Source organism: Pseudochrobactrum sp. Wa41.01b-1 (assembly GCF_019464455.1).
Taxonomy (GTDB): Bacteria; Pseudomonadota; Alphaproteobacteria; order Rhizobiales; family Rhizobiaceae; genus Pseudochrobactrum; species Pseudochrobactrum saccharolyticum.
Genome location: NZ_CP080493.1, coordinates 2408007 through 3330752, shown reverse-complemented (window position 1 = coordinate 3330752; position 922746 = coordinate 2408007). Strand labels below are relative to the sequence as shown.

Here is a 922746-nt window from a genome sequence, read left to right as displayed (position 1 = left end):
GCACACTGAAGACCTTCACCGAAAACCGTTTTGAATTCGGCGACGGCGACTTCAAACAGGACAAGCTGAAATACGCTTACATCGAACTGGGCGGTCTGCGCATCGGTAAAGATGAATCCGCATTCCACACCTTCACAGGTTACCTCGGCGACGTAATCAACGATGACGTTGTATCGCCAGGTGCATATGACACAAACCTGATCAGCTACACCTTCACCGGTGGTAACGGCTTCTCGGCAATCATCTCCGCCGAACAGGGCGAACGCGTTGACGCATTCACCGACATCAACGGCAACGTTTATGACGGCGTAATCGATGACTACATGCCACACGTTGTTGGTGGTCTGAAGTTCGAACAGGCTTGGGGCTCGATCGCAGGTGTTGCAGCTTACGACTCTGAAATCGAAGAGTGGGCTGGTAAAGTTCGCCTCGACGTAAACGTAACTGACGTATTCTCCGTATGGGTACAGGGCGGTTACGCTTCTTACGAAGAAGCTGTTGGCATGTACGGCAACTGGGGCGGCGATTGGGCTGTCTGGGGTGGTCTGAAGTACAAGGCAACCGACAAAGCTACTTTCAACCTGCAGGCTGCTTACGAAGATTTCGGCAAACAGGCTTACACTGCAAACGTAGCTTACCAGCTGGTTCCGGGCTTCACAATTACTCCTGAAGTTTCCTACACCAAGTGGAAAGACACCGACAAGTATGCTACAGCTGTTCGCGGCGAAGATGCTTGGGGTGGTATGATCCGCTTCCAGCGTTCTTTCTAAGTTTTACGACTTAGAACAGACCGTAAGGTTACAGAGACCCGGCAGCTCACGCTGCCGGGTTTTCTGTTTTGTGCATTCCAGAGCGTGTCACTATCGGAAAACCGGCATCCGCTTTTGTGCAACATGCTCTAAAACTGACTTTAAATAACAAGCGGTATTTATATGTCTGGTCTTTATCCCCACGCATTTATAATGCGTGGCATTTTGCAGTCGGCGGTGATCTGCTATATTTTACAGCACACTTATCCTCTGCTCTGCTTTAAAACAGCCAATGATAATCGGCAGGCTGATCAGGATGAGTCAGAATGCATCGCATTCACCTGCCCTGCCCGACACGTTTCACAAGGAGAATTATATGGATTTTTTACTCTGGATCGCCCTGATCGGTGTAATCGTATTTCTCCTCGGCTTAATTTACAGCAAGCTTACGACGGCAAAGGCAAAGCAACCGGCAGCAAGTATTATCCCGCCTGCAACAGCAGTGACACCCAAGAGCAAAGGGCCTGAGAAAAAACCGGCACCCGCAGCACCGGTGAAGGCAAGCCCATCCAAACATGAGAGTGCGGCACAGACAGTCATTAAAACACCGGCTGCAACAGAAACCACAGAAGCCATAAAAAAGATTGTACCGGATGCGGAACCGGTCGGCCCTGCTCATAGCCCTGTTATTCATATTGCGTCTAAAGCCGCAGAAACAAATCCTGCCGAAGCAGTTGCTGCGCCCTCACAGGCAGCAGAAACACCGGCTCCGCCAGCCCCTTCCGAACCGGAGCGCCTGAAGAAACCGCGACAGGACAAAGCTGATGATCTGACCCAGATTACCGGTATAGGTAACGCAATTCAGGCCAAATTATATAATGCCGGTATTTTCCATTATGATCAGCTTACCGATCTGAATACGGATCAGATCACATGGCTGAACCGCACCACCGGTTTTGCCGGACGTGCTGAACGGGAAAGCTGGGTTGCACAGGCAAAGAAACTGATGAGCAAAGCTGCAGCGGCGACAGAAGCGCCAAAGCGCGCGGTTAAAAAAACAACAAAACCCGCCGCGGTAAAAGCCAAATCCAAACCCGCAAAGAAAACTGAAAAAACCTGAAGCAGTTTTTGGCAGGTGCATAAGATCAGAGCAAAATGCAATCTTTACAAAAAGACCCGCCTCAAAACTGAGGCGGGTCTTTTTATTTTCATAGTCTAGGCCTGATAAATAAATCAGGAATTGCCCTTCAGACGTGCATTGCAAAGGCTGTAATAACCGCCGCCCTTCTGGATCCAGCGCAGACCATTCAGAGAATTCGCGCTCTTATTGGCATAATACTGATCCAGACAGGTTTTCATACGCTGCTTGCCTTCAGTTTCAGTCGCATATTTAGCAGAAACCGCAGACGGGAATTTAACACCGCTTGGCGCAGCAACAGTCGGAGCTGCCGGCTCTTTTGTTGATACGGATGTTACTTTTTCAGGGTCTGCACCCGGACCGCATTCAGCCTTACGGAAAGCATTCCATTTCAGACCGGTCGCCAGACCTGTTTCCTGCGCTGCTTTATATTTTGCAGAGCACTGCTGCATTGTCAGGCCTTTGGCGGCATCTGCGCTGTCAGCAGCAGGCGACTGCTTGGCAGGCTTTGCAGCAGTTGCTGCTGGTTTAGCCGGAGCCGCAGGTGCCGGAGTTGCAGCCGCGTCAGTACCGCACTGTGCTTTACGGAAATCATTCCATTTCATAGTACCGAGCGTGCCGGCATCTTTTGCAGCCTGATATTTCGTGCTGCATTCTGCCATTGTCAGCGCACTTGCCGGTGAAGACAGCACAAAGACGGCCATTCCTGTCAGCAATGCTGCGCCGCCAAGGCGGCTGAGAGTTTGAATTTTCATCTCTGTTCTCCTGATTAGGTTTTAAAACACTGTGCCTAAAGCGTTTTTCTGTCAATATCGTATAATATTCCGCACGCAAAACCTTTTCACAAATTCTGAAAAGAGTTGACGCGCTGTGAGACAACATCGTGATTGTTTATATTATAGCTCTCAAACATAGCATTTTTATAATATGCTGAGGTGCAATATTTTATAACTCAGATGCATTTCAGGGCAGTAAAACGCTGTAAATCAGCCTTTTTAACTTGGCCTATACATATTCCTCTTCGCCACCACACCAGCGCCCCAGCAAAATATTCGCGCAATTATTGGCATATAAAAAGCCGGATTTTGCTCATAAATCGCTATTGCCACGTTAAAAATAACAATTTTCTCACCGCTGATTTTACGCCGGTTATCGGCTAAATAATGCCAGTGGCAGAGATCAATGAAGGTTCTGCTGCTTTTCAGTTTTCTTTTAAACAATATCCTGTCCGACGTTTAAAATACGCCGCAGCAGCATGTTGCAGGGTCTTTTTTCATGGCTGAAGTCACAACTCCGGATGCGATTCCGGCTCTATCACCAATATCTGTGACCGAGAGACACCGCTTCTATGAAGATGTTGTGGCGATGCTGATCGGCACCAGCTTTGTAAGCCTCGGACTTACCCTTTATGCGCAAGCCAAGCTGATGACCGGCAGCACAGCCGGTGTGGCTCTTCTCGTGCATTATGCAACCAACTGGCAGTTTGCTCTGGTATTTTTCCTGATCAATCTGCCTTTTTATTATCTGGCTATCAAGCGCATGGGCTGGCGCTTCACAATCCGCACCTTTGTGGCGGTAGCACTGATGTCGCTCTTTACCCGCCTGTTCCCGATGTGGGTGGATTTCTCCAACCTGCAGCCGGTTTTTGCAGCTTTTATGGGCGGCACTTTGATGGGAATGGGCGTGCTTGCCCTGTTCCGCCACCGTGCCGGTGTCGGCGGCATCAATATTCTGGCTCTCTATCTGCAGGATAATTACAATATCCGCGCCGGCTGGTCGCAGCTTACTCTGGATCTGGTTCTGATGGCTGTATCGCTGTTTTACCTGTCCCCGCAACAGGTTGCAATTTCGCTGATCGGCGCTGTGGTTATGAATGTTATTATTGCAATCAACCACAAGCCCGGCCGGTATCTGGCCACAAGTTAAAGAGAAGTCGGTATCTGGCTACAAGTTGACAAAGCCGGATGGCGGGATCAGTGACGCGCCATCCATTCGCGTGCCTCACGCAAAGCGCGCACCAGCTCCGGCTTGCTCATCATTTCTGACAATTTACTGCGCATCGGCAGAGCACGGTCATCACCACGGATGGCTGCAATATTGAACCATTTATAGGCTTCAATACGGTCTGCCACGCAATCACGCCCTGCATAATACATCATGCCGGTTTCAAACAGCATTTCGGCCTGCATGGCATTGATATTATTCTCTGACTTCGCGCTGAAACGTGCAAACATTGTTCTCATCCTGTCCTGTTAAACTGCGGTCCGCTTAGAGCCGGAAAGCCCGTGCAGATCTCTGCTGTTGTTATTAACAAGATGCCGGAAAGAGTTGAAACCGCCGTTAAATACCATCCTTAACGGGCAATCAACAAAATCCAAACAATGGGTAAACATCAGAATTCATTAAGAATAACTCTGCCGGTTTTGCGGGTTTTCTGCAAAAGTCAAGGCTTTTAAGCACAGGATAATTTAAACCTGCTGCTAACCAATAATCACTTCAGCTCGTTACGATGCCGAACAGAAGTGAGATTTGCGCAACGCAAAATCGGCTCTTTTCAAGCGTCATTCTTTGGATTACGTTTACGTGAGCGTAAGCCATATGCCCATCACATATTACGCATCTTCGGGAGGAACTGATGAAGAAAATCTTGTTTGCAATGACAGCCCTGACATTGTCGTTCGGCCCTGCTCTAGCAGCAGAACCGATTATCGGCACGTGGAAACGTACATCCGGCACTATCATTGAATATAAAAGCTGCGGCGGTGAGGATTATTGCGGCACCGTGCTCAACGGTGAATATAAGGGCAAATCCATCGGCAAAATGAGCGGTAAAGACGGCAGCTATAAAGGCACCGTCAATAAGCTTGACGAAGGCAAGACATATTCCGGTAAAGCCAGTGTCAGCGGTGGCACATTATCGCTGGCCGGTTGTGTGGCAGGCGGGCTGATCTGCAAGACCGAAAAACTGGCACGCCAGTAAAACAAATGAAAAAGCGTTGCGGATGATGATCGCGCAACGCTTTGTTTTATAGTCAGCGCGCTTTCTGATTGAACAAAACGCTCTGCGCTGATTTATCGGTCGCAAGATTGCTTTTCTCGCGTTCAACTTTGCCCAGCTCCATACCGCGCTGCACCGCAGCACGGGCTGTGACAGCCTCATACCAGCGTTTCAGATTCGGGAAATCTTCCAGTTTCTGATCGTAGTTTTTATAGGCGCTGATCCAGCCCACACAGGCCATATCGGCTATGGAATAATCGCCGGCAATATAATCACGGCCTTCAAGCTGACGATTCAAAACGCCGTAGAGCCGGTTCACTTCATTCGTATAGCGATTGATACCATATTCGACTTTTTCCGGTGCATAGACGCGGAAATGTCCTGCCTGACCGGACATTGGTCCAAGCCCGCCCATCTGCCACATCAGCCATTCGTCAACGGCTACGCGCTTGCGTTCATCCGCCGGATAAAATTTACCGAATTTACGCCCCAGATATTGCAGAATAGCGCCGGATTCAAAAACCGAAATCGGCTGGCCATCCGGCCCTTCCGGATCAATAATCGCTGGCATACGGTTATTCGGTGCGATTTTCAGAAATGACGGCTCGAACTGATCGCCTTTACCGATATTCACATATTTCACTTCATAAGGAACACCCAGTTCCTCCAGCATGATGCTGATCTTCCAGCCGTTCGGTGTCGGCCAGTAATAAAGTTCAATCGGCTTCGTCTGGGTTTTAGGCTCGGCACTCATAGAGATCAGCTCCTGACTAGAGCGCCGTACACCCATCGGCGTACAAAACGCGCTCTAACACTTTAAAATGAGAGCATAATTTCAAGTTAAACTGTTTCAGGTTTAAGAAATTATACTCCGGTGAAACCGGTAAGGACAAACATCATGATTATATGCGTGATTGTCCGGTTGCAAACAATATATAGTCATGACTACAGATTAGGCAATCCATAAAACCAAATTTCGTTTCACGCTGAAAAATATATGCTTAATGCAATTTCAGGAATTTGAACGTCCGATGAACGCCCCTCTCAGAAAGAGTTCAGCCCGACGCCGTTAGATTACGGATAACAGGATCATTCCTGACCAGATCGTGTCGCACATTATGATATCCGCAGCGACATGTTCGACCAAAGGGGGCTAAGCGATGTTGTATCACCGGTTTACCATTATCAGCCTGTTCGCTCTCGGCACGGTATTTCTCAGCCTGTTGCTGATGAATGAAAATCATACAAACCGCACCGGTCATCTGGCTCAGACATTATCGCATTCTTTCCTGAAAACCGAAATCTCCCGCCCTGCACAAGCCGTTACAATCACAAAATCACAGGAAAAGGAGATGCTGCCATGATGTCCGCGAATTTTCTCAGTACTCTGACCGACACATGTTATCTCGCCATGCGCATTGCGGTGTTCAGCCTGTTCTTTGTAGCGCCGGTTGCTGCTTTTACCGGCATTGCCGCCAATACCGGCGGAAAAGTTACCGCAACCGGTCTGGTTCTTGTGGTCAGCCTGCAGAAATAATGCCCTGTTTAACCATTCTGCAAAACCGGAGGCGCAGCGCAAAGCTTGCCATATAAACTGTAAGAATTCCGGCTTATAGTAGCGCATGAGCAAAAGAATCGACACTTTTTCGGGCAATCCTGTTTCAGATCTGATTTCTGCGGGCATAGCCACACCGGAGCCAGTCGCTCCTCAATCATTTACGGATGCCCGCGCTGCGGTTGACGCATTGCGTGCTCTCTATGACCGGAATACTGCCTTTCTGCGTGATGCCTTTCATAAGGTTGCCAAAGGCGAAATTGCGCCGCAGCGTTTCCGCGCGTTCTACCCTGAGCTTTGCTTTTCAACGGCCAGCTTCGCCCATGTGGATACACGTCTGGCCTATGGCCATGTCAGTCTGCCGGGTGAATATGCCACCACGCTGACCCGTCCCGATCTTTTCGACAGTTATCTGATGGAGCAAATCCGTCTGCTGATTAAAAATCACGGTGTTCCGGTGACTGTTCAGGAATCCACCACGCCGATCCCGCTGCATTTTGCCTTTCTGGAAGGCACCTATGTGGAATCTTCCGTCTCCGATGCGTTCAAGTATCCGCTGCGTGATATGTTTGATGTGCCGGATCTCGGCAATACCGATGACAGTATTGCTAATGGTGATACCGAGTTCCAGACTTTGGAAATCATGCCGCTGGCACCATTTACCGGTCAGCGCGTGGATTATTCTTTGCAGCGCCTGTCGCATTACACCGCGACCAGCCCGTCGCATTTCCAGAACTATGTGCTTTTCACAAACTATCAGTTCTATATGGACGAGTTCTGCACCTATGCCCGTAAATTGATGGCAGAGGGCGGCGGCGGTTTCACCAAATTTGTTGAACCGGGCAACTTGATTACCTTTGCCGGTAACAGCTCGCCTTCACAGGGGGCAGAGCCTGCGCGCCTGCCGCAAATGCCGGCTTATCATCTGGTCAAACCGGATGGTTCAGGCATTACCATGGTCAATATCGGTGTCGGCCCGTCCAATGCCAAAACCATTACCGACCATATTGCTGTACTACGCCCTCATGCATGGCTGATGCTTGGCCACTGCGCCGGTTTGCGCAACAGCCAGCAGCTCGGCGACTATGTGCTTGCCCATGCCTATGTGCGTGAGGATCACGTTCTGGATGATGATCTGCCGATCTGGGTGCCGATCCCAGCTCTGGCCGAAATTCAGGTGGCCCTTGAAGATGCGGTTGAGGAAATCACCGGCCTTGAGGGCTATGAGCTGAAACGCATCATGCGTACCGGCACCGTTGCCACGATTGACAACCGCAACTGGGAATTGCGTGACCAGCGCGGCCCAGTGCAACGGCTTTCCCAATCCCGTGCTGTGGCTCTGGATATGGAATCGGCCACGATTGCGGCCAATGGTTTCCGCTTCCGCGTGCCATACGGTACTTTGCTCTGCGTGTCTGACAAGCCGCTGCATGGCGAGCTGAAATTGCCGGGCATGGCGACCGACTTCTACAAGAAACAGGTTGCACAGCATTTGCAGATCGGCATCCGCGCCATGGAAAAAATTGCCGCCATGCCGCAAGACCGTCTGCATTCACGAAAACTACGCAGCTTCTTCGAGACTGCATTCCAGTAAACGCTTCAATCAACACTGCTCTGCAAGATTGTTTGCAGAGCAGTGCGCCTTGATAAAGCTGCTTTTCACAGCCAACAGTGCTGTCATTCTTGTTTCTCTTGCTCTGTGGTCTCTATGTCCGGCGAAAAACCAACTCCTGCTTCAAAACGCACATCTCCCCTGTTCTTTGCATTACTGATCTTCTTAGTTCTGCTCTCGGTTCCGCTGGTGCTGGGTTTCTTTGGCCGTGTGCATCCGGCTCTGGATAGTTTTGCGCATTTTCGCGCTCATATTGCAGCGATCATGGCTCTTGGCGGGATTTTTCTGCTTTTCACCAGCCTGCGCCGTGAAGCGGCAATGGTGGCACTGCTCGGCCTCAGCGCCTTTTCAACAACGGTGAACTGGGCCGGTTCTTCACAGCCGGCAACCGCACAAGACGGAAATGTTACCTACCGGTTGATGCAGATTAATCTGCTGCAAAACAATGATGATCCGAAAGCCCTGTTGCAGGCTGTGGCACGCTACAAGCCGGATATTATCACCTATCAGGAAGGTTCTGAGCAGTGGCAGCCATGGCTTAAAATATTGGAAGGCAACTATCCTTACCGTCACCAATGCGGCACCCTGCCGAAAAGATGGGGCGTCGGTATTCTCTCGCGCCGACCTTTTGCCGATTTCGGCTCTCCGGTCTGCACCGGTGACGGCGTATTGGCCACAGCTCTTGTTAATCTTGGCGGCACCAATGTGCTTGTCTCGTCACTGCATCAGTCATGGCCGTGGCCGTTTAAACAGGTACAGCAGTTTGAAATGCTGCGCCCTGCATTGGAGCCGATGGCCAATCCTCACGGTATTCCGGTGATTATAGCCGGTGATTTCAATGCTGCCCCGTGGAGTTACAATCTGCGCCAGTATGAAATACTCACCGAAACCAAACGCATTGCCGGCGCAGGTGCGACATGGCTGACAACCCGCCTGCCGGATAGTCTGCGCCACTGGATCGGCTTGCCGATCGATCATATTCTCATCAATGAGACTGTGACACTGCATAATATCCGCACCGGTGAATCACTCGGCTCGGATCATTTTCCGTTGTTGCTGGAGTTTTCAGTTCCGACTTCGATTTCCGAACCGGCGGACGACAATCCGCAAATGGCACCGGAAGCCGTCCGCATCTGACACTGATTTTTCAATAAAAAAAGGCGCCCCGAAAGGCGCCGTTTTTGTATTATTACATACAAGCGTATCCCAAAAAGTGGGAAACGGTTTTTGGACAAGATACGCGTCCAAGATGCAAATATTACATATTTGCGTAAACCGGTCCCTCACCGACATCTTTACGGACGGCGGTCGAAACGGACACGGCCTCAAATGCCAACATTACATGTTGGCATAGACCGGTCCTTCGCCGACATTCTTGATTACGGCGGTCGAGACGGACACGGTTTATTACTGCAAATATTACATATTTGCGTAAACCGGTCCTTCGCCGCCTTGTGGCGTAACCCAGTTGATATTCTGGTTCGGGTCTTTGATGTCACAGGTTTTGCAATGCACGCAGTTTTGCGCATTGATGACGTAAGTTTCCTTGCCGTCCTTCTCAACCCATTCATAAACACCCGCAGGGCAGTAGCGTGTTGAAGGCCCCGCAAAAACATCATGTTCGGATTTCAGCTGCAGTTCCAGATTTTTGACCTGCAAGTGAACCGGCTGATCTTCTTCATGATTGGTGCTCGACAGGAACACTGACGACAGACGATCAAAGCTCACCACACCATCAGGCTTCGGATAGCTGATAGGCTTGTGTTTGGCTGCCGGTTCCAGCGCCGCCGCATCGGTCTTGCCGTGCTTGAGCGTTCCGAAGAAGGAGAAGCCGAACAGCTGGTTCGTCCACATATCCAGACCGCCCAGCGCCACACCAATAATGGTACCGAATTTTGACCACAGCGGTTTGACATTGCGAACGCGCTTCAGGTCTTTGCCGATAGCACTGTCGCGCCATTCATTTTCGATGCCGATAACTTCATCATTCGCACGACCGGCAGCAATGGCTTCCGCAACTTTATCCGCCGCAAGAATTCCCGACAGCACCGCATTATGCGAGCCTTTGATACGCGGCACGTTCACAAAACCGGCCGCACAACCGATCAGCGCACCGCCGGGGAAAGTCAGTTTCGGCACAGACTGCCAGCCGCCTTCAGTAATCGCGCGCGCGCCATAGGAGATGCGCTTGGCACCTTCAAAGGTCGGACGGATCGTCGGATGTGTCTTGTAACGCTGAAACTCTTCAAACGGTGACAGATACGGGTTCTTGTAGTTGAGATGCACCACAAAACCGACAGCCACCAGATTGTCTTCCAGATGATACAGGAAGGAACCGCCACCGGTTTTCAGATCCAGCGGCCAGCCGAAAGAGTGCTGCACCAAACCCGGCTTGCTCTTCGACGGATCAATCTGCCAGAGTTCTTTCAGGCCGATACCAAATTTGGCCGGTTCACGGCCTTCATCCAGCTTGTATTTTGCAATCACCTGCTTGGAGAGCGAACCGCGTGCACCTTCGGCAAACAGCACATATTTACCGTGCAGTTCCATGCCGCGTGTATAATTCGGCCCCGGCTCGCCATTGCGTTCCACGCCCATATCACCGGTCGCAACACCAATTACAGCACCGGCATCATTATAAAGCACTTCCGCAGCAGCAAAGCCCGGATAGATTTCCACGCCGAGATTTTCCGCATGGGTACCCAGCCAGCGCGCCACATTGCCCAGCGACACAATATAATTGCCATGATTATTCATCAGCGGCGGCATTGCGAAATTCGGCAATCTTACAGAACCCGCAGGCCCGAGCACCAGAAACTGGTCATCCGTTACCGGAGTTTTGAAAGGATGATCGCTTTCCTCGCGCCAGTCAGGCAGCAGCTTGTCGATACCAACCGGATCAACAACCGCGCCGGACAGAATATGCGCACCGACTTCCCCGCCCTTTTCCAGAACCACGACGGAGAGTTCCGGATTATTCTGTTTCAAACGGATCGCCGCAGCAAGACCGGCAGGGCCTGCGCCGACGATCACAACGTCGAACTCCATACTTTCCCGTTCAGGAAGTTCGTGTTCGTTGTTCATTTATACCTCCATAGCATCGGGCGCAGCTTGGGTTCCCGTTTTTTTATAAACCAGAGCGTATCGTGTTCATCACATCCGCTGCGCTCGTTCTATTCTTTTAATTGCCGCATTATCGTGCTGATCAAAGGACGATGAAATGCTTCATCTCCACCTGATACAGAGTTGTAACACAGTTCAAATGCGTCCTATTGTCCAAAATCGCCTCAGATCATGACGTTTGTTCACTAACAGATCACTATAATATTGACGTTTACGTCAATGTAAATGATTTTTAAACAGGCATGCCCGAAAGCCCTTGCCAAAGCTTCTGCAATTTGCGACCTCAGAACTGTAAACAAGCCTAAAACCGGAACAATCGTGTGTCAGACACTGCAATCACAGCCAATTGGGAAGATCTGATTCGCTTCTATGCGGAAGCCGGAGTGGATTCCGCGCTGAGTGATGCACCAATTGATCGTTTTGCAGAGGCTGCAACACTGGCAGCTGCACAGCCGAAACGCACAGCCCAGCCTGATAATTCTATGCGCAATGCCACACCTGCACAGGCAGGTGGCATGCAGTCTCAGGCGCGCAGTGATGCACCGCAAACAAACCGAACGCAGCAAAAGCCGCAGGCGGCAGCATCTGTGCCTGCACAGGCTGCTATTGCACCGGAAGTTTTGCTGGAAGAAGCCCGCAAGCTTGCCCGCAACGCCGCCAGCCTTGATGACCTGCAACAGGCAATGGCCGGTTTTGACGGCTGCCGCCTGAAATTCACCGCCAAGAATATCTGCTTTGCTGACGGGACTGCTGATGCAGAACTGATGGTGATCGGTGACACGCCGGGGCGTGATGATGATCTGGAAGGTATTCCCTTCTCCGGCCCTGCAGGGCAGATGCTCAACCGCATCCTTGCCGCTATTAATCTGACGCGCGAACAAGCCTATCTGGCCAATACATTGCCATGGCGTCCGCCGGGTAATCGCCCTGCGACACCGCTGGAACTGGACTTATGCCGTCCGTTTCTTGACCGGCAGATTGAGCTGGTTGCACCAAAAGTGATTGTTGCACTGGGTGATCCTGCTGCCAAAGCCCTGACAGGCTCCCGTGAGCCGATTTATAAATTGCGCGGCAACTGGCATAGTCTCACAACTGCCGGAGAGCAAAGCGTAGCGATTATGCCGAGCCTGCATCCGGATTATTTGCTGCGCACACCGGCTCAAAAACGCTTTGCATGGGAAGACTGGCTGATGGTCAAAATGCGTCTGGCCGAGAGTGCCGCCTGACTAGAGTATTTCACAGTCAAGTTGGATCAACTTGACGCCCGTGATAATGCGACCAAATAAAGAATCTAGAGCGAGCGCTATAATCCAGTCTGGACGCAAACTGCTCTAGCTGCATCACCAGTTTAAATGCGACATAAACATCCGTGAAAAAGAATTTCATTCCCGACTAAAAATGCCAGTATCCCTGCATTGTTTTTTACAATAAAGCGTCGCTGAATATTTTCGCATTTACGATAGCCTGCTCTTTCAGGTTCAGTGTCCGGATAAATCCATGCCAGCTCAGTTGTTGCCGATTACAGCGCTTCTTTTCAGTACGCTTCTGATGCTTATGGCCGGTGGTCTGGCAGGTCTGTTGCTGCCGATCCGCGCCGGTATGGAAGGCTGGTCAACCATTACAATCGGCTGGATGGGAACATTCTATTCCCTCGCCTTTACAGCGGGCTGTCTGGTGGTGCCGATCTTCGTGCGCAATGTCGGCCATGTTCGTGTTTTTACCGTTTTGCTGACCATTCTCGGCATGTCGCTTCTGCTGCATTCGCTGATTATCGACCCGATCGCATGGATGGCCTTTCGCGGGCTGGCCGGTTTCTCTCTGGCAGGCGGCTATATGGTGGTGGAAAGCTGGCTGAATGAGCGTGTCAATAATGACAGCCGCGGCATGATCTTCTCGGTCTATATGATCACCACCATGATCGGCACTATGTCCGGCCAATATATTCTGCCTTTTGGTGATCCTTCCACGCAGACCCTGTTTATCATCTGCACCCTGATTTACAGTTTCGCTCTGATCCCGACCGCCCTGTCGCGCGCGGAGTCGCCAAAGCCGCTGACACAGGTTTCGCTGGATATTAAAGGCCTGTATAAGCGCTCTCCCGCAGCTGTTGTCGGCTCACTCGTTTCCGGCATTATTGCCGGTGCATGGAATATTCTGGCGCCGATTTACGGCCAGATGAATGGTCTCGATAATTTAAGCATTGCGACAATGCTGGTCACAGCGATGATCGGCGGTGCGATTTTTCAATATCCGCTGGGTCGCTTTTCGGATTTTGTCGACCGCCGTTATGTCATGGTGCTGAGCGGTATTATCGGCGTTATTCTGTCTCTGGGTCTGATGCTGTTTTCACCGGCAGACGGCCTGAGCGGCTATATGGTCATTTTCCTGATGGGGGCGGTGTTGTTTCCGATTTACAGCCTCAATGTCGCTCATGCCAATGACTATGCGGAAGCCAATGAGTTCGTTAAAATTTCTGGCGGCCTGCTGATTGTTTATGGCATCGGCAATGTGATTGGCCCGCAGATTGCCGCGCGGATGATGGAGAGCTTCGGCAAGACCGGTATGCCGGTAACGCTGATTATCTGTTTTGCAGCCTATGGGCTGCATGCTTTATGGCGCATCAGCCTGCGCGAACGCCCTGCCATCAGCGATCAGAAAACCGAATTCAAATATCAGGCGACCAAAAATATCAATACGCCTGAAAGCTATCAGATGGATCCGCGCAGCGATGTGCCGGAGGAAGAAACAGAAGAAACCCCGGCAGAAAACAGTTCAACTGAAAACATCAAGGACTAGAGCGTCGGGCGCCCCGTTGGGCGCACAAAGGTCGCTCTAACACTTTAAAAGTAGAGCATAATTTTACCTTAAACTGATCCAAATTTAAGGAATTATGCTCTAAGTTTTTCAGTTCCTTCTCAGTTTTCTGCCGGATAATTTATGCTCGCGGAAAATGATGAAAATACCCGCGCCAATCACAATTGTGCTGCCGATCAGCATCGGCAGTGTCGGCACATCGCCAAAAACCACATAACCGATACCAAGTCCCAGTAGCATGGATGTATATTCAAACGGAGCGATGGTGGACATATCCGCGTGGCGATAACATTCGGTCAGAAAAATCTGCGCGATGCCGCCTGCAAAACCAGCAGCAATCAACAGCGCCAGCTGCCACCATTGCGGCACGACCCAGCCGAAAGGCATTGTGAACAACGCAATCACCGTTGATGTGAGCGAAAAATAGATCACAATCGTTGCGGTACGCTCACGCTTCACCAGCTTGCGCACCAGCATCATGGCAACGGCCGATGACAAAGCCCCGATCAGCGCAAAGACCGCACCGACTGCCTCACCATGGCTCACACCACCGCCGGAAAACAGGCTGAGACGCGGCCAGACAATAATCAGCACGCCGACAAAGCCGATCAACACCGCGCTCCAGCGATAAATACGCACCTGTTCCTTCAGGAAGATTGCGCTCAGCACCACGATCATCAGCGGGGATGCATAATTAATGGCAATGCTTTCCGGCAGAGGCAGCAAGGTCAGTGCATAGAACCCGCTGAGCATGGACATAACCCCGACAAGCCCGCGCCAGATATGGCCGAAAATATCCGAGGTCTGCATCGCGCCCTGCAGCTGATGCGTATAGGCCAGATAAATCACAACCGGAAAAATCGCAAAGAACGAGCGGAAGAATACCAGTTCTCCCGCAGGTATGCCTTCTGCGGATTTCAGCAGTGTCGACATCAGCACAAAAATGAAGACAGATGTAACTTTGCAGGCAATACCAAGCAATGGCCTTGGTTCATCTGCAGCGGCGGGTGTATCTGCCAAAGGCAGATGGCGCTCAGGGGCATTCACAATGAAAATTCCTTAACTGCCGCCAATATAGTGCGGCAGACTCCCTCTTTTATATGCAAACACCATAACTGGTTGAGGCCGGTTTTCCAGCACTATTTGCAGAATTTCCGGGAAATACCAAAAACTTTATCAGCCCTGAAAACCATACTGATCGTGCTGGCGAAACAGGCGCTTCATATTATCATTTGAAACAATCACAGGAATTTCTCGTTACAGGCGGTTTCACCCGTCCACGAAATGTTTTAGCTTCATATCCATATGTTTTAAGTCAGTTCAGGAGCAGTTATGCGTACCGATACAGGTCATGTCTTTCGCCTCGAAGATTACCGCCCGTCAGATTACCTGATACGCAAAACCGAGCTGGATTTTCAGCTTGATCCGGAAAAAACCATTATCACAGCCCGCCTGACCATTGAGCGCCGCGACGGTGTTTCCCTCACCGCGCCGCTGATACTGGACGGCGATGAGCTGGAACTGGTGAGCCTGCACATTAATGGCCAGTCGGTCAGCGATTATTCCGCAACGCCGGACCTGCTGACCATCCGCTCCCTGCCGCAGCAGAGCACATTCACGCTGGAGATTGTCACAAGGATCAACCCGACGACCAACCGGCAGTTGATGGGGCTTTATCGTTCCAGCAATGTCTATACGACCCAATGTGAAGCGGAAGGGTTTCGCCGCATAACCTATTTCCCCGACCGGCCGGATGTTCTCTCGGTCTATACGGTTCGTCTTGAGGCAGACAAACAGGCTGCGCCAATTCTGCTCTCCAACGGCAATCTTGAAGCAAATGGTGATCTCGCCAATGGCCGTCATTTTGCGCTGTGGCATGACCCGCATCCCAAGCCGTCTTATCTTTTTGCGCTGGTTGCCGGTGATCTTGGGTCGATCAGCGATCAATTCACTACAATGTCCGGTAAACAAGTCGCGCTGAATATCTATGTCGAGCACGGCAATGAAGACCGCGCGACCTATGCAATGGATGCGCTGAAACGCTCCATGCGCTGGGATGAAGAGGCCTATGGCCGCGAATATGATCTCGATATTTTCAACATCGTTGCCGTGTCTGATTTCAATATGGGCGCGATGGAGAATAAAGGGCTGAACATCTTTAACGATAAATATGTTCTCGCTGATCCGCAGACGGCCACTGATACGGATTATGCCGGTATCGAAGCGGTGATTGCCCATGAATATTTCCACAACTGGACGGGCAACCGCATTACCTGCCGTGACTGGTTTCAGCTTTGCCTGAAAGAAGGGTTGACCGTCTATCGCGACCACGAATTTTCCAGTGACATGCGCTCCCGCGCTGTGCATCGCATTGACGAGGTGAAAATCCTCAAAGCACAGCAATTTCCGGAAGACGGCGGCCCGCTGGCGCATCCGGTACGTCCGAAAGAATATCGCGAGATCAATAATTTCTACACGGCAACCGTTTATGAAAAAGGCAGTGAGCTGATCCGTATGTTGCGCACCATTATTGGTGATGCGCCGTTCTATAAAGGTCTTGATCTCTATTTCAGCCGTCATGATGGTGATGCTGCGACGATTGAAGATTTCATCAAATGTTTTGAGGATGTGACCGGCCGCTCCCTCGCCCATTTTGCGCTGTGGTACGATCAGGCAGGTACACCGCTTGTGACTGTCAACAGTGACTATGATGCCGCAAGCCGGAGCCTGCGCCTCACTTTGGGGCAAAAGACGGATCCGACACCAGGTCAGAGCCATAAGCAGCCTATGCATATTCCGGTCAAATTCGGGCTGATCGGTGCAGATGGCAAAGATATCGCTATTTCTTCCCATGAGGGTACAGGACTTGAAGGCGATGTTCTGCATTTGCGGGAAGCATCACAAAGCTGGACATTTCACAATATTGCTGAAAAGCCGGTTCTCTCGCTGTTGCGCGGTTTCTCTGCGCCGGTGCATCTCAGCCAGCAACTGAGCCGTGAGGAGCAATTGTTTCTTGCCCGTCATGACAGTGATGCTTTTGGCCGCTGGCAGGTCATTCATCAGCTGATGAGCAATGCCATTATGAGCAATGTTGAAAAACTGCGCCTGCAGGAGCCGGTCGCATTCGATCCGGCACTGGCAGAATTATTGGCTGAACTGGTGCAGGATGAGACACTGGATCACGCTTTCCGTGCACTATGCCTCTCCCTGCCGGAAGAGGCGGATATTGCCCGCGAGCTTGGCAGCAATATTGATCCTGACCTGATCCGCAGCAGCAGAGAAGCATTACTCTCTGCGATTGCCACGCAGAATGCTGCGCTGTTCGCCAAAACCTATGTGAGCTTGCAAGACAACGCAGCTTTCACACCGGATGCGGAAGGTGCAGGAAAACGCGCGCTCAAAGCAGTCTTGCTGAGCTATCTTGCAGCCTCGGATAACGACCCTGCACGGGTCTATGCCCAGTTCAATGACGCTGACAATATGACAGACAAGATTGCAGCTCTGACCTTGCTGGTGCATCGCTTCTATGGCCATGAAAATGCGGCGCAAGCCTTGGCACAGTTTGAAAAAGACTATGGCAATGTACCGCTGGCAATGGACAAGTGGTTTGGTGTGCAGGCACGCCGCCCTGCTCCTGATGCGTTGGAAACTGTGCAGCAACTGATGCAGCATCCGCTGTTTTCGCTCGACAATCCGAACAGAACACGCGCTTTGCTTGGTGCCTTTGCAGCAGGCAACCCGACCGGCTTCAACCGGCCGGACGGCAAAACCTATGCGTTTTTCACCGATCTGATCCTGACAATTGACCGTGAAAATCCGCAACTGGCGTCGCGCCTGCTGACCAGCCTGCGCTCATGGAAAACGCTGGAACCGGCGCGCCGCGATCATCTGAAAACAGCACTGGAAACCATCGCTCAGGCTGAAAACCTCTCAGCTGATGTTCGCGATATTACAGAACGCATGCTGGCCTGACAAAATACGGGTGCGGAAGCTCAATCAGAGCTTCCGCACTCGTCTTTTGCATTTCAGGAAACGCTTTAAAAAGAACACAATGTTTTACGATAAAGACTGAACGGCAGTGTATTTCTGAATCAAATCAGAATCATGCAGCACTGACCTCATGTGTCACCTTCCGAAAACTGATCGAATCACCTTCGAATCGGCACAGGTTTTTTATTAATTATTAATTAAAAGCACTGGACACAGCGAATCACATTTGATTCATTAGGGTTATTCGGATTTTTTACCCCGAATCACTTCAAAAGCAACCACTCAGATGAGGGGCCACAGGATGGCAAATACCGACGCGCGCCGCGCGCCGAATGGTGTCCGTTACACCTCAGAAAGACAAAGCCAGCGTAAGCGTTTCAAGCTTTCCGGCTATGTTTATCTGTTGTCGGGCCCTGCCTACCGCAAGCTCCTTTCCCTTGAGCCATTGCTGCGCCGCGTCGTGCCGGTGCTAATTATTGCTTTTCTGATTATTCTCGCCGGTGCGCGCATGTTGTCGCTGCTCAATCAGCGTGACGAGATCGAAAGCGATGCCCGACATGAAATGGCGCTGACTGCCGCGCATGTTGCTTCAAAACTGCAAAAGCAGATTGAATCTGTACCGCCTGCGGACAGCGACGGTGACTATAGCTCCATCCAGAATTTACTGGTTGAACTGCGTTCGCAGGGCTTGATTAATGCAGGTCTTGAACTTGCCATTCTCGATGAAAATTCAAAGATCGTTGCCGCCCTGAGCAGCCGTCAATTGCTCGGCATTCAGGCCGAGACGCTGTTCACCGAAGCACAGCCGCTCTTGATGTTTGGCAGTCGTGCCGGTGTATTGCCTGTAAAATACCGCAGTGAAGCGGCTTTTGCAGCCGCTGAAAAAGTTGAACCTCAGAATGTGCAGGCTGCTGCAGCCGGTGCCTTTTCTGTTCTGACTTTCAATACTGAAAAAACAATTTTTAAAGACTGGCGACAGGTTGTCTCGCTGAATATTACCCTGTTTGCTGCAACCGCCGGTGTGCTGCTGGCTATTCTTTACGCTTATTTCTCTCAGGCAGCGCGTGCCCGCGATGCCGATGATTTTTCCCATCAGATTCAAAGACGGATTGATCTGGCACTGGCCCGCGGTCGTTGCGGCCTCTGGGACTGGGATATGGCGCGCGGACGCATGTACTGGTCGCGCTCGATGTATGAAATGCTCGGCTATGAAGCGGTAGACAATGTGCTGTCCTTTGGCGATGTAGCCGCGATTGTTAATCCGGTGGATGGTGATCTCTACGAAATCGCCACGCAGGTTATGTCCGGCGAATTACGTCAGGTCGACAAAGTGCTGCGTATGCGCCATGCCGACGGCTATTGGGTGTGGATGCGCGTACGTGCAGAAATCGCCAATGAAGGCGATGTGCATCTGGTCGGTATTGCTTTTGACGTCAGCGAGCAGCACCGTTTTGCACAGGCAACTGTGGAAGCCGATCTGCGTATCCGTGAAGCGATTGAAAGCATTTCCGAGGCTTTCGTTCTCTGGGATGCCGAGAGCCGTCTGGTGATGTCCAACGGCAAATATAATGAATATGCAGGCCTGCCTGCCACAGCACTCAAGGCCGGTGTAACCCGCGAAGATATTCAGCCGCTGCTGCGTCCTGCTGCCTTTGAACGCCGCATGGCCAATGAAAATGATCGCAGTGGTGCGCAGACTTTCGAGCGCCAGCTTGGCGATGGCCGCTGGCTGCAGGTCAACGAACGCCGTACGCAGGATGGTGGTTTGGTGTCGGTTGGTACAGACATTACCCAGCTGAAACTGCATCAGGAGCGTCTGGTGGACAGCGAACGCCGTCTGATGGCGACCATTCAGGATCTGAGCCTTGCCCGTAAAGCGGAGAAAGACCGCGTGCGCGAGCTGTCAGAACTGGCCTCCAAATATGCGACGGAAAAAGAGCGCGCGGAAAGCGCGAACCGTGCCAAATCCGAATTCCTTGCCAATATGTCCCATGAATTGCGTACGCCGCTCAATGCGATTATCGGTTTCTCCGAAATGATCTCGGCAGGCACATTCGGCCCGCTCGGCTCCGAGCGTTATGCGGAATATATTCACGACATTCATACCAGCGGCAATTATCTGCTCAATGTTATCAATGACATTCTCGATATGTCGAAGATTGAAGCCGGTCATTTCTCTCTGGATCGCGAAGAGATCGATCTTTATCCGCTAATTGAAGAAACCGTGCGCGTGATTTCTCTGCAGGCAGAACAGAAGCATATTGCCGTTGAGACCAGCATTGCCGACACGATCACCGCCAGCGCTGACCGCCGTGCGATCAAGCAGGTGCTGATTAATCTTTTGTCCAATGCGGTGAAGTTTACCGGTGATGGCGGCCGCATTCTGGTGCGTGCCCGCAAGACCAATGGTGCGCTGATCCTCACCATCAAAGATACCGGCTGTGGTATTCCGCGTGATGCGCTGAAGAAGCTCGGCCATCCGTTTGAACAGGTGGAAAACCAGTTCACCAAGACCCATACGGGTTCAGGTCTTGGCCTTGCTATCTCGCGCTCATTGGCTGAGTTGCATAATGGTGCCCTGCGCATCTGCTCGACCGAAGGCGTTGGCACCATTGTTTCTGTACGCATTCCTGACCGCGTTGTGCCTGCCGGTACAAACCAGATCAGCAATGATGTTGCCGCGTGAGATCAGCCTTTCAGCAATTGTTTAAAGGCTTTTGACACGGCCTCTGTTGTCTGATCCATCTGATGCTCGACATGGGCAATATCCGGTAATTCAGCAGCGCGGCACAGCAATTCCAGCAAGCCCGGCAGGTAATCCTCCCGCCCTGTATTATCATCCACGCACAGTCGAATGATCTGTGTGAGATTGCTATAGAAATGATGGGCTGTGGCCAGTTCCTCGGCCAGTGCAGGACTGGAAAAATCCGGCTTCAGATGACGCAGATTTAACTCTGTGGAAGTGTGACGGATATCAGTTGCCACCTGCCCTGTGAGTACTGCAAACTGCGCGATAAATTCCAGATCAATCAAACCGCCGGAACGCAGTTTCAAATCCCAATTGTCACGAGGTGGTTTTTCACTGGCAATCAGCGCGCGCATATCGGTCATTTCCTTCGCGGTCTTTTTCACCTCTGAAGGAATAGCGAGAATAGCATCGACCTCCGCATCGATCTCATCGCGGAACGACTGGTCACCGGCAATGGCGCGGGCGCGGGTCAGCGCCATATGTTCCCATACCCATGCATCATTGCGCTGATATTTACCGAAAGCCTCGATATGGGTTGCCACCGGCCCTTTATTGCCGCTTGGGCGCAGACGCATATCCACTTCATAAAGCACGCCCTCGGCCATAGGTGCGGACAATGCCGCGATCAGGCGCTGTGTCAGACGGATATAATATTGCGATGCGGCAAGCTGCTTCTCACCGTCCGAATAGTCAGCATCCGCATCATGGTCATAGAGCAGGATGATATCAATATCAGAACCGGCGGTGAGTTCGCGGCTTCCCAGTTTTCCCATCGCCAGCACTGCAATACGCCCACCGGCAATCTGGCCATGGCGGATGGTGAATTCTTTCATCACCGCACTCAACGCACGGTCGATCATCAGCTCGGCCAGATCAGAGAAAGCCCTGCCCGCACGTACACCATCAATCGCGCCGGTCAGCAAGCGAATGCCGATCAGAAACCGCTGCTCCGCTGCAAAGATGCGCAAACGATCGAGCGTTTCTTCATAAGGTTCATCATGGGTGAGGAACGTATCCAACCGCTCTTCGAGATAGCTGCGCGTTGGCAGTTCCGAGAAAATACGCGGATCGAGCATACCGTCAAAGACATGCGGCTTACGGGTAATGATCTCAGCCAGACGCGGTGCCGCGCTCATCACCAGTACCAACAGGTTGAGCAGCGCCGGATTGGACTGCAACAGGCTGAAAAGCTGGATACCGGATGGCAGACCTTGCAGAAATCCGTCAAAACGCAGCAGTGCATCATCGGCACGCTCGGTTGCTGCAAAGGCATTCAGCAAGGCGGGTGTGAGTTCGGTTAAGCGTTCACGTGCTTCTGCTGTTTGCGTTGCGCGATAGCGGCCAAAATGCCATGTGCGGATGATACGACAAATATCACTCGGACGTTCAAAACCAAGCTGTGACAGGGTTTGCAGCGTATCAGGATCGTCCGTCTCGCCGGTAAAGACCAGATTGCCGCCACTGCTGCCAAGTTCCGGCGCTTGTTCAAACAATGCCGCATAGTGCTTTTCGACAGTGCGCAGAACGGCCAGAAACTCCGCTGTGAAACTTTCATTATCCGGATAGCCCATCATCGAAGCTATACGGCTGAAACCCTCATCATCCTCCGGCAGAATATGCGTCTGTTCATCAGCCACCATCTGAATACGGTGCTCAACATTGCGCAGAAACTGATAATTGCGGCTCAGCTGATCGCGGGCATTTTCACCCACCCAGCCACGCTCATAGAGTTTGGTGAGCATCGCCAGCGTTTGCGAGCCGCGCAATTCAGGAAAGCGCCCGCCTGCAATCAGCTGCTGGGTCTGCACGAAAAACTCGATCTCGCGGATACCACCACGCCCGAGTTTCACATTATGACCGCGTACAGCAATATCGCCATGGCCGCGATGCGCATGGATTTGACGCTTGATCGAATGGATATCGGCAATCGCCGCATAGTCGAGATATTTGCGCCAGACATAGGGTGCAAGTTCTTTGATAAATTGCTCACCTGAGGCAATATCACCGGCAACAGGGCGCGCTTTAATCATCGCCGCGCGTTCCCAATTCTGGCCGCGCCCCTCATAATAATGCAGTGCCGCGCTCACCGGAATAGCCAGCGGCGTTGCACCAGGATCAGGGCGCAGACGCAAATCCACACGGAAGACATAGCCGTCTGCCGTTCTGTCCTGCAAAATCTTGACCAGCCGCCGCGCCATGCGTGAGAACAGATCAACACATTCGTAAGGGTCGGTAATTGCCGGACGGGCGCTGTCGATAAAAATAATCAGATCAATGTCGGAGGAATAATTCAGCTCTCTTGCGCCGAACTTACCCATGCCAAGCACAATCAGCCCGCTGTCTTTTTCAGGGTCGTTACGATCCGGCAAAGCCAGTTTGCCTTTTGCATCGCTTTCAAGCAGCAAGAACTGTACGGCAGCGCGCAGGCTGGCCTCTGCGAGATCACTCAGGCGATTGGTGGTCTGCATCACATCGGCAAAGCCTGCCAGATCATCCAGTGCAATCAGCACATGAGCAGTTTTCTTGAGACGGCGCAGTTCCGTCATCAAGCGATTTTCCGTCATTTCCGGATCAATACCCAGAGCAGAAATCTGCTCCAATGCCTGTGTCAGCAGCACGTCGAGCGGTGCGGTAAACAGGCTTTCCAGAATTTCAGGACAGGTTTCTGTCACTTCCCTCAGGAAGGATGAGCAATCGAGAATTGCTGCTAAAAATCCGGTTTCATCTGCGGTTTTGAGATAGCGGCTCAGAGCAATGCATCCGCGTTCCGCCGCCGCTCCTGTTAAATTTTGCAGGTAAATCTTTGCCTGTTGCGGATCGGGAACTGTCAGAGATTTCAGCGAACTATCAAAAAACAAAACACCGGTCATGCTGCAATTCCACCCCCGAGCATTTCCCGTTTCAATTAAAACAGAAGAAATGCTCTGTCCCTTTGTTGCCGCGCATCTTATTCCGAAAACCACTACGCACTTTTCGGGATGCGCTACAGATTCATACCTGACTACTGTTTTGTCTCAGGCAGGGCAGGAAAAGCAAGAACAACCCGCAGTCCCGGTGAATTATCTTCCAGCATCAAACTACCGCCATGCAGTTTCATCACCGCTTTTGCCAGACTGAGTCCAAGACCGGAGCCCGGTTGCGTGCGGCTTTCCTCAAGGCGCACAAAACGCTCTGTCGCCTGTTCGCGCATTGCCTCCGGAATACCCGCGCCTTGATCGGCAACACTGATCAATATCTGATCGCCCTCTTGCTTCATCGCCACGGTGATCTTTGTCCGGTTTTCACCGCCTTCATCCGCAACCGGTGAATATTTAATCGCATTATCAATCAGATTGGAAATGGTCTGGCCAACCAGCTCACGATTAATCCGCAGGCTGATATCCGCACCGGCTTCAACAACAAGCTCCAGCCCCGCATCTTCCGCAACAGGCTCATAAAGCTCTGCCACATCATGCAGGATCGGATTAACCGGCAGTACTTCCATATTCTCGGATGAGTAACCGGCTTCAAGGCGCGATATCATCAGGATCGCATTAAACGTGCGGATCAGCTGATCGGATTCGGCAATAATATCTTCCAGAGCGGCACGATATTCCGTGTTGTCCTTCTGGCCGGAAAGTGTGGCTTCCGCCTTATTGCGCAATCTGGTCAGCGGCGTTTTCAGATCATGGGCGATATTATCCGAGACATGTTTCAGCCCGTCATTCAGCTCTTCAATCCGCCCCAGCATGGCGTTCAGATTAATCGACAGCCGGTCAAATTCATCACCGGAACCACTGACCGGAAGACGTTCACCCAGATCACCGGCCATAATGCGTTGTGAGGAACTCGACACCTGTTTGAGACGTAACAACGCCCTGCGACCGACAAAATACCAGATCAGGAAAGCGCCAATTCCCATGATGCCCAGTGCCAGCACCAAAGCACGACGCATAATATCGCGGAACAGCTCCGGCTCACTCAGATCGCGGCCGATCAGCACCCGCATACCATTCGGGATCGCAAAGACAATGGCAATTGCCTTGTGTTTCTCGGCATTGCCCTGCTCGCCATAGCGCATATAGGTGAATGGCCGGTCTGACATACCACTAATATCCAGCACACCCGGCTCAAGGCTCTCCACATTGCCGGAGAGAATACGCCCTGCGGGATCAGAAATCAGATAAAGAAAAGCACCAGGCTGGCGGGAGCGCCGGTCAATCGTGCGCACCAGCAGCGGAATACCACCGCGCTCATAAGACTGCGTGACGCTTGTCACTTCATCGAGTAAGGCTTTTTGTGTTTGTGCAGTCAGAAAATTGACCGACAGATTGGTCATATAGAAAAACAACGCCATCGCACTGAGCAAAAACAGCAACAAATATAAAGCCGACAGCCGGACGGCTGTCGTGCTCAGCAAGGCGCTCAGCCGGCTCATCATTGGCTGTCCGCCACTTTGGATTTGGCAGCGGATGTTCCCGCCTTCAGCATATAACCGGCTCCGCGCACGGTATGCAGCAAAGGCTCATCAAAATCCTTTTCGATTTTGGAGCGCAGGCGCGAGATATGAACATCGATCACATTGGTTTGCGGGTCGAAGTGATAATCCCAGACATTTTCCAGCAGCATGGTGCGGGTTACCACCTGCCCCGCATGACGCATCAGATATTCCAGCAGGCGAAATTCGCGCGGCTGCAAGTTGATCTCGGTACCGGCACGACGCGCCGTATGAGAAAGACGGTCGAGTTCCAGATCACCGACGCGATAAACTGTATCTGCCTCTTTCGGGCTGACACGGCGCTGCAAAACCTCAACACGCGCCAGCAGCTCCGAGAATGCGTAAGGCTTGGTGAGATAATCATCCCCGCCTGCACGCAGACCTGTCACACGGTCATCCACCTGCCCCAGAGCTGAAAGAATAAGCGCCGGTGTGGTTTGCCCCTGTGCACGCAATCCGGCGATGACAGAAAGCCCGTCACGCTTCGGCAGCATCCGGTCAATAATCAGCACGTCATAGTGATTATTCTCAGCCAGCGTATAGCCGGTTTCGCCATCACCGGCGACATCAGCAATATGTCCGGCTTCAGCAAATGCTTTTTCCAGATACCGTGCCGCTTCGCGGTCATCTTCAATAATCAAAATACGCATCAGCAACCCTCAAAGCAGAGTGTAAATGTTTGAAAAGGCGGCACTGTTCAAGCACCGCCTTTTCTTATTTCAACCTATCAGAACAGATCAGCCCTGATCAACCGGCAGAGCAACAAAGCTGTTCTGGCCATTACGCTGAACCTGCAGCAGAACTGCCTTGCGTCCGTTTTTCACAGCATCTTTAATCGCTGCGTTAATGTCAGATGCGGATTTCACATCCTTATTATTCACGGTCACAATTGTATCGCCTGCGCGCATGCCCTTGTCAGCAGCATCGCTGTCCGGATCAACATCGGTTATAACAACGCCTTTGCCGCTGTCATCCGGTGTGACTGTGAGGCCGTAATCATCAAGGGTTTCACTCTCGCCCGAAGATGTAGCAGCGCTCTTGTCGCCCTGTTTCTGGTCATCCGGATAGGCTTTGATTTCAATGCTGACAGTCTCAGCCTTACCTTTGCGCCAGATCGTCAAGCTGGCTTTTTCACCCGGATTAATCGCAGCAACTTTCTTTGCCAGATCACGCGGATCTTTCACGGTTTCATCATTCACAGCCGTAATCACATCACCGGCAACGATACCCGCTTTAGCGGCAGGACCATCAGCCTGTGGTTCGGCAACGATTGCGCCTTTATCTTCTGCAAGACCGAGCGAATCTGCGATTTCCTTGGTCACCGGCTGAATTTGCACACCGATCCAGCCGCGCTCAACCGAGCCCTTCTTAATCAGCTGATCCACAACCTTACTTGCAGTGGATGCCGGAATTGCAAAGGCAATACCAACACTACCGCCCGATGGCGAGAAGATCGCGGTGTTAATACCGACAACCTTACCGGTCAGATCAAAAGCAGGGCCGCCGGAGTTACCTTTGTTTACCGCTGCATCAATCTGGATGAAATCATCGTAAGGGCCTGCACCGATATCACGGCCACGGGCAGAAACAATACCGGCAGTCACAGTGCCGCCAAGGCCGAACGGATTACCTACGGCGACAACCCAGTCCCCGACTTTGACAGTGCTGTCATCATCAAAAGCAACATAAGTGAATTTGCGCTTATCATCGACTTTCAGCACGGCAAGGTCTGTACGGGCATCAGTGCCGATCAGCTTGGCATCGAGTTCGGTGCCGTCATCCATCACAACGGAGAATGAATCACCATCTGTTACAACGTGGTTGTTGGTGACGACATAGCCGTCTTCAGAAATGAAGAAGCCTGAGCCCTGAGCAAACGGACGGGCATGACCGCGATCACCGCGCTTCTGGCGTTTATTCGGGCGCGCCTGTTCACCATCAGGACCATAAGGATTACCGAACTCTTTGAAGAAGCGCTTCAGAGGATGGCCGTCCGGCAACTGGTCAAGACCATTACCGCCAAAATACTGGGTGCGATCATTGCGTGTGTTCTGCACATCGCTTTTCACGCGCACACTCACAACGGCAGGGCGAACTTTTTCAACCAGTTCAGAAAAACCAGGCTGAGCCTGAGCAGTCACGCTGACCGGAGCTGCCTGCGCAGACGAGATTGATGCCAGAGGGCCAGTCGCCAGAATTGTACCGGCCAGAGCGGCGGACAAGAAAATGCGGGTCAGCGGACGACGGGAAGATGACTTAATATCAGACATAAAATATCTCCTGAGAGGGCAGATAACCAGCTAAAGATTATCAACTATTCCTCACAAGAGATAGCTTACCGAACATTACCGGATAATTTCTGAAACATGAATTTTTCGTAAGGTTACGAAATTCCGGTTATTTGCCGTCCAGAAGATTTTGAAGACGTTGTTTTTCCTCGTCATTCAGCGGAACGATCTGTGGCTGTGTGCTACCGGCCTTACGTCGTGAAAACCAGATAGTGCTGATACCAATAATCAGAATAATGACAGGAAAGCTCCACAAGATGATTGTCTGCTTGTCGAGACGCGGTTTGAGAAGCACGAACTCGCCATAACGCGACACCAGAAAATCAATAACCTGTTCGTCACTGTCGCCCTGTACCAGACGCTCACGCACCAGCAAACGCAGGTCACGCGCCAGATCGGCATCGGAATCATCAATCGACTGGTTCTGACACACCATGCAACGCAAACCGGCAGACAGATCACGCGCACGTTTTTCAAGCACAGGATCAGCCAGAATTTCATCCGGATTAACCGCCCATGCATTCTGAACATTTGCAGTCAGAATACTACCGGCGGCGATGCTCACAGCAATAAGCAAGATGCAGAAGGAACGGCTGTACAGATTTTTCAACAGGCTCATCATGCCACCCCGCTTACTGCTTTCACCGTCTTTTTAGCTCTGGCCGGAGCACCGACGCGCAGACGTCTGTCCATCAGAGACAAGAGCCCGCCAAGAACCATAGCAACCGTACCAAGCCAGATCAGTGTGACTGATGGTTTCCACCAGAGACGCACGACCATGCCGCCATTTTCCAGAGCATCGCCCAGCGCGACATAATACTGATTAACACCACGGGTCAGAATACCGGCTTCGGTCGTTGGCATATTACGTGCCGGATAGAAGCGCTTCGCAGCCATAACATTGCCGATTGTATTGCCGCTGCTGTCGAGCAAGGAGAACAGCCCCTGATCTTCCGTATAGTTTGAACCGGCAAAGGGCTGCTGCGCATCATAGCGCAACTGATAACCGGAGAAAGTAACCGTTTCTCCCTGTTTCATGGTGACAACCTGTTCCGTACCGAAACTGGACACAATCACGATACCCAGCAAGGTAATGCCAAGTCCCATATGCGCCAGTGCAGTGCCGAATACTGAACGCGGCAGTCCCAGCAAGCGCGGGAATGCCCGCGAAAGCTCAACCTTGCCAAAACCGGCTTTGGTCACGATATCCATCAGGCTGCCGAGAATAACCCACAGCCCCAGACCAATACCGAAAGCAGCCCAGACAGCGCGCGGATCAATCAGAATAAGAACCAGCCCCACACTCAAAAGACACAGGCCGAAAACCCACATCAGGCGCTGTGCCACCGCATAGAGATCGCCGCGTTTCCATGCCAGCAGCGGGCCGAATGGTACGGCTGCCAGCAGCGGAATCATCAGCGGGCCGAAAGTCATATTGAAAAATGGTGCGCCGACAGAGATCTTGGTTCCGGTCATTGCTTCCAGCAAAAGCGGATAAAGCGTGCCGATCAGCACAGTTGCCGTGGCCGTGCTCAGGAACAGATTGTTGAGCACCAGTGCACCTTCACGCGAAACCGGCTGGAACATGGTTCCGGTCGTCAATGTCTGTGCGCGCAAAGCAAATAGTGCCAGTGAACCGCCGATGAAGAACACCAGAATAGCGAGAATAAACAGCCCACGCCCCGGATCGGTAGCAAAGCTGTGTACCGAAGTCAGTACGCCTGATCGGACAAGGAATGCACCGAGCAATGACAGCGAGAATGTCAGCAGAGCCAGCAAAATCGTCCAGATTTTCAAAGCGCCGCGCTTTTCCATCACAATTGCGGAATGCAGAAGCGCAGTACCGATCAGCCATGGCATGAAAGATGCGTTTTCAACCGGATCCCAGAACCACCAGCCACCCCAGCCCAGCTCATAATAAGCCCAGTAAGAGCCCATTGAGATACCGCCGGTCAGGAAAATCCACGCAGTCAGCGTCCAAGGCCGTACCCAACGCGCCCATGCGGCATCAATACGACCGTCAATCAGCGCAGCGACAGCGAAGGAAAAACAAACTGAAAAGCCGACATAGCCGAGATAGAGCATCGGCGGATGAATGGCGAGGCCGATATCCTGCAGGATAGGATTGAGATCCTGTCCTTCAATCGGTGCCGGAATAATCCGGATAAACGGATTGGATGTGAAAAGAATGAAGCTTAAGAATGCGGTGGCAATCCACCCCTGCACAGCCAGAACATTTGCCCGCAATGTGTTCGGAAGATTACTGCCAAAGACTGCAACCAGCGCACTGAAAAATGTCAGGATCAGCACCCAGAGCATCATCGAGCCTTCGTGATTGCCCCAGACACCGGTAATTTTAAACAGCAAAGGCTTCAGCGAGTGGGAATTTTCAACCACATTCAGCACAGAGAAATCAGAAGTAACATAGGCATGGACCAGCATTGCTGATGATAACAGAACCAATGCAAACACGGCCGCAGAACAAGGTTCTGCAACGCTCATCAATCGGGAATCATTCCGTTTTGCTCCGATGACCGGCAAAAAGGACTGCACCAAGGCCAAAGCCAGTGCCAGTACCAGTGCGAAATGTCCGATTTCAACGCTCATTCTATTTATCCTGCCTGTTGAATATTGCGCATCCGAAACACGCAATATTCAGCTTTTGGAATGGGAGTTTCAAACACAGCCTGCTTAAGAGCAGCTTAGTTCCCTTCCCAGACACCTTTTTCTTTCAGACTGTCTGCAACATCTTTTGGCATGTAATTTTCGTCATGCTTAGCCAGAACATTATCTGCGATAAAAACACCATCGGGCGTAAAACGGCCTTCAGCAACAACGCCCTGCCCCTCACGGAACAGATCCGGCAAAATACCTTCATAGGTGACTGTCACCTGTTTCAGCGTGTCTGTGACGGCAAATTGCACATGCTTATCCGCGCCACGGACCACAGAACCAGCCTCGACCAGACCACCAAGACGGAAACGCGCACCCGATGTAATATCTTCTGCTGTCACATCATCAGGCGTACGGAAATAGCGAATATCCTGACTGAAGGCGATCAGCACCAGACCAATAGCCAGCGCCAGAACGGCCATGGCGCCGGAGATCAAAATCAGGCGCTTGCGTTTGCGGTTGCGCATAACCTGTGAAACCCGCGGCGTGTGGTTTTCTGCAGAGGGTGATGCCGATAACTGACTATGGGTCACTTCTGAACTCCCGTCGTATCCAGTCCTAACCGGGAGGCGACCTGTGTAAGACGCTTCCCGTCATTTTCCGGCAGAACTTTAACAGCTTTTCGCAAAGCTTCGGCAGCATTATCACGCTCACCAAGCACGACATATGCGCGCAGCAAACGCTCCCAGCCATCAATATCCGTCGGATTATCTTGTAATTTTGCAGCCAGACCATCCACCATGGAACGGATCATATCTTTCCGCCCCTGCTCACTCAGAGCGGCTGCAGCCTCAACATCTTCAGCCGTCGGACCTGGTGCCTGAACTGCCGGTGCCTGTACTGCTGGTGTCTGCGTAACCTGCGACGGTGCAGTTGAAGGAGCCGCGCCGCCTGATTTCAGATTGGCAATCGTCTGCTCAATATCAGCACGCCATTGTGCATCTTCAGGTGATGTATTGAGAATGATCTGCAAGACATTGATTGCATCATCCCGCTTACCGGCCTGCAATAATGCACGTGCTTTCATCAAAGGCGGACGCATGTCGGACGGTTCGATTGTTCCGGCTTTTTCGAAGAGAGCAAGAGCCTCTTCAGTGACCTGCCCGTTGGCTTTAATCGTCAGGGCTTCCCCGAGACCGATCAGACGATCAACATCATCACCAAGCAGTTCCAGAGCCTTGCGGTAGGCATTAATGGCATCATCAACGCGGCCAATGCGCAGATAAATCGGCGCAAGTATCGCCCAGCCACGACCATCATCCGGCGTCTTTGCCAAATGCGCTTCGGCCTGTGCGATCAGTTCGGCTGCGCTCTTATCCTGAATCATTGTGTTTTTGCGTTCAGCCAGTGGCTGCGCAGGCAGATCAGGCGTACCGATTGCAGCATAAACACCCCAGCTGACTGCCGGAATGAACAATAAGACAAGAATAATCGCCCAACGGTCGCTTGCACTGAACAGATATTTCTTTTCAGCAACGCCCATGGCTTTGCCTTCAGCGCCGGCAGCCGCATCCGTCATACGACGATCATTCTTAAGAATACGACGGGATATTTCGAGTCGGGCTTGTTCAGCCGACTGCTCATCCAGCAGGCCACGCGCCAGATCGGAATCAATCTCTTTCAGCTGCTGAATATAAACCGAGCGGTCTTCCTCGCCCTCAGCCACGGACACGGTGTCTTTTCGTGTCAGAGGCAACATGACGATAAGAATTGCAGCGAAAGTTAAAAGTGCAGAAACAAGCCAGAAATCCATGACCGGAGACTTAATCTACCTGCCCGACAAAACCAACTGCCTGTTGGCAAATTATCAGGGTATAGGTCATTTGGCCGCAAAGCTGTCCGGCAGTTCAGTTCTGTGCAAAACCTGCCTTATTTAAGTTTTGCACAGAGGCTAAATCAGGTCAGCGGTGTCCAGCTGCCATCATCATTACGGCAGGCAGTGCCACGCACCAGCTGAGGTGCTCCGTCAACGGTAAAACTATGGCTATATTGCCTGCAATTCTGGGAACCGACCTGATATGGCTGTGCAGCAGTTACCTCGCCGGACGCTTTGCCAGAACGCCCTTTCCATGAAACCGCTTCACCTTTCGGTGCATATTCCAGCGCTTTATATTCCGCCTCGATTGCCGACCTGCGGTCAGAAGCCGCGAGCTGCGAACCGGCAGTGCCCAGAATACCATTTCCCATCGGCGCCAGTACCGCATTGCTGACCGATCCTCCGGCCAGCGGATTTCGGGATGGCGAACCTGACGTTGAAGCGTTCAATGTGGAGCAGGCTGTCAGAGCAAACAGCGGAAGAATAAAAGTAAGTTTACGCAATGTACCTACGGAAGACGACTTCATGAGCAATTTAACATCCTGTCAGCAACGCTTTGCAGAGCATTATGACTGCTGAAAGCACACTCTGCAATCATTCCCTTGACATCTCAACACAAAACAAAATCAGGAATAACACGCCTGACTGCGGTCATTTATACCTGAAACCGGCTAAAAGCAAAGCTCAGCTTAAAACTGCAGGCAAAGTAATCTGCACGGCAAGACCACCCAAAGATGCCTTACTCAATCCTAAAGTCCCGCCATATTCCCTGACCGTATCCTGAACAATTGCCAGTCCCAAACCTGTACCGGGCTTGCTTTCATCAATGCGCTTCCCACGTTTCAGGGCTTCAGCCATTTTATCCGCAGGTAGACCTTCTCCGTCATCCTCGATCAGGATTTCAAACTGATTGCTTGCGCCTTCACCTGCATCAGATTTCTGAGCGGCGCGCAGGGACAGATGAATTTTTGAACGCCCCCATTTGGCCGCGTTCTCCATGATATTTCCGACGATTTCCTCGAGATCTTCTTTTTCACCGGCAAAGATTGCAGCGGGAAACTGATTGGAAAAAGTAACCTTCAAATGCGGATTAAGCTTAGCCGTCACACGAATCATACGTTCAAGCACAGGCGTGACCGGCGCCCTGAACACAACACTGTCCCGCTGGGCTGCAACGCGTGCACGCTGCAAATAATGCTGGATCTGCACCTGCATTGCGTCACTCTGCTCGATCACCAACTGCCCCTGACGGCCGCCAATATTACGGCCTTCGTTCATCAGGACAGACAGCGGCGTTTTCAGAGAATGCGCGAGATTTCCCACCTGTGTCCGCGACCGCTCCACAATACGGTGGTTATTTTCTATCAGAGCATTCATTTCCTGCGCGAGCGGTGCGATTTCCAAAGGTAAGTCCGCATCAACACGATTGCTTCTTCCCTCACGGATATCCGCCAGCGTGCGACGCACATGATCCAGCGGTCGCAAACCAAACAGAATAATCGCTGCATTAATCAGAATACTGCCAAGGCCGAACAGCCCCAGATAAATATAAAGCCGGTTGCGGAAATCGCTGACTTCTTCTTTAACCTCATTCAGATTACCCATCACGCGGAAACGGGCAATTTTATCCGTACTGTCGAGAACAACCTCTGTTTCAACGACAGAAAGATCCTCGCCAGTGCTGGTTTGCACAACATAACTGCGCATGAATGACTGGTCGAAAGGTGCTTCAGAAACCGACTTTACAGGAATTATTTTTGAGCCCAATGAAACCGAACCCAGATGCCCGCGCACACTTGCAGACACAGGATCAACCGACCAATACCAACCTGAATCAGCGCTGGCATAGCGTATTTCACCGAGCTCCGGCTTACCGTAAAGCTCGCCCTCCGGCGTCAGACTGACCGCACCGACGAGACTATAGAGATGTGCGGATAATAGGCTTTGAAAACTGCGCTCTGCCGCATCCCGATAGAGCGACTGAATGAGCGTGGCAACGACAACAAGGGCAATAATAACCCATAATGTTGACAGCGTTACCACACGCAATGCCAGCGAGCGCAAACCGAGAGCAAAGACCTTCCCGGAGAACAGCGGCATCTCAGTCTTTACTGCCATCATTATTGTCAGAGCGGATGCGATATCCCATGCCGCGAACGGTCTCGATCATATCCACGCCCATCTTCTTGCGCAGGCGTCCGACAAAAACCTCGATCGTATTGGAATCGCGGTCGAAATCCTGATCGTATAAATGCTCCACCAGTTCGGTACGGGAAATCACCTCATCCATATGGTGCATGAGATAGGACAAAAGCCGGAACTCATGAGAGGTCAGCTTCAAAGCTGCACCGTCAACCGTTGCTTTTGAAGCTTTTGTATCCAGTACAAGTTTGCCGCTGACAATTTCCGATGAAGCATGGCCAGCTGCACGGCGGATCAGAGCGCGCAACCGCGCCAGAACCTCTTCAATATGGAACGGTTTCGCCACATAATCATCAGCACCAGCATCAATACCGGCAACCTTGTCACTCCAGCGGTCACGCGCTGTCAACATCAGTACCGGCATGGAGCGGCCTTCACGGCGCCAGCGCTCTACAACACTGATCCCATCCATTTGCGGCAGGCCGATATCCAGTATCACCGCATCATAAGGTTCAGTATCGCCTAGAAAATGGCCTTCTTCGCCGTCAAAAGCACAATCGACCACATAGTCCGCATCACGGAGAGCTTCAGCCAGCTGACGGTTAAGATCCTTATCATCCTCAACAATCAGAATTCTCATCAGCAAACCTTTTCAGTCTTTCGGAGCGACAATACAGCGTGCTGCCTGCCATGCAGACAGCATCTGTTTTTACAGCACATTACAAGAATGAGCAAACGGGAGAATTACACGCCGGTGTCAGGTAAATTACAGACGAAATTTTAAAGCTTCGCTTTATTTGGCCGGTACTGCAACTTCCACGCGGCGCGGACGTTCACCATCACGTCCGGGAACCAGCACAACCACGATACAAACCGGCGCGCCGTTCTGAACAGCAGCTGTTGCTTTGGTCAGCGTACCGCCCTGCTGTGCAGCAACCTGCTGCCCGATGGCAGCACAATCACCGGCAACGCGAATGATATGCGGCTGCGCCTGTTGCAAACCGGCAGGTACGTGCCGTTGCAAGCCTGCGGCGCCCGCAGATGGAACAATGCTTGTAAAAACTGCTGCGGTCATACCGGTGAGCAGAGTAAAAGCAGCGAAAAATGTGCGAACTGGTTTCTGTGTCATCATAACGCTCACTTTAACGCCTCTTACCTGAATGTTGAATGAACAATCTTGTGTATCAAACAAACGGTACTCATCCGGAGCGTTTCCATTAACGACAGGTTCACGGGAACCGCTCACATCGTTTCACCCTATTTCCGGACGGTCATTCTGTTGTACTGCCGAAAATGCTTAGATTTTTTCTTTCGTTAACATTAGTTCCCTAAAAACGAAAGTCTTCATAACTGCGGCAAAGCTGCCAAATTCATTAAAAACTGTCAATTACGAAGGATCAGCCCGTTTTCAATTCAACGTGTGTGCTGGAAAATATTTGTCGCAACTGGTTTTAATAACGAAACGATAGTGAAGCCGCCTCTCCGGCGCCGAAACTCTGACTGATCTGAGCGACTTCCAAACGCAAATGCACACCGTGTTGCACCTGACCGGAATAAACATAATGCGGTCGGGTTACTTCCGCTTTTTCCAACAGCACCCCATCCTGCCACAGTTGTACCTGATATTTTTCCGTAGCTTCTCCGAGAGTAATATCCTCCCCCATCCAGCTATCCGCATCAATGCGTCCGCGCCGGATCCACTGAAAATGCATATCCCCGTTTAGCTGTGGTCTGTATCTGACATGAACCGGACTCAGAGGCTTTAAGGCCTTCATGCCACCGGCAGCGGATTGGGTAATAAAATAGTCATCCGAGAAATCCCGACCAGATGGCCCCGCACGCCAGTTCAGCATCAACCCGTTTTCAGTCTTCTGTAGTCCTGCAGGAACAACCCGATCATCCAGCAAGATAAATGGCGCACCTGCGGGTTTGACAATACCGGCCTCTGGTTCTGTTCCCGATTGTCCGCGCAGCAAAGACTTTAACCGCCAGTGACCGGCAGCAATTTCTTCTGCCTCCTGATACTGCAGAATCTCCCATCCGCCCGCGCTATTTTGCACCAGAGCGGTATTAGCCGCATTCAGCACTTGCAACACAGACTGAGAATGTAATTCCCCGTGATATAAACGAATATCAAAACTCTGCTGATGCATGAAACGACCGCTGGATGCACCTGCAAGTTCTGTAGTCAGCTCCCCCATGATTGCAGCATAGGGGATCACTGTGCGCAATTGATAGCCACCCGATTCCGGCGAGACAAAAAGCGCCACATCCCGCCACGGCTTGGCATAACAAGCGATGCGAAACTGACTGCTCTCATTTTCAATACCGGGCCACATCGGCAAATCCAGCATATGAAACAGCGGCGGACCGGCAGTCACACCGCCGGAAACAGGCACCGCCGGCATACGGGTGCGGTCAGGGCGACGCAAAGCCGGTGCAAGCGCCACGGCTTTAGCCCTCCTTGCCGCACCGTCCTCAAAGCTCACAATGACATAATCCCGATTTCCGGCCAGTTCAGGCACACGCACCCTGTCACCGACTGTCAAACCTGCCTGCGACCATGGCACAGAAAAAGCAACGGTGCGGCGTTCAGCCCGTTTTCTTTCCAGCCAGCTTTCGGCCAGCGCCTGCGCCTGCCCGCTTTCCATCGCAGCAGATAGAGACAGACTTTCGTGACCGGCACGCTGCCAGCCGGATTTTTGCGCCAAGGCACTACCGGACTGATAATCCCGCAAAGCATCGCTGAAATAAATCTCCGCGCTTGCAGGCAATTCTTCCACATCATCCAGAATACGCACCGGCGATGACTGATCGCCTTCCAGTGCAAAATCCTGAATGGCAACGGGATTCTGGCGCTGTGTGAGACTGCGGAATACCAGTCTCTGATTTCCCTTCACCTGCTCAAAAGCCACCACGCCGAATATATCCATCAGCGGCTCCAGCAATGCTCTGCCACTGGCCGGATTATCGGCAATATAACCGGATAAATAGCCTTCAACGCCACGGCAATCAGCCAGCCCCTCAAACCCAAAATCCTTTAGCAAAGCCAGTAGCAATTCATCCAGCGCCACACCACTGAGGCGGCCATTGAGCCAATGCCCCGTTGCCCAATTAGCAGCATCGCCCCAGATATCAGCTTTCAGCGGATATTCCGGAAACGGGCGCGTATCCCACGCCCAGACATAAATCTGTTCCGGATCAAGCATTACGCCGCCATAGAGCGGCGAAACAGGATTATGCTCTCCCGCAGCATTCCAATAGGAAAAATGCGCGCGCAAAAAACGATCCGGCGCAATATCGCTGCGCGAACCGTCGGAGAAATATGGCACAGCATTTTCCGAGGATTTCGGATCAGGAAATACATTCGGCTGGTTCGGCCCTTTATCAACCGCCGCACAGCCAAGTTCTGTAAACCAGAATGGCTTGGACATGGGTTGCCATGCGGTAGGCTGCGTCTGCTCAGTCCCATTTATGCGGTTGAAATGCTGGTTCTGCCACCACGAGCGCAAATCCTTATAGCGAAACACCCATGGTTTACCCGCCAGACCATCCGTTATTGCCGTGCGCTTGCGGGCGCGCCTGTCTGCATCCGAGGCATAATACCAGTCATAGCCCTCACCACCGGCAATGGCATTTTGCAAAGCGCTCTCATCATAGGCAGAAGCGGGAAAAGCCGGATCAATGCTGCGCTCATCACCATCACGCCAATCACTCAGCGGCATATAATTATCAATGCCAATGGCATTGATTGCCGGATGCGACCAGAGCGGATCAAGATGAAAGAACACATCGCCGCTGCCATCCTGCGGGTGATAGCCAAAATATTCCGACCAATCCGCGCTATAAGTGATTTTACAACCAGTCCCTAAAGATGTGCGTGCATTTTCTGCCAATTCGCACAAAGTGCTGACAAACGGAAAATCATTCTGTTCATTGCGGATTTGTGTCAGACCACGCAACTCCGAGCCGATCAAAAAGGCATCAACACCACCTGCAGCATGCGCCAGTTCCAGATAATGGCGGATGAAATTCTTATAGCCGTTTATGCCATCGGAAAAACGGACAAGCTGAAGCCCTGCTTCCGCTGTTTTATCCACTCCCATCGGCACGCCAATTCTGCCGCGCCACGGATAGACAGGTTGAAAGCCCTCACCATCCAACGCGGACAACTGATTATCCGCGGGAATATCCATCATGATAAACGGATAAAGCGTGATCTTCAGCCCACGCTGTCGGGCATCTTTGATTGCAGCGATGACCGAGAAATCACTCGGTGTCCCGCCATAGGCTTTTTCTGTGCCATTATCGGAAATCAGATGGGCATATGCACGATCAACAGTACCGACCCGCCAATGATGGCTCGGTTTTCTCGCTTCCCGCGCTGTGACGGCGGGCAAAATCCGGCATTCACCCGCGCGCAGATCGGTGCCGAACCACGGCACAATCAGAGCAACTGTTTTCAGGTTGGGACACAGCGCCTGTAACTCATCCAGTGATGCTGTCCAGTCACTTTGCGCCCGCAGAGTATTACGGTTCAACGCACGTGTTTCACCGGGGTGCGGTTCATCGCGCACCATTTGCGGCGACAAGCCAAATTCCGTTGCACCGGGGATCAGCGCAACGGCCTGAATATCCCGTGCCAGCCTGCCGACACTGCGCATGACCTCGAATTGCAAAAGCGGCAGGCGGTTGCCATAGGCATCAATCGGCAGATGTTCAAACACCACATAGGCCGTCCCGCGATAGGCAGGTGCTTTCCCCGCACCCTGTCGCGCTTCAATCAGCGGATCGGGTTGCTGCGTCTCAGTGCCTTTATAGACACGGATAGTGACCTGTGTCTGATCCAGCTCTTTGCCATCAGCCCAGATGCGCCGGATGCCGGAAATCTCGCCCTGCGCCACAGCAAAAGCGGCATTGACATAATAGCTGAAAGTGGTGGTTTTCGGACCACCTTTCGCCCCTTGACGGGTGGTGGTTTTCTCTTCCTCGAAACGGGTCGCCCAGATCAGCGTACTGCCAACACGCATCGTGCCATAAACGGCAGGCAAAACAGCCCCTTCCTCCGCCTGCATCGGACGTGTGCCGGACAGACGCGGCCCTTCGATACGCCGCGTTGAATTAATCAGCGCATTGTCGATCATATAGCCGCCCATAGCGCCGATCGCACTGCCGATAGCCGCGCCAACGGGGCCGAACAGCCCGCCAATCATACCGCCTGCCGCCTGAAGAACCACTGTACTCATGCGAGAAATGACCTGTCTTCAAACCGAAGGATTAGGAAAGGAGAACACGGCTGCAATACGCTGCCGCCATTGCGGAACCAATGCTGAGAGTGTCACGCTGTGCCCCTCATAGGCATGGATGAAGCGGTTATTCTCCGCCATGATGCCTAAATGTTTGGCAGCCACACCATCCCGCCAGCGAAAGATCAAGAGATCACCGGCCTGCATCTCTGATTGCGGTTTTAAATGCATATGCCGTCGTGCAGCATCAATCAGCGGTTCATCGCGGCTAAGCTCTGCCCAGTCGCGGGAATAGATGCCAGCATCCTCCGGCTCTGCGCTATAAAGCTCCCGCCAGATACCGCGTATCAGCCCCAGACAATCGCACCCCACCTGTAACCGGCTGGCACCGTGACGATAAGGTGTACCAAGCCATTTTTCAGCACTGGATAATACTCTGTCACTCAGCGGGATAGCGGTCATGGCACCAGAACCCCGCCGTCAAAATTTCCCTCACCACCGGCAAAACCATAGGCAGCATCATTGCCGGGAATATGCGGAAAGCCACGAAAATTCTCATGATTGGCAAAACGGTCACGGCATTGCTGAAAGCTCTTGTCGCATCCCGCCAATACACGAAAATGATCGCCAATCTGAACCTCATAGACCGGCAGTTCCTGAAGGATCAAACTTGCCGCATCCCCCTGTTTAAGGTGCGAAACAATATTATTCACGCTGCCCTGATTTTGCCCGCTCAGCCAGTGCAGGCTCCCGCGCTCGAACCAGTGTGATACAAAGCGACTCAGATTTGAGACAACCAGATCCTGCCCGTTTACAACCTCGACCACACCCTCACCGGCATAGCGCGGATCGGCCGGATTGATACCGCAGCGCTTATCTGCAAATTCCGCATCGCAACCCCGCTTGGCACGCCGTCCGAAAACACGATCCAGCAGAGCCGCACTGCTTTTCAACTCAGCGGTAAAATTCATGCCGCTGCGTGTAATTTTGCCGATTGCGCTGTTGCGCAATAATACCGCTTGCTCCGGCTGCGCCCAGTTGACCAGATAAGTCTCAACAGTCGCACCGTCATAAAGCCCGCGCTCAATATCCGCATCAGTCAAAGCATCACTGATCAGCGCCCCTTCAATCTCGGAACTGTCTACCGCGAGGCCAAGCTGGCTTCCCGCCTCTGAACCATTCATCCCGCTTTGCGGAAAGCAATTTATTCCATGTATAGATAATGTTCTGTCATGGTCACAAAAGCCAAAAACCTCGCCGTCTTTGCGGCGTAAAATCCATGCAAAACAATGTGTTGTCACATCGCCTTGCAAATGTGATTCAAGTGCCGGATCGAGTGTCAGCATCACTTCACCTCAACAATCGGAATGGATGGAATTTCACCGGCTTTGAAACTGGCAATACTGGCGCTCAGCCTGTCCGTATCAAAGCGCACCGGTACATCGAACAGGAAACCGGCAGTCACTTTCGCCTGCGGCGGCGGCACATAATCCTCGTGAATTTCCACTATGCCGGTCAGATAATTCACGCTGAATGCATCACCCGCAAGCACCTCCCCCTCCACAGCAATTTGCACAGCCCCCAACACAGGTTTGGTAATGATGCGCTGATAATCACCATAATGTTTCGCCAGCTGAAACTGTCTTGTAACGCCGTCTCCCCGCCCCAAAAACTGATCTGTTGGTTGCGGCGGTGCATCCTGTTCCGATGAGAGATGGTCAAACGGATCACGAAACCGGAACGCATAGAGCGAACCGCGCCGCGCTTCAAAAAAGCGCAACACATCACGCAGATCATTGAGTGAGCGCAACCCCGTTCCGGCATCATAAAAGCGGCGCGACATCGACCAGCGTGCATTGCGTTTTTCATGGCCGGAGGTCAGGCTGACAATCTCATTACGCCATTCCGGCCCGCCGGTTGCCCCGAAAGAAACACCGAGCGGAAAAGGTACATCATGAAATGAAGTTAAATCCTGCATAATGCGCCCTTTCACATGCGTCTGGTGCCATGGCGTACGGCACGTGCCAGCATGGCGCTGACTTGCGCTTCCGAGCGGCTGAAGGAAGCAGCATCAGGTGATGCCATATTAAAATTAATCTGCATGGCCCGCCCGCCGCCACCACCGCCCATAGCTACGCCAAGACTGCCGTCACTACCGCGTGCCAATGGCAAAATCGCCTCGGCTCCCGCCTCACCGGCCACGCCGAAACCACTGCCGAGCCCGAAATATGTCGGACTGGAAACCACACCGCCTTTGGCAAAAGGCTTAACCCCGCCCAAGCCGCCAAGCCCGCCCATCAGGCCGGAGAACATCGAGGAGAATAATCCCTGCAACGGCTTCATCCCAGCATCCAGCGCCATGGAAGCCATATTGGAAGCCAGCCCGCGCAGCACATCATCCAGCCCTTTGCCGGATGTGACCGCGCTTTTGAAAGCCGAAGTCAGGCTCTGCCCGAACGAGCCGGAGCGTTTTTGCAAATTATCCAGCGCACGGTCAAAACCGCTGGTATCCGCCTCAACCGAAACCGTGACTGATTGTTGTGTGCCTGTATCATTCATGATCCACCATCCGGAAAAGCCCGCATCAGCGTGTTTAAAACATCACGCGGCGGCGCTTTCCTGCCACCGCGCATGGACTGGCTCAGCGCCCTGATCTCGGGCAGGCTCAACTGCCAGAAATCCCGTGACGACAGCCGCAATTGTCTCATCCCGAAATACATCAGCGCATCCCAGGGGAAAGACATTGATTCAATTACGGCTTCTAATTTTTTGATTGCGCTGCGTTTTCCGGATTTTCAGCAGTCATGCCAAAAGTCACTTCCAGCAATTGTGTCACCAGTCGCGCAAAGCCGGTAGCACCGCCATCAATGCGCATATCGGCCACATCATCCTCAGCCACATCATGACCGCCACCGCGCAAACCTGCGGTGACGATGCGGATCATATCTTCCGACTTTAACCGTCCCGTTGAGAAACGGGCGATCAGAGCAGAAAGGTCTTCAGTCTCATAGGCAGCCTCAAGACCGGCCAAGGCACCAAGTGTCAGGCACAGGACCCAATCCCTGTCATTCAAAACGGCTGCAATTTCACCACGTCTGGCATTGATCATCATGGCTGTGCTCCAAAACTGATAAGACCGGCAGATTCCAGCGCGATTTCAAACGTCACCTCGCCATCATGCGCGCCGCCATATTCCAGCGCGGTGATCTGAAACAAACCACTGACAGTGCCAAAATCCGGCACAATAATCTGCCAGTTGAGAATATCGCCATTGAAGAATGCCGCGCGGATCAGAGCATCCGATGCCGCATCTTTGAAAATACCCGCACCGCTGACTGATGCGCGCTGCACACCGCTGCCAGCGAGCAATTGCCGCCAGCGTCCTGAAGCATCGGCATCCGTCACATCAACCGTCTCCGCATTGAAAGCAATGCGCTTGCTGCGCAAACCCGCACAGGTCTGAAATGTGTCACCTGCCGCTGCAATTTTCAGCAACAGGTCTTTGCCTCTCTGAGCTGCCATTGATTACGCTCCTTCAATTTTCTCTGTCACCGCACGGTAACGCAACTGGCCATTGTAACCGTCACGCAAGTCGTCATTACGGGTCTGTGAGGATTGCAAAGTCAGATTGACCAGATGATAACCGCCAATATCCGGCTTTTGCTGGCTGCTTGCCAAAGCCTCCATCAGCCCTTCCACCAGCATCATCAGCTCCAGCACCTGCCTGCGGCCATTGAAACGCGCCCAGATATGCAGCACCAGATTGTGCTCTTCGCCGGTGCCACTATCGGTATCCCAGGCATAGATCTGACTTTGGCCAAAGCTGATATAAGGAAATGCCGCATGGGGCGGTACATGATCGTAAATGCCCTGCCCGTGCAGTTTCTCCATCAGCAAAGGCGCGGCTTGCAGCCACGCCAATATTGCCTTTTGCAAAACAAGCGCCGCGCCGTTCATCCCTTGTTGTCCTATTCGGTTTGAGCAGGCGGTGCTTTAGGCTCAGGGCTTTTCAAAAACAGCCCATCACGTTTATTGGAGAGCGCCTGTTCGCAGGCCTGCAAACCAACAAGACGCAAAGTGCGCAACAAGGCTTCAAAGATAAAACGCATAGAAAAATTCATCGGATTTCCTCTCGAACAGAACAAATGAGATAGCGCTGGCTTTCATCGGGATCTTGCAGCCCTAAAACCGTGAAATGCCGCCCCGTACGCGTGAGACGCATGGAGACCGCGATATCGCTTCGATAACGGGTTGTGATGAGATGGGTGACATGGGGAATGGTCTGTCCGGCAAAGTTCTGACTGCCGGTTTTCTTCGGCTCAATCCTGCCCCAGAGCGCGGCAATTTCCGTCCACTGCTCCTGATAGCCGCCGGTCTCATCAAAACGCGGGCGGTTTTCTTCCAAAACCAGCAGGGTTTTAAACTGCCCCGCATCAATGAATTGCAGGTTCATAACCGCCCCCGCCGCAACCACGGTGACACGAGCTGCGCAACCATATCCGGCAGGCTGTGCATCACTGTTTCATAAGAATTGCGGTTATCATAGAGATGCGCCGCCAGCACCAGACAGGCATGACGCAGCACGTCCGGCAGGCTCGAAGGCTCATTCGCCAGACCAGCAGTCAGCTCAATCTCCAGACCTCGTGCAATGGTGATATATTGCGGACGACGGAGGTACAGCCGCTGCGGACGACTGTCCGTATCCAGCCGCCAGTCATCCGCACTGAACTGCACCGCAGTACCAGCGGCATCAAAACCCTGCACTTTATCAATGGAAATGACCGGCGCTTTATAGAGTGCAATTCTGCCGGATTGCGGCCAGTTGGCGAGCTGCAACAACCAGCGCTGCGGCAGCATCACCAGATTACAATGCTGCTCGATTACTTCCCGCCCAGTGCGGATCAGGCGCTCCAGTAAGTCTTCTTCCTGATCCGGTGACAAACGCAAAAAATCGCGCAACATTGCTGTCGTCACCGGCTCTTTTACCGGCGGCGTTATAAGTTGGAGAACCATGCTATCTCCTGTAAATTTCAATAGAAACAATGAGATAAAATCACTCTCTGACAGAATGATTCATGCCGCTTTGCAAAGGCCAAGCAAAACCGCCCCGCCAGCAAAATCAGGCTGCAAATTTCAGCAGTTTGATCGCGTCAAAATCCTGCACACCACCGCCGACACGCTTGGTGGTATAGAACAGCACATATGGCTTGGCAGAATACGGATCGCGCAGCACGCGGATACCGATGCGATCGACAATCAGATAACCACGGGCAAAATCCCCGAATGCAATCGGCGTGCTGTCCGTGGCGATATTCGGCATATCTTCCGCTTCCACCAGACCAAAGCCCATGAAGGAAGCTTTCTGACCAAGGGATGCCGGAGGCTGCCAGAGATAATTGCCGTTGCTGTCTTTGAGTTTGCGCAGAGCCGACTGGGTTTTACGGTTCATCATCCAATGGGCATTCTGGCGATAACCGGATTTCAGCGCATAGACGAGATCAATCAGCAGATCAGACGGATTGGCTGTTGGCAGCGCACCGGCAACGCCCGTCTTCAGGCAACCAAGTTTACCCCATGCCCATGACGCTTCATCAACCGTATCATAGGCCAGAAAACCATGTGGCTTGTTCACACCATCACCATTGATAAAGGCAGCGCTTTCCTGCTCGGCAAAAGCTGTTTCAACCTCTGCGGCAATCCACTGTTCCACATCCACCGCAGCATCATCCAGCAGGCTGGCTGTTGCCGCAGGCATGGCGTAAATTTCCATGGTCGGGAATTGCAGCTCGGCCAGTTTGGCATTGGTAGTCTGCGGGCGTGCCCCCTCTTCACCAACCCAACCGGTTCCCGGCCCGCTGATGGAAAACGGCTTTTTCAAAACCGCGCCGGAAACCTGCCGCACGGTTGCAAGACCACGCACCGGCGAAAGCGCGGCCAGACGTGTGCCGATGGCAGTTTCCAGTTCAGACGGCACAAGATAACCGCCGTCCGGCCCCGAACCATAGGAATGCGCTTTCTGCTCAAGCCCGCGCAATGCCTGCTCATCACCTCGGCGGGCATAATTGTCAAAAGCCTGTTTATGCTCCTGCACAACACCACCAAGCGCAGGGCGCGCCTGTTTCAGCACATATTGATCCAGAGCCGCCTTCTGCTCATTCATTGCACGGTTGAGACGTTCTACCTTTTCAACAGTGAGAACATCCGCACCAACATGTTTTTCAATCTGGGTCAGGCGCTCATCATTGGCCTGTTTAAATCCTTCAAAGGCCTGCATAAACTCACCAAAAGCCTGCCCGACTTCCTGCTGGCTGTTCAGCGCCTTAATCTCCAGCACCTGCGGTTGAGCGGCTGTTGCTTTATGTTTGATTGTCATTTCCTGTCCCTTCGGGCTTGGTGTAAAAAGACGGTACAAACCGACCGGACGGAGGTTTCAAAAAGAAGTTTGCGCTTTCAGACTAGCCGCCGCATGGCGGATAATCTGCGCGGAACTCATGTCATCATGATTTTTACTCTGCACCGGATGAACACGCGCCTGCGGCAACATCGGAAAAGTCACCAGCGAGATTTCCCAAAGCTCGGCTTCCAGAATATGCCGCTTTCCGGTTGAGGCTGACTTCTTGCTGCGAATGGCGCGAAAGCCAATCGACAAACCATCCAGCGCCCCTTCGGATATCAACCGCCAAGCTTCATCGGCACGCGCCACACCTTGCGTTAACTGCCCCTCAACATAAAGACCGCGCTGATCCTCAGCGATTTTTGTCCAGCTGCCGATGGGATTGTCGGCCTGATGCTGCCAGAGCATAGGCACTGTAGTGCCACGCCGCAGAGACTTAGCGAAAGCGCCGCGCTCAATAATATCACCGCTCAGATCAGTGAGTAAAAACAGGCTGGCATAACCGCTGAAACATAAGGACTGCTCTGCCTTAGCCTTCATCACGTTCCCCCTCCTGCCGGACGGAACCACCAACCTGATTTTTCAGCCGGTCGGTAAAGCGCTTGAAAAAACCAAGCGCTGTCCATGCAGCAAAGCTGGCAGCGGCAGAGCCCATCAACATCAACTCCGCCTGTCCGAGATTATTGCTCAGCGTCAGTTGTTCGGCGATTTTAACACCAGCCGCACCGCCAAAAATCATGCCGCAAATCAAACCAACTGCGAAACGCACTGCCGCCTCGCGTTTTCCTTTGGGCAACATATAGGCCAGTGAAACGGCCGAACCGCTCACCGCGCCGGTGATTTTGGCGAGCCATATCCATTGTTCCTGCGTGAGTGCATCCGGCTGGTTGAACAGGTTCATAGCACTCCTCCTTCCGGCTCCGGAGAATAGCCAACGGCCTGACGCTTTTCCGCATCGCTCAGGAAATCGGCTGCACCAACACGCCGCCACAAGGCTTCCCGTTCCTCAGCAAGCCCGTCAATGCGGTCATGGTCATGCTCCAACCGCAGATCCGCGCTAAAAGAAGGGCACAGCCAGTTACTGAGTGCCTGTGCCGTGCGGGTCAGCAGCGGCAGAATAGTCAAGCGATAGAAAGCACGATTGGCCTCGGCATAATTGGCATAGGTGTTATCACCGGGAATGCCGAGCAGCATCGACGGCACGCCGAAAGCCAGCGCGATTTCGCGGCTGGCCACATGCTTGGCCTCAATGAAATCCATATCTTTGGGCGACAGTCCCATGGCTTTCCAATCCAGCCCGCCTTCCAACAGCAATGGCTTGCCCGCACCACCAGCACCGGTATAGCCTTCCTCCAGCTCGGTCTTCAGCCGGTCGAATTGCTCTTCGCTTAAATTACCACCATCTTTCGGCGCATAGACCAGCGCACCGGAAGGTCGCGCAGAATTATCAAGCAAAGCCTTGTTCCACGCTGCTGTGGCATTGTGAATATCCAGAGCCATAGAAGCGGCTTCCAAAGGCGGAAAACCGTAATGATCGTCCAGCGGATGAAACAGCCGCAAATGCAATGCCCGTGCAGACAGTCCTGTCTCAGAGCCAATATTCAGGCTGATACGGCGGCTGGTGGTATTGTTACGATAGAGCAAAGCCTGCGGCCAACCATTGCTGTCGCTCTCAATAGTCACCCGCTCAGGACGCAACAAGTGTAACTCTTTCGGCTGTCCGTCATAATCCAGCCGCTCGATATAAGCATTGCCGGATAGTAGCAGATGCCCGTAAAGCTGCTCGAAAAAACCGGAACCGCTCGCCCCTTCATGGGGTGCACGCAGCAATTTCAGCAGCGGATGATCTTCAAGTTCCGTCTCGCCCTGATAGAGCAGCAACGGTACATTGGCTGCGGCATCGCTAATCATTTTCACACAGCGATGCACAATCGGATTGCGCATAAATCCCTGTTGCGACAGCGCCATATAATTGCGGCTTGTCCAGCGTGCCTGCGCATCCATATGCAGCGCGACAAAACCCTGCTGCATTTTTACAGAAGGCACCTGTGCGCTTTTCTGATCCTGCGTTTGGGCAGCACTATGCCGCCACGGCCATTTCCAAGCCATGTTCACCTCACTCGACCTTAATTATGAAATTTATCGAAGCTGCCGGATTCTCGGCTTATGTGTGTCCTGAAGCAAAAGCGTATGCAGCGCCCAGACCAGCGCATCCATCCTGTCCGGTGAGCGGCCAGAGGACAGCCCGTTCACAGCGAAATCACACATCTCATCTTCCAGCTCCGAAAAGCGCCGTGCATGGCGGATACGCCCTTGCTCATAGAGTGCTGCCACCGGCTCGGCGCGCAGATATTTTCCCCGCTGCGCCCGCACTGCCTTCACAGCAACAGACGCATCCTGCGCATGGATCACCGCCATCACCATATCACCGCCCTGATTAACCTCCGCCACCACCAGATCAGCCTGATAGCGGTGATAGAACTGCACAATCTGCGCAGCCCATTGATGGGGTTTCACGCCTTGCAACGTGGCATCATCCAACACCCAAGCCAAACCATCGGCATCCAGCCCCGCAATAATAATCCCGCAGGCATCGGAATTTTTGGTTGAAGTCGCAGGCGGGTCAACCGCAATGACAATGCGTTGCAATTCCGGAACTTGCGGATCATGTAACGCCTCCAATTGCTCCCGCGACCACAGCGCATCCTCACGATCAGCAATCAGAACACCATCCAATTCCTGCCGCCCCAAGGCCGTACCAGCATAACGCTGCTGCATGGCTAACAAAAAGGCCGGTGCCAGATGCGCAGCATTTTCATCCGTGCGCATATGAGTCATGATCGTTGCCGGATCACTTAAAAGGTCACGCAACAGCGCCTGCATTTTCGGTGTAGTCGTCACCACCTGACGCGGATTGTCTCCCAACCGCAGACCAAATTGCAGCATATCCCATGTCTGTTGCGGATTTTTCCATTTCGCCAACTCATCACACCACGCGGCAGAAAATTGCGGCCCGCGCAAACTGTCCGGATCTTCCGACGAATAGAAGGAAGCCACCGCCCCGCTTTCCCAAACCAGTCTACGACGGGTACTTTCCAGACGCGGCCGCTGCAAGCGCGATACGGAGAGAATACCGGAAGGCCCTTCAACCATCACCTCGCGCACATCGGCTAGTGTTTCCCCCACCAAAGCAATATTACCGCAAGCTTTGTCACAGAAAGGTGCCAGCCCCTGCGCCATGCCGCTGATCCATTCCGCACCGGCACGGGTTTTGCCCGAACCGCGCCCACCCATTATCACCCAGCTGCGCCAATCCTGCTTCTGAAACACAGGCAATTGCGCCAGTCGCCCCTGAAACAACCATTCTTTACTGGTTGCAACAATGGTCTGCGCACCAACACCGGCAGCAATTAGAAAATCAAGCAGTTCGGAGTTCGGTAATTCTGGCGCTGATGATGCTGAGAGCTTCACGCACATCCTCCGGCGTCACACCGCGATCATCATTTCCGTTGTCATGCTTATCATTCAGCGGTTCAACACGCGTTTCTTTGGAAAGCTCGCTGATGCTTTTCACCGCTTTTGCCAATGCTGCCAGCGCCTCTACAGCACTCTTTTCCGGCAACCCCTCCGCTTTGGAGAAATTCTGCAATTCCGCATTAATTTTAATCAGCAGATCTTCAATATCCAGCACCGGCAAGCTGACAGCAGAGCAATCCAGCCCTGCCCGTTTCAAACGCCTGCTATAAATCTCCGGCTTCACTCCCAAGAGAAAAGCCATGTCCGGAAAAGTTATCTGATAACGCCGCTGCAAACGATACACCGCCTGCAAACGCTCCAGCGAAGCATTTGGCAGCGCTTGTATTTCTTCCGAATTTTCCGGCATGATTTTACCGGCTCCGTTCTCTGTGAAACGCATAACCGGTTGCAAATGGCACAAATAAAAAAAGCGCAGCACCACATGCCACGCCTTGTCATCTCTGTCAGCCACACTTCTCTGACTGTATATAAAACCTACTTCAACACCGTCACGCCGTCAAGGATAAAATTCCTATTTTTCTGATTTCTCAGGCGATTTCTTCACATTCAATTTTACCGAAATATTTATCGCATTGAGATAATAGGTTTATTCGTTAAGCATAATTTTAAACCCTTCATTGGCACTTCTGCTTTATTGGCCATTCATAAGGATGTGCTAGAATGGGACATTATCGCCCCTCTTTAAGCGAGCAAAACGGGTTATTTTTCGGTTATGAGCAAACAGGCTGACAAAAATGACCAGACCAGAAAAACGCGCCGCCTGACCCGCAGCCCGTTTCTGATGGCTATTGATGCCTGGCTGGACAGCAGCCTGTATAAATTACGCTCACATTTTTCCGCGTTCTGGGAAAGCGCCACTATATTTTCCCGCAAATTCCGCGTGCGTGGCTGGAAACGTCTGTTTGTAGAAATCGCCGATGAGGGTTTCACGCTTGGCGTTCTCGGCAGTGTTGTTCTGCTTGCTCTGGCTATGCCTGCTTTCGAGGAAACCAAGAAAGACTGGCGTGCACAGGATGATTACGCGGTTACTTTCCTTGACCGCTACGGCAATGAAATCGGCCAGCGCGGCATCATGCATCGCGATGCAGTGCCGATTGCTGAATTACCGGATCATGTGATTAAAGCGGTTCTGGCAACCGAAGACCGTCGTTTTTATGAACATATCGGCATTGATTTCTGGGGCTTAAGCCGCGCGCTTACTCAGAACATGCGTGCCAATGGTGTGGTTCAGGGTGGCTCCACCCTGTCTCAGCAGTTGGCGAAAAATCTGTTTCTCTCCAATGAAAGAACGCTGAAACGCAAGATCAATGAGGCCTTTCTCGCGCTCTGGCTGGAAGCCAATCTAAGCAAAACGGAAATTCTGCAGCTCTATCTCGACCGTGCTTATATGGGCGGTGGAACCTTCGGCATTGCAGCGGCTTCCGAGTTTTACTTTGGCAAAAACGTCAAAGATGTTTCTCTGGCAGAAGCGGCAATGCTGGCCGGTCTGTTCAAAGCACCGGCGAAATATGCACCGCATGTCAATCTGCCCGCTGCCCGTGCGCGCGCCAATGTCGTGCTGTCCAATCTCGCCGATGCAGGCTTTATGAGCGAGGGCCAGCTGGCCTATGCACGGCGCAATCCTGCCAGTGTTGTTGACCGCGCTAAAGGTGAAAATCCTGACTATTTTCTGGACTGGGCTTTTGACGAGGTGAAGAAAATCACCCGCACAATCCCGCAGCATAATCTGGTGGTGCGCACCACATTGGATCGCAATATTCAGAAGGCTGCGGAAGATGCGATTGAATTTCACCTGCGCCAATATGGTGCCGAATATAAAGTGACAGAAGCAGCCACTGTAGTGATTGCCGATGACGGCTCGGTGCGGGCAATTGTCGGCGGGCGCGACTATGGTGAAAGCCAGTTCAACCGCGCAACCAAAGCGCTCCGTCAGGCCGGTTCATCCTTCAAACCCTATGTCTATGCCGTTGCAATGGAAAAGGGTCTGACACCGAATACGATCGTCTCCGATGCACCGATTGCATGGGGTAACTGGATGCCGCGCAATTACGGCCGCTCTTTTGCAGGCCGTGTCGATCTCGCAACCGCTTTGGTCAAATCCTATAATACGGTGCCGGTGCGCCTTGCCAAAGACTATCTGACAACCAAGCCGATTGTAGCCCTCACCAAAGCGATGGGTATTGAATCGGAAATCTCCGACCATAAAACCATGGTGCTCGGCACCTCCGGCATGACGGTGATGGATCAGGCCACCGGTTTCAGTGTTTTTGCCAATGGCGGCTTTGCAGGCATGCGCCATGGTATTGTGCAGATTTCCGATCCGGCGGGTAAAATTCTCTGGGACTTTAAACGCGATACACCGGAACCAAAACGTGTGCTGTCTGAAAAAGCCGCCTCGGAAATGAACTCCATGCTGGTTCAGGTGCCTGAACGTGGCACGGCGCGGCGTGCAGCTTTGCCTATGACCCGTGTTGCGGGCAAAACCGGCACCACCCAAAGCTATCGTGATGCATGGTTTGTCGGTTATACCGGCAATTACACGGCGGCGGTCTGGTTCGGCAATGACAGTTATGCACCGATGAATAATCTGACCGGCGGTATCATCCCTGCCATGACATGGCAGATGATGATGATGCAGGCGCATCAGAACATCGACCTGAAACCAATTCCGGGTATCAGCAATCCATTCCCGAAACCGGCACAGCCAGCGGATCCGAAACTGGTAGCACAAAGCAGCGGCACCGGTGAAAAACTGCCAAATACCGTTCCGGATTATCCGCGTGTTCTGTCCTCGGAAACGACGCGCTTTATGCGCAGTCTGAACGAGAAATTCCGCACCTATGAAACACCGCAACGGATTCGCACGACTTTATCGTCACTCTGATCTTATTGAAATGAACCGGCCATTTGATCCGGTCACCTGATAATGACAGGCAATTTTAACCGGACGTGTTTTATAGATTCTCCATGAGCAATTTAAGAACCATATTGCTGACAGTATTAACCTGCCTGATTGCTCTGGCGGGCGGCGCAGCCAGTGCGCTTTATGCTCTCAATAATTTTGAAGGTTTCAATCAGCTCACAATCGGACAATGGCATGCCTCGCCGCTCTATGGCAGTGCGGATGCTGATCCCTATGCGCGTGCGCAACGCAGCCGCGCCGCATTACTGCCGCTGGGTGCTGCCGAAGGCCAACGCTTTGTCCTGAGGCATGATGTGAGCGGCGCAAAACTTGATCCGCGTTGCACCTATCATTTACAGGGCAAAGCCCCCGCCTCCCGTTTCTGGACGCTTTATGCCAGCGATTTGCATGATCTGCCGCTCACGCAAAAGCAAGGGCTTCCGCAGGAACTGCATAGCCAGATGATCTGGTATCAGCATGATTCAAGTTTTCTCATCGCTGTTTCTCCCTCGGCACAATCAGGAAACTGGCTGGCGATCAATGCATCGCGCCCCTATCAGCTGGTGATGACCCTGTATGATACCGATCTGGGCACATCTATCGGCTTTGAAAATCCGCAAATGCCGGCACTCACTTTGGCAGAAGGCAGCTGCAAAGGAGCCGGACGATGAGACATTCGCTGTTGCAGTTTCTCTATGCCATTACCCTCGGCCTCATCGGCGCTGCCATCGTTCATATTGCGATTATATTGCTCGTGCCTGATGATGCTTCCGAAACCCTGTGGAAACGCGTGGAAGCACTCGGCCCCGCAGAAAGCTTTCACAGGCTGGAAGGCGCTAACTGGGCAAAGCGCCGTGATCCGCTGATGCGCAGTGCCGCATGCCGTTTTGATCTGACCAACGGACCGGTTCATATCAGCGCTGTCGGCAAAGTGCCGTTCTGGTCGCTGGCGATTTACAACCATACAGGCGATATCACTTTCAGCCTCAATGATCAGGTGTCACCAACAACCGATCTGCTGCTTGTCTCGCCTTTGCAGAAAATCCTGCTCGAACAAAGCATTCCACAGCAACTGGAACAATCAGTACTTATCACCCAGTCGGTTAATGAAGCGATTGCGGTTTTGCGGGTCTTCGAGCCCGATGCGACATGGCGGGATGAGGTTGGTGAATTTCTTAAATCTGCTGAATGTATGAGCGTTTCGATCGAGAATTAAATTCTCCTGCGATGCACCATCTTCCGAAAAATATTTGATTTACAGGTCAGTAAATTACCATCAACGCGCCGATGGTTAATTCATTGCTAAGTGTTCTCCCTTAAAGTGCAGAAAGCTCTCCTTATGTTTTCAGCGAGGAGAGGTGTATTTTTGTCTGTGTTGTGTAGGCGTAAGGGGTAAATACGCGTGACCACCGATCAATTCCGCGCTTTGGAAATATTATCCGGAAGTGGTCATTCCGCACACCACAAGACCGATGATCTGCTGGCTGCTGCCGTGGCAGGTTTTACGTCCCTCACCCGTCCCGGACGCTATGAAAGCCAGCAATTTGAAGATCTGGCTTTGCCGTTGCTGGAAACAGCCACGCCGCGTGCCCGCCGTCAGGTCTCAGCTATTCTTGCCCAGCATGATGTTGCCCCGCGCAAGCTGGTTCTGACTCTTGCCAATGACAGTATTGAAGTCGCTGCACCGCTCTTGCTGCGCTCTCCTGTCCTGACAACTGCCGATCTCATTGACATTACCGGCCAGCACGGCCTGTCCCATGCCCGTATCATTGCGCGCCGTCAGCCGGTTGATCCGCTGCTATTGCCAATCCTTGAGGGCTTTGATGATCCGCTCATCAGCCAAACACTGACTGCTGAACCGGTTATCAGCACTGCACCTGCCGCTGCAGAGACCAGCATAGCGGAGGTGCAGGAAGCGCATTATGTTTCAACAGCCCCTGTAAACAAACGCGTTGAGAGCAAACCGGCTGCACCAATCCGCACAGCCCCTCCTGCCTCAGCACAATCATTGCCTGCGCATAATCTCAGTGCACTGTCACTGTCCTCCTGTTTGCAACCGGCACGGGCCGAATATCTCATTGATATGGCACTGTTGATTGACGGCAATATGTTCCGCACCGCACTGGCGGATGCGCTGGATGTCAGCTATGCGCGTGCTGAAACAATTATCGGCTCATGGCCGAACTCCCAGCTGCCGCTGGCGTTGAAAGCCATAGGGCTTACCGCACAGGATACCTATCTGATCCTGACTGCTGTTCTCGGTACAATTCATGGCGAACGTGAACAATTACGGGAATTTGTCCATATTTACCGCTCTATCAGCCCTGAACAGGCCGCAGCAGCTGTCAGACGCTGGAAAGCGGATGATATGAATGAGCGTCTGCGCAACCAGTTGCGCGACCTGGCGGACAATGCATCGGAAAACTTTACCAGTGCCGCGAATAATGACGGCACAGTTCCGCATAGAAAAGCACAATAATCCGGATAAATTACATGCCTGTGGTCAGCAGTTCCGCAGCCTGATCGCAATCTTCAACCTCAACAAGCCAGAGATCCGGATCAAAGCGCAGCTCTTTTTCAAGCTGCGTATTAATCAACAGCTCGTCTTCACTCTGCTGATATAAAACAAAACGACGTTCATCCGCCCGCTGCGGATCATATTCGCTTTGTGGCGCAGGCATATATAAATCAAAATTGCCGTCATGATTACGGATCTTGATAAAGATTGCACCGGCCTCGGCCGCACCGCGCCTGACCAGATAGGCGAAACCATCAGCCATACGCACGCGGCGCATGAATGCGGAAACCCAGAATTCACTTGTCAGACGCATAGGCTGAAATACCTGCTCATTGCATATCAAATCAGCTGATCAGGCCGATTTCACGCATTTTCCCGATCAGCTCAGAATCAGGCTTACCGCTGACATTGAGACGGAACAGTTTCTGAAACTCGCGGATGGCATCTTCTGTGGTTTTGCCCGGAACACCGTCCACGACAACCATATCATTCCCGAATGCTTTGAGCCCCGCCTGAATACGCACCAGTTCCTCGGCACTGACTGCCTGACCGGATGGTGTTCGTGCGGATACCGGTTGAACAGAAGCCGTCGTTTCCGTTGCATTCTGCGATGCAGAATTACTCCGCACAGCCTGTACCGGCGTTTTTTCTTCTGCCCTGACAGCAATCGGCGCAGGCCGTCTTTCCGCAACCGGCACTGCACGCGCACTGTTTTCAGGCTGAGGGTCAGGTCTGGCAGCTGGCACAGCCACCGCAATGGCTTCCTCAATGCTCAGCTGTTTCTCTGCGGGTTTAGCTGCATTATTCTGATCCGGTGCCAGCTTGGCCTGCACATTCTGCCATTGCTCAAGCGCAGCACGGGTTTGCGGCCCTGTCAGACCATCCACATTACCACTATAGAAGCCAAGCTGCTTCAGATTATATTGCATGATCGCCACCTGCTTGTCGCCATTCGGCGCCAGAGCCGGCAGATCACCGCCATCAACAGTTGTTTCGGGCAAAGTCGCAACGGCTTGCGGTTTCTCAGCTACCGGCACAGCCTCATTACCGGTAATCTGGCGCACGGGTTCCTGCGCAGCCACATTGCCTGTCAGCTTGCGGGCTGCTTCGCTATTGTCTTTTGCCACAGCACGGAAAACCTGCTCCGGCCGCGTTTTAAAGAAAACACCATCATGCGCCTGCGGCTGATACCAGATCGCATTGCTGGCGACAAAACCAAGCGTCACAAGAAATGCGGTTGCACCACCGGCTACCACAGGATTGCGCGCGACTATATCACCGGCAGCCAATGCCATGCGTGACACGCCGGTCAGGCATGCATCAAAAAAACGTCTGCCAAAACTACGCCGTTTTGCGTTTTTGCGCATGGAAGTCCCCTTGCGTTTCGTACCGCTGCGGCTCTGTCTTTCCGTCATAACTACTTTCTGCCTGACTATATTCAGTCTGTTCGGCCTGAAGATTAATAATTGCTGTTTTCACCTGCTCAAGAGCGCTGCGAATATCGGTTGAAACTGTATTTGTCTGCATCCGGTCAGCCTGCTGCATAGGTTGCGATAATGCCTGATTTGCGGCCGTGCCTGCAACCAATCCGGTCTTATCCACAACCTGCTGTGCTGTTTGTGGCAACCTGATTGAAACTGTCGTGCCATGGCCCTTGCGGCTGTGAATATTCATCTCACCCTGATGAAGACTGACAAGACCTTTAACCAGATAAAGACCGAGGCCTGAACCTTCCTGCATACGGGTTTGTGCATTATTGATCTGGGTAAATGGCTGGCACAGACGTTCAATCTCATGCGCTTCCAGCCCGACACCCGTATCAGAAACGGAAATGACCAGACTGCGCTCTGCACCCGCATAGCCGCGCTTTGTTTCATCAGGCATCACATCAATGGTTACGCAACCGCCGCGATCCGTGAATTTAATAGCGTTGGACACCAGATTAATCAGAATCTGACGGATTGCACGGCGATCAGCAATCATATCCGTCACATCCGGATGAATGCGGTCACAGAGAATAACGCCCTTTTTCTCGGCCATCGGCATCAGCATGGAGCTGCACATTGTAACGCTGTCCTGCACAGAAAAGCGTTCATGCTGAACCGGATACTGACCGGCCTCAAGGCGGGAGGTTTCCAGAATACCGTTGACAACTTCCAGCAGATGATTGCCGGATTTGCGGATCAGATCAATATATTCGCGCTGCTTGTCGCTCTGCAAAGGCCCTGCCACATCATGCAACAGCAGATCAGAGAAACCGATGATTGAATTCAGCGGTGTGCGCAACTCATGGCTCACGGCACCGAGCAAACGTCCGCGAGAGGTTTCCAGATTCTCAATCGTCGTATTCTGCTGAACAATATGCTGCTGCGTATCCTGTACCTGTGCAAGATTGCGTGCAACAATCAGGAAACCGGCTTCCTGCTCATTCTGAGCCGTGCCTTTTGCTTGTCCTTCCATTTCAAATATATTGAAATAGATTTTCGGCTGTTCGTTTTTATTGCCTTGAGCAGCTTCCACGCAACGCAGACGAATCTCTGTCTTGCTACCGAGTTTCACCGGTGAATTACCGTGCTTCAGGCCATTCAGAAATGCGAGATATTGAACGCGGTCAGCCACATGCACACGGTCAAGAAGCAATGTGCCGGTCAGGACTGCACGATCAACACCAAATTGTTCAATACAACGATCCGACAAAGTACGGATATGACCATCCTGATCAAGACGGATAACCAGAGCATCCAGCGCTGTTTCCAGATCGCTGTCCGCATTATGAGCAGATGTTGTATTCTGCAGGACTGTTGCAACTGGCAGTGCCAAACGCATTACCCGCAGCAAAATGGCGCCGACATAGATAAACAGGAAAGTTGTTGAGACACCGGCCGGAAGCATCAACTGTGTGTTGATACCTTTGGTCAGCGATGTTGCCATCAGGGCAACAGTGATCAGACCACCGGCAACAGCCGCGGCACGATGGCGGGTTACCAGCCAAATCTCAAGCGGCAATGCCAGAACCATCGCCCAGACCAGACCATTTTCCGCACCTGCAAACAGGGCTGTAAAAGCCAGTACCGCGCTATAGAATGACAAAGCAACAAGACCTGTCAGGCTGTTGCGGATACCAAATGCCTGCGCTGCCAGCAAAAGAACGGATATGCCGGTAAAGGACAGGCCGGTAAACAGCAATGCATTGACCGAAGCGGTTGGGAAAATACTGTAAAAAGCCATTGCCAGAAACAGCGGAAACAGCAGCAATGCGCAGCGCAAATCAAACGCTGAAAAATGGTCGGACTTACGGGATTGAGCAGCGGTAACAGAAGCATGGAATTCTGCATTTTCCTGCGCCAACAGGTGATGATCCGCAACGGTATTATGCATACCGCCTTTAATCATTTTCATTGTTTTCGCATAAATGCCGTACACGCAGCATACTCACTCTGACACAATCTCACTTCAACTGTCTCCTTTCACCGGAGTGAAAAGACAGTCACCGAACAATGACAGAATGGACGCCCAGACTTTAAGGAATAGATAAAACCGCGATCTATGATGCCCGTGAAAGTCTTTTTTCCGCGAAAAAGGGGCAGCTTTTGGCTCTATGGTAAACGGAATATTTCCGGCTCCCCCCCGTAGCAAGACAATCTTAAAAACATTTTATCAGAATCTTCAGAAATATGTCTCATGCTTTAACCATTGTGTCTCAACAACCGGAAAGCCTTGAGAAGAAACCGGTGAAACAACTGATAACTATATGAATAATTTAAACTTATATATTTATCACGCTCAGCAACCCGACAGGACAGTGCAAACAGGCAGGAATAAAGATCATGAGATTTCTGCTTAAATGCATTTTCTGGCTGGGAGGGGTTTTTCTGCTGATGCCCGGACTGATCGGCAAATCTACAGACACACAGCCACCACGAGCGCCACAGGCACAAACACAGCAAAATCATCTGTCTTCAGAAAAACAGCAACAGGCTCCGTCCACGGCCAGTCCCGATCTGGTTGAGCAATGGTTGCAAGCCGGTAAAACCCTGCAGGAAATCAGCACATTTTGTGAGCGCAATCCCGCTCTCTGTATTGCCGGAAAGGTAGCGATTCAGCAAAGTGGTGAACAGGCTTTGATCCGTGCGAAAGAGGTTCTATCCGGTAGCGCTTCGCAAAACAAAGAGCCATCCGCCCCACCTGCAACAGAGCAGGCACCTGCGTTCAAAATTCCTGTTCCTGCGCAGCGTCCCGGATAGTTACTGTAATCATCAGAACCGGAACTTTCCAATTGCTATAAAAATGGTCTATAAGCCGCGCCATATGTATATTTATCAGCATGCCTTGAGCGGAGCGAATTTTCGTTCTTGCGCGGCATGCTTCAGTTAATGCGGAGAGACCTATGACAAATTCAAAGATCAGCACGATTGCGTCGGACTTTGAGTTTCTTGACGACTGGGAAGACCGCTATCGCTATGTGATCGAACTGGCGCGTGACTTGCAGCCCTATCCGGAAGAAGCCCGCGATGCGGATCATAAGGTTCCGGGCTGTGTCAGTCAGGTCTGGCTGCTGACCAAAAAAGGTCAGGGTGCCGATCCGGTTATGGAATTTCTGGGCGATTCCGATGCGCATATTGTCCGCGGTCTGGTTGCGATCCTGCTTGCCCTTTATTCCGGCGAAACCGCATCTTCCATTCTGAAAATTGATGCAGAAGGCGTTCTGAAAAGCCTTGGCCTCGATGAGCATCTGACACCACAGCGTTCTAACGGCTTGCGCTCCATGGTGCAGCGTGTGCGCAATGACGCACAAAGCGCCCTGCAAAACGCTGCCTGATATTTCTCATCTATAACATATCAAAACATGCGCACTGATCTCATCACTGCGCATGTTTTTTTGAGTTTATGACAAGTTATCAGAGTGAAGGCCGGTAATCCGGTGCACCCCAATGATAGGCAGCCGGTGAAGCGATCCCTTCCGGCAACCGCCCTACATTATAATGGCGGTGCAAAATACTGAGCGCTGTTTTCAGCATCATCTTTGCCGAACGCGCAGGCCATGAACGCTCACGCTCCACCAATTCCAAACCTTTGAGAAAACAGCATATATCCAGCAATATACCGGATAATTCCGGCCCTACAGCGATGAGTGCCTTATTCACCCGATCCCGGCAATCCAATGCGTAATCACTCAACTCGGCCGCACCGCCCCGCTCCCCTCTGACACGTCCGGCAACACTGGCATCCCAATTGGCAGAAATCCGTGGCATCATATTCCCGCGTGTGAAATCAGCCCTCAACCGCTCTCCGGCATGAAACTCGTCATCACTCAAAAAACGCCGCCCCGTCTGCTTGTTTTTCCGGTAGAGCAAAGTCAGCGGGGATTCAGCATTATTGACGGCACGGTTCCGGATGTTTTCATCAGCTAACTGCACAACAGGTTCTTGAGACTGCTCTGCCTCAGCAGGTTTCTTTAGCTTCTTCAGCAGATCGCGTCCTGCAAGTTCCAAGGTGATTTTGTCCTGCTCAGCTTTCACCAATCCGGCCTCCAGCAAATGCTGCAATACCAGCTCGTGACAGGTAATCGTGCCGCCCTCATCACTGGTCAAGAACCAACGCCCTTCTTCACCTTCGAACCTTGCCGCTGACCGCAGCAGAAATCTGAGCACCCGCAAAGCTGATTGCTGATCTTTCGGGGAAAATGCAGTGATGGTTTTGCTCATTCCCCTGCACTCCCGCATGGATAAAGCGCCCGAATGAGATATTCAAACGAGCTGACACTGCGGTCAAATTTTTCATTCTCCCGCATGTCCTCAATCAAATGACAGGCATGTTTAACCGTGGTTCTTTCACGGCAAAATGCATAGGCCACTTCAGACATCGACAGGCCGAACATGGTATGAGCGATATACATGCCGAATTGCCGGATTCTGGCGATATGGCAATTGCCGCGTTGGGGACTGCGCAAATCGTGTAAGGATACCTGAAAGAAAACAGACAACAGCGCCATTAAAGCCCCGCACAGTTTCCAGGCACGCAATTGCCGCTCCCTGCTTGTCAGCTGGCTCTTTACACTGCTGTTTCTTTGCATCAGATCAGCCAGATACAGCGCATTCTCTGTCATGCGTTTGTTACCGACATCATTCTGCATGGAATGCATATCCTGCCCGCCGGATAAACAATGCAGACGTGATGACTCCGGCAAATTATGCAAGACAACAAGTGAATCCGTGCGACCGGATAAAAAATCTGGAAAATTATTCAACATATGCCCTCCGCAGACGACATATCCTTAATATAAAAATCTTATGCGGGGATAAACATGAGTTCCTAGATGTAAATATACAATTAAATTCAAATAACAAACATTAAAAAAGAATCTATACATAGATACAAGTCATTCAATAAAAACATTTTATCAAACAATCAAATTTAATCATAATAAAAATACTCAAACAACCAATACTACATTTAAAAATTAAAAATATCTGCTTATCCCCCGCCAGCAGCAAAACATCATAATCCCCTGCATGATGAAGGGGATTAACAATGTCAGCCACTCTGCAACAGGAAAAACAGCTGTTTCTGGAAAACCGTAAAGAAGATGCACTTCAGGCAGCGCAATCCGTCGCCTTACAGATGAGCTGCGGCATCGACTTGCAACAGGCCTTAAATGCACCGGCCGAAAAGAGAGCAAGTATTGCAGCGAAACTAACGCGGCTTATCAAAAGAGAACGTCTGAAAGGTCTGAATAAACACTGGAGTTACGATATCAACCGGCACATTGCGCTGAAACAAGCGCAGACACGCCTGCTGCAACTGCTTTGATAATACATAAAAAAACAACGGCACTTTCGCGCCGTTGTTTATCTCTTGATATCTCGTTGAAGAGATACAGGCCGGATCAGGCAGCTTTACGCTTACGACCAAGACCCATTTTCTTAGCAAGCTGCGAGCGGGCTGCAGCATAGTTCGGAGCAACCATCGGATAGTTAGGATCCAGATCCCACTTCTCACGATACTGTTCCGGCGTCAGATTATAATGGGTCATCAGGTGGCGCTTCAGCGATTTAAATTTCTTACCATCTTCCAGGCAGATAATATAATCGTCGTGAACTGATTTTTTCGGGCTGATTGCCGGTTTAGGCTTTTCAACCACAGCAACCACTTCTTCACGAACACCTGAACGGGCAAATGCTGCATGAACATCAGCGATCAATGCAGGCACTTCACCGGCACGTATTGAGTTATTGCTGACATAAGCGGCAACAACATCAGCTGTAAGACTGAGCAGCAGTTCGTCAGCAGAAACCACAGTCTCTGGATGTTCCATTATACTTCCTTTACCTATAAATATTGCTGACTGGAAACCCTCTGAAAATACATGAGAAGTCTATCCATTCACCAATCAACCAGTTTAACCTTAGCTTGCCACCCGCAATCATCTTCTCATATCTGTAAAATTTGTAAAATGTCAATTTATTTCACGATTTTGTTAAGTGATGCTGTATTTTTTGACTAAACAATTAAATTTCAACACTCAAGATCACGAGAATTAATATCTGCGAACCTGTCGAAAACAGAAAACTATTTCTCTTCTCATCTGAAGATTATCAATCGGAGCCTGTTATACACATAGTACAATGTAAAAACATGCTTCTGAAACTATCTTCAGCAAACAAATTCACCAAAAACGTGAAATTTCGCCTCTTGAAACAAACTACAGTAAAACTCAGCAAACACTGCGATATGAAGCAATTTTGCGGATATTTGCTATTCTATCAAAAAATCCTGTATTTCTATATTAAGTCATTTTTCTGGCAATTCATGGCCCCGGATATTTTATACAAGGATTTTTGCAAAAAAACCTGCTTTCATAAGATTATCCGCCGCACGGGCAGATCAAACGCCTGCGTATGTTCATATTATGCCTTTGAAAATACACGGTTGTATATTCACCTTTTAAAAAGCGGTTAATATCCCCATATATTGGAAAAATGACTATTCTGAACACAGGCAGGCCTGACTAAACCAGATCAGTCCTGCTCTTTTTGACCTGTCTTTATGAATAACGCACATTCGGCTTGAAAACGCCTTATACTTTCCGAATGTATGCTGAACCGCCGGAGAACCATCATGTCCGAGAAAAACATGCCCCAACGCCCGCTTAAAGTTCAGAAAACCGATGCCGAATGGCGCGAGCAGCTCACACCGGAACAATATAAGATCACGCGCCAGCATGGCACAGAGCGCGCATTTTCCAGCCCTGATTTTGATCTCAAACTCCACGGCACATATCACTGTATCTGCTGTGACCGTCTGCTCTACAATTCCGAAGATAAATTCAATTCCGGAACAGGCTGGCCGAGTTTCACCCGTCCGGCTGAACCGGAAGCTGTCAGCGCTTTTGAGGATCATTCCTATGGTATGAACCGTACAGAAATACGCTGCGCCGATTGTGATGCGCATCTCGGCCATGTATTTCCTGACGGCCCTGCACCAACCGGACTGCGCTTCTGCATGAACGGCACAGCATTATATTTTACTGAAGCCTGACAGCCTCAAATTTTACATCTCATCTTGGCAACAATACCGGAAACAGTATGAACCAGCATTCATTCCCTAAGCACAACGCCCCAGCAACTGAGAAGAAGGCGTTCAGCGACACGCGCCACGGTATTGTCCGCCATGATGAATATCACTGGTTGCGCGCTGCCAACTGGCAGGATGTTCTGCGCGATCCTTCCCTGCTGGATGCACAAATCCGTTCGCATCTTGAGGCTGAAAACGCCTATCAGTCAGCCTTGATGGCAGATACGCAGGAGCTGCAAAAACAACTGTTTTCGGAAATGAAAGGCCGTATCAAGGAAGATGACTCCAGTGTGCCGGTCAAAGACGGAGCCTATGCCTATGGTATTTCCTATGTCACCGGCGGGCAGCATCCGCAATATTTCAGAACACCGCGGGATGGCGGCGAGAAAACCATTCTGATCGACGGCGACAAGGAAGCAGCATCCCTTGCCTATTTCAGCCTTGGCGGACTGGACTATTCGCCTGACCATAAAGCACTGGCATGGTCTGCCGACACCAAAGGCTCCGAATTTTACGACATTAAAATCCGCGATCTCTCCACACTGGAAGACAGTGCGGATTTGCTGACATCCACCGCAGGCGGAACTGTATGGGATGCAGCAAGTCAGGGTGTTTTCTATGTGCAGATGGATGATAATCATCGCCCGGCCAAATTATTCTATCACCGTACCGGCACGCAACAGGATCAGGATGCGCTGATCTATGAAGAAAAAGACGCCGGTTTCTTCATGAATGTTTCCGGCAGTTCACTGAATGACTTTGTTTTCATCAATATTCAGGATCATGAGACCTCTGAAGTCTGGCTGATACCGGCCAATAATCCGCAGGCAAAGCCACAGCTCGTGGCAGCGCGCGAAACCGGTATTGAATACAGCCTCACAGAAGGCGGGGATGTTTTCTATATTCTCACCAATATTGACGGTGCAAAGGACTTCAAGATTATGTCCGCACCGGTCAGTGCCCCGCAAAAACAAAACTGGACGGAAGTCGTTGCCGAGAAATCCGGCACAATTATTCTGGATGTTGCTGCTTATAAAAATCATCTGGTCTGGCTTGAGCGTAATAATGGCCTGCCGCGTATTGTTATCCGTGAGCGCAGCAGCGGGACAGAACATGCCATTGCTTTTGATGAAGAAGCCTATTCGCTTGGCCTGCATGGCAGCGCTGAATATGACACGGATGTGATCCGTTTTTCCTATTCCTCCATGACCACGCCGAGCCAGCTCTTTGATTATAATATGGTCACACGCGAACGCGTGCTGCTGAAAACGCAGGAAGTGCCAAGCGGCCATGTGATTGAAAAATATGTCACCCGCAGGCTCCTTGCACCGGCGGCGGATGGTGAACTGGTACCGGTTTCCATTCTCGCCCATAAGGACACACCGCTGGACGGCTCGGCTCCATGTCTTCTCTATGGCTATGGCGCTTATGGCAGCTCCATTCCGGCAAGTTTCTCGACCACACGCCTCTCTCTGGTTGACCGTGGTTTTATCTATGCCATTGCCCATATTCGCGGTGGCAAAGACAAAGGCTTTGCCTGGTATGAAAACGGCAAACGGGAACATAAGGTCAATACATTCACTGACTTCATCGCTGCAGCAAAACATCTTGTGGCAGAGAATTTCACCCGTCATGACCGGATTATCGCCCATGGCGGTTCGGCAGGCGGCATGCTGATGGGCGCTATCACCAATATGGCTCCGGAAGCATTTGGCGGGATAATTGCCGATGTGCCGTTTGTGGATGTGCTGAATACTATGCTGGATGACAGCCTGCCGCTGACCCCGCCGGAATGGCCGGAATGGGGCAATCCGATTGCATCGGAAACGGACTACCGCACCATTGCGTCCTACTCCCCTTATGACAATGTATCGGCGCAAAATTATCCGCCGATACTGGCAACAGCAGGCCTGACCGACCCGCGTGTTACCTATTGGGAAGCGGCAAAATGGGTTGCTAAACTGCGCGATCAGTCCACCAGCGGCAATCCTGTGCTTTTCAAAATCAATATGGAAGCAGGCCATGGCGGTGTTTCAGGGCGTTTCTCGCAGCTGGAAGAAGTCGCCTATAATTATGCTTTCGCACTTAAGGTTGCAGACAGACTGTAACAGGCGCATAAAGATATGAACCGGCAGAGCAGAAAATTCTGCTCTGCCGTGCCTTCCGATAACGGGAAAGGATTAAGCCATGCCATTCATGTCTCTGAATTTCCTCAGCAAAAGCGGGTTAGGGCTTTGCGTGTCCGCTTTAAGCATTCTGGCTCTGACCACCATCTCAACACCACAGGCGGAAGCCGCGGTTCGTAAAAATGTCAGCGAATATGCAGGGCAGCGCTGCAATCCGCCTCCGCGTGGCAGCGGTGTTATTGTCGGCATTTTTCAGGGGCTTGGCGAAAGCGCCTTTGTCAGCAGCGACTATCCGGAGGTGATCAGCCGTTATCGCTGTTTCCCCTCGCTGGAAGAATGCAAAGGCTGGCTTTACACAATGCAAAGTCTCTATAGCGCAGGCCTGCCCCGCGCAGCCAAATGCCTGAAACGCTAAAAGCAACACTATTTACACTGTGTTCACCGTGATGAAACAAAGCGGAATTACCTGAAAACCCTTGAAATTCCGCTTTTTAACCGCAGCCGGTTACTTTGCTGTAACCTGCGGATTTTTACATGCCTTCTTGTCAGCGGCGCTTTGCTCCTTAATTTCCGCAACACCGATATCATCCCTCCGGTGAAGGAAAAGACCATGACATTTTTAAAAACAGCAACACAGTTTCTGACCTCAGCGGCTGTTGCCGCGACACTTGCAACTTCCGTCCTCTCCGTATCCTCTGCCCATGCGCAGGAAAATAAAGCACTGAACTGGCAATTCTTTCAGGCAGATGAAAACGGCTTTCTCCGCACACCCGTTCTGCTGACCGGCGAAAAAGAAGCGATTCTGCTGGATGGCGGTTTCACGCTTTCAGACGGCAAAACCCTCGCAGAAAAAATCAAGGAAAGCGGCAAAACACTGACAACAATCTATGTGAGCCAGAGCGATCCTGATTATTATTTCAGCCTCGGCCCTGTCAAAGCCGCGTTTCCCGATGCGAAAGTGATTGCCGCACCGGCGACGGTTGAAGCCATTAAAGGCAATGTAGAAGGCAAGCTGAAAGTCTGGGGTCCGCAGCTGAAAGAAAACGGCCCGCAGACGCTGGCTGATGTGGTGATACCTGAAGCTTCAGATATCAAAGAGCTGGATCTGGAAGGCAAGAAAATCGAGATCATTGATGCAGAGAATATGCCGAACCGCCGTTACCTCTGGGTACCGTCTCTGAAGGCTGTTTTCGGTGGTGTTCTGGTCACTGCCGGTGAACATGTATGGCTTGCCGACACACCAAAAGCAGAGCAGCGTCAGGCATGGATCAAAACCCTGGATGCCATTGCGGCACGCAATCCTGAAATTGTTGTACCTGCCCATATGAGCGCCGGTTCAAAAACCGATATTTCTGCAGTTACTTTCACCAAAGACTATCTGGTCGCTTTCGAGGAAGAACAGGCCAAAGCCAAAAACAGCGAAGAGCTGATTGCCGCTATGAAAAAGCGCTATCCTGATCTGGGTGGCATATCCAGCCTTGAGCTAGGCGCCAAAGTCATCAAAGGTGAAATGGAGTGGGAATAACCGTCTCCCACCTCTGAAATAAAAAAGCACCGGAAATTCCGGTGCTTTTCTTTTTAAACCATTATGCAAAAGCAGATCAGTCAAGATCATAGAGTGAGCGGGCAAAACCGGCCAGCCCCTTCTCTTCCAGCTTTTTCAGCGGCATACGGAAGGTGACGCGGACGATCCCCGGATGACGGCCGATTTCGATCGCACCAAGCATTGTTGCACGGTTCATAATTTCAGGAACCGTAACATCAAAAAGATCCGCCGCACGTTTCAGACCGTTCTCTGTCGCTTCATTCAGCGTTGCCCCGCTGCCGATTACGGTAACCGGTGCATCGCGCTCAATTGCTGTCACACCATTGGCCTTGCCAAGTGCCTCAGCACGCTGGCGCTCAATGGCATTTAAAGGACGCGCCAGATAAGGCACATCTTCAGCCACAGGAAACAGCAGCGGCCCGTCAATCGCCAGCCCTTTGATAACATGCACCTCAAGCGTAACCACGCCTGCAACATCGCAGGTATGACCGGCAATTTCACCGTCACCCTGCAATGCGTGCATATCGCCCAGATAAACACCGCCGCCAGGCACTTTCACCGGACAGATCAGTATCGCGCCCTGCCGGACAGAATTTACATCAAGATGGCCGTCAGTTTTGTTGCGCGCCAATTCATCCGGTGTCAGTGCGTATTTATGCGGCGCATTGAGCAAAAACGAACCGAAATCACCGGCATTATGGGAATCCGGCATCGCTTTTGAAGGTGTTGTGCCCAACTGACCGAGGAAAGGCCGCAGACGTGTGGCCACACCGACCAGATCAGCGGGAGCAAAAGTCATAACCGGATTTTGAACGGATGTATCCGGCAGTGCCATAATCTTTGCGGCATCCGGTGCCATGGCTTCGGCTCTGGCTTTTCCGACAGTTACACCAATGCTGCGCTCGTCATCAAAGACAATTGTATAGCCGTTTTCAATCTTAAACGGCGTGGCATCGGCTCCGCATTTATCACAACGGATAGCGCTCTGGCCGATACCTTCAATATGGGTGGCAGGCCATTCCGTACCGCATTCCGCGCAGACAGCAGCACAGAACGGATCACCATTATTACGGCCTGTCACCACACTGTCCGAACCGGAAGCCGTAGCAGCAGATGTTACAACAATGGAGCGGATGCGAATGGCAATCGCATCACCGATTTCAGCACCTTCAACAGCTACGGGCCGCGTTACCTCATGACCGCCGCGAATGGCGGGCGTAATCATAGGCCCCCAGCAACCGGGTGCGGTATTGGCGATAATTGTACCGCCATCAGCCACAGGTCCCAGCATGGCACGCTCAGGGTCAAGAATACCATCGGTTAGTTCGGTTACATAGACTGTGCGACAGGCAGTGCTTTTCTGCCGGCTTTTATCATTTTGCATTCCTGCATCCTCCAGAAACGATGCGCTGTTCAGGCGAACAGACAGGCTTCACACTCTTCCGGATGCGGCAATCCCTTCTGTCCGACAGAAATATGCCGACCGGCACGATCATGCTAATGGACAATAACCAATTTAAGTAATGACAAAGCCGTGAGGCAGAAACACGGTTAACCTATTGAGAAACATAACCATCTTTATGGGCAGGAATGGCTTTGAGATAAGCGGCAATTGCCTCGCGGTCAGAAGCCTGAAGCTTTGAAGTATTGGCGATCACATCGGTCATTGAACCTCCCATCGAGTCAAAATCCGGTGTAAATCCGCTTTCCAGACCATAAGCAATGTCACCAGCGCTCCAGCCGGAAATGCCGCCCTCACCGCCTGTGATATTCGGCACGACACCGCGCTTTCCCTGACTGTCAGTTTCTGCCGAAACCGCACCGGCCAGCCATTGCGCTGTATCAGAACCACCAAATGCATTACGCGGCGTATGGCATTCGCCACAATGCCCCATGGCTTCTACAAGATATTGTCCGCGCTGCAGCTGCGCATCCGGATTATTCAGCTGAACGGCAGGCGCATCATTCAGATAAAGCATTTTCCAGAGGCCAAGCCCGCGGCGCACATTGAACGGAAAGCCAAGCTCATGCGGTTTCGATGCTTCATCCGAAGCCGGCAGGGTTTTCATGAAGGCATAAAGATCCGCCACATCCTGCAATTTCATGCGGGTATAGGATGTATAAGGAAAAGACGGATAAAGGTGCTCTCCGTTGCGCCCAGTACCTTCCAGCATGGCATCGGCAAATTCGGCCAATGTCCAGTCTTTGATACCGGCGGCAGACGGTGAAATATTGGGAGCTATGAAAGTCCCGAAATCGGTTTTCAGCTCATGCCCGCCGGACAGAACCAGCTTGGCATCGCCTGATGCTCCCGGAGCCGCATGGCATGAGGCACAACCGCCTGCATAGAAAATCTGTTCGCCGTTTTTGATATCCCCTGCCGCCAGCTTGTCCAGCGCAGCGCGGTCAACATGCACAGGCTGTGTCAGAAACCAGAAAACACCGGCACCGGTTACAGCACAAAGCAAAGCTGCGGATATCAATTTACGTTTCATATCAAATTCTTACCCTGTTAAAGCGCAAGGAATAATCTGCGCAGCGCCTGTAATATTTCCAATATGATTTCAGACTGAAAATATTGATCGCTTTAAATGAACGCACATCCCGAAACAATTTTCGGGATGTGCTTCAGGCTAAGCCTGTTATTTCTTGATGCGGTAAGCCTGATGGCATGTGCCGCAGCTTGCGCCAACATCTTTCATGCTCACACGCAGTGCATCAACATCCTGCGGCTTGGCATCCGCAGCGGCTGCAGTCGCTGTACGGAATTTTTCAATTTCAACTTTAAAACCGGCTTCATCTTCCCAGATTTTAGGCGCAGCAGCAGTATCACCGCTTTCCGAGCCCTTAGGGAACAGCTTTTCTGCATCCATCTTGATGGCATCTGCTTTCAGCTGCTCAAGCGCGGCCTGAACGGCTTCTGCTTCAAACGGCTTTTCGCCTTTCATAATTGGTCCCAGCACGCCCATTGAGCGGCCGACATCTTTCATCAGCGCCTGACGGTCAGTCACCGGTGACGCTGAAGCCGCACTTGTCAGCATGAATAAAGCAGAGAAGATTGCCAAAGATTTTTGCATGAACAGCGTCCTTTAATCGCGAATATGAGTTTATTTGAATATTGTAAGCACAATACTCAATTTAGAATGATTATAGTAATGCGATTTAGAATATCTATAAAAACGTCAGTTCATCAGATTAATTTTTTGTAACAATAAAAAAGCCTCCCGAAGGAGGCTTTTCATCAGGCCGAATTATTAAGCTTTTTCGTAAAGCTCAAGCACATAATCCCAGTTGATCATGCTGTCGACGAAAGCTTCCAGATATTTCGGACGCGCATTGCGGTAGTCGATATAGTAGGAATGTTCCCATACGTCGACGCCGAGAATTGGTGTCGCGCCGTGTACCAGCGGGTTTTCGCCGTTTGGTGTTTTGGAAATTTCCAGCTTGCCGTCTTTAACCGACAGCCATGCCCAGCCCGAACCGAACTGACCGGCACCAGCCGCGATGAAATCTTCACGGAACTTGTCGTAACCGCCGAGATCGGATTTGATTGCAGCTTCCAGCTTAGCAGGCAGCTTGTTACCGCCGCCGTTTTTCTTCATCCATTTCCAGAAGTGGATATGGTTGTAATGCTGGCCGGCATTGTTGAAGAGTGCCTGATTTTTGCCGTAGCTTTCTTTAACTACGTCTTCAAGGCTCTTGCCTTCCAGACCCGAACCTTCAAGCAGCTTGTTGCCGTTGGTTACATAGGCCTGATGATGCTTGTCATGGTGAAACTCAAGGGTTTCACGGGACATATAAGGGGTAAGCGCATCATAGTCATAAGGCAGAGCAGGCAATTCAAAAGCCATGGTGTTTCTCCTCTTGGTGTGGGCGGCTTCAAGTTTCCGCCACCCAAATTCTTCATGCCTGTATTACATAGGCCGACACAGGCACGCGGGCAATGCAGAGAACGACAGTTCTGCGAAAAATCACGGAAATTTTAAATTATTATCACATGAGACTGTGGGTAAGCGCCCTGTCAAAGCTGTAATAAAACCAAACAATTACATCACAACCGGTTTTCATAAGAGCGACAGCGGCTTAAGCGACCATCATTGAATGTCAGCGCATTGTATAAACCCTAAACCGCGCAGTAATAACATAACATTTCCTGTTGCAAGACAGCAACAGATATATAAGCATCCGTGTAATCTTAAAAATTCATAAGTTCTTAGCCATATTGTGGCAATTTTTGACCAGCTTTATGCAGGGATGTTCTGCCGGAATCCTAATCATATTTTCATCAGCGTAATTCTCGGCAGATCCATCTTTCCGGCCGTCAGGCCATTATACCGTTCCGTCCCTCGCCCTTACGGCACTGATTGAACGGCTCTGTCGGGTCGTGTCTGAATATATTGTTTACGCGGGCTTACGCGCTGCATGTATCGGGCACACACTCATAATTTAAAAACGTTCTGAAAAGACTGGTTTAAATATGGAAAATTCTTTCTCCCGCCGCTCTTTCATGTCGGCGCTGTCGGTCACAGCCGCTGCCGGATTGGCAGGCTGTACGCAGATCAGCCGTAATATTCCGGTAATCGACATGACCGGCGGTCCGGCTCCGGTCGCCCCGCCGATCAATAATGGCGGCGCAACCGGCCCTTATGCCAGCATGTATGCGGCGGTTGAAGATGAAGGCTATTCGATTCCTGCTGTCCCGTTTCAGAAAATTGATCCGAAATATTACCGCCAGCTCGTTCAGGACCCGACCGGTGAGATGCCGGGCACCGTGGTTGTCGATACCGCGAACCGCTTTCTCTATCTGGTGATGCAGGATGGTCAGGCACTGCGCTACGGCGTGGGTATCGGCCGTGCAGGCTTTTCATGGTCAGGCCGCGCTCTTATTCAGTGGAAGCGCAAATGGCCGCGCTGGACACCGCCGGATGATATGATCGGCCGTCAGCCGGAACTGGAAAAATACAGCGCCCGCAATGGCGGTATGGCACCGGGACTGACCAATCCGCTCGGCGCACGCGCTCTGTATATCTTTAAGGATGGTGTTGATACGCTTTATCGTATCCACGGCAATCCGGAATGGTGGTCAATCGGTAAAGCCGTTTCGTCCGGCTGTGTCCGTATGGTCAATCAGGACGTGATCGACCTCTACGACCGCGTACCGAATAAAACACCAATTCTGGTTATGTAATTGATATCAATTAAAAAGGCGGGTTGCACAGCAGCCCGCCTTTTTCTTATAGATCAATCAGCGTTTGAAGCCGCCCAGAATGCCGCGCACGATGGCACGGCCGAGCGAATTACTCACAGTCCGCACCACGCTTTTCACTGCGGTTTCCGCAACAGTCTGACGGCTGCCGCGTTTGCCGCCGCCAAGGGTGGATGACAGATAATCTGTCCAGCTGCCGCTATCCTGCTCCGCCTGTTGCTGCTCGACTGTAGCGACTTTTTCCTGCGCCCGTTTCTGCAGAATTTCAAAGGCAGATTCACGGTCAATTGCACGATCATACTGACCGGATACCGGACTGGTTGCGATCAGCTTCGCCCGCTCATCTGCTGTCAAAGGCCCGATCCGCGATGCAGGCGGACGCATCAAAGTGCGCTGCACCATCGAAGGGATACCTTTGGCCTGCAAGGTTGAGACCAGCGTCTCACCGGTAGACAACAGCGTAATCGCTTTAAATGTATCGAAATCCGGATTTGGACGGAATGTATCCGCAGCTGTTTTAACCGCCGCTGTCTCGCGCGGCGTATAGGCACGCAGCGCATGTTGCACACGATTACCGAGCTGCGCCAGCACCACTTCCGGCACGTCCAGCGGATTCTGCGTCACAAAATAAACACCCACGCCTTTGGAGCGGATCAGGCGCACAACCTGCTGAATACGATCAAGCAATGCCTTTGGCGCCTCATCAAACAGCAAATGCGCTTCATCAAAGAAGAACACCAGACGCGGCTTTTCCGGATCACCAACCTCCGGCAATTGTTCAAACAGCTCCGACATCAGCCAGAGCAGAAATGTGGAGTACAGCCGCGGGTTCATCATCAGTTTGTCAGCGGCCAATACACTGACAAGGCCGCGCCCGTCGGTGGTTGTACGCATCAGATCAGAAATGCTCAGAGCAGGTTCACCAAAAAAGAACGTGCCGCCCTGTTGCTCCAGCACCAGCAGCGAGCGCTGAATTGCACCGACCGATGCCTTGTTGATATTGCCATATTGGATGGAGAGTTCAGGCGCGCGCTCGGCCACATGGGTCAGCAGCGACTGCAAATCCTTCATATCAAGGAGCAGAAGCCCCTCTTCATCCGCCACACGGAAAGCAATATTCAGCACGCCTTCCTGCGCATCTGTTAGGTTCATCAGGCGAGCCAGCAGCAATGGCCCCATTTCGGAAATGGTAGCGCGGATCGGATGTCCTTGCTCGCCGAAAATATCCCAGAAGATAACCGGTGTCGCATGCATGTCATAAGGATCAAGGTGAATCTCCTCGGCACGTTTTATCGAGAAATCATTTTTCTCGCCGATAGCGGCAATACCGGACAAATCACCTTTAATATCCGCGCAGAAAACCGGCACACCGGCTGCGGAAAAAGCCTCAGCCATAACCTGAAGACTCACAGTTTTACCCGTACCGGTAGCGCCGGTCACAAGCCCGTGCCGGTTGGCATATTTCAGCGCCAGTTCTTCCGGTTGCTGGTAACTATTATCCGGTTTACGGCTGGCACCCAGAAAAATGCTTCCTTCAGCAGGCATAGACATACTCCTCATCCGTTCATTCTCACGCCGAATAATCTGAGCCACGGCACAAATCATTATAATCTATAATCGTCCTGTAACATCAGAACAATATTCTACGACCTGTTCACCGGTTATTTCCCGCCTGTTCATTGCATTTTATGATACACCGGCATCAGAGCAGGCTTGATTTCATCACGGCAGAGTGCTTATTACGTAAACGTCAATTTTTGGGAGACTATCATGGAAGAGCTGATTTCACGTATTACCAATAATGTTGGTGTTGATAGCGCCACAGCAGAAAAAGCTGTCGGCCTGATCCTTGCCTTTCTCGAAAAAGAAGGCCCGCAGGATAAAGTCGGCGCGCTGATCGCCGGAATTCCGGGCGCACAGGAACTGATTGCCTCGGCAGATAAAGGCGGCTTCCTCTCCAATATGATGGGCGGCGTAATGGGCCTTGGTTCCAAGCTGATGGGCGCAGGCCTCGGCATGGGTGAAATCACCGGCGTGGCGAAAGAAACCATTGCTTTCGCAAAAGAAAAAGCCGGTGCGCAGACCGTTGATGATGTTGTGAATTCTATTCCGGGTCTCGGCCAGTTTATCTGAGGTCAGTACCTCAGCAAAAAGCCCCTCTTTCGAGGGGCTTTTTATTTACTCACTGTCGGCCTGCACATGCAGAGCACGCCCTGCTCCCCAGCCATTCCATGCTGCCACAAGACCGATAGCCACAAACAGCATGGCACTGGCCGTGTAAGTTCCGGTCAGATCATGGATAATGCCGATCAGCAGCGGCACAACTGATGCAATCATATAACCGACAAATTGCACCATGCCGGACAGATGCGATGCCACGCGCGGATTTGGTGAGCGCAGCACGATTTCGGTCATAGCCGCAGCAATCAATCCGCCGAGACCGATGCCTTGCAAAACCGCCCAATACCAGACCGACCAGAGCGGCATAAACAGCATGGCCAGCATGGCGATGGTCGCAAAAGCAATCAGGATCACATTCAAAAGGCTTTGATTGCGTGAACGCACCGCAATTGTCGGCACAACCAGACAGGCAATCAGCTGCATACCGATAGAGACGGAAACCACAGCACCAGCCGTAATACCATCCAGTCCGCGCTCACGCAGGATCGGCGACAACCAGCCGAACACGGTGAAAGCCAGCGATGACTGCAAGCCCATGAAGAAGGTCAGCTGCCACGCGATTTTATCACGCCACAATCCGGTGACTTTGCTTTTATTGGCCGCCCGCTGATGTTTCACACGCCATGTCAGCACACCCCAGAGTATACCGACGATCAGCGCCGGAACCGCCCACAGGCTCAGCGCCTGCTGCCATGAATTATCAAACGCCCTGTAAACGGGCAAAGTCACAGCAGCGGCAATTGCCGCGCCGCCGCTCAGCGCCATAGTATAAAAACCGGTCAGCAAAGCTGCTTTGTCTGGAAAATCACGTTTTACAATGCCGGGAAGCAACACATTACAGGTTGCAATACAGGCTCCTGCCAGCACAGTACCGGCAAACATCAGCGTAACCGGTCCGGTGCCACGCAGAAATGTGCCGAAGGCCAGCAGCAATACCGCCAGCAGCAATGTGCGCTCCATACCGATGCGCTCGCCGAATTTAGGAGCCAGAGGTGCGAAAAAGCCCAAACAAAAAACCGGTAAAGTCGTCAGCAGCCCTGCAGTCAAAGAGCTGATACCTGTAGAGGCAATAATTTCAGGCAGAAGCGCTGAAAAACTGGAGAATAACGGACGCAGATTCAGGGCAATCAGTACCAGACACAGCCCCGCAAGCAGACGATAGACCGGTGTCATGCCGTGATGCACAGATGATGCCGGTTTAGACTGAACGGGCTGTGAAATTGCTGTTTCAGTTATCGTATGCAGATTACCTTCAGCCAGCAGCGGCTCGCCCGTGACAGACATAAAATTACTATTCCTGTTTTTCTTCAAAGCATCGTGCGCCCGTTCGGACACAGAAAGGACACTCTGAATTATTGAAACTATGCATCGCGCCTTGCGAAAACCGGTTCCGGTTTATGCGCCGGTGCTATAGTCCGTTATTTGAACTCTGATTGATATATCTTTAACCGCGGGATGTGTCCACAGCAGGCGGAGATATGTCACCAGCATCGACATGCCTTATTTACATATATACGGCTATAGTGCTGTTTCATTTTATTGACAGGGATTTTTGAGCAAAGATGCTGACTGTATATTATCGCAACGGCGACCTTCTCATTCCGGTTGAACCTGCAACGCAGATTACAGACGATCTTCTGCAAAAATCACTCTGGATCGATCTGGTCAATCCGACTGCCGAAGAGGAAAGTCAGGTTGAAAAATGGGCGAATATCCCCATCCCGACGCGGGAAGATATGGGAGAGATTGAAGAATCCAGCCGGTTTTATAGTGAAAACGGCGCGCAATATCTGACAGCACCATTCCTGCATCTTGCAGAAGATGACCACCGGATCGTCAGCCCTGTCACTTTCATTCTGACGGATAAACTGCTCATCAGCGTGCGCTATGCGCAGCCTAAATCCTTTGTGCTTTATGTCGCGCGCACAGCTAAAAGCGGCAACGGCCTGATTAACAGCCGCACCAACAGCCTTTGCGTTTTGCTTGGCATTATCGAGACCAATACCAACCGGCTGGCGGATTTCATTGAAGGCGTGAGCGAAAAAATCGACAATGCGTCACACCGCATTTACCGCCGTCCGGATAACAAACGCCCGATGTCGACCCAGAATTTCCGCGAAATCCTCAATGAAATCGGTGCCCATGGTACGTTTCTCTCAAGGATGCGTGAAAGCCTGTCCGGTATTCGCCGGTTGCTGGTCTATATTACCGCCAACAGTTCTCCCAAGACACAGGCCAAAGATACCCGTGCATGGCTGAAAACACTGGAGCGGGATACGCAGTCGCTTGAGAATTACGTTGATTTTCTCAACAATAAAATCAACTTCCTGCTCGATACCATTGTCGGGCTGATCTCGGTTGAACAAAACGCGATTATTAAAATCTTCTCAGTGGCCGCAGTCGGCTTCATGCCGCCGACACTGATCGCTTCGATCTATGGCATGAATTTCAGCTTCATGCCGGAGCTCTCAGAAAAATGGGGCTATCCAGCAGCACTGGGGCTGATGGTTATCTCTGCGCTGATCCCGCTTTACTTCTTCCGCAGAAAAGGCTGGCTCTGAACAGAGCCGGCAACTTATCTATTTGATGACTTTAAAGCTGATAATCTCCAGCTCGCGGCCATTCACGGTCACCAGATCACCCTTGCTCTTGCCAAACAATGCTACAGCAAGCGGTGAGATGTGAGAAATCGTACCCTTGGACGGGTCAGCCTCATCCTCGCCGACAATCATCCAGCTCTGTTGACGGCCGTCTTCATTCTCAACAGTCACCTGCATACCAAAGCGGATCACTTCACCGTCTTTATCAGCCAGTGTCAGTTCTGCATTCTCCCGCCGCGCTGTCCAATAGCGCAAATCGCGGGAGACATGAGCAATTGCGGCCTTGTCCCCGCTGGCTGTCGCCTGCCCCAGTTCGGTTTGCAGACGTGACAGTTCAGCCTCAATCAGCTTGAGGCCGTTTTGAGTAACCAGATTGCGGTGGTGACTGACCGGACGTTCCACCAAACCGGAAGGAACATCGTCCTGTTCTTTTGTAAAAGCTCTGCTCATAATTTAAAGGTAGGAAGTAACCACAACAAAAGCAAGCTGCGCGGAAAAACAATTAAGCCGCACATCTTTATGATGCGCGGCTTAATTATTAAATACTTATAGTATTTTTCAATATCAGACAGAAACAGCTTTCAGTTCATCAACCAGAGCGGACGATGGTGCAATATGACCGAAATCAATGCCGTTCCAGTTACTCATACGGCGCGTTGCACGTGCTTCCAGCTTGCCCGACAATTCTGCATCTTTTGCAAAGAGCTGTGCCAGCAGACGGGTCACCATAACTTCTGCCGCACGAGTGGCGCCATCATCGCATTTCATGGCAAAGCCTACACCCAGTTCAGGCACGGCACCGCAGAACACACCTTCCGCACCGGTTTTCACAAAAATACGACCAGGTGCGAGTTCCATCAGCTCAGTACAGGCACGACGGCTGCCAGCCACATAAAACGGCGCAGCCATACAGGCATCCAGCAAACGTTTGGCGGCTTGCGCACGAACAGGAGCCAGACCTGTGCCGGTTGCCATACGGGCAAAACCACGTGCCATAGCATCAAGACCAATAGCATAGGTCGGGATGGAGCAACCATCCGTGCCATATTCATCAGCATTATGCACCGCGCCGGTCACTTCCTGCATGGTTTCACGCACAATTGTCTGGATCTGCGAATTGGCCTGCACATAGCCTTTGACTTTCAAACCCATATGGGCGCAGGTGCAGAGAAAACCGGCATGTTTACCGGAGCAGTTATTATTGAGTGCTGTCGGCTCCTTGCCGCTGCGGGCAACTTCAATCAGCACTTTCTGGTCAGACGGCCAATGCGCACCGCATTCCAGATCTTCACAGGACAAACCGGCCTTCGCCAGCATCGAAGCTGCACGCGCCACATGTTCCGGCTCACCGGAATGGGAAGCGCAGGCCATTGCCAGCTCTTCATTGCCAAACCCATAGGCATCAGCCGCACCGCTCTCCACGAATGGCAGCGCCTGAATAGCCTTGATTGCCGAACGCGGATAGGTCGGGCGCGTTACATCGCCGATGTTTAGAACGGTCTTACCGTCACCATCGAACAGCGCCAGCGCACCACTGTGGCGACTTTCCACCACGCACCCGCGCACAACTTCAACCAAAACCGGATTTGCCATTTTAAAACTCCGCATCATTCACTGCTGCTGATTTATCAAAATAGTCTTATGCCGTCAAAACGCATCCACCTCGTCAGTCAACGGATTTTCTCACTTTAAATTTCCATCATATTATTGAAATAAAACAATAATAAACTCTTGATTGACTGATCAATCAATAAAAACGATAATCAGCCAAATCCAAACAATTTTGTGAGACAGACATGCCTAAAGTGGGAATGGAAGAATTGCGCCGGAAAGACCTGATCTCGGCCGCCATTCAGACAATCGGTGAGCGCGGCTCACTTGATGTGACTGTTGCGCAAATCGCCCGCAAGGCCGGTGTATCGGCAGCGCTCGCGCATCACTATTTCGGCGGTAAGGATCAATTGCTATTAGCCACGATGCGCCACTTGCTGAGCGAACTCGGCACTGATCTGCGCCATGCCTTACAGGCAGCAGACAGCCCGCGTGCAAGGCTTTCCGCAATTATCAGCGTCAACTTCTCCGCCTCACAGTTTGCCCATGAAACGATTGCTGCATGGCTCACCTTCTATGCCCATGCCCAACAATCATTAGAGATGCGCCGTCTGTTGCGGATTTATGCACGCCGCCTGCATTCCAATCTGTGCTTTGCTCTGGAGCAGCTCACAGACAAACAGACCGCACAACATATTGCGGAAGGCACCGGCGCCCTAATCGACGGCCTCTATATCCGCCACGCGCTCGGTGCCGATGCGCCGGAAGCGCCGAAAGCCATTGCACTGGTCGAAGATTACATCACCGTGCAACTGGCACGCGCGCCATCCAAGCCATCCCGTAACCGGCATTAAGGAGTCCAGCATGGAAGCAGATTTCGTTATCATCGGCTCCGGTTCAGCCGGCTCAGCCATGGCCTACCGCCTGTCGGAAGACGGCAAGCATTCTGTAATCGTCATCGAATATGGCGGCACCGATATGGGGCCGCTAATCCAGATGCCGGCTGCTCTGTCTTTCCCGATGAATATGTCCACCTATGATTGGGGTTTTAACACCGAGCCGGAACCGCATCTCAATGGTCGTCGTCTGGTTACACCACGCGGCAAGGTCATCGGCGGCTCTTCTTCCGTCAATGGCATGGTCTATGTGCGCGGTCACGCCAAAGATTTCGACCATTGGGCTGAGAGCGGTGCCAGTGGCTGGTCCTATGCGGATGTGCTGCCTTACTTCAAGCGCATGGAACACTCCCATGGTGGAGAAGAAGGCTGGCGCGGCAGCAGCGGCCCGATGCATGTGCAGCGCGGCAAGCGCAGCAATCCGCTGTTCAAAGCTTTTAACGATGCAGGAAAACAAGCCGGTTTTGAAACGACAGATGACTATAACGGCTCGAAACAGGAAGGTTTCGGCCCGATGGAACAAACCATCCATCACGGTCGTCGCTGGTCAACCGCCAATGCCTATCTGCGTCCTGCCCTCAAACGCCGCAATGTGACACTGGTCAATGCTTTCGCCCGCAAAGTTGTAATCGAGAATGGCCGTGCGACCGGCGTTGAGATCGAAAAATCCGGCACAGTCAGTGTTATCAAAGCCAAGCGCGAAGTGATTATCGCCGCTTCCAGCATCAATTCGCCAAAGCTGCTGATGCTTTCCGGCATCGGCCCTGCAGAGCATTTGCGCGAGCATGGTATTGAGGTCGTAGCAGACCGTGCCGGTGTCGGCGCGAATTTGCAGGATCATATGGAAGTCTATGTGCAGCAGGAATGCCTGCAACCGATTACACTCTATTCCAGCCTCAACCTGTTTTCCAAAGCGCGTATTGGTGCGGAGTGGTTGTTCTTCAAATCCGGTCTTGGCGCAACCAACCATTTTGAAGGTGCTGCTTTTGTGCGCTCAGCTGCCGGTGTGGAATATCCGGATATTCAGTTCCACTTCCTGCCGGTTGCGATCCGCTATGACGGTAAAGCAGCAGCAGGTGGCCACGGTTTTCAGGCGCATGTGGGACCAATGCGCTCCAAGTCGCGCGGTTCGGTCACGCTTCGCTCCAATGACCCGAAAGAGAAACCGAAAATCCTGTTCAATTATATGTCGCATCCGGATGACTGGCGCGACTTCCGCCATTGCATCCGTTTGACCCGCGAGATCTTCGGCCAGCAGGCTTTTGATGCCTATCGCGGACGGGAGATTCAACCGGGTGATGATCAGGTCACAGACGAGCAGCTGGATAACTTCATCCGCACCCATGCAGAGAGTGCATTCCATCCGTGCGGTACTTGTAAAATGGGTTCAGTCAACGACCCTATGGCCGTGGTTGATCCGGAGTGTCGTGTGATCGGTGTTGAAGGTCTGCGTGTGGCTGACAGTTCGATTTTCCCGCGTGTGCCTTATGGTAATCTCAACGGCCCGTCGATCATGACCGGTGAGAAGGCTTCAGACCATATCTTAGGCAAAACGCCGCTGCCGCGCTCCAATCAGGAGCCGTGGATCAGTCCGCGCTGGCAAGTATCCGATCGCTAATTTATAAAGCTCATAGAATTTTGAAGGAATTTCCCATGCGCGCACAGCCGCAAGCCTCACATTTTATCAATGGTCAGTTCGTTGAAGACACGGCCGGAAAAGTATTCGATGTGATCTATCCTGCCACCGGCGAAGTCATTGCCCGCCTGCATGGTGCGACACAAGCCATTGTCGATCAGGCTGTTGAAGCCGCTGCCAAAGCGCAGGTTGAATGGGCGAAACTCAAGCCTGTTGAGCGTGGCCGCATTCTGCGCCGTGCCGCCGATCTGATGCGCGAGCGCAATCAGGAATTGTCGGAACTGGAAACACTGGATACCGGTAAAGCTATTCAGGAAACACTGGTGGCCGATGCGGCCTCCGGTGCCGATGCGATGGAATATTTCGGCAGTGTAATCTCCGGTTTCAATGGCGAGTTTGTCGAACTTGGCGGGCCTTTTGCCTATACACGCCGCGAGGCATTAGGTGTTTGCGTCGGTATCGGCGCATGGAATTACCCGATCCAGATCGCCTCGTGGAAATCTGCCCCTGCTCTGGCAATGGGTAATGCGGTGGTGTTCAAGCCATCGGAAAATACACCGCTATCAGCTCTGGCACTCGCACAGCTTTACAAGGATGCCGGTCTGCCGGACGGACTTTTCAACGTGGTTCAGGGCTTTGGTGATGCAGGTAGCGCACTCATCAGCCATCCTAAAGTTGCCAAGGTTTCGCTCACCGGCTCCGTGCCGACGGGCAAAAAGATCATGGCGCAGGCTGGCAGCGAGATGAAACAGGTCACCATGGAACTCGGCGGCAAATCCCCGCTGATCGTGTTCGATGATGCAGATCTGGAAAACGCTATTGGCGGCGCGATGCTCGGCAATTTCTATTCCACCGGTCAGGTCTGCTCCAACGGCACCCGCGTTTTCGTGCATGAGGCTGTTGCCGAGCACTTTGTGAGCCGTCTGGTTGAGCGCACCCGTGCTATTCAGATCGGCGATCCGCTTGATCCGAACACGCAGATGGGACCAATGGTGAGCCTTGCTCAGCGCGACAAGGTTTTGTCCTATATTGAGAAGGGCAAGGCTGAAGGCGCAAATCTGGTTTGCGGCGGCGGTGTACCAGCCCTGCAGGGACTGGAAAACGGTTATTATATCGAGCCGACGATTTTCACCAATGTCAGCGATGATATGACCATTGCACAGGAAGAAATCTTTGGCCCTGTAATGAGCATTCTGACCTTTAAGGATGAAGATGAAGTCATTGCCCGCGCCAATGATACAGAATTCGGCCTTGCTGCCGGTGTGTTCACCGCAGACAGCGCCCGCGGTCATCGTGTGATTGCAGCACTCAAAGCCGGCACCTGCTGGATCAATGCCTATAATCTGACTCCGGTAGAAGTGCCGTTCGGCGGTTATAAAAACTCCGGTATCGGCCGTGAGAATGGCCTCGCCGCCCTCTCCCATTACAGTCAGATCAAGACGGTCTATGTGGAAACCGGTAAGGTCGACAGCCCTTACTAATTTCCGTTTCGAGCCAAATAAAAAGCGGGCATTTTGCCCGCTTTCTTTTTATTTAGAGCTTCAATGCTCGCAACCGCAACGAGTTGGCAATCACTGAAACCGAAGACAGGCTCATCGCCGCCGCTGCAATCATCGGCGACAATAAAGTACCGGTAAACGGATAGAGCAGCCCCGCGGCCACAGGAATGCCCAGTGCATTATAGACAAAGGCAAAGAACAGGTTTTCCTTAATATTACGGATTGTCGCCTCTGCCAGATGATGCGCGCGGGCAATACCGGTGAGATCGCCTTTGAGCAGCGTAATCCCCGCACTTTCCACGGCCACATCAGCCCCTGTGCCCATAGCAATACCCACATCAGCGGCTGCCAGTGCCGGTGCATCATTCACACCATCTCCCGCCATTGCAACTTTTTTGCCTTGTTTGTGCAACTCATCAACCAGCGCTTTTTTATCTTCCGGCAGCACATCGGCACGCACATCATCAAGACCGAGTTTTGCCGCCACAGCTCGCGCTGTGCGTTCATTATCACCGGTTGCCATAATGATTTTCAAACCACGCGCATGGAGTGTGCGGATGGCTTCTGCCGCTGTTTCCTTAATCGGATCGGCCACAGCAACCAGACCTGCCAGCTTGTTATCAACGGCGACAAACATCGCGGTCTTACCTTCTGCCCGCAATGTATCAGCCTGCGCCTGAATGGCGGCAATATCCAGCCTCATATCCTGCATCATCGCAGGATTGCCGAGCGCAACTGCCCGTCCTTTTACCGTACCGGCAACACCTTTGCCGGTAATTGCCTCAAATTCATCAACATTATCGGTCTTCAAGCCTTTTGCTTCGGCACCGGCAACAATGGCTTCTGCCAGCGGGTGTTCCGAGCCTTTCTCAAGGCTTGCAGCCAGTTGCAACAGCTTGTTGTCATCAATACCGGAAACCGCCACCACATCCGTCAGCTTCGGACGGCCTTCTGTGAGTGTGCCTGTTTTATCAACGATCAGCGTATCCACTTTAGCCATACGCTCCAGTGCCTCGGCATCCTTGATAAGCACACCAGCCTGCGCACCGCGTCCTGTTGCGGTCATAATCGACATCGGCGTTGCCAGTCCCAGCGCACAGGGACAAGCGATAATCAGCACCGAAACCGCCGCCACAATGGCATAGATCATGCTCGGCTCCGGCCCCCACAGCGCCCAGCCAATAAAGGACAGGAGTGCAACGACAATAACCATTGGCACAAAATAGAACGAAATCCGGTCAGCCAGCCCCTGTATAGGCGCACGGGAACGCTGGGCTTTGGCCACCATATCCACAATCTGCGACAGCATGGTCTCTGCGCCGATTTTTTCTGCCTGCATGACCAGCGAGCCGTTTTTATTCACGGTGCCACCGATGACTTTATCGCCTTCAGTCTTTTCAACCGGCACCGGTTCACCGGTAATCATCGCCTCATCAACGGAGGAACGGCCCTCCACCACGATACCATCTACCGGCACACTGTCACCGGGGCGGATACGTAACTTATCGCCTGCCTGCACTTCATCCAGCGGCACATCGGCTTCACTGCCATCAGCCGCAATACGGCGTGTAGTTTTCGGCGCCAGATCAAGCAGAGCGCGGATAGCCGAGCCGGTACGCTCGCGGGCACGCAGTTCCAGCACCTGCCCAAGAAAGACCAGCGTGACAATAACGGCTGCGGCCTCGAAATAAACCGGAACCGAACCGCCATGTCCACGGAAGGAATGCGGGAACATATCCGGAAACAGAATTGCAACCACGCTGTAAAGATAGGCGGCGCCGACACCGATCATAATCAGCGTCCACATATTCGGGCTGCGGTTTTTAAAAGAGTCGATCCCGCGCTTGAAAAACGGCAGCGCCGCCCAGAGCACCACCGGTGTCGCCAGTATAAACTCCAGCCAGACCGTTCTTTGCTCCCCGATCCATTCACGGATCGGCAGACCAAGCATCGGCCCCATTGTGACAATCAGCAAAGGTATGGAACAGATCGCGCTTACCCAGAAGCGGCGTGTAAAATCTATAAGTTCAGGGTTAGGCCCGTCATCAAGCGACGGCATAACCGGTTCCAGCGCCATACCGCAAATCGGGCATGAACCCGGTTCATCGCGGATAATCTCCGGATGCATCGGGCAGGTATATTGCGCCCCTTTGATTGCAGGCGCGGCAGCAGATTGTGCAATGAGGTATTTCTCAGGATCAGCTTTGAATTTGCCGTGGCAACTATCTGAGCAAAAATGATATTCATGCCCTTTATAGGTCATATGCGGCTTGCCGGCGGCAGGATCGACCATCATCCCGCAAACAGGGTCTTTAACCCGAGTGCCACTCTCATGGTCGCCGTGATGATGCCCGTGATGCGCATCATCGGCATGGGTCGTATGCGATGCAGTATGCTTCATAAGAATCTCTCCTGCCTGTCAATTAACAGGCAGGATAAAGGTTCCCACTATAGCAAGGTCAAGCTATAGATTCAGCTTCTTCCTCATCGTCAGCGACCGGATTTTCATCCATCAGTTCTGCGTAATCGGCATAATCCATCTGCATACGGCGATAGACCAGATATTTTGCATCGTGATAGCCAGCGATTTCACCACTACGTGGCTCCAGCACTTCACCCTTGCCACTCATCGCTGCCATTGCTTCCGGCAAGTTCGCGAAATCACCGCTGGCAACAGCACCAAGCATGGCGGAACCCAGCAGCACTGGCTCGGCCTGTTCCGGCACCAGCACACGGCAACCGGTAGCATCCGCATGTTCACGCAAATAAAGCTGATTACGTGCCAGACCGCCGGAGACCACCAGCGTGTCAATCTCCATGCCTTCATGGCGCATTTCTTCAAGAATATGCCTTGTGCCATAGGCCAAAGCCTGAATGGTGGCGAGATAATCCAGCGCCAGATCATCAAGCTCATGATCCAGTGTCAGGCCGACAATCGCGCCCTTGCGCCAGCTTTCCGCCAGTGGTGAACGGTTGCCGTGGAAATCCGGCTGCACATGACGATGACGGGTCAGGGTTGCAGTTTCTTCAGCCATTTTGGCCAGATGCACATCCAGCAGATCAGCAATGCGCTTGCCCGGATTTTCGGCTGCAAGTTTCACAGACACCGCATGACGCGCAATCACCGCATCAATCAAAGCGCCTGCTGCCGACTGCCCGCCTTCATTCGCCCAAAGATCAGGCAGCAGCGCAGAATAATAAGGCCCCCAGACACCGGAGACAAAAACCGGTTCTTTGCTCAGAGCGATATGGCAGGTTGAGGTACCGGCGATCAGCGCCAGACGTTGCTCCGTTGCACTCACACCGGCATTGTCCTCAACGGCCAGCGTGCCAAGCGCACCGGAATAGGCATCGATCAGACCGGTGGAAACCGCGATACCGGCTTTAAGACCAAGCTCCGTTGCGGCCTGTTCAGACAATTGTCCGGCCAGTTCACCGGCTGCACCGAAACGGTTGCCGATGGCTGCAAAATTATCATCGCCTAGTTCTTCAAGGCCGATATTCTCAAGGAACGCGCTGTCCCAGCCCTCTCCGGCTTTGCCCCGATCACCGAGATAAGTCCATTTGCAAACCGGTGAGCAAAGCGAGCGCATATCGGTGCCGGTCGCACGGTGCACGAGCCAGTCCGGCAAATCCCAGAAAGCGGCTGTCTGTGTCCAGCTCTGCGGCAGTTCACGCTTGAACCAGCGGATTTTCGGCAGTTCCATTTCCGGCGACATACGACCGCCGACATGGTTCAGCACCTTGCCGCCAATTTCGGTAATCTCTTCGGCATCATTGATCGCGCGGTGATCCATCCACAGGATCACATCCTGATCCGGCTCGCCTTTCGGGCTGACAGTCACCGGCTTGCCTTCCGCATCCGCAACAACCAGCGAACAGGTGGCATCAAAGCCGATACCGGCAACGCTGTCAGCAGCGATTGCGGCTTCAGTCATTGTGTTTTTCACAGCCTTACAGATTGACGCCCAGATATGCGCCGAGCTTTGCTGCGCAAAATCCGCCTGCGGGCGAAAGGTTTCAATGGCACAGGCTGTCGTGCCCAGTAACCGGCCTTTGCTGTCAAAAATCCCTGCTCTGGCGCTGCCGGTTCCGACATCAATTCCAATATAGTGGCGCATCATCAATCCTCATGCACAGAAGAAAACTTTGATTCCGTGCTTACAACAATTTCATGACGTATCAATAGCACTGAAAAGAGTGCTATAAACAGATCAATGGCTCTCTCTTCCAAGCCCGTTTTGCGGCAGACCCAATCACTGACCATGACACCGCAAATGCAGCAATCGCTCAAAGTGCTGCAAATGAGCCGTGCTGAGCTGGAAGACTTTGTACAAAATGAAATAGAAGCCAATCCGCTTTTGCAAAGAGCGCCAAGCGGTGCGCTGCCCTCTTCCAGCACTTCGGATTATTCTGTTGAAGATTTCGGCAGTGTGCAACATTCACTGCAAGATCATGTGGCCGAGCAGATCAATCTGAGTATCAGAGATAGAACCGAACGGCATATTGCCGAGCTGCTTGCCGAGACTTTGGACGAATCCGGGTATCTTCATGCAGACTTGGCGCAGATCGCCAAGCGCCTGAATGTGACACCGGAACAGGTTATGCGTGTTCTGCGCCAATGTCAGGCTTTTGAACCGGCTGGGCTTTTCGCCCGTAATCTGGCGGAATGTCTGCGTCTGCAGCTCATTGCCGATGATCGCCTGACTGCGGAAATGGCCATACTGCTTAAGCATCTTGATCTGGTAGCGAAACGTGATTTCACTGCGCTTAAAAAGCTCTGCGATGTGGATGATGAAGAACTGGCGGAACTACTGGGCGAACTCCGTGGCTTGAACCCCAAACCCGGCCTGATTTTTGACAGCGCACCTGCGCTAACCATCATTCCCGACTTACTGGTCACCAAAACACCAAGCGGCGAATGGAGCATCACGCTTAATCCGCAGGCTCTGCCCCGTGTGCTGATGAATGAAGATTATAGCCGTAAGCTCAGTGACAATAGTCTTTCCAAAGAGGAAAAACAGTTTCTGCGAGCCTGCAAACAAAAGGCCAGCTGGCTCACACGCATTCTCGATCAACGCGCGCAGACGGTGCTCAATGTCGGTGAGCAAATTATCACCCACCAGCAAGGTTTTCTGGAAAGCGGTGCGGTTGCGCTCAAACCATTGACAATGCAGATGGTGGCCGATGCTATTGAGATGCATGAAAGCACCATCAGCCGTGTTGCCAATCAGAAATATATGCTGACCCCGCAAGGTCTGCATGAATATCGCTATTTTTTCAATTCGGCGATCAGGGGAAAAACCGGCGATGATATTGCCTCGGAAGCTGTGCGCAGCAAAATCCGCACGCTGATTGCGCAGGAAACCATCGACAGCATTTTGTCTGATGAAGCCATTGTGCAAAAGCTTGATGCAGATGGCATTGTTATCGCCCGCCGGACAGTTGCCAAATATCGAGAGGAACTCGGCATTCCCTCCTCCGCAAAACGACGGCGGGAAATGAAACTGCATGCCCAAAAAAGATAAGGCCGTATGGAGCGCATTCCGAAAAGTGTGGAGCGGTTTTCGGGATAAAATGCGCGTAAAAACAAAAGCTAGAGCGGTTTCAACGATTCAATATTTACTGAAACCGCTCTAGCCAACAACACGGCCTTATCCTTAAGCTATAGGCTCAGAAGATTATTTTGATGCTTTAACAGTGTTGTAGCTGTTAATCAGGTTGCGGTAATCCGGAATGTGGTTTGCGAACAGAGTGCCCAGACCTTCCACATCGTTACGCCAGTCGCGGTGCAACTCACAGGCAAGACCGAACCATGTCATCAGCTGTGCACCATTAGCACTCATACGATCCCATGCGGAATGACGGGTGATTTCGTTGAATGTACCGGACGCATCGGTCACCACGAAGACTTCGAAATCTTCAGCCAGAGCCGACAGCGCAGGGAAAGCCACACAAACTTCGGTCACAACACCAGCGATAATCAGCTGCTTCTTGCCGGTTGCCTTAACGGCTTTCACGAAATCTTCGTTATCCCACGCATTGATCTGACCAGGACGGGCAATATAAGGCGCATTCGGGAAAAGCTCTTTCAGCTCAGGCACCAGCGGGCCGTTCGGGCCATCTTCGAAAGATGTGGTGAGAATGGTTGGCAGGTTGAAATATTTTGCGAGATCAGCAAGTGCCAGCACATTGTTCTTGAATTTATCAGGATCAATGTCACGAACCAGAGACAGCAGACCTGTCTGATGGTCTACGAGAAGAACAGCTGCATTGTCTTTATCGAGGCGGTTATAAGGCTTGGACATTTTCAAAACTCCATGGTTTCAAGTTGATGAAATGAACCTACCCGCAAGACGAAAACTCCAAAAGATAGTTATTTGGAACCACAACGTCCCAAAAAAGAGACAATCAGGCTCTTTACAAAACCGGAAGGAAGACAGGCCTCCCTCCGGCATATCAACACGATTTATGCAGCGCTGAAACCATCAACACGGCAAACAATCAGATCATGATCGGAAAGCGGACGCTGATTATCATCCAGTGAAGAGATGATGCGGCTCTCAGTAATATTCAGACCCCGGCTCAGGAACCAGTCCAGTTTCATAGCCCGGTCAGGCCAGCGGGTAATCAGGCTCGGGCGTGTGGTCATCTGATCCAGCGCACCGCTGTGACGGATGAAACCGCGCTCGGCGGCGACGCGGAACAGACCTTCCGCCTCGAAGTCACCTTCCGCATGATTACCGGTATTGAGATCGCCGCCGATCAGCATTGGCATGCCGCCAAATTCTGCTTCCAGCGCATCAATCAGCTGTGCGACCTGTTTTTCGCGATAGGCTGCCGGAGATGCGCTTTCCAGATGCACAGATACCGCCAGAAACGGCCCGTCAATGGTTTCAATCACCGCGCCGATTGCATTGCGCTCCCCCAGTCGTGGCTGATCGCCGCCATTGAAGAACCACAGGCGCTCACCGGCCAGACGCTGTACAAAGATACACTGCATCGGCACAGAAGACATCAGTGCATTGCCGTGGAAGCCTTTTTCGTTGAAATCGTCTTTACAGAAGGAATGCTCGATTTCAGAGCCAAGGCCAAGCTCGATAAACTCCACGCCATAAGCATATTCCATAGCCATATGGCGAGCGACTTCCGCTGTCATGTTCTTCTGCGCGGTGCGCGCCATGCCATTGTCCATCTCGGTCAGCAGTGCCACGGCCGGTTTTTCTGCCAGCATTTTCGCAGCGCTTTCCTCAGGGAACAGACAACGCTCCAGATTCCACGCAGTGACATTAAACGGAAACGCCAGCGGTGCGGTTGAAGCAGCCTGACCGCCGGTTTCCACATGGGTCATACACTCCATGGAAACCAGCTTGGCATCATGCGCAGCCATGGTTTTATCCAGCTGCGTGATGCTCTGGCGTTCCTCATGGGATGGCACATCCAGAACTGCAACTTGTGTGCGGATCATGGTTTCAACAGTCATTACTTCAGTCATGTCATTTCTCAGTTTAATGCAATATTTCAGGCAGAAACAGCTTGGGCTGCTTTTACGTGGGTTGCGGCTGTTTGCGATAATTCAATGCGCTTGCCGCTCTGTTTATCAAAAAAGTGCAGTTTGTCGGGGGATACCGCCAGTCGCATCTGGTCGCGGATTTCAGCTTTTGGGGGCAGTGCGGCGACCAGTTTCTGATTGCCCGCATAACCATGCACAATGCGCTGTGCGCCCAGCTCTTCCACATAATCCGTACGGAATTGTATGGCCTGTTCATGGGCTTCAGCGATATGCAAATCTTCCGCACGGATACCGATTGTCACCTCGCCCTGCACAGATGGCTCTGTGTCGAGTTTCAGAATATCCACGCCCAGCATCAATTGTGCCTGATGCACAGTACCGTCAGCAAGGTTCATCGCCGGAGAACCGATAAAGCTGGCGACAAATGTCGATGCAGGCTTGTGATAAATCTCCAGCGGCGCACCGATCTGCTCAATCTCACCACCATTCAACACCACCAGACGATCAGCCAATGTCATTGCTTCCAGCTGATCATGGGTCACATAGATCGAGGTCGTACCAAGACGACGCTGCAACTGGCGGATTTCTCCGCGCATTGAAACACGCAATTTGGCGTCGAGATTGGACAGCGGCTCGTCAAACAGAAACACTGCAGGTTTGCGCACAATTGCACGCCCCATTGCCACACGTTGGCGCTGACCACCGGAAAGCGCACGCGGCTTGCGTTGCAGATAAGGTTCCAGTTCCAGCATCCGCGCAGCCTCGGCCACACGCGCCTCGATCTCGGCTTTCGGCGTTTTGCGGTTCCGCAGACCATAAGCCATATTATCATAGACGCTCATATGCGGATAAAGCGCGTAATTCTGAAACACCATGGCAATGTCACGATCTGCCGGTTCCACTTCGTTAACGGTGCGGTTGCCGATTGCCACCTCACCTTCCGAGATGGTTTCCAGCCCTGCCACCATACGCAGCAGCGTGGACTTTCCGCAGCCGGAAGGCCCGACCAGAACAATGAATTCACCGTCTTTAATATCGATATTTACTGCGCTGACGGCTTTGGTACCGCCCGCATAGATTTTCGATACATTTTCAATCTTAACCTGTGCCATTGAAGGCTCCTAAAATCTCTTACTTGTCGCTCTCGGTCAGGCCTTTGATGAACCAGCGCTGGAACACCACAACCACCAGCACCGGCGGCACCATGGCCAGCACGGCAAGAGCAAAAGCCTCGTTATAATCCGGAATTTGCGCCCCGACCCACACCTGCAAAATCTGCTTGATACCGCGCATCAGCGTGAAGAAGCTCTCATCGGTCGTCACCAGCATCGGCCAGAGATACTGGTTCCAGCCATAGACAAACATGATGATAAACATTGCGGCGATCATGGTGCGCGACAGCGGCAGCAGTATATCGATGAAGAATTTTACTGGTCCTGCCCCGTCAATACGGGAGGCTTCCAGCAATTCATCCGGCACCGATTTGAAGAACTGCCGGAAATAGAATGTCCCCGTGGCCGAAGCCAGCAGCGGCACGATCAATCCTGAATAGCTGTTGAGCATCCCGAAGGACGACACCACCTGATAGGAAGGCACGATACGTACTTCCAGCGGCAGCAGCAGCGTGGTGAAAATCAGCCAGAATGCCAGCGTGGCAAAGCGGAAGCGGAAATAGACAATCGCATAGGCAGCCAGCATCGACAGCACAATCTTGCCGATGGCAAAACCGAGGCCGAGGATCAGCGAGTTCAGCAGCATCCGCGATCCGGTGATCTGGCCGGTGAAACCACCCTCACGGGTCAGCACATTGCTATAGGTTTCCGTGAAGTTACCACCCCAGCTCAGAGACAAACCGTTGGAGTGAATATCCGCTGCCGTATGGCTGGAAGTGGTGAAAGCCACCACCACCGGCAAGATCAGAAACAGCGCTCCGGCAAGCAGGATCAGATGATCGGTAATCTTAACTTTATGCATCTCGTCACCTGCTCAATTATAGTGGATGCGCCGCTCGACGAAGCGGAACTGCACGATGGTCAGTGTGAATACCACCACCATCAAGATGACGGATTGTGCGGAAGAACTGCCGATGTCATTGCCGCGGAAGCCATCCATGAAGACTTTATAGACCAGCGTAATCGGATTATTGGCGGCCTTGTCCTTCACCATCACGTCGATCACGCCGAAAGTATCGAACAGCGCATAGGTGATATTGATAATCAGCAGGAAGAACACGGTCGGTGCCAGTAAAGGCAGAATGACCGTGCGGAAACGGCGTGCACCGGAACGGCAATCCATCACCGCAGCCTCACGCACCGAGGCGGGAACCGCCTGCAAACCGGACAGGATGAAAATGAAATTATATGGAATCTGCTTCCAGACCGAGACGACGATCATCGCAAAAGCAGTGTCGAAATAGTTCAGCCCGACTTTCATATCCCAGCCAAACCATGCAGCCATTTTCACAAACGGACCGATATGCTGGTCGAAGATCATCATTCCGATGAGACCGGCAACCGGCGGCGCAATGGCATAGACCGAGATCAACACAGTTTTATAGGCAGCATTGCCACGGATCACCGCATCGGCTTTCACCGCCAGCAACATGCCAATGCCCAGCGACAGGGCTGTAACAATAATCGTAAAAATCGCCGTAAAACCGGCAATGCCGCGATATTCAGGGCTAACCAGTACATCCGTATAGTTTTCCAGTCCGACAAAGGTCGCACCGAAACCGAACGGGTCTTCAATATAAAAGGACGACTGGATGGCCTGAACAGACGGCCAGTAGAAGAAAATCAAAACAACAGCCAGCTGCGGCGCCAGCAAAAGATAAGGTAGCAGGCGTGAATTAAACTGCACGCGCTTGGCTGCTTCTGGCTGTTTTGCATTGCCGAACAGTGGCAAGCGCGAGAAGAACGCAGCGAGCTTTGAAGGTTGAGAAGTCTGGATATATGCCACGCGGCAAATCCCCGTCTTTTTGAGAAGCATCTATTAAAAACGGGGTCAGGCATGACTTGCTCCGACCCCGTTCATCACATTGAGAGAAATCTCAGTTGTTAGTTCGCGGTCTTTGCGAAACGGGTCAGCAGATCATTGCCTTCTTTTTCGATGGTCTCGAAAGCTTGGCTTACAGTGGTTTCACCAGCGAAAATACGGTTATACTCGCGTTCCATGATGGTACGAATCTGCGGGTAGAAACCGAGGCGGTAGCCTTTCGACCAGTCACCGGACTGCAGCATCAGCTGCTTGATGCCAACTTCGGCAACCGGTGTCTTTTCGTAATAGCCTTCAGATTTTGCCAGTTCATAAGCGGCCTTGGTGATCGCCACATAACCGGTTGCCTGATGGTAATATTTCTGCACTTCCGGTGAAGTCAGGAACTGGAAGAAGTCAGCCACGCATTTGTTTTCTGCATCCGGCTTACCGGCCATGGCGAACAGAGCCGCACCACCGATAAAGCTGTTGGTGCCTGCACCGTCAATGGCTTTCCAATAAGGCAGGAAGTCGGCGGAAAATTCCATTTTCGCGGTTTTCTGCAGACCACCGAAAGAACCGGAAGAACCGATCCAGAAGGCAACTTTACCTTCATCAAACGGCTTCTGATTATCTGCCCAGCCTGCACCGTAGAAGCCGAAATAGCCCTTATCAGCCCAGTCTTTCAGCTTTTCGAACATCATGATGAGGTTCGGATCAGTCACATTCAGCTTGGTGTCCTGAACACTGTCATAACCGTTATTATTGGTGGCGAACTGAATGTTCTGACGGGAGAAGAAGTTCTCGGTGAACTGCCATGTCAGCTGAGAAGCGGTGAGCGGAATGTAACCGGCTTCTTTAAGCTTCGGTGCAACGGCTTCAAACTCTTCCCAGGTCTTCGGGGCTTCAACACCAGCCTTTTTTAGCGCTTCAGTATTGATATACATGATCGGCGCGGAGGAGTTGAATGGCATACCAACAAACTTGCCATCCGGTGCCGCATAGAAATAACGCACACCTTCGATGAAGGCTTCACGATCAAACTTGTAACCGGCATTGTTGATCAGGTCTTCAGCAGGAACTGTTGCACCTTTTGCATTGATGATGGTGGCTGCACCGGCATCAAAAACCTGAAGAATATTCGGCTGTTCGCCGGAGCGGAATGCAGCAATACCGGAGGCCAGCGCTTCTTCATAAGAGCCTTTGGAAACCGGTGTCAGCGCGCAGGACTGCTGGGATTCATTGAAGCGCTTGGAGATCTCATTGATCACGTCAGCATTCGCACCACCCATGCCGTGCCACCAGCTGATATTGGTTGCAGCCATTGACGATGTTGCAGAGACGGTGAGTGTCAAAGCGGCGATAGAAAGTTTTCTGAACATTACAGATCCCGTTTGTTGAAAAACTGGTTCCGCAATAGAGGGTGGATATGACACCAAATTAACAGGAATGAATCAGATTTATGAAACACACCGAAACCGGCGAGTTGCATAAATCTGCCACTGCCTGCCCTGTGCAAACTTAAGCAGGCCTACCTTACGGCAGGAAAATGAAATCCAGAATGATCGTGGAAAATAACAGGCCAATCATCACATATTGAAATCGCCTGCGCTTAATATTCATCGCAATCAGAATAACGATGGTTTCCAGCACCATGACAACCGGCAGAACGACCATATTATCGGTGTCGTTTTTAATGAAGGATGTTCTGATCTGCTCAAAAGACTGCATACTGTTGATGAAAATAAAGAGAGCAAAAAGCCATTTCTTTCTCGAAAAGAAATAGGTCTCGTAATCCCCGTATTCTTTAATGTCATCCGGCGTCAGGGTAACGCAGATGAAAAACAGACCAAAGACATAAAACAGCTCTAAGATATAAGTAACAATATCATAGGTTTTGCTGTTGCTCTCGATGAGATAATCCCACCAGAATTGAATAATCCATAAAAATACAACCAGTATCCAGCCGATGTGGATATAGGATATCTTGTTCTTCGAAGGGTGCTGAATAAATTTGGACGCGAAGACCAGCAAGCGCGACAGGCACAGGCTTATGCCCATGCCATTGATAATGCGCATATGCGAAAAAACATCAGCCTGACTGACAAGAATATCCGTTGCCATTGGCAAGCTCCCCTCCGGATAAGCGCATTATAAACTGCCGGATCACATCCCCTCCGGCTGTCATTTTATTTACTAGTAAATTATCAGCTCAAATGATGCCGACATAGTCAGAAGCAGAGCACCCAGAATTGCCAGAATCAAGCCGGTTCTGAAATGTTTGGATGCTTTAACAACCAAGCCTTTGTCATCGTTTTGTCCCGCATCACCATGCAGGGATGTGGAGAACAATACGACCAGCAAACCGATCAGCAGTGTGAATGAACCCGCAGCACTCAGCAGATCACAGATAAAAAGCGTTAAATTGGTATTGGTCATAGAAGCTTCACCGGACAGATTACAAAACTACCCGTGATGGTTATAAACTCTGCCCGCGCATGACAAGCCTGAAGATTTCAATAGATCATAATGTTGAACAATAATTCCCACCATAATTTATGCGCTTTTCTGATGTCATGCAGAAACAACACTGGTCTTATCTTCAGTTCATGCGATACAACGCATGAACTATTAAAAGATGCAGCAAGCATGAATAAAAATACGGAGGAGCGCTCAAGATGCATTATGCGCGTATTACCGAGCGTTTGAGCAGCAAAGGCTCACACAAATGGGCTGTCCATATGCGCGCCCGCGAGATGAAAGCCGCAGGCGAAGATATTATCGAGCTGACCATCGGCGAGCCGGATATTCCGACACCTGCCGATATGATTGATGAGGCTGCCCGCTCCATGCGCGCAGGCCGCACCCGCTATACCAGCGGCCGTGGGGAGCCGTCGATTCTTGCAGCTCTGTCTGACAAATATTCGAAGCGTACCGGCCGCAAGATCAGCCAGCAGCAGATTCTCTGCTTTCCGGGTACACAAAGCGCACTGGCAATCGCCATGCTTGGTCTGGCCGAAGAAGGTGACGAAGTCATCACCACCAATCCGTGCTATGCGACTTATGAAGGCGTGATTAAAGCAACCGGTGCCACACCGGTCTATGTGCCGGTCAGTGAAACCAACGGTTTCCGCCTGCAGGCTGCCGATCTGGAAAAGGCGATTACACCACGCTCGCGCGTGCTGTTGCTCAACTCACCGCATAACCCTACCGGTGCCATGCTGAGCCGTGAGGAAATCGCAGCCATTGGCGAAGTCTGCCGCAAACATAATCTCTGGATTATTTCCGATGAGGTTTATGAATTGTTGGTCTTTGACGGTGAATTTGCCTCTCCGCTTGATCTGCCAGAACTGGCCGAGCGCACCGTTGTGGTTGCCTCGATTTCCAAATCCCATTCTGCTCCGGGCTTCCGCAGCGGCTGGTGCATCGGACCGGAAGAATTTACGGATCGCCTGCTGCCTTTGTCAGAATATTTACTGTTCGGCGTACAGCCTTTCATCGCAGACATGACTGCCTATGCACTGAGCCGTCCGGCAACTGCGGCTCAGCAAATGCTTGAAAATTTCTACCGCCGTGCGCAAATGATTTCCGAGCGGCTTGATGATCATGCCGGAATTTCCTGCAAGATCCCGCAGGCAGGCATGTTCATTCTGGCAGATATCCGCGCCACCGGCATGACCGGTGCGGAATTTGCGATGCGCCTGCTGGAAGAAGAAAAGATTGCGACTATGCCCGGCGATTCCTTCGGCAGCAATCTGGTAGGCTTCTTGCGTCTCAGCCTCAGCGTGGCGGATGATCAGATTGATGCAGCCTGTGCCGGTATGGTACGGCTTGCACAACGTATCACACTGGAAAAAGCAGCCTGATTTCACCTCCTTCCAATACAAAGCCCGCCTCATCACTGAGGCGGGCTTTTTGTTTTTCATATCGGTTTTAGCGGATCAGTGTCACATGCTTGGCACCAAATGCCCAAAGAATACCGCGCACGATCAGCAAAGCTGCAATCACAATCAGCATAATACAGACCGAGAAAGCCGCCGCCTGATTGACCGCCCCGCGATCAGACAATTGCAGCACTGAGATCGAGGCGACCTGCGTTGCCGGTGTGGTGAGAAAGATCACCGCAGACAGCGACACCATGGTGCGCATGAAGAACAGAACACCCACGCCCAGTAATGTCGGCCACAACAGCGGCAATGTCACTTTACGCAAAGTGGTCAGCACGCTGCCGCCGAGCATTGTTGATGCTTCATCAAACGAACCGCTGATCTGTTTCAGACTGGTTGAGGAGATCAGGAATGCGTGGGCGTGGTTATAATAGACGCTGAGAATAATGATCAAAGCAAAGCTGCCATAGAGGAAATGCAGCGGGTTGGACGGATTGTTAAAGGCCAGTACATAACCAAGCCCCAGCACCATACCCGGAACGGCTGACGGCAAGATTGCCAGAAATGCCAGCGGGCCGGTGAGCGGATTTTTGAACTTCTGCACCGCAATTGCTGTCATACCGGCAATTGCAACGCCCAGCACAGCAGTTGCCAGACTGATCTTCACACTGTTCCACAAAGGCGCTGTGCCATTCTGCACATCAAACTGATAATGCTGAAGCGTAAAGCTCATATTATATGGCCAGAGCTTGACGAAGCTTGCCAGCACCACAATCAGAATGACACTCAGGATCAGCGCCATTGTGAAATAGGCATAAAGCCCGAGCAGCAGATCACGTTTGCCTGACGGACGCACAACCATCGGCCGCGCCTGTGAAGTGAGCAGTGCCTGTTGCTGTTTGGTCAGGCGTTTTTCAACAATCTTGGCGGCAATGGCAGGCATCAGCAGCACAATACCGATCACCGCGCCAAGACCAAACTGCGCCTGCCCGATCACCTGATTATAGACTTCCGTAGCCAGCACGTTGAAATCGCCGCCGATCACCATCGGATTACCAAAGTCAGTCATCACCAGATTGAACACAACGAAACAGGCTGCCGCCAGACCATAACGGGTGGCAGGCAAAGTTTGGGTGCGGAAGATACGCCATGGCCCTGCCCCCAGCACTTCCGCACTTTCATGCAGCCGTGCATCGCTGACAGCCAGCGCTGCCGAAAGGATCAGGAAAGCATAGGGAAAAGCATAAAGCGCATTAGCAATCACCACACCCCAGAAACCATAGATATCAATATCCATGCCCATCCAGCGGTTGAGAATACCGTTACGGCCGAGCAGCAGCACCAGCCCCTGCGCCTGCACCAATGACGGAGCAAAGAGAGGAATAAGCGCTGCCATCCGCAACAGGGATTTAAACGGCACATGGGCACGTTGCAGCGTATAGGCATAGGCATAGGCCATACCGGTCACAATAATGGTACAGGTCAGCGCCATACCAAGACTATTCAGCACCAGCGTCCAGAAACGCGCGGTGGTAAAAGTGCGGGTAAAATTGCCGAGACCAAAACCTTCCGGCGTGCTGAAACCCAGCACCAGAATGGCCCAAAGCGGCATGACAAGGAAAATCAGGATCAGAGCTGTAATCCCGATCGTCATCGCCCAGGAAATGAAATTGTCGCTAAACAGACCGCGCTTTAAACCGGCACCGGTCGTTGTGCTTACAGAAGCCTCCGCGCTGCTCATGACAGCACCCGTAAAGCATCTGCCGGCAGATGCAGCGTTACTGCATCACCTGTTTGCGGCAAGTACCCTGCTCTGTTGGCGGTGCCGTGCATTTCCACACTGATTTTAACGTCCGGCCGTTTATCCGGCACCACTTCCAGCCGCGATATATGCCCCAGATAAATCTGACTGCGGATGGTTGCCGGAAAGTGATTATCATCCGGCATGGTTTGCGTTGCGGGCAGCAGGCTGACGGCCTCAGGCCGGATACCGACTTTACTGACCGTTGCGGAACCGGAAACTTCAGCAACATCCAGTTTCAGTACTTTATCGGCAAAATGCAGGCTATTACCGGCAGTCTTGTCCAGCGGCAGAATATTCATGCGGCCGATAAAATCCGCAACAAAGCTGGTTAAAGGCTGCTGATAGAGCGTCTGCGGCGTACCGGTTTGTTCAATATGTCCGTCTTTCATCACCACGATCACATCGGCCATCGCCAATGCTTCTTCCTGATCGTGCGTAACCATAATGGTGGTAATGCCAACCCGCTTTTGCAGCGCACGAATTTCATTGCGCAATTCCTCGCGCACTTTAGCATCCAGCGCGGAAAGCGGCTCATCAAGCAGCAAGAGTGAAGGATTGGGAGCCAATGCACGGGCAATAGCTATACGCTGTTGCTGACCGCCGGACATTTGCGCCGGTAGTTTCTCGGCCTGATTAGCCAGATGCACCAGATCCAGCATTTCACGCACCCGCGCTGCAATCTGTGCTTTTGTCCAGCTCCGGCATTCCAGCCCGTAGGCAATATTGCGCGCCGCCGTCATATGCGGAAACAGCGAATAAGACTGAAACACAACACCGAAATTACGTGACCGTGCAGGTGTGTGCGACAGGTCATTATCACCCAGCATAATCCTGCCGGAATCAATATCTTCCAGCCCCGCAACGGCACGCAACAAGGTTGTCTTGCCGCAACCGGAGGGCCCGAGAAAACATACCAAAGAACCATGCGGAATATTCAGAGAAACATTATCAAGGGCTTTCACTGCGCCATAGCTTTTAATGACATTCTGAATGTTCAAATCCATTGGTATATTTCCTTTGGTATTTTGTTTTTATGGACGCAGCTGAAAATCCCTGCGTATTCCCCGTTGCATGAAATTTCATGCAAATGCTTATCAGATCGATTCAAGCTGCAGCTTTAAATCTCTGTTTTTCGTATGTTTTTTACAGCGCAGAAAACAGCTTGCTCAACGCTTTGAAAGCCGAAAGAGCAAGACCGGACAGTTGCAAGGCTGTCCGGTCTGTTTAACAATTAGCGCTCGTATTTCTTCTGCCATGTTTCAATGATCTTTGTGCGATCATCGGCTGCGGCTTTGAAATCAACCGCATACATAACCTTAGACACATCTTCAGGAAGACCGGCTTCTTTGAACTTGTCCGGCATTGCGCCGCCCGGAATCGTTACAATGGCTTTCCACTTGTAATATTCGTCGGCAGCCTGCTTGCTCACAGTCCAGTCGAGAAAACGTTTGGCTGCGTCTTTGTTCTTGGATGTTGAAACCAGCGCATTGGCTTCCAGTTCATTACCCGCGCCTTCTGACGGGATCACCATGGTGATCGGATAGCCCTCGGCAATATTCTTGATGGCACGCAGTTCAAAAGAGGCACCAACAGTATATTCGCCCATTGAAGCGACGTTGCACGGCTTGGAACCAGATTTGATATATTGCGCTACGTTCTTGTCGAGACTGTCGAGGAAAGCCCAGCCCTTTTCTTCGCCCATCTGCTGGATCAGCGAGTCAATCTGGATATAGCCGGTGCCGGATGATGCAGGGTTCGGCATCACCACTTCACCTTTAAAGGCAGGGTCAGTCAGATCGGCCCATGACTTCGGCATTGTCAGGCCTTTGGATTTCAGGCGCTCATTGTTGACGCAAAAAGCAGCCATATAACCGGTAACCGCAAACCAGCGATCTTCCTTATCACGGAACTGCGCAGGCACAGTGTCGATATTCGCAGGCTTATAAGGCTCCAGCGTTTTAATAATTTCAGGATTAAACAGCGAGGTAACTGCAACGCCCCACAGCACATCATGTTGCGGATTTGCCTGTTCGGCAATGATACGGGCAACAAGATCGCCATTGGACAGGCGCAGCATATTAATATCCAGATCAGGCAAAGCTTTTTTCGCCTCGGCGAGGAAAGCTGCGGCCTCATCTTCTTCATAAACAGTATAAACCGTCAGCGTCTCTGCCAGTGCAGAACCGGCCATCAGAGTCGCAGCCAGCGCACCCAGAGTTTTCAGGTAAGTCTTGCGCATATCAAAGCCCCCATCCCATGGATTTTGTTTGAGTTTTTATAAAAAGTTCCCGCACATAATGATGAAATAGCCACAGATATCAATGCGAAACTTTGAAAACACACCGGAACACGCTGCGCTTGCCCCCTCCCGCTGCAGTCATTCCCGTGGCCTCATTGGTCGCATAAACATGATCTCAGAATGAGACCATTCTTCAGACAATGCTCCGCACAACCTCACAGAAAGGCACATCTGTCAGGTCAGCTTCCGAATTCTCGATTGGTCATATTATCGCGGTCGTTGAATGAGACCATTTAACGACGGGTACACTAAAGTCTGTGGCTGCAGATGTGTTTTCCACACCCGCATTGCATTCACGATCTTGCATAAAAATCAGGGGGGAGTGACGGATCAAAAGCCGCCCCCATCAGGATAACCTCAAAACTGTGCCTGTGCTTTGGCTCATGCGCATGTCCGTAAGCGGCAAAAAACAGCGCATTTTGTCATAATAAACATTTCCGCAAACAGGCAATAAAACTGCAATATTTGCTGTCGTTTTCACGGTAACAAATATCGCATTCGGTCAGTTACGCCATGCGATCAGATCACTCTGTGCTGTGTAAAACTTCTATGCCTGTTTCCGGCTGCTCACGCCGGCTGCCCAGATTAACCAGCATATCATTACCGTCCTGCAAGAAGGCAGGTCCGACAATCCGTACAGCACGCTCAGACTTATCTTTTTCAACGACCGGAACAGAAACCGGCGCCATCACCGGCTTAACAGGCGCAATGTTTTTTTTCTTCGGTTTTGCGGAACCTGCCCGCACCTGCTCAATATAGGAAAAATACTTTGCCCAGTTACATTTCTGAAAATTCTCTGATGCCTGATAGGCATAAGCAGAACCCAGATTGACGTAAGATTCACGTTTATCAACGGATACCATATCTGCAGTCTCGGCAGCAGGATCGCTCAAAACATACAGATTGACGTCAGGTGTCTCGCAGATGAAACGGCACTGCGCCAATGTCTCTTTTATCTTGTCGCTTCGGGCATATTGCGAATGCGGTGCCGGAAAATAATATCCATCGGACAGGCGCACACAAAACAGTAAAGGTGTTCCCGAATACTGACCGCCAAACAAATTGGTATTTTTGGTAAGCTGGCTTTTGTTGCTCAGCCCGCTTGGTTTTGATGATGCAGCAGTGAGAGATGTTCCGCTGCATTTTGCCAAGGCTGCTGCACTTTTCTGCAACTGTTTTTGTATGTCACCACGTCGCTGAGCCAAATCACGGCAGGCGTTAAAAAAGCCGCCCTGAGCATTTTCAGCCGTACATTTCCGGCCGCGCTCCATATTTTTCAGGGCAGTCAGTTGACGTTTTAAAATGATATCGGCAGCGATCAGGGAATTATCAGAACATGTCGCAGCAAGAGCAGGAGAGATTGTGCCCGTTACAAGCAAGACAACCATGAGGAGCAATGTCTGGCGAAGCGTAACACAACGCGCCATAAGCGCAGGCATCACCGGAAAACCCAACCTCTTTGACACCCTCCACTTAACCACAGTCCCCTCCGCGTGTTTATGTAACGGCCGAATTGAGCAAAGAATTACAAAGCTTTACCGATGAATCATGTAGCAAATATTTCAACCCGGTTACGACCATTATTTTTAGCTATGTACAGGCTGATATCTGCTTTTTTGGTCATATCGGAAAAAGAGGTTACGTCTGCGGCTGCCTGACAGACCCCCGCACTGATTGTCAGGCGCACAATGCCATCGCTATGCTCGAATGCATCATTTTCGGCAGTCTTGCGAACACGCTCGGCAAACTCATAGGCTTCATTCATTGTCGTATCGGGGAGAATAACCGCAAATTCCTCGCCGCCTATACGGGCAATAAAATCCTTCTTCCGGAAAATCGTCATCAGGATATTGGCAAAACGCTGCAAGGCAATATCACCGGCGGCATGACCGAACTGATCGTTAATGCGCTTAAAATGATCAATATCCAGCAAAATCAAAGCAAGCGAACCATCCGCAGGATCGCGCTCTGCTAAGGTCAGTTCAAAGGCTCTGCGATTATACAGACCCGTCAGCGGATCAAGCAGAGCCATTTGTTTTAACTCAGAAATCCCCCGCTCATAGGCCATTGATATAGCAAAAGCGCCGCTTGCAACAATATGAATGGACATAACGAGCAAAATGACCGCCAGAAGCCCGTCATTCGGCAGTAGTTTCATATTTGCCGGGCTAGTCACCCAGCCCTGTATCACACGGGCAACAAATGCCGCGGCAACAAGACTATAGGCAATAGCCAACCCCCAACGGGACGGCAGAGTCTCACCATTTGGGCGCAGCAATTCGCGGAGAACCAAGATAATTTCAACCAAAAATATGAGATTAACAAAGCCAAAAATAAACCCGTTCGTCAGATAGGAAGAGAACAGATACGGGAGCAGCACAATCAGTATGATTAAGAAATTAATCTCAATATAGTTTTTGCGATAGAAAAAGCTGCGTATAGCCTGCCAGCGCAGCGCTATCCCCGTCGCTAAAACCACATTAACGAGAATCAACTGCAGCATCTGCGAGCGATCAATCACAACAAAGATAATGAAGCCGACGGATAAAACTGCATTCGCGGCAACCCAATATAGCCAATAGGTTCTGTCCCGCTGCTTCAGCCAAATACAAAAAAATGCAATCGCAAACGCTGCCAGAGAAATAGCGTTTACTGTAAATAGTGAATTTGGCTCAATATCTGCCATGTATTGAATGAGCATCGACAATCAAATCCCTCACGTCGATAAACAAAATACTCCCGGAATGCACTGTATCTCTGACTTCTGCCCGTTAGGGAGACGAAGTCAGTATGCGGTTCGGCAAGCCGAACATATTCATAAAGTGTGCAGCCGTTTTAGCAGGCATCACATATTCCATAGCATTATGTAAAAATATCCCGCTATCACTTTTTTATGCAAAAAGCGACATTTTGAATGAAAGATAAAAGAATAAGATTGTTTCAGTGCTGCTTAATATTCTTAAATTCAAACAAAACAAGCAAGCTGAGTTAAATATATCGTGAGAACAATTTGAGTTTACTCCACCTGTTTACTACACATAGCGAGATCAAAAATCACCGGCATAACAAATTAAACAGTCGGAACATAATGCGAGAAATTGGCTGGGGCGCCTGGACATTAATCCAATTTATTTTAAGCCTTTGAAATCCTACAAGCTATTGCTATCACAGTGTTTTTCTGAATACAACTGTTAAGGAGCACTGTTAAGGTTTTGTGTTAAGGAATAATAAAATGGCGCGAATTTCATACCTGCAAAGACGCGGTGCGGTCTATTACGCATTGATGGATATTCCGTCTGATTTGGTTGACCACTACAAAACAAAACAGCGCTGGAAGTCTCTCAAAACAAAAGATTTAGAAGAAGCTAAAAAAGAGCTTAATCCGGTTATTGATTTATGGCGTGCTGAATTTGAAGACGTGCGCTCTCGTCGCGAAATGACAACAGATGATAAAGCTGAAGCCGTCTGGCAACATTACTCCGACACCTTGGAGCGCGATGAACAGAAACGTATATCTGCACCAACTGAGGCTGATATTAACGCACTTATTCAGAGCACCGCCAAAGAGATTTATCGTAACAAAGTGGATATACAGAACCCTTTAGCATTATTTAATGCCAGCATTGAAATAGAGGCAATGAAAGGCCAAGCAGGGTTTGACACACTCCGTCGGCGCACAAAATTAAATGAATTGAAGAAACATTTAACTAAAAATGAAACGGCTTTGGTTGACCATGAGGTCAACGATTTTATCAGTCGTAACAAGCTGATTGTAAATAAAGGCTCACCAGAGTGGATGGATTTAGCCCGCAAACTTATGCGCGCAGAAATTGAAGCGCTAGAGCGCACTCTTGAGCGCGACAGCGGCGACTACTCCGGTTCACCTAAAGACCCTATCGTTAAACCTGTGACGGGAACAGCACGGCAACAAACCGTCAAAGGTGAAACCATATTAGAGCTGTTTGAAATTTACGCAGCAGAGAACCCTAGAAATATCTCGTCTGACACTCTTAATCAGGCTCGGCGGGATATAGGAACTTTTGTTGATTATGTTGGCAGCAACTGCCCTGTCAGCAGAATGGATAAAAAAGCTGTACGCGAATGGAAAGCCCTGCTTATGCGCTATCCAGTTAAGGCCAGCGAGACCAAGGCGTTTTCAGGTATGAAAATCGCTCAAATTGTGAAGTACAATGAAAAGGTTGGGAAGCCCGTTTTAACGCCTCGCACCGTGAACCGCTATCTTTCTAATTTGGGTGCATTTTGTAATTGGCTTGTTAATCACGGCTATATTGACCAGAACCCAACTGACGGTATGTCCCTATCTAAAGAGAAGAAAATTAGCACACTTCCCTTTACTGTCGAACAATTGAATACGCTGTTCAAGTCACCGCTTTTTGTAGGGTGTCGGTACACTTGAGCGCGTCGTGAATGGCCGGAATATTCGCCATACCGGACACCCGATTTTGCGACACCATTTTGACAGCGTTGTCGCCAGTCGCTCCGACATGGGATTAGTACGGATGCATAAGGGGCAGAAGACAGACCGAATTGACGGTGCAGTTGCCGCGGCAATGGCTGTTTCCAGAGCCGCAGCCGGTGAAAGTTTCGATAGTTTTTTAGACAGTGATAAATTTCAGGATATGAATTTTTATGAGTGATGCAGATGGACAGCGCCTTGTTGTAACGCTTGAGGCGCGAATTAATAAATATGAACGTGACCTCGCCAAAGCGCAGGGTGCGACAAACAATAATTTCCGCAAGATGGAACGCCGTACAAAGCAATCCGCTGAGCAAATGGAAAAACACCTCGGTAAAACCACAGACGGCATTGCTGCAAAGCTCTCCGGTATGTTTGCACCCTTCCTTGCCGGTGGTGCGGTTGTGGCGGCAGCATCCTTTGCAGGCCAGTTTGCAAAATCCATCGCAGAAATAAGTTATGAAGCTGAGAAAGCCCGTGTTTCAACACAGGTATGGCAGCAGTGGACTTATGCAGCGAAAGCAACCGGTGCCAGTATAGACGGCGTTACAGACGCACTCAAAGAACTGAATATTCGCGGCGATGAATTTGTAATTACCGGCAAGGGCGGCGCGGCAGAAGCCTTTGAGCGTCTCGGATATAGCGCGGCAGATGTTGCAGAGCGTCTAAAAGACCCGTCTCGTTTCATGGATGAAATTATTGGCAAACTCCAAAAAATGGATAAGGCCGCGCAGGCTCGAAACATGGATGAACTGTTTGGCGGCACCGGCGCAGAGGAAATGTCGAAAATGCTTGGCCTTTCCGTCGATCAAATCCAAAAGCTCCGCAGCGAAGCCGCTTTATTTACACAAGAGCAAATTGATGCCGCCAAGCAAGTTGACGCTGAGTTTGAGACAATGTGGCGTAATGCTGAGGTCAATGCGAAAAAGGCCGCGCTCGAAACCATTAAATATGCGCAGAAAATTGGCAAGGTCGTAAATAAGTATGCTTACACAGAGTCCCCTAATGGCGTGAACTGGTTTGGCTTGCCGAATGAATCTAATGAGGAAAAATTAAACGGCCTATTGGCGAAACGTGCTGATCTTATGAAAAGCATTTCAGAACTTCGCAGCAAGGTTGATTTTGATAAGGACTTTGATGGCTTAGCGCTATCAAGATTTGAGGATGATCTTGAAGCCGTAGACAATAAGATTGCCGAATTGACTCCACACAGTCGGGAATTTTCTGCCGCGCTCAAAGAGCTTTCAACCGCCACCTTATCGCTATCCAATGGTTTCAATAGCAGCGTCTCAGCGTCCGCAAATTTCAAAGCCTCGCTCAATGAATTGAAAAACCTCGTGCCTGAGCTAAAGAAAGAGCTTGATGAACTTGCATCAATTGAAAATATCGACAAGGTATTTCAACAGACTGTAAGAAATGCCAAAACACCGGTAGAGATTGAAGAAGCGAACCGCCTTAGAAATAGAGCACTCACAAACGCGAAATTCGGCCAGCATAAAAATTTGTTAGACCTTATTGGTGCGGCGGAAGGCACCGACAAAGGGCGCGGTTACAATGAAACGCTGGCATATGGGAAGTTTACCGGTGGCAATCGCAACCTCACCGGCATGTCTCTCAATGAAATTATGGCGCTACAAGGTCAGATGCTTGCGCACCCTGACAATAAATTCAACTCTTCTGCATTAGGTCGCTTTCAAATCACGCGCCAAACTTTGCAGGACTTCATGCCGCGCCTTGGTTTACAGGGCGACCATATGTTTGATGAAGCGACACAGACGGCAATCGCGCAGGCTATTATTAAATCAACCGCTGGCGATGTTGAAAAGCTTCGTGGCAGGTGGGAAGGTTTGAAAGGTGTTGATGCTGATACAATCCGCGCAACCTATAACGGCACGCAACATATACCTGACAAAATCGCCCCTTCGGAAAGCCAGCAGAAAGCAATCGATCTAGCCAAACAGCAAGATGATGCACGCAAAGGCTTGAATCAGTCTATTAGTGAAGGTTTGGCACTGGCACAGAAAGAGGCTCAAATTTCCGGCCTATCGGCCAGCCAGCAGCGAATTGAACTTGAGCTTTTCCGTGCACAGCAAGAACTTGAGCGACAGGGAATAACACTATCCAGCCAAGAACTTTCAGCGTTACGGCAGAAAATCACACTAACCGAACAGCTAAAGCAAGGCCAGATTACAGCCGCAGAGCAAGCGGAAGGTCTGGCAGATGCACAGTTGTTTTTCGCACAGAGTTTTACCAGCAGCTTGTCCGGCCTTCTCACTGGCACGCAATCGCTCACCGGCGCACTGCAAAACATGGTCAATGCGCTACTAGATGCAACATTGCAGGCGATACTACTTGGACAAGGCCCACTAGGTAGTATTCTTGGCGGCGCAGGCGGTACTGGCATTCTCGGCGCTATGTTTGGTTTTGCTGAGGGCGGCTATACCGGTCACGGTGGAAAATATCAGCCGGCAGGCGTTGTGCATCGTGGCGAATATGTCATGTCAGCAGCAGCAACCCGCCGTCTTGGCGTTGGCAACCTTGAGAGCCTGCATAGATCAGCCAAGCGCGGGTATGCTGAGGGCGGTCTGGTTGGCGGCTTGGCCTTCCCTAACACTGATAAACCGCTCGCCGGTAATCAGGCCGTAACAACGAACGTAATCAGCCCTAACATTACCGTAAACGCTTCCGGCGGCACTCCTGACCAGAATAGCGATCTAGCAAAACAGATCAGCAAAGAAGTTGAAAAATCTATGGCTGGTATGGTGGCAAAAGAGCTTTCCAGACAGCAACGCCCGGGCAATATGATTGGCCGAAGGTGATAAACAAAGCCCCCGCTCAATAACCTTGAACGGGGGCTTTTGAACCACTCACCTAACATATTAAATTTACTATACTGCATCCGATACAGAACAGCAACAGAAAAGCGCCATAAATGCCCGCACAGAAGAATTGCAATCAATATGATTCAAATCATACATAAACCCTCAAAACACTCCCTGTGAGCAGTTATGTTGATTTATATGTACATATGAGATTGAAAACTCATTTTAATTGCAGTACGCTAAAAATGGCACCCTTTCCGGCACCATAGCCAAATAGCCACTAGCAAATAGCCACTAGCAAAACAGACATTTTTGAGAGCGTGACAGCCTCAACCCCAAACAACAAAAAACCGCGCTCATGGAATAAACGCGGCTTTCTATATTTTACTACTCTCAAGAGAAATATTATGTTATACCATAACAACAGTCAAGCCACATCAGGCGATTTTAGCCAATTTATTGATGATTTTTGCGCAGATATTAGCGCTCAAAACTTCCGCGATGCTGAGAGTAAGGTTTTGGTTCTAAAATTGGATTTATCCATTGCGAACCGGCAGACCGATGAACAGTGGAGATTACTGGAAGTTGCTTGCGGAAAAATTCTAGATACTGGCAAGGCGAAGCCAAACGCAACAGGATGGGCGACAGCAGATTTTCGCTCTATCCTGTATAAATTTACCAATGACGGCCAGCCGAAAACCGGCGTTCACTTGAGTGAAAGCACAGGTGTTCGACTACAGGTTAGTACGCCAGAAAACACCGGATGCAGCCAGAATATCCCAGACAAAAAAAGTAACAACACTAATAACGAAAATGGTCAAAAAAGCCTTATTTCTTCGGTGCCACAACCGGATTACGATAATGTCTCATATCTGCATAAATATACCCCCTCACATACCCCTACAGATCATACTAACAATCATACAACAAACACCAAGAAGAGTAAGACAAGTAAGGGGAAAATCGGGGCGCGAAAATTGGTGCCGCATGGCACAGGATCGATAATTGACTTGGCGAGCGTGCGCACAAAGTGCGCAATTGATCGCACAGGATATTTTGATCGATCAGCGCCAGCAGGCATAAGCAGACCTGAACAATATCAGAAACACGTAGACAATCTTGCAGACCCGTTTCTTACACCCCGTTACCGCGACCTTACAGAAGAACAAAAATTTGCGCAGGGCTGCATTCTTGCTGCGAACAATAACGGTCTGTTTTTCCGCATTTCTTTTTCTGACAAGCTCGCGGTTATGTTTAGAAACCCTGCATGTAACGCTGCAAGTTTTGTGACTGACAAACTCAATAGAGCGTTGAAATTACGCTTCGGCCAGAACGTGGCTTTTGCTTTCAAGTTTGAACACTCACGCGACAAGAAATCAGTCAAGCCTATGCACCTGCATGGCGTAATGCTGATTGCTCACGACAGCATGACTGACGAACAGACCACAGAATTGAAGCGCCTTATGTGCAACGTTGGCGGCGTTTCACTCAAAAATGACGGCGCACATATTCGCGATATTTATGATGGACTTGGAGTTTACGGCTACCTAAAAAAAGCTGAGAACCGTACCAAGCTGTATATAGCTTCCGGTGATCTAACTGGAGCCAACCAGCTTATGGTGAAATTTCAAACCAAGATGCATGCGGAAAATCGCTATTACGGGCGGTCAAACGACAATTCCAAACTCATGATTGCGGCCTAATCTGTTACATATCACTGGAAAGACTCATACTTACACACCTGAGTCCTTCCAGCCATCCGGCGCACTCTCGACATATCCGCGCACAACGGCGCCACACGGCCTTGCATGGCGATTTTAACCGCCATTTAAAAGCCAGCCCCTCTCCGCAGCTTCATACTAGAGGCTGGCAGATTTTTTGCGCCCTCACCTCAAGCTTCCGGCAATCAATATCAAGCTTATTAACAGCCACGTAAAAATATTTTAAAGCAACTACAGCCACGTAAAGCCACATATTACGCGGTTTTTAAGTACAAAAATATATAAACGTTTATTTACAAACATCACTACTACATTGATTCTGTTAAATATTATGTTGATACGTGATTCTTGATGGTTTATATTTCCTTAAGAAATCACATACCGAATAAAACAAGGCATACAGCAATGAGCAACACGCATAATCAGATTTCAATCCTTCCAATGGACGGCGTTAATGTTGTTCCGGTTGAGAGTCTGATTGATTTTCTTGAGAGCGCTAAACAAGCTTTCTTTGCGAACCCGACGCAAACACCAATGAATGACATTCTGATTGGCCTCGCCAATCACCTCGGCATAGTGCCTGACATGGCTCTCGATGATGCGCCGGACATGGAGCCGGAAATCAAAAGTCGCTGGCATGAGGCAATGAACACCCCGAATTATTTAACGATTGAATTAATGAATTGAGATTTTGAAATGAACAGCATTGAAGTCCGCGACCGCATTATTGAGGCATACAGAAACCGCTCTGGCATTGATCGGCTTAAGAAGAACATTGTCAGCTTGGTAGCACTGACCGTTCGCGGCAGTCCTGACCTTAAGCGCACCCTTGAGCAGATGCAGCGTGACAACTTCAATCAGGCGGCTACAGGTTTTTGCAACAAATAAGACCACGCATTCTACCCGTAGCAACCTATTACACTAGTAACTATTCGCCAGAATTTGCTAGCGAATAGTTACAATGAGGTTAGTTTATAGCTTTTATTTAAAACACTCCCATCGATCTTTTGAATCGATTGTTGTTGCAATACTGATTCCTTGATTAAACCAAGATTGAAGTACTTCATCAAAATATGAACGGTTAGCTTTAGATCCTGCAATACGAGCCAACTCTCGCCCAGCCCTCGTTAAACCCACATTGCCTCGTTCAAGTTTATTCCCGTTTTCAGATTGAAAACTCATTAATACTGGTCGACCATAATATAAAAGATTAATGTACTTTCCGGTAAGATGGTATGCATATCCACCAATAGGCTCAAAAGATATGAGGCCTAAACTTTGAAGATGTACTAAATCCGAAAACATAACATCTAAATTACCGTTTGGCTTCACCGCATCTACTTTAACAATTGCTTCCAATTCACCTACCTGCCAAACATAAGAGCATAATTGGGTAAATAATTGAGCATCCTTTCTGTCCAACCCTGCCATAACCTCTACAGTTTTTCTTGCGCAGGAGTTTGGTTCGTTTGCTTCTTGAGCTAGCAACTTAGACCACAAGCTTTGCATTTCTTCGTCAGAAACTATTTTTGCTTTTTCAAAAAAATGAAAGAGCCAATCATTAGATAGTTCTTCAGGTTTTGCATCATCGTTTAAAGCACTCGCCGCGCCCTCAGTAATTTTCTCAATATTTTCTTGCTTAATCGCTTCTTCACGTACCATTCGCTGTAAGGCGCGTTGCTGCAATTCAGAAATCTCTATCTTAGCAAGAGCGGCAATCTTTTCCGCCTCAGCTTCAGCTCTTGCAACTCTTTTAGTTTGCCAAGGCTTGGCAATACCACCGACAGCATCGGAGACTTTTTCGATTAAAACAACAGCAGGTTTAGCAAGGCCACCGAAATTAACTAGATTATTCCCGCCCGTCATTCGCCCGTTCCTTAAGTCAAGTGAGTATTGATTCCTATAAGAGAGTAAGTGCATTCAAAAAAAATGCAGCAACAAGAATTGGTATTATGCAAAAGCCTACCATTATCCACAGGCTGTTAAGGTCTGATGCTATGGAGAACTGTTAAGGAGTACTGCTAAGGCGGCTTCTTAAGTTATTGATTGTATTGATAAAATAGGAATGGCTGGGGCGCCTGGATTCGAACCAGGGGATGGCGGTACCAAAAACCGCTGCCTTACCGCTTGGCTACGCCCCAATACAAATCACGGAGAGATTCCGTGGCGGTTGATCCGGCTTATAGCCGCAAGAAATCCATTGTGCAATGCATTGAAATCAGATTTTTACATTTTAAAACAAAGCAAACCCGTCCAACTTCAAAAAAGTGTTTTACGTTTTCAGCTTCGCAAGTTCTCCGCTCTCCAACATGCTGGAAAAGCAGCTCATAAACGCGTAAAGACAACAGTAATTAAGTAAGTTTGACTGCGCTCCGATACAGTTTAAAGGGTTCAGACAATCTGTTTCAGATTAAATTATATCATATTCAACCGCTTGCCGGATTACCTTACACTTCAGGAGACAGCAGCTTGTCAGTTTATTGGTGGATTTTTCCTCTCTGCTTTATTTTCTCCACACTCCTGCTCCTGATTTTAAAAGACAAACTTCCTGCGAATTTTCTTGCTGCCGGCTTTAATCCGCGCTCCAACCATTCCGTCCCTGCCAGACAAATCGGCGGACTGGCCTGCATTCCGGTTTTCATATGTGCACTGATTATTTTTGGCCTATGGGAAATGATACCGGCACGGATGAGTATCAGCCTTGTCATTGCAGCTTCGTTAGTCTGGGTTACCGGCTATCTGGATGACCGAAAAGAACTGTCTGTACGCGCAAGACTTCCTTTGCAACTTCTGGCCGCAATTCTCGCTGTTTACAGTTTAGGTGCTGATTTCAGACTCTTGCCCGATCTCCTCCCCTATTGGCTTGAAATGCTGTTTTTGAGCATCGCCATCCTTGGAAGTATTAATGTCGCCAATTTTATGGACGGCCTGGATTGGCTGACTGTCACCGGCATTGGAATTCCACTATTACTGCTCGGAATTCTCTCAGCTATATTTCTTCAGGAGCCGGCAATTCCGGCGATTAGTCTGGCGATAAGTGGTGCTCTCGCAGGATTTGCAGTTTTTAACCGCCCGCCTGCCTCAATCTTTCTCGGTGATTCCGGTAGTCTGCCGCTTGGCCTGATTACCGGTGCAGTATTTCTGCTCTTTGCCGGACAAGCAGGTATTATTCCCGCTCTCATCCTGCCGCTTTATTATATTCTCGACGCTGGCAGCACGATTATCCTGCGTCTCCGCAAAGGTGAGAATATATTACAGGCACACTCTTCCCATGCCTATCAGATCGCCAAACGCTCGGGAAAATCCGTTTATTTTGTTACCGGCAGCCTTGCACTGCTCAATCTTATATTGGGCGCTATTACTGCAGCCACGCTGTGGTCAGGCACGTTTATCGGGCAATTATCCGGCCTGATAATCGCCCTGGCGCTAACAGCGCTGCTGATCCTTTATTTTCGCAAAAGGATTTAATTACTGGCGGATATAGTCAAACAACAGCGCTTTAGCACCTTCAGCATCGTTATCATCAAGAAGTTGCTGCATCTGCGGTAGGCGCTGCGGTATTTCTTCAGCTTTTGTGCCACGTTTTTCCGCACAAAGAATTTTTGGGTGACGGGTACGTAATGCTTTATCCGGATCATAAAACAGCTCCTCGTAAAGCTTCTCGCCCTCACGGATACCAGTCACCCGTATTGTGATATCCCCGTCAGGATTTTTAATATCGCGCACAGACAGTCCGGCCATCAGGATCATATTCTCAGCCAGATCTCTGATTTTCACCGGACTCCCCATTTCCAGCAAAGCCGTCTCACCACTTTTTATAACCGCACCGGACTGGATAATCAGTTCTGCAGCCTCGCGGATCGACATGAAGTAACGGGTCATATTTTCATCAGTCAGCGTTACAGGGCCTCCTGCAGCAATCTGCTCACGAAACAGCGGTACAACCGACCCGTTAGACCCCAGAACATTACCGAACCGAACGCTCGAAAATGACTGTGCCGAACCTTTCTGCTGCGCAAGATCTCCATAATGGCGGATAACAAATTCTGCCCATCTTTTGGTTGCCCCCATAACATTAGTCGGGCGAACAGCTTTATCGGATGAAATCAAAATAAAACGCTCTACACCGGTCTTCAGCGCAGCATCGGCAACAGCCTTTGTGCCCATAACATTATTACGAATGCCTTCAAGCGGGTTCACCTCAACCAAAGGCACATGCTTATAGGCAGCACAATGATAAATCGTATCAACCCCGTGAGAGTGAATAACATTCTCCAGCAATTCCTGCTGGGTTACAGACCCCAATACCGGAACAATTTCACAATTCGCGACAGATTTCAGTTTGCGCTCCAGCTGATAGAGCGCAAATTCCCCGACCTCAAACAAAACCAGTTTGCGCGGTTTCCAGTTGACAATTGTACGGCACAATTCGCTGCCGATAGAACCACCGGCACCTGTTACCATGATTGAGTGCCCCTCAATCATCGACTGCAGCATTGCCTCATCCGGCGGCACCGGCGAACGCCCCAGCAGGTCATCAATTTCAATATTACGCAGCGCACCAACCAGATATTTTCCCCGCGACAGATCTGCAATCGGCGGCAGAATACTGGTACGGATTTTCAGGCGCCCTAAAATACTGGCATAGGCTTTCCGCTCTGTCTCTCCCATCGACGGATCAGAGATTACGACCTGACAAACACCGTAATTTTTAACCAGATCATCGATAGATGTCGGTGCATAAACACGGGTTCCGGCAATATCCATACCGAGCAACGACGGATCACGATCAATAAAACCGGCCACATAAGTATCGCGATGCACACGCAATGCCGCTGCCAGTTGCTGCGCAGCCTCACCGGTACCGATAATCAATGCCACTTCCCGGGATACAGGGCCGGTACTATCCCGCAAAATCCATTTGGCGCCGAAACGGGAAATGGAAACCAAAATTGTAATTACCAGCCAATAGATCAGCGGAACAGAACGCGGAACACCGGTTCCGCCGGTCATTTCAGTCAAAAATGCGATAGCAACCCATAGCAAAGCCGCAACAGCGGTTGCCTGAAAGATAGACCAGATTGCCTTTTCCGGCAGATAGCGAATAACAGAACGATAAAGACCGTAGCGAATAAAAACCGGCACAGCGACCAGCGGCGCCGCCAGCATCAGCAATATTTGCTTGGTATTTGGCACGAACAGAAAGCCATAACGCAGAACATAAGCAACATAGACGCCAAGCAACAACAAGGTAATATCCACGCCAAGCGTGATAAGTTGCTTTATAGATCGCGGGAGTCCCGCAATCCGCCTTGAAACATCTGCCGTTTTCATGCGGTTAATCTCTCACCTTATTCTTCAGCAAAATTTGCATCCTACTTCCACAATCATAATCAGGCAAAAGAATAACTTGACAAATTTGTTCAAGTATTAAATTTAAATAAAATAGCTTACTCATACTGACTAACAAAATACTTATATCAAAACCAGCAAATCTATCTCTATTCACAGGAATTGCGAACAAAAGTGCCTATGCGATGGATGCATTAAAAAATTACTGCTTCTCATAGTTTTTTTCAACGTGAACCATAGACCACTGCCTTACCAATCAAGCTTTCTCAGGTTCCGTAAGAGAAATTTATCCGGCATTTATAATTCATCAGATTCGCTGCTGTTGCACGACATATCAATCTAAATCCCCCGATTGTTTTGAAAGGCCGTGCAACAAATTATCGCAACCTTAACAAGGTCATGGAGTGACAGGCTGATTATCGTCTACCCAAAGCCACTGCTGACCATCACTGAAGGCAAGCTTCCCGCTCTGACCTATCCTGATAAAAATAACAGCACCTGCACCGCTCTGCGCAGCATTCGGCAAAGCACCACTCTCATAATTTCCGGTGCGAATTGGCCCCTCAACATGCAACGGTGCTGTTGGCCAGACCGAGCCGATAGCTATATTACCGCTAGCACGATCAATCCGCAGTGCCTGTCGCCACTGCCCGCTATCATCTGCAACTTTAATGCTGAAGTTATTTTCACCGGCGATTCCCATTTCAGCATAGCCGGTCCAGCTACTCTGAAATAACAGGGATGCAGTATTCTCACTCAGGTTTTTATTGATTTTCAACTGATGCCCTGCCCCGCTATGGGTCAGCAGAACGGCGTCAGAGGCTACAGCCAAGCGGTTATAGGTATCAGCCTCCGTATTTACTCCAACCATCGGCTGCGGGTTCAGCAGTGCCTGCCATTGACTGCCATTAAATATGAACAGCGCATTTTCATCAGCAATGTGCATGATCCAGCCGCGCAAAGGCGTGAAGAAGAACCATTCCCCATCCATAAAAGCTGCAAGATTGCCATCCTGCCCGCTCCATAAATCCGCGGCTCCCACAGGCACCAGATAACGATCACCCTCCTGCGCCGTAACGGGTGGCGAAGAATATTGACGGCTTAAAACATACAGATGCAGAAGTGCATCGAGATAACGCAGTGCTTCATTATGCGTGACGTGTTTCTGCGCCTGCCTGGGCAGAATATAAGGCATTTTCAGATTAGGGGTCGTTTCCATATCTTGCTTTTCCCGTTGTTCATGAACGGGAAAAGTCTACGGAAAGAATAAAGAGCGGGGATAGATTTGCCCGTCGTGCCTTTAGCTGCCACGATAAGTGGAATAAGCCCACGGGCTGACCAGAAGCGGCACATGATAATTTGCGCTCTCATCGGCAATAGAAAACCGGATCGGAATCAGATCAAGAAATGGCGGCTTCGCCTGATCCGCACCTTGCGATTCAAAATATTCGGCCACGTGAAACTGAATTTCATAAGTGCCGATACGCATTTCCGCTTCATTGAGCAGAAGCTCATCAGTGCGGCCATCAAGATTGGTTGCAGTCCGCTTAACCAGCTCCAGCTCACCACTGCCCTTCACCCGATAAAGCTCAAGACGCATTGCGGCAGCCGGTTTGCCATGAGCAGTATCAAGAACATGGGTTGAGAGTTTTGCCATAACCATACCTTTTCTGCTGCATGTAATCTATGATGTGAGCATATCCCCCAGCCGCAGTTCTGCGATACGCGCAATCTGCCGCAGTGCCTCAGAAATTTCCTGCTCCGGTGTATTTTTCAGACGCACTTCAAAACTGGCAAGGATGGAATGTTTGTCATGTCCTTTACCGTCGAAACCACGCACTGCGAGAATAAAGGGAAAGTCAAAACGCTGTTTATAAGCATCATTCAGCTGGTGAAAGCGCTCATATTCCGCGTCATCCAGCCGGTCGAGCCCTGCCCCCTTCTGCTCACTTGTAGAAACATCGGTGAGATGACCTGCACGCGCAGCTTTGCCTGCCAGATCAGGATGCGCACGGATCAGCGCCAGTTGTTTGGTCACACCTGCCTTTTCAACTGCCTGCACCATTGCCTGATGCAAAGCAGAAACAGAAGCGAACGGCCTGTCTCCGGCCACGGCTTCTGCCACCCAAGGAGAATGCTCGAAAATACCGCCCAGAACAGAGACAAACTCCGTTTCAGACAGCGAATTTGAATCCTGCAAATTCATCTCAACCCTGCTTGTTATTTCCACTCTGGCGCTGACGCAATTTGATGATCGATTTCAGCACGGTCTCCGGTGTGGCCGGTGCATCCAGTTCCGGCGAGAACTGATGGTCCGTAATCGAAGCAATGGCATCGCGGATTGCCAGCCAGACGGAGATCCCCAGCATTAACGGTGGCTCGCCAATCGCCTTAGAGCGGAACACTGTTTCCTCACGGTTCGGTGCGTTTTCCAAAATCCGCACATTGAAGATTTCCGGCACATCGCGCGAGCCCGGAATTTTATAGGTCGAAGGGCCTGCTGTGCGTAACCGTCCGGCCTTGTCCCACCATAACTCCTCGCAAGTGACCCAGCCCATGCCCTGCACAAAAGCGCCTTCAATCTGGCCGAGATCAATCGCCGGATTAAGTGGAAAGCCGACATCCTGCAAAATATCCGCCCGCAGGCAGCGTGTTTCACCGGTCAGCGTATCCACCGCCACTTCGGCAACTGCTGCACCATAGGTGAAATAGAAGAACGGGCGGCCGCGCATTGTCTTGCCGTCCCAATGGATTTTCGGTGTCGCATAATGGGCAGCTTCCGAAAGCTGCACACGTTTTGACCATGTCAGCTTGGCAAGTTCGCCAAAGGACATGGATTCATTACCTGCATAGACACGATTACCACGGAAGATGATCTCGCTCTCTTCTGTGTTGTAATGCTCTGCAGCAACCTTGGTCATGCGGCTTTTGATTGCCGTTGCTGCTTTAAAGGCTGCCATACCGTTGAGATCAGAACCGGTCGAAGCAGCGGTCGCAGAGGTGTTCGGTACTTTGCCGGTCGCTGTCGCCGAGATACGCACCATGTCCAGATCAATCTGGAACACTTCAGCCACCACCTGTGCGACTTTGACAAACAGCCCCTGCCCCATCTCCGTACCACCATGGTTCAGAAACACCGAACCATCCTGATAAACATGCACCAGAGCACCAGCCTGATTGAGCGCTGTAAGATTGAACGAGATACCAAACTTCACCGGCATCATCGCCAATCCGCGACGGATCAGCGGATTACCCGCATTATAGGCATCAATTTCCGCACGCCGTTTTTGCCATTCACTGCTGCTCAGCAGCGCTTCTGTGACCTGTACCAGCCGGTTGTCTTCAACCTTCTGGCCATAGGGCGTTTCATCCCCCGTCTCGTCGCCGTAATAGTTGATGGCACGCAGTTGATTGGGATCAAGTTTCAGCTCACGGGCAATCGTATCGACGATTGTTTCAATCGCGATAATCCCCTGCGGCCCGCCAAATCCGCGAAATGCCGTATTAGACACGGTATTGGTTTTGCAGGCATGACCAATGAAATGCGCATTTTCGATAAAATAGGAATTATCGGCATGGGTCAGCGCACGGGCAATCACCGGCCCTGTGAGATCCGGCAGGTTTCCGGCGCGAGCTAGAAACTCGATATCCAACCCTTTAATACGTCCACGGCTGTCTGTACCCGCCTGCCAATGCACTACAAAATCATGACGCTTGCCGGTCGCAATCATATCATCGCGGCGCTTGAGGCGCATTTTGCACGGGCGTCCGGTTTTAGCTGCAACCAGCGCGGCGGCACAGGCTATAATCGTTGCCTGACTTTCCTTACCACCGAAGCCACCACCCATGCGCCGCACCTGACATTCCACCGCATGGGCATGAAGCCCCAGCACATGTGCCACATGATGCTGCACTTCGCTCGGATGCTGCGTTGATGAATGCACCAGCATATCGCCGTTCTCATGCGGCCAGTTTTCACCGGGAATAGCGTAGGCAATATGAGTTTCGAGGTAGAAATGATCCTGCCCGCCCATTGAAAGACGGCCGGAAAACTTATGTTTCGCATTAGCAATGCCGGTTTTGGCATCGCCCTGTTGCACCACCTGTTGTGGGATCACATAGCTCCTTTGCCGGTGCGCTTCTTCCACATCCAGCACCGGCTGCAGTTCCTCAATATCTAGCTTCACCAGCTTGGCAGCCTTATAAGCGGCTTCAAAACTAGTGGCAGCAATCACCGCAATTGCCCGCCCCTGATGATCAAGCAGCTCCTCAGCAAAGAGCGGTTCACCGGGGAGACCCGGCGAAACATCATTGATGCCCGGAATATCATGCACATCCCAGATACCGACCACACCGGCCTGCGCCAGAGCTTCACGGGCATCCATGCTTTTCAACCGACCATGGGCAACCGGCGATAATATAAAGGCGGCATGAAGCGTATCCGGCAATTCCGGCATATCATCAATATAAGTTGCGGCACCCGCCACATGGCGGCTCGCAGAATCATGCACGACACCATGACCGATAATGCTGCGCTCGACTTTTTCGATATTATCAGGCGTTGGAAAAGGCTGATTAAGTGCGATCATAGTGCCATTACCTCCACCACTTCACCGGCCAGATCATGGCGCAGACGCTCCACCAGATTTTGCGCCACCATCAACCGGTATTCGGCACTGCCGCGCCAGTCACTTAATGGACTAAGCTCTGTAGCAATAGCTTGCATACAGGCTGCGACTGCGGCCTCATCTAACGTCTTACCGATCAGCGCCTGTTCCGCACTTTTCACTCGTTTAGGGATCGCTGCCATACCGCCAAAGGCGATACGAGCATCTGTTATAATGCCGTTCTTCTGTGTTACGCGGAATGCACCGCAAACGGTGGAAATATCCTGGTCGTAACGTTTGGAGATTTTATAAACGCGGTAATCCTGTCCAGCAGTCAGCTTCGGAAGTGTGACAGAGACAATCACCTCATCATTGCGCAGTTCCGTCTTGCGGTAATCGAGAAAGAAATCTTCCAGCGGCAGTGTACGACTGCCATTTGAGCCAGCCAGTTCAATCCGTGCATCAAGACCGATCAGCGCTGGCGGTCCGTCCCCTATCGGGCTGGCCGTGCCGATATTGCCGCCAATCGTGCCCTGATTACGGATTTGTACAGAACCGAAACGGCGCAATAAAACAGTGAGTGACGGGTAATGATTGCCGATTGTTTTCAGCACCTCTGCCCATGTCACCGCAGCGCCAAACCGGAAAGATGCTTCATCCTCACGGATATCGCGCAATTCACCCACATGCGCCGTTGAAATAACCTCATTCCAGTCACTGTGATAATCGGCCAGCGCCACACCGAGATCAGTGCCACCCGCCAGCAGCAGGCTCTGCGGATATTGCGCACGTAATTCGAGCAGTTCTTTGAGTGTCTGCGGCTGATGATAGGTTGAGCCGCCATGGCTGAAACCTGTTTGCGGACGGATATCCTGCAAGGAACCGGAAAGCGGCTGTGCTACCGGTGCGCCGCCTTCCGCAATCACCTTGCGAGTAGCTTCAACAATCGGGCGATAGCCGGTGCAGCGGCAGAGATTGCCTGCCAGCGTGTCGTGGATCAGCTGATCATCGGCTTTGGTACCGTGACTTGCACAATCCGCAGCCAGTCCACTCAGCGACATCACAATACCGGGTGTACAAAAACCGCATTGCGATGAGCCGTTTTCGGCCATCGCCGCCTGCACGGGATGAAGTTGTGAAGTTTTCAGCCCCTCAACCGTAACCAATGCCTGACCGTCCAGCTGTCCCATTGTCAGGATACAGCTGTTAACAGCGCGGTAGCGAAATGCTCCGTCGGTATTGTTCGATTGTGGTTCACCCGCCGCAGTGTCAGCCTGCGCAATTGCGTCTTTATCTGTGCCGATTAAAACGGAGCACGCCCCGCAATCCCCCTCAGCACAGCCCTCCTTCGTTCCCTTGAGCCGCGCCTCCCCGCGCAACCATTCCAGAACCGTTGTATCTGGCCGGATCTGAACATCCTGCCGGTGACCATTCAGAAAGAAACGGATCATCTGTGTCATAAGACCAGATTGTTACGCCTCTGAAGGGTCGTCAAGATGTGGCGTGACAAATGCGGCAAATTAGCTTTGAGTTGCGTTTTAAAGCGACATTTCTGATCTGTATCATGCCGCTTTTAAACTATGTGAATTCGGAGCATCTGACCGGATGGTCAAATCTCCCTGTCAGAAATCGTAAAATTTTGCTGCGGGAAGTAATATTCTTCCAGATTATTGCCCGCACCGCCACGATCCACCACCAGAAAATCTGATGTCTCATCCAGCGCCAGCAGCGGATGATGCCAGACATTGCGGTGATAATTCACGCCCTGATTGCCTTTCGTCAAAAACGCCACCGGCGCATGCGGAACACCGTTATTATCTTCGGCAACAACCACCAGATAGTCACGCCCGTTCAGCGGCATAAAGGCTTGCGAGCCCAGCGGGTGGCGTTCAACCATCTTAATGGTCAGCGGCAACTGCCAAGGCTTACTGCGGAAGATATTCATCAAAACATGAGCGTCCTCACCGATAACATCGGCTTTCGCCAGCGCATGGTGACGCTCGGTAATGTCCCAGTTAATGAGTTTAACCTCGCCCAACCCTGTCTCGATAATATCCCCGAAAGGTGCAAAATTTTCCGGCGTCAAAGCCCGTACCGGCAAATTGATCAGTTCCATATTATTGCCCTGCCGGTTTGTGATTTTCATGCCAGTGACGGGCAATATCAATACGCTTGGCGACCCAGACTTTGTCATGCGACTGCACATAATCCAGAAAACGCTCCAGCGCCGCCGCACGACCCGGACGGCCGACAAGGCGGCAATGCAGACCGACAGACATCATCTTCGGCGCACCCTCCTCACCTTCGCGGTAAAGCACATCAAAAGTGTCTTTCAGATAATTGAAAAACTGGTCACCGGCATTAAAGCCCTGCGGCGTGGCAAAGCGCATATCATTGGTATCGAGCGTATAAGGCACGATCAGATGCGGCCCTTTTGGCCCTTCGATCCAGTAAGGCAGTTCATCGGCATAGGAATCGGCGGAATAGACAAAACCGCCTTCTTCCATCACCAGCCGCAGCGTATTGTCGGAAGGCTTGCCCTGATAGATACCGTAAGGGCGCTCACCTGTCAGTTCTGTATGCAGGCGCACCGCTTCCTGAATATGACAGCGTTCTTCCTCTTCCGTGAAATCTTTATATTCCAGCCAGCGCAAACCATGACTGGCGATTTCCCATCCTGCTTCTTTCATTGCAGCAACGGCTTCCGGATTACGCTCCATGGCTTTGGTCACACCATAGACAGTCACATCCATATTGCGCTTAGTGAACATGCGCCACAACCGCCAGAAACCGGCGCGCGCGCCATATTCGTAGATCGATTCCATATTCTGGTTACGCTGCTTCGGCCAGCTTTGTGCGCCGACAATCTCGGACAGCAGGCATTCAGAACCGGCATCACCATCGAGAACACAGCTCTCGCCGCCCTCTTCATAATTGACCACGAATTGTACGGCGATCTGCGCGCCGTTCGGCCAGCGCGGATCCGGCGTATGACGGCCATATCCGATAAATTCACGTTCACCACATTTTTGCATAATCTGTTCCCCAATTCTGTCCGCTCAAAATGATAAAACATCCGGCACTTTGTCAATGTCAAATTGTCGACAATTTTAACAATAATTGTCTATTATTATATATAGGGCGGATAAACGGGACAAGTCACTGAAAAGCCTTTATAGACACTCTGTTATTATTGTGATGCCTGCCGGAAAGTCTCTTTGATGTCTCTGAAATTTGATACGCAATTTGATCCGGCCTATGGTGAAGCAGTACAGATTGCACCGGATATTCTGCGCGTAACCGTCAATAATGCCAGCGCTTTTACCGGTTACGGCACCAACAGCTATATTATCGGCAAAACCCAACTCGGCATTATCGATCCGGGGCCGGAAGATGAAGCGCATTTTGCAACGCTGATGCACATTATTGCAGACAGGCCGGTCAGTCATATTTTCGTCAGCCACACCCATCGCGATCATTCACCGCTGACCGCAAGACTGAAAAGTGAAACCGGTGCAATCGTTGTTGCACAAGGCCCGCATCAATCCGCCCGCCCGTTATTTGACGGCGAGAGCAATGCGCTGGATGCCAGTGTGGACACCGATTTTGCGCCGGATATTTGCGCCAAAGACGGAGAGATTTTCACCAATCCTGACTGGGCATTAGAGGTGATCCATACTCCCGGCCATATGGCTAACCATGCCTGTTTCGCACTCAATGATCGCGGCATCTTATTTTCCGCCGATCATGTTATGGCATGGGCGACCACGATTGTCGCGCCGCCGGACGGCTCCATGCGCGCCTATATGCAATCTCTGGAAAAACTGCTCAAACGCAAAGACAGCCTCTATCTGCCGGGGCATGGCGCACCGATTGCCAAACCACATCGTTTTTTACGCGGGCTTCGCACCCATCGGAAAATGCGTGAACGGGCAGTGTTTGAGCGGGTGATGCAGGGCGATGAAACCATCGCGCAGATGGTCGCCGCGATTTATCGTGATACCGATCCGCGCCTGCATGGTGCAGCAGGACTTTCGGTTTTCGCCCATCTGGAAGATCTGGTCTCACGCGGATTAGTCAAAACAGACGGCGATCCGATGCCGGACAGTCTCTATCGGCCTGCCTGAGTTTACTCTTCAGGCGCATCCGGCACGGCATTGCGCATTTCCAGATCAAGCGCATTAAAAAACGTACCGATCAAACCGGCATTGAACCCCATATCATAGCGTCCGTAACGCGAGACAGAACGCATATCGACCGTGGTTTGCTCGGCCTCGTCCCTGAGCCGCACGACCACATCGCTGTGCAAACCCAGAATTAACGTCTTGGCAGTTGCCTCGACACTCACATCCATGTCTTCACCGGCAGCACCGGACGTAGCAGTTACAGCAAAGCCCTGCTCTTTCAGCACTTTAAGCACAGCTTTTAAGACGTGATCTTGCGCACTGTCATATTGCCTGCCGCTCACTTCCGGATAGGCAGAGATTTGCTGCAACATATCCGGCACCGCATCGGTGCCCAGACTGTTCTGCACAGTCAGATCACCCAGCCCGAGTTTTTGAAGCAGTTGCACGCGGAAATCAGGCTTATAATCCTGCAATAAATCCTGCTCATTGCTCATCACAGTATTGAACTGCACGGAGTTTTCGAGATCGGTGGAAACATCATGAATACGCGGTGTGCCGCTGATCTGCCCCAGCACAAGTGCAGGCGGGATCAATGTGACCAGAGCGATAAAGCAGGCACGCATGGCACGCCGCCCTCCGGCATCGCCGCTGCGCCATAAATTATAAAAAGATTTTGCTGAGAGCAACAAAGCCAGCAGAGCGAAAAACACGGCAAGTGTCACAATAAACACCAGATCCGGCTGTTGAATCAAACCGAAACGATGTGCTGTAACCGCAGCAATGAGCAATCCCAGGCCGGCTAAAGCGCAAGCCGGTGCATATTTCGCCGATCGCGAGGAACGACGTCTTACCTTGCGCCGGATGTAATAATTTTCAAGCATCACTTGCCGCACTGCCGGTTAGAGAGCGGTTCCGGTAAACACGGAATTGTAAAACCACTCTGTCTCTTTGTTTTACGCATCGAGGCGGGTAAAGAAATCAGTCCCGCGAAGGTGCTTCGCACAATATTCAGGCTCTGCCGAGCATAAACAATACGCGATCCGCATCGCTGCCCGCAAGAACTGTTCATTTCGTCAGGTAGCAAAAGAGGTAAAGATCTGTGATTAACGATAGATAAAAGAGAAATATTTTTATTTATCATGATATTATAACAAATCACTAAAATGAGATTGCATCAAATTCACAAACTGCCACAATCAGTTTGCGGATAAGAAGAATTATACAGCCGGAGACGCTCCCCCTATGAGGCAAACGCCCTCCTCCACCAACGAAAACCTGATAGCCGCGTCTGAGGAGAACGCGTCTTTAGAAGCAGTTGAAGTTGAATTTGCCCTCGGTGCTCAGGATGTTCTGACCGATGGCTTTGATCTGTCCTTGGCTAAAGCTGCTGAAATTGTCGGCGGTGAAGTCCTGTTTAATATGCCTGCGCTGGACACTACCAATGCACAACGTATCGGCGCCATTCTTGTGCCGTCCGCCGTGCAGGATCAGGTGGTTTTCGTCACTTTGCTGAATGACGGGATTACTCTGTCCCACGCACCGCTCTCAGGCAATAATGTGCTGTTTGAAAGCCTCGGACGCAATTACGCTGCCGTTATGGGCAAGCTAAAGAACAACCTCTGAAATCATTCAAAGACTTGATATGTCATTGCGCGGAGACCGGAACAGGCTCTGCCGATGCCGGTTTTGTCTTTATTTTAGAATGGGTTTTATTCCCTTTCTGCGAAACAGATTCATTCGGCGGCGCAGTTTCACTCACCACATTCGGCGCTGCGCGTGCAGGCATATCCCTCAGCAGTCTAAACTGCACGCCTTTCTTCTTCAGCGCCAGAATACCCTCAGCCACACCGGCACCGGAGACACGCTTCGGCTGATTGATATGTGAAATAATCACATCGCCGTCTTTGGCATAGGATATACGTTTGGCAACCGTTGCCGCAGGCAGGGATGCGCCGCGATCACCATTGAGCGAGTAACCGGCAACCTTATAACCCATCCCCTCGATCTGGCGCACGGCATCCGTTGAATAACGCGCTGTCGCATCACGGTACCATTGCGGCTGCTTGCCGAAGATTTCCGTAATCTTATCCGCACCGCCTTTGACCTCTGCTTCGATTGCAGCAGGTGTACCTGCTGTCGGAATTCCATACATGGTTTTCAGCACGGTGATTGCGGGGACATGCTCTGCCCCGTGATTTTCAATCGCGAACAGCTCAGGATGCGCTTTCAGAACCTCAATTGCCGCCTGATTACGGCGCAGCCAGCGCGCAGTCACAAACAAAGTTGCCGGAATTTTCTCCTTCACCAGAACATCAAGAATACGATGGTCGGTATCGCCCGAACAAGCATCCAGCGTGAGTGCCACCTGTATCGGATTTGATTTTCCTGCAAGATTAAGCTGCGGCTCAATAATCAGATGGCGCTGCGAAATTTTGGGCGAGAGCAAGGCTTCATCTGCAGCAAACGCAGCAGTTGCACCAATGCTCAGGCTCAAGCTCAGCAATAAGGATTTAATGACAGACATCTCGCACCGGCTCATGTTTCAATGATGAACTTATAGCACCATAAACTACAAATGCGCCGGATGAAGCATCCGGCGCATCGTCTTGATTATTTACAACGTTACTTCGCTGCAGCAATTGCCGCCTGTGCAGCTGCCAGACGGGCAATTGGTACACGGAACGGAGAGCAGGACACATAATCCAGACCGGTCTTTTCATAAAAACCGATCGATGCCGGATCACCGCCATGTTCACCACAAACGCCAAGCTTGATATTACTGCGCTGTTTGCGGCCACGTTCCGATGCAATCTGCACCAGCTCGCCAACGCCATCGAAATCAACTGTCACAAACGGATCCTGTTCGATAATGCCCAGCGCCTGATATTGCGTGAGGAAGGATGAAGCATCATCACGCGATACGCCAAAGGTCGTCTGTGTCAGGTCATTGGTACCGAAGGAGAAGAACTCAGCCGTCTCAGCCAGTTCCCCTGCACGCAAGGCAGCACGCGGCAGTTCGATCATGGTGCCAACCATGTAGTCAACCTGCACGCCGCTTTCAGCGATGATCTGTGCAGCAACCTTATCAATGCGCGCTTTCACAAAATCCAGCTCGGCTTTAATACCAACCAGCGGCACCATAATCTCCGGTATAACCGCTTCACCGGTATCTTTGGCAGCGGCAATCGCCGCTTCGATAATCGCACGGGTCTGCATTTCAGCAATTTCCGGATAGGAGATCGCAAGGCGGCAACCGCGATGTCCAAGCATCGGGTTAAACTCATGCAGGCTTTCCGCACGCTCGGTCAGCTTGTCGATATCCACGCCCATGACATTGGCGACTTCGGCGATTTCTTCCGCAGTCTTCGGCAGGAATTCATGCAATGGCGGGTCGAGCAGACGGATGGTGACCGGCAGCCCCTGCATGATTTCAAACAGCTCGGTGAAATCGTCGCGCTGCATCGGCAGAAGTTTATCCAGCGCAACACGACGGCCTTTTTCATCCGATGCCAAAATCATCTCACGCATAGCGAGAATACGCGGCCCCTCGAAGAACATATGCTCGGTACGGCACAAGCCAATCCCTTCCGCACCGAAAGAACGGGCTGCACGGGCATCCGCCGGTGTTTCCGCATTGGTGCGCACTTTCATGCGGCGGGCTTCATCTGCCCAAACCATCAGCTTGCCGAAATCGCCGGAGAGTTCCGGCTGTTGCATTGCCACAGTGCCTTTCAGCACCTGTCCGCTGCCGCCGTCAATGGTAATGATATCACCCTTTTTGAAGGTGCCACCGGCTGTCAGCATCGTTCCGTTGCGGTAATCAATACGCAGTGTACCGGCACCGGAAACACAAGGCTTGCCCATACCACGGGCAACCACAGCCGCATGGCTGGTCATACCGCCGCGCGAGGTCAGAATACCTTCCGCTGCATGCATGCCGTGAATATCTTCAGGGCTGGTTTCAATACGCACGAGAATGGCTTTACGGCCTTCCGCTTTCAGCTGTTCCGCATCTTCCGAAGAGAACACGATCTCACCGGTTGCTGCGCCCGGAGAGGCAGGCAGGCCGATACCAATGACATGACGTTCGGCTCTCGGATCAATGGTCGGATGCAGCAACTGATCCAGCGATGCCGGATCAATACGGTTGACGGCTTCTTCTTTGCCGATCAGCCCTTCCTCAACCATTTCCACAGCCATTTTCAGCGCGGCTTTAGCTGTGCGCTTGCCCGAACGGGTTTGCAGCATCCAGAGCTTGCCACGCTCAATGGTGAATTCCAGATCCTGCATATCGCGGTAATGTTGTTCCAGACGATCAGCAATTTTCAGGAATTCAGCAAAAGCTTCCGGCATGATTTTCTCAAGCGACGGACGCTCGGAACCGGCCTCAATACGGGCTTCCTCGGTAATATTCTGCGGGGTGCGGATACCAGCTACCACATCTTCGCCCTGCGCATTGACGAGGAATTCGCCATAAAGCTTGCGCTCGCCAGTGGAAGGGTTACGGGTAAAGGCCACGCCGGTTGCTGATGTATCGCCCATATTGCCGAACACCATGGCCTGCACGTTAACGGCAGTACCCCAGTTTTCCGGAATATTGTGCAGGCGGCGATAGGTGATCGCGCGCGCATTCATCCATGAGGAGAACACGGCAGAAATCGCGCCCCAAAGCTGCGCTTCCGGATCCTGCGGGAACGGCTCGCCCAGTTCTTCCTCAACCTTGGCCTTGTACTGATCGATCACACCGCGCCAGTCATCAGCAGTCAGATCGGTATCGACATCCAGATCGAGACTGGCTTTGGCATCATCGAGAATTTCTTCAAAGAAGGAATGGTCGACACCCAGCACCACATCCGAATACATCTGGATGAAGCGGCGGTAGCTGTCATAGGCGAAGCGCTCATCATTGGCCTCGGCCGCGATTGCCGCAACCGTATCATCATTAAGGCCGAGATTGAGCACCGTATCCATCATGCCCGGCATGGATGCACGGGAACCGGAACGCACCGAAACCAGCAGCGGTCGGGTCACGTCGCCCAGACGGCGGCCAGTCAGCGCAGCAATATTTTCCAGCGCCTGTGCAACCTGTGCTTTCAGGATTTCAGGATAAGTCCGGTCATGGTCGTAATAATAGGTGCAGACATCGGTGGTAATGGTAAAGCCCGGAGGCACCGGCAACCCAAGGCTGCTCATTTCAGCAAGGTTTGCACCTTTACCGCCCAGAAGATTACGATCACTTGCAGCGCCATCAGCTTTGCCGTCACCGAAGTGATATACCCACTTAACCATTCCCGTCCTCCTGTTATGTCCGGCTCAGGCTGAATGTAAGTCATGATAACCGATACCGGATACACGCTTCCTGCTTAAGCGATAGCACTGCTGCGGGCTACTGAAAAATATAGAAAAACGGTAACAAAGCGCAACGCAGCGCCTGTATATTTGTTTAAATCGATTTTGCGGAATTCGTTTCCGGTTTATTGTCGGCACAGATGAATAATTTGCGGCAATACGAAAAGTGTTTTTATCTGCATTTCCGCAACTTAACGGAATCAGCTGAGAGTTTGATTCCGGCACATGAAAACGACACGGAATCTGCTATTAACAAACGTCATTCTCAACCTTGTTTCGGGGATCATCATGCGTAAAACCGGAAAACTCGACTATATCGAAATGCCTGCCGGCCAGAGCGGCCTGAAGGATGTCAAAGCCTTTTACGCCGATGCCTTCGGCTGGAGCTTCACCGATTACGGCCCCGATTATGCCGCCCATTCTGAAGGATTGGATGGTGGCTTTTATCAGGGCGATGAAGCGAAAAATGCCAAGCCGCTACCGGTGCTCTATTCTGAGGATCTGGAACAGACACTGATTGATGTTGAAAAAGCAGGCGGCAAAATCGTCAAACCGGTTTTCAGTTTTCCCGGTGGCCGCCGCTTCCATTTCACCGATCCGTCCGGTAATGAACTGGCCGTGTGGAGTGAAAATTAACCGGCACTCACAGATATGAATAACAGCTGCGGCGCTTAAATGAGCGCCGTAGATGATTAGTGAATATCTTCCTCACGGGCACAGTTTTCCGCCTCCATCTGCAGTGTCGTATGATGCAGATCATATTGCTGCTGCAATACCTGTTCGATTGCACGGCGCACGGCTTCGCCATTTGCCTCAGGTTGCAGCACAATATGCGCAGTCAGGGAATGCTGGCTTTTGGTCAGCGACCAGACATGCAGATCATGGATTGCATCAACGCCGTAAACGGCCAGAACAGATTGTTCCAGTTTGCGCAAATCCAGCCCGACCGGCACGCCTTCCAGCAGAATATTGATACATTCCTTGAGCAGCACCCATGTGCGCGGAAAAACCATGAAGCCGATGCCCATAGCAATAACCGAGTCCACCCACTGCCAGCCTGTCAGATAGATAATCACCGCACCGACAATGACACCGACAGAGCCGAGCATATCCGCCCAGACCTCGAGATAAGCGCCTTTAACATTCAGGCTCTCGTCTTTTTTGCCGCTTAAAAGCTGCATGGAAATGAAGTTCACGATCAGACCGAGAACAGCGACAATCATCATGCCAACAGACTGCACTTCTGCAGGCTGGAACAGACGTTCATAGGCTTCATAGAGAATATAGAATGCGACAAGCAGCAACAGAACGGCATTGATTGCAGCGGCCAGAATTTCAAAGCGGGAATAGCCATAGGTGCGGAAAATATCCGTTGCACGGCGCCCCAGATAAATGGCAATCAGAGCAAGTGCTAACGCGAAAGTATCCGTCGCCATATGCATGGCATCAGACAGCAGCGCCAGACTGCCGGTCACATAACTGCCGATGATTTCGGCAATCATGAAACTACCTGTCAGGCCTAAAGCCAGCCAAAGCCTCGAAACCGGTGTTGTGCTTATATCCGCATGATTGTGATCGCCGCTCATCATCTGCCTTTCAGCTTTGCATGCCAGTCTGCAACTCAGATAAAACACGCATGAAAATCATTCTTAACTTTGCATCGGACAAAAGAAAACGGAATGATTTAACAGGCTCAGCAAGACTATAATTTTACACTGCTTCACGCATGGCAGCAGCGGTTTGCAGATCAACGGAAACCAGCTGGCTCACACCCTGCTCGGCCATGGTCACACCGAACAGACGATCCATGCGTGCCATAGTAATCGGATTATGGGTAATGATGACAAAACGCGTCTTTGTGGACGCGGCCATCTCATCCATCAGATTGCAATAGCGTTCCACATTGTGGTCGTCGAGCGGTGCATCCACTTCGTCCAGCACGCAGATCGGTGCCGGATTGGTGAGGAACACTGCAAAGATCAGCGCCATTGCCGTCAGCGCCTGCTCGCCGCCGGACAGCAGGGTCATGGTCTGCGGCTTCTTGCCCGGAGGGCGTGCCAGAATTTCCAGCCCTGCATCAAGCGGATCTTCCGATTCAATCAATTGCAGCTCTGCCGTACCGCCACCGAAAAGATGCGTGAACAGGCGCTGGAACTGCTCATTGACCACATCAAATGCCGCCAGAAGACGCTCACGGCCTTCTTTGTTCAGACTTTGAATGGCCTGACGCAGTTTCTTGATCGCCTCAATAACGTCTTCACGCTCATTGATGATCGCATCTTGTCGTTCCGACAATTCGCGTTGTTCTTCTTCAGCGCGCAAATTCACTGCACCGAGACGTTCGCGCTCAATCTTCAACCGATCAAGCTGACGGTCTGTATGATCCATATCCGGCAGCGGATCACCAGCATTCAGCCCCGTATGGCGGAATGCTTCATGCGGTGCACAATTCAGCACCTCCGCGATACGCGCTTCTGTATCCTTGCGGCGATCTTCCGCCGCAGCCAGACGCTCTTCGGCACGGGCTCGCACTTCCCGCGAGGAAGCCAGTTCCTGAATAGCCAGCGTTGCGCGCTTATCCAGTTTGGCTTGCTCGGTTTCGGCAATGCTCAAGCGGTCAGAGGTTTCTTTGCGTTGCGCATCGGCATCTTCTACCGCGCTTTGCAGCTCGCGGCGGCGCTCTTCAATATCCGCCGGTGCTTCCGCCAGATCTTCCGCTTCATCACTGGTTTCCGCTTTGCGCTCAGTCAGCGCAGCAATTTGTCGGCGGGCATTTTCTGCCCGCGATTGCCAGCTTTTGCGCTCATGCCCGATCATTTCCAAACGGCGCAGACGGTTTTCCGCATCACGGCGCAGATTATCATGCGCGGCGCGGGCTTCTGTCATCGCAGCACGATCGGCCATGACCTGTGTGGTCAGCGAGGTCAGTTGCAGGTTCAATGCAGCCAGATCCGGCAGATCATCAAGCCTGATCTGTGCTTCCTCCAGCTGAATGGTGTTTTCTTCAAGACTGTCGCTGAGACGGGTTTTCGCCTCATCCAGCGCTGCACGTTTGCTGGATAATTGTCCGGCAACACGCTCAGCCTCAGCCAAGACATCACGCGCCTGCGCCAGTTCACGCTGCGCAGAGCGCCAATGATCGCGCAGGCTGCGTTCACGTTCCACCGCCTCGCGCAAAGCCGTTTCGGCCTGACGTAAGGCCGTTTCAGCCTGTGTTACACGGTTGCGCGCAGTAACAGCAGAAGCTTCAAGTTCCGCCAGACGGTTCTTTTGTGCCAGCCGTTGTGCGGCGGCAGTCGGCGCATCGGAACGCGCTGTAAAACCATCCCAACGCCAGAGACTGCCTTCTCGGCTCACCAGCCGCTGACCGCTCTGCAGCTGTGCTTGCAAGTTTGCACCTTCACTGTCATCCACCAGACCGATCTGGGAGAGACGTGCCTGCAATGCCGCAGGCGCATCTACCACCGTGCTCAGCGGCACTGCACCCTGCGGCAGGGAGCCAAAATCCCGCGCATTCTGACTATCAATATCTGTCCAGAAAACCGGCGCCTGCGGATTAACCGGCGCTTCGAGATCGTCGCCCAAGGCTGCACCAAGTGCGGTCTCATAGCCCTTTTTCACCTGCATCTGTTCAACAACAGCGATATAGGTGGAGGATTGGCCGCTATTGAGAATACTGGCCAGAGTACGGGCTTCGGTTTCAATCCGGTTCAGCTCTTCGCGTGCATGCGCCAATGGCTGGCGGCGGCCGGTTTCGGCTTCCCGCGCCTGCTCTACCATTTCTTCGCAAGCCAGAGCCTGCTCTTCCGCAGCCTGAACCGCCTCTTCGGCCAGCGCTACTCTGGCGGCTTTTTCTTCCGTACCGGCGAGTAATTTCAGCTGATTTTCCAGCGCGGCAATATCCTGCTCTACCGTTCGCAACTGCACTGAGAGTTTCTCACTGCGCTCGGCAATATCACGCACCAAACGTTCGCTTTGCGTGCGCTCTGCTGCAGCCTCTGCTCTTGCAGAAGTGATCTGCGCTAGTTCAGACTCATGAGCCTGTAGTTGTTCCTGTGCAGTGGCCAGCAGTTCTTCTGCTTCAATCGCACGATCGCCGGAAGCCTCATTCTGCTCACGCAAATCCTGCTCTTCATCATCCAGACGCTCAAGCACAGCCGCATGTTCCTGCAACATCTGCTCTTCGCGGGCGATGTCAGAACTCAGTTGCTCAAGACGTTTTAACAGCTCAGACCGGCGCTGTATCAGGCGCGTCGCTTCTTCATCCAATTGCGAAACCGCAATCGTCAGACGCTGTAAGGCCGCAGATGCGGATGCCTGCTGATTACGTAGTTCCGGAAGATGCTGTGCTGCAATAGCCTGCTCTTTGGCCGCAATCATCTGCGCCTGTGCCATGGCACCAACTTGCGATGTGGCGGTTGCCAAAGCACTCTGCGCCTCGCCTTCCTGTTGCTTGGCCTGCGACCAGCGCAAATGCAACAGGATCGCTTCCGCCGCACGGATATCTGCGGACAATGCGCGGAAACGATTAGCCTGACGGGATTGACGTTTCAGGCTTTCAATCTGGGTGCCAAGCTCACCGACCACATCTTCAAGACGTTCAAGATTGGTTTCAGCCGCACGCAAACGCAATTCAGCTTCATGGCGACGGGAATGCAGACCGGAAATACCGGCAGCCTCTTCCAGCAATGCACGGCGTGCTTGCGGTTTGGCCTGAATAAGCTCACCGATACGTCCCTGCCCGACCATAGACGGGGAACGCGCGCCGGTAGATTGATCAGCAAACAATAGCTGTACATCTTTGGCACGAACTTCCTTGCCATTGATGCGATAAACGGAACCGGATTCACGCTCAATACGGCGCGAAACCTGCAACTCATCCACGTCATTATAGGATGGCGGTGCAGAGCGGTCGCTATTATCGAGAAAGAGGGTGACTTCAGCACTGTTGCGTGCAGGACGTGTGCCGGAGCCGGAGAAAATGACATCATCCATGCCGGAGGCGCGCATATTCTTATAGGAGTTTTCCCCCATAACCCAGCGCAGCGCTTCAACGAGATTGGACTTACCGCAACCATTCGGCCCGACGACACCGGTCAATCCGCCTTCAATGACGAATTCCATCGGCTCGACGAAAGATTTAAATCCGAGAAGGCGTAACTTGGTAAAACGCATCAGCCAGTGCTCCGTGCAACCGGGCGCGGCAAAAACAAATCAATAAAGAGCGGAATAAAATCAGACACTATTTTTTTAAAATATGAAAATGCAGCGGGCGCAAAAAAGCCCCCGCTGCATGAATATGCATCAGGTTCAGAGCATAGAGTCGATAACTGCCGACATCTGTTCAACCGAAAGAGCTCCGGAATATTTCTGACCATTGATAAAGAATGTAGGCGTTGCATTCACACCGAACTCAGCGCCACGTTCACGAACAGCATTCACATCATCGAGAAGCTGCTGGTTCGTCAAGCAGGCATTGAATGTCTCCTGTGTAAAACCGGCCAGTTTGGAGATTTGCAGCAATGCAGCCTGTGCATCATCGGCCGCAGCCCACTGCATCTGCTGTTTAAACAGCACATCCACCATCGGGAAATAACGGTCATCCGGTGCACAGCGTGCCAGCATGAAGGCGGCAGTTGCGCGCGGATCGAACGGGAATTCGCGGAAAATCAGACGGGCTTTGCCGGTCTTGATGTATTTTTCTTCAATTGCAGGAAGTGTATTCACAGCAAAAGTCGCACAATGCGAACATGTCATCGAAGCATATTCAACGATTGTTACCGGTGCATCAGCCTGCCCCAGCACTTTATCTTCAAGTGAGCCTTTTTCGAGCAGTTTTTTCATATCGACAGAGCCGTCAGACTTCGGAACATCTGTTTGTGCCAGAGCGCTGCCGGCAGCAGATACGGACAATGCCGCAGTTGCAAGAGCTGCAGTTCCAAGAAGCTGTCTGCGGTTCAGTTGAGACATCATACGAATCACCCGTTCATTCACGTTGCTATAGTTTCCGGATATTAGAGCAAATTGCCGGAATTTTGTCAGGCAGCTTAAGAGTTTTTAATAAACAGTGTGTCTCCAGAGACTTAACGGGCAATTTTCAGCCGTTTTCGCATTGTTTATTCTCTGTAATCTGCCCTTTGAAATTAAGATCAGCGTGGCTTTTTATTGGCTTTTTCCGCCAGAATATTACGGCCGAGCTGCATCAGTGAGGCACGTAATGCCTCATCCTCAATACCGACTGTTGCCTGTGCCAGTTTTTTCTCGGCAGGTGCGCCAACCGGCATCAGCGGTTTGACTTTACGTTGCGCAACAGGGGCAACAGATTTTTGCTCAATGCGAATACGGGCAATGGCAGCGAATCCTAAAAAGGAATTCACACGATTGATGATCTCGCCGGTGGAATGCTGAATGCGCATGGCCGCCATACCTTCGCAGCCGATGATCAGCGTTGCCGGCTGAAACGGATCATCCTCATGGGCGCGTCGTGGCCAGAGAATACGCAACGGACGCGATTGTGCACCAATCTGCGGCCCGACCACATCTTCCCATGCCTGTATCAGCGACAAATTAATACCGGCGCGTTTGCGCAAGACAGGATCGAGCACACTACCGGCCGTATCTGCCAGCGGTTTAAAACCCGATTTTTCCTCTCTGCTCATCTCTGTCCTTTATGCCGGTTTTATTGCCGCGACGGGCGATGATTTTTCTCTGTTATAAAATGCCAGAGCATTGCGGGCTTCACTGTTACGCCGCAATATATTACGGCTTGTTCCTGCATAAACCACACTGAAAAAGAACATTGTCACAGCAATACTGGTCTCATGCAGCAGCGGATTATGCAGCATAGCATAGCTGCCCCAGCTGATCGTAAAATAAATCAGCACCCGCCGGACCGTGCAGTCTGAATTATTGCGCCAGAAGAAAATGAAGCCGGATATAGCCGCTGCCAGCAGCAACAGAAAACCGATTGCACCATTGACCAGCAGTTCATCAAACACTGAATTATGAACATGGATATAACCGTCGAGCAAAGTTGCCTGATCGCCCAGAGCCTCCCGCACTGCAGCCATTTTTTGTTCCGAGCCGACACCGATCAAAGGATGTTCCGCAACCACCTTCACCGCACCGCGCCACATCTGCTCGCGTGTATCTGCGGAGGATTTATCCGCCCACTGGCTGCTGTCGCCGGTTTCATAATAATGCACCATACCGGCGAAGCGCTGCGACAGAACTCCGGCGACAGGGCCAACAGTAAAGACAGCGGTCAGACAGGCAGCCAGAATGAGTGAACTGCCGATTTTCACCTTATGGCTGGCAATACGGCCGATCAGAACAATGATCTCAAATATTGCCAGCAGAGCCAGCGTAATCATAACCGCACGGGTTTCGGAGGCAAACACGATCCCCGTACCAATGACCAGATACCACGGTCCGTTCGGTAAAACACGCGGAGCGTTTTTAATCGGCAATGTTGCTGCAACTGCTGCAATTGCTGCCGCATAGGCAAATACTGCAGGATTACCGCCGATACCGATACGGCCGCCCCAAAACAGCGCCTCTCCTGCAACCATTATTGCACACAGAATGATGCCGGTACGGGAGCCGAATGCGAGGATTCTCAGCGGGTCACGGATGAGAACCATCCCCAATCCGGCAAAAGAATAGAGCCATAACAGCAGCACATACCCCACCTGACGGTTAGCAAAGCTGAGCTCACCGCGCCATGCCATCAGGCTGAGGCTCCAGATCATATAGGCAGATATCAAGACATAAAAATGCGCACCATACATCCGGTGCCAGCGGTGTTTGTACAGCGCCAGATAAAAACCGATACAACTATATACGAACAGGATAATCGGGCCGAGCGCATAACGGACCGGCATTGCGATTGCCGCCAGACATAAAAGCCAGAGATCAATACGACGACGTATCAGAAAGTTTTTTTGCAGAATTCGCATATCACCGTTGCCGGATATTTGTTTTTTGGAAACTGTAAAACAGTCTTTGCAAATAGTCTTTCATACGAAAGAATAATGTACCGATCCGTTTATGGGCCGGTAATTTTGCCCGCGAATAGGTTTTAATATCCTCGGATATTGTTGAAGCGCTTTCATTGGCATTGCTCACCACAGCCCTGCTGGCGGTGAAGAAATTATACGAACCCGCCCAGCCGCGCTCCAGTGCCACATCATAGGGAAGATGCATCACTTGCAGTGCCTTAAGCACTTTTGCAGCCCCCTCTTTTGAAACAATATAGGCTCCGGCATTACCAAGTGGCCCGTGGGTAACACGCCCGATCGCCACATCTTCTGTGAGATTTTCAACCGGACGGAACCCTACAAGACGGTTATGGATCAGCTTGATGACATCCCAGCCCTGCAAATCTGCTGCAGCTTCAACCACCGGAACAAATTCTTCAGAAAACCGGATATCATCTTCAATAATCACACCGGCTGGCGCATCGCCTGCCGCAATCATTTCCAGAGCCTTCATGTGACTGAAATAGCAGCCGATTTCTGCAGAAGAGGCAATCTTCCCGTGATCGCGTCGGAAAGCCGCATCATCAAAATGGCGTTTATCCGTTTCTGCGAGCAATTTACCGTCAATTGCCGGCACGCGCTGAAGCGCAATGCCGGTTTCCTGCGCATGTGCAAGCAGCGAATCCCAACGGTCTTTTGAGCGGTCAAGATTAAGAACATAGACCGGAAAGCTTTGTTTGTTCTGCAATATCAAGCCTTTCGGATATTATTCCATCAACAAAATGAGGTTTATAAAATTGTGGTACTCAGCAATATGACGACAGTCAAACTATCCGCTGCATAATGAAAACGATTTCACATTGTAAGCACAAGCTAAAAATAATTTCCGGTGCATTCCGAAAGCAGATCATTTATTGACAAAATATGACGAAAAAGCGCCTCCAAGTCTCCGCCGACAACAGTCCGACGATGTTTCCTGCCGTGTCGGGAGATGATGCTCCTGCGCAAAAGCTGCTGGCATGGTATGATCGTCATCACCGTATTTTGCCATGGCGCGTAACGCCCGTTGAGCACAAACAAGGTGTGCGTCCAGATCCTTACCGCATCTGGTTGTCGGAAGTCATGCTGCAACAAACGACGGTTGAAGCGGTTAAAGCTTATTTCCTCAAATTTACCGGTCTGTGGCCGGATGTGCAGGCACTTGCCGATGCCACCGAAGATGATGTGCTGCGTGGCTGGGCGGGACTTGGTTATTATTCCCGAGCCCGCAACCTGAAGAAATGCGCGGATATGGTAGCCTCTCAGCATAAAGGGCAGTTTCCGGCGAGTGTGGAGGGTCTCAAACAATTGCCGGGTATCGGCGATTATACTTCAGCGGCCATTGCGGCCATTGCCTTCGATATTCCGGCTGCAGTTGTTGACGGCAATGTCGAGCGCGTGGTCAGCCGCCTGTTTGCGATCAAAACCATGATGCCTCAGGCCAAGAGTGAGATCCGCAAATTTACAGAACAACTGACCCCGCAGTCACGCCCCGGTGATTTTGCGCAGGCGATGATGGATCTCGGCGCTACAATCTGCACACCTAAGAAGCCGACCTGTATTCTCTGTCCACTTAATGATAATTGTGCAGCCTTGATCGAAGGTGAGCCAGAGCTTTACCCTGTCAAAGCACCGAAAAAGGCACGCCCTGTCCGCTATGGTGCCGCTTTTATCATTCTCTCACCGCAAGGTGATGTTTACTTGCGAAAACGCCCTGACAAAGGCCTGCTTGCCGGTATGAGTGAAGTACCGAACAGCGAATGGATCGCGGCAGATGAAGCGACCTCTCCTGAGCATATTGCACGATTGACCAATACTGATCCGGCACCAATTGCTGCAAACTGGCAGCCAAGCGGCACCATCACTCATATTTTTACGCATTTTGAATTACGCCTCAGCGTTTATAAAGTAGATGTTTCAACCATGCCGCCAAGCAATAATGGCTGGTGGGTTGCTCAGGATAATCTCGAAAAAGAAGCGCTGCCGACAGTGATGAAGAAAGCCATCAGCGCCGCCCTGCCTGACACTTTCAAATAAACAACCGGAAAAATGCTATGTCCAAAGACGCAGAAAACATTATTCCGCTATATGAAACGCATGCGCAGAAATGGGATGATATCCGGCGTGGCAATGCTGCCAAAGGCCTGATGGAAGCAGAATGGCTGGCACGTTTTACCGGTCTGTTACCTCATCAAGGCTCTGTTCTGGATATTGGTTGCGGAGCGGGCGAGCCTATGGCCGGTCACCTGATCCACTCAGGCTTTCATCTGACCGGCATCGACAGTTCTGCCAGCCTGATAAACATCTGCCGCACCCGCTTCCCTCAGCAGCAATGGCTGGTCGCAGATATGCGTGAGCTATCTCTCCCGCAGAAATTTGACGGCATACTCGCATGGAACAGTTTTTTTCATCTGGAGCGTGATGATCAGCGCCGGATGTTCCCCCGCTTTGCAACACTCGCTGCAGAGAATGCAGTGCTGATGTTTACCAGCGGCACTTCAAATGGCGAAGCAACGGGCACTTTTGAAGGGCAACCGCTTTATCACTCCAGCCTCGCGCCGGAGGAATACCAAACTATTTTGTCCGAGAGCGGTTTTGACGTTGTGAAATATGTGGAAAATGACCCGCATTGCGGTCATCTCACTGTCTGGCTCTGCCGTAAAACTTCCTGAAGCAGCCCATAAAAAAAGCGCCGGCTCAACACCGGCGCTTTAAGGCTCAGACATCTCTGGAGGTCAGTCCGATAATTATGCGTGGCCTGTGCTTAACACATCAAACCAGCGCAAAATGCTGTAGAAAATACCAGTATCAAGTGCCGGTATTCTGCCGTTCGTTTTATGAACCGGCTTGAGCCATATTCACACGGATTTCAGCGCGCAGCGCATCAATCGGCTTCAACACGCCGTTTTCTTCATAGTGCCAGAACGTCCAGCCATTGCAGGCATCAAAGCCCTGTACCTTGGCACCCATACGGTGAATAGAACCGGCATCGCCGTTGGCAGATAGAGTACCGTCTGCACGAACAATCGCTGCATGACGACGTTTGGCATCACACAGAACTGTACCCGGACGCAGCAGGCCGGCTTCAATCACGCTGACAAAGGCTACACGTGGTTCGGCACGCTTGCCGGTCATGACCTTCAGCTCGGTTTTACCCAGCGGCTCAACAGCTTCGATACGCTTGGTTGCCGCATCAATGTAAGACTGGTCACGCTCAATACCGACAAAATGACGGCCGAGACGCTTGGCAACCGCACCGGTGGTGCCAGAACCAAAGAACGGATCGAGGATCACATCACCAGGCTTCGATGAAGACATCAGAATACGGGCAAGCAATGCTTCCGGCTTCTGGGTCGGATGAACCTTATCGCCATTATCATCCTTCAGACGCTCACCGCCGGTGCAAATCGGAAACAGCCAGTCAGAGCGCATCTGCACATCATCATTGGCGGCTTTCATGGCTTCGTAGTTAAACGTATAGCCTTTGCTCTTCTGATCGCGGGATGCCCAGATCAGCGTTTCATGCGCATTCTGGAAACGACGGCCGCGGAAATTCGGCATCGGATTGGTTTTGCGCCAGATAATATCGTTGAGCATCCAGAAACCCAGATCCTGCAGCGATGCGCCGACGCGGAAAATATTGTGGTATGAGCCGATAACCCAGATGGTGCCGTTTGGCTTCAGCACGCGGCGGCAGGCCAGCAGCCATGCACGGGTAAAGGCATCATAAGCCTGAAAACTGTCGAACTGATCCCAATGGTCGTCAACTGCATTGACCTTGGTCTGATCCGGACGGTGCAGAGCACCTTCAAGCTGAAGATTGTAAGGGGGATCAGCAAAGATCACATCCACCGAATGATCCGGCAAACGATCGAGCGCAGCTACGCAGTCACCCTTAAGAATTGTATCGAGCCAGACCGAGCGCGGTGCAGCTTCTGGCAGATCTTTCACAAGACGAACAACGGACATGTGATACTCGCTAAACATAGGAACGCTTTACTGTCCTTATGGTTACCGAACAGGGTAAACATGGGGTTAATCAAATTGTTAAAAAGCGTTATCAGGTGCGAAAATCGCCAAATTTCTTTAAAATCAACGCAAAACAGCACTCACAAACCACTGTAAATGCTTAATAATTTTTAACACTTGGCGAAATTGCGATTCCAAAGCTTAAAATCAGACACCGCAAATCACCCGATTTTGCCCGCTGATTTGCCTTGCCGATAAAACACAGAAGAGCCGGCAATTTCTTTTATCATTTTGACCCTCAATCGTTTTAAGTGTAAACAGTGCCCGTCCTCCCTCTCCTTTTGTTGCGAGCCCTGTTGCGGCTTTTGCAGCTTCTGAACATTTACGGATTTTTCATGTCAAAACCCCAGCTGATCCTCTTCGACTGTGACGGTGTTCTGGTCGATTCCGAGTATATTGCCGCACAGGTCGAATCCGAGCTTCTCACCGATGCCGGCTACCCTATTTCGCCGGAAGAAATTGCCGAGCGTTTTGCCGGTCTGACATGGCCAAGCATTCTGATGGAAATTGAACGGGAATCTTCCATTCCGATCTCCGCCTCGCTGATTGAAAAATCACGCAAAATCATGAAAGAGCGGATTACCAAAGAACTGCTCACTGTAGACGGTATTGAAGATGTGGTCAGCCAGCTTCAATATCCGAAAGCTATCTGCTCCAACTCCAATTCGGACTCTCTGGAACTGATGCTCAAGCGTTCAACGCTGTATGATGCATTTGCCCCGCATATTTATGCGTCGCGTGAGGTTGGCAATAAAGAGCCGAAGCCTGCGCCGAATGTTTATACCTACGCGGCTCAGCAATTTAATGCTGATCCGAAACAGTGTTTTGTCATTGAAGATTCAAGCCATGGCATCCATGCGGCACGCGCTGCAGGCATGCGGGTCATCGGCTTTACCGGCGGTGCCCACACCTATCCGGGTCATGCAGACAAGCTGACTGAAGCCGGTGCGGAAACAGTTATCAACCGTCACCGCGATCTGCCTGCCGTGATTGAAGCCATGGCAGAATGGGATGAAGGCTTCTGATAACCTTCTGAGAAATGTAATAAAAAGGGCGTGCCGCAAGCACGCCCTTTTTTATATCGTGATGATCAGGCCGCTGATTTCTTCGCGTCTTTCACGGGAGCAGTCAGTGCAGCATAAATCTGCTGTGCTTCTGTCTCGCTGAGACCAATCATCGGACGGCCTTCAATCATAACCGGTTCGCCGGAATCCATTTCAAAAATGGCCCAGGTGTCGGTTGGTTCCTGAATGAGTTCATATACTGTCATCATGCCAGCAGTCTAAACGTTAGAGATTACAAATAGTTTCATTCTTTCATCGCTTTAACGATGAACAGGCGGTATTTTCCCGTAAGCACATCCGAAAACCGGACAAATCACTGACAAAAAATTCGCAAATAATTGATATTAAATAATATTTTTCAGATAAAAGTTTTATTTACCGTAAGAAGCTTTCAGATTTTCCAACCTGCAAAACCCACGGCAATATGAACCTATAGTAAATAATTTATGCACTAATTTTAGACACTTGGCAAATACCAGACAGAATACAGCATCTGTCTGCTGGTTTTAACGGTATCACCTGACAGCATTGTGCTTCAGTACAATAAAAAATGCCGCATTCCTTGTCGGGAATACGGCATTTTTAACTGTCGTGACTTCAGATTACCCCTTATTCGGGCCTTCATCAAAACCAATAAAGATCTGCACCTGACGTGACGATGCTTCAGGCACGCTCACCGGCGTTCCCGCGAACAGGAACTGCGTTGCCGACTGGGAATTATTCATCGCAACTGCCTGTTTATGCAGTTTTGTGGAGATCACTTTATCGCCTTCCATCACCACAACGCGGATCGGCATACTGATTGTGCCGTTGCGGAATTTCGGCCCAGGTACAACGCGGCCTGCGGCTGCAACAGTAATTGTCAGCGTACCATTATCCCGACGGCAATCGCGGGTCACATCGCTGATCGAAGCCTGATAAACCACGCGGCTGCTGTCACCGTTTCCGCCCTTTTCATAGGTGCTGAAGAATGACGTTCCCTCACGCAGGCTGATGCGCGGGCAATAAGCCTGCAAATCCGCCTGTGTCACGCGCTGCTCACCGGATGTGGAAACAGCGCCCTGCTGACTGCCGCTGGTTGAGCAACCGGCAACCAACAAACCAAGCAATGCAGCTCCACCCAAACGGGTAAACCGCAATGAAAGAGGATTTAAACGTCCGAAGGTAGATTTCTGCATAAACCGGTCTTCCTGAATATTGAACCTGTTTGCGAACCGCTCCGGCAACGCGCCGTAACTGTTCGGTTGTCTTGTTTCCCGCATCTACCGAAGAGTTTCACTCTTTGTCTGATGCGTAAATTCTTCATCATCGCGCATTTTACCCAAAAACCGTTTCACACTTTTTGGAATGCGCCATCATTGTTTATCGCGCATTTTATCCAAAAACCGTTTCACACTTTTTGGAATGCGCCATCATTGTTTATCGCGCATTTTATCCAAAAACCGTTTCACACTTTTTGGAATGCGCCATCATTGTTTATCGCGCATTTTATCCAAAAACCGTTTCACACTTTTTGGAATGCGCCATCATTGTTTATCGCGCATTTTATCCAAAAACCGTTTCACACTTTTTGGAATGCGCTTTATACCCAAATCCTGCGGCGTCTTTGACATATCCATATGGACGCAAGGCGCTTAACATGCATTATGAGATAATATTTTCACGTTTTTTGTGAACAGGGCAAGCTCTATCCACCGATGCTTGCGTCAGCCACAAGAGATATGACAGGAAAACACCGCAAACTTGACCGAAACCGGCTCAAAACCGGCACAGAATTGCATTGACTGAATGAGGCCTGAAATCTTATGAAATATATCAGCACCCGTGGCGAAGCGCCGGTTTTGGGCTTTTCTGATGCACTTTTGGCGGGTTTGGCGCGGGACGGCGGTCTCTATCTGCCGGAAACCTATCCGCAATTTTCCTCAGACGACATCCGCAAGCTGCGCGGCAAATCCTATGTGGAAATCGCCCTCGCAGTCCTCACTCCTTTTGTGAATGGTGAGATTCCGGACGCCGAATTTGAAAAAATGGTGCGCGAATCTTATGGCTCATTCCGCCATGATGCCGTCTGCCCGCTGGTGCAAACCGGTGCGAATGAATTTGTTCTGGAGCTTTTCCACGGCCCGACTCTCGCCTTTAAAGATGTGGCAATGCAGCTGCTGTCACGCATGATGGATTATACGCTGGCACAGCGCGGACAGCGCGCAACCATTGTCGGCGCAACTTCCGGCGACACCGGCGGCGCGGCGATTGAAGCTTTTGCCGGTCGCGACAATACCGATATTTTCATCCTGTTCCCGCATGGCCGTGTGTCACCTGTGCAGCAGCGCCAGATGACCTCATCTGCAGCCAGCAATGTTCATGCTCTGTCGATCGACGGTAATTTTGACGACTGTCAGAACCTCGTCAAAGGCATGTTCAATGATCTGAACTTCCGCGACACGCTTTCGCTTTCCGGTGTGAATTCGATCAACTGGGCACGTATCATGCCGCAGATCGTTTATTATTTCACATCGGCAATCAGCCTCGGCGCACCGGATCGCAAAGTGTCCTTCACTGTGCCGACCGGTAATTTCGGCGATATTTTTGCAGGTTTTGTTGCCAAGAAAATGGGCCTGCCGATTGACCGTCTGATCATTGCAACCAATGACAATGATATCCTGTCACGCACTGTTGCCACCGGCTCCTATGCGATGCGCGGTGTGGAACAGACCTCTTCTCCGTCCATGGATATCCAGATTTCTTCGAATTTCGAGCGTCTGCTGTTTGAATCCTATGACCGCGATGCAGCAGCTATTCGCGGCCTGATGCGCAGCCTCGGCCAGTCCGGTGAATTCACTATTGCCGATGCACCGCTCAAAACCATCCGTGAGCAATTTGCTGCCGGTCGTTCGACGGTAGCCGAAACCGCTGCAACCATTGACTCCGTGCTGAAACAGGACGGCTATCTGCTTGACCCGCATTCGGCTATCGGCGTTAAAGTTGCCCGCGAACACGCAGATACAGCCTCGCCAATGGTGGTGCTGGCAACCGCCCATCCGGCCAAATTTCCGGATGCAGTGAAAGATGCCTGCGGCGTTTCTCCGGCTCTGCCTGCTTGGCTCAGCGATCTGATGGAGCGTAAAGAACATTTCACGCGTCTTCAAAATGACCTGAAAGTGGTGGAAGATCATATCCGCAGCCACTCGCGAGCAGCAAAATAATCAAAGTTCTGCTGCAGCCATATGTTGTATTATGGCAGCAAATTTGCATAGATTTCGGTCTGCCCCTATATGTCACCTGATAAAACAACAGGGGCAGACGAGCTCTTCCGGAACGGTCACGTTCTTTCTTTGTCGCATTGCCATGCCCGTCAGACTCAAAGAAGCTGACGGTTAAAATACTCAGGGGAGTATGCCTAGAATGGGTGTAGAAGTTAGCGTTCTGTCCAACGGACTGACAATTGCCACCGAAACCATGCCACTGATTGAAAGCGTGGCATTGGGTATCTGGGTCAAGGCAGGCTCCCGCAATGAAGCGCATAACCGCCACGGCATTGCGCATTTTCTCGAGCATATGGCCTTCAAAGGCACAGAAAACCGTAGTGCATGGCAGATTGCAGCCGATATTGAAAATGTCGGTGGTGAAATCAATGCTGCAACCAGCGTTGAAACCACCTCTTATTATGCCCGCGTTCTGCGCAATGATTTGCCGCTGGCGATTGATATTCTGGCCGACATTCTCACCAGCTCAAAATTCGATGAAGATGAGCTGGAACGCGAGAAAAACGTCATCATGCAGGAAATCGGCGCGGCCTATGATACGCCCGATGACATTGTTTTCGATCGTTTTTCTGAAACATCCTATCTAAACCAGCAGATCGGCCGCTCCATTCTCGGTACACCGGAAACGGTGCAGTCCTTCACACCGGGTGATCTGCGTAATTATATCAATGAACAATATAGCGCCGACCGTATGGTTGTTGTCGCTGCCGGTGCTGTTGACCACGCCTCGTTTGTGCGTGAAGTGGAAAGCCGTCTCGGCGGTTTCCGCGCAACGACACAGGCTGCAGCGCCGGTGAAAGCATCCTATGTCGGCGGTGATTACCGCGAAGAACGTGACCTGATGGATGCGCAGGTTCTGATCGGTTTTGAAGGCCGCGCTTACCATGTGCGCGATTTCTATGCCTCACAGCTTCTGGCAACGGTTCTTGGCGGCGGCATGTCTTCCCGCCTGTTCCAGCAGGTGCGTGAAAAGCGTGGTCTGTGCTACTCTGTCTATGCCTTCCATTGGGGCTTTTCCGATACCGGCCTGTTCGGCATTCATGCGGCAACCGGACGTGAAAACCTTGAGGAACTGGTGCCCGTTGTTCTCAACGAGCTTTATGAAGCATCGAGTAATATCAATATTCAGGAAGTTGACCGCGCCCGTGCGCAATATCGCGCCGGTCTGCTGATGTCGCAGGAAAGTGCAGCAAGCCGAGCAGGTCAGATTGCCCGTCAGATGCTGCTCTATGGTCGTCCGGTACCGAATGAAGAACTGCTGGAACGTCTGAGCCTGATTACGCCTGAACGTCTGACAGATCTTTCCGGTCGCATGTTCCTCGACAGCAAACCGACCATTGCCGCTGTCGGCCCTGTCAGCCAGATGATGGGTTATGACGATATTCACGGCACGTTGCGCGGCTTCGCCGCGAATAAGCGTCCGGCACTGGCAGTTTAACTTAACAGGCTGGGTATCATGATCAGCTTTCCCTTCAGCAAAACACCGTCTGTGTATCTGAAGGGGGAGCGTCTGTTTTTGCGTGAGCCGCAATGGTCTGATTACCGCCAATGGGCAAATTTGCGCGAAAAAAGCCGTGCTTTTCTGACCCCATGGGAGCCGGTATGGCGGGATGACGAGTTGGAAAAATCGAGTTTCCGGCTGCGGCTGCGCCATTACTCTGAAGAAGCACGCAGCGGAAATGCATGGTCGCTGTTTTTATTCCGCAGGTCCGACAATGTTTTGCTGGGGGGAATCACCCTCGGTAATATCCGGCGCGGTGTCGCCCAATCCGGACAGATCGGATACTGGTGCGGCGCACCTCATGCAGGCCAAGGCTATATGTTCGACGCTTTGAAACTGGTTATCCCCTTCGCATTCAGTGAACTGCGGTTGCACAGACTTGAAGCTGCCTGTATTCCGTCTAATCTGCGTTCGGTCAGGCTTCTTGAAAAAGCCGGATTTTTACTGGAAGGCACATTGCGCTCCTATCTCAAGATTAACGGCCTGTGGCAGGATCATCTCCTCTACAGCCTGATTGAGGGAGAAGAGCAGCGCAGAGGTCTTTCTGTTAAAACAACAGCCGTCTGACCGTTAAGCGCAAAGCACCTGATACCAAGACAAAAAGGTAAAGATAGTGACAGAAAACTTTCAGAACCGATTGAAAACGTTTTTCTGTGTGTTTGCCTTTATCGCAGCATTATTGCAGATCACGGTTCCTGCATCCGCAGTTGAGCCGATCAAAATTTCCAAAGAAGACACTGCTCTCGACCTCACCCGCGCTGTGCAAATCATGCATAATCAGGGTGATACTGTGCAGGTATCCACGGCTCCCGGTGCCGACGGCATTGTGCGACGCATTGAAGTGCAGGCCGACAAGGACAAACGCTCCAGCGGTAACTGGGCAGCTTTTGCTATTGCCAATCCGACTGATGAGCAGATTGACCGTCTGATTGTTGCCCCGCATTACCGTCTTGTGAAATCGGGTTTTGTCTGGCCGGATCTGGGTTCGCAGCGCATTTCCTCCATCACACCGAGCGAGGGCTTTGCGCTTGACCGTCAGGTCAGCCCTGATGCGGATGTGTTTCTGATTACCATCAATCCGGGCTCGGTGATTACACTGGTTGCGGAGATGGCCTCCCCTAACCTGCCGCAGCTTTATCTGTGGGAGCCGGATGCCTATAAAGACACAATCAACTCCTATACGCTTTATCGCGGTATTCTGCTCGGTATTTCCGGCCTGCTGGCGCTGTTTCTGACCATTCTTTTTGTCGTGCGCGGAACATCGCTGTTTCCTGCGGCTGCGGCGCTGGCATGGGCGGTTCTGGCCTATATCTGTGTGGATTTCGGCTTCTGGAACAAGCTGATCGCCATCACCCCCGGCAATGAGCAGATGTGGCGGGCTGGCACGGAAGTGGCACTGGCTGCAAGTTTCCTGATTTTCCTGTTCACCTATCTCAATCTCAACCGCTGGCACGACCATTTTTCCTATGGCGCTGTGGCATGGGTTCTCGGCCTGATGATGCTGAGCGGTGTGGCCATTTTTGATCCGCCGATTGCGGCCGGTATTGCCCGTATCTCTTTTGCGCTGACTGTTATCTGCGGCATCGTCATTATCGGCATTCTGGCTTTGCGCAGCTATGACCGCGCGATTATGCTGATCCCCACATGGCTGCTGATTGCCATATGGATGACCGGCGCATGGCTGGCCGTTTCCGGCCGTCTGGACAATGATATTGTGCAACCCGCACTTGGCGGTGGTCTTGTCCTGATCGTTCTGCTGATCGGTTTCACCGTGATGCAACATGCTTTTGCAGGCGGTGTGCTGCGTGTCGGCCTGTTCTCCGATATGGAGCGGCAGGCGCTGGCGGTTATCGGTTCCGGCGATATTGTCTGGGACTGGGATGTGCCGCGCGACCGCGTGGTGACAACGCCTGATATTTCCACCTATCTCGGCACGGCTGCGGCCAGCCTTCTCGGCCCTGTGCGCAACTGGTTGCCGGTAATGCATGGTGATGACCGTGATCGTTTCCGCACCACGCTGGATGCAATTCTGGAAAACCGTCGCGGTCGTATTCACCAGACTTTCCGTCTGCGTGCCAATGACGGTCACTACCACTGGTATCATCTTCGCGCGCGTCCGGTTATCGGTTCGGATGGTGAAATTGTGCGCTGTGTCGGCACACTGCATAATGTGACCGAGCAGAAAAAGGCCGAAGAACGCCTGCTGCATGATGCCGTGCATGACAATCTTACCGGCCTGCCGAACCGCGAGCTGTTCCTCGACCGCCTCGCCAATGTCATGAGCATGTCCTATAATGAGAGCAGGCTCAAACCGACTGTTTTCGTCATTGATATTGACCGGTTCAAACAGGTCAATGACAGCCTCGGCATGTCTGCCGGTGATACAATCCTGCTGACGATCTCGCGCCGCCTGTTCCGCTTGATGAAGCCGCAGGATACGCTTTCAAGACTGTCTTCCGACCAGTTCGGCCTGATCCTCGCGTCTGAATCTGATCCGGCAAAGGTTGCAGCCTTTGCGGAAGCGCTGCGTCAGGCCATCCGTGCGCCGATCTCTTATGCCAAGCGCGAGATCGTACTGACCGCTTCCGTTGGTCTTCTGACATGGACAGCCAATGCCGCCAATGCGGAAGATATGATCAAAGATGCGGAACTCGCCATGTATCAAGCCAAGCGTTTTGGCGGTGACCGTATTGAACCGTTCCGTCCGTCTTTCCGTGCTATTGGCAGCGACAAGCTGCAGCTGGAATCCGATCTGCGCCGCGCCATTGAGCGCAAAGAAATCACAATTGCCTATCAGCCGATTGTGAACCTGCAGGACGGCACTATTGCCGGTTTTGAAGCTTTGATGCGCTGGGAACATCCACGCCGCGGGCCGATCTCGCCATCTGAATTTATTCCGATTGCCGAGAATTCCGGTCTCATCGTGCCGCTTGGCCTGTTCGCCATGCAGCAATCGGCCAATGACCTGTTCAACTGGCAGGAAAACCTGTCGCGTCCGAACCTGTTTGTCTCCGTCAATCTGTCCAGCACCCAGTTGATCCGTCAGGATTTGCTGAGCGATGTCCGTGCGATCCTGTCGCGCACCCATGTGACCAAAGGCACACTCAAACTGGAACTGACAGAATCTGTGCTGATGGAAAATCCGGAACAATCAGCACATATGCTGAACGAGCTGAAATCCATGGGTGTCGGCCTGTCACTGGATGATTTCGGCACCGGCTATTCATCACTGGCCTATCTGACACGCTTCCCGATTGATATGATCAAAATCGATCGCTCATTCGTCAAAGGTGACAAGCCGCAGAAAGCGACGCTGCTGCGCTCCATCATTCGCATGGCGCAGGATCTGGAACTCAAGGTTGTCGCTGAAGGTGTTGAAAGCGAACAGGATGCCATGCAATTGCGCGAAATGGGCTGTGAATATGTTCAGAGTTTCCTGTTCGGCCAGCCGATGACTGCTGAAAATGCAGCCCGCCTGCTCAATGGCCAGACAGTAGAATAAGCATCACTCGTCAAAAGTAAAAAACACCGCCTCTCCTGTAGGAGCGGTGTTTTTTTATGTATCAGACTTTGCTTCAAGCATGTCCGGCCTGCACAACGAGGCGTGCAGGATCGACGCCCATCTGCGCCATGACGCGATCATATTTGCCGAGAATATCCGTATCAAACAGCAAATCTGTGGTCGGCGGGCAGATCAGCCAGTCATTACTCGCAATTTCACGTTCAATCTGCCCTGCATCCCAACCGGCATAGCCAAGCGCCATCAGTGTTTTATCCGGCCCGATACCATCCGATATGGCATGGAGAATATCCATAGTCGCGGTCATGCATATATCATCGGTGACGGGAATACTGGTTCCGACCATAAAATCATCACTATGCAGCACAAAGCCCCGTCCTGTTTCAACAGGGCCGCCACGGCGCACCATCAGCGAGCGAGCTTTTTCAGGCAGCAAAATACTCTGCGCCTGCGTAATAATACCAAGGCGGATCAAGAGGTCGGGAAACTCAAGCGGCTGCAGCTGGTTTATGATGAAACCCATCGTCCCCTGCTCTGAATGCGCACAAATATAAATGACCGAACGGGCAAAACGCTCATCCGTCATACCGGGCATTGCAAGCAGAAATTGTCCGTTGAGAAAACCGTTGTTCACCACACGCCTCTTTCAATTTCAATGCAACAGGATTGATAAAGATAAATGTGTAATTTTTGCCGTTCGCTGGGGATGATTATGCGTCTGTTTTATTCATTCACGGCATAGTGAATAATCAGCATAACACAACGCTTACATGAGCCAAGTCACATTTATCGAAGTTTTTTGAAGTGCAAAAATCCTGCCTGTATTTTTTCAGCCATTTCAGCGCATTACTTAAAATTCGTACTTTAGAAAATTCATATTAAAAGCGAAATATTCTGCCTGAATGAGAAAAATTACATGCCTGCCTGTCAGAATTTTCAAGAAATAGCGCTTCCGTAAAATCCGGTCAGAGGCTATGTATAATGCCAATATCCGCTACTCATAATCTGTATGAAGGAGAACAGACAATGGCCATTCAGATCGGCGATAAACTGCCAGCAGCAAGCTTCAAAACCAAAACTGCTGACGGTGTTAAAGACGTCACCACAGATGACGTTTTTCAGGGTAAGAAAGTCGTTCTCTTTGCAGTACCGGGCGCTTTCACCCCGACCTGCACACTGAACCATCTGCCGGGCTATCTGGCGAATTACGACGCGCTGATCGCTAAAGGCGTGGACACTGTTGCCGTTGTTTCCGTCAATGACGTGCATGTCATGGGCGCATGGGCAAAGGCCACCGAAGGCGAAGGCAAGATCGTCTATCTTTCCGACGGTATCGGCGCATTCACCAAAGCTGCCGGTCTTGATATCGACCTGTCCGGCGGCGGTCTTGGCGTGCGCTCCAAGCGCTATTCAGCGCTGATCGAAGATGGCGTTGTAAAGAGCCTCGACATTGAAGAAAATCCGGGCGTTGCCACAGTTTCTTCCGCAGAAGCGATGCTCGAAAAGCTCTGATTTTTATAATCGCAAACAGAAAAGCCCGCTACAAAGCGGGCTTTTTTTTATAAAGAGAATGATCAAAATCAGAGCGAAATATATAAAATGCCGGCAGCCAGCAGCAAGCAAAGCGGCGAATAGTACCGGCTGTCATATTTTGCAAAATCAGACATAGACGGGCGTTTGAAAAAGCCGACCAGCCTGAAATCTCCGACAGCACGCAGAAACAGAATAAATGCCAGCCCCCAACATAACGGCTGAAGCATAGTGACATTCTGAACACCGACAGAGAACACCAGAGCAGCAAACAAAAACAGAGCAACGGCTACAGCCAGAGTAGCGGCTTTAGACGGCGTGAATGATTGCTGCCCGTCTGCTCTTACCGGAACTGCGGCGGTTTTCCCTATCTCGCCGTCAAACGCCCAATAGACATGAATGGCGGATAAAATAAGAAAAACACCTGTGAGCAACAATCCGATATAAAACATTGTCTCTGCTTTCTGCAGCATTGCAGCTGCACAGATAGTTTCGTTACACGAATATCAGCGTTTTTTATAAGGCGCCATACCTTCACGGGCAAGCTCATCGGCACGTTCATTCTCAGGATGACCCGCATGGCCTTTAACCCAGTGCCATGTCACCTTATGGTTTTTGCGCGCTGCATCCAGCTCCTGCCAAAGCTCGGCATTTTTAACCGGAGCCTTGGCCGCTGTTTTCCAGCCATTGCGCTTCCAGCCTTCGATCCATTTGGAAATGCCATCGCGAACATAAACCGAGTCCGTATAGAGATCGACCTGACACGGCTCTTTGAGGGCCTGCAATGCAGATATTGCAGCCATCAGCTCCATCCGGTTATTGGTCGTATCCGGCTCACCACCATTCAGCTCTCTGCGGTGTCCGTTATATTCCAGTATAGCCCCCCATCCCCCGGGACCCGGATTTCCTGAACAGGCACCATCCGTATAGGCTGTAATCGTCTTCAAGCGGTTTTCTCACATTTATTTATAAGGCAGTTCACGGCTATTCAGCACAGTAACCTGCTATTGCTTACTGGCCATATTCGCTTGCCGAACGTACTTCACGATGAAAACGCATACGACGCAAATATTCCATCGGATCTTTTTTCGTCACAAAACTGTCCGCAGGCACATTGATCCAGTCATAAAGCCGCGTCAGCATAAAGCGCAAGGCAGCGCCTCGGCATAGCGCCGGTAAGGCCTCACGCTCTGCAGAGTTCAGCGGGCGCACAGAATTATAACCGCGCAGCAAAGCTGTGCCTTTAGTCAGATTATAGGAAAAATCACGCTCGAAGCACCATGCATTGAGGCAGATTGCCAAATCATAGGCCAGCATATCCGTGCAGGCGAAATAAAAATCGATAATGCCTGACAGGTTCTGACCGATGAAAAACACATTATCCGGAAACAGATCGGCATGGATCACACCGCGCGGCAGATCCGACGGCCAGTTCTGCTCCAGATAGGCCAGATCCGCTTCTGTCTGTGCACGCAAACCGGCTTCAACGGCATCAGCATCTGCCATGCATTTTTCCCAGAGCGGGCGCCAGTCTTTCAATGTCAGGCTGTTTTCGCGTTCCATCGCAAAATTCTGACCGGCGAGATGCATCTGCGCCATTGCCACACCCAGAGCATAGCAATGTTCCGCAGCAGGTTTACGCAACCACATGCCTTCGAGAAAGGTGACAATTGCCGACGGACGGCCAGCCAATTCACCAATCGCCTCACCGTTTTTTTGCACAACCGGTTGCGGGCACTCAATCCCGTTGACCGCCAGATGCTGCATCAGCTTTATGAAGAACGGCAGATCATCACGATCCACGCGCTTCTCATAAAGGGTCAGAATAAATGTGCCTTCAGTCGTTCGCAGCAGGAAATTGGAGTTCTCAACACCTTCGGCAATGCCTTTGAAAGACAGCAAAGTACCTATGTTGTAATTTTCCAGATAGGCTGCCAGTTCAATTTCATTAATATCCGTATAGACAGCCATGCTGGTCTCCCCTCTGCCGTCACCTGCGAAAATCGCGGCAGATTATTCTTTATTTCAGTGATTGCCGTTCACAAACGCCATGTCCTGAGCCGTCAGTTCCACATCGCGGATCTGACGATTGACAAGGAAGTTCTCGGTTTCAACGGTGGTGATCGCCAGATCAATTGTGACATCAAAACGCTGCGAAAACGCATCGATGATCTCATCAACGATAATTTCCGGTGCGGATGCACCTGCCGAAATTCCCAGCACAGAAAGCTCGCCCAGATTATCCCAGTCAATCTCTTCTGCACGCTGCACAAGCAGAGAATGACGGGCACCGGAACGCTCGGCCACTTCCACCAGACGTTTGGAATTTGAAGAGTTCGGCGCGCCGACAATCAAAAACAGATCACAGCCGGGAGCCGCTTCTTTCACCGCTTCCTGACGATTGGTTGTAGCATAACAGATGGATTCAGCGGCAGGCGCTGTCAGCTGCGGAAACCGCTCCTGAAGCTTGGCAATAATACCCGCAGTATCGTCTACCGACAGCGTTGTTTGCGTTACAAAGCCGAGATTTTCAGGATCTTCCGGCTGGTAGGCCTCTGCGTCAGCTACCGTTTCGATCAAGGAAACCGTGCCTTCCGGCAGTTGCCCCATTGTGCCGATCACTTCCGGATGACCGGAATGGCCGATCAGAATAACATGACGGCCAAGACGCTGATGGCGCATCGCCTGTTTATGAACTTTGGAAACCAGCGGACAGGTTGCATCCAGATAGAAAAGGTTTTTCGCATCCGCATCTTCCGGCACGGATTTTGGCACACCATGAGCGGAGAACACTACCGGCTGATCGCGGTGTTCCATCGGAATTTCGTCCAGCTCTTCCACAAAAATCGCACCGCGCGCCTGCAGGCCTTCAACCACATAGCGGTTGTGAACAATCTCATGACGCACATAGACCGGAGCGCCGTATTTCTTCAGCGCCAGCACAACGATCTGAATAGCGCGATCAACACCGGCGCAAAATCCACGTGGACCGCACAGGCGGATGGTCAGCTTAGGCTTATCGGTCATTGAACTCTGATTATCCTGTCTTCAAAGCAACATTGCGACCATAGATCATCAATGCGCTGTAAAACAAATGCTGCTGTAGCAATTGGGCTTCGCATCGTACAATGTCAACAGCTATTGCGCATCCCCGCTGCGACGCTGACGGAAAATATAGATAAAGGTGACAACCAGCAAAACGGCAGCCAACCCGAACCATGTGCCCGCATATTGCAGATGATTATTCGGTTGCTCGAGAATGGTTATCCCGCCCTGCGGCAGACCACCGGCATTGGCTGTGGCATCCGCATCCACATCCACAAAGAACCCGACAAAATCATGATCCTGAGCAAGGCCGCTATTTTCCATCATCGCGCCCCAGTCTTTCCAGTAATAAAGTTTTTTAGCCGGTTCATTGTCCGGCAAATAGGAAGACGGTTTGGCAATCAGCGGATCACGGGCAAGCCCCGTAACAGTCACTTCACCCGCGATCTGTCCTTGCGGACGTGTCGCCGGATTTTGCTTTTCATAAGGCACAAAACCACGATTAACAAGAACAGCCCGCCCGTCATTCAGGATCAGCGGCGTATAAACCGCATAACCGGATGCGCCTTTAAAGGTGGTGAAAAAATACTGTTCGCGCTCATGCTGAAATGTGCCCCGCAAAGTCACCGGCATGTAATCAACAACACCGGTTTTGGCAAATTCAGCTTCAATGTCACTCAACGGTTTAGGCGCGGAATGCACTCTTTCTTCAATTTGCGCAATCAGCTGTTCTTTCCAGAACAAACGCTGTGTCTGCCAGATACCAAGCCCCATCAGAATGGCAAAAGCAATGCTGCTGCAGAGCAGTAAAATCCAAGGGAAGGACTTCTGTGTCTTACCGGTGGCAGTCATTCGCGTCCCCGCCTGTCGAGCTGCCCTGACGCTGCTTTATGCTTATATTGCAGAGTTATCAGAATACCTTTCATCCAGCGCGTCAGCACCAGCCCGATGAGAATTGCCAGCGGTATCCAGATGATAAAATGCAGCCAGAGCGGCAGCTGATAAGACACCTCAGCCCAGAGCGCCAAAGCTGTAACAAGAAAACCGTCAAGCAGAAGCACAAAAACAACAGGCCCGTCACCGGAATCTGCAAAACTATAATCCAGTTCGCAGACCTCGCAGCGCCTTGCCAGTTTCAGATAACCATTAAACAAAGCGCCCTGTCCGCAGCGTGGGCAACGTCCTTTGATACCGGCTTTGATTGGCTCTACCGGCGGATAAAGACTATCTTCATTATGCATTATTCCACCTCCGCTGCGATCTAGAGCCGTTTACGTCCAGATTGGATCATAGCGCTCGCTCTAGATTCTTTATTTTGTCGCATTATCACTGCCGTCAAATTGATCCAACGTGACTGTGAAATGCTCTAGTTGCGCCGTTAAAACCAGAGCAAAATTTTAAAGTGTTGGAGCGAGTTTTATTTGCCAAGTCTGGCACACGGCACTTTAAGAAACAAAAAGCGCCGCAGCCCTCAAAAACCGCGACGCTTTCCTTATCCCATCAGGCTCAGAACTCCGGCAAAATGCCGTTATTCCTGATGCCGGTTAATGCACGGCAATCGGTGCGCCCCATGAACCCCAGACATAAATGCTGAAGAACAGGAACAGCCAGACCACGTCCACGAAATGCCAGTACCATGCAGCGGCTTCCAGACCGAAATGGTTCTTCGGCGTAAAATCACCGCGAATAGAGCGGATCAGACAAACAGCCAGAAAGATCGTGCCAACAATAACGTGGAAACCATGGAAACCGGTCGCCATGAAGAATGTTGCACCATAAACGGAATCTTTGAAGGCAAATGGCGCATGAATATATTCATAAGCCTGCACGAAAGAAAACAGCACGCCGAGAACAACAGTCAGCGCCAGCCCCCAGACAAGCCCTTTACGGTCATTATGCAGCAGCGCATGATGCGCCCATGTCAGCGTTGTGCCGGAGAGCAGCAGAATAACGGTATTATAGAGCGGCAGGTGCAGAGGATCGAGAACTTCCATGCCTTTCGGAGGCCACTGACCGCCGGTGAATTCTGCACGCATCACCTGATGCACTTCATTCGGGAACAGGCTGGCATCAAAGAATGCCCAGAACCATGCCACGAAGAACATGACTTCGGAGGCAATGAACATAATCATGCCATAGCGCAGATGGATGGAAACCACGCGGGTATGGTGGCCTTCCTTGCCTTCACGGATCGTATCCGACCACCAGCCATACATGCAGTACAGGATGATGGCGATGCCGATAAAGAACAGCCATGGCGTTACAAAATTGATACCAAACAGATGCAGCTCGCCTGCATTGAGGTAGCGCATATAAGCGATACCGCCAATGGCCAGAACAAACGCACCAACCGAGCTCAGAAACGGCCACGGACTAGGATCTATAATATGATAGTCGTGGTTCTTCTGATGAGTGTCTGCCATGTCATTCCCCCTTAAGGTTTATGCCCCAAGGCTCCTCTGTTTATCTTTCCGGTGCTGCATCCGGATATCCCCCGACAAGCACCCTGTTCTTTATTTTATGTCGCAGGCGCGGTCTGTTTTTGCGCCCCGAACATAGCCCCTCTTGACCATATTCTTGATGCAGTTCGCTTTTTTGCGCACCGCAACATGATGTCGCGGCATCTCTATCCTTGCGGCTTCACCACCGGCTTAATTTCAGCATTTTTCTGTAAAACAGCAGGCGCTGCGGCTGAGTTCACCGGCTCCTTGTCCAGCGGGAAAAATGTATAAGACAGGGTGATCGTCTTCAGCCCTTTAAGGTCTTTTTCTTTCACAATATCCGGATCGACAAAGAACATGACCGGCATTTCCATTGTCTCACCGGCGGCAAGGGTAGTGTCTGTAAAACAGAAACACTGAACCTTGTTGAAATAGGAACCTGTGAGATCCGGCGACACATTGAATGTCGCGCGTCCGGAAGCCGGACGGTCGGAGATATTCTTCGCTTCGTAATTAACGATGATGGTTTCACCGATACGCACAGTCACTTCGCGCTGAACCGGTTTGAACTCCCATGGCAGTCCGCCGGACACATTGGCATCAAAGCGTACATTGACCGTCTGATCGAGGATTGTATCGGACATCTGCTCAACGCGCTGCGTTGTGCCGCCATAGCCGGTAACCTGACAAAACATCTGATAAAGCGGCACAGCTGCATAGGCCATGCCGATCATAGCAACGAAGAAACTGGCACAGGACAGAGCAACAATACGATTGGAACGCTGATGACGTGCAACCTGTGCAGCAGTGTCTTCTGCTGCAGGCGCCTGCATTGTTTCTGTATTTTCCGGTTTCTGTATCATTGCCTATGCCGCCTCCCTGCGACTTAAAACGCTGACAGTTCCGATTACATCGGGCGAACCAGCACACCTGGTCCGAGTTTAACCCATGTGCCGATATAAACGATCAGAACAAAAGCCGTTAAGGCCAGTGCCAGAGCCACAGAACGGCTGCGCTGGGCTTTCTTCTGTTTCTCTGTCTGCGTTATCAGTTCGAGTTCAGTTTTTGCTTCTTTATCCGCCATCATTATCCCCCTATTACCGGCAGTATTTTCGCCACCAGTGCCTCAACAAGCAAGATGCTGAACAAAGCGGACAGATAAACCAGCGAAAATTTAAACAGCGCACGGGCAGCGCGCATTTGTGTTTCATGTTCCGGCGCCATCCAGAGCTGCACTGCGCGCCATACGAAGATTGCGCCAAGCAAAGCAGAAAGCACACCATAGACATGGCCGCCGAAGCCGAGGAACCATGGCAGAACACCAACCGGCGCCACGATCAGCGAATAGACCACGATCTGCAAACGTGTGGATTTTTCACCCCGCACATTCGGCATCATCGGAATTTTTGCCGCTTCATAATCACCGGATGTGAACAGGGACAGTGCCCAGAAATGCGGCGGCGTCCACAAAAAGATAATCAGAAACAGAACAACACTTTCAACCGAAACTGTACCCGTTACCGAAGCCCAGCCGATCATCGGCGGAAATGCACCGGCGGCACCGCCAATCACAATATTCTGCGGTGTCGAGCGTTTCAGCCACATCGTGTAAACGACACTGTAGAAGAAAATTGTAAAGGCCAGCAAAGCAGCAGCAAGCCAGTTGACGAGCAGGCCAAGTGTCATCACGGAAAAGACAGACAGTGTAATACCATAGGCAAGCACTGTTTCTTCACGGATCAGACCGGCAGGGATCGGCCGGTTTTTGGTACGCTTCATAATGCGGTCAATATCCGCATCATACCACATATTCAGTGCGCCTGAGGCACCGCCGCCGATCGCAATACATAGAATAGCAATCGCAGCCATAACCGGATTCATATGACCGGGAGCCACGATCAGACCAACAAAACCGGTAAATACAACCAGCGACATGACACGTGGTTTCAGCAGCGCGATATAATCAGCCGCGCTCGCTTCCGACAGCTGCATCGGCTGTCCGGTTTCACCTGTCATGTTATTTTTCTCAACCAGAGACATTATCTGTATCTGTCCTTATTCAAAAATTCCGGCAAACCGGATACCGGATCTCAAATCCGGCAATTCCTTAAAACGAATGTCGCACTCTGAGCAGCTATTTGCGGGGAGACTGCTTCTCCCGCAACGCCGCATTTTCTTGCGCGACTGTTGCAGCACCTGTGGTGCATTAAGCGCTAATAGCGCCTCTATACACCCAAACACCGCACGGTACACCCGTCATAATTTAGGAAATTCATAAATAGCCTAAAAGTGAACCGCTCTATAAATTACATAAATCATGCTATCCGGCATTTTCTTTTGTATCGGGCGGCAGCATGACTGACGCCGCCCGAACAAAATTACTTCACATGCGGGAGCTGTTCCCACTGGTGGTAAGGCGGCGGCGAAGACAGCTGCCATTCCAGTGTTGTTGCACCCTCACCCCATGGATTTGCACTTGTGGCACGCTTTTTCGCAAAAGCCTCAAATACACCATAGAGGAAAACCAGCACCGCGAAGCCGGAAATATACGAGCCGTAGGATGACACCATGTTCCAGCCTGTATAGGCATCAGGGTAGTCGATATAACGGCGTGGCATACCGGCAAGACCGAGGAAATGCTGCGGGAAGAACACCAGATTCACACCTATAAATGTGAGCCAGAAGTGAATTTTGCCGATGGTTTCATTATACATATAGCCGAACATTTTCGGAAACCAGTAATACCAGCCCGCAAAAATCGCGAATACGGCACCCAGCGACAATACGTAATGGAAATGCGCGACAACATAATAAGTGTCATGCAGCGCACGGTCGAGACCGGCATTGGCCAGCTGCACACCAGTCATACCACCAACGGTGAACATGAAGATGAAGCCGATTGACCACAGCATCGGTGTGCGGAAATCAATCGAACCGCCCCACATTGTGGCAATCCACGAGAAGATCTTGATGCCGGTCGGCACCGCAATCACCATGGTTGCGAACACAAAATAACGCTGTGTATCGAGTGACAGACCCACCGTATACATATGGTGCGCCCAGACCACAAAGCCGACAACGCCGATTGCAACCATCGCATATGCCATGCCGAGATAACCGAAAATCGGCTTCTTCGAGAAGGTTGAAATCACGTGGCTGACAATACCGAAGCCCGGCAGGATCAGAATATACACTTCAGGATGACCGAAGAACCAGAACAGATGCTGATACAGGATCGGGTCACCACCACCTTCAGGCGCGAAGAATGCTGTCGCAAAGTTACGGTCTGTCAGCAGCATTGTGATCGCACCGGCCAGAACCGGCAGAGACAACAGAAGCAGGAAGGCTGTAACCAGAACAGACCATGCGAAAAGCGGCATTTTATGCAGGGTCATGCCCGGCGCACGCATATTCAAAATGGTTGTAATGAAGTTGATCGCACCGAGAATGGACGACGCACCGGAAATGTGGATCGACAGAATTGCGAAATCCACTGCAGGTCCCGGCTGTCCCGAAGTCGACAGCGGCGGATACAGCGTCCAGCCGCCACCTGCGCCCCAGCCACCGGCAGGACCCGGCACGAAGAAGGAAATCAGCAGCAGCAGCAATGCCGGAGGCAGCAGCCAGAATGAAATATTGTTCATGCGCGGGAACGCCATATCAGGCGCACCGATCATCAGCGGAACCATCCAGTTGGCGAAACCACCGATCAGCGCAGGCATGACCATGAAGAAGATCATAATCAGCGCATGCATGGAGGTAAACACGTTGAACATATGCTTACCGGCATCCAGCGCCGCATCGCCTTCAACGCCATAGACCATGGAAGCCAGACCATGGAAAATCTGGATACCAGGCTCCTGCAATTCCGCACGCATAGCGATGGACAATGCCCCGCCGATGATACCGGAAATAATCGCAAAGATCAGATAGAGTGTACCGATATCCTTGTGATTGGTCGAATACACCCAGCGAACCCAGCCGCGCGGCTTGTGGTCGTCATGGTGTGCATCCGCCCCTGCGTGAGGGGCTCCCTTTCGGGTATCGTGAGCTGTTGTACCAGCCATAAGATTGCTCCCGTTCTGAACGAATACCAAATGCCCTTTAGGGAACCAAAACAGGTATTCTAAAATATTGAACTACCACATGAATTCCGTCTTAAATCATATTTGATTTTTAAGCAGCCATGCGGTTCGTGACCTGTAAAAACCAAGGAGCCTGACGAAAACTCCGTTCACGTCAGGCTTATAATCAGTTTCCGGCAACAGTCACGGTCTTGTTGTCATTTTCAATTTCGGCCATCAGCGTCTTATTCGCACCGGAAATATCCGTACGAGCGGCAGCAAGCCATGCATCATAACGCTCCTGTGAGACAACGCGCACAGCAATCGGCATATAAGCATGATCTTTACCGCATAGTTCAGAACACTGGCCGTAATAGAGCCCTTCACGGGCGGCCTTGAACCATGTTTCGTTATTACGCCCCGGAACACCATCCATTTTGACGCCAAAAGCAGGCATTGCCCATGAGTGGATCACATCGGCAGCTGTCACCAGCAAGCGGACAGTCGTATCCACAGGAACCACAACTTCATTATCAACGGCCAGAAGACGCGGATAAGCGGCCAAATCCTGTTTACCGGCAGCAGCACGGTCTTCGTCTTTCAGCAGAAGCGCATCAAAAGAAAGCGGCTCTTCTGTCTGATATTCATAGCCCCAGTACCACTGATAACCTGTTGCTTTAACAGTCAGTTTTGGCTCATCCGGAGAATATTGCGCAGTCAGAAGCTGGAAGGACGGAATGGCCAGAAACAGCAGAATAATGACCGGACCCAGTGTCCAGATCACTTCAATCGTTGTGTTATGGCTGGTTTTGGAAGCAACCGGATTTGCGCCTTTACGGAAGCGCAGGATGCACCACAAGAGCAGTAGCATCACCAGACCGGTTACCGGAATAATGAACATCAGCGAATAACGCTCAAACCAATGTATCTGATCCGCAATTTTTGTTGCGGAATCCTGCCAGCTCAGCTGCCAGTCAACCGGCTTATCAGCCAGTGCGCCCGCTGCAGACGCCAAAAGACCGGACACTGCGCCGAATGCAACCGCGCTGCCGGTCAAAATATGTTTTTTCATCGCAGAATCCTTACCTGCAACGGCTTTATTTGTGGCAATAACCCTATCCACCAGCATCTTCTCCCGATTATAGCCTTGCCGGTTAATCGCGGACATAGCTCTTCCCCAGCCAATGTCCCGTTCCCCCACCGTACTGACAACACATTATAGCACCAAGCAAGGAAGGCGAAGATTTTCCCGTGCGGCATTTTTGCGCGTAATACAACTCAAAAACACGGGTCTTTTCCGGTTCATCCCGCAGGCTACCGGATATAAAACCTTCCAAATCAATCTATAAAAACACATGAAATCAAAGAGTTGAAAATAGGGAGCGGTATAACGCGACCTTTTACAGATTTTGTCTGTCCGGAAAAACCTCAAGGTTTTCCTGATTGTCTCAACCGCGCCAAAACAGCCCAAATCCGCAGATCACGCCTTATTCCGGCCTCAGAACGGAGAATCAATTCACAGTCCGAGCTTATTTGCATTGATCTGGATCAAGTAAAATACAGATAAAACAATGCGCCGCGCATCCTGCACAAAGCTACTGCAATATTCTGAAAAGCACCGCAGATTTCAAACGCTGCACACTCTTTCAGGCCAACATGCAATTCACAGCTCTAAAACGGAGAGAAGATGCTGAAAACTGTGCATGGCATAGCGATAATTTCGGCAATGCGGATTTAGAATGGTGTTCACAATCTGATTTATACTAAAACTTTACCTTATCCGGTTCAAATTCCGCCATTATCCATGTACACAGAATGAAAAGCATGGCTTTCTGATTTGCCGGTTTCCGGAAATGACGCAAAGCCCTCTCTTAAATACGCTTTCAAAGGGTAGTTACGGCTCGCGCCGCATTTACCGATGTAATGTTTACCGAGCCGCCAAAGGTATCATAAATATGCACCATTTCTCTTCTGTCAGCCGTAAAGTTGCCGCTGCTCTGCTCGGTGCAGGCCTTATGGCTGTATCCGCCTCTGCTGCTTTTGCTCAGACTGCACCGCAGCCAACCGCTTCCGGCGCATCGCAGAAAAACGGCACTTTGCGCTCGCAGCATGGCGCATGGTCCATTCTTTGCGACAAGCCTGCCGGTGCCAAGACCGAACAATGCGCGCTGATCCAGAATGTGATCGCCGCTGACCGTCCTGAGCTCGGCCTGTCTGTCGTTGTTCTGAAAACCGCCGACAATAAAGCGCGTATCCTGCGTGTGCTTGCACCACTCGGCGTTTTGCTGCCAAACGGTCTCGGCCTGAATGTGGACGGCAAGGATATCGGCCGCGCTTATTTTGTGCGCTGTTTTGAAGACGGCTGCTATGCGGAAGTTATCCTTGATGACGCACTGATCGACACGCTGCGCAAGGGTAAAGCTGCAACCTTCATCGTGTTCCAGACACCGGAAGAAGGCGTGGGTATTCCTGTTGAACTGCAGGGCTTCAGCGACGGCTTTAACAAGCTGCCATAAGCCTTTCAATCTGATTAAAACGCCGCCGCTCATATTTTGACGGCGGCGTTTTTATTTTATCCCGCTGTCCGGCTTGTCCCACGACAGCAAACTCGCCATATACAAAGAACAATCACCCGTCTGATACAGGACACAGCCGCTGTTCCGGAGTAAATCTATGAGTTCCACCACGTCCCGAAGCCTGATTGATGAATTCGATGTCAGCCGTGACAAGGTTGAAAAACTGGTTGCGCAATCGCTCCACGGTAGTGAAGACGGTGAACTTTATCTGGAATATGCGGAATCTGAATCTCTGGTCTTTGATGATGGCCGCCTGAAAAACGGCGCCTTCAATCAGGGACAGGGTTTTGGTCTGCGTTGTGTCTCCGGTGAGACGGTCGGCTATGCCCATTCCGGCGAACTGACCCATAGCGCCCTGCTCCGCGCATCCGATGCAGCATCAGCGATTTCCCGTGGATCTTCCGGCACCTACAGCGCAGCACCGGCTGGCACCAACCGCCATCTCTATACGGATGTGAACCCGCTAGGCTCTCCGACTTTCAATGAAAAAGTCGTTCTGCTTCAGCAGATTGACGGCTATTTGCGCTCCAAAGACAGCAAAGTGCGTCAGGTCAGCGTCAGCATTGGCGGCTCATGGCAGCAGGTCGAAATTTTACGTGCTGACGGACATTTCGTCCGTGACATCCGCCCGATGGTACGCCTGTCGATTTCCGTCATGGCTGGTCAAGGTGACCGTCAGGAATCCGGCTCCTACTCCATGGGTGGCCGTCGCCTGTTTGAAGATTTTATCGCTACAGGCTCATGGCAGCATGCAGCCGATGAAGCACTGCGTCAGGCTCTGGTTAATCTCGAAGCGATCCCCGCTCCTGCCGGTACATTTGATATTGTGCTGTCCAATGGCTGGCCGGGCGTAATGCTGCATGAAGCTGTCGGCCATGGACTTGAAGGTGACTTCAACCGCAAACAACTCTCGGCCTTTGCAGGCCTCATGGGACAACAGGTTGCCGCCAAAGGCGTGACCGTAGTCGATGACGGCACAATTACTGACCGTCGCGGCTCGCTGACCATTGATGATGAGGGCACGCCGACCAACAGCACTGTGCTGATCGATGACGGCAAGCTCGTCAATTACATGCAGGATCGCCAGAATGCCCGTCTGATGGGGATGAAGCCGACAGGCAATGGCCGCCGTGAATCCTATGCCCATGCACCAATGCCACGCATGACCAATACGATGATGCTCTCCGGCGACAAAACACCGGAAGAGATTATCGCTTCCGTTAAGAAAGGCATCTATGCCGTGTCTTTCGGCGGTGGTCAGGTGGATATTACCTCCGGTAAATTCGTGTTTGGTTGCACCGAAGCCTATATGATTGAAGACGGTAAAGTCGGCGCGCCGGTCAAAGGTGCCATGTTGATCGGTAACGGCCCAGATGCGATGCATCGTGTGTCGATGATTGGCAATGACAGCAAGCTCGACAATGGTTCCGGCAATTGCGGTAAAGGCGGCCAGTGGGTGCCTGTTGGCGTTGGCCAGCCGCATCTGCGTATGGATCAAATGACAGTCGGCGGAACCGCGGTATAAACATGAAAAATCTGAATGGTTTGACGGCTGTTATCACCGGTTCCGGCCGTGGCCTTGGCGCTGCAATGGCGATGATGCTGGCGGATGCCGGTTGCAAGATTGTGCTCTGCGCCCGCAATCAATCTGCGCTCTCGACGATTGCTGACCAGATTGAACAACGGGCAGGTCTGCGCCCTGATCAGGTTGTGGTTGATCTGGCAGATAATGCCAGTATCGGCCGTGCCATCGCTCAGATCACAGAAAAATACGACACGATTGATCTGCTGATTAATAATGGTGCGATGTGGCTGGAAGCCAGCGATGAACCGCATAGTGAGCAGGAAGTATTCGGCACGATCAATGCTGCGGTGACCGGCAGTTTTCTGTTCACACAGGGCCTGCTGCCGCTGCTGAAACGCTCTGTAAGACCGGATATTGTGACCATCGGCTCGATCAGCGCATTGCCGAATGCACCGCTGCATAGTGTGGCTGTACCATTTTATGCTGCAAAACATGCACAGGCAGCGATAGCAACAGGTTTGCAGCAAATGCTGCGCGGCACGCCGGTGCGTTCACTCTGTGTGCATCCGCCCTATCTGGATGATATTTCACCGGCAGATGCGGAATGGGATACCATTCCGGAACGCACCAAAGGTGAGCGCGCAACCAATCGCGATGTTTGTGAGGCTGTGATGTTTGCGATCACCCGACCGCGCCATATCACTCTGTCTTCTATCACCATTGATACGGATGAAGGCGGGTTGTTCGGCTGAACACCCGCCCTCTCCTGATTATTTCTTCGAGAGCAGCGCTACGGTTTCCACATGGGATGACCACAGGAACTGATCGACAGGAATGATCTTGTCGATCTTGTAGCCGCCCTTGACCAGAATGGTGAGATCACGTGCCAGCGTCACCGGATTACAGGAAACCGCAGCGACTTTCGGTACCGATGATTTAGCGATCTGCATTGCCTGCTCTTCAGCACCCGCACGCGGCGGATCGAAGACAATACCCTGATAGGCATTGAGATCCTTATGCAGGATCGGGCGGCGGAACAGATCGCGGCGCTCATGAGTGACCGGTTTCAACCCCTGCACATGACGAATACCGCGATCCAGTGCGGCCAGTGCCGGTGCATCATTTTCCACCGCATGAACCGCCATGGTTTCTGCCATACGCAGAGCAAAAGTACCGACACCGCAGAACAAGTCCGCCGCCTTTTTGACCTTTTTGAAATGGCCGATCACCAGTGCAACCATGGCTTCTTCAGCTTCGATTGTTGCCTGAAGGAAACTGCCGGACGGAATATTCACCGGTACTTTGCCAAAGGTAATCAACGGCTTCTTTGGCTCCAGAATGATCTCACCGTCAACACTGAGACGGGCAAAACCCAGCTCCATCATCAAAGGCGTAAGAATACGGCGCGCCGCATCATCCGGTGTCGGGCAGCCGCTTGCAGCCAGATCAAGGCCGGATTCCGTATCAGTAACCGTCAGTTTAAAAGGCTTGGCACCATCGGCCAGATGAATAGCGACTTTGCGCAGATCATCCAGACGGGAAATAATCGCCGGAACTGTCACCGCACATTCAGAAATATTGATCAGCTCATGGCTCTGATGGCGGTTAAAACCAAGCAGCAAACCGGCTTCGGTTTTGCGAATGGCGAATGTCGCACGGCGGCGGCTCTGCTGCGAACATGGCACCAGCGGTGCCAGCTCATATTTCAAACTACGGCCATCAAGGCTCGCTGCCACCAGTGAGCGTTTCCATGCCTGATAGGCTGACATTTCCCAGTGTTGCAAGGCGCAACCGCCGCAATCCTCGAAATGGCGGCAAGATGGTTCTACACGCTGTTCAGATGTTTCCAGTAGTGCCATCAGGCTGGCGCGGTTTTTATCCCGCGCAACATTGGCAACTTCGCCCGGCAGGGTAAAAGGCACAAAAACCTGACCATCCGGCAACTGGGCAACACCATCACCACCGGCACCCATTGCATTGATTGTAACACGCAAACTCATCAAACATCGTCCTTCGCGGCGGCAGCTTTTTTCTTCCTGCCTGCCAAAATATATTCCTGATTGCCGTCACCACCGGTAATCGGTGAGGCACAAAATCCTAAAGCCTGCCAGCCGGACTGCGTATTGAGCCAATCCTGCAAATCCAGCGCGATCTTTTCACCCTGTGAAGGGTCTTTGAGAATGCCGCCTTTGCCGATTGCCTCGCGCCCCGCTTCAAATTGCGGCTTGACCAGTAGCAGACACCAGCCGCCATCGGCACAAAGATCAAGCGCATTAGGCAATGCCAGTTTCAACGAAATGAAGCTGACATCCGAGACAACAATCTCAACATTGCGTGTCTGCAAATGACTTGCATCCAGAACACGGGCATTCAGCCCTTCGAGATTGGTAACTCGCTTGTCACCACGCAAAGTCTCATGCAACTGGTCATGGCCGACATCGACGCAGATCACATGCTCTGCACCGCGCTCCAGCAGCACTTGTGTGAAACCGCCGGTGGATGCGCCGATATCCAGCGCTGTCTTACCCTCAACCTCAAAGCCAAAATGATCGAGCGCGGCAGTCAGTTTCAGCGCCGCACGGGAGACAAAACGGCTGGCCGGATCATCTACTGCCAGTTCGGCCTGAGCCGTCACAGTCTGACCGGCCTTGGTGACCACCTGACCATTCACGCGCACAGTGCCACGTGCCACCGCATCGCGGGCACGCGAACGCGAGGCAAACAACCCGCGCTCTACCAGCGCCTGATCAAGGCGTATCTTATCTGTATTTTCACTCATGCTGCCTCAATGAATGAGACAGCAGCTTAGCGCAAGATGTAATTAGAGCGCATCTATTCAGATGTGCTCTAATATTTTTTATCTTATCGCAGTTTCGAACGGAAAACCGGTTTCCACTTTTCCTGAAACTGCTTTATGCCCGCAGTCCGCCGCCTGCCTCACCGGTCAGCACATCACGGCCGAGCGCTGCAAAGGCCGCTCGCACGATGCCTGCACTATCCAAACCTGCGCGGGCATACATAGCCTCAGGTTTGGCATGATCCATAAATGCGTCCGGCAAGGTCAATGTGCGGACACGCAAGCCATGATCCAATGCACCTTCATTGCTGAGATAATGCAACACATGCGCACCAAAGCCGCCTGCCGCACCTTCTTCAATCGTCAGCAGCACCTGATGTTCCTTGGCAAGACGACGGATCAGATCATGATCCAGCGGCTTGGCAAAACGCGCATCGGCAACAGTGGTAGAAAGACCGGCCGCATCCAGCTCATCCGCTGCTGCCAGACATTCCTGCAAGCGTGCGCCAAAGCTCAGGATCGCAATTTTGCTACCTTCGCGGACAATACGGCCTTTGCCGATTTCCAGTACAGTACCGCGCTCCGGCAAATCAACACCAACACCATCCCCGCGCGGATAACGGAACGAAATCGGCCCGTCTTCATATTCCGCAGCAGTGCGCACCATATGTACCAGTTCCGCTTCATCCGATGCAGCCATAACCACAAAGCTCGGCAGATTGCTCAGGAAAGCAGTGTCAAAACTGCCCGCATGGGTGGCACCATCCGCGCCAACCACACCGGCACGATCAATCGCAAAGCGCACCGGCAAATGCTGGATCGCCACATCATGAACCACCTGATCATAGGCGCGTTGCAGAAAGGTGGAGTAAATCGCTGCAAAAGGTTTCAGCCCTTCGGCAGCCAGACCGGCTGCGAAAGTCACTGCATGTTGCTCGGCCATGCCAACGTCGAAAGTGCGCTTCGGAAAAGCCTGTCCGAAAAGATTAAGCCCCGTGCCATCCGGCATAGCCGCAGTCACCGCCACAACCTTCTCATCGTGGCGCGCCTCTTCAATCAGCGCATTCGCGAAAACTTTTGTATAGCTTGGCGCATTTGCAGGCGGCTTCGACTGCTTGCCGGTAATGACATCGAATTTATTGACGCCGTGATATTTGTCGGCTGCAGCTTCGGCTGGCGGATAGCCTTTGCCCTTCTGAGTCACCACATGCACCAGCACAGGCCCCTCAACATTATCGCGGATATTTGTCAGAACCGGCAGAAGATGATCGAGATTATGACCATCCACAGGGCCGACATAATACATGCCCAGCTCTTCAAACATTGTGCCGCCAGCCCAGAAACCGCGGGCAAATTCTTCCGTTTTACGGGCTTTATCCTGAAAGAATTTTGGCAATTTCTTGCTGATCTGCTTGGCCATCTCGCGCAGGTTACGATAAGTCGGCCCCGAAACCAGACGCGCAAGATAGGCGCTCATTGCACCGGTCGGCGGCGCAATCGACATATCATTGTCGTTGAGAATAACGATCAGACGGGCATCCAGCGCGCCGGCATTATTCATCGCCTCATAGGCCATACCGGCTGACATCGAACCGTCACCGATCACCGCAATGACATTGCGCTTTTCACCTTTGAGCTCACTTGCCACAGACATGCCAAGACCGGCGGAAATCGAAGTGGACGCATGGCCGGTGCCGAAATCATCATATTCGCTTTCAGCACGCTTGGTAAAACCGGACAGGCCACCCTCCTGACGAATAGTCGGCATACGCTCGCGTCGTCCGGTCAGAATTTTATGGGGGTAGGTTTGGTGCCCCACATCCCAGATCAGACGATCATTCGGTGTATCAAACAGATAATGCAGCGCCACGGTAAGCTCGACCACGCCAAGACTTGAGCCGAGATGACCACCGGTGCGGGATACCACATCAATCAGATCTGCACGCAATTCATCCGCCAGTTGCGGCAATTGCGCAGGATCCAGTTTTCGCAAATCTTCCGGCAAATGCACCTGATCCAGCAATGGCGTGTGCAGTTTGTTATCAAAACCGGTCATTGGGAAAACCTTATTATTCTATGGACAGTCAGAACAGGCGGAGATTAACGGCTTTGTTTCCCATCCGCCTGTATTTTGCAATCAGCTATATCAAATATTTATTCAGGCAGCGGGATAAATTCTTCCGCATCGCCCGGTACAATATCAAAGCGGCGGCTGCGCCACTCTTCCTTTGCCTGTTCAATACGTTCTTTTGATGATGAAACGAAGTTCCACCAGATATAACGACGGCTATCCATCGCCTCGCCACCGAAGACCATGATCTGTGCACCCTCACCGGCGAAATTTTGCGGCACGGCTTCAATCACAATATCATCGCCCTGCCGGAAGGCCAGCAGCTGATTATCAGTGAAAACCTCTCCGGCAATGCGCACGGCACCGCTCAGAATATAAATCGCCCGCTCTTCCTGCACCGCAGGCAAATGGAATTTGCCACCTGCTTCAATAAACACATCGGCATAGAGTGTCTCGCTATAGGTCGGCACATCGGATTTCAGCCCGTGCATATCGCCTATCATCAGACGCATGCGGAATTCTTTTTCCGCCAGCCACGGCAATTGCTGCACTGTGTGATTGCTGAATTCCGGCGCCATATTTTCAGCGCGTTCCGGCAAGGCAACCCATGTCTGCACGCCGGAGATTGCCAGCGGAGACCCGCGCATTTCCTCCGGTGTGCGCTCGGAATGCACAATGCCGCGTCCCGCAGTCATCAAGTTGACTTCACCGGGATTAATTACCTGCTCGGTACCGAGACTGTCACGATGACGGATATTGCCGTCCAGAAGATAAGTAACAGTTGAAAGGCCGATATGCGGATGCGGTGCCACATCCAGCGCTTGCCCTGCCCGTAATATAGCAGGCCCCATCCGGTCGAAAAAGATAAATGGCCCGACGAGACGACGCTTTGCAGTCGGCAATGCACGGCGAACCTGCAAACCACCCACTTCACTGGTGCGCGGAATAATCAGCGTTTCAATTGCATCAATCGACTGATGATCACCGGGAACCGGATCCTGACCGGGAAAGAAGCTCACAAATCTGTCCTTTCAGAAACAATGAAACGCGTAGTCGAAGCACTGCCAGCTCAAACTGAGCCATTGAAATGCCTGATCTATTGGCTTTCAAACGCATCCGCACCAAAAATCTGCAACAGATTTTCGGGATGTACTTTAAACAGCATATCATAAAATAAGAAATGTCCGGAGTTTTACATCCGGACATTTCATCACAAATCAGTCAGACAGGATCGGATATAAATGCCTGTTATTTCTGACCAAGCATTTTCAGCAATTGCTGCATATCCGGCACCTGACCATTCGCTGTCAGCTTGTCAACAATACCCGGCAATGCTGCGGAAAGCTCTGCCAGCAAATCCTGTTCATTGACACCCGTCTGACGGGCAATATCCGAAATTGTGTTTTTGCCAATGGCATTGCCAAGCTGATCCGGTTCAATCGGCGCATTGCTGCCGGAACCAACCCAGCTATCAACCTTATCTGCATGGCCGGCCTGTGTAAGCTGTTCAAGCAATCCGCCTAAACCGCCGCCAAGTCCACCGCCGCTGCCGGTCTGTCCGGTTTGTCCTGCGGCTGTGCCACCCAGAACACCGCCAAGCAATCCGCCAAGAACACTGCCGAGACCACCAAGGCCACCAGCCTGTGAATCTGCCTGCGTACCTGCCGGAGCATTCGCCTGCTGTCCGCCGCCGAACACGCTACCCAGAAGATCGCCGAGACCGCCGCCGGATGCGGCCTGATCCGGCGCATTCACCTGAGGCTGTTCATTATCATCGGATTTACCGCTGAACATACGACCAACGAGCAATGCACCGAGTGCAATCAGAACCGGTTTGGTCAGACTGCCGCCCGGTACCGGTTCATTATTTGAAGAGTCACCACCAAAAAGGCCCATTCTATACTTCCTCCAAACCTGCTGAAATGCCGGATACTTAGCAGCATCGCGCAAAAATATTTACTTGGCAAGATTGTCACTTGCCAAGCATGTAATGATATGGGAGCGTTTTACCGAGTTTCCAGAGCCAGCCTCATGAATTTGCCAGCACGTGAATTTAATTGATGGTCTGCGTTCCGGTTTCTTTGATTTTCGCATTCTTGCAGCGCCGGATGTGATCTGTCTCTGTAAAATGCTTTTTGCGAAACGGAGAACATACAATGTCAGTTATCAGCTGGATTATTCTCGGTCTCATTGCCGGTTTTATCGGCAGCAAAATCGTCAACAAAAGCGGTCAAGGCATGCTGATGGATATTGTCCTCGGCATTGTCGGCGCGGTTATCGGCGGTGTTATTTTCAATTTCTTCGGTGCGGCGGGTGTTACCGGACTCAATATTTACAGCCTGATTGTTTCCGTAATCGGTGCTGTGGTCGTGCTGTTCCTTTATCACGCAATCAGCGGCCAGAGGCAGCTAAGATAAACATAAACAGGCACGATCATGCATTGGGTTGAGCCATATATCGCCGCTTATGGCTCAATCGCTCTGTTTATCATCATTTATTTTGAAAGCTTCGGTGCGCCCGTACCGGGAGAGACATTGCTTATTGCTGCATCCCTGCTGGCGCAACAAGGCGAACTGTCTTTACCGGTTATGTTATTCGCGGTGTTTCTCGGCGCGATACTGGGCGACAGCACAGGTTATCTGATCGGCCATTTTGGCGGGCGGAAAATTCTGATCCGCTTCGGCCCCTATATCAAGCTGACACCGGAGCGGCTGGAGCAATTCGAAAAACTGTTTGAAAAATACGGCAGCGGCATTGTCATCACTGCACGCTTCTTTGCTATTTTACGCCAGTTAAACGGTATCATGGCTGGTGCCTTAAAAATGCACTGGCTGAAATTCGTCTCCGCCAATATTATCGGCGCGGCACTCTGGACTTTAGTCTGGGGTGCTGCCCCCTATTATTTCAGCGCCTTGTTTAAAAGACTACTTTAGAGGCTGATCTATAACCGGCTGTATCATCGGCGTACAAAAAAGCCCCGACATTGCGGGGCTTCGGTTTAACTGGCTGCAGAGCAATCACTCAGGATCGAGCGGTTCGGTGCCGGTTGGCTGGCCGTCGCGGCTGAGTTTGATTTTCTCGACTTTATCTTCTGCTGACTGCAACAGTTTTTCGCAATGATTTTTCAGCGCTTCACCGCGTTCATAAATCAGGATCGACTTTTCCAAAGGCACATCACCGCGTTCCAGATCATCGACAATTGTTTCCAGCTGCTTGAGCGCCTGTTCGAAGCTCATCACTGCAATATCATCATTGGAAGCTTGTCCGGTGGTGTTCGGCTCGGTCATAATTTATCCTTTCATTAAACGCGTAATATGCGCTGCGGCGGAAAAGGACAAGCCCTGTAAATCATATCCGCCTTCAAGAAAACTGATCAGCCGGTTATTACAAAACCGGTCGGCGCGCTCCATCACCTGCCCTGTCACCCAATCATAATCTGTTTCGGTCAAATTAAGTTGAGCCAATGGGTCAAGATAATGACCATCAAAGCCCGCTGAAATCAAGATCAGGTCAGGGCGAAAATTGTCCAATGCCGGTAAAATACGGGAAGTAAAAGCTTCACGAAACTCCCGACTGCCACTGTCAGCAAGTAAAGGCGCATTCACGATATTACCGACACCGGTCTCCTTGACCAGACCAGTACCCGGATAAATCTGCGCCTGATGTGTTGAACAGAACAGCACATTCTTATCCGCCGCGAAAATGTCCTGCGTGCCGTTACCGTGATGCACATCCCAATCGATGATCGCTACGCGCTCAGCTCCAAAATGGCTCTGCGCATAACGGGCAGCTATCGCGGCCGTATTGGTGATGCAGAAACCCATCGCCGTATCGGCCGTAGCATGATGACCTGGCGGACGGGCAGCAATAAAGATATTATCCGCTTGCCCGTTAAATACATCTTCGACCGCAGCAAGGGCAGAGCCGGTTGCCGCCAGCACGGCATGCCAGCTTTGCGGACTGACATAGGTGTCCTGTCCGACATTCACAATCGGTTGTGCCATGCCGGAAGCCAGTTGTTCTTCATCAAGCGGATCGGGAATCTGTGCTTTGATTTGCTTCAGATAAGAGGCCGGATGCACAAGCTCCAACGCCTGCTCATCGGCAACAGGTGCTTCCACCTGATCGAGCGCATAATAATCATAGCCTTCCAGAACGCTGAATAAAGCCCGCAACCGATCCGGACGCTCAGGATGCCCCGCCGGCGTCAGATGCTCAAGAAAGACCGGATGCGAATAAAGTCTGGTTGCCATAATATCCTGTATCTGCCTGCTCAGAGCATAATTTCTTAAATTTGAATCAGTTTAAGGTAAAATTATGCTCGCATTTTAAAGCGTTAGGGCGAGTTTTGTGCGCCCAACGGGGCGCACGGCGCTCTAATCAGGCAGAATAAAGTTACAAGATTTCAGTTTTAAGAATAGTAATACCGAAACCTTCCAACCCGACATAATGGCGCTCTTTGGAAGCCAGCAGGCGGATGGAACTGATGCCGAGATCTTTCAGAATCTGCGCACCAAGACCGATCTGGCGCCATTCTTCCTCACGCGCCTGTGCTTCTTTGTGCTCTTCCCTGTCATGATTTTCCGCACGGCGGCGCGACTTGTCATTTTTACCGACGCCGACAGACCCTTCACGCAAGTAAACCAGAACGCCGCGCTTTTCCGTAGCCATTCGCTTCAGCACAGCATCAAGGCCGGAACCGGCACCGAATGTATCCGCCAGTACATCTTCCCGATGCAGACGCACCGGCACATCCTCACCGTCACGGATATCGCCGAAAACCAGAGCCACATGCTGCATCGGCTCCCACGGCAGCTGATAGGTGAATGCGCAGGCGTGACCCGCCGGTGTGTCCACCTCAGTCTCGCCCATGCGCACAATAAGCGTTTCCTTGCGCTGTCGATAGGCGATCAGATCGGCAACGGTAATGCGGTGCAATCCATGTGTTTCCGCGAATTCCGTCACCTGAGGACCGCGCATCACAGAACCATCATCATTGACCAGTTCGCAGATCACCCCAACAGGCGGCAGATTGGCCAGCTTGCACAGATCAACAGCCGCTTCCGTATGACCGGAGCGCATCAGCACCCCGCCTTCACGCGCCACCAGCGGGAAAATATGCCCCGGACGCACGAAATCCGCAGGGCCAGCATTCGGGTTCGCCAAATTGCGTACAGTCAGCGTGCGGTCATCGGCAGAAATACCGGTGGTCGTGCCGTGTTTGTAATCAACGGTAATGGTGAAAGCAGTGGAATGCGGGGCATCATTTTCCGCCACCATTGCCGTCAGATTGAGGCGTTTGGCCTCCTCTTTCGGCATAGGTGTGCAGACGATGCCGGAAGTATGACGCACGATGAATGCCATTTTCTCCGCTGTACAATGGACAGCGGCGACAATCAGATCGCCTTCATTTTCGCGCCCGTCATCGTCCATAACAACAACGATTTCACCGCGTTCAAAAGCACGGAGTGCATCAACAACCTGTTTCTGATTATAGCTCATGCTTCACTCCGTAATCTTTCAAAGAACATCACATATAACTGCTCTGGCCGCACCGAATTGAGACGCGGCCAGCTTGGAGCATAGTTTTCATACGCGACCAGTCTGGCCTCATGGTTATCAGACGCGGCCAGTCTGGCCGCGGTGACGCAAATAATGATCCGCAATCGCGCAAGCGAGCATTGCTTCACCAATCGGCACAGCACGGATGCCAACGCACGGGTCATGACGGCCTTTGGTCATGACATCCACTTCCTTCTTATCCACATCAATAGAACGACGTGTCGTGAGAATGGATGAGGTCGGCTTCACGGCAAAACGTGCAATAATCGGTGCACCGGTTGCGATACCACCAAGAATACCACCGGCATTATTCGACAGGAAGACCGGATTACCATCGGCATCAATGCGCATTTCGTCGGCATTTTCTTCACCGGTCAGTGTTGCAGCCTCAAAGCCATTACCGATCTCAACGCCCTTTACCGCAGGAATCGACATCAGATTGGACGCAATATCCTGATCCAGTTTGGCATAAAGCGGTGCGCCGATACCGGCAGGCACACCTTCAGCCACAACCTCAATCACTGCACCAATGGAAGAACCGTTTTTGCGGATACCATCGAGATAGCTGGCAAACAGCTCTACTGAGCCTGCATCCGGTGTGAAAAACGGGTTATTGTCGACCTCAGCCCAATCCCAGCGGGAGCGGTCAATCTTGTGAATCCCCATACCGACCAATGCTGCACGGATTTTCAAACCCGGAATGACTTTACGGGCAATCGCACCGGCAGCAACACGCGCTGCGGTTTCACGCGCAGAAGAACGTCCGCCGCCACGATAATCACGCAGGCCGTATTTCACATCATAAGCATAATCCGCATGACCAGGACGATACTGGCGCGCAATCTCACCATAATCTTTTGAACGCTGATCCACGTTCTCAATCATCATGGAAATCGGCGTGCCGGTGGTGGTCATCACCCCGTCCTCACCGGTGAGAACACCAGACAAGACCCGCACCTGATCCGGCTCGCGGCGCTGCGTGGTATATTTTGACTGACCCGGTTTGCGCTTATCAAGATAGGCCTGAATTTCAGCTTCGGTAAATTGAATACCCGGAGGGCAGCCATCAATGATACAGCCCAGCGCCGGACCGTGGCTTTCGCCCCAGGTCGTCACGCGGAAAAGATGGCCAAAGCTGTTATGCGACATAGAAAACCCCAAGATTGAACCGGTTCTTTGCGGCTCATTTTAATTTCAGTTTGGTAATCTGTTTCTATTCGCCTTTTAAGCAGTGGTCAAACGAGAGAAAGACCGGCGCACAAAAAAGCTGCGCTAATCGATACCGTTTCCGGCACGCGCACCAAATAACCGGAAAATGTTGCGAAAATCTGCGGATATGATCTAGTCTCTCCAGCAGAGCGTTTCAGAGAAGCAGGTCGTGCAAATGCCATAATTGACCTGCAGCTTCGGAGCCGGATTTTATAACGCACAAGGATTTCTCATGCGTATTTTGGCCATTCTCACGGTGTTACTCGCCCCGCTCTTTGCATGCACAGCGCTTGCAGACGATGCTGAGGGTAAGATCACCAAGATCAATGAAGATACGGAAACCATTACGCTGGACAATGGCAAAGATTACCGCCTGCCCGGAGAATTCGATTATAGTGCGATTGAAAAGGGCATGAAAGTTATTGTGACCTATGATCTCGTCGATAATGTTCGCTATATCAGCAATATTGACGAAGCCGACGGCGGTTAAAACCGTAATTACCGGCCGTCATAAAATGACAAAAGCGCCGTTTCCGGCGCTTTTTTTATTTATAGAAGCTGCTTTATTCAAACCCATTCAAGACGGTTGTCTTCAAGCTTCAGCAGCTTGTCCTGCGGCACGGAAAGATGCGCCGCATCCTGCCCGCTCATGCCTTCAACCAGATAAAACAAAGTGCGAATGCAACCGCCATGGGTCACACACACTGTTTTTCCCTTCACGCTTTCAAGCCATTTGGCAACGCGTCCTGAAAGAATCATGTAGCTTTCGGCATGTTCGCCCGGCGGAACAAAATTCCATTTGTCACGCTCACGCTGCTGCAAGAGACTTGCGCTGCCGACACCGGCAGCCTCGAACTCTTCCATCATATGCCCCTGCCAGTCACCGAAATGCACCTCCATCAGCAAAGGATCAGTGCGGTAAGCCAGCGGGTCGAGCCCCATACGTGTGCGGATACGCTCCATCGTCTCACGGGTACGGCGCAGAGGACTTGCAACAAAGTCAAATCCTTCTGCAGTACCAATCAGCGACTTCAGCATATCGCCGTTGCGGTCAGCCTGTGTGCGGCCATGGGCATTGATATCAATGTCCATCTGCCCCTGCACACGCTGGGAGATATTCCAGTCCGTCTCGCCATGACGCGAGAAGTAAATGATTTCCCGTGCCATTCCTGCTGTCCTCAGTCTTTTACAACCGAAATATCCGGTGCATCCACGGCTTTCATACCGATTGTATGATAACCGCTGTCCACGTGGTGAACTTCACCGGTCACGGAACGGGAAAGATCGGAGAGGAAATACAGGCCTGAATCGCCGACTTCTTCAATGCTGACGGTACGACGCAGCGGTGCGTTATACTCGTTCCATTTCAGAATATAGCGGAAATCGCCGATACCCGAAGCCGCAAGCGTCTTGATCGGACCGGCAGAGATCGCATTAACGCGGATATTCTGCGGACCGAGATCAACAGCGAGATATTTCACGCTGGCTTCCAGAGCGGCCTTGGCAACACCCATCACATTGTAGTTCGGCATAACTTTTTCTGCACCGTAATAGGTGAGTGTCAGCATTGAACCACCATCTGTCATCAGTTTTTCCGCGCGCTTGGCCAGCGCAGTGAAGGAATAAACCGAGATCAGCATCGTGTTGGAGAAGTTTTCTGCCGAAGTATCGAGATAACGGCCAGTCAGCTCATCTTTATCGGAGAAGCCGATAGCATGAACGAGGAAGTCGAGCTTGCCCCATTTCTCTTCGATCAGAGCGAAAACCGCATCCATGGATGCGTCGTCAGTCACGTCGCAATGGCCGCAGACCAGCGCGTCCAGTTCAGCCGCAAGCGGCTCGACGCGCTTCTTCATCGCATCGCCCTGATAAGTTAAAGCGATCTCCGCACCGGCATCCCGTGCAGCCTTGGCAATACCCCAGGCGATTGAGCGATTATTGGCCAGACCCAAGATCAGCCCGCGTTTTCCTTGCAACAAACCGGATTTGGTGGTCATTCACCATACCTCATAAAAAAATATAATCTGAATAGCTGCCTATCGCACAGCACAGCATTGGCTTCAAGCAAGGACAGTAAATTTTGTCCCCCTTCCCCTTGAAAGCAGGTATTTAAGTGCAAATATCAGCTTGTTGTTTCTAATATGTAACGGTTCCCGTCAGCAATATAAAGCAGTATTCACGGGCGCGAATCCGCCCGTGAATCACTTTATCCTGCCCGTGAACGCAATAGCGATTCGAGCTCTTCATCACCATTCTCAGGCAACATAATCCGGATATGCACGAATAAATCCGCAGCATCTCCCGTTTTATTAGGCAATCCTTTGCCCTTCAGACGCAAAATCTTATCCGAGCTTGACCAGGCAGGAATACGCACAGCCACACGTCCGCTCAAAGTTTCCACTTCAGCACGGGCACCAAGCACCGCATCACTGAGTTGCACCGGCAAATCAAGATGCAAATCACGCCCGTCCTGACGGAAACGCGGGTGTTTTTTGAAATTGATTGTGACCAATGCATCGCCGTCAACAGCACCGGGAATGGTTTCTCCCTGACCTTTCAGGCGGATCGTCTGGCCGTCCTCAACATATTTCGGCAGTTTGATCGACAATTTCTTGCCGTTCGGGAAAACCGCCTCAACCTTCTCGGCTCCTGCCGCCTGTTCCAGAGAAACAGAGATCGAGGCTTTCAAATCCGGTGCCTTTGACGGTGCACGGCTGCGTGTCCGGCTTCCGCCACCACCAAAGCCACCACCGAAAATGCTGCTCAGAATGTCCTCTGCGCCGTCAAAACCGCCCTGCTGGAAGCCACCTTGTCCGCCGCCCGCGCCACCACGACGGAAACCGGCGAACGGATCGCCCTGAAAACCACCACCTTGGCCACCAAAACCCTGACCGCCAAAACCATGTCCGGCAAAACCTGCCGGTTTTCCTTCGGCATCAATCTCGCCACGGTCAAACTGACCGCGCTTGTCTTTGTCGCCGATAATTTCATAGGCCTGATTAATTTCGGCAAATTTCTCCTGCGCCTTCGGATCATCCTGATTCTGGTCCGGATGATATTTCTTGGCCAGTTTACGAAAAGCAGATTTTACTTCTTCAGGCTTCGCCGTTTTAGCGACGCCCAATACGCTATAGGGATCGCGCATAATATTCCTTCATGGCTGCGGTGATTACTAAACAGAATCACCTGTCATCTGATAAGAGCTTAGCGCATACGGCACCATTTTACCGCGCGGATTAAACACCCGATCAGCTTGTAAAGACAGCGACAGTGCTTCGCGGCATGGTTCCGGCATGCTTTTATACAGCAATATGCGTATCAATACGGCTGTTTTCCAGATGTTAAACGGCAAATATAGCCGTTCATCTGCAAAATCTGGCCTTCAATTTCCGTATAATTTTAAATCGGAGCAAAAGAGGTCAGAGCCCAGGCACCACCCTGCGCCATGCAAGCCTGTCCGCGATAAAGTGCAGCACCGTCAAAGGCTTCCCGCGAGGTTTCAAATTCGCGGCACAGTCCGGCATCCGTCTTTTTCTCGGCGACAGTCGTGATTGTTCCCTGACTGCCGGTATCCGGATTAGCCCACGGGATCGGTGTTTTGCCCCATTGCGTGAAGTTCAGAGCGGAGACCACATTCCGGATGGTATTCTGATCCGATACTTTACTGCTGTCATTGACCTCTGCTGTCACAGCGGGCTGTTTTGCGACTGAACCGGTAATACTGTTTTTATCCGGCATCGCTTTTTCGAGATCAAAACCGGACATTGCGCAGCCGGACAGGACAGAAACAGTACAGACGACCATGAGAAAACGGCAGGATGCCCCCCGCATCAACTGCAAAAAACCGCTTTTCCGTAATTCTGAAGTCATTGTAGTGACTGGCAAATGATCGTCCTGACAGGCTGAAGAACAGAATATCCGTAAAGACATTCCGGTGTTAATTGAAAACAGGCCTTTATTATGTGCCGGTCTGCGTTAACAAGCGGTTTGTGCAGAAGGTAAACAAATCGATAGCAGCCGTCAAAGGCTTCTGAAACATGTTTTCACAGCATTCCGCATATGCGCCCGTTTATTCGCGTTTTGTGATGATTTCTTGTTGTTTTCGCGGCTATTTCCGATCCGCAGACTAAAGACGCAACACGGCCTTCATCCGATATCCCAGCCGGTTTTTGTACAATAATAAACTTGCGGGTCTTCACAAGCACAGCCGGTCATGCAACTTATGCTGGTCATGATGATGGAAGCGCGGATTAAGCACCGCTGAAGCCTTCCGATTACCAAGCAAGTGAACATACCGATATGACGACATCAGCGAATGATTTTACAACTGCAACCGAGCCTTTTCGTCTGTTTGCAGAGTGGTTAGAGGATGCAACAAAATCCGAGCCGAATGATCCGAATGCTGTTGCAGTGGCAACTGTAGACGAAAGCGGCATGCCGAATGTGCGCATGGTGCTGCTGAAAGATTTCGATGAGCATGGCTTTGTATTCTATACAAATTACGAGAGCCAGAAGGGTTGCGAAATCCTGTCAGCCGGTAAAGCGGCCATGTGCTTCCACTGGAAATCCTTGCGCCGTCAGATCCGCGTGCGCGGCCCTGTCGAACAGGTAACGGCAGAGGAAGCTGATGCCTATTACAAGTCGCGCCCGCGCGGCAGCCGCATCGGGGCATGGGCTTCCAAACAATCCCGCCCGCTGGAAAGCCGTTTTGCACTGGAAAAAGCGGTTGCCGAATATACTGCTCGCTATGCCATCGGTGAAATTCCGCGCCCTGAATATTGGTCGGGCTTCCGCATCAAACCAACCTATATCGAATTCTGGCATGACCGTCCGTTCCGCCTGCATGATCGTTTGATTTTCAAACGCGATGCACCGGAAGGCGATTGGACAACCCAGAAATTCTATCCGTAAACAAAAAAGCCGCTCTTTTTCAGAGCGGCTTTTTTTATTATCTGATCCGGATCAGATCACCGGCTTAACCACAACCCACAAAGAGCCTAGCACCAGACCGGCAAAGATCAACCAGCCGACAATATTATTGGAACGGAACAGGCGCAGGCATTGCTCCGGATTATCAATATCCAGCACAACGATCTGGCGGTAGAGATGCACACCGGCGGCAAGCAGACCGGCCAGCGCGGGCATCGGCACTTCTGCCACGGCGAACGCACCGGCAAAGCACATCAGCGCACCGCCATAAAGCAGCATCAGCGCCAGCTTGGTTTTCTCGCCGAACAAACGGGCAGTCGAGCGCACGCCCACCAATGCATCATCTTCCTTATCCTGATGGGCATAGATCGTGTCATAGCCGATCGTCCACAGGATTGCGCCGATATAAAGCAGCACAGGCGAAAGTGACAAAGAACCGGTTTGCGCCGACCACGCCACCAATGCCCCCCACGAAAAAGCCATACCCAGCACCAACTGGGGCCAGTCAGTAATGCGCTTCATAAACGGATAAGCTGCAACAATCACCAGCGATGCAAAACTCAAAGCAACGGTGAACCAGTTAAATTGCAGCACCACAGCAAGACCGGCCAGACATTGCAGCCCTAAAAATATCCAAGCCTGTTTGCGGCTGACCTGACCGGATGGCAGCGGGCGGGAACGGGTACGTGCTACCTTATCGTCAATATCCTGATCCGCCAGATCATTGAGCGTGCAACCGGCTCCGCGCATGGCAATAGCGCCGATCAGAAACAGCACCATATGCCAAAGCGAAGGCAGCACAGTCCAGATATCGTCTCCGGGTTTGGCACCGGCACTCGTCACCAGAGCTGCAGACCACAGGCATGGCCAGAGCAACAGCTGCCAGCCAATCGGGCGATCCCAGCGGGCAAGCTGCGCATAAGGCCACAGGCTTGGCGGCAATAACCGGTAGACCCAATGGCCGGACGGCGCGTCCATAACCTTGCCCGTTTGTCCGCGTGCCTGAATCTGAACCATTTTATGCAAACCTTTCGCAGTTGCATTCTCATAAATGCTTTTAAATTCTCTACCGATTTCGTAAAGGAGGAGCAAGCCTCAAGCACATATGGAGAAATGCCTGTGACCACCTCCCCCTCAGACGCTCTTAAAGTTCTGCTGATCGGCTCCGGTGGCCGTGAACACGCGCTCAGCTGGAAACTGGCGGCATCTCCGCTGCTCGGCACTCTCTATTGCACACCGGGCAATCCGGGCATTGCCGAATATGCCACGCTGATTGATCTGGATATTGACGATCATGACGCTGTGATTGCCTTCTGCCACAGCTTTGAGATTGATCTGGTCGTAGTTGGGCCTGAAGCACCACTGGTAGCCGGTATTACCGATCCGCTGATCGCCGCAGGTATTAAAGTATTCGGCCCTTCGCAGGCCGCAGCTCAGCTGGAAGGCTCAAAAGGTTTCACCAAAGATCTCTGCGCCCGTTTTGATATTCCGACCGGCAGCTACGGCCGCTTCAACAATGCGCCAAAAGCCAAGGCCTATATCCGTGAGCAAGGTGCGCCGATCGTTGTAAAGGCCGATGGCCTTGCCGCCGGTAAGGGCGTGGTCGTTGCCATGACTTTGGAAGAAGCACTGGATGCCGTGGATGCCTGTTTTGAAGGCCATTTTGGTGATGCTGGTGCAGAAGTTGTGATTGAAGAATTTCTCGACGGTGAAGAAGCCAGCTTCTTCTGCATTTGTGACGGCACCACAGCTTTGCCTTTCGGCAGCGCGCAGGATCACAAGCGCGTTGGTGACGGCGATACCGGTGCCAATACCGGCGGCATGGGCGCTTATTCCCCTGCACCAATCATGGATGAAGCCATGACAGAACGGGTGATGAAAGAGCTGATTGAGCCGACAATGCGCGGCATGGCTGAAATCGGCGCACCTTTCAGTGGCGTGTTGTTTGCCGGTCTGATGATCGGCAAAGACGGCCCGAAACTGATCGAATATAATACCCGCTTTGGCGACCCCGAATGTCAGGTACTGATGACCCGCCTTAAAGACGACCTGCTGGTGATAATGCTGGCAGCGGTCAATAAAATGCTGGATCAGGTTTCAATCCGCTGGAGCGATGATGCCGCCCTCACCGTGGTGATGGCAGCGGAAGGCTATCCGGCCTCCCCGCGCAAAGGCACAGTCATCAAAGGCGTTGAAGAGGCTGATGCTCTGCCGGATGTGAAAGTGTTCCATGCGGGCACTGTGCATAAAGATGGCGAGCTGCTGGCTAATGGCGGTCGCGTTCTCAATGTAACGGCCACCGGAAAGACAGTCTCCGAGGCTCAGGCAAAAGCCTATCAGGCTGTGTCTAAAATCGACTGGGCTGGAGGCTTCTGCCGTTCGGATATTGGTTGGCGCGCCGTTGAACGGGAAAAATCAGCCCGATAATCGCTTTTAAACCCGTCTTTTAAAACCCGCCTCTCCGGCGGGTTTTTTCTTGTTTTGCTTTTCTGAGATTTTATTGACGTTTACGTAATAAGCCGATACCAATATTTGCAAGGAGAATTACGGCTGCATTTTTTCACTGGAATGCGCCAAACGGAGGAAGCAGATGTATCGCGCGCCACTTGCTGAAATCAGCCAAACACTCAATCAGGTTGCAGACCTGCCGGAGCTTTTGAAAACCGAACTGTTTTCAGAATTATCACCGGATATTGTCGAAGCCATTTTGCAGGAAGCAGCAAAGTTCAGCGAGACGCGCATCACTCCGCTACGCACCAAAGGTGATCATCAGGGCGCAACGCTTAAAGATGCTAAGGTCACCACGGCAGAAGGCTGGAAAGAGCTTTACAAAGACTGGACGGATGGCGGCTGGAACGCCCTGACCGGCGATCCTGCCTATGGCGGCCAAGGCCTGCCAACTTTGCTTTCGGTTGCCGTTGCGGAAATGTGGAACTCCGGCTCCCTTGGTTTTGCTATTGCCTCAACCCTGACGATGGGTGCAGTTGAAGCGCTGGAACATCATGCCAGCGATGAACTGAAAAACACCTATCTCGAAAAACTGATTTCCGGTGAATGGTCAGGCACCATGAACCTCACCGAACCGCAGGCTGGCTCCGATCTCGGTGCCTTGCGTTGCCGTGCTGAACGGGCGGATAACGGGACATACCGGATTTTCGGGCAAAAAATCTTCATCACCTATGGCGAGCATGATCTGACCGATAATATTGTGCATCTGGTGCTGGCACGCCTGCCCGATGCACCGGCAGGCACTAAGGGAATTTCGCTGTTTCTGGTGCCGAAATATCTGGTCAATGAAGACGGCTCGCTCGGCGCACGCAATGATGTGTTCTGCGCCGGACTGGAAGAAAAACTCGGCCTTCACGCCTCACCGACCTGCACCATGATTTATGGCGACGGTTTTGGTGATACCGGTGAAAAAGGTGCTGTCGGCTATCTGATCGGCGAGGAGCATAAAGGCCTCGTCTATATGTTCACCATGATGAACAATGCCCGTTTACTGGTCGGCATTCAGGGTGTTGCGATTGCCGAAGCTGCCTATCAGAAAGCCCGTGCCTATGCGTCGGAGCGTCGTCAAGGACGCTCCCTGGATGCACCGAAGGGCGCAGAAATGAGTCCAATCATCGAGCATCCCGATGTGCAGCGTATGTTGCTGACCATGAAGGGGCTGACACAGGCTTCCCGCGCGATTTGCTACTCCTGTGCGCAGGCGCTGGACATGGGCAAAGCCGACAGTGCCAAAGCAGATTTCTGGGCAAACCGTGCCAGCCTGCTGACTCCGCTTGCCAAGGCTTTCTCCACCGATAGCGGTGTGGATGTGGCATCCCTCGGCATTCAGGTGCATGGCGGCATGGGCTATATTGAAGAAACCGGCGCCGCGCAGTTGCTGCGTGATGCCCGCATCCTGCCGATTTATGAAGGCACCAATGGTATTCAGGCCATGGATCTGGTGATGCGTAAACTACCACTGGAAAATGGCGGTCATATTCACGGTTTCCTGCAGGAATTACGCGACATTGCCGGACAGGCCAAAACCTCCGGCAAGCTCTCCTCAATCGTTCCGCAGCTTGAATCCGCGCTGGATGCTACAGAAGAAGCCACGCGCTTCCTGCAGGATTGCATAGTTAAAGGTGATAGTCAGACAGCGCTTTGCGGTGCTACCCCCTATCAGCGCCTGCTCTCGCTGACTGTCGGCGCGCTTTATCTCACCAAAGCCGGATTGCATGACGACCGGACTGCTGCCCTTGCCGCATTCTTTGCCGAAAACACGCTTCAGGAAACTGCCGCGCTTAAACAGGTCGTGCTCAATGGCGCAGCCAGCCTGAGCAATGCCGCAACAATTTTGCAGGATATTTGATGATGAGCGAATTTCTTCAGATTGAACGTCAGGATGCTGTGCAGATTATCCGCCTCAACCGGCCGGAAAAGAAAAACGCCATCACCCGTGATATGTATCACGGCATTGCCGAGGCGCTGAAGCAGGCCGACAGTGACGACACTATCCGTGTCAGCGTTATTCTAGGTCAGCCCGGTGCATTCTCCGCCGGTAATGACATGCAGGACTTTATGCATGCAGCCCTGTCACAAGGCAGCCTCGGTGAGGAAATTATCGACTTTCTGCACAGGCTGGCACTGACACGCAAACCGCTGATCTCCGGTGTTGACGGACTGGCAATCGGTGTCGGCACCACGCTGAACCTGCATTGCGATCTGACTTTTGCCACGCCGCGCTCCGTGTTTCACACGCCATTTGTAGATCTCGGGCTGGTGCCGGAAGCCGGTTCAAGCCTGCTAGCCCCTAAAATCATGGGCTATCAGCGTGCCTTTGCTCTGCTGGCAATGGGGGAAGCCATGACCGCACAACAGGCGCTGGAAGCCGGCATTGTCTGGCGCGTTGTGGCGGAAGATGAACTGGAGGCGGAAGTGCTGAAAACCGCACATAAACTGGCCTCCCGTCCACCCGTTGCCCTGCAGCTGACCCGTGATTTGCTGCGCAGTGCCGCAGAACCGCTCACAGACCGGATTGACCGCGAAGCACAGATTTTTGCTGATCGCCTGAAATCTGCAGAGACTGCACAGGCTGTCGGCGCGTTCCTCTCCCGCAAGAAATAACTCCACCGCAAAGCAAAACACCACATGCCCCTTCAAGCATACGGTGTTTTGCATGTTCTGTGACTGGAGATCACATATTTAATTCTTTAAACGCGCGAGACAGTCTTCGGTTTCTTAAACGCGCGAAATAATTTCAGCTTTTTTACACTCGCGAGATAATCTCGCGGCCAGAAATCTTCAAACTTACGCCCAGCGAACCGGTTTTGCGGCGTGCCAGAAAACGTGGACGGCGACGGCGCGGTTCCTGTCCCTGACGACGCTCTGTGCTGGCCGAAGCTGTAACACCGCCAATGCTGTCATAAAGCGGACGGGCAACACCATCGGCCTCAACCAGAAGCATCGGCAGCTTGTAAGCATTTGCCCATGCATGCCAGTCGGCGGCAACATCATCCAGATCATGCGCCACCAGCAGCGGCACAGACATTTGCGGGTCTTCGTGCATCAGTTCCAATGTCACAGTAATCAGGCCGTGTTCATCTTCAACTGCACGGGCGGTCACGCCAAGAAACACATGGGCAGGCAATGCCACAGACATTGGCAAACCGCTGGAAGGCAATACGCGTCGCAGCACTGCGCCACGCTCATTGATCGTAAAAGTCACATCTTCCTGCTCGCCCGTTGAAGCGTAAGATACGCTCTGCGGGAACTGGAAAGGATCGAGACGGATCTCCCTGCTCGCCCAAACTGGTTTGTCCTGTTTTTCCAGCATCTGGTTCATTGTTTTCGCGCCCTGTTGCTTCTGAGAACCGCTGTTATTTTTATTTTCGGTCCTGTTATATTTGCGAGCCTTTTTGGCTTCGTTGGACACAAGAATAGCGCGGCAAAGTCACCAATCTGCTTAAATGACAGGGTTAATGCTTCTGTCTTTGCGGGAATGGTTTACAGATTCCAACTATCGGCTAAGCAGCAGTAAGACTTCGGAAAGACCGGTAAACAGCAGTTAAACCATGAAAATCAGCGAATATTCATGATTTTTAACAAGAGCTAAACAATAAGCGCCCGTTCTGCTTCGCCAACAGCATTTTACCGCTTCCGGAGCTTCCAAATCTGAAGATTGTCTGAAAACCACAATCCGTCAGCAACCAGTTATTAAGGCTGAGGCTGTGGACATTAAATCCGCATTAAACACGCCGGACAGCACATCAATCTTTTGCTAACCGCGTTTTTGCTGCTCAGAATGTGGATATTTACCGCTCGTTTATGATGAGCGGTGGGCAAAGCGGCCTGTTTTTAATAATTGAGCCGCCGCTTCTTAACGAAACGGCGGCTCAAGTTTAAATTTTAACAAGGCAGATCAGAGCAGCTTGTCCGGATTCATAATATTCTTCGGATCAAAAGCCTGTTTGATCCGGTGCATCAGCTCCAATGCCAGCGGCTGTTTAAAGGCACGCAATTCTTCACGTTTCAGCGCGCCGATACCGTGCTCCGCCGAGATAGAACCATTATAGCGCATCACAATCGTATGGATGCGATGGTTGAGCTCATGCCAGCGCGCCAGAAAAGCCTGTTTATCCGCTCCAACCGGCTGCGAAATATTATAATGCAGATTGCCGTCGCCAATATGACCGAAACAAACCACACGTGCAGACGGGATCATTTCCTCAACCGCAATCGCCGCTTCTGCAAGGAATGCAGGGATTGAAGCAACAGGCACAGAAATATCATGTTTGATCGAGCCGCCTTCCGGCTTCTGCGCCGGAGACATTTCCTCACGCATTTTCCAGAACAGATCAGCCTGCGCACCATTTTGCGCAATGGCTGCATCCTGCACCAGTCCGGCCTCAAAACCTTGCGTCAGAACAGCTTCCATCATTTCCTGCGCATCCGCCTCAGAACGTGAGGAGGAAATCTCGATCAGCACATACCACGGATAGGCACTTTCCAGAGGATCACGCGCTTCTGCAATATGACGCAAGATAAATTCCATGCCAATGCGCGGCATCAGCTCAAAGCCGGTCAGCGCCTGCCCTGCCTGATTGGTCGCCAAACGGAACAGCTGCACCACATCTTCCGGCGATTGCAATCCGGCATAGGCGACCGCTTTGCCTTTCGGCTGCGGGTGTATTTTCAGCACTGCCGCAGTAATAATGCCAAGCGTGCCTTCCGCACCAATAAACAGATCACGCAGATCATAGCCGGTATTGTCTTTTTTCACGCGGCGCAGATCATTCAGCACCTGCCCGTCCGGCAAGACGACTTCAAGACCAAGACATAATTCGCGCATATTGCCATAGGCCAGCACAGCTGTGCCTCCGGCATTGGATGAGAGATTGCCGCCGATCTGGCAGGAACCTTCCGCGCCGAGGGACAGAGGAAAAAACCGTCCGGCATTCTGTACGGCTTCCTGCAAATTTTGCAAAACCACACCGGCTTCAACCGTGACGAGATTGCCGGTCGTATCAATGTTGCGGATTTTATTGAGACGCGACAGCGAGAGAATGATCGCCCGTCCGCTTGTATCCGGCTGCTGCGCGCCCACAAGGCCGGTATTACCGCCCTGTGGCACCACAGGCGTAGTCGTCTCAGTGGCCAGCTTCATAATGGCAGAGACTTCTTCCACCGATGCAGGGCGCAGCACCAAAGCAGCGCGGCCATGAAACAGATCGCGCGGCTCGCTTAAGTAAGAAATCTGATCGGCGGGATCGCGGAGCGCATTTTTCTCACCGACAATTGCAGTGAAGCGTGCGATCAACTCTTCTGAAATCGTCATCATCTGTTTCCGCCCAGTACCAGTTATTCGCGCGGCGCAGCCGCGCGCGATAAGCGATCATTAATTGCTTCGCCCAGACCATGATGCGGCACCGGCTCAACGGCAATCGTCTTCGCCCCTGCTGCATCCAGCTTTTTCATATAATCAAACAAATGCACGGCAGCTTCATGCAAATCACCGGAAGGACTCAAATTAAGCACCGCAGCCGCTTTATCCGCGCCCGTTGCACGTTGCGCTCCAAAAGCCAGCAGCGCCTCGCCTTCACGCACTTCAGAGATATTCAACCGCATCGCTGCATCCGGCGCATAGTGAGACGCCATCATGCCCGGAGCCTGAATGGCGGCACGTTGATCCAGACGATGCAAAGGCTGGCCGAGAAAGGCTTCAATCTCTTCGGCTGCCAGCCCACCCGGACGCAGTAGGAAAGTCTGACCATTTTCAATTTTAACAATGGTGGATTCCAGCCCGACAACACAGGCACCGCCATCAACAATCAGATCGAGTTTAGCACCCAGATCATCCTGCACAGCCTGTGCCGAGGTGGCGCTGATGCGACCAGAACTATTGGCACTCGGTGCGGCCAGAGGGCGGTCAAGCATGGCGATAATCTCACGCACCGGCCCGCGCGGCATACGAATGGCCAGTGTTGTGAGACCGGCGGTTACCAGCGGATGAATCTCCGCACCGTCACGCACCGGCAGCACCAGTGTCAGCGGCCCCGGCCAGAATTTTTCCGCAAGTTTACGGGACAGATCATCAAACACCACATAGCGCTCGGCCATTGCAAGCGTCGCCATATGCGCAATCAGCGGATTGAAATGCGGGCGGCCTTTGGCTGAGAAAATACCGGCAACCGCATTGCCATTGGTGGCATCGGCGGCCAGTCCGTAGACAGTCTCGGTCGGCAGAGCCACAAGTTTGCCTGTGCCCAGAGCATTTGCAGCCAGTTCAAGAGATGAAATGTCAATAGAAATAATTTGTGCCATGCCGCGCTCCTGCAATTTTTTGCAAGCTGGCAGCACTGTCAGGACCTGCATATTCTCTGACTACAGAACCATGAAACGTGATGCAAGACTGTAATCCCTGTCAGGTATGATCATTAATGCTTCGCCAATGATGCAGCATCTGTTTTGCCCCGTCATCATAGTGCCAATAATGCCCCTGCGAAGGCTGATCATAGCGGCGGGAAACCGGCAATCCGGCCAGCACACAATAAAGTAATGTGCCGGTTGCTCCATGACCGCAGATGATAATGTTCTTATGCTGAGCCTTGGCAGCAGCATCCATAATATCACGAACTGCCGTGCAAATTCTCGCCTGTGCATCCACCGCTCTTTCCCAACCACGCACGGAATGAATCGGCTGGGCAAAGAACTGGTCAGCAACCTGTTCAAACTCTGCCGGAGGAAGAAAGCCAGTTGCGGAGCGATCATTTTCTCCCAAAGCAATATGGCTCTGCACAGTCTTGTTAAAATACGCGCCCAATAAAACAGCAGCCTCCTGCGCCTTGGTTTCCGTACTGCTCCAGATCATATCCGGCACCGGCCAGATTTTGCGTTCGAGAAACTGTTGTAATGCAGCTCTGCCCGCTTGCGACAAATGCCAGCACTCAACCGGCACTGCCGGATCGACTACAACCTGCGGATGGCTCAGAAAAATCAGCTGCATTGCATTCCTGCCAATCTTTTACCGGCAATAAAAAATCCTGCCGGAACACTTCCGGCAGGATTTTAAAATACATCATCAAGATGACATCAGCGTTTCTTCTTTGCCCGTCCGGCAAAAGGATTTTCCGATGTACGCAAGGACAGGCGGATTGGCACGCCCGGCATTTCGAATGTATCACGCAGACCATTGATGAGATAACGCACATAGGATTGCGGCATCACATCCGGACGCGAGCAGGACACCATGAAGCCCGGCGGGCGTGTCTTAACCTGCGTCATATATTTAACTTTAAGGCGCCGACCAGCCACTGCCGGTGGCGGATGATGGGTAATGACACCTTCGAGCCAACGGTTCAGACGACCTGTGGAGATACGCGTATTCCAGATACGGTGCGTCATCTCGACATTTTCCATCAGCTTATCAATGCCGTGGCCGGTTTCACCGGAAATCGGCACAGCGCGGATGCCGCGTACCTGCGGCAGCAGACGTTCGGTCTTTTCGCGCAGATCAGCCAGCAATGCCTGACGGTCTTCGATCAGATCCCATTTATTGAAAGCGATAATCGGCGCACGGCCTTCACGGATAATCAGATCAATGATCTGCAAATCCTGCTTTTCAAAAGGAATGGTTGCATCGAGAACAATAATCACCACTTCCGCAAAACGGATAGCACGCAGGCCATCGGCAACGGAGAGCTTTTCCAGCTTTTCCTGCACGCGCGCTTTGCGGCGCAGACCGGCGGTGTCAAACAGCTTAACCTCGCGGCCACGCCATTCCCACTCAACGGAAATCGAGTCGCGGGTAATACCGGCTTCAGGGCCTGTCAGCAGGCGATCCTGACCGAGCATTGTATTAATCATTGTGGACTTACCGGCATTCGGGCGTCCTACAATGGCAATGCGCAGCGGCTTGGTTGCGTCATATTCAGGGATGATTTCCTCATCCTCATCGCTGACATCTTCACCAACCAGTGCGCCGATTTTTTCCTGCGTAAATTCTTCTTCGGCTTTTTCTTCCGCGAAGGCTTTTTCTTTGCCGATCGCTTCCACAATCGCATCGCGCAGATCAGGCAAACCCTGACCATGTTCAGCGGAGATCGGGCAAGGCTCGCCCAGACCCAAACGATAGGCATCATAAAGACCGGCATCAGCGCCGCGGGCTTCAGACTTATTGGCAACCAGAATAATCGGCTTGCTGAATTTGCGTACCAGCTGCGCGAATTCGATATCCGTCGGCGTCAAACCGGCTTTGGCATCAATCACGAACAAAACCGCATCAGCCTCGTCAATCGCGGCTTCGGTCTGCGCACGCATACGGCCTTCCAGCGTACCGGCTTCAGCAATTTCCAGACCGGCAGTGTCAATAACTTTGAAATGCAGATCATAGAGTTTGCCGTCGTGAATACGACGGTCACGGGTAACACCCGGCGTATCATCGACCAGCGCCAGTTTGCGCCCGACAATGCGGTTAAACAGTGTGGACTTGCCGACATTCGGACGTCCGATAATTGCGAGTGTAAAGCTCATTCAGCTTATTTTTCCGTATTATAGAGCGGCACTTAAACCGTCCCGCTCTAATGAGTGTTTCAGCCTTTTGCTGCAGTCTCTGAGCTGCGCATCAGGTCAAGCATTGTATTGGCACGCTGGCGGAGATTGGCAGGGATTGCCGCATCATCCGCATTTTGCTGGAACAGTTTGCGGGCATCGTCTGCACGACCTGCCTTGTAAGCCGCCAGACCCAGCACTTCACGGGCAGAACCGCGCATCGGATTACCATCCGCGCTCAGTGTTTCCGCACGTTTGGCTACATCTTCATAAGAGCCAGTATCGACCAGAATATAGGCAGCCCGAAGCTTGGCAACATCGCGCAGGGCAACCGGTGCCTTGCTGTCTGCCGCAACTGCATCAAAAGCAGTGACCGCACCGGCCATGTCTTTTTTCTGCTCAAGCAATGTTGCTGTGCGCAACTGTGCCAGAACCGGATAAGACCCTGCACCTTCGGTTTCCAGCTTCTTCAGAGCGCTCAGGGCTTCATCTGTTTTCTTTTCACCGGCCAGATCAAGCGCGGTCAGGAACTGATCGCCCGACACTGCCGCTTTGCTCTCGCGCCAATATTCATAACCGACATAACCGGCTGTACCGATAACAACGGCTACCGCGCCACCGATCAAAACCGGACCAAAACGCCGCCATACAGCGCGTACCTGTTCTGAGCGGAGCTCTTCGTTGACTTCGCGGATAAAGCTGTCGTCTGTCATGAATACCCTGTGAAACTTGTCAAGATTATCGAATATGCATCAAGAGCACGGACCATATACACAGCCCGCGACTTAACACACCTATCCGGCTTTTAGTCGGAATCGCCGACAGATGGTAGTCCTGATTGCGAATTCCTGCATAATTCCTTAATTTGCGCTGCTTAGAGCATTTCACAGTCAAGTTGGATCAACTTGACGCCCGTGATAATGCGACCAAATAAAGAATCTAGAGCGAGCGCTATGATCCAATCTGGACGTTAACCGCTCTAGCGCTCAAATCAATGGCACAACATCAAGAGATCAGAGCATCTTTGTGCATCCATTTGGACGCAGAGCGCTCTCTGCCTGTGCTTTGCCACATTTCATACCTAATCAATCCGCTTCCGATTTAGCAATGAGCTTTCGTTTTCATGTATCAGTCTCTTCTTTCCGGTTTTGCGGTTTCTCTGTGTCTGGCCACGGCTGCGCAGGCTATGCCCGATATGCCTGCAGTGCCTCAGCAACAGGAAAAACCGGCTGATACCCGCCCGAAACAAGTGGTGATTATCTCCTTTGACGGCGCGCATGATAACAAGCTCTGGCAGCGCAGCCGCGCATTGGGACAGGAAACCGGTGCACATTTCACCTATTTTCTCTCCTGCGTCTTTTATCTGGAACGGGCAGACCGTGCACAATATCAGCCACCGCGTATGAAAGCAGGCCGCTCCAATGTCGGCTTTGCGCAGGATAAAGCTGAAATTGCCACCCGTCTCGATCAGGTATGGAAAGCTAATCTGGAAGGCCATGAAATTGCCAGCCACGGCTGCGGCCATTTTGACGGCAAGAGCTGGACTACAAAAGAATGGGCGCAGGAAATTCAGGCGTTCCGCAATATTGTCGGCAATGCATGGAGCGCCAATAAAATTGATGGTGAACCGGAAGGCTGGAAAAATCTGGTCTATAACAAGATTACCGGCTTTCGTGCACCTTATTTGTCCGATGACAAGCCGGTGCAGACAGCTTTGCGTGAAAGCGGTTTTGCCTATCAGGCCAGCGGCGTGACCTCAGGACCTGAATTGCCAAAAAATTTTGCAGGTCTCAAAAGTTTCGGTCTGCCGCTGATACCGGAAGGCCCTGCCCGCAAACCGGTTATTGCCATGGACTATAATCTCTATGTGCGTCATTCGGGCGGCAAAGAGAAACCGGAACAGGCAGCGCAATTTGAGCAGCGCAGCTATGATGCCTTTATGAATGCGTTCAACAAACAATATGACGGCCAGCGTATTCCGCTGCAAATGGGCTTCCACTTTGTGCTGATGAATAACGGCGCTTACTGGAATGCGCTGGAGCGTTTTGCCCGTGATGTGTGCAAGCGTGAGGATGTGCGCTGTGTCAGCTATCAGGATTATCTGGCGGAGCCGGAGCTGCATAAAAGACAAACCGTTCTCTGACAGAACAGAGAACGGCAGTTTGAAGATTTAAGCGAAAAATTCCGCGTAGATTTCCGGTTTGAAACCGGCCAGCAATTTGCCGTCCTTTTCCAGAACCGGACGTTTAATCATCGACAGATTGCCGAGCATCAGTTCAATAGCCTTGGCTTCAGTCAAATCCTGCTTCTGTGCATCATCGAGTTTACGGAATGTCTGGCCTGCGCGGTTGATTACCGTTTCCCAGCCCAGTGTCTGGCACCAGTTTTCCAGCTTGGCACGATCCAGACCGGCCTTTTTATAATCATGAAAGTCAAAGGCAATATTCTGCGCTGCCAGCCAGTCCTGTGCCTTGCGCATCGTGTCACAGTTTTTAATTCCGTAAATAGTTACAGTCACGTCCATTCCTCTCTTATAGATAATGCTATTTCAGCGTCTGTGCCGGATGATCATGATCGTGACCGCATTGGCTGTGATCTTCGAGTATCTGGATCACCCTGCATTCACAAACCCGTCCGTGATCACATTCACTCACCATGCGGCGTAATTCATCGCGCAAGGCTGACAGGCGCTCAATCCGGTCTTCAATCTCATCAAGATGACGTCGCGCAATCGAATCTGCCTCGTGACAGGACGCATTGGGTGTCTCAGTCATTGCCAGCAATTCACGAATATCATTGATTTCAAAACCGAGATCACGGGCATGACGGATAAAAGTCAGACGCTTAATATCTTCCGCGCCATATTCCCGTCGCTGGCTTTCGGTGCGCTCCGGCTCGCGGATCAGCCCGATTTGCTCGTAAAAACGGATAGTTGGCACCTTAACACCGCTGCGTGCTGCAACTTTGCCAATCGTATAACCTTTTTTGTCCATTTTTCCGCTTGCTCCTATAGCCACTAGAGCATTTAGGGTCTTTCTCAAAAGATGCAAGAGAAAAGGAAATTGGAGATGTCCGGTCCCGTCCGTCAGGATAAATTCCGCGTCGAAGGCATGGATTGCGCCTCCTGCGCCATGAAAATTGACACCGCTGTGCGCCGCCTTGGCAAACAGATCAGCGATGTCAATGTTTCGATCACCAAAGGCACCATGACTGTAACTCATAATGGTGTTGAAGCTGATGCCATTACCGGCCAGTTGAAAAAACTCGGCTATAAATCCAGCTATATGGGTGCCAATCAAGGCGCTGCTGTTGCAGAGCCGGAAACCGAAACTCATTCCTGCTGCTCCGGCCATGACCACAAGCATAGTCATGATGATCATGATCACGCAGGGCACGACCACAGCGATCACGATCATGCCTCGCATGATCATAAAACCCATAGTCACAGTCATGCACACGAGCAGAAGCAGGAAAAGGTCAAAGAGACCTCGCCCCTGCATATGCATGATCATGGCACGGATGAAGACAGCAAGCCATGGTGGCAGCAGGGCAAAGCCAAGCTGACAATTGCTGCCGGTACGGCACTGGTTGCAGCCTATCTTCTCGGCCATTTCATACCGCAATATGAAATCTATATTTTCTCTGCTGCAATGCTGGTGGGACTGGTGCCGATTGCCCGCCGCGCTTTGGCTGGCGCCCGTTTCGGCACGCCATTTTCCATTGAGACACTGATGACCGTGGCTGCCGTCGGCGCATTGTTTATCGGTGCGGTGGAAGAAGCAGCAATGGTGGTCTTCCTGTTCCTGATCGGTGAGCTTCTGGAAGGTGTGGCTGCACGACGTGCCCGCAACTCCATTCGCGGTCTTGCCGATCTGGTACCGAAAACTGCGCGTGTGGAAAAAGACGGCCAGATTATTGAGCAGGATGCTGCAAGCCTCGCACTTGGCACAATCATTCTGGTGCGTCCGGGTGACCGTATTGCCGCCGATGGTGAAATTATCAGCGGAAACAGCGCCGTCAATGAAGCCCCTGTGACCGGTGAAAGTACGCCTAAGAATAAAGAAGTCGGCGACAAGGTTTTCGCAGGCACTATCAATTCCGATGCTGTCTTGCGGGTTAAAGTCACGGCCACTGCGCAGAACAACACCATTGCCCGTATTATCGCGCAGGTTGAGGAAGCACAGGAATCCAAAGCTCCGACCGAGCGTTTTATCGACCGTTTCTCGGTCTGGTACACGCCTGCGGTAATGATCCTTGCTGCTCTGGTCGCGATTATACCGCCGCTTGTTGCCGGTGGTGACTGGAATGAATGGATCTATAAAGGTCTGGCCATCCTGCTGATCGGCTGTCCTTGTGCGCTGGTTATTTCCACGCCTGCCGCGATTGCTGCCGGTCTTTCTTCCGGTGCCCGCCGTGGTCTGCTGATGAAGGGTGGTGCAGTTCTGGAAAGCGCCGGTCATGTAACCGCAGCCGCCTTTGACAAGACCGGCACGCTGACAGAAGGCAAGCCTGTTGTTACCGACATTATCGCCTTTGGCAGCTCGGAAGAAGAAGTACTGCGCTATGCAGCAGCTGTTGAACAGGGTTCAAGCCATCCACTTGCTGTTGCCATTCTCAAGGCTGCGGAAGACAAGAAGCTGGCCCTGCCACAGGTACATGACGGGGCGGCACTCGGCGGCAAAGGTGTCTCCGGTACGGTTGACGGCAAAGCTGTGCTGCTGGCCTCTCCTAAAGCTATTGCCGCCAAGACCAGCATTTCCGATGCGGATCAGAAGCGCATTGCCGATATGAACGATCAGGGCAAGACCGTCTCACTGTTGATGATCGGCGATCAGCTTGCCGGTGGTATCGCCATGCGTGATGAGCCGCGTGAAGATGCACGTCAGGGTATCAAAGCGCTGCAGGTTCAGGGCATCCGTACCATCATGCTCACCGGTGACAACCGCCGGACGGCAGAAGCGATCGGCCGCGATCTCGGCATGGAAGTCCATGCGGAAATGATGCCGGCAGACAAACGCCGCGTGGTCGGTGAACTGAAAGCCGATAAGCAGGTGGTTGCGAAAATCGGTGACGGTATCAATGACGCTCCGGCACTGGCCGCAGCCGATCTCGGCATTGCCATGGGTGGCGGCACTGATGTGGCACTGGAAACTGCCGATGCCGCGATCATGCATGGCCGCGTGACTGACGTTGCCAATATGATCAACCTGTCAAAAACAACCATGGCGAATATCAAGCAGAATATTACGCTCGCCATTGGATTGAAGGTGGTATTCCTCATCACCACGATCCTCGGCATTACCGGTCTGTGGCCAGCCATTCTGGCCGATACCGGCGCCACGGTTCTGGTAACCGCCAATGCCATGCGCTTGCTGCGCTGGAAGCCATAATCTCCACGACATAAAAACAGGGCACCATCCGGTGCCCTGTTTTATTTATGTCAGGCTGTAATCCGTTTCTTCACGGGCGATTTTTGCATATTCATTGCCGAGAAAATCCAGCAGCGAGCGAACAGAAGGCAGCAAGCCACGCCGCGACGGAAAAGCCGCATGGAGAATACCGGTACGCGGTGCCCATTCCGGCAACACATCGACCAAACGCCCTTCGCGCAGATCATCGCGGATAACCATTGTCGGCAACTGACAGACCCCGACGCCATGTATTGCGGCCATACGCAGAGCCACCATATCTTCCGTTATCAGACGCGGCTTGTGATGCACTCTGGCGGTTGCGCCATCCGCTTTTTCCAGACACCATTCATGATCCACCCGCAGCGGATCCCATGCCATGCTTGGTAAAGAAGCCAGATCAGCCGGCACCAATGGCCGATTGATTTCAGCAATCACCGACGGGCTGGCGACAAGGCGTTGCGGGCTTTCCGCCAGTTTACGAATAACCAGATCGCTGTCATCAAGCGGCGGAAAGCGCACGCGGATTGCCAGATCAAAACCTTCCCGCAGCACATCAACGCGGCGGTTAGTGCTCTCTAGAAGCACATCAACTTTCGGATTTTCTTGCATGAAACGGGCAATCATGTCGCCGATCTGGAAATAAATCATCGAGGACGGACAACTGACCCGCACAATACCCTGCGGTTCCGAACGCATCCGGTCAATCACCTCCTGTGCAGCCTCTGCCTCAACCAGCATAGCCACACAATGGCGGTAATATTCATGCCCGACTTCCGTCACCGCAAAATGACGGGTTGTGCGCTGGATCAACCGCACACCGAGACTGTCTTCCAGCAAACCGATGCGGCGACTGAGACGGGAGCGCGGCATATTCAGCTTGCGCGCCGCAGCTGCAAAACCGCCCTGCTCCACCACAACCACGAAAAATCTCAGATCATTCAGATCCTGCATGGAAACTCCCTGTCATGTCGTCTGTTTCCTTGAATATAACCGTATTATTTTAAACCGCTACGGTATTGTCTCATATTTCAGACATTGTAGTGCGTTTTTACGGACTACCGCTAGTTTTGTCCTGCTCATATCTTCCTGTCATTCAGCGCAATACAGGAGACTGATAATGAGAAAGGTATTAGGTGTTTACAGTAGCCCCCGCCCGCATTGGGTAGGCGACGGCTTTCCGGTCCGCTCAGTCTTCTCCTATGCCAGCCATGGCGATCATGTCAGCCCGTTTCTTCTGCTTGACTATGCAGGTCCGGCAGAATTCAGCCCTGCCGGTCATGCCTCCGGTGACCGGCGGGGCATAGGCATTCATCCGCATCGCGGCTTTGAGACAGTCACGCTTGTTTATCAGGGCGAGCTCGAGCATCGGGATTCAACCGGCAAGGGCGGTACGATCGGTGCGGGCGATGTGCAATGGATGACGGCAGCCAAAGGCATCCTGCACGAAGAACTGCATTCGCGCGCCTTTACTGAACAGGGTGGCACGCTGCAAATGGTTCAGCTCTGGGTCAATCTGCCTGCGAAAGATAAAAATGCAGAACCCGGCTATCAGAACTTACGGAGTGCAGAGATACCAGTTGTTGACCTGCCGGATAAGGCAGGCAGCCTGCGCGTTATTGCCGGTGCTTATAACAAGGTCAAAGGCCCTGCCCGCACCTTCACTCCCGTCAATTTATGGGATGTCAGCCTGCGGCAGAACACAACTGCAACCCTGACTATTCCCGATGGCCATACGGCAATGCTGGTCGTGCTCAGCGGCTCTGTCACAATTAATAATGACAAGCAGGCCGGTGAGGCTCAGCTGGTTTTGCTGGATCGCCACGGCACGGATGTCTGGATAGAAGCGCACAATAATGCCTCTTTTCTGGTTCTCAGCGGGGAACCAATTGACGAGCCTGTCGTTATTCATGGGCCATTTGTAATGAACAGCACGGAAGAAATCAGCTCCGCCCTCCGCGATTTTCAGAATGGCCAATTCGGACACATACCCCTTTCATGACCGGTTTATCCGGCCATGCTCTGCCGGTCTCACCTTGCCCCCCAGTTTCGTGAGACCGGCAGATGATGAAATGATTCAGTCTGACATTTAATCCAAGGGAGACGTCGAAATGAATATTCCATCAACCATTGCCAATTTTAACGGTCAGCGGCCGGTTATCGACCCGGAAGATTCTGTCATGCTGCTGATTGACCACCAGAGCGGGCTTTTTCAAACTGTCGGCGATATGCCCATGACGGAATTGCGCGCCCATGCAACCGCATTGGCCAAGATCGCCACACTGGCTAAAATTCCGGTTATCACCACTGCATCAGTGCCGCAGGGGCCGAACGGCCCGCTGATACCGGAAATTCATGAGAATGCCCCTCACGCCAAATATGTTGCCCGCAAAGGCGAAATTAATGCATGGGATAATCCGGATTTCGTTGCCGCCGTCAAAGCAACAGGCCGCAAGACCCTGATTATTGCCGGTACAATTACCAGTGTCTGCATGGCCTTTCCGTCGATTTCAGCGGTCTATGACGGATATAAAGTTTTTGCCGTTGTTGATGCTTCCGGCACCTATTCCAAAATGGCTCAGGAAATTACGCTGGCGCGGGTGACGCAGGCCGGTGTTATTCCTATGGATACTGCAGCGGTAGCCTCGGAAATTCAGCGCAGCTGGAACCGTGATGATGCGGCGGAATGGGCCAAAGTCTATACCCTTATTTTCCCGCCTTACCAGCTTCTGATTGAAAGCTATATGAAAGCGCAGGAAGTCGAGAAAAATCACGAAACTCTGGATTCAATGCGGAAATAATTTCCGGCTACAAAAATGAAAATGGCTGCGGAACTTATCTGTTCCGCAGCCATTTTTTATCAGACATAGACCACATTGCTGAGACTGTCGCGGCGCATCCAGCGCTGTGTCATCAGCACAGCGACAATTGCAAGTCCCGTCGCCAGACCAATCCACACGCCGATCCCTTCAAAGTTGAAGGTAAAGGCCAGCAGCGCGCCAAGTGGTAAGCCAACGCCCCAATAGCCCAGCAGCGCCAGAAACATCGGAATGCGTGTATCACGCAAGCCGCGCAACATACCCGCGGCCACCGCCTGCGCCCCGTCAACAATCTGGAACAATGCCGCAAAAGCCAGGAATGATATGCAAAGCCGGATCACTTCCGCATTGGCCGGATCACGAATATCCAGAAACGCACTGATAAACACCTTCGGCATCAGGATCATCAACAGGCCCATCACGCCCATGAAGCCGACCCCCAAAGCATAGGCACTCCAGCCCGCATAGGCCACGGCCTCACGGTTACCCGCGCCATAGGCACGACCAACACGCACCGTCGCCACCTGTCCGAAGCCGAGCGGCACCATGAAACTCAGCGAAGCAATCTGCATCGCTACCGCATGTGCAGCCAGTGATGTCGGGCTGATTTTACCCATCATCAGCACAGCCGCATAGAAAATCGTGGTTTCAAAGGCAAAGGTCAGTGCCATTGGCAAACCAATGCGCCACAATTCAAGAAAACGCGGCCAGTCAGGACGCCAGAAGCGGCCAAACAAACGGTAGCGGCGGAATTTCTTATGAGTGCAGACAACGACAACCAGACCGAAGAACATCATCCAGCTGGAGGCTGTGGTCGCAATACCGGCACCGCGCAGACCCATTTCCGGCATACCGAATTTACCGAAAATCAGGCTATAGGCAGCAATCGCATTGAACACGATAGCAAAAGCCGCTATCAGCAATGTCCAGAGCGGACGCTCCATCGCCGCCAGAAATGAACGCAGGCCGATATAGCCGAGATAAGGCAGCATCGCCCATTGCAGCGTATGCATCATCTGCACGGAATGAGCGGCAATATCCGGCCGCTGCCCCATAAACAGGAACACGGATTCCGCATTCCACAGCAGCACCCAGAACGGAATGCAGATAATAATCGCGGTCCAGAAACCCTGACGTACAGTGCGGCGCACATCGCGCACGGAATGGCGGTTGCGGCCAAGCGCCATCGCCATCATCGGCAGCGTGGCGGAAACCAACCCCATACAGAAGATCATCATCGAATGATAAAAGCTGGTGGTCAGCACGGCAGCAGCCAGCGTATCGGCGCCGAGACGCCCGATCAGAATGACATCCGTTGCTGTCAGCGCTGCCTGCGAAAGATTCGTAAAAATCAGCGGCCAGCCAAGTTTAAAGGACGAAATGACCTCCCGCCCCCAGCGATTACCTGTATTTGTCTGCGTAATTGCAGTCATGTTCAGCCGCCTCCCGACAGCTTTTTCCGGCACAGGCCGGGTTTTCAAAGCATTTTCCGGCCTGACTGCCTCAGGAAAATACGCTCATTTTGTTATGGTATATTCGCAAGCAGTTTCCGGACAAAGGAGCCGGCGCTTAACATTGAGAACCATGCTGTATCATGCCGGTTCATGAAGATCGAGAGCGATCTGAAAGAACAATCAAATGTATTGAGCCGCAGAGCTTTCCAGCGCTGCGGCTCAACATAGTAACAATCAGGATTACTATGCTTTAATGCACATAGGCAAAGCGGATCACAAACAGTGCCGCAACAATCCATGTTGCCGGATGAATAACCCGCCATTTACCCGAACCGGCCTTGAGCACAACATAGCTGATGAAGCCGAAGGCCAGACCATTGGCAATCGAATAGGTGAACGGAATGCCCAGAGCTGTCAGAGCGGCTGGTGCAGCTTCCGTTACATCGTCCCATTCGATTTCAGACATTTCACGCATCATCAGACAGGCGACATAGATCAGCGCCGGTGCTGTTGCATAGGCAGGAACGGATCCGGCCAGAGGTGAAATGAACAAGGCTGCAAGAAACAGAAGAGCAATAACCAGTGCTGTCAAACCTGTGCGGCCACCGGCCTGAACGCCGGAAGCGCTTTCAACATAAGCCGTTGTCGAGCTGGTACCGATGATGGAGCCGCCGATAATTGCAGTACTGTCAGCAAACAGAGCGCGGTTCAGGCGGTTCGGTTTACCTTCAGGAATGAGGCCTGCACGCTTGCTCACGCCGATCAGCGTACCGGTAGCGTCGAAAACTTCAACCAGCACGAAGACAAGAATAACCTGCAGGAAGCCCACATGCAGAGCGCCCATAATATCGAGCTGCATGAATGTCGGCATCAGGCTTGGCGGTGCGGAAAATACACCCTGAAACTGGCTGACGCCCAGCATGATCGACAGAACGGTCACAACCAGAATACCGATCAGAATTGCACCACGTACTTTCAGCGCATCCAGAACGGCCATCACGAAGAAGCCGAAGATCGCCAGCAGCGGGCCGGTTTTGGTCAGGTCGCCAAGAGTGATGAAGGTTGCTTCGCTGCCGACAATAATGCCGGAGCTTTTCATACCGACCAGCGCAAGGAACATGCCGATACCGACAGCAATCGCACTGCGCAGGGATTTCGGAATACCGTCAACCAGCCAGCTACGAATGCCGGAAATGGTGAGGATGAAGAAAATCACACCGGAGATAAAGACAGCGCCCAGAGCCTGCTGCCATGTGAAGCCCATAACACCGACAACGGTGAAAGCGAAAAACGCGTTCAGCCCCATGCCTGGCGCCATACCGATCGGCCAGTTGGCAACAAATGCCATCACGATAGAGCCAAGCGCTGCGGCAAGACAGGTCGCGACAAAGATCGCATTACGATCCATGCCAGTCGAGGACAGAATGTCCGGATTAACAAAAATGATATAGGACATTGTCAGGAACGTTGTCAGACCGGCGAGCACTTCTGTGCGCACATTGGTCTTATGTTCCTGTAATTTGAAAAGCTTTTCCAGCATGGTAGCTCCCTGTCAGTCTTTGGTAAGAAAGCATTCTGACGTCTTGCAGATGAATGGCCTCCTCGCAAAATCCTGATAGCAAAAACCTGCTGCAGTCCACGGGAGACGACCTGTTTTATAGCGCCTGATCCGGCGGGATAAAACAATGCCACATTTTCGCCATTATCATGAATAGCCGGTCACGTAAATGCACAGCACCCTCCGGCACTCCGCAGTGCAGGCTTTATGCACCGGAATCTCGCAGATAAAAAAGGCTGACAATCGTGATGATATGCCGGTTCAAAGCCGGAATGTGTCGTGCGTGAACTCTGCGACACACTCCGTTTTAATAGGCCGCATCATAGCGGCGATCAGGTAAGATCAATATAGCAGCAGTTTTAGCCAAGCGCTTTTGCAGCCTCATCAATCAGATTTGCAACCTCTGCCGCGCGGGAAGCCAGTGAAGCATGGCTTGCATCCAGCTCAATCATTTTGCGCGGCTTCATCCGTTCAGCCATATGTTTCTGATTGGCCGGATGGATCATGTGATCCTGCGTTGAAAGCTGATACCAGACCGGCTTATGTTTCCATGCAGGGTCGGTCACATTATCACCGAATGTCGTGGCAATTGGCGCCTTCTGCGCTACAGCCATTACCAGCGCTTCGTCCGCGCTCATATCCTGACAAAAGCTTTCATGGTATTTGTCATAATTAATCCAGAGATAGCCGTCACTGTCCGGAGCCAGATTGGCAATGGCTGCAGGCGGATTTGCCTGACTGATACCGCCGGGACTTTCCCCTGCATCCGGTGCGAAGGCCGCAATATAGACCAGTCCGGCAACATTTGGCAGATTGCCCATCTCGGTAATAACCGCTCCGCCATAGGAATGGCCGACCAGCAAAACCTTGCCTTCCTGCTGCTTAACCATTTTGCGGGTGCGTTCCGCATCATCCGCCAGAGATGTCAGCGGCATTTCCACGGCACGGATTTTGTCATATCCTTTACGGGATAATTCGAGAATAACTTTGCTCCAATGAGCGGCACCGCCCCAAAATCCGTGCACCAATACAATTGTCAGCTGACTACCCATAGCTATCTCCTTTTGCAGTGATAATCCTGAAAGATGTGTTGTCTTTTGATGCGTTACAGAACAGGGAATATTATTATTTTAGAATGATGCGATATTGCTGTAACGACAGTGCTTCGTAATTAGAGCGCCTGTTTTATCCGGCAACGGGACATTCAATATTTTTCGTAGCAGCACGCCGCATATTTCTACACGGCGTGCTGTCTTTAATAATCAGAACAGGTTGTAACGCTGCGCGAGCGGCACGACAGAAACCGGCTCTGCCCCGACCTCTGCATCATCAACGCTGACTTTATAGGTCTTCGGATCAACGGTGATTTTCGGCAATGCATCATTGAGCTTCATGTCAGCCTTGGTCAGACCACGGCATTTAACAACCGGCTCGATACGCTTGTTCAGTCCGAGATTCAGCACATTACCATCATTGACCGAGGCCTGACTGACGAACAGAATTGATGTTTTGCCGATACCGGAAGACAAAGCACCAAACATCGGACGCATGATCACCGGCTGCGGTGTCGGGATTGATGCATTGGCATCGCCGATCTGCGCATAGGCAATGAAACCGCTTTTCATCACCAGTTCAGGACGCTGGCCGAAGAATGCCGGTTTCCACAATACCAGATCCGCGACTTTGCCTGCCTCAACCGAACCGATGAGGTGGCTGATACCATGGGCAATTGCCGGATTGATGGTATATTTGGCGATATAGCGTTTGATACGGAAATTATCATTGCCTGCACCATCCTGCGGCAGGCTTCCGCGCTGCGCCTTCATCTGATCGGCGACCTGCCATGTGCGCATGATCACCTCACCGCCGCGTCCCATCGCCTGACTGTCTGAGGTCATCATGGAAATCGCGCCGATATCATGCAGCACGCCTTCGGCAGCAATCGTATTGGCACGGATACGGCTGGCTGCAAAAGCCACATCTTCCGGAATATTCTTATCCAGATGATGGCAGACCATCAGCATATCGAGATGCTCTTCCACCGTATTGACAGTGTAAGGCAGTGTCGGCGTGGTGGAACTGGTCAGCACATTGGCTTCCGCACATATGCGCATCAGATCAGGCGCATGACCGCCGCCTGCACCTTCCGCATGATAGGCATGGATAGAGCGCCCGCCAAAAGCCTTGATGGAATCTTCCACCGTGCAGCTTTCATTGACGGAATCCATATGAATGGTGACCTGAATGTCATATTCGTCGGCCATATCCATACAGGTTGCGATAGCTGCCGGTGTTGTGCCCCAGTCCTCATGCAGTTTCAGACCGGCAGCACCGGCCAGAACCTGCTCGCGCATACCTTCAGGACGAGAGGAGCTGCCACGACCGGTAAAAATTACATTGAGCGGCAGATCATCGGTCGCCTGCATCATATGATGCAGATAATTAGGGTTCGGTGTGCAGGTCGTGGCCATCGATCCTGTTGCAGGACCGGTACCGCCGCCGAGCACCGTGGTTAAACCGCTGGCAATCGAAGTAATTGGCTGTGACGGCGTGATATAATGGAAGTGCGTATCAATACCACCGGCGGTGACGATACAGCCCTCACCCGAGATCACTTCTGTATTCACCCCGATCACCAGATCAGGATGCACACCGGCCATAATATCCGGATTACCGGCTTTGCCGATACCGGCAATTTTGCCATTCTTGATGCCGATATCAGCTTTGACGATGCCGGTATAATCAATGATCAGCGCATTAGTGATGATACAATCCAGCGCCTTGTCACTGCTGATGCCGGTTGCCTGCCCCATACCATCGCGGATGACCTTGCCGGAGCCGAAGATGCATTCGTCACCATAGACAGTGTAATCATGCTCGACCTCCGCATAGAGATTAGTATCGCCCAAACGAACTTTATCACCCTTGGTCGGGCCGAAAAACTTGGCGTAATCTGCGCGGGTTATTTTATAGACCATGTTTTATCCTTATCGGCAGAGCGCGGCGTGATGCATATATCCGGCACTCTGCAAGCTTAAATTGTTGTGTAAAATCTGTGATAAAAGCGCTCATTCAGCACTGCGACTGTCGGCAAAAGCACGCTCATTCACGCGGGAAAGCGTGCGCACTTTATTGTCCGCATCCACCGCGCCATCGACCAGATTATTGCCGCCGCGAATGATCTGATTGCCGGAAATCGCTACCAGTGTGACCTCTTTGGTCTCACCCGGTTCAAAGCGCACAGCCAGACCCGCCGGAATATCCAGACGCTTGCCATAGGCTGCTTCACGGTTGAATTTCAGACGCGGATTGGTTTCAACAAAATTGAAATGGCTGCCGATTTGCACCGGACGAGTATCGGTATTGGTGACGCTGATCGTGACAGTTTCACGCCCTTCATTGAGCTGGATTTCGCCTTCAGCGCAGACAACCTGACCGGCAACACCGATCTCTTCATCATCCTGCATTTTCTCCGGAACCGGCAGGAAACTTCCATAGAGTGCCAGTTTCATGTCGCCTTTGTCGGCACTGACCGGCGTGCGCACAGCCACCAATTTGGTGCCGTCTTTGAATGTGCCTTCGATCTGCACATCTTCAATCATCTCGGTCACGCCGGACATGACTTCACGCTTGCCAAGAATGGTGCTGCCGAGGCGCATCAGCTCAGCAACTGAGTGCTGACCATCGCGGATCAGCTCCAGCATGACGAGTGAAATAAGGGCAATGGCTTCCGGATAATTGAGACGCAACCCGCGTGCGAGACGGCGCTGTGCCAATTGGCCGGTGGTTACAAGCATCAGCTTGTCGGTTTCATGAGGTGTAAGATGCAAGGGTGTCTCCTTTATTTTCGGGGAAACACAGGCGCAGCAAATCGCAAGGCGTGCCAAATCCTCGGCAAGCCGCTATGAATTTCAAGGAGCCTGTGTGAAGAATGGACGTGCTGCGAGAAAACACAGCTGATGCGCTTTGCACTGACCAATATCAATGACATCACAACGCGTCCTGCAGAACAGGAAGAGTTGCAGATTACACGGCATCACCACCGCCTATAGTCATGACGGTGATTATAATCATAGCGATGATTAATGGGCGCAATACGCCCGTAAGCAGCATCGGCTAGGCCGGTGAATTTCGGATGATACGGATTAGCAATACAGAAAGGGCATCAGCACTTCGCAGCGGCTGAAACTAGCCGACATTAAGTCCTGAGAAATGTTCCATCATGTGATTAACGACAAAAAAAGTCAGCAATCTCGGCCCTGTCATTTCAATTCTGTATGAAGAAAAAACTGCGATGCGGATTGGTCAATCTGAGTCATCGCAAGCCCGATAAAGACAGCAGTATAAACCGAAGTCAAGGGGACATTGCTGCGCTCTGCACGGTTAAAAAACATAGCTGAAGACAATGACAAATGTTGTTTTATTAAACCTAAAAATGAAATTTTACACTGAATCCTAAGTCTTTCCCTGTATGGGAGGAAAGGCAGATAAATACGAAAGCCTTTGCAGTGATTTGGCATCGTCAGTTTAAGCTCGGAAAAAGCAATTATACAGCACGGCATATTATTGTCGTTTTGCTGGCTTTTTTCACGCCTATACTTCTTGGACTGCCGATTTTATATTGGCAATCCGGCAATGCTCTACACGAAAGAGCCCAGTCAGCCAGCCGCGCCGTTATTGAACATGTTGATGATATTCTCGATAATGCGAGAAAAGTGACCGAAGACGCTGCCCCCCTGATTGACAAGCCCTGCTCCGAGATTGTCGAGACACTGCGCATCAAAGCCACTACGACATCCTTTGTCAGATCACTGGCAGTCATCAAGAATGATACTATTACCTGCAGCACGATTTACGGTGACACGCGGCTGCCTGTAACAAGCGCCCATTTTTATGATGACCGTCTGGCCTTAATCGCCGGAAACAGAGTTTCTCCTGACCGTGCAATTCTGCTCTACCGATGGAAAAACGACACGTCTTCTATTCTGGCCGGTATTGACGGCCTGCATATTATTCAGCTGCTCAACAGCCATGAGATGACACCGGCAACAACGCTGATTATCGGCTCTTACCGGCTTGAGCAGGACGGCAAAGTCCGCAACATATCTGCAGGAACCAGCAACAGCATTCTGATCCGCGACCGCTCCGATAAATATCCGTTTTCGGTTGAGACCGGTTTTCACAGCGGCGCATTACGGGACTATATTTTATCCCGCCATCTGCCGCTTATCATCCTGCTCGTCATTCTTGGCGGGCTGAGTGCATTTGCAACAAACCGGATGACGGTCAATGCCCGCAACATGACTGCTGAGGCCAAGCGCGCCATCCGCAACAATGAATTTATCCCTTATTATCAGGCAATTGTGCGGAGCGATACCCATGAATGGGTTGGTGCGGAAGTGCTGACCCGCTGGGATCATCCGCTTGAAGGCATGATCCTGCCAAACAGTTTTATTCCTTTTATGGAACGTTCAGGACTGATTATTCCGATGACGGCAGCCCTGATCCGGCGCGTTGCGGAAGAATTTAGACTGCTGGAGAAACAGCTTCCTGACGGTTTCCATATCAGTATCAATGTTTCTGCCGTTTATCTGGCCGATCCTGAATTGATCAAAAGCTGTCACTATTTCCTGAGCCAGTTTTCGCAAAACAAGATACGGCTGATGCTGGAACTGACCGAACGCGAAGCAATAGAGCCAACGCCGGAACTGTTACAGCAAATCCATACGCTGCGTCAGGCCGGAATTCTGATCGCACTGGACGATTTTGGCGTCGGCCATTCCAATCTCAATTATCTGAAAGAATTTCAGGCGGATCTGCTCAAGATCGACCGCAGCTTTATTACCGGCATTGGCAGCAATGACTTCTCCCGCCATGTCTTGCAGAGCATTATTGATCTGTCGCAGCAACTGGGGCTCCGGATCATTGCAGAAGGTATCGAGACACGCCGGCAGGCCGATTATCTTCAGGAAAGAGGCGTCCAGTATCTTCAGGGCTTTTATTTCTCCAAACCGCAGCCGATTACTGTTTTCCAGTCCCATATGTGCCAGCATTTATCGGGACAGAAACCGAAACGTGGGAAGTAACCGCTCTGCATTCCCCTGCCCTGCGCAGAATTGAGCGTTGCCAAAAAGATACCATCCCTCTGACATTCGCCCAATCTTTGTAAAAATAATTGATCACTTGGTAAACTCTTTGTAGACGCTTAAGAAAACCTTAAGTATCGCGAGGGAGCAAGCTGTCTTCCTTGCTAAAAACTGGAGCCGGTTTGTCCGTGTCATTATCCCCGCTGAAATTATCCCTGTTATTTGCCTGCGCTGCTGCTCTTTCTGCCTGTACCACTGTCCAGAATCCGCCACCTGTGCTCAATGCCAGCGTAACCCAGCCGCAGCCGGTGAAACCGGAACCGGTATCCGAGCCGGAAGCACCGGCAGCGACACCGGAAACTGACAGCGCCGCGCATATGTATCGCGCAATGACGGATCAGAATTACCAGATCCCTGCGATTGATCTGGCCAAGCTGAAACCGGAACATCGCCGGACTGTTGTCGATTACAAGACCACAGAAAAACCGGGCACCATTATTGTCGACCAGCCTGCACGCTATCTCTATTTTGTGCTGCCGGAAGGCAAGGCTGTCCGCTATGCCGTGGGTGTCGGCCCCGCAGCACGCGGCTTTAACGGCGGCGATGCAATTATCGCGCATAAGGCCGCATGGCCGCGCTGGACGCCGACCCAGAATATGATCAAGCGCAATCCGAACCAGTATCTGCGCTACAAAGACGGCGTTGACGGCGGCCCGGGAAATCCGATGGGTGCGCGCGCACTCTATATGCATAAAGACGGCATCGACACCTATTACCGTGTCCACGGCACGAATAAACCTTCATCGATCGGCAAAGGCGTTTCTGCTGGCTGTATCCGCCTCATCAATCAGGACATTATCGACCTGCATTCCCGCGTAAAGCCTGGTGCACGCATTGTCGTGAAATAATTATAACCTGCCCCGTAATCAGCTGTATTTCGGGGCAGCTTTCAAACCCGAGACATAAAAACACCGCCGCAGTTTTTGCAACTGCGGCGGTGTTTTTATTATCCGTTTCACTTATGAAAAGAGGATAAAAATATTTTCTCAATCAGCCGATCAGCTTTTCATACACTTTGCCGTGTTCAAGCACTTTGCCTGTTTCATCCATAACACGCATGGCATCAGCGGAAATCTCATCGATAACCACGACTTCACCGTCGATCAGGCCGATTTCAATCTTCATATCGATCAGCGTCAGACCCAAACCTCGCAGATCAGCTTCTACAATACGGCACACATTACGGGTAATGTCCTTAGCCTTTGCAAGATGGTCAGGGCTTAAGAGGCCGAGCGCAACGATGGTGGCATCATTGATAAGCGGATCGCCGCGCTCATCGTCTTTCACAGTAATTTCAACGAGATAGTCAAATTTCTGTTCGGTGTTACGAATATATTGCTGATAACGGCGAATGAAACTGCCCCAAGGACGGGTGCGGCAAACAAATTCAAAGCCGCCGGTGCCGTTAATATCCTTGCCCAAAGGCTCGGCACGGCGAACTTCCATCGTGCCCTTTTCAAGATCAAGATTGACCAAATGGGTAGGCACGCCAGCAGCATGCAGTCGCTTGAAGAAATAATCCGTCATGCCAAGAGACTTGCGCCCCTTGCCTTCAACCTGACCAATAACGGTATTTGCACCCGGATCAATCACACCATCCGAGCCGGTTACATCATCCTTGAACACCAGAAGAATGTTGCCGTTCTCCAAGGCGTAGAGGTCTTTGGTCTTGCCGGAGTAAATCTTTTCGCTGCTGTTCATTCGTTTGCCCGCTCAGGTTTATGCGCTGATCATACCCAAAGCGGTTTACGTTCATGTTGGATCGCAATGCTCGCTCTGGATTCTTTAGTTTGTCGCATTATCCCTACATCAAATTGGATCAACTTGACTGTGAAATGCTCCAGAAAAAAACAATGCGCCGATTGGCGCATTGTTCTTCAACTTATTCCCACTCAATGGTGCCCGGAGGCTTCGAGGTAATATCATAGACCACGCGGTTAATACCGCGTACTTCATTGATAATACGGGTCGCTGCCTTGGCAAGGAAGTCCATATCATAGTGGTAGAAATCAGCTGTCATACCGTCAACCGATGTTACCGCACGCAGAGCACAAACGAATTCGTATGTGCGGCCGTCGCCCATAACACCAACGGTCTGCACCGGCAGCAACACTGCGAAAGCCTGCCAGATCTTGTCATAAAGACCGGCTTTGCGGATCTCGTCCAGATAGACTGCATCAGCTTCACGAAGGATTTCAAGCTTCTCACGGGTGATACCGCCCGGGCAACGAATTGCCAGACCAGGCCCCGGGAACGGATGGCGGCCGATGAAACTGTCCGGCAGACCGAGTTCCTTACCGAGAACGCGCACTTCATCCTTGAAGAGTTCACGCAGTGGCTCCACGAGCTGCATATTCATGCGCTCAGGCAGACCGCCGACATTGTGATGCGACTTGATGGTCACCGAAGGACCACCGGTGAAAGATACGCTTTCGATCACGTCAGGATAGAGGGTACCCTGTGCGAGGAAGTCTGCGCCGCCGAGTTTAGCCGCTTCTTCTTCGAACACTTCGATGAACAGACGGCCAATGGTCTTACGCTTCACTTCCGGATCGGTTTCACCTTCCAGAGCGGAGATGAAACGATCCTGTGCATTCACCAGAACCAGCGGCATGTTGTAATGTTCTTTGAACATTGCAACAACCTGTGCCGCTTCATCCTTACGCATCAGGCCGTGATCAACCAGAATACAGGTCAGCTGATCGCCAACCGCTTCATGGATGAGCAGCGCTGCAACGGAAGAGTCCACGCCGCCTGAAAGCGCGCAGATAACCTTGCCTTTGCCAACCTGTTTGCGGATAGCTTCAACAGCCTGTTCGCGATAGGCGGACATTGTCCAGTCCGGCTTGATGCCAGCAATATTATGGACGAAATTCTGCAGGAGTTTCGCGCCGTCCGGTGTGTGCACCACTTCCGGATGGAACTGCACCGCAAAATATTTGCGTTTTTCATCGGCAATGGCTGCGAATGGTGCATTCGGCGATGTGCCGACAACCTTAAAGCCTTCCGGCAGGGCTGTTACGCGATCACCGTGGCTCATCCAAACCTGATGGCGGGTGCCTTTGGCCCAGATGCCGGAAAACAGTGCGCTGTCCTCGTTGACTTCGAGGAATGCACGACCGAATTCACGGTCATGGCCGCTTTCGACCTTGCCGCCCAGCTGTTCGCACATGGTCTGCTGACCATAGCAAATGCCCATAACCGGAATACCGGCTTCAAACACTGCCTGTGGTGCGCGCGGACTACCGATATCGGTGGTCGAATGCGGGCTGCCGGACAAGATCACAGCTTTCGGATTGATGCGCTTGAACGCTTCATCTGCCAGCTGGAACGGCACGATTTCGGAATAGACTCCGGCCTCGCGCACACGCCGCGCTATCAGCTGCGTGACCTGACTGCCAAAGTCAATGATAAGGATAGTATCGGGATGGGTGCTCATGGGCAGCATCTAGAGAATTATGTTGATTGTTGCAAGCCGGAATCGAAACCCGCGACAATATATTAGGGTACAAACAGTGGAGATAAGATCAGTCGCCGGATTTTACCGTCAGCGGCACTGTACGCTCAAGATCAGCCTTGTAAAGACCCGGATCAGGATGGCCGGTTGTTTTAACCAATGTGCTCTGCAACATTGCCGCTTCCAGCAAGCGCACGGCCTGTGCCAGTTTCTCATCAATGATGTGCAGATAACGTGTCCAGTCAGACACCTGCTTCACCGCCTCATCACCATCGGAAATACCGCGCAGACCAATCAGCGGCACAGCAAAACGCTGGCAGGTGCGCAGGATCGCAAAGCTCTCCATATCCACCATATCCGCATCAATATCATTATAGGCAGAACCGGTGACGATATTTGCACCTGTGGACAAGGACGCGCTGGCAATACCCGGAATATGATATGGCAGCGGAATGATGATCGGGAAATCAGCAGAAGGTGTCTGACCTTTGGCATAGCCGAGAGCCGAGGCATCCATATCGCGGTAGCCGACATTCACAGCCTGATAAATCTCGGTCTGCACCAGCTTTGCCGAACCGGCAGAACCAAGCGACACCACCAGATCAGGCAGAGCACCGCGCATGGAAAGATCGGCCAGAACCGCAGAAACCACGACAGCCGCTTCAACAGGGCCGATACCGGTGATCAGCGGCTTGAACATAGCCTGCAAATGCGGGCCGTATTCTGAAGGGGACGCCATAACAAACAGAACTTTTTTGCCGCCGAAATCATGCACATATTGCAGCATCGACATCGCATCTTCTGAAGCACCCTGTACCGGCGCGGACATAATCTTGGTCATTCTAACACCTGAGGCCGTCAATACAGATGATTGCGGCACACCCTTTTATTCGGACTTGCGCGGAGCTTTGGGATAAATCCGCGCGAGGTTCAAATCAAAAAGCTGTTTACAGAAGCGCTTCCGTAAACAGCACACTCAGGACAGGTGTTCAGAGGATAACCTAGTCCTGCAAATCTTCACGATCTTTCACCACCATCAGCGTCGCTGTCATCGTGGCTACTAATTTCACTTCAGTCTCACCGACGGCAAATGCCTGACCGTCGCTGACCATAATCGTACGTCCCTGCTTGGTTACATTCCCGCGGAACAGAAAATGGTCGCCTTTACCGGGCGCCAGCAGATTGACCTTGAACTCGATGGTCAGCACTGCGGCATCCGCCGGCATCATTGTCAGCGCCGAATAGGCACAGACCGCATCGAGAGCCGTAGACACAATTCCAGCATGCAAAAACCCATGCTGCTGGGTCAGATCGGCACGAAACGGCAGCTCCACTTCAACCACACCCGGCTCGCAGCGTGTGAGTTGTGCGCCAATCAGCTTCATCGCCGCCTGACGTGCAAAACTCTTCTCAACCCGTTCTTTGAAATCCGGTTCTGCTATTCTCGGTACTGCCATAATATCCCTCAGTCTTATACACTGAATGTCAGTTTTATGGCATCTCCATAACAGTCTTCAGAACCTATTCCAACCACCGGTTCGTACAAAGCATGTCCATATACGACCGAAAACAGGATATATCCTTATAGACATATATTTATATCGGAGACTGCTATTCAAGCCCAGCTAATAGCGCAAACAGAAAAAAATACCAGCTTTAATGGAGAAAAAGCCCGTATTTTTTCAATATTACAATCCGGATCAGAATATTGCCCGATACTCAGGCAGGCTGATTTTGCAAAACAGCAATATAGAAGCCGTCTGTATCCGTGGAAAGCGGCGAGAACACGGCACCGAAATCTGGATAATGCGGCTGCGCCTGATCGGTGATGCCGCTCCACAACTCAGCCATCGGCAGCGCTCTGTAATCGGAGTTTTCCGAGAGAAAACGGGCGACCTGCCGGCTATTCTCGGAAGCAAACAGCGAACAGGTCACATAGACCAGACGACCACCCGGCTTCACATAATGTTTGGCCGCTTCAAGCACCTCGTGCTGGTCAGCAACGCGGCGCTCAAGCTGCACATCGGTCAAACGCCATTTTGCATCCGGACGGCGGCGCCATGTGCCGGAACCGGTGCATGGCGCATCGGTCAGCACAATATCCATCTGCCCTTTATAAGGCTCCAGATTTTCCGGCCGGTTATGTACCTGTGTATTACGCACACCGGCGCGGCTCAGGCGATCATGAATCGGATTAAGGCGCGAGCGCTCGGCATCATAGGCATGAATCTGCCCCTTATTCTGCATAGCTGCGGCCAGAGCCAGCGTTTTACCACCGGCACCGGCGCAATAATCCATAACCTGCTGACCGGGCTGCGCACCAACCAGTTTCGCGGCAAGCTGCGAGCCTAAATCCTGCACCTCATACCAGCCATCGAGAAAAGCCTGCTCGGTCTGTACATTCGGATGACGGCCAAGCGCACGCAAAGGCGGAATACGCACAGCTTCCGGCAGAAAAGGCGCAGCTTCTGCACCGGCATTTTTCAGACCTTCCAGCGCGGTCAGCACCTTGTCGCGATTGGTTTTCAGCGTATTGACCCGCAGATCAACCGGCGGACGTGTAGCAAGCTCAGCAGCCTGTGCAACCCAGTTCTCACCAAACAAGGCTGAAAATTCCGGCACCCAGCTCTCGGCAATATCGGCGCGGATATAATCCGGCGCATCACTCAGATCACGACTTTCCCAAGCCTGCAAGCGCTCCGCTTCAAGCGGCTCTGGCGCAAATTTATCACCGGCCAGATTAGCCTCCAGCCACTCCGCGCCCATATCAGGATCGCTCAGGACAGAGGCATAAACCAGCGCACGGGCATCCTGCGCATCCATCCGCCAGCCGAATGAAAGTTTACGGCGCAGAACGTCATAGACAATATTGCCGATCACAGCGCGGTCGCCGGCTCCGGCAAAGCGGTGCGCTGCACCCCAATCTTTCAGCGCATCGGAAGCAGCACGGCTCTGGCGTTCAATATCTTCCAGCACTTCTATCGCTGCCTGCAACCGTCCGCCCAAACGCATCTTTACCGCTTTCCTGTCTTTATCTTGTTCATATGTTCTCACCGCATAGCTTAAAATGCGCCAAAGTGAAACGACCTGAACAAAAGAAAAAGCCGGAGCATCACTGCTCCGGCTTCTTTATATTGCGTTCTTGCCACTTATTCAGCGGCAGTCTGCTTTTCCTCATTGGAAATCGTATTGGCTTCATAGCCATGCGCTTCCTTGAGGGCTGCACGGACACCGGCTTCATAATCCGGATGGATCAGTTTGAAATGGCCAAGCTGACGCTCAATGATAAAGCCCGGCACACCGCCCATTGCCGCAGCAATATTCGAGAACAGACGGCTCTTCTGGCCAGCATCAAACAGGTTGAACAGCGCACGCGGCTGCGAATAATCATCATTGCCGATACGGTGATTGTAACGATCAACGTCACCGGAGATTTTCAGCGGCGGTTCTTTCGCCGATGGCTGTTCAACCGGACCATTGAAGGAATTTGGCTCATAATAAGCATCCGGATTACCGGTCGCGATACCGCCATAAGTATTCATCTGACCATCGCGATGGTAGTGATGCACAGGGCAAGCAGGCTTATTGACCGGAATTTGCTCATAATGGGTGCCGAGACGATGGCGATGCGCATCTGCATAGGAGAATACACGCGCCTGCAACATCTTATCCGGCGAATAGCCGATACCCGGCACGATATTCGACGGCGAGAAGGCAGCCTGTTCGATTTCCGCAAAGTAATTGTCGGCGTTACGGTTCAGCTCCATAATACCGATATCCATCACCGGATAATCCGCATGTGGCCAGACTTTGGTCAGATCAAACGGGTTATAAGGTGTGTTATCGGCATCAAGTTCAGGCATGATCTGAACCTGCACTTTCCAGCGCGGGAATTCACCCTTTTCAATCGCACCAAACAGGTCAGCCTGTGTGGATTCACGGGTCTGGCCGACAACTTTTTCAGCCTCCGCATTCGTCCAGTGCTGGTGCCCCTGCATGGTCTTGAAGTGGAATTTCACCCAATAGCGCTCACCGGCATCATTCCAGAACGAATAAGTATGCGAGCCGTAACCATTGATGTGACGCACATCTGTTGGCAGACCACGGTCAGACATCAGGATTGTTACCTGATGCAGGCTTTCCGGTGACAGCGACCAGAAATCCCACATCGCTGTGGCGGAGCGCATATTGGTCTTTGGATGACGCTTCTGGGTGTGAATGAAGTCCGGGAATTTCACCGGATCACGTACGAAGAAGACCGGCGTATTATTGCCAACCAGATCCCAGTTGCCTTCTTCTGTGTAGAATTTCAATGCAAAACCGCGCACGTCGCGCTCGGCATCTGCCGCACCGGCTTCACCGGCAACTGTGGAGAAGCGCGCAATCATCGGGGTCTTCGCACCCGGCTGCAAGGCTTTCGCTTTGGTATATTTGGAAATATCACCGGTAATGGTCAGTGTACCATGGGCACCCCAGCCCTTGGCATGAACCGCACGCTCAGGAATACGCTCACGATTCTGGTGTGCCAGCTTTTCAATAAGCTGGTAGTCAGTCATCAGGACAGGACCGCGCTCGCCTGCAGTCAGGGAATTCTGGTTATCCGGAATCGGTGAACCGGCACTTGTGGTCATAATCGGACGATCGGCCATTTTTAGCTCTCCCTTGTATGATTGGCTCTGTTTTGAGCCATTATAAAAAAATCTGCATGACAAGATTATGACGGGCGCAGAACCACCTTCAGGTATTCTGCACCAGCCAAAACATGTATTAAATACTCAATTTCAATAACTTAACGATATACACCGATCAGGATTGAAATTGCATTCTCATGCTCTTTCTACAGAATAGAACTATTCTAACCATAATTTCCAATTGAATTTCCTGTGATTATTGATAGGATTTTCTTATCATGTTTACAGTCAAGCAAATGCGCTATTTCGATGCGCTCGCTACCCATCTGCATTTTCGCAAAGCCGCCGAAACAGTCTTTGTTTCGCAACCCGCTTTATCCGCACAGATTGCAGAAATGGAAAATCTCGCCGGCAGCCCGCTCTTTGAGCGCGCCAATAAAACGGTTCTGCTCACAGAACTCGGTCACACACTCTGGCCGCGTATTAAAGTGATTTTGCAGGAAATCCGTGCGCTGGAAGAACTGACCGAGCAGAAGAGCGGTATTTTACAATCACGGCTGCGGCTTGGCATCATCCCAACCATTGCCCCCTATTTGCTGCCGGATCTTATTCAGGCGCTGAAACAGCAATATCCGGCACTGACGCTGGAACTGCGCGAGGCACTAACCGACAAGCTGCTGGAAGAATTGCGCAATGGTGAACTGGATGCGGTGATTGCCGCTATGCCGGTTCATGATCCCTACTTGACGGGCAAACACCTGTTTGATGACCGGTTTCTGATCGCCACTTCCAGCAATAACAATGATGTCCTGCCCTCACCGCTCACACAGGGCAATGCGGCATTGGAAAAGCTGCTACTACTTGAAGAAGGGCATTGTTTGCGCGATCAGGCGCTTGAGGTCTGCGCTCTGCCGCGTGAGCGTACTTTAGTGAATTTCGGTGCGACCAGCATGGCCACGCTGCTGCAAATGGTCAGCAATGATATGGGGCTGACGCTGATACCGGAAATCGCCATCCGCTCTGAGGTTCCGCATAAGCGCATCCGCATCGTACCATTCTCGGACGGCACACCAAAACGCCAGATCGGCCTGTTCTGGCGCAAACAGAGCCTGCGTCTTGCCGACTTTAACGCGCTGGCCGAACTGGCCAGACAAGCAGCACAACCCTTGTTGCTTTCAGATAATGAAATCACCCAGCTTCACAAGCAATAAAAAAGGCCGGTTAAACCGGCCTTTTTCTATTCGTCTTATACGCTGCCCGGATAATTCGGGCTTTCACGAGTGATGGTCACACCGTGCGAGTGGCTTTCACGTAGACCCGCATTGGTAATGCGGACAAATGTTGCCTTCTCACGGAATTCCGGCATTGTTTTTGCACCGACATAACCCATAGAAGCACGCAGACCACCGGCCAGCTGATGCAGGATATTGGCAACAGGACCCTTATAGGCAACCTGACCTTCAATACCTTCCGGCACCAGTTTCAGTTCATCGCGTACTTCCGCCTGGAAGTAACGGTCAGCGGAACCGCGAGCCATGGCACCAACGGAACCCATACCACGATAGGACTTATAAGAACGACCCTGATGCAGATAAACTTCACCCGGGCTTTCTTCTGTGCCGGCCAGCAGCGAACCGGCCATAGCAGCCGATGCACCGGCAGCCAGTGCCTTGGCGAAGTCACCGGAGAATTTGATACCGCCGTCAGCGATAACCGGAATACCGGCTTTCTGGGCGACTTCAACCGCACCCATAATCGCGGAAAGCTGCGGTACGCCAACACCGGCTACAATGCGTGTGGTGCAGATCGAGCCTGGTCCGATACCGACTTTAACCGCATCGGCACCGGCATCAATCAGAGCCTGTGTTGCCGCACCGGTTGCCACGTTACCGGCAAGAATACGTACATCGGAAGACAGTTTCTTCATGCGGGTGACCGCATCGAGAACACGCTGTGAATGACCATGGGCAGTATCAACCACCAGCAGATCAACACCGGCTTCGATCAGACGTTCCGCACGTTCAAAACCATCATCGCCAACTGAAGTTGCAGCAGCAGCACGCAGACGACCCTGCGCATCTTTAGCGGCATTCGGGTTGAGCTGCGACTTTTCCATATCCTTAACGGTGATCAGACCGGTGCAACGACCCTGCGCATCAACAACCAGCAGTTTTTCAATGCGATGTTGGTGGAGAAGACGCTTGGCTTCTTCCTGATTAACGTTTTCACGCACGGTGACCAGATTTTCACGAGTCATCAATTCGTAGATTTTCTGTGCCGGATCAGAGGCAAAACGCACATCGCGGTTGGTCAAGATACCAACCAGACGACCCGGGCCTTTGCCCGCATTTTCGACAACCGGAATACCGGAAATACCGTGCATACGCATCAGCGCCTGTGCATCAGCCAATGTTGCGTCAGGGCCGATAGTGACAGGGTTTACAACCATGCCGGATTCGAATTTCTTAACGCGCAGAACTGCTTCTGCCTGCAATTCCGGTGTCAGGTTGCGGTGAATAACGCCGATACCGCCAGCCTGCGCCATAGCAATCGCCAAGCGGGACTCAGTCACTGTATCCATCGCTGCGGAGAGCAACGGCAGGTTCAGTTCAATGCCTTCAGCAATGGTGGTGCGCAGATCGACCTGACCAGGCATAACCTCGGAATGACCGGGTTGCAGCAGGACATCATCAAAAGTCAGCGCGTATGCGCCGGTGGATGATTCAACAATTTTCGCCATGGCCAATTCCTTTAAACAGGTAAAACACCCTGTGGGAGCAGAGGGTGCAACGACTCTTATCGTTTCAATTGAATTGGCAGCGGCTGGTAACACGGATATGACTTTTTGAAAAGACTATTCGTGAAAATCGCGTAAATTTTACCAGATCTTGTATCAGATCTTGTATCAGGCAGCTTAATTGCAGCTAAAATGACGGCTGAATTCCTGCCGTCCTGCCGGTGTAAAATACAAGGCACGCCCCTGTTCGCGGCGCAACCATTTGTGTTCAAGCATCATATCCAGCACTGCCGCGCCAAGCGACCCGCCGAGATGATGACGGCGCTCACTCCAATCCAGACAATGCAGGCAAAGCGGACGGCGTTTACCTTCCAGCGGCTTCAGCTCAAGACCGAGCGTGTGGAAAAATTCACGCCCCTGATCTGTCAGTTGCAGCTCATCCTGCTCTGTCGCTTGCAGATAATTACGCACCGTCAAACCATTAAATAATGCAACACCCGCCTCACCCGCCAGATGATCGTAGCAAATCCGCGCTTCACGTAATGCTGCATCTTTCGGCCCTGTGCGCACCCGCACAGCACCCGTGCGTTGCGCCAGCCCCATCAGTGCCTCCAGCACTTGCGCCACATCTGCACCCGACAGGCGAAAATAGCGATGCCGCCCTTGTTTTTCTGCGGTGAGTAAACCGGCTTCGCTTAATTTGGTGAGATGTCCGCTGGCCGTCTGCACGGTGACACCGGCCACGCCGGCCAGCTCACTGACTGTCAAAGCACGGCCATCCATCAGCGCAGTGAGGATGTTTGCGCGGGCGGGGTCGCCGATCAATGCGGCAACAGAAGCTATGACAGGACCATCTTTCATAGTTCGATGATAACCGAAGCATTGATGCAACTCAATGGGGTATTTGCCTGTTCATAAACGCACAAGGAACCTCCCCATGATCGCTGTCATATTCGAAGTTCGCCCTGCCAAAGGACAGAAAAACACCTATCTGGACATTGCCGCCGACCTGAAAGAAGAACTGCAAAGGATTGACGGTTTTATCTCCGTCGAGCGTTTTCAGAGCCTGACTGATCCGGAGAAAATTCTCTCCCTCTCCTTTTTCCGTGATGAAGAAGCCGTGAAAAGCTGGCGCTCAAGCTTCATGCATCGCTCGGCGCAAGCTGCAGGGCGCAGCGGTGTTTTTGCCGATTACCGACTGCGGGTGGCAGATGTCACCCGCGATTACGGATTGAACAGCCGCGAACAGGCACCGCAGGACAGCCGCAAATTCCACCATGAGCAGGAATTTGTCTGAAACCCAAATATCAGCCTGCCCATTCACTACACCAGATGTCGCGTCCAGAACGATATCTCGCCAAACTTGGCCTATGCTCTGGTCAGCATTGCAGTGATCTTCAATCCAACTTTTACGCATCTCATTCATCTGGTGATTTATCTGGGAGGAAAATCCATGAGCAGCAACCGTGGTGTCGTCTATACGGGTCCGGGGCAGGTTGAAGTGCAGAATATTGCAGATCCGGTTTTTGCCGATCCGACGGGGCGCAAAATCGAACATGCCGTTATCCTGAAAGTTATTACCACCAATATTTGCGGCTCTGACCAGCATATGGTGCGCGGCCGTACCACAGCAGAAGCAGGACTTGTGCTCGGCCATGAAATCACCGGTGAAGTGATTGAAAAAGGTGCGGATGTTGAAATGTTGGAGATCGGCGATATCGTCTCCGTGCCGTTCAACGTCGCCTGCGGCCGCTGCCGCACCTGCCGCGCGCAGGATACCGGCGTGTGCCTCACTGTTAATCCGTCCCGCGCCGGTGGTGCCTATGGCTATGTGGATATGGGCGGCTGGATCGGCGGTCAAGCCAAATATGTCACCATTCCTTATGCCGATTTTAACCTGCTGAAAATTCCGGATCGCGACCGTGCGCTCGCCAAAATCCGCGATCTGACCATGCTTTCCGATATTCTTCCAACCGGCTTCCACGGCGCTGTTAAAGCCGGTGTCGGCGTTGGCTCTATCGTTTATGTGGCTGGTGCAGGCCCTGTTGGTCTGGCGGCTGCCGCCTCTGCCCGCATTCTCGGCGCGGCTGTTGTGATGATCGGCGACTTTAATAAAGAACGCCTTGCCCATGCCAAGAAAGTTGGCTTTGAGCCGGTTGATCTCTCGGCTTCCGACCGTCTTGGCGATCTGATTGCCGATATTACCGGCAGCAATGAAGTCGACAGTGCGATTGACGCAGTGGGCTTTGAAGCACGCGGCCATGCAGGCGGTGAGCAACCGGCAATCGTTCTCAATCAGATGATGGAGATCACCCGTGCGGCTGGTAATATCGGTATTCCGGGGCTCTATGTGACCGAAGATCCGGGCGCGGTGGATAAAGCCGCCAAAGTCGGCAGCCTGTCTCTGCGCTTCGGCCTCGGCTGGGCGAAAGCACAGAGCTTCCACACCGGTCAGACACCAGTGCTGAAATATAACCGCCAGCTGATGCAGGCCATTCTCTACGACCGGCTGAATATTGCGGAAATTGTTAATGCCCAGCTGATCTCGCTGGATGATGCGCCAAAAGGCTATGAAAGCTTCGATCAGGGCGCTGCGAAGAAATTCGTCATCGACCCGCATGGCGATCTGCTGAAATCAGCCTGAGAATGATTTGATACGAAACAGCCCCGCATGATAGCTCATGCGGGGCTGTTTTAATTCACGCCTCTTCGAGGTATCTTTAAATTTACGCCTCTTCGAGGCCTTTTCTTAGTTCACGCCTCTGCAAGGCTGGCACCGAGAAACAACTGCCCGACACGCGGATCAGCCAGCAGCGCATCTGCCTTGTCATGCATCCGCGTTTGCCCCTGTTCCAGCACCAGACCATAGTCAGACATCGCCAGTGCCGCCTTGGCATTCTGCTCAACCATCAGCACGGTCACCCCCTCATCGCGCAGACGGATCAGCGTGCGGAATGTCTCGCTCACCATTTGCGGTGACAGACCGATAGACGGTTCATCAATCAGGATCAGTTTCGGATCAAGCAGCAACGCACGTGCAATTTCCAGCTGTTTCTGCTGACCACCGGAGAGTGTAATCGCCTGCTGATTGGCTTTCTCTTTGAGGATCGGGAATTGCTCCATCACCTCATCAATGCGGCGTGCGACCCTGCCCTGATCCGGTGCGGAAATACCGCCGATCTCCAGATTATGCTTCACCGACAGCATAGGAAACAGGTTGCGCCCCTGCGGGACATAGCTCACGCCATGAGCCAGCATTTTCGCAGGCGCCTGCCCTGTCACATCCTTGCCATTGAGCAGAACCTGACCTGAGCGGATATTCAGAAGGCCGAAAATCGCTTTAAAAACCGTAGACTTGCCCGCTCCGTTAGGGCCGATCACAGTGGTGATCGTGCCTTTTTCAATGCGAAAAGACGTACCATTGAGAATGGTCATTTTGCCGTAGCCGCCAAAGACCTGTTTCAGTTCCAGCATGGCTCAGCCTCCCAGATAGGCTTCAATGACGTCCGGATTATTACGCACAGTTTCCGGATCGCCTTCAGCAATGATACGCCCGTTTGCCAGCACAATAATGCGCGTGCAGAGCGACATGACAAATTCCATATTATGCTCGATCACCACAAAGGTTGCGCCGCGCTCACGGTTGAACGCCTTGAGGCGCTCTTTGAGGTCGGCCAGCATGGTCAGATTGACCCCGCCTGCGGGTTCATCCAGCATCACCAGTTTCGGCCCCGCCATAAAGGCCATCGCCGCGTCGAGCAATTTCTGCTGCCCGTAAGACAGTGAACCTGCTTTTTCATGGGTCTGATGTGTGAGACGGAAGAACTCGATCATGGTCTTCGCTTCTTCAGTCAAACCGGCATCCGGACGACCAAACAAACGCGACAGCATCGAACCTTTATGTTCCTGACCGGCCAGAATAATATTATCCAGCACGCTCATATCCGGAAACACCTGCAGCATCTGAAAGGTGCGGCCGACGCCGAGCTTATTGAGGTCGCTTGGGCGTTTGCCTGCAACATTCTGCCCATCCACCAGCACCGTGCCATTTGTGGCAGGCAATTGCCCGAGAATGCAGTTGAACAAAGTGGATTTGCCGCTGCCATTCGGCCCGATCAGGCCGAGGATTTCCCCTTCATGCACCTCAAAGGACACATCATCCACAGCGGTTACACCGCCAAAATTCTTGCTCAGATTACGCACGGAAAGAACGGGGTTCATTGGTTTTTCTCCCCGTTGCTGTCGAGCGCAGCTTTTGTCGTCCATGCGGTTGCCTGCGGATTACGGCGCTGTTTCAATGCATTTTTAGCGCGTTCTGCCAGTCCCAAAAGTCCTGTCGGGCAGAACACCATCAGCACAATCACCAGCACTGCATAGAGCATCAGGTAATAGCCCTCGGTAAAGCGCAGGAATTCCGGCGCCAGCACGATCAGGAAAGCCCCCAGCACCGGCCCGAAGAAGAAGCCAGCACCTCCGACAATCACCATCAGCAGGATTTTAAGCGAGATCGGCAGGCCGAAAGAATGCGGCTCGATATATTGGGTGAGCTGCGCAATCAGGCCACCGGCAAGACCGCCATAGGCTGCACCAATCGCAAAGGCCAACAGGGTCATTTTACGCACATCAACGCCCAGACTATTGGCGCGGATCGGGTTCTCACGCAGGCCTTTAAATGCCCGCCCCCAAGGAGAGCGGATAATGCCGTAAAGCGCCAGCGCCGTCAGCACAAACAAGCCAAGCACGAAATAATAAAACGGCGTGGCCATCATGGTTTTCATGCCGAAAATTTCCGGACGCGGAATGCCAGTCAGGCCGTATGTCCCGCCTGTCAGCCATTCTTCATTGCGCAACACCAGAATAACCAGCGCATTGAAAGCCAGCGTGACGAAAGCCAGAAAATGATGCTGTACCCGCAAAGCCGGATAACCGAGCAGCAGACCAAGCACAAAGCACAGCAACATTGCCGCAATCAGTGCGAATGGCCATGCGATACCCGCCATCGTCATCAGCGCCACAGTATAGGCACCCAGCGCCATAAAACCGGCCTGCGCCAGCGAAATCTGCCCCGCATAGCCGAGTGTCAGGTTAAGCCCCATAGCAGCAATGGAATAGATCAGCCACGACGACAGCACCAGCAGGCCGTAATTGGTTTGCGAGAATGGCAAAGCAATCAGAATGGCCAGACCGGCCAGCAGAAGGAGTATTTTGCGAAGGCTCATATTGTCCGTCCTTCCGCCTTGCCGAGCAGCCCCTGCGGGCGCACGAGAATAATCACAATCAGCAGGATCAGCGGCACGGCCGAGCGGTAGGATGCGGAAATATAAGCAGCCGAGAGATTATCAATCACGCCGATCAGCAAGCCACCGGCCAGCGCCCCGCGGATCTGGTTAAAGCCGCCGACAATCGCCGCGATAAAGGCGATCAGCCCCAGCGTCTCACCATTGGAGAATTTCGCCAGATAGACCGGTGAGATCAGAATAGAAACCAGCAAAGCCAGTGCGCCATTGATCAAAAATGTATAGAGAATCATGCGCTTAACCGGCACGCCGAGAATTTCCGCCACCTGCGGGTTTTGCGCTGTTGCCTGCATACAGCGCCCCGTCTTGGTGCCATTGAGAAAGAATTGCAGCAGCGCCACAGTGCCGAGCGAGATCACCAGAACCGCAATATCCTGCACCGAGATCGCCGCACCGAAAACATTCAGCGTGCGGTCGGTAAACAGCGCCGGAAACGGCATAGCTTCCGCCGTATAGAATTGTTTGACGCCTTCTTTCAGCAGAATGCCCAGCGCGATTGTCGCAATAACAATCGGTAACACGCCATGCGGCAGCAGCGGATCAATAATGATACGTTTGAAACCATAGCCCAGAAACAGCAGTGTCAGCACCAGCGCCAGCAAAATGGCAACCGGAAAGCTGAGACCTAAAATCTGCGTGCCTGCCAGCACGAAAAATGCGGGCAGCATGACAAATTCGCCCTGCGCGAAATTGATCGTCTGCGAAGCCTGCCAGAGCAACGTAAAGCCGATTGCCACAAGGGCATAGATCGAGCCTGTTGCCAGACCCGATACCAGCAACTGAAAGAAAGTAGCCATCAGGAAAAATCCGTTTTGCGGGCATAATCCGGCGGGCACCCCGCCGGAATACGCTATCAGCTTAAAGCTTAGGCAATGTGGAAACGACAGACTGCTTGCCGTCTTTGACTTCCACAAGGAAGCTCTCACGGTTCACTTCGCCTTTGTCGTCCCATGTGGTTTCCATCAGAATGCCCGGCTCATCGGCAGGGGTGATGGTCAGTCCGTGAAGCGTATCAGCAAAGGCCTGACGGTCAACTTTGCCGTTTTTCGTGGTCACATATTTCACGATATAAGCGCCCATATAGGCTTTGATCGCATTGTGATCCGGCTTGTAGCCATATTTGCCTTCAAATTTCTTGGCAAAATCCTGCACAGCCTGCACCGGTGCATCGGCGGTCAAACCAACATGGCCACGCACGCCGTTCACTGCATCACCGGCCAGATCAATCACCTTCTGGTTCATCAGTGTGGTTTCACCAAAGATCGGCTGTTTCACGCCCTGTTTCTGCATTTCTTTCAGCAGACGCGCGCTTTCTTCTTCATGCAAATAGGCGAAGATCACATCGGCATTGCTGTCTTTAAGCTTCACCACGTCAGCGGCAAAGTCCGCCTGACCGACTTCACTGGACACATCACCGACAAGTTTGATGCCGCGTTTGTCGAGCTCCGCAACAAACGCATCGCGTCCGCCCTTGCCGAAGTCATTATTGACCCATGCAACGGCAACGGTTTTAGCGCTCAGTTCATCGGTGAGATATTTCACCAGTTTCGGCATCGACTGTTGCGCGCCGAAGGATGTGCGGAAAATATAAGGATTACCGAGATCGGTGATGAATGGTGCTTCCGCACCGGTCAGCTGCGGCACGCCATTCTGCATGGCAACCATCATATTGACTTTGACCGAGCCGGAATAAATCGGCCCCATAATCACATCGGCGCCGTCGTCAATCGCCTTCTGCACCATAGCGCGTGAAGTCGTTGCATCGGTCTGCGTATCATAGTCTGTGACTTCGATCTGCTGTCCGAGCACACCGCCTACGGCATTGATCTCTTCAACAGCCAGCTTCAAACCGTCGCGCCAATTGGTGCCAACGGTCGCGCCTGCGCCGGACAGCTCAATCACGTCTGCGATTTTGATGGTTTCCGCCGCAAAACTCATTTGCGGTAACGCTGCTGACAATGCAGCTGCTGCAGTTAAAGCCAGTAAATGTCTTCTGTTCATAAACCCCTCCCAAGGCTCCCCGACCGGATGGGATTTCATTCTGTCTGCACAATCATTCACATCATTATTGTCAGCACAAAAACAACATATGTTTTTCACCATACAGAAATGTATATTCAATGACCGGAGTTTCAGCCCATCATAATCTGATTTAACGGCTTGTTTGCACAGTTGCAAGCACAGGCTGAACCAATAAAGCCCGATATTTCCGCATTGCCGGAATGCTCAGATTTTATCCCCGTAAAACATATATAATTGTCAGTATTTCACCGGCCAAAACTGTCTATGGTGCGGATTATTTTCAATTCTTCAGAACCGGTGAAAACCATCTCTGCCGGTCTCTGAAATATCCGTCAGTCACTCAATAAAACAGGGGAGAGCAAGTGATGAATAACAAAAACATCCTCAGAATAATATCCGGTACGGTCATTGTATTGATACTGAATATTATATCTGTATCAGCTGCCACCGGATTACCTGGCGGGGCATCATCGCTCTCTGAAACTTACGGCAACTGGACAGTTTCCTGCCTTGTGCAAAAGCAGGACGAAGCGCAGAAAGTCCTCTGTTCCATGTCCCAGCAACAGGTTGATGATAAAAGACAGCGGGCTCTTGCCGTTGAGATTAGCCCTGACAAAAGCGGTGCATCCGGTGTCTTTGTTCTGCCGTTCGGCCTCAATCTCAGTGCCGGAGCGGTTTTGCAGATTGATGAAACGACTGCCGACAAAGCTGTTGCATTCTCAACCTGCCTGCCGGCCGGTTGTATTGTACCCGCCAGTTTTGATACAGCGAAGACAGATGCCTTAAGTAAGGGGCAGAACCTGTCTGTCCTCATACAATCTGCGGACGGGAAAGACCTTAAACTCGCAGTCCCGCTGGATGGCTTTGCCTCCGCTATAAAACGCACCAGAGAATTGCTGAAATAAGTGTCCGCTCATAGTACAAAACAAAAAAGCTCCGGCGAACCGGAGCTTTTCTTTTTCAGATACAACCTGATCAATATGGTGAATCAGGGAAGTAAAATTCCTGTGCATTGTCCTTGGTGACAAGGGTTGCATCCAGAATATAGCGTCCGCGTACCGGCACCTGATCGTAGAAATTGGCAACGGTCAGTTCCATTGCAGTTGCGATCATTGCAGGTGGATAGAGTACATCTACCGGCACCATTGCATCGCCGTCGGCAACCTTTTTAATCATTTCTTTCATGCCGGCACCGCCGACAACCATTTTAATATCTGTGCGTTTGGCCTGCTGAATGGCTTCAAGAGCGCCAACGCTCATATCATCATCCTGCGTCCAGACCGCATCGATCTTCGGATATTTAACCAGATAGTCCTGCATCACTTTAAAGGCATCATCGCGCGACCAGTTACCGAACTGCTTATCCAGCACCTTGATGTCGCTGCCGGCCACTGCGCCGTCAAAACCCTTTTGGCGTTCTTCATCAATCACAATCGGCAGGCCGCGGATAACCACGACATCGCCTTTGCCAAGCGTATCTTTCAGATACTGACCGGCAACGCGGCCGAGTTCTTCATTATTACCGGCAACATAAAGATCCTGAATGGACTGATCGGACAATGCGCGGTCAACAACGGTAACGAAAATGCCCTTATCCTTCACCTGGCGGATCGGATCGGTCAGCTCATCAGAATTATGCGGCAGAGTTACCAGCGCATCCATACCCTGCGTAGTCAGATCTTCCAGAGCATTGGCCTGCGAAGCGCCGTCCGGCGAGGTTTTGATAACAATTTTCAGACCCGGATGGCTCTTTTCCAGAACCGCTTTAGCCCGTTCTGCGTGATAGACAACGCCGCCTGTCCAGCCATGGTCAGCCGCCGGTATCGACACGGCAATCGTGACTTTCTTTTCTTCCTGTGCCTGAGCCGCTGTCCCGAACAGGGCAGCAGCACAAACAGCACCTAGCAATATTTTTTTCATGATCTCACTCCCTGATAGTTGGCCTGACGACACGGCGGTCCGGCCTCCCCTCCGCCGCTTTGCGACAGCGGAGCCACAGCTCCGCCGCCAAGTACATCAGCAATTACTGACGCCGCGACAATGACCGCTGCACCAGCATCGCAATAATGATAATCGCGCCCTGCACCGCTCCGATCAGATATTCACTGACCAGATCAGACAGAACCATAATATTACCGACAACCTCCAGAATGAGCGCACCGCAAACAGTGCCCCAGATGCGGCCAACACCGCCACGCAAGGCTGTGCCGCCAATCACCACTGCGGTAATTGCCTGCAATTCCCACATCAGACCTGTGGTCGGTGTGGCTGCGCCCAGACGCGGAATATAAATCAGAATAGCGATGGCAACACAGATGCCCTGAATGACAAAAGCCATTGTGCGCACACGGTTAACCGGAATGCCGGAATAACGCGCCACATCCTGATTGGAACCAACCGCGATAATATGGCGGCCAAAAGCTGTGCGATAGAGTATGAAAGATGCAATCAGCGCCACAACAATGATCGCAACAATCGGCAGCGGAACACCCAGAATATTGCCGAAATAAACCGGACGATAAGCTGCCCGCAGCTCCTGCGATTTCATAGCAATGGAACCGCCTTCAGCCAGATAAATGGTGAGTGCGCGGAAAATACCCATTGTACCAAGCGTTACGATAAATGGTTCGATACGTCCGAGTGTTGTCGTGACACCATTGGCCAGCCCGCAAAGCGCACCGACAACAATGGCAATACAGGCAGCCACCAGCAACATCGGCAGAATGCCGGTGATAATGCCGGAATTCATAAACATGATCGTGACAGCTGCAACAAAGGCAGACATCGAGCCGACAGACAGATCAAGACCGCCGGACGAGATCACAAAGGTCGCGCCGATAGCGATAATCGCGATGAAGGCGCTGCGGGTTGCAATATTCAGCAGATTGTCCACGCCGATGAAATTGGAGTTCACCAGCGTTCCGAAGACCAGCAGAGCAGCCAGCGCCACGAAAGGGGCAACAGCACGCAAATCCATATCCTGCCAGAAGCGGCGTTCTGTTGTATTTTGCGGAGTGGTTTTAGCCTGTTCTGTCATAGCGCCTCTGCAAAAATTGCAGCCTCTGAAGATGTGACACCGGTGGCGTGCACAACAATTTCATTCTCTGTCATTTTATCTCCGCTGATTTCCGCAACGATACGGCCATTGCGCATCACCAGCGTGCGATGACACAGGCCGATCAGCTCCGGCATTTCCGAAGAAATCACGATAACGGCTTTGCCCTGCGCGGCCAGCTCGGCAATAAAACGGTAAATCTGCTCTTTGGTGCCAATGTCGATACCGCGTGTCGGTTCATCAATAATCACAATATCCGGCTCGAGCAGCATCATCTTCGCCAGCAGCAATTTCTGCTGATTACCGCCTGAAAGCTGTCCGGCGAGAAGGTCAGGATTACGGGTGCGGATATCAAAGTCCCCGATTGCCTTTTCCAATGCTGCGACCTCGGCAGCGCGGTTGATCTGCAAGCCTGAAAACTGACTTAAAGCGGCCAATGTCAGATTGGTGCGCAAGTTTTGTGCCAGCAACAGTCCTTTGCCTTTACGGTCTTCACTCAGGTAAACAAGTCCGGCATCCATACTCTCACGGGCATTGTGAAAGCGCCGCGCGGTTCCGTTGACACGCACAGTACCATGCGCATGACGCAAGCCCACCACCCCCTCGCAAAGCTCGGTGCGCCCTGCGCCGATCAGCCCTGCGAAACCGAGTATCTCGCCTTTATGCAGTGTGAAGCCGCAATTGCTCGCATAGCCCGGCACAGTAAAATCCGAGACTTCCAGTACAGGCGTTTTGACCTGCGGGATGACACGTTCCGGATAAAGCTGGGACATATCACGCCCGACCATCAGCTGTGCCATATCCAGCGGTTCCAGCCCTTCCGCCTCGCGCGTTGTAATCATCTGCCCGTCGCGCAGCACTGTCACACGATCGGCAATGGCTTTCACCTCCGGCAGGCGGTGCGAAATATACAAAATCGCAGCACCGCGATTACGGATAGCCATGATGACTTTGAGCAAAGCCTCAGTTTCAACCGGCGTCAGCGACGCAGTCGGCTCATCAAAAATCACCAAACGATGCGGCACCAGCAAAGCACGGGCAATCTGCACCAGCTGACGTTGCGCAATCGACAATTGCTCGACACGGGTCGTCGGGTCGATATCAGCTCCGAGATCTGCAACTGCCGCTCTGGCCTGCGCATTCATGGCACGGTCATTCAGCATCAGACCTTTGCGCTGCTCGCGGCCGAGGAAAATATTCTGCGCAACCGTCATATCCGGTGCCAGCAAAATCTCCTGATGCACCAGCACAATACCGCGATGTTCCGCATCTACCGGCCCTGACAGCACAACCGGCTGCCCATCAATAAAGATTGTGCCTTTGCTCGGACTTAAATGTCCGGCCAGCAGTTTCATCAGTGTTGACTTACCGGCACCGTTCTCGCCGATCACCGTATGGATTTCACCCTCACGGATATCCAGCGTAATATCGCGCAGCACTTCCACCGGTCCAAAACTTTTGGCCAGTCCCTCGACACGCATAAATGGTGATCTGCTGCTCGTGTCAGTTTCTGTCATCGCAAATTTGTCCAGACATTGCCCGCTTTGGATGAAGCCACAGAAGCTTCAATAAAGCGCATTCCTTCAAGCCCGTCTTCAACAGTCGGATATAGTACCGCCGCATCCGGTTTTTCACCGTTGCGCGCTGCGCGGATAGCGCGTGCTGCTTCCGTGTAAATCGTGGCAAAACCTTCGAGATAACCTTCCGGATGCCCGCCCGGAATACGGGTAACACGAGCGGCTGAGGCACCGGCTCCGGCACCGCCACGGGTGATGAGTTGCTTCGGCTCGCCAAAACGCGTGAACCACAGATAATTCGGATCAGACTGCGACCATTCCAGACCGCCTTTGCTGCCATAGACCCGCAGTTTCAGCCCGTTTTCATTGCCGACGGCAACCTGACTTGCCCATAACATGCCGCGTGCGCCGCCTTTGTAGCGCAGCATAATCTGCACATCATCGTCCAATGCACGACCTTCAACAAAACTGGTCAGCTGCGCCAGCACAGCCTCGGCTTCAAGACCGCTGACAAATCCGGCCAGATGATAGGCATGGGTGCCGATATCACCGATTGCACCACCAGCACCGGAGCGTTTCGGGTCTGTGCGCCATTCAGCCTGTTTATTACCGCTCAGCTCACTGCGCTCGGTCAGCCAGTCCTGCGCATATTCGGCCTGCACAACACGGATATCGCCCAGATCACCATTGGCCACCATTTCCCGCGCCTGCCGGATCATCGGATAGCCACTGTAATTATGGGTCAGCACAAAGATTTTGCCGGACTGCTGAACAGTTTCAACCAGTTGCTCGGCTTCAGCAACTGTAGTTGTCAGTGGTTTGTCGCAAATCACATGAATGCCTGCGGCCAGAAAAGCGCGGGCAGCTGCGCCATGCAGATGGTTCGGTGTAACAATAGCCACGGCCTCAATCCCATCCGGCCTTTTACTTTCAGCCAGTGCCATTTCTTCAAAAGACGCATAGGAACGCTCAGGTGCAATGCCCAGTTCCTGCGCAGAAGCACCGGCGCGTGCCGGATCGGATGAAAGCGCACCCGCGACCAGTTCATACTGATCGTCAATCCGCGCTGCAATGCGATGCACGGCGCCGATAAAAGCGCCCTGCCCGCCGCCGACCATGCCAAGTCTGATACGATGTGCTGCGTTTCCCATAACCGCCTCCTTAGCCCAGACCAAGCATTTTGCGATTTGCAGCATCATCAGTGCCCGCATCGGCAAAATCATCAAAAGCACGCTCTGTAACGCGAATGATGTGATGGCGAATAAATTCCGCACCTTCGCGCGCGCCGTCTTCAGGATGCTTCAATGCGCATTCCCATTCAAGCACTGCCCAGCTGTCGAAGTCATGCGTTGTCAGCTTCGAGAAAATACCGCCGAAATCAACCTGTCCGTCACCCAAAGAGCGGAAACGGCCTGCACGGTTCACCCAGCTCTGGAAACCGCCATAAACACCCTGCCGTCCGGTCGGATTAAATTCCGCATCCTTGACGTGAAACGCTTTGATGCGTTCGTGATAAATATCAATGAAATCAAGGTAATCGAGCTGCTGCAGCACGAAATGCGACGGATCATACAGGATGTTGGCGCGAACATGATTTTTCACCCGATCCAGAAACATCTCATAGGAAATGCCGTCATGCAGGTCTTCCCCCGGATGTAATTCGTAGCAAACATCCACACCGTTTTCGTCAGCATAATTGAGCAGCGGTGTCCAGCGTTGCGCCAGTTCGTCAAAAGCTGTCTCGACAAGACCGGCAGGACGCTGCGGCCACGGATAGACATAGGGCCATGCCAGTGCACCGGAGAAGGATGCCATCGCAGTCAGACCAAGATGTTTGGAAGCCCGCAGCGCGCGGCGCACCTGATCTTCCGCCCATACCCGACGCGCCTGCGGATTACCGCGCACTTCCTCATCGGCGAAGCCGTCAAAGGCTGCATCATAGGCCGGATGCACCGCAACAAGCTGCCCCTGCAAATGCGTTGAAAGCTCGGTAATTTCCAAGCCATTATCAGCGGCGATGCCTTTGATTTCATCGCAATAGGTTTGCGAATCTGAAGCTTTTTTAAGATCGAACAGACGCTTATCCCATGTCGGAATCTGCACGCCCTTATAGCCCAGCGAGGCTGCCCATTTGCAGATATTCTCAAAGGAGTTAAACGGTGCCGCATCTCCCGCAAACTGCGCCAGAAATATCGCCGGTCCTTTAATCGTTTTCATCATCCCACTCCCGAATTTTCTGTATCGTTTCTGATGTTCGCCGTTGCCAGAAGTGCAACTAGACGTAACAATTCACGATATTTTCCAGATATTCCTGACGACCGGAAACCGGCTGCGGCTCAATCCCGCTGTCACGCACATAGGCAGCAATGTCTTCCAGTGATTGCTTGCCCTGCAACATGGCCTGCGCCTGTGGCTGCTGCCATCCGGCATAACGTGCATCAAGCGGAGCGGACAAAGCTTTATCCTCAATCATTTTCGCTGCGGCTTTAAGCCCGCGTGCACAGCAATCCATTGCGCCGATATGCGCAATCAGCAGATCCTGCGGATCGAGCGACTGACGACGCAGCTTGGCATCAAAATTTGTGCCGCCGGTGGTAAAGCCGCCGCCTTGCAAAACCTGATAATAAGCCAGCGCCATTTCCGGCACATTGTTCGGAAACTGGTCAGTATCCCAGCCGGACTGGTAATCATTGCGGTTCATATCAATGGAGCCGAAAATGCCCAGCGCATTGGCCATTGCCAGTTCATGTTCAAATGAATGACCGGCAAGAATGGCATGTCCTTGCTCGATATTGACCTTCACCTCGCCTTCCAGACCATAGCGCTTGAGAAAGCCGTAAACGGTGGCGACATCAAAGTCATATTGATGCTTGGTCGGTTCCTGCGGCTTGGGCTCGACAAGGATTGTGCCTTTGAAACCAATTTTGTGCTTGTAATCGACCACCAGCGAGAGAAAGCGTCCCATCTGGTCAAGCTCACGCCCTGCATCGGTATTCAGCAGGGTTTCGTAGCCTTCACGTCCGCCCCAGAGCACATAATTCTCACCATTCAGACGATGCGTCACATCCATGCAATGCTTAACCGTGGCGGCAGCATAGGCAAAAATTTCAGGATCAGGATTGGTGGCAGCACCGGCCATATAGCGGCGATGCGAGAAAAGATTGGCTGTTCCCCAGAGCAGTTTGATGCCCGTCTGGTTCATCTTCTCCTGAAGATAATCAGCCATGTGGTCGAGATTGGCCGATGTTTCCGCAAAATTTTTGCCTTCAGGGCGGATATCCGCATCGTGGAAACAATAATAAGGCGTACCGAGCAGTGTAAACAGTTCAAAAGCCACATCAGCTTTGCGCTTCGCATGATCCAGCGTGTCGCCGAACCACGGGCGCTCAAAAGTCTGCCCGCCGAACGGATCGCCGCCAACCCATGCAAAACTGTGCCAATAGGCAATGGCAAAGCGCAGATGATCTTCCAGCCTTTTGCCCAGCACAATCTCGTCCGGATTGTAGAAACGATAGGCAAGCGGATTGGTGCTTTTCTCACCCTCATAGCGGATGGGTTTGTCCAATCCGAAGAAACCTGTACTCATGCCGTTACCCTCTGTGCGTTATTATTATTTGTCACCAGCAATTTTGATTTCTGAACTTCCGTCTCCGCATCAACGCGAAGCAAAGATGTGATTGCACAGCCTTGCAGGATCAGCGGCTGTTCCGACGGATAGCAACGGATGGTCAGGTCTTTGGGCGATTGCAGGCCGTTACGCGGCCCGACCTGCCGCCCATCGGCAAGATCACCGCTGATGGTCTGGCGCAATTCATCCTCAATGAGATCAAAAGCGTGCACACCGGGGCCGACAAAGGCCAGCGGCACCGGATCAATCAGCGAGAAAATGCTGCGCAAGGCAAAACCAAGCGCCTTGCCTGCCTGCTGGAAAGCCTGCCGTGCAACGCCGTCTGCCGTTCTGGCCTCATGCGCCAGCGCATAAAAATCACTCTCGGGAATCATCGCCACGGGCGCACTGTTTTCATCAACACCATGCGCCTTGCGCCAGATGCCATAATCACTGGCATAGGCCTCAAGACAGCCATGACGGCCGCAGCGGCACAAAGCGCCGTCCGGCATATAGACCACATGACCGAATTCCGCAGCGGACGAGCGCGCACCGGAAAACGGTTCGCCTTTCAGATACAGCCCCATGCCGATACCGGAAGAAAACAGGATAGCAGCAAAATCACCATGGAAGATGTCCGGCTGCGACCAGCGCAAAGCTTCAGCGATCATCAGACAGTCGTTGAAAACCATCACCGGAACATCAAAAGCCTGTTTCAGGAAATCTGCGATGGTCACATTTTCCGCACCGATGGTCGGCGACCAGACCAGCATCTGATGGGCTGCATCAGTCATGCCCTGCACACTCACGGAGATATGGCGCAGATTTTCAGCCTGTTCAGAATAACGGCTGAGCAATGCGCTGATCTGCAGTTGCAAGGCAGCGAGAAGAGTATCCGGCGCTATAGTCAGCGTATCAAGCTGCAATTGCTCAAAGGCAATTCTCTGCCCCGCATAATCGAACAGGTCTACGTCAATCACATTCAGCGCGATATTGACCGCAACGACAGATGCGCATTGCGGATTGAGCCCGAGCAAAACCTGCGGACGGCCGCGCTTGCCCTCGGCATTATTCGCGGCTTCTGTTTCAGGCACTTCAACGAGCACCTGCTCTGCCAGCAACATGGCACTGATAGCGGAAATTGTGGAGTGGCTCATGCCGGTCATACCGGCGATATCCGTGCGTGACAGACTGCCGGACTGCCGCAGCAATCGCAGAATCCGTCGCCGGTTTTGCCAGCGCAACTCTTCAGATCGTGAAACGCCTCCCGTCACACGACACCTCCCTTATAACGGAACGGTTCTTAGCGACCTGTTTCCGTCTGTCTCCTCTGCGGATAAGACTGGCACGGATTTTTCTGCTTGTCATCTATTTTTCGAGTATCGAAAAAAATAAGATTTCTATGCCTCAGCAATAAAATCAGACCGGATAATTAAAAAATGAAGGCAGATGACAGGGAAATAAAAGAATCACATGCCGCATCGCTGGTGCGATTCGGATAAATTACAATTTTCGGAAAATTCGATTCTTCTTCAGAAAATACCGCTGACACGGAAATATACTGTATCAAAACAATGAATTACCGCTTTAAGCGGATAAATCTCTGTATTTCATGGAGTGAGAAGAAGATTGGCTGGGGAACCTGGATTCGAACCAAGACTAACGGAGTCAGAGTCCGTCGTTCTACCATTAAACTATTCCCCAGCATCGCTGCTCTGTGAGAGCGAAGCGGTGACGCTCGCGGCGCCGTGGGTGGTCATATAATTGATATTTTCACAAATGCAAACCCTCTTTGCACTGATTTCAATATATTTTTCCACAGATCACAAAATTCTCCTTTCTCTTAGCAATTTGCGCCCCTTGGTAAATCGGCAAAGGACTGTTACATTAAGGGCAACGTGAAATAGTCTGCACCATGCCTGCGTCCCTGAAGGGTTCGCGCGGTGCCAAAAGGACAAAAACTTTGAAGAACCCCGATCTGCACACCCCAAAGGTGTCTATCAACGGGGCGTCTGGCGGCAAAGAAGGAAGAACATCTTCCTCTGAACCGCCGAATACAGGGCAACGGTCAGGCCGTTCTCCTGTCGGCTCATCGTCACCAAAGCCCGTGGCAGATGAATCGGGGCGCTTCGATAAAAAACAGCGCAAACGCGCGCGCCGGCGAAAAGCCGGAAAGCATAATGGCTCGGAAACGATGTCAGCCGGTGCACAAGGGTCTTCCCTTGCCGCCGAACGGGTTTCTGCAAACAGTGATAAGTCATCCTCAGCCAAATCAGCGCGTGCAGAAAACGGTTCCGGCAATCATGCACCGAAAAGCGAGCAGAAAAACGGCCAAAGAAACGGGAAGAAACTCTCGAACCGCCGCAGACGCTCGCGCCGTAAAAAGCAGGACAATCCGGCCGCAGCCAATAATATAGCTGCGGCACCGTCGGCACAGTCTGCATCACAAGCGCATACCGCCAAGCACGGCCATGCACCGAACCGCCAAAGCCCGAAACCAATTGCGGCCAGAGCAGAGCATAATTCCGGTCATGCAGGCGAAAGCCGCGCACCGCAGGCTGCGCAGCCGCGCGCCTATGAGCCGCCACTTTATGCAGCGCTTGATCTTGGTACCAATAATTGCCGTCTGCTGATTGCAACGCCGAGCAGACCCGGACAATTCCGCGTTGTCGATTCCTTCTCGCGCATCGTGCGTCTTGGTGAAGGCTTCGGCACCAGCGGCCGCCTGAGCGATCAGGCAATGAACCGTGCGATTGAAGCACTTAAAATCTGCCGTGATAAGCTTGAGAGCAAGAATATCCGCCGCAGGCGCCTGATCGCGACAGAAGCCTGCCGCTCGGCCAGCAATGGTGCAGATTTTCTGGAGCGGGTACGCGAGGAAGCCGGTCTTGAGCTGGAAATTGTGGACCGCCAGACTGAAGCAAGCCTTGCGGTTTCCGGCTGCGGCACATTGGTCAATCGCGAGACCGATGCGCTTGTGCTGTTTGATATCGGCGGCGGCTCCTCGGAAATCGCCCTGATTGATGTGACCTGCCGCCGCTCTTCGCGCCTTGCAGAACATATCACCGCATGGACCTCCCTGCCCGTAGGTGTTGTCACTCTGGCAGAGAAATTCGGCGGACGCGATGTTACACCTGAAAATTATGCGGAAATGGTTGCCTATGTTGCCGGCATGCTGAATGATTTCAGCGAGCGGCATAAGCTGGGTGAGCTTGCTCAAAGTACGCATTTCCATTTGCTTGGCACATCCGGTACGGTAACCACGCTTGCGGGCATTCATCTGGGGCTCGAGCGCTATGACCGCCGCCGCGTGGATGGCATGTGGATGGGGTCACAGGATGTGACAGACATGACCGCCAAGCTTCTGTCATGGGATTTCAAAACCCGTGTGGCCAATCCGTGCATCGGTGCAGACCGTGCCGATCTGGTGCTGGCCGGTTGTGCTATTCTGGATGCCATCCGTCAGATCTGGCCGAGCGAAAGATTGCTGGTTGCCGATCGCGGTTTGCGTGAAGGTATCCTCACCGAATTGATGTCCCGCGATGGTGCTTGGCGTCATCGCCGCCCTCATCAGGCAAAAGAAACTTATATGAAAAACGGTTCCGGCAGGGACACGCAGCTAAAGGGCAGACAGTCGATATGAGCGGTTCTGGAAGCAAGTCCGGCAAATCAAAATTCGGCAACACCACCGGCGGTCGTGGCGGTGCAGGCACGCGCGGTATGCATGTGCGTGTCAAGAAAAAGGCCGGCACGATTAAAGAAACATCGCGCCGCTGGCTGGAACGCCATCTCAACGACCCTTATGTGCAGCAGTCCAAGGCAGACGGCTATCGCTCCCGCGCGGCCTATAAGCTGATCGAGATCAACGAGCGCTATAATATTCTGAAAAAAGGCCAGAAGATTATCGATCTGGGTGCAGCCCCTGGCGGCTGGAGCCAGATTGCAGCGAAGATCGTCGGCTCCAATGATGAGCAGCCGCATGTTGTTGGCATTGACTATCTCGATGTTGATCCGTTGCCGGGTGTGGCACTCCTGAAAATGGACTTTCTGGATGATGAAGCACCGAATGCCATTATGAATGCATTGGGTGACTCACCTGATCTGGTGATTTCCGATATGGCGGCACCAACGACCGGTCATCGCCGTACCGACCATCTGCGCACCGCGCATTTGTGCGAAGTCGCAGCGCATTTTGCCGTTTCGGTGCTGAAACCGGGCGGTCACTTCCTGACCAAAACCTTTCAGGGCGGCACCGAGAACGACCTGCTGACCATGCTGAAGCAGAATTTCCGCTCTGTACATCACGTTAAGCCGCCTGCATCGCGCGCTGAATCCGTTGAGCTTTATTTGCTCGCTCGTGATTTCAAAGGCCGTAAGGAAGATGACAGCGAAGAGTAATCTCGCTTTGCAAACTAATAAAAAAGCGCGGTTCAACCGCGCTTTTTTGTTTCAGTGAATTTTCTTCACCTTAGGTGCGAACTTCTTCTCATAAAGCTCCTGCCCAGCTTCCGGCTTCAGCTTGACAAAAGAGAAGAAAGCCAGCGCGGAAATAGCACCGACAATATAAAATGCGATATGGAAATCCTGCAATTGTAGCACAGAACCACGAATGATTGTGCTCAGTTCCAGTATCACACCGGCCAGCGCCACACCCATTGCAATTGAAACCTGCTGGGCAACCGCAGAAATCGGTGTCGCCTGACTGGTTTTGTCGTCGGGAATTTCTGCAAAGCCCAGCGCATTCACTCCGGTGAAGAACATAGAACGCAGGAAGCCACCAAACAGCAAGGCGATCAGGATCAGCGTCATTGGTGTTTGCGGGGTGAAAAAACCGTTCAGAATAATAAAACATGCCGATGCGAGAGAGCCGAACATCAGCAACCGGCGGAAGCCAAAACGGGAGAAAACCCGTGTCGCCCCGAATTTCATCAGCAATGCCCCGATTGCCGAAACAAAAGTGATCATACCGGATTGAAACGGATCAAGCCCGAAGCCGAGCTGCAACATCAGCGGTAGCAGAAACGGAATAGCACCGATACCTAAACGGAACAGGCTGCCGCCGACAACGGAAATACGGAACACATCATTCTGAAACAATGACAAATCCAGCAGCGGATTTTCCACCCGCTTTGCATGGCGGATATATAGAGCTGTCGACAGCAGACCGACACCAAGCGTGACAATGCCCACCGCAGGCGGCAGCGCCGGAAGACTGACCACAGAAAGCCCGAAGACCACACCGGACATTGCCAGCCCCGACAGGATAAAACCGGTCACATCCAGCTTGCGCGGCAGCGGCACATCCAGCACCGGCAGATATTTGGTTGCAAACCAGATACCGGCCAAGCCAATCGGCACATTGATCAGGAATATCCAGTGCCAGCTGAAATAGGTTGTGATGAAACCGCCGACCGGTGGCCCGACCAAAGGCCCGACCATGCTCGGGATTGCCAGCCATGCCATCGCATTCACCAGCTGATTACGCGGTGTAGAGCGCAACAAGACCAGACGACCGACCGGCGTCATCATCGCCCCGCCCATGCCCTGCAGAAAACGCGCGACCACAAAGCTCATCAGAGAATTGGATGCTGCACAGGCCACAGAGCCGATCACAAAAACCGCAATCGCTGCACGAAATACATTGCGGGCGCCATAGCGATCGGCCATCCAGCCGCTGACCGGAATAAACACCGCCAAAGATACGAGATAAGAGGTGAGCGCCAGTTTCAGCGCAATAGGACTGGTGCCGATATCGGCTGCAATTGCCGCCAGAGAGGTCGAAATCACATTCGAATCCATCTGCTCCATAAAGAGCGCGACGGCCAGAACCAGCGGAATAATGCGATTCACAATACGAATCCTGAATGTCAGATATGTTTCATCATGGTCATTATATAAACCAGCCAGACCGGATTACACGCAGAATTGACCGGACCGGCAAAGTTTTTTGACGGGCAAAAACATAGTGTCACAAAATTTAACGCGGGCAACAAATCGTGTGCGAACGTGATTAATTTCGACTTAAAAAACAATGGATTGTGATGAGCGTGTTACAATTGAAAACCCCGCCCTCCCTTGTCTGCCAAGGCCGGAAAACAAGGCTCAAACCATGACCGGCATCGCCGGAGCGGCAGAAAAAAGCGCTTTCGGGTTGCGTGACCGGTTACACGCTGTTACATTTGGTGAGTAAACAGAAATGAGCAAAGCATCGATAAGGGGCCGATGCGTAGAGGTGTGAGATGACTGAGATCACCAAAAGCGCAATACTTTATACCATGATGATCATCACGCTGAATACGGCCATTGCCATTAGTGTGATCGGGCTGGATTTTCTGCCATAACCATCATGACGGATGAGCATAGCGGCGCTGTATTGATAAGCGAATGAATGCTCTTAACTCGTTTATGCGGGAGAACTCCCGCGCTGCAGATTTCACAAGAGGTCTGCCGGAAGTGTTCCGGCAGACCTTTTTTATTATCTGTAGAATTACAGATCACGACTCATATGGATGACTTCAAAAGGCAGGCCTTCCGCATCCTGCGGATCACGCGCCGTTTCAGTAAAACCGTTACGCAGATAGAAACTATGTGCCTGCGTGTTCAGTGCATAAACTTCCAGCGACAGCGTTTTCTTCAATTGCAATGCATGGTCGAGCAATTGACGGCCAAGACCCTTGCCATGAATTTTGGTGTCGATGAAAAGACCGCCGATAAACTGATCCATCAGACCGATAAATCCGGCCGGTTGTCCGTTTTCGAGGATCACCCAGTTTTCAGCTTGTTTCAGATAGATATCCCGCACCTGTTCAGACTGCAATTGCAGGCGCTCCTGCCCCAGAAAACTATGGGCAAATTGTGAGGCCTCCAGCCAGATAGCGACCAGAGTTTCCGTATCCTCATTGCGGATCGGGCGGATTTCATTTCGTATTTGTATCATGATAATTTTAGTCCATTGAAAGATATTATACGCGCCCTGCTATGGGCTGCAAAAGGCGCAACTCAACCCTCAGCCATTTATGAAAAGGCTGTCGGGGAAACACTTGCTATGAGTTGCTGCGCATAAATCTCCTGATTGGACTGCGCCTCCATATCACCGGCACAAAAGCGAAGCAAGATTGTAAAGTAAAACAGTAACACATTGTCCACTCGACTTCCCCGTCAGCTGTCTGTATGAGACATGCGTCGCGTAATAATGCGCGATGTTGTTCTCGGGGCGGGGTGCGATTCCCCACCGGCGGTATGAAGAGGAAACTCTTTGAGCCCGCGAGCGTCTGAATAAAGCGATTTGTTCAGAGTCAGCAGATCCGGTGCGATGCCGGAGCCGACGGTATAGTCCGGATGAAAGAGAGCAAAGACACGGTTAAACAACACCCGCTTTCTGCGTGTGATCTGTCGATTTGTGAATTTGCGCCCTGATTCTAGTATCAAGAGATGAAACTATGAACCAGAGCTTGACCAACCCATCTTCCCTCAAAGTTGCATTCATTCAGGCACGCTGGCACGCCGATATCGTGGATGAAGCACGCAAATCCTATATTAAAGAACTGGCCAAACTGACTGACAACGGCATTGAAACCGAAGTCTTTGACGTTCCTGGCGTATTTGAAGCCCCGCTTCTCGCCCGCACATTGGCTGGTACCGGCAAATATGCTGCAGTTGTTGCAGCGGGCTTTGTTGTTGACGGCGGCATTTATCGCCACGATTTCGTATCCGATGCAGTCATCAAAGGCCTGATGCAGGCACAGATGGACACCAATGTACCTGTCTTGAGCGTTGTACTGACCCCCCATCATTATCATGACAGCAAAGAGCATCATGATTTTTTCCATGCACATTTTATGGTCAAAGGTCGTGAAGCCGCCCATGCAACGGTGCAGATTTTGGACACTTACAGCAAAATCGAAGCCTAAAATCAAAGAAAGCGGCCTGTATCAGCAGGCCGCTTTTTACTCCACAATCCTATGCGGATGGGTATAGACATCAAATTCATCCCCACGCACCAGCGCCACCAGCGTGATATTCAATGCATCAGCAGTACGGATTGCCAAAGCCGTCGGCGCGGAAATCGCCATGATCACCGGCGAACGGATAGCCGCTGTTTTCTGCACCATTTCCAGCGAAACACGGCTGGTTACAACTACAGCCCCCCGCGCCGGATCAGCATTTTCAGCCTTGCCCTCATCACGCAACAAGAAGCCTGCCAGCTTGTCCAGCGCATTATGCCGCCCGACATCCTCGCGCACGGCCAGTATCTCGCCACCACTTTGATGCGTCTGATAGAAACCTGCCGCATGAACGGCTCCGGTCGCCCGATGCAAAATTTGCAAATCCCACATTTGCTCTGCGGCCTGCACAATCTGCTCAGAACGCAGTGTGAAATCACTGTCAGCAACCGGCGGAAATTCCCGCACAGCCTCGGTAATCGATTCAATACCGCATAGGCCACAGCCAACCGGCCCGGCCATATGACGGCGACGGGCAGTCAGTGCATCGCGTTTCAGGTCAGATAATTGCATCTGCACATCAATACCGGCGGGAAAGCTCTGAATATCCATCGCCTCAATTTCAGAAGCCTGCGCAATAATGCCTTCGCAGAGACTGAAGCCAATGGCAAAATCCTCAATATCCTGCGGACTGGCCATCATCACCGCATGGGTGGTACCGCCATAGGAAAAAGCGACCGGAAGCTCCTCTGCCACTTGCCGCTGCGAAGCCTTCAGCACACCCTGACGACGGATAATATTACTGACCTCAGATGTAGCTGGCGGAATATCCGCGCCCTCTCTCTCAAGTCCGCAGGTTTTATCCATAGTTTTCCCTTTCAACCCTCTGACGCCATAACTATATGCTTTTATTGGAAGCATATACCAGCGCTTAAACGGATGATAATTTCCGTCATGACGCGGCAGTTTCAACAGGCAATAAGCGCTTTCGGGGTGGTAAGCACATCACGATGGTATATTCTGAAACAAATCCACCAGAGCGTGTTGTATTTGATCACAGCCACGACACTCGCTCCGGATTCTTTTAATTGTCGCATGTTCGCGGGAGCTCAAATGAATCCATTTGAGCCGACATGCATTAATGAGGTTCCGACTTATGGACATTCGTCTGATTGATGAAAATTTTGCTGTCACCGGCCAGCTGGCACCGGAAGATATTACCGGTGTTGTGGCACAGGGCTTCAAAACCCTGATTTGCAACCGTCCGGATCATGAATCCGACGACCAGCCGCTCTATGATGCGGTTGCGCAGGCAGCAACTGCCGCCGGTCTGCAAACCTATTTCATCCCTGTGGCCGGTGGCCAGATCACGCAGGAAAATCTGGACGAGATGACAGCAGCACTGGAAAATGCACCGCAGCCTGTGCTCGCTTATTGCCGTTCCGGCACCCGCTGTACCAATCTTTACGGAATTGTTCAGCAGCAGAAACAGCGCTGATTAAGTTCAATGATGATGTGCGGATACGCTCTGCACATCATCTGAATTCTACAAAACGCAGCGGGTCATTCTATGTCTATCAAGCTCCTGAGCGAAACCATTATCAACCAGATTGCTGCCGGCGAGGTGATTGAACGCCCTGCCAGCGTAGTGAAAGAGCTGGTCGAAAATGCGATTGACGCCGGTGCCACACGCATTGAAATTGTCACCGCAGGCGGTGGCAAGAACCTGATCCGTGTGACTGATAATGGCGGCGGTATTCCGGCTGATGAACTGGCACTCGCAGTCTCCCGCCACTGTACCTCCAAGCTGACCGATGACGTGCATGATATCCGTGCCCTTGGTTTTCGCGGTGAAGCGCTGCCATCCATTGGTTCCGTTGCGCGACTGAGCATTAAATCACGCACAACTGATGCCGATTCCGGCTATGAGGTCGTGGTGCGTGGCGGACATCTGGAAGGCCCGCGCCCGACTGCGATCAATCGCGGGACGATTGTTGAAGTCAGCGATCTGTTTTATGCGACCCCTGCCCGCCTGAAATTTATGAAAACCGACCGTGCCGAATCCACCGCTATAACGGAAGTGGTGAAGCGCATTGCGATTTCCTTCCCGCAAATCCGTTTTTCCATCGCCGGTACGGATCGCAGCCCGCTGGAGTTGCCTGCGACATGCAGCGCTGGTGAAACGGTCACTGAAGCCGCCATGCTTGAACGCATTTCACAGGTGCTTGGCGCTGATTTCTCTGAAAATGCACTGGCACTCGACAGTGAGCGTGAAGGCGTGCGCCTTACCGGTTTTACGGCTATTCCTTCTTTCAACCGCGCCAATTCCTTGCATCAGTTTGCCTATATTAACGGCCGTCCGGTACGCGATAAGCAAGTGTTCGGCGCATTACGCGGCGCCTATTCCGATGTGATCGCCCGCGACCGCCATCCGGTCGGTGTGTTGTTTCTCCAGCTTGATCCGTCCCATGTCGATGTGAATGTGCATCCGGCCAAGGCTGATGTGCGCTTCCGCGATCCGGGACTGGTGCGCGGTCTGATTGTCGGCACCATCCGTCACGCCTTGGCGCAATCGGGCATCCGCCCTGCAACCAGCGGCGCGGAAGCCATGCTGAAAGCCTTTCAGGCGCAAGGATTTGAAACCAAGGGATTTGAAGCGCCAGAGCGTTCATCAAGCTCATTTACCTCATCGCCTGCCCGCAACTGGCAGTCTGCATCCAATTATCGACCTGAACCGCCGCGTCAGGAATGGTCACCACAGACTGCACATCCGGCACAGCGTCCGCTGCATCTCGACAGCCAACCGGCACCGCGCTATGAGCAGGCCGGTTTCGGTGAGGCTTTACAGGCTACGATTTCGCAATTCGCAGCTCCCAGCGCTGACAGCCGCGCAGCCGAGATTGAAGCACCGGCAGAGTTATTGCGTGCTCCGCTTGGTGCCGCACGGGCACAAATCCACGCCAATTATATTGTTGCCCAGACCGAAGACAGTCTGGTGATTGTTGACCAGCATGCCGCCCATGAAAGACTTGTTTATGAAGCGCTGAAAACCGCGCTGGAATCCAAACCGATGGCCGCACAGATGCTGCTGATCCCTGAGATTGTTGACCTGCCGGAAGAAGATGCGGAGCGTGTTGTCGCCCACGCGCCGACGCTGGAGCGCTTTGGCCTGAGTGTGGAACAGTTCGGCCCCGGTGCTGTGGCTGTGCGCGAGACACCGGCCATGCTCGGCGAAATGGATGTGCAGCAGCTGATCCGCGATCTGGCTGATGAAATTGCCGAACATGACACCGCCAACGGTTTGAAAGATATGCTCAATCATGTAGCGGCGACTATGGCTTGTCATGGCTCTGTGCGTTCCGGCCGCCGCATGAAAGGCGAGGAAATGAACGCCCTGCTGCGCCAGATGGAAGCCACACCGGACTCCGGCACCTGTAATCACGGGCGGCCGACCTATATAGAATTAAAACTCAGCGATATTGAACGTCTGTTCGGACGCAGGTAAAGATTACCCAAACACACTGAAGACAAGAAAGAATAATGAATATGTTTTCCAGCAATCGCAACGGTGAAGCCAAATTGCGCTACCTCGATGGTGATTATCAGGTTCTCGAACCGGGCTCCTATGTGATCTGTGCGGTTACCGGCGAAAAGATTGAGCTGGATGATCTGCGCTACTGGAGCGTTGCGCGTCAGGAAGCCTATGTGAACGGCCTCGTCTCCTATCAGCGCGAACTGGAAGCCAATCCTGAACTGCGCCAGCGCAGCAAGAGCTAAAATGGCATACGAAATATCAGACCTGAAGACCCGACCGCATTTTCTCGATGATGCAGCCGACCGTGTGTGGAATGCATGGTGGCGGCAGGACGGTCATGAACTGGACTTCATCAAAGGCCTGTTTCAGGAAAATCTGACGGCAGAGACCACACCGGTTGCGCTTATTGCTCATGACGGTGGTGAGTTTCTCGGCACTGTTTCGCTGATTGACAGCGATATGGAAGCCCGCCCGCAATATACGCCGTGGGTCGCAGCCCTCTGGGTTGATGAACAACAGCGCTCGCATGGCATCGGCGGCGCCTTACTGAAAGCCGCAGCGCAACAAGCCCGCGATCTGAATTTCTCGGAAGTCTATCTCTGCGCTGAAGCTGACAAGCATGATTATTATGCTGCGCGCGGTTGGCTGTTGTTTGAAGAAAATATTGATGGCCTCAATATTTACCGTCAAAGCCTCTGATTAGAGCTCAAGGCTGCGTTCGAGAAAGTTTTGCCGTGTTGTTTTGATAATGCGCTGCAAAATTTTCTCACGGCCAAAATCAAGCCGTACATCAAAAACAGCTATGTCGTGCAGCCAGTCCCCCTCGACAGCGGATTGCAATCCATGCAGGCGTACATAATCTTTCGCTGTGGTTGCCAATATCAGATTGGCTTCCCGCGCCTCCGCAATAAGCTGGCGGATATCTTCCGGCTTATAATTATAGTGGTCGCCAAATGAGCGGCTGATGACCACTTCCCCGCCCAGTTCTGTCACACTGTCATAGAATTTCTGCGGATTGCCGATACCGGCAAAAGCGAGAAACTTTTTGTCCTCAACCGGTTGTTCCGCCACCGAGACCAAACGCGCATCAAAAAACGGCTTATTACTGCGCGCCGCCATGCGGATCACATTCTCCGAGGCATCCTCGCCTTTCAGATGGTTCGGCGTTATGCGCAGCAGTGCCGATGCCTGCTGCATCTGCGTCATCAAAGGCGCACGCAAAGGCCCAGCCGGAATGATTTTTCCGTTGCCTATCCCGCGTGCGGCATCCACCACCACCAGCGCATAATCATAAAACAAACGTGCGCTCTGAAAACCATCATCCATAATGATGAAGTTGCAACCATGCTTTTCCAGCAATTGCGCAGCATGCAAACGATTGGCAGAAACCGCGACCATAGCATGTCTTGCCAGCAGCAGCGGTTCATCGCCGGTCAGCTTGGCTGTATCCTGCGCCACATCCACCAGATGTACGCCTTTGAAAGAACCGCCATAACCGCGCGAGACTATACCGGGCTTAAAGCCTTCAGCCTTTGCAGCCTCGGCAAAAGCGATACAGGTCGGCGTTTTACCCGCTCCGCCAACGGTGAAATTACCGATACACAAAACCGGCATGGCAATTTCCGGCGGCTCTGCATTCACCATCCGCTTTTTAGCAACCGAGCCATAAATTGCAGCCACCGGCGACAGCAATGCAGACTGCCAGCCAGCCTTACGCCACCAGAAACCTGAAATATCTGCCGGTGTCTTATTTGCAGCCATCACGGCTGCTCCGCTACATCTGTCTCAGCCAGAGGTTCAACAACTGTCGTATCCAGACGGGATTTGACAGCCAGCGGCTGTATAAAAGGTTCAAGCGCCGTGAGTGTGCGCTCCAGCGCGCCGCGCATATCACCGACCGTGCGCTTTCCGGCCTCGGTCATGGTTTTCAGCTTTTCCGGATTATTGAACAGGAAATTCACCGCACCGGCCAGCATATTATGATCGCTGACAAGTTTGGCACCGCCGTTTTTAATCAGGCGCTGATAGGATTCACGGAAATTCTGCACATTGCGGCCGGACAAAACTGCTGTGCCGAGCATTGCCGGTTCCAGTGGATTTTGCCCACCCTCACCGGTCAGGGATTTGCCGACAAAAGCAATCTGTGACAGGCGCAGATACAAGCCCATTTCGCCGATTGTATCACCAAGATAAACAGCCGTTTGCGGAGTGATCTCCTCATTACGGCTGCGCTGTGCAACAGTCAGTCCCTTGGCTTCGATCATAGCGCGGATTGCCTCGGCGCGATCCGGATGACGCGGCACAATCATGGTCAGCAAATCCGGATGGCGGGTGCTGAGCATTGTATGCACTGTCGCAGCAATATCTTCCTCACCCTCATGGGTAGAAATCGCAGCCCAGACTTTGCGCTTGCCAATTTGCTGTTGCAGACGTTCCAGTTCCTGCGGATCAACCGGCGGGGCATCGGTGTCTACTTTAAGATTGCCGGAAATCGTGACCGGACGTGCGCCGAGCTGACGGAAGCGTTCGCCATCCGCATCAGACTGCGCCACCACATGGGCAAAATTTTCAAACAAAGCCTCAGCAACGGAGCTGCGCTTTTTCCATTTCGTATAGGAACGATCAGACATCCGCCCGTTGATCAGGATTTGCGGAATATGGCGTTTACCCAGTTCCAGAATGGTCATCGGCCAGATTTCGGATTCACATTTAATCGCCACATCCGGTTGCCAGTGATCCAGAAAACGGCGCACGGCAGGCAGCAAATCCAGCGGTACATATTGGTGAATAACCCTGTCACCAAGACGTTCGCCCACCAGCGCAGCAGAAGTGCGCGTGCCGGTGGTCAGCAAAATGCGGATATCCTGTGCCAGAAAATGCTCGATCAGCGGCAGAATGGCGGTAAATTCGCCCACACTCGCAGCATGCATCCAGACCAGCGGCCCGTCAGGGCGGGCAATCTGACTGCGACCGTAACGTTCGGCGCGGCGGGTACGGTCTTCTTTGCCTTTGGAAACACGATAGCTGATATAGGGCCCGATCAGCGGATAGGCCGCACAACCGGCAGCCTTATAGATCTTAAGAACAGTGCGGGCCCATTTTTCACTCATTCTTATCTCCATACCGGCCTTGTTTTATGCCGTACAGCAGTTCTGTTCTGTAAAACGAACATAAAATACCGGAAACACAAAGGGCACAAAGACTATTTGCGCCCCTGCGCAAGCTATTGAAATCTTGCATAAAGATGCCCGGCGAACCAAGCCTATCTTAAGTTTATACACGAATAAACCGGTCACAAGGTGATTATATAAAAGAATGCCGGCCGCTATCACAATTTATTGTCAGCCAGAGCGGGTTGCGTTCAAATTTAATAACGACGCTCGCTCTGGATTCTTTAGTTGGCCGCATTGTCACGGCCGTCAATTTGATCCAACCTGACAAAATTAAAACGATCAAGTTGGATCAACTTGACTGTGACATGCTCTGGCAGGAGGTGGCAGCATTCCCAGCTGTTTATAAGCGGCAAGCGTGGCAGCATCGAGTTTGCGGGTCAGTTCGAGCCGTTTTTCCTCAAGTAAATTTTCATCCGCATCCGCAGGCACCCAGACCGGCTCGGTCGTGGTGGCAGCGGAACGCCCGAAAGGTAGCGGTATTGAGGTTTTATCCCAGCTTTTTTCCAGAATTTTGCTGCGTGAAAAAGCATAGGCAACAGGCAGGATCGGGCGGCCGGATAATTTGGCCAACAGGATAATGCCCTGTCCTGCCTCACGCACCGGACTATGCGCCACATCGGCAATCATGCCGGTGCTGGTGCCCTGATCCAATGCCCGCTTCAGGGTGATCAAAGCACGTGCACCACCTTTTCCGCTATTATCACTGTCAGCGCGCCCGCCGGAACCGCGAACCGTTTGCAGGCCGAGCTTTTCCGCCACACGGGCATTAAGCTCCGCATCGGCACTGCGCGAAAACATGGCCACAACCGGCACGGATTTATCGCGCACAAACGGCCCCATCAAATGCTGGCCATGCCAGAAAGTGACAATATAGGGCGTTTGCTTTTTTTGGGATGCAATCGTTTCGTAAAATCCCGGCAGGCGCTTATTGGTTGCATAAACCAGCCGGAGGTAGCCCGAAATCAAATTGACCAGCACCGTCTTCAGAACTTCTGAACGCGCCAAAGGCCCGCGAATACGCTGCCAGGCGCGTTTCAAAAACCTGGTCAGAAATCCGGTTCGGTGTGGTTTATCACCTGCCACAGTCAGAACGCGCGTCAGGCTTTGTCAGCAGAGCGTACAGCTTCAGCAACTGCACTTGCAGGATCGAGCAGACGGTGCATATGCACGATGAAATAACGCATATGGGCGTTATCAACGGTCTGCTGAGCCTTGGATTTCCAAGCCATTTTAGCGGCTTCATAATTCGGATAGATGCCGACAATATCCAGCTTGTCCAGATCACGGAATTCCATGGAATTCAGCGTCTTCAATTCACCGCCGAATACCAGATGCAGCAGTTGTTTGTTTTCACCAGATGCGGTCATGTTTCTAATCCTGTCACTGAGATTATGTTTTGCCGGAAGGCAGAGCACTTTATAGCCTGCCTTTGTTGCCGCCCTCTTTAGAGCGGTTTACGTCCAAGTTCAACCGGAGTGCTCATTGCACACTCTTTAATTTATCGTATTTTCTAATGCACCTGCGACAAGCCGGCTCAGGAATAATTCTGATCCGACAATAACTGCCGCACAACGCTCAGCATTTCTTCTTCAAAACCCGCAACAGCCGCCACCAGCACATCATGACTGAACGGTTTTTGCCCCGCAACTGCACCACCTGCCGCGCCATAGCTAAGCGCCTGCCCTTCAAGGGTCAAAAGCCTGCCGCCGGCCTCGGAAAGCAGCAGATCCGCCGCGGCCAGATCCCAGTCATGGGCACCGCCGCGCACGAAAGTTCCGGCCAGTTCACCCCGTCCGACCATAGCTATGCGATAGGCCAGCGACGGCACATAGGGCGAGAAAGCTGTCTTGCTGCGAAAGCCTTCCGGCAGATCATTAAAATGTGATCGCGACATCGCCACAGGATAGTTGCGACCATCCGCAGGCAACTGCGCTGCAACCGGCATGCCATTCTGGAAAGCCCCCTGTCCGCTGACGGCGCTCAGCACCTCTTTACGCACCGGAACATCCAGCACACCGCAGCGCGGCTTACCCTGATCGATCACTGCAATGCTCACGCACCAGCGGTCGTCACCGGCAAGAAATGCGCGGGTACCGTCAATCGGATCAACCACAAATGCCCGTTCTCTGCCGGTACGCTGCTGGTCAGTTGCCGTTTCCTCTGAAATCCAGCCATAATCCGGCCGCGCCTGCAGCAGAAATGCCTGCAGGAAACGATCAACTGCCAGATCCGCTTCACTCACCGGAGACTGCCCGCCTTTCAGCCAGACCTCCGGATTATTGCCATAATAGCGCAAGGCAATTTTACCCGCTTCCGCTGCCGCTTCACGGATGAGTTGCAGGTCATCGCTGTCTGCTGTTTGATTGGTTGCTCGATTAGTTTCCGGCAAGCGTCATTCCTTCAATTACCAGCGTTGGTGCGGCTGTCCCGTAAGACCGGTCGAGATCACTGGCAGCGGTCATATTCATAAACATATCTTTGAGATTGGACGCGATGGTCACTTCACTCACCGGATAGGTCAGCTCGCCGTTTTCAATCCAGAAGCCGGAAGCACCACGGCTATATTGGCCGGTAATCATATCCACGCCCTGTCCGAAAACCTCGGTGACATAGAAACCGGTGCCGAGTTCTTTCATCAGTTCTTCCGGTGTGCGTGCACCGGCTTCAATCGCCAGATTGGTAGAGGACGGCACAACAGTTGAACCGGAACGCACGCCACGGCCATTGGTTTCCAGCCCCAGTTCACGGGCGGTCGAGCCGGAAAGGAACCAGTGTTTCAGCACACCGTCCTCAATCATGGTCAGTTTTTCACCGGCAATGCCCTCACCGTCAAACGGGCGGGAAGATGAACCGCGCAGGCGCATCGGATCATCAGTGATGCCGATCCCTTTGCTCAGAACCTGCTGTCCCATTTTATCTTTCAGAAAGCTGCTTTTGCGGGCGACAGATGCACCATTGATGGCACTGGCAATATGACCGGCCATGCCGCGCGCCACACGCGGATCGAACATCACATTAACCGCGCCGGTTTTAACCTTACGCGCATTGAGACGGCGCACAGCCCGTTCACCGGCGGTGCGGCCAAGATCTTCCAGTTCAGGCAAATCGGCAAAATGCAAACGCACGCGCATATCATAATCACGCTCCATCGCGGTGCCTTCACCGGCAATCGCGCTGACAGAGCGGCCAAAACGGCTCAGCGTGTAAAAGCCTTCAAAGCCGCCGGATGTGACCAGCACCATACCGCCCAGCCCCGCAGAGGCCGTAGCACCGCCGGAATTAGTAACACCGGCAACTGCCCGTGCAGCCTCTTCCATTGCCAGCGCATCTTCAGTCATCCGTTTGCTGTCGATCTGTGTCGGGTCGAACAGATCAAGATCGGCAATTTGTTTAGCCAGTTTCGACGGATCAGCCAGCCCCTCATAGGCATCTTCCGGCGAGACTTTTGCCATCGCGACGGCACGTTCTGCCAGCGCGACAGGATCAGCGCCCTTATTGGCACTGGCCGAAATACTGGCAATGCGCTTGCCGACAAAAACCCGCAGCGAAAAATCATCACTTTCCGAGGCTTCAGTGGCTTCCACCTTGCCTAAACGCACGCTGACATTGCTGGAACGGCTGCGCACAACCACCGCATCGGCATGATCCGCACCGGCTTTTTTAGCCGCGGCGACGAGAAAACGAGCCTGATCGGCGAGTTTTTGAGCAGAGCTTTGTGCGTCCATCATTCTTCCTGTCATTCGTCTGGCGCGGTGGTAGCGTGATAATTCAGCGCCCGCATTTTGCAATCTGCGAACAGTCAATTATCAGGTTTTGCCGCCTGTATAGGTTCTATATACGGATAAGCCGTGTATTTTTTAAGTCTCATTTTATGTTTATGCATGACAACTCAGGCCTCAAGAAACATATGCGGGTAAGCAGACGTCTTCTTCAGAATAATATCCTCGGTGTTTCGCTCATGTTCATGACTTCATATTTGAAAACGTTGAAACCATAAACGTGATATTTTTCTTTAAAAAACCGTTATCTGCACGCGTTGTTTCATATTATGTTCGGCATGATTTGCCTGCAGCATTGTATTTGATGATTTTCTGCCGGTAGCTTATTCCGCACCCGCCCCGACAAACGTAATATGTGATGTTTTAATTATGGAAAACAATATTTCCATCGGCAGTCTTTATCTGCAGACCCTGATGATCCTCGGCGGGGCAATCATTGCCGCACCATTGTTCAAGCGTATGGGGCTGGGAACAGTTCTGGGCTATCTGGCCGCCGGTGTGATTATCGGCCCGATTGCCCGTTTTATTACCGATGGTGAAGAACTGCTGCATTTCTCCGAACTGGGCGTAGTGTTTCTGCTGTTCATCATTGGTCTTGATCTCAAGCCCTCCCGCCTCTGGTCTCTGCGCCATGCGATCTTCGGCCTCGGTCTGGCACAGGTCGCATTATGTGCTGTCACTCTTGCTTTTCTGGGCGTTTATGTTGCCGGTCTTCCCGTACCGGCAGCGATTATCGTCGGCTGCGGCTTTGCACTCTCCTCAACCGCCTTTGCCATGCAAATTCTGGAAGACAAAGGTGAAACCAGCCAGAAATACGGGCAAAAAGCCTTTGCTATTCTGCTGTTTCAGGATCTGGCGATCGTGCCTATTCTTGCGCTTATTCCTGCATTGTCGCCGGGTGAAAACTCGCAGAGCGCTGCGAATTTCCATGTGGCAGCGGCACTCGGTGCCATTATCATTCTGATTATTGCCGGTCGCTATTTACTGAACCCGATGTTCCGTATCATCGGCAATACCGGTGCGCGTGAAGTGATGATCGCCGCCGCATTGTTCGTCGTTCTCGGTTCGGCTGCGCTGATGGAAGCTGCAGGCCTGTCCATGGCAATGGGTGCATTTATCGCCGGTGTGCTGCTGGCAGATTCCTCCTACCGTCATGAACTGGCAGCCGACGTGGAACCATTCCGCGGTATTTTCCTCGGCCTGTTCTTTGTCGCGGTTGGGTTGTCGCTTAATCTGGTGGTCATTCTCGATAACTGGCTGATGATCCTGCTATCGGTTCCGGTGATTATCGTTACAAAAATCGCAATCATTTATCTGCTGTGCCGTATTTTCCGCACCAGCCATAATGATGCGGTCAAAGTCGCCTTTCTGCTGCCACAGGGCGGTGAATTTGCCTTCGTTCTGTTCTCCACGGCCAGTGCTGCTGCGGTGATCACCGATGCGCTGGCCTCCGAGCTGATTGCTGCCATCACAATTTCCATGGCGCTGACACCGCTCTGCGTAACCATCGGTAATCGTCTGCTGACGAATACGAAGCAGGAAGACGGCATGGAGGAAAATTTCGAGGGGGCAGGTTCCGATGTGCTGATGATCGGCTTCTCCCGTTACGGGCAGATTGCCTCGCAAATTTTACTGGCCGGTGGTTCTGATGTGACGGTGATCGACAATTCCGCCAATAAAATCCGTGCGGCCGGACGCTTCGGTTTCCGTATTTATTTCGGTGACGGACAGCGTAAAGACGTGCTGGAAATGGCAGGTATCCGCAAAGCCAAACTGGTTGCCATCTGCACCGAAAAAAAAGAAATCACTGACCGGATTGTCGATCTCATTCAGACAGAATTTCCGGATGTGAAACTCTATGTCCGTTCCTTTGACCGTGAGCATACGCTGCAATTGCGGGCAAAAGGCGTGGATTACGAACTGCGTGAAACTTTTGAATCCGGCCTGTTATTTGGCCGCAAAACACTGGAAGCGCTCGGCATGCCGGAAGAAGAGGCTCAGACCATTGCCGATGATGTGCGCCAGCGCGATGAAGACCGCCTGCATGTACAGGCTTCGGAAGGTATTCTCGCCGGTCGTCACCTGTTGTTCAACAAGCCGGTAACGCCGGAACCTCTGGTCAAACCGACACGCTCGGCAGTGCCACTCGACAAGGCAACAGAAGAGACAATCGCACCTGCCAAACCCTATCCGGAAGCAGGCATTGTCCTCACTCCGGTAAGCGAATAAATCATCGCCGGTCAAATACAAAAACGGCGCGGTGGGACATCCACCGCGCCGTTTTCTTATGTGATTTTAAAACCAATCAATTCAGGCTCGGCCCAACCACGAGAATGGCAGGATCTGCTTTGAGCAGCTTTGCTGCAACAGTCTTCACATCATCTGTGGTCACAGCATTGATGAGATCAGCACGGCGGTCGATATAATCACGCCCCAGATCCTGCTCCTGCAAGCCAACCAATGTGCGGGCAACGGCCACGGATGAATCCAGATTATTGATTGCATAGGCACCGATTGCAAAGCTCTTGGCTGCGGCCAGTTCTTCCTCTGTCACGCCGGATTTCGCCATACGGGCAACTTCCGCGCGGATCACATCCAGACTCTGCTGTGCACGGTCAGGACGTGTACCGGTGGCAATATTGAGACTGTTGGAATAGTCCCGGCCACTGAGACCGGAGCTCACCGTATAAGCAAGGCCGCGCTTCTCACGCACTTCATTATAAAGACGTGAAGTAAAGCCGACACCCAGCACCTGATTCATCAGATAGGCTGCGAAGAAATCTTTATCGCTGCGCTTTACACCCGGATACACCAGACTGACCGTTGTCTGCGGCAGATCATAGGTCACAGATGTTGTGGCACCCAAAGCGAGCTTGGCCATTTCCATCGGCTTGAGCTCTGCTTTATCCTGCAGATTTCCGAAAAGCTTATCCAAAAGAGGCGCCAGTTCCTCGGCGCTGATCGCACCGACCACACCGATTTTCAGCTGATCTTTGCCGAACAGTTTTTTATGCGCATCCAACAGATCATCGCGGGTGATTGTTTCCAGCGACTGCACTGTGCCCTCTTCACGGCGGGCATAAGGATGCTTGCCATAGAGCACTTCGGCAAATTTCTGCGAAGCAATTGTGTTCGGATCATTTTTGGAAGCGTTAATCCCTGCAATGACCTGATCGCGGATACGATCAACTGCCGCCTGATCGAAACGCGGTTTCTGAATAGCCAGAGCCAGCATGTCAAAAGCTGCCGGACTGTTCTCTTTCAGCATCCGCATACCGCCGGAAATCGTATCATCGCTGGCGGTGAAGCTCATTTCCGCACCGATATTATCCAGTCTTTCCTGATAGGCATCGGATGGCATATCCCCCGCGCCTTCATCGAACAGACCGGTCATCAGATTGGCCAGACCTTCTTTGCCTTCAGGGTCTTGCGCACTGCCGCCCTTAAACGAAAAACGCACAGAGATCAGCGGCACACTACCGTCTTCCACCAGCCAGGCTTTGATACCCTTCGGCGAGGTTACTTCCTGAATATCCAGCGCATAGGCAGGCAGTGTTGTCAGCAATGCGAAAAGACCAACAGCAGCAGCTTTGAAACCACGCAAAGCATTGCTACGGACAGGGCGTGCATTTTCGAACCCTGCCTCAGAGTGAAGAGAATATGTCATTATTTTTTCACCTCTGGCTTCGCATCTGTCTTCTTGTTCAGATCATTGCCTGCCGGTTTTTCACCGGCAGCACCGGTTTGCGCCTTTTCGGCTGCGGCTGGTTTTGCACTCTGTTCAGGCTTTGCGGCTTCTTCTGCCGTTTCCGGCGGCAGCAGATAACCGGTCACAGCAATTGACGGCTTCAGATAGCGCTCTGCCACATCGCGGATCTGCTCCGGCTTGACGGTGCGGATTTTATCCGACCAGCCCTGCACATCCTCAACAGTCTGGCCGACAGCCAGTGAGGAACCATAAATTCGCGCCATACCGGTCTGGCTGTCACGGGCAAAAATTTCCGACTTCAGAAAACGATTGCGTGCCTGATTAAGTTCTGTTTCCGTCACACCGTCTTTAATCAGACGCTCGACTTCAACATTGATTGCAGCCTGCACCTGCTCAAGCGTGGCATCGCCACGCGGTGCGCCATAGAGCATGAATGTACCGTCATCCAGCGCGTCACCGGCATAATAAGCACCGGCACTGGCAGCAATGCCCTGCTCAACAATCAGCTTCTGATAGAGACGGCTACGCATACCACCGCCGAGAATTTCTCCCAGCAGATCAAGTGCTTCCGCATCACCTTCCCGTCCCTTAACCTTAGCGTTTACGTAAGACGGCACCACCCATGTGGAGTTGAAAGACGGCTGATTCACACGGGCATCGCGCAATGTCACGGTGCGGGCTGTGTGCTTCACAGGTTCCTGCGGGCGGATACGCGGTGCAACTTCAAAGCGCTTCGGCAATTTACCATAGGTGCTGAGCGCCAGATCACGGACGCGCTCCGGCGTCACATCACCTGCCACCACGAGAATGGCATTATTCGGCGTATAATAACGCTCGTAAAAACCGATGGCATCCTCAAGGCTGAGCTTTTCCATTTCTTGCTGCCAGCCGATAATCGGGCGGCGGTAAGGATGATTAAAGAAAGAAGCGGCACTCACCTCTTCGCTCAGCATTGCGCCCGGATTACTGTCCACACGCATGCGGCGTTCTTCGAGAATAACATCGCGTTCCGGTACAATCACATCTTCAGTCAGAACCAGATTGGCCATACGGTCTGACTCGTATTTCATCACCATTTCCAGCGCATCCGGTGCAACCTGCTGATAATAGCCGGTATAATCGGACGAGGTGAAAGCGTTTTCCTGCCCGCCAATCGCTGCAACTTTTGCAGAGAATTCACCGGCAGGAACATTCTTCGTACCCTTGAACATCAGATGTTCAAGAAAATGGGCAATACCGGATACACCTTCCTGCTCATCAGCGGCACCCACGCGATACCAGACCATCTGTGTGACAACCGGTGCGCGGTGATCGGGAATCACCACAACATCCATGCCATTGGTCAGCTTAAAACTGCTGACGCCTTTCTGGGTCTTGATTTCAGGCAGCGCGGCCGGCTTATTATCATTGGCCGGATTGGTCTGGGTGGTCGCAGCGGGGGCAACCTGCGCCTCGGCGGGCTTGGCAGCCTGCGCGAAAGATGCGCCCACAGTCGCAGAACTGACAATCAGCGCCAGCATGGATGTGCTGACCAGTTGCCGGCAAAAGGATAGATATGGCACGAAAAGTGTCCCTTCCTGTTTTGCAAAACAACCTTAATTAAACGAGATTGCGGCAAATTCGCAACCAGCCATCAAGAATTATGTCATGATGACAATAATTTAATAAATATACCCCCAAAAAGGCAGCACTATGCTGAAATGCAAATTGCCCGCACAGAGCGGGCAATTTGTTATCTAATAATAAATTGTCAGGCCAGTTCATAAAGCCTTATCGTGGTGATCCCGTAATTGCGTTCATCGCGCAATATGAAGCGGTCATCCAGCGTGATAGCGGCTTCTGACACTTCTTCCAGTATCAAAAGCGCATCCGGCTTGAGCCAACCGCCCTCAAGAGCAGAGATAAAAGCCTGTTCACCCAAACCCTTACCATAGGGCGGATCGGCAAAAACCAGATCAAATTCACCCATTGTGCCGGTTGGCCCCAAGGCTGTTGCATTGCGACGGAACACTTTTGTATTCCCCTGAAGGCCGAAAGCCTCCACATTCTGGCGCAACAGGCCACGCCCTTCTACGGATTCCTCAACGAAAACCGTATAGCGGCAGCCGCGTGACAAGGCTTCAAGGCCAAGCGCACCGGTGCCGGCAAACAGATCCAGCACGCGTGTATTGTCCAGCTTCTCACGAAAACCATGCGTGATAATATTGAACAGACTTTCGCGCGTCCGGTCGCTGGTCGGCCGGATTGCAGAGCTTTCCGGCGTCACCAGTGCACGTCCGCGGAATTTACCGCCGACAATGCGCATTAACGTTTATCTCCGCGCGGGCCGGAACGTGGAGCAGCACCACGAGGGCCTGCGCCGCGAGGACCGGACGGACGGTTGCCGGATGGTTTGCCACCCTGCGGGCCTTTACCGAAAGGCTTGCCACCGCGACCGCCTTCAGGCTTGCCACGGAATGGTTTGTCGCCCGACGGACGGTCACCAAACGGCTTTTTGTCGCCAAATGGCTTCTTGTCATAAGAACGCTCACCGGAGAAACGACGCTCTTCGCGTGCCGGACGATCGCCTTCATCAAAAGAACGACGGTTTTCCGAACGGAAGCCTTCGCGCTTGAAACCGTCGCGATTGTCTTCATCACGGCGGAAACCCTGACGCTTATAACCGTCTCTGTCCTCTGAACGGCCCTGATAACCGCGACCGCCTTCTTCACGCTGCGGACGGTCATCACCGTCACGGCGTGAACGGCGGCGATCATCACCCGGGGTCGGCTTGGACGAAGAATTATAGGCCTTGGCACCCGGTGCCATCCATACATTCACGCCGCGCGGACGCTGCGGCTGTGAACCAAACTTGTCATCATCCTTGTCACCACGACCGCCTTTCGCAAAGCGCGGCTTGTCAAAGCCACCGGAACGCGGTGCAGATGTGCTGAGGCGTGACAGACCATCTTCACGCCAGTTCTTGCCATCACGATCACGCTGGAAAGGCTTGCGCTCACCATCACGCGGCGCACGGCCTTCTTCACGACGGTCACCGTCTTCACGGTCACGGCGGAACGGTTTACGCTCACCGTCCATACGCCCTTCGCCACGCTTGGCACCAAAGCCGCCTTTGCCGCCACGGCCGCCGCCTGCATTGCGACTGCTGGAAATCCAGTCGGATTTGTAACGGGAACGGCCCTCGCCTTCCTCGTCGCTGCCGCGCTCTTCATAGGCATCAAAACGCGGGCTACGAGACGGCAATTCGCCTTTAACAGCTTCATTGGAGAATTCATTGAGGATCGGCGCATCAAAATCCGCACCGGAATCTTCAACCAGTTTCTCACCAAGCTGTTCACGCAGGGTACGGCCACGGATTTCACGCACCGCACCCTCTTCCAGATCGCCCAGCTGGAACGGACCGAAAGAAACGCGGATCAGGCGGGAAACGGCCAGACCAAGCGCACCAAGAATATTCTTAACTTCGCGGTTCTTGCCTTCGCGCAGACCAATGGACAGCCAGACATTGGCGCCCTGCTCGCGCTCCAGAGTTGCCTCAACCGCGCCGTAGAACACGCCGTCAACAGCGATACCGTTCTTCAGCTCATCAAGCTGTGCCTGTGTTACTGTACCGTGAGCGCGCACGCGGTAGCGGCGCAGCCAGCCGGTTGCAGGCAGTTCCAGAACACGGGACAGACCGCCATCATTGGTCAGCAGCAACAGGCCTTCGGTGTTGATATCAAGACGACCGACCGACAAAACGCGCGGCAATTCAGCAGGCAGTGCATCAAACACTGTCGGGCGACCTTCCGGATCGCGGTTGGTTGTCACCAGACCGGCAGGTTTGTGATAGAGCCACAGACGGGTACGTTCAGCCTGCTGCAGAACTTTATTATCAACGGTAATACGATCTGTGCGCAGAACATTGACGGCAGGGCTGGTCAGCACTTTACCGTTTACAGCAACACGGCCGGCAGCAATCATGCTTTCCGCTTCACGGCGCGAGGCAATACCCACACGCGCCAGACGCTTGGCGATACGTTCGCCTTCTTCAGCGGCGCTCATATCAAAGCCGCGGGGCTTATCGCCGCGAGGTTCAAAACCACGAGGTTTGTCGCCGCGCTCACCGAAGCCGCGCGGCTTGTCACCACGGGATTCACCTTCAAAACGACGCGGACGGTCAGAACCTCTGTCATCGCGCGTACGCTCACGCTTTACAAAAGGACGCTTGCCGCGTTCATTATCATGATCGTCACGGGTCATTAGAATATCAGCCTTTCACCGGTATTTCTGCCCGGCGTCAAAAATCGAAAATCAGGATGCGGAAAGCCCTGCTGCAAAACCGCTGCGCGTTTTCGCCGGACATGCTTTATGCTAAATCATTCCGATCCGGCAAAATTTAGGATAAAGCTGGCACGATTGCAGCGCAGTTCTTATGCTACACACCTTATTAAAGCTACGCTCTAACAAATCATCACCGCGCTTGCGAGTAAAATATCTGAAAGGCTGCCGCACATTATGCAAAAAAACGCAACCGGCGGCAATTCCGGCAAGATGAACGATGAAAATTCACAATCCCCTGCGGCAAGTTTGGCTCCTGCAGAGAATTTGGTTTCCGTGACACATCCGGCAAGCGGTCATGCAAAGATATCTCCTATGCAGGCCGCGATGGAAGAAGCCCGCGCCGCAGAAGCACGGGGCGAAGTGCCGATCGGCGCGGTTATCACGCATAAAAACCGGATTATCGCCCGTGCGGGCAACCGCACCCGTGAAATTAATGATCCGACTGCTCATGCCGAAATTCTGGCAATCCGCATCGCTTGTGAGGCTCTGGAAAATGAGCGGCTCGGTGATTGCGATCTCTATGTGACGCTGGAACCTTGCGCCATGTGCGCGGCGGCGATTTCTCTCGCCCGTATCCGCCGCCTTTATTATGCTTCAAGCGATCCGAAGGGCGGCGGCGTGGAATATGGCCCCCGCTTCTACAGCCAGCCGACCTGCCATCACGCACCGGAAGTCTATTCCGGCATAGGTGAAGCGGAGGCAACCGACATGCTGAAACGTTTCTTTCAGGAAAAACGCAAATAAAAAAGCCGCGTCCTTTGTCAGGACGCGGCTTTTTCAAACTTTATTCAAATCCGAATTAAAGACCCAGCTTATCGCGCCAGCTTTTTGAGCCTGTGGCTTCAGCCTTACGACGACGTTCTTTCTTCGCCTCGTCCTCACCCAGATCACCGACTGCAGCAGTGGCGGCTGGCTGACGATAGCTGACCGGCGGCTCACTCAGATATTTACGCTGTGTGGCAGAACCGCCTGCGCGGTCAAGCTGCGCCTGTTTGGCGGCAGCAGCAACTGCCGGATCAGCAACAGAATCACGTGATGCATAATCTTCACGACGGCTGGCACCGCTTGGCAGAATCTGACGGCGCGGTGTGAAATCGCTCGGGCTGTCCGGTGCAATCGGCGAAACGAAATTCGGGTTGTCGCGGTTTGCTTCAATCTCTGCACGCAGACGCTTGCGGCGCTCTTCCGGCGATTCCGGCCATGAAGGATCACCGGCGCGGGCAACACTTTCCTGCGGCTGCGGCAGGCTTTCTTTCTGCCCTGCAACAGGCTTCACCAGCTCCGGACGCGGCTTATATTCAATACCGGTTCTCTTTTTCGGACCGATTGTAGCAATGGATGACATATCATCCAGCAATTGCGTGCTGGCTGACTTGCCTGTTCCATAGGTCGGATCGGACACGCAACCGGCAAGACCCAAACTGGCCAGCACTGTTGCGAAAGCGAAAATGCGTCCTTCAATCTTCATGAGCACCACTTTTATCCGTATTCGGCCAGATTACCCAACCACCGCTACATTAAATTTCATGCATTATGGCGTTATCCGTACTTTCCGGCAACTCCAAGGCATGAAAGCAGATTTTCACTGCCGACAAAATATTTCAATGCAGTGCCTTAGCACGGCAGAAAATATGCGGCAATCACTGATAACTGCTTGTCAGAGCGGTTCCTGTTAAAATTGAATTACCGGAACCGCTCTTTTTCTTTGTTTTACGCATTATCCAACGCAAACCGCTTCGCACTTTTGCTGGAAATGCTTACCTGTGATCGCCGCAGATTCATACTTATCCCAAACGACCAAGAGCTTTCAGCTCATGCAATGCCGCAGCATCGCGTGCCGATACATCAGGGAACTCAGAATCACTGCCGACATCATTGGTATAACGCCATGAACGGGCGCATTTTGTACCGTCTGCCTTAGCAGGCACAACAGCAACACCCTTCACATCGCTCAACGCGAATGCCTCACCGGCAACCGGCTGGTCGCTGATGGTCAATCCGCTGGTGATGCAGATCTCAGCCATATCCAGACCCTGTACCGCTGAGAGCAGCGACGCATCGGTGATATGCACCAGAGGCGCAGCTTCCAGCGACGAGCCGATACGCTTGTCCGCACGTTCCAGTTCCAGAGCGCCGGTAACAACGCGGCGTACATCGCGCACCTTGTCCCATTTCGCAGCCAGAACCGGATTATTCCATTCAGCAGGAATGTTGCGGAACTGCTCCAGATGCACGGAAACCGCATCTTTATAACGGTCAAGCCATGCTTCTTCCGTTGTGAAAGGCAGCATCGGTGCGAGCCATGTCACGATATTATCGAACAGGTGACGCACGGTCTGCAAAGCAGCTTTGCGGCGCAGGCTCGATGGTGCATCGCAATAAAGCGCATCTTTGCGGATATCGAAATAGAAAGCCGACAACTCGATATTGGTGAAGTCGATCAGCGCACGGGTGATGCGTTTGAATTCAAATGCATCATAACCATTGCGAACAACTTCATCCAGCTCGCTCAGGCGATGCAGCATCAGCTTTTCAAGCTCCGGCAGATCGGCATAGGCAACTTCTTCGCCTTCATCATGCGCCAATGTACCCAGCATCCAGCGGATAGTGTTACGCAGCTTGCGGTAAGCATCGATATTGGTCTGGATGATGCTCTTGCCGAGGCGCTGATCGTCCCAGTAATCCGAGGTCATCACCCAGAGACGCAGAATATCTGCACCGGAATCCTTGATGATTTCCTGCGGGGTCACTGTATTGCCGAGCGACTTCGACATTTTCTTACCATGCTCATCCATGGTGAAACCATGGGTCAGCACTGCATTATAAGGTGCACGGCCACGGGTTCCGCAGCTTTCCAGCAGCGAGGAATGGAACCAGCCGCGATGCTGATCCGAACCTTCCATATAAAGATCGGCAGGCCATTTCAGATCAGGGCGGTCTTCCAGCGTGAAAGTATGGGTTGAACCGGAGTCGAACCAGACATCGAGAATGTCGGTAACCTGCTCCCAAGCCTCACCGGCGCGGTTGCCGAGGAAACGCTCACGCGCACCTTCTGCAAACCATGCATCAGCACCCTCCACTTCAAAAGCCGCGAGAATACGTTCATTCACAGCTTCATCAATCAGCACTGCGCCATCTTCGGCTGCGAAAACGCAGATCGGCACGCCCCATGCGCGCTGGCGTGACAGCACCCAGTCAGGACGATTTTCAATCATCGCACGCAGGCGGTTCTGTCCGGCAGCCGGTACAAAACGTGTATCATCAATGGCTTTCAGAGCGCGGGAACGCAGCGTTGTGCCGTCGCCCAGTTCTTTGTCCATATAGACGAACCATTGCGGTGTATTGCGGAAGATGATCGGTTTTTTCGAGCGCCATGAATGCGGATAGGAATGCTTCATGCGGCCACGGGCGAACAGCAGACCACGCGCGATCAGTTCTTTGATAACCGCTTCATTGGCATCACCCTTCTTGCCGTTATCATCAATAACGCGGGCAGCACCGCCTTCACGGTCAGGGCCGAAACCCGGTGCATCGGCAGTATAGAAACCGCCATCATCCACAGGGAAAGGAATCGCAGGATTGATACCGCGTGCTTCGAGTTCACGTGCAGCATCCATCCATGCTTCAAAGTCTTCACGACCATGGCTTGGCGCAGTGTGAACGAAGCCTGTACCGGCATCATCAGTCACATGCTCACCGGCAACCAGCGGCACGATAAATTCATAACCGCCACCAAAGCCTTTGAGCGGATGGGCTGCGGTCATGCCATGCAGCTGTGCAGTGGAAACATCGCGCAAACGATTAAAAGTCAGCTTGGCTTTCTTGAAGCATTCCTCAGCCAGATTATCAGCGAAGATCAGCTTCTCACCAGCCTGCGGGCCAAAATCATTTTCCGCGCCGGTCACTTCATAAAGACCGTAGGAAACCTTTGGCGAATAGGCGATGGCGCGGTTGCCCGGAATTGTCCAAGGTGTCGTCGTCCAGATCACCACATGCGCGTCAGCCAGTTCCGGCACGGATGTGACAGGGAATTTCACCCAGATCATATCCGACTCAACATCGTGATATTCAACTTCGGCCTCGGCCAGAGCAGTGCGCTCAACAACTGACCACATAACCGGCTTGGAACCGCGATAAAGCTGGCCGGAACGGGCGAATTTCAGCAATTCACCGGCAATGCGGGCTTCCGCATGGAAATTCATTGTGGTGTATGGCTGTTCAAAATCACCGGTGATTGCCAGACGTTTGAACTCATCGGTCTGAACCTTGATCCAGCCTTCAGCAAATTCACGGCATTCCTTGCGGAATTCATTAACCGGCACTTCGTCTTTATTCTTGCCCTGCGCACGGTATTTTTCTTCGATCTTCCATTCGATCGGCAGACCGTGGCAATCCCAGCCTGGGACATAGTTCGAATTATAGCCGCGCATCTGGAACGAGCGGGTGATCACATCTTTCAGCGTCTTGTTCAGCGCATGACCGATATGGATATTACCATTGGCATATGGAGGGCCGTCATGCAGCACCCAAAGCGGACGATCCTTGGCATCTTCACGCAGCTTCTTGTAAAGATTCATCTCTTCCCAGCGAGCGACCAGCAACGGCTCACGCTGCGGAAGGCTGGCACGCATCGGAAAGTCGGTCTGCGGCAGGTTAAGCGTTTTGGAATAATCGATTTTTTCAGCAGTCATTATCTTGAGCATTCAGTTGGACTGCCGGAGCACAATGCAGGCACTATGCTGCTCTCAGGCAGGCAGTCTTAAGAAAATATATATCCTGAAATTGCGGCAGAGTTCATCATGCCTCAGGATGTCAGCTATTCTTCCCGGACCTTTCCCCCTGAACCATCCGGTCAGGCTTAAGAAAAGGCCGGGCCAATAATTCGGCCGGCATAGCGCAGCATTATAAATATCGAGTATTGTCTCATCATGGTGATGCTTTTACCAATGCAGGCGCGCAGAATAAAGAGGCAAGACAGATAAACTTTGCCCTTCCGGCAGATTTTCAAAGCAAATAAGCCGTTACTTTTCTAAAAGCTGACGGTTTTCGCTCAAAACATCAGTCCAGCGTAAAATCAAAACGATAGGTTGCCGAAACACCAACCGTCAGCTGATGGCGCGATCCGCGCTCGGATACAAGGCTGGAGCGTGCTGCTTTACCCTGCAATTTAGTATATTCGGCATAAAGGCTGGTTGTGATTTTATCGGTTGTCATCCATGTCACTGCGCCGCCCAGTCCGGCAGACGCAATTCCCCCGCCATCCGGATCATAAACGGAAAGACCGCTGGCAACGGACTCCTCAGCATTAATACCATAATAGGTATCAAGATATTTCTCGGAGGCAAAAGACATGCGCGGCCCGCCGGAAACACGGATAGCAGGCGTTACATCATAAAATGCATCCCCTGCCAGTTCGCCGACAATACCATTATGCGCCCGAACTCCGTGACGCAGCTCTGAACGCAGACGAAACCAGTCTGTCGGGTAGAATTCCATGAAGCCGCCGACCTCACCGCCCCATGGCACATCTTTCAAGCCATCGGCCTGACTGCCGCCACGCGCCATCAAAAACTCACCGGTCAATCCCACGCGAAAATCTTCCATATCCATCAGAGCGAAGGAAATATTGTCATTGCGGGATGAAAAGCGCTCTGCAACGCCTGTGCGGCCAAAAGAAATCAGAGGCTGCGCACTCATTATATATTTGCTGGAGCCTGTAAAACGGGGCTGGCGGTAAAAGTCACCGCCGACGGTCAGTGACCAGTCTCCGGACCAGAAATGTTTTCCTGATGATTGTCCGCTCTCTTCAGCCAAAGCCGGATGAATGAATGATGCAGCAGATAAAACAGCCAATCCGGCAATCCGGAACCGGTTAAACATATTACGCAAAACGCATACTCCAGACGCCATTTGCAGGCGGACAAACAGGTATGCGCTTATTTTTCAAGTAAAGCGGTAAATATATTCTGAAATATTGAGATCAATTCAGCTGCGGGAGAATGTCAGATAGGAATCCAGCAAAGAAAGCGGCTGTACAGCGGATAATATTGCCCGTGCTTCAGCTTCATCCTGCCGCATCTGCAACATCAATGCATCAAGCGAATCGAATTTCTCTTCTCCGCGTAAATAAGCAAAGAAAGATACAGAGCAGAATTCGCCGTAAAGATCGCCTGAGAAGTCAAACAAGAATGTCTCAAGCAGTGCGCAACCATCACTATCCACGGTCGGGCGGCGGCCAAAACTGGCAACACCATCATAAAGCGTGCCGTCAGCACGGCGGAAACGCACAGCATAGATACCGTGCTTCAGATTGGTCTGCTCCGGCAGCGCCATATTAGCTGTCGGAAAACCAAGCGTGCGCCCCAGTTGCTTGCCTTTAATAACTGTACTGGCCAGCGTGTAGCGGTAGCCCAACAGTCCCGCGGCTCCCGCCACGTCACCTTCCGCCAGATGGGAGCGAATGCGCGAGGAGGAAACCACCTCGCCGCCCTCATCGGTGAAAGGCTCAATCAGCGTGACGCCGAAACCGTGTTTCTCACCCGCCTGTTTCAAAAATTCCGGATTGCCCTGCCGCTTTTTGCCGAAGTGAAAATCAACGCCGGTAATGACTTCCGATGCACCCAGCCGCCCGATCAATGCCTGATCGATGAATTCCTGCGCGCTCAGGCATGAAAAACCGGCATCAAAACCCTGCTCCACCACAACGTCAAAGCCAAGCAAACCGAGAATCGCTGCTTTTTCCTGCGCATCAGTCAGACGGTCAACCGGCTGATCCGGATTGAAAAAACTGCGCGGATGCGGCTCAAATGTCAGCACAACAGCCGGACAATTGCGCTCTTTGGCCAGTTGCAGGGTTTTTTCAAGCACAGCCTGATGACCGCGATGCACACCGTCAAAATTGCCGATTGCCACCACACCGCCGCGCATATGCGCAGGCAGCGGCTCACTGCCGTTCACACCGCAGGTGAGACGAAGAATTGCGGATTTTGCAGCAAATTCTGAAGGCATCGCAGTCATTGAGTTGTTTCAGATCAGTTGTTCAGGGATTAAAAACTTCCGGCAATCACACCAGATAACGCATCACTGCTGCCGGTGCCTCGCCGTGACGGCCAAGAAATGCCAGCAGCTTGTCGTGATCGACTTCGCCCTTGGCCACATAATCAGCCGCGTGAATACCGCCGGAAATATACAGCACATCCACGCCGTAATTCTGCGCGCCTTTCACATCGGTCAGCATACCATCGCCGATAGCAAGGATGCGGGATTTATCAACAGGCTTGCCGGTCAGTTTTTCTGCGGCCTGCATTGCGGCCGCATAAATCGGGTGATGCGGCTTACCGGCGATAAGTGTGCGACCGCCGAGCTGCGTATAATCACGCGCCAGTGCACCGGCACACCAGATCAGGCGGGTGCCGCGCTCTACGACGATATCAGGATTAGCGCAGATGAACGGCAGATTGCGAGAACGGAAACGCTGCAGCAATTCGGCATAATCTTCAGGCTTTTCCACTTCGTCATCGACCAGACCGGTACAGACAACACCGGATGCCTCATATTCTTCAACCAGCTCCACATCCAGCCCGTCATAGATCGCCAGTTCGCGCTCAGGTCCCAGATGATAGATTTTACGCGGGCCTGCAGCGATCAGATCACGCGTAACATCACCGGATGTCACGATCTGGTCATAGCTTTCATTGGTGATACCCATCATTTCCATCTGTGCGGCAACACCGGGAAACGGGCGCGGCGAATTAGTAATCAGCACCACTTTGACACCGGCCTCGCGGGCACGTTTCAGAGCATCTGCAGCCGGACGATAGGCTTCCACCCCATTATGCAACACGCCCCAGACATCACTGAAGATCACATCATAGCGGTCAAAAAGATCATCGAGTTTCGCCGGATGCAGCATAAAACTATCCTTAAATCAATTATCTCCGCAGCTAAACGGAGCACAGGCGCACCATTCGCGCGCACGGATCTGCATGAAAGACGCGGTCGAAGCCAAAGCTTCAGGCGCCGGATTTTATAAATGCTCTAAACCAACAGGCAGCATATGTCACCCGTTTTACGTGAGCGAAAATATCACAACACTGTTTATAATTTGACGCAGCACGGAACCACGCCGCTCATGTTTCATTAACTCTACCCTGTACCCAGTTTTTTTACTGTGTTTCGTGACGGCTTGTTAGAACCAATCCATTACCATCAGAGAGAATGAAAAGATTGAATCGCGTTTCCTGTCTTGCCTGCCGTTATCTGAAACGTCACACGACCGGAAACAGACGGACAATAAGAAGACTATATTCCGGCCTGTGCCGGCAGGAGAGATTATGCGTTGCGTAAAAAGCCCAAAACAGCGATCCGGCAGTTTTTCTGCACTGATAATGCGGTTTCGCAGAAACCAGACCGGCGCTATTGCCCCGCTTTTCGCATTGATGCTCCCGCCTATTCTTTTTGCAATGATGCTGGCGATTGACACTGCCAATCTGATGCGTGTGCGCGGAAATGTTCAGCAGTCACTTGATGCCGCTGCGCTGGCTGTAGGTAAGCGCTTCACTGTCGTTTCGGAAGAAAGCCAGATCCGGGCATTCGGCAAAAAAATATTTGATGCTAATCTGCGTGCCATCGAACCGGACAAAACTCAATTTACTCTGGAGTTTCCTAAAGGTCGCGATTCAGACCAGCAAATCGTTGCCGGCGCATCCTTCCGTTATATTTCATTTTACGGAAGAGCCGTAATGGCAATGACGAAAGATGAAGTTGACTGGGATAAATATACTTTTTCAATGTCTGCAACTGTACGCCTTAAGAATACTCTGGAAGTCGCTCTTGTCCTTGATAATTCCGGCTCGATGGCTGACCCCGGTTCGGGCTCAGGTCTCAAACGCATAGATTTACTTAAGCAGGCATCCACTCAACTTGTAGACAAGCTGGCAGAACAGGCCAAGCTTATAACGCATCTTGAAAATCCGGTACAGTTTTCCCTGGTTCCTTTTGCTGCCTCAGTCAATATCGGCCCTGAAAACCAGACCCAGCTATGGATGGATCAGACCGGCATTTCGCCGGTTCATTATGAAAACTTCACCATGCCCACGGCAAACAACCCTATCAATGTCGGGTACAATAAAAATATCATTCTTCGTGATGGTGCTTATTTTAAACAAGGGTCTGGTTGGGGAAGCGAAAACGGCCATTATTTCACGCGGTTCAGCCTGTATAATGACATGCAAACCACACGTGGCAGAACATATACAAGCTGGAAAGGTTGTGTAGAAGCACGCCCGGGTGAGTATGGCATTAATGCTGATCGCCCGACGATTGATAAGCCTGACACGATGTATGTGCCGATGTTCGCCCCCGATGAATATGACACCAGCCGCTCTCTGAACCATTGGTGGTCGGATAACGGGGGACGCTACGACAGCTATCAAACGATGCAACGGGATTTGAAAAAATACTACATCGCGCAAAACACGTCTGGTGAAGGAACATCCGGTCCGAATTACAGCTGCACAACAACGCCGATCACTACACTTACAGATGTAACAACTGACAATGGCCTGAGAACGGTAAAAAATGCCATTGCCAAAATGCAACCGGATGGCGGTACAAATGTGCCGGAAGGTATGGTCTGGGGCTGGAGAACGCTTATCCAGAATTCGCCATTTGCAGGCGGAAGAGCTATTTCGGAGCGGGGCAATGATAAAGTCGTCATTGTTCTGACCGATGGTGCCAACACTTATTACCGTTACAACTCACTCGGCGGTACAGACTATGCAAACAACATATCCAACTATTCTTCACTGGGATATACCGCAGTTACAACTAAATCCTACGACAGAACACGTATCTTTCAGGAAGCGCGCGGCGCCAGCAATGTTCATGACAATGCCTATTATACTGAAGCACTGAATGCGCGCTTCAAAAAATTGTGCGAGCTTGCAAAACAGGACAAAATCATGGTGATGACTGTTGCGCTTGATCTGCGGCAGAACAATGCGACAGATCGCAAGCAGATGGAAACTATGAAACAATGCGCCTCAGAATCTCGGGTGCGATTTGATAAGGACTTTCCTACCCAGCGGGCAAAACTTTTCTGGAATACAACCGGCGGCAATCTTGAACAGACATTCCGCGAAATTGCCGATGAATTATCCAATCTGCGTGTTGTCCGCTGATTGATGAGAAAAACCACGGCGCGGCTGCACAGAGCCCGCCGTGGTTTTATGTTTTTCACCCTCACAACAGAATTCATACCGCCTTCACATTCGAACAATAATATCCGAAACCCAGCGACACGCTTTTGAGACATGTAAATTTGTTGCCGTCAGGCACTTATAAATCCGCAGGACGGGCATCATATTTGTGCCTAAGCATCTGATTTACGATGCCCCCTGTCAGTTTTTACAGGGTTTATTACCGGCAATATTGTCTTTTATGTCTGCCGGAAACCTTGACTCCGAAACGGCTCTTTCCTATATCAAAAGCACGTTAGCACTCACACAAAGAGAGTGCTAATAATCCACGGGCCGAAAGGCCTTCAACTCATTTTGCTGCCTTATTTCAAGGCGTATTTTCAAGGGTTATATCCATGGCAGAGATCAATTTCCGCCCTCTTCATGACCGCGTTGTCGTTCGTCGTGTAGAATCGGAAGCAAAGACAGCCGGTGGCATCATTATTCCTGATTCAGCCAAAGAAAAGCCGTCTGAAGGCGAAGTTGTCGCCGTTGGTTCCGGCAACCGCGATGAAAGCGGCAAGCTGGTTGCTCTGGACGTTAAAGCTGGCGACCGCGTTCTGTTCGGCAAATGGTCCGGCACAGAAGTGAAGATCGGCGGCGAAGACCTGCTGATCATGAAAGAATCCGACATTCTCGGAATCATTGCCTGATTTTCGATTTAGCCTGAGCGGTTCATAGCCCGGGCTTATTCATCATTCCTTTTCAACAGTTCAAATCGGGAAGCCTTGAAGGCAAGACCTCAGGCTCCAGGAGAGAAAAATGGCTGCTAAAGACGTAAAATTCGGTCGTTCAGCGCGCGAAAAAATGCTGCGCGGCGTCGATATCCTTGCAGATGCTGTTAAAGTAACGCTCGGCCCTAAAGGTCGTAACGTTGTTATCGACAAATCTTTCGGTGCGCCACGCATCACCAAAGACGGTGTATCGGTTGCCAAAGAAGTAGAACTTGAAGACAAGTTCGAAAACATGGGCGCACAGATGCTGCGCGAAGTAGCAAGCAAGACCAATGACACTGCCGGTGACGGTACAACAACCGCTACCGTTCTCGGTCAGGCGATCGTTCAGGAAGGCGCAAAAGCTGTTGCTGCCGGCATGAACCCGATGGATCTGAAGCGCGGTATTGATCTGGCTGTGACTGAAGTTGTTGCAAACCTCCTCGGCAAAGCTCAGAAAATCAACACTTCTGAAGAAGTTGCTCAGGTTGGCACAATCTCCGCTAACGGTGAAGCTGAAATCGGCCGCATGATTGCGGAAGCGATGCAGAAAGTCGGCAACGAAGGCGTCATCACTGTTGAAGAAGCCAAGACAGCTGAAACCGAGCTGGAAGTTGTTGAAGGTATGCAGTTTGACCGCGGCTACCTGTCTCCTTATTTCGTAACCAACCCAGAAAAGATGGTTGCAGAACTGGAAGACGCTTACATCCTTCTGCACGAAAAGAAGCTTTCCAATCTGCAGGCTCTTCTGCCGGTTCTCGAAGCTGTTGTTCAGACCTCCAAGCCACTCGTCATCATTGCTGAAGACGTAGAAGGCGAAGCACTGGCAACTCTGGTTGTTAACAAGCTGCGCGGCGGCCTGAAAATTGCTGCTGTTAAGGCTCCTGGCTTCGGCGATCGTCGTAAGGCAATGCTCGAAGATATCGCTATCCTCACCGGTGGTCAGGTTATCTCCGAAGATCTCGGCATCAAGCTGGAATCCGTGACCCTCGACATGCTCGGCCGTGCGAAGAAAGTTGCGATCACCAAAGAAAACACAACTGTTGTTGATGGTGCCGGTTCGAAAGCTGAAATCGAAGCCCGCGTTGGCCAGATCAAACAGCAGATCGAAGAAACTTCTTCCGACTACGACCGCGAAAAGCTGCAGGAACGTCTTGCCAAGCTCGCTGGCGGTGTAGCAGTTATCCGCGTTGGCGGTGCAACTGAAGTTGAAGTTAAAGAACGCAAAGACCGCGTTGACGATGCTCTGAACGCAACCCGCGCTGCGGTTGAAGAAGGTATCGTACCTGGTGGCGGTACTGCCCTGCTCCGCGCATCGGCTAAGATTACCGTTACAGGTATCAATGCTGATCAGGACGCCGGTATCAACATCATCCGTCGTGCGATCCAGGCTCCTGCCCGTCAGATCACCACAAACGCCGGTGAAGAAGCATCCGTAATCGTTGGTAAAATCCTCGAAAACGCTTCCGAAACCTTTGGTTACAACACTGCAACCAACGAATATGGCGATCTGATCAAAGCTGGTGTTGTTGATCCGGTTAAGGTTGTACGTACTGCTCTGCAGAACGCAGCTTCTATCGCTGGCCTGATGATCACCACCGAAGCCATGATTGCTGAACTGCCGAAGAAAGACGGCGGCATGCCAGCAATGCCAGGCGGCGGCATGGGCGGCATGGGCGGCATGGATTTCTAAGAAATCCATCCGAGCATTTCGTAGCACAGGCGTGAGCGCCTGTACGGCCACGATAATGCGGCTAAGAAATGAAAAAGCCTCTGAGAAATCAGGGGCTTTTTTTACGCCCATGAGAGAATAAGCCTGCACCGCAAAGCGGTGCGGGTAGCGGCATGGACTTCTAAGAAGTCCATAAAGCTCGTTTTCCAAAATAATCAGAGCTGCAAAGCAGTTCTGAAACGAGAAAGCCTCCGATTTGTCGGAGGCTTTTTTTATATCAAAACACTAAAATCTGCACGGCATAGCGATGCGGCACAGGATATAGCTTGCCTTATGCATTCAAGCTGATTATGTAGCCTCTCCATTTTTCAGGAGAGATATTTCTAAATAAATTGTAACCAATGCGATTAGCGACCATCACAATTGCAATGCATTATTTTTTTAAAGTTACTGTACTTAATGATAACTCAAAATTATTTTAGTATCTCCTTAAGGATCAGGCTTTAAAGATTGAAAATCTGCAGCTTGCGCTGGTCGGCACTCCTATTTGCCCCCGCTTGAAGGAACTGCTGACCGCGCATAGGGAAGACGGGGAAACCCGTCTTCCCACGCCTTTCTCAGCACAATTTCCGCTTTTCACAAGTCATAAATAAGAGCTCCGATATGCCATTTGCGCTTGTGAAGCCATGGTTCAGCCTGTTAGCTGACCTCTTCATCTGAGCACTCTGTTTTACATATAAATGCTTCACACTTTCCGGAATGCGCTATAGGTTTGCATTTACAAGCTTCGCTGTTCTGATCTGAACAGTGCTTTCATTGCACCGCAACGGAGGGAAGACGAATGCGTAAAGAACACCCGATTACAACGGCACCGCAGGACGGACGCACAATCACGGTACTCTGGACAGACTTTGATGGTCAGCTCAATGAATCTCCTGCCCGTTATCGCCGGCTTGAACAGCTTCAAAAAACCGGTGGCGACTGGAATGAAAGCGATGCAGGCTGGTGGACTTTCATTGACAGCACAACCCAGAAAAAAATCGATCCTACTGCCTGGATAGAAAATCCGGATGATGAGACCGAGGACGACTGAACCGCCTTTAATATTGCACGGGCGATAACGGCACCGCACTGAAAATATTAAACTTATTTTCACTCGCGATCGTGCAGAAGCCTACACAAAACTGTGTTTTGCACGGCCTCGTAATACCTGTAACTGCTACCATATGACACTCTGACATCTTCCCAGAATACAGAACTTCAGGAGCTGTAAATGTCTGACCAACGTACCGAAACCGATAGTTTCGGCCCTATCGCTGTTGATAATGATCGTTACTGGGGTGCGCAGACCCAGCGCTCTCTGCAAAATTTTAAAATCGGAACAGATCGCCAGCCACTATCGCTCATTCATGCACTCGGCATTGTCAAACAGGCCGCAGCCGAGACAAATATTGCTCTGGGCAAACTTGATCCGGTATTAGGCCGCGCCATTACTGTGGCTGCTGCAGAGGTTGTTGAAGGCAAGCTGGACGACCATTTCCCGCTGGTGATTTATCAGACCGGTTCCGGCACGCAATCGAATATGAATGTGAATGAGGTGATCTCCAACCGCGCGATTGAAATGCTCGGCGGCACAATCGGCAGCAAAAAGCCGGTTCACCCGAATGACCATGTGAATATGGGGCAATCCTCCAATGACAGTTTCCCGACTGCCATGCATATTGCCACGGCGGTTGAAGTCACATCCCGCCTGCTCCCTGCCCTCGATCATCTGATTGATGCGCTGAAAGCCAAGGAAGAGAAATTCGCACATCTGATCAAGATCGGTCGTACCCATACGCAGGATGCCACGCCTGTCACACTGGGGCAGGAATTCTCCGGTTACCGTGCGGCGGCAGAATATGGCAGGCACCGTATTGTGCAGAGCCTGACAGATGTTTATCTGCTGGCACAGGGCGGCACAGCGGTCGGCACCGGCCTGAACTCCGCTAAAGGTTTTGATACCGGTTTTGCCGATGCGGTTGCCAATATTACCGGCCTGCCGTTTAAAACCGCCCCGAATAAATTCGAGGCACTTGCCTCCCACGGCGCTCTGCTCAATCTTCATGGCAGTTTGAATGCGCTTGCCGCTGATCTGTTTAAGATTGCCAATGATATCCGTTTTCTCGGCTCCGGCCCCCGCTCCGGCCTCGGCGAATTACAGTTGCCGGAAAATGAGCCGGGTTCATCGATCATGCCGGGTAAGGTCAATCCGACACAGGCAGAAGCTTTGACCATGGTTGCCACTCAGGTTTTCGGCAACCACACCACCGTCACCGTTGCTTCCAGTCAGGGGCATTTTGAGCTGAATGTTTTCAAACCGGTGATCGCGGCCAATGTGCTGCAATCTATCCGGCTGCTGGCTGACGGTATGAACTCCTTTGTCGATCATTGTATTGACGGTATTGAAGCCAATGAAGCCCGCATCCATGAACTGATGGAAAATTCATTGATGCTGGTAACGGCTCTCGCACCGCAGATCGGCTATGACGCAGCAGCAAAAATCGCCAAGACTGCCCATCATAATGGCACGACTTTGCGCGAGGAAGCTCTAAAAAGTGGTCTTGTCAGTGAAGCAGAATATGAAGCTTTAGTGCGTCCGGAACTGATGTTACACCCTGCATAAACTGCTCTGCAGATGAATTAATTGCAGCCCGTAACAGCGCACTGTTACGGGCCGCTTTCTTTTATAAGCTCTTGTAACCTTAACCTGCTATCAACGCAGGGCTATCGGTGTTAAATTTCAACATGCTATTTTAGGGTTCACTATTGATGAACAATATGTCAATATCTGTCTATATTTACAATACAGTCACTTATTAGTTATCCATTGCGCAACAGCAATTCATGCTGCGCACAATGAGCCTGCAGCATAAATCACTTTTCTATTGTTAACTTTTATTGCCTGGAAGCCTCTTACCCTCCTCCAGCAATATATCATCCGGAGCCTCATAATGAGCACTGTTTCCGCCTCCCAGAATTCCATTATTATTCTGATCTCCCGCATCTTTCTTGCTATTCTTTTCATTCTTGCAGGTTGGGGCAAGCTGACCGGCCTTGAAGGTACTGCGCAATATTTCGGTGCGATCGGCCTGCCAATGCCAAGCGTGACCGCAGTTCTCGTTGGTCTGGTTGAATTTGTTGGCGGCCTCGCCATTTTGATTGGTTTCCAGACCCGTATCGCAGCGGTCGTTGTTGCCCTGTTCACCATCGGCGCCACACTGGTAGCCCATATGGACTTTGCCGAAGGCATGAACGCACTGATGGCACAGAAGAACCTCGCAATTGCAGGTGGTCTGCTGCTGCTCGCCGTAACCGGTGCCGGCGCATATTCGGTTGACCGTCGCGGTCGCTAATTGCCAAACGCTTTTGACCTATCAAAAAAGGCCGCAATTCATGAGAATTGCGGCCTTTCTTTTTTTAAATATGTAAGCTTATTTCAAACTGTCACAAATACGGCTGATAATTTCCGTCACTCGCGGATTATCCAGACTGCGGCGCGCAGAAACAAGACAAGCCTGCGACTTCAGCATAATACCGTCATCCAGAATTTTCAGCCTATTGGCTCGTAATGTCGAACCGGTCGATGTGATATCAACGATAATATCCGCAGAACCGGCAGCCGGGGCGCCTTCTGTTGCACCCAAGCTCTCAACAATACGGTAAACCTGAATCCCGTGCTTCTGAGAGAAAAACTGCTGTGTCAGCCGCCAATATTTGGTGGCAATCCGCAAACGGCGACCATGACGCTGACGGAAATCCGCAGCCACATCATCCAGATCGGCCATTGTCGCCACATCATGCCAGACTTCCGGCACGGCAACGATCACATCCGCATGGCCAAAGCCAAGCTGCGTTTCAATCTGCACTTTTTCATCGGCACGTGCCAGCGTCTCACGGATCAGGTCTTCACCGGTGACACCGAGATCAACCGTGCCATAACCCAGTTCACGGGCAATTTCTGACGCGGAGAGAAACAGAATATCCACATCATCCACACCTTCAATACGGGCGCGGTAATTTCGGTCATCTTCCGGCAGAACGACATGCAATCCGGCTTTCGCCATCACTGCAATTGTTTGCTCTTTCAGGCGGCCTTTGGAAGGCAAAGCCAGTGTTACAGTCATGAGCGTGCTCCTGCCTGTGTTGCCTCGGCACATTTTTGTAAACGGTCGAGCCAGATGGAGAAACCAACACCGGAAATACGCTCTTTCGCACCCAGCATTGTCAGCAAACGATCATAACGTCCGCCACCGACAATCACACCGCAATCAGCATCACGACTGGTAATTTCGTAAACCAGACCGGTATAATAATCGAGCGGACGGCCAAAACCTGCATCATAAGTGATGATGCCGAGATCAATACCAGCCTTACGCATTTCCTCAACACGTTTGCCGAAGCTCTGCAATGCAGCGCCGAGATCAAGACCGTTTTGTTCGGCGAATTCTGTCAGCTGTACAGTCGCCTGTTCCAGCGGCACGCGAATGGACAGGAATGTCTTAAGTGCTGTCAGCACCCGATCTGCCAGCTGAACCGCAGCCAATTGCTGCTTCTCCATCAGACGCCGTGCAATCTCAGAAGGGCTGCGGCCTGCGGCCGGTGAAATACCTGCAACCTGCATTTCCTGCGCAAGTGCAGTGACCAAAGCATCTTCGCCCTGTTCATCCACAATCTGACGCAAACGCTCAGGAATGACATTACCAAGACGCGGTGATGCCAAATCCTGCAAGGCCTGTTCCAGTAGTTCAGCACTACCAAAAGCACGCGCCAGCTTTTTCTGCCAGCCACGTGGCAGGCCGAGAGATGCCAGAACAGCTTCAAAAACAGACTGATCGCCGAGCAGCACCTGCAATGACGCATTAGGAGCTGCCTGATGCACAGCATTCAACGCATCGCTCAGAGAGCGCGCATCGGAGGCCGGTTCATTATCGCCGCCAAGATCTTCGATACCGGCCTGATGAAAGCTGGTGCCGCCTTCACGGCGCTGGCGGAAAACCTCGCCAATATAGGAATAGCGCTTCGGCGTGGCTGCATTCAGCGCAATATGATTGCGGCAGACCGGAATGGTGAATTCCGGACGCAAGCACAGACTGTCGCCATTTTCATTCTCGGTCAGAAAAATCCGGCTGCGCAAATCCTCACCGGCCATATCCAGGAACGGATCGGCCGGTTGCAGGATCGGAATATCAACGGCTTCACTCGACGTGGTTGCAAAATAAGACGCCAGATCAGCGGCAATATCTGCTGTTTGACGATTGCTCATTTTACTTCGCCTGCCTGCTTAGTTCCTGCAAACGATCCTCAGCCTGTTCAGCCAGAATACGCTTCACTTCCGCAACCAGATCAGCTTCCTTGACAGTGATCTGTGCCGGACGGCTGGCGCGCCATTCCTCATTACTTTCGATCTCACCGGAAAGACGCTTGCCCTCGATCAGATCCTTAATCTGGATTTCGCCATTGGCACGTTCGTCACCACCCTGAATAATCGCAAGCGGTGCATTGCGGCGGTCCGCATATTTCAGCTGATTACCGAACTTCTTCCAGTTACCCTGATACATCTCGGCACGGATACCGGCATCGCGCAGATCCTGCGTGAATTTCTGGTAGCGGCCGAGGCTTTCGGCATCACCATCCATCACCGTAATGACAACCGGCGCCATTGCATCTTCTGTGCCAAGCTTGCCAAGGTTTTTCAGCGCTGTCATCAGACGGGAAACACCGATCGAAAAACCTGTTGCCGGAACCGGCTGGCCGCGGAAACGTGATACCAGACCATCATAACGGCCACCGCCGCCAACAGAACCGAATACGACTTTTTCACCCTTTTCGTTGGTGACGTCGAATTGCAGTTCGGCCTCATAAACAGGACCGGTGTAATATTCGAGACCACGCACAACAGACGGATCGATTTTGACGCGACCGGCATAGCCGCCTGCATCAAATAAAATCTGCATCTGCGCGAGTTCTTCAACGCCTTCTGTGCCACGGGCATTGCCTTCAACAACAGCACGTAAATTCGCGATGGTCTGCTGACCATCCTCCGCACCGGCAGCAGTAAAATCGAGCACTTTGGCAATTGCCGCAGCATCAAGGCCAGCACCTTTGGTAAAGTCGCCGGATTCATCGCGGCGGCCTTCGCCGAGCAGCAGTTTCACGCCCTCTTCGCCAAATTTGTCGAGCTTGTCGATGGCACGCAGCACATTGAGGCGGCGTCCGGCATTGTCATCGCCGGCCAGACCAATCGCTTCCAGAACACCGTCGAGAACCTTACGGTTATTGACGCGGATCATATAATCGCCGCGCTGAATGCCGAGACGCTCCAGCGTATCCGCTGCCATCATGCACATTTCCGCATCGGCAGACACGCCCGGTGCACCAACAGTATCCGCATCAAACTGCATGAACTGGCGGAAACGGCCAGGACCCGGCTTTTCATTGCGGAATACCCAGCCATTGCGATAGGTGCGGAACGGCAGCTGAATTTCATTGAAATTCTCAGCCACATGACGCGCCAGCGGCGCAGTCAGATCATAGCGCAGCGACAGCCATTGTTCATCATCATCCTGAAGCGAGAACACACCTTCATTCGGACGATCCTGATCCGGCAGGAATTTGCCCAGCGCATCAGTATATTCAACAAGCGGCGTTTCAATCGGATCAAAACCGTAGCGCTCATAAACCTCACGGATAGTCGCCAGCATTTTCTCAGCAGCACGCAGATCATGAGGCTCACGGTCCACAAAGCCGCGCGGCAACCGCGCTTTCATCTTCTCCGCTTTATTTGCCATGATACTGATCCGCTAAACTTGAGTTATCTTGAAGATTAAATGCCTTAATATGCTTGAAAGGCGCGTATGTTTCCTAACCGATCAGTTTGCATGCGGCAAGAGCAAGATCCGCGCAGAAACATATTATGCTGGCCGTACAAAATCCTGCCGCAAGCGCTCAATCACCGGGCGGCAATAACAACCTTCCAGATGATCATTGACCAACCCCATCGCCTGCATAAAAGCATAGACTGTTGTCGGGCCGACAAATGACCAGCCGCGCCTCTTCAAATCCTTGCTGATACGGGTAGAAATCTCGGTTAAAGGGTTCGCTTTATAGGCAGCCAGATCAAATCGTGCCGGCCGGTCTTTCGGCTGCGGCTCAAAGCTCCAGAAATAAGCAGCCAGCGAGCCTTTTTCGGCAATCAGATCAATCGCACGACCTGCATTATTAATCGCTGATTTGATCTTGCCGCGGTGGCGTACAATGCCCTTATCCTGCATCAGACGCTCAACATCTTCATCAGTAAACTGCGTCATTTTATGAAAATCAAACTCTGCAAAAGCACGGCGGAAATTTTCACGCTTACGCAGAATTGTCAGCCATGACAGGCCTGACTGAAAGCCCTCCAGACAGATTTTCTCGAAAAGACGGCGATCATTATCAACCGGAAATCCCCATTCCGTGTCATGGTAAAGCAGATAATCCGGCAAACCGCCATGCCAACCACAGCGCACACGCCCGTCTCCCCCCAAATGCAATCCTGCTTCCAGAACCGGTATATCCTGCGTCATTTTTCACCCGCGCCATCTCTGCCCAAACCAACGAGTCTCTCTATAGCATATTTCATTTGACATGGAACAAAAAAAGAACATATCTTCCGTTTCAAGACAGAAATCAGCCACGAAACCCAACCCGAAATATTTACCTGCTGATAACCAAAAGAGAAAGTTTTCATCGCATTTGCGCATCCGCAAGGCAGTGATTCACCTTTTCAAAAGGGTCAGGCATCACAGTCGAGGCAAAGGAATCTGCATGTCTCGCCTGCTGCACAGTGCATCACAGTTTCAGGCATGACTTCAACACAGGACGATCTGATGAAACCACGTCATCTGCTGCTGATCGCATCCATTGCTGCTTTTGCCCTGTCCGCCATTTCAGCTGGCGGAGCATTTGCCAATGACCGTTATGCCACACCGCCGCCTCTGGTTCTCAGCCCTGATCTGAGTGCGCCTTGGGTCACTCAATTGCAGCCACAGCGCTATGCCACTCAGCTTGCGCCATCAAAGCCGCGTATCTACCGCAACAGCGGATCACAAGGCATTCAGGCACCGGCGCAACGCTCCGCCACACGCCAGCAAGCACGCACAAAACAGGATAAAGCCCTGCAACGGAATGCAACCTATCAGCAGGGTTCATTCATCCGCACCAGCGCGGCAGCACCGCAAAATCCTGCAAAGGCTGCGGGCGGTATGAACCCGATCTATTTGCCGCAGGAAGTTGATTACTCAGCCTCCCATAAGTCCGGAACAATCGTGATCGATACGAGAAACAAGTTTCTGTATCTTGTCGGAGATAATGGCAAAGCCCGCCGCTACGGCGTAGGTGTCGGTAAAGAAGGTTTCAGCTGGAAAGGTACAGAAACCGTGAGCCGCAAGGCCGAATGGCCGACATGGCATCCGCCGAAAGAAATGATTGCCCGCGAGCGCAAGAAAGGCCGCATTCTTCCTGTCCGTATGGAAGGCGGTATTGCCAATCCGCTCGGCGCACGTGCGCTGTATTTAGGCAATACGCTCTATCGTATTCACGGCACCAATGCGCCGTCCACCATCGGACGGGCAGTATCCTCCGGCTGTATCCGCATGCGCAATCAGGATGTGGAAGACCTCTATGAACGGGTGCCGGTGGGCACAAAAGTCGTCGTTCTCTGAGTCTATCCTGAAGAGCAGAATAGGATTTTTGCTTAAACGCCTCAAAATCAAAAGCCCTGTATCAGACGATGATACGGGGCTTTTCTATTCATTGCATGGCAAGCTGCGCTTTTACTCGCATCTCGCCTCCGGCAGCCTGTCAGGCATTGCACACGCAAGAAGAAATCTGTCCGGCAACAGACAGGCTTGTGAAAAACCACCCCCAATAATTTATCGCTTTTGACATAAGCCGGTCTTGCAAAAACTGTAAGAACTGATTCAAGATTGCGTTCTGCAAAGTGCTTCGCCGGTTTATCCCAAACAATGCGATGAAATTACCGGCGCAAAAAACAGAAAAGGAATAAGGACATGACCGTAGCTGCGATCAAACTGAACGACGGCAACTCCATTCCGCAACTGGGTTTCGGTGTATGGCAGGTCAGCGATGAAGAAGCCGTCGCCAGTGTGACAACCGCGCTTGAAACCGGCTACCGTCACATTGATACTGCCGCAATTTACAAGAATGAAAAGGGTGTCGGTCAGGCAATTCGTAATTCCGGCATCGCACGTCAGGATATTTTTCTGACAACGAAAGTCTGGAATGACGATCAGGGTTATGATTCCACCCTGAAAGCTTTTGATGCTTCGGCTGAGCGCCTCGGCACAGATTATTTTGATCTTTATCTCATTCACTGGCCAATGCCGAATAAAGATAAATTTCTTGATACATGGCGTGCACTCATCAAATTGCGTGAAGAAGGCCGTGTGAAATCAATCGGCGTTTCCAATTTCCGCACAGCTGATCTGCAACGCATCCTGCGTGAAACAGATGTTGTACCGGCCATCAACCAGATCGAGCTGCACCCTTATTTCCAGCAGGATAACCTGCGCCAGTTCCACCAGCAGCATAATATCGCTACAGAAGCATGGAGCCCGCTCGGACAGGGTAAAATTCTGGACAATCCGGTTTTGAAAGCCATTGCCGCCAATCACGGCAAATCTGTCGCTCAGGTCATTCTGCGCTGGCATCTGGATATCGGCAATGTTGTCATTCCGAAATCAGTCACCCCTGCCCGTATTAAAGAAAATTTTGAAGTCACAGATTTCAAGCTTCCGGGTATCGAGCATGACGAGATCAACAAGCTGGATGCTTCTGACGGACGTATCGGGCCTGATCCGACAACCTTCGGTTAATCTGTCATTTCGAAATATATTTTTCAAAAAATCTGCTTAATTATCAAAGCACTCGTATAAATTATACGAGTGCTTTATTTTAACATGAATAAATCAGCAAAAATCTGATGGTGTCAAACTATTGATTTTATTTTTACTGAAAAATTAAATTAAAATATAAATATTTATCAAATTAATTAAATTTCTAAATACAAAACGACATAAAATTAATTAACCAATACATCAAGATTGCAACTAATAATCACCACCACCCTTTTTATTACCTGCATTTTATTGCAGTATCCATTTATGGTTTTTTTCATATGATGAGTTATAAATTTCCAATAGAGAAAGGACGATTTTTTTCCGCCTGTTAATTTATTATATTTCCGGTTTTTTCTGAAATCAGATTATGAAAATTCCATGCAATTTTAAGAATTAAAACAGAGCCAAGTATAAATATATTTTATTCAATTTTTTAAGGTGAAAAATGTCAATTGTTGTCAATCTTGATGTTGTTTTAGCACGTAAAAAAATCCGCTCACGCCAGCTTGCGGCCGATATAGGCATTACGGAACCCAATGTATCCCTGCTCAAATCCGGCAAAGTGCGCGGCATACGCTTTGAAACACTGGCAAAAATCTGCCGTGTCCTTGAATGCCAGCCAGGCGATATTCTTGAATATCGCGATGAGGTCGGCACCCCGCATTAATGCAACCGGCGACTGAGCACATATAGACAGTTTAAAAATCAGACACACAAAAGCCGCGCGATCAGTGACCAGCGCGGCTTTTTTATAAGAAACCAATATTTCCCGTCAGAGAAACATCAGCTGATCCTGATTATTAATGATGGAAAGACGAAATGCCGTATCCGTCATTTGCAACTGCGCTGCCGCCGGTTTCAACGGAGAGCAAGCCCAATCCGGTAAACAGGATTGCAGACAACATAAGGACGGTCAGGAGCGTGGCGCTCTTTGCGGACATGGAAACAAGTCTCCCGGAAGCGGACTAAATTCAGCATGAACCGGCACATTGCATAAAGATGCACACGGACTCAGCATTGTTGAAAGGTGCTTCCAGATATAAGCAGCCGATCTTAACAGCAATAAAACATGCGCAAGATACACGCTAAAAACACATACAAAAATCAGTTTGATTTTCATTGTGGCAGATCAGCAACTGAAACGGCTCTGTGCAGTGTAAAAACCCGATCTCACTCAATCAAATAGTAACCATAGATCTTTACGCATAAGCAAAATACGCCACCCAAGCCCCAAATTTCCGGCTGAGCCACCGCAGTGAGTCTCCGTGACAAGCGCAATGACAGCGCCACAAATGGCCACTGCATTTCCTTTGCCGAGGATTTCTCCGTTTATTTTGCTGCTCTGTTTTTTAACATCGAGGTTACAGCACTCTTTATCACTTGACCTGCCAGCCTTCTCTCTGCCATCCGTAGCCGATGCGCGCAAATTACAGAATGCAACGACTGCTTATTGACCTTCCCCTGCAACCGGATCACCCCATTGAGGCTCCGGCGGATATGGCACATTACCTGCTCAATGTTCTGCGTATGCGGGACAATGACAAGATTTTGCTGTTCAACGGGCGGGATGGTGAATGGCTCGCGCATATAGAGCAAACAGGCAAAAAACGCGTCACTCTGCACCCTGCCGAGCAAACACGTCCGCAGCCGCCGGCATCTGATTTTCATTATTGTTTTGCCCCGCTGAAAACCGGCCGCATGGATTATATTATACAGAAAGCCGTGGAAATGGGCGCTTCCGTCTTACAGCCGGTTATCACCCAGCATTGCCAGATGCCCAAGCTCAACAGCGAGCGGATGCAGGCCAATATGCGTGAAGCCGCAGAACAATGCGGAATTCTCATCCTGCCGGAATACAGGGAGCCGTTGCGCTTTGATAAATTCATGGAGCAATGGGATGAAGCACGCGCGCTGATATTCTGTGACGAGGCCGCCGAGGGCAACAATCCCCTGCCATTATTGACCAGCCTGAAAGGCAAGCCTGCCGGTGTTTTCATTGGTCCTGAAGGCGGCTTTTCAGAAGATGAACGTCAATATTTGCATAAGCAGGATTTTGTGACAGCGATTCCGCTTGGCCCCAGAATTTTACGCGCTGATACCGCTGCGGTAGCAGCCATGGCTGTGATTCAGGCAAGTATCGGCGACTGGCAGTAATCCTGTTATTTTATCCACCACTCACGGCATAATTCCGGCAATAGCGCATTTTTTTTCAGGGTTCTTCGCAACAGGACAAGGCTCAATTACGCGTCCTGTTATTATTCCAAATAATTATGCCCAATAATTCCACTTGCGTGTTGGATAAAAAAACGCCAATCACATATATGAATAGTGACAACTACAAAATAGGGTAATGCAAAGCATGGCTCGGGATACCACAGACGAAACAGCCATTTCCGGCATTGAGGAACTGGCTGAATATCTCGCAGAAGGCTGTAAGCCACAGGACAAATGGCGCATCGGCACTGAGCATGAGAAATTTCCCTATTATACCAAAGATAACAGCCCTGTTCCCTATGAAGGCACGCAAGGCATCCGTGCCATTCTGGAAGCGATGCAGCTGCGTCTTGGCTGGGATCCGATTATCGACGAAGGCAAACTGATCGGTCTGGTCAGCCCGCAGGGTCAGGGTGCAATTTCTCTGGAACCCGGCGGCCAGTTTGAGCTCTCCGGTGCACCGCTGCAGACCATTCATCAGACCTATGCGGAAGCCAGTCAGCATCTGAAAGATGTGCAGACAATTGCGGCACCGCTCGGCATCCGTTTCCTTGGTATGGGCGGCAGTCCGAAATGGACGCGTGCTGAAACGCCGGTTATGCCGAAATCCCGCTATGCCATTATGACAGCCTATATGCCTAAAGTCGGCAGTCAGGGGCTGGATATGATGTATCGCACCTCGACCATTCAGGTGAATCTCGACTTCGGTTCTGAAACGGATATGCGCCACAAAATGCAGGTCAGCATGAAGCTGCAATCTGTCGCGACTGCGCTTTTTGCCTCCTCGCCATTCACGGAAGGCAAATCCAACGGCCTGCAATCATGGCGCTCAGACATCTGGCGCGACACGGATAACAGACGTGCAGGTGTCCTGCCATTCGTGTTCTCAGAGCGCTTCGGCTTTGCTGATTATGTAGACTGGGCGCTGGATGTGCCGATGTATTTCATCATGCGCGGCGGCCACTATATTGACTGCACGCATATTACATTCCGCCAGTTTCTGAACGGCGCAATGAAGGATCATCCGACTGCCGGACAGCCTAATATGGGCGACTGGGCGAACCATATTTCCACACTGTTTCCGGAAGTCCGCCTTAAGCGCTTCCTCGAAATGCGTGGTGCTGACGGTGGCCCGCTGCCCCATATTGCAGCACTTTCCGCTTTCTGGGTTGGCCTGCTCTATGATCAGGATGCACTGAATGCGGCGCTGGATCTGACAAAGGACTGGGATTTCGAGCAAGTGGTTGCAATGCGTAACGCTGTGCCAGCAAGCGGTCTTGCCACGCCATTCGGCAAGGGCAAAGTCGCAGATATTGCAGCACAGGCAGTCGCAATCGCGTCTCAGGGGCTTAAGAGCCGTAAAAATACGGATGAAAACGGGCGCGACGAGAGTATCTATGTTGAACCGCTGGAAGCTATTGCCAAGTCAGGAAAACCATTGGCAGAGGTAATGCTGTCTCACTTTGACAGCGACTGGAACCAGTCTGTCGAGCCGGTTTTTAAGGCCTATTCCTACTAATCGCTTTCATGAATAAAGAGCGGCTGCCTGATTCAAAAAATGCAGCCGCTCTTTTTTATTTTTGCAATTTGCACCTGACATTGTGTCAACATACACAATGATTTCCTTAACAAAGCTGAACAGGTCTTAATAAAAGCAAACCACAATATATTAAATTTGACTTATCTTATATTTATCCAAGTAAAGATGTTGAAAAACTGCAATAAAACCATTTGCCTTCATTAAGATATTCCATATGATTACCGGAACTTAACCGGAGCATGGCATGCAGACACTACTTGACCTGGATCAGTTGCGTACTTTTCTGCTGATTGCCGAAACCGGTAGCTTCACCAAAACGGCTGACAGTGTTTTCCGAACCCAGTCTGCGATTTCCATGCAGATACGCCGCCTTGAAGAACGTATCGGCAAGCCGCTTTTTGCCCGCGAAGGGCGTCATCTCCTGCTGACACCGCATGGCGAAAAACTGCTGAATTATGCAAGGCGTCTTATTGAGCTGAACAATGAAACGGTTGCCTCATTCCGCACCGATAAAATGAAGGCCAATATACGTATCGGCCTGCCCGATATTTATCTGGAACATATGGTGCAGGATGCTTTGCAGCCTATATTCCGTGATTATCCGGCATTTGAAACCATTCTGCATTGTGAACCGACAGATGCGCTGATTGACCATATCCGCCGCGGGGCACTGGATCTTGCCCTCATCACCCATAATACGGGGCAAAAACGCTCGGAAGTTCTCAATACCAGCCGTTTTGTCTGGGCAACCTCAGCGGAAAATTCTCCGCATGAAGAGCCTGTTATACCGCTGGCAATGAACAAGACAAATTGCAGCTGGCGCAAAGTGCTGACAGATACACTCAACACGATACAGCGCGAGTATCGTATCGTTTTATCCACATCCTCCGCCCGATCCATCCTCATGGCGGTGCGCTCCGGCAGCGCAATCTCGATTCTGCCTGACAATATGGTGGGAAGCGGTATGCGCATACTCAATGAGGAAGACGGATTCCCCAAACTGCCCTCCTGCGCTTTGTCACTCATTCGTGCGCAGGGAATTCATGCACCCGCCATTGATCTGATCGCCGGTGCCATTAAAACCAGCTTCCGAAAACCGATCCGCTTTTCAGAATAATCAAATCCATTTCTGGCAAAACTGTTTTTAAAACGCATTTGGGACTGATTGAATCAGATCGATGCTTTAACTCTTTATTGTAACGCGTATCTTATCCGAAAACCGTTTCACGCTGGACAACAGCAAAGTCTCTTGACCGCTAAGCCCATAAAATGGCCAATAGAGTCATGAGTTTTTTTCCAGATTCGCCCGACCGTCAGACAGAAAATAACGCGACCAATGTTGCGGAATATTCTGTATCGGAAATATCCGGTGCGCTGAAACGTACTGTTGAGGATACGTTCAGCCATGTGCGGGTGCGCGGCGAAATCTCCGGTTATCGCGGTCCGCACTCCTCAGGTCACGCTTATTTCGCCCTCAAGGATGAGCGCGCACGGATTGAGGCTGTGATCTGGCGCGGTTCCATGAGCCGCATTAAATTCCGGCCGGAAGAAGGTATGGAAGTGATTGCCACCGGCAAGCTCACCACCTATCCGGGCTCATCCAAATATCAGATCGTGATTGAGCAGATGGAGCCTGCCGGTGCCGGTGCACTAATGGCTTTGCTCGAAGAGCGTAAACAGCGGCTGGCACGTGAAGGACTGTTTGATGCAGACCGCAAGCAATTGCTTCCGTTTATGCCGCGCACAATCGGCGTTATCACCTCTCCGACCGGCGCGGTAATCCGCGATATTATTCACCGGATTACCGATCGTTTTCCTCTGCATGTACTGGTCTGGCCGGTTCGTGTGCAGGGCGAGACAACCGGAGAGGAAGTTTCCCGTGCCGTGGCCGGTTTCAACTCGGCCTATTTCGGCGAAGCGCTGCCCCGACCGGATATACTGATTGTTGCCCGTGGCGGCGGCAGTCTGGAAGACCTCTGGGGTTTCAATGATGAGAATGTAGTACGCGCAGTTGCGGCCTCCGATATTCCGGTTATCTCAGCCGTAGGACACGAAACCGACTGGACACTGATAGACCTCGCGGCAGATATGCGCGCCCCGACACCAACCGGCGCAGCAGAAATGGCCGTGCCGGTTCGCACAGATTTACAAGCGCAGCTTGCATCTTACAGTGCACGACTGGCATCAGCCATGACACGCCTGATCGACAGGCGGCGTGAATCCTATCGTGCTTTGCAAAGGGCATTGCCGTCGACCGATCAGCTGCTCGCTTTGCCGAGACGCCGCTTTGATGAAGCAGGCTCCAGACTGGGCCGTGCGCTGCTGGTCAGCACAGAGCAAAAACGTGCGCGTTTTGATGGTTTGAAGCGCCACCTCTCCCCGCGCCTGCTCAATCAACAGATCAGAGAGCGCCGCTTGCAGTTGCAACAGCTCAATCAGCGCCTGCCCAGAGGCCTGTCTCTCAAAACGCAGAACAGCCGCAACTTTCTGCGGCAGACATTATCAAGACTGACCGGCGAGCTGATCCTGCGCCGCTCCCGCCAATGGGCACTCAATATTGCCAATCTGCAACGGCGCGGCGATCAGGCCATGCGTCATAGCCTGCAGAAATACCGTACCCGCAGTCTGGAACTGACCCGCCTGATGGAAACCCTGTCCCATACAAGCGTTCTCAAGCGTGGCTTTGCTATTGTACTGAATGATCAGGGGCTGCCGGTTAAAGCGGCTGCCGCAGTGCAGACAGGCGAAAATCTGACACTGCGCTTTCATGACGGTGATCGCTCCGTCATTGCGGATGGTTCAGCGCCAGCTCCGGCAGTTCAGACACCAAAACCGCAATCTGCCGAACCGTCTGTCAAAGACAAGAAAACTAAAGCTCCGCGTGCCAAAGACAGCGGTCAGGGAACGCTTTTCTAAAATATATCCGGCATTCTATTCAGATTTATTTTTACTATTTCGCCCGTCACTAGCGGAAGAGACGCATTTCTATAGTTTTAATAGCGTAAAAAATAACATATATCTGCGACTTCAATCAGCGGGGGAGAGAAAGATTGAAGTATACAGGCATTATTACAGTCTTTACATCGCTTTCCGTGCTTACAGCATGCACAACAAGTGCAACACAGACGGACAAGCCCGTAGCCAGCCAAAATCAGCCAGTATCTGCAAGCAATGATACATCAAAACCGGCCAAACTGGTTGAGACCTATACGGCACATATCAGTGATCGTGATAAGATTGATGAAAAGGGCAAGCCCCTGAAAAATGCCCGCGATATTCTTCTTCAGGATCGTAAAAATTATTACGATTTCAATTTGCGCGATCAGGCTGACACGCCGAGCAATGTCTTTGCCAAAAAAGAAAATCGCTGGTCTGAAGGCAAAGAATTCTCAGAAATGAAATGGGAGCCCTCGAATGCGTCTGATCCTCAGCGCGGCTATCAATGGAAAATGCGTCGCGGGGTTGAATATCAGATATTTGAGGGAAATCCGGACGTGAAAATTCAGGTCTATGACGATGGCAATATCCACGTCGATCCGAGCCGGAACTATTAAGCAAAATCATACCGGACAAAAGCGGAGCATCTCCGCTTTTGTCAAAATAAAGACAAAACTGCTCTGCCTACAGATGAGGCATCAGATCGTAATCTATTGATGTGAAAGCGGGAAGTTTGGAATGGTACGGTCGAGTGGAGTTGAACCACTGACCTCAGGAGCCACAATCCTGCGCTCTAACCAACTGAGCTACGACCGCGTACCAATCCGGCAGTGAATCAATCAGGCTGCCGATAGGGGTCAGATACGTAAAATTATCGCATATTGCAAGCATATATCAAAAAAACTTTGTGAAAATATGATGCCTTACCGGATTATTACTCAGGATTTCATTCTGCCTGCCCGAAAAACCGGAAAACCAATGCGATGCTTTTATGTTTTCATCATGATTATGCCATGTAAACCCTGTATTTACCACTGATTAACCATAATGCGCCCTGACAGATGGAACCGCAGCAGGAGATTTTTATCCGCAAGTTTCATCAGACAGCGCTTTGCCCCTTGGGGACATTAACTAATAGTTAAGAAAGTGTTTGTCAGAACCGCCTGCTTTGTGGTGATAATGCCTGTAAATTCTCTGTCGGAACCCAAATTTTCCGATAACAGACAACAGCTTAAGACAGATCAAATCAGTTATTGGTCGGGTACGGAACTAAATATATGCAACAGCATCTGGATTTCATGGAGCTGATCCCTCTTTCCGGCATCCGTGCGGCTCTCGCAAGGGGAGACGCCATGCTGGTGCTGTCGCACGACCTGCAAACTGTTCTCTGGGCAAATGACAGCGGCGCCCTTCTTCTTGGCGAAGATGCGGCAGCCACACTTATCGGACAGGATGCAGATTTCAGCCCGCAGACACGGCGTCAGATTCTGGTTCTCGATCTTGACACAGAGGGTGCGAAAACAATTATGCTGCGTCTGGGCGGCGGTTTGCACTCAGCCTTGCAGCAATGCACTGTAACACCGCTGGCTGCTGTACATACTAATGAGCCGGTCATTCTCATGACTACAGCTGCAACAGATACAGCAAACAACATTATTCCGCCTCTGCCGCATCATCACCTGATGCAAGTGCAGGCAGACGGAGCCATTCTGAACAGCGATGTGCAGTTTGATGCCCTGAACATCAACAGCAACACTTTGGCTGATCTGATCGTTGAAGCGCAGGATGAAGCTGATGGTATTGTGCGCCGTCGTGTACGCGCAGGGCAAAGCACCCTGCCCGCAATGATGATCCGCCTTGACGATCAGAATGAACAGGCACCTTATCTCTTTATGGTTGAGAAAGTGCAGGATAGTGCAGTTTCACCTGCACCTGCACAGGATGCTGCTGAGGCTGTCGCAGTCGCTGACACAACAGAAACCACGCAAGACGATCCGGAGATTACTGCTCCTGCGGCTGAAGAAAGTGCTCCTGCACGGTTTATCTGGAAAGTAGATGCTGACAGCCGCTTTACGGAAATCTCACCGGAATTTGCAGCAATTGTCGGTGACAATGCCGCTGATATTATCGGCCGTAAATTCTCCGATGTGGCCAAAGTTTTCGGCTTTGATAATGACGGTGTTATTGCTGCCCTGTTGAAGCAGCAGGAAACATGGTCCGGCAAAAGAATTTTCTGGCCTGTGCAGGGTACAGATCAGCGCGTTCCTGTTGATCTCGCTGCACTGCCTGCTTTTGCACGCGACAAGGCTTTTTCCGGTTTCAGCGGTTTTGGTGTTCTCTATCCGTCTTTAACGGAGCAGGATCCTGAAGCTATTGGTATGGCGCTTATATCAGGGCCTGTCGTACCGGATGCACCTGCGCCCCAGACCGATGATGCGAAAAACGCGCCTCTTTCCAGCGAGAAAATCATTCTGATGGAAGCGCTGCGCGCCTCACAGAAGCGTCAGCAAGATACTGAGCCAGCCAGCGAGAATCTTCCCGCAGATAAGGCCAATATTATTGCGGAAATCCGCCCTGCCCGTCCGGAAAATGGCTTGTCGCCAACCGAGCGCAGTGCATTCCGCGAGATAGCCGACCGTCTGCGCCGTGAGGTTCTCCAGAAAACACCGAAATCTCAAACAACAGAGCAGCCTACTGCGGCAGATACCCCCGTACTTCCGCAGGCGGAGCCGGTTATTGCGGCTCCGCAGCTGCCTGTTGAAACCGCAGATATCCCTTATCCGCATGACACACAGCCTGCGAATCACAATCAGCATCACGAACAAGCCGGATCAAAACCGGCACAGGCTGATGCGGTATCGCAGGAAGATGAAGACCTGCATGTGCTGAGCGGTCTGCCGGTTCCGGTGCTGATCCACAGTGCTGACCGATTGCATTTTGCCAATCAGGCATTTTTTGACATGACCGGTTATAATTCGCTCGATGATCTGCGCCATGCCGGTGGCATTGACGCACTGTTTGCCCAGTCAGACGACAGCAATCTCAGCGGCATGATCCTGTGTCTCGCCGATGGCGGACATAAGATTGTTGAAGCCCATCTTCAGTCCGTTCCGTGGCAGGGTGCACGCGCTCTGATGCTGAGCCTGCTGCCGGAACTGGTGCTGAAAGCTGATAATGATGACGATATCAGCAAGCAGCCAAGCCGGTTAAAACTGGTCGATAGCATTGCAGCAGAGACTGCGCCGCAGGATAATGCCGTTCATCAGTTACAATCAGAACTGGCATTTCAGTCTGCCGAGCCAACAGAGCCAAAAACCGAAGATGCCGGAACGGTTAGCTCAACCGCGGACAATCGTGCGCAACCTGATTTTCATGCATTGCAAACTCAGATTGATGAACTGACATCCATTCTGGATACCGCCACAGACGGTGTGGTTATCATCGGACAGGACGGCAAAATCCGTTCGCTCAACCAGTCTGCGGCAGCGCTGTTCGGTTATGACATCAATGAATTGTCAGGCAAATCCTTCGCCGTTCTGTTTGCGATTGAAAGCCAGCGTGCAGCGATTGACTATATTCACGGACTTTCCGGCGACGGCGTTGCCAGCCTGCTCAATGACGGGCGGGAAGTGATCGGCCGTGAGGCGCAGGGACGTTTCATTCCACTGTTTATGACCATCGGCAAACTGCCTGCTTCCAAAGGCTATTGCGCGGTGATGCGCGATATTACGCAGTGGAAACGTGCGGAAGAGGAACTGACCTCAGCGCGTCAGGAAGCCGAGCGTGCATCGACCCATAAAACCGAGTTTCTGGCGCGGATCAGCCATGAAATCCGCACACCGCTGAATGCGATTATCGGCTTCTCCGAACTGATGGCGGAAGAGAAATTCGGCCCGATCGGCAATGACCGCTATCGTGAATATCTGCGTGACATTCACCGTTCAGGCAATCATGTGCTGGCGCTCGTCAATGATCTTCTGGATATTTCCAAAATTGAAGCCGGTGCGCTCGATCTGGAATTTGAAGCCGTAGCGCTTAATGATGCGCTGGCAGAAGCCGTCGCGCTGATGCAGCCTCAGGCCAATCGGGAGCGCGTGATTATCCGCTCCAGCTTCTCGGCCTTTTTGCCGGATATTGTGGCTGATGCCCGTTCGATCCGTCAGGTGGCACTCAATCTTCTGTCCAATGCAATCCGCTTTACCGGTCAGGGTGGTCAGGTGATTGTTTCAACCAGCTATGAGCCGGAAGGCCATGTGGTGATGCGTGTGCGCGATACCGGCATCGGCATGAACCAGAGCGAGCTGGAACAGGCGCTGAAACCTTTCCGGCAGGTCAGTAATCATAATAGCCAGACGCAAACCCTCAAAAATCCCGACACCAAAGACTGGCGTCAGCAAGGCACTGGCCTTGGCCTGCCTCTGACGAAAGCTATGGTGGAGGCAAACCGCGCGCAGTTCTCCATTGAATCTGCACCGGAACAGGGCACGACCGTGGAAATTACTTTTCCGCCGACCCGCGTTCTTGCGGAATGAGATCCAGAGCGGTTCCGGTTAAGTTTGGATCGTGGAACCGCTCTATCTCTTTGTGTTACGCATTATCCAACGCAAAACCGCTTCACACTTTTGCTGGAAATGCTGTAAATCATTTCAGCCTGATGTAATTTGTTACGTGATCGGAACACAATGAAGCTGATACGCCCCGTTCTGGCTGTTATCGTTATTTTAGCAGTGCTGTTTGTAGGGGCACTGGCAGCACTGCCTTATATTGTATCAACCGATTCCATACGGCTGCATCTGGCTCAGAATATCAGTGCATGGACGGGCTACAGCGTCGAAATACGTCAGCCGCCACGTATGAGTTTCTTCCCGGTCTTTCGTGCTTCGCTCAGCGATGTCACTGTCAGCAAAATGGGCGACACCAATACGCCGTTTATGGCTGCGGAACGCATTGAAGTGGAAATGTCGCCGCTTGATGCCTTGTTCGGGCGTGTTGCCTTTACTGAAACCCGTCTCATCAATGCGCATTTCGCTCTGAGTGAGCCGGTGGAAGACCTGCCGCAATTTGTGAATACACTGGCCTCATCTTCCGGTCGTCTTGGCCTTGCCATCCGGCAGGCGCGCAATGTGACAGCACGTAAAACGGACAGCGATCAGCAAAGCGACAAGCAGTTGCAAACCATGCCTTTCGGCAGGCTGGTTCTGGAAAACAGCAGTATCGGCTTCACAACCCGTAATACCGAACGTCAGGAACAAATCAGCAAGATCAATGCCAGTATCGACTGGCCGCAGACAACCAGCGCGGCAACAGTCAAAGGCAAAGCTGTCTGGCATGATGAAACTGTGGACTATAATCTGAATGTTGCGCAGCCGCTTTTGTTGCTGGCGCGCGGCATGAGCCAGATGAGCGCACAGATAACCAGCAAACCGCTGACCATCAGCTTTGACGGGCGCAGCAATATTTCTGAAAACATCTTCACGGAAGGTGCGTTCAGCCTGTCCAGCCCGTCGCTCAGCGAAAGCCTGCATTGGGTGGGCCTGTCATCCGATGCCAGCTACTCCCTGCGCGCTACAGCGGATGATGCTTTCAGCATTGAAACCAATGTCAGCGCTACACCGCTGCGCATTAAATTGTCCGACATTGTGCTCAACCTCAACAATATGCCGGCCAAAGGTGCTGCGGAAATCGGCTTCGGCAAACAGCGGCCCGTGGTGACCGGCACTCTGGCTTTCCAGACCTTGAATGCTGTTTCTTTCTTTCACACTGTCACCACACTGGTTACAAAAGTCAGTGAGGATGAAGAGGCAAAAAATTACGGCGGTTATCGCTATGCCCCGCCACGCATGATTGACACGCGGCTGCTGAACAGCGCCGATCTGGATATTCGCCTCTCTGCACAGAATGCCAGTATCGGTGCCGCGCAGATGACCGGTCTTGCTGCTGCTTTGCAAATTCGTGATGGACAGGCAATCTTCGATATTGGCGATGCCAAGGCCTTTAAAGGTTCTATCCAGACCAGTATCAAACTGTCTCAAACCGAAGACGGACAGGACAATATCGGTGTTCGCCTCAACGCGGCCAATATTGACAGTGCTGCATTTCTGACAGCTCTCGGTTTGAATGATCCGATTTTGAGTGGTCAGGGCAATCTCTCAGCGACAGCTGAAACCTCGCCGCAAAGCCTGCAAAGCATGTTGCGCAATGCACGCGGGCAAATCAGCTTCACGCTGAATAATGGCCGGATGCTGGGTTTCGACCTCAATGACTTCATTGCCAAAATGAAAAGTGAGGGCTTCTTTGCCTTGCAACGCCGCGACAAAGTCAGCCTTGATTTCAAGCGTCTCGATGTCAAAGCCTCGCTTGGCGATGGGGTGGCCACACTGGAAACCACCAAAGCCGAGACCATGCAGGGCACTTTATCACTGACCGGCATTATCCCTCTGACCGACCGCAGTTTGGCGCTGTCCGGTACATTGACCCTGCCGCAACCGGCAAAAGAAGCCGCGGATACACCGGCAGATAGTGGTGAAGCAACGCCGCCTGCTCCTGTTGCTACACCGGAAACCACAGAACTGACGGTAACAGAGCCACTCGTCCCACCAGCAGAAAATCTGCACTTCTTTGTCGGCGGCTCATGGGACAGACCGTTTATCTCACCATCGAAATAAACAAAAAGCCGGTGCATCATAGGATGCACCGGCTTTTTAATTCGTATTCTGGAAAAGATCAGCCGAGGCGGAAAGCTGCCTGCTCATCACGCTGGCGCTGTACCACGCGGCGTTTATTGACGACCGAAGCGATAATCACGCCGGTAGCCACCAAACCGATCAGCAAGGTACAGACCGCATTGATCTCCGGTGTTACGCCCAGACGCACCTGACTGTAGATTTTCATCGGCAGCGTTGTAGCACCCGGCCCCGACGTGAAGCTCGCAATCACCAGATCATCCAATGACAAAGTGAAAGCCAGCATCCAGCCGGAAACCACCGCAGGCAGAATAATCGGCAGGGTGATTTTCATAAAAGTTGTCACCGGCGGCGCACCGAGATCCATCGCCGCTTCTTCCAGTGAACGGTCAAAACTCACCAGACGCGACTGCACAACCACCGCCACAAAACACATGGCAAAGGTGATATGCGCCAGTGTCACTGTCCAGAAGCCGCGGTCAAAACCGACAGCCACAAACAGCAACAGCAAGGACAGGCCGGTAATCACTTCCGGCATTACCAGCGGCGCATAGATCATACCGGAGAACAGGGTACGACCGCGAAAACGCGTATAGCGGGTCAAAGCCAGAGCACCCAAAGTGCCAAGAATGGTGGCAATCGTGGCCGACAATACGCCGACACGCAGGGTTACCCATGCAGCATCTTTAAGCCCCTGATTGTTGAAAAGCTCGACATACCATTTGACCGAGAAACCCGACCAGACCGTCACCAGACGCGATTCATTGAAGGAATAAATCACCAGCAGCACAATCGGCAGATAGAGAAAGGCAAAGCCCAGCACCACCGAGACAATATTAAAACGTGACCAGGATGTTGTGTTCATTATTTGCCACTCCCCTCGGCACGGGTCTGCATCTTCTGGAACAGCACAATCGGAATAACCAGAATAACCAGCAGCACCACTGCCACGGCAGCCGAAACCGGCCAGTCACGGTTGGAGAAAAACTCGCTCCACAGGGTCTTACCAATCATCAATGTGCTGGAACCACCAAGCAGATCAGGGATCACGAACTCACCGATTGCCGGAATGAAAACCAGCATCGATCCGGCGATCACACCTGGTAAAGCCAGCGGAAATGTGATTTTCCAGAAGGCTTTCAGCGGTGTGCAACCGAGATCCTGTGCCGCTTCAATCAGTGAATAATCCATCTTTTCCAGTGCGGAATAGATCGGCAATACCATGAACGGCAAGTAGGAATAGACGATACCGATATAGATCGCTGTATCCGTATTCAGGATCGTCAGCGGCGTGTCGATAATATTCAGCGACATCAGAAACTGGTTGAGCAGGCCTTCCGGTTTCAGGATCGCAATCCACGCATAAACGCGGATGAGGAATGATGTCCAGAATGGCAGGATCACCAGCATCAGCAAGGTCGGGCGCAATGTCAGCGGTGCGCGCGCCATGCCATAAGCCAGCGGAAAACCGATCAGCAGCGCTAAAAAGGTCGAAACGGCAGCAATCTTTACGCTCGACAAATAGGCTTTGTAATAGAGCGAATCCTGTGTCAGCCAGATATAGTTTTCGAAAGAAAACTGCTGGATTTTCTGCCAGATGACACTTAAGCCATCGCTCCAGAAAAAGCGCGGATCATAGGCAGGGATCGCCATCGCCACCTGCGACAGCGAAATTTTAAAAACAATGAAGAACGGGATCAGGAAAAACAAACCGAGCCAGATATAAGGCACGGCGATCACCGCTCTGGAAGCAATAGCTGCAATTATTTTTTGCATGGACTACCCCTCAATTCTTTAGAGCATAATTCCTTAAACTTGAAACAGTTTTAGATGAAATTATGCTCTAGTTTTAAAGTGTTAGAGCGACCTTTGTGCGCCTATCGGGCGCACGGCGCTCTAATGACGCGCATTTATCCGAAAACCGCTCACACTTTTCGGAATGCGCTTTTGGTGATCAGGCAACCAGAACCATACCGGCATCATCTTCAAACGACACCCAGACCTGTTCATCATAACCCAGCGGATCTTCAGTGCGTCGCACTGAGTTCATGCTGGAGGCCTTGATGGTGCGGCCATTCGGTAAACGCACATGGAACACGTTCATATCGCCGAAATAAGCGATATCCCAGAGTTCACCCTGCAAGGCATTGATCGACGCATCTTCCGGCTTCTCGCGGCTGATAGTGATTTTCTCAGGGCGGATCGCATACCAGACCTTCTGACCGGCATGCAGATCTTTACCGGTTTTGGTGCGGATGGCGACATTGTTTGCCGGACTGTCAATATCCGCTTCACCATTGGCAAAACGGCTGACCTCGCCCTCAATAATATTAATATTGCCGATGAAGTCGGCCACAAATTTGCTGCTCGGCGCCTCATAGACTTCGGCCGGTGTCGCCACCTGCATGATCTGGCCTTTATCCAGCACGGCGATACGGTCAGCCATGGTCATCGCTTCTTCCTGATCGTGGGTGACGATCAAAAAGGTCAGACCGAGATTCATCTGCAAATCCATCAGCTCAAACTGGGTTTCTTCGCGCAGCTTCTTATCCAGCGCGCCCAGCGGCTCATCCAGCAGCAAAACTTTCGGCCGCTTGGCCACAGCGCGCGCCAAAGCTACACGCTGACGCTGACCACCGGAAAGCTGATGCGGCTTGCGCTTGGCATATTTCTCCAGCTTCACCAGTTTCAGCATATCGTTCACACGATCTGCCATTTCGGACTTGGCCATGCCGTCCTGCTTCAGACCGAAAGCAATATTCTGCTCAACAGTCATATGCGGGAACAAAGCATAGGACTGGAACATCATATTCACAGGACGTTTATAGGGAGGAATGCCGCGCATATCCTGCCCGTCCAGCATGATACGGCCGGAAGTCGGCTCTTCAAAACCCGCCAGCATACGCATCAAAGTGGATTTACCGCTGCCCGATGCGCCCAGCAGCGCAAAAAACTCGCGGTTAAAAATATTCAGCGACAGATCATCAATCACCGTCACATCGTCGAATTTTTTGACGATGTTTTCGAATGAAATATAGGGCTTGGCTGCCGGATCGTTCCAGGGTGAGAACTTGCGGCGGAAACTACCAAAAGATTTCATGCTGTTCCCCTCATATTGCGGGTCTTGTAAGCCTTAAACATATTTGAAATGTCGCGGATAAAATTCCGGAAACCTGTGCATCCGGTTTGTGGTGCTTGTTACAGGCCGTAAAACAAACGGGGCATTTGCCCCGTTTGTTCCCTGATCTGCTTAGTGACCTGTCACAATCTTGGTCCAGGTGCGGGTTGCCATCTGGTTGATTTTCGGCGGGTAAGGCATCGGAACGAAGAGCTGTTTCATCACTTCTTCACTCGGATAAACCGCCGGATCATTGAGCAGTTCCTTGTCGATGAATTCCTGCGAAGCCTTGTTGCCATTGGCGTAGAACACATAGTCTGAGGCCTTGGCGATCACTTCAGGACGCATGATATAATTAATAAATTCATGCGCTTCTTCAACATGTTTGGCATCTGCCGGAATGGCCATCTGGTCAAACCACATCAGAGCGCCCTCTTTCGGAATGGAATAGCCGATTTCCACGCCGTTTTTGGCTTCTTCTGCACGGTCGCGTGCCTGAAAAATATCACCGGAATAGCCGACAGCCATGCAGATATCGCCATTGGCCAGCGCATTAATATATTCAGACGAATGGAATTTACGGATATTCGGACGGATGCTCAGATAAAGTTCTTCCGCCTTGGCGAAGCTTTCAGCGGTCGGGTTATTGGTGTCAAAGCCCAGATAATGCAGCGCCGGACGCAGCATTTCACTGCCTGAATCCAGCAGATAAATACCGCAATCTTTCAGCTTTGCCGAATTTTCAGGCTTGAACAGCACATCCCAGCTATCGATTTCGTCAACACCAAGCGCTTCCTTGATCTTAGCTTTGTTGTAACCGATCCCTGTGGTGCCCCACATATAGTTGACCGAATATTCATTGCCCGGATCATAAGCGACGGTGCGTTTGGTGATCTCATCCCACATATTTTTCAGGTTCGGCAGTTTGTCTTTATCCAGTTTCTGGAAAACACCTGCCGGAATCTGACGGCCCATAAATTCAGCGGAAGGCACAACAATGTCATAACCGCTGCCACCGGCCAGCAATTTTGTCTCAAGGATTTCGTTGGAATCATACACGTCGTAAACGACTTTGATGCCGGTTTCCTTGGTGAAATCTTTCAGGATGGAATCATCAATATAATCAGACCAGTTATAGATGTTCAGCACGCGCTCCTGCGCAGCAGCCGGCAGAACAGGCAGCAGCGCGGCAAGTGCCACACAGCTGGCAGAAACATATGAAAGCAAATGGGCTTTGATCTTCATCAGTCACTCCGTCCAGAAAGCTTTATGGGGCAAAAGCCTTGCAAGCCAAATCATCCCTCACACATTGCCCTTCAATGTGCATTCTCCGTTACCTTTTGAGATTAATTTGCTTTCGTCAACGGAAAGATGACGCTTAAACCGCATAGCGCCGATTATTTGAATTTAATGAACACAATTTTAAACTTTGTGTGTCCTTCAGGGCGCACCAAGAGGTATTTTATCCGGCCAGAACGGGTGCCAGCGAACCGGGATATAAGCCTTATCTTTCAAAGATATGCCACACAGAAACCATGAAAGGCAAAATGCCCGAATCTCCCCCCGCTCTAAATTTTAATTTTACGCATTTTCCTACGCATCGTAGCGGGAAAAGAAATCAGTCCGGCGAACTGATTTTCCTGCGAAGGCGCTACACACTTTTGCTGGAAATGCTCCGCCCCTTTACTGGAAGTCATAGGCAGAGAAACCTGACACCATTTCATCCAGCGCCAGCGGGCGGGTGAGCGGTGGTTCGGCACGGGCAAGGCAAGCCTGCCTCTCACATAAACGACAGGCCGTACCAACCGGACTGACAGCCGAGCCGGAAGACATGCCCGCCAGATATGCAGCATAGACCGTATCCTGCGCCGCAGATGCATCACAGCCCAGCATCAGCGCTGTCCGGCGCGGCTGTTCGCCAAAGCCTGTTTGCGGTCCTTCAACCGTGCGGCTGATGGTCAGATATTGCGTTTTATCCGGCAGTTCCACCTGCTCCGCCAGATATTGCTGCGGATGGGAAAAAGCATTGTAAACCTGCAATTTCGGACAGGCACCGCCAAAACGCGCCTGCGGAAAACCCTGCGCCCCGAAATGGCGCAAACGATTTCCGGCCTGATCGATCTCCTGCAAGAAGAAAGCAATGCCGGAAGCGCCTTGTTTTTGCAGCGTGGTCAGACGACACGCCACCTGTTCGAAAGACACATTGAAACGCGAGCGAAGCACATCAATGTCATATTTTGCACGCTGCGCCGCCTCGCGAAACGGCGTATAGGGCATCATCAATGCATGAGCTGCATAGCGCAAAAGCTCAAAACGCGCGATGCGCTTGGCCTCCGCAGAGCTCAGCTTCAAATCTTCCAGCTCGGCTCCGATCACCACCTGCATGCGGATAGAAGCAGCTTCCATGGCAATCTCGCGTGTCTGGTCAAAGATCGACAGACGTTCGGAAATAAACAGCCGCAATGAGTGGCGGTCATAACGCCGCCGCCAGTTCGGCATAGTCGCGGCGGGCAATGTACGCACGATAATCGACTGCTCACGTTTCAGCCATTGTTTAAGTGCAACAGCCAGCCCGTCCTCCGATTTCAGCAGGCGATTAAAACTATCTGCCTCCGCTTCAATCCGCTCGAAATAATGCGGCTTGCGCGCCAGCACTTCACGCACTTCGTCCAATGGCAGACGTGTCGGCGAAAGGCTCAGTGCTTTGCCCTCGCGCACCATCATATCAGACAGGTCGGTGAGACGCTTTTGCTGCTCACGATAGGCGCGGAATAATTTCAGTACGCCCGCAGCCGCATTGGGCGCGGCCTCGCAAATATCAATCAGCTCCTGATCACCCGGCAATTCACCTGCCAAAAGCGGCTCGGAAAACACTTCTTTTAATCCGGCCAGCACGGAGCCGGTTTCTTCCTGTAACTGATCCAGATCAACTTTATAGACCGAGGCCAGCTTCAGCAGCAGCTGTACCGTTAACGGCCGCTGATTACGCTCAATCAGATTGAGATAGGATGGCGAGATCCCCAAATCTTCAGCCATCGCAACCTGTGTCAGCGCCCGCTCATTGCGGATACGCCGGATACGCGCACCGGCAAATATTTTACGTTCTGCCACAGGCCTACCCCCTCCAAGAAACAACCGGATTTACCGGATCTGTAAAGAATGTGACTAATTCCTATGATTTGTCAAATTTACAAAATTTACAAATTTACAAACCCACATTGTCAAAATACACACAGCATAACCCGAATAAAATGCTGATATAACGCATTTTTCTAGCCACCGAACTCAGCATCTGTAAATCTGGTCACAGACAAAACAAACATTCAATTCAAAATCTGATGACACGGTTTTACAGGATATCTAATCATGACTGATTTTTACAATCTGGTTCCATCCGCACCAAAAGGCCGCTTTGACGGCTTGCAGCGCTCGCATACTGCTGAAGATGTAAAGCGCCTGCGCGGTTCGGTTGAAATCCGCTACAGTCTGGCTGAAATGGGCGCTAACCGTCTGTGGAAACTCGTTCATGAGGAAAATTTCGTCAATGCACTGGGCGCTCTCTCCGGCAATCAGGCGATGCAGATGGTTCGTGCAGGCTTGCAGGCCATTTACCTCTCCGGCTGGCAGGTTGCGGCGGATGCCAATACCGCTTCCGCAATGTATCCGGATCAGTCACTCTATCCGGCCAATGCGGCACCGGAACTGGCCAAGCGCATCAACCGCACTTTGCAGCGCGCCGACCAGATTGAAACCGCAGAAGGCAAAGGCCTGTCCGTAGACACATGGTTTGCGCCGATTGTTGCTGATGCAGAAGCAGGTTTCGGCGGCCCGCTGAATGCTTTTGAAATCATGAAGGCTTTCATTGAGGCTGGTGCTGCCGGTGTTCACTTTGAAGACCAGCTGGCTTCGGAAAAGAAATGCGGCCATCTCGGCGGCAAGGTTCTGATCCCGACGGCTGCCCATATCCGCAACCTGAATGCCGCACGTCTTGCCGCTGACATTATGGGTACGCCGACACTGGTTATCGCCCGTACCGATGCGGAAGCCGCCAAGCTGCTGACCTCGGATATTGATGAGCGCGATCAGCCATTTGTTGATTATGACAAGGGTCGCACTGTTGAAGGCTTCTACCATGTGAAGAACGGTCTTGAACCATGTATTGCCCGCGCTGTCGCCTATGCTCCGCATTGCGATCTGATCTGGTGCGAAACTTCGAAACCCGATCTGGAACAGGCGCGTAAATTTGCCGAAGGCGTGCATAAGGCACATCCCGGCAAGCTGCTGGCCTATAACTGTTCGCCGTCGTTCAACTGGAAGAAGAATCTCGACGACGCCACGATCGCCAAATTCCAGCGTGAGCTGGGTGCGATGGGCTACAAGTTCCAGTTCATCACACTGGCTGGTTTCCATCAGCTCAATTTCGGCATGTTCGAACTGGCACGCGGCTACAAAGACCGTCAAATGGCAGCCTATTCGGAATTGCAGGAAGCAGAATTTGCGGCAGAAGCTAATGGCTACACTGCAACCAAACACCAGCGCGAAGTTGGCACAGGCTATTTCGATGCTGTCTCCATGGCGATCACCGGCGGCCAGTCTTCAACAACGGCCATGAGTGAATCGACCGAACATGACCAGTTCCGCCCTGCTGCCGAATAAGCAGAAGACGGATCAGCAGAGCAGGACTCCAGTCAACTCTGCATGACAGCCATCCGTAGCCGGTTTCTCTCCTTCACCCAGCCTTATGGCACCCTTCCGGCTACGGATATTCACCTCAAACGCAACTTCAGCTCACGACCTGACTATAACCCAAGGATAAAGACCATGATGACCAAACCACAGGTTAAAGAACGGGCCGAAGAACAAGCTTCGGCTATGACAGAAGACCAGAAGGCTGCAATCCGCATGCTGGCCAACGATCTTCACCGCCTCAACCATGCTGTTATGAAAGCCGTTGATGCAGGCGTATCCGTTGAGTTGGTGCGCTCCGCCCGCCATCATGGCGGCGAAGGCCAGTGGGGTGATCTGCTGACACCGGTTGTTGTAACCCGCAGTTAAGCTCAACAGCCTTCGCCACCATGCACTTTTTAATTGCATGCCTGCGGCAATGCGGGACGGCGAAGGCCAGTGGGGTGACCTGCTGACACCAGTTGTTGTAACCCGCAGTTAAACTTTACAGTTTTCCTAAGCATCCTCCTATTGCCCTGCCGTTTTAAGGCGGCAGGGCAGCATCCAGATTTCTCAGGTCCGGCTCCATCCCCCCCCAACCACCCTTCCCGCATTTCCTCAGGGTCGTTATTTCTGATGGGGCCGCACAATCGCAGGCTGCTCTGATATCATGACTGATTACCTTGCATTATCCTCAAATTTTCCAAGGTATTTCCGGGCAGCCTGCGTATTTCAAAAGCGATTATTTTCCGTAGTTCCCGCCAAAAAATATTTTTGACAACAGGACTTACGCTTACACACACAAATGCTACTCTGTTTGTTAAAGGTCACATGAGAAGCTATAGTGACCTTAACGTAAACAGCTATCCGGTGATTAATGCCTGTCACACCTACTGAGAAGAAAAAACCGCGCAAAACTGTACGCCGCGGCACACCAGCCTATGTCAAGTCGCTGCGCGGCGTCAAAAACTGGAAAGAAGCTTCTGAATGGCTGGCATGGCGCGATATTGAAGATATTGAATGCATCACCCCCGATCAGGCCGGTGTTGCCCGCGGCAAGATGATGCCGTCCAAAAAATTCATCTCCAATTCCACACTGGCTTTGCCATCCGCTGTCTTTATGGTCACGATTTCCGGTGACTATCCGGATGATGGTCACGGTTTCGTCTATCCGGAGGATGACGGCGATTTGCGCCTTGTCGCCGATCTCTCAACCCTCACCGTTGTACCGTGGGAATCTGACCCGACGGCGCAGGTTCTGTGCGACCTCGTTTATCAGGACGGTCGCGTAGCAGAGTTTACCCCGCGCAATGTGCTGAAGCGTGTGGTCGATGAATATGCCAAACTCGGCCTCAAGCCGGTTGTAGCGCCGGAAATCGAATTCTATCTGGTACGCAAAAATCCCGATCCCGATTATCCACTCACTCCGCCGGTTGGCCGCTCAGGTCGCGCTATTGGCGGCGGCCAGGGCTACTCTATTGCCGGCGTCAACGAATTCGACGAACTGATTGACGATATTTATCATTTCTCCGAAGCGCAGGGGCTGGAGATTGATACGCTGATCCACGAAGAAGGTGCCGGTCAGCTGGAAATCAACCTGCGCCACGGTGATCCGATTGAACTGGCCGATCAGGCTTTCATGTTCAAGCGCACCATCCGTGAAGCAGCACTCAAACATGATATGTATGCGACTTTCATGGCCAAGCCTATTCAGGGTCAGCCGGGTTCTGCCATGCATATTCACCAGTCTATTGTCGATAAAAAGACCGGCAAGAATATCTTCAGCAATGAGGATGGCACCGAGAGCGAAGCATTTTATCACTTCATCGGCGGCATGCAGAAACATGTGCCGAATGCCTTGGTGATGTTTGCGCCTTATGTGAATTCCTATCGTCGCCTGACACCGGATGCCTCTGCGCCGGTCAATGTCAAATGGGGCTATGATAACCGCACCACCGCCCTCCGCGTACCACGTTCTGATCCGCAGGCACGACGTGTGGAAAACCGCATTCCGTCTTCCGATGCCAATCCTTATCTGGCGCTGGCAGCTTCGCTTGCCTGTGGCCTGATCGGACTGAAAAACAAGATCATGCCGGATGCACCTGTTGCTACATCCGTCAACCGCAATGAGGTGGAACTGCCGCGCGGTCTGATCGAGGCAGTCAACTTGTTTGAAGAAGATGCGGAACTGAAATCTCTGCTCGGCGAAAGTTTTGCCACCACCTATGCCGCGATCAAACGCGCAGAGTTTGAGACTTTCATGGAAGTGATCAGCCCGTGGGAGCGGGAATATCTGCTGCTCAACGTATAATATTCCTTCCGGCATATTGCTTTTAATCAATGTGCCGGAACAATTTCTGCCGAAATATACGTCTTACATTCTTTTGCTCTCCGACATACAGGCACCCAATGCAGCAGCCACAGCATTATCAGAGCCCGATTTCTCCAGGACTGTCATGGTATGAGGCAAGTATCAGTGAACGACCGCAATATCCGCAGTTTGACGGCTCGCAGCAAACTGATGTCGTTATTATCGGCGGTGGCTATACCGGCCTGTCCGCGGCCTATCATCTGGCGGTTCAGGGCATTAAAGTCGTGTTATTGGATGAAGCGCGTTTCGGTGACGGCGCATCGGGGCGCAATGGCGGACAGCTGAATACCGGCCAGCGCTGCGGTGCGGAAGATCTGGAAAAGCAATATGGTTTCGACCATGCAAAGGCGCTTTTTGATCTGGCGGAAGAAGCCAAACATCATCTTTTAAGCTTTGCTGTGCAGCATAATATCGACATGGAATATGTGCAGGGGCACATGTCCGTGACGCATAAACAGCGCTATGACAAACAATATAAAGCCCATAGCGAAATTATGGCCACGCGCTTCAACTATCCGCATCTGCGCTATATGGAGCGCGATGAGGTTGCCGAAAAGCTCGGTTCAAAACGCTATTTCGGCGGCACCTATGACAGCGGTACCGGCCATATCCATCCGCTCAAATTATTGATCGGTCTGGCGAGAACCGCGTCTCAGGCCGGCGCAAAGCTCTTTGAGAACAGCAAAGCCACCGGCATTACCTCATCCAATGGCCGTGTAATCGTCAAAACTGCACGCGGCATCATCAATGCGGAAAAAGCCCTGATCGCAGTCAATGCCTATGGCGGCAATCTGGAGCCGGTCAGCGCAGCCCATGTGATGCCGATCCGCTCGTTTATCGGCGCGACTGTGCCGCTGGATGATACATGCCGCGTTTTACCGGGTGGTGAATCCGTCGACGACTCCCGTTTTGTGGTGCGTTATTTCCGTCGCTCCAAAGACGGGCGGCTGCTATTTGGCGGACGCGAAGCCTACACGGCCGATAATCCGCGTGACATTACCACCCATATCCGCCGCCAGATTACGGAAATCTATCCGCAACTCCAAGATATTGAGATCACGCATAGCTGGGGTGGCTCGGTTGGCATTACGATGCCGCGTCAGCCTTTTGTGCGCGAGGTTATGCCCAATGTCATCAGCGCAGGCGGCTATTCCGGCCATGGCGTGATGCTCGCCAATTTTATGGGTAAACTCTATGCCGAGACGGTGACCGGCAATCGCGAACGCCTGCGTCAGTTTGAAATGCTGAAAGTACCGGCATTTCCGGGCGGTCGCACATTCCGTGCACCGCTGCTTTTCCTAGCGCTCTCATGGTTTGCCATGATGGATCGCATATAAACCACTAATCAATGACAACAGCCCGCCGGTTATGTGTAACCGGCGGGCTGTTTTTATTTTACAGGCTGTAGCCGCCATCCACATCAACAGATGTACCGGTGACAAATGCGGCTTCATCACTGGCCAGCCACAGAGCGGCATTGGCAATATCATCCGGCTTAGAGAAGCGCCCGAGAGGAATGGAAGCTTTGAGCGCTTCACGAGCATCCGGCGTATCCTGACCGAGGATCAGTTTCAGTGTTTCGGTTTCACTCTCCACAGGACAAATTGCATTGACGCGGATTTTATCATCGGCCAGTTCCAGCGCCATGGATTTCGTCGCGCTCATCACCCAGCCTTTGGATGCATTATACCAGGTCAGACCTTTACGCGGATGCTGTGCACCGATGGACGCTGTGTTGATAATCGCACCGCCGCCCAGCTTACGCATAACCGGCACAACTGCCAGCGTGGACAGATACAGCGCCTTCATATTCACAGCTGTAATCAAATCAAAACTATCTTCCGGCACATCAGTCAGCAGCATGTTTTTATAAGCAAAACCGGCATTATTGACCATAATATCAAGACGGCCGAATTGCTGCAGCGTCACCCCGACCAGCCGTTCAACATCATCTTTCCGCGATACATCCACAGCAAGCGGCACAGCACTTTTACCGATAGAACTTGCAACATCATTGGCACGTTTCGGATTAATATCGGCAACGGTTACTTTCGCGCCCTCCAGCGCAAAACGACGGGCAATTGCCTCACCAAAGCCAGAACCGGCGCCGGTCACAATAGCCACTTTATCTTTCAATCGTGCCATACTCTTCTCCAGAAACTTTCATTACAATGCAAATCAGTCACTCCAATGCATAAAGCATTTCAGACCTTAAGGGAATCTTGCAGGAGAAAGCGCCGGTTTTCTGTTTGCTCAGGTATAAGTACCCGTAAAATTAACATTTTTAAATCGATTTAAAAAGTCACTATTGTCAACGCTGTTATTTCGCTAGATTATAATGCAAATCACTGCTTCGACCATCGTTCCGTTCCCGGACCAAATCCCACCACTTTCTCTCCATATCCTGATATATTCTTTGAACTCATCAGGAAAACGCGAATAAAGAGACAGGTTCATGACCAGCCAGACAATTCCGGTAGAGCCCTTTGACTGCATCGTTTTCGGCGGTTCAGGCGATCTTGCCGAACGTAAACTGATCCCCGCTTTATACCAGCGCCAGCGTGCCGGACAGTTCAGCGAACCGACCCGTATTATCGGTGCATCCCGCAGTGAAATGGGCGATGCCGAATATCGTGAATTTGCCCGTAATGCCATTCATGAACACGTCAAAAAAGACGAGATTGATGAAGCGCAGATCGAACAGTTTCTGCAGCGCATTTCCTATGTGGCAGTTGATGCCAAGTCCGATCAGGGCTGGCCTGCACTGAAAAAACTCATCAAGACCAAACCGGCGGATATCCGCGCTTTTTATCTTGCTGTCAGCCCGAGCCTGTTCGGCGATATTGCCCAGCGTTTGCAGAGCAATGATCTCATCAGCGATCATACGCGCATCGTCGTTGAAAAGCCGATTGGTCGTGATCTAGCATCCGCGCAAATCCTCAATGACACGATCGGCAGTGTTTTCCGCGAAGACCAGATTTTCCGTATCGACCATTATCTCGGCAAAGAAACCGTGCAAAACCTGATGGCGCTGCGTTTTGCCAATGCGCTTTATGAGCCGCTTTGGAACTCCGCCCATATTGATCATGTGCAGATTACCGTTGCGGAAGCTGTCGGTCTTGAAGGGCGTGCAGGCTATTACGACACAGCCGGCGCGCTGCGCGATATGGTACAGAACCATATTCTGCAATTGCTGTGCCTTGTCGCCATGGAGCCGCCGGCTTCACTGGAAGCCGATGCTGTGCATGATGAAAAAGTTAAAGTGCTGCGCTCGCTCACACCTATTACTGCCGACAATGCGCAGGAAAATACTGTACGCGGCCAGTATCGCGCCGGCGCTTCTGCAGGCGGGCCGGTTAAATCTTATCTCGACGATCTGGAAAGCACTACCAGCAATACCGAAACCTTTGTGGCGCTGAAAGCCGAGATCGGCAACTGGCGTTGGGCAAATGTGCCGTTTTATCTGCGCACCGGCAAAAGACTGGCCGAACGCGTTTCAGAAATCGTGGTGACATTCAAACCTATTCCCCACTCGATCTTTGAAAGCAGTGCAGGGCAGATTATTGCCAATCAGCTGGTTATCCGCCTGCAGCCGGACGAAGGTGTGAAACAGTGGATCATGATTAAAGATCCGGGTCCGGGCGGTATGCGTCTGCGTCATATTCCGCTGGATATGAGCTTTGCGGATTCTTTTGACGAGCGTAATCCGGATGCCTATGAGCGGCTGATTATGGATGTCGTGCGCGGCAACCAAACGCTGTTCATGCGCCGCGATGAGGTTGAAGCCGCGTGGCGCTGGATTGACCCTATTCTGGAAGCCTGGGAGAGCAATGAACAGAAAGTTCAGGGCTATACATCCGGCACATGGGGGCCTTCCGGCTCTATCGCCCTGATCGAGCGTGACGGCCGCACATGGCATGATAGTCTCTGACCAACAGATACTATAACCGTAATAAAATTTGAGGCCGGAGCACCGCTAAAAAGGCAGGAAATGAATACCGTCTGGGGCGGTATTCTGTATAAAGATACAAAATGACTGCACCACACCCCACATAGGGGTGTAAAGGCGCAGAAACACTGATGGAGACTGACATAACCAATATTGAAAGGCATGATTTTGCAGAGCCATCCGCTTTGGCGCTGCAATTAGCCGGAACAATCGCGGATCAACTGAATAAAGCAATCGCGGCCAAAGGACAGGCCGTACTCGCTGTATCCGGCGGCACAACGCCGGTACAATTGTTTGAGGCGCTCTCCATGCAGGATGTGGCATGGAAACAGGTTACGATTACTCTTGTCGATGAACGTTTTGTAGCGCCGGACAATGACCGTTCGAATGAGAAACTGGCGCGCGAACATCTTTTGCAGAACAAGGCGGCGCAGGCCGTTTTTGTCAGTCTTTATATTCCTGCCCAGACAGCCAGTGTTGCTGCTGTCACTGCGGCAAACCGCATTGATGCCCTGCCGAAACCTTTTGACGTCGTGGTTCTCGGCATGGGCAATGACGGCCATACAGCCTCTTTCTTCCGTGGCGGCAGCAGGCTGGATCAGGCCATTGATCCGACAACCCGTGCTGTTGTGCTGCCAATGCAGGCCGAAGGCGCAGGCGAACCGCGTCTGACCCTTACCCTGCCGGTGATTGCAAATGCCGACCTGCTGATCCTGCATATTGAAGGGCAGAAGAAACTGGCTGTTCTGGAAGAAGCATTGGCCAGTGATTTCAGCGAAGCAGATATTAATCTGATGCCCGTGCGTGCTGTTTTTGCCCATGCAAAACAAGCCGTACAGCTTTACTGGGCGCCATAACCCAAATTGATTACTGCATTATCCGCTCATTCTCCGTTGATATACGGCCGGAGAATGAGCCGCATTGTGCTTCCTTTCTCCCCTGTCCATTCCCGTGCGCTTTATAGACGCATCAGCCTTTTTCCACTCTTTCGCTATACTTACTTTCCGTATATTAAAACATTTATTAAATCGGTTTAAATATTAATGCGCATGACCGGTTTCTGACCGGTACGGGAGACTGAAATGACCGTGAATCAAACCCTGCAGGCGATTACAAGCCGGATTATCGAGCGCTCCCGCCCGACCCGTGAAGCCTATCTGGGGCGGATCAGTGAAGCTGCATCACGAAAGCCTGTGCGTACTGCGCTTGGTTGCGCCAATCTGGCTCATGGTTTTGCGGCCTGCGGCCCTTCCGACAAAGCGGGACTGGCAGGCGATCAACTGCTCAATATCGGCATTATCACCGCCTATAATGATATGCTTTCTGCGCATCAGCCATTTGAGACATTTCCGCAGCTTATCAAACAGGCAGCGCGTGAAGCAGGCGGTATTGCACAGGTTGCCGGTGGCGTGCCTGCAATGTGTGACGGTGTTACGCAAGGTTTTGCGGGCATGGAACTGTCACTATTCTCCCGTGATGTTATTGCCATGGCCACTGCCGTTGGCCTGTCCCATGATATGTTTGACGCTGCCGTCTATCTCGGCGTGTGCGACAAGATTGTGCCGGGGCTGGTGATCGGCGCCCTTACCTTTGGTCATTTGCCTGCGATTTTCATTCCGGCAGGGCCTATGACATCCGGCCTGCCAAATGATGAAAAAGCCCGCATCCGCCAGCTTTATGCGGAAGGCAAAGTCGGTCGTGCAGAATTGTTGGAATCCGAGTCCAAATCCTATCACGGCCCCGGCACCTGCACTTTCTATGGCACAGCCAACTCCAATCAGATGTTGATGGAAATCATGGGACTACATATTCCGGGTTCATCCTTCATCAATCCGAATACGCCATTGCGCGATGCGATGACCAAGGAAGCCGCCAAGCGCGCTTTGCAGATCACCGCCTGCGGCAATGATTATACGCCGGTCGGCGCAATGCTGGATGAGCGTTCTTTTGTCAATGGTGTTGTTGGCCTCAATGCCACCGGCGGCTCCACCAACCATACCATCCATCTGATTGCCATGGCCGCCGCTGCAGGCATCAAACTGACATGGCAGGATATATCCGATATTTCGGCTGCTGTGCCGCTGCTTGCCCGCGTCTATCCGAATGGGCTTGCCGATGTGAACCACTTCCATGCGGCAGGCGGCATGGGCTATCTGATCCGTGAATTGCTGGATGCCGGTCTGCTGCACGAAGATGTCCGTACCGTCTGGGGCGAAACTTTGCGCGACTATACGATTGAACCGGCGCTCAATGCAGATGGTACGATTGCACGCAACCCTGCCCCTGAAGTGAGTGCTGATGCAAAAGTTCTGGCCAAAGCCAACGCGCCTTTCCAGCCGGATGGCGGTATCAAAGTACTGAGCGGTAATATTGGCAGCGCGATCATTAAAGTTTCGGCCGTCAAGCCGGATCGCCATGTGATTGAAGCGCCTGCGAAAATCTTCCACGATCAGTCGGAAATGCAGGATGCTTTCAAGGCAGGTAAGCTCGAAGGTGATTTCATCGCCGTTGTCCGTTATCAGGGACCGAAGGCTAATGGTATGCCGGAACTGCACAAGCTGATGACTGTGCTTGGCATTTTGCAAGATCGCGGACAGCGCGTGGCACTTGTGACCGACGGCCGTCTTTCCGGCGCATCCGGCAAAGTGCCTTCCGCCATTCATGTCACACCGGAAGCCCTTGATAATGGTATGATTGCGAAAATTCAGGAAGGCGACATTATCCGCCTTGATGCCGTGCAAGGCACCCTGTCTGTCCTGCTGAGCGGGGATGAATTGCAATCGCGCAACATTGAAACACCCGATCTCACCCGTAATCATTTCGGTATGGGACGGGAATTGTTCTCCGCATTCCGGCACATTGCAGGCCATGCAGATCAGGGCGCATCAGTATTTTAAAAGGTAACAAAAAACGGCGCGATCAAAATGACCGCGCCGTTCTTTTAACTACTTAAAATCAAAATGTTGGTGCTTTCGCACAATTTCAAAATTTCGGTGCTTTCGCACCGGCAGCGCGGCAAGCGGCGACCAGCGTATTGGCCATCAGCATTGCAATGGTCATAGGACCAACACCGCCCGGAACCGGCGTAATCGCTCCGGCCACTTTTGCAGCCTCTGCATAATCCACATCACCGACAAGACGGGTTTTACCTTCGCCCTTTTCCGGCGCATCAATGCGGTTGATACCCACATCAATCACAGTCGCACCCGGCTTAATCCAGTCACCTTTGACCATTTGCGGACGGCCGACAGCTGCCACTAAAATATCAGCGGTGCGTGCCAAGGCTGGCAGATCTTTGGTACGGCTATGGGCAACAGTGACAGTCGCATTGGCTGCAAGCAGCAAATTCGCCATCGGCTTGCCAACAATATTGGAGCGGCCGATCACAACAGCATTCAGACCGGACAGATCACGGCCAAGCTGGCGCTCAATCATAATCATGCTGCCAGCCGGTGTGCATGGCACAAAGGCACTATCCACAGCGCCGGTACCGAGCTTGCCGACATTGATATAGTGAAAACCATCGACATCTTTGTCCGGCGCGATAGTCTGAATAACGCGACCCTCATCAATATGTTTCGGCAGCGGCAACTGCACCAGAATACCGTGAATGGCAGGGTCATTATTGAGACTGTCGATCAGATCCAGCAGATCCGCCTCAGATGTATCTTCAGTCAATGTGTGCTGTACAGAGTGGAAACCGCATTCGCGTGCTTTGCGGCCTTTGGAGGCGACATAAACCTGACTGGCTGGATCTTCCCCGACGATCACCACAGCAATCCCAGGCTTTGTGCCGGTTGTATTTAACAAGTCGGATGTTGCGGATTTAACCGCCGCCACCACATCTTCCGCCAGCAATTTACCGTCGATTACTTTTGCGCCGCTCGTCTCAGTCGCCATCTCACAACTCCGTCAGACAAAAAAACAATGCAAGGCCGAAATTGCGGGATCACAAAGCCACGCGCTCACATCCTGCCCCGCATAATCTGCCAGCGCGATGATGACAATCAAAAAACAGTCATGCTATCGGAATAACGGCATCAACGTGACGAATTTTCATTCTGTCTGGCATTGGCCAGCTTCTCATGCTCACGCAATGCCTGCCGGATTTCGGCCAGTGCATGGGAAAGGTCTGCAGCTTCCGGAATAGTCTGATCTGCCGCGGCAGTGCCGAGCGCATTCTTGCGCATGGCAGCATAGGTTTTGGAAACCGGCTGACGCACTTCCGCAAGAACATCTTCCGCCGGTTGCTGTTTCAGCTCCTGCGGTTCCGCATCGGCCTGTTTCACAGGCATTTGCTTTACCACAGGCGCGACAGACATTTGCCTTGTAATCACAGGCTGCGCAGGCTGATCCGCAACGGTATCAGCTTGTTTGCCGCGTTTTAAAAGGCCGGACAGGTTCAGCCATAATTTTCTGAACAAAGAAGATGAGGATGCTTGCGCAGGTTCGGCAAGTACAGCTCTCTCAGCTTTTGCCGATGTCTGTGCGGGAGCCTGCGCCGGAGCCTGTGCATGATTGCGCAGCGGCTGCACACCGGTGCGCCCCATTGCGGCACGCGCACGGTAAGCGCGGGAACGCTGGATGTTCAGGCCGAAGTCCTGCGGTGCATAGGCCAAAAGCGGTAATGTGCCGGAAAATTTATTATCACGTTCCATAATGCCGCCCCGTCTTAAAATTTATTTACACAGTCATTTCATAATATGCGCCGGACACGCAAACGGCATCCGGTATCAGAGTGTTTTACCCCTCCTCTGCGCATTCCAAAAATCCGGCCAAAACCGAGTTTTTTTGGAAATTCCATGTCGGAAACGCCTGTTCTGCCCGAAAAAACGGACTCATAAGAACCTGACCGACCGGAATAAAATTCACAGCAGATCATGAAAGCTTTTCAAAACTGTTCGCAGATAAGCGACACGCCAGAAGCAACGCATTTCACAATGTAAATCACGTTTACCCGTTACGCCTTTGCAGCGCGGCGAAGCCGGTGCAAATCACTCTGCCTTATGGTTAACAAAACCTTAATGACTCTGGCAACCACTATAAGAAATAAATTTCACATTTATCTGATTAATGTGACACCGCCCCTGTCACGAAGCCGGAATTTCACTCTGTGCAGCGAACGATATTTCCATCTGCCGGTCGAATGTTCTATGGTCGGGCAAATCACAGGAGAGGCATTTGATGGCAAATAACACTGTTGTTCTGGTTGGTTGCGGCAATATGGGGTTTGCCATGCTGCAGGGATGGCTCTCCTCGGGTAAATTACAGCCTTCTGACGTGACAGTTGTTGAACCGGCTGACACTTTACGCGAGCGCGCGGCAAAACTCGGCGTCAAAGCGCTGCCGGACAACACAGGCATTACCGGCTCTCCACAACTGATTATCATTGCGGTCAAACCACAGGTCATTCAGGACATTCTGCCTGCCTATAAAAACCATGCATCTGCCTCGGCTTTTCTCAGCGTGGCTGCAGGTACACCGGTTGCACTATTCGAGAAAATTCTGGGCACACAGACGGCGATTATCCGCTGTATGCCGAACACACCGGCAGCGATTGGCAAGGGTATGATGGTGACATTTGCCAATAAAAATGTGCTGGCAGATGTCATGCACTTTACCGAAAAATTGCTGGAAACCAGTGGTCAGGTCGCACAGGTCAAAGATGAAAGCCTGATGGACGCTGTAACCGCAGTATCCGGCTCCGGCCCCGCCTATGTGTTTCATTTCATTGAATGTCTTACACAAGCTGGTGTAACCGCCGGTCTGCCTCAGGATATTGCAGCCATGCTTGCCATGCAGACAGTTTACGGTGCAGGTGCGCTCGCTGCAGCAAGTACGGATACGCCATCGCAATTGCGCATTAATGTCACCAGCCCTAACGGGACAACAGCCGCCGCCCTCGAAGTACTGATGGGCGATAATCGTCTGCAAAACCTTGTCAGCGATGCGGTTGAAGCTGCCCGTAACCGCTCTGTGGAACTCGGAAAAAGCTGAAACACAATACCGCATTACCATAGAGGGAGAGGACGAGGCGTCTTCTCCCTTTTTGTATTCTAAAAAGATTTTTCTTTTTTACAGCATTATCCGAAAGTACGATAATATCGGGATTTACCGGAGCGATATTTTCGTTACTCTGACAGGCACGATCTTTGTTTCATGATCGTTTTTCGGTTTAAAAACCCGAACAGAAAACAGGGCTGAAACAGCCGTCCATTATAGAACTGTCATATAAACAGGCAATAATCAGCCGACACTTTCCGGTTCATACTTTGATGCCGGAAACAGATTTATATTTTCAACGGCCTGTCTGTGCGCCGCAAAACACAGAAACAGGCATTTTTTCAAATTACTGCGAACTCCATGCAAGGAAAGTTTGCAGTAAGCAGCCCGACAGAGGAGACAGGAATGTCAAGTTTACTGCCGCCGCTCCATAACGGACATGCATCAATTTATCTGCTGAACGGCTTCCACGAAGCTGTTCACGCCTATGAAGACTGGGATATGGCCGGTCAGGAGCCGCAGGTTGCCGTGTACGGAAAATCCGTGCGCATCAGCGTGATTTTCCGCCGCCTGACCCAATGTTCAGACCGACTTCCGCAACATGTATTGCAATCGCTAAAAGCGGCGATACCGCATATTATGAAATATCAGCCTGCAGATTTCCCTGCCACTTATGCAGATGCAAGCGGATTGCTGCGTCAGGCACTGCGGAATTATACCCGCAATCCGGTGATCGCTACAAGTTTCAATTAAACGGGGCTAAGCTTTACAAAAACACAACATACGGGCAGATTTTTTATCTGCCCGTTTTCCATTTTACATAGGTAATATTTCTCACTTTCCGACAAGACCTTTAAGCTGCTATAGGCAATTCTTATATGCGGTCGCAGAGCTGCGATCAGCAAAAAAATCAGCCGATCCGGCAAAGGTTAGTCATGCAGAAACCGCAGATTAAAGCATTCATCATTCATCTGGAGCGCGCAACAGAACGCCGTGCGCAGGTGAATGAACTGATCTCCCAATTACCGGTACCGGCAGAAATCATTACAGCTGTTGATGCAAAACAGCTGAGCGATGCAGATGCTGCACAGGCCTATCAGACGCGCCTGCACAAGCCTTATTATCCGTTCCGCCTGAGCCGCAACGAAATTGCCTGTTTCCTGTCGCACCGTAAAACATGGCAGACAATCATCGATCAAAATCTCGATGCAGCACTTGTGCTGGAAGATGACGTGGCACTGACAGCGGACTTTCCTGCTGCTTTTAAAGCGGCAACAGAGATTGCCGAACAAGGCGGGCTGGTGCGTCTGCCGTTCCGCTCAGACCGTGAGACCGGAGCTGTTGTGCTCGAACAGGGAACAACGAAAGTCATTCGTCCCGTACCTGTCGGGCTGGGCATGGTCGCACAGCTGATTACCCGTGATGCCGCGCGCGCTCTGCTGAAAGCAACAGAGAAATTTGACCGCCCTGTTGATACTTTTGCCCAGATGAACTGGGTAACCGGATTGCAGCCGCTTTCCGTTGTTCCGGGTGGCGTGCAGGAAATATCTGCCAATCTGGGCGGCAGCACCTTGAAACAGAACCGCTCTCTGGCGCATAAACTGCACCGAGAACTGATGCGGCCTTTCTACCGGCACAGCGTCAAAACCTATTCCCGCAAATCCGGAAAAGCCTGATGAAATCTTCTGCTATTCCCATTCTTCTCTATCATTCGATTGATGTACCGCCTGCGCGCGACAAGCCGTTTCGCAGCCTGCATGTGCATCCGGACCGGTTCCGCTCGCAGATGCGCTGGCTGAAAAGACTGGGCTATCAGGGATTGTCCATGCGCGATGCCCGCCCTTATCTTGAGGGCAAAAAACAGGGCAAGGTTGCGGTTATCACGTTTGATGACGGTTTTCTCAATGTCTATCAGCATGCCATGCCGGTGCTGAATGAGCTGGGTTTTACTGCCACCAATTATTTCGTCGCCAATCAGATCGGCGGACGTAATGAATGGGACATTCCGAAAGGCGCAGTTGAAATTCCCTGCATGAGTGCCGAACAATTGCGCGACTGGGCGGCACATGGCCATGAGGTTGGTGCGCATACGCTTGATCATATTTATCTGCCGGATGCGGATTTGCAGGAAGCAGAACGGCAGATCGCCGGTTCCAAGAAAATTCTTGAAGAGATACTCGGCGCTGAAGTCACCAATTTCTGCTACCCTTATGGCGGCGAAACACAGGCTGTGCGCAATGTGACCCGACAAGCGGGTTATGTTCACGCCACCACCACAAAACGCGGTCATGCCCGCGCAACAGATGATCCGTTTGGCTTGCCACGGCGCTATATCCGCCGCACCGATGGCGGATTATTGTTCCTGAAAAAGCTCTTCGGCCTCTGACAGCCGGAGAGAAAACTTTTATTACGGTACCATTTCAAAGAAAATTACTTTACCGCAGAATTGCAAAACCGGATTTCATTACTATAAACTGGCAGCGACCTGTAATAATTTTTTCTTACAGATTACAGCATCGTCACCTGAAGCCGGATATATGTTTTGACTGTATTGCCTTCTGCCTGCACTGACCGCCCGCATCATGAAAACCGGCACAAATCCATCATCATTATCGGGGGCGGCTTTTCCGGCGCTTCTCTGGCCTATCATCTGGCAGCGATAACCGATCCGGAAAAACTTCAAATTACAATCATAGAACCGCGCTCCTCTCTTGGTGCCGGTCTGGCTTATTCCACCAATGAGGATGCCTTCCGCCTCAATGTTCTCTCCGACCGGATGAGCATATTTTATGAAGACAAGCCGCATTTTGCCCGCTGGATGGAAGAGCAGCACAGTCTGAACAATGATACGGAAGCCATGACGGTGAACGGCCAGATTTACGCAAGGCGCAGCACTTTCGGCACCTATATGGCGGAACAGCTTGCACCGCTGCTTGCAAGCGGACAAGTACAGCATATTCGTGCCAGCGCTACCGGCGCAAAACGCTGCGCCTCCGGCCACTATCAGGTTACCACAGATAAAGGCGAAACGCGGGAAGCGGATTTTCTGGTGATCGCTGCGTCACATCCGCTACCTGCCCTCCCCGCACCATTGCGAGAACTCCAGCAATCCGGCCAGAACCATGTAAAAGGACTGATCGCCAATCCTTATCAGGCAGGTGCTCTCCGGCAATTGCTTCAGGAGACAGGTCCGGACAGTTCGGTTCTGATCGTCGGCGCAGGTCTAACCTCTGCCGATATGGTGGCAGGGCTGTCACAACACGGACATCGCGGCAATATCAACGTTTTGTCCCGTCACGGTCTGCGCTCCCGTTCCAATCTGCGGCTCAAAGCCGATGAGCCAAGACCGCCGCGCTTCTTCGGTGATTTTATCAATCCGCCGGAAACATCGGCCGTGCGCCTGCTGCACAAAATCCGCCGGACAATCCGCGAAGCGGCACAACAATCTGTGCCATGGCAATCGGTGATTGATACTTTGCGCGATCAGGGCGGCGAGATATGGCTTGCTCTGCCGCTCAGTGAGCGCAAGCGCATTGTCAGACATCTGCGCACGTTCTGGGATGCGCATAGGTTTCGCCTAGCAACACAGACAGATGATGTCCTTAATGAACGCGGCCGTGCCGGAACACTGAAATTTCTCGGCGCGCACCTCACGGATGCTGCACGCTCTGATGACGGTCACGGCTTTATCGTGACCTATCGCCTGCGCGGACAATCAGGAACAATCACACAGCATTTTGACGCTATTATTGTTACCACCGGCCCTGCGCATGGCGATATTATCGGTCAGTGCCCGCCATTGGCAATGCTCTGCGAAGACGGTCTGATTGAAATGGACCCTACAGGTCTTGGTCTGCATACAAGCCGCACCGAGCGAACGGATACAACCATGCGTGCCATAGGCAAAGACGGCAGTATTGCTGATAATCTGTTTATCGCAGGGCCTTTAGCCCGCGGCACTTTCGGGGAATTAATGGGCGCACCGGAAGTGGCGCGCTATACAGAAGCTTTGGCAGACGTAATCAGTCAAGCCGCCGCGCTTATTCAGCAGCCTCATAAATCTGCTGACGTCTGTTGAAAACGGCCTGCGCACCATCAAGGATCAGAAGCAGTTTTTTGTCCCACCAATCCTTCGGGTGATCGGTCATCATACGGCTCATAATCAGGATCGGTCGCGCCGTATCCGGATTGCGTGCGGCCTCTGCCTGCCACGACTGCACAACCTTCTCAATTCCGCGTTCGCCAATGCGACCCGGTTTTTTATAGGCTCTGCGCCAGCCGGTGAAGTAATCGACCGTCATATCCATCATACTGTCGATCAGCACAACGGCTTCCTCAGCCGAGAAACCATATTCCACAAACTGGTTCGCCATTTCGCCAAAAGCGCGGATACCGGACGGCGGAGATACTTCCAGTTCCCGCATAGCATCAGCCAGCCCCGGATGCCTGTTGAATAATTCCCAGGCCGAATTGGCGACATTTTGCGCGAACTCATACCAGTCGGCAGGATTGCCACGCCAGTCCAGTTCGGTAATGGCCAGATCGGCAGCAGCCAGCAGCAATTCATTGCGGCCTTTGACATAGCGATAGAGGGATGAGTGATCGACCCCCAGCGCCTGTCCCACCGCAATCATCGTCACATCATCGAGACCGATTTTCAGCGTCACACGCGCGATTTCCTCAAGAGAAATCCGCGCCGGACGACCGATACGCGGGCTTGGCGCCACACATGACTTTGCCGAAATTTGCTTTTTCATAGCCGCCCCGTCCGAAAACCAGAGCATTTCCAGTTTATCTTGAATCATAGGAAATGCTCTATCTATTTGTTTTTTCGCGTATCTTATCCGAAAACCGGTTCCCACTTTTCGGGATACGCTCCAGATTGCAACGCAAGAATTAAACACTCTGTTGCAAACTCAATTAGCGTTGAATGCGCCCTTTTACAACAGAGTGTGACTAAAATTGCGGACAGCTCCGGCCTTTTCAACCGGAATATATCGAAAACCCGTGACTGAGGCGGCCTGATTGACTGAAATCAATGCCGCAAAACCGGCCTAGGTCTATTTACCGCACATGTCCTTATAGACGGCACGCCTCTAAAGGATTAGGTAACGGTGAAGAAAAGGAAGATGCCTCATGGACTATAGCCGGTTTTTTGAAGCGGCCATTGACCGCCTTCACACTGAAAATCGTTACCGTGTATTTGCTGATCTGGAGCGTATTGTCGGCCGCTTTCCGCAAGCAATCTGGCGCCATAACGGTCAGGCGCGTGAAATCACCGTATGGTGCTCCAATGACTATCTCGGTATGGGGCAAAATCCTGATGTTCTGAAAGCCATGACCGATGCAGCCGTCTCGCAAGGGTCCGGCGCCGGTGGCACACGCAATATCTCCGGCAATAATCATCCGCTTGTTGAGCTTGAACATGAGCTTGCGGATTTGCACGGCAAAGAAGCCGGTCTGGTTTTCACCTCCGGTTTTGTCTCCAATGATGCCTCTATCTCGACCATCGCCAAGCTCCTGCCGGATTGCCTGATCCTGTCGGATGAACTCAATCATGCATCGATGATCGCCGGCATCCGTCATTCCGGTGCCGACAAGCAGATTTTCCGTCACAATGATGTGCAGCATCTTGAAGAACTTTTGAAGGCTGCGGGCAAAGACCGCGCCAAGCTGATCGTTTTTGAATCCGTTTATTCCATGGACGGCGATGTGGCACCGCTGAAAGCAATTGTGGAACTGGCTGAAAAATACAATGCCATGACCTATCTTGATGAAGTCCATGCCGTTGGCATGTATGGCGCACGCGGCGGCGGCATTTCAGAACGCGAAGGCCTGAGCCATCGTATTGATATTATTGAAGGCACATTAGCCAAATCCTTTGGCACATTGGGCGGATATATTACCGGTTCCAAAGCTGTGGTCGATGCTGTGCGCTCCTATGCGCCGGGCTTCATCTTTACCTCAGCCCTGCCACCGGCAATTGCCAATGCGACTGTTGCAGCCATTCGTCATCTCAAAGCCTCGGGCACCGAGCGCGAATTGCAGCAGAAAAACGCACAACTGACCAAGGACACGCTGAAACGTGCCGGCCTGCCGGTTATGCCAACAGAAACACATATTGTGCCGCTCTTTGTCGGCAATGCGGATTTGTGCAAAAAAGCCTCGGATCGCCTGCTGGAAGTTCATGGCATTTATATTCAGCCGATCAACTTCCCGACCGTACCACGCGGCACTGAACGCCTGCGCATCACACCAACCCCTGTTCACGGGGAAGAACTGATTGCCGGTCTGAAAGAGGCTCTGCTGGAAGTATGGCAGGCTCTGAACATTCCTTATGCAACGGATTTTACCGGCAGCCCGCTGAAACAATCTGCTTAATAAAGAGCAATATCAGCTTCAATCCTGACAGCCGCTCAGAGTTCCGCCTGTGCGGCTGTTTGCTTTTCATCCATACGTCGCAGCGATCTGGCGAGAAACGGCACAAAGATCGCAATCATCATGAAGCGCACAACATGATGCGAAGCCACATAGGCCGGATCGACGCCCAGCGAGAAAGCAATCACAGTCAGCGCTTCCAATGCACCCGGCGCAAAAGCCAGTGCAATCTGCGCCGGATGCAGCCCTGTTGCCAGCCATGCCAGCGCACAGATTGCGGCGGCGGTTCCCGTACCCACGATGAAAGCCATCAGCGCCACCGGCAAATAATTCAGGATAGCGCCGCGATGCCGTGCATCAACGCGCGAGCCGATCAGAGCACCGAGAACAACCATACCAAAGTCCGCCATTTCAGGCGGCACGCGCACTGTTACAAAGCCGGTCACATAGACCAGCGCACTGGCAAGCAATGCGCCCAGCATCATCCCGCCCGGCAAACGACTGTAATGGCCGATCAGCGCGCCAAGGCCACCCGCAGCGAACAACCATAGCCACTCTTTTTGCTGGCTGCCTGAACCTGCTACAAAATCGATATGCGGTGCGGATTGCCCAAGCACATTGAGCACCGGTGCCAGCAACCCGATGAGCAGCAACAGGCGCACAGTCTGAATAATGGTAATTTTAACCAGATCGGCGCGGGTTTCGCTGGCTGCAGCCATCACAAAAGACAAGGCACCGGGCAAAGAGGAGAAAAAAGCCGTTTGCGCATCCCAGCGAAACACATAGCGCAGCAACATAAAGGTAAAACCGGTCACAGTTACCAGCATTACAAACAGCAGCATGAAGCTCAAAGGCCATTCGCCAATCTGGCTCAGCGTTTCAGGACGCACACCGGAACCGGCTTGCAGGCCGAGCATGATAAAAACCGCATTACGCAACCAGACAGGCAGATAAATGCGGATACCGCTCAGAGATGCAATGGTCACACTGCACATTGAGCCGAGCAGAAAAGGAATGGGCAGTCCGGTCAGATAAGCAATTGCGGCACCGCTGCCGGCAATCAGAAATGTCAGGAAAAGCGCATAGATATTTTTCAGAGAGAACTGACGGGACATGGCATATTCTTAACCAGAGCATTTCCGGATGGCAGGCATAATCGTCGCGCCGGAGTCTTGTTGAATTGGCCGCATTATATGCAACCAAAATATCAGACAAATTAAAAATAAACCCGGCTTCATTTCTGAGGCCGGGTTTAGGATTTTATAATCAGGCTTTTTTCGCCAGAAGATCACGGATTTCTGTCAGCAGAACCTGATCTGCCGGAATTGCGGCTTCAGCTTCAGGCTTGGCCTCTTCCTTTTTCTTCATGCGGTTCATGCCTTTAACAACAAGGAACAGAACCCATGCGATAATCAGGAAGTTAATCAGCAGCGTAATGAAATTACCGTAAGCAATGGTTGCACCGGCTTCACGCGCTGCCGCCAATGTACCCTTAGGCTCACCGGCCAGCTGGATAAACATGTTGGAGAAATCAATACCGCCGGTGATGAGACCGATAATCGGCATGATAATGTCATTCACGATGGAATTGACCAGACCACCAAATGCACCGCCAATGATGACACCGATGGCCAGATCGACCATATTGCCCTTGAGGGCAAATTCACGAAATTCCTTTAGCATGAGCTATCCTTTACAAGTACGGGGGCTTACTCTTTTTATATCCGGCAATAAAAACAAAGTAGCGGAGATTATTATAGTCTCAAGATCAGAAAGCAGCTTACTGCTTGATTATCCTGAAGTGTTGCATACAAACATAGGTACAGAATAATCAGCGGACAGAGACTGCCATTATTGCAGCCATATACAGGATCTTTCTGTCCCGCAATCATTAACCGGTCAGCAAGGGGGCTGAATGCACGGCTGGATCATTATCGGCATCGCATTTCTCTATCTGATCCTGCTCTTTGCGGTTGCCAGTATTGGCGACAGTAAAGCATCGCGCTGGGGCTCCAAGCCAAGACCCTATATTTATGCATTCAGCCTTGCTGTTTACTGTACATCATGGACCTTCTTCGGCTCGGTCGGGCTTGCAGCTGACCGCGGGCTTGAATTCTTAGGTATTTATATCGGCCCTATTCTGGTTTTCACCTTCGGCAATAAATTTCTGCGTCATGTAGTGCGGCTGGCAAAAGCCGAGCGCATTACCTCTATCGCCGACTTTCTCGCCGCCCGTTACGGCAAAAGCACCAGCGTCGCCACGATCGGCACCTGCATCGCCGTGGTCGGCTCCATGCCCTATATCGCCCTGCAGCTGAAAGCCGTATCCGGCAGTGTCGATATGGTTCTGGCTGAATATCAGGCTTCCTATGACCCGATTGTCTATGTCTTCGGCGATATATCGCTGTTTGTTACTGCGCTGCTGGCTATATTCGCCATCCTTTTCGGCACCAGACATACGGATGCGACTGAGCATCAGGACGGGCTGATTCTTGCGGTTGCGCTGGAATCCGTCATCAAGATCACCGCCTTTCTGATTGTCGGCATTGCCACAACCTTCTTCCTCTTCGGCTCGCCTTTTGATCTGCCGCAGCAATTGCAGGAGCGGGATATTGATTTCTGGGGCATGTTAACCCGTACCAGCCCCAGCACCTGGATTGTTCACACGGTTCTGAGTGCCGCGGCTATTCTGATGCTGCCGCGCCAGTTTCACGTCACCGTAGTTGAAAACCGCAGCGAAAAAGAATTGCGCACCGCCCGCTGGCTGTTTCCGGTCTATCTGATCCTGATTAACCTGTTCGTCCTGCCAATCGCCCTGCAAGGCATTATCAATCTCGGCCCCACAACCAATGCAGATCTCTATGTTCTGGCGCTGCCGCTGGCAGCAGGCTCACATCTTTTAACTCTGCTGGCTTTTGTCGGCGGGCTTTCTGCTGCAACGGCGATGGTGATCGTGGCCTGCGTGGCGCTGTCGATCATGATCTCCAACCATCTGCTGTTGCCGCTATTGATCCGCTACGTCTATCGTCGCCAAAAACATCAGCAACGGGATCTGACCCGCCTTATCCTCTATACCCGCCGTGCAACCATTGTGATTATTCTGGCGGTGACTTTCAGCTATTACCGCGCCAGTTCCAGCACTTTCGGGCTAGCCTCCATCGGTCTGGTTTCCTTTGCAGCGATTGCACAATTTGCTCCCCCGCTGATCGGCGGGCTGATCTGGCGCAATGCCAATGCACGCGGAGCCGTTCTGGGCATGGTCAGCGGCTTTGCTGTCTGGGCCTATACATTGCTGCTGCCGACACTGGCAAATCCTGATGCGCCGATCCTGCGGGAAGGTTTATGGGGGCTTTCTTATCTGCGTCCGCAGGCGCTATTCGGCGTTGATGCCCTGCCCCTCACCCATGGTGCTCTGTGGAGCCTCGCCATTAATGCACTGTTCTTCGTGATCGGCTCACTCTCCCGCCAGTCCACCCCGCTGGAGCGCATTCAGGCCAGCACATTCATGCCGCGCAATCTGAAAACCGTGCCGGTTCTGCGCCGTTTCCGCACCAGCGTCACGGTCGGGGAAATCAAAAATACGATTGCCCGTTATCTGGGTGAAGACCGCGTTGCCCTTGCTTTCAGCCGCTATGAACATAATGGCGACCAGCCGCTCGATGATAAAGCTGTCGCCGATGTGCCGCTGATCCGTTTTGCCGAGCAAATATTGGGTAGTGCCATCGGCTCATCTTCCGCGCGGCTGGTGCTGTCACTGCTGCTTCAGCGCAAGGATAATACCGCACCGGACACGCTGCGCCTGCTGGATGACGCCTCCGAAGCCCTGCAGCACAATCGCGATCTGCTGCAAACCGCGCTGGATCAGATGGAACAGGGCATTACCGTTCTCGACAAGGATTTTCGCTTGACCTGCTGGAACCGGCGTTTTCGCCATCTTCTGCAATTGCCGGACGGGCTGACACAGGTTGGCACACCGATTTCCGATGTTCTCGACCGGTTGCTGCATAATGGCGAAATTCATGCAGGCGATGCCGCGATGATGATGCGCACATTGGAGCGCACCCATGAGCCAAGTCGTATCCTCTTACACTCCACCGGCAAAATCATTGAAATTGCAGCTAATCCGATGCCGGATGGCGGCATTGTCGCCAGCTACACTGATATTACCGCTTCTGTTGAAGCCGATAACTCCATGAAGCGTCTCAATGAAACGCTGGAACAGCGCGTTGCCGACCGCACCACCGAACTGCTTGAAGTGAACCAGCAGCTTGTTCGTGCGCAGAAACTGGCGGAAGAGGCCAATTTCGGTAAAACACGTTTTCTCGCTGCTGCCGGTCATGATATTTTGCAGCCGCTGAATGCTGCCCGCCTCTACAGCACAGCCTTGAGCGAAAGGCTCGGCGCATCGGAAGCGCAACTGGCGCGAAATATTGACTCCTCCCTTGAAGCGGTTGAAGGCATTCTCAGTGCGCTGCTGGATATTTCACGGCTTGATACCGGCGCGCTCAAACCGGAGCTTTCACTGTTCCGTCTGGATCGCCTGCTTCAACAGGTTGTCACAGATTTCACACCCCTTGCTGCTACAAAAGGTCTGAAACTTCGTGTCGTGCCCTGCTCTCTCACAGTCTATAGCGACCGCAATCTTCTGCGTCGTCTGCTGCAAAACCTGATCTCGAATTCGATCAAATACAGCCGCAGCGGTAAAATCCTGCTCGGGGTGCGCCGACGTGGCGGTGATCTGGAAATCAAGGTTGCCGATACCGGTATCGGCATCGCACCGGAAAAACAGCAGCTGGTTTTCCGTGAATTTTACCGGCTGGATGAAGGGATCAGTCAGGCAGACGGGCTGGGGCTTGGCCTTTCCATTGTCGACCGTATTGCCCGTGTGCTGGATCTGACAATCCGCCTGCAATCCGAACATGGCAAAGGCACCTGTTTCAGCATCATTATGCCGGTGTCGCAGGAGCCTGCGGTTGAAGTTTCACCTGAACCGTCACAGGCCAGACGCCGCAGCAATGCGCTCGAAAACATGCGCGTCTTATGTATTGATAATGATCCGCTGATCCTCGACGGCATGCGCATTCTGCTGGAAGGCTGGGGTTGTGACATCACTCTGATCCGTGACGGCGCACAACTCAAAGACTGGTGCAATCATATCGCCCGCTCACAGATGAGCGTCAGAATACTGCCGGATATTATTCTGGCTGACTACCATCTCAACCGCGAAAACGGGCTGGATATGATCGGCTATATCCGCGAAACGCTGGGTCATACCATACCGGCCGTACTGCTGACGGCCGATCGTTCAAAAGAGGTCAAATTACAGGCCACGGAAGAAAATGTTCATGTGCTGAACAAGCCGCTGAAACCCGCAGCATTGCGGGCTTTGCTGGCGCATTATCATATGCGGTGAGAGACTGTGAAATGCTCCGGCTCAATCCAGCAGCGCAAAACCCGGGCCAAGCCGCGAGAGCAGAATCACCGCCTGTGTGCGGCTGTCCACACCCAGCTTCTGCAGAACCGCAGATACATGGGCTTTCACCGTGGCTTCTGAAATATTCAGTTCATAAGCCAGCTGCTTGTTCAGAAGCCCCTGTCCAAGCATTGAGAGCACGCGGGTTTGCTGCGGGGTGAGCGCGCGGATACGGCCAATCAGATCGGCAATCTCCGCATCATTTTCCGCGCCGAGTTCCATATCACCGGATACCCACTCCCCGCCGTCCAGCACGGTACGCACGGCCTCGCCGATTTCCTCAAGACTCGCGGATTTAGAAACAAAACCGGAGGCTCCGAGCTCCATGGCGCGGCGGATTGTGGTGACATCATCGGTGGCGGAAACAATCATAACCGGCAGCTGCGGATGCTGCGCCTTGAGATTGATCAGGCCGGATAAACCGCTGACACCGGGCATGGTCAGATCGAGAAACAACAGGTCAACATCCTGTGCCTCTTCTGCAACCTGTTGCAATTGCTGATAATTGTCAGCCTCAGTCACACTCTCAGGTTGAAAACCGTCCTGTAATATCTGTCGCAATGCGCCACGGAATAAAGGATGATCGTCGGCAATAATAAAATTCAATTCCATAAATTTCCTACCCCTTGCCTGCCCCCTCAGCAGTCTCCCCGCAAATCATCTCCTGAAAGCACCTTATCTCTTTATATAACCAAAGATAAAGTTAGAAATGACCTGTTTTCATCTTGCATTTTCTTCAGCCACAGAGCCCTTCCCGCTCCGCCTGCATTCCTGAAAATGCTCTGTTCTTTGTTTTTACATGCAACAGAACTGATCCGTAATCAGGATCAGAAACCGGTCAGACAAACTGGCTTCCATACCTCAGCGCTTCACAATTTCGCAATGCGCTCCGGCCACCGGCATTTCATTTCAATGATAAATCCGGCTTGAGAAAACCGGTGAATGCAATTTCCAGCACAATAAAAGCCGCCTGTAGCAGACGGCATGCATATTCATTATGCAATATTACAGGCAAAGCGTACAATATACAGTCTGATTTCTGCTTTTGCCGCGATGGTGCCGTATTGTCAGTTAGGGTGATGCCTGCTCTATATGCAAGAGAAAATCTTATTGCTTCGCAGATAAAATAACGCAAAAGGACGACCTATGACACGCCACAGCCTCTATCCGGAAATTCAACCCTATCGGGAAGAGATGTTGCAGGTCTCATCGCTGCACCGGATTTATTTTGAGGAATGCGGAAATCCGAACGGTAAGCCGGTCATTATGATCCATGGCGGTCCGGGCGGCGGCATCTCGCCGACTATGCGCCGTCTGCATGATCCTTCAGCATATCGTATCATCCTGTTTGACCAGCGCGGTTGCGGCCGCTCCACACCCCATGCAGAATTGCGCGAAAATACCACATGGGATCTGGTTGCGGATATGGAGCGTCTGCGCACGCATCTCGGCGTTGAAAAATGGCAGGTTTTCGGCGGTTCATGGGGCTCGACCCTTGGCCTCGCTTATGCACAAACCCATCCGGAGCGCGTCAGCGAACTGGTGCTGCGTGGTATCTTTCTGGCACGCCGTTTTGAAGTGGACTGGCTCTATAGCAACGGCGCCAGCATTATCTATCCGGATCGCTTTGAAGCCTATCAGCTGCATATTCCGGAAGCCGAGCGCGGCGATATGGTGGCAGCCTATTACCGTCGCCTGACTGATCCGAACCCGCAGGTGCAGATTGAAGCGGCACGCCGCTGGTCACGCTGGGAAGGCTCGGCAATTTCCCTGCTGCCGGATCCGGAACGCGAAAATGCGTTTGCACAGGATCACTTCGCCATCGCTTTTGCGCGTATCGAATGTCACTATTTCCAGAACCGCGCTTTCTTTGACACCGACGATCAACTGCTGCGTCTGGCTGACCGTATCCGCCATATTCCGGGTGTAATCATCCATGGCCGCTACGATATGTGCACGCCGTTCATCAATGCGTGGCATCTGAAGAAAGTCTGGCCGGAAGCTGATCTGCGTATTGTCGAAGATGGCGGTCATGCAGTGACCGAGCCGGGTATCACGCACGAACTGATCGAAGCGACACGCCGCTTTGCCAATATCGGCTAAAGCTGGTTTACTAATAAAAAAAGCGCCGGAAACGGCGCTTTTTCTTTGGGTGGAATTATGTGCGGTTCGGCACCGGTGCCGGCTCATCAAGGCTCTTGGCTACGCCCATGAAAGACCGCATGAAACGCTCCATATAGCCGAGCCCTTTTTCGAACTCTTCTTCACTTGGCAGGGTGCTGCTGGCGACACCGCTTTTCTCAAGCCTGGCGATACGCGCAGTCAGATCAGCAACCTGTTTTTCCAGCAGAAGTGTGCGTTCGTCATTGCTCAGCTGTGCCGGTTTGGTTTCAGCACATTCAATTTTACCGGCCTGTTCCTTACACAGTGCAAACTCACCGGTCTGGCGGTCAAGACGGATAATACCGGCTTCGGTTTTTTCCATGGAGTAACGCTGCATATCCTGTGCCGGAGACGGGCTCATCCCCCAAACCAGAGCCAAACCTGTGAGAGCCGAAAGAACGGCACTGCGTATAATAAGCTTGGATTTGTTTTCTTTTGCCACCGCAATCGCGATACCGGACCGGTTCTTCATCTGCCCACTCCTTTAATCTGTCTGCCTGGTATATGGGTTTTATCCAAGCATTTTCCAGTGCATCCTGTCAAAAACACAGAGCTGTCAAAGCGCACTTTTGCTCATTTGCAAAAATGGCGTTAACCCTTTATTAAAATTTAGAGGTGGCTTGTGACTTAATTTTGTCTTAAAAGCTGCCGGATGCGCCAAACCGGCCAGATATATAAAATGTCTGAACAGCTTTTCCGTTCACAACAATAGCGTTTTTCATGTCAAACAGTGATCCGTCACACCATACCATCTACAAGATTGCCACGCGCGCCCAATGGGCAGACGCTGAAAAGGCAGGGCATTTTTCCGGTGCCCCTGTTGATTTGCAGGATGGATATATCCACTTTTCCACCCATGACACGGTTGCAGAAACCGCTGCCAAGCATTTTGCCGGTCAGGATGATCTGCTGCTGGTGGCTGTTGATGCAAACCAGCTGGGCGATGAACTTCGCTATGAAATTTCCCGCGGCGGCAAAGCCTTCCCGCATCTCTACGCACATCTCCAGCTCACTGCGGTGCGCTGGGTGAAAGACCTGCCGCTCGACAGCGACGGCAAGCATCAGTTTCCGGAGCTTGGACAATGAGCGGTTTTTTTGAAAATATTGCCCGTCGCGCACTTTTTGCGATGGATGGTGAGCAGGCGCATGGCCTGTCGATTGCCGCACTGAAAACCGGCGTTCTCTCCAGCCCTGCCCCGCTTGACCCTGCTTTGCAGCAGACCATTGCCGGTCTCAAATTTACCAATCCGCTGGGTATGGCCGCAGGTTTTGACAAAAACGCCGAAGTGCCGGATGCACTGCTGAAACTCGGTTTTGGCTTTGCCGAAGTCGGCACTATCACACCGCGCCCGCAGGCTGGCAATCCGAAGCCGCGCATCTTCCGCCTTGTGGAAGACCGTGCGGTGATCAACCGTCTGGGCTTTAATAATGAAGGCCATGACGCCGCCTATAAACGCCTGAGCCAGCGCAACAGCTGCAGCAGCTGCGGTATTGTCGGTGTGAATATCGGCGCGAATAAAGACAGTGAAGATCGTGTAGCCGATTATGTGGCCGGTATTCATCGTTTCTACAGTGTGGCGAAATATTTCACCGCCAATATTTCTTCGCCGAACACACCGGGTCTGCGTGATCTTCAGGCCAAAGACAGTCTGCATATTCTCTTGGAGAAAGTTCTGGAAGCCCGCGATCAGGAAGCTGAAAAATGCACCCTGAAACGTCCGGTTTTCCTGAAAATCGCCCCTGATCTGACCGAAGAAGGCTTGGATGATATTGCCGAAGTCGCACTGGCACATCCGCTTGATGGTCTGATTATTGCCAACACCACTTTGTCACGCACCAATCTGGTTAATCAGATTGAAGCAAAAGAGACCGGCGGCCTTTCCGGTGCGCCGATTTTTGAGCGCTCAACCATTGTGCTTGCCAAAATGCGCCAGCGTATCGGCAAAGCGATGCCGATCATCGGTGTCGGCGGTGTGGACAGCGGCGCAACCGCGCTTACCAAGATTAAAGCCGGTGCCGATCTGGTACAGCTTTATACCGGTATGATTTATCGCGGCCCGACTGTACCAAAAGAGATCGTCAAAGAACTCTCCGCATTGGTGAAGCAGGCGGGTGTCGCCAATATCTCCGAACTGCGTGATTTGGAAACAGCTCAGTGGGCAGCCAAAGATATTCCGGCCTGATCTTTTAAAAAATTGAATATAAAAAAGCCGGAGCGGTCATCACCACTCCGGCTTTTTTGTATCTTTATTTGTTTAACCGCTGATCTTTGAGAAATCAGCGACCTGACCGGTCACGGAGCGGATTTTAGCCAGTAGCGCCAAGCGATTGGCGCGGATAGCTTCATTCTCGTCATTGACCATGACCTTGTCAAAGAAGGCATCAACCGGCGCTCGTAACTCGGCCATAGCCGACATAGCCGCTGAGAAATCTTCCTTGGCAATTGCCTCGGCGGCCTTGGTTTCTGCTGACTGCACCGCAGCAAACAGAGCCTTCTCTTCTTCATTATTGAAGAGCGCTGCATCAACATTGGCGGCAATAACAGTGCCCTTTTTCTCTTCAGCACCGAGAATATTGGCTGCGCGTTTAGTGCCTGCCAGCAGGTTTTTACCGTCTTCTTCATTGATGAAAACGATCAGCGCTTCAAGACGACGGGCAACCAGCAGCAGATTATCAGCATCAGCTGACAGGACTGCATCAATCGCATCGTGACGCGCGCCTTCATCCTTCAGATAGACCTTGAAACGGTCATGGAAGAAGGACAGCAGATCAGCGCCGACATCTTTTGATGCCAGACCTTCGATTGAAGCTATCGGCTTTTCTGCCTGAGCGATCAGTGCTTTCAGCTCCGCGCGGATATCATTTTCCAAAATCAGGCGGATCACACCCAGGGCAGCACGACGCAGCGCATAAGGATCTTTCGAACCTGTTGGTTTTTCATCAATCGCCCAGAAACCGACAAGCGTGTCGATCTTGTCAGCCAATGCAACAGCAACCGAAACCGGATCGCGCGGCACACGGTCGGACGGGCCCTGCGGCTTGTAATGATCTTCAAGTGCTGTTGCGACACCAGCATCTTCGCCCTGAAGCAAAGCGTATTTATGCCCCATTGCGCCCTGCAATTCAGGGAACTCGCCGACAACTTCGGTCTGCAAATCAGCTTTCGCCAGCACAGCCGCGCGGGCAGTCAGTGCAACATCTGCGCCGACCAGTGGTGCAATCGCCTCTGCAAGCGTCTTGATACGCGCCACGCGTTCGCCCTGTGTACCGAGCTTGGCATGGAAAGTCACATTCAGCGCATCCAGACGCGCCATACGCTGATCGAGCGGTTTGGCCAGATCAAGCGCGAATTTCGAGGCAGACGCTTTCAGCTTGTCCATATCCGGCATATCTGCCTGATCGGTATGCCAGAAATACAAAGCATCGGACAGACGGGCACGAACAACCTTGCCGTTACCGAAAGCGATTTCCTTGCCGCCGTCACGGGCAGCAATATTTGAGATCAGAATGAACTTGTTGGACAGTGCATCTGCCTCGCCCTGCTTGCGGGTGACAAAGCATTTCTGATTGGCACGGATGGTCAGACGGATCACTTCCGGCGGAATGGAGAGGAATTCTTCCTCAAACTCGCCCATCAGCACCACCGGCCACTCAACCAGACCGGAAACTTCTTCCAGCAAACCTTCGTCCTCAACCAGCTCCAGACCGGAAGCGAAGCTCAGGTTGCGGGCATCGGTGAGAATGATTTCTTTGCGGCGTTCGGCATCGAGTACCACATGCGCTTTTTCCAGCTTTTCGACATAATCGTCGAAGCGGCGCACGGTGATCGGCTGACCATCGCTCATGAAACGGTGACCGCGCGTGGTGTTACCGGAGCGTACGCCGCCGACTTCAAAATCCACCACGACGGTTTCTTCGGTTTCAGGACCAAACAGGCAGATGATCGACTGCAGCGGGCGTACCCAGCGCATCGCACCTGACTGTGCCGAAGCCTTGCCCCAGCGCATGGATTTCGGCCACGGGAAATTCTGCACCACATTCGGCACCAGTTCCGCGATAATTTCTTCCGCAGCACGACCGGATTTGGTGATGTGGGCGACGTAGAAATCGCCCTTCTTCGGATCGGAATGCACATGCGCCTGCGCAATATCGCTCAAGCCAGCTTTACGCAGGAAACCCTGAATTGCGGCTTCCGGTGCAGAAACGGACGGGCCTTTGATATCTTCATGCACGTCTTTTGAACGCACAGTCAGACCACGAATATCCAAAGTCAGACGACGTGGTGTCCAGTAAGGCGTTGCCGCCTCATAGGTCAGACCGGCTTCAACCAGACCATCGGTGATCATCTTCTTCAAATCACCGGCAGCTTTACGCTGCATGCGAGCTGGAATCTCTTCAGAGAACAATTCTAACAATAAATCAGGCATTATACACCTTCACGATTATAGTTGACGCCACCGGCATCGGTCTGAAGGAAAGCTTCGCCGCACTGGCGCGCAAGATTGCGCACACGCAGAATATAGCTCTGGCGCTCGGTTACCGAGATAACACCACGGGCATCCATCAGATTGAAAATATGCGAGGCTTTGATCGCTTGATCGTAAGCAGGGAAAACGCATTTGTGCAGAGAACCTGTCTCTTTTTTATTCCCACTCGTGCCTTCGACACTCGTCGCCTCTTGTGGTGCCCCTGCCGCAAGCACAGCTTTACATTCCGCTTCCGCATCGATGAAATGCTGGTGCAGCATATCAGTATTGGCGATTTCGAAATTGTAGCGTGAATATTCCTGCTCGGTCTGGAGGAACACGTCACCGTAAGTAACCTTGTCTTCACCTTCGAGGCCATTGAAGTTCAGGTCATAAACATTGTCCACGCCCTGCACATACATAGCGAGACGTTCAAGACCATAGGTCAGCTCACCGGCAACCGGTGAACATTCGATGCCGCAAACCTGCTGGAAATAAGTGAACTGCGAGATTTCCATACCATCGCACCAGCATTCCCAACCCAAGCCCCAAGAACCGGTGGTCGGGTTTTCCCAGTCATCCTCAACAAAGCGGATATCATGCAGCTCCGTATCAATGCCGATCGCTTTCAGCGAGCCGAGATACAGCTCCTGCAGGTTCGGCGGGCTTGGTTTCAACAACACCTGATACTGGTAATAATGCTGCATACGGTTCGGGTTTTCACCATAGCGACCGTCTTTCGGACGACGTGACGGCTGCACATAGGCAACATTCCACGGCTTCGCCCCCAGAGCGCGCAGAGTGGTGGACGGATGCAGCGTACCCGCCCCGACTTCCATATCGTAAGGCTGCAAAATTGTGCAGCCATGCTGCGCCCAATAATGCTGGAGCGCCATGATAAAGCCCTGAAAAGAGCGGGTCGGATGCAGGTGTTCAGGCAATGTGCTGGTCACGGAAGGCCTCGTTGGAGCATTCTTGGCGAGATCGGCTATCAAAACTGATCTTCTTGCAAATCATGCGTGGTGAAAACGGTGAAAGCTGAGCCATAACAGCTCAGCTCCGCCGAAAAACAGATAGTTTGTCCTAATTATTCCGCGTTAAACGGTCAAGACTTAAAGCCGGATAGCAAGCATTATGGCTTGGCAGCAGGATCGGCAGGCTTAGCATCCGGTGCTTTCTCCGGCGCCGTGTCAGGTTTTGCTGGCGCAATATCTTTCACATCAGCTTCCGCCGTCTGTGTCAGCCCCTGCTTCAGCTTCTTCTCGATCTTGGCCAGCTCTGCCGCTTCAGGCTTACCGGCGATAGCATGGTTCCACTGGAAAGTCGCTTCCAGCCCGCGCCCCGCCTGCCAATAGGCATCGCCCAGATGATCATTGATTGTCGGATCTTCAGGGCGCAGCTTGACTGCCTTTTCCAGTTCGACAACGGCCTCATTATAGCGGCCAAGCTTGTAATAGGCCCAACCAAGGGAATCGACGATATAGCCATCCTGCGGGCGCATCTCGACGGCCTTGCGGATCATCTGCAAAGCTTCTTCCAGATTTTCACCGCGATCGACCCATGAATAGCCGAGATAATTCATCACCTGCGGCTGGTTCGGAAACAGCTCCAGTGCTTTGCGGAAATTAGGCTCGGCCTTATCCCACTGTTTCAGACGCTCATAAGCAATGCCGCGCTGATAGAAAACCGGCCAGTCCTGACGCACGGGCGATTTAATTTCCGCAACGGCCTGATCATAAGTCTTTGCCGCATTTGCCCAGTCTTCTTTCTGGGCATAAACACCGCCAAGCGCCAGATAGGAACGGTTGTCCTTATCATTGCTGCGCAGATTGTTTTTCAGATGCTCGATCGCCTCATCGGGCTTGTCTGTTTCAGCCAGATTAAGCGCCAGCTGCATTTCCGCATCGCGCTTATAGGGCGATTTATCCGCAACGCGGCCGTAATATTTAATCGCTTTTTCCGGCTGGCGCAGTTTGGCAGCAATATCGCCCAGCTGGAACAATGTAGCGTCATTATTCTCACGCAGCTCACCGGACATTTGCAGATAAATGGTTGCAAAAGCCTCGGCACCGCCGCGGTTAATCGCGGTTCCCAAAGAATAAAGAACCTCAGCCGCGCCCTGCTGGGGGCTGCGCATCTGCGGATCAAGCTTTTCACCGTCTTCAAGCTTCTGGCGTACTTCGCGCAGGATCACGCGGCCGCTGAGAATTTGCTCGGCATCTTCCACCAGTTTAATCGCACCGGCTTTATCGCCCTGACGCTGTTTGAAATCAGCATAGGCGTAAATGATGCGCTCATAAGTATCGGGGGCAGCGCTGCCGCCTTCTTTATCAGCCACGGCCTGCGCGTAGAATTTATCCGCAGCCTTGGTCTGACCGGCGCTGTCTGCAATCAATGCCGATGTGTAAGTTTTGAAAAGATCGTACCAGACCGGTCCGTCAAGCTTATCAACTGCTGCCAGCGCGTCTTTCGGACGACCTTCACCGTAGAATATCCATGCCGTCATCAGGCCGGTTGCTAAGCGATCCATCTCTGACTGCTGGGTGAGCTTCAGATTGGTACGGGCAGTGCGGTAATGCTTGTCGTTGAAAGCCTTGATCGCCAGAATGATACGGGAGAAACGCTCGACTTCCGGCTCATTTTTGAGCGCACGGGCAAAGGGCAACGCTTCATCCAGCTGACCGTCGGTCAGATAGGACAGCAACAGGTCACGCTTCATCGGCTGGTTTGACGGATCAAATGCCAGTGCCTGACGATAATAAGCGATGGCTACAGGAAGATTATTGTCGATCTCGGCAATGCGACCGGCCAAATACGCACCAGGGAAAGAACCTGCACGCGAAACAATCACAGGCTCATCTGTCGCCACCGCTGTCTTTGCCGCAGATGCAGCATAGGCCGCGCCGGAGACACCACTTGTGAAAGCCGCCCCTGCCATCAAAGCGAAAACCAGAGCACGCGCTTTAACTGTATTCCGCCGCATCGGCATTTCCCCTTGCATTTATAGAGCATTTCCAATTTTGAAACAGAAAGAATGCTCTATCTCTTTATTTTACACATTTCCTGACGCAAAACCGGTTGCCACTTTTGCTGGAAATGCTCTGGTCTGGCTTATTTCCGAAACAAACACACCATCCGGCCATGTCGTGGTTTTTATATGGCCGGAGAAAAGGGTATTTCAAAGTCCGGTACCGGAAATATGCGCCGGTACCGGTCAATAATCAGTTTACACGGCTGATGCAGAAATCAATCACATCAATCAGAGCATCTTTTTGCGGGCTCTGCGGCAGCGGTGCCAGTGCATCACGGGCGATTTCGCCGAAATGACGCGCACGCTGTACGGTATCGGCAATTGAACCATGCTTGGTCATCAGGCCGATAGCCTTCTGCAAGGCTTCATCATCATTATTGCCCTGCTCAATGGATGACTTCCAGAAAGCACGTTCGTCTTCGGAACCACGGCGATAGCTGAGCAACAGCGGCATGGTGATTTTCCCTTCACGGAAATCATCACCCACATTCTTGCCGAGATCCGCCGCCGAACCGCCATAATCCAGCGCATCATCAATCAGCTGGAAAGCAAGGCCGAGATTGAGACCATAGGAGCGCAGCGCCAGACGCTGTGCACGCGGTGCATCGGCAATGATCGGACCAACTTCGGCAGCAGCAGAGAACAGCGCCGCAGTCTTGGCTTTGATAACGGCCAGATATTCGTCTTCCGTGGTTTCCATGTTTTTGGCGGCGGCGAGCTGCATCACTTCACCTTCGGCAATCACCGAAGCCGAAGTTGCCAGCACATCCAGCGCGTCGAGCGAACCGACATCCACCATCATTTTGAAAGCCTGACCAAGCAGGAAATCGCCGACCAGAACGCTGGCCTGATTGCCCCAGATCATCCGCGCGGTGCTTTTGCCGCGGCGCAGATCGCTCTCATCCACCACATCATCATGGAGAAGCGTTGCCGTATGCATAAATTCAACGCTGGTTGCGAGCTGCACGTGACCTTCGCCCTCATAGCCGAACATGGCTGCAGCAGCGAGCGTCATCATCGGACGCAAACGCTTACCACCCGATGAAATCAGATGATTGGCCACTTCCGGTATCATCTCAACATCAGAACCGGCTTTGGACAGGATAAGCGCATTGACACGTCCCATATCCGCTTTCGTCAGATCAACCAGCTTCTGAATGGACGCCTGCTGATTTTTTTTCTCATCGAGATTGAGAACCACACCCAATGCCATATCTCCAGTTCACGCGGCCTGATAATGAGACCCGTTTTATAGCCACACATTATTCAAGGCGGCCTTTATGCTCAAGCGTCAAATGCACCAAAAGCCGTGCTAAAGGCAAGTGTTGCGAGCCGCAACACAACACAATAAAGCATATTCTGCTGATATAAGATGTCAAATTGCTGTCAGCAAACAGAATTGCGGCTTTCACCGCCTCTATACAGAATCGGTTAAAGCCGGTTTGATCGCTTTCAGTCTGCAACAAGTCAGGAAACTGCCGTCTTTATGTCTGCTCCGTTCAGCTCTCTGCCCTATGGCGAAACTCTCGATGCCTTTCACCGTGGTGCATTCTATCTGGTGCAGCCATCCGCAAAAGGTCACCGTTCGGGGATTGATGCCATGATTTTGGCAAGTGCGGTGCCAACGGATTTCAAAGGTACAGTTGCGGATCTCGGTGCCGGTGCCGGTGCGGCAGGACTGGCCGTTGCCTCGCGCTGTGCAAACGCAGATGTCACCCTGATTGAGCGTTCACAGGAAATGCTGCTCTATGCGGAAAAATCCTGCACATTGACCGAAAATACCCATATGCATGGCCGTCTGTCATGCCTGCAGGCTGATGTGACAATGACAGGCCCTGCCCGTCAGGAAGCAGGGCTGGCTGATAATCAGTTTGACTATGTGATTATGAACCCGCCTTTCAACCAGAGCCATGACCGTGCCACGCCGGACGATTTAAAGGCGCAGGCACATGTGATGCATGAGGGCATGTTTGAAAGCTGGATACGCACAGCATCGGGCATTTTACGCCCGCGCGGACATATTGCGATCATCGCACGTCCCGCCAATCTGAATGAAATCCTGTCCGCGATGGAGCGCCGTTTTGGCGGTATCGCAATTCTTCCGCTCTATGCCAGACCGGATGAACCGGCCATCCGTGTCGTAATTACGGGCATAAAAGGCAGCCGCGCTCCGGTTTTCCTTGCGCCGCCGTTAATTTTGCATAAAAGTTCCGGCCATGAATTTACGCCACGTGCAGAAAGCCTCATTAATGGTTGCGACAACCTGTAACGGTTGTTGTTCAGGAGGACGGAGCACATTTTCCCGAAAACACGGACTGTCCGAACAGGTCTTTCGCTCTATTTAAAGCGCGGAACTCTGAGGACAGATCAAGGGTTGAGCGTTGTCAAAACGCTGCCCGCAAAGAAAAAGGCCGATACCGGATGACACAAAGCCAGACCAAGCGCCCCTTCTCAACGCTCCGCCATTGGCTCGACAGTGAATCCGCCAGCGGTATCGCTCTGATGATTGCCGCTGCTCTGGCTCTGATCGTTGCTAATTCGCCGCTTGCAGCCACCTATTTTCAGGTTCTGGAGAGCAAGCTCGGCCCGATGAGCATTCTGCACTGGATTAATGACGCGCTGATGGCCGTCTTCTTCCTTCTCGTTGGTCTCGAAATCAAACGTGAGTTTCTCGACGGCCAGCTTGCCAGCTGGTCGAACCGCGCTTTGCCCGGCATTGCCGCCGCTGGTGGCGTGATTGTTCCGGCACTGGTTTTTGCCGGTTTCAACTGGTCAAATCCTGAAACCATTCGCGGCTGGGCTATTCCGTCGGCAACCGATATTGCCTTTGCACTCGGTGTGCTGTCGCTGCTCGGACCACGCGTTCCGACCAGCCTGAAAGTCTTTCTGGCAACGCTCGCTATTCTTGACGACCTCGCAGCCGTTGCGATTATCGCCGTGTTTTACACTGCCGATATTTCCACGCTCTATCTGGCCGGTGCAGCCGGTATTTTCATCGCCATGTTCGCCATGAACAAGATGGGCGTGATGCGCCTCACACCTTATCTGATCCTCGGTGCCGTGCTTTGGTATTTTGTACTGCGCTCCGGTGTTCATGCAACGGTTGCCGGTGTGCTGACCGCGCTGACTATTCCGATCAAGCCGGCTCTTGGCCGTCCCGATGATATGAGCTCCCCGCTGCACACGCTGGAACATGCGCTGGCAAAATGGGTCGGCTTTGTCATTGTACCGATCTTCGGCTTCGCCAATGCAGGCGTTTCCTTCGCCGGTATGAGTCCGTCGATCCTTGGTGACTCACTCACACTCGGTATTGCGCTCGGCCTGTTTATCGGCAAGCAGTTTGGTGTCTTCGGTGCCGCATGGATTGCTATCCGTGCAGGGATTGCCACCAAGCCGATGGGCGCAAGCTGGACACAGCTCTATGGCGTGGCACTGCTCTGCGGTATCGGCTTTACCATGAGCCTGTTCATCGGCCTGCTGTCCTTTGACAATGACCTGCTGCACAGCGAAACCAAGATTGGTGTTCTGCTCGGCTCCCTGCTCTCCGCCGTTTGTGGCTGGGCATTGCTGCGCATTTCCACACGCAACCGCGCTGTAAAATAACAGGTTCAGTTTTCACCCGCTGTGGCTATAACAGCGGGTGAAAACTATTTTATCGTCTGCTTTTTCACACCGGAGATTTTCAGTGCCGTCACTTATCAGCCGTGTTATCCCGCGTCGCTTCCGGGCTTCCAGTGTTGAAATTCCGGTTGTCCGGCTGAGCGGTGCGATCATGACCGGCAACAGCCCTTTACGGCAAAATCTGTCGCTCGAAGGCATCGCGGTTCAGCTGGAAAAGGCCTTTGCCAATAAGCACAGTCCTGCTGTGGCACTGAGCATTAATTCCCCCGGCGGTTCACCGGTACAATCACGACTGATCTATAAGCGTATCCGTGATCTGGCCGAAGAAAAGAACAAGAAAGTCCATGTCTTTGTTGAGGATGTGGCGGCTTCCGGTGGCTATATGATCGCTATTGCCGGAGACGAGATTATTGCTGATCCGTCTTCCATTCTGGGTTCGATCGGCGTGGTTTCCGCTTCCTTTGGCTTTACCGAACTCATCAAGAAAATCGGCGTTGAGCGCCGCGTGCACACGGCAGGTAAAAACAAAGCCACGATGGATCCGTTTCAGCCTGAAAAAGCATCGGATGTCGAACATATCAAAGCGCTGCAACTGGAAATTCACCAGACCTTTATTGATATGGTGAAAGCACGGCGTGGCGCTAAGTTGCAAGATAATGACGATCTTTTCACCGGCCAGTTCTGGACAGGCATTACGGCTTTGCAGCTCGGGCTGATTGATGGTCTGGATGATATGCGCTCGCATCTGCGCAAGCTCTACGGAGAAAAAACCAAGTTTAATCTGATCCAGCCTTCGCGCGGGCTGCTGGGGCGCAAAAATACAGGCGGTATTTCTCATGCGCAAATGCTTGGCGCAGCAGGCGAAAGCCTGATGAATGTACTCGAAGAAAAAGCTCTTTGGTCGCGCTATGGCCTGTAACAGGCTTATGTTATCATAATATCATCAGAATAAGATGCTATAAGAGCTTCTTGAAACGAGGTTACAGCCTGATTAAATCAACAGGCATGTTATTTTTCCGGAAAGGAGCCGGTATGCCACAGCTGATTTTTCTGATCCTTTTGGTTGCAGCTGCGATCTATGGCTATCGCTCCTTCAAACGCGAAGCGGCACGTGTTTCCCAGAAAGTCCGTCAGGCCGAACAGGAAGCCCGCACAGGTGCCAGCGGCACACTGGTACGCGACCCGAAAACCGGTGTTTACCGTCCGGCAGATAAAGACTGATCCTAAAGCATGCCAGATATTTTAGCTTCACAGGCGGTAAGCCAACAGACTGCCTCACATCTTCGCGCCACAGCCTATGCCAAGCTTAATCTGGCATTGCACGTGACCGGACGGCGCGAGGACGGCTATCATCTGCTGGACACGCTTGTTGCCTTTGCCGATTACGGTGACGAACTCACAGTGTCCCCTGCACAGGAAGACAGTTTTACGCTTTCCGGCCGCTTTGGTGCGGGGCTGCCAGCCAATGGCGACAATCTTATTTTAAAAGCGCGTGATCTTCTGCGCGTACATTTTCCACAGCACAGCTCTGGCGTTGCCATTCATTTGGAAAAAAATCTCCCCGTTGCTTCCGGTATCGGCGGCGGGTCTAGCGATGCCGCTACGGTGCTGGCACTGCTTATGCGCCTGTGGAATATCGAAGCGGAACAGGCTTTGCTTGAGCGAATTTGCCTGCAGCTTGGCGCTGATGTGCCGATGTGCCTGCATGGTCAGCTCAACGGCGGTGCATTGATTGCCAAGGGCATCGGTGAAGATGTGCAGCGGCTGTCCGGCCTGCCGGTATTGTCGCTGGTGCTTGTGAATGACGGAACAGCAATTTCCACGCCCCAGATTTTCAAACATATGCAGAAGCGTGATAATCCTGCACTGCCGGAACTGACACGCTTGAATAGTCAGGCGGAGCTTTGCAACTTCCTGCAATCAACCCGCAATGATCTGCTGCCATCCGCTGCAGAGCTTGCACAGCAATTGCCGGAAATTCTGCAGGTTTTGCGGGACAGCGGCGCACAATATGCGCAAATGTCCGGCTCAGGCGCGACCTGCTTCGGCATTTATGATACAGCGGATCAGGCGCAACAGGCGGCAATGCATTTGCAACAGCAAAATCCGCATTGGTTTGTCTGCGCAACCACGACCCTGCCCGACAAGATTTAACCGGAGACAACCATGCCCGATACAGTCAAAGCCGAACGTCCGTTCATTCCGGTGGGTATTGCGGTGCTGACGGTTTCAGACAGCCGGACATTGGAAACCGATACATCCGGTGCATTTCTTGTCTCCCGTATTGAAGAGGCAGGCCATCTGCTGCGTGACCGGCAGATCGTGACTGATGATGCTGCAAAAATCCGTGAACTGGTTGTGCAATGGTCCAAAGATCCGGCAATTGATGTGGTGATTACCACCGGCGGCACCGGCTTCACCGGACGCGATGTGACACCTGACGCTTTGGAGCCGGCCTTCGACAAACGTATGGATGGGTTTTCGGTTATCTTCCATCAGCAGTCCTATGCCAAGATCGGCACTTCTACGATCCAGTCACGCGCAACTGCCGGTCTCATCAACCAGACATTTGTTTTTGTCCTGCCGGGTTCCGGCGGTGCCTGTCGCGATGCATGGGACGGTATTCTCGCCCAGCAGCTCGACTATCGTCACCGCCCGTGCAATTTCGTTGAAATCATGCCGCGCCTTGATGAACATTTGAAACGCAAAAGCTGATTACTAAAAAGACATAAATTAAGTTCTTGCTTTGTTCTTATTTTCAGATTAAATTTGAACCATAAACGGCGCATCAGAGTCGCATAATTCGCGCCGTATTCATTGCTTCATTTTGATTGTTTTGCTCCGGTCATGCTGTCACGGCATTTCCGGCAAGGAGAAAGCTATGGCAATTTTACAGGAGGTTTTCGGACCAGCCGATCAGGCCGTCTTCTCCCGTCCGGCTGTCTTCGGATCGGAGCGCACAGATCAGGCCAATGCTATTGTTGACGGCACCGGCTTGCGAATTGACCACAGCCGCCGTCGCGGACGCGGTGCAGGCATCAATCCTTCCGGCCGCTTTGAAAGCCAGACACGTATCGACAGTGATGATGGCTGGAACTCTCTGGAAGAGCTGGAGCCGTTCAAGACAGAAGTCCAGATCGAGAAGCCACGCACCATCATCACCCGCAATGACTCACCGGATATCAATTTCGACCGCTCAATCAATCCTTATCGCGGTTGCGAGCATGGCTGTATTTATTGCTTTGCCCGCCCTACCCACAGCTATATGGGACTGTCTGCCGGTCTTGATTTTGAAACCAAACTCTTTGCAAAACCGGATGCAGCACGGTTGCTGGAAAAAGAACTTTCCAAAGCCGGTTATATTCCCAAGACAATCGCCATTGGTACCAATACAGACCCTTATCAGCCGGTAGAAAAGAAATGGCGGATTATGCGGGATATATTGAGTGTGCTGGACGCTGCCAATCATCCGGTCGGCATCGTCACCAAATCCGCGCTGGTTACCCGCGACATTGATATTCTGGGTTCGATGGCCGAGCGTGGTCTGGCAAAGGTTGCCCTCTCTGTCACCACCATGGATGCCAAATTAGCACGGAATATGGAGCCGCGTGCCTCAACACCGGGATTGCGTTTACAGGCCATCCGGCAACTGAATGAAGCAGGCATTCCGGCATCGGTGATGCTTGGCCCTGTGATCCCCGGCATCAACGACCACGAGATTGAACGTATATTGGATGCCGCCTATGCGATGGGCGCACGCGAGGCCGGATATGTCTTGCTACGCCTGCCTTATGAGGTCGCGCCACTCTTCAAGGATTGGCTGCTGCAACATTTTCCTGACAGATACCGCCATGTCATGTCACTGTTGCGCTCCATGCGCGGCGGCAAGGACTATGATGCGGAATGGGGCAAGCGGATGCGTGGTGATGGTCCTTATGCCTGGCAGATTGGCCGCCGCTTTGAGATTACCTGTAAAAAGCTCGGGCTGAATATTCATAAACGGCGCCTGCGTTGTGATCTGTTCACCCCGCCGCAAACAAGTGGTGTTCAGCTCTCGCTTTTCTGATCGCCCTCAGAGCGGCTCCAATCAATATCGATACGTTGGAACCGCTCTTTTTCTTTGTTTTCACGCATTTCCGTATGCACCGGAAATACTCCGGCAGATATAGGCTGCCCCGTCCTTTGCCGGCAGCCTTCCACATCGTGCCCCCCCTTTTTGCGATGTGGCTTGCGGAGAATTAGATAGGATGCAATCTCAGCACATGAGTAAAGCACCATCTGATTCTCCGCTTTTTTCTGAAAAGCGATTAAAATCGCCAGTCAAAACAGTGGCTGACAAATCTGAAATCTTCACGCCCGATTACAGCCATGAGCAGCAATTGCAAGCTCAGGGGTACAAACTGATTGCAGGGCTCGATGAAGTCGGCCGCGGCCCTCTTGCGGGGCCTGTTGTTGCGGCCTGCGTGATCCTCGACCCTGATAATCTGCCTGAAGGTCTGGATGACTCAAAAAGGCTTACCTCTGCCAAGCGCAACCGGCTGTTTAACAGCATTATGGAAAAGGCACTTGCAGTCAGCCTGTGCAGCCTCAGTGCCCGTACCATTGATGAGAGTAATATTCTCGCAGCCTCACTGCTGGCGATGAAGCGCTGCGTGGATAGTCTGACAATCAGCCCTGATTATGCTTTGATCGACGGCAATAAAACCCCAAGCGGATTGCCCTGCCCTGCCATGACACTGGTCAAAGGGGATCAGCGATCCCTGACCATTGCTGCCGCTTCGATCATTGCCAAAGTCACCCGCGACAAGATGCTGGAACGCGCCGGTCTTATTCATCCTGCTTACGGTCTTGAGAAACATGCAGGATACGGCACTGCGGCGCACCGGCAGGCGATTGAAGAACAAGGGCCCATTGCCGGTCTGCACCGCTACAGTTTCGCGCCGATCAAGGGACGCTGGACAGCGGATAAATAAGCGAGATACCGAATACGTGTCCCTGATGCAGTTTCGATATGCGCTAACTTGCGAAGACACAAAGCATCGCCGCAGAACAACAAGCCCGATTTCAGACATAAAAAAACGCCGCATAAAGCGGCGTTTTTTTGAACTTTATGAACTGCAATCAATTCAGGTTGGTTTTAACCTGATCCAGTGATGCTTTGAACATTTCACCGGCAGTTTTTGCGTCCATTTTATTTGCAATCAGCGAACCGGCAGCAGCAACAGCGATTTCCACTGCAGATGCACGAACCTGATTAACAGCATCGCTTTCAGCCTGAGCGATTTTCTGTTCAGCCAGCTTGTTGCGGCGAACAATATAATCTTCCGACTTCGCTTTTGCTTCGCTCAGCAGAGCTGCAGCTTCACGCTGTGCAGCAGCAACGATTTCGCTGGCTTCTTTTTCAGCTTCTTTACGCTTGCGGTGATATTCAGCAAGCAGAGCCTGAGCTTCTTCACGCAATGTGCGTGCTTCGTCCAGTTCCTTGGCGATATTGGCAGCACGTTCATCAAGCGAACGGCCGATCATGCCAGGTACTTTAAGATAGGCCAGCAGCGCCAGGAAAATAATCAGACCGACGAGGGCAATAAATGTTGCATCCATAATGGTCTCCCTTACGCGCTGACAGCTTTAACAGCAGCCGAGATTTCAGCTTTGTCGGACTTGCCGCCAAGCAGTTTCTCAACGATTTCTGCAGTTGTTTCTTCAGCAATCGAGCCGAGATCGCTCATCGCTTTTGCCTTAATGGCAGCGATGCGTTCTTCAGCTTCAGCCAATTTCTTTTCAAGCGATGCTTCAACGGTTTTGCGTTCAGCATCAATGTCATGCTTTGCCTTGTCGCGGGCTTCCTGACCGATAACAGCCGCGCTCTTGCGGGCTTCAGCCAGTTCCTGCTCGTAAGCAGCAATTGCATTGTCAGCATCAGTTTTCAGGCGTGCAGCCTGTTCCAGATCCTGTGCAATACGGTCACGACGCGTTTCGATGACACCGCCGATACGTGGCAGCACAACACGCGACATGAACAGATAGAACAGCCCGAAGGTAATCGCGAGCCACAGAAGCTGCGATGCATAATGGGTGGAATCAAATGGTGGAAACACGCCTTTACCGGCATCGTGCGCCACACCTGTTTCAGTGTGCACAACAGAGTTGCCACTGTCAGCTCCCGACACTGGTGCCGGCTGAGAGTCAGTTGCGGTTTGGGCAAACGCCGTGGACACGAACATCCATTTTCCCCTTATCACTCAGGCTTAATAAACGATAACCAGCCGCATATGCCTTCAGGTCTCACAAGGAGATTTTTGCATATGCGGCCGATTTAATCCGGCAGCTTAAGATTAAACTGCGAACAGGAGCAGAAGCGCGATGAGCAGCGAGAAGATGCCCAGAGCTTCAGTTACGGCGAAGCCGAATACCAGACGGCCGAACTGGCTGTCAGCGGCAGACGGATTGCGCAGTGCACCCGAAAGAAAGCTACCGAAAATGTTGCCGAGGCCGAGAGCCGTACCGGCCATACCGAAACAGGCCAGACCTGCGCCGATGTACTTTGCTGCTTCCGCTTCCATGTTAAGCTCCTTCTGGATTGATATAAATGCGGATTTCAGTTCTGGCGGAAACCCGCCGGTGATATTTCAGAGCGACCTGTTATTTCAAAATCATGTGTCAGACACAGGTATTTTCAAAATGCAGAGCCTGATTGGTAGATAGGCAAGACTGCTGCCCGATAACGGACAGCAGTAATTTCAGTTAGTGACCGTCCGGATGAACTGCATCATTGATATACATGCAGGTCAGAACAGTGAACACATAGGCCTGCAGGAATGCGACCAGGAATTCCAGACCGGTAATAGCAACGGTCATGAACAGAGGCAGGATCGCACCACCAACACCGAGCGGACCGAGTGCAGCCATGGAAACCACGAAGCCTGCGAAAATCTTTACGGTGATGTGGCCGGCCAGCATACTGGCGAAAAGACGCACAGAGAGGCTGATCGGACGGGACAGGAAGGAAATGATTTCAATCGCGGATACCAGCGGCACGATAGCCATAGGAACACCGCTTGGCACGAACAGCTTGAGGAAGCGGAAACCGTGCTTGAAGAAACCGTAAATAATCACTGTTCCGATCACCAGCAGCGCCAGCGCGAAAGTAACAATAATCTGACTGGTTACGGTATAGAAATACGGGAACAGACCGATAAAGTTTGCTACAAGGATGAATGTGAACAGAGAGAACACAAACGGAAAAAATTTCATCCCATGAGAACCGGCAGAATCCCGCAAGGAGGATGCCACAAACTCATAGGCCATCTCAGAAACTGACTGCAGGCGTGTCGGAACAATGCCGCGACCTGCTGATGTCAGAAACAGAAAAGCGGAAGCGGTTACGACAGTCAGCACCATAAAGGCGGACACATTCGTAAACGACAGATCGACACCGCCGACATCGATAGGAATCCATCTGGAAACCTGAAACTGATGGATCGGATCGTTTGCCACCTTAACCTCACCTGTCACCCGTGCCCGAAGGCGTTACATTCATGCCCGAGGGCGCTTCTCAACCGCAAACTTGCGTTCCGGTCTTTTCAGAACACTCAAAAGCAAATCTGCCTGAGCCACCCTGATTGCCTTTACAGGCTTATTCACTGCCGTGCATATGAAGGATAACCTTTATGCACATTATTTTTCTTTCTGTTGCTTCTCGCCCACATTATTGCCGCTTTCTGCAACATATCCTGCGGTGCGTAAAACATTCAGAGTACCGGCACCGAATCCTAAAAAGAGAAAGATAATCAATCCCCAAGGGTTCGTCCCCAGAACACGGTCAAAAAACCAACCTAAAACCGCACCTACCACGATACCAGCGATAAATTCACTGGATAATTTCATGGCCTGCGCCATAGAGCTTGCGTTTTTCTCAGCCTGTTCATCTTTTTTGGATTCCACCCCCACGCCCTTAGCAGCCAAATGGCTTTCAAGCTTACGAAGACGGTCGTCCAGACTCCCCTGAGCGTCGGCCTGAGATCCGGTCTGCACCGGACCACCAGCTTCGCTTGCCGCATCATCGGATTGCTGAGGCTTTTCGGGTGTTTTCCCGACTGCCATTCATGCCTCCTTTGGCAAGAAAACCGAGGTTTCCACCCCACTCTGAAGTCGGCCGCAACATATTAACAGCCAACTCATTCGTCAAGGCACTGTCTGCACAGAAGTTGAAGGTTTTTTGCATTATTAAATCATATACTTAACAGGCAGCAGCGTGAAGCAGGCCTTGAATCCCGCTTCACGCCGTGATTTCAGACAGCGAATCCTTGACAGATCAGCTCCAGCCGCCGCCGTAAGTCCGGTAGAAAACATGCAGGCCGATCTTTTTGACTTTTTCCATCGTTGAGGCCCAGCGAGGTCGTACATAAGTCGCATGATAATGGGTCGCCGAACCCACTTCCGGCAGCCAGATCTGACCCGCCGTGACAGCTTTCGCTACCTGCTGTGCCATACGCCAGTGACCCGGTTCTGTGACACGATGTTTTAAACCGTCACAGGCGAAGGAGAACTGACAGGCGTTACGCCAGTCTTTGTTCTGATAGACCACGCCGCAGATCGTGGAAGGATAAGCAGGGTTACGTACGCGGTTGAGAATGACCTGACCAACGGCCGCCTGCCCTTTGACCGGCTCGCCGCGTGCTTCAAAATAGATACCTTCAGCCAGACATTTCTGTTCTGCCGCACTGAATGCTGCCGGTGGCAACGGGGTCGCCGCCCAATTGTGATCCCGCGCACTGATTGGTGGAATGAAGCGACCATTGTCCTTTTCAGGCACCAGAATGCTCTCGAAAGGCGATGTTTTGGCATAATCCGGCTTGGACGGCGCGTAACCAAGCGCCAGCACATCCGGCGTATCATTGGTAATCAGTGATGCGAGTGCGGTCGGCACCGGCACGACCGGCTTCACTTCCGGACGATGGAAAGCGAGTGTGATTTCCACTTCCTTGCCGCGGATCGGACCTTTGACGAAAGCTGTTTTGACATCTTTTTTACCGGCTACCGGCTGCATCAGCCTGGGACTCACCGATGAAACCTGCTCTGCCAGCGAACCGGCATTGAACATGCGTGCCGGAGCTTTAGTCTGCACGGAAACCAGACGCCCCTGCTTGTCAGTGCGGCTGATACGTTTTTCATCGGGATTAGGATCGTCGACACCGCGTTTTCCGCCGGCAACGCGTCCGCTCATCACCACGCGACCCACGCCGCTGATATCTGCCGCAGCGCTCAGGCCGCCTGTGACCACGGACGAATCAACAAACGGCATTTCCGCCTGATGAATGGAACCGGCTGGCGCATCCACCATATAGGTTGCCCAGCGGCTGCCCGATTGCTCGGCAACACTCATCATACTGGCCATATCCTGATAGGCGATGACATTGCTTGAATAGAAAAACAGCCCTACTCCGGCGAGAAGCTTTGGCAGGGTCGCGGATTTGCGCTTCTGCTTAACTGTTACGGCCACCGGATAATAGCGGCCATCCTGCGGGCAGTAACCCTCGGAAGGATAATACCAGACCTGTGCTGGCTCATTGCCGGATCGGCCAAACAGGGCCCGCAAAGCTACACTACGCACCGGAATACTCCACTCACTCAACAAGATGACTATAGTCAGATAATGATCTATTAACCTTGATGCTTCGTTAACGCCGGTAGCGTTTAGTCATTGATTTTATTTATTAATTTTTAATTAACACGAAGATTGCCAGTCACCTTAAGCGGTTAGTTTTTATTGACCTTTCCCGTGGCAGAGCGGCATAAATCCGAACTTCATCCGCAGTGATAGTTCATAAAAAATATTTCTAATTTAGAAAAATCATTAGTCCAAAAATAAACCTGCCGGATCATCAACCCTGATGATCCGGCAGGTTTAATATTACCCATTACAGGCTTTAATGCAGAACCGGCTTCGTCAGGCGACCGGAAACTCCCCGCGATAGCGCCTTGGCAACATCGCAGACAGAGTAACGCCGCGAATAAACAGAAACATATTCAGCGCCAGCCACAGGCTGTGATTACCCAGCCAGTCACGGGTACCGTAGAGCACACCGAAAAACACAAACAGCGACAGGAACATCATATTGCGCATGTCTCTAGACCAGGATGCACCGATAAAAATACTGTCCATCTGGAAAGCATAAAGACCGGTGAGTGCAGTGAGTGACACCCAAGGCAGATAATAAACCGCCATCATGCGAACATCCGGCTCCGTTGTCAGAATATTGACCAGACGATCGCCGAAAGCGAGGAAGATCAGCCCCATGACAAAAGCCATGACCATACCCCAGAAGAAGGTCAGCTGAATGGAACGCCGGAAAGCCGGGCTGTAACGCGCACCGACTGCCCGCCCTGCCAGCTGTTCGGCAGCAATCGTTACCCCTTCCAGAAAGAAGCCGACAACAAGATAGAAATTCATCAGCACCGCATTGGCCGCCAGAGTGATTGTGCCCATTTCATTGCCGACGCGGGCAAAGAATACATAGGTCGACATCAGCAACAGCGAGCGGATCATGATATCGCGGCTGATAACGATCATCCGCCACATACCGGCTTTGTCGAACAAACGGTTGACATCCAGCTTGCGCAAAGCGCCGCCGCGCCAGATCAGCACTGTCATACCTGTAATGGCTGCCACGGTTTCGCCGGTGACAGTCGCCCATGCAACGCCGGAAACTTCCCAGCCCAGCCCCAAGCCCAGAACCAGCGCCAGAATAATATTGATACCATTGAGCAGAAATTGCAGCGCAAGGCCGAACAGTCCCTTCCCGCGCCCAAGCAGCAGACCCAGCACCGAGAAATTGACTAACGCCATTGGTGCCGAGAGCATACGGATCGACACATATTCGTTCAGCGCTTTGGCTGTATCCGATGTGGGCTTGAGAATATCATTGGCTGCATAAAGCGTGAGCGGCAACAGCGCGATCATCAGCAAACCGGCAACCAGCGCCACAATAATTGCGCGCCAGAACACCATAATTTCTTCCGAACGGTCGCCGCGCCCCATGGCCTGTGCAACAAGCCCTGTCGTACCCGAACGCAAAAAACCGAAAATGGAAAACAGACAATCAAAGACCAGAGCACCCATGGCCAGACCGCCGAGCATACCGGCATTGCCAAGCTGCCCGATCACACCTGTATCCACCAGCCCGAGCAAAGGCGTGGTCATACCGGCCAAAGTCATAGGAATAGCGATCGTCAGCACCATGCGGTGCGTCACGGTGAACGGGCGAACGAGAGACGTTTCGAGCGCGTCATTATCTGGCTTGAACATAGAGCGGTTCCACTTAAAGCGGCCTCAAGGAGCCGCTCTATTTGGGTATTAACGCATTGTCCGGCGCACAACCGGCTTCCACTGTTACTGGAAATGCTTAGATACCACACGAATACTGTCAGCGAATAAAAAGATCCTGCTGTCAGCCGTGCGTGCTCCTCACCTGAAATAGTAAGTGCAGATAGTTTTTCCGGTCAGCGCAGAAGATCCTGCACAGTCATATCCTGTTTTCCTGTCATGGTCAGCAGGTTTCTGCAGCGGGACAGCAATTTGTCGCGGCCGCTTGTCATTGCAATTTACGGCAGATCAACACCGTAGAGCATCGCCCAATAAAGATAATGCGGCTTGTCTGCCCGCGCCGCATAGGCAAGGCCATAGCGGGTAAAGATCGGATCAAGCAGATTTTTACGATGACCGGCAGAATTCAGCCAGGCATTCAGTGCGTCCGGCACGTCTTTTTGGCCGGATGCAACATTCTCCGCAGCAGGGCCGCGGATACCGGCCTGTTTCAGCCTGCCGCCAAAACTGTTTCCCCAACCGATGCTGTGACCGATTTTGCCGTGCTTTGCCATTAACCGCGCCTGATGAAGCGCAGCCTTTTCAAGCTTCGCTTCCGGCATCATCGGCGGCGCACCATATTGGCGGCGCACTTTATTCACCATAGCCGCCACATCCTCTTCTGCAAAAGCATCAGAGAGCGGCAGGATGGCAGGGCTCAGCAACAAAGCTCCACCGGTAACCAGTAACCGGCGGCGTGAAATCAGCACAGAAGGCAGCAATGTATCAGTCATCGAAAACCATAAATAAAAAGAAGGATTTTTCAGATGTATTCCCGAAGCCGCTACACGCCTTCAGAATGCATTTTATTTCCTGTAATTGATAATTCTGAGCAAAATAAAGGCAGGGATCACAACTGCCGCGCCCAGCAGCAAGTAATCAGCAAAACGGGACAAGGCCGAGAAACCCATATTCCAGATTCTCACGAAGAAATCGCGGATATTCCAGAGGATATCATAAGGCGTCCAGTTAAAGGCATGCATCACAACGCCGACAATCAGTGACACCAGTATCAGTTTAACGATGACACGACCCGGTGTATCGCCCAGAAAGCGGGTAGCACGGTCAGACATAGAAGCACTCCTTTGTTGAGACCAACAAATAAGCGCGAATATCTGAAGAGACAAGCCTTCCCTGTGCCGGATATTGACCGGTTGCGTTCCACATTCAGGTTTCAGCGGCTGTTTTTATAGGTACGCGGCAGGCTCTGGCTCTGGCGCAGGAAAGAACGATTCATACTGCGCGTGTCTGTGAAGCCGCTGGCGACAGCCACTTCCAGCAGAGATGCATTTCCGCTCATCAGCAATTCCTTGGCGCGCTGCACACGCAATTCCTCGCGCACCTGAAAAGCGGTTTTGCCCAATCCTAACCGGAACCCGCGCTCCATCTGGCGGGTAGAAATCCCAAGACGGCGTGCGACTTCGGCCATTGCCAGCGGATCTTCCAGCGTTTCTTCAAAAATACGGATTGCCTTGCGGATCATCGGTGAACGCACGCCGTTGAAACTCAGCGCAGGCTGCTCCGATGTCAGCAACTCATAAGGGAACATCAGGATAGAAGCACTTTTACGTGCCAGTTCCTCAGAGATTTCGGCCTGAATGATGGAGAGCGCCAGTGAAGCAGCGCCCAAACCGCCCGCGCAGGTAAAATGCCTGCCACTGCGATGAAACAGGCTGGTCGTATCCGCCGTGAACCCGTCAAATAATTGCAGGAAATCGTCTTTATGAAACCAGTTCACGCAGCAATTGCGATCTTCCAGCAATCCGGCTTCAGCCACAATGAAAGCGGCAGTACACAGGCCGATGACATTTTTCTTCTGCCGGTCGGCGCGTTTCAGCACTTCAATCAGCGTATTTTGTCCCGGCCGGTAATGAGGAAGAACGCCGCCGACAACAACAATATAATCACAATCATCCAGCGCACCGATCGGAGCGGTTGGTTCCACCGCCATGCCGGAGCTGGATTCCACCGGCAAACCGGTGAGCGTGCAGATTTTCCAGCCGCAACGGATTTGGCGGCTTTTGTCTTTATCATCTGCGGCAAGGCGAAACGGATCGAGAAACAGGCTGAGAGCGGACAGGGTAAAACCGGGCAAAACAACAATACCCAGCGTCAGACGCTGTGTTTCTGTTTCTGCGTTTAAAACTGTTCGGTTCTTTTCCATTGCCATGATCGTGCGCATCACTCCCCTTGAAACGCATAATCCTGTCTGTCATCCGGCATACAGGCCAATCTGAGCGATAAAGTCCGTCACAGCTTTTGTAAAGAGCACATAGAATTGTGAGTACAACACGCGCTCTTATCGACCGCTCATTCGGCAGGGCTGATTTTTGGCGGCAAAACAATCTGATCAGCCAACGGCAGAGCATAATTACCGCTCAGGCGTCGCTTCAGACGCGCTGTCCATAAATGCCGGTAGGAGCGCAATTTGTTGAGCACAAACCATCTTTGCCGGATCAGATTGTAGAAGAAATGTTTCTCAACGGACGCAGCCGTTCTTGATCCGGTTCCTAGCGCATCTATGTCACTTTGCGCGCCGCGTGCTTTAACTAAAGGCGGCCAAACGGCAAGACCGGTATTGGTTCTTGTCAGCCAGAAACGCAGATAATTATCAACCGGCGCAAAAATCTCATGCTGACTGTTGACGAAATTCTGCGCACCGGCACGCGACCATATCAAACCGCCCGTCGTCATCGGAAAATAATGCGCACTGGTCAGATTGCGCCGCTGATCCTGCCCCTGCAGCGTGCAAAGCGGGGTATGACGCTTTATCCCGTCTGTGCCGATATTAATGAGATCCCAGTAACGCCCGTCTTTTTCCAGCCATGACAGCAGTTCTTCCGCCATTTTAGCAAGGTCTGCCGGAACGGACATATCGTCCTCCAGCACCATTGCGTATTTCTCGCCGGAATCCAGAAACATCTGCGCCGCTTTAAGATGGCTCAGATAACATCCGAGCTCTCCGCCGCTGACCTGACAGCCCATAAACGCCAAAGCGCGTTTTTCATGATAGGCCGGATGCGCTCTCGGATCACCTTTCCGGCCATCTACCGCCGGAACGCGGGTAAATTCTATACCCGCGCGCTCCAATTGCCCGCGCGAAATGTCCAGCCGTTCCTGACTGCCGTCAAGATTTATAAGATAGGTTCTCACCATAATCTCCGCCATAAAATGGCTTAAAGCCTCCTGCCAAAAACCGGCAGGCGCGCATCAGCGACGTATCACTAGATGTTCATTTGCGGAGATACAATCAAGAAATTATGAGTTTTTAACGGAAATGTTTTGACAGTTTCAAACCCTGCGCCTGATAGTGCGAGCCGAGATCACTGCCATAGAGCGCTTTCGGTCGTTTGAGCATGTGTTCATAAATCAGACGACCGACAATCTGCCCATGTTCAAGGATAAACGGCACTTCATGGCTGCGCACTTCCAGCACTGCGCGGCTGCCCTTGCCACCGGCGGAGACATTACCAAAACCCGGATCGAAGAAACCGGCATAATGCACACGGAATTCACCGACCAGCGGATCAAAAGGGGTCATTTCCGCAGCATAAAGCGGCGGCACATGCACGGCTTCCTGTGAAACCAGAATGTAAAATTCATCCGGATCGAGAACCAATTCGCGATGTCCGCGATCATAAATCGGTTCCCAGAAATCCAGCACATCATGCTGCGCACGTTTATCGACATCAACAACAGACGTATGATGCTTGCCACGATAGCCGATCAGGCCGTTTTCACCACCGCTCAGATCAATCGACAGGGCAATTCCGCCATTGGAAATATTCGGCACAGCAGAAGCCACCAGCGTTTCCGCCGCGTGCAATGCAGCAAGTTCGGCTTCATTAATATGCGCGGTACCTTTGCGGAAGCGGATCTGCGACAGGCGCGAACCGGTACGCGCCACAATCGGAAATGTGCGCGGGCTGACTTCCAGATACAGCGGGCCGTTATAACCGGCTGGCACCTTGTCAAATTCCTGCGCATTATCGGTGATCACACGGGTGAAAATATCGAGACGACCGGTCGAGCTTTTCGGATTTGCAGAAGCGGACAGTGCCAGTGGCAGCGCCAGGCCTTCCAGCAGCGGCACAATATAGACGCAGCCGGTTTCCAGCACCGCACCTTCACGCAGATCAATCTCATGCAGCTTCAGGCGTTCCAGTTTTTTGGCAACCGGTGTGTCCGGCCCCGGCATGAAAGATGCACGGACGCGATAGGCTTTCTCACCAAGACGAAGATCAAGACTGGCAGGCTGTATCTGATCGTGATCCAAGTCCCGCGCTGAAGTCAGCGCACCGGTTTCAAACAGAGCTGCAATATCGCTGTCTGCCAAAATTCCGCTATCTCGGGTCATCATTTGTCCAGTCATAAAATTATATTTTGCCGCAATCTAGCCTTGAACGGTTAAAAGAGGGCTACTGTGATATGCGCATTTACAGATAGATTTCACTCCCCGCTGTCAAGTCCTGTGAAATCGAGTGCTTGACATTATAATCATAACAGTCCTACAAAATCAGTCGTGGTGATTTGGCCGGCCGGCTTGCAGCCACGTTAAAGAAGTCGCTAAATATGGCCGCGGTTCCGAGCCGGTCTTTTTGCGTCTTCATGCAAAGGCCGGTTTTTTATTGGCCGGTGTGGCCCGAACCCTGCCGACCATCCTTTTATATAGGCTGGACCGATGACAAAGACACATATTCGTACCCTTCGCCCTGCAACTCAGCTTGTGCATAGCGGCACAACCCGCACGCCTTATGGCGAAACATCAGAAGCGCTGTTTCTGACGCAGGGTTTTGTTTATGACAGCGCCGAGGCTTGCGAAGCCCGTTTTACCGGTGAAGATCCGGGTTTCATCTATTCCCGTTATGCAAACCCGACAACGGATATGTTTGAAAAGCGCATGTGCGCGATTGAAGGCGCGGAAGAAGCACGCGCCACTGCCTCCGGCATGGCTGCTGTTGCTGCTGCCATTCTCTGTCAGGTTCGCGCCGGTGACCATGTGCTGGCAGCTAAAGCGATGTTTGGTTCGTGTCGGTACATCATTGAAACCCTTCTGCCGAAATACGGCGTTGAATTCACTTTGATTGATGGCGTGAATATTGAGAACTGGGAAAACGCCATCCGCCCGAATACCAAAGTGCTGTTTCTGGAAAGCCCGACCAATCCGACACTGGAAGTGATGGATATCACCAGAATTGCAGGCATTGCCAATAGTGTCGGTGCCAAACTGATCGTTGACAATGTATTTGCCACCCCACTCTATCAGCGGCCACTGGCGCTCGGCGCTCATATTGTTGTCTATTCTGCCACCAAACATATTGACGGTCAGGGACGCTGCCTCGGCGGTGTTGTTCTGTCTGATCGTGAATGGATTACGGAAGTTCTGCAGGATTATTTCCGCCATACCGGTCCGGGTCTCAGCCCGTTCAATGCATGGACAATGCTCAAAGGTCTGGAAACACTCGCCGTGCGTGTTGAAGCACAGACCCGCTCAGCAGCCAAAGTCGCTGACTTTCTGGCCGAACAGAATGCCATTGCCCGTGTGATTTATCCGGGTCGCAAAGATCACCCGCAGGCAGACATTATCGCCAAACAGATGAGCGGCGGCTCAACCATGATTGCGCTGGAGCTGAAAGGCGGCAAGAAAGCAGCTTTTGCTTTTGAAAATGCGCTGGAAGTCATCAGTATCTCCAACAATCTCGGTGATGCAAAAAGCCTGATTACCCATCCGGCGACCTCAACACATAAAAATCTCAGCGATGAAGCCAAAGCAGAACTCGGTATTACTGACGGTCTGCTGCGTCTTTCCATTGGTCTGGAAGATGCAGATGATCTGATTGACGATATTGGCTTTGCACTGAAAGCGGCTCAAGGCTAAACTGGTATCAGACGGCTGCTGATTTGACGGCAGCCGTCATATCCTGCCAGCTCCCATGGCCTTCCAGAGTAACCTCTATGTATCGCGCAATTACCGAAAATATCGAAGTCACCGTTGAGCCGTTTTATTTGGAAGAGCAATCTTCACCGGATGAATCCCGATATGTCTGGGCTTATCGGGTAACGATTATCAATCATTCGGATATTCCGGTGCAGTTGCGCTCACGGACGTGGAAAATCACCGATGCCCACGGCCGGACTGAAGAAGTGCGTGGCCCCGGTGTTGTGGGTGAAGAACCGTTTCTGAAACCGGGAGACAGCTATCAATATTCGTCCGGTTGTCCGCTGACGACCTCATCCGGCATGATGTCCGGCAGCTATATGATGCAAAATCATGAGGCCGGCAGCCCTGATGAAGGCAAACTATTCCCTATTACCATTCCGGCATTTTCGCTCGATATGCCGGGGCACAGACCGGTTCTGAACTGACTAAATAGTTCTAATCATCGCCACACGGCGCTCAATCGGCAGGCCGATGGATTCTTCCAACTCGGCAATCGAGCGGAACCGCGCATTATATTCCGATACCGGCAGCACCTGATAGCCGCAGCTTTCATAGAAAGGCCGGTTCCACGGTATGTCGCCGAATGTTGTCAGGCTGAGGCTTGTGCAGCCCTGCGCTTTGGCAATGTCAGCCGCAGCATCCAGCAATTTACGGCCAAACCCGCGGCGCTGGAAATCCTGATGCACAGATAGCTCCCAGACATGCTGGCAACCTTCATCCGGCATGGTTTCTGCCACCAGAAAGCCGCCAAGCACCCCGTCACATTCTGCAACCAGCACATGGCCTTTTTGCATAAAGTCACGATGCTGATCGGCAGACATGACCGGCATATCGAGAATAAAGTGCAAAGACGGATCAGCCGCAAAAGTTTGCACTGCCGAGCGTTCAATCTCCGGCAGCAACGCAGCATCAGACGGCAGTGCCCGCCTTATCAGGCAGGCACTTTTGTCATGCTCAGCACTCATTGTGGCGCGTTAATTTCCGACGGGTCAAAATCATAACGGCTGGAGCAGAACTCACAGGTCACCGAGATTTTGCCATTCTCAGTGCTATGTTCGATTTCCTCAGCCGAAAAGCCTTTGAGCACACCAAAAATCTTGTCCCGCGAACAGGCGCAATGATCGACGACTTTCGTGCCTTCATAAACGCGCACGCCGCGTTCATGGAACAGACGATAAAGCAGACGTTCAGACGGCACCTGCGGATCAGTCAGCTCAGAATCCTCAATGGTCGCAACCAGTGAGCGGGCTTCCTGCCATTCATCCTCAACCGGAGCCTGTTCAGCCTCAGCACCATTCGGATTATCGCCGCCATGCAGATCCTTCTGGCGCGCACGCAATTCGGACTGCGGCAGAAACTGCACCATCAGACCACCGGCACGCCATTGTTCGCTCGCTTTGCCATCGGCACCGCGCTCGAAAAGCTTGGCAACAGCCAGCTGAACTTCAGTCGCAATCTGTTCAGACTGCATGAAGTAATTGCGTGCAATATCTTCCAGCGACGAGCCGTCCAGTGCAACAATACCCTGATAGCGCTGGGTGAACTCACCCTGATCGACGGTCAGCGCCAGCGTACCCTTACCCAGCAGTTCTTCCGGCTTGGTTTTACCGGCAGCCACAAACTCTGCCACACGATCTTCGTCAAAACGGGCATAAGCGCGGATTGCATCCGGTGTGCGGAAATCCACCACCAGCATATCCACCGGACCATCCGAGCGGGTCTGGAAAATGAATTTGCCTTCAAATTTCAGCGATGTGCCAAGAAGCACAGTCAGAACTGCGGCTTCACCCAACAGGCGGGACACAACTTCCGGATAATTATGGCGTTTCAGAATAGCATCCAGCGCCGCACCAAGCTGCACTGTGCGGCCGCGCACATCCAGACCTTCAACCTGAAAAGGCACAACAACATCATCACCGGACAGGGTAATATGGTCTGGCATCGGGCTATCAATCATCATCTGGTCTGTACTGGTCTGGTTATTCATCACTTGTCTCTTTTTTATTGGCTGCCACGGGTGTCGCCACTGGGGCTGCATCACTACGCCAAAAATAACACACGGCTCGCAGGCGTTATACGACCTGCAAGCCGTGGTTCAATCTTCAAATCAGGATCAGGGCAGCCGATCCATACGTTATCCTATAGATAAGAAGCGATCAGCGTCCTTCAAGACACCAGGTCAAAATCGCTTTCTGCGCATGCATACGGTTTTCTGCCTCATCAAAGACCACCGATTGCGGGCCGTCGATCACTTCATCTGTCACTTCCTCACCGCGATGGGCTGGCAGACAGTGCATAAACAAAGCGTCCTTATTGGCTTTCGCCATCAGATCCGCATTCACCTGATATGGCATGAAAACATTATTGCCGCGCGCATTATCTTCCTGCCCCATAGAAACCCAGGTATCGGTCACGATGCAGTCAGAACCGGCCACAGCCTTTTCGGCACTGGTGGTCGAGAAGATTTTTGCGCCTTTTGCATTTGCCCAGTCAACAAAACGCGACAGCGGTTCACTGCCCGAAGGTGTTGCAATATTCAGACGGAAATCAAATTGCGCCGCAGCTTCAATGAAAGAATGCAGCACATTATTGCCGTCACCGCTCCATGTCACCGTGCGGCCCTTGATTGGTCCGCGATGTTCTTCAAAAGTCAGAATATCAGCCATGATCTGACACGGATGAGTATCATCGGTCAGCGCATTGATAACCGGCACGGTCGCATGCTCGGCGAGTTCGAGCATGCGATCATGAGAGGTTGTACGGATCATAATAGCATCGACAAAGCGTGACAAAACTTTGGCTGTGTCCGCAATGGTTTCACTGCGGCCAAGCTGCATTTCCGAACCGGTCAGCATGATTGTTTCGCCGCCGAGCTGGCGCATACCCACATCAAAAGAGACGCGGGTTCGCGTAGACGGCTTTTCAAAAATCATAGCCAGAACTTTACCATCAAGCGGCTTATCACGCTCACCGGCTTTTAATCGTTCTTTGCGGGCGCGCGCTTCATCCATAATGAAACGCAGATCCTGCGGGCTGACTGCAGAGAGGTCGGTAAAATGCCTTAAAGTCTTATCATTTGCCATTATTAGTCACCGTTATGCAGGAGCTTTGGAAAGCTTGGCTGCAACCTTTTCAATCCGGTTCAGAGCTTCACGCATATCATCTGCCGTTACTGTCAGCGGAGGCAACAAACGCACAACATTGTCACCGGCGCCAACGCTCAGCATATGCTCCGCGCGCAATCCGGTAATCACATCTGTATTTGGCACGGCGCATTTCAGACCGATCATCAGGCCTTTACCGCGCACTTCCGTGAACACATCCGGATAGCGGTCGATGATCGACGCCATACCCTGACGGAACTGCGATGCCATTTCATTAACATGGTCAAAGAAACCATCAGCCAGCATTACATCCAGCACAGCTTCACCCACGGCCATCGCCAGCGGATTACCGCCATAAGTGGTGCCATGCACACCTGCGACCATGCCCTTGGCTGCTTCAGCGGTTGCCAGACAGGCGCCCATCGGGAAACCGCCGCCGATACCTTTGGCAGTCGCCAGCAGATCAGGCTCAATACCTGCCCATTCATAGGCATAGAATTTGCCGGTACGGCCAACGCCGGTCTGCACTTCATCCAAAATCAGCAGCAGACCGTTTTCGTCGCAGATCTGACGGATCAGACGCAGGAATTCATTGGAGAAGGAGCGAAGACCGCCCTCACCCTGTACCGGCTCCAGAAGGATAGCCGCAGTTTCCGGTGTAATAGCAGCGCGAAGGGCTGCTTCATCACCGAACGGCACCTGATCAAAACCATCGACCTTCGGGCCGAAACCTTCCAGATATTTGGCCTGTCCGCCGGCTGCGATGGTTGCCAGTGTACGGCCGTGGAAAGCACCTTCAAAGGTAACGATGCGATAACGCTCAGGCTGACCATTGGCGAAATGATAGCGGCGCGCGGTTTTAATCGCGCATTCCAGAGCTTCGGCACCGGAATTGGTGAAGAAGACTTTATCGGCAAATGTATTATCGACGAGGCGCTGACCAAGGCGTTCCTGACCCGGCACTTCATAGACATTGGACAGGTGCCACAATTTGGCGGCCTGATCCTGAAGTGTCTTTACCAGATGCGGGTGGCTGTGTCCGAGTGAATTCACAGCAATACCGGCTGCGAAATCGAGATAGCGTTCGCCGCCCTCGGTAATCAGCCAAACGCCCTCCCCTCGCTCAAAGCGCAACGCTGCACGATTATAGGTGTCGTAAAGCGGGTGCACAGTCGCAGTCGTCATGCCAATAAGGCCTCCAAAGCCTTTAAATTGAAGCGGGCATCAACATCAGTCTTCACCGGTCTCCGTGAGTTCTCTCAAACTCCCCCCGGAGAAGCGGTTGTTGCGCGCGGATGAAATCAAAAAGCCGCCCTCAGGGCGGCTCGACAATGCACTATTGTTCGCCAATATATAAATGTCAATCAAAGACCGCAGCCCTGCGGGGTGAAAACCGCCCCCTTAAAATGTGCAAAAATGTCGCTGTTGCGCAATTTTGTTACGCAGGCTTCAATAAGGGATCTGGCCTGAGCAGCAGGCCGGTACAACCATAATTGTCAATTTTCAGCCCTGCCTCCGTGAAATAAACTCCGAAGTGTTGCACGAAAACCTTGTATTTAAAAAAAACCGGTCTATTAAATGCCCGCTGATCTCCAAGGTTGGGGAAAACCATTCCAGCACCGGGCGCCGCGCTTGTCACGGAGTCCTTGCTTAAGGTAGTTTCATATTAAAGTAAGACTAGATTTAGTGCGACAGCGCCAGCTGTCCGGTACATATGGTGCCTGCTTGGACGGGCCCGCAAAAACGATAGCCGGACGCTATAAAGATTATAAAGAACGGAGCCTGAGCCACAATGAACTGGACAGATGAACGCGTCGAGCTTCTCAAGAAATTGTGGAGTGAAGGTCTGAGTGCAAGCCAGATCGCAGCCCAGCTGGGCGGCGTCAGCCGCAATGCGGTGATCGGGAAAGTGCACCGGCTTAAACTATCCGGACGCGGCAAAACAACCACTGCCGCGCCACGCAGCAAGAAACCGGCTCCCGCTCCGGTCGCTGCACCACGCCCGACAACAACATCAAGCAGCAGCATGTCATCCGGCAGTGCAAGTGCACCGCAGCCGACAATGCGTGCCACAGTGATGAAAACTTCCGGTGCCGCAGCACTGCAGGCAGAAGTTCTGGCTGATGCCGTTGCGGAACCGATTATCCGTCACAATGAAAATGTTGTTGTGCCGATTTCCCGTCACCTGACCCTGCTGCAGCTGACAGAACGCACATGCAAATGGCCGGTCGGTGATCCGCTGCATGAAGATTTCCACTTCTGCGGCCATGAATCCGGTGAATCCAGCCCTTATTGCAGCTATCATTCCAAGCTGGCTTTCCAGCCGACTGCAGAGCGCCGCCGCGCCCGCTAATTGAAAATACATTCAGACAAAAAGGCGCTTTTCAGCGCCTTTTTTATTGTCCTGATATCCGGCGCATCATGCGCAAGCGGCATTAATTCATCCGCATATAGTGCAAAGGCAAAGCAAGAAATGCGCTGCTTTTTGCACTACTCAGCGCGCAAAACTTAAAGCAGGCGCTGATAAACCGCCAAAGTCTGATCTGCGATTCCAGACCAGCTGTAATTTTTTGCAATTTCCGCACTCTGTTCAGCCGCCTGCTCTGCACTGAAAGGCTGATCCAGTTTTTCAGCCATCTGCTTTGCTAAGACCTGCGTATCTCCGAGAGGGAAATAATCAGCCTCCGGCAAGCCGACCTCAAGATTGGCGGTAATATCACTGGCCAGAACCGGCAATCCGTAGCCCATTGCCTCCATCATCGCGATCGGCATGCCTTCATGACTGGACGGCAAAACAAACAAAGCTGCATTGCTGTAAAGCGCCGTCAGATCATCGCCGCGTTGCATGCCGGTGAGCACGATATTCGGCGTTTTGGCAGCCAGAGCTTTCACCTGATCGACATAAGGTGACTGGTGATCGGCGGCACCGACAATCGCCAGTTTCTTATCCGTGTGATAACCCGCAGCCTGCATGGCAGCAAAAGCGGCAATCAAATCATGCTGGTTCTTTTCTGGCACGATACGGGCAACCATCACCACATATTTCTTTTGCTCCAGCGCGAATGTCTGCAATACAGCGCTTGCCCCACCGGTTTCCCGCAAGGTCACACCATTGGGAATGAATTGTGCGGAAACCTGATAGCGCTCTGCCATAGCCTCAGCAATATGACGGGAAACAGCAATCCGCTGACTGGCAAAACGCATCCCTGCCCATTCGCCGGTTTTCAACATTTTGCGAGCAAGCCCGCCCCATTTATCGCGATTATAATCAAAACCATGATGGGTAACGACGGTTTTAAGCCCAAGCAATCGTGCCAAAGGAGTCAGCAAAGCCGGTCCGATCGCATGAATATGCAGGATGTCAGGTCGACGAACTGCCGCCACCAGAACACCAAGAAACGTATGAGCAATCGCTTCAAATTTCGTGGAAAGCGGCGCCCAAAGCGGCGTGACCTGTACACCCTCCCACTGATAAGGTTTTTTCTGGGTCAGATAGGGTTTGCGCCCCAGCACTTCGACATCCCAGCCTTTTTCAACGAAAACGCGGGCAAGCTCCTCAACATGCTTTTCTACACCGCCCTGCACTTGCGGCACACCGCGCAGACCGAGCATCATCACTTTGGGACGCTTACTCATGCGCGTACTCCCAGATCAGCATAAAGAGCGAGCATACGATTACGATAGGCTTCAGCCGAGAATTCATTCAAAATCCATTCGCGCCCGGCCAGTCCCATACGATTACGCTCCGCAGGCGGCATAGCAGCCATACGGTTTAGTTGTGCAGCCAGATCGTCAGCATTACCGGCCTCGGCGGTCAGACCGGTTTCGCCTTCACGGATCATCTCCGGAATACCGCCGATACGCGCGCCGATCACCGGTGTGCCAAGCGCATAGGCTTCCAGAATACTGACCGGCGCATTTTCATACCATTCAGACGGCAGAACCAGCGCCCTTGCCTCTCCGATCAGACGATGCAGCTTTTCACCTGTCACATAACCGGCGAAAACTACCGGCGCATTGAGTTCCGCTGCCAGTGCTTTCAATTCGGCCTCATCAGGCCCCGTACCGGCAATGACCAATTTCACACCGGATTTTGCCGCCGCAGTGATAAGCGTCTTGAGGCCTTTTTCCGGTGCCAAACGACCGGCAAACAGCAGATAGTCCTGCGCCTCATAAACCGGCTTCAGATGATCCGTTTCCACGAAATTCGGAATATAGACCAGCTGCTCCGGCGGCCAGCCCCATTCAATCAGCTTCTCACGGTAGAAACGGCTCGGCACCACAAAGCGGTCAACTTTATTGCGGTAAAGGCCGAGCATCCGGTGAACAGCAGTTTCGACAAAAACCAGCCCGCTGAGCGAAACCGACCCTTTAATGCAGCGATTGGCGACCACATTATAAATCCGGCCACCTTTGCACTGCTCACAAACATGACCGTCAACCAGCATTTTATAAGCAGGACAGGCCAGTTTCAGATCATGCACGGTCATTACAACCGGAATATTATGCTGCTTCAGCGTCGCAAAAATTGACGGTGACAAATGGTGATAGACATTATGCGCATGTGCAATGTCCGGCTTCGCGGCTTCCAGCAATTGGCTCAGATTTTGCTGCGCCTCGCGGGAATAAATGATCTTGGCAGCCTGCTTAACTTTGGTCAGCGCAGAGCTTTCACGGCCATATTCAATTTCAGAAACAAAATAGCGCGACCAGTCTGAAGGCAGATTATCCGGATGCTGCATGGCAAAAGGCACGGCATCCCAGCCGATATCCTCAAACAGGCTCATATGATCGAGAAAGATCGCTTCCGCCCCGCCACGCCGGTAAAAATAATTATTAATTGCCAGCAGACGCATCTGCTTCTCATCTAAGGTCATGCGTTCCCTCAAGCAGGCCCGAGCATAATTTCTTAAACTTGAAACAGAAATCATACTCTCATTTTAAAGTGTCAGAGCGAGTTTTATGCGCCCAATGGGGTGTCTGGCGCTCTAAAGCTTTATAAATCCGGACAGGATTTACACATCACACAGCATGTGCAGATGCATAATCATCCAGTGCTTCATCAACCGTTAAAATTTCACATCCGCTTTGCACCGCATATTGAACCAGTTTTTCAAAGGTCGCCGGTGTGCAGCCATAGGATGTCGGTGTTTCAGAAATGTCATGCGTAAAAAAGATCAGCCAGCCCGGCTGCGCTTTCACCGCATCAATCTCCCGCGTCAATTGCAGTGAATGCGCCTCTGGCTGGCGGATTTCCATACCATACAACATTTGCGGGCTTATTGCCCCGCGATTGATCCGGTTCTCTCCGGCGCGGCAAGTACGGTAATTGCGCGCCAACCGCCGATAGGCAAAATAGGACACCGCATTATAGGGATAGGCAAAATTAAACTTCGGACCATGTCCGCCTTTGTTATCTCCCAGAATCCGGCTCAGAAAAGACCGGTTTCGGTCAATCTCACTTTGCAACTGCGCATCCTTAAGTGCCGCAACATTCGCATGTGAAAATGTGTGGCACCCGATTTCATGCCCGCGCTCCGCCAGTTCACGAATTCCGCTTTCGGTAATCAGTTTACGGCTGGTTTCTGATGTACCAGCGAGCCCTCCGGCGACATAAAATGTTCCGCGCAATCCGTATTTTTCCAATATGGCCGCGCCATAATACAAAGTGCTGTCGGGTACATCGTCGAAAGTGAATGTGATCACCGCATGATCCGTTGGCACATGAAGTGTTTTAGGAGCGAGGCGGGACATCAGCCGTGCCTGTAAACGAGCGACCCAGTATTTAATTTTGTGCTTCACCGTGTCACTCCGATACTGCCTGATGCGAACGCAAGCGGGGGCACATCGTCATAAGGAACCGGCACTGCCAATGCCTGCAAACGCAAGCCGAACAGAGCCATCATAACGCTGAACCATAATAAACTGCCGGTTTCAAAGAATACACTTTCAAGCGCGCCCCCAAACAAACCGTAAAGCCAGATACGTACATAAAGCCGCACAACAGGCGTATAGAGGTTTTGCTGTGAAATCCGCCTGATGTAAAGTAATGGCAGCACTAAAATCCAAATAAAGACAAGAAAAAAACCTACGACACCGAGATTAATTAACGCATCGACCCATGCATTGTGACCGTTAAAAGCACGCGGAGACCAGTTTTCCACTGTATCATTATTAACCAGAGCGTCCGTCAGCCAATAGCCATGAAGCCCGTGCCCGATCAATGGCCTATCAGCCATTGCCCCTACAGCCAGCCGCCAGATATCCGAACGGTTGGTGAAACTGGCATCAATGCCGAGCGAGGTAATAAACTCATAGACAGACGGTATCAGTGCAGCGCCGACCGTTAAAAAATTGATCGTTAACACACCCCCGACAGCAATCGGCACGCGCAGCCATTTAATTTTCTCGAAAACATAGGCAATCAGCAGGATCATCGGGAACATGGCCGTCGATGTCTTACCGCCGGTATGCATCAAAAAGAACACCGACAAAACAAGGATCAGCCAGCCCGCAAGGTTATAGCCTTTATCTTTCAGGTAAAGCCCGAAGAAACCACTGACCAGCATGGCTGCAGAGGCAACATTTTTATGGGCAAAATGACCGCGCCAATTCCCTAACTGCTCATCGCCTAATTCGGAACTGAACTGATGTATAGCCACTAACGGCTTGAACATCACACCGAAATAGGCAAGCCCCAGCATAACAAACAGCCCTGCCATAATCATTTTGGCGAATTGCTCTTCAGAACGCGGCAATAGCAGGAATACCGAGGCATTGAGCATAATGATGCAGGAAAGAATAAGCTGTTTTAAGGATTCAACCCGCTCTGCAGAGAAAAGCGCCGCGAGCAAAATCCATATGACCAGCAACACGATTAAAGGTCTGGGTTGCAATACCAGCTTCTTTAACGGGCTGAGGGCAACATAACAAATAGCACTGGCAAAGAGCAGCAAGGAAACGACCTGGTTAAACAGGCTTGAGCCGCCTTCAGCCGCCGCCGAAGCCGTTTCCGCAGGAAAAGGCTCGATCGTCACCCAGAGGTAAAAGAACTGCGCCATGAATAAGGTCGCAGCAAGAAAACCCCTTATATCGCTCATGCCGGAGGTGCGGATCATCTGCAACCTGCTTCACTATTTTTTATAAGAAGCGCGGGACTGTGCACGTAAGAGACCGATAAATCCGAAAAGCAAAGCCAAACCAGTACCGAGACCGCCGCCGACAACGGCACCGGCTACAGTAAGAAGGGCTGTACCCGGAGGCCATGAGCGGCTTTTCGGTGGCAAGGCCGGTGAAGCAATACGGATATTGGTCGCATCGATCTGCTGGCGCTGGGCAATTTCCTGCGCACGGGTCAGATAGGTCTGATACAGAGTTGTCTTTGTCAGGCGGTCTCGTTCAAGATCATTCAGCGTAACCTGTGCATCCGTATCGAGGGAAACCGCTGACCGTGCAGTCTCGATCTGGCGGCGCAAAGTTTCGACCACAGAATTTGCCTGATCCAGATCCAGCTTTGCGGCACGTAAAATCCGTGACGTTTCCTGCGAAATTTGTGCCTGCAGGCCTGCAATTTGCGACTGCGTGCTGGCCAGTTCAGGATAACGCGGACCATAAGTCATGGTCATAGCATCAAGACGCTGTTTCAGGGTCGCATATTGTGTGCGCAGTGCAGTCAGCGTCGGGGATTGCAATGTACCGGACGGATCCAGAGCCTGATTGCCGGCACTGGTCAGTTCTGCATAACGGGATTTTGCCTCGGCCTGACGGCTCAGAGCGCCGACAAGCTGTGAATTGATTTCTGTCAAAGCCTGCGCACTGACCAGCTCACCGGTATTGCCGGTCTGAAGCCCCTGCGCATTACGGAACTGCGCTACTTTCATTTCAGCTTCAGTTGCAGCTTTTTTCAGCTCACTCAGCGGTTCTGTCAAAGCACGGGCAGCGCGTGCGGCACCATCCCGCTCATTCTGTGCAACTTCATCCTGAAAGGCCTTGGCGACAGTATCTGCCAATATAACGGCCTTTTCAGGCTCCCGTGCCCAGACAGTGAGATTAATCAGATAAGAGCGTTCCGGACGGCGCGCCTCAACGCGTGATGACAATTCACGCAAGGCTGCGATATTCTTTGCCTGTTGCGGATCAACTGCATCATCCTTCTTCGGCTCACCCAGAAGACCGGAGAATAATGTTTTCTCTGTTCCGTTAAATTCCGGATCATCCTGCAACTTCAGTTCGTCGACCACACGTTGCATCACATTACCGGATGTCAGCAAGCGCAGCTTGCTTTCAATATCCATCAGCTGGCTTTCTGCCTGCATACTGGTGGCATAAACATCATTCGGCACAACCTGCAAATTTGATGGTGCAACAATAATATCCGAACCCGCAGTGAAACGAGGCTTGGCGGTTTTACCAAAACCTATACCGACAGCTGCCCCCACCAGAGCGAGCAGCAGGATCAGCCACCAAAAGCGCAGCAACCAATTGATAATATCTGAAAAACCAACAACCGGAAAAACCCAGCTGCGCTGTGCAGAACGCGCCTCGTCACTGTCTGCATAATCTTGTTGCGAAGGTGCAGAAGCGGTTTGAGAGGCTCGTATATCTGTATCCGGCTGCAAAACAGCTTCTGCACCACGGCTGCCGGCAGACGCGGGTTTGGCTTTTTTAGCTAATTCTTGCAGCGTATACATCAGACATCTCTAATCGCTTGAGGCAAAACCCGTATAGAGGGCTCAATTGCTGTATCTACTTATGCAGTAACAGAGATATTAAAAAAAAAGGTTAACAAAGCCTCATCGGCATAGTTTAAGTATTAGATTTCATGAAAAGCATTATTTTAAATTTTACTTATAATAATTAATAACAGGCTTCCCCTGCCTTTTTGTTTTCCGGCCTAAATCGGTCTAAAATTGTTCCCTTTCACAGGAAAATGCTATAGAGAGGCTGCGACAAGGGAAATAAAACTATGAGTGAAACGGAGTTGCCGGACAACCGCATGTCTGCACGTATCCGACGATATTTACCGTCGCTCCTCTCCTATATGGCTTCCAGCGGCAGCCTCATCATGGCAAGTGTAGCACAGCTTGCGACATTTGCTATTCTCGCGCGTTTTCTCGGCGCGGCTGAATTTGGTATGTTCATCACTATCATGGCAATCACCAGCATTGTCGTGCATATTTGCGGCATTGGCAGCGCTGAAAGCCTGCTGCGGCGCGTGGCGCAGAATAAAAAAATATATCCGGTCATGCTCGGTCACAATCTGATATTGATCGGTATTAGCGGTGCTCTGCTCGTAGCCGCCGGAATGCTTATCCTGCCCTACTGGATCGAATTCTCACCTGATCCTGTTACCAACACGATCAGTCTCTTTCTCTATCTTGTCACCAATATTGTCTTGCTGCGCATGATTTTGCTGGCTGAGGCCGTCTATATCGGACACAGCAATTTCAAAGCAGCCAATCTCTCTGTGGTCGGCTTCGCCCTTGCCCGTACGCTTGCGGCGGTTCTGGCTTGTGTTGTGTTTGGCGTCAGCACCATTAACGGCTGGGCCTGGTGGCAATTTGCCTGCCACGTATTAGTTGCCGGAATATACTGGCTGTTTTTAATGCGGCTGGGCAAACCTATCTTCCATATTATGCGTGAGGAAATCAAACTCGGTATCTTCTTTGCCACCCCGTTCATCTTCCGCGCAATTCGCCAGAATATCGACTTGCTGCTGCTTGGTCTTCTCCTCTCCCCCGCAGTCATCGGCAGCTACGGCGTTGCACGACGGATTGTCGACAGCAGCTATCTGAATATTGATGCCATGAGCCGTTTGCTCTATCCCCGCTTTGCCAAAATGAGTGCGAACGGCATCGACAAAGCCTGGCCTCTGGCACAAAAAGCCACGCTGATGGCATTGGGTATTTCCGTTTTCACAGCGACATTTGTTTATTTTCTGGCACCATATCTGCCACTGATTTTCGGTCAGGAATATCAGTCCATGGTATATTTTACGCAGGTGCTGTGCTGGGTCATTATTTTCTATGCATTATGGTCTGTCAGCGTCGAGGTGATGGGATCTGCCGGTGAGCACGGTTATCGCGCGGCTATTCTTAACACCGGCAATATAATCGGCGCGCCGATACTGGCATTTGCCACATGGCTGATGCCGCCGACAGGTACATTTATTTCGATCTATCTGATTGAAATCTCTATCGCCATCTGCGCATGGCTGGTGCTGTTACGCTTGATGCGCAGGGCAAAACAGAACTCAGTTTAGAGCGACCTTATTGCACCCGAAGAGGTGTCCGTCGCTCTAGAGCGGTTTACGTCCAGATTGGATCATAGCGCTCGCGTCTCAATTCTTTATTTGGTCGCATTATCACGGGCGTCAAGTTGACCCAACTTGACTGTGAAATGCTCTAATGCTTGTTTTCCTGAATGATTTTGCTCTCGATCATAGCAGCAGGATTTTTGCGCGGCGTGAAAAAGCCAAGCGGCAGTGCCGCTGCATGGAAAAACCACGCTGTAACTGAATAGAGCCCTATTGAAAAACTGCGATGTTTCACACTCATCAAAGCTACTGCAGCAGCAATCATCGCCAGATCAATCAATAGCGCAATACCGGTTGGCAAGACAGCCAGCACCAGCAGCATAGCGATAATCCATCCATAAACTGCCATCCACAGTCGCAATTCCGGCAATTCGGCAAACAACATCCTGAAATGTGGCTTGCCCGTTGCCGAGCGCAGCAATTCTCCGATGCCGCGAATATATTTTGACTGCCAGCGCTTAATTAGAAGCTTGTATGCATTGGCACTATGCCCCGTGTGATACACGAAGCGCCGGTCGAGACGAAACAATGTCCAGCCTTTGGCACGCAACCGCACACCCAGATCATATTCTTCATAGCTGTGCAGATTACGGTCAGACAAATAGCCGATTTCTTCTATCGCCTCGCGCCGGTAAAGTCCTCCGCAATTAATACGGTCGATCGTTCCGACTGCTTTATACGCGGTTTTCCGCAAGCCGCGCCGGACATATTCAAGGCTCTCATTATTGCGCTCCATCACATGACCGGTAACACCGGCAACGCGCGGATTTGCTTCCAGATATTTCAGCGCCTCGATAATAAAGTCCGGTGCCAGTTCTGTATCACCGTCCATCAGGCAGATAAAAGAGCTGCTGCTATACTGATAGCCCAATTGAGGCCCCAATCCGCAACTGGCTTTGGCAGGCGCTTCAATCTGAACAATTTTTACAGGATATTGCTTTGCAATCTCAATTGTACGGTCGCGGGAACCGCTGTCAGCCAGAATAACTTCACCCTCCCCGTCAGGCAAAGCTGCAAGAGCACTTTCAAGCGCGGCGGCAATCCGTCGTTCTTCATTCAATGCTTTGATAATGATTGAGACCGCCATCTTACATCCTGCTTGTCTGAGCATCGGCTATCACGCGCATATAGGCATAAGACATATAAAATGCAATTAACACCGCCATGGAACATGGCTGGCAGACTATATTATCAAAATGCCTTAATATTATTATTTCACTTAAATAAAACTCACTCAAATACTACAAAGCAATGACCTGTTTTTGCTTATCCGCAAAGCGATATAATAATTCTGTGTTTCAAAATTTTCCCTAGGACATTGTTTACACAATTCTGCCAGAGTCGCCTCAGCTTTCAATCAAACGCAAAACGGCTTTCAGCATCACGCCTGACTATCATTGAACAAAACAGGGCAAAGCGGCATGGCATTAATCAGTTCGATACAGCTTTCCCGGGGAGAGCCGGATTTAAGCCTGATCGAACCTGCTCAGGTGCCTAAAAGCGAATATCTTGCCCTCAGTTCTGATCCGCACATCTCCCTATGCCCGACTTATCAGATCCGCTGCTTTAAGTCCGTTGACGATGTTTCCGGCGACTGGCCTGCCGCTGAAAAAAACGGGCCCGGCAAACTGCATAGCCATGCAAGTCCGAATTATCATATTTTTCAGACCACAACATTTCTGAAAATCTGGGAAGAAACCTATGCTCCGGCATTGAAGGCCGAGCTGTGCCTTATCGAAGTTCGTACAGAAAACGGCAGACCGGTTATGTTTCTGCCTCTGGCTATCTTTGTGCGTAACGGAACGCGCATCCTGTCTTTTACAGATCAGGGCGTGGCCGATTATAATGCGCCCGTATTGTTTGCCTGCGGAATGATCTGGACCCGTGCGCAGGCAGAAAATGTGTGGCAGCAGATACAGAAAGCTCTGCCGGCTTTTGATTTTGCCGATTTTAATAATATGCCTGAAAAACTGGGCAATCTGACCAATCCGATATTTTTGCTGGCCAATCAGAGCAACTCAGCGGACAGCCATGCCAATATATTGTCTCATGACTGGGACAGAATACAGCAAAGCCTCGTGCGCCCGAAAATTATCCGGCGCAAACTCCGCCGCCTCCATGAATTAGGCGATTGCGAGTTCTTTACAGCGAAAAATGACGCTGAAAATCAGGCATTGCTGGACTTCATGTTACGGGAAAAACAACAGCGTTTTATTGAAACGCATGTACCGGGATTTGAGCAATATCCTGAGAAAATTCACTATTTCAATGAAGCAACACGGGTATTTCAATCAGCCGGTGTGCTGCATTTTTCTGCACTGAAACTGAATGGTGAAATTCTCGCCTGTATGTGGGGGCTGATCAGCGGGCCACATTATTACGGCATCATGATTGCCTCTAATCTGAAAAACTGGGCGAAATATTCCCCCGGCCATGTATTGCATTATCTGCTTATCAAAGACCTGAAAGAGCAAGGCTATAATTGTCTTGATTTAGGCGTTGGCGACGAAGACTGGAAATTGCAGAATTGTGATCTGATCATTCCGCTCAAACGCCTCACCGTCTGCGCCACTTTACGTGGCCGCCTCTATGAAGCGCATAAAGAAATAATGGCGCGTTTACGCGCCACGTCATTCTGGCAAGCTCTGCGGCCATTGAAATGGCAGCTGATCCGCGGCGTTAAACGCTGATTAGCCCGCCCGCGGATCGCACCCTATGATTATGAGCCAGCAAATACGACCGTGAATATAGCGCCTTTTCCAAGCTGCGAGCGCACGATCAACCTTCCGCGATGGCGGGTCAGAATATGTTTAACAATGGCGAGCCCCAAACCCGTGCCTTTATGGGCGCGGCTGCTATCCACATCGACACGGTAAAAACGCTCGGTTAGACGGGGTAAATGCTCCGCCGGTATACCGGGGCCGAAATCCTCTACGCTGACGGAAAAACCACGCAATGCATCTGCAGTGGTTGGTGCTGCTTCGCCCCCCTGCTCATCAAGGCTGACAATAACACGCTTGCCCGCTTGTCCGTATTTACAGGCATTTTCAACCAGGTTCTGGAACACCTGAATAAGCTCGTCCCTGTCGCCGGGCAGCCAGACCGGATGATCCGGCTTTGTCCATTCAATGGTTACGCCAACACCGGAGGCCATTGGTGCCAATGTCTCCACCACATGGCTCAGCACCTGCCCGATATCAATGCGTTCTTTAACCGGAATAGCAGCCTTCATTTCCAGACGGGAAAGAGACAGCAAATCATCGATCAGACGCGACATGCGGTCTGCCTGTGTCTGCATAATGCCAAGAAAACGCTCGCGCGCAGCAGCATCGTCGCGCGCAGGGCCTTGCAGCGTTTCAATAAAACCGCGCAATGAAGCCAGAGGCGTGCGCAGTTCATGACTGGCATTAGCAATAAAATCTGACCGCATGCGGTCAATACGGCGCAACTCCGTCTGGTCGCGGAAGATCAGGATAAAACAATCCGCTTCACCTTTTGCCGTTTCAAAAGTCATGACCGAAGCACGATACCAGCGCTCAAACGGCAGCCGCTCCAGATAATCCGATGACCGCGCCTGCCCGTCAGCAATAATACCCTGTATCAGTGAATGCATTTCCGGCGAGCGAAAGCACAAATACAGAGACGCATCCCGAGCCAGTGGCGGGAATGCTTCGCGAGCTGCATGATTGACATAAAGGATCGTACCGTCTGTATCAAAAAGCACCAGCGGATCAGGCAGAAAATCGGCAAGCCGCTCACCGGACAGACGCGACAACGGCCCTTCCCGCTTGCCGGTTTTGGTCGTAACCGCAACTGGTTTCGGTGTACTGAAAAACGCCAGAGCAATCACCAGAATAAAAAGCAGCAGACAGCCTGCCGCAGCAAGAGTTACGGAAACACCCCAATAGCGCAGCAGTAAAAACAACGGCAAAATTATCAGTAAAGAGGACGCCGATTTACGCAAAGATTTTAGCAATCTCTGCTGACTATTCTCCTGTCTCCGCTCTCCGCCCGTATCTGATGCCATTATGTTTGAAACGCCGCCTTGCTGTTTCTGACCGGTAACCATAGATCTGAATGCCGCCTTTATGCCTGCCCTGTTGCAGCCTGCTATGTTCTATTCCAACAGATGCGCATATTATCTTTCCGATAGCAGCACAGTTTCACAGAATACATTTATTTTGCTGATTACAAATGTTTTTCCGGAAAAGCGCATACTCCGCCCCGAAAAGAACAGCCGGACTATTTATGATTTATATTGCGGTTTTGTGACAATCCGGCCGGATGATTATGCCTTCCTGTGCATAATGCACCGGTAAAGTCTGCACAGTCCTTCTGTCGTCCTCAACGTATTTTAACCCGCTCTCAATACGGCTAGGAAAATGCGGTGTTTTTTCCCAGTGATGGGGTGCAGTGAACATCTGATAAAATGCCCGCCATGATGCAACGGACAGTAGAAGCCAATATAAAGGCACACCCCAAAGATAAAAATACCGGCATTTTTCTTCATAACGCAGCGTTTTCTGACACAGCAAATGAAAGCTCAGATAAGCTGTCAGCAAATTCAGACCATTAAACAAAACCGCAGCCACAACCGACTGGTCGTGATAACCGGAGATTGTTAGAGCAATACCCCAAGTCAGACTGACCAGCATAAAAGGATGCAGCAAAGCGGATAACAGCAGACCTGTTGTATATAACAAGTATAGACTAAAACGTGCTGCACCTAACTGACGGCAGGTTTGCACAGGCGATCGCATATGCACCAGCCATGTCTGCATCCAGCCCTTGAACCAGCGGGTGCGCTGCGTTTTCCAGTCCTTATAATTTTCCGGTGCATCTTCGGTCGTCGGACGGTTAATCACGTCCACTCTGTAACCGAAGCGTGCCAGACGCATCCCCAGATCAGCATCTTCCGTCACATTATAGCTGTCCCAGCCACCGACTTTCTGCAACACTTTGCGCCGGAGATGATTGGATGTTCCGCCCAAAGGCATCACGGCACCACGACGGCTGAGCCATGGCAAAAGCCCGCGAAATAATCCTGCATATTCAAAAGAAAAATAGCGCGTCAGATAGTTACAGCTGAAATTTCCGATCACCAGCGGCGCCTGAAGGCAAGCCAGATCACTGCCACTACGCCGGAACGTCTGCCAAGCCTCCAGCAACTGATCGCGATGCGGCCTGTCTTCCGCATCATAGACGACAAGATATTCGCCACGGGCAAATTGCAATGCATAATTCAGAGCTTTGGGTTTGGTACGCGGGCCAATAGAGGGTACTTTCAGAACTTCAAATTGCGCAGGTAATTTATGCCGTGACAGCGCTGCCAGAGTTTCACTATCATCAGCCTCGCAAATCAGTTTGATATCCAGTTTTGTAACCGGCCAGTTCAAGGCACTGAGCGCCTGTATAAGCTGCCGTACAATCCCTGCCTCCTTATAAAGCGGCACCAGCACAGTATAAACCGGCAGATCATGAAACCGGTATGGTGCCAGTGGTCTGATATGCAGCGGCCGTGCATTCCACGCCGCCAGAAGGCGAATGGTTACGCATGCAAAGAAAAACAATGTTATGCCCCAATAGAGAAAGGCCAGATGGGAACCGCCCTCTGTCAGAAACATCCATAACAGCCCGATAAGCAAGCCCGCGAAACAGAAACCTTGCCAGCCGTTCAGCACCAGACTGGCGGAAAGATGTGCGGGTGTCATTTTTTGTGCCCGTCCGGCAGCGGCTTTGCCATACCGGTTATGCAATAGCGCCACCAATACAGAAGGCGGACAGAGTCTTAAACGCTCACGCATTTCAGGATATTGCCGCAAGTAGAATTTCAGCATCGCCAATTCCCGAAGATCTGGTGCCATATAAAGCAGGCTTTGACCTTTAGGCCCCGCGATCAATATATGGCGGATGCTGCTGAGACGAGCCGGCCCGTCAAAAGGGCGCAACAAAACCTCCCCCGCATCCGGCGCATCATCATAAGTCAGCCCCGTTTCTTCAGCCCAAAGCCTGTAAAGTGCCGCTTCAGAAATTGCACCTTTATGCACGAGTTCATCATTAAAAGACGTATTATGCCGTGCAGCGCTGGCAAAGGCCGCAATAATATCCGCTTTACCCAATCCCGCCGCGACAAGCCGAACCGAAAATGCCACGCAGAGTTTTATAAAGCTTTGTGTAAACAACAAATGTAGTGTCATTTCACCCCCGCGAATATTTAACCAAAATCAACTCAATTAAATTAGAAGCAACAAAACAAAACTATTTTGAAATTTACGATAAATTAACAATAATAATCATTTTAAAAAAATATCAACTGTAAAAAGTACAATATACAAATCATTCAATTTCAATAATACCAACATTAATTATTGTTCAAAAAATAAATTTATTATTCACACGGGTTCTGCTTTCTATAAAGGGGAGAAAATTTTATACTGAGCAAAATCCGGACAAACCAACAGGAGCTGCAGTCAGCCAATGCGCAATGATGTTCTTTCCGCCCCGCTCAAACGGGCGTTAAAATATTGCGCAGCCGTCGGCTCTGCGATCCTGCTGATACTCGCCTCCGGCATCTCGGCATCCTACGCCGCCCCGCCCTATCTTGCGGGAGATGACCAGAAACCGGCAAAACCGGATATTTCACAAAGAACGCAGATACGTTTCCTGACCGGCACAGACTTTGCGCCTTTCAACAACCTCTCCCCGCAAGGACGGCTGAGCGGCTATCATATTGATCTGATCCGTGCGCTTTGTCAGGAACTGGCGATCACCAGTCGTTGCCTGATCGAAGCCCGCCCGTGGAATGAACTGCTTCCCGCCTTGCAGAAAAACGAAACTGATGCGCTGATTGCCGGACTGACACCGGATCGGGAAAAACGCACCACACTCAGCTTCACCCGCGCTTATTTCAGCTTGCCAGCCCGTTTTGTGACAGTGAGAACATCGGAACTGGCCGATAAGAACTTTTCACCTGACGGGAAAACAGTCGGTGTTCTCGCCGGTTCCGCCCATGAAGCCTTGTTGAAAACCTATTTCCCGAAAGCAAAAACCAGTCCTTATAGCAACAGCGAGCTTCTCTATAAGGATCTCAGAGATGGCAAAATCCAGCTGCTTTTCGGTGACGCAATGAGCCTGTCGCTCTGGATGAACCCAAGCACGATATCAGGCAATACCGCGCCGGACGGCTCCTGCTGCCGCTTTATCGGCGGCGCCTATCCGGCACCGGAGTTTCTCGGACAGGGAATGACGATTGCTTTGCGCAAGCAGGATTCTGATCTGCGTCTCGCCTTCAATAATGCACTCAATGCACTGGAGCGCAAAGGTGTGCTGGACGACCTGTATCTGCGCTATTTTCCGGTCGATTTCTATTAAGGAAAAATGAGCGCATCTCAAAAAGGATGCGCTCATCATCAGATTACAGCTTGCGGAAACGCACGCGCGCACTGCGCTCAATGGCAGCAACGCTGAGTTCGTCAAGATTCCACAGATCACGCATCAGCTGCAAAAATGCCAGCTCTTCTTGTTCAACATGCAGGTCGGCTGCGGCCACTTCAACAGCCAGCGCATAGGCTGTTTCATAAAGTTTTTCCGGCAGAGCCTGATGGGCAATATCCAGAATACGGTCCAGACCATCATCTTTGGTCAGCAATTCATAGCAGCGCTCGGCAATTTCCGGCACTCTTTCATCATCAAAGCCGGTAAAAACCGGCAGGCGATGCACAAGATTTCCGATGGAGGACAATTCCGCATCTGTCATCCGCGTATCCGCAGCTGAAACTGTTACCATAATATAGATCAGCGCATCCTGCGGCGTGATTTTCATTTCCAAGAACTCCTGCATCGGCTTTTTTATGACTTTGAAACTATTCCACAGGGCTTAACAAGTGTTCAACTGCATTTCAGCCTGAGGATAATGCACACAACCCCCATCATTTTTGCATTACACACCCGCGCTTGCAAAGAAAGCGCATCATATCCCCCAGCGCTTGTAAAGAAAGCGCAGCACATCATTGACGAAACCCGCATCTCACCATAGACCTGTCTGTCCGTACCCGTAAAAAGTGCGGATATTTCAAACCAACACCTCCTATCAGGAAAGATATTATGACAACCGACCGCTCAAACCACATCGACCTTGCGCCCGACCTGATTGCGGCAGCAGCACAGGCGAAAGCGTGGCCCTTTGAAGAGGCTCGGAAAATCATAAAACGGTACGAGAAAACCGGCTTTCCCGAAGTCGTTATTTTCGAAACCGGCTATGGCCCGTCCGGTCTGCCGCATATTGGTACTTTCGGCGAAGTTGCACGCACATCCATGGTGCGCCATGCATTCCGCGTTCTGACCGAAGATAAAGTCAAAACCAAGCTCATCTGCTTCTCGGATGATCTGGACGGCATGCGCAAGATTCCGGAAAATGTGCCGGATCGTGCAGCGCTTGAACCAGCTTTGCAGCTGCCGCTGTCGGCTGTGCCAAATCCGTTTGGCGGCAACTATAAGAGCTTTGCCGATCACAACAACACCATGCTGTGCCGCTTCCTCGACACTTTCGGCTTCGATTATGAATTCGCCAGTGCCACGGAATATTACAAGTCCGGCCGTTTTGATGAAGTGCTGCTGCGAGCTGCCGAGCGCTACGACGACATCATGGCCGTGATGCTGCCAACACTGGGTGAAGAACGCCGCGCCACTTACAGCCCGTTCCTGCCAATCTCGCCAACTACAGGCCGCGTGCTTTACGTGCCGATGAAAAAGGTTGACGCCAAAGCAGGCACCATCACCTTTGACGATGAAAACGGCGTTGAAACAACACTGCCTGTCACCGGCGGCAATGTGAAACTGCAGTGGAAGCCGGATTTCGGCATGCGCTGGGCCGCGATCGGCGTTGACTTTGAAATGTTCGGCAAAGATCACCAGACCAATCAGGCGATCTACGACAAGATTTGTGAAATTCTTGGCGGTCGTGCGCCTGAGCATTTCGTCTATGAATTGTTCCTCGACGATCTCGGCCAGAAAATTTCCAAATCCAAAGGTAATGGCATCAGCATTGATGAATGGCTGACCTATGCACCGACCGAAAGCCTCGGCTTGTATATGTTCCAGAAGCCGAGAACAGCGAAGAAGCTGTATTTCGACGTGATTCCGAAAGCCGTGGATGAATATTTCACCTATCTGGCAGCCTATGAAAAGCAGGACTGGGCGGCACGCCTGAACAATCCGGTCTGGCATCAGCATTACGGCAACCCGCCGAAGGTTGATCTGCCGGTGCCATTTGCCATGTTGCTGAACCTTGTCAGTGCATCCAATGCGGAAAATGCCAGTACTTTGTGGGGCTTTATTTCGCGTTATGCACCGGGGGCGACACCGGCCACCCATCCGGAACTCAATGCTCTGGTGGAATATGCCATCCGCTACTTCAATGATTTCGTAAAGCCGAGCAAGAAATTCCGTGCGCCGGATGAAGTTGAAAGCCAAGCATTGCGTGATCTGGATGCAGCACTGGCAGCTCTGGACAACGGTGCAGACGGTACAACAATCCAGAATGCTATTCTGGATGTGGCGCGTGTTATCGAGCGTTATCAGGACCACAATAAGAAGAGCCCAGACGGCGGCCCAGGCGTGTCCGTCTCGTTCTTCCAGATGCTCTATGAAGTGCTGATCGGACAGGAACGCGGCCCGCGTTTTGGTTCATTCGTGGCGCTGTACGGCATCGATGAAACACGCGGTCTGATTGCGGAAGCACTCAAGCGCGCCTGAGACTTCAAATAAAAAGAAAAAAGCCGCGTTTCTGAAACGCGGCTTTTTTGTATTTTACTGCTGGGGTGCAGGTGGAAACGGTAAATCCGGCGCAACCGGTTGTGCCGGCGTGGTGAGTTCAGGCGCAGTTATATCAGGCACCGGATTCTCCGCAGGCAATGATGGTGCAGGCGCAATACCAGCCGGATGACCCCCTGAGTTTTGCGGCATATCCGTTACCGGCTTGCGGCCAAAAACACCAAGCAGCATTTTCTCAGCCTGTATCTGGCTGTCTGCATATTGGCCGCCGAAAGTAGCGCGCGCCCAGCCATTTTCCACCAGCCAGAGTGCAACATCCGTACCCGCCAATGTACAGCTTGTGCGGATCAGCTCCTGATTTTGCTCAACACCATCCATATTACAACTGACAGCACGACCGCGCAGCCATGAGCGAAATGCTGTGCGTGCCTGCATACCACATTGCCAAACGTCACCGTTCACATCGGAACAGGATGCATCCGGCTCGACAATATCAATGCCGTTCAGCTCGATCGTGCGATTGCCCACAGCCAGTCTGCCTGCAGCCAATGCCACAGGACGATAGAACAAACCGCCTGCGGCCGCCTGCTCTTCAGTCAGTTTCTCAGATTGTGTTGCCTCAGGTGTTTTTTCCTGCACCGGCGTAGCCAGCCCCAGATCGCTCAAAGGCGGGCGCGGCTCTACGCGTTCCAGAGGCTTAGTCTGCATTTCACCGGAAACATCAGGCAAAGGATTATCCGGCTGTGTATTGTTTTCTTCGCCTTCTGAAGATCCGGCAAGAGTACCGGACGGCAAACGCTCCGGCGGCATATCTTCCGGCAGATCGAAATTTTCTACGACAATACCGGTTTCACCGCTGCCTGTTTCACGATCAAGCGCGCCGTAAAACGGGGCAACATAGGCGGCAAATAAAGTAGCACCAACACTGAAAGCAAGGATCGGCGGCAGGATTGTCCGAAGGGTCGCCGGTTTACGCATACTCACTCCTGTTCATTGTCATGCTTCTTCTGCTGCGGATTAATAGATTTTTCGCCTGCCAGCAATTGTGCAAATGTCATCACATCCATTGCAGTGACTTCCAGAATTTTAGCCAGAGATTCCGTTGACGGCCAGCGCGGCCTGCCATCCGCCGCAAAGCGTTTGGACTTATTAAACGTCGTCGGGTCAAGCCCGGCACGCCGTGCCAGACCGGATGGCGTCAATTGCGCCCGCTTTGCCACACTATCAATGGCTGACCAGAGTTCTGCATGGGTAAACATAAGCCATCCGAAGGAATAAAATCCTCATAAGTATAACTCAGCTCATACATCAGAACATCAACAAAAACGAAAATGGCGCAGAGATATCCGCGCCATTTTATCATTCCCGATCAAAACTGCGTGTTAGAGCATTTCCGGACGCAAAACCGGTTCCCACTTTTGCTGGAAATGCTTTAAGCAGCTTTATCCGCGGCCTTATAGGGATTGAAACGCTGATAGAAAGTCTCACCGCTCTCGGCCATATCGGTCAGGAGTTTTGGTGCCTTGAACTGCGCTCCGTAATCCTTCTGCAACTTCTTCGCCAGTTTGACGAAAGCTTTTGCGCCCATACCATCGATGTAAGACAGTGTGCCACCGGTATAAGGTGCAAAACCGAAAGCGAGAATGGAGCCGACATCGGCTTCACGCGGATCGGTCACAATACCTTCTTCCATCACACGGGCTGCTTCCAGAGCGATAGTGACGAGAAAACGCTCTTTCAGCACTTCCACATCCACCTTGTCCGCATCCTGCTGCGGATAGAGTGTGCTCAGCTCAGGCCACAGATGTTTCTTGGCAGGCCGTGCCGGATAATCATAGAAGCCCTTGCCGTTCTTGCGGCCAAGGCGGTCATATTTATCCACCAGCGTGTTGACCAGTTCAACATGGCGCGGATCAACAGCCTTGTCACCCAGATCAGCCAGCGTTGCCTTGAGAATTTTCTGCGACAGATCGATCGCCGTCTCATCATTAAGTGCCAGCGGCCCGACCGGCATACCGGCCATTTTGGCGGCATTCTCGATCATCGCAGGCGGCACGCCTTCCACCAGCATATTATAGGCTTCAGACATATAACGCAGCACGCAACGATTGACGTAGAAACCGCGTGTATCATTGACGACAATCGGCGTCTTCTTGATAGCGCGCACATAATCCAGTGCTGTTGCCAGAGCCTTTTCGCCGGTCTTCTTGCCCATAATCACTTCAACCAGCATCATCTTGTCGACAGGCGAGAAGAAGTGCAGACCGATGAAGTTTTTCGGACGCTGCGAGACCTTGGCAAGACCGGTAATCGGCAGGGTCGAGGTATTGGAAGCAAAAATTGCATTCTGCCCCAGCACCGCTTCTGCCTGTTCGGTTACCGCTTGCTTGACGCCGCGATCTTCGAACACAGCTTCAATCACCAGATCGGCACCATCAAGCGCCGCATAATCGGCAGAAGGCGTAATCAATGCCAGCAGCTTGTCTTTATCTTCTGCTGTCATCCGGCCTTTCTGCATCTCTTTGGCAATCAGGTCAGCGGAGTGGGCTTTACCCTTTTCTGCTGCTTCAAGACTACGGTCAATCAGCACCACCGGAATCCCGGCTTTGGCAGTGACATAAGCAATACCTGCCCCCATGAAACCGGCACCGATAACACCGATTTTCTTGAATTTGGTCGGCTTGATACCTTCCGGACGGCGCGCGCCCTTGTTCAGCTCCTGCAGGGATACAAAAAGCGAGCGGATCATCGACTGCGCTTCAGTGGTCTGCAGAATATGCGTGAAATAGCGCTGTTCAATCTTCAGGCCGGTATCAAACGGTACCAGCAGACCTTCATAAACGCATTTGAGAATGGTCAGTGCCGCCGGATAATTACCGGAAGTTTCGCGGCGCAGAATGGCTGTCGCCGCTGGCCAGAGATTGGCACCGGCAGCGGAGTAAATCGCGCCACCTGGCAGTTTAAAGCCCTTCTCATCCCAAGGCTGAACAGGCTTCAACCCGTTGCGGATCATCTTTTTAGCGGCTTCCACCAGCTTTCTCGCCGGAGCCACTTCATGCACAAGCCCCATACCTTTGGCGCGGGCGGCAGTGAGGCTCGAACCGGTGGTCATCATCTGCAGGGCATCCTGCTGGTTGACCAAACGCGGTACTCGTTGCGTACCACCAGCACCCGGAAACAGGCCGACTTTAACTTCCGGCAGCGCCAGTTTCACACCTTCCGCATCGGAAACCACACGGCCATGACAAGCCAGCGACAGTTCCAGCGCACCGCCCATGCAAGTGCCGTTGATCGCAGATACCCAAGGTTTTCCGCAGGTTTCCAGCTTACGATACAGGCCGGTCATACGTCCGACATTGTCAAACAGGTTCCGGACAGCTTTGTCAGCATCCTGCTTCTGCTCTTTTTTGAAACGCGCCAGCATTTCCTGCATCATGGTGAGATCGGCACCGCCGGAGAATGTATCCTTGCCGGACGTAATCACCGCGCCTTTAATCGCCGCATCTGCCACAACCTGATCGATAATCTTGTCGAGTTCGGTCAGTACTTCTTCGGTCAGCACATTCATGCTTTTGTCAGGCATGTTCCATGTGACAACAGCAATACCGTCTGCGCCGGTTTCAACTTTGAAATTCTTGTAATTTGTCATTGGACTACCCTCCCTCACACACGCTCAATGATGGTTGCCGTGCCCATACCTGCACCGATACACAAGGTAACCAGTGCTGTATTGAGATCACGTCGTTCCAGCTCATCGAGCACAGTGCCGAGAATGATTGCACCGGTTGCACCCAGAGGGTGCCCCATGGCAATCGCGCCGCCATTCACGTTGATTTTGTTGTGAGGAATATTGAAAGCCTGCATATAGCGCAGCACCACGGCGGCGAAAGCTTCATTCAGCTCGAACAGATCAATATCAGAGAGCTTCATCTTGGCGCGATCCAGCAGTTTCTCTGTCACATCCACAGGGCCTGTCAGCATCAATGCCGGATCGGAACCGATATTGGTGAAAGCACGGATGCGGGCGCGCGGTTTGATATCCAGCATCTTACCCGCACGTTTGGAACCGACCAGCACACCCGCCGCACCATCAACAATACCTGATGAATTGCCTGCATGGTGAACGTGATTAATCACTTCCACTTCCGGATGCGCCTGAATACCGACAGCATTAAAGCCGCCCATTTCCCCCGGCATCACAAAAGACGGATTAAGACCGGACAAAGCCGCCAAATCGGTGGTCGGGCGCATATGTTCGTCATGATCAAGAATAGTCAGACCATTGACGTCTTTCACCGGAATGACGGAGTTTTTGAAATAACCCTTCTTCCAGCTCTCGCCTGCACGGCGCTGGCTTTCCACCGCATAAGCATCCACATCTTCGCGGGAGAAGCCATATTTCGTGGCAATCAGATCAGCCGATACACCCTGCGGCATGAACCAGCTCGGAAAACCAACCGACGGGTCCATATACCATGCACCACCGGACATCCCCATGCCAACACGGGACATGCTTTCAACACCACCGGCAATCACCAGTTCGTCCGTGCCACCTGCAATTTTAGCGGCAGCGAGGTTAACCGCATCAAGACCGGAAGCGCAGAAGCGCGAAATCTGCATACCCGGTGCTTTAAAATCATATCCTGCTTCAAAAGCGCTTGATCGCGGAATAACCGCACCGGCTTCCCCCACCGGATCGACACAGCCGAAAATAATATCGTCTACTTTTGCAGTATCAATGCCGTTGCGATCACGCAGAGCTTCCAGCACTTTGGCACCAAGGCGCACCGCAGGCACTTCGTGAAGACTCCCGTCTTTCTTGCCGCGGCCGCGCGGTGTGCGCACATGATCATAAATAAAAGCATCAGCCATAGTTCAATTAACTCCCAACTTTTCCGACTTTTTAAGACGCGTTTAGTTGATCTTAAAAAGCATCTTCCGGTAGTGTCATCATCGTATCGGCACCGGTCTGAATACGTGCTAAGCGCAACTGCGTTTCCGGCATGATACGCTCCATATAGAAACGGGCTGTGACAAGTTTAGCCTCATAATAGGCTTTGTCACCAGCACCGGCATTCAGCTTTGCCTGTGCGGCTTTCACCATTTTCGACCACATATAACCGAATGCGACCAGACCAAAGAGATGCATATAATCAGTTGAGGCGGCACCGGCATTATCAGGATTGGCCATTGCATTCTGCATCAGCCACATAGATGCACCCTGCAGATCGTTCAGGCCTTTTTTCAGATGCTTGGTGTAGAAAGACAGGGCTTCATCGCTGCGGTTTTCTTCGCAGAAATCACTGATTTCCTTGAAATAGGCCATCAGCGCACGACCACCATTAGCAGGCAGTTTGCGCCCCACCAGATCAAGAGCCTGAATACCATTGGCACCTTCATAAATCATGGTGATGCGGGCATCGCGCACATATTGGCTCATGCCGTTTTCTTCAATATAGCCGTGGCCGCCAAAGACCTGCTGAGCCATAACCGCATGGTCGAAACCCTTATCGGTCAGCACACCTTTCAAAACCGGTGTCAGCAGCCCGACATGATCATCGGCCAGCTGACGTGCAGTTTCATCAGCAGAATGATGGGCGATATCGGATTGCAGCGAGGTTGAAAGCAACAAAGCACGACCAGCTTCGTTAAAAGCGCGGATGGTCATCAGCGTGCGGCGGATATCCGGATGCACGATGATCGGATCGGCTTTTTTATCCGGATATTTCGCACCGGTCAGCGCACGCCCCTGCAAACGTTCGCGGGCATAGTCAGCGGCATTCTGATAGGCGGTTTCGGAAATCGCCAACCCCTGCAGCGCCACACCAAGACGTGCTTCATTCATCATGGTGAACATGGCACGCAGACCTTTGTTTTCACCACCGATCAGGAAGCCGGTCGCCTCATCGTAATTCATTACGCAAGTGGAATTACCGTGAATGCCCATCTTTTCTTCGATAGAGCCGCAAGCCACGCCATTGCGTGTGCCCGCCTCACCATTGGTATCAAGATTGAACTTCGGCACGATGAACAGCGAAATACCTTTATTACCTTCCGGCGCGCCCTCAATTCGCGCCAGCACCAGATGGATAATATTGTCGGTCATGCTGTGCTCACCGGCAGAGATGAAAATCTTCGAACCGGTAATCTTGTAGGAGCCATCCGCCTGCGGCACAGCTTTGGTGCGCAGCAAGCCCAAATCCGTACCGCAATGCGGTTCGGTGAGGTTCATGGTGCCGGACCAGCGGCCTTCAATCATCTTTGGCAGATAGGCCTGCTTCTGCTCATCGGTACCATGGGTGATGATGGCAGCAATCGCACCCTGTGTCAGCCCCGGATACATCATCAACGCCATATTGGCGGATGACATATATTCCCCCACCGCTGCATGCAGCAGATATGGCAATCCCTGCCCGCCGAATTCTTCCGGCGCGGCAAGACCAACCCAGCCACCGGCACAATATTGATCATAGGCCTCTTTGAAACCCTGCGGCACTTTCACAGAAGCATTGGGCAGACGTTCGCAGCCCTCACGATCCCCGCTATAATTGACAGGGAACAATGTCTGCTCGGCGAGCTTTGCGCCTTCCTGCAAAATAGCTTCGATCGTGTCTGCGCTCATTTCCGCATAAGACGACAGATCATTACGGGACTGGACGCCCAAAACATCATTCAGAATAAACTGTGTATCCCGAACCGGCGCGCGATAGACTGGCATGCACTTCCTCCAAGTTTGACGTCAGCAGATGATTGCTCTGCCGGAATGCAGGCGGAGGTGTTCATGAAGACGCCACCTCTCCCGCGCGTTATCATTCAAACATTCAGAACACAGACTGATCTGCGCCCTGTGGTGCCGTTCTCTTACTGCCCTGATACGACCGGACTCCTCTCCGGCAGCATCTGCACGCTTTCCCATATCGCCTTTAACAGCCTATCACGGGACCTGTCTGACAGTATGCACTCTTGCGTGAAAACCGTCATTTTTATGAGACAGCAAAAAACTTTACGGCACCTTCGAACATCAGCCTAATAAATTTTGACGTTTGCGTAAACGTCAAAAATTCGTTTTTTGAAAATTTAAATTCAGGATTTTGCCACTGAGTGCACCAAACAGAGACCTCTGAAGAGGAAATACTTTAAACACCTCAAAACTGCTGTTCGATTCTTCAAAACCGGGCTTTTTGAATGAAAATCACAACTTTGCAGAAAATAAATTTAGAATTCACACAGAAAAACAGATACATTTTTGCAACATAAACAATTGTAAAAACCAATAAACAATATATAAAGAAAATCTAAAATATATTAAATCAATATAAAATTACTTCATTCTAAAATAATTTAACATTTTGATTTTCAATCAGTTAATATATTTTAAGTGTATTTTCGCGTCCAGTATTATGGAAAAACAAGATATTTCAGCAACTTGGCAAATATTGATTAGCAATTCTTAAACTATAATTTTAGGGTGTTCATTAATTTTTTTACCGATATGGTCAGTTCAAATTCTTTAACGAACGGACTTTTGATATGAAAAAAATCGTAGCCCTTCTCGCCATGACTGTACTGTCCGGTCAGGCTTTCGCCGCAGACGCTATTGTTTCTGCTCCAGAACCAGCACCGGTTGAATATTCCGCATTCAGCTGGACCGGTGGTTATATCGGTGCGCATGCCGGTTACGGCTGGGGTCGCTCACACGACGTCAACAATCCAGATGCCAAAGAACAGAAAATCAAAGGTGGCTTTGGTGGCCTGCAGGCTGGTTACAACTGGCAGTTCGACAACAATGTCGTTCTCGGTGCAGAAGCTGACGTCTCTTTCGGAAGCGTAAAGAAAAGCTGGATGGGCCGCGACGATAATCAGTACAGCCCGTATTATGGCACAGACAAGCTTGGCACCAATGGTACAGTACGTGCCCGTCTGGGTTACGCAGCCGACCGCTTCCTGCCATTCGTCACCGGCGGTCTTGCCTGGGGTAATACAAAGTACAATCTCGGCTGTGACAGCACTCTGGTCTCAGTAACTGTTGGCAAATGTTGGGCCGGAAAAGGCGGACAAGCATTTGATTCAAACAACTCCAAAACAGTTGTTGGATGGACTGTTGGCGCAGGTCTTGAATATGCGGTTACAGACAACTGGACAATTAAAACCGAGTATCTGCACAAGAACTTCGGTAAAAACAATGTTAACTTGACTGATCCAAACCTCAAAGCGGCTGATCTTTACAAGAATGATCGTAACTTCAAAACCTACGTTAACGAAGTACGCATCGGTGTAAACTACAAGTTCTAATCTGCTGATCGTTAACGATCACAAGCGGAACTTAAAGCCCTGCCTTTACGAGGCGGGGCTTTTTTATTAAATGAAAATTGCATTGCATAAATCAGCACATCCTTAAAAACATAATCGTTTCAAAGCCTGCCTACCGCCCTTGCGGATCTCCTAAACACCAGCGTTCCTATAGATTAATCAGGACGCACTCATTCTCAGACAAAGATAAAGTTAAGAATTATCACCAAAATTAACCGCTTATTTACCACGTTTCGACAAAACTGTGTCTGAGGCAAAGTTTGTGTTTCGTGTGGTGCCTGGCAACCACCTCAACAAAGACCTTGCTTTGATCCGCCAGCAAGATCTGCAGGCGAAAACAAACGGACAATCTGACCAGCTCCTTTAAGGCGCACAGTTTGAAAAGTGTAAACGGCGATGACAAATCAGCGGTCTCCTCTCGATAATCTGAATATGCGCCGTGAGCGCCGTCCGCTTGCATCGCTTGAGGAATTGAACCGCACTTTGTCCGCCCTTGAAAATCATCTTGTCGAGCGGCGGGAGGCGGAAGACTTTTCCCGTCACACACAGGCTATTGATGAAACGGCATCACCTGATGCTCTTGAATTTCTGCGTAATGATCCGGCAGTTGCACCGCGCGCACCATCTGCACCGGCTTCTGCGGACAATCCGCACAAAGAGGCTCTGGCTGCCATTGCCGACGAATTACAGCGTTTGCGCGCCCGTACAGAACTGAGACAGGCAGCAGCAATCAGCGAAAAACTGCATCTGTCTGATACAGGTGTGCAGCACAATCCGGCACGCCTTTCCGCTGCCGACCGCTTTATCGCAGGCACCAGCAATCTGTCCGCCAATAACAGCCCGAATACCGATGCAATTATGCGTCGTGACTTTGAGGAGCTGAAGCGGACTGTTGAGACTCTGGCACGGGAAGAATCCCTGCGCCGTATGAGTCATCGCTGGGATGCGCTGGATGAGCGCTTTGACAATTTTGAACAGCAGCAGACTGAAAAATTCCATGCCAGCCAGTCGGCACATATTGATCCGGCTCTGGATGCGATCACGACACGCCTCGATGATCTGCGCCATGCCATTGAACAGCTGCCGGACAATCAGAGCCACTCCCTGCGTCAGCTGGACGAACGTCTGGATGAAATCAGCCGCGCAATTCTTGCGACCAGCTATCATCGCCAGCAGCCGGAGCAGGAAAATGCTGTTTTTGAAGAACTCGATCGCCGTTTTGCCGATCTGACCAGTCATCTGGACGAGCAATATCGCAACAGCGCCCATAAAACCGCGCTGAATGATGACCGCTTTATTCAGGCACTGGAAAACCGCCTCGATCTGATTACCCGTCAGGTCTCGGAACAAACCGCTGTATTGCAGGCTGCACCAGCAGCACCGGCTGCCGATCAACAGCTGATGCGCAATCTCGAAAAGCAGCTTGGTTTTATCACAGAACAGCTCAGCAAGCCGGAAAGCCTGCTGCCTGAACTGGCAGAGATCAAGCCGCGTCTCGATGTGATTGAACGCGCCATCGACATTAACCGCGACACAGTTCTGAGCGCTGCCCGTGAAGCCGCAGAGGAAGCCATTCGTCAGGTTGTGGACAAAGGCCCTTCCCGCGACACAGATTTTGCCCGCCAGCTTGCCGATGACCTCAAGGCGCTGGAACAGCTGACCCGTGACACGGATGAGCGTAACAGCCGCACCTTTAACAAGGTTCATGATACATTATTGAAAATCGCCGAGCGTCTTGGACAGATTGAAAAAGACAATCTGCAGAAGCCGCCTTTTGCGCAGCCTTCGCGTCCTGCCGGTCAGTCGCACGACCAGAATAATGCAACACGCTTCACCAGCCAGTTCTCTATTCCTGAATGGGGCAATGATCCGGAACCAACAGCAGGCAATTCTTCTCGCAATGCAGCATTTTCCGCCGTACCTTCACCGGCTGCGGCGGCTATTGAAGCTGCACGTGCCGCTGTCAAATCCGCTGCCAATCCTGCACCGGAGAAAATAGCTGCAGATACAGAGGGCGAAACAACCGGTACAGCACGCAAATCATTGCTGAGCGGTCTGGCTCAGGCTGTGCGCCGTTCCAAGCCAAACAGCCCGACTTCGGCAACAACCGATGCTTTTGAGATTGAAGACGCGGATCTGCTGACACTGGATACGCCACCTGCGGCAAACCGTATTCCGGTCAAATCTGAAGAAGAAAGCACCGACCAGACCCTTGCGGCAATGCCGGATCTCAACGCCATTATCCGTCGCGTGCGCGATGAACAGCGTGGCCGCGGGCCGGATCATACTCCTGCCTCCGGTAAATCCGATCTTATCAGCGCGGCACGCCGTGCGGCGCAAGCTGCAGCGGATGAAACCGGACGTCTGCGCGATCAAAATCTGAGCGACGGTACTCTGGGCGGCGATATCACATCCGATGAAGACCGTGCGACTGCTCCAGACAAGCCAAAGCGCTCCCTGCGCAAGCCGCTTCTGCTGGCTATCGGCGCCATCATCATTGCTGTAACCGGCTTGCAGCTTGGCAACAGCTATCTGACTGAAAAGCAGGACAGCGTTGTTCCGCAGTCACCGGATTTGGCCAGTGTGCAGCCTGCACCGGTTAATACCGCTCCGGCTGTGATTGAAGACAAGAAACCTGCTTTGCCGACAATCACCACGCTTGATAATCCGGCGCAGCCGGAAGAACAGACTGCATCCACACTTCAGATTACCAGCCTGAACCATGGGCCGGTTTATGACGGCACAGAAGTGCAGCCGCTTGGTTCACGCGAATTTCCGACAGAGCCGCTCTCCGCCAGACCAATGACCGGCAGCACACAGGCCGTTATCAAGCCTGTTGTTATTAATCCACCGGTAGCAGCCGCACCGGACATGCAGCCAATGCCGGAACTGCCTGCAAACAACACGCCGGTTCACACGGCTCAGGCTGAGACAACAACACCCGATCAGACGACAACGCAAAGCCTGCCGCAAAAGAGCGAAGCTGCTGCAACGGCGAAGCTGACAGCAGTACCTGTAGTGCCGAAAGAGGCCGGCCCGATTGCCCTGCGCAATGCCGCCGAAAGCGGGGATGCCCGTGCTCTTTATGAAATCGGCATGCGCTATACAGACGGCCGCGGTGTTGCCAGCGATTTTGCCGAAGCTGCCAAATGGTATGCTCTGTCTGCTGAACGCGGCTTTGCACCTGCCCAGTACCGCCTTGCCAATTTCAACGAAAAAGGCCTTGGTATGCCGCGCGATGCGATCAAGGCAACACAACTCTATGAACAATCCGCTGCACAGGGCAATGCCAGCGCCATGCACAATCTTGCCGTGCTCTATGCTATGGGGCCGGACGGCAAGGCAGACCATGACAATGCTGCCAAATGGTTCTTCCGCGCAGCAGAACTCGGCGTAAAAGACAGCCAGTATAATCTGGGTATTCTGACCGCTAAGGGTTTGGGTCGCTCGCAAAATCTGGAAGAAAGCTATAAATGGTTCGCATTGGCTGCCAATGCCGGTGATACGGATGCGGCTGACAAGCGCGATCAGATTGCAAAATCCCTCAAGCCTGAACAGCTGGAGCGGGCAATCAACCTGACCAAGCTCTGGAAGCCGAAGGACATGATTGAGGATGCCAACGCAGTCAGCATTCCGGATGCCTGGGCTGATGACAAAGCTGTCACCACAGCTTCCGTCGATATGAAGAAAGCCGTCCGTAATATTCAGCTGATCCTGCAGAAAAACGGTTATGATGCAGGCACGGCAGACGGTGTTATGGGTAACAAGACCAGAGAAGCGATTTCCGCTTTTCAGAAAGCCAATGGCATGAAGCCGACCGGCGAAGTGGATCAGAAACTGGTTGAAGCACTGCTCGCCAAAAACAGCTGATTTGCACCGGCAACAATCAGTAATAACAAGAAATCATACCCCTTTGCCGTGCTGGCAGAGGGGTATTTTTATGGCGGTTACGCATAAAATTGCGGCCTAACTGCAACACCTGCCGCACACAATCTCCGGTGACTATTCAGGCTGACGGTTTCGCATCATCTTATGCACAGTGATGGTTTGACTTGGCGCTGCCAAAGGCGCAGAAAATTAACAGTTTTTTGCGACGATGAGTGTGTTGCATTCAAAAAGCACGCAAAAAACGACATCAGCATATGTATTTTCAGGTTTAACGCCGCAAATGGCGGTTAAACTCAGAATTCTGTCAGGTCACGAAGAATAACCGCCCGCCGCCATCGAAAAGCTGCAAAGTCTGACGATAGGCCGGGTATTATTTTCGGGAGAACTCTGCGGGGAGCTTAGCTGTACACCGGATAAAGGGATACAGATTTCAATCTCCGGCAGTGTCATAATAATGGTAGTGGGTCGTGGGTATTTATCTGCCAATAGCAGAAATTTCAGTCAACATGCTGGTTCTTCTCGGCATGGGGGCGGCTGTCGGCTTTTTGTCAGGTCTGTTCGGCGTTGGCGGCGGATTCCTGATTACTCCTCTGCTGATCTTCTACAATATTCCGCCCGCTATTGCTGTTGCCACCGGTGCCAATCAGGTTATCGCCTCCTCCGTTTCCGGCGCGCTTACGCATTTCAAACGCCGGACACTGGATTTCAAGCTTGGCATATTGCTGGTGATCGGCGGTCTTGTCGGTTCTCTGGTCGGTATTTACATATTTTCGCTGTTGCGTGATCTCGGTCAGCTCGATCTGATTATCTCCCTGCTTTATGTGGTCTTTCTCGGCTCTGTCGGTGGTCTGATGGCCGTTGAAAGCTGGCGCACCCTTCGCCGCAACAAAGACGGCAAAGCACCGGATGTCCGCCGCTCGGGGCAACATAACTGGATTCACCGTATGCCGTTCAAGGCGCGTTTCCGCGCCTCGATGATCTATGTCAGTATTATTCCGGTACTGGCCATCGGTTTCTGCATCGGCCTGCTCTCATCCGTAATGGGTGTCGGCGGCGGTTTTATCATGGTTCCGGCGCTGATTTATCTGCTGCGCGTTCCGACCAATGTGGTTGTTGGCACGTCGCTGTTTCAGATCACTTTTGTGACTGCATTTACAACGGTGATGCAGGCAACCAATAACCATACGGTTGATATTGTGCTGGCCTTTTTGCTGATGGTCGGCGGTGTGATCGGCGCACAATATGGCGCAAGAGCCGGACGTAAATTGCGCGGCGAGCAATTGCGTATGCTGCTGGCATTGCTGGTTCTTGCCGTTGCTCTGCGACTGGCTTTCGGCCTGTTCATTCAGCCGGACAATCTTTTCTCCATCGGCTTTGCGGATGAGTAAGATGAAACAGATCATCCGCAAAAGTTTATTGGCAACCGTTTTGCTCACCGCACTGATACCGCTCCAGAGCGGCAATGCCGCGACACGGATAAAAGAGCGCGGACAGGAAATGGCTGCGGTCACCAATCTGCAAGATCCGCAGCAATTGCCGGAAACAATTGAGATCGGCCTTTCGACAGAAACAATTGCCATTGCATCCAATTTCAGCGGCACCAATCTGACAATTTTCGGTGCGCTGGATAATGCAGATCCGCTGATCCGCAGGCAAGGACGCTACGATATTATCGTGGTGCTGGAAGGCCCGCAGCGTAATCTCGTTGTTCGTGAAAAGTCACGCTATCTCGGCGTCTGGGTCAATGCGGATTCAGAAACATTCACATCTGTGCCGCTTTCCTATTCTCTGGCATCCACGCGACCGCTGCAGGATATTACCGATGAGAAAACCTATCGCCAGCTTTCGCTCGGCGTGAATTATTTCGCGCTGAACCCTGAATATGGCACGCTGACAGATCCGAATGCCATGCGCTTCGGGCAGGAGTTGCGCGACCTGAAATCCCGTCAGGGACTTTACAGCCAGAAAGTCGGCTCGGTCGAATTTGTTTCGCAGACCTTGTTCCGCGCAACACTGGCACTTTCAACCAATGTGCCGGTCGGGCGGCACAAAGCCCGTGCGCTGTTGTTCCGCCATGGCGTGTTTATCGGGGAAGCTAATACCCATCTCAATATTGTCAAAGCCGGTCTGGAACAGCAGATTTTTGAGGCGGCGCATCAATATAGTCTTGCCTATGGTCTGTTTGCCGTCTTTCTCGCCGGTCTCACAGGCTGGCTCGGACAATTGCTGTTCCGTAAAGACTAGAGCATAATTCCTTAAACTTGGATCAGTTGAAGGTAAAATTATGCTCTAATTTTAAAGTGTTAGAGCGACCTTTGTGTGCCAAGTCTGGCACACGGCGCTCTAGAGCATTTCACAGTCAAGTTGGATCGACTTGACTGTAGTGATAATGCGACCAAATAAAGAATTTAGAGCGAGTGCTATGATCCAATCCGGATGCAAACCGCTCTAATTAGTCAGGTCGTAAAAAACGCGGATGTACAGTGAATATCCGCGTTTCACTGCGCAAATGCACGTCGAAACCACTCACATCGAACAGTCCGCGGAATGCCTTATCCAGTACGTTAAGACTACCTGTATAGGCACCAAATGCCGGCATGATCAGGCGGCGCCCATTATTGATAAAACAAGAGCGCCGTACACTGCGCCCCTGCCGTATAATCTTTGCTGCGGGGTGCAAATGACCGGCCACCTCACCGGGACTATTACCCGCAAGCGGCTCATGCCTGAAGATCAGACCGCCAAGCCTGAATTGCGCCATGCTCTCCCCTTCAAGCCCCGCCGGATGCACCGGATCATGATTACCCTCAATCCATAGCCATTGGCGGCTTTTCATCATCTGGCGAAGCAAACCGGATGCCTCATCTGCCAGCCGCGATGCGCCATGACAATCGTGAAAACTGTCTCCGAGACTGATGACACAAGATGGCTGATAATCATCAATGATTGTCTTGAGCAGCGCTAATGTGGCCAGCGTATCATAGGGCGGCAGCATCATGCCGCGCTTAGCAAAGAATGACCCTTTTTCCAGATGCAGATCAGACACCACCAGCGTCCGGTATGACGGCAGATATAATGCCCCGCGCGGATCGAGATGGCACAGCGTATCATTAATAAGAATATCCGCGCCGCCCTGATGCGCCTGCTTAATCACACTTGTCAATTTTCCAGTGCCTCACGGGTCATGTCTTCCAGCAAATCATCATCTGTTCCGGCAACCCGTTCTTTGCCGATTTCCAGCATCACAGGCAATGCCAAAGGCGAAATATGCGGCAGGTTACGATGAACAATGTGATTGCGTACACGCTGTAACATTGTTCCGAGACGGGCAATGTCCAGCAGCCCCGCCGCTGCCTCTGCCCGTGTAGCCTGCAGTAAAATGTGATCCGGCTCATGGCTGCGCAACACATCATAGATCAGATCCGTGGAAATCGTCAGCTGTCTGCCAGTCTTTTCCTTGCCCGGATGGCGCCGTTCAATCATGCCGGAAATCAACGCACAATTGCGGAAAGTGCGTTTCAGCAGATAACTTTCATCCAGCCATGCCTCCAGATCATCACCGAGCATATCCTGATCGAACAACGCATCCAGCGATAATTCACCACCTTCCATCATCGCGTTCAGATCACGCGCCGCCCACAGCCCCAGCGAATAATCCGTTGCCACAAATCCCAGCGGCCGCGCACCCGCCCGATCCAGCCGTCGCGTCAGCAACATCCCCAATGTCTGATGCGCCAGCCTGCCTTCAAACGGATAGCACACCATATAAAACCGGTTCTGGCGCGGAAAAGTCTCGACCAGCAGTTCATTCTGGGCCGGTAACAGAGAGCGGTCACGCTGCAATTGCAGCCAGTCACGCACCTGATCCGGCAATTGCTGCCAGCTCTTATCATCCGCCAGCATCGCACGGACTTCCGAGGCCAGATAGGTTGAGAGCGGAAATTTCCCGCCCGCATAGACCGGCACTTTCGCATCCTCGCCGGAGGCCTGCGACACCAGACATTCATTGTCGCGGATACCTTCAAAACGCACAGTCTGACCTGCAAAAAAGAACGTATCGCCTTGTGTCAGCGTTTCGAGAAAATACTCTTCGATACGCCCTAATATCCGCCCTCCGCGCATGGAGCTGGCGGCGCTTCCTGCAAGTTTGCGCCCCTTACGGATCATGCGGATATTCAGTTCCGGTGCTTCAACAATCGTACCGATATTCAGACGATATTGTTGTGCGACTTTGCCATTGCTGACACGCCAGCGTCCGTCCGGCATCGGGCGGATTTTTGCAAACCGCTCATAGACACGCAGCGCATAACCACCGGTTGCCACAAAATCCAGCACACGGTCAAACTGATGACGGGATAAATGCTGATAGGGTGCTGCCGAGCATATTTCTGCGTAAAGCACATCCGCATGAAACGGTTCGGCACAGGCCATGCCGAGTATATGCTGCGCCAGCACATCCAGAGCACCGTCGGCCAGAGGCGGCGTATCCTGCACCCCTTCCACATTGGCCACCAGCGCCGCATTGCATTCCAGCACTTCAAAACGGTTTGCAGGCACCAGAACCGCACGGCTTGGCTCATCCATACGATGATTGGAGCGCCCGATACGCTGCGCTAGTCTGCTGGCACCTTTCGGCGCGCCAATATGGATAACCAGATCGACATCACCCCAGTCGATCCCCAGATCAAGGGTCGAGGTCGCCACAACTGCACGCAGAGCATTGCGGGACATCGCCTCCTCCACACGACGGCGTTGTGTGGCATCCAGCGAACCGTGATGCAGGCCGATCGGTAAGGTAAGCTCATTGATACGCCAGAGCTCTTGAAAAATCCGCTCTGCCTGTGATCTGGTATTCACGAAAATCAATGTCGTGCGAAATTGCCGGATCAGTTCATAAACATCGCCGAGTGCATAGCCGGCACTGTGACCGGCCCATGGTATCCGCTCACCGGATTGTAATATGCGGATCTCCGGCTTTGCGCCGCCCTGCACAGTAACCAGTCCGGCCAGTGCAGGAGTATCGCCCTGCGCAACCAGCCAGCGGCGCAGATCATCCGGCTCTGCCACTGTTGCCGACAGGCCGATTGTCTGTATCTGCGGTGCAAGATTGCGCAGCCGTGCCAGCCCCAGTGCCAGCAACTGCCCGCGTTTTGAAGTAACCAGCGCATGCAGCTCATCAAAAATTACAAAACGCAAATCCGCAAAGAAATCTGCCGCATCTTTGCCCGCCAGTAACAGAGCCAGTTGCTCCGGTGTGGTGAGCAATATATCCGGCGGTGCCAGTTTCTGCCGCTGCCTTTTATGGGCAGGCGTATCCCCTGTGCGGGTTTCAATAGTTACCGGCAGTGCCATTTCTGTAACCGGCTTCGCCAGATTGCGTTCAATATCAACAGCCAGCGCTTTGAGCGGCGAAATATAAAGTGTGTGAATACCGGAACGACGCGGCTGATTACGCGCACCACTCTGCGCGCGCAATGTCAGATCAGTCAGTGCAGGCAAAAAACCGGCCAGCGTTTTACCGGCTCCTGTGGGTGCAATCAGCAATATGGACTGTCCCGCCAGACTGCGCTCCAGTAATTCATGCTGGTGCTGGCGCAGCTGCCAGCCTTTATCCGCAAACCACTGTACAAAGACAGCGGGCAGAACATCTTGACCGGAAGATTTATCGGCAGCGGATATCGGTTTCACAGGGTGAATGTAGGGTGCATCCCGACAGGTGTGAAGTCCCGTTTGTGTTTAAAACGTCACGGATTGATCTCTGTTCAGACAACAGAAAGCCGAAACCGTACCGGCTCAGCATTTTTGGGCAAGAAAGACATAGCCATCGAGATATTCTCCACGATCAAGACGCAGAGCAATGCGCTGATAATCCAGCAATTCAAAACGACTGACTTGTAATAAATTTTCGATATAGCGGGCAGAATGGGTAAAACGTAAAGACGGTTGCAAAATCATATCATCACATGAACCGTCTGAACTCTGCGCTTCAGACCGGTCATGTGTTTCCACCGAGAAGGCAAACACCCCTCCTCTCCGCAAACACTCCGCTGCCAGAGCGAAAGCGCGCTCCAGCTGGCCGATATAGATAAACACATCGGCAGCAAGGATCATATCCGGTTGCGGCAGGGCCTCATCGACCAGATCCGCCTTGCGGCACTGGTTTACATCTGCCTTAATCAGCCTTGTATAGATCTGCTTCTCATCCGCCTTTTTCAGCATGGCTTCCGAGAGATCCGCACCGCTCAGCAAACCGCTGCGCTGATGGATTTCTTCCCCCATCAGACCGGTGCCGCAGCCCAGATCCAGCACATGCTGATAGCTGCGCTCCGGAAAATGTCTGGTAATCAGTTCCGCCAGTTTTTGCGGCCCGCAATATTGCAGCTTATCGACCAGAGATTCTTCAAAATCCGGTGCATAGGCATCAAACAGTGCCTCAATATAGGCAGGCGGTGCCGCATCAGGTGTTTCACCAAGACCGCATTGTGCCAGTTTCAGCGCTGCACCAAAACGATCATCAGGATCAAGCTTCAGCAGCTGTCGCCAGAGAGCCACAGCTTCATCTGTTTCGCCCGCATTTTCATGCATTTCGCTGAGCATAAACAGACCCGCAGGCCATTGCCGGAACTGGGATGTCAGATAATCAAGCGATTGGCGCATCAGGTCGGCTGCTGCGGAATGGTCTCCCGCCTCAGACATCATGACCGCATAATGAGCACGGCGATCCGCTATCAGATCACCGGAAGAGAAAAATGCCCGCGCCATTCTTACCGCATTTGTTGCAGAGCACGCGATATGCAGTGATGCGGGGCATTTGACAAGATATTTTTTGACAGCCGAACGGATTTCACACAGCCAATGCGCGTTCAATTTTAGTGCTCACGGCAAACAGGCGGCCGCATCGATCCGCTCCGGCTATGGGCTTGTTTAATGCTGCGTCAGGCCTATGTTATTTCCATGCGTCCCGAAGAGCTGCTGCACCCTGCCCCTGAGGGGCTCTATTGTCCGGCCGGTGATTTCTATATCGATCCGGTGCGACCGGTTGACCGCGCGCTGGTTACCCATGGCCATGCCGATCATGCCCGTGCAGGCAACAACCATGTGCTGGCTACAAGCCAGACGCTGGATATTATGCGCATCCGGTTTGGCGAGCATTATGCGCGCACCAGTCAGATCGCTGATTACGGAAAACCACTCAATATCAACGGCGTTACAGTCACCTTTTATCCGGCGGGTCATGTATTGGGCTCCGCACAAATTGCAGTGGAATATCAAGGAACCAGAATTGTCGCCTCCGGCGATTATAAACGTGTTGCGGACAAAACCTGCGCACCGTTTGAACCCGTGGCCTGCGATGTCTTCATTACCGAAGCCACTTTCGGCCTGCCGGTTTTCCGGCATCCGCGACCAGCCGATGAAATTACCAAACTCTTGCAATCCTTACAGCTTTTGCCCGAGCGCAGTCATATTGTCGGTGCCTATGCGCTTGGCAAGGCGCAGCGGGTTATCAGCCTGCTGCGTCAAGCGGGCTATGATGCCCCCATCTATCTGCATGGAGCTTTGGAGAAGCTTTGCCAATATTACCAATCTCAGGGTGTTGCCCTCGGAGAACTCCGTCCTGCCACTTCAGAAACAACACATCAAAAAGCAGATTTCGCGGGCAGCCTGATTATTGCCCCGCCCGCTGCAATGGCTGACCGCTGGTCAAGACGGTTTCCTGATCCTGTCAGCTGTTATGCTTCCGGCTGGATGCGCATCCGCCAGAGAGCCAAACAATCCGGCATTGAATTGCCACTGATCCTTTCCGACCATTGCGACTGGGATGAGCTGACCGATACAATCACGGAACTCTCCCCTTCGCAGGCCTGGGTGACACACGGGCGCGAGGAAGCTCTGGTACGCTGGTGCACTCTCAACTCCATTACAGCGAAACCATTGCATCTCGTCGGTTATGAAGATGAGGCTGACATATGAAAGCCTTTGCCGCATTGCTCGACAGGCTGGTGCTCACGCCGCGCCGCAATGAAAAGCTGCTATTGCTGACCGAGTATTTCCGCGCGCAACCTGATCCTGACCGCGGCTATGCACTGGCCGCGCTGGCAGGTACACTTGAGCTGAACAGTGTAAAACCCGCACTGTTGCGTGCACTGACCATGACACGCGTCGACAGCGAATTATTTGCCTATTCCTATGATTATGTCGGCGATCTCGCGGAGACGATTTCTCTGATCTGGCCTGCAGCCGATAATGTGCAGCCGGTCAATGACTTGTCCCTCGGCACTGTTATCACAACACTCCAGCAAACATCGCGCAATGCAGCGCCGCAACTGGTTGAGACTTTGCTGGATGCGCTTGATGTCTCTGAGCGATATGCTCTTTTGAAGCTCGTCACCGGCGGCTTAAGGATCGGTGTTTCCGCAAGGCTGGCAAAGCAGGCACTTGCGGATTTTGGTCAGGTTGAACTGAGCGAAATTGAGGAATTGTGGCACGGGCTGACCCCGCCCTATCTCAGCCTGTTCAGCTGGCTCGACGGCAGCAGCAGCAAGCCGGAAAATAATAATCCGGCACCGTTTCGCCCCGTCATGCTGGCAACACCGCTGGATGAGGTTGAAACAGAGAAACTCACGCCGGAGGATTTTGCGGCAGAATGGAAGTGGGATGGTATCCGCGTACAGGCCGTCAGTGAAAACGGGGTCAAAAAGCTCTATTCCCGCAGCGGTGATGATATTACCCACGCCTTTCCGGATATTGTCTCAGCCATCCATTTTGAAGGCGCTCTCGACGGAGAGTTGCTGATCCGTCATGCAGACGGTAAAACAGAGCCAGCCTCTTTCAATGCCTTGCAGCAAAGGCTGAACCGTAAAACTGTCACTGCCCGTCAATTACAGGATTATCCTGCCTTCATCCGTGTCTATGATCTGCTGCATCGCGGCAACCGCCTCACCGGATCAGATTTGCGCAATCTGCCTTTTGCGCAAAGAAGGCAGCATCTTGAAGACTTTATCCAAGAGCTTGATCCGTCTTATTTTGATCTTTCACCGCTGCTCACCTTTCGGACATTTGCCGAGTTGCGGCACCTGCGCAATCACCCGCCTCATGCCGTGATTGAAGGGCTGATGCTCAAACGTACGGACAGCGTTTACAGTGCAGGGCGACCAAAAGGTCCGTGGTTCAAATGGAAACGCGATCCTTATATTATCGACGCGGTTCTCATTTACGCCCAGCGCGGTCACGGCAAGCGTTCAAGCTATTATTCCGATTTTACCTTTGCAGTCTGGTCTGATGCCAGTGAACAGGCACAGTTACTCCCCGTCGGCAAAGCCTATTCCGGCTTTTCCGATGAGGAAATGAAACAGCTCGACCGTTTTGTACGGGAGAATACAATTCAGCGTTTCGGGCCTGTACGGGCTGTCAGGGCAGACCGGCAGCACGGGCTTGTTGTAGAGGTTGCCTTTGAAGGGCTTAACCGCTCCACACGCCATAAATCAGGACTGGCTATGCGCTTTCCGCGCATCTCCAGACTGCGCTGGGACAAACCACCGGCAGAGGCCGACATTATACAAAATCTGATGCAGCTGCTGCCGGATGATGCTCCGGCAAATTAATTATTCTACGGTTTTAACCCGGATTGTATAAATATCGACGCTTTTGCCGGTGCCGTTAATATCACTGGTCAGAACAAGACGGCCGGAACTGTTTGCCGACGATACTTCAGGAACCGGAAGATCAAACAGCAGACTGCTTTGCTGGTCTGTCACATCATAGCGCTTGCGTCCGCAATCGCCCAGAGAGCCCAGATCGCAGCTGACAGACATTTGCACGGTTCCGCCGTCGTCGCTGCGCACCATGACTTCAAATGTCGCCTGCTTGCCTTCAAGCTGATCCAGCACACCCTGACCAATGTCAAAACTGGCCGTATCTGTTGCAGTCGGCGATTTAATACGGACATAACGGGCATTGCCGGAACCGCCGATTTCAGCGGTCGCTTTTCCCTGAACAGAAATACGATCCGGCTGTGCAGGAGTGAAAATTGTCACCCAGTCTTTGCTGTCAGCCTCATTACCCTGCATCGCAGGACCGGCATTGCCGGATTGCGAAAGCGGTGCGTTTCCTACCGGACCGATGGTAACAAAACTATTATAGAGCGACCAGCCGATCAAACCGGCAGTCACCAAAAATGCCAATGGCAGTGCCAGAGAGAAAATACGGGATTTTTTGCGTTTTTTAGGTTTTACAGGCTGACTAAGCCCCTGTTCATAACCCAGATCAGGCTCGGTTTCCGCTTTACTTTTACGCTTACGGGAGCCCTTACCCTCAGAACGTACATCACTATGATCAAGATCAGGAACACCCAGTCCGCCATCATATTGCGGCGCAGGAGCAAGCATTTCCTCATCAGAAACACGGTTCGCATTCGCGCGCATTTCCTGTTCGATATGAGAAATTGCGGCCTTCAGCCTCTCGCGTCGCTCAGCACGTTGCGGGTCTGAAAGCTGGGCATTCGCTGCCATAGCGCGTTCATGCGCGCTCCAGACGGATTCATAAATCCGCTGGCGCATAGCCGGATCAGACGAATCCGCTTTGGTCAAAGCGTTGCGTATTGCACTTTCGATGCCCTGCAAAATTGTCCCTTCCTACTACCGGCTTGATGCGCTGTTACTCTTATTGATGCACGAATAAGCAGACCAACGCATTAACTTATTTTTAAGTCTTATGAAATCCTAACTATCACGGGGATATAAAAAGATTATATACGATCTTAACATATTGTTCCACAAAGACTATTTGTGCAAAAAACCTCTATTTCCGAAATATGCCGCACCGGCGCATCTTTAGTAAAATTGCCGGCATGGCATAAACATGTTCATTCTGCATATTTCACAGTAAATATTACATATAAGTCAACCGCCAAGCTTCACTGAACCAAAATGATGCGGTTTTTTATATTTTGCCTTTGACATCCTGCAATCCTTACCAGCAATATACCGTTTACGTTTACGTCAATTACGGGACTGGCACATGGCTCTACCGGATATTCTCAAAAACAATCTGCGCTTACCGGCAATCGGTGCGCCGCTTTTCATCATCGCCAATCCTGCACTGGTTATGGCGCAGTGCAAAAGCGGCATTGTCGGTGCATTTCCCGCGCTGAATGCACGCACCGCCACACAGCTGGATGAGTGGCTGGCAGAGATTACCGAAGGGCTTCAGCAATATAATCAGGAAAATCCTGACCAACCCGCAGCCCCTTTTGCCGTCAACCAGATTGTGCACCGCTCCAATCTGCGTTTGCAGCAGGATCTGGAATTATGTGTCAAATATAAGGTTCCGGTTGTTATTTCCTCCCTCGGCGCAGTGCCTGAGGTTAATGCTGCAATTCACTCCTATGGCGGAATTGTTCTGCATGATGTTATCAATAACCGCCATGCCAATTCAGCCATCCGTAAAGGCGCGGACGGCCTGATTGCTGTCGCCGCCGGTGCCGGTGGCCATGCGGGAACACTGTCCCCTTTCGCGCTGATTGCTGAAATCCGCGAATGGTTTGATGGCCCTGTCGCCTTGTCCGGCGCTATTTCCAGCGGACGCGCCATTCTTGCAGCACAGGCGATGGGCGCAGATCTTTCTTATATCGGCTCGCCTTTTATTGCGACCAAGGAGGCCAATGCTGTTGATGCCTATAAGGACATGATCGTGCAATCCAGCGCGAAAGATATTGTCTATTCCAACTATTTTACCGGCATTCACGGAAACTATTTGCGTCCGTCCATTGAAGCCGCAGGAATGGATCCCGATCATTTGCCGGAGGCTGACCCGAGCAAAATGGACTTCCATAAAGCCACCACCGGCGCCAAAGCCTGGAAAGATATCTGGGGTTGCGGTCAGGGGATCAGCGCAGTCAAAGAAGTGCTGCCCGCCGGAGAGTTGGTGGAACGCTGGATTGAGCAATATAAAGAGGCGAAATCCGCGCTTTGCCAGGCTCAATAAGATCGTCAATTCGCTTCAGAAAACAGTACTATAGCTGAGATTTACTCCCTGACAAAATAAACAATCCTGTTCATTTTATCAGGGAGTTTTAAACTTCGAGAATGGCATAACGGAAACCGCTTCTTTTTGCTTTTGCGCCTTGCAATCAGAATGAGATTTCGCTATCACGCGCCCGAACAGACTGCATAAAACTATTGCATTCTGTGCGGGAGCATCTCCCTGCCGCTTTAGCTCAGTTGGTAGAGCACATCATTCGTAATGATGGGGTCACGTGTTCGAGTCACGTAAGCGGCACCAATAATATCAATTATTTAATTCACTATTACACCTCAGAAATCTTCTTAGTGTCACCATAGTGTCACTAGAATTTTCAGGATGCAAAGAACAATGTCATGACAGATTCGCAATTTGCGTATCTGTCATGACACAACACACATAGGAAACAGGATGAAAAAAGAACCGCGTAATATCAAACCATCGGAATGGAAAATAATCGATAAATATTTCAAAACATTTCTTGCTGCATATAACTCAGGTGAAATTGATGAGGAAATATTCAGAGGATATGTCACGCATTATATTGGTGTCGCCCAACACGAAGGCATTGATAGTGTTATAACTGGAATGAATAACACTCTTGCTAATATTGAAGAAAACGGATTTAAACTGCCCTAAAACTCAACTGGGGATGAAATGACTACTCTACCTTCATGGATAGTAATTCTCCAAGCCTTGCTCACCCCAACAATAGCAGCCGTGGCTGGTTTGGTGGCATTTCTTCAATGGCGAACTGCACATCAAAAGGTAATGCTTGATCTATTTGATAGACGCATACAGGTTTATGAAGAGGTTAACGCTGCAGTCATTTACGCTATAACTGAACATGGCAAATTCGTATCATTTAATGCGACTAGGCGTCTTTCGAAGTCATGGGGCGATTCCCGCTTTCTTTTTGGTAAAGAAGTCTCGGATGCGATCCTTGTAGTTATAGATGATGTCGCTAAATATGGTCATAATTTACGACACCTTGAGCGAAATAACATCAACCCTGATCAAAAATACAAAACGGCAGAAATAATTGAAGAATTGGAGAAAAAGCTTGAGGAGTTCAGAGAGCCATTCACGGCTCTATGTTTACCTTATATCCATATGAACCAAAAGAGAGTACGTACACCCGGCGAATGGTTTCATGACAAAAACAGTGAGCGCCTTAGCTATGCTGACGAGAAGCAGCGCTAATTTTGCATTGGTAGTTATCGTAATTCTATAAGCTGAAATACAGTCCGACTTAATCCATCTGGCTGGATGCTTATTATCTCAAATTTTCTTAGATCGTCTGTTTCAATGCGATCTCTCTGTCTTGCTTTCGCCGCCTCCGGATAGCGATGACAGTCAACAGAAAGCTCTATTTTCTCACCAACGACGGGTGTTTGAAAGTCGTGACCGGTGCGGTTACGCTTTCCTATTTCAATTACGTCATAAGCTGGCAATCGTTTGAGAACACCCTTGCCAATCCATGAATTGCGGTATGCATCTCCCTCCGATCTGCCATTAGGGGTAGATGTTTGAGGGTAAAGCACAAAACGCATTCCATGCAAGCGGTCGATAACACGGCTGGTTGCACGATCCATGCGATCAAAAATAGACATTGATGACTCCTGATGAACAAATATCCCACGACTTCATTAAGAAAGCCGTGGGAGCTAGAGGAAGTAACTCCTCTAATGTCTGCACCTTTTCTCAGTGGATATGAGAGCAGACGTGGAGCCGATTGTTTCATGAACACCAAGATCGGCTACTCGGTAGCGGAGCTAATGCAGCCATCAGCCCTAGCGCGCCCGGTTATTTCCCGGGATTGCGATATGCACCTCTGAAGTCGACTACACCTGCGCCAAAATCAAGCACTACGCGGTAATCCACTCCCAAGGTTTCAAAACCTTCACGATATGCGATCTGTGGCCCCGGCGCACTTGAAAGATGCGCATATTCGATAACGGGTGCATTTGTTGGCGCAGCGAACACGAACCAACTACGATCTTCAATGCGCGGCTCTACCAAAAGCTCGAGGCGATTACTGAAAGGATTCACGTCGCTTGCAGTTGTGGCTGACAGCGTTGCTAGTATCTTTTCTGCGTCCGTTTCCAACTCGGGGCCGACAACCAAGAATGATGGCGTTACGCCGGCCGGTAGCTTGCCGCCGAATGCTTTTTGCTTGCGCATCGCCTTTCTTGCGTCTGAAAGGCTATCCACGCTTAGTGGAGACCCTGTAAGTGCGAGGTTGTTGTGGCTCGCATGAAACAAGCTCAGACCATCCTCACCGATAGTTGGATTGCTCAAAAGCAAATTGACGATGATCTGATTTTCTGTTTCTGCGGCGGCTCGCCCTGCAGCTCGCGACCAGTCAGCGAGGCCGGACAAGTCATCATTGATCAGAGCGTTACGGGTCAATGAAAAGATACGTGCAAATGTAGACAGGCCATAGCTTTCTGCTGCCTCACCACGTGTTGTTGCCTTGATCTCACCGGCTTCATTCAACCGTGCCAGTGTGTCGATATCGCCGATCTTGATTTTCTGCGCCTTGCGGAAGTCCGACATGGTGGTCGAGCGGCAAAGGCGCTGTTTGATAGGAGACTGTGCCGCTTCATACTGAGCCATGAGAACACGTTCGCCTGCTGACTGGAGCAGAAGTGGGAAATCACTGGTCGTATGCGGTGCATAAGAGCGCTGACCACCGCTACCGCCAAATACATCATTCCGAGACAGGCCGCGAGTGTTTACACCATTAGCCTCCAGTGAAGCACGTGCGTGCTGCTCAAGTGTCCAGCTCATGAACTGACGCGCATGATCAGAAGGTTTTCCACCATTCATGCGGCATGCCAAAGCTTCAATGCGAGCTTCGCGTGCACCCTCATCATAGCCCATGCCGTGCGTCTCCGTAGGTGTGCGGGTTGGTGCTTGGCTCTGACGGTTGACCTCTCGTTCAAAGTATAGCTCACGTAGTGCTTCAATATCGGTACCACCATCAAGGGCGCGTTCAATCTCGTCTGAAGTCACTACACCACGTGCAAGAGTTGCAAATTCTCGAATATCTTTTTGGCGTTTACGCTCGCGAATAAGGTTGGTCTCGCGGTAACGGTGCTGTTCGTTTTCCATTGGCTCTGGCATTATTGGTTTCCCTTCGCTGCGGGTATGGGCATTTGCGTCTGCTGGAACTGGAACAAGGCTCACTTCCATCGGCATCCAGCGTGTTGCGGTTAGTGTCGGGAGGGCATCGCCTGCACCATCGGTTTTGGTGGTTTTCAAGACCCGATAGCCAACAGAAACCGGTACTGTATGACCATCCAAAATATCGGTAAAAATGGCTTCTGCCTTAGTGTTACGGCTAAATTTGACACGGCATAACGCTTTGCCAGCTTCAATACGGAAGCTGCCGGGAACAACACTGCCAAGGCGGGATTCAAGACTGTACTGGTCATGCGTATCCAGTAGGCTCATGGTATCCATACGGCTCGTATCAATTGCATTTTTATTGATACTGAGCACTTCCAGATAAAAGCCGTCTTCCCATGAATAGCGTTTTACCGGAGCTTCACTAGCAAAAGCGATTTCGACTGTACGTTCTTCTGCATTGGCAGTGCCGTTAATAGGGGCCGCACGAGTTCGCATCTCAGGTTTACGGGTCATGCTGCCACCTGATCAAACTTTTGCAGCTTCAGCTGATTTAGGCGTACTTGAGCGTCGGCCACTATTTCGTGCAGAGACAACACCACAGGGAGATTCAGCGCATCTATAAGCCCGGCCAGATGTCTAGGGGTTAAAGCCGAAACCCAAAAACTTTTGTTTTCTCGCTCCGTAAAAATTAGCCAGCACTGATTATCCGGCTTTCCATGCACATAGAGGATTTCAGCTGAAAACTCACCGAGAAGCCTGCATGCTGCTGCATGAGAAATCCCGAGGCTCACTATTTTACCAACAGCTAAGCACTGGATTGCATCTCGATCGGTTAAATGATGGTTTTCACGGCCAAACACCTTCAAAACCCTAGAAACTGTCAACTTCGATACACCTAAAGCATTTGCGAGGTCGACTTGACTCAATGGTTTCATCATAATCTCCACTTATGAAAAGCATCAAAATCAATTATAAATTGTTATCAATGATTGATAACTCATCGTTTTGAGTCAGTGCAAATTTAGCCGAGGAAATTATGGTTACGCGCACAGCAGCACTTCGCCTTCAACTGATCGACTCTGCTTCGGGTCCCGCAAAAACCACTACAACTGCATTGAAGGGCTTGGAGAAATCTTTTTCCAGTCTTGGCAAATCCGGAACACCTGAGGTCAGGAAGCTTGGTAAAGAACTCGATTACCTAAGCAGGAAATCTCGTGCAGTTGGTGAGTTTCGTGAACTACGTCGCGGACTGAAAGAGACAAGCCGCGAAATGCAAGCGGCTCAAGCGAATGTCCAGCGCCTCGAACGTGCCATGCAGTCAGCAGGCAAGCCTACGAGGAAAATGGAGGCGGATCTTAGGACAGCTCGTTCTACACTGAAAAGTATATCTGCGGCATTCCGTGAACAAGGCGCGGCTGTTCGTACAGCAGAAAATGCCCTGCGTTCTTTTGGCCTTGCAGGACGGACGGGCATTGCTCGCTCTCAACAAGAAATCCGAAGTCAGTTGGCGCAGACCATTAAGAAAATGCGCGAACTGGATCGCGAGGCACGTAAATCACGACCACCACGCGGTGGAGGCGCTCGCTCAGTTGCAGCAGAAGCTGCCGTGGCTGCTGGTGGTGCTACTGCTGTGCACACTGGCCGTCGGGCAGCGGCCCAAGGATTTCATGATGCGGTAGACTATAATAAAAATAAAGCATTTCGCGACGCTTTGGGTGGCTCTGCATTCAATCCCAGCGACATCAATAATATGAACAAGCAGGCCGCGCAGATCGGTAAAGACACACGTTTCACAAATAGTGACGTCGTTTCGGCGCAATTGAGCGTCCTGCAGGGCGGTGCCCGTGATGCAGAATTAATCATGAATATGCTCGGGCCGATTACCGATTATGCGCTCGCAATGGGGGTAACCCTTGAGGAGGCTGCTGCAACCATTCGCTCCGCATCCCAAATCCGAAATATCCCTATGCGGGATATCGAAGGGATTAAGACCTTTGTTGATCAGCTCGTATGGATGGCAAAAAATGGCGGTATGAATGATGCCGATATTTTCCAGTACATTCGTTATGGTGGCGGCGCAATGCGCTCGGTCGGTCTATCTGATCCTGTGGCCAACGCAATGGGCGTCATCCTTCGCCGGTCTGGTTACGCCGGCGATGAAGCTGGTGTTTTCACACGTACCGCGGCCGCAAAACTTGGTGCCCCCACAAATCCTGGGCGCCTGGCTCTGCAAGCCATGGGGCTTAACTTCGATGATTATGTAACCCAACCCGATGCATTCAAAGTGCGCGGCATCAATAAAATGATGCAAGAAAACTTTGGCCTCCGGATTGACAAGGCATTGCAGGATAAGATTACCCAATATCTTGATGAAGCAACGGTCATGAATGAGGATCTTGGCGAGGAAGTACCGGTAGGGAGTGATCGTGGTCAGTTTACCGCTGGCGTAATGGATTTAATGGCTCCGCTTCTAAACGGCATGACTCCTAAAGACCGGGCTGCAGTTGCGAAGAAGCTTGGCGATTTTCATAAATTCAGTGCTGAGAGTGTGGATTCCGAACAGCTCCTGCTAGATATTTTGAAATCGGATCCATCACTTGCCCAGCTTAACGCCTTCTTTACATCGCGACAGGGTGCACGAGCTAACATCTTGTCTCAGCGGTTTCCTGAGTTTTTGCAAGCCATTGAACTCATGAAGAATACACCGAAAGGAATTACCAACCAGATTGGCACGAAGGCCAATGAGGGGCTTTATGGTGATTATACCCGTGCAACCGGTGCCGTTGAAAACGCACTCATCCAAATTGTGGAGGATTGGGAAACACCTATCCGCAGTGTACTGGTCGCGGTTGATGATATTGCCACGGAGTTTACAAATCTTAGCGACACAACCAGACGCTTAATTGAAGTGGTTGGCGTTGCTGTTATTGCGCTCGCCGGTTTTGCTGCTTGGCGCTCAGGCATGGGACTCTTGGGGCGTATCATTGGCGGCGGTGCGGCAAGTAACGCATCATCAGTCGCTGCTGGTTCGGCCGCTGGAGGTATCCTTGGTAATCTGACCAAGGGATCATTCTGGAAAAAAGGCGCTGGCGTTCTTGGAATTCTTGGTGCCGCATACTCTGCCGATCAAATGAAGAAAGAGGCTATGGGCTCTTCCTCATTGTATGCTCCAAGTCTATTTGACGTGGGAAGTTTGGCCAGTGGTGCAATGCAGCACTGGTTCAAACAAGCGCAAGAACAAAGCTCACCGTCTGCCGGTGCCGGGCTTTCAAGCAAAATCCAATCTGAAATGCAGAACTGGCCAATTGCTGCTCAGCAAGGGATTCAGGGATACTTGCAAGCATTGACCAATGGCGGGGCTGAAGCAGAAGTCAAAGCACAGCAGATTGCCGATGAAACTAAGCGTATTCTGAGCTTTGAAGCAAACCCGACAGTGGCAACCGCCAGCCTTGAACGCGCACTCGATCTGGCGAGGCAGTTGGCTGCTGTTCTACGAACGGAAAAAACGGGTGGCGGAAGCACAAACGTTTCCGGATCGACCCAAGTGGGTGGAACGCGTGCCGCTGGTGGCCCTGTACAGAAAGGCAAAACTTATGCGGTCGGTGGTAGCGGCGTTGAGCTGTTTACAGCTGGCGCTAACGGTTACGTCACGCCTTCACAGGCTGGTGGAGTTGGAAGTCGCTCAGCAGGAATAATGCTTCAAATAGAAAACCATTTCACCCTCGGTGGTTCTTCTGGTGACATCATCAAACAGGCAGAGGCTGCGGCCGAGGCTGTCGTGCGCACCATACTGGCGCGTCTTGATCATGATCTGAGCCTCTCATCCGACACTACCTTTGCCAACCTAACTTATGGAGACCGATGATGCTTATGGGATGAGGCGTTTTCTGGAAAAATCTGATTCAAAATTTCGGAATCGGAAGTGCAAAAATAAACCAGTAAAATTCGCTCAAATACTGCGCTGCGTCGGCACCGCGGGTCATACCCCTCCCTGTAGAAGAACCTAATGGCGGGGAGGGGTAAGCGGTTGTAATCATTAAAATATTGATGAATGTCTTGCGTTCCAAACTGAGACTATGCTCAAGACGCTGTAGTTGTAGGACAAGACACCCAATCGTCCTCTCCGGCAAGCCGCATTTCGTGCGCGCTTAGATCAACAATCGTGGTGTATTCTTGGTCTGCCCTCAGTTCCGAAAACATCAATGCGTCCGTATGATCGTGACAGAGAAACAGTAGCTGTCCTTCTTGCCATACCCCATAGAAACTATCCGGATGGCCTTGTCACCTCGGCGATGGGTGCCCCGATCCTGATTATTCTGGCGCGGCGCGGCGGCAGGCTGAACTCATGAGAAATAGTTTTCAGCCCGTTAAACAAATATACCGTGCCTATCTGACCGGCATCTTATTATTCGCGGCAACTCTTGTCATTTTTATCAGCGTCTTATGCCTTGGTGATTTTCCGGTAACACCCCGTGAAGTGCTGTCGGCCTTACTGGGCAAAGGTGATGAAACCATAGCAATGGTTATTCGGGAATGGCGGTTGCCCCGCGCGGGCCTCGCTGTCCTGATCGGGGCTGCACTGGGACTCTCAGGCGCCATTTTCCAATCCTTATTGCGCAATCCGTTAGGTAGCCCTGATATTATCGGCTTTGATGCCGGTGCCTATGCCGGAGCGATGCTGCTTCTTCTGACCGGCGGTGGTTTTATTGCAACCGCTACAGGGGCTCTTGCGGGTGGCATGATTGCTGCAATCCTTGTCTATAGCCTTGCATGGAAAAACGGTGTGCAGGGCTTTCGCCTGATATTGATCGGCATTGGCATCGGCCAGTTGCTTTTTGCTTTCAGTCAATGGCTGTTATTACAAACAGAACCTGAAACAGCCGTGGCGGTTTCTGTTTGGGGCACAGGCTCGCTCAGCGGTGTAGAAATGCGGCAATTAATTGCTGCGACGCTTATTTTTTCTATGTTAATTCCGGCATCACTATTACTCACCCGCGCGCTCAGACAGCTGGAACTCGGTGATGAACTGGCACAAGCAAGCGGGTTATCGGTTGAACGAACACGGCGTCTGCTGATCTTTGCCGGTGTTTCATTATCGGCTATGGCAACGGCGATTGTCGGGCCAATCGCCTTTATCGCACTGGTTGCGCCACAACTGGCGAGTAAACTGGCTTCCAGTGCCGGTACAGCGCCTTTGCTGGCAGCATTAACCGGTGCAGCTTTATTATCAGCTTCGGACATGATTGCTCAACATGGCCTGGGACAGACACAAGTACCAGTCGGTGTTGTCACGCTTTGTTTTGGCGGCATTTGGTTTGTCTGGTTATTGGCAAGGAAAACCACGCAATGGTAATGAAAGCACGCTTACGCACAGACAAATTATGGGTCTCATATAATGACCATACTGCGCTCAAGGGGATTGATGCTGCCATACCGGACGGGCACTTTACCGCGATCATCGGGGCAAATGGTTGCGGCAAGTCTTCACTCTTAAAGAGTATTATTAATCTCATACGCCCCGCAGCGGGTAGCGTTACATTAGACGGGTGCAGTATTACAAATATGCGTCCGTCAGAACTGGCTCGAAACGTAGCCATGTTACCGCAAGCTCCCATCGCACCGGAAGGTATTACTGTTGCGGAACTGGTAGCTCGCGGACGCTTTGCCTGGCAGTCATTCTTCCCCCGCTATAGCCGGAAAGATCATGAGGCCGTTGCCACTGCTCTGTCAGCGACACGTCTGGAAGGCCTTGCCGACAAGCTACTATCCGAACTCTCCGGCGGGCAGCGGCAAAGAGCATGGATTGCAATGGTTTTGGCTCAGGATACGCAGATCATCCTGTTGGATGAGCCAACCAGCTTTCTGGATTTGTCGCATCAGGTTGAGTTGATGCAATTACTTGTCAGATTGCGGAAACAGGGCAAAACCATTGTGGCTGTTTTGCATGATATTAATCAAGCGTGCCGTTATGCTGATAATTTGATTGCGCTTGCTGATGGCAGGGTAATAGCGGCAGGCTCGCCCGGCGAGATACTGTCCCCTGCCCTTGTGGAAGAGGCTTTCGGCCTTAAAGTTATGGTTGCGTCTGACCCGGTATCCGGCACACCAATGGCCGTGGCACTATAGAATATACCTTAAAAAAGGCAGCTTGACTTGCCCCCGCCAGTCAAGCTGCAATGATAGCCATTGTTGTTTTAGAGCGTGCCGCGTTTAATTGTATCCACTGCGCTCGCTCTAATATCTTTTGATTGTCGCATTATCACCGCAGTCAAATTGATTCAACTTGACTGCGGATTGCTCTAGAAAGTTGATGAAACGGTTAACTGCATTGTGCGGCCATAGCCATAACCACATGTCCAGTTACTGCCACAACCACTGACATATTTTTTATCGAACAGGTTGCTCACCGAGAAATTCAGCTTTGCACCATCATGCAATTTGCTTAACGGTGCTGACAAACGAAAGTCCATCAATGTGTAACCCGGTATTTTGATGCCGGCATAACCCGATGGTGTTTCAACGTCACCACCACGGCTTGAACCGGTATAGCGCACGCCTGAACCAATCTTCCATCCTTCTAGAATACTGTTCTGGACAGTATAATCCACCCACAAGCTGGCTTGATGGCGCGGGGAATAGATGAGCTGCTGATTCAACTCCTCAAGGATTTCACTGCTTGTAATCTTGGTATCCACATAAGAATAGCCCGCTGTCACGCCCCATCCATTGGACAGATCAGCTTTCAGCTCCGTTTCAAAACCACGCGAGCGAACTTCACCCGTCTGAACCTGATATGGCCAGCCGTTAATTGTATCATCGGTCAAACGATTGGTCTGGCGCGTATCAAAAAGTGCAGCACTCCAAAGCAGATCATCGGATGGTGCATAACGGACACCAACCTCAAATTGCTTACCCCGCATTGGTTTAAAGACATCACCTTCAAAGTCGGCACCAACGACCGGTTGAAACGATGTTCCGTAATTCAGATAAGGTGCAACGCCGTTATCAAACAGATAAAGCAAGCCCAGCCTTCCGCTGAGGGCACTGTTTTTCTGGTCAATGATTTCACTTCCGCGCCGCTTTTCATTATCTGCATGGGCTTTTGTCCAGTCGTGGCGCAAGCCAGCGAGGAACCGCCAATTACCAAATTCAGCCTGATCCTGAACATAAAGACCAAGCTGATCCAATTTGGAATCCGTGTGACTTAATAATTCAAAATTACCGATCCCGCCCTGACCATAGACAGGATTGAATAAATCTAAAGATGGTGCATCGCCAGATAGTCGCGTGGCATTAAACTTGCTGGAAGCATAGTCAACGCCCGCGATAAACCGGTGCCGCGTATCTCCGATATCAGTATCCCAATTGAAGGATGTATCGCTCACCAGATTATTAGCAGTACCGGTTGCTTTGACGGCATAGCGCTCCATCGTACGCCAGTCCCAATCAACCGGATTATCAAACCATAAGTCGGTTTGTACCATTTCCAGATCTGTTTTGACTTGCGACCAACGAAGAGCATGACGCAGAGTCAGGTCATTACCTAACGGTGTTTCATATTCATAACCGACAATAGTCTGATCCCGGTCATAGCTATTAAAATCAGGGTCACCGGTAAAAAGCTTACGCGAAATATCGCCATTAGGATTGCTCCATAATGTTCCGTATGCTGGCAGCCATGTATATTCAATACCACCGCGGTCACGCTGCCATTGAGCGTGTAATGTCAGCTTACCTTCACCGACGTCAAAAGCGATGGAAGGCGCAATCAATGTGCGTTTACGATCACCTTCAGAAATACGTGCACCGGTCTCACCAAGCTTGGCAATGATACGGAAATCAATGCCCTCAGTCAGCGGGCCGGTCCAGTCATAGCCTATACTACCCTTACCAAAGCCATCCACACCGGCCTGAGCAGTTGAAGACTGCTCAGAGTTTGGCCTCTTGGAAAGCTGGTTAATCATACCGCCGGGAGGAAGCTGGCCGTAAAGCGAAGAGGACGGCCCTTTAAGAATTTCAACCCTTTCCAGAGTGAACGGGTCGATCTGCGGAATTGTCCAGTTATTACCGCTGCCAAGGCTGGCTCCGGCCTGATAGGCCATTCCGTCGAGCCAGGTTGCATTCTCAGTATTAAAGCCGCGAATTGAAATAGAGTCGAAACGTGAATCCACGCCATCAGCTTCAACGGCCACACCCGGTGTATAGCGCAAAGTTTCAGAAAGGCGAGACGCGGTATGGCTTTCAATCTCTTCCCGTCCAATCACATTAACTGATTGCGGGATTTCCAGCAAAGACGTGCCGGATTTGGTTGCAGTTGCTGTTAAGCCTGCCAGGTAGCCATCGAATGCACCACGCGCCTCCTGATAACCGCCGCTGACCGTAATTGTATCCAGTAACACTGCCCCCTCAGCCGGTGCATTTGTATCCTGTGCAGATGCGCCCTCGATAACAACGGACCGGCTACCGGAAAACCTATATTGAAGTCCTGTACCGACAAGCAGCCCCTTCAATGCATCTTCAGGTGCAAGATTGCCTTTTACAGGAGACGATTGTTTGTTTGCAGACAATGAGGTCGGGGCAAAAATTTCAATCTGTGTCTGGCGTGAAAATGCGATTAATGCAGCAGACAAAGGCTGTGCGGGAATATTGATACTGGCATTAATTGGTGCCTGTATTTGAGCATGAACAGAGCCTGTAGCAGTGACACTAAAGAAGGCTGTGCTTGCGAGCAAAACTGACAGCACCGGATTCAGGCAGCTCATTGTTGCGCTTTTTGTTTTCTTCATTCCCACAATTCCGTTTCATCTTACACAGAAGCGGACATGGATCACGCCTCCTAATAAATAAGACGTGCGAAGTGGCAAAAGTAATTAGTCGTTCGGAATGTTTTTAGGATAATTATTTTGACGTAATGCCCACGAACAGATCTGTGGCTCTATAGATCTGCAGCCCGAGACTGGCTGCTATAATATCCAGTGCTTCGTCAGTCCGTCTGGCATCAAAGACTGCAGTGACGCGTTGTTTACCTGCTGACGCACTGAAGAGCTGGATGCGGCCATTCCGGTAACGCTGAATTTCAGTCAGCACCTCGTCCAGCGGGGTATCTTTGAAGATGAGCTGATCTTGCCGCCAAGCCTGCACAGTCTCCAGATCAACAGGCTGGACGGGTGATAAACTGTGCTTGTCATAATGAACCATTTCACCTTTCGTCACCTTTGAAGCCTGATTGGACGGCGTACTGACTTCAACCGTATTTTCTGTAACAGCAACCGTTACGCCATTTTCAATCTTGACGTTAAAAGCGGTGCCAAGCACACGTATCTGCCCCTCTTCCGCTTTGACTATAAAGGGACGCTGCTGGTCTTTCGTGACTGAAAAGAAGGCTTCACCCGCAATCAATCTCACTATGCGCTGATCTTTACTGAAATCGACATCAATCGCACTTGCAGTGCCAAGCTCCACTTCTGAGCCATCTTGCAGCTTCACGATCTGCCTTTTACCAACACCTGAATTATAATCGGCCATCAAACCGGCCGGTGTGAGCTGCCAACCTGTAACGGCTATCAATGCAAAGCAGGCAGCAAGCACGACCACCTTCCATGATGATAGGCGGCTTCGGTGTGATAGCTCCGCTTTCGGGTAACCGGTATCACCATGAACGGGTGTGTATTTTTCGCCAAGATGATCCAGCCCACTCCATAGACGGGCAACTTCATTCCAGGCCGTTTGATGCTCCGGAGCAGCTTCAAGCCATGTTTTAAAACTATCAAGCTGTGCCTGTGAAACATCATCATCCTGCAACAGCACAAACCACTGAACAGCTTCATCATTGATGCTATCGGGATCAGTTTTTTTCATCAGCAAGCTTGTTCAGGTAATTTCTTTATAAGGTCACAGGGATGTAAATTAAAAAATCTGTCTGAGAGTTGAATATGAATTGCATCGTTATTCGGCACGCCGCTCTGCACATATTGAGAACTCAAAACTATTCACCAACAGAATTAATCTCGTTCATATGATGCCTCAATATACCAAGCGCTTTCACCATGTGAACCATGACCGTATTCTTGGCAATCCCAAGGCGCTCGGATATTTCACTATATCTCAGCCCTTCGAATTTATGGAGTATGAGTACCTCCCGACAACGCGGCGGCAAATCGAGTAATGCAGCATCCAGCAATGCGAGTTCTTCATGTGAAATCATCAGGGCATCTGCGAGAGGTGCGGTATCCTGCATATTATCATGAAGAGCCAGACAGGGATCTATAAATACAGCCCTTCGTTTCTCTCGTCTTTGATGGTCGATTGCCACTGTTACAGCGGTGCGACGTAAATAGCTGCGCAAGTCCCGCACGTCTTCCCGCGGCGTACGCAGCAGTCGCAGAAATGCTTCCTGCACAGCATCTGCTGCATAGTGGGCGGACAAACCTCGCTGAATAAGGAGACGCTTTAAACGCCCCCGCTCGTCAGCATACAGGCTTGCGATATTTTCCCAACTATACGTCATATGGAAGGATAAAATGTCCTGAAGAATGGTGAAACTTTCAATCGAGCACTGATTCAGCCCGATGATAGATCGCTATAGAGAAAGGAAATTTTACCAGCAAGAACATAAGTTTAGACCTATTCTAAGCCTAAACGACGCCTTATTATACTACCCATACAAAATATGAGGAAATTTATCATGTTATATATTGATTTTATTGAACCTTTGCAAATTCAGCCCGCTACTCAGCACCAGAACACACCATCACAAGTGACATATTTGCGGTCGCACATTTCACTGCATCTGTGCCTTTTTAGGCACAGTTTATAAACTCAGGTAAGCCGTATAGCTGCCGTAGAGCGCAACCCATCACCATGACCATTTCGCCTCAATTTTAGCAGTTCGCAACTTATTTGCCGATGACCAGAACTGGACATAGCTGCAACTTCGATCAGACGCGCAAGCAGCACCATAAAATGAATAGCTCGTCTTATATTTTCAATATTCTAAAATTAAACCAGCAATCAGAAATTATCCGTGATTGTTAGGGGCACTAATAAACTGCCTTACAGAAACGCCCGAAACTGTTCAGGCAAACCAAGCCAGCTCTTATAGCCACCAAAACCCGAATTCTGTTCAGGTGAAAGTTACAGGAACGCTACGTCCTCGAACACAAAGCATTTCACCGCCAAGTAGTTAAACTTGACGGTGAAATGCCCGCATACATCAACATCTCTGAAAAGAGTGCGCTCAGAAACGATAGTTCAAGCCCACTTTGATGCTGTGGTTTTGCAATTTATTTTCGGCTTTACGACCGTCGATTTTTGCGCCCGCACCACTTGAGCTGACATTATGAAATCCGTTGAAACCTGGCGGACATGCTGCAGGCCTGTTAACCCGACCGCATCGAATACGCTCATCATAGGGGGCAACAACACCTGAAGCTGCACCGTCGAAATTGAATGTTTTGGAACTAAATCTTGTGTAGTTATAATCAGCCTTTATCGACCATTTATCACTCAAAGCATATTCCATACCAGCGCCGAGTGTGAACCCGAGACGGGTTACCTCTTCCTGTTCAGAATAATTGAATTTCGTTCCTGTTCCACCCAACATAGAAGATGTTGCGCCGGTTGAAATATATTGATCCCGCGTCTGCACTTCATTCATCAGTGCTATTCCGCCCGTACCGTAAATAAACATCCTGTTGAAGGCGTAGCCAAATTTCGCCTTGGCAGAAGCCGCGACATCATACTGATAATCCTGCACTGACTGGATGGTGCCGTCCTTATAATCTGCGGATTCAGTTGAATAGGTTGTTTGATTGCCTGAAAATGTCGGCTTTGAAATATCTGCTTCAAAGCCTGCAACAAAACCATTTGAAAACTGGTGATTATAACCTGCCTGCAAGCCAAAGGAAGCACCGGAGAGATCGAGTGCGGCCGATTCATTGGCGGCAAGGGCATTGGATGTGCCATTCAGGGCTGTTGTTGTGCCGCTGAGTTTCGACCAGTCCATGCCAATATTCGCCCCGACAAAGAAGCCTGTCCAGTCCGTCGTAACGGCTTCTGTTTCGCTTGTTGAGGTCAAGCCTGAGAACAGCGATCCGTCGCCACTATATGCTCCCTCAAGGGATGGCTTGATTGTGAGATCAAATCGGAAAGTGCGTCCGGGTGCAGGCATCAGCGAGGCACTCAACGCATCCATATAGTAGCGGTCTGTAACATTATCGACCGAGAAACGCATATGTACGTTTTCATTCGGCTCATAGGTTGCATAGAGATCAAGCAGCACATAGGGGTTCCAGCTGCCGGGGCGGATATTCGTTAAACCGGTGTCAACTGTACCATCACCAAGACCTTTCACCATACGCTTTCCGACATAGGTCATACGTCCGCCAAGGGTCAGTTTGTCGTCCAGAAAACGCCCCCCTAAATGAATGGCCACAGTATCCTTTGGCGGAACTTGCTGAACAGCAAAACTATTATAGATTCCTCCCGGCGCACAGGTTGAATGGCGTGCAGACATTACCCCTTCTGGTGCACAGAACATGACATGGGTATAATGGTTCCAGGCAAGCCCTCCGAAATACTGGCCGGTGTCATATTCTCCGGACACTTCGAAACCGCGCATATCAGCGTAGTCGAGATTGATGCGTCTCAGACCACCGGTGCCTTCTGCACGGGTGATGTAATCCTTGACATGGTTATCGAAATAAGCGGCATGTAGCCTAAGCTTATCGCCAGCCAAGAAAGCATCATCCGCCATGTAATTCATACCCAGTTCCACAGTGCGATTGCGCTCCGGACGGATAGGATTTTCATCAGGCTGAACTGTAAAGGACAGGCTGGTGAGAGATTCAAAAATACTCGGCGATCGCAGCACGCTGCCAGCCTTGGCATAGAGTTGCAGATTATCGACCGGCTCAATTTTGATCGTGCCAAGCGGCGACCAACCCGATGATTCACTCTCCAAGGGTGAACCGAATATCAGATCACCGGTATTGGAGAGCTTTGGCGCGCGATCAAAGGAATGAAAGCGGGAGTAACGCAGACTTGGCGAGAGTGTCAGCCAATCAAGAGGCTGCCAGTCCATTGTGGCAAAACCGCTCCATTCCTCGCGGTTGCCCATTCGTGGTGCGGGCGTAGTACCAGCTGTACCGGCTGATGCAAATTCGTAGCCGCTCGGCAGACCTACATTCTCTCTGGTGAAAGATGTGCCATAGTTCAATGAAAAATCACCAAGGCTCGTCGCAAACAAAGACGTATTGGAAAGCGTCGCACCCCAGCGTGTCTGGCCTGTATAATAATCGACGAGCCCGATCGGGTAGCCTGATGAATACAAAGATGAATTGATACGCAAATCCATTTTTGTGAGAAATGTATCAAGCCGCACATCAAAGAGATCATTATCATCAGGCTTCCAGCCATAGCGACCTGTATAGGTGTCCAGATCAATTTTATTAAGAAAGCCCTGATATGGCACACCGCCAAACAGAGATAATTGGGTTGGCATGATCTCGCCGTATTCGCTGAGATATTTAGTATAGCCAAGCTCCAGCGAATGTCCGTCATCCCAGCGAAAATTCCCTTTTAACATCCAGGATGTATTGTCTGTCGATGTATTCAGCACTTCTTCGCCAGGGCGGAATTTGCTGAGGTCGGCATCATATCCATCTGTGCCGGCGTGGTAATTTCCGGTTTTACGTCGGGCGTAGGCTGCGACTATATCGAAATTCTCGGATGTTTTTGCAATGGCAACACTGCCATTGCCTGATGTCGGGACAAATGCGCCAGGACGATCCAAACCAGTGTCATTATTGCTGCCTTGTCCCACAGGCGTACCGAGAGCGGGAACTCCCGAACTATTGGAAAAAAAACCTCCTTTGAGGCGTGCACCAAAAGTCTCACCGGGCAGAAGAATATCCTCCGCTTTGATTGTGCTGATGCGCACCACACCACCCGTTGCGCCGGTAGCATCTGCACCATTGCTTGGCCCTTTTTCAATAGCCATGCCACCTATGAAATCAGGATCAATATAAGAACGTGATTGTGCCCCGTTATAACCGCGATACACAGACACTTCCTGCGAAGCGCCATCCACGATGACCGGTACGCGGCCTTGCCCCTGCATACCGCGAATATTGACATCAACACCGCCGGAGTTGCGCGATTCTCCGTTCAGAACGCCCGGTATCCCTGAGAAAATATCCCCTGGTGATGTGCCGCGCCGTGCTTCAATCTCATCAGCGGATATATAGGCGCTTGATCCTGGCGTTTGATATGGTGCGTCCGCAGCGCTTATACCGGTTCCGCCCGAAATTGTAATTGTATCAAGGAGAACAGTACCTTCATCGACAGCACCAAGACGATTGCCGGACGTTTGAGCCGGATTGATTATCAGTGCGGTTGAAGCGCCGCTGAACCGATAGGTCAGATTTGTTCCTTCAAGAAGTTGCCCCAGTCCGCTGGCCGCTGAATATGTGCCCTGTAAGGTGTTTGAACGGATGTTTGATGGTAACGCTCCATCAAAGGCAACATCTACGCCGGTGACCGCAGAAAAACGGACTAACGCTTGTGCCAATGGCTGTGGCGGAATGGAGAAACTGTAAGGCGTTGTCGCCTGAGCAAAAGCATCTGTCGCCCCATATGGCACCAATGCAAGATATAATGCCGATGCAAGCAGTGTGGTTTTGAAGACCTGCTGGATTTTCGAACCGGATCCAGTTCGTGTTACTAATGCCAGCATAAACGTCTCCTTCAAAAGATTTCGGCCATATTAAAAGGCTCCTCTATCTATAAGGACGAAGAGCTGGTCGAAAAATCCCGGTCAAAAAATGGAAAAAATGAAATAATTTAAAGCGGACGAATAAGGGTGAGTAATGGCGTCCAGTTTTCGACGCGGACCGGCAGTACCTCGGCGAGTTTTTGCGTGAGTTGATCCGTTCTTTCAATATTGATGATCAGAGTTACCGGTCTTTGTGCCAATGCAGCATCGGTGATGATGATTTTTCCGCGTTGCCATTGTTCCAGTTCTTTGACAACCTCACCAAGCGGACGGGAAATAAAGACAAGACGGCCATCAAGCCACGACAGCCTCGTATCAAGCTCGGCTGGTTCCGGAATGCTGAGATTGTTCCCGCGACTTCGCACCGCATAACGCTCTTCAACCTGTACCGACTGTGAAGGGGTCTCCACTCTGACCGAGTGTTCAGAGACGACAACACTTACGCCTTCATCTTCGTGGCGAACGGAAAAAGCAGTGCCAAGCGCTGTGGTGTTCACATGCATCGCGCTGACCATAAAAGGACGTGCACTATCCGGAGCAACATCGAAAAACGCCTCGCCGGCGATAAGTTTCACCAGACGCTTCTGCTCTGTAAAATGAACTGAAACCGAACTCGCTGACGACAATCGCAGCTTCGATCCGTCAGGCAAAACCGCGGCTTCTACCTTACCGGTTGCGCTAAAATAATCTGGCCGGTTTACACTGAATTGATAATACCCACCGCCTGCTAAAAGCAATGCGAGGCCTGTAGCGCCACCCTTCAACAGTTTTCGCCGGGAAAGCTGTGTTTGGGATATATCCGGCACCATACCTGCACTACTCCACAACTGTTCAAGCCGAGAGTAAGCTTGTGCATGACGGCTATCAGCCTTCAGCCAGACTCTGAAACCTGCCAATTCAGCTTCTTCAACATGTTCTTCCAGAAGCAATGCAAACCAATGTGCCGCTTGATTGGAAATATTCTCTTCTTCTGACTTAGACACAATTCACTTCCGGCAGATAAAATATCAGAGCGTTGAACAGAGCCCGCTTAACGTGGACGCATCCTGAAAATATGAAGCGGTTTTCCGCAAGAGACACGAAGCAAAAAACGTCGGTCAGAAACGATCAAAAGATGATTTTTCAGCCTGCAAATTTTTAAGCGCTGTAACCATGTGATTGAATGCTGTTTTGGGCGAGATACCAAGCTGTGCACCGATCTGAGCATATGTCATGCCCTCGATACGATACAAAATAAAGACCTGCTGTGCACGTGGCGGCATGTTCGCGATAATCTTCTGCAATCGCAGGAGCTCTTCACGAGAAATGAGATGCTGTTCGGCAGATGGCGCATTATCCTGAACCCACTCAAGCTCGTGCACATCGACAATGACGGGAGCGAGTTGAAGTCGTCTGCGATAATCAAATGCAATATTCCGGCCGGTGCGTATAAAGTAGCCTTTGAGATCTTTGACATCACCAAGAATACCTTTTCGCTCCCACAATCTGACGAAAGTGTCCTGCACAAGATCCTGTGTTTCCACACGGTCTTTAAGGCAGCCGTCAATGACCTTTGTCAGCCTTGTTCGTACGGAGAAAAATACCTCAACGAAATACGACCCATCCTTCTTATTATGATCGACGGTTTGCAAGCGAGACTCTCTGAGGCAGATGGGTTTCAATTAATTGTTGAGTTATATAATCATGTTTTTTCGGAAATTGAAGCCGTTTTCTGCTATTCGAAATGTTTAATCACGAGCAGGAGTTATAAAGCACGGATATCTCGGCTTTACCGCTGCCTTAGGCATACCGGACATTCATACATCTTCGACGCGGCGGGCGCCAAGTGACGGATACAGTGCCGAGACGGTTCTTTAGCCCCCGAAATAACGTCGTCTGCAGTAAAATAAAGTTGCCTTTTCGTCGTTCTCACGAATATTGATGACCCGCCCGAAGAAGACGCGGTGCGTCGCCTGCTCAATGGCATTGGTGAGCTCGCACTCGAAACTTACCGATGCGTCGGCCAGTACCGGCACACCCGTGAGACCTTTTTCCCATTCGCCAAACACAAACCGATCCGCAACCGGCGCCTTGCCGCCAAAGACATCCGAGATCTCCTCCTGACCCGACGTCAACGTGTTCACGCAGAAATGGCGCGCGTTGTCAAAAGCCGGAAAACACGAGCTTGTCCGATTGATGCAGACAAGAAGCGTTGCCGGTGTATCGCTGACGCTGCAGACCGCCGAGGCGGTAAAGCCGTAGCGCTTGCCCCCAAAAACAGTGGTGACGACATTTACGGCCGATCCGAGCCGCGACATGCCATTGCGGAATGCCGCCCTGTCCACGATTTCCAGAGGTTGATCAAATATATCCATTTGGTCCCCGTATCGGGTTGAAGTGTGGGAGATGGCCGCTAGAGCGTTTTACGTCCGGATTGGATCATAGTGCTCGCTCTAGATTCTTTATTTGGTCGCATTATCACGGGCGTCAAGTTGATCCAACTTGACATAATCAAGAAGTCAAGTTGATCCAACTTGACTGTGAAATGCTCTAACGGCCAACTCCGGAGTGCAGATTTCGTGAAACCGCGTATTTGTTATTGAACGCGTGACATTGCTTGCAGCACGAGAGCGCCGTGTGCCAGACCTGGCACACAAAACTCGCTCTAACACTTTAAATTATAGCATAATTTTACCTTAAACTGCTCCAAATTTAAGGAATTATGCTCTAGGCAGTGAGTTCTCTGCGGACGATTTCTGCGCCCGCGCTCAAGGCCTGAAGCTTACCCATAGCGATGGGCCGGGAGAGCGGAGCCATGCCGCAATTGGTGCAAGGATAAAGCTTGTCAGCATCAACAAATTGAAGCGCTTTTCGAAGAGTTTGAGCAACTTCCTCAGGCGTCTCAATGGTATTGGATGCCACGTCGATGGCGCCGACCATCACCTTCTTGCCGCGGATAAGCTCGATCAGATCCATCGGGACGTGGGAGTTCTTACATTCCAGCGAGATCATGCCGATGCTGGATTGCTGCAGCTTTGGGAATGATTCCTCGTATTGCCGCCACTCTGAACCAAGCGTACTCTTCCAATCCGTATTGGCTTTAATGCCGTAGCCGTAGCAAATATGCACGGCAGTTTCACATTTGAGGCCTTCGATTGCGCGCTCCAGCGTGGCGACGCCCCAGTCATTCACCTCATCAAAGAAGACGTTGAAGGCAGGCTCGTCGAACTGGATGATGTCGACACCAGCAGCCTCCAGCTCTCTGGCTTCCTCGTTAAGGATTTTGGCGAATTCCCAAGCTAGCTTTTCGCGGCTCTTGTAGTGGGCATCATAGAGAGTATCGATCATGGTCATGGGACCCGGCAGGGCCCATTTGATCGGCTGCGTGGTATGCTGACGCAAAAATCTGGCGTCCTCGACGAAAACCGGTTTCTGGCGTGACACAGCCCCGACGACAGTCGGTACGCTCGCATCGTAGCGGTTGCGGATTCGCACGGTCTCGCGCTTCTCGAAATCCACGCCGTCGAGATGTTCGATGAAAGTCGTCACGAAATGCTGACGTGTCTGTTCGCCATCGCTGACGATATCAATGCCTGCATGTTGCTGGTCGGCCAGCGACAGCCGCAAGGCATCCCGCTTTCCTTCCAGTAATTCCTCGTTCTGCAGTTTCCATGGCGACCAGAGTTTTTCAGGCTGGGCGAGCCAGGAGGGTTTAGGCAGGCTGCCTGCGGTCGATGTAGGGAGAAGTGTTTTCAAGATAGGTGACCTCTGTTTCGTTTCAGTCAGGCGACGTCGTAAGCGGACCATTGATCGAGAACGGTCCGGTATGGCTTGATGAAATTTTCCTCGGTGAATTTGCCCTGCTCCACAGCCAACCGGCTGCGCTCTTCACGATCGTAGACAATGCGTGTCAGCGAATAATCCCCGTGCTTCAAATTCGGCCGGTAAACCGCGCCTGCAGCAGCGTTGGCATTATAGATTTCAGGCCGATAAATTCTCTGAAACGTCTCCATCGTGCTGATGGTGCTGATCAGCTCGAGGTTGGAATAATCGCCAAGCAGGTCACCGATAAAATAAAAAGCCAAAGGCGCAACGCTGCCTGCCGGCATGAAATAGCGAACCTGCATCCCCATTTTTGCGAAATACTGATCTGTCGACGAGGATTCATTCTGCCGGTATTCGGTGCCCATTATGGGATGATGATTGTCAGTGCGATGATAGGTCTTGCTGGTCGAGGCACTGATGCAGATGACGGGCGCTTTGCTGAAGTGGGATGCATATGTCTTTGAGCGCAGGAAAGATTTGAAAAGCTTTCCATGCAGATCGCCGAAATTGGCCGGAATACTGAATATAGGCTGGTTCTGATTGTGCTCGGGAAGAACGATGCTGAAGTCGTAATCACGCACATAGGACGAGAAGTTGTTTCCGACGATACCGTCGATGCGCTCATTGGTTTTCTGGTCGACGATGGTTGTCTTGAGGATTTCAATCAGCGGGAATTCATCGCCGGCAATCCCCAACGTGACGGAAATGATGTCCAGCTCGACCGAATAGCGATCGCCTTGGGGGTTATCCCAATGCGCCAAGGCATTGAACCGGTTGTCGATCATCCGCAAGGTGTTGCAGAGATTCTCACGGCGACGAGCGCCTCTGGCCAGATTGGCAAAATTGGTGGTGATGCGCGTATTCTCCGAGGGAAGATAATCCTCGTTAAACGGAACGCTCTTGATAGCGAAATTGAAGTTCTGCGACATATTCTGCCCCAATGGAGTTGGGGGGCATGGGTCTGCGGACACATAGCAGTACAGGCCGCGATGCGGCCTCCGCTACGGCACACTGGGACACCCCGCCCGTGGACGTTCTTTCGCCAAGGCAGGTCTCCTGGCTCACGGGTCATCGCTTCCGTCCGTCTTCCCGGGTAAAATCCCAGTGACATGCTGGACGTCAGCTCGCCGCTTACAGTTGCGGGGGCAGCGCCGGCTTTTCCGCATAATACGGAGCACCGGCTTCCCTCTTAGCTCCGGCACGCTGCAGGCAACGACCGGAGAACCTAGACATCTCTACCTAGCTGCAATCGCAACGAAGTGTCAAGCGCATATAAAGATATTTTTATATCTCCAAGTCTCAAAGTGTGAACACACCTGCGCGAGTGAAGACCATTCAGGACTGAACCATTGCAGCTAAAACGACGTCAGGAGAAAAGCAGACAGCTCGCACGTAAGCAGCACCAGATTGGCAATGCCTTATGATCTGCCGCAGCCGCCATCCACCCGATGCAATTACTCAGGCTGTCTTGTTGTAATATCTATTTCCGCTGTGATTGATTTGGTCGTACAGAATGAGGTGGATAGATTATCCTTAGCCCCGATTATGACGGCATCACAAAACTTGCATAGCCATCGCCGATGGTCTTGTTAAGAAACCGCGCATATTGATCATAGACCTGATCTGCGGTTGTAATTCGTCCAAAAACCGGCGCTTCAAAAACCCTTATCGGGATGAGTGCCAGAGGCACAGATACCGGCGTCAGTTGTGCGCCCTGCCCTGCACGCAATGTCGTGAGAATACCATACATTTCACCCGCGATACTCGGGCGCGAAAGCACCGCCATGCGGTACTGTCCGGATGTATTGGTCACAAGATAGACATGACCTGAGAGATGCGGAACGGAGACACATCCGTGCTGCGAAAATGACGCGTCGGTACGCTCGCGTTCTTCAAATTTCAGATGTGTGTTTCCGGCATCCCAGACGATGTCCGTGCAATAAGCAAAAATATCGCTGCTATTACCAAAAGAAGGACGAAGCGTGAGGAATGTTCCCTCAAGCCAGGAAACGGCAGCGCGTGAATAGGCACCAAGTTCTTCCGCCGCATGTCCGTTGGCAGCAGCAGGCTTTGGCTTTTCTGTTTCCGTCTGATCGCGCAGTTCAAATCCCATCGCCTGCTCAAGCCGGATGATCGTCGCAAGCGTGAAAGGCCTGTGCCCTGAGAGCGCTTTTTCAAGTGTAGAGAGGCTGATACGTGCCTCATCCGCCAGATGCTGGCGCGAAATCCTGCGACGCGCGATCTCCTCACGCACACGTTCAGCAACGCGGAGATTCAATTGATCGGACAAAACCGCATCGTGCTGAGACATGAGAACTTCCTGAATCCGTACTTTCCTTCACAATTCCACACATAAGCGGAGCCTGCAAGGTGGCTTGCGGCAAAGTACGGACAAAACTTGGCAAAGCTTACGCTGGTGAGGAAACAGCACTCCGGCGCAAATTGTCTCCAGTTATCCGACAGATACAGGAGCTTACAATGTCGCCTGCCATCAGACACTCTCACAACAACGCAAGGGCAATCAGCCTGTCTCGGTTCTGCAAATTCATCTGGTTTGTGAATATGCTATTACTGCCAATCTTGGCCGTTGTTCTTTCGCTTCTCAACGTGGCTTCCGCCCGTGCTGAACAGCCAGTCTATGTAACACCGAATGCGGTGCAAAGCGGCAGTCTTCTGCTTCAGAGCGGTGAAGCTGGCCAATATATCGAAGCACCACGACTTGCCAGTGATTTCAACATCGATGTCAGCGGCCCCACCGCCCGCGCCCGCCTCAGTCAGGTTTTTGAAAATCCGACCAATGGCTGGGTTGAAGGGCTTTACGTCTTCCCTCTGCCTGAAGACAGTGCGGTCTACTCCCTGAAGATGATTGTCGGCGACAGGGTTATTGTTGCCGACATCAAGGAAAAACAGGCAGCACGCGAAATCTATGAGAAGGCGAAAAGCGAAGGCAAGAAGGCTGCTCTCATCGAGCAACAGCGCCCCAACATCTTCACCAATGCGGTTGCCAACCTTGGTCCGAATGAAAAACTTGTCATTCAGATCGAATATCAGCAGGCCGTTCGCCTGAGCGATAATCGCTTTTCTATGCGTGTGCCGCTTGTTGTTGCACCGCGCTATAATCCTGAAAACAGCGACCCGATTGTTGAAACCGCAGATATGCAGGGCGGTTGGGGGCAGCAGAAAACAAAACCAGCGCATGGCTCAGACAACGGAGCTATTGAAACACCCCTGATTATGCCAAATGAAGACCGCATTAATCCGGTGACTATCAGTGTCAATCTCAAAGCCGGTTTCCCCGCCGCCAATATTAAGAGCCTGTATCACCCTGTCAAAATCAACCAGCAGGGCGAACTGGCCTCAACAATTACTCTGGATGGCAAGGCCACGGCCGATCGTGATTTCGTTCTCGAATGGCAGGCTGATGAATCCGAAATGCCTACCGTCGGCCTGTTTCGTGAACATGTTGGCAATGACAATTATCTGCTGGCCTACATAACCCCGCCGCGCATCAAAAGCCCTGTGAATGAAACACGGGAAATCATCTTTGTTATCGACAATTCCGGTTCGATGGGTGGTACTTCGATAAAGCAAGCCAAAGCCAGTCTCGATTATGCCCTCTCCCGCTTAAAACCAACCGACCGTTTCAACGTCATCCGTTTTGATGACACGCTGAGCAAGTTTTTCGATGACTCTGTTCCAGCCACAGCGCTCAATATTACCAATGCACGCGACTATGTCTCTGCGCTTGAAGCGGTTGGCGGCACAGAAATGCTGCCTGCTTTGCACGCAGCACTTGATGACAGCCACCAAAAGGATGGCTTGCGCCAGATCGTGTTTCTGACCGATGGCGAAATCAGCAATGAACGACAAATGCTTGATGTCATCGCATCCCGCCGCGACCGCTCCCGTCTCTTCATGGTTGGCATCGGCTCGGCGCCCAACACCTATCTGATGAACAAGGCATCTGAACTTGGGCGTGGTACCTTCACACATATCGGCGCGGTGGAAGAAGTTGACCAGCGCATGCGTGAACTGTTCGATAAACTCGAAAGTCCGGTTGTCACCAATGTAAAAACCAGTTTCTCACAGGAGGGCATCAGCCTGACGCCGGGTCTGCTTCCTGATCTTTATCAGGGGGAACCATTGGTGCTCGCTGCACGTACCAAACAGGTAAGCGGTACGATGACGGTTGAAGGTACAGTCGGAAGCCGTCCATGGACAGTGACCCTGCCGCTTGATGCAGCCAGTCCGGCGGAAGGTATTTCCAAGATCTGGGCACGTCGCAAGATCGACGATGCTGAAGTGGACATGAAGCTCGGCAAGATCACCGAGCTGGCAGCCGATACGCGTATCCTCAGCCTCGCATTAGAGCATCATCTGGTAACACGTCTCACAAGTCTTGTTGCCGTTGATCAGACACCGAGCCGCCCAGCAAATACCCCGCTCACCCGCGCCGACATTCCTCTGCAACTTCCTGCCGGTTGGGACTTTGAGACACTGTTCGGTGCTCGTGCAGACCGTAGCGTGCTTGATCATGCCGATGCAGGCAAAGAGCAGATATTGGCTCGAGGCAAAAACCGTGCTGCCGCACCGAATATTCCGGCACCCGTCATGTCACTGCCGCAAACTGCAACTCCGGCAATGCTGAATATGCTTCAGGGATTAGGCATTATGTTTATCGGGTTTCTCATCTTCTGGTTGGCACGTCGCAAGGAGAATGCATGATGGGTATTCTTGTTGCAGAAGATACAAAGGCAAAGGAGCGCAGTTTGGTGCGCTCCCCTCTCATCCTGTTGTCAATTGCGGTGATGGCCTGCGGCCTTCTTCTTCTCAGTCAGGGGCTGTGGATCCATGCAAAAGCCTATGCAGCTCAATTCCTGCTTGAGCGTGCTTTCACCCAGAGTATTGCAACAGGTGAAAAAGTTAAACCGTGGGCATGGGCGGATACATGGCCGGTAGCGCGTATCGAAGCGCCGCGTCTGGCTGCATCAGCAATCGCTCTCAATGGTGTAAGCGGACAAGCTCTGGCTTTTGGGCCCGGTCATCTCCAGAACACACCCAAAGCCGGTGAGACAGGAACGGCAGTTTATGCAGCACATCGCGATACGCACTTTGCTTTTCTTAAAGATATTGAAAAAGGCGATCTTATTCGCATTACCCGCACTGACGGCAAAACTTATACCTATCGTGCCACGCAAATGAGTGTTGCGCGTTGGAATGAGGCGCAGATCGATATTCACGCAGCGGGTTCTCAGCTGGTTCTTGCAACCTGCTATCCCTTTGATGCGGTTACACAAGGCCCGTTTCGTTATCTCGTTTATGCCACTTTAATCCAGTGATTTGAGGTTGCTGCAAACAAGAAACTTTCATGGGGATACCGCACAAGCCTGACATTTATGTTTCCCGAATAAACGGCCGATATTAGGCATGGTCTTTCACTTCTAATATTCAGATACCCCCTGCTTGAATTGCGAGAGCTTCGCTTGATATAGCGGGTACAGAAATGGGGAACCTCTCCCCCCTTCTCAAGCAACTTAGCTCTTGAGCATAATAAACCTAATCTGCGCTTCCTTCTCACACCCCATATTTCTGTCGATCATAACCAACTTGTTTCAAGTTCAAGAGCTGGCTTTAAAGAGGTAATGTTGCCGTAACAGTCAGCTTCTAAACATCACTCCAATTCGATACTTCACCTAAAAGCAGGTGACATAGAGATGGAGATGTTCTTTGAAAAGAAAACTATCAAGAAAATTATCTGAAAAACCAGTCGAAATTTTCGTAATATTCATCGGAATTTGCTTTGCAAATATTGTAAATAATCACAAGATTTCCACGCCATCATACGAAATCACAGACAAATCCATTTCAACAAATGGATTAAATCTATGATTTATAAAAAAATCAGATCCGCAATAAATTTTATGCTTTTAACGATCATACCCGTATCTTTACTATGGGGGCCAATCGCCATAGCTATAATATCAAGAATAAATTCACTTTGATATTGATCGCTTAACCTGCGGGGAAGGTCAAACTCACGACCAATCCCCCGCCAGTCGCATCGGATAATGCAACCGATCCATTATGGGCGCTCATAATCTGGGATACAATTGCAAGTCCCATCCCCGCCCCTTCAACCGCAGTACCCGCCCCTCTCACGAAAGGCTTCAGCATACTGCTCCGCTCTGCATCGGGAATACCCGGCCCCCTGTCAGTAACACGCAATATGCAAGGATGAAGCACTTCGATCACCAGCGTTTCTGTTCCTTGCGCATGACACAGCGCATTCATGATTAAATTATCCAGCGCAACCCGAAGCGCCGCCTCTGAACCGGAAATTGTTATCCGTTCTTCAGGTGCTTTGAACTCAATCTCCACGCCCTGCCTGAGAGCAGCCGGAACATGTTCAGCAACGATTTGACGGGCTGCATGTGCGAGATCAACCGGAGCAAATGCCAATGACTGTCCGGACAACCGCGCCAGTTGCAAAGAAGTTGTAACGATTGAAGCCAGACGCGCCGTATCCCGTATCAGCACATCGCGTATTGCCGGCTCTTCTATCTTTTCAAGTTTTATTCTCAGCTTGGTCAACGGCGTTCGCAACTCATGCGATGCACTGGCAAGAAAAAAGCGCTGAGCTTCAAACGCATCATCAATACGCGACAAAGCCGTATTAAACGCAGCAACCATCGGCTTTAATTCTGAAGGGGTATCACGATCTGAAATCCTGCGTCCATTGGGCAAGCCGTCAATCTGCTCGGCAGAATTTACAACCCGTCTTACAGGTGAGGCAATCACACGCTTAACCGCTATCGCTGCAATCGTCGCCGTAGCGACAAGTACAGCCCCAAGCAAATGATACAAGCCCTGAGGGCCTATCCCCCATAATGCAACGAAAGTTGTTTGCACTCCGGTAAATGAAATACCACCCAGCACAACAAATGCCTGAGGATTGGCACCATCAACCAGGCGCAGGCCTTGATAGGTTACTTCACCCGTTGTGAAGTGAAACTGAAATGAAGATATTTGGGCCGGAACTGTATTAAGCGCATTCTGAACAGACGGAGGCACAACCCCATGGGTTATCGTCTGGGTTCCGTCACTCAGCAGATACCAAAAATCCGGTTGTTGCTCTGCAAAACCAATAATATCGGCAGATATGCCGCCAATATTAAGTTCAAGCTGGCCTGACGACGTATAGGATTGACTGGACTGCAGGAGTTTTCCCAGAATATCCAGCGGTACAGTTTGCCGGCCTTCCGTGTCCGAAGATATCAATAAAAACACTAATGTTAATATTGTGCTGATTGTCATCATCAGCGCCATGCCCATAACAAGCAGGACTGCAACGGGAAAAGCGATGGAGCGCATGAACTTCATTCCTGCACCATCATGTAACCTATACCGCGTATAGTGCGTATTGTTACATTGCACTTGGCTTCCCGCAGACGCCGCCGCAGTCTCGACACATGGGAATCTATGACATTAGAACCCAGTTCATCATCAATGCCGTAAACTGATGCCTCCAGATTATCACGCTGGACAACACGCCCTGCCCGTCTGATGAGCGCCTCCAAAATAGCAAGCTCACGTCTTGGAGTATTCATAATACTCCCCTCAACCATGGCGGAACGATTTATAAGGTCGAATGATAAATTCCCGAACTGCGTGCATCCGGTCTCATCCAGATTATATCTGCGAAGCACAGCCCGCGCTCTGGCAATAAGCTCCATTGGTTCAAATGGTTTACTGATATATTCATCCGCACCTTTATCCAGTGCCGCAACAATATCAGCCGGATCATCTAATGCTGTTAATATCAGGGTAGCAGGCCGCGGCCGAAGCTGCCGTAAAGTGGGCAGCAGAGACAGACCGTCACCATCCAGAAGATGACGGTCGATAATTGCCAGATCAAATTTGAAAGCAAGCAAGGCAGATTCTGCATCTGCAACGGTGTCAAATGTGTCCGCAACACCAATGGATGCCTCCATCATAGCCTTCAGCGAAGCCGCCAATTCACGATCGTCTTCCACTATCAGAATATGCATGAGCCGCCATTGATATGATCAGAGTCAAATTGATTGCACATTGCGAACACCAACACTTTTAGCATGTTTTCAGGGCCGCTTAGCTGACCACATTAAAAACGTGTCAGTAAAAACGGACAACCGAACTAGAGAAGATCCCCGCGAGGAACACCATATGCCGGAGGCGGATATGCCCTTCTCAAATGGTCTTTATCCGACATATCCAGGCGCTGCACACATTGCGCATAGGCATCTGTTCCGGGAAGAAATCCGTATTCGTTACAACGGCCTCTATAGTCTGTTGTCTCGCAGCCCATCAGCGCCATCAGGAGACCTATCGCAAAATAATTACGCATAATATCCTCAATAAGTTTATATATGTCAGCATATGACCAATCCCGCCTGAACATTACGGCAACGTTACGTGGCAGGTGCCAAGCTATAAATAGTCATGCCTGTCAGGGTGTTGATTGCGCAGAGAGGCTGCTTTGTTTTGGCACAGAGAGGGATTTAGAGCCTTTATCTGTCCATGACGGAGGCGCTCCCAATGAAGCGCCGATCGCCCCCAAAACACCCGGTTGGCGACCGAAATTTTCGCAAAGAGCCGATCCCGGTCTTCCGCCCAGTTTTGTGCGAATTTCATATCCGGACGGCAAACGAAGGTCAAAATTACCCGGCTCTTTACCCTCGATAATCAGTCTGGAAAACTCAGAACCAAAAGCCGCAGCCAAATCATAGGCATCCCCCACCTGCGACACACGCGCCTCACTGGTGAATGAGTTCGCCCCCTTCGACCAGACGATTGCCGCAACCTGAGCCCCTTGCGGATCCGTAGCCTCTGCCTCAACAGCCAATCCGCCCAGCCCGAACGGTAATCGCGGAACCCCTACAGGTAAGGCAATAGCTGTACCGATAGAAATCGCCTTTGCAGCGCCCGCAATACCAGACTTTGTAGGCACAACATCGGTAATAACGGTACGGATTGTGAGATCAGCCGGCTCACCGGCAGGAACAATTTTATATTTCTCACTCAGAGTGTAACAAACAGCGCGATCAATCGCATTTGCCAGCAGGGTTCTGTCCTGTACTTTATCAACGCGCCGTTCAGCAGAATTTATAAAGGACGTCGGAAATATACTTACGGTTCTTACTTTTTTTAACACGCCAAAATTCAAGTAAAGTTTTTTCTTGGCAAACTTTCCTTTCGGCTCACTTAAATTACTATAGGAAGTAAGAGTACCCCCCTCTTTTAAGGGAACACTCGCACAACCACTTAACAAGACGATAATCGGAAAATATTTTATCAGATTTGATGTATTTTTTTGTATCGACCAGGTTATTGTTTTTCCAAAATTTATTTTGTTGCTCCGCACTACCGGTAACCCCGCTTTTAAACAGCAATTCGGGGAGCAACCTGACCTTTGTACCTTGCGGCAACATTACGCAAATTATAACAATGAATTTTCTTTGAGTGATTTCATTACAAATATCGTAATATTACGGTAATGTTCCGATGTTCTTTTTCAAAAAAATTGAACAGGTGAACAATGTACATAGCTCTTATGCTAATCATTCTTACAGTATATTTAATAATTCTGACCGGAATATTGTTAATAGCAATTTGAAAATTCCAGAACAATAAACAGTTTATCCTCAATTTGCTTACAGATTTACGCAATGCGCTCAATCATATTGCTCTATCGCTCCAGTTGCCGCCGCTTCTCAACCAAAAAATCAACGAAAACGCGTAGTTTTGCAGGCATCTGATCCCGTGAGGGAACATAGAGGTTGAAACCATCAAAGGGCGGACACCAATCTTCCATCACGCGCACCAGAGCGCCGGATGCAAAATGCTGACTGACAGCAAAGTCCAGATGCATCACCAGACCTACACCCTGAAGCGCAGCATTCAGCATGACATCATCATTATTCGTGGCGAATGTTCCGGCAGGCTGAAACAGCCTTTCCTCCCCTGTACGCGGATCGGTCAATTCCCAGCGGAATACAGCTCCGCTACCCGACAGACGAAAACCGAGGCAATTGTGCTGTGTCAGATCTCTGAACACTCTCGGCGGAGGATTAGCTGCAAAATAAGCCGGTGAACCAACCACGGCAAGAGAAACCGGCGGAGTGACCGGTACTGCAACCATCGTGTCTGTCACACTTTCACGCAGGCGAATACCCGCGTCACAGCCTTCCCGAATAATGTCACCCAACCCGTCATCGACAAATAACTCAACGCGAACCTCAGGATACCGGCGGGCGAACTCTCCGAGATACGGCTCAATAAAATGATGCGTGACAACCCGCGGTGCGTTCAGCCGGATTTCACCGCTTGGCTTTTCGCGTGCCTCACCGACAGCGACGACCGCATGTGATATCATTGCAAGACCCGGTTCGATCTGGGAAAGTAATTTCCGGCCGTCATCTGTCAGCGATACCGAACGTGTCGACCGGTTAAGCAGACGAACGCCGAGCTGCTGCTCTAACATTCTGATCGTTTGCGACAAAGCCGATGGCGAAATACCGATACGACCAGCCGCACGGGTATAGTTCCCTTCGCGGGCAACCTCCGCAAAGGCAGCAAGAGCAGGCAGAAGATTACGGTCCATTATACGCTCATTATGAATTACAGCTTCAAACTGATTGAAGGATGCCCCCATTTTTCCGTTAGGTCGAGTGGATTATGTTAAATTCATGAAATGAATATACGGAGCAAGATAATGAAGAAAATTGCAATCCTTGGCGCAAGCGGTCAGATTGCACAGCATGTGGTCGATATGCTGGCAGAACGTGGCGACACAGAGATGACGCTATTTCTTCGCGATGCGAGGAAACTTGGTCGGGATATTCCTGACAATACCCGTGTGATTGAGGGTGATGTTCACGACACTGCCAAGCTGAGAGATGCCGTGAGCGGTCAGGATGTCGTTTATGCGAACCTTGCCGGAGATGTCGATGCACAAGCCGCAGCCATTATCACCGCTATGAAAGATGCCGGTTCGCGGAAGCTGATTTTCTGCACAACGCTTGGCATTTATGACGAAGTCCCCGGCAAATTCGGTGCGTGGAACAACCGGGAAATCGGTGAATATATACCACCATATCGCAAGGCTGCCGATCTCGTGGAGGCATCAGGTCTGGATTATGCAGTCCTGCGCCCTGCCTGGCTGACCGATGCAGACGAAGTCACCTACGAAACAACTGAGCGCCACGAGCCTTTTAAAGGCACGGAGATCTCACGCAAAAGCGTGGCAGCCTTGGTCGTAAAATTAGCCGAAACGACCGGTGCGCTTGGCAATCGCAATATCGGCATTAACAAACCAAACACCGGTGGCGACAAACCTGCCTTCATGTAAACCGGCCAGTGAGAATGTCACTCGCCTCCGGAATTAAGGAGATCACATCATGGAAACCGTGAAAATCCACAATCACGATATGTATTGGGATATCGCTGCCGATATCCACTTCCCGCCGCATTTCGACAAAACGAAGAAATATCCGGCCATCATCAGCGCACATCCGATCGGAAGCTGCAAAGAACAGACCTCGGGCAATGTCTATGGCGCAGCGCTGGCCAAAGAAGGCTTTGTTGTCATCGCCTTTGATGCAAGCTTTCAGGGTGCCAGCGGCGGCGAACCGCGCTTTATCGAAGACCCGACACTGCGTGTCGAAGATTTCCGCCATGTTACCGATTATCTGGTGACGCTTCCTTATGTCGATGAAGAACGCATTGGTGTACTCGGCATTTGTGGTGGCGGCGGCTATTCAATCAATGCCGCGATGACTGAACGCCGCATCAAGGCGGTTGGCACCGTTACCGGCGCGAATTATGGCCGTCTGATGCGCGGTAATTTCACTGCCCTCAATCCGATCGCCGCGCTGGAAGCAATGGCCAGACAGCGTACAGCTGAAGCGCGCGGCGCAGAGCTTCACGTTGACAATCTGCTTGCCAATTCTGTTGAGGAAGCCCGCGCTGCAGGCATCACTGATCGCGATCCGCTGGAGGCAACTGATTACTACCGCACACCGCGTGGTCAAAAGCCCAACGGTCTGAACCGCTCGCTCCTGTCGCATCAGGCAGCAGCCGTTGGCTGGGACGCCTTTCATCTGGCGGAAGTACTCCTGACACAGCCGCTTTGCATCGTGGTCGGTGATAAGGTCGGCGCATTCGGCGCCTATCGCGACGGCTGCGAGATTATTGAACGCGCAGCCTCCAAACAGAAGGAGCTTGTGCTTCTCGAAGGCTGGTCACATTACGACCTGTATGACAAGGAAGAACCGGTCAGGCTAGCACTCGCCAAGCTCGTTCCGTTCTACAAGAAAAATCTCTAAGCACGCTCAGGCGGCTTCTAACGTCACAAGCCTGATGAATGTTACAATCCGTGCTCAGCAATATAAATCCTTGGAATTTAGCAAAATACCGCAGAAACAATACGGGCAGCTTTCGCTGCCCGTATTGTTATTATCCGTATAGTGATCCGGCTCAGAACTTGCCGATAAAATTCACAAACATGCCACGGTCATCAAGGCTCAGGTCACGCAGATCATCCGAAAAGCGGCCGAAATTATAACCGGCACCAACTTTGAAATTCTCGCCCACATGACGATAAACCGCTGCCAGCGCACCAAAATCGGTGGTTTTGGCTTCCGGCATATGCATCACACGACCTTCAAGCAGCAGATCCCACTTTTTAACTACATGCAGATCGGCACGGATAACACCCAGATGGGCGGATGAACGCTGCCAGTTCTTGTCAAACTTGTGATCATTTTCTGCCGGACGGTATTTCACATCACCAATACGGAAACCGTATTTGGCACCGACTGAAAGCCAAGGCACCAGATCATAGGTGAAGTCTGCCGACAGAATATGGCTGCGCTGTGCAGGCGCATAACGATAATTGGAAACACCGCTGCCCAGCTGACCATTGCCCGGCATGTCATAGAGCCAGCTATATTTGAACAGCGCGTTCAGACGATCATTTTCCACCGGACGATAGGCATAGCCGAACGAGGCTTCAACATAATCCGTGTTCTGGAACGAAGTGACATCCGATTTCGTATCAGAGAGAACCGCATCCACACTGACCAATGTACGCCAGTCCGGATTGGTTTTCCATGAATAGGCACCGGCCAACAGATAGGTGTTCTGGTCACGGGTATGATCATCAGAGCGCTCGACACGCACTTCACCGCGCAAACGACCGGTAATGCCGCGTTCTTCGTCCTTATAGCCGATGGCCAGCGACGGCGCATAACGGTCAAAGTCAGAATATTCAACGCCAGAGGAATTTGTGGTGTTGTCGCGAACACGTCCGCCTTCAAAACCACCGTCAAATGTCCAGACATTATCCGGCGTATAGACCACACCATAAGTGTGTGTCAGCGCGCTGCGCACACCAAACAAGTCATAATTGCCTTCCGAATAGGCCGAAAGCACATCATTCATACGGCGCTTCACACCGCCGACAATCGCTCCCTTATCACGGCCAATCAGATCATAGCTACGATTGAGATCAAAGGCTCTGTCCGGATCAAGACGGTAACCGACATAGTAATGATCATCGGCATTCGGATCATAGGTCAGTGCGGCCAGACCACCGAGACCATTGGTGCCGAAGGAGATCTCTGCCTGCGTGCCGATTGTATCGGTCAGTTTCAGTTCTGTACCAACACCGATACGGTCATTGCGCTTGATATCACCGGAGCGACCGGCTGTTACCTGCCCGAAGACATAGTAAAGGTGATCATCATCCTGACGGTAATCAATACGCATACCTGTATCTACGCGGGAACCGTCATAGCCGGTTTTGCCTGAGCGGATCGCTGTCGGTGACATCAGTTCGGTGTAAGTCACACCAAATGACACTTTCCAATATTCGTCAATCTCATGGCTGACGGAAGTCTTGCCTTCACGCTTGATCTGACCGTCCGCATCCCAGAAATCATCATAGATGAGTTTCAGACGGGTTTTGTCCGTCACATCCAGATCGGCATGAGCACCCCAGAGTCGTTTATCGACGCTGGTATTGTCAAAAAGGCTGGAGAAACCGGCTTCTTTTTCTTCATAATAGCCACCGATTTTACCCTGCACGCCGTCTTCCTGAAGATCAGCCAGATCGACCTGACCTTTCAGGCGCCATGCCAGAGCAGTGCGACCTTTATTGCCGGTAGCAAGGGTGTTGCTATTGGTCAGACCACCATCGGTGGAGCGGGTAAAGCCAAAGCCCTGCCCGTCAGAACCGGCCACTTCCCCCTCGATGAACGTGGTGTCGGAATGGCGCACACGAATATCAACGCCGCCGGCCTTCTGATCGGCAGTGCCGGTAGTTTCCTGATAGCCAGTCACACCCACGCGCACATTGTCATTCAGCCATTGCTGGCCACGGCCACCAAGGCTGTAGCCGTCGAGATCACCGGCAACCGGCTCAAACTCATATTGTGCCAGCACATAGGTTTTGTTGCCGCCCAATGCAGCGTCACGCACCGGATCGGATGTGCCGGCAGAGGATGAAAGCGGACGGTTGAGGATCAGCACGCCCTGCATATAATCAAAGCGGTAATCTTCTCCGGCTCTGAGTGTACGGCGTTCAATAACACGACCGGTTACTGAATCGCGGAACTCAACCGTAATGGTTTCAGAGCCTTCGACAATATTCTGACGGCGCATGAAATAAGCCGATCCGCCGGTTGCCAGATATTCCTCATATTGCGGCAATGTATCCGGCTGGGCAGCATATAAATCAACTTCGGTTTTACGCTCGCCAAAGCTTGTTGTTTCTTCCGAACGGTAAACGCCCTGCGCACCATAAAGTGCACGGTCAGAGCGCATGAACTCTGTGCCGGTGATGCGGGTTTTGAAATTACCCCATACTGCACGGCTGTCACCATGCTCTAAACGGACATAGAATTTACCATTGGTCGGTGCATCTTCCACAAAAGTGGAATCGTCACCATAGACCGGATAATAATCATCCGGATCGAGCTTGCGCAGCAGATGACGCGGGTTCTGCTTGCCGAAATTACGGAACATCTTATCGAGTTCGTCATCGGTTGTGTCAGCAGCAGCCGTCAGCAGATATTCGCCTTTGATTTTACCTTTAAGATAAAATGCCAGACGGCCATTGGTGGTGGTGCTGTCATATTCACCCGGACGCACAGCTTCAATACCGCTGTCGCCGTTGCGCTTGCGAAGGGTAATGTCAGCCAAACCGACATAGAACCAGTCATTATCCGGAATAGTGATATCGCGGTTAAAGGCCAGACCGTCGCCTTTCAGGCCGTCATTAATGCCGACATCAATATCGTGATCGCCGGGACGCAAAATGCGCTGCACTACGAATTTCTGCTGCGGGTCGACAGGAATGGTTTCACCAAAAGCTTTGACCTTATAGCCATCCGGTACATTGGTACCGTGAACTGTTACCGCACCGCCCTGCACGCGAATATTGCGAAGTGCAGTTCTGTCTTCGCCCATACCCGGTGCAACAGCTTCCGCACGATCGCCCAAAATATCTTTCTTTTCGCTACGGCGCAAAGTCAGAGCTTCGGTTTCGTCGAACCGGCCTTTTTCATCATAAACACGCAACACATAGGCATATTCACGCTCATCGGCTTGTGCCGGCATCACCCATTGCGCTTTGGCATTGGTTTTCACCGGCACAACAGCCACAGGCTTATCAACCGATTTGCCGTCACCGATTGCGAAAATGCGGATTTCCGAACGCTCAATAAAAGCCGGATAGTTGGTGCTTGCCAGAAACTCGACTGTTTCATTGGCGCTGTAGCTGCGACGCACCGGCATGGTGGAAACATTGAGGATCGGCGACGCATCCAGACCATCAAATTTGATCTGAATGTCAACGCTGCTCAAATCCACATCGGTTTTGCGCTCACGATCAATCTGACGTGGTGTTTGAGCCGTTGGTTTCGAGGCACTGGTTTCAACCGTATCACCATCCACACTGATCATGAACGGAATATTGCCCGCATCGGCAGCAATACCTTTTTCGGTATTTTCGCCGATTGTCAGATGACGCAGCGAGCTGTCATCCGACATTTTACCGCGCAGGTCTGAACCTTCGGTGGTTTCAGTCTTGGTTTGCGCCAAGACTGAAACGGTTGAGAAATGGCCTGCCATCAGTGCGGAACTGGCCAGAAGAGCGAGACGGGAGAAAGAACCGAGTTTGAACTGAGACATTTTCATAACCTTAAATTGCGTGGCGGTTTTCACTGAGCGGCTCATTTGCTCACCTCCACACGTGTCTCGATTTCAAGCGGGTAGTTATCTCCTTTGCGCTTCCACAGATCAGCGATCTGCTTGCGGACATGTTTCATGCGCTGTTTGGCCAATGACTGCTCATTGCCTGCCATTTTGTAGCTCAGACGCAGAACCGAGATTTCCTGTTTCAGGACTTCCACGAGCTGCGGCAGGTTGTCAGCCCACTGCTTTTTCAGCTCGACGCGGTTTGCTTCAAAAGCTGCATCCTGAAGGTCAAGACGAACAACACGGCTGATCGATGCACCAAAGTTCAGCTTGGTCATTTTACCGGCAGTCAGACGGACAACACGCGGGTTTTCAGTCGTCAGACGGTAGCCTGTCGGTAGCGTGCGGGTATCAAGCTTCATGATGAAGTTGGAACCGATGCGCTGATCCGGCATCGCTGCACAAGGCACATGGAAACGGCCATATTCGTCCGTTGTGATCAGCCAGCCCTTAGCGGTTGCAACACGCACACCGGCCAGACCTTTTTCGCCTTCATCCTGATAACCATTGCGGTTCTTGTCATCAAAGACAGTGCCGATGATTTCACCGCAATCGAAAACAGGTTCAGACATGATCTCGACAATCGCCTGTGCATCAGGTGCAACCGGCTTGCCGTCCTTGTCCGTTACGGTGGCAATATTGATGTGCTTGCCAGGACCCGCCGAACTCAGAACCAGCAGTTCAAGACGGATCTCGATTGTGCTGTTTGGCCCAAGCTTCAGATTCCTGAACTGGAGACGGCGACCGCTGATCTCCGGCTCAGATTTGTCACCATTCACAATGGCGGTTTCTGCAACATAGCGGAAACCGGAAGGCATCGTATCGATCACATGCACAGGGCCTGCATTGCTCGACGACGTGTTCTCGACCTTAATGATGTAAGGCACGCGGTCACCACGACGAACCTGATGCAGCAGTGCCTGCTTCGTAATTTTTACCAATGACGGCTCGGTAGCAGGCAGATTGATTTTCGCCTTATCTTCCTCAGATTCATAAGGCTTGCCGTTACGCTGATCGCCCTTGGCCAAGGCAATATTGGTCAGCGTTTCCGGAAGACCGGCAGTTGCATCAATATCAGCCTGTGACAGCACATAAGTTGCTTTGAAAGTCTGGCTTTCACCTGGTTTCAGGGTCACCGGTGCCGGAGTGATCGCGGACAGCTGATTGGTACCGCGTTTGCCTGCAAAAAGCGGACCTTCATCCTGCACAGTCACATTATTGAGCAGCGCATTCCCCTTGTTGGTAACATCGAATGTAAATTCGAGTGTCTCACCAACTTCCGGATAGCCATTGCCATTCGCGTCGTTCCATTCACCCTTTTTAATGATTTCCAGCTCAGGCAGCGGAGGCATAACCGGCACAATAGTCGGCTCATCTGTATCCACTGTCGGACCTGAAGGATCTTCAATGTCTTTCGGCGTAGTCGGATCGCCATAGGTGCCCTTCACTGTTGCCTGATTGATAACCTTTTCAGCGTCAATATCAGCTTCAGTAATGGGGTAAGTGGCTGTGAATACCTGCTGCTCACCCGGCTGCATTGTGCCAATGGTGAAGCTGTTTGGCGTGATACCTGCCAATGGATCATTCAGAACCACATTATTCAGCACCATATTACCGGTATTATGGACAGTGAATGTATATTCAATTTCCTGTCCGGCTTCCGCCGGCTCGGTCAGCTTGGAGTTCGCTTCCTTGACGACAGCAATACCCGGCTTCTGCTCCAGCGGAACTTTAATTTCCTCTGAAACATCCGGTGTTACCGGTTTCTTGGTCTTATCGGCAGGGTCAACATAGTCACCGGTAACAGTGGCCTGATTGACGACTTCACCTTTTTCAATATCGGCTTGTGTGACTTTATAGGTCGCTGTCAGCGTGACCGCATTCGCATCCCCCGGCAACAATGTCGCAATGGTGAAAGGCATATCCGGCACGAGACCAACAAGCGGATCTTCCACAATGACATTGGTCAGTGTCAGATTGCCGGTGTTGGTGACGAGGAAGGAATAGGTGATAACTTCACCCACCTGTGACGGCGAGGAGAAAGAATGTGTTTCCGATTTGACAATCGTCACCGATGCCGAAGTTTCCAGTTCAACAACCGTTTTATCGTCATTGGTCAGATCGGTACCGGAAATATCGGTTACGTCATCCGGTGTACCATTCACGCTGGAACCAAAGACTTTTGCCGTATTGGCAAAGGTACCTGCATCAATATCAGACTGTTTCAATGCATAGGTTGCAGTGAAAGCATCCGTGTTGGCTTCACCAGGCTCCAACGGACCAGTCCAGCTAGACTGATTGATGACTTGCACATCGGCAACCAAATCAACAATGCGGATCTTTTCCAGAGTCACATTGCCGGTATTGTGGACGGCAAAGTTGAACTTGATAACGTCACCAGCCTTAGCAGGCTTCGGCAATGAAGAAGCTTCCAGTGTTTTGATAAGCTTGATGGAAGGGTCGCGATCCAGTGGTGTATCGGTGCTGCTGTCATCGGTAACAGGGGTCTTGTCACCGTGCATAGGAATACCCTTAACGTCGGCAGTATTTTCAACCTTACCGGCATTAATATCGGCAACCTTCAGCTTATAAGTACCGTAAACAACAGTTTGAACTTCCGCGTCATTGTCTTTGGCAGCATTCACCGGCTGTAAGGCCAGTGTTTTCAGACGAGTGATGTCAGCCGCATCGATAACAACACCCTCAAGATGATCGGTCAGAACCAAACCATTGAGCGCGACGTTACCGGTATTGCGGATAGTGAAGCTGTAGCGAAGTTCATCACCGATCTTTGCCGGATTGCTCAGACCATCAAGAATAGCCACCTTTTCAAGGCTGATCGAAGGCTTATGTGCAAGCGGCGTTACAACTTCATTAGAATCCACCGGCGGTTGCGGGCCAGTCGGGTCTTCAAAATCAGCCTTGGCAGTGTTGACCACCTGACCATCATTCAGATGGTTCTGCTGGATCGGTGTTTTAACCGTAAATGTACCACTTTCACCCGGTGCCAATGAAGCAAGAGATGCCGGTGCGATAACTGCACCCACCAGCGGATCGCTGACTTTGATATTATAGAGAGTGACATTGCCCTCGTTGGTCGCTGTCACAGTCCATTCCAGCATATCACCGGCATAGGCTGGTTCCGGCACAACCGAGCTTAATGCCTTTAAAAGCGTCAGCTTCGGATCACGATAGGTCGGAACTTCCACCTCTGAAGGCGGTGTGGTGATCTTCTTGTCATCCGGCCCATAAGTGCCGGTGGTCAGTGCTTTATTGACGACTTTTCCGGCATTAATATCCTGCAATTTCAGCAGATAATAAGCCTCAACAGTCTTCGTTTCTTTCGGTGCAAGTGTACCGATATTGAATGCACCAGCATCTACCACACCAGCCAATTCATCTGTAATCACAACATTGTTCAATGTCGTGTTACCGGTATTGGTGACTGTGAATTCATAGGTGATCTTGTCACCGACAACTGACGGGGTCTTAACGTCTGACTGCTTCAGCTTTTTCTCAAAAGTCAGAGCAGGTTCGCTCAGCGGCAGGTCAAATTTATCTGTTGAAGTAACCGTTTGCGGGGTGCCGCCAATGTTACCCCAAGTCCCTTCAGTCCTCGCTGTATTTTCCAGCGTACCATTATCAATATCTGTCTGTTTGACGACATAGGTCGCTTTAAAGGCCGTATCATTACTGGCGCCAACGGCGAGTTCTGCAATCTTTGTATTCGCAGTCCAGACCAGACCAGTTTTCGGATCGGTTACAACCACATCAAAGAGCGGTGTTTTACCGGTATTGGTAACTTTAAATGTATATTCAATCACGTCACCGGCTGTAATCTCGCCAGTTCCGCCAATGCGTGCACCGGTTTTTTCCAGCTTAATTGCTGCTTCCGGTACAATATTAACGGTCGTCGGCACATTCCGGTTCGGATAGTTTTCACCACCGGCTCTGTTGTCTGACTTGTCCGCAATGCCGGTTTTGCCGGAATATTCACCGACTGCTGTAACATCTGCCTGATTGGTCAGAACAAGCGGATTGGCTTTCCATGGTTTGTCAGGATTAACCCGCACGACTACAGTGGCAATCAGCGTTGCATTCGGCTGCAGCACGGCATTACCAACGATCAGCGTATTGGTTGCACCATCAAAAGCAGACGACAAAGTGCCGCTGTTCGTGCTGACGGATGTAACCTTGTAGAACCCTGGCTGCGGAACATTATCCGCTGATGGAGAACCAAAATTCTGTGCGCCACCATTCAGAACATCCGTCAGCGTGATGTCTTTCAACGGTTCCTGACTGAGGTTTTTGGCTGTGAATGTATATGTGACAGTATAAGTACCATCACCCGCTGAAACAGGTGCATTGGCTACCTTGCTCAGACCAACCGAAGGCGTGACGTGGAGTGTGAAGTTATTCTCAACACTCTTGGAATCTTTTTCAATGACAACCGAACCAAGGGTTGTGTTGTTCACTGATGAGGTCTTGCTACTATTATAATCATTGGTACCAGGCACAGAAACACCGGTCTGGTATTTGCTGCTGTTCGGCACATTGCTGTAGCTGACCTGATATTCACCGGCAGGAACGCCTGTGAAATTATAATTACCATTGCTATCCGTGATTACTGTAAAAGTAAGCTTCTCATTATCATGCTGAGCTTTACCAGTCAGAGTAACGGTCACACCGTCGACGCCGGTATCCATACCAGTATTGAAATCAGCTTTTTCGTTGAAATCGACGAAGATTTTACCGCTGACCGAACCACCAAGGACAGTCTGAACACTGTCGTCATCCGTATTATTCGTTGAGTTTTTGTCGAAAGATTTTGTCGTGACAGAAGCGGCATTGGTCATTGCCTCTGCCTTCATATCTGTAATCTTGGTGGTAAGTTTAATGACGGTTTTTTCCGCCGGCTCCATATCGCCAAGTTCACATCTGATCTGACGTGTACCGACAACACCGAGACACGAACCACCTTTACCGCTGGTAATCTCAGGTACCTCAGTCAGCACCATGCCTTCCGGCAAAGTGTCGGTGAGAATAACATCTTCAGCAACCTCAAGGCCGTCACCTGACAGGCTTTCAACCGTAAGCGTCCAAGTAAAACTTTCACGCAAGTCAACAATTTTTTTATCAGCTGTTTTAATAACGCTGACATCGGACTTCACACGAACAGTGGTTGTTTCATCATCCGCATTATTAGCCGGATTACGGTCATAGTTTTTAGCTGTTTCATCCGAAGTTATTACAACTTTGTTCTGATAAGTGCCGCGTGCCAAAGACTTCATTTGGACTTTGAATTGCACTTCAGCACCGGCTTTAAGCACCGGAATAGAGCATGTAAGCGTTCCGCCTGCCTGACCAGCATTCACATTTGGTGGTAAGCAGGTAAGGCCTGCCGACTGACCCTCTACTTTATCATAGGAAAAACCGGCTGCCGGAAATGTATCAACAATATTGACATTATACGCATCCGACGGGCCATCATTTTTGGCTACAATCAGATAAGTTGTATTGGTGCCTTTCTCGACCGGATCATGTTGCTCACCATCAACCGTATCGGTTTTGGTCACCAAAAGATCAAGCGCAGGCGCAAGAATTTCCACCAAAACGCTGGCTGCATTGTTGGTCTTATCTGTTTCTTCAGTCGTGGTACTGACCGTTGCATTATTGACAAGCTCATCTCCAACCTGACCGGTCGAAGGCTTAACCTCAATAGCCACTTCTTTCTGGGTGCCGTTTTCTAAACGCGCCCATGTACAAGTGATGGTGTTATTGGCAGAAGTGACGACCTCACCTTCCTTGAGGCTTGTCGAACAGATTGCGCCATTTTCGGCAATACCAACGAAACGAACACCGACTGGCAACTTATCTTCAATAACAACATTGTCCGCACCACTCAGACCGTTACCCTTGACACGTGCTGCAATGGTATAAACCAGACTCTGCCCCGCAGGCGCACCAGTCTTTTCAGACGAGCTGGATTTAATAACCGTTACATCTGTCAGTGGTTCAACAGTGTAATCAACCGATGATTGATTATTAGATTGATTACCATCCGGCGTTTCGGTGGAGTAAACAACAGCCGTATTCTTTTGCGCACCTTCGTCACCGGCAAATGTACTGATCTCAATGAACGGATAAGGTTTACCCGCTTCATGAACCGGCAGACTTGCAATTGTACATTTCAGCTGAACTTCCGTAGCACCACTTGAAGGCTGCGTACAAACGATACCACTTGAGCTTGTCACTGCGATGGTTGCCTGACCACCCAATGGGCCGCCGACAATATTTTTCAGCGTATCATCAATAACAACACCGGTTGCCAGTGCTTTGCCGTGATTGATAACTTCAAGCTTAAATTTAAGCGGATCACCAGCTTTGACAATTGCAGGTGTCTGCAGCGTCTTCCTGATCTCAAGATCAGCCAGAGTTTCTTCTTTTTCAGAACCAGCATTACCGCCGATTGAGTCAGTATTATTACCCAAGAGGTTTGGCTTTTCTGCACCATCCGGCCCTGAAACGGTCATCGAATTGGTAAACTTACCACTCTGCTCCATTTTAACGGTCAGAGTAACAGGTCCGGCAGTAGCCCCCGGCTTCAACGGTTCTTCAGATGTATATTGATCCGTCTCGCAAACAAAATTACGGGGCCCGGTCATCGGCAATGCAGAACAAGTCCAACCGGCTGGTACAGCAACATCTGTTACCGTCATATTTGCAGGCAAATGATCGGTTATAGTCAATTTGCCGTCAAAGCCGGAATTGCCAATATTCTTGCTTTTTAGCGTATATTGATATTCTTCGCCGACAATGACCAGACCGTAGTCCGGCCCACCTGTTTTATCAGCTTCCAAATCAAAATATGGGTCAACAATACTCGCACCACCGTCAGTAGCGATGTTATTGTCACCATAATCCAGGTCTTCATTCTCAGATGTTATTGTCGCTTGATTATAAACAGGCGCACCGGCTCCCTGACCGTCATGCGTCGCCTTAATTGCCGTAGTGTTAATTTTGATCGGCGTCTTATATTGGCTGTCAGCGGATTTGGTATATTCACACACCGCTTCTCTGCCGGTTAAAGTACAAGCCCAACCGGTGCCGGCCAGATCTCCAAAACCAACAAATTCATAATTTTCCGGCAAGACATCTTTAATCGTTGCCTGTGAAGGCTCGTCACCGGCAAATTGTGGCGTCAAAGTAAATTCAACCGGATAACCGGTTAGAATAAGACCTTGCGGTGAGCGCATCTTGCTCAGGCTTACATCAATACCGGCAATAACATTGATATTGGCAGTTTTACCGTTATTTAAAACATTCGGATCAAGCGGCGAATTTCCAATCACTTTCGCATCGATCATAATGTTGGAGCTGTTTCCGACTGTTACCTGTCCGGAAAAATCAAAATCCAGAGACTGGCCTGGCTCAATTTCCTGTTTGATTTCACAAGTGACAGTATTGCCCGACAATGTGCAGCCATTTTTCATCGGCTGGTCCATCACAATACCTGCAGGGACAGGGAAGGTAAGTGTTGAACCCTTTGACGGATACGGGCCTTCATTTTTAACAGTCGCGGTAAAGTTAACTTTGCCACCGCCCTTAACTTCAGCAGGAGCATTCAATGTCAGGGCTAAGTCAGCGCCTTTGTTAACAGTAATGCTGCGGTTCTGCTCAGCGCCGTTCTTGGCAATTTTACCATTAAAAACGACAACACCCTCTTTCTGAGGGCTCAAACGGATTTTAGCGGTTACGCTTTCCTGCGGCTGAAGTATACGCACTTCACAGGTAATTATCGCATCTTCAGTCAGCTCTACGCCAATGGCTGGCATTGGGGCGCAACCGCTGAAAACGTCCTTATCAACATCAAGGCCGTAAAACTTAACCGATGCTGGGATCGTAAATGCAACGCTCGTCGGCGTGGTCGGGAAGTTATCACTGTTATTTACAGTCGCAGCAAACTCAATCTCAGTACCGGCCGCCAGCGGACTTTGTTTGTCAGCATTAATGTTGAGTGTCCAGCCTGTTACGCTTTGCGCATAAACGCCAGACAGAGAGTTGAACATGGCAAAAATCGCCATGATAAACACTGTAAATAACCGTTTCATTTCGTCCCTAAAACCTATGCTTACACATCGGTCGGGACATAAAAGAAAGCACTGCTCACCCGTGTTTAACAAAAACACAAGCGCGCAGAATCAATTACCCGCGAACTGAAAGTTCGCGGGTAATTAAAACATATTCAATTAGGCCCCCACCTTGATCGGAGGCACTACATGATTCGAAATAGTTAACCAATAATTAATTGATATTTTTGAATAATTTTTCCTCGATATGACTCTTAAGCACAAAAACGAACCTAAATGGAGGTTCTGTTGCATGGGAGACCGATCTCGCAAAGAACGCGATCATCTGCGACAAACGAATGGTTGGCGCAAAAGATAACGGACAGTACACTGCTGATTGAAACCACCCTGCTCAACCCCGTCAATGCTTATCAGGGCGTAAACCTCCCTCCCCTCATATAGTTTTAAGGGCTACTGTTTTGCGGGCAGGTATTCTCAGGCTTGCAGACGAGTCCTGTCTGCGCCAACAGATCAGCCACCCCGTCACGGGCTCCCAGCCCCTCGGGATCGCAAAGATATTCCATGTGATCACTCAAATATCCGGCCATTGGTGCGCGCCAGTCCGGTGAAGTTTCGACCATCTGCTCAGCCGTATAAAGCAGATATTCGACATATGCCCCGTAAGCGGTGAGCTCAGTTTTCTTGTTGATCGAGCAATAATCAGCACGCGCCAGTTCGGGTTTTTGCACAGTCAGGTTCAGAAATTCTCGATATATTTCGCGCGCAGTCTGATCACGCTGTATCAGATCGGCCTGACCGACCTGATACGGAATGATTATCAGTGCTGAAAGCGCGGCAAAGGCCGTAGCAATTCCGCCCAAAGCGGCCAAGGGTTCAGTATTGCGCCGTAACCAGTTCCACATATTCAAACCTTGGGTTGTTCATGAGTTGCACAGTGAATACCACCACCAACTTCCCCTACCGGATCGATATTCAGTGTAACAATCTCGCGGCCGGGATATAATTTGCCAAGTATAGCAGCAGCCCGCTCGTCGGCCTCACGATCTCCGAATTTCGCAGCAATCACCCCGCCGTTACAAACATAATAATTCACATAAGAAGACACAAAATCGCGGCTCTTCGAACGAATATCGTAAGGCTCCGGCAAAATGACCATATCCAGTTTGCGCCCCTCGGCATCAGTCGCTGCCGCCAGAATGTCATGCGTCTCGAAGGAGGCAACCGACCATGGGTCTTCAGCGTCAATCTCGTCGCCCATCTGGATCAGCAACTGTCCCGGCTTAACGAAACGGGCAAGCGCATCAATATGATAATCGGTAATATCTGCACCAATAATTCCGGGTGCCCAGATCATCTTGCGCGCACCCATCGTATCCAGCAGCATCTTCTCAATTTCAGCTTTGCTGCCCCGATTGCGATTGGCATTGACGAAGCTGCTTTCATGAGCGATCAGCGTGCCGTGGCCATCGGTTTCAACGCCGCCCGCTTCCCCTACCAGACCTGCATCAAAAACCTGCAAGCCTAACCGTTCGGCTATCCGTGCAGCGATCTTACCGTCTGCGCTGTGAGTCTGCTTGTTCCCCCAACCATTAAAATTAAACTGTGTGACGGCCAGTCCGCCTTTTCCATCGACGACAAATGAAGGGCCGGAATCGCGACACCATAAATCGTCAGTCGGAATGTCCCATAACTCCACCTTCTGCGATATCAGTTTGCGTGCAGCACCGTGATGCTTTGCTGCAGCCAGCATCACAACCGGCTCAAACTCTGCGATCGTATTGGCGATTTTCGCTATCGTTTTCTGAATATCATCAAGAAAATCAGGATCATCATAGACAACAGGATTAACCGGCCACTGCATGAAAGTACGCTCATGCGGCTCTGTTTCTTCCGGATACCAAAATCCCGCAGCACGCGCTGATGAACCTTCCGCCTGCCCCCGACGCGTTTGCATCGACAGACCAACGGCAGCGGCGGCAGCCCCCAATAAAGTTTGACGGCGTGTCATCATCCTATCACCATGAAAATAAAAAAGAAAAATCGATATTTTAGAATGTATTTACATAAAGTAGAGCACCCTTAAGCGCTGTCAACGGATGCTGAACAAATTCACACATATTGCAGGGATATTTTTTGACACTCTGCCCCGTTGAATGACGCATTATTGGCGAGAGATGACGCGGTGACAGGTAAACAGCGCATCATATTTTTACGTCAGATTGTCGTGATAAAACAGCAACGAGACAACGAATGTCAAAGCACCGATCATAGCCAAAATAAAAAACCGGCGGGCTGTAACCGGCTTTTTTACGCATTGGCTGGTAATCAGCAGAATGACAGACCACAGACAAGTAAAAAGCAGCAGGCACAGGGTATAGACAAATCCGGACAGGTCATATCCGCCGCCACCTATTGACGGATATTGCGAAGGCGCAGGATTAAGCAACAAATTGAAAAAACCGGCGACAAGTATAAAAAATATCAGAAGACTGAAAAACACCGTATTTCTCAATAGCATCCCCTTATTCCAGATATTCAACGCGGCTGTATGACCGCATTGAATATACTGGCAGGTATCACGCGTCTAGGCCAGCTTCGGAATGGCATCGAGCAGCATCTTTGTATAAGGCTGCTGCGGGGCTTCGAAAATTGTTTCAGCCATGCCTTCTTCAACAATCTTGCCGTGATGCATAACGATGATGCGGTCACAGATGTGGCGCACAACTGACAAGTCATGACTGATGAACAGCAATGTCAGGTTCAGTTCTTTGCGCAGCCGCAGGAGCAGATTAAGAATTTGCGCCTGAATAGACACATCGAGTGATGCTACCGGTTCATCGCAAACAATTACTTCCGGTTTCATCGCCAAAGCACGGGCAATGGCAATGCGCTGCCGTTGACCGCCGGAAAACTGGTGCGGATAACGGTCTGCAAAGGCCGGATCAAGGCTTACCGCTTTCAGCCATTGTGCCACATAGGCACGGGCTTCGCTTTTGGTGGTCAGGCCATGGGCAATCGGTCCTTCTGCAATTGACTGACCGATTGTGCGGCGCGGATCAAGCGACGCAAACGGATCCTGAAAGATCATCTGAATTTTGGTCGTCAGTTTGCGTCCGTGTACATGGTCAGACATGACAGGCTGGCCGGATAGACGGATCTCCCCCTCAGTTGGCTGATAAATCCCGCAGACCATGCGGCCGAGCGTTGATTTACCGGATCCGGATTCTCCGACCAGCCCTAGCGCCTCCCCTCGGGCGATGGTCAGATTGACATGATTGACTGCAATGACAGGTTTGCGTGGTTTGAGCAGGCCGATTTTCTGGCCGAGCCTGCCCCAGAAATCACTTTTCCATTCGAAGCGTTTAACCGTATTGCGGACGGTTACAAAATCCGGTTTGACTTCCGTTACCGGTGCCGCGATTTGAAACGATGCTTCTTCTTCATCCGTTGGTTTGCCCAGCATTTGCCCCGGTTTGGAGCGGGATGGCAGAGCATCCAGCAGGCCTTGTGTGTAAGGATGGCTCGGTGATTTCAGCACTTCGGAAGCGGGGCCGGTCTCAACAATCTTGCCCGATTTCATCACGGCAATGCGTTTTGAAATTGAGGCAACAGTTGCCAGATCATGGCTGATCCAGATCATCGAAATGCCAAGTTCGGCGACCAGTGCTTTCACCTCGGTCAGAATTTCCGCCTGTACGGATACGTCAAGCGCAGTAGTCGGTTCATCCGCAATCACGACCTTCGGATTGTGCAACAGAGCAATGGCAATTGCCACACGCTGGCGCATACCGCCGGAAAACTGATGCGGGTAGAAATCAACCTTATGTTCCGGATCGACAATACGTACACGGCGCAAGGCTTCCACACATCGTGTGCGCGCATCGCTGTCCGAAATACTTTCATGCGCGCGCAGTGCCAGTGTCATCTGGTCGAGAACAGTCAGCACCGGATTGAGTGTCATCATCGGGTCCTGAAAGACCATCGAGATTTCACGGCCGCGTAATTTGCGCAACTCGCTTTCACTCAGGCCGACAAGCTCACGCCCTTCCAGTTTAACGGAGCCTTGCACGATGCGTCCCGGCTTGTCGATCAGCCCGATCAGAGAAAAACCGGTGATGGATTTACCGGAACCGGATTCACCCACCAATCCTAGAATTTCCCCGCGGTCGAGATAGAAAGAAACACCATCGACAGATTTGACCGTAGCGGCACGGGTTTCGAAATGCGTATGCAGATCAGTAACTTCAAGAAGATGAGCTGTCATTTGTTCAACCTCGGATTAAGCTGGTCGCGGATCTGATCGCCAACGAGATTGATCGCCATGATTAGAATGATCAGTGCAATGCCCGGATAAATCGAAATCCAGTAGCGGCCGGACAGCAAATACTGAAAACCGTTGGAAATAAGCATGCCGAGTGACGGTTCTGTCGGCGGCAGACCGACACCAAGGAAGGACAGCGTTGCTTCCAGAGAAATCGCCGAGGCGACCTGCACGGTTGCAACCACGATCAGCGGCGGCATAGCATTGGGCAGAATATGACGGGTGACAATGAACCAGCCGCTCATCGGCACAGAAAGTGCGGCTTCCACATAGTCTTTATGCCGTTCTGCCGAGGCGGCGCCATGAGCGGTACGCACAAAATAGGCATATTGCGAAAAGACCAGAGCGATAATCAGCTGGCTTTTGCCCTGCCCGAGAAGTGCTGCCACTACGAAGGCCAACAGAATAGCCGGAAAGGAAAGCTGCAGGTCGATGACGCGCATGATGAAAGCTTCAAAACGACCGCCGACATAGGCTGCTGTTGAGCCGACCAATGCGCCAATGGCAAAGGCAATCGCACCGGCGAGCAAGCCCATTTCCAGCGAAATGCGCAAGCCGTAAAGAATGGCGGAGAAGAGATCGCGCCCCTGTCCGTCGGTTCCCAGAATATGGGTATAGCCGCCCTGACCGATATAACCGGGTGCACGACGTCCGTCCCGCAGCACAAGGCTGGAAAGATCATAAGGATCCTGCGGTGCAATCAGCGGTGCAAAGACTGCCAGCAAAATGATGGTCAATACCACGAGAGCGGCAATAACCGGCACCGGATGGCGTTTGAATTCCGACCAGAATTGCAATGATCTGCTGTTGAGCAATGACATTATTTGCCACCTCCCTGACGCATGCGCGGATCAAGGACTGCATAGGACAGATCCACAATCAGATTAATCGTGATGAAAAGTAGGGAAACCAGCATCAGATAGGCCACCATCACCGGACGGTCGAGTGAGGTGATGCTGTCAATGATCAGCTTGCCAAGACCCGGCCATGAATAGATCGTCTCCGTTACAATGGCAAAAGCAACGGTTGAGCCAAGCTCCAGACCAAAGACGGTAACAAGCGGAATGGAGATCAGGCGCAGCACATGACGGCGCAGAATTGTGCGCTCGTTAATACCGGCGGCGCGGGCAAATTTAATCGTGTCGGTCAGCATGATTTCACGCGTACCGGACGCAGCCAGTCGTATCATCAACGATAATTTAAACAGCGAGAGATTAATGGCGGGCAATGCCAGATGATGAAGACCATCAAGTGTCAGGAAGCTGACAGGAACACCGAGCACGGAAATTGTGGCACCGCGTCCGCCCGCAGGCATGATGCCAAGCTGCACGGCAAAGACCATAATCAGCATCAGCCCGATCCAGAAAGTCGGAACGGAAAAGCCGAGAATGGACAGCGCCATAATGATTTTCGACGCCCAGCTGTCCGGTTTGTAACCGGCATAAATACCAAGCGGAATACCGATGAGACTGGCCATGAACACAGCGGTCAAAGCCAGCTCGGCAGTCGCAGGCAGGCGCGATGCAATCAGCTCGGAAACAGGCATATTATAGACGAAGGAGCGCCCCAAATCGCCATGAAGCAGATTGCTCATGAATTGCAAATATTGCTGCCATACCGGCAGGTCCAACCCGTATTGGGCGATCACCCTGTCACGGATTTCCTGCGTCGCATCCGGTGAGATCAGCACATCGACAGGATTGCCGATGACAAAGACCCCCATAAACACCAATAGCGACATGACAAGCATCACCAATGCTGCCTGCCATAAGCGTCTGACAATAAATGCAATCATCAGCTATGCTCCCCCAAAAGCGGATAGTGGACAGTTTCCTCCCGCCGTATCCGCTTAACTATTTCGAATGCCGAACGGGATTTCTCCTGTCCGGAAATTTATGATTATCAGTGCCAGCCGTTTTCGAGTTCAAAGCGGGTTTCACGCACAGCAACATCCCAGATCGCGAGCATATCGGCATCCGGACGTTCAAAAAGGCCGTGATAATTGCCTTCACAGCTCTCCAACAGCGCACGTTTACGACCGGCGTCAACGCGTGCCATGGCGCCGAAATCAATGCGCTCTACCGCATGTTCCGGTTGCTGAACGCCTGCAAGACGTGTCCACGGAAAGTTCTCCATCCATGAGGCGTGAGAAGCGCGGCTGTCAATTTCCAGCACTTTGCCCATGGTTTGTGGTGCACGCCACCAATCGTGCATTTTGACACTGGCATCGCGGTTGCGGTTCAGCCACTCAGACACAACAGTACCGGCAGGCGCATTGCCGCCATGTCCGTTGACGATCAGGATTCGGCGGAAACCGGCGTGGTAGATGCTGTCGAGAATATCTTCAATCACGCCGATATAGGTGCGCAGGCTCAGCGATACAGTACCCGGGAAGTCGGCGAAACTGGATGCCAGACCATAAGGCAGAACAGGAAATACCGGCACGCCCAGCGGTTCTGCGGCATCCAGCGATACTTTCTCGGCAAGGATCATATCTGTGCCAAGGCTGATGCGGGCATGTTGCTCAACGCTGCCGATCGGCAGGATGCAGCGGTCGTCCTGTTTGACACGCTCTTCAACCTGCGCCCAGTGCATGGCGTTAATATGCATGTGAAATTCCTCTCATTTCAAATGTGCTCCCGAGTCTGCGCTCATGGGTTTCTGAAAACTATTATCCATGAAAATATTTCGCAGACAAGTTCCAATTGGAACAAAAATTACGTTTGACATCCTTAAAACAAGCTATATCTTGTTCTGAATGGAACTTAATTGCTAAACTGTCACGGGGAGAAGTGATGGAGGAACGCGTAGCAATCGCTCTTTTGGAGGGGCGCGCGGGGCGAAGCGAGGCGGCGGACAGCCGCATCAGCGAAAGCGATATTCTGCATACAAAATTGTGGGAAAATCCGTGCTGGTTGTCCTTCCGGATTAACTATCTGGCTCTGCATTACAACAATCCGATCTACGGGCTGATCGGTGCGGATCATGATCTGCTGCGACCGGAATTTGTGGTGCTGTATTCACTGTTTCTGCGCGACCGCACGACTTTGTCCGAAGTTGTTGCCGGTTCCGGCTTTCCGAAAAACACGCTGAGCCGCGCCACTAAAAAACTAACTCGTCTGAAGCTGGTGCAACGCGAGGGTGACAGTGATGACCTGCGCCGTGTTGTGTTGTGTCTCACCGATGAAGGGCGCGCCATTGTTGAAGCGAAAATGACGCCGATGCTGGAGCGCGAACGTCTGATGCTGGAAACGCTCAGCCCTGCTGAGCGCATGATGCTCTCAGAACTGCTGACCAAACTGGTGATCGCTTCCCGCGAATGGCCGGAAACAATTGCCTCCGATCTGCCGGAGCGTGATGAAGAGTTTGAACAAGACTAATAATGGGGACTGGACTATTCACATGAAAAAAACACTGCATGCTTTAATGCTCGGCACAACATTGCTTTTTAGCGCCGGACAGGTTTTTGCCGCCGATCTGATTATGGCAATTAAAGCCGGCCCTGCCTCGATGGACCCGCATTTCACGGCAACTGCCGCCAATGCCGAAGCGACGAAACATATTTTCGATACGCTGATCCGTTCCGGCAATAATCTGGAGCTTGAACCGTCGCTGGCCGTGAGCTGGCAGGCACTTGATGATACGACATGGGAATTCAAACTGCGCGAAGGCGTGAAATTCCATGACGGTTCAGACTTTACAGCGGAAGATGTGAAATTCTCTATTGAGCGCATTCCGCATGTGACAGGGCCAAATCCGGCAACGATTTTTGTGCGCCGCGTTAAATCGGTAGAAGTTGTTGATCCGCTGACTGTGCGTGTGACAACAAATTCTGCGGCACCGACATTGCCGAATGATTTTATCCGTTTGTTTATCACTTCGCACAAAGCAGCAGCTGCCTATTCAACACAGGAAACCGCAGCAGAAGGCTTCAATACCGGTAAAGCGACAATCGGCACCGGCCCTTATAAATTCGTTTCATGGGCACCGACACAGGATCTGGTTGTTGAGCGCTTTGACGGTTATTGGGGCGGTGCGCAGCCGTGGGATCGCGTTATCCGTAAGGAAATTCCAAACGATGCTGCCCGTGTTGCCCAGCTCAAAGCCGGTCAGGTTGATGTGATTTCCAAAGTGCCGGCCTCGGATGTCCCTGTGCTTGAACAGGATTCATCGCTGACAGTTGTGAAAAATGAGAGCATCTATATCAGCTATCTCGAATTTGATTTCCGCGAAAAAAGCCCGATGGTATTTACCAAAGATGGCAGCAAGCTGGACAAAAACCCGCTGCTTGACCCGCGCGTGCGAGAGGCTTTTGATCTGGCAATTGACCGCGAAACCATTGTTGAATTCGCTCTGGAAGGCATGGCAGCCGTACCGACACAATTGGTGACCTCCAATATTTTCGGCTATGATAAGTCGCTGCAGGCACCTGAATTCAATATTAATCGTGCAAAAGAGCTCCTCACAGAAGCCGGTTATCCGGATGGTTTCAAAATTACACTGAGCTATTCGAATGACCGTATGCCGAATGAGCTGGGACCTACAGTCGCCCAGATGCTGGCAGCTATCGGCATTACTGCGGATGTCAACGGCGTTCCGGCGGCGGTGTTCAACCCTGCAAAAACACGCGGTGAATATTCGATCTATATGGCGAGCTGGGGTACATTGACCGGCGAGGCTAACTATATGCTGTCATCGCTGATGCATTCCAATGAACCGGCAAAATCGCTGGGTGCGTTTAACGTACACGGCTATGCCAATCCGGAAATGGACAAGCTGATTGAAGATGCAGCCGCAGCGATGGATGCAGATGAGCGCCGTACATTGCTTGAAAAGGCGAATAATCTGGTGGCAACAGACCGTCCTGATCTGCCGCTTGCGATCCAGCTCAGTGCATGGGCTGTGAAGAAGGACAAGGTGGAGCTGACACCGCGCGCTGATGAAGACACGCTGGCGATGAATATCAAACCAGTAAAATAAATGAATAAAAAAGGCCGGTTTAAACCGGCCTTTTTATTAGGGTTCTGCAAATAAATGACTTTTATATACTACAAAATTTGCCCCATCGGCATTAATGCTCCGCGCTGCATCACCACCTGAGAGGCAACAGCATGTCCGGCTTTGACAGCCGTCTCAATATCTTTGCCACTCAGCAGTGCCGCCAGAAAACTGCCGTTGAATGAATCTCCGGCGCCGGTTGTGTCCACTGGTTTGAGCGGTTCAATATCCGTGATCTGACGCATGCCATTGTCATCGGCAACCAGCATTGTGCCACCGCCATTTTTAACCACAACGACCTGTGCACCGGCAGTACGATAGCGGGCAGCGCAATCCTCTAAACTACGATCGCCAAACATTGCCGCTTCATCATCAAAACTCGGTAAAACAATCTGCGCAACCGCTGCTGCCTGCATGATCGTTTCTCGCAAAATATCGTGGCTCTCCCACAAACGCGGCCTGATATTGGTGTCAAACACCACCGTTTTTCCGGCACAAGCAGCATCCCGCAAATGAGAGATAAATACTGTCCGCTGCTCAGGACAAAGAATAGCCAGCGTAATCGCAGAAAAATATATGATATCGGCATCGGAAAAAGCCTTGGCGAGCAATGGCTGATTGATCGCCAGCAGACGTGCTGCCGACTGGTTGCGCCAATAGGTAAAATGCCGCTCGCCGTTCTCAACTTCGATCAGGTAAAGACCAGCCTGACGCTGCGCATCTTCCTCAATATAGTCAGTACCGATCCCGTTCCTGTTCAGAAAATCTTTCATCTTGGCAGAAAAACTATCCGTACCGATACGGGTATAATACGCCACATCCCAGTCCTGCACAGGCAGACAAGCGCGCACATACCATGCGGTATTTAAAGTATCGCCTGCAAAGCCAAGATGAAACTCACTGCCTCCCAGTGAGGACATTTCAATCATACATTCACCTGCAGACAAAAAGAGCTTTTTCCTCACCATTCCCCCGTCATACTATTGGTTTTTCAGGTTGTTGCCCCGAGCTGCCATGGCACAAATTCATTATCGCCATAGCCGTAAATCTCACTCACTGTCTTGCGGCCGGAAGCAACAGCAATAATCTCCTCAAAGATACGTTCGCCTGCCTGCTGGATACTCTCTTCACCGGTAACAATACCACCGCAATTCAGATCCATATCTTCCTTCATATGCTCATACATATCTGAATTGGTTGCGATTTTAATACTCGGCGCCGGTTTGAAACCCGAGACGGATCCACGCCCTGTGGTGAAACAGATGAGATTACATCCCCCTGCAACCTGCCCTGTTACAGAAACCGGATCATAGCCCGGCGTATCCATAAACACGAAACCCGTTTCATCAATCGTCTGCGCATATTCATAAACCTGACGCAGTGGCATAGAGCCGCCTTTCGCCACGGCACCGAGCGATTTTTCGAGGATTGTGGTCAGCCCGCCCAGCTTATTGCCATGAGACGGATTATTATTAAGTTCATCGCCGTTGCGTTGCGTGTAGTCACGCCACCAGTCAATCCGCGACAACAGCTTTTCAGCAATGTCCGGCCGCGCTGCCCTGCGGGTCAGCAAATGTTCAGCACCGTAAATCTCCGGCGTTTCCGACAAAACACTGGTGCCGCCATGCCGTACAAGCAAATCCGATGCATAGCCCAGTGCCGGATTTGCGGAAATGCCCGAATAACCATCCGAGCCGCCGCATTGCAAACCCAGCTTAAGCTGCGACAGAGGCTGCTGCGTGCGCTGCGCCGCATTCACAACCGGCAACATAGTTTCAATCGCTGCAATCGCCGCTTCAATTGTCTTCCGTGTGCCGCCATAGTGCTGGATGGTCAGCGTCTGCAAGCGCTCACCTTCTTCCAACTTGTAATGTTCAAGGATCGGAGCAATCTGATTGGTCTCGCAACCCAGCCCGATCAGCAACACGCCGCCGAAATTGGGATGACGGGCATAGCCCTGTATCGTGCGGGTCAGAACCCGATAGGCTTCCGACTGGGTATTGATCCCGCAGCCGCCCGCATGTCCGAGCACCACAACACCGTCAATATTGTCATAGTCTTTCAGCCCGCCCATGCGGTTGAAATGATCCGCCACATATTGCGAAACAGTGGCTGAACAATTCACCGTTGCAATCACACCAATATAATTGCGCGTACCAACCCCGCCTGCACCGCGGTCGAAACCCAGAAAGCTGCGTCTTTCCTCTTCCGGAAACAGTTCCGGCTCCGCATAATCAACACAGAATTCATGCTCGTGCTGTGATGGCAGCATTGCCAGATTATGCAGATGCACATGCGCACCCGCAGCAATATCCTCTGTCGCCACACCGATCACATTGCCGTATTTGCGGATTTCCTGTCCTTTTGTGATGGGTACAAGTGCAACTTTATGCCCTTTGCCGATCAGATTAGCGGCTACAAGTTCACCACTGCCGACAGGCTCTCCGGCGCGGATTGTCACCCGCGCAACCGCCACATGGTCAGACGGATGAAGGACAATAACCGGACTGTTCTGACGGGTCATAGCTCACCCGCCCGCCTTTGCCGGACACAAAGCACCGGCATCCAATGCGGTGATCACGCCACGCAATTCTGCAAGGCCACGTAACCGGCCGATAACCGGATAACCCGGTGTCACCTGTTTTGCCAGATCATCCAGCATACGGTGACCATGATCGGAGCGGAAAATAATCTTTGATCCGCTATCCCGCTTGCGGTCTTCCTCGACCAGCGCACGCAGCAATGCAACCATATCCACATCGCCTTCAAGATGGGCGGCTTCATAGAAGCTGCGCCCGTCACCCTGTCGCGTGGTTGCCCGTAAATGCGAGAAATAGATACGTGATGCAAAACGGCGCGCCATTGCAGGCAGATCATTATCCGCCCGCACGCCAAGACTGCCGGAACAGAAACACATACCATTGGCCGGTGACGGCACCGCATCAAAAATCGCGGCATAATCGGCTTCATTTGAAGCAATGCGCGGCAGTCCGAACAGGGAGCGAGGCGGATCATCCGGATGCAGGGTCAGGCGCACACCCAGTTCGTCCGCAACAGGGGTCACTTCTTCCAAGAACGCAATCAGATTTTGTCTTAACTTATTGGCATCCACATGGGCATAGGTTTCCAGCTTGTCGCGGAAAGCCGGTATCGTCAGCGGCTCGGTTGTCGAACCCGGTAAAGCACTGGCAATATTGAAAATCAGCTGATTAATCTCAGCCTCGCTCATCGCCTCATAGGTTGCACGGGCAGCAAGACGGTCAGCTTCGGAATAATCCCGTTCCGCATTTTTACGCTGCAAAATATGCAGATCAAAAGCAGCAAAACGATCCTGATCAAAACGCATGGCAGTCGCGCCGGTTGGCGTTACATAATCCAGATCAGTGCGGCACCAGTCCACAACCGGCATGAAATTATAGCAAATAACTTTAATATCATGTGCCGCCAAAGCCTCCATTGAGGCAATCCATGCGGCGATATCCTGTTTTGCAGCACCGCCTTCACGCTTGATCGCATCCGAAATCGGGATGCTCTCCACCACAGACCAGACAAGCGGCGTGCGGTCAGCAGGGGTATTTTCAATCAGCGTCTTGCGTTCTGCAATCTGACTAGGCGTCCATGCCTGTCCGATCGGCACATCATGCAAAGCAGATACAATATCTGTTGCTCCGGCCTGACGTACAGCATCCAAAGGCACACCGGCATCCGGCCCGAACCATCTCCACGCTTGACGCATTAACCCCTCCTCCGAATAAGTTTTTATATTTTATGATTTTGAAAATCTGCGGCAGCGTACGAACGCCTGATCAGACGAAGAAGTCCGGATGGCTTTTCCGCAATTCGTCAATATCCGGCAAAACCGCGCTGAGATGATGCTTCATCGCCTTTATCGCTTCCGGTGCATCTTTGGCGGCAATGGCATCCCTGATAAGTTTATGTTCGCGCAAAACCTGATCCATACGCCCCAGCACCGGAACGGTCATGCGCCGTGCACGGTCGATCTGGATTTTCACAAGCTTCAAATGCTGCCAGATGCCGGGATAACCGGCGATTTCCGCAACAGTCTCATGGAAAGCATCGTCTGCTTCATGAAACAATCCGAGCTTTTCACGGCTGGCATGGAATTGCTGCATATCAATCAGCTCATCCAGCTTAGCAACTGCTTCCGGTGTCGATGATAATGCCGCGTGTTCCGCCGTCGCTCCTTCCAGCGCCTGACGGATCACCACAGATTCCGGTATCAGATCAACCGGAATGCGCGCCACGAAAGTGCCGGACTGAGGGAAAATATCGACCAGCCCTTCTTCAGCCAGACGAATAAGCGCCTCACGCACCGGCGTGCGACTCACACCGAATTGCTCAATAAAAGTTTTCTCGTTCAGCGCCGTGCCAGGCAGCAGCTTCATTGCAACAATATCCGCCTGTAATGCGCGGTAAATCAGCTTTGCTGCGGTTTCACGTCCTGCGGCAGGCCGCCTTCCTGAGGATATCTGCCCGAATGTCGGCTGCGTGTTCAATCTTGTTCTCCTGCCTGAATCTCAAGTCTTCAGGTCTTGTTTATCCGCTCGCAACTGCGATCCGAAACAAAAAATCCATGCGCTGTTGACATACTAATATATTATTATTTACTGTTCGCCAAGCACCGGATGCAAATTCTGTACAAGACGGATCAAAACCGCGGACAGAAAAAGCCGGACAGCAATGACGGGAAACAGACCTCAAAGTCTGCCAGGGAGGAAAAGACCAGCAATGGCACTCAATCCGGATCGCCTTCTGCCTGCGGAGGCAGACAGCCGCGCCATAGCGCGACGCTTGTTCGCATCGGTCGAAAAATTGCCGATCATCTCCCCGCACGGACATACCGAACCGTCATGGTATGCGACAGATGCCGCTTTTCCTGATCCGGCAACCCTGTTTGTCAAACCCGATCATTATATCTGCCGTATGCTCTACTCGCAGGGCATTCCGCTGGAGCAATTAGGCATTGCCCGTCTGGATGGCGCAGCGGTGAAAACCGACAGCCGCACCATCTGGCGATTATTTGCAAAACACTGGCCTCTGTTTCGCGGCACACCGTCACGCCTCTGGTTCGAACATTCTCTGGAGAGCGTTTTCGGCATTACGGAACGTCTCAGCGAGAATAATGCCGACCGGCTTTATGATCTGATTTCCGAGAAGCTGGCGACACCGGAAATGCGTCCGCGCGCGCTATATGACCGCTTCAATATTGAGGTGATCTCCACTACGGATTCCGCCAACGATCCGCTGACACATCATGATGCGATCCTTAGCTCAGGCTGGCACGGGCGCGTTGTTCCCGCCTACCGTCCGGATGCAGTGGTTGATGCATCCCGTCCGGATTTTCAGAGTGAACTGGAAAAGTTTATCGCACTGACAAATAATCCGATGACCTATCAGGGTTATTTGCAGGCGCACCGCAACCGCCGCGCCTATTTCAAGGCACGCGGCGCGACATCCACCGATCACGGTCACCCGACTGCACAGACAGCCAATCTCTCGGCAGGGGAAGCGGAAGCACTGTTTGAACGCATCATCAAACAGCCGGTCAAACCGGAAGATGCAGAACTGTTTCGTGCGCAGATGCTGACCGAAATGGCACGTATGAGCATTGATGACGGGCTGGTGATGCAGATCCATCCGGGCTCATACCGCAATCATAATCCGCAAATTTTCTCCGCTTTCGGCTTTGACAAAGGTGCGGATATTCCGAACCAGACCGGCTATGTGAAAGAACTCAAACCATTGCTTGATGCGTATGGCAATGATCCGCGCCTGACGCTTATTCTGTTCACGCTGGATGAGACGGCTTACAGCCGCGAACTCGCACCGCTGGCAGGGCATTACCCTGCCCTCAAGCTCGGCCCCGCATGGTGGTTCCATGACAGTCCGGAGGGGATCAGACGCTATCGTGAACTGACAACGGAAAGCGCCGGCTTCTACAATACAGTCGGTTTCAATGACGACACCCGCGCTTATCTCTCCATTCCCGCCCGCCATGATATGGCACGCCGTGTGGATTGCGCCTTCCTTGCCCGTCTTGTTGCTGAGCACCGCCTTGATGAGGAAGAAGCCTATGAAGTCGCTCATGACCTCAGCTACCGGCTGGCTAAACAGGCTTATAAATTATGACCGGAACACTCAATTCTCTATCCGATAAAACCTTGGCCGATCTGCCTGCAACTGTGGGTAAGCCTGCCTATGATCGCTTTCAATTGAAAACAGGGATTATCCATTTAGGCATAGGCGCATTTCATCGTGCGCATCAGGCAGTGTATACAGAAAATATTCTGCAGGATGACCCGAGCTGGGGCATTACCGGCGTTTCTCTGCGTAGTCCCGACACCAGAGATGCGCTCGCCCCGCAGGATTATCTCTATAGTGTTGCCGTGCGTGATGGTGCCGGTGAAAAGCTACATGTTATTGGCTGCCTGACCGATATACTGGTTGCACCGGAAAATCCGGAAGCCGTGCTGCAAGCCATGTGCCAGCCGGATATCCGTATTGTCACGCTGACTGTGACCGAAAAGGGCTATTGCTACGCCCCTGCCAGCCGCACGCTGGATGAGAGCAACAGCGATATTATCCATGACCTGAAACACCCGCATGCACCTCGCTCTGCACCCGGCTTTCTGGTAGAGGCCATCAGGAGAAGACACGCATCAGGACTACAGCCTTTCACAGTTCTCTCCTGTGACAATCTGCCAGCCAACGGAGAAACACTGAAGCGTGTGACTGTCCGGCTTGCCGAGCTGACAAATCCGGAACTTGGCCGTTTTATCGCGGAACATGTTGCATTCCCGTCCAGTATGATTGACCGCATTGTACCGGCAACTACCGATCAGGATCGTGAAAGCGTCAGCCGTGCTTTGAACGTGAAAGATCAATGGCCGGTCTGCACAGAACCGTTCAGCCAATGGGTGATTGAAGATCATTTCCCTTCCGGTCGCCCGTTATGGGAAAAAGCAGGGGCAAGTTTTGTCCGCGATGTCGCCGCTTTTGAACTAATGAAGCTGCGTTTACTCAACGGCAGTCACTCCACACTTGCCTATCTCGGCTTTCTCGCCGGTCATGAAACCGTATCCGCGACCATGGCCGCAGACGGTTTTAAAACATTCATCCGCGCCATGATGGATGAAGAAATAACGCCGACACTGCCCGCTCTGCCGGATTTTGATCTTTCAACCTATAAAGACCAGCTGATTGAACGGTTTTGCAATCCGGCTCTGCATCACCGGACTGCGCAGATTGCTATGGACGGTTCGCAGAAACTGCCGCAACGCCTGCTCAATACAATCCAGAACCGTCTTCTGGCCGGTCAGTCTTTTGACCGTCTGGCACTGGGTGTTGCCGCATGGATGCGCTTTGTGACCGGTAAAGATGAAAACGGACAGGCTATCGACATTCGTGATCCGCTGCGTGATGAACTCTTGCAGGCAACAGCAGGGCTCACCACTACACAGGATATACTGAATGCATTGCTGGCTTTTGACAGTATTTTCGCACCTGAACTCGCTCAAAATGTGCGTTTCAAATCCGTCATTTTACAGCAACTTGAAACATTACTGACAAACGGCGCGGCTAAAACAGTTCAGAATTTCAAGTCTGTAAGTACCAAGACGTAAAAACGGGACATTTTTTGCTTGCCCTGCAAAATTGATAGACTAATATATTAAAATAAAAGAACGGTCTTTCTGAGGAGACAGACCGTACTACCAATAAAAATCAACGGGGAGGAACAGTCATGCATTTCACACGCAGACAGACATTGGGTGGTCTGGCAGCTCTTGCTACACTTCCGGCAACAAAGCTCTGGGCACAGAGCAAACTGGCACTGCCGACATCACCGGTTGCAATCAACATTGTTGATGTCGCCGGCAATCTGGCGCTGACCCAGAAAGCAATTGAGAATTATGCTGCGGCCAAGCCGGAACTGGTTTCAAAAATCACCTTTACCAAAGCACCGGCACCGGAACTTCCGGGCAAGTTGAAAGCGCAGCAGGCCGCCAAACGTCTTGATATTGATCTGGTTCTCACCGGCGCAGATGCACTGGCTGCCGGACTGGAAATGGACCTGTGGGTCAAGCTGTTTCCTGACCACACCACGGCCTTACCTGACCTGCAATCCATTTATCTGGAACCGGCATGGCGTATGCAGGCCTTTGCCAAAGATCACGGCGTTGCAGTCGTCTATTATCCGTCAGGCCCGCTGCTCGAATATATGCCTGAGCATGTGAAAAAAGTACCAAGCAATGCGGAAGAACTGCTCGCATGGGCGAAAGAAAATCCGAATAAATTTGCTTATGCCCGTCCGGCCAATTCCGGCCCCGGTCGTACCTTCCTGATGGGGCTGCCATATTTGCTCGGCGATGCAGACCCGCGCGATCCGGTCAAAGGCTGGGATAAGACATGGGCTTATCTGAAAGAGCTGCATAAATATATTGAATATTACCCGACCGGCACCGGTGCTCTGATGAAAGAACTTGGCGAAGGCACCCGTCATATGACGGTGACCACAACCGGCTGGGACATCAATCCGCGTGTGCTTGGTGTGGTGCCAAAAGAGGCAGCTGTTGCCAAACTGGATGGCTTCCATTGGGTTGCCGATGCGCAATTCATGAGCGTACCGAAGGGTGTCAGCGATGAAAAACTCGCTGTCCTGCTCGATCTGATGAGCTTCCTGCTCACCCCTGAGCAGCAGGCTTATACCTATGATGAAGGCTATTTCTATCCGGGTCCTGCGGTCAAAGATGTGCCGCTCTCCATGGCGCCGCAATCCAGTCAGGATGCCATCGCGGAATATGGCCGCGCAGAATATGCCGACTGGATCGCCAATAATCCGGTGGAGCTGCCGCTTGATCCGGATGCCATGGTCGTCGCGTTCCGTCGCTGGGACGAAGAAGTCGCCAGCCAGCCAAAATAAAACCGGTAAACGACGGATGTCATCTGCCTTTCAGGTGACATCCGGCAATGAGGTATTTCATGCAACTTGCGTCACTACCCTTTGAGGAAATCCGGCTTGAAAAGCTCAGCCGGTCTTTCGGAGCTCATCAGGCATTAAAAGGCATCTCCCTTTCGATCAGGAAAGGCGAATTTATTGCCCTGCTCGGCCCGTCCGGCTGCGGAAAATCCACAGCATTGAACTGTATCGCCGGACTGCTCGCGACAACGGGTGGTGGTATTTTTATTGATAAAACCCGTATCGACACCCTGAAGCCGGAAGATCGCGGTTTTGGTATGGTGTTTCAGAATTATGCACTGTTTCCGCATATGACTGTACGCCAGAATGTCGGTTTCGGCCTGAAAATGCGCGGCACACCCAAAGCGGAAATGAACAGCCGTGTGGAAGCCGCCATTGCCATGGTGCGCCTGCATGGTCAGGAAGACAAATTGCCGGGGCAGCTATCAGGCGGCCAGCAGCAGCGTGTTGCCATTGCCCGCGCCATCGTGATTGAACCGCCTCTGGTTCTGATGGACGAGCCATTGTCCAATCTTGATGCCAAGCTGCGCTTGGAAATGCGCGCTGAAATCCGCCGCATTCATAATCAGCTTGGTGCCACAACAATTTATGTGACCCACGATCAGGATGAAGCGCTGTCGCTGGCCGACAGAATTGTGGTGCTCCGCGATGGTGAAATCCGGCAGGTCGGTTCACCGGTCGAACTTTATGAACACCCGGATCATCTGGATGTGGCCGAATTCATGGGTTACCGCAACCGCCTCTCCGGTAAAGTCATCGCCGAACAGAACGGCAAAGTGACACTTGACATCGGAAATGCCCATATTTCCGGCACCGCACGGGTGCCGCTGACCGTCGGGCAAAATGCTGTTCTTGCAGTGCGACCGGATGATGTGAGCACCACAGCTGCAAATGCATCAACCATCCAATCAAATATTCTGGCTAAAGTTGAAACAATTGAGTATCGCGGCCGCGATTTTGTCGGCACTGCCAGTACCGATAATGCGCATGAGCTGGTGTTTCACGCTTCAGCAAATGCAGCACCAGGCAGTGCTATCGCGCTGGCTATCGACCCTGCCCGTGCCCTTGTGTTTCCGGCGTGAGGTGACACATGAACACCTCTTCCGATCTTGAAAAACTGTCACTGCGACAAAGGCTCGCCGTCAAAGGGATCGACGGCACAACCATGCTGGTTCTGCCTGCGGTCATCTTCCTGCTGGGGGTCTTTATCTATCCGTTCATCTATGGCTTGCTGCTCTCCTTCACCCCGCAAGAGGGCGAAGGTATGTTTGCCAATTATATCAAATTCTTCTCCGATCCGTTTTTGTATAAAACTATCGGAACGACATTGTGGCTGGCCATTCCTGTCACGCTGATCAGCCTGCTGATTGCTGTGCCGGTGGCATTCCGTGTCCGGCTGATGCGCCGTCAGCGCCTGCTGACCACCATTCTTGTTCTGCCGGTCACATTAGGCACGGTTCTGGTTGCCGAAGGGCTGCTGAATTATCTTGGGCCACAGGGCTGGTTCAGCCGCACGCTGATGTTTATCGGTCTTGTCGACAGCCCTTTAAAGCTGACCAATAATTACTGGGGCGTCTTTGCTTCCTTGATTATTACCGGCTTTCCTTTCACCTTTTTGCTCACGTTGTCCTATGTCACCGGTATCGATCCGGCGCTGGAACAGGCGGCAGCAACTCACGGCGCCAAAAGTTGGCAGCGTTTCCGCCACGTCCTTCTGCCGCTGCTGATGCCGGGACTGGCAATTACCTTCTGCCTGTCCTTTGTGCTGGCTTTCGCAGTCTTCCCGTCCGCCGTGTTGCTTGGCGCTCCGGCAGGGCCGACACGCGTTATTTCCATTGCCGCCTATCAGGCAGCTTTTGAGCAATATGATTATTCAATGGCATCCGCTGTTGCCATGATTATGGCCACTGTGCAGCTCGCTATTGTCGCGGCAGTCCTTGGCATACGCAGTCTGTTTTATCGCGGCGCGACCAGCGGAGGTAAAGGCTAATATGATCAGAGATACCTCTATCGGATCCAAATTATGGATCACCGCCGTCTGGGTCATTGTTGCCTTTTTTGTTATCAACCTGCTGGCAATGATCGCAACAGTCGTACTTTCGTCCTTTTCAACGCGCTGGCTCGGTACATGGTTGCCGCAGGCACTGACAACACGCTGGTACTTCACCGCATGGCGGGAATTCCAGCTCGGTGATGTGCTGATTGTCACCTTCCAGATCGTCTTCACGGTTGTGGCTCTGTCCGGTCTGCTCGGTGTTACGGCAGCCTATGCCATGGCGCGCCGCAATTTCCCCGGCCGCAATCTGGTGATGCTGCTGTTTCTGCTGCCATTGCTGGTGCCGCCGATCACCTTCGGTATTCCGCTGGCCACTGTGCTCTATCAGGCGGGTGTAGGCGGGACATTCTGGGGTGTTGTGCTGGCCAATCTGGTACCGACCGTTCCCTTTGTTATTCTGGTAATGATCCCGTTCATCGAACAGATTGACCCGAAAGTGGAAGCGGCTGCCCATGTCTTCGGTGCGAATAAATTTCAGTTGTTTCGCTATGTGCTGATGCCGATGCTGCTGCCCGGCATTCTGGCGGCATTGCTGCTGGTGCTCGTCCGCACAGTTGCCATGTTTGAGCTGACATTCCTCACCGCAGGACCAACCAGCCAGACGCTTGTTGTGGCGCTCTATTATTCCGTTTTTGCCTCGGGCGTACGCTCAGTCCAGTCTATTGATGCCATGGCAGTGATCTATATGATTACGACTCTGGTATGGCTGTTGCTGGCACTGCGCTTTGTCAATCCGACACAGATTGTTGCCCGCGCCAAACAGTCTAACAATTAGAAAATACACCCGCCGTCAGATAACATGATCTGACGGCGGGTTTAGAGCGGTTCCCGTTAAAATTAAATCAGTAAAATCGCTCTAACTCTTTGTTTCAACGCGTATCTTATCCGAAAACCGCTTCACACTTTTCGGGATACGCTATAATTCCCCCGCTGCAATAGCGGGTAAGTTTCCGAGAGCACTCTCAATCAGCGGACGAATAGCGCTTTGCAAAATGTCCTGATTTTCAGTTTGCACCATAATCACATCGGGCAGTTTTAAAGCACCAACCAGCCCTTCTGCCTGAAACTGACTGCATAGCTGAGTAAAAACAGCCTGATTAGAAGTAAACGGCCCTGTCAGATACACTCTGTCAGGAAACAGAATACGGCACATATTGCCCAGTGCCCGCGCCACAAGACGGATTGCCAGCTGCATATCAGCATGGTCTGCAAGTGATGCATCCTGCAAATATCCGCCGATATCCTGCTCTTGGCCCAAACTTGTCAGCTCATCCAGCCCCAATTGCTGCAACAAGACCGGCAAGGCAACCGCCGTTTCCAGACAACCTCTGTTACCACAACCGCAAGGGCGATCCTGCAATGTATCAAAGCGCCAATGGCCGATCTCACCAAAAGGCCCCTGATGGGCAATGCTGGTGACATCGCGGGAACAATAGGCAAGTCCGATCCCCCAGCCCCAATGCAATAATGCGGCGGTATTGACCGGTGTAGTCTCTGCTTTGAAATGCACATCCAGCTCGATATCCAGCTGGCGGAACAAACAGACAAGCGGTGTAACAGGGTTCAAGGCTTCAGCGAGATTAAAATCCCGTACCTGCGGCCAGCGGGATGTAATCAGCCAGACCCGTTTTTTAACATCAACAATACCGGCCACGAGAATTGTCGTGCCGACATGCACCATCATATCCGGTTGTGAAGCCCGCAATGTCTGTATCATTTGTTGCAGAAAAACCGTCATCTGCTGATTATCAGCATCATCATTCAAACGCTTTGTCTGCGAGGTAATCATATTACCCTGCAAGTCCAGCAAAGCGCCTTCCACCAGATAGCTGGTCATTTTAATAACAGTGAAGCCGATCCGCTGTGCGTTCAGCCGTACAAGTGTTCCGGGGCGCCCGCGTCCGCGCCTTTCCGCCACGTCTTCCGTTACAAAACCATTATCCAGCAAATCCGCGATAATGCGGGAGGTTGTCATGGACGTGAGTTCAAGGGTAGCCGCAAGGCTGGCGCGCGACTGCCCATCCGCCTCCAGCAGACTGCTGACAACACGGGCACAATCACGCTGATGCGCATCGGAAAAGCGGAGATTCTGAAAATTCTGCATAGCAACTCATCCCATATTATTATTTTGAATAATATTATTCAAAAATGACTTGCAAGCCTAAAATGAAGGTGTATTCTTTTAGTTGGGAGGAGGCAGAGGTCATTGTCAGCTTAAAAAAGCGACATTACCGATCAGCCTTACAATCAGAGCTTTGCAGCCTGCGTCATGCGCGGGAATGCTGATGCTTTGCCTTTTAAAACGGGGAGAGTGGCGTGGAAATACGTGTTTTCGACACGAAACAGCAATTGGGAGAGGCCGCAGCAAAACGTGGTGCGGAAGCCATCAGATCGGCACTGCGCAACAAGGGGAAAGCCTCAATTATTGTTGCTACCGGTGCCAGCCAGTTTGAGATGCTGGAAGTGCTGATCCGCGAACCGGATATTGACTGGTCCAAAGTCACCGCTTTTCATCTGGATGAATATGTCGGCATGAAAAAGAGCCATCCGGCAAGCTTCCGCCGCTATCTGATTGAGCGTTTTGTTGAGCCCCTCGGCGGTAAAGTCACACTCCACGAAATCAATGCCGAAGATAATCCGGAAGCAGAAGCCAACAGGCTCAGCAAGCTGATCATGAATGAAAGCATTGATGTTTGCTTTGCCGGTATCGGCGAAAATTGCCATCTGGCTTTTAATGACCCGCCGGCCGATTTCGAGACCGACAAACCTTATATTATTGTTGATCTGGACGAAGCCTGCCGCCGTCAGCAAATGGGTGAAGGCTGGTTTGCCACGCTGGAAGATGTGCCTGCTCAGGCTATCTCCATGAGCATTAAACAGATTATGAAATCATCCCTGATCATTCTATCCGTGCCGGATCAACGCAAGGCGCAGGCTGTTAAAAATGCCCTTGAAGGATCAGTAACGCCGCTTCATCCGGCATCCATCTTGCAGAACCACAACAACACTGTGGCTTTACTCGACACCCAATCAGCGTCGCTTTTGTCATGCGCACCAAAGGCTTAACCGATATTCAGGTTAACGGCTTTGCCGGTGTTGATTTCAACTCCGGCAAGCTTACCGCATCTGAACTCGACCATGCATTAGAAGCTATGCTCGCGACAGGTGTCACAGCCTGTTTGCCGACGCTTATCACTGCGGCACCGGATGTGTTGCTGCAGCGTATTCAAGTGCTGGATAATGCCATTCAGCATAGCAGACTTGGCCGTCTGATGTGCTTAGGCCTGCATATTGAAGGGCCGTTTCTCAACCCGCAACAGGGTTTTGCCGGATGCCACCCGGCTGGCGTTATGACACCACCATATGCCAGCCTGATTGAGGAGCTACAGGCGCGGATCACCACGCCGATCCTGCTGGTGACGCTGGCGCCGGAACTGTCCGGCTCTGAAGAATTCATTGCAACCATGAAGGCCCGCAATATTCTCACAGCCATCGGTCATTCTGATTGTAACTTTGAGACTGCAGCTCATGCAGCCTCGGCCGGAGCCAGCCTTTCCACCCATCTCGGCAATGGCCTGCCGCAGCATATGCCAAAGCTGGATAATCCGCTGTTTGCCCAGCTGGCCGAAGACCGCCTCACCGCCTGCTTCATTGCCGACGGATTTCATATTCCGCCGCAAGCGCTCAAAGTCATGATACGGGCGAAGGGGATTTCACGCTCCGTTTTGGTAACCGATGCGGTTTCTGCAGCAGCGGCTGAGACAGGCTTTTATCATTTCGCGGATATGCGGATTGAGCGCCATGACAATGGCATGGTCAAAAATCCGAATGGTGCCGGTCTCGCCGGTTCAACGCTGTGTCTCGATCAGGCCGTGCGTAATCTTGTGACATGGAATATTGCCTCTTTTGAAGAAGCAGTACGCATGGCATCCGGTAATGTTGAGACACTTCTGGCACCAGCTCTCACTGCCCGAGGCATTAAGCAGCCTGTGAGTTTCATCGAATGGACATCTGATCTGTTTATACGGAAAGCAACTTTTCCGGAGCATGACGCATAAGCATCAAAACCGCTCAACCTATAAAAATAAAAAGGGGAACAGGATGAAAGTCAATGATCTGAGAATGAACCGGCGTGTGCTGATTACAGGTGCATCCGCCACCGCATTTCTGGCTGGGAGTGGTTTAAGTTTTGCCCGCAAAATGCCGCTGCCTGCCAAACCGGTCGAAGTGAAGCTGATGGATGTCGGCGGGGCTTTGTCGCTCGTACAGCCTGCTCTTGAACTTTATGCCGAGCGCAATCCGGATAAGGTTTCACGTATCGTGTTTCTGAAGGCACCGGTAACCGAACTGGCCGGTAAGCTCAAAGTGCAGCAAAAGAGCAACCGCGTTGATATTGATCTTGTACTGACAGGCAGCGACGGTCTGGCTGCCGGTCTTGTCGAAGATACATGGATGCAAATCCTGCCGGAATTTAACGAAACTTTCCCTGATATTGAAGCCAATTACGAGCCTGCAGCCCTGAACCTGCATAAAATTCAGGGTGCCGGTTACGGTGTGGTTGTCACCTATTACCCTTCGGGCCCGCTGCTTGAATATGCACCGGAGCGCGTGGCAAAAGCACCAGAAAGTGCTGAAGAATTGCTGGCCTGGGCAAAAGAAAATCCGGGACGTTTCCTCTATGCCCGTCCGACAAATTCAGGCCCTGCCCGCACCTTCATGATGGGATTGCCTTATATTCTCGGTGATAAAGACCCGACCGATCCGATCAACGGCTGGGAGAAAACATGGAGCTATCTCGCGGAACTCGGCGATTATATTGATTATTATCCGGCGGGTACCGGCGTGACTATGAAAGAATTCGGCGAAGGTTCACGCGATATTATCGTGACCACCACCGGCTGGGACATTAATCCGCGCGCGGTCGGCATTGTACCGGAAACAGCGAAAATCTCCACACTGAAAGGCTTCCACTGGGTTTCTGATGCCTTCTTCATGTGTATTCCGAAAGGCGTGAAAGATGATGTTCTGGCGGTGACGCTAGACATTATGGCCTTCTTGCTCACACCGGAAGCACAGGCCTTTGCCTATAATGAAGGCTCGCTCTATCCGGGGCCTGCGGTGAAAAATGTACCGCTATCCATGGCACCGCAGCATAGTCAGGATATTATCAAGCAATTCGGACGTCCTGAATATGATGACCTGATTGCCAATAATCCGATTGAGCTGCCGCTGAAACCGGAAAAAATGGTGCAGGCTTTCCGAAAGTGGGATGAGCTGGTCGGCGCACGCAAATCATAACCATTACACCTTCACCCCCAGACTGCGGAGCCTGCAGCCTTGTATGTCTATTCGATATACAGCGCTCTAAAGCTCCGCACTTTTTCCGGTTAAAGCGGATAGCATTATGACACAGATCCCGCAGGTTGCTCTCATCGGTGCCGGTTATCGCGGCAATGCCTATGGCGATATTGCCCTGAAAAACCCGCATCTTATGAAATTTGCCGCCGTCTGCGATATCAGACCGGATGCGGTTGCTGCATTTGCCAGCAAGCATGGCATTGCACCGGAAAACTGCTTTTCAGACAGTATCACCATGCTCAACGCGCTCAAGAATGTTGATGCCGTTGTCGTTGCTAATCTCGACAAGGATCATGAAGCTGTTGCCGTTGCCGCTCTGGATCGCAAATTCAATGTGCTGCTGGAAAAGCCGATGGCCTCCACGGTTGAAGCCTGTCAGCGCATGGCAGAAGCCGCCGACCGCAACCAGCGCTTTTTGATGATCTGCCATGTGCTGCGCTACACACCGTTCTTTGCTAAAATCAAAGAGCTGATTGAGAACCGGACTTTCGGGACTGTGCAAAGTATTCGTGCTTCCGAAAATATCGGCTATTATCATCATTCGCACAGTTATGTGCGCGGCAATTTCCGGCGCTTAGAAGACGGCAGCCCGCTGATACTGGCGAAATGCAGCCATGATATGGATATTCTGCACTGGCTGACCGATGAAACGCCTTTACGTATTTCCAGTTTCGGCAGCCTGAAACAATTTACTCCGGAAAATGCCCCACAAGGCGCTGCGGAACGTTGTCTCGATGGCTGTCTGGTGGAAATGACATGCCCCTATTCTGCCCGCCGGATTTATCTGGGAGACCATACCGGCTGGCCGGTATCGATGATTTCCGTTGACACCAGTCTTGAGGCACGCACGCAGGCGATCCGTAACGGGCCTTATGGCCGTTGTGTCTATCATAGTGACAATACAGTGGTTGACCGGCAGATTGTCGGCATTGAATTTACCAATAATATTACCGCCAGTTTTGAAGTGCACGCCTTCAACAAGCGCACCGAACGCCATATCCACATCGGTGGTAGCGAGGGAGAACTGACCGGTTGTTTTGAAGACGGCTGTCTGGTGATTAAATTCTTTGATGACCGGCCGGATATCACAATTCAGATTGAAACACTTGCCGGTGATCATATGGGCGGCGATCTGCGATTGATGGAAGATTTCGCCACTGCGCTACGCGCTCCTTATGGACATGAAATCAGAACCGCTGCTCAAAAATCAGTCACAAGTCATCTGATGGCGCTGACTGCAGAACAGGCCAGAGTGAGCAGACAGGTCATTGAGCTGTGAACTCCGCATGTGTTTGATCGCGCGAGGATAATATATTCAGATCATAATTATCTATGTTACATGAAGCATGTATTCCGGCATTGTATTGTCGGAATTATTGCGGAGAAAGCATGATGACTTGCAGAGTAATCAGTATAAGCCGGATCAAAAAAGAAGCTGCGCGCTTATCGGTGCTGCTATTGTCGGTTTTCACAGTCACTCATGCTGCTCATTCCAAAAATTTACCTCCCTATCAGGAACTGAGTACCAGACTCATATGTGAAGCCACATCAGTGATGACTGCTCCGGGAAAATCCCCTGCCCGTGTGCTAAAATCAGGCGAAGAGGTTCGGATAAAGGACGTCACCTTCGGGGCAGATAATCTGCCCTATTTTACAGTCGACTATGCAACCGGAACAGGCCTGCAACGTGCGACAGGTTTTGTGTCTGTCGAAAAAATCAGTCATTTTTGCGGTTTCACTAAACGCTCTGACAGCAGCCGCAATTTTCAGGCTCCTCCCAATACCTGCCATCTGATCGCGGTTAAAACAGACACGCTAACAGCTTTAAACAAGCAAGCCGTTGCTCTGAAAGAATATCGACCGTCCATGGCCGCTTACCGATTGGCTGACGGTCAATATGCGCTTTCACTTGGCCTGCTGAATATTCGGGCGAGCGGGAATATTATAGCCCGCGCCAGTAATCTTCCCGAAAACAGCGAATGCTCAACTGGAACCGAATTCATTGAAGCATTAGTGAAAAATGAAAAGGAATTTTCAGAGGGAGAGAATGATCGCTTTGCCTCTGTCTCCGACCGTCTTGCTGCTGCCCGCAACTTGATGGGGCAGACAGGAGATGCAGCTAATCTTAAGAAAGCCTGCGATCTGGGATTGAACGAAGCCTGCAGCAGCTATGCTGAAGCGATCTACAATATAGAAGATCCGGACGGCACTTTACCTGCAAAGGTTACACATTACGCTCTGATGGGCTGTATGGGCGGAGACATTCGCGGCTGTCAGCTGGCGATCAACCGCACAGACAATACCTTGGAGAATGCGCAGTTTCGCGCGGTCGAGGGCGGCACCGGCAATGCTGCAGATCTTGTGCTGCCTGAGCTTGCCAAACCGGGCTGCGACGCACGTCAGGCTGTAAGCTGCATTCTGCTTGCCCGCGGCACCGCAACTTATACAAAGCCTACGCTTGCAGAGGCCGCATCAAACTTTACCGCGAAACTCACAGCATGCAGATCCGGTATTGCATGGGCTTGTGAAGAAGTTCCTGATGCCTTCGGATATGTCGTGCAAGCCCGTGGTGAATATACATCTGCAACAGCCGACGAGAATTATTCACTCGGATCATTGACCGAAGAAATTTGTACGCCCGGCCCGAAACAACCCAATATTGTGCACTGTAAACCCGCTTATTATAAATATCGTGATTTTCTGCAGGCAAACAAAACGCCGCCACTCACGGATACAAGAATTGCAAAAGCAAAAGGTTTGCTTGAACGCGGCTGTATCGCGGGGGATCCGGCAGCCTGTGCAGTACAGACCAAACTAACTGATCACTGGTCTGCTGAAGACCGGAATATGGCAGCTGCCAGAGCCACTAAGTTGTGTGCCGGACAGTCTGACAAGGACAGCATTTGTGACAATCTTGGTGTTGCGCTCGATCCGAATCTCGAAACGGCAAAACCGGCCCAGCGCAAAGTCTACGACACGCTTGTTATGACATGTATGACAGACAAGACGTCCAACGGCCCGCAGGCGTGCAGCTCTGCGGTATCTGCCTATGCTTCTCTGGAAAGCACGGATCAGGTACATAGTATTGAAACGATGCTGGCGAATGCGTGTAATAATGAAAATATCAATGGCTGTCAGACATTAGCATCGCTTATAGCTACAAAAGCGCAAAATAATCCTGAGATAAATCAGTCACCTGAAGAGAACAAAAACGTCACTCTGTTGTCCGTGCTGCGTACCGGTTGTCGCTTTGATGACAACCCTGCCAGTACTTGCCTCTCACTGGCGAATGCTCTGGATTCCGCCGGTGAAGTTAACGCCGCGATGGATGTCTACACCAAAGCGTGCGGATATCAGGTTACTCACGCCAGCGAAAAACTTGCGGATGTGCGTATTTGCTATGATGCGGCCAAATTCGCATTAAGTCAGAAGACCCGCTATGCCGATGCACTGCAATGGTCGGAATTTGCCTGCAATTCTGCAGATTTGGGGCTGTCACCTTATGCATGCAAACTGGCCGGAAATATCTATGCCTCAGGACTTGGTACAGAAGCGGATTTACAAAAAGCCGCGATAGCCTATCGGAACGGATGTTTTCATCCTTACGTGAAGACGACAGATGGCGAGGCCTGCATCAAATACGGAAATATGTTGCTGGAGGCACATGATAACCCTGACAGCGTAAACCCTGTAACACCTGACGATCTGCAAAATTCAGGTGACATGATATCAGAAGCTTCCAGAGCCTATGACATGGGCTGCATGGACAATATTGAGCAAGCTTGTCAGGCGAACCGAAAATTGCTGGCCGACTGGAGCAAGGGACTATATTCCCATAACCGCGTGCAGTGCCGCGTTGAGGATGATCGCGGGTCTGTCTATTCCGACAAGATATGCCGTGAATTTTCATTCTACCAAGCTGCCGGACAACTCAAAGAAGAGCGCCGTCAGATCAGGCTCGAAGTCTATGTATGGCCCGACGGTGACCGCAGCGTCGTCTATCAAAAAGATGGTACGTGGTTACTCAACGAGGTAACAACAGCCGGACTTCGTTATATCGATGCAACAAAATGCTGGCGCAATCCGGTTTCAAAACGAAGCTTCTGTGTAAGCCCCCTTCAGGAGTGAGGTTTTTCGTTTTTGCCCGATGCAAATCTCGCAGAGAGTGTCGCTTCAGCGCCCGAACACCGACCAGCCCATACGGCGGCACAGGATTTCCAAAGCACGTGTGCCAAGCAGCGAGTTGCCGTGCTGGTTCAAGCCCGGCGACCACACAGCAATGGATGAAATACCGGGAACGATAGCGAGAATACCGCCGCCAACACCGCTTTTGGCTGGCACGCCGACACGGAATGCAAAATCGCCTGAACCGTCATAGTGACCACAGGTCATCATCAGCGCATTGATACGCAAGGCGCGTTCAACACTAACAATCCGGTGATTGCTGACAGGATTGCGGCCGGATGCAGAAAGAAACAGCCCTGCCCGCGCCAGTTGCTCACAGGACATCGCCAAAGCACATTGGTGGTGATACACGCCCAGAACATGGGGAGGCAGATTGTCGAGATTTTTATTCGCTTTCAACAAATTGGCCAGCGCCGCATTATTGAAGCCGGTGCGGTCTTCTGCTTTCGCCACCACTTCATCAATATAAATATCGTCATCCTCAGCAATGGACTGCACAAAGCGCACAATCTCGCCGATCGTTTCACGCGGCTGATGCGAGCTCAGCAAAATATCCGAGATAACAATGGCACCGGCATTGATGAACGGGTTGCGCGGCAGTCCTTTTTCCAGCTCAAGCAAGACACTGGAGTTAAAAGGATCGCCCGAAGGCTCACGGCCGACACGCTGCCAAATGCCGTCCCCTCTTTTGCCCAGAGCCAGCGCCAGAGCAAACACTTTGGAAATACTTTGAATAGAGAATTTTTCCTGAGCATCACCGGCAGAAATCAGCGTGCCGTCATGAAGCATAATGGATATGCCGAATTTCGCAGGATCAACCTGTGCAAGAGGCGGAATATAATCCGCGACTTTGCCACGGATACCGGTATCTTTGATTTCAGCCTCGATTTCATCGAGTACGGCGCGCAAACGCTGTTTCAACTATCTTACACCTTTGAGATACCGCTATTGCGTAACCAACAGTCATGAAAGCAGCGGTGACCGGTTTACGCCGCATCACCGCCTGCTTGTGAGCCAGAATGGCTAAACACTGCCAGCCATTCTGTCCATTCTCAAATGCGCGATCTTTTAACGTTTAACGTCAAAATTACGGGTTTCCGGCATCATAAACATTGCCACAAGCGAAATCACACTGGTTGCAACCACATAATAAGCCGGTGCCACAGCACCAAAAATGCCGATCAGCCATGTGATGATAAACTGTGTGGTGCCGCCAAACAATGTCGCACCGATCGCATAGATCAGGGAAACACCGGTGGCACGCAGAGCAATCGGCATCATCTCAGGGATTGCCACAAGACTTGCAGCGCCTGTCATCGAGGTGAGCAGTGTAATCGCAGCGGTAACAATCAGCAGCACAGTCGCATCTTTGGATTCCGACAGCCAGAAGAACAGCGGGATAATAACAATCATCAGCACGATACGCGGCCAGATCATCACGCCTTTGCGACCATATTTATCAGCAAGATAACCGGCAACGAGGGCGAAAATGAAAGTCATCGTACCGCCAAGCACTGTACCGGCCTGCGCGAGAATTGCAGGCAGTTTCAGGGTCTGAATGGCATAGGTGGTCATATAGTTACCTACCTGTGTCGACACAGTGGTGGAGATCATCACCAGAATACCCAGCACCAGAAAACGTGTGTGATCGGAGAATACCGAAGTCACAATCTGCGTACCGGTTTTATCGCTTGGCTTTTCCAGTGTTTCCGGCAATGCGCGGCGGATATAAAGCGCAATCGGAATAAGCGCCAACGAGACGAGGAACGGAATACGCCAGCCCCATGACACCAGATCTTCATGCGGCAGATACCAGGACACCAGCACGCCCATCAGGCCACCGGCAACAACGGCAATACCCTGACTGGCAATCTGCCAGCTGGCATAAAGGCCGCGCTTGTCACGCGGTGCAGCTTCAATCAGCATGGCCGATGCCGGTCCGACTTCACCGCCAAGTGCCAGCCCCTGCAACAGACGGCACAGCAGAACGATGATCGGCGCGGCAATGCCGATGGTTTCATAGCTCGGCGTTGCGGCCAGACCCAATGTACCGACGGTAATCAGCGTCACAGTCAGGATCATTGCAGCGCGACGCCCTGCTTTATCCGCGAAAGCACCAATCAGAACGCCGCCAAGCGGACGGGTGAAAAAGCCCACACCGAAAACTGCAACCGAGGCCAGAAGGCTTGCTGTTTCACTGCCGAGCGGGAAGAATGTCTGCCCGATATAAACCGCGAAAAACGAATAGACGATAAAATCGTAAAATTCGAGAGCGTTACCGGCAACGGCCGCGGCGATTGCCTTGACCGGTGGTTTTTCAGACTGGCCGGACAGATCGTCCGAAGCCGTATGCGGCGCGTGCATAACAGAAGCGCTCATGGTTATCCTCCAACAGATATAATAGTTTTAGTCTTTACGGCCTGTGTTGCCGTTCAGAAATTCCTCCGTCAAGGCCACCCAATAGGCGGCTCCCTCAACGATATTCGCGTCATTAAAATCGAAACCGTCATTATGCAGCGCACGGCTCACAGGGCCCGGCTGATCGCCGTTTCCGAGAAAAATATAAGAACCCGGACGGTTTTCGAGCATGAAGGCAAAATCTTCACTGCCGGTCATCGGGGTGGTCTGCGCAACAAAATTACCTTCAGCGGCAAAGCGCTTGCCGACCTCACGTGCGAACTCAGTTTCTTCAGTGGAATTCTGCAAAGCAGGGTAGCCGCGAACATAATCAATATCAGCTTTGACGCCGAAACTCTGTGCCTGTGTGGCGACCAGATCACGAATACGGTCCTCAAGCAGATCGCGGACTTCCGGCTTGAAACAGCGCACCGTCAGTTCAATCTGTGCAGTCTCAGGGATGACATTATTCGCCATACCTGCCTGCATAACACCGACGGTAACAACAGCAGCATCCAGCGGATTAACATTACGTGCGACAACAGTCTGCAAGGCCACCACGATAGCAGCAGTAGCAACAATCGGATCGGCCGTTGTGTGCGGCTGCGCACCATGACCACCGCGACCGGCGATCTTGATGGAAACACTGTCGGACGATGCCATCATTGCACCATCGTAAAATTGCAACTGTCCTTGCGGGGAACCCGGCATATTGTGGATACCAAAAACGGCATCGCACGGGAATTTTTCAAACAAGCCGTCAGCAACCATACGGGCTGCACCGCTATCAGGGCGGCCATATTCTTCAGCAGGCTGGAAGATCAGATTAACAGTGCCGTTGAAATTGCGGCGCTCGGCCAGCGCTTTTGCAGCGGCGAGCAGCATTGTTGTGTGTCCGTCATGCCCGCAGGCATGCATCACACCACTATTGACGCTGGCATAAGGCAGACCGGTTGCTTCCAAAATCGGCAGCGCATCCATATCCGCACGCAGACCAATGGCCGCTGATCCATCACCGTTGCGCAACTGGCCGACAATACCGGTTGTGCCGATATTGCGCTCAACCTTGTAACCCCATTTTTCCAGCAGATCAGCGACAATGCCACCGGTTCTGATTTCGTTAAATGCCAGTTCAGGGTGCTGGTGCAGATCACGCCTCAGCGCAACAAACTCCTCAACATCGCGCTCAATCAGCGTTCTGATGTTTTTCATGACTCCACCCTCCTAGACTTAAAAACCATTACCGATGTTAGCTACGAGGTGCATTTTCATTTGTCCAATGCATAGTAAATTTGATAATCATGCATAATAGGCATGCCAGTTTAGGAAAGTTTCATGAACATTCAGCAATTACGACATTTTATTGCGCTTGCTGAGAAAGGCTCTTTCACACGGGCGGCGGAACATGCGCATCTCACCCAACCGGCACTGTCGCGCAGCATTGCGCAACTGGAAGCCGAGCTGGGGATGAAGCTGGTTGATCGCATCGGCAAGCGCTGTGAAGTCACGGCTTTTGGCAATGTGGTGCTCGACCATGCACGCCGCGTATTGTTCGAGACAGAAGAGCTTTATCGTGTGGTCAAACAACAGCATGAAGGCAGTGCGGGAAGGATCAGGATCGGGCTTGGATCAACACCAAGCGCCCTGCTCACAGCGCCGCTTCTGAGCCGGTTTTCAACCACCAATCCGTCTTTACATATTCTGCTGATGCGCGGTTCCATTCCGCTGCAGGTGCAGGCGTTGCGGGAGAGAACGCTGGACATGCTGGTTGTCGAAATCAGAGGTGTGACGATAACCGCAGATCTGCATATTGAAATGCTGCCCGCATTGCGCACAGGTTTTCTGGTCAGTCAGGGGCATCCCTTGCTGCAAAATCAACAGGTCAAATTTTCTGATCTGCGGCCATGGCCATTGGCAACCACAATCCTCGCGCCGGAGCAGATACGCAATATGGTTGCGATCTACGGACCGGAAGCCCATCCGGATGAGAGCGTAACTTTCCACTCCGACGCGATTGACGGGTTGCTTCAGACTACATTGAGCAGTCAAACCATTTATTACGGCGTTATCGCACCGGCACATGAGCTGATAACATCAGGACAACTGGTGGAAGTTCCTGTGCGTCCGGTTTCAGACACGTCGCAATTCGCCATCATCCGCCTGTCCGGCCGTTCCCAGCCGCCAATGTTCCCCATTCTGCGCAATCTCATTCGCGAGAGAATGGAGGAATGGAGCGCGATCTGACGGCTTTACCGCCATCAGCAGCTCCGGTTCTTGACCATGCGCTTATTATTCTCCAGTAACAACACATACAGACAGTGCCGAAGCATCCCTTGAAAACCATTGCAATTGATTTTGAAACTGCCAATGAACAACGCGGCAGCGCCTGTTCTGTCGGTCTGGCATGGATTGAAGATGGTCAGGTCGTGCGTGTTGAAGAGCGCTTTATCCGGCCGAAAACTATGCGCTTTTCCTCTTTCAACATTGCCATCCACGGCATTCGTCCGGAGCATGTGGAAGATGCCGGAGAATTTCCGGAAGTGATGGATGAATTCGCTGATGACTTTATGGGAGCCACAATGATTGCCCATAATGCAGCTTTTGATTTCAGTGTCTGGCGCGCTTCGCTGGATCAATATCAGCAGAGCTATCCTGAACTGCATTATCTGTGTTCCGTCAAAATGGCACAAAAAGTCTGGCCGCAATTGCCGTCACACAAGCTGAATATTCTGGCTGATTATCTTGGCCTGAGCTTTCATCATCATAATGCCGCGGAAGATGCTGCGATCTGTGCTCAGGCAACAATCGCTATGGCACATTCTATAGGTGCCGCCACATTGGCGGATATGCCACGCATGATCGGTATGCGTGCCGGACGTCTCTTTGCCAACGGATATGAGGCCTGCACCAGCCGCAGAAAATAATGATAGGAGTGCATATAAAAAGGTGGCGAACCACCTTTTTATCTCTCAGATACGTTTCACAAGAGCGTGCTGCATGTAATCGGATCCGCTGCACCCGCTCTATTTCTTTGTTTTAACGCATGTCTTTATCCCAAAACCGGCGCCCACTTTTGGGAGACATGCTTTAGCTATTACCACCGGCAGCCAGATAACGTTCAGCCAGTCGTGCCCAGAGGGCAGAACCAACCGGCAGATTTGCATCATTGAAGTTATATTTCGGATTATGCAGCACGGCTGAATCCACACCATTACCAAGACGCAGGAAACTGCCCGGCTTGTGCTGGAGGAAATAAGAGAAATCCTCGCTGCCCGGGATTAGCGGACAGGTTGAAACCTTGGCATCGCCGATCAGCTCACGCGCGACTTCCGTCGCAAAAGCGGTTTCCGCATCGGAATTGACCACCACCGGATAACCCAACTCATATTTGATCTCAGCTGTTGCGCCATAGGCTGCCACATGCTGCTCAGTCAGTTCACAAACGCGCTTTTGCAGCAGTTCACGCACGACCGGTGAGAAAGAGCGGATGCTCACAGCCAGATCAACATCATCAGGAATAACATTGGATGCTTCGCCGCCGTGAATTGTGCCGACAGTGATCACTGCTGTTTCAGTCGGATCGACATTGCGGGCAACCACAGTTTGCAAAGCCATCACCAGACTGCAGGCGACCATCACCGGATCAACGGTCAGATGCGGGCGGGAGGCGTGGCCGCCTTTGCCGATGACTTTGATATAGGCCGTATCAGCCGCAGCCATCATCGGGCCGGAACGGGTGAGAATAGTGCCTTCCGGCGCACCCGGATGATTGTGCAGGCCGAAAATCGCATCGCACGGAAAGCGCTCAAACAGACCGTCCGCGATCATTGCCTGCGCACCGCTGATTTCACCGGCTTCTTCTGCCGGCTGGAATACCAGTGTGACAGTGCCGTTGAAATTCTTTGTCCGTGCCAGATGTTCAGCCGCACCAAGCAGCATGGTTGTATGGCCGTCATGACCGCAGGCATGCATTTTACCGGCCACTGTACTTGCATAAGGCAGGCCGGTTTTCTCCAGAATTGGCAGCGCATCCATATCGGCACGGATCGCAACGCTGCGACCTCCGGTACCGACAGTCAGCCGGCCGACAACACCGTGACCGCCGACATTGCGGGTAACGTCATAGCCCCAGCCTTCCAGCTTTTCCGCGACATAGGCTGCGGTCTTTTCTTCTTCGAAAGACAATTCAGGATTGGCATGGAGATGATGGCGGATTTCTTCCAATGCGCTGCGGCGTGGTTCAAGATCGGCGATACGGGCGAAATTATCGGACTGTGTCATGGTCTGCTCCCGTCCTCATAACGGGATCTCCTGTAATATTTATCGGCAGGCATGCTGCATTGCGGTCAGAGACTCAAACTACTGTATCATATATACAAAACACGCCGGTTTTGTCTCCGGCGTGTTGTTTTTTATCAGATAAAACGGCTGAGGAAGCTGCGGGTACGCGGATGCTGAGGATTTTCGATCACCTCTTCCGGTGTGCCCTCTTCAACCACCTTGCCGCCATCCATGAAGATCACACGGTCTGCGGCTTCACGGGCAAAGCCGATTTCGTGGGTGACCACGATCATCGTCTGCCCCTGATCGGCGAGACTGCGCATGGTTGTCAGCACCTCACCCACCAGCTCCGGATCAAGCGCGGAAGTCGGCTCATCAAACAGGATGAGTTTCGGCTTCACGGCCAGTGCACGGGCAATCGCTACACGCTGTTGCTGCCCACCGGAAAGCTGGCGCGGATAGGCATTGAGCTTGTGGGACATACCGACTTTCGCCAGCAATTCCTTGGCCGTTTCAATAGCCTCGCTTTTGCTGCGGCCATGAACACCGACAGGAGCCTCAATCACATTCTGCAAAACAGTCATATGCGGATAGAGATTGAACTGCTGGAACACCATACCGATCTGGCTGCGCTGTTTGGCGATAGCACGGTCTGACAATGGCAGCAGGCGGTCGTTTTTATATTTATAACCGATCTGCTGCTCATCGACAAAAATCGAACCTTTGTCGATGGTTTCAAGCCGGTTGATGCAACGCAGGAAGGTGGATTTGCCCGAACCGGAAGGCCCGAGAATGACCACAACCTCGCCCGAGCGCACTTCCAGATCAATGCCGCGCAGCACTTCAATACCGTGAAAGGCTTTGTGCACATTATGGGCATGAACAAGAGGCTTTTGCATATTGGTGCTCTTATCCATCATGCATTCTCCTGTATCTGAACCGGTGCTTCGTCTTTGACCGCATCGCCGCGTTCACCACGGTTATAATGACGTTCAATTGCACTCTGTCCGACATTCAGCACGGATGTAATCAGCAGATACCACACAACCGCCACCAGCAGCATCGGGATAACCTCGAATGTGCGGTTATAGATCGACTGAACAGAATAAAGCAGATCGGCCATGGCGATAACACTGACGAGTGATGTCGCTTTAATCATGCTGATCAGCTGGTTCCCTGTCGGCGGCACGATAGAACGCATGGCCTGCGGGATGATGATACGACGCAATGCGCGTGCCCGTGTCATACCAAAAGCGGCTGCGGTTTCGCCCTGTCCTTTATCAACAGACAACAGGCCGCCACGGATAATCTCCGCCATATAGGCTGCTTCATTCAGCGCCAGACCAACAATCGCAGCGGTCAGCGGTGTGATAAGGTCGTTGGTATTCCAGCTGACAAGTGTCGGGCCAAACGGGATAGCCAGCGAGATTTTCGGAAACAAGGTTGAAAGATTGTACCAAAAGATCAACTGCACCAGTAGCGGCGTACCGCGGAAAAACCAGATGAACAGATTGGACAGCGAACTTGCCAGCCTGTCCTGCGACATGCGGGCAATTGCCAGAATAAGGCCAAGCGCAACACCGATAATCATCGCCACAACGGTCAGGCTGAGGGTGATATACAGCCCTTCCATCACTGTTGAATCAAAGAAATAAGCGGCGACGACCGGCCAGCCGAAATTCGGATTATTGGCAACAATAATACCGAAATCCAATGCCACCCCCAGAACAACAGCCCACAGGATCACACGTTTCAGCGGAAAGGGTGCGCGCGCACGGGCGACGTCGAAACGTTCGACATCACCCACGGCTGCGCCTGAACCACGCAACTCACTCATTGCGCGGTCTTTCCGGCGAGATTGATACCGGCTTTATCAATCATGTTCTTTTCCAGACCCCATTTTTTCATGATCGTGGCATAGGTGCCGTTGTCGATCAGCATCTGGATACCGTCGCGGAACACTTCGCTCAGCGGGGAGTCTTTCGGCAGAACTGCGCCCTGATACAGGTCGTCAAAACCGTTTTTCTGGCCGGTTGCAGCCAGTTCAAGCTGACCATTGGACTGCTGAACAAAATAGGTCAGAGGTGCCTGTGATGAGAAGAACGCATCGGCGCGGTTTGAGCGCACAGCCAGAATGGAGCTTGGCTGGTCATTATAAGACTGCACTTCAATCGGCTTGCCGTCTGCGGTGCATTTCTCATTCTGCTCCTTGATCACTTTTTCAGCCGAACCGCCAGCCATTACAGCGATACGCTTGCCGCAGGCTGTATCCAGCGATGTGATACCTTCCGGATTGCCATGCTTCACCGCGAAAACCACATATTCACGCACCCAGTCGACAAAATCATTGGCGCCCTGACGGGACGGAAAATCACCGTTCGGCCCAAAGCCAAGCTGGTAACGTCCGGCAGAAATACCGCTCAGAACCGATGGCAGGCCGCTGACTGTCGAATGGGTGATTTTGATACCGAGCAGCTGACCGAGTGCATCGGTCATGTCAGTCGCAGCGCCGTTCACGTCCTTACCATTGATGATCTGGTAAGGAGGGAAGGAACCGGAATTCACATCATTAATAACACCGGCCTTGATGATTTCTTCCGGCAGACGGGCGCGCAGCGCCTCATTCAATGCCTGTTCCGGAATTTTCACATCCTCAGCCAAAGCCTGTTGTGCAAAAACACTGCCAAATACAGCAGCTGCCAGTATAGTTTTTTTCATCTCACTCTCCCAATAGTTCAGTTGGCGCAATGTACACAGTTAACGCCGTCACGCCTTGTTCGCATAAAACGGAAACAGTTCTTCAACGCTCAGTTTGCGCTGCAAAATACCCTGCAAATGCAATTCCTCAGCGAAATCATTGATCATCGCTTCATTGGCAGCGATACCGCTGACATTCCAGTTTTCCGGCAGATCCTGCGCGCATTTCAGCAATTCATCGAGCATCCAAGGCGTGGTTTCCGCATATTTGCGGCGCTTTGCCGTCCACACGCGCTGGCTTTCATCCAAGAGATCGCTCAGTTCCTGCGCCACCCACGGATGTTCTGCCAGAATTTCCGGCTTGATACCCATCAGATGCATGCCCGGCACGTAACCGACATCATTATAATAGGCCAGCTCCGCACTGCGGAAATCGGTCAGCACCTGACGGAAACCGGAATTTTTGCCAAAATAACCATCCGGCATAAAGGGTGTGAATACCGCATCCAGCACACCCTCGCGCAGGGCATCCATCATCGGTTGCTCACCCGGCATAGCTTCAATCCGGCCTGCACGGCCAAAACCGTCCAGACGATCTGTAACCGGATGCGCTTCTGTCAAACGGCCTGCATACCAATAAGCATCCTCAACCCCGATACCATGACGGCGCAGTGCCGCACGTGTCCATGTATTGCCGGAATCGCGCCAGCCGGTGACGCCGATCTTCTTGTCTTTCAGCTGTTCAAAACGGGTAATACCGCTGTCTGTACTGGTGATGATGCAACGATGACGGAAACCGCGCATGATGAAATTCGGAATGCCGGCAATGCTGGTATCACCCTCATCACGCAAAGAAACGTAACGGCTGAATGACATTTCGGACGCTTCATGAGCCTCATCTTCTCCCGGATGCGAAACCAGCGTGCCCACACGATCAACAATCACATCAAGTTTGTCAGAACGCACATCACCCAAAGCCAGCGGTGTCAGATAATCCCAGTCACGCACAGCGATACGCAATTTAACCGGCATAAATATTCCCTCAAAATTTCCTCTGTACAAATGAAGTTAAATGTTCAAATTGAACCGATCAAACGTTATTATGTTACTGAACATTAAATCGGATAAATAGTTATGGTGCCTGATTTCTCCAGCGAGTGGTTTGCCCGCCACCTTGAAGACCGCACGATGCGCGGCATTGCCCGCGACATGGCAGGATTAATCAGACGCGGTGCCTTGCCGGTCGGCACCAAATTACCGCCGATCCGCGATCTGGCTTATGTTCTGGGGATCAGCCCCGCTACCATCTCCGAGGCCTTGAGCGAATTGCGTAAGCTCAAAATTATCAATGGCAAAGGCCGCAACGGCACATGGGTCAGCGGTGATCATTTTGCAGCAAAACCAGCACGATTGATGAGCTTCGGCAATTACGGTGATGATGTGCTGGATCTTTCAATGGCCATACCGGACACAGCTTTATTGCCATCACTGGAACAGGCTTTGCGCCACGGTGCGCAGGCGGATGGTCTCAACAGCTATCAGCGTGTTCGCATATTACCTGAGCTTGAAGAGGCCGTGCGCCGCGACTGGCCTTATGAGCCGGAAGCCTTTCTGGCCACCAATGGCGGCTATAATGCCACTTATACGCTTATTCATGCCCTTGTAACGCCCGGATCATCTATCGCCATTGAAGATCCGACTGCGATGCGCCTTCTTGATATTCTTGAAGATTTCGGCGCTAAAATCATTCCCGTCACCTGTGATGATCAGGGCCCGCTGCCCTCTTCTCTCGCATCTGCTCTGGAGCAGAAACCTGCCGCGTTTCTGTTTCAGCCACGGGTTCATTCCGTGACCAGCCATTGCATGAGCAAAGAACGGTTGATGGCATTGGGTGATGTTCTGGAAGGGCATGATACACTTATCATTGAAGATGACGGTGTTGCCGATATTGCTATGGCACCGCGTCAGACGCTCGGCGCACGTTTTCCTGATCGGGTGGTCCATATTCTGTCTTATTCCAAGACGTTAGGCCCCGATTTGCGTCTGGCAGTGCTCTCTGGCTCCGCCAGTCTTGTAGAGCAAATCCAGTCTTATCGTAGCTTCAGCTCCGGCTGGACAAGCCGTATTTTGCAATCCGCCGTTGCATGGCTGCTCAAGGATGAGGCAACGCAACATAGTCTGGAGCAGGCAAAGCAGATTTACCGGCAGCGTGCCAGCCGTTTTCAGCAGGCATTGGCCGCTCACGGCAAAAACATTCCGGACAATCATGGTCTGTGCTGTCTGATGCCGGTAGAATCCGAACAATTTGCACTGATTACGCTGGCCGCCCGTAATATTGCCGTGGCACCGGGTTCCAAATTCTCCGTCCGCCCACTGGCCGCCGTGCGTATTGCAACCAGCACATTACAGGATCATCAGGTAGAGGATGTCGCGCGTGCTGCATTTCTCGCCAGCAAACCAGCTTAGAAGCAGCCGGATTTTACTATACTCATAAGACCTCTGCTCTCTGACATTCAGCAAAGGTTCATAAAACGTGAACTAACCATTTCCTCATATCGCCGAAATTTGCCATAAATCAGCAAATAATAAGCACCGGCAATTAAGTGTTATTTCGATCGGGAATTGACGAAATGCAACCTATGCAATTTCTGCCTTCCTAAGGAGAGGGATTATGAGTTTTCGTTCTAAACTGCTCGCAACAGTTGTTTTTCCGGCTTTCTCGGCTTCCATCATGATGCAGCCTGTTCAGGCCGGCACATCAGAAGCCCCGATCATCCTCGCACAGGAAAACAGCGAACAGCCGGCTGACGACCAGATGCTGCGTCAGCAACAGGCTGAGGAACAACAACGCGCAGCCGAAGAGGAAGCGCGACGGGCAGCTGAAGAGCAGCAAAGAGCTGCTCAGGAAGAAGCTGAGAGACAGGCCGCAGAACAGCAACGTGCCGCCGAGCAACAGCGTGCCGCCGAAGAAGAGGCAAAACGCGCAGCTGAAGAGCAGCAAAAAGCCGCTCAGGAAGAAGCTGAACGACAGGCTGCAGAACAGCAACGTGCCGCCGAGCAACAGCGCGCCGCTGAAGAAGAGGCAAAACGCGTAGCTGAAGAGCAGCAAAAAGCCGCTCAGGAAGAAGCTGAACGACAGGCTGCAGAACAGCAACGTGCCGCCGAGCAACAGCGTGCTGCCGAAGAAGAGGCAAAACGTGTAGCTGAAGAGCAGCAAAAAGCAGCGCAGGACGAGGCTGCCCGACAGGCAGAAGAACAAAAACAGGCTGCAGAACGGGCACAGCAAGACGCTGCGGAACAGCAGAAAAATGCTGACCAGCAAAAAGCTATAGACGAAGAAGCAGAAAAGCAGGCCAAAGAAGCAGCAGAGCAATCCAAACCTAAGGAAAGCCAGGAGCCGAAGCCAGCGCCAGAACCAAAGCCTGACCTTAAACCGGAGCCTGCACCTCAGCCTGCTCCATCCGAAGAAACACCTCCTGCACCAACCGAACAGGAGCCTGTAAAACAACCGGAAGAACAGCCTGTCCCTCAGACAACACCTGAGCAACCTGCCCCTCAGCCGCCTGTGACGGATGAAAAGCCTCAGGAACAAGAGGCTGAACCGGCCAAACAGCCGGATCAGCAGGTGCCGCAGTCACAGCCTGAGCAGGAAGTTCAGCAGCCTGAAAACACACAGCCTGCCGAACCTAAAGCTGAAATTATTGACGAGCGTACACCTGAGCAAAAACAGGAGATTGCCAAAGATCCTGCCAGCACAGATGAAACCATTGTGCTGCCCGTTGAAAACGGAGCCGCCATTCTTGACAGTGATAAGGATGCGGATAATTTCGGCGGCAACCAATCCAGAGAAGAGCGCCGTAAACAGCGAGAGCAACAGCGTGCAGCCGAAGAGCAGAATACGCCTCCGCCTGTGAATGATGCCGCTGCTCAGGTTGAAATTCCGGCCACGATCTCTGAAAATCTGCCGCAGCAGATTGAAGCCAATCTCAAAGAAGAAGGCACGCGCATCAAAGATGCACCAGCCTTTGTGGTTCCGGACACTACAAATATCATCAATAATACGGTTGTGAATAATACCGTTATTAACAACACGACAATCAACAATATCACCAATGTGAAGGTTGTTGAGGAAATCGATAACCGTATCATTCTGGAAACAGGCGACCGCATCTTCGTCCGTGGCGATGATCGTCCCCGCCTGCGTCGTGATGCCGAGCGTTCCTATTATGATGAATTGCCGCGCGGTCGCCTGCGTGAAACCATTGTGCGTCCCGGCGGCTACGAGATCGTAACCATCTATGACCGTTACGGTGATATTCTGCAGCGCTCACGTATCGACCGTGACGGCAATGAATATCTGATGATCTATGCACCTGAATATGATGACACTCCGCGTGCGGCGATCTTCGATGTCGGATATGATCTGCCGCCGATGCGGCTGACCATTCCTGTCAGTGACTATATTATTGATGTCGCTGCAGATCCGGAACGTGACTTCTATGACTTCCTTGCTCAGCCGCCTGTAGAGCGGATTGAACGTGTCTACACGATTGATGAAGTCCGTCACTCCGCACGTCTGCGTGACAAGGTGCGCCGTATCGATCTGGATACAATTCACTTTGCCACCGGCAGTGCCGAGGTTTCACTGTCGCAGGCCAAAACCCTGCGCAAAGTTGCAAGCGCAATGCAAAAAGTGCTCGCCAAAGACCCTGGTGAAACCTTCTTCATTGAAGGGCACACAGACGCTATCGGCTCTGACCGCTCAAATCTCGTGCTGTCCGACCAGCGCGCGGAATCTGTGGCAAGCCTGCTGACAGAAGTCTATGACATTCCGGCAGAAAACCTTGTAACGCAGGGATATGGCGAGCGCTTCCTGAAAATCCGCACGCAAGCTGCCGAGCAGGAAAACCGCCGCGTCACCATCAGACGCGTGACACCATTGGTCCGCCCCGTTGCACGCAAATAAAATGCAAAAACAAGCCGGTCGGGCGTCAGTGCCCGACCGGCTTTCTGAAATTTACACCGCATCCTGCAAGATTCTACAGTAGTAAGAGCGACCACAACCCGTAAACTTTAGCCAGTAGATTTCACACTGACAAAGCTAAGTGGGATAAACGCCATGACTATTAAGAGTCTTCTTCTTGGCTCTGCTGCTGCATTTATTGCGGCAACCGGAGCGCAGGCCGCCGACGCTGTTATTGCGCCGGAACCGGAAGCCGTGGAATATGTGCGCGTTTGCGATGCTTACGGCGCGGGCTATTTTTACATTCCCGGCACAGAAACCTGCTTACGCATCGGCGGATATGTTCGTTACGATGCATCTTTTGGCGATGATCCCTACACCGGCAGCAAGCTCGGTTATGTTGATGCGAATGGCGACCATCAAGACACTTGGGATAAACTCGCACGCTTCACTCTGCGCACCTATACCACTTCGGAAACCGAACTGGGCACGCTCAAAACTTTTACTGAAAACCGCTTCAACTTCTCAAATGGTTCACAGGGCGCCCATACGCTGAATTATGCTTATATACAGCTTGGCGGCCTGCGGATGGGGCTGGATGAATCCGCATTTCATACTTTCACCGGATATCTCGGCGACATCATCAATGATGACGTGGTTGCAGCGGGTTATTACCGCACCAATCTGATCAGCTATACTTTTGCTGGTGGCAATGGTTTCTCAGCTATCATATCGCTCGAACAAGGCGGCGATAAAGGGCAAAATAATTATTATGATGATGCCTCCGGCGTTTGGCTGCAGCGCGACTTCAATAACCGTATCGACAGCTATATGCCGCATGTTGTTGGCGGCCTGAAGTTTGAACAGGGTTGGGGCGCGATTGCAGGTACTGTCGCCTATGATGCCAATCTTGAAGAATGGGCCGGTAAAGTTCGCTTTGATGTGAATGTAACAGACACACTCTCCCTGTGGGTGCAGGGCGGTTACGCTTCTTATGAAGAGAATACCGGCATGTATGGAAACTGGGGTGGGGACTGGGCTGTCTGGGGTGGTGCGCAGTACAAAGCAACCGACAATGCGACTTTCAACATTCAGGCTGCTTATGAAGATTGGGGCAAAACTGCTTTTGCTGCGAATGTCGCCTATCAACTGGTTCCGGGTTTCACCATCACTCCGGAATTCAACTACACCACATGGAAAAAAGACCATCCTGTTCGTATTCTCAGTGGTGAAAAAGATGCTGTCGGTGGCGTGGTTCGCTTCCAGCGCTCTTTCTGATGAACAGTATTAAGGAGATTTTTCAACGACAAGTCTCCTTAACAGACGTGGATATTTAATAGTTGTTCTGACCTCCAGTCTTTGAAAAACTAATAATGAAAGCCACGTTGGGAAGACACGGTGAAAAGGAGACTTTTCACCGTGTTTTTTGTATCTGCCCCCTGCCGATCATTTATCTCCGGCGAGGCATTTATTAGCCGGATACAAATACATAGATTAACTTGATTGTTTAAGTCATATTTACTACACAGCATAAAATTTCTGACAGAATCCTTTATGCGCCAGCGGTAGTTTTTGACCTGATAATGTGGAACTTCACTAACCTTTTTAGAAATTACAGCGCAGAGCTGCAACGTTTTCTGCGCCGCCGCGGGGCTGCGCAGGATGTGGCGGCAGACCTGACTCAGGAGACTTTTCTGCGCCTGATGACCGCAGCGCGTAAAAATAAATTTGCAACCCTGCCCGATAATCACAAAGCCTATCTTTTCCGCGTGGCAGCAAATTTGCAGACCGACCATGCCCGCAGCCAGAAACTGAACCCGCTGGCAGGCCACACCGCCGCATTAAGCGAAACATTTGCCGATCCCGCGCCGCTGGCCGATGAAATTTTGATCAGTGCTGAATTCATGCGCATACTCGAACAGGCTTTGTCGGAAGTGCCGGATATTCCGCGACGGGTTTATCTCATGCGGCTTGACGGCAAAACATTTGCTGACATTGCCCGTGAATTGCATCTGCCGCTGCAAACTGCCTATAGCCAGATGAACCGCGTGATGATCCATCTGCAATATCGCGTCAGTCAGGCGGAAAACGGCCTGACAGGTAAGCGCGCATGACCACCAAACCAGATATCAGCGACAATGAACACTGGAGCGCAGAGGCCGAACAGGCGCTCGATCCGGTGATGCGCCGGGCAATCGACTGGTTTACAGTGCTGAGTGACGGACAAGCCGGTACAGAGACAATAGCCGCGCATCAGCGCTGGATTGCAGCCGATACGCACCATGCCGAAGCCTATAGAAAAGCGGAAATACTCTGGGCAGGTACAACGCAGATGCATCGGATGCAAAAGCGCAAGACAACGCGCCGCATGAACCGGCGCAATTTCGGCAAGCTATTGTTGCTCGCCGCTTTTGGTGCAGGCAGCTATGGCGTGATGAAAACAATCGCACCGGATTTTCAAACTGCCAGCGGTGAGCGCCGTCTTGTGGCTTTAGCGGACGGCTCGCAAATTCATATGTCCGGCGGCACTGCTCTGTCCGTCAAAATAACAGAGACGCAGCGCAATATTATCCTGCATCACGGCGAAGCCTATTTCAGTGTTGCACGCGGTCAGGCGCCTTTCAGTGTTCAGGCAGCTTCCGGCCGTGTGACAGCGCTTGGCACAAAATTCAATATCGCTTTGCTCAATGATCTGGCTGAAGTTCTGGTGACAGAACATGCAGTGCGCATTGATTATGCTGCACAATCCGTCACGTTGCAGCAGGGACAAAAACTCACTTATGAAAAGCAACAGATCAGCGCCCCGCTGCCTGCGGACGACCAGATTGATCTGTCATGGCTGGAAGGACGGCTGGTTTTCATCGACAAGCCTTTGAGTGATATTGTTCAGGTGCTCAATCGCTGGTCGGCAGAGCAGCTGATATTAATGGATAGCAGCCTTGCGCAACGTCCGGTGACACTGGTCATCAATATTCAGGATATTGATACGGTGCTGACACAACTCACCCAAACTTTGCCGATTAAAACCCGCCATATACCGCTATGGGGTACGCTGATTTATAGCGCCTAGAGCGCCGTGTGCCAGACTTGGCACACATAGGTCGCTCTAACACTTTCAAATTAGCGGAAAACTGCGCTTTCAAATTATTTTTTAAAATATGATAATTTTTATCAGAAAATCACAAAAGTTTTCCGTCTTACAGTCAGAACCTGTTTGCTGATCTGGAGAAACGGAATGCCATTGCCGGTAAAAAGCGGAAACCTCAAAAAGCGTATGATTTTGCGTCCGCAAATCTGGGCCTGTTCTGTGGCGATTGCTGCACTCATTATGCCTGCGGCTCATGCACAGCAGCCTGAAGCAACTGCAGCGGCTGCCGCAGAAGCAAAACGTGATTTTTCGCTTGCTGCACAACGACTGTCTTCCGCGATTGTGCGCTTTGCAGCGCAAACCGGCACGAATATTCTTGTTGACGGCACCCTGCCCGCCAATATCCGCACCGCACCCGTGCGAGGCAAGCTGAGTGTCGATGCTGCGCTTGCACAAATGCTCAGCGGTACAGGCTATTCCTATCGCCGCAATGATGCGCGCTCTTTCACCCTGATCCGCCCCGGCGCACAGAATGCAGCACAGGCAGGCGATGCGGATGTGCAGCTGAATGTGATTACCGTCAACACCGGCACGCCGAGTGTCAGCGGTCTGGTTGCCGGTAAAGATGCTCCTTATGAAACAACTGCGGCGGTAACCTCTATTGATGCGGCTACACTGCAGGAGAAGAATGCCGGTAATATTGATAATGCCCTGCGCGCATCTGCAGGCACATTTACCCGCAAGGCAATGTCCGGTGCCGGTGTTGCGGTCAATATACGCGGCATGGAAGGCTATGGCCGTGTGAATATGATGATTGACGGTGCCCGCCAGAATATCCGCGTGATGGGACATGGCGTGTCCGGCGGCTCTGCTTTTGTCGACAGTGATCTGCTGGCCGGAATGGATATGGGGCTCGGTTCTCTGGGCGGTGCTGCCGGTGTCGGCACACTGGGCGGGGCGGCCAATTTCCGCACTTTGGGTATTGATGATGTGATCTTGCCCGGCAATTCCTATGGCGCCATGTCGACCATTAAATTCGGTAATAATGCCTATGACTGGTCAAGAATGGCTGCAGCCGGCGCACGCACGCAAAATGGTATCGGTTTTATGGGCGCTTTCAACCGTCGCGACTCCGGCGCACCGAAAAGCGGGGTGGATGAAAAAGGCCGCCGCCTGATCAATCCCAACCAGCAGGAAGATCTGAAATCCGGTCTCGCCAAACTGGAATTTGGCAATGGTGAGGATCACAAGCTGCTGCTGGGCGGTGTCTGGTATAATAATAAATCCACAATCCGCAGTGAACCGCAGACCTATCGCAATCAGACTTATACGGCGCGCTATGATTTCACGCCCGATAATGACCTGATCGATCTGACCGTTAACGCCTATTATAATGATGCGCAGGTCAGATTTACGGAAGGAAATTATGCAGGGCAGTTCACCCGCGATAAGGGTATGGGGATTGATGTCACCAACCGCAGTCATCTGGATCTGACCAATGATATTGCGCTGAAACTGACCTATGGCGGCGCATACTATCATGATGATGTGACCAATGGTCAGTCCTGGGGCACAGGCGGCCCCGGAGATGGCAAGATCGGCATTGGCAGCCTGTTTACCGATGCGACTTTCTCCTATGGCATGTTCGATCTGACAACCGGCTTCCACTACGACACATTCCGGCTGCAGGGTGATGTTGCCAGAAAACGCGGCAGCGAAACCGTGCTTGAAGCGATCGACCGGTCTGACAGCAGCCTCAACCCGCGGGTGACACTGGCTGTAACACCTGTGGACGGTATTCAGCTCTACAGCACCTATGCGAAAACCTTCCGTCCGCCGACTGTGACTGAAACTTTCTTCCCTGGCGCACATGGCAAGACACCAAACCCGACCAGTCCTAATCCTGATCTCGAAGGCGAGACCAGCAAGGGTTGGGAATTCGGTGTGAATGTGCTGGAGAAGGATGTGCTGGCCTCCGGCGATGCCCTGCGCATGAAAGCCAATTATTTCAGCAATGATGTTGAAAACTACATCACATCGGGTCCTTACTCGATGAAGAATATGCCGATGCTGAAATTCATCAATATACCGGGTAAAACCCGTATCAAAGGTTTTGAACTGGAAGCCAATTATGACAGCGGTTTTGCTTTTGCCGGTATTTCCTATTCAAAAACCAAAACAGACCTGCCTTATGGCATGTGGTCGGACGGCTTTGGTATTGGCGAGCTGAATGGTCTGCCGGACTATACTGTGACCATTAATGCCGGTTTCCGCGCATTGGATGAAAAACTGACAATCGGCGGACAAGTCCGCCGTGTCGGCAAGACCAAAGCGGTGAAACCGCCGATGGGACCTCAGCTGATTGATGTTGAAGGCTATATGCTTGCAGATGCCTATGCTTCCTACAAATACAATGAAAATGCGACCTTCTTCCTCAATATTGAGAATATCACCAATCAGGCTTACAAGCCTGCGCAATATATGGATGCACAAAAACTCGGCCGTGGCCGCACGGTTATCGGCGGCATGACACTGCGTTTCTGATCCGCATAAAAACAAACGGAGCGCTGATGATACATTCAGCGCTCCGCTTAGAGCAGAATTTTAAAGTGCCAGAGCGAGTTTTGTGCGCCCCTTGTGCGTCCAACGGGGGCACGGAGCTTTAGTGTGCAGCACCGACATAGAAATATGTACCGGCCATTGCACCGTTCAAACCACAATAAGGCACAGTGCCGGAAGGCCCGTTTTCCGTGAGCTTCAAGACTGAACCTGCACGGATCAACTCTATCGTCCAGCCATTATCGACCGCAACTTTCCCTTTTGCTTCGCCGTCAGGCTCTACAACACCTTCAGCATTGCATGTCCAATAGCCTGTGACCTGTTCCGTGCCATTACCGTCTAATGTAAGCTTGCCCGCTTTATCGGCAGAGATTGTGAGCAGCGCATTATTGTTACGCCACGTCCCCTGCAATCCCGCCGGAGGCAATGGTTCAACCGCACTGAGGATTTTCTCCCTGTTGGTCAGCGTAAACTCAAGCCGCTCCGTCAGCCTCTCCTGCGTTTGTGTGGTCAGAGTGAAAAGTTCATCTCTGTCTGCAATGAACTGCCGCTGATCATCCCGCAGGGCTGCGGCCGCTTCATTGTCCAGCTTCTTCAGCAATTCCGCATAGGTTTCAGCGAGTTTCTTATCAGCTGCAGAAATCTCCGCAGATGCACAAATAGCCTTCTCGGCATCACCGGATGCTTTTGCGCAATCAAAGGAAGGTGCAGCCTGAGCCGTCATCAAACCTGCGGTTAAAGCCGCCAGCGCCCAGCCGGATTTATGCATCAAAGAAATCAGCATTATGAAAGCCTTTCATTGCAAATATGAACCGGTCGTCAGACCGAATATCAACAACCTATACAAAAATGAATTTCCATAAAACCGCATCAGCGCATCACAATAGATTACACAATTTCATCAGCAACAATTTTGACATCGAAACAATAATTGCGAAATTATATCTTCCGGAAGTTTCCTTTGTTTCCTGTTGCGCCAGATATAAAAACAATGCTCTTTATGAGCTCCGTAAAGTTTACGCCAACACAACAACATTATTGGAGTCGCGGTTATATGAGATATCGCAATATTATCCTCATTTGCGGTCTGGCCACTTTCCTGACCGTTCCGGCAGTTGCAGTCTCTGCTCAACCCCTGTTTGAAATAACAGCCGTAAACCGCGATGTCGTTCCCGCCGGTGTACCCGCAGCCTTTGAAGTTGCATTCCCTAAAGCTGCGCGCAGTGAGGCCAAAGTCACAGTCGGCGATGATAATTTCCTTTTTGTGCCTTTAGCATTCATCCCGTTATCTGATACCCGTGTTGCCCTTGTGAGCACCGGTGCCAATGAATGCACCAGTCAGGCCTGTTCAGGTCTCAATGCTGTCCATTATCTGGACCATGATGCAGGCGAACCGCGATATCCCTATACATCTCAGGGTGAATGGCTGAATGTCGGTATGACAGGCGTTGTCGGCAATCCCGCAGACAGTTGGGGATGGAGCGCAGATATTGCTGACGCGCCGGTTCTCTACACGGAAGGCGGTGGCGGCGGACAGGGACTTTTCTGCTCATTTGGCGTTCTGACCGAACTTGGCGCATCCGGTCCTGTTGAAATCGCACGCATCCCAGTCGCTTTCTCCGATGCCCGTGATGAAGCAACAGCCAAAGAAGTTACCGGCATGATTACTGCCGCTGAAAAAGGCAAAAGCATTACGGTTTCCTACAAGAGCGGATCAGAGAATTTTCAGGAAGTCTATAAGCGCGGTGCAGACGGACGCTTCACCCTTGAAGGTCAGAGCCGCGTTCCTTCCTGCTGAACGCCGGATGAGAACACCCGCAAACCGGCCGGAGGGGATTTCTCCTTCGGCAATTATATTGACCGCAATACAAAAATAATATCTTTTTATATAAGCAATACTTAAAATCCAACATTCGGAACGGAGCGTCTATGGCAGCAGAAGGGCTTGGACAAACACTCGGACCGGCAGTGGTACTTCTCGCAGCAGGTGTGGCGGCTGTACCGCTTTTTCGCAGACTTGGTCTGGGCTCTGTACTTGGCTATTTCGCTGCCGGAGCTCTTGTCGGACCATCCGTTCTGGGGCTGTTTACCGACCCTGCCACAATTCTGCATTTCTCCGAACTCGGCGTTGTCATGTTTCTCTTTGTCATCGGACTGGAGATGCGCCCAAGCAAACTCTGGACGATGCGGCATCAGATTTTTGGCCTTGGTCTGGCACAGGTTCTTGGCTGTATTGCCCTGCTCAGCGGTGTCGGGATGCTTCTCGGGCTTGCGCCCGTCACAGCCCTGATTGCCGGAGCGGGTTTTGTCCTGTCTTCAACAGCCGTCATCATGTCCATGCTGCAGGAGCGCGGCGAGATCGCGACGCCTGAAGGGCAAAAAGCCGTTTCCATTCTGCTGCTTGAAGATCTGATGATCGTGCCTCTGCTGGCACTGGTGGCTTTTCTTGCACCCCAGCAGAATGAGGCCAGCGGCCTGACCGGCATCGCAATTGCCGTCGGTGCCATTCTGCTGCTGATCGCCGTCGGACGATGGTTGCTTGATCCGTTTTTTGCCTTGCTGGCGCGCGCCCGCGCCCGCGAAGTTCTGACTGCCGGTGCCTTGATTGTTGTGCTCGGCGCTGCATTGCTGATGGAAGCCAGCGGCCTTTCCATGGCAATGGGTGCTTTTCTGGCAGGCGTAATGCTTTCCGGATCGAGTTATCGCCACCAGATTGAAAGCGACATTGAGCCTTTTAAAGGGCTTTTAATGGGGCTGTTTTTTCTTGCCGTCGGCATGTCGCTCGATCTCGGCATTGTCGCAACCGACTGGCCGACGATCCTCTTATTTCTGATTGCCTATATTCTTACCAAAGCCGTCGGAATTTACAGTGTTGCACGGCTTTTCGGCTCAAGTCACCATCATTCACTGGAACGTACCCTGCTCTTTGCACAGGGCGGTGAATTCGCTTTCGTGCTCTACACTTCAGCTTTCGGCAACGGCCTTATCGATGCCCGCGACAATGCATTGTTTTCAACGGTGATTATTCTGTCCATGGCCGTCACGCCGCTGATCCTGCTGGCAGGCGCAAGATTTATGAAACAGGAAACCGCTTCCCTTGATGGCGTTGAGCCGGTTTGCAACCTGAAAGGCAGGGTTTTGCTGATCGGCTTCGGGCGTTTTGGGCAGATCGCATCGCAATTGCTGCTGGCACATCAGACAGAAGTCGCCATCATTGAATCCGACCCGAACCGTATCCGTGAAGCGCAGAAATTCGGTTTCAGGATTTTCTATGGCGACGGCTCACGGCTCGACATTTTGCATCATTCCGGCGCAGATGAAGCTGAAATCATTATGATCTGTATTGATGATCCCAAAGTGACCAATCACATTGTTAATCTGATTAAACAGCATTTTCCTGTTGCAAAACTTCTGGTGCGGTCGTTTGACCGAACCCATTCCATTGAATTGCGTAAGGCCGGTGTTGATTTCGAATTGCGTGAGACTTTTGAATCCGCATTGCTTTTCGGCATGGAAGGGCTGCGCCAGCTCGGTCTTGATGACGAAAGCGCGGTTGATACACTTTATGATATTCGCAGCCGCGATGCCAAACGTCTGACAGAACAGGTTCAGGGTGACATTTTTTCCGGACGCGAACAATTGCTCACCAGCACTCCTGTGCCGGAACCGCTGACCCAACCAGCAAGAACAAGCACCGCAGAAAATACACCTCAATAACCGTCAGCGTGGCTTCAGACTTCACCGGAAGCCCGCTGCGGTTATTTTCACTTCCCGCAGGTTCATATTCATCTGGTTTTGAAAACGGGCAACCGCCGCATCACTAAGGCGGCGGATCATCACTTTGTCACCGCGTTTGAGCGCATCAATATAGGCCGCATGCTGGACAAGGAAATTCAGCATTGAGGTTTCTGCGAGCGTCTGACGCTCATCATTACCCAAGCGGGAAAATCCCGGATTATTGCTCAAGGCCTGCCGGATTTGCTGCCGCACAGCACTCGCTTGCTGCTGGTTATTATCGCTGCCATTGGCCATCATCCAGTTCAGGATCAGATAGGCCGCAACGGCATCAACCACATCGCCGGAGCGAAATCCGTCTGCCTTGACAATACTGACCCAGCTGGCGACCGGATTACGTTTGCGGAAGATTTCCCGCACCTGTTGTCCGGCCTGACGTCCCGATGTTTTTTCCACGAAATCCGTAAATTGTCTTTGCACCCGTAATGATACAGCCGGAGATGCCCGATAGGTTGTGGAGACTGCTCTTTGCTTGCTTTTCCTCTGCGGTGCAGGGCGCTCCCGCGCAGAGGGCATCATATTATCACGCATGGACTGATGCATCTGTCCGAGCGCATCACTTGCCGCAAAATTCTGGAACAGATAATCCTGCGCCATGCCGGCATTCGGCATTCCGAGGAACAGGATAACCGCCCAGCAGAGGCGTTTGCTACTCATGCAATCTCTCCGTATCACGTTGAGGAAAGCTCAGAATATTCAGATCATGGTAGCAGATGATTTTTCTGTGTCCATAAAGTGGCCGAAGCTTCATAAAAGTCTGAGGCCGCGTCTTTGATTGACCACGGTTGAAATAATAAGTGTAATGTCACCACCGGCAAGCGCTGATATTGAATATTTCAGTCAATGGAACAATTTCACCTATTTCATAAGTTGAAACAGCTATGACAATCATTCGCAAAATACCGGTACTGAAAATCATTATTACAATTGCAACATTGTATAGTGCGCCGGTTTTTGCGGCCAATATCACATTGGACAGTTTCATCGGCGCAACAACCGATATCGATGCTGCAAAGCTTGAAAAACTGGCCGTTGCGGTTGAAGCAAATCTGCCGGAAACAGCCAATCACTTGCAGAGCAATCTTGGCGGGCGCAAAGCCCTGCAACAATACGCATCTGCTATGCTGACACATGGGCAGGCAGAGCGTTTGGGCAAGCAATGGGCGGAGCTTATTGCGAATAGCGCTATGCTGGACAAGGCTGAGAAGAAAGACGGCAGCGTATGGTTTCCCCATGCAAAAGATGCCGGTTTCTTTGCCGGTGGTATTGCCGCAGCGCTCAGCCAACACCCTCAGGTGACCGGAAATTTCAGCACCGGAGCCGGTCTGACTGCACCGGTAGCAGGGCAGGATATTGCGGAGTGGTTCTCTCAATCTGTATCTGCGCTGTCGCGTCCGGCGCGTGCTGCATTTGACCAATCCCTGCGTGCCGCTGCCGTACGTTGAATATGTTGTTCGTGAAAAAGTTTAAAGATGACAAATATTTATCCCGCTTATAGAAATGCGTAACAGCAAATTCCGTTACCATGAAAAGCGAGACCGGATATGGCCTTCGACATCATTCTTTCTCAGGGCCGTATTGCCGACCGTACATCGGGCGCAATTCCCGGTGCCGCCCTCACCGCCGCAATGATTGGGGAACTCATCTCCGCAACTGTCACCACGGTTGGAACACCTTCACACGCCAGAGAGGATGACTGGTCAGAGAGCCTGCCTCAGGCGCATGACACATTAACTGCTATCAGCAATGCTGTGGCAAACAGCCTTCGCCAAAACCGGATACCGGTTTTGCTTGCCAATACCTGCTCAGCAAGCCTCGCCAGTCTGCCTGTGGCTGCACGCGAACGGCCGGACAGTGTGATTTTGTGGATTGACGCTCATGGCGATTTCAACACTCCTGCCACAACCGGCTCCGGCTATCTTGGCGGCATGGTTGTCGCTGCGACCTGCGGCCTCTGGGACAGCGGCTCAGGCAGCGGCTTGCGGCCGGAACAGGTGATTATTGTCGGCGGACGGGATATTGATGATGAAGAGGCTGCATTGCTGCAAAAAGCCGGTGTCCGCGTTATTCCGCCATCAGAAGTAACGCCGGAAGCCATTATGAAAGCCACCGGCGATGCACCGGTCTGGATTCATGTTGACTGGGATGCGCTTGAACCGGGCTTTGTTCCTGCCGCATATAAAGTGCAGCACGGCCTGCTGCCGGAACAACTCCGTGCATTATTTGCAGCGCTGCCGCGTGAGAAAATTGCAGGGATTGAACTTGCTGAATTTGAAGCATCGGATAACGATCAGGCCAATGCCGCAGCGCTCGATATCCTGAAGGAGATTGTCACTCCTTTATTCACAAAAGGATAAATATCCAACCTGCTGACTGCTCACAGGCAATCTCAGGGCTTAGAGATGACGCGCCGCCGCTTCTGATCGTGCTGCATATGAATACCTGTATGAAAGCGCAGTTCCGGCAATTGCGCTTTCACTGACATAGCCTGTGCCGCCAAATTACGTGTTACTTCTGCACAGGCCTGTTCATAATCAGTCGCTTCCAGCCATATTTCCAAGAGTTTCTGGCCGTGCTGTACAGTCCGGTAATCGCTGATACCGGTCTTGGCTGTTGCCATCGCCTGCCGGATAAGATCAGACGGGATCATACGCAATGTGCCGTCTGCTGTGCGCCAATAGAGAATATCATCGCAGCGCCCCTCAATCCGCTTCAGACGAAGACTGGCACAACCGCACGGACAAGGTTCATTATCGGGGATTAATATATCGTCGAGACGATATTTCAGCACCGGCTGCGTCTCGCGTGTCAGATCCGTGATGATTGGTGCAAAAGCCCCGCTGGCTTCATCAATTATATCACGCTCAATATGCATATAGGCTTCGTTAAGATGCAGATTACCGGCGCGGCAAGTCATGCCCAGAACCCCCTCCGTGCATTGATAGACCTGATCGACCCCCACGCCAAACACCGCTTCAATCGCGCTTTTGTCCTCCGGCGACAGCACTTCCGCCACAGAGATAATGCAGCGCGGGGCGATATTGATTATCCGCTCCTTCTGCGCCTGTGCCAGCAGACCAAGAATTTGTGCCGGTGCAATCAGCACTGTGGGCTGCTGATCCGCAAGCCTTTGCAAATGGCTATTAAATGATTGTAAAAGATCATAAAATTCAAAACTGATCAGCGCATTGCCCAGCCGCTCATAGAGCATATTATTGGCGCGCAGAAACAGAGACACACGCTGTCGCTGCAGGAATGACGGTGAAAAACGCCCCAGCATCAGCGCAGCCCATAATGCACGTTCGCGCTTATTCGAGGCAAAAAGCCCGCGTTGTCCTGATGTGCCGGTGGAAAGCCCCACAGCAATATTGCGGATCATCGGTGCAAAATCACGCTCCCGCTCAGAGGTCAGTGCAATATGCAGCGCTTCTTCCTTCGTGATACCGACGGTGTTGATATCGGTGAAATGCTCCATCATCAGAGCTTTATTCATCAACGGCCAGTCAGACAGCGGCTTACCGGCATAATGCGCATAAAAAGGAGAGCGCGGCATGATATTGCGGCGCAAATGCTGAAACGCCTTTTGCTGGTGCTGCGCAATCGCCTTACGGGATGCAAAATCCTTGCCATATCGGGCGCGGAGAAAGACGGAAAGCGGGTTCATCCTCTCTCCCCGCAACTGTTCAGAGGATAGGCTTCAGTGCAATGCGAGGCCATAATCCGCACCTGCGGATTGGTCAGATGAAATGCACGCAGCTTTGCAAAAGTCTCAAGAAAAGCATTGCGGTCGCCAAGACGGCGTAAAGTCATATCGGGCGGCAACCGGTTTTGTCTCAGTGCTTCAAGGCTCCAGATCGCATCCGCCACCAGAAAAATTGCGCCTTGTGTTGTGGCAGGCAGAAACAAACCTGTCTGACCGAAGCCATGCCCCGGAAGTTCCACGACCAGCGCGGACTGATCGCCCAGAAGATCATAACCATTGCCGAAAGCCTCAAGCCCGTAAGTTGCAAGGTTGACGCAAGGCAATGACTCGACGGTCTGCAAATTCAGAGATTTCAGTCTGTCGCGGATGAGCGCCGGACATCCCGCCTGTAAAGTCGCAAGACGGGTTGCTGTCAGTTTCTCAATCGCCTGACGCGATGTTATCACCGGCGGCATTGCAGGCAGATCGAACAGGCCCGACACATGATCGGCATGAAGATGCGAAAGAAAAACAAGATCCGGTTGAGCAATACCACGCTTTTGTAACTGTTTTGGCAGGCTGTCATCAGCATCAAAGGTAACGGGTGTCAGCCAGCGATAAATCCGCTCGGGGAAAGGTGTCGTTGCCTCTTCGAGCAGCTTTCCATAACCCGTATCAAACAGAATTGTGCCGCGCACCGGATGGCGCAGCACTGCAATACCGGCAGGAAAACGCCCGATACGCCACGGTGCACCGCGCTGCGTCATCGCCAGCGGCCCGCTGCAATAGCCGACATGAAAAGATGTAAAATCCAGAATGGTTTCAGAGATTGCCGGCATAATCTTTAATCCCGCCCTCAATCGCTACGGCCGGTCTGTATCCCAGTTTTTCCTGTGCTTTACTGATATCCAGTGTGAGACTGCGACCGAGCGAGGCCACTGCCTGACAGGTCAGCACCGGCTCGCGATCAGGTGCGAAAATGCGATGCAAAAATTCCAGCCCTTTGGCCAGCCGCATGGCATTACCATAGGAAATATGAACTTCACGCGGATGAGCATTATTTAATGCACAGACCGCTGCCAGCAATTCCGAGAAACGGTAAGCCTTGCCGGACGTGATATTGAAAACCTCACCACACGCATTTTCACTGAAACCGGCCAGCGCCATAGCCTGCGCTGCGTCCGACACATGAGTAATATCGATCCGGCTTTGCCCGCCGCCGATCATAGGCACCCGCCCGCGGCGGATTGCCTGCAGTAAACGCGGCATCAGCGAGCGGTCACCGGTGCCGTAGATCGCTCTGGGACGTAAGGCACTGGTGCGCATAGCTCCCTGCCGGTCTGCGGCAAGCACCAGACATTCCGCTTCATATTTGGTACGGGCATAATGACTGGGGAAATTTGCAGGCAATTCCGCATCTTCCGCCAGATTAAACCGGTCTTCTCCGTTGGCATAAATGCTCGGCGAGGATGCGAAGACAAACCGCGCCACATCCGCTTTGCGTGCAGCATCCAGCAGGCGCTGTGTCGCGGTTACATTGATCGCCTGAAAATCCTCCGCCTTGCCCCAGGCTGTTGAAAGAGCGGCGCAATGAAAGACAATATCAACCTGCTGAAAGGCTTGCACCGGATAATCGGCTCGTAAATCAAAAGGAATAAACTCAATCCCCTGCGCTTGCAGCAATTGACCGGCATGCGCATCACGCCCCTGTGCCAGAACCTGATGTCCCTGCGCAGACAGATATTTTGCCAGAGTGTTGCCGAGGCATCCTGTTGCCCCTGTCACAAGTATCTTTGCCATTAATACCGCAATATTGTTCCGCCGATGGAAATCCCTGCCGAAGTACCGGCAAGCAAGACCAGATCATTGCGCTTAAGCCGTTGTTCCGTCACCGCCATATGGAGTGCCATCGGAATGGATGTGGCGATCTGATTGCCGAAACGCGAAAATGTCTGAATAACCTTATCCGGATGAAGTCCGATCCGTGCCAGCCCGTGTGTCAGTGACGGGCCGCTCGCCTGATGGGGAATGATACAGTCAATATCCGCAATATTCAGCGCACTTTGCGCGAATAAACGCTTCAAAAACCGTGGCAGATAACGCGCTGTTACGCGGAAAGCCGCCTGCCCGTTCATGCGGAAATAAGAGGCATCCGCTGCCGCCGCCGGATCAACCGCGGCTGATATCCGCGTGCCGCCACCAGCAAGCACACAGGCATCGCGCCCTTCCGAATAGGTTTCAAAACAGCTGGCAAGCAGACCTTCCCCGTCGGCTGTCAGCACAACCGCTGCTGCACCATCGCCAAAAATGGCGGCAACATCCGGCTCATTCCAGTCCAGACCGACTGAGGCAATATCTGCGGAAAAGATCAGCACATTGCGGGCAAGCCCCAGTTGAATTTTCATAGCGGCAAGATCAAGCGCCTGAATAAAACTGAGACAGGTTGCATTCACATCATAGGCTGCAATACCGGACTTTCCCAAACCCAGCCTGTGCTGAACCAGTGTGGCGGTTGAAGGAATAACCTGTTCCATAACCCCGCAGGCGCCAAGGATAAGATCAAGCTCCTGCGGCGCAATACCGGCAGCATCCAGTGCCTGCAAGGCAGCCTGCTCAGCCATGAAAGAACTGGTTTCCGCACCTTGCGCCACATAGCGGGCATTGAGGCCAAAGCGGTTTTCCACAGTACCGGACGGCCAGTCCAGCATCGCATCAATTTCCGTGGAGAGAACACATTTTTCAGGCAGATAAGCGCCGGTTCCTGCGATTTTCAACCCTGGTTTCAATCCGGGATTTCCCGCACCATTTTCAACGATGGCCATTGATACTCGCAATTAAATTATGGTGTTCCTTAACGGGGTCGCATGATAGCCGGTCTCCGTCAAGAGACGTTTTATAACGGAGTTTAGTGACAATGACGGCAAAGTCAGGCTATTTAACGGGTCTGTGTTTCAGCGAAAGACCATGTTTCGCAGACGGGAAATGAGCGGGAGACCGGATGAATTCGCTGTATTTGCGCCTTTGGACTATGCTGACCGGCTGGGGTGCTGTCGGGCTGATTTACAGCCTGACCAGCAGTCAGGATCAGGCATCGGCCATCATGCTGCAGCCGTCAGCGATTGATCTGTGGTTTGATTTCGACCCAAATGCCATCTGGCTATACTTGTCTTTTTTCCCGCTGGTGGCGCTGGCATATCTGTTTTGCCCGCAAACACGGCTGGTCTGGCTGGCGAGATCCATGCAGCTTTCTGCCTTAGGCGCAGGGATCATTTTCACTTTCTGGCCGACAACAATGCAGTTTCCGCCGGTTACACAGGATACATTCAGCGCCTCGGTTCTGAAATTGCTGATCCAATATGATTCATTGCAGAACTGCCTGCCATCCCTGCATGTGACGCTCACAATACTGGCAGTCTGCGCGCTCTGGCAAAGAACGCATATTCTGCGCAGTACCGTTATAGCGCTGTGGGGCGCAGCGATTACAGTGTCTATTCTGCAATTACATCGCCACCAATTCGTAGACCTGCTCGGCGGTGCGGCTCTGGCTATCTGCGCAGGCCTGCTCACACAACGGGTGCTGAATATCAGAGCGGAAATGGCTGTGAGGCGCGCCACATGATTGCTATTACCTTTCCGATTTTTCTGCTGATTATCCTTGTGCTCAGTGAAATGATTATCCTGAGCAAAACAGGCAAGGAAAAAGTCGACTGGCATGATGTGGTATTCAACCTGAATTCCGGCCATCTGATGCTCTGGCTGTTTCGTGGTCTGGAACTTGCCTGTTACGGTTTTATCGTTGCAAATTTCAGTCTGAATATTGTGTCGGACTGGCCGCCGGTCTGGCTGTGGCTGTTTGCTATTCTGATGTGGGATTTCTGCTTTTACTGGCTGCATCGTCTGCATCATAAATTCGCGCTGCTCTGGGCCGTGCATGTGGTGCATCATCAGGGAGAGCATTTCAATCTGTCGCTGGCCGTGCGGAATTCATGGTATTCCTCCCTCGCCTCCATTCCCTTTTTTATCCCTATGGCACTGCTGGGCGTTCCGCTGTCCGTCTTCATCACGGTTTCGGTGCTGCATTATGCAATCCAGCTGATGAACCACAGCGCTCTCACGCCCAGACTTGGTTTTCTGGAATATATTCTGGTCACACCGGCGCATCACCGCATCCATCATGTGGATGTCAGAGCCTATTCAGACTCGAATTATGCAGGAAGTTTTGTGTTCTGGGACAAATTGTTCGGCACTTATCGACCGGATCTGCCCGAAACAGATTTTGCCTATGGTGTAAAAGGTAACAAGTCTTCTCAAAACCCGTTCGTTGCCAGCAATGAGCCTTTCCGCCAATATTTGCAGGCACGCAGAGAGAAGAAACAACTGAAAGCGCCGGATTTTGTCAGTTCCGGCTTTATCATCCTAAGCGGTGCTGTCATCCTGTTTGCACTCGTTACCGGCTATATCTGGCTCTATGGCTATCAGCTTAGTCAATCTGTCACAGAACAGGCTTTGCTGTTCATTTTCCTCGCAACCGGCTCCATTGCTTTAGGCGGTATCAGTGAGGGCAGACAATGGGCAGTTCTAGGCTGGTTTGCGATTACATGGCTGATGCTGCTCAGTTTTGCGCTGTATTTTCAATGGCACGGCCTGTTCTGGATGGTCTTTATGGCTGTCTTAGCCGCACACAGTACCGCAGTGTTATTCGGCTGGGGGCGCACGGCCGTAATCCACAGCGCTGATGCCCTGAAATAATCTCTGCAACTTATCCGGTAAAACATCCGTCTTAGTCGCATTGACTCTCCGGCGAAGAAGCCGTATCGAAAGATGATTAATCGTTTAATCAAGATCGTCTTATGTCCGATTCCCTGCAACCAAAACAAACGGTCAATCTTAGCGATGTCGCTAAGGCTCTTGGCGTGTCAGTTGCAACGGTGTCCAATGCCCTGTCCGGCAAAGGACGCGTATCGGCCAGTCTTATCTCCCGCATTAAAACTAAAGCTGTCCAGATGGGTTATGTCCCGAGCCATACAGGGCGGGCTTTACGTACAGGGCGCAACAGCGTTCTGGGTCTGGTTTTGCCGGATATTGCCAATCCGCTGTTTCCGCAGATTGCGCAGGCGATTGAAGCGGCTGCCGCGGCTGCCGGTTATGGTATTCTGATTGCAGACTCGCGCGGCGATGTCAGTCTGCAGACTGAGGCAATTAATCGTCTGATTGAATATGGTGTTGATGGTCTGGTGATCGTACCGCGCCTTGGCACCCGCATTGCTGATCTGGATATTCCTGTGGCGGTAATCGACAGCCCTTCAACGCCCGGCAATACTGTTGCCGCGGATCACTGGCAGGGCGGCGAACTGGTAGGACAACATCTGCTGTCCGGCGGACACCGGAAAGTGCTGCTGATCGGTAAAAATCCGGCCTCTATCGTGCAGAATGACCGCTTGGGCGGTATTCGTGCAGGATTAGGCAGACAAACAGACATTGATGTTCTGTGGATCGAACATCACGAGGCTGAATTCGGCAAAGGCGCCCATCTCGGCCTGAATGAGAAAATTGCATCCGGCACAACGGCCATTGCCGCCGTGTCTGATGTGCATGCCCTGCGTGCGATGACCGAGCTGTATCACAGCGGTTACCGTGTGCCGGATGATGTCAGTGTTATTGGTTTTGATGACCTGTTCTGGGCTTCAGGCATTACGCCTGCGCTTTCCACCGTGCGCATGGATTTGCCGCGCATCGGTGAGATTGCCATTACCTCACTGGTGCAAGTTATTGAGAGTAAAAGTGAAAATCGCAAAGGGCCGGTGCCGACCTTCGGCACATCCCGTGTGCCCATGACACTGATTGCCCGCCAAACATGCCGTTCTATTCTGTCTGATCACTCATCAGAGCATTTCCAGTATCAATGAAAACATCAGAAATGCTCTGTCTCTTTGTTCTTATCGCATTATCCGGACGAAAAACCGGTTCCCACTTTTTCTGGAAATGCTCCAACTCCGCAAAAGGACTTTAAAAGTGCTGAAGAAACTCATCGCCGCATCCACCATGGCGCTTCTGACCACAGCGTCTTACGCCGCTGACAAGACCCTGACCATCTCGGTTTACGCTTTTGCGCAGGATGATTTTAAAGAAATCCTCTACAAGCCGTTTGAAGAAAAATGCGGCTGTAAACTGGTTGTTGAAACCGGCAACAGCGTTGAGCGTCTGGCTAAAATGGAAGCCAACAAAGCCAGCCCTGTTGTGGATATGGCTGTTGTTTCCATGGCGGATGCGCTGCAGGCTTCCCGCGCCGGGCTGATCGAGAAGATCGACACATCCAAGCTGACCAACTATGACAAGCTCTACGACATTGCCAAAGACCCGAACAAAGACGGCATGAGCGTTGGCTACACATTCTACGCAACTTCGATCGTCTACCGCACCGACAAGATGAAAATCGAGTCATGGGCAGACCTTCTGAAGCCTGAATATGCACCGCATATTGCTTTCCCGAATGTGACCACCAATCAGGGCCCGACAGCGCTTTACATGCTGGAAAAATCCCTTGGCCATAACGAAGCTGATCTGAAAAACGCCATTGCTGCGGTTGGTGAAAAATCCGACGATATCGTGACTTTCTACGTAAAATCCTCGCAGCTCGTGCAGCTGATGCAGCAGGAAGAAATCTGGGCAGCGCCAATCGGCCGCTTCTCCTGGGCACCTTTCACCAAGCTTGACCTGCCGCTCGGCTGGGCAACACCGAAAGAAGGCCAGACCGGCGGCATGAATGTGATGGTCGTTGCCAAAGATTCCAAAAACCGCGATCTGGCGCTGGAATTCATGGACTTCTGGCTCTCTACAGAAATTCAGACCAAAATTGCTGAAAAGCTGGTCGACAGCCCTGCCAATAAAGAAGTCAAGGTTTCCGACGAGATTGCCGGTAACCTCACCATTGGCGAAGAAACCGCTAAAAGCCTTCAGCTCATTCCGTCCGATGTCGTTCTCGACAACCGCGACACATGGCTGAAAGAATGGAACGCCAAAATCGGCCAGTAATCCGGCCACAATAACAGCAGCTGCCCGTAACATTTCCGGTTCACGGGCAGCTTTCTTTTTTGATCTATGCCCCCATCTCCGGCTAGAGCGCCGGGCGCCCTCTCGGGCGCACAAAGGTCGCTCTAATACACTATATTTACAGCATAATTCCTTAAACTTGAATCAGTTTAAGGAATTATGCTGTAGGCCACCTGTCTTATAGGAAAGCTTATGTTCAACAACCGCACCGAAGCCATGTGGCTGGCCTTGCCGGCAGCGCTTTTCGCGGCACTTGTCTTCCTCGTCCCTGTCATTCTGCTGCTGTCTGAAGGTTTCAGATCAACAGAAGGATGGACAATTGCCCCATGGATTGATTTCTTCTCCGAGCCGATGAACCGCACAGTGTTCTGGCGTACCCTGCGGCTGGGACTGGAAGTAACCGTTGTCGCCGCGATTATCGGCTATGCCACCGCATGGGCGATTGTCGGCCTGCCTGCCAATTCCAAAGGCCGGATGATCGGTCTGATCATGCTGCCGATGATGATCTCACCGGTTGCACGTACCTATGCGTGGATCGTTATTCTCGGCCGCACCGGTATTATCAATCAGGCCTTGCAGGCTGTGGGCTTAAGCGATGCACCGCTGCGTATTCTGTTCACCGAAACCGCAATTTTCATCGGTCTGTTGCAGTTGTTTCTGCCGCTGATGGTAATCTCACTGATCAGTGCGCTGGAAAACCTGCCGAAAGATGTGGTTCCTGCAGCCCGCGTGCTCGGTGCCAGCTGGTTTACCGTTTTCTGGAAAATCATTCTGCCACTGACCAAAGAAGGTCTGGTTGTCGGCGGTACTCTGGTTTTCACCGGTTCGCTCACCGCCTATATCACACCGGCCATTCTCGGTGGTTCCAAGGTTCTGATGCTGGAAACACTGCTCTATCAGCATGTAACCGTATCCAATAATTTTGCTGCGGCCAGCGTTATCGCGCTCATTCTCGTCGTGATGAGTTTCGCCGCTAATATTCTTCTGAAGCGTATTGCGACAGTGAAGGGCAAAAAATGAACTCGAATTTGCTTTCACGGCTGATTAATCCGGCCAATCTGGTTCTCTGGCTCGTCATCGTCTTTCTGATCGGCCCGTTCCTCATCATCGTTGCCGCTTCTTTCTCGGCCGGTGACACACTGGCATTCCCGCCGCAGGGCTTCTCGCTGAAATGGGTCTATAAGGTCTTTACCATCGAGAGCTTCCAGCAGAGTTTCATCACCTCCATGGTTCTGGCGGTCGGCGGCACTCTGGTGGCTTTGGCACTCGGCGTACCGGCAGCCTATGCGATGGCGCGCTATGACATGCCGTTTTCCGAAACTGTGCGCACGATCGTCTCTTCACCGATCATCGTGCCGGGCATCATCGTCGGTCTGGCCCTGCTGCGTTATTTCGTGGTGCCGGTTGGTATGTCCATCACGCTGGCGCTGTTTCTGGCGCATACGGCACTGGTACTGCCTTATGCCGTGCGTGTGGTGTCCGCCAGCCTCAACAACCTGCGCTCTGACATGGAAGAAGCGGCTGTGCTGCTCGGTTGCTCGCGCGCCGGAGCTTTCTTCCGCGTGGTGATGCCGAATATCAAAGGCGGTATTCTTTCCGCTTTCATTCTCGGCTTTGTCACCAGCTTCAATCAGGTGCCTGTGTCGCTGTTCCTCTCAGGTCCCGGTGTGCGCACCCTGCCAATCGATATGCTGGGCTATATGGAAATTGTTTTTGACCCTTCCATCGCCGCCCTCTCCTCTCTGCTTGCTTTTCTGTCCATGGGCATTGTCCTTCTCGCAGAACGTTTCCTAGGATTCTCCCGCTATGTCTGATCAAGCCTTTCTTACTCTCGACCAGCTGACACTGCGTTACGGCAACACCACAGCCGTGGATAAACTCAATCTCACGATCAACAAAGGTGAGTTGCTGGCGCTGCTCGGCCCTTCGGGCTGCGGTAAAACCACAACCATGCGTGCGATTGCAGGCCTGATGGATGTGGCAGGCGGTACTATCCGTCTTGACGACAAAGACATTACCCGCGTTGCCGCCAATAAGCGCGAAATCGGATTGGTTTTTCAGTCCTATGCGCTGTTCCCGCATCTGACCGTGTTCGACAATGTTGCCTTTGGCCTCAAACTCAAAGGCATCAAGGGTGATGAACTGCGCCAGAAGGTTGAAAGCGGCCTGAAGTCTGTTGGTCTGGCCAAATTCGCTGATCGTAAGCCCCCTGAATTGTCCGGTGGTCAGCAGCAGCGTGTTGCCCTTGCCCGCTCGATGGTGATGGAGCCGAAAGTACTGCTGCTTGATGAACCGCTGTCTAATCTGGATGCGCGTCTGCGTCTCGACATGCGCACTGAATTGCAGCGCGTGCAGCAGGAAACCGGCGTCACCATGGTCTTCGTGACCCACGATCAGGCAGAAGCTCTGGCGCTGGCCGACCGTATTGTGGTGATGCGTGCCGGTGCGATTGAACAGATCGGCACACCGGAAGAAATCTATAATCATCCGGCATCGCGCTTTGTGGCTGATTTTGTCGGTTTCGAGAATGTCTATGCGATCCGCGACGGCAAGCTCTATTCCGATAGTGCTGAAGTGCCGCTCAATGCACCACTGCCAAAAGCTGCCGGTCTGGCATTCCGCCCGAAGATCGTCACGCTTGGTTCCGGCCCGCTCAAAGGTATTGTGCGCGGCGCCGCATTTGCCGGTAACACCCGTGAATATGTGCTGGAAACACCATTCGGCTCTGTCAAAGCGGATGTTGATGCCGCATTGCCTGCCTATGCACTGGGCGATGAGGTTGCCTTTGATCTGCCAATTGATCAGGCGGCAATTCTGGAACGGGAGTAAATTTCAGCATGGGTGTCTGGATTGATACGGATATGGGCTTTGATGATATCGCCGCCATTCTGGTGGTGAAACATCTCGGTCTTGAAATCGACGGTGTGTCTCTGGTTTTCGGAAATACGGAGCTTGGTCAGGTCTGCCGCAATGCGGCTGGTGCTACACAGGTTTTCGGCTGGGATTTTCCGATCTATCGCGGGCGGCACAAACCGGTTCTGGCGGAGATTGAAACTGCCGCCGGAATTCTCGGCGAAACCGGCATTCCGACACTCGGCCTGAACCTACCTGTCTGTGAAGACAATACACAGGGCTGTGCCTTCACCGCCCTGTGCCACTGGCTGGAAAACACCTGCGGCACCAAGCGTGTTCTTGCACTTGGCCCCCTCACCAATATTGCCGCGCTGGCACTGGCACGCCCTGATCTGGCGGCTCGAATTGACGAGCTGGTCTGGATGGGCGGCGGCGTTGGCAAAGGCAATCACACGGCCTCGGCCGAATTTAATGCGCTTGCCGATCCGGAAGCACTGGCGATTGTGCTTGCCCATGAACTTCCACTGAAAATGGTGGAACTTGATTTCTGCCGTAAAATTCTCGCCACGCCGGATGATGTGCACCCGATCCGTGCAGCCGGTGGTGCCAATGCCGCTTTGATTGCCGATATGACCGGCGGCTTTATCAATATTGCGATCTCGCGTGGCCGCACGGCCATGGCGCTCTATGATCCGGCGGCAGCTGTGGCTTTTGCCCGTCCTGATCTGGTGCGTTTTGACAGGGCATTCATTGGTGCGGAACTTTGCGGCTCGCTGACACGCGGCCGCACCGTGGTGGAAACACGCTCCAGCCATGCCACATTCAACGCCGCCTATGCAGCTGACGGCGATGCGGAAGCCATTCTCCGCATTATTTTCGATGCCCTCAGAACAGAGGCAGCCAAATCATGACACGTGCAGAACCCTTTAATCTAAATTCTCCTGAACTGCGCCTTAGGGCAGCAGCCGCGGCACGCGGTGCAGAAGCTTTTGACTGCCTGATCATCAACGGTACCGTCATTGATATGGTGACCGGAGAACATCGCCGTGCCGATATCGGCATCACCGGCGCTCTGATTGCCTCTGTTCATGCACCGGACAGCCGCAAGGATACAGCAAAAATCATTGATGCCAAAGGCGGTTATATCACACCGGGCCTGATCGATACGCATATGCATATTGAAAGCTCGATGATCACCCCTGCCACCTATGCCAATGCTGTAGTCCCGCGTGGCGTAACAACCATTGTCTGGGACCCGCATGAATTCGGCAATGTGCATGGCGTAGCCGGTGTTGACTGGGCAATTGCGGCAACCCGTGATCTGCCGCTGCGTACCATTATGCTGGCACCTTCTTGTGTGCCGTCCGCACCGGGGCTGGAACTAGCCGGAGCGGACTTTGACGCTGATGTGCTGAATAACCTGCTGGCGCGGCCTGAAATCGGCGGTATTGCCGAAGTCATGACCATGCGCAATGTCATTGACGGCGAGCCGCGTATGAGCGCCATTGTCCATGCGGGACTTGCAGCGGGCAAGCCGGTTTGCGGTCATGCACGCAGCCTCACCGGCTCTGATCTCGCGGCCTTTATGGCAGCGGGTGTAACCTCCGATCATGAGCTGGTTTCCGGCCAAGATCTGATGGAAAAACTGCGTGCCGGTCTCACTATTGAGATGCGCGGTTCCCATGACCATCTGTTGCCGGAATTTGTGCAGGAACTGAACCGCCTCGGTCATCTGCCGCAAACTGTTACACTCTGCACGGACGATGTGTTCCCCGACGATCTGCTCAATGCCGGTGGTCTGGATGATGTGGTGCGCCGCTTGGTGCGCTATGGCATGAAACCGGAATGGGCATTGCAGGCGGCAACGCTGAATGCAGCGCGCCGCTTTGGCCGTGATGACCTAGGATTGATTGCAGCAGGTCGCCGTGCGGATATTGTGATCTTCGACAACCTGTCCGATTTCACTGCACAGACCGTGCTGACCAATGGTACCGTAGCTGCTGAAAACGGCATTCTCGCGCATTCCCTCACCAGCACCAGCGCCGGTGATTTCCTGCAATCCATGAAGATTGATGCGCTAGAGCCGAATGATTTCCGCATTCGCAGCGATGCCAAGAGCGTTGTGGTGGCAACCATTGATCGCCCGCGCTTTACTCAATGGGGTCAAGCGGAAACGGACGTCGTCAATGGTTTTGTAGTACCGCCGCAAGGTGCAACCATGATTGCCGTTGCTCATCGCCATGGTCGCACAGAGGCGAAGCCGCGCGTTGGTTTTCTGCGTGAATGGGGCAGCTGGCGCGGTGCTTTCGCCACCACAGTTTCCCATGACAGCCATAATCTCACAGTCTTCGGCGGCAATGAAGAAGATATGGCACTCGCAGCCAATGCCGTGATTGCTGCCGGTGGCGGCATGGCCGTTGCCCTTGGCGGCAAAGTCACCGCTCTGCTGCCACTGCCGGTTTCCGGTCTGGTATCTGAAGCATCGCTGGCCGATGTCGCCGCGCAATTTGCAGCTTTGCGCACAGCTATGGATGATGTGGTGGACTGGCAGCCGCCTTATCTCATTTTCAAAGCCTGTTTTGGTGCAACACTGGCCTGCAATGCCGGCCCGCACCAGACTGATCAGGGCATTGCCGATGTTAAAACCGGACAAGTGCTGGCCTCCCCTATTTTGCAAGTGACAGAGTAATATTCATGACTGATCCTATCCTCGATGATATTGCTTTTCTGACCGAGGTGCGCCGCGATCTGCATGCGCATCCTGAACTCGGTTTTGAAGAAGAGCGCACCTCGGATATTGTTGCCAAACTTCTGGAAGAGGCAGGCATCACTATTCATCGCGGTCTTGGCGGCACAGGTGTGGTCGGCACTTTGCAGATCGGTAACGGCACCCGCACCATTGGCCTGCGCGCAGATATGGATGCGCTGGCAATGCCGGAAATGGCGGATCGCCCTTATAAATCAAAATTCGCCGGTAAAATGCATGCCTGCGGTCATGACGGTCACACCACGCTTCTGCTCGGTGCAGCCCGTGCGCTGGCCAAAAGCCGTAATTTCTCGGGTACCGTGCATTTCATCTTCCAGCCTGCAGAAGAAGGGCGTGGCGGTGCCAAGCGCATGGTTGAAGAAGGACTGTTCAATCTGTTTCCGTGCGATGCGGTCTATGGCCTGCATAATATGCCGGGTCTTGATCCTGATGAAATCGCCGTGGTTGAAGGCCCCCAGCTTGCTTCTTCCGACAGCTGGCGTGTGACTTTCCGCGGCACCGGCACCCATGGCGCCAAGCCACATCTCGGCAAAGATCCGGTCACCGCAGCCGCTACTTTCATCGCCTCATTGCAGACAATTATCGGCCGCGTGGTCGATCCGTTGCAACCGGCTGTCGTCAGCGCCTGCTCCTTGCAGGCCGGTGACCCGAAAGCGCTTAATGTTATTCCGGATATTGTGGAAATCGGCGGCACAGCCCGTGCTTATACCCCTCATGTCCGTGACCAGCTTGAGCAGGAAATCGGCCGTCTCGCGCAGGGTACTGCGATGATGTATGGCATTGCCGCGGAATATGATTTTATCCGCCGCATCCCGCCGGTCGTCAACAATGCCGACGCCACAGCCCGTGCATTGCGTGCCGCACAGGATGTCTTTGGCAGCAAAGTGCGCACCAGCTTCCCGCCTTCCACTGCGGGTGATGATTTCGCCTTCTTCGCCGGTGAGGCACCGGGTTGTTATGTCTGGCTCGGCAACGGTCCTGCTGTCGACGGTGCCCTGCACCACAATACTGCTTACGACTTCAATGATGATGCCATTGAACACGGCGTGCGCTTCTGGACGCGCCTTGTGGAGCAGGAATTGTCGGGAGACCATGATGCAACCGCATGAATTCTGGCAAAAACTCTATGCGCCTGAAACATTTGATGTGCAGGGCGTGCATGAAACCTTCTTTCCGGCGACGCTGGATGACGGCCGTCAGCTGCAACTGCCGATCCGTCCTCTCTCCGACAAACAACATGCTTTGGCATCTCTGATCGTCAATCAGGCGGCCTTTGATGTGGTTGATGCTTTGTCCGATGATCTGGCAGCAAAACTCAAAATCTTTGAGCCGGATGTGATTGTCGGCCTGCCGACACTGGGTCTGACTCTTGCCAGTGAAGTGGCACGCAAGCTTGGCCACAGTCGCTATGTGCCTTTGGGCACCTCGCGCAAATTCTGGTATGAAGAAGAACTGTCGGTTCCGCTGTCCTCCATCACCACACCGGATCAGATCAAACGGCTCTATATCGACCCGCGTATGCTGCCACTGCTTGATGGACGCCGCATTGCTCTGGTGGATGATGTGATTTCCAGCGGCACTTCCATTGTTGCCGCGCTCAATCTGTTAAACGCTCGCGTGCTCAAGCCGGTCGTTATCGGTGCGGCAATGTTGCAAACCCAGCGCTGGCGTTCCCCGCTTGAGCAACTCGGCATTGAATTTGCAGAGATGACACGCGGCTGCTTCACCACACCGATGCTGAAGCACGGTGAAAACGGCGGCTGGACAATCGCCGCCTGACAAGGTCGTTTACAGGTCGGATGCACTCACAGGCTCAGTCAGCAACAACATAGCTGGGCTGTAAGTTTCAGGGTCAAGGCGTCTGGTCAGGATTGCCGCAATAGCAATGCTGACCATGTGCCATTTCCAGCCCGCAGCAAAACTTCCGGTCTGCTCATGAAGCACGGAAACAATCAAAGGCGGCAGGGCTGCCAGCAAAAAGCCTCCGCCCTGCATGACTGCGGAGAGCGCTCCGGCCTGTAACGGGTCAGGAATATGCTCCAGAGCCACCACCAGCAGCAGTGAAAAACAGCCCCCCAGTCCGGCACCGACAAGCGCAACATAAAGAAACGGAGCGCTTGTTGGTGCAAAAGCAAAACCGGCAAATCCTGTAAACTGCATCGCAAGCGCCAACCACAGCCATGGTCTGCGATCCCTGCTGTTGCCCTGCGCCAAAGCAGGCATACTCAGAGCGGAAACAGCCTGACACAGTGCCATGACGGCAAGCAGACTACCGCTCGCCGTAACACTCCATCCCGCTTCCTGATAATAAGGCGCAAGCCAGGCTATGACGGATGAATAGCCGCCATTCACCAGCCCGAATGCAATCATCAGCAACCATGTCCGTGGACGGGAGAACAATTTTGTCAGGCTTTTACCGGCCTGAACTGAGGTTGAAGCAGGAAGTACCGCCCAGACCAGAACAGTTGCCAGAAGACCCAAAATTGCAAAATAACCAAAGCCTGCCTGCCATGTTCCGGTCAGTTGCACAATAACAGGTGACAATTGCGCACCAAGCGCGCCGCCTGCCAGAAGCATAGCGGAATAAAGCCCCATAATATTGGCGAAGCGGTCGGGAAAACGCTGCTTGATAATTGCAGGAAAGAGAGCCTGCACCGCCGCAACACCAAGGCCGATAATAGCTGCGGTCATCAACAATGCAGGCCCTGTGGTTACAGTCAGCCGCATCAAAGTACCGACAGTGATACAGGTCAGCGCCGCGAGAAGAATGCCGCGCATCTCACCCGTGCGTAACAATGCAGGGCCGGCAAATGCCACACAGCCCATCAGCGCCATAGGTATCAGTGTCAACAGCGCCATACCGTGATGGCTCAGTCCGGTTGCGTGACTGATATCTTCTGCGAGAGGGCCGATAGCCGCAATAAAGGGCCGGAGATTAAGCGCCACAACAATAACAGCCATCAGGAAAATATAATTTCTGCCTCCCTTCATATTCGTCTTTCTCCTGATCGTTTTGCCTGCGGGCATAGTGAAACAGGCAGCCGCGCACCACGCTCATAGCGCCCTGAAAAACTGCCTGCTTTACCGGAATCTTGTCTTATATGTCAGCTGATACGTGCGTAATGTTCAAAGCCGACGCTCTTCAGCGGAATTGCCTCATGCTGATAGCCAACCGGACGGATCGGGCTTTTGAGCTCACGGGACAAAAGCTTGCGCTCACGACGCTTCTCCGGATGCACAATCGGCACCGCATCCAGCAAGCGCCGCGTATAAGGATGTGCAGGTGAACTCAAGACCGCATCACGCGGGCCGATCTCGATAATCTCACCCAGATACATGACCGCGATGCGGTCACTGACTTTTTCAACCACCGCCATATCATGGGAAATGAAGAGGATGGAAATGGCATATTCCTCCTGAATTTCCTCCAGCAAATCCAGAATTTGCGCCTGAATGGACACATCCAGAGCGGAAACCGGCTCATCGGCAATAATGACTTTCGGGTTCAGAGCCAATGCGCGGGCAATGCAGATACGCTGCCGCTGACCACCGGAAAACTGATGCGGATAGCGGTCTGCCTGTGCTTTTGTCAGCCCCACCCTGTCCAGCAATTGCAAAACCCGTGCCTGTATTTCAGCGGCAGTTCCCATACCATGAATATGCAATGGTTCCGCAACGATCTGCGCGACTGTCATACGCGGGTTCAAAGATGCATATGGATCCTGAAAAACCATCTGGATACGTTTGCGTGTTTCGCGCATATCCGAGGCATTCATATCTCCCAGTTTGCGCCCCTGCAGCCAGATTTCACCGCTATTGGCCTGTATCAGTTGCATAATTGCTTTGCCGGTCGTGGATTTACCGCAACCGCTTTCACCAACCAGTGACAAGGTTTCTTTTTCCCGCAATTCGAAGGAGACATTCTCCACTGCGTGAACATTGGCAACAACGCGCTGAAACATGCCCTGACGCACAGAAAACCGTGTCACGAGGTTGCGCACACTCAGTACAGCATCCGATGTATTCTCAACGGCAATGGCATCATTACCGCGCATTTCGCCAAGCTTGGGTGCTGCATCCAGCAAGCGGCGGGTATATTCATGCTGCGGATTGTTGAAAACAGCGTGAACCTCCCCCCTTTCAACAATTGCTCCGTTCAGCATCACCACAACCTTGTCGGCGATCTCGGCCACGATACCCATATCATGGGTAATCAGCAGAATGGCCATGCCGGTTTCCTGCTGAATAGTTTTCAGCAGAGCCAGAATTTCCGCCTGCACAGTCACATCCAGTGCAGTCGTCGGCTCATCGGCAATCAGCAAATCCGGCTTGCACAAAATGGCCATGGCAATCATCACACGCTGGCGCATACCACCTGAGAGCTCATGGGGATATTGCTTCAACCGTCGCTCAGCTTCCGGAATACGCACCTGATTAAGCGCCTCCAATGCAAGACGCCCCGCTTCAGTCTTGCTCACCTGCCGGTGCCTGATAACAACTTCAGCCAGTTGCGCCTCAATCGTCAGAACCGGATTAAGCGATGTCATCGGCTCCTGAAAGATCATAGCAATGCGATCACCACGCAGCGCCTGCACCTGCTTTTCTTCCATCGCGTAGAGATCAACACTCTGTCCCGCTTTGTCATAGAGCTGCGCCTGCCCGCCGGTGATTGTGCCGCCCATAAATCCGACCAGCCGCATCACCGATTTGGCCGTTACCGATTTGCCGGAGCCGGATTCACCGACCAGCGCCACGATTTCACCCCGCCCGATGGCAAGGTCTATGCCTTTCACTGCAAAAGTTGTGGCATCCATGCCCTTAAACTTTACAGCGAGGTCAGAAATTTCGAGCAATTTTTCGGTCATCATAATCTCCGGCAAACAGGCTTTTATGGTCTCAGCAAGCGGCGTAAGCGCGAATTTCCACGGCGCAGTCACGCCGTGCCGCATGTCCCGTTACAACCGACAATGCCGGAACACCTTCAGGATCAATCCAGTCATTCCACACTTCGCAAAAAGCGTCATATTCGCTGATATCGAACAGCCAGACCTGCACCATCAAAATGTCTTTGCGCGATGATCCGACACTCTGAAAATAATCATCAATAATATTCAGGATCTGCAAAGACTGATCTTTGACATCTCCCCCTTTATCCGGTGCTGTCAGACAGACCGAAGCCAGTTTATCGGATGCTTTTCCGAGACATATTCTCGGCTGATGTCCTGCTCCGTCGATCCGGCCAAGCTCTCTCAGTTCCATAGGGTTCTCCAGTTCTTAAGGCTTGAGTTCGGTCTGCGTTTCAGCTGCGATAAGCAATCACAACAGCTTCCACGAGCACATCGGAACGGTAGAGTTCTCCGCTGACGCAGGTACGTGCCGGCGGGTTGGCAGGGTCAGCCCATTCATTCCACACAGAATTCATGGCGCCGAAATAGCGCATGTCTTTCAGCCAGATATGAACAACGAAAATGGATTTGTGATCGGAGCCTGCGGCGTCCAAAAGCTTGTCCACTTTCTGCAGAACTTCTCTCGTCTGCTCTTTAATATCGCCGCTTGTGTCGGTTGCATGCACACCGGACAAAAACACCATATCATTATGAACAACGGCCATGCTTTTCAGAGCGCCATCAGTCTTTGAGATTTCAATACGTTCGACCAAAGTAGTTGTTCCTTCTTTTTAAGTTGCAGAATTTTTGGATAACGGAGTTCAGATCATCTCGTGCTCAGACGAGGATCAAAATGCGTTCTGAGAACATCACCAAGCAGATTGATGGCCAGCACCGTGGTGAAGATGCAAAGGCCGGGGAAGAATGCCATCCACCAGGATGTGCTGATGTAAGAGCGGGCATCCGCCAGCATTCCGCCCCATGTCGGTGTTGATGCCGGCACACCCAGCCCCAGAAAACTGAGACTTGATTCAGCAATAATCGCTGTCGCCATGGCGAAAGTACCGACAATCAGGGATGACTGGATGAGATTAGGCAGAATATGTTTCCACAAGATGTGACCGTCCCGCGCACCGAGAGACCTAGCGGCCACAACAAAATCCCGTTCGCGCAAGCTCAGCGCCTCGGCGCGTGCCAGACGGCAATAGGGAATCCAGCGTTGTGAGGCGAGCGCGATAATCAGAATGCCGAGGCTCTGACCAAGGAAAGCGACAATGGAAATCGCCAGCAGCAAGGGCGGGAAAGCCCAGACGACCTCCAGAAATTTCTGAATGACAGAGTCAATACGACCGCCGTAATAGCCGGAAACCACACCGAGTGTGACACCAACCAGACCGGAGAAAATAACCACGGCAACGGCAATAATCAGCGAAACGCGCGAGCCGTAAATGATGCGGCTTAACAGATCCCGTCCGACATGATCCGTGCCGAGAAAATGCGGGCCGGTCGGCTGCGGTGGCATCAAAGCCAGCATCAGATCCTGCTTGTTCGGGTCAAATGGTGCCAAGAATGGTGCAAAGAGGCTTGCGATCAACAACAGGCTGACAACACCCAGCCCGAAAGCAGCTTTCGGTGTTCTGACAATCTCTGTGAGTTTTTCTGTACTGAAGCGGAAAGTCATCGGCATTACCTCAGACGGATACGCGGATCGACAATGGTGTAAATCATGTCAATTACGAGATTAATGAAAACGAAAAGCGAGGTGTAGACGAGGACAAGGCCGGTAATCAGCGGAAAATCGCGAAAGGTTATGCCCTGTAGCAGCAGATAGCCGATGCCGGGCCACGAGAAGACCGTCTCAACAATGATCGCACCGCTGATGAGTGTGCCGAATTCAAGCCCGATGATGGTGACAACGGAAATCAGAGCATTGCGGAAAGCATGGCGCCACAAAACGACACGTGCTGACATACCCTTGGCGCGGGCGGTCATGACGTAATCTTCCTGCAGATTTTCCAGCACGGATGCACGGGTAATCTGCATAATGATGCCCGCCATATTAGTGCCCAATACGATAACCGGCAATGTCAGATGCCGCACTGCATCCCAAAGCGCATCCCAGCGCCCTGCAAGCAGTGCATCGATTGTCAGGAAGCCTGTAATAGCCGGAACATCCATGCCCCATGTTGCACGCCCGCCCGATGGCAGGAGATTGAACATGCCAGCGAAGAGCAGGATCAGGAGAATCCCCAGCCAGAAATTTGGCAGGCTGATACCGAAAAATCCACCGATTGAGCCGATCGTATCGACAAAGGAGTTCGGCTTGCTGGCAGCCCAGACACCAAGCGGCAGCCCCAGAATGACGGCAAGCAGTGTGGAATAGATGGCAAGCTCAATACTGGCCGGCAAACGCTGTAAAATGAGATCCATGACAGGTTCGCGATAGCGGAAGGATTCTCCCAGATCCCCCATCAGTGCATTCTTGATAAAGGTCAGATACTGAATATAGACAGGCTGATCGAGCCCCCAGGCAATACGGATATTCTGCCGGATCTCTTCAGTTACCTCATCGCTGACCAGCATATCCACGGGATCGCCGGGTGCGAGTTTTATCAGTACAAAAATCAAAAGTGTCACCATGAAGAGCACAGGAATTGTGCCCAACACGCGCTTCAGCGTATAGCCCAACATGGAAAATCCTCGGGAATTGACCGGAGCATGCCACGACGAAGCGGAAGCAAACTTCCGGCTGCGGCATACGCAATATTAAAAAGACGGGTACATAGTCTGATCAGCACAACCGGATCGGCAGGCTCCCAAAACCGGACAGGAATATCCCTTATCCGGTTTCAGAAAATCCGCATCGGAAATCAGCGCAGGTGGATTTCCCAGCCGTTCACGCGGTCAGCTTTGCTCGGTTTGAAATCGATGCTTTTGGAAACACCCCATGCCAGACGGTGCAGCCAGAGGAAACAAGCCGGAGCGTCTTCCGTGATTGTCACCATGGCTTTATTCAGCATGGAGACCCGTTTGGTGAAGTCAAACTCCTCACGCTCGGCCTGCAGCAATTTATCGACTTCCGCATTGGAATATTTCAGACGCGGTGATGCACCGGTTTCAAAATATTGCGCCAGCGCAGGAGACGGATCCAGCATATTGCCGCGCCCCATATAATAGAATGGCGTGTCACCGCGCTGTACATTCGTCCACAGAGTTGCCCATTCCGGTGTCTTCAGCGTTGCTTTAAAGCCCGCCTCTTCCAGCATCGGAATAATCGCTTCTGTGATCTGGCGGTCTGCAATATAGCGTCCTACCGGCGTGTAAAGATCAACTGCAACACCGGTTGCACCAGCCTCTGCCAGCAAGCTCTTTGCTTTTTCCGGATTATAATCAAACGGTATTTTGTAATCAGCGTCATAGCCAAGCTGGCCTGCGCCGACCGGTCCGTTCAGCAAGGTTGCCTGATTACCGAGAATAGCGCGGGCAATACCCTCACGGTTGATTGCATGACATACCGCTTTACGTACCCGTGCATCATCCCATGGTTTGGTCTCAGGGCTCATGGCAATGAACATAGCCTCTGCGGAATCGACCATTTCAACTGTCGCGTTCGACATCTGCTGCACGCGGTTAATCAGCTGCGGCGGAATTCCCTGCGCGATCTGCACCTCGCCATTGGCAAGCGCGGTCACACGCTGTTCCGGCTCGGTCATCATCCGGTAGAGAATCCGCTTCGGATTTGTCTCACTGACCATCGGATGGCCATCCACGCGCTCAATCACAATATGGCTGCCGATACCGACTTCCACCAATTTATACGGGCCTGCACCAATCGGATGCTGACGATCAGCTTCCTGCGCGCCGTATTTGTCATAGATGGATTTGGATGTGATCTGCATGAATGCCAGATAATTCGGCAGTGTGGAGATTTTTTGCGTTGTTGTAATCCGCATACGCAGATCATCAAGCGCTTCAACATTTTTAATATACTGGACAGAGGCCTGCGACATGCTCTGCGGGTCGTTCCGCGCGCGCTCCATCGAATGGATCACATCTGCAATGACAACCGGATCGCCGTTATGACGCTTCTGATCCGGTCGCAATGTCAGGATCCAGTTCAGGTCATCTTCAGGCTCAAGACTCTCTGCCAGAAACGGAACGAATTTTGCCTGTTCAAAATCCCAGCGCGTCAGACAGCCATAAATCTGACACCAGATCGAGCCGATCAGCACAACGGAATCCGCATAAGGATTATAACCCGTCACACCTTCGGTAATCGCAACAGTAATCTGATCAGATTTCTGAGCCTGAGCCTGTGCCGGTGATCCCGCGACACTGACAGCCAGTGCAGCACCCAGCAGCAGAGCCTTTTTAATTCCCTTAATCATCTTTCCCCTCCTCTTTTTATGTCATGCGTGACAAGAAGTAGTTTTTTTTAAATAAGTAAGCTATTACTTACTTTCTTGTCAATTGCCCTCATTGCAAAATGCGTAAATATACGCTCTGAAATGTCAGAGCGTCGGAGGATTACAGAATGAGTAAAGTGGATATGAACACTTCCAAAGCTGTGCGCTCGCGCAATGCACAAGCCACAAGCCAGGCTATTCTCGAATCAGCCATTGTTGAATTTTGCGAATATGGCCTGAGCGGCGCCAACACATCGCGTATCGTCGAGCGTGCGGGCTGTAATATCCGCATGCTTTACCATTATTTCCAGAACAAAGAGACGCTGTATAAAGCGGCTCTGGAACAGGTTTATAACCAGCTACGCGGCAGGGAAGCAGAGCTGAGCATACTCGACCGCGACCCGATTGATGCGATTAAAACTCTGACCGCATTCACCTTTGATTATATGCGGGACACCCCCGCCTTTATCAAACTCGTACTTGGCGAAAACCTGTTGCAGGGAGAGTTCATCCGTACCATCCCGAGCATACCGCGCTCGTCACGCCCGTTTATCCAGTCGATCCAGACACAACTCGACCGCGGTGTTGCAGCCGGAATATTCCGCTCGGGGATCGATGCTACCCAGCTTTATATTTCTATCGTCTCTCTCAGCTTCATGTATCTTTCCAGCCAATATACGCTGTCCGTTACTTTTGGCGTCGATATATCCTCGGAGGAGAATATCCGCACACGCCGCCTTCACGTTGTGGATATGATTGAGAAATATCTGAAGCTAAGCGCGGAATAAGCCATATGAAACAAAAACTGCCGTCAGACCGCTAAAATCTGACGGCAGCATAAAAAGCGCAAGCCGTATTTACCAGTCCATGACCACTTTGCCGGAATTGCCGGAGCGCATGGCCTCGAAACCGTCGCGGAATTCATCAATCCTGATACGGTGCGTAATAACCGGAGACAGATCAAGCCCGCCCTGCACAAAGGCGATCATCTTGTACCAGGTCTCAAACATCTCCCGCCCGTAAATGCCTTTCAGATTGAGCATTTTGAAAATGACCTTGTTCCAGTCGATTTCAAAACCGGCAGGGGCGATACCGAGAATAGCGATCTTGCCGCCATTATTCATCTTGTCGATCATATCGCGGAATGCGGGTGCAGCACCGGACATTTCCAGTCCGACATCAAAGCCTTCCGTCATACCGATGGACTTCATCACGTCGTCAAGATTTTCTCTTGAGGCATCCACCACATAATCAATACCGACTTTTTTGGCCAGATCCAGCCGCACCGGATTGATATCGGTGATGACAACCTTGCGTGCGCCCGCACGTTTGGCGACCATCGCTCCCATGATGCCGATCGGGCCTGCACCGGTAACCAGCACATCTTCGCCAATCAGATCAAAGGACAGAGCCGTATGCACCGCATTGCCGAAAGGATCGAAAATAGCGGCAATTTCATCCGGCACTTCATCGGGAATAGCCACCACATTATATTCCGGCAGGCAGATGAACTCTCCGAAAGAACCCGCGCGGTGCACACCCACACCCAGCGTATTACGGCACAGATGGCCACGACCCGCACGGCAGTTACGGCACTTGCCGCACACAATATGCCCCTCACCCGAGACGCGTTCCCCGACTTTATATTTGGTTACAGCCGAGCCGATCTCTGCGATCTCGCCCATAAATTCATGACCGACAACCATTGGCACAGGCACGGTGTTTTGTGCCCACTGATCCCAGTTCCAGATATGCACATCCGTACCGCAGATTGCGGATTTTTTGACCTTAATCAGCACATCATTCGGGCCGATCTCAGGAACAGGGACGCGCTCCATCCACAGACCCGGTTCTGCCTTTGCTTTCACCAGGGCTTTCATCATATTCGTCATTGGAGTTCCCTCAGATAATGCCTAATTCACGGCCGGTTTGTTCAAAGACCGCAATGGCTTTGCGTACATCCTGCTCCGAATGGGCTGCCGACATTTGTGTACGGATACGCGCCTGACCTTTCGGCACCACAGGGAACGAAAAGCCGGTCACATAGACGCCTTTTTCAAGCATTCGCGCGGCCATTTCCTGTGCCAGCGCCGCATCACCCAGCATCACCGGAATGATCGGGTGACCGTCTCCGGCAAGTGTAAAGCCGAGCTTAGTCATTTCACGGCGGAACAGTTCTGCATTCGCAGCGAGACGGGCGCGCAGTTCCGCACCGTTTTCGATGAGATCAAAAACTTTCAGTGATGCCGCGGCAATAACCGGCGCAAGCGTGTTGGAAAACAGATAAGGCCGTGAGCGCTGACGCAGCCATTCCACAGTTTCAGCCTTGGCAGATGTATAGCCGCCGGATGCACCGCCAAGCGCCTTACCGAGCGTGCCGGTGATAATATCAACCCGTCCTTCAACGCCGCAATATTCAGCAGAGCCGCGACCATTTTTGCCGACAAAACCAACCGCATGGCTGTCATCGACCATGACCATCGCATTATATTTGTCTGCGAGATCACAAACGCCCTGCAGATTGGCAATAATCCCGTCCATCGAGAACACGCCGTCTGTGGCGATCAGTTTAAAGCGGGAACCCTCCGCCTTCTTCAGCTCTTCTTCAAGCGCGGCCATATCATTATTGGCGTAACGGAACCGTTTTGCCTTCGACAGACGGATACCGTCAATAATCGAGGCATGGTTCAGCGCATCAGAAATAATTGCGTCTTCTTCACCGAACAGCGTTTCAAAAAGCCCGCCATTTGCATCAAAACAGGAAGAATAAAGGATGGTATCTTCCATACCGAGAAATGAGGAAATGCGGTCTTCCAGCTGTTTGTGCTCTTCCTGCGTCCCGCAAATAAAACGCACCGAAGCCATGCCGTAGCCATAACGGTCGAGCGCCTGTTTGGCAGATTCTGTCAGTTCTTCATTATCCGCCAGTCCGAGATAATTATTGGCACAAAAATTCAGAACGCGATCTCCCGAGGCCACTTCGATTTCACCGGCCTGTTTGGAGGTAATAATACGCTCGGTCTTATACAGGCCGGATGTTTTCAGGCCATCCAGCTCGGAACGGAGATGTCGAAGAAAATCATGTGTCATGCTTGAAGCTCTCTCACAATTATACCGGCATCTGCCCCGCATTTTATCAGTATTTTCCGATGCAGGGCAGACAGAATGCAGATCAGTTATTGACCGGTTGCATAGCCATTTTTGCAAAGTCCGGTCAGGTCAGACAAGGAAAGCGCATCCATATCCAATGCGTTTAAAAGGTCGTTTTCAGCAGTAAAATCGCGTCCGTACATTGCCGAGAAGATTTTAACGCCTGCCTCATGCAGTTCAGCCGGCTTCTCTGCAAGGCGAGCCAGTCTGGCAGTCATCACCAGACCAAACGGCACATCTTCCGTGACATAGCGGCTGTCCGCTGTGGTCGGGCCGGAACCGCCATTGCCTGCGGCATGCATTTCCTGATTCATCTGCGAAATCGAGCTGACAGGAACATGGAATGAAAGATGGAAATGCTCGAAAATCGTCCGCACTTGCAGCCCCAGAGCGGTGGCAACATTAATGCGCTCCTGATCCAGATCCTCCAGAAGACGCCCGACATTCGGCGTTACATTCTGCCCCTGGCTCCAGCTTTCACCGCGTTCCATACGGGTCATATTCCCCAGTGCAATACCCATGTGGTTTTGCGGATTGAGATTGGACAAGGCAATGGCCAGCAGGCTGCCGCGATCCACGAAACGATCCCCGAACAAAGTCTGGCAAAGTGCCAGCCCTTCTGCGCTGCGAGATTCCGGCACTGTCGCAAGATCAATACGTTTGCGTACAGTATTCACATTCACTTCCGTCTGGCTCAGCTGACGGCCTGAGACAACCGTTGTTCCCCACGCAATAACCGGAACGCTGATATCACGCGCAGCCAGCAGACGGGACAGATAAAGCGCACCGAAGGAGGCATGGGAGCTGATGATAACGCTCTGCTCCGCACGGATATAAGGTGCCACAGCATCCAGCACCGCCTTGTGCCCATAGGCAGGCAGAGCCACTACCAGCACATCAGAACCTTTGGCCAGTGCACGCGCATCCGCTGCCACCTGCGGCCGGAATGTGCCGGTCACAGCACCGGAGGCAGTCAGCGCCTCGCCTGCGGCCAGCGCTTTTGTGCGCTCACCCGATGGTGACCAGAGAATAGCTGTATGGCCTGCCTGTTCCAGAAATGCTGCCATACCAAACGCGATTGATCCGGCGCCAATAATCCCTACCCGCATAGTTTTCTGTTCCTCACTCATAATCATTCAAATTATTCTGCGGTTGTTCCGCATTTTGTTATTTGGGTCGTAAATTACTGCCAAAGCCGCCATTCACACCGGCAAAGGCAACGACCAGAAAGGCTTTGGCAGGCTGGCTGCCGATACTGGTCAGGCAATGCGGCACCTCTGCCGAATAACGGGCTGTCTCGCCTGCCCTGACCACAGTTTGTGACGCTGTGTTGGAAACGTGGATTTCACCCTCAAGACAATGCAGATGCTCCATTGTTCCCGGACTATGCGCCTCACTCTCCAGCTTACCGTTGAGATCAAAGTTCAGGAGATACCATTCAATCAGTGCAATCATGCCGGCCGGTGCCAGAATCTGCAAAGTACAGGTACCGTCCGGACTGCGGATCGTCGGCGTCAGATTGCCGGGCAGCAGATGGATCTGATCTGTCCGCTCATTGGTCACGCCGCCCATCAGGCAATCCAGATTAACCCCAAGTGCCTGTGTCAGATGCCACAGCGTGCCATAAGTCGGATTGGCATTACCGCGCTCGATCTCGGAAAGAATGGAACGCGATACGCCTGCCATAACGGAGAGATCTGCCAGTGTAAGTTTTCGCTCTTTACGCAAAGCCTGCAAACGAGGCCCGATTTCCGGTGGTGTCAGCTGCTTCATTTGCTCACTCCTCAAACTATGCCGCAGACCTATTCCTCTACAGGCTCTCCCAATGTATGCATCAGTCTGTTTGCCCAGCCGAAAAGCGATGCAGACAGAATGAGATCGAGGATTTCATTCTGATCCAGCCCCGCCTCAGCCAAAGCCTGCATGTCGGTTGCGTCAGCCTGCGGCGGACAGGCCGACAGACGAACTGCAAAATTTAAAATTGCTTTCAGCCGCGGTTCAATATCCGCATTCACACCATCCTTAAAAATGGCGGCAATGGTATCCTCTTCCTTTGCCAGCTGATTATAGCGGCTTGCATGTACCGCCGCGCAATAGATACATTGGTTTACAACCGAGGCTCCCACTGCCCCGATTTCCCGCTCTGCGCGGGACATACCGCCGCGATTATACATCACGCCGTTAAACAGCGGAGACCGGTGCTTCAGCGTTTCAGCATCATGTGCAAGCACCAGAAGATAGTCAGAAACCTTGGTATTGGACGGCGTGACTTTCAGCGCATCCAGCTGCTCCGGCGTTGCATCCGCCAGCACAACCGGCGTCACATAGGGTTTCCAGACCGGCACTGTTGTCGTGAATTCATGAATGGTCTTACCCATGTAAACCTCTCATCAAACGCAAACCGGCTGCAACGCGGATCTGATAGCTGACAAAAGCCAGAAGTTCCGAAAGCCGTACAATATCAGCGTCATTCACACCGGCCTGACGCAGCTTTTCAATATCGGCACCCGTGGCATCTTTAGGAGAGCGCGTCACAATATCCGTATGCCGGATTAAAGCCTGCAAACGCTGATCGTCACCGCCGCTGAAACTCAGATCAGCGATCAGAGCCGCTTCTGCAGCATTATCCGCCTGTTCCAGCAAAGTTGTGAAATGCTGTGTCAGCGCCTCATCCTGATTATGTCTGGCAACACGTACTGCAATAGCAGCCCGCTCTGCACGGGACAGCCCGCCCGCATCAGCAGGCATTAAGGCACTGTCATGGGTTTGCTGTGTCAGCGCCAGAATATCCGCACGGCCTGCCAGCACCTCACGCAGAGGATCTGTGGCTCCGATACCGGCGGCGCTGATAAGAATATCCGTGGTTTCCGTCATTATACCTCCTCCGCCTGTTGCGACTGTATCTGCTCAGCATCCGGTAAAGGTGAAGCTTTCCACTCATCGCCCTGCAGTTCCGGCGTGCTGTAATCCAGCAAGGCCTGCCAGTGCTGCTCAAAATTTTCCTGATAAAGCCGGGCTGCAATTTCACGGGCGAGAATGGCCGCGCCTTCGCTGATGCCCGGAATATCGCCGCTCAGTTTGCCAAGACTGGCCGCCGCACCGGCATTGAAACTGTAGATATTAGCCAACCACGGAGCCGTGCCTGCCTCTTTCTCGCGGAAAGAAAAGTCAGCGGACAGATAAGGATGATTGCCGAGTTCTTTATTTTCCTCACCGGCCGGAGGTGTATAGCAATCGCGCCAGAGCAGGATTTTATCCGCATAGGCTTCCAGTTCTTTGCGTGCCAGCGGGTCAACGGTGAAGCCGGTGCCAAGGATCAGGAAATCCGTAACCAGCCGGCTACCGTCCTGCGTTGTGATAATGAGTTCATCACCCCTCTGCTCGACCGATTTCACACCGGCATTAAAATGAAAATACGCATTGTCATGACGGCTGACCCGCAGCGTTGAGCCGCGCGGCGCAGGGGTCTGGGTGCGTAAAGAATAATTCATGATCTGCCAGCGGCGGGCATCATCCAGCTTGGAAAAAGCGGCCGTAAAACCAAAGGAGCCAATACCCATCAGCTTGTTGATCTGCGGCATTTCCTTGCGGCGGATAAGATGGCGCACTTCTTTGGCACCGGCTTCCAGCGCCTCAGCGGCATTATCCACCGCAGAGGCTCCCACACCGACCACAACCACCCGTTTGGAACGCAGCGCCTGAAAATCAATCGCATCAGCAGAATGCGCCCAGAACTTCCTGTCCAGCCCCGCTACAAAATCCGGAATATTGGGATGCCCCATACCGTCACGGCCAGTCGCCATGACAATTTTGCGCGCCAGAATAGTCGCCTCTTTGGCACCGCTGCCCGCCAGAGTCAGGCGCATCAGCGCCCCTTCCGGCAGGATGGATTTTACCTCGACATTATTCTCAACCGGCAGAGACAGAACTTTCCGGTACCAGCGCAGATAGTCCATCCACATCGGGCGCGGGATTTTATCCATCTCAGCCCATGCATCATTGCCGAATTGTGCCACATACCACGAGCGGAATGTCAGCGAAGCAATACCATAGGCAGGACCTGTCAGCTGTTTTGGTGAGCGCAGTGTTTCCATCCGCGCATAGGTCAGCCACGGGCCTTCAAAACCTTCAGGACTGCGGTCGAAAATGCGGATATTACGGATGCCGCCCGCCAGCAGCGAAAATCCGGCAACGAGCCCGCACATACCGCCGCCGATAATCACGACATCATGCACTTTCTCTGCACTATCAGTCGTTTCCACCCAGTTTGCAGGCGGATAACACAGACAGGCCAGATCATCGCGGACACGATGTTCCAACTCTTCAAGAGTGGAAGCAGCAACCTTAAGCGGTGCCTGCACGTTATATTGCATAACTCATTTCCATCCGGTTTTCTCAGATAATGATGAAGTTCCGGTCACATCAGAGCGACCGGAATGATCTGCATGACCTCAGCTCGAAACAGGCAGGACTGTTGCGCTTTCCGGCTTCCAGCTGACCCAGATATCATCCCCGACGGAAGAAGTGATATCTGCCGGATGACTGAGCGCATTGAGAACGGTACCGCCGTCCACCTCAACAAAGACAGACGTATGATTGCCTTTGAACACCAGCTGACGGATGCGGCCCTTCAGACGGTTCTGGCTTTCCGGAGCTGTTTCTGTGCAGCGGATCGCTTCAGGGCGCAGAGCAATGAAATAGCCGTCCTGTGTTGAAACGCTCGCAGTGCCCCGCGGAGCCGTCAGAATATTGTCATTCCAGTTCAGCTTCAGCATATCATTTTCAACGCCGGAAACCTGACTGCGCAGCAGATTGGTTTCACCGATAAAGTTGGCGACAAAAACACTCTTCGGCGCACGATAGAGTGTATGCGGATCACCCATCTGTTCAATGCGACCTTTGTTCATCACAATAATCTGGTCAGACATTGTAAGTGCCTCTTCCTGATCATGTGTAACAAAGACAAAGGTCTTGCCGGTTTTTTCCTGAATGGATTTCAGCTCGATCTGCATCTGCTGGCGCAGTTTTGCATCAAGCGCCGAGAGCGGCTCATCCAGCAGCAAAACCTGCGGATCCGGTGCCAGCGCACGCATCAGAGCCACACGCTGACGCTGACCGCCGGAAAGTTCTGACGGCAGGCGATGTGCATAATCCTGCAACTGCACCAGTTCCAGCAATTCGGTCACCCGCTTGTGAATAAAGTGCTTGTCGCGCCCTTTTAGCTCCAGACCGAAAGCAATATTCTTAGCAACGGACATATGCGGAAACAGCGCATAATCCTGAAACACAATATTCACATCGCGCTTATTAGGCGGCAGCTTTGTCACGTCTTTGCCTGCGATGATGATGCGGCCGGATGTCGGTGTTTCAAAGCCGCCGAGCATGCGCAAAGTGGTGGATTTACCGCAACCGGAAGGCCCGAGCAATGTGATGAACTTGCCTGCTTCAATGGTCAGGTTAAGCTCTTCCACCGCAACAAAAGAACCATAGCTTTTTGTTACATTCTCAAATTTAACGATCGGTTCCATTAGCGTGTCCTCGAACGGCGGGTTTTATATTCTGCATAGAGGCCAACGGCTGCGGTCACCAAAAGGACAAGCGTTGCCATGGCGTTGATTTCAGGAGACATACCGCCTTGTACTTTGGCGAAAATCAGCATCGGAAGCGTCGGCTTGTAGCCACCCAGAAAGAAGGTGCGCACAAAGTCATCAATCGACAACAGCACGCAAAAGATCATACCGCCCATGATTGCAGGCCAGAGATAAGGCAGCGTCACCCGGAAGAAGGCCACAACACTGTCTGCACCGAGATCACGCGCCGCATCTACCAGATTGCCCGGCATTGTGCGCAGTCTTGTCAGCACCATCACCACCACAAAAGGTACGGCGTGCACTGTGTGTCCCAGAATAATGGCGGCTGTGCCGGTCGGCATATCAATCGACGAGATGAAAATGCGCATCGAAATCGCCGAGATCATCCCCGGCACCACGGCAGGCAGACAGGCAAGCGCAAAAATAATTGCCTGACCTTTAATCCCTTCCGCCACAATCAGCATGGCAATCCACGTGCCGATCGTGGTAGCCGCCAGCGTGGTCGCTGCAGCAATCAGAACAGAATAGATAACAGCTTCGAGAAACTGCTTGTCCTGCATGACCTTGACATACCAGTCAAAAGTCCACTCGCTGATCGGAAAAGCAATAAAACTGGCATCTTTAAAGCTCATCGCCATCATCAGCATCAGCGGCAGCATCAGATAGATGACAAAGGCCCAATAGGTTGCTGTCAGAGCCGTGCGCGGTGCATCATGAAACAGGTTACGCATCAGATCACCCTCCGTTTACGGCCGCCGACAAGGCGCATGAAAATTCCGGCTGCAGTTAAAGCGGTTACCAGCATGATGATGGCAAAAGCCGCACCTACCGGCCATTTATTGCTGGCGCCGTGGAAGAAGCCGCTGATGGTTTCAGGGAACATCACTGTGCCGGGCCCGCCAAGCAGCATTGGTGTGGCGAAAACACCGACTGTCGTGAGAAAGACCAGTGAGCAGCCCGAAATAATGCCTTCCTTGGACAAAGGCAGAATAATTCTGCGGAACCGTGTCCACGGGCCTGCACCAAGATCGGCAGCGGCATCGAGATAGGATGACGGGATTTTCTCAATCGCCGAATAAAGCGGCAGCAACATATACAGGCACACGAGATAGATCAGGCCGAATGTCAGAGAGAACGGGCCGTAAAGCATCTGGATCGGCCGGTCGATCAGACCGATTTCCCGCAGAAAAACATTGAGCGCACCACGGTTTGCCAGCAGCATAATCACCGAGAATGTGCGGATCAGCTCCCCTGCCCAGAATGGCACGAGCAGCAGCAGCAGTGCTTTGGAGCGGCCTTCCGGACGCACAATTTTCGCAACATAATAGGCAACCGGATAAACCACGATCAGGGTGGCTGTAGTTGCAAAAAGCGAGAAAAAGAAGCTGCGGATCAGGGGCGTGAAGTAAATCGACTCTTGAAAGAAGATCGCATAATTATCCAGCGTATATTGCGGCTCACTGCCCGCAGGCAGCGGATATTGCGACATCAGGCTGATTTTCAGCATCTGATAAATCGGCCCGACATGCAGAAAAATGAGCCAGAGCAGAGGAAAACCTGCCAGCAGGATCACGCGTCCGTAACGCGAATTGACCGCGGCTCCCAATGTTTTCTGATACAAGCCGGAATTCATGACTTTTGCTATCCGTGTCGAATAGCGCGGCATTTCCGCTTTTTGGCTTATACCAATATCGTCCCTGATAGAGGTGTCAGACATATAGCTTTCCTGTTCAGCCCTGCGACGCATGTCGTGCTGTTTCATCAGACAGTCATTTTACGGGAAGGATGTTTGCGCCGGATCGGGCGCAAACATTCATTCAGAACGCACAGCCGTCAGGCGGCTTTGACCTCGGCAGTCGCACGGTCAACCAGCTCGTTTTTCATATCGCGGTTGACGGAGCTGAAGAAAATAACCCGTTCAAGCTGGTTCTGCGGCAAGGTTGCTGCCATCTTCTCACGGTCATTCAGCAAATCAGCAACACCATTGATGGTGGAGCTGTAGCCGGACTGACGGGTCATCGATGCACCGACTGCCGGATCTGCCAGAACTGCATTGAGCAGCTTATAGGCATTTTCCTGATTAGGTGCATTATTGACGATGTTCAGCGTGTAAACGAAGCCGAATGTGCCTTCTTTCGGTGCAGAAAGCTGGATCGGATGGCCTTCCATAATCAGCTTGGCAACCGGACCTGACCAGGAATGCGCCAGATAAATATCTTCATTGATAAACATCTGCTGCACTTCGGAACCGGCATCGTAATATTTACGCACCATATCCTTGTGTTTAATCAGGAGGTCGCGGGCATCATTAGTGGCCTTTTGTGCAAGCTCACGATTATCCGTATAGCTGACAAAGTCACCGTCATAGCCAAGATATTGCATGGCCAGTGTCAGGAAGTCGCTGACGATATAAGAGGTCTGCCCCTTATATTCCGGATCAAACATGATCTCCAGACTGTCCGCTTCCTTAACGTAATCGGTATTGCGTGCAAGCCCCTCATAGCCGGCCAGAATTGGCAGCCCCCAGAGCTTGTCCTCAACGCGTGCCCATTTGGCATCCTGATAGACAGAATTAAGGTTTTTCCAGTTGCTGATTTTGTCTGTATCAATTGCAGAAATCAGCTTGGACTGGATGAACTGGCTATAGCGGTGCCCAGCAACCGTCACGATGTCGGTTGACGGATTGGCGCCTTCCGCAGTCAGCAGGTTATATTGCTTGCCCTGATCGTCTGTCAGACGAACGCGCACTTCAATACCGGTATCCTTCTGGAACTTGTCCAGAAAGTCCTGCGGCAAAAATTTGTCATAGGTTGTAACATTCAGAACGCCGTTTTCAGCCCATGCCGGACGCGGTCTGATGATATATGGTGACGACAGCACAGCTGTCCCTGCCGCAACCAGCTTCAATGCTGACCGGCGGTTAACCAGAAGAGTCTTCCTCATTATGTTCCCCTGAAGATATTTGTTTTTTATTATCAGGCGCAGATCAGGCTCACCCACAGGATCGATTGAAAATACTTCGCCGCTTCCCTTCGGCAGAAATATCGGATCTGGTGGAAAAATGTCCGCTAAAATGGATAATTCCGATAAAGCAGAAATATGTCAAGGGCTTTATTATAAAGAAATAATTTTTAGCATTATAATCAACGACTATAAACAACAGTCCTTAAAATGCAAAGCAAGTCGAAATTGCATTTTATTTAACATCATAATTTTATTGATAAATTTTGCCAGAGAATATTTTTTTAGTCACGCCTGATTTACGCAGGAGAATTGACAATTTTGCTCTGTGCAACCCAAACTGAAAAATCTTTTATAGCGGAATTCCTCCGCAGCTTCCGCTTCTGCACAGCTCAATAATGAGACCGGATAAATCTCGCAGAGAGAATCTCCTGCCCTGCATGCGCCATTTCGACGCAAATTAAACCATCCGTACAAAAATCTGTCGCAAACGCCCTGAGGTCGCCGATTGCAGGGAAAACGGTTGCAGGCAGGCAAGTTATTGAATTGCAGTAAATTTTATGCAGCACGCCGGGCAAGTACAAAAAACGGTATCATGAGTTACAAGCCTGTCTCGTTGTCCGGCAGCATTCCCGCGAAAAGGGGTTGGGTTCCCGCGACTGATACTATATGAAGCCCTTACAACTTTAGATCTAACTCAATTAGGCAATGCTTCAATTACTAATTGTCCCCGATCTTAATCACTTCGTATTAATTTATTCAGTTTATAAGTTCCTGTGTCACGGCATCGGAACAAAGGTTCACACGAATGCAACTCTTCTCCGCAAAGATCCTCGCGGGTCACCGTAATCGCATGCCTTTCAAATCCACAACACTCGCTCTTACAGCCGTTCTGGCTGGCAGTCTGGCCCTTGCCGGATGCAGCACTGGTTATAATGTCGCTGAGACACAGGCAATGTCTGTCACCAAAGTCGGTTATGGCCTGCCTGCAAAAACCACTGCCATCGCCAAAGCAGATGATATGAAAGCCCCGCGTACGCAACGAGCACCGCGTGTTGCTGCTACCAAAACAGTGACATCTTCAAAATCAGTCAGAGTGGCTTCCGCAAATTATCTGGGACGTGCGCCTTATATCTGCACACCAAGTGGTTTCGGCAGCAAAACACGCTGCTTTAACAGAAGCTGACGGCAAACAAGATATCTGCCGCCAGCCTCATAGTCAGTTGGATGCCATTGCCGGCATCATGCGGTCCAGTTGTCTGCTCACATAATCGCCCCGGCGGAATTTAGTGATTTCATCACCTTTTCTTGCCGGTGCGTGTTTGAAAATATACCAGTCACCATTCGGCTCTTTTCGCTGATAAATCACGCCGTTCTTTTCGCGGTGGCTGAAGCAGGTTGTTGCCGGAAAACTGGTACCTTTTTCATACCATGTCGCACGGAAACATAACTTTCCGGGATCGGTGATAAACCAGATCCCCTGACCGGCAGAAGCATTGCTGCCCCTGCCGGACCATGCCTTGAATTGCCGTTTTGATACGGCAAAATAACCGGCACCGTCTTTCCACATCCATGAATTATGGCTGTAAATCCGGTAGATTTCAGAACTGCTGAGCGGCTTAGCCGTGTCTGCTCCTGACGCCGCCGCTGCCTGAGCTGTAAGACCAGCGGAAACGCTCAAACCCAATCCGCCGGCTACCGCTATTATAAGTGTCATTGTACGAAACACTGACATAATCGCCTCCCTCACGCTCAGACAGCGTGGTTCAGTTGGTTGGTGCATTCACAACGCGCCATTCAGGCTTTCCGAAACCGTCCGGCCATGGATAAACTTCACGGTCATTGAAATAAACCACGGTTTTCAGTTCAGGAAATTCCGGATGAGTTTTGGCAACATTTTCCGCCCAGTTGCGGACATATGAGGCATCACCGTCATAGCCCAGTTCGGCAACCCAGATCGGCTTGCCAAAGCCTTTTACACGGTCATAACCCGGTGCCAGACGTTCAGAGAAAGTCTGATCCCCGCCCTTGGTTGCACGGTCGTATTTTTGGTAACCGAAGACGGAAAGACCAATAATATCAACATAGTCATCGCCGGGATAAAAGGCCTGAAGCCCCTCATTGCCCTTTGGTGACCACATATATTTGGCATTTGGCAGGCTCTCCCTGCACACACGCACCATACGCTGATACGCCTTTACATATTCGTCAGGCTGCCAATGCGCCCAGGTAAACTGGTTGTCTGTTTCATCCATTTCCTGCGCCCAACGGATGATAACCGGACTTTTCAGTTTTGCGGCTTCCGTGCAGACCTTGGCCATATACACATCCCGCTCCCCGTTCAGAATACTCTGCAAAAGTTGCGGTGAGGAAATACGCCAGTCCGGCGACCACGACCATGGCTCGACCGAAATCAGCAGTGTACGGCCGCGTTTGAGCGCGTAATCATCAGCAAGTGTCAATGATCCCAGCTCGACATCTTCCCATGGCAGAAACAGATGTTCGATTTTTGAATTCTTGTCATCCCCGAAGTCTCCGTGCGGATCATACGCACCGAAACCGACCGATGCCTGCGTAATCACCGGACGTTTCGTGGATGGCTGGTCTTTGGTTGCTGACATCTCGTTAGGGATACCGAGCGGAGTGCTGCTTGCGGCGTAAGCAGTACCGGATAACATGACCCCGACGAATGACAATGCAACGATTTTGGATATCTTACCCATTGCCTTTCTCCTGCCTTAATTTGCACCGTTCGGAGCCTGTGCAGAGAACGGTTGCTGTTTGGCATCTGCCTGTTGTGTGAGCGGCTGCAGCTTTGCCAGCTGTGCGCTCACAGTGTCCTCAGCAACAAGTTTTTTGAACTCATCACTGTCTGTGGCTTTGGCATGTTTAAAAACATACCAGCTGCCGGAAGGTTCTTTCTTCTGATAAATCGTGTCTTCATAAATGCGGTGACGGAAGCAGGTTTTACCGGCTTCTTTGCCCTGCTTTGCCTGAATGCCATACCAGTCGGCTTTCAGGCACATCAGCCCAGTATCACTGAGTACCCAGCGCCCTTCAGCCCAGCGGGTATCATCCCCTGAACCCGACCAGCCGATAAAGGTACGGTCCTTATCCTGCATACGGCCTGCGCCGTCCGGCCATTGCCAGGTTTTATCCCGGTAAAGCACATAGAGCTCTGCAGCGGACATTGCTCTTGCCTTTGCGGGTACTTTGACCGGCTCTGCGGCACCGGCCTGTATTACGGGCACACCCAACATTGTCAGTACGGCGAGCACAACACCAAACCGGTGTAAGCCTGCACCATGCTTCTGATTTTTTGTCTTGTTGTTATCTCTGCTCATAGCCTGCTTCTCCCTGCTGTTCCGGCTTTTTCATCATTGCCGGTGTGAAGCCTGCCTCTTGCGCCCCGCCCCTGAAGGACAGGCTGTGTTTCCTTTGCTGCCTTGCCGGCAGAATGTGCTTCCTTGTGATTTCGGGCAGGTTTACCAATCATCGTAATACGGAAGCCCGCTGCCTCTGCACTCTCCTGAGAAACAGCATTACGCAGATCAACAAGAACGGGTGCATTCATGAGTTTTCTCAAGCGGGTCAGATCCAGCCTGCGGATACAATCCCATTCTGTCACGATGACAACGGCATCCGCATTGCGTGCACATTCATAAGGATCATCAATCAAAGCCACATCATCCAGCATCTGCGCGGCATTCGGCATTCCCACCGGATCAAAAGCGCGTATCGTTGCCCCGAAACGCTGCAAAGTCTCGATCAGGGGAACAGATGGTGCCTCACGCATATCATCCGTATCCGGCTTGAATGTCAGGCCAAGAACCGCAATGGTCAGCCCGTCCACATCACCGCCGACAGCATCAAGTACCTTCAGCGCCATTTTACGCTTGCGTGCTTCATTCGCTGTCACGGTTTCCTCGACCACCCGCAGGGCAACGCCGTAATCCTGCGCGGTGCGCAACAGAGCCAGCGTATCTTTCGGGAAGCAGGAACCGCCATAACCGGGGCCTGCATTCAGGAAGCTGGAGCCGATGCGCCGGTCAAGACCAATGCCCAGCGCCAGATCGCTGATGTCACTGCCTGCCAGTTCGCACAGGTCGGCCAGTTCATTCATGAAAGTAATCTTGGTCGCCAGAAATGCATTGGCGGCATATTTAATCAGCTCGGATGTGCGTCGTCTGGTAACAACAACCGGTACATCATGCGGTGCAAAGACATCGCGATAAAGCTGCATCAGCACGGCCTGTGCATGCATATCCTCAACACCGATCACCACGCGATCCGGCTTCAAAAAGTCTGGAATGGCTGCGCCTTCGCGCAGAAATTCAGGATTGGAGGCAACAGAATAGCTGCCGCGGCGGCGCACCGAGCCGATAATCTTATCAACTGCATCACCGGTGCCGACCGGCACAGTGGACTTAACCGCAATCACCGCACCTTCCGCCAGATGCGGGGCGATTTCCTTGGCAGCCATATAGACGAATGACAGGTCCGCATCACCGTGTCCGGCGCGCGCCGGTGTGCCGACAGCGATAAACACAATATCCGCATCTTTGACTGCTGCGGCCAGATCGCAGGTGAAAGACAAACGTCCCGCCTGATGATATTTGCTGACCAGCCCGTCCAGCTCCGGTTCATAGATCGGCAGGATGCCCTGATTAAGTCCGGCTATTTTTGCAGCATTCTTGTCGACACAGATAACGTCATTGCCCCAATGTGCAAAACAGGTGCCGCTGACGAGGCCGACATATCCGGTTCCTATCATCGTGATTTTCATGATCTGCAACGCCCTGGGGCGCCTCCCTGTTATAATTTCCTAGAGCATTTCAGTTTTGACTAAATCCGATAAAATGCTCTATCTCTTTGTTTTTGCGCGTATCTTATCCGAAAACCGGTTCCCGCTTTTCGGGATACGCTCTAATCTTCCGATATGTTTGTTGATGCGCCGGAGCGCCAATGCGGTCTGAATGTTGTTATGCGCAGCGATTGTCCGCCGACACCGGCACCGGCTGCCGAATAGCGTTCATCAAAAAGCCGGACATGTTTTGCGCCCCAGGCAAGCACTTCGAGGCTTTCACGTCCCCGTTCAAAGGTCGCAATTCCGGGCAGAAGGATGAGAGACAGAATGGTCGCCAACACTGCCGGACGGTAATAGCGCGTGGTCATGCGTACTTTGTTTTCCACGCTGTGCCGCACCAGCACCACGATCAGCAGCACGGCATAAGTCACGCTGTTGAGAATGGCGAACAGGTAGAAGCCACGGCTTTCACCGGCATCCGGCACAAGAAACACCGCCAATACGGAACCGAGCGCAACAAAGGCATAGGGAACCAGAACCCTGAAAGGCAGCGGATCAACCTCGGATGTTCCCTTCGGTGTCACGCGGAAATCCACAAAAGATCCGGTCATCCAGTCGCGTAATGCCGCAACCGAGCCTGCCAGTGCCCAAGGCCAGCGGGCGAGCAGAAAGAGAGCGCTCTCCCAGCTCAGAATTTTACCGTTTTCAGGCCGGAAGGTTCCGGTTGCCCGCCAGCGATAGGCGAAGACCAGCAGGATCAGCGACAACGGCACAAAATGCGTGAGAAAGTCAGGATAAGTGACAGCCACGAAATTCTCGCCGCGAATAAGTGCAATTACCGGCATGGCAAAAAGTGTTGCTGTGAGCAGAGAAAACAGCGGATACCAGAGTTGCGAAAACAAAAACTGGAAACGCAGGCGCGGCGACAGACGCGGGATCAGATCCGGCGAATATTGCAGCAGGATCATTACAATACTGCGTGCCCACTGAAATTCCTGCGTAATCAGATCGCCAAAAGTACGGGGACCATCGCCATGCGCAATCGCATCAATCGCATGGACACCGCGCCAACCATAGGCGTTCATCATCAGCGTTGTGGAATGATCCTCAGCCAGCTCCGGCCCGAGACCACCGATTTCCTTGAGCGCTACTGTGCGCACTGCATAATGGGAGCCGATGCACATCGGCGCAAAACCACCGCTATAGCCTGCCTGCAAGGAGCCGTGAACATTGGCCTCTGCATAGAGCCTGCCGCGTGCCGACCAGCTTTCCGCAGCATTGCGGTCGCAGATACTGGGTGCGGAAACATAACCGACAGCCGGATCAGCGAAAGGCCGCAACATCTGCCAGAGATAATCCGGCTCAGGCACATGATCGGCATCAAGCTGCGCAACAAAATCATAGCGCTCATAGCCGTAATGATCGTAGAAAAACGCAAGATTGCCTTCTTTGCAGCGCGTACGACGCGGCCATGTCTGCCGGTGATAGTCGGCGCGGCCTTTACGTGTCGATACAAAAACCCCGTGCGCGCGGCACCATGCCAGTGTTTCCGGTGACGGGTCTTCATCGGCAAGCCAGGTATCATGCGGCTGTGTCTGCGCAAGCATCGCTTGCAAAGTTTCAGCGACAATGGAGAATGGTTCTGACGGTGCTTTAGTCACAACCATGGCAATCCGGCTGTTCTGCGGTATGCGCAAAGCACCGACGGGCTTAACCGCAAAGTAAAACATGCCCAGAAAATAGGCTGGCAGCAATGTGAGCCAAGCCAGCACCAGCGTTGCAACAATACTGCCGAATACACTCACATGATGTTCAGGCTGCAACCACCAGACCCAGAAATAGATAAAAGCCGCCAGCCATATGGCAACACCGGCAATATATTCTGCCCGCCTGTAGCCCTGAAATACGGATACCAGCAGCGGTTCGCCATTCAGCGTGAAAGACTTCTGTCTGTTGATGGCAGGAAGTGTCATGATCTCGCCTCCAGTCCGAAGAAAGGAGCCGCAGTCCGGACGATTGTTTCCAGATCCGAATATTGCGGTTCAAAACCAAGCATATGGCGCGCAAGAGCGGGATCGGCATAAAGAGCCGGCGGGTCACCTGCGCGGCGCGGACGGATGATTACAGGAACCGGACGGCCCGTTACCTTGTCGATCGTATTGATAATTTCGCGAATAGAAGAGCCGCGTCCTGTCCCGAGATTGACAGCGAGATCGTCACCGCCACCGGCAAGATAATCGTAAGCCAGAACATGGGCGCGGGCGAGATCGGTGACATGAATATAGTCCCGCACACAGGTGCCGTCTTCAGTGTCATAATCATCTCCGAAAATCTCCAGCTGTGCGATTTTTCCGGCTGCTGCCAGCAGCGCGCGGGGGATGAGATGAGTTTCCGGATCGTGCCACTCTCCCAGTTCACCTTCCGGATCAGCGCCGCAGGCATTGAAATAGCGCAAAGCCACATAGCGCAGCCCGAAAGCCGAGGCATAATCGGCCAGCATATGTTCAGCAATCAGCTTGGTCTGACCATAAGGGCTGACGGGGATCTGGGCGGCAGTTTCCGCAACCGGCAGATTTGCCGGCACGCCATAAGTGGCGCAGCTCGAAGAAAAGATCACCTTTTCCAGCCCTGTCTCGCGACAGGCATCCAGTAAAGACAACGTTCCGCAGACATTATTACGGTAATATTTTGCAGGGTCTGTGACGGATTCCCCGACATAGGCGGACGCGGCAAAATGAATAACGGCAACCGGCATATAGCGCAGGATCGTTTCCGTCAGCAGCATCGTGTCCAGAATATCGGCCTGCACAAGAGGACCATAGCGCACGGAAGACCGGTGCCCCGTGGACAAATTGTCATAAACAACCGGCTCAATACCCCGGAATTTCAGAAGCTTGGCTGTATGGCTCCCGATATAACCGGCACCGCCCGTAATCAGAATGCGCTTTGCTGTCATCTGGCCATCTCCCGTAATCTGTTGCCGGAGAGGCTCAGACGGCTGTCAAAATAGGTGATCGTCTTTTCCAGACCTTCGGTCAGCTGCACCTGCGGCTGCCAGCCCAGTTCGCGCATTGCAAGCGAGATATCAGGACGGCGCTGACGCGGGTCATCGACAGGCAGCGGATGATGAACAATACGCGAGCGTGAACCTGTCAGATCAATCACGATCTTCGCCAGTTCACCGATCATAAACTCACCGGGATTGCCCAGATTAACCGGTCCTGTCACCGATGCATCGGCCCCCATCAGACGGACAAAACCTTCGATCAGGTCATCCACATAGCAGAAGGAACGGGTCTGCGTGCCGTCACCGTAAATCGTAATGTCCTCGCCCTTCAGCGCCTGAACAATAAAATTGGAGACCACACGTCCGTCATCCGGCCGCATATGCGGGCCGAAAGTATTGAAAATCCTGACGATTTTTATTTCGGTATCATAGGCTTTGTGGAAGTCGAAAAACAGGGTTTCCGCACAGCGCTTTCCCTCATCATAGCAGGAACGCGGGCCGAACGGATTGACATTGCCCCAATAGGTTTCGACCTGCGGATGAATATGCGGATCACCGTAAACCTCGGATGTTGACGCCTGAAAAATGCGGGCATTATAGCGGGTAGCAAGTGTCAGCAGATTATACGCGCCCAGCACACTGGTCAGCGTTGTGTGAACAGGGTCGGCCTGATAATGCGGCGGCGATGCGGGACAAGCGAGATTGTAAATCTCATCCGCTTCCAGATCGAACGGCTCAACAATATCATGGTCAATAACACTGAAAGTGTCATAGCCAAGCAGATGCATAATATTCTGCTTGCTGCCGGTCGAGAAGTTATCAACGCAGATAACCCGATGGCCTGAACGGAGGAGACGCTCACAGAGATGCGAACCGAGAAAACCGGCTCCGCCTGTGACAATAATCTGCTTATGTAATATATCCGACTGAACAGCATAAAGCTCACGTACAGGTGTTCTGCCAGACTGATTACCAATATGTTGATTAAGTTCACTCATCTTCAACTCCATCAAATTTATCTTTAAATCTGCATTGATGTAAAAAGAAATTTAATGAAATTACTTAAGTAAACTTACTAAAAATACTCAAAATATAAACGAAATTTTAACGAAATTACTTTTATATACTATATACCGCTCCGTCAGAGGATTGTCGTTATCACTGCATCCTGAAAATTATCATTTCGTACATTTCTTATTTGATATGATAAGATATTGCTTGAGGATGATGTGCTGAGAGATTTCACAGGCTTTCACTGCCAAGAAATGCAGTGGACGGGAGGAACCGGATGCATAAGCAGTCTGACACTCCGGAAGGAAACCCTGACCGGCTGAGAGCTGAGGCAACATGGCCACAGGTTGAGCGCCGCCGCTTTCCCCGCACCGGTCAGGATGTTCTTGAGCCGGTGATCATTCCTTCAACCGCACCACCTTTACCGTCACTGCATTTTTCCACGCAGGACCTGCCTCCCGAAGAGCAATTCGAGGCATGGCGCGCTTATATGCGGCCGATTATTGATGTCCGTTTGCCGGACAATGTTCTGCCTGAGGACGGATTTTTCGCGAGTCATACTGTCTGGCATTTCGGGAAAATGCTGTTTGTCCGGCAACAGAGCGATGCCTATAGTTACGCCCGCACTGCTGCACAATTGCGCTACAGCCCGATTGATCACTGGTATCTGGGATTAAGACGCAGCGGGCAGGCATGGACGGAGGTTGACGGCAAAGTCATTAAAACCGGCTCGGGTCGCGTGGCTTTCCGTACACTCGGACACCCCTATCGGGGACGCTGCACCAGTTCTGAAATTGTGCTGCTCTATATGCCTTACAGCCTGTTTTCCGGCGAGGCCGGTCTGTTCAAGTCTGTCAATAATTCCATCCTGTCAGGAACGCTTGCCACACTGCTTGCGAATTTTCTGGCTCAGGTTGAAACACATCTGCCCTCGCTGACACTGGATGATCTACCCGGCATTGTACAAACAATCAGGAATATGATTGTGAACGGCGTTGAGCCCTGTGTCCGTCCAGACCATGACCATCCAGGTCAAATCGGCTTCGGAACCATGGAACGGGTGCATCACTACATTCATCACAATCTTCACGATCCGCAACTCACAGCAGAGAAAATCTGCCGGTCGGTCGGCATATCCCGCACGCGGCTTTATCAGCTATTCGAGTCCCATGGCGGCGTTCTGAATTATATCCGCAAACAGCGCCTGCAAGCGGCCTATGAAACATTGCAGGATCCGGCCAATCAGGACAGAATTCTCGACATTGCCCAAACGGCCGGTTTTGATGTTGCCGCAAATTTCACCCGCGCATTCACCAATGAATTCGGTGTCAGCCCGAGCAAAGTGCGCAAAAACCTATCCGCACCGCATCCGGAACCGACAGATTTTCCTGTCCCGAACAGCAAACAGGTCAGTTTTGAGAACTGGCTGCGCAATCTTGACCTGTAATAAAAGCAACAGCAGAAACAATACGACAATAACAGGCCGGTTGACTGACAGATATACTGATTAATCTGATTTTCTATTCTGTATTTCTACGCATTACACATCGCTACCGGCCTGTTCAGAATATAAAAACCGGACCATCCGCTTTACCCTGAACAGCATTATTCAGGAGACGGTTTTACAAAACATCCTCCCAAGATATTTTGAAAACTGCACGATCCTAAGCCCCAAGATCAGGCCGAATGGCGGAGAGGTTACGCAACGGATTGCAAATCCGTTCAGCTTGGTTCAAATCCAAGGTCGGCCTCCATTTCTGACCAATATCAGTCATAATATTGGTCAGAAATGGCTCTCTCCTTATGCCCAGAGAACGCAGATATGATTTCGATAAATACAGTTCTGACCGGTTCCGTCGTCCCGCTAGGCCCCCGCGAAGCCCCCAGTGCAATTGCCAAAATCCCGTCACAGGGCAAAAACTGGCTCGGCACGGAAGGCTTTACCAAGGATGCACAAGGTGATCGCAAGCATCACGGCGGGCCGGAAAAAGCCGTTCATCATTACGCCTATGAACATTATGCGGTCTGGAAGCAAGAAATCGGCGAGCGCGATGTCCTGCGACAGGCAGGTGCGTTCGGCGAAAATATTTCGACCACCGGCCTGACAGAAGAGAATATTGCAATCGGGGATATATTTCAGGCTGGCGACGCCGTTATTCAGGTCAGTCAGGGGCGTCAGCCCTGCTGGAAGCTTAATTTCCGCTTTGATACCGGCGACATGTCCCTGCGTGTGCAGCGCAGCGGCCGCACCGGCTGGTATTATCGTGTTTTACAAGAGGGCTTTGTTGAAGCCGGCGATATATTACGGCTGATTGAGCGCCCCTCGCCTGACTGGACCATCCGCAAAGCATGGCATATTTTATATGTCGATACGCTGAATTTTGCAGAACTGGCTGTGATGGCCGATCTTGAACATCTTGCGCAGAACTGGCGTGATTATGCCGTTAAGCGACTAGCCACACGAAAAACGGAGGACTGGTCACGCCGCCTGCAAGGCTGACCGGCGTCTGAAGCCTCTCTTCCGCTCTAATATGGAACAGGCAGCATCCTGCCTTTATCAATTCAGGTCTGTGATGAGAAAAAGTACCGCACTTGCAATCGAAGTCTCTGCCCGCGAACGGGAACCGATTTTTCTGGCCTTAGCCCGCTCCATTATCGGCGAGATTGAACGCGGCCGCCTCAAACCCGGCGCGGCTTTACCCGGCACACGTTCGCTGGCGCAAACACTCAAACTCAACCGCAATACTGTTGATGCAGCCTATCACGAACTGACAATGCAGGGTTGGCTTTCAGCTGAACCATCGCGCGGCACCTTTGTTTCCCATGACCTGCCGGACGTTTCCGGCTCGGGAAAAACAACACCGGCCGGAAAACAGCCCTCTCCGGTGAACAGCAATCTGCCGCTTTTTACACTCAAATTTTCTGACGGCGCGCCGGATGCGCGCCTGCTGCCGACAACCGCCTTTGCGCAGGCTTTCCGCCGTGCACTGACAAGCACCAATTTCACCCATGGCGGTTCCTATAGTGATCCGGCAGGCAATAAATCACTGAGGGAAAATCTTTCAGCCTATCTGAATGTCGAGCGCGGTCTGGTGGCAACTGAGAAAGATATCCTCATTACCAGAGGCAGCCAGATGGCGCTGTTTCTGGCCGCGAAAGCAATCATTGAACCCGGCACAAAAATTGCCGTTGAGCAGCCGGGTTATCCTTTGGCATGGTCAGCATTTCGTGCAGCGGGCGCAGAAATCTGCGGTATAGCGGTAGATGAAGGCGGCATTGATGTTGATGCTCTTGAGGCGCTTGCCCGACAAGACCCGCAACTCAAAGCCGTTTATCTGACACCGCATCATCAATATCCGACAACAGTCACGCTCGGCGCCGCAAGACGGCTGCGCCTGTTTGATATTGCACAGCGTTACGGTCTGGTCATTATCGAGGATGATTATGACAATGAATATCGCTATGACGGCCGCCCTGTCCTGCCACTAACCGCGCGTTCCGGCAAGGAACTGCCGGTTATCTATCTCGGCTCCCTGTCCAAGGTTCTGGCTCCGGGCATTCGTATCGGCTACGCCGTTGCACCGGCGGATATTCTCAAGCGGATGATCCGGCACCGTGAGGCGATTGACCGGCAAGGCGATCTGCCGCTGGAACTTGCCCTGAGTGACCTTCTCGCTGACGGCACTATCAAGCGCCATGCCCGCAAAGCCCGCCGGATTTATCACGCAAGACGCGACTTTCTCGCCGGACAGTTGCAAAACCTGCTCGGCGATGACGGCCAGTTCTCGCTTCCGGCCGGTGGTCTGGCCATCTGGTTCAGACTCAATCAGGGGTTTTGTGCACAAACATGGTCTGAAAATGCTGCCCGCTCCGGCCTCTCCGTCTTGCCCGGTGCGCATTTTGAGCTGGATAAAAGCCGTGCCACACAGGCTTTCCGCATTGGCTTTGCCAATTCAAGTGAAGCCGAACTCGCACGGATGGTGCAGATATTGGCGCGGTCAAAAGCCTGATATAACAAAGCCTTCGGCTCCCTCTCTGTTGAACCTGATTCAGGCCGCTGTTCCCATCCGAACAGCGGCCAAATTTCATTCTGCATCGTAGAAATTTATTTCTGTGACACTTCAATGAAAAAGATTTTCATTTTGAATCTTTTTTGATAGGATTTTTTTCGGGAGAATAATGAGGGGGAAAAGATCGGTGAATCTACCGGCGCTTATTGAAGCACAGTGGTCACGCCTGACAGCCAATCAGCAGAAAATTGCTGATTTTGTGCTGACGAACCCCTTTCCGGTTGCCACAATGGGCATTGAAGAGCTGGCAACAGCCACCGAAACCTCCACCGCTACCATCACACGTTTTGTCAAAGCGCTCGGCCTGAACGGTTTTACCGAATTTCGCGCCCATGCTGTGCAGGGTTATCAGTCTCTGCTGAAGCCGGTTGAAAATATCGACCGCGCCCGTCACATTCCGCCACGCCGTGTGATTAAAGACGCCTTCAATAATGCTCTTTCACAGGTACAGACTGTTGCAAAGCAAGCCGACAATCCGGTCTGGGAAAGCGCTGCCATGCGTATCCAGAACGCCCAGCGCATCGCTTTCTTAGGTTTTGGTGTCAGCGGCAATCTGCTCCAGCTTTTTGCCGACAGGCTGCTGCCTTTCAGCCGTGCGCAGATCATGCTGACCGGTGAGAACGGCATGGAACGGGTCGCGCTTAAAATCGCAGGCCTCGGCCCTGAAGACCTGCTGATCGCCATGGCATTGCCACGTTATTCACAACACACAGTCGATTTTATGAAGCTCGCCCGTGGTCGCGGCACCTATTGCATCGCGGTTACGGACGGAGCGCATTCTCCGCTTTGCGCCCTCAGCCATGAGCAGATTTTCATTCCGGCGGATCATCCGGTTCTGCACAGTTCCGGTATTGCTGCACTTGCCGCTTTTGAAACTATTCTCGCCGTTCTGGCGGCCCATCATCAGAGCGTGTCCGATGCCGTATCGATGACACGCTTTCTCATGCCCTATTTTTATGCGGATGATGAACAGCATCCGCAGTCCAAAACGAGGACCACGGATGTCAGTGAAGCCGAGTAACCCGCAAACAGCACCGGTTATCCGCGTTGAGAATATCAGCGTTGATTTCAAAGGTGATGAAAGCACATTCCGTGCGGTTAAGAACCTGTCTTTCGAGATCAAGGCCGGAGAAACGCTGGCTGTGGTTGGTGAATCCGGCTCCGGTAAATCCGTAACATCGCTGGCAATCATGCGTCTGGTGGAAAGCGGCGGCGGCAAGATCACCGAAGGCGGCATCCACTTTACCGGCAATGACGGCGTTACCACCGACCTCACCAAACATTCCCTGAAAGCGATGGAAAAGATCCGCGGCAATGATATTGCCATGATCTTTCAGGAGCCGATGACCTCGCTCAATCCGGTCTTTACCGTTGGCGAACAAATTGCCGAAGCTGTGCGCCTGCACCAGAATTGTTCTGCTTCAGAAGCGCGTGCAGAAGCGCTGCGCATGCTGGAAAAAGTCCGTATTCCCGATGCAGCACGCCTGCTCGACCGTCACCCGCATCAGCTTTCCGGTGGTATGCGCCAGCGCGTGATGATTGCGATGGCACTGTCCTGTAAGCCGAAACTGCTAATCGCGGATGAGCCGACCACAGCGCTTGACGTGACCATTCAGGCTCAGATTTTGCGCCTCATCCGCCTGCTGCAGGAAGAGATGGGCATGGCTGTGCTGTTCATCACCCATGATATGGGTGTGGTGGCAGAAGTAGCCGACCGCGTTCTCGTAATGCGTCACGGTGAAAAGGTTGAAGAAGGCACTGTCGAAGACGTCTTCAAATCACCGCAGCATCCTTATACCCGCGCTTTGCAGGCTGCTGTGCCGCGTCTTGGTGCACTGAATGGCGAAGACCTGCCGCGCCGTTTCCCTATGCTCAAAACCGATCATGCAGACGGCAAGCCTGCTGAATTTGAAGTCTCCCCGCCGCAGGATACAATCAAATCCGACGAACCTGTGCTGAAAGTGCGCGATCTCGTCACCCGTTTTGATATCCGCCGTGGTTTCTTCTCCAAGCTGGCCGGTCGTGTGCACGCGGTTGAACAGGTCAATTTTGATCTGCGTCAGGGCGAAACTCTGGCACTTGTCGGTGAATCCGGCTGCGGAAAATCCACCACCGGCCGCACCCTGATGATGCTGCAGGAAGCCACTTCCGGCTCTGTACAGTATCGCGGCAAGGATATTTTCAAGCTGAGCGGCGCTGAGAAACTCGCTGTACGCCGTAAAATTCAGTATGTGTTTCAGGATCCGTTTGCCTCGCTCGATCCGCGCCTGACCGTCGGCTTCTCTATTGCCGAGCCGCTGATTACCCATGGTCTTGCCAAGGGCAATGAGATTGAGGAGCGCGTTGTGCAATTGCTGCGCGATGTCGGCATGCAACCGGAACATGCGCGCCGCTATCCGCATCAGTTCTCCGGCGGCCAGCGCCAGCGTATCTGTATTGCCCGTGCTCTGGCCGGTGATCCGGATATTCTGATTACCGACGAAGCTGTAGCCGCACTGGACGTTTCCATTCAGGCGCAGGTCATCAATCTGATGATGGAATTGCAGGAAAAGCGTGGCCTGTCCTATATTTTCATCAGCCATGACATGGCCGTGGTTGAACGCGTCTCGCACCGTGTTGCCGTTATGTATCTCGGACAGATTGTTGAAATCGGCCCGCGCCGTCAGATTTTTGAAAATCCGCAACATGCCTATACCCGCCGTCTGCTCTCTGCGGTGCCGATTGCCGATCCGGCACGGCGCGACCGCAACAGACCGCTGATTGAGGGCGAAATCCCAAGTCCGGTGCGCAAGCCCGACGATATGCCTGTTGTCAAACCATTGGTTGAGGTGGAACCCGGCCATTTTGTAGCCCGCCACCCGATCGGTGATTTTAAATAATAAGTGGAAGGAGAGACTAATGAAACTGAAATCAATTCTGCTGTCATCGGCATTAGCTGCCGCTGTCATGCTTCCGGGCACCGTATGGGCGAAATCGCTCACCGTTGCTGTTCAGGACAACCTGACCGGTCTTGACCCTGCTGTGGTCAATGACACCCTGTCCCAGACCTCGCTGCGTCTGATCTATCAGGGTCTGTTCGGTTTCGACAAGGATATGAAACTGATCCCGCTTCTCGCTGAAAGCTATGAAGCCAATGAAAATGCCACCGAGTTTACAATCAAACTGCGCAAGGGCATCAAGTTCCACGACGGCACAGATTTCAATGCCGCTGCTGCCAAGTTTAACATCGACCGTCTTGCCAATCCGGATAACAAACTGTCCCGCCGCAGCCTTGTTTCCATGGTTAAGGACGTACAGGCCGTTGATGATTCAACCATCAAACTGACCCTCAAAGAACCTTTCGGTGCCATGGTTGCCTCTCTCGCCCATCCGGGCGCGATGATGATTTCTCCGGCAGCGCTGGAAAAATTCGGCAAAGATATCGACCGTAATCCGGTCGGCACCGGCCCGTTCACTTTCAAACATTGGGCTGCTGATACACTGGAAGTCGTGAAAAACGACAATTACTGGAAAGAAGGCATGCCGAAAGTTGACGGCGTGACCATCCGCTCCGTTCCGGAATCCGGCGCCCGTTTTGCGATGTTGCAGACCGGCGAAGCTCAGTACATTCCGACATTCCCGACTGAACTGATGAAAGCAGTCGAAAACAATCCGAATGTTCAGGTCGAAGCGACACCGTCGATCGTTGAAACCTACGTCGCCATGAACAATCTGAAGAAGCCGTTTGATGATCTGCGCGTGCGTCAGGCTCTGAACTATGCCGTTGATAAAGACGCTTTCTGTAAAGTTGTCTCCAATGGTTACTGCTCACCGGCAGATTCCATCATTCCTTCGGCTCTGGCATTCCATGTGAAAGCCGGTGACTACACTTTCAATCTCGACAAAGCCAAAGAGCTAATGAAAGAAGCAGGCCTCGAAGCCGGTTTTGAAACAGAAGTCTGGGCTGCCTCCAATACCGGTTCCCTGCGCGCCGCGCAGTTCATCCAGCAGCAGCTGGCGCAGATCAATGTAAAGGTCAATGTCGTGCCGCTTGAAGCGGGTGTTGCCGCGCAGAAAGTCTGGGGCGTTGATAAGCCTGAAGATGCAACCGTGCAGCTGTATTACGGCGGCTGGTCTGCTTCGACCGGTGATGCTGACTGGGGTATTCGCCCGCTGCTTTACGGTCAGAGCTTCCCGCCTGCAATGTTCAACGTCGCATATTATAAAAACCCGAAGGTTGATGCTGCGATTGAAGCAGGTATTGCAACTGCAGATCCGGCAAAACGTGCTGAAGCCTATGCGGAAGTGCAGAAGCTTGCATGGCAGGATGCACCGTGGATTTTCCTTGGTGTAGGCCAGAATATTGCTGCCAAGAGCAAAAGCCTGTCGGGCGTTTATATGCTGCCTGACCGCGGCTTCCTGCTCGAAGATGCCGCTTTTGCTGAATAATCGCATCTGAAAGCGAGTGCTGACCGCTATTTGACGCGTATCTTTTCCGAAAACCGCTTCGCACTTTTCGGGATATGCTTAATACGGTCAGCACAGTTTTTCAGAAAGGAAATCCATGTTTGCCTATCTGATCAAACGGCTGTTGGCCACTGTCCCTGTCATTGCGATGGTGATGGTCTGCGTTTTTGCCTTCGTGCATATGTTGCCCGGTGATCCTGCCCGTCTTGTTGCCGGCCCTGAAGCCAGCGCTGAAGATGTCGCCGTTGTGCGCTCCTCGCTCGGGCTTGATAAACCGCTGCCTGAACAGTTCGTCCGCTATTTTACCCGCGCTGTGCAGGGCGACTTCGGCATTTCGCTGAAAACCCGCCGTACTGTTGCGGAAGAAATCGGCGCCCGCCTGATGCCGACCGTCTGGCTGACTTTGTTCGCCATGCTCTGGTCAACGGCTCTCGGCCTGCTGATCGGCGTTGTCTCCGCTGTCAAACGCGGCAAATGGCCTGATTATGCGGGTATGATTATTGCGGTTTCCGGTATTTCCTTTCCGCCTTTCTGGCTCGGCCTGCTGCTCATCAACCTGTTTTCCGTCCATCTCGGCTGGTTCCCGACCGGCGGTTACGGCACATGGCAGCATTTTGTCATGCCGTCCTTTACGCTCGGTGTCGGTGTTGCGGCGGTGATGGCGCGTTTCACCCGCTCCTCCTTCATCGAAATTGCCCGTGAAGATTATGTCCGCACTGCACGCGCCAAAGGTGTGCCGGAACGCCGTGTGATCTGGAAACACTCGCTGCGCAATGCGTTGATCCCGATCATCACCATGGTCGGTCTGCAATTCGGCTTCCTGCTCGGCGGTTCGATTGTGGTTGAGAGCGTGTTCTCATGGCCGGGTCTCGGTCGTCTGCTGGTCGATTCAGTTTCCTATCGTGACTATCCGGTCATTCAGGCGCTGATCCTGCTGTTCTCGCTGCAGTTCATTTTCATCAATATGCTGGTTGATGTGCTGTATGCCTTCGCAAATCCGGAGATCCGCTACAAATGAGTGCGACAACTGTTGTGGTGGAACCCACCGAAAAAATGCGCAAGCCTTTGGCTGAATTCTGGCGCCGCTTTAAAAAGCAAAAAGTGGCTATGGTTGCGCTTATCTTCATCATCACGCTGGTGCTGATGGCTATCTTCGCGCCGTTTGTTGCCCCTTATGATCCGACCATTCCGGATTATAATGCCGTGCTGCAGGGGCCGAGTGCCGCCCATTGGGCAGGCACGGATACCTATGGCCGCGATATTTTCAGCCGTATCATCTGGGGCGCACGAATTTCGCTGTCCGTCGGCTTCCTGTCCGTGACACTCGGTGCTCTGGTCGGCGTCTCGCTCGGCATCATTTCCGGCTATTACGGCCGCTGGATTGACTCCGCTGTGATGCGTCTGTGCGATCTGCTGCTGGCCTTTCCGGGCATCCTGCTGGCGATTGCGGTTATCGCTATTCTCGGACCTGGTATCACCAATGTGATCTATGCGGTTGCGATCTTCTCTATTCCGGTTTTTGCCCGTCTTGCCCGCGGCACAACATTGCAGCTCAAGCGCACTGTGTATGTGGATGCATCCCGCGCTATCGGGGTTAAAGACCGCGTGATCATGCTGCGCCACATTCTGCCGGGCACCTTGCCGAATGTGATCGTCTATTTTTCCATGCGTATCGGGACATCCATTCTGACTGCGGCATCCCTTTCCTTCATCGGTCTGGGCGCACAGCCGCCAAGCCCTGAATGGGGTGCCATGCTGGCAGACGGTCGCTCCTATATGGGCGTTGCCGATCACCTGACCCTGTTTCCGGGCATTGCGATTTTCGTAACCGTTCTGGGTTTCAACCTGTTTGGTGACGGTCTGCGCGACGCATTGGATCCGAAACTGCGCTCTGATTGATGAACTTGCCGCTATTAATGAAATAGCGGCAAGTTTCTCCGGCTTTTCAATATCTGAGGAATACCATGTCTGAAACTACTCCTGTAATTGCACTCCACGGCGGTGCAGGCACAATCCTGAAATCCAACATGACACCGGAACGGGAAGCCGCCTATCACGCAGGTCTCAAAGCCTGCCTGGAAGCCGGTCTGAAAATTTTGCATGAAGGCGGCAGCGCATTGGATGCAGCAACTGCAGCCGTTATGGCACTGGAAGATAATCCGCTGTTCAATGCCGGTCGCGGTGCGGTTTATACCACTGATGCCACGCATGAAATGGATGCTGCCGTGATGGACGGCGAGACACGCCGCTGCGGTGCGATCACCGGCATCTGCGGCCCGCGTCATCCGGTGCTGGCAGCCCGCGCGGTCATGGAACAGACCGAGCATGTGTTCCTCGCCGGTAACGGTGCCAAGCGCTTCTGTGAAAATGCCGGTCTGGAAATGATGGAACCGGAATGGTTCGGCACTCAGCAGCGTCTGGACGCGCTGAAAGCGGAAATGGAACGCCGCCGTCTTGGCCTCGCCGATGATGGTGATCCGGCACGTAAACACGGTACAGTCGGTGCGGTTGCGCTCGATAAACACGGCCATATTGCTGCTGCAACTTCCACCGGTGGCATGACCGCTAAAACACCGGGTCGCGTAGGCGACAGCCCTGTGATCGGTGCCGGTACATGGGCGGATGACAAAACCGCTGCGATTTCCGCAACCGGTCATGGCGAATATTTCATTCGCTGGGCGGTTGGTCATGAAATTGATGCACGCATGCGCTGGGCAGGCCAGAGCCTTGCACAGGCTGCAGGCGATGTGGTGCAGGAACTCGGTGAACTCGGCGGCTCCGGCGGCCTGATCGCCGTTGATGCCAAAGGCAATATCGAACTGCCGTTCAACAGCCCCGGCATGTATCGCGCATGGTGCGGTGCGGATGGTGTCATCCATACCGGTATTTACGGCAAAGAAGACTAATCTTCCTGCTCAGTTCTGAAGATACAATCCCCCGACCGGCAATGGTTCGGGGGATTTTTTTGCTCGTCGTTTCTATCATTGATGAAATTGCAGCGTATTTTTTTCAATGGCCGCTCTGGATCGGCTCCCCGAATTCTATTACTTTGCAATCAGCCTAAAATTACAGGGTCATTAGAGTGCCGTGCGCCCAATGGGGTGCACAAAGGTCGCTCTAAGATTTTAAATTATGCAGCAGCTGAAAGAAGTCATTTCGGTGCCACATCAACAAGACCCTCAGAGCGACAGTCACCTACCCGACATTCCATTTTTCACGCAACTCGGCATTCTGCGCAGGCTTCTGAATTCCTCGGAAGAGTTTCTGAAACTGGCAGCCATGTCTGTGACGTTGTTGCTGATCTTGCTGGCAACCGCCTATGGGCAGGTGACACTCAATCAATGGAATGTACCGTTTTATAATTCCATTGAGCAGCGCGATGTTCCGGAATTTATCCGGCAGTTGCAGATCTTTGTCTTTATTGCTGCCGGATTGCTGGTTCTCAATGTTGCACAAAACTGGTTTCAGCAAACGCTTTCCGTGGTGATGCGCAAAGCTATCGTCAAAAATCTTCTTGATTGCTGGTTGCATGGCAACAAGGCATCCAAACTCGATAAGACCGGATTTTACGCGCAAAATCCCGACCAGCGCATCCATCAGGATACAAGACAGCTGGCAGATTCAACCACGGGACTGACAATCGGCTTCATTCAGTCTTCTATTCTGTTGTTCAGTTTTATCGGCATTCTGTGGAATGTGTCGGAAGGTTTTGTATTCCGCTATAATGGCTACGAATTCTCACTACCGGGCTACATGGTCTGGGCGGCCATTCTCTATGTTGGACTTGCCTCTGCCCTAAGCCGTTTGGTGGGGCGCGGGCTGGTCAAACTCAACGCCGCCCGTGAAGCGCAGGAAGCAGAATTCAGAACCGCTCTTGTTAAGATTATCAGTGAAAACGATAATTACCCGATGGCCAATGAGAGCGAACGGAAAATCGGCTTTTTGCGCGGCAAATTTCAAGGCCTGTATTCCAGCATAAAAAAGCTGATCCTCATGGAGACCAATCTCACATGGATTTCATCAGGTTTTGGCTGGATGGCTATTGTGGTGCCGATTTTGGCTGCTGCACCGATCTATTTTTCCGGCGGCTTGAATTTCGGCGGGCTGATGATGACAGTCGGCGCGTTCAATCAGGTCTATTCGGCTCTGCGGTGGTATGTGAATAATTATCAGGCCATTGCCGAATGGCGCGCACATCTGCTGCGTATTACCGGCTTCCACACATTGTTACTGACCGAATAAAAACAGGCGCGGTGTTCTTCCGCGCCTGTAACATTCATAACTGTGTTCGTATGTTTAATCAGCGTTTAGCCGCTGCTGCGCGTTTCAAAATCTCAATCACCATCTCCGATGCCTTGTTCAGAGAACCAACAGGCAGGAACTCGTAGATTGAATGGAAATTATGCGCACCGCAGAACAGGTTCGGACAAGGCAGACCTTTTTCTGACAGAACTGCACCATCATAGCCACCGCGCATCGGGATTGCATAAGGCTCAACACCGATAGCTTTCATCGCCTCCAGAGCCAGTTCAACCGGATAGAAATTATCACCCTTCAGCCCTTCGGCAGCATTGCGATACATCGGACGATATTCAACCGACACTGTGCCCTCACCATGCAACTGGTTAAAGCTTGCGGCAAGCGTGTCGATAAAGTTACGGCGCTTATCATAGCCCTCTACCGTAAAATCACGGATATCAACCACGATTTTGGCCGATGCCACGCTGCCCTGAATAGCTTTGACCCAGTAATAGCCTTCACGATTTTCCGTATGTTCCGGCCGCTCACCCGCCGGCAGCATACCAATATATTGCTGGGCATAGAGAATGGCATTGCGCAGCTTGCCCTTAGCCGACATCGGGTGGGCAGGCTGGCCGCGGAAAGTGATGTGGAACTCACCGGCATTCCAGTTTTCATAGACAATTTCACCCACTGCACAACAGTCCAGCGTATAGGCGAAATCCGCATTGAGGCTCGGTACATCCAGTGCTTTCGCGCCCAGCAGACCGATCTCTTCATCCGGCACAAACACGACTTTAACCTCGCCATGCTCAATCTGCGGATTATCTTGCAACACCTGCATCGCATGCATAACTTCAGCGATCGCTGACTTGTTATCCGCACCCAGCAGGCTGGTGCCGTCTGTCACGATAATGCGGTCGCCTTCGTAACGCTTCAGCTCCGGAAATTCCTCAACGCGCATCACAATATCAAGCGCTTTATTGAGGACGATATCCCCGCCCTGATAATCCACCACATGCGCCTTGGTATCAGTAGTATATTCACCACTGGTATCCATATGGGCAACCCATGCGATCACCGGTGCCTGATGGTCGGCATCTTTGATATTGGACGGCAATGTACCAACCACGATGGAATGATCTCTCATTTCCACGGTAAGTCCCAAATCGCGCAGCTCGCCTGCCAACAGATTGGCGAGTTCAGTCTGGCCGCTGCTGGACGGGAGTTTCCCCGCATCGGATACGGCTGTTGTATTAATACGGGTATAGTTCAGAAAGCGTTCAACAATATCCATCGGATTCTTTCAACTCATACCAAGGCGCTAAGATGCTAACGCATCACGCCTTGAAAATGTTCAATCACCACTCGGGCTTAACCAAAGTCCAATGAGTCTTACTCAATGAACTTTGGTATCAGCTTACAGTTTCATTTCATCTTGCAGAAATGGCGCCGGTGACGGCGCCATTGATTTTGAAACAAGTGCTCACCAAAAACGGGTAAGATCGTGTTGCTTATTCTTCGATATCAACATCTTCAAAGAGATAACCGCCGAAAGGATCGATACGGAAATCTTTGACTTTCTTGCTGACCGGCTGCTCCATCACCTGATGGGCAATCGTCAGCCACGGAGCCTGTTCTTTAAAGATCACCTGCGCCTGTTCATAAAGCTTGGTGCGCTCTGCCTGATCCGTGGTCAGCTTGGCCGCCTGAATAAGCTTTTCGAAATCAGCGTTACACCAGTTGGCACGATTACTGCTGCCGACAGCTTCACAGCCCAGCAGCGCTGCAAGGAAGTTATCCGGATCAGCCATACCACCGGTCCAGCCGAGCATGACTGCACCGTCACGGTCTTTTTCCAGCGAGCGTTTCAGATACTCGCTCCAGTCATAGGAGACGATCTCAGCTTTAACACCAATTTTTGCCAGATCAGCCTGCATTGATTCCGCTGCACGGCGGGCATTCGGCATATAAGGACGCTGCACCGGCATTGCCCAGATCTTCATCGAAAGATCTTTAACACCGGCCTCTTCAAGAAGCTTGCGCGATGCTTCAATATCATAGGCATCGTCTTTAACGTCTTTATTATAGCCCCATACGCCCGGAGGCATTGCATTGACCGCAACCATACCGGTTGAACCGAAGACGGCATCAATGATCGCCTGTTTGTTGATCGCCATATTCAGCGCTTTACGCACGCGCACATCGTCAAATGGTGCAACAACAGTATTATAGGCCATGAAAGCAATGTTCAGGCCTTCTTTACGCTGCACTTCAAGCGAAGTATCCGCTTTCATCTCATCAATATCCGCTGGGTTCGGATAAGCGATGATATGGCATTCGCCAGCCTTCAGCTTCTGATAACGCACGGAAGCATCTGGTGTGATCGCGAAAATCAGATTGTCGATTTTCTGCTTACCGTCCCAATAGTCAGGATTGGCCTGAAAACGCACAGCGCTGTTTGCCTGATAATCCACATATTGATACGGGCCGGTACCAACCGGCAACTGGCTCAGCTGATCGGTCTTGCCTTCTGCCACCAGCTGATCCGCATATTCTTTGGACTGGATTACAGCAAAAGTCAGCGACAGCGAAGCAATCATGGTTGCTTCCGGACGGTTCAGCACGAACTTAACCGTATGATCGTCGATCTTCTGGATTTCTTTAATCAGTGTCGGGAAAGAATAAGCGCCATATTGCGGCCATGTCCCCTTACCGTAAAACGGATTTTCCTTGTTGCCCTGACGGTCAAAGCTGAAAATCACGTCATCCGCGTTGAATTCGCGGGTTGGTGTGAAATAGCTGGTTGTCTGGAATTTTACGCCTTTGCGAAGAAAGAATGTATATTCCTTACCGTCTTCCGAAATTTCCCAGCGCTCGGCCAGACCCGGTTCCAGTTCTGTTGAGCCGCGCTTGATTTTAATCAGACCGTTGGACACGTTACGCGCCGAAGCGTCATAAGTTGCACCTGATGTGGTGGTTGCCGCATCAAAATTGTCCGGTGCTGCTTCAGAGCAATAAATCAGTGTTTTTGCTGAAGCCTGAGCAGAGGCCATTCCGCCGAGCAGCAAAGCAAGTGCTGTCGCCGAAAGCGCCTTTTTATAAATGTTCATACTGGTATTCCCCATTCCATCCGGCAGACAAAACCCCTCTGTTCAAGTAACCAACAGAACTGCCTTGCCTGTTCATTTTACGCGTATCCTGAAAACTGTTTCACAGTCTTCAGACTACGCTCTTAGTCCGGTCACAAAGTGATTGATGACCGGAGTTAAGTGATTCCGTATCGTGATAGTGGAACGATCTCCGCCCGAGTGCCATTGATAATTTTGAAGAAAATCACAATCATCCCAACTAAATCAGGGGAGGCTCAGAACCGGCGAAACGGAAGACCGGCTTTCGGCCATTCGCATGATGCTTTCACTGATGCGATCCATTCCGGCAAAAATACTCGATCTTTTTATTTTGCGCATATGTTATCCGATCGAAGCGGGATAAAAAAACAGTCCGGTGGACTGTTTTTCCCGCGAAGGCGCTTCACACTTTTCGGGATACGCTCTAGGTATAGACACGCCGGTTCCGGCATTCTTTCAACAATGTCGGTCAAACCGGAAGATAGCATGTCTGTTAAAAGTATTTTCTTCACCCTGCTTGCAACCGGCACAATCTGGGCGGGCAGTGCACAAGCTGAATGGCAGGCGATTGAGAAAGTGGAAACCTATTCTGTCTCCGGCACAACTGGCCCCGAGCTCTATGCTTCCATCGGCCAAAAAGGTCCGCAGATCGGCAAAAACAGACGCACCATTGCACATACAAATTTCACATTGCTCTGGTCGCGCAAATATAAAACCGATGACGGCAACTGCACTTTGGTTTCCGCAAAACCAAAACTGACAATTACATATACATTGCCGAAACCGGCGCAAAAGCTACCGCCGGAGACTGCCGCGCTCTGGGCAACATTCTATGCCGGTATTGAAAAACATGAACATATTCACGGTGATTACATCAAAGAAATGGTGCAGAAAATTGAAACGGCCACCGTCGGGATGTCCGTTGCCAATGACCCGAAATGCACCAAATTCAAAACAGAGCTGAATAAAGTACTCTCGGACTTATTTCAGGAGCAGCGCCAGCGCGGCCGCGATTTTGACCGTTCAGATATGGCACAGGGCGGAAATATTCATCAGCTGATCCTCGGGCTGGTCAACGGCCACTGAATCACGACCACTTTATACATCCGTCAAAACTGACCATTATGCTTATTCTCAGCCGAAAACAGTGTTCAAAGTCGCTGTTTCGCGCCCGTTTCGGCACATCAATCATCCATGTTGGCAAATAATGCCGTCTTTTTGAGCATTATTGTGCCTGTACTCTGCCATTTCGTCACTGTAGTTATCAGCGCGCAGAAAGAGGAGGTTGTCTGCAACGGAGGATATTTCAGACCCGCATGCTGTCTTTATACAGCCCGTATCAGCATCAAACTATGTTGAACTGCAGCTTTTGATGTAATCAGCACTTGTAAGCGGGGCCAAGGAATTTTATCAGCACTCAATAATAAGTTGTAATACCCCTTCATCTTCCCAGTCTGAACGGGTAAACGAGCATAGCACGACATTATCCGTAAAGGATGCAGCGCGTGTCAGGATCAAACGGAGCAGGCAATTGAAAAATCATTCTGATATCTGGGATATCGTTGAAGAGAAAAGCCCTGCCTATTTTGATCTGAGTGATACAGTCTGGGACAATCCTGAAACCAATTACGAAGAATATAAAGCCAGCGATGCCCATGCGCAGATGCTGATGGATGAAGGCTTTCGCGTAGAGCGCGGTATTGCCGGACTGCCGACCGCCGTTATGGGCGAAGCCGGTGAAGACGGCCCTGTCATTGCTATTCTCGGTGAATTTGATGCCCTGCCCGGCCTGAGCCAGATTGCCGGTCTGGCAGAGCCGCAGGAAATTGAGCGCGGCGGCCACGGTCACGGCTGCGGACATAATCTGCTCGGCTCCGGCTCGCTCCTCGCAGCCTCTGCGCTGAAAGACTATCTGGCAGAAAACGGTATCAAAGGCCGCGTGCGTTATTACGGTTGCCCTGCGGAAGAAGGCGGCTCGGCCAAAGGCTTCATGGTTCGTGAAGGCCTGTTTGATGATGTGGATATCGCTTTCTGCTGGCATCCAGCTCCTTTTGCCGGTGTCAATGATCCGGTTTCTCTGGCCTGCAATGAAGTCAGCTTCCATTTTACCGGCCGTGCAGCCCATGCCGCATCCGCTCCGCATCTCGGCCGCAGTGCGCTGGATGCTGTGGAGCTGATGAATGTCGGTGTCAATTATATGCGCGAGCATATGCCTTCCAGCGCCCGTATCCATTATGCTGTCACCGATACCGGTGGCATTGCACCGAATGTGGTGCAGGCCAAAGCCACTGTGCGCTACCTGATCCGCGCGCTTAGCCTGCCGGAAATGCAGACATTGCTGGAACGCGTTCGTAAAATTGCACAGGGTGCAGCCCTGATGACGGAAACGTCGGTGCGCGATGAGATCATCAGCGGTGATGCCAATCTGATCGGCAATTCAACCCTTGAACAGCTGATGCAGATCCAGCTGGAACGGCTCGGCGCACCTGTTTTTGACGAACACGACAGAAAGACTGCCCGCGAATTTCAGGATACTCTGAGCAAAGAAGATATCTCGGATGCTTTCCGCCGTTTTGGTGTTGAGCCGAAAGACGGACTTGCCCTATGCGAAGAGGTCTATAAGCCGTATAACGGGGATAATTCCCTTGTCGGCTCTACCGATGTGGGCAGTGTAAGCTGGGTGGTTCCAACTGTGCAAATGCGCGGTGCGACCTGCGCAATCGGCACGCCGCTGCATTCATGGCAAATGGTGGCGCAGGGTAAATTGCCTGCAGCCCATAAAGGCATGGCACATGCAGCGAAAATCATGAGCAGCACCGCTGCAGAACTGTTCCGCAATCCGGAACATATTACAGCGGCCAAAGCAGATCATAAAAAACGCCTCGGCGGTACAGTTTTCATCAATCCGATACCGGATGATGTTCAGCCTGCCCTCCCCATGCAAAAAGCATAGTCAGCGGGCTACAGGAATCCATTATGACAACCATTTTTCTCATCTCTCCTTCTATTCACACGCAGTTTCGGACGGAAAACCAGTTCCCACTTTTCCTGAAACTGCTCTAACCGGCCAAGGACATTATGAAGCAACTCAGCTTTTTTGAAATCCTCAGCTTCGGGCCTGACGGCTGGGGGCAAGTTCTGCTCACCGGCGCATTAATGAGTGTTGCCCTTGCTGTGACCGGCTTTTTGCTCGGCGCAGTCATCGGCGTGTTCGGTGCCTGGGCAAAAATCTCAGGCGGACGGATTACCCGTACCATCGCGGATGGTTATACAACCATTATCCGCGGCATTCCGGACCTGCTGATTATCTATCTGTTTTATTTCGGCGGCAGTGCAGCGATTACCGCAATCGGCAAGCTGTTCGGCGCTGAAGGTTTCCTCGGCTTTCCGGGTTTCCTCGCCGGTATGTTGGCTATCGCCATTTCCTGCGGCGCGCATCTTACGGAAGTTTTCCGTGGTGCGTTCAAAGCCGTTGCCAAAGGCGAGCTGGAAGCAGCAACCGCCTGCGGCATGGGTCGCTGGCTGAAATTCCGCCGTATCATTGCGCCTCTGTCGCTGCGTCATGCGCTGCCGGGCCTTGGCAATGTGTGGCAGGTATCGTTGAAAGAATCCGCTCTGGTTTCCGTGACCGGCGTTGTGGAGCTGCTGCGTCAGGCACAGATCGGTGCCGGTTCAACCGGTCTGCCATTCAACTTCTTCCTGATCGCCGGTGCCCTCTATCTGCTGATTTCGTCTGTTTCAGGCGGCATTCTGCAGTCCGCTGAGCGCTATTTCTCCCGCGGCGTGAGGAGAGCCCAATGAGTTTTGAATTCTTCGCTGAATCTTTTGTCGCCATGCTGGCGGGTCTGCCTCTGACCCTGAAACTGGCCGCGACTGCGATTGCACTGGGCGCCTGTCTTGCTCTGGTCATCGCGATGATGCGCCTGTCCGGCAATGTTGTGCTGGACTGGATTGCACGTATCTATGTGTTTGTGTTCCGCGGCACGCCGCTGCTGGTGCAGATTTTCATCATCTATTACGGCCTCAGCCAGTTTCCGGCGATCCGTCACTCTTTCCTGTGGCCGATCCTGCGTGAGCCTTACTGGTGTGCGGTTATCGCTCTGACGATGAACACTGCCGCCTATGCCGGTGAAATCATCCGTGGTGGTCTGCTGTCCGTGCCTCATGGCCAGATTGAAGCAGCCAAGGCCTGTGGCATGTCCCGCTTCACCGCTTTCCGCCGTGTGGTCATGCCGCTTGCTATCCGTCAGGCACTGCCTGCCTATGGCAATGAAATGATCTCAATGGTCAAAGCCACCTCGCTGGCCTCGATCATCACGCTGATGGAAGTGACCGGTATTGCTGCCAAGCTGATTGCCGAGAGCTATCGCGCGATTGAAGTTTTTGTCGTTGCCGGTGCAATTTACCTGTCCATCAACTTCATTCTGACCCGTCTTCTGCTGCTGGCTGAATACCGCCTGACGCCATATCTGCGTCAGCCTGTTCCTGTCAGCGTACCGGCCAATATTCCTACTGAAGGAAAAGCATCGTGAGCAATACAGTATCCGCATCCACACCGGTCGCGCTGAAAGTCGAAAACCTGCGCAAGAATTTCGGTCAGGTCGAAGTGCTGAAAGGTATTTCGCTCGAAGCCCGCGAAGGTGAAGTGATCTCCATTCTCGGCTCTTCCGGCTCGGGTAAATCCACATTGCTGCGCTGCATCAACCTTCTGGAAACACCGACATCCGGTACGGTCACCATTTCCGGTGAAACCATCAAGATGGCGCAGAACTCCAAAGGCGAAAGCTACCCGACCGACAAAAAACAGGTCTCGCGCATTCGCTCGGAACTCGGCATGGTCTTCCAGAGCTTCAATCTCTGGTCACACAAAACCATTCTGGAAAATGTGATTGAAGCGCCGATCTATGTGCAGGGGCGCAACCGCGCTGAAGTCATTGAAGAAGCGGAAGCATTGCTGGCAAAAGTCGGTATTGCCGATAAGCGCAATTACTACCCTTCACATATGTCCGGCGGTCAGCAGCAGCGTGCAGCAATTGCCCGCGCGCTGGCAATGAAGCCAAAAGTGATGCTGTTTGACGAGCCGACTTCCGCACTTGATCCGGAACTGGTAGGTGAAGTTCTGCGCGTGATGCGCGGACTTGCTGAAGAAGGCCGTACAATGCTGGTCGTGACTCACGAAATGGGCTTTGCCCGTGACGTGTCCAACCGCGTTATCTTTGTGCATCAGGGTCAGGTTGAAGAAGACGGCGCACCGTCGGAAGTCTTCACCAATTCCAAGTCAGAGCGTTTCCGCAAATTCATCAGCCACGAAAATGCGGCTTAAAGCATTTCCAGCAAAAGTGCGAAGCGGTTTTGCGTAGGATAATGCATAACGACAAAAAGACAGAGCGGTTCAAAAGTTCAATCTTGGAGCCGCTCTCCGTGAACAAGAATAATTGTAAACAGGGTGCTTCTATGAAAATCAGCCTCATCACCAAATCGCTTCTTGCTTCTGCAATGCTGCTCGGCGCCGTATCGGCCAGCGTCACTGCACAAGCTGAAGAAAAGAAATGGACCAAAGTAACCATCGCAACTGAAGGTGCTTACCGTCCGTACAACTTCACCAAGCCGGACGGCACACTCGACGGCTATGAAATCGAGCTGAGCAAATATCTTTGCGATCACATGAAAGTGGAATGCACGATCGTTGCAACACCATTTGACAGCATGATCCCTGCTCTCAACGCCGGTAAATTCGACGCGATCATGGCTGGTCTGACCGCCACTGCAAAGCGTGAAGAAACCATTGATTTCTCGGTTTCCTACGGCCTGACACCACAGACTTTCGCAACGCTGAAAGACAGCCCATATGCGAAACTGCCGCATACCGGCGAAACTCTGTTCCTTGCCAACGAAGATGAAGCCACGAAGAAAGCCATCGGCGAATTTTCGACTTCAATCGAAGGCCGCACTGTTGGCGTACAGACCGCTTCGCTCGGCCTGACACTGCTCAACACCTATTTCAAAGATTCCGCTGATATCCGCGAATATAAGACAACTGAGCAGCACGATCTGGATCTGAAGTCCGGTCGCGTTGATCTGGTTGTAGCGTCGCTGGCCTATCTGGCCGATGCTGCGAAAAAGCCAGGCAATGAAGATATGGTTCTGACCGGCCCTTACTTCAAAGGCGGCGTTCTGGGTCGCGGCGTTGCCGTTGGTCTGCGTAAGAACGAGCCTGAACTGCAGAAGAAGTTCAGCGAAGCGATTGAAGCTGCAAAAGCAGACGGCACAATCAAAAAACTGTCCGAAAAATGGTTCGGTTTTGACGTAACTCCATAAGTTACAGATACAATTTGAAATCATGAATGTGGCTGCGATTTTCGCGGCCACATTTTTTTATGTTGTGAGCAAGAGCAACAAGACCATGTTCAAATCCGGTCATTGTATAAAGACATGATCTGATCTGAAACTTTGATGATCCGCTCTGCGCAATATGATTGGACGGCAAGGCTTTGTATCTGTAGAAGCCTTTGTTATTCAAACATTTCTCATCCTGCATCCGGATCACGACTATGCCTGTATATGAACTCGCCGCACTCGGAGCCGCGACTTGCTGGGCGTTTACAGGTATTATTTCTGCTATTCCCGCCGGCCATGTCGGCGCATTGGCATTCAATCGCGGCAGGCAGGTTTTCGTCACCGGATTATTGCTGGTCTATGTGCTGATTTCCGGTACATGGCGTGATCTCAGCTGGGACAGTGCAGCTCCGCTGCTGCTCTCCGGCCTGATCGGGATTTTCGTCGGCGACTCTCTGCTGTTCACCGCACTGAACCGCCTCGGCCCCCGCCGTTCCGGTATTCTGTTTGCGCTCAATGCACCGATTGCTGCCGTGCTGGGCTGGCTATTGCTGGATGAAAAACTATCAGTGATGGGTGTGCTCGGTATTGCCATCACCATCTCCGGCGTATTGCTGGCCATTCTGTTCGGCAAGCGCCGTGCACAAATCCATGAATGGGAAAAAATCAAAGGGCCGCTCTGGATCGGTGTCGGGCTGGGGCTGGCGGCAGCAACCGGTCAGGCCATCGGCTCCATTATTGCCCGCCCTGTAATGGCCAGCGGGATTGATCCGGCACTGGCCTCACTGTTGCGTGTTGGCATTGCCGCTTGCTGCCTGACCGTGCTGACACAATTGCCGTTTCCAGCGCTCAAACCCAAAAAGCCTTTTACGCTGAAGATTGCCTTCCTCACCGCTTTGACCGGTTTTCTCTCGCTGGCACTCGGCATGACATTGCTGCTCTTTGCGCTCTCCGGCGGCAAAGTCGGTATTGTCTCCACCATCTCGGCGACAACACCGGTGATTATTCTGCCGCTGCTATGGCTGCGTACCGGTGAACGCCCCGCCAATGGTGCATGGCTTGGCGCTCTGCTGGTGGTGGCCGGAATGGCACTGATTATGCTGCGCTGAGTGCAATACTCACTCAGCCGCCTGCTGCTGATAATGATGACCGGGAACCACACGCACGGCTTCAGAAACCGCCTGCGCAATACGGTTATCAATCAGCACATTGCTGAGTTGCCCGTCGGTGAAATCACGATCTGAAACATAAATCGCTGTCGGCAGGGCAAAAGCCTCAAAGAAACCGAACAGCGGGCGCAGCTGATGCTCGACGATCAGCGAATGGCGGTCACCGCCACCGGTTGCCGCCAGAATGACCGGTTTGCCACGCAGTAATTTCGGATCAAGCAGATCGAAGAAATGTTTGAACAGTCCGGTATAGCTGCCTTTATAGGTCGGAGTACCGACAACCAGCAGATCAGCAGCGGCAATTTCATCCACAATGTCAGAAGCCTGCTTGTCGAGCTGCGATGGCCAGTGCGCCGCAGGGAACGACGCTCCCAGATCGGCAATATCATAGACAGATGAAACACCGCCGAGGGACAAAGCTGCCTGTCCGGCAATATGTTCAACAAAGCCACGGGTTTTTGACGGGCTGGTCAGGTTGCCGGAAAATCCGGTTATGCGGGGCGCACTCATAGTCTTTCCTCAGAACTTTCAGATTTGTCATGTGTCAGCGGGGGCGGCAAAGGAATCTCCCCCGTAAAAACCGGCACGCGATAGCCACGCTGCACGGCTTCACGCTGCGCGATTTGCAAATACCAGCGCCGGACGGAGGGATAATTATTGAGATTGATTTTATGGCGTTCAAAACGCGACACCCACGGCCAGACTGACATATCGGCAATGGAATAGTCCCCTGCCAGATAATCTTTGCCATTGAGATGCAGCTCCAGCTTCTCGTAAAGCCGTTTGGTTTCCTGCGCGAAAAGCGCGGAGGCTGCCGGTGCCACATCCGGATGATAGGTCAGAAAATAATGCGCATGGCCAAGTGTGGGCCCTAATCCTCCAACCTGCCAGAACACCCATTCCAGCACCGCATAGCGCCCAACGCCTGATATTGGCAAAAACCGGCCGGTCTTCTCTGCTAGATAAGTCAGGATTGCACCGGATTCCAGCAATGTCAGCCCGTTTGAATGATCGACAATCGCCGGAATTTTAGAGCCCGCACTGATCTTACGGAAGTTTTCAGAGAACTGCTCGCCTTTGGTCAGGTCAATTGCGTGCACCTGATAGGGCAAGCCAAACTCTTCCAGTGCCATGGAGGTTTTCAGTCCGTTGGGCGTTATCCATGTGTAGAGATCAATCATATCAGTCAAACATCAGGTCGGGCATCAGGTCGGGCATCGCATCGGATGTTTGGCGGCTTGTCATATTACGTCCGGTCACATCTTCCAGCCCGTCAAAAATCTCCCGCAGGCGCAGCACAATCTGCTCAACGCGCGGGTCGGCCACACTATAGATCATCGTCTTGCCGTCACGTCTGCAGGCAATGGCCCCCGCCTCGCGCAGAATACTCAATTGTTGCGACAGGCTCGGCTGCGGAATACGCAGTTCCGCTTCCAGCTCACCAACCTGCGCTTCCTGTTCCATCAGATAGCAGACCAGCGCCAGCCGGTTTGCATTGGCAATCAGCTTGAGCAGGTCACTCGCTGTGGTGACCGAACGGCATAAACGGGCTGCAACCGGCTTGGTCATTAAACCTCTCATCATAACCACGCGCAAACATTCTATAAAAAAATATATTGATAACTGATATTAATCAATATGTTATAAATTCAAGCGTTAAAAATTATGACCTGCGCACATGCCAAAAACTAGAATAATCCGTTACAAAGCCGCACAAAATTAGAACAGCCCGCTTTGGCTTTCATTTTACAAAAACGTAAATTGTATCTCAGTACCACAGGCGGATAATTCCGGTTTCTGCCTGTCTTCTGAAAGGGCAGTTTATGAAAATCGGTGTTCATCCCAGCAATCTGCATCTGCGTATCGCACAGGTCTGGCCTGATGCTTTCGCCTCTCTGGATGGTGAGTTTGTTGCCTATCGCGAAGGGCGCGACACCGGCAGACTGATTACAGAAGGTAAGATTGATTTTGGCGGCACCGGTTCCACTCCGCCGATCACTGCAGCTCTGGACGGGTTGCCTGTCAATTATATCGCCGCCTCCGCACCGCGCCCTGCCAATGGCGCCATATTGGTGCGCGCTGACAGCCCGATCAAATCCACATCTGATCTGAAACACCGCCGCATCGGGCTGGTAGACGGTTCTTTCCAAACTTATTATCTGGCACGTAATCTGGAAGAAGCCGGTCTCAGCCTCGCCGATATTAAACGCATCGAACCGGAAGTGAATGATGCCTTGCCAGCATTGCTCGACGGTCGTGTTGATGCATGGATTGCCATGGCGCCGCGTCTGGAAAATGCCCTTGAACGCGATGATATCCGCCTGCTCTCGCGCTGCGGCTCCACTATTCCCAACCGCTCTTTGTTCTGGACGCTGGAAAGCAGCAGGCTTGATGCTCAAACCCGCCTGAAAATTGCGCAGGAGCTGGCACGTATCGGCCGTGAAATCACTGCCGATCCGCATCAGGCCGCCCGCAGGTTGGTGGAAAGCGGCGCAACGGAAGCCAGCCTGCAAGGCTGGGAAAAGGTGATTGCCTCACGCGATTTCACTGTCATTCCGGCGGATGAAACCATTCTCACAGAACAGCAGACAGAAGCAGAAGTTCTGCATCGTCACGGGCATTTTGACCGCCTTGCGCAGATTTATCCGCAGGCTGCCTGATCGCCACATCACCGCAATTTAAGAATACGGACAATGATATGAATATTTTCTGGTATATGTGCGCACCTGACGGTGCCTATCCGTGGAAACCTGAAGGTTCCCGCAAGGTTGATCTCGGCTATTACAAACAGCTTGCCATGGCCTATGACCAGCTGGGCTATACCGGCGCACTCTTTGCCACCGGCGCACATGATGTATGGGGACTGGCCAATTCGCTGCTGCCTTATACGGAGCGGTTGAAATTTCTCGTTGCCATCCATCCGGGTCTGATTGCCCCTACCCTGCTTGCCAAAATGGCCGCCAGTTTTCAGGAATTTTCAAACGGTCGTCTGCTGGTCAATGTTGTATCAGGTGATGCCAAAATGCTCGGCGCCTATGGCATGAACATTCCCCATGATGAACGCTATGACATGGCTGATGAATATCTGACCATCTGGCACAGACTGTTTGCCGGTGAGAGTGTGGATTATCAGGGCAAATATTTCACTACAACCGGTGCCAAACTGGCACTGCCGGTGGGCGATACGATTACCCCGCCGCCGCTCTGGTTCGGCGGTTCCTCCGATAAAGCGCTCGATGTTTCCGCCAAACATACCGACACTTACCTGTCATGGGGCGAAACGCCGGAGCAGATCGGAGCCAAAATCGCCAAGGTCAAAGAACGCGCCAAGCAATTCGGCCGTACTATGCAATATGGCATCCGGCTTTATGTGATTGTGCGCGACACTGATGCCAAAGCATGGGAGGCCGCCAATGATCTCTATGCTCAGATGGATGCCGCATCCATTGCCGCCAATCAGCGCTTTGTATCCAACACGGATTCCGTTGGTCAAAAACGCATGAGTGCTTTGCATGGCGGTGTTAAGCCTGAGAACTTACGTGATCTGGAAGTTGTGCCAAACCTCTGGGCGGGTATCGGCCTTGTGCGTCCGGGTCCGGGTACTGCAATCGTCGGCTCACCGGATACGGTTATCCGCACACTGGAAGCCTATCGCGAAGCGGGTGTGGAAACATTCATCCTCTCCGGTATGCCATTGCTGGAAGAAGCCTATCGTTTCGGGGAAACTGTGCTGCCGCGTCTTGATGTTTCGACAGAAGTAAAGCAAGCAAAGAATTACACATGGTCAACGCTGTTTGACCGCGACCTCTCTAAGGCAGTTCCGGCTTGATGATGAGTACAGTGAAGACCTATCCCGCGATCGCAATAACACCAGTGCAATCCTTTGCCAGAACAATGCTGACCGGCATTAAAAATCTGCTGGGTGCAATCTGTGCAGCGTTCCTTGCCGCATTGCTGCTGATTGTGCTGACAACAGTGGTGCTGCGCTACGGGTTTAATACCGGTCTTCTCGGCTCTGAAGAACTCGCCACATGGCTCTATGTTGCATTGATTGCCTTTGGTGCGCCGCTGGCAATCAATTCGGCACTGGCGATGCGGCTTGATCTGGTGACATCCCGCCTCTCGCCTTCGGGTCAGCGTGGTGCGGCTATTATTGCGGACACTTTCACGCTGATGAGCGGGCTGATCTTCAGCTTCGGCAGCGCGCGGATTGCTGTGCTGCTTGGCGGCATTTCTCCGACACTCGGCCTGCCGGAATGGATCAGGTTCGGCTTTCTCGGTCTCGGCGGGTTCTTTATTCTGATTGTGCTGGGGCTACAGCGCATCAGCGAGAATAAAATACCGGATCTGCTGATTGCCGGTCTGCTGGCAACGGCGCTCTATATCGCTGTCAGTCATATCCATATTGATACGGATTTAAGCCCGAGCATTGTGCTGGGTCTGATTGCTCTGGCCGGACTGCTGGTTGCGGCTCCTCTGCCCCATGCCTTTCTGGCCGCCGCCTATATTGCCATTGCCTTTGGCAGCACCTTGCCGGAACCGGCTGTGGTGTCTTCCACCGTGACCGGTGTTTCCAAATTCCTGCTGCTGGCAATTCCGTTCTTTCTGCTGGCGGGCAGCCTGCTCACAGCTGCAGGCATTGCGCAGAAAATCGTGCAATTTGCCTCCTCACTTGTCGGCCATCGCCGCGCCGGATTGGCGCAGACCACATTGCTAACAAGTGTGCTGTTTTCCGGAGCTTCCGGCTCTTCTGTCGCCAATGCGGCCTTTGGCGCTGCAACCTTCCAGCCAGAACTGGTAAAGCGCGGCTATCCGCCTGCACAGGCCGGTGCAATTATTGCGGCGACTTCTGTGCTGGATAATGTGATCCCGCCGTCTATTGCTTTTCTCATTCTCGCAGCGGCAACCAATCTCTCTGTCGGCGCATTGCTTGTCGGCGGTTTTTTTGCCGGTGCGATCATGGCTCTCTGCCTTGCCGTCGCCATTCATCTGACCGTTCGTGAACAAGTGACACAGCCGCGTGCCAGCGGACAGGAACGCCTGCATTCAGCCATCGGTGCCATACCGGCTTTCGGCCTTGGAATTATAGTGGTTGTCGGCATCCGCATGGGCGTTGTCACCACCACAGAGGCCGCAGCCATTGCTGCGCTCTATACATTGGTCATGGCTCTGATCGGCAAAGTCGGAACTGCATCGCTCTATGATATTTTCAAGCAATCCGGCAAAGAAGCTTCCGCTATCGGCCTCTTGATCGGCACAGCCAGCCCTTTCGCTTTCCTGCTGGCGGTGGATGATATTTCCGGCACGGTTTCCGATCTGGTCAACGGTCTTGGCGCGAACCCGATCATCATTCTGATTGCCATCAATCTCGTGCTGCTGATAGTCGGCCTTGTGCTGGATATTGGTGCCGCCATTTTGCTGTTTGGCCCGATCTTTCTGCCAATTGCCGTTGCTGCCGGTATTGATCCGGTGATGTTCGGCGTCATTCTCGTTGTCAATCTGATGATCGGCGGACTGACACCACCGGTCGGCATGCTGGTCTTTGTGGTCAGCGGTGTCACCCGCCTTCCCGCTACGGCACTCTTCAAAGCCATGACACCCTATTTCATCGCTCTGCTGTTTTCTCTCGTCATTCTCGGCGCATGGGCTCTGCTCATCTGACCTGCACTCATAAGGATCCTCCCGCTATGATTACGCTTAACCGCCGCCATTTTCTGCGCACAGCCACGCTCGGCACTGCCACCGCTCTCGCCATGCCTGCCCTCATCCGCACAGCACAGGCCAAAACCGCCATTACTATCGCCTCGCTGTTTGACGACGATAAGCCGGAAACCAAAATTTGGTTGAAAATCCGCGATCTCGTGGAAGCAAAACTGCCGGGACAATTCCGTTTCAATATCGTCAAAGACAGTGCTTTGGGTGGTGAAAAGGAAGTGGCTGAGGGTATCCGCCTTGGCTCAATACAGGGCAGTCTCTCCACTGTTTCCGCACTTTCCGGCTGGGTGCCGGAGCTGCAAATTCTTGACCTGCCATTCCTGTTCAAAGATGCAGACCATGTGCTGAAAACCGTGCAAGGCGAGACTGGCAATGATCTGAAAGAAAAGCTCAAAGCACAGAACTTCATTGCCACCGGCTTCATCAATTACGGCGCACGGCATTTGCTGACTAAAGAAGCCGTGACCAAACCGGAACAACTCAAAGGCAAACGCATCCGCGTTATTCAAAGCCCGCTGCATACCAAGCTCTGGAGCAATTTCGGCACAACACCGGTGGGCATTCCGATCACCGAAACCTATAATGCACTGGAAACCGGCGTTGCCGATGCGATGGATCTGACAAAATCCGCCTATGCGAGCTTCAAGCTCTATGAGGTTGTGCCGTTTGTCACTGAAACCAGCCATATCTGGGCGTCGGGTGTGGTCTATTTCTCTGCCAATTTCTGGAACGGTCTCAATGCAGAGCAACAGCAGGTGCTGCAGAAAGCATCACAAGAAGCCACCGGCTATTTTAATCAGCTGATTGTTGATGATGAAAGCGCGGCAATTGCCAAAGCCAAGGAACATGGTGCGCAGGTACTGCAACCGGAAAATTATGACCAGTGGCAGGCCGGTGCAAAAACCGTATGGGATGATTTCGCACCGGTTGTCGGCGGTATCGACCGCATCAATGCGATCAAAAATATTTAACTCACAGACCGGTCAGGACGTCCCCCTCCTCAGCCGGAGGGGGGCGTCACAGCTTTAATTGCCGGCCTGATATTTCTTCAGCATTTCTGCGGCGCTGATTTCATCAGTGATGAAAACTGTCGGCTTCAGCAGTTTCATTGCACCGAGCAAAGCCACGACTTTTTCCGGCCCGCCGGAAGTGAGGATACGCACCGGTGCTTTCTGCAACTTATCCATGCTGACCGACATCACGCGCTCATGCACCGGATCGGAAACGATCTCGCCATTACGGTCATAGAAATGGAACAGCATATCGCCGACTGCGCCATTCTCGATCAAAGAGCGCTTCTGCGCTTCATCAATCAGACCAACGCGATAGGATGTGCTGCTGGCCGTCTCAATACCGCCGATGCTGAGCAGCACCATGTCCAGATCATCAGCCATTTCGAAAACGTCTTTCAAACCGCAGCGTTCAACCAATGCCTCGCGCGTTTCCTGACTGTCAACCAGTGCCGGTGCGGGGATCAGATAGCCCTCGCCCTGAAAAATCTGCGCGAATTGCCAGGCAAATTCCGGCGGATTGAACCGGCGCGGCTGCGCAATTCCGCCGAGAAGCGAAATCACTTTAAGATCATTAAGACTGCGCGCACCGATATGCTGCAAAGTGCCGGATAATGTGCGCCCCCAGCCCACACCAATGCGCATGCCGTGCTGTACTTTCTCGGAAAGATAAGCACCGGTTGCAGCGGCAATCGGCACAATCGGGTCAGTCTCCGGCGTTGACAGCGGCGCAACGATTGCCCGTTCCAGTCCGAAGGTCTGCTCCAGCATTCTTTCCAGTGCAGTCAGACCGGCCAGCTTGCCTTCAATCGTGATCTTCACCTCATTGCGGGCACGGGCTTCAGCCAGCAGCCGCACAATCGTTACACGACCGACACCAAGCACATCCGCAATGTCATTCTGGGTCATCTGCTCGACATAATACATCCATGCCGCGCGGGTGCGCAGCCTGTTGGTTTTATTCTCGCTGGCGACACCTTCTGATCCGACGATAAATTCCGGTGTTTCCTGAACATTACCCGATTTGCGCTTTGTGCTTTTCAACCCAATTCCCCGAATATTTTGCACATACTTATATGACCTGCTGAAAGACTGGCCGATAAGGAGGTTTTTCTGCGCGCAGCTTATTGCTTTTTCAGCCATGAAGAAACAATAATCCCGTCATCATTTCGGGTTATACCCGCATCATGCGCGCAGGATGAACGACCATGCATCAGGACATTCCGAACGACATCGCCGTCAGTATCAAAGACAAGCTGCGAGGCCTGCGTTATGCCCTGCGCCGTACCCGTCACGGCCAGAATGAGGCTGCTGAACCGGCAATCCTTCCGGATATTGTCCTCAACCGTGCTGCACATGTTGCCGCAACTGTGATGGATAAAGCATTCAGTACGGCCGAAAATATCTCTATTTCTCTGGTTTCCGACAATCCGTCCATTCATGACACTGCGCCGGATGTGCAGGGTTTGAGCTTCTATTTCACAAGCGGACAAGAAGGGCAGCGCGCTTTTCACCGCGATATGTACTATCTGACCAAGGCCGTGTTGCGCCGCAACAAAGCAGAAAATGTGCTGATTCAGGAAGCCGTTTTCATGTCGGTCTATAATCATATGAAACAGCGCTATAGTGCGGATATTGCCCGCCTGCATGACCCGAAAACAGATGTGATCCAGCAGACTGCCCGATTGTGCACGGCGCTGTTTCAGGAAATATTGCGCCAGCAGCCGGTGCGCCAGTCCAGCAGTCTGTCCGAACAAGCCCTGATTTCAGGCTTTGCGGCCATTAGTCTGGCCTGCGGTCTGGCAACGGCCAAACCGGTCGATATGGAAAATATTGATAATCTGGAAAGCGCCCTGCTGGCAGTAGAAGCACGCGGCGAGCGCATTCTTGAAAGCTTGCAGAACAAGGATGAATCGGCTCTGCAAAAACTGTTTGCCACACTGATTTTTCATCTGCCGTAAAGGCAAAAACACCGCTGCAACATTGCGTTTTGCAGCGGTGTTTATTTTTACTTTAGCTCAGAAATCAGCTTCTTTGCCCGCGGGATGGAAGCGGGGCTCATGCTCAGTTCTGTCAGCCCCATGCGGATAAATTCTGCAATCAGATCCGGCCTTGCTGCCGCCTCACCGCACATTCCCACCATAATACCGGCTTGCACGCCTGCTTTTGCAGTCATCTCAATGGCAGCCATGACCGCCGGATGTGAAACATCATTCAGCTTGGCAACGGTCGGGTTAAGCCGGTCTGCAGCCATAACATATTGGGTCAGATCATTGGTGCCGATTGAGAAGAAAGCGGCCTCCTGTGCCAGCTGTTGTGCGGCGAAAACAGCGGCAGGCGTTTCAATCATCACGCCAAGATCAAACTGACCGCAAGCCTTGCCCTCACTGAGCAGTTCCTGCCGGCAGGTTTCAATTAAAGCTTTGGTTGCGCGGATTTCCGCCACATCCGAGATCATCGGCAGCATGACTTTAAGCTGACCATGCACGGCAGAACGCAGCAGGGCACGCAATTGCGGCTTGAAAATATCCGGCCGGTCAAGACACATACGGATACCGCGCCAGCCGAGAAACGGGTTTTCCTCCTGCGGAAATTCAATACCGGCAATCGGCTTGTCACCACCAATATCAAGCGTGCGCACAATCACAGGATAAGGTGCAAAAGCCTTCAGCAAAGCTGAATAGGTTTCTGTCTGCATATCCTCCGATGGCAGATGCATATGTTTCATGAAGAGCAGCTCGGTACGGAACAGGCCGACACCCATCGCACCTGCTGCCTGCGCCACCTCAATCTCTTCCAGTGCACCGAGATTGGCCGCAACCTCAATTACTGTACCATCGGCACGCTGCGGGATCATGGTGCGATAGGCTTCCAAAGCCTGTTTCTCAAGCTTCGCGTCTTCAATACGCTGCTTGAAATCCGCGCAGATTGCTTCATCAGGATCCGGCGCAACACGACCTTTACTGCCGTCAACAGCAATCTGCTTCACATCTTTCAGCTGATGCACCGCTTTACCCAGACCGAGCACCGCCGGAATACCATGAGTGCGGGCAATGATCGCCACATGAGAGGTTGCGCCGCCATGGCCACAGACAATCGCACCGATCTTTTTCAGTGGTGCGCGGGCGAAATCCCATGCACCGATATCTTCAGCGATCAGAATGGCGCCATCCGGCAAGGCTTCCAGACTGATATCCTGCTGCCCCAGAAGCGCCAGACAAATCTGACGGCCAACAGCCTGCACATCATCAGCACGGGCGTTGAGATAAGGGTCATCAATCTCTGAGAACTGACGGGCAACGGCTGCACTGGCACCGAGCATAGCTGAGAGTGCATCCAGCCCGCCACGGATCAGTCCTGTTGCTTCATCAAGCAAAGTCTCGTCCGCAGCAATATCCTTCAATGCCGCAATAATACCGCGATCGCTCTCGGCAAGATTATCCGCTTTCAGCTCCGCATCCATACGCTGCTGGACATGCGCGACAGCATCATGAAAACGGGCAAGTTCTGCGGATATTTCAGAGGTTTTCAACGTGCGGTTATCAGCAGAGATTTCCGGCGGGAAAAACGGATAGGCCTCACCGATTGCCACGCCTTCACTGGCGGCAATACCGGTGATGAAACCGGTCTCTTCCGGCTCTGCCAGCGTAACAGCCGGAACTATTGGTTCAACAGATGCAGGCGCGCTCGCAACAACAGGAGCATCCGCATTTTCATCCAGACCCGACAGCGGATTTTCCAGATAGCCGATCAATGCTTCCAGTGCCTCAATCGCATCCGCACCTTCGGCACGCACGGTCACCGTGTCATTTTCCTTGACGCCGAGCAGCATCAGCTTCACGGAGCTTTTTGCGCTGACGCTTTTGTCCGCTTTAGCAATCTCAATGTCCGATTCAAAGCTCTTGGCAAGCTTTACAAAGCGGGTAGCCGGCCGTGCATGTAAACCTTCATGCACCCGTACGATTGTCGAGCGTTCCATGCTATACCTGTTTCAGTAGTCTGAATTTATGCGTGAATGATAATCGTGGTGCCGGTCTGCAATTGCGCCACCAGCGCCTGCGTATCCACTTCGGAAGCGCAAATTTCTCCCGGACGTTCAGTACTCCCGGCACCATTGAACGAAATCACCACATGACCGATATCCAGCACTTTCTGCCATGCGCTGGAGCCGACAGAGGTAATAGTCGCCTCAAGCGAGCCGATGCTGATCCTTGCGCCGGTTGCAGGGGCTTCAGCAGACGGTTGGTCTTCCACCGCATGAAGCACAGAAACCTCTGCCAGTTCTGACGGAGAGCCGTCAGCAAACAGGATAACAACGCCGCCTTCAGCCAGATCCGCCACTTCAGGACCCACAGCGGTAATCCGCGTTTTAAGAGAAATTGTCATAATGGCGGAACCTTTCAATCTATTCTGCTTTTGCAAGAGCGGTCAGTCATTAGCGACCAGACCGCTCTTTGTATTGTATGTGTTATTTTAAAGAACCATCAGGCTCACAGCCCATGCAATCAGCACCGAAACCGGCCCCATGATCTGACGGCTGATGAGAACCGCAGGCACACCGATTTCGATGGTTTTCGGCTTGGCTTCACCCAATGCCAGACCAACCGGCACAAAGTCACAGCCGACCTGCGTGTTATAGGCAAACAGTGCAGGCAGAGCCATTGCCGGAGCAATTGTGCCATTGGCAATTTGCGGCCCGATAATTGCCACACCAACCACCTGCGCAATCACCGCACCGGGTCCGAGAACCGGTGACAGAAACGGCAGGCCGCAGATTGCGGACAAGATCAGCAGGCCGATAATATTATTGGCAAGCGGCCCCAGCGGCTGTGCGAGAATATCGCCGATACCGGTATAGAGGATGAAGCCGATCAACATGGTAACGAAGGCCATGAATGGCAATACGTTACGGATAACCTGATCGATGGTACGGCGACCGGCATTAAAGAATACGCCGACAATACCGCCCATTACACGGCCAACACTGCTGATAAAGCCGATCAGACCGCCCTCAGAAGGCTGTTCAACCGGTGCAGCAGCAGGTGCCTCAGCCTTGGTCTGTGCCGCAGCGGCAGCAGCCGGTGCGGAACCATCTGCAAGGGCAATATTTTCAGACTTCACACCCGACACATAAATGTCTTCGGTAATATACTGTGCCAATGGCCCTGACTGGCCGACCGGCATCACATTAACGGTCGGAATACGCTTGCGCGGATAAACACCACAACGTGCCGTGCCGCCGCAATCCACGATTACAACAGCCATTTCGCTTTCAATCGGCGGGCTTTTAAAGCCATCAACCGCTTCTGCGCCGGTCAGGTCTGCAATCTGACGGGCAATCGGGTGGATACCGCCGCCGGTGACAGAAACAACCTTGTTGCGTTGTTCGGTCGGCTGAATGGTCAGCGGGCCGCCCCAGCCGCCGGAACCCGGATTAATCGTTACGGATTTATAGGTTTTTGCCATGTTCCCCTCCCGCCCCTCAGAGCTCAATGCCCTGACGGCGCGCCATAATGGCGGTAATACGTTCTGTCAGCATACCTTTGAGCAGGATCACCACGAGACCGACCAGCGCATACCAGATGGCCACAGTGATATGATAACCGCCCGGCACTGCGCCCTTCTTTTCCAGCTCCAGCAGAGCCACAAGAATGCCGCCCCAGACGAAATACTCGCCCGGATTGATATGCGGGAACAGGCCAAGCGGCGGATGCACATAGGAAACCGCAGCATCGTAAAATGCAGGCTTGTGCTTTTCTTCGAGGAATGAACCGAAGGTGTAAGCCATCGGATTGGTCAGGAAGAAGACTGAAAGCAAAGGCAAAACCGTATAACGGGTCAGCGCGATACGTCCGGCACCGCGTGCCAGACCATGCACGCGCTTTTCGCCCACCAGTTCGGTGATCGCGTAGAAAGCGGTCATCAGCACGATCAGTGTCGGGATGATACCGGTAACAAAGCCGGTCAGAACCTCGCCGCCCTTCTGGAACACACCGATAAAGTGTTTACCCAAAGCGGTAAGCCAGCCGAGTTGCTCCTCCTGCTGCACATTTTGCAGGCGTTCACGGAACTGATCGACAGTGATATTGCCGCCGGTTGCAGCCGCTGTTCCCGTATCGGTGCTGGCCTGCGCCAATACCACGAGATCATTGCCGCTTTGCTGCACCGCCATTTTGCTGTGCAGCCCTGCGTTTAACACTGCATCGGATACCAGCCCCCCCGCATGATGCAGGGATTGCATGGTGACGTCGGCATGTTGTGCCAACATTGCTGTAATTGACATATTACCTCCCTGATTGCCGCACCGGACATGCGGCCTCCCCTACTCTTTTTTAGTTCAGGCTTCCGCTGTCTTCAGACCGGTTAGTCCGGTCTCTCCGTCAGACGTATCAGCCAGCCTTTCGGCCTGTTCGATTGCAGAACGCACCGCATGTGCCACAGCCGGCTGAAATGCGTCCTGTTCCAGCTGCTCCCGCAATTGGGTCAGTGTCAGCCCTTCAAAAGCATCACGACGGGTGAATTTGGCAAAGACTGTACGACCGCTCATCTCCAGCAATCTGTGCACAACCAGATCACGATCCACTACGATCAGAACAATAACGCCCTTACCGAAACGCCCGCGCACATGACCGGCACCAACATATCCGTCTTTGTATTTATTGCTGATGCCCTTCATGACATCGGTATAGTGACGCATCTGGAACCAGACACCCAGCGACTGGAAACCCCAGAGCAATGCCAAAGCTAATAATGCCCATTGCCATATCGCCATACGATATCCTCCCGACTGCCTCTGAACCCGTCATCAGCTCATTCTCCCGAGTGAATTAGAGAACATTTGTTTTTTTCAATGTCAATATGTATAATTCATTACACGCAGGTCAAAGCGAATGGACCATGACATTTCTCCTGTCATCGCTTATGATTACTGTCAATAAAGTGCCCGCATAAAAGACCGATATAAGAAAGAGCTCATGATGGATCTGCTATTCAAAAACCAGATGGCAAATGTGCCTGATTTACGGCACAGGCTGCGTCAGCTGCGCTGGTTTCGGGCGACTTTGCGTAAACATGCCGGTCTGATTACCGAAATGACCGGTATGCGCTATGATATTGATGAAAAACGCCTGACGGAAGCCTTTCTCAACTGGATCGAGCTGGTCAATCAGAACAAGCATTATGCTGCTGTTGACCGCAAGGATTTCATTATTTTTGCCGCCGGTCTGGTTCTTAAAGAACTGATCCGCCTCAGCCCCGCCAGAGCCGTGAATGCGCCGGATAAAATTCTGACCGGCGAGATGGAAAATTTGAACGAAATCATCCGCTTCTGGCCGGAAGGTTTTCTCTATACCAATTACTGTATCTGTGCGATTGCCGCGATACAGGAACAAGAATTCGGCATAAGCCCAGATATTGACCAGAGCGCCAATGATCTGCGCACCTGGTGGACATATAAAGAAAATGCGTCTGAAATGCCGGGCTTTGCTATCGCCTTTCTCGACAAGTTTTTGGGACAGGAACCTAATTGGGTGATGCCGGATTTTGCCTCGGCACGCGCGGCAGTGCAGCGCGCACTCGGCGCAGACAATCCTGCCGTTGCACTTACGCAGCCGTCTCATAATTAAAATGAAAAAATCCCCCGCAGGATGGAAAGGAAAGCCTTGCATCCGGCGGGGGTGGGATCAGAAAAACAGGCTATACAGAGGGAACGGTATGCAACCTGTTTTCTGCAATTTTATTGTGCTGCCCTGCTGCACTCGCCGATGATACGCAGCACAACATCACGCTGCTCCAGCTGAGGCATATGTCCGCAATTGCGGAACACATGCACACCAACTTCTCCCGGCAGGCCATGGGCATGAGCCACGGGAATAATGCGATCCTGCGCACCGAAAATCAGCCGCACAGGAATTGCCAGCCCCTCAAGGCTTGAGCGGATTTCAAATGTCTGCGTATTGTCCGCACATAAATGCGCCGCCATACCGGCTTGTGCTGCACGTAGTTCCGTATCCTGTGCCTGCGCAACCGTTGCGTTGATGAAAGCTCTGGAGAGCATGTTCTCATCGGCAAACAGTTCTTTCAGCCAAGGTACAATGCTTGCTTCACTTTTGGCCTGCACCAGACCGTTGAGGAATGCACCATTGATCTGCGGGCCGAGACCGGCAGAAGAAATCAGAACCAGCGAGCGCACATCCGCAATGCCGCGCGCGGCTGTGACAGCTGCAACAGCGCCACCCATCGAATGACCGACCAGAATACAGGCTTCAACTCCATGCGCTGCCAGCGTTGCTTCCACACTGGCTGCAATCGCATCAATACTCTCTGGCACATAACGCGGTGAGCCGCCATGGGCTGGCAGATCAAGCGCCAGAACCGGATTGCGCAAAGTACCGCCGGCCAGCAACATACGCCAGCTATTGAGATCTGACGCGAAGCCATGGATCAGCACAATTGGCAACTGCCCGCTTTCACCTTGGCGCAACCAAACTGCATTGAGCGCAGCTTGCACCGGTGATGTGAGTACCGGACGAGGCGCAGTGGCCTGCACCGGCGAAGCAGCAGGTGCCGCACTTGCCAAGCTGGACTCTATGTCTTTCTTCTGAATACGGCCTTTAGGACCGGAGCCCTGTACCGCATTCAGATCAAGACCTGCATCTTTCGCCAGCCTGCGCGCAAGCGGGGTCGCACGAATGCCTGCAATTTCAGTCTGTGCAACCGGCGCGGGGGTAACAACCGGCTGCACAGCGGGGGCTTCAGAGACTGAATGCGATATTTGCGGTTCAACAGCCGGTTCTGAAACCGGTGTGCTGGCAGCTTTCCGCTCCTCGCCTTCAGCATAAATCCATGCAACAGCCTGACCGACCGGCACGACTGCGCCTTCCGCAGCAGACACATCGCCGAGAATGCCGGATGCCGGTGCATCCACTTCCATAGCGGCTTTGTCTGTTTCAATCTCAAACAGCAACTGACCTTTGGTGACCGTATCGCCATCCTTGGCGTACCAGCGCGAAATCTGGCCGGTCTCCATATCCATATCAACTTTAGGCAGGATGACTTCAACCGCCATGACTAGCGCGCCCCCTTCACAAGTTCACGGGCGCTTTTGAGAATATCCGGCACCTGCGGCACCGTTGCCCGTTCAAGATCAGGATTATAAGGGATTGGTGTTTCCGCACCGCCAAGACGAATGATCGGAGCATCAAGATAATCAAATGCATCGCTTTCAGCAACAAGCGCACTGATTTCAGCGCCGATACCCAATGTTTTGACCGCCTCGTAAACACACATCAGTTTCGAGGTTTTCTTCACACTGGCAATAATGGTTTCGCGGTCGATCGGGCGCACAGAACGCAGATCAATCACTTCAACATTGATGCCTTCTTTGGCCAGTTCAGCAGCCGCATCCAGCGCCTTATGCACCATAATTGCCGAGGCAACGATGGTCAGGTCTGTACCTTCACGCACCACTTTCGCCTTGTTGAGCGGCACGGTGTAATAGCCTTCAGGGACTTCGCCCTTCATTTTGTAAAGCAGCTTATGCTCGAAGATCATCACCGGATCAGGATCTTCAACCGCTGCCAGCAACATGCCCTTCATATCATAAGGGGTAGACGGCTGGACAACTTTCAGACCCGGCACATGGCCCAGCCATGCCTCAATGCTCTGGCTGTGCTGCGCTGCAGCACCGGTGCCGGAACCGGCTGGAAAGCGCATCACCAGCGGCACGGAAACTGCACCGCCCAGCATGTAACGGATTTTTGCCGCCTGATTGACGATCTGCTCCATTGCGAGCGCCGCGAAATCAGAGAACTGGAATTCAAAAATCGGGCGCATACCGGTCAGGGCAGCACCGACGGCAACACCGGCACCGCCAAGCTCGGAGATCGGCGTATCCATCACGCGGTCTTCACCGAAACGATGCACCAGATCGCCGGTGACCTGAAAAGCACCGCCGTAAACACCAATATCTTCACCCATCAGGAAAACGCGCTCATCGCGCTCCATGGCGATTGCCATCGCTTCCTGAATAGCCTGCGAATAACTCAACTCACGGATTGTCGTGTCCATTTTTCTATCAGTCCGTGTATACGTCGCGTGTCAGATTGGAGAGATCCGGTGACGGGCTGTTCTTGGCGAACTCGATAGCGTCAGCGATCTCTTTTTCGACATTGGTGCGGATTGTTTCAATTTCGGCATCATCGATGAGGCCGTAGGTTTTCAGATCAGCCTCAAAGCGGGCAATCGGATCACGATTGGTTGCCCAATCCTCGATCTCTTCCTTGGTGCGGTAGCGGTTACGGTCGCTCTTGGAATGGCCGCGCAGGCGATAGGTCTTATTCTCGATCAGGGTCGGGCCTTCACCGCGACGCGCCCGCTCAATCGCCTCATGAGCGGCTTCGGCCACATCAGAGAGATTATTGCCGTCAACAATCACCCCCGGCATATTATAGGCCGCCGCGCGGTCAGCGATATTTTCAACTGCTGTCGAGCGTTTGGTCGAAGTGGACATGCCATAACCGTTGTTTTCACAAACAAAAACCACCGGCAGTTTCCAGACCGAGGCCATATTCAGCGCCTCGTGAAACGCGCCTTCATTATTGGCACCGTCACCGAAGAAGGAAATAACGACCTTGCCGTTTTTCTGTTTCTTGGCCGACAGAGCAGCACCCACAGCAATCGGAATACCGCCGCCGACGATACCATTGGCGCCGAGATTGCCCTTGGAGACGTCCGCAATATGCATGGAGCCGCCGCGGCCTTTGCAATAACCGGTTTCCTTGCCGAAGAACTCGGCAAACATGCGACCGATATCAGCGCCTTTGGCAATGCAATGCCCGTGACCGCGGTGGGTCGAGCCGATCATGTCATTTTCTTCCAGTGGCAGGCAGATGCCCATAGCGCTGGCTTCCTGCCCGATGGACAGATGCATAGTGCCGTGAATAAGTCCGCGGGTGTAGCTTTCTTCCGCGCCTTCTTCAAAACGGCGGATCAGATACATTTTATGCAGCGCTTCTTTCAGCTTTTCCGGTGAATATTCACGGAAAGCAAAGGGCAGATTGCGCAAATCACCCTTCGCGCCATCGTCCGTCTGAGCCTTTTTGACCTGAGCCATCAAAGTTTACTCCTCAAGGCACTCATCAGAACGGGAGCTGATGAGGCCATATATCAAATTCAAAAATGTCAGGCGCCGTAGACCAGTTTGTCCTGACGGGCGCGCAATTCTGCGATCTTGGAACCTGCTGCTACAGCGGCATTGGCATAGGTGATCAACTCACCCTTTTTGATCGGCGCTGTAACGATACCGCCCTGCAGCAAACCACATGGAATGGCTTTGGCTGCGCGGGCTTCACCGGCCGTCATGATCCATGCGCGGTAGCAATATTCACCGATAGCATCGAGGGTTTCACCGACCGCCATATCCTTCTTGGCAACGGCAGCGACTTCCGCCACCGGCTTATCCAGCGGCACCATATCCGGCTTGCCATAGAGCACGACGCGGGCGCAGGTCAGCGGCACTTCCAGCGAGGTCAGGTGGTACGGACGATGGAAGGTGAAATATGGGCCTTTACCCATTTTCAGATCTTCCATACGCTCGCTAATACGCGGATGGGACATGTCAGCAACAACAAACACGCCCGGTGCTACGCCTTTGCCAATGGTGTAATCAACCACGCCCACACGAGAGAGCACGCCGCCGTCTTTTTCAGGGATCAGGGTCGAGGAAAGCTGATCGAGCGTTGCGGCGGGACCATGCATACCGGCCTTATCAGGCACCAGACCGGTGGCATTGGCGATTGCCGCCATTTCCACCATGGTTTTGGAACCGTCAACGAATTCCACCAGCATGCGCACATTCATATTGCGGCGGATTGCTTCTTCCATATAGGCGTCCGGCACCGCATCAATATTGAGCGGATTGTTCTTACCTTTACCGGCAGCGACAATCGGGTGCCCCATAGCGGATACGAACTCAATCAGCTCCATACAGGAAGACGGCTCGTCACCGGCACCAAGCGAATAGGTAACACCGAGGCGATCCGCTTCGCTTTTCAGATAAGCGCCGATTGTCACATCAGCTTCAACATTCATCATGACGAGATGCTTGCCATGCTCCATGGCACGCAGACCGATTTCCGCACCGACGGCAGGCACGCCGGTCGCATCAATCACCACATCAATCAGATCATTCTCAAGGATCAGATTGGCATTGTCAGTAACAGCAACTTTGTGCGCTTCCATAGCAGCAGTCAGATCGGAAGCAGTATTAACCTCGCGGCCATGACCGCTTTCCTGAAAAGCAATATCGACAGCTTTCAGCGCATTCGGCACACGCAATTCGGAAATAGCACCAATCTCAATACCAGGCATATGCGCAACACGGGTCACAATATCCGTGCCCATTTCACCTGATCCGATCAGGCCGATACGAATTGGCCTGCCGCTATCAGCACGGGCTTTCATATCGCGGGCAAGCCCTGTCAGCGCAACATTGGTGGTCATGAGTTCCTCCTGAGAGCGTTTTGGGTGCTTGACGCTCTGTCTGATTTTATCAGTTCTATAATCGGGTATTGAACATTTGTATTCAAGTCAATACCTCTGTTCAATTCATCAGCAGTAAAACAGTCGCAGGTCACGGCACAAAAGCGTAAAACCACGCCGCAGTAGCATCACGAAAACCAATGCATGGCATCAGGGAAAAATGCTGAGCTGCGTAAATTTCTGTATATTTTCCGCTAAAAACACGGCTTATTAAGAGCGAAATTCTTCAGGTCATATTTGCCCCCGATTGACTTGGATATAAATTTCGCAGATACACTTTGGTATTAACTAAAAAACAAATGTTGCATCACAACATAATAACGCTCTTACATATCCCGGGAGGCTTGGAGATATGAATGAATTCCTGAATGGCTTGAAATCCGCGATTGATACACTGGGGCCAACAGTCCTGCTGCCAATTGTGATCTTTATTATCGCCGTCATCCTTGGGGCAAAGGTCGGCAAGGCGTTTCGCGCGGCCGTCACCATCGGCGTTGCCTTTATCGGTATCAATCTGGTGCTTGGCCTGATGTTCACCTCAATCGGTGAAGTTGCACAGGCAATCGTTACCAATACCGGCATTAAGCGTGACATTGTTGATGTGGGCTGGCCTTCTGCCGCCGCCATTGCCTTCGGCTCTTCCGTCGGTCTGTGGGTTATTCCGGTCGGCATCGCGGTCAATATTGCATTGCTGCTGATGCGCTGGACACGCACACTCAATGTTGACGTGTGGAACTTCTGGCACTTCGCCTTTATCGGCTCGCTCGTTGTCGCTGCGACCGACAATCTGGCCTATGGTATTGCCATTGCCGCTCTGGTTGCCGCGCTCTCGCTGCTGTTTGCCGACTGGTCAGCGCGTGCCGTTCAGCAATTCTATGATGTGCCGGGTATTTCCGTTCCGCATATTGCATCAGCGCAAATTCTGCCGATTGCCATTGTTGTGAACTGGGTTCTCGACCGCATTCCGGGCATCAATAAAGTCAATATCAGCACAGAAACCATTGAGCGCCGCTTCGGTGTTTTCGGGGAACCGGTGGTGCTCGGCCTGATTATAGGTTTAGTTCTGGGAACCATCGCCTTTTACAATGCCGGTGATTTCGGCACGGTACTGGCCAAGGTTCTCGGTACAGGTATGACACTGGCCGCTGTGATGCTGCTGCTGCCGCGCATGGTGAAAATTCTGATGGAAGGCTTGTTGCCGGTATCCGATGCCGCGCAGGAATTTGTGCGCAAGCGCACCGGCGACCGCGAATTGCTGGTCGGCCTTGATTCAGCAATCCTGATCGGTCATCCGGCTGCGATTTCTTCATCGCTGATCCTTGTGCCGATTGCGATCCTGCTCTCGGTTATCCTGCCGGGCAACCGCGTTATCCTGTTTGCTGATCTTGCGGTTATTCCTTTCATCGTGGCGCTCACCGCCCCGCTTTTGAAAGGCAATGTGTTCCGCATGGTTATTGTCGGTACAATCACGCTGACAATCGGCTTCTATGTGGCTAATGCTCTGGCACCGCTATTCACCAGCGCCGCCGTCTCTTCGGGCTTCAAGCTGCCGGATAATGCTTTGCAGATTACTTCGGTGGTCGATGGCTTCCTGTGGATTCCATATGTTATCATTGAAGCAATTCAGTGGCTTGGCGTTGCCGGTATCGGTGTACTGGCTGTAGTTGTGGCTGCTCTGTTTGTACTCTACCGCCGCAATACGCTGGCTTGGGAGCGTGCAGCCGGTGCCGCTGATGAGTCTGCAGATCAGGCCGCAACCTGATAATCATCTCAAGCATTTACCCCGTTATCGCGGGGTAAATGCACAATATTCATAGTGAACGGAGAAACAGGATGGCTACCAGCCTCTTCAATTCCCTTACAGCTGACGCAATTCTGCTCGGCGTTGAGGCAAAAACCAATGAGGAGGTTATCCGTCTCCTGGCCAGCCGGTTGCATCAGCTCGGCTATGTCAAAGACAGCTATGCCGATGCGGTTGTGAAACGCGAACAATCCATGCCGACCGGCCTGCCGCTGGAGCGCACTGACAATGTGGCTGTGCCGCATACTGATCCTGAGCATGTGCTGAAAGCAGCAATTGCCATGGCCACGCTGAAAACGCCGGTTGATTTCGCGAATATGGAAGATCCGGATGAAACAGTCGGCGTCGGCACCGTGTTCCTGCTTGCCATCAATGATAAAGACAAGCAGATCGAAACACTGCAATCCATTATGGGCGCAATTCAGTCACCGGAGATTCTCGACGGACTGAAACTGGCACAGACAACAGACGACCTTAAAAAACTACTCGGTTAAATAAGATTATAAGGAGCGACCTCATGGCTAAACAGAAAACCATTCTCTTTGCCTGCGGCACCGGCATCGCCACCTCAACAGCGGTGAATGCCACTGTAACCGAGGAAATGAAAAAGCGCGGTCTCACTTTCAACGCTCAGCAGGCCAAAGCTACGGAAGTGCCGTCTCTTGCAGACAATGTGGATTTCATCGTCTCGACCACACCGATCTCAGCATCTGTGACCAAACCGGTCATCAAAGGTCTGGCCTTTCTGACCGGTATCGGCAAAGACAAGGTTCTGGATGAAATTGAAGCCGAGTTGCGCAAATAATTCACGCTCCGGAAACAAAAAAGCCGCTCAGTTTTGAGCGGCTTTTAGTTTTTTAACCGAACGGTTGCGTCATGCTAAATGACGGCTCGGTGAACCATTCAGCACCCTGCTCAGTCATATAGAAATGATCTTCCAGACGGATACCGAATTGTTCCGGCACAACAATCATCGGCTCGTTGGAAGCGCACATCCCTGCCTGTAAAACAGTCTTATTCCCGCGCACCAGATAAGGTGCTTCGTGAATGGTCATGCCAATGCCGTGACCAGTGCGGTGTGGCAGACCCGGCAATTGATAATCCGGCCCCAGACCGTGGCGCTCCAGCACCACACGCGCTGCATCGTCTACTGCGCCACAAGTGACGCCGATTTTGGCAGCCGCAAAAGCTGCAAGCTGCGCCTCTTTTTCAATATCCCAGATACGCTGCTGCTCAGAGGTCGGTGTGCCGAAAATATAGGTACGGGTCAGATCGGAATTATAACCCTGCACCAAACAACCGGTATCGACCAACACCATGTCATTTTCTGCCAGCACATCATCCTGCGGCAAACCATGCGGGAAAGCAGTAGAGCGGCCAAACTGTACAGCGCAGAAAGTGCTGCCATTGCTGCCGATAGCCTTATGCGCTTCATTGATGAATGTGCGCACAGTACTGGCTTTGATACCCACATGCAGAATACGGGCAGCGCGACGATGCACTTCCAGTGTCATCTGCATGGCCTGTTTCATGATCGCGATTTCAGCCGGTGACTTCACGCTGCGACAGCCATCAATAATTACCGTTGCATCCTGCAAGGTGACGGAAGATGCAGCTTTACCGATACCGCTGGCCATGCCAAATGGCAGCGCCGGATCAATAGCCAGAACCTTGCAATTCTCGTCCTGCAGAATTTGTGCCACCAGCTCAGACGGGCTTTCATGCTCTTCCCAGAGGCGAATGCGTGCATCCATAATCCGCACAGCTTCCAGCGATCCCGCTTCAAAAGCCGGACAGACCAGATAGGGTTCGCCTTTCAGCGGCAGTACCATCGCCACCAGACGCTCGATCATGCCCCAGCCGATACCGGTGAAATAATTGAGGCTGGTGCCTGCGCCAACGATCAGCGCATCTGCACCGCTTTCCGCCATCAGTCTGCGGGCTTTTTCAATGCGCCCCAGCCGCTCAGCGACTGATATTGCCGGTGCAATATCTGTCCAAGGGCGAATTGCGCTCAGCTCTGTAGCGTAATCAGAACCACCAATCATCAGTCAGACCTTCCGTCTCTTTCAGAATTTGCAATCTCATATATCAGCTTCATATCGCTGAATATAGCAGATTTCTTTTTCTTTAATTGCAAACAAAGACGGAAATTATTGACAACATATTTGTAGACAATATTAGCGAATTTTTCTAAGCTGAACCGACTCCACAACAATAAACGGGGGAACATGAATGGATTTTGATTTCACGCGTATGGATCCGCAGGATCGCTACCGGTTGCTGACAAATTTTGTCGGCCCGCGCCCGATTGCTCTGGTCACAACCCGCGCGGAAAACGGGCAGGACAATGCCGCCCCGATGAGCTTTTTCAACGTCTTTTCTCATGATCCTGCGATTGTCATTCTCGGTATTCAGACAAGGCAGGACGGGCGGGAAAAGGATACGGTTCTCAATATCCGCAGAACACAGGAATTTACCGTGAATATGGTGGATATGGCACTTTCCGATGCCATGCTGGTTTGCGGTCTCGGCTTTGAGCCGGATGTTGACGAAGTGGCAATGGCCGGCCTGTCATCGCAGGAAGGTGCGCAGGTTTGCTCCCGCTGGCTGCCTCAATCGCCGTGCTCCATGGAATGTCGGGTAGAACGGCTGATTGATTATGAGCGCCGCGTCATCGTGCTTGGCGAGGTTGTGCATATGCATGTGCGCCGCGACTGTCTGGATGATGCTGGCCGTTACGTCAATCCGGACACCTATCAGCCAATCGCCCGTCTGCATGCCGATAATTACATCGCTTCCGATAACCAGTTCGTTCTGAAATCGCCGGGATTAGCTGCGTTTCAGGATCGTCTGACCAATAAAGGCTAAGCCCTTGCGCATACTCCTTATCAATCCGAACTCCACCCAGTCCATGACCGATCAGGCAGAACGCAGCGCCCGCCGCGCAGCTTTGCCGACCACTGTCATTGAAGCGATCAATCCGGCAGACACCCCGCGCAGTATCGAAGGTCATGCCGACGAGGCGATGGCCGTTCCTTCCATGCTGCAGCTCATCCGCGGAGGTGAAGCGAAAGGCTTTAATGCCTATGTTGTTGCCTGTTTTGATGACCCCGGACTGGACGCCGCGCGTGAAGTTGCAGGAGGGCCGGTTTTCGGCATTTGTCAGGCCGCCGTGCAGGTTGCCATGACCATTTCCAAACGCTTCTCCGTTGTCACTACCCTGCCCCGCTCTGTGCCGATTATTGAGGATCTGGTGCAGGAATATGGCGCAAGCCATCACTGCCGCCGCGTGCGCTCGATTGATATGCCGGTGCTGGCTCTGGAAGACGATGCCTGCCACACGGAAGAAATGCTGGTGCAGGAAATTGAACGCGCCAAACGCGAAGACCATGCAGAAGCGATTGTGCTCGGCTGTGCCGGTATGTCTGAACTGTGTGAACGGCTGGAACAGCGCTGCGGTCTGCCGGTGATTGACGGTGTAACCGCTGCGGTCAAACTCGCAGAGGCCTATGTCAGCGCCGGATACCGCACTTCCAAAGCCGGTGCCTATGATTATCCGCGTGTGAAATAACCACGCGCACCACCGCTATTCAAAAGCCTCCGGCCAGCAATGTCCGGAGGCTTTTTAATGTGTAAAAAACAAAAGACGACAGAGTGACCTCTGCCGCCTTTTGCCGGATGGTGCCGGATATCCGAAGACATCCGGCACGGAGGGTTCTTCTAAATTTAAGCCTTAAATCTCGCCGATGCGGTGGCAGGCAACACGGCTGCCGTCATCATAGGCTTTCATTTCCGGTTTTGTAGCCGAGCAGCGACTGTCGGCAAAGGCACAACGCGGATGAAAAGTACAACCCGAAGGTGGTTTCAGCGGACTTGGCACTTCACCGCCGCCGATCACACGGTCACGATGCGGTTCGGCAATATTCGGGATCGTTTCCAGAAGCAGGCGTGTGTAAGGATGTTTCGGATCGGAAAACAGGGTTTCCGTGTCCGCTTCCTCAACAATCCGCCCCAGATACATCACCGCAATACGATCCGACATATGGCGGACAACGCTCATATCGTGGCTGATGAACAGGAAGGTCAGGCCAAGTTCATCCTGAAGTTTGCGCATCAGATTGAGGATTTGCGCCTGCACGGAAACGTCCAAAGCCGAGGTCGGCTCATCGCAAACCAGAAATTCCGGTTCACCGGCAAGTGCACGGGCAATCGAAATACGCTGACGCTGACCACCGGAAAATTCATGCGGGAATTTCTTGCCGTCCGATGGTGCAAGACCAACGATTTTCAGCAATTCTTCCACACGGTCGTTGATCTCGGCTTCAGTCTTACGCAGTTTCAGTTCACGCAGCGGTTCAGCAATAATGCTGTGCACCCGCCAGCGCGGATTGAGGCTGGCATAGGGATCCTGAAAGATCATATGAGCCGACAGCGGCGCACCGTTTTTGGACGGAGCAAAACGGATTTCACCATTGCTCGGGCGGTAAAGACCCGTCACCAGACGCGCCACGGTGGACTTGCCGCAACCGGATTCACCAACAAGGCTTAAACACCCGCCCTGCGGCACGCTGAAACTGATATCATTGACCGCATGCAGCATCTGGCGCGGTTTGCGCTCGATCACACGATTGAGCCATGGCGCGGAAACATCGAAGCAAATGCTTAAGTCTTTGACTTCAAGCGCGGCAGGTGACTGTTTCATAGCAATATCATTCATCAGGCAGCTCCCGCATTGAGCCAGCAGGCACTGACACCTGATCCGCCGGTAACCGGCATCAGATCAGGCCGTTCCTTATGGCAACGGTCAAAGGCTTTCACGCAGCGCGGATTGAAGGCACAACCGCTCGGAATAGCATCGAGACGCGGCATGGAACCGTCAATCTGGTTGAGCCGTTCCACGCGCTTTCCGAGCGCCGGAATGGAGCTCATCAGACCGCGTGTATACATATGGCTCGGATTTTTCAGCACGGTTTCAACGGGGCCGTTTTCCACCAGACGTCCGGCATACATCACCGCCACACGATCAGCAGTTTCCGCAATCACACCCATATCATGGGTCACCAGCATGACCGCTGTGCCATGTTCTTTGCAGAGACGACGCAACAGCGAAGTGATCTGCGCCTGAATAGACACGTCCAGCGCAGTTGTCGGCTCATCCGCGATAATCAGTTTTGGCTCTGCGGCCAGTGCGAGTGCAATCACCACGCGCTGACGCATACCGCCGGAGAACTGATGCGGATAATGATTGATGCGGTCTTCCGGTGCCGGAATACCCACTTCTTTCAACAGCGAAATCGCCCGTTCCTGTGCCTGTGTGCGGTTTAAGGCTAAATGCTGGGTAATGGTTTCCACCAGCTGTGATCCGATGGTGAAAAGCGGGTTAAGCGAGGTCAGCGGATCCTGAAAAATCGCGCCGATTTCACGGCCGCGGATTTTCTGCATTTCCTTGTCGCTGAGATTATCAATCCGGCGACCATTGAGCAAAACTTCACCACCGGCAATATGCCCCGGCGATTCAAGCAAGCCCTGCACGGCCAGACCGGTCATGGATTTACCGGCACCGGATTCTCCAACCACGCCGAGAATTTCTCCCGGCATGATCGACAGGCTGACATCGGACAAGGCGGTTAATGTGCCGCGTCTGCCCGGAAAATCCACCCGCAGATTTTTGACCTCAAGGGTCGGTTTATTGGACGAGGTATCTGCCATATTATGCTTCCTCTCCATGTTTGCCAGCCAGCGGATAGCTTGGCGGGAAAATCTCTGATACCGGCGGATTATTGTAGGAACGCTCGGGATATTTGGCGATCAGGCCGTCATATTGTGCCTGTGCCTGCGCACGTGCTGCCTGCATATCAATGCCTGCAACTTCACCGTGACGCATCGACAGACGACCATCGACAAACACGGCTTTGGTGACTTTGCCGGAACCGCCGGTGACCAGTGTGGTGATCGGGTCGATGCTTGGTGCCATGAATGTGTCATCAAGACCGAACACAGCGATATCTGCCTTGGCTCCTGCCTGCAGGCGACCAAGATCGTCGCGTCCCAGTGCTTTAGCGCCGCCCAGTGTCGCTGCATCAAACAGATCAGCACAGCGGATGCTTTCCGGTGTACCGTCATTGATACGGCAGGTAATCAGCCCGATCAGCAGGTTCATCAGCATATCGGGCGGTGTGGTGTCGGTGCCCATAGCAATATTGATGCCACGCTTTTTCACACTGGAGAACGACTTCAGCGTGCTGCCGCCACGGGCTGAAACCAGCGGACAATGAATGATCGACACATTATTCTGCGCGTAAAGTGTCAGATCTTCATCTGTAGCATTGGTGGCATGAGGAGCAATAATCCGGTCATTGAGCACACCAAGGCTGTTGAGCCAGACCGGTGCAGTGGTGCCGTGAAGACTGCGCACGGTTTCCACTTCCATCTGACCCTGCGCCATATGCAGACGGATTTTACAATCCAGCTCACGCGCCACATCCTGCGTGCGCTTCAGTAAATCAGCGGTGCAGGTTTCCACACGATCCGGCGCCAGCATACCACGTACCAGATCACCATGACGGCCATTCTGACGGGCAATATAATCAGCCGCATCTTTGAGGCCGGAAAAACCGCGCTCTTCGTTAAAGACCGGTACAATTTTGCCTGGTTTTTCCAGCATCATGCCGCCGGAACGGTAAGCAGGGCTTAAGTAGACACGCAGACCGAGATCACCGGCTGCATCCGCCGCCGCATCAAATTCCGCAACGGTTTCACCCCATTCGCGATAAAACAGCGAGGCAATCGGTGCTGCCGTGGTGATACCGTTTTGCAAAAGCTGACCGAAAGCAAAACGCTTCTGAAATGCCAGTTCATCCTGACTGTACATTTCATAAGGGCCGCTATCGATATAGGATTTTGGCCAGACACGGCCTTTCGCCCAACCCGGATGATGGTCAATACCGAGAATGGTCGTGTCGAGATCGGACAGCGCATCGAGGTCAATCAAACCCGGACTGATGAGCGCATTGCCGAGATTAATACGGCGGGCAACATCACCGGCAAAATCGTGACCGACAAACAGCACCGTGCCGTCTTCGATCACCACTTCACCATTTTTATACAGGCGATGCTGGCCATCAATATGCCCAAGCACCCATTGTGCTGTGAGCAGTGTGCGCCCCTCAGGACGCTCACCCAGTTTCAGGCTTTCAAGTGCAGTGAATTGTGTCTTGTCAGTCATGGCATTTCCACCACTGCTTTACCGTTACGCGCAGTAACGCGGCCGCCTTTAATCACCAGCGGGCGTGGTGCCACATCAACAACCGCATGAGCCAGTGTCTGACCAGTGAGCAATGTCATGTCAGCTTTGCAGCCAACATCCAGACCGTAACCTTCCAGTTGCATCACATCAGCGCCGCCCTGCGAGCAGATATGCAGCACATGTTCCAGATCCACGTCACGACGCAGGCCGTTTTTCATGCCAATCACTTTGGCACGGTCGATCATATCCGGCTGACCCCACGGGCCCCATGTATCGCGGATACCGTCACAACCGGCACCCATGCGAATGCCTGCTTCTTTGAGGCGCAGTACAGACGGAACCGGAACAGAAGGCGCGCCGGTCGTGAGAATGGCAACATCAAGCTCTGCCAGTTGCTCAAGAAGGCTCGACACGCGCAGATAATCATTCGCACCCAGCGTGAAAGCATGGCTGATCGCGACTTTACCCTGCATGCCAGTGGCGCGGATGCGTTCGAAAATCAGTTCCATCGTGAAAGCACCGAGCTCGCCCAATTCGTGCAGATGGATATCTATCGGCTTGCCATGTTTTACAGCCAGCGCAAACAGTGCATCCAGCTGTCCTTTCGGATCACGGTCGATACCGCAAGGATCAATACCGCCCAGCACTTCACAGCCCTGTTTCAGCGCTTCATCCAGCAATTCCAGTGTACCCGGCATCACCATCAGACCGGATTGCGGGAAAGCCACGATTTCGATGTCGATCAGGTCTTTGAGTTTCTCGCGGGTTTCAAACACGCCTTCGAGAATTTTCAGACCATGGGTCGTATCAATATCCACATGGCTGCGGATGTGGCTAGAACCGTGGGCAATCAGGCCAATGGCATGGCGCATCGACTGAATATGCGGATCGAGACCGATTTCAAGACGCTTTTCACGTTCAAAATCAATACGCTCACGCAGTGAGGCCTGCTTGCCGTTCACATGCCAGTCGAGACCCCAATTGGTTTTATCCAGATGGGTATGGGCATCAATCAGACCAGGGATAACAATATGTCCCTGACCGTCTTCAACAGCCACACCTTCCGCACTGAGATTGGTTCCGTACTCAGCGATACGACCATTACGGATCAGAATATCGGTGACAGCACCTGCCTGCGGGCGCACATTGCGCAACAAAAGATCAGACATAAATTTTACCTCAGTTTCGGATTAAGGGCATCGCGCAGCCAGTCGCCGAGCACGTTGACAGAAACAACGAGCAGGCAGAGCTGCAGAACAGGGAAAACGGTGATCCACCACAGGCCGGAGAACAGGAACTGGTTGCCCAGACGGATCAGTGTGCCAAGGCTCGGCTGGCTCGGCGGCATACCGATACCAAGGAAGGAGAGCGTGGCTTCGGTGAGAATTGCCATACCGAAATTCAGCGTCGCTGCCACAAGGATCGGCGTCAGTGTATTCGGCAGAATATGGTACATCATGATACGGCGGGATGGCACTTTGAGCAAACGTGCAGCCTGTACATATTCCTTGGAGCGCTCAACAATCGTCTGCGCACGCACGGTACGGGCATATTGCACCCAGCCGGACAATGTAATCGCCAGCACCAGAACACCGGCAGCCGCATAGTCACGCAGATCGGCAGGCAGCATCTGGCGCACCACGGCGCTGACCAGAATAGCGATCAGAATGGTCGGGATCGACAAAAGCACATCACCGATACGCATCAGCAGATTATCGATAATGCCCTGCATATAACCGGCGATCAGACCAAAGCTCAAACCCACGATCAGCGACAGCACAACGGAAGCCACGCCGATCAGGATGGAGATACGTGAGCCATAAAGAATGGCGGAGAGAATATCGCGTCCCTGTGTGTCTGTACCCAGTAGATAAGGCCACTGACCGTCAGCACTCCAGATCGGCGGCAGTTCGGAATTCCACAGATCAAGCTGTGCCGGATCAAACGGATTTTGTGGTGCGATCAGCGGCGCAGCAAAAGCGGTCACGATCATGAAAAACAGCAGAAAGGCTGCAATCATTGCCGGTTTATTACGGGTGAATGACCACCAGAGATCACTGTCACGCATACGCTGCCAGCGGCTTTGCGGTTTCACAATCGGGGCGTTTATTTTGTCTGTCATGTCTGCCCCTTAACGTGTAGCGGCGCGCAGGCGCGGATCAATCACAGCATAGGTGATATCAACAAGCGTATTCAGCGCAACAAAGATGAAAGAAACAATGCAAAGATAGGCGGCCATCACCGGAATATCGATAAATGTCACGGCCTGAATGAACAGCATGCCCATGCCCGGCCACTGGAACACGGTCTCGGTAATCAGCGCAAAAGCGATCAGGGAGCCGACATTCATCGCGGTCATGGTCACAACCGGCATTAAGCAATTGCGCAGCGCATGGCGGAAATAGATGCGATAGCGCGGAATACCACGGGCGCGGGCGAATTTAACAAAATCGGAGCGCAGGGTTTCCAGCATTTCGGCACGTACCAGACGCATAATCAGCGTGATCTGATAGAGCGACAATGCAATGGATGGCAGGATCAGCGCCAGCCGTCCTGAATGGGTGAGAAAACCGGTTGACCACCAGCCAAGCTGCACAACATCGCCGCGACCAAAGGCAGGCAGCAAACCAAGACTTACCGAGAAGACGAGAATAAGCAAAATACCGACCACAAAACTCGGCAGAGACACACCGATGATCGAGGCGAACTGGAACAGTTCCGTATACCATTTGCCACGATGGATGGCCGTAATCACCCCCATCGGAATACCGATAATCAGCGACAGCAGGGTGGCGACAATCACCAGCTCCATCGTTGCGGGAAAGCTCTCGGCGATCAGCCCCAGCACTTCCTGACCATTACGATAGGAAATACCGAAATTGCCCTGAACAGCATCGCTGACAAATCGCGCATATTGCGTGATAAAACCGTCATTCAGCCCCAGACGTTCGCGCAGATTGTCACGGTCGATCTGGCTCATCTGTTCATTGGCCATCAGTTCAACAGGATCGCCCGCAAAACGGAAAATCATGAAAGCCAGCAATGCCACGGCGAGCATAACCATCGCCGCATTTGCCAGTCGCTTGATTATAAATACAAGCATTCAGTTCCCTCTCCCAAGGATAATCATGCTATGCCGCAATCTGTATGACCGCGGCATAGCTAAATTCGTTATTTCTTCAGAACAGTCAGCCAGTGGCGCGGCTTGTTATCAGCCTGCTGGACAACGCTTTCCACTTTGTCGGTGAGAACCCATGCAATCGGCTGCTGGTGCAGCGGCAACTGGATGATTTCTTTTTTGACGATTTCCAGTGCCTGTGTCTGCAAGGCCAGACGCTTCTCACGATCCATTTCCGTGGAAGCTGTTGTCACCAGCTTGTCCAGTTCCGGATAGGACCAGCCGCCCCAGTTGAACACACCGGCAACGCCGGATTTGGTCTGGATGACCTGCATCAGAATGGAATAGCTGTCGAGCATCGGCTCATTCGCCCAGCCGAGAATATAGGCATCAGCCTGACCGGCTGTACGTTTTGGTGCCTGTACGGCTGTCGGCCCGATATCCAGCGACGGTTTGAAACCGGCACGGGTCAGCATGGAAACCATGCCGTTGCACAGCTCTTCTTCATTCAGGTAATTTTCATAGGTGCAGACCAGCGTGAACGGGAAGCCTTCCGCGCCGTTTTCCTTCAACAGCGATTTCGCTTTGTCCACATCATAGCCGTAGAGCGTGTCCAGCTCCGGCACATAGCCCGGAATTTCCGGTGCAATAATCGTACCGGCATTACGGGATTTATCACGCATAATGCGCTTTTTAATCAGATCCATATCCAGCGCATGAGCAAAAGCCTGACGCACACCCAGCTTATTAAACTGGTTTTCATCACCGTTGTGCAGCTTCTCACGACGCTGGAAGCCAACAAACACAGTGCGCAGATCGGTGCGCTCCATCAGGCGCAGACCCGGAGCTGAAGCCAAACGCGCCAAATCCTGTGTCGGTGCAGATTCAGAGAAATCCACATCGCCGCCAAGCAGAGCTGCTACACGGGTTGCTGCAGAGGTAATCGGGGTAAATTCGATCTTGTCGATATTATGCTGCGGCTTATCCCACCAGCCTTCATTTTTCAGCAGGATGGTTTTGCTGTCCGGCACGCGGCTTTCCAGCTTGAACGGGCCGGTACCATTGGTGTTATAGGTCGCATAACCTTCCTTCTGCCCGCCCACATCGGTCGGCAGCAGGGAATCGTTCTTCACCAGCCAGTCTTCATCAAACATATGAATATTGGTCAGGTCATTGAGCAGCAGCGGATAAGGGCCTGTCAGCTCGATATCGATTGTATAATCGTCAACAATTTTAGCGGATTTATAGGCCGGCAGATTGCCACGCAGCGGCGATGTCGGGTGGCTCACGCGGGTGAGCGAGGCCAGAACGTCTTTGGCGGTGAAATCCGCACCGTCATGGAATTTCACATCCTTGCGCAGATTAAAGCGCCATGTGTTTTCACCGACAACTTCCCAGCTAGTTGCAAGGGACGGCTCGATCTTCAGATCGGCATTATAGCGCACGAGCCCTTCATAAATGTGGCTGAGAAAGGCAATCGTATAGCTGTCGCCGTAGGAATAAGGGTCCATCGAATAGACATCATGCGCTGCGCCCCAGCGCAAAGTCTCAGCAGAAGCAATATGCGCGGTATGACCTAATGCGAAAGCCATCAGACCCGCGAGGATCGATTTTCTGAATTTCATGAATTTGTTCCCCAAAAAAGACAACCGGCTCTTCACTCTTGATGGTGTTTTGTCCGGACGGGGAGAGTGTGTGGAATTCAGATTTCATTGTCAACTAAATTGTCGACATATTTTTTTACAAAATATTAGAGCAAACAGATAATATCGGGGAAAACCTGATCCAAAAACAGAAACAGCGCCTGCAAATGAACCTTGCAGGCGCTGTAAATATCGAAATTCAGCAAATATTATGCTTATTTAGCAATACGCGTCAGCCAGTGGCGCGGCTTATTGTCGGCACGAATGGTGACATCTTCCACTTTTTTGGTCATGCCCCATGCCATCGGCTGCTGATGCAGCGGAATCATGATCACTTCGGATTTAACAATGCCGAGTGCCTCGGATTCCAAAGCCAGACGCTTGTCACGATCCATTTCCAGCGCTGCTTTTTCCGTCAGCGCATCGAGTTCAGGATAAGACCAGCCGCCATAATTGGCCACACCGGCAGCGCCTTTGCGCGATGACAGAACCTGCACCAGAATGGAATAGGCATCCAGTGTCGGCTCATTCGCCCAGCCGATCATGAACATATCGGATTTACCGCTGGAGCGTTTCGGCGCCTGAACAGCACGCGGTCCGATATCCAGCTTCGGTTTCAGGCCAACACGACTCAGCATGGTGACGATCACCGAGCAGACATCCTCTTCATTCACGCTCTCATCATTCATGCAGAGATAGGTGAATTCTGTGCCGACAGCACCGGCTTCTTCCAGCAATTTCTTGGACAATTCCGGATCATATTTTGTCGGAATATCCAGCTCTTTCGTATAGCCCGGAATTTCCGGCGCAACGACAGTACCGGCCGTATGGGTCATGCCGCGCATGACGCGTTTTGCCAGCAAATCACGGTCAATCGCATGGTCAATTGCCTGACGCACACGAATATCATTAAAGAAATTATCGCGGCCGTCGTTCAGCTTTTCCTTGCGGTTGAACACCAGATTGATGGTGCGCAGATCAGGACGCTGCTCCACACGGATATCCGGTGTGCTTTCCAGACGCTTCACATCCTGCAGCGGCACACCATCTACCAGATCAATCTCACCGGAAAGCAGGGCTGCAACACGGGTTGCAGGCGAGGCAATCGGGGTAAATTCAATACGGTCAAGATTGTGCTTCGGTGTATCCCACCAACCATTATGTTTGACCAGAATGGTCTTGCTGTCCGGCACACGGCTTTCGAGCTGGAACGGGCCTGTACCATTGGTGTGGAAGGTTGTGTAACCTTCAACCTGACCACCAACATCGGTCGGCATTTCAGAATTATTTTTCACCAGCCAGTCGCCGTCGAACATGAAAATATTGGTCATGTCGTTCAGGAAAAGCGGGCTTGGCGACGAAACCTCAATATCAACGGTGTAATCATCAACAGCCGTTGCGCCGACAAACAGCGGAATATTGCCGCGCAACGGTGAAGACGGATGGCTGACGCGCTTCATGGAAGCAAGAACATCCGCTGAGGTGAAATCGGAACCGTCCTGAAATTTCACACCTTCACGCAGCTTGAAGCGCCAGACCTTATTGTCGATCAGCTCCCAGCTGGTTGCCAGCGCAGGCTCGACAACAAACTCCGGCGTATAGCGTACCAGACCTTCGTAAATATGGTTCAGAAACGCCAGATTGGACGTGCTGCCATAGGAATACGGATCCAGCGAGAAAATATCACGAGCACCGCCCCAGCGCAGTGTCTCAGCAAATGAAGCCGTGCTGATACAGGTCGCAACCGTGCAGAATAATAGTTTTTTCAGTAGTGAAGTCATAGTCGTCCCTCTCACCGACAGATAACAGCACCCTCCTTTTCCTCAGACGGGAGAGTGCCGAACAGGATTGAGACGATGTTTTATGCAGACATAATTGTCAACATATTTGTCATCAAATATTTTAAACAATATAAAAAACTCCGGCAGGCCTGCGGCTTACCGGAGCTAAAAATCGCGTAATTATAAATGAAAATCAGAGCAATGCGGCGCGCAGACTGGAGGACTGATCTTTGTCATCTTCCAGCTCCAGCTCACATTCGACACGGTCGAGATGTTCAATCACGGCTTTGATTGCCGTTTCCGTATCACCACGCGCAATATGTTCGACAATTGCCTGATGCTCATCCGGCCCGCAATTATGCAAATGGCGTGAGCGATAAACGGCCGTAATCAGCGATGTGCGCGAGATCAGATCTTTGACAATACCATAAAGGAAAGATGATCCTGCAAGCTCTGCCAGCAACAGATGAAACCCGCCGGAAAGCCGGATAATATCCGTGCGATTGCCCTGCCGGTCAGCATTGCGCTCTTCTTCCACATGGGCATTCAACCGCTGAACATGCTCTTTATTGATATTCTCGCACAGGCGCTCAACCACCCGATGTTCAATAGCGCGGCGGGCATAGAACACATCCCGCGCTTCTTCTACCGATGGCTCGGAAACAAATGCACCGCGATTGGCCTGAATTGTCACCAGTCCTTCACGCTCAAGCGTAGCCAGTGCCTGACGGATACGCGCACGGCTGACATCAAAAATTTCCGCCAGTTCTTCTTCTTTCAGCCGCGTGCCGGGCTTCAGCCGCCGCTCGGCAATCGAGAGCCATATCCTGTCAAATATCTGACTTGCCGGCGTAGCCTGGGCACTTTCTGCCTTGGACATGGAAACTCCCGTTATTTCACTTATCTCTCAATTCGTATCAGGCATGCATAATCCTGCCTGTTTAATTATTTTCAAGAGAATGTCGACATGATTGTTCTGAATATTGCTGCTGAATGTCTGACAAATAGGTGTAAATATCAAGAAGGTAAAATAAAAGCCCGCGATCAGAGATCGCGGGCCATATAGTTTCAAGCAAAAAGCGGCTGATTAACGCTCGATTGTGCGGTTCCAGCGGCTGTTCCATGCCTGACGGTTTTTGTTGACCGCATCCCAGTCCAGAACATTTGCAGTTTCCATATAACCACGGAAGGCTGTGAGCTTGGCAGCTGCATCATCATTGCCGGCCTTGGCATTGATGTTCGAAGGAATGATATTGCCATTGTCCAAAGCAAGGCTCTGCGCATCGGCGGACAGCAGATAATGTGCCAGTTTCTGGCTCAGTTCCGGCTCGCTATTATTGGCAATCACACACTGGGTAACGGCCAGAACCACCGAACCTTCTTTAGGCTGCGCATATTCCACCGGAATACCCTTGTCCTTCAGATTGTTCACGCCGGTTGGGGTCAGCGGGAAGATTGCAGCTTCACCGGTCTGCACCATTTCAGAGATTTTGGCCGAGCTTGGAATGAACTCGATCACATTCTTGCCGATGGTGTCGGAGAATTTCTCAAAACCCGGCTCGACATTGTTTTCATCGCCGCCCTGAATGCGGTTGAACATCAGGAATGCATGAAGGCCAAAGCTGGAAGCTGAAGCGGACTGGAACACAACCGCATTGGCAAATTTAGGGTCAGCCATATCCATCCATGAGGTTGGAGCTGCCCAGCCTTTTTCATCAAACAGCTTTTTATTATAGGCAAGACCGGTCATGCCCATATCAACGCCGATGGCCATATCATCTTTCAGACGCGCTGCCGGCTGGATTTCTTTCAGCACCGGATCATCAGAGATTGGCTGGCAAAGATTGCTGCCGATAGCGCGTACCATCACACCGTCGTCCAGCAGCATGACATGCATCTGCGGATTGTCTTTGGCAGCGGTTGCTTTGGCCAGAATATCGGCTGAAGTGCCCGGAACCACGACAACTTTAACATTGTTGGCTTTTTCAAACGGCGGCAGAACATGCTCGGTATAAGCGCGTTCAAAATTGCCGCCATTCATGCCGATATAGAGTGTCTTGGTTTCTGCCTGTGCAGCTGTTGCAACAGCAGCGGCACCCAATGCCAGAACGGAAACCATTGTCAGTTTAGAATTCATTTCGTGCTACTCCCATTATGAAGATTAAAGTTTGCCTTGTCCGCCCGTTCTCAGGCAGGAAGGTTATGAAAACGATCAATGCTGAAAGCCCCGATCGGTATGTTGCTTTGGCCTTGTGTTACCAGATCACACAGCACCGCCCCCACAGCTGGTGCGGTCTGAAAGCCCGCTCCGCAAAAACCAAAAGCATGAAAAAGCCCGTTCACCTTGGAACTCGCGCTGATAACCGGATTGCCATCCGGCATTTCAGCCTCAGTACCGGACCAGAAGCGGATAACATGGGCATGTTCCAGATGCGGAAACAGCGCAATTGCCCGCTGCATAACCGATGAGGCGGCAGTCACCGAAGGTCGCGAATAGTCCGGATTATCCAGCACAATTCCGCGCCCGCCGCCCATCACATAATTACCGCGCGTCACCTGACGGCCATAGAAACTGCCGCCCTCTTCGCCCATGCTCATTGGCAGGCGATAAGGCAGCGGTTCTGTCACCACCATCGACGGATAGATTTTCTTGAGCGGAACGCTCTCACCAAACTGGCTGGCAAACTGATCCGACCATGCACCGGCCGTATTGACCAATTGGCGACACCGGATTTCCGTGTCCTCACCGGCCTGCAACACAAAACCACTGCCGGTACTGACAGCCTGATGCACCGGCATATGTTCCAGCACCGTGGCACCGGCAGCGCGGGCTGCACGGGCAAAGGCCGGAGAAACCAGACGCGGATTAGCATGGCCATCATCATGGCAGAGTGATGCTCCGGCAACATCGCCGGTCAGCCACGGGAAACGTGTTTTCACGGCCTTGCCGCTGATGAGTTCCAGCTCCAGACCATGCGGACGCACACGCGCCGCATAGGCTTCGAGCTTGGCGAAATCTTCTTCCGTGCGTGCCAGTTTCAAATGACCGCAACGCTGATATTCGCCATTAATGCCGATCAGTTCCGGCAAACGAGCCCATATTGCATGAGACAATTCCGCCAGCGGCAGCTGTTCAACGCCGCGCCCCTGACGGCGCACACCGCCATAATTGACACCGCTGGCCTGCGCGCCGCAGAAGCCCTTATCCAGCAGGATCACCGACAAACCGGCCTTGCGCATCGCCAGTGCCGCAGAACTGCCGACCAGACCGCCGCCGATAATGGCTACATCCGCTTCCAGACGTCTGGTCATGATACCACCTCGTCTTCAGCAGCCTGTTGCATCGCACCGAAACCAAGTGGCACCGGCTTCACCGGCGCCTGCGCGCGCAGCCGACCGATTTCAGATGCATCAATATGCAATTGCGATGACAGCAGTTCCGTGGCCGCAGCAGTGCACATCCGCCCCTGACAACGCCCCATGCCAACACGGCTCAGGGCTTTCAGACGGTTGATCTCGCGGATACTGCCGCCGCTGATTGCATTCAATGCTTCGCCCACGGTGATTTCCTCGCAGCGGCACAGCGTGACTTCAGGACTGACAGTTTCAAACCAATCGCGCGGAAACGGAAAAGCCTTTTCCAGCAGATCGCGCTCGATGATGATCTTCTGATGCGCTTTTTGCAGAGCATTGATATGCGCTGCATCAACGGGAAGCCCGCGCTTCTGCAGCAAAGCCAGAGCCGCCATTTCACCGGAGATTTCCGCTGCATCGGCACCGGCAATACCACTGCCGTCACCGGCAAGGTAAATCCCCTTCTCACTACTCTGGCCCTGTGCGTCACGCACCGGCAACCATGCTCTGTCGCGGCTGTTGAACTCAAAGGCACAACCGGCGAGATCAGCCAGTTGCGTTTCCGGACGCAATGCAAATCCATAGGCCAGTGCATCGCACGCCAGTGTTTTGACCCCAGACTTGCCCTGAATATAATAGCGGATACCCTCAACATGGGTTTTGCCGACAATGCTGTCAGGACGCGCATTATAGATAGTTTTCACACCGGCAAGACGCAATTGCATGGCATAGAATATACCAAGCGCCACAATGCGCGGTGCATGGAGTGCCAGCTGCGCCAGATGCAATTTGGCTTTGAAAGGTGCCGTATCCAGCACGGCAACAACCTTGGCACCGGCCTTCATATATTGCCATGCCACCAGATAAAGCAGCGGCCCCGAGCCCATGAAAACCAGCTTGTTTCCGATGGTCACGCCTTGTGCTTTCAGTGCTGTTTGCGAGGCACCAAGCGTATAGACACCGGGCGTTGTCCATCCTGCGAACGGCAACACACGATCCGTCGCGCCGGTCGCCACGATCAGTTCAGAACATTCAATCCGGCGATAATGACCATTGGAGATCACATCGAGAAAACGTGTATCGCCGTTTGGCGAAATATTCCACACCAGCGTTTCCGGATGATAATCAATCGCCGGTCTCAGCGCTTCAAAAGTCTCATGCAGCGCTTTGGCTTTCGATGCTTCCGAACCGTAGCGCTTGGCATAGGAACGACCGTCATCAATCAGCGGCTGGCGATAAATCTGCCCGCCTGCCCGCAAACCTTCATCCAGTACGAGCGGACGCAAACCAGCCTTGACCAGCACTTCCGCTGCACGGATACCCGCAGGCCCTGCTCCGATAATCACCGGCTGTAAATCGGCTTTGGCCATCATCACACTCCGGCGTCCATAGGCATGGCTGTTACAAAGCGCATACCTTCCTGCAACGGTGTGGTGCAGGCACGAAGGCGCTGCCCCTCTTCCGTCATGACATAGCAATCCTGACAGGCACCGATCAGGCAGAAACCGGCACGGTTCTCACCGGTGAACTCGGTTTGGCGCACATGAGACGCCACCGCCATAATGGCAGTCAGCACCGTATCGCCGAGGCGTCCGACCTGCGCAACACCGTTCAGTGAAAAGCCGATTGGCTTTTCATCCTGACGGTAGCGACGGTGAAACTGCCCGCCGCTATAGGGAGTTTGCGTTTGAGCACTCACTGCAGATCAGCCTTTTCCGACCAGAATACGATCCAGACCAAACAGGCGATCCAGAATGACCATCGCAACCGTTGCCACAAGGATCATCAGCGCAGAGACCGCGGCCATCATCGGATCAATCGACTCGCTGGCATACATATACATGCGCACCGGCAGAGTGACAGTTGAAGGCGAGGTCACGAAGATCGACATCGTCAACTCGTCAAAACTATTGATGAATGCCAGCAACCAGCCGCCGCTCACACCCGGCAACAACAATGGCAGGGTGATGCGTTTGAACACTGTCCATTCACCGGCACCCAATGTGCGGGCGGCATTTTCCGCATTGCGATCCATGCTGCTTAATGAGGCCAGCACCAGACGCAGCGCATATGGCGTGATGATAATCGCATGCGTTGCCACCAGCCAGAAGAATGAACCGCTCATACCCATCAGCGAGAACAGACGCAGAAACGCAACGCCGAGCACCAGATGCGGAATAATCAGCGGCGACAGGAACAGCGCATTCAGCGCATCCCGCCCCGCAAAATCATAACGGGTGATTGCCAATGCTGACGGCACCGCCAGCAGCGTGGAAATCGTGGCCGCAAGGAAGGCCAGTTTCAGACTGTTCCCGAAGGAGGTCATGAAATCATTATGCTTGAACACCGCCTCGAACCAGCGCAGCGACAACCCGTTCCACGGCATTGTCAGCGTGTTTTCCGGCGTGAAGGCAACAAGGCAGACCACCACCATCGGCGCCAGCATGAAGATGACGACAAAGCTGTGAAAAATCAGAGCAACAGGACCATTTTTCTGCATGATATTACCCCAGCTTCCGTTTGGCCTGACCTTCAATCATACGATTATAGGCAATCATGATGATGAGGTTTGCGACGAGAACAATAATGGCAATGGCGGCGCCAAGCGGCCAGTTCAGCTCAATCATGAACTCGTCATAGACAACGGTTGCAGCCATTTTTAAACGGCGACCACCGAGCAAGCCGGGAATAGCAAAAGAGCTTGCCGACAAGGCAAAGACAATCAGGCTTCCGGAGAGAATGCCAAGCATGGCCTGCGGAAATACGATACGGCGCAGCGCTGTGAAGCGTGAGGCACCAAGGGTCAGTGCCGCAGCTTCCACTGTCGGGTCGAGTTTCTGCAACACTGTCCAGACCGGAATAACCATGAATGGCAGCATGATATGCACCAGACCGATAACAATCGCGGCCTCTGTATAGAGCAGCTGCAGCGGCTCCAGCCCGACCGTTGTCAGCGCACCATTAATGAAACCATTACGGCCAAGGATCATGCTCCAGCCGAAGGTACGTACCACAACGGAAACCAGCAACGGGCCGATAATCACCAGCAGGAAAATCGAGCGCCAAGGAGAGCGCATATTCGAGAGAATATAGGCTTCCGGCACGCCGATCACCACGGCAATCACGGTTGTGATCAGCGCAAGACGCAAGGTGCGCCAAAAAATCGACAGGTAATAATCATCCTGCAACACTTGCGTATAATTGTGCAGGGTGAAGGTGTTTTCGATACCGGTGTCGTAATTATAGCTGTTGAACGACAGAATGACTGTCAGCGCCAGCGGCAGCAGCACAAGACCGATGAAAAGCAAAGTCGCGGGCCCTGCCAGAAACAGCGGAGCAAAGCGGCGTTTTGCCTGAGATGGGGCGGCAGAGGTTGCGCTCATGGTCAGGCCGCTCCGCCTGCGAGCATCCGGCAATCTTCATGCTGCCAGACCAAACCAACTGTTTCGCCTTCTGCCGGTGGCGGTGTGCCGACATTTGGCAGCGACACAGACAATTGTCCGGCAGGAGTTGCAACCGTGACAAACCACTGGCTGCCCATAAAATAGCGGGTGGCAACAGTACCATCCACATGACCGGCACCGGCATTGGTCAGGTTCAGTTTTTCCGGACGGATAAACAGCGAAACCCTGTCGCCGCTCACAGGCTGTTCCGGTTTGAAGCGTATAGCGGTATTTTCAATCGCCAGCATATCCGCTTCAACCTGCGCACTCAGGAAGTTGGACTTGCCAACAAAGTTGGAAATGAAATCATTCCGCGGATGCTCATAGAGCTTATAAGGCATATCAACCTGTGTGATATTACCCTTTTCCATCACCACAATACGATCACTGATCGACAAAGCTTCCGCCTGATCGTGGGTCACCATAATGGTGGTAATGCCCACAGCACGCTGAATGCGGCGCAGCTCAAACTGCATTTCTTCACGCAGCTGCGCATCAAGATTGGACAAAGGCTCATCCAGCAGCAGCACCGGCGGATTGATCACCAGCGCACGGGCAATCGCCACACGCTGACGCTGACCGCCGGACATTTCACGCGGATAGCGGTCGGCCAATGGGGAGAGATGCACGAGAGCCAGCGTTTCTTTCACGCGTTCATCACGTTCCGCTTTCGGCACTTTGCGCATTTCCAGACCAAAGCTGACATTCTGCGCAACAGTCATGTGCGGAAACAGTGCATAGCTCTGAAACACCACGCCGAGCTGGCGCTGTGCCGGAGCCGTATAGGTAATATCGCGGCCATCCAGCGTGACAGAGCCCGATGATGGTGTCACCAGACCGGCGATCATCTGCAATGTCGTTGTCTTGCCGCAGCCGGAAGGACCGAGCAGAGAGATAAACTCACCTTTTTCCACAGCCAGATCGAAATCCTTCACCGCTGTGAATTTTCCATAAATTTTGGAAACCTGTTTCAGGTTCAAAAAGCTCATGCATACCTCCCTGAGCAGTACCGGCATTTCTGCGCTGCGGGTTATCCGGCCGTTTACCGCTCTCTCAATCGGCCTGTTTCATGGCTGCCTTGTAACAAGGGCAAGCGGGCAGATTTCACTTAAAGCGGAATTTATCCAATAATTGACAGAAATTTTGCGAATTAGACAAATTCTATTTTCTATTCTGAAATATTTTATATAGTTTAATCCATAATACGGAATTATTCCAATTCAAGAGTCGCGCAATGAGTGAAAATACGAAATCCCCTGTGAATACGAGCCTCACAAAAGCCATCCAGATATTAAAAGGACTGGCCGCTCATTCACGGGACGGAATGCGGCTGATTGATCTGGCACGCGAGCTGGAGCTTAGCCAGCCATCCACGCATCGCCTGCTCAAAAGCCTGATCAGCGAAGGATTGGTTGAGCAGATCAACGACACAAAATCCTATCGCCTCTCGCTGGATTTTTTCTGCATGGCAGCGCAAACCCGCCAGCGTGATGGTATATTGGATTTTGCCCGTCCGGCACTGCTACGTCTGTCAGCTACCTTTAACGACACCGTATTTCTGCTTGTGCGCAGCGGTTTTGATGTCGTGTGTCTCGACCGCGTGGAAGGCCCGTTTCCGATCCGCTCTTTCACAGGTGATATCGGCGGCAAGGTTCCGCTCGGTATTGGTCAGGGCAGCATCGCCATTCTGGCTTTTCTGCCGGAGGAAGAGCGCGAAGCGATTATCCGTTTTAACATGCCGCGCATTCTCGACCGCGCAGCGATTGATGAAGTTGATCTGCGCATTATGATTGACAGTGTAAGACAGACCGGCGCTGCCCATATGAATTTTGAAATGATTGAAGGCATGGCAGGACTGGGCGTGCCGGTGCTGGATCAGAACGGCACAGCCGTTGCGGCGCTGAGTATCGGCACACTGGCCTCGCGCCTGACAGAACAGCGCCAGCGCACCATCGCTGATCTTTTGAAAAAAGAAGCAGCACTGATTTCCAGCAAGCTCAATCCGTTTGATGCGACATTGCGCTATCCAAGTCAGGCGCTGTCACGATAAATCATTCACCGCTGTATCCTTGCCAGATGCAGCGGTACTACCGGCCTCAGCCGGACAGTTCCGGTGCATCCTGCTGCTTTCGCCGCAATGCAACCTCTCTGAGCAACCAATCGAGGAAATCTTTTGTCACCGGCTTTGACCGGAACAAGTCCTCCTGACATACAAACTGGTAAGTCTCCTGCGGTTCAAAGCAATGTTCCGAGACCAGAAACATCTGGCCGGTTTTAAGCTCCTGCTCAACCAGCGCCTGATCGATCAGCGCCACACCCTGTCCCTCTTTAACCGCCTCCAGAATAATATGCTGATCGTCAAAAATCAGATCCTGCTGACTATGACCAAGCATCAGGCCGGATGTGGCAATCCAGCTCTGCCATTCTGATACGGAGCGGTAATGCAGACGGTTGCTGCATAAAAGTTCCGTTGCACTCTTATATTGATTACGGATGGACGTCCCGCAAACCGGTACCAGCCTTTCACGCAGCAATTGTTTTGAGAATTTTCCGGCCACACCACCCAGACGATAATCGATCACAATATCCGGCTGGCCGGATGCGGGCACATTGGTATCAAGATGGGACAGATGCAGCTGCAGACCCGGATGCTGCGCCAAAAATTCAGAAATGCGCGGCGCAATGATTTTCATCGAAAAGAACGGCCCCACTTTCACACGCAACACCTTCTGCGCCGTGCGCGGGCTGATATGGCGGATTGTTCCGGCCAGATCATCAAAGGCACGCTGACAGGATGTGAACAGCAGACTACCCTCCTGTGTCAGTTCCACGCCGTGCTGTCTGCGGATAAACACCCGCAAACCCAGATAGTCCTCCAGCAGGCGGATCTGATGGCTGACCGCCCCCTGCCCGACACATAATTCATCCGCTGCTGCCGTGAGACTGCCGCAGCGCGCAGCGGCCTCAAAAGCCCGCAATGATTTCAGCCCGGGTAAATCACGCATCTTTCATCCTGTCCAGAATTTTTCAGATATGAATTATTTCGATATTTTAAATCAATTTTTTCACATTGCATACAGGTTTTAAATCCATCATGCTGGCAATTGAAAAAACAATAAAAATTCAATTAAATTATTAATATCAATGTTTTAATTGATATTAAATTAGTTTCACACGGCGAATGGAAGCGCCAAGAACAAGCCTTTATTCTAAAATCAGACATTAGAAGAATGAAGGGCAACATCGGGGAATCTTTAATGAAATCAGCATTCATATCAGCGGTAAGCCTGATCGCTCTGGGCATTATGACCGCTCAGGCTCCGGCGGCAGAAAAACTGCGCATCGGCACAGAAGGTGACTACAAGCCGTTCAATTATGTAACCGGCAGCGGCGAAATCAAAGGTTTTGACTATGATATCGGGCAGGCCGTCTGCGCTGAAATGAAAGTTGAGTGCGAATGGAGCACGCATGAATGGTCGGGGATTATTCCTGCCCTGCAATCCGGCAAATTTGACGTGATGATCGCCTCAATGGCAGTCAATGAAGAGCGCAAAAAACAGGTTACTTTCAGCAATCCGTATTATTTCAATGCCATGCATTTCATTGCCCGCAAGGATCTCGGCATTCAGGAAATCTCCAAAGAAGCTCTGAAAGGTAAGGTCATCGGCACTCAGTCCGGCTCGGTTGCGGTCGATACGCTCAAAGACTATTTCCCTGACAATGAAGTGAAACTCTATCCTTCGCTCAGCGAGGTATTCCTCGATATGGACAGCGGTCGTCTCGATATGGTGCTGGAAAGCCAGATGGCACTGAGTGACTGGCTGGCGCAGGACAGCGGTAATTGCTGTGAATTCGCCGGCAAGCCTTTCATTCTGGATGCGGCACAGGGCAATGCTATGGCCGTGCGTAAAGACAGCGGCGATCTGGCAGAGCGCCTCAACACCGCGCTTGCAGCCATCATCAAAAACGGCACTTACGACAAGATCCGCCAGCAATATTTTGACTTCGACATTATGGTTCGTCCGGTCAATGCCAGCGCCTATCTGAAGTAAATCTGCACGCCTCAGATCATTTCTTCCCCCGTAGCCTGCAAACAGCGTTCCGTTCACAGGCTCATGCTTTCTGCCCTGCTCACAGCAAAAGCAGGCGGGGCAGAAAGCCTTTCGCTTGCAATATCAATACCGCATAAATGAAAGATGCCCCTATGAGCTTCAAAGTCGCCGTTCTTGAACTCAATCAGGAAACCAATACTTTTTCCAAGCTGAAGACCACTTTGAAGGACTTCCATCTCTGCCACTATTTTAAAGGACAGGAAATCGAAATCCACTGCCGCGGCACCAATTCCGAGATCGGCGGCTTTATCGAATGTTGCGAAGCCTATGGCTGGGAGCCGGTCTATACCGTTGCCGCCCGTGCCGAACCGGGTGGCTTGGTAGAAAAATCCATGATCGAGCATTTTCAACGCGATGTGGCTGAAACGCTAGAAGGACACAAACCGGACGGCGTGTTCATTGTTTTTCACGGCGCTATGTGCACGGAAAGCGCGGATGATGCCCAGATCGAATTGCTGCAATTTATCCGCAATATCGTAGGCCATGATATACCTGTTGCCGGTACATTCGACCTGCATGCCAATAGCGCGCCGGAAATGAGTGCACTCTTGGATATTGCCGTTTCTTTCCGCACCTATCCGCATGTGGATATGGCTGAATGTGGCCGTAAGGCAGGTAAATTGCTTGAAGACGCGATGCGCGGTCAGATCAGCCCTGCGATTGCCGTGCGCCAGCCACCAATGCTCAATGGCTGCAATGACGGCCGCACCACCCATGCCTGCGCCATGACAGAAATTCTGGAAATTGCCGATCAAATTGCAGCGCAGAACGGCATTCTTGCCACCTCCATTAATGCGGGGTTCTATGATGCCGATGTGTTCAACACAGGATCATCTGCTGTCATCTGCTATGACCGCAACAAAGTAACGGAAGCACAGGCTGTCAGCCATGCCGAGCAACTGTGTCAGGAAATCTGGAACCGCCGCGAAGATGAGGACAATCGTCTGCAGGCACCGGAAATGCCCGAGGCAATCCGTGCGCATTTTGCCAATAACACCAAACAAGGCCCGCTGGTAATCGCCGATTTCTCCGATAATCCGGGCTGCGGTGCCTATAGCGATGCCACAACCGTGCTGAGCGGATTGCTCAAAACCAATGTCGGGCGTGCGGCCTTTGGTGCTTTCTGTGACCCGCAGGCGGTTGAGGAACTGGCAGCGGCCGGTATAGGTGCGCAATGCACTGTCAGCCTTGGCGGTAAAGTTGACCCGAAAATCGGTGGCGGTGCAATTACGCTGACCGGTGAGGTCATTGCCATTTCAGACGGCAATATCACTTTTGAGGGGCCGATGTTTCAGGGGCTGCCTGCCTCACTGGGTAAAAGCGTCTGTTTCCGTGTCGGCAATACTGATATGCTGATCTCATCAGAACGTCAGCAAATGCTGGATAAAAACCTGTTCCGCAGTGTCGGCATTGAACCTGCTGATTATGATATTGTTGTAGTGAAATCCCAGCAGCATTTCCGCGCTGCTTTCGGGCCGATTGCCTCAGCGATTATCGAAGTGGATGCCGATGGGTTGAGCACAGCCAATCTCGGTGCCCGCGATTATAAAAAACTGCGCCGCCCGATCTATCCACTAAATGCGGAAACAACATTCAGCGCCTGACCAGTAAATCACATAACAACAAAACCGGCTTTGCCTTGCATGGCCGGTTTTGTTTTGTCTGCTTCAATCCTGTTTTTAAGCTGGTCATTTGCATTGGGGAACAGTTATAGAAAACTGTCCTTTAAAAACATAAAGCTGCACAGACCATGGAACTTCGCTCTCTCGCCTATTTTGTTCTGGCCTGCCAGTATTATAATCATGCAGAAGCGGCCAAAGCCGAGCAGATTTCTCCCTCCACCCTCAGCACCGCAATTTCTGCGCTTGAGACGGAATTGGGGCTGGAGCTTTTTGTGCGCGGCCCCAAAGGTCTGGTGCCAAGCGAAGCCGGCCGCTGGCTGTTTCAGCAGGCGACTGCGACCTTGCAGGCAGTGGAGACCGCGTTCTCCGGCAAAGCCATTTCAACCGCCCTCAAAGTCAGCTCGCCGCTGCATTTCATGTTTGGAAAATTATCCCGCGCAGCAACGGCTGCGGTGCGTCCTTTCCGGCTTTCCCATCCTGAATATTATGCGCAGGTGCATTTCCGCTCCCCCCTCATCAGCGCCTTCGACACCAGTAAACCTGAGAATACAGATATTCTGATGGGTTATGCCTCGCAAAATGGCAGCGATCAGGAACAATTTCTGTTTGATGATGAATGGATTGCCGTTGCAGGCGGGTTGATACCCGATGAGAATCAGGCGCCGCTCAGCCCAGAGGATTTGCGCAATTACAGCCTGTGGCTGCCGCCGCTCTTACCAGCCGAAGAAGCGCGTATCCGCGCCTATTGCCGCCAGCATGATCTGCCTGCGCCGGAGATGACATCGGAAGATGTGGGGATTTTCACTCGTCTCAAGCAAGCCAAACAGCCGGTACTTCTGTTGGCACCGCATAGCCTGCTTGCCAGCGGTATCAGCCGCAATGATCTCGCAGTGCTGCAATTGCAAAACCCGCTGCATAGTCCGGTTACAGCGAAAATCACCACCAAAGATGAAAAGCTGACTGTCGTCGCACAGGATTTCATCACATTGGTGCGTGAAGAACTGAGCAGACAGACCGTGACGCTCTATAATCCGCCGGTCTCCCTGCGCGATATTCAGAGTATTCTGACGCTCTATCATTGCCGTAATATGAGCGAAGCCGCCCGCAGGCTCAATCAGACCCAGCCTGCCCTGTCCGCACAATTGCGCAAGACAGAGCAACTGATGGGCACAGCCCTGTTTGCCCGCCATTATAAAGGCCTGCATCCGCTGCCGACCGCAGTCCATAAAGCGCCTTTGCTGCAAAGCGTCCTCAATCTGGCCGATGCGATACGTCAGGGTGCGCAGCAAATTGCGGTGATGGACGAGCCGGTGATTTCTTTCGGCCTCAGCCCGATGGCCTTGCTCAGCCCGATAAGCGCCACAGCGATCAGCAATGCAATCCGTGAATGGCAGCGCCTGTGCCCGCATGTGCTTTTGAAAGTGAGTGAAGCACCGGCGCATGTTCTGCAAGAACGGTTGAAGCAGGGAGAGTGCTCCATTGCACTTATGGAGAGCACAATACACCCTGAAAATGCTGCATTCTTAACCGATCTGGGACCGCTGCAATATATTTCCGATATTGATGCAGAAGATGCACCGCTGGCTTTGCCTGCTACCGGTGACAGTATCCGCAATGCTTTGATGCAAATGCCGGACACTACTGAGTATCAACCCTCGCTGGAAACCCAGTCTTTACAATTATGTCTGGCTCTCGCGGGCAACGGCTATAGCACGATTATCCCTGCGGCTCTGGCAGACAATATCAGCTCCGCTAAGCCTTTATTACAGCACATCCTGCCGGATGCGCCGCATTTTTATCTGACTGCGGGCACCAGCGGCACCCGCAATCTCAATGAGCCGGAGCATATTCTGCTCGCGTGTTTGCGTAAGGCGTTTCAGGCAGCCAACTGACGATAGGCTGCCATATAGGCTTCCGCCTGACCGAAACTATGCTCATTCACCAGCAGGCGTTTGACCAGCGGGGAAATCGCGCATTCTTCAGTCATGCCAATACCGCCGTGAAGCTGAACTGCCTCCTGTGCGATATGGCGGGCTGACCACAATGTCTGCACCCATGCGGCAAGGGTCAGAGCGCGGGCATCTTCCGCACCATTATCCTGCGCTTCCGCTGCAGCTTCAACCAAGGCTTTTGCCTCATCCAGCGCCACCGACATATCCACGAGACGGAACTGAATGGTCTGGAAAGAGCCAAGCGCTTTGCCGAACTGCTTGCGCATCCGCATATAATCCAGCGTCTGCCGGTAGAGATTATCCATCGCGCCAAGACTGTCTGCGGCAACAGCAATCAGAACATCTGCGGCGCAGGCTTCAGTGCGCTGTCGTGCATCAGCGCCGGAGAGCAGCACCTGAATATCCGACGGTGCAATATCTGCCGTGATTTCACTCATCATCCGGCCGTCAATCATCGACAACTGACGGAACTGCGCCTTTTCCGCAGAGACCAGACACAGGGCAACGCCACTGCCTTGTTGCACCAGACACAATAGTTTTTCCGGCTCCCGCGCACCAAAGACCTGCTGCTTGTTGAGTGTCAGACCAGTGCCGGTCAGTTCCGGCAGGTTAACAGACTTGATGCCCTGCGCAGCTGTCGCCAGATGACCGGCAATACCCAAACGCATCTCACCTGTGAGGAAGGTTTCCAGCAATGGCGCAACATCCAGATTGCTCTTCTGCGCTTCACATAACAGGTTAGCTGCCAGTGCCGCCCCGCAGGCAAAATCCAGCGGTAATGCAACATTACCTAAAGCCTGTGATACAGCTGTCAGACCTTCTGCGCCCAGCTCCGCACCACCCAATGCCTCCGGCAGCGCAAGACCAATCAGCCCCATTTCCGCAATCTGCGGCCACAGATCGAGATCAGTCTGCGGCAAACCGTTTTCCGGTGTGTGATCGGCAGCAAAGCGGCTCACAAAATCCGTCAGCATCCGCAATTCGTCTGCTTTTTCTTCGTGTGTTTTCTGCATATCCGCTCTCCTCACCTTAAACCCAGAACCTGCTTGGCAAGGATCATGCGCTGAATTTCGTTTGATCCGCCCCAGATCGTCAGCTTGCGCAAGTTGAGCCACGCAGCAGCGGCACCGGCAGCGGCCGGATTTTCCGCATCCGCCTCACCCTCAAGGAATGCCTCGCTGTAAGGCAGCACCTGCGAACCCCAAATATCCAGTCGTAATTGCGCCAATGCCTGTGCAATTTCTGTACCGCGGATTTTGAGTTTCGAGGCTTCGGGGCCCGGATTTTCACCCGCTTCACTCTGCGACAGGAGTTTCAGTTCCATATGCTCCAGCGCCAGACGCTGGATTTCAATCCGCGTCATCCGATCCTGCAACAGCGGATCATTCGCTACACCAAGGCGTGCGGCATCTTCTTTCAATTCACCGAGAATACGCTTGGAACGCGCAGCACCGGACATGGAAAAGCGCTCATATTCAAGCAGATATTTACCATAGCCCCAGCCTTCGCCCTCAGTACCGATCAGGTTTTCAACCGGCACACGCACATCATTGAAGAACACCTCGTTAAACTCGGCCTCACCATCCAATGTGCGGATCGGGCGGACTGTAATACCGGGGGTACGCATATCAATCAGCAGGAAGGAAATGCCCTGCTGCGGACGTTCGCCTTTATGCGTGCGTACCAGACAGAAAATCCAGTCTGCCCATTGCGCCCATGTTGTCCAGATTTTCTGACCATTGACCACATAATGATCACCATCCCGCATGGCTGAAGTTGTCAGCGAAGCCAGATCGGAACCTGCCCCCGGTTCGGAATAGCCCTGACACCAGAATGTCCGGTTCTCGCGAATATCCGGCAGAAAGCGTGCCCGCTGTTCGTCATTACCAAAGGAATGGATAACAGGCCCCGCCATGGCAATGCCAAACTGACACGGATGCGGTGCACAAATCGCACCATATTCCTGCTCAAACAAATAGCGTTGCACCGGTGTCAGACCGGCTCCGCCCATCTCTTTGCTCCAGCCTATTGCATACCAGTTGCGCGCTGCCAGCACTTCCTGCCAGCCGGTCAGGTCTTCTTTGGTCAGGCGAATATTGTGCCGCACCTTATAGGCCAGCGCTTCCGGCAAATTGGCACGCAAATAAGCGCGTGCATCCGCTGCGAATGCGCGGTCGGCATCCGTAATCTGTAGTCCCATTCTTGTACTCCGTCCCTTAAATCACAAGGATAATCAGACAATACCGGCGCTTGTCAGCGCGCTGATCTGTGTCTCATCCATATCCAGAAACTCCCGCAGAATATCCGCACCGTCAGCGCCCAGCTCCGGTGCCTGCCGGATGTCACCGCGCGGCAAGCCGTCGAAATGCACCGGCTGTTCCGGCACCAGAAGTTTGCCCAATTGCGGATGTTCAACTTCATGCAGTAATTGGCGATGCTGTGCATGGGCGCTTTGTGCGGCCTCATCCACTGACCAGATTTCTGACACCGGCAAACCGGCTTTGCCAAGCTTCTCCACCACTTCGGCAGCAGTGCAGTGTCGTGACCAGTCCTCAATTTCCGCCTGCAAAGCATCACGGTTCTGACTGCGCAACTGATCGGAGGCAAAGCGCGGATCTTCCGCCAGATGCGGTTTTCCCAGCGCCTCTGCGAGACGGGCAAAAAGCGCCTTGTTGGCCACAGCAAGAATGAAAGGCGAATCCGATGCGGCAAAAGCACCAAAAGGCGCAGACAGCGGATGCTGATTACCAAAGCGTGCAGGCCGGTTACCGCTGCCCTGCCATCCGGCGAGCACGGTCGGCAGCAGACTGAACAGCGCATCAAACATCGCCACATCAATCCGTGCGCCCTGTCCGGTAACCGAGCGGCGGTAAAGAGCGGCAGAAATCGCCTGCGCCGCATAAATACCGGAAACAATATCGCCGATGGAGTCGCCAACCAATGTCGGGGCACCATTGGCCTCGCCAGTTACGCTCATCATGCCGGACAGCGCCTGCGCTACCACATCATAACTCGGCATAGCGGCCATCGGCCCTTGCTGGCCAAAGCCGGAGACGGAGCAATAGACCAGATCAGGCTTCAGCGCCTGCAACTGTTCTGCACCGATCCCCAAACGGTCTGCCACCCCCGGTCGGAAATTTTCCAGTACCACGTCGGCTTTCAGTGCCAGTTCCTGCGCGATCTTCACAGCTTCCGGCTGGCGCAGGTCGAGTTTCAGGCTGCGTTTATTGCGGTTAAACAGTTGAAAATTGATGCTTTGATTATTACGCACCGCGCCCATATAGCGCTGATCGTCGCCCTGCGGCGGCTCAACCTTAATGATCTGTGCGCCCTGATCCGCCAGAATTGCAGAGCAAAACGGCCCTGCCAAAACGCGGGAAAAATCCAGCACCGTAATACCCGCAAAAGGCTTCTGCTGCTTCACCATTCCAATTCCTCCATACCGGAGACAAGAATAAGAAACAGCGCCATGCCTTGTGAAATAGTGATACGGCAATCAGGCTATAAAATTTACCGAATTATCCCGTGTAACTGAGCAGCGCAGCACCGCCTGTCAGCCCAGCCCCTGCCGCTGTCAGCAAGATCAAATCGCCTTTGCTATATTGATTTCCCCCCAGAGACAGGCTGAGCGGAATGGTCGCCGCCGATGAGTTGCCATAGTCACTGATCGTGCGGGCGGTCACCGCATTGCTCAGTTGTAACTGTTCTGCCACCGCATCAAAAATCCGCACATTGGCCTGATGCGGCACAAAATGATTGATCGCGTTAGATGCAACATTGGCTTGTTGTAAAACTGTTTTGCCGCATTCCGTCATGGTCTTCACCGCCTGTGCAAACATGGTGCGGCCATCACGCATAGTCATCAATGTTTCACCTGCCGGAATGCCGATCAGATCATAGTGACTGCCGTCACTGGTAAGTGTGGAACTGACCAGACTGCAAAGCCCGCTTTGGGATGGTGCCAGCACAACGGCTCCGGCCGCATCACCAAACATCACAGCCGATGCCCGCTCTTGCCGGTTGATACGGCGTGAGAGAATATTGGCCGCAACAATCAGCACTGCCCGCCCCTGCGTTCGCACCATTGCATCCCCCATCACCAGCGCATAGAGAAAACCGGAACAGGCACCGGCAAGATCAACCGCACCGGCACCTGTGAGACCTAATTTATGAGCAAGCAAAGGTGCAGAAGGCGGCAAAAGATGATCGGGCGTTGATGTTGCCAGCAGTATCATGCCGATCTCAGATTGAGTTATACCAGCATTTCTCAAAGCCATGCGTCCGGCCTCTGCCGCCAGATCCGTCAGCGTTTCACCATCCTCAACCCAATAACGGCTGCGGATGCCCGTGCGGCGTTCAATCCAGCCGAGCTCAAGTCCAAGCTCGGCTTCGATTTCTGCGTTGAACACCTGACGCTTCGGCACGGCATGACCAAAGCTGATGATGGATGACGGATAAACCCCGCTCATAATTTGCCGCTTTGCAGCAAGGCTGCCGCCTCATCAATCAGCAGATAAGAGCGCTGCAATTCCTGCTCGGTGACACAATAAGGCGGCATCAGATACAGTACATTGCCAAGTGGCCGCAACAGCACATCATGAGAGCGGAAAAACGCCTTCAGCCGTAAAGCGACATCCGAGAGATAACCGCTATTTTGCGCTTTAACATCCAGCGCTGTGATGGTTCCGCACTGCCGGACATTCTCAAAACGCGGATCATTTTTGAAACGTACCAGTTCACGGCTCTGCATCGCCTGCAAAGTCTGCACCCTTTGCAAAACCGGTTCATCACGCCAGATTTGCACATTGGCAAGCCCTGCTGCACAGGCAATCGGGTTCGCCGTATAAGAACTTGAATGATAAAACGTGCGGCTGCGATCGGTTGAGAGATGCGCTTCGAATATTTCCGGTACGCACAGCGTCACCGCCAGAGGCAGTGCCCCGCCGGTAATCCCCTTAGAGAGACACAGAATATCCGGTGTGATACCGGCCTGCTCACTCGCAAATAAAGTGCCGGTGCGTCCCCAACCGGTCATCACTTCATCGCAGATCAGCAAGACACCATGTGCTTCAGCAATGGCTTTCAACTGCCGCAACACAAAAGCCGGATAGATTTTCATACCGCCTGCGCCAAGTACCAACGGCTCGACAATTAATGCTGCCAAGTCCCCGTCACGGCAGAGCTGTTCAAACGCATCTAGCGTTTGCTGTTCACGTCCCTCGGCGGGAAACGGAATTGTCACCACATCATAAAGCAGTGCACCGTAGGCTGCATTGAACACGCCGCGCTCACCGGCAGACATGGTGCCTATCGTGTCACCGTGATAGCTGCCCGCCATCACCGCAATTCTGGAGCGTGGTTCACCGCGATTATGGAAATAGCCCAGCGCCATTTTCAGCGCCACTTCCACACTGGTCGAACCGCTGTCGGAATAGAACACATGCGACAGGCCATGCGGCGCAATGCGGATCAGCTCCTGTGCCAGTTGTTCAGCCGGTTCATGGCTGTATTCCGCAAAAATGATCTGGTCGTATTGTTCTGTAGCCTCACGAATGGCCTGCATGATCTTCGGGGTGCGATGACCATGGGTAATCACCCACCAGGACGAAATCAGATCAAGGATTTTGCGCCCGTCCTCGTCAATCAGATAAGCACCTTCGGTGCGGGCAATCTTTTTCGTAACAGGCTCCAGCAGATGCTGGGTAAACGGATGCCAGACCGGTGATGAATGCTGGTTCATCGGGCACCTCCGGTAAAATCATGCAGATTAAAGTTCTCTGCAAATGCTTGCGCCAATGTCCGCGGGTTCAGATCAACCAGCACCGGCAGGCGACCAAGGCGGCGCACCTTGCCCAGTTCACAAATGATCCCTTCACTGTCCTCATGCGCATGACCGATAAAGGCCACGCCGAGCACCGGAATGTTACGGTTGCGCAGTGCTTCCAATGACAGCAGACTATGATTGATTGTGCCGAGTTGGGTGCGAGCGCAGAGAATGACCGGCCGCTGCCAACGGGCGAAAACCTCGAGATAAGTTTGCATGCGTGTCAGTGGCACCATCAAGCCACCTGCACCTTCCACCACCAGCGGGTGGTCGCAGTACGGAATGGTCAGAGCAGCGGGATCGATTTTCACCCCTTCGGCCTGGGCTGAGAGATGCGGTGAGGCAGGTAATTGCAAGCGCCATTGCTCCGGCAGGACAGGACAATCCGGCGCCAGACGACGCACGGTCTCGCTATCCGTTTCTTCCTCAAGACCGGATTGCACCGGTTTCCAGTAGCTGCCTTGCAGGGCTTGAGTCAGTGCTGCGCTGAAAATGGTTTTGCCGATACTGGTATCAGTACCGCTGACAATAAATACAGGATTATTCATAGGAATTTGCAATCTGTTTCAGCACTTCAGCCATACGGCTGATCTCTGCCTCATCAACATTTAATGTGATAGAAATACGCAGCCGCGCTGTGCCAAGCGGCACGGTCGGTGGTCGAATAGCGCGGATATCAAAGCCATGATTTTGCATAGCTTTGGCCATTGCGACTGCACGTTGATTATCGCCCACGATATAGGGAATGATCTGCGAACCACTTGGCTGCAAATAGCATTCTGCATGGCGAATAAGTGCCTGTAATTTCTCACGCCGCTGCGGTTCTGCAGCCAACGCCTTCAAGCTACCGCGCACAATCGCTGCCTGCAGAGGTGCTGGCGCAGTTGAGAAAATAAAGCCCTTGGCCCGATTAATCAGCACATCAATCAAAACTTTTGCCGCACAAAGCAACGCACCGGAAGCACCAAGTGCCTTGCCACAAGTATACAGGATCAGCACATTATCCTGCCCTGCAAAATCTGCCGCTAATCCCCGCCCGTCGGCACCAAACACACCGGTCGCATGTGCCTCGTCAATATAAAGAAAACACCCGTAACGATCGGCCAAAGCACTCAGCTCTGCGAGCGGAGCAAAATCACCATCCATCGAATAGAGGCTCTCAACCACCAGCCAGATATTGCCGCTTTTCTCTGTCGCACGAAAATGCCGGATCGCCGCTTCAAAGGCCGCAATATCATTGTGCGGTACGCTTTTGGTCTTCGCCTTGCCTGCCTGTAACCCTGCATGAATACTGGCATGAATCAGCGCATCATAAAGCACCAGATCGCCAGCTTGGGGCAGCGTTGCAAATACTGCCTGATTGGCATCAAAACCGCTGGCGAAATATAAGGCCTGCGGTGCTTTGAAAAAAGCAGCGGCTTCCGCCTCCAGCGCTTCATGCTCATGATGATTGCCACGCAAGAGACGCGATCCACCGGAGCCAACCGGCACGCCACGCTCCAGTGCCTCACAGGCAATATTGCGCAAATTGTCCGAGCCAGCCAGCGCCAGATAATCATTGGATGAGAAATCTGCACCTTGCGGCACGTTGAGGTTACGCAGCCGCCCTTTGCTTTCAAGCCGTTGCAATATCGCATTGTAAGGCTGTATCAGCATGTGCAGCTTTCCTCAGCCACAGTCTCAGCCTGCATGCCCAAACGCTTCAACAAATCCGCATCGCGGTCATCGCCGGCATTGGCGGCTGTCAGCAAAACATCGCCGATGAAAATCGAATTGGCACCGGCGAAGAAACACATTGCCTGCATTTCATCGCTCATATTGCTGCGCCCTGCGGTAAGCCGCACATGAGATGTCGGCATCATAATCCGTGCCAAGGCGATAATGCGGATGAAAGCGATGGAATCCACCGGCTTGGCATTGGCGAGTTTGGAGCCTTCAATCGGGATCAGCATATTGATCGGCACGCTTTGCGGTACTTCCTCAAGATTAGCCAGCGTCACCAGCATGTTGACGCGATCCTGCTCACTCTCCCCCATGCCGAGAATACCACCGGAACAGACATTGATACCGGCCATACGCACATTATCCAGCGTATCCAGCCGGTTTGCGAAAGTGCGGGTGGTGATAATTTGCGGGTAAAATTCCTCAGACGTATCAATATTATGATTGTAATAGTCTAACCCCGCAGCACCGAGACGCTGTGCCTGCGGCAGTGACAACATGCCGAGCGTCATGCAGGTTTCCATGCCCATGGCCTTCACGCCCTGAACCATGGCAACGACCATATCCATGTCGCGCTCTTTCGGACTACGCCATGCCGCTCCCATGCAATAGCGCGTTGCACCGGCAGCTTTTGCCTGCCGAGCTTCAGCCAGCACACGCTCGACTTCCATCAATTTGGACGCCTTCAGGCCGGTCGGATTATGTGCAGACTGGTTGCAGTAAAAACAATCCTCCGGGCAGCCGCCGGTTTTGATGCTCAGCAATTTACTCATCTGCAAACGGTTCGGGTCGAAGTTCTGCCGGTGGATGACATGCGCCTGAAACATCAGATCATTAAACGGCAAATCATAGATGCGGCGCGCTTCTTCTGCCGTCCAGCGTGCTTGAGGTGCATTCTGATGAGAAACAGGATGAGACATGAAATATCCTTATAAAATGATGCTCGCTATAATTATAGATAATTTTACGAGATTCGGAATTTTCATTTCAATTAAAACGTCAAAATTGATATGTCCATATAAAAAAATCTATAATTCTGCATAGATTCAAAATCAATATTGAATTTTTATCTATAATTTTAACAAAAATCTCCTCTGCCGCTCCCCCTATCAAAACTTCGTCAACCTCATGAATTCAGTGTCTTTTGCTGCAATTTTTGTATTATGCAGGCAGTTCAGATCAGAACCGTAAGAGAGATTTCATGGCGCCGGTACATTTCAAACGCCTTTCACTCGCCATTTTGGCGCTGGGCATATCTGTTGCTTTCAGCAGCCCGCTACAGGCAACTGTACCCGCCACTGGAACCGATCACCTGAATAAAGCCTTGCAGGAATTTATTGTGCGGCTGGAAGAAACCAAGCGCACCAAACTCCCGCCACGCCTGTCCAACAGTCAGGATGCACCCGTGCTTGAAGATTTGTGGAATGTGCCGGCAATTATCGGTCAGGCACCCTATCAGGCGAGCGATTTGCCAATATTGATGGATATTATTCAACAGCAGGCACAGGTGACCAAGGCCTATGTATCTTTCTCAGCCGATCCGCAAAAACCGGCAGATACTGAGAAAAACAGCATCGCTTTTCAGGATGAAATCACCCGCTCTTCTGCCGCTATGGTCAGTTTCATTGCCGCCGCTCTCGAAGCCGCAGGCGATTATGCTGAAACACTGAAAACGACAAGCAACGGCAAAGCACAGACAGATACAATTCTTAAATTGCGTCTCGGCTTGCAGCAGGTCATTAATGGTTCTGCGCTGATGTTAAGCAATCCTGAACTCAATGCCCATAATCAGGAAAGACTGGCGCAAGCACTGGCAGATAATGCCCCCGCAATTGCAAAAGCTATCTCCTTGCAAGATCGCAAAATGCTGAGCAATATTATCGAGCGCGCCAAACCGGTCTTGCGCGATACTGCACGTCAATCCGCTGACCGGTTTATTTCTGCTATGGCAAATAAAGACTGCACCGTTCTTTGCGCATTGCATTGAAACAAAAGGGAAAATAACTGATGAAACCAGTCTGGCTGGAAAAATTCTGGAGTTCCCTGTCGCTGATCGGGATGTTGCTCGGCACACTTTTCTTTGCAGCCTCGCTTACACCGTCACTGGTGCCGCGCCCGTTTCTGATACAGGGCGTGCTGTCCGGCGCCTGTTTCGCCATCGGTTACGGGATCGGTGTTTTTCTGTTCTGGCTGTGGAATTATCTGCAACTGCCGAAGCCTAAAGGCCGGATTTCCACGATCATCAAAATTACTGCCATGGCCGTGACCATCATCACCGCGATGGTGTTTCTGTGGCATGCGGCAGACGGACAAAATTCCATTCGCAGCCTGATGGGGTTGGAAAAAGTTGAAAGCGCACACCCGCTGAAAACTGGCCTGATTGCGCTGATTACCTTTGTTATTCTGATCGCGCTCGCCCGTTTATTTCAGCTGATTTATCGCAGTTCCAGCCGCTGGCTCGACCGCTATATCCCGCCGCGGCTGTCCCGCTTTACCGGTTTTCTGGTTGCCGCCGTGATTTTCAGCATGGCAATCAATGGCGTGCTGTTCCGCTTCGGCCTGCATGTGATGGACTCTTCCTACCGTCAATTTGATGCACTGATGGAAGCGGAAGTCCCGCAACCGCAAGACCCGCTGAAAAGCGGCAGTGCTGCCTCTCTGGTCAAATGGGATGAGTTGGGGCGTATGGGGCGCAGCTATGTGAGCTCCGGTCCTGATGCACAGCAGATCAGCAATTTCACCGGCCGTCCGGCGCAAAATCCGCTGCGCGTCTATGTGGGTTTGCGTTCTGCTGAAACTGCCAAGGAACGTGCCAAACTTGCACTTCAGGAGATGATCCGTGTTGGCGCATTTGACCGCTCTCTGCTGCTGGTGACCATTCCTACCGGCACCGGCTGGGTCGATGAAATGGGCATTGATCCGGTGGAATATCTCCATGACGGTGATATTGCGAGTGTTGCCGTGCAATATTCCTATCTCGCCAGCTGGCTCTCGCTGCTGGTTGAACCGGGCTATGGCAGTGAAACCGCGACCGCTTTGTTTGATGAAGTTTATGACTACTGGACAAAACTGCCAAAGGAAACGCGTCCGAAACTCTATCTCTACGGTTTGAGCCTTGGCGCAATGAACTCGCAGCTTTCATCCGAACTGTTTCAGGTTCTGGGGGATCCGTATCAGGGCGCTTTGTGGAGCGGCCCGCCATTCACCAGCCGTTTGTGGCGTTCCATTACCAATAACCGCAATGAAGGCACACCGGAATGGCTGCCGGAATTCCGCGATGGTTCCTATGCACGCTTCACAAATCAGAACAATGCTCTGAAACTGCCAAACAGCCATTGGGGGCCGATGCGTATTGTCTATCTGCAATATGCCAGCGACCCGATTGTGTTTTTTGATCCGAAAGACTTCTACCGTGAACCGGACTGGATGAAGGCACCGCGCGGCCCTGATGTGTCTCCGCAGCTGAAATGGTATCCGGTTGTCAGCATGTTGCAGCTGGCCATTGATCTGATGCTGGCCACTACCACGCCGATCGGACACGGCCATGTCTATGCACCGCAGCATTATATTGATGCATGGGTAGAGGTGACCAATGTCAGCTGGTCACAGGCAGATATTGATCGGTTGAAAGAACATTTCATCGCCAAGCTGCCCAAATAATAATCATGATATGGCGGGCTCTGCTACTGCAGAGCCCGCCATAATTTTAACTATGCAGATTGCGGCCAAGCGCCGTAAAAGCAGCCTCCTGAAAAGCCTCTCCGCGTGTCGGATGCGCGTGAATGGTCTGCGCCACATCTTCCAGCACAGTACCCATTTCCAAAGCGAGTGCGAAACCATTGACCAGCTCGGATACGTCATGGCCGACGGCCTGTATGCCCAACACCAGATGATTATCCGCTCGCGCGACAACACGGACAAAACCCGTTTCATCCTGCTGTGTCATGGCACGGCCATTGGCCATAAACGGAAAACTGCCGGTGACAATCTCATAACCCTGTAATTTCGCCTGATCCGGTAACAGGCCGACGCTCACCACTTCAGGGTCAGTGAAACAGACGGACGGTATCACAGGCGCATCCAGCGCCGCTTTATGTCCGGCCAGATGTTCCGCCAGCATTGCTCCCTGCGCCATTGCCCGATGCGCCAGCATCGGCTCACCGGTCACATCGCCGATTGCCCAGACATTGAGCATCGAAGTCGCACAATATTTATCAATGCGGATGAAAGCGCCATTCATCGCCAGATCAAGACTTTCCAGCCCGAAGCCGCTGATATTTGGCCGCCGACCGACGGCCACCAGAAATTTGTCAGCTTCCACCACCACCGGCGCACTGTTGCCATGCTGGTGCACCAGCAATGAACCACCATCTGCGCTTAATCCCCGTGCTTCACTGCGCGTCATCACAGTAACGCCCAGAGTTGTCAGCCGCTTGCGCACCGGCATGGTCAGTTCTGCATCCCAGAGCGGCAAAATACGATCCGCTGCTTCAATAATCGTCACCTGCGAGCCGAGTTTGGCAAAAGCCGTACTCAGTTCCATGCCGATATAACCGGCACCGATCACCGCTAAGCGTTTCGGCACCTGCTCCAATGCCAGCGCATCGGTTGAGGAAATAACATTGCCACCAAAGGGCAAAGCGCCGATCTGCATCGGCAATGAGCCGGTTGCCAGAACCAGATGTTTGGTGCGGATACGGGTTGTACCGGCCTTGCCATGAACCACGACAGTTTTGCCGTCAATGATCTCGGCAGTGCCTTTCAGCACTGTGACCTTATGCTTTTTCAATAGGCCTTCAACACCACCGGTCAGCCGCCGCACAATGGCACCTTTCCAGCTTAGCGTTTTGCCCCAATCCAGCGACACGTCTCCAACACGCAAGCCCAGCGCAGAACCGGATTGCTGAGCAAGTGCATGATGATAGATATCGGCTGCATGGATCAATGCTTTGGAAGGAATACAACCGATATTCAGGCAGGTGCCGCCCAGTTGTTCCTTCTCAACCAGTATCACCGGCAGCCCTAATTGTCCGGCACGGATTGCAGCGACATAACCCGCAGGTCCGCCACCGATAATCAGCACATGTGTTGCAATATCTTCCATCTCACACCTCAATGAAAAGTGTTGCGGGAACTTCAAGCAATTGCCTGATGCGGCGGATAAAAGCGGCGGCCTCATAACCATCGACCATCCGGTGATCGAAGGAGGATGACAGGTTCATCATTTTGCGCGGCACAAACTGGTTATCCTGCCATTGCGGGCGTATCGCGATGCGGTTCACACCGATAATCGCCACTTCCGGCTGGTTGATCACCGGCGTTGTCACCAGTCCGCCGAGATCACCGAGGCTGGTGACTGTGATTGTGGAGCCGGAGAGTTCTTCGCGTTTCGCCACACCTTCCCGTGCGGCAGCAGCAAGCCGTGTGATTTCTGCGGCCATTGCCCAGAGATCCATCGCTTCTGCATGATGCAGCACCGGCACCATTAAGCCGGATGGTGTTTGTGTTGCCATGCCGATATGGGCGGCCTGATGACGGGTCAGTACCTGCGCTTCCTCATCATAGAGCGCATTCATCTGCGGAAAATCCTGCAATGCCACAACCAGCGCACGGAGAATGAACGGCAATACCGTCAGTTTTCCGCGCCGCTCCGCATGGCTTGCATTCAATGTGCTGCGCAGGATTTCCAGATCGGTCACATCCACCTCTTCCACATAGGAAAAATGTGCGACCTCGCGGGAGGACTTCGCCATACGCTCCGCAATCTTGCGGCGCAGACCAGTGATTTTAATCTGCTCTGTGCCGTCGCGGCGTTGATAGGCCGAACTCTGAGCACTGCCGCCGCTAGCCGTAAAATGATCGAGATCATCACGGGTGATGCGCCCCGCAGGCCCGCTGCCTTGCACCTGTGTGAGATCAACGCCCAGCTCCCGCGCCAGCGCCCGAACAGCGGGTGATGCAAGTGGCTTGTCATGCGCTATCGTGCTTGATGGTTGTACAGCCGAGAAAACAGGTTTTTCGGGCATTGCCGGTTTTACAGGGACTGGCGGCACAGCCTGAACAGGCGGAGGTGGCGGGGCATCATCCGTCCCAGTTCCCTCCACCTCAATCTCAACCAGCATGGCACCAACAGCCATCACGGTTCCGGCTTCCGCACCAATCTGCAGAACTGTTCCTGCCACAGGTGACGGCACCTCCACCGTTGCCTTATCAGTCATCACCGCAGCCAGAAGCTGGTCTTCTGCGATGACATCACCGGCTTTGACATGCCATTCGACAATCTCAGCCTCGGCAACACCTTCGCCGATATCCGGCATTTTAATGATCTTTTTCACCATTTATGCCTCCATCACTTGCATGAGTGCCCGACCAACCCGTTCCGGCCCCGGAAAATAATCCCATTCATGGGCATGAGGATAAGGCGTGTCCCAGCCGGTCACGCGCAGGATCGGCGCTTCCAACTGATAGAAGCAACGCTCCTGTACTTCCGCCGCCAGTTGCGTACCGAAACCGGACAGCCGCGTCGCTTCATGAACGATCACACAGCGTCCGGTCTTGGCGACAGAAGCCGTAATCGTCTCAATATCCAGCGGCACCAGTGAGCGCAGATCAATCACCTCAGCATCAATGCCGGTCTCGGTGACAGCCGCTTCCGCCACATGCACCATAGTGCCATAGGCCAGCACTGTGACTGCGGAGCCTTTGCGCCGGATGGCCGCCTTGCCGATCGGTACAGAGTAATAGCCCTCCGGCGTTTCACTCAAAACATGTTTTGACCACGGTACGACCGGCTGATCGTAATGTCCGTTGAACGGCCCGTTATAAAGCCGTTTCGGCTCCAGAAAAATCACCGGATCATCATTTTCGATGGCCGAGATCAACAGGCCTTTAGCGTCATAAGGATTGGACGGGATAATGGTCTGCAACCCCGCCACATGGGTAAACAGTGCCTCAGGGCTCTGACTATGGGTCTGCGCACCAAAAATACCACCGCCGCATGGCATACGGATCACCATCGGCGCGGTATAATCACCGGCAGAACGGAACCGCAGACGCGCGGCCTCCGACACGATCTGGTCATAGGCCGGATAGACATAATCGGCGAACTGGATTTCCGCCACAGGGCGCAGGCCATAGGCACCCATGCCGACCGCCACACCGACAATACCGGTTTCGGAAATCGGTGTATCAAAGCAGCGCGCCTCACCATATTTGCGTTGCAGCCCTTCTGTGCAGCGGAATACGCCGCCGAAAAACCCGACATCCTGACCGAACACGACAACCTTATCATCGCGCTCCATCATCACATCCATCGCTTCGCGGATGGCTTCAATCATTGTGCGTCTTGGCAATACAGGTTTTGACATGATCAATACCCCATCTGCTGGCGCTGCTCGCGCAAATGTTGCGGCATATCTTTGTAGACATCCTCAAACATTGTTGCCGGACTGGCTTTCGGCCCTTCGTGCAAAGTGCCGTATTTCAGAGCCTCGCGGGCGGCATCATTAATCTCTGCATCAATACCGGCCAGCAGCTGCACATTGCGCTCCTCGCTCCATTCGCCTTTGCGGATCAGATGTTGTTTGAGCCGCTCTACCGGATCGCCCAGCGGCCAGTTCAGCTCCTCCTCTTTTGGCCGGTATTTGCTCGGATCATCGGAGGTAGAATGGGGCGCCACGCGATAGGTCACCCATTCGATCAGTGTCGGCCCCAGATTGCGCCGTGCACGTTCCGCTGCCCAGCTTGCTGCCGCATAGACTGCCAGATAATCATTACCATCCACCCGCAAAGACGGAATAGCAAAACCATGAGCGCGGGAAGCAAAACTGATATTCTCGCCACCTGCCACCGATTGCGGTGATGAAATCGCCCATTGATTATTAACGATATTGAGAACCACCGGCGGACGGTAGACCGAGGCAAAAACCAGCGCCGCGTGAAAGTCACTCTCGGCAGTGGAACCATCGCCGATCCATCCGGCTGCGATTTTTGTATCACTGCGCATGGCAGAAGCCATTGCCCAGCCAACGGCCTGCACAAATTGCGTGCCGAGATTACCGGAGATCGAGAAAAAACCGGCCTCCGGTGCCGAATACATGACCGGCAATTGCCGCCCTTTGAGATGGTCTTTTTCGTTGGAGAGCACCTGACAGATCATATCGGTCAGCGGGAAGCCTTGTGCTATCAACAGTCCCTGCTGGCGATAGGTGGGGAAATTCATATCCCCTTTTTGCATCACCATCTGAAAGGCACAGGCAATCGCCTCTTCGCCGGTACATTGCATATAGAAAGAGGTCTGTCCCTGACGCTGCATACGCATCATGCGCCGGTCATAGGCACGGGTTTTGAGCATGGAACGCAGACCATGGCGCAATTGCTCTGCCGTCAGATCCGGCACCCACTCGCCTTTAGCCTCGCCGTCATCATCCAGCACCCGCACCAGATTATAAGCCAGATCATGCATATCATAAGGATCGGAATCAACCGGCGGGCGGCGCATTTCGCCCGCTCCGGCAAAACGTAAATGCGGATTAGGCGGCGGGACACTTTCTCCCCGCATCGTGCGGGGCATATGTAATGAGAGTGGCGGATATGACATGACTGCACTTCTCCATTGGCTGGAACTGATACTGCATGCTGTTTCTGCCGCCCTCCCCCGAACGGCAGAATGTATTCCGTTTGTCCCCTTAACCTCTGCTGTCTATATTTTCGGCCACGGCCTTTGCTGTGGGCGAAGTTGTTCATAGGCATGGGCAAGTTGCAACACGCCCAGATCATCAAAACGCTGACCAATAATCTGCAAACCGATCGGCAAACCTTTTTCAGTGTAACCGCAATTGACAGACACAGCAGGTTGTTCCGACATATTCATGGCAACGGTGAAAGCAATATGCTCGAACGGGCGCTGCGGATCATTCAGCGGCGATGCCCATTCTGCCGGATAGGTCGGCATCGGTGATGTCGGCGAAATGATAAAATCATAAGAACTGATTGCCGCCAGCGCCGCATTGCGCATGGCCTCAATCTGCGCAAAGCCCTGATAGACCTGCGCACCGTTCAAATCCTTACCACCTTCTGCCCACTGATAAATATAAGGCAGGATTTTTGCCTGATTATCCGGTGTCATTTTGGAAATATCGCCCCATGAGCGCACGCGCCAGAAATGATCCAGCCCGTCAATCATCTCACGGGTGAGATAGCTCGGCACTTCCTCAACAATAGCACCGGCATTGGCAAAGGCTTGTGCTGCGGCTTCCACAGCTAGCTTGACCTCAGGCTCCACAGCAGAGCCGAAACCGGCATCCAGCCACAGGCCGATACGCAGGTCTTTGACATCGCGGTCGAGATTCATCCAGTCAATACGGCTGTAAGGCAGGCTCATCGGATCGCGACGATCGGGCTTGGACAGAACCGACATATAGAGCGCGGCATCAGCAACCGTTCGCGTCATCGGCCCTGCAACACGACCGATAAAAGGCGGATCAATCGGGATACGTCCGAAAGAGGGTTTAAGCCCCACAACCCCGCACCAACCGGCAGGCAGGCGGATGGAACCGCCAATATCCGTACCGATATGCAAAGGGCCGTAACCGGCAGCAGCGGCCGTTCCCGCCCCCGCACTGGAGCCGCCGGGATTGGTGGACAAATCCCACGGATTGCGCGCCAGTTCATGAAAACTCGAAAGGCCGGACGACAACATGCCGAGATCAGGCATCGTCGTTTTGCCCAGAATAATACCACCGCTCTCGCGGGATCGGGCAGCAGGCGGCGCATCTTTTGCCGCCGGGTTCAATGCAATTGCCGCGCAGCCGAGCGGCACCGGCAGACCTTTTGTGGCGATGTTTTCTTTGATCGTCAGCGGCACGCCGTCAATCGGCCCGCGCTCTTCTTTCCGCCTCCAGCGACCTTCCGACAGGGTTGCGGCGGCCAATGCTGCCTCCGGCTCAAAAGCCCACATCGCATGAAGCTGCGGCTCGCAGCGCTCAATCCGGTCGATCACGGATTCTGCCACTTCCACCGGCGACAAAGTACCCGCCTTATAACCGGCGACCATTTCCACAGCGCTTAAATCAGCAAGCTCGGACATATCTGCTCCCATTTCCCTGTCTGACGCAAACCTCTTGGCGGGTTTTGATCGTCAGATAGATATTCAGTTTTTCATTACAAAGTTTTCACCCGCATTTTACGCCCGTATTTTTTTGCGTCGGCCGGAAAACGGTTTTGGCACGGCATTAACCAGTGCTTGTGTGTATGGATGCTGCGGATTGTCAAAGACCTCATTGGTCGGCCCTTCTTCAACAATTCTGCCCAGATGGATCACCGCCACACGGTCTGTAATCACCCGCATCACACCAAGGTCGTGACTGATAAACAGATAGGACAGGCCGAATTGCTCCTGCAAATCCATCATCAGATTGAGCACCTGCGCCTGAATAGAAACATCCAGCGCCGAAACCGGCTCATCGGCAACAATCAGCTTCGGGCGTGTGATCAATGCGCGGGCAATCGCAATACGTTGGCGCTGACCACCAGAAAATTCATGCGGATATTTATCCGCTGCTGATGCCGGCAGACCAACCGCTTCCAGCACCTGACGGATACGCTCTTCACGGCTTTCCGCTGTTGTTGCATTTTCCAGTGACACAACCGGTTCTGCCAGAATACGGCGCACAGAATGACGCGGATCGAGCGAACCGTAAGGATCCTGAAAAATCGCCTGAAACTCCTTGCGTGCGGCTTTCAACTCTGCCCGCCCCAGACTGTAAATATCCTTGCCATTGATGGTCACACTGCCGGATTGCGGCTTTTCCAGTCCCATCACTGAACGTGCCAGTGTAGACTTACCGGAACCGGACTCGCCGACAATGCCGAGACTTTCACCCTGCTTCAGGCTGAGGCTGACACCATGCAGCACCCGCAAATTTTGTGGCTTGGAAAGCAAGGATTGTTTTGGCAGCGTATAATCACGCACCAGATCACGCACTTCCAGAAGAGCGGTCATACCATCACCTCATCTGTCAGCGGATGAAAACAGGCGACCTGATGCGCCACGTCGAGAAAATCCGTATTGCCTAACGGCGGCACTGTTGCACGGCAATCCGCCTGCACAAAACGGCAGCGGTCAGCAAAACCGCATTGCGGCAAACGACTGAACGGATCGGGCACCACACCGGCAATCGTCGTCAGACGCTGGCGCTTATCCGTGTTTTCCGGCTTCGGACGCATTGTCAGACTATGGGGAGAGGCTGCAAAAAGCCCGCGTGCATAGGGATGCGCCATATGGCGGAATACGTCCTGCGTATCACCGGTTTCGACCACGCGCCCTGCATACATCACCGCAATGCGATCCGTCATTTCCGAGACTACGCCGAGATCATGGGTAATCAACAGCAGTGCCGTGCCGCTTTCGTCAATCAGCTCATCCAGCAGATCAAGAATTTGCGCCTGCACGGTAACGTCCAGTGCCGTGGTCGGTTCATCCGCAATCAGCAATTCCGGCTCACAGGCCAGTGCCATGGCAATCATCACACGCTGGCGCTGACCGCCGGATAATTGGTGCGGATAAAGCTCCAGATCAAAACGCGGGGCAGCAAGGCCGACACGATCCAGCAAACGCCGTGCGACCTTATCGGCATCAGCACGGTTTTCTCTCAGATGCAGGCGACGGCCTTCACTGATCTGGGCACCGATGGTTTTGATCGGGTTCAGTGCCGTCATCGGCTCCTGAAAAATCATCGCCATCTGCCGCCCGCGCATCGTGCAATGGGCTGTCTCTGAAATTGCAGTCAGATCCTGCCCGTCAAAGCGCAAGGTTCCGCTCAAACCCATACGATGCGGCAACAGTCCCATGACAGCCAATGCAGTGATGGATTTGCCGGAGCCGGATTCCCCGACAATGCCCAGACGCTCGCCACGGTTTAATGTCAGCGTGATGCCGGACAGAATTTCGGCTTGTTTGCTCCCAGCCTGCAAATGCACGCCCAGATCACGGATTTCGAGAAGCGGTGTAGTCATCTCTCTCTCCTGACACGCGGGTCGAGTATATCACGCAAACCATCCCCCAGCATATTCAACCCGAGAACAGCAAAGGTAATGGCCAACCCCGGAAAAATCGCCAGATGCGGCGCATCATAAATATAGGTCTGCGCATCATTGAGCATCTTGCCCCAACTTGGCATAGGCGGCTGCGTACCAAGACCGACATAGGACAAACCGGCTTCCGCAACGATCGCCAAGGCAAACTGAATGGTCGCCTGCACGATCAGCACATGTCCGATATTCGGCAGAATGTGATCCAGCGTAATCGCCACATCACCACGCCCTGCACAGCGGGCTGCCAGCACATAATCGCGCTTCCACAGCCCCATCGACGCACCACGGGTAATACGGGCGAAAACCGGAATATTGAAAATACCAATAGCGATCATCGCATTAACCGCACCGGGACCGAATACGGCAGTGATAATCACGGCTGTCAGCAGTGCCGGAAAAGCGAAAGCCAGATCAGTCATGCGCATGACAAAACCGTCGATCATGCCACCGCGTGCCGCCGCATAGGCGCCGAGCGGCACACCAAGCCCCATACCAACCGCAACAGCAATCAAAGCCACCGACAAAGAGTTACGCGCACCGACCATAATCATCGACAATACATCACGACCAAGCGCATCGGTGCCCAGCCAATGCTGCATCGACGGCCCCTGCAATTTGCGCAAGATATTCATGCCTGTGGGGTTGTAAGGCGTCCAGACCAGTGACAGCACAGCCAGCCCGATCAGAAGGCCGGTAATGATTGTCCCGACCAGCAGGCTGCGGCTCAGTCCGAAAGACAGCAAGACCATACGGCTGCGACGGGAGAAATTCTCTGCCATGCTCATGCCCGCACTCCTGTAGAGAGACGCGGATCAAGAAAGCCATAGGCCATATCCACCAAGAAGTTCACCGCAATCACACTGGCTGCCAGTAAGGTCACCAGCGACTGCACTGTGACCAGATCGCGCTGCGCAATCGACTGGAAAATCAGACGGCCAAGCCCCGGCAGATTGAACACGTTTTCAATAATAATTGTACCCGCCAGCAGGAACGAAAATTGCAGGCCTAAGATCGTCACCACGGGGATCAATGCATTGGGTGTCGCGTGTTTCCACAAGGCTGCATTGCGGCCCAAACCCTTGGCGCGGGCTGTGCGCACAAAATCTTCACTCAGCGTTTCCAGCACCGCGGAACGGGTAACGCGCGCCAGAATTGCAGCCAGCGGCAAGGCCAGAGCCACAGCCGGCAAGATCAGTGAACGGGTGCCTGCCCACAGGCCATTTTCCCAACCGGCAAAACCGGAGGCCGGAAACCAGCCAAGCGTAAGGGCAAAAAACAGGATCAGCAGCAAACCGAGCCAGAAATTCGGGATCGCCACACCAATCTGTGCAACGCCCATCCCCACCACATCGGTCGCACTGCCGCGCTTTGAAGCGGCGATCACACCAAGAGGAATAGCAATCACCACGGAGAGGATCATCGCCAGCACCGTCAGCGGCAATGTCACCTGCAAACGTGGCCCGATCAGCTCACTGATCGGCACGGAATAAGTATAGCTGGTGCCGAAATCACCAACCGGAAAACCGGTAATCCAGTTGAAATAACGGACAATCAGCGGAGCATCGAGACCGAGTTGTTTTTGCAAAGCCGCCAAAGTATCCGGTTGCGCATTAATGCCAAGCATAATCGCTGCCGGATCACCCGGAAGCACCTGCATTAGCAGGAAAACAATGACTGAGGCCGCCAGCGTCGTCAGGATCAGAGAGATCAGACGCCCTGTAAAATAACGCAGCAAATGCGGCCTCCTTCAATGTTCACTTCAGCATCAATATGGTCAGTATGCCCAGTACACACTGGTCAGGTCATTGGCCGGAATGGTCTGATTTTTCCACATGCCTTTGAGTTTCTTATCCCAGACACCGATTTTCGGCAGCGCATAGAGAAACACATTCGGCTCGTCTTCAGCGAGTTTGCGCTGCAACTGACCAAGCAATTCAAGTTGCTGCTTGTCGTCTGTTGCTTCAGAAAACTGCTTGTAGATCGCCTTATATTCAGGGCTGTTATAGTTGAAATAATATTTATCCCGCGCATAGATATCGAGGTCGCGGGTTTCCACATGCGCGATAATCGTCGCGTCAAAATCGCTGCGGGCAAAGACCTGATCCAGCCATTGTGCGAACTCAACCGGCACAAGTTTCACCTCGATGCCAACTTCTGCCAGCATTGCCGCAATCACCTCGCCACCACGGCGTGCATAGGCAGGCGGCGGCAACATGATAGTGATGGAAGTACCCGCAGGAACACCGGCTTCAGCCAGCAATGCTTTGGCCTTCGCCACATCATAAGGATAGGTATCGCTCAGATCGACATAGCCCGGTTCAGCCGGTGTATAATGAGCACCAATGGTCTTGGCGAGGCCGGTCGTGATCGCTTCCTGCACCACATTCCGGTCGATGGCATGGGCAAGCGCACGGCGCACCCGCACATCGTCAAAAGGCTTGCGCGCATTGTTAAGTGACATAATCACCTTGCCAGCTGTCGAGCCGATTTCCACAGCAAGACGTTCATCGCTTTGCAGGCGGCTGATGAGCTCCGGTGCCGGAAATTCAGGGAAAGCATCGACATCACCGGCCATAACCGCAGCGGCAGCCGCTGACGGATCGCTGATGAAGCGGAAAGTGATCGCAGAGAGCTTAGCAGGCTCGCCCCAGTAATCAGGATTGCGCTCGAACTCGATCCGGTCGCCCTGCAGCCAACGCTTGAATTTGAACGGCCCTGTGCCAACCGGATTGGTTTTGTTGGTGGCAATCGTATCCGGTGCCATCATCACTGCATCGCCCCAGCCCATCCCGAACAGGAAGGTGGAGGACGGACGTTTCAGCGTCACAACAGCACTTGCCGGATCAGGACATTCTGTCTTTTCAATCGGCGCAAACAGTGCCTTTTGTGCATTGGTGGAATCCGGCGCTATGGCGCGGTCATAGGTGAATTTCACAACGGAACAATCGAAGGGCGTACCATTATGAAATTTCACACCCTGACGCAGCTTGAATGTGTAGGTCAGATTATCCGGTGAAATCGTCCAGCTTTCTGCGAGGTTCGGCTTAACAGCGCCCTCTTCATCAATACGCACCAGACCTTCATAGAGATTATTATAGGTCAGTCGGCGGATGGAAGCCGCAGCATTTGCTGTCGGGTCCATTCCCGGAGGTTCCAGCACTTCGCCGATTGCCAATGTATCTTTTGCCAGCCCTGAACCGCTCGTCGCCACGACAGCAATCCCCGTCATTGCTGCCAGCATGAGCTGTCCGGTCAAATATTTATATCGCATTGCCTGTCCCCTTATTTATATCATCCTGATATTGCTCAGGAATTACCGGAATAGAGCTGGCCGACTTTATCGTGAACTGCTGCTCATTCAAATAGTTATCACTATTTGATCAGTCATTTTAGATTGAACGGCCACCATCCACATCCAATGCAACGCCGGTGATCATACTGGCTGCCGGTGAGCACAAGAATACAGCGCTTTCCGCCAGATCCTCCGGTTTCAGCAACCGGCCGAGCGGAATGGATGCGCGGAATTTCTGACGGATTTCTTCCGTATCCTCGCCCATAAATGTCGTGAGCAGCGGTGTTTCACCGGCCACAGGATTGAGTGCATTGACGCGGATATTCTCCGGTGCCAGTTCAATCGCCAGCGCCTTGGTAGCGGATACAACCCAGCCCTTGGTGGCATTATACCATGTCAAATTAGGGCGCGGACGGGCAGCTCCCGTCGAAGCAATATTGAGAATAACGCCGCCGCCATTGTCTTTAAAATGCGGAATTAAAGCGCGGCTCATCAGATAAATGCCGCGGATATTCACGCCAACAATGCGGTCAAATTCATCCGGCTGCACATTTTCCGCCGGTTGTGGTTTATGACCGATACCGGCATTGTTGATGAGAATGTCAATCCGACCGAACTGCATCTGCGCCTGACGCACCGCTTCCGCCACACCATTTTCCGATGCAATATCCGCTTCAACCGCCAGCCCCTTGCCGCCAAGTTCTCCTGCCACACGCTTTGCACCCGCAGCGTCACGGTCAACGACGACCACATTTGCGCCTTCTCGGGCAAATTTACGCGCCATAGCCTCACCAAAGCCCGAACCTGCGCCGGTGATGATTGCGGTTTTATTCTCAAGCGAACCAGTCATTATGCGGTATTCTCCCATGCGATTTTCTGCAGATCAGCCGTGATAGACCGAAATGGTTTTCAGTGAGGCAAAGCCATAAAGCGCCTCAAAACCTTTTTCACGACCGTGGCCGGAGCGTTTCACCCCGCCAAAAGGCAGCTCAATGCCGCCGCCTGCTCCGTAATTATTGATAAACACCTGTCCGGCATGCACCGCATGCGCCATGCGCAATTGCCGTGCACCGTCTTTTGTCCACACACCGCAAACCAGCCCGTAAGGCGTGCTATTGGCCAGAGCCACGGCTTCCTCTTCCGTATCAAACGGCATAATCACCTGCACGGGGCCGAAAATTTCCTCCTGTGCCAAACGGTGTTGCGGTGGCACATCACGCAGCAAAGTCGGGCGCACATAGGCACCATTTTTCGGTGCATCAGACACAATTTCACCCTGCGCCGCAACCTGCAAACCATCCTGTTTTGCCAGTTGCAAATAGTCTTCAATGATCGCTTTCTGACGTGCTGAGACAACAGGCCCGAGCGACAGATCAGCTTCCGCCGCGCCGACTTTGAGCGCATGGTAGCGCTCGCTCATAGCGGCAATCACCTGCTCATAGACTTCACGCTGCACGAGAATGCGCGAAGAAGCAGAACAGGTCTGCCCTGCATTCTGAATGCCTGCATTGACCAGAAACGGCAATGCACGCTCAATATCCGCATCAGCAAACACGATTTGCGGGGATTTACCGCCGAGCTCCAAAGTCACCGGCACAGCATTTTTAGCCGCTGCCGCCTGCACTGCCTCACCCGTGCGCAAGGAACCGGTGAAAGAAATATGATTGACCTGCGGATGGGAAGACAAAGCTGCTCCGGCCTCGCCCCCCAGTCCTGTCACCACATTCAGCGCACCGGTCGGCAATCCGGCCTCGTGGGCAATCCGCGCAAATTCGAGGATGGTCAGACAGGCTTCTTCCGCGGGTTTGACCACCGCAGCATTGCCCATAGCCAAAGCTGCGCCCAAGCTGCGGCCAAGGATCTGCATCGGATAGTTCCACGGAATAATATGCCCTGTCACACCATGCGGCTCATAGACAGACAGAACGGTGAAACCATTCTGATAAGGCAGCGTATCGCCATGCACCTTGTCAGCAGAGGCACCGTAAAACTCCAGATAACGCGCCAGCGCCACCACATCAGCGCGCGCCTGCGTTAAAGGTTTGCCGACATCACGCGCTTCCAGCACAGTCAGAAGATCAATCTCGCGCAATACTGCTTCCGAGATTTTATACAGAATACGGCCGCGTTCGGTTGCGGTCATTTTTCCCCAGAGACCGGATAAGGCTGCACGCGCAGCATCAACGGCGAGATCAATATCAGCCGCAGTGCCACGGGCGATCAGCGCCAGATCACTGCCGTCTGACGGATTTTTCAGTGTCAGCATCTCACCCTGCACGGCATCCTGCCACACACCATTGATGAAATTGCCGTAGCGCCGCTGTCCGTTCTCTATCCCGTGTGCCATGTCATTCTCTCCCGCAGGATGTTTCCTGCTGATTATTTTGCATCATCTGAAGGCTATTGATGGTCTTGCGGATATGTTGCCGCGCCAGTTCCTCAGCCCCTGCACCGTCTTTGCGCGCAATCGCTTCAACGATCAGAGCATGTTCCTCAATTGCATTTTTCGCCCGCTCTGCTGTGAGTGCAAAAACCGGCGCAAAAACCTGCGATGTCATGCGCAGCAATGGCACAAAATTCTCCAGAGAGGCATTGCCGCCCGCTGCCATTACCGCCAGATGAAAATCCACATTAGACTGCGTATAGGCCTTGGAATCCCAAGGCTCGATAATAGAGCGCTGATGCAAGATCAGTTTTTCAAGACCGGCAATCGCTGCAGCATCGGTGCGTTCCGCAGCAAAACGCGCGGCTACACCATCGATCACCTCGCGCACGGCATAGGCATCAAGCAGATGCGGCAGATCAACACTTGCCACACGCACACCGCGACCAGGGAGATGAACGATCAGACCATCGCGCTCGAGCACCCGCAATGCTTCACGCAGCGGCGTGCGGCTGATACCGAATTCGGCAGCAATATGCTCCTGTCGCAAAATGGTGCCCGGCGCATATTGACCCGCATAGATGCTCTCACGAAGTGCTTGCGCAACTTCGTCCAGCAGCCTCGTCTGGCTGCTCCATTTATAGCTGGACAAGCCTGTGTTCCCTTATATTTTTCAGTATGATTATCCAGGATACAAAATTGTTCAAGACAAAAATGCCCTTCACCAGATATTTGTTTTCAAAGGCTTCTCACGCCTGAACTGAATGCGTGCTCCGGTCTCAGCGATGTAGAAAAAACGGATCGCGCTTTTCGATAAAGGCGCTCATGCCTTCTTTCTGATCGTGGCTGGCAAAACCAGAATGGAACAGGCGGCGCTCGAATTGCACGCCCTGTGACAGTGTTGTTTCATAGGCCGCATTCACAGCCTCTTTCGCCATCATTGCTACCGGCAGAGATTTTTCAGCAATGGAGGATGCCACACTCAAAGCTTCTTCAAGCAGCTGATCTGCGGGGATGATACGGGAAACCAGACCGCAGCGCTCGGCCTCATCGGCCTCCATCATCCGCCCTGTCAGGCACATTTCCATCGCCTTGGATTTACCGACAAAGCGGGTAAGCCGCTGCGAGCCGCCCATGCCCGGAATAACGCCAAGGCGGATTTCAGGCTGGCCAAATCGGGCATTATCTGCCGCCAGAATAAAATCGCACATCATCGCCAGTTCACAGCCACCGCCCAGCGCATAACCAGCCACAGCGGCAATAATCGGTTTGCGCACCGAGGTAAAACGCTCCCACTCGCCGAACCAGTCTGCCGCGAACATGGTGCTGAAATCCTGCGCCTGCATTTCCTTGATATCCGCACCGGCGGCAAAGGCTTTGGCCGAGCCGGTCAGAACAATACAGCCCACATGCTCGTCTTTGTCCGCTGCCTCTGCTGCTGCAATCAGCTCTGCCGCCAGTTGCCGGTTCAATGCATTCAGCGCCTGCGGACGGTTCAGCGTGATGAGCAGCACACGACCATGCATTTCCGTGAGAATGGTTTCATAAGTCATGATGTACCCTCCTTGCCGCGTAACAGGCGGATAATACCGGAGAAGTCCTCCCCGCCCGAACCAAGCGCGTTGAACAGATTATAGAGCTGTGCCGCCTCCGCTCCCAATGGCGTGGTTGCCCCCACCGAGGCCGCCGCTTCCTGCGCCAGTTTCAAATCTTTCAGCATTAAACTTGCGGCAAAGCCCGGCTGATAATCCCTGTTTGCAGGGGATGTCGGCACCGGCCCCGCCACCGGACAATTGGTGGTGAGCGCCCAGCACTGGCCGGACGAAGTGGAGGCCACATCAAACAATGCCTGCTGGGACAGACCCAGTTTTTCACCCAAAGCGAAAGCCTCGCACACGCCAATCATAGAGATGCCGAGGATCATATTATTACAGATTTTCGCCGCCTGCCCTGCACCGGCCTCACCGCAATGCACAATGCGCTTGCCCATAGCGGCCAGAACCGGTTCAGCCTTGTCAAAAGCAGCTTTTTCGCCACCAGCCATAAAGGTGAGCGTTGCCGCCGTTGCACCAACCACACCACCGGAAACCGGTGCATCAATGCTCAATAATTTATGCTCTGCCGCCATTTCATGCGCCTTGCGGGCGCTGTCGACATCAATGGTCGAGCAATCAATCAGCAATGTATCCGGCACAACCAGCGCTGTCAGTTCATGCCAGACGCTCAACACATGAGAACCGGCGGGCAGCATGGTGATAACCACACCAGCGCCCTGCACCAACTGCTCCACATTATCCGCAATCTGAACGCCGTTTGCTTTAGCTGCTTGTTTTGATGCCTCAACCAGATCAAAACCGCACACATTAAATCCCGCTTTGACGAGATTGGCCGCCATAGGCCCGCCCATATGACCGAGGCCGATAAAACCAATAGTTTGAGTGTTCATTTATCGCTTTCCTCTTTAAAACATCGCATTTCCGGGCGGAAAACCGTTTCACACTTTTCCTGAAAGTGCTCTCCCGCTCAAAATTTCACGGGCGATAATCACCCGCATGATCTCATTGGTACCTTCCAGAATTTGATGCACGCGAAGGTCGCGCACCAATTTTTCCACGCCATATTCGCTCAGATAACCGTAGCCGCCATGCAGCTGCAGCGCCTGATCGGCCACGTTAAATCCGGCATCAGTGACAAAACGTTTGGCCATAGCGCAAAGCTTCACCGCATCGGCATCATGACGATCGAGCGCACGGGCAGCGCGGTGCAGAAATGTGCGCGCTACCTCCAGCTCCGTAGCCATATCGGCAAGGCGGAATTGCAATGCCTGAAACTGATGCAGCTTTGAGCCGAAAGCCTTGCGCTCATCCATATAGGTCAGCGCCTTGTCAAAAGCGGCCTGCGCACCACCGAGCGAACAGGCGGCAATATTCAGCCGACCGCCATCCAGCGCCGACATCGCAATTTTAAAACCGATGCCTTCCTGACCAATCAGGTTTTCCGCCGGTATGCGCACATTATCGAACATCACCGTGCGGGTCGGCTGGGCATTCCAGCCCATTTTCTTTTCATTGGCACCGAAAGACAGGCCGACTGCATCCTTGGGCACGATAAAGGCCGAAATACCTTTTGCGCCTGCCTCACCGGTTCGTGCCATCACGATATAAATATCACTCGCACCTGCACCGGAGATAAACTGTTTCTGCCCTGTAATCAGATAGTCATCGCCATCGCGCACAGCTTTAGTGCTGAGATTGGCGGCATCGGAACCGCAGGACGGTTCGGTAAGACAATAGCTGGCGATCAGTTCCATCGGTGTCAGTTGCGGCAACCATTTCTGGCGCTGTGTTTCTGAGCCATAGGCATCAATCACCCATGCGCACATATTATGGATCGACAGGTACGAGGCGATGACCGGACAGCCTTGCGACAGCGCCTCAAAGATCAATGCCGCATCCATGCGGGTCAGTCCGGAACCGCCAACATCATCACGAATATAGATGCCACCCATGCCCAGTGCCGCCGCTTTGCGCAGCACATCCACGGGAAAGTGCTTCTGCTCATCCCATTCCAGAGCATGAGGTGCCAGTTCCTGCGCGGCAAAATCCGCAGCCATGGCGAAAATACTGCTCTGCTCCTCGTTGAGTTCACCGGACATGGTTCTCTCCTTCGCTCTGCACAGGTCTGTTGCGCCCGATGTTCAGTTCCGGAAATTCACCCTCATCAAACGCAATGCCACGAAACACATCATCTTCAATGCCCTCCCGCTCAAAACGGCGCAGTTGCACACGGCGGATTTTTCCGGAGATTGTTTTGGGCAGCTCCCGCACGAATTCCAGCGAGCGGATGCGCTTGAACGGTGCCAGACGCTCATTGGTATATTGCAGAACCGAAAGCGCGAGCGCACGGGAAGGCTCTTCACCGGCGCGCAGCAGAATATAGGCTTTGGGAACCGACAGACGGATCGGATCATCCACCGGAATGACGGCGGCCTCCGTTACCGCATCATGTTCCAGCAACACGCTTTCCAGCTCAAACGGGCTGATACGATAATCAGAGGATTTAAACACATCATCGGCGCGGCCAACGAAATGCAAATAACCATCCGCATCCTGATAGGCAACATCACCGGTACGGTAGACACGACCATCGGTGCCGCTGAGCCTGCCGTCCGTTTCCTGATAGCCCTGCATCAGCCCTGCCGGATGTTTGTCATCCAGCAGCAGACAGACTTCGCCTTCCTGTGCCGCGTGGCCGTCTGCATCAAGGATGACCACCTCATAGCCCGGCAACGGCCTGCCCATAGCGCCGCTTTTCACATTCTGCGCCGGACTATTCGCCACCTGTGCCGTGGTTTCGGTCTGGCCATAACCATCGCGGATTGTCAGTCCCCATGCGTCGCGCACCTGATCAATAATTTCAGGATTAAGCGGCTCACCGGCACCTACCACTTCGCGCAGGCTCATTTTACAGGCTTTGAGGTCTTCCTGTATCAGCATACGCCATACGGTCGGCGGGGCGCACATTGTGGTCACTGCACAACGCTGCATTTCTGCCAGCAACACCTTGGCGCTGAAGGCTGACTGATTGACCACCAGCACGGTGGCACCGGCATTCCACGGTGCGAATAGTGAACTCCACGCATGTTTCGCCCAGCCGGGAGATGAGACATTCAGATGGATATCGGCCGGTTGTAGACCTATCCAATACATGGTCGAGAGTGAGCCGACCGGATAGCTGCGATGGCTGTGCCGTACCAGTTTCGGCTTAGCGGTGGTGCCGGAGGTGAAATAAAGCAGCATCGGATCATGCGGCTGTGTTTCACCATCCGGCTGAAATTCAGCGGACTGATTGAAGGCTTCGTTATAATCGTGCCAGTTACTGTTTTTTGCGGCATGACCATTCGGCACCTGAATGCGCAGCACCTCATCTCCGGCCAGTCCCTCGCATTTTAAGAGCTGATCGCCGGTTGCGAGAATGGCGCAGGCATGGCCACGCTCCAGCCGGTCAGACAGTTCATCCGGTGTTAGCAAAGTCGTAGCAGGAATAACGATAATGCCGAGTTTCATCGCTGCAAGCATGGCTTCCCACAGAGCTGGCACATTGCCGAGTAGTACCAGCAGATGATCGCCGCGCTTCAATCCAAGCCCGCGCAGATAATTGGCAAGCTGGGAAGAGCGGATGCTCAGATCGGCAAAACTCAGTTTTATGTCTGTTTGCGTGGCGCTATCGACAATCCACAAAGCGGTCTGATCGCGGCTTTGCGGGTTAGCGGCAAGCTCGGCATCAAACCAGTCCAGCGCCCAGTTAAAGAGCAGTGCCTCCGGCCAGACAAAACCGGCTTTTGCGGCCTGATAATTCTCGCGATACTGCAAAAGAAAATCACGCGCCTGCTTAAAATTCTCCGTACTCAGTTGCCTCATGCAATCCTCCCAAAATGCATAAATCACTGTGTTTGTGGCTATAAACGCTCCACCGCTATGGCTGTTGCCTCACCGCCGCCGATACAAATACTGGCAATGCCGCGCGGCAAATCATGGGTCTGCAAAGCTGCCAGCAATGTCACCAGAATGCGCGCGCCTGATGCACCGATCGGATGGCCGAGCGCACAGGCACCGCCATGAATATTCACTTTCTCCGCTGGCAGATTGAGTTCCTGCATTGCCGCCATTGTCACCACGGCAAAGGCTTCATTGATCTCGAAAAGATCAACATCATCTTTTGTCCAGCCGGTTTTCTCATAGAGTTTGCGCATGGCACCGATTGGCGCTGTGGCAAACAAACGCGGTTCATGGGCATAGGATGTTTGCGCAACAATACGGGCAAGCGGTGTCAGCCCGCGCTTTTCTGCCTGCGACAGGCGCATCAGCACCAGTGCCGCCGCACCGTCAGAAATCGAACTGGAATTGGCTGCCGTGACCGTTCCGTCCTCACGAAAAGCAGGCCGCAGAAACGGAATTTTCTCCGGTCGTGCTTTGGCAGGCTGTTCATCCATATCAATCAGATGTGCGGAGTTGCCGTTTCCGGTAACAACCGGCGCAATTTCCTTTGAGAAATAACCGCGCTCCAGCGCCGTCTGCGCACGCTTTAAAGAGCGCAGCGCAAATTCATCCTGCGCGGTGCGGCTGAACTGAAAGGCCTCGGCACAATCCTCGGCAAAACTGCCCATCAACCGGCCTTTTTCATAGGCATCTTCCAGCCCGTCGAGAAACATATGATCACTGATTTTGCCGTGCCCCATGCGATAGCCGCCACGGGCTTTATCCAACAGATAGGGCGCATTGGTCATGCTCTCCATGCCACCCGCCACGATAATATCCGCGCTGCCACCGGCCAGCATATCATGTGCCAGCATCACGGCCTTCATGCCGGAACCGCACATTTTATTAATCGTCGTAGCCCCTGATGCCACGGGAATGCCGGCAGCAATCGCGGCTTGTCGTGCCGGTGCCTGCCCCTGCCCCGCAGACAACACACAGCCCAGCAAAGTCTCATCAATCTCGTGTGCTGCAATCCCTGCCCGCTCAATCGCGGCCTTGATTGCTGTTGCACCAAGTTCTGCCGCCGGCACCGCGCTGAAAGCGCCCTGAAAAGCGCCCAGAGGCGTGCGCGCCATGCCGACAATAACCACAGAATCTGCCATCTGTGCGCCCTCCCAGAGTTGCATATTCAGATGAAGAACTTTGAGCCTAGCCCTAAGATCTATGGCAAAGAATGACAGTTTGGACTTTATTTTTTGATCGGTTTTGCCATATCCTGTTACTCAGGAGCAGGAGGAAACCATGATCGGTCGTGGCTTTGTTGATGATGCACTGACAGTCTTGCAACACTATGCACCTGCAAAAATACCGCTTGTGCTGGCAGGTGCCGGTATTGATGCCAATGCCTTACAGCAACCGGATTTCAAGCTGGATGCCGTACGTTACAGCCGCCTCTGGCTGGCGATTGCGGAGGAAATTCAATGCGAGTTTTTCCGCTTCGGCCAGCGCCCGATGCCACCCGGAAGTTTCGCCATGCTGTGTCACGCTGCTCTGTCCAGCGATAATCTCGAACATGCCATCCGCCGGTCATTACGCTTTTTCACATTGCTGATCGGTGAGCCTAAAGGTGAATTGATCCTGCGCGATGAGCTGGCTGTTATTGTGTTGCGTGAGGTGAGCCCAGCACGCCCTGCCTTTGCCTACCGCACCTTTTTTCTCATTCTTTACGGTTTGCTGTGCTGGCTGGTAAAACGGCGCCTGCCTATCCACGATATTGGTTTTCGCGGTGCGCCTCCGCCGGACAGGCCGGATTATCTGGATTTTTTCAGCACCAAAGTCCGTTTTTTTCAACAGGAGACCAGCCTCAGCTTCGATCCTGTACTGCTGTCGCTGAAAATCCACCGCAGCAAAGCAGCCCTAAGGCAGTTTCTGGCACAGGCACCGGCCAATATTCTGCTGCGTTATCGCTATGATCGCGGCAGTGCTTCAGCAATCCACAAATTGCTGCGGGAAACCCCGCCTGCCAACTGGCCGGATTTTGCACAGGCAGCGCAAAGCCTGCATATATCCGAGCCGACATTACGCCGCCATATGCGGGCAGACGGCATGAGCTATAGCAGCCTAAAAGAAGAACTGCGCCGCCAATATGCGCTGAACTGGCTGCAAGAAACCGATAAGCCTGTCGGAATGATTGCGGCAGAACTCGGCTATACGGAGCCGAGTGCTTTTCACCGCGCTTTTAAAAAATGGACTGGTGCAAGCCCTGCCCGCTACAGATCATCGCAACCGGAGCCAGCCACACGAAACCGCGATTACGGATACGCTGACCGATCTTGAAAATGAAGTTGTCAATGCGATCGCCATGGCGCTGAAAAACCGGCCAGAACCATGCCATAGTAATCGCAACAAACAGCCATGACAGCGTGATATCCGATAGGAAATGGGCACCCATCACCAGCCTGTTCAGTGAGAAAACCAAAGCTGCAAAACCGGTAATAATCAGCAGCAGCACACGATTGGTACCGCCCAGAACCAACGGAATAGCAAGCATTGCCATAGCACTCGCGGATTCACCTGACGGAAAAGAGCAACTGCTCTGACAGCTCTTGGCAATCTGCCATGCCGGACTGAAAAACGAACTGCCGCCGAATTCCATAATTTCATTCGGACGGGCACGGCCGACCATATATTTCAAACCATGAACAATAGCTGCCGCGCCGATAGCATAGACAGACAGAATATAAAGCAGCTTATGCGGTGCAGGCAGCCAGCGCCGGTTAAGCAGGCCTTGCATGATCAGACAAGTAAGCAATGCGGGCACGATGATCGCCGGCAAAGTGCGGTGCAGATCACGCAATGTCAGTAAGAAACGGTTCTCATGTAGCGGAAACTGGCCTGCACGATCTGCAAACCAGCCGGAAACCGTAATATCAATGACCGGTATCACCATGAAGATAAAGCTGACAATCACTGCCAGTCTTATCAGGATGTTAAGTCTGTAATTGCCATGGCGAATGGCAGAAACATTGCTGTGCAATGGACCGGCAGAACTGCGTATCAGTGCAGGCGGATTATTATTTATACCCATAAAAATTCACACACGAATAAATACAATAGAAACAAAACATAAATATAAATCATGAGGTAGCTTTCTCATGGAACGACACTCCGTCCGGCAAACATCATATGTTGGCCGGTCAGTAAAAACTCACTTTTGCAAAGATTCCGTCTGGTGACTTGCGGTCGCTTCGTACTACGCAGAAGGAATGAAGAAGACACAAGCGCGTGTAATCGCTGCTGCAACTTGACAGACAGGTTCTTCTTATCCTGAAATTCTGGCTGAAACCCCGTATAATATGGCACTCAACAATTCTCGCTCACGTTTATTACACGCGTTGATGTGCAGCAAAATTGTCAAGATTTAACCGGAAGAAGATGTGATCCGGTTTAAGACTTATCGTCAAACAATATATTCAATAATTTTTTTATAATTTACCTATGAAAACTGTATTTTATGACAGTTGTGTAAAAACATTACTCCATAATACGGAACTAAAAACCGGATATTATGAGTTTATGCCGCTGTCCCGTCCGGCTTATTCTCCGCCAATTTGCGCGGAAAAATCATGGTCACGGAAGCTCCGCCCTCAGCAAGACTGGCCTGTTCCACCCTGCCGCCATGGGCAGTCACGATTGCACGGACAATTGACAAGCCCAGACCTGACCCGCCGGTTGCCCTTGCACGGGACGGCTCACCACGCCAGAACACATCAATCGTATGACCGGAAAATTCCTGATCGAAGCCCGGTCCGCGATCAATAATACGCAAAAAGGCTTCTTCTTTATTCAGATATCCGCTTTCACAGCGCAAATATCCGCCGGATGATGCATAACGGCAGGCATTTTCCAGAACGGCCAGCATGGCCTGCCGCAGACGCTGACTGTCCGCCGGAATGATGGCGCGTTTCAGATTGGTTTCCAGCACCATTCCCGCTTCGGCAAGCAGTGAGCGTGAAGCCTGCAAGACCTGCTCGGCCGCCTGTGCAATATCTGTATTACAACGCTCGGTCACCAGTTTCTGGCTGGCTGCAAGCGATAATGTACGCAGGTCATTGACCAGACGGGTCAAACCTTCCACCTGCATCAGCAGGTCTTGAATCCGGTCATCATCCCGCGGAAAAATCTTATCGGCCATTCCCTGCAATATGCCCTGAACAATGGTCAGAGGCGTACGCAACTCGTGAGCAACCGCCATGGTGTTGAAGCGCAGACGGCGCTCCATATTCTCCAGCTCTTCTGCCAGCGCATTGAAGCGCTCGATAAGCATCGCAACTTCGCTGGTGCCTTTAACCGTGCCAGGAACACGGACGGAAAAATCGCCTTCACGCAGGTTATTCACTACGCGTGTAAGCTTTTCCAAAGGGCTGCTGAATTTACGGGCAAGCCAATAACCGATGAGGCTGCAAATCAACGCAGCCCCAAGTCCGAATTTCAGCACCAGAAGATAAAGCTCAGCCTCTGCATCTTCGTATAAAGGCGTCAGTTGCTGGACAAGAGCCAGAAAATCGGCCTCTTTCGGAAGCTCCCCCCTGTCCAGCATCTCATAAGCGAGACGGGCATTATCACTGATCTGGCTCAGATATTGCTGCTCATACAGGCCTTGTACCCACATGACACCAAAGAAAATAATTGAAAAACTGAGCATCAGCATCGCTGCTGTGACCAGAGCTGAAACCGTACTCAGTGACAGGCGGGATAATTTCATCGTGGTTCTGCCAGACGGTAACCAATACCACGCACCGCCGGAAACAGACCGGAGGGCCCGCCTGATGCTTCAATTTTGCGGCGCAGATTGGCAATATGCGTATCAATGGTACGAACCAGCGCATCACTTTGCGGCAGGCAGGCATCCAGCAGATCATTGCGCGGAAATGCATGGGTCGGACGCCGGATCATATGGGCGAGAATACGAAACTCGCTCAGCGTTAACGGCAGCAACTGCCGCTCCTCATCCGTATCGGTGAAAGCCGCATGGGCATCAAAATCAACCAGAATATTCTCAAAGCGGATCGCTGCATTGGCCGCATTATTACGGGTGCGGCGCAACACAGCATTCACCCGCGCCACAACTTCCTGCGGGTTGAACGGCTTAATCACATAATCATCCGCACCGAGACGCAGACCTGAGAGACGATCCAGATCTTCTGCCAGCGCGCTGATCATAATCACCGGAATATTGCTTTCCCGCCTGATGCGCGCCAGAACTTCAAAACCGTCATATTTGGGCATTTTGACATCCAGCAGGATCAGATCCGGCGAAAGCATGGCATGATGGCGCAATGCTATTTCACCGTCAGAAGCACAGACTGTGCGGAACCCGTCACGGATGAGGTAAGCTTCGAGAATACCGGCAATTGCCGGTTCATCTTCAACAATCAGTATCAAGCCTTTGTCAAGCATTCCGCACCTTTTATACCGGGTTCGCACAAGGCAATATAGTTTGACAAATCAATATCAACCATCACCTGCACAGGGAAACAATTGCCAGTATAAGCTGAATGTCAAGATTTTGTGTGCGTCACGCCAAGCATCAAAAGGCGCATTCCTAATAAAGTGCCTGCATATTGCCGGTAAACATTATTTCCCGACAAATCGTCCGATTTCCGCCAGTTAAAGAGAACCTGTTCAAAAGAACAAGTTCTCTGCACATTATTACAGTCAGACTGCCAGTGCGTTCTCAATAGCCTGTTTTTCATCCGCCGTCAGGTCAAGCCGGTTCAGATCTGCATCCAGCAGCACCGGCACGTCACATCCCTGTGGCAGCACAGCGAGCGCGGGTGTTTCATTCTTCTTATTTCCGGCTGCAACGCTCAGATAAAACGGTTCTTCTTTCTTTTTAAAGCGGCTGGCGCGCTTCTTCTTTTTACCCGCTTCATTCAGATAGCTGTAAAACACATTGCGTATACCGTAATTCGACTGAATACCGGTCACTGTGACAGCAACCGGCTTAAGAGGCAGCGGTTTGCGGATTTTCTTATTCAGACCACGCGTTCTGAACATGGCCACAATCACTGCAATCGCACCACCGATCAGCAGCACAGTGAAAACACCAAGGGTGAAAATACGATCCCAGAGCTTTTCGATGCCCAAATCCAGTGTCACGAGTGACGGATCATCACCGGAGCGAACGATTTCCACATCATAACCGCCACTTTTCATATCAAAAAACATGAAGCTGACGCTCTCCTGAACAGATTGACCGGCACTGTCCTTGAAAACAATATCGGCTTTACAATCGGTCATAATCAGCTGGCGGGTTTTGCACTCGCCTTTGCGCAAGCTGGCATTCTCATCCACGACCGGATTCTGGCTGATTTTATAGTCGCGCAGAATACCCGGCCCTTGGTACCAGAGCAGAAACGCACCAAGCGCCATACAGACAATCATCGCAAAAGAGAGAATAATACCACCGGAAAAGCCGGAGTTTTTGATCTGAATTGCGCGGCGCGGAAACGCCTGTTCAAGAGCCTGCATATGAATAATGTCCCGATGCCTGATACGAAATGTTTTTTCCGCTATAACGAAAACCAAACACCGAGACCACCGGAAACCGTTTCACAAAACGCAAGCCCGCGTAATCAAAATTGTGCAGGTCCGGTCAAACCCGCTCAGAAAAATGCTGCCAAAGCCTTATTTACCGGCATAAACGGCACTGATTTTCAGATTTTTCTGAAACGCAGCCAGCACAGCCAGAGGTGAGCTATCGGATTGGGACACAGAAAAAGCCGGATCAAAAACCAGCTTTATCGCGGCCTTAGATTGTGGATGCGGCAGATCAGCAATCAAACGGCTGAGTGCCTGTTTGCCGTCGGCATCAATCATATTGGCTGACAATCCCGCGACAAAAGCCAGCGCCATAGAGCGATATTTTTCAATTTCCGGTTCCGGATCATCATTATAACCAATCATCCCGACGATAGTTGTCATAACATAATTTGCAAAGAAACCCTGATCGTCGAGCTCGGTCGAAATCTCACGAATTTTCATGGTTTCCAGAGACGAGCTTTGCGCCCCCAGAATATCAAAACGCGGCAATTCAGACAGCTCAACCGTCGCGGATGACAGCACTTCACCAATATACCGGCCGGAGAAACGCGCTTCATTCACGCGGAATATTTTACTGTCCTTATCCCATTGATAGGCCAGTTTCAGATCAAAACCATTCTTCTGAATTTTGCTTAAATAACGCATCGCAGGGAGACTGGACGGCCAGTATCCGACAGACTTGACAGAGATTTCAGCCCATTCCGGCCAGTATTCAGCGTCCTTTTCCAGCGGAGCACTGCGGATTTCAACGGTTTCGGCTGACCAGCTCTGATAGGTTCCGGCATCGATGGTGACATTGCTGAGTGTGCAGCCATCTGCACGATAGGTAATTTCAGCGCCGTCCAGAAGTGAAGACAAATCCGCCTCAGCAAAAATAGCCGCGCAAGGGCCTTCCGCCTTAACCTGTTCCTGCTTCTGCGGTTCTGCCGGATTTTGTTGTGCAAGCACTGTACCTGTCCATAAAACAGACAAAAGACAGGCAGACAAAACCGGACGCAAAACAGACATAACAGGCTCCTCAAAATGCAACATCCCGCCGGTGTAACACCGGCAGGACGCAACAACAATTCTTTTCGGCTGCTAAAGGTTTACTGTCCGAGACCAACAGCTTCCAGATATTTCATCGATTTTTTAATATCATTATGGTCGCGCATTTCCAAAATCAGGCGCGGATTGCTGTCATATTGCTTGAGTGCTGCAAAAACGGCTTTCCAGTTGACTGTGCCGTCACCGGTTGCCCAATGGCGGTCTGCATAGCCATCCGCATCCTGCAAATGCACATGCTGCAAACGGTTGGCAGCGGCATGAACGAAATGATCAACCGGTGCAGCACCGGTATTGCCATGGGCATAATGCGCATGGCCGGTATCAATAGAGACCGCCACTGCAGATGAATTGAAGCTGTCAGCCAGTTTCAGGCGCTCAAACGGATTGATGTCTTCAATATTCTCGATAACAAAAGTCACGCCCATATTTTCTGCACGGCGAATAGCCGGTGCCAGAGTAAGATGGGTGTTTTCGGTGATTTCTTCACGACCGTTAAAACCGTCATCCAGATGGTTATACGACCATGTGGTGAACGGGCTGTGGATCACGACCTGATCCGCGCCGAGAAATTCACAAACATCCAGCGCCTGATCGAGACGTTTCTGCACAACGGTACGCACATCCGGATCCGGCGTATCAATGGTAAAGCCCCAGAACGGGCCGTGAATGCCCAGACGCCCCTGATGACCATCCAGCTGTTTTTTGATTTCTTCAGCCATCGGTTTCCAGTCGCCGATCAAAACATCAGCGTTGATAAAGCTCTGGATTTCCAGATCACGCGGCTTTTCCAGATACCAGTCGCGATGAACAGGCATTTCCTCAACCAGCAGGGCAGCACCAATAATCGGCAGTTCAGACATTGTCTCGTCCTCGATAATAATCAGATAGCCACACTCGTTGAAGGATGGCGCCAAAACGCGATGCACAATTCCATAATATGCATCGACAGAGCGGCGCAGCAACTCTGCCGCCAACCGCATGGGCGCGCTCTTGCCTGCATTATATGTCAGGCATTTTACAGCCTTGTGCAAAATTGCTCAAAATTCAAAATTTCATAAATAATTCATACCGTTGCAACACAGAACCCCACCGTCAACAGAACGTCATGAAAAGATAAAATCAGATTTATACCCCTGTCATACAGAGAGCCTATTCCGCTGCCAGCCCATGCCGGCATGGTCTTTACCCCTGCTTTTAACGGCCGGACGGCATGACATTTCTGTCAACAACGGGAGACCTTTGATGGTTTCGATTAACCGGCGTAATGCACTCGGCCTGATCGGCTTCGGCGCAGCCTCTCTGACCCTGCCACGCTTTGCTATTGCGCAGAGCAATGACCGTCCTTCCATCACCATTGCGGTGCAGAAAGTATCCAATTCCAATACGCTTGATGTATTGCGCGAACAGTCCAATGTGGGCGAACGCGTCTTCTTCTCGCAATTGTGGGAAGCGCTGATCGGTCTTGATTATATGAATAATCTCGTGCGTGCACCGGCACTGGCGACCGAGTGGAAACGTATTGACGATCAGACTGTTGAACTGAAACTGCGCCAAGGCGTCAAATTCCACAACGGCGATGAAATGACCGCCGAAGATGTGGCCTTCACTTTCAGCACTGATCGCATGTTCGGTGATACCAAACCGAATACCGGCGAGACCCTGCGCGTTCTGGAAATGAACCCGACCAACCGCGAGAGCAAAGAACTGCCGCCGGAAGTGCCTGCCACAGCGCGCCGCAATTTCCCGTCACTGCTCGGCGTTGAGATCATCGATAAATATACCGTGCGCTTCAAAAACGGTACGCCGGATATCACACTGGAAGGCCGCATTTCCCGTTACGGCAGCCAGATTATGAACCGCCGCGCTTTTGAAGAAGCCAACAGCTATCTGGACTGGGCACGCAAGCCTGTGACCACCGGCCCTTATAAGATCGTTGAATTCAAGCCGGATAATTATCTGCAGCTTGAAGCACATGATGAGTATTGGGGCGGTCGCCCGCCGCTGAAAAGCATCCGCTTTATTGAGGTGCCGGAAGTGGCCTCCCGCGTCAATGGCCTGCTCTCCGGTGAATATGATTTCGCCTGCGATATCCCGCCGGATCAGATCGAAACTATCGAGAAAAATCCGGAATTCGAAGTTCTCGGCGGCGCGGTTCTCAATCACCGTCTGACCGTATTTGACAAGAACCATCCGCAACTTGCCAATCCGCTGATCCGCCGCGCTTTCACCCATGCGATTGACCGTCAGGCTATCGTGGATAGCCTCTGGGCAGGCCGCACAGAAATTCCGGCTGGTCTGCAATGGTCTTATTATGATGACATGTTCATCAAGGACTGGACTGTTCCGGAATATAATCCGGATCTCGCCCGTCAACTGCTTAAAGAAGCCGGTTATAAAGGCGATCCGATCCCTTATCGTCTGCTCAACAACTACTACACCAACCAGACCGCAACCGGTCAGATTTTGGTGGAGATGTGGCAGCAGGCCGGTCTCAATGTTGAGATCGAAATGAAGGAAAACTGGCAGCAAATTCTGGAACAGACCCCGACACGCGCTGTGCGTGACTGGTCAAACTCGGCTCCGTTCAATGATCCTGTTTCTTCCATTGTCAGCCAGCACGGCCCGAACGGCCAGCAGCAGCAGGTTGGCGAATGGACCAATAAGGAAATGAACGAATTGTCCGGTTTCCTTGAAACCAGCATGGATCAGGGCAAACGCCGTGAAGCCTTCAAGCGGATGCTGGAAATCTGCGAGCGTGAAGATCCGGCCTATACGCTTCTGCATCAGAACGCGACCTTCACCGCCAAACGTAAATCCGTGAAGTGGAAAGCCGCACCGGCCTTCGCCATGGAATTCCGTAGCAACAACTGGGGTTAAGCCCTTTAGGCCATGCGGATGTCACCATCCGCATGGCTTTTTTGTTTCATTCTCTGCTTCGGCATTTGATGCCGTTCTTTATGACAGGAGTGCGTCGATGGCTTTGGTCGAGATCGCCGATCTGAAAGTGGCTTTTGACGGCGTGCAGGTTTTGCACGGTATCAATCTGAAAATCGAAAAAGGTGAAGCCGTCGGGCTGGTCGGGGAATCCGGTTGCGGCAAATCCGTGACATGGCTGGCAGCGCTTGGGCTGTTGCCGAAGAAAGCCACCGTCTCCGGTTCTGTCATCATTGACGGTGCTAATCTGGTCGGCGCACCACGGCGCAAACTGGAATCCGTGCGCGGTGCCCGCATTGCCATGATTTTTCAGGACCCGTCCTCTTCGCTCAATCCGGTAATCCGTGTCGGCAAGCAGATTGAAGAAGCGGTGAAACTGCATCGCGGCATTTCCGGTGCGGCTGCGCGCATAGAAGCGCTGCGCCTGCTGGAACTGGTTGGCATTCCCGATGCTGCCCGCCGTCTTGATAATTTTCCGCATGAGTTTTCCGGCGGCCAGAACCAACGTCTGATGATCGCCATGGCCTTAGCCGGTGAACCGGATCTTCTGATTGCCGATGAGCCGACCACGGCGCTGGACGCGACTATTCAGGCACAGGTGCTCGACCTGCTCGCCCGTATCCGTCAGGAAACCGGCATGGCGATTGTGTTTATCAGCCATGATCTCGGTGCCGTATCGCAAATCTGCGAACGGGTCTGCGTGATGTATGCCGGTCGTATGATCGAGAAAAGCTCAACTGAAGCATTGTTTGCCCAGCCGCGCCATCCCTATACACGCGGGCTTTTTGATGCGATCCCGCGTATTGACGGCGGCCGTGAACGTCTCATCCCGATTGAAGGCACAGTGCCTGAACCGGGCAAATTGCCGAAAGGCTGTGCTTTTTCTCCGCGTTGTAACCGTGCGGAAAATCGTTGCAAAAGCGATCTGCCGCCTTTGACCGGCAATCAGGATGATCGCTATGTCGCCTGTTTCCGCCCTGTCGAAATACGCGACACAACTATTCCTCCGGCACCGGTCATACCGGCTGCATTCATTGCCCCTGCGTCCGCAACACAGCAGCAGGTGCTGTCATGAACAAGCCACTGCTCGAAGCAAAAAATCTAAGCAAAATCTATACCTCCAAACGCGGTTTGTTTGCCAAACCGACAGAAGTCAAAGCCGTTGATGCGGTGAGCCTGTCCTTACAAAAAGGCAAGACGCTGGGCATTGTCGGTGAAAGCGGTTCCGGCAAATCCACCACCGGTCGCCTGCTGCTGGGGCTGGAGCGTCCGAGTACCGGTGAAGTGCGCTTTGACGGCGAGGTTCTGCCGCCTGCCCGCACCAATGAATGGCGGGCTTTGCGCAAACGCATGCAGCTTGTCTATCAAGACCCGCTGGCTGCCCTCGACCGCCGTCTGACCATCGCCACACAAATTGAAGAACCGCTGCTGATCCACGGTATTGGCGACAAAGAAAGCCGTGCGGCACGGGTGAAAGAACTGATGCAGTCCGTTGGCCTGATGCCGCATCATGCAGCGCGCTTTCCCCATGAGCTTTCCGGCGGGCAGCGCCAGCGTGTGGTGATTGCCCGCGCCATTGCCTGCAATCCCGAATTACTGGTTTGCGATGAAGCCGTCTCTGCATTGGATGTTTCCATTCAGGCGCAGGTGGTCAATCTGCTGCGCGACCTGCAGGAGAAAAACGGTATTGCCATGGTGTTTATCAGCCATGATCTGAAAGTGGTGCGCAATATCAGCGACCGCGTGGCTGTGATGTATCTGGGACGGATTGTTGAGGAAGCACCGTCCGATGTAATTTTTCAGGCACCCCAACATCCTTATACGCAGGCACTGGTTTCCAGTATTCCGGTGCCCGGAACTTTATTGAGCAATCGTATTATCCTGCAGGGCGAGCCGCCAAATCCGGCAGCCAGACCAAGCGGCTGTGCCTTTCATCCGCGTTGCCGTTTTGCCTCGGAGCGCTGCCGCACCGATGTGCCGGAAACCTTGCATACCGGCAAAGAGCATAGTGTTGCCTGTCATCTCTATGACAAGAAGCAAACAAGCCACTTATACGATGGCCAAACGCAACCCGTAGCATTAGCCGGATAACAGGACAGACTGATGATTTCCTTTTTCCTAACCCGTCTGTTACGGGCTTTTATTACAGTCATGCTGGTTGTGACCTTTGCCTTTATCGTGCTGCGCATGTCCGGCGATCCGGCACAGATCATTCTTGGCCCCGATGCACCGCCGCAGGCGATTGAAGCCTTCCGCAAGGCATGGGGGCTGGATCAGCCGATCCTCGTGCAATATTTCAGCTATTTCGGGGCGATTTTTCAGGGCGATCTCGGTGTTTCCATGCGCGACGGCCAGAAAGCGATTGATCTGGTTGCCGAGCGTATTCCGGCCACGCTGATGCTGACCATTCCGACCTTGCTGCTCAATCTGGCAATCGGTATTCCTGCCGGTGTGTATGCGGCACTCCATCGTGACAGTATCATCGATCGGCTGGTGATGATGACCGCCATTATCGGCTTTACCCTGCCGAATTTCGTGCTGGGTCTGGTGCTGGTGCTAATCTTCTCCGTGACGCTGAAATGGCTGCCATCGGGCGGTAGTGATACATGGATGCATGCCATTCTTCCGGTACTGACAATGAGCATTGCCGGTGCGGCCATTCTCGCCCGTTTTGCCCGCAGTGCAATGATCGAAATTCTCGGCCAACCTTATATCCGCACAGCCAGTGCCAAAGGTGTGCGCTGGGGCGATGTGATCCGCAATCACGCATTGCCCAATGCAGCTATCCCGATTGTGACACTGGTCGGCTTTATGGTCGGCTCGCTGGTTGCCGGTGCAGTGGTGATTGAATCCCTGTTCTCATGGCCGGGTGTCGGACGCCTGCTGGTGGTTGCTGTCTCCAACCGTGATCTCGCAGTAGTGCAGTGCATCCTGCTGCTGATTGCCTCCACAATGGTGCTGTCAAACTTCGTTGTTGACCTGCTCTATGGTTTTCTCGATCCGCGCCTGCGCGATAATCAGGCCAAAGCGTAAAGGAACCGGCTGATGTCTGAACTCTCAATCAGTGACAGTGCCGCCGTTCCCGTGGTCAATGTCCATCAACGCAAAAAGAAACGCATACCTTTACTGGTGATGCTGTCGCTTGTCTGGTTTGCAGTAATGATTATCATCGCTATCGCAGCTGACTGGATAAGACCCTACAGCATTACGGCGATGGACCTCAAAAGCCGCCTTGTGATGCCCGGTCACCCGCAACACTGGCTCGGCACAGATGAGGTGGGGCGTGATGTATTATCCCGCCTGATTGAATCCATCCGCGTTTCGCTGCTTATCGCCTTTGGTGCCACGATTATTTCTACCTTGCTCGGTACCACCGTCGGCTTTCTCGCCGCCAATTTCCGCAAAACTGTGGAGCAGGTAGTGCTGACACTGGCCGACTTTCAGGCGGCACTGCCATTCCTGATCCTCGCTCTGTCCGTGCTGGCCTTCTTCGGCAATTCCATGGTGTTGCTGGTTTGCCTGATGGGGCTTTACGGCTGGGAGCGCTATGCGCGTATTGCCCGCGGTCTGGCGATTTCTGCCAGCTCGCAAGGCTATGCCGCCGCAGTCACGCAGCTTGGTGCTAAGCAATCATGGGTTTATCTGCGCCATATCCTGCCGAATATTGCCTCGACTCTGATCGTCTCCATGACCCTGACTTTCCCCGAAATCATTCTGCTGGAAAGCAGCCTGTCTTTCTTAGGTCTTGGCGTGCAGCCGCCGAAATCCAGCCTCGGCAATATGGTCGGCTACGGCCGTGAATATCTGACAACCGCGCCGTGGATCATGCTGGCACCGGCCTTTGTGATCATGTTCACCACGCTGTCGATTTCCATTCTTGGTGACTGGCTGCGTGACAAGCTCGACCCGACTATTCGATAACAGAAAGCAAGACAATGACACGTATTATCGGCCATCGCGGCGCGCGTAATCTCTGGCCTGAAAATTCACTCTCCGGTTTTTGCAAAACCGCTGAACTCAATATTGCCGGTGTGGAATTTGATTTGCACCTGACCAATGCCGGTGAAGTGGTTGTGCTGCATGATCCGACTTTGGAGCGCACCACCCATGGCATCGGCGATGTGGCAGAACTCTCCAAACAGGCACGTAAGAACACGATTTTGCGTGAAAGCATGGATGAGCATATTCCGTTGTTTGAAGAGGTTCTGGAAATCTTCAAACCGACCGGTATGGAATTACATGTGGAACTGAAGAACCGCGTCAATGGCGATCTCTATGACGGTCTGACCGATGCGGCTGTGCAGATTATCCGTGCGCAGGGCATGGAAGATCAGTGCATACTCACCGGCTTTACCCGTCAGGTGCTACAGCAAGTGAAAGATATTGCACCGGAAATGCGCCGCCTCGCCTCACTCAATACTTTCAGCGCCACTATTCTCGGCGGGTTACAGGAAGCACTCGACTATTTCGACAGCCATGCCGATATTCTGGCCGTTGAGAAAGCCCTGCTCGCCCATAGCTGGGATGCAATTACCGATCGGATTGCGCCGGAACGTCTGGGCGTGTGGGTACCGAATACCGAGCCGGAGCTGGAGTTCTGGAAGAACACACCGATCCGTCAGATCACCACAGACCGACCTGATCTTGCATAATTGATGTTCTGTATCCCGTTTATCGAAAAGATAAACGGGATTATTATATACAATATTGTCGACAATTTATCTTTTTTAATGATAATCCCGTTATCCCTCTTGCAGAAACACCGAAAACCGGCCTGACTGCGCACTGAGGGTAAAAGTAACGGGAGAGATTATGACTGAGCGCACTTATTACGCCCCCAAGGGCGGCGCACCGATGCAGACGCAATTGCTGAGCGACCGTGCCGTATTCACCGAAGCCTATGCGGTTATCCCAAAAGGCGTGATGATGGATATTGTTACATCATGCCTGCCATTCTGGGATAAAACCCGCGTCTGGATACTCTCCCGTCCGCTCTCCGGTTTTGCCGAGAGCTTTGCGCAATATATTGTGGAACTGGAACCGCAGGGCGGCAGTGACAGACCTGAACCTGATCCGGATGCCGAAGCCGGTATTTTCGTGGTTGAGGGCAATATTGTTATTACTCTTGACGGCAAAGATCATGCCATGCGCGCGGGCAGCTACGCTTTTCTGCCGCCGAAAAGCCTCTGGACTGTGCGCAACAAAAGCGATGCGCCTGCCCGCTTCCACTGGATCAGAAAGAGCTTTGAATATGTAAACGGGCTGGACGTTCCGGAAGCCTTTTTCAAGCATGAATCCGAAGTCGAGCCGGTTGCCATGCCGGACACCGACGGCAAATGGGCGACCACCCGTTTTGTTGACCCGTCTGATTTGCGACATGACATGCATGTCAATATCGTCACGTTTGAACCGGGTGCCATTATTCCGTTTGCCGAGACCCATGTGATGGAACACGGCCTCTATGTGCTGGAAGGCAAGGCAGTCTACCGTCTCAATCAGGACTGGGTGGAGGTGGAAGCCGGTGACTATATGTGGCTGCGCGCTTTCTGCCCGCAGGCTTGCTATGCCGGCGGCCCCGGAAAGTTCCGTTATCTGCTCTATAAGGACGTGAATCGTCACGTAAAGCTGAAGCTCTGACGCCGGATCAGCGATAATATTTTTTATAACAGCCGCCGGTTTTACACAGACCGAGCGGCTGTATCTTTTTGAAAAACCAAAATTAAATCCGGAAAATTGCGCATTTCCACACTGATTTAAAAAATCATGCATTCGCTGTGAATATAAGCTAAAACCAATTTATCAGATTATAATTATCATAAAAACGACATATTCACCTCACCCGAAGGTGCAGCGGAGCGCGTCATACCGATGAATACAATTATTAGCTTTATAAACATGATCCTCTGGGATTATGTGCTGATTTACGGATTGCTCGCTGTCGGGATTTATTTCTCGGTCCGGTTGGGCTTCCTTCAGATCTTCCATTTTCCCGAGTTTTTCCGCTCGGTCATGCGTGCGCCAAAGCGCGATGACAGCGGGATTACTCCGTTTCAGGCGCTGTGCACCAGCCTTGCCTCACGCGTCGGCACCGGCAATATTGCCGGTGTGGCAGTCGCGCTTTATCTGGGTGGTGCCGGTGCTATTTTCTGGATGTGGATCGTCGCTTTTGTCGGCATGGCCACAGCCTATTCCGAAAGCACGCTGGCACAGCTTTATAAAACCCGCGATAATGACGGCCAGTTTCGCGGCGGCCCTGCCTTCTATATTTCCAAAGGTCTGAAAGCCCCGTGGGCAGCGGCGATTTTTTCTGTCTGCCTGATTATCGCATTCGGTCTTGTTTTTAACGCCGTACAGGCCAATGCCATTGCCGATGCGATGAACGGCTCTTTCGGTTTCTCAAAAGTTCTGGTCGGTCTCGTCATTGCAGCTTTGGCCGGTATCGTCATTTTCGGCGGTATCCGTCAGATCGCCCGCGTGGCCGAACTGGTTGTGCCATTTATGGCGGCAATTTATCTGGGCGTTGCCGTCTATGTGCTGCTTGCCAATATTGCTGAAGTCCCTGCGCTGTTTGCCCTGATTGTTAAAAGCGCTTTCGGCATTGAAGCAGCGGCAGGCGGCATCACCGGCGCTCTGATGAATGGTGTGAAACGCGGGCTGTTCTCCAATGAAGCCGGTATGGGTTCTGCGCCGAATATTGCCGCTTCCGCCACACCAAACCCGCACCACCCTTCCTCGCAAGGTTTTGTGCAGGCACTGGGCGTTTTCATTGATACAATTCTGATCTGCTCGGCAACCGCGATCATGATCCTGTTGTCGCATAAGCTGGTTCCGGGTTCCGGCCTGACCGGCACGCTGCTGACACAGGAAGCCATGACCGCACATATCGGCTGGTTTGGCAGCTATTTCATCAGTATCGCGATCTTCTTCTTCGCCTTCACCTCGATCATCGGTAATTACGCTTATGCGGAAAATGCCATGATTTATCTGGGTGCGGGCAGACATCTCTGGCTCACATTGTTGCGTTGTTCCACATTGCTGATGGTGGTCTGGGGTGCCTATGAAAGCATCCTCACCGTGTTCAATGCTGCCGATGCAGCCATGGGTCTGATGGCAACCATCAACCTGATCGCCATTGCGCTGCTCTCCGGCACTGTTGTCAAAGTGACCAAGGATTATTTCGACCAGCAGAAGCTTGGCACACCGCATTTCACGCTCAAGGATTATCCGGAGCTGAAAGGCAAAGTGGACGGCGAAATCTGGAAATAACCACCGAACAAAAAACAGGCCGCTTCAGAAATGAAGCGGCCTGTTTTGTATCAACATCATTATATTAAGCAGCCTGTTCTTTTTCAGCACGTTTCTTGGCGAACAATCCCAGACGTTGCTGTAATTTCTCCGCACCGGAAGCGAAATGCGCGGCATGTTTGAAGACAGGTACCTGTGCTTCGAAATGGCAGGCGACCTGCTGGCCGGTTCCTAAATCCTTCAATTCAGGCACTTGCTGCTTGCACAAATCCTGAGCCAGCGGACAACGGGTGTGAAAACGGCAACCGGAAGGCGGATTGAGCGGGCTCGGCACATCACCGCCCAGTACGTTCCACGAGCCACGCGAAGCCGGATCAGGCTGTGGCGCGGCAGACAACAAAGCCTGCGTATAAGGATGGCGCGGATTATTATATAGCTGATGCTTGTCGGCAATCTCCACCACCTGTCCGAGATACATCACTGCCACACGGTCAGCCATATGTTTGACCACCGGCAATCCGTGCGAAATAAACAGGTAAGACAGTCCCATTTCTTTCTGCAAATCTTTGAGCAGATTGACCACCTGCGCCTGAATAGACACATCCAGCGCCGAGACAGGCTCATCACAGACAATCAGTTTCGGCGACAGTGAAAGCGCTCGGGCAATACCGATACGCTGGCGCTGCCCGCCGGAAAACTCATGCGGATAGCGCGCGGCATGGTAAGGTGCCAGATCAACACGGCGCAGAAGTTCAATCACCCTTTCGCGGCGTGAAGCATCGGTGCCGACACCATGCACCAGCATCGGCTCGGCAATCAGTTCACCCACAGTCATACGCGGATTGAGGCTGGCATAAGGATCCTGAAACACCACCTGCATTTTACGGCGAAGATCACGCAGCTTGGTGCCGCTGGCATTGGTGACATCCTCACCCTCGAACAGCACGCGACCGGCGGTCGGCTCCAGCAGACGCAGCGCCAGACGCGCAGTGGTGGATTTTCCGCAACCGCTTTCCCCCACAATCGCCAGAGTCTCCCCCGGCATCAGCTTGAAGGAGACTTCGTCCACGGCGCGGACTGTGCCCACCACTTTTTGACGGATCAGACCTTTTTTGACAGGGAAATGTTTGGAAATACCCTGCAGCTCCAGAAGTGGTTGTGTCATACGAAATCCTCCACCGGAGCTTTATGGCAGGCAACAAGGTGATTGGCTTGGAGCTCATGCAGAGCAGGCAAAGTTGCTGTGCATTCCTCATCAGAAAACGGGCAACGCGGATTAAACCGGCAGCCAGACGGCAGACGAAACGGCGGCGGAACGACACCGCTGATTGCCACCAGACGGTCAACATCCTCATCCATCCGCGGCATCGAGCCCATCAGACCGATGGTATAGGGGTGCTGCGGGTCTTTAAAAATCGCATTGACGGACGCGCGTTCTGCCACCTTACCGGCATACATGACCGCCACATCATCGGCGACCTGCGCTACCACACCCAGATCATGGGTAATGAGGATGATGGCCATATTGGTTTCCTGCTGCAGCTCGCGCAGCAGGTTGAGAATCTGCGCCTGAATAGTTACATCAAGCGCTGTTGTCGGCTCATCGGCAATCAGCAAAACCGGTTTGCAAACCAGCGCCATAGCAATCATTACACGCTGACGCATACCACCGGAGAGCTGATGCGGATATTCATCAAAACGGCGTTCCGGTGCAGGAATACGCACTTTGCGCAGCGCTTCAATCGCTTCCTCGCGCATTTCCTTGTAAGGCTTTTTATGATGCGCCTGTAAGGCTTCAACCAGCTGATAGCCGATTGTATGCACCGGATTGAGCGAAGTCATCGGCTCCTGAAAGATCATCGCTATGCGGTTACCACGCAGCCTGCGCATCTCATCAGCCGACAGTTTCAGAAGATCCTGTCCTTCAAAAATCACTTCACCGCCGGCATTCTTGCCCGGTGGCGGCACCAGCCCCATGACAGACAGCGACAGCATGGATTTACCGCAGCCGCTCTCCCCCACAATACCCAGTGTCTTGCCGCGCTCGACTTTCAGCGAAATACCGTCCACCGCACGGATAACACCGTTCGGGGTTTTAAACTCCGTGACGAGATTGCGGATTTCGAGTACCGGTTCTGTCATATAGTCATCTCCAAGCCGGTCATATTTCCATATGACCGGAATATTGCTTTGGCCAGTTTAACTCAGGCCGGAAAATGAATGCGGGGCGTAAGCAGTAACAGGGCGTTTCGCCCAGTCTTCCTGCGGTGCCCGTTGAACTGTGCGTTGCTGTGCGGCGTGAAGGTCTTCGGCTGCCTGCTCAAAATCAATCGTCAGGCATTGGCCTTTCTCGACCACCTTCTCCCCGCCGACATAAACCGTATCCACGGCACGCTCGGCTGCGGCATAGATCATGCTGCGGATCGGATCATAGCCCGGCCGCATCATCGGATGCGCGAGATTGACCAGCACCAGATCGGCATTGCAGCCTGCCTCTAAACGTCCGATATCATCACGCCCGAGCAGATCGGCACCGCCCACCGTTGCTGCGGTGAAAATCTCACCTGACGTAACAGTGCGCGGATTTTCAGCCATCATCCGCGCCACGTAACCGACATGGCGCATCTCTTCGAGCATATTATGCGGATAGGTGTCAGTGCCGATACCAAGACGCACACCGGCACGCAGATAACGGCCAAAATCACGCATGGCTATGCCACGGCGCATAAACACAGTCGGGCAATGGGCTACTGCTGTGCGCGTTTCCACCAGCAGATCAAGATCGCGGCGCGTATGCCAGCTATTGCGCGGATAATCGTCGAGGAAAATCCCGTGACTAACAATGCTGGTCTCGCCCAGCACATTAAGCTGCTCCAGCCATTGCACCGGCGATACGCCGTGACGGCGGGTAATTTCATGAAACTCAACGGTCGATTGTGCGGCATGAATCTGCCACGGAATTTTGCGGCGTTGCGCTTCCGCATAGCTCTCTTTGATCAGGCCTTCGCTGCAGGTGTCGATCTGTGCCGGACAGAGCATCGAGAACAGACGACCGGACGGATGCGCTTCAGCGGCATCCACCATTTCCAATGCCTGTGCCATGGCTTTTTCGCCAACGGCCTCGTCCCATTCATATTCAACCACATGACCGTTTTTGGTGTACCAGCGCGCAGTACGGAACATCGGCGTGATGCAGACACGCAAACCGCTTTGCCCTGCCAGATCAATCCATGACGGATGCGCTACGGAGAGATCAGCCAGTGTTGTGACGCCGGATTTCAGCAATTCCGCATAGGCGACTTTCCATGCCGCTTCAGCACCTTCAGCATCAGGACGGATGATCGGCATGAATTCATAAAGCGCGGAATTATACAGCCCCGGTGAACCGAGTTCATCGAGAATGCTCTTATTCAGCGGCTCGCTTGCAGGATGGGAATGAATATTGACCAGACCCGGCATGACCATAAAGCCACGGCCGTCCTGTTCTGCATCAGCAGCACCGGTATAACCTTTACCAACAAAAGTCAGCTTACCGTTTTCAAAAGCGACATCGGCATTTTTCACATAGATATGGCTTTGGCTGTCCTTATCCCATGCAACGACAATATCCGCGTTTCTGATAACTGTTACACTCACCGCATCACTCCCCTGCGCCTGAATTACAGATTGTGCAGGCGCGGCTCATGAGCCGCGCCTGTTTTTGTTTTTAGCGTTTCAGAGAAATATCCAGACCTTTATAGATACCGGCACCATAGATACCGTGTGCCTTGGCACCTTCCACGCGATCACCGGAAATCAGCCACATCGGCTCGGACGACAGCGTGACCCAGACATTGGCCTCGGTCAGGTTACGCTGCAGAGTTGCCAGCGCTTCGTGACGCTCTTCCTTGCTGGTGGTGGTTGCTGCCTTGCGGATCAGCTCATCCGTTGCCGGATCTTTCCAGTTCATGCGGTTTGGTGTCGGTGCCTGACGGCTCGGGAAGTAGAGACCAATCGCTTCAAGAGCGGTCAGCGCCGGATAGTTCATATAGAACGCATCAAATTCCTGCGTTGCCATCTTGCCCCAGCCGACAGTTGCATCCCATAGCTGGATTTTCATGTCGATGCCGATCTTGCGCAGATCAGCCTGCATGGCCTCACTCACAGTCGGGTTGGTTGCATTGCGCAGACCATAGACAAGGAACGTGGCTTTCTGGCCGTCTTTCTCACGGATACCGTCGCCGCCCATTTTCCAGCCGGCTTCTTCCAGCATTTTATTGGCTGCATCCTGATCAAAAGCAGGCATCAGTTTTGCGGATTCAGGATCGAAATCAATAATCGCCGGATTAACGAGCGACTTCATTTCCTTACCATGGCCGAAATAAACCGCCTGAGTAATTGCCGCTTTATTGGTCGCCATATTCACGGCTTTACGGATCACAGGATCGGACACCACAGGCTTATCGATCTTGAAGCCCATGAACATGTCATAGATATAGTTTTCCTGTTTGGAAACATTAATGCCCGGCATGCTTTCCATCGTGGTCAGCGCAATCGGCGGCATGTAATAGGTCATATCCGCCTGACGCGCCTGAATTGCGGCCATCAGCGTATTGGCTTCAGGGATCACGCGCCAGACGATCTCATCGACCTGCGGGCTTGGATTTTTATAGAAAGACGGTCCCCATGTGTAATTCGGGTTTTTCTTGAGCTTCAGTTCCTGACGCGGCTGCCAGCTGACCCAGCAATAAGGGCCGGTACCGTTGAAGCCCTGCACACCGAAATTCTCACCCAGTTTTTCAACGGTTGCTTTGTCCACAATGGTCGAGAACGGCATGGTCAGCTGCGGCAGAAGATCGGAATACGGCTCTTCCAGCTCATAGATCACTGTGTAATCGTCTTTAGCGGTTACACTCTTGACCTTACCGCCACGGAAGGCAGTCGGCGAGCGTTTTTCTGGGTTTTGCCAGCGCTCAATCGTATAGACCACATCGGCAGCGGTCATCGGGCGACCGTCGCAGAATTTCACATCCTTACGCAGGTTGAAGGTGTAAGTCTTACCATCTTCAGATACAGACCATGCTTCCGCCAGACCCGGCTTGACGGTTTTCATGTCAAAATCGAGCGAGACCAGCGTGTCGCCCAGCATGGCCATCACTTCAACCATAGCGGTTGCGGTGGAGCGGATCGGATCATAATTATCCGCATCGATCACGCGCAGGATCGACAATGGCGCCTTGGTCTGGGCATAGGCTGCACCGGACAAAACGGCACTGGCAGCAACACCGGCGACGAGAGTGGCAGTCAGATATTTTCTCATTTTAGTCCTCCTGATGAGGCGCCCACTGTTCTGTGCAGTGATCCGCCGCCAAAAATGATTTTATTTACGTAATTTCGGATCGAGCGCGTCACGGAGGGAATCCCCCAGCACGTTAAACGCCAGAACGATAATGAAGATCACCAGACTTGGCAAAACCGAGACATGCGGTGCGAAGAACAGGAAGTTGCGTCCTTCCGATGCCATGGCACCGAGTTCTGCTGTCGGCGGTTGCGCGCCAAGGCCGATAAAGGATAGCGCCGCACCGAGCAGGATCACCTGCCCGAAACGCAAGGTTACGAACACGAAGATCGATGACAGGCAGTTCGGCAGCACATATTTGAAAATGATGCGGCTGTCAGACATACCGAGCGAATGCGCACTTTCAATGTAATCCTGCTGGAGCACCACAATCGCACCGCCGCGCACCACACGTGCCATCAAAGGCACCGTCGCAATTGACAGCGCAATGATAACGGCTGTGAGACCCGGACCAAAGATTGCGGCAATTGCCAAGCCGAACAAAATGGCCGGAAAGGACAGCAACACATCCATGAAGCGCATCAGCACGCCGCTCCAACGGGTGTAATAAGCAGCCACAAAGCCGATAATCCCGCCGACGACACAACCGAAGAATACCGAGACAAAGCCCATGAACAGCGTGGTGCGAATGCCGTAGAGCAAACGTGTGACCATGCCGCGCCCCTGCCCGTCGGTGCCGAGCAGATAACCTGCCTCACCGATCGGCTTCAGCATCATGCCGAGATTGCCGCCATAAGGGTCTTCCGGTGCCAGCCACGGGGCGAACAGACCGCAAAACAAGGTCAGTGCCACGAGGGTCAAAGCAATCACCGAGCCGGTGTCGGACAGCAGCATGCGCAATACGCTGACACGCTTGAAAGCAATTTCCTGCTCTGCCGGTTGCGCTGCATCCGCAACATTTGTTTTTGCAAGACTGGTCATCATGCACCTCTCACACGCGGATCGAGCACAGCGTAGAGAATATCAACGCCCAGATTGACGAGAATAAAGCCGAGAGACATCACGATAATCGTGCCCTGCGCCATTGGCAGATCGCTGGACAAAATCGCGCCAACCGCCAGACGGCCAATGCCCGGCCATGAGAACACAGTCTCAACCACCACAGCGCCACCGAGCAAAAAGCCGATCTGCAAGCCGATCAGTGTCACCACCGGCACCAGCGCATTGCGCAGCGCATGACGGGTGACAACCTTACGCTCTTTCAGACCTTTAGCGCGTGCAGTACGGATATGATCCGCACCCAGCACATCCAGTACCGATGTACGGGTCATACGGGCAACGGGGCCGACAAACACACCGCCTAGCGTGATCGCAGGCAGAATGATGCTGGTGAAGCCTTCCCATGTCCATAACGGTCCGAGACGACCGGTAAATGGCAGGATCGGATATTTAAAGCCGAACAGCCAGACCAAAACCAGACCGAGAAAGAACACAGGGATAGACACACCGGCAACAGACACCGCCATGATCGAGCGATCCAGCAATGAGCCGCGATAATAAGCACCAACTGTGCCGAGCAGAATGCCCAGAGGAATTGCCCAGATCAGGGAGGCAACCATCAGCTCCAGTGTCGGGCCGATAGTGGCGCTGAGTTCCTGCGAGACCGGCACATTATTGATGATGGAAACGCCGAGATCGCCCTGCATCAGGCGGCCGATATAATAGAAGAACTGTTTCCACAAAGGCTGATCGAGACCGAGATCACGGCGGATAGCCTCAACCAGTTCCTGTGTCGCGGTGGGTCCTGCACGCACCTGTGCCGGATCAGTCGGCACCACCTGCATCAGCAAAAAGCCGAGTAGCAGCACACCGAACATGACCGGTAAAGCGAGAAGCAGACGTTGTAACGTGTGCCGAAGCATGAAATTGCCTTTCTCTGGCTGTCGGTTCAAGGCGCGCTAACGCGCCCCGAACCTGAACAGTTACACCTGCCGCTCGAAAACGACTTTGCCGTCAAGCACGGTCATATCGCAGACCACATCGCTGCGGATTTCTTCCACGTCACAGGTGAAAATATCCTTCGACAGCACCGCAACATCTGCCGCCATGCCCGCTACCAGACGTCCGATGTCCTGCTCCGCAAACTGCGTATAGGCACCGAAATGCGTGTAAGCGTGGATCGCCTCTTCCCGTGTCAGGCACTGGTCACCGCCGATCACCGAACCGACCTTGGTCTTGCGGGTGACGAGCGTATAGATATTCTGGAACGGATTGGTGGAAGTGACCGGCGCATCGGAAGACGCTGCCGGATGCAAACCGGCATCCATCCATTTACGCATCGGATAGGATTCATGGGCACGCTTTTCGCCCAGATTGGCAACATACAAATCACCAAATTCATAGATGAACATCGGCTGCGGCACCGGATCAATACCGGCTTTGGCCATACGCTCAATCTGCCCGTCGCTCAGGAAGCCGCAATGTTCAATACGGTGACGACGGGTTTTAATCGGATGTTCCGCACTGTCGGCATTTTCAATACCGGACAGCACCTGTTCAATTGCCGCATCGCCAATCGCATGAATGGCCAGCTGATAGCCAAGCTCATGATAATGCTTGAGGGACTTGTGCATTTCCGCATCGGAATAGCAGAAAATACCAAAATTATTCGGATCGCCTGCCACATAAGGCTCACTCATAGCGGCCGTCAGGCCACCGGCGCTGCCATCCGAGAACACTTTCATCGCGCCATAGCGCAGATTTCCTGTCCGGCGCTTGGCACGGAAACCCTGTGCATGCGCCTGATCGCCGATACCGTCATGATTGCCATAGATGCAGACCCATGTGCGGATTGGCAACTCACCGGCGGAAGCCAGTTCTTCATAGGCATGAAGCTCTTCCATACCATAGCCCATGCCGACAGCGGCATCCATCACAGAGGTGAAACCCTGAGAGAGCATGAAACCGGCTGCACGGGTAATCGCGGCTTTCAACTCATCACGGCTCAGCGGCGGGATTTTATCCGTAACCACACGCATACCGGATTCCGCGAGCAGGCCGGACAATTTACCATTGCGCTTTTCAATCAGACCACCGGACGGACTTGGCGTGTCATGGGTAATATTTGCCAGACGCATGGCTGCGCTGTTGGCGATACCAACGTGACCGCATGTACGGGTGATATAAACCGGATGATCGGGCGCAATCGCATCCAGTTCCTCAATGGTCGGATGGCGCTGTTCATTCAGTTCAAAATGATCATAGCCGCCGCCACGGATCCATTCACCCGCCGGTTTCACAGCCACTTCCTGCGCAATACGTTTGAAGATCTCTTCGAGACTGCGCACGCCTGATTCAGGGCGCAGATTGATCTCGTTCATACCTATGCCAAGCATAAGAAGATGCATATGGGCATCATTGAGCCCCGGCACCGCAACACGTCCGCCCAGATCAACACGTCGTGTCTTTTCACCGGTCAGTGCTTCAATCTCAGCTGTAGTACCGGTTGCCAGAACCTTACCGTCAGCAATTGCAAGCGCCTCAACAAAACCTTCATTCAGGCCGCAAAAAATCCGCCCGCCCGCAAGGACGAGATCTGCATATTCCATACTCTGTCTATCTCCCAGCACCCTGCCTTCAAGGAAGACAAGACATAATTCAGCGAGCCCTACCGATATGAAGATCGGGAAGGTTAATGATTGAGCTGAGGAAAAGCCTCACTCATACGAGATCCGGTGGCTTTTTTATTCCCCTGTACTGTTCGGCTACTCCCGGGCTTTTGACCGGTCAGTCCGTCAGCAGTTATTTTTGTTTGTTAAGAACATGCTTGCAAAAAACTGGTACCAAAGCAAGAGCCCGCGCCGCAAATGTTGACAATTTACCAGACGAAAATTGCATAAATTGATAGCAATTTTGCATAATGAAAAACATCGGCAACGTAACCATCAATGCCAAATTGGTACTGTTTTCTGCGATTTTACCTGCACAAACAGCTCTGTAGAGATGAGAATCATTCCAGACTGGAGTGATCCGAGCCCCTGCTGTACTTTACAGTACCGTTAAAACCGGCACCTGAACGGCCACCGGCACCGCCTCAGCGACAATCAGCCCCACCCTGCGCAGCAAGACGCAACGCACCTGTTCCGGCTGAATTTTCAAAGCTTAAACGACTATTCCCCGATCCGGTTCAGAACTGAAAAATCTAAATAATTTCCTACATTTATTTCAGAAATTTCTGTAAATACAGCAATAAAGATATAAGAATTTATCAGGCAACTCTATGATATTTATAGAAAATTCTACATATCACATTGTCATAATTAAATTATTTCGCAAACAACAAAACCCGAAGCCATTATCTCCGTCAATATGCTGCGAATTGGCCGAAAATCACGCAAAAAACGCTTCATTTATACATACCCTGTCACCAGCCGTACTTGATTTAAATCAATGACTAAATTTTTCCGTCGCATATAATACCCGCTATATTGCTCGAATTGCAGGCATTTCTGTAATTTGCGGGCAGGATAAGTTGCGCGCGCGAGGGGATTTTTCATGAATTACGCTGCGGGAATTGTAATCTCCGGGCTCGGTGCTTTTTTAGCACTGCTGGCCGCGGGGTTTACGCATGATCCATTATTCAGAAGCCATATGTGGGTTCTGTTTTTCACACTTGTGATTTTTACAGTCTTACTGCTGCGTAATGCAGATTACAGTCTGAAGCCTGTGAAGGAAGATCAGTCCGTTTATATGGACGGTCCGATCCGTTACGGTGTCATTGCCACAGTATTCTGGGGTGTTATCGGCTTCCTCGTTGGTGTTTTCATTGCTGCGCAGCTTGCATTCCCTGATTTGAATCTGGGACCATGGCTAAATTTTGGCCGTGTCCGCCCTCTTCACACATCAGCTGTTATTTTTGCCTTCTGCGGTAACGCCCTGATCGCCACTTCTTTCTATGTGGTGCAGCGTACCTGCCGTGCGCGCCTTTTCGGCGGCGATCTGGCATGGTTCGTTTTCTGGGGCTACAACCTGTTCATCGTCATGGCAGGCACCGGCTATCTGCTCGGCATCACCCAGTCGCGTGAATATGCTGAACCGGAATGGTATGTCGATCTCTGGCTGACCATTGTCTGGGTTGTTTATCTCGTGATCTTCATGGGCACGCTGATGAAGCGTAAAGAACCGCACATTTATGTGGCCAACTGGTTCTACCTCTCCTTCATCATCACCATTGCCATGCTGCATGTGATCAACAATCTGGCAATTCCTGTCTCTTTCCTCGGTGTGAAGAGCTATTCGGCTTTCTCCGGCGTACAGGATGCGGTGACCCAGTGGTGGTACGGCCATAATGCCGTGGCCTTCTTCCTGACCGTGCCGTTCCTCGCGATGATGTACTATTTCGTGCCTAAACAGGTCAATCGTCCGGTCTATTCCTACCGTCTGTCGATTGTGCACTTCTGGTCGATCATCTTCCTCTATATCTGGGCCGGTCCTCACCACCTGCATTATACAGCGCTGCCTGACTGGGCGCAGACACTCGGCATGGTCTTCTCCATCGTTCTGTGGATGCCGTCCTGGGGTGGTATGATCAACGGTCTGATGACGCTTTCCGGCGCATGGGATAAAATCCGTACTGATCCGGTTGTCCGCCTGATGGTTGCTGCTATTGCCTTCTACGGTATGGCGACCTTCGAAGGCCCGCTGATGTCGGTTAAAGCTGTTAACTCGCTGTCGCACTATACAGACTGGACCATCGGTCACGTTCATGCGGGTGCGCTCGGCTGGAATGGTATGATCACTTTTGCGGCTGTGTACTTCCTTGTACCGCGTCTGTGGAACCGTGAGCGTCTCTATTCCGTACGCATGGTCAACTGGCACTTCTGGCTGGCTACACTTGGTATCGTGCTCTATGCCGCTTCCATGTGGGTTGCCGGTATCCAGCAGGGTCTGATGTGGCGCGAATATGACGATCAGGGCTTCCTGGTTTACTCCTTCGCCGAAACAGTACTCGCAATGTTCCCTTACTATGTCATCCGTACACTTGGCGGCACGATGTATCTGGCGGGCGGACTTGTGATGGCATGGAACGTCTACAAGACCATCAAGGGTGATTTGAGAGAGGAGGCCGCAATTCCGGGCTCGACACCAATCTCAGACACCAATACCGGCCCGTATTTGAAACCGGCAGAATAAGGAGCAGGTGAGTTATGTCTATTCTCAAAAAACACTCGCTGATTGAAAAAAACGCTACTTTACTGCTGATCGGTTCGCTGGTTGTGGTCACTGTCGGCGGTATCGTGGAAATTGCCCCGCTGTTTTACCTGCAAAATACCATTGAGAAAGTAGAGGGCATGCGCCCCTACTCTCCTCTGGAGCTAGCAGGCCGTGACATTTATATCCGCGAAGGCTGCTATACCTGCCATTCGCAGATGATCCGTCCGTTCCGCGATGAAGTGGAGCGCTACGGCCATTACAGCCTTGCAGCTGAAAGCATGTATGACCATTCGTTCCAGTGGGGCTCGAAACGTACAGGACCTGATCTTGCCCGTGTCGGCGGCCGCTACTCGAATGAATGGCATGTTCAGCATCTGATTGAGCCGCGCGATGTGGTGCCTGAATCGGTTATGCCGAGCTATGCATTCCTGATGAACACGCCGCTGAATATGTCCGGCATTACCGGCAATCTGAAAGCCAATATTGCTGTCGGCGTGCCTTATAATCAGGAAATGGTCGACAATGCATTGGCGGATATGAAGGCGCAGGCTGATCCGGAAGCCGATACGGAGGCTCTGCTTGCCCGCTACCCTAAAGCCAAGACCGGCGATTTCGATGGTAATCCGAAGGTTGTCAGCGAAATGGATGCGCTTGTTGCCTATCTGCAGATGCTGGGTACTCTGGTTGATTTCTCAACTTACGACCAGTCACCGAAGTCGCGTTAAGGAGGTTCATCATGGATTATACGACCATGCGCCACTTTGCCGACAGCTGGGGGCTGTTAGGCATGTTCCTCTTCTTCCTCTTTGTTGTCTTCTTCGCCTTCCGTCCAGGCAGCAAACAGGCTGCCGATGCTGCGAAAGCCATTCCGTTCAAGGACGAAAACAATGACTGATAAGCAAATTGACGATGTAACAGGCGTTGAAACAACCGGCCACGAATGGGACGGCATCAAGGAACTTGATAATCCGATGCCACGCTGGTGGCTCTATGCCTATTATGCCACCATTGTCTGGGCGATTGCCTATACCGTTGCCTATCCGGCATGGCCGCTCATCAACGGCGCCACATCCGGTCTTCTGGAATGGTCGAGCCGTGGTGATTTCTGGAAAGAAAACACCAAAATTCAGGGTGAACGTCAGGATATTCTGGCAGCTATTAAAGAAAAATCCGTTCAGGAAATTATAGCTGATCCGCAGCTTAACCAGTTTGCAATTGCAGGTGGTGCAGCGGCATTCCGTGTGAACTGTGTTCAGTGTCACGGTTCCGGTGCGCAGGGCGCGCCAGGCTATCCGAACCTGAACGATGATGACTGGTTGTGGGGCGGTTCTATTGATGAAATCCTGCAGACTGTACGCCACGGCGTGCGCTCCAAGGATGACGAAGAAACACGCATCTCCGAAATGCCTGCCTATGGCGACATTCTTGAGCCACAACAGATCCGTGATGTGGCGGCCTATGTCACCAGCCTGACATCGACACCGCATGATGCAAGCCTTATACCCGCAGGCAAACAGGTTTTTGCTGAAAACTGCGCGGCCTGTCATGGCGAAAATGCCAAGGGCAACAAGGAATTCGGTGCGCCAAATCTGACCGATGCGATCTGGTTCTACGGTTCCGGTGAAGCGGAAATTGCCAAACAGGTGAGAAATCCCAAGCATGGTGTAATGCCTGCATGGGAAGGCCGTCTGGGCGACACAACTGTGAAACAGCTGGCTATCTATGTCCACTCTCTGGGTGGCGGTGAGTAAAAACGCCCTGTTTCAAGTCATGGCCGGCCGGTGTAAAATATTGGTGTAAAATATTCCGGCCGGTGCTCAAAAAATCAGCAAGCCCCGCAGATATAATCTGAAAAACGGGGCTCTGATGAAACCTTAGAAACTCAGCGCGGATTTCTGTACCGATAACCGGAACCCGCTCTGAGTGATTTGAGTGCAGTTTTATAAAACCATTTCAGTTTTCAGACTGCCCTTAAGCATTCCGCGCTCAAATGCCCTCAATGAGCGCAGTGTTAATGCGATGAAATAAAGAATCTAGAGCAAGCGCCATACTCCAATCTGAACGCAAACAGCTCTAGCCCCCGGAGTGTACCATGTCAGATGTTGGTGAATTTGAACGTATCGATGCGCAGGCGGTGAATTCGTCTGAGAAACGCGGCTCTCTGTATGCCGCGCGTGTCAAGGTTTTCCCGAAACGAGCGAGTGGTGATTTCCGCCGTTTCAAGTGGATTATCATGTTCATCACACTCGGCATTTACTATCTCACGCCTTGGCTGCGCTGGGATCGCGGGCCTTACGCCCCTGATCAGGCGGTGCTGATTGATATTGCACATCGCCGTTTCTACTTCTTCTTCATCGAAATCTGGCCGCAGGAATTCTACTATGTAGCCGGTATGCTGATTATGGCCGGTATCGGCCTGTTTCTTGTCACCAGTGTCGCGGGACGCGCATGGTGCGGCTATACCTGCCCGCAAACCGTATGGGTTGATCTGTTTCTGGTTGTTGAGCGCGCCGTTGAAGGCGACCGCAATGCCCGTATCAAACTCGACAAATCCCCGATGACGGCCAATAAGCTTGTAAAACGCGTCACCAAACATACAATCTGGCTGGCTATTGCCGTTATGACCGGCGGTGCATGGATTTTCTATTTCGCAGACGCACCAACACTGCTGATGGAATTTGTGACCGGTCAGGCCGCTATGGTCGCCTATATCACCGTCGCTATTCTGACCGCCACCACCTATGTTTTCGGCGGGCTGATGCGTGAGCAGGTCTGTACCTATATGTGTCCTTGGCCGCGTATTCAGGCAGCCATGCTTGATGAAAACTCACTCACAGTGACCTATAATGACTGGCGCGGTGAGCCACGCACCCGTAATTCCAAAAAAGCCATTGCTGCCGGTGAGAGTGTCGGCGATTGCGTGGATTGTAATGCCTGTGTGGCCGTCTGCCCGATGGGTATTGATATCCGCGACGGTCAGCAGCTGGAATGTATCACCTGTGCGCTGTGTATTGATGCCTGTAACTCGGTTATGGACAAAATCGGCAAGCCGCGCGGCCTGATCTCCTATTCCACGCTGTCTGACTATGATGCCAATATGGCGCTGGCGACCAATAACGGCACAACACCGATTGAGCCGACACGGATTTATGAAGCTAAAAACACCTTTAATGACAAGGTGCAGCAGCTGAAAATGTCCAAGATTTTCCGCCCGCGCAGCCTGTTCTATTTCTCGATCTGGGCACTGATCGGTGTGGCACTGATTACAACTTTGCTGATGCGCGAACGGATCGGCATCAATGTTCTGCAGGATCGTAACCCGCAATATGTGTTGCTGTCCGATGGCTCTATTCGTAACGGCTATACGGTCAAATTGCTGAACATGGTCAATGAACCACGCCAGTTTGAGCTGATTATTGACGGCCTGTCACAAGCAGAAGTGCATGTGGCCGATCAGGCAACAGACGGTTCCGGCCGCCATATTTTCAACGCCGAACCGGATCGTCTGAAAACCCTGAAAGTGTTCGTTGTCCTGCCTAAGACCGCAGTTCCTCCGGGCAGCACACCATTCACCATGACAGTCCGTGATGTTAACGGAACCGAGTCAGCAACCTATAAAGCCACTTTCATTGCCCCTGAAAAGCGCTGATAACGGAGAAACGTGATGATCAAGCAAAATACGTCTTCCCCTGCCCCTCAGGGACGCGAATTTACCGGCTGGCATATGCTTGCGATTATGATCGCTTTCTTCGGGGTGATTATTATCGTGAATGTTATCATGGCCACATCAGCAATCCGCAGCTGGTCCGGCCTTGTTGTTCAGAACTCCTATGTTGCCAGTCAGGAATTTAATGAAAAATCCCAGCTCGGCAAAGAACATGCCGCGCTCAACTGGAAACAAAATCTGGATTATAAAGACGGTATTGTCAGCTATAGCCTGACCGATGCCAATGGCGCGCCGGTTAAAGCGCTTGGTGCAACGGCTGTTTTCCGCAGGCCGGTGAATGAAAAAGAAGACCAGATCCTGAACCTGATGCCTGCAGGCAATAATATTCTGACCGCAGAAGCTGATCTGAAAGACGGAAACTGGGTGGTTGAAATCAATACCTATGCCGGACTTGATCTGCCTTACCGTCAGGTCAACCGTGTGAATATTGCCGGTGGTAAATTCACCATCACCGCAGACAACCAGCCGGCACAAGGATCAGCACAATGAGTTGCTGTGGTTCCGGCATTCAGTTTTCTGCTGCGGATTATCGTCCGGAAGAATTACTGCTGGCGAGCCGCACACTCGGCGATGGTCAGCGTCAGCTTGACCTGTCTGTTCCCTCAGTTCATTGCGGCTTGTGCATTCAGACTGTTGAAACTGCGCTGAATGCTTTGCCTGAAATCAGTTATGCGCGTGTTAATCTTTCATCCAAACGGGTATCTGTCCGCTGGAAAGACGGGATTGAACCGCCGCATGTGATTGATGCTTTGCAGAGAGCCGGTTACCCCGCCCATATTTTTGAGCTGGGTGATGATAAAGATCCGCAGCTTTCCCGCCTGCTGATCGCGCTCGCTGTGGCCGGTTTTGCCTCGATGAATATTATGTTGTTTTCCGTATCGGTCTGGTCCGGTGCGGATGCTGCAACGCGTGATATGTTCCATTGGCTTTCCGGCCTGATTGCGCTGCCGACTTTGGTTTATTCTGGACGTATTTTCTATATGTCTGCATGGAATGCGCTGAAACACGGCCGCAGCAATATGGATGTGCCGATTTCGCTGGCGATCACCCTTGCTTTTGTAATGAGTGTTTATGAAACGCTCAATTCCGGCCAGCATGCTTATTTTGATGCCTCGGCCACATTGCTGTTTTTCCTGCTGATCGGCCGCACGCTGGATCATGTTATGCGCGAACGTGCACGCTCTGCTGTGAAAGGCTTAAGCCAGCTGGCCGCACGCGGTGCCGTGGTGATCGGCGATGATAATCAGCACAGTTTCATGCCAATTGCAGATATCCGCCCGTCTATGCGCATTATTCTGGCCGTTGGTGAGCGCGTGCCTGTCGATGCGATCGTTGAGAGCGGCCGTTCTGATCTCGACTGTTCCATTGCGACCGGTGAAAGTGTGCCGGTTCCGGTGACGCAAGGGTCAAAAATCCGTGCCGGTACCATGAACCTGACCGCGCCGCTGACGATTAAAGCCACCGCTTCCGCTGATAGTTCTTTCCTCGCGGAAATGGTGCGTCTGATGGATGCCGCAGAAGGTGGCCGCGCCCGTTACCGCCAACTCGCAGACCGTGCTTCCGCGCTTTATGTGCCGCTTGTTCACACCACCGCATTTCTGGCTTTTGTCGTCTGGCTTTATCTGAGCGGCGACTGGTACAAATCCACCTATGTCGCGATCACTACGCTGATTATCACCTGTCCGTGCGCTTTGGCTCTGGCTGTGCCGATTGTGCAGGTTGTGGCCGCACGTCGCCTGTTTGAAAACGGCATCATGGTCAAAGACGGCTCCGCGATGGAACGCATGGCTGAGATTGACAGTGTGATGTTTGACAAGACCGGCACGCTGACACTCGGTCAGCCGCAGCTCATGGAGCGCGGCAGTCTCGATCAGAATGCGCTGGAACTGGCCGCCGAACTGGCACTCTATTCGCGTCACCCGCTGTCGCGTGCATTGACCGCCTTCACCAATCCGGCAAAAAACATCCGTTTTGATCTGATTGAAGAGGTCAGCGGTGCGGGTATCGAAGCCCGTATGGGGCAGGATATTTATCGTCTTGGTCGCCGTGACTGGGCTGTTGAAGATGCTTCACAGGAAGCTGCCAGCACCGGCACTGAAACCGTACTAAGCCGCAATGGTATTTTGCTGGAAGCGTTCCGCTTTGAAGACAGCCCGCGTGATGATGCGGCCCGTTCTGTGCAAGCGCTGAAAGATGAAAAACTCAGCGTTGAAATTCTCTCCGGTGACAAAGAAAAAACAGTCAGCGCCCTCGCCCGTCAGCTTGGTATTGAGAAATACCGCGCAGAAATTCTGCCTGCCCATAAATCAGAATTGGTGACCGAGCGCACCAATGAAGGCCATAAAGTGCTGATGGTTGGTGACGGGCTGAATGATGCGCCTGCGCTGATGTCTGCCTATGTGTCGATGGCACCGGCAACGGCAGCGGATATTGGCCGTAATGCTGCGGATTTCGTCTTCCTGCATGACAGCCTAACCGCCGTGCCGCTGGCGGTGGCGATCTCCCGCGAAGCCGGCAAGCTGATCCGCCAAAACTTTGCATTGTCGCTGATCTATAATATTATTGCCGTACCCATTGCGCTGTTCGGCTATGTCACGCCGCTGATTGCAGCGCTTTCCATGTCGCTGTCTTCGATCCTCGTGGTCAGCAACGCCCTTCGCTTGAAGGCAGGTAAAAAACAAGGCCAGAAAACAGCCTCTCCTTTAAGCCTGCTGAAGCGACAAAAGGCCTGAGATTATGAATATATTGATTTTCCTCATACCCATTGCCCTGTTTTTGGGCGGCATGTGGCTCGCAGCATTTTTATGGTCACTGAAAAGCGGGCAATATGAGGATATGGACGGAGCCGCCAACCGGATTTTCCTGCCGGATGACGATGATAAACCAGCACCGGAAAAACCATAAAAATCAGGGCAGTTTCGTTTTCCCGAAACTGCCCTGAATTGTTTTCAGAATGTGATTAGCACAGGTTCAGCCGCGGCAGGTATTCAACTGGCTGGTAAAAGCCTCACCCGCCAAGGCCACATCACCGGAATTATCAATCACCCAGACCGGCACATCACCGGCTTCAACCGGCTCCTGACGCTGCAAACGCAGCGCAATGGATTCCGGTGTTTCGCGCCCGCGTGAAGCTAGGCGTTGCGCCAGCACTTCCGGAGTTGCGGTAATATGGGCAATCGCCACACGCGGGAAACGCGCTGCCAGTTGCGGCAGAACTTTGCGCGAGAGATTGGCAATCACCACACCGCCATTTTCAATCACCTTCTCCACCGAGGCAGGCAGACCATAATAGAGGCCATGTGCCTGCCAGTGCATGCAGAATTCTGACCGCTCAACCGCTTCCAGAAATGCCGTTTCCGTCAGTGTATCATGATCTTCCGTATTGCCATGGGCATCACGGGTCACGACGCGGCGCACAAAATGATAGCTGCCATCCTGCGGCAAATGCGTGCGTGCATAGTCGATGATTGTGTCTTTGCCCGCACCGCTCGGCCCCACAACGGCAACAAAAATACCGGTCATTTCACTCATTCCGTCATTTACAAGCACAGCTTACAGCACGCGCTGCCCTTCCCGCCACACTGAGCGTACCACCGGTATCGCATTCTGCATATGAACGCGAACCATATCAGCCCGTTTGCCCGATGCAAGTGTTCCGCGGTCTGTAAAACCGACAGCTTTGGCGGGATTGCGGGTAACGAGATTGATCGCCTGCGGCAACGTATAGCCATCAACCAGCTGCGGCAGTGTATAAACCGCCTGCACAAGGCTGAAAGGAATATAATCGGACGACAGAATATCGAGATGACCGGCTGAAGCCAGATCACGCGCCGAGACATTGCCCGAATGGGATGAACCGCGCACGATATTCGGTGCGCCCATCAGTACAGCCATACCGGCTTCTTTCGAGGCTTTGGCTGCTTCCAGTGTTGTCGGGAATTCTGCCACATGAATACCCTGCTCAATCGCTTCATCCACATGGGCAAGTGTCGCATCATCATGGCTGGCAAGCGAAATGCCCTTCGCCTGACAACGGGCAGCAATTTCTTTACGGAAACGATCGGAATTGGCGGCAGATTCTGCCAGACGACGGTCACAATAAGCCTCGAACTCCGTCTGTGTCATTTTCTGTTTGCCCATATAATAGGTCTTATAGGCTTCGAGGCTGGCGAACTGACGTTGCCCCGGTGCATGATCCATCAGCGAGGCAATTTTCACCTGAGGGTTATGCTCAAATAATTCAAACGCATCGAGGCAATTCGGGGAAGATACTTCGCAGCGCAGATGCAAATAATGGTCGGCGCGCAAACGCCCGTTGTTCTGACCATCAGCAATCGCATCAGCAAGAAGCACCATGTCGTCAGAATTAATGTCGATATCACCATCCATACCAACGCGCAGGGCATCAAATACTGTGGTGATACCGGAAGCCGCAATCTGCGCATCATGCGCCATCAGTGCCGCATCGGCATTCCAGCGCACTTTCGGGCGTGGCGCATAATGCTGTTCAAGATGGTCGGTATGCAGTTCCACAACACCCGGCATCAGATAATCGCCACCGAAATCTTCACCGCTAATGCCATTGCCAGAGCTGATATCAGCGATTTTTCCGTCACGAATCTGGATCGTGCCGGTGATAACTTCATCCTCGAGGATGATGCGGGCATTTTTAAAAACGATATCGGAAGGGCGCGTGTCGCGTGTCATCGGAATTTTCCTGCTAACCAAAACTGTCCTGCATGATCGCTGTGATCATGCAGGACAGCTGTGGCCTACAGGAGTTTTGTGACAATCAGACAACGCTGATTTGAAGTTTTTGTCTCATTTCTGTGAGACGCGGCGATCACCGGTCAAACGTGAACGCAGCGCATTGGAAATGGCATCAAATACAAACACCACAATCAGAATGAGGATCACCATATAGGCAACGTTTGCCCAATTGGAGTTGGTGCGCATGGCTTCCCAAAGTTTCAGACCGATACCACCGGCACCAACCGCACCGATAATTGTTGCCGAACGGGTATTGGACTCCCAGAAATACAGCATCTGACTGAGGAATACCGGCATTACCTGCGGAATAACACCGTAGCGCTGCACATTCGCCGGTGATGCACCAACCGATTTCACACCTTCACGCTGTTTATCGTCGATATTTTCCAGCGTTTCCGAATAGAGTTTACCCAGCGTACCGGTATCGGTGAAGAAGATCGCCGAGATACCAGCCAGTGGTCCCGGTCCGAAAGCACGGGTGAAGAACAGCGCCCAGATAAACATATCAACTGAGCGCAGGAAGTCGAACAGGCGCTTGGTAATCTGATTGGCAAAGAAGTTCGGCGTAATATTACGCGCGGCGATGAAAGCCAGCGGCAGCGCGAGCATACCGGCAAACAGCGTACCGACAAAAGCCATGACAATCGTCTGCAACATCTTGATCCAGACATCGCCATGCTGCCATTCCGCATTATTCCAGATATTGTCAAAAGCCAGCGACAGATTGGACATTTCCGGTTTGATACGCTCACCGGAGACGATCAGCGAGGCGACCTCACCAGCTGATTTGCCCCAGAATGGCGAATTGGTATCGAATACAAAGTTCGGCCAGCCGAAGAAACGGCGATTAACGGTGATGCGCTCCGGCATGATACGAACCGAACCGGAGAAGCCGAAATCGACCTGCACTTCATCATTTTTCAGCACTGCCCATGACGGCAGCGGCTTATCATCAACAGGTCGGGCAGCATCAGCATCAATGCGCACATTCAGCACTTCGCCGCTATGCTCCACGACAACCGTATTGCCGCTGAGATGCAGCGCTTCAGAGCTGCCGAAAGTCACACTGATACGGCCATTGGCCTGCTGCACCCAATCCGGATCAGGATTTTTACCCAGCACCGAAAAGCGCGGATAGGTTACTTTTGCTTCATCACCATTCAAACCAGTGTTTAGGCGAATAGTCGGGCGCACTTCATAGGAATACCACTGACGGGCAGTAATTCCGGCACGATCCCACTGACCTTCCGACAGCACTGTACCAATGGCAAAGAACCACCAGCTATAAGCCATATAGAGCACAATGCCCAAACCGATCAGCGGCAATGTATAGCGCTTGGAAAACGGGCGGCGAAAGACCTGCGGATAGCGGTTTTCGTAATCAGTAATCTGAGCGGCGTTTAAAGTCAAAGCTGTCATTTTTTACGCTCCGAACTGAAAGGCCTGAGCGCCGACAAGACGGCCGCGCAGCCATGCAGAGGTCTGATCCACCGCAATGATTGTAACGAGCAGCAGAAACACAATCGCCAGTGTTTTTGCCTGATGGCCATGACCGATCGACAGGCGCAATGCCTCACCGATACCGCCGCCGCCAACCGCACCAATAATGGTGGATGCACGGACATTAATCTCGAAACGCAGGAAGGCGTAGGACATGAAGTTCGGCATGACTTGCGGCACAATGCCGAAGCCGACACGCTCAAACCAGTTGGCACCGACGGCACGCAGACCTTCCTCGGCCTTCATATCGGCATTCTCAACCACTTCGAAAAACAGCTTACCCAGCGCACCGATCGTATGAATACCAACCGCAAAAATCGCAGGAATTGGCCCCAGCGATAGAATGGCAGCAAAGAAACCGGCAATCACGATTTCAGGGAAAGCACGCAGGATTTCCATATAACGGCGCACGAAGAAACGCAGCGCACGGCTGGTTGTCAGGTTTTTAGCGGCAAGGAAGCACAGGATGAAACCAAAGAAAAAGCCGATCAAAGTTGCCATCATGGCAATATTGAGCGTCTCCAGCATCTTGTAGAAATATTCAGGAATATAGAAACCGCTGCCGAACAGATAGACGCGGCCTGCCTCATAATCATATTTCTGGCTACCGTCAAAATAAGGTGACGGCAGATCAAACAGAGCCCGCCATACTTCCCAGCCGTCACGCGGCACCATATCACCGACGAAATCGAAGAAATGCGGCAGACGCTCCCAGAATTTACCGGCATTGCTTTCATTGGCGAACCACAAAGATGCGGAAAGTGCCAGCAACAAACCACCGATAATCAGCAGTGTATAGGTACGGCGTCGGGAGGACAGCTCCCGCCAGTGCTGCTCAACCAAAGCGGCTTCACCGGACAGGGATGGCTTAGAAACAGTATGGGTCATCGGGCCCGCCTAAAAAGGATACAAAAATGCGGCCAGCATCATTCTTTGACACTGGCCGCAACTTAATCTTACTGACCGATCTGCGACTTACGTGCGTCGATAACCGGCTGGTAGAAATCTTTGTTCACTTCGATATAGGATTTGAAATCACCGCCCATGATAGCAGCGAAGCATTCAGGGTCATTCTTTGGCATATCCATCATAAAGGCTTTGAACTTGGCCTTCATGTCAGCATCAATCGCTGTGCGGATAACAACAGGGCCATTCGGGATCAGCGGAGATTTCCAGACTTCATTGAAGTCTTTCATATCGACCAGACCCTTATCAACCATCTTGCGCAGGTTGCCGGAAGAGTAACCTTCGTCGAAGCTGCCAACACCTGAACCCCAGGTCGTACCAGCATCAAACTTGCCGTCTTTAACGGCGAGAACCAGATTTTCATGGCCGCCGCCAAAACCGGTTTCACCAAAATAATCTTTAACTGTCGCGCCATCGAGGTCTTTTGGCAGCGAAGTTACCGGAATGAGATAACCGGAAGTGGAATCCGGATCAGCAAAACCAAGCTTCTTGCCTTTCATATCGGCAATTGTCTTGATGCCACTGTCTTTGCGGGCAACCATGATCGAATAATAACCGGTCGAACCGTCAGTCTGTTCGGTTGTGAGGATCGGCTCAACGGCATCTTCTTTGGTCAGATAGATTTTGGCAAAGCCGGACGCACCAAGCTCTGCATAATCCAATGTGCCGCCGAGCAGACCCTGAATAACGCCATCATAATCAGCAGCAGGGAACAGCTTGACTTCCTTAACGCCGATTGCCTTTGGCAGATTGTCAGCAATACACTGGTAATTGCGCAGACGGTCAGCTTCGTTTTCGCCGCCGATAATACCAACGCGGAACACTTCAGGCTTATCTGCCTGCGCTGCGGTTGCGGTTGCCACTGCGGACAGCGCAACGGCGCCGAGCAAAAGCTTCTTGAAGGTCATGAACCATTCTCCTGTTAAACGATTATCGTTTGGTTTTGGATGAGTGTTACTGTGCGTCTGCAACGAGCTTTGCGACCTGTCGTGCCACTTGCGGGCTGACCGGAGCTTCCGGTGCAGGCTGCTCCAGAGCGGTTGAAGTCACCGCTTCCGAGAAGCTTTCATCATCGGCCTCAGCACCATAAATGCGGCGCGCTGCCAGTTGTGTGAGCTCGGCCGGTGTTCCGTCGAATACAACGCGTCCGCCCTGCATACCGATGATCCGGTCGCAATAGGTGCGTGCGGTATCCAGCGTGTGAAGATTGGTGATAACCGTCAGGCCTTCGCGCTTATTGATGTCGCGCAGCGCACTCATCACCACCTGCGCATTGCGCGGATCCAGCGAGGCAATCGGTTCATCTGCGAGAATAACCTTCGGGTTCTGCATCAGCGCACGGGCAATCGCCACACGCTGCTGCTGACCACCGGAAAGTGTACCCGCCGGTTGCAAAGCAGTTTTGACAATATCCAGACGCTCAATATTGGCGATAGCCTGCGCACGCTCCTCGCGGGAAAAAATACCCATCAGGCTCTTCACAGTGGAACGCTGATTAAGACGCCCAAGCAGCACATTGGTCAGCACATCGAGGCGCGGTACCAGATTGAACTGCTGGAAAATCATTGCACAATCGCTGCGCCAGCGGCGCAGCTCGGAACCGCGCAGACGCGACACGTCCTGATCTTTGAAAACGATAGAACCGTCCGATGTATCAATCAGACGATTAATCATACGCAACAAAGTGGATTTACCGGCACCGGATGCGCCAATGATACCCACCATCTGGCCCTGCGGAATTTCCAGATTAACATCTGCAACCGCAGTATTGCCGCCAAAACGACGGGTTACATTTTCAAGCTTCAGCATCAGCGCCCTCTATCAATTTCCCTGCGAAATTAGGCGCGTGATATGAAATGAAAATGTAAGTTAGATTACACTTCCATGAAAGTTCTGAATCAGATTTTTGACAAAAAAGCCGCCGGAAATTCCGGCGGCTCTGTTCTGCAATTGGATTCAGCAGTTTGGCTATCAGCCGCCGTGCTTTTCAAGAAAAGCTTCAATTTCAAGCTTGCGGAAATCATCCAATGCATCACGCAGGCGCTGATGATCCCAGTCCCACCATGCCAGAGCTTCCAGACGCTCAACAATCGCATCTGAAAAACGCTGACGAATGAGTTTGGCAGGTACGCCGCCGACAATCGTATAAGGCGCGACATCTTTGGAAACGACCGCACCGGAACCGATGACCGCACCATTACCGATTTTAACACCAGGCAGAACGGTTACACCATGCCCCAGCCATGTATCATGACCAATGGTCACTTCATGGGCGCGACGCCATTCAAAGAAATCTGCTTCCTGTTCGGCATCCGGCCAGTAATCATTGGCACGATAGGTGAAGTGATGCAGGGTTGCGCGCCACATTGGGTGGTTGGTGGCATTGATACGCACCGAAGCGGCAATATTGGCAAATTTACCGATCTTGGCACACCAGACCATACCGTCGCGCTCAATATAGGAATAGTCACCCATTTCCGTTTCAGAAATACGACAACGGGTACCAATTTCCGTATAGCGGCCGAATGTGCTGTCGGAAATTTCCGTATCCGGATGGATAAACGGCTGTTCTGACAATCTGGTCATGCATCTGCTCCCTGACGCACATAACCCGGAGCAAACTCGGTCACGTCGATGATGCGGTCGGCCACGGCTTCACGCACATCTTCATCGTGGAAAATACCGAGCATCGCCACGCCTTCTATTTTTTTGCGACGGATCAATTCCATAACAACTTCACGGTTTTTGGCATCGAGCGAAGCAGTTGGTTCATCGAGCAACAACACTGGATGATCAGTGATGAAACCACGAGCAATATTCACACGCTGCTGCTCACCACCGGAGAACGTGGCTGGCGGCAGATCCCACAGACGCTGCGGCAGGTTGAGCATGGCCAGCAATTCACGCGCTTTATCCTGTGCCTGCTCACGGTCAACACCACGGGCAAATAACGGATCAGCCACCACATTCAATGCGCTGACACGCGGCACAGTGCGCAAAAACTGGCTGACATAACCAATCGTATCGCGGCGCACAGCCATAACCGTGCGCGGATCAGCCGAAGCAATATCAATCTGTTTGCCGTGATGGCGCAGAATGATCTGGCCTTCGTCCACGGCGTAATTACCATAGACCATTTTCAGGATAGAGCTTTTACCGGCACCGGACGGGCCGCCAAGCACAGCACATTCACCGGCTTTCAGAGCAAAGAAAACATTATTCACCACCGGCAATTTAACGCCGCCCTGCAAATGCATGGTGAAGCTCTTTGCCACTTCCGAAACAATAAGGGGCATAGTCATGATTAAACCTGCAAAATCGAGGAAACGAGCAGCTGCGTATAAGGTGCCTGCGGATCATCCAGCACGCGGTCAGTCAGACCGGCTTCGATAATATGGCCGTCTTTCATCACCATCATGCGATGCGACAACAGACGTGCCACCGCCAGATCGTGGGTCACAACAATCGCAGCCAGACCAAGATCGGCCACCAGACCGCGCAACAGATCAAGCAAACGTGCTTGCACGGATACGTCCAGACCACCGGTCGGCTCATCCATGAAAATCAGACGCGGTGCGGTCACCAGATTGCGGGCGATCTGCAAGCGTTGACGCATACCGCCGGAGAATGCACGCGGCTGGTCGTCAATACGGTCGGCAGAGATTTCCACACGACCAAGCCAGTCGGTCGCCGTTTCACGGATTTTACCATAATGGCGGTCACCGACAGCCATCAGACGCTCGCCGACATTGGCGCCGGCAGAAACAGTCATACGCAAACCATCAGAAGGGTTCTGATGCACAAAGCCCCAGTCGGTACGCATCAGAAACCGGCGCTCGGCCTCACTCATCCGGTACAGATCGCGGAACTGGCCGTCACGCATCCGGTATTCCACAGCGCCGACAGAAGGCTGCAAGCGTGTGGCAAGACAATTGAGCAGTGTCGTCTTACCGGAGCCGCTCTCGCCGACAATCGCCAGCACTTCACCCGGATACAGTTCAAAGGACACATTGCTGCAACCAAGGCGGTTGCCATAAAATTTCGACAGTCCGTTTACACGCAACAAAGGCGTATCATGATTTATATCGCTCATTGGGCTGCCTCCAGACTTGCAGCGGAGAGATGGCCAACGTGACCATCGGCCTGTCGTGTTTCGCAATAATCGGTATCGGAGCAGACAAACATGCTGCCGCCCTTGTCATCCAGCACCACCTCGTCGAGATAGACGCCCTTGGCACCGCACATGGCGCAAGGCTGGGCAAATTTCTGCACCTCAAACGGATGATCTTCGAAATCGAGGCTAACCACTTTGGTGTAAGGTGGCAGAGCGTAAATACGCTTCTCGCGTCCTGCACCAAACAGCTGCAAAGCCGGTGACATATGCATTTTCGGATTGTCGAATTTCGGCGTCGGTGAAGGATCCATCACATAACGGTCCTCGACTTTCACCGGATAGGCATAGGTCGTGGCGATATGGCCGTGGCGGGCAATATCCTCATAGAGTTTGACATGCATCAGGCCGTATTCTTCCAGCGCATGCATTTTGCGCGTTTCGGTCTCGCGCGGTTCCAGAAAGCGCAGCGGCTCAGGGATCGGCACCTGATAGACGAGGATCTGGCCTTCTTTGAGCGGCGCTTCCGGAATACGGTGACGGGTCTGGATGATCGTTGCATCTTCCGTGCGGGTCGTCACTTTGACCTGTGCGGTCTTTTCAAAGAAGGCACGGATCGACACGGCATTGGTGGTATCATCCGCACCCTGATCGATCACTTTCAGCGTGTCGTCAGCGCCCAAAACCGCAGCAGTCACCTGCACACCACCGGTACCCCAGCCATAAGGCATCGGCATTTCGCGGCTTGCAAAAGGCACCTGATAACCCGGCACCGCAATGGCTTTAAGCAATGCACGGCGGATCATCCGCTTGGTCTGCTCATCAAGATAAGCAAAATTATACTGCATCAGAACGCTCATTCTGCGGCTTCCTTCTGTGCTTCTTTCTGGGCATCATTAGCAGCATTGTGGCTGGCATATTCGGCACGCATACGGCGGATAAGGTCAAGTTCAGCCTGAAAATCCACATAATGCGGCAGTTTGAGATGCTCGACAAAACCGGTCGACTGCACATTGTCGGAGTGGGAAATCACAAATTCCTCATCCTGTGCCGGTGCGGTAATGTCTTCTTCAAATTCTACGGTGCGCAGTGCACGGTCACAGAGTGACATCGACATCGCCTTGCGCTCGCTCTGACCAAAAACCAGACCATAACCACGGGTAAACTGCGGCGGACGGGTTGCAGAACCGGCAAACTGGTTGACCATCTGACATTCGGTGACCTGTATACTGCCCAGTGATACCAGACCGCCGAGTTCCGGCACATCCAGTTCAACTTCAACTTCACCGATGCGGATTTCCCCCACGAAAGGATGCGTACGGCCATAACCGCGCTGTGTGGAATAGCCCAGCGCCAGCAGGAAGCCTTCATCGCCACGTGCCAAAGCCTGCAAACGCAGATCGCGCTCCATCGGGAATGTCCACGGCTCGCGGGTCAGATCGCCCGGCACATGACCTTCCGGCATTTCGCCATCCGGCTCAATCATGCCATTGGCACCGAGAATATCAGTCACACGCGGCATGTCTTCGCGGACTGTCTCATCATCACGCTGCACACCTTGTGCCACCGGATGATCGCCAGCCATTTCAGGATCAAGCAGGCGATGGGTGTAATCAAAAGTCGGGCCCAGAAGCTGGCCGCCCGGCAGGTCTTTAAAGGTTGCGGAAATGCGGCGCTCGGTCAGCATCTGCGCTGTATCAAGCGGCTCGGAATAGCCGAAACGTGGCAGAGTTGTGCGATAGGCACGCACCAGAAAAATCGCTTCAATCAGATCGCCGCGCGACTGACGGATTGCCAGCGCTGCCAGCTCACGATCATAAAGCGCACCCTCGGCCATGGCACGGTCAACGGCCAGACCCAGCTGCTCCACAATCTGTTCCAGCTGCAATGCCGGCACTGAGCGGTCACCACGGCGGCGGTCACCCAGCAACTGATGTGCATTCTGAATAGCGGCTTCACCGCCTTTAACTGCAACATACATGGTTCAATTTCCGTTTTTTATGAGTTTGGTACTGCGCGGCAGTGCGGCAACAGTTTTTGGCGCTGCAAAAACCAGATCCACACCACGCGGGAACAAGGCCGTATTGGCCGCCCATTGTTCATTGAAACGTACCGGTAAAGCACTTGGTGCAAAGTCACGGACATGCTCAATGCCAGGCCCCTGAAGCTGCAAAGTCTGCGCACCTGCAAAGCCCTCGATCGCCATAACGATAGTGGCTGAGCGATCAGGATATTCTGATGTGCCTTTGGCAAAAACATCCAGCGGCGGCATCTGAGTAACATCGCTGACCAGTGCAAAATTCGCCTCACCAATTTCGGAAACCAGCTCAAAGCCAGTCTGGAATGCGAGCCATTCACGCACAGCGCTACTTGCAGCCAAACGACTGTCGAGCCAAACCTTGGTATCATGGTCAAACAATGCCTGCGCAATAGCACCGAGTTCCGGTGTCAGCGGCAATGGCGGTTGCGTCTCCGCCGTCAGCGGCTGGATGGTGCCCGGATTGGCCAGCGCATCCATCAACGCGCGGAAACAGGTCTGCGCATCATAAACGGCGTCAGTGAAACCACCTTCAAAAGCCTGATTATCAAAAGCCATTAGTCGTCTCCCCGAACCATGGTGAAGAAGTCCACTTTCGTTGCCGCAGCTTCACGGCGACGCTGTGTGGCACGCGCGTCAAGACGCTGTGCAATTTTCTGCAACAGATCACGCTCAACGATCCCGCGGCTCTGCGGCGCCTGCCACAAAGCATCGGCAATCGCTGCCAGACGCGCTTTTTCATGATCGCGACCCAGCGCATAGGAGTGACCAACCAGCCCTTCCGAGGAAGCGCCAGAAGACACGCGCACTGTTGCACGGGTCACAGTCGTTTCGCCCAGATTGAACGGTGCTCCGCCGCCACCGATACGGCCGCGCACCATCACCAGTCCGGTTTCAGGGCCGCGCAGTACATCAACCTGTGGCTGCTCTGATTGATTGCTCCAGAAGGAAGCCAGCTCCTTCAATTCTGCCTTTGCCAGCAAAGCGGCAACCTTGCGCCGTTCGCCTTGCAGCTTTTCGGGTAAATTCTCGGTTTCATTCTTCATTTGACACACCGCTCTAAATTGTCTATTTATCTATACAACTAGACATTAATTATTGTCTTAAACACTCTTAGTGACAAGCACATGACAATCAGCGGGGCTGCGGCAAATTAAATGGCAGAGACAACAAAAATCGCCCGAAACAGCGGCGTGGCCGTCTGGCGGCAGATCGCTGATGAAATTCGCAGGGAAATCAAACACGGACATTTCAAGCGCGGCGAAAAGCTGCCGCCGGAAATGACACTGGCTGCCCGCTTTGGTGTCAACCGTCATACGGTGCGTAGCGCTATTGCTGCTTTGACACAGGAAGGCGTGTTACGGGCGGAGCAAGGGCGCGGGACTTTTATCGCCAATGCCAAACGCCTGACCTACCCCATCAGCAAGCGCACGCGCATGTCCACCAGTCTGGCCGAACAGATCACACAGCAGGAGCGGATCATCCTGTCACACAGGATTGAAAAGCCCTCAGCCGAAGTCGCTCATGCTTTGCAGCTTAGCGATGAGAATGCGCAAGTGCATTATTTTGAAACCCTGTCTATTGCCGATGGTCAGCCGGTTTCCATGTCCGATAGCTGGTTCGACCAACAGCGTTTTCCGCAATTTGATGAATTTTACAAGGCCAGCGGCTCAGTCACAAAAGCACTGAAGCAATCGGGCATTGAGGATTATTTCCGCAAATCCACACTGATTTCCGCCCAACACGCCAACGGGCAGGATCTGCTGCATCTGAAACTCACACCGGGGGCGATTGTGCTCACGGCGCAATCGGTCAATGTCGATACCAATGGCGTGCCGGTGGAATATTCAGCGACACGCTTTGCGGCTGATCGCATGGAATTCTCCATTGAAAGCATGTCGCTCAATGAAGAATAAAAACTATTGCCTGCATTAAGTTTCTGTCGTTAGCTGCGGCCTGTTCACAATTCCAGTCACAGGATCAGCAGCATGGCATTTTATCTCGGTCTTGACCTCGGCACGTCCGGCCTCAAAGCACTGCTGATTGATGAAGAGCAGAAAATTATCGCTTCTGCCCATGCAGAACTCCATGTCTCCCGTCCGCATCAAAGCTGGTCTGAGCAACAGCCGCAAGATTGGATAAAAGCTGCAGAAGCAGCAATCACCCGGCTAAAAGCAGAACATGGCACTGCGCTCAAGAATGTGCGTGGCATCGGCCTTTCCGGCCAGATGCATGGCGCGGTTCTGCTGGATGAGCAGGATCAAGTGCTGCGCCCCGCCATTCTCTGGAATGATACACGCAGCCACGCCCAAGCTGCGCAACTGGATGCTGATCCGCTATTTCGCGCCCTGACCGGCAATATTGTCTTTCCGGGTTTTACCGCGCCTAAATTGCTTTGGGTGAAGGAAAACGAACCGGAGATTTTTGCCCACATTAAAAAGATCCTGCTGCCGAAAGATTATCTGCGTCTGTGGCTGACCGGCGAACATGTCAGCGAAATGTCCGATGCCTCCGGCACGTCCTGGCTGGATGTGGCACAACGCAAATGGTCGGCTGACCTGCTGACAGCAACAGAGCTAGATGAAAATCAGATGCCGCGCCTTGTCGAAGGCACGGACATTTCCGGCACATTGCGCGCAGAGCTGTGCCGGCAATGGGGCATGGCACCGAATGTAGCAGTTGCTGGTGGTGCCGGTGACAATGCAGCATCCGCCTGTGGTATCGGCACGGTAAAAGCAGGACAGGCTTTTGCCTCACTCGGCACATCCGGTGTGTTATTTGCCGCCAATGACAGTTTTCTGCCGCGTCCTGACAGTGCCGTCCATGCCTTCTGCCATGCTCTGCCGCAAACATGGCACCAGATGGGGGTGATCCTTTCCGCAACGGATGCCCTGAACTGGTACAGTACCATCACCGGTCATGAAGCTGCGGCATTGACGCAAGAACTCGGCGATGATTTGCAGGCACCTTCAGGCGTGAGTTTCCTGCCTTATCTTTCCGGCGAGCGCACCCCGCATAATAACAGCCTGACCCGCGGCAGTTTCACAGGGCTCAGCCATAGCGACAATCGTGCGGCACTCACTCAAGCCGTGCTTGAAGGCGTGGCTTTCGCCTTCCGCGACAATCTGGTAGCTCTGGCAAAAGCCGGTACGAAACTTGAAAGTGTCATGGCTATCGGCGGCGGCTCGCGCTCGGCCTATTGGCTAAAAGCGCTGGCCACCGCTCTGAACATGCCGGTTCACCTGCCTGCCGACGGTGATTTCGGCGCGGCTTTCGGTGCGGCGCGTCTTGGAATGATTGCGGCTGAAAAGGCCGATGCGCTGGCTATCTGTACTGCACCGCAGATTATCAAAACCATTGAACCTGACAAAAAACACCATGCGGCCTATGAGGCAGCCTATCAGCGCTACACGGCATTGTATCAGGCTTTAAAGCCGTAAAGCCTCAAACGCCAGTTTCGGCACGGCATCGACCAGTTGCCGTGTCGGTTCTGTCTGCGGATTTTGCAGCACGTCATCCGGTACACCCTGTTCAACAATCTCGCCCTCATGCAGCACCAGCATCCGGTCACAAAAAGCCCGTACCAGTGCCAGATCATGCGAGATAAACAGATAGGCAATGCCATTTTCGCGCTGTAAATCGGCCAGCAGATTAAGGATTTTCGCACGCACTGATACATCCAAAGCCGATACGGGTTCATCCAGCACAATCAAGTCAGGCTTGCACAACAGCGCGCGGGCAATCGCCACACGCTGACGCTGACCGCCTGAGAGTTCACGCGGGTAGCGGTCAGCCATATCCGCAGTCAGACCAACCCGTTGCAGGACGTCAGCAATTTGCTGCTTGGTGTTTTGCTGACTACCATGCAAAGCCAGCGGTACCTGCAAAATCTGATTGATAGTATGGCGCGGGTTGAAAGCCGCCAGAGGGTCCTGAAACACCATCTGGAATCGAGGCCGTTTTTCCCGCAGCGCGCTGCCCTGAAGAGCTGTCATATCCGTGCCGTTGAGAATAATCCTGCCACTATCCGGCTCGTTCAGGCGCATAATCAATCGTGCCAAAGTGCTTTTACCAGAGCCGGAACGCCCTACCAGCGCCAATGTCTCTCCGGCATGGAGCGTGAGATTGATATTCTTCAAGCCTTTTGAAGGGTCTTTACCAAAGGTCTTATTGAGACCGGCAATCTGCAAAACCTCTTTCATAACACACCGTCAATCTCAGGCAGGCGTGGCTGCTTCACCCAGTCCAGTCCGATATGGGTTGCCAGCAAGGCTTTGGTATAATCATGCTGCGGCGCGGTGATCACCTGTTCAGCCGTGCCGAGTTCCACCAGCTCCCCGCGATAAAGCACAGCAATTCTATCGGCCAGTTGTGAAGCTAACGCGATATCATGAGTCACAAACAGCATTGTCAGTCCTTGCGCACGCACCAGACCATCCAGCAATTGTGCCACATGATTTTGTACCACCGTATCCAGCGCACTGGTCGGCTCGTCTGCAATCAGCAATTGCGGCTGTGCAGCCAAAGCTGCGGCAATGGCAATGCGCTGTTTCTGCCCGCCGGAAAATTCATGCGGATAGCTGCGTAGTCGCTGCTGACTGTCCGGTATTTGCACTTGCTGCATCAGTTCTGCCGCTCTTTGACGTGCTTCGGTCCAAGAAATTTTAAGATGCGTGACGATCACTTCTGCAATCTGATCTCCCACCCGCATCATCGGATCAAGTGACCCATCGGGATCCTGAAACACCACGCCGATATCGCGCCCCGCACGCGGCTCATGCGCTAAAGCCGGGAAGCGGATTGAACCGGCAATTTTAGCACTGGCAGGCAAGAGACCTGCAATTGCCATAGCCAATGTGGTTTTACCAGAACCGCTCTCCCCGATCAGTGCCAGTCTTTCACCTTGCATGAGTTCAAAGCTGACCGGTTGCAACACCTGCTGCGCACCATAGCGAACCGTCAAATCCTGTACGACAAGAAAGACCTCAGACATTGCTGCGCTCCCTTGACGATTGCGGTCGGCGTGTCAGTGCCTGTCCGGTGAGATGCACAGCCAAAACAGTCACCACCAATGCCAGCCCCGGAATGATGGATAGATAAGGAGCGGAGCGCAGTGCACTGCGCCCCTCAGCAATCATTGTGCCCCATGTCACACTGTTCGGATCGCCAAAGCCTAAGAAGGCCAGTGAGGCCTCAATCAGAATAGCCGCCGCAACTGATACGGCTGCCAGCGATGCCGCAGGACCAAAGGCATTGGGCAGGATTTCCCGAAAAGCAATGGAGAACGGCCCCTGCCCCAGCGTACGGGCGGCGGCGACGAAATCGCGCTCGCGCAGAGACAAAACCTCCGCCCGTGTCACCCGCGCAGCCTGTGTCCAGCTACCAATGCTGATTGCAATAATCAGCGTCGGAATGCTTGGCCCCAGCACGTTGATCATCGCCAGCGCCAGCAAAAAGCCCGGCACAGTCTGAAATGCCTCGGTGATCCGCATCAGCACATTATCAGCGAAGCCGCCGAGAAAACCAGCTAATGTGCCGATCAGACTACCAGCGATCAGTGCTGCCGCCGCAGAACTCAGTGCCACCAGCAAAGTCGTCCGCGCGCCATGAAACAGCCCTGCCAGCACATCGCGCCCCAGCCGGTCTGTACCCAGCCAATGGGCAGAATCGGTGAATGGCCGGATCAACGGTTCTCCGGCAATCGCCAGCGGATCACCGGCAAACAGTAAGGATGCAGACAGCGCCATCAGTCCTAAAAGTACAAGAAGGCCAATACCGGCTTTGCCCTGTCTGTCTAAAGTCTGAAAAAATCTCATTGCTGCTGGCTCCGCACTCGCGGATCAAGCCGCTCATAGGCCAGATCAACCAGCAGATTGGCAATGATCACTGCAAAAGCACCAAACAGAATGACACCAAGCAACAAGGCCGTATCGCGTTTGGCAACGGCTTCTGCTGCGAGACGTCCGAAGCCCGGAATGGCAAAGACACTCTCAATCACCACACTGCCGCCAAGCATCACGCCAGCTTGCAGACCTAACATTGTCACCACCGGCAACACAGCATTACGGGCAATGTGTCGCCAAATGATCCGACGCGAAGAAATACCGCGTGCTTTAAGCGCCTGCACAAACATTTCCCGATGCAGATCGGCCATACGATCCCGCATCAGCCGCAGATAAAGCGTGAGATAGACACTGGAAAGTGCCGCAACCGGCAGGATCAGATGACGGCTGATATCCGCCGCTCTCGCCAACCCTGTTTTGCCCGATGCAATGGTTTCCAGTCCACCGATTGGCAGCCAGCGCAATGTTACGCCGAAAATCACGACCAGCACCAAACCCAGCCAGAAACCTGGCACCGCATAAAGCGCCAGCGAGGTCAGCGATAACAACCGGTCACGTTTGGAATGCGGTTTAGCACCGGCCACAATGCCAAGCAGAGAACCGGCAAAGAATGCCAGAAATGTCGATACGCCCATCAGCAGTAATGTTGCCGGAAGCCGCTCCAGAATGACATCCAGCACCGGACGCTGAAAAGCCGAAGACCAGCCGAAATCACCGGAGAACAGCGCCGTGACATAGGCAAAGAACCGCTGCAACGGCCCCTGATCCAGCCCCCATGACTGGCGCAAAGCTTCAAGCTGCTGCGCATCCGCCCCGCCCATCTGCGCCACATAAGCATCCACGGCATCGCCGGGGGCAGCTTCCAGAATGAGGAAGCTACCCACCAGAACAATACCCAGAACCGGAAGGATGCTGGCAAGACGGCGGAGGAGAAACGGCACTGTGGGTTACTCTTGCAAACCGGTATTCGCCCAGCCGGACACCGCCCAACGCGGATTATCCGAAACATTCTGCACGCGTTCGCTTGCAACCGTAATGAACGCGAAATCCGCGACATTGATCAGCGGCAGGTCTTCGGCCACCAGACGCTGCAAATCCTGATAGATGCCTGCACGTAGCCCATCATCAAGCGTCACTGCGCCCTTGGCAATCAGTGCATCGACCGCCTCATTCTTATAGCCATATTGGTTGGTGAATGGCGCACCGGCCGGTAATCCGCTCTGGAACAGCACTGTCGTCGAGATCGCCGGATCAGAACGGTAAACCGGCGTTGCCACGGCAATATCAAAGTCATGATCGGTATAAACCGCTTTGAGATGCGCCGGTGAATCATTGGCAACAATCACAGCATCAATACCGATTTTCACCAAAGCCTGCCGCAGATAATCGCCGAATTGCTTGGTTTCATTGAAAAATGGTGCAGGCAGCAGCTTCAGCTTAAAGCGGATGCCGTCAGCGCCTTTTTTATAACCAGCTTCATCCAGCAGGCTTTCAGCCTTGGCAATATCAAAAGCATATTGCTGCGTATCCGGTGCATAAAACACCGTATCAAAAGCCGGCACCGGCCCTGTCGCCGGTTTGGCATAACCAAGGAAAATCGTCTTAACCACGAAATCCTTGTCAATTGCATGGGCGATAGCTTGGCGTACTTTCAGATCAGCCAGTTCTTTGCGGCGATGATTAAGTTCGACACTGAGCTGATAGGTCAGCGCCTCATAGCCATTGGCATAGACTTTCAGCCCCGGCACTTTGGCAATCCGCTCCAGATCAGCTAGCGGCACAGCAGAGAAAGCGGCCAGCTGGATCTGGTCTGCTTCCAGCGCATTGCCCGCAGAAGCGCGATCCGGCAGTACCTGATAGATAATCTCATCCAGCGCAGGTGCTTGTTTGTCCCAATAATTTTCATTGCGCTTCAGCAGGTAATATTCGCCCGGTTTGTGATCGCCATAGACAAACGGCCCCGTGCCCACCAGTTTCTCATTAGCAGGGTTTTTCGCAATATCCGTGTCTTCATAGAGATGTTTCGGCAGTACCGAAGTCACTACCGGCAGCGCATTACGGATCAGCTGAAATGGTGTCGGCTCGGAAAAGCGGAAGACAGCCGTATGCTCATCCGGTGTCTCAACATTTTGCAGATTTTTGAAAACTGAGCGGCCAAGATTTTGCAGTTTCTTCCAGACTTCCAGCGCCGAGAAAGCCACATCGGCAGAGGTGAACGGCTTGCCGTCATGCCATGTCACGCCTTCACGCAGTTTGAATGTGGCAGACAAACCATCTGCCGAGCCTTCCCAACTGGTCGCCAGCAATGGCTTCAAACCATCCGGATGCTGGGCATCGACATAAGCCTGCTCGGCCAAAGTCTCGACAACCTTGCTCGCCACATAGAAAACGCCGTTTGAGGCCACAATTGCCGGATTGAGATTGGCCGGTTCGCTATCCGCGGCCACAACCAGACGACCACCGCGCACCGGCTCAACGGAGGCCTGTTTTTCAGCCGTTTGTGCGAAAGCAAAACGCGGCAGAACAGACAATGCCACAACACCGGCAGTTCCCGCCAGCAGAGCACGTCGATTCAGTGTCAATCTTGTCATAATACCCTGTCCCTCTGTAACCGCTTAAATCTTACGTTTTTTCAATGCACCGGCCAAAGCCTCAACAGCCTTTGCCGCAAATTCCGGTTGCGCTGATGCCCCCATATGCCCGATACGCAAAACCTTGCCAGCTGTATCCTTGCGGCCAAGCGATACCAGCACATCATGGTCGCGCAGCATCAGATCACGCAAAGTCACATCGCTGATACCATCCGGCACTTTAAACACTGTCGCAGTCGGTGATACATAAGCTTCCTGACGCGGCCATAATTCCAGCCCCAGCGCTTTGACACCCTCACGGGCGATTACCGCCGTCTTGGCATGGCGTGCCCAGACATTTGCAGCGCCTTCCGCCAGATAAAGATCAAGTGCTGCGTTAAGAGCATAAATCTCCGCAACCGACGGCGTTACCGGAAAAGCATTGCCTGCACGCCATGCCTCTTTCCAGTCCAAAAGACTCAGGAATGATGCCCGTGGTGCATCAGGGTTCGCCGCCATTTTTTGCCATGCACGATCACTCACTGCCGCCAGTGTCAGGCCCGGTGTACTGCCCAGACATTTGGACGGAGAGGTAATGAAAATATCCGCATACACAGCTTCAGGATGCACATCCATGCCACCAAAAGATGAGACCGCATCGACAATCAGATAAGCACCATGACGCGCGGCAATGGCACCGATCTCCGCCAGAGGATTGAGCGTGCCCGATGGCGTATCGTGATGGCAAACGGCAATAATGCTGATGTCAGGGCGCTGTTTAAGTGCAGCCTCTACAGCCTGCGGATCGATCACATCATCATAATCCACTGCCAGTTCAATGACTTCACGACCGTAGCGCGCAGCCCAGGGGCGAAAGCCTTTGCCATAGACACCCGATACCAGATTAAGCACCACATCCTGACGGGCGATCAGACCCGCAGCTGCCGCCTCAATACCAAGAATAGCCTCGCCCTGCATAATCACCGGCTGGTTGCCGGTGCGCATGACCTGCGCCAGCTTCTCAATCACGCTTTGATAAAATGCCTGAAATGCATCCGTATAATCATAAGAAACCGGCTGCCCTAATGCCCGAAGTACTTCCGGATAGGCCGGTACCGGACCGGTTGTGAGCATATAGGCAGGCACTTGCAGCATGGGATCATTGACCAGTTTAAAAACAGCATCATAGGAGCGGTTTCCCCCATCTCCAAGAGGGATAATTTTCCACGATCAGCAATTATTGGAATTTGATTTCTTTTTACGAGCAGAGATGAAATATCCCACTGTATTCTTTTCTGCAGGCAAAGAAGATCGTGTAATCACAGAAGCTCTCTTCTGCTTGTGATAAACAAGCTTTTGACAAGTTTTCGGCAGAGATTCCGGTTTCGCTCTCAAAGCAGATCGCGTACAAGACGCAAGATCAGTTTCTTTCCGGCCAGCAGGTAAAGTCTGATCAGCTCATGATCGCAACGCACCTGTCACCACGGATGAAACTGACCAATGTCATATCATCGAAGGTATTCAGAATTGCGCGCTCTTCTCCTCTCTGCCTCCGCTCTTACCGCTATTACATTTTCTGCCGCACTGGCTGCTCCGGCTCTGGCGCAGGATACAGCTAAAATCGCACCGAAAGTCATGGTTATCACCATGTTCGGTCAGGAAGCCAAACCTTGGGCTGAGGGCGAGAAATTTACGCAGCAGATCAAGCTGGCCGGTCTTAATCCGGAATATCCGAATATTGACTGCACCGATGAAGGTCTGTGCCACATGACAACCGCCATGGGCTTTGCCAATGCGGCAAGCTCGGTCTCGGCCATGGCACTCAGCGAAAAATTCGATCTCTCCAAAACCTATTTTCTGATTGCCGGTATTGCCGGTGTTGATCCGAAGCACGGCACCCTCGGCTCCGCTCACTGGGCAAAATTCGCCGTTGATGCCGATCTGAACCACCGCATTGACCAGAGCGAAGTTCCTGATACATGGGAAACCGGTTCTTTCGCACTTGGTGCCAGCAACCCGACCGAAAAAGCCAAATGGTCAGCCGGTACAGAAGTTTATGCTCTCAATGCCAAGCTCAGTGATTATGCTTTCAGCGTAACTAAAGATGTGGAATTGCTGGATGGTGACGGTGCGAAAGCCTATCGCAAACATTACAAGGGCGATATCGCAACCGGCGCACCGATCGTCAGCATGTGTGATACGCTCTCCAGCGACACCTATTGGCACGGCATCAAAATGGCTCTGTTCATGGAAAAATGGGTTGAACTGCTGACTGACGGCAAAGCCACCTATTGCACCTCACAGATGGAAGACAATGCTACTCTGACTGCACTGAAACGTGCATCCGAAGCTGGCAAACTGGATTTCGACCGTATTGCCCTGCTCCGTACTGCATCAAATTTTGACCGTCAGGGCGAAGATCAGGATGCTCTGGAATCGCTGAAATCAGAATCCGGCGGTTTTAAACTGGCGACTACCAATGCCTATCGCGTCGGCAAAGCCTATGCACAAACCATTCTGACCGGCTGGGACAAGTGGCAGGAGGCGCCTCAGACTGACAGCACGAAATAATTTAAGCATATACAAAAGCCCCGCGCAGAACTTTCTGTGCGGGGCTTTTTCATGTCTTATAAGATCACGATGCGCGGTTGATCGCATCACCGAGGATTGAGACGATCTTGCCGATCTCTTCTTTGCTGACAATCAGAGGTGGTGAAAGGGCAATCACATCACCTGTCACGCGGATCAGCAGACCCTTCCTGAAGCAATCGGTGAACACATCATAGGCGCGTGCACCAACGGCACCGTCACGCGAAGACAGTTCAATACCGGCCACCAGTCCGAGCGTACGGATATCAATAACATTCTTCGCGGATTTCAGCGAATGGATCGCTTCCTGCCAGTCATCTGCCAGTTCGGCGGCGCGGGTCAGCAGCCCTTCTTCCGCATAAATATCCAGCGTTGCAATCCCTGCTGCACAGGCTGCCGGATGACCGGAATAAGTATAGCCGTGGAACAGTTCAATCGCACCTTCCGGCCCATGCATCAGACCATCATAAACATGGCGGCTGGCAAAAACAGCGCCCATCGGAATAGCGCCGTTGGTCAGGCCTTTTGCGGTGGTGATCAGATCCGGCGTCACACCAAAATAATCTGATGCGAATGGCGAGCCAAGACGACCGAAACCGGTGATCACTTCATCAAAAATCAGCAGAATGCCATGTTTCTTGGCAATCGCTGCAAGGCGTTCCAGATAACCTTTTGGTGGCACCAGCACACCGGTGGAACCGGCCAGCGGCTCCACAATCACTGCGGCAATGGTTTCCGCACCATGCAGCGCGACCATGCGCTCCAGATCATCCGCCAGTTCGGCACCGTATTCCGGCTGACCTTTGCTGAAAGCATTTTTCTCAAGATCATGGGTATGACGCAGATGGTCAGCCCCCGGCAGCAGCGGAAACACGCGGCGGTTATTGACCAGACCACCGACGGAAATACCGCCGAAGCCTACACCATGATAGCCGCGCTCACGCCCGATCACACGGGTGCGTGTGCCCTGACCAATAGCGCGCTGATAGGCAATGGCAATTTTCAGAGCGGTATCAACGGATTCTGAACCGGAACCGGTGAAGAACACACGGTCGAGAATTTTGCCGTCGCCGCGCGGTGCAATTTCACCAAGGCGGGTGGCAAAATCGAACGCAATATTGTGCCCCATCTGGAATGTCGGTGCGAAATCCATCGTCGAAAGCTGTTTTTCGACGGCGCTGGCAATCTGCTTGCGACCATGACCGGCATTGACGCACCACAGACCCGCAGTACCGTCCAGCACGGAATTGCCGTCCACATCCGTGTAATACATGCCTTCAGCTGTAGCCAGCATACGTGGCGCAGATTTGAACTGGCGGTTTGCCGTAAACGGCATCCAGAAACTGTCAAGCTTGGGACTATTGGTTAAATCAGTCATTATTTCGCTCCTCGCCGGCGCAATTTTCCAAACGGAAAACTGTCCTCTCCCTTATATGTGGCTAAGAGTTGGCCATGCTTCGGAGAGCGAAACAAGTCTATTTCTTGTGCTCATTATCACCTTGATCTGTTTGGTAAAAAATATAAAATGTTTAAAATGTTTAACAACCTCAACAGCGGAAACAGGTACTCATGACCGGTGAGATCGATATTGGCGGACGTTTGCGCTTCATCCGTGAAAAATCAGGGCTTTCACAACGCGAACTTGCAAAACGCAGCGGTGTGACCAATGCCACGATTTCTCTGATTGAGGCCAATCAGACCAATCCTTCTGTCGGCGCGTTAAAACGCATTCTCGACGGTCTGCCGATCGGCATGTCGGAGTTTTTCGCCCTGCAACCGGATATGCCGCAAAAGGCGTTCTATCAGTCTGAGGAGTTTGTCGAGATCGGCAAAGGCAAAATCTCCTACCGGCAGCTGGGCGACAATCTGTTCGGGCGGGCGCTGCAAATTCTCAAAGAGCGCTATGAGCCGGGTGCCGATACCGGCAAAGTACCGCTGGTGCATGAAGGTGAGGAAGGCGGCATTGTTATTGCCGGTCGTCTGGAAGTGACTGTCGACAGTGAGAGGCGTATATTGGGACCAGGTGACGGTTATTATTTTGAAAGCCGGCGCCCGCACCGGTTTCGTTGTATCGGGCCGGTAGCCTGCGACGTTATCAGCGCCTGTACACCACCGACTTTTTAAGCAATTAATTTTTAAAGACAGAACGGAGAACCAATCATGGCACAACAGGATATCGCTTTGCTGAAGCCGGTATTGCGGATTGATTTTCCTGAAAATGCGCGGCTGGGGCGCGGCAAGATCCAGTTGCTTGAACATATTCGCGACACCGGCTCGATTTCAGCGGCAGGTCGCGCCATGGATATGTCCTATCGCCGTGCATGGCAGCTGGTTGATGCCCTGAACTCCATGTTCAGCGAACCTTCCGTCACCTCTCAGCGCGGCGGCAAACAAGGCGGCGGCGCAGTCCTCACACCCTTCGGAGAAGAACTGATCCGCCGTTTTCGTCATATGGAAGCCACCCTCGCACAAGCTTTGGGCGATGATATTGAATGGCTGAATAAAAACCGTTCCGTGTAAAAACTATTTACTGCGCATGCGCGGCACAATTGCATGCAGAACTGCCACAATAATCAGCCCGCCGATAACCGACATATGTTCAACAGCGACATGCATTTTCGCAACGGCTTCCGCCCCTTCTGCCCGCCAGAAAGCGTGGGAGACCGGAATTGTCATGGCGGTGAACACACCCAGCGCACCAGCACCCAGCCAGACCAGTGAGCCGCCCCGGATAATCAGAGCGGAACCAATCAGTTGTACTGCGATGGTCAGTGCCGCAAACAAGGCTGGCACCGGCAGATTATTTGCTGCCATTTCAGCCACCGCAGCCGGAAAATCAAAAAGCTTGGCAATCCCGCTCAGCCAGAATGTCATGGTCAGCAAAATACGCGCCAACAGCTGAATAACGGGCATGGATAATAGTTGATAAATCCAGTTCGGACTCATAATGTTCCTCCTGTCCGGTCATTGCGCACAGTCCAGCCATGCAGCAGTGTCTGCAAAGCATCGTCTATAGTCCGGCGCTGCATTTCCACACTCACATATTGCCCCAGCAAAGCCAGACTGAGCAGATTTTCAACAATCATATCGTGGAAATGGGTGGCCATAATATAAGGGTCACCCTGTCGCAGACTGCCGTTCTCGATATGCGGGGCAATGGCCTTGGCGAAATAATGCCGCGCCATCTGCGGGCCTTTTTCAAACCATGTCCGTGCAATTGCCGGAAACCGTCCCGATTCTGCGATAACCAGCCGCTGAAACGCCACGTGATGCTCTTCCATCAGGACAGACAGCAATTGACGCCCCAACCGTTCCAGTCCGTCTTTCAACGGCAACATGGAAACATCCAGATCTTTGATCCCGTAAGTGAAAGTCTCACTCATTTGCGAGATAACAGCCATGAACAGGCCTTCTTTATCCCCGAAATGATTATAGAGATTGGTCTTCGAACCACCGGCCTGACGCATGATTTCATCAACCGACACGCCCTCATAGCCATGCTCCAGAAACAGGGCACCGGCGATGGTTCTGATCTGCTCCCGCCGCTCTATACCGCGGCGGGTAATCCGGACAGGTTTTTCTGTGCTCATTCAGCCGCCTCCGGTTGTTTCTCTGCCTGTTTCTCAGCATCGGTAATCTTATGATGGTGCCGTGCCGGTCTGAATGATCTGCGATCAACCAGCTGACCATAGAGCAAGCTTCCCAGCACCAGAACAATACCGCCAAGTTGCAGCCAGCTTGGCACCATATCATTAAAAGCAGCATCCATAATAAAAGCTGTCACCGGAGCGAGCAGGAAAAACGGAGCAACTGCGGACGGTCCTGCGCCCTCAATACCACGGAACCACAAAGCGAAAGCCAGCGCTGTCAGGAAGAGTGCAAGAATGACAAAACCGGCAAAATTCACAAGCGTAACAGAAGACGGAATGTCCTGAAAAATCACAGCAAGGATTGCCAGTTCAACGCCACCGACAACCAGCTGCCAGCCAGTGAATGCAAGCAAAGAACACGGGCGACCCCATTTATGGACATAGATACCACCCAGTGCCACAGATAAGGCCGCGCCTAAACCCGCCAGAACACCGATCATATCCATTTGCACACCACCGCGCAGCACAACAAGGCTGACACCAACGGCGCCCAGCAACACGCTGAAAATCTTATGACCGGTCGGGATAACCTGCATCAGCGGCCATGCGAGCAGAATAGTGAAGAGCGGCCCCAAAGCCTGAATGGTTGCCGCCACACCGCCCGGAAGGCGCAAAGCCGCAACAAAGATCAGGCCGAAAAACAAACCGGCATTGAGCGTGCCGAGCACAAGAATTTTCCACCACCATTCACGCGGCAGCATTGTGCGGGCAAACAGCAACAGCGGAATACCGCCACCCAAAGCGCGGATTGCACCGATAAAAACCGGGTTATGCGGCAGCATGTTGGATGAAACAATATAGGTAAAGCCCCACAGAATGGTGGCCATTGCAGCGGCAAGTTTAGGATTCATGATATGACCTATCTTTCAATTTACCGCATCAATATCATACCATACGGTATCGTATCAATTATCCTTATCCATAAACAAAGCGTTCACATATAGGAAACAGCTGCGCAATGAAGATAAAACCGGCGCTGTGTAAAAACAACGCCGGCATCATATTTCAAGCCTCTGCGACGCTCCGGTTCTGCGCTTCAAGCAATTGGCGGTAGAGACCTGATTTTGCTTCCAGCAATTGCTGATGACTGCCCTCTTCCGCCACACTGCCGTCCTGCACAACAACAATGCGATCAGCATTGGTGATTGTTGCCAGACGATGTGCGATCACCAAAGTCGTGCGCCCGACCGACAATTCCGACAGGGATTGCTGAATGGCACGCTCTGTCTCTGTATCAAGAGCGGAGGTTGCCTCATCCAGAATAAGGATCGGCGGGTTTTTCAGGAAGATACGGGCAATTGCCAGACGCTGTTTCTGCCCGCCGGAAAGCTTGACACCGCGCTCACCGATAATCGTATCCAGCCCCGCCGGCAGACCTGCCACGACATCGCCCAGACGCGCCCGTTGCACAGCATCCATAATCTCGGCATCATTCGCATCAAGACGGCCATAGGCGATATTCTCACGGATCGTGCCTGCAAACAGGAACACATCCTGACTGACAATGCCGATATTACTGCGCAGGGATTTCAGCGTCATATCGCGGATATCAATATCGTCAATACTGATAGCACCGCCGGTCACTTCATAAAAACGCGGCAGCAAAGAACAGATTGTGGTTTTTCCCGCACCGGAAGGGCCGACAAATGCAATGGTCTCGCCAGCCTGAATATCGAGGTTCAGATTATGCACGATCGGACGATTATCCTGATAGCCGAAGGAAACCTGATCGTAACGGATATTGCCCTGTAATTTGCCTGCATCGCGGGCATTGGCGCGGTCAGCAATATCCGGACGCGTATTCAGGAATTCCAGATAGCGTTGGAAACCGGCAATGCCTTTCGGATAGCTTTCAATCACCGAATTGATCTTATCAATCGGGCGGAAAAACACCCCGACCAACAGCAGGAAACCGACAAAACCACCGGCACTCAGGTCGCCGCGAATGACAAAATATGCTCCGCACAGCATCACCACCACCTGAATGAAACGCATCGACAGATAGCTCAGCGATGTGGAGGCTGCCATCACCTTATAGGCTTCAAGCTTGGTGCTGCGGTAATTCTGATTATCCTCGGCAAACAACGCGCGCTCATGGTCTTCATTAGTGAAAGCCTGCACCACACGGATACCGCCGACATTTTCCTCAATACGCGCATTGAATGCCGCCACACGGCCATAAAGTGCGCGCCATGTCGTGGTCATACGGCCGCCATAGCGCAATGTCACCCATGCAGTGACCGGCACGATCAGCGCGGTAATGATCGCTAGTGTCGAATGTTCCCAGAACATCAAAATGAAAGCACCGATCAGCGTCATGATCGCGATGAACAGATCTTCAGGGCCGTGATGGGCGACCTCACCGATCTCTTCGAGATCTTTAGTCATACGCGCCACAAGATGGCCGGTCTTCTGATTATCGAAATAGCCGAAGGAGAGTTTCTGCAAATGATCAAAGGCTTTGCGGCGCATCTCGGTTTCAATATTGATCCCGAGCATATGCCCCCAATAGGTCACCACCACTTGCAAACCGGCATTGAAAACATAAACGCAAAGCAAACCGGCGGCCGCGAGAGCAATCAGCCCCCATTCATTGGTCGGCAACAACCGGTCGATGAATAATGTAACAGCAACCGGAAAAGCCAGTTCCAGCAAACCGGACAATACCGCACTACAAAAATCGACAGCGAACAGAAGCTTATGCGGACGATAATAGGCAAAAAACCGTTTTACGATATCCGGCATTACAATCTCTCCCGTCGTCCCGCCTGCAAAATCTGACATTATCATTCAAGTTACTGGCGGTTGTAGCCAAAAACCTTCAGCTTGCAACAAGATAAGTGCCTGATTGCCAGTAAATCGGCCGGAATGATCTATCAAAAACCGGCAATAACGATAACCGGCCAGAATATTTTACGAAGCCGCAGAAAACCGGATGGCCGCGAGAAGACCTTTGCTCTGCATTGCTTTTTGCAGGATCAGATGCCCTCCATGCAAAGCCGCAATTTCCTCGACAATCGACAGACCAAGACCGCTGCCTTGCGGAGAATGTCCTGTGTTTTTTGCAACAGAGCCGCGGTCAAAGCGGTTGCGGATCAGGGAAAGCTGCTCTTCAGGGACGCCCTTGCCATTATCCTCAACCTCAAGGAAAACAAGCTCACCCTGCCTGCGCACACGCACAGTCACGACGGCCTCAGTGCCGGCATAAAGCAGCGCATTGCTGATCAGGTTTTTCAAAGCCTCTTCCAGCAGCAGCCGGTCACCCTGCACCGTCAGACTGGCTTCCCCTTCATAGCCCAGATCAATATCTCCCCGCGCTGCCTCGCGCACATAATCACCGGTGATCTGCCGCGCCATTTCAGCAAGATCAACAGATCCGAGCACTTGCACAGTCTGGTCGCCGGATGCATCAATTTTAGCCAGCAACAGCAACTGCGCCAGAATACGCTCGGCATGCGCCACGGCCTGATCGGCCTGCGTGACCGCTTCCAACATGGATTGGCGATCCTGACTACGCTGGGCAAGAGCAAGCTGTGTGCGCACCACTGCCAAAGGTGTGCGCAACTGATGACTGGCATTGCCGGTGAAATGGCGCAGTGCATCCAGCGCCGATTGCAACCGCACCATGAAAGAATTGACCGTTTCCACCAGCCCCTGCACCTCATTAGGCACATGTTCGCTGATCGGGTGCAAATCCTGCGGATTGCGCTCGGCAATCGCATCACTGAGGCGGTAAAGCGGACGCAAAGCATAGGTCACGGCAATCCAGACCACAAATGCGGTGCCGACAATCATAAACAGCAACCGCAAGGCTGAGCGCAGTAAAAGCGTATGCGTGAGCTGCCGACGCGCCATAGTTGTCTCGGCGACAGTCACTGTAAAGGGCACGGAATTCACACCGGTCGAAGCGGAACGGCGCAGCAAAGCCAGCCGGATCGGCTCTCCACGATAGGTTCCGTCGCCAAATTCAACATCCTTATTTTCCGGATTTTTCAGCAGCGGCAGTGTTTCATAACCGGTAATAAACTGGCCTGGCGGGCCGTCCACGCGATAGAACACCCGATCCTGCGCGGCAGAAGTGAGCATTTCCAAAGCGACATAAGGAATATCCACTTCCAGATCGCCATGCTCGGATACGACAACGCGTTCGGCAATCGCCAGCGCCGAACCGCTCAGCACACGATCCGCCACCTTATTGGCCGTACTGACAGCTTCCTGATACGTATCCGCCAGCGCAATCAGTCCGATCAGCATAGTTGAAACCAGCAACCAGCCAAGCAAACGTCTGCGCAGGGAATAGCTGTTTTTCCTCATTGTGTATCCGCGGGCAAATCCACAGTTTCATCCGCAACAATAACCGGCTGGGTGCCGGACAGACGATCCAGATAATATCCCAGCCCCCGCGCTGTCCTGACCGTCAGCCCGTAAGGAGCAAGCCTTTTGCGCAAGCGGCTGACATATTGCTCAATGGCATTAGAGCTCAGATCATGGTCAAAGCCGCTGAGAGACTGCACAATCGCTTCTTTGGCAACGACCTTGCCACCGCGCACAAAAAGCAGTTCCAGCAAGCCAAGCTCCCGCGCCGGAATATCAATCGATTGTCCGGCAGAACTGAAAGTGCGTGTATTCAGATCCAGTGTGACAGCACCAAAATGCACCAGCGCATGACGCAATCCTGCCTGACGCCGCAACAGCACGCGCACACGCGCCTCAAACTCGCTGATATCGAACGGCTTAATCATATAATCATCCGCACCGAGATCCAGTCCGCGCACGCGCTCTTCCGGTGTACCGCGTGCGGTCAGAATGAGCACAGCCGCCTGATTATGCCGCGCACGCATGGCCCGCAGCACATCCAGCCCGTCCATCTCCGGCAGGTTGAGATCAAGAATCACCAGATCAAAATTCTCAGCTGCAGCGGCGGCATGGGCAGACGCACCGTCTTCAACAATATCAACCGCATAGCCGCTACCGCGCAACAAAGCGCCCAGCCCTTCCGACAGCGCCTTATTATCTTCAACCAGCAAAATCCGCACGCTGACAACATCTCCCTGCTGCCCTATTGCAGCCCGTATTGTTTCTCCCCGACACAGCATATAATGATTACAAGGGCAATGTCAGCGGATACAAAGAAATAATCCTGCATTGTCAGCAATGTTTGGGCCAGCGAGTTTGGGAGGACAGGACGTGCGCCGTTTCTGGCTGAGTGCGGTTTTAACTTTATTGCCGGTGTTGAATAGCGCTATGGCAGCAACGCCCATGATGTTTCCGGCACTCAGCGGCGACAAGAATGCGCCGGTGCTGGTTGTCTATTCTTCTCTGGATGAACCGCTTGCGCGGCCGATGATTGAAGGGTTTCAGAAAAACAACCCTGACATCACCGTGCGCTATGAGGACATGCTCACTACGGAAATTTATGAGCGCATCGTGCGGGAAACCGATGACGGGTTAAAAACTGCCGATTTCGCTTTTTCCTCAGCCATGGATTTGCAGGTCAAACTTACCAATGACGGCTATGCGCAAGCCAGTATTTTGCCGATGAGCGAGCGCTGGCCAAGCTGGGCGAACTGGCGCAACACAGCCTATGCGCTGACATTTGAGCCAGCAGTTTTTGTCTATCACAAGCCGGAATTTAAAGACCGCAAACCGCCGTCAACCCGTGCGGAGCTGGTTGCCTATCTCAAAGAACAGGGTGAAAGCGTTTTCGGCCGTATCGGTACTTATGATATTGAACGCTCCGGCGTCGGCTTTCTGTTCATGGCACGCGATCAGGAGCAGTTTGACGATATCTGGACGGTCATTCAGGCCATGGGATCAGCGGGGGTCAAACTCTATTCCACCAGTCAGGCGATTGTAGAGCGTGTGGCCGACGGGCGCTTTGTGCTCGGTTATAATATTCTCGGTTCCTATGCCGCAGACTGGGCATCGCGCAACCCCGATGTCGGGATTATTCTGCCAAAAGATTATACTGTGGTGATGTCGCGTATCGGGCTGGTACCGGAAGCCGCTGCATCGCCGGAACTGGGGCGGCGCTATCTTGAGTTCTTCATGTCGAAAGAAGGCCAAACCATCCTCGCCCGCCAGTTGCAAATACCGGCTGTCAGCCCTGAAGTGGCCGGAGACAATACCGCTCTGACCATGCAGGAAATCTACGGCAACAAGCTGAAACCGGTGCCTGTCAGCCCCGGCCTGATGGTCTATCTCGATCAGGTTAAACGCAGCCGCCTGATTGCCAAATGGAATGATGTCCTGCGCCAGCAGAAAAAATATTATTGATTTTCACAGGAACAGGCTCACAATCTTCAAAAGACATATGAACAAGAGCCGTTCCTGAAAACAGCGCAAGTCTCAATAATTGTGTGCAAAGCACACGGCCTTAAAATTTGTGCGCAAAGCGCAGGGCGCGTCAGGTTCGCGTCAGCTTCATATGATCGATTAGCGGGACTGTTGTCCGTGGAGGCGGTTAAACAGTACCGGGGAGGAACACTGTATATGGTCGGGGGCACCACATGCCTGATCCTTCCCGTGCGTTTTCTAAAAACCACAGCCTGCGTTGAAACGCAGCATCAGGAGGATCAGACTTGAAAAAACTTCTACTCGCTTCCCTCTTTGCAGGCGCATTGGCGCTGCCTGCCTATGCAGCAGATTACACCATCATTGCACCGGCCAATCCGGGCGGCGGCTGGGATCAGACAGCCCGTTCCCTGCAGACTGTTCTGCAGCAGGAAGGTATCTCCGGTAAAGTACAGGTACAGAACGTACCGGGCGCCGGCGGCACGATCGGCCTTGCACAATTCGCCAGCCAGCAAAAAGGTAAAGGCGATGCTCTGATCGTCGGCGGCTATGTTATGGTCGGCGCTATTCTGACCAACAAGTCACCGGTAACCCTGAAAGATGTTACGCCAATTGCACGTCTGACCGGCGAATATGAAGCAATTGTTGTACCTGCTTCTTCTCCTTTCCAGACAATGGGCGACCTGGTTGAAGCGCTGAAAAAAGATCCGGGCGCAGTATCATGGGGCGGTGGTTCTGCCGGTGGTACTGACCATATCGCTGTTGGTCTGATTGCCAAGGCTGCAGGCGTCGATCCTAAGAAGATCAACTATATTGCCTATTCCGGTGGTGGTGAAGCACTGGCAGCAATTCTCGGCAGTCAGGTTTCTGCCGGTATTTCCGGTTACGGAGAATTTGAAACACAGGTCAAATCCGGCACATTGCGTCTGCTGGCTGTCTCAAGTGCCGAACGGATCGAAGGCATTGATGCACCGACCCTGAAAGAATCCGGCCTTGATGTTGTTGTAGAAAACTGGCGCATGCTGGCTGCAGCACCTGGCATTTCCGCCGAGCAGAAAGCCGCAATCAATGCGGATATTGAAAAGCTGGCAAAATCCAAATCCTGGCAGGAAACTCTGAAAACCAAAGGCTGGGCTGACACCTATCTGGCAGGCGACGCTTTTGACGCACAGCTCGATAAGGATATTCAGGCAACCGAAGGTGTTCTGAAAGACATCGGTCTTGTTCAATGAGTGAACTGAAACCTGTAACAGCGCGTCGCCCCGATCGGGCGGCGCTTTGTATTGCGGCCATCCTGCTTGTCATTTCCGGCGTGATGTTCTGGGATATGGCACGTCTTTCCGAGGCTGCCGGTTATTCGCAGGTCGGCCCTGCCACTGTGCCGAAAGCCATTGCCTTTGGCCTTGCAGGATTGGCGATCTGGACAATTATTGCTGCTTTCCGCCATGATTTTCCCGAACGTGAGCCGCAGGAAGTCAAACCGGTATTGTGGATTGTCGGCGGTCTGACCGCGCAGATGTTGCTGCTCAACACGGCAGGCTTCTCTATTGCCACAGGCATCATGTTCGCCCTTACGGCCTATGGTTTCGGTAAGCGCAAATTATGGTTCTCGATCCCTGTCGGAATTGCCGCCTGTTATGTGATCTGGCTGGTTTTTGCCAAATTGCTGCAATTGTCACTGCCTGCGGGGCCGTTAGAGCGGTTGTTCTTTTAAAAAGCCACCGGCTGTCTCCTCGTTGCCGCAGCGCCTTACCCTCTGCGTAAAGCGGCTCAACACGGGAACAATGATTAATGTCTACATTTGAATTTCTCATGCAGGGGATTGTGGTTGCGATGCAGCCGATGAACCTGCTCTATGCGCTGATCGGCGTGACACTCGGCACCGCTGTCGGCGTGCTTCCGGGCATCGGCCCTGCACTGACTGTCGCCCTGTTGCTGCCTGTTACCTATCAGCTCGATGCTGCGGGTTCCCTGATTATGTTTGCCGGTATTTATTACGGCGGCATGTATGGCGGCTCCACCACATCTATTCTGCTGAATACACCGGGTGAAAGCGCCTCGATTGTTACCGCCCTAGAAGGTAACAAAATGGCGCGTAAAGGGCGCGGCGGCCCTGCATTGGCAACCGCTGCTATCGGCTCTTTTGTTGCCGGTCTGATTGCCACCATCGGCCTCGCTTTCATTGCGCCTTATATTGTTAAGCTTGCACTGGTTTTCGGCCCCCGCGAATATTTTGCGCTGATGGTGCTGGCTTTTGTCACCGTGTCATCGGCTTTCGGCGACAGCGCATTGCGCGGCCTGACATCCTTGTTTATCGGCCTTGCGCTTGCCACTATCGGTATTGACCAGCTGACCGGTCAGGCGCGTCTGTCCTTCGGTGTGCCGGATTTGCTGGACGGTATTGAGGTCACCACACTGGCCGTTGCCATGTTCGCGATCGGTGAAACACTCTTTATCGCCGCTCAGGGCGCACGTGCACCGGATAAAGTGGAAGCCGTTAAAGGCTCATTGTGGATGTCTGCCTCAGACTGGGCGCGATCATGGAAACCGTGGCTGCGTGGTACATTTATCGGCTTTCCGATTGGTGCCATGCCTGCAGGCGGTGCGGAAATCGGTACATTCCTTTCTTATGCAACTGAGCGTAAACTCACCAAACATCCGGAAGAATTCGGCAATGGTGCGATTGAAGGTGTTGCAGGCCCTGAAGCTGCCAATAATGCGTCCGCTGCCGGTACGCTTGTGCCATTGCTGACACTCGGTCTGCCGACAACAGCAACCGCTGCGATTATGCTGGCCGGTTTCCAGCAATATGGTCTGCAACCGGGGCCGCTGCTGTTTGCAACCAATCCGCAGCTGGTCTGGGGTCTGATTGCCAGCTTGCTCATCGCCAATTTCATGCTGCTGGTGTTGAACCTGCCCTTGATCGGCCTGTGGGTCAAATTGCTGACCATCCCTAAACCATGGCTCTATGCCGGTATTCTGATGTTCGCCACGCTTGGTACAATCGGTGCTAATCCGTCGGTCTTTGAACTTGGTATGCTGCTGGCTTTCGGCCTGATGGGCTATGGTATGCGTGTCTTCGGCTATCCGATTGCACCGGCTGTCGTTGGCTTGATCCTTGGCCCGCTGGCTGAGCAGCAATTGCGTCGCGCTTTGTCGATCAGTCAGGGTGATGTGACTGTCCTGTTCACCTCCCCTATTGCAGCTGTGCTGCTAACAATTGCAGCACTGGCGCTGATCGTACCGTTAATTATGCGTGCCCGTGGCCGCGGTCAGGTTCTGTCGCAGCTTGCGGCGAATGAGGACTAGAGCGGTTTACGTCCAGATTGGATCATAGCGCTCGCTCTAGATTCTTTATTTGGACGCATTATCACGGGCGTCAAGTTGATCCAACTTGACTGTGAAATGCTCTAAACCTTTATACCCCTGAAAATGATGAGCCCGCCGGTTATGCCGGCGGGCTTTTTCTTTGCTTATCATCATTATTTAACCGGCCATGCGATTCATGCATGGCAGCTCTGTCATTCTGTCAGTTGTGAAAACGGCTTGGTGATCCCATCTTTGGAATATCAGATTACGGCTTTGCAATAGACAAAGCCCCAAACACGGAGAAGCAAGATGACAGAACGTACAAAGCATTCCCGTAATTTCATCAGCCGCGCACTGGCTGTTTTCGGTGCCGCAGCTTCCGCAGCTGCTGCTGTTGAAGGCCGTCGCCGTCCGCATGAAAAAGACTTGCGCACCCTCGGCATTAATCCGGCCGATTTCAGCTAATCTGCTCTATCTATAAGATTTTAAGTCCTTCAAGCCCCGCACTTCGGTTGAAGCTGCGGGGCTTTTTTGTCAAGGTAGCCTCGGAATTACGGAATCAATCATGATTGCCGGAGGGGAAATATGAGAGTCTATATTTGTGCGGATATTGAAGGTGTTGCAGGCGTTGTAACATCCCAGCAGGGGCAACCCGGCAATCCGGAATATGAGCGGGCGCGCCGCTTAATGACAGAAGAAGTCAATGCCACCATTGAAGGTGCATTGGCAGGTGGTGCAGACTATATTCTGGTCAACGACTCCCATGGTCCGATGGTCAATATTATTCCGGAAATGCTGCATCCGGCAGCAGAACTGATCCTTGGCCGCCCAAAGAAGTTCAATATGGCTGCCGGTCTTGATGAAAGCTTTGATCTGCTGTTTTTCACCGGCCACCATGCCAGTGCCGCGCAATATGGCGTGCTTGCCCATACCACCAACGGCTTTGCCTTCCGCACCATCAAACTCAATGGTCAGATTGTCGGTGAGCCCGGCTTTTACGGTGCCTATGCCGGTGAACTCGGTGTGCCGGTGGCCTTGATCAGCGGTGACGATCAGACGGAACTGGAGAACCGCCCGTTTTTCCCTGAAGCTGAATTTGCCACGGTCAAAACAGCCCTCGGCAACCGCGCAGCGCGTCAGATCTCCGTACAGAATGCCCGTACGATGATCCGTGATCTGGCGAAAAAGGCCGTTGAACGTAAAAGCGAACTGAAAGTCTGGAAACCGTTTACCGGCCGCATCCATGCAGAATTCATCATGAATTCGCCGTTGCTGGCCGATCAGATGGCGATCATCCCTTGTGCCAAGCGCACGGACGCCACCGCCATCAGCTTTGATTGTGCAAATGTTGCGGAAGCTGTCGGCTGGATGGGTGTTCTTTCTGGTCTTGCTGCCAATGTGAAATAATAACAAAAAAGCCGGTACTGCCGGCTTTTTTACATAATTTATATAAGCTTCACGATCTGCCGCTTACTGAAAATGAAATAATAATAGCCCGATTGCAGGCACAGCATCGTTGCAAAGGTCAGTGAATAAGCCCACCAAATTCCGTCAATGCCGATCCATTGATTAAACAAATAAGCTGCCGGAATTTCCACCAGCAAAATAGCGCTCATAGTCAAAACAGTCGGTGCATAAATCGCCCCGCTTGCCCGCATAGAGCTCATAAACACACTGCTCATGCCAAATAATACAATCGTCCAAAGCACGATATGCAGCAAATGCGCCGCCAGATCGGCAACTGCCTGTTCAGTCAAAAAGGCACTGGTAATATAGCCGGACAGCAAATAAGCCAGCGCCACACAGGAGCCGGTGACCAGCCAATTCAATTGCAGTCCGGCAATTACAATCTTATGCACTTGCTCATTACGCCCTGCCCCGACCGCCTGTGCGGCCAGAATTGAGGCGGTAATACCGATAGAGATGGCCGGAAACTGCACCCAGCCCAATGTCTGCACAATCGCACCATAGGCGGCTGTCGCCTGCGTACCATGACCATTGACCAGCCCCAGCAGCACGATCTCGGCAAAAGCAATGGTCAGCATCTGCAAGGCTGTCGGCAGGCCAACGCGCAAAATGGTTTTACAATAGGTGCTGTTAAAGCGGATCAGAGCCAGAAAACTGCGTGTAAATGCCATAGGATGATTGCGCCGGTTCCAGTGCCAGATCAGCCAGACCAGTGCCACAGCGGAAGCAATCACCGTGGAAACGGCTGCACTCATCACTCCAAGCTGCGGAAAACCCAGCCAGCCTTCAATGAAGAGTGGCGTCAGCACCATGGCTACAGATGTTGCAACCACAAGCGCCCAGAGCGGACTGACCGCATCACCCACGCCACGGCTCATATTGCTCATCAGCCAGAGCAGGAAAATCACCGGCATGCCCATCATCATGATACGGGCATAATGGGCGGATTCGTTCAGAACGGCCTGCGGCGTGCCAAGAAATGACATCAGCTGCGTGGCAAATAATCCGCCCATTATTGCAACGGTAACAGACACAGTCATCACCATTGCCACCGCACTGCCCGCAATGCCATGTAGCTTGACCATATCCCGCGCGCCCCATGCCTGACCGATCAGAACGGTAGCACCGGCACCAAGACCGATAATCAGCCCGAGAAACAAAAAGAACACCGGAGCAAAGGCGGACATTGCCGCCAGCGCATCAACGCCCATCATGCGGCCGACAAAAATACCGTTCAGCGTGCCGGAAGCCGCCTGCAAAATATTGGACAGCAGCATTGGCAGAAAAATCAGCATATAGGAGCGCCACAGACCATGCTGTACCGGCGGCTTAACAGCATCAATGCTCACAGAAACAGCTTGTTTATCACTCATATTCTGTCCGCCTGTTTCCATTGCCGTCTTCCGTTCTCGCTGTCCGTGCATGCTGCTTCTCATCAATGAGCAATAATCGCAGCTTTGCAATCATGCAAAATAATAAAGCCGCCGGAGTGATCCGGCGGCTCATAATTGCGTGAAGGTGATGAAACAGCTTATTCGGCTGCTACAGCTTCAGCTTTTGCTTCTGCATGTTCTTCGCGGCGGTTATGGCGAACCGATGCCCAGAACGCGATACCGATCAGTACCGCACCGCCAAGACCGGTAATCACTTCCGGAATATGCACGAGTGTCTGGAAATACATCACCACCGACAGGATCAGGATCGCATAGAATGCACCATGTTCCAGATAGCGGTATTCGCTCAATGTGCCTTTTTCCACCAGCATAATGGTCATGGAACGCACATACATCGCACCGATACCCAGACCGATCGCGATTACGAACAGGTTCTGCGACAGAGCAAAAGCACCGATCACACCATCGAAGGAGAAACTGGCATCCAGCACTTCGAGGTAAAGGAAGGCACCAAAACCGCCCTGTGCCGCAGCGTTCAGTGTTTTCTGCGAAGCATCAAGAATACCGCCAACCACCTCCACAGCAAGGAAGGTCAGGAGACCATAAATGCCGGAATAGAGGAAAGTTGTACCTTCAACTTCACCAAGAATGGACGAGAAGGTCAGAAGCAGGATCAGAACGATTGCAACTTCAACCCCTTTGATTTCAGCCAGACGCGCCATCGGACGCTCGAGCGGACCGAACCAGTGCACATCCTTGTCGGAATTGAAGAAATAGGTCAGTCCCACCATCAACAGGAAGGTACCGCCGAAAGCGGCAATCGGCAGATGCGCATCAGTCATGATACGCGCATATTCTTCAGGTTTCGCAGCAGCCAGAACGATCGCTTCAATCGGACCGATACCGGCAGCAATCACCACAACCAGCAGCGGGAAAACAATACGCATACCGAAAACGGCAATGATGATACCCCATGTCAGAAAGCGATGCTGCCATTCCGGCGTCATATCTTTCAGCTTATTGGCATTCACCACCGCATTATCAAAGGACAGCGAGATTTCCAGCACGGCCAGAACCGTACAGATAAAAAAGATCGAGGCCATACCACCGATTGTGCCGGTGGACTGCCAGCCGAGCCATGCACCAAGCGCCAGACCGACGACGGTGACAATAAATGCCCAGGTAAAATAGCTGAGAACAGTTTTCTGAGATGCAGGCGTGCTCATTTCACGATCTCCTTAGTGGCCGGAGACCGGTCTGTACGATACGCATTATCAATATAAGAACAAAAGTTAAAAGCGGAATCGGCCTGATGACCTTCCGCAGAAAACATGAAAGAATTTTTCATGATCACATGTCCGCCGGCTATATTTGCGGCAGTACCGACATCACGAGAGCGCCGTAAACTCTCGCCAGAGGGGCCCGGTACCGTGTTAGCTCCGTAATGATTGACCCAGCTGTATAAAACAGTTGCAAGGCGGATGCCGGTGCCTCTCACCAGCCGAATTTCCCGCAGCCTTCATACTACAGATGCATTCTAATTAATCATTGTTACGATTGCTTCAAGGGGGGAATCCGATTTTCAGCCGAAAAAAGGCATATTTTGAACATGATTGCTTTTTCAAAAGCGGATTTCAGCGCCCGTTATTCATAAAGGGAGATCGGCGTACCATTCGGCACCAGCGACCAGATCTCCCGCATCTCGCTGTTTGTCACCGCCACACAGCCATCCGTCCAGTCCCAGAGATGATGGATCGCTCCGAGAGCACCCCAGCCATTCGGCAGACCATGGATCATAATATTGCCACCCGGAGATACATTCGCCTCTTTGGCTTTGGCTGCATCCTGCTCATTGGGATAGGAAATATGCAGACTGAGATGTGCCATGGAACGCGGATTGCGCCAGTCGATCACATAATCGCCGACAGGAGTTTTCTGGTCGCCTTCCTGTAATTTATGCCCTTCCGGTGCGCCTCCCAATGCAATGCGATAGGTGCGTAAGACTTCATCACCGCGCAGTAATTGCAGTTCACGGGCGGCTTTGCGCACGATGATTTTATCCGCCTGCTGCTCAACAGCGGCCATGGCCGGTGCAGTGCCGGAACCGAAACGTCCCAGCACTTTCGTATAAGCAAAGCCCGCAACCGGCACGGCCAGAGCCAGCCCCAACAGGATGACTAAAGTTTTTCTGCGCTTTGAAATCATGATACCCGTTGCAAAGAAGAGATCAGGAAGCAATCAGCTGCTTCAGAACCTGCAAAGGATGCTGAATTTGCGTCTTTTCCATGATCTCAACCTGCGAACGGCAGGAAAAACCTGTGGCCATAACAATTTGTTCGCGGCCATGGGTCTGCATTTTCTGCCGCCAGCTCAGATCATAGATATTTTCGGACAGCGCACGGTTGCGCAATTCATGGCCGAAAGTACCGGCCATACCGCAGCAACCGCTTTCGCCGATCACCATATTGATGCCGAAATGTTTGAAGATCGCAGCCCATGCCGCAATTGTCGGCGTGGCATTGGTCTTCTCGGTACAATGCGGCAGCAGCATATAATTCTGTGCGGCACGCTCGAGCGATGGCTTAATATCGGATGCAATCTGCCCCAGATGCTGCGCCAGCCATTCCTGCGGCAGCCTCACATCCGGCACGGTTTCATTTGGCAGCGCCGAGCGATATTCACTGCGATAGGTCAGCGTCATCGACGGATCAAGCCCGACCAGTGGCACACCGCTTTGTGCCAGACTATTGAGATAAAGACTGGTATTGCGAGCCGTGCGGGTGAAAGACTTCAGATAACCATGCACATGCTGCGCTTTGCCGTTCGGTTTCAGTTCAGCCAGATAAGGTGTGAAACCGAGCGCCTTCAGCAAATCCAGCACATCCAGCAGCAATTGTGTATCGAAGAAACTCGTAAAGCTGTCCTGCACCAGAATAACCGCTTTGGCTTTCTGCTCTGCGCTCAGATTGTTCAGCACATTTGCATCCGCCATCTGAATATTGCGGGCGCGCAGTTCTTTTGTCAGGCTCACATCACTCAGTGACGGCAGAGCTGTGAGGCCAACCTGTTTCATACCCCAGCGGCCAAGACCACTACCCATCACACCATTATAAAGCCTGCTGGTTTTGGCAACCAGCGGCATCATATGTTCAATTGAGGCAATCAGCGGATCTTTCAGCGGACGCAGATAGCGGCTGTAATAAAGCTCAAGGAATTTGGAGCGGAAGGCCGGAACATTGACCTTGACCGGACATTGCCCTGCACAGGCCTTACAGGCAAGGCAGGTATCCATCGCATCGCGCACCTGATGGGAAAAGTCATCACGGTTTTTCGAGCCAAGACTATTGCCGATGCGGCCAAGCAAACCGCTCCACAGCGGTTTATTCCGCAGCGCCTGTGCCGAGCGGCGCGGATCAATGCCCTTTTCGCTCAGCAGGCGCAGCCACTCACGGATCAGCGAAGCACGACCTTTCGGAGAATAGCGCCGGTCGCCGCTGCCTTTGAAAGACGGGCACATCGTGGAATCTGTATTGAAATCAAAACAAGCGCCGTTACCGTTGCAATAAGGCGCATTGTCATAAGCATTGCGCACATCCGCAGGGATGATACGATCTTTCTGGCCGCGGAAGGCCAGTTCGTCAATCTTGGTCAGCGGCTGATCATCGGGCGTGGCAATCTTACCGGCATTGAGCTGATTATATGGATCGAAAGCCGCTTTGATACGTTGCAATTGCGGATAAAGCGGGCCGAAAAACTCCGGCACATATTCCGAACGCACACCTTTGCCGTGTTCGCCCCACAGCACGCCGCCATATTTGAGCGTCAGCGCCACCACCGCATCGGAGATACGGCGGATCATCACTTCCTGCGCCGGATCGGACAGATCAAGCGCGGGGCGCACATGCAGCACGCCTGCATCGACATGGCCGAACATGCCGTAATCCAGCCCTTCACCATCGAGAAGCGCACGAAATTCAAGAATATAATCAGCCAGATTTTCCGGCGGTACCGCCGTATCTTCTACAAATGCCACCGGACGGCGCGCGCCTTCGACATTGCCAAGCAAACCAACCGCGCGTTTGCGCATTGTCCAGATGGCTTCAATATCATCCGGTTTTTCTGTGGTGGTAAAACCGTGACGGCCGCTTTGCGGAGAATCCGCCAGAGACTGGCTGACAAAACGGATTTTCTCGGCCAGTTCGCCAGCGCTGTCGGCCAGCACTTCGGCAATGTTGATACCGTCTGTGCGCTTGCCCTCTTCTGAAGGGAAATAATCGGCAATGCGGCTCCAGATAATATCGCCGCGCGCCAGTGAAAGCACCTTAGCGTCCACTGTCTCAACCGATGCTACCTGCAATCCGGTAAGGAAACGGGCATCGCGCAGCGCAGTGTTGAAATCGTCATAGCGGATATTGATCAGCGCCGCGAAACGCGGGATCGGCAGCAGATTGAGATCAGCCTCAGCAATCAGTGCCAATGTTCCTTCCGCACCACACAGCAGAGAATTGAGATTAAGCCCGCCGTCATCCTCGCGTAAATGCGCCAGATCATAACCGGTCAGAAAGCGGTTGAGCTTCGGGAAGGTCTTATCGATCAGATCACGATTATCACGCTCGATCTCATCAATCAGCCGATAGATTGCACCACTGCGGGTATCCGGCTTTTGTAAGTCTTGTAGCTCGGCTTTTGAAACCGGTCTGGTGTTCAGCTCACTGCCATCCATCAAAACGGCACGTAAGCCCAAAACATGATTGGAGGTTTTGCCATAAAGGCAGGAACCCTGCCCGCAGGCATCGGTGTTGATCATACCGCCGATAGTGGCACGGTTAGATGTTGAAAGCTCCGGCGCGAAGAACAGGCCGTAAGGCTTCAACGCTTTGTTGAGTTGATCTTTGACCACACCGCTTTGCACACGGGCAATGCGCTTTTCCGGATCAATCGAGAGAATACGGTTCATATAGCGTGAGGTATCAACCACCACACCGTCTGTCAGCGACTGACCGTTGGTGCCGGTGCCGCCACCGCGCATCGCCATTTTCAGATGCCGGAATTCTTGCCTTTGGAGAAGCTGCGCAATCTGCTGCAAATCCTCAAATCCGCGTGGATAAATCACACCTTGCGGACGCACCTGATAAACAGAATTGTCGGTTGCATAAACGGTGGTCGTGGCCGCGCTGAATTCAATATCTCCGCCAAAGCTGCTCAGCCGCAACGCATCGTAAAAATCCAACGGCTCCGGTTTTGCCAGAACGTCTGCCTGCAGGAATGGTATCACGCAATTCTCTCCGCATTTGCCGGTTGCATCGCGCCGCAAGCAATCCGTCTTTCGCAAATGTCATAGCGTTTTCAGCCGCTCTTTCCAATCATGCGCAGCCGTCTACTTTGTCACGCATTGGCATGAAGTCATGCGAATTATCTTATATAGCTTTATTCTGCGGCATTGAGCTGGCCGTTAAACGGGACAAACAGGGCAGAATCTGCAAGAAAGCCTGTTCCAAACTCTCATAACCGGTGCTCCTATGGCAAAAAACATCCACTCCATGATCCGCGTGCTTGATGAAGCCCGCTCCCTTACATTCTACAAAACCGCCTTTGGCTTGGAGATTGCAGACCGTCTTGATTTTCAGGCTTTCACGCTTGTTTACCTGAGCAATGCGGAAAGCGAATTCGAGCTAGAGCTGACCATTAATAAAGACCGCACTGAACCTTATGATCTGGGTGACGGCTACGGCCATCTGGCTGTTTCAGTGTCTGACCTTGATACGGAACATGCCCGTCTTCAACAAGCCGGCCTCAATCCGGGCAAGCTGATTGAATTCAAACCGGATGGTGTGTTGGTCGGCCGTTTCTTCTTCATTACCGATCCGGACGGCTACAAGATCGAAGTTTTGCAGCGCGGCGGACGTTTCAAATAAATATGAAACGCTTGGCATGAGCCTCCCTGTATAGCTTTGTCGCAGCGACGCTAACACCAGCCTTGCTGCGGCAAAATTCAGCTAAAATACAGCGCAGATACAATGATTTAATCAAGGTGTAGTTATGCGCATGTCTGCCAAAATGATTATTGGTCTCTCTCTTCTCTCAGGCCTCGCTGTTACCTATCCGGCATTTGCGGAAGGTGACGCTGATAAAGGCAAAAAAGTCTTTGCAAAATGCATGGCCTGTCACACAATTGAAGAAGAGAAAAACCGCGTCGGCCCGCATCTGGTGAATATTCTTGACCGTAAGACCGCAACGGTTGAAGGGTTTAAATATTCTCCGGCCATGATCAAAGCCGGTGAAGAGGGCATGGTCTGGGATGAAGCAACTCTGACCTCTTATCTGACCGCGCCAAAACAATTTATTCCCGGTAATAAAATGATCTTTGTCGGGCTGAAAAAGCCGGAAGATATCAGCAATCTGATTGCCTATATCCGCTCCAAATCAGCACAATAAAACAAAAGGCCGGTGAATTTCACCGGCCTTCTATTTAACTTATTTTTTTGTCACTTCTGCGAAAGCCTCGTCCAGAACATTCAGCAGATGATCAGCATTGGCCTTGCTGAAGATCATTGGCGGACGCATTTTCAGCACATTATCAAACGGGCCTTCTGTCCCCATCAAGATACCGCGGCGGCGGGCGACATTGCACACGGCGCGTGCAATATTGGTAGCCGGTTCTTTGGTATAACGGTCATTGACCAGTTCAATACCAAGGAACAGGCCAAGACCACGCACATCGCCGATCACTTCATAACGGTTCTGCATCTCACGGAAAGAATCCATCAGATAATTACCGATGGTCAGCGCATTACCGCGCAGGTTCTGACTCTCAATCACATCCAGCACGGCAAGGCCAACAGCACAGGACACCGGATTACCGCCGAATGTATTGAAATATTCCATGCCATTATTGAAGCTGTCAGCGATTTCACGGGTGGTGACCATCGCCGCCATCGGATGACCGTCACCGATCGGCTTGCCCATGGTGACGATATCCGGTGTCACGTCCTGTGTTTCAAACGCCCACCAATGGCTGCCGACACGACCGAAACCGACCTGCACTTCATCAGCGATACAGATACCACCGGCATCGCGGATCATCTTATAGACGTGCTTGAGATAACCATCCGGCATGAAGACCTGACCGGCCACACTCGGAATAGACTCCGCAATAAAGAAGCCTGGGCCTTCGCCCTTAGCCTGCATGAGCGCGATCTGCTCGGCCACGCTTTCCGCATAAAGCTTGGCGTGATCTTCCGGTGCCCAGTCTTTTGGTGCGCGATAGCTGTCCGGCACTTTCGCCACATAAACATGCGGCTTGGCACCTTTGCCGCCCTTACGGTTGAATTTATACGGGCTGATATCAATCAGCTCCTGCGTCGTGCCGTGATAGGACCAGTCGAGCACAACCGCATTTTCACGTCCCGTATGCACACGCATCATGCGCAGTGCCAGACTATTGGCTTCCGAACCGCTATTGGTGAAACCGGCAACGGTCAGATTATCCGGCAAGGTAGCCGTCAGGCGCTCTGCATAGGCAACAATATTGTCATGCAGATAGCGGGTATTGGTGTTGAGCGTTCCGGCCTGTTTCGCCATTGCCTCTACCACTGCCGGATGGGCATGGCCGATATGGCAGACATTGTTGAAGCAATCGAGATAGGCACGGCCTTTATGGTCAATCAGCCAGACGCCGTCGCCGCGGACAAATTTAATCGGATCTTCATAGGAGATCGACAGGTTTGGCAGCAGCATCTCACGGCGCATCGCCACGATTTCTTCCTTACTGCGGCCGGACTGCTGGTAGAACTCCTCAGCCATGCCTGCAAAGTTGCGGGCATCAGGGAACAGTTCCGCCCAGACATCGAGATAGGCTTCTTCACCCACGCCGATAATATCCATCGCTGTCAGGCGGGTATCGGTGCAAATCTGCAGATGCAGATGCGGTGCCCAATGGCCGTTTTCAGTTTCATCGCCCATATAAGCGACAAGATCACCCGCTTTCAGAACATCACCTGCTTTGAGACGATTGCCTGCCTCATGCGCCAGATGCCCCCAGAGCGAGATGAATGGCGCACAACCTTCAGGGCGATGTTCCAGCGTAATCAGGCAGCCATAGCCCAGCGGATCCGGCTCGATATCCACGCTGCGCACAATCGCATCAAGCGGCGTATAAAGCGGGGTACCAGAAGCCATGAACAGATCAAGCCCCAGATGATAGGTGCGGCGCTTGCCCTTCACAAGTTTGGATTCAAACATCGTACCGGCATAGACGGTGCGTTCCTCACCCCAAGGGCCGATACCGACTTCCGTGCCGGTAACAGCGCAATGTTCTTCCCACATTGCCTGTGCAATGACCGGCTGTTCTTCTGCCGATTTGATGGTCATCGGATGGGTCGGATCACCGTAAGGTACCAATTCTGCCGGATAAGCAGCCACCGGTTTATCCAGCAATGGCAAGAGTTTTGAGCGGTTGTTTTTCAGCCAGTTGACCGTTGCCGAGGCACCGGAAACCGCATCAAAGCCGCAGGCCTTGCGCAGAATTGCCGTTGCAAACAGCGGCTCCATCCGGTCGAGCTTGCGCAGGAAATCCCATGCCGGTTTTTCACTGATAGCCAGATACGGATTGTCTTCGGCCTCAGCGTAACGCGAGGCGGAAATCGTAACCGAAGTTACCAGACGCATCGCGATCAGATCATAGAGCAGGTTCAGCTCTTCTTCACGCAGCGGGTAATATTTATGGAAGCCTTTAGCGATAGCAGCTGCGGCACTGATCGGTGCATCATGATCCAGACCGGCATAGGCGGCTGCAATCGCGACTTCCGCAATCACCGGCGTGTAAAGTGCATCACCGAAATCAATCAGACCGGCAATCACATCATGATTGTCATTGCCGACAAGCACATTCCAGTCATTGGCATCATTATGAATTACGCCAGAGCGTAAGGTGCCGAGCTTTGGTGCGACCTGTGTTTCAAAACGGGCAATGAAGCGTTCCAGCAAAGCGCGGTCATCGGCATTTTTGACAAAATGCAACCGGTCTTTCGAGCGGCCTGCATTTGTCATATCCCAGTCCAGATCGCGCAGCGCACCGGCATGCATGAAGCCCTGTAAGGCCGCATCGAACTGGCCGAGCAATTCACCTAAGCCCTCCAGCGCCTGCAATGAGCGGGCGGATTCTGCCAGTGGCAGACCATCAACCCAACCGACCAGACGAATATTATGCACATCGCCATTGGCGGAAAGCGTATCGGCAAGGCTGTCGCCTTTGAGCGTCGGCACGATATGCGGCACCGGCAGGTGACCGGCATGGTCACGGATGTGGTTGAGCAATGCAGTCTGAAAACGGCTTTCCACCACCGGCTCGGATGCATTGATAATCTTCAGAATGAAGATTTTACCGTCTGCTGTCACGACCTTATAATTCTGGTCGCGCTCGCTGTTGAGCGGTGACAGATCACCGCTCAGGCCATAATGAGTCTTGAGCAGAGAAGCGGCATCGGTGAGTGAATATTGCGGCGCGGTATCAAGCATGGTTGTTCCGTTTTATGAGCCTGCCTTTGAGACAGGCGTTGCATCTTATGCGGACAGATTTGCACAGCATAAAAAGATGCGCATCAGACAAAGTGCCGGTTGCACCGGCACTTTGTTTCAAGTAACCGTCACTTTGCCGGTGAGGTTTTTCATCGTAAAAACCATGCAGTTTCAGAGGGGAAATGATGCAGGATATTGACGCAACGGATCAGAAAATTCTGACCATTCTGTCTCAGGAAGCCCGCATTCCGATGAAAACTCTTGCAGGGCGAGTCGGACTGTCCCGAAGCGCCACCAGCGAGCGCGTGGCCCGTCTTGAAAAGAACGGTGTGATCCGTTGCTACCGCGCTGATATCGGCCTGCTCGATGATGCGGCCTTACAGGCTTTTCTGATGATTACGCTGAAACGCACACCGAGCATTTCCATTCTCGATATTCTCGCCGGATTACCGGCCGTGCGCAAAGTCTCGTCGGTCAGCGGCCAGCTTGATCTGGTGGTGGAAGTGGAAGTAGCATCCATCAATGCCCTGAACGAAATCCGTAATAAAATTGCTGAAATCGAAAATGTGGAAGATTTGACAACCAGCATCGTGCTGCGCCGTGAAATCCTGCGTGATAAATAAAGTTTCTGCCCAAAATGATCCTGACAGGAGGATACTCTCCATGGAAAAAAGCAACACCAATCCGCTGCATATTGCGCAAAACTGGTTTGAGCAGGGGCGCAAGCTGGCTCTGGTTACCGTGCTTTCTGTCTGGGGTTCTGCACCGCGTCCTACGGGCAGTCATCTGATCTGCGATGATCAGGGTAATTTTGAAGGCTCGGTCTCCGGCGGCTGCATTGAGGCGGAAGTGATTGCACAAGCCGCCGAAGTACTGGCAACCGGACAAACCCGTGATCTGTCTTTTGGTATCAGCGATGAAACCGCTTGGTCCGCAGGATTATCCTGCGGGGGGACGATCCGGCTGCTGATTGCTCCCTATGATGCAGCAATGCATGAGATGGTGACACAAATCGTGCAGGCGCAACACGACCGGCGGCGCGTTACCAGCCGCACTGAGCTTGTAACCGGACAGATCACACTGATCCCTGCACCGGATAATGCCAAGATCACACAACTCGATGAAACCGGCTTTATTCAGACCTACCGCCCGCAACCGCATATTGTGGTAATCGGTGCGGTTCATATCGCTCAGGCGCTGGCACAAATGGCGCAAATTACCGGCTATGGACTGAGTATCATTGATCCGCGCAGTGGCTTTGCCACAGCGGAACGCTTCCCGTCTGTACAGTTACATGAAACATGGCCGGAAGAATTTTTCAAAACCAATCAACCGGACAACTTTACGGCGCTTGTTGCGCTCAGCCACATTCCGCATCTCGATGATCCGGCACTCACTGCCGCCCTGAAAAGCGATTGCTTCTATATCGGCGCTCTCGGCAGTCGAAAAACCCATGCCAAACGGCTGGAGCGTTTAACAGCAGCAGGGTTTGAAGCGACAAATTTAGAGCGTATTCATGCGCCGATCGGATTAGCGATCAGCGCACAGGAACCGGCAGAGATTGCCGTGGCCATTCTGGCAGAGATTATTCAGGCTTATCGCCAGGCCTGAATTGTAAACACTTAGCCGACGCTCAGGCGCAAACGTCCGTCGCCGTCCTGCATGATGCCTAAATTGATAAAGTCGCGGAACTCAACATTGCCGCCTGTCACCACGTGACTATGGGTTTCGCTGATCACCACAACATCAGAATCCGCAGCTTTCCCCGCAGCAATACCGGCCGGTGCATCTTCAAAAACCAGACAATCGGCAGCATCAAAGCCAAGACGCTGCGCGCCCAGACGATAACCGGACGGATCAGGTTTGCCTGCACTCACATCTTCCGCCACGACGATGGTTTCCGGCATCGGCAGACCAGCCGCAGCCAGACGGGCTTCCGCCAGTTCACGCGGCGCGGAGGTGACAATCGTCCAGCGGTCAGCAGGCAGACTGGCGATAAAATCTTTTGCACCGGCAATAGCGCGAATACCGGCAAAGTCCTGCATTTCTTCAGCCAGAAAAGCGGCTGCAATCGCTGCCGGATCAAGATGAGGCATATTCAGCATTTTGATAACGTCAACAACGCGGATGCCATGTACTTTTTTAAGCAGTTCCGGCCCGTCTACCCCGTGTTCCGCAGCCCATTCCAGCCAGATCCGCTCTACAACAGGAATGGAATTGACCAATGTTCCATCCATATCAAACAGGAAACCGGAATAGGAATTCAGAAATACAGAATTATCGCGCTGCTTCACTTTCAGATCCTTTTTAGCCAAGGGATAAACGGGGCAAACAAACAGACAAAGCTTATAGAACTCCTGCCCTCCACAAATATCATGCTTGCAGGAGCAGGTAGCGCACTATTACACCATATTGTCACAAAACAAACATTATAATGTTTTGATCGAAACAAAATAACGAATAGTGATTTTCGCGCCGAGAATATAGCCCGAACGCTGAATACGGAAATGAATTTAATCGATTTGGAAAAAGAAAAAGGCCGCGCGGGGGAGGAGATGCGCGGCCTGATTATGGATGCGGTTGGGAGGAGGAGTACCGCATTCCGTCATCGGGTCCAATTGGGAGGAGGAGAACGAACCCGATGGACAAACTTATAACGGCAGGAGAAAAAACCGACAATAAACAATAATGCATAACAGTCATGCAGCATTGCAAGGCAGGGTGAAACCGTTATGCGCAACACGCACGAAAGAACTGCAGCAGCGACAATATTCTGTGGCGGCGTGATGAAAACCAGTGCCGGTTAACCCGACTCAGTTTGCAGTGATTTTGTCCGGTTTCTTGGGATTTTTGAGACTACAAATCATTCAGGAATCTCATATTTATCGAAACATTCAGCAATTATTGAAATTACAGATACTTCAAAAAATACAGTATAAAAGTAAAATTTATAAAAATCATAGAGTTAAAATCAATATTTATAAAATTACATGTCGAAAAATATCAGATTTTAAAATTCAACAGCAACGAAAAACAGCTAATACCATCATTTTCGTGCAATTCAAATCTTTTTATATTCAGTATTGCAGTATTTCTCATTCAGATCATAATAAATCCATTAAGAAGATATCGGAGGAGACCCGCAATGTATGATGGTGTACCCGCTCAATGGCAAAAGCCTGCCGATCAGATGAGAAACCGCACCGATGATGCGGCCTATGTATTTCTGGGAATTTTTCTGGCCGGTCTGGCTGTCCCGGCTGCATTTCTTATCTGGGCAATTGCGACAAGCCTGACATCAGTCTTCGGCTGAAACAGCAGAAAAGGAGCCCTCCGGCACCCGAAATCCAATCCTGCATTTTCCGGCAGTCATATCTGTATAAGAACAGCTAAAAAAGATGCGCTTTGTGCCCCTTGCTTCAACCGATGCAATTGTGCGGCATTGAAAGCCGAAGCTGACCGGAAAAGACTGAAACGGCCATATGCACCTTGCAGCATATGGCCGTTTTTTTATGCATCACGCGTATTTTTACCAGCATAGCGCAGATGATTAATCAGGTCGATACGAGTGATAAGTCCGATAAAATCCGCACCATTCACAATCAGCGCCACTTCATCACGGTCAAAGAAACTCTGCAAAGCACTCAATGGTGCGTCCACCTGCAAGACACGCGGTTGCGGGGTCATTGCCGATGTAACCTGAGCCGCAAAGCGCGACCAGCGCCCTTCCGGCGGGCCCTCCACGGCCTTCAGGATGTCGCTTTCGTCAATAATTCCGACAAGCCTGCCACCATCCAGCACAGGTAATTGCGAAACAGCATTGCGCCGCATCCGCCCATATGCCTCAAGCAGATTTTCATCCGGTGCGGTTACTTCCACCGCACCATCCTGATGGCGTCGCGAGATCAGATCCTCCAGATTGCCCTGCACAGCGCGCTCACTCAGATGCCGTTCCCGCAGCCAGTTATCATCAAACATTTTTGACAAGTATTTGGAGCCACTGTCACAAATCAGCGTCACCACATTTTTAGGTTCCGTCTGCTCGCGGCAATATTGCAGAGCTGCAGCCAGCAAAGTACCCGACGATGCTCCGGCCAGAATACCCTCACGTAAAAGCAAATCGCGGGCGGCCTGAACAGATTGCCGGTCGGATATTGTATAAGCACGGCTGACAAGAGAGAGATCGGCATTATCGGGAATGTAATCCTGCCCTATCCCCTCCACCGACCATTGACCGGCTTGTGCCAACTGCCCTGTCGCGATAAATGGCGCCAGAACCGAACCTTCAGGATCAGCAAGTATGATTTGCGTCTGCGGAGCAACTGAGCGGAAATAACGCCCCAGCCCCGTCAGCGTACCACCGGAGCCTACCCCGACGACGACCGCATCAACCTTATGATCTGTCTGCTCCCAGATTTCCGGCCCTGTTGCGATCTCATGTGCCAGCGGATTGGCAGGATTGGAAAACTGATCGGCAAAAAACGCATCCGGAATTTCCTCTGCGATACGCCGCGCCAGATTTTGATAATGTTCCGGATGGTTCTTATCCACATCAGAACGTGTCAGCCGGACATCTGCCCCTAAAGCCCGTAAATGCCGGATTTTTTCTTTGGACATTTTATCCGGAATAGCCAGTATCAACCGGTAGCCGCGCAGTGCCGCAACCTGCGCAAGGCCAAGCCCTGTATTACCGGCTGTTGCTTCGACAATTGTACCGCCTGCCCGCAACTGACCCGATTGTTCCGCTGCGGAAATAATGCTCAGAGCGACCCTGTCCTTGATGGAACCGGAAGGGTTCTGGCTCTCCAGTTTCGCAAATAAACGGCACGGCCCAGTGTCAAATCCGCTGAGTTCGACAAGCGGTGTCCGGCCGATCAATTGTAAAACTGACGGGAATACACTTGCAAATCGCATTGCGGTGGGCTCCTTTACAGCTCATAATGCTGTGTAAGACCCGATATATCTGCGGATTTATCAAGTCGGCCTATGTCATTGAATCTTTAAAGAGCATAGTGCTTCACCAGCACATCAGAAGACATATTATTTTATCTTACCGTCATTAAGCTAAGATTTTTTACTTATATAAGAGGCTTACAGGTTTGTTGTTTCACACAATATCAAAGACAGAAAAATTATTGCATAAAGAAGACGACGCCCGCAGTGCCGGCTATCCCATGACCGGCCTTGTATTTCATACAGCCAAATCAATCAGACATATTGCCTGATAAAGAATTTACGTTTACGTCAATGGAAAGATCATGTCTGATATTGATATCGGCATAATCTTGGTTAAGTTGTTGGCAGACGGGTTTTAGCGAGGAAGACCCGATACACCGGAAACTTTCCGGAAGCATATGCCGGCACAACAGGAATTCTGGGAGGCAGAATGACACGTTCGAGTGATGGGAATGCCAAGGCCGGCGCAACAAAAAGCGCCGCAAAGAAAACCGGAACCACGGCGGCCAAAACAGCCGCAACAAAGCCGGTCAAAGAATCCGCTCCGAAAAGCACAGCAGCGAAAGCTAAGACAGTGGCAGCCACCAAGGCCGAACCGGCAAAGACTGCAGTAAAAACATCTGCGGCACCGAAAAAATCTCCGGCAAAAAAAGCTGCCACACCGGAGGCAACAAACATTGCGGCTCCGACAGTTGCAGAAGCCAAAAAGCCTGCCAAAACAACAACAGCAAAGCCTGCAACCAATACCACGGCAGGAAAGCCTGCAACTAACACCACGGCAGCAAAGCTTGCAACTAACACCACGGCAGCAAAGCTTGCCGGCAAAACAAAAACTGCTGCGGTAAAACCGGCAGCAAAAGCAGCGGAAACCAAAACCGCCCCGAAAGCTGGTAGCGCTAAGCCTGCCGCTAAAGCCGCTGCCAAGGTTGCAAAAGCCGAACCGGAAGTAAAAATTGCTGACAAGGCACCGGAACCGGCCGTAGTACCAGTTGCCAAGCCGGTAAAAACAGCCAGCCCTTATGATGCCAAACCATGGCTCAGCAATTATCCGCAAGGGGTAGCGCATGCGCTTGACCCGTCCGCTTATCAATCGATCACCGATCTGATCCTCACATCCTGCAAGAAATATGGCGACCGCCCTGCTTTCACCTGCATGGACAAATCTCTGTCCTATAAAGAGCTGGATGAAAAATCGGCGGCTCTGGCAGCATGGCTGCAATCACGCGGACTGATCAAAGGCGACCGCGTGGCCGTGATGATGCCGAATGTATTGCAATATCCGGTTGCGATTACCGCTATTTTGCGCGCAGGGCTGGTGGTTGTGAATGTCAATCCGCTCTATACCCCACGCGAGTTGGAACATCAGCTCAATGATGCCGGTGCCAAAGCGATTATTATTCTCGAAAACTTTGCCCATACTCTGGAGAAAGTCCTGCCAAATTCATCGGTCAAGCATGTGGTTGTCGCCTCTATGGGCGATATGCACGGGCTTAAAGGTGCGATTATCAATTTCGTCGTGCGCCGTGTTAAGAAAATGGTGCCTGCATGGAATATTCCGGCACATAACAGCTTTAAATCTGTCCTCGCCAGCGGTGCAAAACTGACATTCAAACCGGTGGTGATTGCACCGGATGATCTGGCTTTTCTGCAATATACAGGCGGCACGACCGGCATTTCCAAAGGTGCCATGCTCATGCACAGCAATATTCTTGCCAATGTGGAGCAAATGCGCCTGTGGCTGGATGTGGCTTTCCAGCATAAAGGCCGGCCGGAGCATATCAATTATATCTGCGCATTGCCGCTCTATCATATTTTTGCCCTGACCGTGAATGCGATGATGGGTATTCAGCAGGGTGCCCGCAATCTGCTTATCCCAAATCCGCGGGATATTCCGGCTTTTGTGAAGGAGCTGCAAAAAGCACCGTTTCATATTTTCCCGGGGCTCAACACTTTGTTCAATGCCCTGATGGAAAATGCAGACTTCCGCAGGCTGGATTTCAAGCCGCTGATCCTCACTCTTGGCGGCGGCATGGCGGTTCAGCGTCCTGTTGCCGAGCGCTGGGAGAAGATGACGGGCTGCCTGATTACTGAAGGTTACGGCCTTTCGGAAACCTCGCCGGTTGCCACGGCCAATGTGCTTAATGCTACAGAGTTTTCGGGCACTATCGGTCTGCCGGTACCGGGTTCTGATGTGGCGATCCGTGACGATGACGGCAATGATGTGCCGCTTGGTGAAGTAGGCGAAGTCTGTGTGCGTGGTCCGCAGGTCATGAAAGGCTATTGGAACCGGCCTGAGGAAACAGCCAAGGCTATTTTCCCTGACGGTTTCTTCCGCACCGGTGATATGGGCTTCATGAATGAAGGCGGCTTCACCAAAATTGTGGACCGCAAGAAGGATATGATCCTTGTCTCCGGCTTCAATGTCTATCCGAATGAGATTGAAGAAGTTGCAGCGGAACATCCGGGTGTTGTCGAGGCTGCTGCAATCGGTATTGCCAATGAACATTCCGGCGAAGTGGTAAAGCTGTTTGTGGTGCGCCGCGATCCGGAACTGACCGAAGAGGTGCTGAAAGCTTTCTGCGCCGAGCGGCTGACCAATTATAAGCGTCCGCGTATAATTGAATTCCGCGACAGTCTGCCGAAAAGCAATGTCGGTAAAATTCTGCGCCGCGAATTGCGCTAGAGCATTTCACAGTCAAGTTGGATCAACTTGACGCTCATGACAATGCGACTAAACAGAGAAAAGGCCGGTGCAAAACACCGGCCTTTCATTTTAATTACAAGCAGACATTACTTTCCGGCCAGATAGTCCGGCAAATCCGCAATAGACGGCAGCACAATATCGGCCAGCGGTTCAAGCACTTCACGCGGACTGTTGCCCGTCAGCACACCAACTGCCAGACCCGCTTTGGCAGCTCTGGCACATTCCATATCATGCGGATTGTCGCCAACCATCGCCACCTGCTCCGGTGCCACGCCGACTTCTGCCGCAAAATGCAGCAACGGATCAGCATAAGGCTTGGCACGCGCTGCCGTGTCATAGCCGATAAAACCGGAAAACAGATCACTGATACCCAGTGCTGCGGCCGTTGCCCGTGCACCGGCCTCAGAATCATTGGTTGCAATGCCTAAGATAAAACCAGCCGCTTTCAAGGTTTGCAGGGTCTGGCTCAATGCTTCAACAGCCACCGCCTGTTTGGCACCTTCCTCAACTCCGTAAACATCATATTCCGCGACACGTGCACGGCGTTGCTCGTCTGTATCCTGCGGATGCCAGAGCGCAACAATATCCTCAACCGTTCCGGCGGCAATTGCAGAATTGGCGCGGAATTTTTCCGCCTGCCAGTCATAGCCACCGGCATCCAGCAGTGATTTCGCCAAAGCATCATCACCGGCAGCAGAACGTCTGGCCAATTCACAGGAGATGGAAAACCACGTCCTGTTAAAATCAACCAGCGTGCCGTCCTTATCAAAAAGAATGGCACGGATCGTTTTTTCAGAGCCGGACGGCACTGCTACATTTGCTGACATTATGCCTCCAGTGAACCGGCAGGTTTGCTTTGTGCCGATGGTTCATCGCCAATCAGCTTCATCACATCATCGCCGCGGCGCAGATAGCGCAGGCTGCGATAGGTTAAAACGCGACCGGCCTGCGGTGCGCAGAGCTTGATATCGTGCTCAGGTTCACCCGGCACGGTGACAATCGTTGCCAGCAGATCGCCTTTTTTGACGATATCACCCAGCGCCACATGATACAGCACCATACCGCCCTGCGGTGCGCGGATCATTTCCACACGGGAGAAAGGCGCGATCGGGCCGTTAAATGCTTCGCCGAGCTGGCTGGATGCATCTTCCACCACGCCGCGATACACGAGGAAGCGATAGAGCCCTTCCGCATCAGCCAGACCGGTTGCCGGATCAACATCATTGAGACCACGAAACTCAACGGTTGTTACCGCGCGGCGGCGCATATCACGCTCTTCCGCTTTCATATGCAGCAGCGGATTAACACAGGCCTCTTCAAAAGCCGCGCTAACGGTTGAATCACCGGCAAGAATTGCGGTCGAACGTAGTGCTGTTGCCAGATCACGCAGATCTTCCGCATAATTTTCATGCACATAGAGATAGTTTTCACTCTCATCATCGCAATGCAGATCGAGCACGATCTCATGCTTCAGCGCCATGCGAACCAGCATCGCCTTGATGCGCTTATCGATGGAAACCGGCGCATCAGGCTGCGGCAATGCAGAAGTGTCGAAATCTTCCAGCAACGGGAAATTACGGTTGAAATTCACACCGGAGAAGAAATCAAAACGACCAAGGTGCTGATGGCTCTGCCACTGATTGGAGGCCACCGGATTAGCCTGCGGCACAATCGTGATATCGCCTTTGATCCGGCCTTCCTCTTCCGCTTTACGCAGCATCGGAATCAGGAAATGCAGCGCAGCCTGCCCCGGCAATTCAGCACCATGCAATGAAGACTGCAAATAAGCCGTCGGCGCGCTTGTATCTGTGCCTTCAAAGCGCAGCACACGCATTTCCACCTGAATGCCCGGCACATCACCGGCAAACTGTATATGATCCGTTTTCATAAATGTCTTCCACCCATTGACCGCCGGACAGGATTTTCAATCACCTCATTCCGGCGGTTACTCCATAAACCATTATCAACAAACACGAAAAACAGATGCTTGTCACGTATCGGCAAGCAGTTTTCAGTGTATGAGGATCAGGTTTTTACACCTGCGATGCCTGATGCAGATGTGCAATCAGACCCTGTGTGGAGGCATCGCGGCCACCGGCATTTTGTTTTCCGGTAACGACATCCAGCAATTCTGTTGCCAGTTCTTTGCCAAGCTCCACACCCCATTGGTCAAATGCATTGATACCAAAGAGCTGCGCTTCCACAAAAACACGGTGTTCATAAAGCGCGATCAGACGCCCAAGCGCAAAAGGTGTCAGCTTGTCATAGAGAATAGTGATTGACGGGCGATTGCCGGAGAAAACACGATGCGGGGCAATGCGTTCCACTTCCGCTTCCGGCAATTTACGCGCACGCAACTGTGCCTGCGCCTCTTCAAGCGTGCGGCCTTTCATCAGCGCCTCGCTCTGGGCAAAACAATTGGCGAGCAACATCTGATGCTGTTCCAGCAGTTCCGGCTCATGCGTATGCACTGCGATCATAAATTCCAGCGGAATTGTATCGGTTCCCTGATGCAAAAGCTGGAAGAAAGCATGCTGCCCGTTGGTGCCGGGCTCTCCCCAGACCACAGGGCCGGTGACGCCGGAAACCGGTGTGCCGTCACGCTTCACGCTCTTGCCGTTGGATTCCATATCCAGCTGTTGCAAATAGGCAGGTAAACGCGCCAGATGCTGATCGTAAGGAATAATCGCACGACTGCCGAAGCCACAGATTTCACGATGCCAATAGCCGATCACACCCAGCATCATCGGCAAGTTCTGCTCAAACGGCGCAGTGCGGAAATGCTCGTCCATTGCATGGGCACCGGCGAGAAACTCTTTAAATCTATGCGCGCCGATCGCCAGCATGACCGGCAATCCGATGGACGACCATACGGAGTAGCGCCCGCCAACCCAATCCCAGAAACCGAAGACCCGCTCCGACTGGATACCGAAGGCTGCTACTTTATCGAGTGCGGTAGAAACAGCTACAAAATGCGCACCGACAGCCTCTTCACCCAGAGCATCAGCCACCCATTTACGGGCGGTTTTTGCATTGGTCATGGTTTCAATCGTAGTGAAAGTTTTCGACGCGATGATAATCAGCGTGGTTTCCGGATCGAGATCGCGCAGCGTATCGGCAATATGCGCCGGATCAATATTGGAAACGAAATGTGTATTCGGCCCGTCATGATACGGTGTCAGCGCGAGTGTTGCCATCACCGGCCCGAGGTCTGAACCACCGATACCGATATTCACCACATCGGTGATAGTGCGCCCTGTGGCACCAGCCAGATCACCGGCACGGATTGCCTCACTGAAGAGGCTCATACGGTGCAATACATCCTGCACCTGCGGCACGACATCCTCACCATCTGTTACAATAACATCATCCGGCTTTGCCCGCAGTGCCACATGGAGAACGGCACGGTTCTCGGTGGTGTTGATCGGCTCACCGGCAAACATAGCATTGCGCTGCCCTTCCACATTGCAGGCCATTGCCAGATCTTTGAGCAATGCCATTGTCTCATCATTGACACGGCATTTTGACCAGTCGAGCAGCAAGTCATCCAGTTTGAGGGAGTAGCGCTCAAAACGCTGCGGATCTGCGGCAAAGGCTTCACGCATATTCTGCTTTTGCGCAACTGTCTGCCAATGTGCTTTCAAGGCTGTCACACCTGCCGCAATTGCCGCTTCATTCAATGCCATGCCAACCACTCCCGGGTAAAGAATAACTGCTTCTCAATACAACCTATAACACTTTAGATATGAACCGATTGAAGTGTTTTAAGGGCATGATAAATAAAAACAAAATTCAGACGTTGTTTTCTTGTGATTGAAACCGATATCATAGACGAAATATCAGGCGGAGCATGTCACAGTTCAATGATCAGGTTTAACACCCGTGACGCAGCACATGCTCCAAAAACAGAATTTAAAAATATTCTGCACTTAAACCTGAGTGAACTGCAAGACATAAGTTTTAAGGGATAAATATGGATCTGACCGGCGAAGAACGCATTCAGGCACCAAGGCAGGCTGTTTGGGATGCGATGAATGATGTGGACGTTCTCAAGCCCTGTATTCCGGGTTGCGAGACCTTGGAGCGGCTGTCGGAAACCGACATTCAGGCGGCTATTCTTGTTAATCTCAGCCTCATCAAAATCCGCTTTCACGGCTTGCTGATCCTCTCCAATCTCAACCCGCCATTTTCCTATACGATCAGCGGTGAAGGTCAGGGTTCGATTGCCGGTTTCGCTGCAGGCAGTGCCGATGTGGAACTGATCGAAGAAAGCCCTGATGTGACCATTCTGCGCTATACGATCAATGGTGATGCAGGCGGCAAAATTGCCCAGCTCGGCACCAAGCTGCTCGGCAATACGGCACGCAAAATAGCTGACCGGTTTTTCGCCAATATCGGCGAAGCCGCAGCACAGAATATACGCCAAGGCAGTGCATAACTCAGGTGTATTTTATGAGTATATTTGTCATATTTTGACCATCTGATAAAAAATTTGACCTTCCGCAAAAATCTGTCATGCTGAGTCTACAGAAGCCAAAAGCACACAAAGCAAAAAAGTGCTCGGCTCTGACAGATTGCGGAACCGGCGTATAATAAGGGAACCACGCCGCTTCCCCACCATGCAGCAATGAACCAACGCGGGACGCGCATCAACATGCGTTCTGAGACAGCATTTGCATAACCGGATTTTGCTTGGCGCAACTGCGCGAACAGCCGTCCGGCACCTCTGACATTGATTTTAAGCACCAGATCGCTTGTCTTAACTGCGACTGTGCCGGGAGGAGTGACAGGAGCATGAGTGACCAGCATTCGCATGACAGGCACAACAATACAGCAGCGGATATCCGGCCGAACCGCCTTGATAATTATCAGGATGTGTTTGCCGATCTGCATCCGCCGCTCGACAAGCATGAAGCACTGGTAGAAGCAGACCGCTGCTATTTCTGCTATGATGCGCCATGTATGACGGCCTGCCCGACCCATATTGATATTCCGCAATTCATCCGCCAGATCGCAGGCGGCAATCCTCAAGGTGCTGCACGCACGATTTTGAGCGAGAATATTCTCGGCGGTATGTGCGCCCGTGTCTGCCCGACTGAAACTCTGTGCGAAGAAGCCTGCGTGCGTGAAGCGGCAGAAGGCAAGCCCGTACGTATCGGACTATTGCAGCGTCATGCCACCGATCACCTGATGGAAAGCGGTGTTCACCCCTTCACCCGTGCGCCGGTTACCGGCAAAAGCGTGGCAGTTGTTGGTGCAGGACCTGCCGGTCTTGCCTGCGCCCATGCGCTGGCACGCGAAGGCCATACGGTGACGATTTTTGAAGCCCGCCCGAAAGGCGGTGGCCTCAATGAATATGGTATCGCCTCTTATAAGAGCGTCGATAATTTCGCTGCCCGCGAGTTGGAATTCATCCTGAAAATCGGCGGCATTACTATTGAAACCGGCAAAGCTCTCGGCAAAGACATCCAGCTGGATGCGTTACGCTCCGGTTATGATGCAGTATTTTTAGGACTAGGCCTTGGCGGCACAAACCGGCTGCATATTGCCGGTGAAGATGCCGAGAATGTGCTGGATGCCGTACGCACCATCGCAGAACTGCGCCAAAGTTCTGACCTTTCCCGCCTGAATATCGGCAAGAACGTCGTGGTTATCGGCGGTGGTATGACAGCGATTGATATTGCTATCCAGATCAAACGGCTGGGCGCAGAGAATGTAACGCTGGCCTACCGCCGTGACCGTGAACATATGAATGCCAGCCTCTATGAACAGCAACTGGCACAGATGGAAGGCGTGGTGATCCGTGACTGCCTGCAACCGGAGGAAATTCTGCTCAATGAACAGGAGCAAGCCATCGCGATCCGCTTTGCGCAGACCGAGCAGCGCGAAGGCAAACTGGTTGCCACCGGTGCCACACTCACCTTAGCCGCCGATCAGATTTACAAAGCCATCGGCCAAAAGCTCGACGGCCAAGGCCTTGGTGCCAGTGGCATGGAAATGAGCGGCGGGCGGATAAAAACCGATACTGAAAACCGCACCAGTGTGAAAGGCATCTGGGCTGGCGGCGATTGTGTTTCTGGCGGTCAGGATCTGACTGTTGCCTCGGTGCAGGACGGCAAGATCGCCGCGCAATCCATCCATCACCATCTGATGCAATTGCCGGAAGCCGTGAGCGGCTTTGCCGAGGCCGTGCTGGCAGCCAATCGCAAAGATCTGCCGAGCCTCCATCCGCATGCACCATCGGTGCACAATCACACGACATCATCTTCGGCAAAGGATCACTGACATGGCTGATCTGACCACGAATTTTCTCGGTATTCGTTCACCCAATCCGTTCTGGCTGGCTTCTGCCCCGCCAACCGACAAAGCCTATAATGTGGAACGCGCTTTCAAAGCCGGCTGGGGTGGTGTTGTCTGGAAAACGCTGGGTGCGGAAGGCCCGCCGGTCGTCAATGTCAACGGGCCGCGCTATGGTGCTATCTGGGGCGCTGACCGCAGATTGCTCGGCTTCAACAATATTGAGCTGATTACCGACCGCTCTCTGGAAATCAACCTGCGCGAGATGAAAGAGGTGAAAAGCCGCTGGCCTGACCGCGCTCTGATCGCATCCATCATGGTGCCCTGCGAAGAGGAAGCATGGAAGGCCATTCTGCCACGGGTTGAAGAAACCGGCGCTGACGGCATTGAATTGAATTTCGGCTGTCCGCACGGTATGAGCGAACGCGGCATGGGTGCTGCTGTCGGTCAGGTGCCGGAATATGTGGCCATGGTGGTAAAATGGTGCAAACAATATAGCCGAATGCCGGTTATCACCAAGCTCACCCCGAATATCAGCGATATCCGTATGCCTGCGCGCGCTGCCAAAAACGCCGGAACCGATGCGGTATCGCTCATCAATACCATCAATTCCATTGTTTCCATTGATCTCGACAATTTTGCTCCGCAACCAAGCATCGACGGACGTGGTTCCCACGGCGGTTATTGCGGCCCTGCGGTCAAACCGATTGCGCTCAACATGGTGGCGGAAATTGCCCGCGATCCGGAAACACGCGGATTGCCGATTTCCGGTATCGGCGGCATCACCACATGGCGCGATGCAGCGGAATATATTTCGCTTGGCTGCGGCACGGTTCAGGTCTGCACAGCAGCTATGACCTATGGTTTCAAAGTTGTGCAGGAAATGATCGACGGTCTGTCTGACTGGATGGATAGCAAAGGCTATCAGTCACTGGATGATTTCCGTGGCCGCGCAACCCCGCAGGTCACTGACTGGCAATATCTCAACCTCAATTACGTTACAAAAGCGCGGATTGATCAGGATGCCTGCATCAAATGCGGCCGCTGTCACATTGCCTGTGAGGATACCTCCCATCAGGCGATTACTTCGATAGTGGACGGCGTGCGCCATTTCGAGGTGATTGATGAGGAATGTGTCGGCTGCAATCTCTGCGTGAGCGTCTGCCCTGTGCAGGATTGTATCACCATGGAGCAGGTTTCCGGCATTGATCCGCGCACCAAAGAGCCGATCAGCCCTGATTATGCCAACTGGACGACCCATCCGAACAATCCGATGGCAAAACACAAACAGGCGGCAGAATAGGAGCGGTAAACGGTGACAAGACAGGCAGTCATCACAGCTCATAAAACAGAGAGCGGCAGAGATTATCCTGCCGCTATCTTTCCCTGTTTAACGGGGACGAATACCGTTGAGCAAAATGGCGCTGACCGCCTGTACCGTTTTCTCACAGCAATCCGGCGCATCAAATTTTTCACCGAGCACTGCGCGCAACTGCGTTTCAAAATCGGAATAATGCTGGGTCGTCGCCCAGATCGTGAAAATCAGATGATGCGGATCAGTCTTTGCCAGCCTGCCCTCTTCCATCCATTGCCCGATCATGGCCGCTTTTTCATCCACCAGTTCGCGCATATCCTCTTGCAGGAAAGTGCCGATTGCCGGTGCACCATGCATAATCTCATTGGCGAACAGGCGCGAAGCCGCAGGATTGCGGAATGCCATCTCGATCTTGTTGCGGATATAAGAGCCAAGCTCTTCCAGCGGCTCGCCCTGCGGATCAATAGACTGCAGCGAGGCCAGCCATTCTTCCATCGTCTGCTGCAAAACCGTATTGTAAATATCTTCCTTACGGCGGAAATAATACAGAAGATTAGGCTTCGACATGCCGGATTTCAACGCGATTTGGTCAATGGTGGAACCACGAAAACCATAGGTCGAGAACACATCCAGCGCGGCTTCAAGAATGAGCTTGCGGTTCATTTCCTGAATACGCGACAGGTTTTCAGGCTGTTCCTGCTGCATCACGGAAATGTCTTTAGCCGGTTTAGATTTCCGTACCATGCTGCTCTTCCCCGCATTTTCATACTGCCTGCAAATATAATGCGTTACAGGCAAATTCGGCCACCGATATTCTCTTGTCCTGAACGGATTTTAGTGGATGATACAGCAGCCGGTTTCCAGCAACGGAAACAAGCCGGTTTCATAAAATACTCCGCAACAGAACGGAGCAGTAATCAACGTGTTTTTGGGGAAACAATCAAGGCTCTTTTTGTGCGGCCTCTGACAAGGCTGCGCTTATTACGCCAAAACGCATCATCTTTCACGATGCGCTCAATGAGGAGGAAATTCACATGCCGTCTCCCCGCGCCTTTATGAACTTATCATGATTAATACAGACCGCATACGGAAACAGACATGAACATGCATCTGAACAGCAATCTCAAAACCAATGCTGACCGCCTCTGGGACAGCCTGATGGATATGGCCAAAATCGGCCCCGGCATTTCAACGGGGAATAACCGTCAGACCCTGACCGATGAAGACCGTGAAGGTCGGCTGCTTTTTCAGAAATGGTGCGAAGATGCCGGTATGACTATGGGCATCGACACGATGGGCAATATGTTCGCCCGCCGCGAAGGCAGTGATCCGTCGTTGCCACCGGTGATGCTCGGCAGCCATCTCGATACACAGCCGACCGGCGGTAAATTTGACGGCGTGCTCGGTGTGCTCGGCGGGCTTGAAGTGGTGCGCACCCTCAATGATCTCGGCATTAAAACCCGTCATCCGATTGAAGTGGTCAACTGGACCAATGAAGAAGGCGCCCGTTTTGCTCCCGCCATGCTGGCTTCCGGTGTTTTCGCCGGTCTCTTTGATGAAGCATGGGCGAAATCCCGCACGGATGCGGACGGTAAAACCGTTGGCGACGAGCTGAAACGCATCGGCTTTGAAGGTTCAATCCCGACCGCCAAGCGCCCGATCAAAGCCTATTACGAGTTACATATTGAGCAAGGGCCTATCCTTGAAGACGAAGGTCTGGATATCGGTATTGTCACCCACGGTCAGGGGCTGAAATGGTTGCAGATTACGCTCACCGGTAAAGAAGCCCATACCGGCTCAACACCGATGCGCAAACGCGTGAATGCAGGGCTTGGTATGGCACGTATCACCGAGCGGGTGGACGAGATTGCATGGGAGCACGCACCGAATGGCGTGGGTGCCGTGGGCTATGCCCATATCAGCCCGAATTCCCGCAATATCATTCCCGGTACTGCTGTTTTTGTGGCCGACTTCCGTCATCCGGATAAAGCAGAACTCGCCAAAATGGTGCAGAAACTGGAGAAATCCGTAGCGGAAATCTGTGAGAAAATCGGTCTGACCTATCAGATTGAAGAAGTCGGCGCGTTTGATCCGGTTTCCTTTGACGAGACCTGCCTATCGACCATCCGTCAGGCAACCGAGCGTCTCGGTCTCTCACACCGCAATATTATTTCCGGTGCCGGTCATGATGCCTGTTGGATCAATCAGGTCGCACCGTCAGCCATGATTATGTGCCCTTGCGTGGATGGCCTGAGCCATAATGAGGCGGAAGATATCACCAAAGAATGGGCCGGCAATGGCGCTGATGTGCTGTTGCATGCGGCATTGGAGACCGCTGAAATCGTATAAATACCTGCTCCGGTATGAGACATTTGTGCCGGAGCCTTTAACCTTTTCGATCAATCAGCATCTGTTCGCAAAAAACCATAAGGGGAAACGAACAATGTCATATTCCGGATCGCATACCAAGTCACAGGCAGATAACAAAACCACACTGATTAAAGGCGGTAAAATCGTTACCGCAGACCGCTCTTACGATGCCGATATCCTGATTGCAGACGGCAAAATTGCCGCTATCGGCCATGACTTGCAGGGCGACACCACAATTGACGCCTATGGCTGCCTGATTATGCCGGGGGGCATTGATCCCCATACCCATCTGGAAATGCCGTTTATGGGCACCCACAGTTCCGATGATTTTGACAGCGGCACCGCTGCGGCACTGGCAGGCGGCACCACAATGGTGGTGGATTTTGTGCTACCCTCACCGGTGGGCAATCTGCTGGAAGCCTTACAGGACTGGTTTCAGAAAGCAGGCAAAGCGCGCACCGACTATTCCTTCCACATGGCCGTCACTGGCTGGAGCGAACGCTGCTATAATGAAATGCCGGAAGTGGTGGCACGCGGCGTCAATACATTCAAACATTTCATGGCCTATAAAGGCGCATTGATGGTCAATGATGACGAGATGTTTGCCTCGTTCCGCCGCTGTGCTGAAATCGGCGCCATGCCGCTGGTGCATGCCGAAAACGGCGATATTGTCGCGCAATTACAGCAAAATCTGCTGGCAGCAGGCAATACAGGACCTGAGGCACACAGCTATTCCCGCCCGCCGGAAGTGGAAGGCGAAGCCACCAACCGTGCTATCATGATTGCCGATCAGGCGGGCGTGCCGCTCTATGTGGTGCATGTCTCCTGCGAACAGGCGCATGAGGCCATCCGCCGTGCCCGCCAGAAAGGCATGCGTGTTTACGGCGAACCGCTGATTCAGCATCTGACATTGGATGAAAGCGAATATCAGAATAAAAACTGGGACTATGCAGCGCGGCGTGTGATGTCGCCGCCATTTCGCGACAAGATCAATCAGGACAGTCTCTGGGCAGGTTTGAGCGCAGGCAGCCTGCAATGTGTGGCCACCGACCATTGCGCTTTCACCACCGAACAAAAGCGTCACGGCGTTGGTAATTTCACCAAAATCCCGAATGGCACAGCAGGGCTGGAAGAGCGTCTGCCGGTGCTCTGGACGACAGGTGTGCGCACCGGTCGCCTGACCGAGAATGAATTTGTCGCTGTTACCTCCACCAATGCGGCGAAAATTCTCAATATCTATCCGCGCAAAGGTGCCGTGCTGGAAGGATCGGACGCTGATCTGGTGGTCTGGGATCCGAATGCAACCAAGACAATCTCGGCCAAAACCCAGCAATCGGCGATTGATTACAATGTGTTTGAAGGCATGAAAGTGACCGGTCTGCCGCGCATGACCATCAGCGGCGGGCGTGTTGCCTATGCGCAGGGCAAAATTCTGGCAGAACCAGGAGACGGACGTTTTATTGAACGCGCACCGAATACACCGCAGCAGCAGGCTTTGTCGGTGTGGAAAGAGGTAGTAGCACCACGCAAAGTGGAACGTGATCCGGCACTGATGCCGATAGGCGTGTGAAATAAAAACGGCGGGATAAATACCCGCCGTTTTTCATTTATTCCGGTTTCATTTCCAGCGTGGCCGCATGAGCCAGCTCGCGATCCAGACGTTTTTCTTCATCGCTTTTCGGCTTGGTGAAACGGCCGAGCAGCAGATAGGCAACCGGTGTCACATAGAGTGTGGCAATGGTTGCCAGACCAAGACCGCCAACAATAATCCAGCCCAGCGCAATACGGGCTTCCGCACCGGCACCGGAAGCGATGACCAGCGGAATACCGCCAAGCACCGCACAGATCATTGTCATACAAACCGGACGCAGGCGGATATTCGATGCTTCTTCCACCGCCTCACGTAAAGACAGGCCGCGGTCACGCAACTGATCGGCAAATTCCACAATCAGAATACCGTTCTTCGCCATAATACCGACCAGCAAGACCAGCCCGATCTGGCTATACACATTCAGACTCGTGCCGGTGAGGATCAGCGCCACAATGGCACAGCCCAATCCCAGCGGTACAGTCGCCATAACGATCAGCGCACTGACAAAACTCTCAAACTGCGCGGCCAGAACCAGCAGAATGATCACCACCGCAAAGCCGAATACCAGAAACAGACCTGTCGAGGTTTCGCCCAGCGTGGCCGCTTCTGCCAGCGGTACCATCTGCACTCCGGCAGGCAGTAATGGCGCGGCCAGTTCCTGCACGGTTTTATAAGCATCGCCCAGAGCAAAATCACTGCTCAGACCTGAAGTAATCGCAATGGAGCGCAGGCGTTGTTCACGCGCCAGCTGCGGCGGCACCGCAATTTCCCTTACCGATGCAATCGTTGCCATCGAGACATAACGGCCGTCACCGGTACGCATGAAGACATTTTCCAGATCCGTCGGATCATTGATCGGATTGGACGTCGCCATCATCTTCACATCATAGGAACGGTCGCCGATATAGACCGCGCCGATCCTGCGTCCATCGAGCACCGACTGCACTGCATTGGCGAGACCGGTAATATCAATGCCGAGATCCGATGCCCGCTCGCGGTCAATCTGTACCGAGAGTTGCGGCTGCGTTGCGTCCACCGACAGGCGCGGCTGCTGGAAGCGCGGGTCTTTCTCCATCTCGGCCAGCAAAGCGCGGGTCACCGGCTGGATCGTTGCATAATCATTGCCGACCAGCGTGAACTGCAAACCATTGCCGGCACCGCGAATACCGAGACTGTTTGGCTGCAGAGTAAATGCACGCACGCCGGTAATCGGACGCAGACGCTTATTAATATCGGCAACAATCTCCTGCTGCTTACGGTCGCGCTCTGCCCAGTCGGCCAGTGTCAGCACCATAAAGCCGTTATTGGACGCACCGCCGGAACCGGCAATAGCGTAGGAATTTACAATCTCGCCATTATCGCGCAGCGGTTTGAGCGCCACGTCAATCTGCTCAAGCTGCGAGCGCAGGAAATCAATACTGATGCCCTGCGGGCCGGAAATACGCAGCATAACCGCAGAACGATCCTCATTCGGTGTCAGTTCCTGACGCAAAGTCGTATAGGCACTTAATGAGAAGAAGGCGAAAACCAGAGCCGCCGCAACTACAATCCACGGCGCATTAAGGCACCAATGCAGACTGCGGCGATAGAATTGTGCCAGACCTGCACTGATACGATAGACAAGCCCGCGCGGCTTATCTGTGGCGGTTTCATGGGCGATGCTTTCGGCCGTCAGAAACCGCGAAGCCAGCATAGGACACAGCGTGAGCGCCACCACGGAGGACAGCAGCACGGCAATTGCCAGCACGAAACCGAATTCACGGAACAAGCCGCCGGCCTGTCCCGGCAAGAAGGAAATCGGCACAAACACCGCCACCAGTGTCAGTGTTGTGGCGATAACCGCGAAGAACACTTCTTTCGTGCCAAGCACCGCAGCCGCACGCGGCCCCAACCCCATCGAACGACGCCGGACAATATTTTCCAGCACCACAATCGCGTCATCCACCACCAGACCGGTTGCCAGAACCAGCGCCAGAAGGGTCAGAATATTGATCGAAAAACCTGCCAGATAAATCGCCGCGACAGTACCGACCAGCGCCACAGGAATGGAAACAGTCGGGATTAGTGTCGCGCGGATATCCCGCAGGAACATATAGATGACAGCAATAACGATGAGGATCGCTGCAGTCAGCGCGATTTCCACTTCATGCATCGCACCACGGATGAAGTTCGCATCATCACTGGTCACCCGCATTGTCATGCCTTCCGGCAATGTCTTATTCAGGCGCTCAACTTCCGCACGAATACCGTCCGAAATATCCAAAGTGTTGGACTGAGCCTGACGGATAATGCCAAGGCCGATACTGTTACGGCCATTATTGAGCACTGCCGAGCTTTCAATATCCGGCCCCAGCGTGACATTGGCGACATCGCGGATGCGGGTCTGCCCCTTAATGATGATATTCTCGAAATCCTGCGGCGAGGAAACCGATGCTGTGGCTCGCACCACAATCGCCTGAGAAGCGCTGCGCAATGATCCGGCGGGCTGATCCAAAGCCATAGAAGCCAGTGCCGAACTGACATCGGCAAAGGTCAGGCCATAACTGGCCAGACGTTTATGGTCGATATCAATACGGAAAATCTTATCGCGGTCGCCATAGGTTTCCACATCGGCAACACCGGGCACGGCGGAAAGCACATCGACAATCTGATCTTCCACAATCACCGTCATATCATCAACGCTGAGCGTTTCAGACGCGATTGCCAGACGCATGACCGCATCAGCATTGGAATCCGCCTTGATGATACGCGACGCATCGGCTTCTTCCGGCATCTGGTTGGCCACGCGCGAGATCGAGTCACGCATATCAGCGGCGGCGACATTGATGTCCACGCCATCATTGAATTCAACCGTCACACGGCTGCGGCCGAATGATGAGGTTGAAGAAATATTCTTCACACCGGAAACACGGGCAACTTCATTTTCCAGAACCTGCGTGACCTCGCGGTCAACCGTTTCGGCAGATGCTCCGTCAAACGTGGTACTGATCGAAATAACCGGACGGTCAACATCCGGCAATTCGCGGATATCCACGCCGCTCAATGCGGCAAGACCTGCTACCACAATCAGCACATTGAGCACGAAAGCAAAAACCGGACGACGGATAAACAATGCCGTAAAACCGCCGGTCTGCGGATTATGCCCGCCGCCTTTTTCTTCAGCGCCGGCTACATCCTCAGTCACTGTATTGGTTTCAGCGGATGATTTATCAGAATTCATCATCATCCTGCCTGTTTACTATTTGCCTGCGCTGTGGCCGGTTCTTTCGGGCTGGCGGTGTTGCCCGCGCCCTTAATCGTCACATTGCCGCCTTCACGCACATTCTGCACACCTTCAGTGACAATCGTATCACCCTCAGCCAGTGCACCATCAACCAGCACTGCATTGGCATTGCGCTGGATAATCCGCGCAGCAACACGCTCGGCCTTGCCATCTTTGGTAATGCGCCAGACATAAGAACCATCGCCGTCCCACTGCACAGACAGCGGGTCAACCGCCAGATACTGATCGCCGGGGAAAAGGATAGTCACGGTAAAAGACATACCGGCACGCAGCACATCGCTCGGATTGGTAATTTCCGCACGCACCCGCAAAGTTCGGCTGGCCGCGTCAATCATATTATCCATGGCGCTGACCTGCCCCTGAAAGCTCTTACCTAGCAGAGCCGTCGGCATTGCTGTCACGGCCTGTCCCAACCGCAATTGCGGTGCAAACCGTTCCGGCACCCAGATATCAATCAGCAGTTTTGAACGGTCATCAATCGTAGCGATGGTGGTGGAGGATGTTACATAATTCCCCGCATCCACCGGCAGAATACCGACAATACCGGCAATCGGTGCTGTAACCGAACGGCGGCTGAGCGCCAGTTCCGCATCCTTCACAGCCAGTTTTGCATTGGCCAGAGCAAGCTCTGCCGCAACAACCTGTACCTGTGTTGCTGTGTTGGAAGCCCGCAAAGTTGCCATACGCTGTTGTGTGATTTCCGCGTCTTTCAGCAGCACCTGTGCTTTCTCAACGGCGATCTGTTCTGTTTCCGCATCCAGTTCGGCAATGACCTGATCTTTTTGAACGGTGGTGCCTGCACTCACCAGAAACCGGCGAATAGTTCCGCTTGAATAAGGCGAAACCGCAACCGTATTGAGCGCAACACCGCTGCCGATCGCACTCAGCTTGTCATTGACGACCTGCTTCTGGGCTGGCTTTACAACCACCAAAGGCGCGTTGCGCGCGCCACTCTGCCCTGCTGCCGGTGCGCCGCCGGTGTCCTGTGTTGCGGAACGTTCAGTATTATACCAGCTCCAGCCCCCGAAGGCGGCGGCAGCCACGACCAAACAAACCGTAATTTGTTTCCAGTTTTTCATTATCTTCCGATCTTGCCGCAACCTGAGTTAATTGCCTGCACAGACAGGCTCGCTGCATTCTGTCCTTAAAATGCGTAATCTGCGGTCTCAGGTCTAATTAAATTTCTGTAATCCTGTTGCGGCAAAGTGCCGGAAAGCCCGTAAAGCCGGTATCCGGCCCTGTTTAAACCACATCTCATGCTCTGAGATGAGCCGATATGGTTAATAAGACCTTACCATGACATAGGTCTGACAAAACAAAACGGGCGGAAACACGATGTTTCCGCCCGCTGAACTCAATGGGATACTGTCTTTTATACGATAGCTTTATAGGCAACGGCCATACGGGCTGCCAGTTTGGCATTGTTCAGCACCAGCGCAATATTGGCTTTCAGGCTGCGGCCTTCCGACAATTCATTGATGCGCGCCAGCAGGAACGGTGTCACATCTTTACCGCCAACGCCCTGATCGGCAGCTTCCTTAACAGCGGCTTCAATCGTGCCGTTAATGAATTCCGGTGTCAGTGCATCTTCTTCAGGGATCGGATTGGCAATCAGAATGCCGGTGCCGGAACCAAGCGCATGATGCAGCGCCATCGCTTTCGCGATTTCTTCTGCACTGTTCAGACGATGATCGGCTTTACAACCGCTCGAACGGGTAAAGAATGCCGGAAAATCATCGCTGCCATGCGCAATAATAGGCACGCGCTGGGTTTCAAGATATTCAAGGGTTTTCGGAATATCGAGAATGGATTTCACACCGGCGCAAACTACAGTGGTGTTGGTCATTCCCAGTTCGTTCAGGTCGGCGGAAATATCAAAGCTGTCTTCCGCACCGCGATGCACACCGCCAACGCCGCCGGTGGCGAAAATTTCAATACCGGCCAGCGCAGCAATACGCATGGTTGCGGAAACAGTGGTACCGGCAGTCAGTCCCTGCACCATATCTGCCGCCAGATCACGGCTCGATGTTTTCACCGCATCGGTGGTCTGTGCAAGCTGTTCCAGCTGAGTATCGCCGAGGCCGACATGGATTTCACCTTTGAGCACGGCGATGGTTGCCGGTGTTGCACCGTTTTCGCGGATAACAGCTTCAACCTTGCGTGCCATTTCCAGATTCTGCGGAAAAGGCATGCCATGGGTGATGATCGTGGATTCAAGAGCAACAACAGGTGCGCCTTTATCGAGTGCGGCGCGGACTTCATCGCTAAAATGCATAGTCAAACGGGTCATAGCTGGAGCAGCCTTTCTGAGGGAGTTTAATGGAGAGTAATCAGTCGCGAATACGATGAAGGTTCGCTTCGAGAAAATGTGCAGACAAGTCCGGATGGACGCTGGCGTCGCTTTCGGTTGTCAGCGTGGCCAGCAACGTACCGGTGCGCACTGCATCGGGCAGTTCCTTCCGGTCAAGCAGACAATAAAGCGTGCCGGAAATCAGCGCATCGCCCGCGCCGGTAATATCCACCGGCTGCGCAGGCACACTGGCAATATGCCGGATACCGCTTTCATCGCCAATATGAACACCGCCAGCACCCATGGTCATGACGATTTTGGCAACGCCGCGCGCATGTAAGGCATTGATGGCCTGCTCTGCTGTCAGGCGCGGTGTGCCCGCAGGGTGACGCAACAGGCTATGCGCCTCATCCAGATTGAGGAACAGCAGATCAACACCACTGAGATCCTGTGGCAGGCGCAGTGCTTTCGGCGCGGAAACCGTATCAACAGCCAAACGGAAACGGCTACCGGTTTTCTTCGCCAGCAAGGTTTCCAATGTTGCCTGCGGCAGATTGCAATCGGCAAAAACCCAGTCAGCTGACGCCAGATGCGGCCAGACAGTTTCCAGTGTTTCAGGCTTGAACAGGTCGAAAATGCCCATATCGGCAATGCCGAGTGCCAGCTCATTATCCGGCCCAAGAATGGCAGCGTATTCAGCAGTCGGCGCTTCATTGGTCACAATCGCACGACTGACATCAACACCAAGCAGGCGCAGATGATCAAGAATAGCGCGCCCGGTTTCATCATCGCCAAGAATAGAGACGAAGCCAATATTCACGCCGAGCCGCGCCAGATTTTCCGTGACATTGCGGGCAACACCGCCATGGCTGCGATAACCGCTGACCGGATTGGAGGTCTCGCTGATGAGAGGAGCATGGGCATGATATTTACGATCAAACACCGCGCCGCCAATACAGACAATGCGCTTGTTCTCCGGCAGATAATAGCCACGCCCGAGAACAAAACCCTTCTGGGTCAGCTGCACAATATGAGCAGCAACAGTAGAACGCGCCAGTTTCAGCGCATCGGCAATCTGCTGCTGACCGACAAACGGATTAGTGACAATCATCTCCAGAACAGCACGTTCCTGCGCGGAGAGATCCTGCAGATTTTGCGCACCGGCTTTTGCTGACTGGTTCACATCCTGATCGCCCTGCACCATTGCCATTCTCCGTTTCAATCGTCCTGATGGGAGCCATATAGCAGAGCAATTTCAGATAATCAAACAAATGTTAAAATAAAAACTTTTGTTTTGGTTTTTTCCAAAGCGAAAGTCCTCATCAACTCACGATAAATAAACAGCACACGAAAATTTGAAATTTTGGCTTAAAGCGCCTATATTACAAACTTGCAGGATTTTAGCCTTTGTGGGGACAGGCTTGCGGTCAGGCATATTTATGCAACTGTACAATCCGTGACCCGGGCGATCGCCTGTTTTGGTCCGTGGGTGGAGACGGGGGACAGGAACAACCTGTCAGCCTGACGGATGGGTGAAATGACCTTTATGAAAAGCAAGGATTTTCAAAGGCCTGCTGACAAAGCCTCTGCAGAATCAGAAAAGAAGCGCGCTGAGGAATTACAGGCGCGCAGCCGTGAGCAAGCTGATCTGACTGCGGAAGGCAGTAGCGCGACGCCTAGTTCACAAACATCCCTCTCTGCGATTGCCGCCAATGCACCCTTAAGCACAAGTATCCCGCCGGTCTTCACCAATACCGGATCGGATTTTACTGCGAATGATCCCGATGACCTGCATATTCCGCTGCGTCACCGCCTTTCCAGTAAATTGCTTTTGATGACAATTCTAGCCGTACTGATTGCCGAAGTTATCATTCTCGCGCCGTCACTGGCGAATATGCGCAATCAATGGCTGAATGCCAAACATACCATGATTGCCACTTCCAGCCTGTTATTGCTCGATGCGAATCCGGACACGACACTGGAACTGCAGATTCAGGATCAGTTGTTGCGCTCCACCGGCGCACAATCCATTACAGTTACCCGTAACGGCAGCAGCCGTGTTCTGGCCGCCTCACCGGAAGCCGTGCAAGTCGATGAATATATTGATCTGACAACAGCAACACCGCTGAGTGATTTCTGGGGTGCTCTGCTCACCCTGACCAGCGGCGGCAATAAGACAATGCAGGTATCAGGCCCGCCCGATTACAGCGGCACCACAGTTGAATTTGTGATGAGCGATAATGCCCTGCATAACAGGCTGATCAAAAACTCCCGTATTATTGCTGCCATATCGCTGCTGATTTCGCTGATCGCGGCCGCGCTGATTTATTTCATCATTCACCGTCTGCTGCTGCGCCCTGTCGGCCATATGTATGAGAATATGTTTGCTTTCGGCCAGAAACCGGATGATCCGACGCTGATTATTGACGGCTCCTGCCGCAAAGATGAACTTGGTTATGCCCAGAACAGGCTGGCGCAGATGCAGACACATCTGCAGCATTTGTTTCAGGAGCGTAAACATCTGGCCGATCTCGGTCTGGCCGTCTCCAAGATCAATCACGACATGCGCAATATTCTGGCCTCAGCACAGCTGATGTCGGACAGTCTTGCCGATACCAATGATCCGGTTGTGCAACGCTTCTCACCGAAGCTCATCCGCACGCTGAACCGCGCCATCACCTATTCCGAGACTGTGATCGCTTACGGCCGCACACAGGAAGCTGTGCCGGTTCGCCAGCAACGCCTGTTGCGTCCGCTGATCCATGAAGTGGAAGACATGCTGGTGCTTCCATCCGATGTGCAGATTGCCTTTCGCAATATGGTTCCGGTCGATTTTGAAGCCTATATCGATAAAGAACAAATGCTGCGGGTGCTGAATAATCTCTGCCGCAATGCGGTACAGGCAATGGGCACCTATCACCGGCAGCCGGAAACTGAAAAATGCCTGACCATCAGCGCATGGCGCATAGGCAATACTTGTTATATTGCCGTGGCGGATACCGGCCCCGGCCTGCCCAAGAAAGCGCGGGACAATCTGTTCACCGCTTTTCGCGGGTCAACACGCAGTGACGGCACCGGATTGGGGCTGGTTATTGCTCAGGAACTGGTTCGTGCCCATGGCGGCACCATAGAATTACGCGACGATTACAAAGACGGTGCATTATTTGAGATTCGTATCCCTGATATGCCTGTCTATCCGCCACCGTTTCAGCGCTCACAACGCAATATGGTGTAATTATTTCAACGCTCTGCGCGAAAAGCGCCTTCAGGAAAGCCACGCAATCACGTGGTTTTCTTATATTTATCCCCAGCCTTCAAAAAAAATACAAATTTCTGAAAGTTTTTCATCATAAGCCCTTGCAATGCCAAACAGAACCCTTTAGAGAGCGCTTACCGCACCGAAACGGAGCGGTTCTAGGGCAAGCACCCGTAGCTCAGCTGGATAGAGCACCAGACTACGAATCTGGGGGTCAGAGGTTCGAATCCTTTCGGGTGCGCCACTCCTTCTCAAAATTGAGAAGTTGACTTTCTGAAGATCAGAAAAATTCCTGGCACATTTGATAATTTCATGGGTTATATACTGTGCTTATTACAAGCACATAGAGTTCAGATACGCATCTCCGGACAACTCACTCGAATCACCTTGACGCGTGTTGTTTCCTCTGTTGAATATCAAAAATATTTCTCCGCCCTGCTCGCATTCGCAACAATAAATATTCGTTACAATGTGATTCTCAGGAGATGCGTTTTTGTTTATTTTGAAAAATACGAAATCAGCGATCTCAAATCATAAATATGTGGCTGCAGGTCTGTTCTTCGCTTTTTCAGCGACAATCATCCTGCAAAATGCATCGGCAGCCACTGCCGGCACTTCACCGGACTGCAGGCCGATGCAAGCACTGCAAAAACAGCAGTTTCAGGCAGCAGACGCGCCGGCATCTGCTAATGCCACCATCTGGATGGTCGACGGAGTAAAAGGCGGCGCACCCGCAATCGGAACCATAACAAATTCCGGCCTGTATGCCGCTCCCGCCAATATGGGCGAATCTGTCAATGTCACCATTTCCGCCGTCTCCGTGGCAGACGAAACGGAAATTGCTAATTTCCAGATTTGTAATGCTGCCTATAGCCGTTCCGGAACAATTTATTATGTCGCGACCACAGGCGCTGACAGCAATTCAGGCAGCTATTCTGCCCCATGGCGCAGCATTCAGCATGCTGTCGATCAGGCACAGGCCGGTGATACAATCACGGTCCGCGGCGGTATCTATAATGAGACAGTGACATTCAACAAATCAGGCTCTGCGGAGAGTGGTTTTATCACCCTCACCCGATATGCCGGTGAGAAGCCAATTATCGACGGCAGCGGATTGATCACAGAGCCCTATGGCATGCGCGGCCTCATCAGCCTCAACAGTGCAAGCTATATACGCATCAAAGGGTTTGAAATCCGCAACTACAAATCCGATACGGAATTCATTGCCATTGGCGTTCTTGCTCAGGGCACCGGAAAATATATTGAGATCAGAGACAATATTATTCACGGCATTGAAGCGAATAATCTGCCTGCAAACGGCAATGCAAATGCTTTGGGCATAGCTGTTTACGGACAACAGCCAGTACCGATACAGAATGTCATCGTGGACGGGAATGAGCTGTATAATCTGAAAACCGGAACCAGTGAATCCCTGACCATCGGCGGCAATGTTGACGGCTGGCAGGTCACCAATAATCTGGTACACGACAATAATTTTATAGGCATTGATGCGACCGGCTATTACGGCAACAACCGTGCGGACTATAACCGTGCCAGAAACGGCTGGATTGCACAGAACAAAGTTACCAATCTGTCGATAGAAGACAATCAGGCTTTGACCTTTGTGGCTTCTGCGATTGGTATCTATGTTGATGGCGGGCAGAATATTACCGTTGAACGCAATGTCACCGATGCGAATGACGGCGGAATATGGTTGCTCAGCGAAAATCCGGGCAAACTGACTGACTATGTGACGGTACGCAATAATCTTATCCGCTTTAACCGGAATGCCGGAATTCTTGCTGGCGGCTATGATGCAACCCAATCGGGCGGTGCCGCTCACATCTTGATCACGAACAATACTCTGTATCAGAATAATAACCGTGACATTTCAGGCATCAATTCCGGTGAGTTTCAGCTCGGTCACAATGTCAGCAATATAAGTTTCAGCAATAATATTCTCTTTGCCGGAGCAAAGGGTTATGCGATCACCAGCTTTATTCCTTCAGTGCCGGACACCGTGAAGCTTGCCAGTAATTTGTATTACACAACATCCGGCAGCAGCTATACACGCTGGTTCTGGAACAATACAAATTACTACAATGACAGCACATCTCCCAATAATTTCAATACATTCACAGCTGTCAGCGGTGATACAGGCAGCATCATATGTAATCCTGCCTTCATCAATGCCAGTGCTTCAGATTTCCGCCTCGCTGCGGGCTCTCCGGGCAGAAACAATGGCCGATTTACTGCGACAACAGGATTTCCTGCCACAGGCATCAAGGATTTTGCGATGAACCCGCGCATCACCGGCACATTGATCGACAGAGGCGCCTATGAACATGTTGAATAAAACAACGCAAAAAACATAGTCCGGCTAATAGTCCTTATCCCCGTCATCGACAGCAACATAGCGCCAGCGTACCGATGTCACCAATGGCTCAAGACTCAGCCGCCCGATAATCTGCTCCAGCAGCGGATCCTGATTATTATCGGCACGAAACAACGCATTGACCTCAACGCGATTGCTGTCTTCAATATTGGTGCTTTCCAGATCCTGAATATGTAAAACAGTACCTAGATCACGCAGCAACAGCCCCCGCACATGCGCTTCGGCATCGCCCATACAGACAATACTGACAGCATAGCGGGTGCCGAACTCACCACCGCTGGCGGGTTGCCGGTCAATCAGATGCACCAGCGGCCGCAAAAATAAATTGACGCTGATGATAAATAAGGCGGCAATCGCTGCATGGAGATAAAAACCCGCGCCGCACATAACACCGACTGCCGCCGAGCACCATAAAGTCGCGGCGGTATTCAGCCCGCGAACATTAAAACCTTCCTTGAAAATGATACCTGCGCCCAGAAAGCCGATACCGGAAACGATCTGTGCCGCCACACGCGTCGGGCTGGTATCACCGTCAACCAGCGAGGCAAAAAGCACGAAAGTAGCGGCGCCAAGCGCCACAAGCGTATTGGTGCGCAGCCCTGCAAGCCGCTGACGCCATTGCCGCTCAAAACCAATCATACCGCCGAGTATAAACGCGGCCGTGAGACTGGCGAATGTATGCAGAAGGCTTTCAACAGAACTCATAATCTCTCTCGTTTTTCCTTCTGATAACAGTAGCGCATCTCAGCTATATGAAGGGAATATTCCGCATAGCTGCGTGTAAACAGCATCGGCAGCAGAACCCGCCCCGCCCGCAAGACGCAGTGTCCTGACTTTGTCCCTGTTTCCGGCAAGGCAGCGCCCTATATGGAAGATCAACAAGCCGGATCATTCCAATCTGCAAACCGGCATAGGAGGATATGATGTCACCCAACCTGACAGGTATTCATCACCTGACTGCGATCACCGCACAGGCGAAAGAAAACAAGAAATTCTACACTGATCTTCTCGGGATGCGACTGGTCAAGAAAACCGTCAATCAGGATGATACCAGTGCCTATCACCTGTTTTACGCCGACGGTCAGGCCTCCCCCGGCTCTGATCTCACTTTCTTCGACTGGCCGACTGCGCCGGAAAAACGCGGCACCCATTCCATCAGCCGCACTGGTCTGCGTGTCTCCGGTCAGGACTCGCTGGAATATTGGCGTAAGCGACTGAGCGATGCGCATGTTCAGGCTGGTGATATTCAGCTTATCGACGGACGCGCCTCTCTGGATTTTGAGGATTTCGAAGGTCAGCGTTTCCGTTTGCTGGATGACGGTAAAACCGGTGAATCGCATCCTTGGGAGAAAAGCCCTGTTGCCGCAGATCATCAGATCCGCGGCCTCGGCCCGATCACGATCAGTGTGCCGGATCTGAAATATACAGAGCCTTTTCTCATCAAGCTGATGAATATGCGCAAAACCCGTGACTATGCCTCACCGGATGGTCAGGGTCATGTTCATGTTTATGAAATGGGTGAAGGCGGGCCAGCGGCTGAACTGCATGTAGCCGTGCAGCCTGATCTGCCTGCCGCGCAACAAGGTGCAGGTGCTGCCCATCACGTCGCGTTCCGCACACCGGATGAGGCTGGCATGCAGGAGTGGCTGCGCGTGCTGAATGACCACAAGATCCGCTCTTCCGGCGAGATCGACCGGTTTTATTTCCGCTCGCTCTATTTCCGCGAAGGCAATGGTGTGCTGTTTGAAATCGCGACAGACGGGCCGGGCTTTGCAAGCGATGAGCCAATGGAAAGTCTGGGAGAGAGCCTCTCTCTGCCACCCTTCCTTGAAGGTCGCCGCGCTGCGATTGAACGCAATCTTAAAGCGCTGGACTAAACAAAAAAGCGGAGAGGTCTCCCTCTCCGCTTTTTATTTCTCGCCCGTTATATCAGCCTGCCAGCGTATAGGCGGTTTTGACGGTGGTGTAGAATTCAGCCGCGTAGCGTCCCTGCTCACGCGAACCATAGCTGGAGCCTTTGCGACCACCGAACGGTACGTGGAAATCCACGCCTGCAGTTGGCAGATTGACCATCACCATGCCTGCATCGGAATTGCGTTTGAAATGCGTGGCATATTTCAGGCTGGTTGTTGCAATGCCGGAAGATAGGCCGAAAGCTGTGTCATTGGCTGTTGCCAGCGCTTCTTCATAGGACTTAACGCGGATGACGCTGGCCACAGGGCCGAAGATTTCCTCGCGGGAAATACGCATCTGGTTTGTCGCCTCTGTGAACAAGGCCGGACGCAGATAGAAACCCGGTGTGCTGCGTTCCAGCTGCTCACCGCCAAAGGCCAGCTTGGCACCTTCCTGCGCACCCAATGCAATATAATCCAAGTCTTGCTTCAGCTGACTGTCGTCTACCACAGGACCAATATGCGTGCCGGATTTCAGCGCATCATCAATCACCAGCGTCTTCATGCGGGCAACCAGTGCATCAACAAAACGGTCATGAATACCGTCCTGCACAATCAGGCGGGAAGACGCGGTGCAACGCTGACCGGTCGAGAAGAAAGACGAATTGAGCGCCGCTTCAACGGCCACATCAAGATCGGCATCATCCAGAATAACAAACGGATTTTTACCACCCATTTCCAGCTGGAATTTGCGGTTATGGACGATCGAAGCCGCAGCAACACGCTGACCGGTGCCTGTGGAGCCGGTGAATGTCAGTGCATGAACATCCGCGCTGTCGAGAATGGCCTGACCAACAACCGAGCCCTTGCCCATCACCAGATTGAGAACGCCTTTTGGCAGGCCCGCACGGTGCAGAATATCAACGATCGCATGGGCACAGCCCGGTACCAGATCAGCCGGTTTGAACACCACGGTGTTCCCGTAGCAAAGAGCTGGTGCAATCTTCCATGCCGGAATAGCAATCGGGAAATTCCACGGGGTAATAATACCGACCACACCAACTGGTTCGCGGGTGATTTCCACACCGATATTCGGGCGCACGGATGGCAGAACTTCACCGGCAAGGCGCAGCGCTTCATTGGCAAAAAAGTCGAAAATCTGTGCGGCACGCATGGTTTCGCCAATGGCTTCCGGCAGGGTTTTACCTTCTTCGCGTGCCAGCAAGCGGCCGAGCTCTTCTTTGCGCGCCAGAATTTCATCCGAGGTTTTGCGCAGGATTGCATGGCGTTCCATAATGCCGGAACGTGACCAGGCTGGAAATGCAGCTTTGGCCGCGGCAATCGCATTCAGCGCATCGGCCTGAGAAGCGCGGGCATATTCACCCACCACATCATTGGTATCGGACGGGCTGATATTCGGGATCGCCTCTCCGCCAACCCATTCGCCGTCAATCAAATTCTTATGCAATGTCATATTCTGCAAACTCCCCTTTGCGAATAGCCGGTCACTCGTTCCGCCAGCACCATGTCATATATGATGCATCAAACTAATATCATTTAAAGCATTGTGACTATGGTTCAGGCCTCATAAAGCGATGCTCATTCGGAATGATCCTGATATATCAGTATCTACAGGAAAAATGGACAGCTGTCATCACCTAATATTTTTATCTCCGCACAGCATCTTTGATAAAGCCCTGCACACCCTATATAAATGACGAGACAAGAAACGGAGCGGAGCAATCATGATTATCGGCGAAGCAGAAAAAGCATCCGGCATTTCAGCCAAGATGATCCGCTATTATGAATCCATCGGCCTGATTGATGCGGCTGACCGCACGGCCTCCGGTTATCGTGTCTATTCCGACCGTGATGTGCAAAATCTGCGCTTCATCCGTCAGTGCCGTGATCTCGGCTTATCGCTGGAACGGATTAAATTATTGCTCAATCTCTGGCGAAATGATCAGCGCGCATCTTCCGAAGTGAAGCAGATTGCGCTGGCGCATGTGGCTGAACTGGAAACCAAGATCGCTGATATGCGCTCTATGGCCGATACATTGCAGAAACTGGCAGACCGCTGCCATGGCGATAATGATCCGGATTGCGCAATCATCAATGCTTTGTCGCTGCAAAATCAAATGACGCTCAATAAGAAAACCGGCAGTTCAAAAAGCGGCGCCAGGAAACAACACCCGCATTGATCTTTTCCTGACCACGCTGCGTTCTGTTTTATGCGCTCTTTTCTGAAGGCATATCAGGCAATGGCAGTTCAATAACAAAAACAAGGCCGTTTTTATCCCATATTTCCTTAAACGAGCCGCGCATCTGCACATCAATACTGAGCTGTTTGAGACGGGAGCCAAAACCACGCTGTGACGGTTCCTGCATAATTTGCGGCCCGCCGGTCTCCCGCCACTCAATCCGCATAAAATCCTCATATGCGGATAGTTCGATGCGAACATGTCCCTGCGGCACTGACAGCGCTCCGTGTTTGACAGAATTCGTCATCAGTTCGTGAAACACCAGACTCATCGGCGTGACATGGGCAACGGGGCATAAAAGTGCATCGCCTTCTATGGAAATGCGCTCCAAATCGGAAAAGACATAGGGCTGCGTAAGACGACTCAGCAATTCATTCAGCGATATCGTGCTGTGCTGTCCTGTAGCCGCGGATGTTTTCTGATAGGTCAGCTCAAATGCACCGGCCAGCGCCGTCATGCGCTCCCGCATCTGACCGACATAATCCTGTACATCCGTTTTGCCCCGTGCGGACAAGCTCATCAGGCTGATAATCACCGCGAACATATTTTTCAGCCGGTGGTTCAGCTCCTGCGCCACCACTTCCCGCTGCTCCAGCGCCAGCTGTTCAGCGGTCACATTCACAATCAGCCCGAGAACTGAAGGTTTGCCGATATCTGTATAGATACGCCTGCCGATACCCGTCACCCAGACCGGATGCGGCTGTTCCGTATCGCGGATACGGAAAGTCTCGCGGACAATATCGCCTGATGTCAGCGCGTTGCTCAAAGCTGTTTCGACGCGCAGCTTGTCTTCCTCATGGACGAGAGGCATAAAATCCGTAACAAAATTGATTGTACGCCTGTCCTTAAATGCCAGCATATGGCTGGCACGGCCATCAAGACTGACCTCGGCATCTTCGGGGTTATACTCCCAGACACCGATATTACCGGCATCCAGCGCCATTTGCAGGCGCAATTGCGCTTCCAGAAGTTTCAGCTCTTTCGCACGGTTGCGCTTATCAGCCTGTATCAGGGCCTCACTGACAACATCCAGCTCTCGAATGCCCGAGCCCAACGGCTTTATCGCCTGCACATCTCCCACAGCCATAGCCTGTGCGGCAAGTTTTCTGACCGGCTTCGAAATCCGGCGTCCAAAGAAGCCCGCCAGCAAGGCGCTCAGCAATAATGTACCCAGCAACAGAATGATAAAATAGGCAAAAGCCACCCAAACCGGCCAGTTCAGTTCCGAGCGGTTAACACCGATCGCAATGCGCCAGTCGCTCAGCGGCGAACGGATATAATAACCGGCCACCTGATTGCCATCGAGAATCTGTCCGCGCCAGCGCCCCTGCTTATCTGTGGCTTCCGCACGCAATTTATCCGGTATCAGCTGTCCCGTATAATCATTGCTGTTATTATTGCGCGCCAGAACCTGATCATTCTGATCCACCACAACCGCAATCCAGTTTTTGGATATACCGCTCAAATTCAAAAGATCGGTAATGCGCTGTGCTTCCATGCTCAGCGCCAGAAAATAATTGATTTTCCCGTCAACAAAAACCGGACGAACCACCGTAAAACAAAAAGGTGTATTTTCATGAGCACGCCGTACTCCGGTAACATAGGGTTTGCCTGCCGCTTTGGCAGCCGCAAGATCTGTTTTTGTCAGCAGCGGCAGATCACCGACCCGTGCAGGATCCGAGGCAACCAGCAGTTTCGCCTCAGGATCATAGACCGTAATATTGATGTTTAATTCCTGCGCCATATCATGCAAGGTCGTTTGAAGAATATCAAAACGGCCATTCTTCAGAATATTGGAATAGCTGATAATTTCAGCGGCGCGCTGAAGGCCGTAGACCTCACGGTCGATTGTAACGGCGAGGGATTGGGTAACATCAAAAGCCTGATTTTCAATATGGCTTCTTTCCTGCAAAACCAGAAGCCATAGGAAAAAACCGACCAATATAATCAGAGGAAGCAACAGAGCGAGCGCAAATAGCGTAAGATGTCGCTTCAAATCTGCCTCTCCCTGATCGGTTCAGTGCAGATGCCGGTCATTTTACGGGAAAACCCGTTCTGATGGCGGTCAAACAAAGAACGATAGTCGCAATCTTTGACCAAACATAAAAAAATTATTTCATCATAGCAAGTCAGTAAAAAAGCAGGCGCTCAATCCGGCTAATATTGCGATGTAACCTGTTTTTTATTGTCCTGACCGGTCGTGGAATAAATACCGGCACTGATAAACGGAAACATCTTTTCTTTGGAATAGCTGTTTCCGAACATCATATCATACTGAACCTGACGGTAATCCTGCAAAATCTGCGGCATTACCGGTTGCTGCATCCATCCGGCATGGGGCGTGTAATCTTTATCCAGCAGCAGATGGCCATCAATCACGCTATATTCCTGATGCACTTTGCCCAAAAATCCGGTGTAGTAAGGATGCTGGAGACCGGCCATTTCCAGAACATAAAGCGGCAGGAAAGACGGGCTGATTGTGCCTACACCGCGCAGGCTGTCTGTACGGCTTGACCACAATACCAGCGGCGTTTCATGCTGCGCCAGCATATGATCGGCCGTATCCACGCGGCTGGCAGTACGGTTCTTCATATAACCGCTCTCAACATAGACATCACCGAGCGGCGGCAGATGATCGCCGAAGAAAACAATAATTGTTTCCCGCTCGCGCTTCTTCGCCCAAGCCATCAGCCGTCCCAGATTGATATCCGCATCCTGTGCGCCCTGTGCAAAAGACCGCACAGACCCTTTGGATGCCTCACTCACAGCGCTGTCAGCATTGGTAACAACTTTGATCTGACTGTCCGGATAACGGCTTGGCGCATAAGGACCATGCCCCTGCAGAGATACACCGAACAGGAAGAGCGGCTTTTCCGCCTCTTCAGCCGAACGGATAATCTCGCTGGTGAATTCTTCATCGGAAGCCAGATGGCCTTTTTTCATCAGCTCCGGCAGATTTTCTTCGGACAGGAATTTATCAAAGCCGAAATTTTCATAGACAGAGCCACGGTTCCAGAACCACTGGCGATAGGGATGCAGCGCACGGGTTTCATAACCCTGCTCGCTGAAGAATGAGGCCAGCGAAGGCACAGGTCTGCGCACATATTGCTGATAGGGAATGCTGCCATAAGGCAAAAAGGCATTCGAAAAACCGGTCAGCGCTTCAAATTCAACATTTGCGGTCATACCGCCGAATTCCGGCGAAAACACATGGCCAGACTGGTTGGTACGCACATTTTTGATCGGATCTTCATCAAAGGCCACACCCGGAAGACGGGATGGATCCCAGAAAGATTCGCTCATAATCACAATGACATCCGGCTTTTCGTCATTGCGTGCGGCAACCGGAACAATGGTATTGCCATGGGCAGAAGATGAGCCGCCCAGCAGACCGCTGTCATCATCCGCAGGGAATAAATATTCCGCAATACTGGCAATCCGCTCCTGCGAATAACCGTTCGGCGCAGAAACATTGGCCATGGGAATATTGAAAATAAACGCCACAACCAAACCGTTATGGGCATAATTTTCCTTCTGATCCCACATCATCGGCACAATGCCCATGCGGTCGCGGATATAGGAGAAGCTGGAATAATCGGAAATACTGCCGAACCAGATCAGAGCCGGCATGGCCACAGCAAGACGTGCCGCACGCGCAGTCCAGCTCAGACGCGGCACAGAGCGACGGAAAAAGCGCCAGCAAAAATACAAAGCCGCAAGAGCCGCCATAGAAGCGAGCACGATCAGCACCGCATCCATCGGTCTGTCACGCACCAGCAACGGCATCAGATCAACAACCTGACGAGTATAAAGCAGATCACTCGGATAGAGCGGATCGCCGAGATACATGCCCTTTTGCCGGCTGAACCATGCAAGACCGAGCAAAACCGGCGCAACAATTAAAATACCCTGCCACAAACGCCCCAGCAGGCTGTCCAGCAAAAACAGGGTGAGGAAAACAAGGGCCAATGTCGTCCAGAGCGGGCGGTGTGTCAGCGTAAAATACTGCTTCCATGATGCAGCGGAACCGCGCATCAGCCACTCGGTCAGCATCACGACAGACAGGGTAAGGAACAGCGTTCCGGCTGTGGCAATCAATGCGCGCCAGAACCAGTGCCTGCGGGCAAAATATGCACAGAACCGGCCATCGCGCCGCGCCGCCTTCCGCTTATCCCCGTGATTCAGCGCGCTGTCAGAATAAGGGACAGTATGCGGTGCATGATGAGGGACCGGCGTTGCAAGATTGCTCAATGGGCAGCTTCCAAAATAACAGGAACTTTCCGGTTCCTGCAGCGTTACACGATGCGTCTGCCTGTTTGTCTCTGCCGGTAATTTTACCGGTCATTGCTGATAAAAAAGCAGTCACAAAGACTTCACAAAAACTTCACACAGGCGTTAGCTTTTAGGTAAACAGGCAGTCCGAAGCAAGAGATGACAAAGAGCAAAGACGACAAATTCCACCGCCGGATATGCTCCGGCACTGTTCTGCATTCAAAAAAACAAAATTGTAAAAAAACGTCACAAATAATGAAACAAAGCCATGACGATAATTCTCTATATTTTTCAAAGAGATGTAATTTTATTCGATATTTTTCCTCAGAAATATCTGGAAAAAAATTATCGCAGGCTTGTAATGTAGTTTTAAGATTTGTGATGTGTCGTGTAGGCTTATCATGCGGTGTAAACAGCCGCACGGCACTGCCGGGCATGATGTTTGCCAACTAAAAGACACGGAGCCTTTATGACAACTGCCCCGCTGAACAGTCAGATCGACTCCCCGCTGTATTTTCAGCCTGCTTTATCAGAGAATGATTTTCGTTTGCTCTTCACACAGCACCCTATTCCGATGTGGCTGTATGATCCGATTTCGCTCAAATTTTTATTGCTGAACGATGCTGCTTTTGAATTTTACGGCTATACGCCGGAGCAGATGAGCCGGATGACTGTGCTGGATATCCGCCCTGAATCCGAGCACGAACGCATGATCGCTGCCATCCACGCAGAAACTGACTTCGGAAAGCCGCAAATCTGGAAACATCTGAAAGCCAATGGCGAGACAATTGAAGTCATAACCTATGGACGACGCACAAATTTCAATGATCAGCCTGCTATTCTCGCGATCATTCAGGATCAGACCGAAATCCGCAAAGCGCGCAATGAAATCAGCCAGACCCGTTCATTGCTCGACAGTCTGATCAAAAACCTGCCGATCGGGGTTTTCATTAAAGATATGCATGATAGTGGGCGCTATGTTCTGTTTAATGAAACAGCCAGCGCCATTACCGGCAAAGAATCTGCGCATGTCATCGGCAAAGCCGATCATCAGGTTTTCAGTGAAGAAGATGCCCGTAATTTTGTCACGCAAGATCAGTATGTGATGGAGAGCGACAGTGTTTTCACTGCCGAAAATGAAATTCCGTTACGCAGTCACAGCCGTCATGTGCGGGTGATGAAACGCACAATTCCGTCGCAAAACGGAGAAAAGCCGCGTTATCTGATCGGGTTGATGGAAGATATCACGGAAGAACAGGCTCTGCAGGCGCATCTGACCTATACGGCCATGCATGACTCGCTGACAAATCTGCCGAACCGTGTCTATTTTTCACGTCATACGACGGATTTATTTTCCAAAAAGGAAGCAATCCAGAGCCATGCCCTGCTGTTTCTTGATGTCGATCACTTCAAACATATCAATGACAGTATCGGCCACGCGGCAGGCGATGCCCTGCTCTGTCAGGTTGCGCGCCGTCTCAGCGCCTTTCTGAAACCGCAGGATTTTATTGCCCGTCTTGGCGGTGATGAATTTGCGATCATCCATCCTTTTGATCCGGAAAACCCTGATCACCGGCAGGAAATCGGCCATTTTGCCGAAGAAATCACCAATCTGTTCAGCAAGCCGTTTCATCTGGACGGCAGTCCTGAATATGTCGGCTGTACCATCGGTGTTGTCATTGCCCCCGAAGATGGTGAGGATATTGATACGCTGTTGCGCAATGCCGATCTGGCGCTTTATGCTGCCAAGGCAGACCGGCGCGGTGTCTACCGTTTTTATGAAAGATCCATGCGTGAGGCGGTCGAAAAACGCCACCGCACGGCTTTGGAATTGCATACAGCCCTGCAAAACAATGAATTTGTGCTGTTTTATCAGCCGATTTTCTCGCTGACGACAGATCTCATTACAGGCTGTGAGGCTCTGTTGCGCTGGCAGCATCCGACACGCGGACTGGTCGCACCGGATGATTTCATTCCGATTGCCGAAGATACCGGTATCATTTCTGCAATCGGTGCCTGGGTTCTGCGGCAGGCCTGTCAGGATGCCATTTCATGGCCGGAGAAAATCAAAGTTTCTGTCAATCTGTCGCCGGTACAGTTTAACAGCCGCAACATGCTGGACATGGTGAAATCAGCCCTTGAAGAAAGCGGCTTGCAGGCCAACCGTCTGGAATTGGAAATCACCGAAACAGTGCTGCTGTCCAATACCGAGCATAATACCGAATTGTTATTCGAATTGCGCAATCTGGGCGTGAGCATTGCCATGGATGATTTTGGCACCGGCTATTCGTCCCTCAATTATTTGCGCACTTTCCCTTTTGACAAGATCAAGATTGATCGCAGTTTTGTGTCCAATATTGATAATGACAAACGCAATCTGGCGATCATTCAGGCTGTGGTTTCTCTGGGCAGCGCGTTCAATATTGTGACGACGGCAGAAGGCGTGGAAACACAGGAACAGCTCACGCGACTGAAGGACGAACAATTCGGTGAGGTACAGGGATTTTTCACCGGAAAACCGATGTCACAGCGCGATGTTTGTGACTTTATCGCGGGATATGACGGATAAAGATACATAAAATCAAATAGTTAAACTAAATACATTTCTTTCGGAAAAAGCTCTTGACCTTCCCATCATGGGAAGCCCTATCTTCTTGTCAACATCAACAAAAGCGCTGACATGCGCCTGAAACTGACAAGAAAGGCAGGGCTTCCGCAGGCGGGACTTTCCGCATAATCAGCCCTGAAGATCATCATGACACAATCCGTTTCCTCCACTGTTCTGCTCTCTGTTGACGGTATGGGCTGCGGTTCCTGCGTGGCAAAAATTGAGAAAACCGCCAAAGCCGTTGAAGGTGTCAGCACCGTCAGCGTTGATCTGGCGAAAAAACAAGCCAGCATCGGTTTTTCGGCTCCGGCAGATGCCGCGGCAATTGCCAAAGCCATTGATGCGGCAGGCTACGAAACAAAAATCCTCGGCTAAAGGCAGGAATTTCTGTCATGACCAAACATAGTCATCCTGAGCAGACACGCTCGGGTCAGCCTGTTGTTACGCTTGATATTGACGGCATGACCTGCGCCTCCTGCGTCGGTCGTGTGGAAAAAGCCTTGCTCGCTTTGCCGGGCGTCAACAGTGCAACAGTCAATCTGGCGACACAGCAGGCCACAGTACGCTTTGCAGATAAGCCGGATGCAGGCCTTGCTGCCGAAGCTATCAAGAAAGCCGGTTACACCGCGCATATTCCGCAACCACCGGCACAGGTGGTGCTGGAAGTGGATGGCATGACCTGTGCATCCTGTGTCGGACGCGTGGAAAAGACCCTGCAATCCTCTGCCGGCGTTGCTGCAGCCTCCGTTAATCTGGTGACCAAACGCGCCAGCATCACGCTCAGTGATCCGTCAGTCACGCCGCAAATGCTGGCAGATATCGTTACCAAAAGCGGTTATCCGGCACAGCCTGTGGCAGCGGCCGCTCCTGCAAGTGGTGCGGAACGCCGTGCAGAGAAAAATGATGCCGAGATTAAAACCCTCAAGCGTGATGTACTGATTGCCGGTGCTTTGGCGCTGCCGGTTTTCATCACGGAAATGGGTTCGCATCTGTTCCCGCCGCTGCATCATTTTATTGCCGGCACAATCGGCACACAAAACAGCTGGTATCTCCAGTTCATTCTCACAACGCTCGTATTGTTTGGTCCGGGCCTGCGTTTCTTCCGTATCGGTATTCCGGCGCTGTTGCGCGGCGGCCCGGACATGAACTCGCTCGTAGCTGTCGGCACATTGGCAGCATGGGGCTTCTCGGTTGTCGCCACTTTCATGCCCTCTGTCCTGCCTGCCCAAACCGTCAATGTCTATTTTGAAGCAGCAGCGGTTATCGTTACGCTGATCCTGATCGGCCGCTGGATGGAAGCCCGTGCTAAAGGCCGCACATCCCATGCCATTGCCCATCTGCTCGGACTGCAGGCCAAAACCGCGCGTGTGGTGCGTGACGGCGTGGCACAGGATATTCCGCTGGAAGATGTGCGTGCAGACGACCTCGTTCTGGTGCGTCCGGGTGAGAAAGTGCCGGTCGATGGTGAGATCACCGAGGGTACGTCTTATATTGACGAATCCATGATTACCGGTGAGCCTATTCCCGCCACGAAAAATGTCGGTGACACGGTTGTCGGCGGTACGGTCAACAAGACCGGCGCCTTCACCTATCGCGCCACCAAGGTTGGTGCGGATATGGTGATCTCACAAATCATCCGCATGGTTGAAGATGCTCAGGCCGATAAGCTGCCGATCCAGAACCTGATCGACAAGGTCACGACATGGTTTGTTCCTGCGGTTATGCTCGCAGCCTTTGTCACCTTCCTGATCTGGTTTATCTTCGGCCCTGAACCGGCCTTCACCTTCGCGCTGGCTAATGCCATTGCCGTGCTGATTATCGCCTGTCCTTGTGCCATGGGTCTGGCAACACCGACCTCGATCATGGTCGGTACCGGTCGCGGTGCGGAAATGGGTGTGCTGTTCCGCCGTGGTGATGCCCTGCAAAGCCTGCGCGATGCCGATATTATCGCTTTCGACAAAACCGGCACGCTGACCATCGGCAAACCTGTGCTGTCGCAGTTCCATATATTCGGCAATCAGAGTGCTGATGAGATGCTGGCTTTGGCAGCCGCGTTGGAATCCCGCTCAGAACATCCGATTGCGACTGCTGTGGTGCAGGCTGCGGAAGACAAAGGTCTGAAACAGCCTGAAGTCAAAGACTTTGAAGCTGTACCGGGCTTCGGCGTTAGCGGTATGGTTGACGGTCAGTCCGTCCATGTCGGTGCAGAGCGTTTCATGAAAAAGCTCGGCATTGATGTCAGCACCGGTGCAGAGGCCGCAGCAGCAATGACCGCCAAAGCGCAATCCGTGCTTTATATGGCACGCGACGGTGCACTGGTCGCTGCCTTCTCTGTGGCCGATGAGTTGAAACCGACAACCAAAGTCACAATTGATGCCCTGCATAAGCTTGGCCTGAAAGTGGCGATGATTACCGGAGACAGCAAAGTCGTGGCCAATGCCATTGCCAAAGAACTGAGCATTGATGAGGTATCAGCGGAAGTTCTGCCGGATGGTAAGGTCGACGCACTGAAACGTCTCGCAGGCTCTGACCGTAAAATCATCTTTGTCGGCGATGGCATCAATGATGCACCGGCACTGGCTGCGGCTGACGTGGGTGTGGCTGTGGGCACCGGCACGGATATCGCTATTGAAAGCGCCGATGTGGTGCTGATGAGCGGCGATCTGACTGCCGTTGTGGATGCGATTGCTCTGTCCAAAGCGACGATCCGCAATATTCGTCAGAACCTGTTCTGGGCGTTTTCCTACAATACCGCGCTCATTCCGGTTGCAGCAGGCCTGCTCTATCCGTTTTACGGTATCCTGCTCTCGCCGGTACTGGCTGCGGCAGCCATGGCACTGTCCAGCATCTTCGTGCTGACCAATGCGCTGCGCCTGCGCAGTTTCACCAGCACACGCACATAAAAGCACCATCCTCCCAAGGCTAATGCTTTTAAACAAAACGCCGCCCATAGCAAGGCGGCGTTTTCATTGATTACACAATTGATTTACTTATTGTTTTACAGAATTTCCCGCGCTTTTTCCTGTCATAATTAACTGTATCTGTGTCGATTCATTTGTTCTATTTTTAAATAAATGTTTCGAAGCACTTCCCGCTGTGCTTTACTGATCTATATTCTTCCCCATTCAATAAATAAGGGGTAGCATTGTGTTAGTTTCATTAACAGCCATCCTCTTTGCGTTCATAGGCATCGCGCTTGGTTATGGTGGCATAAAACTCGCCCTGCTGGGCGGCAGCCTTTATTACATTATTACAGCGGCCGGTTTTTTACTGACCGCCATACTGCTTTTCACCCGCCGTGCTGCGGCACTCTGGGTCTATGCCCTGATCATTCTCGGCACACTCGGCTGGGCATTTTATGAAGTCGGCTTTGACTGGTGGCCGCTCGGCTCACGCGGCGGCATTATTGTGCTGCTGGGTCTGTGGTTATTGCTGCCACCGATCCGTAAAGCGCTCAGCCCTGCCAGCAGAGAAGTGGCACCAACGATAGAACAGGCACGTGCAGGCAGCGCCAGTCCTCTGCCGCTGCTGGGGGCAATCGCGGCCGCACTGATTGTTGCCGGTATCTCAATCACCAAAGACCCGCATAATCTCGACGGCTCCCTTCCCACAGAAGCGGTCGCGGCAACACCGGATATGGGCAATACAGTACCGGATGGCGAATGGCATCAATATGGCCGCACGCAATATGGTCAGCGTTATTCACCACTCACACAAATCACACCGGAAAATGTGGCCAAACTTGAACTGGCTTGGCAATACCAAACCGGCGATGTACGCCAGCCGCAGGATGTGACGGAAACCACCTATCAGGTAACACCGCTCAAGATTGAAGACACGCTTTATCTCTGCACGCCGCATAATATTGCCATTGCGCTGGATGCGGATACCGGCAAGGAAAAGTGGCGCTATAACCCTGAGGTCAGCGCCAATACCCAGCGCCAGCACCAGACCTGCCGTGGCGTGACCTATTGGAAAGACCAGAGCGTTGCCGCAGATCAGGCCTGTTATGAGCGGGTTTATCTGCCGACATCGGATGCGCATCTGATTGCACTGGATGCCAAAACCGGCCGGATTTGCGAGAGTTTTGCCGAAAAAGGCGTGCTCGATCTGACCCGTGGCATGAAATATAATCCGTCCGGCTATTATTACTCCACCTCCCCGCCAACTGCGATGGACGGAAAAATCATCGTCGGCGGCGCGGTGAATGATAATTTCTCGACGCAGGAACAGTCGGGCGTTATCCGCGCCTTTGATATTCTCACCGGTCAGCTGTTGTGGAACTGGGATTCCGGTAATCCTGATGTCACCACACCGATTGCGGACGGTGAGCATTACACCACCAATTCCCCGAACAGCTGGTCGGTGTTCAGCGCTGATGAAAATCTCGGCCTGATCTATATACCGCTCGGTAATCAGGTGCCGGATCAGCTCGGTATGGGGCGCAGTGAGGCGGTAGAAAAATATTCTTCCTCCATCACAGCGCTGGATGTAAAAACCGGTCAGGTGCGCTGGGTACGCCAGACGGTGCATCATGATCTCTGGGATATGGACGTGCCTGCTCAGCCCGTGCTGCTCGACATTACCAATAAGAGCGGACAAGTTGTGCCCGCACTGGTAGGTCCAACCAAGCAGGGCGATATTTATGTGCTCGACCGGCGCACCGGTGAAGCGATTATTCCTGTGACCGAAGTTGCAGCCCCGACAGGTGCAATACCGGAAGACTTCTCCGCACCGACACAGCCGCTTTCCGGTCTCAGCTTCAATCCTCCGCCGCTGACGGAAGCCAATATGTGGGGGGCAACGATGTTCGATCAGCTTGCCTGCCGCATCCAGTTCCGCTCGCTGCGCTATGAGGGTCGTTACACCCCGCCTTCCCTGCAGGGTACAATTGTCTATCCCGGCAATTTCGGCGTCTTTAACTGGGGCAGTGTGGCGGTAGATCCGAAACGTCAGGTGATGTTCGGCATGCCGACTTATCTGGCCTTCACCTCACGCCTTGTGCCTGCGGATCAAATTCCACCGAAAGGTGAGGATGAAAAAGCCAGCGAGCAAGGGCTAAACCGTAATGACGGCGCACCTTACGGCGTATTTATGGGGCCGCTCCTGTCACCGCTTGGCATTCCGTGCCAGTCACCGCCATGGGGCTATGTGGCCGGTGTTGACCTGCGCACAGGCAAGATCGCCTATAAACATAAAAACGGCACGGTAGAAGATATGGCACCGGTGCCAATTCCGCTGAAACTTGGCGTGCCGGGTATCGGCGGACCGATGATTACCGCAGGCGGCGTTGCCTTCCTCGGCGCAGCGGTTGACGATTATCTGCGCGCCTATGATCTCACCACCGGTAAGCAACTCTGGCAGACACGTCTGCCTGCGGGTGGCCAGTCCACACCGATGAGCTATACCGGCAAAGACGGCAAACAATATGTGCTGATCGTAGCCGGTGGCCATGGTTCAGTCGGCACCAAAGCCGGTGATTATGTGATGTCTTACAAGCTGCCATAAGCCATACAGACACATAAAAAAGGGCGGAATTTCCGCCCTTTTTTTACGTCACGCCTTGGGAGCAATTAAATCGTACAAATGGTCGAGCGGGTCAGAAAACGCACTTCACGGCCATTATCGAGCGAGAACATACCGCCCCGCCCCGGCACCACATCAATAATCAGATCCGTATGTTTCCATGCTTCATATTGCGAGCGGCTGATATAAAACGGCGCACCGCCAATTTCACCCAATTGCACATCCTGATCACCGATCAGAAAATCACCCTGCGCATAGCACATCGGCGATGAACCATCACAGCAACCGCCAGACTGGTGAAACATCACAGGGCCGTATTCTGCCTGCAATTCGGCAATCAGTTTGAGGGCGTCAGGCGTCGCAGTCACTTTGTTCAGCGGTGCTGTATTCGTGTTCATTTCTGCTTCAGTCATGACACCCTCCTCTTTGTGGTCTATTTGCTCATATCCATCACGATACGGCCTTCGATTTCACCTTTACGCATCTTGTCGAAAATCGCGTTGATATTCTCCAGCCTGTCAGTGCTGATCGTCGCCTTCACTTTACCATCTGCAGCGAAATCAAGCGACTCCTGTAAATCCAGCCTTGTGCCGACAATGGAACCGCGCAGTGTCACGCCATTCAGCACCATATTGAAAATCGACACCGGAAACTCACCGGCAGGCAGACCGTTGAAAGCAATCGTGCCGCCACGCGACATCATCCCCAGCGCCTGCTGAAACGCTTTTGGCGAGACCGCTGTCACAAGTGCGCCCTGCGCACCGCCATCGGTCAGTTTCTTCACTTTTGCTGCCGGATCATTACTGGTTTTGGCATTGACGGTTGCAACTGCACCCAGCCGTCGCGCCAGATCAAGTTTGGCATCATCAATATCGACAGCCACAACATTGAGCCCCATGGCTTTGGCATATTGCACCGCCATATGGCCAAGCCCGCCGATACCGGAAATCACCATCCAGTCACCGGGTTTGGTATCCGTGACTTTCAGCCCTTTATAAACGGTCACACCAGCGCAAAGTACCGGTGCGATTTCGTTAAACTCGATATTCTTCGGCAAATGACCGACGAAATTCGGATCAGCCACCACATAATCGGCAAAGCCGCCATTCACAGAATAGCCGGTATTTTCCTGAGATTCACACAAGGTCTCCCAACCACCGAGACAATGGTTGCAATAGCCGCAAGCCGTATAAAGCCACGGAATACCAACGCGGTCACCTTCCTTGACATGTTTGACACCGGCACCAACGCCGGAGACATAGCCCACACCTTCATGTCCCGGAATAAATGGCGGATTTGGTTTCACCGGCCAATCGCCTTCAGCCGCATGAAGATCGGTGTGACAGACACCGGATGCCTGAATAGCAACCTGAATTTGCCCCGGCCCCGGCACAGGTATCGGCACTTCATCAATTGTCAGGGGTTTTCCGAATTCACGTACAACAGCGGCTTTCATAGTTTTTGCCATAACAATCTCCTTTGGCAGAAAGAGAGGCACTCCTTCTGCTCCATTCATGACACCAACATTACGGAAAGTCGGTGAGCCGGATTGACCGGATCACCGTGGCTGAAGCATTTCACAATCAGGCCGGATCAGCCTGACAGCCGTGGAATGCAACCACATTCAGAGCGTTTGCAACGCATCCTACTCACTGCGTTCGCTCTCATTTTTTGTTATGCATATCTCCCCCGAAACCGGTCATGACTTCGGGGGAGATCATTTCGTCAGATCAGAAGAAGCCCAGTTTCTTAGGGCTGTAGCTCACCAGCATATTTTTGGTCTGCTGGTAATGATCGAGCATTTTCAGATGATTTTCGCGCCCTATTCCGGACTGCTTGTAACCACCGAAAGCCGCGTGTGCCGGATAAGCATGGTAGCAATTTGTCCAGACACGCCCTGCCTGAATACCACGGCCAAAGCGGTAAGCACGGTTGCCGTTACGCGTCCACACACCGGAACCAAGGCCATAAAGCGTGTCATTGGCAATCGACAGCGCTTCCTCATCCGTTTTAAAGGTCGTGACAGAAACCACAGGACCGAAGATTTCTTCCTGAAAAATCCGCATCTTATTGTGGCCTTTGAAGACCGTCGGCTTCACATAGAAACCACCGGCCAGATCACCGCTCAGCTGGTTACGTTCGCCACCGGTCAGCACTTCCGCACCTTCCTGACGACCAATATCCATATAGCTGAGGATTTTTTCCAGCTGTTCCTGCGAGGCCTGCGCGCCGATCATGGTTGCCGGATTGAGCGGGTCGCCCTGCACAATTGCCTCAACGCGCTTCAGCGCTTTTTCCATGAATTTGTCATAGATTTTCTCATGGATCAGCGCACGACTCGGACAGGTACAGACCTCACCCTGATTGAGCGCAAACATCACAAAGCCTTCAATGGCTTTGTCGAGATAGTCATCATCTTCCGCGGTCACATCTTCAAAGAAGATATTCGGCGATTTACCACCCAGCTCCAGCGTGACCGGAATGAGATTCTGACTGGCATATTGCATAATCAGACGACCGGTAGTGGTTTCACCGGTAAAGGCGATTTTGGCAATGCGCGGGCTGGAAGCCAGCGGCTTACCGGCTTCGAGGCCAAAACCATTAACAATATTCAGCACACCGGCAGGCAGCAGATCGCCGATCAGTTCCGCCAGCACCAGAATAGAAGCCGGTGTCTGCTCAGCCGGTTTCAGCACCACGCAGTTACCTGCAGCCAGTGCCGGTGCCAGTTTCCACACCGCCATCAGGATCGGGAAGTTCCACGGAATAATCTGCCCGACCACGCCCAAAGGTTCATGGAAGTGATAGGCGACTGTATCGTGATCGATTTCAGAAATGCCGCCTTCCTGCGCACGGATAGCACCGGCAAAATAGCGGAAATGGTCAATCGCCAGCGGCATATCGGCATTGGTGGTTTCACGGATCGGCTTGCCGTTGTCCCAGGTTTCGGCCTCGGCCAGCAATGCCAGATTATCCTGCATCCGGTCAGCGATTTTATTGAGGATCAGCGCACGTTCTGCGGCACTGGTGCGCCCCCATGCTTCTTTCGCGGCGTGGGCGGCATCGAGCGCCAGCTCCACATCCGCTGCATCGGAACGGGCAATCTCGCAGAGAACCTGCCCGTTGACCGGTGAAATATTCTCAAAATAACGTCCGGATTTCGGTTCGACCCATTTGCCGCCGATGAAATTGCCATAGCGTTTGGCAAACTTAGGATGAACTGTCCGGCTTACTTCAACCTTGTTCATTGTCTCTCTCCCTGTTTTTCGCTCATTATCAGCACGCTATCTCTCCTCAGATAGACATGCCTGAACTCACAAATAATGTTGCGGGAAATCCGCGGCTTGTCATGAGGCCAGCGGAGCACTCATCACAAACTCTTGCCCGCAATGTCGCAAGAATGAGACAGTTTGAGAGATGGCTTTAAATTCGTGCATCCCGTCCAAAAAACATTTCACATTTTCCGGAATGCCGCGCGGCTCAGCCGTTTCGTCTGATATGCAAACGGTTGAGTTTACGATGCAGGGTTGCACGGCTCATGCCAAGAATTTTGGCTGCCGAGGAAATTTTACCCTCAGCCCGTGCAAGGGCGCGGATAATGACACCGCGTTCAGCTTCGGCCATATCCATATCCTGCTCAGCCAGCGTTCCGAAGAAATCGGCCGCAGGAACCGGATCTTTCAACCCGTCTTCGCCCAACCCCAGTGCCAGACGTGCGGAACGGCTGGCACCAATCACCATATCATCACGATCAATTGCCAGCAGTGCGCCGCTATTATGCTCAGTGACAGGCGCCAGAACAATACGGGCCTTCTGGAAATGATAGCGGAAATAATCTGTCTCAATCTTGCGTGCCGCGTCATTCACCGCAGCAAAAATCAGTCCTGCATAGGCCTCAGTCAGATCAGACCGGCAGGAGGATACATCAAGCACCGCAACAAGTTGCCCTGTATGATCGTGGATCGGGGCAACAGAGCAGGAAAGCCCAGCATTTCTTGCATGAAAATGCTGGTCACGGTGAATTGTCACTGCGCGTTGCTCGACAATACAGGTGCCAATGCCGTTGGTGCCCTCACAGGCTTCACTCCAGACGGCACCCGTCCACAGTCCCCATTTATGAAATATCTTATCGTCCGCAACAGCCCCGCGCCGCTCCACCGGCACACCAGTACCGTCAGCCAGCAATACACAACAACCGATACCGCCAACCGACAGGAACAGACGATCCAGCACCGGTTGTGCCAGATGGGTCAGCGGCTCGACATATTCCTGCACTTCGCGCAGTTTCTGAGCGGTGATAGTTTGGGGTTTGCCGGGATCCTGTGGTTTCAGCCCGTGCAGACGGGCAGACCGCTGCCATGAGGCAACGAGAGCCGAGCGCGCTGCACCGCTGCCACGAATGGCAGAGTGAACCCGCTCCGCATGAGCGCTGAAGACTGACTGACCTGCCGCGGCGGATATTTCGCCTGACTGAATGCTCATTGCTGGCTCTCCTCCAGAGCTTCACTCAGTGTCTGCACAGAGAATGGTAGTCCAGATTTATGCTGCTGTGAAGAGCATGAGGATGAGACCCAAAGGAGGAGAAACTATGGCTGTAAAAACAAACACCGCAGCTTGATAAATCAGGCTGCGGTGTAAACTTAAACCAAAGCAAGAAGACCAGTCTTACACCGCTTCCTCATGATAACCGGTTTCGGTTTTCATAAACTGATCCAGCGCCGCGATCTCGTTTGCTGTCATGACCAGCCCGCGTTTGCTACGCCGCCAGACAATATCTTCTGCGGTCAGTGCCCATTCCTGCACCATCATATAACGCACTTCAACTTCATAAAGATCGGCGCCAAAATGCTGACCGAGATCTTTATAATCCGCTGCATTGCCCAAAATCCACTGCGCACGCGTACCATACATACGGAACAGTCGTGCCGCATGAGACGGCGCCAGAAAAGGATAATGGGTGCCAAGCTTCGCGCTCATCCGGCCAAAATCCTGCACCGGAAAATCACCGCCCGGCAATGGCGCCTTATGTGTCCACGGCGCACCTTTTTTACCGAGAAAATGCTCAATCTTCTGCATCATATGCTCGGACAAACGGCGATAGGTTGTGATTTTACCGCCGAAAATATTAATCAGCGGTGCTTTATTCTCACCGGCATCGTCTTTCAGCACATAATCGCGTGTGGCTTCCTGCGCCTTATCGGCTCCGTCATCATAGAGCGGACGGACACCGGAATAAGCCCAGACAATATCTTCGCGCTTTACCGGCTCGCGGAAATATTCACTGGCGGCAGAGCACAGATAATCGCTCTCGGCATCAGTGATTTCTACTTTCGCCGGATCACCGTGATAGTCCTGATCCGTCGTGCCGATCAGTGTGAAATCATTTTCATAAGGAATAGCAAAAATGATGCGCCCGTCATTATTCTGGAAGAAATAAGAACGATCGCCGTCGAATTTCTTACGCACCACAATATGGCTGCCCTGCACAAGACGCACATTATGCACCTCGGCCAGACCTTCCACACCGGCAAGCACACGGTCAACCCACGGGCCGGCAGCATTCACCAAGAGCTTTGATGTCACTTCACTGGTTTTGCCCGAGCGCAAATCCAGCAATGTCAGATGCCAGATATCAGCTGTGCGCCGTGCGGCAATGACTTTGGTGCGGGTGCGGATTGTTGCGCCATGTTCTTTGGCATCCATCGCATTGAGTGCCACAAAACGCGCATCATCAACCCATGCATCGGAATATTCAAAAGCCTTGGTGAACAGGTCTTTCAGCGGTGCCGCAGCCTTATCGGTTTTCATATTCAGGGTGCGGGTTGCAGGCAGCAATTTGCGCCCGCCAATATGGTCGTACAGGAACAATCCCAGACGCAACAGCCATGCCGGACGCACACCGCCGCGATGATAAGGCAGAATGAAACGCATTGGCTTAACCACATGCGGGGCATTAGCCCAGATCACTTCACGCTCCATCAGGGCTTCACGTACCAGCCGGAATTCATAATGTTCCAGATAGCGCAATCCGCCATGAATAAGTTTGGTTGCACGGGAGGATGTACCGCTTGCCAGATCTTTCATTTCGGCCAGACCGGTGCGGAAACCACGCCCTGCAGCATCGCGAGCTATGCCGCAGCCATTAATGCCGCCGCCAATAATGAAAATATCGTAGTCCGTATTTGCAACCACGTCGCAAGCTCCGCCGAAAATCATGTCAATTCAATACGTAACTGCTTGAAGCACGGTAAATTGACACGGCTGTGACACATGAAAAACGGCGCACCGGAATCGTCTTCAATCCGGCACCATCCGCAATATGAAAGCAATATAGTAAAAAACGAAACTAAATCGAGCGAAAAAACGAAACTTCACAAAAATAAGAACGTGCAAAAAACTTATGCCGTTGCGAGATAAAACCTGTCAGGTCTTAAAGTTTCAAAGCCTCAATCAGCTGCACATCATGATCGGCGCAAATCTGACGCAATGACGGTTCAATGCACTGATCAGTGATGAAAGTATCAATCTGCGATAAATGCCCCATCCGCACAGGCGCGCTGCGCTCCATCTTGGTGGAGTCCGCCACCAGAATAATATGACGGGCATTGGCGATGATCGCCTGCGCAACCTTCACCTCGCGATAGTCAAAGTCGAGCAATGCACCATCGGCATCAATCGCTGAAACGCCGATAATTGCATAATCCACTTTGAACTGACGGATGAAATCAACTGCCGCCTCACCGACAATGCCACCATCACTGGCGCGCACAACACCACCGGCAATAATGACTTCCAGCCCTGAATAGACGCGTAAGCGACTGGCGACATTGATATTATTGGTAATCACCATCAGCTGATTATGCGACAGTAAATGCTGGCTCACTGCCTCAGTAGTCGTGCCGATATTGATGAAAAGCGATGCGCCTTCCGGTATCAATGCAGCTGCGGCCTGACCGATAGCCTGTTTTTCCGAGGCTGCGATTTGCCTACGCGCTTCATATTCCAGATTCTCCACGCCGGAGGGAAACAAAGCGCCGCCATGGGTACGAGTCAGCAATTGCGCACGGCACAAATCATTGAGATCTTTACGGATTGTCTGCGGACTGACCTGAAATTGCTCAGCCAGATCATCAACCAGCACCTGACCTTTCAGCTTGGCCTGTTCCAGAATGGCACGATGACGCGGAGAGTGCTGCATAAAAATCTGCCTGATTTTACCCATTAAACGGACAAAACGTGCCTGATGCGGATTTATCCTCCGCGCCCGCTCTGATTGTTTTTGAACGCGGCTTCAGGAAAGCGACTTTCGCTTCTCCTGAAACAGCTTTGCATGTCAGGATAACTAATCAGTGGCTGAACACAAGCAGATCAACCTCATATTCAAATAAGTTTGTTTTGTATCAGCATAATTCCACAGACAATTCCTTTCAGACTGACAAAGCTGCTCTCTCGGCTATGCCTGACTTGCCCGCGACAGGCCTATCCGCAGCTTTTGCCGCGACTTGCAAATATAAGGTCAGTGCACTGACCAGATGGTAGAGGATTGAAGCCGGCACATGACCGGAGCAATGACTTCCGTTCTTATCAACGCGGTCAATCCACAAACCACGTTTTGCAGGATGCAAGTGCCAGCGAAACAAAGTGGCGATGCGCGCTTCGATTTCCGGCTTCATATTCTGACCATTATAACCATCAAGCATGATCGTGGCTTTGATCGCCTCGCATTGCTGCCAGCTGCGGCTACCGCTATCCACCGGCCTGCCCTCACGCGACACCACATTATAGGCCAGACCTGTCGTCCGGTTGATCCCGCTGGAAATCGCATTGCTATACAAACGATGCGCCATCCGCTGTGTGTTTTGACAACCGGTGCGTTTGGCATAATCACTGAGTAACGCTGCCCATTCAAAAGCATGACCAGGCTCTGTGTGAGTGCCACGCTCATCCCGCACCCGCTGCCAGTTCGTAGTGAAATATTCTCCCAAACACCAATAATCACGATCAAAAAAATAATATTCACATAGAGCTACAATCTCGGCTGCACGACGGAGAAACAAAAGATCTCCGCTCACTTCGTGCCATGCCAGACAGGCTTCGAGATAATGCATATGTGCATTGCTGCTGAGAATAGCCTGCGGATTATTGCGGTCAGCAGATGTTTCGTAAAACCCGCCCTTGGGATGCGCAAGTCGGGCATCCAGAAATGCAAAAGTCTCCTGCGCTAATTGCAGAGCCTGATTATGTCCCGCCTGATGAGCATAGCTCAGTGCCAGCAGCATACAGGTCTGATCGTAGAGATTTTCCTGACTTTCCGCCACACTGCCATCAGCATGAAATGACTGCACCCAGCCGCCATTGCGACTGCGCCCTTTCGCCTGCATGAAGAGCAGTCCATGCGCGATCAGACTTGCAGCCTCTCCGCTCCATCCCGCCTGATGACTTTTCGCAAAAGCATAAATCTGCCGCGCTATTGTCCGTGAACGACGAAGGCCTGCAACCGGCAGTCCCTGCATAGAAAGGCTCTCATAAAAACCACCATGGCGATGATCGGTACCGCGCACAGCCCAGAAAGGCAGCGCCTGTTCAAATAACCAGTCCTGCACCTTTTGCCGGTGCGTGCCGGATGGAGGAACCGGCGTTTCATAATATAATTCTGCACGGTTCTGCTGTGTCAGCTGTCTGACAATGGCCTGCACATGCTGGCTCTGTGCCAGCGGAGCCACAAAGGTTGCATCCTTGGTAGCAATAACAGCCATATCATTCAGGCCGGACACTGCGAGTAATCCGCTGTCGCTGCGAATATAACTATTGCTGCAATCATGGGCGATCACGTCACCGCTCAACACATTGCCGCGGCCATCCTGCAGTTGATGCTGGAGCAAAGATTGCCATGAGCCGAGATCACTCCAGCGGAATGAAGCCGGTATCAGCACAAGCTTGCTCGCTTTTTCCATAATCGCATGGTCGAAGGAAATCGCAGGCACAGACTGATACAGATGTTCCGGTAATCTTATCGCATTATCGTCGCGCTCTGCCTTATCGAGTGCAGCCTGCACAGCCAGCCAGATATCCGGCGCATATTGCAGAAAGGTGTCCCGCATAGTGCTGGCACGAAACAGGAATATGCCGGAATTCCAGAAGTAATTTCCCTGCCGGATGAAGGACAATGCACTGTCACAATCCGGCTTCTCAGTGAATCCACTGATAACATAGCCAGTCCCATGCGGCTCACCGGCCTGAATATAACCATAGCCGGTTTCCGGTCGTTCCGGCAAAAGCCCGAATGTAACAATCGCTCCTTGCGTCGCGGCGGGAATACCCTGTGTTACGCTCTGCCAAAATTGCTCTGTAGTCGATATTTCATGGTCTGCCGGACAAAGCAGGATTAAAGCATCATCACAGCCCGATAATGCAGACAGTGAGGCGAGTGCCGCAACCGCAGCGGTATTACGCGCTACAGGCTCTAAGATTGTCCCGATTTCCCCCATATCAGACATAGCAGAAATTGTTTGTGCAATCTGCTCGGAATGAGCCTGCGCACCGATCACAGAAATTCGGTTCTCAGGAACAAATTGCAGGCGCTTTAAAGTCGCCAACAACAGGCTCTCGTCACCGGACAGGCGATGAAATTGTTTAGGCCTGTCACTTCTGGAGAGCGGCCATAAACGTGAGCCACTGCCGCCACTCATCACAAAACTCAACAACGGCAAATTCGTGCTATTAATTCCGTTGAACTTCCCGTTTTCCCGATCAAATGCCATAGCCAACGCCCCCGCCCAAGCTATTCAAAAAACTTAAAAACCAATCTCAAAATCGGGTAATTCCCCTGCCCCGAATTGTCTCAAAACATCTTTGATTGCGCGCAGCATGTCATTGCGCCTCTCAAGCGAGACCAGGCTCTCGACAACCACCACCAGATCCGGCTTGTTTGACGATGCACGGATCAATCCCCATGTACCGTCAGCCACTGTGACACGCGCACCATTAATGGTCAGAAGCTCCGTAATCTTCTGCCCTGCAAATGAACCACCCACATCAAACAAATTGGCAAAATAATCCTGTATCCGGCTGACGACCTCGTATTTTTCACTATCACAGCAAGGAATATTGAGCGTCGGCGTTGCATAGCTGACCGGCAATTGCCGGTGGAGCGCGGCCAAACTCTGCTCCGGATGGGCCGCCAGCATTTCGCAAACCGCGATGGCGGTTGCCAGACCATCATCATAACCCAGTCCCAAAGGTTGGTTCAAAAACACATGACCGGATTTTTCAAACGCCGCCAATGCACGGCGCTCCCCCATGCGGCGCTTGATATAGGAATGGCCGGTTTTCCAATATTCAACCGTCGCCTGATTAGTCTGCAATACCGGATCACTGCGAAACAATCCGCTCGATTTCACATCGACAATAAAATGCGCGGCTTTGTGCCTTTCTGAGAATTGCCGCGCCAATAGCAAGCCAATACGGTCAGCATAAATAATATTGCCCTCATGATCCGCCACACCGCAACGGTCGCCATCACCATCAAAGCCAAAAGCCAGATCAGCTCCATAGTTTCTCACGGCCTCCGCCATTGCTTTTTGCATGGGAGCGGCTTCCGGATCAGGATTATAATGCGGAAAATTCCAGTCCGGCGCGCAGTCAACTTCCACAACATCACAACCAATCCGGCGCAGAGCTTGCGGAGCGAACAGTCCCGCAGTGCCATTTCCGCAGGCAACAACAACTTTCAGATGGCGTTTTAAAAAGCGGCCTTTTGTTAAAGCTGCGGAATAAAGCTTTTCGATATTATTGACGGGATTATAGCTTCCGCCTTTAGCCGGCTCAGCCTGATGCTCCAGACTAATTGATTTCAGCTCAGCCATATCTGCCGGTCCGAATGTGTAAGGGCGTTCACAGCCCATTTTCACCCCTGTCCATCCATTTTCATTATGTGAGGCGGTCACCATCGCAACAGACGGCACATTCAGCGCAAATTGCGCGTAATAAGCCATAGGTGACAGCGCAAGCCCGATATCAAAGACCTGCATACCGCCGGATATCAGGCCTTTAATAAGCGCTGTCTTAATCTCAAACGAATAACTACGCAGATCATGGCCGACCACAATTGCCGATTCAATACCGCGCTGCCGCACCATATGCGCCAAACCTGCTCCGACGGCTGTTATGCCAACAAGATTAATTTCAGCGGGTTGTTCAGTACCCGCAAAGCCATACCACCAACGCGCATCATATTCCCGAAATCCTTCCGGACGGATCAAGATTGCCTCATCCGCCGGAGACTCACTTGTAAAATATTGAATGGACTGCCCTGTATTGGTCGCGGTGGATTGCATTATTTGCTCCTGAAAAGAATCAAAGAACATGCATGACCTGAACGGATGTCATTCCGGACGGCTAAAACTCACTCAAAACTGTTTTGTATTCCCTCTTTGACCATAGGATCGGAAAATCATTTTTGCCAAGCGATATTTTGCAAAAACCGGACAAATCCAATAAATTTTAATCTGAAAATTTAGCCATTAAATAATTGATTATATTGATTTATTTATAAATTCATAATCAAGACCAATGCACATATTGCTTTGGAAAACCGGCCTTTTCCGTACAAAAATCAATTCTGACAACAGTGAAAATCAGACGCAAAAAGCTCATAAATTTCAATAATAAACAGTTGTTTTGATTTTTTTGCATAATTCGCTTGCAGGGAGCAAAATGCGGCGCTATAAGCCGCCTCACGGTCAACGGAGCGTAGCGCAGCCTGGTAGCGCACCTGATTTGGGATCAGGGGGTCGGAGGTTCGAATCCTCTCGCTCCGACCATCAAACATCAAGTGGTGTTTATAAATTTCCTTATAGAATTCAGTCTTTTGAACGTGGATGATTTAATCATCGCACGTTATTTTTATATTTGAGCGCCGGTACCGGCGACCGCGTTTTTAACCCAAGGTTAACTACGCCAGCAAACATAGTCATTCAAAACCTGTTTGCACCACATTTTGCCGAAGTTTTTCACGTTATGATTTTCAGCATTATCACTTTGCTGTTTTGCGGATCATCTTTTTCGCAAGACGGAATGTTTCATTTCGCCCCAGAGATTGCCTGCCTGAAAGATCGCCTAAATGAAAAAATTCCTTCTTATTTTTGCTGTTTTTCTGGCTGGTTGCGCCTCTGCACCCAAATCAGTCAATAATGCCTGTGCAATTTTCGATCAGCGCGACGGCTGGGTGAATAACTGGCATAAGGATGCCAAAAAAGCCGAGCGTGATTTTGGCGTGCCGATCCCGATCATGATGGCGACGATTTACACAGAATCAAGCTTCCAGCCCTATGCGCGCCCGCCACGTACCAAGCTGCTCGGTTTCATTCCGTGGAAGCGTCAGTCTTCCGCCTATGGCTATTCTCAGGCGCTGGACGGCACATGGGCACGTTATACACGTGAAACAGGGCGCTATGGTGCGAGCCGCACCAATTTTGGCGATGCGATCCATTTTGTCGGCTGGTATCACAAGCAGAGCAATATCAGTAACGGCATCTCTCTGAACGATCCGTATAATCTGTATCTGGCTTATTATTCCGGTCATGGCGGCTATGCAAAAGGCAGCTGGCGCGGCAATGCCATGGTGCAGCGCGCCGCCAAAAAAGCCACCAATATTTCGCAGCGTTATGCAGCACAGCTTCGCAATTGCGGGCGTATGTAACTAGAGCGGTTTACGTCCAGATTGGATCGTAGCGCTCGCTCTGGATTCTTTAGCTGGTCGCAATATCACAGAGTCAAGTTGATCCAACCTGACTCTGTGAAACGCTCTGACATTTGAGCCGGTTCAGACCGGCCCGGCACTGCCATAAGCAATAAAGAACGGATTGGCATAGTCGCAGTCAGACAGCTGGTTACGCTTGCCATAGGTCAGCGGTTGATCATCCAGCGTCAGGGTCTTACCGCCTGCAGCCCGCAGCACTGCATCGCCTGCTGCTGTATCCCACTCCATTGTCCGGCTGAAACGCGGATAGACATCGGCCTGACCGGCGGCCAGCAGACAGAATTTTAAAGACGAACCGACGCTCACACAGGAGGCAATGGCCTGTTCCTGCAAATAAGCATCTGTTTCCGGTGTATTATGGGAGCGGCTTGCGACAGCGGTTTTCTGCTCGCCGCATTCACGCACCTGCAAACGTATTGCCTCAGACAGAGCCTCCGGCTGCACATCATATTGCCATGCACCGGACGGCGACCCGCAATAGAGCCTGCGGCTGACCGGTGCATAGACCACGCCGCTCACAGGAACCCCGTTTTCAATCAGCGCAATATTGACGGTGAAATCACCATTGCGCAGCACAAATTCTTTTGTGCCATCCAGCGGATCAACAAGGAAAAAACGATTACGAATCTCAACAGGGCCATCACCGGCGGCCATTTCTTCTTCAGCAACCACAGGAACATCGGGCAGATAAGCGCGCAAAGCTTTGAGAATAACCTCTTCGGCAACGTGATCGGCTTCGCTCACAGGAGATGCATCCGGTTTCAGACTGATCTCACAACCAGTCTCATAAAACCGCATAATCTCGTGACCGGCCTCAAGCGCCGCCTGCTGCATCACTGCCATGAGATCATCGTTGGCCAGTGACGTCTTTTCAATGCTCATGCTAAATTCCTCACGCCCGTTCAGAGCGTCATATAACATTTTACCCATCGAAGAAACATGGATCTCTGAGCGTTAAATCGACCAGCCCTCATCGACCAGACTATGCATGAGACCACGCTGATTGAGATATTTCTCGACCTCATCAGCCAGATCGTCCACACTGCCTGTCTGCCCGCGCAGATGCAATTCCGGCGCTTCCGGTCGTTCATAAGGGGCATCAATGCCGGTAAAGTCACGAATTTCACCGGCACGGGCTTTGGCATAAAGCCCTTTCACATCTCTGGCCTCACAGAGTTCCAGCGGCGTATCGACAAAGATCTCGACAAAATCATGCTCTCCGGCCAGATGACGCCCCAAAGTGCGATCCTGCGCCAGAGGTGCAATCACCGACACCAGCACAATCAGTCCTGCATCCAGCATCAGACGCGATGTTTCAGCAATACGGCGGATATTCTCACTGCGCTCCTCCGCTGAAAAACCGAGATCACTGTTGAGGCCGTGACGCAGATTATCACCGTCGAGAATGAATGTATGTTTGCCTGCCAGATACAGACGCTGTTCCAACACTGTTGCCAGCGCCGACTTGCCAGAGCCCGACAGCCCCGTGAACCATAGCAGTGCCGGTTTTTGATATTTCTGTTCCGCCCGCTCTGCCGGTGTAACTTTGGCCGCCTGCACGTGAATATGCGAGGCTCTGCGAAGGGAATGATCGATCAAGCCAGCGGCAACGGTTGCATTGGTCTGCCGCTCGATCAGAATGAAAGAACCGGTCGCACGATTTTGCCCGTAAGGATCAAAGGCCAGCGGTGCGGAAAGTTGCAAAGCAACCTGTCCGATTTCATTCATCTGCAACTGATCGGCAGGCTCCTGCGCGAATTGTCTTTCCGTGTTTTCAATATCAATCCGGTAATTGAGTGTATTGACGGTCACACTGACCTGATCGGTCTGACTACGCAGCCAATATTGCCGCCCTGCCCGCAATGGCTCCGGTGCAAACCAGACCAGCTTCGCCGCCAGACGATCACTCACCTGCGGTCGTGATTGCGGATGCGTCAGCATATCGCCACGGGAAATATCGCGTTCGTCTTCCAGCACCAGCGTCACTGCCTGTCCGGCATGAGCAGTTTCAAGCTCGCCATCTGCCGTCACAATATAGCGGATGGCTGAACTCACACCGGAGCGGGCAACGGTAATTTCATCACCGACACTGACCTGCCCCGAGGCGATTGTACCTGCAAACCCGCGAAAATCCGCATGCGGACGACTGACATATTGCACCGGAAAGCGAAAGTCCTGTTCGGCTTCCGCTTTACTGTCCGTTGCCACAGTCTCCAGCCATTCCAGCAGTGAAGGCCCCTGATACCAAGGCATCTTCTCTGAAGATGCGCGAATATTATCGCCAAAGCGTGCCGATACCGGAATGGCCTGAACAGTGCTGAAGCCCAAGCCTTGCGCAAAGGCCTGATAATCCAGCACAATCTGATTAAAAATCGCCTCATCATAACCGGTCAGATCAATCTTGTTCACCGCCAGTACAATATGGCGGATGCCTAGCAGTGAAGCGATAAAACTATGACGGCGTGTCTGTTCCAGCAGTCCTTTGCGGGCATCGACCAGCACAATTGCGAGGTCGGCGGTGGAAGCGCCGGTCACCATATTTCGCGTATATTGCAGATGCCCCGGTGTATCGGCGACGATAAAACGCCGCTTCGGCGTGGCGAAAAACCGGTAGGCCACATCAATGGTGATACCCTGCTCACGTTCTGCCTCAAGCCCGTCCACCAGCAATGCAAAATCAATATCATCGCCTGCGGTGCCATGATTACGGCTATCATGATGCAGTTGCGATATCTGATCTTCAAACAGGGTTTTGGCATCATAAAGCAGCCGCCCGATCAGGGTGGATTTACCGTCATCAACAGAGCCGCAGGTCAGAAACCGCAAATGCGATTTGTGCTCCTGCGCCTCCAGATAATCCGTAATCACTGCATCGGAATGATCTGCACGGGTGATACTATCCGTCATCAGAAATATCCTTCCCGCTTCTTCTTCTCCATGGAACCGGCCTCATCGCGGTCGATCAGCCGCCCCTGCCGCTCCGATGTGCGCGTCAGCAGCATTTCTTCCAATATTTGCGGCAAGGTTTGCGCCTGCGATTCAATTGCGGCAGTCAGCGGATAACAGCCCAGCGTCCTGAACCGCACCATACGGGTTTCAATCTTTTCACCCGCACGCAATTGCAGTCGCTCATCATCGGCCAGAATGAGCATATTATCGCGCTCGACAACCGGACGGGGTGCCGCAAAATACAGCGGCACGATCGGGATATTCTCCTGATAAATATAATGCCAGATATCGGCTTCCGTCCAATTAGACAGCGGAAACACGCGGATCGACTCCCCTGTCTGGATGCGTGTATTGTAAATATTCCACATTTCAGGGCGCTGATTTTTCGGATCCCAGCTATGGGTCGCATTGCGGAATGAAAATACCCGTTCCTTGGCTCGGGACTTTTCCTCATCGCGCCGCGCACCGCCAAAGGCAGCATCAAATCCATATTTATCCAGCGCCTGACGCAGGGCTTGTGTCTTCATCACATCCGTATGGACATTGGAGCCGTGAACAAACGGATTGATACCGGCTTCCACACCCTGCGCATTAATATGCACCAGAAGATCAAGCCTGTGCGCCTTGGCCTGCGCATCACGAAAGGCAATCATTTCTTTGAATTTCCATGTCGTATCAACATGGAGAAACGGAAATGGCGGCGGTGCCGGATAAAAAGCCTTGCGTGCCAGATGCAACATTACAGATGAATCTTTGCCGACCGAATAGAGCATCACCGGCTTTGTAAAATTTGCCGCGACTTCGCGGAAAATATGGATAGCCTCGGCCTCCAGTCTTTGCAGATGGGTCAGCGGCGCGACAGACCGGCCGGACTGTCGACCAACCTGACGATCCGAAGTAAGCGGTACAAGATCCGCCACATGCAGTGCAAGGCTCATACTCAATTCCGTATTTTGTCCGGCCTTCATTTCACTCAGAGAAACGCTGTTCCGGCGATGAAACATGCGCATCATCATGCCGAAAGACCGCACAAGTGAGAAAGGATGATATCTTTAAGTTTGCCGGCGAATGTCATTTTCATTGCGCGGGAGAAGCCAGACATGGAATGCCTTTCTCCGATGACCGCAAACGTGATTTTCCGCAGCTTTCGCCGAGCTTTTATCTTGCGCACCATCTGCCGCTCGGCATAACCTGCCCGCCGGAGAGCAGACGGGGATGATTTATGGAAAAGACAGCTTGTGTGATTGCCGGAGCCGGTGTGGTTGGTCTGGCCATTGCCCGCGAAATGGCAATGCGCGGTTTTGAAACACTGGTGCTTGAAGCCGAACATATGATCGGCACGCAAACCTCGTCACGTAATTCCGAAGTCATCCATGCAGGTATTTATTACGAGCCGGATAGTCTGAAAGCTTGCTTTTGCGTTGAAGGTAAAGAACGGCTCTATGATTACGCGCGAGCACAGGGTATTCCGCATCAACGCTGCGGCAAGCTGATTGTTGCCACGTCTGAAGCCCAGCATAGCGCATTGGACAAAATCGTAGCACGTGCAGAAGCCTGCGGCGTGCATGATCTGCAAAGACTAAGCGCGGCGCAAGCACAGGCACTGGAACCCTCCATCCGCTGTACTGCCGCTTTATTCTCCCCCTCCACCGGCATTATCGACAGTCATGCTCTGATGCTGAGCCTGCAGGGCGATGCGGAAAATCATGGAGCAGCTATTGCCTTCAACACCGAAATCCTGCGTGTTGAGCAGATTGACGGCGGCTTCTCTATTACCACCCGCGACCGTGAAAGCGGTGAAGAATTTACGCTGGAAGCCGAGCGCTTCATCAATGCTGCCGGTCTTGGTGCACAGGCGATAGCCGCAACCATAGACGGGCTGGCGCCGGAGCATATTCCGGCATTGCATCTTGCCAAAGGCAATTATTTCTCAGCATCCGGCAAAAACCCCTTCTCGCATTTGATTTATCCGGTGCCGGTAGACGGGGGCTTAGGAGTACATCTGACGCTTGATCTCAACGGGCAAATGCGCTTCGGCCCCGATGTGGAATGGCTGGAGCAGGTCGCCCCGCAAACGGGTCTTGATTATTCCGTTGATCCGCAGCGCGGTGACAGTTTCTATGCTGCAATCCGTCAATATTGGCCGGAATTGCCGGACGGTGTTTTACAGGCAACCTATAGCGGTATCCGCCCGAAACTGAGCGGCAGCGGTGAAACCGCAGCGGATTTCCGCATTTGCGGCAGTGACGATCACGGTATAACAGGGCTTATCAACCTGTTCGGCATTGAAAGTCCGGGGCTGACCTCCAGCCTTGCCATTGCCGCTCATATCAGCACACTTATAAAATAAAAAGGCACAAATACCGCTACGATATTTGTGCCTGACTACGCAACTCAGCGGAATTTACCGGACAAAACTACCGGTAGTTTCACGCCGTAAGCGTTATTTCTTTACCTGCTTAGGTGCTGTTTTCTTCGCAGAAGACTGGGTTGTTTTAGAAGCAGTGGCTTTCTTGCCTTTGACAATTTTTGCGGCCATCGTTTTTTGAGCAACAGACTTCTGCGTCTGCGCTGCCATCGGCGCATTGGCAGCAGGTGCGGCCTGAGCTGCAACCGGAGCGATCATACCAAGGGCAGCAATTGCGAGAATAAAACGCTTCATAAAAATCACCTTTATAAGCATTAAATTTGATTGCAATTCATGCTCTGCAAAAAGAAAACAATGAAATGCACGGAAAAATTATATCCGGATATATGAACGGCAAATGAACAAAATAAACTTATAAATTCATTTAACGCCTTGAATAAATTACTTTATTCAAGGCGTTAAATATTACTCAGGAATATAATTCAATATCGGTCCAAGCCAGCGCTCCACATCCGCAACCGGCATATTTTTGCGACTCGCATAATCTTCAACCTGATCGCGCTCGACCTTGGCCACACCGAAATAATAGCTGTCCGGATGCGAGAGATAGAGACCGGAAACCGAAGAACCCGGCCACATCGCATAGCTCTCTGTCAGCTCTACACCTGTGGTTGCCGTGGCATCGAGCAGACGGAACAGAGTGGTCTTTTCCGTATGGTCAGGCTGCGCCGGATAACCCGGTGCCGGACGGATACCCGCATAAGGCTCACCCACCAGCTGATCCGGCGTGAAAGTCTCATCTTTCGCATAGCCCCAGAATTCTTTACGCACCCGTTCATGCATGGCTTCCGCAAAAGCTTCCGCAAAACGGTCTGCCAGTGCTTTAACGAGAATGGAGGAGTAATCATCATTGGCGCGTTCAAAACGCTCGGCAATCGCCACTTCCTCAATACCGGCAGTGACGACGAAACCGCCAATATAATCCGCCTTGCCGCTGTCTTTTGGTGCCATGAAATCCGACAGTGCCACATTCGGGCGACCGTCGCGCTTCGATAACTGCTGGCGCAGGGTGTAGAATGTATCCGTATGCTCCTGACGGGTTTCATCCTTATAAAGGTGAATATCATCGCCCACCACATTGGCCGGCCAGAAGCCGATGACCGCACGCGGTGCGAACCATTTCTCGTCAATGATCTTCTTCAGCATGGCCTGCGCATCTTCATAAAGCTGACGCGCGGCAGGGCCTTGTTTTTCATCATCAAGAATGGCTGGGAAGCGGCCTTTCAGCTCCCATGTCTGGAAAAACGGCGTCCAGTCAATATAGCGTGCCAGTTCTTCCAGATCATAGGTTTCAAAGACTTTGGTGCCGAGGAAAGTCGGTTTCGGCGGGGTATAATTTTCCCAGTCCAGCTTTTCGCTATTCTCACGGGCGCGAGCCAGCGGCAGGCGCTTCTTCTCCGCTTCGCTCCGTTCATGAGCAGCAGTGACCTTAGCATATTCCGCGCGGATGTCAGCCACATAGCCGTCTTTCTGCTCCGGCGATAACAGCTGAGACACAACACCGACAGCACGACTGGCATCCAGCACATAAACGGTCTGGCCGCGCTGATATTTCGGATGGATTTTCACTGCCGTATGCACACGGCTGGTAGTGGCTCCGCCGATCAGCAATGGCAGATCAAAGCCTTCACGCTCCATCTCCGCTGCCACATGCACCATTTCATCCAGCGACGGTGTAATGAGACCGGACAGACCGATAATGTCCACTTTCTCGTCTTTTGCTACCTGCAAAATCTTGGCCGCAGGCACCATCACACCGAGATCGATGATTTCATAATTGTTACAGGCCAGCACCACACCGACAATATTCTTGCCGATATCATGCACATCGCCCTTGACCGTCGCCATCAGGATTTTACCGGCACTCTGGCGGGTTTCACCACCATTCTGTGCCTTTTCCTCTTCCATATAGGGCAGCAGAACCGCTACAGCCTGTTTCATCACGCGGGCAGATTTCACCACCTGCGGCAGAAACATTTTGCCCGAGCCAAACAGATCCCCCACCACATTCATACCGGCCATCAGCGGGCCTTCAATCACATGTAGCGGGCGCTCGGCGCTCTGACGGGCTTCTTCCGTATCAGCTTCAATATATTCGGTAATACCGTTGACCAGCGCATGTTCAATACGCTTCTCAACGCTCCATTCGCGCCAACTTAAGTCTTTCTCTTTGGCTTCTTTGCCCGCTGCACCACGGAAGCGCTCGGCAATTTCCAATAGGCGTTCGGTCGCGTCCTCACGACGGTTCAGCACCACATCTTCGCAGGCTTCACGCAATTCCGGATCAATCGATTCATAAACCGCCAGCTGACCGGCATTGACGATCCCCATATCCATGCCAACCTGAATGGCATGATAAAGAAACACCGCATGCATAGCTTCACGCACCGGCTCATTACCGCGGAACGAGAAAGACAGGTTGGAAACACCGCCAGAAATATGCACATGCGGCAGGGTTTCAATGATTTCTTTGGTCGCATCAATGAAATCATTGCCGTAATTATTATGCTCTTCAATCCCTGTCGCCACGGCAAACACGTTCGGATCGAAGATGATATCTTCCGGCGGAAAACCGACCTGCTCGGTCAGAATTTTATAGGCGCGGGTACAAATCTCGACCTTACGCTGTTTGGTATCCGCCTGGCCGGTCTCGTCAAAAGCCATCACCACCACGGCGGCACCATAGGCACGCACCAGTTTAGCGTGATGGATAAAGGCTTCTTCACCTTCTTTCAGGGAGATAGAATTGACCAGCGGTTTACCCTGAACGCATTTCAGACCGGCCTCGATCACATCCCATTTGGAACTGTCAATCATCACCGGTACACGGGCAATATCCGGCTCGGCAGCGACCAGATTGAGATAATCCACCATCACCTTCTGGCTGTCGATCAGGCCTTCATCCATATTGATGTCGATGATCTGCGCACCATTATTCACCTGATCGCGGGCAACATCGAGCGCCGTCGTATAATCACCGGAGGTAATCAGTTTTTTGAAACGCGCAGAACCCGTGACATTGGTACGCTCGCCGACATTCACAAACGGAATATCCTTGGTCAGCGTAAACGGTTCAAGGCCGCTCAGACGCATCAGTGGTGCCAGTTTCACCGGCTTACGTGGCTCGTATTTGCCTGTGGCTTCAGCAATCGCGGTAATATGTTCCGGCGTAGAACCGCAACAGCCGCCTACCACATTGACCAGACCTTCACGCGCGAAATCTTCCATCTGCACGGCCATCACTTCCGGTGTCTCATCATAACGGCCGAACTCATTCGGCAGACCGGCATTCGGATAGGCGCAAACAAAAGTATCGGCCACACCTGAAAGCTCTGCCAAGTGCGCACGCATCGCATTGGCACCCAGCGCACAGTTCAGACCAATGGTGAACGGACGCGCATGGCGCAGCGAATACCAGAAAGCTGTCGGCGTCTGGCCGGACAATGTGCGGCCGGAAAGATCGGTAATCGTACCGGAAATCATCAGCGGCAAGCGGATGCCTTTTTCGGCAAAAACCTGCTCACAGGCAAAGACCGCAGCCTTAGCATTGAGCGTATCGAAAATAGTTTCAATCAGAATAATATCCGAACCGCCATCGACCAGACCATTGATCTGCTCGGCATAGGCGATACGCAGATCATCAAATGTCACGGCGCGGTAGCCCGGATTATTCACATCCGGTGACAGGGAAGCCGTGCGGTTTGTCGGCCCCAAGGCACCGGCGACAAAACGGCGGCGGCCATCCTTGGCTTGCGCACGCAGAGCGGCACGGCGTGCCAAACGGGCACCATCTCGGTTCAGATCATAAACCGCCTCTTCCATGCTGTAATCGGCCTGTGCGATAGAAGTGGAAGAGAATGTATTGGTTTCGAGAATATCCGCACCGGCTATCGCATAGGCATAATGAATTTCTTCAATTGCCTGTGGCTGGGTCAGGGTTAGCAGGTCATTATTGCCCTGCAAATGACACTCACAAGCGGCAAAGCGCTCACCACGGAAATGCTCTTCATGGAAACCCAGCCCCTGAATCTGCGTACCCATCGCACCATCAAGAATGAGGATGCGTTCACGGGCAGCTTTCTGCAAAGCGGCAAGCACTTCCGAACCATCCGGCTTTGCAGCGACGGGGCCAAACAGATCATCCAGTGAAGTGCTCATTATATTTCCTGCCTGTTACTCAAATAGTTTTGAGTTGATGACATAAACATATCTTTATGTCAAATGCGCAACCCCTCCATTCCTGCTTCCTCCCGCTCACCGAACGCGCCATTGCCGTTATGATTTGTGAAATCACCGGCATAAATTCGCCGCAGTTTTTCCGTGGCTTCAGCGTATATTGGAAAAAACAAATTCCGGTTTGTATCGCGGGAATAATTACAGTCATGCAGCGTTCATCTCTCAGAGAGTACCATGCCCGATGCGCCGGATAAGCATATGTCATGAAACGCTGACAGAAGATTATTGAGTGCGCCTTCATTGAGGAGAAACAGAAATGAGAAAACTGCTTTCTTATTTTACTGCGGCGCTGACAGCGCTGACTATGAGCATTTTGTCTTTCGGCACTGTAGCGCAAGCGCAGCCGGTTGCTGCCGCTTATAGTGCTGTGTTGCAGGATATGACCGCAGCAAAACAAGGCCTGAGCCGGAATGTTCAATATTATCCGGAACGCCGCGAATATCGTGAAAGACGACACTATGACCGCCGTTACGACCGTCGCTATGATCGTCGTTATGACCGGCCGCGCCACTGGAACCGTCCGCACTACCGGCCGTATTACAGACCTTATTATCAGCCGCAGTTCCGTTATTACCGTCCGGCACCGCCACGCTATTATCGTCCGGCACCGGTTTACCGCTCCGGCCGTAATGCCCATATCAACTGGTGCTATAACCGCTACCGGTCTTACCGCGCATCGGACAATACGTTCCAGCCGAATTACGGTCCGCGCCGTCAGTGCTACTCACCTTATATCTGAGCAAGCCCCGCTGACAGAAACAAAAACGCCGCCTGAAACAGGCGGCGTTTTATTAAAGTCAAACTTTATCAGCAGATCAGGTAACATAAGAGCCGATTGAAGCCGCAACCAGACCGATCGCCACAGCAATCAATGCGCCGTAAACACGCGGCTTATCCAGCAAAACAGCGAATGCTGAAAACCATGCGACGATTGCCGCACCAAGTGCAAACAAGAAGCCGGGCTTGTCATAAACCACAAGATTTACGGTTATCAGGGCACCAATAATCAGCGCGCCGAAAACGATCATCATGCCCATGGCATATTTTTCATAATCGTCCATATGCATTTCCTATGTACCAGCCCGTGCGGGCTTAAAGCAGTTTTAAACACAGCCTGCAGTGCAATAACCGCCAGCTTGTCATCATTTCAAAGCCAGACAATCACTTTTAACGTGAATCTTCAACTGCAGATCATCATGAATATCAGCAATCGCAGCGCTTTTCAGGGGATTATTTCAGGCAATGGTTGATGTGAAATCAGCCGAATAGCGCATTTCGCGCAACGGGCGCACAGCCTGAGTCGTCGCATCATAGGTCGGATGCGCTTTAAAGGCGGCCAGTGCAGCTTCATCACGGAACTCGCCATAAACAACCAGATCAATCCGGTCACACATCGGATCAACTTTGCTGTTCGCTACAACTTCAAAACATTCGGAATGGGGAATCGTCGCCAGAGCCCGTAAACGGCGACATACATCCTCCACGTCCTGATCTTTTTTGACGCTGAAAAATACAATATGCCGTATCACGAGTGTTTCCTAACCAGCCGGTTGATATGAAGAATGGTTATCTATCATATGGGCGCCGGAAAAGTCATCTTCAATTCAATGTGAAATTTGAGCGTTAAGCCGCTTCTCGGTCTGCTTCCGTGCCCGGAGCCAGCCGGACTTCAAGACCGTTCAGATCCTGCGTCATAATAATCTGGCAGGAAAGCCGCGAATTATCTTCGACATGGAAGGTCTGGTCGAGCTGATCCAGCTCTTCATCCTGCGGGTCATAGAGTTTATCCGCCCATTCCGGCGTTACATAAACATGACAAGTGCCGCAGGCACAGGCACCGCCGCATTCCGCTTTAATATTCAGGCCCCAGTCACGGATCACTTCCATAACGCGAAAGCCTTCGAGAGCCTCAAGCGTATGCCGCTCGCCCTTTTGATCGGTTACATGAATGAAAAGTGTATCAGAACTCAAAACGATGCCTTTTGAACAGCGCAGACTTGGGAGATACAATGGTAGATAATGTTTTCAGCACATAAAACAAGCTTTATTCCTGCCTCCCTGTCCCTAAACCGTGAATTGACCATAGTGAAAACTATTCAGGCTGTATTGAAAACAGCTGATCTTACAGACCCTGTCGCCGCCGCCAGCTATAACCGGCCAGTCCCTGTTCGGCACCATGAATGCCACCGGCAACCGGCTGATAATAAAGACCGCTATCGTGCAGTTCTCCGGTAAGCAGACGTTGCAAAGTCCGTGCATCTTTAACCTGCAGCGTGTCAAAACCGGAGCGCAGCATCGCACTCACCTGATCAATATGCACAGCGCCTGATGCTCTGATCTCACCGGCAAATCCGTAATGAGAGCGCAGCCGTGCGGCTTTGGAAAAAGAGCGCCCGTCATTAAAGGCGGGAAAATCCAGCACCAGAATATCAATATGCGCCAAATCATCCAGCAAAGTGTCGAGCGCTTCACCGGCTTCCACCCGCACACCGATACGGATATTGCGCAGGCGATTTAGCTGTGTGTTCAGTTCTGCCCAGAGTGTCAGCGACAGCAACACAGCTGTGTGACCCGCAATTTCCTCAAGCGTCTCAACCGTTACAAATTCATCCTCAGTCAGGCCGCTGCGTGACCAGACGGCAGGCAATGCAACATCCGTCATGCATCTGCTCCCTTTATTTTATCCTGCTGCAAATGCCGCTCCAGCCCCCCCAGATGAATACCGCATTCGGTTTTACCGGAACCTGACCAGCGCCCTGCCCGCTGATCTTCATCATCACTGACCGGCCGCGTGCATGGCATGCAACCTATGGAGCGATAGCCCTGCTCCACCAGCGGATGCGGCGGCAGATGATGCACCTCGCGGTAGGCTTCCAGCTGTTCTGCGTTCCAGTCTTTGAGAGGATTGATACGGATATGCTGCCCCAAAGCCTCGAAAGCGGGCAGATTGTTGCGCGTAGCCGCCTGAAACTGCTTGCGCCCCGTGAACCATGCCTGAAATGGTGCAATGCCCTGTGCAAGCGGCTGGACTTTGCGTAAATCGCAGCAACGGTCTTTATCTGTAAGGCACAGAGCGCCCAGCGGATCATGCGTTTTCAAAGCACTCGCGTCCGGCAACAGATCGCGGACATCTGTCAGCCCCAGCTCCTGCACCAGTTGCGCCTGATAGCGCAATGTCCCCGGAAAATGCTTATTGGTTTGCAAGAACAAAACCGGCAATGACGGCTGCGCCTGCGCAATCAAATGCAGCAAAATTGCAGAATCCGCACCGAAAGAGGATACGGCTGCCAGCCCTGCTCCAAATTCCTGCACACTGGCAGCAATAATGTCCTCAGCCGGTGCCGCACCATAAAGATGATTGAGATGCTGAACCCTGTCCGCAACCCGTTGATGCGTATCAGGCTGCATGGGCAGCCTCCCCGTAGAGTGCGGTTTTAAACGGCTGCGCCCCTAAGCGCCGGTAGGTTTCGAGAAAGCTTTCCTGCGTTGCGCTGCGGATATTCAGATAGGTATTGACCACCGTCTCAATAGCATCCACCACATCTTCAGATGAAAAACCGCGACCGGTAATATCACCGATAGATGTCTGCTCATCACCGGAACCGCCGAGCGTGATCTGGTATAGTTCCTCGCCTTTTTTCTCCACGCCGAGAATACCGATATGGCCGACATGGTGATGACCGCAGGCATTGATACAGCCGGAAATTTTGATCTTCAGATCACCGATTTCTTCCTGCCGCGCCTGTGAACCGAAACGCTCGGAAATACGCTGCGCCACAGGGATGGAGCGGGCATTGGCCAGAGCGCAATAATCGAGCCCCGGGCAGGCAATAATATCGGTAATCAGCCCTGCATTGGCTGTGGCAAGACCGGCCTGCTGCAATTGCGCATAAAGCACAGGCAAATCGGCCAGCGCCACATGCGGCAGCACCAGATTTTGCTCATGGCTGACGCGGATTTCTGCCTGCGAGTAATGCTCAGCGAGATCAGCCACAATGTCCATCTGATCGGCTGACGCATCGCCCGGAATTTCACCGATCGCTTTGAGCGAGATTGTCACCACACCATAATCAGGATGCTTATGCGGTGTCACATTACGGGAAAACCATGAGGCAAAACCCGCATCATTTTTACGTGTTGCAGCGACAAGCCCGTGCCCCTCTGCGCGTTCCGGCAAATCGGGCGCAGCAAAATAGGCATTAATGGCCGCAATATCGGCCTCCGGCAGTTTCAGATCACTGTCTTTAATCACCTGCCATTCGGCTTCAATCTGCGCCTGCAAATCTTCCAGTCCGGTTTCATGGACGAGGATTTTGATACGGGCCTTATATTTATTATCACGGCGGCCATGGAGATTATAAACCCGCACAATAGCGGTGATATAGGTCAGTAAATCCGCTTCCGGCAGAAAATCCCGTACCTTTTTGGCAATCATCGGCGTGCGTCCCTGCCCGCCGCCGATATAGACTGCAAAGCCGCGCTGTCCTTGCTCGTTCTCTTTCAGATGCAGGCCTATATCATGCACCTGAATGGCCGCACGATCAGCCTCAGCCCCCGTGACCGCAATTTTGAATTTGCGTGGCAGATAGGAAAATTCCGGATGCAGTGATGACCATTGCCGTAAAATTTCGGCATAGGGGCGCGGATCGGCCACTTCATCCTGTGCCGCACCAGCAAAATGATCGGCTGTTACATTGCGGATGCAATTGCCGGAGGTTTGGATGGCATGCATCTCCACCTCGGCCAGCTCTTCCAGAATAGCGGGAATATCGGTGAGTTTCGGCCAGTTGAACTGCAAATTCTGTCGCGTTGTAAAATGTCCGTAGCCACGATCATAGACACGGGCAATATGTGCCAGCTTGCGCATCTGACGGGAGGACAAAGTGCCGTAAGGAATAGCAATGCGCAGCATATAGGCATGGAGTTGCAGATAGACGCCATTCATCAGCCGCAGCGGTTTGAAATGATCCTCGCTCAGTTCACCGCTTAAACGACGTGCCACCTGATCGCGAAACTGCTCCACACGGGCGAAAACAAATTCGCGGTCAAACTCATCATACCGGTACATGACTGCCTCTCCCAACGCGCATTAAAACTCAACCGGCTACCGAATGCAGCCGTACAACAGGCGTGATTGTCGGGCCTGATAGGCGGATGCGTTCACGCAGACGAACCGGAAACAGCTCATTGCCGCGCTCTTCGACCTCAATCAGATTGATATCCACCACCTCATCAAAACGGCTGGCCTGCTGACCGGCCGCTTCCAGCGCTGCCACAGCCTCAGGATGCCGCGCCAGCAGCGCTCCGCGAATGGAACTCGCCCAATGACCATCCGCAGCAAGCCAGACCGAAACACCGTCGCTCAAACGATTGGCACTCAGAACTTTGACTGTCATTATGCTTTCTCCTTTTCACCGGCTTGCAAAATATGCAGTGCCGGTGTCTGTTGTACCGCTGTGTGCTCTTGGGCAAGCGGGCGGGCATCTTCCAGAGAGGCACCGGCAACCGCATCGCCGATAATCACCATCACCGGCCCTCGCAGCTCTTTATGATTTTCCAGATGCGCCAGATCTTTTAAGAGGCCGTGCAACATTACACGCCCGCTCCGTCCGGCATTTTCCACCACGGCCACGGCCGTATCTTCATGCAGACCTGCACCGATCAGGCGGCTCGCAACAGAAGCGGCAACGCTTGCGCCCATATAGACAGCAATGGTTGCACCGCTGAGAGCGAGCCGCGCCCAGTCCGGCAGTATGTCCCCCGCCATATCGTGACCGGTGGTGAAAATCAGGGAGGATGCAACACCACGCAATGTCAAAGGCAACTGCATATCAGCGGCAGCAGCAATGGCTGAAGTAATGCCGGGAACAATCTCAAAACCGATATTGGCTGCACGCAAAGCGGCCATTTCTTCACCGGCACGGCCAAAGACCAGCGGATCACCGGATTTTAGCCGCACCACGCGCTGCCCTTCTTGGGCAAGCTCAACAAGCAACTGATTAATCTCGCTCTGGCTTTTACTGTGGCAGCCTTTGCGCTTCCCCACAGGAATGCGTACCGCATCGCGCCTGCCCATAGTAACCACGCTCTCCGGCACCAGCGCATCATAAAGGATCACATCCGCCTGCATCAGCACGCGTTGCGCACGCAAAGTCAGCAGATCTTCAGCCCCCGGCCCTGCGCCGACCAGCCAGACATAACCGGCAGGGATATTCACCTCAATCAGAGCCTGATCGGCCAGTTCCCGCGCAAGGCTCAGATCACCGCGCTCAACAGCCTGCGTAATTGTGCCGTTGAAAAATACATTCCAGAACTGACGTCGCGCTGCACCTCTCGGCAGTGTGCTTTCCACCTTGTCACGATAATCTGCCGCCAGTTGCGCCAATGCGCCAATCTGTGGCGATAAAGCAGCCCCTATCTCGCGGCGCAGTTTTTGCGCCAGAACCGGCCCTGCACCTTCTGTACCGATTGCCACGGCAACCGGTGCGTGAGCCACCAGCGCAGGCGTGAAGAAATCGCACAGATGCGGCCTGTCGACCACATTGACCGGAATGTGCCGTGCTTTTATCTCATCAGCGATTTTTGCATCCTGTGCGGCATCACCTGTCGCCACGAATGCGAGTTTCACCTGAGCGAAATCATTATCCTGCAAAGCACCGGTACGTAAATTATAGCCAGCATCCAGCACGAACTGCACCAGATCAGCTTCCGGTGTCTCACCTTCCGGCACCACAATGCGGATTTGCGCTGTTGTTTCCGCAATCAGCCGCGCCTTGTTCAGCGCTTCTTCACCACCGCCGACAATCAGCACTGCCGCGCTGTCCACGCGGAAGAAAGCCGGAAAAGCCGTTAATCTGGTTGGGTGAGCTGTCACAATCAGCACCTTTCAAAGGGTGGTTAAAGATTGTGCCGAGTATCGCGCATTCTGCGACAGCTTATAAGCAACAGGCTTGTGCGCTTGGCCGCTGCGCCGCATCGCTTTTGCGAGTTTTGCAAATTTCGTGAAATTTAGTTCCGAAAACTGACAGCCGCCGGTATATGCACCGGCCAGCAGCGCGGCAGCACCGCGATAAGATCAAAGCGCAGAGACAACTTGTGATGATCCGGCTGACGGGCAAGCCAATGATCAGCCGCAGACTCAATCCGGTACAGGTTCATAGCACTGACAGCTTCCATTGCCGCTTCAACGGAGGCACGCGCTTTAACCTCGACAATCAGCACCAGACTGCCGCGTCTGGCGATCAGATCAATCTCGCCAAAGCGGGTTTTATAGCGCCGCTCGACGATGCGAAAACCTTTAAGCATCAGAGCAAAAGCGGCCAGCCGCTCCGCCCGTATCCCGCGAGAAAATGCCTGCTGCTTTTTCTCACGAGACGTACTCATTATTTTTGAGCCTTCAATATCATCAGGCGCTGATAGAGTTCGCCTTTTTGTTTACCGGTCATGCGTGAAGCTTCACCGGCTGCTTTGGATGGTGAAAGCTCCTGTGCAAGCGAAAGCAATAAGGCATCAATATCCTGCTCGGTCACCGGCACGGAATTTTGCAACGGCGCACCGACCAGCAAAACCACCTCACCGCGAATACGGTCTTCGCCGTCATATTGTTCGCACAGCGCACCCAAAGTCGAGGTTGAAAAAGTCTCATAGGCTTTGGTCAGCTCACGGCACAGAGCAGCAGGGCGATCCGCACCAAAGACTGCCGCCATATCTTGCAAAGTATCCGAGGCACGGTTAGGCGATTCAAAGAAGATCAGCGTCGTATCAATGGTCTTATAGGTTTCCAGCTTGTTGCGGCGCTGCCCCTGTTTCGGCGGCAGGAAACCGCAAAACATGAAACTGTCGGTCGGCAAGCCGGAGGCCATCAAAGCCGCCATCACCGCCGAGGCACCGGGCACCGGCACCACTTTATAACCGGCATTGCGGGCTTCCTCGACCAGACGATAGCCCGGATCGGAAACCAGCGGCGTACCGGCATCGGAAACCAGTGCCACGCTTTTACCGGCCGCCAGTGCTTCCAGAATTTTCGGCCCGGCTTCAGCAGCATTATGCTCGTGATAGGCCATCGGACGGCGGGCAATCGCAAAACGATTGAGCAGCACACGGGTAACGCGCGTATCCTCACAGGCCAGCACATCACACGATGCCAGCACTTCCAGCGCCCGCAAAGTTATATCACCGAGATTACCGATTGGCGTGGCGACAATATAGAGCGCAGGCTCAATCGGGCGGGCACGGAAGTTCTTTTCCCCCACCACATAGCCGCGCGTTTCCTGTAGATTGTCTTCCACGTTCTATCCTTATTTTAACGGCTTATGCAGTCAGTTCTGCAACCAGCGTATTGAGCAGCAAAGCACCATCCGGCGTTGCCCGCAAGAAACGCTCATCGCGCAGTTCCAGCAATTTTTGCTCCAGAAGCTGCTCCAGCCGCTGCGGGTTCAGACCATGGCCGGTCAGCTTCTGATAGCGGTTGAGATCAACGCCTTCTTTCAGGCGCAGTCCCATCATCAGGAATTCATCGCCTTCCTGTTCCGCTGTCAGATATTCTTCTTCAATAATACCGTGGCCGGAGGCTTCAACCTTATCCACCCAAGTTTCAGGATGCTTCTCAGTAATTGTCACTGTGCGTGTGCCGTTCTCACGGAAGCGCCCATGCGCACCGGGGCCGACGCCGACATATTCGCCATAGCGCCAATAGACCAGATTATGCTGGGACTCGCGTCCTGCAACCGCATGATTGGAAATCTCATAGGCAGGCAGACCAAGCTCTGCCGTCACGCGCTGCGTCTCTTCATAAAGTGCTGCGGCATGATCCGGCTCCGGCGTGGTCAGTTTGCCAGCCTTCCAGAGATTATAGAACTGTGTGCCTTCTTCAATTGTCAGCTGATAGAGCGACAAATGATCGGCTGCGAGGGCTACCGCCTCGCGCAATTCCGCATTCCAGTCGGCAATCGTCTGGTCAGGGCGGGCATAGATCAGATCGAAAGACAGGCGCGGGAAAATCTCCCGTGCCAGGCCAATCGCCACTTTCGCCTCAGCCACAGAATGCAACCGCCCGAGACGCTTGAGATCGCGGTCATTCAGTGCCTGCACACCGAGCGATACGCGATTGACACCGGCAGCGCGGTAGCCGCGAAAACGGTCGGCTTCCACACTGGTCGGATTGGCTTCCAGCGACACTTCAATATTGTCAGCAACGGACCAGTATTTGGCGATTCCATCCAGCAAAGCGCCGACGGTCTGCGGCTGCATCAGTGATGGCGTGCCGCCGCCTAAGAAAATACTGGTAACCGTGCGTGGTCCTGTCCGCTCGCGCAACGTCGCCATTTCGCGCAAGAAACTCTGCGCAAAACGCGGCTGATCCACCGGCTGATGCCGCACATGCGAGTTGAAATCGCAATAAGGACATTTGGCCATGCAGAACGGCCAATGCAGATAAATACCGAAAGCATGATCCCCGTCTGCCTGCAAGATGGGCAGCGGGTTCACACTATTAGCATGAGCGACAGCAGACAGGGACTGCATTATTTAACTTCCGCCATGGCAAATTTTGCTTCGGCAAACAATTTGAATGCGCGTGCACGATGCGACAAGGCGTGAGCATCACCCGGTTTCCAGCCGTGTTTTTCCGTCGCGGTCATTTCACCGAATGTCTTGTCATAACCATCCGGCAAGAACAGCGGGTCAAAGCCGAAACCGTCATTGCCGCGTGGCGTAACAATCTGACCTTCCACTTCACCGCGGTAATATTCCGCGTGGCCATCCGGCCAGCACAGGCAGATTACGGAAACAAAGCGACCTTTGCGCTGTTCCGGCAGCATTGCGCCTGCGGCTGCAAGCTTATCGATAACTTTGCCCATCGCCATATTGAAATCGCGGCTGCCATCCGGCAGCTCCGCCCAATTGGCTGTGTACACACCAGGCTCACCGCCCAGCGCATCAACCATCATGCCGGAATCATCCGAGAGAGCAGGCAGACCGGTTGCTTCAGCTGCGGCAAAGGCTTTGATATAAGCATTCTGCTCAAAAGTTGTGCCGGTTTCATCCGGCTCAGGCAGGCCAAGCTGACCGGCTGACTGGGTATCAAAACCGAACGGTCCGATCAGATCCGCAAACTCTTTGAGCTTGCCCGCATTGTGACTTGCAACAACCAGTTTGCCTTTGTTCAGCTCTCTCATCAGTTTATCCATTATTCCATAATTTGGGTTCAGCGAATTCCAGTGAATTGCCGGAAGGATCGCGGATGTAAAGTGAGCGCGCGCCATTCGGCCAGTCAAATTCGCGCTCAACCTCGATACCATGTTTTTCCAGATGTTGCTTCCAGTCTGCGATTTCCTCGCGGCTGGCTGCAAAACACATATGGCCTGCACCGGTTGCACCATGGCTCGGGACAGGCAGCGCCCCTTCCGGTGCCGGTTTTACCGTCTCTCTGGCGTCGAAAATCAACAATACGCCCTCGCCGCAGCGAAAAAATGCATTGCGATGATTATAGGGCAACGCCAGTTCCAGCCCCAGAATATCGCGGTAGAACTGCACAGCCTCTTCGATATCGCGCACATAAAGCGCGGTTTCAAGGATCTGTTTCGGTTTCAGCTGTTCGTTCTGCATTATGAATTTCCCACCATCATCATTGTTACGGAAATGCTCCGGCCCGTTATAACAGGTTCCGGAACATTCTCCGCTCACGATCGGGTGAATTATCCAATTAAATTATTGGATAATTCAGAATGCATTCAGAGCAGCCTGTTTCCGAATTAAGAAACAGCCATTTTCTGCAGGTCAACCAGACGCTTGATACCATTACGTGCCAGCACCATCAGCGCCGCAAACTCCTCATCCGAGAATGGCTCACCTTCGGCTGTGCCCTGCACTTCAACAATACCACCGCGACCGGTCATCACGAAATTCGCATCGGTCTGCGCGGATGAATCTTCCGGATAATCCAGATCAATCACCGGCACGCCTTCGTAAATACCGCAGGAAATTGCAGCAACATGGTCCTTGAGAACCTTGTCGACCTTGACCATCTGGCGGGCTTCCATCCAGCGCAGGCAATCATGAAGCGCAACCCAACCGCCGGTAATGGCCGCAGTACGGGTGCCGCCATCAGCCTGAATAACATCGCAGTCGACGGTGATCTGATATTCACCCAGAGCCTGCATATCGACAACGGCGCGCAAGGAACGGCCGATCAGACGCTGAATTTCCTGTGTGCGGCCACCCTGTTTGCCGCTGGCGGCTTCACGACGCATACGATCGCCGGTTGAGCGTGGCAGCATGCCATATTCTGCTGTGACCCAGCCTTTACCGCTATTGCGCATCCAGCCCGGAACTTTTTCTTCAAGACTTGCGGTGCAAAGCACATGGGTATCGCCGAATTTCACAAGGCAGGAGCCTTCTGCATGTTTGGAAATACCGCGTTCAAAAGAGATTGCACGCATTTCGTCCGGAGTGCGTTTGGATGGACGCATGGATTTTCCTTTTAAAACAAGACTGCATCGCCAATGAACGGCAGCCTGACTGTAATCTGATGACACCTTTGAAAGGTAGTTATCCTGCTTCTAAGCCTGTAGTCGCCAAATTTAAAGGAAAATCGAAGGGGAAACATGCAAAGGGCATCTCCCGCCCTTTGCCAGCGCTGCACAATAGCCTATATATTGCGTATAAACGGAGCCAATGAACCTATGATAAGACCGGATCGTGCTGACACTCTGCATGCCCCTTTACAGGTGCTGGATCAGCGGTCACGCGATATTTTCCAGCGCATTGTTGAAAGCTATCTGAATGACGGCGAGCCGGTCGGCTCGCGCAATCTGTCACGTCTGCTGCCTTTATCTTTGTCTCCGGCAACCATCCGTAATGTGATGAGTGATCTGGAACATCTGGGACTGGTCTATTCTCCGCATATTTCCGCCGGCCGGATGCCGACCCAACTGGGTCTGCGCTTCTTTGTCGATGCCTTTATGGAGGTCAGCGACCTGCCTGCCGATGAACGCAGCAGTATTGAACATCAGGTACGTGCTGCCGGTCAAAATAACTCTGTTGAGCATGTGCTGACCGAAGCCAGCCAGATCCTCTCCGGCCTGTCACGCGGTGCCGGCCTGGTACTGGCGACCAAGGCCGAAGGCGCGCTCAAGCATATTGAATTTGTGCGGCTTGACCCAACCCGTGCTTTGGCGGTGATGGTCACGCAAAGCGGCGATGTAGAGAACCGTGTCCTTGACCTGCCTGCAGGTGTGACGTCTTCGCAGCTGATCGAAGCCTCGAATTTTCTGAATGCCCATATCCACGGTAAAACCCTTGCCGAAGCCCGCAATCAGATTGCAACTTTGCAAGAGGAAACCCGTCAGGCGCTCGACAGCCTCTCCCAGCATCTGGTGGAACAGGGGCTGGCAGTGTGGAGCGGCGCATCCGGTGACCAGCAAACCCGTTTGATTGTGCGCGGACGTTCCAATCTTCTGGAAAATATCTCCGCGCAGGATGATCTGGAACGGTTACGCCTGCTGTTTGACGATCTGGAAACCAAAGAAGGCATGATCCAGCTGCTGGATCTGGCGGAAGCCGGTTCCGGTGTACGGATTTTCATCGGCTCGGAGAATAAACTCTTCTCCCTGTCCGGCTCCTCACTGGTGGTTGCGCCCTATCGCGACTCCGAACAACGGGTCATCGGCGCGCTTGGCGTGATCGGCCCGACAAGGCTCAATTATGCCCGTATCGTGCCGATGGTGGACTATACGGCCTCGCTGGTTTCCCGCCTGTTACGGGGTTAAAACCGGTTTCACCCTGTTAATTTGCCGCGCCACAGAGCGATGGCCTTGATTTTCAGTACACAAACATCGATATCCCAGACAATATGATTCAAGACGGAAGAGAATAATGGCTGACGAAAAGAAAAACGGCGAAACCCCAGATCTTGGCCAGCGCGACCTGAATAATCCGCGTGACCGCGATGCTCTGAAGCGTGCCGCTGATGATTTTCTGAAAGCGCGCAAGGATGAAGCAGTGGCTGAAGCTGCAGAAGATGATGCTGCCGCTGAAGATGCCATCAACCCGCTTGCCGAATTGCAGGTGGAGAATAATGCGCTGAAAGACCAGATGCTGCGTCTGGCTGCCGATATGGAAAATCTGCGCAAACGCACTGCCCGCGAGATGCAGGATGCGAAAGCCTATGCGGTGACCAATTTTGCCCGCGATATGCTTTCAGTTTCCGACAATCTGCGCCGTGCGCTGGATGCTATTCCGACAGATGCGCTTGCTGAAGACACAGGCCTGAAAGCTCTGGCTGAAGGCGTGGAAATGACTGAACGCGCAATGATCAATGCGCTGGAACGTCATGGTGTAACCCAGCTGTCGCCGGAAGGTCAGAAATTCGACCCGAATTTCCATCAGGCGATCTTTGAAGTTCCGAATGCTGAAGTGCCGAATAATACGGTCGTTCAGGTCATGCAGACCGGCTATGCTATCGGCGAACGCGTTCTGCGTCCGGCCATGGTCGGCGTATCTCGCGGCGGTCCTAAAGAATAAAATATTCTGACATTGCGGCTTAACATCAGTCTCAGTCGCTCAGTGTAAAGACAAAACGGACGCAGGGCTTTCCTTGCGTCCGCTTTTTATTGGGCTGAATTTTCATAAAATTGCGTTACACAGGCATAAGCAATCCGGTGCGATTTGCTTAGATAAGGGAGGACAAGACATGACATTTATCGATTTCATCGACTATGCCGGTGTCTTTGTCTTTGCCGCAACCGGTGCGCTGGCGGCCTCGCGCTGCCGTCTTGATATTATCGGCTTCATCTTTCTTGCCAATATGACCGCCGTCGGCGGTGGTGCCCTGCGTGATCTGATGCTGGGCAATACACCGGTTAACTGGGTGCGCGAGCCGCTCTATCTGCTGATCGGCACCAGTGCTGCGATTCTGGTCTATTTCACCGCGCACCGTGTTGAATCGCGTTATCGTATTTTGCTCTGGCTTGATGCCATAGGTATGGCGATGTTCAGCGTGATGGGCGCAGAAAAGGCACTGCATCTCGGTTTCAATGCATGGGTGGCCATCGTTGCCGGTATTTTCACCGCAACAATGGGCGGCGTCTTGCGTGATGTGGTGGCAGGGCAGCCATCTGTATTGATGCGCCGTGAAATCTATATTTCCGCAGCGCTTGCCGGTGCCTGTACGTTTGTGGCGCTGAGTGCGCTCAATGCGCCGATCACCTTCTCTGTGCTGGCCGGTACCGGCATCGCTTTTCTGATCCGCGGCGGCGCTTTATATTACGGCTGGGTACTGCCTGCACACAAAGCGCGGCGCGGACGCACAGAAGAAGAACTCAAACGTGACGGTATTGTGCGCGACGAATAAAAACGGGAAGTAATATTTCCCTCCCCGTTTCGTTTTATATCTTTAGCTGGCTTTGATAAGACCCGCCTGTGCAGCAATATCTTTCAGATTATTCTGCGGACGCGGGCCGATTTGCTGGATAACAATACCGGCAGCCAATGAGCCGAACGCACCGCATTCTTTCAGCTGATAATCATTGGTATAGCCATAGAGGAAACCGGCGGCATAAAGATCGCCTGCACCGGTTGTATCAACCAGCGCGTCAATTTCAATCGCCTGCACTTCCACGGTTTCATCACCACGCAGAATGATCGATCCCTGCTCCGAACGGGTCACTGCAGCCAGTTTGCAATCGGCACGCAAGGCTTCGAGCGCACTCTCAAAAGATGAAGTCTGATAGAGCGATTTAACCTCCGCCTCATTGGCGAAAACAATATCGACAGTACCAGAGCGCATCAGATCAAGAAACTCATCACGGTAGCGATCCACACAGAACGGATCGGATAGGGTCATGGCCACTTCACGGCCATGCTCATGGGCGATTTTCGCTGCCAGCAAAATTGCTTCTTTGGCGCGTGGCGGATCCCACAAATAGCCTTCAAAATAAACCAGCTTGGATGTGCTGACTTTGGAGCTTTCAATATCTTCAATACCAAGCTCCACGCAGGCACCGAGATAGGTATTCATGGAACGCTCGCCATCGGGCGTCACAAAAATCATGGAGCGCGCGGTCGGTACGCCTTCCTGCAATGGTGCCGTATCAAACGCCACACCCTGACTACGAATATCATGTGTAAAAATCGTGCCGAGCTGATCCATCGCAACTTTGCCAAAATAGGCAGAGCGACCGCCCAGACTGGCCACACCTGCCGCAGTATTGCCTGCGCTGCCGCCCGACGCTTCAATCGCAGGGCCTTTGCGGCTGTAAAGCAGCTCGGCTCTTTCGCTGTCGATCAAATTCATAGCACCTTTGATGATGCCATTATTGACCAGAAAATCATCTTCGGTGCGGGAAATAATATCAACAATTGCATTCCCGATGCATAACACGTCATATTTGGCGGCAGAAATGGCTTTTACTCCCATAAAAACTTCGCGGCGGATGGCCGGAACTCAGCCCTCGCATCCATTGCGGCACCAGTTCTATCTATGGAATATGTTTTTTGCCAGTGCAGAAAAGCGTTTTCGTTTTCATCAATACAGCGGGCGATCTGTAAAAGCTCATCTTGTTGCCCCTGTACAGGCTCCCTATCTATCGGAAAAAAGAGCGCATCCCGAAAAGTGTATAGCGGTTTTCGGATAAGATGCGCGCCAGACAAAAACGGAGCCCCGATGATCCTCACCGCCGCGCTTAATGCCCTCTACCGCCTACCCTCTCCGGAGTTCCGCTCAGTTCTGTGGAAATCGCTCGGCCTGACCCTGCTGGCACTGATCGCATTATGGGCGCTGGCACGGCAGTTCTTTTTCTGGCTGGCATGGCCGTGGTTTGAAAATATGCTGCCTGCCATGCCGGACTGGACAAGCTGGCTCGGCCTGTTTGCCGCGATTGCCGCCGGTTTTGTGCTGGCGCTGTTGCTCGCCTTTCTGATCGCACCGGTTACTGCATTGATTGCAGGTATGTTTCTTGATGATGTAGCTGAAATTATCGAGCGTGAGGATTACAGCAATGAACCGGCCGGCACTCCGATGCCGGTTGGCCGTTCCCTCGTCTATTCGCTCAAATTTCTGGTTGTGGTCATCCTCGGCAACTTATTCGCATTGCTGATGCTGTTGATACCGGGCGTTAATCTGATCGCCTTTTTCATCGTCAACGGTTATCTTCTCGGACGTGAGTTTTTTGAATTTGCAGCAATGCGCTATCGCGGTGAGGATGGTGCCAAAGCCTTCCGTGAAGAAAACCGGATTACAGTTTTTCTCGGTGGTCTGGTGATTGCCGGATTTATGGCGATACCGCTCATCAATTTGCTGACACCGCTCTTCGCCGCTGCCATGATGGTGCATCTGCATAAAGCCCTGAGCGGACAAAAGCCGCGCGTAATCAATAGTCACTGATCGGGAAATCTATGCGCATTGTCTGCCTGCACACTGCTGCCAGTAATATCGGTATTTTTGAGCAGGCAGCCAGCCGTCTCGCACTCCCTGCCGGACAATTGTACCATGTTGTGCAGTCCAATTTACTGGAGGAGGCTGAAAAGCACGGTAGCATCACACAAGCCATAAGCAGCCAGACATTGCGCATTATTACCGAACTGCTTGAGGATGCAGATGCTGTGCTTGTCACCTGTTCAACACTGGGCACCATAGCAGACGCAGCACAAAGCAGTTTCAATAAACCAGTCTTGCGGACAGACCGTGCCTTGGCAGAACAGGCTTTGGAGAGCGGCCTGTCACTGACTGTTTTATGTACAGCACCAACCACCTTGCAACCAACGACCGATCTGTTCCGTCAGGTCTTTGTTGATACTCCGATCACACCGGATATCCGACTTATTGACAAGGCATGGGATGTCTTCCGCTCCGGTGACAGCGCAACCTATAACCGGATGATCGCTGATGCAGCAGAAACCGCATACCAACAAGGGATGCAGCTGGTGGCATTGGCACAAACCTCTATGGCCGATGCCTCGGCACTAATCAGCCGTGAGCGCAAAATTCTGGATGCGCCAACGGCCGCATTACTGCGGATCACAGCAAAGATTTAATCCTCTATGCGCACCAAGGGCGCAGGAATAGCATTGGTTTTCTGTGCCGATTTGCAAATATCAGCGATCACGCAATTGACGCAATCCGGCGTGCGGGCCTTGCAGACATAGCGACCATGCAGGATCAGCCAGTGATGGGCATGCATCATAAATTCTGCTGGAATGATCTTAACCAGCTTGGCTTCGATCTCATCCGGCGTTTTGTAAGGCGCAAGACCGATCCGGTTGCCTATTCGCAGAATATGCGTATCCACCGCCATTGTCGGCTGACCAAAAGCCATATTGAGCACCACATTGGCGGTTTTGCGCCCCACCCCCGGCAAAGTCACCAGCGCATCACGGTCACCCGGCACTTCACCGCCGAAATTATCAATCAGCGCCTGAGACAATAAAATTGCGTTCTTCGCTTTATTGCGCCACAGGCCGATGGTGCGGATATACTCACCAACGACCTCTTCCCCCAGATCGACCATTTTTTGCGGTGTGTCAGCAATGGCAAACAAAGCCCGCGTTGCTTTATTCACACCCGCATCGGTTGCCTGCGCCGACAGCATCACCGCCACCAGCAGCGTGAAAGTGTTGACGTGCTCAAGCTCGCCTTTCGGCTCCGGACGCTGCACGGAAAACCGCCGGAAAATCTCATGGATTTCTGCCGGTGTGTAAAGCGTGCCGCTGACACGACGCTGAGATTTTGCGGGAATCTGGGTCTGGTTGTTCTGCATGGCATTTATATAGTAAGCTATAAGCAAGAAGCCTATCTGCAAGCTTGCCGCAGGCTGGAGTGCCGTGCTCTTTTTCGGGAGCACAAAACTTGCTCTAGCATTTTGTGCTCCCGAGCTTTTACCAACGATATGCGATCCCGAGAGTTATTGCCATGAATGCACCCTACCATCCGGACGGTGCTGATCCGGACGCCTATGGCGCACAGTTTTTCAAAGCGACCCTGCTTCCCTACCGCTCGCTTTCACCGCGCGGTTTTCAGATTATGATTTTAAGCCTGCTGCTGCTCTGGGCCTGTATCGGCATGGTTTTCATGCAGATCGGCGCATGGCCGGTGGTCGGGCTGTTCGGACTGGACATTGCCCTGATCTATCTGGCTTTCCGGCTTAATTATTATGCCGCCAGACAACGGGAAGAAATTACGGTTTCGCGCGAACAGTTGCTCATCAGACAAGTCTCCGCTTCAGGCCGTATTCGCGCATATCAGTTTAATCCTTTCCGCACACGGTTTCACATTACCCGCAAAGATGATATCGGCATTATCCAGATGCAGCTGCATAGTGACGGCAGAACGTTGGATATCGGCAGATTTTTGCCGCCCGATGACCGCGAGAGCTTTGCAAGTGCTTTTTCCAACGCCCTGACACGCAGCCGCCGCTGACGATCGGGTTAAATACCGGATGTTTTATGATTACGATTATCGGCTCGATTAATTTTGACCTCATCGCCCGCAGTCCGAAACTGCCGGAGCCCGGTGAAACGCTCACAGGCAGAAACTTCTCAACAGCCGCCGGCGGCAAAGGTGCCAATCAGGCACTCGCTGCCGCACGCGCCGGTGCATCCGTGCGTATGGTCGGTGCTGTTGGTGATGATTCTTTCGCTTCGCAGGCCGTTGCTCTGCTGCGTGCCGACGGCGTGGATCTGACCCGTGTCGCTACACGCGGCGATGCCACCGGTATTGCGCTCATCACTGTTGAAGACAGCGGTGAAAATACCATTATCGTTATTCCGGGCGCCAATGGTCTGGTGACGCAAGACGATGTAAACACTGCCGATCTGGATGGCGGCTATCTGCTGCTGCAAATGGAAATTCCGCTGCCGACGCTGGAAAAAGCCATCGCCGCATCCGAAACCAGTGACACAACCTGCATTCTCAATACCGCGCCTTGGCGCGATGATGCCGCAAGCCTGCTGCCGCGCGCCGATATTATTGTTGCCAATGAAACGGAATTTGATCTGGCCAGTGTCCAGCTCGAATTGTCCGGTGATGACCGTCAGGCCAGAATGATCGATTTTGCCGAACATTACGGCCGCACCATTATCGTAACGCTGGGTGCGCAAGGCATTATGGTTGCAACGCCGGACGAGCATTACAGCCTGCCTGCACTGGAAATCAAACCGGTGGATACAGTTGGTGCCGGTGACACATTCTGCGGCTATCTCGCAGCCGGTCTCGACAGCGGCCTGACTTTGCGTGATGCCTGCCAGCGCGCTGCAAAAGCCGCATCGCTCGCCTGCCTGAAAACCGGTGCTCAGCCTTCCATTCCTTACGCGGCAGAAGTCCAGTAAAATAAAAGGCCGGAGATTTCTCCGGCCTTTTTTATCGTCTCTATATTTAAAGCGTTGCGATACGCTCGGTCAGCAATGTGAAGAAACCTTCGTGGTCAACGTCGCGCATCACGATTGCATTTTTCGGGCGCTTGGTAACACCCCACCAGTCGATTACCGACATACCGAGGCAAAGTTCGGACGCGGTTTCAATCTCAACATTGCAATGACGGCCTGAATAGAGTTCCGGTTTCAGCAGATAGGCAATCACATTCGGATCATGCAGCGGTCCGCCGTCTGTGCCGTATTTCTCCTCATCAAAGCGCTCGAAAAACTCCAGCATTGCCACACAGGCATCCCCCACCTTGTTGCCAAGCGAGCGGAAAGCCTCAATACGTTTTGCGGTTGTCAGCGCCTTATGGGTAACATCCAGCGGCATCATCACAATCGGCACACCGGAGGCATAAACGACTTTTGCCGCTTCCGGATCCACATAGAAGTTGAACTCAGCGGTCGGCGTGATATTGCCGCCCTCAAAGAAACCGCCGCCCATCAGCACGATTTCCTGAATGCGCGAGGCAATTTCAGGAGCCTTATTCAGCGCCAGTGCAATATTGGTCAAAGGTCCGAGAACGCAAAGCGTGACTGTGCCCGCAGCTTCATGCAGCAAAGTCTCAATGATGAAATCCACACCATGTTGCTTGTGCAGTTTCATCACCGGCTCTGGCAGATCAGGACCATCAAGACCTGTACGGCCATGGACTTCCTCTGCAGTAACCAGCGGGCGAACCAGCGGCTTGGACGCGCCTGCAAAAACCTTTGTCTGCGGCTTGCCTGCCAGTTCAGCAATTTTCAGAGAATTATGCTGCGTCAGCGGCAAAGGCACATTACCGGCCACAGCAACAATACCCAGCACATCCAGCTCCGGACTTGCCAGAGCCAGCAGGATTGCCAATGCATCATCCTGCCCCGGATCTGTGTCGATAATAATTTTGCGGGCCATCAAAGCCATCCCTTTCATCAAAAAATCTGCGCATGGTGTCATGTAAACTCATGAGCTTTCAGGCGCACTATAAATGCAGTGAAATTATTTTCAGCACGAATCTTGAACGATAACGCACATATCAGCTGTTGCTCTTGAAGTGGAGCTTTTCTCAAGCCATATAAAGAACAGGAAAACGCCGCTACGGGTTTTCCCCAAACGGTCGCTCTTAAGGACTGAACAATGACCAGACTTACACCTTTCTCCAGCCCGCTGCTGCTGGGTTTCGATACGATGGAAAAAACGCTGGAACGGATTGCTAAATCCGGTGACGGCTATCCGCCATATAATATCGAAAGACTGCGCAGCTCTGCGCAGGATCAGGAACAACCGGTTCCTGAGAAATTGCGCATCACGCTTGCTGTTGCCGGTTTTTCTGATGACGATCTGGAAGTTACGACTGAAGATAACCAGCTGGTTATCCGCGGACGGCAGACTGATGAATCCGAGCGGGAATATCTGCATCGCGGCATTGCTGCACGTCAGTTTCAGCGTGTTTTTGTGCTGGCAGACGGTATGCGCGTGGTCAACGCGGAACTAAAAAACGGATTATTGTCGATTGATCTCGACAGACCGGAACCAGAACGCCTCGTCAAGCGTATTAGTATAAACGTGAAAGAGTGACCGTTCTCAGGATTATAAAAGAACTGTAAAGGGTTCATTGTTATAATCAGCTCCGTGGTTGCAGTTTTATCGGCTGATAAATGCAACTGCAAATGCTCTCGAAAGGCAGCGTCAATTTTGAGCTGCCAGGACAGGAGGCCTAAAATGACTGCTGACAAACACATTTTTACAGAATTCGAATTTGCCCATCTCGGCGAAGGTGAAATCGCCTATTTGCGCAAAGTTCGCTCCGAAGATTTGTCACGGCGCTTCCCTGCATTACCACCAATGGCGCCGGGCATGGAACTCTGGGCGCTCTTCGGCGCCAGCGGAACCCCAATCATGCTTTCCGATATGCGCGCCACAGCATTGGCCGGAGCACAGGAACATGAACTCCACACAGTGATGCTGCATTAAGCGCACCCTGCAAGTGAAACCGGTTAAACACATTACAACCCGCCTGTATCGCAGGCGGGTTTTGTTTTGTGCCCGCTTCATGAAAAATGCCGCGCTGCACAAGGCAAACACGGCATTTTAATTCCACTCAACCCTGCTTACTCAGCAGAATTATCAGCTTTTCAGGCCGCATTGGATGCAGGCGGTGCAATCAAAAACGAATGCAGAGCCTGCGCATCAACGGTGCCGCGCAATTTGGCAACCATATCCGGATCGCGCAGCAAACGCGCAATACGGGACAGTGCCTTCAGATGATCGGCGCCGGCATTTTCCGGTGCAAGCAACAGAAAGACCAGATCAACCGGCTGGTCATCCAGTGCTTCAAAATCCACCGGCTGCTCAAGACGCGCAAAAACACCGGTAATTTTACTGATATTCGGCAGTTTGCCATGTGGTATCGCGATGCCGTTGCCAACACCGGTAGACCCCAAACGCTCACGCTGAGTCACAGTTTCAAAAACTTCTCGCTCAGAAAGACCTGTGAGTTCAGCAGCCTTCTCAGCCAAGATCTGCAATAATTGCTTCTTGGAGCTTGCCTTCAGCGAAGGGATAATCGCCCCTGGCTGAATCAGATCGCTAAGATCCATTTTCTCCATTCCTTCTCTCATGCGGAGTAATCATCTCCGTAACCGGGAGGTGCAGTGATCTACTGCCCATTCAACAGATACTCAAGTCAAATTCGCGATTCTACTCACACTTTTCACGCATCAAATCCGTAACGCATTGATTTCAATCATAAATAAAAATTAAAAAAAGATTACAACACGCATTCACTGACGCCTGCTTCGCGGCATTCCGCTCAAGGTACACCAGTAACACAAAAATTCCTATCTCTAGATATCGTGAATAACAGCTGCAACCACGCAGAAGACAGGGCAGAAAACATTATTTGATTTTTTATATGTTATTTCAGTGAGTTAAAATATGAGAAAAATTTCAAGTTTTTTAGTTGATGTATAAATACATCCGAAAACGGGAGAGGTAACCCACTCATCACTTCAATATTCTGTTCCGGAAAAGCAAAACCCCGCTATCTGCGGATTCGCAAATAGCGGGGCCTGTCAGTTCAGCCTTAAACGCGGGCTGCCTGTGCGACTCTGGACGGATCAATCCAGCCAATATTGCCATCCGGACGACGATAGACAATGTTGACTTCTTCACTTCCTGCATTGCGGAAGACCAATACAGGATGCTCTGTCAGATCAAGCTCAACAACGGCAGATGCAACACTCAGCGTGCGCAGGGAAACGGATGATTCCGCGACGATCGTCGGCGCATAATCCTCAGGAAGATCATGATCTTCGTCGGGAGCCGGTTCCATCACGCTATAGGCGATATTCTGATGATTGTTGCGCGCTGACTGAACCAGAGAGCGGGACTTGAGGCGACGCATATAGCGGCGCATCCTTGTCTCCAGCTTTTCAGCCGCTGCGTCAAAAGAAAATTGCGGATCCTGCGCTTCTGCAGAAGACTGCAGAGTCGCTCCGGTATCCAGATGCAAAGTGCAATCCGTAGTAAAACGGGAACCTGATTTAACGACTGTAATTGTACCGGAAAAGCCACCTTCGTAATATTTGCTAACAGCATCACGGACACGGTCTTCAATTCTGATGCGGAAAGCATCACCGATGTCCATATGTTTACCCGAAACGCGGAGACTCATGTGGCAGTACCTCGCTGTCTATATTCGAACACCTCAATCTAACCACAAGCGAAGGCATTGCGCAAAGCGAACTGACATAAAATAAAATAAACTTTGCATGTGCCAAAAGAATATGCGGACAGCTCTTTGATTGACACAATCAGTCACTATATAAGCGCCTGTCGAAAATTCCGGTGAAATAAACGCCCGTCATCAAAATCATCAACGATTTCAAATAAATTCGGGAGCAGAAACTGCTCCCGGGATTCGCTGACTAGAGCGGTTTACATTCATGCTGGATCGCAATGCTCGCTCTAGATTCTTTAGTTTGTCGCATTATCCCGACGTCAAGTTAATCCAACTTGACTGTGAAATGCTCTAATAACGCTTTGCGTAAAATTTGAACTTACAGAGTAAACTGATCGCCCAGATACAATCTGCGTACGTCAGGATTGGCGACGATCTCTTTCGGACGGCCATGGGTCAGCACCTGTCCCGCGTGAATAATATAAGCGCGGTCAATCAGGCCGAGTGTTTCACGCACATTGTGGTCGGTAATCAAAACACCGATGCCGCGGCTGGTGAGGTGGCGCACAAGCTGCTGAATATCAGCGACCGCAATCGGATCCACACCGGCAAAAGGCTCATCCAGCAGCATAAAATTCGGGCGGGATGCCAGCGCACGGGCAATTTCGAGACGGCGGCGTTCACCACCCGACAGTGAAATCGCCTGCGCCTTGCGCAGATGCGTGATATGGAATTCTTCCAGCAGCGCATCCAGTTCAATAGCGCGCTTTTTGCGATCTTTTTCGACCACTTCCAGCACGGCCTTGATATTATCTTCAACCGACAGACCACGGAAAATCGAAGCTTCCTGCGGCAGATAACCGATGCCGAGCCGTGAACGGCGATACATCGGCATAGATGTCACATCAAAACCGTCAATCTCAATCGTACCGCTGTCGACCGGCACCAGACCGGTCACCATATAAAAGCAAGTGGTTTTACCGGCACCGTTCGGGCCCAGAATACCGACAGCCTCACCGGCACGCACACCAAAGGACACACCATTCACAACCTGACGGCCGCGATAGCTCTTGCTGATGCCTCTGGCAACCAGCGTTCCTTTAAGCCGTGACAATTCCTGAGGCGGACGCTGTCCTTCCGCACCGGCAGACTGCGCCTGCAAATTGCCCGCAGCATCGGCCGCGGCATTATCGGGAGCATGATCGGTTTGGGCGTTTAAAGAGGACAATAGAAATCCAGACCAGTTCTTAAAGCCGGTGCCTGCATTCAAAGCACAAGCAAAATTAAATTTATCAGCTCAGTTGCAGACCAGAACAGCTCTGATCTGCAATTTTTTACTCGGCTTTAGGAGACAGAATAATAGAAACGCGGCCGGACTGTCCTTTACAGCTTTCCAGATAGGCTTTACCTGTCTGGGTATTGGCTGTCAGCTTGCAACCGGTGGCAATATTATCACCATCAGACAGCACAACTTTCTGGCCGGTCAGTACCATTGTCTGCGCTTTGGCATCATAAGTGCCAGCATCGCCGGTTGCGACCTGTGTACCGGATTTCAGATAGACTTTTCCGTCCACTTCAATCTTCTCAATGCCGCCGGCATCCAGACCAGCGCCGCTCAGGCCACCAATACCGCCTTTGGCTTTATCAGCACCGGCTTTATCGCCGCCGTCTTTTGTCTTGCCGGTATGAACCTGCATACGACCGGCACGCAGGAGAATATCGCCCTGCTTGACCGAAACATTACCGGTGAGAATGATAATGCCCTCTTTGTCGCGCACTTCCATTTTACCGGCATCAATCGACACAGGTTCTTTGCTGTCAGATAATTTCAATCCGTCAAGGGGAACACCCTGCTGTGCCTGAGCACCTGAAAGGCTCAAAGGCAAAATCAGCAAACCGGACATGAAGAGGGCGGCGATCTGCTTCACGCCTGTCAGGCGCAGCGCAGACTTGCCCGAAACTGTATTCTGTGAGCCTGTTTTCAGCTCGCTGCCTGCCTGTTGCCGCATCATATTCATTCCCTCGAAAATCACCCTTGTTATAAATCGCAAGTTTGAGAATAAAACAACAAACTTCTGAATATATTCTTGCCGCCGGACCATAAGTCCGGCCGGAATATACGCAGTCTGCCAACACATCTATAACAGGCGTATTACTTATTGGTGTAAATCACTATCACACTCTGTTCAACGACGAAACAAAGACTGCTTTACGGGCGCAGCACAGGTGTTGCAATCAGCTGCCCTTTTTCGCTGCGGAGACGGTTTCCTTAACAGGCTCAATGGTCAGCTGAACCTGATCATCAAACACCATCACCTTGCCGTTTTCCTTAATAAGCATTTTATTCGCGCGGATATGTGCGTTTTTTGTGCGGATATCCACCGGCTTATCGGTCGACATCTCGCCACTCGACATATTCACATTGGCAGAGCCCAGTTTGGCTTCCATGCCATCGGTTGTCTTCACTGTGAACGCATTATCAAACTGCAAATGACCATTGTTGCTGTCATAGACGCCGGATGCCGCATCAATCTCGGCACTGTCTTTATCACCGACAGGCAATTGCGCTTTGATTCCTTCCAGCGCAACCACGCCGTTCTGTTTGGCATCCTGCACAGCGCGCTCGGCAACCATCGAAAACGGACGCTTATCTTTGGTGTAACCTTTAAGCTGCGGGCCGGTCATCACCAGCTTGCCACTTTCAGACGGATCAAGCTCAACTTTCACCGGTGAGGGAGGCGTAGCCAGAAATGTGTACCATGAGAAAACCGCAGCAACGCCGAGAGCAACAACCGGCAAAGCGGTTTTCAGAACGCGCACGCGCATGCTGTGTCTCTTCGCAGCGTGAAACACAGCGGTACTTTTATGTGACGCTCCGAAAACCATCTTATGGTCTGACACAGTCCAAAACTCCTGAAACCGGCAATTTGCCAGCTGCCTACACGTAAGGTATTAATATTTATCGGTGAAATGCACGACTATTCTGTATAGTGCGCTCAAATCGCTTTTTATTGTGGTATAAATGGGATGATACCGCGTCCAAAACAAGCTGCATTGCTACAGTTGTGCGTTCCGGAGGTTTAACTCAGATCACTTTTCAATGATATGAGGTTAAAAAACCTGATAATACCATGTTCAGGTCTTCCTCGGATATTATCCCCGCTTCCAAAATACATTCTGTTTATGCGACATATAAAGACATCATATAAGCCCAAGAACGGACATATCTCATGACTTATACTGCCGATGCAGTGCTTGAACGTCGTCGAATTCGCCGTAAGCTGACTTTCTGGCGTGCTGTCACTTTGCTGCTTGTTGCAGCAATGATACTCTTCGCTGCGCTTTACATCAACGGCAGCAAGTCTTCCCGCAATGTGCCTCACATTGCAAAAATTTCCATCACCGGCACCATTTATAACAATGAAGAGCTTTTGAAACGTCTCAAAGATGTCGCAGAGAGCGATATGGTGAAAGGCGTCATTCTGGATATCAGCTCCCCCGGCGGCACCACGACCGGCGGTGAAGTGATTTATGATGCCGTGCGCAAAATCGCTGATAAGAAACCGGTCGTCTCACAGGTCGGCACACTGGCAGCATCCGCAGGCTATATGATTGCCATCGCTTCAGACCATGTGATCGCCCATAAGACATCAATGATCGGTTCAATCGGCGTACTGTTTCAATATCCCGATATCAGCGCCTTGCTGGATAAAGTCGGCGTGAAATTTGAAACTATCAAATCCAGCCCGCTGAAGGCCGAGCCGAATTTCTTCTCTCCGGCCAGCGAAGAAGCCAAGGCCATGATCGATAACACAGTCAAAGATACTTATGACTGGTTTGTTGGCCTGGTTAAAGAACGCCGCCCGATGATTACAGCCGACAAGCTCCCTGCTTTGACCAATGGTTCGGTCTATACCGGCCGTCAGGCATTGCAGCATAAGCTGATTGACGCGATCGGCGATGAGGAAACCTCTGTTGCATGGCTTGAGACCAAAGGCATCGACAAAGAGCTGCCGGTTATCGAGTGGAAAGCTGAAAGCTCATCCTATAATGACCTGCTTTCCTCTGCTGCTATGAAATTATTGTTGCGGAACATGGGCTTGTCCGATCAGGCCGGTGCACTATTTGATGAACAGATCGGTCAGCGTATCTTCCTTGACGGCATGCTTTCAGTTTGGCACGGTAGCAACGGAGAAAAACCGCAATAATACCCGTAAAATGCGTTTAACATTAAAGATAATGCGTATTTTCAGATAGTTATGCTATGAAATATTAATAGCATAGGCATATTATTCATACTAAGCTGTCTCTGTTCCGACGGGGACAGCCCGCATACAGGTTCTGAGAGTATTCTTTTAGGGCGCATTCCCCGATCCTTATTAAAGGTGCGGGTCAGATGCGCAGTATATCAAAACCGGAAGCGCAGCGGTCCGTTTCAAACGGCCGGATTAAGCGCTAATATTGCAGAGAGGTCGAACGCAGTGATTAAATCTGAACTCGTGCAGATCATCGCCAGCCGCAATCCGCATCTTTTCCAGCGCGACGTGGAAAATATTGTCGGTGCAGTTTTCGATGAAATTACTGAAGCTCTGGCGGAAGGAAACCGCGTAGAGCTCCGTGGCTTCGGCGCCTTTTCCGTGAAAAACCGCCCTGCCCGCAACGGACGCAACCCGCGCACGGGCGAATCGGTCGATGTTGAAGAAAAATGGGTTCCGTTCTTCAAAACCGGCAAAGAACTGCGTGATCGCCTCAATAACGGCCACGATTAATCAATAATAGCTGCAGCGCATATACAAACGTCTTTATGCGCAACATGCGAGCGGTAATATAAAATCAGGCATTTCTGCTATCGGGCATATTTATGCCTGATAGCGCTTATATTTTATGCAGTGCAGCCCGAGAATTACGGATATTAAACATGACCAACCGTTTTCTGACACTTGTCATTGCCTTGCCGCTCGCAGTGATTTTAATTGTACTGTCGGTCGCCAATCGCAGTGCAGTCAGTGTGACGCTTGATCCGTTCAATCCCGGCAATCCTGCTCTGACCTATACAGCACCATTATTTCTCTGGGTGCTGGGGGCTTTTCTTGTTGGTATTGTTACCGGCGGCCTGCTGATCTGGTTCACACAGGGACGGCACCGCAAACTGGCACGCAAGCGTAAAGCAGAAGCCGATGCACTCCTGACCCGCGCCAAACAGGCGGAAGCCAAAAACCTGCCATCCGCATCTTCCCTGTCCTGATCTCGGCGCTGCATCCATACAGACCACATATATTATCAGGCTTTTTCATCAACTTCATACAGATCGGCGCTTGTCTCCCACCCTCATGCATGGGAACAATCTGTTGTTGTGAGAGCGCGTTTTGTGCGCCCGATCGGGCACACGGCGCTCTAAAGCATGTCGCGGAAAAACGGGCACCGGTTTTCCGATAGTGACATGCGTGAAAACAAGGAGATCGAGCGAGCGCAGTGGGTACAATTAAATGCGCTACGCTCTAGATTCTTTATTTGGTCGCATTATCACGGGCGTCAAGTTGATCCAACTTGACTGTGAAATGCTCTAATGAAAATAAATGTCCGTGCATTGCAGGAGACAATGGGCGGCATCATAAAAGGCCTGACAAATAATGCTTCATATTTCCGCTGCTGCCGTTGATGATCTGATGACCTGGCCGGAACTGGTCGATGCGCTGGACAGCGCCTTCCGTAACGGCATGATCCAGCCTGTGCGTCATCACCATCCGGTTGAACGCCCTGAGGGCAGTCCGTCCATGTTGTTGCTGATGCCTGCATGGTCAGATTTCCATAAACTTGAGCATCAGTCGCAAGGCTATATGGGTGTTAAAATCGTCACCGTGTCACCGGATAACGGCCTGATCGACAAACCTGCGGTTATGGGTGTTTACCTGCTGCTTGACGGCATTACCGGCGAACCAAAAGCTTTGATCGACGGTCAGAGCCTGACCCGCTGGCGCACGGCCGCGGCCTCCGCCCTTGCCGCCCGATATCTGGCACGGGAAGATGCATCGCGTCTTGTCATCATGGGTGCCGGAGCGGTTTCTTCCAATCTCGTCCGCGCCCATAGTTCTGTGCGTCCGATCACCGATATTGCGCTTTGCGTGCGCAATCCGAAACGGGCCGAAGCAACACTCAAAGAACTGCGTGATGAAGGCTATAATGCCTATATTGCTGAAGATCATATCGCAGCCATTCAGCAGGCAGATATTGTTGCCGCCGGCACTCTGGCAACCGAACCATTGATTCACGGGAAACATTTGCGTCCCGGCACTCATGTGGATCTGGTCGGTGCTTTCACGCCGGATATGCGTGAAAGCGATGACGAAGCCGTGCTGCGCTCCCGTGTTTTTGTCGACACCAAAGACGGTGCGCTGAAAGAAGGCGGCGATATTACCCAACCTCTGCGTGACGGCATTATCACACCGGATCATGTGCTCGGCGATCTGTTTGATCTGGCACGCGGAACAGTCAAAGGCCGCGTAAGCGATCAGGACATTACACTGTTCAAATCCGTTGGTGCAGCCATGGAAGACCTTGCCGCCGGTATTATGGTCTATGAAAAGAGCCTGAAACAACAGGGCTGATCCCGCCCGTTATTTTGCCCTGAAGAACCTCAGATATGGCGGCTTTTCAGGGCAAAGATGCATTTATAAGATATTTGCGCTTAAATTCAGCTTTCCCAAAAGGCTGCCATGCTCTACGAAACAGAAAATATTGCACCATCTGATGCTATAATATCTTCAATTTAACAGTTTCCGGAGCAGACAGGGTGAAACCGCCAAAAGGAAAAGCCGCCAAATCTCATAATGGTTCATCAGCGCGATCTGCGGGCAAACCGGCTGCACAGTCACGCGATAACCGTAAAGCGGTGTCGGCTGCACCTTCGCAGGGTTTTAAAAAACCGCGCCCGAAATTTGCTAAAACCGAACAGAATGCTGCGGCTTTTGAAAATGTAGCACCGGCTGCACCGAAAAAAGTAACGGCTGAACCGGCTGTCGCTCAGCGCTCATTGCTGAAACTAACAGGCGACCGTCCTCAGCAAAATCTGCCGGTTATTCTCGAGACCAGCCCGAGCGAAGATTATGCGCTGCTTGACAGCGGCAACAGTCTCAAACTTGAGCAATACGGCCCTTACCGCATCATCCGCCCTGAGGCGCAGGCAATCTGGCAGCCTGCATGGCCGCAGAGCGAATGGGATAAGGCAGACGCAATCTTCACCGGCAATACCGATGAAGAAGGCATGGGACGCTGGCATTTTCCGAAACAGCAATTGGGTGAAACCTGGCCAATGGCGTTGCAGGATGTGCGCTTCTTCGGCCGCTTCACCTCGTTCCGCCATGTCGGCGTTTTTCCGGAGCAGGCCGCGCACTGGGCTTTCATGGCGCAGCAGGTTCGTGATGCCCGCAAAAAGCAGATCAACCGTTCCGTGCGTGTCCTCAACCTGTTCGGCTATACCGGCGTTGCCTCGCTGATTGCGGCCCATGCCGGCGCTGAAGTGACCCATGTGGACGCTTCCAAAAAAGCGATCAACTGGGCGCGTGAAAATCAGGCGCTGGCCGGTCTGGAAGACAAGCCGATCCGCTGGATTTGCGAAGACGCAACCAAATTTGTGGCGCGCGAAGAGCGTCGTGGCAATACTTACGACATTATCCTGCTTGATCCGCCCGCTTATGGCCGCGGCCCGAATGGTGAAGTCTGGCAGCTTTTCGACAATCTGCCGCAGATGGTCGATATGTGCCGCGCCATTCTCTCGCCGGATGCCCTCAGTGTTGTGCTGACTGCCTATTCGATCCGTGCTTCGTTCTTTGCCATTCACGAGCTGATGCGCGACCGCTTTACCGGTCGCGGCGGCGTGATTGAATCGGGCGAGCTGATCCTGCGTGAACGCTCTGCCGAGCGCGCACTTTCCACTTCCATGTTCTCCCGCTGGATTGCCAATTCATGACTAAAGACAATGATTTTTCCCGCAAAGATACTCCGCGCACCGGTAGCGTCAAAGAAGTTACCAGCCTGACCAACCCGATCGTCAAAGACCTGCGTGCTTTGTCGATGAAGAAATTTCGTGACCAGCAGGGCGTGTTTCTGGCGGAAGGTCTGAAACTGGTGATCGATGCCATTGATCAGGGCTGGCGCATCCGCACTCTGGTGTTTTCCAAAGCCGGTAAAGGCAACCCGCTTGTTGAGAAAGTAGCAGCCCGCACCAAAGCCGGTGGCGGTCTGGTGCTGGAAGCTTCAGAAAAAGTGATTGCGGCAATCACCCGCAAAGACAATCCGCAAATGGTTGCCGGTGTTTTTGATCAGCGTTTTGAAACACTGGATCACCTGCGCCCGCAGGGCAATGACACCTATATTGCTCTCGACCGTGTGCGTGATCCCGGCAATCTCGGCACCATCATCCGTACCGCTGATGCGGTCGGTGCCAAAGGTATTATTCTGATCGGTGACTGTACCGACCCTTATTCGATGGAAACCGTACGCGCGACCATGGGGTCAGTTTTTGCTGTGCCGCTCTATCGCGCCAAGCATGACGAATTCGTCAACTGGCGCAAATCCTATAAGGGTGTGCTGGTAGGAACGCATCTCAAAGGCGCGGTTGATTACCGGACCATTCCTTACAACAAACAACCGGTCGTGCTGATGATGGGCAATGAGCAGCAGGGATTGCCTGATGATCTTGCTCAAATTTGCACACATTTGGCACGTATTCCTCAGGCTGGCCGTGCGGATTCGCTTAATCTTGCCATTGCCACAGGCGTCATGCTCTATGAAATCCGCCGTGACGCTCTGGTTCTGGATGATCGCTAAACTAAGACACGCAGGAGTTTAAGCCCCTATGTCCCAACGTGCCACTCTCTGGTCTGTTCTGATTATCGTTTTCGCTGTCACCTCAGACCAGTATATCAAATTTCTGGTTGAGAGCGGCATGGACTATAATCAGCAGATTGATCTGCTGCCGTTTCTGGCGCTTTACCGCACCCATAATGAAGGCATCGCTTTCTCCATGCTGTCGTGGCTGCATGACGGCGGCCTGATAGCCATGACCGTTGCTGTCATCGGTTTCGTCTCCTATCTGTGGTGGACAACCGCACCGGAACGGGTGATCAGCCGTATCGGCTTTGCGCTGATTATTGGTGGTGCATTGGGCAATCTCATCGACCGCAGCCTGCTTGGCTATGTGGTGGACTATATTCTGTTCCATTTGCCTAGCTGGTCATTTGCGGTCTTCAACATGGCCGACGTTTACATTTCTACCGGTGCCGGACTGATTATCCTCGACGAACTGGTACAATGGAAGAAATCCCGCTCTGCAGGTTGAGGGCAAGTAGTCCCGCTTTGCTGGCTGAAACACCTCAAAATCTTCACCAAATCCGGTCATTTCCCTGACAAAATCTCCGGCAAATCAATTTAAACGGATTTGCCGGCGGCTTTTTTACATGCTGTCGTTCTTCATACCTGTCAGTTTCACCGGCCTGACAAGACAATCTAAAAGGCATATGTCACATGCCTGACGCAGACATCCTCTATAAATACCGCAACTCAGAAACGTGGCTAAGCAGACAAAATACTTGCGGACAGCACTGAGACAGTTGAATCCGGCGGAGGATATATCTTGCCACAGGCTCTTGGAATTTTTTCACAAACCGCGCATGATGCACGCATGAAGCAAACACCACCAGATACGCTTGAAATAGGCGCCATTTTAGCTGATGCCGGTTTTTCTTCACTGACCGGCCAGATACTGGGGCGTATGGGCAGTCTTATTGTGCGGATTGCGGATAATCCGGACACGATCCGTATTGCGCAAAAACTGCGCTACGATGTCTTTTACACCGAGCTCGGTGCGCAAAAATCTCAGAATACCATTCTCGAAGAACGCGACAGCGACCATTATGATGCGATCTGTGATCATCTGGTGGTTTATGACACATCAATCTCCGGTGGTGAGGCAGAGCAGCTTGTCGGCACATACCGGCTGATGCGCAGCGACATGCTCGCGGCAGGTCATACATTCTATTCTGCCGGTGAATATGAAATCACCAAACTGCTTGAACGCAAGCCCGGCCTGCAATTTCTTGAGCTCGGCCGCTCCTGCGTCAAGCCGGAATACCGCTCCAAGCGTACGGTTGAATTGCTGTGGCAGGGCATCTGGTCCTATTGCCGGCAGCACAGGATTGAAGTGATGTTCGGCTGCGCCTCATTCCACGGTACGGTGCCGGAAGCCCATGCACTGCCGCTGTCTTTCTTGCATCATAATTGCCGCGCCGATGCGGAATGGGATGTGCGTGCGCTTGAGCAGCATTACCGCTCGATGGATATTGTTCCGCAGGAAGCCATCAATCCGAAAGTGGCATTGTTCTCCATGCCGCCGCTGATCAAAGGTTATCTGCGCCTCGGCGCGATGATCGGTGACGGTGCAGTGGTTGACCATCAGTTCGGCACCACGGATGTGCTGATTGTTCTGCCGGTCGAGCGTATTTCCAGTCGCTACATCAATTATTACGGCGCTGAAGCTGACCGTTTTGTATGATGTTATGAAAACAAAAAGACCGGCAATATACCGGTCTTTTTTATATCTGATGCGATAAGATATTTATGACATATCCGAGCGGATCACGGACATAAAAACGCTGCACACCCCACGGCTCCTCCGTGAGCGGATAGGTGATCTCAAATCCTGCAGCCTGTGCGCGATGATAGACTTCATCCAGATTATCGACCTCAATGGAAAGACGGGGCACATCCGTTCCGCCGCCGCCCTCTGTCGCTAAACTGAGCTGTTGGACGGGCCTGTTTTCTGCGGTCGCTCCGGCAGCCAGCGTTACGATCCAACCGTGATCCATAATCACATCCAGCCCCAGCAGCTCCTCATAAAAGACCCGTGCAGCCTGAAGATCAGAGCCTACCAGATTAGCTACGATCCTCAGAACTGCCATATAAATTCTCCTGTCAGAATTTAGCTTTTAACCGACAATTGCTTCAGGTGGTACAAGGCTTCCAGCGCCTCGCGCGGTGTTAAATCATCCGGATTGATCTCGCTCACAGCGCTCAGCAATGCACTGTCCTGCGCCGGTTTTGCAACCTCACGCGGCTTGGCAACGACAGCAAAGAGCGGCAGATCATCAATGATCTTTTCAGCCTTGCCGGAGGTTTCGCCCTCCTCTAAGCGATGCAGTACATCGCGCGCCCGTTCAACCACCGCATCCGGCAGACCGGCAAGACGGGCAACCTGCACACCATAGGAGCGGTCAGCGGCACCTTTGGCCACTTCGTGCAGGAACACGACATCGCCTTCCCACTCTTTCACCCGCATGGTGACATTGGCAAGTCGTGCCAGCTTCTCTGACAGTGCCGTCATTTCATGAAAATGTGTGGCGAACAAAGCGCGGCAACGATTTTTCTCGTGCAGATATTCCACACTCGCCCAGGCAATCGACAACCCGTCGAAGGTTGCAGTACCACGACCGATTTCATCGAGAATGACCAGTGAGCGCTCACCGGCGAGATTGAGAATGGCGGCGGTTTCAACCATTTCCACCATGAAGGTAGAACGGCCACGCGCCAGATCATCCGATGCACCGACACGGCTGAACAGACGATCAACAATACCGATATGCGCAGATGTAGCCGGAACGTAAGAGCCCATCTGTGCAAGGATTGCGATCAATGCATTCTGGCGCAGGAAGGTCGATTTACCGCCCATATTGGGACCGGTCAAAAGCCAGATCGCGCCGAATTTCTGATCGCCCAGCGGAGACAGGTCACAATCATTGGCCACGAAAGGATTAGCGGCCTGTTTTTTCAGCGCCTGCTCGACAACCGGATGACGGCCACCATCAATGGCAAAATTCAGACTATCGTCCACCTTCGGACGGCAATAGCCCTGCTCATCGGCCAAAACACTCAGCGCTGCCGACACATCCATCACGCCAAGAGCCGCAGCACCGGCACGAATAGCATCGGCATTTTCAACTGTGTGACGGATTAATTCTTCGAAAATTGCCAGTTCAATCGACAGTGCACGATCAGCGGCATTGGCAATTTTGGTTTCAAGCTCCGCCAGCTCTGTTGTGGTGAAACGCATGGCGCTGGCCATAGTCTGGCGATGGATAAACCGTGCTTTGGCCTCATCCGTATCGGTCAGTGCACCGGCATTATTGGCAGTCACCTCGATGAAATAGCCCAGCACATTATTATACTTGATCTTGAGCGATTTTACGCCCGTCTCTTCCATGTAATCAGCCTGAAGTCCGGCAATCACGCGACGCGACTGATCACGGAGACTGCGCATTTCATCCAGCTCGGCACGATAGCCCGTGCGGATAAAACCGCCATCACGTTTCAGCAATGGCAGTTCTTCCGCCAAAGTCTGATCAAGCAATTGCGCATAATCTTCCGGCAATGCGAGGATAGAGCGGCAGGCTTGTGCCAGCTCTTCCGGCAATTGCTTATCCTGAAACAGTTGGCGCACCAGATGTGCCGCCTGGAAACCGGCATGCAGGGCACCAAGATCACGCGGACCACCGCGCCCGACCGCCAGACGTGACAAGGCACGCGGCATATCCGGCACACCGCGCAAAGCAGCACGCAGCCCCTGTGCCAAGGGTGTTTCACTTAAGAAAAACGCGACCGAATCCTGTCTTGTAGTAATTTTTTCCGGCTCAGTCAGCGGCGCTGTCAGGCGCTCGGCCAGCAGGCGTGCACCGGCACCGGTGACCGTGCGGTCAACCGCCTTGAGCAATGAGCCTTCACGATTGCCGGAGAGCGTGCGCATCAGTTCCAGATTGGCGCGGGTTGCCGGATCAATAAACAGCGACGACCCATCCGTCTCACGTTCTGGCCGCATCAGCGGCGGGCGCTCGGCAATCTGGGTTTTCTCTAAATATGCAATGGCACCGGAAATGGCGGAAAGTTCGGTGCGGTTGAATTCACCGAAACCATCCAAAGTTGCCACGCCGTAATAACGCTTGATGCGTTCTTCTGCCGTTGAACTTTCAAACAGGCTCGGATGTTGTGGCATGACAATACGCCCGAGCAGATCCAGTACCGGACGGATTTGCGGATCCTGAAAGGCGGTTTCCGGCACGATCAGCTCGCTCGGATCAACGCGCATAATATCGGCATAGAGTTTTTCAGGCGTGGTTTCCGTCATGCGGAACTGGCCGGTGGAAATATCAATCCATGCCAGCGACAGCCGACCTTCTTCCGCACCTTTTACGCGGCCAAGTATCATCAGAAAGTTAGCACGCGCCGGATCAAGCAGTTTTTCTTCGGTGATCGTGCCCGGCGTGACAAGTCGGATCACATCGCGTTTGACCACGGATTTGGAGCCGCGTTTCTTCGCCTCAGCCGGATCTTCCACCTGCTCACAGACGGCCACGCGGAAGCCCTTGCCGATCAGACGCTGCAAATAATCATCTGCCGTATGCACCGGCACACCGCACATCGGAATATCTTCACCCAGATGTTTGCCGCGCTTGGTCAGTGTGATCCCGAGAGCCTCTGATGCCTCAATCGCATCATTGAAAAACAGCTCGTAAAAATCGCCCATACGATAGAACAGCAAGCTGTCGGGATAGGCAGCCTTGATCTCAATATATTGTTCCATCATCGGCGTCGGACGCGCGGTGAGACCTGCATCATAAGTGCTCTGCGGCTCATCTGCGAGTTCAGGCGTCCGGTCAGGTTTTACTGAGGCTGTATCATGCTGCGTCATAGGGAATACACATGTTCCTGAAATAATTTCTCAAAATCCTGCACGAGCATTTCCGGTTTTGATTAAACCAATAGGAAATGCTCTGCCATTTTGTTTTCCGCGTATCTTGCTCCGAAAACTGCTTCACACTTTTCGGGATACGCTTCAGTTTAAAACTTCGAACAAAGCCCTGTGAAGCAGCCAGTTGCTTATATCCCCGTGATTTTCGCCGGAATGCGCCGATTATACGAATATTGTCTTTGAACATCGGAATCTTTTCAAATATTGCGCTACACAAACAGGCCGACTTGATATAAACACACTGCCCAGCCATCCGAAGGATGTTTCAATATATTATAATACTATGGCCGTTCACGCTGCATAAGCTGACAACCGCCCTCGCAGAGAAAATCGGAGGGGTCAATGACCAACGATAAGACCACCCAGAAGCCGCAATCTGGCCAGAAACCACAAGCCGGAAAAGGCACATCCCTGACAGAACAGGAAGCGCTGGATTTCCACTCCCGCGGACGTCCGGGCAAGCTGGAAATTACTCCGACCAAACCAATGGCTACCCAGCGCGATCTGTCGCTGGCCTATTCTCCGGGTGTTGCTGTACCGGTCAAAGCGATCGCGGAAGATCCCGCCAAGGCCTATGACTATACATCCAAGGGTAATATGGTTGCCGTGATCTCCAATGGCACCGCCATTCTGGGTCTCGGCAATCTCGGCGCACTGGCTTCCAAGCCGGTGATGGAAGGCAAGTCGGTGCTGTTCAAGCGCTTTGCCGATGTGGATTCCATCGATCTCGAAGTCGATACCACCGATGTGGAAGAATTCATCAATTCCGTACGCTATCTCGGCCCGAGCTTCGGCGGTATCAATCTGGAAGACATCAAAGCACCTGAGTGCTTCGTCATCGAAAGCCGCCTGCGCGAGCTGATGAATATTCCGGTTTTCCACGATGACCAGCATGGTACTGCGATTATCGCCGCTGCCGGTATGATCAATGCTCTGCACCTCACCGGCCGTGACCTGAAGACCACCAAAATGGTTTGTAACGGTGCCGGTGCTGCCGGTATCGCCTGTATCGAACTGGTCAAAGCCATGGGCTTTGCGTCCGAAAATGTAACGCTATGTGACACCAAGGGCGTGGTCTGGCAGGGTCGTACTGAAGGTATGAACCAGTGGAAATCCGCCCATGCAGTCAAGACTGACAAGCGCACATTGGCGGAAGCCATGGAAGGCGCGGATATTTTCTTCGGTGTTTCCGCTAAAGGCGCGCTGACCGAAGATATGGTTCGCTCCATGGCCGATAATCCGATTATCTTCGCCATGGCCAATCCTGATCCGGAAATCACACCGGAAGAAGTGGCAGCCATCCGCTCCGATGCGATCGTCGCGACCGGTCGCTCCGACTATCCGAACCAGGTCAACAACGTCCTCGGCTTCCCGTATATTTTCCGCGGTGCGCTCGATGTTCGCGCCACCACCATCAATGATGCGATGAAAGTTGCCGCCGCCAATGCGCTGGCAGAACTGGCACGCACGGATGTGCCGGATGATGTGGCTGCCGCCTATCAGGGCAACCGTCCGCGTTTCGGCCCGAATTACATCATTCCTGTGCCGTTTGATCCGCGCCTGCTCTCCACAATTCCGGTTGCTGTTGCCAAAGCCGCAATGGACAGCGGTGTTGCCGGTAAGCCGATTGAAGATCTGGATGCCTATGCACGGTCTCTGGCTGCACGCCGCGATCCGATCGCCTCGACAATGACCGGTATTTATGACCGTATCCGCCGTCATACCAAGCGCGTGATTTTTGCCGAAGGTGAAGAGCCGCAAATCATCCGCGCTGCCGTTTCCTTCACATCGCAGGGTTTGGGTAAAGCCATTCTGCTCGGCCGTGAAGACCGCATTCGTGAGACAGCCGAACAGGCCGGTATCGACCTTGACAAAATCGGCATTGAAATCACCAATGCCCGTCTGTCCAAGCGCACCTCGGAATATGCCGATTATCTCTATGAGAAATTGCAGCGTAAAGGCTACCTGTTCCGCGACTGCCAGCGCATGATCAATAATGACCGCAACCATTTTGCGGCCTGCATGGTCGCCATGGGCGATGCGGACGGCATGGTTACCGGCGTAACCCGCAATTATGCCACCAGCATTGAAGATGTGCGCCGCGTGATTGATGTGAAACCGGGACACCGGATGATCGGTGTATCGCTGGCTTTGTGCCGTGGCCGTACCGTTTTCATCGCCGATACTGCGGTGCATGAACAGCCGACAGCGGAAGAACTGGCTGATATCGCCGTGGAAGCCGCCAATGTTGCACGCCGCATGGGCTATGTGCCGCGCGTTGCCATGCTGGCTTATTCCACCTTCGGTCATATGTCCGGTGCACGCTCGGAAAAGATTCAGGAAGCCGTGCGTATTCTCGAAAAACGCCATGTAGACTTTGAATTTGACGGTGAAATGAGTGCCGATGTGGCTCTCAACGGCAAGCTGATGGAATCCTATCCGTTCACCCGCCTGACAGGCCCTGCCAATGTGCTGGTGATGCCGGATTATCATGCGGCCTCCATCGCCGCTGATATGCTGCAGGAACTGGGCGGCGCAACACTGATCGGCCCGTTGCTGACCGGTCTCGACAAGGCTGTGCAGATCGTACCGCTGAGCGCCAAGGATTCCGACATTGCCAATATGGCGGCCTTTGCCGCCTATGCGGCAACCAACTGATTATTTCAGTAACCAAACTCAAAAGGCCGGAGCACTCTCCGGCCTTTTTTGTTTAAAGCACAATGCAGACTTACCGTTGCGTTCAGCTTTAATCCATGCTCAGTTTTCTGCATCGTAACTTTGCTACTACGGAACCATGATCCATGCGCTTGTCCGATCTTCATCTTGACCGCATCATTGACAGGCAGGCGCTTGCTGCCGCGCTCACAGAGATCGTCAACGCAGATGCAAGCAAAGACCAGATGCGCAATCAGGTTCTGAAAACACTAAAAACCACATGGAAAGACGGTAAAGCCCGTGCCGAGACCATGTTGCTGGAAGACGGCGGCGGTATTGCCTGTGCCAGACGCATCAGCGGATTGATGGATCAGATCATTGCCGCGCTTTATGATTTTACCGTTGAGCATATTTATCCGGCGGTGAACCCGTCCAAAGCGGAAAGCCTCGCCATTATCGCTGTCGGCGGTTACGGACGCGGCGGTCTGGCACCGGGTTCTGATATCGATCTGCTGTTTCTGCTGCCCTATAAGCAAACACCATGGGGCGAGCAGGTTGTGGAATATATGCTCTATATGCTCTGGGATATGGGGCTGAAAGTCGGCCATTCCACGCGCAATATTGATGATGCTATCCGCCTGTCGCGCGAGGATATGACCATCCGCACTTCACTGCTTGAAGCGCGCTTTCTCACCGGCAGCCAAGAGCTTTTTGACGAACTCACCACCCGTTTCGATCAGGAGATCGTTGCCGACAGCGGTGCGGAATTTGTGCAGGCCAAGCTGATTGAGCGCGATATCCGCCACAAAAAAGCGGGTTCAACGCGCTATCTGGTCGAGCCGAATGTTAAAGAGAGCAAAGGCGGGCAGCGCGACCTGCAAACCCTGTTCTGGATTGCCAAATATATTTACCGTGTTCATTCCACGGAAGAGCTGATTAAACGTGGCGTTTTCTCCCGCAGCGAAGCAAAATTGTTCAGCAAGGCCGATGATTTTCTCTGGGCAGTACGCTGCCATATGCATTTTCTCTATGGCAAGGCGGAAGAACGCCTGTCCTTCGACATTCAGCGCGAGATTGCCACCCGCCTTGGCTACACGGATCATCCGGGGCAGACCGGTGTTGAACGCTTCATGAAACATTATTTTCTGGTCGCCAAGGATGTCGGTGATCTGACCCGCATCATCAGTGCAGCGCTGGAAGAAGAGCAGTTCAAAGAAACACCGGGCACCGGCCAGATCTATTCCACACTGACCCGCAAAAAGCGCAAAATTGCCGGCAGTACGGACTTCATTCTCGACCATAACCGCATCAATATTGCTGATGATGAGGTGTTTCAGCGTGATCCGGTCAATCTGATCCGGCTGTTCTATCTCGCTGATAAACACGGGCTGCAATATCACCCGCATGTCATTCAGCGCGTCAGCCGCTCGCTGAAACTGATCAAAAGCGATGTGCGCAATGACAAGGAAGCCAACCGGCTGTTTCTGGAAATTGTTGCCTCGCCGCGCACGCCGGAACGCACATTGCGCCGCATGAATGAATCCGGGGTGCTGGGGCAATTCATTCCTGATTTTGGCAAGATCGTCGCGATGATGCAGTTTAATATGTATCATCATTATACCGTTGATGAGCATCTGCTGCGCTGCATCGCCATCATGTCCGAGATTGAACATGAGACGCTGAAAAACGAGCATCCGCTCGCCCACAGCCTGTTGCCGACACTCAAAAACGACCGGCATCTTCTCTATGTGACCTTGCTGCTGCACGATATTGCCAAAGGCAGGCCGGAGGATCACTCCACCGCCGGAGCCAAAATCGCCCGTAAATTATGCCCGCGTTTCGGGCTTAATCCGTCAGAGACAGAATTGGTGGCATGGCTGGTGCAGGAACATCTGACCATGAGCAAGGTTGCGCAATCGCGCGATCTGAATGACCGCAAAACCATTGCCGATTTTGCCGCTATTGTTCAGACCACCGAGCGGTTGAAACTACTGCTGCTGGTAACAATCTGCGATATTAAAGCGGTCGGCCCCGGCGTCTGGAACGGCTGGAAAGGTCAGTTACTGCGCACCCTCTATCATGAAACAGAATTACTGCTGACCGGTGGCTTCTCGGAAGTGAGCCAGACCGAACGCAGCAATCAGGCACGCTGCCAGCTGGCCGAGCAGCTTGGCGACTGGCCGGAGGACAAGCGGAAAGCTGTTCTGGCGCTGCATTATGATAATTATATGCTGACCGTGCCGCAGGAAGACCAGAAGCGCCATGCGGATTTCATCCGCGCCAGCGATGAAGCGGGCAAAATCCTCAACATTCTGGCACGCCCGCATGAGTTTGAAGCAGTGACTGAACTGACCATTCTGTCGCCCGATCATCCGCGCCTGCTGTCAATTATTGCCGGTGCTTGTGCAGCGGCAGGTGCCAATATTGTGGATGCACAGATTTTCACCACCACGGACGGGCGGGCGCTCGATACCATCCTCATCAGCCGCGAATTCGACACCAATGATGATGAAATGCGCCGTGCTGCGCGTGTTGGTCAACTGATTGAAGATGTGCTGACCGGCACCACCTATCTGCCGGAGGTTCTGGCACGCAAGACTAAAGCACGGCGCTCTGCTCGTGCTTTTCATGTCACGCCGCGGGTGCATATCAACAATACGCTCTCGGAGAAATTCACAGTGATTGAGGTCAAAGGGCTGGATCGCACCGGTCTCTTGTCGGAAATTACCAATGCGATTTCCGATCTTTCGCTCAATATTGCCTCGGCGCATATTACGACATTCGGTGAGAAAGTGATTGATACTTTCTATGTCACCGGTCTCGACGGGCAAAAAATTACAGGTACGACCAAGCAGGCCAATATCCAGAAACGCCTCCTCAGCTTGTTTGACAAGAGCGGGAGTGATAGCAGAGCACCAGATAACAAAAACGGCGATCCGAAAAAATTGCGCGAAACGGCAGGTTAATCCGGCTTGCGCCTTTTTAAAGTCTGCCGCATTGCCTGCATGTCCTTCCCTATTCACGAGATGAATTCATGAGCCTGCTGAAAAAATTTGCAACTGTTGCTTCCGGCACGCTGATGAGCAGAATCTTCGGCTTTACCCGTGAAATGCTGATGGCAGCTTTTCTCGGAACCGGTCCTGTTGCGGATGCTTTCAACACCGCTTTCCGCTTTCCAAATACTTTCCGGCGCTTATTTGCTGAGGGTGCATTCAATGCTGCCTTCGTGCCGCTCTTTGCCAAAGAGATCGAGCAAAATGGTATGGATGGTGCCAAGCGCTTTTCTGAAGAAGTCTTTGGGGTGCTGTTCACCATTCTTCTCGGCCTGACCATCGCCATGGAACTTTCCATGCCGTTTCTGGTCAGTACAGTTATTGCACCGGGCTTCACCAGTGATCCGGTGAAGTTTGAGAATACGGTCAATCTGGCGATGATCATGTTCCCCTATCTCGCCTGTATGTCGCTGGCAGCGATGATGGGCGGTATGCTCAACAGCCTGCATAAATATTTCGCGGCAGCCATTGCGCCGGTTTTCCTGAATTTCATTCTGATCGGCGCGCTGCTGCTGGCATGGGCGCAGAATTACGACCCGCTGCAAATCGGTTATGCCTTGTCATGGGGTGTGATGGCGGCAGGTCTGGTACAGCTCGCTATTGTCTGGTTTGCAGTACGCCGCGCTGGTATCAAAATCGGCTTTCGCCGCCCGAAACTGACCCCCAATGTACGCCGCTTGCTGGTGCTGGCACTGCCTGCCGCGATTACCGGCGGCATTACGCAGATCAATCTGCTGATTAATACCAATATTGCATCCGGCTCAGATGGTGCTGTGTCCTCTCTCGTTTATGCTGACCGGTTCTATCAGCTGCCGCTCGGTGTGGTCGGCATTGCTGTTGCCACAGTTCTGCTGCCGGAATTGTCGCGTGCCTTGCGCGGCGGCCATATGCAGGAAGCCGGAAATCTGCAGAACCGTTCTGTCGAATTCACTCTGTTCCTGACATTGCCTGCGGCGGCAGCCCTGCTGGTTTTCTCCGAACCACTGGTGCGCCTGTTGTTTGAACGCGGGCAGTTCGGCCCGGAATCCACGCTGATTGTTTCACAAATTCTCGCAGTTTACGGTCTCGGCCTGCCAGCCTTTGTGCTGATTAAAGCCTTTATTCCGGGGTTCTTTGCCCGTGAGGATACCCGCACACCGATGATCTTTGCCGGTATTTCGGTGGTGGTGAATGTGACACTGGCGCTGATCCTGTTCCCGCGTCTCGGCCCTACCGGCATTGCGACGGCGGAAATCACTGCCGGTTGGGTCAATGCCGTTCTGCTGCTGTCCGTTCTGATCTGGCGTAAACATTGGGATTATGATGCCGGTCTCATCCGCCGTATTCCGCGCCTGATTATCGCAGCAAGCATCATGGCCGCAGCTCTGTATTTTGCCGCTCAATATTTTGAGACCTATTTGAGCAGGCAGGCAGGACTACTGGTGCAGGCAACAACGCTCGGCCTGCTCGTGATCGGCAGCATGATTGTTTATTTTGCAACGGTTTTTGCCATTGGCGGTGCCAGCCTCTCCGCCCTGAAAGGCAATATGCGCCGCCGTAAAAAAGCAGCGGCAACGCCGGAGAATACAGATATTTCCGCTTGATTGCTTTTCAGCACTCTGGCAGTAATAACACATCCGGAAGACAGGATTACACGCCTGCCTTCCGGATATTTTTTATAATCCAAACTTTTTAGCCAAGACTGGCAGCATGCGTCCAAACCACATATGCCAGCCTTAAAAGCAACCCCAGAGCATCCCTGATTATCAAACCTTACGTTTCGACGATAATCACGCTCGACCGGCTCTCCACCAGCTTCAGGATTTATCAAGAATGAACACCTTCAAAGAACGCATTTTCTCCGGCGCACAACCAACCGGCAATCTTCACCTCGGCAATTATCTTGGCGCAATCAAACGCTGGGTTGCCTTGCAGGATGTAAATGATTGCGTCTATTGCGTTGTTGATATGCATGCGCTGACTATTCTGCCGGATCCGGTGGAACTTTTAAATTCCACGCGTGAACTCACTGCCGCCTATCTGGCTGCCGGTCTTGATCCGAAAAAGAGCATTGTCTTTAATCAGAGCCGCGTACGTCAGCATGCGGAACTTGCATGGGTGTTCAACTGTATTGCTCGTATCGGCTGGATGAACCGCATGACGCAGTTCAAGGACAAAGCCGGTAAAGACCGCGAAAATGCCTCGCTGGGTCTGCTGGCCTATCCGAGCCTGATGGCTGCTGACATTCTGCTCTACCGTGCCACCGCCGTGCCGGTTGGAGACGATCAGAAACAGCATCTTGAACTGACACGTGACATTGCGCAGAAATTCAACAATGACTATTCCGACCGTATTGCCTCGCTCGGCATCGGCGTGGAAATGGCTGTTGGTGATGAAACTGTATCGGGCTTTTTCCCGATCACAGAACCGCTGATTTCAGGCCCTGCGATGCGTATCATGTCGCTGCGTGACGGCACCAAGAAAATGTCGAAATCCGATCCATCCGATCTGTCACGTATCAATCTGATTGATGATGAAGACACCATCACCAAGAAGATCCGCAAAGCCAAGACTGATGCCGATGCTATTCCTTCAGAAGTTGAAGGTCTGGAAGGCCGTCCGGAAGCGGATAATCTGATCGGTATCTTCGCGGCTCTGACCAACACGGACAAGGCAGCCGTATTGCGTGATTTCGGCGGCAAGCAGTTCTCAGAGTTCAAAGCATCGCTTGCAGAACTCGCAGTTGCGCAGCTTTCACCGATCACCCATGAAATGCGCCGTCTGGTAGCCGATCCGGCTTATATTGATGCAGTTCTGCGTGACGGCGGTGAACGCGCAAGCGTGATTGCCGAAGAAACCATGCACAATGTGCGTGATATTGTCGGCTTTCTGCAGAAGTAAAAATACAAAAAAAGGCAGGGAATTCCCTGCCTCTTTTATTTCTATTGCGCCTCGAAGGTCAGAGTACCAACCGAGCCCGCATCAAAATCGCCTGACTGATAATCGCCGTAGATTTTGATTTGCGTAAAACCGGCCTCGCGCAGTGCCAGTTCCAGCTCAAACACGCCCCACCAGCGTAAAGAAAATAATTCCATCTCCGTTGCCACCAGTTGCGTATCTTGCCATAGCTCATAACGCAGCTGGGATGTCCCCACCTGTTTGACGTAATCCGTTGCAGTGCGCATTTCCTGCAAGGTCAGCAAATCTTCGCCATCCTGCCAGTGCCGCGCACGTGGTGCGTGATCCATGAAATCACCGACCACAGAAATATCCAGCAGTAATTTGCCGTTTGGAGCCAGCGCCTCTTTACTGCGTCGCAGGAAACTCATCGCATCAACAACATCGGTCATAAGCTGGAAAGAACCGGCTGGCAGCACAATAGCCGCAAATTTTTGCGCATAATGAAATGTTGTGAAATCCTGCAGGCTCAGCTCTGCATCCACACCATATTGCGCACAATTTGCTTTGCATAAAGCAAGCATTTCAGGAGACAGATCAAACCCGCTGACGCTGTGCCCCGCCTGTGCCAGCGGCATCAGCATACGGCCATTGCCTGTGGCCGGTTCCAGAACCGGCCCTGTGATGGTTTTCAGGCGTTCGAGATAGAATTCCACATCACCGAAAGAGCGCCCGACCGGTTTATCCAACTCGTAAACACGCGAGGCCAGCTTGCCATAAGTCTTCGTCATTTTTTGAATTTTTCCTTGTCCGCAGCAAGCAGAGACAGGCTTAAAAGCCGCAAAACTCTGCCGCACATAAAAAATCATTCCGCTACACAGCAATGTGAAATAGCAAGAAATGCAGGACGATAGCCTGTCCTTTCAAACACAAAGTGCCTGAAAACACAATATAAACGACGGGCATAGATTTTACGGCACAGGTTCTGGGACAGAAAACTGCGCAATTTTCATAGGGCAAATATGTAAAATTTCACCCCGCCACAAAATTGTCATCTTGCAGTCGGGCCTATTGAGTGGCAAATTCCCGCGCATGGTTTCAAAACGTCTTAGCCGGGAAGCCGGCCACCGCCGTAAATTTCTTGTCTCAATTGATGAAACGCCCGAATGCGGACGTGCGGTTGCCTATGCATCACGCCGTGTGCGCAATACCGGCGGCGCATTGGTGTTGCTGTTCGTCATCGACCCGTCTGATTTCCAGCAATTCCTTGGTGTCGGCAATATTATGCGGGCAGAGGCACTGGAACGGGCGCAGACAGCACTGAATAAATATGCAACGCAATTGCGTGAGCAATACGGCATTGAGCCTGAACTGATTGTGCGCGAGGGGCAGACTGCGGAAGAAATTCACAGCCTGATTGAAGAAGATCAGGATATTGCCATTCTGGTACTGGCTGCCGGTTCCGGCAAAGAAGGTCCGGGACCGCTGGTACAGTCGATTGCAGGGCGCGGCGCATCCTTCCCTGTTCCGGTCACAGTCATTCCGTCAGATCTTTCTGACGATGACATTGATGCCGTCGCCTGAAACACCTATATTAAGAGCAATCACGCAACTCTGTGGTCATGGTTGCCGTATTTTCTTTACAGCCCTCATTTAACACGGGAGAACTTCAATGTTCATCCAGACTGAAGCCACACCTAATCCGGCGACCCTGAAATTCCTGCCGGGTAAAGTGGTTATGCCGGAAGGCACTGCTGATTTCCGCGATGCGGACAGCGCCGCCAATACCTCGCCTCTCGCCGCTAAACTCTTCGCAGTACCAGGCGTGAATGGTGTATTTTTCGGCTATGATTTCATCACTGTCAGCAAAGACGGTGCGGAATGGCAGCATCTCAAACCGGCCATTCTCGGCACGATTATGGAACATATGATGTCCGGCGCACCGGTCATGGCATCAGAACAGTCCAAAGGTCACGATCATACTGAAGGTGAGTTCTTCGCCGATGCGGATGCGGAAATCGTTGAAACCATCAAAGAACTGATTGAAACCCGCGTGCGCCCTGCTGTGGCACAAGATGGCGGCGACATCACATTCCGTGGTTTTGAACATGGCGTTGTTTATCTGCATATGAAAGGTGCCTGCTCCGGCTGCCCGTCTTCAACAGCAACACTGAAACACGGCATTCAGAACCTGCTGAAACATTTCGTTCCGGAAGTTCTGCAGGTCGAAGCTATCTGAGAGTTCAGAAATATCATCAATAAAAAACGCGGCTTAAAAGCCGCGTTTTTTATTGTCTCTGCCATACCAGATTACAGCACAACAACCTTGGCACCGACACCGGCACGGTCATACAAATCCATAATATCCTGATTAATCAGACGGATGCAGCCGGAAGATACATTCTTGCCGATGGACCACCATTCCGGCGTCCCATGGAGACGATAGCCGCTGTCACGTCCGCCTTTATACAGATAGAGCGCACGGGCACCCAGCGGATTGTTCAGACCTGGTTTCATGCCACCGGCATATTTTGCCAGTTCCGGCTGGCGCTTGATCATCGGTGCCGGCGGTGTCCATGTTGGCCATTCACGTTTCATGGCAACTTTGGCATTGCCTTTCCACTGAAAGCCCTCACGACCAACACCGATACCATAACGCATCGCCTTACCATCCGGCTCGACATGATATAAAAACTTGTTCTGCGTATCGACGACAATTGTACCGGGTGCTTCTGTCGTTTCATATTTAACCTGCTGGCGACGATATTCCGGTGCGATTTTCTGAACAGGAACCGTCGGCAGCACATAGGCTGCATCTGTAACACTGGAATAGGATGCCGTACTGGTCTGAAAAGGTGAGGTTGTCGAACAACCGGCCAGCGCCATTGTCAAAAAAAGACCCGCGGCAGAGAGTGCATTTCTGTATACCATTTTTCCCCTCAGAAAACCGTAATGACAGTCAACATTTGTTGGGAACAAGTTAACCATTGATCCTTAATCAATCATTAACCATGATTATCTTTTATAAAATCCGTTATCCAAGATAAACGGACACCTATACTGACAGAGACACATGCCAATTATCTCGCCTTTTCAACAACATCCTCTCAGTGACGGCCGTCAGTCTGAACTGGCATTGCTGGTGCGGCGCGGCGTGCAGCGCCTGTGCCTTGATCTGAATATTCATGTTTTGCCTGAAATTTCTCTGCGTTCAGGCCGGCGCGCCGATCTGGTCGGGCTGACGCGCAAAGGCGAAATCTGGATTATTGAAATCAAATCATCTGTCGAGGACTGGAAAGCCGATCAGAAATGGCCGGATTACCGCAATTATTGCGACCGGTTGTTTTTTGCCACCCATGCACAGGTGCCGCGCGAGATCTTTCCGAAAGATTGCGGTTTTATACTCTCGGACGGTTATGGCGGGGAAATTCTGCGCGATGCTCCGGAGCATAAACTGGCACCGGCCACACGCAAGGCGCTGACATTGCAGCTGGCGCGGATCGGCGCAAACCGGCTGACACTTGCAGAAATGGCAGGCGTGTCGATGCCGCTCAGTGATGCCGACTGAAAAACCAGCCGGCATGATTATAAAGATAAGGCTTAACGCGGAGCGCGTTTGGCCAGAATACGCTGCAAAGTACGGCGATGCATATTCAGACGGCGTGCGGTTTCAGAAACATTGCGTTCGCACATTTCATAAACGCGCTGAATATGTTCCCAACGCACACGATCTGCGGACATCGGGTTTTCCGGCGGCGCAATCTTCTCACCATCACGGCGGGTCAGCGCTGCAAAAACCTCATCAGCATCCGCAGGCTTGGAAAGATAATCAATCGCACCGATTTTGACGGCATTCACAGCGGTGGCAATATTGCCGTAACCGGTCAGCACAATGGCGCGGGTATCTTCACGCTTGCTGCGGATAGCTTCAATAATGTCCAGACCATTACCGTCACCGAGGCGCATATCAACAACGGCATAGGCCGGAGCTGCCAGCTTCACAGCAGCAATGCCTTCCTCAACGGATTCAGCTGTTGTTACTGTAAAACCACGGCTTTCCATAGCACGCGCGAGCCGCTGCAGAAACGGTTTGTCGTCATCAACCAGAAGAAGCGAAGGATCACTGCCGATGGCAAGGTGATCATCCTGACTCATATCATCCATCAGGTATTCCTTACTCGTCTTTTGTCTTTTTACTTATTGCTGCGCCTGCGTCAAAAAGTCAAATATGCAATGTAACTATTCATGTAAAACGACAAAATTCATAGCATTTCACAGAGATTTTACTCAAAATATGCCTGTAAAGGCCATAGTTTCAAACACTGAAAAACGAATCTTTCAGTCTCAGACACCCTCCCTGCTTCTCCGGAGAATCGGATTTATGCTGTCAGCGCCTGCCGCGACCAGACAATCGTAATTTCCGCACCGCTTTGACCCGGTTCAGGACGATTGGCAAAGGAGATATGCGCACCGGAACGCTCCAACAGTGTTTTGGCAATGAACAGCCCAAGCCCCAATCCGCCACCATTGCGCTCATCGCTGCGGCGCGACATATAAGGCTCACCGATCCTGTCGAGCATATCCACTGAAAAGCCTTTGCCGTCATCACGGATCGTGATGCGCACTGAATTTTCATCCCAGCCCCAGACCACCTGTGTCTCGGTCTTGGCAAAATCCACGGCATTCTCGATCAGGTTACCAAGACCATAGATCACACCGGGATTGCGACGGACAACCGGCTCGGCAATCATTGATTTCGGATCAGGTTTTTTCTCAACATCAATCTGAATGCCGAAATTGCGATGCGGCGCGATCACCTCTTCAATCAGCGAGGACAATGCCAGTTTCGACATATGCTCTTCGCCTTCCGAAGACAGGCTGGTGAGACGCTGCAGAATTTCGCGGCAACGCTGCGCCTGAGAGGACAACAACTGAATGTCCTCGGCATAACGGTCATCACTTTTCAGAGCACGTTGCATTTCCTTGACCACCAGCGTGATGGTCGCCAGCGGTGTTCCCAATTCATGGGCAGCAGCAGCGGCAAGACCGTCAAGCGCCGATAGATGCTGCTCACGCTGCAACACCAGTTCGGTTGCACTCAGAGCATCGCCCAACAGGCGCGCTTCTTCAGCAATACGATAAACATAGACACCGCTGAAAATCAGCGTCGAAACAATGGCACACCAAACACCGATGACAAACATCAGCGGCAGTTCCAGCGTCATGCCGCTATACCAAGGTAAAGGCAGATGCCACACCACCAGTACACTGGCACAGGCGATCGCCATCAGGCCGAGTAGCAAAATACTGCGTACAGAAAGTGCGGTTGATGCAATAATCACCGGCACAACCAACAGCACGGCAAACGGATTTTGCAGACCGCCGGTCAGATAAAGCAGGCCGGTGAGCTGCAAAATATCAAAGGCTAAGACCAGCAGAACTGTGCGCAAATCCAAACGATGATTAAGCTGATAACGGAAGGATAAGAACAGATTGAGCCATGCCGATACGGCAATCAGCGCGAAACTGATACCCAGCGGAAACACAAAATTCAACGACAGAGAAACGAACAAAACAGCAGCGGTCTGGCCGGTAATGGCAAACCAGCGCACGCGCACCAATGTTGTGAGACGCAGGCGACGGGAAAGCGACGAGGCCCGGTTTATCAGATCACCATTTGCCATGCAGTCATTCCCCGTAAATTATCGCGCATAAAATGCCTTATGCGGCAAAATCGGCATGTACGCAAGCAAATCTGCGCCATCCTGCCGCAGGCTAATTTCCCCCGAACGCTCCCGCCATATTTTGGTTATGGCGAGCCGAAAATGGTGCTCTGCGAGAACCGGAGCAGAGCGTACAATAGTACGTGAGCCTAGGTAAGCGCAGAAGAGTGCCATTTGCAGGCCGCCAGAGCCGAAATATTCAAGTCCCGCGTGGTTTGGCACGCCGAGTGGGATCCGCCTCTGCGGGATTTTCCGGCCAGACATGGCGGGGATAGCGGCCACGCATATCGGTGCGCACATCAGCCCAAGAACCTTTCCAGAAATTCGGCAAATCGCGGGTGATCTGGATTGGCCGGTGTGCCGGAGACAATAATTCCAGCAGCAGCGGCACCGTATCACGGGCAATGGAAGGGTGCGTCGTCAGGCCGAACAATTCCTGCACCCGCACGGCGATTACCGGTTCATCGCCCTCATAATTAATTGCGATATTGGAGCCGGTCGGCACAGTAAAATGCGTTGGTGCCAAAGCATCAATCTGCCGTTGCAGATCGAATGGCACAAGCGAGCGTAAGCCGTTCATTAAAGCGGATTGGTTGATTTTATCGAGCCGTGCTTCACCGGTCAGGAACGGCAGCAACCAGTCTTCCAATGTTGCCAGAAGGTACTCATCATCCATTGACGGCCATGGCTCACCAAGCCCGCGATAAAGCCAGCCGAGACGGCGACGCAGCGTCAAAGCTGATTTATCCCAAGGCAGAATATCCAAACCATATTGGCGCACCGCCTGAACAACGCCCAGATCAGCGGCCTCTCCTGATGGTGCCGCCAGATTTTTCTCCGACAGGGTTATTGCCCCCAGCCGCACCGCCTCGCGGGCACGCAGAGCTTTGCGTTCAGGGTCATAGACAACCTGTTGTCCGCCTTCGATCTGGCTTGCCAGACTTTTGCGGATGTCCTCCTCACTAACCTCAGCGGCAGAGAGAATACGCTGCGCCCCTGCCCGTCCGGTCAGATCCGCGACCACCAGCCACTGTACGCGGGAAAGATGTTGGCTCGCATCCAGCTCACCACCGCGCCCATTGGCCAGAATGAACTGCCCGCCATTGCCACGCGCTTTGGCCACACGATCCGGATAGGCATCCAATAGCAGGCGACCGGCATGAACTTCTTCTTTGTTTTGCACATTTGCAGCCGGCAAATCTTTAATCAGCGAGCGTGCCAGTCCGCGTGCCTTTTGCACACGGTCGCCGCGATCACGGCGGAAGCGAGAAAGCCGTGTATCGAGATCAGCCTCATTACCGCCCAGCCCCCGCTCGGTCATCAGCACAGCAAGCTCTGCCGCCTGCAATGCCTCTCCGCGATTGGACGCCTCTGCCACCATATGGGCAAGCCGCACCGGCAAAGCCAGTTTTCTGATCTGCTCGCCGGATGTTGTCAGCCGTCCGTCATCATCCAGCGCGCCAAGCCGTTTCAGCAAAGTTGCCGCTTCTTTCAGACTGGCTGTTGAGGGCAGATCCAGCAAACGCAAATCGCTGACATTTTGCACGCCCCATGCCGCACAATCGAGCAGCAGCGATGAAAGATCAGCCTCCAGAATTTCCGGCGTGGTAAAACGCGGCAGAGAAGATGTCTGCCCCTCATGCCAGAGCCGGATCGCTATGCCGGATTGGGTTCGTCCTGCACGCCCTGCCCGCTGGGTAATCGCCGCCTGCGATGCACGCACGGTTTCCAGCCGTGTCAGGCCGGTCGCCGGTTCAAAACGCGGCTGACGGGACAACCCGCTGTCGATCACCACCCGCACACCGTCGATAGTGATCGAAGTTTCCGCAATCGAGGTTGCCAGTACAACTTTGCGCTTGCCTTCAGGCGCAGGCTTGATCGCCTGATCCTGATCCCGCCCGTCCATTGCGCCATATAACGGGCAGAGCATCACATGCTCACCAACACGCCCTTCAAGGGCGCGGACTGTACGCTCAATCTCGCCCTGACCAGGCAGAAAACACAGCAAACTGCCCTGTTCATCCGCCAGAACCGCGCGGATTGTCCGCGCCATTGCATCTTCAATCCGCTCATCGGCTTTGCGCTCCTGATAGCGGATTTCTACCGGAAAACTACGGCCTTCACTTTCTATCACCGGCGCATTATCGAGCAGTTCCGCCACCCGCGCACCGTCAAGCGTTGCCGACATCACCAGAATTTTAAGATCGGGACGCAAGGCTCCCTGCACATCCAGCGCCAGCGCCAATCCGAAATCAGCATCCAGACTGCGCTCATGAAATTCGTCAAACAGCACCGCACTGATGCCGGACAATTCCGGATCATCGAGGATCATGCGTGCGAACACGCCTTCCGTGACCACCAGAATTTGCGTCTGCGCATTATAGCGGCTGTCGAGGCGCATCCGGTAGCCGACTGTTTTGCCAACCTCTTCGCCCAGCAAGCGTGCCATTTGTGTGGCCGCAGCACGTGCTGCCAGTCTGCGCGGTTCCAGCACAATAATCCGTCCGTCCTTGCGCCAGTTTGCCTGCAACAGATTCAGTGGCACTAAAGTCGTCTTACCCGCACCGGGCGGCGCAACCAGAACGGCAGAGCCGCCAGCCTGCAAGGCATGATCCAGTTGCGGCAGCGCCTCACGGACAGGCAAAAGCGGAAGGGATGAAACGGACTGCTGAGGCAAAGACAACGCACCTGATAAATGATTCTGATTGCTGCGAATTATAAACAGCTGCGTTATGCTTTACTATTCTTGAGGAGCAGATATGGCACATCAATTGACATACTCCCCCATAGTATATATTTTCATCACCATATTCATCGGTAGAAAACTATGCCCCACTCACCGGAAGCCAAAAAACGCGTCATGACACGCCTGCGCCGTATTAAAGGTCAGGCGGAGGCACTTGAACGCGCGGTTGAGGAAGGCACAGAATGCGGTGCGCTTTTACAGCAGCTTGCCGCCATGCGCGGTGCCGCTACCGGCCTGATGGCTGAAGTACTGGAAAGCCATTTAAAAGAGACCTTCCAGCAACCGCAAGCAGCTCTGTCTCCGGCTGAAATGGATACAGAAATCGACCAGCTTATGCGGATCATCCGCTCTTATCTGAAATAAAAGACACTGATTTAAAGAGGAACAAAGCCATGAAATCGCGTGCAGCTGTTGCCTGGGAGGCCAATAAGCCCCTCACTATTGAAACAATCGAAATCGGTGGTCCGAAGCCAGGTGAAGTGCTGGTGGAAATCATGGCAACCGGTGTGTGCCATACCGACGCCTATACGCTATCCGGCCTTGATTCCGAAGGCAAGTTTCCGGCCATTCTCGGCCATGAAGGTGCGGGTATCGTGCGCGAAGTCGGTGCTGGCGTCACCACGCTGCGTCCGGGCGACCATGTGATCCCGCTTTACACACCGGAATGCCGTTCGTGCAAAACCTGTCTGTCGCAGCGTTCCAATCTCTGCACCTCGATCCGCGCCACGCAGGGTCAGGGCCTGATGCCGGATCGTACCTCGCGCTTCTCCTGCGATGGCGGCGAAATCTTCCATTATATGGGCTGCTCGACCTTCTCGAACTTCACCGTTCTGCCGGAAATCGCGCTGGCAAAAGTGCGTGAAGACGCACCTTTCGACAAGATCTGCTATATCGGCTGCGGCGTAACAACCGGTATCGGCGCTGTGATCTACACTGCAAAAGTGCGTCCGGGTTCCAATGTTGTGGTATTCGGCCTCGGCGGTATCGGTCTCAATGTTATTCAGGGTGCCCGTATGGTTGGTGCCGATAAGATCATCGGCGTTGATATCAATCCGGCCAAAGTGGAAATGGCGAAGAAATTCGGCATGACCGACTTCATCAATCCGCGTGAAATCGGCAATGACAAGGTGGTGCAGGCCATTCAGGATCTGACCGACGGCGGTGCCGACTATTCCTTTGACGCCACAGGCAATACCGATGTGATGCGTCAGGCACTGGAATGCTGCCATCGCGGCTGGGGTGAAAGCATCATCATCGGCGTGGCAGAAGCAGGTAAAGAAATCGCGACACGTCCGTTCCAGCTGGTCACCGGCCGCGTCTGGAAAGGTACAGCATTCGGCGGCGCACGCGGCCGTACCGATGTGCCGAAAATCGTTGACTGGTATATGGAAGGCAAGATCAATATTGATGATCTGATCACCCATAAAATGCCACTTGATGAGATCAACACCGCGTTTGATCTGATGCATGAAGGCAAATCCATCCGTTCGGTGATTACATTCTGATGACAGAGTTTGTTTCCCGCTGGAACGAGATCGACGACCTGACACCGCGTGCACTCTATGCAATGCTGAAACTGCGCATGGATGTGTTCATCGTCGAGCAGAATTGCGCCTTTGCGGAGATCGACGGCAAGGATATCGGTGCATTTCACCTGAGCATTCTTGATGGTGAGGAGCTCGCGGCGACGCTGCGGGTTCTGCCACCGGAAGAGAATGAAGCAGTAAAAATCGGCCGTGTTGTGGTAGCGCCAAACTATAGGGGCTACAAACTCGGCCAGCGCCTGATGCAAGAAGCTGTTGATTTTGCGCAAGCACGCTTTCCTGACCAGCCAATTGAGCTGGGCGGGCAAAGCCATTTGCAGAAATTCTACGGTTCTTTTGGTTTTGTCGCCATTTCCGAAGAATATCTGGAAGACGGCATTCCGCATATCGACATGCGTCTGGAACCGGCAAACGGAGCTTCTGTATGAATTTTCTGCTGCGCCGTCATATGTCTTTCTATATTGCAGCGGCATGCGGCGCGGCAGTCTTTCTGATCTGCCGGATTTTTTCCCTTTCACCGGCACCGGTAATTGCGGTCAATTGTTTCTTCATTCTCTATCTGCTCATGGCTTTAAGAGCCTTGCCGCATTTAAGTTCAGCTTATTTGAAGAAACATGCTGCAAGCACTGACGAGCCGGTCTGGATAATTTTTCTGGTCACTTTTGCGACTGTGATTTCCTCCATCACCTCGCTGTTCATCCTGATAAATCAGCAGCAACAACAGCATGATCTGTTCACATTTGCTGCGACACTGGCCGCGGTGCCGCTTGGCTGGTTTACCATTCATATGATGACAGCGCTGCATTATGCCCATTTGTACTGGGAACCGGATCAGACCGCGCCCAAAGACGGAAGCTCAGGACGCAATCATAAAGGCGGTTTTGAATTTCCGAATACGCCGGAGCCCTCCGGTTATGACTTTGTCTATTTTGCTTATGTGATAGGCATGACCGCACAAACCTCCGATACCAGCGTCACGACACCGGCCATGCGCAAGGTCACTCTGCTGCACAGTATCGTCTCCTTTTTCTTCAATACCGTACTTGTGGCCGCAGCCGTCAATGTTGCTGTGGCTCTGGGGAGTTAGTTCATGGAAATCATTTCAAAGGCAAAAGCCTTCGGCGGCACTCAGGGCATCTATCGTCATAAAAGTGAGGCCTGCCAGTGTGATATGACTTTTGCGCTGTTTCTGCCTCCACAGGCAGAACAGGGGCCGGTGCCGGTTTTATGGTATCTCTCCGGCCTGACCTGCACCCATCAAAATGTGATGGATAAAGGCGAATATCGCCGCCTTGCCGCCGAGCTAGGCATCGCTATTCTCTGCCCTGACACCAGCCCGCGCGGTGATGATGTGCCGGATGAGCCGGATAACTGGCAGTTCGGTAAAGGCGCGGGCTTCTATCTCGATGCCACAGAAGCGCCTTTTGCCAAAAACTATCAGATGTACAGTTATATTACGGAAGAACTGACAGAACTGGTGGCTCAGGAGTTTCCGCTGGATATGTCCCGTCAGGCAATTACCGGCCACTCCATGGGCGGTCATGGGGCAATCACCATTGCTCTGAAAAATCCTGAGCGTTTTAAATCTGTCTCCGCTTTTGCACCGATTGCACAGCCTTCCACTGCCGGATGGTCAAAGCCTGCCTTTGAGAAATATCTCGGCAGTGATCAGAGTGCATGGCGCGCTTATGATACAACATCGCTGATTGAAGACGGTCACCGGATTGAAAGCCTGCAGGTCGATCAGGGGACTTCGGACAGTTTTCTGGATGACGGTCTGCGCCCGTGGCTGCTACAGGAAGCCTGTGCCAAGGCGGCTATCCCGCTCACATTGAATATGCGGGAAGGCTATGACCATTCCTATTATTTCATCTCGACCTTTATGGATGAGCATCTGCGCTGGCACGCCGCCCGCCTGTGATATTCCGGCTTTGATGGTCTGCAAATGGCACGCCAAAACCGCAATATATGCCGCGCTGAATTTCAGCGCGGCGTCACCTTCATCAGCAAACCGTTTTTAGGCTGAGTGGTCAGTTTTTGTACCGGCCACGGCTTCGCATTTCCCACCATATCAAAGCGATGCTTTGACAACAGAACCGCCAGAGCAATCACCGCTTCCTGCATGGCAAAACTACCGCCGATACAGACGCGCGGGCCTGCACCGAATGGCAGATATTGAAAACGGTCGATCTTATCGCGGTTTTGCGGATGGAACCGCGCCGGTATAAATGCCTCCGGATTATCCCAGTATTTCCGGTGCCGGTGAATTGTCCACGGCATCACAATCACCGCCGTACCTGCCGGAATTTTCAGATCACCGAACTGATCATCCGCAAGCGCCTCACGGTTGATCGAAGGTGCAGGCGGATAAAGCCGCATCGCCTCCTCAAAAGCGGCGCGGGTCAGCGGCAGTTTTTCCAGCCATTGATGCGGCGGTAAATCCTTGCCTTCACCATTCATGAATGCATCAATTTCTGCCTCAACAACAGCACGCTCCTGCGCATCCTGAGCCAGCAGATAAAGTGTCCAGCCCAGTGCCCGTGCGGTTGTTTCATGCCCCGCACCGATGAAAGTGATGAGATTATCCTCAATCTCATCCCTCGACAGACCATCCGGTTTTTCAGCGGAGGTTTCCGTCTGCAATAACAGTGTCAGGAAATCATTCGGCATGGCTTCACCGCGATCCATCCGCTCTTTGCGCAGTTGAATTGTCTCCGCCACAATGGAACGGAAAAAGCTTAATGAACGACGGCCACGCAATTGTGTCAGGCGGGGCAACCAGTCCGGTGCGCCGAGCAGATCAAACGGATCAACCCGCCCCATCGTTTCAAACAGACGATCGGTCTGGCGGGCAAATTCTTTCGGATCACCGGCAATCTCGCCGGAAAATAATGTCTCGGCCAGAATATCATAGGTCAGCAAGGTCATATCCCGCGACACATCTGTCACCGTGCCGGATATGCGGTAGCGGTTGATGAAGGCCTGCGCACTTTTCAGCATGGCATCAGCGAAGCCGTGAATATGACGCGGTGTGAACACCGGCGCCATAGCCTTGCGTGAACGCCGCCATGTGGAGCCTTCGGCGGTCAACAAACCATCACGCAGGATCGGGCGCAAAACGCGCTGACGGATGGTACCCATCGGATAATTTTGCGGATTTTCCACCAGAACATGACGGATCAGCGCCGGATCATTGGCGATAATCGTATGCATACCGAGCCAGTTCACCTCAACCCACGGCTCATTATAGGAAGGTTCGCCCCAAAGCTCTAACGGATTACGATAGACAATCCGCATCAGCTCCAGCCGCCCGACCGGATCTTTACGCGGAACCGGTGCCGGTGGCACAAAAGGATGCTTTGCCGGAATTGCACCGGCATTTGAAAGTGAAGATCGTAGTAATTCAGTCATGATGCCATCCTGAAAATGTTTCATCATGCTGTTCTGGTATCAGTCTTGTGCCCCCAAACGCATGTCACAGTTAAATATTTTTATTTAACGTCCGAGAACATGCGTCACTCAAAAATCCAGAGCGGACATAGCAAATAGAATACAAAGGCTCTGGTGGCACCGGAAACAGCGACTACCCCAAACAGATATTGGAAAGACAATAAGGCAAAACAGCGATCCCGCAAATTTTGCCGTAATTATCTGACATGAAACTTGGAACGCGCACTGGTCAAGGCTGTCCCGCCTGCCTATATGTGGTGTTAACTCCAGAGAAATATGAAAGCCCGCTTCCGTGTCATCCGCAATCAACAGCATTATCAGCCTGCCATACCGGCTTATGCTGTTTCTGCTTGCGTTCATGATGCTGCAGTTTTGTGCCTTTCAGATGTCTGCACAGGCTTACGCACCTGTTATGCCGCTTGCAGCCGAAATTACACATGCTGCTCCGGCACCTGAAACGATGGAGCACGGGCAACACAATGAAGCGCCAGAATCCGGTCAGCATCACAGCACCAAGGGCATGGCCTGTGCGGTCAGCGGCTGTGTTATGCCTGTTCCTGTAGCACCGGTTATGGCACAAATTGATGTCTTTCCGCGCACATTAAGCGCGCCCTATATGCAGGTCTTGCACGGACTGCCGCCTGCCCTTTCCGATCGCCCTCCCATTTCTGTCTGTGCCTGAAAATTACAATACACCGCGCTGACCTTCAGCGCAGGTGATAATATTTTCTGACATAAACGGAGTATTCCGATGAAAACACTTAACCGTCGTCAGGCCATGCTGTTCGGCCTTGGTGGCCTGTCTGCTATTGCGCTACCAGCTCTGCATCTCAACCGTGCAAGCGCACAGGGCGCCCATGATATGCACAATATGGCACCTGCCGCATCTGCTGCTCCAGCAGGTGTGAAACTGCCTCACCCTGCCCTTTTGCAGCCGGATAATAGCGGATTGGTAAAGCTGAAGATCGCCAAAGGCCGCCATAGTTTTCAGGCTGGCAGCAGTGCCGCTTCCGCCGGTATTAATGGTAATTATTTCGGCCCTGTTCTGCGTCTGCAAAACAAATCCCATGTGCGTTTCGCCATTGAAAATGTGATGGATGAAGTCACCACTCTGCATTGGCACGGGCTGATGATCCCGTCTGATATGGATGGCGGGCCGCATAATGTGATTAATGCGGGCGCTATATGGCAGCCGGAATTTGACATCAATCAACCGGCATCGTTCAACTGGTTCCACCCGCATACACATATGGAAACCGCCCGTCAGGCACATATGGGTGCGGCCGGTATGTTGCATGTCAGCGATGGCGGCGACCGTGAACGCGGCCTGCCGGATACATTCGGCACTGACGATCTATTTCTGGTATTTCAGGATCGCCGCGTGATTGACGGTGACAATGTTTATGCGCCGGATTTCATGGATCTGATGCATGGTTTCCGTGGCCAATATCTGACTGTAAACGGTGCCATTGCACCAATCGCAACTGTGCCGCAGAGCATTGTGCGTCTGCGCCTGCTCAATGCCTCCAATTCGCGCAATTATCACTTCCATTTCAGCGATGGCCGGATGATGCATGCGATTGCCTCCGATGGTGGCTTCCTCGCCAAACCGGCAGCAGTGGATATTCTGACCATTGCACCGGGTGAGCGCTATGAAGTACTGGTCGATTTCTCCAATGGTATGGCTGCAGACTTTACCAGCCTGCCGGATGACGGCTCCGGCAGAACACCGAAACTGGGTGATGCACAAAGCCTTGAGCATTTAATGCGTTTTGAGGTGAGCGATGGTCTGAAAGCCGATGTGATGAAACTTGTTTCCGCATTGGAAGAACCGGCTGTTGCCGATCCGGCCAAGTCCGTCAAAACCCGCTCTTTCATCTTTGATGAAAACATGGCCGGCAATATGGCGATGATGCGCAAAAAAATGATGGGTGGCGAAAGCTCCCCGATGGGCCAAATGGGGCAGATGGACCATAGCAAAATGGATCACAGCCAGATGGGGCAGATGCAAATGCCGCAACCGTCAAAAATGCAGGAAATGATGTCCGGTGCGATGGATCACGGCGAACATTCGGCACGCTCAGCTGATCAGATGGGACCATCGCTGACTGCTGCCACCTCCGGCATCACCATGTCGATTGCGGATAAGCCTTTCGATATGAGCCGTGTAGATGTGGAAGCCAAGCTCGGTTCCATGGAAATCTGGAAGCTGAAATCTGTTGAAATGGGACACCCGTTCCATATTCACGGTGCAAATTTCCGCGTCCTGTCCAAGAATGGTCAAGCAGCACCGGATTATCAGCAGGGCTGGAAAGACACCGTGCTGGTCGACGGTGAAGCCGAGCTGCTGGTTCACTTCAAAGCAGAGGGTAAACGCTCGCATCCGTTCATGTTCCACTGCCATGTGCTGGAGCATGAAGATGTCGGCATGATGGGGCAGTTTGTAACTGTCTGATCCGCTCTTTTGAAGCAGAATTGAACATATCCGCGCCCGATGCAGACAGGCTCTTGCAAGGCCTTTCGCCTCGGGCGCGGTTTATTACATAAAAACTGGTAATTATGCCGTTTTTCAGCGCTAAAATTTGGTAAATTGGCTCTCAGCGACTATATTAAAGAGACCATTTCAGCCTGATTCGTTTCAGCACTTTCCGGCCCGTTCCGGTAAGCCGGAATCTATAATCAGCCAAATTTTTTACCGGACGGCATAAGCCTTACGGCAACGCTAACGAAAGTCTTTCATGAGCGAGACCACTGAAAATCCTCAAGGCGAGAACCTTTCCGCAGATATCAATGCGACTAATCCTGAATATGGCGCGGATTCCATCCGCGTTCTGAAAGGGCTTGATGCGGTGCGCAAACGCCCGGGCATGTATATCGGTGATACGGATGACGGCTCCGGCCTGCATCACATGGTTTACGAGGTGGTGGATAACGCGATCGACGAGGCGCTTGCCGGTCATGCGACACTGGTTACCGTGACACTGAATGCCGACGGTTCCTGCACTGTAACCGATAACGGCCGCGGTATTCCGACCGATATCCATAAGGAAGAAGGCGTGTCTGCCGCTGAGGTTATCATGACCCAGCTGCACGCAGGCGGTAAATTCGACCAGAACTCCTATAAGGTTTCCGGTGGTCTGCACGGCGTGGGCGTTTCCGTGGTGAACGCGCTTTCCATCTGGCTGAAGCTTAAAATCCGTCGCGCCGGTAAAATTCATGAAATGAGCTTTACCCATGGTGTGGCTGATGCACCGCTGGTGGAAACCGGTAATGCAGGCGATGAAACCGGTACGGAAGTCAGCTTCCTGCCGTCGCCGGACACTTTCACCATGGTTGAATTCAGCTATGAAACGCTGGAACGCCGTCTGCGCGAACTGGCATTCCTGAATTCCGGCGTGCGCATCAAACTGGCTGATAAGCGCCATGCGGATGTGATTGAGCAGGTTCTGCATTATGACGGTGGTCTGCAGGAATTTGTCAAATATCTCGACCAGTCTAAAAAAGCACTGCTGGAAGACCCGATCTATATTATCAGCGAAAAAGACGGCATGACCGTTGAAGTCGCCATGTGGTGGAACGACACCTATCATGAGCGCGTGCTGTGCTTCACCAATAATATTCCGCAGCGCGACGGCGGCACACATCTTGCCGGTTTCCGCGGTGCGCTGACCCGTCAGATGACCGGCTATGCGGAAAGCTCCGGCATTGCCAAGAAAGAGAAAGTCAATCTGACCGGTGATGACTGTCGTGAAGGTCTGACAGCCGTGCTTTCCGTGAAAGTGCCGGATCCGAAATTCTCATCCCAGACCAAAGACAAGCTGGTATCTTCGGAAGTTCGCCCTGTCGTGGAAAGCCTCGTTAATGAAGCGCTGGCCACATGGCTGGAAGAACATCCAAGTGAAGCCAAAGTGCTGATGTCTAAAGTTGTGGAAGCGGCTGCCGCGCGTGAAGCGGCGCGTAAAGCCCGCGATCTAACACGCCGTAAAGGTGCACTTGACATCACCTCGCTTCCGGGCAAGCTGGCAGACTGTCAGGAACGCGATCCGGCCAAGTCCGAAATCTTCATCGTTGAGGGTGACTCGGCTGGTGGCTCTGCAAAGGGCGGACGCTCGCGTCAAAATCAGGCCATTCTGCCGCTGCGCGGTAAGATCCTCAATGTGGAACGCGCCCGTTTCGACCGTATGCTCTCCTCCGACCAGATCGGTACGCTGATCACTGCGCTCGGCACCTCAATCGGTAAGGACGAGACCAGCGGCTTCAATCCGGAAAAGCTGCGCTACCACAAAATCATTATCATGACGGATGCTGACGTCGACGGCGCTCACATCCGCACCTTGCTGCTCACATTCTTCTTCCGTCAAATGCCGGAGCTGATTGAGCGCGGCCATATCTATATTGCGCAGCCGCCGCTCTACAAAGTGACACGCGGTAAGTCTTCGCAATATATCAAGAACGAAGCTGCCTTTGAGGACTTCCTCATTGAAACCGGCCTCGAAGAGGCAACGCTGGAACTTGGTAATGGTGAAGTCCGTGCCAGTGCCGATCTGCTGTCGATCATCAATGATGCCCGCAATCTGCGTACAGTGCTGAACGGCCTGCATACACGCTATGACCGTGCAGTGATCGAACAGGCTGTGATTGCCGGTGCGATGAATGTGGAAGCGTCCAACGATCCGGCGAAAGCACAGGCTCTGGCCGACGCTGTTGCCAAACGCCTCGACATGATCGCCGAAGATATGGAACGCGGCTGGAGCGGCACCTATTCACCGGAAGAAGGCTTCCGCTTTGAACGCATGTTGCGCGGCGTAAAAGATACCGCAATTATCGACATGGCGCTGCTTGGTTCTGCCGATGCCCGTCAGCTGGATCGTTTCAGCGAACGTCTGCATGAGGTTTATTCCACGCCGCCGGTTCTGCGCCGCAAAGATAAGAGCGAAACCATTTCCGGTGCGCTTCAGCTTCTGGAAGCAGTTTTCGCAACCGGTCGCAAAGGCCTGTCGCTGCAGCGCTATAAAGGTCTTGGCGAAATGAATGCCGAGCAGCTTTGGGAAACCACACTGGATCCGAATGCACGCTCGCTGCTGCAGGTAAAAGTGACCGATGCAACCAGCGCCGATGCCCTGTTCTCGCGCCTGATGGGTGACGAAGTGGAACCACGCCGCGAGTTCATTCAGGACAATGCGCTCAGCGTTGCCAATCTGGACGTTTAATCCATTTTGCATAATCATAAAAAACGCCGGAAATTCCGGCGTTTTTTATTTATCTTACAATATGTGTCGGCTGGATAATCAGACCGTCCGGTGTTTGCGTACGATACACCTCTACCCCATAGAGATCGCGGATCACCTCTTCACGCAGAATATCCGCCGGTGCGCCATCGGCCACCAGACAACCGTCTTTTAGCAAAAGCAGACGTGTACACCAGCGCGCGGCCAGTCCCAGATCATGCAATGTGCAGATAATGCTGCGGCCACGTGCGGAAAGCTCGCGGAAAATCTGCATCAAACCAAGCTGATGTGCTGGATCAAGCCCTGCCACCGGCTCATCGGCCAGCATCATGGGCGTGTCCTGCGCAATGGCGCGGGCTATCAGAACCCGTGCCTGCTCACCGCCCGATAATTCCCGTGCAGGCTTATCACGCAGATAGCCGATCTCCAGCGCTTCTATGGCAGAATTAACCTGCTGCTGATCTTGCACACCGAGACCGGAAAATTGCGGCAGACAGGCAAGACGGCCGAGCTGCACCACAGCCTCAACACGCATATTCCAGCTGATCTCCCGATCCTGCGCAATATAGGACAGAAACTGTGCACGCTTTACGCTTTTAAGCTGCGCGCTTTCCTGTCCGTTCAAAGTGACCGAGCCCTCATAAGGCAGTTGCGCGAGAATGGCACGCAACAGAGTGGATTTACCCGCGCCGTTCGGGCCAATCAGACCGATAAACTCCCCCTCACCGACGGAGAAAGTTACTCCGTCAATGATGGTGCGCTTCTGGCGGGAAACCGAGAGATTTTTGACGCGTAACAGGCTCAAATTTCTGCTCCTTTGCGCAATCTCCACACCAGATGCAGGAAGAATGGGGCCCCGATCAAAGCCGTCAGAACGCCGAGTTTCAGATCTTTCTCCGGCAGAATAAGGCGCACAAAAATATCAGCCGCCAGCAACATCACCGCTCCGCCCAGTGCCGAAGCCGGTAGCAAGCGCGAAGGGCGCGAACCAACTAGCGGGCGCAAGACATGCGGTACCACCAGCCCGATAAAGCCAATTGCTCCTGCCACGGCCGTTGCTGCGCCTACACTCATCGCCGTGCCTGCAACAACCAAAAACTGCACTTTGCGCAAATCAACACCCATGCTGGCTGCGGTTTCCTGCCCCAAAGTCAGCGCATCCAGTGAACGGCCGGAGAGGATCAGCATGATCCAGCCAAGACTCATAAACGGCAGGACCAGCCAGACATGGCTCATGGAACGATCATTTAAGGAGCCGAGCATCCAGAAGACAATTTCCATCAGAGCAAAAGGATTGGGTGCAAGGCTCAGTGCCAGTGATGTCAGCGCACCGGCAAAGGCTGAAACTGCAACACCGGCCAGAATAACCGTAATGGTCGAACCGCTGCCGCCTGCCAGAAACTGCACCAATAGCACTGCGATAAATGCAAAACCCAGTGCCATCAGCGGCAGACTTAAAGGAAACAGCAAAGACAGTCCGCTATAAAGCGCCAGAACCGCACCAAGTGAGGCGGAAGAACTAACGCCAAGCAATCCGGGCTCCGCCAAAGGATTGCGTAAATAACCTTGCAAGGCAGCACCGGACAAGCCCAATGTCAGTCCGATCATCGCGCCTAGTAAGGCACGGGGAAGCCGCAATTGCTGCATGATCAGCACTGTATCGCTATCCCCCGCTCCGAACAGACCGGACAGCCCCTGCGTAAGGCTGATGGAAGACGAACCGGTCAACAGTGAGATAGCAAACAGGGCGATCAGCACCACGCCAAGCACAAGCAACAGACCATAATAGCGCCGGTTCTGATCCATCATTGCTCTCCGTTTGCCTGTCTGGCACGCTGCAATATTTTCACCGCTTCCAGCGTATAGACTGAACCGCACGACCAGCTGCGCGCAGGCACAGCCACATGTTGTGTTTTACGCCCCTGCTCACTTACCAAAGCCTTCATAACCGGATGCCGGTAATTCTGATAGGCCAGTGCCGGTTTCTCATAAAACTCAGGCTCAATGATCATATCCGGCTTCAGGAGAATGAGATCTTCCAGCGATACGCGCCCTGCTGCCAGCCTGCTGTCACCGGCACCCAAATTGGTAATATCCAGCAGCTTCATAATCTCATCTGACAATGTTCCCACGCCGGAGGTGTAACCATTAGGCTCATAAAGCAGCGCGGTTACCAGTTGTGTATTCTTCTGCAAAGACCCAAGCATCTGGTCAATTTCAGCAATTTGTGCCTGTGCATTATCTTGCTGCCCTAGCACCTGCCCCATTTGCGTGATCTGCTGACGGATATCAGCAAAGCTCTGCGCATAGCCGAAACGTTCAATCCTGACACCTTCCCGCTCCAGAACTGCAAGCTTGTCCGGCGCTGTGTAGACCGAGACCAAAACCAGATCGGGCTTCAGCGCCAGTATTTCCTCAAGACCGGAACGGTTGAGATAATAATTTCCGGCCTGCTTCGCGACCGGAGAAGAAACCGGATCTGCCGCAATATGGCTGACAGAGACGATCTGAGACGGATCAGCCAGCGACAGTGCCAGAATATCCGTACAAAGATTGAGTGAAACCACCCGCTTTGACATTACCTGCGCTTGCACAGGTAAGATGCAGAAGCACAAAAGGCAGGCCGCGAGAACGGCCTGCCTTTTGGTAAAGCTGATGAGGGCGGTTAAACGCACCATTCTCAGAAAGAGGCTTTCAAACCGGCAAATGCGCCGCGACCCGGTGTATTATAGCCGTAGACTTCCTGATATTTTTTATCAAACAGGTTTTCGATACGGGCATAACCTTCAAGCTTATCTGTGAACTTATAGCTGCCGCCGATGTTAACGACGGTATATTTGTCCAATGTCCGTAAACCGGTATCTTTCATTTCACCATTGAATACCGCTTCACCGAACAAGCGGGCACGATCCTCATAGAATGTATAAGCCACATTCACAGAACCGGAATGTCGCGGACGACGCACAGCTTCTGTCCCATCAGGATTGCGTGACGAAGTATAGGTATAAGCACCACCAGCTGTAAAACCATAAAATAAGTTCAATGTTGCTGCCAGTTCCACGCCGTGACGTTTGCTCTTACCATCAAGATTTTCCACCCCAGTTGGCGACCAACCAGTATAAATTGTTGAGATCTCCTCACGCAAATTTTGCTTGAAATAAGTAACATCCGTTACCAGAAGACCATCGAAGAAAGCATATTCCAGTCCAATGTCCCAGCCAAGACTCTTCTCTGGCTTCAAGTCGGGATTACCAACAAAACCTTCAGAAAAACCAAACTGCTCATAGAAAGTCGGATTGGTCACACCGGTACCGACCGAGCTGTGCAGACGGGCATTTGTGTCAGGAATTGCCCATGCACCGCTCAGCGAGAAAGTTGTGGCATCGTCAAAATCTTTATTCACGTCATGACGCAAGCCAAGATTAACAAAGAACTGATCCGCAAACTCACCATTATATTCGCCGATAAAAGAATACATCGAGCGCTTGTGATGCTCAAACTGGGTCGGATCCATCCACGGATTGGACAGATCATTCTCCGTCGCCACCTGACGGAAACGCTCCTGCTGCCATTCCACGCCACCGGTGATTTTGTGATGAGCATCAGCAAAACTCGGCGTATCAAAAGCATAGGTCGCCTGATAAGAAGCCTTATAGCGACTACCCTTATTTTCGCTTACAGGTTGATGGGAAGTATATTCAAATTGTTTATCGCTACCACTGAAACGTAACTTCTGTGTCAACGCCTCATCTAGTGCTGTCCACGTCAAACCAATACTGCCAAGAAGCTCATTCGTTTTAGAATAAGTATCCAAAGACTCTACTGGGTCCATCGGAAAAAATGAATTGTCTAAATCAGTGCGGTTCTTCACATAACGCAAAGTCGCGTCGAGTTTGGCTGTCTCCGACAGATCAATATTGACCTTACCATTCAGCGTCAGATTTTCATCGCCGTCTTTTTCATCGCCGATATTGGAAATGTTGAAACCCTTGGTGCGGCGGTATGAGGCGGCCAGCGCCATATCGTAATTTTCAGCGCCGCCCTGCAAAAGTACACCACCGAGCCATGAGTTCTGGCTGCCGGCTTCCGTTGTACCGCTGATTTTGAAACCATCGCGCTTGCCGCCTTTGGTGATAATATTCACCACACCGGCCAATGCATTCGAGCCCCAGAATGCGCTCTGAGGACCGCGCAGGATTTCAATCCGGTCAATATCTTCCGCCTGCAAAGCGCCGAAATCATAGGCATCGCCGGAAGCGGCATTCATTTCAACGCCGTCAACCATCACCAGAAGATGGTTAGCTTCAGCACCGCGCACACGAATATTGGTCATGCCGCCTTTGGAGCCTGAGCGCGACACGGCAAAACCCGGCACCATACGCAGCGCATCGGCCACATAACGCACCTGATTTTGCTCAAGCTGCTTGCCGGTAATCACAGTTACAGCACGGCCGGTCTTACCTTCTTCAATCGGCGTGCGTCCGGCTGTCACAAGGATTTCTTTAAGCTGTACCGGTTCCTGCTTTTTCTCTTGCGCCAGCGCCGCATTGCCAAGGCTGAAAACTGTCAAAGCCGTTCCGAGTACCAAAATTGATTTTTTATGCTGCAACAAATTGCGTGTCATGCTGTCCCGCCATAGGTCAGACAATGCACGCTTTATCCGCATTACATTGCCCTGAATGATACAAACCGCATTTGAGACAGGCTGAATAAACAGTCACTTATCCGCATACGGCAACATTTTAACAATGTCACCGTCACGGACGTCCGCGCCTGCGCACCCCTCGTGCACGGGCTGGTGACCGGAAAAGGCAGGTCTCCTGACTTGCGGGTCATCACGAACGCTCCGCCTTCCCGTCCTCTCAGACAGTGGCTTACCAGAGGCCGCTCACCGTTACAGTTGCGGGGGCAGTCACGGATTAAGCACCGTGTTCCCTTTTCATTTGTCTGAAACAATGCTGCCCAGACAAAACCTTTTCCGTGTAAAGCGATAACAATGCACCGCTTCACGGTCAATTCTTAAGCAATTATGAACTGCGTTTTTCAGCAGAGCGTGATACTTGTGCCGCAGTTTCAAAATGATAGAGCATAATTCCTTAAACTTGGATCAGTTTAAGGTAAAATTATGCTCTAATTTTAAAGTGTTAGAGCGACCTTTGTGTGCCAAGTCTGGCACACGGCGCTCTAGACGCTTTAGCCGTTACAGCGCACGGATATCATCGTAAAGTTTCTGCGGAATTGTCACCGTGCCATTGGCCAGACTGCGTTCGCGGGCTTCATAGCGGCGCTGCGATGGCAGACGTGCACCCTGATCTGTAATCGCCGAGAACATTTTCTCCGCCCGCCCCATATGCTCTGCCATTGCCGCACCGAGGAAACTTTCCGGATTCAAGGCAATCACGATTTCCCCGTGTTTCGGTGTTGCGCCACGGCCATTATCCCACTCCTGAGATTCAAGGCTCAGCATATCGCCGATCAATGGCCCCGCAAGCAATTCGACCATGGCAGACAAAGCCGAACCTTTATAACCGCCGAATGTCAGCATCGCGCCTTGTAATGCAGTCTCAGCGTCAGTTGTCGGCTCACCATCTTTATCAACTGCCCAGCCCAATGGGATCGGCTTGCCTGCACGGCGATGCAGCTCAATCTCACCCCGTGCCGCAGCACTGGTGGCAAAGTCGAAAACAAACGGATATTTGCCTGCGCGCGGCCAGCCGAAAGCGATCGGATTGGTGCCGAACACACCGGTTTTGCCACCGGCAGGTGCAACCCATGAGTGGCTCGGCACCATTGTCAGCGAGACAAGACCATGCTCTGCCAGCATTTCCACTTCCGGCCACAGAGCCGAGAAATGCACACAGTGATTGATCGCCATCGCGGCAATGCCAAGCTTGCGGGTTTTCTCCACCAGCATCGGCAGGCCTTTTTCCAGTGCCAGCAAAGAATAACCGCCCTTGGCATCTACCGCGACAATACCGCCTGCACGGTCTTCTACAACCGGCACCGCATCCAGCACAACAGCACCGGTTTTAATGGTCTGAGCACAGCTCAGTACCCGATAAAGCCCGTGTGAATCGCATTCATCACGCTGGCAACTTTGCAGCAAACGCGCATTGGCCTGCGCATGCTCTTCAGAAAGACCAAGTTTAATAAAGGTCTTTTCCGCAAGATTGTAAGCTTCATCAAGCGTGATGGTAATGGTTGCGGTCATAGCTGCGATATCCTCCCTGCGCATAAAGCCTGCTTTAAAAGTAGCCTAATATATCAGATACCTAGCCCAGCCATTACGAAACAGCAAGTTATTACCTTATGAAAATAAAAAACCCGCTCAGAGAGCGGGTTTTTCAAAGCTTAAATATCAGCGGGAGAATTTACGATCGCCGCCTTCACGTGGCTTACGCGGGCCTTTTGGCTTATCGCCGTAAGGCTTGCCTTCACCGCCTTTAAAGCGGGATTTGCCTTTCGGCGCGCCCCAGCCCGGCTTGTCATCACCGCCGCGCTTGTCAAAGCGACGCTCACCACCGCGATCAGAACGCGGGCCACGGCTTTCCTGCTCAGGTGCGGTTGAAGTGCGGATCACCAGACCTTTTTCGCCGGTACCCTGTTCTTCAACAGTCGCAAAATATTCTTTGGCTTTTTCACTGTTAATCTCGAAACGGGTTTCGTTTTCGAGAATACGGATCGCACCGACATCACCCTTGGAAACCTGACCGGCTTTACAGATCAGCGGCAGAATCCATTTCGGATCAGCACGATGTTTGCGACCAGCCGACAGTGTAAACCATGCACCGCCATTGAAGGAGGAACGGTCTTCACGCGGAGCACGCTCGGAGCGCTCGCCACGTTCACCGCGTTCGCGTGCCGGTGCACCCAAGGCGCGTACCGGACCTTCAGAAACATCTTCCGGTGCCGGACGGCTTTCGATTTCACGACGGAGATAAGCGGCTGCGATCTGTTCAGGCGTATAACGCGCCTGCAATTCGCGCATCAGCTCCTGCATGTCTTCAGGAATCTCATCGCTGAGGCGTTCGTTGCTGAGGATAACCTCACGAACTTTTTCCTGAACCGCATTAATGGTCGGCGCTGCAATGCTCTTGGCATCCAGACGTGTCATTTGCAGCAGACGCTCAGCCGAACGGCGGCGGGAGAAAGGAACCACCAGAATACAGGTGCCCTTACGGCCTGCACGACCGGTACGACCGGAGCGGTGCAGCAGTGTTTCACCATTATTCGGCAGATCGGCATGAATAACCAGATCAAGATTTGGCAGATCAATACCGCGTGCAGCAACGTCTGTTGCTACGCAAACACGGGCACGACCATCACGCATGGATTGCAGCGCATTGGTACGTTCAGCCTGTGACAATTCACCGGACAGCGCCACAACCGAGAAACCACGATTGCTCAGACGACTTGCCAGATGCTTCACGCCTTCACGGGTAGAAGCAAAGATAATGGTGTTGACATTATCATAATAGAGCAGCGTGTTGATGATCGCGTTTTCGCGCTCATGCGGCGGCACAATCATCGCCTGATAAGTAATATCGGCATGTTTTTCATGGGACGCAGTGGCAGTGATACGCAATGCATCTTTCTGGAAACGCTTGGCAAGCAAAGCAATGGATTTGGAAACCGTTGCCGAGAACATCAGTGTGCGGCGATCTTCCGGTGCTTCACCGAGGATGAATTCCAGATCTTCGCGGAAACCGAGATCAAGCATTTCATCGGCTTCATCAAGCACAACGGCACGCAGATCAGACATATTCAGCGCACGGCGGGTAATATGATCGCGCAGACGACCCGGTGTACCCACGATAATATGTGCACCGCGTTCCAGATTGCGGCGTTCGGTACGGATATCCATACCACCAACACAAGTGGTGATACGGGCACCGGTTGGTGCGTAGAGCCATTCCAGTTCGCGGGCAACCTGCAAAGCCAGTTCGCGTGTCGGCGCAATAATCAGAGCCAATGGTGCACGCGGGGCTTCCAGACGATCGCCCTGTTCGAGCAGATCAGGTGCCATGGCAATACCAAAGGCAACAGTTTTACCGGAGCCGGTCTGAGCGGAAACCAGCAGATCGCGACCGTTATTGTCAGGCGTCAGCATAGCTTCCTGAACGGAGGTCAGTTCCTCATAGCCACGAGCTTTGAGCGCACCGGCAAGGGCTGGTGCAATAGTAGAAGGCAAGGTCATGAATGACTTTCAGCAATGGCTCACCCACGCATCAACTGGCCCCGACATTATTTGCTCTGAAGTTTCAGAAGCAAATGTCCCATCCCTGGCTTCATTCATGATGAAACGGCAAAAAACCGTATACCATGCTTTCACACATCCGTGACCGGTAACGTAAATAAGCAAACAACAATAAGTGATGATGCTGCGCTACGTAAAGGCGAATGACATTGAGGTCAACCTGCAACGGGCGATTGTTACAATCTATTCCGCACAGCAGACCAGTCTTTCGCTTTTCAAGGCGCTTATGTTGCAAAACCGGAGTTCTGCAACATGTTCTGGTGCCTCTTACTGCATTAACTGCATAAGATCAATGCGCTTCATCCCAGTTTTGCGCGGCTCTGGCATCAACCTGCAACGGCACAGCCATCGAAACAGCCGGCATTGCCGCATTGACCATCACCTCACGCACCACTTCAATGGTCGCATCAACCTGCGCGTCATCAACCTCGAAGATCAGTTCGTCATGCACCTGCAACAGCATTTGCGCATCGAGCTTCGCATCTGCCAGTGCCGGTTCCATGCGGATCATCGCACGGCGGATAATATCTGCCGCCGAACCCTGAATAGGCGCGTTAATCGCCGCACGCTCATTAAACGCCCGCACCTGCGGATTGCTGGCTTTGATCTCCGGATAATGAATACGGCGGCCGAAAATAGTTTCGACATAGCCTTGTTCGCGCGCGGCAGCCTTGGTCGTTTCCATATAATCCTTAATACCGGGGAAACGCTCAAAATAGGTACGGATATAAGAACTTGCCTCTTCACGCGGGATAGACAGCTGATTGGCAAGACCGAAGGCCGAAATACCGTAAATAATACCGAAATTAATCGCCTTGGCGCGGCGGCGCACTTCAGACGGCATACCTTCTACCGGTACGCCGAACATTTCAGAGGCCGTCATCGCATGAATGTCGATACCGTCATCAAAGGCTTTTTTCAGCTGCGCAATATCCGCAACATGCGCGAGTACACGCAGTTCAATCTGACTATAGTCGGCAGAGATCAGCTTTTTGCCCTGCGGCGCCACAAAGGCTGTGCGGATTTTACGGCCTTCTGCGGTGCGCACCGGAATATTCTGCAGGTTCGGTTCTGACGAAGACAGACGTCCTGTCGTCGTTACCGCCATAGAATAAGATGTATGCACCCGCTTAGTTTCAGGGTGAATATAACCGGGCAATGCATCCGTATAGGTGGATTTGAGCTTGGTAAGCTGGCGCCAGTCCACAATCTTGCGCGGCAGCTCATGGCCTTCCGCCGCCAGATCTTCCAGCACCTGCGCAGATGTCGACCACTGGCCGGTCTTGGTTTTTGAACCACCCGGCAGGCCGAGCTTGCCAAACAGAATATCGCCAAGCTGCTTCGGTGAGCCGATATTCATCTTTTCACCGGCAAGCGTATAAATCTCATCTTCAATAGCCGCAGCCGATTGCGCCAGATCACCGGAAAGGCGCGAGAGAATTTGGCGGTCAACGCTGACACCGCGCTCTTCCATCCGTGCCAGCACTTCAACCAGCGGGCGTTCCAGCCGCTCATAAACTGAGGCCATACCATCGGCCGCCAGACGCGGTTTCAGCACCTGCCACAGGCGCAATGTGACATCGGCATCTTCCGCACCATAGGCGATAGCGCGGTCAATCGGCACCATGTCAAAAGTCACGGCCGATTTTCCGGTACCCGCTACTTCCTTATAAGGGATTGTTGTGTGCCCAAGCCAGCGCTCTGCCAGTACGTCCATGCCATGGGTGCCGGTGCCTGCATCCAGCGCATAGGACAGCAACATCGTGTCATCAAAACGCGCAATATTAATGCCGAGACGATGCATGACCAGCCAGTCATATTTCATATTCTGGGCAATAATCAGCACTGACGGGTCTTCCAGCAGCCGTTTTAGTTCTGCAAGGGCTGCATTCAGCGGAATTTGCCCTTCAATCAGCCCGCCTCCGAGCAGATCACCCTGACCGGATTTATGCGTCAGCGGCACATAACAGGCTTTGCCTGCCGCCAAGGCCAGCGAGAAACCGACCAGCTCGGCCTGCATCGGATCAAGCGAAGTTGTCTCGGTGTCAAAAGCCACAAAACCCTGATCAATCGCCTGATCGATCCAGTCTTTCAGCACCGCAATATCGGTAATGCCGACATAAGCAGAATGATCGATCTTGTCAGAAGTGCCTTGCGCTTTGCGCGCTTCCACCAGAGCCTGCGGCCGCATCAGCTGGCCGCTGTGTTCTGCACTTATAGTCGCGGCTACTTTTTCCGGTGCGGAAGTTTCAGCAACATCTGTGCCGCGATCAAGATCAGGGCCGCGTGCTTCCGCGCCCCATTCTGTCTCCACAGTAATTGGCTCAATTTCCGCCGCAACCGTATCTGTGGCCTCAGCCACACGGCGGGTCAGCGTGGTCAGTTCCATCGCCTTCAGGAAGCCGATCAGCTTCGGTCCGTCCTGAGGTTCCAGCATCAGACCATCGAGATCGACCTCCAGCGGCACATCATTCTTCAATGTCACCAGCTGACGGGAAATGCGGGTCTGATCCGCAAAAGCGATAATATTCTCGCGGCGTTTATTCTGTTTAATCTCGGAAGCACGGGCAAGCAGCGTATCCAGATCACCGAATTCTTCCAGCAATTGCGCGGCAGTTTTGGGTCCGATGCCTGGAATACCCGGAACATTATCGGTTGAATCACCGGTCAGTGATTGCAGGTCGATCATCTTCTCCGGCGGCACGCCCCATTTTTCAATCACTTCAGGGATTGAAATCTGCTTGTCCTTCATGCCGTCATACATCGAGACTTGTTCAGTCACCAACTGCATCAGGTCTTTATCGGATGAGATGATCGTGACTGTCGCACCGGCCTCTTCCGCAAGGCGCGCATAGGTGGCGATAATATCATCAGCCTCATAGCCTTCCTTTTCAATGCAAGGCAGGTTGAAAGCATGAGTGGCCTGACGGATCAGGCCGAATTGCGGGATCAGATCTTCCGGCGGGGCAGTACGGTTGGCTTTATATTCCGGATAGATTTCCTTACGGAAAGTCTGTGACGAATAATCGAAGATAACCGCAAAATGGGTCGGCACCACGCCGACATCCGTATTGCGCGCATCTTTCAGGAGCTTCCACAGCATGTTGCAGAAACCGGACACTGCACCAACCGGCAAACCGTCTGATTTGCGGGTGAGTGGCGGCAAGGCGTGATATGCGCGGAAAATATAGCCGGAGCCGTCGACGAGGAAGAGATGATCACCTTTTTTCATGGTAAAAGATGTAAAGCATAAGAGCGAAAAAAGAAATCACGCCATATCGCTCGTTACGAAATAATCCTCGCTTATCTTCCGCCCTGTCCGGCACCCTATAAGCAATAACTTTTTTGTGACTGACACGCCGCGTTTCAGCCCTTGTATTGCCACTTTTTCTGGCCACATTAGCCCTATCGACAACATTGTCGGTTTCCGTTTTTCGGCATGTCCCCCGCCGGAAAACCGGGGTGGTAGCCTCCCCCCCCTCTGGCTGCCACCATTTATTACAAGCCGTTACGGTTCCCCTCACCGTAACGGCTTTTGCTTTTCCGGTTAAAGACAACAACTGCCATTTATTGCTGTGCATTGAGTTTACGCAAAAGCCGTTCCCACTTTTACAGCAAATGCCCGACATCATCCCTGTACAGTCTCCGGCCATTTACGCTAAAACCGTCCGGACTTTAAAAACACATTCATGCTTTGCGAGTCGAAGCATGCTTTTTCATGAGGGTAACATGTCAGCACTTGAACCTGTTCTTCAGCACCTCGATCAGAACCTCGACCACAGTGTCGATCATCTGTTTGATCTTCTGCGCATCAAATCCATTTCCACAGATCCGGCTTTCAAAGCCGATTGCCGCAAAGCTGCGGAATGGCTGGTAGAAGATCTGAAGAGCATTGGCTTTGATGCAAGTGTGCGCGACACACCGGGTCACCCGATGGTTGTTGCCCATCATGAAGGCGCAACGGCAGATGCCCCGCATGTACTGTTTTACGGCCATTACGATGTGCAGCCGGTTGACCCGCTGAATCTCTGGGAAAATGACCCGTTTGATCCTGCCGTTAAAGAAGTTGAAGCCGGACGCAAAATCCTGACCGGTCGCGGCACATCCGACGACAAAGGCCAGTTGATGACTTTTGTCGAAGCCTGCCGCGCCTATAAAGCAGTCCACGGCCAGTTGCCGGTCAAAGTGACCATCTTGTTTGAAGGTGAAGAAGAATCCGGCTCACCATCGCTCAAACCATTCCTCGACAGCCACAAAGAAGAGCTCAAAGCCGACGTGGCTCTGGTTTGCGACACCTCGATGTGGAACCGTGATACACCGGCGATCTGCGTTGGCCTGCGCGGGCTGGTGGGTGAACAGATCACCATTAAAGCCGCTGACCGCGACCTGCATTCCGGTTTCTTCGGTGGCGCGGCTGCCAATCCGCTGCATGTGCTGTCAAAAATTCTCGCTGACCTGCATGATGAAACCGGTCGCGTGACCGTAGAAGATTTCTATGACGGCGTGGAAGAAACCCCGAGCCAAATTCTCAAATCATGGGAAGGTCTTGGCCGTACTCCTGAGAATTTCCTCGGCCCTATCGGTCTTTCCGTACCGTCGGGCGAGCAGGGTCGCAGTGTTCTGGAACAGACATGGGCGCGCCCGACTGCCGAAGTCAACGGTATGATCGGCGGCTATACCGGTGAAGGTTTCAAAACCGTGATCGCTGCGGAAGCTTCCGCCAAAGTCTCCTTCCGCCTCGTACATAAGCAGGATCCGGATAAAGTCCGCGCCAATTTCCGCAAATTTGTCGAAGCCCGTTTGCCTGCCGATTGCCGCGTGGAATTCCACCCGCATGGCGGTTCACCGGCTATCCAGCTTTCCTATGATTCACCGCTGGTGACACAGGCCAAGCAGGCTTTGTCGGACGAATGGCCAAATCCTGCGGTTCTGATTGCCATGGGCGGTTCTATTCCGATTGTCGGTGACTTCGACAAATTCCTCGGCATGGACTCCCTGCTGGTCGGCTTCGGCCTTGAGGATGACCGCATCCATTCCCCGAATGAAAAATACGAGCTGTCCTCCTTCCATAAAGGGCAGCGCTCATGGGCTAGAATTTTGGCGGCACTTGCCGCCAAGTGAGGCCAGAATTTTGGCGGCAAGTGCCGCCAAGGGGCGCGCATTCTCGCCGCACTTTCAAAGAAATAAGATAACGGAACTTTCAATGACAACTATCCGCGTTCATAAAAACGATCTGCCTGATCTTGATAATTATCAGGTAGATTCCGTCGCTATTGATACGGAAACGCTGGGGCTCAATCCTCTGCGTGACCGTCTGTGTGTCGTACAGATTTCACCGGGCGATGGCACCGCGGATATTATTCAGATCGAGAAGGGGCTGAAAAAAGCCCCTAATCTGGTCAAACTGCTCAAAGACCGCTCGATCACTAAAATCTTCCATTTCGGCCGTTTTGATCTGGCTGTTCTGGCACATACATTCGGCGTGATGCCGCAGCCGGTTTTCTGCACCAAGATCGCTTCCAAGCTGACCCGTACCTATACGGATCGCCACGGCCTGAAAGAAATCTGCTCGGAGCTTCTGGAAGTATCCATTTCCAAACAGCAACAGTCCTCCGACTGGGCAGCAGAAACTCTGTCTCAGGCGCAGCTTGAATATGCAGCGTCCGATGTTCTCTATCTGCATCGTCTGAAAAAGGTTCTGGAATATCGCCTTGCACGTGATGGTCGTGAAAAACAGGCCGAAGCCTGCTTCAAATTCCTGCCAACCCGCGCAGAGCTGGATCTGATGGGCTGGGATGAACAGGACATCTTTGCCCACGCTTAAAAATTTAAAGCCCGCTTTAAGCGGGCTTTTTTATGATCTGTTTTATACACGCACCGGAACAGTCCCGCTGCGGTCTATAATCGCCCATTGCGGCCGTGCGAACAGGAAGCGGCCGTAGCCGGTTTTATCAATCAGCACATAGAGAATGACCGGCAGGATCACGCCCATCGCCATAGTCAGCAGCGAAATCGTGCCGACATCGGTAATGATACCTGTTTTCAGCAGCACTGTGCGGGTGACAGCCATTGGCAGGAAGAATGCCAGATACACAACGATGGAATGTGCGCCCAGATAACTCAGCACCCGATGCACAATATTCGCTGAACTTAAACAGGCGAGCAGCGATGATACGCTGATAATCGCCAGCGCGCCGAGGAAGCCGAGGAACAGCGAGACCAGCGGCAATTCGCTGTAGCCGCCCAGACCGCCCGCCTGCCATGCCTGTCCGCTCAGCAGCGACTGGCCGAATTCCGGCACAGGTGTGAACACCATCTGATATTCGACAAAAGCCCAGAGCAGCAGGCCGGTTACGGCAATCATTTTGTTGCGCGCTACCCATTCGGCCATACGGAAAATCTGCGGTGCCAGTGCATAACCGGCATAGAAATAGACAAAGCGCGAGCAGAATTCGTCAATCATGATCCAGCCGGTATGGATCGGAAGAATTTCCAGAATGGCCAGCATAGTCAATACCAGCCAATGTGGCACATCACGCATAAAACGTGTCGCCAGAAAGAAAAACGGCAGAATATAAATAAACCACAACGTGCCGAAAGGCTCGATAAAAGCCATCAGATAAGCACTAACAACACCGGAAGCACCGCCCTCAGCCATGATACCCGGCGCTTTAAAAACAAACTGAATAGTCAGCCACAGCACATAGAAATACAGGAAATGCACGACTTTGCGGTCAAGATAGCGCAGCCACGGCCGGTCGATCACCGCACTCAGAAACAGGCCGGAAATCAGAAAAAAGTCAGGCATACGGAATGGTTTGGCAAAGGCGACCACATAATGCATCCAGCCGGTCTGACCGGCGGCCTCTTCCACACCCAGCGTTGAATGCATCATCACAACAAAAATGATGCATATCCCTTTGGCGATATCGACCCAGTCAATCCGTTGTGTCACGCTATACCTATCTGAACCAGTTTAACCTGTTTTCTATAATGAAATATCACAAAAGCTGAATAGTATTTTCGTGTGCAGCCTGCATCAAATGATGCTGGAACATTTCCAGTTTCAATTAGAATATTAGAAATGCTCTATCCATTTGCTATTACGCGCATCTTTCACCGAAAACCACTGCACGTTTTTCGGGATGCGCTCTTAAGTACATTCTTGAATACAAAGCATAATTTCAAAGCCCTGATGACAGCATTATACTGTTAGCAAAACTTTACTGCTCTTTAAACTGCCTCAATTACGGTGCAAAGCACAGCTATTCAATTTTTTAAGCAGGTTTACCAACGCATATGGCTTCCAGAGATTCAAAAGACCGACGCATAGAACCGTCCTTCGGAAAGCCAGAGACGCCTGCCAATAAAGATGAAATGCGTATTGATGAGAGTGACCGTGTGAATGGCAGCGCGTCCAAAAAACGTGCACCGCGTCCTGAACGCGCTTCCCGAAAATCAAAAAAGCACGAGCAAGCCTCCGGTTCTTTCCGCTGGCTGCGTCGTCTGTTCTACTGGTCATTTGTCCTGATGCTGTGGGGCGGTATCGCCCTTGCCGGTGTGGTGATTTATATCGCGGCCAAAATGCCGCCGACCAGCGACTGGGCCATTCCTGACCGTCCGCCGAATGTCAAAATCCTTGATGTGAACGGCAAGCTGATCGCCAATCGCGGCACAACCGGTGGCGAGGCTATCGGCTTACGGGAAATGTCGCCTTTCATTCCGCAGGCAGTCATCGCCATCGAAGACCGGCGTTTCTATTCCCATTATGGTGTTGATCCGATTGGTCTCGGTCGCGCCGTCTTTACCAATATTACCAAAGGTCGTGCGGTTCAGGGTGGCTCTACAATCACCCAGCAGCTGGCCAAGAATCTGTTTCTTTCACCGGACAGAACACTGGAACGTAAGGTGCAGGAAGTGATGCTCGCTTTGTGGCTGGAGCATACTTACACCAAAGACCAGATTCTTGAGATGTATCTCAACCGTGTTTATCTCGGCTCCGGTGCCTATGGCGTGGATGCCGCCTCACGGCGCTATTTTGATAAATCTGCCAAGGATGTGAACCTCACCGAAGCCGCCACACTGGCAGGCTTATTGAAAGCACCGTCACGCCTCTCGCCTGCCCGTGACCCTAAAGCTGCCAATGACCGCGCCAAACTGGTGCTGGCAGCGATGCGCGATCAGGGGATGATCGGCCTCAAAGAACAGGCTATTGCCGAAAGTGAACCGCCGACACGTGCCGCTGCCTATTGGTCAGGGTCGGAAAATTATGTTGCAGATGCTGTATTGTCTGAACTGCCGAAGCTGATCGGCGAGACCAAAAGCGACGTAACCATCCACACCACCGTTGATCTGGATTTGCAGAAGGTTGGTGAAGAGGCCATTCGCGATCTGATTTCGCAGAACGGTAAGAAAATGGATGTCAGTCAGGGCGCCCTCGTCTCGATTGATGGTACCGGAGCCGTGCGAGCGATGATCGGCGGCTATGATTATGCCAATAGTCAGTTTGACCGCGCGTCGGAAGCCCGCCGTCAGCCCGGCTCCACTTTCAAACCATTCGTCTATCTGACAGCACTGGAACAGGGACGCACACCGGACTCCGTCCGCAATGACGCGCCGGTGCGCATCGGCAAATGGACACCAAGCAATTATAACGGCAAATATTTCGGCGAAGTAACGCTGGCAACAGCTCTGTCTCACTCGCTCAATTCGGTTGCTGCGCAGCTGGTAATGGAAGTCGGCCCGCAGGCCGTGGTCGATACTGCCCATCGTTTCGGTATTCAGTCCGCTCTCACCACCAATGCCTCACTGGCACTCGGCACATCGGAAGTCACGCTGATGGAGCTGACCGATGCTTTTGTGCCTTTTGCCAATGGCGGTTATCGCGCACCGGTGCATATGATTACCAAAATCACCGGCAGTGACGACAAGGTGCTCTATGACTATCCGGCTGAACAACAGCAACGGATTATTACCGAGCAAGTGCTGGGCATGATGAATGCCATGCTGCGCCGCACAGTTGAAGACGGCACGGCAAAACGTGCCAAATTCAGTAACTGGCCGGCTGCGGGTAAAACCGGCACCAGCCAGAGCTCGCGTGATGCATGGTTCATCGGCTATACGGCCAATCTGACCACCGGCGTGTGGTTCGGTAATGATGACGGCAAACCGACCAAGAAAGTCACCGGCGGCGGCCTGCCTGCAATGGCATGGAAAACCTTCATGACTGCCGCCCACAAAGGCGTGCCGGTTGCCGATCTGCCGAGCACTTATGAAATTCAGAATGTACTGCCGGGTGGTAGCGACGAGCTGCCGGATGCAACGGCCAGTATCGGCCAGCAGCCGCCTGCATCAGGCAGTAGCGGCTATCCTGCCTTACCGGAAAATGATGAGACTTACTGGCCACCAGCTCCCGGTGCACCGCGCCAGCCTGACGGAGCGCAATTGCCGTCTCAGCAAAGTCAGCCTGCGCAACCGCCGATCTCCGTACAGGAAAACCCTGCGCCGGTTGGAAATACAGCGCCATCGGTTCAGGATAATTCAGGTTATCCGACGCCTCTGCCGGACAATTCCGGCTATCCGGCGCAAGCACCGCAGGGCAATAATGCACCGCCGCCGGTGGCCGGAGATCCGGCCTATGACGGCCCCCGCCCGCAAGGTGATGTCGGCGGACAACCCGTGCGCAAAAACACCACATTGCTCGATGTAATTATGGGTAACGGGGAATAATCAGAGCGGTTCCAGTTAAGGATGAATCGTAGGAACGCTCTGTCTATTTGTTTTTACGCATTATCCGACGCATCGCAGCAGGAAAAGAAATCAGTCCGGCGAACTGATTTTCCTGCGGAAGCGCTTCGCACTTTTGCTGGAAATGCTTATAGCGCTTTACTCATCGGGAAGGACGGTATGCCCGACCTTCCCGTTTTGGCATCGCCCTCGGGTAAATAACCGAGCTTTTCATAAAACTGTTTTGCTGTGGCCGTGCTGGTCAGACGGCTCACAACCTGCCCTTGCTGCTTCAGCCAGCCTTCAGATACCGCCATCAAAGCCTTGCTGACACCGCGATGCTGATAATCCGGTGAAACATAATTCAGCAAAACACCGTCTGTTGCCGAGACAGCAGCAACACCGGCAATCCGCCCGTCAATCTCGGCAACACAATAGATCTGCCCCTCGCGCGCAATCCATGTCCGCAGATTGTCTTCTGTTTTATTAGCAAGCCATTGGCTTAAAATCTGCGGATCATTCTGATGATCCGCAGCACAAAGCTCCGTGATTGAGCGGCGCAGAACCGTGCAAATCTCCGCAGCATCTTTCGCTGTCGCCGCCCTTATCAGCATTTATTGCTTCGCTCTGAGCGTGCTGCGCACAGACTTATGCCAGCCGTTGATTTTGCGTTTACGCAAAGCAGGCTCCATCAGCGGTTCAAAACGCTGCTGTTGCTGCCAGTCTTTGGCAAAAGCCTGCATATCGCCCCAGAGACCGGCTTTCATACCTGCAAGCCATGCCGCACCCAGCGCCGTGGTTTCCAGAATGACCGGACGATCAACCGGCGCGTTGAGAATGTCCGACAGATTTTGCATCGTCCAGTCGGAGGCAACCATGCCGCCATCAACCCGCAGAACAATATCGCTGGTATCCGTTTTCCAGTCTTTATGCATTGCTTCAAGCAGGTCATGCGCCTGATAAGCAACGGATTCCAATGCAGCCTTGGAGATTTCCGCAGGGCCTGAATTGCGCGTCAAACCGTAGATCGCGCCACGCGCTTCTGCATCCCAATGGGGAGCGCCCAAGCCCACAAAAGCAGGCACCAGATAGACATCCTGCGTCTCATCGGCTTTGAGCGCCAGTTCACCGGATTCCGCTGCATTTTTAATGATTTTCAAACCGTCGCGCAGCCATTGCACTGCAGCACCGGCAACAAAAATCGAACCTTCCAGCGCATAAGTCACCTCGCCGTTCAGACGATAGGCAATAGTTGTCAGCAAACGATTGCGCGACAGAACTTTATCCTTGCCCGTATTCAGCAAAGCGAAACAACCGGTACCGAAAGTCGCCTTCAACATACCTTTGGCAAAACAAGCCTGACCGATCATTGCCGCGTGCTGGTCACCCGCCACACCGAGGATCGGAATTTCCACGCCCAGAACATCTGCCTTCGTCACGCCGAAATCATCGGCACAGTCTTTCACTTCCGGCAGCATGCTACGCGGAATGTTGAACAGTTTCAGCAGTTCTTCATCCCATTCATTCTTGGCAATATTGAACAGCAGCGTGCGGGAAGCATTGGTGGCATCGGTGGCATGAACCTGACCGCCGGTCAGCCGCCAGATCAGAAAGCTGTCGATTGTGCCGAACAGTAACTCGCCCTTCTCCGCTTTTTTACGCGCACCGGACACTTTGTTGAGAATCCATGCCAGTTTGGTTGCTGAGAAATACGGATCAAGCAACAGGCCTGTCTTGCGGCGGATACGCGGCTCAATGCCCTGTTTTTTCAGTTTCAGGCATTCTTTTTGCGTGCGACGATCCTGCCAGACAATCGCATTATAGACCGACTTACCGGTTGTCTTATCCCAGACCACCACCGTTTCACGCTGATTGGTGATGCCGATTGCTGCCACATCTTCCATGCTGGCGCTGGCATTTTCAACGGCCTGTTTGCAGGTCGTGACAACGCTTTGCCAGATTTCTTCCGGATCGTGCTCGACCCAGCCGGATTTGGGATAATGCTGCGTAAATTCCTTTTGCCCGAGACCGGTGATCTTATGGTTTTGATCGAAACAAATGGCTCTGCTGGATGTTGTACCCTGATCGATTGCCAAAATCAGTTTCGACATAAATATCTCCGATTCCCAAAAACATATTTCTGAAATTATGTGCATTTGCTTGTCCGCGTATCTTCTCCCGAAAACCGCTGCACACTTTTCGGAATACGCTAAATGTTTCAGTGCCAAATTTAAACACGCCTTGCAAATTTTAAAATCTATAGTGATAGTGTCCACTTAAAATTAGCGATAAAGGCCCGAGTAAAATGACTGATACGCCTAAAAAAACCATCGTACTGACCGGTGCCAGCCGCGGTATCGGCCATGCAACCGTGAAGCGTTTTTCACGGGCGGGCTGGCGTGTCATCACCTGCTCACGACAGGATTTTTCCGACAACTGCCCGTGGCCTGCTGGCCCTGAAGATCATATCAAGGTTGATCTGGCTGATCCGGAAGATATCGGTCGTGCAATTTCGGAAATCCGCCGTCGTCTGGAAGACAATGGTGGCCAGCTTAATGCCTTGGTCAACAATGCCGGTATTTCGCCAAAAGGCGCAGGCGGGAGCCGCCTCAATTCCATTGAAACCCAAATGGCCACTTGGCGCGATGTGTTTCAGGTAAACTTCTTTGCACCGATCATGCTGGCGCGCGGATTATTTAAAGAACTGGAAGCAGCGCAGGGTTCCGTCGTCAATGTCACCTCAATTGCCGGAAGCCGCGTGCATCCCTTTGCCGGTACCGCCTATGCAACTTCAAAAGCAGCGCTTGCCGGTCTGACCCGCGAAATGGCCTCAGACTTCGGCCCGCATGGCATCCGCGTCAATGCGATTGCACCGGGCGAGATTGAAACTTCCATCCTGTCACCGGGCACAGAAAAGCTGGTGGAGCAGATGCCTCTGCGCCGCCTTGGTCAGACATCGGAAGTGGCTGAAACCATCTATTTCCTCTGCACTGAAGCCTCATCCTACGTGACCGGCTCGGAAATCCACATCAATGGCGGTCAACACGTTTAAGGGTGAGAGCATGATCCTCTCCTGCGGAGAAGCGCTGATTGATATGCTGCCGCGCGAAACACAGAGCGGCGAGACCGGCTTTGTGCCACATGCAGGCGGCTCCGTGTTCAACACAGCCATCGCCATTGGTAGGCTGGGTACAAAGGCCGGATTTTTCTCCGGCCTTTCATCGGATTTTCTTGGGCAAATCCTGCGCGATACGCTGGAAAAATCCCGCGTTGATACGCGGTTTTGTGCGATCTCGGATCAACCGACAACGCTTGCCTTTGTCCGGCTGAAGAATGGTCAGGCGAGCTATAATTTCTACGATGAAAACACCGCCGGTCGTTTGCTCAGTGAGGCACAACTGCCGGAACTGGGTGATGATGTCAGCGCTCTGATGTTTGGCGGTATTAGCCTCATTCCCGAACCTTGCGGCAGTACTTATGAAGCACTGATGCGGCGGGAAGCACCAAACCGCGTGACAATGCTTGACCCGAATATCCGCCCGAATTTCATTCCTGACAAAGCCGCCCATCTGGCGCGGATCAAGCGGATGATTGCACTGGCTGATATTGTCAAAGTCTCTGATGAAGACCTGCTCTGGTTTGATGAAGGCACGGATCATGATGCGATTATCCGCAGCTGGCTGGCCGCAGAGGGACAGAACGGACCTAAAATCATCATCGTCACCAAAGGCGCGGATGGTGCCGTAGCCTATGCGGATTGCGGTAAAGTCAGTATCGGCGGCGAAAAAGTCACCGTAGCCGATACGGTCGGTGCCGGTGATACGGTCAATGCCGGTGTGCTGGTGAGCCTTGAAAAGCAAGGCCTGCTGAATAAGCAATCCCTTGCGGCCATCTCGCAAGAACAGCTGACCGAAGCCATCGCCTTTGGCATCAAAGCCGCAGCGATTACTGTATCGCGTGCCGGTGCCAATCCCCCATGGGATTATGAAATGAAATAAAAAGATGGCCTCAGTAATGAGGCCATCTTTTTATACACGCACTTCCTGAGTGACCCGATCTTCACCGCCGAAAAACTCGATATAGCGTTTAACCGCCTCCGGATCGCCGGTCGCCTTTGACGGATTGTCCGAGAGCTTCACCGCCGGACGGCCATTGGCATCAATCACCTTACAGACCAGCGAAATGGCCCCTAGTCCCGAAACGTGCTTCGGTGCGCAGCCGATGAAATCATTGGTGAGATTGGTGCCCCAACCAAAGCTCATCCGTACACGACCTTCAAAATGTCGGTAGGTCTCTTCAATCGTATCTACATCCAGTGCATCGGAGAAGATCAGCAATTTCTCACGCGGGTCTTTGCCCTTTGATTTCCACCATTCAATAATCCGCTCTCCGCCCTCAATAGGTGGAGAACTGTCGGGGCGGAAACCTGTCCAATCTGCAACCCAGTCCGGCGCATCGCGCAGGAATGCTGTGGTGCCGAATGCATCCGGCAGCACGATCAAAAGATTGCCGCCATAATAACGGTTCCAGTCTTGCAGCACGCGGTAAGGTGCCGAGCGCAGCTCTTCATCCGTATCGGCCATAGCTGCCAGCACCATCGGCAATTCATGGGCATTGGTGCCAAGCGCTTCCAGATCAGTATCCATTGCCAGAAGCACATTGCTGGTGCCGGTAAAGGCATCGCCGATACCTTCTTTCAACGCTTCCACACACCAGCGCTGCCAAAGAAATGAATGGCGGCGGCGGGTGCCGAAATCAGAGATTTTCAAATCCGGCAATTGGCGCAGGCGATCAACCTTGCCCCACATTTTGGCCTTGGCGCGGGCATACAGCACATCCAGCGCGAAAGGCCCGAGAGACTTCATCGCTGCGCGGGAGCGTAGCTCATTGATAATCGCCAGCGCCGGAATTTCCCACATTGTCGTATGCGTCCACGGTCCGTGGAAATGCAGTTCATATTGTCCGTCGCGGCGTGTCAGCTCATATTCCGGCAGCTGGAATGTGCTGAGCCATTGCAGAAATTCTGGCGTGAAAATCTGCTTGCGGCCATAGAATGTATTACCGGCCAGCCAGATCATTTCCTTTTTGGTCATACGTAATGAGCGGGCATGATCGAGTTGCGCACGCAACTCACCTTCATCAATCTCATCGGCAAGCCGCACGGTTTTGGAGCGGTTAATCAGCGAAAATGTGGCATCCACCTGCGGATAAAGCCCCCAGATCATTTGCAGCATCAAAAGCTTATAAAAATCCGTATCCAGCAGACTGCGGACAATCGGATCCAGCTTCCACGTATGGTTATAAACGCGCTGCGCAATATCTGTTCTGGTCATGCCAGATGTCCTTATCTGATCCGATGAGATTTATTCTCATCCTGAGCATCATTCTTGTTGGACAGACCATAAGCAGAATTCAGCAAAAATAAAGGGCGATGATTGCTCACCGCCCTTTATTTAAAGTTCTGTCTGCTTTGACTTATTTCAGTTCGAGCACAATTTCGTGCTGTCCCTGTGTGGTCAGTGCAATACCGGCATCGCGTTTTTTGACTGCTTTGCCATCCACTTTCAAACTGTCCCGACCGGCTTTATTGCGCACAATGATTTTATACAGTGCCTCACCATGGCGGTAATCCAGCTCGAAACCATCCCAGTCAGACGGTAATACCGGATTGAGGAACAGCGCATTGCCGCGCTTGCTCAAGCCGAGAATCCCCTCTGTCGCCACACGGTAGAACCAGCCGGCAGAACCGGTATACCATGTCCAGCCACCCTGACCGCGACGTGGCTCAACAGAGTAAATATCCGCTGCAATCACATAAGGCTCAACACGGTAGGTCTCAGGATTTTCACCGTGATGCACCGGGTTAATCAGCGAGAACAGCTTGTAAGCCTCATCACCGCGGCCAAGTTTGGTCAGAGCCATGATCGCCCATGTGGTACCATGGGTATATTGCCCGCCATTCTCACGCACACCACGCGGATAACCTTTAATATAACCCGGCTCATGTTCAGTCTTGTCAAATGGCGGAGTGAACAGACGCAGCAAGCCGCCCTCTTCATCCAGCAAATGCTTTTCAAGTGAAACCATTGCTTGGGTCGCACGCGTCGGATCAGCCACGCCGGACAACACAGCCCAGCTCTGGGCAATCGCATCAATCTGGCATTCGTCACTCAGGTGAGAACCAAGCGGTGCGCCGTCATCGAAATAACCGCGACGATACCATTCGCCATCCCAGCCATGCTCTTCCAGCGCCTTGTTCAGAGCATCCAGATGCTTCTGCATAGCTTCCGCACGCTTCTTATCGCCGCGCGAAACACTCAGCGGAATAAACTGCTGCAACGTATAGCTCAGGAACCAGCCGAGCCAGACGCTCTCGCCTTTACCTTCAACGCCAACAAGGTTCATGCCGTCATTCCAGTCGCCGCCAAGGATCAGCGGCAGACCATGCTGACCGGTGCGCTGCATGGCCAGTTCCAGCCCTTTCACGCAATGCTCATAGACCGTATCGGTTTTGTCGGAGGTTTCCGGCTGGTAGAAAGCGTCATGTTCGCCCTCGCCCAAAGCACGGCCCTGCAGATAAGCAACTTCCTCATCAAGCACCGCCAGATCGCCGGTCACCTGCGTATAGAGCGTTGCCGCATAGGACAGCCACACCACATCATCGGAAATCAGTGTGCGCACGCCTGCACCCGTCACCGGCAACCACCAATGCTGCACATCACCTTCAGTAAACTGACGACCGGCAACATTGAGCAATTGCTTACGTGCCAAGAGCGGATCAAGCATCAGCAATGACAGCGTGTCCTGCAACTGATCGCGGAAACCATAGGCACCGCTGGCCTGATAGAACGCCGCACGCGCCAGAATACGCGAAGCCATGCTCTGATAAGGCAGCCAGCGATTGACCATCAGATCGAAAGAGCGATCCGGCGTTTTCACCTGCAATGGCGCTGTAAAATTCTGCCATTGCTCGGAAGTGCGTGCCAGCAGATCATCCATATCCAGACCACGGCTATAGGTAATCAGTCCCTGTGCTGTCTCTTCATCTTTGGCATTGCCAAGAATGAACAGAATGTCTTTGGTCTGTCCTGCACTCAGTTCCAGATCATAACTCAGAGCCGCACAAGGATCGCGTCCGGCCTCGACTGTGCCAGACAGGGATTTACCCTGCATCACACAATCCGGCTCGGTAACGGAACCGGTAGCCCCGATAAATTCCTGACGATCAGAGGTGACTGATGCCGGCAGAATATTTGCCGTCAGGAAAGCCACCTGCCCTGCCTTGTCCGTATGATAAGGATTACGGGCAAAGAGTGCGCCCAGTTCTTCATCAAAACGCGGCACAATATAAGCGGCATTTTTAGCCCGGACATTGCCCAGCACCCATTCCGCATAATTATAGAGCCGCAGACGTTTCATCGACTGGCCGCGATTGACAAGACGCAGACGCGTCAGGCGCACCGGCTTGTCCGGATCGACCGTCATTGTCAGTTCACAGAGCACATCACCATGTTTAGAGGTGAATGTGCTAAAGCCCTGATCGTGACGCGCTTCATAGGTCACATCCGCATCGCGAATGACATTGGCCGCAGGTGCGAAGACCTTACCGCTGTCACGATCCGCGATATAAAGCGCCTCGCCCGGCAGATTGGAAACCGGATCATTTGACCATGGGGTCAGCTGATAGTCACGGCTGTTACCGCTCCATGTGAAAGCGGAACCTTCCGCCGAAACATGGAAACCGAATTCCGCATTGGCAATCACATTGATCCACGGATGCGGCGTTGTGCGGTCACCATTGAGACGCACAACATAATTGCCGTCTGTATCAAAACCGCCATAGCTGTTCCAGAATTCCAGCCCGTCACCGGAAACCGGTTTACTTGTTATAGACTGGCGCGGAGCCACACCCGGCAATTTGGCGATGGCTTTTACACCATCACCGCTTTGCTGAGCAGCATCAGCTTCTGCAGCCAGACGGCTGTCGCGGCGGTTCAGACGCGGATCAGCACTTTCCGGTTTGGTTTCTTTGCGATGTGCCAGATCAACGGAGAGCTCCTGAATACGCTTGAGCTGCTCTGCCAGAGAACCGTTCTGCGCATGCATCACAATGCGTGCAGCCGCCAGCAGCGTATTATAGGACGCCTCGCTCATCTGATCACGACGCACTGTGAAAATATGCTGTTTCTGACCCTGATGCTGCGAGCGGACACGGAAGCTTTCTGTCAGCCATTCAACTGCACGCTGGGTATCCTGCGCATAGGAGAATGCCCGCTCATTGACCACCACCACATCAACGGTGAGGCCTTTTTCACGCCAGTATTCCTGTGCTTTCAGCACACCGCGCAGCACTTCAAGATCAGCCTCATTGTCAATGCGCAGCACGAAAATCGGATCATCGCCGGAAATCGACAATGGCCAGAGATCAGACTGCGCACCAAGACCGGCTGCAATCACTTCTGAAGGCTGACGCAAAGCGCGATCCGGATAGATCAGATAGGCAGCAGTTTTCTGGTAATCTGTCGCTTCTGCCGGTTTGATGCCGACATGGTGCAGACGCACTTGGCTACGTGTCCATGACAAAGTATATTCACGGGCAAAGGCCTCAGGATAACGCAGAACTGCAGCCTTCTCTTCCAGATAAGAGCGCGAACCGCCCGCCAGTGTCCAGAACACCAGCGACACTTTTTTATGCGCCGGAACACGGACACGGGTACGCAATGAGGCAACCGGATCAAGCACGGTGCCCTGACTGCCGGTAAACTTCATCTCCGGATCAAAAGCCGCCGGATTACGCAGCGTACGGCCACGGCCGATAAAGACGCGACGGTCGGTTTCGGCTTCCGTTTCACGCACAGCGCCCGATAAATCAGTCACGAAATGCGCCACATGCACTTCCGTGTCCGACGGTGCACGTTTGCGACGTTTGGCATAGATTGTTGTGCCGTCCGGTGCGATTTCCGTTTCCACAAACATCTTGGCAAAAGCCGGATGTGCATCATCCGTATCCGGATTATTCAGCACCAGCTCCGCATAGGATGTGACCTCGATTACACGGTCGCGCGAACTGGTATTGATAATATCAATCCGGCGCCCTTCACCATCGACATCGGTGGTGACAATGGTTTCCACCACAGTCTTGATATCACCGGAGGTCTTGTAGAACTCGGCCTTGTCTTCCGTGAATACCGTCTTGGTTTCGGTTTCCAGATGGCGCGACGGCTCACCCGTCGCCGACCACCAGCGTCCGCTTTCAATATCACGCAGGAACAGGAAGCTGCCCTGCATGCCTTCAGACGCATCGGGCTGGAAGCGGGTGATCGCCAGATCATGCCAGCGGCTGTAACCATTACCGGCAGCCGTCAGCATCAGCGAATACTGGCCATTGGACATCAGATGCACACTGCGCGGTGCCTTCAGCGGCTCTTCGATAATGCGCATCGGCGCTTCATCAAAGGCGCCGCTGTCCACACGCATCGGGTTTTCCGTCTTGGCATAGACCATCGGAATTTCACGCGGTGCTTTTTCCTGCAACAGCAGTTCAGCAGCTTCAATCACCGGATCGGAGTGGAAACGGCTGCGCATACGACCATCAAAAATCACGTTATTGACCGCGATAATCGACATGCCGTGGTGATGCGCATAATAGTTTTTCACCACAGCGCATTTTTCACCTTCACGCACACGCGACGGAGTGAAATCCACCGCATCGTGGAAACCGTAACGCCCCAAAGCGCCGAGCTTCTGCAAGGTCTTCAGGTTGGAAACCGCATCAGCAGGGCGATATTGCGAAGCCAAAAGGCTCGCATAAGGTGCAATCACCGCATTACGTGACAGACCGCGTTGCAGACCTAGTTTTGGCACACCGAAATTGGAATATTGGTAATTCATCTGCGGATCGCGGGCATTATAGGCCGCTTCCGAAATACCCCAAGGCAGACCGCGCGAGGTGGCATATTCGATCTGACGTTGCACGACCAGCTTGTTGGTCTGGTCAAGAAGCGAGCCAAGCGGCTCATTCATCACCAGCGGCGGCATCAGATATTCGAACATTGAGCCTGACCAGGACAGCAGAGCGCCTTTCCAGCCAACCGGCACCAGCAGACGGCCAAGTTTGAACCAATGTTCTACCGGCACATCACCCTTGGCAATCGCAAACAGGCTGGCAAGGCGGGCTTCCGAAGCCAGAAGATCGTAGCAGCTCTCATCGAGTTCGTTTTCCTGAACGCGGAAGCCGATTGACAACAAGCGACGTTCCTTACGCTCAAGGAAGCCGAATTCCATATCAAAAGCCAGCTGACGGGAACGGCTGGCAAGGCTCTGCAACTGAATGCGCAGTTCTTCCGCATTATGCTCGCCGATCGCATCATCCGTATGCGCTTTACAGGTAGCAACCAGTGTACGTGCCCATTCCAGCGCTTCCTGCGACTGGGTGGTTTCCAGCTCGTCATCCAGCTCCAGCGCCAGTTTTTCAATATCCTTGGCGAAGAGTGAAATATTAATGGTGCGGAAAGAGGCGGTTTCCGGCTCCTCGCGGAAGGAACGCACAGCACGGCGGAAATTGGCAATCCGCTCTTCCAAACGGCGACGCAGTGGGCGCAGAATACGGCGATCATCCGGAATGGCAGCAATTGCCTCTTCCAGAATGTCGTTTACGTCGAGAATGCCTTCAAAATCGCCCTGCAGATAGACGGACGGTGCCTGCGCCCATTCTTCCAGCGCCGAAGACAGTGTAACCAGATGACCGGCCAGATTGCCGCTATCCACTGCCGACACGTAAAGCGGCTGCAATGGTTTCAGCGTATCAGTCTCATACCAGTTATAGAGATGACCACGGAATTTCTCCATCTTCTCCAGCGTATCCAGCGTCAAACCAATACGGTTCAGCGTATCGTTGAAGCCGATCCAGCCGAAATCACGCGCTGAAATCACAGAGAGGAAATAGACACCGATATTGGTCGGGGATGTGCGCATTGCCACAATACCCACCGGATCTTCCTGATAATTATCCGGCGGCAGATGGTTGCCTTCCTCATTGGTGAAGGCTTCGAAATAGCGCCATGTACGGCGGGCATAGCGGCGCAGATCGCCTTTATCGCTTGAGCGGACTTCCAGCGTATCCTGTGGTTTAGCCGAGCGGCTTACCGCCCATGCAATCCACGGCGAAGCAATCCAGATCACGGCAAAAGGCACAGCAATCAGCACCGCTTTGCTGCCGAACAATACCGGAAGCAGGAATGCCAATGCGCCAATCAACAGCGACGGCCACATCAGCCGCACATAGAAATCCAGCGTATCGGAAGACTTCATCTGCGCGGCCGCACGCCACGCCAGAAGATAACGGCGCGAGACAAACAGACGATAGAAGGTGCGGACAATCGCATCACCCATCAGCGTCGCGCTATGAGCAATGAAGCTGAGACGCAGCGCCATATCCGCAAAAGCCAGCGTCACATCGGTCAGCACCGACTGGGCATGGCCTTTCAGCGAATAGTCCATATTCACAGGAATAAGGTTGGTGACGATACCGAAAATCATCGGCACGAACATCGCCAAAATCAGGAACAGCTGCCAGATGGTGGCAACGCCGAGCGGCAGCAAACACCAGCCTGCAAAAGATGCAATCACCCACATGATCGGGTTGAGAGAACGGCGCAGGTTATCGGCCATTTTCCAGCGGGTGACATTGCTGACACCTTTGCCGGTTGAGAACAGAAACGGCAGCAACTGCCAGTCACCACGCGCCCAGCGGTGATGGCGGGAAATATCCACATTATAGCCGGTCGGGTAATCTTCCACGACCTCGACATCGCTGGCGAGCGCACAACGGGCATAGCCGCCTTCGAGAAGATCGTGACTGAGGACTGTATTTTCCTCAATCTTACCCTGCATCACCTTTTCAAAGGCATCAACATCATAGAGGCCTTTACCGGTGAAAGTACCCTCGCCCAGCAGGTCCTGATAAACATCGGAAACCGCAAAAACATAAGGATCAATACCACGATTGGCGGAGAAGACGCGCTGCAGAAATGAGGCCTCATCGCCCGTGGTCAGCGACGGGGTAACGCGTGGCTGCAAAATACCGTAACCGCTGGTAATACGGCCGGTTTTCTCGTCAAAGACCGGATGATTGAGCGGATGTGACAGTTTACCGACCAGATTGGTCACCGATTGCGGTGTCAGACGGGTATCGGAATCCAGTGTCATCACATAGCGGATATCGCGCGGCAGCGGCACATCCGACGGGAAGAAACTGGTGTCGTGGTCGCCACGCAGCAGCAGGTTCAGCTCATGCAGCTTACCGCGCTTGCGCTCCCAGCCCATCCAGCAACCCTGTGACGGATTGTAAAGACGACGGCGATGCAGGAAGAAGAACCGCGCCTGACCATTGGTGGCATAATCCTCTCCGGCATAATGCGCATTAAGCCTTGCGACTTCCTCGCGGGCATAATCCAGCACTTCCATATCAGCAGGCGTGACTTCCACATTGCTGTCTGTCCAGTCACTGACAATTGCAAAATAAACCTCACCGCGCGGATTGGTCAGATAATGCACTTCGAGATTGCGGATATGTTCATCCACACTGTCGCGCGAATTAATCAGCGTAGGCACGGCAACCAGCGTGCGCGCATCGGCAGGCAGACCATCGCGATATTCATAACCGACAAGACGGTTCGGCTGTACAAACCACGGCACCAGCGAGTTAAACAGGCCAAGTGAGGCCTCATAGGCAGGGAACAGAGCGAGAATAGTGAAAAGCAGCTGCTCGCTCTCGCCAAAACCGATGCGACCCATGCCGGTATAAACCAACACCAACAAGCCGATGGTCATTGCCCAGACCGGTGCAGCAATCCCCCACAGGCCAAGCCCGCGATAGAGACGCAGCAGGCGCGATGACAAAGGCGGCGTATAACCGCAAATCTGCTCCAGCTCGGTGCGGGCATTGCCGCTCAGATAATAGGCAATCGCACCGCTTTGTTCACGCTCGGTGATCTTATGCTCACGCAGCGATTTTTCACGCGCCAGCCGCAAAGCCGTATTGGTCACCTCAATTTCCGTCATACGGGAATTGCGGGCGATCTTTTCAATGGTCACGCGATAGCTGTTGCGTGAGGCGAAATCGAGATTTTCGAAATCGCTGTTCTCGCGCAGGATCGCATCCATAATGCTGACAGTCTCAACCCATGAGGTCCAGTCCACGTCATCAATAGTTTTGAGCGAGCGGATAATATTGCCCATGGTCATACCGCCGGTGGACTGGCGGGAATGTTCCTCGACAATAATCTCCTCAACATCGCGTCCGGTGGCTTCAAGCTGGGCTTCCAGCCATTCAATTGCCGGTCCGGTCGCTGTGGAAGCACTGCGCAAACGATAAAGCAGATGCGTGGCAAAAGTACCGTCGCGTGCCGGTTCGCTATATTCTGTCAGGATGGATTGCAGTTCTTCCGGTGAAGAGGCGACCACAATCTTGTCCGCCACGCGATTGGCGAAATTACGCATCGCACGGGCACGCTCAACACGCAGCGCCAGGCGACGGGCATTTTCCACCAGCATGAAACGGATAACCGATGGCAGTGCCCATAATTCACCGATGCGCAGCGGCTCCACACTCTGGAAACCGTCGATCAGCGCTTTCAGGCTTTTAAGTGAAAAACCACTGTCGCTATGGGCAACATAGAGCCATGCCAGTGCGAAAACCCGCGGCAGGCCTTCGGTGCTCAGATTGGCAGACGCATCGCTGTTTTTTGCTACAGCACCATCCGGATGAATATTGGCTGCCAGCGGCAGCTGGCGCAAAAACTTGTCCGGCAAATCGCGGCGTGCCTGCTGCATGCTTTTATCGACAACGTAATAATTGTCGAGCAGCCACTGGGCAGCCGGCGTAATCGTCTCGCCGTTACGCGATGCCGCATCGGACGAGCGATAGGCATGCAGGATCAGACCGGCATTTTCCGCAAGCCGTTTGTTAAAGTCGAATTTCTCATAATCGGGCAGGCGCACGGCTTCATTGCGGGCCAGCGCCGCAGCGAGCAGTTGTAATTCTTCTGGTGTTTTATAATGCCCCCTAATTGGCAAAGGCAGAACCGGCAAAAGGCGGTCAGCAACAGGGCGGGAAAACAACGATGAAAGAGAGAAAGACAAAGCCGGCATATGCCTTTTACAGCCTTTTATAAGATTTAAGTTCCGCTACGGATGGTCAGATTTGCCATATCCGCAAACACATGCTTCAGATCCCGTGAATTTCATGAAGATTCACGCATGATCGGTGGTGTTAAACAGTTATGACCAAATTACGTCCGCAAAGAATGCCATGGTCGAATTTGGTAAAATCGCAAAGCACAAATCATAGCTGATTTTAACTTTACGTTATAAAAATCAACAGGCTACCCTCTGCAATTTGCGTTCCGACAATGCGCAAGCCCTGACAAAGCTGGGGCAGCACGCTTTGATATAATGCCAGAGGGTGAGAAAAGTTGCCTGACCGCACTTTAAACGGATTAAATTATTTTTAAAGTCCCCCTTTCTGATAAGAAAAACGCCGGATATCAGAGCCGAAATTCAGCCCTGTATCCGGCGTTTCAGAGAATCATTTTTCGAGCTGTATCTCTCAGTTTTGAGAGGCAAAGACCCGCCAGTATTCCGGACGAAACGCCAGACGGCTGCCGGTCACCGCTTCATTCTCTGCCGGAATTTCAATCTCGACAATTTCGCGGTTACCGCCGACTTCCAGCTCAACACGGCGCTTGGCGCCCACACGCCGTGTGGCGGTGACCCCACCGGCAATGCAGCCGCCGCATCCTTCCACCAGTTCCACATCATGGGGGCGGAAATATAGTACGGCTTCTCCGTCTGCCTGATCGGTTTTCAGCCCCAGAGAGCGATCCGCCAACCAGAGTGCCCCCTGCTCGACACGCACATTCAGACGGCTGGATTCACCGATAAAACCATAGACGAAAGCAGAGTTCGGGCTGTCATAAATCTCGTCCGGTGTCCCCACCTGCTCGATACGCCCCTGACTCATCACCACAACACGGTCGGCTAGTTCCAGAGCCTCATCCTGATCGTGAGTTACAAAAACGGTGGTATGACCGGTGCTGTCATGAATCTCACGCAGCCACTTGCGCAGTTCTTTTCGCACCTGCGCATCCAGTGCACCGAAAGGCTCGTCCAGCAACAATACATTCGGTTCGATCGCCATGGCACGTGCCAAAGCCACACGTTGGCGCTGGCCACCGGAGAGCTGTGCCGGGTAACGATTTTCCAAACCCTGCAATTGCACCAGATTGAGCAGATCAACCGCGCGCTTATGGATTTCCGCCTTGGGCGGACGCGTAGAGCGCGGGCGCACTTTCAAACCAAATCCGACATTCTGCGCCAGTGTCATATGACGAAACAGAGCATAATGCTGGAACACAAACCCTACATTACGCTCTTGCACAGTCTTATTCGAGGCATCATCCTCGCCAAAATAAACCGTGCCTTCTGTCGGGCTTTCCAGTCCTGCAATCAGACGCAATAAAGTGGTCTTACCCGAGCCGGAAGGGCCGAGCAAAGCAATCAGCTCGCCTGAACGAATATCAAGCGAAACGTTGTGCAGCGCCGGAAACTGCTCAAACTCCTTGCGCACCTCAACAACGCGTACTTCCATTCTCAATCCTTTCAGGCACCCTCATGCCAGTGCATTACATCTTAATGATTAGAGCATTTCCGGTTTTGATTAAATCAGAGGAAATACTTTGTCTCTTTCTTTTCCCGCGCATCTCATCCGAAAACCGCTCACACTTTTCGGGATGCGCTATTCATGCGCAAAACGCATTACAAACTAAACCCCGTCATGCGAAAAACGCATTTCCAGTATGGTTTTCAAAACGAGTGTTATCAGCGCCAGTCCCGCCAGCAGCGATGCCACTGCAAATGCCGCCACGATATTCTCGCTATACATCATCTCCACATGCAGCGGCATAGTCGTGGTCAATCCGCGAATACGTCCCGATACCACCGCCACCGCACCAAACTCTCCCATTGCACGCGCATTACACAGCAACACGCCGTAAAGCAGCCCCCAGCGGATATTCGGCAAAGTCACATAGAGAAAGGTTTTCCAGCCGCTTGCCCCGAGAGACAAGGCTGCCTCTTCATCGCCTGTTCCCTGCTCCTGCATCAGCGGGATCAGCTCACGGGCAACAAATGGAAAAGTGACAAAGATCGTTGCCAGAACAATACCGGGAACAGCAAACAATATCTGGATATTATGCGACTGAAACCACGATCCGAGCATACTGTTACCGCCGAACAGCAGCACGAAAACCAGCCCTGAAATCACTGGCGACACCGAAAACGGCAGATCAATCAGCGTGATGAGAAAGGTCTTGCCGCGAAATTCGAATTTGGCAATCGCCCATGAAGCGGCAATCCCGAAAACCATATTCAAAGGCACTGCAATAGCCGCAATCAGCAAAGTCAAACGGATAGCCGAAACGGCATCCGGATCGGTCAGTGCCTCCAGATAAGCACCGGTGCCTTTGCTGAAAGCCTGCGCGAAGATCACAATCAGCGGCAGCACAATGAACAAGGCCATAAACAGCAGCCCTGTCATTGTCAGAAACCAGCGCATAGCCGGTGTTTCTGTGACCGCTGAGCGGTTATGGGTCGTGTGATTATGTTTCAGACGACGCGAAAACAGTTTTCCGGCACTAGCTGCCATAGCCATATCTCCTGCGTGTCCGTGTCTGGATCAGATTGACGATGAGCAGCATCACAAAAGAAATCAGCATCATCACCGTGGCCAGCACTGTAGCTGCGGAATAATCGAATTCCTCAAGTTTGATGAAGATCAGCAAAGGCGCAATTTCAGTCGAATAAGGCCGGTTACCGGCGATAAAAATCACCGAGCCATATTCCCCGACCGCACGGGCAAAGGCCAGCGAAAAGCCGGTCAGAATAGCCGGTTGCAAACCGGGCAACAGCACACGGAACACAGTCTGAAAGCGACTGGCACCCAGCGTTGCCGCTGCCTCTTCCTGTTCACGGCTGATCTCTTCAATCACCGGCTGGATCGTGCGCACCACAAATGGCAGACCGATAAAAACCAGCGCCACAACGATACCGGCCTGTGTAAAAGCAATACGGATATCCAGCGGCATCAGCCATGCACCGATCCAGCCTTTCGGCGCATAAAGCGCTGTCAGTGCAATACCGGCAACCGCAGTGGGCAGCGCGAAAGGCAGATCGACCATCGCATCGACCAGCCTTCTGCCCGGAAAGCGGTAACGCACAAGCACCCATGCAACAATGCCGCCGAAAACCACATTAATCAGCGCGGCCAAGATCGCGCTGAAAAAACTGACCTGCAAGGCATGAACCAATCGGGGATCAGTCGCCAGCTGCCAGAAACGTGCCGGCCCCACCCCGACGGCATGGAGCATCAGCACCATCAGCGGGATCAGGATCAGCAGGGACAGATAGGCAACACTGAAGCCCAGAGTCAGGCCAAAGCCCGGCAGGATGGACGGCTTGCGCCATGCCTGCCAGAAGGGCGGTTTTTTCCCGCTTTTATGTGGCTGATCCGGTTTCCCGCCGCCCGTTTTTGTTATGAGTTCTGCCATAGGTAACACCATGAAAGACGGAACTTATTTGACCGGTTTATAAATCTGATCGAATGTGCCGCCATCCCCGAAATGGGCTGGCTGCGCCTTACCCCAGCCACCGAATAACGGATCATCAATCGTGATGAGCTTGACATCCGTCAGCCATTTACGGTCGGCCTCCGGCACCAGTTCAGGTTTTGACGGCCGGTAGAAATGTTTGGCTGCAATCTTCTGCCCCTCTTCGGAATAGAGATAGGTCAGGAAGGCCTCTGCCTGTTTGCGGGTACCTTTGGCATCGACATTCTTATCCACCACAGCAACCGGCGGTTCAGCAAGAATGGATTGCGGAGGCACGACAATGTCAAAAGAATCTGCTCCGAATTCCGCCACCGAGAGATAGGCTTCGTTTTCCCATGCCAGCAGCACATCACCTAACTGGCGTTGCACAAAACTGGTGGTCGAGCCGCGCGCACCGGTATCCAGCACCGGCACATGACGGAACAGCTCTGTCATATAGGCTTTGACCTTGGCTTCATCGCCGCCATACTCGCTATGCGCCCAGGCCCATGCGGCCAGATAATTCCAGCGGGCACCGCCGGAGGTTTTCGGGTTAGGTGTAATCACCTCCACCCCGTCTTTAATCAGATCACCCCAGTCTTTAATGCCCTTGGGATTGCCCTTGCGGGTCAGGAAAACGATGGTTGAAGTGTAAGGCGCGGAATTATTCGGAAATTTCTGCCGCCAGTCCGCATTGATCTTGCCGCTTTTCTCGACAATGGCATCAATATCGCTTTGCAAAGCAAGCGTCACAACATCTGCGGGGATACCGTCAATAACAGAGCGTGCCTGCGCACCGGAGCCGCCATGCGATGTACGCAGGGTTATCGTCTCACCGGTTTCGGCCTGCCAGTGTTTGGCAAAGGCATCGTTAAATTCTTTATATAATTCCCGCGTCGGATCGTAAGAAACATTCAGCAGGGTCTGGGCAGCAGGTGCCTGCACAGGGATGGACACCGCAGATACAGCGATCAGCGCAGCAAAGGCGGAAAAAGTATTTCGCATCAGTATCATCAAGGCCTCCGTTTCATGTTCAAAAACAAACTAACAGAGCCGGAACGGAGAAGGATGCTACAGGAACCTCAATACTCCGCTCCCACGGAAATAATCTTCCTCAAATGAGCGCATTGTAAAATAAAAATTCGCCTTTGCCAAAGACAGTTCAGCGTACCGCATCAAAAAACCATACCCGAACCCATACGGGGACTGCGTAGGCTGCACTTATAGCGCACCTCATAATAAGGATCGACAACCAGTGTCACATCACGGGTTTCGCAGCGTTTTCCGGTGGATTTCAGATATTCTTCCGCCACATCGCGGAACACAACCGGCGGTGTGACTCCAAGCCCTGTTCCGGTTGAGAAACCTTTGACAAAATTCTGCGTGGCTGTACCTGCCAGCCCCGGCCCGATCAACAGACGACTTTCGGTCTGGTTATCGACAATACGATAATTGACACCGCTTTTACCGACGAACTCAACCGAAGGCAGCCCCTGATATTTGGCTTGTACATAATTCACACCGGCACAACCGGTGAGCACTGCGAGGGCAGCAAACGCACTGATGCGCATACCCGCAGGGGTGAATATTTTGCGAAATGTCAAACCAGCCTGTATCACGCGCTATAATGCCTTTTCTGCTGAACTATGCTGTCTCTGCTTTTAAATATCTGACAAATAATCATATTAATGCCAGATACGGTTTTTATTGGACGATCAAAATAAGAATCTTATTTTAAATTCCGCAAACAGACCTGTTTTTCTGCCCGCAGGTTCCCTGCCTTCTCTGTAAGTGCTGTAAACGAAAAGGATAAACTGATGCTGAAAGCAATCATCCCATCACTCTCTGCCGGTCTTTTACTTTGCGGTTTTGCAGGCAGTGTTGCCGCGCAGGAAGCTGACGAGATGCAGGCGCTTACAAAAGTGACCTATATTTGCGAACGCAATGTTGAGCTGGATGTTGTCTATATCAACGGTCTGAAAAATGATGAATCAGCAGCTGTCCTTTACACGGAAGGCAAGCTGGTGCCGATGCGTATCTGGCCAGCGGCTTCAGGTGCACGTTATATCGCTCTTGATGAACAGGACAGCTATCGCTGGCACACAAAAGGCGATGAAGGCATTCTGTCTTTTCTTGAAGCCGATGACAGCGCCAAAGAACAGACATTGTTCAGCAATTGTGTAAACAAGGATAAAGCTGCACAGTAAAATTGAAGCAGGATTTTTCGCTACCCTTAAAGCACACAGACTGCTATTTGTGCCGTCAGATAGCAGTCTTTCTGACCTGCTTTGAATTTTATATGATCCGTTCTCTTACAGGAAAGATGTGAGATGAAACCAGTATTCCTGCAGATCCAGTGCAGCCCCGGCAAAACCTATGATGTTGCCAAAGCAATCTATGAGCGTGAAATCGCCTCGGAACTTTATTCCACCAGCGGTGAATTTGATCTTCTTGCAAAGATCTACATTCAGGAAGGTGATGATATCGGCAAATTCATCAATGATAATGTGCTGAATATTCCGCATATTGTGCGCTCGCTGACAACGCTGACATTCAAAGCTTTCTGAGTTCAGCCACAGAAACGCCGGTAATATCGACGATAAAGCATTGCCCGTCTCAAACGGGCGATGCTTTTTTATTTTTGAATGCTGCACGCGAAGAATTTTGCATGTGAGGCAATTTGTACTTTGCACCGTACGCGCGGGTACTGTAAGACATATTCAACAAGATAAAGTGCCGTTTCTGCAATTTCCGGAAAGACCGCCGGTGCAGTGCTGTCGATGTATAAGGGAATACGATCATGCCAGCCTATCGCTCAAGAACTTCCACCCACGGCCGCAACATGGCCGGCGCACGCGGCCTGTGGCGCGCAACCGGCATGAAAGACGGTGACTTCGGCAAGCCGATTATCGCCGTGGTCAATTCCTTCACCCAGTTTGTGCCGGGTCACGTGCATCTGAAAGACCTCGGCCAGATGGTCGCCCGCGAAATCGAAAAAGCAGGCGGCGTTGCCAAAGAATTCAACACCATTGCTGTTGATGACGGTATCGCAATGGGTCATGACGGCATGCTCTATTCGCTGCCGTCGCGTGAAATCATCGCGGACTCGGTTGAATATATGGTCAATGCCCATTGCGCCGATGCGATGGTCTGCATTTCCAACTGTGACAAGATCACGCCGGGTATGCTAATGGCCGCATTGCGCCTCAATATTCCGGTTGTATTTGTTTCCGGCGGCCCGATGGAAGCCGGTAAAGTTGTCTGGAATGACAAGGTCAAGAAGCTTGATCTGGTTGATGCTATGGTCGCCGCCGCTGACGACAAATATACTGACGAAGAAGTCGACGCGATTGAGCGCTCGGCATGCCCAACCTGCGGCTCCTGCTCCGGTATGTTCACCGCCAACTCCATGAACTGCCTGACCGAAGCGCTTGGTCTGTCGCTGCCGGGCAACGGCTCGACCCTTGCCACCCATGCGGCACGTAAAGAGCTGTTTCTTGAAGCCGGCCGTCTGGTCGTTGACCTCTGCAAACGCTATTATGAAGGCAATGATGAAAGCGTGTTGCCACGTGCAGTTGCCAGCTTTGCAGCTTTTGAAAATGCCATGACACTGGATATCGCCATGGGCGGCTCCACCAATACCGTTCTGCATTTGCTGGCGGCAGCGCATGAAGCGGAAATGGATTTCACCATGTCCGATATTGACCGCCTGTCACGCAAAGTGCCGGTGCTGTGTAAAGTTGCCCCTGCCGTGCCGGATGTGCATATGGAAGACGTGCATCGCGCCGGTGGTATTATGGGTATTCTCGGTGAGCTTGACCGCGCAGGTCTGCTCAACACCGATGTCGGCTCGGTACATTCCGGCACATTGAAAAATGCGCTGGAAAAATGGGATATCAAACACTCTTCCGATGAGAGCGTGCATGAGTTCTTCCGTGCAGCTCCGGGTGGCGTGCCGACACAGGTAGCCTTCAGCCAGAACCGTTATTTCGATAACACCGACAGCGACCGTGAAAACGGCGTTATCCGCACCAAGGAACACGCCTTCTCTCAGGATGGCGGTCTGGCCGTGCTTTACGGCAATCTGGCGGAAGATGGTTGTATCGTTAAAACAGCCGGTGTGGATGACAGCATCCTGACCTTCTCCGGCCCTGCCCGTATTTTTGAAAGTCAGGACAGTGCGGTTCTCGGCATTCTCAACGGCAAGATCAAAGAAGGCGATATTGTTCTGATCCGCTATGAAGGCCCGCGCGGCGGTCCGGGCATGCAGGAAATGCTCTATCCGACCAGCTATCTGAAGTCGAAGGGTCTGGGCAAAGCCTGTGCGCTGATCACTGACGGTCGTTTCTCCGGCGGTTCTTCCGGTCTCTCCATCGGTCACGTTTCGCCGGAAGCGGCAGAAGGCGGTTTGATCGGTCTGGTTGAAGAAGGCGATCTGATCGAGATCGACATTCCGAACCGTAAAATCCATCTGGCTGTTGATGATGCTGTGCTAGTAAAGCGCAGTGCAGAGATGGAAGCCAAAGGCATTGCCGCATGGAAGCCGACAGAAGTGCGCAAGCGCAAAGTCACCACGGCTCTTCGTGCCTATGCAGCCATGGCCACCAGCGCCGCTAAAGGTGCAGTGAGACACGTACCTGAGTAAAGAACGAAATAGGCCAGCAATTCTTATTAGAAATGCTGGCCTAACATTACAGAGGGGTTATTTTTTCAAACCCTTTTGACCTCTTAAAGTCCATACTATGCTTAAAATTCCTCAAAGCATCTGATGGATCAATATTTTTAAGATTTAATTTTTCAAATGTACTTCGCATGAACTGAACAGATAGAATAGCTGTTTCTTCAATATGTCCGGTTGATGCATCCAGCATATCCGTGTGACATGTAACAAAAACAGTGTTCAATGGCACTGTATTAAACACCTCTGCACCTACACGAAAAGCGACACTACAAACATAATCTTGATAAATTTCATGAAATTGTGCATCCGGCATCTTTGTTTCAGACAACCGGCCACTTGCAAGCTGTTTTCGCCCTATTGCCGGAACTATATCAGAGCTGTGAACTATTGGCTTTGCATGAATATAACTATTACTAATCTCAAAGAAGATATTTTTTCCAACCCGAGAGTCATCCGATAAATTTTTGATGTTTTTTAAAAGCTCTTTCAAAGCCGGAACCTCACCCTGTAAGGCTCGCTCTATTGAGGATACACGATCCTCCCAATCTTTATGATCCTTATTAAAATCTTCAACAGCATTTGCTTTGGCACGTATTGCCAGTTGATGTGTTTTTTTCAGCCTTTCGAAACAGGCTTTATTTCCACCTTGGAATATACGGAAGATATTAGGTTTAAACTCAGCTAAATCCAGCGCAGCTCTTTGAACCGCAAGATCATATTTGGATGGTAAGACAGGACTCGAAGCTTTGATCATCTCCCTCTTATGTGACCAATCAAGGAGTTGATCAGAAGAATGATGAACAGATGTTATGTTATGAATATGCTCATCAAGATCAGTTACAGCTTGAGCCGAAAAGGCTATCAATTGCGTTTTTTCAGCATATTTTTGGCGCTTCAATTCATCTTTTTTCGCCTGTTGAACCGCCCGATTGATTGAGCGTACTGTACTTTTCCACCCCAAAGCACCCTCCAAACACCTGAAAAGTCTCCAATAAAAGTAATTCTCAGCAGCTAATTCTACTGCACCAAAGCTTTCTCAACCTCTGGCATAAATTGTTTGATCAGACTTTCAGAGCTCAAAGGGCCGACGAATTTATAAACAATTTTGCCCTCACGGTTGACGATGAAGGTTTCCGGCACGCCGTACACGCCCCATTCAATACCGGCGCGGCCGGAGCGGTCTGTACCGACAACATTGTAAGGATTGCCGAGGCTATTCAGAAAGGCCAGTGCATTTTCCGGCGCGTCTTTATAGTTCAGACCAACCACTTTAATGCGTTTATCCTGCCCCAGCTTCATAATCTGCGGATGCTCATCACGGCATGGCACACACCACGATGCCCAGATATTGACCAGCGTAACCTGCCCCTTCAGATCAGCGCCTTTCAAGCCCGGTACCAGCGTTCCGTCAGCCAGCCGCAATCCTTCCAGCGGAGGCAGATCGGTCAGCGGCGCATCGCGCCCGATCAAAGCTGAGGGAATTTCCTGCATATTTTTTCCACTCAGCAACTGCCATGTAAAAATACCGGCAAGTGCTGCAAAAATAAGCAGCGGCAGAAGTGCCACCACAACACGTTTTTTGTTCTGCGGAGCATCCGTTCCGCCAGATGTCTTCACCGGATCAGTCATTATCAATCAGCCTTTTGCGAGCGGCGGCGAATGCCCTGTTTCTCAAGTCGTGCAAGTTCTGCCCGCAAACGTGTCTGGGTCAGCAATATCCATGCAACAATTGCCACAATCACAGTGGCAGAAACACCATAGGAAATAAGAACATAGCTCAGATGCGTCATGCCGCTTCTCCTGCCGGTTTACGGTTTTCGCGCTCGGCATTGCGGGCTGCGATCTTGCGCATTGCCGCAATACGACGGCTGAAAATCTCATTACGCATCGCCATCAGATGCAGCGTGAAAAACAACATGGTCATCGCCAATGCCATCACCAGCAACGGATAAAGCATGCTCGGCGGCATGGCAGGCCCTTCCATACGCAGAACGGAAGCAGGCTGATGCAATGTATTCCACCAGTCGACCGAGAATTTAATGATCGGAATATTGATAAAGCCAACCAGCGTCAGCACCGCAGCGGCACGCGCGGCTTTCGCCTGATCATCCATGGCGCGGGTCAAAGCGATGATACCGAGATACATCAGAAACAGAATGAAAACCGAGGTCAGGCGCGCATCCCACACCCACCATGTGCCCCACATCGGCTTACCCCACAGTGAGCCGGTAACCAGCGCTAATGCGGTAAACATCGCGCCGAGCGGCGCCGCAGCTTTGGCCGAGACATCAGCCAGCGGATGCCGCCAGACCAGTGTGCCAAGTGCTGCAATCGTCATCATCGTGTAACACATCATCGACAGCCATGCGAAAGGCACATGGATGAACATGATCTTCACGGTCAGCCCCTGCTGATAATCTTCCGGCGCAAACCACACCATATAAAGACCGGCCAGCAATAACAGCACAGTCAGTGCCGCCAGCCATGGCAGGATTGTGCTGCTCAGGCTCAGAAAGCGTGTCGGATTAACCAGATCGAGCAGCGCCTGAAAGCGGCGCGGTGCATCTTTAGATAAGGCTTTATCAGTTGATCGTTCAGTCATAGATACCCGGATATATTTGTAAGCTTAAGCTATCCTTAGAGAAACCTCGCAAGAGGCAGCACTCTTATTCAGAATATGGGTTTAATCTGTCGAAATTTTCAATGCGAAAGCTGCGGCCAATGGCCCGATAATAGCAGCAATCAGTGTATTCGCCGACAGCATCAGCAAAGGTGAGAGAAAAGCTGCATTTTCGGTCACCGCACCATAGGATGCCGAGACACCGAAAATCAGCACCGGAATAGTCAAAGGCAGGATCATCACCGAGACCAGCAACCCGCCACGCGGCATGGAAACGGCCAGCGCCGCGCCCAATGCGCCGATAAAAATCACCGCCGGTGTGCCGATCAGCAATGTGAGCGCTGTTGCACCGATTGCCAGCGGCTCCATATTCATAATCAGCCCGAGAAACGGCGCGGCAATCACCAGCGGCAGAACCGTTGCCACCCAATGCGCCAGACATTTCACAATCACTGTCAGGGTCAGAAAATGACGCTCCCGCGCCATGATCATAACATCCAGTGAACCATCTTCACGATCCGCCTGAAACAACCGGTCAAGGCCAAGCAACACCGCCAGCAGTGCACCGAGCCACAGCATTGCAGGGCCAATGCGCGCCAGCAATTGAAGGTCAGGCCCGACGGCGAAAGGCACCACTGCAGCCACCGCCAGATAAAACAGGATGCCGGTTAAAGCTCCGCCGCCCGCACGGATAGCAATACGCAGATCACGCCAGAACAAAGCCTTCATGACAGCCAGCCCTGCGTTTCAGCACTGTGATCGCCAAGTTGGTAATCTTCAAGCCGCAAATGCTGCACCGCATCAAAACCCGCCTGCTCCAGCCCGAGCGCAATATGCGTGACCGCAACAATCATGCCGCCCTTTTTCAAATGCTCGCGCATCACACCGGCAAACATCGCTTGCGCATGGGTGTCCAACCCCGAGGTCGGCTCATCCAGTAGCCATAATGGCCGGTGCGAGCAGAGCAGCGTGGCAATGGTTACACGGCGTTTCTGCCCCGTGGAGAGATAGCCGTAAGGCAGATGATCAATATTATAGAGGCCGACAATTTCCAGCGCCTCATCAATATCATGCAGCGGGCTTCCGTGAAAATCCTGCCAGAATTTCAGATTTTCATAAACGCTCAGCGCCGGTTTCATTGCATTGAGCGTGCTGAGATAATGGCTGTGCGCCATCACCGGCTCTAAGCCGTCGTCCGTCTCCAGCCAGACTGTACCATCAGAAGCGGGCAACAGACCGGCAATGATTCGCAGCAATGTTGATTTCCCTGCGCCATTCGGCCCTGTGATAATCAAAGCCTGACCATCATTCAGGCTTGCGCACAGAGAGTTGAACAGGAGATTGTCGCCCCGTTCTCCGCTCAGATTTTCCGCAACAAGCCGCATATGGCCTCCGATACCACGAATATTCATCAAATTGTCCGGTTTTCCCTATCAGGAACCTCGACAAAACAAGCCGCAACATTTCGCCGCAACAGCATAATTTTACGCTTTAAGAGTCTGGAACAGTTTTAAAAAACTGACTATATAGCAGCTACCATGCCAGCGGTCGGCGTGGAAACCATTTTTGGCCGATCTCTAAAGCCTGATGTTTGTTAAACAAGTTCCTTGTTAAGCACAGGCCTCGGGACGGACAGCGGAAATGACTGCACCCGCACCTAAGCGCGTCCTTGAAACGCAGCAGAGGCGTTCGTCCTGGTTTTCCGGCCAGTAAGCATGAAGGACGAACATCGTGTCTCACATCGATAGTTTCAAATGCCGTAAGACGCTTACCGTCGACGGCAAAGACTATGTTTATTACAGCCTGACCGAAGCTGAAAAAAACGGTCTTGAAGGCGTATCCAAACTCCCATTCTCCATGAAGGTTTTGCTTGAAAACCTTCTGCGCTTCGAAGATGACCGCAGCGTCAAGAAAGCGGATATCGAGAATATCGCTAAATGGCTGGTTGACCGTGGCTCTGCCGGTGCAGAAATCGCTTATCGCCCTGCCCGCGTGCTGATGCAGGACTTTACCGGCGTTCCTGCCGTTGTTGATCTTGCTGCGATGCGCGATGCCATGGTGGCACTCGGCGGCGATGCAGAAAAAATTAACCCGCTGGTACCAGTTGACCTCGTGATCGACCACTCGGTGATCGTTGACGAATTCGGCAACCCGCAGGCGTTCAAAAACAACGTTGATCTCGAATATCAGCGCAATGCCGAGCGTTACCGCTTCCTGAAATGGGGCCAGCAGGCATTCCAGAACTTCCGCGTTGTTCCTCCGGGCACAGGTATCTGCCATCAGGTTAACCTTGAATATCTGGCGCAGGCCGTATGGACCAAGGAAGAAAACGGTGAAACCGTTGCTTATCCTGACACCTGCGTTGGCACAGACAGCCACACAACCATGGTCAACGGCCTTGGCGTTCTTGGCTGGGGTGTTGGTGGTATTGAAGCGGAAGCTTCGATGCTCGGCCAGCCGGTTTCCATGCTGCTGCCGGAAGTTATCGGCTTCAAACTGACCGGTAAGGTCAAAGAAGGCGTCACCGCGACTGACCTTGTGCTCACAGTTACCCAGATGCTGCGTAAAAAAGGCGTTGTCGGTAAGTTCGTTGAGTTCTTCGGTCCGGGTCTTGACAATATGACCCTTGCAGACCGCGCAACCATTGCCAATATGGGCCCTGAATATGGTGCGACCTGTGGTTTCTTCCCTGTAGACAAAGAAACCCTCAACTACATGAACACAACCGGCCGTGACGAACATCGTCTCAAACTGGTTGAAGCCTATTCCCGTGCACAGGGCATGTGGCGTGAAGCTGACAGCACAGATCCTGTCTTCACAGACATTCTTGAGCTGGATATGGCTGACGTTGTGCCATCCATGGCTGGTCCGAAGCGTCCTGAAGGCCGTATTGCTCTGGAAGGTATTGCTTCCGGTTTCGCAACTTCTCTGGAAACAGAATATAAGAAAACAACCGGTCAGACCGCCCGTTACGCTGTTGAAGGCGAAGATTTCGATCTCGGCCACGGCGATGTTGTGATCGCTGCGATCACTTCCTGCACCAACACCTCGAATCCGAGCGTGCTGATTGCTGCCGGTCTGCTTGCCCGCAATGCTGTTGCCAAAGGCCTGAAAACCAAGCCTTGGGTTAAGACATCGCTGGCACCTGGTAGCCAAGTTGTTGCTGCCTATCTGGAAAATGCAGGTCTGCAGAAAGATCTCGACGCGCTGGGCTTCAACCTGGTTGGCTTCGGCTGCACTACCTGTATCGGTAACTCCGGTCCGCTGCCTGCTCCGATCTCCAAGACCATTAATGAAAAAGGCCTGATCGGCGCTGCTGTTCTCTCCGGTAACCGTAACTTTGAAGGCCGCGTATCGCCTGACGTTCAGGCCAACTATCTGGCATCTCCGCCACTGGTTGTTGCCCACGCTCTGGCCGGTACAGTCACCAAGGATCTGACCAAAGAACCAATTGGTGAAGACAAAGACGGCAACCCTGTATTCCTGCGCGATATCTGGCCTTCATCGGCTGAAATTCAGGAATTCATTGCTAAGAACGTAACGCGTAAGATCTTCTCGGAAAAATATGCCGATGTGTTCAAGGGCGACGAAAACTGGCAGGCCGTTCAGGTACCAGCCGGTCAGACCTATGCATGGGACGATAACTCGACCTATGTGCAGAACCCGCCATATTTCGTAGGCATGGGCAAATCAGCCGGTGAAATCTCCGACATTAAGGGCGCTCGCGTGCTCGGCCTGTTCGGCGACAAGATCACCACTGACCACATTTCCCCAGCCGGTTCGATCAAGGCACAGTCCCCTGCCGGTAAATATCTGCTCGATAACGGCGTTGCCGTTGCAGACTTCAACCAGTACGGTACACGTCGCGGTAACCACGAAGTTATGATGCGCGGTACTTTTGCGAATATCCGTATCCGTAACCACATGCTCGGTGAAAATGGCCGCGAAGGCGGTTACACCATTCACTATCCAAGCAAGGAAGAAACCTCGATCTATGATGCAGCAATGCAGTATAAGGCTGAGGGCGTTCCGCT

779 protein-coding genes, 7 tRNA genes, 1 pseudogene and 4 riboswitches (2 of these 791 running past the window's edge) are annotated in these 922746 nt (G+C 52.3%); of the genes and pseudogenes, 312 read left to right on the top strand and 475 right to left on the bottom strand.

Annotated elements, in window-relative coordinates; genetic code table 11:
- A protein-coding gene (locus K1X45_RS15185; RefSeq protein ID WP_151158106.1) for a porin crosses the window boundary here: on the top strand, window positions 1-770 show its 3' portion. It extends 301 nt beyond the left edge of the window; the window shows 770 of its 1071 coding nt (coding positions 302-1071); the start codon falls outside the window, past its left edge; the stop codon is at window positions 768-770.
- Between the two features lie 355 nt (window positions 771-1125).
- Entirely contained in the window at window positions 1126-1869 is a 744-nt protein-coding gene (locus K1X45_RS15180; RefSeq protein WP_220159344.1) for a hypothetical protein, read from the top strand.
- Between the two features lie 113 nt (window positions 1870-1982).
- On the opposite strand, the gene K1X45_RS15175 is transcribed toward K1X45_RS15180, so the two are convergent.
- Window positions 1983-2642, bottom strand: coding sequence for an antifreeze protein (locus K1X45_RS15175; RefSeq protein ID WP_220159343.1), 660 nt, complete (start codon window positions 2640-2642; stop codon window positions 1983-1985).
- 520 nt (window positions 2643-3162) lie between these two features.
- Between K1X45_RS15175 and K1X45_RS15170 the strand changes: the two genes are divergently transcribed.
- Entirely contained in the window at window positions 3163-3813 is a 651-nt protein-coding gene (locus K1X45_RS15170; RefSeq protein WP_075654578.1) for a YitT family protein, read from the top strand.
- Window positions 3814-3860: 47 nt separating this feature from the next.
- On the opposite strand, the gene K1X45_RS15165 is transcribed toward K1X45_RS15170, so the two are convergent.
- Entirely contained in the window at window positions 3861-4121 is a 261-nt protein-coding gene (locus tag K1X45_RS15165; protein ID WP_022712257.1) for a hypothetical protein, read from the bottom strand.
- Window positions 4122-4522: 401 nt separating this feature from the next.
- Here K1X45_RS15165 and K1X45_RS15160 point away from each other — a divergent pair, with 401 nt between their 5' ends.
- Window positions 4523-4867: a DUF2147 domain-containing protein gene (locus K1X45_RS15160; protein WP_220159342.1), complete on the top strand. Its 345-nt coding sequence runs from the start codon at window positions 4523-4525 to the stop codon at window positions 4865-4867.
- Between the two features lie 52 nt (window positions 4868-4919).
- On the opposite strand, the gene K1X45_RS15155 is transcribed toward K1X45_RS15160, so the two are convergent.
- Window positions 4920-5639 (bottom strand): glutathione S-transferase family protein, encoded by a 720-nt coding sequence (locus K1X45_RS15155; protein WP_220159341.1) that lies wholly within the window; start codon window positions 5637-5639, stop codon window positions 4920-4922.
- 406 nt (window positions 5640-6045) lie between these two features.
- Here K1X45_RS15155 and K1X45_RS15150 point away from each other — a divergent pair, with 406 nt between their 5' ends.
- The 4 genes from K1X45_RS15150 (at window position 6046) to K1X45_RS15135 (ending at window position 9189) form a co-directional block, all read left to right on the top strand.
- Entirely contained in the window at window positions 6046-6249 is a 204-nt protein-coding gene (locus K1X45_RS15150; RefSeq protein WP_220159340.1) for a hypothetical protein, read from the top strand.
- Window positions 6246-6422, top strand: a complete 177-nt coding sequence (locus tag K1X45_RS15145; protein WP_022712261.1) for a hypothetical protein — start codon at window positions 6246-6248, stop codon at window positions 6420-6422. The genes K1X45_RS15150 and K1X45_RS15145 overlap by 4 nt, the downstream gene beginning before the upstream one ends.
- Before the next feature lie 85 nt (window positions 6423-6507).
- Window positions 6508-8034, top strand: coding sequence for an AMP nucleosidase (locus tag K1X45_RS15140; RefSeq protein WP_220159339.1), 1527 nt, complete (start codon window positions 6508-6510; stop codon window positions 8032-8034).
- Window positions 8035-8148: 114 nt separating this feature from the next.
- Window positions 8149-9189, top strand: coding sequence for an endonuclease/exonuclease/phosphatase family protein (locus tag K1X45_RS15135; protein WP_220159338.1), 1041 nt, complete (start codon window positions 8149-8151; stop codon window positions 9187-9189).
- 282 nt (window positions 9190-9471) lie between these two features.
- Here K1X45_RS15135 and K1X45_RS15130 read toward each other — a convergent pair whose 3' ends face one another.
- Window positions 9472-11136 (bottom strand): electron transfer flavoprotein-ubiquinone oxidoreductase, encoded by a 1665-nt coding sequence (locus K1X45_RS15130; protein ID WP_220159337.1) that lies wholly within the window; start codon window positions 11134-11136, stop codon window positions 9472-9474.
- Window positions 11137-11495: 359 nt separating this feature from the next.
- On the opposite strand from K1X45_RS15130, the gene K1X45_RS15125 reads away from it, so the two are divergent.
- Together K1X45_RS15125 and K1X45_RS15120 are read left to right on the top strand one after the other, a co-directional pair.
- Window positions 11496-12401 carry a uracil-DNA glycosylase gene (locus tag K1X45_RS15125; protein WP_220159336.1) on the top strand — a complete coding sequence of 302 codons (906 nt, stop codon included), beginning with the start codon at window positions 11496-11498 and terminating at the stop codon, window positions 12399-12401.
- 271 nt (window positions 12402-12672) lie between these two features.
- A complete protein-coding gene (locus tag K1X45_RS15120; protein WP_220159335.1) occupies window positions 12673-13971 on the top strand; it encodes an MFS transporter in 1299 nt (432 codons plus the stop codon).
- A 108-nt stretch (window positions 13972-14079) separates the two neighbouring features.
- Here the strand turns inward: K1X45_RS15120 and K1X45_RS15115 are convergent, their stop codons facing one another.
- Window positions 14080-15009, bottom strand: a complete 930-nt coding sequence (locus K1X45_RS15115; RefSeq protein ID WP_370627126.1) for a DMT family transporter — start codon at window positions 15007-15009, stop codon at window positions 14080-14082.
- Window positions 15010-15321: 312 nt separating this feature from the next.
- Between K1X45_RS15115 and pepN the strand changes: the two genes are divergently transcribed.
- Both pepN and K1X45_RS15105 read left to right on the top strand, forming a co-directional pair.
- The gene (gene pepN / locus K1X45_RS15110; protein ID WP_220159334.1) at window positions 15322-17961 is read left to right on the top strand and encodes an aminopeptidase N; all 2640 of its coding nucleotides are present in this window, start codon (window positions 15322-15324) and stop codon (window positions 17959-17961) included.
- Window positions 17962-18280: 319 nt separating this feature from the next.
- Window positions 18281-20665, top strand: a complete 2385-nt coding sequence (locus tag K1X45_RS15105) for a PAS domain-containing sensor histidine kinase (protein ID WP_220159333.1) — start codon at window positions 18281-18283, stop codon at window positions 20663-20665.
- A 2-nt stretch (window positions 20666-20667) separates the two neighbouring features.
- Here K1X45_RS15105 and K1X45_RS15100 read toward each other — a convergent pair whose 3' ends face one another.
- The 30 genes from K1X45_RS15100 to K1X45_RS14955 form a co-directional block, all read right to left on the bottom strand.
- Window positions 20668-23598: a bifunctional [glutamine synthetase] adenylyltransferase/[glutamine synthetase]-adenylyl-L-tyrosine phosphorylase gene (locus tag K1X45_RS15100; protein WP_220159332.1), complete on the bottom strand. Its 2931-nt coding sequence runs from the start codon at window positions 23596-23598 to the stop codon at window positions 20668-20670.
- A 131-nt stretch (window positions 23599-23729) separates the two neighbouring features.
- Window positions 23730-25148 carry a HAMP domain-containing sensor histidine kinase gene (locus K1X45_RS15095; RefSeq protein WP_220159331.1) on the bottom strand — a complete coding sequence of 473 codons (1419 nt, stop codon included), beginning with the start codon at window positions 25146-25148 and terminating at the stop codon, window positions 23730-23732.
- The gene (locus K1X45_RS15090; protein WP_022709997.1) at window positions 25145-25855 is read right to left on the bottom strand and encodes a response regulator transcription factor; all 711 of its coding nucleotides are present in this window, start codon (window positions 25853-25855) and stop codon (window positions 25145-25147) included. Before K1X45_RS15090 ends, K1X45_RS15095 begins: the two co-directional genes overlap by 4 nt.
- Window positions 25856-25942: 87 nt before the next feature.
- Window positions 25943-27475 (bottom strand): Do family serine endopeptidase, encoded by a 1533-nt coding sequence (locus tag K1X45_RS15085; RefSeq protein WP_220159330.1) that lies wholly within the window; start codon window positions 27473-27475, stop codon window positions 25943-25945.
- A gap of 127 nt (window positions 27476-27602) precedes the next feature.
- Window positions 27603-28115: a cytochrome c-type biogenesis protein gene (locus tag K1X45_RS15080; RefSeq protein ID WP_255560452.1), complete on the bottom strand. Its 513-nt coding sequence runs from the start codon at window positions 28113-28115 to the stop codon at window positions 27603-27605.
- Window positions 28112-30100, bottom strand: coding sequence for a heme lyase CcmF/NrfE family subunit (locus tag K1X45_RS15075; RefSeq protein WP_220159329.1), 1989 nt, complete (start codon window positions 30098-30100; stop codon window positions 28112-28114). The genes K1X45_RS15080 and K1X45_RS15075 overlap by 4 nt, the downstream gene beginning before the upstream one ends.
- 95 nt (window positions 30101-30195) lie before the next feature.
- Window positions 30196-30633 carry a cytochrome c maturation protein CcmE gene (gene ccmE, locus K1X45_RS15070; RefSeq protein WP_213599845.1) on the bottom strand — a complete coding sequence of 146 codons (438 nt, stop codon included), beginning with the start codon at window positions 30631-30633 and terminating at the stop codon, window positions 30196-30198.
- 62 nt (window positions 30634-30695) lie between these two features.
- Entirely contained in the window at window positions 30696-31919 is a 1224-nt protein-coding gene (gene ccmI, locus K1X45_RS15065) for a c-type cytochrome biogenesis protein CcmI (protein WP_220159328.1), read from the bottom strand.
- 143 nt (window positions 31920-32062) lie between these two features.
- Entirely contained in the window at window positions 32063-32509 is a 447-nt protein-coding gene (locus tag K1X45_RS15060) for a hypothetical protein (RefSeq protein ID WP_220159327.1), read from the bottom strand.
- A gap of 157 nt (window positions 32510-32666) precedes the next feature.
- Window positions 32667-33995 (bottom strand): ATP-binding protein, encoded by a 1329-nt coding sequence (locus K1X45_RS15055; RefSeq protein WP_220160542.1) that lies wholly within the window; start codon window positions 33993-33995, stop codon window positions 32667-32669.
- A gap of 88 nt (window positions 33996-34083) precedes the next feature.
- On the bottom strand, window positions 34084-34764 hold the full coding sequence (locus K1X45_RS15050; protein WP_022710005.1) for a response regulator transcription factor: 681 nt from the start codon (window positions 34762-34764) through the stop codon (window positions 34084-34086).
- 153 nt (window positions 34765-34917) lie between these two features.
- On the bottom strand, window positions 34918-35253 hold the full coding sequence (locus K1X45_RS16085; protein ID WP_306401681.1) for a hypothetical protein: 336 nt from the start codon (window positions 35251-35253) through the stop codon (window positions 34918-34920).
- 322 nt (window positions 35254-35575) lie between these two features.
- Window positions 35576-39370, bottom strand: a complete 3795-nt coding sequence (locus tag K1X45_RS15040; protein WP_220159326.1) for a glycoside hydrolase TIM-barrel-like domain-containing protein — start codon at window positions 39368-39370, stop codon at window positions 35576-35578.
- 18 nt (window positions 39371-39388) lie between these two features.
- A complete protein-coding gene (locus K1X45_RS15035; RefSeq protein WP_220160541.1) occupies window positions 39389-39823 on the bottom strand; it encodes an NlpC/P60 family protein in 435 nt (144 codons plus the stop codon).
- A gap of 5 nt (window positions 39824-39828) precedes the next feature.
- Window positions 39829-40716 (bottom strand): DUF2163 domain-containing protein, encoded by an 888-nt coding sequence (locus K1X45_RS15030; RefSeq protein ID WP_220159325.1) that lies wholly within the window; start codon window positions 40714-40716, stop codon window positions 39829-39831.
- Window positions 40716-41348 carry a DUF2460 domain-containing protein gene (locus tag K1X45_RS15025; protein WP_220159324.1) on the bottom strand — a complete coding sequence of 211 codons (633 nt, stop codon included), beginning with the start codon at window positions 41346-41348 and terminating at the stop codon, window positions 40716-40718. The genes K1X45_RS15030 and K1X45_RS15025 overlap by 1 nt, the downstream gene beginning before the upstream one ends.
- 11 nt (window positions 41349-41359) lie before the next feature.
- Window positions 41360-41929: a phage tail tape measure protein gene (locus K1X45_RS15020; protein ID WP_220159323.1), complete on the bottom strand. Its 570-nt coding sequence runs from the start codon at window positions 41927-41929 to the stop codon at window positions 41360-41362.
- Entirely contained in the window at window positions 41926-42114 is a 189-nt protein-coding gene (locus K1X45_RS15015) for a phage tail assembly chaperone (RefSeq protein WP_220159322.1), read from the bottom strand. Before K1X45_RS15015 ends, K1X45_RS15020 begins: the two co-directional genes overlap by 4 nt.
- Before the next feature lie 17 nt (window positions 42115-42131).
- Window positions 42132-42482, bottom strand: coding sequence for a gene transfer agent family protein (locus K1X45_RS15010; protein WP_255560451.1), 351 nt, complete (start codon window positions 42480-42482; stop codon window positions 42132-42134).
- On the bottom strand, window positions 42479-42892 hold the full coding sequence (locus K1X45_RS15005; RefSeq protein WP_220159321.1) for a phage major tail protein, TP901-1 family: 414 nt from the start codon (window positions 42890-42892) through the stop codon (window positions 42479-42481). Before K1X45_RS15005 ends, K1X45_RS15010 begins: the two co-directional genes overlap by 4 nt.
- Before the next feature lie 3 nt (window positions 42893-42895).
- Window positions 42896-43327, bottom strand: a complete 432-nt coding sequence (locus tag K1X45_RS15000; protein ID WP_220159320.1) for a DUF3168 domain-containing protein — start codon at window positions 43325-43327, stop codon at window positions 42896-42898.
- Window positions 43328-43338: 11 nt separating this feature from the next.
- Window positions 43339-43491 (bottom strand): hypothetical protein, encoded by a 153-nt coding sequence (locus K1X45_RS14995; protein WP_220159319.1) that lies wholly within the window; start codon window positions 43489-43491, stop codon window positions 43339-43341.
- Window positions 43488-43823, bottom strand: a complete 336-nt coding sequence (locus K1X45_RS14990) for a phage head closure protein (protein ID WP_220159318.1) — start codon at window positions 43821-43823, stop codon at window positions 43488-43490. The genes K1X45_RS14995 and K1X45_RS14990 overlap by 4 nt, the downstream gene beginning before the upstream one ends.
- Window positions 43820-44383 (bottom strand): hypothetical protein, encoded by a 564-nt coding sequence (locus K1X45_RS14985; protein WP_220159317.1) that lies wholly within the window; start codon window positions 44381-44383, stop codon window positions 43820-43822. Before K1X45_RS14985 ends, K1X45_RS14990 begins: the two co-directional genes overlap by 4 nt.
- A gap of 106 nt (window positions 44384-44489) precedes the next feature.
- On the bottom strand, window positions 44490-45737 hold the full coding sequence (locus tag K1X45_RS14980; protein WP_220160539.1) for a phage major capsid protein: 1248 nt from the start codon (window positions 45735-45737) through the stop codon (window positions 44490-44492).
- A gap of 63 nt (window positions 45738-45800) precedes the next feature.
- Window positions 45801-46304 (bottom strand): HK97 family phage prohead protease, encoded by a 504-nt coding sequence (locus K1X45_RS14975; protein WP_220159316.1) that lies wholly within the window; start codon window positions 46302-46304, stop codon window positions 45801-45803.
- Entirely contained in the window at window positions 46294-46665 is a 372-nt protein-coding gene (locus K1X45_RS14970) for a DUF6107 family protein (RefSeq protein ID WP_220159315.1), read from the bottom strand. The genes K1X45_RS14975 and K1X45_RS14970 overlap by 11 nt, the downstream gene beginning before the upstream one ends.
- Window positions 46662-47873, bottom strand: a complete 1212-nt coding sequence (locus K1X45_RS14965; RefSeq protein ID WP_220159314.1) for a phage portal protein — start codon at window positions 47871-47873, stop codon at window positions 46662-46664. The genes K1X45_RS14970 and K1X45_RS14965 overlap by 4 nt, the downstream gene beginning before the upstream one ends.
- 30 nt (window positions 47874-47903) lie before the next feature.
- Window positions 47904-49058, bottom strand: coding sequence for a DNA-packaging protein (locus tag K1X45_RS14960; protein ID WP_370627124.1), 1155 nt, complete (start codon window positions 49056-49058; stop codon window positions 47904-47906).
- A gap of 124 nt (window positions 49059-49182) precedes the next feature.
- The gene (locus K1X45_RS14955; RefSeq protein ID WP_220159312.1) at window positions 49183-49752 is read right to left on the bottom strand and encodes a hypothetical protein; all 570 of its coding nucleotides are present in this window, start codon (window positions 49750-49752) and stop codon (window positions 49183-49185) included.
- Window positions 49753-50082: 330 nt separating this feature from the next.
- On the opposite strand from K1X45_RS14955, the gene K1X45_RS14950 reads away from it, so the two are divergent.
- The 4 genes from K1X45_RS14950 to K1X45_RS14935 all read left to right on the top strand — a co-directional run bounded on the left by K1X45_RS14950 (window position 50083) and on the right by K1X45_RS14935 (window position 54682).
- Window positions 50083-52185, top strand: a complete 2103-nt coding sequence (locus tag K1X45_RS14950) for a transglycosylase domain-containing protein (RefSeq protein ID WP_370627123.1) — start codon at window positions 50083-50085, stop codon at window positions 52183-52185.
- Window positions 52186-52268: 83 nt separating this feature from the next.
- Complete coding sequence (locus K1X45_RS14945; protein ID WP_220159311.1) at window positions 52269-52874, top strand: DUF1214 domain-containing protein; 606 nt, start codon at window positions 52269-52271, stop codon at window positions 52872-52874.
- Complete coding sequence (locus tag K1X45_RS14940) at window positions 52871-53419, top strand: hypothetical protein (RefSeq protein WP_083646817.1); 549 nt, start codon at window positions 52871-52873, stop codon at window positions 53417-53419. Before K1X45_RS14945 ends, K1X45_RS14940 begins: the two co-directional genes overlap by 4 nt.
- Before the next feature lie 186 nt (window positions 53420-53605).
- Window positions 53606-54682, top strand: a complete 1077-nt coding sequence (locus K1X45_RS14935) for a DUF2336 domain-containing protein (protein WP_220159310.1) — start codon at window positions 53606-53608, stop codon at window positions 54680-54682.
- 10 nt (window positions 54683-54692) lie between these two features.
- Here the strand turns inward: K1X45_RS14935 and K1X45_RS14930 are convergent, their stop codons facing one another.
- Genes K1X45_RS14930 through K1X45_RS14920 form a run of 3 tightly spaced genes read right to left on the bottom strand, consistent with a single transcriptional unit; the run spans window position 54693 to window position 58120 of the window.
- Window positions 54693-55034, bottom strand: a complete 342-nt coding sequence (locus K1X45_RS14930) for a DUF1491 family protein (protein WP_220159309.1) — start codon at window positions 55032-55034, stop codon at window positions 54693-54695.
- A gap of 31 nt (window positions 55035-55065) precedes the next feature.
- Window positions 55066-56088: a peptidoglycan-binding domain-containing protein gene (locus tag K1X45_RS14925; protein ID WP_220159308.1), complete on the bottom strand. Its 1023-nt coding sequence runs from the start codon at window positions 56086-56088 to the stop codon at window positions 55066-55068.
- A complete protein-coding gene (locus K1X45_RS14920) occupies window positions 56063-58120 on the bottom strand; it encodes a PAS domain-containing sensor histidine kinase (protein WP_220159307.1) in 2058 nt (685 codons plus the stop codon). The genes K1X45_RS14925 and K1X45_RS14920 overlap by 26 nt, the downstream gene beginning before the upstream one ends.
- Window positions 58121-58548: 428 nt before the next feature.
- Here K1X45_RS14920 and K1X45_RS14915 point away from each other — a divergent pair, with 428 nt between their 5' ends.
- The gene (locus K1X45_RS14915; RefSeq protein WP_220159306.1) at window positions 58549-58965 is read left to right on the top strand and encodes a DUF5330 domain-containing protein; all 417 of its coding nucleotides are present in this window, start codon (window positions 58549-58551) and stop codon (window positions 58963-58965) included.
- A 143-nt stretch (window positions 58966-59108) separates the two neighbouring features.
- Window positions 59109-59540 carry a SufE family protein gene (locus K1X45_RS14910; protein ID WP_022710033.1) on the top strand — a complete coding sequence of 144 codons (432 nt, stop codon included), beginning with the start codon at window positions 59109-59111 and terminating at the stop codon, window positions 59538-59540.
- Window positions 59541-59619: 79 nt separating this feature from the next.
- Here the strand turns inward: K1X45_RS14910 and K1X45_RS14905 are convergent, their stop codons facing one another.
- A complete protein-coding gene (locus tag K1X45_RS14905) occupies window positions 59620-60426 on the bottom strand; it encodes a DUF6456 domain-containing protein (protein WP_220159305.1) in 807 nt (268 codons plus the stop codon).
- Window positions 60423-60854: a helix-turn-helix domain-containing protein gene (locus K1X45_RS14900; RefSeq protein WP_028233416.1), complete on the bottom strand. Its 432-nt coding sequence runs from the start codon at window positions 60852-60854 to the stop codon at window positions 60423-60425. The genes K1X45_RS14905 and K1X45_RS14900 overlap by 4 nt, the downstream gene beginning before the upstream one ends.
- Before the next feature lie 398 nt (window positions 60855-61252).
- Here K1X45_RS14900 and K1X45_RS14895 point away from each other — a divergent pair, with 398 nt between their 5' ends.
- Window positions 61253-61531 (top strand): cytoplasmic protein, encoded by a 279-nt coding sequence (locus K1X45_RS14895; protein ID WP_220159304.1) that lies wholly within the window; start codon window positions 61253-61255, stop codon window positions 61529-61531.
- Window positions 61532-61607: 76 nt separating this feature from the next.
- Here the strand turns inward: K1X45_RS14895 and K1X45_RS14890 are convergent, their stop codons facing one another.
- Window positions 61608-62036 carry a MucR family transcriptional regulator gene (locus K1X45_RS14890; RefSeq protein ID WP_022710037.1) on the bottom strand — a complete coding sequence of 143 codons (429 nt, stop codon included), beginning with the start codon at window positions 62034-62036 and terminating at the stop codon, window positions 61608-61610.
- Between the two features lie 803 nt (window positions 62037-62839).
- Here K1X45_RS14890 and msrB point away from each other — a divergent pair.
- From msrB to K1X45_RS14870, 4 genes are all read left to right on the top strand, one after another.
- Window positions 62840-63259, top strand: coding sequence for a peptide-methionine (R)-S-oxide reductase MsrB (msrB, locus tag K1X45_RS14885; RefSeq protein WP_022710039.1), 420 nt, complete (start codon window positions 62840-62842; stop codon window positions 63257-63259).
- Between the two features lie 47 nt (window positions 63260-63306).
- The gene (locus tag K1X45_RS14880; protein WP_220159303.1) at window positions 63307-65403 is read left to right on the top strand and encodes a S9 family peptidase; all 2097 of its coding nucleotides are present in this window, start codon (window positions 63307-63309) and stop codon (window positions 65401-65403) included.
- Window positions 65404-65482: 79 nt separating this feature from the next.
- On the top strand, window positions 65483-65836 hold the full coding sequence (locus K1X45_RS14875) for a hypothetical protein (RefSeq protein ID WP_255560449.1): 354 nt from the start codon (window positions 65483-65485) through the stop codon (window positions 65834-65836).
- 195 nt (window positions 65837-66031) lie between these two features.
- A complete protein-coding gene (locus K1X45_RS14870) occupies window positions 66032-66946 on the top strand; it encodes an MBL fold metallo-hydrolase (protein ID WP_220159302.1) in 915 nt (304 codons plus the stop codon).
- A 76-nt stretch (window positions 66947-67022) separates the two neighbouring features.
- Here K1X45_RS14870 and K1X45_RS14865 read toward each other — a convergent pair whose 3' ends face one another.
- From K1X45_RS14865 to K1X45_RS14850, 4 genes are all read right to left on the bottom strand, one after another.
- Window positions 67023-68351 (bottom strand): acetamidase/formamidase family protein, encoded by a 1329-nt coding sequence (locus tag K1X45_RS14865; protein ID WP_220159301.1) that lies wholly within the window; start codon window positions 68349-68351, stop codon window positions 67023-67025.
- 172 nt (window positions 68352-68523) lie between these two features.
- On the bottom strand, window positions 68524-69462 hold the full coding sequence (locus K1X45_RS14860; RefSeq protein WP_220159300.1) for a cytochrome c: 939 nt from the start codon (window positions 69460-69462) through the stop codon (window positions 68524-68526).
- Between the two features lie 147 nt (window positions 69463-69609).
- A complete protein-coding gene (locus K1X45_RS14855) occupies window positions 69610-70044 on the bottom strand; it encodes a cytochrome c (protein ID WP_022710045.1) in 435 nt (144 codons plus the stop codon).
- 177 nt (window positions 70045-70221) lie between these two features.
- Window positions 70222-70818 carry a superoxide dismutase gene (locus tag K1X45_RS14850; RefSeq protein ID WP_022710046.1) on the bottom strand — a complete coding sequence of 199 codons (597 nt, stop codon included), beginning with the start codon at window positions 70816-70818 and terminating at the stop codon, window positions 70222-70224.
- A 626-nt stretch (window positions 70819-71444) separates the two neighbouring features.
- Between K1X45_RS14850 and K1X45_RS14845 the strand changes: the two genes are divergently transcribed.
- On the top strand, window positions 71445-72155 hold the full coding sequence (locus K1X45_RS14845; RefSeq protein WP_116089284.1) for a L,D-transpeptidase: 711 nt from the start codon (window positions 71445-71447) through the stop codon (window positions 72153-72155).
- A 57-nt stretch (window positions 72156-72212) separates the two neighbouring features.
- On the opposite strand, the gene K1X45_RS14840 is transcribed toward K1X45_RS14845, so the two are convergent.
- Complete coding sequence (locus tag K1X45_RS14840; protein ID WP_220160537.1) at window positions 72213-73718, bottom strand: helicase HerA-like C-terminal domain-containing protein; 1506 nt, start codon at window positions 73716-73718, stop codon at window positions 72213-72215.
- 225 nt (window positions 73719-73943) lie between these two features.
- Here K1X45_RS14840 and K1X45_RS14835 point away from each other — a divergent pair, with 225 nt between their 5' ends.
- The gene (locus K1X45_RS14835) at window positions 73944-74306 is read left to right on the top strand and encodes a hypothetical protein (RefSeq protein ID WP_022710049.1); all 363 of its coding nucleotides are present in this window, start codon (window positions 73944-73946) and stop codon (window positions 74304-74306) included.
- Between the two features lie 45 nt (window positions 74307-74351).
- Here K1X45_RS14835 and K1X45_RS14830 read toward each other — a convergent pair whose 3' ends face one another.
- Window positions 74352-75638, bottom strand: a complete 1287-nt coding sequence (locus K1X45_RS14830; protein ID WP_255560448.1) for an MFS transporter — start codon at window positions 75636-75638, stop codon at window positions 74352-74354.
- 278 nt (window positions 75639-75916) lie between these two features.
- Between K1X45_RS14830 and corA the strand changes: the two genes are divergently transcribed.
- Window positions 75917-76915 (top strand): magnesium/cobalt transporter CorA, encoded by a 999-nt coding sequence (gene corA / locus K1X45_RS14825; protein ID WP_022710051.1) that lies wholly within the window; start codon window positions 75917-75919, stop codon window positions 76913-76915.
- Between the two features lie 18 nt (window positions 76916-76933).
- On the opposite strand, the gene K1X45_RS14820 is transcribed toward corA, so the two are convergent.
- Entirely contained in the window at window positions 76934-77404 is a 471-nt protein-coding gene (locus K1X45_RS14820; RefSeq protein ID WP_220159299.1) for a GreA/GreB family elongation factor, read from the bottom strand.
- A gap of 114 nt (window positions 77405-77518) precedes the next feature.
- Window positions 77519-78547, bottom strand: coding sequence for an asparaginase (locus K1X45_RS14815; protein WP_255560447.1), 1029 nt, complete (start codon window positions 78545-78547; stop codon window positions 77519-77521).
- Between the two features lie 203 nt (window positions 78548-78750).
- Between K1X45_RS14815 and betI the strand changes: the two genes are divergently transcribed.
- From betI to betB, 3 genes are read left to right on the top strand one after another with little or no spacing between them, the layout of a single operon-like run.
- Entirely contained in the window at window positions 78751-79359 is a 609-nt protein-coding gene (betI, locus tag K1X45_RS14810; protein WP_220159298.1) for a transcriptional regulator BetI, read from the top strand.
- Between the two features lie 10 nt (window positions 79360-79369).
- On the top strand, window positions 79370-81019 hold the full coding sequence (gene betA, locus K1X45_RS14805) for a choline dehydrogenase (protein WP_220159297.1): 1650 nt from the start codon (window positions 79370-79372) through the stop codon (window positions 81017-81019).
- A gap of 35 nt (window positions 81020-81054) precedes the next feature.
- Window positions 81055-82518, top strand: a complete 1464-nt coding sequence (gene betB, locus K1X45_RS14800) for a betaine-aldehyde dehydrogenase (RefSeq protein WP_220159296.1) — start codon at window positions 81055-81057, stop codon at window positions 82516-82518.
- A gap of 52 nt (window positions 82519-82570) precedes the next feature.
- Here betB and K1X45_RS14795 read toward each other — a convergent pair whose 3' ends face one another.
- Window positions 82571-84937, bottom strand: coding sequence for a heavy metal translocating P-type ATPase (locus tag K1X45_RS14795; protein ID WP_220159295.1), 2367 nt, complete (start codon window positions 84935-84937; stop codon window positions 82571-82573).
- Between the two features lie 58 nt (window positions 84938-84995).
- Complete coding sequence (locus K1X45_RS14790; RefSeq protein ID WP_255560446.1) at window positions 84996-86660, bottom strand: FGGY-family carbohydrate kinase; 1665 nt, start codon at window positions 86658-86660, stop codon at window positions 84996-84998.
- Window positions 86661-86753: 93 nt separating this feature from the next.
- Here K1X45_RS14790 and rpoN point away from each other — a divergent pair, with 93 nt between their 5' ends.
- Entirely contained in the window at window positions 86754-88064 is a 1311-nt protein-coding gene (rpoN, locus tag K1X45_RS14785; RefSeq protein ID WP_220159294.1) for an RNA polymerase factor sigma-54, read from the top strand.
- A 153-nt stretch (window positions 88065-88217) separates the two neighbouring features.
- On the opposite strand, the gene ycaC is transcribed toward rpoN, so the two are convergent.
- From ycaC to K1X45_RS14745, 8 genes are all read right to left on the bottom strand, one after another.
- Window positions 88218-88844 (bottom strand): isochorismate family cysteine hydrolase YcaC, encoded by a 627-nt coding sequence (gene ycaC / locus K1X45_RS14780; RefSeq protein ID WP_022710061.1) that lies wholly within the window; start codon window positions 88842-88844, stop codon window positions 88218-88220.
- Between the two features lie 161 nt (window positions 88845-89005).
- Entirely contained in the window at window positions 89006-90031 is a 1026-nt protein-coding gene (locus tag K1X45_RS14775) for an endonuclease/exonuclease/phosphatase family protein (RefSeq protein ID WP_370627047.1), read from the bottom strand.
- A gap of 26 nt (window positions 90032-90057) precedes the next feature.
- Window positions 90058-91161: a sn-glycerol-3-phosphate import ATP-binding protein UgpC gene (locus tag K1X45_RS14770; RefSeq protein WP_220159293.1), complete on the bottom strand. Its 1104-nt coding sequence runs from the start codon at window positions 91159-91161 to the stop codon at window positions 90058-90060.
- Between the two features lie 19 nt (window positions 91162-91180).
- On the bottom strand, window positions 91181-92023 hold the full coding sequence (ugpE, locus tag K1X45_RS14765; RefSeq protein ID WP_075654522.1) for a sn-glycerol-3-phosphate ABC transporter permease UgpE: 843 nt from the start codon (window positions 92021-92023) through the stop codon (window positions 91181-91183).
- A gap of 12 nt (window positions 92024-92035) precedes the next feature.
- Window positions 92036-93007 (bottom strand): carbohydrate ABC transporter permease, encoded by a 972-nt coding sequence (locus tag K1X45_RS14760; RefSeq protein WP_255560445.1) that lies wholly within the window; start codon window positions 93005-93007, stop codon window positions 92036-92038.
- Window positions 93008-93105: 98 nt separating this feature from the next.
- Window positions 93106-94404 (bottom strand): extracellular solute-binding protein, encoded by a 1299-nt coding sequence (locus K1X45_RS14755; protein ID WP_220159291.1) that lies wholly within the window; start codon window positions 94402-94404, stop codon window positions 93106-93108.
- A gap of 154 nt (window positions 94405-94558) precedes the next feature.
- Window positions 94559-95146 (bottom strand): hypothetical protein, encoded by a 588-nt coding sequence (locus K1X45_RS14750; protein ID WP_213597052.1) that lies wholly within the window; start codon window positions 95144-95146, stop codon window positions 94559-94561.
- Between the two features lie 72 nt (window positions 95147-95218).
- Window positions 95219-95461, bottom strand: a complete 243-nt coding sequence (locus K1X45_RS14745) for a hypothetical protein (RefSeq protein WP_220159290.1) — start codon at window positions 95459-95461, stop codon at window positions 95219-95221.
- A 239-nt stretch (window positions 95462-95700) separates the two neighbouring features.
- On the opposite strand from K1X45_RS14745, the gene K1X45_RS14740 reads away from it, so the two are divergent.
- Window positions 95701-96888 carry a pyridoxal phosphate-dependent aminotransferase gene (locus tag K1X45_RS14740; protein WP_220159289.1) on the top strand — a complete coding sequence of 396 codons (1188 nt, stop codon included), beginning with the start codon at window positions 95701-95703 and terminating at the stop codon, window positions 96886-96888.
- A gap of 67 nt (window positions 96889-96955) precedes the next feature.
- On the opposite strand, the gene K1X45_RS14735 is transcribed toward K1X45_RS14740, so the two are convergent.
- The 5 genes from K1X45_RS14735 to K1X45_RS14715 all read right to left on the bottom strand — a co-directional run bounded on the left by K1X45_RS14735 (window position 96956) and on the right by K1X45_RS14715 (window position 103713).
- Window positions 96956-98650 carry an ABC transporter permease subunit gene (locus tag K1X45_RS14735; RefSeq protein ID WP_220159288.1) on the bottom strand — a complete coding sequence of 565 codons (1695 nt, stop codon included), beginning with the start codon at window positions 98648-98650 and terminating at the stop codon, window positions 96956-96958.
- Complete coding sequence (locus K1X45_RS14730; protein ID WP_220159287.1) at window positions 98647-99717, bottom strand: ABC transporter ATP-binding protein; 1071 nt, start codon at window positions 99715-99717, stop codon at window positions 98647-98649. The genes K1X45_RS14735 and K1X45_RS14730 overlap by 4 nt, the downstream gene beginning before the upstream one ends.
- A 227-nt stretch (window positions 99718-99944) precedes the next feature.
- Entirely contained in the window at window positions 99945-100952 is a 1008-nt protein-coding gene (locus K1X45_RS14725; protein ID WP_022710073.1) for an ABC transporter substrate-binding protein, read from the bottom strand.
- A gap of 584 nt (window positions 100953-101536) precedes the next feature.
- Window positions 101537-102400 (bottom strand): DUF2865 domain-containing protein, encoded by an 864-nt coding sequence (locus K1X45_RS14720; protein ID WP_220159286.1) that lies wholly within the window; start codon window positions 102398-102400, stop codon window positions 101537-101539.
- A 158-nt stretch (window positions 102401-102558) separates the two neighbouring features.
- Complete coding sequence (locus K1X45_RS14715) at window positions 102559-103713, bottom strand: GGDEF domain-containing protein (RefSeq protein ID WP_255561005.1); 1155 nt, start codon at window positions 103711-103713, stop codon at window positions 102559-102561.
- A gap of 531 nt (window positions 103714-104244) precedes the next feature.
- Here K1X45_RS14715 and K1X45_RS14710 point away from each other — a divergent pair.
- The 6 genes from K1X45_RS14710 to K1X45_RS14685 all read left to right on the top strand — a co-directional run bounded on the left by K1X45_RS14710 (window position 104245) and on the right by K1X45_RS14685 (window position 110920).
- Entirely contained in the window at window positions 104245-105429 is a 1185-nt protein-coding gene (locus K1X45_RS14710) for a DUF6538 domain-containing protein (RefSeq protein WP_220159284.1), read from the top strand.
- A gap of 7 nt (window positions 105430-105436) precedes the next feature.
- On the top strand, window positions 105437-105670 hold the full coding sequence (locus tag K1X45_RS14705) for a terminase TerL endonuclease subunit (protein WP_220159283.1): 234 nt from the start codon (window positions 105437-105439) through the stop codon (window positions 105668-105670).
- Window positions 105663-108308, top strand: a complete 2646-nt coding sequence (locus tag K1X45_RS14700) for a hypothetical protein (protein ID WP_220159282.1) — start codon at window positions 105663-105665, stop codon at window positions 108306-108308. Before K1X45_RS14705 ends, K1X45_RS14700 begins: the two co-directional genes overlap by 8 nt.
- 410 nt (window positions 108309-108718) lie before the next feature.
- Entirely contained in the window at window positions 108719-110014 is a 1296-nt protein-coding gene (locus tag K1X45_RS14695) for a hypothetical protein (protein ID WP_220159281.1), read from the top strand.
- Between the two features lie 369 nt (window positions 110015-110383).
- Window positions 110384-110719, top strand: coding sequence for a hypothetical protein (locus K1X45_RS14690; RefSeq protein WP_220159280.1), 336 nt, complete (start codon window positions 110384-110386; stop codon window positions 110717-110719).
- A 9-nt stretch (window positions 110720-110728) separates the two neighbouring features.
- The gene (locus K1X45_RS14685) at window positions 110729-110920 is read left to right on the top strand and encodes a hypothetical protein (RefSeq protein WP_220159279.1); all 192 of its coding nucleotides are present in this window, start codon (window positions 110729-110731) and stop codon (window positions 110918-110920) included.
- 93 nt (window positions 110921-111013) lie between these two features.
- Here the strand turns inward: K1X45_RS14685 and K1X45_RS14680 are convergent, their stop codons facing one another.
- On the bottom strand, window positions 111014-111898 hold the full coding sequence (locus tag K1X45_RS14680) for a DUF2806 domain-containing protein (protein ID WP_220159278.1): 885 nt from the start codon (window positions 111896-111898) through the stop codon (window positions 111014-111016).
- Between the two features lie 200 nt (window positions 111899-112098).
- Window positions 112099-112173, bottom strand: a tRNA-Gln gene (locus K1X45_RS14675).
- Window positions 112174-112501: 328 nt separating this feature from the next.
- Here K1X45_RS14675 and K1X45_RS14670 point away from each other — a divergent pair.
- The gene (locus K1X45_RS14670; protein ID WP_220159277.1) at window positions 112502-113500 is read left to right on the top strand and encodes a glycosyltransferase family 4 protein; all 999 of its coding nucleotides are present in this window, start codon (window positions 112502-112504) and stop codon (window positions 113498-113500) included.
- On the opposite strand, the gene K1X45_RS14665 is transcribed toward K1X45_RS14670, so the two are convergent.
- The 8 genes from K1X45_RS14665 to puuE all read right to left on the bottom strand — a co-directional run bounded on the left by K1X45_RS14665 (window position 113501) and on the right by puuE (window position 123026).
- Window positions 113501-115366 carry a nucleoside-diphosphate sugar epimerase/dehydratase gene (locus tag K1X45_RS14665; RefSeq protein ID WP_220159276.1) on the bottom strand — a complete coding sequence of 622 codons (1866 nt, stop codon included), beginning with the start codon at window positions 115364-115366 and terminating at the stop codon, window positions 113501-113503.
- Window positions 115367-115781: 415 nt separating this feature from the next.
- Window positions 115782-116603 (bottom strand): DUF2793 domain-containing protein, encoded by an 822-nt coding sequence (locus K1X45_RS14660; protein ID WP_220159275.1) that lies wholly within the window; start codon window positions 116601-116603, stop codon window positions 115782-115784.
- A gap of 81 nt (window positions 116604-116684) precedes the next feature.
- Entirely contained in the window at window positions 116685-117041 is a 357-nt protein-coding gene (gene uraH / locus K1X45_RS14655) for a hydroxyisourate hydrolase (protein WP_220159274.1), read from the bottom strand.
- Between the two features lie 27 nt (window positions 117042-117068).
- Window positions 117069-117590, bottom strand: coding sequence for a 2-oxo-4-hydroxy-4-carboxy-5-ureidoimidazoline decarboxylase (gene uraD / locus K1X45_RS14650; RefSeq protein ID WP_220159273.1), 522 nt, complete (start codon window positions 117588-117590; stop codon window positions 117069-117071).
- Window position 117591: 1 nt separating this feature from the next.
- Window positions 117592-119973 (bottom strand): xanthine dehydrogenase molybdopterin binding subunit, encoded by a 2382-nt coding sequence (xdhB, locus tag K1X45_RS14645; RefSeq protein ID WP_220159272.1) that lies wholly within the window; start codon window positions 119971-119973, stop codon window positions 117592-117594.
- Window positions 119970-121451 carry a xanthine dehydrogenase small subunit gene (xdhA, locus tag K1X45_RS14640; RefSeq protein ID WP_220159271.1) on the bottom strand — a complete coding sequence of 494 codons (1482 nt, stop codon included), beginning with the start codon at window positions 121449-121451 and terminating at the stop codon, window positions 119970-119972. Before xdhA ends, xdhB begins: the two co-directional genes overlap by 4 nt.
- Before the next feature lie 149 nt (window positions 121452-121600).
- Window positions 121601-122107 carry an ureidoglycolate lyase gene (locus tag K1X45_RS14635; protein ID WP_220159270.1) on the bottom strand — a complete coding sequence of 169 codons (507 nt, stop codon included), beginning with the start codon at window positions 122105-122107 and terminating at the stop codon, window positions 121601-121603.
- A gap of 1 nt (window position 122108) precedes the next feature.
- Window positions 122109-123026, bottom strand: a complete 918-nt coding sequence (puuE, locus tag K1X45_RS14630; protein ID WP_220159269.1) for an allantoinase PuuE — start codon at window positions 123024-123026, stop codon at window positions 122109-122111.
- 186 nt (window positions 123027-123212) lie between these two features.
- Here puuE and K1X45_RS14625 point away from each other — a divergent pair, with 186 nt between their 5' ends.
- The gene (locus K1X45_RS14625) at window positions 123213-124118 is read left to right on the top strand and encodes an MBL fold metallo-hydrolase (protein WP_220159268.1); all 906 of its coding nucleotides are present in this window, start codon (window positions 123213-123215) and stop codon (window positions 124116-124118) included.
- A 2-nt stretch (window positions 124119-124120) separates the two neighbouring features.
- Here K1X45_RS14625 and K1X45_RS14620 read toward each other — a convergent pair whose 3' ends face one another.
- On the bottom strand, window positions 124121-124870 hold the full coding sequence (locus K1X45_RS14620) for a DUF1499 domain-containing protein (RefSeq protein ID WP_220159267.1): 750 nt from the start codon (window positions 124868-124870) through the stop codon (window positions 124121-124123).
- Window positions 124871-125360: 490 nt separating this feature from the next.
- Here K1X45_RS14620 and K1X45_RS14615 point away from each other — a divergent pair, with 490 nt between their 5' ends.
- Window positions 125361-125741, top strand: coding sequence for a hypothetical protein (locus K1X45_RS14615; RefSeq protein WP_213597012.1), 381 nt, complete (start codon window positions 125361-125363; stop codon window positions 125739-125741).
- A gap of 22 nt (window positions 125742-125763) precedes the next feature.
- Here the strand turns inward: K1X45_RS14615 and K1X45_RS14610 are convergent, their stop codons facing one another.
- Together K1X45_RS14610 and ppdK are read right to left on the bottom strand one after the other, a co-directional pair.
- Window positions 125764-126642 carry a polysaccharide deacetylase family protein gene (locus tag K1X45_RS14610; protein WP_370627046.1) on the bottom strand — a complete coding sequence of 293 codons (879 nt, stop codon included), beginning with the start codon at window positions 126640-126642 and terminating at the stop codon, window positions 125764-125766.
- 98 nt (window positions 126643-126740) lie between these two features.
- A complete protein-coding gene (gene ppdK / locus K1X45_RS14605) occupies window positions 126741-129407 on the bottom strand; it encodes a pyruvate, phosphate dikinase (protein ID WP_220159265.1) in 2667 nt (888 codons plus the stop codon).
- Window positions 129408-129755: 348 nt separating this feature from the next.
- On the opposite strand from ppdK, the gene K1X45_RS14600 reads away from it, so the two are divergent.
- The gene (locus K1X45_RS14600; protein ID WP_028233815.1) at window positions 129756-130103 is read left to right on the top strand and encodes a VOC family protein; all 348 of its coding nucleotides are present in this window, start codon (window positions 129756-129758) and stop codon (window positions 130101-130103) included.
- A gap of 56 nt (window positions 130104-130159) precedes the next feature.
- Here the strand turns inward: K1X45_RS14600 and K1X45_RS14595 are convergent, their stop codons facing one another.
- The 6 genes from K1X45_RS14595 to K1X45_RS14570 all read right to left on the bottom strand — a co-directional run bounded on the left by K1X45_RS14595 (window position 130160) and on the right by K1X45_RS14570 (window position 138194).
- Window positions 130160-131053, bottom strand: a complete 894-nt coding sequence (locus K1X45_RS14595) for a cation diffusion facilitator family transporter (RefSeq protein WP_220160532.1) — start codon at window positions 131051-131053, stop codon at window positions 130160-130162.
- Between the two features lie 124 nt (window positions 131054-131177).
- Window positions 131178-134642, bottom strand: a complete 3465-nt coding sequence (gene smc / locus K1X45_RS14590; protein ID WP_220159264.1) for a chromosome segregation protein SMC — start codon at window positions 134640-134642, stop codon at window positions 131178-131180.
- Window positions 134643-134777: 135 nt separating this feature from the next.
- Window positions 134778-135440: a DsbA family protein gene (locus K1X45_RS14585; protein WP_116087107.1), complete on the bottom strand. Its 663-nt coding sequence runs from the start codon at window positions 135438-135440 to the stop codon at window positions 134778-134780.
- 176 nt (window positions 135441-135616) lie between these two features.
- Window positions 135617-136126, bottom strand: coding sequence for a DUF721 domain-containing protein (locus K1X45_RS14580; protein ID WP_116087105.1), 510 nt, complete (start codon window positions 136124-136126; stop codon window positions 135617-135619).
- Between the two features lie 9 nt (window positions 136127-136135).
- Complete coding sequence (locus tag K1X45_RS14575; protein ID WP_255560444.1) at window positions 136136-137425, bottom strand: O-antigen ligase; 1290 nt, start codon at window positions 137423-137425, stop codon at window positions 136136-136138.
- Window position 137426: 1 nt separating this feature from the next.
- Window positions 137427-138194, bottom strand: coding sequence for a glycosyltransferase family 25 protein (locus tag K1X45_RS14570; RefSeq protein WP_220159263.1), 768 nt, complete (start codon window positions 138192-138194; stop codon window positions 137427-137429).
- A gap of 221 nt (window positions 138195-138415) precedes the next feature.
- On the opposite strand from K1X45_RS14570, the gene mutY reads away from it, so the two are divergent.
- Window positions 138416-139522 (top strand): A/G-specific adenine glycosylase, encoded by a 1107-nt coding sequence (mutY, locus tag K1X45_RS14565; protein ID WP_220160530.1) that lies wholly within the window; start codon window positions 138416-138418, stop codon window positions 139520-139522.
- A gap of 17 nt (window positions 139523-139539) precedes the next feature.
- Window positions 139540-140157: a class I SAM-dependent methyltransferase gene (locus K1X45_RS14560; protein ID WP_220159262.1), complete on the top strand. Its 618-nt coding sequence runs from the start codon at window positions 139540-139542 to the stop codon at window positions 140155-140157.
- Window positions 140158-140320: 163 nt separating this feature from the next.
- Here K1X45_RS14560 and K1X45_RS14555 read toward each other — a convergent pair whose 3' ends face one another.
- Window positions 140321-141454, bottom strand: coding sequence for a site-specific DNA-methyltransferase (locus tag K1X45_RS14555; RefSeq protein WP_220159261.1), 1134 nt, complete (start codon window positions 141452-141454; stop codon window positions 140321-140323).
- A 395-nt stretch (window positions 141455-141849) separates the two neighbouring features.
- Between K1X45_RS14555 and K1X45_RS14550 the strand changes: the two genes are divergently transcribed.
- Window positions 141850-142539 carry an HAD family phosphatase gene (locus K1X45_RS14550; RefSeq protein WP_075654493.1) on the top strand — a complete coding sequence of 230 codons (690 nt, stop codon included), beginning with the start codon at window positions 141850-141852 and terminating at the stop codon, window positions 142537-142539.
- Window positions 142540-142604: 65 nt separating this feature from the next.
- On the opposite strand, the gene K1X45_RS14545 is transcribed toward K1X45_RS14550, so the two are convergent.
- Window positions 142605-142787: a hypothetical protein gene (locus K1X45_RS14545; protein WP_075654492.1), complete on the bottom strand. Its 183-nt coding sequence runs from the start codon at window positions 142785-142787 to the stop codon at window positions 142605-142607.
- A 393-nt stretch (window positions 142788-143180) separates the two neighbouring features.
- Window positions 143181-143756: a hypothetical protein gene (locus K1X45_RS14540; RefSeq protein WP_255560443.1), complete on the bottom strand. Its 576-nt coding sequence runs from the start codon at window positions 143754-143756 to the stop codon at window positions 143181-143183.
- A gap of 111 nt (window positions 143757-143867) precedes the next feature.
- On the opposite strand from K1X45_RS14540, the gene K1X45_RS14535 reads away from it, so the two are divergent.
- From K1X45_RS14535 to K1X45_RS14515, 5 genes are all read left to right on the top strand, one after another.
- Entirely contained in the window at window positions 143868-144188 is a 321-nt protein-coding gene (locus tag K1X45_RS14535; RefSeq protein ID WP_220159260.1) for a hypothetical protein, read from the top strand.
- A 195-nt stretch (window positions 144189-144383) separates the two neighbouring features.
- A complete protein-coding gene (gene thrC / locus K1X45_RS14530; RefSeq protein WP_220159259.1) occupies window positions 144384-145781 on the top strand; it encodes a threonine synthase in 1398 nt (465 codons plus the stop codon).
- A 199-nt stretch (window positions 145782-145980) separates the two neighbouring features.
- The gene (locus K1X45_RS14525; RefSeq protein WP_022711667.1) at window positions 145981-147279 is read left to right on the top strand and encodes a pitrilysin family protein; all 1299 of its coding nucleotides are present in this window, start codon (window positions 145981-145983) and stop codon (window positions 147277-147279) included.
- 18 nt (window positions 147280-147297) lie between these two features.
- Window positions 147298-147909: a GNAT family N-acetyltransferase gene (locus tag K1X45_RS14520; protein ID WP_075654489.1), complete on the top strand. Its 612-nt coding sequence runs from the start codon at window positions 147298-147300 to the stop codon at window positions 147907-147909.
- A gap of 70 nt (window positions 147910-147979) precedes the next feature.
- Window positions 147980-150844 carry an EAL domain-containing protein gene (locus K1X45_RS14515; protein WP_170265213.1) on the top strand — a complete coding sequence of 955 codons (2865 nt, stop codon included), beginning with the start codon at window positions 147980-147982 and terminating at the stop codon, window positions 150842-150844.
- A 73-nt stretch (window positions 150845-150917) separates the two neighbouring features.
- Here the strand turns inward: K1X45_RS14515 and K1X45_RS14510 are convergent, their stop codons facing one another.
- Window positions 150918-151499, bottom strand: coding sequence for a YqgE/AlgH family protein (locus K1X45_RS14510; protein WP_075654488.1), 582 nt, complete (start codon window positions 151497-151499; stop codon window positions 150918-150920).
- 389 nt (window positions 151500-151888) lie between these two features.
- Between K1X45_RS14510 and K1X45_RS14505 the strand changes: the two genes are divergently transcribed.
- A complete protein-coding gene (locus tag K1X45_RS14505) occupies window positions 151889-152374 on the top strand; it encodes a peroxiredoxin (RefSeq protein ID WP_075654487.1) in 486 nt (161 codons plus the stop codon).
- Window positions 152375-152442: 68 nt separating this feature from the next.
- Here K1X45_RS14505 and K1X45_RS14500 read toward each other — a convergent pair whose 3' ends face one another.
- The 12 genes from K1X45_RS14500 to coxB form a co-directional block, all read right to left on the bottom strand.
- Window positions 152443-152844, bottom strand: a complete 402-nt coding sequence (locus K1X45_RS14500; protein WP_213596990.1) for a DUF3995 domain-containing protein — start codon at window positions 152842-152844, stop codon at window positions 152443-152445.
- Window positions 152845-152898: 54 nt separating this feature from the next.
- Window positions 152899-153339 carry a ribonuclease HI gene (rnhA, locus tag K1X45_RS14495; protein WP_075654486.1) on the bottom strand — a complete coding sequence of 147 codons (441 nt, stop codon included), beginning with the start codon at window positions 153337-153339 and terminating at the stop codon, window positions 152899-152901.
- Window positions 153340-153403: 64 nt separating this feature from the next.
- Window positions 153404-154363 (bottom strand): homoserine kinase, encoded by a 960-nt coding sequence (locus K1X45_RS14490; protein WP_022711673.1) that lies wholly within the window; start codon window positions 154361-154363, stop codon window positions 153404-153406.
- A 54-nt stretch (window positions 154364-154417) separates the two neighbouring features.
- A complete protein-coding gene (gene ispH / locus K1X45_RS14485; protein ID WP_022711674.1) occupies window positions 154418-155419 on the bottom strand; it encodes a 4-hydroxy-3-methylbut-2-enyl diphosphate reductase in 1002 nt (333 codons plus the stop codon).
- A 111-nt stretch (window positions 155420-155530) separates the two neighbouring features.
- On the bottom strand, window positions 155531-156289 hold the full coding sequence (locus tag K1X45_RS14480) for an SURF1 family protein (RefSeq protein ID WP_220159258.1): 759 nt from the start codon (window positions 156287-156289) through the stop codon (window positions 155531-155533).
- On the bottom strand, window positions 156286-156678 hold the full coding sequence (locus K1X45_RS14475; RefSeq protein ID WP_220159257.1) for a DUF983 domain-containing protein: 393 nt from the start codon (window positions 156676-156678) through the stop codon (window positions 156286-156288). Before K1X45_RS14475 ends, K1X45_RS14480 begins: the two co-directional genes overlap by 4 nt.
- Before the next feature lie 303 nt (window positions 156679-156981).
- Window positions 156982-157860, bottom strand: a complete 879-nt coding sequence (locus tag K1X45_RS14470) for a cytochrome c oxidase subunit 3 (protein WP_022711677.1) — start codon at window positions 157858-157860, stop codon at window positions 156982-156984.
- A gap of 203 nt (window positions 157861-158063) precedes the next feature.
- Window positions 158064-158711, bottom strand: a complete 648-nt coding sequence (locus K1X45_RS14465; RefSeq protein WP_220160528.1) for a cytochrome c oxidase assembly protein — start codon at window positions 158709-158711, stop codon at window positions 158064-158066.
- A 74-nt stretch (window positions 158712-158785) separates the two neighbouring features.
- Window positions 158786-158965, bottom strand: coding sequence for a hypothetical protein (locus tag K1X45_RS14460; RefSeq protein WP_022711679.1), 180 nt, complete (start codon window positions 158963-158965; stop codon window positions 158786-158788).
- Entirely contained in the window at window positions 158965-159918 is a 954-nt protein-coding gene (locus K1X45_RS14455; protein WP_220159256.1) for a heme o synthase, read from the bottom strand. The genes K1X45_RS14460 and K1X45_RS14455 overlap by 1 nt, the downstream gene beginning before the upstream one ends.
- Before the next feature lie 338 nt (window positions 159919-160256).
- A complete protein-coding gene (gene ctaD, locus K1X45_RS14450; RefSeq protein ID WP_213596982.1) occupies window positions 160257-161945 on the bottom strand; it encodes a cytochrome c oxidase subunit I in 1689 nt (562 codons plus the stop codon).
- A 184-nt stretch (window positions 161946-162129) separates the two neighbouring features.
- The gene (coxB, locus tag K1X45_RS14445; RefSeq protein WP_116087277.1) at window positions 162130-163014 is read right to left on the bottom strand and encodes a cytochrome c oxidase subunit II; all 885 of its coding nucleotides are present in this window, start codon (window positions 163012-163014) and stop codon (window positions 162130-162132) included.
- Window positions 163015-163897: 883 nt separating this feature from the next.
- Here coxB and K1X45_RS14440 point away from each other — a divergent pair.
- From K1X45_RS14440 to K1X45_RS14430, 3 genes are all read left to right on the top strand, one after another.
- Window positions 163898-164458: an invasion associated locus B family protein gene (locus K1X45_RS14440; RefSeq protein ID WP_022711683.1), complete on the top strand. Its 561-nt coding sequence runs from the start codon at window positions 163898-163900 to the stop codon at window positions 164456-164458.
- A 157-nt stretch (window positions 164459-164615) separates the two neighbouring features.
- Window positions 164616-166043 carry a metalloprotease TldD gene (gene tldD, locus K1X45_RS14435; RefSeq protein ID WP_220159255.1) on the top strand — a complete coding sequence of 476 codons (1428 nt, stop codon included), beginning with the start codon at window positions 164616-164618 and terminating at the stop codon, window positions 166041-166043.
- 2 nt (window positions 166044-166045) lie between these two features.
- Window positions 166046-166795 carry an SDR family oxidoreductase gene (locus K1X45_RS14430; RefSeq protein WP_220159254.1) on the top strand — a complete coding sequence of 250 codons (750 nt, stop codon included), beginning with the start codon at window positions 166046-166048 and terminating at the stop codon, window positions 166793-166795.
- An 18-nt stretch (window positions 166796-166813) separates the two neighbouring features.
- On the opposite strand, the gene K1X45_RS14425 is transcribed toward K1X45_RS14430, so the two are convergent.
- The 5 genes from K1X45_RS14425 to K1X45_RS14405 all read right to left on the bottom strand — a co-directional run bounded on the left by K1X45_RS14425 (window position 166814) and on the right by K1X45_RS14405 (window position 172807).
- Window positions 166814-168043, bottom strand: coding sequence for a class I SAM-dependent RNA methyltransferase (locus K1X45_RS14425; protein WP_220159253.1), 1230 nt, complete (start codon window positions 168041-168043; stop codon window positions 166814-166816).
- The gene (locus K1X45_RS14420) at window positions 168043-168822 is read right to left on the bottom strand and encodes a TlyA family RNA methyltransferase (RefSeq protein ID WP_220159252.1); all 780 of its coding nucleotides are present in this window, start codon (window positions 168820-168822) and stop codon (window positions 168043-168045) included. The genes K1X45_RS14425 and K1X45_RS14420 overlap by 1 nt, the downstream gene beginning before the upstream one ends.
- A 133-nt stretch (window positions 168823-168955) precedes the next feature.
- On the bottom strand, window positions 168956-170896 hold the full coding sequence (gene dxs, locus K1X45_RS14415) for a 1-deoxy-D-xylulose-5-phosphate synthase (protein ID WP_220159251.1): 1941 nt from the start codon (window positions 170894-170896) through the stop codon (window positions 168956-168958).
- 98 nt (window positions 170897-170994) lie between these two features.
- The gene (locus K1X45_RS14410; protein ID WP_220159250.1) at window positions 170995-171930 is read right to left on the bottom strand and encodes a pirin family protein; all 936 of its coding nucleotides are present in this window, start codon (window positions 171928-171930) and stop codon (window positions 170995-170997) included.
- Between the two features lie 229 nt (window positions 171931-172159).
- Entirely contained in the window at window positions 172160-172807 is a 648-nt protein-coding gene (locus K1X45_RS14405) for a YidB family protein (RefSeq protein ID WP_220159249.1), read from the bottom strand.
- A 260-nt stretch (window positions 172808-173067) separates the two neighbouring features.
- On the opposite strand from K1X45_RS14405, the gene K1X45_RS14400 reads away from it, so the two are divergent.
- Both K1X45_RS14400 and K1X45_RS14395 read left to right on the top strand, forming a co-directional pair.
- Window positions 173068-173328 carry a GlsB/YeaQ/YmgE family stress response membrane protein gene (locus K1X45_RS14400; protein ID WP_022709973.1) on the top strand — a complete coding sequence of 87 codons (261 nt, stop codon included), beginning with the start codon at window positions 173068-173070 and terminating at the stop codon, window positions 173326-173328.
- A gap of 18 nt (window positions 173329-173346) precedes the next feature.
- Window positions 173347-173844: a DedA family protein gene (locus K1X45_RS14395; RefSeq protein WP_220159248.1), complete on the top strand. Its 498-nt coding sequence runs from the start codon at window positions 173347-173349 to the stop codon at window positions 173842-173844.
- 84 nt (window positions 173845-173928) lie between these two features.
- Here K1X45_RS14395 and K1X45_RS14390 read toward each other — a convergent pair whose 3' ends face one another.
- From K1X45_RS14390 to aroC, 4 genes are all read right to left on the bottom strand, one after another.
- Window positions 173929-174198 carry an exodeoxyribonuclease VII small subunit gene (locus K1X45_RS14390; RefSeq protein ID WP_022709975.1) on the bottom strand — a complete coding sequence of 90 codons (270 nt, stop codon included), beginning with the start codon at window positions 174196-174198 and terminating at the stop codon, window positions 173929-173931.
- A 3-nt stretch (window positions 174199-174201) separates the two neighbouring features.
- Window positions 174202-175164: a histone deacetylase family protein gene (locus tag K1X45_RS14385; protein ID WP_220159247.1), complete on the bottom strand. Its 963-nt coding sequence runs from the start codon at window positions 175162-175164 to the stop codon at window positions 174202-174204.
- 142 nt (window positions 175165-175306) lie between these two features.
- Entirely contained in the window at window positions 175307-176413 is a 1107-nt protein-coding gene (ribB, locus tag K1X45_RS14380) for a 3,4-dihydroxy-2-butanone-4-phosphate synthase (protein WP_220159246.1), read from the bottom strand.
- 117 nt (window positions 176414-176530) lie between these two features.
- Entirely contained in the window at window positions 176531-177622 is a 1092-nt protein-coding gene (gene aroC / locus K1X45_RS14375; protein ID WP_220159245.1) for a chorismate synthase, read from the bottom strand.
- A gap of 292 nt (window positions 177623-177914) precedes the next feature.
- Between aroC and K1X45_RS14370 the strand changes: the two genes are divergently transcribed.
- A complete protein-coding gene (locus tag K1X45_RS14370; RefSeq protein WP_220159244.1) occupies window positions 177915-178172 on the top strand; it encodes a DUF1344 domain-containing protein in 258 nt (85 codons plus the stop codon).
- Between the two features lie 77 nt (window positions 178173-178249).
- Here K1X45_RS14370 and K1X45_RS14365 read toward each other — a convergent pair whose 3' ends face one another.
- From K1X45_RS14365 to K1X45_RS14350, 4 genes are all read right to left on the bottom strand, one after another.
- Window positions 178250-178849 (bottom strand): histidine phosphatase family protein, encoded by a 600-nt coding sequence (locus K1X45_RS14365; RefSeq protein WP_220159243.1) that lies wholly within the window; start codon window positions 178847-178849, stop codon window positions 178250-178252.
- Between the two features lie 11 nt (window positions 178850-178860).
- Window positions 178861-179679: an enoyl-ACP reductase FabI gene (gene fabI, locus K1X45_RS14360; protein ID WP_116087060.1), complete on the bottom strand. Its 819-nt coding sequence runs from the start codon at window positions 179677-179679 to the stop codon at window positions 178861-178863.
- A 209-nt stretch (window positions 179680-179888) separates the two neighbouring features.
- Complete coding sequence (locus K1X45_RS14355) at window positions 179889-180827, bottom strand: DnaJ C-terminal domain-containing protein (RefSeq protein WP_220159242.1); 939 nt, start codon at window positions 180825-180827, stop codon at window positions 179889-179891.
- Between the two features lie 254 nt (window positions 180828-181081).
- Window positions 181082-181486, bottom strand: coding sequence for an RT0821/Lpp0805 family surface protein (locus K1X45_RS14350; RefSeq protein WP_255560439.1), 405 nt, complete (start codon window positions 181484-181486; stop codon window positions 181082-181084).
- Between the two features lie 495 nt (window positions 181487-181981).
- Between K1X45_RS14350 and pdxH the strand changes: the two genes are divergently transcribed.
- A complete protein-coding gene (gene pdxH, locus K1X45_RS14345; protein ID WP_022711642.1) occupies window positions 181982-182593 on the top strand; it encodes a pyridoxamine 5'-phosphate oxidase in 612 nt (203 codons plus the stop codon).
- 51 nt (window positions 182594-182644) lie between these two features.
- Here pdxH and ubiA read toward each other — a convergent pair whose 3' ends face one another.
- Entirely contained in the window at window positions 182645-183628 is a 984-nt protein-coding gene (gene ubiA / locus K1X45_RS14340) for a 4-hydroxybenzoate octaprenyltransferase (protein WP_220159241.1), read from the bottom strand.
- A 102-nt stretch (window positions 183629-183730) separates the two neighbouring features.
- Between ubiA and purD the strand changes: the two genes are divergently transcribed.
- The 3 genes from purD (at window position 183731) to K1X45_RS14325 (ending at window position 187723) form a co-directional block, all read left to right on the top strand.
- Window positions 183731-185038 (top strand): phosphoribosylamine--glycine ligase, encoded by a 1308-nt coding sequence (gene purD / locus K1X45_RS14335; protein ID WP_255560437.1) that lies wholly within the window; start codon window positions 183731-183733, stop codon window positions 185036-185038.
- A gap of 163 nt (window positions 185039-185201) precedes the next feature.
- Window positions 185202-186968 (top strand): acyl-CoA dehydrogenase, encoded by a 1767-nt coding sequence (locus tag K1X45_RS14330; RefSeq protein WP_220159239.1) that lies wholly within the window; start codon window positions 185202-185204, stop codon window positions 186966-186968.
- A gap of 2 nt (window positions 186969-186970) precedes the next feature.
- Complete coding sequence (locus K1X45_RS14325) at window positions 186971-187723, top strand: crotonase/enoyl-CoA hydratase family protein (protein ID WP_220160527.1); 753 nt, start codon at window positions 186971-186973, stop codon at window positions 187721-187723.
- A gap of 142 nt (window positions 187724-187865) precedes the next feature.
- Here K1X45_RS14325 and K1X45_RS14320 read toward each other — a convergent pair whose 3' ends face one another.
- From K1X45_RS14320 to K1X45_RS14295, 6 genes are all read right to left on the bottom strand, one after another.
- Complete coding sequence (locus tag K1X45_RS14320) at window positions 187866-188432, bottom strand: DUF6101 family protein (protein WP_220160526.1); 567 nt, start codon at window positions 188430-188432, stop codon at window positions 187866-187868.
- A gap of 585 nt (window positions 188433-189017) precedes the next feature.
- On the bottom strand, window positions 189018-190436 hold the full coding sequence (locus K1X45_RS14315) for an FAD-binding oxidoreductase (RefSeq protein WP_370627045.1): 1419 nt from the start codon (window positions 190434-190436) through the stop codon (window positions 189018-189020).
- A 20-nt stretch (window positions 190437-190456) separates the two neighbouring features.
- Entirely contained in the window at window positions 190457-191419 is a 963-nt protein-coding gene (locus K1X45_RS14310; protein WP_220159238.1) for an L-threonylcarbamoyladenylate synthase, read from the bottom strand.
- A 100-nt stretch (window positions 191420-191519) separates the two neighbouring features.
- Entirely contained in the window at window positions 191520-192101 is a 582-nt protein-coding gene (locus tag K1X45_RS14305; protein WP_220159237.1) for a histidine phosphatase family protein, read from the bottom strand.
- A gap of 86 nt (window positions 192102-192187) precedes the next feature.
- Complete coding sequence (gene der / locus K1X45_RS14300) at window positions 192188-193627, bottom strand: ribosome biogenesis GTPase Der (RefSeq protein ID WP_151158317.1); 1440 nt, start codon at window positions 193625-193627, stop codon at window positions 192188-192190.
- A gap of 59 nt (window positions 193628-193686) precedes the next feature.
- Entirely contained in the window at window positions 193687-194358 is a 672-nt protein-coding gene (locus K1X45_RS14295; RefSeq protein ID WP_022711177.1) for a tetratricopeptide repeat protein, read from the bottom strand.
- Window positions 194359-194768: 410 nt separating this feature from the next.
- On the opposite strand from K1X45_RS14295, the gene K1X45_RS14290 reads away from it, so the two are divergent.
- Window positions 194769-195788, top strand: coding sequence for a polysaccharide deacetylase family protein (locus K1X45_RS14290; protein WP_220159236.1), 1020 nt, complete (start codon window positions 194769-194771; stop codon window positions 195786-195788).
- A gap of 27 nt (window positions 195789-195815) precedes the next feature.
- Here the strand turns inward: K1X45_RS14290 and K1X45_RS14285 are convergent, their stop codons facing one another.
- Complete coding sequence (locus K1X45_RS14285; RefSeq protein ID WP_213596936.1) at window positions 195816-196163, bottom strand: ArsC family reductase; 348 nt, start codon at window positions 196161-196163, stop codon at window positions 195816-195818.
- Between the two features lie 25 nt (window positions 196164-196188).
- On the bottom strand, window positions 196189-196638 hold the full coding sequence (locus K1X45_RS14280; RefSeq protein ID WP_075654461.1) for a helix-turn-helix domain-containing protein: 450 nt from the start codon (window positions 196636-196638) through the stop codon (window positions 196189-196191).
- A 75-nt stretch (window positions 196639-196713) separates the two neighbouring features.
- Here K1X45_RS14280 and K1X45_RS14275 point away from each other — a divergent pair, with 75 nt between their 5' ends.
- The gene (locus K1X45_RS14275; protein ID WP_220159235.1) at window positions 196714-199035 is read left to right on the top strand and encodes a heavy metal translocating P-type ATPase; all 2322 of its coding nucleotides are present in this window, start codon (window positions 196714-196716) and stop codon (window positions 199033-199035) included.
- A gap of 45 nt (window positions 199036-199080) precedes the next feature.
- Here K1X45_RS14275 and K1X45_RS14270 read toward each other — a convergent pair whose 3' ends face one another.
- Window positions 199081-200007, bottom strand: coding sequence for a LysR family transcriptional regulator (locus K1X45_RS14270; RefSeq protein ID WP_022711182.1), 927 nt, complete (start codon window positions 200005-200007; stop codon window positions 199081-199083).
- A 166-nt stretch (window positions 200008-200173) separates the two neighbouring features.
- Here K1X45_RS14270 and K1X45_RS14265 point away from each other — a divergent pair, with 166 nt between their 5' ends.
- Both K1X45_RS14265 and K1X45_RS14260 read left to right on the top strand, forming a co-directional pair.
- On the top strand, window positions 200174-201055 hold the full coding sequence (locus K1X45_RS14265) for a pirin family protein (RefSeq protein WP_220159234.1): 882 nt from the start codon (window positions 200174-200176) through the stop codon (window positions 201053-201055).
- A gap of 109 nt (window positions 201056-201164) precedes the next feature.
- Window positions 201165-201854: a hydrolase gene (locus K1X45_RS14260; protein ID WP_022711184.1), complete on the top strand. Its 690-nt coding sequence runs from the start codon at window positions 201165-201167 to the stop codon at window positions 201852-201854.
- 59 nt (window positions 201855-201913) lie between these two features.
- Here K1X45_RS14260 and K1X45_RS14255 read toward each other — a convergent pair whose 3' ends face one another.
- From K1X45_RS14255 to ureB, 5 genes are all read right to left on the bottom strand, one after another.
- Entirely contained in the window at window positions 201914-203305 is a 1392-nt protein-coding gene (locus K1X45_RS14255) for an MATE family efflux transporter (protein ID WP_075654794.1), read from the bottom strand.
- Between the two features lie 271 nt (window positions 203306-203576).
- Entirely contained in the window at window positions 203577-204866 is a 1290-nt protein-coding gene (locus tag K1X45_RS14250; RefSeq protein WP_220159233.1) for an NCS2 family permease, read from the bottom strand.
- 377 nt (window positions 204867-205243) lie between these two features.
- Entirely contained in the window at window positions 205244-205936 is a 693-nt protein-coding gene (locus tag K1X45_RS14245) for an alpha/beta hydrolase (RefSeq protein ID WP_220159232.1), read from the bottom strand.
- A gap of 210 nt (window positions 205937-206146) precedes the next feature.
- On the bottom strand, window positions 206147-207862 hold the full coding sequence (gene ureC / locus K1X45_RS14240; protein ID WP_220159231.1) for an urease subunit alpha: 1716 nt from the start codon (window positions 207860-207862) through the stop codon (window positions 206147-206149).
- A 90-nt stretch (window positions 207863-207952) separates the two neighbouring features.
- Window positions 207953-208714, bottom strand: coding sequence for an urease subunit beta (gene ureB, locus K1X45_RS14235; RefSeq protein ID WP_220159230.1), 762 nt, complete (start codon window positions 208712-208714; stop codon window positions 207953-207955).
- Window positions 208715-209392: 678 nt separating this feature from the next.
- Here ureB and K1X45_RS14230 point away from each other — a divergent pair.
- Window positions 209393-210970, top strand: a complete 1578-nt coding sequence (locus K1X45_RS14230; RefSeq protein WP_220159229.1) for an EAL domain-containing protein — start codon at window positions 209393-209395, stop codon at window positions 210968-210970.
- Between the two features lie 188 nt (window positions 210971-211158).
- Window positions 211159-211878, top strand: a complete 720-nt coding sequence (locus K1X45_RS14225; protein ID WP_255561000.1) for a L,D-transpeptidase — start codon at window positions 211159-211161, stop codon at window positions 211876-211878.
- A gap of 142 nt (window positions 211879-212020) precedes the next feature.
- Here K1X45_RS14225 and K1X45_RS14220 read toward each other — a convergent pair whose 3' ends face one another.
- The 6 genes from K1X45_RS14220 to katA all read right to left on the bottom strand — a co-directional run bounded on the left by K1X45_RS14220 (window position 212021) and on the right by katA (window position 219136).
- Window positions 212021-212731 carry a phosphoribosylaminoimidazolesuccinocarboxamide synthase gene (locus K1X45_RS14220; RefSeq protein ID WP_220159228.1) on the bottom strand — a complete coding sequence of 237 codons (711 nt, stop codon included), beginning with the start codon at window positions 212729-212731 and terminating at the stop codon, window positions 212021-212023.
- Window positions 212732-212912: 181 nt separating this feature from the next.
- Window positions 212913-214478 carry a glutamine-hydrolyzing GMP synthase gene (gene guaA / locus K1X45_RS14215; RefSeq protein ID WP_370627044.1) on the bottom strand — a complete coding sequence of 522 codons (1566 nt, stop codon included), beginning with the start codon at window positions 214476-214478 and terminating at the stop codon, window positions 212913-212915.
- A 79-nt stretch (window positions 214479-214557) separates the two neighbouring features.
- Window positions 214558-215274 (bottom strand): 5'-methylthioadenosine/S-adenosylhomocysteine nucleosidase, encoded by a 717-nt coding sequence (locus K1X45_RS14210; RefSeq protein ID WP_083646896.1) that lies wholly within the window; start codon window positions 215272-215274, stop codon window positions 214558-214560.
- Window positions 215275-215488: 214 nt separating this feature from the next.
- A complete protein-coding gene (locus tag K1X45_RS14205; RefSeq protein ID WP_022711196.1) occupies window positions 215489-215944 on the bottom strand; it encodes a PaaI family thioesterase in 456 nt (151 codons plus the stop codon).
- A gap of 262 nt (window positions 215945-216206) precedes the next feature.
- Window positions 216207-217499: an RsmB/NOP family class I SAM-dependent RNA methyltransferase gene (locus K1X45_RS14200; RefSeq protein ID WP_220159227.1), complete on the bottom strand. Its 1293-nt coding sequence runs from the start codon at window positions 217497-217499 to the stop codon at window positions 216207-216209.
- 137 nt (window positions 217500-217636) lie between these two features.
- Window positions 217637-219136, bottom strand: coding sequence for a catalase KatA (gene katA, locus K1X45_RS14195; protein ID WP_220159226.1), 1500 nt, complete (start codon window positions 219134-219136; stop codon window positions 217637-217639).
- A 260-nt stretch (window positions 219137-219396) separates the two neighbouring features.
- Between katA and K1X45_RS14190 the strand changes: the two genes are divergently transcribed.
- Complete coding sequence (locus K1X45_RS14190; protein ID WP_220159225.1) at window positions 219397-220329, top strand: hydrogen peroxide-inducible genes activator; 933 nt, start codon at window positions 219397-219399, stop codon at window positions 220327-220329.
- 35 nt (window positions 220330-220364) lie between these two features.
- Here the strand turns inward: K1X45_RS14190 and guaB are convergent, their stop codons facing one another.
- Together guaB and K1X45_RS14180 are read right to left on the bottom strand one after the other, a co-directional pair.
- Window positions 220365-221858, bottom strand: a complete 1494-nt coding sequence (gene guaB, locus K1X45_RS14185) for an IMP dehydrogenase (protein WP_220159224.1) — start codon at window positions 221856-221858, stop codon at window positions 220365-220367.
- A 174-nt stretch (window positions 221859-222032) separates the two neighbouring features.
- Window positions 222033-222716 (bottom strand): helix-turn-helix transcriptional regulator, encoded by a 684-nt coding sequence (locus K1X45_RS14180; protein WP_220159223.1) that lies wholly within the window; start codon window positions 222714-222716, stop codon window positions 222033-222035.
- Between the two features lie 76 nt (window positions 222717-222792).
- Here K1X45_RS14180 and K1X45_RS14175 point away from each other — a divergent pair, with 76 nt between their 5' ends.
- Window positions 222793-223152 (top strand): antibiotic biosynthesis monooxygenase, encoded by a 360-nt coding sequence (locus tag K1X45_RS14175; RefSeq protein ID WP_220159222.1) that lies wholly within the window; start codon window positions 222793-222795, stop codon window positions 223150-223152.
- Window positions 223153-223308: 156 nt separating this feature from the next.
- The gene (gene fdhA, locus K1X45_RS14170; RefSeq protein ID WP_075654791.1) at window positions 223309-224499 is read left to right on the top strand and encodes a formaldehyde dehydrogenase, glutathione-independent; all 1191 of its coding nucleotides are present in this window, start codon (window positions 223309-223311) and stop codon (window positions 224497-224499) included.
- Between the two features lie 110 nt (window positions 224500-224609).
- Here fdhA and K1X45_RS14165 read toward each other — a convergent pair whose 3' ends face one another.
- The 5 genes from K1X45_RS14165 to K1X45_RS14145 form a co-directional block, all read right to left on the bottom strand.
- Window positions 224610-225329, bottom strand: coding sequence for an ABC transporter ATP-binding protein (locus K1X45_RS14165; RefSeq protein WP_220159221.1), 720 nt, complete (start codon window positions 225327-225329; stop codon window positions 224610-224612).
- Between the two features lie 3 nt (window positions 225330-225332).
- Entirely contained in the window at window positions 225333-226076 is a 744-nt protein-coding gene (locus tag K1X45_RS14160; protein WP_122093619.1) for an ABC transporter ATP-binding protein, read from the bottom strand.
- Complete coding sequence (locus tag K1X45_RS14155) at window positions 226073-227074, bottom strand: branched-chain amino acid ABC transporter permease (protein WP_220159220.1); 1002 nt, start codon at window positions 227072-227074, stop codon at window positions 226073-226075. The genes K1X45_RS14160 and K1X45_RS14155 overlap by 4 nt, the downstream gene beginning before the upstream one ends.
- Window positions 227071-227949 (bottom strand): branched-chain amino acid ABC transporter permease, encoded by an 879-nt coding sequence (locus K1X45_RS14150; RefSeq protein ID WP_220159219.1) that lies wholly within the window; start codon window positions 227947-227949, stop codon window positions 227071-227073. Before K1X45_RS14150 ends, K1X45_RS14155 begins: the two co-directional genes overlap by 4 nt.
- A gap of 61 nt (window positions 227950-228010) precedes the next feature.
- A complete protein-coding gene (locus K1X45_RS14145; protein ID WP_220159218.1) occupies window positions 228011-229153 on the bottom strand; it encodes an ABC transporter substrate-binding protein in 1143 nt (380 codons plus the stop codon).
- A 386-nt stretch (window positions 229154-229539) separates the two neighbouring features.
- On the opposite strand from K1X45_RS14145, the gene K1X45_RS14140 reads away from it, so the two are divergent.
- A complete protein-coding gene (locus tag K1X45_RS14140) occupies window positions 229540-230079 on the top strand; it encodes an invasion associated locus B family protein (RefSeq protein WP_220159217.1) in 540 nt (179 codons plus the stop codon).
- A gap of 70 nt (window positions 230080-230149) precedes the next feature.
- Here K1X45_RS14140 and K1X45_RS14135 read toward each other — a convergent pair whose 3' ends face one another.
- From K1X45_RS14135 to K1X45_RS14100, 8 genes are all read right to left on the bottom strand, one after another.
- On the bottom strand, window positions 230150-231094 hold the full coding sequence (locus K1X45_RS14135; RefSeq protein WP_220159216.1) for a substrate-binding domain-containing protein: 945 nt from the start codon (window positions 231092-231094) through the stop codon (window positions 230150-230152).
- 103 nt (window positions 231095-231197) lie between these two features.
- Window positions 231198-232211: an ABC transporter permease gene (locus tag K1X45_RS14130; protein ID WP_220159215.1), complete on the bottom strand. Its 1014-nt coding sequence runs from the start codon at window positions 232209-232211 to the stop codon at window positions 231198-231200.
- A complete protein-coding gene (locus K1X45_RS14125; RefSeq protein WP_220159214.1) occupies window positions 232208-233746 on the bottom strand; it encodes a sugar ABC transporter ATP-binding protein in 1539 nt (512 codons plus the stop codon). Before K1X45_RS14125 ends, K1X45_RS14130 begins: the two co-directional genes overlap by 4 nt.
- On the bottom strand, window positions 233743-234897 hold the full coding sequence (locus K1X45_RS14120; RefSeq protein WP_220159213.1) for a Gfo/Idh/MocA family protein: 1155 nt from the start codon (window positions 234895-234897) through the stop codon (window positions 233743-233745). Before K1X45_RS14120 ends, K1X45_RS14125 begins: the two co-directional genes overlap by 4 nt.
- Window positions 234898-234907: 10 nt before the next feature.
- Window positions 234908-235963 carry a sugar phosphate isomerase/epimerase gene (locus tag K1X45_RS14115; protein WP_220160524.1) on the bottom strand — a complete coding sequence of 352 codons (1056 nt, stop codon included), beginning with the start codon at window positions 235961-235963 and terminating at the stop codon, window positions 234908-234910.
- Between the two features lie 58 nt (window positions 235964-236021).
- Entirely contained in the window at window positions 236022-237332 is a 1311-nt protein-coding gene (xylA, locus tag K1X45_RS14110) for a xylose isomerase (RefSeq protein ID WP_116086996.1), read from the bottom strand.
- Window positions 237329-238627, bottom strand: coding sequence for an ROK family protein (locus tag K1X45_RS14105; protein WP_220159212.1), 1299 nt, complete (start codon window positions 238625-238627; stop codon window positions 237329-237331). Before K1X45_RS14105 ends, xylA begins: the two co-directional genes overlap by 4 nt.
- Before the next feature lie 356 nt (window positions 238628-238983).
- Window positions 238984-239057 (bottom strand) — tRNA-Gln (locus tag K1X45_RS14100).
- A 259-nt stretch (window positions 239058-239316) separates the two neighbouring features.
- Between K1X45_RS14100 and K1X45_RS14095 the strand changes: the two genes are divergently transcribed.
- The gene (locus K1X45_RS14095) at window positions 239317-240996 is read left to right on the top strand and encodes a Ppx/GppA phosphatase family protein (protein ID WP_370627043.1); all 1680 of its coding nucleotides are present in this window, start codon (window positions 239317-239319) and stop codon (window positions 240994-240996) included.
- A complete protein-coding gene (locus K1X45_RS14090; protein ID WP_022711220.1) occupies window positions 240993-241751 on the top strand; it encodes an RlmE family RNA methyltransferase in 759 nt (252 codons plus the stop codon). The genes K1X45_RS14095 and K1X45_RS14090 overlap by 4 nt, the downstream gene beginning before the upstream one ends.
- A 51-nt stretch (window positions 241752-241802) precedes the next feature.
- Here K1X45_RS14090 and K1X45_RS14085 read toward each other — a convergent pair whose 3' ends face one another.
- Both K1X45_RS14085 and K1X45_RS14080 read right to left on the bottom strand, forming a co-directional pair.
- Complete coding sequence (locus K1X45_RS14085) at window positions 241803-243203, bottom strand: DHA2 family efflux MFS transporter permease subunit (RefSeq protein ID WP_220159211.1); 1401 nt, start codon at window positions 243201-243203, stop codon at window positions 241803-241805.
- 637 nt (window positions 243204-243840) lie between these two features.
- Window positions 243841-244290 (bottom strand): GNAT family N-acetyltransferase, encoded by a 450-nt coding sequence (locus K1X45_RS14080; RefSeq protein ID WP_220159210.1) that lies wholly within the window; start codon window positions 244288-244290, stop codon window positions 243841-243843.
- Window positions 244291-244553: 263 nt separating this feature from the next.
- Window positions 244554-244707, top strand: a riboswitch (FMN riboswitch).
- A gap of 85 nt (window positions 244708-244792) precedes the next feature.
- Between K1X45_RS14080 and K1X45_RS14075 the strand changes: the two genes are divergently transcribed.
- Window positions 244793-245263, top strand: a complete 471-nt coding sequence (locus tag K1X45_RS14075) for a 6,7-dimethyl-8-ribityllumazine synthase (RefSeq protein WP_220159209.1) — start codon at window positions 244793-244795, stop codon at window positions 245261-245263.
- A gap of 36 nt (window positions 245264-245299) precedes the next feature.
- Here K1X45_RS14075 and fdhD read toward each other — a convergent pair whose 3' ends face one another.
- Complete coding sequence (gene fdhD / locus K1X45_RS14070) at window positions 245300-246163, bottom strand: formate dehydrogenase accessory sulfurtransferase FdhD (protein WP_220159208.1); 864 nt, start codon at window positions 246161-246163, stop codon at window positions 245300-245302.
- Between the two features lie 289 nt (window positions 246164-246452).
- Between fdhD and K1X45_RS14065 the strand changes: the two genes are divergently transcribed.
- The 4 genes from K1X45_RS14065 (at window position 246453) to K1X45_RS14050 (ending at window position 249530) form a co-directional block, all read left to right on the top strand.
- Window positions 246453-246794: a TIGR01244 family sulfur transferase gene (locus K1X45_RS14065; protein WP_220159207.1), complete on the top strand. Its 342-nt coding sequence runs from the start codon at window positions 246453-246455 to the stop codon at window positions 246792-246794.
- Between the two features lie 72 nt (window positions 246795-246866).
- The gene (gene mutL, locus K1X45_RS14060) at window positions 246867-248801 is read left to right on the top strand and encodes a DNA mismatch repair endonuclease MutL (RefSeq protein WP_220159206.1); all 1935 of its coding nucleotides are present in this window, start codon (window positions 246867-246869) and stop codon (window positions 248799-248801) included.
- 35 nt (window positions 248802-248836) lie between these two features.
- A complete protein-coding gene (locus tag K1X45_RS14055) occupies window positions 248837-249073 on the top strand; it encodes a DUF2093 domain-containing protein (protein ID WP_022711228.1) in 237 nt (78 codons plus the stop codon).
- A 1-nt stretch (window position 249074) separates the two neighbouring features.
- Window positions 249075-249530 carry a GNAT family N-acetyltransferase gene (locus tag K1X45_RS14050; protein ID WP_220159205.1) on the top strand — a complete coding sequence of 152 codons (456 nt, stop codon included), beginning with the start codon at window positions 249075-249077 and terminating at the stop codon, window positions 249528-249530.
- On the opposite strand, the gene lpxK is transcribed toward K1X45_RS14050, so the two are convergent.
- The 6 genes from lpxK to K1X45_RS14020 all read right to left on the bottom strand — a co-directional run bounded on the left by lpxK (window position 249531) and on the right by K1X45_RS14020 (window position 255729).
- Window positions 249531-250592: a tetraacyldisaccharide 4'-kinase gene (lpxK, locus tag K1X45_RS14045; protein ID WP_220159204.1), complete on the bottom strand. Its 1062-nt coding sequence runs from the start codon at window positions 250590-250592 to the stop codon at window positions 249531-249533.
- Window positions 250592-251941 (bottom strand): lipid IV(A) 3-deoxy-D-manno-octulosonic acid transferase, encoded by a 1350-nt coding sequence (gene waaA / locus K1X45_RS14040; RefSeq protein ID WP_220159203.1) that lies wholly within the window; start codon window positions 251939-251941, stop codon window positions 250592-250594. Before waaA ends, lpxK begins: the two co-directional genes overlap by 1 nt.
- 342 nt (window positions 251942-252283) lie before the next feature.
- Window positions 252284-253042 carry a lysophospholipid acyltransferase family protein gene (locus K1X45_RS14035; RefSeq protein ID WP_370627042.1) on the bottom strand — a complete coding sequence of 253 codons (759 nt, stop codon included), beginning with the start codon at window positions 253040-253042 and terminating at the stop codon, window positions 252284-252286.
- A 59-nt stretch (window positions 253043-253101) separates the two neighbouring features.
- Window positions 253102-253371 (bottom strand): DUF4170 domain-containing protein, encoded by a 270-nt coding sequence (locus K1X45_RS14030; protein ID WP_022711233.1) that lies wholly within the window; start codon window positions 253369-253371, stop codon window positions 253102-253104.
- Window positions 253372-253538: 167 nt separating this feature from the next.
- Window positions 253539-254393, bottom strand: coding sequence for a 3'(2'),5'-bisphosphate nucleotidase CysQ (locus tag K1X45_RS14025; RefSeq protein WP_255560432.1), 855 nt, complete (start codon window positions 254391-254393; stop codon window positions 253539-253541).
- Window positions 254380-255729 (bottom strand): TldD/PmbA family protein, encoded by a 1350-nt coding sequence (locus K1X45_RS14020; protein ID WP_220160521.1) that lies wholly within the window; start codon window positions 255727-255729, stop codon window positions 254380-254382. The genes K1X45_RS14025 and K1X45_RS14020 overlap by 14 nt, the downstream gene beginning before the upstream one ends.
- 423 nt (window positions 255730-256152) lie before the next feature.
- Between K1X45_RS14020 and K1X45_RS14015 the strand changes: the two genes are divergently transcribed.
- Window positions 256153-258012, top strand: coding sequence for a monovalent cation:proton antiporter-2 (CPA2) family protein (locus tag K1X45_RS14015; protein ID WP_255560431.1), 1860 nt, complete (start codon window positions 256153-256155; stop codon window positions 258010-258012).
- Window positions 258013-258088: 76 nt separating this feature from the next.
- Here K1X45_RS14015 and K1X45_RS14010 read toward each other — a convergent pair whose 3' ends face one another.
- From K1X45_RS14010 to K1X45_RS13995, 4 genes are all read right to left on the bottom strand, one after another.
- On the bottom strand, window positions 258089-259450 hold the full coding sequence (locus tag K1X45_RS14010) for a pitrilysin family protein (RefSeq protein ID WP_075654419.1): 1362 nt from the start codon (window positions 259448-259450) through the stop codon (window positions 258089-258091).
- Window positions 259450-261012 carry a pitrilysin family protein gene (locus K1X45_RS14005; protein WP_220160519.1) on the bottom strand — a complete coding sequence of 521 codons (1563 nt, stop codon included), beginning with the start codon at window positions 261010-261012 and terminating at the stop codon, window positions 259450-259452. Before K1X45_RS14005 ends, K1X45_RS14010 begins: the two co-directional genes overlap by 1 nt.
- 230 nt (window positions 261013-261242) lie before the next feature.
- The gene (gene rsmD, locus K1X45_RS14000; protein WP_220159202.1) at window positions 261243-261797 is read right to left on the bottom strand and encodes a 16S rRNA (guanine(966)-N(2))-methyltransferase RsmD; all 555 of its coding nucleotides are present in this window, start codon (window positions 261795-261797) and stop codon (window positions 261243-261245) included.
- Window positions 261797-263734: a pseudouridine synthase gene (locus tag K1X45_RS13995; RefSeq protein ID WP_220159201.1), complete on the bottom strand. Its 1938-nt coding sequence runs from the start codon at window positions 263732-263734 to the stop codon at window positions 261797-261799. The genes rsmD and K1X45_RS13995 overlap by 1 nt, the downstream gene beginning before the upstream one ends.
- A gap of 393 nt (window positions 263735-264127) precedes the next feature.
- Here K1X45_RS13995 and K1X45_RS13990 point away from each other — a divergent pair, with 393 nt between their 5' ends.
- Window positions 264128-264559, top strand: coding sequence for a nucleoside deaminase (locus K1X45_RS13990; protein WP_255560995.1), 432 nt, complete (start codon window positions 264128-264130; stop codon window positions 264557-264559).
- Window positions 264560-264614: 55 nt separating this feature from the next.
- Here K1X45_RS13990 and K1X45_RS13985 read toward each other — a convergent pair whose 3' ends face one another.
- The 5 genes from K1X45_RS13985 to K1X45_RS13965 all read right to left on the bottom strand — a co-directional run bounded on the left by K1X45_RS13985 (window position 264615) and on the right by K1X45_RS13965 (window position 271727).
- Window positions 264615-265283, bottom strand: coding sequence for a hypothetical protein (locus K1X45_RS13985; RefSeq protein ID WP_075654416.1), 669 nt, complete (start codon window positions 265281-265283; stop codon window positions 264615-264617).
- A gap of 316 nt (window positions 265284-265599) precedes the next feature.
- Entirely contained in the window at window positions 265600-268506 is a 2907-nt protein-coding gene (gene ileS / locus K1X45_RS13980; protein WP_220159200.1) for an isoleucine--tRNA ligase, read from the bottom strand.
- 367 nt (window positions 268507-268873) lie between these two features.
- Complete coding sequence (locus tag K1X45_RS13975) at window positions 268874-269695, bottom strand: MipA/OmpV family protein (RefSeq protein WP_220160517.1); 822 nt, start codon at window positions 269693-269695, stop codon at window positions 268874-268876.
- 105 nt (window positions 269696-269800) lie between these two features.
- On the bottom strand, window positions 269801-270823 hold the full coding sequence (locus tag K1X45_RS13970) for a bifunctional riboflavin kinase/FAD synthetase (RefSeq protein ID WP_220160516.1): 1023 nt from the start codon (window positions 270821-270823) through the stop codon (window positions 269801-269803).
- A gap of 55 nt (window positions 270824-270878) precedes the next feature.
- Window positions 270879-271727 carry a TIGR01459 family HAD-type hydrolase gene (locus K1X45_RS13965; RefSeq protein ID WP_151158391.1) on the bottom strand — a complete coding sequence of 283 codons (849 nt, stop codon included), beginning with the start codon at window positions 271725-271727 and terminating at the stop codon, window positions 270879-270881.
- A 421-nt stretch (window positions 271728-272148) separates the two neighbouring features.
- Between K1X45_RS13965 and K1X45_RS13960 the strand changes: the two genes are divergently transcribed.
- From K1X45_RS13960 to K1X45_RS13935, 6 genes are all read left to right on the top strand, one after another.
- Window positions 272149-273996, top strand: coding sequence for a TadE/TadG family type IV pilus assembly protein (locus tag K1X45_RS13960; RefSeq protein ID WP_255560430.1), 1848 nt, complete (start codon window positions 272149-272151; stop codon window positions 273994-273996).
- A 413-nt stretch (window positions 273997-274409) separates the two neighbouring features.
- Window positions 274410-274706 (top strand): co-chaperone GroES, encoded by a 297-nt coding sequence (gene groES / locus K1X45_RS13955; protein WP_022711248.1) that lies wholly within the window; start codon window positions 274410-274412, stop codon window positions 274704-274706.
- A 109-nt stretch (window positions 274707-274815) separates the two neighbouring features.
- On the top strand, window positions 274816-276459 hold the full coding sequence (gene groL, locus K1X45_RS13950; protein ID WP_075654413.1) for a chaperonin GroEL: 1644 nt from the start codon (window positions 274816-274818) through the stop codon (window positions 276457-276459).
- A gap of 820 nt (window positions 276460-277279) precedes the next feature.
- Window positions 277280-277531, top strand: a complete 252-nt coding sequence (locus K1X45_RS13945; RefSeq protein ID WP_220159199.1) for a hypothetical protein — start codon at window positions 277280-277282, stop codon at window positions 277529-277531.
- A gap of 180 nt (window positions 277532-277711) precedes the next feature.
- On the top strand, window positions 277712-279103 hold the full coding sequence (gene fumC, locus K1X45_RS13940) for a class II fumarate hydratase (protein WP_220159198.1): 1392 nt from the start codon (window positions 277712-277714) through the stop codon (window positions 279101-279103).
- Between the two features lie 328 nt (window positions 279104-279431).
- A complete protein-coding gene (locus K1X45_RS13935; RefSeq protein ID WP_220159197.1) occupies window positions 279432-279833 on the top strand; it encodes a DoxX family protein in 402 nt (133 codons plus the stop codon).
- 78 nt (window positions 279834-279911) lie between these two features.
- Here K1X45_RS13935 and hisG read toward each other — a convergent pair whose 3' ends face one another.
- From hisG to K1X45_RS13915, 4 genes are all read right to left on the bottom strand, one after another.
- The gene (gene hisG / locus K1X45_RS13930) at window positions 279912-280604 is read right to left on the bottom strand and encodes an ATP phosphoribosyltransferase (RefSeq protein WP_151158395.1); all 693 of its coding nucleotides are present in this window, start codon (window positions 280602-280604) and stop codon (window positions 279912-279914) included.
- Window positions 280601-281743, bottom strand: a complete 1143-nt coding sequence (locus tag K1X45_RS13925; protein WP_220159196.1) for an ATP phosphoribosyltransferase regulatory subunit — start codon at window positions 281741-281743, stop codon at window positions 280601-280603. The genes hisG and K1X45_RS13925 overlap by 4 nt, the downstream gene beginning before the upstream one ends.
- A gap of 1 nt (window position 281744) precedes the next feature.
- Entirely contained in the window at window positions 281745-283268 is a 1524-nt protein-coding gene (gene hisS, locus K1X45_RS13920; RefSeq protein ID WP_220159195.1) for a histidine--tRNA ligase, read from the bottom strand.
- Between the two features lie 123 nt (window positions 283269-283391).
- Entirely contained in the window at window positions 283392-284042 is a 651-nt protein-coding gene (locus tag K1X45_RS13915; protein WP_220159194.1) for a DNA-3-methyladenine glycosylase I, read from the bottom strand.
- A 303-nt stretch (window positions 284043-284345) separates the two neighbouring features.
- On the opposite strand from K1X45_RS13915, the gene K1X45_RS13910 reads away from it, so the two are divergent.
- From K1X45_RS13910 to K1X45_RS13900, 3 genes are all read left to right on the top strand, one after another.
- Window positions 284346-285179: a L,D-transpeptidase gene (locus tag K1X45_RS13910; protein WP_220160514.1), complete on the top strand. Its 834-nt coding sequence runs from the start codon at window positions 284346-284348 to the stop codon at window positions 285177-285179.
- 348 nt (window positions 285180-285527) lie between these two features.
- Window positions 285528-286352: an aldo/keto reductase gene (locus tag K1X45_RS13905; protein WP_220159193.1), complete on the top strand. Its 825-nt coding sequence runs from the start codon at window positions 285528-285530 to the stop codon at window positions 286350-286352.
- A gap of 469 nt (window positions 286353-286821) precedes the next feature.
- On the top strand, window positions 286822-287043 hold the full coding sequence (locus K1X45_RS13900; protein ID WP_121993780.1) for a helix-turn-helix transcriptional regulator: 222 nt from the start codon (window positions 286822-286824) through the stop codon (window positions 287041-287043).
- Window positions 287044-287176: 133 nt separating this feature from the next.
- Here K1X45_RS13900 and K1X45_RS13895 read toward each other — a convergent pair whose 3' ends face one another.
- The gene (locus tag K1X45_RS13895; protein WP_162994564.1) at window positions 287177-287317 is read right to left on the bottom strand and encodes a hypothetical protein; all 141 of its coding nucleotides are present in this window, start codon (window positions 287315-287317) and stop codon (window positions 287177-287179) included.
- 475 nt (window positions 287318-287792) lie between these two features.
- On the opposite strand from K1X45_RS13895, the gene K1X45_RS13890 reads away from it, so the two are divergent.
- The 5 genes from K1X45_RS13890 to K1X45_RS13870 all read left to right on the top strand — a co-directional run bounded on the left by K1X45_RS13890 (window position 287793) and on the right by K1X45_RS13870 (window position 293684).
- Complete coding sequence (locus K1X45_RS13890; protein ID WP_220159192.1) at window positions 287793-288530, top strand: 16S rRNA (uracil(1498)-N(3))-methyltransferase; 738 nt, start codon at window positions 287793-287795, stop codon at window positions 288528-288530.
- A 205-nt stretch (window positions 288531-288735) separates the two neighbouring features.
- Complete coding sequence (locus K1X45_RS13885; protein WP_220159191.1) at window positions 288736-290109, top strand: glutamate--cysteine ligase; 1374 nt, start codon at window positions 288736-288738, stop codon at window positions 290107-290109.
- Between the two features lie 265 nt (window positions 290110-290374).
- Entirely contained in the window at window positions 290375-291247 is an 873-nt protein-coding gene (locus K1X45_RS13880) for a LysR family transcriptional regulator (protein WP_220159190.1), read from the top strand.
- 167 nt (window positions 291248-291414) lie between these two features.
- The gene (xseA, locus tag K1X45_RS13875; RefSeq protein ID WP_220159189.1) at window positions 291415-293046 is read left to right on the top strand and encodes an exodeoxyribonuclease VII large subunit; all 1632 of its coding nucleotides are present in this window, start codon (window positions 291415-291417) and stop codon (window positions 293044-293046) included.
- A gap of 134 nt (window positions 293047-293180) precedes the next feature.
- Window positions 293181-293684, top strand: coding sequence for a hypothetical protein (locus K1X45_RS13870; RefSeq protein ID WP_220159188.1), 504 nt, complete (start codon window positions 293181-293183; stop codon window positions 293682-293684).
- Window positions 293685-293806: 122 nt separating this feature from the next.
- Here K1X45_RS13870 and K1X45_RS13865 read toward each other — a convergent pair.
- Window positions 293807-293883 (bottom strand) — tRNA-His (locus K1X45_RS13865).
- A gap of 461 nt (window positions 293884-294344) precedes the next feature.
- Here K1X45_RS13865 and K1X45_RS13860 point away from each other — a divergent pair.
- Together K1X45_RS13860 and K1X45_RS13855 are read left to right on the top strand one after the other, a co-directional pair.
- On the top strand, window positions 294345-297599 hold the full coding sequence (locus K1X45_RS13860) for an ATP-binding protein (RefSeq protein ID WP_220159187.1): 3255 nt from the start codon (window positions 294345-294347) through the stop codon (window positions 297597-297599).
- A gap of 150 nt (window positions 297600-297749) precedes the next feature.
- Complete coding sequence (locus K1X45_RS13855) at window positions 297750-299732, top strand: AsmA family protein (RefSeq protein ID WP_220159186.1); 1983 nt, start codon at window positions 297750-297752, stop codon at window positions 299730-299732.
- A 58-nt stretch (window positions 299733-299790) separates the two neighbouring features.
- On the opposite strand, the gene K1X45_RS13850 is transcribed toward K1X45_RS13855, so the two are convergent.
- The 5 genes from K1X45_RS13850 to K1X45_RS13830 form a co-directional block, all read right to left on the bottom strand.
- Window positions 299791-300615, bottom strand: a complete 825-nt coding sequence (locus K1X45_RS13850; RefSeq protein ID WP_022710506.1) for an ABC transporter permease — start codon at window positions 300613-300615, stop codon at window positions 299791-299793.
- Entirely contained in the window at window positions 300615-301526 is a 912-nt protein-coding gene (locus K1X45_RS13845) for an ABC transporter permease subunit (protein ID WP_022710505.1), read from the bottom strand. Before K1X45_RS13845 ends, K1X45_RS13850 begins: the two co-directional genes overlap by 1 nt.
- Window positions 301527-301704: 178 nt before the next feature.
- On the bottom strand, window positions 301705-302850 hold the full coding sequence (locus K1X45_RS13840; RefSeq protein ID WP_116086931.1) for an ABC transporter ATP-binding protein: 1146 nt from the start codon (window positions 302848-302850) through the stop codon (window positions 301705-301707).
- A 150-nt stretch (window positions 302851-303000) separates the two neighbouring features.
- Window positions 303001-304113 carry a polyamine ABC transporter substrate-binding protein gene (locus K1X45_RS13835; RefSeq protein WP_022710503.1) on the bottom strand — a complete coding sequence of 371 codons (1113 nt, stop codon included), beginning with the start codon at window positions 304111-304113 and terminating at the stop codon, window positions 303001-303003.
- Window positions 304114-304551: 438 nt separating this feature from the next.
- Window positions 304552-305979: a short-chain fatty acyl-CoA regulator family protein gene (locus K1X45_RS13830; protein ID WP_220159185.1), complete on the bottom strand. Its 1428-nt coding sequence runs from the start codon at window positions 305977-305979 to the stop codon at window positions 304552-304554.
- Between the two features lie 255 nt (window positions 305980-306234).
- Between K1X45_RS13830 and aceA the strand changes: the two genes are divergently transcribed.
- The 4 genes from aceA (at window position 306235) to K1X45_RS13810 (ending at window position 311241) form a co-directional block, all read left to right on the top strand.
- Window positions 306235-307524, top strand: a complete 1290-nt coding sequence (aceA, locus tag K1X45_RS13825) for an isocitrate lyase (RefSeq protein ID WP_220159184.1) — start codon at window positions 306235-306237, stop codon at window positions 307522-307524.
- Between the two features lie 165 nt (window positions 307525-307689).
- The gene (locus K1X45_RS13820; protein ID WP_022710500.1) at window positions 307690-307923 is read left to right on the top strand and encodes a hypothetical protein; all 234 of its coding nucleotides are present in this window, start codon (window positions 307690-307692) and stop codon (window positions 307921-307923) included.
- Between the two features lie 487 nt (window positions 307924-308410).
- Window positions 308411-309844: a glutamine synthetase family protein gene (locus K1X45_RS13815; RefSeq protein WP_116086925.1), complete on the top strand. Its 1434-nt coding sequence runs from the start codon at window positions 308411-308413 to the stop codon at window positions 309842-309844.
- Between the two features lie 98 nt (window positions 309845-309942).
- Window positions 309943-311241: an FAD-binding oxidoreductase gene (locus tag K1X45_RS13810; protein ID WP_220159183.1), complete on the top strand. Its 1299-nt coding sequence runs from the start codon at window positions 309943-309945 to the stop codon at window positions 311239-311241.
- 58 nt (window positions 311242-311299) lie between these two features.
- On the opposite strand, the gene K1X45_RS13805 is transcribed toward K1X45_RS13810, so the two are convergent.
- Entirely contained in the window at window positions 311300-312049 is a 750-nt protein-coding gene (locus K1X45_RS13805) for a glucose 1-dehydrogenase (RefSeq protein WP_220159182.1), read from the bottom strand.
- 310 nt (window positions 312050-312359) lie between these two features.
- Between K1X45_RS13805 and zwf the strand changes: the two genes are divergently transcribed.
- From zwf to edd, 3 genes are all read left to right on the top strand, one after another.
- Complete coding sequence (gene zwf, locus K1X45_RS13800; RefSeq protein WP_151158426.1) at window positions 312360-313835, top strand: glucose-6-phosphate dehydrogenase; 1476 nt, start codon at window positions 312360-312362, stop codon at window positions 313833-313835.
- A 149-nt stretch (window positions 313836-313984) separates the two neighbouring features.
- Window positions 313985-314710, top strand: a complete 726-nt coding sequence (gene pgl, locus K1X45_RS13795) for a 6-phosphogluconolactonase (protein WP_220159181.1) — start codon at window positions 313985-313987, stop codon at window positions 314708-314710.
- 225 nt (window positions 314711-314935) lie between these two features.
- The gene (gene edd / locus K1X45_RS13790) at window positions 314936-316750 is read left to right on the top strand and encodes a phosphogluconate dehydratase (protein ID WP_220159180.1); all 1815 of its coding nucleotides are present in this window, start codon (window positions 314936-314938) and stop codon (window positions 316748-316750) included.
- Window positions 316751-316835: 85 nt separating this feature from the next.
- Here edd and folD read toward each other — a convergent pair whose 3' ends face one another.
- Both folD and K1X45_RS13780 read right to left on the bottom strand, forming a co-directional pair.
- Window positions 316836-317753, bottom strand: a complete 918-nt coding sequence (folD, locus tag K1X45_RS13785) for a bifunctional methylenetetrahydrofolate dehydrogenase/methenyltetrahydrofolate cyclohydrolase FolD (RefSeq protein WP_116086916.1) — start codon at window positions 317751-317753, stop codon at window positions 316836-316838.
- A 140-nt stretch (window positions 317754-317893) separates the two neighbouring features.
- Window positions 317894-318511 carry a hypothetical protein gene (locus K1X45_RS13780; protein ID WP_220159179.1) on the bottom strand — a complete coding sequence of 206 codons (618 nt, stop codon included), beginning with the start codon at window positions 318509-318511 and terminating at the stop codon, window positions 317894-317896.
- A gap of 526 nt (window positions 318512-319037) precedes the next feature.
- Between K1X45_RS13780 and proC the strand changes: the two genes are divergently transcribed.
- The 5 genes from proC to K1X45_RS13755 all read left to right on the top strand — a co-directional run bounded on the left by proC (window position 319038) and on the right by K1X45_RS13755 (window position 323934).
- Entirely contained in the window at window positions 319038-319850 is an 813-nt protein-coding gene (proC, locus tag K1X45_RS13775; RefSeq protein ID WP_220159178.1) for a pyrroline-5-carboxylate reductase, read from the top strand.
- Between the two features lie 411 nt (window positions 319851-320261).
- Window positions 320262-320609 (top strand): hypothetical protein, encoded by a 348-nt coding sequence (locus tag K1X45_RS13770; RefSeq protein ID WP_220159177.1) that lies wholly within the window; start codon window positions 320262-320264, stop codon window positions 320607-320609.
- A gap of 182 nt (window positions 320610-320791) precedes the next feature.
- Complete coding sequence (locus K1X45_RS13765) at window positions 320792-321532, top strand: glycosyltransferase family 25 protein (RefSeq protein WP_220159176.1); 741 nt, start codon at window positions 320792-320794, stop codon at window positions 321530-321532.
- On the top strand, window positions 321532-322242 hold the full coding sequence (locus tag K1X45_RS13760; protein WP_220159175.1) for a polysaccharide deacetylase family protein: 711 nt from the start codon (window positions 321532-321534) through the stop codon (window positions 322240-322242). Before K1X45_RS13765 ends, K1X45_RS13760 begins: the two co-directional genes overlap by 1 nt.
- A gap of 156 nt (window positions 322243-322398) precedes the next feature.
- A complete protein-coding gene (locus K1X45_RS13755) occupies window positions 322399-323934 on the top strand; it encodes an FAD/NAD(P)-binding protein (protein ID WP_220159174.1) in 1536 nt (511 codons plus the stop codon).
- On the opposite strand, the gene K1X45_RS13750 is transcribed toward K1X45_RS13755, so the two are convergent.
- Window positions 323897-324613, bottom strand: coding sequence for a TetR/AcrR family transcriptional regulator C-terminal domain-containing protein (locus K1X45_RS13750; RefSeq protein WP_151158436.1), 717 nt, complete (start codon window positions 324611-324613; stop codon window positions 323897-323899). The two genes, K1X45_RS13755 and K1X45_RS13750, sit on opposite strands and share 38 nt — an antisense overlap.
- A 379-nt stretch (window positions 324614-324992) precedes the next feature.
- Here K1X45_RS13750 and hemA point away from each other — a divergent pair, with 379 nt between their 5' ends.
- A complete protein-coding gene (gene hemA, locus K1X45_RS13745) occupies window positions 324993-326237 on the top strand; it encodes a 5-aminolevulinate synthase (protein ID WP_022711157.1) in 1245 nt (414 codons plus the stop codon).
- A 35-nt stretch (window positions 326238-326272) separates the two neighbouring features.
- Here the strand turns inward: hemA and K1X45_RS13740 are convergent, their stop codons facing one another.
- A complete protein-coding gene (locus tag K1X45_RS13740) occupies window positions 326273-327349 on the bottom strand; it encodes an AbrB family transcriptional regulator (protein ID WP_213596791.1) in 1077 nt (358 codons plus the stop codon).
- A 151-nt stretch (window positions 327350-327500) separates the two neighbouring features.
- Window positions 327501-327917, bottom strand: coding sequence for a large conductance mechanosensitive channel protein MscL (gene mscL / locus K1X45_RS13735; protein WP_022711155.1), 417 nt, complete (start codon window positions 327915-327917; stop codon window positions 327501-327503).
- A gap of 232 nt (window positions 327918-328149) precedes the next feature.
- Here mscL and K1X45_RS13730 point away from each other — a divergent pair, with 232 nt between their 5' ends.
- A complete protein-coding gene (locus K1X45_RS13730) occupies window positions 328150-331647 on the top strand; it encodes a PAS domain-containing hybrid sensor histidine kinase/response regulator (RefSeq protein WP_220159173.1) in 3498 nt (1165 codons plus the stop codon).
- 21 nt (window positions 331648-331668) lie between these two features.
- Here the strand turns inward: K1X45_RS13730 and K1X45_RS13725 are convergent, their stop codons facing one another.
- Window positions 331669-332319: a response regulator transcription factor gene (locus tag K1X45_RS13725; RefSeq protein ID WP_370627041.1), complete on the bottom strand. Its 651-nt coding sequence runs from the start codon at window positions 332317-332319 to the stop codon at window positions 331669-331671.
- A 534-nt stretch (window positions 332320-332853) separates the two neighbouring features.
- Between K1X45_RS13725 and pip the strand changes: the two genes are divergently transcribed.
- Complete coding sequence (gene pip, locus K1X45_RS13720; protein WP_075654379.1) at window positions 332854-333810, top strand: prolyl aminopeptidase; 957 nt, start codon at window positions 332854-332856, stop codon at window positions 333808-333810.
- Between the two features lie 55 nt (window positions 333811-333865).
- On the opposite strand, the gene K1X45_RS13715 is transcribed toward pip, so the two are convergent.
- Complete coding sequence (locus tag K1X45_RS13715; protein WP_220159172.1) at window positions 333866-334342, bottom strand: hypothetical protein; 477 nt, start codon at window positions 334340-334342, stop codon at window positions 333866-333868.
- 248 nt (window positions 334343-334590) lie between these two features.
- Here K1X45_RS13715 and K1X45_RS13710 point away from each other — a divergent pair, with 248 nt between their 5' ends.
- On the top strand, window positions 334591-334956 hold the full coding sequence (locus K1X45_RS13710) for a DUF952 domain-containing protein (RefSeq protein ID WP_220159171.1): 366 nt from the start codon (window positions 334591-334593) through the stop codon (window positions 334954-334956).
- Window positions 334953-336053, top strand: coding sequence for a quinone-dependent dihydroorotate dehydrogenase (locus K1X45_RS13705; RefSeq protein ID WP_220159170.1), 1101 nt, complete (start codon window positions 334953-334955; stop codon window positions 336051-336053). The genes K1X45_RS13710 and K1X45_RS13705 overlap by 4 nt, the downstream gene beginning before the upstream one ends.
- A 72-nt stretch (window positions 336054-336125) precedes the next feature.
- Here the strand turns inward: K1X45_RS13705 and glyS are convergent, their stop codons facing one another.
- The 4 genes from glyS to K1X45_RS13685 form a co-directional block, all read right to left on the bottom strand.
- Window positions 336126-338249 carry a glycine--tRNA ligase subunit beta gene (gene glyS, locus K1X45_RS13700; protein WP_370627040.1) on the bottom strand — a complete coding sequence of 708 codons (2124 nt, stop codon included), beginning with the start codon at window positions 338247-338249 and terminating at the stop codon, window positions 336126-336128.
- A gap of 47 nt (window positions 338250-338296) precedes the next feature.
- Window positions 338297-339265, bottom strand: a complete 969-nt coding sequence (locus K1X45_RS13695; RefSeq protein WP_220160512.1) for a glycine--tRNA ligase subunit alpha — start codon at window positions 339263-339265, stop codon at window positions 338297-338299.
- Window positions 339266-339468: 203 nt separating this feature from the next.
- On the bottom strand, window positions 339469-341319 hold the full coding sequence (locus tag K1X45_RS13690; protein WP_220159168.1) for a tetratricopeptide repeat protein: 1851 nt from the start codon (window positions 341317-341319) through the stop codon (window positions 339469-339471).
- Between the two features lie 238 nt (window positions 341320-341557).
- A complete protein-coding gene (locus tag K1X45_RS13685) occupies window positions 341558-342574 on the bottom strand; it encodes a polyprenyl synthetase family protein (RefSeq protein ID WP_028233681.1) in 1017 nt (338 codons plus the stop codon).
- Window positions 342575-342853: 279 nt separating this feature from the next.
- Here K1X45_RS13685 and K1X45_RS13680 point away from each other — a divergent pair, with 279 nt between their 5' ends.
- The 8 genes from K1X45_RS13680 to K1X45_RS13645 all read left to right on the top strand — a co-directional run bounded on the left by K1X45_RS13680 (window position 342854) and on the right by K1X45_RS13645 (window position 349961).
- Window positions 342854-343636, top strand: coding sequence for a tRNA1(Val) (adenine(37)-N6)-methyltransferase (locus K1X45_RS13680; protein WP_220159167.1), 783 nt, complete (start codon window positions 342854-342856; stop codon window positions 343634-343636).
- Window positions 343637-343788: 152 nt separating this feature from the next.
- Window positions 343789-344970, top strand: a complete 1182-nt coding sequence (gene nhaA / locus K1X45_RS13675; protein ID WP_220159166.1) for a Na+/H+ antiporter NhaA — start codon at window positions 343789-343791, stop codon at window positions 344968-344970.
- Between the two features lie 82 nt (window positions 344971-345052).
- Window positions 345053-345907 carry a S49 family peptidase gene (locus K1X45_RS13670; protein ID WP_220159165.1) on the top strand — a complete coding sequence of 285 codons (855 nt, stop codon included), beginning with the start codon at window positions 345053-345055 and terminating at the stop codon, window positions 345905-345907.
- Window positions 345908-346020: 113 nt separating this feature from the next.
- Complete coding sequence (locus tag K1X45_RS13665; RefSeq protein WP_022711138.1) at window positions 346021-346209, top strand: membrane protein; 189 nt, start codon at window positions 346021-346023, stop codon at window positions 346207-346209.
- A gap of 9 nt (window positions 346210-346218) precedes the next feature.
- Entirely contained in the window at window positions 346219-347142 is a 924-nt protein-coding gene (locus K1X45_RS13660; protein WP_220159164.1) for a 4-(cytidine 5'-diphospho)-2-C-methyl-D-erythritol kinase, read from the top strand.
- A gap of 12 nt (window positions 347143-347154) precedes the next feature.
- Window positions 347155-347703, top strand: coding sequence for a molybdenum cofactor biosynthesis protein B (gene moaB / locus K1X45_RS13655; RefSeq protein ID WP_220159163.1), 549 nt, complete (start codon window positions 347155-347157; stop codon window positions 347701-347703).
- Window positions 347704-347869: 166 nt separating this feature from the next.
- Window positions 347870-349054 carry a PA0069 family radical SAM protein gene (locus tag K1X45_RS13650; protein ID WP_220159162.1) on the top strand — a complete coding sequence of 395 codons (1185 nt, stop codon included), beginning with the start codon at window positions 347870-347872 and terminating at the stop codon, window positions 349052-349054.
- Window positions 349055-349250: 196 nt separating this feature from the next.
- The gene (locus K1X45_RS13645) at window positions 349251-349961 is read left to right on the top strand and encodes a ribonuclease HII (RefSeq protein ID WP_220159161.1); all 711 of its coding nucleotides are present in this window, start codon (window positions 349251-349253) and stop codon (window positions 349959-349961) included.
- Between the two features lie 148 nt (window positions 349962-350109).
- Here K1X45_RS13645 and K1X45_RS13640 read toward each other — a convergent pair whose 3' ends face one another.
- The 12 genes from K1X45_RS13640 to K1X45_RS13585 all read right to left on the bottom strand — a co-directional run bounded on the left by K1X45_RS13640 (window position 350110) and on the right by K1X45_RS13585 (window position 360713).
- The gene (locus K1X45_RS13640) at window positions 350110-350589 is read right to left on the bottom strand and encodes a F0F1 ATP synthase subunit B (protein ID WP_022711133.1); all 480 of its coding nucleotides are present in this window, start codon (window positions 350587-350589) and stop codon (window positions 350110-350112) included.
- Between the two features lie 11 nt (window positions 350590-350600).
- Window positions 350601-351212, bottom strand: coding sequence for a F0F1 ATP synthase subunit B (locus K1X45_RS13635; RefSeq protein WP_022711132.1), 612 nt, complete (start codon window positions 351210-351212; stop codon window positions 350601-350603).
- A 111-nt stretch (window positions 351213-351323) separates the two neighbouring features.
- Window positions 351324-351551 carry a F0F1 ATP synthase subunit C gene (locus tag K1X45_RS13630; RefSeq protein WP_022711131.1) on the bottom strand — a complete coding sequence of 76 codons (228 nt, stop codon included), beginning with the start codon at window positions 351549-351551 and terminating at the stop codon, window positions 351324-351326.
- Between the two features lie 181 nt (window positions 351552-351732).
- Window positions 351733-352485: a F0F1 ATP synthase subunit A gene (locus K1X45_RS13625; protein WP_022711130.1), complete on the bottom strand. Its 753-nt coding sequence runs from the start codon at window positions 352483-352485 to the stop codon at window positions 351733-351735.
- Window positions 352486-352665: 180 nt separating this feature from the next.
- On the bottom strand, window positions 352666-353091 hold the full coding sequence (locus K1X45_RS13620) for an AtpZ/AtpI family protein (RefSeq protein ID WP_022711129.1): 426 nt from the start codon (window positions 353089-353091) through the stop codon (window positions 352666-352668).
- Window positions 353092-353302: 211 nt separating this feature from the next.
- On the bottom strand, window positions 353303-354601 hold the full coding sequence (locus K1X45_RS13615; RefSeq protein WP_220159160.1) for a cell wall hydrolase: 1299 nt from the start codon (window positions 354599-354601) through the stop codon (window positions 353303-353305).
- A gap of 336 nt (window positions 354602-354937) precedes the next feature.
- A complete protein-coding gene (locus K1X45_RS13610; RefSeq protein WP_220159159.1) occupies window positions 354938-356296 on the bottom strand; it encodes an MATE family efflux transporter in 1359 nt (452 codons plus the stop codon).
- A 296-nt stretch (window positions 356297-356592) separates the two neighbouring features.
- Window positions 356593-357087 (bottom strand): CAP domain-containing protein, encoded by a 495-nt coding sequence (locus K1X45_RS13605; RefSeq protein WP_220159158.1) that lies wholly within the window; start codon window positions 357085-357087, stop codon window positions 356593-356595.
- A gap of 72 nt (window positions 357088-357159) precedes the next feature.
- A complete protein-coding gene (locus K1X45_RS13600) occupies window positions 357160-357426 on the bottom strand; it encodes a DUF6460 domain-containing protein (RefSeq protein ID WP_022711125.1) in 267 nt (88 codons plus the stop codon).
- A 101-nt stretch (window positions 357427-357527) separates the two neighbouring features.
- Entirely contained in the window at window positions 357528-358523 is a 996-nt protein-coding gene (locus K1X45_RS13595) for a GlxA family transcriptional regulator (protein WP_220160511.1), read from the bottom strand.
- Between the two features lie 140 nt (window positions 358524-358663).
- Window positions 358664-359509, bottom strand: a complete 846-nt coding sequence (locus K1X45_RS13590) for a glycosyltransferase family 25 protein (RefSeq protein WP_220159157.1) — start codon at window positions 359507-359509, stop codon at window positions 358664-358666.
- A gap of 112 nt (window positions 359510-359621) precedes the next feature.
- The gene (locus K1X45_RS13585; RefSeq protein WP_220159156.1) at window positions 359622-360713 is read right to left on the bottom strand and encodes a 2'-deoxycytidine 5'-triphosphate deaminase; all 1092 of its coding nucleotides are present in this window, start codon (window positions 360711-360713) and stop codon (window positions 359622-359624) included.
- Window positions 360714-360865: 152 nt separating this feature from the next.
- Window positions 360866-360945: riboswitch (SAM riboswitch) on the top strand.
- Between the two features lie 89 nt (window positions 360946-361034).
- On the opposite strand from K1X45_RS13585, the gene K1X45_RS13580 reads away from it, so the two are divergent.
- Window positions 361035-362231: an O-succinylhomoserine sulfhydrylase gene (locus K1X45_RS13580; RefSeq protein WP_220159155.1), complete on the top strand. Its 1197-nt coding sequence runs from the start codon at window positions 361035-361037 to the stop codon at window positions 362229-362231.
- Window positions 362232-362308: 77 nt separating this feature from the next.
- Window positions 362309-362719, top strand: a complete 411-nt coding sequence (apaG, locus tag K1X45_RS13575; RefSeq protein WP_022711120.1) for a Co2+/Mg2+ efflux protein ApaG — start codon at window positions 362309-362311, stop codon at window positions 362717-362719.
- On the opposite strand, the gene K1X45_RS13570 is transcribed toward apaG, so the two are convergent.
- From K1X45_RS13570 to K1X45_RS13555, 4 genes are all read right to left on the bottom strand, one after another.
- Entirely contained in the window at window positions 362720-363259 is a 540-nt protein-coding gene (locus K1X45_RS13570) for a GNAT family N-acetyltransferase (RefSeq protein ID WP_220159154.1), read from the bottom strand. It abuts the gene before it with no gap.
- The gene (locus K1X45_RS13565; RefSeq protein ID WP_255560994.1) at window positions 363256-364254 is read right to left on the bottom strand and encodes an Hsp33 family molecular chaperone; all 999 of its coding nucleotides are present in this window, start codon (window positions 364252-364254) and stop codon (window positions 363256-363258) included. Before K1X45_RS13565 ends, K1X45_RS13570 begins: the two co-directional genes overlap by 4 nt.
- 196 nt (window positions 364255-364450) lie before the next feature.
- Window positions 364451-365377, bottom strand: coding sequence for an ornithine carbamoyltransferase (argF, locus tag K1X45_RS13560; protein ID WP_220159152.1), 927 nt, complete (start codon window positions 365375-365377; stop codon window positions 364451-364453).
- A 12-nt stretch (window positions 365378-365389) separates the two neighbouring features.
- The gene (locus K1X45_RS13555; protein ID WP_022711116.1) at window positions 365390-366583 is read right to left on the bottom strand and encodes an aspartate aminotransferase family protein; all 1194 of its coding nucleotides are present in this window, start codon (window positions 366581-366583) and stop codon (window positions 365390-365392) included.
- Between the two features lie 607 nt (window positions 366584-367190).
- Between K1X45_RS13555 and K1X45_RS13550 the strand changes: the two genes are divergently transcribed.
- Complete coding sequence (locus K1X45_RS13550; protein WP_022711114.1) at window positions 367191-367751, top strand: GcrA family cell cycle regulator; 561 nt, start codon at window positions 367191-367193, stop codon at window positions 367749-367751.
- A gap of 155 nt (window positions 367752-367906) precedes the next feature.
- Here K1X45_RS13550 and K1X45_RS13545 read toward each other — a convergent pair whose 3' ends face one another.
- From K1X45_RS13545 to K1X45_RS13525, 5 genes are all read right to left on the bottom strand, one after another.
- Entirely contained in the window at window positions 367907-369034 is a 1128-nt protein-coding gene (locus K1X45_RS13545; RefSeq protein WP_255560424.1) for a glycosyltransferase family 4 protein, read from the bottom strand.
- Window positions 369031-370275 (bottom strand): glycosyltransferase family 4 protein, encoded by a 1245-nt coding sequence (locus tag K1X45_RS13540; RefSeq protein WP_220159151.1) that lies wholly within the window; start codon window positions 370273-370275, stop codon window positions 369031-369033. The genes K1X45_RS13545 and K1X45_RS13540 overlap by 4 nt, the downstream gene beginning before the upstream one ends.
- Before the next feature lie 145 nt (window positions 370276-370420).
- Window positions 370421-371152 (bottom strand): polysaccharide deacetylase family protein, encoded by a 732-nt coding sequence (locus tag K1X45_RS13535; protein ID WP_220160509.1) that lies wholly within the window; start codon window positions 371150-371152, stop codon window positions 370421-370423.
- Window positions 371153-371196: 44 nt separating this feature from the next.
- The gene (locus K1X45_RS13530) at window positions 371197-372516 is read right to left on the bottom strand and encodes an O-antigen ligase (RefSeq protein WP_220159150.1); all 1320 of its coding nucleotides are present in this window, start codon (window positions 372514-372516) and stop codon (window positions 371197-371199) included.
- 15 nt (window positions 372517-372531) lie between these two features.
- Window positions 372532-374088, bottom strand: coding sequence for a GumC family protein (locus tag K1X45_RS13525; protein WP_220159149.1), 1557 nt, complete (start codon window positions 374086-374088; stop codon window positions 372532-372534).
- A 275-nt stretch (window positions 374089-374363) separates the two neighbouring features.
- Here K1X45_RS13525 and K1X45_RS13520 point away from each other — a divergent pair, with 275 nt between their 5' ends.
- Window positions 374364-375659, top strand: coding sequence for a lipopolysaccharide biosynthesis protein (locus K1X45_RS13520; RefSeq protein WP_255560422.1), 1296 nt, complete (start codon window positions 374364-374366; stop codon window positions 375657-375659).
- A 142-nt stretch (window positions 375660-375801) separates the two neighbouring features.
- On the opposite strand, the gene K1X45_RS13515 is transcribed toward K1X45_RS13520, so the two are convergent.
- Window positions 375802-376800 (bottom strand): glycosyltransferase family 2 protein, encoded by a 999-nt coding sequence (locus K1X45_RS13515; RefSeq protein ID WP_220159148.1) that lies wholly within the window; start codon window positions 376798-376800, stop codon window positions 375802-375804.
- Between the two features lie 334 nt (window positions 376801-377134).
- On the opposite strand from K1X45_RS13515, the gene K1X45_RS13510 reads away from it, so the two are divergent.
- Window positions 377135-378403, top strand: a complete 1269-nt coding sequence (locus K1X45_RS13510; RefSeq protein ID WP_220159147.1) for a GNAT family N-acetyltransferase — start codon at window positions 377135-377137, stop codon at window positions 378401-378403.
- 29 nt (window positions 378404-378432) lie between these two features.
- Here the strand turns inward: K1X45_RS13510 and K1X45_RS13505 are convergent, their stop codons facing one another.
- Together K1X45_RS13505 and K1X45_RS13500 are read right to left on the bottom strand one after the other, a co-directional pair.
- Complete coding sequence (locus tag K1X45_RS13505; protein ID WP_220159146.1) at window positions 378433-379740, bottom strand: ATP-binding protein; 1308 nt, start codon at window positions 379738-379740, stop codon at window positions 378433-378435.
- Between the two features lie 226 nt (window positions 379741-379966).
- A complete protein-coding gene (locus tag K1X45_RS13500; RefSeq protein ID WP_220159145.1) occupies window positions 379967-381910 on the bottom strand; it encodes a glycosyltransferase family 2 protein in 1944 nt (647 codons plus the stop codon).
- Between the two features lie 280 nt (window positions 381911-382190).
- Here K1X45_RS13500 and K1X45_RS13495 point away from each other — a divergent pair, with 280 nt between their 5' ends.
- On the top strand, window positions 382191-383084 hold the full coding sequence (locus tag K1X45_RS13495) for a transporter substrate-binding domain-containing protein (protein WP_220159144.1): 894 nt from the start codon (window positions 382191-382193) through the stop codon (window positions 383082-383084).
- A 43-nt stretch (window positions 383085-383127) separates the two neighbouring features.
- Here the strand turns inward: K1X45_RS13495 and K1X45_RS13490 are convergent, their stop codons facing one another.
- Window positions 383128-383535, bottom strand: a complete 408-nt coding sequence (locus K1X45_RS13490) for a tellurite resistance TerB family protein (RefSeq protein WP_028233671.1) — start codon at window positions 383533-383535, stop codon at window positions 383128-383130.
- A gap of 281 nt (window positions 383536-383816) precedes the next feature.
- Here K1X45_RS13490 and K1X45_RS13485 point away from each other — a divergent pair, with 281 nt between their 5' ends.
- Complete coding sequence (locus K1X45_RS13485; protein WP_220159143.1) at window positions 383817-385466, top strand: lysine--tRNA ligase; 1650 nt, start codon at window positions 383817-383819, stop codon at window positions 385464-385466.
- Between the two features lie 54 nt (window positions 385467-385520).
- Here K1X45_RS13485 and K1X45_RS13480 read toward each other — a convergent pair whose 3' ends face one another.
- From K1X45_RS13480 to K1X45_RS13460, 5 genes and pseudogenes are all read right to left on the bottom strand, one after another.
- On the bottom strand, window positions 385521-386462 hold the full coding sequence (locus tag K1X45_RS13480; protein WP_220159142.1) for a thermonuclease family protein: 942 nt from the start codon (window positions 386460-386462) through the stop codon (window positions 385521-385523).
- A 41-nt stretch (window positions 386463-386503) separates the two neighbouring features.
- Window positions 386504-386743: pseudogene (locus K1X45_RS13475) on the bottom strand (helix-turn-helix transcriptional regulator); the annotation flags it as partial.
- Between the two features lie 173 nt (window positions 386744-386916).
- Window positions 386917-389133 (bottom strand): 3-hydroxyacyl-CoA dehydrogenase NAD-binding domain-containing protein, encoded by a 2217-nt coding sequence (locus K1X45_RS13470; protein WP_220159141.1) that lies wholly within the window; start codon window positions 389131-389133, stop codon window positions 386917-386919.
- 14 nt (window positions 389134-389147) lie between these two features.
- Window positions 389148-390356, bottom strand: a complete 1209-nt coding sequence (locus K1X45_RS13465; RefSeq protein ID WP_220159140.1) for an acetyl-CoA C-acetyltransferase — start codon at window positions 390354-390356, stop codon at window positions 389148-389150.
- A gap of 52 nt (window positions 390357-390408) precedes the next feature.
- On the bottom strand, window positions 390409-392202 hold the full coding sequence (locus tag K1X45_RS13460) for an acyl-CoA dehydrogenase C-terminal domain-containing protein (protein ID WP_220159139.1): 1794 nt from the start codon (window positions 392200-392202) through the stop codon (window positions 390409-390411).
- Window positions 392203-393014: 812 nt separating this feature from the next.
- On the opposite strand from K1X45_RS13460, the gene K1X45_RS13455 reads away from it, so the two are divergent.
- The 4 genes from K1X45_RS13455 (at window position 393015) to K1X45_RS13440 (ending at window position 399926) form a co-directional block, all read left to right on the top strand.
- On the top strand, window positions 393015-393776 hold the full coding sequence (locus K1X45_RS13455) for an outer membrane protein (RefSeq protein WP_220159138.1): 762 nt from the start codon (window positions 393015-393017) through the stop codon (window positions 393774-393776).
- 414 nt (window positions 393777-394190) lie between these two features.
- Complete coding sequence (locus tag K1X45_RS13450) at window positions 394191-397664, top strand: peptidoglycan-binding protein (protein ID WP_220159137.1); 3474 nt, start codon at window positions 394191-394193, stop codon at window positions 397662-397664.
- Window positions 397665-398149: 485 nt separating this feature from the next.
- Complete coding sequence (locus K1X45_RS13445) at window positions 398150-399070, top strand: sulfite exporter TauE/SafE family protein (protein WP_022711093.1); 921 nt, start codon at window positions 398150-398152, stop codon at window positions 399068-399070.
- 1 nt (window position 399071) lies between these two features.
- Window positions 399072-399926: a TIGR02186 family protein gene (locus tag K1X45_RS13440; protein ID WP_075654346.1), complete on the top strand. Its 855-nt coding sequence runs from the start codon at window positions 399072-399074 to the stop codon at window positions 399924-399926.
- A gap of 208 nt (window positions 399927-400134) precedes the next feature.
- Here the strand turns inward: K1X45_RS13440 and pdeM are convergent, their stop codons facing one another.
- The 3 genes from pdeM to K1X45_RS13425 form a co-directional block, all read right to left on the bottom strand.
- Window positions 400135-400845: a ligase-associated DNA damage response endonuclease PdeM gene (gene pdeM, locus K1X45_RS13435; RefSeq protein WP_220159136.1), complete on the bottom strand. Its 711-nt coding sequence runs from the start codon at window positions 400843-400845 to the stop codon at window positions 400135-400137.
- Entirely contained in the window at window positions 400842-403370 is a 2529-nt protein-coding gene (locus tag K1X45_RS13430; protein ID WP_220159135.1) for a ligase-associated DNA damage response DEXH box helicase, read from the bottom strand. Before K1X45_RS13430 ends, pdeM begins: the two co-directional genes overlap by 4 nt.
- A gap of 105 nt (window positions 403371-403475) precedes the next feature.
- Window positions 403476-404444, bottom strand: a complete 969-nt coding sequence (locus K1X45_RS13425; RefSeq protein WP_220159134.1) for a methyltransferase — start codon at window positions 404442-404444, stop codon at window positions 403476-403478.
- 192 nt (window positions 404445-404636) lie between these two features.
- Here K1X45_RS13425 and K1X45_RS13420 point away from each other — a divergent pair, with 192 nt between their 5' ends.
- On the top strand, window positions 404637-405653 hold the full coding sequence (locus K1X45_RS13420; protein ID WP_220160507.1) for a ligase-associated DNA damage response exonuclease: 1017 nt from the start codon (window positions 404637-404639) through the stop codon (window positions 405651-405653).
- On the top strand, window positions 405650-407284 hold the full coding sequence (locus tag K1X45_RS13415; protein WP_220159133.1) for a cisplatin damage response ATP-dependent DNA ligase: 1635 nt from the start codon (window positions 405650-405652) through the stop codon (window positions 407282-407284). Before K1X45_RS13420 ends, K1X45_RS13415 begins: the two co-directional genes overlap by 4 nt.
- On the opposite strand, the gene K1X45_RS13410 is transcribed toward K1X45_RS13415, so the two are convergent.
- Window positions 407285-408301 (bottom strand): hypothetical protein, encoded by a 1017-nt coding sequence (locus K1X45_RS13410; protein ID WP_213596709.1) that lies wholly within the window; start codon window positions 408299-408301, stop codon window positions 407285-407287.
- A gap of 397 nt (window positions 408302-408698) precedes the next feature.
- Here K1X45_RS13410 and K1X45_RS13405 point away from each other — a divergent pair, with 397 nt between their 5' ends.
- The 4 genes from K1X45_RS13405 to K1X45_RS13390 all read left to right on the top strand — a co-directional run bounded on the left by K1X45_RS13405 (window position 408699) and on the right by K1X45_RS13390 (window position 410903).
- The gene (locus tag K1X45_RS13405) at window positions 408699-409664 is read left to right on the top strand and encodes a nitronate monooxygenase family protein (RefSeq protein WP_220159132.1); all 966 of its coding nucleotides are present in this window, start codon (window positions 408699-408701) and stop codon (window positions 409662-409664) included.
- A gap of 221 nt (window positions 409665-409885) precedes the next feature.
- Window positions 409886-409961, top strand: a tRNA-Thr gene (locus K1X45_RS13400).
- Window positions 409962-410111: 150 nt separating this feature from the next.
- The gene (locus K1X45_RS13395) at window positions 410112-410339 is read left to right on the top strand and encodes a hypothetical protein (protein WP_220159131.1); all 228 of its coding nucleotides are present in this window, start codon (window positions 410112-410114) and stop codon (window positions 410337-410339) included.
- Window positions 410340-410357: 18 nt separating this feature from the next.
- A complete protein-coding gene (locus K1X45_RS13390; protein WP_220159130.1) occupies window positions 410358-410903 on the top strand; it encodes a hypothetical protein in 546 nt (181 codons plus the stop codon).
- A gap of 14 nt (window positions 410904-410917) precedes the next feature.
- On the opposite strand, the gene K1X45_RS13385 is transcribed toward K1X45_RS13390, so the two are convergent.
- The 3 genes from K1X45_RS13385 to K1X45_RS13375 all read right to left on the bottom strand — a co-directional run bounded on the left by K1X45_RS13385 (window position 410918) and on the right by K1X45_RS13375 (window position 413773).
- Window positions 410918-411313, bottom strand: a complete 396-nt coding sequence (locus K1X45_RS13385) for a hypothetical protein (RefSeq protein WP_220159129.1) — start codon at window positions 411311-411313, stop codon at window positions 410918-410920.
- A 193-nt stretch (window positions 411314-411506) separates the two neighbouring features.
- Window positions 411507-413348 carry a prohead protease/major capsid protein fusion protein gene (locus tag K1X45_RS13380; RefSeq protein WP_220159128.1) on the bottom strand — a complete coding sequence of 614 codons (1842 nt, stop codon included), beginning with the start codon at window positions 413346-413348 and terminating at the stop codon, window positions 411507-411509.
- Window positions 413345-413773: a hypothetical protein gene (locus K1X45_RS13375; RefSeq protein ID WP_220159127.1), complete on the bottom strand. Its 429-nt coding sequence runs from the start codon at window positions 413771-413773 to the stop codon at window positions 413345-413347. Before K1X45_RS13375 ends, K1X45_RS13380 begins: the two co-directional genes overlap by 4 nt.
- Window positions 413774-413871: 98 nt before the next feature.
- On the opposite strand from K1X45_RS13375, the gene K1X45_RS13370 reads away from it, so the two are divergent.
- The 4 genes from K1X45_RS13370 (at window position 413872) to K1X45_RS13355 (ending at window position 418961) form a co-directional block, all read left to right on the top strand.
- Window positions 413872-416700, top strand: a complete 2829-nt coding sequence (locus K1X45_RS13370; protein ID WP_220159126.1) for a phage tail tape measure protein — start codon at window positions 413872-413874, stop codon at window positions 416698-416700.
- A 337-nt stretch (window positions 416701-417037) separates the two neighbouring features.
- The gene (locus K1X45_RS13365) at window positions 417038-417184 is read left to right on the top strand and encodes a hypothetical protein (protein WP_220159125.1); all 147 of its coding nucleotides are present in this window, start codon (window positions 417038-417040) and stop codon (window positions 417182-417184) included.
- Window positions 417181-418188 (top strand): iron chelate uptake ABC transporter family permease subunit, encoded by a 1008-nt coding sequence (locus K1X45_RS13360; RefSeq protein ID WP_220159124.1) that lies wholly within the window; start codon window positions 417181-417183, stop codon window positions 418186-418188. The genes K1X45_RS13365 and K1X45_RS13360 overlap by 4 nt, the downstream gene beginning before the upstream one ends.
- Window positions 418182-418961 (top strand): ABC transporter ATP-binding protein, encoded by a 780-nt coding sequence (locus K1X45_RS13355; protein WP_370627039.1) that lies wholly within the window; start codon window positions 418182-418184, stop codon window positions 418959-418961. The genes K1X45_RS13360 and K1X45_RS13355 overlap by 7 nt, the downstream gene beginning before the upstream one ends.
- A gap of 173 nt (window positions 418962-419134) precedes the next feature.
- Here K1X45_RS13355 and K1X45_RS13350 read toward each other — a convergent pair whose 3' ends face one another.
- From K1X45_RS13350 to K1X45_RS13305, 10 genes are all read right to left on the bottom strand, one after another.
- Window positions 419135-421621, bottom strand: coding sequence for a TonB-dependent siderophore receptor (locus tag K1X45_RS13350; RefSeq protein ID WP_220159123.1), 2487 nt, complete (start codon window positions 421619-421621; stop codon window positions 419135-419137).
- A gap of 112 nt (window positions 421622-421733) precedes the next feature.
- On the bottom strand, window positions 421734-422693 hold the full coding sequence (locus K1X45_RS13345; RefSeq protein WP_220159122.1) for a FecR family protein: 960 nt from the start codon (window positions 422691-422693) through the stop codon (window positions 421734-421736).
- Between the two features lie 127 nt (window positions 422694-422820).
- The gene (locus tag K1X45_RS13340; protein WP_220159121.1) at window positions 422821-423342 is read right to left on the bottom strand and encodes an RNA polymerase sigma factor; all 522 of its coding nucleotides are present in this window, start codon (window positions 423340-423342) and stop codon (window positions 422821-422823) included.
- 729 nt (window positions 423343-424071) lie between these two features.
- Window positions 424072-427569 (bottom strand): TonB-dependent receptor domain-containing protein, encoded by a 3498-nt coding sequence (locus K1X45_RS13335; RefSeq protein ID WP_220159120.1) that lies wholly within the window; start codon window positions 427567-427569, stop codon window positions 424072-424074.
- A 107-nt stretch (window positions 427570-427676) separates the two neighbouring features.
- Window positions 427677-428591, bottom strand: coding sequence for a FecR domain-containing protein (locus K1X45_RS13330; protein WP_220159119.1), 915 nt, complete (start codon window positions 428589-428591; stop codon window positions 427677-427679).
- A 114-nt stretch (window positions 428592-428705) separates the two neighbouring features.
- Window positions 428706-429239, bottom strand: a complete 534-nt coding sequence (locus K1X45_RS13325; RefSeq protein ID WP_220159118.1) for an RNA polymerase sigma factor — start codon at window positions 429237-429239, stop codon at window positions 428706-428708.
- A gap of 222 nt (window positions 429240-429461) precedes the next feature.
- Window positions 429462-429962, bottom strand: a complete 501-nt coding sequence (locus K1X45_RS13320; RefSeq protein WP_220159117.1) for a flavin reductase — start codon at window positions 429960-429962, stop codon at window positions 429462-429464.
- A gap of 352 nt (window positions 429963-430314) precedes the next feature.
- A complete protein-coding gene (locus K1X45_RS13315) occupies window positions 430315-431343 on the bottom strand; it encodes a methionine synthase (protein WP_151158481.1) in 1029 nt (342 codons plus the stop codon).
- Between the two features lie 26 nt (window positions 431344-431369).
- Entirely contained in the window at window positions 431370-432341 is a 972-nt protein-coding gene (locus tag K1X45_RS13310; protein ID WP_220159116.1) for a DUF1852 domain-containing protein, read from the bottom strand.
- Between the two features lie 99 nt (window positions 432342-432440).
- A riboswitch (cobalamin riboswitch) is annotated at window positions 432441-432656 on the bottom strand.
- A 299-nt stretch (window positions 432657-432955) separates the two neighbouring features.
- Window positions 432956-433723 carry a helix-turn-helix transcriptional regulator gene (locus tag K1X45_RS13305; protein ID WP_220159115.1) on the bottom strand — a complete coding sequence of 256 codons (768 nt, stop codon included), beginning with the start codon at window positions 433721-433723 and terminating at the stop codon, window positions 432956-432958.
- A gap of 167 nt (window positions 433724-433890) precedes the next feature.
- On the opposite strand from K1X45_RS13305, the gene K1X45_RS13300 reads away from it, so the two are divergent.
- On the top strand, window positions 433891-436137 hold the full coding sequence (locus K1X45_RS13300) for a marine proteobacterial sortase target protein (protein WP_220159114.1): 2247 nt from the start codon (window positions 433891-433893) through the stop codon (window positions 436135-436137).
- The gene (locus K1X45_RS13295; RefSeq protein WP_220160505.1) at window positions 436137-436751 is read left to right on the top strand and encodes a class GN sortase; all 615 of its coding nucleotides are present in this window, start codon (window positions 436137-436139) and stop codon (window positions 436749-436751) included. Before K1X45_RS13300 ends, K1X45_RS13295 begins: the two co-directional genes overlap by 1 nt.
- 673 nt (window positions 436752-437424) lie before the next feature.
- Here the strand turns inward: K1X45_RS13295 and K1X45_RS13290 are convergent.
- From K1X45_RS13290 to K1X45_RS13275, 4 genes are all read right to left on the bottom strand, one after another.
- Window positions 437425-438744 (bottom strand): HAMP domain-containing sensor histidine kinase, encoded by a 1320-nt coding sequence (locus K1X45_RS13290; RefSeq protein WP_220159113.1) that lies wholly within the window; start codon window positions 438742-438744, stop codon window positions 437425-437427.
- Between the two features lie 44 nt (window positions 438745-438788).
- Window positions 438789-439460: a response regulator transcription factor gene (locus tag K1X45_RS13285; RefSeq protein ID WP_116086772.1), complete on the bottom strand. Its 672-nt coding sequence runs from the start codon at window positions 439458-439460 to the stop codon at window positions 438789-438791.
- Between the two features lie 437 nt (window positions 439461-439897).
- A complete protein-coding gene (locus K1X45_RS13280) occupies window positions 439898-440812 on the bottom strand; it encodes a DUF3313 domain-containing protein (RefSeq protein ID WP_255560417.1) in 915 nt (304 codons plus the stop codon).
- 324 nt (window positions 440813-441136) lie between these two features.
- The gene (locus tag K1X45_RS13275; RefSeq protein WP_220159112.1) at window positions 441137-442051 is read right to left on the bottom strand and encodes a LysR family transcriptional regulator; all 915 of its coding nucleotides are present in this window, start codon (window positions 442049-442051) and stop codon (window positions 441137-441139) included.
- 111 nt (window positions 442052-442162) lie between these two features.
- Here K1X45_RS13275 and K1X45_RS13270 point away from each other — a divergent pair, with 111 nt between their 5' ends.
- Window positions 442163-442798 (top strand): SDR family oxidoreductase, encoded by a 636-nt coding sequence (locus tag K1X45_RS13270; protein WP_220159111.1) that lies wholly within the window; start codon window positions 442163-442165, stop codon window positions 442796-442798.
- A 49-nt stretch (window positions 442799-442847) separates the two neighbouring features.
- Complete coding sequence (locus K1X45_RS13265; protein ID WP_220159110.1) at window positions 442848-443774, top strand: alpha/beta hydrolase; 927 nt, start codon at window positions 442848-442850, stop codon at window positions 443772-443774.
- A 151-nt stretch (window positions 443775-443925) separates the two neighbouring features.
- Here the strand turns inward: K1X45_RS13265 and K1X45_RS13260 are convergent, their stop codons facing one another.
- The 4 genes from K1X45_RS13260 to K1X45_RS13245 all read right to left on the bottom strand — a co-directional run bounded on the left by K1X45_RS13260 (window position 443926) and on the right by K1X45_RS13245 (window position 457809).
- On the bottom strand, window positions 443926-447687 hold the full coding sequence (locus tag K1X45_RS13260) for a TonB-dependent receptor (RefSeq protein ID WP_220159109.1): 3762 nt from the start codon (window positions 447685-447687) through the stop codon (window positions 443926-443928).
- The gene (locus K1X45_RS13255; RefSeq protein ID WP_220159108.1) at window positions 447684-455819 is read right to left on the bottom strand and encodes an SdrD B-like domain-containing protein; all 8136 of its coding nucleotides are present in this window, start codon (window positions 455817-455819) and stop codon (window positions 447684-447686) included. Before K1X45_RS13255 ends, K1X45_RS13260 begins: the two co-directional genes overlap by 4 nt.
- A 422-nt stretch (window positions 455820-456241) precedes the next feature.
- Window positions 456242-456700, bottom strand: coding sequence for a hypothetical protein (locus K1X45_RS13250; protein ID WP_151158490.1), 459 nt, complete (start codon window positions 456698-456700; stop codon window positions 456242-456244).
- Window positions 456701-456702: 2 nt separating this feature from the next.
- Complete coding sequence (locus K1X45_RS13245) at window positions 456703-457809, bottom strand: agmatine/peptidylarginine deiminase (RefSeq protein WP_220159107.1); 1107 nt, start codon at window positions 457807-457809, stop codon at window positions 456703-456705.
- 171 nt (window positions 457810-457980) lie between these two features.
- Here K1X45_RS13245 and K1X45_RS13240 point away from each other — a divergent pair, with 171 nt between their 5' ends.
- Window positions 457981-458214, top strand: coding sequence for a hypothetical protein (locus K1X45_RS13240; protein WP_220159106.1), 234 nt, complete (start codon window positions 457981-457983; stop codon window positions 458212-458214).
- A 168-nt stretch (window positions 458215-458382) separates the two neighbouring features.
- Here the strand turns inward: K1X45_RS13240 and K1X45_RS13235 are convergent, their stop codons facing one another.
- From K1X45_RS13235 to K1X45_RS13220, 4 genes are all read right to left on the bottom strand, one after another.
- A complete protein-coding gene (locus K1X45_RS13235; protein WP_220159105.1) occupies window positions 458383-460062 on the bottom strand; it encodes an ABC transporter ATP-binding protein in 1680 nt (559 codons plus the stop codon).
- Entirely contained in the window at window positions 460059-460940 is an 882-nt protein-coding gene (locus tag K1X45_RS13230; protein ID WP_213596643.1) for an ABC transporter permease, read from the bottom strand. The genes K1X45_RS13235 and K1X45_RS13230 overlap by 4 nt, the downstream gene beginning before the upstream one ends.
- Window positions 460940-461914 carry an ABC transporter permease gene (locus K1X45_RS13225; protein ID WP_220159104.1) on the bottom strand — a complete coding sequence of 325 codons (975 nt, stop codon included), beginning with the start codon at window positions 461912-461914 and terminating at the stop codon, window positions 460940-460942. Before K1X45_RS13225 ends, K1X45_RS13230 begins: the two co-directional genes overlap by 1 nt.
- A 107-nt stretch (window positions 461915-462021) precedes the next feature.
- A complete protein-coding gene (locus K1X45_RS13220) occupies window positions 462022-462729 on the bottom strand; it encodes a creatininase family protein (RefSeq protein ID WP_220159103.1) in 708 nt (235 codons plus the stop codon).
- 185 nt (window positions 462730-462914) lie between these two features.
- Here K1X45_RS13220 and K1X45_RS13215 point away from each other — a divergent pair, with 185 nt between their 5' ends.
- Both K1X45_RS13215 and K1X45_RS13210 read left to right on the top strand, forming a co-directional pair.
- Window positions 462915-463499: a MarR family winged helix-turn-helix transcriptional regulator gene (locus K1X45_RS13215; protein WP_022711033.1), complete on the top strand. Its 585-nt coding sequence runs from the start codon at window positions 462915-462917 to the stop codon at window positions 463497-463499.
- Window positions 463500-463521: 22 nt separating this feature from the next.
- The gene (locus K1X45_RS13210) at window positions 463522-465099 is read left to right on the top strand and encodes an ABC transporter substrate-binding protein (protein WP_220159102.1); all 1578 of its coding nucleotides are present in this window, start codon (window positions 463522-463524) and stop codon (window positions 465097-465099) included.
- 68 nt (window positions 465100-465167) lie between these two features.
- Here the strand turns inward: K1X45_RS13210 and K1X45_RS13205 are convergent, their stop codons facing one another.
- The 4 genes from K1X45_RS13205 to K1X45_RS13190 all read right to left on the bottom strand — a co-directional run bounded on the left by K1X45_RS13205 (window position 465168) and on the right by K1X45_RS13190 (window position 469634).
- A complete protein-coding gene (locus K1X45_RS13205; protein ID WP_255560415.1) occupies window positions 465168-466046 on the bottom strand; it encodes a sugar kinase in 879 nt (292 codons plus the stop codon).
- A gap of 62 nt (window positions 466047-466108) precedes the next feature.
- Entirely contained in the window at window positions 466109-467641 is a 1533-nt protein-coding gene (locus tag K1X45_RS13200) for a UxaA family hydrolase (protein WP_220159100.1), read from the bottom strand.
- Window positions 467642-467644: 3 nt separating this feature from the next.
- On the bottom strand, window positions 467645-468853 hold the full coding sequence (gene uxuA, locus K1X45_RS13195) for a mannonate dehydratase (RefSeq protein WP_220159099.1): 1209 nt from the start codon (window positions 468851-468853) through the stop codon (window positions 467645-467647).
- A gap of 70 nt (window positions 468854-468923) precedes the next feature.
- Entirely contained in the window at window positions 468924-469634 is a 711-nt protein-coding gene (locus tag K1X45_RS13190; protein ID WP_022710246.1) for a GntR family transcriptional regulator, read from the bottom strand.
- A 232-nt stretch (window positions 469635-469866) separates the two neighbouring features.
- Here K1X45_RS13190 and uxaC point away from each other — a divergent pair, with 232 nt between their 5' ends.
- From uxaC to K1X45_RS13160, 6 genes are all read left to right on the top strand, one after another.
- A complete protein-coding gene (gene uxaC / locus K1X45_RS13185) occupies window positions 469867-471267 on the top strand; it encodes a glucuronate isomerase (protein ID WP_220159098.1) in 1401 nt (466 codons plus the stop codon).
- Window positions 471264-472760 (top strand): mannitol dehydrogenase family protein, encoded by a 1497-nt coding sequence (locus tag K1X45_RS13180; protein ID WP_220159097.1) that lies wholly within the window; start codon window positions 471264-471266, stop codon window positions 472758-472760. The genes uxaC and K1X45_RS13180 overlap by 4 nt, the downstream gene beginning before the upstream one ends.
- A gap of 119 nt (window positions 472761-472879) precedes the next feature.
- Window positions 472880-474058: an ABC transporter substrate-binding protein gene (locus K1X45_RS13175; RefSeq protein WP_220159096.1), complete on the top strand. Its 1179-nt coding sequence runs from the start codon at window positions 472880-472882 to the stop codon at window positions 474056-474058.
- Window positions 474059-474117: 59 nt separating this feature from the next.
- The gene (locus K1X45_RS13170; RefSeq protein ID WP_220159095.1) at window positions 474118-475197 is read left to right on the top strand and encodes an ABC transporter ATP-binding protein; all 1080 of its coding nucleotides are present in this window, start codon (window positions 474118-474120) and stop codon (window positions 475195-475197) included.
- An 8-nt stretch (window positions 475198-475205) separates the two neighbouring features.
- On the top strand, window positions 475206-476105 hold the full coding sequence (locus K1X45_RS13165) for an ABC transporter permease (RefSeq protein WP_075654311.1): 900 nt from the start codon (window positions 475206-475208) through the stop codon (window positions 476103-476105).
- 1 nt (window position 476106) lies between these two features.
- Window positions 476107-476946: an ABC transporter permease gene (locus K1X45_RS13160; protein ID WP_022710252.1), complete on the top strand. Its 840-nt coding sequence runs from the start codon at window positions 476107-476109 to the stop codon at window positions 476944-476946.
- Window positions 476947-477087: 141 nt separating this feature from the next.
- Here K1X45_RS13160 and K1X45_RS13155 read toward each other — a convergent pair whose 3' ends face one another.
- Window positions 477088-478275, bottom strand: a complete 1188-nt coding sequence (locus K1X45_RS13155) for an ROK family transcriptional regulator (RefSeq protein ID WP_220159094.1) — start codon at window positions 478273-478275, stop codon at window positions 477088-477090.
- 212 nt (window positions 478276-478487) lie between these two features.
- On the opposite strand from K1X45_RS13155, the gene K1X45_RS13150 reads away from it, so the two are divergent.
- From K1X45_RS13150 to K1X45_RS13130, 5 genes are all read left to right on the top strand, one after another.
- A complete protein-coding gene (locus K1X45_RS13150) occupies window positions 478488-479237 on the top strand; it encodes a glucosamine-6-phosphate deaminase (protein ID WP_220159093.1) in 750 nt (249 codons plus the stop codon).
- Window positions 479219-480229, top strand: a complete 1011-nt coding sequence (locus K1X45_RS13145) for an N-acetylglucosamine-6-phosphate deacetylase (protein WP_220159092.1) — start codon at window positions 479219-479221, stop codon at window positions 480227-480229. Before K1X45_RS13150 ends, K1X45_RS13145 begins: the two co-directional genes overlap by 19 nt.
- Window positions 480230-480287: 58 nt before the next feature.
- A complete protein-coding gene (locus K1X45_RS13140; protein ID WP_220160503.1) occupies window positions 480288-481469 on the top strand; it encodes an ABC transporter substrate-binding protein in 1182 nt (393 codons plus the stop codon).
- A 106-nt stretch (window positions 481470-481575) separates the two neighbouring features.
- On the top strand, window positions 481576-482808 hold the full coding sequence (locus K1X45_RS13135; RefSeq protein WP_220159091.1) for a Gfo/Idh/MocA family protein: 1233 nt from the start codon (window positions 481576-481578) through the stop codon (window positions 482806-482808).
- Window positions 482809-482861: 53 nt separating this feature from the next.
- Entirely contained in the window at window positions 482862-485657 is a 2796-nt protein-coding gene (locus K1X45_RS13130) for a hypothetical protein (RefSeq protein WP_220159090.1), read from the top strand.
- Window positions 485658-485702: 45 nt separating this feature from the next.
- On the opposite strand, the gene K1X45_RS13125 is transcribed toward K1X45_RS13130, so the two are convergent.
- The 3 genes from K1X45_RS13125 to K1X45_RS13115 all read right to left on the bottom strand — a co-directional run bounded on the left by K1X45_RS13125 (window position 485703) and on the right by K1X45_RS13115 (window position 489323).
- Entirely contained in the window at window positions 485703-486635 is a 933-nt protein-coding gene (locus tag K1X45_RS13125; RefSeq protein ID WP_139316318.1) for a glutaminase, read from the bottom strand.
- A gap of 147 nt (window positions 486636-486782) precedes the next feature.
- A complete protein-coding gene (locus tag K1X45_RS13120; RefSeq protein ID WP_213596606.1) occupies window positions 486783-488093 on the bottom strand; it encodes an MFS transporter in 1311 nt (436 codons plus the stop codon).
- Between the two features lie 27 nt (window positions 488094-488120).
- Window positions 488121-489323, bottom strand: coding sequence for a M20 aminoacylase family protein (locus tag K1X45_RS13115; RefSeq protein WP_220159089.1), 1203 nt, complete (start codon window positions 489321-489323; stop codon window positions 488121-488123).
- A gap of 123 nt (window positions 489324-489446) precedes the next feature.
- Between K1X45_RS13115 and K1X45_RS13110 the strand changes: the two genes are divergently transcribed.
- Together K1X45_RS13110 and K1X45_RS13105 are read left to right on the top strand one after the other, a co-directional pair.
- Window positions 489447-490355, top strand: coding sequence for a LysR family transcriptional regulator (locus K1X45_RS13110; RefSeq protein WP_116086726.1), 909 nt, complete (start codon window positions 489447-489449; stop codon window positions 490353-490355).
- Between the two features lie 89 nt (window positions 490356-490444).
- Window positions 490445-491035 carry a 3'-5' exonuclease gene (locus K1X45_RS13105; protein WP_220159088.1) on the top strand — a complete coding sequence of 197 codons (591 nt, stop codon included), beginning with the start codon at window positions 490445-490447 and terminating at the stop codon, window positions 491033-491035.
- Window positions 491036-491198: 163 nt separating this feature from the next.
- Here the strand turns inward: K1X45_RS13105 and K1X45_RS13100 are convergent, their stop codons facing one another.
- From K1X45_RS13100 to K1X45_RS13080, 5 genes are all read right to left on the bottom strand, one after another.
- Complete coding sequence (locus K1X45_RS13100; protein WP_028233281.1) at window positions 491199-492392, bottom strand: M20 aminoacylase family protein; 1194 nt, start codon at window positions 492390-492392, stop codon at window positions 491199-491201.
- Window positions 492393-492526: 134 nt separating this feature from the next.
- Complete coding sequence (locus K1X45_RS13095; protein ID WP_370627038.1) at window positions 492527-493312, bottom strand: amino acid ABC transporter ATP-binding protein; 786 nt, start codon at window positions 493310-493312, stop codon at window positions 492527-492529.
- Window positions 493309-494229 (bottom strand): amino acid ABC transporter permease, encoded by a 921-nt coding sequence (locus K1X45_RS13090; protein WP_151158515.1) that lies wholly within the window; start codon window positions 494227-494229, stop codon window positions 493309-493311. Before K1X45_RS13090 ends, K1X45_RS13095 begins: the two co-directional genes overlap by 4 nt.
- The gene (locus K1X45_RS13085; protein WP_220159087.1) at window positions 494226-495110 is read right to left on the bottom strand and encodes an ABC transporter substrate-binding protein; all 885 of its coding nucleotides are present in this window, start codon (window positions 495108-495110) and stop codon (window positions 494226-494228) included. The genes K1X45_RS13090 and K1X45_RS13085 overlap by 4 nt, the downstream gene beginning before the upstream one ends.
- 48 nt (window positions 495111-495158) lie before the next feature.
- Window positions 495159-496121 carry a nitrate ABC transporter substrate-binding protein gene (locus tag K1X45_RS13080; protein WP_220159086.1) on the bottom strand — a complete coding sequence of 321 codons (963 nt, stop codon included), beginning with the start codon at window positions 496119-496121 and terminating at the stop codon, window positions 495159-495161.
- 102 nt (window positions 496122-496223) lie between these two features.
- Here K1X45_RS13080 and K1X45_RS13075 point away from each other — a divergent pair, with 102 nt between their 5' ends.
- The 6 genes from K1X45_RS13075 to K1X45_RS13050 all read left to right on the top strand — a co-directional run bounded on the left by K1X45_RS13075 (window position 496224) and on the right by K1X45_RS13050 (window position 505684).
- Window positions 496224-497555 carry a PLP-dependent aminotransferase family protein gene (locus K1X45_RS13075; protein ID WP_220159085.1) on the top strand — a complete coding sequence of 444 codons (1332 nt, stop codon included), beginning with the start codon at window positions 496224-496226 and terminating at the stop codon, window positions 497553-497555.
- 205 nt (window positions 497556-497760) lie between these two features.
- Window positions 497761-500055, top strand: coding sequence for an OmpA family protein (locus K1X45_RS13070; RefSeq protein ID WP_220159084.1), 2295 nt, complete (start codon window positions 497761-497763; stop codon window positions 500053-500055).
- Between the two features lie 153 nt (window positions 500056-500208).
- Entirely contained in the window at window positions 500209-501330 is a 1122-nt protein-coding gene (locus tag K1X45_RS13065; RefSeq protein ID WP_220159083.1) for a porin, read from the top strand.
- A 305-nt stretch (window positions 501331-501635) separates the two neighbouring features.
- Window positions 501636-502166 carry an RNA polymerase sigma factor gene (locus tag K1X45_RS13060; RefSeq protein ID WP_220159082.1) on the top strand — a complete coding sequence of 177 codons (531 nt, stop codon included), beginning with the start codon at window positions 501636-501638 and terminating at the stop codon, window positions 502164-502166.
- Window positions 502163-503122 carry a FecR domain-containing protein gene (locus K1X45_RS13055; RefSeq protein ID WP_220159081.1) on the top strand — a complete coding sequence of 320 codons (960 nt, stop codon included), beginning with the start codon at window positions 502163-502165 and terminating at the stop codon, window positions 503120-503122. Before K1X45_RS13060 ends, K1X45_RS13055 begins: the two co-directional genes overlap by 4 nt.
- 165 nt (window positions 503123-503287) lie before the next feature.
- A complete protein-coding gene (locus K1X45_RS13050; RefSeq protein ID WP_220159080.1) occupies window positions 503288-505684 on the top strand; it encodes a TonB-dependent receptor in 2397 nt (798 codons plus the stop codon).
- Window positions 505685-505802: 118 nt separating this feature from the next.
- Here K1X45_RS13050 and K1X45_RS13045 read toward each other — a convergent pair whose 3' ends face one another.
- Window positions 505803-506483, bottom strand: a complete 681-nt coding sequence (locus tag K1X45_RS13045; RefSeq protein ID WP_220159079.1) for a lysozyme inhibitor LprI family protein — start codon at window positions 506481-506483, stop codon at window positions 505803-505805.
- A gap of 270 nt (window positions 506484-506753) precedes the next feature.
- On the opposite strand from K1X45_RS13045, the gene K1X45_RS13040 reads away from it, so the two are divergent.
- Window positions 506754-507497 (top strand): hypothetical protein, encoded by a 744-nt coding sequence (locus tag K1X45_RS13040; protein WP_220159078.1) that lies wholly within the window; start codon window positions 506754-506756, stop codon window positions 507495-507497.
- 131 nt (window positions 507498-507628) lie between these two features.
- Window positions 507629-509416 carry a monovalent cation:proton antiporter-2 (CPA2) family protein gene (locus tag K1X45_RS13035; protein WP_220159077.1) on the top strand — a complete coding sequence of 596 codons (1788 nt, stop codon included), beginning with the start codon at window positions 507629-507631 and terminating at the stop codon, window positions 509414-509416.
- 21 nt (window positions 509417-509437) lie between these two features.
- On the opposite strand, the gene K1X45_RS13030 is transcribed toward K1X45_RS13035, so the two are convergent.
- Window positions 509438-510151, bottom strand: coding sequence for a DUF6683 family protein (locus K1X45_RS13030; protein WP_220159076.1), 714 nt, complete (start codon window positions 510149-510151; stop codon window positions 509438-509440).
- 224 nt (window positions 510152-510375) lie between these two features.
- Here K1X45_RS13030 and K1X45_RS13025 point away from each other — a divergent pair, with 224 nt between their 5' ends.
- The gene (locus tag K1X45_RS13025; RefSeq protein WP_220159075.1) at window positions 510376-510939 is read left to right on the top strand and encodes a hypothetical protein; all 564 of its coding nucleotides are present in this window, start codon (window positions 510376-510378) and stop codon (window positions 510937-510939) included.
- A 99-nt stretch (window positions 510940-511038) separates the two neighbouring features.
- Window positions 511039-511851, top strand: a complete 813-nt coding sequence (locus K1X45_RS13020) for an arginase family protein (protein WP_220159074.1) — start codon at window positions 511039-511041, stop codon at window positions 511849-511851.
- Between the two features lie 32 nt (window positions 511852-511883).
- Here K1X45_RS13020 and K1X45_RS13015 read toward each other — a convergent pair whose 3' ends face one another.
- The 4 genes from K1X45_RS13015 to K1X45_RS13000 are packed head-to-tail and all read right to left on the bottom strand — an operon-like array spanning window position 511884 to window position 515998.
- A complete protein-coding gene (locus K1X45_RS13015) occupies window positions 511884-513158 on the bottom strand; it encodes a F390 synthetase-related protein (protein ID WP_220159073.1) in 1275 nt (424 codons plus the stop codon).
- Entirely contained in the window at window positions 513155-514015 is an 861-nt protein-coding gene (locus tag K1X45_RS13010; protein WP_220159072.1) for an MBL fold metallo-hydrolase, read from the bottom strand. The genes K1X45_RS13015 and K1X45_RS13010 overlap by 4 nt, the downstream gene beginning before the upstream one ends.
- Window positions 513999-514976, bottom strand: coding sequence for an NAD(P)-dependent oxidoreductase (locus tag K1X45_RS13005; protein ID WP_220159071.1), 978 nt, complete (start codon window positions 514974-514976; stop codon window positions 513999-514001). Before K1X45_RS13005 ends, K1X45_RS13010 begins: the two co-directional genes overlap by 17 nt.
- Window positions 514976-515998: a 3-oxoacyl-[acyl-carrier-protein] synthase III C-terminal domain-containing protein gene (locus K1X45_RS13000; RefSeq protein ID WP_220159070.1), complete on the bottom strand. Its 1023-nt coding sequence runs from the start codon at window positions 515996-515998 to the stop codon at window positions 514976-514978. The genes K1X45_RS13005 and K1X45_RS13000 overlap by 1 nt, the downstream gene beginning before the upstream one ends.
- Window positions 515999-516174: 176 nt before the next feature.
- On the opposite strand from K1X45_RS13000, the gene K1X45_RS12995 reads away from it, so the two are divergent.
- The 11 genes from K1X45_RS12995 to K1X45_RS12945 all read left to right on the top strand — a co-directional run bounded on the left by K1X45_RS12995 (window position 516175) and on the right by K1X45_RS12945 (window position 527625).
- A complete protein-coding gene (locus K1X45_RS12995; protein ID WP_213596560.1) occupies window positions 516175-516795 on the top strand; it encodes a phosphatase PAP2 family protein in 621 nt (206 codons plus the stop codon).
- On the top strand, window positions 516792-517925 hold the full coding sequence (locus K1X45_RS12990; protein ID WP_220159069.1) for a sterol desaturase family protein: 1134 nt from the start codon (window positions 516792-516794) through the stop codon (window positions 517923-517925). The genes K1X45_RS12995 and K1X45_RS12990 overlap by 4 nt, the downstream gene beginning before the upstream one ends.
- A 101-nt stretch (window positions 517926-518026) precedes the next feature.
- The gene (locus tag K1X45_RS12985) at window positions 518027-519082 is read left to right on the top strand and encodes a LacI family DNA-binding transcriptional regulator (RefSeq protein WP_220159068.1); all 1056 of its coding nucleotides are present in this window, start codon (window positions 518027-518029) and stop codon (window positions 519080-519082) included.
- Between the two features lie 109 nt (window positions 519083-519191).
- Entirely contained in the window at window positions 519192-520208 is a 1017-nt protein-coding gene (locus K1X45_RS12980) for a PotD/PotF family extracellular solute-binding protein (protein ID WP_220160501.1), read from the top strand.
- Window positions 520209-520418: 210 nt separating this feature from the next.
- Window positions 520419-521246, top strand: coding sequence for an ABC transporter permease (locus K1X45_RS12975; protein ID WP_022709509.1), 828 nt, complete (start codon window positions 520419-520421; stop codon window positions 521244-521246).
- Entirely contained in the window at window positions 521243-522040 is a 798-nt protein-coding gene (locus K1X45_RS12970) for an ABC transporter permease (RefSeq protein ID WP_220159067.1), read from the top strand. The genes K1X45_RS12975 and K1X45_RS12970 overlap by 4 nt, the downstream gene beginning before the upstream one ends.
- Complete coding sequence (locus K1X45_RS12965) at window positions 522033-523055, top strand: ABC transporter ATP-binding protein (protein WP_220159066.1); 1023 nt, start codon at window positions 522033-522035, stop codon at window positions 523053-523055. The genes K1X45_RS12970 and K1X45_RS12965 overlap by 8 nt, the downstream gene beginning before the upstream one ends.
- 8 nt (window positions 523056-523063) lie before the next feature.
- A complete protein-coding gene (locus K1X45_RS12960) occupies window positions 523064-523990 on the top strand; it encodes a nucleoside hydrolase (protein WP_220159065.1) in 927 nt (308 codons plus the stop codon).
- Window positions 523987-525768 (top strand): adenine deaminase, encoded by a 1782-nt coding sequence (locus K1X45_RS12955; protein WP_220159064.1) that lies wholly within the window; start codon window positions 523987-523989, stop codon window positions 525766-525768. The genes K1X45_RS12960 and K1X45_RS12955 overlap by 4 nt, the downstream gene beginning before the upstream one ends.
- Window positions 525769-525773: 5 nt before the next feature.
- Window positions 525774-526955 carry an amidohydrolase gene (locus K1X45_RS12950; protein WP_220159063.1) on the top strand — a complete coding sequence of 394 codons (1182 nt, stop codon included), beginning with the start codon at window positions 525774-525776 and terminating at the stop codon, window positions 526953-526955.
- Window positions 526942-527625 (top strand): phosphoribosyltransferase, encoded by a 684-nt coding sequence (locus K1X45_RS12945; protein WP_220160500.1) that lies wholly within the window; start codon window positions 526942-526944, stop codon window positions 527623-527625. Before K1X45_RS12950 ends, K1X45_RS12945 begins: the two co-directional genes overlap by 14 nt.
- Before the next feature lie 9 nt (window positions 527626-527634).
- Here K1X45_RS12945 and K1X45_RS12940 read toward each other — a convergent pair whose 3' ends face one another.
- From K1X45_RS12940 to K1X45_RS12910, 7 genes are all read right to left on the bottom strand, one after another.
- Window positions 527635-528837 carry a cyanate transporter gene (locus tag K1X45_RS12940; RefSeq protein ID WP_220159062.1) on the bottom strand — a complete coding sequence of 401 codons (1203 nt, stop codon included), beginning with the start codon at window positions 528835-528837 and terminating at the stop codon, window positions 527635-527637.
- Between the two features lie 113 nt (window positions 528838-528950).
- Window positions 528951-530714 (bottom strand): ABC transporter ATP-binding protein, encoded by a 1764-nt coding sequence (locus K1X45_RS12935; RefSeq protein WP_255560413.1) that lies wholly within the window; start codon window positions 530712-530714, stop codon window positions 528951-528953.
- A gap of 28 nt (window positions 530715-530742) precedes the next feature.
- Window positions 530743-531105, bottom strand: coding sequence for a Rid family hydrolase (locus K1X45_RS12930; RefSeq protein WP_022709500.1), 363 nt, complete (start codon window positions 531103-531105; stop codon window positions 530743-530745).
- 40 nt (window positions 531106-531145) lie between these two features.
- A complete protein-coding gene (locus tag K1X45_RS12925) occupies window positions 531146-531505 on the bottom strand; it encodes a RidA family protein (protein WP_220159061.1) in 360 nt (119 codons plus the stop codon).
- A 53-nt stretch (window positions 531506-531558) separates the two neighbouring features.
- Window positions 531559-532413 carry an ABC transporter permease gene (locus tag K1X45_RS12920; RefSeq protein ID WP_220159060.1) on the bottom strand — a complete coding sequence of 285 codons (855 nt, stop codon included), beginning with the start codon at window positions 532411-532413 and terminating at the stop codon, window positions 531559-531561.
- Between the two features lie 5 nt (window positions 532414-532418).
- Window positions 532419-533423 carry an ABC transporter permease gene (locus K1X45_RS12915; RefSeq protein WP_022709497.1) on the bottom strand — a complete coding sequence of 335 codons (1005 nt, stop codon included), beginning with the start codon at window positions 533421-533423 and terminating at the stop codon, window positions 532419-532421.
- A gap of 179 nt (window positions 533424-533602) precedes the next feature.
- Window positions 533603-535120, bottom strand: a complete 1518-nt coding sequence (locus K1X45_RS12910; RefSeq protein WP_220159059.1) for an ABC transporter substrate-binding protein — start codon at window positions 535118-535120, stop codon at window positions 533603-533605.
- A gap of 146 nt (window positions 535121-535266) precedes the next feature.
- On the opposite strand from K1X45_RS12910, the gene K1X45_RS12905 reads away from it, so the two are divergent.
- Window positions 535267-535926 carry a TetR family transcriptional regulator gene (locus tag K1X45_RS12905; RefSeq protein WP_220159058.1) on the top strand — a complete coding sequence of 220 codons (660 nt, stop codon included), beginning with the start codon at window positions 535267-535269 and terminating at the stop codon, window positions 535924-535926.
- A gap of 69 nt (window positions 535927-535995) precedes the next feature.
- Here the strand turns inward: K1X45_RS12905 and tdh are convergent, their stop codons facing one another.
- The 11 genes from tdh to K1X45_RS12850 form a co-directional block, all read right to left on the bottom strand.
- On the bottom strand, window positions 535996-537030 hold the full coding sequence (gene tdh / locus K1X45_RS12900) for an L-threonine 3-dehydrogenase (RefSeq protein ID WP_121993938.1): 1035 nt from the start codon (window positions 537028-537030) through the stop codon (window positions 535996-535998).
- A gap of 10 nt (window positions 537031-537040) precedes the next feature.
- Window positions 537041-538228, bottom strand: a complete 1188-nt coding sequence (locus K1X45_RS12895) for a glycine C-acetyltransferase (protein WP_075654271.1) — start codon at window positions 538226-538228, stop codon at window positions 537041-537043.
- An 86-nt stretch (window positions 538229-538314) separates the two neighbouring features.
- The gene (locus K1X45_RS12890) at window positions 538315-539397 is read right to left on the bottom strand and encodes an NAD/NADP octopine/nopaline dehydrogenase family protein (protein ID WP_220160498.1); all 1083 of its coding nucleotides are present in this window, start codon (window positions 539395-539397) and stop codon (window positions 538315-538317) included.
- A gap of 58 nt (window positions 539398-539455) precedes the next feature.
- Window positions 539456-540061 carry a helix-turn-helix domain-containing protein gene (locus K1X45_RS12885; RefSeq protein WP_022709491.1) on the bottom strand — a complete coding sequence of 202 codons (606 nt, stop codon included), beginning with the start codon at window positions 540059-540061 and terminating at the stop codon, window positions 539456-539458.
- Window positions 540062-540090: 29 nt separating this feature from the next.
- Window positions 540091-540666 carry a peroxidase-related enzyme gene (locus tag K1X45_RS12880; protein ID WP_220159057.1) on the bottom strand — a complete coding sequence of 192 codons (576 nt, stop codon included), beginning with the start codon at window positions 540664-540666 and terminating at the stop codon, window positions 540091-540093.
- Complete coding sequence (locus K1X45_RS12875) at window positions 540659-541162, bottom strand: CMD domain-containing protein (protein ID WP_220159056.1); 504 nt, start codon at window positions 541160-541162, stop codon at window positions 540659-540661. The genes K1X45_RS12880 and K1X45_RS12875 overlap by 8 nt, the downstream gene beginning before the upstream one ends.
- Window positions 541162-542661 (bottom strand): NAD(P)-binding domain-containing protein, encoded by a 1500-nt coding sequence (locus K1X45_RS12870; protein WP_220159055.1) that lies wholly within the window; start codon window positions 542659-542661, stop codon window positions 541162-541164. The genes K1X45_RS12875 and K1X45_RS12870 overlap by 1 nt, the downstream gene beginning before the upstream one ends.
- Window positions 542662-542739: 78 nt before the next feature.
- Window positions 542740-543816 (bottom strand): ABC transporter ATP-binding protein, encoded by a 1077-nt coding sequence (locus K1X45_RS12865; RefSeq protein WP_022709487.1) that lies wholly within the window; start codon window positions 543814-543816, stop codon window positions 542740-542742.
- Window positions 543816-544610 carry an ABC transporter permease gene (locus K1X45_RS12860; RefSeq protein WP_022709486.1) on the bottom strand — a complete coding sequence of 265 codons (795 nt, stop codon included), beginning with the start codon at window positions 544608-544610 and terminating at the stop codon, window positions 543816-543818. Before K1X45_RS12860 ends, K1X45_RS12865 begins: the two co-directional genes overlap by 1 nt.
- Window positions 544610-545596: an ABC transporter permease gene (locus K1X45_RS12855; protein ID WP_033315823.1), complete on the bottom strand. Its 987-nt coding sequence runs from the start codon at window positions 545594-545596 to the stop codon at window positions 544610-544612. The genes K1X45_RS12860 and K1X45_RS12855 overlap by 1 nt, the downstream gene beginning before the upstream one ends.
- A gap of 116 nt (window positions 545597-545712) precedes the next feature.
- Window positions 545713-546822 carry an extracellular solute-binding protein gene (locus K1X45_RS12850; RefSeq protein WP_022709484.1) on the bottom strand — a complete coding sequence of 370 codons (1110 nt, stop codon included), beginning with the start codon at window positions 546820-546822 and terminating at the stop codon, window positions 545713-545715.
- Window positions 546823-547648: 826 nt separating this feature from the next.
- On the opposite strand from K1X45_RS12850, the gene K1X45_RS12845 reads away from it, so the two are divergent.
- Window positions 547649-548026 (top strand): hypothetical protein, encoded by a 378-nt coding sequence (locus K1X45_RS12845; RefSeq protein ID WP_238481560.1) that lies wholly within the window; start codon window positions 547649-547651, stop codon window positions 548024-548026.
- Between the two features lie 33 nt (window positions 548027-548059).
- On the opposite strand, the gene K1X45_RS12840 is transcribed toward K1X45_RS12845, so the two are convergent.
- The 7 genes from K1X45_RS12840 to K1X45_RS12810 form a co-directional block, all read right to left on the bottom strand.
- Entirely contained in the window at window positions 548060-548575 is a 516-nt protein-coding gene (locus K1X45_RS12840; RefSeq protein WP_220159054.1) for a DUF995 domain-containing protein, read from the bottom strand.
- Window positions 548576-548606: 31 nt separating this feature from the next.
- Window positions 548607-549563 carry a glycoside hydrolase family 26 protein gene (locus tag K1X45_RS12835; protein ID WP_116086643.1) on the bottom strand — a complete coding sequence of 319 codons (957 nt, stop codon included), beginning with the start codon at window positions 549561-549563 and terminating at the stop codon, window positions 548607-548609.
- Window positions 549564-549578: 15 nt separating this feature from the next.
- Window positions 549579-550184 carry a DUF995 domain-containing protein gene (locus K1X45_RS12830; protein WP_255560411.1) on the bottom strand — a complete coding sequence of 202 codons (606 nt, stop codon included), beginning with the start codon at window positions 550182-550184 and terminating at the stop codon, window positions 549579-549581.
- Window positions 550181-551626: a UDP-glucose/GDP-mannose dehydrogenase family protein gene (locus K1X45_RS12825; protein WP_220159053.1), complete on the bottom strand. Its 1446-nt coding sequence runs from the start codon at window positions 551624-551626 to the stop codon at window positions 550181-550183. Before K1X45_RS12825 ends, K1X45_RS12830 begins: the two co-directional genes overlap by 4 nt.
- Before the next feature lie 140 nt (window positions 551627-551766).
- Complete coding sequence (locus tag K1X45_RS12820; protein WP_220159052.1) at window positions 551767-553620, bottom strand: glycosyltransferase family 2 protein; 1854 nt, start codon at window positions 553618-553620, stop codon at window positions 551767-551769.
- A complete protein-coding gene (gene galE / locus K1X45_RS12815; RefSeq protein ID WP_220159051.1) occupies window positions 553617-554603 on the bottom strand; it encodes a UDP-glucose 4-epimerase GalE in 987 nt (328 codons plus the stop codon). The genes K1X45_RS12820 and galE overlap by 4 nt, the downstream gene beginning before the upstream one ends.
- Entirely contained in the window at window positions 554600-555574 is a 975-nt protein-coding gene (locus tag K1X45_RS12810; protein ID WP_370627122.1) for a UDP-glucuronic acid decarboxylase family protein, read from the bottom strand. Before K1X45_RS12810 ends, galE begins: the two co-directional genes overlap by 4 nt.
- A 368-nt stretch (window positions 555575-555942) precedes the next feature.
- On the opposite strand from K1X45_RS12810, the gene K1X45_RS12805 reads away from it, so the two are divergent.
- The 11 genes from K1X45_RS12805 to K1X45_RS12755 all read left to right on the top strand — a co-directional run bounded on the left by K1X45_RS12805 (window position 555943) and on the right by K1X45_RS12755 (window position 568423).
- Window positions 555943-557112 (top strand): AraC family transcriptional regulator, encoded by a 1170-nt coding sequence (locus tag K1X45_RS12805; protein ID WP_151158553.1) that lies wholly within the window; start codon window positions 555943-555945, stop codon window positions 557110-557112.
- 233 nt (window positions 557113-557345) lie between these two features.
- A tRNA-Cys gene (locus tag K1X45_RS12800) sits at window positions 557346-557419 on the top strand.
- Between the two features lie 68 nt (window positions 557420-557487).
- A complete protein-coding gene (locus tag K1X45_RS12795; RefSeq protein WP_220159049.1) occupies window positions 557488-558165 on the top strand; it encodes an MOSC domain-containing protein in 678 nt (225 codons plus the stop codon).
- A gap of 73 nt (window positions 558166-558238) precedes the next feature.
- Window positions 558239-559675, top strand: a complete 1437-nt coding sequence (locus K1X45_RS12790; protein WP_220159048.1) for a PLP-dependent aminotransferase family protein — start codon at window positions 558239-558241, stop codon at window positions 559673-559675.
- A 187-nt stretch (window positions 559676-559862) separates the two neighbouring features.
- Window positions 559863-560756, top strand: coding sequence for a MurR/RpiR family transcriptional regulator (locus K1X45_RS12785; protein WP_220159047.1), 894 nt, complete (start codon window positions 559863-559865; stop codon window positions 560754-560756).
- Entirely contained in the window at window positions 560737-562614 is a 1878-nt protein-coding gene (locus tag K1X45_RS12780; RefSeq protein WP_220159046.1) for a dipeptide ABC transporter ATP-binding protein, read from the top strand. Before K1X45_RS12785 ends, K1X45_RS12780 begins: the two co-directional genes overlap by 20 nt.
- A gap of 19 nt (window positions 562615-562633) precedes the next feature.
- Window positions 562634-564163, top strand: coding sequence for a glutathione ABC transporter substrate-binding protein (locus K1X45_RS12775; RefSeq protein ID WP_220159045.1), 1530 nt, complete (start codon window positions 562634-562636; stop codon window positions 564161-564163).
- A gap of 115 nt (window positions 564164-564278) precedes the next feature.
- Window positions 564279-565199, top strand: coding sequence for a glutathione ABC transporter permease GsiC (gene gsiC, locus K1X45_RS12770; protein ID WP_022710155.1), 921 nt, complete (start codon window positions 564279-564281; stop codon window positions 565197-565199).
- The gene (locus K1X45_RS12765; protein ID WP_022710156.1) at window positions 565196-566080 is read left to right on the top strand and encodes an ABC transporter permease subunit; all 885 of its coding nucleotides are present in this window, start codon (window positions 565196-565198) and stop codon (window positions 566078-566080) included. Before gsiC ends, K1X45_RS12765 begins: the two co-directional genes overlap by 4 nt.
- A gap of 65 nt (window positions 566081-566145) precedes the next feature.
- Window positions 566146-567087: an isoaspartyl peptidase/L-asparaginase family protein gene (locus K1X45_RS12760; protein WP_220159044.1), complete on the top strand. Its 942-nt coding sequence runs from the start codon at window positions 566146-566148 to the stop codon at window positions 567085-567087.
- A 226-nt stretch (window positions 567088-567313) separates the two neighbouring features.
- Window positions 567314-568423, top strand: coding sequence for an SbmA/BacA-like family transporter (locus tag K1X45_RS12755; RefSeq protein WP_022710158.1), 1110 nt, complete (start codon window positions 567314-567316; stop codon window positions 568421-568423).
- A gap of 58 nt (window positions 568424-568481) precedes the next feature.
- Here K1X45_RS12755 and pepT read toward each other — a convergent pair whose 3' ends face one another.
- Complete coding sequence (gene pepT / locus K1X45_RS12750) at window positions 568482-569717, bottom strand: peptidase T (protein ID WP_220159043.1); 1236 nt, start codon at window positions 569715-569717, stop codon at window positions 568482-568484.
- 217 nt (window positions 569718-569934) lie between these two features.
- Window positions 569935-571533 (bottom strand): ABC transporter substrate-binding protein, encoded by a 1599-nt coding sequence (locus K1X45_RS12745; protein ID WP_220159042.1) that lies wholly within the window; start codon window positions 571531-571533, stop codon window positions 569935-569937.
- Between the two features lie 504 nt (window positions 571534-572037).
- Between K1X45_RS12745 and K1X45_RS12740 the strand changes: the two genes are divergently transcribed.
- From K1X45_RS12740 to K1X45_RS12710, 7 genes are all read left to right on the top strand, one after another.
- Window positions 572038-572637, top strand: a complete 600-nt coding sequence (locus K1X45_RS12740; RefSeq protein WP_220159041.1) for a DUF922 domain-containing Zn-dependent protease — start codon at window positions 572038-572040, stop codon at window positions 572635-572637.
- 445 nt (window positions 572638-573082) lie between these two features.
- The gene (locus K1X45_RS12735) at window positions 573083-574504 is read left to right on the top strand and encodes a M20 family metallopeptidase (protein ID WP_220159040.1); all 1422 of its coding nucleotides are present in this window, start codon (window positions 573083-573085) and stop codon (window positions 574502-574504) included.
- A gap of 125 nt (window positions 574505-574629) precedes the next feature.
- Complete coding sequence (locus K1X45_RS12730; RefSeq protein ID WP_220159039.1) at window positions 574630-575352, top strand: ABC transporter permease; 723 nt, start codon at window positions 574630-574632, stop codon at window positions 575350-575352.
- Window positions 575349-576083: an ABC transporter permease gene (locus K1X45_RS12725; protein WP_022710164.1), complete on the top strand. Its 735-nt coding sequence runs from the start codon at window positions 575349-575351 to the stop codon at window positions 576081-576083. The genes K1X45_RS12730 and K1X45_RS12725 overlap by 4 nt, the downstream gene beginning before the upstream one ends.
- The gene (locus tag K1X45_RS12720; RefSeq protein WP_220159038.1) at window positions 576080-576874 is read left to right on the top strand and encodes an ABC transporter ATP-binding protein; all 795 of its coding nucleotides are present in this window, start codon (window positions 576080-576082) and stop codon (window positions 576872-576874) included. Before K1X45_RS12725 ends, K1X45_RS12720 begins: the two co-directional genes overlap by 4 nt.
- Before the next feature lie 131 nt (window positions 576875-577005).
- Complete coding sequence (locus K1X45_RS12715) at window positions 577006-577869, top strand: transporter substrate-binding domain-containing protein (protein ID WP_220159037.1); 864 nt, start codon at window positions 577006-577008, stop codon at window positions 577867-577869.
- 233 nt (window positions 577870-578102) lie between these two features.
- Window positions 578103-578996, top strand: a complete 894-nt coding sequence (locus K1X45_RS12710) for a DMT family transporter (protein ID WP_220159036.1) — start codon at window positions 578103-578105, stop codon at window positions 578994-578996.
- A 9-nt stretch (window positions 578997-579005) separates the two neighbouring features.
- Here the strand turns inward: K1X45_RS12710 and msuE are convergent, their stop codons facing one another.
- From msuE to K1X45_RS12695, 3 genes are read right to left on the bottom strand one after another with little or no spacing between them, the layout of a single operon-like run.
- A complete protein-coding gene (msuE, locus tag K1X45_RS12705; protein WP_220159035.1) occupies window positions 579006-579566 on the bottom strand; it encodes an FMN reductase in 561 nt (186 codons plus the stop codon).
- Entirely contained in the window at window positions 579563-580237 is a 675-nt protein-coding gene (locus tag K1X45_RS12700; RefSeq protein ID WP_220159034.1) for a glutathione S-transferase family protein, read from the bottom strand. The genes msuE and K1X45_RS12700 overlap by 4 nt, the downstream gene beginning before the upstream one ends.
- Before the next feature lies 1 nt (window position 580238).
- Entirely contained in the window at window positions 580239-580625 is a 387-nt protein-coding gene (locus K1X45_RS12695; RefSeq protein ID WP_220159033.1) for a metalloregulator ArsR/SmtB family transcription factor, read from the bottom strand.
- A 254-nt stretch (window positions 580626-580879) separates the two neighbouring features.
- On the opposite strand from K1X45_RS12695, the gene K1X45_RS12690 reads away from it, so the two are divergent.
- From K1X45_RS12690 to dctP, 4 genes are read left to right on the top strand one after another with little or no spacing between them, the layout of a single operon-like run.
- Entirely contained in the window at window positions 580880-581716 is an 837-nt protein-coding gene (locus K1X45_RS12690) for an ABC transporter substrate-binding protein (protein WP_220159032.1), read from the top strand.
- 38 nt (window positions 581717-581754) lie between these two features.
- Window positions 581755-582885 carry an LLM class flavin-dependent oxidoreductase gene (locus tag K1X45_RS12685; protein WP_220159031.1) on the top strand — a complete coding sequence of 377 codons (1131 nt, stop codon included), beginning with the start codon at window positions 581755-581757 and terminating at the stop codon, window positions 582883-582885.
- A 2-nt stretch (window positions 582886-582887) separates the two neighbouring features.
- On the top strand, window positions 582888-584717 hold the full coding sequence (locus K1X45_RS12680; RefSeq protein ID WP_220160496.1) for a TRAP transporter large permease subunit: 1830 nt from the start codon (window positions 582888-582890) through the stop codon (window positions 584715-584717).
- A 26-nt stretch (window positions 584718-584743) separates the two neighbouring features.
- Window positions 584744-585742 (top strand): TRAP transporter substrate-binding protein, encoded by a 999-nt coding sequence (gene dctP, locus K1X45_RS12675; RefSeq protein WP_220159030.1) that lies wholly within the window; start codon window positions 584744-584746, stop codon window positions 585740-585742.
- Window positions 585743-585796: 54 nt separating this feature from the next.
- On the opposite strand, the gene K1X45_RS12670 is transcribed toward dctP, so the two are convergent.
- Complete coding sequence (locus tag K1X45_RS12670; protein WP_028233451.1) at window positions 585797-586825, bottom strand: sugar-binding transcriptional regulator; 1029 nt, start codon at window positions 586823-586825, stop codon at window positions 585797-585799.
- A 164-nt stretch (window positions 586826-586989) separates the two neighbouring features.
- Between K1X45_RS12670 and K1X45_RS12665 the strand changes: the two genes are divergently transcribed.
- Entirely contained in the window at window positions 586990-587742 is a 753-nt protein-coding gene (locus tag K1X45_RS12665; RefSeq protein ID WP_220159029.1) for a hypothetical protein, read from the top strand.
- 47 nt (window positions 587743-587789) lie between these two features.
- On the opposite strand, the gene ptsP is transcribed toward K1X45_RS12665, so the two are convergent.
- From ptsP to K1X45_RS12640, 5 genes are all read right to left on the bottom strand, one after another.
- Window positions 587790-589760 (bottom strand): phosphoenolpyruvate--protein phosphotransferase, encoded by a 1971-nt coding sequence (gene ptsP / locus K1X45_RS12660; protein WP_220159028.1) that lies wholly within the window; start codon window positions 589758-589760, stop codon window positions 587790-587792.
- Between the two features lie 26 nt (window positions 589761-589786).
- Window positions 589787-590167 (bottom strand): PTS glucitol/sorbitol transporter subunit IIA, encoded by a 381-nt coding sequence (locus tag K1X45_RS12655; RefSeq protein WP_220159027.1) that lies wholly within the window; start codon window positions 590165-590167, stop codon window positions 589787-589789.
- Window positions 590168-590254: 87 nt separating this feature from the next.
- Complete coding sequence (locus K1X45_RS12650) at window positions 590255-591247, bottom strand: PTS glucitol/sorbitol transporter subunit IIB (protein WP_075654241.1); 993 nt, start codon at window positions 591245-591247, stop codon at window positions 590255-590257.
- 16 nt (window positions 591248-591263) lie between these two features.
- Window positions 591264-592064 (bottom strand): PTS glucitol/sorbitol transporter subunit IIC, encoded by an 801-nt coding sequence (locus tag K1X45_RS12645; RefSeq protein ID WP_122092352.1) that lies wholly within the window; start codon window positions 592062-592064, stop codon window positions 591264-591266.
- Window positions 592065-592118: 54 nt separating this feature from the next.
- Window positions 592119-592553, bottom strand: coding sequence for a transcriptional regulator GutM (locus K1X45_RS12640; RefSeq protein WP_220159026.1), 435 nt, complete (start codon window positions 592551-592553; stop codon window positions 592119-592121).
- Between the two features lie 205 nt (window positions 592554-592758).
- Here K1X45_RS12640 and K1X45_RS12635 point away from each other — a divergent pair, with 205 nt between their 5' ends.
- Window positions 592759-593406 (top strand): hypothetical protein, encoded by a 648-nt coding sequence (locus tag K1X45_RS12635; protein WP_220160495.1) that lies wholly within the window; start codon window positions 592759-592761, stop codon window positions 593404-593406.
- 110 nt (window positions 593407-593516) lie between these two features.
- On the opposite strand, the gene K1X45_RS12630 is transcribed toward K1X45_RS12635, so the two are convergent.
- The 4 genes from K1X45_RS12630 to K1X45_RS12615 all read right to left on the bottom strand — a co-directional run bounded on the left by K1X45_RS12630 (window position 593517) and on the right by K1X45_RS12615 (window position 598282).
- Window positions 593517-594848: an acetoin dehydrogenase dihydrolipoyllysine-residue acetyltransferase subunit gene (locus K1X45_RS12630; protein ID WP_220159025.1), complete on the bottom strand. Its 1332-nt coding sequence runs from the start codon at window positions 594846-594848 to the stop codon at window positions 593517-593519.
- A gap of 2 nt (window positions 594849-594850) precedes the next feature.
- Window positions 594851-595849, bottom strand: coding sequence for an alpha-ketoacid dehydrogenase subunit beta (locus tag K1X45_RS12625; protein WP_022710184.1), 999 nt, complete (start codon window positions 595847-595849; stop codon window positions 594851-594853).
- 7 nt (window positions 595850-595856) lie between these two features.
- On the bottom strand, window positions 595857-596894 hold the full coding sequence (locus tag K1X45_RS12620; RefSeq protein WP_116086585.1) for a thiamine pyrophosphate-dependent dehydrogenase E1 component subunit alpha: 1038 nt from the start codon (window positions 596892-596894) through the stop codon (window positions 595857-595859).
- A gap of 68 nt (window positions 596895-596962) precedes the next feature.
- A complete protein-coding gene (locus K1X45_RS12615) occupies window positions 596963-598282 on the bottom strand; it encodes an NAD(P)H-dependent oxidoreductase (protein ID WP_220159024.1) in 1320 nt (439 codons plus the stop codon).
- Window positions 598283-598673: 391 nt separating this feature from the next.
- On the opposite strand from K1X45_RS12615, the gene K1X45_RS12610 reads away from it, so the two are divergent.
- The 3 genes from K1X45_RS12610 (at window position 598674) to K1X45_RS12600 (ending at window position 600927) form a co-directional block, all read left to right on the top strand.
- Window positions 598674-600083 (top strand): PTS galactitol transporter subunit IIC, encoded by a 1410-nt coding sequence (locus K1X45_RS12610; protein ID WP_220159023.1) that lies wholly within the window; start codon window positions 598674-598676, stop codon window positions 600081-600083.
- 71 nt (window positions 600084-600154) lie between these two features.
- Complete coding sequence (locus K1X45_RS12605; protein WP_022710188.1) at window positions 600155-600616, top strand: PTS sugar transporter subunit IIA; 462 nt, start codon at window positions 600155-600157, stop codon at window positions 600614-600616.
- Window positions 600617-600639: 23 nt separating this feature from the next.
- Complete coding sequence (locus K1X45_RS12600) at window positions 600640-600927, top strand: PTS sugar transporter subunit IIB (RefSeq protein WP_022710189.1); 288 nt, start codon at window positions 600640-600642, stop codon at window positions 600925-600927.
- A 52-nt stretch (window positions 600928-600979) separates the two neighbouring features.
- Here the strand turns inward: K1X45_RS12600 and K1X45_RS12595 are convergent, their stop codons facing one another.
- Complete coding sequence (locus K1X45_RS12595; protein WP_220159022.1) at window positions 600980-602170, bottom strand: Xaa-Pro peptidase family protein; 1191 nt, start codon at window positions 602168-602170, stop codon at window positions 600980-600982.
- A gap of 187 nt (window positions 602171-602357) precedes the next feature.
- On the opposite strand from K1X45_RS12595, the gene K1X45_RS12590 reads away from it, so the two are divergent.
- Complete coding sequence (locus tag K1X45_RS12590) at window positions 602358-602993, top strand: flavin reductase family protein (protein WP_022710191.1); 636 nt, start codon at window positions 602358-602360, stop codon at window positions 602991-602993.
- A 4-nt stretch (window positions 602994-602997) separates the two neighbouring features.
- Window positions 602998-603696: an aspartate/glutamate racemase family protein gene (locus tag K1X45_RS12585; RefSeq protein WP_220159021.1), complete on the top strand. Its 699-nt coding sequence runs from the start codon at window positions 602998-603000 to the stop codon at window positions 603694-603696.
- Between the two features lie 162 nt (window positions 603697-603858).
- On the opposite strand, the gene K1X45_RS12580 is transcribed toward K1X45_RS12585, so the two are convergent.
- The 16 genes from K1X45_RS12580 to K1X45_RS12505 all read right to left on the bottom strand — a co-directional run bounded on the left by K1X45_RS12580 (window position 603859) and on the right by K1X45_RS12505 (window position 621699).
- Window positions 603859-604842 (bottom strand): ABC transporter ATP-binding protein, encoded by a 984-nt coding sequence (locus K1X45_RS12580; RefSeq protein WP_075654231.1) that lies wholly within the window; start codon window positions 604840-604842, stop codon window positions 603859-603861.
- A complete protein-coding gene (locus K1X45_RS12575; RefSeq protein WP_220159020.1) occupies window positions 604842-605834 on the bottom strand; it encodes an ABC transporter ATP-binding protein in 993 nt (330 codons plus the stop codon). The genes K1X45_RS12580 and K1X45_RS12575 overlap by 1 nt, the downstream gene beginning before the upstream one ends.
- A 1-nt stretch (window position 605835) precedes the next feature.
- The gene (locus K1X45_RS12570; protein ID WP_220159019.1) at window positions 605836-607350 is read right to left on the bottom strand and encodes an amidohydrolase family protein; all 1515 of its coding nucleotides are present in this window, start codon (window positions 607348-607350) and stop codon (window positions 605836-605838) included.
- Window positions 607347-608540, bottom strand: coding sequence for an amidohydrolase family protein (locus K1X45_RS12565; RefSeq protein ID WP_022709822.1), 1194 nt, complete (start codon window positions 608538-608540; stop codon window positions 607347-607349). The genes K1X45_RS12570 and K1X45_RS12565 overlap by 4 nt, the downstream gene beginning before the upstream one ends.
- Window positions 608541-608545: 5 nt before the next feature.
- Window positions 608546-609493 carry an ABC transporter permease gene (locus K1X45_RS12560; protein ID WP_220159018.1) on the bottom strand — a complete coding sequence of 316 codons (948 nt, stop codon included), beginning with the start codon at window positions 609491-609493 and terminating at the stop codon, window positions 608546-608548.
- Between the two features lie 9 nt (window positions 609494-609502).
- On the bottom strand, window positions 609503-610474 hold the full coding sequence (locus K1X45_RS12555; RefSeq protein ID WP_116086566.1) for an ABC transporter permease: 972 nt from the start codon (window positions 610472-610474) through the stop codon (window positions 609503-609505).
- A 68-nt stretch (window positions 610475-610542) separates the two neighbouring features.
- Window positions 610543-612114 (bottom strand): ABC transporter substrate-binding protein, encoded by a 1572-nt coding sequence (locus tag K1X45_RS12550; RefSeq protein WP_370627037.1) that lies wholly within the window; start codon window positions 612112-612114, stop codon window positions 610543-610545.
- Window positions 612115-612347: 233 nt separating this feature from the next.
- On the bottom strand, window positions 612348-613913 hold the full coding sequence (locus K1X45_RS12545; RefSeq protein ID WP_116086565.1) for an ABC transporter substrate-binding protein: 1566 nt from the start codon (window positions 613911-613913) through the stop codon (window positions 612348-612350).
- Window positions 613914-614106: 193 nt separating this feature from the next.
- On the bottom strand, window positions 614107-614793 hold the full coding sequence (locus tag K1X45_RS12540) for a GntR family transcriptional regulator (RefSeq protein ID WP_075654225.1): 687 nt from the start codon (window positions 614791-614793) through the stop codon (window positions 614107-614109).
- A 207-nt stretch (window positions 614794-615000) separates the two neighbouring features.
- A complete protein-coding gene (locus K1X45_RS12535; RefSeq protein WP_220159017.1) occupies window positions 615001-616050 on the bottom strand; it encodes an ABC transporter substrate-binding protein in 1050 nt (349 codons plus the stop codon).
- 50 nt (window positions 616051-616100) lie between these two features.
- On the bottom strand, window positions 616101-617225 hold the full coding sequence (locus tag K1X45_RS12530; protein ID WP_220159016.1) for an FAD-binding oxidoreductase: 1125 nt from the start codon (window positions 617223-617225) through the stop codon (window positions 616101-616103).
- Window positions 617222-618640: an FAD-dependent oxidoreductase gene (locus tag K1X45_RS12525; RefSeq protein WP_370627036.1), complete on the bottom strand. Its 1419-nt coding sequence runs from the start codon at window positions 618638-618640 to the stop codon at window positions 617222-617224. The genes K1X45_RS12530 and K1X45_RS12525 overlap by 4 nt, the downstream gene beginning before the upstream one ends.
- Entirely contained in the window at window positions 618640-618966 is a 327-nt protein-coding gene (locus K1X45_RS12520; protein ID WP_220159015.1) for a (2Fe-2S)-binding protein, read from the bottom strand. Before K1X45_RS12520 ends, K1X45_RS12525 begins: the two co-directional genes overlap by 1 nt.
- 6 nt (window positions 618967-618972) lie before the next feature.
- A complete protein-coding gene (locus K1X45_RS12515; protein WP_220159014.1) occupies window positions 618973-619767 on the bottom strand; it encodes an ABC transporter permease in 795 nt (264 codons plus the stop codon).
- Between the two features lie 4 nt (window positions 619768-619771).
- A complete protein-coding gene (locus K1X45_RS12510; protein WP_220159013.1) occupies window positions 619772-620650 on the bottom strand; it encodes an ABC transporter permease in 879 nt (292 codons plus the stop codon).
- Between the two features lie 2 nt (window positions 620651-620652).
- Window positions 620653-621699, bottom strand: a complete 1047-nt coding sequence (locus K1X45_RS12505; RefSeq protein WP_220159012.1) for an ABC transporter ATP-binding protein — start codon at window positions 621697-621699, stop codon at window positions 620653-620655.
- Window positions 621700-621944: 245 nt separating this feature from the next.
- Here K1X45_RS12505 and K1X45_RS12500 point away from each other — a divergent pair, with 245 nt between their 5' ends.
- Window positions 621945-622760, top strand: coding sequence for an IclR family transcriptional regulator (locus K1X45_RS12500; RefSeq protein ID WP_022710880.1), 816 nt, complete (start codon window positions 621945-621947; stop codon window positions 622758-622760).
- A 46-nt stretch (window positions 622761-622806) separates the two neighbouring features.
- Here the strand turns inward: K1X45_RS12500 and K1X45_RS12495 are convergent, their stop codons facing one another.
- Window positions 622807-623715, bottom strand: coding sequence for a LysR family transcriptional regulator (locus K1X45_RS12495; RefSeq protein WP_075654216.1), 909 nt, complete (start codon window positions 623713-623715; stop codon window positions 622807-622809).
- Window positions 623716-623967: 252 nt separating this feature from the next.
- Here K1X45_RS12495 and K1X45_RS12490 point away from each other — a divergent pair, with 252 nt between their 5' ends.
- The 3 genes from K1X45_RS12490 (at window position 623968) to K1X45_RS12480 (ending at window position 628336) form a co-directional block, all read left to right on the top strand.
- Window positions 623968-624762 (top strand): transporter substrate-binding domain-containing protein, encoded by a 795-nt coding sequence (locus tag K1X45_RS12490; RefSeq protein ID WP_225686362.1) that lies wholly within the window; start codon window positions 623968-623970, stop codon window positions 624760-624762.
- Between the two features lie 152 nt (window positions 624763-624914).
- The gene (locus K1X45_RS12485; RefSeq protein ID WP_220159011.1) at window positions 624915-626426 is read left to right on the top strand and encodes a M81 family metallopeptidase; all 1512 of its coding nucleotides are present in this window, start codon (window positions 624915-624917) and stop codon (window positions 626424-626426) included.
- A gap of 146 nt (window positions 626427-626572) precedes the next feature.
- The gene (locus tag K1X45_RS12480) at window positions 626573-628336 is read left to right on the top strand and encodes a LysR family transcriptional regulator (RefSeq protein WP_220159010.1); all 1764 of its coding nucleotides are present in this window, start codon (window positions 626573-626575) and stop codon (window positions 628334-628336) included.
- Here the strand turns inward: K1X45_RS12480 and K1X45_RS12475 are convergent.
- The 8 genes from K1X45_RS12475 to bioB all read right to left on the bottom strand — a co-directional run bounded on the left by K1X45_RS12475 (window position 628321) and on the right by bioB (window position 636862).
- Window positions 628321-629409, bottom strand: a complete 1089-nt coding sequence (locus K1X45_RS12475) for an acyl-CoA dehydrogenase (protein ID WP_220159009.1) — start codon at window positions 629407-629409, stop codon at window positions 628321-628323. The genes K1X45_RS12480 and K1X45_RS12475 overlap by 16 nt on opposite strands.
- 11 nt (window positions 629410-629420) lie before the next feature.
- Window positions 629421-630596, bottom strand: a complete 1176-nt coding sequence (locus K1X45_RS12470; protein WP_220159008.1) for an acyl-CoA dehydrogenase family protein — start codon at window positions 630594-630596, stop codon at window positions 629421-629423.
- Window positions 630597-630629: 33 nt separating this feature from the next.
- Complete coding sequence (locus tag K1X45_RS12465) at window positions 630630-631823, bottom strand: CaiB/BaiF CoA-transferase family protein (protein WP_220159007.1); 1194 nt, start codon at window positions 631821-631823, stop codon at window positions 630630-630632.
- Window positions 631824-631914: 91 nt separating this feature from the next.
- On the bottom strand, window positions 631915-632865 hold the full coding sequence (locus K1X45_RS12460) for a beta-ketoacyl-ACP synthase III (protein ID WP_220159006.1): 951 nt from the start codon (window positions 632863-632865) through the stop codon (window positions 631915-631917).
- Window positions 632862-634136, bottom strand: coding sequence for an adenosylmethionine--8-amino-7-oxononanoate transaminase (locus K1X45_RS12455; RefSeq protein ID WP_220159005.1), 1275 nt, complete (start codon window positions 634134-634136; stop codon window positions 632862-632864). The genes K1X45_RS12460 and K1X45_RS12455 overlap by 4 nt, the downstream gene beginning before the upstream one ends.
- A complete protein-coding gene (gene bioD / locus K1X45_RS12450; protein WP_220159004.1) occupies window positions 634133-634768 on the bottom strand; it encodes a dethiobiotin synthase in 636 nt (211 codons plus the stop codon). The genes K1X45_RS12455 and bioD overlap by 4 nt, the downstream gene beginning before the upstream one ends.
- Complete coding sequence (locus tag K1X45_RS12445) at window positions 634761-635876, bottom strand: 8-amino-7-oxononanoate synthase (protein ID WP_220159003.1); 1116 nt, start codon at window positions 635874-635876, stop codon at window positions 634761-634763. Before K1X45_RS12445 ends, bioD begins: the two co-directional genes overlap by 8 nt.
- A complete protein-coding gene (gene bioB, locus K1X45_RS12440; protein WP_220159002.1) occupies window positions 635870-636862 on the bottom strand; it encodes a biotin synthase BioB in 993 nt (330 codons plus the stop codon). Before bioB ends, K1X45_RS12445 begins: the two co-directional genes overlap by 7 nt.
- Before the next feature lie 281 nt (window positions 636863-637143).
- Here bioB and K1X45_RS12435 point away from each other — a divergent pair, with 281 nt between their 5' ends.
- Together K1X45_RS12435 and K1X45_RS12430 are read left to right on the top strand one after the other, a co-directional pair.
- On the top strand, window positions 637144-637929 hold the full coding sequence (locus tag K1X45_RS12435) for a hypothetical protein (protein ID WP_220159001.1): 786 nt from the start codon (window positions 637144-637146) through the stop codon (window positions 637927-637929).
- Between the two features lie 20 nt (window positions 637930-637949).
- A complete protein-coding gene (locus K1X45_RS12430; RefSeq protein WP_220159000.1) occupies window positions 637950-639602 on the top strand; it encodes an alpha/beta-hydrolase family protein in 1653 nt (550 codons plus the stop codon).
- 46 nt (window positions 639603-639648) lie between these two features.
- Here the strand turns inward: K1X45_RS12430 and lpdA are convergent, their stop codons facing one another.
- The 18 genes from lpdA to K1X45_RS12340 all read right to left on the bottom strand — a co-directional run bounded on the left by lpdA (window position 639649) and on the right by K1X45_RS12340 (window position 660350).
- Window positions 639649-641046, bottom strand: coding sequence for a dihydrolipoyl dehydrogenase (lpdA, locus tag K1X45_RS12425; RefSeq protein ID WP_220158999.1), 1398 nt, complete (start codon window positions 641044-641046; stop codon window positions 639649-639651).
- Window position 641047: 1 nt separating this feature from the next.
- A complete protein-coding gene (locus K1X45_RS12420) occupies window positions 641048-642280 on the bottom strand; it encodes a dihydrolipoamide acetyltransferase family protein (RefSeq protein ID WP_220158998.1) in 1233 nt (410 codons plus the stop codon).
- Window positions 642281-643294, bottom strand: a complete 1014-nt coding sequence (locus K1X45_RS12415; protein ID WP_075654752.1) for an alpha-ketoacid dehydrogenase subunit beta — start codon at window positions 643292-643294, stop codon at window positions 642281-642283. It lies immediately after the preceding gene.
- Window positions 643295-643311: 17 nt separating this feature from the next.
- Entirely contained in the window at window positions 643312-644541 is a 1230-nt protein-coding gene (locus K1X45_RS12410; protein ID WP_084664743.1) for a thiamine pyrophosphate-dependent dehydrogenase E1 component subunit alpha, read from the bottom strand.
- 102 nt (window positions 644542-644643) lie between these two features.
- The gene (locus K1X45_RS12405; protein WP_220158997.1) at window positions 644644-646029 is read right to left on the bottom strand and encodes an amidase; all 1386 of its coding nucleotides are present in this window, start codon (window positions 646027-646029) and stop codon (window positions 644644-644646) included.
- Window positions 646030-646125: 96 nt separating this feature from the next.
- Window positions 646126-646944, bottom strand: coding sequence for an ATP-binding cassette domain-containing protein (locus K1X45_RS12400; protein ID WP_220158996.1), 819 nt, complete (start codon window positions 646942-646944; stop codon window positions 646126-646128).
- Window positions 646941-647957, bottom strand: coding sequence for an ABC transporter ATP-binding protein (locus K1X45_RS12395; RefSeq protein WP_220158995.1), 1017 nt, complete (start codon window positions 647955-647957; stop codon window positions 646941-646943). Before K1X45_RS12395 ends, K1X45_RS12400 begins: the two co-directional genes overlap by 4 nt.
- On the bottom strand, window positions 647954-648814 hold the full coding sequence (locus tag K1X45_RS12390) for an ABC transporter permease (protein WP_370627121.1): 861 nt from the start codon (window positions 648812-648814) through the stop codon (window positions 647954-647956). The genes K1X45_RS12395 and K1X45_RS12390 overlap by 4 nt, the downstream gene beginning before the upstream one ends.
- A 2-nt stretch (window positions 648815-648816) precedes the next feature.
- A complete protein-coding gene (locus K1X45_RS12385) occupies window positions 648817-649770 on the bottom strand; it encodes an ABC transporter permease (RefSeq protein ID WP_220158993.1) in 954 nt (317 codons plus the stop codon).
- A 39-nt stretch (window positions 649771-649809) separates the two neighbouring features.
- Window positions 649810-651276 (bottom strand): ABC transporter substrate-binding protein, encoded by a 1467-nt coding sequence (locus K1X45_RS12380; RefSeq protein WP_220160493.1) that lies wholly within the window; start codon window positions 651274-651276, stop codon window positions 649810-649812.
- A 148-nt stretch (window positions 651277-651424) separates the two neighbouring features.
- Complete coding sequence (locus K1X45_RS12375) at window positions 651425-652177, bottom strand: glucose 1-dehydrogenase (RefSeq protein WP_220158992.1); 753 nt, start codon at window positions 652175-652177, stop codon at window positions 651425-651427.
- 33 nt (window positions 652178-652210) lie between these two features.
- Window positions 652211-653674, bottom strand: a complete 1464-nt coding sequence (locus tag K1X45_RS12370) for an aldehyde dehydrogenase family protein (RefSeq protein ID WP_220158991.1) — start codon at window positions 653672-653674, stop codon at window positions 652211-652213.
- A 1-nt stretch (window position 653675) separates the two neighbouring features.
- Window positions 653676-654362: a GntR family transcriptional regulator gene (locus K1X45_RS12365; protein ID WP_220158990.1), complete on the bottom strand. Its 687-nt coding sequence runs from the start codon at window positions 654360-654362 to the stop codon at window positions 653676-653678.
- A gap of 127 nt (window positions 654363-654489) precedes the next feature.
- Window positions 654490-655263, bottom strand: coding sequence for an enoyl-CoA hydratase (locus K1X45_RS12360; protein ID WP_220158989.1), 774 nt, complete (start codon window positions 655261-655263; stop codon window positions 654490-654492).
- On the bottom strand, window positions 655260-656156 hold the full coding sequence (gene mmsB, locus K1X45_RS12355; protein WP_220158988.1) for a 3-hydroxyisobutyrate dehydrogenase: 897 nt from the start codon (window positions 656154-656156) through the stop codon (window positions 655260-655262). The genes K1X45_RS12360 and mmsB overlap by 4 nt, the downstream gene beginning before the upstream one ends.
- Window positions 656157-656204: 48 nt before the next feature.
- Window positions 656205-657365: an isobutyryl-CoA dehydrogenase gene (locus K1X45_RS12350; protein WP_220158987.1), complete on the bottom strand. Its 1161-nt coding sequence runs from the start codon at window positions 657363-657365 to the stop codon at window positions 656205-656207.
- Window positions 657355-659130, bottom strand: a complete 1776-nt coding sequence (locus tag K1X45_RS12345; RefSeq protein WP_220158986.1) for an AMP-binding protein — start codon at window positions 659128-659130, stop codon at window positions 657355-657357. Before K1X45_RS12345 ends, K1X45_RS12350 begins: the two co-directional genes overlap by 11 nt.
- Window positions 659131-659168: 38 nt before the next feature.
- Window positions 659169-660350 (bottom strand): acetyl-CoA C-acyltransferase, encoded by a 1182-nt coding sequence (locus tag K1X45_RS12340; protein WP_220158985.1) that lies wholly within the window; start codon window positions 660348-660350, stop codon window positions 659169-659171.
- A 139-nt stretch (window positions 660351-660489) separates the two neighbouring features.
- Between K1X45_RS12340 and K1X45_RS12335 the strand changes: the two genes are divergently transcribed.
- Window positions 660490-661524: an AraC family transcriptional regulator gene (locus K1X45_RS12335; RefSeq protein ID WP_220158984.1), complete on the top strand. Its 1035-nt coding sequence runs from the start codon at window positions 660490-660492 to the stop codon at window positions 661522-661524.
- On the opposite strand, the gene K1X45_RS12330 is transcribed toward K1X45_RS12335, so the two are convergent.
- The 6 genes from K1X45_RS12330 to K1X45_RS12305 all read right to left on the bottom strand — a co-directional run bounded on the left by K1X45_RS12330 (window position 661427) and on the right by K1X45_RS12305 (window position 667700).
- Window positions 661427-662275, bottom strand: coding sequence for a phosphatase PAP2 family protein (locus K1X45_RS12330; protein WP_220158983.1), 849 nt, complete (start codon window positions 662273-662275; stop codon window positions 661427-661429). The two genes, K1X45_RS12335 and K1X45_RS12330, sit on opposite strands and share 98 nt — an antisense overlap.
- 486 nt (window positions 662276-662761) lie before the next feature.
- The gene (locus tag K1X45_RS12325; protein ID WP_220158982.1) at window positions 662762-663952 is read right to left on the bottom strand and encodes an ATP-binding protein; all 1191 of its coding nucleotides are present in this window, start codon (window positions 663950-663952) and stop codon (window positions 662762-662764) included.
- Complete coding sequence (locus K1X45_RS12320) at window positions 663949-664647, bottom strand: response regulator transcription factor (protein ID WP_022710844.1); 699 nt, start codon at window positions 664645-664647, stop codon at window positions 663949-663951. Before K1X45_RS12320 ends, K1X45_RS12325 begins: the two co-directional genes overlap by 4 nt.
- Before the next feature lie 258 nt (window positions 664648-664905).
- On the bottom strand, window positions 664906-665721 hold the full coding sequence (locus K1X45_RS12315; protein ID WP_220158981.1) for a hypothetical protein: 816 nt from the start codon (window positions 665719-665721) through the stop codon (window positions 664906-664908).
- 156 nt (window positions 665722-665877) lie between these two features.
- Complete coding sequence (locus K1X45_RS12310; RefSeq protein WP_220158980.1) at window positions 665878-666801, bottom strand: hypothetical protein; 924 nt, start codon at window positions 666799-666801, stop codon at window positions 665878-665880.
- An 80-nt stretch (window positions 666802-666881) separates the two neighbouring features.
- The gene (locus K1X45_RS12305) at window positions 666882-667700 is read right to left on the bottom strand and encodes a sugar phosphate isomerase/epimerase (RefSeq protein ID WP_028233466.1); all 819 of its coding nucleotides are present in this window, start codon (window positions 667698-667700) and stop codon (window positions 666882-666884) included.
- A gap of 382 nt (window positions 667701-668082) precedes the next feature.
- Between K1X45_RS12305 and K1X45_RS12300 the strand changes: the two genes are divergently transcribed.
- The 8 genes from K1X45_RS12300 (at window position 668083) to K1X45_RS12265 (ending at window position 677040) form a co-directional block, all read left to right on the top strand.
- Entirely contained in the window at window positions 668083-669717 is a 1635-nt protein-coding gene (locus K1X45_RS12300) for an ABC transporter substrate-binding protein (RefSeq protein ID WP_220158979.1), read from the top strand.
- 97 nt (window positions 669718-669814) lie between these two features.
- Window positions 669815-670849: an ABC transporter ATP-binding protein gene (locus K1X45_RS12295; protein WP_220158978.1), complete on the top strand. Its 1035-nt coding sequence runs from the start codon at window positions 669815-669817 to the stop codon at window positions 670847-670849.
- Window positions 670846-671865: an ABC transporter ATP-binding protein gene (locus K1X45_RS12290; RefSeq protein WP_220158977.1), complete on the top strand. Its 1020-nt coding sequence runs from the start codon at window positions 670846-670848 to the stop codon at window positions 671863-671865. The genes K1X45_RS12295 and K1X45_RS12290 overlap by 4 nt, the downstream gene beginning before the upstream one ends.
- Before the next feature lie 12 nt (window positions 671866-671877).
- A complete protein-coding gene (locus tag K1X45_RS12285; protein WP_075654182.1) occupies window positions 671878-672807 on the top strand; it encodes an ABC transporter permease in 930 nt (309 codons plus the stop codon).
- Between the two features lie 12 nt (window positions 672808-672819).
- A complete protein-coding gene (locus K1X45_RS12280; protein ID WP_220158976.1) occupies window positions 672820-673695 on the top strand; it encodes an ABC transporter permease in 876 nt (291 codons plus the stop codon).
- 14 nt (window positions 673696-673709) lie between these two features.
- Window positions 673710-674426, top strand: coding sequence for a glycerophosphodiester phosphodiesterase family protein (locus K1X45_RS12275; RefSeq protein ID WP_220158975.1), 717 nt, complete (start codon window positions 673710-673712; stop codon window positions 674424-674426).
- 160 nt (window positions 674427-674586) lie between these two features.
- Entirely contained in the window at window positions 674587-675411 is an 825-nt protein-coding gene (locus K1X45_RS12270; protein ID WP_213596367.1) for a bifunctional allantoicase/(S)-ureidoglycine aminohydrolase, read from the top strand.
- A gap of 231 nt (window positions 675412-675642) precedes the next feature.
- Complete coding sequence (locus K1X45_RS12265) at window positions 675643-677040, top strand: sodium:alanine symporter family protein (protein ID WP_220158974.1); 1398 nt, start codon at window positions 675643-675645, stop codon at window positions 677038-677040.
- Window positions 677041-677104: 64 nt separating this feature from the next.
- Here K1X45_RS12265 and K1X45_RS12260 read toward each other — a convergent pair whose 3' ends face one another.
- The 7 genes from K1X45_RS12260 to K1X45_RS12230 form a co-directional block, all read right to left on the bottom strand.
- A complete protein-coding gene (locus K1X45_RS12260; RefSeq protein ID WP_075654177.1) occupies window positions 677105-678184 on the bottom strand; it encodes an ABC transporter ATP-binding protein in 1080 nt (359 codons plus the stop codon).
- Window positions 678181-679161: an ABC transporter ATP-binding protein gene (locus tag K1X45_RS12255; protein ID WP_022710263.1), complete on the bottom strand. Its 981-nt coding sequence runs from the start codon at window positions 679159-679161 to the stop codon at window positions 678181-678183. Before K1X45_RS12255 ends, K1X45_RS12260 begins: the two co-directional genes overlap by 4 nt.
- Before the next feature lie 57 nt (window positions 679162-679218).
- Window positions 679219-680655 (bottom strand): amidohydrolase family protein, encoded by a 1437-nt coding sequence (locus tag K1X45_RS12250; protein ID WP_255560409.1) that lies wholly within the window; start codon window positions 680653-680655, stop codon window positions 679219-679221.
- 70 nt (window positions 680656-680725) lie between these two features.
- Window positions 680726-682318 carry an ABC transporter substrate-binding protein gene (locus K1X45_RS12245; protein WP_220158973.1) on the bottom strand — a complete coding sequence of 531 codons (1593 nt, stop codon included), beginning with the start codon at window positions 682316-682318 and terminating at the stop codon, window positions 680726-680728.
- A gap of 60 nt (window positions 682319-682378) precedes the next feature.
- Window positions 682379-683281 carry an ABC transporter permease gene (locus K1X45_RS12240; protein WP_028233467.1) on the bottom strand — a complete coding sequence of 301 codons (903 nt, stop codon included), beginning with the start codon at window positions 683279-683281 and terminating at the stop codon, window positions 682379-682381.
- Entirely contained in the window at window positions 683278-684219 is a 942-nt protein-coding gene (locus tag K1X45_RS12235; RefSeq protein ID WP_220158972.1) for an ABC transporter permease, read from the bottom strand. Before K1X45_RS12235 ends, K1X45_RS12240 begins: the two co-directional genes overlap by 4 nt.
- 60 nt (window positions 684220-684279) lie before the next feature.
- The gene (locus K1X45_RS12230; protein ID WP_220158971.1) at window positions 684280-685905 is read right to left on the bottom strand and encodes an amidohydrolase; all 1626 of its coding nucleotides are present in this window, start codon (window positions 685903-685905) and stop codon (window positions 684280-684282) included.
- Window positions 685906-686851: 946 nt separating this feature from the next.
- Here K1X45_RS12230 and ccoN point away from each other — a divergent pair.
- The 8 genes from ccoN to ccoS all read left to right on the top strand — a co-directional run bounded on the left by ccoN (window position 686852) and on the right by ccoS (window position 695141).
- On the top strand, window positions 686852-688489 hold the full coding sequence (gene ccoN / locus K1X45_RS12225) for a cytochrome-c oxidase, cbb3-type subunit I (protein ID WP_022710270.1): 1638 nt from the start codon (window positions 686852-686854) through the stop codon (window positions 688487-688489).
- Between the two features lie 14 nt (window positions 688490-688503).
- Window positions 688504-689235, top strand: a complete 732-nt coding sequence (gene ccoO, locus K1X45_RS12220) for a cytochrome-c oxidase, cbb3-type subunit II (RefSeq protein WP_022710271.1) — start codon at window positions 688504-688506, stop codon at window positions 689233-689235.
- Between the two features lie 11 nt (window positions 689236-689246).
- Window positions 689247-689405: a CcoQ/FixQ family Cbb3-type cytochrome c oxidase assembly chaperone gene (locus K1X45_RS12215; protein ID WP_022710272.1), complete on the top strand. Its 159-nt coding sequence runs from the start codon at window positions 689247-689249 to the stop codon at window positions 689403-689405.
- Entirely contained in the window at window positions 689398-690261 is an 864-nt protein-coding gene (gene ccoP / locus K1X45_RS12210) for a cytochrome-c oxidase, cbb3-type subunit III (RefSeq protein WP_022710273.1), read from the top strand. The genes K1X45_RS12215 and ccoP overlap by 8 nt, the downstream gene beginning before the upstream one ends.
- 341 nt (window positions 690262-690602) lie before the next feature.
- Window positions 690603-692159, top strand: coding sequence for a cytochrome c oxidase accessory protein CcoG (gene ccoG, locus K1X45_RS12205; RefSeq protein WP_022710274.1), 1557 nt, complete (start codon window positions 690603-690605; stop codon window positions 692157-692159).
- A gap of 15 nt (window positions 692160-692174) precedes the next feature.
- On the top strand, window positions 692175-692726 hold the full coding sequence (locus K1X45_RS12200) for a FixH family protein (protein WP_220158970.1): 552 nt from the start codon (window positions 692175-692177) through the stop codon (window positions 692724-692726).
- Entirely contained in the window at window positions 692723-694969 is a 2247-nt protein-coding gene (locus K1X45_RS12195; protein ID WP_220158969.1) for a cation-translocating P-type ATPase, read from the top strand. Before K1X45_RS12200 ends, K1X45_RS12195 begins: the two co-directional genes overlap by 4 nt.
- Before the next feature lie 4 nt (window positions 694970-694973).
- Window positions 694974-695141: a cbb3-type cytochrome oxidase assembly protein CcoS gene (gene ccoS, locus K1X45_RS12190; protein ID WP_075654168.1), complete on the top strand. Its 168-nt coding sequence runs from the start codon at window positions 694974-694976 to the stop codon at window positions 695139-695141.
- A gap of 66 nt (window positions 695142-695207) precedes the next feature.
- Here ccoS and phnN read toward each other — a convergent pair whose 3' ends face one another.
- The 13 genes from phnN to phnG all read right to left on the bottom strand — a co-directional run bounded on the left by phnN (window position 695208) and on the right by phnG (window position 706668).
- The gene (gene phnN / locus K1X45_RS12185; RefSeq protein ID WP_255560407.1) at window positions 695208-695759 is read right to left on the bottom strand and encodes a phosphonate metabolism protein/1,5-bisphosphokinase (PRPP-forming) PhnN; all 552 of its coding nucleotides are present in this window, start codon (window positions 695757-695759) and stop codon (window positions 695208-695210) included.
- A gap of 30 nt (window positions 695760-695789) precedes the next feature.
- The gene (locus tag K1X45_RS12180) at window positions 695790-696944 is read right to left on the bottom strand and encodes an alpha-D-ribose 1-methylphosphonate 5-triphosphate diphosphatase (RefSeq protein WP_220158967.1); all 1155 of its coding nucleotides are present in this window, start codon (window positions 696942-696944) and stop codon (window positions 695790-695792) included.
- Between the two features lie 114 nt (window positions 696945-697058).
- Window positions 697059-698426 carry a phosphonate ABC transporter, permease protein PhnE gene (gene phnE / locus K1X45_RS12175; RefSeq protein WP_220158966.1) on the bottom strand — a complete coding sequence of 456 codons (1368 nt, stop codon included), beginning with the start codon at window positions 698424-698426 and terminating at the stop codon, window positions 697059-697061.
- Between the two features lie 3 nt (window positions 698427-698429).
- The gene (phnE, locus tag K1X45_RS12170; RefSeq protein WP_116086467.1) at window positions 698430-699395 is read right to left on the bottom strand and encodes a phosphonate ABC transporter, permease protein PhnE; all 966 of its coding nucleotides are present in this window, start codon (window positions 699393-699395) and stop codon (window positions 698430-698432) included.
- 68 nt (window positions 699396-699463) lie between these two features.
- Window positions 699464-700381 (bottom strand): phosphonate ABC transporter substrate-binding protein, encoded by a 918-nt coding sequence (gene phnD, locus K1X45_RS12165; protein ID WP_116086465.1) that lies wholly within the window; start codon window positions 700379-700381, stop codon window positions 699464-699466.
- Between the two features lie 46 nt (window positions 700382-700427).
- Entirely contained in the window at window positions 700428-701282 is an 855-nt protein-coding gene (gene phnC / locus K1X45_RS12160; protein WP_220158965.1) for a phosphonate ABC transporter ATP-binding protein, read from the bottom strand.
- 162 nt (window positions 701283-701444) lie between these two features.
- Window positions 701445-702059 carry a DapH/DapD/GlmU-related protein gene (locus tag K1X45_RS12155; RefSeq protein ID WP_022710283.1) on the bottom strand — a complete coding sequence of 205 codons (615 nt, stop codon included), beginning with the start codon at window positions 702057-702059 and terminating at the stop codon, window positions 701445-701447.
- Window positions 702056-702775, bottom strand: a complete 720-nt coding sequence (gene phnL / locus K1X45_RS12150) for a phosphonate C-P lyase system protein PhnL (protein WP_220158964.1) — start codon at window positions 702773-702775, stop codon at window positions 702056-702058. Before phnL ends, K1X45_RS12155 begins: the two co-directional genes overlap by 4 nt.
- A gap of 2 nt (window positions 702776-702777) precedes the next feature.
- Window positions 702778-703566, bottom strand: a complete 789-nt coding sequence (gene phnK / locus K1X45_RS12145; RefSeq protein ID WP_022710285.1) for a phosphonate C-P lyase system protein PhnK — start codon at window positions 703564-703566, stop codon at window positions 702778-702780.
- Window positions 703563-704444 (bottom strand): alpha-D-ribose 1-methylphosphonate 5-phosphate C-P-lyase PhnJ, encoded by an 882-nt coding sequence (locus tag K1X45_RS12140; protein WP_022710286.1) that lies wholly within the window; start codon window positions 704442-704444, stop codon window positions 703563-703565. The genes phnK and K1X45_RS12140 overlap by 4 nt, the downstream gene beginning before the upstream one ends.
- A complete protein-coding gene (locus K1X45_RS12135) occupies window positions 704441-705565 on the bottom strand; it encodes a carbon-phosphorus lyase complex subunit PhnI (RefSeq protein WP_220158963.1) in 1125 nt (374 codons plus the stop codon). Before K1X45_RS12135 ends, K1X45_RS12140 begins: the two co-directional genes overlap by 4 nt.
- Before the next feature lie 3 nt (window positions 705566-705568).
- Window positions 705569-706180, bottom strand: coding sequence for a phosphonate C-P lyase system protein PhnH (gene phnH, locus K1X45_RS12130; protein WP_220158962.1), 612 nt, complete (start codon window positions 706178-706180; stop codon window positions 705569-705571).
- Window positions 706180-706668: a phosphonate C-P lyase system protein PhnG gene (phnG, locus tag K1X45_RS12125; RefSeq protein ID WP_220158961.1), complete on the bottom strand. Its 489-nt coding sequence runs from the start codon at window positions 706666-706668 to the stop codon at window positions 706180-706182. The genes phnH and phnG overlap by 1 nt, the downstream gene beginning before the upstream one ends.
- A gap of 111 nt (window positions 706669-706779) precedes the next feature.
- Between phnG and phnF the strand changes: the two genes are divergently transcribed.
- Together phnF and xylB are read left to right on the top strand one after the other, a co-directional pair.
- On the top strand, window positions 706780-707538 hold the full coding sequence (gene phnF / locus K1X45_RS12120) for a phosphonate metabolism transcriptional regulator PhnF (RefSeq protein ID WP_220158960.1): 759 nt from the start codon (window positions 706780-706782) through the stop codon (window positions 707536-707538).
- A gap of 72 nt (window positions 707539-707610) precedes the next feature.
- Window positions 707611-709062, top strand: a complete 1452-nt coding sequence (gene xylB / locus K1X45_RS12115) for a xylulokinase (RefSeq protein WP_220158959.1) — start codon at window positions 707611-707613, stop codon at window positions 709060-709062.
- Here the strand turns inward: xylB and K1X45_RS12110 are convergent.
- From K1X45_RS12110 to ppaT, 6 genes are read right to left on the bottom strand one after another with little or no spacing between them, the layout of a single operon-like run.
- On the bottom strand, window positions 709051-709824 hold the full coding sequence (locus K1X45_RS12110) for an ABC transporter ATP-binding protein (protein WP_220158958.1): 774 nt from the start codon (window positions 709822-709824) through the stop codon (window positions 709051-709053). The two genes, xylB and K1X45_RS12110, sit on opposite strands and share 12 nt — an antisense overlap.
- Window positions 709821-710615, bottom strand: a complete 795-nt coding sequence (locus K1X45_RS12105; RefSeq protein ID WP_220158957.1) for an ABC transporter ATP-binding protein — start codon at window positions 710613-710615, stop codon at window positions 709821-709823. The genes K1X45_RS12110 and K1X45_RS12105 overlap by 4 nt, the downstream gene beginning before the upstream one ends.
- Window positions 710608-711438: an ABC transporter permease gene (locus K1X45_RS12100; RefSeq protein WP_220158956.1), complete on the bottom strand. Its 831-nt coding sequence runs from the start codon at window positions 711436-711438 to the stop codon at window positions 710608-710610. Before K1X45_RS12100 ends, K1X45_RS12105 begins: the two co-directional genes overlap by 8 nt.
- Complete coding sequence (locus tag K1X45_RS12095) at window positions 711435-712406, bottom strand: ABC transporter permease (RefSeq protein ID WP_220158955.1); 972 nt, start codon at window positions 712404-712406, stop codon at window positions 711435-711437. The genes K1X45_RS12100 and K1X45_RS12095 overlap by 4 nt, the downstream gene beginning before the upstream one ends.
- Before the next feature lie 6 nt (window positions 712407-712412).
- Window positions 712413-714056: an ABC transporter substrate-binding protein gene (locus K1X45_RS12090; RefSeq protein ID WP_220158954.1), complete on the bottom strand. Its 1644-nt coding sequence runs from the start codon at window positions 714054-714056 to the stop codon at window positions 712413-712415.
- 24 nt (window positions 714057-714080) lie between these two features.
- Window positions 714081-715190 (bottom strand): pyridoxamine--pyruvate transaminase, encoded by a 1110-nt coding sequence (gene ppaT / locus K1X45_RS12085; protein ID WP_255560406.1) that lies wholly within the window; start codon window positions 715188-715190, stop codon window positions 714081-714083.
- Window positions 715191-715535: 345 nt separating this feature from the next.
- Here ppaT and K1X45_RS12080 point away from each other — a divergent pair, with 345 nt between their 5' ends.
- On the top strand, window positions 715536-716606 hold the full coding sequence (locus tag K1X45_RS12080) for a purine nucleoside permease (RefSeq protein WP_220158953.1): 1071 nt from the start codon (window positions 715536-715538) through the stop codon (window positions 716604-716606).
- Between the two features lie 64 nt (window positions 716607-716670).
- On the opposite strand, the gene K1X45_RS12075 is transcribed toward K1X45_RS12080, so the two are convergent.
- A complete protein-coding gene (locus K1X45_RS12075) occupies window positions 716671-718002 on the bottom strand; it encodes an aspartate aminotransferase family protein (protein ID WP_220158952.1) in 1332 nt (443 codons plus the stop codon).
- Window positions 718003-718193: 191 nt separating this feature from the next.
- Between K1X45_RS12075 and K1X45_RS12070 the strand changes: the two genes are divergently transcribed.
- Window positions 718194-718748 (top strand): cupin domain-containing protein, encoded by a 555-nt coding sequence (locus K1X45_RS12070; RefSeq protein WP_220158951.1) that lies wholly within the window; start codon window positions 718194-718196, stop codon window positions 718746-718748.
- A 36-nt stretch (window positions 718749-718784) separates the two neighbouring features.
- A complete protein-coding gene (locus tag K1X45_RS12065) occupies window positions 718785-719144 on the top strand; it encodes a winged helix-turn-helix domain-containing protein (RefSeq protein ID WP_220158950.1) in 360 nt (119 codons plus the stop codon).
- Window positions 719145-719147: 3 nt separating this feature from the next.
- On the opposite strand, the gene K1X45_RS12060 is transcribed toward K1X45_RS12065, so the two are convergent.
- The 6 genes from K1X45_RS12060 to K1X45_RS12035 all read right to left on the bottom strand — a co-directional run bounded on the left by K1X45_RS12060 (window position 719148) and on the right by K1X45_RS12035 (window position 725310).
- Window positions 719148-719570 (bottom strand): DoxX family protein, encoded by a 423-nt coding sequence (locus K1X45_RS12060; RefSeq protein ID WP_220158949.1) that lies wholly within the window; start codon window positions 719568-719570, stop codon window positions 719148-719150.
- Window positions 719567-720214 (bottom strand): TetR/AcrR family transcriptional regulator, encoded by a 648-nt coding sequence (locus K1X45_RS12055; RefSeq protein WP_220158948.1) that lies wholly within the window; start codon window positions 720212-720214, stop codon window positions 719567-719569. The genes K1X45_RS12060 and K1X45_RS12055 overlap by 4 nt, the downstream gene beginning before the upstream one ends.
- Window positions 720211-721125 (bottom strand): DMT family transporter, encoded by a 915-nt coding sequence (locus K1X45_RS12050; protein ID WP_220158947.1) that lies wholly within the window; start codon window positions 721123-721125, stop codon window positions 720211-720213. Before K1X45_RS12050 ends, K1X45_RS12055 begins: the two co-directional genes overlap by 4 nt.
- Before the next feature lie 154 nt (window positions 721126-721279).
- Window positions 721280-723019, bottom strand: coding sequence for an ABC transporter ATP-binding protein (locus K1X45_RS12045; RefSeq protein WP_220158946.1), 1740 nt, complete (start codon window positions 723017-723019; stop codon window positions 721280-721282).
- Window positions 723020-723187: 168 nt separating this feature from the next.
- On the bottom strand, window positions 723188-724588 hold the full coding sequence (locus K1X45_RS12040; protein WP_220158945.1) for a sensor histidine kinase: 1401 nt from the start codon (window positions 724586-724588) through the stop codon (window positions 723188-723190).
- Entirely contained in the window at window positions 724585-725310 is a 726-nt protein-coding gene (locus tag K1X45_RS12035) for a response regulator transcription factor (protein ID WP_116086421.1), read from the bottom strand. The genes K1X45_RS12040 and K1X45_RS12035 overlap by 4 nt, the downstream gene beginning before the upstream one ends.
- 208 nt (window positions 725311-725518) lie before the next feature.
- Between K1X45_RS12035 and K1X45_RS12030 the strand changes: the two genes are divergently transcribed.
- The 6 genes from K1X45_RS12030 to K1X45_RS12005 all read left to right on the top strand — a co-directional run bounded on the left by K1X45_RS12030 (window position 725519) and on the right by K1X45_RS12005 (window position 731284).
- A complete protein-coding gene (locus K1X45_RS12030; protein WP_225686118.1) occupies window positions 725519-726550 on the top strand; it encodes an ABC transporter substrate-binding protein in 1032 nt (343 codons plus the stop codon).
- A gap of 305 nt (window positions 726551-726855) precedes the next feature.
- Window positions 726856-727800 carry a tripartite tricarboxylate transporter substrate binding protein gene (locus K1X45_RS12025; RefSeq protein WP_220158943.1) on the top strand — a complete coding sequence of 315 codons (945 nt, stop codon included), beginning with the start codon at window positions 726856-726858 and terminating at the stop codon, window positions 727798-727800.
- The gene (locus K1X45_RS12020) at window positions 727797-728282 is read left to right on the top strand and encodes a tripartite tricarboxylate transporter TctB family protein (protein ID WP_022710311.1); all 486 of its coding nucleotides are present in this window, start codon (window positions 727797-727799) and stop codon (window positions 728280-728282) included. Before K1X45_RS12025 ends, K1X45_RS12020 begins: the two co-directional genes overlap by 4 nt.
- Before the next feature lie 77 nt (window positions 728283-728359).
- Entirely contained in the window at window positions 728360-729877 is a 1518-nt protein-coding gene (locus tag K1X45_RS12015; RefSeq protein WP_022710312.1) for a tripartite tricarboxylate transporter permease, read from the top strand.
- 309 nt (window positions 729878-730186) lie between these two features.
- A complete protein-coding gene (locus K1X45_RS12010) occupies window positions 730187-730342 on the top strand; it encodes a hypothetical protein (protein ID WP_022710313.1) in 156 nt (51 codons plus the stop codon).
- A 120-nt stretch (window positions 730343-730462) separates the two neighbouring features.
- Window positions 730463-731284, top strand: coding sequence for a M55 family metallopeptidase (locus K1X45_RS12005; protein ID WP_220158942.1), 822 nt, complete (start codon window positions 730463-730465; stop codon window positions 731282-731284).
- 38 nt (window positions 731285-731322) lie between these two features.
- Here K1X45_RS12005 and K1X45_RS12000 read toward each other — a convergent pair whose 3' ends face one another.
- The 4 genes from K1X45_RS12000 to K1X45_RS11985 form a co-directional block, all read right to left on the bottom strand.
- Window positions 731323-732717, bottom strand: coding sequence for an MATE family efflux transporter (locus K1X45_RS12000; protein ID WP_210246201.1), 1395 nt, complete (start codon window positions 732715-732717; stop codon window positions 731323-731325).
- 158 nt (window positions 732718-732875) lie between these two features.
- Window positions 732876-733964, bottom strand: coding sequence for a DUF475 domain-containing protein (locus tag K1X45_RS11995; RefSeq protein WP_022710316.1), 1089 nt, complete (start codon window positions 733962-733964; stop codon window positions 732876-732878).
- Between the two features lie 418 nt (window positions 733965-734382).
- A complete protein-coding gene (locus tag K1X45_RS11990) occupies window positions 734383-734943 on the bottom strand; it encodes a murein L,D-transpeptidase family protein (RefSeq protein ID WP_220158941.1) in 561 nt (186 codons plus the stop codon).
- Window positions 734944-734965: 22 nt separating this feature from the next.
- Entirely contained in the window at window positions 734966-738013 is a 3048-nt protein-coding gene (locus K1X45_RS11985) for an FAD-binding and (Fe-S)-binding domain-containing protein (RefSeq protein WP_220158940.1), read from the bottom strand.
- 244 nt (window positions 738014-738257) lie between these two features.
- Between K1X45_RS11985 and K1X45_RS11980 the strand changes: the two genes are divergently transcribed.
- Together K1X45_RS11980 and K1X45_RS11975 are read left to right on the top strand one after the other, a co-directional pair.
- Window positions 738258-738653 carry a VOC family protein gene (locus K1X45_RS11980; RefSeq protein WP_220158939.1) on the top strand — a complete coding sequence of 132 codons (396 nt, stop codon included), beginning with the start codon at window positions 738258-738260 and terminating at the stop codon, window positions 738651-738653.
- 124 nt (window positions 738654-738777) lie between these two features.
- A complete protein-coding gene (locus K1X45_RS11975; protein ID WP_075654138.1) occupies window positions 738778-739173 on the top strand; it encodes a cytochrome c family protein in 396 nt (131 codons plus the stop codon).
- A gap of 39 nt (window positions 739174-739212) precedes the next feature.
- Here the strand turns inward: K1X45_RS11975 and K1X45_RS11970 are convergent, their stop codons facing one another.
- The gene (locus tag K1X45_RS11970; RefSeq protein ID WP_220158938.1) at window positions 739213-742254 is read right to left on the bottom strand and encodes an aminotransferase class III-fold pyridoxal phosphate-dependent enzyme; all 3042 of its coding nucleotides are present in this window, start codon (window positions 742252-742254) and stop codon (window positions 739213-739215) included.
- A 185-nt stretch (window positions 742255-742439) separates the two neighbouring features.
- Between K1X45_RS11970 and K1X45_RS11965 the strand changes: the two genes are divergently transcribed.
- Together K1X45_RS11965 and K1X45_RS11960 are read left to right on the top strand one after the other, a co-directional pair.
- On the top strand, window positions 742440-742877 hold the full coding sequence (locus K1X45_RS11965) for an Lrp/AsnC family transcriptional regulator (protein ID WP_220160490.1): 438 nt from the start codon (window positions 742440-742442) through the stop codon (window positions 742875-742877).
- 40 nt (window positions 742878-742917) lie between these two features.
- Window positions 742918-743865, top strand: coding sequence for an XdhC family protein (locus K1X45_RS11960; RefSeq protein WP_220158937.1), 948 nt, complete (start codon window positions 742918-742920; stop codon window positions 743863-743865).
- An 11-nt stretch (window positions 743866-743876) separates the two neighbouring features.
- Here K1X45_RS11960 and K1X45_RS11955 read toward each other — a convergent pair whose 3' ends face one another.
- Window positions 743877-744548, bottom strand: a complete 672-nt coding sequence (locus K1X45_RS11955) for an HAD-IA family hydrolase (RefSeq protein WP_225686108.1) — start codon at window positions 744546-744548, stop codon at window positions 743877-743879.
- A gap of 851 nt (window positions 744549-745399) precedes the next feature.
- Here K1X45_RS11955 and K1X45_RS11950 point away from each other — a divergent pair.
- On the top strand, window positions 745400-745567 hold the full coding sequence (locus K1X45_RS11950) for a hypothetical protein (protein WP_022712226.1): 168 nt from the start codon (window positions 745400-745402) through the stop codon (window positions 745565-745567).
- A 197-nt stretch (window positions 745568-745764) separates the two neighbouring features.
- On the opposite strand, the gene K1X45_RS11945 is transcribed toward K1X45_RS11950, so the two are convergent.
- Window positions 745765-747168: a cystathionine beta-synthase gene (locus K1X45_RS11945; protein WP_220158936.1), complete on the bottom strand. Its 1404-nt coding sequence runs from the start codon at window positions 747166-747168 to the stop codon at window positions 745765-745767.
- A 994-nt stretch (window positions 747169-748162) separates the two neighbouring features.
- On the opposite strand from K1X45_RS11945, the gene K1X45_RS11940 reads away from it, so the two are divergent.
- Window positions 748163-749893, top strand: a complete 1731-nt coding sequence (locus tag K1X45_RS11940) for a long-chain-fatty-acid--CoA ligase (RefSeq protein ID WP_255560989.1) — start codon at window positions 748163-748165, stop codon at window positions 749891-749893.
- A 107-nt stretch (window positions 749894-750000) separates the two neighbouring features.
- Here the strand turns inward: K1X45_RS11940 and K1X45_RS11935 are convergent, their stop codons facing one another.
- The 3 genes from K1X45_RS11935 to pgi all read right to left on the bottom strand — a co-directional run bounded on the left by K1X45_RS11935 (window position 750001) and on the right by pgi (window position 753600).
- Complete coding sequence (locus K1X45_RS11935; RefSeq protein ID WP_220160489.1) at window positions 750001-750744, bottom strand: HAD family hydrolase; 744 nt, start codon at window positions 750742-750744, stop codon at window positions 750001-750003.
- Entirely contained in the window at window positions 750741-751802 is a 1062-nt protein-coding gene (locus tag K1X45_RS11930) for a succinylglutamate desuccinylase/aspartoacylase family protein (protein WP_220158934.1), read from the bottom strand. Before K1X45_RS11930 ends, K1X45_RS11935 begins: the two co-directional genes overlap by 4 nt.
- Window positions 751803-751947: 145 nt before the next feature.
- A complete protein-coding gene (gene pgi / locus K1X45_RS11925) occupies window positions 751948-753600 on the bottom strand; it encodes a glucose-6-phosphate isomerase (protein WP_220158933.1) in 1653 nt (550 codons plus the stop codon).
- A 287-nt stretch (window positions 753601-753887) separates the two neighbouring features.
- Between pgi and K1X45_RS11920 the strand changes: the two genes are divergently transcribed.
- The 3 genes from K1X45_RS11920 to preA all read left to right on the top strand — a co-directional run bounded on the left by K1X45_RS11920 (window position 753888) and on the right by preA (window position 757514).
- Window positions 753888-754352, top strand: a complete 465-nt coding sequence (locus K1X45_RS11920) for a CoxG family protein (RefSeq protein ID WP_022710560.1) — start codon at window positions 753888-753890, stop codon at window positions 754350-754352.
- 356 nt (window positions 754353-754708) lie between these two features.
- Window positions 754709-756199, top strand: coding sequence for an NAD(P)-dependent oxidoreductase (locus K1X45_RS11915; protein ID WP_220158932.1), 1491 nt, complete (start codon window positions 754709-754711; stop codon window positions 756197-756199).
- A 1-nt stretch (window position 756200) separates the two neighbouring features.
- The gene (preA, locus tag K1X45_RS11910) at window positions 756201-757514 is read left to right on the top strand and encodes an NAD-dependent dihydropyrimidine dehydrogenase subunit PreA (protein WP_220158931.1); all 1314 of its coding nucleotides are present in this window, start codon (window positions 756201-756203) and stop codon (window positions 757512-757514) included.
- Window positions 757515-757601: 87 nt separating this feature from the next.
- On the opposite strand, the gene K1X45_RS11905 is transcribed toward preA, so the two are convergent.
- Window positions 757602-758270, bottom strand: a complete 669-nt coding sequence (locus tag K1X45_RS11905; RefSeq protein WP_370627035.1) for a TetR family transcriptional regulator C-terminal domain-containing protein — start codon at window positions 758268-758270, stop codon at window positions 757602-757604.
- 360 nt (window positions 758271-758630) lie between these two features.
- Between K1X45_RS11905 and K1X45_RS11900 the strand changes: the two genes are divergently transcribed.
- The gene (locus K1X45_RS11900; RefSeq protein ID WP_220160487.1) at window positions 758631-759875 is read left to right on the top strand and encodes a Zn-dependent hydrolase; all 1245 of its coding nucleotides are present in this window, start codon (window positions 758631-758633) and stop codon (window positions 759873-759875) included.
- 94 nt (window positions 759876-759969) lie between these two features.
- Entirely contained in the window at window positions 759970-761466 is a 1497-nt protein-coding gene (gene hydA / locus K1X45_RS11895; protein WP_220158930.1) for a dihydropyrimidinase, read from the top strand.
- Between the two features lie 37 nt (window positions 761467-761503).
- On the opposite strand, the gene K1X45_RS11890 is transcribed toward hydA, so the two are convergent.
- From K1X45_RS11890 to K1X45_RS11875, 4 genes are all read right to left on the bottom strand, one after another.
- Complete coding sequence (locus K1X45_RS11890; protein WP_255560404.1) at window positions 761504-764713, bottom strand: efflux RND transporter permease subunit; 3210 nt, start codon at window positions 764711-764713, stop codon at window positions 761504-761506.
- The gene (locus K1X45_RS11885; RefSeq protein ID WP_220158929.1) at window positions 764710-765849 is read right to left on the bottom strand and encodes an efflux RND transporter periplasmic adaptor subunit; all 1140 of its coding nucleotides are present in this window, start codon (window positions 765847-765849) and stop codon (window positions 764710-764712) included. Before K1X45_RS11885 ends, K1X45_RS11890 begins: the two co-directional genes overlap by 4 nt.
- Before the next feature lie 293 nt (window positions 765850-766142).
- On the bottom strand, window positions 766143-767060 hold the full coding sequence (locus tag K1X45_RS11880; RefSeq protein ID WP_121991920.1) for a pseudouridine-5'-phosphate glycosidase: 918 nt from the start codon (window positions 767058-767060) through the stop codon (window positions 766143-766145).
- A gap of 40 nt (window positions 767061-767100) precedes the next feature.
- Window positions 767101-768264: a PfkB family carbohydrate kinase gene (locus tag K1X45_RS11875; RefSeq protein WP_255560403.1), complete on the bottom strand. Its 1164-nt coding sequence runs from the start codon at window positions 768262-768264 to the stop codon at window positions 767101-767103.
- A 333-nt stretch (window positions 768265-768597) separates the two neighbouring features.
- Between K1X45_RS11875 and K1X45_RS11870 the strand changes: the two genes are divergently transcribed.
- The 3 genes from K1X45_RS11870 to K1X45_RS11860 all read left to right on the top strand — a co-directional run bounded on the left by K1X45_RS11870 (window position 768598) and on the right by K1X45_RS11860 (window position 772672).
- Window positions 768598-770295 (top strand): HAMP domain-containing sensor histidine kinase, encoded by a 1698-nt coding sequence (locus K1X45_RS11870; protein ID WP_220158928.1) that lies wholly within the window; start codon window positions 768598-768600, stop codon window positions 770293-770295.
- A 188-nt stretch (window positions 770296-770483) separates the two neighbouring features.
- A tRNA-Arg gene (locus K1X45_RS11865) sits at window positions 770484-770560 on the top strand.
- A 249-nt stretch (window positions 770561-770809) separates the two neighbouring features.
- On the top strand, window positions 770810-772672 hold the full coding sequence (locus K1X45_RS11860; RefSeq protein WP_220158927.1) for a DUF1565 domain-containing protein: 1863 nt from the start codon (window positions 770810-770812) through the stop codon (window positions 772670-772672).
- Between the two features lie 24 nt (window positions 772673-772696).
- Here K1X45_RS11860 and K1X45_RS11855 read toward each other — a convergent pair whose 3' ends face one another.
- On the bottom strand, window positions 772697-773416 hold the full coding sequence (locus K1X45_RS11855; RefSeq protein WP_220158926.1) for an MgtC/SapB family protein: 720 nt from the start codon (window positions 773414-773416) through the stop codon (window positions 772697-772699).
- A 218-nt stretch (window positions 773417-773634) separates the two neighbouring features.
- Here K1X45_RS11855 and K1X45_RS11850 point away from each other — a divergent pair, with 218 nt between their 5' ends.
- Entirely contained in the window at window positions 773635-774588 is a 954-nt protein-coding gene (locus K1X45_RS11850; protein WP_220160484.1) for a VOC family protein, read from the top strand.
- Window positions 774589-774640: 52 nt separating this feature from the next.
- Here the strand turns inward: K1X45_RS11850 and K1X45_RS11845 are convergent, their stop codons facing one another.
- Complete coding sequence (locus K1X45_RS11845; RefSeq protein ID WP_022710756.1) at window positions 774641-776077, bottom strand: aldehyde dehydrogenase family protein; 1437 nt, start codon at window positions 776075-776077, stop codon at window positions 774641-774643.
- A 271-nt stretch (window positions 776078-776348) separates the two neighbouring features.
- Between K1X45_RS11845 and cueR the strand changes: the two genes are divergently transcribed.
- Window positions 776349-776804: a Cu(I)-responsive transcriptional regulator gene (cueR, locus tag K1X45_RS11840; protein WP_220158925.1), complete on the top strand. Its 456-nt coding sequence runs from the start codon at window positions 776349-776351 to the stop codon at window positions 776802-776804.
- Between the two features lie 28 nt (window positions 776805-776832).
- On the opposite strand, the gene K1X45_RS11835 is transcribed toward cueR, so the two are convergent.
- Together K1X45_RS11835 and K1X45_RS11830 are read right to left on the bottom strand one after the other, a co-directional pair.
- Window positions 776833-778860: a sensor histidine kinase gene (locus tag K1X45_RS11835; protein WP_220158924.1), complete on the bottom strand. Its 2028-nt coding sequence runs from the start codon at window positions 778858-778860 to the stop codon at window positions 776833-776835.
- Between the two features lie 161 nt (window positions 778861-779021).
- The gene (locus K1X45_RS11830) at window positions 779022-781115 is read right to left on the bottom strand and encodes an LTA synthase family protein (RefSeq protein ID WP_255560402.1); all 2094 of its coding nucleotides are present in this window, start codon (window positions 781113-781115) and stop codon (window positions 779022-779024) included.
- 490 nt (window positions 781116-781605) lie between these two features.
- Between K1X45_RS11830 and K1X45_RS11825 the strand changes: the two genes are divergently transcribed.
- The 4 genes from K1X45_RS11825 (at window position 781606) to K1X45_RS11810 (ending at window position 789252) form a co-directional block, all read left to right on the top strand.
- Window positions 781606-783705, top strand: a complete 2100-nt coding sequence (locus K1X45_RS11825; protein ID WP_220158923.1) for a bifunctional diguanylate cyclase/phosphodiesterase — start codon at window positions 781606-781608, stop codon at window positions 783703-783705.
- A gap of 186 nt (window positions 783706-783891) precedes the next feature.
- Entirely contained in the window at window positions 783892-784119 is a 228-nt protein-coding gene (locus tag K1X45_RS11820; RefSeq protein ID WP_220158922.1) for a heavy-metal-associated domain-containing protein, read from the top strand.
- 17 nt (window positions 784120-784136) lie between these two features.
- Entirely contained in the window at window positions 784137-786647 is a 2511-nt protein-coding gene (locus tag K1X45_RS11815; RefSeq protein ID WP_220158921.1) for a heavy metal translocating P-type ATPase, read from the top strand.
- Window positions 786648-786891: 244 nt separating this feature from the next.
- Window positions 786892-789252 (top strand): glucose/quinate/shikimate family membrane-bound PQQ-dependent dehydrogenase, encoded by a 2361-nt coding sequence (locus tag K1X45_RS11810; protein ID WP_220158920.1) that lies wholly within the window; start codon window positions 786892-786894, stop codon window positions 789250-789252.
- A gap of 65 nt (window positions 789253-789317) precedes the next feature.
- Here the strand turns inward: K1X45_RS11810 and K1X45_RS11805 are convergent, their stop codons facing one another.
- The 8 genes from K1X45_RS11805 to K1X45_RS11770 all read right to left on the bottom strand — a co-directional run bounded on the left by K1X45_RS11805 (window position 789318) and on the right by K1X45_RS11770 (window position 800606).
- Window positions 789318-789683, bottom strand: coding sequence for a DUF779 domain-containing protein (locus K1X45_RS11805; protein ID WP_022710747.1), 366 nt, complete (start codon window positions 789681-789683; stop codon window positions 789318-789320).
- A 20-nt stretch (window positions 789684-789703) separates the two neighbouring features.
- Window positions 789704-790738, bottom strand: a complete 1035-nt coding sequence (locus tag K1X45_RS11800) for a zinc-dependent alcohol dehydrogenase (protein ID WP_220158919.1) — start codon at window positions 790736-790738, stop codon at window positions 789704-789706.
- 262 nt (window positions 790739-791000) lie between these two features.
- Complete coding sequence (adh, locus tag K1X45_RS11795; protein ID WP_220158918.1) at window positions 791001-792518, bottom strand: aldehyde dehydrogenase; 1518 nt, start codon at window positions 792516-792518, stop codon at window positions 791001-791003.
- A gap of 232 nt (window positions 792519-792750) precedes the next feature.
- Window positions 792751-793752, bottom strand: a complete 1002-nt coding sequence (locus K1X45_RS11790) for a GAF domain-containing protein (RefSeq protein ID WP_220158917.1) — start codon at window positions 793750-793752, stop codon at window positions 792751-792753.
- Between the two features lie 183 nt (window positions 793753-793935).
- On the bottom strand, window positions 793936-795462 hold the full coding sequence (gene glpD, locus K1X45_RS11785; RefSeq protein WP_255560401.1) for a glycerol-3-phosphate dehydrogenase: 1527 nt from the start codon (window positions 795460-795462) through the stop codon (window positions 793936-793938).
- Between the two features lie 238 nt (window positions 795463-795700).
- Complete coding sequence (locus K1X45_RS11780; RefSeq protein ID WP_213596237.1) at window positions 795701-796468, bottom strand: DeoR/GlpR family DNA-binding transcription regulator; 768 nt, start codon at window positions 796466-796468, stop codon at window positions 795701-795703.
- A 229-nt stretch (window positions 796469-796697) separates the two neighbouring features.
- Entirely contained in the window at window positions 796698-798959 is a 2262-nt protein-coding gene (locus K1X45_RS11775; protein WP_220158915.1) for an AGE family epimerase/isomerase, read from the bottom strand.
- A 105-nt stretch (window positions 798960-799064) separates the two neighbouring features.
- On the bottom strand, window positions 799065-800606 hold the full coding sequence (locus K1X45_RS11770) for a phosphomannomutase/phosphoglucomutase (protein WP_220158914.1): 1542 nt from the start codon (window positions 800604-800606) through the stop codon (window positions 799065-799067).
- A gap of 409 nt (window positions 800607-801015) precedes the next feature.
- Here K1X45_RS11770 and K1X45_RS11765 point away from each other — a divergent pair.
- Both K1X45_RS11765 and K1X45_RS11760 read left to right on the top strand, forming a co-directional pair.
- A tRNA-Pro gene (locus K1X45_RS11765) sits at window positions 801016-801092 on the top strand.
- A 299-nt stretch (window positions 801093-801391) separates the two neighbouring features.
- The gene (locus K1X45_RS11760) at window positions 801392-801970 is read left to right on the top strand and encodes a hypothetical protein (protein ID WP_220158913.1); all 579 of its coding nucleotides are present in this window, start codon (window positions 801392-801394) and stop codon (window positions 801968-801970) included.
- A 123-nt stretch (window positions 801971-802093) separates the two neighbouring features.
- Here the strand turns inward: K1X45_RS11760 and cysQ are convergent, their stop codons facing one another.
- The 3 genes from cysQ to cysD all read right to left on the bottom strand — a co-directional run bounded on the left by cysQ (window position 802094) and on the right by cysD (window position 805917).
- Entirely contained in the window at window positions 802094-802912 is an 819-nt protein-coding gene (gene cysQ, locus K1X45_RS11755; protein ID WP_220158912.1) for a 3'(2'),5'-bisphosphate nucleotidase CysQ, read from the bottom strand.
- 72 nt (window positions 802913-802984) lie between these two features.
- On the bottom strand, window positions 802985-804937 hold the full coding sequence (gene cysN / locus K1X45_RS11750; protein WP_220158911.1) for a sulfate adenylyltransferase subunit CysN: 1953 nt from the start codon (window positions 804935-804937) through the stop codon (window positions 802985-802987).
- On the bottom strand, window positions 804937-805917 hold the full coding sequence (cysD, locus tag K1X45_RS11745; RefSeq protein WP_220158910.1) for a sulfate adenylyltransferase subunit CysD: 981 nt from the start codon (window positions 805915-805917) through the stop codon (window positions 804937-804939). The genes cysN and cysD overlap by 1 nt, the downstream gene beginning before the upstream one ends.
- A 284-nt stretch (window positions 805918-806201) precedes the next feature.
- Here cysD and K1X45_RS11740 point away from each other — a divergent pair, with 284 nt between their 5' ends.
- Window positions 806202-807329 (top strand): NAD(P)/FAD-dependent oxidoreductase, encoded by a 1128-nt coding sequence (locus K1X45_RS11740; RefSeq protein ID WP_220158909.1) that lies wholly within the window; start codon window positions 806202-806204, stop codon window positions 807327-807329.
- 93 nt (window positions 807330-807422) lie between these two features.
- On the opposite strand, the gene K1X45_RS11735 is transcribed toward K1X45_RS11740, so the two are convergent.
- Complete coding sequence (locus K1X45_RS11735; RefSeq protein WP_220158908.1) at window positions 807423-807641, bottom strand: hypothetical protein; 219 nt, start codon at window positions 807639-807641, stop codon at window positions 807423-807425.
- Window positions 807642-807812: 171 nt separating this feature from the next.
- Window positions 807813-811565 (bottom strand): methionine synthase, encoded by a 3753-nt coding sequence (metH, locus tag K1X45_RS11730; RefSeq protein ID WP_220158907.1) that lies wholly within the window; start codon window positions 811563-811565, stop codon window positions 807813-807815.
- 334 nt (window positions 811566-811899) lie between these two features.
- Between metH and K1X45_RS11725 the strand changes: the two genes are divergently transcribed.
- Window positions 811900-812382: a BA14K family protein gene (locus tag K1X45_RS11725; protein ID WP_220158906.1), complete on the top strand. Its 483-nt coding sequence runs from the start codon at window positions 811900-811902 to the stop codon at window positions 812380-812382.
- A 76-nt stretch (window positions 812383-812458) separates the two neighbouring features.
- Here the strand turns inward: K1X45_RS11725 and K1X45_RS11720 are convergent, their stop codons facing one another.
- From K1X45_RS11720 to rph, 14 genes are all read right to left on the bottom strand, one after another.
- Window positions 812459-812704: a hypothetical protein gene (locus K1X45_RS11720; protein WP_022710731.1), complete on the bottom strand. Its 246-nt coding sequence runs from the start codon at window positions 812702-812704 to the stop codon at window positions 812459-812461.
- Between the two features lie 174 nt (window positions 812705-812878).
- Window positions 812879-813172: a Dabb family protein gene (locus K1X45_RS11715; RefSeq protein ID WP_022710730.1), complete on the bottom strand. Its 294-nt coding sequence runs from the start codon at window positions 813170-813172 to the stop codon at window positions 812879-812881.
- 94 nt (window positions 813173-813266) lie between these two features.
- Entirely contained in the window at window positions 813267-813614 is a 348-nt protein-coding gene (locus K1X45_RS11710; RefSeq protein WP_022710729.1) for a 2Fe-2S iron-sulfur cluster-binding protein, read from the bottom strand.
- Window positions 813615-813765: 151 nt separating this feature from the next.
- Window positions 813766-814305, bottom strand: coding sequence for a DUF934 domain-containing protein (locus tag K1X45_RS11705; protein ID WP_220158905.1), 540 nt, complete (start codon window positions 814303-814305; stop codon window positions 813766-813768).
- A complete protein-coding gene (locus tag K1X45_RS11700; protein WP_220158904.1) occupies window positions 814302-815051 on the bottom strand; it encodes a phosphoadenylyl-sulfate reductase in 750 nt (249 codons plus the stop codon). The genes K1X45_RS11705 and K1X45_RS11700 overlap by 4 nt, the downstream gene beginning before the upstream one ends.
- A complete protein-coding gene (locus K1X45_RS11695; RefSeq protein WP_220158903.1) occupies window positions 815041-816711 on the bottom strand; it encodes a nitrite/sulfite reductase in 1671 nt (556 codons plus the stop codon). The genes K1X45_RS11700 and K1X45_RS11695 overlap by 11 nt, the downstream gene beginning before the upstream one ends.
- 28 nt (window positions 816712-816739) lie before the next feature.
- Window positions 816740-817039, bottom strand: a complete 300-nt coding sequence (locus K1X45_RS11690) for a DUF2849 domain-containing protein (protein ID WP_022710725.1) — start codon at window positions 817037-817039, stop codon at window positions 816740-816742.
- The gene (gene cysG / locus K1X45_RS11685; protein WP_220158902.1) at window positions 817039-818526 is read right to left on the bottom strand and encodes a siroheme synthase CysG; all 1488 of its coding nucleotides are present in this window, start codon (window positions 818524-818526) and stop codon (window positions 817039-817041) included. Before cysG ends, K1X45_RS11690 begins: the two co-directional genes overlap by 1 nt.
- Before the next feature lie 125 nt (window positions 818527-818651).
- Window positions 818652-819026, bottom strand: coding sequence for a YraN family protein (locus tag K1X45_RS11680; RefSeq protein ID WP_220158901.1), 375 nt, complete (start codon window positions 819024-819026; stop codon window positions 818652-818654).
- Complete coding sequence (gene rsmI, locus K1X45_RS11675) at window positions 819026-819931, bottom strand: 16S rRNA (cytidine(1402)-2'-O)-methyltransferase (RefSeq protein WP_022710722.1); 906 nt, start codon at window positions 819929-819931, stop codon at window positions 819026-819028. The genes K1X45_RS11680 and rsmI overlap by 1 nt, the downstream gene beginning before the upstream one ends.
- Before the next feature lie 22 nt (window positions 819932-819953).
- Entirely contained in the window at window positions 819954-821165 is a 1212-nt protein-coding gene (gene hemW / locus K1X45_RS11670; protein WP_220158900.1) for a radical SAM family heme chaperone HemW, read from the bottom strand.
- The gene (rdgB, locus tag K1X45_RS11665; protein ID WP_220158899.1) at window positions 821165-821818 is read right to left on the bottom strand and encodes an RdgB/HAM1 family non-canonical purine NTP pyrophosphatase; all 654 of its coding nucleotides are present in this window, start codon (window positions 821816-821818) and stop codon (window positions 821165-821167) included. The genes hemW and rdgB overlap by 1 nt, the downstream gene beginning before the upstream one ends.
- 4 nt (window positions 821819-821822) lie before the next feature.
- On the bottom strand, window positions 821823-822233 hold the full coding sequence (locus K1X45_RS11660) for a VOC family protein (RefSeq protein WP_220160482.1): 411 nt from the start codon (window positions 822231-822233) through the stop codon (window positions 821823-821825).
- 161 nt (window positions 822234-822394) lie between these two features.
- Complete coding sequence (gene rph, locus K1X45_RS11655; RefSeq protein WP_022710718.1) at window positions 822395-823111, bottom strand: ribonuclease PH; 717 nt, start codon at window positions 823109-823111, stop codon at window positions 822395-822397.
- Window positions 823112-823324: 213 nt separating this feature from the next.
- On the opposite strand from rph, the gene hrcA reads away from it, so the two are divergent.
- The 3 genes from hrcA to K1X45_RS11640 all read left to right on the top strand — a co-directional run bounded on the left by hrcA (window position 823325) and on the right by K1X45_RS11640 (window position 825993).
- Window positions 823325-824410 (top strand): heat-inducible transcriptional repressor HrcA, encoded by a 1086-nt coding sequence (gene hrcA / locus K1X45_RS11650; RefSeq protein WP_075654098.1) that lies wholly within the window; start codon window positions 823325-823327, stop codon window positions 824408-824410.
- Window positions 824411-824516: 106 nt separating this feature from the next.
- A complete protein-coding gene (gene grpE, locus K1X45_RS11645) occupies window positions 824517-825164 on the top strand; it encodes a nucleotide exchange factor GrpE (RefSeq protein WP_220158898.1) in 648 nt (215 codons plus the stop codon).
- 169 nt (window positions 825165-825333) lie between these two features.
- Window positions 825334-825993: a trimeric intracellular cation channel family protein gene (locus K1X45_RS11640; RefSeq protein ID WP_122094049.1), complete on the top strand. Its 660-nt coding sequence runs from the start codon at window positions 825334-825336 to the stop codon at window positions 825991-825993.
- A gap of 42 nt (window positions 825994-826035) precedes the next feature.
- Here the strand turns inward: K1X45_RS11640 and K1X45_RS11635 are convergent, their stop codons facing one another.
- On the bottom strand, window positions 826036-827058 hold the full coding sequence (locus K1X45_RS11635; protein ID WP_022710714.1) for an adenosine kinase: 1023 nt from the start codon (window positions 827056-827058) through the stop codon (window positions 826036-826038).
- 246 nt (window positions 827059-827304) lie between these two features.
- On the opposite strand from K1X45_RS11635, the gene K1X45_RS11630 reads away from it, so the two are divergent.
- Window positions 827305-828024, top strand: coding sequence for a sulfate transporter family protein (locus K1X45_RS11630; RefSeq protein ID WP_220158897.1), 720 nt, complete (start codon window positions 827305-827307; stop codon window positions 828022-828024).
- A gap of 11 nt (window positions 828025-828035) precedes the next feature.
- Window positions 828036-828674, top strand: a complete 639-nt coding sequence (locus K1X45_RS11625; RefSeq protein WP_220158896.1) for an aspartate/glutamate racemase family protein — start codon at window positions 828036-828038, stop codon at window positions 828672-828674.
- On the opposite strand, the gene nth is transcribed toward K1X45_RS11625, so the two are convergent.
- Window positions 828671-829396 carry an endonuclease III gene (gene nth / locus K1X45_RS11620; protein ID WP_220158895.1) on the bottom strand — a complete coding sequence of 242 codons (726 nt, stop codon included), beginning with the start codon at window positions 829394-829396 and terminating at the stop codon, window positions 828671-828673. The genes K1X45_RS11625 and nth overlap by 4 nt on opposite strands.
- 152 nt (window positions 829397-829548) lie before the next feature.
- On the opposite strand from nth, the gene K1X45_RS11615 reads away from it, so the two are divergent.
- Window positions 829549-830055 carry a DUF2244 domain-containing protein gene (locus tag K1X45_RS11615; protein ID WP_116086327.1) on the top strand — a complete coding sequence of 169 codons (507 nt, stop codon included), beginning with the start codon at window positions 829549-829551 and terminating at the stop codon, window positions 830053-830055.
- A gap of 26 nt (window positions 830056-830081) precedes the next feature.
- Window positions 830082-830963 (top strand): ribokinase, encoded by an 882-nt coding sequence (locus tag K1X45_RS11610; RefSeq protein ID WP_220158894.1) that lies wholly within the window; start codon window positions 830082-830084, stop codon window positions 830961-830963.
- Window positions 830964-831009: 46 nt separating this feature from the next.
- Here the strand turns inward: K1X45_RS11610 and K1X45_RS11605 are convergent, their stop codons facing one another.
- Window positions 831010-831945, bottom strand: a complete 936-nt coding sequence (locus tag K1X45_RS11605) for a nucleoside hydrolase (protein WP_028233580.1) — start codon at window positions 831943-831945, stop codon at window positions 831010-831012.
- Between the two features lie 222 nt (window positions 831946-832167).
- Between K1X45_RS11605 and K1X45_RS11600 the strand changes: the two genes are divergently transcribed.
- Both K1X45_RS11600 and K1X45_RS11595 read left to right on the top strand, forming a co-directional pair.
- Window positions 832168-832608, top strand: a complete 441-nt coding sequence (locus tag K1X45_RS11600) for an Hsp20 family protein (protein ID WP_022710706.1) — start codon at window positions 832168-832170, stop codon at window positions 832606-832608.
- Window positions 832609-832752: 144 nt separating this feature from the next.
- On the top strand, window positions 832753-833004 hold the full coding sequence (locus K1X45_RS11595) for a DUF1150 family protein (protein WP_075654091.1): 252 nt from the start codon (window positions 832753-832755) through the stop codon (window positions 833002-833004).
- Between the two features lie 161 nt (window positions 833005-833165).
- Here K1X45_RS11595 and ptsN read toward each other — a convergent pair whose 3' ends face one another.
- The 5 genes from ptsN to lptC all read right to left on the bottom strand — a co-directional run bounded on the left by ptsN (window position 833166) and on the right by lptC (window position 837598).
- On the bottom strand, window positions 833166-833630 hold the full coding sequence (gene ptsN, locus K1X45_RS11590) for a PTS IIA-like nitrogen regulatory protein PtsN (RefSeq protein ID WP_028233579.1): 465 nt from the start codon (window positions 833628-833630) through the stop codon (window positions 833166-833168).
- 485 nt (window positions 833631-834115) lie between these two features.
- Window positions 834116-834706, bottom strand: a complete 591-nt coding sequence (gene hpf / locus K1X45_RS11585; protein ID WP_075654090.1) for a ribosome hibernation-promoting factor, HPF/YfiA family — start codon at window positions 834704-834706, stop codon at window positions 834116-834118.
- A gap of 385 nt (window positions 834707-835091) precedes the next feature.
- The gene (gene lptB / locus K1X45_RS11580) at window positions 835092-835874 is read right to left on the bottom strand and encodes an LPS export ABC transporter ATP-binding protein (RefSeq protein ID WP_051139016.1); all 783 of its coding nucleotides are present in this window, start codon (window positions 835872-835874) and stop codon (window positions 835092-835094) included.
- 172 nt (window positions 835875-836046) lie between these two features.
- Complete coding sequence (locus K1X45_RS11575; protein ID WP_051139015.1) at window positions 836047-836616, bottom strand: LptA/OstA family protein; 570 nt, start codon at window positions 836614-836616, stop codon at window positions 836047-836049.
- A gap of 331 nt (window positions 836617-836947) precedes the next feature.
- Complete coding sequence (gene lptC / locus K1X45_RS11570; protein ID WP_116086323.1) at window positions 836948-837598, bottom strand: LPS export ABC transporter periplasmic protein LptC; 651 nt, start codon at window positions 837596-837598, stop codon at window positions 836948-836950.
- A gap of 344 nt (window positions 837599-837942) precedes the next feature.
- Between lptC and sppA the strand changes: the two genes are divergently transcribed.
- From sppA to K1X45_RS11530, 8 genes are all read left to right on the top strand, one after another.
- Window positions 837943-838920, top strand: a complete 978-nt coding sequence (sppA, locus tag K1X45_RS11565; protein ID WP_022710699.1) for a signal peptide peptidase SppA — start codon at window positions 837943-837945, stop codon at window positions 838918-838920.
- Between the two features lie 273 nt (window positions 838921-839193).
- Entirely contained in the window at window positions 839194-839481 is a 288-nt protein-coding gene (locus tag K1X45_RS11560) for an integration host factor subunit beta (RefSeq protein ID WP_033315997.1), read from the top strand.
- Window positions 839482-839630: 149 nt separating this feature from the next.
- Entirely contained in the window at window positions 839631-839957 is a 327-nt protein-coding gene (locus K1X45_RS11555; RefSeq protein ID WP_022710697.1) for a lipopolysaccharide assembly protein LapA domain-containing protein, read from the top strand.
- A 385-nt stretch (window positions 839958-840342) separates the two neighbouring features.
- Window positions 840343-841317: an ornithine cyclodeaminase family protein gene (locus K1X45_RS11550; protein ID WP_022710696.1), complete on the top strand. Its 975-nt coding sequence runs from the start codon at window positions 840343-840345 to the stop codon at window positions 841315-841317.
- A 185-nt stretch (window positions 841318-841502) separates the two neighbouring features.
- Complete coding sequence (locus tag K1X45_RS11545) at window positions 841503-842678, top strand: class I SAM-dependent methyltransferase (protein ID WP_370627034.1); 1176 nt, start codon at window positions 841503-841505, stop codon at window positions 842676-842678.
- Window positions 842675-843538: an RNA methyltransferase gene (locus K1X45_RS11540; protein WP_220158893.1), complete on the top strand. Its 864-nt coding sequence runs from the start codon at window positions 842675-842677 to the stop codon at window positions 843536-843538. The genes K1X45_RS11545 and K1X45_RS11540 overlap by 4 nt, the downstream gene beginning before the upstream one ends.
- A 28-nt stretch (window positions 843539-843566) precedes the next feature.
- Window positions 843567-844049, top strand: a complete 483-nt coding sequence (lspA, locus tag K1X45_RS11535; protein ID WP_213596187.1) for a signal peptidase II — start codon at window positions 843567-843569, stop codon at window positions 844047-844049.
- 342 nt (window positions 844050-844391) lie between these two features.
- Window positions 844392-845261 carry a GNAT family N-acetyltransferase gene (locus K1X45_RS11530; protein ID WP_213596185.1) on the top strand — a complete coding sequence of 290 codons (870 nt, stop codon included), beginning with the start codon at window positions 844392-844394 and terminating at the stop codon, window positions 845259-845261.
- 40 nt (window positions 845262-845301) lie between these two features.
- Here K1X45_RS11530 and K1X45_RS11525 read toward each other — a convergent pair whose 3' ends face one another.
- A complete protein-coding gene (locus K1X45_RS11525; protein ID WP_220158892.1) occupies window positions 845302-845667 on the bottom strand; it encodes a VOC family protein in 366 nt (121 codons plus the stop codon).
- Between the two features lie 20 nt (window positions 845668-845687).
- Window positions 845688-848342, bottom strand: coding sequence for a DNA mismatch repair protein MutS (mutS, locus tag K1X45_RS11520; protein WP_255560987.1), 2655 nt, complete (start codon window positions 848340-848342; stop codon window positions 845688-845690).
- Window positions 848343-848849: 507 nt separating this feature from the next.
- Here mutS and K1X45_RS11515 point away from each other — a divergent pair.
- The 4 genes from K1X45_RS11515 to trpS all read left to right on the top strand — a co-directional run bounded on the left by K1X45_RS11515 (window position 848850) and on the right by trpS (window position 857095).
- Window positions 848850-851165 carry an NADP-dependent malic enzyme gene (locus K1X45_RS11515; RefSeq protein WP_220158890.1) on the top strand — a complete coding sequence of 772 codons (2316 nt, stop codon included), beginning with the start codon at window positions 848850-848852 and terminating at the stop codon, window positions 851163-851165.
- Window positions 851166-851308: 143 nt separating this feature from the next.
- Window positions 851309-854128, top strand: coding sequence for a [protein-PII] uridylyltransferase (locus tag K1X45_RS11510; protein WP_220158889.1), 2820 nt, complete (start codon window positions 851309-851311; stop codon window positions 854126-854128).
- A 68-nt stretch (window positions 854129-854196) separates the two neighbouring features.
- Window positions 854197-855798 (top strand): murein biosynthesis integral membrane protein MurJ, encoded by a 1602-nt coding sequence (gene murJ, locus K1X45_RS11505; protein ID WP_220158888.1) that lies wholly within the window; start codon window positions 854197-854199, stop codon window positions 855796-855798.
- Between the two features lie 229 nt (window positions 855799-856027).
- Entirely contained in the window at window positions 856028-857095 is a 1068-nt protein-coding gene (gene trpS, locus K1X45_RS11500) for a tryptophan--tRNA ligase (RefSeq protein WP_220158887.1), read from the top strand.
- Between the two features lie 41 nt (window positions 857096-857136).
- Here trpS and K1X45_RS11495 read toward each other — a convergent pair whose 3' ends face one another.
- Window positions 857137-857883: a bifunctional 2-polyprenyl-6-hydroxyphenol methylase/3-demethylubiquinol 3-O-methyltransferase UbiG gene (locus tag K1X45_RS11495; protein WP_220158886.1), complete on the bottom strand. Its 747-nt coding sequence runs from the start codon at window positions 857881-857883 to the stop codon at window positions 857137-857139.
- 301 nt (window positions 857884-858184) lie between these two features.
- On the opposite strand from K1X45_RS11495, the gene K1X45_RS11490 reads away from it, so the two are divergent.
- Window positions 858185-858676: a universal stress protein gene (locus K1X45_RS11490; RefSeq protein ID WP_022710684.1), complete on the top strand. Its 492-nt coding sequence runs from the start codon at window positions 858185-858187 to the stop codon at window positions 858674-858676.
- An 88-nt stretch (window positions 858677-858764) separates the two neighbouring features.
- Window positions 858765-859331 carry a NifU family protein gene (locus K1X45_RS11485; protein WP_075654080.1) on the top strand — a complete coding sequence of 189 codons (567 nt, stop codon included), beginning with the start codon at window positions 858765-858767 and terminating at the stop codon, window positions 859329-859331.
- Between the two features lie 71 nt (window positions 859332-859402).
- Here the strand turns inward: K1X45_RS11485 and K1X45_RS11480 are convergent, their stop codons facing one another.
- A complete protein-coding gene (locus tag K1X45_RS11480; protein ID WP_116086295.1) occupies window positions 859403-860023 on the bottom strand; it encodes a L,D-transpeptidase in 621 nt (206 codons plus the stop codon).
- Window positions 860024-860165: 142 nt separating this feature from the next.
- Here K1X45_RS11480 and K1X45_RS11475 point away from each other — a divergent pair, with 142 nt between their 5' ends.
- A complete protein-coding gene (locus K1X45_RS11475; RefSeq protein ID WP_220158885.1) occupies window positions 860166-860660 on the top strand; it encodes an MmcB family DNA repair protein in 495 nt (164 codons plus the stop codon).
- A 32-nt stretch (window positions 860661-860692) separates the two neighbouring features.
- Here the strand turns inward: K1X45_RS11475 and K1X45_RS11470 are convergent, their stop codons facing one another.
- The 3 genes from K1X45_RS11470 to hrpB form a co-directional block, all read right to left on the bottom strand.
- On the bottom strand, window positions 860693-861256 hold the full coding sequence (locus K1X45_RS11470; RefSeq protein ID WP_075654077.1) for an ActR/PrrA/RegA family redox response regulator transcription factor: 564 nt from the start codon (window positions 861254-861256) through the stop codon (window positions 860693-860695).
- Window positions 861257-861471: 215 nt separating this feature from the next.
- Window positions 861472-862776, bottom strand: coding sequence for an ActS/PrrB/RegB family redox-sensitive histidine kinase (locus tag K1X45_RS11465; RefSeq protein ID WP_213596166.1), 1305 nt, complete (start codon window positions 862774-862776; stop codon window positions 861472-861474).
- 238 nt (window positions 862777-863014) lie between these two features.
- Window positions 863015-865492, bottom strand: coding sequence for an ATP-dependent helicase HrpB (gene hrpB / locus K1X45_RS11460; RefSeq protein WP_220158884.1), 2478 nt, complete (start codon window positions 865490-865492; stop codon window positions 863015-863017).
- A gap of 150 nt (window positions 865493-865642) precedes the next feature.
- On the opposite strand from hrpB, the gene K1X45_RS11455 reads away from it, so the two are divergent.
- Genes K1X45_RS11455 through fghA form a run of 5 tightly spaced genes read left to right on the top strand, consistent with a single transcriptional unit; the run spans window position 865643 to window position 869026 of the window.
- Window positions 865643-865924 carry a metal/formaldehyde-sensitive transcriptional repressor gene (locus tag K1X45_RS11455; RefSeq protein ID WP_113943574.1) on the top strand — a complete coding sequence of 94 codons (282 nt, stop codon included), beginning with the start codon at window positions 865643-865645 and terminating at the stop codon, window positions 865922-865924.
- A gap of 29 nt (window positions 865925-865953) precedes the next feature.
- The gene (locus tag K1X45_RS11450) at window positions 865954-867066 is read left to right on the top strand and encodes an S-(hydroxymethyl)glutathione dehydrogenase/class III alcohol dehydrogenase (protein ID WP_220158883.1); all 1113 of its coding nucleotides are present in this window, start codon (window positions 865954-865956) and stop codon (window positions 867064-867066) included.
- The gene (locus K1X45_RS11445; protein WP_220158882.1) at window positions 867066-867533 is read left to right on the top strand and encodes a GNAT family N-acetyltransferase; all 468 of its coding nucleotides are present in this window, start codon (window positions 867066-867068) and stop codon (window positions 867531-867533) included. The genes K1X45_RS11450 and K1X45_RS11445 overlap by 1 nt, the downstream gene beginning before the upstream one ends.
- The gene (locus K1X45_RS11440) at window positions 867530-868192 is read left to right on the top strand and encodes a DUF1345 domain-containing protein (RefSeq protein WP_220158881.1); all 663 of its coding nucleotides are present in this window, start codon (window positions 867530-867532) and stop codon (window positions 868190-868192) included. Before K1X45_RS11445 ends, K1X45_RS11440 begins: the two co-directional genes overlap by 4 nt.
- Window positions 868193-868195: 3 nt before the next feature.
- The gene (gene fghA / locus K1X45_RS11435) at window positions 868196-869026 is read left to right on the top strand and encodes an S-formylglutathione hydrolase (RefSeq protein ID WP_220158880.1); all 831 of its coding nucleotides are present in this window, start codon (window positions 868196-868198) and stop codon (window positions 869024-869026) included.
- Window positions 869027-869088: 62 nt separating this feature from the next.
- Here fghA and K1X45_RS11430 read toward each other — a convergent pair whose 3' ends face one another.
- A complete protein-coding gene (locus K1X45_RS11430) occupies window positions 869089-870516 on the bottom strand; it encodes a cytochrome P450 (RefSeq protein WP_220158879.1) in 1428 nt (475 codons plus the stop codon).
- Between the two features lie 331 nt (window positions 870517-870847).
- Between K1X45_RS11430 and K1X45_RS11425 the strand changes: the two genes are divergently transcribed.
- The 3 genes from K1X45_RS11425 (at window position 870848) to gyrB (ending at window position 875765) form a co-directional block, all read left to right on the top strand.
- Complete coding sequence (locus K1X45_RS11425; RefSeq protein WP_220158878.1) at window positions 870848-871237, top strand: hypothetical protein; 390 nt, start codon at window positions 870848-870850, stop codon at window positions 871235-871237.
- A gap of 69 nt (window positions 871238-871306) precedes the next feature.
- The gene (gene cueO / locus K1X45_RS11420) at window positions 871307-873010 is read left to right on the top strand and encodes a multicopper oxidase CueO (RefSeq protein WP_220158877.1); all 1704 of its coding nucleotides are present in this window, start codon (window positions 871307-871309) and stop codon (window positions 873008-873010) included.
- 283 nt (window positions 873011-873293) lie between these two features.
- Complete coding sequence (gyrB, locus tag K1X45_RS11415; protein WP_220158876.1) at window positions 873294-875765, top strand: DNA topoisomerase (ATP-hydrolyzing) subunit B; 2472 nt, start codon at window positions 873294-873296, stop codon at window positions 875763-875765.
- A 49-nt stretch (window positions 875766-875814) separates the two neighbouring features.
- Here the strand turns inward: gyrB and K1X45_RS11410 are convergent, their stop codons facing one another.
- The 7 genes from K1X45_RS11410 to polA form a co-directional block, all read right to left on the bottom strand.
- Complete coding sequence (locus K1X45_RS11410; RefSeq protein ID WP_220158875.1) at window positions 875815-876588, bottom strand: ABC transporter ATP-binding protein; 774 nt, start codon at window positions 876586-876588, stop codon at window positions 875815-875817.
- Entirely contained in the window at window positions 876585-877589 is a 1005-nt protein-coding gene (locus tag K1X45_RS11405; RefSeq protein WP_220160480.1) for an iron ABC transporter permease, read from the bottom strand. The genes K1X45_RS11410 and K1X45_RS11405 overlap by 4 nt, the downstream gene beginning before the upstream one ends.
- Window positions 877589-878362 (bottom strand): ABC transporter substrate-binding protein, encoded by a 774-nt coding sequence (locus tag K1X45_RS11400; protein WP_220158874.1) that lies wholly within the window; start codon window positions 878360-878362, stop codon window positions 877589-877591. Before K1X45_RS11400 ends, K1X45_RS11405 begins: the two co-directional genes overlap by 1 nt.
- Before the next feature lie 101 nt (window positions 878363-878463).
- A complete protein-coding gene (locus K1X45_RS11395) occupies window positions 878464-880407 on the bottom strand; it encodes a TonB-dependent receptor (protein WP_220158873.1) in 1944 nt (647 codons plus the stop codon).
- Between the two features lie 168 nt (window positions 880408-880575).
- Window positions 880576-880775, bottom strand: a riboswitch (cobalamin riboswitch).
- 208 nt (window positions 880776-880983) lie between these two features.
- Window positions 880984-881994, bottom strand: coding sequence for an Ldh family oxidoreductase (locus tag K1X45_RS11390; protein WP_028233563.1), 1011 nt, complete (start codon window positions 881992-881994; stop codon window positions 880984-880986).
- Between the two features lie 147 nt (window positions 881995-882141).
- Window positions 882142-883980 (bottom strand): DEAD/DEAH box helicase, encoded by a 1839-nt coding sequence (locus K1X45_RS11385; RefSeq protein WP_220158872.1) that lies wholly within the window; start codon window positions 883978-883980, stop codon window positions 882142-882144.
- A 349-nt stretch (window positions 883981-884329) separates the two neighbouring features.
- A complete protein-coding gene (polA, locus tag K1X45_RS11380; protein ID WP_220158871.1) occupies window positions 884330-887272 on the bottom strand; it encodes a DNA polymerase I in 2943 nt (980 codons plus the stop codon).
- Window positions 887273-887769: 497 nt separating this feature from the next.
- On the opposite strand from polA, the gene K1X45_RS11375 reads away from it, so the two are divergent.
- Both K1X45_RS11375 and K1X45_RS11370 read left to right on the top strand, forming a co-directional pair.
- On the top strand, window positions 887770-889161 hold the full coding sequence (locus K1X45_RS11375) for a dipeptidase (RefSeq protein ID WP_116086257.1): 1392 nt from the start codon (window positions 887770-887772) through the stop codon (window positions 889159-889161).
- 82 nt (window positions 889162-889243) lie between these two features.
- A complete protein-coding gene (locus K1X45_RS11370) occupies window positions 889244-889864 on the top strand; it encodes a ribonuclease D (protein ID WP_220158870.1) in 621 nt (206 codons plus the stop codon).
- A gap of 42 nt (window positions 889865-889906) precedes the next feature.
- Here the strand turns inward: K1X45_RS11370 and K1X45_RS11365 are convergent, their stop codons facing one another.
- The gene (locus K1X45_RS11365; protein WP_255560399.1) at window positions 889907-890995 is read right to left on the bottom strand and encodes an acyltransferase family protein; all 1089 of its coding nucleotides are present in this window, start codon (window positions 890993-890995) and stop codon (window positions 889907-889909) included.
- 344 nt (window positions 890996-891339) lie between these two features.
- On the opposite strand from K1X45_RS11365, the gene K1X45_RS11360 reads away from it, so the two are divergent.
- Window positions 891340-893769: a PBP1A family penicillin-binding protein gene (locus tag K1X45_RS11360; RefSeq protein ID WP_220158869.1), complete on the top strand. Its 2430-nt coding sequence runs from the start codon at window positions 891340-891342 to the stop codon at window positions 893767-893769.
- A gap of 146 nt (window positions 893770-893915) precedes the next feature.
- Here the strand turns inward: K1X45_RS11360 and K1X45_RS11355 are convergent, their stop codons facing one another.
- Both K1X45_RS11355 and glpK read right to left on the bottom strand, forming a co-directional pair.
- A complete protein-coding gene (locus tag K1X45_RS11355; RefSeq protein ID WP_220158868.1) occupies window positions 893916-894380 on the bottom strand; it encodes a GNAT family N-acetyltransferase in 465 nt (154 codons plus the stop codon).
- Window positions 894381-895877, bottom strand: coding sequence for a glycerol kinase GlpK (gene glpK, locus K1X45_RS11350; RefSeq protein WP_220158867.1), 1497 nt, complete (start codon window positions 895875-895877; stop codon window positions 894381-894383).
- A 194-nt stretch (window positions 895878-896071) separates the two neighbouring features.
- Here glpK and K1X45_RS11345 point away from each other — a divergent pair, with 194 nt between their 5' ends.
- A complete protein-coding gene (locus K1X45_RS11345; protein WP_022711309.1) occupies window positions 896072-896818 on the top strand; it encodes an SDR family NAD(P)-dependent oxidoreductase in 747 nt (248 codons plus the stop codon).
- Between the two features lie 10 nt (window positions 896819-896828).
- Complete coding sequence (locus K1X45_RS11340; protein WP_220160478.1) at window positions 896829-897764, top strand: carbohydrate kinase; 936 nt, start codon at window positions 896829-896831, stop codon at window positions 897762-897764.
- A 30-nt stretch (window positions 897765-897794) separates the two neighbouring features.
- Here K1X45_RS11340 and pncB read toward each other — a convergent pair whose 3' ends face one another.
- The 7 genes from pncB to K1X45_RS11305 all read right to left on the bottom strand — a co-directional run bounded on the left by pncB (window position 897795) and on the right by K1X45_RS11305 (window position 913015).
- The gene (gene pncB / locus K1X45_RS11335) at window positions 897795-899099 is read right to left on the bottom strand and encodes a nicotinate phosphoribosyltransferase (RefSeq protein WP_220158866.1); all 1305 of its coding nucleotides are present in this window, start codon (window positions 899097-899099) and stop codon (window positions 897795-897797) included.
- 142 nt (window positions 899100-899241) lie between these two features.
- Complete coding sequence (locus K1X45_RS11330; protein WP_220158865.1) at window positions 899242-907917, bottom strand: GH36-type glycosyl hydrolase domain-containing protein; 8676 nt, start codon at window positions 907915-907917, stop codon at window positions 899242-899244.
- Between the two features lie 457 nt (window positions 907918-908374).
- The gene (locus tag K1X45_RS11325; RefSeq protein WP_220158864.1) at window positions 908375-909415 is read right to left on the bottom strand and encodes a sulfate/molybdate ABC transporter ATP-binding protein; all 1041 of its coding nucleotides are present in this window, start codon (window positions 909413-909415) and stop codon (window positions 908375-908377) included.
- A 174-nt stretch (window positions 909416-909589) separates the two neighbouring features.
- Window positions 909590-910471 (bottom strand): sulfate ABC transporter permease subunit CysW, encoded by an 882-nt coding sequence (gene cysW, locus K1X45_RS11320; protein ID WP_075654050.1) that lies wholly within the window; start codon window positions 910469-910471, stop codon window positions 909590-909592.
- On the bottom strand, window positions 910461-911372 hold the full coding sequence (gene cysT, locus K1X45_RS11315; protein ID WP_220158863.1) for a sulfate ABC transporter permease subunit CysT: 912 nt from the start codon (window positions 911370-911372) through the stop codon (window positions 910461-910463). The genes cysW and cysT overlap by 11 nt, the downstream gene beginning before the upstream one ends.
- Window positions 911373-911396: 24 nt before the next feature.
- Window positions 911397-912416, bottom strand: a complete 1020-nt coding sequence (locus tag K1X45_RS11310; RefSeq protein WP_370627120.1) for a sulfate ABC transporter substrate-binding protein — start codon at window positions 912414-912416, stop codon at window positions 911397-911399.
- 170 nt (window positions 912417-912586) lie between these two features.
- A complete protein-coding gene (locus K1X45_RS11305) occupies window positions 912587-913015 on the bottom strand; it encodes a hypothetical protein (protein ID WP_213596119.1) in 429 nt (142 codons plus the stop codon).
- Window positions 913016-913228: 213 nt separating this feature from the next.
- Here K1X45_RS11305 and K1X45_RS11300 point away from each other — a divergent pair, with 213 nt between their 5' ends.
- The 3 genes from K1X45_RS11300 (at window position 913229) to ilvD (ending at window position 916056) form a co-directional block, all read left to right on the top strand.
- Complete coding sequence (locus K1X45_RS11300) at window positions 913229-913618, top strand: MliC family protein (RefSeq protein ID WP_022711318.1); 390 nt, start codon at window positions 913229-913231, stop codon at window positions 913616-913618.
- 123 nt (window positions 913619-913741) lie between these two features.
- The gene (locus tag K1X45_RS11295) at window positions 913742-913978 is read left to right on the top strand and encodes an Lrp/AsnC ligand binding domain-containing protein (protein ID WP_220158861.1); all 237 of its coding nucleotides are present in this window, start codon (window positions 913742-913744) and stop codon (window positions 913976-913978) included.
- Window positions 913979-914211: 233 nt separating this feature from the next.
- Window positions 914212-916056, top strand: coding sequence for a dihydroxy-acid dehydratase (gene ilvD / locus K1X45_RS11290; RefSeq protein ID WP_220158860.1), 1845 nt, complete (start codon window positions 914212-914214; stop codon window positions 916054-916056).
- A gap of 46 nt (window positions 916057-916102) precedes the next feature.
- Here the strand turns inward: ilvD and K1X45_RS11285 are convergent, their stop codons facing one another.
- The 6 genes from K1X45_RS11285 to ccmA form a co-directional block, all read right to left on the bottom strand.
- Window positions 916103-917053 carry a hypothetical protein gene (locus K1X45_RS11285; protein WP_220158859.1) on the bottom strand — a complete coding sequence of 317 codons (951 nt, stop codon included), beginning with the start codon at window positions 917051-917053 and terminating at the stop codon, window positions 916103-916105.
- A gap of 56 nt (window positions 917054-917109) precedes the next feature.
- Window positions 917110-917721 (bottom strand): DsbE family thiol:disulfide interchange protein, encoded by a 612-nt coding sequence (locus K1X45_RS11280; RefSeq protein WP_220158858.1) that lies wholly within the window; start codon window positions 917719-917721, stop codon window positions 917110-917112.
- A gap of 2 nt (window positions 917722-917723) precedes the next feature.
- On the bottom strand, window positions 917724-917882 hold the full coding sequence (ccmD, locus tag K1X45_RS11275) for a heme exporter protein CcmD (protein ID WP_075654044.1): 159 nt from the start codon (window positions 917880-917882) through the stop codon (window positions 917724-917726).
- A complete protein-coding gene (locus K1X45_RS11270; RefSeq protein WP_220158857.1) occupies window positions 917879-918694 on the bottom strand; it encodes a heme ABC transporter permease in 816 nt (271 codons plus the stop codon). The genes ccmD and K1X45_RS11270 overlap by 4 nt, the downstream gene beginning before the upstream one ends.
- Window positions 918695-918775: 81 nt before the next feature.
- On the bottom strand, window positions 918776-919441 hold the full coding sequence (gene ccmB / locus K1X45_RS11265; RefSeq protein ID WP_220158856.1) for a heme exporter protein CcmB: 666 nt from the start codon (window positions 919439-919441) through the stop codon (window positions 918776-918778).
- Window positions 919438-920097 carry a heme ABC exporter ATP-binding protein CcmA gene (gene ccmA / locus K1X45_RS11260; RefSeq protein WP_220160477.1) on the bottom strand — a complete coding sequence of 220 codons (660 nt, stop codon included), beginning with the start codon at window positions 920095-920097 and terminating at the stop codon, window positions 919438-919440. The genes ccmB and ccmA overlap by 4 nt, the downstream gene beginning before the upstream one ends.
- A gap of 346 nt (window positions 920098-920443) precedes the next feature.
- Here ccmA and acnA point away from each other — a divergent pair, with 346 nt between their 5' ends.
- A protein-coding gene (acnA, locus tag K1X45_RS11255; RefSeq protein ID WP_370627033.1) for an aconitate hydratase AcnA crosses the window boundary here: on the top strand, window positions 920444-922746 show its 5' portion. 388 nt of this gene lie beyond the right edge of the window; 2303 of the gene's 2691 nt are visible here — the first part of the coding sequence; the start codon lies at window positions 920444-920446; its stop codon lies off the right edge, out of view.

Bases quoted from the DNA above. Each gene is read 5' to 3' on its own strand.
- K1X45_RS14845 (WP_116089284.1), top strand. From the start codon at position 71,445: ATGGAAAATTCTTTCTCCCGCCGCTCTTTCATGTCGGCGCTGTCGGTC.
- K1X45_RS11605 (WP_028233580.1), bottom strand. From the start codon at position 831,945: ATGGCCCGCAAAATTATTATCGACACAGATCCGGGGCAGGATGATGCA.
- K1X45_RS13170 (WP_220159095.1), top strand. From the start codon at position 474,118: ATGCAACTTGCGTCACTACCCTTTGAGGAAATCCGGCTTGAAAAGCTC.
- K1X45_RS13285 (WP_116086772.1), bottom strand. From the start codon at position 439,460: ATGCATATTCTGATAGTGGAAGACGATCGTGAATTGGCGGCTTCGCTG.
- K1X45_RS12405 (WP_220158997.1), bottom strand. From the start codon at position 646,029: ATGTCCGAGCTTGCTGATTTAAGCGCTGTGGAAATGGTCGCCGGTTAT.
- K1X45_RS11375 (WP_116086257.1), top strand. From the start codon at position 887,770: ATGTCAGCACTTGAACCTGTTCTTCAGCACCTCGATCAGAACCTCGAC.
- K1X45_RS13580 (WP_220159155.1), top strand. From the start codon at position 361,035: ATGACAAAGACACATATTCGTACCCTTCGCCCTGCAACTCAGCTTGTG.
- K1X45_RS12920 (WP_220159060.1), bottom strand. From the start codon at position 532,413: ATGACTTTCCGCTTCAGTACAGAAAAACTCACAGAGATTGTCAGAACA.
- K1X45_RS14860 (WP_220159300.1), bottom strand. From the start codon at position 69,462: ATGAAACGTAAATTGATATCCGCAGCTTTGCTTTGTGCTGTAACCGGT.
- K1X45_RS14020 (WP_220160521.1), bottom strand. From the start codon at position 255,729: ATGGACGCACAAAGCTCTGCTCAAAAACTCGCCGATCAGGCTCGTTTT.
- K1X45_RS12390 (WP_370627121.1), bottom strand. From the start codon at position 648,814: ATGGCAGAGAATTTCTCCCGTCGCAGCCGTATGGTCTTGCTGTCTTTC.
- K1X45_RS12820 (WP_220159052.1), bottom strand. From the start codon at position 553,620: ATGACACTTCCTGCCATCAACAGACAGAAGTCTTTCACGCTGAATGGC.
- cueR (WP_220158925.1), top strand. From the start codon at position 776,349: ATGATTATCGGCGAAGCAGAAAAAGCATCCGGCATTTCAGCCAAGATG.
- K1X45_RS13690 (WP_220159168.1), bottom strand. From the start codon at position 341,319: ATGCGGCGGAATACAGTTAAAGCGCGTGCTCTGGTTTTCGCTTTGATG.
- coxB (WP_116087277.1), bottom strand. From the start codon at position 163,014: ATGAAAAAACATATTTTGACCGGCAGCGCGGTTGCATTCGGCGCAGTG.
- K1X45_RS13115 (WP_220159089.1), bottom strand. From the start codon at position 489,323: ATGAAAAACATCAGAACGCTGATTGAGCGCGATGTTGAGGAGTTTGTT.
- fabI (WP_116087060.1), bottom strand. From the start codon at position 179,679: ATGACCACCAAATCCGGTTTGTTGCAAGGAAAACGCGGGCTGATCTTG.
- K1X45_RS12040 (WP_220158945.1), bottom strand. From the start codon at position 724,588: ATGAGGAAAAACAGCTATTCCCTGCGCAGACGTTTGCTTGGCTGGTTG.
- K1X45_RS13200 (WP_220159100.1), bottom strand. From the start codon at position 467,641: ATGACCCGTCAGAACAGTCCGGTTATTGTCCTTCATCCGTCTGACCAT.
- K1X45_RS11790 (WP_220158917.1), bottom strand. From the start codon at position 793,752: ATGAGCATTCAGTCAGGCGAAATATCCGCCGCGGCAGGTCAGTCAGTC.
- K1X45_RS11960 (WP_220158937.1), top strand. From the start codon at position 742,918: ATGGAAAAAAGCAACACCAATCCGCTGCATATTGCGCAAAACTGGTTT.
- K1X45_RS12375 (WP_220158992.1), bottom strand. From the start codon at position 652,177: ATGACTGGTTCGCTTGAGAATAAAACCGCAATCATCACCGGCGCAGGT.
- K1X45_RS13910 (WP_220160514.1), top strand. From the start codon at position 284,346: ATGAAACCACGTCATCTGCTGCTGATCGCATCCATTGCTGCTTTTGCC.
- K1X45_RS13175 (WP_220159096.1), top strand. From the start codon at position 472,880: ATGCATTTCACACGCAGACAGACATTGGGTGGTCTGGCAGCTCTTGCT.
- K1X45_RS13290 (WP_220159113.1), bottom strand. From the start codon at position 438,744: ATGGGCATGGCGCTGATGATGACAATCAGCACAATATTAACATTAGTG.
- betI (WP_220159298.1), top strand. From the start codon at position 78,751: ATGCCTAAAGTGGGAATGGAAGAATTGCGCCGGAAAGACCTGATCTCG.
- K1X45_RS12640 (WP_220159026.1), bottom strand. From the start codon at position 592,553: ATGGCGATATGGCAATGGGCATTATTAGCTTTGGCATTGCTCTGGGGT.
- K1X45_RS13835 (WP_022710503.1), bottom strand. From the start codon at position 304,113: ATGAAGATCAAAGCCCATTTGCTTTCATATGTTTCTGCCAGCTGTGTG.
- K1X45_RS15005 (WP_220159321.1), bottom strand. From the start codon at position 42,892: ATGGCAGCTCAGAGAGGCAAAGACCTGTTGCTGAAAATTGCAGCGGCA.
- K1X45_RS13805 (WP_220159182.1), bottom strand. From the start codon at position 312,049: ATGGCACGATTGAAAGATAAAGTGGCTATTGTGACCGGCGCCGGTTCT.
- K1X45_RS14940 (WP_083646817.1), top strand. From the start codon at position 52,871: ATGAGACATTCGCTGTTGCAGTTTCTCTATGCCATTACCCTCGGCCTC.
- ccoS (WP_075654168.1), top strand. From the start codon at position 694,974: ATGAATATATTGATTTTCCTCATACCCATTGCCCTGTTTTTGGGCGGC.
- K1X45_RS14680 (WP_220159278.1), bottom strand. From the start codon at position 111,898: ATGACGGGCGGGAATAATCTAGTTAATTTCGGTGGCCTTGCTAAACCT.
- K1X45_RS11355 (WP_220158868.1), bottom strand. From the start codon at position 894,380: ATGCTGATAAGGGCGGCGACAGCGAAAGATGCTGCGGAGATTTGCACG.
- K1X45_RS13380 (WP_220159128.1), bottom strand. From the start codon at position 413,348: ATGACCCGTAAACCTGAGATGCGAACTCGTGCGGCCCCTATTAACGGC.
- K1X45_RS12465 (WP_220159007.1), bottom strand. From the start codon at position 631,823: ATGGTGAAGCAGCAGAAGCCTTTTGCGGGTATTACGGTGCTGGATTTT.
- K1X45_RS14995 (WP_220159319.1), bottom strand. From the start codon at position 43,491: ATGAATTTTTCTATGCGTTTTATCTTTGAAGCCTTGTTGCGCACTTTG.
- K1X45_RS12540 (WP_075654225.1), bottom strand. From the start codon at position 614,793: ATGTCCAAGGCAGAAAGTGCCCAGGCTACGCCGGCAAGTCAGATATTT.
- K1X45_RS16085 (WP_306401681.1), bottom strand. From the start codon at position 35,253: ATGACACAGAAACCAGTTCGCACATTTTTCGCTGCTTTTACTCTGCTC.
- K1X45_RS12080 (WP_220158953.1), top strand. From the start codon at position 715,536: ATGTCATATCATCGAAGGTATTCAGAATTGCGCGCTCTTCTCCTCTCT.
- K1X45_RS12745 (WP_220159042.1), bottom strand. From the start codon at position 571,533: ATGAACATTTATAAAAAGGCGCTTTCGGCGACAGCACTTGCTTTGCTG.
- K1X45_RS12840 (WP_220159054.1), bottom strand. From the start codon at position 548,575: ATGTCAGTGTTTCGTACAATGACACTTATAATAGCGGTAGCCGGCGGA.
- K1X45_RS14850 (WP_022710046.1), bottom strand. From the start codon at position 70,818: ATGGCTTTTGAATTGCCTGCTCTGCCTTATGACTATGATGCGCTTACC.
- K1X45_RS14820 (WP_220159299.1), bottom strand. From the start codon at position 77,404: ATGAGCAGAGCTTTTACAAAAGAACAGGACGATGTTCCTTCCGGTTTG.
- K1X45_RS11490 (WP_022710684.1), top strand. From the start codon at position 858,185: ATGGTTTCAAAACGTCTTAGCCGGGAAGCCGGCCACCGCCGTAAATTT.
- K1X45_RS14440 (WP_022711683.1), top strand. From the start codon at position 163,898: ATGCACCATTTCTCTTCTGTCAGCCGTAAAGTTGCCGCTGCTCTGCTC.
- K1X45_RS15030 (WP_220159325.1), bottom strand. From the start codon at position 40,716: ATGCTGACACTCGATCCGGCACTTGAATCACATTTGCAAGGCGATGTG.
- K1X45_RS13235 (WP_220159105.1), bottom strand. From the start codon at position 460,062: ATGACAGCTCATCTTCTTGAAGTTACTGATCTGCATACGCATTTCGAA.
- K1X45_RS15170 (WP_075654578.1), top strand. From the start codon at position 3,163: ATGGCTGAAGTCACAACTCCGGATGCGATTCCGGCTCTATCACCAATA.
- K1X45_RS13110 (WP_116086726.1), top strand. From the start codon at position 489,447: ATGAACATTCAGCAATTACGACATTTTATTGCGCTTGCTGAGAAAGGC.
- zwf (WP_151158426.1), top strand. From the start codon at position 312,360: ATGACCAGCCAGACAATTCCGGTAGAGCCCTTTGACTGCATCGTTTTC.
- K1X45_RS13060 (WP_220159082.1), top strand. From the start codon at position 501,636: ATGTGGAACTTCACTAACCTTTTTAGAAATTACAGCGCAGAGCTGCAA.
- K1X45_RS13215 (WP_022711033.1), top strand. From the start codon at position 462,915: ATGGAGGAACGCGTAGCAATCGCTCTTTTGGAGGGGCGCGCGGGGCGA.
- K1X45_RS12050 (WP_220158947.1), bottom strand. From the start codon at position 721,125: ATGAATCCTAAACTTGCCGCTGCAATGGCCACCATTCTGTGGGGCTTT.
- K1X45_RS13120 (WP_213596606.1), bottom strand. From the start codon at position 488,093: ATGAGCGCTTCTGTTATGCACGCGCCGCATACGGCTTCGGACGATCTG.
- K1X45_RS14080 (WP_220159210.1), bottom strand. From the start codon at position 244,290: ATGATACAAATACGAAATGAAATCCGCCCGATCCGCAATGAGGATACG.
- K1X45_RS12965 (WP_220159066.1), top strand. From the start codon at position 522,033: ATGTCTGATCAAGCCTTTCTTACTCTCGACCAGCTGACACTGCGTTAC.
- K1X45_RS12030 (WP_225686118.1), top strand. From the start codon at position 725,519: ATGGCAGCAACGCCCATGATGTTTCCGGCACTCAGCGGCGACAAGAAT.
- K1X45_RS12240 (WP_028233467.1), bottom strand. From the start codon at position 683,281: ATGATGACCAGTCTTGCAAAAACAAATGTTGCGGATGCAGCGCAACCG.
- K1X45_RS14290 (WP_220159236.1), top strand. From the start codon at position 194,769: ATGTATCAGTCTCTTCTTTCCGGTTTTGCGGTTTCTCTGTGTCTGGCC.
- K1X45_RS14150 (WP_220159219.1), bottom strand. From the start codon at position 227,949: ATGGCTACTTTCTTTCAGTTGCTGGTATCGGGTCTGGCAACAGGCTCG.
- K1X45_RS13850 (WP_022710506.1), bottom strand. From the start codon at position 300,615: ATGAACACAACATCCTGGTCACGTTTTAATATTGTCTCGGTGGTGCTG.
- K1X45_RS14540 (WP_255560443.1), bottom strand. From the start codon at position 143,756: ATGCAGAAATCTACCTTCGGACGTTTAAATCCTCTTTCATTGCGGTTT.
- K1X45_RS14550 (WP_075654493.1), top strand. From the start codon at position 141,850: ATGTCAAAACCCCAGCTGATCCTCTTCGACTGTGACGGTGTTCTGGTC.
- K1X45_RS13450 (WP_220159137.1), top strand. From the start codon at position 394,191: ATGACAAATCAGCGGTCTCCTCTCGATAATCTGAATATGCGCCGTGAG.
- K1X45_RS13405 (WP_220159132.1), top strand. From the start codon at position 408,699: ATGGCTCTACCGGATATTCTCAAAAACAATCTGCGCTTACCGGCAATC.
- hisS (WP_220159195.1), bottom strand. From the start codon at position 283,268: ATGGCAAATAAAGCGGAGAAGATGAAAGCGCGGTTGCCGCGCGGCTTT.
- K1X45_RS15175 (WP_220159343.1), bottom strand. From the start codon at position 2,642: ATGAAAATTCAAACTCTCAGCCGCCTTGGCGGCGCAGCATTGCTGACA.
- K1X45_RS13635 (WP_022711132.1), bottom strand. From the start codon at position 351,212: ATGTTCGTGTCCACGGCGTTTGCCCAAACCGCAACTGACTCTCAGCCG.
- K1X45_RS14920 (WP_220159307.1), bottom strand. From the start codon at position 58,120: ATGAAAATGATTAAAGGCGGTATGCATAATACCGTTGCGGATCATCAC.
- K1X45_RS12330 (WP_220158983.1), bottom strand. From the start codon at position 662,275: ATGGGTATAAATAATAATCCGCCTGCACTGATACGCAGTTCTGCCGGT.
- K1X45_RS14115 (WP_220160524.1), bottom strand. From the start codon at position 235,963: ATGAAAACGATTAAAGGACCGGCGATATTTCTGGCGCAGTTTGCGGGA.
- K1X45_RS11630 (WP_220158897.1), top strand. From the start codon at position 827,305: ATGATCCTCACCGCCGCGCTTAATGCCCTCTACCGCCTACCCTCTCCG.
- trpS (WP_220158887.1), top strand. From the start codon at position 856,028: ATGAACACCTTCAAAGAACGCATTTTCTCCGGCGCACAACCAACCGGC.
- mscL (WP_022711155.1), bottom strand. From the start codon at position 327,917: ATGCTAAAGGAATTTCGTGAATTTGCCCTCAAGGGCAATATGGTCGAT.
- K1X45_RS12880 (WP_220159057.1), bottom strand. From the start codon at position 540,666: ATGGGTAAGACCATTCATGAATTCACGACAACAGTGCCGGTCTGGAAA.
- K1X45_RS15180 (WP_220159344.1), top strand. From the start codon at position 1,126: ATGGATTTTTTACTCTGGATCGCCCTGATCGGTGTAATCGTATTTCTC.
- K1X45_RS12555 (WP_116086566.1), bottom strand. From the start codon at position 610,474: ATGCTTGTATTTATAATCAAGCGACTGGCAAATGCGGCGATGGTTATG.
- ccmB (WP_220158856.1), bottom strand. From the start codon at position 919,441: ATGAAGGCTTTGTTCTGGCGTGATCTGCGTATTGCTATCCGTGCGGGC.
- K1X45_RS11980 (WP_220158939.1), top strand. From the start codon at position 738,258: ATGGCAAAAAACATCCACTCCATGATCCGCGTGCTTGATGAAGCCCGC.
- K1X45_RS13255 (WP_220159108.1), bottom strand. From the start codon at position 455,819: ATGAAACGGTTATTTACAGTGTTTATCATGGCGATTTTTGCCATGTTC.
- K1X45_RS12305 (WP_028233466.1), bottom strand. From the start codon at position 667,700: ATGTCTGAACTGCCGATTATTGGTGCTGCCCTGCTGGTTGAGGAAATG.
- glpK (WP_220158867.1), bottom strand. From the start codon at position 895,877: ATGTCGAAACTGATTTTGGCAATCGATCAGGGTACAACATCCAGCAGA.
- K1X45_RS14945 (WP_220159311.1), top strand. From the start codon at position 52,269: ATGAGCAATTTAAGAACCATATTGCTGACAGTATTAACCTGCCTGATT.
- K1X45_RS13385 (WP_220159129.1), bottom strand. From the start codon at position 411,313: ATGTCTATTTTTGATCGCATGGATCGTGCAACCAGCCGTGTTATCGAC.
- K1X45_RS15140 (WP_220159339.1), top strand. From the start codon at position 6,508: ATGAGCAAAAGAATCGACACTTTTTCGGGCAATCCTGTTTCAGATCTG.
- fghA (WP_220158880.1), top strand. From the start codon at position 868,196: ATGGAAATCATTTCAAAGGCAAAAGCCTTCGGCGGCACTCAGGGCATC.
- K1X45_RS12015 (WP_022710312.1), top strand. From the start codon at position 728,360: ATGTCTACATTTGAATTTCTCATGCAGGGGATTGTGGTTGCGATGCAG.
- K1X45_RS14475 (WP_220159257.1), bottom strand. From the start codon at position 156,678: ATGCATAATGAAGATAGTCTTTATCCGCCGGTAGAGCCAATCAAAGCC.
- K1X45_RS13645 (WP_220159161.1), top strand. From the start codon at position 349,251: ATGAGTAAAGCACCATCTGATTCTCCGCTTTTTTCTGAAAAGCGATTA.
- K1X45_RS14030 (WP_022711233.1), bottom strand. From the start codon at position 253,371: ATGACCGCATCTGGTGAAAACAAACAACTGCTGCATCTGGTATTCGGC.
- K1X45_RS13585 (WP_220159156.1), bottom strand. From the start codon at position 360,713: ATGATGACCCGAGATAGCGGAATTTTGGCAGACAGCGATATTGCAGCT.
- K1X45_RS11455 (WP_113943574.1), top strand. From the start codon at position 865,643: ATGCCCCACTCACCGGAAGCCAAAAAACGCGTCATGACACGCCTGCGC.
- thrC (WP_220159259.1), top strand. From the start codon at position 144,384: ATGAAATATATCAGCACCCGTGGCGAAGCGCCGGTTTTGGGCTTTTCT.
- K1X45_RS13165 (WP_075654311.1), top strand. From the start codon at position 475,206: ATGAACACCTCTTCCGATCTTGAAAAACTGTCACTGCGACAAAGGCTC.
- K1X45_RS12320 (WP_022710844.1), bottom strand. From the start codon at position 664,647: ATGCTTGACAAAGGCTTGATACTGATTGTTGAAGATGAACCGGCAATT.
- K1X45_RS14015 (WP_255560431.1), top strand. From the start codon at position 256,153: ATGGAAAACAATATTTCCATCGGCAGTCTTTATCTGCAGACCCTGATG.
- K1X45_RS12580 (WP_075654231.1), bottom strand. From the start codon at position 604,842: ATGAATGATATTGCTATGAAACAGTCACCTGCCGCGCTTGAAGTCAAA.
- K1X45_RS14490 (WP_022711673.1), bottom strand. From the start codon at position 154,363: ATGGCTGTCTATACGGATATTAATGAAATTGAACTGGCAGCCTATCTG.
- uxaC (WP_220159098.1), top strand. From the start codon at position 469,867: ATGGCACTCAATCCGGATCGCCTTCTGCCTGCGGAGGCAGACAGCCGC.
- K1X45_RS14425 (WP_220159253.1), bottom strand. From the start codon at position 168,043: ATGAGTTTGCGTGTTACAATCAATGCAATGGGTGCCGGTGGTGATGGT.
- K1X45_RS11875 (WP_255560403.1), bottom strand. From the start codon at position 768,264: ATGGTGCAGGGCGATCAGGATGTGAACCAGTCAGCAAAAGCCGGTGCG.
- K1X45_RS14210 (WP_083646896.1), bottom strand. From the start codon at position 215,274: ATGCTGCAATATGTGCATGATTTCGGCGGCAAAAAAGTTCTGTTTGTT.
- K1X45_RS11615 (WP_116086327.1), top strand. From the start codon at position 829,549: ATGAATGCACCCTACCATCCGGACGGTGCTGATCCGGACGCCTATGGC.
- K1X45_RS13495 (WP_220159144.1), top strand. From the start codon at position 382,191: ATGCGCAATGATGTTCTTTCCGCCCCGCTCAAACGGGCGTTAAAATAT.
- K1X45_RS13770 (WP_220159177.1), top strand. From the start codon at position 320,262: ATGTCAAGTTTACTGCCGCCGCTCCATAACGGACATGCATCAATTTAT.
- K1X45_RS13620 (WP_022711129.1), bottom strand. From the start codon at position 353,091: ATGGCAGTCGGGAAAACACCCGAAAAGCCTCAGCAATCCGATGATGCG.
- rpoN (WP_220159294.1), top strand. From the start codon at position 86,754: ATGGCTCTCTCTTCCAAGCCCGTTTTGCGGCAGACCCAATCACTGACC.
- K1X45_RS13275 (WP_220159112.1), bottom strand. From the start codon at position 442,051: ATGGACCGTAATCTTCTGCCTGCTCTTGCTGCCTTTGCGGAGGTTGCC.
- K1X45_RS14460 (WP_022711679.1), bottom strand. From the start codon at position 158,965: ATGATGGCGGATAAAGAAGCAAAAACTGAACTCGAACTGATAACGCAG.
- K1X45_RS14625 (WP_220159268.1), top strand. From the start codon at position 123,213: ATGTCTCTGAAATTTGATACGCAATTTGATCCGGCCTATGGTGAAGCA.
- K1X45_RS11740 (WP_220158909.1), top strand. From the start codon at position 806,202: ATGGAAAAGACAGCTTGTGTGATTGCCGGAGCCGGTGTGGTTGGTCTG.
- K1X45_RS11965 (WP_220160490.1), top strand. From the start codon at position 742,440: ATGCAGGATATTGACGCAACGGATCAGAAAATTCTGACCATTCTGTCT.
- K1X45_RS14120 (WP_220159213.1), bottom strand. From the start codon at position 234,897: ATGGGAAACGCAGCACATCGTATCAGACTTGGCATGGTCGGCGGCGGG.
- K1X45_RS11950 (WP_022712226.1), top strand. From the start codon at position 745,400: ATGTATGATGGTGTACCCGCTCAATGGCAAAAGCCTGCCGATCAGATG.
- lpdA (WP_220158999.1), bottom strand. From the start codon at position 641,046: ATGGAAGATATTGCAACACATGTGCTGATTATCGGTGGCGGACCTGCG.
- ppdK (WP_220159265.1), bottom strand. From the start codon at position 129,407: ATGGTTAAGTGGGTATATCACTTCGGTGACGGCAAAGCTGATGGCGCT.
- apaG (WP_022711120.1), top strand. From the start codon at position 362,309: ATGTATCGCGCAATTACCGAAAATATCGAAGTCACCGTTGAGCCGTTT.
- K1X45_RS12180 (WP_220158967.1), bottom strand. From the start codon at position 696,944: ATGACACGCGACACGCGCCCTTCCGATATCGTTTTTAAAAATGCCCGC.
- K1X45_RS14525 (WP_022711667.1), top strand. From the start codon at position 145,981: ATGGGTGTAGAAGTTAGCGTTCTGTCCAACGGACTGACAATTGCCACC.
- K1X45_RS12890 (WP_220160498.1), bottom strand. From the start codon at position 539,397: ATGCGGGTAGGGATTATTGGCGCCGGATCAATCGCGTTTGGTATGGCA.
- K1X45_RS14870 (WP_220159302.1), top strand. From the start codon at position 66,032: ATGACATTTTTAAAAACAGCAACACAGTTTCTGACCTCAGCGGCTGTT.
- K1X45_RS13485 (WP_220159143.1), top strand. From the start codon at position 383,817: ATGACAACCGACCGCTCAAACCACATCGACCTTGCGCCCGACCTGATT.
- K1X45_RS13555 (WP_022711116.1), bottom strand. From the start codon at position 366,583: ATGACGACTGCGACTGTGCACCCGCTTTACGACACCTATAATCGTGCA.
- hrcA (WP_075654098.1), top strand. From the start codon at position 823,325: ATGATAAGACCGGATCGTGCTGACACTCTGCATGCCCCTTTACAGGTG.
- K1X45_RS12285 (WP_075654182.1), top strand. From the start codon at position 671,878: ATGATTTCCTTTTTCCTAACCCGTCTGTTACGGGCTTTTATTACAGTC.
- K1X45_RS12265 (WP_220158974.1), top strand. From the start codon at position 675,643: ATGAATACAATTATTAGCTTTATAAACATGATCCTCTGGGATTATGTG.
- K1X45_RS13710 (WP_220159171.1), top strand. From the start codon at position 334,591: ATGTCAAACAGTGATCCGTCACACCATACCATCTACAAGATTGCCACG.
- K1X45_RS14325 (WP_220160527.1), top strand. From the start codon at position 186,971: ATGAGCGAATTTCTTCAGATTGAACGTCAGGATGCTGTGCAGATTATC.
- K1X45_RS15095 (WP_220159331.1), bottom strand. From the start codon at position 25,148: ATGATGAGCCGGCTGAGCGCCTTGCTGAGCACGACAGCCGTCCGGCTG.
- K1X45_RS13360 (WP_220159124.1), top strand. From the start codon at position 417,181: ATGAGAAATAGTTTTCAGCCCGTTAAACAAATATACCGTGCCTATCTG.
- K1X45_RS13515 (WP_220159148.1), bottom strand. From the start codon at position 376,800: ATGGCGGTCTCAATCATTATCAAAGCATTGAATGAAGAACGACGGATT.
- K1X45_RS12490 (WP_225686362.1), top strand. From the start codon at position 623,968: ATGAAATCAGCATTCATATCAGCGGTAAGCCTGATCGCTCTGGGCATT.
- K1X45_RS11515 (WP_220158890.1), top strand. From the start codon at position 848,850: ATGACCAACGATAAGACCACCCAGAAGCCGCAATCTGGCCAGAAACCA.
- K1X45_RS13765 (WP_220159176.1), top strand. From the start codon at position 320,792: ATGCAGAAACCGCAGATTAAAGCATTCATCATTCATCTGGAGCGCGCA.
- cysQ (WP_220158912.1), bottom strand. From the start codon at position 802,912: ATGAGCATTGAAAAGACGTCACTGGCCAACGATGATCTCATGGCAGTG.
- K1X45_RS13895 (WP_162994564.1), bottom strand. From the start codon at position 287,317: ATGTCCGCAAAGAGCGCCACGCTCCTGACCGTCCTTATGTTGTCTGCA.
- K1X45_RS11440 (WP_220158881.1), top strand. From the start codon at position 867,530: ATGAATTTTCTGCTGCGCCGTCATATGTCTTTCTATATTGCAGCGGCA.
- K1X45_RS12310 (WP_220158980.1), bottom strand. From the start codon at position 666,801: ATGTCTGTTTTGCGTCCGGTTTTGTCTGCCTGTCTTTTGTCTGTTTTA.
- K1X45_RS12655 (WP_220159027.1), bottom strand. From the start codon at position 590,167: ATGACAATTTCTCTTAAAACGCGGATTACCGCTGTGGGTCCTGAAGTG.
- K1X45_RS12495 (WP_075654216.1), bottom strand. From the start codon at position 623,715: ATGCGTGATTTACCCGGGCTGAAATCATTGCGGGCTTTTGAGGCCGCT.
- K1X45_RS14580 (WP_116087105.1), bottom strand. From the start codon at position 136,126: ATGAGCAGAGAGGAAAAATCGGGTTTTAAACCGCTGGCAGATACGGCC.
- K1X45_RS13915 (WP_220159194.1), bottom strand. From the start codon at position 284,042: ATGACGCAGGATATACCGGTTCTGGAAGCAGGATTGCATTTGGGGGGA.
- K1X45_RS11820 (WP_220158922.1), top strand. From the start codon at position 783,892: ATGACACAATCCGTTTCCTCCACTGTTCTGCTCTCTGTTGACGGTATG.
- K1X45_RS13460 (WP_220159139.1), bottom strand. From the start codon at position 392,202: ATGCCAGTCTATCGCGCGCCGGTTCGGGATACACAGTTTATTCTGAAT.
- K1X45_RS13905 (WP_220159193.1), top strand. From the start codon at position 285,528: ATGACCGTAGCTGCGATCAAACTGAACGACGGCAACTCCATTCCGCAA.
- hemW (WP_220158900.1), bottom strand. From the start codon at position 821,165: ATGCAGTCCCTGTCTGCTGTCGCTCATGCTAATAGTGTGAACCCGCTG.
- K1X45_RS14880 (WP_220159303.1), top strand. From the start codon at position 63,307: ATGAACCAGCATTCATTCCCTAAGCACAACGCCCCAGCAACTGAGAAG.
- K1X45_RS12850 (WP_022709484.1), bottom strand. From the start codon at position 546,822: ATGAGGAAGACTCTTCTGGTTAACCGCCGGTCAGCATTGAAGCTGGTT.
- cysD (WP_220158910.1), bottom strand. From the start codon at position 805,917: ATGAGCCTTGCACTGCATGTGGCGGATCTTGTACCGCTTACTTCGGAT.
- K1X45_RS12740 (WP_220159041.1), top strand. From the start codon at position 572,038: ATGTCTGTTAAAAGTATTTTCTTCACCCTGCTTGCAACCGGCACAATC.
- K1X45_RS12360 (WP_220158989.1), bottom strand. From the start codon at position 655,263: ATGACTTATGAAACCATTCTCACGGAAATGCATGGTCGTGTGCTGCTC.
- K1X45_RS13650 (WP_220159162.1), top strand. From the start codon at position 347,870: ATGGCAATTTTACAGGAGGTTTTCGGACCAGCCGATCAGGCCGTCTTC.
- K1X45_RS14585 (WP_116087107.1), bottom strand. From the start codon at position 135,440: ATGATGTCTCAACTGAACCGCAGACAGCTTCTTGGAACTGCAGCTCTT.
- cysW (WP_075654050.1), bottom strand. From the start codon at position 910,471: ATGGCAGCTAGTGCCGGAAAACTGTTTTCGCGTCGTCTGAAACATAAT.
- K1X45_RS11475 (WP_220158885.1), top strand. From the start codon at position 860,166: ATGCCAATTATCTCGCCTTTTCAACAACATCCTCTCAGTGACGGCCGT.
- K1X45_RS11345 (WP_022711309.1), top strand. From the start codon at position 896,072: ATGACTGATACGCCTAAAAAAACCATCGTACTGACCGGTGCCAGCCGC.
- der (WP_151158317.1), bottom strand. From the start codon at position 193,627: ATGAGCTTTACACTCGCAATTATCGGACGTCCGAATGTCGGCAAGTCC.
- K1X45_RS13535 (WP_220160509.1), bottom strand. From the start codon at position 371,152: ATGTCCCGCCTCGCTCCTAAAACACTTCATGTGCCAACGGATCATGCG.
- K1X45_RS12990 (WP_220159069.1), top strand. From the start codon at position 516,792: ATGATTGCTATTACCTTTCCGATTTTTCTGCTGATTATCCTTGTGCTC.
- msrB (WP_022710039.1), top strand. From the start codon at position 62,840: ATGTCCGAGAAAAACATGCCCCAACGCCCGCTTAAAGTTCAGAAAACC.
- K1X45_RS12865 (WP_022709487.1), bottom strand. From the start codon at position 543,816: ATGGAACCGATCGTTAAATTTGAGAATGTAACAAAAAGCTATGGTTCT.
- K1X45_RS12825 (WP_220159053.1), bottom strand. From the start codon at position 551,626: ATGAAAATCACGATGATAGGAACCGGATATGTCGGCCTCGTCAGCGGC.
- K1X45_RS14900 (WP_028233416.1), bottom strand. From the start codon at position 60,854: ATGCAGAATGATGTCGGTAACAAACGCATGACAGAGAATGCGCTGTAT.
- K1X45_RS12915 (WP_022709497.1), bottom strand. From the start codon at position 533,423: ATGTTGGGCTATACGCTGAAGCGCGTGTTGGGCACAATTCCTGTGCTC.
- K1X45_RS12045 (WP_220158946.1), bottom strand. From the start codon at position 723,019: ATGCCGGATATCGTAAAACGGTTTTTTGCCTATTATCGTCCGCATAAG.
- K1X45_RS13945 (WP_220159199.1), top strand. From the start codon at position 277,280: ATGCGTAAAGAACACCCGATTACAACGGCACCGCAGGACGGACGCACA.
- K1X45_RS12615 (WP_220159024.1), bottom strand. From the start codon at position 598,282: ATGACCACCAATGTTGCGCTGACAGGGCTTGCCCGCGATATGAAAGCC.
- K1X45_RS11465 (WP_213596166.1), bottom strand. From the start codon at position 862,776: ATGGCAAATGGTGATCTGATAAACCGGGCCTCGTCGCTTTCCCGTCGC.
- K1X45_RS14795 (WP_220159295.1), bottom strand. From the start codon at position 84,937: ATGAAGCATACTGCATCGCATACGACCCATGCCGATGATGCGCATCAC.
- K1X45_RS12970 (WP_220159067.1), top strand. From the start codon at position 521,243: ATGAACTCGAATTTGCTTTCACGGCTGATTAATCCGGCCAATCTGGTT.
- K1X45_RS12790 (WP_220159048.1), top strand. From the start codon at position 558,239: ATGAGAAAAAGTACCGCACTTGCAATCGAAGTCTCTGCCCGCGAACGG.
- K1X45_RS14745 (WP_220159290.1), bottom strand. From the start codon at position 95,461: ATGACCAATACCAATTTAACGCTTTTTATCTGTGATCTGCTGAGTGCT.
- K1X45_RS13550 (WP_022711114.1), top strand. From the start codon at position 367,191: ATGAACTGGACAGATGAACGCGTCGAGCTTCTCAAGAAATTGTGGAGT.
- K1X45_RS15165 (WP_022712257.1), bottom strand. From the start codon at position 4,121: ATGTTTGCACGTTTCAGCGCGAAGTCAGAGAATAATATCAATGCCATG.
- K1X45_RS11445 (WP_220158882.1), top strand. From the start codon at position 867,066: ATGACAGAGTTTGTTTCCCGCTGGAACGAGATCGACGACCTGACACCG.
- K1X45_RS12315 (WP_220158981.1), bottom strand. From the start codon at position 665,721: ATGCAGGCTCTTGAACAGGCGTTTCCGCGCCGCGCAATTCAGATCAAA.
- K1X45_RS14305 (WP_220159237.1), bottom strand. From the start codon at position 192,101: ATGCAGCTGATTTTTCTGAGCCATCCGCAGGTTGTAGTCGATCCGGCA.
- betA (WP_220159297.1), top strand. From the start codon at position 79,370: ATGGAAGCAGATTTCGTTATCATCGGCTCCGGTTCAGCCGGCTCAGCC.
- K1X45_RS15050 (WP_022710005.1), bottom strand. From the start codon at position 34,764: ATGAGAATTCTGATTGTTGAGGATGATAAGGATCTTAACCGTCAGCTG.
- K1X45_RS12420 (WP_220158998.1), bottom strand. From the start codon at position 642,280: ATGGTGAAAAAGATCATTAAAATGCCGGATATCGGCGAAGGTGTTGCC.
- K1X45_RS13365 (WP_220159125.1), top strand. From the start codon at position 417,038: ATGCGTCCGTATGATCGTGACAGAGAAACAGTAGCTGTCCTTCTTGCC.
- K1X45_RS13680 (WP_220159167.1), top strand. From the start codon at position 342,854: ATGTCTGCTCCGTTCAGCTCTCTGCCCTATGGCGAAACTCTCGATGCC.
- phnH (WP_220158962.1), bottom strand. From the start codon at position 706,180: ATGGCTTTTGATAATCAGGCTTTTGAAGGTGGTTTCACTGACGCCGTT.
- K1X45_RS14075 (WP_220159209.1), top strand. From the start codon at position 244,793: ATGAACCAGAGCTTGACCAACCCATCTTCCCTCAAAGTTGCATTCATT.
- K1X45_RS14910 (WP_022710033.1), top strand. From the start codon at position 59,109: ATGACAAATTCAAAGATCAGCACGATTGCGTCGGACTTTGAGTTTCTT.
- K1X45_RS11900 (WP_220160487.1), top strand. From the start codon at position 758,631: ATGCATCTGAACAGCAATCTCAAAACCAATGCTGACCGCCTCTGGGAC.
- tldD (WP_220159255.1), top strand. From the start codon at position 164,616: ATGAGTTCCACCACGTCCCGAAGCCTGATTGATGAATTCGATGTCAGC.
- polA (WP_220158871.1), bottom strand. From the start codon at position 887,272: ATGAAAAAAGGTGATCATCTCTTCCTCGTCGACGGCTCCGGCTATATT.
- K1X45_RS12885 (WP_022709491.1), bottom strand. From the start codon at position 540,061: ATGAAGCAGCTGACACCACCGGAAATCGGGCCTCGTTTGCAGGCTTTG.
- cysN (WP_220158911.1), bottom strand. From the start codon at position 804,937: ATGACGGATAGTATCACCCGTGCAGATCATTCCGATGCAGTGATTACG.
- K1X45_RS12665 (WP_220159029.1), top strand. From the start codon at position 586,990: ATGCATCAGGACATTCCGAACGACATCGCCGTCAGTATCAAAGACAAG.
- K1X45_RS12455 (WP_220159005.1), bottom strand. From the start codon at position 634,136: ATGAACCAGCATTCATCACCGGTCTGGCATCCGTTTACCCAGCATCTG.
- mutL (WP_220159206.1), top strand. From the start codon at position 246,867: ATGTCTATCAAGCTCCTGAGCGAAACCATTATCAACCAGATTGCTGCC.
- K1X45_RS11825 (WP_220158923.1), top strand. From the start codon at position 781,606: ATGACAACTGCCCCGCTGAACAGTCAGATCGACTCCCCGCTGTATTTT.
- K1X45_RS11405 (WP_220160480.1), bottom strand. From the start codon at position 877,589: ATGGATCAGAACCGGCGCTATTATGGTCTGTTGCTTGTGCTTGGCGTG.
- K1X45_RS11400 (WP_220158874.1), bottom strand. From the start codon at position 878,362: ATGTCAAAGCGGGTGGTTTCACTCAATCTTTGTACGGATATTCTGGCA.
- K1X45_RS14400 (WP_022709973.1), top strand. From the start codon at position 173,068: ATGTCAGTTATCAGCTGGATTATTCTCGGTCTCATTGCCGGTTTTATC.
- K1X45_RS11310 (WP_370627120.1), bottom strand. From the start codon at position 912,416: ATGCGAAATACTTTTTCCGCCTTTGCTGCGCTGATCGCTGTATCTGCG.
- K1X45_RS11300 (WP_022711318.1), top strand. From the start codon at position 913,229: ATGCTGAAAGCAATCATCCCATCACTCTCTGCCGGTCTTTTACTTTGC.
- K1X45_RS14730 (WP_220159287.1), bottom strand. From the start codon at position 99,717: ATGGATTTGAACATTCAGAATGTCATTAAAAGCTATGGCGCAGTGAAA.
- ctaD (WP_213596982.1), bottom strand. From the start codon at position 161,945: ATGGCTGGTACAACAGCTCACGATACCCGAAAGGGAGCCCCTCACGCA.
- K1X45_RS12945 (WP_220160500.1), top strand. From the start codon at position 526,942: ATGCAACCGCATGAATTCTGGCAAAAACTCTATGCGCCTGAAACATTT.
- K1X45_RS11990 (WP_220158941.1), bottom strand. From the start codon at position 734,943: ATGATTTCAAAGCGCAGAAAAACTTTAGTCATCCTGTTGGGGCTGGCT.
- K1X45_RS13020 (WP_220159074.1), top strand. From the start codon at position 511,039: ATGGCCTTCGACATCATTCTTTCTCAGGGCCGTATTGCCGACCGTACA.
- ccoG (WP_022710274.1), top strand. From the start codon at position 690,603: ATGTCAGATGTTGGTGAATTTGAACGTATCGATGCGCAGGCGGTGAAT.
- K1X45_RS12775 (WP_220159045.1), top strand. From the start codon at position 562,634: ATGAAACTGAAATCAATTCTGCTGTCATCGGCATTAGCTGCCGCTGTC.
- K1X45_RS12600 (WP_022710189.1), top strand. From the start codon at position 600,640: ATGGCTAAACAGAAAACCATTCTCTTTGCCTGCGGCACCGGCATCGCC.
- K1X45_RS12830 (WP_255560411.1), bottom strand. From the start codon at position 550,184: ATGAGCAGAGATAACAACAAGACAAAAAATCAGAAGCATGGTGCAGGC.
- K1X45_RS11550 (WP_022710696.1), top strand. From the start codon at position 840,343: ATGCTTCATATTTCCGCTGCTGCCGTTGATGATCTGATGACCTGGCCG.
- K1X45_RS12395 (WP_220158995.1), bottom strand. From the start codon at position 647,957: ATGACTACACCGCTTCTCGAAATCCGTGATCTGGGCGTGCATTTGCAG.
- K1X45_RS11625 (WP_220158896.1), top strand. From the start codon at position 828,036: ATGCGCATTGTCTGCCTGCACACTGCTGCCAGTAATATCGGTATTTTT.
- xylB (WP_220158959.1), top strand. From the start codon at position 707,611: ATGGCATTTTATCTCGGTCTTGACCTCGGCACGTCCGGCCTCAAAGCA.
- K1X45_RS11360 (WP_220158869.1), top strand. From the start codon at position 891,340: ATGGCTTCCAGAGATTCAAAAGACCGACGCATAGAACCGTCCTTCGGA.
- K1X45_RS13880 (WP_220159190.1), top strand. From the start codon at position 290,375: ATGCAGACACTACTTGACCTGGATCAGTTGCGTACTTTTCTGCTGATT.
- K1X45_RS11325 (WP_220158864.1), bottom strand. From the start codon at position 909,415: ATGGAAGTACGCGTTGTTGAGGTGCGCAAGGAGTTTGAGCAGTTTCCG.
- K1X45_RS12645 (WP_122092352.1), bottom strand. From the start codon at position 592,064: ATGTCAATTACAGCAATGTTGGCACAACATGCCGACGTCACCATGCAA.
- K1X45_RS12380 (WP_220160493.1), bottom strand. From the start codon at position 651,276: ATGCTGGCAGCAATGACGGGGATTGCTGTCGTGGCGACGAGCGGTTCA.
- K1X45_RS13505 (WP_220159146.1), bottom strand. From the start codon at position 379,740: ATGGCATCAGATACGGGCGGAGAGCGGAGACAGGAGAATAGTCAGCAG.
- ilvD (WP_220158860.1), top strand. From the start codon at position 914,212: ATGCCAGCCTATCGCTCAAGAACTTCCACCCACGGCCGCAACATGGCC.
- ccoN (WP_022710270.1), top strand. From the start codon at position 686,852: ATGAATTACGCTGCGGGAATTGTAATCTCCGGGCTCGGTGCTTTTTTA.
- K1X45_RS13230 (WP_213596643.1), bottom strand. From the start codon at position 460,940: ATGTCATTGCTCAACAGCAGATCATTGCAATTCTGGTCGGAATTCAAA.
- xylA (WP_116086996.1), bottom strand. From the start codon at position 237,332: ATGAGTACAGGTTTCTTCGGATTGGACAAACCCATCCGCTATGAGGGT.
- uraD (WP_220159273.1), bottom strand. From the start codon at position 117,590: ATGAATTTGCAGGATTCAAATTCGCTGTCTGAAACGGAGTTTGTCTCT.
- K1X45_RS12875 (WP_220159056.1), bottom strand. From the start codon at position 541,162: ATGACGGAAACCACGGATATTCTTATCAGCGCCGCCGGTATCGGAGCC.
- K1X45_RS14790 (WP_255560446.1), bottom strand. From the start codon at position 86,660: ATGATGCGCCACTATATTGGAATTGATGTCGGAACCGGCAGCGCCAGA.
- K1X45_RS11390 (WP_028233563.1), bottom strand. From the start codon at position 881,994: ATGACCGCAACCATTACCATCACGCTTGATGAAGCTTACAATCTTGCG.
- K1X45_RS13545 (WP_255560424.1), bottom strand. From the start codon at position 369,034: ATGAGTAAGCGTCCCAAAGTGATGATGCTCGGTCTGCGCGGTGTGCCG.
- K1X45_RS12325 (WP_220158982.1), bottom strand. From the start codon at position 663,952: ATGAAATTATCCCGCCTGTCACTGAGTACGGTTTCAGCTCTGGTCACA.
- K1X45_RS15025 (WP_220159324.1), bottom strand. From the start codon at position 41,348: ATGCAGGATTTAACTTCATTTCATGATGTACCTTTTCCGCTCGGTGTT.
- K1X45_RS12055 (WP_220158948.1), bottom strand. From the start codon at position 720,214: ATGAGCACAGAAAAACCTGTCCGGATTACCCGCCGCGGTATAGAGCGG.
- K1X45_RS13510 (WP_220159147.1), top strand. From the start codon at position 377,135: ATGGCATTAATCAGTTCGATACAGCTTTCCCGGGGAGAGCCGGATTTA.
- grpE (WP_220158898.1), top strand. From the start codon at position 824,517: ATGGCTGACGAAAAGAAAAACGGCGAAACCCCAGATCTTGGCCAGCGC.
- dctP (WP_220159030.1), top strand. From the start codon at position 584,744: ATGATTACGCTTAACCGCCGCCATTTTCTGCGCACAGCCACGCTCGGC.
- K1X45_RS11495 (WP_220158886.1), bottom strand. From the start codon at position 857,883: ATGACGAAGACTTATGGCAAGCTGGCCTCGCGTGTTTACGAGTTGGAT.
- K1X45_RS12695 (WP_220159033.1), bottom strand. From the start codon at position 580,625: ATGACCAAGCCGGTTGCAGCCCGTTTATGCCGTTCGGTCACCACAGCG.
- K1X45_RS15040 (WP_220159326.1), bottom strand. From the start codon at position 39,370: ATGAGTACAGTGGTTCTTCAGGCGGCAGGCGGTATGATTGGCGGGCTG.
- K1X45_RS12480 (WP_220159010.1), top strand. From the start codon at position 626,573: ATGGAACTTCGCTCTCTCGCCTATTTTGTTCTGGCCTGCCAGTATTAT.
- K1X45_RS14320 (WP_220160526.1), bottom strand. From the start codon at position 188,432: ATGCTGGAAAAACAGGACAAACCAGTTTGGGCGAGCAGGGAGATCCGT.
- K1X45_RS13960 (WP_255560430.1), top strand. From the start codon at position 272,149: ATGCGTTGCGTAAAAAGCCCAAAACAGCGATCCGGCAGTTTTTCTGCA.
- K1X45_RS12410 (WP_084664743.1), bottom strand. From the start codon at position 644,541: ATGTCATATCCGCCACTCTCATTACATATGCCCCGCACGATGCGGGGA.
- K1X45_RS12995 (WP_213596560.1), top strand. From the start codon at position 516,175: ATGAATTCGCTGTATTTGCGCCTTTGGACTATGCTGACCGGCTGGGGT.
- K1X45_RS12565 (WP_022709822.1), bottom strand. From the start codon at position 608,540: ATGTCTGATCTTTTGTTGCGCAATGTGCGCCCGCAGGCAGGTGCTGTC.
- K1X45_RS14255 (WP_075654794.1), bottom strand. From the start codon at position 203,305: ATGACTGCAATTACGCAGACAAATACAGGTAATCGCTGGGGGCGGGAG.
- K1X45_RS14595 (WP_220160532.1), bottom strand. From the start codon at position 131,053: ATGAGCGGCGATCACAATCATGCGGATATAAGCACAACACCGGTTTCG.
- K1X45_RS12475 (WP_220159009.1), bottom strand. From the start codon at position 629,409: ATGCAGAAAACACACGAAGAAAAAGCAGACGAATTGCGGATGCTGACG.
- K1X45_RS13045 (WP_220159079.1), bottom strand. From the start codon at position 506,483: ATGCTGATTTCTTTGATGCATAAATCCGGCTGGGCGCTGGCGGCTTTA.
- uraH (WP_220159274.1), bottom strand. From the start codon at position 117,041: ATGGCAAAACTCTCAACCCATGTTCTTGATACTGCTCATGGCAAACCG.
- K1X45_RS11555 (WP_022710697.1), top strand. From the start codon at position 839,631: ATGACCAACCGTTTTCTGACACTTGTCATTGCCTTGCCGCTCGCAGTG.
- K1X45_RS14405 (WP_220159249.1), bottom strand. From the start codon at position 172,807: ATGGGCCTTTTTGGTGGTGACTCTTCAAATAATGAACCGGTACCGGGC.
- K1X45_RS14635 (WP_220159270.1), bottom strand. From the start codon at position 122,107: ATGGAACTGATCAATTTGCCGGTACGGGCTTTGACGCCGGAAAATTTT.
- K1X45_RS14250 (WP_220159233.1), bottom strand. From the start codon at position 204,866: ATGCTGGAAAAGCTTTTCAAATTACAGGAACATAAGACCAATGTGCGC.
- K1X45_RS14695 (WP_220159281.1), top strand. From the start codon at position 108,719: ATGTTATACCATAACAACAGTCAAGCCACATCAGGCGATTTTAGCCAA.
- mutS (WP_255560987.1), bottom strand. From the start codon at position 848,342: ATGATGGAACAATATATTGAGATCAAGGCTGCCTATCCCGACAGCTTG.
- K1X45_RS13080 (WP_220159086.1), bottom strand. From the start codon at position 496,121: ATGCCGGTTAAATTGCGTATCGCTGTGCGTGACTGGGATTATCTGACA.
- K1X45_RS13040 (WP_220159078.1), top strand. From the start codon at position 506,754: ATGAGATATCGCAATATTATCCTCATTTGCGGTCTGGCCACTTTCCTG.
- K1X45_RS14855 (WP_022710045.1), bottom strand. From the start codon at position 70,044: ATGCAAAAATCTTTGGCAATCTTCTCTGCTTTATTCATGCTGACAAGT.
- K1X45_RS12955 (WP_220159064.1), top strand. From the start codon at position 523,987: ATGACACGTGCAGAACCCTTTAATCTAAATTCTCCTGAACTGCGCCTT.
- K1X45_RS14555 (WP_220159261.1), bottom strand. From the start codon at position 141,454: ATGTCCGTTGTTCGTCTTGTGAAAGATCTGCCAGAAGCTGCACCGCGC.
- K1X45_RS12910 (WP_220159059.1), bottom strand. From the start codon at position 535,120: ATGATTAAGGGAATTAAAAAGGCTCTGCTGCTGGGTGCTGCACTGGCT.
- K1X45_RS11720 (WP_022710731.1), bottom strand. From the start codon at position 812,704: ATGGACGATTATGAAAAATATGCCATGGGCATGATGATCGTTTTCGGC.
- pip (WP_075654379.1), top strand. From the start codon at position 332,854: ATGACACGCCACAGCCTCTATCCGGAAATTCAACCCTATCGGGAAGAG.
- K1X45_RS12445 (WP_220159003.1), bottom strand. From the start codon at position 635,876: ATGCTGATACAGCCTTACAATGCGATATTGCAACGGCTTGAAAGCAAA.
- K1X45_RS12605 (WP_022710188.1), top strand. From the start codon at position 600,155: ATGGCTACCAGCCTCTTCAATTCCCTTACAGCTGACGCAATTCTGCTC.
- smc (WP_220159264.1), bottom strand. From the start codon at position 134,642: ATGCGTTTTACCAAGTTACGCCTTCTCGGATTTAAATCTTTCGTCGAG.
- K1X45_RS11510 (WP_220158889.1), top strand. From the start codon at position 851,309: ATGCGCTTGTCCGATCTTCATCTTGACCGCATCATTGACAGGCAGGCG.
- K1X45_RS13005 (WP_220159071.1), bottom strand. From the start codon at position 514,976: ATGGCAAAGATACTTGTGACAGGGGCAACAGGATGCCTCGGCAACACT.
- ptsN (WP_028233579.1), bottom strand. From the start codon at position 833,630: ATGGATCTTAGCGATCTGATTCAGCCAGGGGCGATTATCCCTTCGCTG.
- K1X45_RS13760 (WP_220159175.1), top strand. From the start codon at position 321,532: ATGAAATCTTCTGCTATTCCCATTCTTCTCTATCATTCGATTGATGTA.
- K1X45_RS13420 (WP_220160507.1), top strand. From the start codon at position 404,637: ATGCGTCCCGAAGAGCTGCTGCACCCTGCCCCTGAGGGGCTCTATTGT.
- K1X45_RS12215 (WP_022710272.1), top strand. From the start codon at position 689,247: ATGGATTATACGACCATGCGCCACTTTGCCGACAGCTGGGGGCTGTTA.
- K1X45_RS11530 (WP_213596185.1), top strand. From the start codon at position 844,392: ATGAAGCAAACACCACCAGATACGCTTGAAATAGGCGCCATTTTAGCT.
- K1X45_RS12515 (WP_220159014.1), bottom strand. From the start codon at position 619,767: ATGCAGAAAAATGGTCCTGTTGCTCTGATTTTTCACAGCTTTGTCGTC.
- K1X45_RS13320 (WP_220159117.1), bottom strand. From the start codon at position 429,962: ATGGATATATTTGATCAACCTCTGGAAATCGTGGACAGGGCGGCATTC.
- K1X45_RS14600 (WP_028233815.1), top strand. From the start codon at position 129,756: ATGCGTAAAACCGGAAAACTCGACTATATCGAAATGCCTGCCGGCCAG.
- K1X45_RS13335 (WP_220159120.1), bottom strand. From the start codon at position 427,569: ATGCTGGCATTAGTAACACGAACTGGATCCGGTTCGAAAATCCAGCAG.
- K1X45_RS12155 (WP_022710283.1), bottom strand. From the start codon at position 702,059: ATGACCAGATTGTCAGAACAGCCGTTTATCCATCCGGATACGGAAATT.
- K1X45_RS14480 (WP_220159258.1), bottom strand. From the start codon at position 156,289: ATGACTGCCACCGGTAAGACACAGAAGTCCTTCCCTTGGATTTTACTG.
- K1X45_RS13990 (WP_255560995.1), top strand. From the start codon at position 264,128: ATGCAGGCCGCGATGGAAGAAGCCCGCGCCGCAGAAGCACGGGGCGAA.
- K1X45_RS12725 (WP_022710164.1), top strand. From the start codon at position 575,349: ATGAGTTTTGAATTCTTCGCTGAATCTTTTGTCGCCATGCTGGCGGGT.
- K1X45_RS12765 (WP_022710156.1), top strand. From the start codon at position 565,196: ATGAGTGCGACAACTGTTGTGGTGGAACCCACCGAAAAAATGCGCAAG.
- K1X45_RS14815 (WP_255560447.1), bottom strand. From the start codon at position 78,547: ATGGCAAATCCGGTTTTGGTTGAAGTTGTGCGCGGGTGCGTGGTGGAA.
- K1X45_RS14865 (WP_220159301.1), bottom strand. From the start codon at position 68,351: ATGCAAAATGATAAAAGCCGGCAGAAAAGCACTGCCTGTCGCACAGTC.
- K1X45_RS14770 (WP_220159293.1), bottom strand. From the start codon at position 91,161: ATGGCACAGGTTAAGATTGAAAATGTATCGAAAATCTATGCGGGCGGT.
- K1X45_RS14725 (WP_022710073.1), bottom strand. From the start codon at position 100,952: ATGCGCAAGACTTACCTGAAAACTCTGGGTGCGCTGGCTGCGACTCTG.
- K1X45_RS14470 (WP_022711677.1), bottom strand. From the start codon at position 157,860: ATGGCAGACACTCATCAGAAGAACCACGACTATCATATTATAGATCCT.
- phnD (WP_116086465.1), bottom strand. From the start codon at position 700,381: ATGACCTTCAAGAAGCTTTTGCTCGGCGCCGTTGCGCTGTCCGCAGTG.
- K1X45_RS14005 (WP_220160519.1), bottom strand. From the start codon at position 261,012: ATGCTGGCGCTGATTGTCAGTTCTGCGACTGTGGGCGCATCTTTCGCG.
- groL (WP_075654413.1), top strand. From the start codon at position 274,816: ATGGCTGCTAAAGACGTAAAATTCGGTCGTTCAGCGCGCGAAAAAATG.
- hpf (WP_075654090.1), bottom strand. From the start codon at position 834,706: ATGAGTCTCCGCGTTTCGGGTAAACATATGGACATCGGTGATGCTTTC.
- K1X45_RS15100 (WP_220159332.1), bottom strand. From the start codon at position 23,598: ATGACCGGTGTTTTGTTTTTTGATAGTTCGCTGAAATCTCTGACAGTT.
- K1X45_RS13090 (WP_151158515.1), bottom strand. From the start codon at position 494,229: ATGAGTGAGTTGCGTGGTTCAGGCGCAGCCGTGGGTGATGTCGAACGT.
- K1X45_RS12090 (WP_220158954.1), bottom strand. From the start codon at position 714,056: ATGACAAGATTGACACTGAATCGACGTGCTCTGCTGGCGGGAACTGCC.
- K1X45_RS11700 (WP_220158904.1), bottom strand. From the start codon at position 815,051: ATGCAGCCTGATACGCATCAACGGGTTGCGGACAGGGTTCAGCATCTC.
- K1X45_RS11395 (WP_220158873.1), bottom strand. From the start codon at position 880,407: ATGACACGCAATTTGTTGCAGCATAAAAAATCAATTTTGGTACTCGGA.
- K1X45_RS14155 (WP_220159220.1), bottom strand. From the start codon at position 227,074: ATGAGCCTTCGCAAAATACTCCTTCTGCTGGCCGGTCTGGCCATTCTG.
- K1X45_RS12625 (WP_022710184.1), bottom strand. From the start codon at position 595,849: ATGGACACGACAATCCGTGAGTTGAGTTATTCGCAGGCTATTCAGGAA.
- K1X45_RS12715 (WP_220159037.1), top strand. From the start codon at position 577,006: ATGAAAATCAGCCTCATCACCAAATCGCTTCTTGCTTCTGCAATGCTG.
- K1X45_RS11270 (WP_220158857.1), bottom strand. From the start codon at position 918,694: ATGACTGAACGATCAACTGATAAAGCCTTATCTAAAGATGCACCGCGC.
- K1X45_RS12610 (WP_220159023.1), top strand. From the start codon at position 598,674: ATGAATGAATTCCTGAATGGCTTGAAATCCGCGATTGATACACTGGGG.
- K1X45_RS15020 (WP_220159323.1), bottom strand. From the start codon at position 41,929: ATGAATGATACAGGCACACAACAATCAGTCACGGTTTCGGTTGAGGCG.
- K1X45_RS12950 (WP_220159063.1), top strand. From the start codon at position 525,774: ATGACTGATCCTATCCTCGATGATATTGCTTTTCTGACCGAGGTGCGC.
- K1X45_RS13250 (WP_151158490.1), bottom strand. From the start codon at position 456,700: ATGTGGAACTGGTTACGGCGCAATACTGAACCCTTGGCCGCTTTGGGC.
- K1X45_RS14520 (WP_075654489.1), top strand. From the start codon at position 147,298: ATGATCAGCTTTCCCTTCAGCAAAACACCGTCTGTGTATCTGAAGGGG.
- K1X45_RS11920 (WP_022710560.1), top strand. From the start codon at position 753,888: ATGGATCTGACCGGCGAAGAACGCATTCAGGCACCAAGGCAGGCTGTT.
- ispH (WP_022711674.1), bottom strand. From the start codon at position 155,419: ATGACCGATAAGCCTAAGCTGACCATCCGCCTGTGCGGTCCACGTGGA.
- metH (WP_220158907.1), bottom strand. From the start codon at position 811,565: ATGAGCACTTCACTGGATGATCTGTTTGGCCCCGTCGCTGCAAAGCCG.
- K1X45_RS13970 (WP_220160516.1), bottom strand. From the start codon at position 270,823: ATGCCTTCAGAATTTGCTGCAAAATCCGCAATTCTTCGTCTCACCTGC.
- K1X45_RS13265 (WP_220159110.1), top strand. From the start codon at position 442,848: ATGGAAACCGTGAAAATCCACAATCACGATATGTATTGGGATATCGCT.
- adh (WP_220158918.1), bottom strand. From the start codon at position 792,518: ATGAACAAGGTTGAAGTAAGCCGGACAGTTCATCCTAAGTTTGCCAAA.
- K1X45_RS14385 (WP_220159247.1), bottom strand. From the start codon at position 175,164: ATGGCAACCAGACTTTATTCGCATCCGGTCTTTCTTGAGCATCTGACG.
- K1X45_RS14135 (WP_220159216.1), bottom strand. From the start codon at position 231,094: ATGAAAAAAATATTGCTAGGTGCTGTTTGTGCTGCTGCCCTGTTCGGG.
- K1X45_RS14735 (WP_220159288.1), bottom strand. From the start codon at position 98,650: ATGAGCAGCGCGGAGGCTTCTGTAAGCACAACGACCGGTGCCGGTTTA.
- K1X45_RS14090 (WP_022711220.1), top strand. From the start codon at position 240,993: ATGAGCGGTTCTGGAAGCAAGTCCGGCAAATCAAAATTCGGCAACACC.
- proC (WP_220159178.1), top strand. From the start codon at position 319,038: ATGGCAAATAACACTGTTGTTCTGGTTGGTTGCGGCAATATGGGGTTT.
- K1X45_RS12855 (WP_033315823.1), bottom strand. From the start codon at position 545,596: ATGTCTGACACCTCTATCAGGGACGATATTGGTATAAGCCAAAAAGCG.
- K1X45_RS13600 (WP_022711125.1), bottom strand. From the start codon at position 357,426: ATGTCTGACCGTGCTACCCGCTTTCTGGGCGATACACCGGGTCGTGTC.
- K1X45_RS11890 (WP_255560404.1), bottom strand. From the start codon at position 764,713: ATGATGATGAATTCTGATAAATCATCCGCTGAAACCAATACAGTGACT.
- K1X45_RS13050 (WP_220159080.1), top strand. From the start codon at position 503,288: ATGCCATTGCCGGTAAAAAGCGGAAACCTCAAAAAGCGTATGATTTTG.
- K1X45_RS11970 (WP_220158938.1), bottom strand. From the start codon at position 742,254: ATGCTTGATACCGCGCCGCAATATTCACTCACCGATGCCGCTTCTCTG.
- K1X45_RS13935 (WP_220159197.1), top strand. From the start codon at position 279,432: ATGAGCACTGTTTCCGCCTCCCAGAATTCCATTATTATTCTGATCTCC.
- mutY (WP_220160530.1), top strand. From the start codon at position 138,416: ATGTTTCCTGCCGTGTCGGGAGATGATGCTCCTGCGCAAAAGCTGCTG.
- K1X45_RS15000 (WP_220159320.1), bottom strand. From the start codon at position 43,327: ATGAACGGCGCGGCGCTTGTTTTGCAAAAGGCAATATTGGCGTGGCTG.
- K1X45_RS14275 (WP_220159235.1), top strand. From the start codon at position 196,714: ATGTCCGGTCCCGTCCGTCAGGATAAATTCCGCGTCGAAGGCATGGAT.
- K1X45_RS12345 (WP_220158986.1), bottom strand. From the start codon at position 659,130: ATGAGGCAACTGAGTACGGAGAATTTTAAGCAGGCGCGTGATTTTCTT.
- K1X45_RS13015 (WP_220159073.1), bottom strand. From the start codon at position 513,158: ATGAACCCGCTTTCCGTCTTTCTCCGCGCCCGATATGGCAAGGATTTT.
- ugpE (WP_075654522.1), bottom strand. From the start codon at position 92,023: ATGCATAAAGTTAAGATTACCGATCATCTGATCCTGCTTGCCGGAGCG.
- phnL (WP_220158964.1), bottom strand. From the start codon at position 702,775: ATGACTATGCCCCTTATTGTTTCGGAAGTGGCAAAGAGCTTCACCATG.
- K1X45_RS15120 (WP_220159335.1), top strand. From the start codon at position 12,673: ATGCCAGCTCAGTTGTTGCCGATTACAGCGCTTCTTTTCAGTACGCTT.
- fumC (WP_220159198.1), top strand. From the start codon at position 277,712: ATGTCTGACCAACGTACCGAAACCGATAGTTTCGGCCCTATCGCTGTT.
- K1X45_RS13180 (WP_220159097.1), top strand. From the start codon at position 471,264: ATGACCGGAACACTCAATTCTCTATCCGATAAAACCTTGGCCGATCTG.
- K1X45_RS12960 (WP_220159065.1), top strand. From the start codon at position 523,064: ATGGGTGTCTGGATTGATACGGATATGGGCTTTGATGATATCGCCGCC.
- K1X45_RS13225 (WP_220159104.1), bottom strand. From the start codon at position 461,914: ATGATTGCATTTATTGTCAGACGCTTATGGCAGGCAGCATTGGTGATG.
- K1X45_RS14970 (WP_220159315.1), bottom strand. From the start codon at position 46,665: ATGAACCTGTTCAACCAGCCGGATGCACTCACGCAGGAACAATGGATA.
- K1X45_RS13665 (WP_022711138.1), top strand. From the start codon at position 346,021: ATGCCACAGCTGATTTTTCTGATCCTTTTGGTTGCAGCTGCGATCTAT.
- cueO (WP_220158877.1), top strand. From the start codon at position 871,307: ATGAAAACACTTAACCGTCGTCAGGCCATGCTGTTCGGCCTTGGTGGC.
- K1X45_RS14755 (WP_220159291.1), bottom strand. From the start codon at position 94,404: ATGTTCAGAAAACTTTCTATCGCCGCTTTGACACTCACCGTCTCTGCA.
- K1X45_RS13415 (WP_220159133.1), top strand. From the start codon at position 405,650: ATGAAAGCCTTTGCCGCATTGCTCGACAGGCTGGTGCTCACGCCGCGC.
- K1X45_RS12270 (WP_213596367.1), top strand. From the start codon at position 674,587: ATGACTGAGCGCACTTATTACGCCCCCAAGGGCGGCGCACCGATGCAG.
- K1X45_RS11430 (WP_220158879.1), bottom strand. From the start codon at position 870,516: ATGACTGAATTACTACGATCTTCACTTTCAAATGCCGGTGCAATTCCG.
- pepT (WP_220159043.1), bottom strand. From the start codon at position 569,717: ATGGATATTGTTGAACGCTTTCTGAACTATACCCGTATTAATACAACA.
- K1X45_RS12935 (WP_255560413.1), bottom strand. From the start codon at position 530,714: ATGATGACCGAAAAATTGCTCGAAATTTCTGACCTCGCTGTAAAGTTT.
- katA (WP_220159226.1), bottom strand. From the start codon at position 219,136: ATGGCCGATCGTCCGATTATGACCACAAGTGCCGGTTCACCGATTCCG.
- K1X45_RS12500 (WP_022710880.1), top strand. From the start codon at position 621,945: ATGAGTGAAAATACGAAATCCCCTGTGAATACGAGCCTCACAAAAGCC.
- K1X45_RS15105 (WP_220159333.1), top strand. From the start codon at position 18,281: ATGGCAAATACCGACGCGCGCCGCGCGCCGAATGGTGTCCGTTACACC.
- K1X45_RS13985 (WP_075654416.1), bottom strand. From the start codon at position 265,283: ATGAAGATTGAAGGACGCATTTTCGCTTTCGCAACAGTGCTGGCCAGT.
- preA (WP_220158931.1), top strand. From the start codon at position 756,201: ATGGCTGATCTGACCACGAATTTTCTCGGTATTCGTTCACCCAATCCG.
- K1X45_RS14350 (WP_255560439.1), bottom strand. From the start codon at position 181,486: ATGGTCGTCTGTACTGTTTCTGTCCTGTCCGGCTGCGCAATGTCCGGT.
- K1X45_RS13030 (WP_220159076.1), bottom strand. From the start codon at position 510,151: ATGAGTAGCAAACGCCTCTGCTGGGCGGTTATCCTGTTCCTCGGAATG.
- K1X45_RS14455 (WP_220159256.1), bottom strand. From the start codon at position 159,918: ATGTCTCTGGTTGAGAAAAATAACATGACAGGTGAAACCGGACAGCCG.
- K1X45_RS13085 (WP_220159087.1), bottom strand. From the start codon at position 495,110: ATGAAAAAAACTATACTGGCAGCTGCTGTATTTGGCAGTGTTTTTGCA.
- K1X45_RS14050 (WP_220159205.1), top strand. From the start codon at position 249,075: ATGGCATACGAAATATCAGACCTGAAGACCCGACCGCATTTTCTCGAT.
- folD (WP_116086916.1), bottom strand. From the start codon at position 317,753: ATGGCGACTGAGACGAGCGGCGCAAAAGTAATCGACGGTAAATTGCTG.
- K1X45_RS12895 (WP_075654271.1), bottom strand. From the start codon at position 538,228: ATGACACATGATTTTCTTCGACATCTCCGTTCCGAGCTGGATGGCCTG.
- K1X45_RS11525 (WP_220158892.1), bottom strand. From the start codon at position 845,667: ATGGCAGTTCTGAGGATCGTAGCTAATCTGGTAGGCTCTGATCTTCAG.
- bioB (WP_220159002.1), bottom strand. From the start codon at position 636,862: ATGTCTCATCCTGTTTCTCATCAGAATGCACCTCAAGCACGCTGGACG.
- K1X45_RS15080 (WP_255560452.1), bottom strand. From the start codon at position 28,115: ATGATGAGCCTGTTGAAAAATCTGTACAGCCGTTCCTTCTGCATCTTG.
- K1X45_RS14430 (WP_220159254.1), top strand. From the start codon at position 166,046: ATGAAAAATCTGAATGGTTTGACGGCTGTTATCACCGGTTCCGGCCGT.
- K1X45_RS11845 (WP_022710756.1), bottom strand. From the start codon at position 776,077: ATGACATTGCATAAGAATTTGATTGACGGCGAATGGGTTGGCGGAGAG.
- K1X45_RS11880 (WP_121991920.1), bottom strand. From the start codon at position 767,060: ATGACCCGTTTGACTATGCATTTTAGCGATGAAGTCCGCGCCGCACTC.
- K1X45_RS14975 (WP_220159316.1), bottom strand. From the start codon at position 46,304: ATGAAGGCTAAGGCAGAGCAGTCCTTATGTTTCAGCGGTTATGCCAGC.
- K1X45_RS13075 (WP_220159085.1), top strand. From the start codon at position 496,224: ATGGTGCCTGATTTCTCCAGCGAGTGGTTTGCCCGCCACCTTGAAGAC.
- K1X45_RS12985 (WP_220159068.1), top strand. From the start codon at position 518,027: ATGTCCGATTCCCTGCAACCAAAACAAACGGTCAATCTTAGCGATGTC.
- K1X45_RS13490 (WP_028233671.1), bottom strand. From the start codon at position 383,535: ATGAAAATCACGCCGCAGGATGCGCTGATCTATATTATGGTAACAGTT.
- K1X45_RS14200 (WP_220159227.1), bottom strand. From the start codon at position 217,499: ATGCGTTTGGGCGGACGGTTGCAGGCAGCGATAGAAGTGCTGGAAGAT.
- K1X45_RS15085 (WP_220159330.1), bottom strand. From the start codon at position 27,475: ATGTCTGATATTAAGTCATCTTCCCGTCGTCCGCTGACCCGCATTTTC.
- K1X45_RS13965 (WP_151158391.1), bottom strand. From the start codon at position 271,727: ATGCTGCATCCGGCGAAACTCGATGATCTTTTTGACCGCTATGATGTG.
- K1X45_RS12570 (WP_220159019.1), bottom strand. From the start codon at position 607,350: ATGACTGACAAGACACAATTCACTGCACTTGAAAGCCTGAAACTGGGT.
- K1X45_RS12135 (WP_220158963.1), bottom strand. From the start codon at position 705,565: ATGTATGTTGCAGTTAAAGGCGGTGAAGCCGCTATTCAGAATGCACAT.
- K1X45_RS12905 (WP_220159058.1), top strand. From the start codon at position 535,267: ATGAGTAAAGTGGATATGAACACTTCCAAAGCTGTGCGCTCGCGCAAT.
- K1X45_RS13750 (WP_151158436.1), bottom strand. From the start codon at position 324,613: ATGAAAAAGCAAATTTCGGCAAAGTCATGTGTGGCGCCAAGCCCGCGT.
- K1X45_RS14395 (WP_220159248.1), top strand. From the start codon at position 173,347: ATGCATTGGGTTGAGCCATATATCGCCGCTTATGGCTCAATCGCTCTG.
- K1X45_RS13310 (WP_220159116.1), bottom strand. From the start codon at position 432,341: ATGTCGCAGAACTTCAATTTCGCTATCAAGAGCGTTCCGTTTAACGAG.
- K1X45_RS11905 (WP_370627035.1), bottom strand. From the start codon at position 758,270: ATGGTACGGAAATCTAAACCGGCTAAAGACATTTCCGTGATGCAGCAG.
- dxs (WP_220159251.1), bottom strand. From the start codon at position 170,896: ATGACCGGTTTTGATAACAAACTGCACACGCCATTGCTGGATCAGGTG.
- tdh (WP_121993938.1), bottom strand. From the start codon at position 537,030: ATGACGAATATGATGAAAGCCCTGGTGAAAGCAAAGGCAGAACCGGGT.
- K1X45_RS11370 (WP_220158870.1), top strand. From the start codon at position 889,244: ATGACAACTATCCGCGTTCATAAAAACGATCTGCCTGATCTTGATAAT.
- K1X45_RS13155 (WP_220159094.1), bottom strand. From the start codon at position 478,275: ATGCAGAATTTTCAGAATCTCCGCTTTTCCGATGCGCATCAGCGTGAT.
- K1X45_RS13000 (WP_220159070.1), bottom strand. From the start codon at position 515,998: ATGGCCATCGTTGAAAATGGTGCGGGAAATCCCGGATTGAAACCAGGG.
- K1X45_RS13270 (WP_220159111.1), top strand. From the start codon at position 442,163: ATGAAGAAAATTGCAATCCTTGGCGCAAGCGGTCAGATTGCACAGCAT.
- K1X45_RS12100 (WP_220158956.1), bottom strand. From the start codon at position 711,438: ATGAGATTTTTTCAGACTTTAGACAGACAGGGCAAAGCCGGTATTGGC.
- K1X45_RS13595 (WP_220160511.1), bottom strand. From the start codon at position 358,523: ATGGCAATGGAAAAGAACCGAACAGTTTTAAACGCAGAAACAGAAACA.
- glyS (WP_370627040.1), bottom strand. From the start codon at position 338,249: ATGCAGCGTAAAGCTGCCGGTGATTTGAAGAAGATGATCACCGATGGT.
- K1X45_RS14925 (WP_220159308.1), bottom strand. From the start codon at position 56,088: ATGCGCAAAAACGCAAAACGGCGTAGTTTTGGCAGACGTTTTTTTGAT.
- xdhB (WP_220159272.1), bottom strand. From the start codon at position 119,973: ATGATCGCACTTAATCAGCCTTTTCCAACGCCTGATAATATCGAAAAA.
- K1X45_RS14685 (WP_220159279.1), top strand. From the start codon at position 110,729: ATGAACAGCATTGAAGTCCGCGACCGCATTATTGAGGCATACAGAAAC.
- K1X45_RS12930 (WP_022709500.1), bottom strand. From the start codon at position 531,105: ATGGAACTGAGAGAGCTTGGCCGGATCGACGGAGCAGGACATCAGCCG.
- xdhA (WP_220159271.1), bottom strand. From the start codon at position 121,451: ATGACACAGATGATCCGTTTCTTTCTGAATGGTCACCGGCAGGATGTT.
- xseA (WP_220159189.1), top strand. From the start codon at position 291,415: ATGAGTTTTTTTCCAGATTCGCCCGACCGTCAGACAGAAAATAACGCG.
- K1X45_RS12460 (WP_220159006.1), bottom strand. From the start codon at position 632,865: ATGAGCGGGGTTTATCCGTCATCCATCATCAGCTTTGGTCATGCCGTG.
- K1X45_RS15135 (WP_220159338.1), top strand. From the start codon at position 8,149: ATGTCCGGCGAAAAACCAACTCCTGCTTCAAAACGCACATCTCCCCTG.
- mmsB (WP_220158988.1), bottom strand. From the start codon at position 656,156: ATGAACACTCAAACTATTGGTTTTATCGGCCTCGGTCATATGGGCGGG.
- K1X45_RS14315 (WP_370627045.1), bottom strand. From the start codon at position 190,436: ATGATGACGATTTCAGAAGAGTTGATCGCACGCTTCACTGCAATTGTC.
- K1X45_RS13605 (WP_220159158.1), bottom strand. From the start codon at position 357,087: ATGACTGATACATTGCTGCCTTCTGTGCTGATTTCACGCCGCCGGTTA.
- guaB (WP_220159224.1), bottom strand. From the start codon at position 221,858: ATGGCGAAAATTGTTGAATCATCCACCGGCGCATACGCGCTGACTTTT.
- K1X45_RS14750 (WP_213597052.1), bottom strand. From the start codon at position 95,146: ATGGCAACGGATATTCTTGTCAGTCAGGCTGATGTTTTTTCGCATATG.
- K1X45_RS13025 (WP_220159075.1), top strand. From the start codon at position 510,376: ATGACAATCATTCGCAAAATACCGGTACTGAAAATCATTATTACAATT.
- pgi (WP_220158933.1), bottom strand. From the start codon at position 753,600: ATGGCATTGAATGAAGCGGCAATTGCGGCAGGTGTGACAGCCTTGAAA.
- K1X45_RS14905 (WP_220159305.1), bottom strand. From the start codon at position 60,426: ATGAGCAAAACCATCACTGCATTTTCCCCGAAAGATCAGCAATCAGCT.
- phnE (WP_116086467.1), bottom strand. From the start codon at position 699,395: ATGACCCATACTGTTTCTAAGCCATCCCTGTCCGGTGAAGCCGCTTTG.
- K1X45_RS14420 (WP_220159252.1), bottom strand. From the start codon at position 168,822: ATGAGTGAAAATACAGATAAGATACGCCTTGATCAGGCGCTGGTAGAG.
- K1X45_RS11725 (WP_220158906.1), top strand. From the start codon at position 811,900: ATGAGAAAACTGCTTTCTTATTTTACTGCGGCGCTGACAGCGCTGACT.
- K1X45_RS13590 (WP_220159157.1), bottom strand. From the start codon at position 359,509: ATGGTGAGAACCTATCTTATAAATCTTGACGGCAGTCAGGAACGGCTG.
- K1X45_RS11595 (WP_075654091.1), top strand. From the start codon at position 832,753: ATGACTGCTGACAAACACATTTTTACAGAATTCGAATTTGCCCATCTC.
- K1X45_RS12335 (WP_220158984.1), top strand. From the start codon at position 660,490: ATGATCGGTCGTGGCTTTGTTGATGATGCACTGACAGTCTTGCAACAC.
- K1X45_RS13260 (WP_220159109.1), bottom strand. From the start codon at position 447,687: ATGAGCCGCTCAGTGAAAACCGCCACGCAATTTAAGGTTATGAAAATG.
- nth (WP_220158895.1), bottom strand. From the start codon at position 829,396: ATGCAGAACAACCAGACCCAGATTCCCGCAAAATCTCAGCGTCGTGTC.
- K1X45_RS12075 (WP_220158952.1), bottom strand. From the start codon at position 718,002: ATGACTGATTTAACCAATAGTCCCAAGCTTGACAGTTTCTGGATGCCG.
- K1X45_RS11995 (WP_022710316.1), bottom strand. From the start codon at position 733,964: ATGAGCACGCCTGCATCTCAGAAAACTGTTCTCAGCTATTTTACCTGG.
- K1X45_RS12400 (WP_220158996.1), bottom strand. From the start codon at position 646,944: ATGACCGCTCTTCTGGAAGTGCGTGATCTGGTGCGTGATTATACGCTG.
- K1X45_RS11575 (WP_051139015.1), bottom strand. From the start codon at position 836,616: ATGTCCGGTTTGCTGATTTTGCCTTTGAGCCTTTCAGGTGCTCAGGCA.
- K1X45_RS12685 (WP_220159031.1), top strand. From the start codon at position 581,755: ATGAATATTTTCTGGTATATGTGCGCACCTGACGGTGCCTATCCGTGG.
- K1X45_RS13885 (WP_220159191.1), top strand. From the start codon at position 288,736: ATGGCTCGGGATACCACAGACGAAACAGCCATTTCCGGCATTGAGGAA.
- K1X45_RS12710 (WP_220159036.1), top strand. From the start codon at position 578,103: ATGCCTGTATATGAACTCGCCGCACTCGGAGCCGCGACTTGCTGGGCG.
- K1X45_RS11975 (WP_075654138.1), top strand. From the start codon at position 738,778: ATGCGCATGTCTGCCAAAATGATTATTGGTCTCTCTCTTCTCTCAGGC.
- K1X45_RS15155 (WP_220159341.1), bottom strand. From the start codon at position 5,639: ATGAGTGCCGAGCCTAAAACCCAGACGAAGCCGATTGAACTTTATTAC.
- K1X45_RS14960 (WP_370627124.1), bottom strand. From the start codon at position 49,058: ATGGGTGGGCGCGGTTCGGGCAAAACCCGTGCCGGTGCGGAATGGATC.
- K1X45_RS11800 (WP_220158919.1), bottom strand. From the start codon at position 790,738: ATGGCAAAAACTATGAAAGCCGCTGTTGTACGTGAATTCGGAAAACCC.
- K1X45_RS13010 (WP_220159072.1), bottom strand. From the start codon at position 514,015: ATGCCGGCAATCTCTGAAACCATTCTGGATTTTACATCTTTTCATGTC.
- K1X45_RS12340 (WP_220158985.1), bottom strand. From the start codon at position 660,350: ATGGCAGATTCTGTGGTTATTGTCGGCATGGCGCGCACGCCTCTGGGC.
- groES (WP_022711248.1), top strand. From the start codon at position 274,410: ATGGCAGAGATCAATTTCCGCCCTCTTCATGACCGCGTTGTCGTTCGT.
- K1X45_RS11480 (WP_116086295.1), bottom strand. From the start codon at position 860,023: ATGGTATACAGAAATGCACTCTCTGCCGCGGGTCTTTTTTTGACAATG.
- galE (WP_220159051.1), bottom strand. From the start codon at position 554,603: ATGACAGCAAAGCGCATTCTGATTACGGGCGGTGCCGGTTATATCGGG.
- K1X45_RS11780 (WP_213596237.1), bottom strand. From the start codon at position 796,468: ATGCAGCACTCTCCGCGTCATCGTGCCATTCTGGAACAGGCCAAGCTG.
- K1X45_RS12595 (WP_220159022.1), bottom strand. From the start codon at position 602,170: ATGATTGGTGGTTCTGATTACGCTACAGAGCTGAGCGCAATTCGCCCT.
- K1X45_RS12835 (WP_116086643.1), bottom strand. From the start codon at position 549,563: ATGGGTAAGATATCCAAAATCGTTGCATTGTCATTCGTCGGGGTCATG.
- bioD (WP_220159004.1), bottom strand. From the start codon at position 634,768: ATGAATAATCCTGTATTTATTGTCAGCGGTACTGATACCAGTATCGGC.
- ribB (WP_220159246.1), bottom strand. From the start codon at position 176,413: ATGAGCTATAATCAGAAACAGGTTGTTGATGCACTCCGTGCTTTTGAA.
- K1X45_RS14535 (WP_220159260.1), top strand. From the start codon at position 143,868: ATGCGTAAATTCTTCATCATCGCGCATTTTACCCAAAAACCGTTTCAC.
- K1X45_RS13295 (WP_220160505.1), top strand. From the start codon at position 436,137: ATGGGTATTCTTGTTGCAGAAGATACAAAGGCAAAGGAGCGCAGTTTG.
- K1X45_RS13525 (WP_220159149.1), bottom strand. From the start codon at position 374,088: ATGTATACGCTGCAAGAATTAGCTAAAAAAGCCAAACCCGCGTCTGCC.
- phnE (WP_220158966.1), bottom strand. From the start codon at position 698,426: ATGACAGCTTTGACTTTAAACGCCGCTCAGATTACTGATTACGAAAAC.
- K1X45_RS14720 (WP_220159286.1), bottom strand. From the start codon at position 102,400: ATGGTTGTCTTGCTTGTAACGGGCACAATCTCTCCTGCTCTTGCTGCG.
- betB (WP_220159296.1), top strand. From the start codon at position 81,055: ATGCGCGCACAGCCGCAAGCCTCACATTTTATCAATGGTCAGTTCGTT.
- K1X45_RS13780 (WP_220159179.1), bottom strand. From the start codon at position 318,511: ATGGAACGTGATAATAAATTTTCCGGCACATTACCGCTTTTGGCCTAT.
- K1X45_RS13565 (WP_255560994.1), bottom strand. From the start codon at position 364,254: ATGATGATTGATAGCCCGATGCCAGACCATATTACCCTGTCCGGTGAT.
- ccmA (WP_220160477.1), bottom strand. From the start codon at position 920,097: ATGCGGCTTGTTGCGGAAAATCTGAGCGGAGAACGGGGCGACAATCTC.
- K1X45_RS12000 (WP_210246201.1), bottom strand. From the start codon at position 732,717: ATGAGTGATAAACAAGCTGTTTCTGTGAGCATTGATGCTGTTAAGCCG.
- hydA (WP_220158930.1), top strand. From the start codon at position 759,970: ATGTCATATTCCGGATCGCATACCAAGTCACAGGCAGATAACAAAACC.
- K1X45_RS12485 (WP_220159011.1), top strand. From the start codon at position 624,915: ATGAGCTTCAAAGTCGCCGTTCTTGAACTCAATCAGGAAACCAATACT.
- K1X45_RS15060 (WP_220159327.1), bottom strand. From the start codon at position 32,509: ATGAAGTCGTCTTCCGTAGGTACATTGCGTAAACTTACTTTTATTCTT.
- K1X45_RS14575 (WP_255560444.1), bottom strand. From the start codon at position 137,425: ATGCGAATTCTGCAAAAAAACTTTCTGATACGTCGTCGTATTGATCTC.
- K1X45_RS12760 (WP_220159044.1), top strand. From the start codon at position 566,146: ATGTCTGAAACTACTCCTGTAATTGCACTCCACGGCGGTGCAGGCACA.
- K1X45_RS13425 (WP_220159134.1), bottom strand. From the start codon at position 404,444: ATGGCGCGGGCATTTTTCTCTTCCGGTGATCTGATAGCGGATCGCCGT.
- K1X45_RS14160 (WP_122093619.1), bottom strand. From the start codon at position 226,076: ATGAACCCCGTTCTTTCCGTGCGTAATCTGAGCAAGAATTTTGGCGGT.
- K1X45_RS12700 (WP_220159034.1), bottom strand. From the start codon at position 580,237: ATGATTGATCTCTACACATGGATAACGCCCAACGGACTGAAAACCTCC.
- K1X45_RS11930 (WP_220158934.1), bottom strand. From the start codon at position 751,802: ATGAAAACGGATCATATACAGTTTGCCGGTGATGTGCCGGGCATTCAG.
- uxuA (WP_220159099.1), bottom strand. From the start codon at position 468,853: ATGCGTCAAGCGTGGAGATGGTTCGGGCCGGATGCCGGTGTGCCTTTG.
- pepN (WP_220159334.1), top strand. From the start codon at position 15,322: ATGCGTACCGATACAGGTCATGTCTTTCGCCTCGAAGATTACCGCCCG.
- K1X45_RS11735 (WP_220158908.1), bottom strand. From the start codon at position 807,641: ATGAAGCGTTTTATTCTCGCAATTGCTGCCCTTGGTATGATCGCTCCG.
- K1X45_RS12470 (WP_220159008.1), bottom strand. From the start codon at position 630,596: ATGGGACTACAGATTACGGATGCCGACCGCGCATTCGCAGCGGATGCA.
- K1X45_RS13705 (WP_220159170.1), top strand. From the start codon at position 334,953: ATGAGCGGTTTTTTTGAAAATATTGCCCGTCGCGCACTTTTTGCGATG.
- K1X45_RS13660 (WP_220159164.1), top strand. From the start codon at position 346,219: ATGCCAGATATTTTAGCTTCACAGGCGGTAAGCCAACAGACTGCCTCA.
- pdxH (WP_022711642.1), top strand. From the start codon at position 181,982: ATGACGACATCAGCGAATGATTTTACAACTGCAACCGAGCCTTTTCGT.
- K1X45_RS13840 (WP_116086931.1), bottom strand. From the start codon at position 302,850: ATGAAATCTTTTGGTAGTTTCCGCCGCAAGTTCTCACCCTGGAACGAT.
- ubiA (WP_220159241.1), bottom strand. From the start codon at position 183,628: ATGGTTCAGATTCAGGCACGCGGACAAACGGGCAAGGTTATGGACGCG.
- K1X45_RS12245 (WP_220158973.1), bottom strand. From the start codon at position 682,318: ATGAGAAAATATCTGACTGCCACTCTCGTCGCCGGTGTTGCTGCCAGT.
- K1X45_RS14260 (WP_022711184.1), top strand. From the start codon at position 201,165: ATGAATATTCCATCAACCATTGCCAATTTTAACGGTCAGCGGCCGGTT.
- K1X45_RS12525 (WP_370627036.1), bottom strand. From the start codon at position 618,640: ATGATGGCCAAAGCCGATTTACAGCCGGTGATTATCGGAGCAGGGCCT.
- aroC (WP_220159245.1), bottom strand. From the start codon at position 177,622: ATGTCGCATAACAGCTTTGGCCATCTTTTCCGCGTGACGACCTGGGGC.
- lptC (WP_116086323.1), bottom strand. From the start codon at position 837,598: ATGGTTTTCGGAGCGTCACATAAAAGTACCGCTGTGTTTCACGCTGCG.
- K1X45_RS12350 (WP_220158987.1), bottom strand. From the start codon at position 657,365: ATGTCCGGTGAACTCAACGAGGAGCAGAGCAGTATTTTCGCCATGGCT.
- K1X45_RS14010 (WP_075654419.1), bottom strand. From the start codon at position 259,450: ATGACATATTCTCTTCACTCTGAGGCAGGGTTCGAAAATGCACGCCCT.
- K1X45_RS12260 (WP_075654177.1), bottom strand. From the start codon at position 678,184: ATGACACAACCACTTCTGGAGCTGCAGGGTATTTCCAAACATTTCCCT.
- K1X45_RS11695 (WP_220158903.1), bottom strand. From the start codon at position 816,711: ATGTACCGGTATGATGAGTTTGACCGCGAATTTGTTTTCGCCCGTGTG.
- K1X45_RS13630 (WP_022711131.1), bottom strand. From the start codon at position 351,551: ATGGAAGCGGAAGCAGCAAAGTACATCGGCGCAGGTCTGGCCTGTTTC.
- K1X45_RS13730 (WP_220159173.1), top strand. From the start codon at position 328,150: ATGCACGGCTGGATCATTATCGGCATCGCATTTCTCTATCTGATCCTG.
- K1X45_RS11705 (WP_220158905.1), bottom strand. From the start codon at position 814,305: ATGACGGATGTTGCATTGCCTGCCGTCTGGTCACGCAGCGGCCTGACT.
- K1X45_RS13370 (WP_220159126.1), top strand. From the start codon at position 413,872: ATGGTTACGCGCACAGCAGCACTTCGCCTTCAACTGATCGACTCTGCT.
- K1X45_RS13065 (WP_220159083.1), top strand. From the start codon at position 500,209: ATGACTATTAAGAGTCTTCTTCTTGGCTCTGCTGCTGCATTTATTGCG.
- K1X45_RS11635 (WP_022710714.1), bottom strand. From the start codon at position 827,058: ATGGGAGTAAAAGCCATTTCTGCCGCCAAATATGACGTGTTATGCATC.
- corA (WP_022710051.1), top strand. From the start codon at position 75,917: ATGCTGACTGTATATTATCGCAACGGCGACCTTCTCATTCCGGTTGAA.
- K1X45_RS14280 (WP_075654461.1), bottom strand. From the start codon at position 196,638: ATGGACAAAAAAGGTTATACGATTGGCAAAGTTGCAGCACGCAGCGGT.
- K1X45_RS12140 (WP_022710286.1), bottom strand. From the start codon at position 704,444: ATGAGCGTTCTGATGCAGTATAATTTTGCTTATCTTGATGAGCAGACC.
- K1X45_RS12530 (WP_220159016.1), bottom strand. From the start codon at position 617,225: ATGACCAGACGTCTGGAAGCGGATGTAGCCATTATCGGCGGCGGTCTG.
- argF (WP_220159152.1), bottom strand. From the start codon at position 365,377: ATGGCAAATGATAAGACTTTAAGGCATTTTACCGACCTCTCTGCAGTC.
- K1X45_RS14065 (WP_220159207.1), top strand. From the start codon at position 246,453: ATGGACATTCGTCTGATTGATGAAAATTTTGCTGTCACCGGCCAGCTG.
- K1X45_RS14545 (WP_075654492.1), bottom strand. From the start codon at position 142,787: ATGATGACAGTATATGAACTCATTCAGGAACCAACCGACACCTGGGCC.
- puuE (WP_220159269.1), bottom strand. From the start codon at position 123,026: ATGCAAAAATGTGGTGAACGTGAATTTATCGGATATGGCCGTCATACG.
- pncB (WP_220158866.1), bottom strand. From the start codon at position 899,099: ATGACCAGAACAGATATTGCGCAGCGCGTTTATAACCATACGTGGAAG.
- sppA (WP_022710699.1), top strand. From the start codon at position 837,943: ATGACTTATACTGCCGATGCAGTGCTTGAACGTCGTCGAATTCGCCGT.
- K1X45_RS14130 (WP_220159215.1), bottom strand. From the start codon at position 232,211: ATGACAGAACAGGCTAAAACCACTCCGCAAAATACAACAGAACGCCGC.
- K1X45_RS11775 (WP_220158915.1), bottom strand. From the start codon at position 798,959: ATGAGTGGCGGCAGTGGCTCACGTTTATGGCCGCTCTCCAGAAGTGAC.
- nhaA (WP_220159166.1), top strand. From the start codon at position 343,789: ATGACACAAAGCCAGACCAAGCGCCCCTTCTCAACGCTCCGCCATTGG.
- K1X45_RS14740 (WP_220159289.1), top strand. From the start codon at position 95,701: ATGCATTATGCGCGTATTACCGAGCGTTTGAGCAGCAAAGGCTCACAC.
- phnC (WP_220158965.1), bottom strand. From the start codon at position 701,282: ATGCTGAAGCTTGAAAATGTAACCCGTCGTTTTGGCGGCAATACTGCG.
- K1X45_RS14875 (WP_255560449.1), top strand. From the start codon at position 65,483: ATGCCATTCATGTCTCTGAATTTCCTCAGCAAAAGCGGGTTAGGGCTT.
- K1X45_RS12065 (WP_220158950.1), top strand. From the start codon at position 718,785: ATGGCACAACAGGATATCGCTTTGCTGAAGCCGGTATTGCGGATTGAT.
- K1X45_RS13070 (WP_220159084.1), top strand. From the start codon at position 497,761: ATGAGTTTTCGTTCTAAACTGCTCGCAACAGTTGTTTTTCCGGCTTTC.
- K1X45_RS14715 (WP_255561005.1), bottom strand. From the start codon at position 103,713: ATGCTCATTCAATACATGGCAGATATTGAGCCAAATTCACTATTTACA.
- K1X45_RS12255 (WP_022710263.1), bottom strand. From the start codon at position 679,161: ATGACAGAACCGGTACTCGAAATCCGCAATCTCGTCACGGAGTTTAAA.
- K1X45_RS15075 (WP_220159329.1), bottom strand. From the start codon at position 30,100: ATGAGCGTTGAAATCGGACATTTCGCACTGGTACTGGCACTGGCTTTG.
- K1X45_RS11485 (WP_075654080.1), top strand. From the start codon at position 858,765: ATGTTCATCCAGACTGAAGCCACACCTAATCCGGCGACCCTGAAATTC.
- K1X45_RS13500 (WP_220159145.1), bottom strand. From the start codon at position 381,910: ATGACACTACATTTGTTGTTTACACAAAGCTTTATAAAACTCTGCGTG.
- K1X45_RS12940 (WP_220159062.1), bottom strand. From the start codon at position 528,837: ATGAAGGGAGGCAGAAATTATATTTTCCTGATGGCTGTTATTGTTGTG.
- K1X45_RS11640 (WP_122094049.1), top strand. From the start codon at position 825,334: ATGACATTTATCGATTTCATCGACTATGCCGGTGTCTTTGTCTTTGCC.
- K1X45_RS13925 (WP_220159196.1), bottom strand. From the start codon at position 281,743: ATGAGCAATCGTCAAACAGCAGATATTGCCGCTGATCTGGCGTCTTAT.
- K1X45_RS14145 (WP_220159218.1), bottom strand. From the start codon at position 229,153: ATGAACAGAAGACATTTACTGGCTTTAACTGCAGCAGCTGCATTGTCA.
- K1X45_RS12280 (WP_220158976.1), top strand. From the start codon at position 672,820: ATGTCTGAACTCTCAATCAGTGACAGTGCCGCCGTTCCCGTGGTCAAT.
- K1X45_RS11295 (WP_220158861.1), top strand. From the start codon at position 913,742: ATGAAACCAGTATTCCTGCAGATCCAGTGCAGCCCCGGCAAAACCTAT.
- K1X45_RS12020 (WP_022710311.1), top strand. From the start codon at position 727,797: ATGAGTGAACTGAAACCTGTAACAGCGCGTCGCCCCGATCGGGCGGCG.
- K1X45_RS13300 (WP_220159114.1), top strand. From the start codon at position 433,891: ATGTCGCCTGCCATCAGACACTCTCACAACAACGCAAGGGCAATCAGC.
- K1X45_RS13440 (WP_075654346.1), top strand. From the start codon at position 399,072: ATGAAACAGATCATCCGCAAAAGTTTATTGGCAACCGTTTTGCTCACC.
- K1X45_RS13900 (WP_121993780.1), top strand. From the start codon at position 286,822: ATGTCAATTGTTGTCAATCTTGATGTTGTTTTAGCACGTAAAAAAATC.
- K1X45_RS13145 (WP_220159092.1), top strand. From the start codon at position 479,219: ATGCGCACCAAAGGCTTAACCGATATTCAGGTTAACGGCTTTGCCGGT.
- K1X45_RS12535 (WP_220159017.1), bottom strand. From the start codon at position 616,050: ATGAATTCTAAACTGACAATGGTTTCCGTTCTGGCATTGGGTGCCGCT.
- K1X45_RS14165 (WP_220159221.1), bottom strand. From the start codon at position 225,329: ATGCTGGAACTGAAACAGGTCTTTGGCGGCTACGGCAAAATGACCATT.
- K1X45_RS11340 (WP_220160478.1), top strand. From the start codon at position 896,829: ATGATCCTCTCCTGCGGAGAAGCGCTGATTGATATGCTGCCGCGCGAA.
- ptsP (WP_220159028.1), bottom strand. From the start codon at position 589,760: ATGGAACGCTCGACAATCGTACGGGTGCATGAAGGTTTACATGCACGG.
- K1X45_RS14775 (WP_370627047.1), bottom strand. From the start codon at position 90,031: ATGACTGAAGTAATGACTGTTGAAACCATGATCCGCACACAAGTTGCA.
- K1X45_RS12235 (WP_220158972.1), bottom strand. From the start codon at position 684,219: ATGCTTCGGCACACGTTACAACGTCTGCTTCTCGCTTTACCGGTCATG.
- K1X45_RS14835 (WP_022710049.1), top strand. From the start codon at position 73,944: ATGGAAGAGCTGATTTCACGTATTACCAATAATGTTGGTGTTGATAGC.
- K1X45_RS13520 (WP_255560422.1), top strand. From the start codon at position 374,364: ATGAGTGAAACGGAGTTGCCGGACAACCGCATGTCTGCACGTATCCGA.
- K1X45_RS11610 (WP_220158894.1), top strand. From the start codon at position 830,082: ATGATTACGATTATCGGCTCGATTAATTTTGACCTCATCGCCCGCAGT.
- K1X45_RS13130 (WP_220159090.1), top strand. From the start codon at position 482,862: ATGTTACATGAAGCATGTATTCCGGCATTGTATTGTCGGAATTATTGC.
- K1X45_RS14690 (WP_220159280.1), top strand. From the start codon at position 110,384: ATGGTTTATATTTCCTTAAGAAATCACATACCGAATAAAACAAGGCAT.
- K1X45_RS11815 (WP_220158921.1), top strand. From the start codon at position 784,137: ATGACCAAACATAGTCATCCTGAGCAGACACGCTCGGGTCAGCCTGTT.
- rph (WP_022710718.1), bottom strand. From the start codon at position 823,111: ATGCGTCCATCCAAACGCACTCCGGACGAAATGCGTGCAATCTCTTTT.
- K1X45_RS13375 (WP_220159127.1), bottom strand. From the start codon at position 413,773: ATGATGAAACCATTGAGTCAAGTCGACCTCGCAAATGCTTTAGGTGTA.
- K1X45_RS13220 (WP_220159103.1), bottom strand. From the start codon at position 462,729: ATGCATATTAACGCCATGCACTGGGCGCAGGTTGAAGAGCGTGTCAAA.
- K1X45_RS12635 (WP_220160495.1), top strand. From the start codon at position 592,759: ATGGATCTGCTATTCAAAAACCAGATGGCAAATGTGCCTGATTTACGG.
- lpxK (WP_220159204.1), bottom strand. From the start codon at position 250,592: ATGGCTGCAAATAAGACACCGGCAGATATTTCAGGTTTCTGGTGGCGT.
- K1X45_RS13815 (WP_116086925.1), top strand. From the start codon at position 308,411: ATGCCTGTCACACCTACTGAGAAGAAAAAACCGCGCAAAACTGTACGC.
- K1X45_RS11870 (WP_220158928.1), top strand. From the start codon at position 768,598: ATGACCTTTATGAAAAGCAAGGATTTTCAAAGGCCTGCTGACAAAGCC.
- K1X45_RS14890 (WP_022710037.1), bottom strand. From the start codon at position 62,036: ATGGAACATCCAGAGACTGTGGTTTCTGCTGACGAACTGCTGCTCAGT.
- K1X45_RS14465 (WP_220160528.1), bottom strand. From the start codon at position 158,711: ATGCAGGCGCCTGCAGCAGAAGACACTGCTGCACAGGTTGCACGTCAT.
- K1X45_RS12060 (WP_220158949.1), bottom strand. From the start codon at position 719,570: ATGAGTCCGAACTGGATTTATCAACTATTATCCATGCCCGTTATTCAG.
- K1X45_RS11885 (WP_220158929.1), bottom strand. From the start codon at position 765,849: ATGAAAAACTGGAAACAAATTACGGTTTGTTTGGTCGTGGCTGCCGCC.
- K1X45_RS11280 (WP_220158858.1), bottom strand. From the start codon at position 917,721: ATGACTGATCCGGTGAAGACATCTGGCGGAACGGATGCTCCGCAGAAC.
- aceA (WP_220159184.1), top strand. From the start codon at position 306,235: ATGACTGATTTTTACAATCTGGTTCCATCCGCACCAAAAGGCCGCTTT.
- K1X45_RS14965 (WP_220159314.1), bottom strand. From the start codon at position 47,873: ATGGCTTGGAAATGGCCGTGGCGGCATAGTGCTGCCCAAACGCAGGAT.
- K1X45_RS12650 (WP_075654241.1), bottom strand. From the start codon at position 591,247: ATGGCAAAAACCTATAAATCCGTAACGATTAATCCGGGTTCCGGCGGC.
- ccmI (WP_220159328.1), bottom strand. From the start codon at position 31,919: ATGGATTTCTGGCTTGTTTCTGCACTTTTAACTTTCGCTGCAATTCTT.
- K1X45_RS14370 (WP_220159244.1), top strand. From the start codon at position 177,915: ATGCGTATTTTGGCCATTCTCACGGTGTTACTCGCCCCGCTCTTTGCA.
- K1X45_RS13210 (WP_220159102.1), top strand. From the start codon at position 463,522: ATGAAAAAAACACTGCATGCTTTAATGCTCGGCACAACATTGCTTTTT.
- K1X45_RS12795 (WP_220159049.1), top strand. From the start codon at position 557,488: ATGATTTCGATAAATACAGTTCTGACCGGTTCCGTCGTCCCGCTAGGC.
- lspA (WP_213596187.1), top strand. From the start codon at position 843,567: ATGTCCCAACGTGCCACTCTCTGGTCTGTTCTGATTATCGTTTTCGCT.
- K1X45_RS11850 (WP_220160484.1), top strand. From the start codon at position 773,635: ATGTCACCCAACCTGACAGGTATTCATCACCTGACTGCGATCACCGCA.
- K1X45_RS12575 (WP_220159020.1), bottom strand. From the start codon at position 605,834: ATGGCAGATACCTCGTCCAATAAACCGACCCTTGAGGTCAAAAATCTG.
- K1X45_RS14505 (WP_075654487.1), top strand. From the start codon at position 151,889: ATGGCCATTCAGATCGGCGATAAACTGCCAGCAGCAAGCTTCAAAACC.
- K1X45_RS11855 (WP_220158926.1), bottom strand. From the start codon at position 773,416: ATGAGTTCTGTTGAAAGCCTTCTGCATACATTCGCCAGTCTCACGGCC.
- K1X45_RS14330 (WP_220159239.1), top strand. From the start codon at position 185,202: ATGTATCGCGCGCCACTTGCTGAAATCAGCCAAACACTCAATCAGGTT.
- ccoP (WP_022710273.1), top strand. From the start codon at position 689,398: ATGACTGATAAGCAAATTGACGATGTAACAGGCGTTGAAACAACCGGC.
- K1X45_RS14055 (WP_022711228.1), top strand. From the start codon at position 248,837: ATGAATATGTTTTCCAGCAATCGCAACGGTGAAGCCAAATTGCGCTAC.
- K1X45_RS14710 (WP_220159284.1), top strand. From the start codon at position 104,245: ATGGCGCGAATTTCATACCTGCAAAGACGCGGTGCGGTCTATTACGCA.
- K1X45_RS14355 (WP_220159242.1), bottom strand. From the start codon at position 180,827: ATGCGCGATCCCTATAGCGTATTGGGCGTCGCTAAAACGGCGAAGCCT.
- K1X45_RS13205 (WP_255560415.1), bottom strand. From the start codon at position 466,046: ATGATTGAAATGTCCTCACTGGGAGGCAGTGAGTTTCATCTTGGCTTT.
- K1X45_RS12730 (WP_220159039.1), top strand. From the start codon at position 574,630: ATGAAGCAACTCAGCTTTTTTGAAATCCTCAGCTTCGGGCCTGACGGC.
- K1X45_RS13340 (WP_220159121.1), bottom strand. From the start codon at position 423,342: ATGACGTATAGTTGGGAAAATATCGCAAGCCTGTATGCTGACGAGCGG.
- K1X45_RS15015 (WP_220159322.1), bottom strand. From the start codon at position 42,114: ATGTCTTTCCCCTGGGATGCGCTGATGTATTTCGGGATGAGACAATTG.
- pgl (WP_220159181.1), top strand. From the start codon at position 313,985: ATGGAGACTGACATAACCAATATTGAAAGGCATGATTTTGCAGAGCCA.
- K1X45_RS12975 (WP_022709509.1), top strand. From the start codon at position 520,419: ATGTTCAACAACCGCACCGAAGCCATGTGGCTGGCCTTGCCGGCAGCG.
- K1X45_RS14205 (WP_022711196.1), bottom strand. From the start codon at position 215,944: ATGGCAGTACCGAGAATAGCAGAACCGGATTTCAAAGAACGGGTTGAG.
- K1X45_RS13465 (WP_220159140.1), bottom strand. From the start codon at position 390,356: ATGGCTGATGCTTTTATTTATGATCATGTGCGCACACCGCGCGGCCGC.
- K1X45_RS13860 (WP_220159187.1), top strand. From the start codon at position 294,345: ATGCAACAGCATCTGGATTTCATGGAGCTGATCCCTCTTTCCGGCATC.
- K1X45_RS12005 (WP_220158942.1), top strand. From the start codon at position 730,463: ATGAGAGTCTATATTTGTGCGGATATTGAAGGTGTTGCAGGCGTTGTA.
- K1X45_RS12195 (WP_220158969.1), top strand. From the start codon at position 692,723: ATGAGTTGCTGTGGTTCCGGCATTCAGTTTTCTGCTGCGGATTATCGT.
- K1X45_RS14270 (WP_022711182.1), bottom strand. From the start codon at position 200,007: ATGCAGGATCTGAATGATCTGAGATTTTTCGTGGTTGTGGTGGAGCAG.
- K1X45_RS11600 (WP_022710706.1), top strand. From the start codon at position 832,168: ATGACCAGACTTACACCTTTCTCCAGCCCGCTGCTGCTGGGTTTCGAT.
- K1X45_RS15130 (WP_220159337.1), bottom strand. From the start codon at position 11,136: ATGAACAACGAACACGAACTTCCTGAACGGGAAAGTATGGAGTTCGAC.
- K1X45_RS14660 (WP_220159275.1), bottom strand. From the start codon at position 116,603: ATGGAAACGACCCCTAATCTGAAAATGCCTTATATTCTGCCCAGGCAG.
- K1X45_RS11330 (WP_220158865.1), bottom strand. From the start codon at position 907,917: ATGCCGGCTTTGTCTTTCTCTCTTTCATCGTTGTTTTCCCGCCCTGTT.
- K1X45_RS14310 (WP_220159238.1), bottom strand. From the start codon at position 191,419: ATGGCACAAATTATTTCTATTGACATTTCATCTCTTGAACTGGCTGCA.
- phnF (WP_220158960.1), top strand. From the start codon at position 706,780: ATGGCAGAGACAACAAAAATCGCCCGAAACAGCGGCGTGGCCGTCTGG.
- K1X45_RS12510 (WP_220159013.1), bottom strand. From the start codon at position 620,650: ATGAGCGCAACCTCTGCCGCCCCATCTCAGGCAAAACGCCGCTTTGCT.
- K1X45_RS14500 (WP_213596990.1), bottom strand. From the start codon at position 152,844: ATGTTTTATATCGGATTGTTGCTCACAGGTGTTTTTCTTATTTTATCC.
- K1X45_RS14180 (WP_220159223.1), bottom strand. From the start codon at position 222,716: ATGAAAGATGGTCCTGTCATAGCTTCTGTTGCCGCATTGATCGGCGAC.
- K1X45_RS11945 (WP_220158936.1), bottom strand. From the start codon at position 747,168: ATGCGATTTGCAAGTGTATTCCCGTCAGTTTTACAATTGATCGGCCGG.
- K1X45_RS15160 (WP_220159342.1), top strand. From the start codon at position 4,523: ATGAAGAAAATCTTGTTTGCAATGACAGCCCTGACATTGTCGTTCGGC.
- K1X45_RS13610 (WP_220159159.1), bottom strand. From the start codon at position 356,296: ATGTTCAAGCCAGATAATGACGCGCTCGAAACGTCTCTCGTTCGCCCG.
- K1X45_RS14700 (WP_220159282.1), top strand. From the start codon at position 105,663: ATGAGTGATGCAGATGGACAGCGCCTTGTTGTAACGCTTGAGGCGCGA.
- K1X45_RS12070 (WP_220158951.1), top strand. From the start codon at position 718,194: ATGACCGGTGAGATCGATATTGGCGGACGTTTGCGCTTCATCCGTGAA.
- K1X45_RS13845 (WP_022710505.1), bottom strand. From the start codon at position 301,526: ATGCAAAAAATAATTGCAGCTATTGCTTCCAGAGCGGTGATCGCCGTG.
- K1X45_RS12295 (WP_220158978.1), top strand. From the start codon at position 669,815: ATGGCTTTGGTCGAGATCGCCGATCTGAAAGTGGCTTTTGACGGCGTG.
- K1X45_RS13480 (WP_220159142.1), bottom strand. From the start codon at position 386,462: ATGCGTAAACCGGCGACCCTTCGGACAATCCTGCCGCCGATCCTTGCT.
- K1X45_RS12860 (WP_022709486.1), bottom strand. From the start codon at position 544,610: ATGCGTAACCTGTTTCATGATGCACCGCGCACGGCTCTGACAGCAACC.
- K1X45_RS12805 (WP_151158553.1), top strand. From the start codon at position 555,943: ATGCATAAGCAGTCTGACACTCCGGAAGGAAACCCTGACCGGCTGAGA.
- phnN (WP_255560407.1), bottom strand. From the start codon at position 695,759: ATGACCGGTATTTTTGTTGCCGTTGTGGGGCCGAGCGGTGCGGGCAAA.
- K1X45_RS13740 (WP_213596791.1), bottom strand. From the start codon at position 327,349: ATGTCCCGTCAGTTCTCTCTGAAAAATATCTATGCGCTTTTCCTGACA.
- K1X45_RS11690 (WP_022710725.1), bottom strand. From the start codon at position 817,039: ATGACAGTCAAAGTTCTGAGTGCCAATCGTTTGAGCGACGGTGTTTCG.
- K1X45_RS14610 (WP_370627046.1), bottom strand. From the start codon at position 126,642: ATGTCTGTCATTAAATCCTTATTGCTGAGCTTGAGCCTGAGCATTGGT.
- fdhD (WP_220159208.1), bottom strand. From the start codon at position 246,163: ATGGATAAAACCTGCGGACTTGAGAGAGAGGGCGCGGATATTCCGCCA.
- rdgB (WP_220158899.1), bottom strand. From the start codon at position 821,818: ATGAGAGAGCTGAACAAAGGCAAACTGGTTGTTGCAAGTCACAATGCG.
- K1X45_RS12870 (WP_220159055.1), bottom strand. From the start codon at position 542,661: ATGCAATATAACGTGCAGGCACCGCTTAAGGTTGCTGCTTCCACTCTT.
- K1X45_RS14915 (WP_220159306.1), top strand. From the start codon at position 58,549: ATGAGATTTCTGCTTAAATGCATTTTCTGGCTGGGAGGGGTTTTTCTG.
- msuE (WP_220159035.1), bottom strand. From the start codon at position 579,566: ATGAGTGCGCCCCGCATAACCGGATTTTCCGGCAACCTGACCAGCCCG.
- K1X45_RS12105 (WP_220158957.1), bottom strand. From the start codon at position 710,615: ATGTCTGAGGTCTTTCTTGTCGTACAGGATTTGACGGTTCGCTATGGT.
- K1X45_RS13640 (WP_022711133.1), bottom strand. From the start codon at position 350,589: ATGGATGCAACATTTATTGCCCTCGTCGGTCTGATTATTTTCCTGGCG.
- K1X45_RS14985 (WP_220159317.1), bottom strand. From the start codon at position 44,383: ATGGTTCTCCAACTTATAACGCCGCCGGTAAAAGAGCCGGTGACGACA.
- K1X45_RS14295 (WP_022711177.1), bottom strand. From the start codon at position 194,358: ATGACAGACGACAGCTTTATCCGCGAAGTCAACGAAGAGCTCCGCTCA.
- ureC (WP_220159231.1), bottom strand. From the start codon at position 207,862: ATGGTCTATAAAATAACCCGCGCAGATTACGCCAAGTTTTTCGGCCCG.
- ileS (WP_220159200.1), bottom strand. From the start codon at position 268,506: ATGACTGCTGAAAAAATCGATTATTCCAAAACGCTTAACCTGCCGCAG.
- K1X45_RS14125 (WP_220159214.1), bottom strand. From the start codon at position 233,746: ATGACAGAAACTGACACGAGCAGCAGATCACCATTTATGCGTGTCGAG.
- K1X45_RS13035 (WP_220159077.1), top strand. From the start codon at position 507,629: ATGGCAGCAGAAGGGCTTGGACAAACACTCGGACCGGCAGTGGTACTT.
- K1X45_RS11540 (WP_220158893.1), top strand. From the start codon at position 842,675: ATGACTAAAGACAATGATTTTTCCCGCAAAGATACTCCGCGCACCGGT.
- K1X45_RS13890 (WP_220159192.1), top strand. From the start codon at position 287,793: ATGCGCGCAAATTACAGAATGCAACGACTGCTTATTGACCTTCCCCTG.
- K1X45_RS12430 (WP_220159000.1), top strand. From the start codon at position 637,950: ATGAAACCAGTCTGGCTGGAAAAATTCTGGAGTTCCCTGTCGCTGATC.
- K1X45_RS13055 (WP_220159081.1), top strand. From the start codon at position 502,163: ATGACCACCAAACCAGATATCAGCGACAATGAACACTGGAGCGCAGAG.
- K1X45_RS13350 (WP_220159123.1), bottom strand. From the start codon at position 421,621: ATGAAGAAAACAAAAAGCGCAACAATGAGCTGCCTGAATCCGGTGCTG.
- K1X45_RS13390 (WP_220159130.1), top strand. From the start codon at position 410,358: ATGACTACTCTACCTTCATGGATAGTAATTCTCCAAGCCTTGCTCACC.
- K1X45_RS13455 (WP_220159138.1), top strand. From the start codon at position 393,015: ATGAAAAAAATCGTAGCCCTTCTCGCCATGACTGTACTGTCCGGTCAG.
- K1X45_RS13570 (WP_220159154.1), bottom strand. From the start codon at position 363,259: ATGAGTGCTGAGCATGACAAAAGTGCCTGCCTGATAAGGCGGGCACTG.
- K1X45_RS14140 (WP_220159217.1), top strand. From the start codon at position 229,540: ATGAATAACAAAAACATCCTCAGAATAATATCCGGTACGGTCATTGTA.
- K1X45_RS12620 (WP_116086585.1), bottom strand. From the start codon at position 596,894: ATGGCTCAGGTCAAAAAGGCTCAGACGGACGATGGCGCGAAGGGTGAT.
- K1X45_RS15145 (WP_022712261.1), top strand. From the start codon at position 6,246: ATGATGTCCGCGAATTTTCTCAGTACTCTGACCGACACATGTTATCTC.
- K1X45_RS13160 (WP_022710252.1), top strand. From the start codon at position 476,107: ATGATCAGAGATACCTCTATCGGATCCAAATTATGGATCACCGCCGTC.
- cysT (WP_220158863.1), bottom strand. From the start codon at position 911,372: ATGGCAGAACTCATAACAAAAACGGGCGGCGGGAAACCGGATCAGCCA.
- K1X45_RS12230 (WP_220158971.1), bottom strand. From the start codon at position 685,905: ATGGAATATGCAGATCTCGTCCTTGCGGGCGGGCGGATTTTTTGCGGC.
- K1X45_RS11760 (WP_220158913.1), top strand. From the start codon at position 801,392: ATGAAAAAATTCCTTCTTATTTTTGCTGTTTTTCTGGCTGGTTGCGCC.
- phnG (WP_220158961.1), bottom strand. From the start codon at position 706,668: ATGAAGAATGAAACCGAGAATTTACCCGAAAAGCTGCAAGGCGAACGG.
- K1X45_RS12110 (WP_220158958.1), bottom strand. From the start codon at position 709,824: ATGAAAGAGGTTTTGCAGATTGCCGGTCTCAATAAGACCTTTGGTAAA.
- K1X45_RS13305 (WP_220159115.1), bottom strand. From the start codon at position 433,723: ATGTCTCAGCACGATGCGGTTTTGTCCGATCAATTGAATCTCCGCGTT.
- K1X45_RS13100 (WP_028233281.1), bottom strand. From the start codon at position 492,392: ATGACACAGTCCGATAATTTCGCCCGTATCGCCGATCTTGAACCACGC.
- K1X45_RS13530 (WP_220159150.1), bottom strand. From the start codon at position 372,516: ATGATCCGCACCTCCGGCATGAGCGATATAAGGGGTTTTCTTGCTGCG.
- K1X45_RS13395 (WP_220159131.1), top strand. From the start codon at position 410,112: ATGAAAAAAGAACCGCGTAATATCAAACCATCGGAATGGAAAATAATC.
- K1X45_RS15090 (WP_022709997.1), bottom strand. From the start codon at position 25,855: ATGCGTATTTTGATTATTGAAGATGACCGCGAAGCGGCACGGTATCTG.
- K1X45_RS12630 (WP_220159025.1), bottom strand. From the start codon at position 594,848: ATGGCGGTTGAAGTCATCCTGCCTAAAGTTGATATGGATATGGAGACC.
- K1X45_RS11385 (WP_220158872.1), bottom strand. From the start codon at position 883,980: ATGACCTTGCCTTCTACTATTGCACCAGCCCTTGCCGGTGCGCTCAAA.
- K1X45_RS14840 (WP_220160537.1), bottom strand. From the start codon at position 73,718: ATGCCTGCTGAAGGAAGCATTTTTCTGGGTGCCAGCCGTAAACCGGAT.
- gsiC (WP_022710155.1), top strand. From the start codon at position 564,279: ATGTTTGCCTATCTGATCAAACGGCTGTTGGCCACTGTCCCTGTCATT.
- K1X45_RS13725 (WP_370627041.1), bottom strand. From the start codon at position 332,319: ATGGAATTGAATTTTATTATTGCCGACGATCATCCTTTATTCCGTGGC.
- K1X45_RS11470 (WP_075654077.1), bottom strand. From the start codon at position 861,256: ATGGATGATATGAGTCAGGATGATCACCTTGCCATCGGCAGTGATCCT.
- K1X45_RS12290 (WP_220158977.1), top strand. From the start codon at position 670,846: ATGAACAAGCCACTGCTCGAAGCAAAAAATCTAAGCAAAATCTATACC.
- K1X45_RS12505 (WP_220159012.1), bottom strand. From the start codon at position 621,699: ATGAGCTTTTTGAACCTGAAACAGGTTTCCAAAATTTATGGAAAATTC.
- K1X45_RS14390 (WP_022709975.1), bottom strand. From the start codon at position 174,198: ATGACCGAGCCGAACACCACCGGACAAGCTTCCAATGATGATATTGCA.
- K1X45_RS14895 (WP_220159304.1), top strand. From the start codon at position 61,253: ATGTCAGCCACTCTGCAACAGGAAAAACAGCTGTTTCTGGAAAACCGT.
- K1X45_RS15010 (WP_255560451.1), bottom strand. From the start codon at position 42,482: ATGATGATCAATGCCAGACGTGGTGAAATTGCAGCCGTTTTGAATGAC.
- K1X45_RS12590 (WP_022710191.1), top strand. From the start codon at position 602,358: ATGGATTTTGATTTCACGCGTATGGATCCGCAGGATCGCTACCGGTTG.
- K1X45_RS13245 (WP_220159107.1), bottom strand. From the start codon at position 457,809: ATGATGACACGCCGTCAAACTTTATTGGGGGCTGCCGCCGCTGCCGTT.
- K1X45_RS13855 (WP_220159186.1), top strand. From the start codon at position 297,750: ATGAAGCTGATACGCCCCGTTCTGGCTGTTATCGTTATTTTAGCAGTG.
- K1X45_RS11770 (WP_220158914.1), bottom strand. From the start codon at position 800,606: ATGCAATCCACCGCGACCAATACAGGGCAGTCCATTCAATATTTTACA.
- hisG (WP_151158395.1), bottom strand. From the start codon at position 280,604: ATGACTGTAACACTGGCTTTGCCTTCCAAAGGCCGCCTGAAAGAGCAA.
- K1X45_RS14830 (WP_255560448.1), bottom strand. From the start codon at position 75,638: ATGTCTGTCACGGGCGAGCCGCTGCTGGCTGAAGGTAATCTGCATACG.
- K1X45_RS12560 (WP_220159018.1), bottom strand. From the start codon at position 609,493: ATGACAGACAAAATAAACGCCCCGATTGTGAAACCGCAAAGCCGCTGG.
- rsmD (WP_220159202.1), bottom strand. From the start codon at position 261,797: ATGCGCATTGTCGGCGGTAAATTCCGCGGACGTGCACTGGTGACGCCG.
- ccmE (WP_213599845.1), bottom strand. From the start codon at position 30,633: ATGCGCAACCGCAAACGCAAGCGCCTGATTTTGATCTCCGGCGCCATG.
- fdhA (WP_075654791.1), top strand. From the start codon at position 223,309: ATGAGCAGCAACCGTGGTGTCGTCTATACGGGTCCGGGGCAGGTTGAA.
- K1X45_RS13995 (WP_220159201.1), bottom strand. From the start codon at position 263,734: ATGACCCGTGACGATCATGATAATGAACGCGGCAAGCGTCCTTTTGTA.
- K1X45_RS12370 (WP_220158991.1), bottom strand. From the start codon at position 653,674: ATGGCACACGGGATAGAGAACGGACAGCGGCGCTACGGCAATTTCATC.
- K1X45_RS14930 (WP_220159309.1), bottom strand. From the start codon at position 55,034: ATGCGTCTGACAAGTGAATTCTGGGTTTCCGCATTCATGCGCCGCGTG.
- K1X45_RS11805 (WP_022710747.1), bottom strand. From the start codon at position 789,683: ATGACTGAAGCAGAAATGAACACGAATACAGCACCGCTGAACAAAGTG.
- K1X45_RS11450 (WP_220158883.1), top strand. From the start codon at position 865,954: ATGAAATCGCGTGCAGCTGTTGCCTGGGAGGCCAATAAGCCCCTCACT.
- ccmD (WP_075654044.1), bottom strand. From the start codon at position 917,882: ATGACGCATCTGAGCTATGTTCTTATTTCCTATGGTGTTTCTGCCACT.
- K1X45_RS14665 (WP_220159276.1), bottom strand. From the start codon at position 115,366: ATGAAAACGGCAGATGTTTCAAGGCGGATTGCGGGACTCCCGCGATCT.
- K1X45_RS12680 (WP_220160496.1), top strand. From the start codon at position 582,888: ATGAGTACAGTGAAGACCTATCCCGCGATCGCAATAACACCAGTGCAA.
- K1X45_RS12550 (WP_370627037.1), bottom strand. From the start codon at position 612,114: ATGAAATTCAGAAAATCGATCCTCGCGGGTCTGATGGCTTTCGCATTA.
- K1X45_RS12845 (WP_238481560.1), top strand. From the start codon at position 547,649: ATGCAACTCTTCTCCGCAAAGATCCTCGCGGGTCACCGTAATCGCATG.
- murJ (WP_220158888.1), top strand. From the start codon at position 854,197: ATGAGCCTGCTGAAAAAATTTGCAACTGTTGCTTCCGGCACGCTGATG.
- K1X45_RS14950 (WP_370627123.1), top strand. From the start codon at position 50,083: ATGGCTATTGATGCCTGGCTGGACAGCAGCCTGTATAAATTACGCTCA.
- K1X45_RS12780 (WP_220159046.1), top strand. From the start codon at position 560,737: ATGTCAGTGAAGCCGAGTAACCCGCAAACAGCACCGGTTATCCGCGTT.
- K1X45_RS11680 (WP_220158901.1), bottom strand. From the start codon at position 819,026: ATGAGTACGTCTCGTGAGAAAAAGCAGCAGGCATTTTCTCGCGGGATA.
- K1X45_RS13095 (WP_370627038.1), bottom strand. From the start codon at position 493,312: ATGATGGATAAGAGCACCAATATGCAAAAGCCTCTTGTTCATGCCCAT.
- K1X45_RS11915 (WP_220158932.1), top strand. From the start codon at position 754,709: ATGAGTGACCAGCATTCGCATGACAGGCACAACAATACAGCAGCGGAT.
- K1X45_RS12010 (WP_022710313.1), top strand. From the start codon at position 730,187: ATGACAGAACGTACAAAGCATTCCCGTAATTTCATCAGCCGCGCACTG.
- K1X45_RS13975 (WP_220160517.1), bottom strand. From the start codon at position 269,695: ATGTTTAACCGGTTCCGGATTGCCGGATTGGCTGTTTTATCTGCTGCA.
- K1X45_RS12690 (WP_220159032.1), top strand. From the start codon at position 580,880: ATGAAAATCGGTGTTCATCCCAGCAATCTGCATCTGCGTATCGCACAG.
- K1X45_RS14265 (WP_220159234.1), top strand. From the start codon at position 200,174: ATGAGAAAGGTATTAGGTGTTTACAGTAGCCCCCGCCCGCATTGGGTA.
- gyrB (WP_220158876.1), top strand. From the start codon at position 873,294: ATGAGCGAGACCACTGAAAATCCTCAAGGCGAGAACCTTTCCGCAGAT.
- K1X45_RS14190 (WP_220159225.1), top strand. From the start codon at position 219,397: ATGTTTACAGTCAAGCAAATGCGCTATTTCGATGCGCTCGCTACCCAT.
- K1X45_RS14990 (WP_220159318.1), bottom strand. From the start codon at position 43,823: ATGAACCTGCAATTCATTGATGCGGGGCAGTTTAAAACCCTGCTGGTT.
- K1X45_RS13540 (WP_220159151.1), bottom strand. From the start codon at position 370,275: ATGACCTTAGATGAGAAGCAGATGCGTCTGCTGGCAATTAATAATTAT.
- ycaC (WP_022710061.1), bottom strand. From the start codon at position 88,844: ATGTCCAAGCCTTATAACCGCCTCGATAAAGACAATGCAGCTGTTCTT.
- K1X45_RS14245 (WP_220159232.1), bottom strand. From the start codon at position 205,936: ATGGGTAGTCAGCTGACAATTGTATTGGTGCACGGATTTTGGGGCGGT.
- K1X45_RS12435 (WP_220159001.1), top strand. From the start codon at position 637,144: ATGGCGCCGGTACATTTCAAACGCCTTTCACTCGCCATTTTGGCGCTG.
- K1X45_RS14175 (WP_220159222.1), top strand. From the start codon at position 222,793: ATGATCGCTGTCATATTCGAAGTTCGCCCTGCCAAAGGACAGAAAAAC.
- K1X45_RS15150 (WP_220159340.1), top strand. From the start codon at position 6,046: ATGTTGTATCACCGGTTTACCATTATCAGCCTGTTCGCTCTCGGCACG.
- moaB (WP_220159163.1), top strand. From the start codon at position 347,155: ATGCCCGATACAGTCAAAGCCGAACGTCCGTTCATTCCGGTGGGTATT.
- ccoO (WP_022710271.1), top strand. From the start codon at position 688,504: ATGTCTATTCTCAAAAAACACTCGCTGATTGAAAAAAACGCTACTTTA.
- K1X45_RS13715 (WP_220159172.1), bottom strand. From the start codon at position 334,342: ATGAAGAACCGGTCCGGTATCGCGATTGCGGTGGCAAAAGAAAACAAA.
- K1X45_RS12755 (WP_022710158.1), top strand. From the start codon at position 567,314: ATGCAGCAGCTGAAAGAAGTCATTTCGGTGCCACATCAACAAGACCCT.
- K1X45_RS12275 (WP_220158975.1), top strand. From the start codon at position 673,710: ATGACACGTATTATCGGCCATCGCGGCGCGCGTAATCTCTGGCCTGAA.
- K1X45_RS14220 (WP_220159228.1), bottom strand. From the start codon at position 212,731: ATGAACAGCAGCGAAAAGATTTACTCCGGCAAGACCAAAGACCTCTAC.
- ppaT (WP_255560406.1), bottom strand. From the start codon at position 715,190: ATGCTGCAAGTGCCTGCCTATATGCTCACAACCGGTCCGGTACCGGCC.
- K1X45_RS13820 (WP_022710500.1), top strand. From the start codon at position 307,690: ATGATGACCAAACCACAGGTTAAAGAACGGGCCGAAGAACAAGCTTCG.
- K1X45_RS13345 (WP_220159122.1), bottom strand. From the start codon at position 422,693: ATGAAAAAAACTGATCCCGATAGCATCAATGATGAAGCTGTTCAGTGG.
- K1X45_RS13355 (WP_370627039.1), top strand. From the start codon at position 418,182: ATGGTAATGAAAGCACGCTTACGCACAGACAAATTATGGGTCTCATAT.
- K1X45_RS12545 (WP_116086565.1), bottom strand. From the start codon at position 613,913: ATGACTTCACTACTGAAAAAACTATTATTCTGCACGGTTGCGACCTGT.
- K1X45_RS12200 (WP_220158970.1), top strand. From the start codon at position 692,175: ATGATCAAGCAAAATACGTCTTCCCCTGCCCCTCAGGGACGCGAATTT.
- guaA (WP_370627044.1), bottom strand. From the start codon at position 214,478: ATGCTGCCCATGAGCACCCATCCCGATACTATCCTTATCATTGACTTT.
- K1X45_RS12300 (WP_220158979.1), top strand. From the start codon at position 668,083: ATGGTTTCGATTAACCGGCGTAATGCACTCGGCCTGATCGGCTTCGGC.
- hemA (WP_022711157.1), top strand. From the start codon at position 324,993: ATGGACTATAGCCGGTTTTTTGAAGCGGCCATTGACCGCCTTCACACT.
- K1X45_RS13135 (WP_220159091.1), top strand. From the start codon at position 481,576: ATGACACAGATCCCGCAGGTTGCTCTCATCGGTGCCGGTTATCGCGGC.
- K1X45_RS13810 (WP_220159183.1), top strand. From the start codon at position 309,943: ATGCAGCAGCCACAGCATTATCAGAGCCCGATTTCTCCAGGACTGTCA.
- phnK (WP_022710285.1), bottom strand. From the start codon at position 703,566: ATGAGCGATATAAATCATGATACGCCTTTGTTGCGTGTAAACGGACTG.
- K1X45_RS14365 (WP_220159243.1), bottom strand. From the start codon at position 178,849: ATGGCACGGGAAATCATTTACTTCTCGCGTCATGGCGAGACGGACTGG.
- K1X45_RS13470 (WP_220159141.1), bottom strand. From the start codon at position 389,133: ATGACAAATTACAAGAATTTCAAAGTTGAAACCGGCGCAGACGGTATT.
- K1X45_RS14615 (WP_213597012.1), top strand. From the start codon at position 125,361: ATGAGGCAAACGCCCTCCTCCACCAACGAAAACCTGATAGCCGCGTCT.
- K1X45_RS14560 (WP_220159262.1), top strand. From the start codon at position 139,540: ATGTCCAAAGACGCAGAAAACATTATTCCGCTATATGAAACGCATGCG.
- waaA (WP_220159203.1), bottom strand. From the start codon at position 251,941: ATGAGTGAAAAATGGGCCCGCACTGTTCTTAAGATCTATAAGGCTGCC.
- edd (WP_220159180.1), top strand. From the start codon at position 314,936: ATGACCGTGAATCAAACCCTGCAGGCGATTACAAGCCGGATTATCGAG.